The 922746-nt window shown below is 72.0% G+C and carries 734 protein-coding genes, 6 tRNA genes, 3 rRNA genes, 10 pseudogenes and 2 riboswitches (2 of these 755 cut by a window edge); of the genes and pseudogenes, 499 read left to right on the top strand and 254 right to left on the bottom strand.

The features are described 5' to 3' along the window. The 22 genes and pseudogenes from thrC to ACRRSS_RS29010 all read left to right on the top strand — a co-directional run. Positions 1-1032 carry the 3' portion of a threonine synthase gene (thrC, locus tag ACRRSS_RS29115; protein ID WP_435974025.1) on the top strand. Its footprint begins 39 nt before the window's first position, so the window shows 1032 of its 1071 coding nt (coding positions 40-1071); its start codon lies off the left edge, out of view; the stop codon is at positions 1030-1032. A 292-nt stretch (positions 1033-1324) separates the two neighbouring features. Then, on the top strand, positions 1325-2242 hold the full coding sequence (gene thrB, locus ACRRSS_RS29110) for a homoserine kinase (protein ID WP_435974024.1): 918 nt from the start codon (positions 1325-1327) through the stop codon (positions 2240-2242). Positions 2243-2657: 415 nt separating this feature from the next. After that, a complete protein-coding gene (gene rho / locus ACRRSS_RS29105) occupies positions 2658-4715 on the top strand; it encodes a transcription termination factor Rho (RefSeq protein ID WP_435974023.1) in 2058 nt (685 codons plus the stop codon). Positions 4716-4909: 194 nt separating this feature from the next. Then, positions 4910-6007, top strand: coding sequence for an LCP family glycopolymer transferase (locus ACRRSS_RS29100; RefSeq protein WP_435974022.1), 1098 nt, complete (start codon positions 4910-4912; stop codon positions 6005-6007). Between the two features lie 168 nt (positions 6008-6175). Beyond that, on the top strand, positions 6176-6394 hold the full coding sequence (rpmE, locus tag ACRRSS_RS29095; RefSeq protein ID WP_435974021.1) for a 50S ribosomal protein L31: 219 nt from the start codon (positions 6176-6178) through the stop codon (positions 6392-6394). Between the two features lie 97 nt (positions 6395-6491). Beyond that, the gene (gene prfA / locus ACRRSS_RS29090) at positions 6492-7568 is read left to right on the top strand and encodes a peptide chain release factor 1 (RefSeq protein ID WP_435974020.1); all 1077 of its coding nucleotides are present in this window, start codon (positions 6492-6494) and stop codon (positions 7566-7568) included. A 56-nt stretch (positions 7569-7624) separates the two neighbouring features. Then, complete coding sequence (gene prmC / locus ACRRSS_RS29085) at positions 7625-8470, top strand: peptide chain release factor N(5)-glutamine methyltransferase (RefSeq protein ID WP_435974019.1); 846 nt, start codon at positions 7625-7627, stop codon at positions 8468-8470. Between the two features lie 49 nt (positions 8471-8519). Then, positions 8520-9167, top strand: a complete 648-nt coding sequence (locus ACRRSS_RS29080) for an L-threonylcarbamoyladenylate synthase (RefSeq protein WP_351895610.1) — start codon at positions 8520-8522, stop codon at positions 9165-9167. Next, on the top strand, positions 9164-9811 hold the full coding sequence (locus tag ACRRSS_RS29075; RefSeq protein ID WP_351895612.1) for a protein-tyrosine-phosphatase: 648 nt from the start codon (positions 9164-9166) through the stop codon (positions 9809-9811). The genes ACRRSS_RS29080 and ACRRSS_RS29075 overlap by 4 nt, the downstream gene beginning before the upstream one ends. Before the next feature lie 106 nt (positions 9812-9917). Then, positions 9918-10022: pseudogene (locus tag ACRRSS_RS29070) on the top strand (protein-tyrosine-phosphatase); the annotation flags it as partial. 43 nt (positions 10023-10065) lie between these two features. Continuing rightward, positions 10066-11313 carry a serine hydroxymethyltransferase gene (glyA, locus tag ACRRSS_RS29065; RefSeq protein ID WP_435974018.1) on the top strand — a complete coding sequence of 416 codons (1248 nt, stop codon included), beginning with the start codon at positions 10066-10068 and terminating at the stop codon, positions 11311-11313. A 118-nt stretch (positions 11314-11431) separates the two neighbouring features. Continuing rightward, entirely contained in the window at positions 11432-12745 is a 1314-nt protein-coding gene (locus tag ACRRSS_RS29060) for an MraY family glycosyltransferase (RefSeq protein ID WP_435974017.1), read from the top strand. A 261-nt stretch (positions 12746-13006) separates the two neighbouring features. Beyond that, on the top strand, positions 13007-13420 hold the full coding sequence (locus tag ACRRSS_RS29055; protein WP_435974016.1) for a hypothetical protein: 414 nt from the start codon (positions 13007-13009) through the stop codon (positions 13418-13420). Positions 13421-13642: 222 nt separating this feature from the next. Beyond that, positions 13643-14452 (top strand): F0F1 ATP synthase subunit A, encoded by an 810-nt coding sequence (atpB, locus tag ACRRSS_RS29050; RefSeq protein WP_351895621.1) that lies wholly within the window; start codon positions 13643-13645, stop codon positions 14450-14452. A gap of 91 nt (positions 14453-14543) precedes the next feature. Then, positions 14544-14777, top strand: a complete 234-nt coding sequence (gene atpE, locus ACRRSS_RS29045) for an ATP synthase F0 subunit C (protein WP_030553531.1) — start codon at positions 14544-14546, stop codon at positions 14775-14777. Between the two features lie 41 nt (positions 14778-14818). Beyond that, entirely contained in the window at positions 14819-15364 is a 546-nt protein-coding gene (locus ACRRSS_RS29040; RefSeq protein ID WP_351895624.1) for a F0F1 ATP synthase subunit B, read from the top strand. Further along, positions 15361-16176, top strand: a complete 816-nt coding sequence (locus ACRRSS_RS29035) for a F0F1 ATP synthase subunit delta (RefSeq protein WP_435974015.1) — start codon at positions 15361-15363, stop codon at positions 16174-16176. The genes ACRRSS_RS29040 and ACRRSS_RS29035 overlap by 4 nt, the downstream gene beginning before the upstream one ends. 146 nt (positions 16177-16322) lie before the next feature. Further along, positions 16323-17921 (top strand): F0F1 ATP synthase subunit alpha, encoded by a 1599-nt coding sequence (gene atpA, locus ACRRSS_RS29030; protein ID WP_435974014.1) that lies wholly within the window; start codon positions 16323-16325, stop codon positions 17919-17921. Between the two features lie 20 nt (positions 17922-17941). Continuing rightward, a complete protein-coding gene (locus tag ACRRSS_RS29025) occupies positions 17942-18859 on the top strand; it encodes a F0F1 ATP synthase subunit gamma (protein WP_435974013.1) in 918 nt (305 codons plus the stop codon). Beyond that, positions 18859-20301 carry a F0F1 ATP synthase subunit beta gene (gene atpD, locus ACRRSS_RS29020; protein WP_435974012.1) on the top strand — a complete coding sequence of 481 codons (1443 nt, stop codon included), beginning with the start codon at positions 18859-18861 and terminating at the stop codon, positions 20299-20301. Before ACRRSS_RS29025 ends, atpD begins: the two co-directional genes overlap by 1 nt. Positions 20302-20413: 112 nt before the next feature. Next, complete coding sequence (locus ACRRSS_RS29015; protein WP_317873976.1) at positions 20414-20788, top strand: F0F1 ATP synthase subunit epsilon; 375 nt, start codon at positions 20414-20416, stop codon at positions 20786-20788. A 146-nt stretch (positions 20789-20934) separates the two neighbouring features. Beyond that, positions 20935-21381: a DUF2550 domain-containing protein gene (locus ACRRSS_RS29010; RefSeq protein WP_351895631.1), complete on the top strand. Its 447-nt coding sequence runs from the start codon at positions 20935-20937 to the stop codon at positions 21379-21381. Positions 21382-21516: 135 nt separating this feature from the next. On the opposite strand, the gene ACRRSS_RS29005 is transcribed toward ACRRSS_RS29010, so the two are convergent. The 3 genes from ACRRSS_RS29005 to ACRRSS_RS28995 all read right to left on the bottom strand — a co-directional run bounded on the left by ACRRSS_RS29005 (position 21517) and on the right by ACRRSS_RS28995 (position 25334). Continuing rightward, positions 21517-23364 (bottom strand): glycosyl hydrolase family 18 protein, encoded by a 1848-nt coding sequence (locus ACRRSS_RS29005; RefSeq protein WP_435974011.1) that lies wholly within the window; start codon positions 23362-23364, stop codon positions 21517-21519. A gap of 123 nt (positions 23365-23487) precedes the next feature. Then, positions 23488-24141: a response regulator gene (locus ACRRSS_RS29000; RefSeq protein ID WP_435974010.1), complete on the bottom strand. Its 654-nt coding sequence runs from the start codon at positions 24139-24141 to the stop codon at positions 23488-23490. Then, positions 24138-25334: a sensor histidine kinase gene (locus ACRRSS_RS28995; RefSeq protein ID WP_435974009.1), complete on the bottom strand. Its 1197-nt coding sequence runs from the start codon at positions 25332-25334 to the stop codon at positions 24138-24140. The genes ACRRSS_RS29000 and ACRRSS_RS28995 overlap by 4 nt, the downstream gene beginning before the upstream one ends. Before the next feature lie 152 nt (positions 25335-25486). Between ACRRSS_RS28995 and ACRRSS_RS28990 the strand changes: the two genes are divergently transcribed. Further along, positions 25487-26110, top strand: a complete 624-nt coding sequence (locus ACRRSS_RS28990; RefSeq protein ID WP_435974008.1) for a hypothetical protein — start codon at positions 25487-25489, stop codon at positions 26108-26110. Here ACRRSS_RS28990 and ACRRSS_RS28985 read toward each other — a convergent pair. The 3 genes from ACRRSS_RS28985 to ACRRSS_RS28975 are packed head-to-tail and all read right to left on the bottom strand — an operon-like array spanning position 26030 to position 28149. Further along, the gene (locus ACRRSS_RS28985; protein ID WP_435974007.1) at positions 26030-26602 is read right to left on the bottom strand and encodes a cob(I)yrinic acid a,c-diamide adenosyltransferase; all 573 of its coding nucleotides are present in this window, start codon (positions 26600-26602) and stop codon (positions 26030-26032) included. The genes ACRRSS_RS28990 and ACRRSS_RS28985 overlap by 81 nt on opposite strands. Before the next feature lie 14 nt (positions 26603-26616). Continuing rightward, positions 26617-27366: an ABC transporter permease gene (locus tag ACRRSS_RS28980; RefSeq protein WP_435974006.1), complete on the bottom strand. Its 750-nt coding sequence runs from the start codon at positions 27364-27366 to the stop codon at positions 26617-26619. 9 nt (positions 27367-27375) lie between these two features. Next, the gene (locus ACRRSS_RS28975; protein ID WP_435974005.1) at positions 27376-28149 is read right to left on the bottom strand and encodes an ABC transporter ATP-binding protein; all 774 of its coding nucleotides are present in this window, start codon (positions 28147-28149) and stop codon (positions 27376-27378) included. An 88-nt stretch (positions 28150-28237) separates the two neighbouring features. Between ACRRSS_RS28975 and ACRRSS_RS28970 the strand changes: the two genes are divergently transcribed. The 4 genes from ACRRSS_RS28970 (at position 28238) to ACRRSS_RS28955 (ending at position 33521) form a co-directional block, all read left to right on the top strand. Further along, on the top strand, positions 28238-28876 hold the full coding sequence (locus ACRRSS_RS28970; protein WP_435974004.1) for a TetR/AcrR family transcriptional regulator: 639 nt from the start codon (positions 28238-28240) through the stop codon (positions 28874-28876). Between the two features lie 265 nt (positions 28877-29141). Further along, positions 29142-29990, top strand: coding sequence for a 3-hydroxyacyl-CoA dehydrogenase family protein (locus tag ACRRSS_RS28965; RefSeq protein ID WP_435974003.1), 849 nt, complete (start codon positions 29142-29144; stop codon positions 29988-29990). 126 nt (positions 29991-30116) lie between these two features. Beyond that, positions 30117-30440 carry an STAS domain-containing protein gene (locus ACRRSS_RS28960; protein WP_188269246.1) on the top strand — a complete coding sequence of 108 codons (324 nt, stop codon included), beginning with the start codon at positions 30117-30119 and terminating at the stop codon, positions 30438-30440. A 423-nt stretch (positions 30441-30863) separates the two neighbouring features. Then, positions 30864-33521 (top strand): ATP-binding protein, encoded by a 2658-nt coding sequence (locus ACRRSS_RS28955; RefSeq protein WP_435974002.1) that lies wholly within the window; start codon positions 30864-30866, stop codon positions 33519-33521. 81 nt (positions 33522-33602) lie between these two features. Here the strand turns inward: ACRRSS_RS28955 and nucS are convergent, their stop codons facing one another. After that, positions 33603-34274 (bottom strand): endonuclease NucS, encoded by a 672-nt coding sequence (gene nucS, locus ACRRSS_RS28950; protein ID WP_435974001.1) that lies wholly within the window; start codon positions 34272-34274, stop codon positions 33603-33605. 250 nt (positions 34275-34524) lie between these two features. Between nucS and ACRRSS_RS28945 the strand changes: the two genes are divergently transcribed. Then, positions 34525-34917, top strand: a complete 393-nt coding sequence (locus ACRRSS_RS28945; protein ID WP_015036224.1) for an SCO5389 family protein — start codon at positions 34525-34527, stop codon at positions 34915-34917. 191 nt (positions 34918-35108) lie between these two features. Here the strand turns inward: ACRRSS_RS28945 and ACRRSS_RS28940 are convergent, their stop codons facing one another. Beyond that, on the bottom strand, positions 35109-36143 hold the full coding sequence (locus ACRRSS_RS28940; RefSeq protein ID WP_435974000.1) for an LLM class flavin-dependent oxidoreductase: 1035 nt from the start codon (positions 36141-36143) through the stop codon (positions 35109-35111). 197 nt (positions 36144-36340) lie between these two features. On the opposite strand from ACRRSS_RS28940, the gene ACRRSS_RS28935 reads away from it, so the two are divergent. Then, positions 36341-36670, top strand: a complete 330-nt coding sequence (locus ACRRSS_RS28935) for an ATP/GTP-binding protein (protein ID WP_435973999.1) — start codon at positions 36341-36343, stop codon at positions 36668-36670. A gap of 83 nt (positions 36671-36753) precedes the next feature. On the opposite strand, the gene ACRRSS_RS28930 is transcribed toward ACRRSS_RS28935, so the two are convergent. The 7 genes from ACRRSS_RS28930 to mce form a co-directional block, all read right to left on the bottom strand. Next, on the bottom strand, positions 36754-37590 hold the full coding sequence (locus tag ACRRSS_RS28930) for an ABC transporter permease (protein ID WP_435973998.1): 837 nt from the start codon (positions 37588-37590) through the stop codon (positions 36754-36756). After that, positions 37587-38741, bottom strand: a complete 1155-nt coding sequence (locus tag ACRRSS_RS28925; protein ID WP_435973997.1) for an ABC transporter ATP-binding protein — start codon at positions 38739-38741, stop codon at positions 37587-37589. Before ACRRSS_RS28925 ends, ACRRSS_RS28930 begins: the two co-directional genes overlap by 4 nt. Before the next feature lie 261 nt (positions 38742-39002). Continuing rightward, positions 39003-39782: an ABC transporter permease gene (locus ACRRSS_RS28920; RefSeq protein WP_435973996.1), complete on the bottom strand. Its 780-nt coding sequence runs from the start codon at positions 39780-39782 to the stop codon at positions 39003-39005. Positions 39783-39785: 3 nt separating this feature from the next. After that, complete coding sequence (locus ACRRSS_RS28915; RefSeq protein ID WP_435973995.1) at positions 39786-40754, bottom strand: ABC transporter ATP-binding protein; 969 nt, start codon at positions 40752-40754, stop codon at positions 39786-39788. A gap of 89 nt (positions 40755-40843) precedes the next feature. Further along, positions 40844-41779 carry a cellulose-binding protein gene (locus tag ACRRSS_RS28910; RefSeq protein ID WP_435973994.1) on the bottom strand — a complete coding sequence of 312 codons (936 nt, stop codon included), beginning with the start codon at positions 41777-41779 and terminating at the stop codon, positions 40844-40846. Positions 41780-41893: 114 nt separating this feature from the next. Beyond that, the gene (gene scy, locus ACRRSS_RS28905; RefSeq protein WP_435975451.1) at positions 41894-46417 is read right to left on the bottom strand and encodes a polarized growth protein Scy; all 4524 of its coding nucleotides are present in this window, start codon (positions 46415-46417) and stop codon (positions 41894-41896) included. Between the two features lie 213 nt (positions 46418-46630). Continuing rightward, complete coding sequence (mce, locus tag ACRRSS_RS28900) at positions 46631-47083, bottom strand: methylmalonyl-CoA epimerase (RefSeq protein WP_435973993.1); 453 nt, start codon at positions 47081-47083, stop codon at positions 46631-46633. 137 nt (positions 47084-47220) lie between these two features. Between mce and ACRRSS_RS28895 the strand changes: the two genes are divergently transcribed. Both ACRRSS_RS28895 and meaB read left to right on the top strand, forming a co-directional pair. After that, positions 47221-48423 (top strand): acetyl-CoA C-acetyltransferase, encoded by a 1203-nt coding sequence (locus ACRRSS_RS28895; RefSeq protein WP_435973992.1) that lies wholly within the window; start codon positions 47221-47223, stop codon positions 48421-48423. Between the two features lie 35 nt (positions 48424-48458). Next, complete coding sequence (gene meaB / locus ACRRSS_RS28890) at positions 48459-49415, top strand: methylmalonyl Co-A mutase-associated GTPase MeaB (RefSeq protein ID WP_435973991.1); 957 nt, start codon at positions 48459-48461, stop codon at positions 49413-49415. Between the two features lie 94 nt (positions 49416-49509). Here meaB and ACRRSS_RS28885 read toward each other — a convergent pair whose 3' ends face one another. The 4 genes from ACRRSS_RS28885 to ACRRSS_RS28870 form a co-directional block, all read right to left on the bottom strand. Continuing rightward, positions 49510-49986 (bottom strand): MarR family winged helix-turn-helix transcriptional regulator, encoded by a 477-nt coding sequence (locus ACRRSS_RS28885; RefSeq protein ID WP_435973990.1) that lies wholly within the window; start codon positions 49984-49986, stop codon positions 49510-49512. Positions 49987-50069: 83 nt separating this feature from the next. After that, entirely contained in the window at positions 50070-50855 is a 786-nt protein-coding gene (locus ACRRSS_RS28880) for an AIM24 family protein (RefSeq protein WP_435973989.1), read from the bottom strand. Continuing rightward, the gene (locus ACRRSS_RS28875; protein ID WP_435973988.1) at positions 50852-51502 is read right to left on the bottom strand and encodes an AIM24 family protein; all 651 of its coding nucleotides are present in this window, start codon (positions 51500-51502) and stop codon (positions 50852-50854) included. Before ACRRSS_RS28875 ends, ACRRSS_RS28880 begins: the two co-directional genes overlap by 4 nt. Continuing rightward, positions 51502-52140, bottom strand: a complete 639-nt coding sequence (locus ACRRSS_RS28870) for an AIM24 family protein (RefSeq protein WP_435973987.1) — start codon at positions 52138-52140, stop codon at positions 51502-51504. Before ACRRSS_RS28870 ends, ACRRSS_RS28875 begins: the two co-directional genes overlap by 1 nt. A gap of 107 nt (positions 52141-52247) precedes the next feature. On the opposite strand from ACRRSS_RS28870, the gene ACRRSS_RS28865 reads away from it, so the two are divergent. The 5 genes from ACRRSS_RS28865 (at position 52248) to ACRRSS_RS28845 (ending at position 55878) form a co-directional block, all read left to right on the top strand. Beyond that, positions 52248-52592 (top strand): DUF3817 domain-containing protein, encoded by a 345-nt coding sequence (locus tag ACRRSS_RS28865; protein WP_435973986.1) that lies wholly within the window; start codon positions 52248-52250, stop codon positions 52590-52592. Next, entirely contained in the window at positions 52589-52882 is a 294-nt protein-coding gene (locus ACRRSS_RS28860) for an MTH1187 family thiamine-binding protein (protein ID WP_382868101.1), read from the top strand. Before ACRRSS_RS28865 ends, ACRRSS_RS28860 begins: the two co-directional genes overlap by 4 nt. A 249-nt stretch (positions 52883-53131) precedes the next feature. Beyond that, positions 53132-53641, top strand: coding sequence for a MarR family winged helix-turn-helix transcriptional regulator (locus ACRRSS_RS28855; RefSeq protein ID WP_435973985.1), 510 nt, complete (start codon positions 53132-53134; stop codon positions 53639-53641). 131 nt (positions 53642-53772) lie between these two features. Continuing rightward, entirely contained in the window at positions 53773-54105 is a 333-nt protein-coding gene (locus ACRRSS_RS28850; protein WP_435973984.1) for a DUF3817 domain-containing protein, read from the top strand. Positions 54106-54177: 72 nt separating this feature from the next. Further along, positions 54178-55878, top strand: coding sequence for an acyl-CoA mutase large subunit family protein (locus tag ACRRSS_RS28845; RefSeq protein ID WP_351895697.1), 1701 nt, complete (start codon positions 54178-54180; stop codon positions 55876-55878). 88 nt (positions 55879-55966) lie between these two features. Here ACRRSS_RS28845 and ACRRSS_RS28840 read toward each other — a convergent pair whose 3' ends face one another. After that, the gene (locus tag ACRRSS_RS28840) at positions 55967-56599 is read right to left on the bottom strand and encodes a TetR/AcrR family transcriptional regulator (RefSeq protein WP_435973983.1); all 633 of its coding nucleotides are present in this window, start codon (positions 56597-56599) and stop codon (positions 55967-55969) included. A 329-nt stretch (positions 56600-56928) separates the two neighbouring features. Here ACRRSS_RS28840 and ACRRSS_RS28835 point away from each other — a divergent pair, with 329 nt between their 5' ends. The 7 genes from ACRRSS_RS28835 (at position 56929) to ACRRSS_RS28805 (ending at position 66509) form a co-directional block, all read left to right on the top strand. After that, on the top strand, positions 56929-57906 hold the full coding sequence (locus ACRRSS_RS28835) for a tetratricopeptide repeat protein (protein ID WP_435973982.1): 978 nt from the start codon (positions 56929-56931) through the stop codon (positions 57904-57906). Positions 57907-58498: 592 nt separating this feature from the next. Then, positions 58499-59182: a DUF6230 family protein gene (locus ACRRSS_RS28830; RefSeq protein ID WP_435973981.1), complete on the top strand. Its 684-nt coding sequence runs from the start codon at positions 58499-58501 to the stop codon at positions 59180-59182. Positions 59183-59286: 104 nt separating this feature from the next. Beyond that, a complete protein-coding gene (locus ACRRSS_RS28825) occupies positions 59287-59835 on the top strand; it encodes a DUF6114 domain-containing protein (protein ID WP_435973980.1) in 549 nt (182 codons plus the stop codon). Continuing rightward, a complete protein-coding gene (locus ACRRSS_RS28820) occupies positions 59825-61132 on the top strand; it encodes a hypothetical protein (RefSeq protein ID WP_435973979.1) in 1308 nt (435 codons plus the stop codon). The genes ACRRSS_RS28825 and ACRRSS_RS28820 overlap by 11 nt, the downstream gene beginning before the upstream one ends. Before the next feature lie 234 nt (positions 61133-61366). Beyond that, a complete protein-coding gene (locus tag ACRRSS_RS28815) occupies positions 61367-62263 on the top strand; it encodes an FG-GAP repeat domain-containing protein (protein WP_435973978.1) in 897 nt (298 codons plus the stop codon). Between the two features lie 108 nt (positions 62264-62371). After that, entirely contained in the window at positions 62372-66166 is a 3795-nt protein-coding gene (locus ACRRSS_RS28810) for a hypothetical protein (protein ID WP_435973977.1), read from the top strand. Then, positions 66159-66509: a hypothetical protein gene (locus ACRRSS_RS28805; protein WP_435973976.1), complete on the top strand. Its 351-nt coding sequence runs from the start codon at positions 66159-66161 to the stop codon at positions 66507-66509. The genes ACRRSS_RS28810 and ACRRSS_RS28805 overlap by 8 nt, the downstream gene beginning before the upstream one ends. Before the next feature lie 66 nt (positions 66510-66575). On the opposite strand, the gene pyk is transcribed toward ACRRSS_RS28805, so the two are convergent. The 3 genes from pyk to pta all read right to left on the bottom strand — a co-directional run bounded on the left by pyk (position 66576) and on the right by pta (position 71432). Further along, positions 66576-68006: a pyruvate kinase gene (gene pyk / locus ACRRSS_RS28800; RefSeq protein WP_435973975.1), complete on the bottom strand. Its 1431-nt coding sequence runs from the start codon at positions 68004-68006 to the stop codon at positions 66576-66578. An 82-nt stretch (positions 68007-68088) separates the two neighbouring features. Next, positions 68089-69342 carry an acetate kinase gene (locus ACRRSS_RS28795; RefSeq protein WP_435973974.1) on the bottom strand — a complete coding sequence of 418 codons (1254 nt, stop codon included), beginning with the start codon at positions 69340-69342 and terminating at the stop codon, positions 68089-68091. Next, positions 69339-71432 carry a phosphate acetyltransferase gene (pta, locus tag ACRRSS_RS28790; RefSeq protein ID WP_435973973.1) on the bottom strand — a complete coding sequence of 698 codons (2094 nt, stop codon included), beginning with the start codon at positions 71430-71432 and terminating at the stop codon, positions 69339-69341. Before pta ends, ACRRSS_RS28795 begins: the two co-directional genes overlap by 4 nt. Positions 71433-71764: 332 nt before the next feature. Here pta and ACRRSS_RS28785 point away from each other — a divergent pair, with 332 nt between their 5' ends. Further along, on the top strand, positions 71765-72790 hold the full coding sequence (locus ACRRSS_RS28785; RefSeq protein ID WP_435973972.1) for an ATP-dependent 6-phosphofructokinase: 1026 nt from the start codon (positions 71765-71767) through the stop codon (positions 72788-72790). A gap of 304 nt (positions 72791-73094) precedes the next feature. Beyond that, positions 73095-74174, top strand: a complete 1080-nt coding sequence (locus tag ACRRSS_RS28780; RefSeq protein ID WP_435973971.1) for a helix-turn-helix domain-containing protein — start codon at positions 73095-73097, stop codon at positions 74172-74174. Between the two features lie 8 nt (positions 74175-74182). Here ACRRSS_RS28780 and ACRRSS_RS28775 read toward each other — a convergent pair whose 3' ends face one another. From ACRRSS_RS28775 to ACRRSS_RS28760, 4 genes are all read right to left on the bottom strand, one after another. Beyond that, positions 74183-74929: a tyrosine-protein phosphatase gene (locus ACRRSS_RS28775; RefSeq protein ID WP_435973970.1), complete on the bottom strand. Its 747-nt coding sequence runs from the start codon at positions 74927-74929 to the stop codon at positions 74183-74185. 100 nt (positions 74930-75029) lie between these two features. Next, complete coding sequence (locus tag ACRRSS_RS28770; protein ID WP_435975450.1) at positions 75030-75638, bottom strand: helix-turn-helix domain-containing protein; 609 nt, start codon at positions 75636-75638, stop codon at positions 75030-75032. A 259-nt stretch (positions 75639-75897) separates the two neighbouring features. Further along, positions 75898-76593: a response regulator gene (locus tag ACRRSS_RS28765; protein WP_435973969.1), complete on the bottom strand. Its 696-nt coding sequence runs from the start codon at positions 76591-76593 to the stop codon at positions 75898-75900. After that, positions 76590-78296: a sensor histidine kinase gene (locus tag ACRRSS_RS28760; protein WP_435973968.1), complete on the bottom strand. Its 1707-nt coding sequence runs from the start codon at positions 78294-78296 to the stop codon at positions 76590-76592. Before ACRRSS_RS28760 ends, ACRRSS_RS28765 begins: the two co-directional genes overlap by 4 nt. A 238-nt stretch (positions 78297-78534) precedes the next feature. On the opposite strand from ACRRSS_RS28760, the gene ACRRSS_RS28755 reads away from it, so the two are divergent. Further along, positions 78535-79944, top strand: a complete 1410-nt coding sequence (locus ACRRSS_RS28755; protein ID WP_435973967.1) for a cation:dicarboxylate symporter family transporter — start codon at positions 78535-78537, stop codon at positions 79942-79944. A gap of 216 nt (positions 79945-80160) precedes the next feature. On the opposite strand, the gene ACRRSS_RS28750 is transcribed toward ACRRSS_RS28755, so the two are convergent. Together ACRRSS_RS28750 and ACRRSS_RS28745 are read right to left on the bottom strand one after the other, a co-directional pair. After that, positions 80161-81048: an aldo/keto reductase gene (locus ACRRSS_RS28750; protein WP_435973966.1), complete on the bottom strand. Its 888-nt coding sequence runs from the start codon at positions 81046-81048 to the stop codon at positions 80161-80163. Next, a complete protein-coding gene (locus tag ACRRSS_RS28745) occupies positions 81045-82007 on the bottom strand; it encodes an NAD-dependent epimerase/dehydratase family protein (RefSeq protein WP_435973965.1) in 963 nt (320 codons plus the stop codon). Before ACRRSS_RS28745 ends, ACRRSS_RS28750 begins: the two co-directional genes overlap by 4 nt. 67 nt (positions 82008-82074) lie before the next feature. Between ACRRSS_RS28745 and ACRRSS_RS28740 the strand changes: the two genes are divergently transcribed. The 4 genes from ACRRSS_RS28740 to ACRRSS_RS28725 all read left to right on the top strand — a co-directional run bounded on the left by ACRRSS_RS28740 (position 82075) and on the right by ACRRSS_RS28725 (position 85869). After that, positions 82075-82614 (top strand): Lrp/AsnC family transcriptional regulator, encoded by a 540-nt coding sequence (locus ACRRSS_RS28740; protein ID WP_435973964.1) that lies wholly within the window; start codon positions 82075-82077, stop codon positions 82612-82614. Between the two features lie 92 nt (positions 82615-82706). Continuing rightward, entirely contained in the window at positions 82707-83123 is a 417-nt protein-coding gene (locus ACRRSS_RS28735) for a MerR family transcriptional regulator (protein WP_435973963.1), read from the top strand. Positions 83124-83128: 5 nt separating this feature from the next. Beyond that, positions 83129-83467, top strand: a complete 339-nt coding sequence (locus ACRRSS_RS28730; protein ID WP_435973962.1) for a thioredoxin family protein — start codon at positions 83129-83131, stop codon at positions 83465-83467. Between the two features lie 158 nt (positions 83468-83625). Further along, complete coding sequence (locus ACRRSS_RS28725; protein WP_435973961.1) at positions 83626-85869, top strand: HelD family protein; 2244 nt, start codon at positions 83626-83628, stop codon at positions 85867-85869. On the opposite strand, the gene ACRRSS_RS28720 is transcribed toward ACRRSS_RS28725, so the two are convergent. The 6 genes from ACRRSS_RS28720 to ACRRSS_RS28695 all read right to left on the bottom strand — a co-directional run bounded on the left by ACRRSS_RS28720 (position 85844) and on the right by ACRRSS_RS28695 (position 95803). Beyond that, positions 85844-86734 (bottom strand): ScbA/BarX family gamma-butyrolactone biosynthesis protein, encoded by an 891-nt coding sequence (locus tag ACRRSS_RS28720; protein ID WP_435973960.1) that lies wholly within the window; start codon positions 86732-86734, stop codon positions 85844-85846. The genes ACRRSS_RS28725 and ACRRSS_RS28720 overlap by 26 nt on opposite strands. 149 nt (positions 86735-86883) lie before the next feature. Continuing rightward, the gene (gene glgB / locus ACRRSS_RS28715) at positions 86884-89139 is read right to left on the bottom strand and encodes a 1,4-alpha-glucan branching enzyme (protein ID WP_435973959.1); all 2256 of its coding nucleotides are present in this window, start codon (positions 89137-89139) and stop codon (positions 86884-86886) included. 153 nt (positions 89140-89292) lie between these two features. Continuing rightward, positions 89293-90642, bottom strand: coding sequence for a maltokinase N-terminal cap-like domain-containing protein (locus ACRRSS_RS28710; RefSeq protein WP_435973958.1), 1350 nt, complete (start codon positions 90640-90642; stop codon positions 89293-89295). Positions 90643-90875: 233 nt separating this feature from the next. Continuing rightward, on the bottom strand, positions 90876-92570 hold the full coding sequence (treS, locus tag ACRRSS_RS28705; RefSeq protein ID WP_435973957.1) for a maltose alpha-D-glucosyltransferase: 1695 nt from the start codon (positions 92568-92570) through the stop codon (positions 90876-90878). Next, on the bottom strand, positions 92567-94552 hold the full coding sequence (locus ACRRSS_RS28700; protein WP_435973956.1) for an alpha-1,4-glucan--maltose-1-phosphate maltosyltransferase: 1986 nt from the start codon (positions 94550-94552) through the stop codon (positions 92567-92569). The genes treS and ACRRSS_RS28700 overlap by 4 nt, the downstream gene beginning before the upstream one ends. 306 nt (positions 94553-94858) lie before the next feature. Further along, a complete protein-coding gene (locus tag ACRRSS_RS28695) occupies positions 94859-95803 on the bottom strand; it encodes an SDR family oxidoreductase (RefSeq protein ID WP_435973955.1) in 945 nt (314 codons plus the stop codon). Positions 95804-95919: 116 nt separating this feature from the next. Between ACRRSS_RS28695 and ACRRSS_RS28690 the strand changes: the two genes are divergently transcribed. The 6 genes from ACRRSS_RS28690 (at position 95920) to glgP (ending at position 105280) form a co-directional block, all read left to right on the top strand. Further along, positions 95920-96930, top strand: coding sequence for an AraC family transcriptional regulator (locus tag ACRRSS_RS28690; protein WP_435973954.1), 1011 nt, complete (start codon positions 95920-95922; stop codon positions 96928-96930). A gap of 148 nt (positions 96931-97078) precedes the next feature. After that, the gene (locus tag ACRRSS_RS28685) at positions 97079-98509 is read left to right on the top strand and encodes a 4-hydroxyphenylacetate 3-hydroxylase family protein (protein ID WP_435973953.1); all 1431 of its coding nucleotides are present in this window, start codon (positions 97079-97081) and stop codon (positions 98507-98509) included. Further along, positions 98506-99957, top strand: a complete 1452-nt coding sequence (locus ACRRSS_RS28680; protein WP_435973952.1) for an MFS transporter — start codon at positions 98506-98508, stop codon at positions 99955-99957. The genes ACRRSS_RS28685 and ACRRSS_RS28680 overlap by 4 nt, the downstream gene beginning before the upstream one ends. Positions 99958-100067: 110 nt before the next feature. Then, positions 100068-101174 (top strand): monodechloroaminopyrrolnitrin synthase PrnB family protein, encoded by a 1107-nt coding sequence (locus tag ACRRSS_RS28675; protein WP_435973951.1) that lies wholly within the window; start codon positions 100068-100070, stop codon positions 101172-101174. A 22-nt stretch (positions 101175-101196) separates the two neighbouring features. Continuing rightward, entirely contained in the window at positions 101197-102576 is a 1380-nt protein-coding gene (locus ACRRSS_RS28670; protein WP_435973950.1) for an FAD-dependent monooxygenase, read from the top strand. 148 nt (positions 102577-102724) lie between these two features. Further along, positions 102725-105280, top strand: coding sequence for an alpha-glucan family phosphorylase (gene glgP, locus ACRRSS_RS28665; protein WP_435973949.1), 2556 nt, complete (start codon positions 102725-102727; stop codon positions 105278-105280). A gap of 117 nt (positions 105281-105397) precedes the next feature. On the opposite strand, the gene ACRRSS_RS28660 is transcribed toward glgP, so the two are convergent. Beyond that, a complete protein-coding gene (locus ACRRSS_RS28660; protein WP_435973948.1) occupies positions 105398-107425 on the bottom strand; it encodes a M4 family metallopeptidase in 2028 nt (675 codons plus the stop codon). A 243-nt stretch (positions 107426-107668) separates the two neighbouring features. Continuing rightward, a complete protein-coding gene (locus ACRRSS_RS28655; protein ID WP_435973947.1) occupies positions 107669-108613 on the bottom strand; it encodes a TetR/AcrR family transcriptional regulator C-terminal domain-containing protein in 945 nt (314 codons plus the stop codon). 124 nt (positions 108614-108737) lie between these two features. On the opposite strand from ACRRSS_RS28655, the gene ACRRSS_RS28650 reads away from it, so the two are divergent. Next, entirely contained in the window at positions 108738-110237 is a 1500-nt protein-coding gene (locus tag ACRRSS_RS28650) for an MFS transporter (protein WP_435973946.1), read from the top strand. 151 nt (positions 110238-110388) lie between these two features. On the opposite strand, the gene ACRRSS_RS28645 is transcribed toward ACRRSS_RS28650, so the two are convergent. Then, positions 110389-112221, bottom strand: coding sequence for an ABC transporter ATP-binding protein (locus ACRRSS_RS28645; RefSeq protein WP_435973945.1), 1833 nt, complete (start codon positions 112219-112221; stop codon positions 110389-110391). Next, positions 112218-114026 (bottom strand): ABC transporter ATP-binding protein, encoded by a 1809-nt coding sequence (locus tag ACRRSS_RS28640; RefSeq protein WP_435973944.1) that lies wholly within the window; start codon positions 114024-114026, stop codon positions 112218-112220. Before ACRRSS_RS28640 ends, ACRRSS_RS28645 begins: the two co-directional genes overlap by 4 nt. Before the next feature lie 154 nt (positions 114027-114180). Here ACRRSS_RS28640 and ACRRSS_RS28635 point away from each other — a divergent pair, with 154 nt between their 5' ends. From ACRRSS_RS28635 to ACRRSS_RS28615, 5 genes are read left to right on the top strand one after another with little or no spacing between them, the layout of a single operon-like run. Continuing rightward, positions 114181-115086, top strand: a complete 906-nt coding sequence (locus ACRRSS_RS28635; RefSeq protein ID WP_435973943.1) for an ABC transporter ATP-binding protein — start codon at positions 114181-114183, stop codon at positions 115084-115086. Beyond that, on the top strand, positions 115083-115832 hold the full coding sequence (locus ACRRSS_RS28630; RefSeq protein WP_435973942.1) for an ABC transporter permease: 750 nt from the start codon (positions 115083-115085) through the stop codon (positions 115830-115832). The genes ACRRSS_RS28635 and ACRRSS_RS28630 overlap by 4 nt, the downstream gene beginning before the upstream one ends. A 14-nt stretch (positions 115833-115846) precedes the next feature. Continuing rightward, positions 115847-117145, top strand: a complete 1299-nt coding sequence (locus tag ACRRSS_RS28625) for a sensor histidine kinase (RefSeq protein ID WP_435973941.1) — start codon at positions 115847-115849, stop codon at positions 117143-117145. Next, entirely contained in the window at positions 117142-117780 is a 639-nt protein-coding gene (locus ACRRSS_RS28620) for a response regulator (protein ID WP_435973940.1), read from the top strand. The genes ACRRSS_RS28625 and ACRRSS_RS28620 overlap by 4 nt, the downstream gene beginning before the upstream one ends. Before the next feature lie 30 nt (positions 117781-117810). After that, on the top strand, positions 117811-118782 hold the full coding sequence (locus ACRRSS_RS28615) for a helix-turn-helix domain-containing protein (RefSeq protein WP_435973939.1): 972 nt from the start codon (positions 117811-117813) through the stop codon (positions 118780-118782). 193 nt (positions 118783-118975) lie between these two features. On the opposite strand, the gene glgX (ACRRSS_RS28610) is transcribed toward ACRRSS_RS28615, so the two are convergent. Continuing rightward, positions 118976-121177: a glycogen debranching protein GlgX gene (gene glgX, locus ACRRSS_RS28610; protein WP_435973938.1), complete on the bottom strand. Its 2202-nt coding sequence runs from the start codon at positions 121175-121177 to the stop codon at positions 118976-118978. Between the two features lie 215 nt (positions 121178-121392). Here glgX (ACRRSS_RS28610) and ACRRSS_RS28605 point away from each other — a divergent pair, with 215 nt between their 5' ends. The 8 genes from ACRRSS_RS28605 to ACRRSS_RS28570 all read left to right on the top strand — a co-directional run bounded on the left by ACRRSS_RS28605 (position 121393) and on the right by ACRRSS_RS28570 (position 129262). Beyond that, a complete protein-coding gene (locus tag ACRRSS_RS28605; RefSeq protein ID WP_435975449.1) occupies positions 121393-122559 on the top strand; it encodes an Ig-like domain-containing protein in 1167 nt (388 codons plus the stop codon). Positions 122560-122746: 187 nt separating this feature from the next. After that, on the top strand, positions 122747-124009 hold the full coding sequence (locus ACRRSS_RS28600; RefSeq protein WP_435973937.1) for a L,D-transpeptidase: 1263 nt from the start codon (positions 122747-122749) through the stop codon (positions 124007-124009). 88 nt (positions 124010-124097) lie between these two features. After that, positions 124098-124865 carry an enoyl-CoA hydratase/isomerase family protein gene (locus ACRRSS_RS28595; protein ID WP_351895796.1) on the top strand — a complete coding sequence of 256 codons (768 nt, stop codon included), beginning with the start codon at positions 124098-124100 and terminating at the stop codon, positions 124863-124865. A gap of 112 nt (positions 124866-124977) precedes the next feature. After that, positions 124978-125484 (top strand): ATP-binding protein, encoded by a 507-nt coding sequence (locus tag ACRRSS_RS28590; RefSeq protein ID WP_435973936.1) that lies wholly within the window; start codon positions 124978-124980, stop codon positions 125482-125484. 456 nt (positions 125485-125940) lie between these two features. Then, positions 125941-126705, top strand: coding sequence for a polysaccharide deacetylase family protein (locus ACRRSS_RS28585; RefSeq protein ID WP_435973935.1), 765 nt, complete (start codon positions 125941-125943; stop codon positions 126703-126705). Further along, positions 126705-127943 carry a YncE family protein gene (locus ACRRSS_RS28580; RefSeq protein WP_435973934.1) on the top strand — a complete coding sequence of 413 codons (1239 nt, stop codon included), beginning with the start codon at positions 126705-126707 and terminating at the stop codon, positions 127941-127943. The genes ACRRSS_RS28585 and ACRRSS_RS28580 overlap by 1 nt, the downstream gene beginning before the upstream one ends. Before the next feature lie 59 nt (positions 127944-128002). Further along, positions 128003-128218 carry an EF-hand domain-containing protein gene (locus ACRRSS_RS28575; RefSeq protein ID WP_435973933.1) on the top strand — a complete coding sequence of 72 codons (216 nt, stop codon included), beginning with the start codon at positions 128003-128005 and terminating at the stop codon, positions 128216-128218. 783 nt (positions 128219-129001) lie between these two features. Then, positions 129002-129262 (top strand): hypothetical protein, encoded by a 261-nt coding sequence (locus tag ACRRSS_RS28570; RefSeq protein WP_435973932.1) that lies wholly within the window; start codon positions 129002-129004, stop codon positions 129260-129262. Positions 129263-129296: 34 nt separating this feature from the next. Here the strand turns inward: ACRRSS_RS28570 and ACRRSS_RS28565 are convergent, their stop codons facing one another. Further along, positions 129297-130244 (bottom strand): helix-turn-helix transcriptional regulator, encoded by a 948-nt coding sequence (locus ACRRSS_RS28565; RefSeq protein WP_435973931.1) that lies wholly within the window; start codon positions 130242-130244, stop codon positions 129297-129299. A 201-nt stretch (positions 130245-130445) separates the two neighbouring features. On the opposite strand from ACRRSS_RS28565, the gene ACRRSS_RS28560 reads away from it, so the two are divergent. Next, entirely contained in the window at positions 130446-130973 is a 528-nt protein-coding gene (locus ACRRSS_RS28560) for a hypothetical protein (protein WP_435973930.1), read from the top strand. A 49-nt stretch (positions 130974-131022) separates the two neighbouring features. Then, positions 131023-131628: a response regulator transcription factor gene (locus ACRRSS_RS28555; RefSeq protein ID WP_187623151.1), complete on the top strand. Its 606-nt coding sequence runs from the start codon at positions 131023-131025 to the stop codon at positions 131626-131628. A gap of 113 nt (positions 131629-131741) precedes the next feature. On the opposite strand, the gene ACRRSS_RS28550 is transcribed toward ACRRSS_RS28555, so the two are convergent. The 4 genes from ACRRSS_RS28550 to ACRRSS_RS28535 are packed head-to-tail and all read right to left on the bottom strand — an operon-like array spanning position 131742 to position 137150. Further along, positions 131742-132857 carry a 3-dehydroquinate synthase II family protein gene (locus ACRRSS_RS28550; protein WP_435973929.1) on the bottom strand — a complete coding sequence of 372 codons (1116 nt, stop codon included), beginning with the start codon at positions 132855-132857 and terminating at the stop codon, positions 131742-131744. Continuing rightward, positions 132829-133803 (bottom strand): 2-amino-3,7-dideoxy-D-threo-hept-6-ulosonate synthase, encoded by a 975-nt coding sequence (locus ACRRSS_RS28545; protein WP_435973928.1) that lies wholly within the window; start codon positions 133801-133803, stop codon positions 132829-132831. The genes ACRRSS_RS28550 and ACRRSS_RS28545 overlap by 29 nt, the downstream gene beginning before the upstream one ends. After that, positions 133800-135638 carry an AMP-binding protein gene (locus tag ACRRSS_RS28540; protein ID WP_435973927.1) on the bottom strand — a complete coding sequence of 613 codons (1839 nt, stop codon included), beginning with the start codon at positions 135636-135638 and terminating at the stop codon, positions 133800-133802. Before ACRRSS_RS28540 ends, ACRRSS_RS28545 begins: the two co-directional genes overlap by 4 nt. A gap of 51 nt (positions 135639-135689) precedes the next feature. Next, entirely contained in the window at positions 135690-137150 is a 1461-nt protein-coding gene (locus ACRRSS_RS28535) for a multicopper oxidase family protein (protein ID WP_435973926.1), read from the bottom strand. Between the two features lie 374 nt (positions 137151-137524). Between ACRRSS_RS28535 and ACRRSS_RS28530 the strand changes: the two genes are divergently transcribed. The 3 genes from ACRRSS_RS28530 to ACRRSS_RS28520 all read left to right on the top strand — a co-directional run bounded on the left by ACRRSS_RS28530 (position 137525) and on the right by ACRRSS_RS28520 (position 139657). Next, positions 137525-139132, top strand: coding sequence for a SagB/ThcOx family dehydrogenase (locus ACRRSS_RS28530; protein WP_435973925.1), 1608 nt, complete (start codon positions 137525-137527; stop codon positions 139130-139132). Between the two features lie 141 nt (positions 139133-139273). Beyond that, positions 139274-139450 carry a thiazolylpeptide-type bacteriocin gene (locus ACRRSS_RS28525; protein ID WP_073912617.1) on the top strand — a complete coding sequence of 59 codons (177 nt, stop codon included), beginning with the start codon at positions 139274-139276 and terminating at the stop codon, positions 139448-139450. Between the two features lie 36 nt (positions 139451-139486). Further along, positions 139487-139657 (top strand): thiazolylpeptide-type bacteriocin, encoded by a 171-nt coding sequence (locus tag ACRRSS_RS28520; protein ID WP_362226719.1) that lies wholly within the window; start codon positions 139487-139489, stop codon positions 139655-139657. 102 nt (positions 139658-139759) lie between these two features. Here ACRRSS_RS28520 and ACRRSS_RS28515 read toward each other — a convergent pair whose 3' ends face one another. Continuing rightward, entirely contained in the window at positions 139760-140323 is a 564-nt protein-coding gene (locus ACRRSS_RS28515; protein WP_435973924.1) for a DUF7010 family protein, read from the bottom strand. Positions 140324-140558: 235 nt separating this feature from the next. Between ACRRSS_RS28515 and ACRRSS_RS28510 the strand changes: the two genes are divergently transcribed. From ACRRSS_RS28510 to ACRRSS_RS28485, 6 genes are read left to right on the top strand one after another with little or no spacing between them, the layout of a single operon-like run. Next, complete coding sequence (locus tag ACRRSS_RS28510) at positions 140559-141773, top strand: hypothetical protein (protein WP_435973923.1); 1215 nt, start codon at positions 140559-140561, stop codon at positions 141771-141773. Next, positions 141770-144544, top strand: coding sequence for a lantibiotic dehydratase (locus ACRRSS_RS28505; protein ID WP_435973922.1), 2775 nt, complete (start codon positions 141770-141772; stop codon positions 144542-144544). Before ACRRSS_RS28510 ends, ACRRSS_RS28505 begins: the two co-directional genes overlap by 4 nt. Further along, on the top strand, positions 144541-146304 hold the full coding sequence (locus ACRRSS_RS28500) for a hypothetical protein (protein ID WP_435973921.1): 1764 nt from the start codon (positions 144541-144543) through the stop codon (positions 146302-146304). Before ACRRSS_RS28505 ends, ACRRSS_RS28500 begins: the two co-directional genes overlap by 4 nt. After that, on the top strand, positions 146294-148228 hold the full coding sequence (locus tag ACRRSS_RS28495; RefSeq protein WP_435973920.1) for a TOMM precursor leader peptide-binding protein: 1935 nt from the start codon (positions 146294-146296) through the stop codon (positions 148226-148228). Before ACRRSS_RS28500 ends, ACRRSS_RS28495 begins: the two co-directional genes overlap by 11 nt. Continuing rightward, positions 148225-149817, top strand: coding sequence for a hypothetical protein (locus tag ACRRSS_RS28490; protein ID WP_435973919.1), 1593 nt, complete (start codon positions 148225-148227; stop codon positions 149815-149817). The genes ACRRSS_RS28495 and ACRRSS_RS28490 overlap by 4 nt, the downstream gene beginning before the upstream one ends. Before the next feature lie 12 nt (positions 149818-149829). Beyond that, entirely contained in the window at positions 149830-150906 is a 1077-nt protein-coding gene (locus tag ACRRSS_RS28485) for a thiopeptide-type bacteriocin biosynthesis protein (RefSeq protein ID WP_435973918.1), read from the top strand. A 93-nt stretch (positions 150907-150999) separates the two neighbouring features. On the opposite strand, the gene ACRRSS_RS28480 is transcribed toward ACRRSS_RS28485, so the two are convergent. Both ACRRSS_RS28480 and ACRRSS_RS28475 read right to left on the bottom strand, forming a co-directional pair. Continuing rightward, on the bottom strand, positions 151000-151830 hold the full coding sequence (locus ACRRSS_RS28480) for an ABC transporter permease (RefSeq protein WP_435973917.1): 831 nt from the start codon (positions 151828-151830) through the stop codon (positions 151000-151002). Further along, a complete protein-coding gene (locus tag ACRRSS_RS28475) occupies positions 151827-152816 on the bottom strand; it encodes an ABC transporter ATP-binding protein (protein ID WP_435973916.1) in 990 nt (329 codons plus the stop codon). The genes ACRRSS_RS28480 and ACRRSS_RS28475 overlap by 4 nt, the downstream gene beginning before the upstream one ends. Before the next feature lie 316 nt (positions 152817-153132). On the opposite strand from ACRRSS_RS28475, the gene ACRRSS_RS28470 reads away from it, so the two are divergent. After that, positions 153133-154359 carry an FAD-dependent monooxygenase gene (locus ACRRSS_RS28470; RefSeq protein WP_435973915.1) on the top strand — a complete coding sequence of 409 codons (1227 nt, stop codon included), beginning with the start codon at positions 153133-153135 and terminating at the stop codon, positions 154357-154359. A 616-nt stretch (positions 154360-154975) separates the two neighbouring features. On the opposite strand, the gene ACRRSS_RS28465 is transcribed toward ACRRSS_RS28470, so the two are convergent. The 8 genes from ACRRSS_RS28465 to gcvT form a co-directional block, all read right to left on the bottom strand. Beyond that, a complete protein-coding gene (locus ACRRSS_RS28465; protein ID WP_435973914.1) occupies positions 154976-156238 on the bottom strand; it encodes a hypothetical protein in 1263 nt (420 codons plus the stop codon). 1 nt (position 156239) lies between these two features. Then, the gene (locus ACRRSS_RS28460) at positions 156240-156527 is read right to left on the bottom strand and encodes an effector-associated constant component EACC1 (RefSeq protein WP_435973913.1); all 288 of its coding nucleotides are present in this window, start codon (positions 156525-156527) and stop codon (positions 156240-156242) included. 165 nt (positions 156528-156692) lie between these two features. Then, positions 156693-157085: a type II toxin-antitoxin system VapC family toxin gene (locus ACRRSS_RS28455; protein WP_435973912.1), complete on the bottom strand. Its 393-nt coding sequence runs from the start codon at positions 157083-157085 to the stop codon at positions 156693-156695. Continuing rightward, on the bottom strand, positions 157082-157354 hold the full coding sequence (locus ACRRSS_RS28450; protein WP_366036008.1) for a hypothetical protein: 273 nt from the start codon (positions 157352-157354) through the stop codon (positions 157082-157084). The genes ACRRSS_RS28455 and ACRRSS_RS28450 overlap by 4 nt, the downstream gene beginning before the upstream one ends. A gap of 250 nt (positions 157355-157604) precedes the next feature. After that, a complete protein-coding gene (locus ACRRSS_RS28445; RefSeq protein ID WP_435973911.1) occupies positions 157605-158975 on the bottom strand; it encodes an L-serine ammonia-lyase in 1371 nt (456 codons plus the stop codon). Positions 158976-159121: 146 nt separating this feature from the next. Then, complete coding sequence (gene glyA, locus ACRRSS_RS28440; RefSeq protein ID WP_435973910.1) at positions 159122-160381, bottom strand: serine hydroxymethyltransferase; 1260 nt, start codon at positions 160379-160381, stop codon at positions 159122-159124. Positions 160382-160413: 32 nt separating this feature from the next. Continuing rightward, complete coding sequence (gene gcvH / locus ACRRSS_RS28435; protein WP_055601182.1) at positions 160414-160794, bottom strand: glycine cleavage system protein GcvH; 381 nt, start codon at positions 160792-160794, stop codon at positions 160414-160416. Positions 160795-160871: 77 nt separating this feature from the next. Further along, positions 160872-161993, bottom strand: a complete 1122-nt coding sequence (gcvT, locus tag ACRRSS_RS28430; RefSeq protein WP_435973909.1) for a glycine cleavage system aminomethyltransferase GcvT — start codon at positions 161991-161993, stop codon at positions 160872-160874. Positions 161994-162179: 186 nt separating this feature from the next. After that, positions 162180-162278, bottom strand: a riboswitch (glycine riboswitch). Between the two features lie 151 nt (positions 162279-162429). On the opposite strand from gcvT, the gene ACRRSS_RS28425 reads away from it, so the two are divergent. The 11 genes from ACRRSS_RS28425 (at position 162430) to ACRRSS_RS28375 (ending at position 174483) form a co-directional block, all read left to right on the top strand. Further along, positions 162430-163092 carry an AAA family ATPase gene (locus ACRRSS_RS28425; RefSeq protein WP_435973908.1) on the top strand — a complete coding sequence of 221 codons (663 nt, stop codon included), beginning with the start codon at positions 162430-162432 and terminating at the stop codon, positions 163090-163092. 148 nt (positions 163093-163240) lie between these two features. After that, positions 163241-163981 carry an enhanced serine sensitivity protein SseB gene (locus tag ACRRSS_RS28420; RefSeq protein WP_435973907.1) on the top strand — a complete coding sequence of 247 codons (741 nt, stop codon included), beginning with the start codon at positions 163241-163243 and terminating at the stop codon, positions 163979-163981. A gap of 57 nt (positions 163982-164038) precedes the next feature. Then, positions 164039-164830 (top strand): enhanced serine sensitivity protein SseB C-terminal domain-containing protein, encoded by a 792-nt coding sequence (locus ACRRSS_RS28415; RefSeq protein WP_435973906.1) that lies wholly within the window; start codon positions 164039-164041, stop codon positions 164828-164830. Positions 164831-165191: 361 nt separating this feature from the next. Then, positions 165192-166217, top strand: coding sequence for an ABC transporter permease (locus ACRRSS_RS28410; protein ID WP_435973905.1), 1026 nt, complete (start codon positions 165192-165194; stop codon positions 166215-166217). A gap of 109 nt (positions 166218-166326) precedes the next feature. Continuing rightward, on the top strand, positions 166327-168096 hold the full coding sequence (locus ACRRSS_RS28405) for an ABC transporter substrate-binding protein (RefSeq protein WP_435973904.1): 1770 nt from the start codon (positions 166327-166329) through the stop codon (positions 168094-168096). 147 nt (positions 168097-168243) lie between these two features. After that, a complete protein-coding gene (locus tag ACRRSS_RS28400; RefSeq protein WP_351895869.1) occupies positions 168244-169242 on the top strand; it encodes an ABC transporter permease in 999 nt (332 codons plus the stop codon). Then, positions 169239-170342: an ABC transporter ATP-binding protein gene (locus tag ACRRSS_RS28395; RefSeq protein ID WP_435973903.1), complete on the top strand. Its 1104-nt coding sequence runs from the start codon at positions 169239-169241 to the stop codon at positions 170340-170342. The genes ACRRSS_RS28400 and ACRRSS_RS28395 overlap by 4 nt, the downstream gene beginning before the upstream one ends. A gap of 8 nt (positions 170343-170350) precedes the next feature. After that, positions 170351-171505: an ABC transporter ATP-binding protein gene (locus ACRRSS_RS28390; protein ID WP_435975448.1), complete on the top strand. Its 1155-nt coding sequence runs from the start codon at positions 170351-170353 to the stop codon at positions 171503-171505. Positions 171506-171624: 119 nt separating this feature from the next. Further along, entirely contained in the window at positions 171625-172302 is a 678-nt protein-coding gene (locus ACRRSS_RS28385) for a trimeric intracellular cation channel family protein (RefSeq protein ID WP_435973902.1), read from the top strand. 23 nt (positions 172303-172325) lie between these two features. Then, positions 172326-173174, top strand: coding sequence for a thioesterase family protein (locus ACRRSS_RS28380; RefSeq protein WP_435973901.1), 849 nt, complete (start codon positions 172326-172328; stop codon positions 173172-173174). A 145-nt stretch (positions 173175-173319) separates the two neighbouring features. Then, positions 173320-174483: a cysteine desulfurase family protein gene (locus tag ACRRSS_RS28375; protein WP_435973900.1), complete on the top strand. Its 1164-nt coding sequence runs from the start codon at positions 173320-173322 to the stop codon at positions 174481-174483. Between the two features lie 16 nt (positions 174484-174499). Here ACRRSS_RS28375 and ACRRSS_RS28370 read toward each other — a convergent pair whose 3' ends face one another. Continuing rightward, the gene (locus ACRRSS_RS28370) at positions 174500-175192 is read right to left on the bottom strand and encodes an N-acetylmuramoyl-L-alanine amidase (RefSeq protein ID WP_435973899.1); all 693 of its coding nucleotides are present in this window, start codon (positions 175190-175192) and stop codon (positions 174500-174502) included. 61 nt (positions 175193-175253) lie between these two features. Between ACRRSS_RS28370 and mnmA the strand changes: the two genes are divergently transcribed. Then, a complete protein-coding gene (mnmA, locus tag ACRRSS_RS28365; RefSeq protein ID WP_435973898.1) occupies positions 175254-176387 on the top strand; it encodes a tRNA 2-thiouridine(34) synthase MnmA in 1134 nt (377 codons plus the stop codon). 157 nt (positions 176388-176544) lie between these two features. Here the strand turns inward: mnmA and ACRRSS_RS28360 are convergent, their stop codons facing one another. Beyond that, entirely contained in the window at positions 176545-177330 is a 786-nt protein-coding gene (locus tag ACRRSS_RS28360; RefSeq protein WP_435973897.1) for an alpha/beta fold hydrolase, read from the bottom strand. A 97-nt stretch (positions 177331-177427) separates the two neighbouring features. Here ACRRSS_RS28360 and ACRRSS_RS28355 point away from each other — a divergent pair, with 97 nt between their 5' ends. The 17 genes from ACRRSS_RS28355 to ACRRSS_RS28275 all read left to right on the top strand — a co-directional run bounded on the left by ACRRSS_RS28355 (position 177428) and on the right by ACRRSS_RS28275 (position 199445). Continuing rightward, the gene (locus ACRRSS_RS28355) at positions 177428-177967 is read left to right on the top strand and encodes a TIGR00730 family Rossman fold protein (RefSeq protein ID WP_435973896.1); all 540 of its coding nucleotides are present in this window, start codon (positions 177428-177430) and stop codon (positions 177965-177967) included. 7 nt (positions 177968-177974) lie between these two features. Next, positions 177975-178673, top strand: coding sequence for an SDR family oxidoreductase (locus ACRRSS_RS28350; RefSeq protein WP_435973895.1), 699 nt, complete (start codon positions 177975-177977; stop codon positions 178671-178673). Between the two features lies 1 nt (position 178674). Further along, on the top strand, positions 178675-179679 hold the full coding sequence (locus tag ACRRSS_RS28345; RefSeq protein ID WP_435973894.1) for a methionine synthase: 1005 nt from the start codon (positions 178675-178677) through the stop codon (positions 179677-179679). A gap of 32 nt (positions 179680-179711) precedes the next feature. Further along, a complete protein-coding gene (gene ligA, locus ACRRSS_RS28340; RefSeq protein ID WP_435973893.1) occupies positions 179712-181892 on the top strand; it encodes an NAD-dependent DNA ligase LigA in 2181 nt (726 codons plus the stop codon). A 352-nt stretch (positions 181893-182244) separates the two neighbouring features. Next, a complete protein-coding gene (locus ACRRSS_RS28335; protein ID WP_435973892.1) occupies positions 182245-184359 on the top strand; it encodes a putative bifunctional diguanylate cyclase/phosphodiesterase in 2115 nt (704 codons plus the stop codon). A gap of 106 nt (positions 184360-184465) precedes the next feature. Beyond that, positions 184466-184762: an Asp-tRNA(Asn)/Glu-tRNA(Gln) amidotransferase subunit GatC gene (gene gatC / locus ACRRSS_RS28330; protein WP_015036350.1), complete on the top strand. Its 297-nt coding sequence runs from the start codon at positions 184466-184468 to the stop codon at positions 184760-184762. 5 nt (positions 184763-184767) lie between these two features. Next, positions 184768-186267, top strand: a complete 1500-nt coding sequence (gene gatA / locus ACRRSS_RS28325; RefSeq protein ID WP_351895897.1) for an Asp-tRNA(Asn)/Glu-tRNA(Gln) amidotransferase subunit GatA — start codon at positions 184768-184770, stop codon at positions 186265-186267. 5 nt (positions 186268-186272) lie between these two features. Beyond that, the gene (locus ACRRSS_RS28320) at positions 186273-186506 is read left to right on the top strand and encodes a hypothetical protein (RefSeq protein WP_355969791.1); all 234 of its coding nucleotides are present in this window, start codon (positions 186273-186275) and stop codon (positions 186504-186506) included. Positions 186507-186522: 16 nt separating this feature from the next. Then, on the top strand, positions 186523-188034 hold the full coding sequence (gatB, locus tag ACRRSS_RS28315) for an Asp-tRNA(Asn)/Glu-tRNA(Gln) amidotransferase subunit GatB (RefSeq protein WP_435973891.1): 1512 nt from the start codon (positions 186523-186525) through the stop codon (positions 188032-188034). Between the two features lie 135 nt (positions 188035-188169). Next, positions 188170-189450, top strand: coding sequence for an AAA family ATPase (locus ACRRSS_RS28310; protein WP_435973890.1), 1281 nt, complete (start codon positions 188170-188172; stop codon positions 189448-189450). Next, entirely contained in the window at positions 189447-190082 is a 636-nt protein-coding gene (locus ACRRSS_RS28305; protein WP_435973889.1) for a hypothetical protein, read from the top strand. Before ACRRSS_RS28310 ends, ACRRSS_RS28305 begins: the two co-directional genes overlap by 4 nt. Positions 190083-190261: 179 nt before the next feature. Next, positions 190262-192361 carry a phosphocholine-specific phospholipase C gene (locus ACRRSS_RS28300; protein WP_435973888.1) on the top strand — a complete coding sequence of 700 codons (2100 nt, stop codon included), beginning with the start codon at positions 190262-190264 and terminating at the stop codon, positions 192359-192361. 191 nt (positions 192362-192552) lie between these two features. Next, the gene (locus ACRRSS_RS28295) at positions 192553-194793 is read left to right on the top strand and encodes an MMPL family transporter (protein ID WP_435973887.1); all 2241 of its coding nucleotides are present in this window, start codon (positions 192553-192555) and stop codon (positions 194791-194793) included. After that, positions 194771-195337 (top strand): GNAT family N-acetyltransferase, encoded by a 567-nt coding sequence (locus tag ACRRSS_RS28290; RefSeq protein ID WP_435973886.1) that lies wholly within the window; start codon positions 194771-194773, stop codon positions 195335-195337. Before ACRRSS_RS28295 ends, ACRRSS_RS28290 begins: the two co-directional genes overlap by 23 nt. Before the next feature lie 92 nt (positions 195338-195429). Continuing rightward, positions 195430-196038, top strand: a complete 609-nt coding sequence (locus ACRRSS_RS28285; RefSeq protein WP_435973885.1) for a hypothetical protein — start codon at positions 195430-195432, stop codon at positions 196036-196038. Between the two features lie 146 nt (positions 196039-196184). After that, positions 196185-196382, top strand: coding sequence for a hypothetical protein (locus ACRRSS_RS28280; protein ID WP_435973884.1), 198 nt, complete (start codon positions 196185-196187; stop codon positions 196380-196382). 33 nt (positions 196383-196415) lie between these two features. Continuing rightward, positions 196416-199445, top strand: a complete 3030-nt coding sequence (locus tag ACRRSS_RS28275) for a helix-turn-helix transcriptional regulator (protein WP_435975447.1) — start codon at positions 196416-196418, stop codon at positions 199443-199445. Here ACRRSS_RS28275 and ACRRSS_RS28270 read toward each other — a convergent pair. The 3 genes from ACRRSS_RS28270 to ACRRSS_RS28260 form a co-directional block, all read right to left on the bottom strand. Then, positions 199329-199724, bottom strand: a complete 396-nt coding sequence (locus tag ACRRSS_RS28270) for a DUF6191 domain-containing protein (RefSeq protein ID WP_435973883.1) — start codon at positions 199722-199724, stop codon at positions 199329-199331. The two genes, ACRRSS_RS28275 and ACRRSS_RS28270, sit on opposite strands and share 117 nt — an antisense overlap. Positions 199725-199738: 14 nt before the next feature. Continuing rightward, positions 199739-200899 (bottom strand): PQQ-dependent sugar dehydrogenase, encoded by a 1161-nt coding sequence (locus tag ACRRSS_RS28265; RefSeq protein ID WP_435973882.1) that lies wholly within the window; start codon positions 200897-200899, stop codon positions 199739-199741. Positions 200900-201002: 103 nt separating this feature from the next. Then, positions 201003-202013: an aldo/keto reductase gene (locus ACRRSS_RS28260; protein WP_435973881.1), complete on the bottom strand. Its 1011-nt coding sequence runs from the start codon at positions 202011-202013 to the stop codon at positions 201003-201005. Between the two features lie 75 nt (positions 202014-202088). Between ACRRSS_RS28260 and ACRRSS_RS28255 the strand changes: the two genes are divergently transcribed. From ACRRSS_RS28255 to ACRRSS_RS28225, 7 genes are all read left to right on the top strand, one after another. Then, a complete protein-coding gene (locus ACRRSS_RS28255) occupies positions 202089-203054 on the top strand; it encodes a 2-hydroxyacid dehydrogenase (RefSeq protein WP_435973880.1) in 966 nt (321 codons plus the stop codon). 721 nt (positions 203055-203775) lie between these two features. Next, positions 203776-206616, top strand: coding sequence for a putative bifunctional diguanylate cyclase/phosphodiesterase (locus ACRRSS_RS28250; protein ID WP_435973879.1), 2841 nt, complete (start codon positions 203776-203778; stop codon positions 206614-206616). Between the two features lie 234 nt (positions 206617-206850). Beyond that, positions 206851-208695, top strand: coding sequence for an acetolactate synthase large subunit (locus ACRRSS_RS28245; RefSeq protein ID WP_435973878.1), 1845 nt, complete (start codon positions 206851-206853; stop codon positions 208693-208695). Between the two features lie 41 nt (positions 208696-208736). Next, positions 208737-209264: an acetolactate synthase small subunit gene (ilvN, locus tag ACRRSS_RS28240; protein WP_351909000.1), complete on the top strand. Its 528-nt coding sequence runs from the start codon at positions 208737-208739 to the stop codon at positions 209262-209264. 119 nt (positions 209265-209383) lie between these two features. Further along, entirely contained in the window at positions 209384-210385 is a 1002-nt protein-coding gene (ilvC, locus tag ACRRSS_RS28235) for a ketol-acid reductoisomerase (RefSeq protein ID WP_435973877.1), read from the top strand. A 271-nt stretch (positions 210386-210656) separates the two neighbouring features. After that, a complete protein-coding gene (serA, locus tag ACRRSS_RS28230; protein WP_435973876.1) occupies positions 210657-212246 on the top strand; it encodes a phosphoglycerate dehydrogenase in 1590 nt (529 codons plus the stop codon). 100 nt (positions 212247-212346) lie between these two features. After that, entirely contained in the window at positions 212347-212928 is a 582-nt protein-coding gene (locus ACRRSS_RS28225; RefSeq protein WP_435973875.1) for a TetR/AcrR family transcriptional regulator, read from the top strand. A gap of 228 nt (positions 212929-213156) precedes the next feature. Here ACRRSS_RS28225 and ACRRSS_RS28220 read toward each other — a convergent pair whose 3' ends face one another. Further along, complete coding sequence (locus tag ACRRSS_RS28220; protein ID WP_435973874.1) at positions 213157-214269, bottom strand: PucR family transcriptional regulator; 1113 nt, start codon at positions 214267-214269, stop codon at positions 213157-213159. Between the two features lie 185 nt (positions 214270-214454). Here ACRRSS_RS28220 and ACRRSS_RS28215 point away from each other — a divergent pair, with 185 nt between their 5' ends. Then, the gene (locus tag ACRRSS_RS28215; protein ID WP_435973873.1) at positions 214455-215381 is read left to right on the top strand and encodes a proline dehydrogenase family protein; all 927 of its coding nucleotides are present in this window, start codon (positions 214455-214457) and stop codon (positions 215379-215381) included. A gap of 32 nt (positions 215382-215413) precedes the next feature. Next, on the top strand, positions 215414-217045 hold the full coding sequence (pruA, locus tag ACRRSS_RS28210) for an L-glutamate gamma-semialdehyde dehydrogenase (protein ID WP_435973872.1): 1632 nt from the start codon (positions 215414-215416) through the stop codon (positions 217043-217045). A gap of 75 nt (positions 217046-217120) precedes the next feature. Here the strand turns inward: pruA and ACRRSS_RS28205 are convergent, their stop codons facing one another. Then, positions 217121-218008, bottom strand: a complete 888-nt coding sequence (locus ACRRSS_RS28205; RefSeq protein WP_435973871.1) for an alpha/beta fold hydrolase — start codon at positions 218006-218008, stop codon at positions 217121-217123. A 109-nt stretch (positions 218009-218117) separates the two neighbouring features. Here ACRRSS_RS28205 and ACRRSS_RS28200 point away from each other — a divergent pair, with 109 nt between their 5' ends. The 4 genes from ACRRSS_RS28200 (at position 218118) to ACRRSS_RS28185 (ending at position 221719) form a co-directional block, all read left to right on the top strand. Then, positions 218118-218654 (top strand): GNAT family N-acetyltransferase, encoded by a 537-nt coding sequence (locus ACRRSS_RS28200; protein ID WP_435973870.1) that lies wholly within the window; start codon positions 218118-218120, stop codon positions 218652-218654. 445 nt (positions 218655-219099) lie between these two features. Further along, entirely contained in the window at positions 219100-219231 is a 132-nt protein-coding gene (locus ACRRSS_RS28195) for a hypothetical protein (protein ID WP_351909024.1), read from the top strand. Between the two features lie 101 nt (positions 219232-219332). After that, positions 219333-220373: a 3-isopropylmalate dehydrogenase gene (locus ACRRSS_RS28190; protein WP_435973869.1), complete on the top strand. Its 1041-nt coding sequence runs from the start codon at positions 219333-219335 to the stop codon at positions 220371-220373. Positions 220374-220630: 257 nt separating this feature from the next. Next, a complete protein-coding gene (locus ACRRSS_RS28185) occupies positions 220631-221719 on the top strand; it encodes a branched-chain amino acid aminotransferase (protein WP_435973868.1) in 1089 nt (362 codons plus the stop codon). Positions 221720-221722: 3 nt separating this feature from the next. Here ACRRSS_RS28185 and ACRRSS_RS28180 read toward each other — a convergent pair whose 3' ends face one another. Continuing rightward, positions 221723-223144 carry a cytosine permease gene (locus tag ACRRSS_RS28180; protein WP_435973867.1) on the bottom strand — a complete coding sequence of 474 codons (1422 nt, stop codon included), beginning with the start codon at positions 223142-223144 and terminating at the stop codon, positions 221723-221725. 224 nt (positions 223145-223368) lie between these two features. Here ACRRSS_RS28180 and ureA point away from each other — a divergent pair, with 224 nt between their 5' ends. From ureA to ACRRSS_RS28140, 8 genes are all read left to right on the top strand, one after another. Then, positions 223369-224067, top strand: coding sequence for an urease subunit gamma (gene ureA / locus ACRRSS_RS28175; protein WP_435973866.1), 699 nt, complete (start codon positions 223369-223371; stop codon positions 224065-224067). Continuing rightward, a complete protein-coding gene (locus ACRRSS_RS28170; protein WP_435973865.1) occupies positions 224067-225749 on the top strand; it encodes an urease subunit alpha in 1683 nt (560 codons plus the stop codon). The genes ureA and ACRRSS_RS28170 overlap by 1 nt, the downstream gene beginning before the upstream one ends. Positions 225750-225768: 19 nt before the next feature. Beyond that, positions 225769-226785: an agmatine deiminase family protein gene (locus ACRRSS_RS28165; protein ID WP_435973864.1), complete on the top strand. Its 1017-nt coding sequence runs from the start codon at positions 225769-225771 to the stop codon at positions 226783-226785. A gap of 43 nt (positions 226786-226828) precedes the next feature. After that, positions 226829-227266 (top strand): hypothetical protein, encoded by a 438-nt coding sequence (locus ACRRSS_RS28160; RefSeq protein ID WP_435973863.1) that lies wholly within the window; start codon positions 226829-226831, stop codon positions 227264-227266. 69 nt (positions 227267-227335) lie between these two features. Beyond that, positions 227336-227896, top strand: coding sequence for a TetR/AcrR family transcriptional regulator (locus ACRRSS_RS28155; protein WP_266973806.1), 561 nt, complete (start codon positions 227336-227338; stop codon positions 227894-227896). A gap of 109 nt (positions 227897-228005) precedes the next feature. Next, entirely contained in the window at positions 228006-229334 is a 1329-nt protein-coding gene (locus ACRRSS_RS28150; RefSeq protein WP_435973862.1) for an MFS transporter, read from the top strand. A 282-nt stretch (positions 229335-229616) separates the two neighbouring features. Beyond that, positions 229617-231233, top strand: a complete 1617-nt coding sequence (gene cimA / locus ACRRSS_RS28145) for a citramalate synthase (protein ID WP_435973861.1) — start codon at positions 229617-229619, stop codon at positions 231231-231233. 42 nt (positions 231234-231275) lie between these two features. Continuing rightward, the gene (locus tag ACRRSS_RS28140; RefSeq protein WP_435973860.1) at positions 231276-232631 is read left to right on the top strand and encodes a hypothetical protein; all 1356 of its coding nucleotides are present in this window, start codon (positions 231276-231278) and stop codon (positions 232629-232631) included. 22 nt (positions 232632-232653) lie between these two features. Here the strand turns inward: ACRRSS_RS28140 and dnaN are convergent, their stop codons facing one another. After that, complete coding sequence (gene dnaN, locus ACRRSS_RS28135; protein WP_435973859.1) at positions 232654-233757, bottom strand: DNA polymerase III subunit beta; 1104 nt, start codon at positions 233755-233757, stop codon at positions 232654-232656. Between the two features lie 131 nt (positions 233758-233888). Here dnaN and ACRRSS_RS28130 point away from each other — a divergent pair, with 131 nt between their 5' ends. Then, on the top strand, positions 233889-235052 hold the full coding sequence (locus ACRRSS_RS28130; protein WP_435973858.1) for a serine hydrolase domain-containing protein: 1164 nt from the start codon (positions 233889-233891) through the stop codon (positions 235050-235052). A gap of 93 nt (positions 235053-235145) precedes the next feature. Here ACRRSS_RS28130 and ACRRSS_RS28125 read toward each other — a convergent pair whose 3' ends face one another. After that, on the bottom strand, positions 235146-235754 hold the full coding sequence (locus ACRRSS_RS28125) for a YceI family protein (RefSeq protein ID WP_435973857.1): 609 nt from the start codon (positions 235752-235754) through the stop codon (positions 235146-235148). Between the two features lie 377 nt (positions 235755-236131). On the opposite strand from ACRRSS_RS28125, the gene ACRRSS_RS28120 reads away from it, so the two are divergent. From ACRRSS_RS28120 to ACRRSS_RS28100, 5 genes are all read left to right on the top strand, one after another. Beyond that, a complete protein-coding gene (locus ACRRSS_RS28120; protein WP_435973856.1) occupies positions 236132-236641 on the top strand; it encodes a hypothetical protein in 510 nt (169 codons plus the stop codon). A gap of 131 nt (positions 236642-236772) precedes the next feature. Next, positions 236773-240630 carry an endo-alpha-N-acetylgalactosaminidase family protein gene (locus ACRRSS_RS28115; protein ID WP_435973855.1) on the top strand — a complete coding sequence of 1286 codons (3858 nt, stop codon included), beginning with the start codon at positions 236773-236775 and terminating at the stop codon, positions 240628-240630. Between the two features lie 119 nt (positions 240631-240749). Further along, entirely contained in the window at positions 240750-243071 is a 2322-nt protein-coding gene (locus ACRRSS_RS28110; protein WP_435973854.1) for a polysaccharide lyase 8 family protein, read from the top strand. Between the two features lie 163 nt (positions 243072-243234). Next, positions 243235-244818, top strand: coding sequence for an acyl-CoA carboxylase subunit beta (locus tag ACRRSS_RS28105; protein WP_435973853.1), 1584 nt, complete (start codon positions 243235-243237; stop codon positions 244816-244818). 14 nt (positions 244819-244832) lie between these two features. Next, the gene (locus ACRRSS_RS28100) at positions 244833-245036 is read left to right on the top strand and encodes an acyl-CoA carboxylase subunit epsilon (protein ID WP_351907304.1); all 204 of its coding nucleotides are present in this window, start codon (positions 244833-244835) and stop codon (positions 245034-245036) included. Between the two features lie 193 nt (positions 245037-245229). Here the strand turns inward: ACRRSS_RS28100 and ACRRSS_RS28095 are convergent, their stop codons facing one another. From ACRRSS_RS28095 to ACRRSS_RS28060, 8 genes are all read right to left on the bottom strand, one after another. Next, the gene (locus ACRRSS_RS28095) at positions 245230-245811 is read right to left on the bottom strand and encodes a GTP-binding protein (RefSeq protein ID WP_015036414.1); all 582 of its coding nucleotides are present in this window, start codon (positions 245809-245811) and stop codon (positions 245230-245232) included. Next, a complete protein-coding gene (locus tag ACRRSS_RS28090; protein WP_435973852.1) occupies positions 245792-246343 on the bottom strand; it encodes a DUF742 domain-containing protein in 552 nt (183 codons plus the stop codon). Before ACRRSS_RS28090 ends, ACRRSS_RS28095 begins: the two co-directional genes overlap by 20 nt. Positions 246344-246451: 108 nt before the next feature. Further along, positions 246452-246865, bottom strand: coding sequence for a roadblock/LC7 domain-containing protein (locus tag ACRRSS_RS28085; protein WP_317877038.1), 414 nt, complete (start codon positions 246863-246865; stop codon positions 246452-246454). 7 nt (positions 246866-246872) lie between these two features. Further along, positions 246873-250187 carry a nitrate- and nitrite sensing domain-containing protein gene (locus tag ACRRSS_RS28080; RefSeq protein ID WP_435973851.1) on the bottom strand — a complete coding sequence of 1105 codons (3315 nt, stop codon included), beginning with the start codon at positions 250185-250187 and terminating at the stop codon, positions 246873-246875. Positions 250188-250526: 339 nt separating this feature from the next. Then, positions 250527-251108, bottom strand: coding sequence for a GTP-binding protein (locus ACRRSS_RS28075; protein WP_055602619.1), 582 nt, complete (start codon positions 251106-251108; stop codon positions 250527-250529). Beyond that, positions 251089-251493: a DUF742 domain-containing protein gene (locus ACRRSS_RS28070; RefSeq protein WP_015036420.1), complete on the bottom strand. Its 405-nt coding sequence runs from the start codon at positions 251491-251493 to the stop codon at positions 251089-251091. Before ACRRSS_RS28070 ends, ACRRSS_RS28075 begins: the two co-directional genes overlap by 20 nt. 159 nt (positions 251494-251652) lie before the next feature. Then, on the bottom strand, positions 251653-252066 hold the full coding sequence (locus ACRRSS_RS28065) for a roadblock/LC7 domain-containing protein (protein WP_015036421.1): 414 nt from the start codon (positions 252064-252066) through the stop codon (positions 251653-251655). Between the two features lie 9 nt (positions 252067-252075). Beyond that, on the bottom strand, positions 252076-255849 hold the full coding sequence (locus tag ACRRSS_RS28060) for a nitrate- and nitrite sensing domain-containing protein (RefSeq protein WP_435973850.1): 3774 nt from the start codon (positions 255847-255849) through the stop codon (positions 252076-252078). Positions 255850-256418: 569 nt separating this feature from the next. On the opposite strand from ACRRSS_RS28060, the gene ACRRSS_RS28055 reads away from it, so the two are divergent. The 9 genes from ACRRSS_RS28055 (at position 256419) to ACRRSS_RS28015 (ending at position 260425) form a co-directional block, all read left to right on the top strand. Continuing rightward, positions 256419-256619, top strand: coding sequence for a hypothetical protein (locus ACRRSS_RS28055; protein WP_435973849.1), 201 nt, complete (start codon positions 256419-256421; stop codon positions 256617-256619). Positions 256620-256747: 128 nt separating this feature from the next. Continuing rightward, positions 256748-257533: a fumarylacetoacetate hydrolase family protein gene (locus ACRRSS_RS28050; RefSeq protein ID WP_384898646.1), complete on the top strand. Its 786-nt coding sequence runs from the start codon at positions 256748-256750 to the stop codon at positions 257531-257533. After that, positions 257526-259040: a glutamate--tRNA ligase gene (gene gltX, locus ACRRSS_RS28045; protein ID WP_435973848.1), complete on the top strand. Its 1515-nt coding sequence runs from the start codon at positions 257526-257528 to the stop codon at positions 259038-259040. Before ACRRSS_RS28050 ends, gltX begins: the two co-directional genes overlap by 8 nt. Before the next feature lie 26 nt (positions 259041-259066). Beyond that, on the top strand, positions 259067-259789 hold the full coding sequence (locus tag ACRRSS_RS28040) for an HAD family hydrolase (RefSeq protein ID WP_435973847.1): 723 nt from the start codon (positions 259067-259069) through the stop codon (positions 259787-259789). A 94-nt stretch (positions 259790-259883) separates the two neighbouring features. Continuing rightward, positions 259884-259955 (top strand) — tRNA-Gln (locus ACRRSS_RS28035). Between the two features lie 42 nt (positions 259956-259997). Next, positions 259998-260070: transfer RNA gene (locus tag ACRRSS_RS28030), tRNA-Glu, on the top strand. Between the two features lie 84 nt (positions 260071-260154). After that, positions 260155-260227, top strand: a tRNA-Glu gene (locus ACRRSS_RS28025). A 14-nt stretch (positions 260228-260241) separates the two neighbouring features. Then, positions 260242-260313: transfer RNA gene (locus ACRRSS_RS28020), tRNA-Gln, on the top strand. A gap of 39 nt (positions 260314-260352) precedes the next feature. After that, positions 260353-260425: transfer RNA gene (locus tag ACRRSS_RS28015), tRNA-Glu, on the top strand. A 126-nt stretch (positions 260426-260551) separates the two neighbouring features. On the opposite strand, the gene ndgR is transcribed toward ACRRSS_RS28015, so the two are convergent. Then, positions 260552-261268, bottom strand: coding sequence for an IclR family transcriptional regulator NdgR (gene ndgR / locus ACRRSS_RS28010; RefSeq protein ID WP_015036427.1), 717 nt, complete (start codon positions 261266-261268; stop codon positions 260552-260554). Between the two features lie 140 nt (positions 261269-261408). Here ndgR and leuC point away from each other — a divergent pair, with 140 nt between their 5' ends. From leuC to ACRRSS_RS27990, 4 genes are all read left to right on the top strand, one after another. After that, entirely contained in the window at positions 261409-262833 is a 1425-nt protein-coding gene (gene leuC / locus ACRRSS_RS28005) for a 3-isopropylmalate dehydratase large subunit (RefSeq protein ID WP_435973846.1), read from the top strand. Between the two features lie 6 nt (positions 262834-262839). Continuing rightward, positions 262840-263433, top strand: coding sequence for a 3-isopropylmalate dehydratase small subunit (leuD, locus tag ACRRSS_RS28000; RefSeq protein WP_435973845.1), 594 nt, complete (start codon positions 262840-262842; stop codon positions 263431-263433). Between the two features lie 104 nt (positions 263434-263537). Next, positions 263538-263765, top strand: coding sequence for a hypothetical protein (locus tag ACRRSS_RS27995; RefSeq protein WP_024755921.1), 228 nt, complete (start codon positions 263538-263540; stop codon positions 263763-263765). A 143-nt stretch (positions 263766-263908) separates the two neighbouring features. Continuing rightward, positions 263909-264610, top strand: a complete 702-nt coding sequence (locus ACRRSS_RS27990; protein ID WP_435973844.1) for an HU family DNA-binding protein — start codon at positions 263909-263911, stop codon at positions 264608-264610. Between the two features lie 92 nt (positions 264611-264702). Here the strand turns inward: ACRRSS_RS27990 and ACRRSS_RS27985 are convergent, their stop codons facing one another. Both ACRRSS_RS27985 and cofC read right to left on the bottom strand, forming a co-directional pair. Continuing rightward, positions 264703-264912: a hypothetical protein gene (locus ACRRSS_RS27985; RefSeq protein ID WP_435973843.1), complete on the bottom strand. Its 210-nt coding sequence runs from the start codon at positions 264910-264912 to the stop codon at positions 264703-264705. 10 nt (positions 264913-264922) lie between these two features. Then, complete coding sequence (gene cofC / locus ACRRSS_RS27980; RefSeq protein WP_435975446.1) at positions 264923-265570, bottom strand: 2-phospho-L-lactate guanylyltransferase; 648 nt, start codon at positions 265568-265570, stop codon at positions 264923-264925. A gap of 135 nt (positions 265571-265705) precedes the next feature. Here cofC and ACRRSS_RS27975 point away from each other — a divergent pair, with 135 nt between their 5' ends. The 3 genes from ACRRSS_RS27975 (at position 265706) to ACRRSS_RS27965 (ending at position 268726) form a co-directional block, all read left to right on the top strand. Next, positions 265706-266458, top strand: a complete 753-nt coding sequence (locus tag ACRRSS_RS27975; RefSeq protein WP_435973842.1) for a lysophospholipid acyltransferase family protein — start codon at positions 265706-265708, stop codon at positions 266456-266458. After that, positions 266455-267456 carry an NAD(P)H-dependent glycerol-3-phosphate dehydrogenase gene (locus tag ACRRSS_RS27970; protein WP_435973841.1) on the top strand — a complete coding sequence of 334 codons (1002 nt, stop codon included), beginning with the start codon at positions 266455-266457 and terminating at the stop codon, positions 267454-267456. The genes ACRRSS_RS27975 and ACRRSS_RS27970 overlap by 4 nt, the downstream gene beginning before the upstream one ends. A 130-nt stretch (positions 267457-267586) precedes the next feature. Further along, on the top strand, positions 267587-268726 hold the full coding sequence (locus tag ACRRSS_RS27965) for a D-alanine--D-alanine ligase family protein (RefSeq protein WP_435973840.1): 1140 nt from the start codon (positions 267587-267589) through the stop codon (positions 268724-268726). Positions 268727-268758: 32 nt separating this feature from the next. On the opposite strand, the gene ACRRSS_RS27960 is transcribed toward ACRRSS_RS27965, so the two are convergent. Next, positions 268759-269241: a DUF3515 domain-containing protein gene (locus ACRRSS_RS27960; RefSeq protein ID WP_435973839.1), complete on the bottom strand. Its 483-nt coding sequence runs from the start codon at positions 269239-269241 to the stop codon at positions 268759-268761. Between the two features lie 20 nt (positions 269242-269261). Beyond that, positions 269262-269495: an Lrp/AsnC family transcriptional regulator gene (locus ACRRSS_RS27955; protein ID WP_015036438.1), complete on the bottom strand. Its 234-nt coding sequence runs from the start codon at positions 269493-269495 to the stop codon at positions 269262-269264. Positions 269496-269728: 233 nt separating this feature from the next. Between ACRRSS_RS27955 and ACRRSS_RS27950 the strand changes: the two genes are divergently transcribed. Together ACRRSS_RS27950 and thiD are read left to right on the top strand one after the other, a co-directional pair. Next, positions 269729-270691: a thiamine-phosphate kinase gene (locus tag ACRRSS_RS27950; protein ID WP_017235962.1), complete on the top strand. Its 963-nt coding sequence runs from the start codon at positions 269729-269731 to the stop codon at positions 270689-270691. Next, positions 270688-271488 carry a bifunctional hydroxymethylpyrimidine kinase/phosphomethylpyrimidine kinase gene (gene thiD, locus ACRRSS_RS27945; protein WP_435973838.1) on the top strand — a complete coding sequence of 267 codons (801 nt, stop codon included), beginning with the start codon at positions 270688-270690 and terminating at the stop codon, positions 271486-271488. Before ACRRSS_RS27950 ends, thiD begins: the two co-directional genes overlap by 4 nt. A gap of 200 nt (positions 271489-271688) precedes the next feature. Here the strand turns inward: thiD and rpmB are convergent, their stop codons facing one another. Next, on the bottom strand, positions 271689-271874 hold the full coding sequence (rpmB, locus tag ACRRSS_RS27940) for a 50S ribosomal protein L28 (protein WP_015036441.1): 186 nt from the start codon (positions 271872-271874) through the stop codon (positions 271689-271691). Positions 271875-272147: 273 nt separating this feature from the next. On the opposite strand from rpmB, the gene ACRRSS_RS27935 reads away from it, so the two are divergent. The 9 genes from ACRRSS_RS27935 (at position 272148) to mutM (ending at position 281138) form a co-directional block, all read left to right on the top strand. Then, the gene (locus ACRRSS_RS27935) at positions 272148-273761 is read left to right on the top strand and encodes a DAK2 domain-containing protein (protein ID WP_435973837.1); all 1614 of its coding nucleotides are present in this window, start codon (positions 272148-272150) and stop codon (positions 273759-273761) included. Between the two features lie 59 nt (positions 273762-273820). Next, the gene (gene recG, locus ACRRSS_RS27930; protein ID WP_435973836.1) at positions 273821-276013 is read left to right on the top strand and encodes an ATP-dependent DNA helicase RecG; all 2193 of its coding nucleotides are present in this window, start codon (positions 273821-273823) and stop codon (positions 276011-276013) included. Positions 276014-276080: 67 nt separating this feature from the next. After that, positions 276081-276665, top strand: coding sequence for a 16S rRNA (guanine(966)-N(2))-methyltransferase RsmD (gene rsmD / locus ACRRSS_RS27925; protein ID WP_351907341.1), 585 nt, complete (start codon positions 276081-276083; stop codon positions 276663-276665). A gap of 26 nt (positions 276666-276691) precedes the next feature. Next, the gene (gene coaD / locus ACRRSS_RS27920) at positions 276692-277171 is read left to right on the top strand and encodes a pantetheine-phosphate adenylyltransferase (RefSeq protein ID WP_435975445.1); all 480 of its coding nucleotides are present in this window, start codon (positions 276692-276694) and stop codon (positions 277169-277171) included. 110 nt (positions 277172-277281) lie between these two features. After that, a complete protein-coding gene (locus tag ACRRSS_RS27915; RefSeq protein WP_435973835.1) occupies positions 277282-278334 on the top strand; it encodes a cell division initiation protein in 1053 nt (350 codons plus the stop codon). Positions 278335-278472: 138 nt separating this feature from the next. Further along, positions 278473-279126: a YceD family protein gene (locus ACRRSS_RS27910; protein ID WP_351907402.1), complete on the top strand. Its 654-nt coding sequence runs from the start codon at positions 278473-278475 to the stop codon at positions 279124-279126. 2 nt (positions 279127-279128) lie between these two features. Then, positions 279129-279302: a 50S ribosomal protein L32 gene (gene rpmF / locus ACRRSS_RS27905; RefSeq protein ID WP_015036448.1), complete on the top strand. Its 174-nt coding sequence runs from the start codon at positions 279129-279131 to the stop codon at positions 279300-279302. A gap of 20 nt (positions 279303-279322) precedes the next feature. Further along, positions 279323-280135 carry a ribonuclease III gene (rnc, locus tag ACRRSS_RS27900; protein ID WP_435973834.1) on the top strand — a complete coding sequence of 271 codons (813 nt, stop codon included), beginning with the start codon at positions 279323-279325 and terminating at the stop codon, positions 280133-280135. A 118-nt stretch (positions 280136-280253) separates the two neighbouring features. Further along, on the top strand, positions 280254-281138 hold the full coding sequence (gene mutM / locus ACRRSS_RS27895; protein ID WP_435973833.1) for a bifunctional DNA-formamidopyrimidine glycosylase/DNA-(apurinic or apyrimidinic site) lyase: 885 nt from the start codon (positions 280254-280256) through the stop codon (positions 281136-281138). 69 nt (positions 281139-281207) lie between these two features. Here mutM and ACRRSS_RS27890 read toward each other — a convergent pair whose 3' ends face one another. Continuing rightward, positions 281208-281633 carry a winged helix-turn-helix transcriptional regulator gene (locus ACRRSS_RS27890; protein WP_435973832.1) on the bottom strand — a complete coding sequence of 142 codons (426 nt, stop codon included), beginning with the start codon at positions 281631-281633 and terminating at the stop codon, positions 281208-281210. A 106-nt stretch (positions 281634-281739) separates the two neighbouring features. Further along, a complete protein-coding gene (locus tag ACRRSS_RS27885; protein ID WP_435973831.1) occupies positions 281740-282693 on the bottom strand; it encodes a CAP domain-containing protein in 954 nt (317 codons plus the stop codon). Positions 282694-282873: 180 nt separating this feature from the next. On the opposite strand from ACRRSS_RS27885, the gene ACRRSS_RS27880 reads away from it, so the two are divergent. From ACRRSS_RS27880 to ACRRSS_RS27865, 4 genes are all read left to right on the top strand, one after another. Next, a complete protein-coding gene (locus tag ACRRSS_RS27880) occupies positions 282874-283155 on the top strand; it encodes an acylphosphatase (protein WP_327164421.1) in 282 nt (93 codons plus the stop codon). A 392-nt stretch (positions 283156-283547) separates the two neighbouring features. Continuing rightward, positions 283548-283766: a hypothetical protein gene (locus ACRRSS_RS27875; RefSeq protein WP_030206333.1), complete on the top strand. Its 219-nt coding sequence runs from the start codon at positions 283548-283550 to the stop codon at positions 283764-283766. Between the two features lie 183 nt (positions 283767-283949). Continuing rightward, on the top strand, positions 283950-287492 hold the full coding sequence (gene smc, locus ACRRSS_RS27870; RefSeq protein WP_435973830.1) for a chromosome segregation protein SMC: 3543 nt from the start codon (positions 283950-283952) through the stop codon (positions 287490-287492). Positions 287493-287720: 228 nt separating this feature from the next. After that, positions 287721-289151, top strand: a complete 1431-nt coding sequence (locus ACRRSS_RS27865; protein WP_435973829.1) for a sugar porter family MFS transporter — start codon at positions 287721-287723, stop codon at positions 289149-289151. A gap of 77 nt (positions 289152-289228) precedes the next feature. Here ACRRSS_RS27865 and ACRRSS_RS27860 read toward each other — a convergent pair whose 3' ends face one another. Further along, the gene (locus ACRRSS_RS27860) at positions 289229-290206 is read right to left on the bottom strand and encodes an LLM class flavin-dependent oxidoreductase (protein WP_435973828.1); all 978 of its coding nucleotides are present in this window, start codon (positions 290204-290206) and stop codon (positions 289229-289231) included. A 58-nt stretch (positions 290207-290264) separates the two neighbouring features. After that, positions 290265-291722, bottom strand: a complete 1458-nt coding sequence (locus tag ACRRSS_RS27855; protein ID WP_435973827.1) for a cytosine permease — start codon at positions 291720-291722, stop codon at positions 290265-290267. Positions 291723-291808: 86 nt separating this feature from the next. On the opposite strand from ACRRSS_RS27855, the gene ftsY reads away from it, so the two are divergent. After that, the gene (gene ftsY / locus ACRRSS_RS27850) at positions 291809-293032 is read left to right on the top strand and encodes a signal recognition particle-docking protein FtsY (RefSeq protein ID WP_435973826.1); all 1224 of its coding nucleotides are present in this window, start codon (positions 291809-291811) and stop codon (positions 293030-293032) included. A 77-nt stretch (positions 293033-293109) separates the two neighbouring features. Here the strand turns inward: ftsY and ACRRSS_RS27845 are convergent, their stop codons facing one another. Continuing rightward, positions 293110-293763, bottom strand: coding sequence for a bifunctional DNA primase/polymerase (locus ACRRSS_RS27845; RefSeq protein WP_435973825.1), 654 nt, complete (start codon positions 293761-293763; stop codon positions 293110-293112). Positions 293764-294193: 430 nt separating this feature from the next. Between ACRRSS_RS27845 and nsdA the strand changes: the two genes are divergently transcribed. The 6 genes from nsdA (at position 294194) to ftsH (ending at position 303930) form a co-directional block, all read left to right on the top strand. After that, positions 294194-295669 (top strand): transcriptional repressor NsdA, encoded by a 1476-nt coding sequence (nsdA, locus tag ACRRSS_RS27840; protein WP_435973824.1) that lies wholly within the window; start codon positions 294194-294196, stop codon positions 295667-295669. A gap of 337 nt (positions 295670-296006) precedes the next feature. Then, entirely contained in the window at positions 296007-297350 is a 1344-nt protein-coding gene (locus tag ACRRSS_RS27835) for an ammonium transporter (RefSeq protein WP_435973823.1), read from the top strand. Beyond that, positions 297347-297685 carry a P-II family nitrogen regulator gene (locus ACRRSS_RS27830; RefSeq protein ID WP_015036464.1) on the top strand — a complete coding sequence of 113 codons (339 nt, stop codon included), beginning with the start codon at positions 297347-297349 and terminating at the stop codon, positions 297683-297685. Before ACRRSS_RS27835 ends, ACRRSS_RS27830 begins: the two co-directional genes overlap by 4 nt. A gap of 20 nt (positions 297686-297705) precedes the next feature. Next, a complete protein-coding gene (locus ACRRSS_RS27825; RefSeq protein WP_435973822.1) occupies positions 297706-300192 on the top strand; it encodes a [protein-PII] uridylyltransferase in 2487 nt (828 codons plus the stop codon). Between the two features lie 118 nt (positions 300193-300310). Further along, on the top strand, positions 300311-301864 hold the full coding sequence (gene ffh, locus ACRRSS_RS27820; RefSeq protein ID WP_435973821.1) for a signal recognition particle protein: 1554 nt from the start codon (positions 300311-300313) through the stop codon (positions 301862-301864). A gap of 140 nt (positions 301865-302004) precedes the next feature. After that, positions 302005-303930, top strand: coding sequence for an ATP-dependent zinc metalloprotease FtsH (gene ftsH / locus ACRRSS_RS27815; protein WP_435973820.1), 1926 nt, complete (start codon positions 302005-302007; stop codon positions 303928-303930). Between the two features lie 180 nt (positions 303931-304110). Here the strand turns inward: ftsH and ACRRSS_RS27810 are convergent, their stop codons facing one another. Next, entirely contained in the window at positions 304111-304836 is a 726-nt protein-coding gene (locus ACRRSS_RS27810) for a class I SAM-dependent methyltransferase (RefSeq protein WP_435973819.1), read from the bottom strand. Positions 304837-305270: 434 nt separating this feature from the next. On the opposite strand from ACRRSS_RS27810, the gene ACRRSS_RS27805 reads away from it, so the two are divergent. The 17 genes from ACRRSS_RS27805 to ACRRSS_RS27725 all read left to right on the top strand — a co-directional run bounded on the left by ACRRSS_RS27805 (position 305271) and on the right by ACRRSS_RS27725 (position 318481). Continuing rightward, positions 305271-305864 carry a hypothetical protein gene (locus ACRRSS_RS27805; RefSeq protein WP_024755886.1) on the top strand — a complete coding sequence of 198 codons (594 nt, stop codon included), beginning with the start codon at positions 305271-305273 and terminating at the stop codon, positions 305862-305864. 155 nt (positions 305865-306019) lie between these two features. After that, the gene (gene rpsP, locus ACRRSS_RS27800; RefSeq protein ID WP_187623038.1) at positions 306020-306463 is read left to right on the top strand and encodes a 30S ribosomal protein S16; all 444 of its coding nucleotides are present in this window, start codon (positions 306020-306022) and stop codon (positions 306461-306463) included. Between the two features lie 2 nt (positions 306464-306465). Continuing rightward, positions 306466-306705 carry an RNA-binding protein gene (locus tag ACRRSS_RS27795; protein ID WP_005311361.1) on the top strand — a complete coding sequence of 80 codons (240 nt, stop codon included), beginning with the start codon at positions 306466-306468 and terminating at the stop codon, positions 306703-306705. Between the two features lie 117 nt (positions 306706-306822). After that, a complete protein-coding gene (gene rimM, locus ACRRSS_RS27790; RefSeq protein WP_435973818.1) occupies positions 306823-307440 on the top strand; it encodes a ribosome maturation factor RimM in 618 nt (205 codons plus the stop codon). Continuing rightward, positions 307437-308258: a tRNA (guanosine(37)-N1)-methyltransferase TrmD gene (gene trmD, locus ACRRSS_RS27785; protein WP_435973817.1), complete on the top strand. Its 822-nt coding sequence runs from the start codon at positions 307437-307439 to the stop codon at positions 308256-308258. Before rimM ends, trmD begins: the two co-directional genes overlap by 4 nt. 128 nt (positions 308259-308386) lie before the next feature. Continuing rightward, positions 308387-308737 carry a 50S ribosomal protein L19 gene (gene rplS, locus ACRRSS_RS27780; protein WP_435973816.1) on the top strand — a complete coding sequence of 117 codons (351 nt, stop codon included), beginning with the start codon at positions 308387-308389 and terminating at the stop codon, positions 308735-308737. Positions 308738-308806: 69 nt separating this feature from the next. Continuing rightward, the gene (gene lepB / locus ACRRSS_RS27775) at positions 308807-309583 is read left to right on the top strand and encodes a signal peptidase I (protein WP_435973815.1); all 777 of its coding nucleotides are present in this window, start codon (positions 308807-308809) and stop codon (positions 309581-309583) included. Next, the gene (gene lepB, locus ACRRSS_RS27770; protein WP_435973814.1) at positions 309576-310571 is read left to right on the top strand and encodes a signal peptidase I; all 996 of its coding nucleotides are present in this window, start codon (positions 309576-309578) and stop codon (positions 310569-310571) included. Before lepB (ACRRSS_RS27775) ends, lepB (ACRRSS_RS27770) begins: the two co-directional genes overlap by 8 nt. Continuing rightward, on the top strand, positions 310540-311490 hold the full coding sequence (gene lepB / locus ACRRSS_RS27765; RefSeq protein ID WP_435975444.1) for a signal peptidase I: 951 nt from the start codon (positions 310540-310542) through the stop codon (positions 311488-311490). The genes lepB (ACRRSS_RS27770) and lepB (ACRRSS_RS27765) overlap by 32 nt, the downstream gene beginning before the upstream one ends. A 74-nt stretch (positions 311491-311564) precedes the next feature. Next, a complete protein-coding gene (lepB, locus tag ACRRSS_RS27760; protein WP_435973813.1) occupies positions 311565-312332 on the top strand; it encodes a signal peptidase I in 768 nt (255 codons plus the stop codon). A 128-nt stretch (positions 312333-312460) separates the two neighbouring features. After that, on the top strand, positions 312461-312988 hold the full coding sequence (locus ACRRSS_RS27755; protein WP_435975443.1) for an NUDIX hydrolase: 528 nt from the start codon (positions 312461-312463) through the stop codon (positions 312986-312988). Between the two features lie 55 nt (positions 312989-313043). Further along, positions 313044-313352 carry a DUF2469 domain-containing protein gene (locus ACRRSS_RS27750; protein ID WP_005311352.1) on the top strand — a complete coding sequence of 103 codons (309 nt, stop codon included), beginning with the start codon at positions 313044-313046 and terminating at the stop codon, positions 313350-313352. A 193-nt stretch (positions 313353-313545) separates the two neighbouring features. After that, positions 313546-313911, top strand: coding sequence for a YraN family protein (locus ACRRSS_RS27745; protein ID WP_435973812.1), 366 nt, complete (start codon positions 313546-313548; stop codon positions 313909-313911). A 1-nt stretch (position 313912) separates the two neighbouring features. Then, a complete protein-coding gene (locus ACRRSS_RS27740; RefSeq protein WP_435973811.1) occupies positions 313913-315535 on the top strand; it encodes a YifB family Mg chelatase-like AAA ATPase in 1623 nt (540 codons plus the stop codon). Beyond that, positions 315532-316776 (top strand): DNA-processing protein DprA, encoded by a 1245-nt coding sequence (gene dprA, locus ACRRSS_RS27735; protein WP_435973810.1) that lies wholly within the window; start codon positions 315532-315534, stop codon positions 316774-316776. The genes ACRRSS_RS27740 and dprA overlap by 4 nt, the downstream gene beginning before the upstream one ends. Before the next feature lie 239 nt (positions 316777-317015). After that, the gene (whiG, locus tag ACRRSS_RS27730) at positions 317016-317852 is read left to right on the top strand and encodes an RNA polymerase sigma factor WhiG (RefSeq protein ID WP_187623028.1); all 837 of its coding nucleotides are present in this window, start codon (positions 317016-317018) and stop codon (positions 317850-317852) included. A 71-nt stretch (positions 317853-317923) separates the two neighbouring features. Continuing rightward, positions 317924-318481, top strand: coding sequence for a TetR/AcrR family transcriptional regulator (locus ACRRSS_RS27725; protein WP_435975442.1), 558 nt, complete (start codon positions 317924-317926; stop codon positions 318479-318481). A gap of 175 nt (positions 318482-318656) precedes the next feature. Here the strand turns inward: ACRRSS_RS27725 and ACRRSS_RS27720 are convergent, their stop codons facing one another. Then, entirely contained in the window at positions 318657-319106 is a 450-nt protein-coding gene (locus ACRRSS_RS27720; RefSeq protein ID WP_435973809.1) for a peptidoglycan DD-metalloendopeptidase family protein, read from the bottom strand. Positions 319107-319361: 255 nt separating this feature from the next. Here ACRRSS_RS27720 and rpsB point away from each other — a divergent pair, with 255 nt between their 5' ends. The 10 genes from rpsB to ACRRSS_RS27670 all read left to right on the top strand — a co-directional run bounded on the left by rpsB (position 319362) and on the right by ACRRSS_RS27670 (position 329824). Further along, complete coding sequence (gene rpsB, locus ACRRSS_RS27715; protein ID WP_435973808.1) at positions 319362-320285, top strand: 30S ribosomal protein S2; 924 nt, start codon at positions 319362-319364, stop codon at positions 320283-320285. A gap of 102 nt (positions 320286-320387) precedes the next feature. Beyond that, positions 320388-321224: a translation elongation factor Ts gene (tsf, locus tag ACRRSS_RS27710; RefSeq protein WP_351910112.1), complete on the top strand. Its 837-nt coding sequence runs from the start codon at positions 320388-320390 to the stop codon at positions 321222-321224. Between the two features lie 162 nt (positions 321225-321386). After that, complete coding sequence (gene pyrH / locus ACRRSS_RS27705) at positions 321387-322151, top strand: UMP kinase (RefSeq protein WP_435973807.1); 765 nt, start codon at positions 321387-321389, stop codon at positions 322149-322151. Between the two features lie 94 nt (positions 322152-322245). Then, positions 322246-322803: a ribosome recycling factor gene (gene frr / locus ACRRSS_RS27700; RefSeq protein WP_435973806.1), complete on the top strand. Its 558-nt coding sequence runs from the start codon at positions 322246-322248 to the stop codon at positions 322801-322803. Beyond that, a complete protein-coding gene (locus tag ACRRSS_RS27695; RefSeq protein ID WP_435973805.1) occupies positions 322803-323906 on the top strand; it encodes a phosphatidate cytidylyltransferase in 1104 nt (367 codons plus the stop codon). Before frr ends, ACRRSS_RS27695 begins: the two co-directional genes overlap by 1 nt. A gap of 81 nt (positions 323907-323987) precedes the next feature. Next, complete coding sequence (rlmN, locus tag ACRRSS_RS27690; RefSeq protein ID WP_435973804.1) at positions 323988-325094, top strand: 23S rRNA (adenine(2503)-C(2))-methyltransferase RlmN; 1107 nt, start codon at positions 323988-323990, stop codon at positions 325092-325094. Between the two features lie 236 nt (positions 325095-325330). Next, complete coding sequence (locus tag ACRRSS_RS27685; protein ID WP_435975441.1) at positions 325331-326410, top strand: thiamine ABC transporter substrate-binding protein; 1080 nt, start codon at positions 325331-325333, stop codon at positions 326408-326410. A 38-nt stretch (positions 326411-326448) separates the two neighbouring features. Continuing rightward, positions 326449-328062 (top strand): ABC transporter permease, encoded by a 1614-nt coding sequence (locus tag ACRRSS_RS27680; RefSeq protein WP_435975440.1) that lies wholly within the window; start codon positions 326449-326451, stop codon positions 328060-328062. Next, complete coding sequence (locus ACRRSS_RS27675) at positions 328062-329087, top strand: ABC transporter ATP-binding protein (protein ID WP_435973803.1); 1026 nt, start codon at positions 328062-328064, stop codon at positions 329085-329087. The genes ACRRSS_RS27680 and ACRRSS_RS27675 overlap by 1 nt, the downstream gene beginning before the upstream one ends. An 89-nt stretch (positions 329088-329176) precedes the next feature. Then, entirely contained in the window at positions 329177-329824 is a 648-nt protein-coding gene (locus tag ACRRSS_RS27670; RefSeq protein WP_435973802.1) for a dihydrofolate reductase family protein, read from the top strand. Between the two features lie 107 nt (positions 329825-329931). Here ACRRSS_RS27670 and ACRRSS_RS27665 read toward each other — a convergent pair whose 3' ends face one another. The 4 genes from ACRRSS_RS27665 to ACRRSS_RS27650 form a co-directional block, all read right to left on the bottom strand. Continuing rightward, positions 329932-331083 carry a hypothetical protein gene (locus ACRRSS_RS27665; RefSeq protein ID WP_435973801.1) on the bottom strand — a complete coding sequence of 384 codons (1152 nt, stop codon included), beginning with the start codon at positions 331081-331083 and terminating at the stop codon, positions 329932-329934. Then, complete coding sequence (locus ACRRSS_RS27660; RefSeq protein ID WP_435973800.1) at positions 331065-331793, bottom strand: ABC transporter ATP-binding protein; 729 nt, start codon at positions 331791-331793, stop codon at positions 331065-331067. The genes ACRRSS_RS27665 and ACRRSS_RS27660 overlap by 19 nt, the downstream gene beginning before the upstream one ends. Positions 331794-331994: 201 nt before the next feature. Continuing rightward, positions 331995-333374: an aspartate aminotransferase family protein gene (locus ACRRSS_RS27655; protein WP_435973799.1), complete on the bottom strand. Its 1380-nt coding sequence runs from the start codon at positions 333372-333374 to the stop codon at positions 331995-331997. Further along, the gene (locus ACRRSS_RS27650; RefSeq protein ID WP_351910131.1) at positions 333359-333865 is read right to left on the bottom strand and encodes an Lrp/AsnC family transcriptional regulator; all 507 of its coding nucleotides are present in this window, start codon (positions 333863-333865) and stop codon (positions 333359-333361) included. The genes ACRRSS_RS27655 and ACRRSS_RS27650 overlap by 16 nt, the downstream gene beginning before the upstream one ends. 189 nt (positions 333866-334054) lie before the next feature. Here ACRRSS_RS27650 and ACRRSS_RS27645 point away from each other — a divergent pair, with 189 nt between their 5' ends. The 3 genes from ACRRSS_RS27645 to ACRRSS_RS27635 all read left to right on the top strand — a co-directional run bounded on the left by ACRRSS_RS27645 (position 334055) and on the right by ACRRSS_RS27635 (position 337415). Further along, positions 334055-335491, top strand: coding sequence for a gamma-aminobutyraldehyde dehydrogenase (locus ACRRSS_RS27645; RefSeq protein WP_435973798.1), 1437 nt, complete (start codon positions 334055-334057; stop codon positions 335489-335491). Positions 335492-335631: 140 nt separating this feature from the next. Next, the gene (locus ACRRSS_RS27640) at positions 335632-336795 is read left to right on the top strand and encodes an ABC transporter substrate-binding protein (protein ID WP_435975439.1); all 1164 of its coding nucleotides are present in this window, start codon (positions 335632-335634) and stop codon (positions 336793-336795) included. Between the two features lie 80 nt (positions 336796-336875). Further along, the gene (locus tag ACRRSS_RS27635) at positions 336876-337415 is read left to right on the top strand and encodes a hypothetical protein (protein WP_435973797.1); all 540 of its coding nucleotides are present in this window, start codon (positions 336876-336878) and stop codon (positions 337413-337415) included. 71 nt (positions 337416-337486) lie between these two features. Here the strand turns inward: ACRRSS_RS27635 and ACRRSS_RS27630 are convergent, their stop codons facing one another. The 6 genes from ACRRSS_RS27630 to ACRRSS_RS27605 form a co-directional block, all read right to left on the bottom strand. Beyond that, positions 337487-338662 (bottom strand): serine hydrolase domain-containing protein, encoded by a 1176-nt coding sequence (locus ACRRSS_RS27630; RefSeq protein WP_435973796.1) that lies wholly within the window; start codon positions 338660-338662, stop codon positions 337487-337489. Positions 338663-338758: 96 nt separating this feature from the next. Next, positions 338759-339478, bottom strand: a complete 720-nt coding sequence (locus tag ACRRSS_RS27625; protein WP_351910143.1) for a response regulator transcription factor — start codon at positions 339476-339478, stop codon at positions 338759-338761. Beyond that, positions 339475-340632, bottom strand: coding sequence for a sensor histidine kinase (locus tag ACRRSS_RS27620; protein WP_435973795.1), 1158 nt, complete (start codon positions 340630-340632; stop codon positions 339475-339477). The genes ACRRSS_RS27625 and ACRRSS_RS27620 overlap by 4 nt, the downstream gene beginning before the upstream one ends. Beyond that, entirely contained in the window at positions 340632-341417 is a 786-nt protein-coding gene (locus ACRRSS_RS27615) for an SAM-dependent methyltransferase (RefSeq protein WP_435973794.1), read from the bottom strand. The genes ACRRSS_RS27620 and ACRRSS_RS27615 overlap by 1 nt, the downstream gene beginning before the upstream one ends. After that, entirely contained in the window at positions 341414-342223 is an 810-nt protein-coding gene (locus tag ACRRSS_RS27610; RefSeq protein WP_435973793.1) for a glycerophosphodiester phosphodiesterase, read from the bottom strand. Before ACRRSS_RS27610 ends, ACRRSS_RS27615 begins: the two co-directional genes overlap by 4 nt. 19 nt (positions 342224-342242) lie before the next feature. Further along, positions 342243-343274 carry an adenosine deaminase gene (locus tag ACRRSS_RS27605; RefSeq protein ID WP_435973792.1) on the bottom strand — a complete coding sequence of 344 codons (1032 nt, stop codon included), beginning with the start codon at positions 343272-343274 and terminating at the stop codon, positions 342243-342245. Positions 343275-343349: 75 nt separating this feature from the next. On the opposite strand from ACRRSS_RS27605, the gene ACRRSS_RS27600 reads away from it, so the two are divergent. Next, entirely contained in the window at positions 343350-344045 is a 696-nt protein-coding gene (locus tag ACRRSS_RS27600; protein ID WP_435973791.1) for a DUF4190 domain-containing protein, read from the top strand. Positions 344046-344225: 180 nt separating this feature from the next. On the opposite strand, the gene ACRRSS_RS27595 is transcribed toward ACRRSS_RS27600, so the two are convergent. Beyond that, positions 344226-344777 (bottom strand): NADAR family protein, encoded by a 552-nt coding sequence (locus tag ACRRSS_RS27595; RefSeq protein WP_435973790.1) that lies wholly within the window; start codon positions 344775-344777, stop codon positions 344226-344228. A 175-nt stretch (positions 344778-344952) separates the two neighbouring features. Here ACRRSS_RS27595 and ACRRSS_RS27590 point away from each other — a divergent pair, with 175 nt between their 5' ends. The 8 genes from ACRRSS_RS27590 to ACRRSS_RS27555 all read left to right on the top strand — a co-directional run bounded on the left by ACRRSS_RS27590 (position 344953) and on the right by ACRRSS_RS27555 (position 354703). Continuing rightward, positions 344953-346467 carry a gamma-aminobutyraldehyde dehydrogenase gene (locus ACRRSS_RS27590; protein ID WP_435973789.1) on the top strand — a complete coding sequence of 505 codons (1515 nt, stop codon included), beginning with the start codon at positions 344953-344955 and terminating at the stop codon, positions 346465-346467. A gap of 49 nt (positions 346468-346516) precedes the next feature. Further along, positions 346517-347764 carry an ABC transporter substrate-binding protein gene (locus ACRRSS_RS27585; RefSeq protein ID WP_435973788.1) on the top strand — a complete coding sequence of 416 codons (1248 nt, stop codon included), beginning with the start codon at positions 346517-346519 and terminating at the stop codon, positions 347762-347764. A 44-nt stretch (positions 347765-347808) separates the two neighbouring features. Then, positions 347809-348996 (top strand): ABC transporter ATP-binding protein, encoded by a 1188-nt coding sequence (locus tag ACRRSS_RS27580; RefSeq protein WP_435973787.1) that lies wholly within the window; start codon positions 347809-347811, stop codon positions 348994-348996. Then, positions 348993-349928 carry an ABC transporter permease gene (locus ACRRSS_RS27575; RefSeq protein WP_435973786.1) on the top strand — a complete coding sequence of 312 codons (936 nt, stop codon included), beginning with the start codon at positions 348993-348995 and terminating at the stop codon, positions 349926-349928. Before ACRRSS_RS27580 ends, ACRRSS_RS27575 begins: the two co-directional genes overlap by 4 nt. Continuing rightward, a complete protein-coding gene (locus tag ACRRSS_RS27570; protein ID WP_435973785.1) occupies positions 349928-350725 on the top strand; it encodes an ABC transporter permease in 798 nt (265 codons plus the stop codon). Before ACRRSS_RS27575 ends, ACRRSS_RS27570 begins: the two co-directional genes overlap by 1 nt. Before the next feature lie 36 nt (positions 350726-350761). Beyond that, positions 350762-352180, top strand: a complete 1419-nt coding sequence (locus ACRRSS_RS27565) for an NAD(P)/FAD-dependent oxidoreductase (protein WP_435973784.1) — start codon at positions 350762-350764, stop codon at positions 352178-352180. Positions 352181-352296: 116 nt separating this feature from the next. Further along, on the top strand, positions 352297-352767 hold the full coding sequence (locus ACRRSS_RS27560; protein ID WP_435973783.1) for a hypothetical protein: 471 nt from the start codon (positions 352297-352299) through the stop codon (positions 352765-352767). A gap of 136 nt (positions 352768-352903) precedes the next feature. Beyond that, positions 352904-354703, top strand: a complete 1800-nt coding sequence (locus ACRRSS_RS27555) for a chitinase (RefSeq protein ID WP_435973782.1) — start codon at positions 352904-352906, stop codon at positions 354701-354703. On the opposite strand, the gene ACRRSS_RS27550 is transcribed toward ACRRSS_RS27555, so the two are convergent. Next, on the bottom strand, positions 354654-355403 hold the full coding sequence (locus ACRRSS_RS27550; protein ID WP_435973781.1) for a phosphatase PAP2 family protein: 750 nt from the start codon (positions 355401-355403) through the stop codon (positions 354654-354656). The genes ACRRSS_RS27555 and ACRRSS_RS27550 overlap by 50 nt on opposite strands. 103 nt (positions 355404-355506) lie before the next feature. Beyond that, a complete protein-coding gene (gene gabT / locus ACRRSS_RS27545) occupies positions 355507-356841 on the bottom strand; it encodes a 4-aminobutyrate--2-oxoglutarate transaminase (RefSeq protein WP_435973780.1) in 1335 nt (444 codons plus the stop codon). Between the two features lie 354 nt (positions 356842-357195). On the opposite strand from gabT, the gene ACRRSS_RS27540 reads away from it, so the two are divergent. Together ACRRSS_RS27540 and ACRRSS_RS27535 are read left to right on the top strand one after the other, a co-directional pair. Beyond that, positions 357196-359586, top strand: a complete 2391-nt coding sequence (locus ACRRSS_RS27540; RefSeq protein ID WP_435973779.1) for an ATP/GTP-binding protein — start codon at positions 357196-357198, stop codon at positions 359584-359586. An 84-nt stretch (positions 359587-359670) separates the two neighbouring features. Continuing rightward, on the top strand, positions 359671-361224 hold the full coding sequence (locus tag ACRRSS_RS27535; RefSeq protein WP_435973778.1) for a PucR family transcriptional regulator: 1554 nt from the start codon (positions 359671-359673) through the stop codon (positions 361222-361224). Between the two features lie 283 nt (positions 361225-361507). Here ACRRSS_RS27535 and ACRRSS_RS27530 read toward each other — a convergent pair whose 3' ends face one another. After that, on the bottom strand, positions 361508-361747 hold the full coding sequence (locus ACRRSS_RS27530) for a hypothetical protein (protein WP_435973777.1): 240 nt from the start codon (positions 361745-361747) through the stop codon (positions 361508-361510). Positions 361748-361921: 174 nt separating this feature from the next. Here ACRRSS_RS27530 and ACRRSS_RS27525 point away from each other — a divergent pair, with 174 nt between their 5' ends. The 10 genes from ACRRSS_RS27525 (at position 361922) to ACRRSS_RS27480 (ending at position 375522) form a co-directional block, all read left to right on the top strand. Further along, positions 361922-362920, top strand: coding sequence for an EamA family transporter (locus ACRRSS_RS27525; RefSeq protein WP_435973776.1), 999 nt, complete (start codon positions 361922-361924; stop codon positions 362918-362920). A gap of 257 nt (positions 362921-363177) precedes the next feature. Continuing rightward, on the top strand, positions 363178-364623 hold the full coding sequence (locus ACRRSS_RS27520; protein WP_435973775.1) for an aldehyde dehydrogenase family protein: 1446 nt from the start codon (positions 363178-363180) through the stop codon (positions 364621-364623). 205 nt (positions 364624-364828) lie between these two features. Next, on the top strand, positions 364829-366751 hold the full coding sequence (locus ACRRSS_RS27515; RefSeq protein WP_435973774.1) for an acyl-CoA dehydrogenase family protein: 1923 nt from the start codon (positions 364829-364831) through the stop codon (positions 366749-366751). 233 nt (positions 366752-366984) lie between these two features. Beyond that, complete coding sequence (aroA, locus tag ACRRSS_RS27510; protein ID WP_435973773.1) at positions 366985-368220, top strand: 3-phosphoshikimate 1-carboxyvinyltransferase; 1236 nt, start codon at positions 366985-366987, stop codon at positions 368218-368220. A 34-nt stretch (positions 368221-368254) separates the two neighbouring features. Further along, entirely contained in the window at positions 368255-369505 is a 1251-nt protein-coding gene (gene dxr, locus ACRRSS_RS27505) for a 1-deoxy-D-xylulose-5-phosphate reductoisomerase (RefSeq protein WP_435973772.1), read from the top strand. Further along, entirely contained in the window at positions 369502-370809 is a 1308-nt protein-coding gene (locus ACRRSS_RS27500; protein ID WP_435973771.1) for a M50 family metallopeptidase, read from the top strand. The genes dxr and ACRRSS_RS27500 overlap by 4 nt, the downstream gene beginning before the upstream one ends. Positions 370810-370912: 103 nt before the next feature. Then, complete coding sequence (gene ispG / locus ACRRSS_RS27495; protein WP_351909271.1) at positions 370913-372070, top strand: flavodoxin-dependent (E)-4-hydroxy-3-methylbut-2-enyl-diphosphate synthase; 1158 nt, start codon at positions 370913-370915, stop codon at positions 372068-372070. Between the two features lie 262 nt (positions 372071-372332). Beyond that, positions 372333-373178: a GNAT family N-acetyltransferase gene (locus tag ACRRSS_RS27490; RefSeq protein ID WP_435973770.1), complete on the top strand. Its 846-nt coding sequence runs from the start codon at positions 372333-372335 to the stop codon at positions 373176-373178. Positions 373179-373206: 28 nt separating this feature from the next. Next, positions 373207-373752, top strand: coding sequence for a GNAT family N-acetyltransferase (locus ACRRSS_RS27485; protein ID WP_435973769.1), 546 nt, complete (start codon positions 373207-373209; stop codon positions 373750-373752). A gap of 69 nt (positions 373753-373821) precedes the next feature. After that, a complete protein-coding gene (locus ACRRSS_RS27480) occupies positions 373822-375522 on the top strand; it encodes a proline--tRNA ligase (protein ID WP_435973768.1) in 1701 nt (566 codons plus the stop codon). A gap of 79 nt (positions 375523-375601) precedes the next feature. Here ACRRSS_RS27480 and ACRRSS_RS27475 read toward each other — a convergent pair whose 3' ends face one another. The 4 genes from ACRRSS_RS27475 to ACRRSS_RS27460 are packed head-to-tail and all read right to left on the bottom strand — an operon-like array spanning position 375602 to position 378447. Further along, complete coding sequence (locus tag ACRRSS_RS27475) at positions 375602-376507, bottom strand: slipin family protein (RefSeq protein ID WP_435973767.1); 906 nt, start codon at positions 376505-376507, stop codon at positions 375602-375604. Positions 376508-376553: 46 nt separating this feature from the next. After that, positions 376554-377453: an aminoglycoside phosphotransferase family protein gene (locus tag ACRRSS_RS27470; RefSeq protein WP_435973766.1), complete on the bottom strand. Its 900-nt coding sequence runs from the start codon at positions 377451-377453 to the stop codon at positions 376554-376556. A 14-nt stretch (positions 377454-377467) separates the two neighbouring features. Then, positions 377468-377902: a DUF4439 domain-containing protein gene (locus ACRRSS_RS27465; protein WP_435973765.1), complete on the bottom strand. Its 435-nt coding sequence runs from the start codon at positions 377900-377902 to the stop codon at positions 377468-377470. Continuing rightward, positions 377899-378447: a hypothetical protein gene (locus tag ACRRSS_RS27460; protein WP_435973764.1), complete on the bottom strand. Its 549-nt coding sequence runs from the start codon at positions 378445-378447 to the stop codon at positions 377899-377901. The genes ACRRSS_RS27465 and ACRRSS_RS27460 overlap by 4 nt, the downstream gene beginning before the upstream one ends. Before the next feature lie 168 nt (positions 378448-378615). On the opposite strand from ACRRSS_RS27460, the gene rimP reads away from it, so the two are divergent. From rimP to ACRRSS_RS27415, 9 genes are all read left to right on the top strand, one after another. Continuing rightward, on the top strand, positions 378616-379122 hold the full coding sequence (rimP, locus tag ACRRSS_RS27455) for a ribosome maturation factor RimP (RefSeq protein WP_435973763.1): 507 nt from the start codon (positions 378616-378618) through the stop codon (positions 379120-379122). Between the two features lie 2 nt (positions 379123-379124). After that, positions 379125-380120, top strand: a complete 996-nt coding sequence (gene nusA / locus ACRRSS_RS27450) for a transcription termination factor NusA (RefSeq protein WP_435973762.1) — start codon at positions 379125-379127, stop codon at positions 380118-380120. Positions 380121-380194: 74 nt separating this feature from the next. Further along, on the top strand, positions 380195-380476 hold the full coding sequence (locus ACRRSS_RS27445; RefSeq protein WP_351909291.1) for a YlxR family protein: 282 nt from the start codon (positions 380195-380197) through the stop codon (positions 380474-380476). A gap of 151 nt (positions 380477-380627) precedes the next feature. After that, complete coding sequence (gene infB / locus ACRRSS_RS27440; protein ID WP_435973761.1) at positions 380628-383726, top strand: translation initiation factor IF-2; 3099 nt, start codon at positions 380628-380630, stop codon at positions 383724-383726. A 148-nt stretch (positions 383727-383874) separates the two neighbouring features. Continuing rightward, on the top strand, positions 383875-384168 hold the full coding sequence (locus ACRRSS_RS27435) for a DUF503 domain-containing protein (protein WP_351909295.1): 294 nt from the start codon (positions 383875-383877) through the stop codon (positions 384166-384168). Positions 384169-384197: 29 nt separating this feature from the next. Next, complete coding sequence (rbfA, locus tag ACRRSS_RS27430; RefSeq protein WP_435973760.1) at positions 384198-384638, top strand: 30S ribosome-binding factor RbfA; 441 nt, start codon at positions 384198-384200, stop codon at positions 384636-384638. Beyond that, complete coding sequence (gene truB / locus ACRRSS_RS27425) at positions 384635-385534, top strand: tRNA pseudouridine(55) synthase TruB (RefSeq protein WP_435973759.1); 900 nt, start codon at positions 384635-384637, stop codon at positions 385532-385534. The genes rbfA and truB overlap by 4 nt, the downstream gene beginning before the upstream one ends. Before the next feature lie 298 nt (positions 385535-385832). After that, positions 385833-389525 (top strand): trypsin-like peptidase domain-containing protein, encoded by a 3693-nt coding sequence (locus ACRRSS_RS27420; protein WP_435973758.1) that lies wholly within the window; start codon positions 385833-385835, stop codon positions 389523-389525. A 31-nt stretch (positions 389526-389556) separates the two neighbouring features. Beyond that, positions 389557-390522 (top strand): bifunctional riboflavin kinase/FAD synthetase, encoded by a 966-nt coding sequence (locus tag ACRRSS_RS27415; RefSeq protein WP_435973757.1) that lies wholly within the window; start codon positions 389557-389559, stop codon positions 390520-390522. A gap of 159 nt (positions 390523-390681) precedes the next feature. Here ACRRSS_RS27415 and ACRRSS_RS27410 read toward each other — a convergent pair whose 3' ends face one another. The 8 genes from ACRRSS_RS27410 to eccE form a co-directional block, all read right to left on the bottom strand. After that, complete coding sequence (locus ACRRSS_RS27410) at positions 390682-391704, bottom strand: ABC transporter ATP-binding protein (protein WP_435973756.1); 1023 nt, start codon at positions 391702-391704, stop codon at positions 390682-390684. Then, positions 391701-392666: an ABC transporter ATP-binding protein gene (locus tag ACRRSS_RS27405; protein WP_435973755.1), complete on the bottom strand. Its 966-nt coding sequence runs from the start codon at positions 392664-392666 to the stop codon at positions 391701-391703. The genes ACRRSS_RS27410 and ACRRSS_RS27405 overlap by 4 nt, the downstream gene beginning before the upstream one ends. Beyond that, positions 392663-393685 (bottom strand): ABC transporter permease, encoded by a 1023-nt coding sequence (locus ACRRSS_RS27400; protein ID WP_435973754.1) that lies wholly within the window; start codon positions 393683-393685, stop codon positions 392663-392665. Before ACRRSS_RS27400 ends, ACRRSS_RS27405 begins: the two co-directional genes overlap by 4 nt. Next, positions 393682-394743 carry an ABC transporter permease gene (locus ACRRSS_RS27395; RefSeq protein WP_435973753.1) on the bottom strand — a complete coding sequence of 354 codons (1062 nt, stop codon included), beginning with the start codon at positions 394741-394743 and terminating at the stop codon, positions 393682-393684. Before ACRRSS_RS27395 ends, ACRRSS_RS27400 begins: the two co-directional genes overlap by 4 nt. 3 nt (positions 394744-394746) lie before the next feature. Continuing rightward, positions 394747-396588 (bottom strand): ABC transporter substrate-binding protein, encoded by a 1842-nt coding sequence (locus ACRRSS_RS27390; RefSeq protein WP_435975438.1) that lies wholly within the window; start codon positions 396586-396588, stop codon positions 394747-394749. Positions 396589-396780: 192 nt separating this feature from the next. Next, the gene (locus ACRRSS_RS27385) at positions 396781-400185 is read right to left on the bottom strand and encodes an SCO5717 family growth-regulating ATPase (protein ID WP_435973752.1); all 3405 of its coding nucleotides are present in this window, start codon (positions 400183-400185) and stop codon (positions 396781-396783) included. A 227-nt stretch (positions 400186-400412) separates the two neighbouring features. Beyond that, positions 400413-401210, bottom strand: coding sequence for a hypothetical protein (locus ACRRSS_RS27380; protein WP_435973751.1), 798 nt, complete (start codon positions 401208-401210; stop codon positions 400413-400415). Continuing rightward, a complete protein-coding gene (gene eccE, locus ACRRSS_RS27375; RefSeq protein WP_435973750.1) occupies positions 401210-402511 on the bottom strand; it encodes a type VII secretion protein EccE in 1302 nt (433 codons plus the stop codon). The genes ACRRSS_RS27380 and eccE overlap by 1 nt, the downstream gene beginning before the upstream one ends. Positions 402512-402701: 190 nt before the next feature. On the opposite strand from eccE, the gene eccB reads away from it, so the two are divergent. The 4 genes from eccB (at position 402702) to ACRRSS_RS27355 (ending at position 406493) form a co-directional block, all read left to right on the top strand. Beyond that, complete coding sequence (gene eccB, locus ACRRSS_RS27370) at positions 402702-404249, top strand: type VII secretion protein EccB (protein ID WP_435973749.1); 1548 nt, start codon at positions 402702-402704, stop codon at positions 404247-404249. Between the two features lie 252 nt (positions 404250-404501). Continuing rightward, complete coding sequence (mycP, locus tag ACRRSS_RS27365) at positions 404502-405620, top strand: type VII secretion-associated serine protease mycosin (protein ID WP_435975437.1); 1119 nt, start codon at positions 404502-404504, stop codon at positions 405618-405620. 190 nt (positions 405621-405810) lie between these two features. Continuing rightward, positions 405811-406149, top strand: a complete 339-nt coding sequence (locus ACRRSS_RS27360; RefSeq protein ID WP_351909544.1) for a WXG100 family type VII secretion target — start codon at positions 405811-405813, stop codon at positions 406147-406149. Between the two features lie 53 nt (positions 406150-406202). Further along, positions 406203-406493: a WXG100 family type VII secretion target gene (locus ACRRSS_RS27355; RefSeq protein ID WP_351909542.1), complete on the top strand. Its 291-nt coding sequence runs from the start codon at positions 406203-406205 to the stop codon at positions 406491-406493. Between the two features lie 77 nt (positions 406494-406570). Here the strand turns inward: ACRRSS_RS27355 and ACRRSS_RS27350 are convergent, their stop codons facing one another. Both ACRRSS_RS27350 and eccCa read right to left on the bottom strand, forming a co-directional pair. Beyond that, positions 406571-406873: a DUF397 domain-containing protein gene (locus ACRRSS_RS27350; RefSeq protein ID WP_435973748.1), complete on the bottom strand. Its 303-nt coding sequence runs from the start codon at positions 406871-406873 to the stop codon at positions 406571-406573. A gap of 181 nt (positions 406874-407054) precedes the next feature. Beyond that, positions 407055-411023: a type VII secretion protein EccCa gene (gene eccCa, locus ACRRSS_RS27345; protein ID WP_435973747.1), complete on the bottom strand. Its 3969-nt coding sequence runs from the start codon at positions 411021-411023 to the stop codon at positions 407055-407057. Between the two features lie 183 nt (positions 411024-411206). On the opposite strand from eccCa, the gene eccD reads away from it, so the two are divergent. The 6 genes from eccD to ACRRSS_RS27315 all read left to right on the top strand — a co-directional run bounded on the left by eccD (position 411207) and on the right by ACRRSS_RS27315 (position 418288). Next, positions 411207-412685 (top strand): type VII secretion integral membrane protein EccD, encoded by a 1479-nt coding sequence (gene eccD, locus ACRRSS_RS27340; protein WP_435973746.1) that lies wholly within the window; start codon positions 411207-411209, stop codon positions 412683-412685. A 201-nt stretch (positions 412686-412886) separates the two neighbouring features. After that, positions 412887-413177, top strand: coding sequence for a 30S ribosomal protein S15 (rpsO, locus tag ACRRSS_RS27335; protein WP_231071434.1), 291 nt, complete (start codon positions 412887-412889; stop codon positions 413175-413177). Between the two features lie 277 nt (positions 413178-413454). Further along, positions 413455-415674, top strand: a complete 2220-nt coding sequence (locus ACRRSS_RS27330; protein WP_435973745.1) for a polyribonucleotide nucleotidyltransferase — start codon at positions 413455-413457, stop codon at positions 415672-415674. Then, positions 415671-417050: a M16 family metallopeptidase gene (locus tag ACRRSS_RS27325; RefSeq protein WP_435973744.1), complete on the top strand. Its 1380-nt coding sequence runs from the start codon at positions 415671-415673 to the stop codon at positions 417048-417050. Before ACRRSS_RS27330 ends, ACRRSS_RS27325 begins: the two co-directional genes overlap by 4 nt. 27 nt (positions 417051-417077) lie before the next feature. Next, the gene (gene dapB / locus ACRRSS_RS27320; protein WP_435973743.1) at positions 417078-417830 is read left to right on the top strand and encodes a 4-hydroxy-tetrahydrodipicolinate reductase; all 753 of its coding nucleotides are present in this window, start codon (positions 417078-417080) and stop codon (positions 417828-417830) included. A 5-nt stretch (positions 417831-417835) separates the two neighbouring features. Continuing rightward, on the top strand, positions 417836-418288 hold the full coding sequence (locus ACRRSS_RS27315; protein ID WP_365786901.1) for a tetratricopeptide repeat protein: 453 nt from the start codon (positions 417836-417838) through the stop codon (positions 418286-418288). Here ACRRSS_RS27315 and ACRRSS_RS27310 read toward each other — a convergent pair. Together ACRRSS_RS27310 and ACRRSS_RS27305 are read right to left on the bottom strand one after the other, a co-directional pair. Further along, positions 418278-418838, bottom strand: coding sequence for a hypothetical protein (locus ACRRSS_RS27310; protein WP_435973742.1), 561 nt, complete (start codon positions 418836-418838; stop codon positions 418278-418280). The two genes, ACRRSS_RS27315 and ACRRSS_RS27310, sit on opposite strands and share 11 nt — an antisense overlap. A gap of 54 nt (positions 418839-418892) precedes the next feature. Continuing rightward, positions 418893-419132, bottom strand: a complete 240-nt coding sequence (locus ACRRSS_RS27305; RefSeq protein ID WP_435973741.1) for a hypothetical protein — start codon at positions 419130-419132, stop codon at positions 418893-418895. A 154-nt stretch (positions 419133-419286) separates the two neighbouring features. On the opposite strand from ACRRSS_RS27305, the gene thyX reads away from it, so the two are divergent. The 7 genes from thyX (at position 419287) to ACRRSS_RS27270 (ending at position 428619) form a co-directional block, all read left to right on the top strand. Further along, entirely contained in the window at positions 419287-420027 is a 741-nt protein-coding gene (thyX, locus tag ACRRSS_RS27300; RefSeq protein WP_435973740.1) for an FAD-dependent thymidylate synthase, read from the top strand. 179 nt (positions 420028-420206) lie between these two features. Beyond that, the gene (gene dapA, locus ACRRSS_RS27295) at positions 420207-421106 is read left to right on the top strand and encodes a 4-hydroxy-tetrahydrodipicolinate synthase (RefSeq protein WP_435973739.1); all 900 of its coding nucleotides are present in this window, start codon (positions 420207-420209) and stop codon (positions 421104-421106) included. Positions 421107-421205: 99 nt separating this feature from the next. Next, a complete protein-coding gene (locus tag ACRRSS_RS27290) occupies positions 421206-422891 on the top strand; it encodes a ribonuclease J (protein ID WP_435973738.1) in 1686 nt (561 codons plus the stop codon). Positions 422892-423411: 520 nt separating this feature from the next. Continuing rightward, positions 423412-424937 (top strand): 16S ribosomal RNA (locus ACRRSS_RS27285). 288 nt (positions 424938-425225) lie between these two features. Beyond that, positions 425226-428348 (top strand): 23S ribosomal RNA (locus tag ACRRSS_RS27280). Between the two features lie 74 nt (positions 428349-428422). Further along, a 5S ribosomal RNA gene (rrf, locus tag ACRRSS_RS27275) occupies positions 428423-428539 on the top strand. Together the 16S, 23S and 5S rRNA genes with 1 tRNA gene alongside form the textbook arrangement of a ribosomal RNA operon. A 4-nt stretch (positions 428540-428543) precedes the next feature. After that, positions 428544-428619 (top strand) — tRNA-Thr (locus tag ACRRSS_RS27270). A gap of 98 nt (positions 428620-428717) precedes the next feature. Here the strand turns inward: ACRRSS_RS27270 and ACRRSS_RS27265 are convergent. Beyond that, positions 428718-431363 carry a SpoIIE family protein phosphatase gene (locus ACRRSS_RS27265; protein ID WP_435973737.1) on the bottom strand — a complete coding sequence of 882 codons (2646 nt, stop codon included), beginning with the start codon at positions 431361-431363 and terminating at the stop codon, positions 428718-428720. A gap of 269 nt (positions 431364-431632) precedes the next feature. On the opposite strand from ACRRSS_RS27265, the gene ACRRSS_RS27260 reads away from it, so the two are divergent. From ACRRSS_RS27260 to ACRRSS_RS27220, 9 genes are all read left to right on the top strand, one after another. Further along, the gene (locus ACRRSS_RS27260) at positions 431633-437119 is read left to right on the top strand and encodes a HAMP domain-containing protein (protein ID WP_435973736.1); all 5487 of its coding nucleotides are present in this window, start codon (positions 431633-431635) and stop codon (positions 437117-437119) included. A 315-nt stretch (positions 437120-437434) separates the two neighbouring features. Then, on the top strand, positions 437435-438109 hold the full coding sequence (locus tag ACRRSS_RS27255; RefSeq protein WP_057573893.1) for a response regulator: 675 nt from the start codon (positions 437435-437437) through the stop codon (positions 438107-438109). A 127-nt stretch (positions 438110-438236) separates the two neighbouring features. Then, positions 438237-441071: a DNA translocase FtsK gene (locus tag ACRRSS_RS27250; RefSeq protein WP_435973735.1), complete on the top strand. Its 2835-nt coding sequence runs from the start codon at positions 438237-438239 to the stop codon at positions 441069-441071. Positions 441072-441357: 286 nt separating this feature from the next. After that, positions 441358-442185 carry a helix-turn-helix domain-containing protein gene (locus ACRRSS_RS27245; RefSeq protein ID WP_435973734.1) on the top strand — a complete coding sequence of 276 codons (828 nt, stop codon included), beginning with the start codon at positions 441358-441360 and terminating at the stop codon, positions 442183-442185. Positions 442186-442275: 90 nt separating this feature from the next. Beyond that, positions 442276-443766, top strand: coding sequence for a 30S ribosomal protein S12 methylthiotransferase RimO (gene rimO / locus ACRRSS_RS27240; RefSeq protein WP_435973733.1), 1491 nt, complete (start codon positions 442276-442278; stop codon positions 443764-443766). Then, entirely contained in the window at positions 443763-444437 is a 675-nt protein-coding gene (pgsA, locus tag ACRRSS_RS27235) for a CDP-diacylglycerol--glycerol-3-phosphate 3-phosphatidyltransferase (RefSeq protein WP_435973732.1), read from the top strand. The genes rimO and pgsA overlap by 4 nt, the downstream gene beginning before the upstream one ends. After that, the gene (locus tag ACRRSS_RS27230) at positions 444434-444955 is read left to right on the top strand and encodes a CinA family protein (RefSeq protein WP_435973731.1); all 522 of its coding nucleotides are present in this window, start codon (positions 444434-444436) and stop codon (positions 444953-444955) included. The genes pgsA and ACRRSS_RS27230 overlap by 4 nt, the downstream gene beginning before the upstream one ends. Before the next feature lie 109 nt (positions 444956-445064). Next, complete coding sequence (locus ACRRSS_RS27225; protein ID WP_435973730.1) at positions 445065-445448, top strand: helix-turn-helix domain-containing protein; 384 nt, start codon at positions 445065-445067, stop codon at positions 445446-445448. 250 nt (positions 445449-445698) lie between these two features. Further along, positions 445699-445998 (top strand): hypothetical protein, encoded by a 300-nt coding sequence (locus tag ACRRSS_RS27220; RefSeq protein ID WP_435973729.1) that lies wholly within the window; start codon positions 445699-445701, stop codon positions 445996-445998. On the opposite strand, the gene ACRRSS_RS27215 is transcribed toward ACRRSS_RS27220, so the two are convergent. The 3 genes from ACRRSS_RS27215 to ACRRSS_RS27205 all read right to left on the bottom strand — a co-directional run bounded on the left by ACRRSS_RS27215 (position 445946) and on the right by ACRRSS_RS27205 (position 452399). Further along, positions 445946-446713 carry an SDR family NAD(P)-dependent oxidoreductase gene (locus ACRRSS_RS27215; protein WP_435973728.1) on the bottom strand — a complete coding sequence of 256 codons (768 nt, stop codon included), beginning with the start codon at positions 446711-446713 and terminating at the stop codon, positions 445946-445948. The two genes, ACRRSS_RS27220 and ACRRSS_RS27215, sit on opposite strands and share 53 nt — an antisense overlap. Before the next feature lie 32 nt (positions 446714-446745). Continuing rightward, entirely contained in the window at positions 446746-447567 is an 822-nt protein-coding gene (locus ACRRSS_RS27210; protein ID WP_435973727.1) for a DNA-formamidopyrimidine glycosylase family protein, read from the bottom strand. Between the two features lie 182 nt (positions 447568-447749). Beyond that, a complete protein-coding gene (locus ACRRSS_RS27205) occupies positions 447750-452399 on the bottom strand; it encodes an Lhr family ATP-dependent helicase (protein ID WP_435973726.1) in 4650 nt (1549 codons plus the stop codon). 288 nt (positions 452400-452687) lie between these two features. On the opposite strand from ACRRSS_RS27205, the gene ACRRSS_RS27200 reads away from it, so the two are divergent. Genes ACRRSS_RS27200 through ACRRSS_RS27190 form a run of 3 tightly spaced genes read left to right on the top strand, consistent with a single transcriptional unit; the run spans position 452688 to position 454700 of the window. Continuing rightward, positions 452688-453584 carry an AraC family transcriptional regulator gene (locus ACRRSS_RS27200; protein WP_435973725.1) on the top strand — a complete coding sequence of 299 codons (897 nt, stop codon included), beginning with the start codon at positions 452688-452690 and terminating at the stop codon, positions 453582-453584. A 10-nt stretch (positions 453585-453594) separates the two neighbouring features. Next, positions 453595-454395: an AzlC family ABC transporter permease gene (locus ACRRSS_RS27195; RefSeq protein ID WP_435973724.1), complete on the top strand. Its 801-nt coding sequence runs from the start codon at positions 453595-453597 to the stop codon at positions 454393-454395. Beyond that, positions 454392-454700 (top strand): AzlD domain-containing protein, encoded by a 309-nt coding sequence (locus ACRRSS_RS27190; protein WP_435973723.1) that lies wholly within the window; start codon positions 454392-454394, stop codon positions 454698-454700. The genes ACRRSS_RS27195 and ACRRSS_RS27190 overlap by 4 nt, the downstream gene beginning before the upstream one ends. 39 nt (positions 454701-454739) lie before the next feature. On the opposite strand, the gene ACRRSS_RS27185 is transcribed toward ACRRSS_RS27190, so the two are convergent. After that, a complete protein-coding gene (locus ACRRSS_RS27185) occupies positions 454740-455669 on the bottom strand; it encodes a hypothetical protein (RefSeq protein ID WP_435973722.1) in 930 nt (309 codons plus the stop codon). Positions 455670-455748: 79 nt separating this feature from the next. On the opposite strand from ACRRSS_RS27185, the gene ACRRSS_RS27180 reads away from it, so the two are divergent. Beyond that, positions 455749-455943, top strand: coding sequence for a DUF3046 domain-containing protein (locus ACRRSS_RS27180; protein WP_435973721.1), 195 nt, complete (start codon positions 455749-455751; stop codon positions 455941-455943). Between the two features lie 408 nt (positions 455944-456351). Then, entirely contained in the window at positions 456352-457497 is a 1146-nt protein-coding gene (locus tag ACRRSS_RS27175; protein WP_435975436.1) for an AI-2E family transporter, read from the top strand. Positions 457498-457527: 30 nt separating this feature from the next. Here the strand turns inward: ACRRSS_RS27175 and ACRRSS_RS27170 are convergent, their stop codons facing one another. The 4 genes from ACRRSS_RS27170 to ACRRSS_RS27155 form a co-directional block, all read right to left on the bottom strand. Beyond that, on the bottom strand, positions 457528-458307 hold the full coding sequence (locus tag ACRRSS_RS27170; RefSeq protein ID WP_435973720.1) for a cytochrome d ubiquinol oxidase subunit II: 780 nt from the start codon (positions 458305-458307) through the stop codon (positions 457528-457530). Between the two features lie 126 nt (positions 458308-458433). Beyond that, positions 458434-459741: a cytochrome ubiquinol oxidase subunit I gene (locus ACRRSS_RS27165; protein ID WP_435973719.1), complete on the bottom strand. Its 1308-nt coding sequence runs from the start codon at positions 459739-459741 to the stop codon at positions 458434-458436. Positions 459742-459929: 188 nt separating this feature from the next. Next, entirely contained in the window at positions 459930-460598 is a 669-nt protein-coding gene (locus ACRRSS_RS27160) for a response regulator transcription factor (RefSeq protein ID WP_351908213.1), read from the bottom strand. Continuing rightward, entirely contained in the window at positions 460595-461818 is a 1224-nt protein-coding gene (locus ACRRSS_RS27155) for a sensor histidine kinase (RefSeq protein WP_435973718.1), read from the bottom strand. The genes ACRRSS_RS27160 and ACRRSS_RS27155 overlap by 4 nt, the downstream gene beginning before the upstream one ends. A gap of 72 nt (positions 461819-461890) precedes the next feature. On the opposite strand from ACRRSS_RS27155, the gene ACRRSS_RS27150 reads away from it, so the two are divergent. From ACRRSS_RS27150 to recX, 3 genes are all read left to right on the top strand, one after another. Further along, positions 461891-462325 carry a hypothetical protein gene (locus tag ACRRSS_RS27150; protein WP_435973717.1) on the top strand — a complete coding sequence of 145 codons (435 nt, stop codon included), beginning with the start codon at positions 461891-461893 and terminating at the stop codon, positions 462323-462325. Between the two features lie 267 nt (positions 462326-462592). Beyond that, positions 462593-463744, top strand: a complete 1152-nt coding sequence (gene recA, locus ACRRSS_RS27145) for a recombinase RecA (RefSeq protein ID WP_435973716.1) — start codon at positions 462593-462595, stop codon at positions 463742-463744. 4 nt (positions 463745-463748) lie between these two features. After that, entirely contained in the window at positions 463749-464315 is a 567-nt protein-coding gene (recX, locus tag ACRRSS_RS27140; RefSeq protein ID WP_435973715.1) for a recombination regulator RecX, read from the top strand. A gap of 65 nt (positions 464316-464380) precedes the next feature. Here recX and ACRRSS_RS27135 read toward each other — a convergent pair whose 3' ends face one another. The 8 genes from ACRRSS_RS27135 to ACRRSS_RS27100 form a co-directional block, all read right to left on the bottom strand. Further along, complete coding sequence (locus ACRRSS_RS27135) at positions 464381-464824, bottom strand: rhodanese-like domain-containing protein (protein ID WP_435975435.1); 444 nt, start codon at positions 464822-464824, stop codon at positions 464381-464383. A 122-nt stretch (positions 464825-464946) separates the two neighbouring features. Beyond that, a complete protein-coding gene (locus tag ACRRSS_RS27130) occupies positions 464947-465477 on the bottom strand; it encodes a cysteine dioxygenase (RefSeq protein ID WP_435975434.1) in 531 nt (176 codons plus the stop codon). A 120-nt stretch (positions 465478-465597) separates the two neighbouring features. Further along, a complete protein-coding gene (locus tag ACRRSS_RS27125; protein ID WP_309544753.1) occupies positions 465598-465669 on the bottom strand; it encodes a putative leader peptide in 72 nt (23 codons plus the stop codon). Between the two features lie 47 nt (positions 465670-465716). Continuing rightward, positions 465717-467414: an FAD-dependent monooxygenase gene (locus ACRRSS_RS27120; RefSeq protein WP_435973714.1), complete on the bottom strand. Its 1698-nt coding sequence runs from the start codon at positions 467412-467414 to the stop codon at positions 465717-465719. A gap of 192 nt (positions 467415-467606) precedes the next feature. Further along, entirely contained in the window at positions 467607-468497 is an 891-nt protein-coding gene (locus ACRRSS_RS27115) for an amino acid ABC transporter permease (protein ID WP_435973713.1), read from the bottom strand. Further along, positions 468494-469168: an amino acid ABC transporter permease gene (locus ACRRSS_RS27110; protein WP_351908223.1), complete on the bottom strand. Its 675-nt coding sequence runs from the start codon at positions 469166-469168 to the stop codon at positions 468494-468496. Before ACRRSS_RS27110 ends, ACRRSS_RS27115 begins: the two co-directional genes overlap by 4 nt. Before the next feature lie 114 nt (positions 469169-469282). After that, entirely contained in the window at positions 469283-470104 is an 822-nt protein-coding gene (locus ACRRSS_RS27105) for a glutamate ABC transporter substrate-binding protein (RefSeq protein ID WP_435973712.1), read from the bottom strand. Between the two features lie 53 nt (positions 470105-470157). After that, complete coding sequence (locus ACRRSS_RS27100; RefSeq protein ID WP_435973711.1) at positions 470158-470955, bottom strand: amino acid ABC transporter ATP-binding protein; 798 nt, start codon at positions 470953-470955, stop codon at positions 470158-470160. A gap of 274 nt (positions 470956-471229) precedes the next feature. Between ACRRSS_RS27100 and ACRRSS_RS27095 the strand changes: the two genes are divergently transcribed. Further along, on the top strand, positions 471230-471943 hold the full coding sequence (locus ACRRSS_RS27095) for a response regulator transcription factor (RefSeq protein WP_435973710.1): 714 nt from the start codon (positions 471230-471232) through the stop codon (positions 471941-471943). Between the two features lie 18 nt (positions 471944-471961). Then, on the top strand, positions 471962-473368 hold the full coding sequence (locus ACRRSS_RS27090) for an ATP-binding protein (RefSeq protein WP_435973709.1): 1407 nt from the start codon (positions 471962-471964) through the stop codon (positions 473366-473368). A 165-nt stretch (positions 473369-473533) separates the two neighbouring features. On the opposite strand, the gene ACRRSS_RS27085 is transcribed toward ACRRSS_RS27090, so the two are convergent. The 4 genes from ACRRSS_RS27085 to ACRRSS_RS27070 form a co-directional block, all read right to left on the bottom strand. Beyond that, positions 473534-474532, bottom strand: coding sequence for a TAXI family TRAP transporter solute-binding subunit (locus ACRRSS_RS27085; RefSeq protein WP_435973708.1), 999 nt, complete (start codon positions 474530-474532; stop codon positions 473534-473536). 256 nt (positions 474533-474788) lie between these two features. Further along, entirely contained in the window at positions 474789-475988 is a 1200-nt protein-coding gene (locus tag ACRRSS_RS27080) for an RCC1 domain-containing protein (protein WP_435973707.1), read from the bottom strand. A gap of 59 nt (positions 475989-476047) precedes the next feature. Next, on the bottom strand, positions 476048-476233 hold the full coding sequence (locus ACRRSS_RS27075; protein ID WP_435973706.1) for a hypothetical protein: 186 nt from the start codon (positions 476231-476233) through the stop codon (positions 476048-476050). A 68-nt stretch (positions 476234-476301) separates the two neighbouring features. Further along, positions 476302-477528, bottom strand: a complete 1227-nt coding sequence (locus tag ACRRSS_RS27070) for an RCC1 domain-containing protein (protein WP_435973705.1) — start codon at positions 477526-477528, stop codon at positions 476302-476304. Positions 477529-478208: 680 nt separating this feature from the next. On the opposite strand from ACRRSS_RS27070, the gene ACRRSS_RS27065 reads away from it, so the two are divergent. The 3 genes from ACRRSS_RS27065 (at position 478209) to ACRRSS_RS27055 (ending at position 481363) form a co-directional block, all read left to right on the top strand. After that, positions 478209-478697, top strand: coding sequence for a hypothetical protein (locus ACRRSS_RS27065; protein WP_435973704.1), 489 nt, complete (start codon positions 478209-478211; stop codon positions 478695-478697). Positions 478698-478986: 289 nt separating this feature from the next. Next, positions 478987-479961 (top strand): hypothetical protein, encoded by a 975-nt coding sequence (locus tag ACRRSS_RS27060; RefSeq protein ID WP_435973703.1) that lies wholly within the window; start codon positions 478987-478989, stop codon positions 479959-479961. Between the two features lie 19 nt (positions 479962-479980). Beyond that, positions 479981-481363, top strand: coding sequence for a hypothetical protein (locus ACRRSS_RS27055; protein WP_435973702.1), 1383 nt, complete (start codon positions 479981-479983; stop codon positions 481361-481363). 89 nt (positions 481364-481452) lie between these two features. Here the strand turns inward: ACRRSS_RS27055 and ACRRSS_RS27050 are convergent, their stop codons facing one another. Then, complete coding sequence (locus tag ACRRSS_RS27050) at positions 481453-483102, bottom strand: glutamate--tRNA ligase (RefSeq protein WP_435973701.1); 1650 nt, start codon at positions 483100-483102, stop codon at positions 481453-481455. Between the two features lie 194 nt (positions 483103-483296). Between ACRRSS_RS27050 and ACRRSS_RS27045 the strand changes: the two genes are divergently transcribed. From ACRRSS_RS27045 to hemL, 13 genes are all read left to right on the top strand, one after another. After that, on the top strand, positions 483297-484541 hold the full coding sequence (locus tag ACRRSS_RS27045; protein WP_435973700.1) for an MFS transporter: 1245 nt from the start codon (positions 483297-483299) through the stop codon (positions 484539-484541). Then, positions 484538-485455 (top strand): TIGR03619 family F420-dependent LLM class oxidoreductase, encoded by a 918-nt coding sequence (locus tag ACRRSS_RS27040; RefSeq protein WP_435973699.1) that lies wholly within the window; start codon positions 484538-484540, stop codon positions 485453-485455. Before ACRRSS_RS27045 ends, ACRRSS_RS27040 begins: the two co-directional genes overlap by 4 nt. Then, positions 485452-486420 (top strand): LysR family transcriptional regulator, encoded by a 969-nt coding sequence (locus tag ACRRSS_RS27035; protein ID WP_435973698.1) that lies wholly within the window; start codon positions 485452-485454, stop codon positions 486418-486420. Before ACRRSS_RS27040 ends, ACRRSS_RS27035 begins: the two co-directional genes overlap by 4 nt. A 326-nt stretch (positions 486421-486746) precedes the next feature. Then, positions 486747-487676 (top strand): DMT family transporter, encoded by a 930-nt coding sequence (locus tag ACRRSS_RS27030; RefSeq protein WP_435973697.1) that lies wholly within the window; start codon positions 486747-486749, stop codon positions 487674-487676. Between the two features lie 189 nt (positions 487677-487865). Beyond that, positions 487866-488495: a LuxR C-terminal-related transcriptional regulator gene (locus ACRRSS_RS27025; protein ID WP_435973696.1), complete on the top strand. Its 630-nt coding sequence runs from the start codon at positions 487866-487868 to the stop codon at positions 488493-488495. A gap of 71 nt (positions 488496-488566) precedes the next feature. Further along, a complete protein-coding gene (locus ACRRSS_RS27020; protein WP_435973695.1) occupies positions 488567-488995 on the top strand; it encodes a tautomerase family protein in 429 nt (142 codons plus the stop codon). 437 nt (positions 488996-489432) lie between these two features. Beyond that, positions 489433-490044 carry an arylmalonate decarboxylase gene (locus ACRRSS_RS27015; RefSeq protein WP_435973694.1) on the top strand — a complete coding sequence of 204 codons (612 nt, stop codon included), beginning with the start codon at positions 489433-489435 and terminating at the stop codon, positions 490042-490044. Continuing rightward, positions 490041-491291: an FAD-dependent oxidoreductase gene (locus tag ACRRSS_RS27010; RefSeq protein WP_435973693.1), complete on the top strand. Its 1251-nt coding sequence runs from the start codon at positions 490041-490043 to the stop codon at positions 491289-491291. Before ACRRSS_RS27015 ends, ACRRSS_RS27010 begins: the two co-directional genes overlap by 4 nt. After that, positions 491260-492060: an aspartate/glutamate racemase family protein gene (locus ACRRSS_RS27005; RefSeq protein WP_351902024.1), complete on the top strand. Its 801-nt coding sequence runs from the start codon at positions 491260-491262 to the stop codon at positions 492058-492060. The genes ACRRSS_RS27010 and ACRRSS_RS27005 overlap by 32 nt, the downstream gene beginning before the upstream one ends. A gap of 346 nt (positions 492061-492406) precedes the next feature. After that, the gene (gene hemB, locus ACRRSS_RS27000) at positions 492407-493426 is read left to right on the top strand and encodes a porphobilinogen synthase (RefSeq protein ID WP_435973692.1); all 1020 of its coding nucleotides are present in this window, start codon (positions 492407-492409) and stop codon (positions 493424-493426) included. Positions 493427-493430: 4 nt separating this feature from the next. After that, positions 493431-494801, top strand: a complete 1371-nt coding sequence (hemA, locus tag ACRRSS_RS26995) for a glutamyl-tRNA reductase (protein ID WP_435973691.1) — start codon at positions 493431-493433, stop codon at positions 494799-494801. Further along, positions 494798-496861: an acetate--CoA ligase family protein gene (locus ACRRSS_RS26990; protein WP_435973690.1), complete on the top strand. Its 2064-nt coding sequence runs from the start codon at positions 494798-494800 to the stop codon at positions 496859-496861. The genes hemA and ACRRSS_RS26990 overlap by 4 nt, the downstream gene beginning before the upstream one ends. Continuing rightward, on the top strand, positions 496858-498171 hold the full coding sequence (gene hemL, locus ACRRSS_RS26985) for a glutamate-1-semialdehyde 2,1-aminomutase (protein WP_435973689.1): 1314 nt from the start codon (positions 496858-496860) through the stop codon (positions 498169-498171). Before ACRRSS_RS26990 ends, hemL begins: the two co-directional genes overlap by 4 nt. A gap of 96 nt (positions 498172-498267) precedes the next feature. Here hemL and ACRRSS_RS26980 read toward each other — a convergent pair whose 3' ends face one another. Next, the gene (locus tag ACRRSS_RS26980) at positions 498268-498684 is read right to left on the bottom strand and encodes an organic hydroperoxide resistance protein (protein ID WP_351902034.1); all 417 of its coding nucleotides are present in this window, start codon (positions 498682-498684) and stop codon (positions 498268-498270) included. Positions 498685-498834: 150 nt separating this feature from the next. Here ACRRSS_RS26980 and ACRRSS_RS26975 point away from each other — a divergent pair, with 150 nt between their 5' ends. Then, on the top strand, positions 498835-499920 hold the full coding sequence (locus tag ACRRSS_RS26975) for a CaiB/BaiF CoA transferase family protein (RefSeq protein ID WP_435973688.1): 1086 nt from the start codon (positions 498835-498837) through the stop codon (positions 499918-499920). A gap of 142 nt (positions 499921-500062) precedes the next feature. Here ACRRSS_RS26975 and ACRRSS_RS26970 read toward each other — a convergent pair. Both ACRRSS_RS26970 and ACRRSS_RS26965 read right to left on the bottom strand, forming a co-directional pair. Then, positions 500063-500248, bottom strand: a pseudogene (locus ACRRSS_RS26970) (LuxR C-terminal-related transcriptional regulator); the annotation flags it as partial. A gap of 8 nt (positions 500249-500256) precedes the next feature. Continuing rightward, complete coding sequence (locus ACRRSS_RS26965) at positions 500257-500934, bottom strand: DedA family protein (protein ID WP_435973687.1); 678 nt, start codon at positions 500932-500934, stop codon at positions 500257-500259. A 273-nt stretch (positions 500935-501207) separates the two neighbouring features. Here ACRRSS_RS26965 and miaB point away from each other — a divergent pair, with 273 nt between their 5' ends. Both miaB and ACRRSS_RS26955 read left to right on the top strand, forming a co-directional pair. Further along, positions 501208-502728, top strand: a complete 1521-nt coding sequence (gene miaB, locus ACRRSS_RS26960; RefSeq protein ID WP_351902044.1) for a tRNA (N6-isopentenyl adenosine(37)-C2)-methylthiotransferase MiaB — start codon at positions 501208-501210, stop codon at positions 502726-502728. 367 nt (positions 502729-503095) lie between these two features. Continuing rightward, positions 503096-503836: a class III extradiol dioxygenase subunit B-like domain-containing protein gene (locus tag ACRRSS_RS26955; protein ID WP_435973686.1), complete on the top strand. Its 741-nt coding sequence runs from the start codon at positions 503096-503098 to the stop codon at positions 503834-503836. Positions 503837-503962: 126 nt separating this feature from the next. On the opposite strand, the gene ACRRSS_RS26950 is transcribed toward ACRRSS_RS26955, so the two are convergent. Then, the gene (locus ACRRSS_RS26950) at positions 503963-504364 is read right to left on the bottom strand and encodes an antitoxin (RefSeq protein WP_435973685.1); all 402 of its coding nucleotides are present in this window, start codon (positions 504362-504364) and stop codon (positions 503963-503965) included. Between the two features lie 69 nt (positions 504365-504433). Next, on the bottom strand, positions 504434-504763 hold the full coding sequence (locus ACRRSS_RS26945) for a hypothetical protein (protein ID WP_435973684.1): 330 nt from the start codon (positions 504761-504763) through the stop codon (positions 504434-504436). Between the two features lie 178 nt (positions 504764-504941). Between ACRRSS_RS26945 and miaA the strand changes: the two genes are divergently transcribed. From miaA to hflX, 6 genes are all read left to right on the top strand, one after another. Further along, on the top strand, positions 504942-505880 hold the full coding sequence (miaA, locus tag ACRRSS_RS26940; RefSeq protein ID WP_435973683.1) for a tRNA (adenosine(37)-N6)-dimethylallyltransferase MiaA: 939 nt from the start codon (positions 504942-504944) through the stop codon (positions 505878-505880). A 108-nt stretch (positions 505881-505988) separates the two neighbouring features. Continuing rightward, positions 505989-506492 (top strand): hypothetical protein, encoded by a 504-nt coding sequence (locus ACRRSS_RS26935; RefSeq protein ID WP_435975433.1) that lies wholly within the window; start codon positions 505989-505991, stop codon positions 506490-506492. Positions 506493-506604: 112 nt separating this feature from the next. Further along, positions 506605-507474 (top strand): diaminopimelate epimerase, encoded by an 870-nt coding sequence (dapF, locus tag ACRRSS_RS26930; protein ID WP_435973682.1) that lies wholly within the window; start codon positions 506605-506607, stop codon positions 507472-507474. 203 nt (positions 507475-507677) lie between these two features. Next, the gene (locus ACRRSS_RS26925) at positions 507678-509849 is read left to right on the top strand and encodes a RelA/SpoT family protein (protein WP_435973681.1); all 2172 of its coding nucleotides are present in this window, start codon (positions 507678-507680) and stop codon (positions 509847-509849) included. 224 nt (positions 509850-510073) lie between these two features. Continuing rightward, positions 510074-511564, top strand: coding sequence for a M1 family metallopeptidase (locus ACRRSS_RS26920; RefSeq protein WP_435973680.1), 1491 nt, complete (start codon positions 510074-510076; stop codon positions 511562-511564). Between the two features lie 161 nt (positions 511565-511725). After that, entirely contained in the window at positions 511726-513219 is a 1494-nt protein-coding gene (gene hflX, locus ACRRSS_RS26915; RefSeq protein ID WP_351902060.1) for a GTPase HflX, read from the top strand. A 106-nt stretch (positions 513220-513325) separates the two neighbouring features. Here the strand turns inward: hflX and ACRRSS_RS26910 are convergent, their stop codons facing one another. Continuing rightward, positions 513326-514492, bottom strand: a complete 1167-nt coding sequence (locus ACRRSS_RS26910; RefSeq protein ID WP_435973679.1) for a trypsin-like serine peptidase — start codon at positions 514490-514492, stop codon at positions 513326-513328. Positions 514493-514688: 196 nt separating this feature from the next. Continuing rightward, positions 514689-515867: a trypsin-like serine peptidase gene (locus ACRRSS_RS26905; RefSeq protein WP_435973678.1), complete on the bottom strand. Its 1179-nt coding sequence runs from the start codon at positions 515865-515867 to the stop codon at positions 514689-514691. An 874-nt stretch (positions 515868-516741) separates the two neighbouring features. Here ACRRSS_RS26905 and ACRRSS_RS26900 point away from each other — a divergent pair. The 5 genes from ACRRSS_RS26900 (at position 516742) to ACRRSS_RS26880 (ending at position 525152) form a co-directional block, all read left to right on the top strand. After that, positions 516742-518100: a diaminobutyrate--2-oxoglutarate transaminase family protein gene (locus ACRRSS_RS26900; protein ID WP_435975432.1), complete on the top strand. Its 1359-nt coding sequence runs from the start codon at positions 516742-516744 to the stop codon at positions 518098-518100. A 46-nt stretch (positions 518101-518146) separates the two neighbouring features. Further along, the gene (locus ACRRSS_RS26895) at positions 518147-520471 is read left to right on the top strand and encodes an IucA/IucC family protein (protein WP_435975431.1); all 2325 of its coding nucleotides are present in this window, start codon (positions 518147-518149) and stop codon (positions 520469-520471) included. A 55-nt stretch (positions 520472-520526) separates the two neighbouring features. Beyond that, positions 520527-521213, top strand: coding sequence for a GNAT family N-acetyltransferase (locus tag ACRRSS_RS26890; RefSeq protein WP_435973677.1), 687 nt, complete (start codon positions 520527-520529; stop codon positions 521211-521213). A 100-nt stretch (positions 521214-521313) separates the two neighbouring features. Next, positions 521314-523128 (top strand): IucA/IucC family protein, encoded by a 1815-nt coding sequence (locus tag ACRRSS_RS26885; RefSeq protein ID WP_435975430.1) that lies wholly within the window; start codon positions 521314-521316, stop codon positions 523126-523128. Between the two features lie 50 nt (positions 523129-523178). Beyond that, positions 523179-525152 carry an ATP-dependent DNA helicase gene (locus tag ACRRSS_RS26880; RefSeq protein WP_435973676.1) on the top strand — a complete coding sequence of 658 codons (1974 nt, stop codon included), beginning with the start codon at positions 523179-523181 and terminating at the stop codon, positions 525150-525152. 111 nt (positions 525153-525263) lie between these two features. On the opposite strand, the gene lexA is transcribed toward ACRRSS_RS26880, so the two are convergent. After that, positions 525264-526052 (bottom strand): transcriptional repressor LexA, encoded by a 789-nt coding sequence (gene lexA / locus ACRRSS_RS26875; RefSeq protein ID WP_209497163.1) that lies wholly within the window; start codon positions 526050-526052, stop codon positions 525264-525266. A gap of 439 nt (positions 526053-526491) precedes the next feature. Here lexA and nrdR point away from each other — a divergent pair, with 439 nt between their 5' ends. After that, positions 526492-527001, top strand: a complete 510-nt coding sequence (gene nrdR, locus ACRRSS_RS26870; RefSeq protein ID WP_435973675.1) for a transcriptional regulator NrdR — start codon at positions 526492-526494, stop codon at positions 526999-527001. 168 nt (positions 527002-527169) lie between these two features. Continuing rightward, entirely contained in the window at positions 527170-530064 is a 2895-nt protein-coding gene (locus ACRRSS_RS26865; RefSeq protein ID WP_435973674.1) for a vitamin B12-dependent ribonucleotide reductase, read from the top strand. Positions 530065-530202: 138 nt separating this feature from the next. On the opposite strand, the gene ACRRSS_RS26860 is transcribed toward ACRRSS_RS26865, so the two are convergent. Next, complete coding sequence (locus ACRRSS_RS26860; protein WP_435973673.1) at positions 530203-530733, bottom strand: TerD family protein; 531 nt, start codon at positions 530731-530733, stop codon at positions 530203-530205. Positions 530734-530830: 97 nt separating this feature from the next. Between ACRRSS_RS26860 and ACRRSS_RS26855 the strand changes: the two genes are divergently transcribed. Both ACRRSS_RS26855 and ACRRSS_RS26850 read left to right on the top strand, forming a co-directional pair. Further along, a complete protein-coding gene (locus tag ACRRSS_RS26855) occupies positions 530831-531706 on the top strand; it encodes an arylamine N-acetyltransferase family protein (RefSeq protein WP_435973672.1) in 876 nt (291 codons plus the stop codon). 42 nt (positions 531707-531748) lie between these two features. Next, entirely contained in the window at positions 531749-532354 is a 606-nt protein-coding gene (locus tag ACRRSS_RS26850) for a YdbC family protein (protein WP_435973671.1), read from the top strand. A gap of 96 nt (positions 532355-532450) precedes the next feature. Here ACRRSS_RS26850 and ACRRSS_RS26845 read toward each other — a convergent pair whose 3' ends face one another. After that, the gene (locus ACRRSS_RS26845; protein ID WP_435973670.1) at positions 532451-533080 is read right to left on the bottom strand and encodes a TetR/AcrR family transcriptional regulator; all 630 of its coding nucleotides are present in this window, start codon (positions 533078-533080) and stop codon (positions 532451-532453) included. Between the two features lie 69 nt (positions 533081-533149). On the opposite strand from ACRRSS_RS26845, the gene ACRRSS_RS26840 reads away from it, so the two are divergent. From ACRRSS_RS26840 to ACRRSS_RS26830, 3 genes are read left to right on the top strand one after another with little or no spacing between them, the layout of a single operon-like run. Further along, entirely contained in the window at positions 533150-534808 is a 1659-nt protein-coding gene (locus tag ACRRSS_RS26840) for an ABC-F family ATP-binding cassette domain-containing protein (protein ID WP_435973669.1), read from the top strand. 9 nt (positions 534809-534817) lie between these two features. Then, positions 534818-535477, top strand: a complete 660-nt coding sequence (locus ACRRSS_RS26835; RefSeq protein ID WP_435973668.1) for a histidine phosphatase family protein — start codon at positions 534818-534820, stop codon at positions 535475-535477. Positions 535478-535489: 12 nt separating this feature from the next. Continuing rightward, on the top strand, positions 535490-536398 hold the full coding sequence (locus ACRRSS_RS26830) for an ADP-ribosylglycohydrolase family protein (protein WP_435973667.1): 909 nt from the start codon (positions 535490-535492) through the stop codon (positions 536396-536398). Positions 536399-536515: 117 nt separating this feature from the next. Here ACRRSS_RS26830 and ACRRSS_RS26825 read toward each other — a convergent pair whose 3' ends face one another. Continuing rightward, the gene (locus ACRRSS_RS26825) at positions 536516-538069 is read right to left on the bottom strand and encodes an MFS transporter (protein WP_435973666.1); all 1554 of its coding nucleotides are present in this window, start codon (positions 538067-538069) and stop codon (positions 536516-536518) included. A 133-nt stretch (positions 538070-538202) separates the two neighbouring features. Between ACRRSS_RS26825 and ACRRSS_RS26820 the strand changes: the two genes are divergently transcribed. The 3 genes from ACRRSS_RS26820 (at position 538203) to ACRRSS_RS26810 (ending at position 540405) form a co-directional block, all read left to right on the top strand. Then, positions 538203-538820 carry a TetR/AcrR family transcriptional regulator gene (locus tag ACRRSS_RS26820; protein WP_435973665.1) on the top strand — a complete coding sequence of 206 codons (618 nt, stop codon included), beginning with the start codon at positions 538203-538205 and terminating at the stop codon, positions 538818-538820. Between the two features lie 129 nt (positions 538821-538949). Continuing rightward, entirely contained in the window at positions 538950-539660 is a 711-nt protein-coding gene (locus ACRRSS_RS26815) for a ribonuclease HII (RefSeq protein ID WP_351902092.1), read from the top strand. A gap of 106 nt (positions 539661-539766) precedes the next feature. Continuing rightward, on the top strand, positions 539767-540405 hold the full coding sequence (locus ACRRSS_RS26810) for a hypothetical protein (RefSeq protein WP_435973664.1): 639 nt from the start codon (positions 539767-539769) through the stop codon (positions 540403-540405). Between the two features lie 80 nt (positions 540406-540485). Here ACRRSS_RS26810 and ACRRSS_RS26805 read toward each other — a convergent pair whose 3' ends face one another. Both ACRRSS_RS26805 and ACRRSS_RS26800 read right to left on the bottom strand, forming a co-directional pair. Further along, positions 540486-541115 carry a hypothetical protein gene (locus tag ACRRSS_RS26805; protein WP_435973663.1) on the bottom strand — a complete coding sequence of 210 codons (630 nt, stop codon included), beginning with the start codon at positions 541113-541115 and terminating at the stop codon, positions 540486-540488. A 228-nt stretch (positions 541116-541343) separates the two neighbouring features. Continuing rightward, complete coding sequence (locus ACRRSS_RS26800) at positions 541344-543527, bottom strand: RecQ family ATP-dependent DNA helicase (protein ID WP_435973662.1); 2184 nt, start codon at positions 543525-543527, stop codon at positions 541344-541346. A 142-nt stretch (positions 543528-543669) separates the two neighbouring features. On the opposite strand from ACRRSS_RS26800, the gene ACRRSS_RS26795 reads away from it, so the two are divergent. The 7 genes from ACRRSS_RS26795 (at position 543670) to ACRRSS_RS26765 (ending at position 554119) form a co-directional block, all read left to right on the top strand. Continuing rightward, complete coding sequence (locus ACRRSS_RS26795) at positions 543670-545187, top strand: DUF4192 domain-containing protein (protein WP_435973661.1); 1518 nt, start codon at positions 543670-543672, stop codon at positions 545185-545187. Positions 545188-545302: 115 nt separating this feature from the next. Continuing rightward, positions 545303-547378 (top strand): glycogen debranching N-terminal domain-containing protein, encoded by a 2076-nt coding sequence (locus ACRRSS_RS26790; RefSeq protein WP_435973660.1) that lies wholly within the window; start codon positions 545303-545305, stop codon positions 547376-547378. Positions 547379-547487: 109 nt separating this feature from the next. Next, positions 547488-548300 (top strand): NUDIX hydrolase, encoded by an 813-nt coding sequence (locus tag ACRRSS_RS26785; protein ID WP_435973659.1) that lies wholly within the window; start codon positions 547488-547490, stop codon positions 548298-548300. Between the two features lie 122 nt (positions 548301-548422). Further along, on the top strand, positions 548423-550183 hold the full coding sequence (locus tag ACRRSS_RS26780) for an ATP-binding cassette domain-containing protein (protein WP_435973658.1): 1761 nt from the start codon (positions 548423-548425) through the stop codon (positions 550181-550183). A gap of 160 nt (positions 550184-550343) precedes the next feature. Continuing rightward, on the top strand, positions 550344-551231 hold the full coding sequence (locus tag ACRRSS_RS26775) for a FadR/GntR family transcriptional regulator (RefSeq protein WP_435973657.1): 888 nt from the start codon (positions 550344-550346) through the stop codon (positions 551229-551231). A gap of 380 nt (positions 551232-551611) precedes the next feature. Further along, positions 551612-553159 carry an RNA polymerase sigma factor gene (locus ACRRSS_RS26770; protein WP_435973656.1) on the top strand — a complete coding sequence of 516 codons (1548 nt, stop codon included), beginning with the start codon at positions 551612-551614 and terminating at the stop codon, positions 553157-553159. A 141-nt stretch (positions 553160-553300) separates the two neighbouring features. Beyond that, positions 553301-554119, top strand: coding sequence for a serine protease (locus ACRRSS_RS26765; protein WP_435973655.1), 819 nt, complete (start codon positions 553301-553303; stop codon positions 554117-554119). Positions 554120-554374: 255 nt separating this feature from the next. Here the strand turns inward: ACRRSS_RS26765 and ACRRSS_RS26760 are convergent, their stop codons facing one another. Further along, complete coding sequence (locus tag ACRRSS_RS26760) at positions 554375-554605, bottom strand: DUF7455 domain-containing protein (RefSeq protein ID WP_015036683.1); 231 nt, start codon at positions 554603-554605, stop codon at positions 554375-554377. Between the two features lie 433 nt (positions 554606-555038). Between ACRRSS_RS26760 and ACRRSS_RS26755 the strand changes: the two genes are divergently transcribed. The 3 genes from ACRRSS_RS26755 to ACRRSS_RS26745 all read left to right on the top strand — a co-directional run bounded on the left by ACRRSS_RS26755 (position 555039) and on the right by ACRRSS_RS26745 (position 559452). Then, positions 555039-557156, top strand: coding sequence for a DNA gyrase/topoisomerase IV subunit B (locus ACRRSS_RS26755; protein ID WP_435973654.1), 2118 nt, complete (start codon positions 555039-555041; stop codon positions 557154-557156). Between the two features lie 221 nt (positions 557157-557377). Further along, a complete protein-coding gene (locus ACRRSS_RS26750; RefSeq protein ID WP_435973653.1) occupies positions 557378-557863 on the top strand; it encodes a DUF485 domain-containing protein in 486 nt (161 codons plus the stop codon). After that, complete coding sequence (locus ACRRSS_RS26745) at positions 557860-559452, top strand: solute symporter family protein (protein WP_435973652.1); 1593 nt, start codon at positions 557860-557862, stop codon at positions 559450-559452. Before ACRRSS_RS26750 ends, ACRRSS_RS26745 begins: the two co-directional genes overlap by 4 nt. A gap of 55 nt (positions 559453-559507) precedes the next feature. On the opposite strand, the gene ACRRSS_RS26740 is transcribed toward ACRRSS_RS26745, so the two are convergent. Then, complete coding sequence (locus ACRRSS_RS26740; protein ID WP_435973651.1) at positions 559508-560197, bottom strand: DUF7342 family protein; 690 nt, start codon at positions 560195-560197, stop codon at positions 559508-559510. Then, entirely contained in the window at positions 560194-561918 is a 1725-nt protein-coding gene (locus tag ACRRSS_RS26735) for a sensor histidine kinase (RefSeq protein ID WP_435973650.1), read from the bottom strand. Before ACRRSS_RS26735 ends, ACRRSS_RS26740 begins: the two co-directional genes overlap by 4 nt. A gap of 215 nt (positions 561919-562133) precedes the next feature. Here ACRRSS_RS26735 and ACRRSS_RS26730 point away from each other — a divergent pair, with 215 nt between their 5' ends. Then, a complete protein-coding gene (locus tag ACRRSS_RS26730) occupies positions 562134-563234 on the top strand; it encodes a CobW family GTP-binding protein (RefSeq protein WP_435973649.1) in 1101 nt (366 codons plus the stop codon). Positions 563235-563277: 43 nt separating this feature from the next. On the opposite strand, the gene ACRRSS_RS26725 is transcribed toward ACRRSS_RS26730, so the two are convergent. Together ACRRSS_RS26725 and ACRRSS_RS26720 are read right to left on the bottom strand one after the other, a co-directional pair. After that, the gene (locus ACRRSS_RS26725) at positions 563278-565128 is read right to left on the bottom strand and encodes a GmrSD restriction endonuclease domain-containing protein (protein WP_435973648.1); all 1851 of its coding nucleotides are present in this window, start codon (positions 565126-565128) and stop codon (positions 563278-563280) included. A 172-nt stretch (positions 565129-565300) separates the two neighbouring features. Then, positions 565301-567760 (bottom strand): DNA gyrase/topoisomerase IV subunit A, encoded by a 2460-nt coding sequence (locus ACRRSS_RS26720; RefSeq protein WP_435973647.1) that lies wholly within the window; start codon positions 567758-567760, stop codon positions 565301-565303. A 181-nt stretch (positions 567761-567941) separates the two neighbouring features. Between ACRRSS_RS26720 and ACRRSS_RS26715 the strand changes: the two genes are divergently transcribed. The 4 genes from ACRRSS_RS26715 to ACRRSS_RS26700 all read left to right on the top strand — a co-directional run bounded on the left by ACRRSS_RS26715 (position 567942) and on the right by ACRRSS_RS26700 (position 572718). Beyond that, the gene (locus ACRRSS_RS26715) at positions 567942-569294 is read left to right on the top strand and encodes a M16 family metallopeptidase (protein ID WP_435973646.1); all 1353 of its coding nucleotides are present in this window, start codon (positions 567942-567944) and stop codon (positions 569292-569294) included. Positions 569295-569320: 26 nt separating this feature from the next. Next, positions 569321-570688: a M16 family metallopeptidase gene (locus ACRRSS_RS26710; protein WP_435975429.1), complete on the top strand. Its 1368-nt coding sequence runs from the start codon at positions 569321-569323 to the stop codon at positions 570686-570688. Positions 570689-570888: 200 nt separating this feature from the next. Continuing rightward, positions 570889-571049, top strand: a riboswitch (cyclic di-AMP (ydaO/yuaA leader). A 12-nt stretch (positions 571050-571061) separates the two neighbouring features. Beyond that, the gene (locus ACRRSS_RS26705; protein WP_435973645.1) at positions 571062-571832 is read left to right on the top strand and encodes a M23 family metallopeptidase; all 771 of its coding nucleotides are present in this window, start codon (positions 571062-571064) and stop codon (positions 571830-571832) included. Positions 571833-572034: 202 nt separating this feature from the next. Then, positions 572035-572718, top strand: coding sequence for a GntR family transcriptional regulator (locus ACRRSS_RS26700; RefSeq protein ID WP_351902135.1), 684 nt, complete (start codon positions 572035-572037; stop codon positions 572716-572718). A gap of 177 nt (positions 572719-572895) precedes the next feature. On the opposite strand, the gene ACRRSS_RS26695 is transcribed toward ACRRSS_RS26700, so the two are convergent. Next, positions 572896-573177 (bottom strand): HPr family phosphocarrier protein, encoded by a 282-nt coding sequence (locus tag ACRRSS_RS26695; RefSeq protein WP_435973644.1) that lies wholly within the window; start codon positions 573175-573177, stop codon positions 572896-572898. 196 nt (positions 573178-573373) lie between these two features. Between ACRRSS_RS26695 and ACRRSS_RS26690 the strand changes: the two genes are divergently transcribed. From ACRRSS_RS26690 to ACRRSS_RS26665, 6 genes are all read left to right on the top strand, one after another. Further along, positions 573374-576430: a GNAT family N-acetyltransferase gene (locus ACRRSS_RS26690; RefSeq protein ID WP_435973643.1), complete on the top strand. Its 3057-nt coding sequence runs from the start codon at positions 573374-573376 to the stop codon at positions 576428-576430. A gap of 203 nt (positions 576431-576633) precedes the next feature. Beyond that, complete coding sequence (locus tag ACRRSS_RS26685) at positions 576634-577230, top strand: DUF5998 family protein (RefSeq protein WP_435973642.1); 597 nt, start codon at positions 576634-576636, stop codon at positions 577228-577230. Further along, positions 577230-578435 (top strand): alkaline phosphatase family protein, encoded by a 1206-nt coding sequence (locus ACRRSS_RS26680; RefSeq protein ID WP_435973641.1) that lies wholly within the window; start codon positions 577230-577232, stop codon positions 578433-578435. Before ACRRSS_RS26685 ends, ACRRSS_RS26680 begins: the two co-directional genes overlap by 1 nt. Before the next feature lie 52 nt (positions 578436-578487). Continuing rightward, positions 578488-579138: a thymidine kinase gene (locus ACRRSS_RS26675; RefSeq protein WP_435973640.1), complete on the top strand. Its 651-nt coding sequence runs from the start codon at positions 578488-578490 to the stop codon at positions 579136-579138. A gap of 196 nt (positions 579139-579334) precedes the next feature. Next, complete coding sequence (locus ACRRSS_RS26670) at positions 579335-579799, top strand: hypothetical protein (RefSeq protein WP_435973639.1); 465 nt, start codon at positions 579335-579337, stop codon at positions 579797-579799. A 177-nt stretch (positions 579800-579976) separates the two neighbouring features. Continuing rightward, positions 579977-580612 (top strand): hypothetical protein, encoded by a 636-nt coding sequence (locus ACRRSS_RS26665; protein ID WP_435973638.1) that lies wholly within the window; start codon positions 579977-579979, stop codon positions 580610-580612. A gap of 101 nt (positions 580613-580713) precedes the next feature. On the opposite strand, the gene ACRRSS_RS26660 is transcribed toward ACRRSS_RS26665, so the two are convergent. Further along, positions 580714-583761: a BTAD domain-containing putative transcriptional regulator gene (locus tag ACRRSS_RS26660; RefSeq protein WP_435973637.1), complete on the bottom strand. Its 3048-nt coding sequence runs from the start codon at positions 583759-583761 to the stop codon at positions 580714-580716. Positions 583762-583954: 193 nt separating this feature from the next. Here ACRRSS_RS26660 and ACRRSS_RS26655 point away from each other — a divergent pair, with 193 nt between their 5' ends. Both ACRRSS_RS26655 and ACRRSS_RS26650 read left to right on the top strand, forming a co-directional pair. After that, entirely contained in the window at positions 583955-585325 is a 1371-nt protein-coding gene (locus ACRRSS_RS26655; RefSeq protein ID WP_435973636.1) for a helix-turn-helix domain-containing protein, read from the top strand. A gap of 175 nt (positions 585326-585500) precedes the next feature. Beyond that, the gene (locus ACRRSS_RS26650) at positions 585501-586421 is read left to right on the top strand and encodes an ornithine carbamoyltransferase (protein ID WP_435973635.1); all 921 of its coding nucleotides are present in this window, start codon (positions 585501-585503) and stop codon (positions 586419-586421) included. An 83-nt stretch (positions 586422-586504) separates the two neighbouring features. Here ACRRSS_RS26650 and ACRRSS_RS26645 read toward each other — a convergent pair whose 3' ends face one another. Then, a complete protein-coding gene (locus ACRRSS_RS26645) occupies positions 586505-586717 on the bottom strand; it encodes an MbtH family protein (RefSeq protein WP_351902156.1) in 213 nt (70 codons plus the stop codon). Between the two features lie 131 nt (positions 586718-586848). Beyond that, the gene (locus tag ACRRSS_RS26640) at positions 586849-587118 is read right to left on the bottom strand and encodes a hypothetical protein (protein WP_435973634.1); all 270 of its coding nucleotides are present in this window, start codon (positions 587116-587118) and stop codon (positions 586849-586851) included. Between the two features lie 246 nt (positions 587119-587364). On the opposite strand from ACRRSS_RS26640, the gene ACRRSS_RS26635 reads away from it, so the two are divergent. The 12 genes from ACRRSS_RS26635 (at position 587365) to ACRRSS_RS26580 (ending at position 621004) form a co-directional block, all read left to right on the top strand. Then, positions 587365-587880 (top strand): cobalamin B12-binding domain-containing protein, encoded by a 516-nt coding sequence (locus tag ACRRSS_RS26635; protein WP_435973633.1) that lies wholly within the window; start codon positions 587365-587367, stop codon positions 587878-587880. Beyond that, complete coding sequence (locus ACRRSS_RS26630; RefSeq protein WP_435973632.1) at positions 587877-589184, top strand: methylaspartate mutase; 1308 nt, start codon at positions 587877-587879, stop codon at positions 589182-589184. Before ACRRSS_RS26635 ends, ACRRSS_RS26630 begins: the two co-directional genes overlap by 4 nt. Next, positions 589181-590203: an asparagine synthetase A gene (locus ACRRSS_RS26625; RefSeq protein ID WP_435973631.1), complete on the top strand. Its 1023-nt coding sequence runs from the start codon at positions 589181-589183 to the stop codon at positions 590201-590203. The genes ACRRSS_RS26630 and ACRRSS_RS26625 overlap by 4 nt, the downstream gene beginning before the upstream one ends. Beyond that, the gene (locus tag ACRRSS_RS26620; RefSeq protein ID WP_435973630.1) at positions 590200-591495 is read left to right on the top strand and encodes a glutamate synthase-related protein; all 1296 of its coding nucleotides are present in this window, start codon (positions 590200-590202) and stop codon (positions 591493-591495) included. Before ACRRSS_RS26625 ends, ACRRSS_RS26620 begins: the two co-directional genes overlap by 4 nt. 105 nt (positions 591496-591600) lie before the next feature. Then, positions 591601-602976, top strand: a complete 11376-nt coding sequence (locus ACRRSS_RS26615) for an amino acid adenylation domain-containing protein (RefSeq protein ID WP_435973629.1) — start codon at positions 591601-591603, stop codon at positions 602974-602976. Beyond that, on the top strand, positions 602973-613400 hold the full coding sequence (locus tag ACRRSS_RS26610; RefSeq protein ID WP_435973628.1) for an amino acid adenylation domain-containing protein: 10428 nt from the start codon (positions 602973-602975) through the stop codon (positions 613398-613400). The genes ACRRSS_RS26615 and ACRRSS_RS26610 overlap by 4 nt, the downstream gene beginning before the upstream one ends. 309 nt (positions 613401-613709) lie before the next feature. Then, positions 613710-614627: a GHMP family kinase ATP-binding protein gene (locus ACRRSS_RS26605; RefSeq protein ID WP_435973627.1), complete on the top strand. Its 918-nt coding sequence runs from the start codon at positions 613710-613712 to the stop codon at positions 614625-614627. 1 nt (position 614628) lies between these two features. Then, the gene (locus ACRRSS_RS26600) at positions 614629-615720 is read left to right on the top strand and encodes a PLP-dependent cysteine synthase family protein (protein ID WP_435973626.1); all 1092 of its coding nucleotides are present in this window, start codon (positions 614629-614631) and stop codon (positions 615718-615720) included. Continuing rightward, the gene (locus ACRRSS_RS26595; protein WP_435973625.1) at positions 615717-616976 is read left to right on the top strand and encodes an ATP-grasp domain-containing protein; all 1260 of its coding nucleotides are present in this window, start codon (positions 615717-615719) and stop codon (positions 616974-616976) included. The genes ACRRSS_RS26600 and ACRRSS_RS26595 overlap by 4 nt, the downstream gene beginning before the upstream one ends. After that, positions 616973-618592, top strand: coding sequence for an argininosuccinate lyase (argH, locus tag ACRRSS_RS26590; RefSeq protein WP_435973624.1), 1620 nt, complete (start codon positions 616973-616975; stop codon positions 618590-618592). Before ACRRSS_RS26595 ends, argH begins: the two co-directional genes overlap by 4 nt. Next, the gene (locus ACRRSS_RS26585; protein WP_435973623.1) at positions 618589-620085 is read left to right on the top strand and encodes an MFS transporter; all 1497 of its coding nucleotides are present in this window, start codon (positions 618589-618591) and stop codon (positions 620083-620085) included. Before argH ends, ACRRSS_RS26585 begins: the two co-directional genes overlap by 4 nt. A 55-nt stretch (positions 620086-620140) precedes the next feature. Beyond that, positions 620141-621004 carry a 4'-phosphopantetheinyl transferase family protein gene (locus ACRRSS_RS26580; RefSeq protein ID WP_435973622.1) on the top strand — a complete coding sequence of 288 codons (864 nt, stop codon included), beginning with the start codon at positions 620141-620143 and terminating at the stop codon, positions 621002-621004. A 122-nt stretch (positions 621005-621126) separates the two neighbouring features. Here the strand turns inward: ACRRSS_RS26580 and ACRRSS_RS26575 are convergent, their stop codons facing one another. The 3 genes from ACRRSS_RS26575 to ACRRSS_RS26565 all read right to left on the bottom strand — a co-directional run bounded on the left by ACRRSS_RS26575 (position 621127) and on the right by ACRRSS_RS26565 (position 622683). Further along, positions 621127-621591 carry a hypothetical protein gene (locus ACRRSS_RS26575; protein WP_435973621.1) on the bottom strand — a complete coding sequence of 155 codons (465 nt, stop codon included), beginning with the start codon at positions 621589-621591 and terminating at the stop codon, positions 621127-621129. Between the two features lie 16 nt (positions 621592-621607). Further along, positions 621608-621862: a hypothetical protein gene (locus tag ACRRSS_RS26570; RefSeq protein WP_435973620.1), complete on the bottom strand. Its 255-nt coding sequence runs from the start codon at positions 621860-621862 to the stop codon at positions 621608-621610. Positions 621863-621993: 131 nt separating this feature from the next. Further along, complete coding sequence (locus ACRRSS_RS26565; RefSeq protein WP_435973619.1) at positions 621994-622683, bottom strand: TetR/AcrR family transcriptional regulator; 690 nt, start codon at positions 622681-622683, stop codon at positions 621994-621996. 338 nt (positions 622684-623021) lie between these two features. Between ACRRSS_RS26565 and ACRRSS_RS26560 the strand changes: the two genes are divergently transcribed. The 4 genes from ACRRSS_RS26560 (at position 623022) to ACRRSS_RS26545 (ending at position 629085) form a co-directional block, all read left to right on the top strand. Further along, positions 623022-623639, top strand: coding sequence for an isochorismatase family protein (locus ACRRSS_RS26560; protein WP_435973618.1), 618 nt, complete (start codon positions 623022-623024; stop codon positions 623637-623639). Between the two features lie 289 nt (positions 623640-623928). Continuing rightward, positions 623929-626655, top strand: coding sequence for a YfhO family protein (locus ACRRSS_RS26555; protein ID WP_435973617.1), 2727 nt, complete (start codon positions 623929-623931; stop codon positions 626653-626655). A 51-nt stretch (positions 626656-626706) separates the two neighbouring features. Continuing rightward, positions 626707-627672 carry a glycosyltransferase family 2 protein gene (locus ACRRSS_RS26550; RefSeq protein ID WP_435973616.1) on the top strand — a complete coding sequence of 322 codons (966 nt, stop codon included), beginning with the start codon at positions 626707-626709 and terminating at the stop codon, positions 627670-627672. A 3-nt stretch (positions 627673-627675) separates the two neighbouring features. Continuing rightward, complete coding sequence (locus ACRRSS_RS26545) at positions 627676-629085, top strand: polysialyltransferase family glycosyltransferase (protein ID WP_435973615.1); 1410 nt, start codon at positions 627676-627678, stop codon at positions 629083-629085. Here the strand turns inward: ACRRSS_RS26545 and ACRRSS_RS26540 are convergent. Beyond that, positions 629054-629839 carry a VOC family protein gene (locus tag ACRRSS_RS26540; protein ID WP_435973614.1) on the bottom strand — a complete coding sequence of 262 codons (786 nt, stop codon included), beginning with the start codon at positions 629837-629839 and terminating at the stop codon, positions 629054-629056. The two genes, ACRRSS_RS26545 and ACRRSS_RS26540, sit on opposite strands and share 32 nt — an antisense overlap. A 172-nt stretch (positions 629840-630011) precedes the next feature. Here ACRRSS_RS26540 and ACRRSS_RS26535 point away from each other — a divergent pair, with 172 nt between their 5' ends. Beyond that, positions 630012-630839 (top strand): sulfurtransferase, encoded by an 828-nt coding sequence (locus ACRRSS_RS26535; protein ID WP_435973613.1) that lies wholly within the window; start codon positions 630012-630014, stop codon positions 630837-630839. A gap of 94 nt (positions 630840-630933) precedes the next feature. Here the strand turns inward: ACRRSS_RS26535 and sepH are convergent, their stop codons facing one another. Further along, the gene (sepH, locus tag ACRRSS_RS26530) at positions 630934-631968 is read right to left on the bottom strand and encodes a septation protein SepH (protein ID WP_351899309.1); all 1035 of its coding nucleotides are present in this window, start codon (positions 631966-631968) and stop codon (positions 630934-630936) included. Between the two features lie 498 nt (positions 631969-632466). Here sepH and ACRRSS_RS26525 point away from each other — a divergent pair, with 498 nt between their 5' ends. After that, positions 632467-633387 carry a hypothetical protein gene (locus ACRRSS_RS26525; protein WP_435973612.1) on the top strand — a complete coding sequence of 307 codons (921 nt, stop codon included), beginning with the start codon at positions 632467-632469 and terminating at the stop codon, positions 633385-633387. 3 nt (positions 633388-633390) lie between these two features. On the opposite strand, the gene ACRRSS_RS26520 is transcribed toward ACRRSS_RS26525, so the two are convergent. After that, complete coding sequence (locus ACRRSS_RS26520) at positions 633391-634740, bottom strand: D-arabinono-1,4-lactone oxidase (protein ID WP_435973611.1); 1350 nt, start codon at positions 634738-634740, stop codon at positions 633391-633393. After that, complete coding sequence (locus ACRRSS_RS26515; protein WP_435973610.1) at positions 634679-635941, bottom strand: MFS transporter; 1263 nt, start codon at positions 635939-635941, stop codon at positions 634679-634681. Before ACRRSS_RS26515 ends, ACRRSS_RS26520 begins: the two co-directional genes overlap by 62 nt. 174 nt (positions 635942-636115) lie before the next feature. Between ACRRSS_RS26515 and ACRRSS_RS26510 the strand changes: the two genes are divergently transcribed. Together ACRRSS_RS26510 and ACRRSS_RS26505 are read left to right on the top strand one after the other, a co-directional pair. Next, positions 636116-637243 carry a ferrochelatase gene (locus ACRRSS_RS26510; protein WP_435973609.1) on the top strand — a complete coding sequence of 376 codons (1128 nt, stop codon included), beginning with the start codon at positions 636116-636118 and terminating at the stop codon, positions 637241-637243. 27 nt (positions 637244-637270) lie between these two features. Next, positions 637271-638071 (top strand): inositol monophosphatase family protein, encoded by an 801-nt coding sequence (locus ACRRSS_RS26505; protein ID WP_435973608.1) that lies wholly within the window; start codon positions 637271-637273, stop codon positions 638069-638071. Positions 638072-638199: 128 nt separating this feature from the next. On the opposite strand, the gene ACRRSS_RS26500 is transcribed toward ACRRSS_RS26505, so the two are convergent. After that, complete coding sequence (locus ACRRSS_RS26500) at positions 638200-638373, bottom strand: hypothetical protein (protein WP_351899291.1); 174 nt, start codon at positions 638371-638373, stop codon at positions 638200-638202. Positions 638374-638734: 361 nt separating this feature from the next. Between ACRRSS_RS26500 and ACRRSS_RS26495 the strand changes: the two genes are divergently transcribed. The 4 genes from ACRRSS_RS26495 (at position 638735) to ACRRSS_RS26480 (ending at position 642394) form a co-directional block, all read left to right on the top strand. Next, positions 638735-639388, top strand: coding sequence for a response regulator transcription factor (locus ACRRSS_RS26495; RefSeq protein WP_361851413.1), 654 nt, complete (start codon positions 638735-638737; stop codon positions 639386-639388). 4 nt (positions 639389-639392) lie between these two features. Next, complete coding sequence (locus ACRRSS_RS26490) at positions 639393-640631, top strand: sensor histidine kinase (RefSeq protein ID WP_435973607.1); 1239 nt, start codon at positions 639393-639395, stop codon at positions 640629-640631. Between the two features lie 396 nt (positions 640632-641027). Further along, entirely contained in the window at positions 641028-641324 is a 297-nt protein-coding gene (locus tag ACRRSS_RS26485) for a DUF4193 domain-containing protein (protein ID WP_003955561.1), read from the top strand. 11 nt (positions 641325-641335) lie between these two features. After that, positions 641336-642394 carry a hypothetical protein gene (locus ACRRSS_RS26480; protein ID WP_435973606.1) on the top strand — a complete coding sequence of 353 codons (1059 nt, stop codon included), beginning with the start codon at positions 641336-641338 and terminating at the stop codon, positions 642392-642394. Positions 642395-642608: 214 nt separating this feature from the next. Here ACRRSS_RS26480 and ACRRSS_RS26475 read toward each other — a convergent pair whose 3' ends face one another. After that, entirely contained in the window at positions 642609-643118 is a 510-nt protein-coding gene (locus ACRRSS_RS26475) for a DUF3093 domain-containing protein (protein WP_435973605.1), read from the bottom strand. 58 nt (positions 643119-643176) lie between these two features. Between ACRRSS_RS26475 and ACRRSS_RS26470 the strand changes: the two genes are divergently transcribed. The 8 genes from ACRRSS_RS26470 to ACRRSS_RS26435 all read left to right on the top strand — a co-directional run bounded on the left by ACRRSS_RS26470 (position 643177) and on the right by ACRRSS_RS26435 (position 650635). Then, positions 643177-643761 (top strand): PaaI family thioesterase, encoded by a 585-nt coding sequence (locus ACRRSS_RS26470; protein ID WP_435973604.1) that lies wholly within the window; start codon positions 643177-643179, stop codon positions 643759-643761. Then, positions 643761-644273: a dUTP diphosphatase gene (gene dut / locus ACRRSS_RS26465; protein WP_073819644.1), complete on the top strand. Its 513-nt coding sequence runs from the start codon at positions 643761-643763 to the stop codon at positions 644271-644273. Before ACRRSS_RS26470 ends, dut begins: the two co-directional genes overlap by 1 nt. Before the next feature lies 1 nt (position 644274). After that, on the top strand, positions 644275-645039 hold the full coding sequence (locus ACRRSS_RS26460) for a DUF3710 domain-containing protein (RefSeq protein ID WP_435973603.1): 765 nt from the start codon (positions 644275-644277) through the stop codon (positions 645037-645039). 223 nt (positions 645040-645262) lie between these two features. Next, on the top strand, positions 645263-645931 hold the full coding sequence (locus tag ACRRSS_RS26455) for an ABC transporter ATP-binding protein (protein ID WP_435975428.1): 669 nt from the start codon (positions 645263-645265) through the stop codon (positions 645929-645931). A 113-nt stretch (positions 645932-646044) separates the two neighbouring features. Further along, a complete protein-coding gene (locus tag ACRRSS_RS26450) occupies positions 646045-648591 on the top strand; it encodes a DUF4118 domain-containing protein (protein ID WP_435973602.1) in 2547 nt (848 codons plus the stop codon). 161 nt (positions 648592-648752) lie between these two features. Further along, the gene (locus ACRRSS_RS26445) at positions 648753-649439 is read left to right on the top strand and encodes a response regulator (RefSeq protein ID WP_351899269.1); all 687 of its coding nucleotides are present in this window, start codon (positions 648753-648755) and stop codon (positions 649437-649439) included. 56 nt (positions 649440-649495) lie between these two features. Then, on the top strand, positions 649496-649894 hold the full coding sequence (locus ACRRSS_RS26440; RefSeq protein WP_015036728.1) for an OB-fold nucleic acid binding domain-containing protein: 399 nt from the start codon (positions 649496-649498) through the stop codon (positions 649892-649894). Positions 649895-649897: 3 nt separating this feature from the next. Continuing rightward, positions 649898-650635: a DUF3159 domain-containing protein gene (locus ACRRSS_RS26435; protein ID WP_435973601.1), complete on the top strand. Its 738-nt coding sequence runs from the start codon at positions 649898-649900 to the stop codon at positions 650633-650635. Between the two features lie 81 nt (positions 650636-650716). Here the strand turns inward: ACRRSS_RS26435 and ACRRSS_RS26430 are convergent, their stop codons facing one another. Both ACRRSS_RS26430 and ACRRSS_RS26425 read right to left on the bottom strand, forming a co-directional pair. Continuing rightward, on the bottom strand, positions 650717-651397 hold the full coding sequence (locus tag ACRRSS_RS26430) for a potassium channel family protein (protein ID WP_351899265.1): 681 nt from the start codon (positions 651395-651397) through the stop codon (positions 650717-650719). After that, the gene (locus ACRRSS_RS26425; RefSeq protein ID WP_189832557.1) at positions 651397-652065 is read right to left on the bottom strand and encodes a potassium channel family protein; all 669 of its coding nucleotides are present in this window, start codon (positions 652063-652065) and stop codon (positions 651397-651399) included. The genes ACRRSS_RS26430 and ACRRSS_RS26425 overlap by 1 nt, the downstream gene beginning before the upstream one ends. A 234-nt stretch (positions 652066-652299) precedes the next feature. On the opposite strand from ACRRSS_RS26425, the gene ACRRSS_RS26420 reads away from it, so the two are divergent. From ACRRSS_RS26420 to ACRRSS_RS26410, 3 genes are all read left to right on the top strand, one after another. Beyond that, complete coding sequence (locus tag ACRRSS_RS26420) at positions 652300-654351, top strand: APC family permease (protein ID WP_435973600.1); 2052 nt, start codon at positions 652300-652302, stop codon at positions 654349-654351. Between the two features lie 99 nt (positions 654352-654450). Further along, positions 654451-655779 (top strand): class I SAM-dependent RNA methyltransferase, encoded by a 1329-nt coding sequence (locus tag ACRRSS_RS26415; RefSeq protein WP_435973599.1) that lies wholly within the window; start codon positions 654451-654453, stop codon positions 655777-655779. A gap of 394 nt (positions 655780-656173) precedes the next feature. After that, positions 656174-656647, top strand: a complete 474-nt coding sequence (locus tag ACRRSS_RS26410) for a Dps family protein (RefSeq protein ID WP_435973598.1) — start codon at positions 656174-656176, stop codon at positions 656645-656647. Between the two features lie 626 nt (positions 656648-657273). Here ACRRSS_RS26410 and ACRRSS_RS26405 read toward each other — a convergent pair. Next, the gene (locus tag ACRRSS_RS26405; RefSeq protein ID WP_435973597.1) at positions 657274-657855 is read right to left on the bottom strand and encodes a sigma-70 family RNA polymerase sigma factor; all 582 of its coding nucleotides are present in this window, start codon (positions 657853-657855) and stop codon (positions 657274-657276) included. Positions 657856-658267: 412 nt separating this feature from the next. Beyond that, positions 658268-661417: a BTAD domain-containing putative transcriptional regulator gene (locus tag ACRRSS_RS26400; protein ID WP_435973596.1), complete on the bottom strand. Its 3150-nt coding sequence runs from the start codon at positions 661415-661417 to the stop codon at positions 658268-658270. A 716-nt stretch (positions 661418-662133) separates the two neighbouring features. Between ACRRSS_RS26400 and ACRRSS_RS26395 the strand changes: the two genes are divergently transcribed. The 3 genes from ACRRSS_RS26395 (at position 662134) to ACRRSS_RS26385 (ending at position 665716) form a co-directional block, all read left to right on the top strand. Next, positions 662134-663009 (top strand): SGNH/GDSL hydrolase family protein, encoded by an 876-nt coding sequence (locus tag ACRRSS_RS26395; RefSeq protein WP_435973595.1) that lies wholly within the window; start codon positions 662134-662136, stop codon positions 663007-663009. Between the two features lie 729 nt (positions 663010-663738). Further along, on the top strand, positions 663739-664575 hold the full coding sequence (locus ACRRSS_RS26390) for an alpha/beta fold hydrolase (protein ID WP_435973594.1): 837 nt from the start codon (positions 663739-663741) through the stop codon (positions 664573-664575). A 307-nt stretch (positions 664576-664882) separates the two neighbouring features. Next, complete coding sequence (locus ACRRSS_RS26385) at positions 664883-665716, top strand: alpha/beta fold hydrolase (protein ID WP_435975427.1); 834 nt, start codon at positions 664883-664885, stop codon at positions 665714-665716. A gap of 109 nt (positions 665717-665825) precedes the next feature. Here the strand turns inward: ACRRSS_RS26385 and ACRRSS_RS26380 are convergent, their stop codons facing one another. Beyond that, positions 665826-669002, bottom strand: coding sequence for an AfsR/SARP family transcriptional regulator (locus ACRRSS_RS26380; protein ID WP_435973593.1), 3177 nt, complete (start codon positions 669000-669002; stop codon positions 665826-665828). 551 nt (positions 669003-669553) lie between these two features. Between ACRRSS_RS26380 and ACRRSS_RS26375 the strand changes: the two genes are divergently transcribed. After that, positions 669554-670702 carry a serine hydrolase domain-containing protein gene (locus ACRRSS_RS26375; protein ID WP_435973592.1) on the top strand — a complete coding sequence of 383 codons (1149 nt, stop codon included), beginning with the start codon at positions 669554-669556 and terminating at the stop codon, positions 670700-670702. A 767-nt stretch (positions 670703-671469) separates the two neighbouring features. Here the strand turns inward: ACRRSS_RS26375 and ACRRSS_RS26370 are convergent. From ACRRSS_RS26370 to ACRRSS_RS26355, 4 genes are all read right to left on the bottom strand, one after another. Further along, positions 671470-672750, bottom strand: coding sequence for a low temperature requirement protein A (locus tag ACRRSS_RS26370; RefSeq protein WP_435973591.1), 1281 nt, complete (start codon positions 672748-672750; stop codon positions 671470-671472). Between the two features lie 496 nt (positions 672751-673246). After that, complete coding sequence (locus tag ACRRSS_RS26365) at positions 673247-673966, bottom strand: SGNH/GDSL hydrolase family protein (RefSeq protein WP_435973590.1); 720 nt, start codon at positions 673964-673966, stop codon at positions 673247-673249. Next, positions 673963-674433, bottom strand: coding sequence for a cupin domain-containing protein (locus ACRRSS_RS26360; RefSeq protein ID WP_435973589.1), 471 nt, complete (start codon positions 674431-674433; stop codon positions 673963-673965). The genes ACRRSS_RS26365 and ACRRSS_RS26360 overlap by 4 nt, the downstream gene beginning before the upstream one ends. Before the next feature lie 82 nt (positions 674434-674515). After that, positions 674516-675352, bottom strand: coding sequence for a helix-turn-helix domain-containing protein (locus tag ACRRSS_RS26355; RefSeq protein WP_435973588.1), 837 nt, complete (start codon positions 675350-675352; stop codon positions 674516-674518). A 350-nt stretch (positions 675353-675702) separates the two neighbouring features. On the opposite strand from ACRRSS_RS26355, the pseudogene ACRRSS_RS26350 reads away from it, so the two are divergent. Together ACRRSS_RS26350 and ACRRSS_RS26345 are read left to right on the top strand one after the other, a co-directional pair. Further along, positions 675703-675834 (top strand): annotated as a pseudogene (locus tag ACRRSS_RS26350) (MerR family transcriptional regulator); the annotation flags it as partial. Between the two features lie 228 nt (positions 675835-676062). Then, the gene (locus ACRRSS_RS26345; RefSeq protein WP_030325187.1) at positions 676063-676266 is read left to right on the top strand and encodes a cold-shock protein; all 204 of its coding nucleotides are present in this window, start codon (positions 676063-676065) and stop codon (positions 676264-676266) included. Positions 676267-676597: 331 nt separating this feature from the next. On the opposite strand, the gene ACRRSS_RS26340 is transcribed toward ACRRSS_RS26345, so the two are convergent. Beyond that, positions 676598-677383: a hypothetical protein gene (locus ACRRSS_RS26340; RefSeq protein ID WP_435973587.1), complete on the bottom strand. Its 786-nt coding sequence runs from the start codon at positions 677381-677383 to the stop codon at positions 676598-676600. 106 nt (positions 677384-677489) lie between these two features. Between ACRRSS_RS26340 and ACRRSS_RS26335 the strand changes: the two genes are divergently transcribed. The 6 genes from ACRRSS_RS26335 (at position 677490) to ACRRSS_RS26310 (ending at position 680516) form a co-directional block, all read left to right on the top strand. Beyond that, entirely contained in the window at positions 677490-677930 is a 441-nt protein-coding gene (locus ACRRSS_RS26335; protein WP_435973586.1) for an Asp23/Gls24 family envelope stress response protein, read from the top strand. A 35-nt stretch (positions 677931-677965) separates the two neighbouring features. Beyond that, complete coding sequence (locus ACRRSS_RS26330; protein WP_435973585.1) at positions 677966-678193, top strand: hypothetical protein; 228 nt, start codon at positions 677966-677968, stop codon at positions 678191-678193. 421 nt (positions 678194-678614) lie between these two features. Further along, complete coding sequence (locus ACRRSS_RS26325) at positions 678615-679295, top strand: DUF6286 domain-containing protein (RefSeq protein ID WP_435973584.1); 681 nt, start codon at positions 678615-678617, stop codon at positions 679293-679295. 11 nt (positions 679296-679306) lie between these two features. Then, positions 679307-679903 carry an alkaline shock response membrane anchor protein AmaP gene (gene amaP, locus ACRRSS_RS26320; protein WP_435973583.1) on the top strand — a complete coding sequence of 199 codons (597 nt, stop codon included), beginning with the start codon at positions 679307-679309 and terminating at the stop codon, positions 679901-679903. Positions 679904-680105: 202 nt separating this feature from the next. Beyond that, positions 680106-680261, top strand: coding sequence for a DUF6131 family protein (locus ACRRSS_RS26315; protein WP_202527601.1), 156 nt, complete (start codon positions 680106-680108; stop codon positions 680259-680261). 78 nt (positions 680262-680339) lie between these two features. After that, positions 680340-680516 carry a hypothetical protein gene (locus ACRRSS_RS26310; protein ID WP_435973582.1) on the top strand — a complete coding sequence of 59 codons (177 nt, stop codon included), beginning with the start codon at positions 680340-680342 and terminating at the stop codon, positions 680514-680516. Positions 680517-680585: 69 nt separating this feature from the next. Here ACRRSS_RS26310 and trhA read toward each other — a convergent pair whose 3' ends face one another. Next, positions 680586-681380, bottom strand: a complete 795-nt coding sequence (gene trhA / locus ACRRSS_RS26305; RefSeq protein WP_435973581.1) for a PAQR family membrane homeostasis protein TrhA — start codon at positions 681378-681380, stop codon at positions 680586-680588. A gap of 358 nt (positions 681381-681738) precedes the next feature. Between trhA and ACRRSS_RS26300 the strand changes: the two genes are divergently transcribed. After that, on the top strand, positions 681739-682602 hold the full coding sequence (locus ACRRSS_RS26300) for a DUF1206 domain-containing protein (RefSeq protein ID WP_435973580.1): 864 nt from the start codon (positions 681739-681741) through the stop codon (positions 682600-682602). 49 nt (positions 682603-682651) lie between these two features. Further along, positions 682652-682942: a hypothetical protein gene (locus ACRRSS_RS26295; RefSeq protein ID WP_435973579.1), complete on the top strand. Its 291-nt coding sequence runs from the start codon at positions 682652-682654 to the stop codon at positions 682940-682942. A 25-nt stretch (positions 682943-682967) separates the two neighbouring features. On the opposite strand, the gene ACRRSS_RS26290 is transcribed toward ACRRSS_RS26295, so the two are convergent. Both ACRRSS_RS26290 and asnB read right to left on the bottom strand, forming a co-directional pair. After that, the gene (locus ACRRSS_RS26290; RefSeq protein ID WP_435973578.1) at positions 682968-684188 is read right to left on the bottom strand and encodes an acetyl-CoA C-acyltransferase; all 1221 of its coding nucleotides are present in this window, start codon (positions 684186-684188) and stop codon (positions 682968-682970) included. Positions 684189-684244: 56 nt separating this feature from the next. Further along, a complete protein-coding gene (gene asnB / locus ACRRSS_RS26285) occupies positions 684245-686068 on the bottom strand; it encodes an asparagine synthase (glutamine-hydrolyzing) (RefSeq protein WP_435973577.1) in 1824 nt (607 codons plus the stop codon). A gap of 723 nt (positions 686069-686791) precedes the next feature. On the opposite strand from asnB, the pseudogene ACRRSS_RS26280 reads away from it, so the two are divergent. The 11 genes and pseudogenes from ACRRSS_RS26280 to pglW form a co-directional block, all read left to right on the top strand. Then, positions 686792-687145, top strand: a pseudogene (locus tag ACRRSS_RS26280) (protein kinase domain-containing protein); the annotation flags it as partial. Positions 687146-687167: 22 nt separating this feature from the next. Continuing rightward, positions 687168-688781: a serine/threonine-protein kinase gene (locus ACRRSS_RS26275; protein ID WP_435973576.1), complete on the top strand. Its 1614-nt coding sequence runs from the start codon at positions 687168-687170 to the stop codon at positions 688779-688781. Between the two features lie 337 nt (positions 688782-689118). Beyond that, positions 689119-689805 (top strand): DUF6928 family protein, encoded by a 687-nt coding sequence (locus tag ACRRSS_RS26270; protein ID WP_435973575.1) that lies wholly within the window; start codon positions 689119-689121, stop codon positions 689803-689805. 472 nt (positions 689806-690277) lie between these two features. Continuing rightward, positions 690278-690802, top strand: coding sequence for a hypothetical protein (locus ACRRSS_RS26265; RefSeq protein WP_435973574.1), 525 nt, complete (start codon positions 690278-690280; stop codon positions 690800-690802). 181 nt (positions 690803-690983) lie between these two features. After that, positions 690984-691139, top strand: a complete 156-nt coding sequence (locus tag ACRRSS_RS26260; protein WP_435973573.1) for a hypothetical protein — start codon at positions 690984-690986, stop codon at positions 691137-691139. A 455-nt stretch (positions 691140-691594) separates the two neighbouring features. Next, positions 691595-692172, top strand: a pseudogene (locus ACRRSS_RS26255) (IS5 family transposase); the annotation flags it as partial. Positions 692173-692506: 334 nt separating this feature from the next. Next, a complete protein-coding gene (locus ACRRSS_RS26250; protein ID WP_435973572.1) occupies positions 692507-693541 on the top strand; it encodes a TIGR02677 family protein in 1035 nt (344 codons plus the stop codon). Continuing rightward, complete coding sequence (locus ACRRSS_RS26245) at positions 693492-694421, top strand: SbcC/MukB-like Walker B domain-containing protein (protein ID WP_435973571.1); 930 nt, start codon at positions 693492-693494, stop codon at positions 694419-694421. Before ACRRSS_RS26250 ends, ACRRSS_RS26245 begins: the two co-directional genes overlap by 50 nt. Beyond that, a complete protein-coding gene (locus ACRRSS_RS26240; protein WP_435973570.1) occupies positions 694412-695653 on the top strand; it encodes a TIGR02679 family protein in 1242 nt (413 codons plus the stop codon). The genes ACRRSS_RS26245 and ACRRSS_RS26240 overlap by 10 nt, the downstream gene beginning before the upstream one ends. A 93-nt stretch (positions 695654-695746) precedes the next feature. Then, a complete protein-coding gene (locus ACRRSS_RS26235; protein WP_435973569.1) occupies positions 695747-696901 on the top strand; it encodes a hypothetical protein in 1155 nt (384 codons plus the stop codon). A 115-nt stretch (positions 696902-697016) separates the two neighbouring features. After that, positions 697017-701420 (top strand): BREX system serine/threonine kinase PglW, encoded by a 4404-nt coding sequence (gene pglW / locus ACRRSS_RS26230; protein WP_435973568.1) that lies wholly within the window; start codon positions 697017-697019, stop codon positions 701418-701420. Positions 701421-701479: 59 nt separating this feature from the next. Here the strand turns inward: pglW and ACRRSS_RS26225 are convergent, their stop codons facing one another. Genes ACRRSS_RS26225 through ACRRSS_RS26215 form a run of 3 tightly spaced genes read right to left on the bottom strand, consistent with a single transcriptional unit; the run spans position 701480 to position 704804 of the window. Then, positions 701480-702928: a hypothetical protein gene (locus tag ACRRSS_RS26225; protein WP_435973567.1), complete on the bottom strand. Its 1449-nt coding sequence runs from the start codon at positions 702926-702928 to the stop codon at positions 701480-701482. Then, complete coding sequence (locus ACRRSS_RS26220) at positions 702925-704301, bottom strand: KGGVGR-motif variant AAA ATPase (protein WP_435973566.1); 1377 nt, start codon at positions 704299-704301, stop codon at positions 702925-702927. The genes ACRRSS_RS26225 and ACRRSS_RS26220 overlap by 4 nt, the downstream gene beginning before the upstream one ends. A 17-nt stretch (positions 704302-704318) precedes the next feature. After that, complete coding sequence (locus ACRRSS_RS26215; RefSeq protein ID WP_435973565.1) at positions 704319-704804, bottom strand: hypothetical protein; 486 nt, start codon at positions 704802-704804, stop codon at positions 704319-704321. Between the two features lie 150 nt (positions 704805-704954). On the opposite strand from ACRRSS_RS26215, the gene pglX reads away from it, so the two are divergent. Next, entirely contained in the window at positions 704955-708695 is a 3741-nt protein-coding gene (gene pglX / locus ACRRSS_RS26210) for a BREX-2 system adenine-specific DNA-methyltransferase PglX (protein WP_435973564.1), read from the top strand. Between the two features lie 50 nt (positions 708696-708745). Here pglX and ACRRSS_RS26205 read toward each other — a convergent pair whose 3' ends face one another. Both ACRRSS_RS26205 and ACRRSS_RS26200 read right to left on the bottom strand, forming a co-directional pair. Next, entirely contained in the window at positions 708746-708937 is a 192-nt protein-coding gene (locus ACRRSS_RS26205) for a DUF397 domain-containing protein (RefSeq protein WP_030321498.1), read from the bottom strand. Then, a complete protein-coding gene (locus ACRRSS_RS26200) occupies positions 708934-709779 on the bottom strand; it encodes a helix-turn-helix domain-containing protein (RefSeq protein ID WP_435973563.1) in 846 nt (281 codons plus the stop codon). Before ACRRSS_RS26200 ends, ACRRSS_RS26205 begins: the two co-directional genes overlap by 4 nt. A gap of 150 nt (positions 709780-709929) precedes the next feature. Here ACRRSS_RS26200 and ACRRSS_RS26195 point away from each other — a divergent pair, with 150 nt between their 5' ends. Beyond that, the gene (locus ACRRSS_RS26195; protein ID WP_435973562.1) at positions 709930-710379 is read left to right on the top strand and encodes an ATP-binding protein; all 450 of its coding nucleotides are present in this window, start codon (positions 709930-709932) and stop codon (positions 710377-710379) included. A 25-nt stretch (positions 710380-710404) separates the two neighbouring features. Here the strand turns inward: ACRRSS_RS26195 and ACRRSS_RS26190 are convergent, their stop codons facing one another. After that, positions 710405-713692, bottom strand: coding sequence for an AAA domain-containing protein (locus ACRRSS_RS26190; protein ID WP_435973561.1), 3288 nt, complete (start codon positions 713690-713692; stop codon positions 710405-710407). Positions 713693-713918: 226 nt separating this feature from the next. On the opposite strand from ACRRSS_RS26190, the gene ACRRSS_RS26185 reads away from it, so the two are divergent. The 5 genes from ACRRSS_RS26185 (at position 713919) to ACRRSS_RS26165 (ending at position 726498) form a co-directional block, all read left to right on the top strand. Further along, positions 713919-717875, top strand: coding sequence for a PglY protein (locus tag ACRRSS_RS26185; protein ID WP_435973560.1), 3957 nt, complete (start codon positions 713919-713921; stop codon positions 717873-717875). After that, positions 717875-720661 carry a BREX-2 system phosphatase PglZ gene (gene pglZ, locus ACRRSS_RS26180; protein WP_435973559.1) on the top strand — a complete coding sequence of 929 codons (2787 nt, stop codon included), beginning with the start codon at positions 717875-717877 and terminating at the stop codon, positions 720659-720661. The genes ACRRSS_RS26185 and pglZ overlap by 1 nt, the downstream gene beginning before the upstream one ends. Then, complete coding sequence (brxD, locus tag ACRRSS_RS26175) at positions 720658-721992, top strand: BREX system ATP-binding protein BrxD (RefSeq protein WP_030321487.1); 1335 nt, start codon at positions 720658-720660, stop codon at positions 721990-721992. The genes pglZ and brxD overlap by 4 nt, the downstream gene beginning before the upstream one ends. Continuing rightward, positions 721989-724124, top strand: a complete 2136-nt coding sequence (locus ACRRSS_RS26170) for a DEAD/DEAH box helicase (RefSeq protein WP_435973558.1) — start codon at positions 721989-721991, stop codon at positions 724122-724124. Before brxD ends, ACRRSS_RS26170 begins: the two co-directional genes overlap by 4 nt. A 244-nt stretch (positions 724125-724368) precedes the next feature. Continuing rightward, positions 724369-726498, top strand: coding sequence for a DNA/RNA helicase domain-containing protein (locus tag ACRRSS_RS26165; RefSeq protein WP_435975426.1), 2130 nt, complete (start codon positions 724369-724371; stop codon positions 726496-726498). Positions 726499-726554: 56 nt separating this feature from the next. Here the strand turns inward: ACRRSS_RS26165 and ACRRSS_RS26160 are convergent, their stop codons facing one another. From ACRRSS_RS26160 to ACRRSS_RS26150, 3 genes are all read right to left on the bottom strand, one after another. Continuing rightward, complete coding sequence (locus tag ACRRSS_RS26160) at positions 726555-726683, bottom strand: DUF6408 family protein (protein ID WP_435973557.1); 129 nt, start codon at positions 726681-726683, stop codon at positions 726555-726557. Positions 726684-726948: 265 nt separating this feature from the next. Continuing rightward, complete coding sequence (locus ACRRSS_RS26155) at positions 726949-728820, bottom strand: DNA/RNA helicase domain-containing protein (protein WP_435973556.1); 1872 nt, start codon at positions 728818-728820, stop codon at positions 726949-726951. Between the two features lie 881 nt (positions 728821-729701). Then, positions 729702-730373 (bottom strand): hypothetical protein, encoded by a 672-nt coding sequence (locus ACRRSS_RS26150; protein WP_435973555.1) that lies wholly within the window; start codon positions 730371-730373, stop codon positions 729702-729704. A 181-nt stretch (positions 730374-730554) separates the two neighbouring features. Between ACRRSS_RS26150 and ACRRSS_RS26145 the strand changes: the two genes are divergently transcribed. The 6 genes and pseudogenes from ACRRSS_RS26145 to ACRRSS_RS26120 all read left to right on the top strand — a co-directional run. After that, on the top strand, positions 730555-732222 hold the full coding sequence (locus ACRRSS_RS26145; protein WP_435973554.1) for an SWIM zinc finger family protein: 1668 nt from the start codon (positions 730555-730557) through the stop codon (positions 732220-732222). Between the two features lie 231 nt (positions 732223-732453). After that, a complete protein-coding gene (locus ACRRSS_RS26140; protein WP_435973553.1) occupies positions 732454-732894 on the top strand; it encodes a hypothetical protein in 441 nt (146 codons plus the stop codon). 266 nt (positions 732895-733160) lie between these two features. After that, positions 733161-736097, top strand: a complete 2937-nt coding sequence (locus ACRRSS_RS26135; protein WP_435973552.1) for a GTPase — start codon at positions 733161-733163, stop codon at positions 736095-736097. Beyond that, positions 735997-737904, top strand: coding sequence for a GTPase (locus tag ACRRSS_RS26130; protein WP_435973551.1), 1908 nt, complete (start codon positions 735997-735999; stop codon positions 737902-737904). The genes ACRRSS_RS26135 and ACRRSS_RS26130 overlap by 101 nt, the downstream gene beginning before the upstream one ends. Before the next feature lie 188 nt (positions 737905-738092). Continuing rightward, positions 738093-738302, top strand: a pseudogene (locus ACRRSS_RS26125) (AAA family ATPase); the annotation flags it as partial. Positions 738303-738477: 175 nt separating this feature from the next. Beyond that, positions 738478-738879: pseudogene (locus ACRRSS_RS26120) on the top strand (M56 family peptidase); the annotation flags it as partial. A 30-nt stretch (positions 738880-738909) separates the two neighbouring features. Here ACRRSS_RS26120 and ACRRSS_RS26115 read toward each other — a convergent pair. Together ACRRSS_RS26115 and ACRRSS_RS26110 are read right to left on the bottom strand one after the other, a co-directional pair. After that, on the bottom strand, positions 738910-739365 hold the full coding sequence (locus tag ACRRSS_RS26115; RefSeq protein ID WP_435973550.1) for a tellurite resistance TerB family protein: 456 nt from the start codon (positions 739363-739365) through the stop codon (positions 738910-738912). A gap of 140 nt (positions 739366-739505) precedes the next feature. Continuing rightward, positions 739506-740753 carry an SLC13 family permease gene (locus ACRRSS_RS26110; protein WP_435973549.1) on the bottom strand — a complete coding sequence of 416 codons (1248 nt, stop codon included), beginning with the start codon at positions 740751-740753 and terminating at the stop codon, positions 739506-739508. A 276-nt stretch (positions 740754-741029) separates the two neighbouring features. Here ACRRSS_RS26110 and ACRRSS_RS26105 point away from each other — a divergent pair, with 276 nt between their 5' ends. The 8 genes from ACRRSS_RS26105 to ACRRSS_RS26070 all read left to right on the top strand — a co-directional run bounded on the left by ACRRSS_RS26105 (position 741030) and on the right by ACRRSS_RS26070 (position 748658). Then, positions 741030-741944 carry a dihydrodipicolinate synthase family protein gene (locus tag ACRRSS_RS26105; protein WP_435973548.1) on the top strand — a complete coding sequence of 305 codons (915 nt, stop codon included), beginning with the start codon at positions 741030-741032 and terminating at the stop codon, positions 741942-741944. Between the two features lie 178 nt (positions 741945-742122). Next, a complete protein-coding gene (locus ACRRSS_RS26100; RefSeq protein WP_435973547.1) occupies positions 742123-743127 on the top strand; it encodes a proline racemase family protein in 1005 nt (334 codons plus the stop codon). Positions 743128-743257: 130 nt separating this feature from the next. Then, positions 743258-743950 carry a GntR family transcriptional regulator gene (locus tag ACRRSS_RS26095; protein WP_435973546.1) on the top strand — a complete coding sequence of 231 codons (693 nt, stop codon included), beginning with the start codon at positions 743258-743260 and terminating at the stop codon, positions 743948-743950. A gap of 157 nt (positions 743951-744107) precedes the next feature. After that, a complete protein-coding gene (locus ACRRSS_RS26090) occupies positions 744108-745334 on the top strand; it encodes a PLP-dependent aminotransferase family protein (protein ID WP_435973545.1) in 1227 nt (408 codons plus the stop codon). Positions 745335-745673: 339 nt separating this feature from the next. Next, the gene (locus ACRRSS_RS26085; protein WP_435975425.1) at positions 745674-746105 is read left to right on the top strand and encodes a cell division protein SepF; all 432 of its coding nucleotides are present in this window, start codon (positions 745674-745676) and stop codon (positions 746103-746105) included. Between the two features lie 55 nt (positions 746106-746160). After that, positions 746161-747486 (top strand): ATP-binding protein, encoded by a 1326-nt coding sequence (locus ACRRSS_RS26080; RefSeq protein ID WP_435973544.1) that lies wholly within the window; start codon positions 746161-746163, stop codon positions 747484-747486. A gap of 178 nt (positions 747487-747664) precedes the next feature. After that, positions 747665-748045 carry a nucleotide pyrophosphohydrolase gene (locus ACRRSS_RS26075; protein WP_435973543.1) on the top strand — a complete coding sequence of 127 codons (381 nt, stop codon included), beginning with the start codon at positions 747665-747667 and terminating at the stop codon, positions 748043-748045. 127 nt (positions 748046-748172) lie between these two features. Next, positions 748173-748658 (top strand): DUF6099 family protein, encoded by a 486-nt coding sequence (locus ACRRSS_RS26070; protein WP_435973542.1) that lies wholly within the window; start codon positions 748173-748175, stop codon positions 748656-748658. Positions 748659-748702: 44 nt separating this feature from the next. On the opposite strand, the gene ACRRSS_RS26065 is transcribed toward ACRRSS_RS26070, so the two are convergent. Then, complete coding sequence (locus tag ACRRSS_RS26065; RefSeq protein WP_435973541.1) at positions 748703-748948, bottom strand: hypothetical protein; 246 nt, start codon at positions 748946-748948, stop codon at positions 748703-748705. A gap of 250 nt (positions 748949-749198) precedes the next feature. On the opposite strand from ACRRSS_RS26065, the gene ACRRSS_RS26060 reads away from it, so the two are divergent. The 17 genes from ACRRSS_RS26060 to ACRRSS_RS25980 all read left to right on the top strand — a co-directional run bounded on the left by ACRRSS_RS26060 (position 749199) and on the right by ACRRSS_RS25980 (position 780399). Further along, on the top strand, positions 749199-750122 hold the full coding sequence (locus ACRRSS_RS26060; RefSeq protein WP_351899161.1) for an LLM class F420-dependent oxidoreductase: 924 nt from the start codon (positions 749199-749201) through the stop codon (positions 750120-750122). A gap of 13 nt (positions 750123-750135) precedes the next feature. Next, entirely contained in the window at positions 750136-751062 is a 927-nt protein-coding gene (gene mmuM / locus ACRRSS_RS26055; protein ID WP_435973540.1) for a homocysteine S-methyltransferase, read from the top strand. Between the two features lie 244 nt (positions 751063-751306). Continuing rightward, positions 751307-752899, top strand: coding sequence for a 3' terminal RNA ribose 2'-O-methyltransferase Hen1 (locus ACRRSS_RS26050; RefSeq protein ID WP_435973539.1), 1593 nt, complete (start codon positions 751307-751309; stop codon positions 752897-752899). Continuing rightward, positions 752896-755469: a polynucleotide kinase-phosphatase gene (locus ACRRSS_RS26045; protein WP_435973538.1), complete on the top strand. Its 2574-nt coding sequence runs from the start codon at positions 752896-752898 to the stop codon at positions 755467-755469. The genes ACRRSS_RS26050 and ACRRSS_RS26045 overlap by 4 nt, the downstream gene beginning before the upstream one ends. A 549-nt stretch (positions 755470-756018) precedes the next feature. Beyond that, positions 756019-756744: a Crp/Fnr family transcriptional regulator gene (locus ACRRSS_RS26040; RefSeq protein WP_435973537.1), complete on the top strand. Its 726-nt coding sequence runs from the start codon at positions 756019-756021 to the stop codon at positions 756742-756744. Positions 756745-756836: 92 nt separating this feature from the next. Beyond that, positions 756837-757799, top strand: coding sequence for a hypothetical protein (locus ACRRSS_RS26035; protein WP_435973536.1), 963 nt, complete (start codon positions 756837-756839; stop codon positions 757797-757799). Continuing rightward, positions 757796-760255 carry a hypothetical protein gene (locus ACRRSS_RS26030; protein ID WP_435973535.1) on the top strand — a complete coding sequence of 820 codons (2460 nt, stop codon included), beginning with the start codon at positions 757796-757798 and terminating at the stop codon, positions 760253-760255. The genes ACRRSS_RS26035 and ACRRSS_RS26030 overlap by 4 nt, the downstream gene beginning before the upstream one ends. After that, on the top strand, positions 760252-761940 hold the full coding sequence (locus tag ACRRSS_RS26025; RefSeq protein WP_435973534.1) for a hypothetical protein: 1689 nt from the start codon (positions 760252-760254) through the stop codon (positions 761938-761940). Before ACRRSS_RS26030 ends, ACRRSS_RS26025 begins: the two co-directional genes overlap by 4 nt. A 305-nt stretch (positions 761941-762245) precedes the next feature. Next, positions 762246-762692, top strand: coding sequence for a Pycsar system effector family protein (locus ACRRSS_RS26020; RefSeq protein ID WP_435973533.1), 447 nt, complete (start codon positions 762246-762248; stop codon positions 762690-762692). Positions 762693-762700: 8 nt separating this feature from the next. Beyond that, the gene (locus ACRRSS_RS26015) at positions 762701-765133 is read left to right on the top strand and encodes a VWA domain-containing protein (protein WP_435975424.1); all 2433 of its coding nucleotides are present in this window, start codon (positions 762701-762703) and stop codon (positions 765131-765133) included. 22 nt (positions 765134-765155) lie between these two features. Next, the gene (locus tag ACRRSS_RS26010) at positions 765156-768881 is read left to right on the top strand and encodes a tubulin-like doman-containing protein (RefSeq protein WP_435973532.1); all 3726 of its coding nucleotides are present in this window, start codon (positions 765156-765158) and stop codon (positions 768879-768881) included. Further along, on the top strand, positions 768878-771514 hold the full coding sequence (locus tag ACRRSS_RS26005) for a hypothetical protein (protein ID WP_435973531.1): 2637 nt from the start codon (positions 768878-768880) through the stop codon (positions 771512-771514). The genes ACRRSS_RS26010 and ACRRSS_RS26005 overlap by 4 nt, the downstream gene beginning before the upstream one ends. Beyond that, on the top strand, positions 771511-773841 hold the full coding sequence (locus ACRRSS_RS26000; RefSeq protein ID WP_435973530.1) for a hypothetical protein: 2331 nt from the start codon (positions 771511-771513) through the stop codon (positions 773839-773841). Before ACRRSS_RS26005 ends, ACRRSS_RS26000 begins: the two co-directional genes overlap by 4 nt. After that, complete coding sequence (locus ACRRSS_RS25995; RefSeq protein ID WP_435973529.1) at positions 773838-776249, top strand: hypothetical protein; 2412 nt, start codon at positions 773838-773840, stop codon at positions 776247-776249. The genes ACRRSS_RS26000 and ACRRSS_RS25995 overlap by 4 nt, the downstream gene beginning before the upstream one ends. Before the next feature lie 152 nt (positions 776250-776401). After that, positions 776402-777634, top strand: coding sequence for an arginine deiminase (locus tag ACRRSS_RS25990; protein ID WP_435973528.1), 1233 nt, complete (start codon positions 776402-776404; stop codon positions 777632-777634). A 135-nt stretch (positions 777635-777769) separates the two neighbouring features. Next, positions 777770-778789 carry an ornithine carbamoyltransferase gene (argF, locus tag ACRRSS_RS25985; RefSeq protein WP_435973527.1) on the top strand — a complete coding sequence of 340 codons (1020 nt, stop codon included), beginning with the start codon at positions 777770-777772 and terminating at the stop codon, positions 778787-778789. Between the two features lie 119 nt (positions 778790-778908). Beyond that, the gene (locus ACRRSS_RS25980; RefSeq protein ID WP_435973526.1) at positions 778909-780399 is read left to right on the top strand and encodes an amino acid permease; all 1491 of its coding nucleotides are present in this window, start codon (positions 778909-778911) and stop codon (positions 780397-780399) included. Here ACRRSS_RS25980 and ACRRSS_RS25975 read toward each other — a convergent pair. Next, a complete protein-coding gene (locus ACRRSS_RS25975) occupies positions 780356-780889 on the bottom strand; it encodes an ATP-binding protein (RefSeq protein WP_435973525.1) in 534 nt (177 codons plus the stop codon). The genes ACRRSS_RS25980 and ACRRSS_RS25975 overlap by 44 nt on opposite strands. A 249-nt stretch (positions 780890-781138) precedes the next feature. Between ACRRSS_RS25975 and ACRRSS_RS25970 the strand changes: the two genes are divergently transcribed. Beyond that, entirely contained in the window at positions 781139-781966 is an 828-nt protein-coding gene (locus ACRRSS_RS25970) for an enoyl-CoA hydratase family protein (RefSeq protein ID WP_435973524.1), read from the top strand. A gap of 2 nt (positions 781967-781968) precedes the next feature. Beyond that, positions 781969-784392 (top strand): bifunctional salicylyl-CoA 5-hydroxylase/oxidoreductase, encoded by a 2424-nt coding sequence (locus tag ACRRSS_RS25965; protein WP_435973523.1) that lies wholly within the window; start codon positions 781969-781971, stop codon positions 784390-784392. A 4-nt stretch (positions 784393-784396) separates the two neighbouring features. On the opposite strand, the gene ACRRSS_RS25960 is transcribed toward ACRRSS_RS25965, so the two are convergent. Together ACRRSS_RS25960 and ACRRSS_RS25955 are read right to left on the bottom strand one after the other, a co-directional pair. Then, the gene (locus tag ACRRSS_RS25960) at positions 784397-785233 is read right to left on the bottom strand and encodes a PaaX family transcriptional regulator (RefSeq protein ID WP_435973522.1); all 837 of its coding nucleotides are present in this window, start codon (positions 785231-785233) and stop codon (positions 784397-784399) included. A gap of 58 nt (positions 785234-785291) precedes the next feature. Continuing rightward, positions 785292-787058 carry an AMP-binding protein gene (locus ACRRSS_RS25955; protein ID WP_435973521.1) on the bottom strand — a complete coding sequence of 589 codons (1767 nt, stop codon included), beginning with the start codon at positions 787056-787058 and terminating at the stop codon, positions 785292-785294. 186 nt (positions 787059-787244) lie between these two features. Between ACRRSS_RS25955 and ACRRSS_RS25950 the strand changes: the two genes are divergently transcribed. From ACRRSS_RS25950 to ACRRSS_RS25940, 3 genes are all read left to right on the top strand, one after another. Continuing rightward, positions 787245-788582 carry an acyl-CoA dehydrogenase family protein gene (locus ACRRSS_RS25950; RefSeq protein ID WP_435973520.1) on the top strand — a complete coding sequence of 446 codons (1338 nt, stop codon included), beginning with the start codon at positions 787245-787247 and terminating at the stop codon, positions 788580-788582. After that, complete coding sequence (locus ACRRSS_RS25945) at positions 788579-788992, top strand: RidA family protein (protein WP_351899107.1); 414 nt, start codon at positions 788579-788581, stop codon at positions 788990-788992. The genes ACRRSS_RS25950 and ACRRSS_RS25945 overlap by 4 nt, the downstream gene beginning before the upstream one ends. A 97-nt stretch (positions 788993-789089) precedes the next feature. Next, entirely contained in the window at positions 789090-790643 is a 1554-nt protein-coding gene (locus ACRRSS_RS25940; RefSeq protein ID WP_435973519.1) for an MFS transporter, read from the top strand. Between the two features lie 91 nt (positions 790644-790734). Here ACRRSS_RS25940 and ACRRSS_RS25935 read toward each other — a convergent pair whose 3' ends face one another. Then, the gene (locus tag ACRRSS_RS25935; RefSeq protein ID WP_435973518.1) at positions 790735-791280 is read right to left on the bottom strand and encodes a hypothetical protein; all 546 of its coding nucleotides are present in this window, start codon (positions 791278-791280) and stop codon (positions 790735-790737) included. Positions 791281-791805: 525 nt separating this feature from the next. Here ACRRSS_RS25935 and ACRRSS_RS25930 point away from each other — a divergent pair. Beyond that, complete coding sequence (locus tag ACRRSS_RS25930) at positions 791806-792381, top strand: hypothetical protein (protein ID WP_435973517.1); 576 nt, start codon at positions 791806-791808, stop codon at positions 792379-792381. Positions 792382-792470: 89 nt separating this feature from the next. On the opposite strand, the gene ACRRSS_RS25925 is transcribed toward ACRRSS_RS25930, so the two are convergent. Next, on the bottom strand, positions 792471-794000 hold the full coding sequence (locus ACRRSS_RS25925) for a helix-turn-helix domain-containing protein (RefSeq protein WP_435973516.1): 1530 nt from the start codon (positions 793998-794000) through the stop codon (positions 792471-792473). A gap of 51 nt (positions 794001-794051) precedes the next feature. After that, positions 794052-794408, bottom strand: a complete 357-nt coding sequence (locus ACRRSS_RS25920; RefSeq protein WP_435973515.1) for a VOC family protein — start codon at positions 794406-794408, stop codon at positions 794052-794054. Positions 794409-794772: 364 nt separating this feature from the next. Between ACRRSS_RS25920 and acnA the strand changes: the two genes are divergently transcribed. Beyond that, on the top strand, positions 794773-797487 hold the full coding sequence (gene acnA / locus ACRRSS_RS25915) for an aconitate hydratase AcnA (RefSeq protein WP_435973514.1): 2715 nt from the start codon (positions 794773-794775) through the stop codon (positions 797485-797487). Between the two features lie 104 nt (positions 797488-797591). Here the strand turns inward: acnA and ACRRSS_RS25910 are convergent, their stop codons facing one another. Next, complete coding sequence (locus ACRRSS_RS25910) at positions 797592-798521, bottom strand: FG-GAP repeat domain-containing protein (protein WP_435973513.1); 930 nt, start codon at positions 798519-798521, stop codon at positions 797592-797594. Between the two features lie 529 nt (positions 798522-799050). Here ACRRSS_RS25910 and ngcE point away from each other — a divergent pair. The 10 genes from ngcE to ACRRSS_RS25860 all read left to right on the top strand — a co-directional run bounded on the left by ngcE (position 799051) and on the right by ACRRSS_RS25860 (position 812550). Then, on the top strand, positions 799051-800496 hold the full coding sequence (gene ngcE, locus ACRRSS_RS25905) for an N-acetylglucosamine/diacetylchitobiose ABC transporter substrate-binding protein (RefSeq protein ID WP_351899089.1): 1446 nt from the start codon (positions 799051-799053) through the stop codon (positions 800494-800496). 100 nt (positions 800497-800596) lie between these two features. Beyond that, entirely contained in the window at positions 800597-801526 is a 930-nt protein-coding gene (locus ACRRSS_RS25900; RefSeq protein ID WP_435973512.1) for a carbohydrate ABC transporter permease, read from the top strand. Then, complete coding sequence (locus ACRRSS_RS25895) at positions 801526-802458, top strand: carbohydrate ABC transporter permease (protein WP_435973511.1); 933 nt, start codon at positions 801526-801528, stop codon at positions 802456-802458. The genes ACRRSS_RS25900 and ACRRSS_RS25895 overlap by 1 nt, the downstream gene beginning before the upstream one ends. Positions 802459-802706: 248 nt before the next feature. After that, positions 802707-803918, top strand: a complete 1212-nt coding sequence (locus tag ACRRSS_RS25890; RefSeq protein ID WP_435973510.1) for an ROK family transcriptional regulator — start codon at positions 802707-802709, stop codon at positions 803916-803918. Between the two features lie 122 nt (positions 803919-804040). After that, positions 804041-805105 carry a sugar ABC transporter substrate-binding protein gene (locus tag ACRRSS_RS25885; RefSeq protein WP_435973509.1) on the top strand — a complete coding sequence of 355 codons (1065 nt, stop codon included), beginning with the start codon at positions 804041-804043 and terminating at the stop codon, positions 805103-805105. 286 nt (positions 805106-805391) lie between these two features. Next, a complete protein-coding gene (locus tag ACRRSS_RS25880) occupies positions 805392-806180 on the top strand; it encodes an ATP-binding cassette domain-containing protein (RefSeq protein ID WP_167348157.1) in 789 nt (262 codons plus the stop codon). Then, positions 806177-807508, top strand: a complete 1332-nt coding sequence (locus tag ACRRSS_RS25875) for a sugar ABC transporter permease (RefSeq protein ID WP_435973508.1) — start codon at positions 806177-806179, stop codon at positions 807506-807508. Before ACRRSS_RS25880 ends, ACRRSS_RS25875 begins: the two co-directional genes overlap by 4 nt. A 246-nt stretch (positions 807509-807754) precedes the next feature. Then, positions 807755-809674 carry a 1-deoxy-D-xylulose-5-phosphate synthase gene (gene dxs, locus ACRRSS_RS25870; RefSeq protein WP_435973507.1) on the top strand — a complete coding sequence of 640 codons (1920 nt, stop codon included), beginning with the start codon at positions 807755-807757 and terminating at the stop codon, positions 809672-809674. Positions 809675-809889: 215 nt separating this feature from the next. Beyond that, on the top strand, positions 809890-811368 hold the full coding sequence (locus ACRRSS_RS25865; RefSeq protein ID WP_435975423.1) for an amino acid permease: 1479 nt from the start codon (positions 809890-809892) through the stop codon (positions 811366-811368). Between the two features lie 99 nt (positions 811369-811467). Then, entirely contained in the window at positions 811468-812550 is a 1083-nt protein-coding gene (locus ACRRSS_RS25860; protein WP_435973506.1) for a hypothetical protein, read from the top strand. A gap of 76 nt (positions 812551-812626) precedes the next feature. On the opposite strand, the gene ACRRSS_RS25855 is transcribed toward ACRRSS_RS25860, so the two are convergent. The 5 genes from ACRRSS_RS25855 to ACRRSS_RS25835 all read right to left on the bottom strand — a co-directional run bounded on the left by ACRRSS_RS25855 (position 812627) and on the right by ACRRSS_RS25835 (position 819231). Then, entirely contained in the window at positions 812627-814765 is a 2139-nt protein-coding gene (locus ACRRSS_RS25855; protein ID WP_435973505.1) for a 3-hydroxyacyl-CoA dehydrogenase NAD-binding domain-containing protein, read from the bottom strand. Beyond that, a complete protein-coding gene (locus ACRRSS_RS25850) occupies positions 814762-815976 on the bottom strand; it encodes a thiolase family protein (protein WP_435973504.1) in 1215 nt (404 codons plus the stop codon). Before ACRRSS_RS25850 ends, ACRRSS_RS25855 begins: the two co-directional genes overlap by 4 nt. 237 nt (positions 815977-816213) lie before the next feature. Beyond that, complete coding sequence (locus ACRRSS_RS25845; protein WP_435973503.1) at positions 816214-817497, bottom strand: HRDC domain-containing protein; 1284 nt, start codon at positions 817495-817497, stop codon at positions 816214-816216. Between the two features lie 82 nt (positions 817498-817579). Further along, positions 817580-818245, bottom strand: a complete 666-nt coding sequence (locus ACRRSS_RS25840) for a LuxR C-terminal-related transcriptional regulator (RefSeq protein WP_435973502.1) — start codon at positions 818243-818245, stop codon at positions 817580-817582. A 284-nt stretch (positions 818246-818529) separates the two neighbouring features. Then, on the bottom strand, positions 818530-819231 hold the full coding sequence (locus ACRRSS_RS25835; protein WP_435973501.1) for a DUF3000 domain-containing protein: 702 nt from the start codon (positions 819229-819231) through the stop codon (positions 818530-818532). Between the two features lie 91 nt (positions 819232-819322). Between ACRRSS_RS25835 and hemE the strand changes: the two genes are divergently transcribed. After that, a complete protein-coding gene (gene hemE, locus ACRRSS_RS25830) occupies positions 819323-820399 on the top strand; it encodes a uroporphyrinogen decarboxylase (RefSeq protein WP_435973500.1) in 1077 nt (358 codons plus the stop codon). A gap of 55 nt (positions 820400-820454) precedes the next feature. Here hemE and ACRRSS_RS25825 read toward each other — a convergent pair whose 3' ends face one another. Together ACRRSS_RS25825 and ACRRSS_RS25820 are read right to left on the bottom strand one after the other, a co-directional pair. After that, positions 820455-821828: an FAD-dependent oxidoreductase gene (locus ACRRSS_RS25825; RefSeq protein WP_435973499.1), complete on the bottom strand. Its 1374-nt coding sequence runs from the start codon at positions 821826-821828 to the stop codon at positions 820455-820457. A gap of 22 nt (positions 821829-821850) precedes the next feature. Beyond that, the gene (locus ACRRSS_RS25820) at positions 821851-822840 is read right to left on the bottom strand and encodes a DUF4349 domain-containing protein (RefSeq protein ID WP_435973498.1); all 990 of its coding nucleotides are present in this window, start codon (positions 822838-822840) and stop codon (positions 821851-821853) included. Between the two features lie 180 nt (positions 822841-823020). Here ACRRSS_RS25820 and hemG point away from each other — a divergent pair, with 180 nt between their 5' ends. After that, positions 823021-824496 carry a protoporphyrinogen oxidase gene (hemG, locus tag ACRRSS_RS25815; protein ID WP_435973497.1) on the top strand — a complete coding sequence of 492 codons (1476 nt, stop codon included), beginning with the start codon at positions 823021-823023 and terminating at the stop codon, positions 824494-824496. Between the two features lie 17 nt (positions 824497-824513). After that, complete coding sequence (gene hemQ / locus ACRRSS_RS25810) at positions 824514-825227, top strand: hydrogen peroxide-dependent heme synthase (protein ID WP_351899057.1); 714 nt, start codon at positions 824514-824516, stop codon at positions 825225-825227. Between the two features lie 193 nt (positions 825228-825420). On the opposite strand, the gene ACRRSS_RS25805 is transcribed toward hemQ, so the two are convergent. The 4 genes from ACRRSS_RS25805 to ACRRSS_RS25790 all read right to left on the bottom strand — a co-directional run bounded on the left by ACRRSS_RS25805 (position 825421) and on the right by ACRRSS_RS25790 (position 829523). Continuing rightward, entirely contained in the window at positions 825421-826188 is a 768-nt protein-coding gene (locus ACRRSS_RS25805) for a TIGR04222 domain-containing membrane protein (RefSeq protein WP_435973496.1), read from the bottom strand. A 48-nt stretch (positions 826189-826236) separates the two neighbouring features. Then, positions 826237-827256, bottom strand: a complete 1020-nt coding sequence (locus ACRRSS_RS25800; RefSeq protein WP_435973495.1) for a TIGR04222 domain-containing membrane protein — start codon at positions 827254-827256, stop codon at positions 826237-826239. A 7-nt stretch (positions 827257-827263) separates the two neighbouring features. Next, the gene (locus ACRRSS_RS25795) at positions 827264-828727 is read right to left on the bottom strand and encodes a multinuclear nonheme iron-dependent oxidase (protein ID WP_435973494.1); all 1464 of its coding nucleotides are present in this window, start codon (positions 828725-828727) and stop codon (positions 827264-827266) included. 82 nt (positions 828728-828809) lie between these two features. Further along, positions 828810-829523 carry a peptidyl-tRNA hydrolase gene (locus ACRRSS_RS25790; protein ID WP_435973493.1) on the bottom strand — a complete coding sequence of 238 codons (714 nt, stop codon included), beginning with the start codon at positions 829521-829523 and terminating at the stop codon, positions 828810-828812. A 72-nt stretch (positions 829524-829595) separates the two neighbouring features. On the opposite strand from ACRRSS_RS25790, the gene ACRRSS_RS25785 reads away from it, so the two are divergent. Genes ACRRSS_RS25785 through ACRRSS_RS25770 form a run of 4 tightly spaced genes read left to right on the top strand, consistent with a single transcriptional unit; the run spans position 829596 to position 831998 of the window. Beyond that, on the top strand, positions 829596-830273 hold the full coding sequence (locus ACRRSS_RS25785) for an AIM24 family protein (protein ID WP_435973492.1): 678 nt from the start codon (positions 829596-829598) through the stop codon (positions 830271-830273). Then, positions 830270-831151, top strand: coding sequence for an ATP-binding cassette domain-containing protein (locus ACRRSS_RS25780; protein WP_435973491.1), 882 nt, complete (start codon positions 830270-830272; stop codon positions 831149-831151). The genes ACRRSS_RS25785 and ACRRSS_RS25780 overlap by 4 nt, the downstream gene beginning before the upstream one ends. Next, the gene (locus ACRRSS_RS25775; RefSeq protein WP_435973490.1) at positions 831148-831798 is read left to right on the top strand and encodes an ABC transporter; all 651 of its coding nucleotides are present in this window, start codon (positions 831148-831150) and stop codon (positions 831796-831798) included. The genes ACRRSS_RS25780 and ACRRSS_RS25775 overlap by 4 nt, the downstream gene beginning before the upstream one ends. Before the next feature lie 14 nt (positions 831799-831812). After that, positions 831813-831998: a hypothetical protein gene (locus ACRRSS_RS25770; RefSeq protein ID WP_435973489.1), complete on the top strand. Its 186-nt coding sequence runs from the start codon at positions 831813-831815 to the stop codon at positions 831996-831998. Between the two features lie 63 nt (positions 831999-832061). On the opposite strand, the gene ACRRSS_RS25765 is transcribed toward ACRRSS_RS25770, so the two are convergent. The 4 genes from ACRRSS_RS25765 to zapE all read right to left on the bottom strand — a co-directional run bounded on the left by ACRRSS_RS25765 (position 832062) and on the right by zapE (position 836171). Beyond that, complete coding sequence (locus tag ACRRSS_RS25765) at positions 832062-832955, bottom strand: polysaccharide deacetylase family protein (protein WP_435973488.1); 894 nt, start codon at positions 832953-832955, stop codon at positions 832062-832064. 150 nt (positions 832956-833105) lie between these two features. Beyond that, a complete protein-coding gene (locus ACRRSS_RS25760; protein ID WP_435973487.1) occupies positions 833106-834479 on the bottom strand; it encodes an alkaline phosphatase PhoX in 1374 nt (457 codons plus the stop codon). A gap of 146 nt (positions 834480-834625) precedes the next feature. Beyond that, positions 834626-835051 carry an OsmC family protein gene (locus tag ACRRSS_RS25755; RefSeq protein WP_435973486.1) on the bottom strand — a complete coding sequence of 142 codons (426 nt, stop codon included), beginning with the start codon at positions 835049-835051 and terminating at the stop codon, positions 834626-834628. Between the two features lie 34 nt (positions 835052-835085). Continuing rightward, complete coding sequence (gene zapE / locus ACRRSS_RS25750; RefSeq protein WP_351899029.1) at positions 835086-836171, bottom strand: cell division protein ZapE; 1086 nt, start codon at positions 836169-836171, stop codon at positions 835086-835088. A gap of 36 nt (positions 836172-836207) precedes the next feature. Between zapE and ACRRSS_RS25745 the strand changes: the two genes are divergently transcribed. From ACRRSS_RS25745 to ACRRSS_RS25710, 8 genes and pseudogenes are all read left to right on the top strand, one after another. Then, positions 836208-837137: a pyrimidine reductase family protein gene (locus tag ACRRSS_RS25745; RefSeq protein ID WP_435973485.1), complete on the top strand. Its 930-nt coding sequence runs from the start codon at positions 836208-836210 to the stop codon at positions 837135-837137. 106 nt (positions 837138-837243) lie between these two features. Further along, complete coding sequence (locus ACRRSS_RS25740) at positions 837244-837726, top strand: indole-3-glycerol phosphate synthase (protein ID WP_351899024.1); 483 nt, start codon at positions 837244-837246, stop codon at positions 837724-837726. A 209-nt stretch (positions 837727-837935) separates the two neighbouring features. Beyond that, positions 837936-839327 carry a UDP-N-acetylmuramate--L-alanine ligase gene (gene murC / locus ACRRSS_RS25735; protein ID WP_435973484.1) on the top strand — a complete coding sequence of 464 codons (1392 nt, stop codon included), beginning with the start codon at positions 837936-837938 and terminating at the stop codon, positions 839325-839327. Positions 839328-839355: 28 nt separating this feature from the next. Then, complete coding sequence (gene msrB, locus ACRRSS_RS25730; RefSeq protein WP_351899019.1) at positions 839356-839763, top strand: peptide-methionine (R)-S-oxide reductase MsrB; 408 nt, start codon at positions 839356-839358, stop codon at positions 839761-839763. A gap of 169 nt (positions 839764-839932) precedes the next feature. Continuing rightward, positions 839933-841666: pseudogene (locus tag ACRRSS_RS25725) on the top strand (YwqJ-related putative deaminase); the annotation flags it as partial. 70 nt (positions 841667-841736) lie between these two features. After that, complete coding sequence (locus tag ACRRSS_RS25720; RefSeq protein WP_351899018.1) at positions 841737-842210, top strand: SUKH-3 domain-containing protein; 474 nt, start codon at positions 841737-841739, stop codon at positions 842208-842210. Then, positions 842203-842598: a YwqJ-related putative deaminase gene (locus ACRRSS_RS25715; RefSeq protein WP_435973483.1), complete on the top strand. Its 396-nt coding sequence runs from the start codon at positions 842203-842205 to the stop codon at positions 842596-842598. Before ACRRSS_RS25720 ends, ACRRSS_RS25715 begins: the two co-directional genes overlap by 8 nt. Before the next feature lie 9 nt (positions 842599-842607). Beyond that, positions 842608-843573 carry an SUKH-3 domain-containing protein gene (locus tag ACRRSS_RS25710; protein WP_435973482.1) on the top strand — a complete coding sequence of 322 codons (966 nt, stop codon included), beginning with the start codon at positions 842608-842610 and terminating at the stop codon, positions 843571-843573. Between the two features lie 26 nt (positions 843574-843599). Here ACRRSS_RS25710 and ACRRSS_RS25705 read toward each other — a convergent pair whose 3' ends face one another. From ACRRSS_RS25705 to ACRRSS_RS25695, 3 genes are read right to left on the bottom strand one after another with little or no spacing between them, the layout of a single operon-like run. Next, on the bottom strand, positions 843600-844385 hold the full coding sequence (locus tag ACRRSS_RS25705; RefSeq protein WP_435973481.1) for an SDR family NAD(P)-dependent oxidoreductase: 786 nt from the start codon (positions 844383-844385) through the stop codon (positions 843600-843602). Between the two features lie 28 nt (positions 844386-844413). Beyond that, a complete protein-coding gene (locus tag ACRRSS_RS25700; protein ID WP_435973480.1) occupies positions 844414-844653 on the bottom strand; it encodes a DUF397 domain-containing protein in 240 nt (79 codons plus the stop codon). Beyond that, complete coding sequence (locus ACRRSS_RS25695) at positions 844650-845495, bottom strand: helix-turn-helix domain-containing protein (RefSeq protein WP_435973479.1); 846 nt, start codon at positions 845493-845495, stop codon at positions 844650-844652. Before ACRRSS_RS25695 ends, ACRRSS_RS25700 begins: the two co-directional genes overlap by 4 nt. A gap of 152 nt (positions 845496-845647) precedes the next feature. Here ACRRSS_RS25695 and ACRRSS_RS25690 point away from each other — a divergent pair, with 152 nt between their 5' ends. Together ACRRSS_RS25690 and ACRRSS_RS25685 are read left to right on the top strand one after the other, a co-directional pair. Further along, complete coding sequence (locus ACRRSS_RS25690) at positions 845648-846172, top strand: ATP-binding protein (RefSeq protein ID WP_435973478.1); 525 nt, start codon at positions 845648-845650, stop codon at positions 846170-846172. Between the two features lie 36 nt (positions 846173-846208). Then, positions 846209-846664 carry a hypothetical protein gene (locus ACRRSS_RS25685; protein ID WP_435973477.1) on the top strand — a complete coding sequence of 152 codons (456 nt, stop codon included), beginning with the start codon at positions 846209-846211 and terminating at the stop codon, positions 846662-846664. 51 nt (positions 846665-846715) lie between these two features. Here the strand turns inward: ACRRSS_RS25685 and fusA are convergent, their stop codons facing one another. Together fusA and ACRRSS_RS25675 are read right to left on the bottom strand one after the other, a co-directional pair. Further along, complete coding sequence (gene fusA, locus ACRRSS_RS25680) at positions 846716-848737, bottom strand: elongation factor G (RefSeq protein WP_435973476.1); 2022 nt, start codon at positions 848735-848737, stop codon at positions 846716-846718. A gap of 67 nt (positions 848738-848804) precedes the next feature. Continuing rightward, positions 848805-848936 carry a hypothetical protein gene (locus ACRRSS_RS25675; RefSeq protein ID WP_435973475.1) on the bottom strand — a complete coding sequence of 44 codons (132 nt, stop codon included), beginning with the start codon at positions 848934-848936 and terminating at the stop codon, positions 848805-848807. A 255-nt stretch (positions 848937-849191) separates the two neighbouring features. On the opposite strand from ACRRSS_RS25675, the gene ACRRSS_RS25670 reads away from it, so the two are divergent. After that, entirely contained in the window at positions 849192-849842 is a 651-nt protein-coding gene (locus ACRRSS_RS25670; RefSeq protein WP_435973474.1) for a DUF6232 family protein, read from the top strand. Next, positions 849839-850180, top strand: coding sequence for a hypothetical protein (locus ACRRSS_RS25665; RefSeq protein WP_351905842.1), 342 nt, complete (start codon positions 849839-849841; stop codon positions 850178-850180). The genes ACRRSS_RS25670 and ACRRSS_RS25665 overlap by 4 nt, the downstream gene beginning before the upstream one ends. A 103-nt stretch (positions 850181-850283) precedes the next feature. Here the strand turns inward: ACRRSS_RS25665 and ACRRSS_RS25660 are convergent, their stop codons facing one another. Then, positions 850284-850700: a VOC family protein gene (locus tag ACRRSS_RS25660; RefSeq protein ID WP_435973473.1), complete on the bottom strand. Its 417-nt coding sequence runs from the start codon at positions 850698-850700 to the stop codon at positions 850284-850286. A gap of 66 nt (positions 850701-850766) precedes the next feature. Between ACRRSS_RS25660 and ACRRSS_RS25655 the strand changes: the two genes are divergently transcribed. The 3 genes from ACRRSS_RS25655 to ACRRSS_RS25645 all read left to right on the top strand — a co-directional run bounded on the left by ACRRSS_RS25655 (position 850767) and on the right by ACRRSS_RS25645 (position 853966). Continuing rightward, complete coding sequence (locus tag ACRRSS_RS25655; RefSeq protein WP_435973472.1) at positions 850767-851453, top strand: nucleoside/nucleotide kinase family protein; 687 nt, start codon at positions 850767-850769, stop codon at positions 851451-851453. Positions 851454-851777: 324 nt separating this feature from the next. Continuing rightward, positions 851778-852734: a hypothetical protein gene (locus ACRRSS_RS25650; RefSeq protein ID WP_435973471.1), complete on the top strand. Its 957-nt coding sequence runs from the start codon at positions 851778-851780 to the stop codon at positions 852732-852734. A 74-nt stretch (positions 852735-852808) separates the two neighbouring features. Further along, positions 852809-853966 (top strand): aminopeptidase P family protein, encoded by a 1158-nt coding sequence (locus ACRRSS_RS25645; protein WP_435973470.1) that lies wholly within the window; start codon positions 852809-852811, stop codon positions 853964-853966. 92 nt (positions 853967-854058) lie between these two features. Here the strand turns inward: ACRRSS_RS25645 and treZ are convergent, their stop codons facing one another. Together treZ and ACRRSS_RS25635 are read right to left on the bottom strand one after the other, a co-directional pair. Continuing rightward, on the bottom strand, positions 854059-855810 hold the full coding sequence (treZ, locus tag ACRRSS_RS25640) for a malto-oligosyltrehalose trehalohydrolase (protein ID WP_435973469.1): 1752 nt from the start codon (positions 855808-855810) through the stop codon (positions 854059-854061). A 61-nt stretch (positions 855811-855871) separates the two neighbouring features. Then, on the bottom strand, positions 855872-856876 hold the full coding sequence (locus tag ACRRSS_RS25635; RefSeq protein WP_435973468.1) for a GNAT family N-acetyltransferase: 1005 nt from the start codon (positions 856874-856876) through the stop codon (positions 855872-855874). Between the two features lie 134 nt (positions 856877-857010). On the opposite strand from ACRRSS_RS25635, the gene ACRRSS_RS25630 reads away from it, so the two are divergent. Next, on the top strand, positions 857011-857559 hold the full coding sequence (locus ACRRSS_RS25630) for an FHA domain-containing protein (protein ID WP_435973467.1): 549 nt from the start codon (positions 857011-857013) through the stop codon (positions 857557-857559). 168 nt (positions 857560-857727) lie between these two features. Next, entirely contained in the window at positions 857728-859047 is a 1320-nt protein-coding gene (locus tag ACRRSS_RS25625; protein ID WP_435973466.1) for a cytochrome P450, read from the top strand. 51 nt (positions 859048-859098) lie between these two features. Here the strand turns inward: ACRRSS_RS25625 and treY are convergent, their stop codons facing one another. Then, entirely contained in the window at positions 859099-861471 is a 2373-nt protein-coding gene (gene treY, locus ACRRSS_RS25620) for a malto-oligosyltrehalose synthase (protein ID WP_435973465.1), read from the bottom strand. 441 nt (positions 861472-861912) lie between these two features. On the opposite strand from treY, the gene ACRRSS_RS25615 reads away from it, so the two are divergent. Beyond that, positions 861913-862158: a hypothetical protein gene (locus ACRRSS_RS25615; RefSeq protein ID WP_435973464.1), complete on the top strand. Its 246-nt coding sequence runs from the start codon at positions 861913-861915 to the stop codon at positions 862156-862158. Here ACRRSS_RS25615 and glgX (ACRRSS_RS25610) read toward each other — a convergent pair. Then, positions 862127-864247, bottom strand: a complete 2121-nt coding sequence (gene glgX, locus ACRRSS_RS25610) for a glycogen debranching protein GlgX (RefSeq protein ID WP_435973463.1) — start codon at positions 864245-864247, stop codon at positions 862127-862129. The two genes, ACRRSS_RS25615 and glgX (ACRRSS_RS25610), sit on opposite strands and share 32 nt — an antisense overlap. Positions 864248-864662: 415 nt before the next feature. Between glgX (ACRRSS_RS25610) and ACRRSS_RS25605 the strand changes: the two are divergent. The 3 genes and pseudogenes from ACRRSS_RS25605 to ACRRSS_RS25595 all read left to right on the top strand — a co-directional run. Beyond that, positions 864663-864884, top strand: a pseudogene (locus tag ACRRSS_RS25605) (copper amine oxidase); the annotation flags it as partial. 110 nt (positions 864885-864994) lie between these two features. Then, positions 864995-866278 carry an SAV2148 family HEPN domain-containing protein gene (locus ACRRSS_RS25600; RefSeq protein ID WP_435973462.1) on the top strand — a complete coding sequence of 428 codons (1284 nt, stop codon included), beginning with the start codon at positions 864995-864997 and terminating at the stop codon, positions 866276-866278. An 86-nt stretch (positions 866279-866364) separates the two neighbouring features. Next, a complete protein-coding gene (locus ACRRSS_RS25595; protein ID WP_435973461.1) occupies positions 866365-867090 on the top strand; it encodes a 3'-5' exonuclease in 726 nt (241 codons plus the stop codon). 7 nt (positions 867091-867097) lie between these two features. Here the strand turns inward: ACRRSS_RS25595 and ACRRSS_RS25590 are convergent, their stop codons facing one another. Together ACRRSS_RS25590 and ACRRSS_RS25585 are read right to left on the bottom strand one after the other, a co-directional pair. Beyond that, complete coding sequence (locus ACRRSS_RS25590; RefSeq protein ID WP_435973460.1) at positions 867098-867919, bottom strand: alpha/beta fold hydrolase; 822 nt, start codon at positions 867917-867919, stop codon at positions 867098-867100. A 47-nt stretch (positions 867920-867966) separates the two neighbouring features. Beyond that, complete coding sequence (locus tag ACRRSS_RS25585) at positions 867967-868824, bottom strand: phosphotransferase (RefSeq protein ID WP_435973459.1); 858 nt, start codon at positions 868822-868824, stop codon at positions 867967-867969. A 178-nt stretch (positions 868825-869002) separates the two neighbouring features. On the opposite strand from ACRRSS_RS25585, the gene ACRRSS_RS25580 reads away from it, so the two are divergent. From ACRRSS_RS25580 to ACRRSS_RS25560, 5 genes are all read left to right on the top strand, one after another. Next, the gene (locus ACRRSS_RS25580) at positions 869003-869947 is read left to right on the top strand and encodes a carbohydrate ABC transporter permease (protein WP_435973458.1); all 945 of its coding nucleotides are present in this window, start codon (positions 869003-869005) and stop codon (positions 869945-869947) included. Beyond that, positions 869944-870786: a carbohydrate ABC transporter permease gene (locus ACRRSS_RS25575; protein ID WP_435973457.1), complete on the top strand. Its 843-nt coding sequence runs from the start codon at positions 869944-869946 to the stop codon at positions 870784-870786. Before ACRRSS_RS25580 ends, ACRRSS_RS25575 begins: the two co-directional genes overlap by 4 nt. After that, positions 870783-872078 carry an ABC transporter substrate-binding protein gene (locus tag ACRRSS_RS25570; RefSeq protein WP_435973456.1) on the top strand — a complete coding sequence of 432 codons (1296 nt, stop codon included), beginning with the start codon at positions 870783-870785 and terminating at the stop codon, positions 872076-872078. The genes ACRRSS_RS25575 and ACRRSS_RS25570 overlap by 4 nt, the downstream gene beginning before the upstream one ends. A 152-nt stretch (positions 872079-872230) precedes the next feature. After that, positions 872231-872785, top strand: a complete 555-nt coding sequence (locus tag ACRRSS_RS25565; RefSeq protein ID WP_435973455.1) for a DUF1697 domain-containing protein — start codon at positions 872231-872233, stop codon at positions 872783-872785. 74 nt (positions 872786-872859) lie between these two features. After that, complete coding sequence (locus ACRRSS_RS25560) at positions 872860-873480, top strand: DsbA family protein (protein ID WP_435973454.1); 621 nt, start codon at positions 872860-872862, stop codon at positions 873478-873480. 67 nt (positions 873481-873547) lie between these two features. Here the strand turns inward: ACRRSS_RS25560 and ACRRSS_RS25555 are convergent, their stop codons facing one another. The 15 genes from ACRRSS_RS25555 to ACRRSS_RS25485 form a co-directional block, all read right to left on the bottom strand. Continuing rightward, positions 873548-874417 carry a D-alanyl-D-alanine carboxypeptidase family protein gene (locus ACRRSS_RS25555; RefSeq protein ID WP_435975422.1) on the bottom strand — a complete coding sequence of 290 codons (870 nt, stop codon included), beginning with the start codon at positions 874415-874417 and terminating at the stop codon, positions 873548-873550. A 150-nt stretch (positions 874418-874567) separates the two neighbouring features. Then, positions 874568-875311, bottom strand: coding sequence for a sirohydrochlorin chelatase (locus tag ACRRSS_RS25550; protein WP_435973453.1), 744 nt, complete (start codon positions 875309-875311; stop codon positions 874568-874570). A gap of 13 nt (positions 875312-875324) precedes the next feature. Then, a complete protein-coding gene (locus tag ACRRSS_RS25545; RefSeq protein WP_435973452.1) occupies positions 875325-876212 on the bottom strand; it encodes an ABC transporter permease in 888 nt (295 codons plus the stop codon). Next, positions 876199-876993, bottom strand: a complete 795-nt coding sequence (locus ACRRSS_RS25540; protein WP_435973451.1) for an ABC transporter ATP-binding protein — start codon at positions 876991-876993, stop codon at positions 876199-876201. The genes ACRRSS_RS25545 and ACRRSS_RS25540 overlap by 14 nt, the downstream gene beginning before the upstream one ends. A 41-nt stretch (positions 876994-877034) precedes the next feature. Continuing rightward, positions 877035-878174 (bottom strand): aliphatic sulfonate ABC transporter substrate-binding protein, encoded by a 1140-nt coding sequence (locus ACRRSS_RS25535; RefSeq protein ID WP_435973450.1) that lies wholly within the window; start codon positions 878172-878174, stop codon positions 877035-877037. A gap of 212 nt (positions 878175-878386) precedes the next feature. Continuing rightward, a complete protein-coding gene (locus tag ACRRSS_RS25530) occupies positions 878387-879730 on the bottom strand; it encodes a sulfate adenylyltransferase subunit 1 (protein ID WP_435973449.1) in 1344 nt (447 codons plus the stop codon). Next, complete coding sequence (gene cysD / locus ACRRSS_RS25525) at positions 879730-880665, bottom strand: sulfate adenylyltransferase subunit CysD (RefSeq protein WP_435973448.1); 936 nt, start codon at positions 880663-880665, stop codon at positions 879730-879732. Before cysD ends, ACRRSS_RS25530 begins: the two co-directional genes overlap by 1 nt. After that, positions 880662-881243: an adenylyl-sulfate kinase gene (cysC, locus tag ACRRSS_RS25520; protein ID WP_351905747.1), complete on the bottom strand. Its 582-nt coding sequence runs from the start codon at positions 881241-881243 to the stop codon at positions 880662-880664. Before cysC ends, cysD begins: the two co-directional genes overlap by 4 nt. Next, the gene (locus ACRRSS_RS25515; RefSeq protein WP_435973447.1) at positions 881243-881950 is read right to left on the bottom strand and encodes a phosphoadenylyl-sulfate reductase; all 708 of its coding nucleotides are present in this window, start codon (positions 881948-881950) and stop codon (positions 881243-881245) included. The genes cysC and ACRRSS_RS25515 overlap by 1 nt, the downstream gene beginning before the upstream one ends. Beyond that, positions 881947-882126 carry a hypothetical protein gene (locus ACRRSS_RS25510; RefSeq protein WP_435973446.1) on the bottom strand — a complete coding sequence of 60 codons (180 nt, stop codon included), beginning with the start codon at positions 882124-882126 and terminating at the stop codon, positions 881947-881949. Before ACRRSS_RS25510 ends, ACRRSS_RS25515 begins: the two co-directional genes overlap by 4 nt. Before the next feature lie 88 nt (positions 882127-882214). After that, positions 882215-883912 carry a nitrite/sulfite reductase gene (locus tag ACRRSS_RS25505; protein ID WP_435973445.1) on the bottom strand — a complete coding sequence of 566 codons (1698 nt, stop codon included), beginning with the start codon at positions 883910-883912 and terminating at the stop codon, positions 882215-882217. A 136-nt stretch (positions 883913-884048) separates the two neighbouring features. Further along, positions 884049-884132 (bottom strand): putative leader peptide, encoded by an 84-nt coding sequence (locus ACRRSS_RS25500; RefSeq protein WP_349817346.1) that lies wholly within the window; start codon positions 884130-884132, stop codon positions 884049-884051. A gap of 142 nt (positions 884133-884274) precedes the next feature. Beyond that, positions 884275-884844 carry a GNAT family N-acetyltransferase gene (locus tag ACRRSS_RS25495; protein ID WP_435973444.1) on the bottom strand — a complete coding sequence of 190 codons (570 nt, stop codon included), beginning with the start codon at positions 884842-884844 and terminating at the stop codon, positions 884275-884277. Between the two features lie 172 nt (positions 884845-885016). Continuing rightward, entirely contained in the window at positions 885017-886309 is a 1293-nt protein-coding gene (locus ACRRSS_RS25490; RefSeq protein ID WP_435973443.1) for a GAF domain-containing protein, read from the bottom strand. Positions 886310-886649: 340 nt separating this feature from the next. Continuing rightward, positions 886650-888308: an acyl-CoA dehydrogenase family protein gene (locus tag ACRRSS_RS25485; protein ID WP_435973442.1), complete on the bottom strand. Its 1659-nt coding sequence runs from the start codon at positions 888306-888308 to the stop codon at positions 886650-886652. Positions 888309-888325: 17 nt separating this feature from the next. Here ACRRSS_RS25485 and ACRRSS_RS25480 point away from each other — a divergent pair, with 17 nt between their 5' ends. Both ACRRSS_RS25480 and ACRRSS_RS25475 read left to right on the top strand, forming a co-directional pair. Beyond that, positions 888326-889450 (top strand): YihY/virulence factor BrkB family protein, encoded by a 1125-nt coding sequence (locus ACRRSS_RS25480; RefSeq protein WP_435973441.1) that lies wholly within the window; start codon positions 888326-888328, stop codon positions 889448-889450. 23 nt (positions 889451-889473) lie between these two features. Further along, positions 889474-890220, top strand: a complete 747-nt coding sequence (locus tag ACRRSS_RS25475; RefSeq protein ID WP_435973440.1) for a helix-turn-helix domain-containing protein — start codon at positions 889474-889476, stop codon at positions 890218-890220. Here ACRRSS_RS25475 and ACRRSS_RS25470 read toward each other — a convergent pair. Then, positions 890148-890571: pseudogene (locus ACRRSS_RS25470) on the bottom strand (VOC family protein). The gene ACRRSS_RS25475 and the pseudogene ACRRSS_RS25470 sit on opposite strands and share 73 nt — an antisense overlap. 377 nt (positions 890572-890948) lie before the next feature. Between ACRRSS_RS25470 and rsgA the strand changes: the two are divergent. Together rsgA and ACRRSS_RS25460 are read left to right on the top strand one after the other, a co-directional pair. Then, on the top strand, positions 890949-892064 hold the full coding sequence (gene rsgA / locus ACRRSS_RS25465) for a ribosome small subunit-dependent GTPase A (RefSeq protein ID WP_435973439.1): 1116 nt from the start codon (positions 890949-890951) through the stop codon (positions 892062-892064). Between the two features lie 74 nt (positions 892065-892138). Further along, positions 892139-893581 carry a bifunctional transcriptional activator/DNA repair enzyme AdaA gene (locus tag ACRRSS_RS25460; protein ID WP_435973438.1) on the top strand — a complete coding sequence of 481 codons (1443 nt, stop codon included), beginning with the start codon at positions 892139-892141 and terminating at the stop codon, positions 893579-893581. Between the two features lie 42 nt (positions 893582-893623). On the opposite strand, the gene ACRRSS_RS25455 is transcribed toward ACRRSS_RS25460, so the two are convergent. Further along, positions 893624-894106: a DUF456 domain-containing protein gene (locus ACRRSS_RS25455; RefSeq protein ID WP_435973437.1), complete on the bottom strand. Its 483-nt coding sequence runs from the start codon at positions 894104-894106 to the stop codon at positions 893624-893626. 191 nt (positions 894107-894297) lie between these two features. Continuing rightward, entirely contained in the window at positions 894298-895281 is a 984-nt protein-coding gene (locus ACRRSS_RS25450; RefSeq protein WP_351905697.1) for a helix-turn-helix domain-containing protein, read from the bottom strand. Between the two features lie 233 nt (positions 895282-895514). On the opposite strand from ACRRSS_RS25450, the gene ACRRSS_RS25445 reads away from it, so the two are divergent. From ACRRSS_RS25445 to ACRRSS_RS25430, 4 genes are all read left to right on the top strand, one after another. Next, positions 895515-899276, top strand: coding sequence for a S8 family peptidase (locus ACRRSS_RS25445; RefSeq protein WP_435973436.1), 3762 nt, complete (start codon positions 895515-895517; stop codon positions 899274-899276). A gap of 123 nt (positions 899277-899399) precedes the next feature. Beyond that, positions 899400-900989, top strand: coding sequence for a protein phosphatase 2C domain-containing protein (locus tag ACRRSS_RS25440; RefSeq protein WP_435973435.1), 1590 nt, complete (start codon positions 899400-899402; stop codon positions 900987-900989). A gap of 27 nt (positions 900990-901016) precedes the next feature. After that, entirely contained in the window at positions 901017-902759 is a 1743-nt protein-coding gene (locus tag ACRRSS_RS25435) for a pyruvate dehydrogenase (RefSeq protein WP_435973434.1), read from the top strand. Positions 902760-902830: 71 nt separating this feature from the next. Beyond that, on the top strand, positions 902831-903235 hold the full coding sequence (locus ACRRSS_RS25430) for an ATP-binding protein (protein ID WP_435973433.1): 405 nt from the start codon (positions 902831-902833) through the stop codon (positions 903233-903235). Positions 903236-903289: 54 nt separating this feature from the next. Here ACRRSS_RS25430 and ACRRSS_RS25425 read toward each other — a convergent pair whose 3' ends face one another. Next, a complete protein-coding gene (locus tag ACRRSS_RS25425; RefSeq protein ID WP_435973432.1) occupies positions 903290-904414 on the bottom strand; it encodes a DUF2637 domain-containing protein in 1125 nt (374 codons plus the stop codon). 204 nt (positions 904415-904618) lie between these two features. Continuing rightward, positions 904619-905485, bottom strand: coding sequence for a (2Fe-2S)-binding protein (locus ACRRSS_RS25420; protein ID WP_435973431.1), 867 nt, complete (start codon positions 905483-905485; stop codon positions 904619-904621). A gap of 194 nt (positions 905486-905679) precedes the next feature. Here ACRRSS_RS25420 and ACRRSS_RS25415 point away from each other — a divergent pair, with 194 nt between their 5' ends. Together ACRRSS_RS25415 and ACRRSS_RS25410 are read left to right on the top strand one after the other, a co-directional pair. Next, the gene (locus ACRRSS_RS25415) at positions 905680-906540 is read left to right on the top strand and encodes a GntR family transcriptional regulator (RefSeq protein ID WP_435973430.1); all 861 of its coding nucleotides are present in this window, start codon (positions 905680-905682) and stop codon (positions 906538-906540) included. Positions 906541-906604: 64 nt separating this feature from the next. Next, complete coding sequence (locus ACRRSS_RS25410) at positions 906605-908290, top strand: hypothetical protein (RefSeq protein ID WP_435973429.1); 1686 nt, start codon at positions 906605-906607, stop codon at positions 908288-908290. Positions 908291-908336: 46 nt separating this feature from the next. Here the strand turns inward: ACRRSS_RS25410 and ACRRSS_RS25405 are convergent, their stop codons facing one another. Further along, on the bottom strand, positions 908337-909140 hold the full coding sequence (locus ACRRSS_RS25405) for a hypothetical protein (RefSeq protein WP_435973428.1): 804 nt from the start codon (positions 909138-909140) through the stop codon (positions 908337-908339). Between the two features lie 275 nt (positions 909141-909415). Beyond that, a complete protein-coding gene (locus ACRRSS_RS25400; protein ID WP_435973427.1) occupies positions 909416-911113 on the bottom strand; it encodes a PucR family transcriptional regulator in 1698 nt (565 codons plus the stop codon). Between the two features lie 302 nt (positions 911114-911415). Here ACRRSS_RS25400 and ACRRSS_RS25395 point away from each other — a divergent pair, with 302 nt between their 5' ends. The 5 genes from ACRRSS_RS25395 to ACRRSS_RS25375 all read left to right on the top strand — a co-directional run bounded on the left by ACRRSS_RS25395 (position 911416) and on the right by ACRRSS_RS25375 (position 918252). After that, positions 911416-912306 carry an FAD binding domain-containing protein gene (locus ACRRSS_RS25395; protein ID WP_435973426.1) on the top strand — a complete coding sequence of 297 codons (891 nt, stop codon included), beginning with the start codon at positions 911416-911418 and terminating at the stop codon, positions 912304-912306. Positions 912307-912308: 2 nt separating this feature from the next. Next, positions 912309-912896 carry a (2Fe-2S)-binding protein gene (locus ACRRSS_RS25390; protein WP_435973425.1) on the top strand — a complete coding sequence of 196 codons (588 nt, stop codon included), beginning with the start codon at positions 912309-912311 and terminating at the stop codon, positions 912894-912896. Between the two features lie 2 nt (positions 912897-912898). After that, a complete protein-coding gene (gene pucD / locus ACRRSS_RS25385; protein ID WP_435973424.1) occupies positions 912899-915304 on the top strand; it encodes a xanthine dehydrogenase subunit D in 2406 nt (801 codons plus the stop codon). Positions 915305-915605: 301 nt separating this feature from the next. Next, a complete protein-coding gene (locus ACRRSS_RS25380) occupies positions 915606-917072 on the top strand; it encodes an NCS2 family permease (RefSeq protein WP_435973423.1) in 1467 nt (488 codons plus the stop codon). A gap of 43 nt (positions 917073-917115) precedes the next feature. After that, complete coding sequence (locus ACRRSS_RS25375; protein ID WP_435973422.1) at positions 917116-918252, top strand: XdhC family protein; 1137 nt, start codon at positions 917116-917118, stop codon at positions 918250-918252. Between the two features lie 102 nt (positions 918253-918354). Here the strand turns inward: ACRRSS_RS25375 and ACRRSS_RS25370 are convergent, their stop codons facing one another. The 3 genes from ACRRSS_RS25370 to ACRRSS_RS25360 form a co-directional block, all read right to left on the bottom strand. Continuing rightward, positions 918355-919668, bottom strand: a complete 1314-nt coding sequence (locus ACRRSS_RS25370; protein ID WP_435973421.1) for an ROK family protein — start codon at positions 919666-919668, stop codon at positions 918355-918357. Between the two features lie 162 nt (positions 919669-919830). After that, the gene (locus ACRRSS_RS25365) at positions 919831-921180 is read right to left on the bottom strand and encodes a hypothetical protein (protein WP_435973420.1); all 1350 of its coding nucleotides are present in this window, start codon (positions 921178-921180) and stop codon (positions 919831-919833) included. Between the two features lie 191 nt (positions 921181-921371). Further along, the gene (locus ACRRSS_RS25360; protein WP_351910691.1) at positions 921372-921977 is read right to left on the bottom strand and encodes a TetR/AcrR family transcriptional regulator; all 606 of its coding nucleotides are present in this window, start codon (positions 921975-921977) and stop codon (positions 921372-921374) included. A gap of 115 nt (positions 921978-922092) precedes the next feature. Here ACRRSS_RS25360 and ACRRSS_RS25355 point away from each other — a divergent pair, with 115 nt between their 5' ends. Then, on the top strand, positions 922093-922746 hold the 5' portion of the coding sequence (locus ACRRSS_RS25355; RefSeq protein ID WP_435973419.1) for an acyl-CoA dehydrogenase family protein. Its footprint extends 495 nt past the window's final position; the window shows 654 of its 1149 coding nt (coding positions 1-654); it begins with the start codon at positions 922093-922095; the stop codon falls past the right edge of the window.

Raw genomic sequence — 922746 nt, 5'->3', positions numbered from 1 at the left:
GAGGAATACCGGGACCGCCTTCCGGTCACGGACACGACGCCGGTCGTCACGCTCCGTGAGGGCGGCACGCCGCTCGTACCCGCTCAGGTCCTCTCCGAGCGCACGGGCTGCGAGGTGCACCTCAAGGTCGAGGGCGCCAACCCCACCGGCTCGTTCAAGGACCGGGGCATGACCATGGCCATCTCCAAGGCCAAGGAGGAGGGGGCGCAGGCCGTCATCTGCGCCTCCACCGGCAACACCTCCGCCTCGGCCGCGGCCTACGCGGTACGCGCCGGAATGGTGTCGGCCGTCCTCGTGCCGCAGGGCAAGATCGCCCTCGGCAAGATGGGCCAGGCCCTCGTGCACGGCGCGAAGATCCTCCAGGTCGACGGCAACTTCGACGACTGCCTGACCCTGGCCCGCAGTCTCTCCGAGAACTACCCGGTGGCGCTGGTCAATTCGGTCAACCCGGTCCGCATCGAGGGCCAGAAGACCGCTGCGTTCGAGATCGTGGACATGCTGGGCGACGCGCCCGACATCCACGTCCTCCCCGTGGGCAACGCCGGCAACATCACGGCGTACTGGAAGGGGTACCGCGAGTACGCCGCCGACAAGCTGGCGAGCCGCACCCCGCGCATGTGGGGCTTCCAGGCCTCCGGTTCCGCCCCGCTGGTACGCGGCGAGATCGTCAAGGACCCGTCGACGATCGCCACCGCGATCCGCATCGGCAACCCGGCCTCGTGGGACTACGCGATCGCCGCGCGCGACGAGTCGGGCGGCTTCATCGACGAGGTGACGGACCGTGAGATCCTGCGCGCCTACCGCCTGTTGGCCGCCCAGGAGGGTGTCTTCGTCGAGCCCGCCTCGGCCGCCTCGGTCGCCGGTCTGCTGAAGGCCGCCGAGCAGGGCAAGGTCGACCCCGGCCAGACGATCGTCTGCACGGTCACCGGCAACGGGCTCAAGGACCCCGACTGGGCCGTCGCCGGCGCGCCGCAGCCGGTCACCGTCCCGGTCGACGCGGCCGCCGCCGCCGAGCGGCTCGGCCTGGCCTGATCCCACCCCCCGCGCGAGGAGCGGCACCCGTTCCCCGCGCGGGGAAGCGCACTGATCGAAACCCGATCAGGAACGTACATAGGCGCACAGGTTGGCTCGCGACACGCATCGTGCGCCTCCTGTGCGCCCTATGTCGCGGCAGAACCTTCCTTCGATAGGCTGTACCGAACCCGCCCCGACGCATATGCGCGGTGTTGTTGCCGTTGTCGCCTCCGTGGCCGAAACGGACCCCGGGTTTCCGAGTACTTCTCTTGAACTACCCGTTGTCGCAATCAAGGAGAGTCATCGAGCGATGGCCGGTCCCGCGTTCCGCGCCGCCGCCGTACGGGTGCGCGTCCCCGCCACCAGCGCCAATCTCGGTCCGGGCTTCGACGCCTTCGGCCTGTCGCTGGGTCTCTACGACGACGTCGTCGTCCGTGTCGCCGACTCCGGGCTGCACGTCGACATCGCCGGCGAGGGGGCCGAGACGCTCCCGCGCGACGAGAGCCACCTGCTCGTACGCTCCCTGCGCACGGCCTTCGACCTGCTCGGCGGGCAGCCGCGCGGCCTCGAGGTCGTCTGCGCCAACCGCATCCCGCACGGCCGCGGCCTCGGCTCCTCCTCCGCCGCCATCTGCGCCGGCATCGTCGCCGCCCGCGCCGTGACCATAGGCGGCGACGCCAGGCTCGACGAGGCCGCCCTCCTGGAGCTGGCCACCGAGATCGAGGGCCACCCCGACAACGTCGCCGCCTGTCTCCTCGGCGGATTCACGCTCGCCTGGACCGAGTCCGGCGCCGCGCGGGCGATCAGGATGGATCCCTCGGACTCCATCGCTCCCGTGGTGTTCGTCCCCGGGAAGCCCGTACTGACCGAGACCGCCCGCGGACTCCTGCCGCGCACCGTCCCCCACGTGGACGCCGCGGCCAACGCCGGGCGCGCCGCCCTCCTCGTCGAGGCCCTGACCCGCCGCCCCGAGCTGCTGCTCGCGGCCACCGAGGACCGGCTGCACCAGGAGTACCGGGCGCCCGCGATGCCGGACAGCATCGCCCTGGTGAATCGGCTGCGGGCGGACGGCGTCCCCGCGGTCATCTCCGGCGCCGGCCCCACCGTGCTCGCGCTGGCCGAACACGGGACGGCCGACAAGGTCACCCGACTGGCGGGCGAGGGCTGGGCCGCGAACCGGCTCGACCTCGACGCGTCCGGAGCGAGCGTCCTTCCGCTCGCGCCCTAGGCGCGCGGCGGCCGGACGCCGGGCAGCGTCCGGGACAGGAGATTGCCGGTGAGGGAGAGGGGGAATGTTTGTCGGAGCCGGTAGTGTTAACCTCAAGACAGCACCCGGCGCCTTTGTGGCGCGGTGCTGAGTGTCCCCCTCAGGGACCACCGATTCTTCCGAGAGCCTCCCCAACTGCCTGAGCAGCCTGCCTGTGCAGTTTCGAGCACGCTCCGGAACCGGCACGACACCCCTCGCTCTTCTTTCCAGTGAGGGCCGAGCAGGGGGCGCTCGGGCCGGACCCAGCACGTTTCTCTCCGCCGTACCCGGCGGGACCACCGCCCCGGACACGGTCCACCCACACGGGACCGCTGCCGGACAGCACAACCGGTCGCCGAGCCAGATGGCCGACGTCCGCTCCAGGGAAGGACCCTTCGTGAGCGACACCACCGATCTGATGGGCGTGACTGCCGACAGCAGTGTCGACGCCGCCGCGCCCGCCGCAGGTGCTGCCACCGGCGGCACCGCACGGCGCCGCCGCTCCGGCACCGGCCTCGAGGGCATGGTCCTGGCCGAGCTGCAGCAGGTCGCGTCGGGCCTCGGCATCAGGGGCACCGCGCGTATGCGCAAGAGCCAGCTGATCGAGGTCATCAAGGAGGCGCAGGCCGGTGGAGGCTCCGCCGCCCCCGCCAAGGCCTCCGACGCCGTCGAGACCAAGCCGAAGCGCCGCGCCACCTCCAAGACCCGTACGGGTGAGACCGCTGCCGAGGCCGCCGAGCCCAAGGCGGAGAAGGCCGAGAAGGCCGTCGCCCAGCAGCAGATCGACATCCCGGGCCAGCCGGCCTCCGACGACCAGCCCGCGGGCGAGCGTCGTCGTCGCCGTGCCACCGCCCCCGCCGGTTCGCCGGAGGGCGAGACCAAGGCCGAGGCCGCGCAGGTCGTCAGGACCGAGGCCCGTACCGAGGTCAAGACCGACGCGGGCACCGACACCAAGGCCGAGGCCGCCGTCGACGGCGCCGAGGGCCGTGGCCGCCGTGACCGCGGCGAGCGGGGCGAGCGTGGGGAGCGCGGCGAGCGCCGTGAGCGCCGGGACCGTCAGCGCGACCGCGGCAAGGGCGACGAGCAGCAGGGCGGTGGCCAGGGCGGCCAGCGCCAGCGCCAGGGCGGCCAGAGCCAGGGCCAGGGCCAGCAGGTCCAGAGCCAGGGCCAGCAGGGCGGCCAGCAGGCCGGTCCGCAGGACGACTACGACGACGAGGCCGGCGGCCGCCGCGGGCGTCGGGGCCGTTACCGCGACCGTCGTGGGCGCCGTGGCCGTGACGACTTCCAGGCCGGCGAGCCGCAGGTGGCCGACGACGACGTCCTGATCCCCGTCGCGGGCATCCTCGACATCCTCGACAACTACGCGTTCATCCGGACCTCGGGCTACCTGCCCGGTCCGAACGACGTGTACGTCTCCCTCGCCCAGGTCCGCAAGAACGGTCTGCGCAAGGGTGACCACGTCACCGGCGCCGTGCGTCAGCCGAAGGACGGCGAGCGCCGCGAGAAGTTCAACGCGCTGGTCCGCCTCGACTCGGCGAACGGCATGGCCGCCGACTCCGGCCGCGGCCGCCCCGAGTTCAACAAGCTGACCCCGCTCTACCCGCAGGACCGGCTCCGACTGGAGACCGACCCGGGCGTCCTGACGACTCGGATCATCGACCTCGTCGCGCCGATCGGCAAGGGCCAGCGCGGTCTGATCGTGGCCCCGCCGAAGACCGGCAAGACCATGATCATGCAGGCGATCGCCAACGCGATCACGGTCAACAACCCCGAGTGCCACCTGATGGTCGTCCTGGTCGACGAGCGTCCGGAAGAGGTCACCGACATGCAGAGGTCGGTCAAGGGCGAGGTCATCTCCTCGACCTTCGACCGTCCGGCCGAGGACCACACCACCGTCGCCGAGCTGGCCATCGAGCGCGCCAAGCGTCTCGTGGAGCTGGGTCACGACGTGGTCGTCCTGCTCGACTCGATCACCCGCCTGGGCCGCGCGTACAACCTCGCGGCGCCGGCCTCCGGCCGCATCCTGTCCGGTGGTGTCGACTCGACCGCGCTCTACCCGCCGAAGCGCTTCTTCGGTGCCGCGCGCAACATCGAGGACGGCGGCTCGCTGACCATCCTCGCGACCGCGCTCGTCGACACCGGTTCGCGCATGGACGAGGTGATCTTCGAGGAGTTCAAGGGCACCGGCAACATGGAGCTCAAGCTCGACCGGAAGCTCGCCGACAAGCGCATCTTCCCGGCCGTCGACGTCGACGCCTCGGGTACGCGCAAGGAAGAGATCCTGCTCGGCGCCGACGAGCTCGCCGTCACCTGGAAGCTGCGTCGCGTGCTGCACGCGCTCGACCAGCAGCAGGCGATCGAGCTGCTGCTCGACAAGATGAAGCAGACGAAGTCGAACGGCGAGTTCCTCCTCCAGATCCAGAAGACCACCCCTGGAGGGAACAGCAACGACTGACGCGAGAGCCGCGTCACACGACGGAAGGCGGACCCCGCGTCCGTAACCCTGTCGTGACCTGCGTAAACACCGCGCCCACCGTGCCCCGCACGGTGGGCGCGGTGCTGTGCTCACCCAAACCTCACAGGTCCGTATGCAACCCTTTCGGGTGCTTCGCCGTCACACATGGTGAAACCGAGGGCCGAGGGAAGACGATGACCGAGCAGAGCAAGAGCGGCCGAATAGGCGGCGCGGGAAGCGGCCGCCGCCGCAAGCCCGCCGCCAAGCGCAGCCGCCGAACGGCGATCCTGGCGTCCGGGGCCGCAGCCGTCCTGGTGCTCGGCGGCGCCGGACTCGGATACGTGTACGTCAAGCTCGACGGCAACATCGAGGGCGTCGACATCAACGCCCAGCTGGGCGTTGACCGCCCCGACGACGTCGACGACGGGTCCATGGACATCCTCGTCCTCGGCTCCGACTCCCGCTCCGGCGACAACGGCGCCTACGGACAGGACGAGGGCGGCGCCCGCTCCGACACCGCGATGGTCGTCCACGTCCACGAGGGCCGCAAGAAGGCCAGCGTCGTCTCCGTACCCCGCGACACCCTCGTCGACCGGCCGGCCTGCACCGACCAGCGGGGCACCACCGTCGCCGCCGAGCGACGGGCCATGTTCAACACCGCGTACGAGGCCGGCGGCCCCGCCTGCGCCGTCAAGACCGTCGAGTCGATGTCCGGCATCCGCATGGACCACTACATCGAGGTCGACTTCACCGGCTTCAAGAAGCTCATCGACGAACTCGGCGGTGTGGAGATCACCACCACCGCCGCCATCAAGGACAGCAAGAGCCACCTCGACCTCGCACCGGGCACCCACACCCTCGACGGCGAGCAGTCCCTCGGCCTCGTCCGCACCCGCAAGAGCGTCGGCGACGGCAGCGACCTCGGCCGCATCCAGCTCCAGCAGGCCTTCATGAAGGCCTTCATCGACCAGGTCAAGGACGTCGGCGTCCTCACCAACCCGAAGAAGCTCCTCGGCCTCGCCGACGCCGCCACCAAGGCCATCACCCCCGACTCCGAACTCGACTCGGTCCAGGAGCTCATGGGCTTCGCCAAGGGCCTCTCCGGCATCGGCGCCCAGAGCGTCCACATGGTCACCCTGCCCGTCGAGTACGACCCCCGGGACCCCAACCGCGTCATCCCCCTCGAAGCCCAGTCGCGGCAGGTCTGGACGGCCCTGAGGAAGGACCTGCCGATCCCCGCGTCGGCGACGAAGGACGCGGCCACCGGCAAGGCCGACGGTGTCGTGAAGTAGCCGCCCGGCCACGGTCGCGAACCGTCACGGAACGCCAGGGAATACCTGCGGCCCGACCCCGGTTTTGGGAGATACGGCCGGTCCTGGCAGACTGGTACGTCGGCCCCGGTTCACGTCTGCCGCAATCCGCGGCGGCGACCCGGAGCCCTCCCGAAACTAGGAGACACCTTGAAGCGCGAGATCCACCCCGAGTACGTCGAGACCCAGGTCAGCTGCACCTGTGGCGCGTCGTTCACCACCCGGAGCACCCTGACCGACGGCGCCATCCGTGCCGAGGTCTGCTCCGAGTGCCACCCGTTCTACACGGGCAAGCAGAAGATCCTCGACACCGGCGGCCGCGTCGCCCGCTTCGAGGCCCGCTTCGGCAAGGCCGCCGGCTCCAAGTAGCGAGCCCCTGCGCCGGTCCACGGTCGCCCCGCGCGGGTGACCGGGACCGGCGCTTTGCCGTCCCCGTAGCAACTGACGAAAACCCCAGGAGCCCCCGATGTTCGAGGCGGTCGAGGAACTGGTCGGCGAGCACGCCGACCTGGAGACGAAGCTCGCGGACCCCTCGGTCCACGCCGATCAGGCGAACGCGCGCAAGCTCAGCAAGCGCTACGCCGAGCTGACCCCGATCGTCGCCACCTACCGGGCCTGGAAGCGGACCGGTGACGACATCGAGACCGCCCGCGAGTTCGCGCACGACGACCCCGACTTCGCCGCCGAGGTCAAGCAGCTGGAGAGGGAGCGCGAGGAGCTCACCGACAGGCTCCGCCTGCTGCTCGTCCCGCGCGACCCCAGCGACGACAAGGACGTCATCCTGGAGATCAAGGCGGGCGCGGGCGGCGACGAGTCCGCCCTCTTCGCCGGCGACCTGCTCCGGATGTACCTCCGGTACGCCGAGCGCGTCGGCTGGAAGACCGAGATCATCGACGCCACCGAGTCCGAGCTGGGCGGCTACAAGGACGTCCAGGTCGCCGTGAAGACCAAGGGCGGCAACGGCGCCACCGAGCCCGGCCAGGGCGTCTGGGCCCGCCTCAAGTACGAGGGCGGCGTGCACCGCGTGCAGCGCGTGCCCGCGACCGAGTCGGCCGGCCGCATCCACACCTCCGCCGCCGGCGTGCTCGTCACGCCCGAGGCCGAGGAGGTCGAGGTCGAGGTCCACGCCAACGACCTGCGGATCGACGTCTACCGCTCGTCCGGCCCCGGCGGCCAGTCGGTCAACACCACCGACTCCGCCGTCCGCATCACCCACCTGCCGACCGGCATCGTCGCCTCCTGCCAGAACGAGAAGAGCCAGCTCCAGAACAAGGAGCAGGCCATGCGCATCCTGCGGTCCCGGCTCCTCGCCGCCGCGCAGGAGGAGGCCGAGTCCAAGGCCGCCGACGCCCGCCGCAGCCAGGTCCGAACCGTCGACCGGTCCGAGAAGATCCGTACGTACAACTTCCCGGAGAACCGGATCTCGGACCACCGCGTCGGATTCAAGGCGTACAACCTCGACCAGGTGCTCGACGGTGACCTCGACTCCATGATCCAGGCGTGCGTCGACGCCGACTCGGCCGCGAAGCTCGCCGCGGCGTAAGCGGCCCCAGTGGCGTAAGTTCCCCAAGCCCCACCCCCGCACCACGGAGGACCAGCGTGAACCTGCTGCTTGCCGAGGTGGCCCAGGCCACCCAGCGGCTGGCCGACGCCGGCGTTCCCTCACCGCGTTTCGACGCCGAGGAGCTCGCCGCGTTCGTGCACGGCGTCAAGCGGGGGGAGCTGCACAACGTCAAGGACGCGGACTTCGACGCCCGCTACTGGGAGACGGTCGCCCGCCGCGAGGCCCGCGAACCCCTCCAGCACATCACCGGGCGGGCGTTCTTCCGGTACCTGGAGCTCCAGGTCGGACCCGGGGTCTTCGTGCCCCGGCCGGAGACCGAGTCGGTCGTCGGCTGGGCCATAGACGCCGTCCGCGCCATGGACGTCGTCGAACCCCTCATCGTCGACCTCTGCACCGGCTCCGGCGCCATCGCCCTCGCCATGGCCCAGGAGGTGCCGCGCTCGCGCGTGCACGCCGTGGAGCTCTCCGACGACGCCCTCGTGTGGACCCGGAGGAACGCCGAGGGCTCCCGCGTCACCGTCCACCAGGGGAACGCGCTCAGCGCCCTCCCCGAGCTGGACGGCCAGGTCGACCTGGTCATCTCCAACCCGCCGTACATCCCGCTCACCGAGTGGGAGTACGTCGCCCCCGAGGCCCGCGACCACGACCCGCAGATGGCCCTCTTCTCCGGCGAGGACGGCCTCGACACCATCCGTGGCATCGAGCGCACCGCCCACCGGCTGCTGCGCCCCGGCGGCCTCGTCGTCATCGAGCACGCGGACACCCAGGGCGGGCAGGTGCCGTGGATCTTCAACGAAGAGGCCGGCTGGGCCGACGCCGCCGACCACCCGGACCTGAACAACCGGCCGCGCTTCGCGACCGCCCGCAAGGCAATGCCATGACTGTCATGACCGCCATGACGAACGACGTGTACGAGGAGGCCGGGAACTGATGGCACGGCGATACGACTGCAACGAGGCGACCGACCGTGTGACAGGTCTGCGCGAGGCCGCGTCCGCCGTCCGCCGGGGCGAGCTGGTCGTGCTGCCCACCGACACCGTGTACGGGATCGGGGCGGACGCCTTCAGCAGCGAGGCCGTGGCGGATCTGCTCGCCGCCAAGGGCCGGGGCCGCAACATGCCCACGCCCGTGCTCATCGGCTCCCCGAACACCCTCCACGGCCTGGTCACGGACTTCTCCGAGCAGGCCTGGGAGCTCGTCGACGCCTTCTGGCCCGGCGCCCTCACCCTCGTCGCCAAGCACCAGCCGTCCCTCCAGTGGGACCTCGGCGACACCCGGGGCACCGTCGCCATCCGCATGCCGCTGCACCCGGTCGCGATCGAGCTGCTCACCGAGGTCGGCCCGATGGCCGTCTCCTCGGCCAACCTCACCGGCCACCCGTCGCCGGAGGACTGCGACGCCGCCCAGCAGATGCTCGGCGACTCCGTCTCCGTCTACCTCGACGGCGGCCCGACCCCCGGCATCGTCCCCTCGTCCATCGTCGACGTCACGGGCAAGGTCCCGGTGCTGCTGCGCGAGGGCGCGCTCTCGCCGGAGGAGCTCCGGAAGGTCGTACCCGACCTCGAGGTGGCACATTGACCGCCCCTGAGGGGCGTGGCATAGCGGGGTTCGACGACAGCAGCACCTTCCGCATCCTCCACGTCAGCACCGGCAACGTCTGCCGCTCGCCGATCACCGAGCGGCTGACCCGCCATGCCCTGAGCGACCGCCTCGGCGACCCTCTCGGCGGCGGCCTGATCGTGGAGAGCGCGGGCACCTGGGGCCACGAGGGCGCCCCGATGGAGGCCAACGCGGAACTCGTCCTCGCCGACTTCGGCGCGGACTACAGCGGCTTCGTGGGGCGCGAGCTCCTCGACGAGCACGTCATCCGCGCGGACCTCGTCCTCACCGCGACCCGCGACCACCGCGCGCAGGTCATCTCCATGGGCCACTCGGCGGGTCTGCGCACCTTCACCCTGAAGGAGTTCACCCGCCTGGTCCGCGCGATCGACCCGGCCACCCTCCCGGACGCCCACGACGAGGGCATGGTGGAACGCGCCCGCGCCCTGGTCCGCGCGGCGGCGGCTCTACGCGGGTGGCTCCTGGCCCCCTCGGTGGACGCGGACGAGGTCAACGACCCGTACGGCGCCCCCATCACGTTCTTCCGCTCGATCGGCGACGAGATCAACCAGGCGCTCGACCCCGTGGTGACGGCGCTGACGGGTGTGCGGGCGCGCGACTGACGTCTGCCGGGTGACCCGTCCGGCGGACGGAGTCCGGCGCAGCGGCCCGATGCCCGTGAGGCCCCTCGGGGCCGAGTGGTGCGAGGGGTGCGTCGGGGATCGGGTCCCGTACGGCGCCCCCATCACGTTCTTCCGCTCGATCGGCGACGAGATCAACCAGGCGCTCGACCCCGTGGTGACGGCGCTGACGGATGTGCGGGCGCGCGACTGAGCTTCGACGGGCGGGCCGGGGGGTGGCTGCCTACATTGGGGACATGCCGGTCACCGCGCCCCCCGATGAGGATCTCGACGTCCTGCGCCGACAGGACCCCGAGGTCGCCGACGTGCTGCTCGGTGAGGTGCGGCGGCAGGCCGACAGTCTGCAGCTGATCGCCGCCGAGAACTTCACCTCGGCCGCCGTCCTCGCGGCCCTCGGCTCCCCGCTCGCCAACAAGTACGCCGAGGGCTATCCCGGCGCACGGCACCACGGCGGCTGCGAGTACGTCGACGCCGCCGAGCGGATCGCCGTGGAGCGGGCCACCGCGCTCTTCGGAGCCGACCACGCGAACGTGCAGTCCCACTCGGGCTCCTCGGCCGTCCTGGCGGCGTACGCGGCCCTTCTCAGGCCCGGTGACACGGTCCTGGCCATGGGCCTGGAGCACGGCGGCCACCTCACGCACGGTTCGCCCGCCAACTTCTCCGGTCGCTGGTTCGACTTCGTCCCGTACGGCGTCGACGCCGAGACCGGGCTCGTCGACTACGAGCAGGTCGCCGCGCTCGCCCGCCACCACCGCCCCAAGGCGATCGTCTGCGGCTCGATCTCGTACCCCCGCCACCTCGACTACGCGGTCTTCCGCGAGATCGCCGACGAGGTCGGCGCCTATCTGATCGCCGACGCGGCCCACCCCATCGGCCTGGTCGCCGGGGGAGCGGCCCCCAACCCCGTCCCGTACGCCGACGTGGTCTGCGCGACCACCCACAAGGTGCTGCGCGGTCCGCGCGGCGGGCTGATCCTCTGCGGCGAGGAGCTCGCGGGTCGGATCGACCGGGCGGTGTTCCCGTTCACCCAGGGCGGCGCCCAGATGCACACGATCGCGGCGAAGGCGGTGGCCTTCGGCGAGGCGTCCACCCCGGCCTTCACCGCGTACGCCCATCAGGTGGTAGAGCACGCCCGGGTGCTCGCGGCCGCCCTCGCCGCCGAGGGCTTCGCGCTGACCACCGGCGGCACCGACACCCACCTCATCACCGCCGACCCCGCGCCCCTCGGCGTCGACGGACGGACCGCCCGCGCCCGGCTCGCCGCCGCCGGCATGGTCCTCGACACCTGCGCCCTCCCGTACGGGGAGGGGCGCGGCATCCGGCTCGGTACGGCCGCCGTCACCACCCAGGGCATGGGCGCCCCCGAGATGGCCCGGATCGCCGCGCTGTTCACCGTCGCGCTGCGCGACGACGCCTCGGAGACCGCTCGGGCACGGGCGGAGGTACGGGCGCTGACCGGGCGTTTTCCCCCGTATGGACGCTGAGCGAGAACCGGGGAAAGTCCGCGTGCAACCGTTCTCGGGGTACAGGTGTCTCCAAGCACATGGACGGCACGGCTAGGGTGTGGGGCTGAGATGGCCAGCTATTCCTGTGGGGCAGCCCGTGCGTGATTACCTGCTGACGCTCTGTGTCACGGCCGCTGTGACCTATCTGCTCACCGGTCCGGTGCGGAAGTTCGCCATCGCGACCGGGGCGATGCCGGAGATCCGCGCCCGTGACGTACACCGAGAACCGACACCGCGGCTCGGTGGAATCGCCATGTTCTTCGGGCTGTGCGCGGGACTCCTCGTCGCCGACCACCTGCAGAACCTGAACAGCGTCTTCGAGCTCTCCAACGAGCCCCGGGCGCTGCTCTCCGGGGCCGCCCTGATCTGGCTGATCGGCGTGCTGGACGACAAGTTCGAGCTGGACGCCCTGATCAAGCTGGGCGCGCAGATGATCTCGGCGGGCGTGATGGTCGCGCAGGGTCTGACGATCCTGTGGCTGCCGATCCCGGGTGTCGGCGTGGTCTCGCTGACACCGTGGCAGGGCACGCTCCTGACCGTCGCCCTGGTCGTCCTCACCATCAACGCGGTCAACTTCGTCGACGGTCTCGACGGTCTCGCCGCCGGGATGGTCTGCATCGCCGCCGCCGCCTTCTTCCTGTACGCGTACCGCCTCTGGTACGGCTACACCATCGAGGCCGCCGCCCCCGCGACGCTCTTCACGGTCATCCTCATGGGCATGTGCCTGGGCTTCCTGCCGCACAACATGCACCCGGCGCGGATCTTCATGGGCGACTCGGGCTCCATGCTGATCGGTCTGATCCTGGCGGCCTCGGCCATCTCGATCACCGGTCAGGTCGACCCGGACGCGCTGAAGATCTTCGAGGGTTCGACCCGGCAGGCCACCCACGCCGCCCTGCCCGTCTTCATCCCGCTCCTGCTGCCGCTGACGATCATCGCGATCCCGATGGCGGACCTGGTCCTCGCGATCGTGCGCCGCACCTGGAAGGGCCAGTCGCCGTTCGCGGCCGACCGCGGGCACCTCCACCACCGGCTGCTAGAGATCGGGCACTCGCACAGCCGCGCGGTGCTGATCATGTACTTCTGGTCGGCGCTGATCGCCTTCGGGACGCTGGCCTACTCGGTCCACTCGGCGTCGATGTGGATCGTCCTGTGCGTCGTCGCGCTGAGCGCGATCGGTCTGGTGCTGCTCCTGCTGCCGCGGTTCGCGCCGCGCGCCCCCCGCTGGGCCGAGTCGGTCGTACCGCCCCGTTACCGCCGGCGCAAGAGGGTTCCCGTCGTGGAGGCCGTTCCGGAGCCCGCCGTGGTGCCGGAGGAACGGATTCCGGTGCCCGCGGGCATCAACGGAGCCACCGCCATCGGCAACCGCGCGCGCTTCACCGACCGGCGGAAGGCCGGAACGCCGAGTTGACGAAAGCCGCATCGGCGGCCCTTAGCAGACAAGGCGTCGTCCTGTCGCGCACACACGCGCGGTGTAACTCTCATGTGTGACAGTTGGCACACCTTATGGGTAAAGACCTATTCAAATAGTTTGTGATACGGTTCACGAGACCCGGCGACAGTGCCGAAAGACCGTAGTGCGACGGTCCGTTGGCCCCGAGACCCACCTCGGACCGGGCTTACGCTCGTCCATGACGACACCATCGCCCCTCCATCAAGCGGAGACACCGCCATGCCGTCCAACGACGTCCGCACCCTGCTGCACGCCGCCATCCCCACCGCTGCCGCCGGCGCGATCGCCACGGTCATCAGTGGCGTGATCGCCGGTGGCAAGGGAGCGCTCGGCGCCGTCGCCGGCACTCTGGTCGTGATCCTCTTCATGGGTATCGGGCTCGTGGTGCTGCAGCGGACGGCGAAGAAGTACCCGCAGCTCTTCCAGGCGATGGGGCTCTTGCTCTACACGACCCAGCTGCTGGTCCTCTTCGTCTTCCTCGTCCTGCTGAAGAACACGTCCGTGTTCGACTTCAAGGCGTTCGCCCTCACCCTGCTCGCGGCGACCGTGGTGTGGGTCGCCGCACAGGCCCGGGCCTACATGAAGGCCAAGATCATGTACGTCGACCCCGAGAACACGGGGTCGAAGTCGTGAAGGGTAGGGCCGGGATAAAGCCGCGTTCGGCTTCCTGCTATCGTCCGGTGCCAACTGCGGCACTGCGGGCGCGGGCATCCGAGACGCCTGTCCCAGCGCGAGGCTCGATGCCGAACCGCCGCCCCCTTATCCGTAAGACCAGTCCAGTGCCGACCCGCGGCTGCGTGCCGCGCCGACACAACGAGGTTGCCGTACCTATGCGCCACGCTGAAGGAGCCCGCGGTGAGTGCTGACCAGACGCTTGCCTTCGACCCGGATTGCCACATCTTCACCGGATGTGGCTTCCCGGCGCCGGGCCTGCACACGTTCATGTACGAGCCGATCGCGACGTGGGGTGGCTTCGAGCTGACGAAGCCCATGCTGCTCGCGGTCCTGGGTTCGATCGTGGTCGTCGGGTTCTTCTGGGCCGCCTTCAACAAGCCCAAGCTGATCCCCGGCAAGATGCAGATGGTCGGCGAGGCCGGCTACGACTTCGTGCGCCGCGGCATCGTCTACGAGATCATCGGCAAGAAGGACGGCGAGAAGTACGTCCCCTTCATGGTGTCGCTGTTCTTCTTCGTGTGGATCCTGAACCTCTGGTCGATCATTCCGCTTGCCCAGTTCCCGGTCACCTCGCTGATCGCGTTCCCCGCGGCGCTCGCCCTGATCGTCTACGTGCTCTGGGTCTCCCTGACCTTCAAGAAGCACGGCTTCGTCGGCGGCTGGAAGAACATCGTCGGCTGGGACAAGTCCCTCGGCCCGATCCTGCCGCTCATCGTGGTCCTCGAGTTCTTCTCGAACCTGATCATCCGACCCTTCACGCACGCGGTCCGACTGTTCGCGAACATGTTCGCCGGTCACCTGCTCATCGTGATGTTCTCGCTGGCCTCCTGGTACCTGCTGAACGGCATCGGCATCGTCTACGCCGGTACGTCGTTCGTGATGGTCGTGGTGATGACCGGCTTCGAGCTCTTCATCCAGGCCGTCCAGGCGTACGTCTTCGTGCTCCTGGCCTGCAGCTACGTCCAGGGCGCGCTCGCCGAGCACCACTGAGCCGGCCCCTGACAGGCAGCAGCACCCCCAAACCAACAGTCGTCCGGTGGCCAACCCCCACCGGGTCCTTGAAAGAGAAGGAAGAACCGGCATGTCCCAGACCCTCGCCGCTGTGACCGGCAACGTCGCCTCCATCGGCTACGGCCTCGCGGCCATCGGCCCCGGCGTCGGCGTCGGCATCATCTTCGGTAACGGCACCCAGGCCCTCGCCCGTCAGCCCGAGGCGGCCGGCCTGATCCGTACCAACCAGATCATGGGTTTCGCCTTCTGTGAGGCGCTCGCCCTCATCGGCATCGTCATGGGCTTCGTCTACCCGTCCGCCTAAGACGGAACCGACAGCCCGACTTTTTCACGGAAGGCACTGATGTGAACGCTCTGCTTCTTGCGGCAGCGGAGGAGCCCCAGCCTCCTCTGATCCCGCATCTTGACGAGCTCGTCATCGGCCTGATCGCCTTCGTCATCGTCTTCGGTTTCCTCGCCAAGAAGCTTCTCCCGAACATCAACAAGGTTCTGGAGCAGCGTCGCGAGGCCATCGAGGGTGGCATCGAGAAGGCCGAGTCGGCCCAGATCGAGGCTCAGAGCGTGCTGGAGCAGTACAAGGCCCAGCTCGCCGAGGCCCGCCACGAGGCCGCGCGTCTTCGCCAGGAGGCGACGGAGCAGGGCACCGCGATCATCCAGGAGATGAAGGCGGAAGGCCAGCGCCAGCGCGAGGAGATCATCGCCGCCGGCCACGCGCAGATCGCGGCGGACCGCAAGTCCGCTTCCGCGTCGCTGCGTCAGGACGTGGGCAAGCTCGCGACCGACCTGGCCGGCAAGCTGGTCGGCGAGTCCCTTGAGGACACCGCCCGCCAGAGCCGGACGATCGACCGCTTCCTCGACGAGCTCGAGGAGAAGGCCGAGGCCGTCCGATGAACGGAGCGAGCCGCGAGGCACTGGCCGCCGCACGTGAGTCCCTCGACGCGCTGACCGACAACACGACGGTCGACGCGGCGAAGCTCTCGGACAAGCTGGCCGCCGTCACCGTGCTGCTCGACCGCGAGGTGTCGCTGCGCCGGGTCCTGACCGACCCCGCTCAGTCGGGTGAGGCCAAGGCCGAGCTCGCGCAGCGACTCCTGAGCGGTCAGGTCGACGGCGAGACCGTCGACCTGGTGTCCGGCATGGTGCGTTCCCGCTGGTCGCGCTCGCGTGACCTGGTCGACGCGGCCGAGGAACTGGCGAACATCGCCGACCTCACCGCGGCGCAGAAGGCGGGCGCGCTCGACGACGTCGAGGACGAGCTGTTCCGGTTCGGCCGGATCGTGTCCTCCAGCCCCGAGCTCCGCTCGGCGCTGACGGACAAGGCCGCCACGGCCACCGCCAAGGGCGAGCTGCTCCGCAGCCTGCTCGGCGGCAAGGCCAACGCCACCACCGAGCGCCTGGTCGTCCGTCTGGTGACCCAGCCCCGGGGACGTAGCCTGGAAGCGGGACTCGAGTCCCTGTCCAAGCTCGCCGCGGCGCGCCGGAACCGGATGGTCGCCGTCGTCACCTCGGCGGTGCCGCTGTCCGACCAGCAGAAGCAGCGCCTCGGTGCCGTCCTGGCCAAGCTGTACGGCCGCGAGATGCACCTGAACCTGGACGTGGACCCCTCGGTCCTCGGCGGGATCACCGTGCAGGTCGACGACGAGGTCATCAACGGTTCGATCGCGGAGCGCCTCGACGAGGCGACCCGGCGACTGGCCGGCTGACGGCAGCCACCAGCACAAGGCATCACAGCATCACAGCAACACCAGCGGCCCGGTTGGGCCGTGCAGAGATTGCAGAAGATTCCTGGGGGTCGGCCCCCAGACCCCTTAAGAAACTTCGGGCCCAACAAGGAGAGCAGGGAACCCAGATGGCGGAGCTCACGATCCGGCCGGAGGAGATCCGGGACGCACTGGAGAACTTCGTCCAGTCGTACCAGCCGGACGCGGCCTCGCGCGAGGAGGTCGGCACGGTCAGCCTGGCCGGTGACGGTATCGCGAAGGTCGAGGGTCTTCCCTCGGCCATGGCGAACGAGCTGCTGAAGTTCGAGGACGGGACCCTCGGTCTCGCGCTGAACCTCGAAGAGCGCGAGATCGGTGCGATCGTCCTCGGCGAGTTCAGCGGTATCGAGGAGGGACAGTCGGTGCAGCGCACCGGCGAGGTCCTCTCCGTCGGTGTCGGTGAGGGATACCTGGGTCGCGTCGTCGACCCGCTCGGCAACCCGATCGACGGTCTCGGCGAGATCGCGACCGAGGGCCGCCGCGCCCTCGAGCTGCAGGCCCCGGGCGTTATGGCCCGTAAGTCGGTGCACGAGCCGATGGAGACCGGCTACAAGGCCGTCGACGCCATGACGCCGGTCGGCCGCGGCCAGCGTCAGCTGATCATCGGCGACCGTCAGACCGGCAAGACCGCGCTGTGCGTCGACACGATCATCAACCAGCGTGACAACTGGCGCTCGGGCGACGTGAACAAGCAGGTTCGCTGCATCTACGTCGCCGTCGGCCAGAAGGGCTCGACCATCGCGTCCGTTCGCGGCGCCCTGGAAGAGGCCGGCGCGCTCGAGTACACGACGATCGTCGCCGCCCCGGCGTCCGACCCGGCCGGCTTCAAGTACCTGGCGCCGTACACCGGTTCCGCCATCGGTCAGCACTGGATGTACCAGGGCAAGCACGTCCTGATCGTCTTCGATGACCTGTCGAAGCAGGCCGACGCCTACCGCGCCGTGTCCCTGCTGCTGCGCCGCCCGCCGGGTCGTGAGGCCTACCCGGGTGACGTCTTCTACCTGCACTCGCGTCTCCTCGAGCGCTGCGCGAAGCTCTCGGACGAGCTGGGTGCCGGTTCGATGACCGGTCTCCCGATCGTCGAGACCAAGGCGAACGACGTGTCGGCGTTCATCCCGACCAACGTCATCTCCATCACCGACGGCCAGTGCTTCCTGGAGTCCGACCTGTTCAACGCCGGCCAGCGTCCGGCCCTGAACGTCGGTATCTCGGTCTCGCGTGTCGGTGGCTCCGCCCAGCACAAGGCGATGAAGCAGATCTCCGGTCGCCTCCGTGTGGACCTCGCCCAGTTCCGTGAGCTGGAGGCGTTCGCCGCCTTCGGTTCCGACCTGGACGCGGCCTCCAAGGCGCAGCTGGAGCGTGGACAGCGCATGGTCGAGCTGCTCAAGCAGGCTCAGTACCAGCCGATGCCCACCGAGAACCAGGTCGTCTCCGTCTGGGCCGGCACCACCGGCAAGATGGACGACGTCCCGGTCGCCGACATCCGCCGCTTCGAGGCCGAGCTCCTGGCGTACCTCCGCCAGAGCCACTCCGGCCTCATGACCTCCATCCGTGAGGGCGGCAAGATGTCGGACGACACACTGCAGTCCGTCGCCGACGCGATCGCGGAGTTCAAGAAGCAGTTCGAGACCTCTGACGGCAAGCTGCTGGGCGAGGACGCTCCTGCCGCCGTCAACGTCTCGAAGTGACGACGGAAGGGACCTGACTCATGGGAGCTCAGCTCCGGGTCTACAAGCGTCGCATCAAATCCGTCACCGCGACGAAGAAGATCACCAAGGCGATGGAGATGATCGCCGCCTCGCGTGTCGTCAAGGCGCAGCGCAAGGTACAGGCGTCGACTCCGTACGCGACCGAGCTGACCCGCGCGGTCACGGCGGTGGCCACGGGTGCCAATGACAAGCACCCGCTGACCACCGAGGCGGAGAACCCGATCCGTGCCGCGGTCCTGCTCCTCTCGAGCGACCGCGGTCTGGCCGGCGCCTTCAACTCCAACGCCATCAAGGCGGCGGAAAAGCTGACGGCGAAGCTGGAGGGCGAGGGCCGCGAGGTCACCGTCTACGTCGTCGGCCGTCGTGGCATCGCGCACTACAACTTCCGCGAGCGGAAGCTGGCCGGTACGTGGACCGGGTTCACGGACCAGCCGTCGTACGGCGACGCCAAGACGATCGCGGCACCGCTGATCGAGGCGATCGAGAAGGACACGGCCGAGGGTGGTGTGGACGAGCTCCACATCGTCTACACCGAGTTCGTCTCGATGATGACGCAGACGGCGGTCGAGGCCCGGCTGCTGCCCCTCAGCCTCGACGAGGTGGCGAAGGAAGCCGGCGAGTCGGACACGCTCCGCCCGCTGTACGACTTCGAGCCGTCGGCGGAGGACGTCCTCGACGCCCTGCTGCCCCGGTACGTCGAGAGCCGGATCTACAACGCGCTGCTCCAGTCGGCTGCCTCCAAGCACGCCGCCACGCGCCGCGCGATGAAGTCGGCGACCGATAACGCGGGAGACTTGATCAGCAATCTCTCCCGACTTGCCAACGCGGCCCGCCAGGCCGAAATCACCCAGGAAATCAGCGAGATCGTCGGTGGCACCGCAGCCCTGGCCGACGCGACCGCGGGGAGTGACAAGTAATGACGACCACTGTTGAGACGGCCGCCGCCACGGGCCGCGTCGCCCGGGTCATCGGCCCGGTCGTCGACGTGGAGTTCCCCGTCGACGCGATGCCGGCGATCTACAACGCGCTGCACGTCGAGGTCATGGACCCGACCGAGGAGGGCGCGACCAAGACGCTGACCCTCGAGGTCGCCCAGCACCTCGGTGACGGCGTCGTCCGCGCCATCTCCATGCAGCCCACCGACGGCCTGGTCCGCCAGGCCCCGGTGACCGACACCGGCGAGGGCATCACCGTCCCCGTCGGCGACGTCACCAAGGGCCGTGTGTTCAACACGCTGGGCCAGGTGCTGAACGACGACGCGTCCACCGTCGCCGACGCGCCGCGCTGGACGATCCACCGCAAGGCCCCGGCCTTCGACCAGCTCGAGTCCAAGACCGAGATGTTCGAGACCGGCCTGAAGGTCGTCGACCTTCTCACCCCGTACGTCAAGGGTGGAAAGATCGGTCTGTTCGGTGGTGCCGGTGTCGGCAAGACCGTTCTGATCCAGGAAATGATCGTCCGTGTGGCCAAGCTGCACGACGGTGTGTCGGTCTTCGCGGGCGTCGGCGAGCGCACCCGTGAGGGCAACGACCTCATGGTCGAGATGGAGGAGGCCGGCGTTCTCGACAAGACCGCGCTGGTCTTCGGCCAGATGGACGAGCCCCCGGGCACCCGTCTGCGCGTGGCCCTCGCGGGTCTGACCATGGCGGAGTACTTCCGCGATGTGCAGAAGCAGGACGTGCTGTTCTTCATCGACAACATCTTCCGCTTCACCCAGGCCGGTTCCGAGGTCTCGACCCTGCTCGGCCGTATGCCCTCCGCGGTGGGTTACCAGCCGAACCTGGCCGACGAGATGGGTCTCCTCCAGGAGCGCATCACCTCGACCCGTGGACACTCGATCACCTCGATGCAGGCGATCTACGTCCCCGCGGACGACCTGACCGACCCGGCTCCGGCCACCACCTTCGCCCACCTCGACGCGACGACGGTTCTCTCCCGTCCGATCTCCGAGAAGGGCATCTACCCGGCCGTGGACCCGCTGGACTCCACGTCCCGGATCCTGGACCCGCGCTACATCGCGCAGGACCACTACGACGCCGCCATGCGCGTCAAGGGAATCCTGCAGAAGTACAAGGACCTCCAGGACATCATCGCGATCCTCGGTATCGACGAGCTGAGCGAGGAGGACAAGCTCGTTGTCCACCGCGCCCGGCGTGTCGAGCGCTTCCTGTCCCAGAACACCCACGCGGCGAAGCAGTTCACCGGTGTGGACGGTTCGGACGTTCCGCTCGACGAGTCGATCGCCGCGTTCAACGCGATCTGCGACGGTGAGTACGACCACTTCCCCGAGCAGGCCTTCTTCATGTGCGGTGGCATCGAGGACCTCAAGAAGAACGCCAAGGAGCTTGGCGTCTCCTGAGCCCCGTGCTCGCCCGAGAGGGGCGGGATCCGTCCCGCCCCTCTCACCACGCCCACTAGAATTGACCCCAACACCCGGCACGACCGCCGGGTGGTGACCCGAGGAGCCACCCTTGGCTGCTGAGCTGCACGTCGAGCTGGTCGCCGCGGACCGGAGTGTCTGGTCCGGCGAGGCCACCTTGGTCATCGCGCGTACCACCTCCGGCGACATCGGCGTCATGCCCGGCCACCAGCCGCTGCTCGGTGTGCTGGAGTCGGGCCCGGTGACCATCCGTACCAGCGAGGGCGCGACCGTCGTCGCCGCCGTCCACGGCGGATTCATCTCGTTCGCCGACGACAAGCTGTCTCTGCTCGCGGAGGTCTGCGAGCTGGCGGACGAGATCGACGCCCAGCGCGCCGAGCGCGCGCTGGAGCGTGCGAAGTCGGACTCCGACGCCGCCGCCGAGCGGCGCGCCGATGTCCGGCTGCGCGCGGTGTCGGTCCGCTGACGGACCGCGCCGAGTAGGAGTGCCCTCAGCCGCGGCACGGTCCGGAATCTTCCGGAGCGTGCCGCGGCTGAGGCGATGCAGATGCAGGTTGTATTCGGTTCTGCCGGCGGTGCCGGCTACGGGACGCAGCGAGGAGGTCGGTGAAGATGTTCCTCGCTCTGCTCGTGTGCGGCCTGGTCGTCGCACTGGTGGTGATCGGGCTCTTCGTCTTCGGACTGCGCCGCAGACTGATCCAGCGTGCCGGCGGCACCTTCGACTGCTCCCTGCACTGGAACGTCCCGGACGCGCCGGATCCGAGCGGCAAGGGCTGGGTGTACGGCGTCGCCCGCTACAGCGGTGACGAGATCGCCTGGTTCCGGGTCTTCTCGTACGCGCCCCGCCCGCGCCGTGTCCTGGAGCGCTCGTCCATCGTGGCCCTGGAGCGCCGGATGCCGGAGGGCGAGGAGGAGCTCGCGCTGCTCGCCGACATGGTCGTCCAGCCCTGTATGTACGAGGGCGTCCGCCTGGAGCTCGCGATGAGCGAGGACGCCCGGACGGGTTTCATGGCCTGGCTGGAGGCGGCGCCTCCCGGGCAACGGGTGAATGTGGCCTGAATTCCTTGCCCGTTGGATGGGGGTCCCCCCGGACGAAGTCTGGGGGAGGGTGAACGTGGCCTGAGGTTTCGGGATCGGTGTACGTGAGGAAGCGGGGGACGGCGTGCTGCGCCGTCCCCCGCTTCGTCGTGCGTGCTAGTTCAGACCGGTGTTGATGGCGCCGACGAGCTCGCCGTTGCCGGTGTCACCGCTGAACTCCCAGAAGAACGCGCCACCGAGGCCCTGGTTCTTCGCCCAGGTCATCTTGGACGTGACCGTGGCCGGGGTGTCGTAGCTCCACCAGTTGCTGCCGCACTTGGCGTAGGCCGTGCCCGCGACGGTGCCGGTGGACGGGCAGGAGGTCTTGAGGACCTTGTAGTCCTCGATGCCCGGCTCGTAGGTGCCCGGCGCGGGGCCGGTCGCCGTGCCGCCGGGGGCGGCCTGGGTCACGCCGGTCCAGCCGCGTCCGTAGAAGCCGATGCCGAGCAGCAGCTTGTTGGCGGGGACGCCCTTCGCCTTGAACTTGGCGATCGCCTCGGCGGAGTTGAAGCCCGCCTGCGGGATGCCGGCGTACGAGGTGAGCGGGGAGTGCGGGGCCGTCGGACCCTGCGCCGCCCAGGCGCCGAAGAAGTCGTACGTCATCACGTTGAACCAGTTCATGTACTGCGCGGCGCCCGCGTAGTCGGCGGAGTCGATCTTGCCGCCGGTGGAGGCGTCGGCCGTGACGGCCGCGGTGACCAGGTAGGAGGGGCCGAACTTGGCGCGCATGGCCTGCATCATGTTCTTGAAGGCGGCGGGCCCGCTGGTGTCGCAGGACAGACCGCAGGCGTTCGGGTACTCCCAGTCCAGGTCGATGCCGTCGAAGACGTCGGCCCAGCGCGGGTCCTCGATCAGGTCGTAGCAGGACTGTGCGAAGGCGGTCGGGTTCTGGACGGCCTGGCCGAAGCCGCCGGACCAGGTCCAGCCGCCGAAGGACCACAGGATCTTGATGTTCGGGTAGGCCTTCTTCAGCTTGCGCAGCTGGTTGAAGTTGCCGCGCAGCGGCTGGTCCCAGGTGTCGGCGACGCCGTCGACGGACTGGTCGGCGGTGTAGGCCTTGTCGTAGTCGGCGTAGGCGTCACCGATGGTGCACTTGCCGCCCTGGACGTTGCCGAACGCGTAGTTGATGTGGGTGATCTTGGACGCGGAGCCCGAGGTCACGATGTTCTTCACGTGGTAGTTGCGCCCGTAGACGCCCCAGTTGGTGAAGTAGCCCATCTTCACCGCGTTGGGGAGCGGCTGGCCGCCGCCGCCACCGGTGGTGCGGACGGGGACCGGGCCGGCGGCGGGGCCGGTCTGGTCGATGGTGTCGCGGGCGACGACCGTGTAGCTGTAGTCGGTGCCGGCGGTCAGGCCCTGGTCGGTGTGGGTGAGGCCGGTGACCGTGGCGATCTTGGCGCCGTCGCGCAGGACGTCGTAGTTCTTGACGCCCTTGTCGTCGGTGGCCGCGGTCCAGGTCAGCTTCACCGAGGTGTCGGTGATGTTGGAGGCGACGGGGGCGCCGGGTGCCGAGGGCGGGTTGTCACCGGGCTGGGTGGTGCCGTCGCAGGCGGCGCCGTTGATCTTACAGCCGGTGGGCGCGCCGGCCCCGGTGCCGTTGTAGCCGAAGGAGACGGAGGCGCCGGGGGCGAGGGTTCCGTTCCAGCCGACGTTCTTGGCGGTCCAGTGGGTGCCGGAGCTGGTGACGGTGGCGTCCCAGGCGGAGGTGACGGCGGTGCCGGCGGGGTAGTCCCACTCGACGGTCCAGGAGTTGATGGTGGTGGTACCGGTGTTCTTGACGGTCCAGTTACCGCCGAATCCGGTGCCCCAGTCCTGGGTCTTGGTGTAAGTGGCCGTGGCGGAGGTGGCCGCTTCGGCGGGGGTGGCGAGGCCGACCATGGCGGCCAGGGGCAGGATCAGGGCGGTCAGACCCGCGGCGGCCCGGTGTCTGAACCCTGTTCTGCGCGTCGGTGCTTGAGTGCTCAACGGTGCTCCTCAAGTTGCGGACGGACATGGGTGGGGGTGGTCCGTGAAGATGCGCGCGCCCCGCGAGCGTAGGAAGGTCTGGACCAATCGTCAAGAGGTCCAGACCAACGTCGCCGACGTCCGCTACACCCCCAACTCCTGTGCCAGAACGGCCGCTTGGACTCTGCTCCGCAACTCCAGTTTCCCCAGCACCTTGCTGACGTGCGTCTTCACCGTCGCCTCCGCCATGTCGAGCCGTACCGCGATCTCCGCGTTCGACAGACCCTGGCCCAGCGTCGACAGCACCTCCCGCTCACGTGGAGTCAAAGCCTCCAGAACCGCCGGGTCCGTCCCCGACGGTGCCCGCACCGGACGGCCCGTCACGGCGAACTCCGCGATCAGCCGACGGGTCACCGCCGGCGCGATGAGACCCTCCCCGCGCGCCACCGTCCGCACCGCCTCGATCAGCTCCCGCGCCTCCGCGTTCTTCAGCAGGAAACCCGAGGCCCCCGCCCGCAGCGCCCCGAAGACGTACGCGTCCAGATCGAAGGTCGTCAGGACCAGCACGTCCGCGAGCCCCTCCGACACGACGATCCCGGTCGCCGTCACCCCGTCCATCCGGGGCATCTGCACATCCATCAGGACCAGGTCGGGGCGGAGTTCGCGCGCCAGCTCCACCGCCCGCTCACCGTCCGCCGCCTCCCCGACGACCTCGATGTCCGGCGCGCTGCCCAGGATGAGCACCAGCCCCGCCCGTACCGCCGACTGGTCCTCGGCGACCACCACCCGCACTGTCATGCCCGCTCCTCGTCGCTCGCGTCCACGGGCAGCTCCGCCCGCACCCGCCACAGTTTCCGTCCCCCGCCGTCCGCCGCCGGGCCCGCCTCGAAGACCCCGCCGAGCAGGGCCACCCGCTCCCGCATCCCCACCAGGCCGGCACCGGAACCCGGCGCCGTCGGGCCGGGGCGCTCCCCGTACGGGCTGGTCACCTCGACGACGAGGGCTCCGGGCCCCCGGGCGAGCGTCACCAGGACCTCGCCCGGCGCCGCGTGCTTGAGCGCGTTCGTCAGCGACTCCTGCACGATGCGGTACGCGGCCAGCTCCACCGGAGCCGGCAGTCCCGCCGTACTCTCCCGGGTGTCCTCCAGGACGAGGACGAGTCCGCTCGGCCGGGCGTTCACCCGCGCCTGGTCGACCAGGGCGTCCAGACCGGCGAGCGTGGGCGCGGCGGCCGGCTCCGCGTCCCCGCTGCTGTCCCTGAGGATGCCGATGAGGCGGCGCATCTCCGACAGGCCCGCCACGCTGTTCTCCCGGATCACGGTGAGCGCCTGCCTGGTGGTGGCCGGTTCGTCGAGGGAGAGCGCCGCCGTGGAGTGGATGGCGATCGCCGAGAGGTGGTTCGCCACCATGTCGTGCAGCTCGCGCGCCATCCGGGCCCGCTCGGCGACCACGGCCTGCGCGCGGTCCATCTCGGCCAGCAGGGCCGTCTGTTCGGCCCTCAGCCGGGCGGCGTCCGCCGCCTCGCGGTGGTTGCGTACGACGGCGCCCGTCATGGCGGGCATGAAGGAGATCATGCCGGTGATCACGCCGACGAGCAGGGCGATCGCGTTCTGCCACCAGACGAGGAAGCCGACCGTCACCGCCACCGTGATGAGCCCGGTCGTGTAGGGGACCCGGCGGGCGGTGGAGGGGTTGCCGTAGACGACGGCCGCGTAGACCACGTCCGTGAACATCAGGACGGTGACCAGGTTCCCGTTGGTGAACTGGTCACCGACGATCGCGAGCGTGCCGACGGTCACCGCCGTCTGCGGCATCGTCCGGCGCACGGCCTCAGCCGAGGCCATCACCGCGAGCGGGATCAGCGTCGCCCACCGCTGGTCGAAGAGGCGGTCGCCCGTCGTGTAGAGCCCGAAGGACCACAGGAGCAGTCCGCAGGAGAACCCGAGGAAGCCCATGAGCAGGTCGAAGCGGTGCGGGCGGGGGAGAGTCACGTCCTCATCCAACACGCCCGTACCCGCGCCGACCTCCTCGTCCGGGCCGATCCGTCCCTCCGTCGAAGGATGTAGACGCACTTCGTCACCGGCGACGACGAACCCGGCCGGATCCCGCGGGACGCTGAGGGGGAACCGAAAGGGGAACCGTCGTGATCGTCACGTTGATCATCGTCTGCGAGGTCGGTTTCTGGGTCCTGCTGGCCGCCGGCCTCGCCACCCGTTACCTCCTGAAGATGCCCCGGACGGGCATCGCGCTGCTGCTGTGCGAGCCGCTCCTGGAGGTCCTCCTCCTCGTCGTCACCGCGGTCGACCTGAAGAACGGCGCCGACCCCAGCTGGAAGCACGGCCTCGCCGCCGTCTACATCGGCTACACCGTCGGTCACGGCCACCGCACCGTGAAGTGGCTCGACGGCCACGCCGCCCACCGCTTCGGCGGCGCCCCGCCGCCCCCGAAGCCACCGCGGTACGGCAAGGCCCGCGCCCTCCACGAGGCCAGGGTCTGGTTCGGCTCGGTGGTCGCCGCGTCCGTCGCCTCCGTGCTGCTGCTCCTGGCGATCTGGTACGTCGGTGACGACGGCGACACCGAGGGGCTGCGGAGCTGGATCTTCGGCGCCTGGCGGGCGGCGGGCATCCACGGCCTGATCGCGCTCAGCTACGCGGTCTGGCCGAAGAAGGCCCCGGTGGGTGAGGGATCAGCGGTCCCCGCCCGGGACCCAGAGGACGTCCCCGACCGCCTTGTTGGCCGTACGCGCAAGGATGAAGAGCAGGTCTGACAGCCGGTTGAGGTACGTGGCGGTCAGGGCGTTCATCGACTCGCCGTGCACCTCCAGGGCCGCCCAGGTGGAGCGCTCCGCGCGCCGGACCACCGTGCAGGCCTGGTGCAGCAGCGCCGCGCCGGGCGTGCCGCCCGGCAGGATGAAGGAGCGCAGCTTCTCCAGCTCCTCCAGGAAGCGGTCGCAGTCGGCCTCCAGTCTGTCGACGTAGCTCTGCTCGACGCGCAGCGGCGGGTACTCGGGGTTCTCCACCACCGGCGTACAGAGGTCCGCGCCCACGTCGAAGAGGTCGTTCTGGACCCGGACGAGGACCTTCACGACCTCCTCGTCGAGCTGCCCCAGGGCGACGGCCGTACCGATGGCGGCGTTGGCCTCGTTGGCGTCGGCGTAGGCCGAGATCCGCAGATCGGTCTTGGCGGTCCGGCTCATGTCACCGAGCGCCGTGGTGCCCTGGTCGCCGGTACGGGTGTAGATGCGCGTCAGATTGACCATGGGGCCCAGCCTAGTTACGCACCGGCCCCGCGGAACGTCCGTGTGCCGACCGTCACGGCGAGTGCCGTCAGGGCGAGGGCGACGAGCACCCCGTACAGCAGGGTCGGTGTCGTGTAGTGGCCGATGTACGCCTCCCGGACCGCGTCCACCAGATAGCGGAACGGCATGACGCGCGAGAGGCCGTCGAGCCAGCCGGGGGCGAGGGTCATCGGCAGCATCAGCCCCGAGAGCAGCATCGCCGGCAGGGCGAGCGTGTTGATCGCCGGGCCGAACTCCTGCGGGGTGCGCAGTCTCAGCGCGAGGGCGTACGAGAGCGAGGCCAGCGCCACCGACAGCAGGGCCACGAAGCCGAAGCCGATCAGGATGCCGGCGAGCGGCGCCCTGAGCCCCATCGGCAGGGCCACCAGGACGAGCAGCACCGCCTGGAGGACGAAGAGCGCCGCGTCCCGCAGGACCCGGCCCAGCAGCAGGGCGAGCCGGCTCACCGGCGTGACCCGCATCCGGTCGAAGACGCCCCAGTTCTTCTCCATGATGATCGAGAAGCCGGCGAACGAGGCGCCGAAGAGACCGAGCTGGAGCAGCAGGCCGGGGACGAGGATCTGCCAGGAGTCGCCCTCGCGGCCCAGCGGCAGCCCGGTGAGCAGCGGCCCGAAGAGCAGCAGGTAGAGCAGCGGCATCAGGGCGCCGAAGAAGATCTGGAACGGCGAGCGCAGGGTCTGGCGGGCGTAGCGCCCGAAGAGGAGCGCGGTGTCGCGGAGAGGCATCGGGGGTTCCTAGACGGTTACGGGGGTGGTGTCGACGGGGGCGGGGGCGCGCCCGGTGACGGCGAGGAAGGCGTCCTGGAGGGTGGCGGCGCCGTGGGCGGCCTTGAGGCCGGCGGGTGTGCCCTCGGCGACGACCGCGCCCCTGTCGACGACGACCAGGCGGTCGGCGAGGGCGTCGGCCTCGTCCAGGTAGTGGGTGGTGAGGACGACGGTGGTCCCGTGGTCGTCGCGCAGTCCGCGCACCAGGGCCCACAGGTCGGCGCGGCTGCCGGGGTCGAGGCCGGTCGTCGGCTCGTCGAGGAAGAGGAGCTCGGGCCGGTGGGTGAGGCCCATCGCGAGGTCGAGCCTGCGGCGCTGGCCGCCGGAGAGCGCGGGGGTCGGGCGGTCGAGGAGTTCCGCGAGGCCGAGGTCGGCCGCGAGTTCCTCGGCGCGGGCCGCCGCGCGCGCCTTGTCCATGCCGTGCAGCCGGCCCTGGAGGACGAGCTCGGAGCGGACGGTCTCCTGGGGGTCGAGCCCGCCGGACTGGGCGACGTACCCGATGCGGCGCCGGACGCCGGCGGGGTCCCGTACGAGGTCGTGGCCGGCGACGGTGGCGGCTCCGGCGGTGGGCGGGAGGAGCGTGGTGAGCATCCGGAGGACCGTGGTCTTGCCGGCGCCGTTGGGTCCGAGGAGTCCGAGGATCTCGCCGGGCGGGACGGTGAGGTCGATCCCGCGGACGGCCTCCACGGGGCCGCCCTTGGTCGCGAAGGTCCGGGAGAGCCCGGCCGTGCTGATGATGGGCATGGCGACTACAAAAACAGAGTGGCTCCAATTTTGCAATGTCACCAAAATTTCAGAGCCGCCGAAATTTCAGGGAGCCTAGGATGAGCGCATGGCCGAGGGACTCAGGGAACGCAAGAAGCGCGAGACGAAGCAGCGGATCTCGGACATCGCGACCGGGCTCTTCCTGGAGCGCGGCTTCGTCCACGTGACCGTCGCGGACGTCGCCGAGGCGGCGGACGTCTCCGTCAACACCGTCTACAACTACTTCCCGGCCAAGGAGGACCTCTTCCTCGACCGGATGGACGGCGTCACCCAGCGCCTCGCCCGGATGATCCGCGGCCGCGACCGGGGCGAGTCCGCCGCCGAGGCGGTCCTGCGCGAACTCCGCCAGGACATCGGGGCCGTCTCGCCCGCGTACGGCCTCATGGACGGCTTCGACGCCTTCATGAACGTCATCGAGCACGCCCCCACCCTCAAGGCCCGACTCTTCCACCTCCAGCAGCAGGTCCAGGACGCCGTCGTCGCCACCCTCCGCGAGGAGGCCGGCGCGCCCGCCGACGACCCGCTGCCGCTCCTCGTCGGCGGACAGCTCGCCTGGATCGAGAACACCGTCGTCGGCTACATCACCCGTGAGATGACCACCGGAGGCCGGGCGACCGCCGTCTCCCGCGAGGCCCTCGTGCTCCTCGACGAGATCGAGGAGCTGCTGGGCGAGCGGGTGCTGACCTACGCGGTACGCGAGGGCTGACGGCCGGGGCGCGCGCGGGGGCGCTCAAGACGGCCGCGGTCGTCGGGCTCGGCGCCCTCCCGTGTGACGGCAGCCGGGCGACGCGCTCGACCCGCATACCCCCAGGGGTATGCTGCGGCCGTCGGGGCCCCCGAACGGGGTGCTGTGAGTGTGACGTCCGTCAAAGAGGGCGTGACGCGCATTACTTCACGGTCACATGACGCCTCCCGACCGCTAATCTCCGCCGGAGAGCCAGAAGTGAACAGGCGTTAAGGGGTGGAACATCGTGGCCAGGAAGCTCGCCGTCATCGGGGCCGGACTCATGGGGTCCGGCATCGCGCAGGTCTCGGCACAGGCGGGCTGGGACGTCGTCCTGCGTGACGTCACCGACGCCGCCCTGACCCGCGGCACCGACGGCATCAAGGCGTCGTACGACCGGTTCGTCGCCAAGGGCAAGCTGGACGCCGCCGAGGCGGAGGCCGCCCTCGGCCGCATCACCGCCACCACCGAGCTCGAGGCCGTCGCCGACGCCGACATCGTCGTCGAGGCCGTCTTCGAGAACCTCGACGTCAAGCACGAGATCTTCCGCTCGCTCGACAAGGTCGCCAAGGACGGTGCCGTCCTCGCCTCCAACACCTCCGCGATCCCGATCACCAAGATCGCCGCGGTGACCGAGCGCCCCGAGGCCGTGGTCGGCGCCCACTTCTTCTCGCCGGTCCCGATGATGCAGCTCTGCGAGCTCGTCCGCGGTTACAAGACCAGCGACGAGACCCTCGCCGCCACCAGGGAGTTCGCCGAGTCCGTCGGGAAGACCTGCATCGTCGTCAACCGCGACGTCGCCGGCTTCGTCACCACCCGGCTCATCGCCGCCCTCGTCGTCGAGGCCGCCAAGCTCCAGGAGTCGGGCGTCGCCACCGCCGAGGACATCGACATCGCCTGCAAGCTCGGCTTCGGCCACGCCATGGGCCCCCTCGCCACCGCCGACCTCACCGGCATCGACATCCTGGTGAACGCGGCCAACAACATCTACACGGAGTCCCAGGACGAGAAGTTCGCGCCGCCGGAGCTGATGCGCCGGATGGTGGACGCGGGTGACATCGGCCGCAAGAGCGGGCAGGGCTTCTACAAGTACTGAGCCGTACCCGCCACCCCGCATCACCCCGTGGGGTGAATTTCGGTACCGGTTCGCTGACAAGGCGCAACGCTTCTGCCGGTGCGGCAGTCAGTTGTTGCGAAGACGGAGCACTCTCGGGGAGCGCATATGCACATCAGGGGCGACCATGCCGAGCTGGTCGTCGGGGGCCGCCTCGACGTCCGCAGCGCGGCGGACGCCCGTACGGTCCTGCACTCGGCCGTCGACGACGGAGTCGGCGACCTGGTGCTCGACCTGACCGGCCTCGACTCCTGGGACGCGACCGGGCTCGGCGTCATCATGGGCGCCCACCGGAGGGCCGGCCGCTGCGGCCGGCGTCTCGTCCTGCGCGGGGTGCCGCCCCAGATGCAGCGACTCCTCGTCGCCACCCGGCTGCACCGCATCCTCGCCATCGAGGGCGGCCTCGCGCTGGAGTCCCTGCCCCGGGTGTGACGCACGGTCGTCGTCGACGGGCGTCGGAACCAGGCGTCGGAGCCCGGCACCGCAGGTCGTCGGTCGGCGCCGGCCGGGAGGGTACGGGACGTACGGGCGCGCGGAGCCGGTGGGAGGCGCGAGGCCGCGCGGAGCCGGTGGGACGCGCGAAGGCGCGCGGAGCCGGTGGGAGGCGCGAGGCCGCGCGGAGCCGGTGGGACGCGCGAAGGCGCGCGGACCCGGTGGGGCGAGCGGGACCGGCGAGCGTGTGAAGCAGCTGTGTGAACCTGGCGTCACACCCAATCCTCACAAGACCATGACGTCTTGGTCTCCGGGGCACCCCAGCTGTTCCCGCCCGCCTGACCACGGTCTAGGGTTCGGTCGCCTGCACATTGACGGACCCACCCGGCGGGCACCGGACACCGCTTCTTGGGGGCTTGGACCATGGACCCGATCAACCGGGGGCCGGAGGAGTACGGACACGACGCCGAGGGCGACGACGCCCGCCAGGGACGCGGTACCCCCGCGCCCGCACCCGCGCGTGCCCGCGTCGTCCGGCTCGTCTCCGGCGACCTGCTCGTCACCGTCAACCCCGTCGACGGCAGCGAGATCGAACCCTGCCCGCCCGGCCAGGAACCGCCGGCCCCCCGCCCCCGTACCCCCGAGGAGCGCGCCGAGGCGGCCCAGGCCGCCGCCCCGCCCGTCCCGCCGGGACCGGTCCCGCCCGAGCTGCCCCTCCTCGAACGCCAGGAGCAGCGCGAGCGCCTCGTCGCCATCCTCGGCCGCGGCCGCTCCGCCCGCCTCACCGGACCCGCCGGATCCGGCCGCACCGTCCTCCTCGACGCGGTCGCCGCCGACTGCGCCGGCCTCGCCCCCGACGGCGTCGTCCGGCTCTCCGGCCACCACCGCACCCCGGCCGAACTCCTCCACGAGCTCTTCGCCGCCGTCCGGTACGCCCCCGACCACCGGCCCGGCCGGGCCGTGCTCCTCGACCGGCTCCGCGAGATCGGTGCCGTCGTGGTCGTCGACGACCTGGAGTTCGGCGGCGCCGCCCTCGACGAACTCCTCGCCGCCGCCCCCGAGTGCGCCTTCCTCCTCGCCGCCGGACCCGACGCCCCCGCGCCCTCGCCCGACGCGCACCTCGACGAGCTCCACCTCTCCGGCCTCGGCCGCGGCGCCGCCCTGAAGCTCCTGGAGAGCGCCGTCGGCCGCACCCTCACCGACGACGAGGCCAACTGGGCCGGCGACCTCTGGTTCGAGTCCGAAGGCCTTCCGCTCCGCTTCGTCCAGGCCGGGGCCCTGCTCCGCCAGCGCGACCGGCTCCGCGTCACCCCCGCCGAGTTCGACGCCTTCGGCGCCCTCGAAGAGGCCTTCGAGCCGACCGACCCCGACGCGGCCGCGGCCGTCGCCGCGGCCGCCTTCGACGGGATCGACGACCCCGACGTCGAACTGCGCGAGATACCCCTGCCCAGCCTCGGCGAGGGCGCCGCCCCCGCCGCGCTGCTCGCCTCCCGCCTCAGCCGCTCCGCCCAGACCGCCCTGCGCTTCGCCGTCGCCCTCGGCGGCGAGGTGCCGCACCAGGCGCATCTGCCGGCCCTGGTCGGCGACACCCACGCCGACGCCGCCCTCGGCGAACTCATGGCCTGCGGCCTGCTCTCCCCGGTCGGCCCCCGCTACCGGCTCGCCGCCGGAGTCCTCACCCAGCTCCTCGCCCAGGGGTACGGGGCCGAGGCCGCCGACCGCGCCCACACCGTCGCCCAGCACTACGCCTGGTGGGCCGCCCACCCCTCCGTCACCCCCGAGCGGGCCGCCGCCGAGTCCGACGCGCTCCTCGCCGCCCTGGGCGCCCTCGTCTCCGCCACCGGAGGCGACGAGGCCACCGGCGCCGAACGCCGGGCCACCGCCGTCTCCCTCGCCCGCGCCGCCGCGCCCGCCTTCGCCGCCGGACTGCACTGGGGCGCCTGGGAGCGGGCCCTGCGCGCCGGACAGGAGGCCGCCCGGCTCACCGGGGAGGTCGCGGAGGAGGCCTACTTCCACCACGAGCTCGGCGTCCTCGCCCTGTGTGCCGGAAACCTGGAGCGGGCCCGCGCCGAGCTGGAGGCCTCCATCGGCATGCGCGGGGTGATCGCGGACAAGCGCGGCACCGTCGCCGGCCGCCGGGCGCTCGCCCTCGTCGCCGACCTCGCCGGGGAGCACGCCACCCCGGCCCACGGCGAGGAGCCGGTCTCCCCGCCGCGCGGCACCCCGGTCTCGCGCGGTCCGGCGGCCGCCCGCCCCGCCCCCGAGCCCGCCACGGCCCCGCTGCCGGGCGGAGCCGTACGGCCGGCCCCGCTGCCCGGCGCTCCCGCGGGAGGCCTCACGAAGGCCCCGGTCCCCGGCTTCCCCGACTTCGCCGCCGAGGGTCCCACGCTCATCACCCGCCCCGACACGGAAGGCGGCGGCCGGCCGAGCCTCAAGGGGGGCATCCTCAACGGGGCGCGCCGCAACCTCGCCGCCGTCGGCGCGGGCGCGCTCCTGGTCGCCGTCCTCGGCACCGTGGTGACCCTCGGCGCCACCTCCGGCAACGGCGAGGACCCGGCCACCAACCGCGTCACCTCCGACAGCACGGCGACCGAGGGCGCCCCCGACGACGAGGGCTTCGACGACGGCGAGCAGCCGACCGAGGGCGAGGCGGGGGAGCCGGGCGAGTCCGGCGACCCCACCCGCTCCGGCTCCCCGAGCCCCTCCGACTCCGGGAGCGCCTCCCCGCCGGACCCTTCGGGCTCGGGCACTCCCGGCACCCCGGGCACGTCCGGCACCCCGTCGCCCTCGGACGACCCGACCACCACCACGGCCCCCACGACGACGACGGCCCCGCCGACGGGCCCGTCCACCCGGCCGCCGCGTCCGACCACGACGCGTCCGACGACGACGTCGAGCCCGCCGAAGCCGACCCCGTCGGCCTCGTCCACGTCGCCGACGCCGCCCACGACGCCGCCGACCACGACCCCGCCGACCACCGATCCGGCGGAGGAGGAGAACAGTCCCAGCAACTCCGCCTCCTCGACCCTCGGCGGCCCGCCCGCCCCCGGCGACCCGGCCGGTTCGGAGTCGCCCGCCTGACGGACATGCCGGAGTACGGGAACGGGGACGGCCCCGGGCGCGCTCACCGCACCCGGGGCCGTCCCCGTACCGCCGCCGCGTCTAGAACAGCCGCAGCTTGTCGTCCTCGATGCCGCGCATCGCGTTGTAGTCCAGGACCACGCAGCCGATCCCGCGGTCCGTGGCGAGGACCCGCGCCTGCGGCTTGATCTCCTGCGCCGCGAAGACGCCCCGCACCGGCGCCAGGTGCGGATCGCGGTTGAGCAGCTCCAGGTAGCGCGTCAGCTGCTCGACGCCGTCGATCTCGCCGCGCCGCTTGATCTCCACCGCGACCGTCGCGCCGTCCGAGTCCCGGCACAGGATGTCCACCGGGCCGATGGCGGTCGGGTACTCGCGGCGGATCAGCGTGTATCCCTCGCCGAGGGTCTCGATGCGGTCGGCGAGGAGCTCCTGGAGGTGGGCCTCGACGCCGTCCTTGATGAGACCCGGGTCCACACCCAGTTCGTGCGAGGAGTCGTGGAGGATCTCCTCCATCGTGATGATCAGTTTCTCGCCCGCTTTGTTGATCACCGTCCAGGTGCCGGCCTCGGCGTCGGCACCCTCCTTGAGGGTGCACGGCGGGGACATCCAGTTGAGCGGTTTGTACGCCCTGTCGTCCGCGTGGATCGAGACACTGCCGTCTGCCTTGATCAGGATCAGACGGGGTGCGGAGGGCAGGTGGGCCGTGAGCCGGCCCGCGTAGTCCACGGAGCAACGGGCGATGACGAGACGCATGGTCGGCAACGCTACAAGACGGGCGCTCGTCCGCGCGATTCGGGCATCGGCCGCGCACGCCGGGGGTGTGGTCCTGAGCCGAACACCCGTCGGTTATCAGCCGGTTGTGTTCCCAATCTCCTGGTGCGGTCAGGACTGCACGCTTACCGTGGAAGCTGGAGGTCGTCGTCCGTGCACGCTGCGTGGCGGGCGGCCCGGCCCTCGCCCCTGCCCGCAAGACCCCGTCCGCGGGGTCGCGAGAGGAGAACCCATGTCGCTCGACGTCTCACCGGCACTGTTGGAACAGGCCGAGCGAGGCGAGGTCGACGAAGCCGACTTCGTCGACTGCGTCCGGACCTCCCTGCCCTACGCATGGGAGATGATCAGTTCTCTGGTGGCCCAGCTGAAGGTCGACGGCGGAGAGTTCGCCGACAACCAGACGCCGCCGCCGAATGAGCAGGCACGTGGTCAGCTGCTGCGCGCGCTCGCCAGCGACGCCATCCGTGGTGCGCTGCAGCGGCACTTCGGGGTGCGTCTCGCCTTCCAGAACTGCCACCGGGTGGCGGTGTTCCCGCTGGACCCGTCGGTGGACGAGCGGCTCGCCCGCTTCACGTCCGTCCGGGGGCAGCTGCTGAACCAGTCGCCGGAACTGCGCGACTGCTGAGACATGGTGCTGCCGCTCCGCATCGCGGGAGACGCGATCGATGCGTGTCGACGCGCATCGCCGCGCGGAGGTGCCGGAGCGGCAGCACAGTCCCACGCCCCGCCCGTACGGACCGCTCCCGGTGCCGTACGGTTCGCGTCATCCGCCGTACGGACCCCGCCACCCCCCGTCCGTACGGTTCCGGCTCCACGTCAGACGAGCAGCGGCAGGACCTCCGTGCCGAGCCGCCGTACGTTCTCCTCGGTCGCCGCGAGGTCGCCCGTACCCTCGGCGAGCAGCGCGAAGCGCGTGATGCCCGTGCGCTCCGCGGTCGCCGCGAGCCGGTCCGCCGCGCGCCGGGGAGTCCCCACCGGGTGCAGCCCGCAGAGCAGCTCCGTGTACGCCACGGGGTCCCGCATCGCCCGCTGCCGCCCGTCCACCGTCACGTGCGCGTCGAGCCCCTGCTTCAGCCAGCCCGGCATCGCCTTCACCAGCGCCTCGACCGCGTCCGCCCCCCGGTCCGCGAGCTGGGCCACCCCCGCCGAGACGTGGCGGGCACCGATCCGCGCGATCTCCTCCGGGTCCCGCCCGGCCTCCCGCGCGCACCGCGTCCAGGCCGCGACCATCTCGGCCTTGGCCTCGTCGCCGCAGTGCATGCCGAGCAGCATCGGCAGACCGCGCTCCGCGGCGAGCTTCACGCTCCTCGGCGAGGTGCAGGCCACCACGACCTCGGGGGCGGGGTCGCCGCCGATCAGCTCGTCGGGACGGGGCACCACCGGCACCTCACGGAAGGCGAATCGTTCTCCCTCGGCGCCGACGCTCGACTCGGTGAGCCAGCGCAGCAACAGGTCGAGCGATTCCGGGAAGCCGTTCTCGTACGCGCCGAGGCCCGCGCCGAACACCTCCAGGTCGACCCACGGCCCGCCCCGGCCCACCCCCAGGGTGAATCTGCCGCCCGACGTGAGGTGCAGCAGCGCCGCCTGCTCGCCCAGGGCGACCGGGTGGACGGTCGGCAGCACGCTCACCGCCGTGCCCACCCGCAGCCGTCGCGTGCGCCCCAGGAGCAGCGCGGCCAGTGTCACGGCCGACGGGCAGACCCCGTACGGCACGAAATGGTGCTCGGCCAGCCAGACCGAGTCGAGCCCCGCCTCCTCGGCGACCTCCGCGGTCCGCACCGCCCGGTGCAGGGCCTCACCCTGTCCCTGGCCCGGGAACTGGGCGGCCAGAACGAACGTACCCACGCGCATCGCTTCTGCCTCCTTGCGGCCGACGCGTATCTCCCCTCGCACTGGCAACAACGTCTGACACGTGCCAAAGGCAACGGCCGTTCATGAAGTTCTTGCGATTTTCGGCTAAGCCGGGTCGGAGGGGGCCCGGGGCACCGTGTCGCGGCCCGTAGGCTTGAGAGAACGGTCCGTGTTCCCAGACCCCGTGAGGTGTGCCCGTGTCCCCGCGCCACAACCGCTCCCGAGGCGGCGAGAAGACCTTGCAGCAGCCGGGTGGCTACGACGACCGGTACGGCGGCGTGCAGCGCACCGAGAGCTGGCAGGGCGAGGAGTGGTTCGTCCGCCTCGTCGCCGGGGCGAGCGCACCCGGCAAGCGCTACCGCTGCCCCGGCTGCGACCAGGAGATCCCGGGCGGCGCGCCGCACGTGGTGGCCTGGCCGGAGTACGGCGGAGTGGACGACCGGCGCCACTGGCACAAGGCGTGCTGGAACGCGAAGGACCGCCGCACCAGCAGGGTGCAGCGGTCCCGTAACGCGCCGAAGTACTGAGCCGGTGAACCGGACCGGGAGAGCCCGACCGGTGAACCAGGGTGGTCGACCCGGGCCGCTGGGCCCCGGCCGGCGGACCGGCCCTACACGTCCCGGTTGTTGAGCAGGGCGAACGCGCCGGCCAGCGCGACCCCCGCGACCCCCGTCATGATCAGCAGCGGCTCCCAGCCCGCGGGACCGGCGTCACCGAACGGCGGCTGCGCGGCGTACAGCGCGATCATCTGCGAGGGGATCGCGTACGTGAAGAGCCACTCCTGCACCGACTTCAGCGCCTCGGAGAACATGAACATCGCCGCCACCAGCGGGAGCAGCAGCAGACCGATCATCACCGTGATCGCGCCCGCCGAGTGCCGGATGAGCGTGCCGAGCGCCAGCGAGAGCAGCCCGAGCATGGCCAGGTAGGCGCCCGCGCCGACCGTCGCCCGCAGCCACTCGCCCGCCGTCGGGGCGTCCGCCGAGTCCACCAGGGCGACCTGCCCCGCCCCCACGATCGCGGCGACCACCGTCGTCACCGTGAAGACGAGCAGGAAGAAGACGATCGCCTTCGCCGTGAGCACCCGCGCCCGGCTGGGGCAGGCCGTCAGGGTCGTACGGATCATGCCGGTGCCGTACTCGGAGGCGATGGTCAGCACGCCGAGCGTGATCACGCAGATCGACGCCGGCAGCATCCCGAAGAACCCGAAGCCGAGCGCGGACTCGTCGCCCATCGGGGCCTCGGAGCTCGCGGCGATCGCCGCCACCCCCAGGCCGATGAGAAGCATCAGCAGGACCATGACACCGAGCGTCCACAGCGTCGAACGCACCGAGCGGATCTTCGTCCACTCGGAGGCGAGGGCGTCACCGAGGTTCGCCCTGCGGACCGGGATGGGGGAGACGTAGGAGTGCGGCGCCGGAGCGTGGTGCTGGGCGGGGGCGGTCATCGGGCGTCCTTGGTGGTGTCGCTCGGCTGAGGGGTGCCCGGCTGCGAGGCGGCCGGAGGGGCGTACGGGCCCGGCGCGGGAGCCTGGCCGGGAGCACCGGCGTACGGGTTCTGCCCGGGCGGCGGCGGCGCGTACCAGCCCTGCTGCGGCACGTCCTGGACCGGCTGCCGCGGCGGCATGCCGTAGCCGGGGTGACCGGGCTGGACGGGCGGCTGGAGGTGCGCGAGCCGGTCGTCGGTGGAGCGGTAGTCCACGGCGCCCTGCGTGAGCCGCATGTACGCCTCTTCGAGGGAGGCCTGGTGCGGGGACAGCTCCCAGAGCCGTACGTCCGCGTCGTGCGCCAGGTCGCTGATCCTCGGCAGCGGCAGGCCCGTCACCCGCAGCGCGCCGTCCGGCTCGGAGAGGACCTGGCCGCCGGCCTCCACGAGGGCCGCCGTCAGCTTCTCCCGCTGACCCGGATCGGTCTGGGGGGTCCGCACGCGGGCGAAGTCGGCGGAGTTCGCCGAGATGAAGTCGGTGACGCTCATGTCGGCGAGCAGCTGGCCTCGGCCGATCACGATCAGGTGGTCGGCGGTGAGGGCCATCTCGCTCATGAGGTGGCTGGAGACGAAGACCGTCCGCCCCTCGGAGGCCAGCTTCTTCATCAGGTTGCGGACCCAGAGGATGCCCTCGGGGTCCAGACCGTTGACCGGCTCGTCGAAGAGCAGCACCTGCGGGTCGCCGAGAAGCGCCGCCGCGATGCCGAGCCGCTGGCCCATGCCGAGCGAGAAGCCCTTGGAGCGCCGCTTCGCCACGTCCTGGAGGCCGACCACCCCGAGGACCTCGTCGACGCGCTGCGCCGGGATGCCGGCGAGCTGCGCGAGCGACAGCAGGTGGCTGCGCGCGCTCCGCCCGCCGTGCACGGCCTTGGCGTCGAGGAGCGCGCCGACCTGGCGGGGCGCGTTCGGCAGCTGCCGGAAGGGGTGACCGCCGATCGTCACATGACCCGTGGTGGGCTGGTCGAGCCCCAGGATCATGCGCATCGTGGTCGACTTGCCCGACCCGTTGGGCCCCAGGAACCCGGTGACGACACCGGGCCTCACCTGGAAGGAAAGGTTGTACACGGCCGTTTTGGCGCCGTAGCGCTTCGTCAGGCCGACTGCCTCGATCATTCTCCAGCCCCATCGACAGGTCGATCGCATCCATGTCGGGGCGTGGCGGCCGTCGGCCGGAGCCCCCCGTATGAGCTAGGAGCTTATCCAGCCGTTGACGGTTCCGGCGAAGTGGAGACGGCCTCCGGGCGGTCTTCGGGGGGAACGTCGGGGTTCTCCCCCAGGGGACGGGGTCCCGAGGGCACCGCCCCGGGTCACCGGTCCCGAGGCGCCGTCCCCGGGGCCCCCCCGGGCCGTCAGGCGTCCCGCCGCCCCGGACGGTCAGGCGTCCCGCTTCTTCAGCACCAGGTAGCCGCCGAGGAGCGCGGCCAGCACCCAGAGGACCATGATCCCGAGCCCGCCCCACGGGCCGTACGGAGCCTCCTCCGTGTTCAGGGCGTCCGGCACGACCTGCATGATCTTCGCGCCGGCCTGGTCCGGGAAGTAGCGGGCCACCTCCTTGACCTTCGGCACGGCCGCCAGGATCTGCGAGACCAGGAAGAAGAACGGCATCAGGATGCCGAGCGACAGCATCGACGAGCGCAGCATCGCCGTCACGCCCATGGAGAACAGCGCGATCAGGCCCATGTAGAGACCCCCGCCGATCACCGCCCGCAGCACGTTCTCGTCACCGATCGAGGCCCGGTGTTCGCCGAGCAGCGCCTGTCCCAGGAAGAAGGCGAGGAAGCTCGTCGCCAGCCCCACGGCGAACGCGAGCCCGCCCGCCACCGTGATCTTGGAGAAGAGGAAGGTCGCGCGCTGCGGCACGGCCGCCAGCGAGGTGCGGATCATGCCCGAGGAGTACTCGGTCCCCACCACCAGGACACCGAAGACCACCATCGCCAGCTGCCCCAGGGTCATCCCGAAGAAGCTGACCAGGGTCGGGTCGAAGGTGGCCCGCTCCGCCTCGCTGAGGTCGTCGAAGGTGGAGTTGAACACCGCGGACAGCGCCGCGCCGATCGCCACCGTGACGAGCAGGGCGCTCGCCAGTGTCCAGACGGTCGACGACACCGTCCGGATCTTGGTCCACTCGGACTGCAGGACCGCGGATGCCGCTGCCATCGTTCAGGCTCCCTGGGAGGTCGTGCCCCACTGGGGGCCGGGCGCCGGGGCGCCACCGTGTACATCGGTGCCGTGCGCGTGGTACTCCACCGCACCTGCCGTCATCTGCATGAAGGCCTCTTCGAGCGAGGCCCGCTGGGAGCTCAGCTCGTGCAGCACGAGCCCGTGCTCGGCGGCCAGTTCGCCCAGCTTCTCGGTCGTCGCCCCGTCCACTTCCAGGGTGCCGTTGCCCGCCTCGACCGCCACGAACCCATTGGCGTGCAGCACGTCCCGGAGGCGCTCCTGCTGCGGCGAACGCAGCCGCGCATAACTCCGGGAATTCTGCTGGATGAAATCCGCCATCGACGTGTCGGCCAGCAGCTTTCCCTGGCCGATCACGATCAGATGATCGGCCGTCAGCGCCATTTCACTCATCAGATGACTGGAAACGAAGATCGTCCGGCCCTCGGCCGCCAACGCCTTCATCAGATTGCGGATCCAGTGAATTCCCTCGGGGTCCAGTCCGTTGACGGGCTCGTCGAACATCAGGATCTCGGGGTCGCCCAGCAGCGCGGACGCGATGCCGAGCCGCTGCCCCATGCCGAGGGAGAAACCCTTCGACTTCTTCTTGGCGACCGGCGTCAGACCCACCAGGTCCAGCACCTCGCTCACCCGGCGCTCCGGGATGCGGTTCGACTGCGCGAGACACAGCAGGTTGTTGTACGCGGAGCGGCCGCCGTTCATCGCCTTGGCGTCGAGCAGCGCCCCGATGTACTTCAGCGGCTCCGTCAGCTCCCGGTAGTGCTTGCCGTCGATCCGGACCGTCCCGCTCGTCGGGTTGTCCAGGTCCAGCATCATCCGCATCGTCGTCGACTTGCCCGCCCCGTTGGGCCCGAGGAAGCCGGTGACCACCCCAGGACGCACCTGGAAGGAGAGGTGGTCGACCGCTGTCTTCGCCCCGTAGCGCTTGGTCAGGCCCTCAAGCTCGATCATGCGTCCCAACCTACGGGCGCGCAAAACCCCCCGCCACCGGAATGACGAGGGGTTAGGGGCAACGCTACGTACTTGTTACCGGGCGTGTGTCAGCGGGACTGCTGGGCCGGGACGCCGGCCGGGCGCTCGTCGTCCATCGGGGAGCCGGCGGCCGCCACGGCGGCACCGGTCAGCGTCGCCAGCATCTCGCGGACGTTGGTCAGCTGCGCGTTGATCGAGTCCCGGCGGTTCGTCAGGGCCGCCAGCTCGCGCTCCGATTCGCTGCGGATCCGGTCGGCCTTGGCGTTCGCGTCGGCCACGATGTCCTCGGCCTGGCGCTGCGCGGTCTCCACGGTCTGGCGGGCCCGGCGCTCCGCGTCCGTACGCAGCTTCTCGGCCTCCAGGCGGAGCTGCTCGGCGCGGTGCTCGATCTCCGCGAGGCGCTTCTCGGCCTTCGCCTGACGCGAGGCCAGGTCCCGCTCCGACTGCTCGCGGCGCTTGGCCAGGTTGGTCTCGAAGTCCGCGGCGGCCTGGGCGGCCTTGGCGCGGGTCTCCTCGAAGAGGGCGTCCGCCTCCTCGCGCTTCGACTGCGCGTCCTTCTGCGCCTCGGCGCGCAGCGTGTTCGCCTCGCCCTGCGCCTTCTCGACGATCCGGACGCCCTCGTCCTCGGCCTTCGACTTGCGCTCGGCCGCGAAGGACTCCGCGTCGTTGCGCACCTGCTGGGCGGCCGACTCGGCCAGCTCGCGGTGCTGCTCGGCGGCGCGACGGGCCTCCTCACGCAGGTCCTTCGCCTCCTCCTCGGCGAGCCGGAGGATCTTCTCGACCCGGGCGCCGAGCCCCGCGTACGACGGCTCGGCGTCGGTGACCTGCGCCTGGGCGTTCTGCGTCTCGAGGTGGAGTTCCTCGATTCGCTTCTCCAGAGCGGTGATGCGGGACAGAGCACTGTCGCGGTCGGCCACGAGCTTGGTAATGCGGTCGTCCACCTGACCGCGGTCGTAACCGCGCCGCACGAGCTCGAAGCCGAAGGGGGAGGAAGTGTCGCTCATGGGGTTCCTGTCGAATGAGACCGGTGAGGTGTTAGAGGGAATCCTAGGGGCCGAAGCGGCGTGTCATCGAGCGTATGCCCGTTTGATCTGGAGAATGTCCAGCCTTTTGAGTGGCTAGCCGTCCTGGGACTTGCCACTCGATCGAGTGGACCCTGCCGACGCGCCCGCCTTGGCGCCCATCGCCCCGGCCGACTTCGCCCCGGCCGTTGGAGTCTCGAAAGACTCCAACGCCTCCAGCACGTCCTGGACACGGGAGATCTCGGCATTGATGTCCTTGCGGCGTCGCACCAGCACCTCCAGCTCGCGCTGGCCCTCCTCGACCGTCTTCTCGGCCTCCGCCTCCGCCTCGGCCCTGATCCGCTCGGCCTCCGCCTTGATGGCCTCGGCCTCCGCGACGAGCGAGGCCTTCTTCTGCTCGGCCTCCTTGAGGAGCGCCTCGGCCTTGCGGACGGCGGCGATACGGACCTTGCTCGCCTCGGAACTCGCCTCGGAGATCAGCTCCTTGGCCTTCTCCTCGGCCTCGGCGCGCTGCTCCGTCGCGGCCGTCACCAGCTTGTCGACCCGCTCGCCCGCCGTCTTCATCTGCTCGGCGCTCTCACGGCGCGCCCGCTCGTGCAGCTCCTCGATCTCGCCCTCGACGCGGTTCCGCAGCTCCTCGGCCCGTTCCCGTATGGCCGTCGCGTCGCCGCGCGCCCCGACGAGGAGCTCGTCCGCGTCCGTGCGGGCCTTCTCCACCAGTGAGTTGCCCTCGACGGTGGCCTCGGCGACGATCCGCTCGGCCTCCTTGCGGGCCGCGCCGACCATCGTGTCCGCCTGCGCTTCGGCCTCGGTGGTGGCGCGCAGCGCCTCCTCCTGGGCCTTGGCCATGAGCTGGTCCGCCTGCTCGGCCGCGTCCGAACGCTTCCGGGCACCGGCCTCCCGCGCGTCGTCGAGCGTCCGGTCCGCCTCCTCGCGGGCCTCCGCGCGCATCTGCTCGGCCGCCGCCTCGGCGTCCGCCCTGACCCGCTCCGACTCGGTGCGGATCCGCTCGGCGTCCTGCCGCGCGGAGCCGACCGTCGCCTCGGCCTCGGCGCGCGCCTCCGCGGTGACGGCGTCGGCGAGTTCGCCGGCCTCCCGGGTGACCCGCTCGGATTCGGCGTTCGCCTCCCGGGTGACCCGCTCGGCCTCGGCGTTCGCCTCGCGGGTGATCCGCTCGGCCTCGCTCGTGGCCTCGGCGAGGAGTGCGTCGGCCTGTTCGGCGGCGTCGCCGCGGCGCTTGTCGGCGGCCTTGCGGGCCTCGTCGAGGACCCGCTCGCCGTCGGCCAGGGCCGCGTTCCGCAGGGCCTGGGCGTGCGCCTCTCCGTCGATCTTGACCTGTTCGGCCTCGGTGCGGAGCCGCAGGGCGTCCTGCTCGGTGGTCTCCATGAGTTCGACCGCCTCGGCGGTGAGCCGTTCGGCCTCGGCGTTCGTCTCGCGGGTGATCCGCTCGGCCTCGCTCGTGGCCTCGGCGAGGAGTGCGTCGGCCTGTTCGGCGGCGTCGCCGCGGCGCTTGTCGGCGGCCTTGCGGGCCTCGTCGAGGACCCGCTCGCCGTCGGCGACCGCGGCCGCCCGCAGCGCCTCCGCGTGCGCCTCCCCGTCGGCCCTGACCTGTTCGGCCTCGGTGCGGAGCCGCAGGGCGTCCTGCTCGGTGGTCTCCATGAGTTCGACCGCCTCGGCGGTGAGCCGTTCGGCCTCGGCGTTCGTCTCGCGGGTGATCCGCTCGGCCTCGCTCGTGGCCTCGGCGAGGAGCGCGTCGGCCTGTTCGGCGGCGTCGCCGCGGCGCTTGTCCGCCGCCTGACGCGCCTCGTCCAGGACCCGCTCCGCCTCGGCGCCGATCCGCTCGGCCTCCGTACGGGCCTCGGCGACCAGCGACTCGGCACGCTCGGCGGCCTCCGAACGGATCCGGTTCGCGTCCTCCCGGGCGTCGGCCCGGGTACGGGCCGCGTCCTGCTCGGCCGAAGCCAGCGAGTCCGTCACCTCGGTCCGGATCCGCTGCGCGTACTCGGCCGTGTCCGCCCGCAGCTTCTCGGCCTCGGCGAGCGCGTCCGTGACGGTCCGCTCGGCCAGCGCCTTCGCGGCCTCCGTCTCCTCCTGGGAACGCGCCCGTGCACGGGTCGCGTCCTCGGACGCCCGCTCCCGCTCCTCGTACGCGTCGGCGCGGACCCGGTCCGCCTCCTCCTGCGCCTCGGTGCGGGTCCGCTCGGCCGCGTGCTCGGCGGCGCTGCGCAGCCCGGTGATCTCCTCCTCGGCCTGCTCGCGCAGACCCGCCACCGAGTCCCGTACCTCCTGGGCGGCCCGCGAGGCGGCGGTGACCATCTCGGTCGCCCGCGCGTCCGCCTCCTCGACCAGGCGCTGCGCCTCGGTCTGGGCGTCCTCGACCCGCTTGCGGGCGGCGGCGAGGAGCTCCTCGGACTGCTCGCGGGCGTGCTCGCGCTCCCGGCCGGCCTCGGAACGGGCCGACTCCAGGGTCGACTCGGCCTCCCGGCGGCGCCGGACGGCCTCCTCCTGCGCGGCGGCCAGCGCCTCGGCGGCCTCGGCGGCGACCCGCTCGGCGGCCGCGGCGGCCTCGGCCCGCACCCGGTCGGCGGTCTCCTGGGCCTCCGACCGCAGGCGCTCGGCCTCCTCGGCGGCCTCCTTGCGGAGCCGTACCGACGCGGTCTCGGCCTCGGTACGCGTGGTGGAGGCGTCCGACGCGGCCTCGGCGCGCAGCCGCTCGGCCTCCTGCTCGGCCTGCTCCTGGAGCGTACGGATGCGCTCGGCGGCCTCGGTCCGCAGCCGCTCGGTCTCCTCCGCGGCCTCGCGCCGGATCAGCTCGCCCTCGGCGCGCGCGTCGGTGAGCTCCTCCCCGGCGGCCGCCACCTTCGCCTCGGCGTCGGCGTGCAGCCGGGTCAGCTCGGCGGCGGCCTCCGCGCGGCGGGCCTCGGCGGCCCGCTCGGCGTCCGCGCGCACCCCGGCGGCGGCCTGCTCGGCCGCGGCCTTCACCGCGTCGGCCTGCTCCTCGGCCTCGACGCGCAGCCGCTCGGCCTCGGCGCGGGTGCGCTCCAGCGTCTCCTCGGCCTGGGTCCGCAGCGTCTGGGCGCGCTCGACGGCCTCCGACTTGACCCGCTCGCTCTCGGCGCCGGCCTTGGCGCGCAGCTCCTCGGCGTCCGTACGGGCCTTGGTGAGCAGCCCCTCGGCGGTGCTGGCCGCCTCCTCGATCTGTTGGACGGCCTCGCGGCGGGCCTCGCCGCGGATCCGCTCGCCCTCCGCGATGGCCTCGGCGCGCAGCTGTTCGGCCTCGCCGCGCAGCCGTCGTGCCTCCTCCTGGAGCTCGACCGTCCTGGCGCGGTACTCCTTGGTGTCGTCCTTCGCCGAGCCGAGCAGCTCGTCGGCCTGCTCCTCGGCCTGGGAGCGCAGCCGGTCGATCTCGGCCTCGGCCTCGCGGCGGATCCGCTCGGCCTCCTCGGAGGCCTTGCGGGTGGTCTCGCGGGCGTCGTCGGACGCCTTGGTGAGGATCTCCTCGGCGTTGCGCGCGGCCTGGGCGAGGGCGGCGGCGGAGTCCTCCGCGGCGGCCGTACGGGCCTTGTCCGAGGCCTCCGTGACGAGCTTCTCCGCCTCGGCGGTCGCCTCGCGCAGCTTCTCCTCGGCCTCGGCCTTGAGGGCCTCGGCGTCCTTGGTGGCCTCGCCGACGAGCCGGGCGATCTCCGTCTTGGCGGTACGGGTGCGCTGCTCGTTGACCGACTCGGCGGTGGCGAGCTGCCGGGCGGCGGCGTCCTTGGCCTCGGCGAGGGCCTTCTCGGCCTCGGCGCGGGCGAGCCGGAGCTTCTCCTCGGCCTCCTGCATGCGCTGCTCGGCGGCGCGGGAGAGCTCGGTGGCCTGCCGGCGGGCCTGGTCGGTCTCGGCGGTGGTGGTCGAGCGGAGCTGCTCGGCGTGGCTGGTGACCTCCTGCGCCTGGCTGGAGGCGGCGCCGAGGAGCCGCTCGGCGTCCTTGCGGGCGCGCAGCAGAATCGCTTCGGCCTCGGCACGGGCGGCCTCGGCCTCGCTGCTGACGCGGCGGCTGGTCTCCTCGGCGAGCCGGGTGGCCTCGGCGCGGGCGGCGGCGAGCGACTGCTCGGCCTCCGCGCGGGACTCCTCCATCAGGCGGCGGGCCTGGGACTCGGTGCGGGCGCGGAGCTGCTCGGCCCAGGCGACGTTCTCGTTGACGTGCGCCTCGACGGTCTGCCGGCGCTCGTTGAGTTCCTGGTCGAGCTGCTGGCGGCGCTGGACCGCCTCGTTGTGCAGCTCGGCCTGGAGCCGGGACTGGTGCTCGGCGTGCTCCTGGAGGATGCGCTGGGTCTGGGCGCGGGCCTCGCGCAGCTCGCGCTCGGCGTCCTGGCGCAGCTGCTCGGCCTGCGCCTGTGCGTTCCGCAGCAGCTGCTCGGCCTGGTAGCCGATGTCAGCGCTGTCGTACGCGGGCCGGGACGCGATGGTGCGGCGCGCCTCGTGGAGCTTGGCACGCAAGACCTCGACTTGGTAGCCGAGGTCCTCGGCGTGCTGAACGGCCTTCTCGCGCTCGGTCTTCAGCCGGTCCATCTCGGCTTCGAACCGGGCGAGATGGTCGTCTTCAGCTCGGTGGCTCTCCTGGCGTTCGTAGCCCCGCACTGCGCGGTCCATCCTTCCCCGAGCTCTTCGAGCAGGGGAGACCCCAACCCTGATCGCAACTCCGACGAGCACCGCCCTCACGGTCGAGGACGGACCCCCGGGGAATCGTGGCAGATCGGACGACCCCGACATCCCGACTTCGGTGCCGCACGGAGCGGCCCCGACCGGCCCCGGCCCGGAGTCGCCCACTCTACCGGGCCAGGAATCCGGAGGTCAGTGCTCCGCTGAGGAGTGGTCAGCGGAGGGCTTCGCCGAGGTGACCAGTTCCGTGAGGACGCCGTGGCAGTCCTTGGGGTGGAGGAAGGTGATCCGGGAGCCCATGGAGCCGGTCCTCGGCTCGTCGTAGAGGACCCGGACGCCCTGGGAGCGGATGGACTCGGCGTCCCCGTCGACGTCCGCCGTGCCGAAGGCGATGTGGTGCACGCCCTCGCCGTTCTTGGCGAGCCACTTGCCCACCGCCGAGTCCTCCCGGGTGGGCTCGAGGAGCTGGAGGTACGAGGCCCCGCCGTCCGAGGTGTCGTTGATCTTGAGCATGGCCTCACGGACGCCCTGCTCCTCGTTGACCTCGGAGTGGAAGACCTCGAAACCGTAGGTCGCACGGTAGAACTCGACAGTCCTGTCCAGGTCGAAACAGGCGATCCCGATGTGGTCGATTCGCGTCAGCATGTCTCCAGTGCACTGCCGGGAGGGTGGTTACGCAACGTGCGCGCCGTCACACCGGCTGCCCGGTGACCGGGCGCGGCGCCCCTCAGTACATTGGCGGTAAACCCTCGTTCACTCCTCATCCCTAGGGGCCGTGCCTCATGTCTGGAACGACCGGTACCACCTCAGTGATCGTCGCGGGCGCCCGTACGCCCATGGGTCGCCTGCTCGGCTCGCTCAAGTCCTTCTCGGGCGCGGAGCTCGGCGGCTTCGCGATCAAGGCCGCGCTCGACCGGGCCGGCATCGGCGGCGACCAGGTGCAGTACGTGATCATGGGCCAGGTGCTCCAGGCGGGTGCCGGTCAGATCCCCGCCCGCCAGGCCGCCGTCAAGGCCGGCATCCCCATGAACGTCCCCGCCCTCACCATCAACAAGGTGTGTCTGTCGGGTCTCGACGCCATCGCCCTCGCCGACCAGCTGATCCGCGCCGGCGAGTTCGACGTGGTCGTCGCCGGCGGCCAGGAGTCGATGACCAACGCCCCGCACCTGCTGCCGAAGTCCCGCGAGGGCTTCAAGTACGGCGCCATCGAGATGCTCGACGCCATGGCGTACGACGGTCTCACCGACGCCTTCGAGAACATCGCCATGGGCGAGTCCACCGAGAAGCACAACACCCGCCTCGGCATCCGCCGCCCCGAGCAGGACGAGATCGCCGCCCTCTCGCACCAGCGCGCCGCCGCCGCCCAGAAGAACGGCATCTTCGAGGCCGAGATCACCCCGGTCGAGATCCCGCAGCGCAAGGGCGACCCGGTGATCTTCGCCAAGGACGAGGGCATCCGCGCCGAGACCACCGCCGAGTCCCTCGGCAAGCTCCGCCCGGCCTTCGCCAAGGACGGCACCATCACCGCCGGCACCTCCTCGCAGATCTCCGACGGCGCCGCCGCCGTCGTCGTGATGAGCAAGGCCAAGGCCGAGGAGCTGGGCCTGGAGTGGATCGCCGAGATCGGCGCCCACGGCAACGTGGCAGGACCGGACAACTCGCTCCAGTCGCAGCCGTCCAACGCCATCCTGCACGCCCTCAAGAAGGACGGCCTGACCGTCGACGACCTCGACCTGATCGAGATCAACGAGGCCTTCGCCGCGGTCGCCGTGCAGTCAATGAAGGACCTCGGCGTTACCCCCGAGAAGGTGAACGTCAACGGTGGCGCCATCGCGCTCGGTCACCCCATCGGCATGTCCGGCGCCCGTGTGGTGCTGCACCTGGCCCTGGAGCTCAAGCGGCGCGGCGGCGGCATCGGCGCGGCCGCCCTCTGCGGCGGCGGCGGTCAGGGCGACGCGCTGATCGTCCGCGTCGCCGGCAAGTAAGTCACCTCGGCAAGGTCAGGCAAGGAGCTCTGCACATGGTGGACGTCCCCGCTCTGGTCACCCAGGCACGGGAGGGCAGGCCGCGGGCCGTGGCCCGGCTGATCTCGCTCGTGGAGGGGGCGTCCCCGCAGCTGCGCGAGGTGATGGCGGCGCTCGCGCCGCTCACCGGCGGCGCGTACGTGGTGGGCCTGACGGGCTCGCCCGGCGTCGGCAAGTCCACGTCGACGTCCGCGCTGGTCTCCGCCTACCGGCGGGCGGGCAAGCGGGTCGGCGTGCTCGCCGTCGACCCGTCCTCGCCGTTCAGCGGCGGGGCGCTCCTCGGCGACCGGATCCGGATGGCGGACCACGCCTCCGACCCGGGGGTCTACATCCGCTCCATGGCCACCCGCGGGCACCTGGGCGGTCTCGCCTGGTCCGCCCCGCAGGCCATCCGCGTCCTGGACGCGGCCGGCTGCGAGGTGATCCTCGTGGAGACCGTCGGCGTCGGGCAGTCGGAGGTCGAGATCGCCTCCCAGGCCGACACCTCCGTCGTCCTCCTCGCGCCGGGCATGGGCGACGGGATCCAGGCCGCGAAGGCGGGCATCCTGGAGATCGGCGACGTGTACGTGGTGAACAAGGCCGACCGGGACGGCGCGGACGCCACCGCCCGTGAGCTCAACCACATGCTGGGCCTGGGGGAGGCGCGCGGCCCCGGCGACTGGCGGCCGCCGATCGTGAAGACGGTCGCGGCGCGCGGCGAGGGCATCGACGAGGTCGTGGAGGCCCTGGAGAAGCACCGCGCCTGGATGGAGGAGCACGGGGTCCTGGCGGAGCGCCGACGGGCCCGTGCCGCCCGCGAGGTCGAGACCATCGCGGTCACGGCCCTGCGCGAGCGGATCGGCGACCTGCACGGCGACCGGCGCCTGGACGCGCTCGCGGAGCGGATCGTGGCGGGCGCCCTCGACCCGTACGCGGCCGCGGACGAGCTGGTCGCGAGCATCACGGGCAACTGAGCGACGGTACGCGGCCGTGACCACGTGACGGTACGGAGAAGGGCCTCCCCGGTTCGAACCGGGGAGGCCCTTCTCCGTACCGACGTGTCCGCGGCTACGGCTTGCCGCGCCGTCCGCGCAGCTGCTCGGCGACCGGCTTCAGGGACGCGTGGAGGTCGGAGAGCGCCTCCGGGCCGACCTGGTCGATGAAGTGCTTGCGCACCGACTCGACGTGGTGCGGGGCCACCTTCTGCATGGTCTCCATGCCGTGGTCGGTCAGGACGGCGTACAGCCCGCGCCGGTCGGACTCGCAGTTCTCGCGCCGGACGAGTCCGGCGTTCTCCATGCGGGTGATCTGGTGGGAGAGCCGGCTCTTCGACTGGAGGGTGGCCGCGGCGAGGTCGCTCATGCGCAGCCGCCGTTCCCCCGACTCCGAGAGGTTCACCAGGATCTCGTAGTCGTTCATCGTCAGGCCGAAGGGCTGGAGGTCCCTCTCCAGCTGGTACGTCAGCATCCTCTGCACGTCCAGGAACGTGCGCCAGGCGCACTGCTCGCCGTCGGTGAGCCACGGGGTGGCGGTCTCGGTCTCCATATATGGATTCTACCTAAGAAGTTGAATACTTGACGAAGTCTGCGAGCGCGCGTTCGACGGCGTCACACTCCGCAGACTACCGCTCACAGACCGAAGCGCCGCTGAAGGTCCCCGAGCTGGCCGGGAAGGCGCGGTACCGAGCCCGGCACGCCCTGGCCGGAACCAGGCGCCCCGTGGCCGCCCGGCACACCCGCCTGCGCCGGAGGCGCACCGATCGCGCGGTCCGCCATCAGCAGCTCCGTCGACTGGAGCAGTACCGTACCCGCCCCCACGAACTCGAACTGGTGCTCCTCGCCCGAGGTGCCGCCCATGCCCGTCAGCGCCCGGACGCCGCCCATCACGCCCGTCATGTAGCCGTGGTCGTAATGGTGACAGGGGGACGGGCAGTCCGCCCAGCCGACCAGCGCCTGCGGGTCCACCCGCATCGGCGGCTCCATGAAGACCACCGGGCCGTTCGACGCCGCCACGAACTTGCCCGTGCCGATCAGTGTCACGAAGCCCGGCACGATCGACTGCTTCAGCGCCAGCGTCGGCTGGTAGGCGAGGAGGTTCCCGGAACGGATCGTCAGGTTGCCCTGGTCCAGGTCGAACGAGTTCACGTCGAAGGCCCGGTCCGCGAGCAGCATCTTGCCGCTGCCCTCCGCCACCACCCAGTCGCTCGCGTGCAGCGGCGAGTGGAAGGACGTCCGGACCAGCCGGTCGAGCCGCCCGTGCCCGATCCCGTTGAACTCGATCCGCCCGTAGTAGGCGATCATCTTGCCCTTCTGCAGGAACCACTGGGAGCCCTTGAGCTCCACGCAGAAGGTGTACGGGTTCACGTTGTCTTCCGACGGAAGCGTCGACGGATCGTGGATCACCGGGGTGCTCACAGCTTCTCCTCCGAGGCCTGGACGTACACCGCGCCGCTGCCGCTCAGCTCCAGCTGGAAGCCCTCGCCCGAGCCGCGCCCCACCATGTCGCGCCAGCCCAGCGCGGTGGAGAGCTTGTTCCGTACGTCGCCGTGGTGGGCCACGTACGCCTGCGGGTCGACGTGGACCGGCCGGCCGGGGGTGATCGGCAGCTCGATGACCCCGCCGTGCGCCATGACGGCCACCGCGCCGTGACCCTTCAGGGTGGTGGTGAAGAGGCCCTGGCCGGTCACCTGGCCGCGGACCATGCCCATGACCCCGCCCTGCGAGCCCATGAACATCGTGCCCTGCTCCAGGGTGCCGTCGAAGGCGAGCAGCCGGTCGGCCTCCACGCACAGGGTGTCGCCCGACAGGCCGATCACCTGGATGTGGTGGCCGCCGTGCCCGAACATCACCGTGCCGTTGCCCTCGACGGTCATCAGCGGGGTCGCCTCGCCGGCCACCCGGCGGCCGATCATCGACATCACGCCGCCCTGACCGCCGGCCATGTTCGGCGTGAAAGTGACGTCACCGCGGTACGCGAGCATCGCGCCCCGCTGGCTGAACATCCGCTGCCCGGGGACGACGGTCGCCTCGACCATCTTCGAGTTGATCTCGCGGAACGGCATCAGACGTCGCCCCCGATCGTGTTCCGCTCGCTCGGCTGGACGTACACGAGGCCGTCTCCCTCGAAGCGGATCTGGAAGGCCTCGCCGCCGCCCTCGCCCATGAGGGTGCGGAAGGTCACACCCGACTGGAAGTGCTGCTGGAGGTTGCCCTGGTGGGCGATGTACGCGCCGGGGTCGACCTGGAGCGGGTACTGAGGGGTCACCCGCAGCACGACCGCCGGGCCGTCGGACATGATCGCGGCCTGGCCGGTGCCCTCGACGGTCGTGGTGAAGAGGCCGTTGCCGGTGGCCCCGCCGCGCATGCCCGTGAAGGTGGTGCCGGTGCGCAGCCCCGCGTCGGTGCAGAGCAGATTGCTCGCCTCCACCCACAGCTTGTCGCCGTGCAGGGAGACGAGGTTGATCTCGGAGGCCCGGTCGGCGAACCAGCAGGTCCCCTGGCCGCGTACCTCCATCACCTCCATCTGCTCACCCGTGAGCCGGCGGGCGACCATGCCGCGCAGGCCCTCACCACCGCCACTCATCTTCTTGAACGCCATCTGGCCGTCGTAGGCGACCATCGAGCCGTTCTTCGCCTTGACGGCGTCGCCGGCCATGGAGACGGCGAGCACCTTGCTGCCCTGGAGTCGGAACGTTGCCACCCGCTGAAGGTACTGGGGACCCGGATAAAGAGACAGCAAAGTCGGCGTGCACAATGGACGGGCCCTTGTGCATCCGTTCACAAGATCGAACGAAGGTGACCCCCTCCGTGGACCTCAAGACCGCTTCCTCCCTCCACCGGCTCCGGCTCGTCTCCGCGCCGGAAGCCGTCTCGTTCCTGCTCCTGCTGGTCTGCTCGGTGCTCAAGCGGACGACGGAGTTCAACGCGGTGCCGGTCATGGGCGCGATCCACGGCGTGCTGTTCGTCCTCTACGTCCTCTTCTGGCTCGACGCCTGGAACCGCACCAAGTGGAGCTTCGGGACCGCCGCCCTCTACTTCCTGCTCTCGGTGCTGCCGCTGGGCGGCTTCTACGCCGAGCGGAAGCTGAAGGGCGAGGCCGAGGACGCGGTCATCGCCTCCCGCGCCCGCGCCGAGAGCGCGGTGAAGGCGTGATCGTCGCGTTCTCGGTGACCCCGCTGGGGGTGGGGGAGGAGGTCGGCGAGTACGTCGCCGACGCCGTCCGGGTCGTCCGCGAGTCCGGGCTCCCGAACCGCACCGACGCCATGTTCACCTCGATCGAGGGCGAGTGGGACGAGGTCATGGACGTCGTCAAGCGCGCCGTGGCCGCCGTGGAGGCGCGCGCCCCGCGCGTCTCGGTGGTCATGAAGGCCGACATCCGTCCGGGTGTCACGGACGGGCTGACCTCGAAGGTCGACACGGTCGAACGGCACCTCGGCGCCTGACGGCCCCGACCTCGGCCCAGGCCCCGGCTCCGCTTCGGAGCCGGGGCCTTCGTGTCCGCGCGGCATGCCGGTCGGCACCGTCGCGGGCGAGCTGTTCGCCGGCTCCGCGCCGAGCGCGGCCACCCGTCCGCGGATCGTGTACCCGTTGCCGTCGGCCGGCTTCCCGCCCTTCCCCCGGTCGCGGAGGTGCGGGCGACCGAAAGGCGAGACGGGGCTGACCGGCATATGACCAGTCGGTAAGGTCGACGCGTGCCGAAGCCGCTCAGTCTCCCCTTCGACCCCATCGCCCGCGCCGACGAACTGTGGCAGAAGCGCTGGGGCCCGGTCCCCTCGATGGCCGCGATCACCTCGATCATGCGCGCCCACCAGATCCTCCTCGCGGAGGTCGACGCCGTCGTCAAGCCGTACGGACTGACCTTCGCGCGGTACGAGGCCCTGGTGCTGCTCACCTTCTCGAAGGCGGGCGAGCTGCCGATGTCCAAGATCGGCGAGCGGCTGATGGTGCACCCCACCTCGGTGACGAACACGGTGGACCGGCTGGTGAGGTCCGGCCTCGTCGACAAGCGCCCCAACCCGAACGACGGCCGCGGCACCCTCGCGTCCATCACGGAGAAGGGCCGCGAGGTGGTGGAGGCCGCGACCCGCGACCTGATGGAGATGGAGTTCGGGCTCGGCGCGTACGACGCGGAGGAGTGCGCCGAGATCTTCGCGATGCTCCGCCCGCTGCGGGTCGCGGCCGAGGATTTCGACGAGGCGTAGCCCCCGCCCCGGGTCGGCCCGCTGCTCCCCGCCGACGCGGGGGGTGGTCCGACCGCGCGGGTGCGCGGTACGAGCAGCATCACATGCTCCCCGCGTGAGCGGGGGTTTTCCGGCCGGTTACGCTCGTAGCCATGAAATCCAGCGTGCTGACCCGCTACCGCGTCATGGCGTACGTGACCGCCGTCATGCTCCTGATCCTCTGCGCGTGCATGGTCGCCAAGTACGGTTTCGACACCGGCGAGAGCCTGACCTTCGCGGTCTCCCAGACCCACGGCGTCCTCTACATCATCTACCTGGTCTTCGCCTTCGACCTGGGCTCCAAGGCGCGGTGGCCGTTCGGCAAGCTCCTGTGGGTGCTGGTGTCGGGGACCATTCCGTTCGCCGCTTTCTTCGTCGAGCGCAAGATCGTCGCCGAGACGCTTCCGCTGGTCAGCGGCGCGCGGCCGGAGCCGGTCAAGGCCTGACCCCCCACCTCCGCACACATGTGCGGAGGTTCGCCATCGACATTTACTAGGACGTCCTAGTAAATTCGAAGCATGGACGCTGACGCCATCGAGGAAGGCCGCCGTCGCTGGCAGGCCCGTTACGACAAGGCCCGCAAGCGGGACGCGGACTTCACCACGCTCTCCGGCGACGCCGTCGAGCCCGTCTACGGGCCCCGGCCCGGCGACACCTACGAGGGGTTCGAGCGCATCGGCTGGCCGGGCGAGTACCCCTACACCCGGGGACTCCACCCGACCGGCTACCGGGGCCGGACCTGGACCATCCGCCAGTTCGCCGGCTTCGGCAACGCCGAGCAGACCAACGAGCGGTACAAGATGATCCTGGCCGCCGGCGGCGGCGGCCTCTCCGTCGCCTTCGACATGCCCACCCTCATGGGCCGCGACTCCGACGACCCCCGCTCCCTCGGCGAGGTCGGCCACTGCGGTGTCGCCATCGACTCCGCCGCCGACATGGAGGTCCTCTTCAAGGACATCCCGCTCGGCGACGTCACCACCTCGATGACGATCTCCGGCCCGGCCGTGCCCGTCTTCTGCATGTACCTGGTCGCCGCCGAGCGCCAGGGCATCGACCCCGCCGTGCTCAACGGCACGCTCCAGACGGACATCTTCAAGGAGTACATCGCGCAGAAGGAGTGGCTCTTCGAGCCCGAGCCCCATCTGCGTCTCATCGGCGACCTGATGGAGCACTGCGCGCAGGGCATCCCCGCGTACAAGCCGCTCTCCGTCTCCGGCTACCACATCCGCGAGGCCGGGGCGACGGCCGCGCAGGAGCTCGCCTACACCCTCGCCGACGGCTTCGGCTACGTCGAACTCGGCCTCAGCCGCGGCATGGACGTGGACGTCTTCGCCCCCGGCCTCTCCTTCTTCTTCGACGCGCACCTCGACTTCTTCGAGGAGATCGCCAAGTTCCGCGCCGCCCGCCGGATCTGGGCGCGCTGGATGAAGGAGGTGTACGGCGCCAAGACCGACAAGGCCCAGTGGCTCCGCTTCCACACCCAGACCGCCGGTGTCTCCCTCACCGCCCAGCAGCCCTACAACAACGTCGTCCGCACCGCGGTCGAGGCCCTCTCCGCCGTCCTCGGCGGGACCAACTCCCTCCACACCAACGCCCTCGACGAGACCCTCGCGCTCCCCAGCGAGCAGGCCGCCGAGATCGCGCTCCGCACCCAGCAGGTGCTGATGGAGGAGACCGGCGTCGCCAACGTCGCCGACCCCCTCGGCGGCTCCTGGTACGTCGAGCAGCTCACCGACCGCATCGAGGCGGACGCCGAGAAGATCTTCGACCAGATCAAGGAGCGCGGCCGCCGCGCCCACCCCGACGGCAAGCACCCGATCGGGCCGATCACCTCCGGCATCCTGCGCGGGATCGAGGACGGCTGGTTCACCGGCGAGATCGCCGAGTCCGCCTTCCAGTACCAGCGCTCCCTGGAGAAGGGCGACAAGCGGGTCGTCGGCGTCAACGTCCACCACGGTTCCGTCACCGGCGACCTGGAGATCCTCCGGGTCAGCCACGAGGTCGAGTGGGAGCAGGTCCGCGTCCTCGGCGAGCGCAAGGAGCGCCGCGACGACGCCAAGGTCCGCGCCTCCATCGACGCGATGCTCGCCGCCGCCCGGGACGGCTCGAACATGATCGTCCCGATGCTGGAGGCCGTACGCGCCGAGGCCACCCTCGGCGAGATCTGCGACGCGCTGCGCGACGAGTGGGGCGTCTACACGGAGCCCCCGGGCTTCTGAGCCCTCGCACGAGGCAGGGGCGGTACGGGAGTTCCCGTACCGCCCCTGTCGTGTTCCGCCCTCGTGTCCCGCCGAGTGGCTCCGCGCCCTATCCCGCGACCGCCGCCGCCGCGCCCAGGCCGCCCACCAGGAGCGCCGAGAGGCGGGCCACCCACGGCTCGTCCACCGGCTCCGCGCTGACCAGGGCCCGGTGCACGACCGCGCCCGCGATCACGTCGAAGATCAGGTCGTCGGTGGCGTCCACCGCGACCGGGTCGCGGTCCGCCGGGAGTTCGCCGCGCAGCTGCGCCCGCATCCTGCCCTCCAGGACGAGCCGCTTCTGCCGGTCGACGATCGAGGCGCGTATCCGCTCCCGAAGGGGTTCGTCGCGCGTCGACTCGGCCACCACCGCCATCAGGGCCGTCTTGGTCTCGGGCCGTTCGAGGAGGGCCGCGAACTGCAGGACGACATGTTCGATGTCGGCCTGCAGGGAACCCAGGTCGGGCAGTTCGAGTTCGTCGAAGAGAACGGCGACGGCGTCCACCACGAGCTCGCTCCTGTTGGCCCAGCGGCGGTACAGGGTCGTCTTCGCGACCCCGGCCCGGCCGGCGACGTCCCCCATCGTGAGCTTGGACCAGCCCAGCTCGACCAGGGCCTCGCGGGTCGCCTCCAGGATGGCCGTGTCGGCCTCGGTGGAGCGGGGGCGACCGGTACGGCTGCGGGGGTTGGTGCGGCTACACATGAACGTCGACCATACCCGCCGGTAGGTACGGCGCCAGGGGCCCGGCGTGTGAGGCAGTTCACCGTACGGATCGGGCCCGCGCACTCCCCCCGGCTCCGCCCGGACAGTTACGCTACGACCTGTAGCGAAAGGCATTGAGCGGCCTGAGCGACAACCGCAGTGCCGGGTGGGGACCCGGTGTACGACCACACGTCGGGTGGGGATCCGGCGTGAACCGAAGACGAAGAACCGTGTCGCCCCCACGTCTCGCACACCGGCGGGAGGCCTGGGGACGGCACGGTTCAGCCATGACTTACCGGTTACGCGCGCGGAAGGGGGAGGATGTACCCATGCAGCCCCGAAACATGTCCATGAGCGGCGTCGTCGACCTCGCCGCGGTGAAGGCGGCCGGAGAGGCCAAGGCGAAGGCGGAGCAGACGCGCGCCGAAGTCGCCCGGCAGGGTGGCCCCGCCGCCGTGCCCCCGTCCGCCCTGGTGATCGACGTCGACGAGGCGGGCTTCGAGCGCGATGTGCTCCAGCGCTCCGCCGAGGTCCCGGTCGTCCTCGACTTCTGGGCCGAGTGGTGTGAGCCGTGCAAGCAGCTCGGCCCCCTCCTGGAGCGGCTCGCCGTCGAGTACAACGGCCGCTTCCTGCTCGCGAAGATCGACGTCGACGCCAACCAGATGCTGATGCAGCAGTTCGGCATCCAGGGAATTCCGGCCGTTTTCGCGGTGGTCGCCGGTCAGGCGCTGCCGCTCTTCCAGGGTGCCGTGCCCGAGGCCCAGATCCGCGAGACCCTCGACCAGCTGATCCAGGTCGGCGAGGAGCGCTTCGGCCTCACCGGTATCGCCGTCGACGCGGACGCCGACGGCTCCGGGGGCGGTGCCGACCGGACCGCGCGCCCCGCGGGCCCGTACGACGCGCTCCTCGAAGCGGCCATGTCCGCGCTCGACGCGGGTGACCTGGCCGGCGCCGTCCAGGCGTACAAGAACGTGCTCGCCGACGACCCGGCCCACCCGGAGGCCAAGCTCGGTCTGGCCCAGGCCGAACTCCTCGCCCGGGTGCAGGACCTGGACCCGGCCGCCGTCCGCAAGGCCGCCGCCGACGGCCCGGCCGACGTTGCGGCGCAGATGGCCGCCGCCGACCTCGATCTGGCGGGCGGTCATGTACAGGACGCCTTCGGGCGCCTCGTGGAGACCGTGCGCCGCACGGCGGGCGAGGACCGGGACGCCGCGCGGCTGCGGCTCCTGGAGCTCTTCGAGGTGATCGGCGCCGACGACCCGCGGGTCACGGCGGCCCGCCAGGCCCTGGCCCGGGTGCTTTTCTGATCTTCCAGAAGGGCGCCGGATCGCCTGGCGATTTGGCATCGGGATGACAAAAGGCGGCCGCGCTTTACCAAAACTTGGTAATCGCGGCCGCTGTTACTTGCAGTAAATCGAACCTGCGGTTCTGTCCGCATTCTTCCGGCGATCTGCCGATATCGAACCCCATGCGAAGGCACCCAGCGTGCCCGTTCGATCCCGTCCCGCCATGGTGCGGTTATCCACCCGTTACTAGCCAGTAACGAACCCCCTTGTGCGGGCGACCGGAATGGACCACGATCGGCGACGCCCGGTCCGAACCGCACCACCCCGGCAACCACCCGGGAAAGCGGCGAGGGTCCCCACCGGGCGGACCGGTGTTCCGGCACCGGTCGTGGACAGGGGGGTTCCCGCTCTCACCGAACGGGGCCTGTCCAATCAGGCCGCGTTCAATGGCGCGGCCCATGGTTGTCGCTCGGGGGTGATCGCCGGTGAATCGGACGCGCATCGCGCCGCCGTACGCCTCGGCGCTCTCCTTCCCGAGGACGTAGCTCTTCTCCCATCCCAGGACGGGCCCCTGGCCCTTCCGGAGATGTACGTCCGAGAAGGAGGAATTCTCATGAAGTCCCAGGTTCGTGGCGGGACCAGATGGAAGCGGTTCGCCGTCGTCATGGTCCCGAGTGTGGCCGCGACGGCCGCGATCGGTGTCGGCCTGGCCCAGGGCGCGCTCGCCGCGTCCTTCGCCATCTCCGGCCAGGAGTTCAAGGTCACGGCCGACAGCCTCGTGGGCGATGACTTCGTCCAGTACGGCAGCGTGGACGAAGGCCATGACCTCAAGGGCAAGCCCTTCGCCGCCCCGGTGGCGGTGTCCGGCTTCTCCGAGGCCCGGATCACCAACATGTGCCAGTCGGTCGTGACGCCGGTTCCGGGTCTCGGTGACATCACCCTGCGCCTGTCGGCCGGCACCGACGCCGTCAAGTCCGGCAAGGACGCGGACAAGGTCTACGCGAAGGGCATCTACCTCGATGTCTCGTCGCTGAAGGCCGATGCCGAGTTCGAGAACATCGACATCGGTGTCGCGGCCGGCGACCTCAACAAGTTCGACGGCAAGGAGGTCCCGGGCAAGCCGGGCATCCAGCCGAAGACGCAGGCGAACCCCTTCGGCTTCTCGCAGCGCGCCGAGACGGCCAAGCTCACCAACGTCAGGCAGAAGGCGTGGGCGACCACCGCCGGCACCTTCAAGCTCCCCGACCTGGACCTGTCCCTGAGCCGGGGCACGTCCGCGGAGTGCTACAAGGACTGATCCGGTCCGGAGCGGTGCGGGCCGTGCGTACGGCCCGCACCCCTCCGGCTGTCGGCCCCTTCTTCACCTTTTCTCAGCAACACCGCTTCCAGGGAGCTGTTTCCATGAGCGCCGAGATCCCCGCCTCCCGCGAAGTCCCCCAGGAGAACCGGTTCAAGATCTGGCGACAGACCCGGCCGTTCTGGGCGGGACTGCTCACCATCTTCGGCGGCGTACCGATCGCCTACCTCCCGTACGGGGACATGCGGCTCGGCAATGTCACGCTCGCCATGCAGACGACCGCCGGAGCCGGCGCGCTGATCATCGGCGTCCTGCTCATCACGCTCGGACTGACGATGTGGTTCCAGCCCGTCGTCCGGGTGTTCGCGGGCGTCGCGACGATCGTCCTGGCGCTCGTCTCCATCCCGGTGTCGAACTTCGGTGGCCTGGTCATCGGATTCCTGCTCTCCCTCGTCGGAGGCGGCATGTCCGCCGCATGGGCCCCCGCGCCCCCGGTCGAGGAGACCACCGACGCGGAGCACGACGAGCAGCACGAGGCAGGCGCCGAGACCGAGGTCACGACGGCGGCCGGCGTCCCGGAGCAGCGCGTCCCGGAGCACCACGCGACCGAAACCACGATCGACGCCAACGGCGGGAGGAACAGTGCGGGGTGACGAGACTCAGTCGGCGCTCGCGAAGGGTGGCCCGCGGCACGCGGCCCCGCGCAAGTCGCTGCTGAACAGGATCCAGGGCCCCGCGGGCAAGGCGATGGCGCTGGCCGCCATGCCGACCGCGGTGTTCGTGGGCATGGGCCTCACGCCGAAGATCGCCCTCGCCGACGACAAGGACATCCCCTTCGCGCCCGGCCCGTGCGTGACCCGCTCCGACGAGCCGGTGACCGAGGAGCCGACGAAGCCCGCCGAGACCGCGAAGCCGACCCCGTCGGCGACCGCGACCCCCTCGGCGACGGCCACGCCGACCGCCACCGCCACCCCGACCGCCACCGGGACGCCGACGCCGACCGCGACGGAGACCCAGCAGGCGACCACGCAGCAGACGCAGGAGCGGGCGAAGGCCACCGCCGGCGCGCCGACCGCGACGCCGACGCCGACGGCCACACCCACGCCGACGAAGTCGAAGAACCCGCTGGACCCGCTGGGCGTGGGCGACGCGCTGAAGGACCTGTTCGACGGCCCGGACCCGAAGCCGACGCCCACGACGGCGACGCCCACAACGGCGGCCCCGACCACGCAGGCCCCGGCCAAGCCGGCGACCGCCGACGACCCGACCACCGCGCCGAAGCCGACGACCACTGCGCCGAAGCCGGCCGCCGACGTGAAGCCCGACCCGGCCGCCGAGAAGACGAAGGCCGTGATCGAGAAGGCCGCGGAGGAGGCGGGCGTCAAGGTCGAGGAACTGCCGGAGAGTGCCAAGGGGCTCGATCCCAAGAAGGACGAGTCCATACCCGAGGGCGCCAAGCCCCGCTTCCCGTGCCCCGAGCGCGACGACGCGGCGCTCGCGGCGGCCGAACTGGAGCCCGGCATCCCGCTGCTCCCGGACGCGCCGTGGCGGCTGGAGAGCACCAAGCTCACGCTGAGCGGCCTCAAGTACCACGGCATCGTCGAGGTGAAGACCTACGGTGGCAAGATCAAGAAGGTTCTCAAGTTCACCGCGACCACGGTGAAGATCAAGGACCTGCACCAGCTGACGGAACACTCCGAAGGGCTCACCGGCCACGTCCGCTCCGACAAGGGCAAGGAGTCGACCATCACCGAGGGCACGGTGACGATGTACACGGAGGAGCTGAAGGGCAACCTGATCGGCCTCATCCCGATCACCTTCAGCGCCGAGTCCCCGCCCCCGCTGAACCTGCCGGAGATCTTCTTCACCAACGTGAAGCTCAAGCAGGCCGGTCAGTTCGGCGGCACCCTCAGGGTCCCGGGCCTGCGCAACACGATCGAACCCAACTGATCCCGTACCTCGGGGACTCGTACATCTTCTGTGGGCCGCATCCACGTCTTCGGATGCGGCCCACAGAAGTGCGGTCGGGGGAGCCTGAAACAATCTTCACAAAATCAAACTGGTGTTCTAGTTTGGCGGTGTCGAGGCCCACCGCCTCGGTGCTCGGGCGCCGGGGGGTCGCCGTCGCGCGATGAGCCTCCTTGCGTCCGATGCAGGCAAACCCTGTGAGGACCGACCACATTCATGCATCACCAGACCGATCGCCCGCTCGTCAGAGCGGTGATCTCCGTAGCAGCCCTCGGCGGGCTGCTGGCCGCCCTGCTCACAGCTGCGAAACCGTCACTCCCATGGACGGACCGTGCGGACAAGGCCGCCGCAGCGCAGGTCCAGGCTGTTCCCGGACCCGTGATGTTCCCCCTCTTCGGCCGCAAGTCAGGCCGCCTCTACGACTACGAGCCCAAGGGCTCGGGGGGCTTCCAGCCCATGGTCGACATGGGAGGCGGCTGGGCCGAGGCGGACGCCATCGTGCAGGCCAACGTCTCCGAGGGCGGCAAGGGCAACGACCTCTACCACCGTCTCGACGGCACGCTCTTCTACACCGCCGAACGCGGCAACGACACCAAGGTCGTCGGCGGCGGTTGGCAGATATACGACCGGCTGGTCTCCGTCAGCAACATGGGTGGGACGGCCGAACCGGACCTCGTCGCACGGCACACGGACGGCACGCTCTGGCTCTACGCGGGCAAGCCCGACGGCCTGCTCCAGCCCCGTATAAGAATCGGCAGCGGCGGCTGGGGCGCCATGACCGCACTCGCCGGCCGCGGCGACTACACCGGCGACGGCAAGACCGACCTCATCGCCCGGCACTCGGACGGCACGCTCTACCTCTACCCCGGCACCGGCAACTTCGTGGAGGACGGGGTCCTCGGGGCGCGTATCACCGTGAGCACCGGCTGGAACATCCACAAGCTGATCGTCTCCGCGGGCGACAACAACGGCGACGGCAGGACCGACCTGATCGCCGCGGACACGGCCGGCCTGCTCTGGCTCTTCAAAGGCACCGGAAACCCTGGCGCTCCCTTCGCTCCCCGCGTGCAGATCGGCACCGGCGGCTGGGCCGCCTTCGACCACCTCTTCTGAGGCGCGCCCTCTTCCCTTCCGCCACTTCCGTACGAGAACGGTTGATCCACCATGCGTATGTACGCGCCTCCGGGCGGCCGCCGAGCCTCCCGCAGATGGACGCGGCTGTTGAGCGCCACCGCTCTGACCACCGCGCTCGCTGTAGCTCTCACGAGCAATCAACTGCCCCGGATGACGGAGCCCATGGCCCCCGTCGCCGCCCTGACCGACGATCCGGGGAACACGCCATTCGACTTCGACGCCGCCGAAAGGGTGCGCGCCGACCAGTGTCGGCTCAACCTGACGCTCCGCAGGGGCGGCCAGGCGCTGAAGGCCGTGTCGCGGAGCGGTCTGAACGGCACCGACGCCGAGCTGCGCGCCGCAGCCGAAAGCGAAGGGTGGTGGGACGGCAACACCCCTCTCGCCATCGCCTGGGACAAGGACAACGCGTGGAACAACGCCAAGGGCAGTGAACTGGGAGCCCGGGACGAGGTCTGGGAACAGTCCTTGTACATCCCGCCGCAGACCACTCCGCCCGGCTACACGGTGACTGGGTTCGCATGGGTCGATAACGAGGACAACCCCTTCTACACCACCGGAGTTTCAGCCGGGCTAGGTGCCCTGTACTTCGGCACCGAGTCCGACATCTACCTCACGGACCAGACGCCGGTCGCGAGTAAGGAGTCGGTGGACGCGGTCAACGCGATCGCCGCGGCCCGCTACTCCGAGGACCGCTCCGAGGACCGCGCAGCGCTGAACGCGCTGAAGTGGGACATGACCTTCATGCACCCGATGTACGCGGACGACGCGCGCATCTTCCTCCAGCACGGCGGCTTCCCGACGACCGCGCCGGAGCCGGGCACCATGGGGTTCCGCGTCGACGTCGAGGCGCTCAAGGCGCGGTTCGCCTCCTGTACGACGCACAACCCGCTGGACCCGTACGACGTGCTGGACGCCGAGGTCGTCCGGGCCTCCGTCGAGTGGCAGGACGAGCTGGCTGGGCAGAAGCCCCAGCGGGCCGTGATCATGGATGCCGAGGCGAAGGCCTCCCGGCACCTGGGAGTGGCCTCCCAGGCGATGGCCGAGGCGCTGGCCCAGTCCCTCATCGCGAGCCGGCTCACCGACTGGCAGGCCCACTGGATCAGGCAATCCCCGAGCTCGACGATGTTCTACCCGACGACCGCCGAGTTCGCGGAGGTCAAGACGAACATCGCCCGCGCCCGGGAGCGGGCCCAGGGCCGGGTCTTCGTTGCCGGACGCGCTGCGCTCGCCGCGCAGGAGGAGGCGGCACGGGCGGACGAGGCCAAGATCGAGGCGTACGCCCTCGCCGACGCCGCCGGCCTGCCGCGCGGCCGCGGCCTGATGTACGGGCAGCAGGCCGTACAGGTCGCCAAGGCGTCCGCCGCCGCCGCGCAGGCGGCCTTCAAGGCGACCGAGACGGCGGCGAACGCCACTCGCGCGTCCGCGGCGGACAGCAAGACGCTGATGGCGCTCGCCGAGACGCAGGCGCACGCCTCGAAGGCCGAGTTCCGCCGCAAGGCCGCCGAGGAGGCCGAGGCCCAGGCCAAGGCCGCCGCAGATGGAGCGGCATACCAGGCCAAGTTGGCAGCGGACAACGCCACGAAGGCGAAGGCCGCGCAAACGAAGGCGGAAGCCGCAGAGGCGTCGGCCAAGACGGCTGCCGCTGATGCCAAGGCAAAGAGAGAGAAGGCCGAGGCCGAGCGCGGCATCGCCGCCGCCGAGCGGCGGCGTGCGGACTCGGAGCGCGCGAAGGCCGCTGCTGCCGAGGTGCGGGCGGTAGAAGAACGCCAGGCGGCCGCAGACTCCCTCGCGGCCGCTCAGACGGCCGCAACGACGGCTGGCACCAAGAGCGACGAGGCTGTTCAGGCCTCTGTCCGCGCTTTGGAGGCACGTGACGCCGCACTTTTCGCCGAGCAGCAGAAGAAGGCCGCTGAGTCGCGGGCGCAGGCTCTGGAAGCGGCAGCCGCGGCAGCCGCGGGTACTGCCGCAGCCGCGGAGACGCGCCAGGCCGCGACGGAGGCACGCGCTGCTGCCAACGCGGCCACTACGCATGCCTCCTCCGCGCGTTCCGCGGCCAACGAGGCGACGACCGCTTCGGTCAATGCCAGGGCCGCCGCCACGAAGTCCGAAGGAGCCGCAGCCCGGGCGCAGGCCGCCGCAGACGGCGCTGCCGCCGCGGCGGCGTCGACCGGCGCGGCGGTGAAGAGGGCCCATGCTGCGGCCGCCGAGGCGATCGACGCCGCTGAGGCAGCCGCGCGGAACGTCAAAGCCGCGGAGGCACTGGCGAAGGAGGCGGCGAGCAAGGCGGTGAAGGCGCGTCAGGAGGCCGCTTCCGCCCAGGACGAAGCCGTGCTCGCCCAGGCGTCCGCGATTCGTGCTGCAGGATTCGCCTACGCCACCGCTCAGGCGGCCCTTGCGGCACGAGACTCCGCGACGCAGGTCATCAAGCCAGCCAACGACGCGATCGAACTCGGGTCGCCCTATAAGGATACCGACTCTTCTGCTGGTCTGGCGGTACTCGTCGGACAGTCGTCCAAGTCCTTGGCCGAGCAACAGGCGGCTCTGGCCCAGGCCAAGGCCGCCCAAGCCAAGCTCGCGGCTGCCCAGGCGGCCAGGATCGCGGCCGCGGCGAGCGCCGACGCCAAGGCGGCGGCGGAAGCGGCGGCTCGCGCGGCGGACTGGGCATCGAAGGCGGCCGCGTCGTTGGAGCAGGCACGCGCTTCCGCCGCCGAGGCGAAGGTGGCCTCGGAGGCGGCCAAGAAGGCGGAGACGAATACGGTCGAGTATGACCGACAGGCCAACGAGGACGCGCTCTACGCACAGGTCGCGGCCGGGGAAGCCGCAGCCGAGGCGGCCGCCGCTGACGCCTCCGCCACCGAGGCGGAGAAGGACGCCGCCGGCGCCCGGAGCGCCGCCGACGCGGCCGAGGCCGATGCTTCGACAGCACAGGGCGTCGCCGCTGGGGCCGAGGCGGACGCCGTTACTGCCGAGACAGCCGCGAGCAATGCTGAGACCTATGCCACCGACGCCGATCAGGCTGCGGATCGTGCGGAGGAGGAACAGCGCCAGCGTGACGCTGCTGCAAGGGCAGCCAGGCTGAACGCCGGGACGGTGGATACAGGACCTGACCTGGGTGGGGACGAGGAGGCGCTCCTACTGGCCGCATGCGGGCAGGTCTGCGTCGACGAGTTCCGGGCTGCCAAAGCCCTGGCTGGTCAGGACGTTCTGGACTGGGTCGTCGCAAACGGCGGCCAGGTTCTCCTCGATCTCGTCGGCTGGACCGACGCCAAGGCATGCTTTGTCGAAGGCGACATCGAAGGCTGCCTGTGGACGCTGGTCAACGGCGTGAGCTTCGTCGCCCTCGTCGGCAAGATCCCCGCTCTCGCTGGCGCGATCGTCAAGGTCGGCGGTGGGATCGCCAAGTTCCTGGACAAGTCCGTTACCGCCAAGCAGACACTGGAGCGGCTCCGGAAGGTCATCGAGCAGACCAAGACGGCGGGTGCCGGAGGATCGTGTCTGCTCAGTCTCGCCGGTGACCTGATGGGGGTCTTCGCCACGCGTGCGGGGGCCATGACCATGAGCGCCGCGGCGGGCACCAAGCCCTCGGTCTGCATGCGCTCGGCCATCGGGGACGACAAGGGTCTGGTGACGGCCGCAGAGGAAGCCACCCGCAACGAGAGGCTTCAGGTCGACTTTGACAACATGTTCGCGGAACTCGCGAAGGGCAATATGCCGGGCATGGAGTTCAAGAGCCTGACTGGCACGGGAATCATCTACTTCCGTACGAAGAAGGGCGCCCGACTTTTCGTCAAGAAGGCTGAGGATGGTTGGCTGATCGTGGCCAAGGCCGACAAGGGTAACGAGGACAGAGTTATCAAGCGACTGAAGAAGATCTATGGGTGAGCCGCTGCATCTCGTGAGGACGCCGCACTTCGACGCGGTGTTCATGCTGGGCGCCGAGGACGACGAGGCGACCGTCGACAACGTCGACGTGATCGTCACGCTCCGGGACGGGACGCGGTACAGCGCCACGTTCCTCACGCTCGGGGCGATCCAGCGGTGGATGGACAGTGAGCCCGAGGAGTACGAGCGTCTCCAGTTCCAGTGCCCCGACCTGGTGATCACCCGGGACGCGGGAGTGCCTGCCATGGTGCGCATCCTCGAGATGGCCTACGAGCGCGGCGACATGCGGTTCCTGTTGGCCAGGCTGGAGTCGTCGGTCCTCGACGAGGAGGACGACGACTGACCTGAACAGGCTGTGGGCCGCGCCCCCTTCCGGGGCGCGGCCCACAGCCGCGTGTCGGGCGGGACGTCAGCCGCGTTCGGTGCCACCCAGGTGGTGGACGCGGACCATGTTCGTCGTGCCGGGGACGCCGGGGGGCGAGCCGGCGGTGATGATCATGGTGTCGCCCTCGTTGTGGCGCTGGAGCTTCAGGAGCTCGGCGTCCACGAGGTCGACCATCGCGTCCGTGTTGTCCACGTGCGGGACGACGAAGGACTCGACGCCCCAGCTCAGGGTGAGCTGGTTGCGGGTGTTCTCGTCCGTCGTGAAGGCGAGGATCGGCTGCTGGACGCGGTAGCGGGAGAGGCGGCGGGCCGTGTCGCCGGACTGGGTGAAGGCGACGAGCGCCTTGCCGCCCAGGAAGTCGGCGATCTCGCAGGCCGCGCGGGCGACGGAGCCGCCCTGGGTGCGCGGCTTCTTGCCCGGGACCAGGGGCTGGAGGCCCTTGGAGAGCAGTTCCTCCTCGGCCGCGGTGACGATCTTCGACATCGTCTTCACGGTCTCGATCGGGTAGGCGCCGACCGAGGACTCGGCCGACAGCATGACCGCGTCCGCGCCGTCCAGGATGGCGTTGGCGACGTCGCTCGCCTCGGCGCGGGTCGGACGGGAGTTGGTGATCATCGACTCCATCATCTGGGTCGCGACGATGACCGGCTTGGCGTTGCGGCGGCACATCTCCACCAGGCGCTTCTGCACCAGCGGGACCCGCTCCAGCGGGTACTCGACGGCGAGGTCGCCACGGGCCACCATGACCGCGTCGAAGGCCGCGACGACGGCCTCCATGTTCTCGACGGCCTGCGGCTTCTCCACCTTGGCGATGACGGGGACCCGGCGGCCCTCCTCGTCCATCACCTTGTGGACGTCCTTGACGTCGTCGGCGTCGCGGACGAAGGAGAGGGCGACCATGTCGCAGCCCATGCGGAGCGCGAAGCGGAGGTCGTCGACGTCCTTCTCCGAGAGGGCGGGGACGTTGACGGCCGCGCCGGGCAGGTTGATGCCCTTGTGGTCGGAGATGACACCGCCCTCGACGACGATGGTCTTGACCCGGGGGCCCTCGACCTCGACGACCCGCAGTTCGACGTTGCCGTCGTTGATCAGGACCTGGTCGCCCTTGGAGACGTCTCCGGGCAGGCCCTTGTAGGTGGTGCCGCAGATGGACTTGTCGCCGGGGACGTCCTCGGTGGTGATGGTGAACTCGTCACCGCGCACCAGCTCGACGGGGCCCTCGGCGAAGGTCTCGAGGCGGATCTTGGGACCCTGGAGGTCGGCGAGGACGCCGACGGCACGCCCGGTGTCCGCGGAGACCTGCCGGACGCGGTCGTACCGCTCCTGGTGCTCTGCCTGGGATCCGTGGCTGAAGTTGAATCGGGCCACGTTCATGCCGGCCTCGATGAGAGCCTTCAGCTGCTCATACGAGTCGACGGCGGGGCCCAGCGTGCAGACGATTTTGGAACGGCGCATGAGGCGGATCCTATCGGTTTGTTTCACTGCGGAATATTCCGACTGGCGGAAAGTACATATGGGCGAGGGGGCGCTCAAGCGTTCACTCGTTCGAGCCCTCGGTGCTCGAAACGAGCGCGTAGCTCTGGCGCGCGATCTCCAGCTCCTCGTCCGTCGGCACCACGGCGACCGCCACCCGCGCGTACTCCGGCGAGATCAGCCTGGCCTCGTCCGAACGTACGGAGTTGAGGTCCGCGTCCACCGCGAGACCCAGCTCCTCCAGGCCCGCGATCGCAGCCTCCCGCACCGGGGCCGCGTTCTCCCCGACCCCCGCCGTGAACGCCACCGCGTCCACCCGGCCGAGCACCGCGTAGTACGCGCCGATGTACTTCTTCAGGCGGTGGATGTAGATGTCGAAGGCGAGCGCCGCCCGCGCGTCGCCCTCGTCGATCCGGCGGCGGATCTCCCGCATGTCGTTGTCGCCGCAGAGCCCGACCAGGCCGGACCTCTTGTTGAGCAGTTCGTCGATCTCGTCCGCCGACATGCCCGCCACCCGCTTCAGGTGGAAGGTGACCGCCGGGTCGATGTCGCCCGAGCGGGTGCCCATGACGAGACCCTCCAGCGGCGTCAGGCCCATCGAGGTGTCCACGCACCGGCCGCCCCGCACCGCCGAGGCGGAGGCCCCGTTCCCCAGGTGCAGCACGATCACGTTCACCTCCGACGGCTCCCGGCCGAGCAGTCTCGCCGTCTCCCGCGAGACGTACGCGTGCGAGGTGCCGTGGAAGCCGTACCGCCGGATCCGGTGCGCGTCGGCGGTCTCCACGTCGATCGCGTACCGCGCCGCCGACTCCGGCATCGTCGTGTGGAAGGCGGTGTCGAAGACCGCGACCTGCGGCAGGTCGGGGCGGAGCGCCATCGCCGTACGGATGCCCGTGAGGTTCGCCGGGTTGTGCAGCGGCGCCACCGGCACGAGCCGCTCGATCTCCGCGAGCACCTCGTCGTCGATCACCGTCGGCTCGGTGAACCGCAGCCCGCCGTGCACCACCCGGTGCCCGATCGCGGCCAGTTCGGGGGAGTCCAGGCCGAGCCCGTCCGCCGCCAGCTCCTCCGCGACCGCCTTCAGAGCGGCCGCGTGGTCGGCGATGGGGCCGCTCTTCTCGCGCTTCTCCCCGCCGCCGCCCTGGAGCGGGGTGTGCACGAGCCGCGACGTCTCCTCGCCGATGCGCTCCACCAGGCCCTGGGCGAGCCGGCTGTCGTCACGCATGTCGAGCAGCTGGTACTTCACCGACGACGAGCCGGAGTTCAGCACCAGGACCCGGGAGGGGGCGGTGGAGACGGTGGGGGAGGGGGTGGTCATGCGGAGAGCTCCTGACCCTGGGCGGGGACCTGGGACTGGATCGCCGTGATGGCGACCGTGTTGACGATGTCGCTGACGAGCGCGCCGCGCGAGAGGTCGTTCACGGGCTTGCGCAGACCCTGGAGCACCGGGCCGACGGCCACGGCGCCGGCCGAACGCTGCACGGCCTTGTAGGTGTTGTTGCCGGTGTTGAGGTCCGGGAAGATCAGGACGGTCGCCTGCCCCGCCACCTCCGAGTCCGGCAGCTTCGTCGCCGCGACCGAGGGCTCGACGGCCGCGTCGTACTGGATGGGCCCCTCGATCCGCAGCTCCGGGTGCGCCTCGCGGACCAGCTTGGTCGCCTCCCGGACCTTGTCGACGTCGGCGCCGGAGCCCGAGGTGCCGGTGGAGTACGACAGCATCGCGATCCGCGGGTCGACGCCGAACCGGGCCGCGGTGGCCGCCGACTGGGCGGCGATGTCCGCGAGCTGCTCGGCGTTCGGGTCCGGGTTGACCGCGCAGTCGCCGTACACGAGGACCTTGTCGGCGAGGCACATGAAGAAGACCGAGGAGACGATCGAGGCGTCCGGCTTGGTCTTGATGATCTCGAAGGCGGGGCGGATGGTCGCGGCCGTGGAGTGCACGGAGCCGGAGACCATGCCGTCGGCCAGACCCTCCTGGACCATCAGGGTGCCGAAGTAGTTGACGTCCGAGACGACGTCGTACGCGAGCTCGACCGTGACGCCCTTGTGGGCGCGCAGCGCCGCGTACTTCTCGGCGAAGGAGTCCCGCAGCTCCGAGGTCTGCGGGTCGATCAGCTGCGTGTCCCCCAGGTCCACGCTCAGGTCGGCGGCCTTCTTGCGGATGACCTCGACGTCGCCGAGCAGGGTCAGGTCGCAGACGTCGCGGCGGATCAGCACGTCGGCGGCGCGGAGCACCCGCTCCTCGGTGCCCTCGGGGAGCACCACCCGGCGCCGGTCGGCGCGCGCCTGCTCGATGAGCTCGTGCTCGAACATCATCGGGGTGACCCGGCCGCTGCGGGCCACCGAGACCCGCTTGAGCAGGTCGGTGGTGTCCACGTGCCGCTCGAAGAGGCCGAGGGCGGTCTCCGCCTTGCGCGGGGTGGCGGCGTTCAGCTTGCCTTCGAGGGAGAAGAGTTCGGTCGCGGTCGGGAAGCTGTTGCCGGGTACGGAGACGACCGGGGTGCCGGGCGCGAGCTTGGCCGCCAGGGTCAGGATCGCGTCGCTGGGCCGCTCGTCGAGGGTGAGCAGCACGCCGGCGATGGGCGGGGTGCCGGCCGAGTGCGCGGCGAGCGCGCCGACCACCAGGTCGGCCCGGTCCCCGGGGGTCACGACGAGGCAGCCCGGGGTCAGCGCGTTGAGGAAGTTCGGCAGCATCGCCCCGCCGAAGACGAAGTCCAGGGCGTCGCGCGCGAGCCCGGCGTCGTCGCCGAGGATGACGGAGGCGCCGAGCGCGTGGGTGATCTGGGCGACGGTGGGCGCGGCGAGCGCCGGCTCGTCCGGCAGGACGTAGCAGGGCACGGGCAGCCGGGCGGTGAGCCGCTCGGCGATCGCCTCCCGGTCCTCGCCCGCCACCCGGTTGACGACCATCGCGAGCACGTCGCAGCCGAGTCCGTCGTACGCCCGGAAGGCGTTGCGGGCCTCGGCCCGTACGGACTCCGCCGGCTGGCCCTTGCCGCCGACGACGGGGATGACGGAGGCGCCGAACTCGTTGGCGAGCCGGGCGTTGAGCGCCAGCTCGTCGGGGAGCTGGGTGGCGGCGAAGTCGGTGCCCAGGACGAGGACGACCTCGTAGTCGCGGGCGACGGCGTGGAAGCGGTCGACCAGGCGCGAGACCAGCTCGTCGGTGCCCTGCTCGGCCTGGAGCGCCGAGGCCTCGTGGTAGTCCATGCCGTAGACCGTCGAGGCGTCCTGCGAGAGCCGGTAGCGGGCGCGCAGCAGGTCGAAGAGCCGGTCGGGACCGTCGTGCACCAGCGGCCGGAACACTCCCACCCGGTCCACCTGTCGGGTGAGGAGCTCCATGACTCCCAACTCGACGACCTGGCGGCCGTCACCGCGGTCGATCCCGGTCACGTACACGCTGCGCGTCACGCCGTGGTCTCCTGTCCAGTGCTGCGGAAAGGGGCTCGCGGAGCACCGGGGGAGCGTGGCCTCGCGGCACGCTCGCGGTCCCCGCGCGGCCGACACGCTCGTCAACCGACTGTGCTCAGAAAGCCCCGGTAGGGCGGCATTACCCCCTTGACAATACCCCCGCTGATGGTTACGACGCCCGCCGGACGAAGGGACCGGAACCCCGGGACGTAAGGCCTCCGGCAAGGCCCCGGGAGGGACGCGCGGAACGGCCGCGAGCGCGCCGCTCCGGCCGAGCGTGTGAGAATTGCGGTGCTCACCACGGAACGCGACCGAGCAGGAGACACAGCACGATGCGTATCGGAGTTCTCACCGCAGGCGGCGACTGCCCCGGCCTGAACGCAGTGATCCGGTCGGTCGTGCACCGGGCGCTCACCGGGCACGACGACGAGGTCATCGGCTTCGAGGACGGCTTCAAGGGCCTCCTCGACGGCCACTACCGGCCCCTCGACCTCAACGCGGTCAGCGGCATCCTGGCCCGCGGCGGCACCATCCTCGGCTCCGCGCGGCTGGAGCGGAACCGGCTGCGCGAGGCCGCCGAGTCCGCCACCGACCTGGCCCGCGAGTACGGCATCGACGTCCTCATCCCGATCGGCGGCGAAGGCACCCTGACCGCCGCCCGGATGCTCTCCGACGCCGGCATGCCCGTCGTCGGCGTCCCGAAGACGATCGACAACGACATCTCCTCCACGGACCGCACCTTCGGCTTCGACACCGCCGTCGGCGTCGCCACCGAGGCCATGGACCGGCTCAAGACCACCGCCGAGTCCCACCAGCGGGTGATGGTCGTCGAGGTGATGGGCCGCCACGCCGGCTGGATCGCCCTGGAGTCCGGCATGGCGGGCGGCGCGCACGGCATCTGCCTCCCCGAGCGGCCCTTCCAGATCGACGACCTCGTGAAGATGGTCGAGGAGCGTTTCGCCCGCGGCAAGAAGTTCGCCGTCATCTGCGTCGCCGAGGGCGCCCACCCGGCCGAGGGCTCGATGGAGTACGCGAAGGGCGAGATCGACCAGTTCGGTCACGAGCGGTTCCAGGGCATCGGCAACCAGCTCGCCGTCGAACTGGAGCAGCGCCTCGGCAAGGAGGCCCGCCCGGTCATCCTCGGCCACGTCCAGCGCGGCGGCACGCCGACCGCGTACGACCGGGTGCTCGCCACCCGCTTCGGCTGGCACGCGGTCGAGGCGGCGCACCGCGGCGACTTCGGCCGGATGACGGCGCTGCGCGGCACGGACATCGAGATGGTGCCGCTCGCCGAGGCCGTCACCCAGCTCAAGACCGTCCCCGCGGACCGCATCCGCGAGGCCGAGTCGGTCTTCTAGCGGCCGCCGCCGACGGCCCGAGGGCTTTCGGCCCCGCGGTCGGGACCTCCGTGCCGACCTGTCCCGGATCCTGTCCCGACCTGTCCCGGATCCCCGTACCGGACGCGTCCCGGATCCCGTCCGGACCGCGCGCACCCGAGTGGCCCCGATCGTCCCCTGCGGACGGTCGGGGCCACTTCGCCGCGCCCGGCGTCACCCCCGTGAATGCCGGGTTTCCACTCTTGAGCCGGAGCGCGGGATCAACAAGGCTGGGGCTTGTCCCGGACATGTCCCGACCCTGTCCGGGAGAAGGGATGAGGCGCGGATGACACCGGGGCGGCACACCCCTGACCCGCGGGAGGCACACACCCCCGCCGAGTTCCTCGCGCTGCTCCAGGAACTCAAGGAACGCTCGGGCCTCACCTACCGCGAGCTGTCGGCCCGGGCGGAGGCGGCCGGGGACGTCCTGCCCCGGTCCACGGTGGCGAACATGCTGACCCGCGCGACCCTGCCCCGGGAGGAGCTCCTGACCGCCTTCGTCCGCGCCTGCGGGGTCGCCGACCCGGCCGAGCTGGAGGCGTGGCGGACGGCACGGCGGAGGCTCGCGGGCCGGACGTGGCAGACGCCGCAGGGGGAACCGGACGGCGCGGAGGGGTGGGGGGACGCCGGGGGGCGGGGCGATGCCGGGGGTGGGCGCGCGGCTGCGGGGCCGGGTGACGTCTGGCCCCGGGCCGGCGACGTCCCGGACGGCCGGGACGCCGGCCCGGGCGGTCCCTCCGGGGCCCGGCCGGGGGCACCGTCCCGCATACGCCGTGCCCTCGTCGCCTCCGTCGCGGTGGCCGGGCTCGTCCTCGCCGGGGTCAGCGTCGTCGCCTTCCTCCGGGACGGCCGCACCGGACCCGCCGGGCAGCCTCCCCGTACCGCGCCGGCCGTTCCCACCGCCCCGGCCGCCGGCGACGTACGCATACGGGTCGCCGGCACGGACTTCTGCCTCGCGGAGCGGCGCGGCACCCGCAGCGGGCAGGTCCACCAGGTGCCGTGCGCCGACGCCGGCGTCCCGCTCTACTCCCTGGCCGCGCTGGGCCGTGGCCGGTGGAGGATCGTCTCCGACCACCCCGACTTCGGCCCCGGCTGCTCCGGCCTACCCTCCGGCGGCCGCGTACCCGGCTCCGCGTACGAGGACTCCGAGTGCGGCGACCCGAGCCGCGTCGAGGCCTTCGCCCTGGAGCCGTACGGCACACCCGTCCGGGGCCACCGGATCGTCCCGGTCGGCGCCGCGACGCCCGGCGGCTGCGTCACCGTCGTCGGCGACCGCGCCGCCGCCTGGGCACGGCTCGCCCAGGCACCCTGCGCGCCGGACGCGGCCGGCCAGCTCTTCGTCTTCGAGCGGCGCGGCCAGGGGTGACGTGCCGGTCAGGCCGGCGGCGCGACCACCAGCCGGGTCCTGAGCGTCGCCACCACCGACGGGTCGAGCCCGACGTGGCCGGTGACGTACGCGTCCACGGAGCCGTACCGCTCACGCAGGTCCGCCAGGAACAGCCGGATGATGTCGGCCGGTGCCCGGCCGTATCCCGGCCAGCGGAGCTCGCGGCCCGGATGGGCCGCCCGCCAGTCGGCGATCAGCCGCTCCGTGGCCAGTTCGGTGAGGGCGAAGTCCGCGAGGATCTCCTCGTCCGGGACCCCCAGGAGGGCGAGGACGACCGCAGCCAGCAGACCCGTACGGTCCTTCCCGGACGCGCAGTGGAAGACGAGCGGTCCGTCGGCGGAGGCGATGACCTCCAGGGCCGTACGGAGTTCCACCGCGCCGTCCTCGGCGACCTCGGCGAACCGGTCGGCGAGGTAGCGCCACGGGTCGAGGTCCGGGTCGATCTCCGCCTGGTCGTAGGGGCGGTGCTCGATGGAGAGGTTGTGCCAGGAGACGCCCTCGGTCTCCGGCAGGCGGCCCTTGGCGGCGATCTCCCAGGGGTAGCGCAGGTCGATCACGGTGGCCACGCCCAATGCGCGGAAGCGCTCCCGATCGGCCGGATCGGCGTCGGCGAGCTTGGCGAGGGAGTCGGAGCGGTAGAGGGTCCCCCACCGCACGGACCCGCCGTCGGCGGTCCGATATCCGCCCAGGTCACGGAAGTTGTGGAGTCGTTCGAAGGGTATGTGTCGTCTCACGGCGCCAATCTACGGTCGCCGGCTCCGGTGATCCAGGACCTGATGATCAGGTCACGGTCGATGGTCAGCCCCCTGGGCCGGCGGGACTTTCGGACACGACCTAGGAGCCCACGGACGCCCAGAAGTGCCCGGCGATGTCGTCCAGGTACGCGCGGCCCTCGTCGCCCGTGGCCGCCGAGGCGCCCCAGCTGCTCGTCGCCGCCATCCGGGCGTGGTACTCCGTGTGCAGCCGCTGCAGGGCGAACTCCAGGGTCCGCTTGGGCAGCGGCACCATCTTCACCACCGGTTTCACGTACGCCTGCCAGCGGGTGGTGGCGGCGCCGCGCAGCACTTCGGCGAGGCGCTCGTCGCCGCCGGTCGCGGTGATCAGGGCGCGCGGGCCGAGACCGAGGACCTCCGCGAGCGCGGCGGTCTGACGCTCGGTGCCGCGCCAGCTGCTCTCGTCCTCCATCCGCTGGTACGCGGAGGCGGACACGCCCACCCGCCTGGCCAGCTCCTCGGGGGCGAGCCCGCGCGCCACCCGGTGCTCGCGCAGCGTGGTCGCGGCGGCGATCAGGTCGACGGGGGAGCACCAGAGGACACCCGCGAGGGCGGTGAGTTCCTGTTCGCTGGGGACGGCCCGGCCACGTTCCCAGGCGACGACGGTGTCGGGCTCGACGAGGAGGCCGTACTGGGCGCGGAGGCCGTACGCGACGTGGCCGGGGGCCATGCCGAGGGCCTCGCGCAGGCGGCGCGCGGCCAGGGCGTTGAAAGGCGGGGAGGGTTGGTGCACGCGGTCACGGTAGGTGCGGAGGGTGATGGCTGGATACGGTGTGTTCGCCCAAGGCCACGAGTTCGTAGGAACGTGGGAACCGGACGGTAATCGCCGGCGGGCCCTCCGGAAGCGAGCAGTGACCCGGGCCGGTCCTCGTGACCCCGGGCCGTTCCTCGTGACCCTGGGCCTGCCCTCGTTGGCCACGGGCCGGTCCTCAGTGGCCCCGGGCCGGGCCGTCGAGCCAGCGGTACTGGAGTTCGGGCCGCCCGATCTGTCCGTACTGCGGGGCGCGCACCGCCCGGCCCTCGGTCACCAGGTGCTCCAGGTAGCGGCGCGCGGTGATCCGGGAGATCCCGACCGCCGTCCCGGCCTCGGCGGCGGTGAGCCCGGCCGGGGCGGACCGGAGGGTACGGGTGACGGCCTCCAGGGTCGGCGCGCTCAGGCCCTTGGGAAGGGTGGCGGGGTGTGGGGCCCGGAGGGTGGCGAGTGCCCGGTCGACCTCGTCCTGACCGGAGGCCTCGCCGGCGGTGGCCCGGAACTCGGCGTACCGGGCGAGCCGGTCCCGCAGGGTCGCGAAGGCGAAGGGCTTCAGGACGTACTGGACGACGCCGAGGGAGACGCCCTCGCGGACGATCGCCAGGTCGCGAGCGGACGTCACGGCGATGACGTCGGCGGAGTGCCCGGCGGCGCGCAGGGCCCGCAGCAGCTGGAGGCCGTGGCCGTCGGGCAGGTAGAGGTCGAGCAGGATCAGGTCGACCGGCGTCCGGTCGAGGACCCGCACGGCGGCGGCGCGGGAGTGGGCGACGCCGACGACGGTGAAGCCCTCGACCCGGCCCGCGTAGAGCGCGTGGGCGTCGGCGGCGACGGGGTCGTCCTCGACGACGAGGACGCGGAGCGGGGACACGGTCATGACGACACCTCGGCGCCGGGGGTGCCGGGAGCGGGAGAGGAAGTGGGGGAGGGGCAGGGCGCGGGACCGGCGCCGTGGTCGCTTCCGCCTTCGCGCGGCGGCGGCAGTGGTACCGCTACCGGCAGGGGCAGTCGTACGGTGAACTCCGCCCCGCCCTCCTCCGCGTCCGCGACGGCGAGCGTGCCCGCGGCGCGCGAGACCGCCTGGCCGACCAGCGCCAGACCGAGGCCGCGCCCCGGGCCCCGGGTGGTCCAGCCCCGGCCGAGGACCGCGTCTCGGTCGGCCGGGCTCACGCCGGGGCCGCTGTCGCCGACCCGGAGCAGCAGCTCTCCGTCGCCCGACCGGGCGGCGACGGTGACCGTGACCCGCGCGTGAGGGGTCCCGCCCACCGCCTCCACCGCGTTGTCGATGAGGTTGCCCAGGATCGTCACCAGGTCCCGGGACGGCAGGGCCGAGGGCACGAGCCCGTCGTCGATCCGGCTGTCCTCGGTGAGGACGAGCTCCACCCCCCGCTCGTTGGCCTGCGCCGCCTTGCCGAGCAGCAGGGCGGCGAGCACCGGCTCCCCGACGGCGTCGACGACGCGGTCGGTGAGCGCCTGGGCGAGTTCCAGCTCCGCCGTCGCGAACTCCACCGCCTCGGTCACCCGCCCCAGTTCGATGAGCGAGACGACCGTGTGCAGCCGGTTCGCCGCCTCGTGGGCCTGCGAGCGGAGGGCCTCCGTGAAGCCCCGCTCGGAGTCCAACTCACCTGAAAGCGCCTGGAGTTCGGTCCGGTCCCGGAGCGTGGCGACCGTGCCGCGCCGCTCTCCGCCCACCACCGGGCGGGTGTTGACGACGAGAACCCGGTCGGCCGTCAGGTGCGTCTCGTCGACGCGCGGCTCCGAGGACAGCAGCGCGCCGGTCAGCGTCGCCGGCAGGCCGAGCTCGGCCGCCGGCCTGCCGACGACCCCGTCGTCCAGGCCGAGCAGCTCCCGCGCCCCGTCGTTGATGAGGGCGATCCGGCGGCGTCCGTCGAGCATCACGAGCCCCTCGCGGACCGCGTGCAGCGCGGCCTCGTGGTAGTCGTGCATCCGGCTCAGCTCCGTCGCGTTCATGCCGTGCGTATGGCGGCGCAGCCGTGCGTTGACGACGTACGTCCCCGCTCCGCCGAGCGCGAGCGCCGCGCCCGCCATCCCGAGCAGGGCGGTGACCTGCTCCCGTACCTGCTCGCTGATCTTGTCGATCGTGATGCCCGCGCTGACCAGGGCGACGATCCTGTCCCCGTCGAAGACGGGCGTCACCGTCCGCACGGAGGGGCCGAGGATTCCCAGGTGGGTCTCGGAGTACGTCCGGCCCGCCGCGGCCTGCTCGATGTGCCCGAGGTAGGTCCGGCCGATCTGCGCGGGCTCGGGGTGGGTCCAGCGGGTGCCGTCCGGGGCCATGATCACCACGAAGGCGACGCCCGCGTGGCGGCGGAGGGACTCGGTGTACGGCTGGAGGAGCGCCGACGGGTCGGCGGAGCGGGCCGCCGCGACCACGGACGGGGAGTCGGCGACGGCCGCGGCGGTCGCCGTGGCCTGGCGCCGCGCGGTCTCCTCGGCCTGCGCCCGGTCCGTGACGTACGCGAAGACCGCGCACCCCGCCACGACGACGGCCACGAGCACGACCTGCATCGCGAAGAGCTGGCCGGCCAGGCTGCGGGGGCGGGGGAGGCGGAGACGCATGCGGGTAAGTGTGCACGGCGGAGTGTGGCCCGGCGCTTTGCGTTCCCGAATCGTGCCCTACCCGCCGGACCGGGGACCCTTCGGCGGGCGAGAGCCCTGCCCCCGCCCGCGGGGCCCCTGGCCCTCGGTCGTGCGGCCCCGGACCCTCGGGCGTGGGCCCTTCGACCCGTCGGTCGGCCGCCCCTGACCCTTCGGTCGTGAACGAAACGTACGTAAGCGTGACCCCGGTCACAGGCTGATGGATAGTCGCGGAGTCCACCGGGACGTGGACACCCATCAGCACGAGGAGGACCCCGTGGCCGCACGACGGGACCGCACGCACTATCTCTATCTGGCCGTCATCGGAGCCGTACTGCTCGGCATCGTCGTCGGGTTCCTGGCGCCGGGCGTCGCCGTCGAGCTGAAGCCGCTGGGCACCGGTTTCGTCAATCTGATCAAGATGATGATCTCGCCGATCATCTTCTGCACGATCGTGCTCGGCGTCGGCTCGGTCCGGAAGGCCGCGAAGGTCGGCGCCGTCGGCGGTCTCGCCCTCGGCTACTTCATGGTCATGTCGACCGTCGCACTCGCGATCGGCCTCGTCGTCGGCAACCTCCTGGAGCCCGGCTCCGGGCTGCACCTCACCAAGGAGCTGGCCGAGGCCGGCGCCAAGCAGGCCGAGGGGGCGAGCGAGTCCACGCCGGACTTCCTGCTCGGGATCATCCCCACGACCCTCGTCTCCGCCTTCACCGAGGGCGAGGTCCTCCAGACCCTCCTCGTCGCCCTGCTCGCGGGCTTCGCGCTCCAGGCCATGGGCGCGGCCGGAGAACCGGTTCTGCGCGGCATCGGGCACATCCAGCGGCTCGTCTTCCGCGTCCTCGGCATGATCATGTGGGCCGCGCCCGTCGGCGCGTTCGGCGCGATCGCGGCCGTCGTCGGCGCGACCGGCGTCGACGCGCTCAAGTCCCTCGCCGTCATCATGATCGGCTTCTACCTGACCTGCGGACTCTTCGTCTTCGTCGTGCTCGGCGCGCTGCTGCGGCTGGTCGCCGGGATCAACATCTGGGCCCTCCTGAAGTACCTCGGCCGCGAGTTCCTGCTGATCCTGTCCACCTCCTCCTCGGAGTCCGCGCTGCCGCGGCTCATCGCGAAGATGGAGCACCTGGGCGTCAGCAAGCCCGTCGTCGGCATCACCGTCCCGACCGGCTACTCCTTCAACCTCGACGGCACCGCGATCTACCTCACGATGGCCTCGCTCTTCGTCGCCGAGGCGATGGGCGACCCGCTCTCGGTCGGCGAGCAGATCTCGCTCCTCGTCTTCATGATCATCGCGTCGAAGGGGGCGGCGGGCGTCACCGGCGCGGGGCTCGCGACCCTCGCGGGCGGACTCCAGTCGCACCGCCCGGAGCTGGTCGACGGGGTGGGCCTGATCGTCGGCATCGACCGCTTCATGAGCGAGGCGCGCGCCCTCACCAACTTCGCGGGCAACGCCGTCGCGACGGTGCTGGTCGGCACCTGGACGAAGGAGATCGACAAGGCGCGGGTCTCCGAGGTCCTCGCGGGCCGCGTCCCGTTCGACGAGAAGACCCTCGTCGACGACCACGCCCCCACGGAGCTCCCGGACCAGCGCGCCGAGGGCGACGAGGAGAAGGCCCGCGCCGGCGTGTGACGGAGCCGGGGCGGACCCCGCCCCGAGTCCCGGGCCTTGAGCCGGATCCGGGCCTCGGGAGAGGGGCGGGCCCGACCGCACCGCGGCCGGGCCCGCCGCTCTCGCTCTCTCCGTACGGGACCGTCCCCAGCGCTTTCTCCGTCCGAGGCTCGCGCCTCTCGCGCTCCCGTGCCGGGGCCCCTTCCCCGATCCCGGCCGCCGGGAGCCCCGCCGTGGCTACGGGGCTCCGGACAGCTGCTCCAACTCCCCCTCCGAGAGCAGGAGTCCGGTCGCCGCCGCCGAGTCCCGTGCCGACTCCGGCCGGCTCGCGCCCGGGATCGGCAGCACCGCCTCCGACCGGGCGAGCAGCCAGGCGAGCGCCACCCGCTGCGGGCCGACACCGCGCTCCCGAGCCACCCGGTGGAAGGCGCCGAACCGGGGGTCCTCCTCCTGGGCGGACGTACCGTCCAGCGAGCTGCGCGAGATCCCGCCCAGCGGGCTCCACGGCAGGAAGGCGAGGCCGAGCTCCGCGCAGAGCCGCAGTTCCGGCTCGCTCGTGCGCACCGCGGGCGAGTAGCGGTTCTGCACGGAGACCAGCCGGTCACCCAGGATCTCGCGGGCCAGCAGGATCTGCGCCGTGTCCACGTTGGAGACGCCGGCGAGCCTGACCGTCCCCGCGTCCAACAACTCCCGTATCGCGCCCAGGGATTCGGCGTACGGGACGGCCGGATCCGGCTTGTGCAGCTGGTACAGGCCGATCGGGGCGGCCCCGAGGCGCCGCGCCGACGCCTCCGCCGCCCGGCGCAGACGCGCGGGGCGCCCGTCCACGGTCCAGCCGCCGTCCGCCGTACGGCCCCGGCCGCCCTTCGTCGCCACGAGGACGTCGTCCACACCGCCGCCGTACGAGGCGAGGGCCCGGGCCACGAGCAGCTCGCCCTCACCGGGCGCGCCGCCGGGCGGGTGGTAGGAGTCGGCGGTGTCGAGCAGGGTCACCCCGGCGTCGAGGGCGGCGTGCACGGTGGCCACCGCCCGCGCCTCGTCCGGCCGGCCCTCGACGGAGAGCGGCATCGTGCCGAGCCCGACGGCCCCGACCCGTACGTCCCCCAGCATGCGGAACCGCGTCATTCCCCGGACCTCCCGACCGTCTCGTCCACCCCGCCGGACGAACCGGCCGCAGTCTCGGTCACCCCGCCGACCACCCCGACCGTCTCGGCCACCGCCCGTGCGAGCCACTCGCCGGAGTGCGTGAAGGAATAGCCGAGGCCGGTCGCACGGGAGTTGTCCATCGCGTACGAGCGGGCGAAGGAGAACGGCGACACCTCGCCGACCTCCACCTCCTGGAAGACCGTCCGGCCACCCACCTGCCTCTCCATCTCGGCACAGATCTCCGCCGTGGTCAGCGGCCCGTGGGAATGGGCGTTCACCGGCCCGGTGAATTCCGCCTCGACCGTCCACGCGAGGAACGCCGCGATCTCCTCCACGTACACATAGGTGGCGGGACGGTTCACGGCGGGTACGGCGATCGGCTCGCCCGCCCGGACGCGCCGCGCGTAGTGGTCGAGCCGGCCGGTGAAGTCGTCCGCGCCGCCGAGCACATGCGCCACCCGCACCGACGTCCACGCGAACGGCGTGCCGGCCGCGAACACCGCCTCGGCCTGGCGCTTCCCCTCCCCGTAGTGGGCCTCGCGGAACTCCGGGTCGTCCCAGGCCGGGCCCGTGTCGACGACGACCGCGCCCAGGTCGAGGGCGGATTCGGCGACCGGCTCGGCCGAGTCCTCGTACTCGTACACCTCCACCGTCGACGTCATCACGTACCGGCGGGCGCGCGCCCCGAAGACGCGCCGGGCGATCTCCGCCTGGCGGGGGGTGTAGCAGACCTGGTCCACGACGACGTCGAAGGAGCGGCCCGCGAGAACGGATTGCAGCGCGGCCTCGTCGTCGCGGTCGGCGACGAGATGCTCGATTCCCTCCGGGGCGCCGGAGGAACCCCGGTTGAGAATCGTGATCCGATGCCCGGATTCCCGCAGCAGCGCGATCAGCCGCTTTCCGAAATAGCGATTTCCACCGATGACGAGTACGTCCATGAATTCCAACTCCCTTGTTCCCGCGGACAAGTGTTACGTTGATCCGTCGCCGTCTGAAGGGGAGAACATGGGAGTCCCGGCCGCCGCACCGAAGGAACCACGGCATTCGCGCTCCGCCGCCGACGAAACCTCGGCGGTCGCGTACGACCCCATCGACCGGCAGATCCTGGACCTCCTGCAGAGCGACGGCCGCATCAAGCTCAGCGAGCTGGGCCGCCGCGTCCGGCTCAGTCCCGCGGCCGTCACCGAGCGGGTCCGCCGCCTGGAGGCGAGCGGCGCGGTCACCGGCTACGGCGCCCATGTCTCCCCGGCCCGGCTCGGCTACGGCATCCAGGCCTTCATCAGGGTCGACCCGCACGGCGGCTACACGCTCAGGCACCCGCGGACCCTGGAACTGACCGCCCGCCCCGAGGTCCTGGAGGCGCACCACGTGGTGGGCGAGGACTGCTGGATCCTCAAGGTCGCCGTCACCGACACCATCCACCTCGAAGAGGTCCTGGAGCAGACCTCGGCGCTCGGCCGGACCACCACCTCGATCGTCCTGTCGTCCCCGGTGGTCCGCAAACCCCTCCTGCCGCCCGGCGCGGACCGTCCTCGACAGGCGTGAGGGCGCCCGGACGCGATGGGGAGAGACGTTGTGGGGAGAGACGTAGCCCCGCTCTTGCCCTGACGTCGGCGTCAGGGCCTACGGTCGGGGACATGCGCATCGGAGAGCTGGCCGAGCGGGCCGGAACCACCCCCCGGACTCTGCGGTACTACGAGTCCCGGGGTCTCCTGACCGCCCGGCGCACGGAGCAGGGGCACCGCACCTACGACGAGGACGACCTGCGGCTCCTCCAGCAGATCAGGACCCTTCAGGACTTCGGGTTCGAGCTGGAGGAGACGCGGCCGTTCGTCGACTGCCTGCGCGCGGGGCACCCGGCCGGGGACTCCTGCCCCGCGTCGATCGCCGTGTACCGGCGGAAGGTCGCGGAGCTGGACGGTCTGATCGGGCAGCTCCAGGCGGTACGCGCCGAGGTGGGCGCCCAGCTGCTGCGGGCCGAGGCGGAGCTGCCGCTCGGCCCGGAGCCCCGGTGCGAGCTCGGTACGGAGCGGGACACGGAAGGGGAGGGGTGACGGAGATGACGACGTACGCGGAGGGCGTGGCCGAGGTCACGGACGAGGACTTCGGCGCGGAGGTGCTCGGCGCCGGGACGCCGGTCCTGGTGAAGTTCACCGCGGAGTGGTGCGGGCCGTGCCGGCAGCTGAGGCCGGTGCTCGGCGCGATCGCCGCGGAGGAGGAGGCGCGGCTCCGGGTCGTCGAGATCGACGTGGACCGTAACCCGGAGACGACCCTGAGGTACGGGGTGCTCGCGACGCCCACGCTGATGGTGTTCCGGGCGGGCGAGCCGGTGAAGTCGCTCGTCGGGGCCCGCCCCAAGCGCCGCCTCCTGGAGGAGCTGGCGGACGTGCTCGACTGAGCCGGGACAGGGCGGGACTTCCCCAGGGCATACAGAAATACCCCGACTACAATGGACAGTCGGGGTATTTCTTCGCGTATATTGATGGATTCCGTGTCCGGAAACGCCACGGACACAAAGAAGTTCACTAAACGCACTGTATCGCGCCGGGAGTCGAATTGTCAACCGAGGAATTTCGGAACGAGCAGCAATTCATCACCGATCTCTACACACGGCTCGACGATCTGAGGGACGAGGCCGAGGCCGCCGTCGAGCGCGCCCTGCGCACCCCGGGGGTCGGCGGCAACCAGGGGCGGCTCGAACGGGACGTGCTGGTCGCCGAACAGTCCGGGCTGCTGGCCGCGTTCGACGCGGGGGAGAGCGGGCTCTGTTTCGGGCGCCTCGTCTTCAAGGACGGGCGCGACCACCACATCGGCCGGATCGGCATCCGCGAGGACGACCCGAACCGCACCCCGCTCGTCGTCGACTGGCGGGCCGAGGTCGCCCGCCCCTTCTACCTCGCCACCGGGTACGAGCCGATGGGGCTCTCCCGCCGCCGGCACATCAGCACCCTCGGCCGGACCGTCACCGCACTCCACGACGAGGTCCTCGACCTCGCCGACGCCACCCGCACCGGGCACGAGAACCGCGACGCCGACGAGGTGCTGCTCGCCGCGCTCGACGCCGCCCGCACCGGGCGGATGCACGACATCGTGCAGACCATCCAGGCCGAGCAGGACGGCATCATCCGCTCCCCGCACCGCGGGGTCCTCGTCGTCGAGGGCGGCCCCGGCACCGGCAAGACGGCGGTCGCCCTGCACCGGGCCGCGTACCTCCTCTACGCGCACCGCGAGCAGCTGGCCAAGCGGGCCGTCCTCATCGTCGGACCCAACCCGGCGTTCCTCGGCTACATCGCCAACGTGCTGCCCTCCCTCGGCGAGACCGGCGTCCTCCTCGCCACCCCCGCCGAGCTCTTCCCCGGTGTCCGCGCCACCGGCGCCGACACCCCGCGCGCCGCCGCCGTCAAGGGCGCCGCCGCCATGGCCGGGGCGCTCGCCGCGGCCGTACGCGACCGCCAGCGGGTCCCCGAGCGCGGCGAACCGCTGATCGTCCCGCACGACGACGGCGACCTGGTCATCGACTGGGACATGGCGCTCGAGGCCCGCCACAAGGCGCGCGAGACCGCGCTCCCGCACAACCTCGCCCGCCCCTACTTCGTCTTCCGGATCCTGGACGCGCTCGCCGAACAGCTCGCCGACCGGATCGGCGCCGACCCCTACGGCGGCCCCAACTTCCTCGGCCCCGACGACATCGCGCTGCTCGCCAAGGGCATCGCGGGCAACCCCGAGGTGTACGCGGCGATCGACACGCTCTGGCCCGCCCTCACCCCGCAGGAGTTCCTCGCCGACTACCTGACCGAACCCACCCACCTCGACGACGCGGACGCCGGGGAGATCCGGCGTGCCGCCGGCCCCTGGACCCCCGCCGACGTGCCGCTGCTCGACGAGGCCGCCGAACTCCTCGGCGAGGACGACTCCGCCGCCCGCGCCGCCGAGGAGGCCGAACGGCAGAAGCAGATCCAGTACGCGCAGGGGGTCCTCGACGTCTCCTACGCCTCCCGGACCTACGAGTTCGAGGACAAGGAGGAGCAGGACAAGGACGCCTCCGAGGTCCTCTCGGCGCACGACATCATCGACGCCGAGCGCTTCGCCGAGCGCCACGAGGAGGCCGACCACCGCACCGCCGCCGAGCGCGCCGCCGCCGACCGCACCTGGGCCTTCGGCCACATCATCGTCGACGAGGCGCAGGAGCTCTCCGCGATGGCCTGGCGGCTCCTCATGCGCCGCAGCCCCACCCGCTCGATGACCCTGGTCGGCGACCCCGCCCAGAACGGCGACCCGGCCGGCGTCGGCGCCTGGGACCGGATCCTCGCCCCGTACGTGGAGGATCGCTGGGAGCTGGTCAGGCTCGGCGTCAACTACCGCACGCCCGCCGAGATCATGGCGGTCGCGGCGGAGGTGCGACGGGCCGACGACCCGGGGTTCGAGCCGCCGAGCTCGGTGCGCTCCACCGGCGTGGAGCCCTGGGACCGGACGGTCGACGACCCGGTGAAGGAGGCCGCCGACGCGGTGGCGACCGAGCTGCGCGCCGAGGGCCGGATCGCCGTCATCGCCCCGCCGGAACTGCACCCGGGCCTGGTCGCGGCCCTGCCGGACGCCGGGTACGGACCGGCTCCCGACCTCACCCGGCCGGTGGTCCTGCTCGACCCCCGGCAGGCGAAGGGGCTGGAGTTCGACACGGTCCTGGTGGTCGACCCGGAGGGCATCGTGGCGGGCGCCGTGCACGGCACCAACGACCTGTACGTGGCACTGACCCGGGCCACCCAGCGGCTCGGGATCATCCGCTCCGCAGCCCGCAGCTGAAGAGCCGCCGGCCGTCCTGGTACCCGGTGACCTCGAAGGTCCCCGCCGCGCTCCCGGGCTCCGCCCGGATCAGACAGGGGCCGCCGTGGAACTCCGCGTACCGGTCGAAGGCGATCCGCAGGGCGGCCGGCAGGTAGGGGCGGGGCCAGACGGCCGCGGCGGCGGCCTGCCGGGCCGCCTCCAGGAAGATCATCCCCGGTATGTGGTCGGTGGGCCGCTGGAAGAGGGTGGGATGGCCGGTGTCGACGACCAGTTCCCACACGCCCTCCCGCCCGGTGGGGGCCAGCAGGACGTCCTCGGGCCCGGACCTGCCGGTGAGCGGCGCCGGTGCCCTGGGGGTCCCGGCGCCTGGGCGTACGGCACCCGCCTCGACGTGCCCGCCGCGCAGCCTGCGGTAGGCGGCGGGACCGGTCAGCCGGGCGTGGCCGGCGCCCGTCGCGACCACACGGGCCGCACGCCGTACGGTCCACTCCACCCGTGTCTCCATCAACTGCATACCGCGGAAGAGGAGTTCGGCGAACCGGACCTCGATGTCCGCCTCGTCGTCGGTGACCGCGAGCCCGTCCGGGTCGCAGGTGAGGGAGATCTCGCCCAGCAGGATGTGCCGGGTCAGCGGGACCCCGTGGGCGGTGTGCAGCAGGGCCATCGTGGCCTGTCGCAGCGTCTCGGCCACGAGCAACGGGTCGTGACACCGCTCGGCGCCCCGGCGGAGCGGGGCGAAGAACGGGTGGTCGGTGGGCCAGGCGGCCCGTACCGCGAAGCGGTCCTTCCCGCCGAGCGATCGCCACTCGACGGGAAAGGTGTCCTCGCCGCGCACCCGATGGCAGAGCTGCGGCGACAGGCGCCGCTCCATGGTGTCCCGCATGACATCCCCGCTCGTCTGGATCTGTCGGCTCGATCCGGAGAGTGAAGATAGCCGAACAATCCGTACGTTGTCCGAACGGGTGAACGATCAACTGGGTGAGTGTCAGGTATCGGCCACGAAGCGGGTTCCGCCGATCCGTGGCCCCGGACTCACGCGGGCCGCAGCCAGACCGTCGCCAGCGGCGGCAGCGTCATCCGGATGCTGGCCGCGCGTCCGTGGTGCGGCACCGACTCCGTCTTCACCGGGTCGCGCCCCACCACGTCCCCGCCGCCGTAGCGTCCGGCGTCCGTGTTCAGCACCTCCGACCAGGCGACCACCGCCTCCGGGACACCCAGCCGGTAGTCGTGCCGCACGACCGGCGAGAAGTTGCAGACGGCGAGCAGCGGGGAGCCGGACGCGTCGAAACGCAGGAAGGCGAAGACGTTGTCCTCGGCCGCGTCCCCGACCACCCACTGGAAGCCCTCCGGCGCGGTGTCCCGCTCCCAGAGCGAGGGCGTCGCCGCGTACACCGTGTTCAGGTCACGGACGAGGTCCCGCACCCCCCGGTGGTCGGCCTCCGCCCCGTACGCCGGGTCGAGCAGCCACCAGTCGGGGCCGTGGTCCGCCGACCACTCCGCTCCCTGCGCGAACTCCTGCCCCATGTAGAGCAGTTGCTTGCCCGGGTGGGCCCACATGAAGCCCAGGTAGGCGCGGTGGTTGGCGCGCTGCTGCCACCAGTCGCCCGGCATCTTCGACACCAGGGACCGCTTGCCGTGCACCACCTCGTCGTGCGAGATCGGCAGGATGTAGTTCTCGCTGTACGCGTACACCATCGAGAAGGTCATCTCGTGGTGGTGGTACTTGCGGTGCACCGGCTCCTTCTGCACGTACTCCAGCGAGTCGTGCATCCAGCCCATGTTCCACTTCATGCCGAAGCCCAGACCGCCGAAGCCCCCGGGGCCCACCTGGTCCGTCGCCCGCGTCACCCCGTCCCAGGCCGTCGACTCCTCCGCGAAGGTCACGATCCCCGGGCAGCGCCGGTACACCGTGGCGTTCATCTCCTGGAGGAAGGCCACCGCGTCCAGGTTCTCCCGGCCGCCGAACTCGTTCGGCAGCCACTCGCCGTGCTCCCGCGAGTAGTCCAGGTAGAGCATCGACGCCACCGCGTCCACCCGCAGACCGTCGATGTGGAACTCCTGGCACCAGTAGACGGCGTTCGCCACCAGGAAGTTGCGCACCTCCTTGCGGCCGTAGTCGAACTCCAGAGTGCCCCAGTCCGGATGGTGCGAACGGCGCGGGTCCTCGTGCTCGTACAGCGGACGCCCGTCGAACTCGGCCAGCGCCCAGTCGTCCTTCGGGAAGTGCGCCGGGACCCAGTCCATCAGGACCCCGATCCCCGCCCGGTGCAGCGCGTCCACCAGGAACCTGAAGTCGTCGGGGGTGCCCATGCGGGCCGTCGGCGCGTAGAAGCCGGTGACCTGGTAGCCCCACGAGCCGCCGAAGGGGTGCTCCGTGACCGGCATCAGCTCCACGTGCGTGAACCCGAGGTCACGGACGTACGCGGGAAGCTGCTCGGCGAGCTGGCGGTAGGTGAGGCCGGGCCGCCAGGACGGCAGGTGCACCTCGTACACCGAGAGCGGCGCCTCGTGCGGCGGACGCGCCCCCCGCCGCTCCATCCACTCCGCGTCGTCCCACGTGTAGTGCGACGCGGTGACGATCGACGCGGTGTTCGGCGGGCACTCGGTACGGCGCGCCATCGGGTCCGCGCGGACCGTGTGCGTGCCGTCGGGGCGCGTGATGTCGTACTTGTAGAGCGCGCCCTCGCCGATCCCCGGCACGAACAGCTCCCACACGCCGGTCGAACCCAGCGAGCGCATCGGAAGCCCGGTGCCGTCCCAGTGCGTGAAGTCACCGGTCACCCGGACCCCGCGCGCGTTCGGCGCCCAGACCGCGAAGCGGGTGCCGGTCACGCCCCCGTGGGTCATGGGGTGCGAGCCGAGGGCCGTCCACAGCTCCTCGTGCCGGCCCTCCCCGATCAGGTGCAGGTCGAGCTCGCCGAGGGAGGGCAGGAAGCGGTACGGGTCCTCCACGGCCAGCTCGTCGGGCCCGTCGTAGCGGACCCGCAGCTCGTACGCGGGGACCTTGCGGAGCAGGGGCAGCAGCCCCGAGAAGAGGCCGTCGCCGTCGTCGTGCAGCGCCACGCGCTTGCCCTTGGTGACGACGGTGACCTCCTTCGCCCAGGGGCGCAGCACCCGGACCACCACCCCGCCGCGCACCGGGTGCGCGCCGAGCACGCCGTGCGGGTCGTGATGCTCGCCGGCGAGCAGCCGGGCCCGGTCACCCGGATCGAGCGGAGGTGGCGCCTTCCGGGGCGCGGGGGGCTTGGTGGTGCTGCGGGCCGTCTTGCCTGCGGGGCGGGCGGTCACCGGGATGCCTCCTATGGGGTACGGGGGTACTGATGCGCAACGGTGGGGTGAGGGGGCGGGACACTCGGCCGAACGGGTCCCGCCCCCGTCGAGGGCAATCGTTCCTCCGGGGGGAATGCCACCCCCCGGAGGGCGACGGCCCACGCGGGGCGGTCACGGGGAGGCTGCCAGTCGTTCGATCGCCGACATCGGGACCGGGAGCCAGTCCGGGCGGTGGCGGGCCTCGTAGACGACCTCGTAGACCGCCTTGTCGGTCTCGTAGGCGTGGAGCAGGGCCGGATCCGCCCGTGGGTCCGCCCCCGCCGCCTCCGCGTACCCCGCGCAGTACGCCGCCCGGCACCGCGCCGCCCACTCCGCGTTCCAGGGCCGGTGCGTGCGGGCCGCGTAGTCGAAGGAGCGGAGCATTCCGGCGACGTCGCGGACGGTGGGCTGCGGGTTGCGCCGCTCGTCCAGCGGTTTCTCCGGTTCGCCCTCGAAGTCGATGACGGCCCAGCCGCCGTCGGAGCCCCTCAGCGTCTGTCCGAGGTGCAGGTCGCCGTGGATGCGCTGGACCGCCCCGCCGCCGACCGCGCCGCTCGCCGCCGCGAAGACGGCCCGGAGGCCGGGTACGTGCGGCAGCAGCGCGGGGACGGCCTGCGCCGCCGCGTGCAGCCGCCGGTCCATCGCGGCGGCCAGCTGTTCGGTCTCGGCCCGCCCGAGCCGCTTGGTGGGCAGGGCGGAGGCGAGCGCGAGGTGGACCTCGGCCGTGGCGCGGCCGAGGTCCCGCGCCTCGGTGGTGAACTCCCGTCCGTCGGCGAGCGCGTCGAGGGCGAGCCGCCAGCCGTCGCGGGAGTCGCGCAGATAGGGCTGGAGCACGCCGAGCGTGGCGGCTCCGGACTCGAACCAGGCGACCGGGGCCGGGACCCTGGCGCAGCCGGCGCCGGCGAGCGCGAGCGGCAGTTCCAGGTCGGGGTTGGCCCCGGGGCTGACCCGGCGGAAGATCTTGAGGATGTACGAATCTCCGTAGACGAGCGAGGAGTTGGACTGTTCGGCGTCCAGGACGCGTGGTGCGAGCGCGGGCGGCAGCGCGGTGGTGGCGTGGAAGCGCAGGGGGCCGGTCCGGCCCGGGGTGCGCAACCGTTCGTAGAGGAGGCCGGCGAGCCGCGGGTCGCGCAGCCCTTCGTACACGGCGCGTCCGGCGAACGGCCCCTGCCGGATCCGCCCGATCAGGGCGGGGGCGAGGCGGGGTGGGAGCTGGGTCCGTACGCCCAGGAGGATCTGGTAGCAGTCGGAGGATGTTCCGGCCGGGCGTCCTGGCTGTTCCACCCGTACGAGCAGATGGAGGAGACCGGGTCCCGCGCCGTCCAGGGGCAGCAGCTCGGTGGCCGTGTCCAGCGTGAATCCGGTGACCCGGCGGCCCTTGCCCGCGAACCAGCGCTGCCGTGGCAGCCATTCGTGGAGGAGGGGGGCGAGTGACGGGAGGAGGGCGTCCGGGGCCCGGGTGGTGGATGCGGTCTCCGGCATGGCATCGCGTCCTTTCCCCGGGGCGCGCAGATGACTGTCGTATGCGTTCAAATGCGCAGAGTGTCCCGGATGGCGGCTGGGGCTGTCCGGATGTGCGGGACGTGTCGGAGGGGGAAGATCCGTATGGGTCCGGCAAGAAGGCCCATATGGACCTGAATCGTGTGTGGTTCACAGTGCCCGGAGTGGGACGGGAGGAAACCGCCCCACCCGGACGAAACCGAACTGACCGCCGGTCAGCTCTTCTTGAGACGGAACCAGTAGAAGCCGTGTCCCGCAAGGGTCAGGAGGTAGGGGAGCTGGCCGATGGCCGGGAACGACACCCCGCCGATCAGCTCCACGGGGTGGATGCCGTCGAAGCGGCGCAGGTCGAGTTCGGTCGGCTGCGCGAACCGCGAGAAGTTGTTCACGCAGAGCACCAGGTCTTCGCCGTCCTCGCGGAGGAAGGCGAGCACCGCCGGGTTGGAGGCCGGGAGTTCGGTGTACGTCCCCGTGCCGAAGGCGTGGCTCTGCTTGCGGATCTCGATCATCCGCTTCGTCCAGTGCAGCAGGGAGGACGGCGAGGTCATCCCCGCCTCGACGTTGGTCACCTGGTAGCCGTGGACCGGGTCCATGATGGCCGGAAGGTAGAGCCGCCCCGGGTCGCAGGAGGAGAAGCCCGCGTTCCGGTCGGGCGTCCACTGCATCGGGGTCCGTACGCCGTCCCGGTCGCCCAGCCAGATGTTGTCGCCCATGCCGATCTCGTCGCCGTAGTACAGCACCGGCGAACCGGGCAGCGAGAAGAGCAGCGCGGTGAACAGCTCCATCTGCTTGCGGTCGTTGTCGAGGAGCGGGGCGAGCCGGCGACGGATGCCGATGTTGGCCCGCATCCGCGGGTCCTTGGCGTACTCGGCGTACATGTAGTCGCGCTCTTCGTCCGTGACCATCTCGAGGGTGAGCTCGTCGTGGTTGCGCAGGAAGATGCCCCACTGGCAGCCGGAGGGGATCTGGGGGGTCTTCGCCAGGATCTCGGAGACCGGGTAGCGGGACTCGCGCCGGACGGCCATGAAGATCCGCGGCATGACCGGGAAGTGGAAGGCCATGTGGCACTCGTCGCCGCCGGAGCCGAAGTCGCCGAAGTAGTCGACGACGTCCTCCGGCCACTGGTTGGCCTCGGCGAGCAGCACCGTGTCCGGGTAGTGGTCGTCGATCTCCTTGCGGACCCGCTTGAGGAAGGCGTGGGTCGCGGGGAGGTTCTCGCAGTTGGTGCCCTCCTCCTGGTACAGGTACGGCACCGCGTCGAGCCGGAACCCGTCGATCCCCAGGTCCAGCCAGAACTTCAGCGAGGAGAGGATCTCCTCCTGCACCGCCGGGTTCTCGTAGTTGAGGTCGGGCTGGTGCGAGAAGAACCGGTGCCAGTAGTACTGCTTGCGGACCGGGTCGAAGGTCCAGTTCGAGGACTCGGTGTCGACGAAGATGATCCGGGCGTCCGCGTACTGCTTGTCGTCGTCGGCCCAGACGTAGTAGTCGCCGTACGGCCCCTCCGGGTCGCTCCGGGACTCCTGGAACCACGGGTGCTGGTCGCTCGTGTGGTTCATCACGAAGTCGATGACCACGCGCATCCCGCGCTGGTGGGCCGAGTCGACGAACTCGACGAAGTCGGCGAGGTCGCCGAACTCGGGCAGCACCGACGTGTAGTCGGCGACGTCGTAGCCGCCGTCCCGCAGCGGGGACTTGAAGAACGGCGGCAGCCAGAGGCAGTCCACGCCCAGCCACTGGAGGTAGTCCAGTTTGGACGTGATGCCCCTCAGGTCGCCGACGCCGTCCCCGTTGCTGTCCTGGAAGGAACGGACGAGGACCTCGTAGAAGACGGCCCGCTTGAACCAGTCGGGATCGCGGTCCTTGGCGGGGGTGTCCTCGAAGGTGTCGGGGACGGGCTCGTTGACGGTCATGATGTGGGTGACCCTCCGGTCTGCGGGGACGGTCGCAGGACGAGGACGTGCGCGGGCGTGACACCCGGCTCTAGGCGCACGTAGCTGGCCCTGCCCCAGTGATAGGTCTCGCCGGTGAGCTCGTCGCGCACCGGCACGGTCTCGTGCCAGTCCAGGCCGAGTTCCGGCATGTTCAACGAGACCGTCGCCTCCTGGGTGTGGTGCGGGTCGAGGTTGACGACCACCAGAACGGTGTTCGAACCGGAGCGCTTGCTGTACGCGATCACCTGCGGGTTGTCGGTCTCGTGGAACGACAGGTTCCGTAGCCGGCGCAGCGCCGGGTGACGGCGCCTGATCCGGTTCAGGGTGGTGATCAGCGGGGTGATCGTGGCCCCCGACCGCTCGGCCGACTCCCAGTCCCGCGGCCTGAGTTCGTACTTCTCCGAGTCGAGGTACTCCTCGCCGCCCTCCCGCAGCGGGACGTTCTCGCACAGCTCGTACCCGGCGTACATCCCCCAGGACGGCGAGAGCGTGGCCGCGAGCACCGCCCGCGCCTCGAACGCCGGCCGGCCGCCCCCCTGGAGGTAGCCGGGCAGGATGTCCGGGGTGTTCACGAAGAAGTTCGGCCGCATCTGCGCCGCCGTCTCGCCGGAGAGCTCCGTCAGGTACTCCGTGAGCTCCTCCTTGGTGTTGCGCCAGGTGAAGTACGTGTACGACTGCTGGAAGCCGACCGCGCCGAGCGTCCGCATCATCGCCGGCCGCGTGAAGGCCTCCGCCAGGAAGATCACGTCCGGGTCGGCCCGGTTGATCTCGCCGATCACCCGCTCCCAGAACACCACCGGCTTGGTGTGCGGGTTGTCGACGCGGAAGATCCGGATGCCGTGGTCCATCCAGTGCCGCAGCACCCGCACGGTCTCCGCGACGATCCCGTCCATGTCGGTGTCGAACGCGATCGGGTAGATGTCCTGGTACTTCTTCGGCGGGTTCTCCGCGTACGCGATCGAACCGTCCGGGCGGTGGTGGAACCACTCCGGGTGCTTCTCCACCCACGGGTGGTCCGGGGAGCACTGGAGCGCGAAGTCCAGCGCGATCTCCAGACGCAGCTCCCGGGCCCGCGCCACGAAGGCGTCGAAGTCCTCGAAGCTCCCCAGGTCCGGGTGGAGCGCGTCGTGCCCGCCCTCCGGCGAGCCGATCGCCCACGGCACGCCCACGTCGTTCGGCGCGGCCGAGAGCGAGTTGTTGGGTCCCTTGCGGTGGGTCTGGCCGATCGGATGCACCGGCGGCAGGTACACCACGTCGAAGCCCATGGCCGCGATCGCCGGGAGCCGCTCGGCCGCGGTACGGAAGTTCCCCGGGACCGTGCGGCCCTTCACCTTCCGCACACCCTCCGAGCGCGGGAAGAACTCGTACCACGAGCCGAACAGGGCGCGCTCCCGCTCCACCTGGAGCGGCAACGCGGGCGAGGAGGAGAGGAGTTCGCGCAGCGGGTGGCGGTCGAGCGCCTCGACGACCCGGGGGTTCAGGGCGGCCGCGAGCCGGACGGCCGCCGGGCGGGACACGTCGCGCAGCGCGTCCGACGCGGCGAGCACGGCCTCCCGGCCGCCGCCCTTCTTCGGGACGCCCTTCGCGGCCCGCTCGTGCAGTTCGGCGCCCTCGGCGAGCACCAGCTCGGAGTCGATCCCGGCCGGGATCTTGATCTTCGCGGTGTGGCGCCAGGTGGCCACCGGGTCGCTCCACGCCTCGACGGTGTACGTCCACAGGCCTTCGGCGTCGGGGGTGACCTCGGCACCCCAGCGGTCGGTGCCCGGAGCCAGCTCGCGCATCGGCGTCCAGGGGCCGGGGCGGCCCGTGGGGCCGTGCAGCACGACATTGGCGGCGACCGCGTCGTGGCCCTCGCGGAAGACGGTCGCCGTCACCTCGAAGGACTCTCCGGCCACCGCCTTCGCGGGGCGCCGACCGCAGTCGACCAGAGGGCGTACGTCCAGTACGGGAATGCGTCCCATGAGCGGATTCACAGCATCACCTGATGGTTTACGGGGGTGCGGGTGGTGGTTCGCTCTTTCTAGCTCCGTCGACGGCCGGCGGGTTGCGGGCATGGCCGCTCCTGTCCGCGTTCACTCGGATGGCGGGTCCACAGGGATGAACAAGGGTCACGGGGAGACGGGTTCGGGGGGTTACCGGTGAAGCCTTCCCACCGTCCTCGGGTGGGCAATCCCGGCGCTTTGTTAACTACTAGGGCGTAGCCGTCCTAGCAAGCACACAAACAGGCCCCGCCCGAAGCCGGGCGGGGCCTGTTCGTGTGCGTGCCGTCAGCGGCGGCGCGGCGAGGCGTCCGGTTCGTCCGCGTCCGTCGACCAGACCTGCCAGGGCTGACGGGCCACCCACTCCTCCACCGGGGCCGGTTCGAGGGCGAGGACCTCCGTCGACACCCCGTCGTCGTCCGCCATCAGCAGCGGATCGGCGCCGGTCGCCATGTAGTGGTAGATCCCGGCCACCCCCGCCGCCGTCTCCGGGCCGAGGAGCCGCGCGAGCCCGCGCTCGAAAGCGGCCGGATCCAGCTCCTCGTACCGCACCGCCCGGCCGAGACCCCGGCCGAAGGCCGCCGCCAGCTCGCCGCCCGTCAGCGAGCGCTCACCGCCGATGTCGAAGGTCCGCCCCTCCAGGCCGTCCCGGGTCAGCGCGGCGAGCGCCGCCTCCGCCAGGCCCCGGTGCGAGAGCCACGCCGTCCGCGCCGACGCCGGCAGCGGATAGGCGAGCACACCGGCGTCGACCAGCGCCGGACCGTTCCACGGCGAGAACAGGTTGTCCAGGTACACCGGCGGCCGGATCACCACCAGCGGCACCCCGCTGTCCCGCAGCACCCGCTCCGCGAGCCGCCGCGTCTCGAACGCGGCGACGTCCGTCGGGCCCAGCGGAAGACGGGTGTTGGCGTTGAAGACCAGCCGCCGGACCCCCGCCTCCAGGGCCGCCTCCGCGACGTTCCGCGCGTACGCCTCCACCCGTTCGGCCCCGTACACCAGCGGCATCGTGACGAACCCGTGCGTCGTCCCCGCGAAGAGCCGCCGCACGTCCTCCGGGTGCCCCAGGTCGCCGGCGAGGAAGAAGGCACCCGGCAGCGGTGGCCGGTCGGCCGAGGGGCGCCGGGTCAGGGCCCGCACCCCGTGGTGCCGCTCGGCGAGCAGGCGGGCCACCGCGCCCCCCTGGAAGCCGGTCGCGCCCACCACCGCCACCCGCATCGGAATCTCACTGGACATGTCTGTCTGAGGCCCTTCGATAGACTTTCGCTGCTGTCGTCGGCGTCGTCCAAGGCTCGCCGCGACGGCTTCGGCCGTTCAATTAACAAACCGGGGCGGAAGTTGAAGGATCGTCCATGGCAACCGTGGGAACCGACCGTCACGACCACCCCGACCGGCGGGGCACGCGCGAAACGCACGACGAGCACGAGGAACACGACGACCTCCTGAGCGAACTGCTCAAACCCCTCCGGCTCACCGGAGTCTTCGACAGCCGCTGGCACGTCCGCGCCCCCTGGGCCATCGAGGGCGACGCCGAACGCAGCTGCGCCGTCCTCCACTACGTCGTCGAGGGCGACTGCTGGATCACCACCGACGACGAACCCCCGCTCGAACTGCACGCCGGTGACCTCGTCGTCTTCCCCACCGGCACCGCGCACCGCCTCGCCGACCGGCCCGACCGCCAGGGCGTCCCGCTCAAGGCCGTCCTGCCCGAGCGGCAGCCCGGCACCTCCGGCGAGATCGTCATCGAGGGCAGCGGCCCCGAGAGCCGCCTCCTGTGCGCCGGGCTCCACTACGACGCCAGCGCCGCCACCGGCCTCTACACCTCGCTGCCCTGGGCGCTCGTCCTCGACGGCGCCCAGGTCGACCGCGAGCCGCTGCTCCGCGACACCCTGCGGCTGCTCGCCGCCCCCGACCGGCCCGTCGGACCCGGCGACCGGCTCATCACCCTGCGCGCCTTCGAGATGGCCCTCGTCCTCGCGCTCCGCCCGCTCCTGCGCGAACTCGCCGGGAACCCGGCCTCGCTGCCGCTGCTCCGGCACCCCGGGATCAGCCGGGCCGTCGTCATGATGGCCACCCGGTTCGCCGAACCCTGGACCATCGACGCCCTCGCCCGCGAGGTCGGCATGTCCCGCTCCGCGTTCACCGCCGCCTTCCGCGAACTGGTCGGCGACTCCCCGGCCCGGTACCTCGCCGCACGCCGGATGCAGGAGGCCGGCCGGCTGCTCACCGAGACCTCGCTCCCGCAGTCCGCCGTGCCCGACCGCGTCGGCTACCGGAGCGCCGTCGGCTTCCACCTCGCCTTCCGGAAGTGGTTCGGCGTCACCCCGGGGGAGTACCGCGCGGGAGCCGTCCCGGCCGCCTGAGCCGCTCCGGGTCGGCCGACCTGACATCTTCGGAGCCCTCTGGACGGTTCTTAAGGACCCCTGGACGGACGTTCATTGTCCCGGGGGAGTGCGCCGGACAGTCTCGGGACCGGCACAGCCGTGACACCCGAGGAGAGGCGACACACCGGTGACGAGGTCCGGGCAGGAGTATCTGGAGGGACTGCGCGACGGGCGCGAGATCTGGCTCGACGGGGAACGGGTCAAGGACGTCACCGCGCACCCCGCCTTCCGGGCCACCGCGGCCTCCCTCGCCGGGCTCTACGACCTCGCCGACGACCCCGCGCACCGCCCCGTCCTCGTCCGGGACGGGGTGCGCCGGGCCTACGCCGTCCCCCGCTCGTACGAGGACCTCGTCGCCCGCCGCCGCGCCTTCCGGACGACGGCCGAGGCCGGCTACGGCTTCCTCGGCCGCACCCCCGACTACATGGCCGCGGGCGCGGCCGGGTTCGCCGCCGCGCCCGCCGTCTTCACCGGCGGGACCTTCGACGGCGCCGGGCACGCCCTCGCCTTCCACCGCAGGCTCGCCGAGGGCGACCTGCACACCGCGTTCACCCTGACCAACCCGGCCGGCGGCACCGGCGAGGACGACCGCACCCTGCGGGTCGTCGCGGAACGGGACGGCGGGATCGTCGTCCGCGGCGCCAAGACCGTCGGCACCGGCGCGGTCTTCGCCGACGAACTCCTCGTCGGCACCATCGAACCGCTCGCCGCCGACGACACCGAGCACGCCGTCACCTTCTCCGTACGGCTCGACACCCCCGGCCTCAAGCTGATCTCCCGCACCTCCTACGAGGAACGCTCCCGGTCCGTCTTCGACCACCCGCTCTCCTCCCGGTACGACGAGAACGACGCGATGCTGGTCTGCGAGGACGTCTTCGTGCCCTGGGAACGGGTCCTCACCTACCGCGACCCGGTCACCACCGGCGCCGTCTGGTGGCAGACCCCCGCCTACCTGAACCTCGTCCACCAGTCCGCCACCCGCTTCTGGACCAAGCTGGAGTTCCTCACCGGACTCGCCATCCTGATCACCCGCTCCCACGGCACCGAGAAGCTGCCGCCCGTCACCCAGGCCCTCGGCCGGCTCCTCGGCGCGGTCGCCCAGGCCAAGGCCTTCGTCCTCGCCGCCGAGGCCTCGTACGAGCAGGTCGACGGCGGGCGCGGCGGCGTCCGCACCGGGCAGGAGATCTCCTTCGCCCAGCGGATCATGGCCGGCGAGCTCTACCCGCGCGCGATCCAGGACATCAAGCTCCTCGCGGGCGGCGCCCTCGTCCAGCTCCCCGCGAGCGGACAGGACCTCCTCCACCCCGAACTGGGGCCGCTGGTCCGCCGCTACTTCGGCACCCCCGGCCACCCCGCCGAGGACCGGATCAAGCTCCTCAAGCTCGCCTGGGACGCCCTCGGTTCCGAGTTCGCCGGCCGCCACGAACAGTACGAGCGCTTCTACCACGGCGCCCCGCACGTCTACCTGACCATGCAGACCTGGGCGGGCTCCGCGGGCGACTGCGAGAGCCTCGCGCAGGCCTGCCTCGACGGCTACGACCTCGGGACGACCCGGTGACGGCGCCACCACCGGGGCCCCGGCGCGGGGCGCTCGTCCTCCTCGCCTCCACCCAGCTGCTGCTGATCACGGACACCGCGATCGTCAACGTCGCGCTGCCCTCCGTCGGCGAGGACCTCGGCTCCGGCTCCGCCGGACTCTCCTGGGTCGCCAACGCCTACCTCATCACCTTCGGCGGACTCCTCCTCCTCGGCGGGCGCGTCGCCGACCTCCTCGGCCACCGGCGGGTCTTCCTCGGCGGCCTCGGCCTGCTGGCCGTCGCCTCCGCCGCCGGTGGTCTCGCCCCCGGCGCCGACGCCCTCGTCGCCGCCCGCGCCGTCCAGGGGGGCGGCGCCGCCCTCGCCGCGGCCGCCGCCTTCGCCCTGCTGCTCCTGCTCTTCCCCGACGGCCCCGCCCGGCACCGGGCACTCGGCGCGTTCGCCGCGATGGGCGGCCTCGGCGGAGTCCTCGGCACGGTCCTCGGCGGCGTCCTCACCGACCTCCTCGGCTGGCGCTCCACGTTCTGGCTGAACGTCCTGCTCGCGGCGGTGCTCGCCGTCCTCGCCCTCCGCGTCCTCGACCACCGCACCGGCCGCCCCCGCCCGGGCGGCTTCGACCTCGCCGGAGCGCTCACCGCGACCGCCGGACTCGGGCTCCTCGCCTACGCGCTGGTCGGCGCGGCGGAGGCCGGGTGGCTGTCCGTCCGCACCCTCGGCGCCGGAGGAGCGGGGCTCGCGCTGCTCCTCGCCTTCGCCGCCGCCGAGCACCGCGCCGCCGCGCCGCTCGTCCCGCCCGAGTTCCTGACCCGGCCCGCACCGCGCCTCGCCAACGTCCTGGCCGCACTCGCCCAGACGACGTTGTTCCCGATGTTCTTCCTGGTCAGCCTCTACCTGCAGAGCGTCCTCGGGTACCCGCCCCTCGACGGCGGCCTCGGCCTGCTGCCCCTGTCGCTCGTCGTCGTCGCCCTCGCCCCGCAGACCGGCCGGATCATCCACCGGCTCGGCCTGCACCGGACGATGACCCTCGGCTTCGTCCTGCTGTGCGCCGGGTCCCTCTGGCTGGCCCTGGCGCTCACCCCGGACGGCACCTTCGCGAGCACCGTCCTCGCCCCGAGCCTCCTCCTCGGCGCCGCCCTGCCGCTCGTCATGGTCACCACCAACGTGGCGGCCACCGCGGACGCGGCGCCCGAGGAGACCGGACTCGCCTCCGGACTCGTCAACACCTGCCAGCAGTTCGGCTCGGTCCTCGGTCTCGCCGTCCTGGTGGCCGTCGCCACCGGCCGAACCGAGGGCGTCGACGCCGCCCGGACGGTCGCGGAGACCTCCGGCCACCGCGCGGCCCTGCTCACGGGCGCCGGGTTCGCCGCGGTGGCCGCCCTCCTCTCGCTCCGTCTCCACCGGGCGAGACCCACCCACGCCGACGACCCCCACCGCAGGCGAGCGACCCGAAGGGGCGCGCGGCTGTCGTGAGGGAGAGCGTGCGGAGGCCCCGGGCAACGGGGGACCGAGCACGGCCGGCCGTCGGCAACCGCAGCAGCGCCCCGGAGGCGAACGAGCCCACGAAGAGAAGGAGCCCCGTCTTGCTCGGCGACCCGCGTCACCGCACCGAGGACATACGCGCCGCCGACCCGCTCGGCGCCGACGCCCTGCTCGCCGCCGTGCCCGCCATGAACGCGGACGCCGACGTCGCCGCGCTGACCGTCGCACTGCGCACCCTCGTGCCCGATCCCGACCGGGCCGCGCAGTGGAGCGTCGGCCACGCCCTGGCCGCGATGCGCGACCTCGGCATCCTGCTGGGCTCCCTGAAGCGGCACGGCGTACAGCCCCTCGCCGCCGTCCCCGAGGCGCTGCCCGTCCTCGAACTCCTCGGGCTCCGCACCGACATGGTGCCCCGGGACACGGTGCACCACTACACCACCTGGAACCCGCCGGGCCCGCGCCGCCGCTCGTACACCGGCCATCCGACGGAGGCCCGCCTCCAGGAGGCCGTACGGATGGTCTTCCCCGGTCTGGTCCGCGCCCTCGACGACTGCGGCCTGGTCGCCCGCCTCGAACCGTACGACCCCCGCTTCGCGGCCGCCCTCGACCGGGTGGCCCACCACGTCCGGGCGATGGTCGACGCCATCGACCTCACCGTGGCGCAGGTGTCACCCGAGTACTTCGCCCTCACCCTGCGGCCGTACTTCGAGGAGGTCGAGGTGGCCGGCCGCGACTACCTGGGCCCGGCCGCCGCCCAGGTCCCGCTCTGGCTGGTCGATCTGACGCTGTGGCAGTGCGACCGCTCGGACCCCGCCTACGACGCCTTCCTCGCCGAGTCCGTGCCCTACGCGCTGCCCGCCTGGCGCGCGTTCCACGCCCGGCACCGGGGCGGGGTGTCGGCGGTGAGCAAACTGTCGGCCGCGGTGAGCTGGGAGGGCGCCGGCCGGCTGCCGCCCTCGCTCACCGCGTCCGCGCAGGCGCTGGGCCGGGTCCTCCGCCTCCTGAAGACCTTCCGCGCCCGGCACCTCGGCCTCGCCCGCAAGGCGTACAGCGAGGACGTGCGGCTGTACGAGGAGGGCAGCGGCGGGGCCCCGGTCGCGCTGCTGCGCTCGATCCTGGATCTGACCAGGGAGAACGAGACCATGGTGCGCCGCGCGAGCGTGCGGCGCCGTCCCGCAGGGGCCCCAGTCGGGCCGTCGGCCGCGTAGCGGCGTCGAAGGAGCAGTCGAGATGTCCCCCCACACCCCCTCCCGTGCGTACGGACGCGGCTCCGCCGCCCCCTCCTACGGACAGAGCCCGCACATCGTGATCGCCGGCGGCGGCGTCGCCGGGCTCACCGCCGCCCTCGCCCTGCACGCCGCCGGATTCGAACGGGTGACGGTCGTCGAGGCGGCGCCCGCGATCCGCCCGGTGGGTGCCGGGCTCAACCTGATGCCGAACGCGGTCCGCGAACTGGACGCGCTCGGCCTGCTCGACGCCCTGGAGGCGGGCGCCCTGCGCACCCGCGAGCTGCGCTACTACCACCGCTCGGGCGCGCTGATATCCCGGGAACCGCGCGGACTGGGCGCCGGCTACCGCTGGCCCCAGCTCTCGGTCCACCGCGGCCACCTCCAGCAGGTCCTCGCGGGGGCGGTACGGGCCAGGCTCGGGCCCGCCGCCCTGGTCACCGGCGTCCGGGTGACCGGGCTCGAACTGTCGCCGGACGGGCGGCCGCGGCTGCGGCTCGAACACCGGGACGGCGCCGTCCGGGGCCGCGCCTCGCTGGAACCGGACGTCCTCGTCGGCGCGGACGGCATCCGCTCGGCCGTACGGGCCGCGCTGCACCCGGGGGAGGGCGGACCGCCCTGGAACGGGACTCTGGTGTGGCGGGGCGTCTCCCGGATGCCGGCGCGGGCCGTGGGCTCGTTCATGTTCATCGCGGGCGACGACCGGCAGAAGGCCGTCGTGTACCCGATGAGCCGGCCCACCGGACCCGGCCGCGAGGTCCTGGTGAACTGGGCGCTCGCCCGCCCCGCGGAAGGCACCTGCGGGACCCGCGCGTTCACCGGCTCCGGCGAGGAGCGGTTCCACGGCGACTGGAACCGTCCCGTCCCCGTCGAGACCTTCCTCCCCTTCTACGAGGGCTGGGAGTTCGACGGCGTCAGCGTCCCCGACCTCCTGCGCGCCGCCGACTCCGCGCACGAGTACCCCATGGTCGACCGCGAGCCCCTGGACCGCTGGACGCACGGCCGCACCACCCTCATCGGCGACGCCGCCCACGCCATGTACCCGATCGGCTCCAACGGGGCGACCCAGTCCATCGTGGACGCGCGCGCCCTCGCCCACGCCCTCGCCCGGCACCGCGACCCCGCCGAGGGCCTTGCCGCCTACGAACGCGAACGCCGCCCCGTCACCACCGCGCTCCAGCGGGCCAACCGGGAACTCGGCCCCGAGGTCGTCATCAACCTCGCCCACGCGCGCGCCCCGCAGGGCTTCACCGACATCCACGACGTCATCCCCGCCGAGGAACTCGCCGCCATCGCCGGCCGGTACGCCGCCACCGGCGCCTTCGACCCGACGGCCGTGAACCAGGGCTCCCCGTACGAGGTCCCGCTCCCGGCCATCGGCTGACCCGTCCTCCCCGCCGGACGACACGCGCCCCGTCGCTCCCACGCGCCGTGGCCCGGCAGGGCGTCGTGCCCTAACGTCGGAGCGGAACGACGGACGCACAGCGTGGTGCGTCCACTCCGCTCCGTACTCGCCTGCGAAGGTGGAACGCGTGAAGGCAATCCGTCGATTCACCGTGCGTCCCGTCCTCCCCGACACCCTTCGACCCCTCGCCGACCTCGCGCACAACCTGCGCTGGTCCTGGCACGAGCCCACCCGGGCCCTCTTCGACTCCCTGGCGCCCGAGGGCCCCTCCGGAGCCGACCCCGTCCGGATCCTCGGCACCCTCGAAGCCCCCCGGCTCGCCGCGCTCGCCGCCGACCCGGAGTTCCTGGCCCGGCTGCGGTCCGCCGCCGAGGACCTCGACACCTATCTCCACGCCCCCCGCTGGTACCAGCGCCAGCCGGGTGAACCCCCCGCCGCCCTCGCCTACTTCTCGCCCGAGTTCGGTGTCGCCGCCGCGCTGCCCCAGTACTCCGGCGGCCTCGGCATCCTCGCCGGCGACCACCTCAAGTCCGCCAGCGACCTCGGCGTCCCCCTCATCGGCGTCGGCCTGCTCTACCGGCACGGCTACTTCCGCCAGTCCCTCGGCCGCGACGGCTGGCAGCAGGAGCAGTACCCCGTCCTCGACCCCGGCGAGCTGCCCGTCTCCCTGCTCCGCGAGGCCGACGGCACCCCCGCCAGGATCACCCTCGCCCTGCCCGGCGGGCGCAGCCTGCACGCCCACCTCTGGATCGCCCGCGTCGGCCGGGTCCCGCTCCTCATGCTCGACTCCGACGTCGAGGAGAACGCCCCCGGCGAACGGAGCGTCACCGACCGGCTGTACGGCGGCGGCAGCGAGCACCGGCTCCTCCAGGAGATGCTGCTCGGCATCGGCGGCGTCCGCGCCGTCCGTACGTACACCCGGCTCACCGGCACCCCCGCCCCCGAGGTCTTCCACACCAACGAAGGCCACGCCGGCTTCCTGGGCCTCGAACGCATCCGCGAACTCCAGGGGGAGGGGCTCGACTTCGACAGCGCCCTGGAGACCGTCCGCGCCGGGACCGTCTTCACCACCCACACCCCCGTCCCGGCCGGCATCGACCGCTTCGAACGGAGCCTGGTCGCCCGCCACCTCGGCCAGGACGGCGCGCTGCCCGGTGTCGACACCGGACGGGTCCTCGCCCTCGGTGACGAGACCGCGCTCGGCGGCGAACCCGGCGTCTTCAACATGGCCGCCATGGGCCTGCGCCTCGCCCAGCGCGCCAACGGCGTCTCCACCCTCCACGGGGCCGTCAGCCGATCCATGTTCGCCGGGCTCTGGCCGGGCTTCGACGCCGACGAGGTGCCGATCGGCTCCATCACCAACGGCGTCCACGCCCCCACCTGGGTCGCCCCCGAGGTCGGCCGGCTCGGCCCCGATCCCGCCGACGGGGAGCTGTGGGCGCTGCGCCGAACCCTGCGCGAACGGCTCGTGACCGACGTACGGGAGAGGCTGCGGGCCTCCTGGCTCCAGCGCGGGGCCGCAGCCGCCGAACTCGGCTGGACCGACTCCGTCCTCGACCCCGACGTCCTCACCATCGGCTTCGCCCGCCGGGTCCCCTCGTACAAGCGGCTCACCCTCATGCTCCGGGACAAGGACCGGCTGCGGGCCCTGCTGCTCCACCCCGAGCGGCCCGTGCAGCTCGTCGTCGCCGGCAAGGCGCACCCGGCCGACGACGGCGGGAAGCGGCTCGTGCGGGAACTCGTCCGGTTCGCCGACGACCCCCGGGTCCGGCACCGGATCGTCTTCCTGCCCGACTACGGCATGGAGATGGCGCGGGGTCTCTACCCGGGCTGCGACGTCTGGCTCAACAACCCGCTGCGCCCCCTGGAGGCCTGCGGCACCAGCGGGATGAAGGCGGCCCTCAACGGCTGCCTCAACCTCTCCGTCCTCGACGGCTGGTGGGACGAGTGGTTCGAGCCCGACTTCGGCTGGGCCATCCCGACCGCCGACGGGGCGGCCGCCGCCGACGAGGACCGCCGCGACGACCTGGAGGCCTCCGCCCTCTACGAGCTGATCGAACGCCGGGTCGCGCCCCGCTTCTACGACCGCGGCCCCGACGGCGTCCCGGCCGACTGGACGGCGATGGTCCGGCGCACCCTCACCGACCTCGGCCCGAAGGTGCTCGCCGACCGGATGGTCCGCGAGTACGTCGAGCGGCTCTACGTCCCGGCCGCCGCCGCCCGCCGGGCGCTCACCCCGGACCGGGCGCGGGACCTCGCCGCCTGGAAGACGCGGGTACGGGAGGCCTGGCCCCGGGTGACCGTCGACCACGTCGAGGTCGGCGACGGGCTCGTGGACGACCTCGCGGACGCGGAGCTCGGCGCGACCCCGGTCGTCCGGGTCCGGGTCGCGCTCGGCGCGCTCGGCGCCGACGACGTCGAGGTGCAGGCCGTCACCGGCCGGGTCGACGCCGACGACACCCTCGCCGAGCCCCGCGCCGTCCCGCTGAAGCCGGCGGGTGGCCCGGACCTGGACGGCCGGCAGCCGTACGCGGGCACCCTGGAACTCGACCGCACCGGTACCTTCGGCTGCACGGTCCGGGTCCGGCCCACCCATCCGCTCCTCGCCCACCCCTCCGAACTGGGCCTGGTGGCCCTGCCGGAGGAGTCGACGGGGGAGGGGGCGGGGGTCCTGCTGAGGTAGCCCCGCGCCCGGACACGCCCTCCCGGGGCAGTACACGCGGGCAGGCGGAAGCCCCGGGGGCGTGGCCCCCGGGGCTTCCTTCACTTCAGCGCACCGCCGTGCGCCGTCGCTCCCGGGTTACGGGAACGTCAGCTTGAAGTTGTTGATGTAGCCGGTGTCGGCCGCGGCCTTGTCCTGGACGCGGAGCTTCCAGGCGCCGTTCGCGACCTCGGAGGAGGCGTTCACGGTGTAGGCCTGGACGATGTTGTCGGCGCTGCCGCCGGTCCGGTTGTGCAGGTTGTAGACCGAGCCGTCGGGTGCGACGAGGTCCACGACGAGGTCACCCTTGTAGGTGTGGACGATGTCCACGTCCACCTTGAGGGCGGAGGGCGCGTTGCCCGTGACGCCGGTGACGTTGACCGTGGAGGTCACCGCCGCGCCGTTGTCCGGGACGGACACGTCGGCCGCGTTCTCGAAGACCTTGCCGGGCTGCGGCTCCCCGCCGCCGGGGCGGGTTCCGACGTTCACGCCGGCCCAGGCGTGCTGGACCGCGAGCACCTCGGGGCTGTTGGCGCCGTACAGCTCGGTGGCCACCGCGACGGTGCCCGTGCGGGCGCCGGCGTAGTTGGTGGAGGAGTTGAACTTGGTGGTGAGGGCCTTGAACCAGATCAGCGAGGCCTTGTCACGGCCGATGCCGGTGACGGGCAGACCGTCCGAGGTCGGCGAGTCGTAGTTCACGCCGTTGACGGTCTTGACGCCGCTGCCCTCGGAGAGCAGGTAGTACCAGTGGTTCGCCGGACCCGAGGAGTAGTGGACGTCGACGCTGCCGATGCCGGAGTACCAGTAGTCCTTGGACGAGCCGTCCTTGCTGGGCTTGTCCATGTACCGGAGCGGGGTGCCGTTGCCGCGGATGTCGATCTTCTCGCCGACGAGGTAGTCGCCCTGGTCCTGGGCGTTGTTGGCGTAGAACTCGACGGCCGCCGCGAAGATGTCCGAGGTGGCCTCGTTGAGACCGCCGGACTCACCGCTGTAGACCAGGCCGGCGGTGACCGAGGTGAGGCCGTGCGTCATCTCGTGGGCGGCCACGTCGATGGAGGTCAGCGGCTTGGTGTTGCCCGCGCCGTCGCCGTACGTCATGCAGAAGCAGGAGTCCTGCCAGAAGGCGTTGACGTAGGCGTTGCCGTAGTGGACCCGGGAGTACGCGCCGACGCCGTCACCACGGATGCCGGAGCGGCCGTGCACGTTCTTGTAGTAGTCCCAGGTGAGCGCGGCGCCGTAGTGCGCGTCGGCGCCCGCGGTCTCGAGGTTCGCCGGGGTGCCGTTGCCCCAGACGTCGTCGGTCCCGGAGAAGAGCGTTCCGGTGCCGGACGTACCCCGGTTGAGGTTGTACGTCTTGTGGTTGCCACGGGTGGTGTCGGTCAGCGTGTACGAGGGCGCGGTGCCGAGGGTGACCGTGCCGCTGTACTGCGTGTTTCCGGTGCCGTTGTGCACGGCCTGCCACTCGTAGAGCTTCGCGCCGGACTTGGCGTCCGTCACGACGTGCAGCTCGTTCGGGGTGCCGTCGTGCTGGAGGCCGCCGACGACGGTCTCGTACGCGAGGACGGGGGCGCCCGAGGCCAGCCAGACGACCTTGCGCGGCGCGCGGTCGGCCTTGGCCTTCTCGGAGCCGTCCGCCTGGGCGAGGCCGACGGCCTGCTTCTCGGCGGCGGCCGGGGCCAGGGTGGCGGTGGTGGAGATGTTCCCGAGCTCCGCGCGGGAGGACCTGGTGACACCGGTGGTGGTGCCGGCCTTGGTCTCGGCGACGATCAGGTCGCCGCCCAGGACGGGAAGTCCGGCGTAGGTCCGCTCGTAGCGCGTGTGGGTCGTGCCGTCGCGGTCCTGCACGACGTCGCGGACGACCAGCTTCTCCTGGGCGCCGAGGCCGAGGGTCTTGGCCGTGGCCGCCTTGTCGGCGTCCGCCGCCTTGATGAGCGCGGTGCGCTCGGCGGGGGTGAGGTCGGCCGGGAGCTTGCCGGGGTTCGCCGAGGTGCCCTGCTGGGCCTTGGGGGCGATGGTCCAGGGGGCGTCTGCCGCGGTGGCGGCACCCGTCTGGACGCTCACGGCGAGCATGGCGGCGGCTATCAGGGCGCCGGTCGCGGTGGCGCGACGGCTGGGCGTGGATCTCACGCAGACTCCTTCTTGCGAGGGGGGTACCGGCGGACTGGGTGGGGTCCGTCCGGGCGGAGCAAGCAGAGCTGTGGAGCACGTTCAGGTGACGCGGACTCGTTCTGGTGACGCGGACTCGTTCGGGTGAAGAGGTGAACTGTGGTGCGAAGAGCCGGGGAGAGAGTGACAGGAATGACGGGGACCTGTCATGAGTGCGTCGGCAAGTTGGCCGGAAATCGTCCGCTGCCCGTAAGGTCGTGTTCGTTAACCGGACGTTTCGTCGATCATGGACGCGATGCCGTCCAGTGTTCGCCCGAGCCCGAATTCGAAGAGCGTCCGCAGATCGAGACCGTACCCGCCGCCGCTCGCCACCGAGGCCAACTCCGGGTAGGAGCCCGCCGATTGGATCGCGTCGAATCGTGGCTCGTTCTGTTCCATCCACTCGCTGTCGGAGATGCCCGAATCCTGGCGTGCCTGCTCCTCCATGTCGTCCGCCATCGACAGGCCCTGGATGTACGCCAGGATCGCCAGATGGGTGTGGAGCTTCTGGGTGGGAGTCAGGGGCGTGCCGCGCAGCGCCCGTAGCACCCACTCCGTGTACGCCATCGCGTTCGGCGTCGCGACCGGCCTCGTGAACGAGGCCATCGTGTGGGTCAGCCACGGGTGGCGCGCGTACACGTCGCGCAGCCAGCGCGCACCCCGCTCCAGGCCTGTCCGCCAGTGCGCCGGGACGGGGCCGAGGGGGACCTCCCCGCACGCCACGTCCGTCATCAGACGGACCAGCTCCGCCTTGCCCGCGACGTGGCGGTAGAGCGTCATCGTCGAGACGCCCAGGATCGTCGCCACCCGACGCATCGTCAGGGCGTGCAGGCCTTCCGCGTCCGCGAGGCCGAGAGCCGCCGTGACCACCTCCCCCCGGGTGAGGGCGGGCGGCGACCTGGGCGCGTCCGGGGGTGCGGACGGGGCCGGGGCCGGACGGGCCGGCGCCCGCCCGCCCGCCGTCACCACCGTGCCCACCCCCGGCTCCGGGCGCGCCAGGCCCTCCTGGCGCAGCACCGCCAGCGCCTTCGTCGCCGTCGCCATGGCCACGCCCCACTCGCGCGTGATCGCCCGCGTGGACGGCAGTCTGTCCCCGGGCGCCAGCTCGCCCAGCCGGACGCGGCGGCGGAGCTCGGCGGCGATGGCGAGGTAGGGCGGCAGGGTCGTCATGGCCAGAGTGTACTAGTGCGCCCCGGAAGGGGTCCGAGGCTCTGAGCTTCTCTGTTTCGGGGGTTGTCGCGGGTGCACTAGGGCGGGGGTGGCGGTGTACACGTACCGCTGTTTCCCTCCCCTCATGACACTCACCTCAAGCACCGGACCGACGACCGGACCCGGACCCGGACCCGTGCGCGCCGGACGGCGGGAGTGGGGCGCGCTCGGCGTCCTCATGCTGCCGCTGCTCCTCGTCTCCATGGACATCTCCGTCCTCTACTTCGCCGTCCCCGCCATCAGCGCCGACCTGCGGCCCGGAGCCACCGAACAGCTCTGGATCCTCGACACCTACGGCTTCGTCCTCGCCGGGCTCCTCGTCACCATGGGAGCGCTCGGAGACCGGATCGGGCGCCGGCGGGTCCTGCTCGGCGGGGCCGCGCTGTTCGGGGTCGCCTCCGTCGCCGCCGCGTACGCCGGGAGTCCGGGTGCCCTCATCGGCGCCCGTGCGCTGCTCGGGGTCGCCGGGGCCTGTCTCATGCCGGCCACCCTCGCCCTCATCCGGGTCCTGTTCGTGGATCCGGGCCAGCGCGCCAAGGCCGTCACGCTCTGGACGTCGGTGATGGCGAGCGGCATCGCCCTCGGGCCGGTCGTCAGCGGCGCCCTCGTCGAGCACTTCTGGTGGGGGTCGGTGTTCCTCGTCAACCTGCCGGCCATGGCGCTGCTCCTGGTGCTGGGGCCGTTGCTGCTTCCCGAGTCCAGGGGCGAGGGCGGCGGTGGGCGGTTCGACGTGGTCAGCGCCCTGCTCTCGCTCGGGGCCGTGCTGCCGGTGATCCACGGGATCAAGGAGGTCGCCAAGGACGGGTGGGCGCCGCTTCCGGTGGCGGGAGTGGCGGCCGGGGTGCTGCTCGCCGTCGTGTTCGCGCGTCGGCAGGGGCGGGTCGCCCACCCCATGGTGGACCTGGGACTCTTCCGGAACCGGGCCTACGGCGGGGCCGTTCTCGTCAACCTGCTCGCCATGGTGGCGACCGTGGGGTACGCCGTCTTCCTCACCCAGTACCTGCAGTCCGTCCTGGGGCGCAGCCCGTTCGAGGCGGCGCTGTGGAGCCTCGTGCCGACCGCCGGTGTCCTCGTCGCCGCTCCCTTGGCGGCGGGCATCGCCCGGCGGGTGGAGCGGGCGTACGTGATGGGGGCGGGGTTCCTCGTCGCCGCCGGGGGGTTCTCGTGGCTCGTCGGGATCGATCGCGGCACACCGCTCTGGGGCGTCCTCGTGGCCGGAGCCGTGTACGCCGGTGGGCTCGTCTCCGCCATGACCCTCGCCAACGAGCTGGCGCTCGGCGCGGCTCCGCCCGAGCGGGCCGGGTCCGCCGCCGCCGTGCTCGAATCGGGGCAGGAGCTCGGCGGGGCGCTCGGCATGGCCGTTCTCGGATCGGTGGGCGCGGCCGTCTACACCGCCGCGATGCCCGCGTCCGCGCCGGCCGCGGCGCGCGAGACGCTCGGCGGCGCGCTGGCCTTCGGGCCCCCGGTGGTGGACGCCGCGCGCTCCGCCTTCGTCGAGGCCATGGGCGGGGTGGCCCTGGGCGCCGCGGTGGTGATGGTGGGGGCCGCGGTGCTGGCCGTCGTCCTGCTGCGCCCCCGGCGCTGACACCTCGCGGGTGCGCGGCGGGGTATCGACGCGAGCCCCCGGGGTGGTGCGGCGGGCTGTCGACGCCGAGCACCCCCGCGGGGACGGCGGTGGGAGCCGCCCCCGGCTCCCACCGCCGTCGTGCGTCAGCGGCCCCCACCGCCGTCGTGCGTCAGCCCACCAGGCTCTCGCGCCAGGCCCGGTGCAGCCCCGCGTAGTGGCCCTCGTCGGAGACGAGCGCCGAGGGCGTGCCGTCCTCGACGATCCGGCCCGCCTCCATGACGAGGACCCGGTCCGCCACCTCGACCGTGGAGAGGCGGTGGGCGATCACCACGGCCGTACGGCCGGCCAGGACCGTGTCCATCGCCTTCTGCACCGCCCGCTCTCCCGGCACGTCCAGGGAGCTGGTCGCCTCGTCGAGGATCAGGACCGCCGGGTCCGCCAGGAGGGCGCGGGCGAAGGCCACCAGCTGCCGCTGGCCGGCGGAGATGCGGCCGCCGCGCTTGCGGACGTCCGTGTCGTAGCCGTCCGGGAGGCCGGTGATGAACTCGTGCGCGCCGATGGCGCGGGCCGCCCCCTCGATCTCCTCCCGGGTCGCGTCCGGGCGGCCGATCGCGATGTTGTCGGCGATCGTCCCCGAGAAGAGGAACGCCTCCTGCGTGACCATGACGACGCCCCGGCGGAGTTCCGGAGTGGACAGGTCACGGAGGTCCACGCCGTCGAGCCGGACCTCGCCGTCCGTGGGGTCGTAGAAGCGGGCGAGGAGCTTGGCGAGGGTCGACTTGCCCGCGCCCGTCGCGCCCACCACGGCGACCGTCTGGCCCGGGGGGATCGTCAGGTCGAAGGCGGGGAGGATCTCGCCGCCCGTGCGGTAGGCGAAGCGGACCCCGTCGAAGACGACCTCGCGGCCCGGGGCCCCGGTGCGGCCGGGGAGTTCCCTGGGCGCCGTCGTCTCCGGTACGCCCGGTTCCTGGGCCAGCAGGCCCGCGATCTTGGTGAGGGACGCCGCCGCCGACTCGTACGAGTTGAGGAACATGCCGAGGCGGTCGATCGGGTCGTACAGGCGCCGCATGTACAGGACCGCCGCGGCCAGGACGCCCAGTTCCAGGGAGCCCGAGGCCACCCGGTAGGCGCCCCACAGGCACATGCCGGCGACCGCCGTGTTCGCGACGAGCCGTGAGCCGACGACGTAGCGGGCCATCTCCAGGAGCGCGTCGCCGTTGCTGCGCTCGTGGCGGTGGTTGAGCGCGGCGAACTCGGTCTCGTTCACCCGCTCCCGGCGGAACGCCCGGACGGGGCGGATGCCGTTCATCGTCTCCGCGAACTTCACGATCACGCCCGCGATGGCCGTGGAACGTTCGGCGTAGACCGCTCCCGCCCGCTTCCGGTAGAGGCGCACCAGGAGGTACAGCGGGAGGAAGGAGACGACCGCCACCGCGCCGATGCCCAGGTCCAGCCAGAGGAGGATGACGGAGATCGACGCGAAGGAGAGCACCACGCCGATCAGTTCCTGGAGGCCCTCGGAGAGGAGTTCCCGGAGCGACTCGACGTCCGTGGTCGAGCGGGAGATCAGCCGGCCCGAGGTGTAGCGCTCGTGGAAGTCGACGCTGAGTATCTGGGCGTGGCGGAAGATCCGGCCGCGGAGGTCGAGGAGGACGTCCTGGTTGATACGGGCCGCCCCGCGGACGAAGACGTACTGGAGGACGCCCGAGAGCGCCGCGCAGAGGAGGTAGCCGAGCCCCACCGCGACGACCGGTCCGTGGTCGCCGGCGCGGAACGCGGGGACGCCCCGGTCGATCGCGTACGCGACGAGGAGCGGGCCCGCCTGGACCGCCCCCTCCTTGACGAGCAGGACCAGGGCCGCGACGGAGACGCGGGCCCGGTGCGCGGCCAGCAGCGAACGGAGCAGGGCGCCCGTCGCCCCGCGGGGTGCGGGCAGGTCGTCGCGGTCGAAGGGGTCGCCGTCCGTGGCCCGCTGCTGGGGGAGCGTGGTGGTGTCCGTCATCGGTTCCCGTCCTCGGCCTTGCCTTCGCCGGACATCAGCCAGGCGTACTCCTCGCTGCTCCGCAGCAGTTCCTGATGGGTGCCGACGGCCGCGATCCGGCCCTCGGACAGCAGCGCCACCCGGTCGGCCAGCATCACGGTCGACGGGCGGTGCGCCACGACCAGCGCCGTCGTCTCCCGCAGCACCTCCCGCAGGGCCGCTTCGACGCGTGCCTCCGTGTGGACGTCGAGGGCGGAGAGCGGGTCGTCCAGCACCAGGAAGCGGGGGCGGCCGACGACCGCCCGGGCCAGGGCGAGCCGCTGGCGCTGGCCGCCGGAGAGGCTCAGGCCCTGCTCGCCGACCTGGGTCGCGGCGCCCTCGGGCAGCCGGTCGACGAAGCCGTCGGCCTGGGCCACGCCCAGGGCGCGCCGCAGCTCCGGGTCGCCCGCCGTCCCGTCGGCGCCCATGAGGACGTTCTCCCCGACGCTGGCGGAGAAGAGGGTGGGTTCCTCGAAGGCCATCGACACCAGGGACCGCAGCCGTTCGCGCTCCATCCGGGCGATGTCCTCGCCGTCGAGGAGGATGCGGCCGCCGGACGCCTCGTGCAGTCTCGGTACGAGGGCGGTGAGCGTGGTCTTGCCGGAGCCGGTGCCGCCGACCAGGGCCAGCGTCTCGCCGGGGCGGATGTGCAGGTCGATGCCGTCCAGGACGGGCGGGGAGTCCTCCGGGGCGTCCGGGTAGCGGAACGTCACGCCTTCGAAGCGCACACCGGCGGGACCGTCCGCCGTGTCCGTCCCGGCGGGGGTGTCCGGTTCCTCCTCGGCGTCCATCACCTCGAAGTACCGTTCCGTCGCGGTCGCCGCCTCCTGGCTCATCGCGAGCAGGAAGCCGATCGACTCCACCGGCCAGCGCAGCGCCAGGGCCGTGGACAGGAACGCGACGAGTGTGCCCGCCGACAGGTCCCCGTCCGCGACCCGCACGGTGCCGAGCACCAGGGCCGCACCGATGGCCAGCTCGGGGACGACGGTGATGACCGCCCAGATCATGGCGAGCAGGCGGGCCTTGACCAGCTCCGTGCCGCGCAGCCCCTCGGCCAGGTCGCGGAAGGCCTTCGCCTGGCTGCGGTGGCGGCCGAAGCCCTTGACGACGCGGATGCCGAGGACGCTCTCCTCGACGACCGTCGTCAGATCGCCCACCTGGTCCTGCGCGCGGCGCGCCACCGTGCCGTACTTGCCCTCGAAGACCGAGCAGACGATCACCAGGGGGATGACGGGGGTGAGGAGGACGAGCCCGAGGGACCAGTCCTGGGCGAGCAGCAGGACGTAACCCGCGAGGATCGTCACACCGTTGACCAGGAGGAACGTCAGCGGGAAGGCCAGGAACATCCGGACCAGCATCAGGTCGGTCGTGCCGCGCGAGAGCAGCTGCCCGGACGCCCACCGGTCGTGGAAGGCGATCGGCAGCCGCTGCAGCCTGCCGTACAGGTCGGCCCGCATCCGTGCCTCGACGCCGGACAGCGGCCGGGCCACCAGCCAGCGCCGGTACCCGAAGAGCAGCGCCTCGGCGACGCCGAGCAGCAGCAGGTAGAGGGCGCCCAGCCACACCCCGCCCGGGTCCCGGTCCGCGACGGGGCCGTCGACCAGCCACTTCAGGACGAGCGGGATGACCAGCGACAGACAGGAGGCGACGACCGCGACGACCGCGGCGGTGAACAGACGCCCCCGCACGGGCCGCACGTACGGCCAGAGACGGAGCAGCACCCGGACCGCGGAGCGGTCGGGGGCGTCGGGGGCGGGGGGCTCTGGGGCGACAGGTTTCTCGGGCATCAGGCCCGACCATACGGTTCACCACTGACACGTCTCATCCGGTTTTCCGGCCGGCCGCTCCCGGAGTCGTACCCCCGCATCAACCGATCGGCCGATGCCGCTTCGAGCGCGATGGCCGATACCCGGGTTCCCGGCCCGGCGACAGTCTGGGGACATGACAACGATCGAGGTGCGGGGACTGCACAAGTCGTACGGCGGCCGGAAGGTCGTCGACGGGGTTTCCTTCGACGTCGGCGAGGGGGAGATCTTCGGGATCCTCGGCCCCAACGGCGCCGGCAAGACCACCACCGTGGAGTGCGTCGAGGGGTTGCGGACCCCCGACGAGGGGCGGGTGCGGGTCTTCGGCCACGACCCCGCCACGGAGCGCGCCGAGGTCACCCGGATCCTCGGCGTGCAGCTCCAGCGGAGCGAGCTCCAGGCCAAGCTGACCGTCGGTGAGGCGCTCGACCTGTACGCCTCCTTCCACGAGCGGCCCGCCGACCGGGACGCGCTCGCCGAGCGGCTCGGACTGCGGCCGCACCTGCGGACCCGGTTCGCGAAGCTGTCCGGCGGTCAGCAGCAGCGGCTCTTCATCGCCCTCGCGCTCCTCGGCGACCCCCGGGTCGTCGTCCTCGACGAACTCACCACCGGCCTCGATCCGCGCGCCCGCCGCGAGGTGTGGTCGCTCGTCGAGTCCCTCCGGGACAGCGGGGTGACCGTGCTGCTCGTCACCCACTTCATGGAGGAGGCGCGGCGCCTCTGTGACCGGATCGCCGTCCTCGACCACGGCCGGATCGCCGCGCTCGACACTCCCGAAGGGCTGATCGGACGGGCGACGGCCGCCAAGGAGATCTCCTTCGCCGCCGACACCCCGCTCGACCCCGAGGCGCTGCGAGCCCTGCCCGGGACCGTCTCCGTCACGGTGGCGGACGGCCGGACGGTCGTCGCCGGCACGGACGCGACCGTCGCCGCGTTCGTCTCCCTCCTCGCCCGCCAGGGCGTCACGGCCCGGCAGCTCCGGGTCGCCGACGCCACCCTCGACGACGCCTACCTCGACCTGACGGGAGCCGAACTCCGATGAGTACGCCCAGCCCTGCCGTGGCCGTCCTGCGGACCGAGGTCCGCCTCTTCACCCGCGAACCCGGCACCCTGTTCTGGGTGATGGTCTCGCCGACCGTGCTGCTCGTGATCCTCGGTCTGATCCCCTCCTTCCGGGAGGCCTCCGAGGAACTCGGCGGGCGCCGCGTCATCGACCTCTACGTCCCCGTCGCCGTCCTCTTCGCCCTCATCATGGCCGGACTCCAGGCCATGCCCCCGGTCCTCGCCGGCTACCGGGAACGCGGCATCCTGCGCCGCCTGTCCACCACCCCCGTCCGGCCCGCCGCGCTGCTCAACGCGCAGATCGCGCTGCACGCCGGCGCCGCCCTGACCTCCTCGGCGCTGGTGATCGCGGTGGGCCGGCTGGCCTTCGGGGTCGCCCTGCCGGGCAACCCGGTGGGATACGTCCTCGCCCTGCTGCTCGCCGTGGCGGGCGCTCTCGCCGTCGGCGCCGCCGTGTGCTCGGTCTCCCGGACCCAGAAGTCCGCCACCGCCGTCGGCTCGGTCGTCTTCTTCCCCACCATGTTCACGGCCGGTGTATGGCTGCCCGTCCAGGCCATGCCCGATACGCTGCAACTCATCGTCGGGCTCACCCCGTTCGGAGCCGCTTCCGAGGCCCTCGACGCGGCCGCCACGGGAGACTGGCCCGGCTGGGCCGCCCTCGGGGTGATGGCCCTGTGGACGGCCGTGCTGACCGGCGCGTCGGCGCGCTGGTTCCGCTGGGAGTGAGAGGGGGCGGCGGGGTGCCCACCACCGTCGAGGAGCGCTGGCGCCAGTTCTTCCGCTGGGGGCCGTACGGACTGCTCGGCATCGCCCTCGTGATCGCCGGGGCGTCGGCCGACATGCTCATGGACCGTACGGAGATCGTGACGGCCGGCGTCCTCGTGGCGGCGGCGCTCCTCCTCCACCTGGTGTGGGGCCGCCGCTGCGCCCGGCTCAAGGGGGCCGAAGGCTGGGGCCCCGAGCGGCCGGGGACCAGACCCGTGCTCGTCCCGGCGGCGCCCGGGCCCGCCTCCGTCACCTACTACGTCCTGCGCACCGGCCTCGGCTCCGCGCTCACCTGGCTCAACCCCTTCTTCGCGATCTACGCCTGCTTCGGCTACTTCGACGCCACCCACCTGCTGCCCCGCCGCCTCTCCCGGGCCGGACTCCTCGTCACCGCCGTCACCATGGCCGGCTCCCAGTCCGGCGGCCTGCCGCCCGCCTCCCCCATGCACTGGCTCGCCTTCGGCGGCCTCTTCGCGCTGAACTCCTGCCTCGTCGTCGGCTTCTCCCACCTCGACGAGAAGGAGGCGGAGAAGGCCGCCGAGCGCGCCGCCACCATCGCCGCGCTCGGCCGCGCCAACCACCGCCTCGAACAGGCCCTCGCCGAGAACGCGGCCCTCCAGGCCCAACTCCTCCTCCAGGCCCGCGAGGCCGGGGTCGCCGACGAGCGGCGCCGGCTCGCCGCCGAGATCCACGACACCATCGCCCAGGGCCTCACCGGGGTCGTCACCCAGCTCCAGGCCGCCCACGCCACCCCCGACCGGGAGCGCGCCGACGTCCACCTCCGGCGGGCCGCCGACCTCGCCCGGCACAGCCTCGGGGAGGCCCGCCGCTCGGTGCGGAACCTCGGCCCGGCCGCCCTGGAGCACGACGCCCTCCCGGAAGCCCTCCGCAAGACGGTCGCCGACTGGGCCGAACGCTCCGGAGTCGACACCCGGTTCACCGTCACCGGCACCGAGGAACCACTCCACGACGAGGTCGCCGCCACCCTCCTGAGGATCGCGCAGGAGGCCCTGTCCAACGCCGCGCGGCACTCCGGCGCGGCCCGGGCCGGCGTCACCCTCTCCTACATGGAGGACGAGATCACCCTGGACGTACGGGACGACGGCCGCGGCTTCGACCCGCACGCCCACCCCGAACGGCGCCCCGACGGCGGCGGGTTCGGGCTCGACGGCATGCGGGCCCGCGCCGAACGCCTCGCCGGAACCGTCGTCGTGGAGACCGCCCCGGGCGAGGGCACCGCGATCTCCGCTCGCGTACCGTTGGGCGCGCCATGACAGACATCACCCTGCTGATCGTCGACGACCACCCCGTCGTACGGGACGGCCTGCGCGGCATGTTCGCCGCCGACGGCTCCGGCTTCCGCGTCCTCGGCGAGGCCTCGGGCGGCACCGAGGCCGTCGAACTCGCCCTGCGCCTCGACCCGGACGTCGTCCTCATGGACCTGCGCATGCCCGGCGGCGGAGGGGTCGACGCCATCGCCGAACTCACCCGGCGCGGCGCCCGTTCCCGGATCCTCGTCCTCACCACGTACGACACGGACACCGACACCCTCCCGGCGATCGAGGCCGGTGCCACCGGCTACCTGCTCAAGGACGCGCCGCGCGAGGAGCTGTTCGCGGCCGTACGGGCCGCCGCCGAGGGCCGGACCGTCCTCTCCCCGGCCGTCGCCTCCCGCCTGGTCACCGCCGTCCGCGCCCCCGCCGCCGGCGCCGCCCTCTCCGCCCGCGAGGGCGAGATCCTCACCCTCGTCGCCAAGGGCACCGCCAACCGCGCCATCGCCGCCGAGCTCTTCATCAGCGAGGCCACCGTCAAGACCCACCTCACCCACATCTATGGCAAGTTGGGGGTCAAGGACCGGGCGGCCGCCGTCGCCGCCGGTTACGACCGGGGGATCCTGGGCCGCTCCTGAGAGCGGCCCGGGGGGACGGAGGGCATTCCCGTGCGCGTCCACCGCATCACCACCGAGGACCTGCCGGCCCGCGAACGCTTCGGGTACTGGCACGACATGACGGCCGCCGCCCTCATCCCCACCGTCATGGGCAGCGAGCACGCCGGGGACTTCCGGGCCGAGGCGCACACCCTCGACCTCGGCGCCGCCCAGGTCACCGCCCTGCGCTACCCGCCGCTGACCACCCGCCGCACACCCCGGCTGATCAGCCGCGCCGACCCCGGCTACCACCAGCTCTCGCTCACGCTGAGCGGGGAGATGGCGATCTCCCAGGCCGGACGGGACAACGTCTTCCGCGCGGGGGACCTCACCGTCTACGACTCCTCGCTGCCCTTCGACGGCGCCACCCGCCACCCCGGCGGCCGGCTCGACCACATCGTCGTCCAGTTCCCGAAGGCGCTCCTGCCACTGCCCGCCCGCGAGGCCGAGCGGCTCATCGCGCTCCGGATCCCCGGGGACACCGGGTTCGGCGCCCTGCTCGCCCCGTTCCTCGTGCGGCTCGCCGCCGACCCGGGGGCCTTCGGGCCCGGGGACGGGCCGCGCCTGACGACCGTGCTCCTCGACCTCCTCGCGGGCGCCGCCGCCGCACGGCTGGACGCCGACACCGCGCCCGGACCGGAGAGCCGCCGCCGGGCCCTCTTCCTGCGCACCCAGGACTTCGTACGCCGCCGCCTCGCCGACCCCGACCTCACCCCGGGCGCCGTCGCCGCCGCCCACCACATCTCGGTGCGCTACCTCCACCGGCTCTACCAGGACCACGGCCTCACCGTCGCCGGCTGGATCCGCGACGAGCGGCTCGCCCGCGCGGCCCGCGACCTCGCCGACCCCGCGCAGCACGGCACCCCCGTCCGGGCCGTCGCCGCCCGCTGGGGCTTCCGCCACCACGCCGCCTTCAGCCGGGCCTTCCGCACGGCCCACGGGCACAGCCCCAGCGAGCACCGGGAGTGCGCGCAGGGTCAATGAGCCGTGCGCCGGAGGCCAAAGACACCGCCCGGCGCCCGGCCGAGACTGATCGCACACGCGGTCCGGCGCACGGGGGAGGTCACGGCGGACCGCGGCACGGGTGCCCGTGCGGGCCGCGCCCCGGCCCGCGGGGGAAGCACACCCTCGGCCCCGCCCGGCCACCGCCGTCGCGCCGCGGTGGCCGGGCCGGGGCTCACCCCGCGACCCGCAGCAGGACCATCGACCGCGCCCCCACCGTGAGCGTCCCGCCGCCGCGGTGGAGCGTCCCCGGGGGGTGCGACTGGTCCTCTCGGGCCGTGTCGACGACCAGTTCGTACGTCTGCGCCCACGGAGCTCCCGGGAGACGGAAGCCGAGCTGCCGGTGGCCCGCGTGGAGGACGGCGAGGAAGCTGTCGTCGGTGATCTGCTCGCCCCGCTCGTCCCGGCCCGGTATGTCACGGCCCGACAGGTAGAGGCCGAGCGTGGCCGTGGGCGCGTACCAGTCGGGCTCCGTCATCTCGGTGCCCTCCGCCGTGAACCAGGCCAGGTCCCGCAGGCCGTCCGCGCCCTGGGGGCGGCCGGAGAAGAAGGCGCGGCGGCGCAGGACCGGGTGGCGGTGGCGGAGGGCGAGCAGTCGGCGGGTCAGGGCGAGGAGCTGGGCCCGCCCGGGGGCGTCCGGGAGGGTCCAGTCGATCCAGCCGGTCTCGTTGTCCTGGCAGTAGGCGTTGTTGTTGCCGCCCTGGGTGCGGCCCATCTCGTCTCCGGCGACGAGCATCGGGACCCCGGTGGAGAGGAGGAGGGTGGTGAGGAGGTTGCGCTGCTGGCGCTGGCGCAGCGCGTTCACCTCGGGGTCGTCGGTCTCGCCCTCCACCCCGCAGTTCCAGGAGCGGTTGTCGTGGGTGCCGTCACGGTTGCCCTCGCCGTTGGCCTCGTTGTGCTTGCGCTCGTACGTGACGAGGTCCCGCAGGGTGAAGCCGTCGTGCGCGGTGACGAAGTTGACCGAGGCGTACGGCCGGCGCCCGCCCCAGGCGTACAGGTCGCTGGAGCCGGAGAGCCGGTAGCCGAGGTCCCGCACGTCGGGGAGCGCGCCGCGCCAGAAGTCCCGTACGGCGTCCCGGTAACGGTCGTTCCACTCGGTCCACAGCGGGGGGAAGGCGCCGACCTGGTAGCCGCCGTTGCCCACGTCCCACGGCTCGGCGATGAGCTTGACCCGGCGGAGCACCGGGTCCTGGGCGATCACCGCGAGGAACGGGGAGAGCATGTCGACGTCGTGCATGGAGCGGGCCAGCGCCGCCGCCAGGTCGAAGCGGAAGCCGTCCACGCCCATCTCCGTCACCCAGTACCGCAGGCTGTCGGTGATCAGCCGCAGCACCTGCGGCTGGACGACGTGCAGGGTGTTGCCGCAGCCCGTGTAGTCGGTGTAGCGGCGGGCGTCCGACGGGAGCCGGTAGTAGCCCCGGTTGTCGATGCCCTTCAGGGAGAGGGTGGGGCCGCGCTCGCCCGCCTCCGCCGTGTGGTTGTAGACGACGTCGAGGATGACCTCGATCCCGGCGGCGTGCAGCGCCCGCACCATCCTCTTGAACTCGCCGACCTGCTGTCCCGCCGTCCCCGAGGACGAGTAGCCGGCGTGGGGGGCGAAGTAGCCGATCGAGTTGTAGCCCCAGTGGTTGCGCAGCCCCCGTCGCAGGAGGTGGTCCTCGTGCGCGAACTGGTGCACCGGCAGCAACTCCACCGCCGTCACCCCGAGCCGTACGAGATGGTCGATCGCGGCCGGGTGCGCGAGGCCCGCGTAGGTGCCCCGGAGGTGCTCGGGGATGCCCGGGTGGAGCCGGGTGAAGCCCTTCACGTGCAGCTCGTAGATGACCGAGTCCTGCCAGGGCGTCTTGGGCCTGCGGTCGTCGGACCAGTCGTCGTCGTCCTGGACGACGACCCCCTTCGGGACGTGCGGGGCGGAGTCCCGCTCGTCGCGGACGGTGTCGGCCACGTGCTGCTGCGGCCAGTCCCGCACGTGTCCGTACACCTCGGGCGGCAGCGTGAAATCGCCGTCCACGGCCCGCGCGTACGGGTCGAGGAGCAGCTTCGCCGGGTTCCAGCGGGCGCCCGTCCACGGGTCCCAGCGGCCGTGCACCCGGTAGCCGTACCGCTGTCCGGCCCCGATCCCGGGCACGAAGCCGTGCCAGATCTCGTGCGTCAGCTCGGTCAGCGGCAGCCGTACCTCCGTCCCGTCCCGGTCGAAGAGGCACAGCTCCACGGCCTCCGCCCCGCCCGCCCACAGGGCGAAGTTGGTGCCCGCGACCCCGTCCGGCCCCACCCGGCAGCGCGCGCCGAGCGGCGTCGGCGCCCCCGGCCACACCGGTGGCCCGGCCCGCTCCGGGGCATGCTTCGGTACCGCCTCCTGCTCGGCTGCGCTCGTCACCGTCCCGGCCTCCCGCGGCTCGTCGGGCCCGAACGCGGGGGAGCGGCGGCGTCCCTGCCGCCGCGCCCGCGCGTGGTCCTCCCCCTGTTCTGCCCGCGGGGCCGTCCTCCCAACATGACCCGCACGCACGTTTCCCCTGGAGGGTGGCCGTCGTTGGGCCGGGCGTGACACTTGTATGGAAGCGGGCGAGGTACGCCCTCGCGGTGGCGGGACTGATGGCGGGCCTCGTGGGCTGCACGGCGTCGGACGGTGGTGGCGGCATCGGAGTCGCCCTGCCGGGCAAGGCACGGGCTCCCGGTGACGTCATCCTGGTCAGCCCGGAGGACGGCAGCCGCGGGGTGCCGGCCGAGGGCCCGGTCGAGGTGAAGGTGGACAGCGGCCGGCTCGAACGGGTGACCGTGGTCCAGGTGGAGGACGCCCAGCGGACCGAGGTCGCGGGCGAGATCTCCGCCGACGGGCTGCGCTGGCGGCCCCGGGCGGAGTCCCGGCTCGCGCTCGCCGCGAAGTACAGCGTGGACGCGGTCGCGCTCGACGCCCACGGGCGCCGCTCGGCCCGGCACACCACCTTCACCACCGTGGTGCCCGAGAGCCGCTTCATCGGCTACTTCAAACCGGAGAACCGTTCCACGGTCGGCGTCGGCATGATCGTCTCCTTCGGCTTCAACCTGCCGATCGAGAACCGGGCCGAGGTCGAGCGCGCCATCCGGATCACCTCGGTGCCCCCGGTGGAGGTCGTCGGCCACTGGTTCGGCAAGGAGCGGCTCGACTTCCGCCCCGCCGCCTACTGGCGACCGGGCACCCGGGTCACCGTCGAACTCGGTCTGCGCGACGTCGAGGGCGCGCCCGGCGTCTACGGCATCCAGCGCAAGACGGTCGGCTTCACCGTCGGCCGCTCCCAGGTCTCCCTGGTGGACGCCGCCGCCCACACCATGGAGGTCAGGCGGAACGGCGAACTCCTCACCACGATCCCGATCACCGCGGGAGCGCCGAAGACCACCACGTACAACGGCAGGATGGTCGTCACCGAGCTGTACGACGTGACGCGGATGGACGGCCGGACGGTCGGCTTCGGCGGCGAGTACGACATCAAGGACGTGCCGCACGCCATGCGGCTCACCGAGTCGGGGACCTTCCTCCACGGCAACTACTGGGCCTCGCCGGAGACGTTCGGCTCCGCCAACGTCAGCCACGGCTGCGTCGGACTCCGCGACGACAAGGGCGGCAGCACCGAGTCGCCCGCGGGCTGGTTCTTCGAGCGGACCCTCGTCGGCGACGTGGTGGAGGTGGTCAACTCCCAGGACCGCGAGGTCGCTCCCGACAACGGCCTCGGAGGCTGGAACATGGAGTGGAACCTCTGGAAGGCCGGCTCCGCGCTGCGCTGACCCCTTCGTCTCCCCCGCACCACCCGGCCCTTCCGCCCTCTTACCAGGTCGATCGGGACGGAACGGTGACATTCACGAGGATCTTTCGTGTCCTGCGGTGTGATTATCTAGCGCCGTGTGCGCGAGTGAATGCGCACGGGGGTGGGGCCGTGGCGGTTGCCAGGCCGTGCGAGGGGAGACGACCACAGTGAACGGGCAGCCGATATCGGGGGCATCGGTAGGAGCGACGGGGCGGCGCGGCCGGCGACGCGGGGGCGTCCGGCTGACGGCCCTGGCGACGGGGGCGATGCTCCTGGTGCTCACCGCCTGCGGCGGTGGCGAGACGCCGGGCGGTACGGGGGGCAAGGGACCGGCCGCCGAGGGCGGCGGCCAGCAGGGGAACGCGGCCTCCCAGGCGGTCGTGACGATCCTTCCGAAGGACGGCGCCGACTCGGTCGCCACCAGCGGGGCCCTCAAGGTCACCGCGGCGCAGGGCAAGCTGAGCACGGTCACGGTCGCCGACTCCAAGGGCACCGCGGTCGAGGGGAAGATCGCGGCGGACGGCGCCAGCTGGACGCCCACCGCCCACCTCGCCGGGGGCACCCAGTACAAGGTCCACGCCGTCGCGAAGGACGCCGAGGGCCGCGAGTCGGCGAAGGACACCACCTTCACGACCCTGGTCCCGAAGAACACCTTCATCGGCCACTACACGCCGGAGGACGGTTCGACCGTCGGCGTCGGCATGCCGGTGTCCATCAACTTCACCCGGGGCATCACCGACCCCGAGGCCGTAGAGAAGGCCATCAAGGTGACGGCCGTGCCGTCCGTGCCGATCGAGGGCCACTGGTTCGGCAACGACCGCCTCGACTTCCGCCCCGAGAACTACTGGGCCGCCGGCACCAAGGTGACCGTGCACCTCAACCTGGACGGCGTCGAGGGACGCCCGGGCGTCTACGGCAAGCAGAAGAAGACGGTCACCTTCACCATCGGCCGCCGTCAGGTCTCCACCGTCGACGCGAGCGCCAAGACGATGAGGATCGAGCGCGACGGGAAGATCATCAAGACGATCCCGATCACCGCGGGCGCGCCGTCCACGACCACGTACAACGGTCAGATGGTCATCAGCGAGAAGTACAAGGTGACCCGCATGAACGGGGCCACGGTCGGCTTCGGCGGCGAGTACGACATCAAGGACGTGCCGCACGCGATGCGCCTGTCCACCTCCGGCACCTTCGTGCACGGCAACTACTGGGCCTCGGCCGGCACCTTCGGCTCCTCCAACGTCAGCCACGGCTGCGTCGGTCTCCAGGACGCGCGGGGCGCGGGCGACAGCTCCATGCCGGCCGCCTGGTTCTACGACCGCTCGATCATCGGTGACGTGGTCGTCGTGAAGAACTCGAAGGACAAGCAGATCAAGCCGGACAACGGCCTCAACGGCTGGAACATGGACTGGTCGGAGTGGATCGCCTAGGTCCGCCCGACGCCTGCGCGACAGGGGCCCGGTGCTGTGAGCAACAGCACCGGGCCCCTTGTCGTTAACGGCCACTAACCTTCCTGCCATGACTGTGAACCTCGAAGTCGCCGAAGGCGTCGGCACGATCCGCCTCGACCGCCCCCCGATGAACGCCCTGGACGTCGCCACCCAGGACCGGCTGCGCGAGCTGGCCCAGGAGGCCACCGACCGCGACGACGTACGGGCCGTGATCCTGTACGGCGGCGAGAAGGTGTTCGCGGCCGGCGCGGACATCAAGGAGATGCAGGCCATGGACCACGTGGCCATGGTCAAGCGCTCCCGCGCCCTCCAGGACTCCTTCACCGCCGTCGCCCGCATCCCCAAGCCGGTCGTCGCAGCCGTCACCGGGTACGCGCTCGGCGGCGGCTGCGAGCTCGCGCTCTGCGCCGACTACCGCATCGCCGCCGACAACGCGAAGCTGGGCCAGCCGGAGATCCTGCTCGGCCTGATCCCGGGCGCCGGCGGCACCCAGCGCCTCTCCCGGCTCGTCGGCCCCTCCAAGGCCAAGGACCTCATCTTCACCGGCCGGATGGTCAAGGCGGACGAGGCCCTGGCCCTGGGCCTGGTCGACCGGGTCGTCCCGGCCGCCGAGGTGTACGAGCAGGCGCACGCCTGGGCCGCCAGGCTGGCGCAGGGCCCGGCGGTCGCCCTGCGGGCCGCGAAGGAGGCGATCGACCAGGGTCTCGAGGCCGACATCGACACCGGTCTCGCCATCGAGCGCACCTGGTTCGCGGGTCTGTTCGCGACCGAGGACCGCGAGCGCGGGATGCGCAGCTTCGTCGAGGAGGGGCCGGGCAAGGCGAAGTTCGTCTGAGCCCCCGGCGCGCCGGGGGCGCGCGGACCCGCGCCGTGACAGACGTCCCCTGTGGGGGCCGATTCCATCGGAACGGCCCCCGCGGGCACGTCCGTGCGGCCATGATGGGGGCATGGCGGGCCTGGAGGGTAGGGAACAACCGTGGCAGCGCGCAAGCGCCGCCGCCTCGCGGTGGTCACCGGCCGCGGACGACGAACAGGCCGCCGACACAGTGGAGTTGTACGGCAACCCGGCCGAGGGGGATGTCCGGCTGCCGTCCCGGCCCGAATCCGCGTGGGTGGCCCGCAGGCTCACCCAGCACGTCGTGATGCGGCAGTGGGCGCTGGGCCCGCAGATCGCCGAGCAGGCGGTCCTGCTCGTCTCGGAGCTCGTCGGGAACGCGGTCCGGCACACCGGCGCCCGGGTCTTCGCGCTGCGGCTGCAGCGGCGGCGCGGCTGGATCAGGGTCGAGGTGCGCGACCCCTCCCGCGGGCTTCCCTGTCTGATGCCGGTCCACGAGCTCGACATCAGCGGCCGGGGCATCTTCCTCGTCGACAAGCTCTCGGACCGCTGGGGCGTGGACCTGGCGCCGCGCGGCAAGACGACCTGGTTCGAGATGCGGGTCACCGACCGCCCCTGAGGGCGGCGGCCGGTCTCCGTACGCCCGCCTCGCCCGTGGGCCGGTCTCCGTACGCCCGCCTCGCCCGTGGGCAGGCGTTCCGCATACACGGAAGCCCCCGTGTGCCGTGGTGAGGCGCGTGGGGGCTTCCGTGTGATGCGCCGTGGACGGAGGGGGGTGTATCCACGGCCGCTATGTCGACCTTGCCCGGGTCAATGGGGGTCGTGTCATCGACTATGGCAGACAGGGGGCCCTACCGCCAAAAGTCCCTAGCGGGGCAAAGTGGTGCCAATGCGGACACTTTAATAGTGAATCGTTGGTGACATGTGGCACTCACCTTGTAAACAGTGAATGGCTATGCGGTTAGTCGGGTGTTTCTCCGGCTCGTCCGCATGCTGGACGTTCCATGCGGGTGCGCAAACGTCCTGAATTGGCCTAATCGTGATGAAGTGGGCGCATCCGCCCTTAAATGGTCGCGTGAAGCCGATCGACCGCCGCGGAGCCCTCCGGGCCGGAGCGGCCGCCGCCCTCGCGGGAACCCTCGCCACCGCCTGCGGCACCGACCCCCGCCCCGCCGCGCCCGCCCCCCGGCGGCCCGCCCCCGCGCCCCGCGCGGCCCCCGCCCCGCGGCGCCTCCCCGGACAGCCCGCCGAGATCGACCACGGCCCCCGCGACCGGCCCCGCGTCGCCCTCACCTTCCACGGCCAGGGCGACCCCGCCCTCGCCCGGACCCTCCTCGGCCAGGCGGAGAAGGCCGGCGCGCGCGTCACCGTCCTCGCCGTCGGCAGCTGGCTCGACACCCACCCCGACCTCGCCCGCCGCGTCCTCGACGGCGGACACGACCTCGGCAACCACACCCAGCGCCACATCGACGTCAACGCCATGACCGAGGACGAGGCCCGGGCCGAGATCGAGGCCTGCGCCACCCGGCTGCGCCGGCTCACCGGCTCCATCGGCACCTGGTTCCGGCCCTCCCGCACCCAGCACGCCACCCCCGCCGTCCTGCGCGCCGCCCACCGCGCCGGATACCCGCACGTCCTCTCGTACGACGTCGACTCCCTCGACTTCACCTCGCCCGGCGCCGACGCCGTCGTGCGCAACGTCACCGGGGTCGTCCGCCCCGGCTCCGTCGTCAGCCTGCACTTCGGCTACCCGGACACCGCCGCCGCGCTGCCCCTCCTCCTCGCCGACCTCGACCGCCGCGGACTGCGCGCGGTCACCACCACGGAGCTGCTGACCTGATGGCCCACCCCACGCAGAGACACGCCACGAGCCCCCTCCTGAGCGCCCCCCGCCCGGTCAGGAGGCTCACGGCGAGGACCGGGGCCCTCCTCGCCGCCGCCCTCCTCGCCACCCTCGCCGGCTGCGGCGGCGGGGACCCGGAGGACGGCGCCGCCCCGGTGAGGAAGGCCGCCGCCCCCGCCGTCCCCAAGCCGGCGGCCGCCCCCGCCGGGCTCCCCGGCATGCCGCCGCCGCTCGACCCCGAGGACGTCTACGCCGCCGACCGGCCCGGCAAGCTCTCCCCGGTCGTCAGGAACTTCCCGTCCCGGGTCTACGTCCCCAACACCAACTCCAACACCGTCTCCGTCATCGACCCGGCCACCTACCAGGTCGTCGAGACCATCCCCGTCGGCGTCCAGCCCCAGCACGTCGTGCCCTCCTGGGACCTGAAGACCCTCTGGGTCAACAACAACCGGGGCCACACCCTCACTCCCATCGACCCCGCCACCGGCGTCGCGGGCAAGCCCGTCGAGGTCCACGACCCGTACAACCTCTACTTCACCCCCAACGGCAAGTACGCGATCGTGATGGCCTCCCTCGACCGCGAACTCGTCTTCCGCGACCCGCACACCATGGAGCGGCGCAAGACCGTCCCGGTCAGCTGCTACGGCGTCAACCACGCCGACTTCTCCGCCGACGGACGCTACTTCGTCGTCTCCTGCGAGTTCTCCGGCGAGCTGCTCAAGGTCGACACCGAGAAGATGGAGGTGATCGGCCAGCAGAAACTGCCCTTCGAGGGCGCCATGCCGCAGGACGTGAAGATCTCCCCGGACGGCAAGACCTTCTACGTCGCCGACATGATGGCCCACGGCGTGTGGGTGCTGGACGGCGAGAAGTTCACCACCCCGACGCTGCTGCCCACCGGCAAGGGCTGCCACGGCCTGTACATCAGCCGGGACTCGCGCGAGATGTACATCCCCAACCGCGGCGAGGGCTCGGTCTCCGTCTTCGACTTCGAGAAGAACAGGCTCACCAAGAAGTGGCGGCTGCCGGACGGCGGCTCCCCCGACATGGGAGGCGTCTCCGCCGACGGCAAGGTGCTGTGGCTGTCCGGCCGCTACGACTCCGAGGTCTACGCGATCGACACCACGAACGGGAAGCAGCTGGCCCGCATCCCGGTCGGCGGCGGCCCCCACGGCCTCGCCGTCTACCCCCAGCCGGGCCGCTACTCCCTCGGTCACACGGGCGTCTTCCGGTAGCCCCGACCGGGCCAGCTAATCTGACCCCGTCAGAGAAGCACCATGAAGGGGCGGAAGCAGTGGCGGACATCGAGTCGGCACGCACGGCATTCAACCGGTACGACGTGGACGGGGACGGCTTCATCACCGCCACCGAGTACAAGAGCGTCATGGCGCAGCTGGGCGACTTCCACGTCACCGAGACGGTCGCCGAGGCCCTCATCAAGCAGCGCGACGACAACGGTGACGGCAGGCTGTCCTGGGACGAGTTCTGGTCCCACCTCAGCAAGGCCTGACCCACCCGCCCGGGACGGGTGCCGCAACGCCGAGTTGCCGCCCGTCCGGGGCCCCGGTACCCGAGCCGTCCGGTGACGTCTCCCGGACCTCTTGCCCCGGTGCCGGCCGTTCGGTGACGCCTCCCGGACCTCTTGCCCCGGTGCCGGCCGTCCGGTGACGCCTCCCGGACTCCCCGGTGCCCGAGCCGTCCGGCCGGGGCGGCGCACGGCCCGCGCACCGACGGTGCCCCGGCCCTCCGCCCGCCGGTCCCTCATCCCGCGATGGGCCGCAGATGGGCGGGCGACGAGCGTGCGATGTGCCACCGATGAGTCACCGATGATCCGGCGACGGCCGTCCGATGACCCGTCGATGACCGGTCGGTGACCCTCCTCCGGATCCCCGCCGGCCCCCTCAGTCCCCCCTCCGGCCCCCGGGCCGTCGGCGGCTTCCGACCCCCCGGTCGCCGCCCCGTTCGCCGGGTGCGTCCGGCAACTCGTTCCGGCATGTGCCCGTGGCCGGATTGCGGCTGGAGCGCGGCCGGTCGGGTGCGCGCCCCCGACCTGGCCTTCTGGCCGGAAGAGAAGGGTCCGATCGGAGCGGACCTCCGCTTTTCCCGCAGGTCCTGAGGCAGCTCTTTGCCAGGCAGCTTCCTGGCCTGTCCGGAAGCGGACAGCCGGGTCCCGGCAGTGGTTTCCTCTGGGTGTGCGGGCGGGACGGCCGAAAAGCCACCGGCCGCCAAGGACCTCCTGACACGCACGTACGCCGCACCCGTACCGCATCCGCACCTCGGAATGGAGACCCACATGTCCTGTCGCTCCCGCCGCGCGAGCAGTGTCCTCGCCGCCCTCGCCGCCGCCGTCCTCGGCGGTCTGCTGATGGCCTCCCCGGCCGAGGCCGCGCCCGTGGCCCCGCCGGTCGTCACCGACAGCGCCGACGACTTCGTCTGGGACCTGCCGCCCCGCCCCGGCATGCCGGGCGACCTCCCGGGCATCTGCCTCCCCGGCCTGCCCTGCTTCCCCGACATCCCGGGCGACTTCGTCTGGGACACCACTCCGAGGGACTGACCACCATGCGTGTCACCATCGCCGCCGGACGACGTCAGATCCACTCCCTGCGCGTCGCCTGCACCCCCGCCTCGAACCGGCTGGACGCACCGAGCCGCTCCATCAGGTCGGCCACGATCCGCCGCTCCGTCCGCACCCCGATGCCGAGCGCCCGCGCCACCGCCTCGTCGGTGAGACCGCTGGCCAGGAGCTGCAGGAGCTTGCGCTCCTGCGGCGTCAGCCCACCGGGCAGCAGGGCGTCACCGGGCCCGTCGAGGGGGGTGGAGTGCTCCCAGTACGCCTCGAAGAGGGCCCGCATGGCCATGACCACCGGCTGGCTGCTGAAGAGCAGCGCGGACGGCTGGGCCTGCCCCGGCAGTCCGGCCACGACCGCCGCCGTCGTGTCCACGATGAGGAGACGCATCGGGAGGGTCGGCGAGGTCCGGATCTCGCTGCCGCGCTCCGTCATCCACTGGGCGTGCCCCCGGGTGACCCGGTCGCCCGCGACGCTGTCCAGGTAGATCGTCCGGAAGCGCACGCCGCGCTCCATCGCCCGCTCGTTCAGGGGCCGGCCGGCCTCCACGGACTCCGCCCTGAGCGTCTTGGTCGGATGGAAGGCGAGCGACTCGTGCGTACAGGACTCGGCGAGGGCTTCGAGCCGGATGCGGATGTCGTCGACGTTGTCGAGGTGCTCCGCCCCGTCGAGACCGCCCGAGGGCCCCGAGGCCGTGTACTCGGCCGCGAGGGCGGAGAGGGCGGCATGCTTCTGCTCGATCCGCTGCTGCCGCGAGGCCAGCTCGCGTTCCTCCCGCTGGAGCAGCACCTTCAGTCCGAGCGAGGGGTTCACCGCGCGCATCCGGCCCGGGGTGTCCCGGGACGGCGCGAGCAGCGAGAGGCGCGTCAGCAGGTCGAGCGCCTCCTCCACGCGCTCCGTCGTGCAGGTCAGCAGCTTCGCCAGGCGCTCGGGATCGTGTTCCTTGTGGAACAGGATCGCGCGGTACACGCCCAGTGTGTGCTGATCGAGTGACGAGACCTCGTCCACGTGGTGTCCCCCTTCGGACCACGGTCTTACACCGTCCCCGGCCTGGTCACAGGCGGAGACCTCAGAACCGGTGGCCCTGCTTTTTTCGCGAGCCGCCCGATTCACCCCGTTCACACGATCATCACGCTACCCGTTCGACGATCTCCTCGTAAGGGAGTTCACGTGCTCCAGACCGGATCCTCCCCGCCGCGGCTCGACGGTCTCGTCGCCCTCGTCGTCGACGCCACCACGGGCGTCGGCCGGGAGCTCACGACCCGCCTGTGCGCCGCCGGGGCGGTCGTCGCCGTCGTCGGCGCCGGCCACCCTGACCGCGGCGACGACGCCGCGACCAACGCGGCCTTCCTCTGCAAGGCGCTCACCGACGCCGGCCTGGTGGCCCTGCCGTACCGGATCGACGTCGGCGATCCGGCCGAGGCCGGGCGGCTGCCCGGCCAGATCGCCGCCGACGCCGCACCGGTGGACGCCGCCGTCGTCGTCCTGCCGCCGCCGGACGCCACCGGAGAACTGACACGCGCCTTCCGCGCCGTCTCGGCCGCACTCGCGGCCGCGCTGCCGCCCGGCGCCCGGCACATCGAGCGCACGCCGGCCGCCCAGGCCGGACCGGGCACGACGACGGCGGAGGACCGCGACTGGGTCCACTCCGTCGTCGACGGCCTGGCCGCCGACGCGGCGCGGGCGACCAGTCGCTGACCGGCGGCCCGCGAGGGCCGCCGCCACAGAAGTCACCACGGGGAGAGAGATGTCCATTCGCGTCGTCGTGGCCGGTGACCACCAACTGGTCCTGGAGGCCTTCGCCGAGACCCTGAACGGCACCAACGGCCTGGACGTCGTGGGGCTCGCCACGACGTTCGAGGCGGTGCTGCCCGCCGTCCAACGGCACCGGCCGACCGTCCTGCTGCTCGGCGAGAGCACCATGGGAGGCAAGGCGCTGCACGCGGCGACCGAGGTGCGCTCGCACCATCCGAGCTGCGGCGTGGCGCTGATGGTCGGCTCGGCCACGCCGTCCGTGGTGGACCGGGCGGTGGCCGCCGGGGCGCTCGGCGTCGTCCCCAAGACGGCCCGGCTGCCGCAACTGATCACGACCCTGGTGGGGGTGGCGGGGGGCTGCCTCACCGTCGACCCGGGGCTGCTGCGGACCCCGGCGGCCGGGGAGACGGTGCTCAGCGTCCGTGAGACGGACGTGCTGCGGCTGACCGCCGGCGGGGCGACGGTCAAGGAGATCGCGGGCGAGCTCTACCTCGCGGCGGGGACGGTACGGAACCTCACCTCGGCGGCGATCAAGAAGCTCGGCGGCCGCAACCGGTTCGACGCGGCGCGCATCGCCGCGGAGTGCGGGCTGCTGTGAGGGCCGTCCCGGCGGCGTCGGGGACGGCCGGGACCGGACGCGCGCCGGCCCCGGCACGGGGTGTGCCGGGGCGGGGCTTCACGACGTGGTGGAGCGGGGCGCTCCGTACGCTCCTACTTCTCCAGGCAGAACTCGTTGATCGGGTAGCCCACGTGACGGTCGGCCGTCGGCAGGTGCCCCAGGATGCGGTCGCCCGGCTTGAGTTCGGTGCTGTTGAGCACCGAGGCGCCGGGACCGAGGACCCGCACGTGCCAGTCGTCCTGGAGGATCAGGTTGACCGTCTGACCGCTGGGCGCGACCGCGTCGATGGAGATGAGCGGACGGGTCTCGATCTTCACCCGGCCGACGCTGACCGGTCGGGTGCGGCCGTCGACGTCGACCGCCAGGACGGAGCTGCCGGCGTGCAGCTCGCTCAGGTAGTGGGTGCGGCCGTTCTGACCCACGGTGTACGAGTGGAGGGCGCCCGCGTTCACCCGGAACGGGCGGGTCGGCATGTACGGCAGCGGGTGGGTCTCGCTGACGCACAGGACCATGCCCTTGGAGTGGGAGCCCACCAGGATGCCCTCGTCCTTGCGGAAGTGGGTCGTGGTGTCGACGCAGGCGCGCTCGCCCATCCCGATGTGCGTGGTGGCCGTGACCTCCAGCTCGACCAGGGAGATCTCACCGCCGTGCGCGGTCGCCGCGGTCCGCAGGGCGGTCGCGTCGCCGACCTTGCGGCCCCGCATCAGGACCCCGTCCGAGCCGTGCTCCAGGACGCCGTAGAGGATCTCGGCCTCCTCGGTGTCGGCGGCCGTCGTCACGATCGAACCGGGCGCGCCGGAGGCGGCCGCGATGACGATCTCCAGCGGGATCTTCGTCGGGTCGCGGAAGTCGAGGACGCTCCACGCCTCCAGACGCGCCGCCAGGCACGCGTCCTCCAGGGTGTCGGCGTCGACGATCTCCACGTACCGCCCGAACCGGACCTCCGGGTGGGCCGCTTCGAGCTCGGCCCGCCCGTCGCGCGGGCCGGGCACGATCACCACGTCGGCCTCGCCCAGGTCGGCGGGGACGGTCGGGGCGCCGTTCTCGAAGAGCAGGATCTTGCGCACGGTGGGCGGCAGACCGGCGAAGACCGCCGGGTCGGCGGCGACGATGCCGTCGATCTTCTGGTGCACGGCCTCCTCCAGGACGGCGGCGGTGGCGTCGCCGGCCTCGCGGATGTCAAGCCAGCACAGTTTGGCGTCCGTCATGATGCGGACCTCCTGTCAGGTTGTCGAGAGATGAGTCGTCGAGGTGCGGGGTGTGCGGGTGCGGGTCGTCGAGCGGTGTGCCGTCGAGGTGGTCGGGGGTGAGGCGTTCGCTGTGCAGCCGCTCCCGTCCGCCCGCCTCGCTGAACGGGCCGGTGGTGAAGTGCTGTTCGGGGAAGTGGTGCACGATCCGGGCCACCTTGGCCGCCAGCGCGCGCGGGTCCTTGGCCTGGAAGATGTTGCGGCCCATGGCCACCCCGCCCGCCCCTCCGGCGATGGCGTCCCTGACGTACGCCAGGACCTCCTCCTCCTTCTCCAGGGCGGGTCCGCCGGCGACGAGCACCGGCACCGGGCAGGCCGCGGTCAGGTCGAGCATCTCCGCGGTGGATCCGAGGAAGACGGTCTTGACCAGGTCCGCGCCCAGGTCGGCGGCGATCGTCACGGCGTGCGCGACGACGGCCGGGTCCCGGGGGTCGCTGATCCGCGGCCCGCGCGGGTAGACCATCGCGAGCAGCGGCAGGTTCCAGCGGTCGCAGGCGTCGGCGATCCGGCCGAGGTCGCCGATCTGCTGCCGCTCGTCGTCGGAGCCGAGGTTGACGTGGACGCTGACCGCGTCCGCGCCGAGGCGCAGGGCCTCCTCGACGCCGGCGACGACGTACTTGGCGTCGGGGTCGAGCGCCTGGCTGGTGCTCGCGTTGAGGTGGATGATCAGCGACATCGCGGCGAACCGCTCCGGGCTGATGTGCCGGACGCTGCCCTTGTGCACGACGACGGCGTCCGCACCGCCGGCGGCGATCCGGGCGGCGAGCTGGTCGAGCGTGGTGCCCTTCGGCACCACGGGACCGTCGTGGATCGAATGGTCGAGAGGGGTGATCATCAGGCCGGCCGTGCTGTGGCGGTAGAGCCGCCGTAGCCGCAGCGACCGGGCGAAGTGGCCGAAACCGGTCATGGAACGCCCTTTCTGGTTCGCGAGGAGGCGTGATCGGGCTGGTGACCCGCGCCGCTCACGCGGACGGGGTCGGCCCGCGCGGTGGCTCCGCGCGGGGAGCTGAGGGCCGGTCCGCCGACGCGCGGGGCACCGGGGGTGTCCGTGGCGATGGGGCCAGGTGGCGCGGGGGCCTTCGTGGCGAGGGAGCCCGGCGGTGCGGGCGCTTTGGTGGCGCGGGAGCCCGGTGGCGCGGGGGCCTTGGTGGCGATGGGGCCCGGTGGCGCGGGCGCTTTGGTGGCGAGAGAGCCCGGCGGCGCGGCGGCCTTCGTGGTGGCGGGGTCCGGTGGCGAGACGGAGCGCAGATAGGCGCGGTCCGGTTTGCCCGAGGGGGTGAGGGGGAGCCTGGGCCAGACCGAGACGCGTACCGGGGTGTGTTCCGGAGTCAGCGCCGCGGCCACGTACCCCCGCAGGTCGCAGGAGGTGTGCCCGGCCCCCGAGTACAGCTCGACGGCCGCGTGCACCTGCTCCACCCAGTCGCGGTCGCGCACCCCGAACACCGTGGCCTGACGCACCTGCGGATGGCGCATCAGCGCCTCCTCGATGGCCGCCGGGTCCAGCTTGAGCCCGCCGTGTTTGATCACGTCGCCCACCCGGCCGTCGAGCCGGAGGTAGCCGTACCGGTCCCAGTGCCCCAGGTCGCCGGTGCACAGCCAGCCGTCGCGGAAGACCGTCCCGGTGCGTTCCTCGTCGCCCAGGTAGCCGGCCGTGACGGTGGGCGAGCTGATCCAGATCTCGCCCGACACCCCCCGCTCCACCTGCGGTCCGCCGCCGGGGCCGCGGATCTCCACCCGCACCCAGGGGAAGGGGCGGCCCGCCGAGCCGAGCAGCTCGGGTTCGCGGTGGTCCAGCGGGTTGAGGCTGCTGATGCCGCCCGCCTCCGTCGTCCCGTACACCTGGATGAGCACGTCGCCGAAGAGCTCGACGGCCCGCGCCACCCGCGCCGGGGCCGCCGGGGTGCCGCTGTAGGTGATGCGGCGCAGTGACGACAGCTCGGTGAGCGGGGCGGCCGGGTGGTCCAGGAGCCGGTAGAGGTGCGGGACGGCGAGGTAGACGTCGGTCACCCCGTGCCGCTCGAAGGCGTCGAGGACGCCGCCCGGTTCGAACTCGTCGTGCAGGACGACCCGTCCGCCGCTCGCGAGGACCGCGTCGGCCATCGGAGCGGTCGTGTGGCTGATCGGCGTGACGGACAGCAGCGTCGCGGGTCCCCGGGGATCGAGGCCATGGGCGAGACGGCTGACGAGCTCCTCACGTGTGTCGTACCGCTGGGCGACCATCTTCGGCCGGCCCGTGCTCCCGCTGGTGAACTCGACGGTCGCGAGGTCGTCCGGGCGGGGTTCGGGGAGCCGGGCCGGCAGCGGTGGTGCCGCGGGGCCGGCCGCCGTCCCCCACGGGAGGGTCAGCGCGGTCACGGCCGGTACGCGGCGGGTGAGCCACGCGCCGCGCTCGGCGCTCTCGTCGTCGACGAGCAGTACCGACACCCCGAGGTCCTCAAGGAGCTGGGCCTGGGTGGCGACCGAGAAGGTCTCCGTGTCGGTCCGCGGATTCATCGACCGTACGTACACGGAGGTGGCGCCCAGGAGATGGACGGCGTACCGGGCGCCGAGCATCGACGGCCGGTTGGGGCCGGTGAGCACGGCGACGGTGTCGCCGGGGCGGACGCCGCGGGAGTGCAGCAGGGCGGCGGTGGCCCGCACCGAGCCGGCGAGCCGGCCGGCGGTGACGGCCTCGTCGGCGCGGTGGATCACCACGCGCCCCGGGTCCTTTCCGAGAGCGTCGAGAATGCGGCGTACGTACATGGTTCCTCCTTTCCGAAAGAGAGAGGGGAGAGGTGAGGACAAGGGAATTCCTCAGGAGACGCGCATCTGCGCCATCATTCCCATGGCGCTGTGGTCGATCATGTGGCAGTGGTAGGGAAAGACCCCGCGGTGCGTGTCGAAGGTCAGCTGGAGTTTCGCGGTCTGTCCCGGGAAGAGCAGGACGGTGTCCTTGAGTCCGGCCTCCGCCGGATAGACCGGCATTCCGTCCCGTTCGAGAATCCGGAACTGCACCAGATGGGTGTGGAAGTTGTGCGGGACGGTGGTGCTGGTGTTCTTGACCGTCCACACCTCGGTGGTGCCCCAGGCGATCTCGGTGTCGATCCGGTCGTGGTCGAAGGTCTTCTCGTTGATGTACGCGAGGTGGCCCGTGCCCGGCTCGTCCATCCGCAGCTCGAAGCTCCGCTCGACGGTCGGCGTGGGCAGCGGCGGCAGGGTGGTCAGGACGTCCGGCACCAGGCTGGTGTCGGCGACCTTCTCCTCGACGTCGAAGCGCATGATCTGCCCGACGAGCTCGGTGGGCCCGGGTCCCAGCATGTTCGCCAGGGTGACCTGGGTGCCCGGCGCGTACCGCGAGAAGTCGACGACGAAGTCGGCGCGCTCGCCGGGGGAGAGGACGATCACCGGCGAGGGCGCGGGCGCCGGCAGCAGGCCGCCGTCCGAGCCGACGTGGATGACCGGGCTGCCGTCGGAGAGCGCGAGGACGAAGATGCGCAGGTTGCAGGAGTTGACCATGCGGAAGCGGTACTTGCGGGCCTTGACCTTCAGGTACGGCCAGGGGGCCCCGTTGACCAGCATCGTCGTGCGGTTGAGGGCGTCGTCCATCGTGTAGAGCATCTGACCCGCCGCGTCGAAGTGCGCGTCCCGCAGGATCAGCGGCACCTCGTACGGCCCCGAGGGGAGTCCGAGCCGGTCCTCGGCCTCGTCGCCGAGGAGGTAGAGCCCGGAGAGGCCCCGGTAGACGTGCTCGGACTCCATGTGGTGGGCGTGGTCGTGAGTCCACAGCGTGGCGCCCACCTGGCGGTTGGCGTACACGTACGTCTTCGACCGGCCCGGCTGGATCAGGTCCATCATCCCGCCGTCCTGGTCCTGCGGGTTGTTCCCGCCGTGGAGATGGACCGAGGTCGGCGCGGAGAGCCTGTTGACCTGCTTCACGACCGTCGTGCGGCCGCTGCGGGCCCGGATGGTGGGGCCGGGGAAGGTGCCGTTGTACGTCAGGACCTCGGTCCGCAGGCCGGGCAGGATCTGGACCCTCGCCCGGCGCATGACGACCTCGTAGTAGTCGGCCGACCGGGTCCTCCGGTACGGCGCGAGGACCCGCGGCCGCGGCAGCGGCACGGTGAACGGGGTGACCGCGGGCGGGCCTGCGGGCGGCTCGGCGGCCACCGCCGGGGTCCCGGAGGTGAGGCTCTGGAACACCCCGCCGGCCGCGCCGACAGCGCCGACGGCACCGGCGGTGAGTCCGAGTCGTATCGCATGGCGGCGAGAGAACACAGCGGATTCCTAACGTGACGGTTTTCCGGGAACGGTGGTGAATTCGCTCTCCGAGCATGAGCGCGACCGGGCGGAACTCCGAGCGGGTTCGCGCCGGTACTTGCATGTGTCACGCGATCGATGACCTCGGTCATTTTCCCCGGCGGGGAAGGGAATCGGGCGCTCCGGGATGACGGGAGTCACGGCGCGGAATGCCGCCCGTCACGTGCTTCCCGGGAAATGTCACCGCTTTTGGCAGCCGTGGATCGGGACCGGGTGCCGGGCGCGAGAGTGGGGCCCGGCGTCTGCCCTGCGTACGGCGCCTTCCCGTCCGCCGGCCCCCGGGCCGCACGGCCCCGGCGCCGGACCGTCATCCTCGCGCACCCGGAGGCACCGTGCAGACCACGCAGACAGCTCCAGCCCCCACGGAACCACCCGCCACGGCGCCGTCGGCCACCGAACCGGGGCCGCCCGCCATCGAACCCGCCCCCGCCGTACCGGCGTTCACCGGCGGCGTCCGCGTCCTCTTCACCGAGGGCGAGGGCGAGGGCGAGGGCTCGGACGGGGACACGGCCGACGTCGCCACCTTCGTCGGGCCCGTCACCTCCCTCGCCGTCCGGCCCGTCCGGGGCGGTGTCCGGACCGCCCTGGAGCGGCTCGCCGAAGGGCCCCTGCCCGCAGAGGAGTTGTACGCGGGCCTCCGCCCCGCCGAGCGCGTCCGGTTCGAGCGGGTCCTCGACCGCGCGCGGCACCTGGTGGCCCACGCCGTCCTCGCCAGGGACGGGGGCCGGGAGCTCCTCCGGCTCGAACCGGTGGCCCGCGACGCCACCTACCGCCCCGTCGCCGTCCCCGCCGACGCGACCGTCCGCCTCTCCCGCTTCGCCTTCTGCCGTACCCGCGACGGCGCCCTCGTCCTGGAGTCGCCGCTCGTGAAGTTCCGGGCCGTGCTCACCGCCCCCGCCGCCCGGAGCCTGGCCGCGGCGCTCGGCGAGCCCGGCGCCCCCGGCCGCCTCGGCGCGGACGCCGGGCTCGACGCGGTCGGCACCGCCGACGTCCTCGGGCATCTCGTCGGTGCGGGATTCGCCGAACTCGCCGACGAGAACGGCGTCTTCGCCTCCGACGAGGAACCCGTCCTGCGCCAGTGGGACTTCCACGACCTCCTCTTCCACTCGCGCGTCCGCTCCGGCCGGTACGACGACGTGTTCGGCGCCGTCTACCCCCACCGGGGCGCGGTGGAGCCCCGGCCGGCGGTGCGACCCGTCCCCGAGGGGCCCTCCGTCCCCCTGTACCGGCCGACCCGGGAGGAGGTCGCGGCGCACGACCCGTCCCTCACCACGGCGATCGAGACCCGGCGCTCCATCCGGGGCTACGGAGACCAGGAGATGACCGCGCGCCAGCTCGGCGAGCTCCTCTACCGCGTCGCCCGGGTCCGCGCGCACTACACGCCGGAGCCCGGCAGCGAGCGCGACGAGGTCGTCTCCCGGCCGTACCCGAGCGGCGGCCAGGGGTACGAGCTGGAGCTGTACGTCACCGTGCGGCGCTGCGAGGGCCTGGCCCCCGGCATCTACTACTACGACCCCGTCGGCCACCGGCTCGTCCTGCGCAACGAGGAGGAGGCCGACCGGGAGTCCCTCTTCCACGTCGCCTCCCGCGCCACCGGCATGGAGGCGCGCCCCGACGTCCTGATCACCGTCACCGCCCGCTTCCAGCGCATGGCGTGGAAGTACCGGGCCATCGCCTACGCGACCACGCTCCGGCACACGGGCGTGCTCTACCAGACGATGTACCTGGTCGCGACGGCCCTGGGCCTGGCCCCGTGCGCCCTCGGCAACGGCGACGCCGACATGTCGGCGCGGGTCCTGGGCCTGGACTACCTCCAGGAGTCCTCCGTGGGCGACTTCCTGCTCGGCAGCCGGCGTCCGGACGACTCCGTCGCAGGTGAGCCGGGGGAGGGCTGGCGCATGCTCAACAGCCCCGAGTGGTCCCTGCCGGGAAATCCGTGAGCGCTCCGGCGTGACGCCGGTTATTCCGGGCGTGATAAACGTCAGGCGGCGCTCGGAAAGGCTGGTGCGGGAGAGGGTCGGTCAGCATTATTGGTGTTGCAGCCGAACGGTTGCCGAGAAGAATTCGGAAAGGAATTCAGAATGAGCATCGACGACATCAAGCAGGGCCAGGACGCGGACAAGGCGTTCGAGAACTTCGACGTCGACGAGCTGGAGACCCTCGAGGTCGCCCAGGGCGTCGCCCTCCCGGAGATGGGTGCCTCCAGCGGCTCGATCGGCACCTCCTCCTCCTCGTCCTCCACCTGCTCCGCCTGCTGAACATCCCCTCACCGAAACGCTGAAAGGAAACACACCATGAGCATCGACGACATCAAGAACGGCGACGACGCGGCCTTCGACGACTTCGACGTCGCGGAGCTGGAGACCCTCGAGGTCGCCCAGGGCGTGGCCCTCCCGGAGATGGGTGCCTCCAGCGGCTCGATCGGCACCTCGTCGTCGTCCTCCTCCACCTGCTCGGCCTGCTGACCGGGTAACCGGAGCCGAACGCACGACGCACGAGGATGCGACCGCCCGGCCCAGGCCGGGTGGCGCATCCTCGCGTGCGGTGGAGAGGGGCCCGTCCGGGCGTCAGCCCCGCAGGGCGACGTGGAAGGACGAGGCCCACAGCACGATCGCCGCGCCCAGGCCCACCACCGTACGGATCGTCTCCGCCGTGGTGCCGGCCGCCAGGACGGCGAGCCCCACCAGCGCGACCGCGGTCAGGAGGATCGCGGTCCACTTGTACTGCCCCTGGTCGAAGAGGCGGGCGAGCGGGAAGAAGTGCAGCCCGACGACCAGACAGATCCCGACCGGGATGAACTCCGGGTGGCCCGAGGCGTTCGACGCGGCGATCACCGCGAAGATCGCCACCAGCTCGGCCACGTTGACCAGGCCGACCCCCCGGTTCCACTTCTCCGGCAGCCGTACGAGACGGGTCACCGGACCCGCCGTGCCCCGGAACGCCAGCACCACCGCGCCGGCCGTCACGACGGCCGCGACGACCCCGACCGCGACGGACACGGGCACCGCCGCTATCCCCGAACCACCCGCGAAGGCCCAGACGAGGGCGAAGACGGCGAGGACGATCGCGCCGCGACGGCGCAGATTACGCGTGAGCGCCAGGCACTCGGCGTCGGTGGTTTCCGTAGTCATGGCGCGGACCCTACAGCGGCGGTCCGCGATGATCCGACCGCGTTGTCTATTTTCAGCCAGTCCGACTCGGCCGTGCTCGAACGAAGCCCTGGCCCGAGCGTCACGTAAAGCGTGACACATGTCAGCGCGGACCTCTTTTCCCTGTCGCGCCGCAATTCCGCCGGCACATGATGACGGCCGGAAGTGAAAGTAAATCCCAGGACGTTGTTCTCGAATTCTCGGAAGGTGCGAAAGCATGGGGGTTGATGCGCTGGAGCGCACTGCCGTGAAGCCGGATTCCGACGGCCTGACGGGAGTGCGGCTGCACACACGGATGCCGGTCACACCGGCCTGGCTCGCCCGGTACGTCGTACCGGTCGCCCGCGCGCTGAACGAGGCGGGCGCTCCCGCCGTCCAGCTGCGCCGCGGGTGGCTCCACGGGCCGCACGTCGACATCCTCGCCCGCGACGCCACCGGCGTCCCGGGCGGCGGCCCCGACTGGGAGGCGGTCCTGCGGGGCCTGGACGCCGGCCCGCTCGACCCGCCCCGGGCCCTCACCGAGGAGACCTACCTCGACCAGGCCCGCGAGTTCGGCCGCCTGGAGGCCGTGCAGCCGCCGTACCTGCCGCTGCGCGACCACGGCGCCGTCGAGCGGATCGCGCCCGGCGGCCCGGCCGGCGACGCTGCCCGCGACCCGCGCCTGGACCGCTTCCGCACCGTCGTGCACGGGGCTCTGACGCCCGCGCTGCTCCGGACGATCGACGGTCTCGCCGGCGAACCCGGCTCCGGCACTGTGCGGCTCGCCGAGGCCTTCGTCGCGCTCGCCGACACCCACACCCTCGGTCTCGGCTACGGCGTCTTCTCGCCCCGCTCCCACGTGGAGGCCTTCCTCGCCTGGGCCGCGCCCACCAAGGACGTGCGCCCCGTCTTCCGGCAGCGCCTCGACCGGGACGCGCCCGTGCTCCGCCGGGTCGTCGAGCAGCGGCTGAGCGGCGAGGTCTCCGCGACCGCCGCCGCCTGGCGCACCGGACTCGCCTACGGCGCCGGGGCCCTGGAGAGCGCGGTCGCCGCCGGCACCCTCACCCTCGACCTGCTCGACGGCGTCACCGCCGGGCTCGACCGCTCCGCGATGGGCCCGCCCGGGGCCACCGCGGTCGTGCCCCAGGGCGACCAGCCCGACAGCGACTTCCACCGGACCGTCGGCGAGGCCGGGGTGACCTCGGCCCCGTCCCCCTGGTTCGCCTCCTTCCGTCTCCTCACCAACCTCTTCTACGAGCAGCTGCCGCTGCTGACCGTCTCCCCGATGCAGCGCTACTACACCTGCTTCGCCGTCGCCGAGACGGTCGACGAGGTCCTCGGCGTCTCCTGGCGCGAGCGCGTCGCCGCGAACGCCCCGGCCGGGAAGAAGAGTTCATCCACCCCCGCCCCGAGCCCCGCTCCGGGCACCGCCCCCGAGGGAGCCCTCCGATGACCGCCCCCGTGATCGGCATCCCGACGGAGCCGCGGCGCCCGCCCGGCCCGGCCCGCGGGGCGACGCCGCCCGTAGCGACACCCGACCCGACGCCCGAGCCCGTGACCGTACCGACGCCCGAGCCCGTGACCGTATCGACAGAGGAGGCGGCCACCGGGACCCGCGCCACCGGGACCCGCGCCACCGGGACCCCCGCACCCCCCGAGCCCCTCTGGTTCCTGCGGGTCAACCCGCTGCGCAGGGCCCGGCTCGCCGACGCCGAACTGCGCCGGCACCTCGTCCTCGTCACCGCCGCCGAGCAGACCCTCGCCGAGGCCTCCGCCGCCGCCTCCGACGAGCTGTACGAGCGGATCGGCGCCGCGACCGAGGACGCCGAACGGCGCGAACTGATCGCCCTGCGCCGCGCCGTGAACAGCGGCAAGGCCCCGAAGAAGGCGCCGGAGCCCGCGACCCCCGTGATCGACGCCTGGCTCGAAGCCCGCCGGGAGCGCGACCGGATCCGCGAGGCGCTCGTCGCCGGCTACCCCGACGCGGCCGAACGCGAGCGCGGTGTCCTCGCCGAACTCCTCGGCGACCCGGACCTGCTGCGCTCCCTCGCGCTCGTCGCACCCGAGGTCCACCAGGAGGCCGAGCGCTACCGCGCGGCCGTCCGGGCCCCCGGCAGGGTCCCGTCCAAGTCCCGCAAGTCCGAGCGCGGACTCATCCAGTACGTGACCCGCGCCATGGTCCGTACGAGCCCGCTCGCCCGCTTCACGGCCGTCGGCATCGCCCAGCCCGACCCGGCCGCGCCCGGCCCCGACGAGGCCGGCTTCCCCGGCGCGACCGCCTTCCCCGGCCTCGACCGCGTGATGCTCAACTACGTCCTCGGCGGACTCCCCGACCCCTCGGACCGGCCGGTCGAGGAGATGTGGATCGGCCTTCCGCCCACCTCCGCGCCCGATCCGGCCACCGGGAAGCTGTTCTTCCTGAAACCCGCCCCCGAGGGGATGCGCCGCGCCGCCGTCTCCCTCGACGGCCCGGCCGGCGACCTCCTCGACGCGGTCTCCATGGGCCCCCGCCCCTTCCCGTCCGTCGTCGCCCACGTCGCCGAGCGCTCCGGCCACACCGCCGAGGAGGCCGACCAGAAGGTCCGCGGCGCCGTCGCCCAAGGCCTGCTCTGCACCTTCCACGAGGCCGAGGACGGCTCCACCGACTACGACGTCCTGCTCACCCCCGACGACCCCCGCCCGGAGACCAAGCGGCTCACCGACCGCGTCAGGGCCGGCCTCCCCGCCTTCACCGCCGCGCCCGCCGCCGAACGCGGCGCCGCCCTCGCCGAGCTGCGCGGCGCCCTCGGTGAACTCAGCCACGCCGCGGGCCGACCCGCCCACGTCACGGTCGAGGAGGACTACGTGATGCCGCCGCTCGCGGTGGCCACGGAGCCCTGGAAGGAGTCCCTGAGGGACCTCGGCCCGGCCGTCGAACTCCTCACCGTCTTCGACTGGCTGCACGACGTGCGGGTCCTCATGACCGCCGCGTTCGTCGAGCGGTTCGGCCCCGGCGCGAACGTCCCCCTCGCCGCCCACGCCCCCTTCGTCGTCGGGGAGGTCTCCCGCCGCGCCGCCGCCATGGCCGCCGTGTACGGCCCCGACGGTCCCGGCGACCCGACCGCGCTCAAGGGCATCGGCCCCGCCGACGGCTCCCTGGAGCGCATCTACGAACTGCGCCGCGAGGTCACCGAGACCCTCCACGCCCGCATCGGCGAGGCCGTGGCACAGGGCGACGACACCCTCCGCATCAGCCCGGAACAGGTCGAGGGCCTCACCGGCGACCTGCCGGAACGGTTCCGCCGCGACCCCCTGATCTACGGCATCCTGCTCCAGCGCGGCGACGGACACCTCGTCCTCAACGACGGCCTGCCGGGCCACGGCATGCTCTACGCCCGCTTCCTGGAAGCCGACCGGCGCCTCGGCGGCCGCGCGCTGCCCCGCCTCGCCGAGCACGTACGCCGGGTGTACGGCTACGACGGCGCCCGCGTCACCGAGGACCTGGGCCTGCACCGCCTCAACGTCAACGCGCACACGCCGATCCTGCCCGGCGGCCTCACCCCCGACGACTGGTTCGGACTGCGCCTCGCCCACGACCCCGAGACCGACTCCCTGCGCGTCGAGGACGCCGAGGGCGCCCCGCTGCGTGTCCTGCCGCTCGGCACCGGCCACCCCGGCCTCTTCCCGCCGCCGCTCTCCGTCGCCTCCGGCCTCGCCATCAGCGGCCGCCTCTTCAACGCCCTCCCCAACAGCTGGCACGCCGCCACCCCCTGGGACAGGGCCACCACCCGCACCGCGCCCCGCATGGCCGTCGGCGAGGTCCTCATCGGACGGCGCCGCTGGTACGGGGGAGAGGAGCTGGGCACCGCCCTGGCCGCCGGGCCCGAGGAGCACGAGCGGCTCCTCGCCCTCAACGCCTGGCGCGCCAGGTACGGCGTCCCCGAGGAGGTCGTCGTCAAGACCGTCCCCGAGGACGAGGGTCCCCTCTCCGTCGGCGCCCCCGACATCCAGTCCAAGCGGCTCCAGCAGAAGCCCCAGTACGTGGACCTGAGCAGCGCGCTCGGCGCCCGCGTCCTGCCCCGGATGCTGGAACGGCGCGGTACCGACACCGGCGGCAGCTACCTGGAGGAGGCCCTGCCCGGCGTCGTCGACGGCACCCACGCCACCGAGTGGGTCGTCGAGGTCGGCCGGACCGCCGGCGGCCGCTTCACCTACCACCCCACGACCGAGGGGGAGGAGCGATGACCCTGCTCAAGGCACGTCCCGACCTGCACTTCGCGCCCGTCCCCGGCGGCGTCTACTTCAGCGGCGCCCGCGCCCGGTTCGTGCTGCGCGGCTCCGAGGTCCTGCACGCCGTCGCCCAGGGCTGCGTGCCGCTCCTGGAGGACGGCACCGACGAGGACGCGCTCGTCGCCGAGATCGGCACCGAACGCGCCCGCCCCGCCGTCCGTCTCCTCGTCGACAGGCTCCGCGAGAACGGACTGCTCCTCGACCCGGCCGCGCACACCGCGCCCGAGCCGCCCGCCGACGTACGGCAGCGGCACGCCGAGTCGCTCGCCCGCCTCGAAGGACTCCTCGACGACCCCTACGGGACCTTCGCCCGGCTCCGTGCCGCGACGGTCCTCGTCACCGGCCCGGCGACCGCGACCGGCCCGGCCGTGCGCGGTCTGCGCCGGGCCGGGATCGGCACGGTCCTCACCCCCGACGACGGCCCCGCCGGCCGCCCGGACGCGGTGCTCGACATCCGCGAGGACGACGGGCCGTCCGCCGCCACGGCCGACGCGCCCCTCGTCGTCCCCGTCCTCCTCGGCTCCACCGGCGTCACGCTCGTCGGGCCCGCCCTCACCGGCCCCGGACACCAGGCCGTCCGGGCCGCGTTCCACGACCGGGCCCGCGCCTGGGCCGCCGCCGAGTCCACCGCGCCCGCGCCCCGCCCCGTGGCGGACGCGCTCGCCGGCGCCCTCGGGGCGCAGCTCCTCATCGACACCCTCACCGGTACGGCCGACCCGGGCGAGGCCCATGTCGTGCACGGGACGGACCTGGTCTCCGACCGGGTGACCGTCGAGGGAGCCCACCAGGCGGCCGCGACCGGCCGACCGGGCTCCCTCCCCGAGGACCCCTTCACCCTCGGCGCCGCGCCCACCGACCCCCGGCCCGAACCGGACGAGGCACGCGAGACGGCGACCCCGCTCGCCGCGCGCTGGACCGGACCGCTCGCCCTCACCGAGGGCGCCGACCTCCCCCAGATGCCGCTCGCCCTGCGCGCCGCCGAGCTCCGTGCCGCCGGCCGCCCCACGACCACGGTCCTCGCCTGGGCCGCCCACCAGGAGACCGCCACCGCGGCGGTCACCCTGGCGGCCCTGCGGTCCCTCATCCCCGGGGCTCCCACCCCGGCGGCCGGTCCGCACGCCCAGATCCCCGGGGCTCCCACCCCGGCGGCCGGGCTCACGCGGGAACACTGGCTCCTCGACGGCGCGTTGCGCCTGCTCGCCGAGGAGACGGCGCCCCCGCCGGCGAAGACCGCCACCCCGCACGTGCCGCCCGCGGCCCTCCCGGCGGGCGCTCCCGCCGTGGCCGCGGGCGGCGTGGCGTGCGAGGACCTCGACGCGGAGGGCCAGCGGATCCTCGCCGGACTCCGTGCCCTTCTGCCGCACGAACCGGCGATACGGCTCCACTCCCTGCCCGGGCTCGACTGGCGGCTCGCCGAGGTGACCGCCGACGGCGCCGCCCTCGGGCGCGCCTGGGGCGCCGACGCGGCGGAGGCCGCCCGGAACGCCCTGTGCACCGCGCTGGCCCGGACCCAGACGGCCGACGGGGCCGGCACCGTCGACCCGCTCTCCACCGACGCCCTGCTCCTCGCCGACCGCCCCGCCCTGGACGCCCTCCGCGCCCGGCTGGCCGCCCGCTCCGGCACCACCTACCGGGGCGAGGCCGTCCGCCACGACCCGGTGCTCGGCGAGCTTCCCCTCTGGTACGGCCCCGTGGAGGCCCACGATGCCCACTGACACCCTCACACCGCCCGCCGCCCTGACGTCCGGCCCCGGGCTCGACGCCCACCCCGCCGACGACGCCTGGCGCGCGGCACTCGACGCCCTCGCCGACCTCCTTCCCGAGGGGACGACCGCGGTCGACCGCGGCTGGCACCTCGACTGGGAGCGGGACCGCCTCGACGAGGCCGCCGCCGCAGGCCGGCCCCACCTCTCCGTCCGGCTCCGGGCCGACGAGGTCCTCGTCGGCCCGCTCTGGCGGCCCGGCACCGACGCGGGCTGCGCCGGCTGCGCCGAGGTCCGCGACCGCACCGTCCCCGACCACCCGCTGGCCGGCGACCTCCGGTACGCCACCACCGCCCCCGGGCCGGGCGCGCCGCTCCTTCCCGAACTGCTCCGGGCGACCCTGGAGCACCTGGTGGAGCGGCCGCTCGGCCCCGGCGAGCTCTTCTCGGTCTCGCCGCGCGGTCTGCGCCGTCACCGCATCGCCCGCAGCTTCCACTGCCCGCTCTGCGGACCGGCGTACGAGCGGCTCGACGGTACGGAGACCCCGGCGCCGCTCGCCCTGACCGGCCGGCCCGCGTTCCCGGACGACGTCACCCGCACGGCGGCGAGCCGGCTCGTCGTACGCGGCGTGCTCCAGGACCGTCTGGTCGACGACCGCTTCGGTCCCGTCCGCGCCCTCCTCCGCGAGTCCCGCGCCCCGTTCGCGATGAGCATGGCCGTGGTGCCCGACGCCCCGGCGATGGGCCACGGCCGGGCCCGTACCTTCGCCGAGACCGGACCGGTGGCGATCCTGGAGGCGTACGAGCGGCTCGCGGGCTTCCCGTACGACATCCCGGTCCTCACCGACCGCCCGTACACGGAGGTCGCCGACCACGCCGTCGACCCGGCCGGTCTCGGCCGGTACACGGCCGAGCAGCTCGCCCACCCGACGAGCAGGGCCACGCCGTTCGACGCGGACACCCCGATGGACTGGGTGTGGGGACACGACCTCGACGACGGGCGCGCGCTGCTCGTCCCCGCCGACCACGCCTTCTACCAGTACGAGTACCACCACCGCAGGGACCGCAGGGCCGCCCGCGCCGCCGGAACGCCCGGCCGCAAGCACTACTTCTACGAGTCGTCCAGCGGCTGCGCCGTCGGCGCCAACCTCGAAGAGGCCGCCCTGCACTCGCTGTTCGAGCTGGCGGAGCGGGACGCGTTCCTGCTCTCCTGGCACCGGGCCGCGCCCCTGCCGGCCATCACGAACTCCTCCCTCACCGACCCCACCAGCCGCGCCATGATCGAGCTGATGGAGTCGCGCGGCTTCGACGTCCACCTCCTCGTCGCCACCCAGGACATCGGCCTGCCCGTGGTGTGGGTGCTCGCGGTGAACCGGCTGAACCCCTTCCCCGCCACCTTCTCCTCGGCCGGCTCCGGCGCCGACCCGCGGTCCGCGATCCGCGGCGCCCTGCGCGAGGTCGCCCAGCTCGTCACCAACCCGGTCGACTGGACCCGCGAGGACGTCGAGCCGATGGTCGAGGACCCGTGGCTGGTCCAGGAGCTGGAGGACCACGTCCGCTTCTCCTCGCTGCCCGAGACCGCCGCCCGCGCCACCGCAGCCCTCGGCGGCCCCCGGGTCACCCTCGACGAGGCCTTCCCCGACTGGCCCGGCCGGATGGACCGCGGCTCCGGCGGCGACGTGCGCGGCGCCCTGGACCTCGTCCGCGGACTCTTCGCCGAGGCCGGGCTCGACCGGATCGTCCTCGTCGACCAGACCAGCCGCGAACACGCCGACGCGGGCATCCACGTGGCCCGCGCGGTCGTCCCCGGCATCGTCCCGATGTGCTTCGGCCACGCCCAGCAGCGGCTCGCCGGACTGCCCCGGCTCACCGCCGCGCTGCGCGGCACCGGCCAGGAGCACCGGGCGATCCCCCTCGACCCCCACCCGTTCCCGTGACGGCCCCGCCGGCCCCGCGCGCCGCCGGGGCACCGCCCCGGCGCGGCCCCGTGGACCTGCCGGGCCCCGAGGGCGACAACAGCATCGCCCGCGAGCCCCTCTGGTACGCCTACGGGGCGGGGGACGACGCACCCGAGGCGCCCCCGTGGACCTGGGTGCCGCAACCGCCGCCCGACACGCACGTCCCGCCCCCGCCGCCGCGCGGGGGCGGCCCGCGCCACACCCTGCCCCTCGGCACGCACGAGCGGCTCGCGGCCCTGCCGTACCCGGCGCTGCCGAAGCCGAAGCCGAAGCCGGGGACGGCCCGGGGCGGCGCGGCGGGAGCGGGCGGCCGGGCCGGCGCGGCCGAACCGGTCGGGGTCCGGCTCGGCCGCGCCCTCGTGACCGCCTTCGGACCGCAGCGCCGGGAGCCCGAGAACCCCTACAACGACCACCGGCCGTACGCCTCGCCCCGTTGCCTCTTCCCCGTCCACGCCTTCGTGGACGGGGGTACGGGCGCGCCGTGGCGTCTCCTGGAACCGGACCGGCACGCCCTCACCGGCGCACCGGGGGAGCCCGCCCGGAACGTCGTCCTCACCGGCCGCTACACCACCGTGCCGCCCGCCTACCAGTGGTTCCGCGGCTCGCTCGTCGCCATCGAACTCGGCTTCGTGCTCCGTGCGTTGAGTCTCGGACTCGAACTCTTCGAGGTGCCCGCGCGGCTGCGGCTGCCCGGCGCGGACGCCCACGCCCTGCTGCCCGCCCTCGGCCTCGACGACGCCTGGGCCTGGTCCCTGCCGTTCGTCGTGGAGGTGGACGGCGAGGGGGCGCGGGCCCAGGAGGCGGCATCCGTTCCCGGGCCGCCGGCCCACCTCGGCCGCACCGACCCCGCCCTCGCCGCACTGATCCGCGTCAACCGGGAGCAGACGTACGGCGGCGCGCCCGCCCCCCTCACCACGGCCGTCCCGGCGGGGCTCGGCCCCTCGGCGACCGTGCCGGACTGGGCCGAGCTCCTGTGGCGGCGCCACTCCGGACGCATGCCGCGCGCCCTGCACGGCATGAGCGGCCGACGCCGGAACGTGCCCGCCGAGGCCCTCGACAGCGCGGCACGCTGGCTCTCCGTCCCCCCGCCGGGACCCGAACTGGCCTCCGCCTTCGCGGCGTTGAAGGTCACCGCCGTGGTGCGGGGCGTCGAGGGACGGGAGGACGGGGTCCACCTGCTGCGGGACGGCGCCGCGCACCCGCTGCGCGCCGACGCGACCGCGCCCGAGCGCCTGGAGGAGCGGTACGGCTACGGCGTCTCGCCCGTCAACGGCTGCGGCATCCGCGACGCGCCGCTCACCGTGTTCCTGTCGGTGCGGACCAGGGAGCTCTTCGAGCGCCTCGGGACCGCCGGCTGGGGCGCCGTGCAGCACGCCGCCGGGTGGGCCGCGCACGGGCTCTGCCTGTCCGCCGCCGCCTCCGGCCTCTTCGCCCGCCCCGTGCGGGCCTTCAAGGAGATCCCCACCCAGCGCGTCCTCGGCCTGGACCCCGACGAGATGATCGTCCTGTCCGTGGTCGTGGGAGTGCCGCAGGACACCGGTGGCGCGCTGCTCGACCTCAGACTCTGAAGGAGCGTTCCCGTGACCCCGACCCCGACCCCGACCCCGACCCCGACCCCGACCCCGACCCCGACCCCGACCCCGACCCCGACCCCGACCCTGACGTCGACCCCGGCCCCGGCCCTGACGTCGGCTCCGGCTCCGGCTCCGCCCACCACGACGCGGGCGACCGAATGGACCGCCTGGCACCTCCACCTCGGCACCACGGCCCGGTCGGCACACGACCGGGCCGTAACCGATGTCATCGGCCCCACCGTCCGCGAACTCGCCCCCGGCACACCGTGGTTCTTCATCCGCTACTGGCAGTCCGGCCCGCACCTCCGGCTCCGCGTGGGCGACCTCGACACCGCCGCACGCGCGCGCGTCGAGGCCGCCCTCACCGAGCGCCTCGCCGTCGCCGGCGCGCCGGCCCCGGGCGAGGAGCCGCTCGACCCCGCCGCCTACCGCAGCGGGGCCGAGCGGCTCGCCGCCGCGGGCGAGACCGGCGAGAACACCTCCGTGAAGGCCCTCCTGCCCCCCGGCGTCCACCCGGCCGTCTACGAGCCGGAGTCCGACCGCTACGGCGGGCCGTCGCTCCTGCCCGCCGCCGAGTCCCTCTTCGAACTGTCCAGCACCCTCGTCCTCGCCGCGCTGCCCAAGGTCCGCGGCGAGCGGCAGCGGGCGATGCTGGCCCTGCGCGGCACCGTCGCGGTCGCCGCCGCCCTCGGGGGCCCGGCGGAGCGCGCGTCCTACTACGCCCACGGTCTCGGCGCGTGGCGCGCCTGGGCCGCCGAGGCGGGCCACCCGGCCGGGCTCCTCGACACGATCACCCGGGTCGAGGGGGCGGTGACCCTCGACCCGGGCGCCCACGGCCCCTTCGCCGGCTGGCACGCCCGGATCGCCGCCCACGCGGACGAGATCAGGGAGCGGTCCCCGCTCCACCCGGGCATGGTCCTCTTCTCGCACGCGCACATGCTCCACAACCGGCTCGGCCTGAGCCTCCTGGAGGAGCTGCGCACGTACGCGGTCCTGGCCCACGCCTTCCCCCTGCCGGCGGACGCCGCCGCGCACGCCCCCGTACCGCACGGCACCGGTCCCTCCGCGGTGCCCCTCCCCTGACCCCACCCCCCCCCACGGGGTCACGAAAGGCCCGGCCGGTTCCCCGGCCGGGCCTTTTCGTGGTGCTCGTCGTGCGTGTCGTACCGGCGCGTCCTACTCGGGGCGCGGGTCCCAGCGGAAGCTGCGGACGGCGATCAGGGCGCCGACGACACCCCAGGCGGCGAGGACCGCGAGGTTCCGCCACTGGAAGCCGGCGTCCTGCGTGAAGAGCGCCAGCATCGCGTCGTTGAAGGGCTTCACGGGCAGCAGGCCCGCGATGGTGTTGAGCAGCTCGGCGTGGATCGGGAAGTAGCTGCCCGAGATGAAGACCAGCGGGAACTGGATGAACTGCACGACGGCCGGGGCCGCCTCGGAGTTCTTGATCAGCGAGGCCACACCGACGCCGAGCGCGCAGAAGCTGGCCGCGCCGAGCACCAGGGTCAGCAGCACCGCGCCCCAGTGGGTGGGCAGGTCGACGCCGTAGAGCGCGCCGATGCCGAAGACCAGGGCGACGTCCACGATGCTGACGACGACGCAGTGCACGAGCAGGCCCGCGAAGTAGACCCAGGCGGGCAGCGGGGTGGCGTGCAGTCGCTTCAGCACCCCGGTCTGCCGGCGCATCGCGAGCACGATCGCCAACTGGCCGTAGCAGGCGCCGAGTACGGACACGGCGGCGATCACCGGCGTGTAGTACTGCATGCCGGTCAGGCCGAAGAAGAAGTCCTGGCCCTCGCCGCCGCTGAAGACGGCGCCGAAGATGCCGATGATGACGATCGGCAGCACGAAGGTGAAGACCATCGACTGCGGGTTGCGCCAGAACGACAGCTGCTCGTACCGGATCTGATGGCCGAGCAGGGCCAGCGCGTTGCGCGCGGGCGGTGTGTCCGCGCGCCGCGCCGAGGCCGCCGGGGCGGTCTCGGCGGTCGGGGGGATGAGGGTGGTCATGAGCGGCTCCGTCCGGGTCGGCGTCCTCGCCCGGCGGGCGCCTCGCGCTCCCGCGCGGACGACGGCGAGGAGGCTTCCTGCTGTACGTACTCGCTGGTCAGGCTCAGGTAGACGTCCTCCAGGGTCGGCTGCTCGACGGTCAGCCGGTCCAGCGGCGTGCCCCGGTCGAGCGCCCAGCCGGTGAGCCGGTGCAGCGCGGCGGTCGGCTCGGTCGTCTCGGCCGTCACCAGCCCGTCCTCCACGTCGCTCACCGGCAGGGGTACGTCGGCGAGCGCGGCGCCGGTCGGCAGCGCGAAGCGGATCCGGGTCTGGGCGCTGTCGCGTCCGCCGAGCGTGTCCGGGGTGCCCGAGGCGACGATCCGGCCCTCGGCGATGACCACGACGGAGTCGGCCAGCGCCTGCGCCTCGTCCATGTAGTGGGTGGTGAGGACGATGGTGGTGCCGTCGTCGCGCAGATTGCGCACGACGTCCCAGGCGCCGCGGCGGGCGTTCGGGTCGAAGCCCGTGGTGGGCTCGTCCAGGAAGAGCAGCTTGGGCCGGCCGACGACGCCGAGCGCCAGGTCGAGCCGGCGCTTCTGGCCGCCGGACAGGTCCTTGACCTTGGCGCCCTTCTTCTCGTCCAGGCCGACGAGGTCGAGGAGTTCGTCGACGTTGCGCGGGTCCGGGTAGTAGCCGGCGTTGCGGGCCACGGTCTCCCGTACCGACAGATAGGGCTCCACGGCGATGTCCTGGAGCACCAGGCCGACCTGGCCGCGCAGCCAGTGGCCGTCGGCCTTGATTCCCGGGTCGCGCCCGAGGACCTCGACCCGCCCGCCGTCGCGCTCCCGGAAGCCCTCCAGGATCTCCAACGTGGTGGTCTTGCCCGCGCCGTTCGGCCCGAGCAGGGCGAAGATCTCGCCCTCGGCCACGGTGAAGTCGACGCCGCGCACGGCCTCGTGGTCGCCGTACCGCTTCTGCAGGCCTTCGACGGCCACCGCGGCGGTCACCGCGGTCCCTCGGCTCGTGTCACTGTGTGCCTCCCGGTGTGGTGGTGGGACGTCGTGGGGTCGTCGCCCGCGGACGGACTCCGGGGCGCCGCCTCGACGTTAGGCGCGGGGGAGCGACCCGGAGCGGGCGCGCGGGGGCGGCGGTGACGGACGTCATGGAAGCCGCGACAGTTGTCAGCGCGGGGCGTGACCCGCGTTGCCGGGGGCGGGTGGGCCGCCCATGCTCGGGGTGCGGCGGACGGCCGGGCTGCGGGAGACCGCGGCACGGTGACGCCGACGGTGCCGACACAGCAGCGACGCGGAAGGCGGTCTCAAGGTGCGGTTCGGGGATCTGGACGAGTGGGGAGCGGAGGAGCGGCCGCACGTCTCGGTGGTCGGTGCCGGCATCGGCGGACTGACGCTGGCCGGCGCGCTCTCCTCCATGGGCATTGCGTACACGGTGTACGAACAGACGCGGCGGCTCGCGGAGGTGGGAGCGGGGGTCCAGCTCTCGCCCAACGCGGTGCGGCCGCTGCTGCGGCTCGGCCTAGGCCCGGCCCTGCGCGAGCGGGCGGTGGCGATCGAGGCCATGGAGGTACGGGGGTGGAGCGGGCGGCCGATCGCCCGGACGCCGCTCGGGGCGGAGTGCGAGCGGATGTTCGGCGCCCCGTACTACACGGTGCACCGGGCGCATCTCCACGACGCGCTCCTCACCCTGATCGACGAGGGCAGCCTCAAGCTGGGTGAACGCCTCAGCGAGGCCCGGGAGACGGACGCGTCGGGTGACGGCGTCCGGCTGACCTTCGAGGACGGGACCGTCCGCGGGGCGGAACTGGTCGTGGGCGCCGACGGCATCCACTCCACGGTCCGCGAGGCCTTCCGGCGTGACGAGCCCGAGTTCTCGGGGCTCGGCATCTACCGGGGCCTGGTGCCCATGGACCGGCTCCCGGACGCGGCCCGCGCGCCTCTGGTGCGCCTCTGGCTCGGTCCGGGCGGGCACTTCGTCTGCTACCCGGTCGCGGCGGGGGAGTACCTGAGCTTCGCGGCGACGGTGCCGATGGACCGGTCGCCGGGCGAGTCCTGGTCGGTTCCGGGCGATCCGGAGGCGCTGCGCCGGGTGTTCGGCGGCTGGACCGGTCTGGTCGCGGACGTCGTAGGGGCCGTGGAGACGACCCTCCAGTGGGCGCTGCACGACCGTCCGCCGCTGGACGTGTGGTCCTCGCGGCGGCTGACGCTGCTCGGCGACGCGGCCCACCCGATGCTGCCGTTCATGGCGCAGGGCGCGAACCAGGCGGTGGAGGACGCGATGGACCTGGCGGCCTGTCTGGCCGATCCGGCGGCGGCGACGACCGCGGCCCGGCTCGACCGGTACCAGTCGCTGCGGATTCCCCGTACGGCGGAGATCCAGCGCGGTTCGCGGGGCAACGCGGGCATCCTGCACCTGCCCGACGGTCCGGCGCAGCGGCGCCGGGACGCCCGGATGGCGGTCCACGCGGCGCTGCGGGACCGGGCCATGCTGTACGCGCACGAGACGGGCAGGAGCGTGGTGCCGGCCCCGGCGTGACGGCACGACGGGCCGGGTCGAGGCGCGGCCTCGCGGTCAGACCGTGATGACGCGGACGCCGACGCCGCTGGGGACAGGCCTTCGCAGTCCAGGGCGAGCGTGCCGCTCACGCGGCGTCCGCCGAGCCGGCCGTCTCGCCGCGGAGGATCGCGCGTTTGGCGTCGACGGCCGACCGGTCGACCGGGCCATGCGCGGCTTCCGCGTCCTCGACGAGTTCGCGCAGTCGGTCCCGCTCCAGTTGGCAGGGAAGGCCCTGACAGCGCCGAAAGCCAGAAACGCGCTGTTCAGGGCCTACGGCCTCAGCACTCGATGATGTTCACCGCGAGACCGCCCCGGGCGGTCTCCTTGTACTTCACGCGTATGTCGGCCGCATGTGGTGGTGGGTCTGACCTGCGAATTTGGCGCGGCAAGCGCGCTTTGTGTCATGCCGGGGATTCTTCAGGGAGTTTTCGTGTCGCCGGTTACCTGCAAGGCATCCGACGATGTGTGACATTCCTGAGCGGCGGCAGACGTTTGGCACTCATATGGACTTTCGATCACTTCACCGGGTCGCCGTGTGCGTAACGCCGACGGAGTGTCTACGTTTACTGGAGGGTTTCGCCAGGCTTGGTGCTAGCTACCTGGGGCGGCGGTAGATCCGCGGAAGTCGTGACGAATTCAGCAGTCGCTCAAGCGACGGGACTCCGTCGTGGTAGATGGCTGGGCCTGATGCGCGGGGCATGAGCCGGCGTAGCGCACGCGTTGCGATGTCGGCGAGGCTTGCGCCGACCTCGCCGTCTATCGCGAGATTCATCGTCCCGACGAGATGAATCTCGCGATCGTCCCACTCGTCAATGTGCTCCGTGAGGAAGTCCACCGCCACAGACTGCCGACGGGTAAGAAGTAGCAGCTCGCATGCGTGCACCGCGTCGCGGAGGTTGAAGCGGAGGCAGGCTGTGAGGCCTGACGGTCCAGGCCCCGGTCCCCAGCAGGTGATGAGGAGCTCGTCAGCGTCGTGGTTCTTGGCGGTGAAGCTCAGCTGCATGCCGCCGCGCTTGAGGAGTGCTTCCGCTGCCCTCTGTTCGTGTTCGTCGTGAAGGGCGATTGCCCACCAGGGAAGTGGCCCCCATGTGCCGTGTGTTGTTTCGTGCTCATAGAAGGGGGAGGAGATCTGGTACCGCTGCAGCAGATGCTCTTGGAAGGTGGTGAGGCAACCGTCTTGGAAGTGCTCGTCCCGGCTGCGCTCGCGTAGCAGGTCGTACTCGATGGCGCTCATGCCCTCGACGGCCAGGCTGATGTGGTCCAACTGTTCCTGGATGACTTTTGTGGCCCGCTTGAGAACCCCACGGAAGTCATCGCCCGGCGGAGTCTGATCGAGGAGGCGGCTGAGAGCGCGCTGTGCGGCCTGACAACGGACCAGATCTCCGCCGAGGCCCACCAGGTGGCCAGCCTTGAGGATGCTCCAGGGGCGAGTGGATATCCATCGCTCCCAGGCCTGGTCGCCGCCACCACGCTGGGTGAGCACCATGGCTCCGGCGTTGCCGACGCGGAAGTCCGGCTCGGCCTTCAGCCTCTCCCACAGATCGGGGTACGCCTCCAACGGGAAGGACGGCAGCGAGGAGTGCGCTGCAAGGACACGTGAGTCCATGGTGTCCCAAAGCTCGCTGAGCTCTTGTTCCACACGTGTACGAGGCACCGTACGACCTCGCTGCGCAGCCCAGTATTCGATGAGCAGCATGTACGTGCTCTCCGGACTCCAGGGGAGCAGGCCCAGGCCGCCAAGCACAATGGTGTTGATCAGCCCGTCGTGCTCGAATCCGAACTGAACCTTGTCGATGAGCTCGTTGAGCTCGTCAACTTTGGGGCCGGGCACGGCGAAAACCGGGCTGGAGGTCAGCATGTCAGGTCACGGTCGTACCGTCGCGGTCGAAGGTCACGGTCCCCTGCGGCGAAGGGCGGGCTGCTCGCCAGGCGACCACGATGTTCACCAGCAAGCTTGCGGCGGCAAGGCCATTGCTGACGAACATGTTGATGGTCTCGCCCGCGTTCATGCGATCAGAAGCTTCAGAGGCTTGTGTCAGGTCTGCCTTCGCGTGACGCCGGAGCTCGCGATCCTGCCTGAGCCAGTAATAGAGATCGTGCGCCGCTGCGTCGTCACCCTCTGTGTCGACCTGTAGTAGCCGGTCCAACGCTCCTGCCGCAGCTATCAACCCAGGCAGAAGAGTACTTCCCTAACAGGCCTGCTTCTGCGTCGTGTTGGCCGGAGTGGTGAGGAGCTGCGTACCGGCTGCGCACTGGCCTGCCGTGCAGCGCTCTGATCCGCGCAAGGGGTGGGTCGAGGCGCGGCCTCACGGTCAGACCTTGATGATGCGTACGCTGGGGCCGCAGAGCATCAGGAGGTCTTCGGGGTCCGATGTCAGGACGGTCACTGGGGACGGCGAGGTGAGCGCGGTGGCGGCCACGATGGCGTCGAGGGCGTACTTGTGACCGTGCAGTCCGGCCGTGGCCAGGAGCTTGCTCGCATGGCGGGCGATGGCTTCGTTGGGCGGGATGATGTTCACTCGGGAGACGGCATAGTCGAAGCGGGCCTGGTTGACCTTGGGGTCGCGTGCTTCGACGAGGGTGACGGAGCTGGTGACGACGCGGATGTCTTCGGCTTCGGCTGCCGTCAGCCACTCGGTGATCTCGGGTGTGCGTCGTACCAGTTTGGACAGGCCTTCGCAGTCCAGGACGAGCGTGCCGCTCACGCGGCGTCCGCCGAGCTGGCAGTCTCGCCGCGGAGGATCGCACGTTTGGCGTCGACGGCCGATTGGTCGACCGGGCCATGGTCGGCTTCCGCATCCTCGATGAGTTCGCGCAGTCGGTCCCGCTCCAGTTGGCGCTGGATGAGGGACTCGACGTAGGCGGACATGCCTCGCTTGCCTGTACGTGCTTTGAGGGCAGCGATGGTGCCTTCGTGGAGCGAGACCGATACGGGTCGGACGGGTCCTTCGCCGGGCGCCGGGGAGGTAGCCATGGGGCCTAGTTTAACAATACTTTTGTTATTGAGTGGGGCGATTGTTCGATCCGCTGTGCCCGAGGGACATCATCGCTGCGCGGATGCCGCGAACTCCCAGGTCACACGCCCATCAGCGGGGGGTCCGCCTGGGACTTCTCAGGGACTTTCCCGTCTGTCCCAGGGGGATTCCAGGGCCTTTCCGCCGTGCAAGCAAGGAAGGCCCTGACAGCGCCGAAAGCCAGAAACGCGCTGTTCAGGGCCTACAACCTCAGCACTCGATGATGTTCACCGCGAGACCGCCCCGGGCGGTCTCCTTGTACTTCACGCTCATGTCCGCGCCCGTCTCCTTCATGGTCTTGATGACCTTGTCGAGGGAGACCAGGTGGCTGCCGTCGCCGCGCATCGACATCTTCGCCGCGGTGACGGCCTTCACCGCCGCCATGCCGTTGCGCTCGATGCACGGGATCTGGACGAGGCCGCCGACCGGGTCGCAGGTCAGGCCCAGGTTGTGCTCCATGCCGATCTCGGCCGCGTTCTCCACCTGCTCCGGGGTGCCGCCCAGGACCTCGGCGAGCGCGCCCGCCGCCATCGAGCAGGCCGAGCCGACCTCGCCCTGGCAGCCGACCTCCGCGCCGGAGATGGAGGCGTTCTCCTTGAAGAGCATGCCGATCGCGCCCGCCGCCAGCATGAAGCGCACGATGCCGTCGTCGTCCGCGCCGGGCACGAAGTTCATGTAGTAGTGCAGGACGGCCGGGATGATGCCGGCCGCGCCGTTCGTCGGGGCGGTGACCACCCGGCCGCCCGCCGCGTTCTCCTCGTTCACGGCCATCGCGTAGAGGGTGATCCACTCCATGGAGTGGGCCGCCGGGTTGCCCTCGGAGCGCAGCTTGCGCGCGGAGTTCGCGGCGCGCCGGCGCACCTTCAGACCGCCGGGCAGGATGCCCTCGCGGGACATGCCGCGCGAGACGCAGGACTGCATGACCCGCCAGATCTCCAGCAGGCCCTCGCGGATCTCGTCCTCGGTCCGCCAGGCCTTCTCGTTCTCCAGCATCAGCGAGGAGATCGACAGGCCCGTCTCCTTCGCGAGGCGCAGCAGCTCGTCGCCGGTGCGGAAGGGGTACTTCAGGACGGTGTCGTCGGGCACGATCGGGTTCTCGCCCGCCACGGCGTCCTCGTCGACGACGAAGCCGCCGCCGACCGAGTAGTACGTCTTCTCCAGTATCAGCGCGCCCTCCGCGTCGTACGCGAAGATCGTCATGCCGTTGGCGTGGTACGGCAGCGCCTTGCGCCGGTGCAGGATCAGGTCGGCGTCGAAGTCGAAGGGGATCTCGTGCGCGCCGAGCAGGTTGATCCGGCCGGTCGACCTGATCCGCTCGACCTCGTCGTCCGCCGTCTCCACGTTCACCGTGCGCGGCGAGCTGCCCTCCAGGCCGAGGAGGACCGCCTTCGGGGTGCCGTGGCCGTGGCCGGTCGCGCCGAGCGAGCCGTACAGCTCCGCCCGGACCTTCGCGGTGTGGGCGAGCAGGCCCTCGTTCTTCAGGCGGCGGGCGAACATCCGGGCCGCGCGCATCGGCCCCACCGTGTGGGAGCTCGACGGGCCGATGCCGATCGAGAAGAGGTCGAAGACCGAGATGGCCACGGGTGGACTCCTTGTGGGGGCTAGACGCCGTTGTCTGCCGGGGTGGAGCAGAGAAGCGCATACGTGAGGACATGGCGTGGGGCACCGCGCTCACTGTCCAGTGTGCGCGGTGCCCCGGAGGTTCGTACGAACAAAAGCGTACGAAATTACTTCAGGCCGGGGTACAGCGGGTGCTTGTCGGCGAGCGCCGTCACCCGGGCCTTCAGCGATTCGGCGTCGAAGCCGGGCTTCAGGGTCTCCGCGATGATGTCGGCGACCTCGGTGAAGTCCTCGGCCTGGAAACCGCGGGTGGCCAGCGCCGGCGTACCGATGCGCAGGCCCGAGGTGACCATCGGCGGGCGCGGGTCGTTCGGAACGGCGTTCCGGTTGACCGTGATGCCGACCTCGTGGAGACGGTCCTCGGCCTGCTGGCCGTCCAGCTCGCTGTCGCGCAGGTCGACGAGGAGCAGGTGCACGTCCGTACCGCCGGACAGGACCGAGACGCCGTGCGCGGTGACGTCGTCCTGGACCAGACGCTCGGCGATGATGCGGGCGCCGTCCAGCGTGCGCTGCTGGCGCTCCTTGAACTCCTCCGTGGCCGCGACCTTGAAGGAGACGGCCTTGGCCGCGATCACGTGCTCCAGCGGGCCACCCTGGAAACCGGGGAAGACGGAGGAGTTCAGCTTCTTGGCGAACTCCTTCTTCGCCAGGATGATGCCGCCGCGCGGACCGCCGAGGGTCTTGTGCGTCGTGGAGGTGACCACGTCCGCGTACTCGACCGGGTTCGGGTGCAGACCGGCCGCGACGAGGCCAGCGAAGTGGGCCATGTCGACCCACAGGAAGGCCTCGACCTCGTCGGCGATCCGGCGGAACTCGGCGAAGTCCAGCTGACGCGGGTAGGCGGACCAGCCCGCGATGATCACCTTGGGGCGGTGCTCCTTGGCGAGGCGCTCGACCTCGGCCATGTCGACCAGACCGGCCTCGTCCACGTGGTACGCGACCACGTTGAACTGCTTGCCGGAGAAGTTCAGGCGCATGCCGTGGGTGAGGTGACCGCCGTGCGCCAGGTCCAGACCCAGGATCGTGTCGCCGGGCTGGGCGATCGCGAAGAGGGCGGCCTGGTTCGCGGAGGCGCCGGAGTGCGGCTGGACGTTGGCGTACTCGGCGCCGAACAGGTCCTTGATCCGGTCGATGGCGATCTGCTCGGCGACGTCGACGTGCTCGCAGCCACCGTAGTAGCGGCGGCCCGGGTAGCCCTCGGCGTACTTGTTGGTGAGGACGGAGCCCTGCGCCTCCATGACGGCGACCGGAGCGAAGTTCTCCGAGGCGATCATCTCGAGGGTGGACTGCTGACGGCGGAGCTCGGCGTCGACGGCGGCGGCGACGTCGGGGTCCAGCTCGTGGAGGGGAGTGTTCAGAAGCGACATGAATCGATCCCTAAGGGGTCTCGGGCCCGGTCTCAGTTCCCGGCGGAGAACGCGGTGTACTCGTCGGCGGAGAGCAGCTCGTCCGGCTCACCCGCGACGCGCACCTTGAACAGCCAGCCACCCTCGAACGGAGCCGTGTTCACCAGGGACGGGTCGTCCACCACGTCCTGGTTGGCGGCGACGACCTCACCCGTGACGGGGGAGTACAGGTCGCTCACGGACTTCGTCGACTCCAGCTCGCCGCAGGTCTCGCCCGCGGTGACCGTGGAGCCGACCTCGGGGAGCTGGGCGTAGACGACGTCACCGAGCGCGTTCGCGGCGAACTCCGTGATGCCGACGGTCGAGACGCCTTCCTCGGCGTCCGACAGCCACTCGTGCTCCTTGGTGTAGCGCAGCTGCTGGGGGTTGCTCATGGCCTGATTCTCCTGGATCGGGGGAGTGCTGATGCACGTGGGTCTTGCGGGGTGAGACGCGAAGTGAGACGGATACGTCACTTCTGGCGCTTGTAGAACGGCAGCGCCACGACCTCGTACGCCTCGTGGGTGCCACGGATGTCCACACCTACACCCTGGGTGCCGGGCGCGGCGTGCGCCGCGTCCACGTACGCGATGGCGATCGGCTTTCCGAGGGTCGGCGACGGGGCGCCGGAGGTGACCTCGCCGATCACCACGCCGTCCTTGACGACGGAGAAGCCGGCGCGCGGGACCCGGCGGCCCTCGGCGACCAGGCCGACGAGCTTGCGCGGCGGGGCGGTCTCGGCGCGCTCGGCGGCCTTCTCCAGCGCCTCACGGCCGACGAAGCGACCCTCGTTGGTCGTCTTCTCGAACTTCACGACCCGGCCGAGGCCCGCGTCGAAGGGGGTCAGCGCGGTGGTCAGCTCGTGGCCGTACAGCGGCATGCCCGCCTCCAGGCGGAGCGTGTCGCGGCAGGACAGGCCGCAGGGGATCAGACCGACCGGGGCGCCCGCCTCGGTCAGCGCCCTCCACACGCCCTCCGCGTGCTCGGGCTTCAGGAACAGCTCGAAGCCGTCCTCGCCGGTGTAACCGGTGCGGGCGATCAGGGCGGGCACGCCCGCGACCGTGCCGGGCAGACCGGCGTAGTACTTCAGACCGTCCAGGTCGGCGTCGGTCAGCGACTTCAGGATGCCGGGGGACTCCGGGCCCTGGACCGCGATCAGGGCGTACGCGTCGCGGTCGTCCCGGACCTCGGCGTCGAAGCCCGCCGCGCGCTCGGTCAGCGCGTCCAGGACGGTCTGCGCGTTGGAGGCGTTGGCGACGACCATGTACTCCGTGTCCTGGAGCCGGTACACGATCAGGTCGTCGAGGATGCCGCCGTCCTCCTGGCAGATCATCGTGTAACGGGCGCGGCCGACGCCGACCGTGGAGATGTTGCCGACCAGGGCGTGGTCGAGGAGCTCCACGGCCTGCGGCCCCGTGACGGTGATCTCGCCCATGTGGGAGAGGTCGAAGAGACCCGCCTTGGTGCGGACGGCGATGTGCTCGTCCCGCTCGCTGGCGTAGCGGAGCGGCATGTCCCAGCCCGCGAAGTCGGTCATGGTCGCGCCCAGCGAACGATGCAGGGCATCGAGGGCGGTCAGACGGGCAGTGCTCATGGGGTGGCTCCCGGGTCCCAAGGGCGGTTCGGTGACGAAACACATGACGGGCGAGGACGTCCTCCCCATCTGTCATGGAACCTGAGAGGTTCACCGAGAGCATCTCGTCGCCGTGAGAGCGGCACCGAGAGATCGGCTTGCACCTTGGGTGGGGACACGGCTGGGTGTCCCGCTTTTCAGATCTGCCTCATCCACGCGGTACGGGGCCTGAGAGATTCAAGGGAGGGTCTTGCTCCTTCGGCGTCCGGACACGTACGGCGTCCGGAACTCTCCCGCGCGGATTCGAGCGGCCGGTATGCGATTGTGTGGCGACTGTGCGCGCCTGGCGCGCACATCATTGCACGCGAGCCCGGCGGGGCATATCGCTTGTGTCTCATTACCGTTTCTTTACACTTTGTGGGCAAGGGTCTTCTCAGGCCCGGCAGGGGGAGAAGCGATGAGGTTCCAGCACACCGGCGCGTACGCGCCGAGTACCGGCATACCGTCCCAACGGGCCCGCGCCAGGACCCGCCGCCGCGGCCGGCTCCTGCGCGACCTGCGCGAGCGCGGCGGCCGGGGACCCCGCGCCCTCACCTTCGCCGCCGGGGACCTCGTGGTCGTCTCCGGACTGCCCGGCAGCGGCAAGTCCACCCTCATGAAGCGCGCCGCCGAGGGCACCGGCATCGACTCCCAGGACACCCGCGAGCGCTGGGAGGCCCGGATGCCCCGCCTCCTGCCGTACGCCGTCTACCGCCCCCTGGTCCGGCTCGCGCACTACGCCGGACTGCGCCGCGCCCTGCGCTCCGGCGCGAGCGTGGTCGTGCACGACTGCGGCACCCAGTCCTGGGTGCGCGGCTGGCTCGGCCGCGCGGCCCGCCGCCGGGGCAGATCCCTCCACCTGGTCCTGCTCGACGTCGCCCCCGACACCGCCCGCGAGGGCCAGCGCTCCCGCGGCCGGGGGGTCTCCTCCTATGCCTTCGCCCGGCACCGGCGGGCCGTCGGCCGGCTCGTCGCGGCCGCCGAGTCCGGCCGCCTGCCGCACGGCTGCGCCTCGGCGACCCTCCTCGACCGGGACGCGGCGGACTCCCTGCGGAGGATCGGCTTCCGCGACGCGGTCTGAGGAGGTTCCCGGCCCGCGAGGTGCCGGTCCTCCCGCCCCCGGAAGCGCTCGTACCCTTGTCTTCTGGCCACAGCGGCTCCGGGGCGGCGTTAGGGTGCTGCCCGGGGCGGCCGGTGCGGCAGGCCGTGCGAGAGGGGACGAGGGGACCGTGGACGTGACGTGGCCGGGCAACGAGCTCGAAGAGGTCCTTGCCGCCTCGCTCGGCAACCCCGAGGCGGGCGGACGCCTGGTCGAGGTGCTCGGCCGCAGCCCCGTCTGGGTGCCCCTGCCCAACGGCGGCGGACCCGACAGCCGTGACCTCGACCTCGCGACCATGGAGATAGACGGCGCGGCCTACGTCCCCGTCTTCAGCTCCGAACAGCAGTTCCTCGCCTGCGTCGGCGGCCACATGTCCTTCACCGTCGCCCCCGCCCGCGACTTCGCCCGAGGCCTGCCCCCGCAGCTCGGCATCGCCGTGAACCCGGGCGGCACCGTCGGCGTCCCGCTGCCGCCGCCCGCCGTGGCGGAACTCTGCCGCTCCGGACGCACCCCGCTCGACGGACCCGCCACCGGCGGCCGCGTCCGCCTCTTCGAGCCCGACTGGCAGGACGACCCCGTCGACTTCCTCGCCGCCGCCTCCGCCGAGTTCGAGGCCGCCGGCGTCGTCACCACCGCCCGGCGCGCCCTCGCCAGCGTCGAGGGCACCGAACCCGCCCTCTTCATCGGCGTCCAGCTCGCCGCCTGGGACGGCGTCGACCGCAACGCGCCCCTGGACGCCCTCGGCCGCGCCCTGGGCCGGGTCGAGGTCGCCTGGCCGGTCAGCCTCATCCTGCTCGACATGGCACAGGACCCGGTCGGCGACTGGATGCTGGAGCGCGTGCGCCCCTTCTACCAGCGCGCCGCCGTGTGACCGGCCCCATGTTTAAGCTGAACTGACTCGGTGGACGGAAGAGGGGCGGAACCCAGGGTGAGCGCGTCAGGCACCGCTGCGGCCGGAACGGTCGAGCACATGCTGCGCCAGGTGGCACCCGGACGCTACGACGCGTACGAGCAGCTGCTGCACGCCCTCGCCGACGGCGAGCTCTGGATGCTGCTCTGGCAGGGCTCGCCCGGCTCGTCCGACGCCCAGTACGGGAACATGGAGGTCGACGGCTTCGGCTACGCGCCCTGCGTCACCTCCGCCCAGGAACTGGCCGCCTCCGGCTGGCACCGCGCCCACGAGCTCGTCACCGGCCGCGAGATCGCCCGCGCCCTCTACCCCGACCGCTGGGGCGTCTGGCTCAATCCGCACGCCCCCGGCGGCGGCGTCGGCATCCCCTGGGCCGACCTGCGCCGGATCGCCACCGGCCTCGACCGGATGCCCGCGGGACCGCTGCGGGTCACCGAGCCCACCCTGGAGCTCCCGCAGTTCTACGCCCTGCTCACGCAGAACGCGCACCGCACCCCCGCCGTCCGCGCCCTGCGCCGCGGCTGGGTGCAGCCCGCGCTGGGCTCCCCGTACCTGGTCATCGGCCTCGACCTGTACGACACCTCCGCCGCGGCCGTCGACAACGTCCGCGCGATGATGCGCCAGTCGATCGGCGCCGTACCCGACGGGCTGCCCGTCTCGACGGTCGCCCTCTCCGACGCCTACGACCCGGTGGCGCACTGGCTGCGCGCGAACGGGCGCCCCTTCTACGACCGCGAGGCGCACGCGGGGCGCGGCTCCGCGCCCGCCCCGGGGTACGGATACCCGCCACCGGCTCCGTCCGGATACTGAGACGTACGCCTTCTCACGCCCTTCCCACCGGCCTCCGGAGTTCGCTCCGGAGGCCGTCTTTCGCCCCAATTCGGCACGCCGAACGCCCGGTTGAGCGACATGTCCGATTGAGGGGAAGAGGCCCCGAGATGGTCCGCTCAGGTGATCACGACGTCCGGATAACGGAAGTCACAGCACCGCATCACGTTTGAGCAAACATTCCCCGTCAGGGCTGGCGGGTGATCACAAGCGCATTGAAGACTCCCCGGAACACCGGGCGTTCGGCTCCTTTAGAGCAAGTGCCCAGCAGGTTGTTCCACCAAGCCGCTACCCGCGGCGGGCAAGGGCCGGCTACCGGCGGCCGAGAGGGGTCCTCACCACGATGACGGCACCACTGCACGAGACGAGTGCGGGCGAGTCGACCGCCACCGCTGACGCCGCTCCCGACGCTCCCGGCACTCCGGACCACTCCGGCTCCGGCAAGGCGATCGAGGGCCGCTCGCCCTGGCAGATCGCCTGGACCCGCCTCAAGCGCGACAAACTGGCCCTCGCGGGTGCCTTCGTCGTCCTCTTCCTGGTCCTGGTCGCGATCTTCGCTCCGGTCATCGTCGGCCTCCTCGGCCACCCGCCGGACGAGTTCCACGAGGACCAGATCGACCCGCTGTTCGGCACCCCGATCGGCTCCTGGGGCGGCGTCAGCTCCGACTTCCTCTTCGGCGTCGAGCCCGTCAACGGCCGCGACGTCTTCAGCCGCATCGTCTACGGCGCCCGGATCTCGCTGCTCGTGGCCTTCCTCGCCGCGGTCTTCGCCGTCGTCCTCGGCACGATCCTCGGCATCATCGCGGGCTACTTCGGCGGCTGGATCGACGCCGCCCTCAGCCGCGTCATGGACGTGATGCTGGCCTTCCCGCAGCTGCTCTTCACCATCGCCCTGGTCTCCGTCCTGCCGAACTCACTCCTCGGCCTCGACGGCTCCGGCGTCCGCATCGCCGCCCTGGTGCTGGTGATCGGCTTCTTCGGCTGGCCCTACGTGGGCCGCATCGTCCGCGGCCAGACCCTCTCGCTGCGCAACCGCGAGTACGTCGAGGCCGCCCAGAGCCTCGGCGCCGGCCGCCTCTACATCCTCCGCCGTGAGCTGCTGCCCAACCTGATCGCCCCGATCACGGTCTACGCGACCCTCATGATCCCCACCAACATCCTCACCGAGGCCGCGCTCAGCTTCCTCGGCGCGGGCGTGAAGCCCCCCACCGCTTCGTGGGGGCAGATGCTGTCGACGGCCATCACCACCTATGAGGCGGATCCCCTGTTCATGGTGATCCCCGGCCTCGCGATCTTCATCACCGTTCTGGCGTTCAACCTCTTCGGCGACGGCGTGCGTGACGCGCTCGACCCGAAGGGCTCCCGCTGACCGTTCGCCGACGACCCGCAAGACCGCCCCTGCCGCAGGCGTCAGGAGGCTGATCCACCCTCGGCGGACCGCCGTATCGGCCGCCACTATCCCGGAGGTTGCGAGACCCATGACTCTGATGAGCTCTCAGAGGCGCAGAATCGCCGCGGGCGCGCTGCTCGCGGCGGCCACGATGGTCGTCACCACCGCGTGCGGCGGCGACACCGGCGGCAGCGGCGACAAGGCCAAGGGCGGTGCGCCCGGCTTCAACGCCGGCGTGAACAAGATCGCCAACCCCTCCGACAAGAAGGGCGGCGAGCTGAAGTTCATCGGCTCGCAGGAGGCCGACTCGTGGGACCCGCAGCGCGGCTACTACGGCTTCGTGTGGGACTTCGCCCGCTACTACACGCGCCAGCTGGTCACCTTCAAGGCGGAGCCCGGCGCGGCCTCCACGGAGCTCGTCTCCGACCTCGCCACCGACACCGGCAAGGTCTCGGCCGACGGTCTCACCTACACCTTCACGCTGAAGGACGGGGTGACCTGGGAGGACGGCAAGCCGATCACCTCCAAGGACATCAAGTACGGCATCGAGCGCATCTGGGCCCAGGACGTCATCTCCGGCGGCCCGATCTACCTCCAGCAGGTCCTCGACCCCAAGGGCGAGTACAAGGGCCCGTACAAGGACACCTCCGCGGACAAGCTCGGCCTCAAGGCGATCGAGACCCCGGACGACAAGACCATCGTCTTCAAGCTGCCGGTCGCCAACGGTGACTTCCTGCAGATGCTGGCCATGCCGGCCGCCTCCCCGGTCCGCCAGGACAAGGACACCAAGGCCAAGTACGGCCTGAAGCCCTTCTCCTCGGGTCCGTACAAGTGGGAGTCGTACACCCCCAACAAGTCCATCAAGCTCGTCCGCAACGACAAGTGGGACGCGAAGACGGACACCGTCCGCAAGGCGCTTCCGGACAAGGTCAGCGTCACGTTCACCACGAACGCCGACGACATGGACAACCGTCTGGTCGAGGGCGAGTACGACCTCGACATCAACGCGACCGGTGTCGGCGCCGCCGCCCGCCAGAAGGTGCTCCAGCAGCACAAGGGCAACATCGACAACCCGCAGACGGGCTTCATCCGCTACGCGGTCTTCCCGCAGACGGTCATCCCCAACGTCGAGTGCCGCAAGGCCATCATCTACGCGGCCGACTCCAAGTCCCTCCAGACCGCGCGTGGCGGCCCGCAGGCCGGTGGCGACATCGCCTCCAACATGCTGCCGCCGGCGATCAAGGGTGCCGACCCGAAGGCCGACCCGTACGGCAAGCTCGCCGGCGCGCCGGACCTCACCAAGGCGAAGGAGGCCCTGAAGAAGTGCGGTAAGCCGGACGGCTTCAAGACCACCATCGCGGTCCGCAACAACAAGAAGATCGAGATCGCGACCGCCGAGTCCCTCCAGCAGTCGCTGAAGGCCGTCGGCATCGACGCCCAGATCGACCAGTTCGACGGCGCCCAGACCTCCGGCATCATCGGTTCGCCGAAGGTCGTCAAGGACAAGAACTACGGCATCATCATCATGGGCTGGGGCGCCGACTTCCCGTCCGGGCAGGGCTTCCTCCAGCCGCTCGTCGACGGTCGCTTCATCCTCCAGAGCGGCAACAACAACTTCTCGGAGCTGAACGACAAGGCCATCAACGGCCTGTTCGACCAGGCGCTGAAGGAGACCGACCCGGCCAAGGCCGGCGAGCTCTACAAGCAGATCAACACCAAGGTCTCCGAGGCCGCGGTCTACCTGCCCTTCACCCACGAGAAGAACATCATCTGGCGCAGCTCCCGGCTGACCAACGTCTACACGGCCGACGCCTACAACGGCCGTTACGACTACGCGTCGCTCGGCGTCGTCAAGTAATCCGACCCGCTCCACCGGCGCACCACCCGCCGCCAGGTCCGAAGGGCAGGTGATGGCCGAGGGCGGCGGCCGGGGAACCCTCCCCCGTGGCCTCCAGGGCACGGGGGGACCCCCTTGGGTTCCCCGGCCGCCGACCGGCCGACCCGCATGCTTGCATACATAGTCCGGCGCCTCTTCGCAGTCGCCGTGATGCTGCTCGTCGTCACCCTGGTGACGCTCAGCATCTTCTTCCTCATCCCCAAGATGACCGGCAGCGACCCTGCCGCGATGTTCGTCGGCAAGCAGGCGGATCCGGCTTCCATCGAGGCCGTCCGGCAGAAGCTGGGTCTGGACGAGCCGCTCCTGGTGCAGTTCTGGCACTTCGTCTCCGGCATCTTCGTCGGTCGTGACTACACCGGCGGTGGCGACACCATCCACTGCGCGATGCCCTGCTTCGGGTACTCGTTCCGCAGTGAGCAGGACGTCTTCTCGATGCTGGTCGACGCCTTCCCCGTCACCCTCTCCATGGTGCTCGGCGCCGCCGTGCTGTGGCTGATCCTGGGCATCTCCACGGGTGTCGTCTCCGCGCTCAAGCGGGGCACGATCATCGACCGCGTGGCGATGATCACCGCGCTCTCCGGTGTCTCGCTGCCCATCTTCTTCACCGCCATGCTGGCCATGCTGGTGTTCCGCACCCACCTGGGCTGGGTCAACGCCTCGTACGTGCCGATCTCCGAGTCCTTCGGAGGCTGGTTCGGCGGCCTGCTGCTGCCCTGGGTGACCCTCGCCTTCCTGTACGCGGCGATGTACGCGCGGCTCACCCGCGCCACCATGCTGGAGGTCCTCGGCGAGGACTACATCCGTACCGCCCGGGCCAAGGGCCTGCCGGAGTCGGTCGTGCTCGGCAAGCACGCCATGCGCTCCACCATGACCCCCATCCTGACCATCTTCGGCATGGACCTCGGCGCCCTCGTCGGCGGCGCGATCCTGACCGAGACCGCCTTCAGCCTCCACGGCCTCGGCGCCCTGGCCATCCGGGGCGTGAGCGAGCGCGACCTGCCGCTGATCATGGCCGTCACGCTCATCACCGCCGCGTGCGTCGTCATCGCGAACCTCGTCGTGGACCTGCTGTACGCGGTGATCGACCCCCGAGTGAGGCTCGCATGACGGACAAGCTGACGAAGACCGGCGCGGCGGTCGCGGAACCCGCCCGCACCGGGTCCGCGCCCTCCGACGCCTTCCTCGACGTACGCGACCTGAAGATCCACTTCCCGACCGACGACGGTCTGGTCAAGTCGGTCGACGGTCTCAGCTTCCAGCTGGAGAAGGGCAAGACCCTCGGGATCGTGGGCGAGTCCGGCTCCGGCAAGTCGGTCACCTCGCTCGGCATCATGGGCCTCCACACCGTCGGCCAGTACGGACGGCAGAAGGCCCGCATCTCCGGCGAGATCTGGCTGAACGGGCGCGAGCTGCTCTCGGCCGACCCGGACGAGGTCCGCAGGCTGCGCGGCCGCGAGATGGCGATGATCTTCCAGGACCCGCTGTCCGCGATGCACCCGTACTACACGGTCGGCAACCAGATCGTGGAGGCGTACCGCGTCCACCACGACGTCGACAAGAAGACGGCACGCAAGCGGGCCGTCGAACTCCTCGACCGCGTCGGCATCCCCGAGCCGGCCAAGCGGTTCGAGAGCTACCCGCACGAGTTCTCCGGCGGCATGCGCCAGCGCGCGATGATCGCCATGGCGCTCGTCAACAACCCCGCGCTGCTCATCGCCGACGAGCCGACCACCGCGCTCGACGTGACCGTGCAGGCCCAGATCCTCGACCTGATGCGGGACCTCCAGAAGGAGTTCGGCTCCGCGGTCGTCATCATCACCCACGACCTCGGTGTCGTCGCCGAGCTCGCCGACGACATCCTCGTCATGTACGGCGGGCGCTGCGTCGAGCGCGGACCGGCCGAGTCCGTCTTCTACGAGCCGCAGCACCCCTACACCTGGGGCCTGCTCGGCTCGATGCCGAGGATCGACCGGGACCAGACCGACCGGCTCATCCCGGTCAAGGGCAACCCGCCCAGCCTCATCAACATCCCGAGCGGCTGTGCCTTCAACCCCCGCTGCCCGTACGCGGACGTCCCCAAGGGCGGCATCACGCGCACCCAGCGGCCGGAGCTGGCCCTCGCCGGCGAACGGCACCACTCGGCCTGCCACATGCCGCAGGAGGAGCGGACCCGTATCTGGACCGAAGAGATTGCGCCGAAACTGTGAGCGAGACCATGGAACCCCTCCTCAAGGTCACCGGCCTGAAGAAGCACTTCCCCATCAGGAAGGGGCTCCTCCAGCGCCAGACCGGCGCCGTCAAGGCGGTCGACGGGATCGACTTCGAGGTCCTGCCCGGTGAGACCCTCGGCGTCGTCGGCGAGTCCGGCTGCGGCAAGTCCACGATGGGCCGGCTCATCACCCGGCTCCTCGAACCGACCGACGGCACGGTCGAGTTCCAGGGCACCGACATCTCCCACCTCGGGGTGGCGGGGATGCGGCCGCTGCGCCGGGACATCCAGATGATCTTCCAGGACCCGTACGGCTCGCTGAACCCGCGCCACACGGTCGGCACGATCGTCTCGGCCCCCTTCAAGCTGCAGGGCGTCGAGCCCGAGGGCGGCGTGAAGAAGGAGGTCCAGCGTCTCCTGGGCCTGGTGGGTCTCAACCCCGAGCACTACAACCGCTACCCGCACGAGTTCTCCGGAGGGCAGCGCCAGCGCATCGGCATCGCCCGCGCCCTGGCCCTGAAGCCGAAGCTGGTGGTGGCGGACGAGCCCGTGTCGGCCCTGGACGTCTCCATCCAGGCCCAGGTGGTCAACCTGCTGGACGACCTCCAGCAGGAGCTCGGCCTCACGTACGTGATCATCGCGCACGACCTGTCGGTCATCCGGCACGTCTCGGACCGCATCGCCGTGATGTACCTCGGCAAGATCGTCGAGCTCGCGGACCGCAAGTCGCTGTACGAGAACCCGATGCACCCGTACACCCGGGCCCTGATGTCCGCGGTCCCGATCCCGGACCCGCGCCGCCGGGGCGCCAAGAGCGACCGCATCCTGCTCACCGGCGACGTCCCGTCCCCGATCGCCCCGCCGCCGGGCTGCCGCTTCCACACCCGCTGCTGGAAGGCGACGGACCTCTGCAAGACGCAGGAGCCCCCGCTCGTGGAGCTCCGCCCGGGCCAGCGCGTGGCCTGCCACCACCCGGAGAACGCGGAATCGCTGACGATCCCCGGGGCGAGGGAGTCGGTGGAGATCACGAAGACCCCGCAGCCCACGGAGCCGACGAAGCCGGAGCCGACGAAGCCGGAGGCGACCGAGGCGCAGGCCTCCGGGCCGGAGCCGGCCGAGCCCGGGGCGGGCGCCGTCGAAGGCGGCGCGGCCAAGGAGTGACCCGAGGAGGCCCCCGCCCACGGCGACGGGGGCCTCCTCGCGTACCCCCCGCCCCGGGGTCGGCCGGGGGCTCGGGAGTCCCCGGCGGCCCCCGAGGGAACTACCGGGACAATGGGGCGGTGCTCCACGATCTGTTCAGCCCCGATGTCCAGCACGCCCTGGACCTCGTCGGCATCTTCGTCTTCGCCATCTCCGGCGCCCTCCTCGCCGTCCGGAAGAACTTCGACGTCTTCGGCATCGCCGTCCTCGCCGAGGTGACCGCCCTGGGCGGCGGTCTCTTCCGTGACCTGGTCATCGGCGCCGTGCCCCCCGCCGCCTTCACCGACCTCGGTTACTTCCTCATGCCGCTGATCGCCGCGGGTCTCGTCTTCTTCCTCCATCCGGAGGTCGAGCGCACCCAGACCGCCGTCAACGTCTTCGACGCCGCCGGCCTGGGCCTCTTCTGTGTGACCGGTACGACGAAGGCGTACGACTACGGCCTCGGCCTCACCTCCTCCGCCGTGCTCGGTCTCGCGACCGCCGTCGGCGGCGGTGTCCTGCGGGACGTGCTCGCCAACGAGGTCCCGTCGCTGCTGCGCTGGGACCGGGACCTGTATGCCGTCCCGGCCATCGTCGGCGCGGGGATGGTCGCGCTCTGCATCCGCTTCGACATGCTCAACCCCTTCACGAGCGGCGCCGCCGTCCTCACCGCCTTCGCGCTCCGGCTGCTCGCGATGCGCTACCACTGGCGCGCGCCCCGCGCCTGGAACCGGCGCTCCTCCGCCCGCGAGGCTCCCGAAAAAGCTACCGCTCAGTAGCCTTCTGGGGTACCGTCGGATCCATGAGCACGAGCACCGAGACCACCGCGGCGACGAGCGAGTTCGACCGCGACACCGCAGTCATCCTCCGGGAGCCCGGGGTCTACGACGCGGACCTCTCCGCCGGCTGGACGATCATCCACGCGGTCAACGGCGGCTACCTCCTCGCTCTGCTCGGCCGCGCCCTCGGTGAGCACCTTCCGCACCCCGACCCGTTCACGATCTCGGCGCACTACCTGACGCCGTCCGTGCCGGGCCCCGCGGTGATCAGGACGGAGACGGTCCGGACCGGCCGGACGCTCTCCACCGGCCAGGCCTCCCTCTTCCAGTACGCCGAGGACGGCACCGAGGTCGAGCGCATCCGGGTCCTCGCCTCGTACGGCGACCTCGACGCGCTCCCCGACGACGTCCGCACCACCGCGACGCCCCCGGCGATGGCCGCCATCGAGAACTGCTTCGGCGCCTCCGACGGCCCGACGACGGTGATCCCCGGCTCCTCCGCGATCACTGACCGGCTCGACATCCGGCTCGACCCGGCCTGCGTCGGCTGGGCGGTCGGCGCGCCGTCGGGTAAGGGCGAGATGCGGGCCTGGTTCGGTCTTGCCGACGGCCGTGAGCCCGACGCGCTGTCCCTGCTCCTGACGGTCGACGCGCTGCCGCCGACCTCCTTCGAGCTGGGTCTCAAGGGCTGGACCCCGACCGTCGAGCTCACCACCCACGTCCGCTGCCGCCCGGCCCCCGGCCCGCTGCGCGTCTCCATCACCACCCGCAACCTGGCGGGCGGCTTCCTGGAGGAGGACGCCGAGGTCTGGGACAGCGCCGACCGCCTGGTCGCCCAGTCCCGCCAGCTGGCCCGCGCCCCGCGCGGCTGACCCGAGGCCGCACCCGGCGTCCCGCGCATCCGGCGCCCCGCGCCGTGCGCACCCGGCGCGGGACCCGGCCCCGGGCGCCGTGGTCGACGTCGTGAACCGGCCACCCGCCGGGGCTGCCGTCATGGGCTCGTAGAATCGACGCACCATGGCATACCTCGACCACGCCGCGACCACTCCCATGCTGCCCGAGGCGATCGAGGCGATGACCGCCCACCTCGCCGTCACGGGCAACGCCTCCTCCCTGCACGCCGCCGGACGGCGGGCCCGGCGGACCGTCGAGGAGGGGCGCGAGACGCTTGCCGCCGCGCTCGGCGCCCGGCCGAGCGAGGTCGTCTTCACCTCGGGCGGCACCGAGGCCGACAACCTCGCGGTGAAGGGCCTCTACTGGGCCCGTCGCGACGCCGACCCCCGCCGCACCCGCGTCCTGGCCAGCCCCGTCGAGCACCACGCCGTCCTCGACGCCGTCGACTGGCTCGCCACCCACGAGGGCGCCGACGTCGAGTACCTCCGGGTCGACCGGTACGGCCGGGTGCACCCCGAGTCCCTGCGCGAGGCGATCGCCCGGGACCCCGACTCCGTCGCCCTCGCCACCGTCATGTGGGCCAACAACGAGATCGGCACCGTCATGCCGGTGCGTGAACTCGCCGACGTGGCGGCCGAGTCCGGCGTGCCGCTGCACGCCGACGCGGTCCAGGCCGTCGGTCAGGTCCCGGTCGACTTCGCCGCCTCCGGACTCGCCGCCATGACCGTTTCCGGCCACAAGATCGGCGGGCCCTACGGCATCGGCGCCCTGCTCCTGGGCCGCGAGCACACCCCCGTACCCGTGCTGCACGGCGGCGGGCAGGAGCGGCACGTCCGCTCCGGAACCCTCGACGTGCCGGCCGTCGCCGCGTTCGCCGTCGCCGCCCGGCTCGCCACCGAGCGGACCGAGGAGTATGCCCGGGAGGTCGGCGCGCTCCGCGACAGCCTCGTGACCGCCGTCCGGACGGCCGTCCCCGACGCGATCCTCGGCGGCGACCCCGTCGAGCGGCTCCCCGCCAACGCCCACTTCACCTTCCCCGGCTGCGAGGGCGACTCCCTCCTCCTGCTGCTCGACGCCGCCGGGATCGCCTGCTCCACCGGCTCCGCCTGCACCGCCGGCATCGCCCAGCCGAGCCACGTCCTGCTCGCCACCGGAACCGATCCGGACCTGGCCCGGGGCACCCTGCGCTTCTCGCTCGGCCACACCTCCACCGAGGAGGACGTGGCGGCGGTGGCGAAGGCGATCGGCCCGGCCGTGGAGCGGGCCCGGACCGCGGGCCTCACCTGAGGACCGCCGACGGGGCTCAGGCGGGCGTCGCGGGCTTCCGCGACGCCTCCCGCACCAGCTTCAGATAGCGGTCCCAGTCCCAGTGCGGACCGGGATCGGTGTGGTCGGTGCCCTCGACCTCCACGTGCCCGATGATGTGCTCCCGGTCCACGGGTATCCCGTGCCGGGCGCAGATGTCGGCCGTCAGCCGCGCCGACCCCGCGTACATCGCCGCCGTGAAGTCCTGCGGCCGGTCGACGAAGCCCTCGTGCTCGATGCCGACGCTCCGCTCGTTCATGTCGCGGTTCCCCGCGTGGAACGCGACGTCGAGCTCCCGGATCATCTGCGCCACATGACCGTCCTTCCGGACCACGTAGTGCGTGGCGGCCCCGTGCCCCGGGTTCCTGAAGACCTTCAGGGCGGTCGCGTAACTGCCCTGGACGACGTGGATCACGACCCGGTCGATCCGGTAGTCGTCGGGCCGGTCGGCCCGGCGCCAGTTCGCCCGCGCCGCCGAGGCCCACTCGGCGGCCTTGTGGTCCAGCTCGCCCTCGACCCGCTTCCGCTCCATCCCCGGCAGCCGCCACCAGACGCGCGCCAGCTCCTCCCTGGCCAGCGCGGCCGTGCCCAGCACGGCGACCCCGCCGCCGAGCAGCACCGCGCGCCGCCCCACCCGCCTGTCCGAACCGCTCGCGCCGGACCCGCCCGTACCGTTGTCCTTGCTCCCCATGCCACCGAGAACGCTTACTACCGCGACGGTGGTTCCCGGCGCCCCGTACCCTGGTGGGGCTATGACTCAGACTCCGCCCCCGCGCCCCCTTCGTGTCCTCGCCGCCATGTCGGGCGGAGTGGACTCCGCCGTCGCCGCCGCCCGTGCCGCAGAGGCGGGCCACGACGTCACCGGCGTGCACCTCGCCCTCTCCGCGAACCCGCAGTCGTTCCGTACCGGAGCGCGAGGCTGTTGCACCATCGAGGACTCCCGTGACGCGCGCCGGGCGGCCGACGTCATCGGCATCCCCTTCTACGTGTGGGACCTCGCCGAGCGCTTCCGCGAGGACGTCGTGGACGACTTCGTCGCGGAGTACGAGGCCGGCCGCACCCCCAACCCGTGCCTGCGCTGCAACGAGAAGATCAAGTTCGCGGCGCTGCTCGACAAGGCGCTCGCCCTCGGCTTCGACGCGGTCTGCACCGGCCACTACGCGACGGTCGTCCTGAACGAGGACGGCACCCGCGAGCTGCACCGGGCCTCCGACATGGCGAAGGACCAGTCGTACGTGCTCGGGGTGCTCGACGAGAAGCAGCTCGCGCACGCGATGTTCCCGCTGGGCGACACCCTCACCACCAAGGACGAGATCCGGGCGGAGGCCGAGCGGCGCGGGCTCGCGGTGGCGAAGAAGCCCGACAGCCACGACATCTGCTTCATCGCCGACGGCGACACCCAGGGCTTCCTCGCCTCCCGTCTGGGCAAGGCGGAGGGCGACATCGTCGACGAGGCCGGCGCGAAGGTCGGCAGCCACGACGGCGCGTACGGCTTCACCATCGGCCAGCGCAAGGGCCTGCGGATCGGGCACCCGGCCGCCGACGGCAAGCCCCGCTACGTCCTGGACATCTCGCCGGTGAACAACACGGTCACGGTCGGCCCCGTCGAGGCGCTCGACGTCACCGCCCTGACCGCGATCAAGCCGCGCTGGTGCGGCGCCGCCCCGGAGGGCGAGGGCCGCTACACCGCCCAGCTCCGCGCCCACGGCGGCGAGACCGAGGTGACGGCGTCCCTGGTCGACGGCGAGCTCACGGTCGGCTTCGACGAGCCGGTCCGCGGCGTGGCCCCCGGCCAGGCGATCGTGCTGTACGACGGCACGCGTGTGGTGGGCTCGGCCACGATCGCGACGACGACCCGCCGCACGACGGCCCCGGCCCCGGCGTAGTCCCCACGACCCGGGCCCCCGCCCGGGCCGCACGCGGCGCCCCGCCCGGGCCGTGCCGCCCAGCCCGGCCGCTCCACCGCAGGGCCGGGCCGCCGCCCGGGCCACCCCACCCGGCCCCCGCTCCACCCGGCCCCACCCCGAGCCCTCCCGGGCAGGGCTACGCCGCCCCCACCGTCTCCACGTCCTCGGCGAGGAATCCCGTGAGGACCGGGGCGAGGGCGTGCGGCGCCACGTCGGGCGTCTGACCCGTCAGGGTGCGGTGCCTGGCCCGGGGGAGGGCCGCCGTCAGGGCGCGGGCGGCCCGCCGGGTCCCGGCCGGGCTCGCGCCCCCGTCGACCACCAGCACGCGCGCGTGGACCCCGGCGAGCAGCCGCTCCGGCACCGTCCCGTCGCCGAGGACGGCGAGGTCGTACGCGAGGGTGCCCGCCAGCTCCCTCGCACCGGCCCACGGGGCCGTCGGCACCGCCGGGTCCGCCAGGAAGAGTTCGAGCGCGGCGGCCGGCCGCCCCCGGCCGAGCAGCTCCGCCACCCGCAGCCGCCGCTCCACGGCCTCCGCGTCCTCGACCGAGTAGGGCGGCTCGTACACCGACACCGTCCCCACCCCGACTCCGGCGGCCACCGCGGCGAGGGCGAGGGCGCCTCCCGTGCCCGTTCCGTGCAGCGCCGCCCCGGCCCCTGCCTCGCCGACCACCGCCGCCAGGTCCTCGATCTCCCGCTCCACCGCGTACGGCCCCGTGTCACCGCTCCCGCCGCGCCCCCTCCGGTCGTACGCGACGACCGAGAAGCGCCGGGCGAGGAGCGCGCCGAGCGGCCGCTCGGCCGCGGCCGTCCCCAGGGCCCCGCTCACCAGGACGAGCGGCGGCCCGCCCCCGTACCGCTCGTACGCGATCGGCGTCCCGTCCCGCGACGTGACCCGTCCCCTGACCCCGCTGACCTCGTCCATGCCACCTCAGACCGGGGCCGCCACCGGAACTCATCGCCGCCGGGCGGAAAGTTCCGGAGAATCTCGGAAGGCGCTGGTCAGGGCTACGGTGGTGGCCATGAACATCTGTGTCTTCCTCTCCGCCGCCGACCTCGACGAGCGGTACACGGCCCCCGCCCGCGAGTTCGCCGGGCTGCTCGGCAAGGCCGGTCACACCCTCGTCTGGGGCGGCTCCGACACCGGCCTGATGAAGGTCGTCGCCGACGGCGTCCAGGAGGCGGGCGGCCGGCTCGTCGGCGTCTCCGTCGACTTCCTCGCCCACAAGGCCCGCGCGGACGCCGACCAGATGGTCGTCGCGAAGGACCTCGCCGAACGCAAGGCGCTGCTCCTCGCCAAGTCCGACGCCGTCGTCGTCATGGTCGGCGGCACGGGCACCCTCGACGAGGCCACCGAGATCCTGGAGCTGAAGAAGCACGGCAAGCACCGCAAGCCGGTGGTCCTCCTCAACACGGCGGGCTTCTACGACGGACTGAAGTCCCAGTTCCAGCGCATGGAGGAGGAGGGCTTCCTCCCGCTCCCCCTCGCCGACCTCGTCCTCTTCGCGGACGACGGCCCGACGGCCCTCGCCCACCTGGAGGAGGGCATCGCCGCCCGCTGATGCGAGCATGGTGCCCATGGCTACACATGTGATCACCGGGGCCGGTTCCGGCATCGGCGCGGCCGTCGCGCGCCGCCTCCACGCGCGCGGGGACGAACTCGTGCTGCACGCGCGCGACGCGGGGCGGGCGAAGGAGCTCGCCGGGCAGTTCCCCGGCGCCCGGACGCTCGTCGGGGACCTCGCCGACCCGGACCGGCTCTCCTGGGCGTTCTCGCACCAGACCATGCCCGGGCAGGTGGACAGCCTGCTGCACATCGCGGGCGTCGTCGACCTCGGGCCGATCGGGGACCTCACCCCGAAGACCTGGCACCACCAGCTCAACGTCAACCTGGTCGCCCCCGCCGAGCTGACCCGGCACCTCCTGCCCCAACTGCGGGTCTCCCAGGGGCACGTCGTCTTCGTGAACTCGGGCGCCGGACTCAACGCGCACGCCGAGTGGGGCGCGTACGCCGCCTCCAAGCACGGTCTCAAGGCACTCGCCGACGCCCTGCGCCACGAGGAGCACGCCAACGGTGTGCGGGTCACCTCGGTCTACCCGGGCCGCACGGCGAGCCCCATGCAGGCGAAGGTCCACGCACAGGAGGGCAAGGAGTACGACGCGTCGCGGTGGATCGACCCCGAGTCGGTCGCGACGGCGATCCTCACCGCGATCGACCTGCCGCGCGACGCGGAGATCAACGACCTCACCGTCCGTCCGGGGCGCTGACATGAGCGAGAGCAACGAATTCCCCTGGGCCGCCGCCACCGGCGTCGGGTCCCTGCCCGGCGGTGACGCACGGGAGGCGGCGAAGACCGTCACCGGGTCCTTCGAGGACTTCCCGTTCCTCGCGGAGCTGCCCGCCCGGGGCCCCGGCGCCGACATGATCGGCCGGACCCTCGGGATGCTCGTCGACCTGTACGCGCACGTGGAGCCGAGCGGCTGGCGGATCAGCGACCGGCCGGGCCGGGACACCAGGCGGGCCCGCGCCTGGATGGGCGAGGACCTGGACGCCCTGGAGGAGTTCACCCAGGGGTACGAGGGCGCGCTCAAGGTGCAGGCCGTGGGCCCGTTGACGCTCGCCGCCGCCCTGGAACTGCGCGGCGGGGAGGCTGCCCTCGGGGACGCCGGCGCCCGCCGGGACCTGGTCGGCTCGCTTTCCGAGGGGCTCCGTGACCACCTCGCCGAGCTGCGCAGGCGGATCCCGGGAGCCCGGGTCGTCCTCCAGCTCGACGAGCCCTCGCTCACCGCCGTCCTGCGCGGCCACGTCCGTACCGCGAGCGGCTACCGCACCTACCGGGCCGTCGACCGGCAGGTCGTGGAGAGCGCCCTCCGGGAGGTGGCCGCGGTCCACGACGGGCCGGTCGTCGTCCACTCCTGCGCCCCCGACGTCCCGTTCGCGCTGCTGCGCAGGGCGGGCGTCGAGGGGATCTCGTTCGACTTCGGTCTGCTCACCGAGCGTGACGAGGAGTCGATCGGCGAGGCCGTGGAGGCCGGGACCAAGCTCTTCGCCGGTGTGGTGGCGTCCACCGACGCCCCGTTGTCGGACCCGGGCGGTAGCGTCATGGGTGTCAGGACGCTGTGGCGCAGGCTGGGGCTGAATCCGGGGACTCTCGCCGAGTCCGTGGTGGTCACTCCCACGTGCGGGCTCGCGGGTGCTTCGCCCGCCTACGCCCGGGCGGCGCTCGCCCACTGCGCCCGGGCGGCGAGATCGCTCGCGGACAACCCAGAGTGACCGGGTTCAGAGGCACGGGAGGACGGACGAAGGTGGCAGTCGAACAGGGGGCCCTGCCCGCCGAGGCACGGGAGAAGCACGCCGACCTGGCCGAGCGGGTCGAGGAGCACCGCTTCCGGTACTACGTGAAGGACCAGCCGGTCGTCAGCGACGGCGAGTTCGACCGGCTCCTGCGCGCCCTGGAGGCGCTGGAGGAGGAGTACCCGGAGCTGCGCACGCCGGACTCGCCGACCCAGAAGGTCGCGGGGCAGTACGAGACCGACTTCACCGCGGTGGAGCACCGCGAGCGCATGCTCTCCCTGGACAACGCCTTCGACGACGAGGAGCTGGCCACCTGGGCCGAGCGGGTCGGGCGGGACGTCGGCACCCCCGACTTCCACTACCTGTGCGAGCTCAAGGTCGACGGCCTCGCGGTCAACCTGACGTACGAGCACGGGCGGCTGACCCGGGCCGCGACCCGCGGCGACGGCCGCACCGGCGAGGACATCACGCCCAACGTGCGGACGATCGCCGACATCCCGGAGCGGCTGCACGGCGAGCGGATCCCGGACCTGGTGGAGATCCGCGGCGAGGTCTACTTCCCCATGGAGGCCTTCCAGGGGCTCAACGCCCGTCTGGTGGAGGCCGGTGACAAGCCCTTCGCCAACCCGCGCAACGCGGCGGCGGGTTCGCTCCGCCAGAAGGACCCGAAGGTCACCGCCTCCCGCCCGCTCCACATGGTGGTGCACGGCATCGGCGCCCGCGAGGGCTTCGACATCGACTGCCTCTCCCACGCGTACGAGCTGCTGCGCGAGTGGGGCCTGCCCACCGCCCGGCACAACAAGGTGGTCGACTCGCTCGACGGCGTACGGGAGTTCATCGCGTACTTCGGTGAGAACCGGCACTCCGTGGAGCACGAGATCGACGGGGTCGTCGTCAAGCTCGACGAGATCCCGCTCCAGGGCCGGCTCGGCTCCACCGCGCGCGCCCCGCGCTGGGCGATCGCCTGGAAGTACGCGCCGGAGGAGGTCAACACCAAGCTGATCGACATCAAGGTCGGCGTCGGCAGGACCGGCCGCGTGACCCCGTACGCGCAGGTGGAGCCGGTGACCGTGGCCGGGTCCGAGGTCGAGTTCGCCACCCTCCACAACCAGGAGGTGGTGAAGGCCAAGGGCGTGCTGATCGGCGACACCGTCGTGCTGCGCAAGGCCGGCGACGTCATCCCGGAGATCCTCGGGCCGGTCGCCGACCTGCGGGACGGCAGCGAGCGGGAGTTCGTGATGCCCGCCGAGTGCCCGGAGTGCGGGACGCCGCTGAAGGCGATGAAGGAGGGCGACATCGACCTCCGCTGCCCGAACGCCCGGACCTGCCCGGCCCAGCTGCGCGAGCGGCTCTTCTTCCTGGCTGGGCGTCAGTGCCTGGACATCGAGAACTTCGGCGCGGTGGCCGCGGCGGCGCTGACCCGCCCTCTGGAGCCGGCCGAGCCGCCGCTGGCGGACGAGGGCGACCTCTTCGACCTGACCATCGAGCAGCTGCTGCCGATCAAGGCGTACGTCCTCGACCCGGACAGCGGGCTGCCCCGGCGGGACCCGAAGACCGGCGAGGAGAAGATCGTCACCGTCTTCGCCAACCAGAAGGGCGAACCGAAGAAGAACGCCCTGGCGATGCTGGAGAACATCGCGGCCGCGAAGGCGCGCCCGCTGGCCCGCTTCATCAACGGGCTCTCCATCCGGCACGTGGGGCCGGTCGCGGCCGAGGCGCTGGCCCGCGAGTTCCGCTCCCTGGAGCGGATCGAGCAGGCGAGCGAGGAGGAGCTGGCGGCCGTCGACGGCGTCGGCGGGATCATCGCGACCGCGGTGAAGCAGTGGTTCGCCGAGGAGTGGCACCGCGAGATCGTGCGCAAGTGGCGCGCGGCCGGGGTCAGTCTGGAGGACGAGGGCGCCGGGGAGGACCAGGGGCCGCGGCCGCTCGAAGGCCTCACGGTCGTGGTGACCGGCACCCTGGAGAAGTTCACCAGGGATGGCGCAAAAGAGTCCCTCCAGAGCCTCGGAGCGAAGGTGGCCGGTTCCGTTTCGAAGAAGACCGCCTTCGTCGTCGTCGGTGAAAACCCTGGTTCGAAGTACGACAAAGCGATGCAGCTCAAAGTTCCGGTTCTGAACGAGGACGGCTTCGCGATCCTGCTCGAACAGGGTCCCGAAGCCGCTCGGGAGGCCGCCGTCCCCGTCGCGGAGTAGCCTCCGCCGGGCCCTCGCGACGGCGCCGCGAGGGCCCGGCGGCGACTCCCCGAGGGCCCGTCACCGCCCCCGCGCGGGTCACCCGTTCGGCGCATACCAGATCGTTACGGGTGGCCGGGTCGCATTCGGGCAAGAGAAGGAGAGCGCTGCCCGTCGGGGCCCTCGGCGGCCTACTGTGGTGACCGTGCGTCTCGTCCTGCACCGCCGCGCGAGGGCCTCACCGGTCGTGGCGTCAGGACATCGGCCCCCGTGGCACGTGTAACGGCCGTCCGACAGCGGCCGCACGACGGACGGCCGCGGGCACGCGGCCCATGGCACACCGACGGCACCGCCGCCTGTGAGAGGGACGGGAATGGAACCGACCGAGAGCGCCGCCCCGGTCCCACGGCCGGACGGCCGTGTGGTCCTCCTGGGCTCCACCTCACGGCTGCCCGCAGCCGTGGTGGGCATCGCCGCCGTCGTGCTCGTCGTCGGGCTCCAGCAAGCCCTGGGCGGCGGCCGGCGACTCTTCCCCGACGGGGCCACCGGCTGGTCCCTCGCCGTCCTCACCGGCCTCATCGTCGGCCACCTGGTCGCCCTCGGCCGCGACCGCTGGTGGGGCGGCACCGGCTCCGGCGCCGCCCTCACCCTCGCCGTCCTCCTCCTGTACGGCTGGGTGCCCGCCGGACTCGTCTCGATGACCGTCGTCGCCCTGGTCGGCGCCGCCCGCCGGCACCGCTGGCGGCAGGGCCTGCTGCACGGCGCCGCCGACGTCCTCGGGGTCGCCGCCGCAGCCCTCGTCCTCGCGCTCTTCGGAGACGTACCCACGGTCGAACAGCCCTGGCAGCCCCTCGACTGGACGATCGGGGACCTTCCGGAAGTCGTCCTCGCCGCCGCCACCTACCTCGTGGTGACCCGGCTGCTCCTGTGGTACACGCTCGCCCCCCAGGGCCGCGGACTGCCCACCGTCGCCCGCACCGCCCTCCTGAGGCAGGGCCTCGTCGCCGTCGCCCTGCTCGGCATCGCCCCGCTGATCTGCGTCGTCGCCGCCACCCGGCCCGTCCTGCTGCCGCTCTTCGCCGTCCCCCTCATCGCCCTCGACTCCACCCTGTGGATCGCCCGCGCCCGCGCCGAGGAGCAGCTGCGCGACCCGCTCACCGGCCTCCCCAACCGCCAGTGGCTCCTGGAGCGGGCCTGGACCGCCCTGGAGGAGGCCGAGGGCGAAGGGGCCCGCGCCGCCCTCGTCCTGATCGACCTCGACCGCTTCCGGTCGGTCAACGACACCCTCGGCCACCTCGCGGGCGACCGGCTGCTGCTCCAGATCGCCGAGCGGCTCCGCCTCGCCCTGCCCCGCGGCGCCGAGGCCGCCCGCCTCGGCGGCGACGAGTTCGCCGTCCTGCTGCCCACCGCCGACTCCACCACCAGCGCCCAGCGGGTCGCCCGCCACCTCGTCGCGGAACTCTCCTCCCCGCTCGACCTCGACGGACTCACCCTCGTCCTGGAGGCCAGCGCCGGCGTCGCCGTCTTCCCCGACCACGCCCTCGACGCCGAGGGCCTCCTGCGCCGCGCCGACGTCGCCATGTACCAGGCCAAGCGGGACCGCACCGGCGTCGAGGTCTACGAGTCCAAGCGCGACTCCAACACGCCCGACCGGCTCGGCCTCCTCGGCGACCTGCGCCGCGCCCTCGACGCCGGCGAGGTCGAACTCCACTATCAGCCCAAGGTCCAGTTCGACGGCCAGGTCGCCGGTCTGGAGGCCCTCGTCCGCTGGGTCCACCCCGAGCGCGGCAAGGTTCCCCCGGACGAGTTCATCGCCATCGCCGAATCCTCCGGCCTGATGCCGCACCTCACCGAGTACGTCCTGGAGACCGCCCTCGCCCAGGTCGCCCGCTGGCGTGCCCAGGGCCTGAACGTCCCGGTCGCGGTCAACGTCTCGCCGCGCGACGTCCACACCCCCGGCTTCGCGGGCGCCGTCGCCGCCCGGCTCGCCCGCCACGGCGTCCCGGCCGGCGCGCTCCAGCTGGAGATAACGGAGCACGTGCTCCTGGAGGACCCCCAGCGGGCCGCCGACACGCTCAACGGCCTCACCGGCCACGGCGTCAAGATGTCGCTCGACGACTTCGGCACCGGCTACTCCTCCCTCGTCCATCTGCGCCGGCTCCCCGTCAGCGAACTGAAGATCGACCGCTCCTTCGTCGCCCGGCTGGCCGTCGACACCGAGGACGCCGAGATCGTCCGCTGCACCGTCGACCTCGCCCACTCGCTCGGCCTCCTCGTCGTCGCCGAGGGCGTGGAGGACGACGAGACCTGGGAGCGCCTGCGCGACCTGGGCTGCGACGCCGTCCAGGGCTGGCTGGTGGCCGCCGCGATGCCGCCCGGCGAGGCCACCGCCTGGCTGCTGGCGCGGGGCGAGCACGGCTGGCGCCGCCCCGCCGACATCGCCGCCCAGGTCGAGCTGGACCAGCCCTCGGGCCAGGTCGTTCCGTAGGGGGTGTCCGCCTCGCGCCGGGGCGGCGGGCAAACCGTTTCACGGGCAGCGTCACCGGCCCCATAGGATGGGCCCACACCATCAAGCTCACCCCGTGAGGATCCGCATGCCTGGCATCACGCGCGAGGAGGTCGCCCACCTCGCACGGCTGGCGCGTCTGGAGCTGAAGGGCGAAGAACTCGACCACTTCGCCGGCCAGCTCGACGACATCATCGGCGCGGTCGCCCGCGTCTCCGAGGTCGCCGACCAAGACGTACCGCCGACCTCCCACCCGCTGCCGCTGACGAACGTCATGCGCGCGGACGAGGTCCGTCCGTCGCTCACCCCCGAGCAGGCGCTCTCCGGCGCCCCGGCCCAGGAGCAGCAGCGTTTCAAGGTGCCGCAGATCCTGGGGGAGGACTAACAGTCATGACGGACAACATCATCATCAAGCTCACCGCGGCCGAGATCGCCGGGAAGATCGCCGCCGGCGAGCTGACCGCCGTCGAGGTCACCGAGGCCCACCTCGCCCGCATCGAGGCCGTCGACGAGAAGGTCCACGCCTTCCTGCACGTCGACCGTGAGGGCGCGCTCGCCCAGGCCCGTGCCGTGGACGAGAAGCGCGCCCGGGGCGAGAAGCTCGGCCCGCTCGCCGGTGTGCCGCTCGCGCTCAAGGACATCTTCACCACGGCCGGCATGCCGACCACCGTGGGTTCGAAGATCCTGGAGGGCTGGATCCCGCCGTACGACGCGACCCTGGTCAAGAACCTGAAGGCCGCCGACGTCGTCATCCTCGGCAAGACCAACATGGACGAGTTCGCCATGGGCTCCTCGACGGAGAACAGCGCGTACGGTCCGACCGGCAACCCCTGGGACCTGACCCGGATCCCCGGCGGCTCCGGCGGTGGCTCGTCCGCCGCCCTCGCCGCGTACGAGGCGCCCCTCGCCATCGGCACGGACACCGGCGGTTCCATCCGCCAGCCCGCCGCCGTCACCGGCACCGTCGGCGTCAAGCCGACCTACGGCGGCGTCTCCCGCTATGGCATGGTGGCCTTCTCCTCCTCCCTCGACCAGGGCGGCCCCTGCGCCCGTACGGTCCTGGACGCGGCCCTCCTCCACGAGGCGATCGCCGGGCACGACCCGCTCGACTCGACCTCCATCGACGCGCCGGTCCCGCAGGTCGTCGAGGCCGCCCGCAACGGCTCGGTCGCCGGCATGCGCGTCGGCGTCGTCAAGCAGTTCCGCGGCGAGGGCTACCAGGCCGGTGTCGTGCAGCGCTTCGACGAGTCCGTCGAGCTCCTCAAGGAGCTGGGTGCCGAGATCGTCGAGCTGGACTGCCCGACCTTCGACCTCGCCCTTTCGGCGTACTACCTGATCGCGCCGTCCGAGTGCTCCTCGAACCTGGCCCGCTTCGACGCCATGCGCTACGGCCTGCGGGTCGGCGACGACGGCACCCGTTCGGCCGAGGACGTCACCGCCCTCACCCGTGAGGCCGGCTTCGGCGACGAGGTCAAGCGCCGCATCATCCTGGGTACGTACGCGCTGAGCTCCGGCTACTACGACGCGTACTACGGATCGGCCCAGAAGGTCCGTACCCTCATCACCCGCGAGTTCGAGAAGGCCTTCGAGGAGGTGGACGTGATCGTCTCCCCGACGACCCCCACCACCGCCTTCCCGATCGGCGAGCGCGCCGACGACCCGATGGCCATGTACCTCGCGGACCTGTGCACCATCCCGACCAACCTGGCCGGCAACGCCGCCATGTCGCTCCCGTGCGGCCTGGCGCCCGAGGACGGTCTGCCGGTCGGCCTGCAGATCATCGCTCCCGCCATGAAGGACGACCGGCTGTACAAGGTCGGCGCCGCCGTCGAGGCCGCCTTCGTGGAAAAGTGGGGGCACCCGCTGCTTGAGGAGGCTCCGTCGCTGTGAGTGCCATGGCAAAGAAGGCCAAGAACTTCAAGAAGTCCAAGACCGGCGTCTACGTCTCGCTGGCGACCACCGCGTTCGGTGCCGTCAGCGTCGCGAAGCAGGCCAAGCTGGCCCGCAGCGACAACGACATGCTGCGGCTGATCGACTCCGCCGTGTCCGCCGCCGCCATCGTTACCGGCCTGGCGATCCTCTACCGGGAGCTCAAGCGCCTGGGCGACGACGACGTCCTGCTGGGCTGAGAGGGAAAGTCTCACCGTGACTGTCACTGAACTGCTGTCGTACGAAGCGGCGCTCGCCGAGTACGACCCCGTCATGGGCCTGGAGGTCCATGTCGAGCTCGGCACCAAGACGAAGATGTTCTGCGGCTGCTCGACCGAGCTGGGCGCGGAGCCGAACTCGCAGACCTGCCCGACCTGCCTCGGCCTGCCCGGCTCGCTGCCGGTGGTCAACGCGATCGGCGTCGAGTCCGCCATCAAGATCGGCCTCGCGCTGCACTGCGAGATCGCCGAGTGGTGCCGCTTCGCCCGGAAGAACTACTTCTATCCGGACATGCCGAAGAACTTCCAGACCTCCCAGTACGACGAGCCGATCGCCTTCAACGGCTACCTGGACGTCCAGCTGGAGGACGGCGAGATCTTCCGCGTGGAGATCGAGCGCGCCCACATGGAGGAGGACACCGGCAAGTCGCTGCACGTCGGCGGCGCCACCGGCCGCATCCACGGCGCCTCGCACTCGCTGCTCGACTACAACCGGGCCGGCATCCCGCTCATCGAGATCGTCACCAAGCCCATCGAGGGCGCGGGCGAGCGGGCCCCCGAGGTCGCCAAGGCGTACGTCGCCGAGCTGCGCGAGCTGATCCGCGCCCTCGACGTCTCCGAGGCACGCATGGACAAGGGCCAGATGCGCTGCGACGTGAACCTGTCGCTGCGCCCGCACGGCACCGAGAAGTTCGGCACCCGCTCGGAGACGAAGAACGTCAACTCGCTCCGTTCGGTGGAGCGCGCGGCCCGGTTCGAGATCCAGCGCCACGCCGCGGTGCTGTCCTCCGGCGGCACGATCGTGCAGGAGACCCGTCACTTCCACGAGGACGACGGCTCCACCACCTCCGGCCGCATCAAGGACAACGCCGAGGACTACCGGTACTTCCCGGAGCCCGACCTCGTCCCCGTCGCCCCGGCCCGCGCCTGGGTGGAGGAGCTTCGGGGCACGCTGCCCGAGCTGCCCCGGGTGCGCCGCAACCGGCTGCGCGAGGAGTGGGGCGTGTCCGAGCTGGACATGCAGTCCATCCTCAACGCGGGCGCGGTCGACGCGATCGTCGCCACCATCGAGGCGGGCGCTGACGCGGCCTCGGCCCGCAAGTGGTGGATGGGCGAGCTCGCCCGCAGCTCCAACGAGCAGGGCGTCTCCCTGGAGGAGCTGGCGATCACGCCGGCGGACGTGGCCCGGGTCTCCGCCCTGGTCGCCTCCGGCGACCTCAACGACAAGCTGGCCCGTCAGGTCATCGAGGGCGTCCTCGCCGGCGAGGGCACCCCGGACGAGGTCGTCGAGAAGCGCGGTCTGAAGGTCGTCTCCGACGACGGCGCGCTCGGCACGGCGGTCGACGAGGCCATCGCGGGCAACGCGGCCATCGCGGACAAGATCCGCGGCGGCAAGGTCGCGGCGGTCGGCGCCCTGGTCGGCGCGGTCATGAAGGCCACCCGTGGCCAGGCGGACGCGGCGAAGGTCAAGGACCTGATCCTGGAGCGGCTGGGCGTCGGCGAGGGCTGATCCCCTTCTCGTACGCGTACGGCGGCGGCCCCGCACCGGAGTTCCGGTGCGGGGCCGCTCGCGCCTCCGGGGAGGTCACCGGCGCTAGGGTGAGAGTTCGTACGCCGTACGGAGACCCGAGGAGCAGAGCCCAGGATGATCACCCAGATCCGGATCGACGGGTTCAAGTCGTTCCGCCACTTCAGCCTCGACGTGCCGCCGACGCTGATCATGCTGGGTGCGAACGGGGCGGGGAAGTCGAACCTGTTCGATGCCCTCCGGCTCGTCGCCGGGACCGCGGACCGCGGCTTCGAGGAGACGGTCCGCTCGGACCCCCGGCTGGCCCCGGCCCGGTTCTTCCACAAGGGAGCGGGGGAACCCGCCCGGGAGCTGACGATCACGGTGGGCGCCCTGGCCGCCTCGCGGTACGGGCCGCTGCCGATCCGCGTCCGGCTGCGCGTGGCCCGCGCCGCCTCGCACCGGGTCGCCGCCGCGCGGGGGAGTGGGGTGTGGGTCAGCAGCCTGAAGGACGACGGCTGGCTGGGCCGGGTCGGGCTCACGGACGAGGACCGGAAGGCCGTCCGGCGGGCGCGGAAGGAGTTCGTGGCTGCCCATGGGGAGTACGTGCCGTTCCACGGGCCCCTCGGAGCGCCCCTCACTCCCGACGAGGAGGCCGCCGCCCGGGAGGAGGGCGCGGAGGAGCTCTTCGGCGAGCCCGAGGTGGAACTCCGCACGCTCGCTGCCCGGGAGTGCGCCTCCTGGCCCCCCTTCGTCCTGGAACCGGCCGCCCTGCGGCAGCCCACCCCCGCCTTCGTCGGCGGACGCCTCACTCCGGACGGCCGCAACCTCGCGGAGGTTCTCCAGCGCGTCGAGGGGCGGCCCGTCTCGTGGCGGCGGTTCGTCGCCGACCTCGCCGCGCTCGTCGACGGGGTCGAGGACGTGCGGACCGTTTTCGACGAGCGGCGGGAGGAGATCGACTTCGAGGTCGCCTTCACCCACACGGGGTGGATCTCGGCCCCCGCGCTGTCGGACGGCACCCTCCGCATGATCGGCCTCCTCGCCGCCGCGCAGGACCCGCTGTGGGCGGGAACCCTGTGCGTCGAGGAGATCGAGAACGGGATGAACCCCGACCACGTCGCGGACCTCGTCCGGAGGTTGCGGCGCGGGACCGGGGTCGCCCCGGACGCGTCCGTGTACCGGCAGCTCGTCGCCACCACCCACTCCCCGGCCCTGCTCGCCGCCCTGCGCGAGGACCTCTCCGGCAGCCTGGTCTTCCTGGAACAGGCGGACCGTGTCGACTCCGAGGACGGAACGGTCTCCCGTACGACGGTCGCCCGCCCGCTGCGGGCCTTCGACCCGGACCGGGAGCCCGGCGAGACGGTCTCGCCGGAGCAGGTGGAGCGGCTGCTGCGCAGGCTGAACAGGGGTGGGGAATGAGGACGTTGCTGCCGGGGCTGCTGGTCGAAGGCAGCGACGGTCCGTATCTGCGGAACCTGGTCAAGCGGCAGCTCGACGCGATGGTCCTGGAGCATGGTTCCCGGACGATCGACGTGCTCCGCTGCGAGGTGTCGGACGTTCGGTCCAACGACAAGCCCGAGCGCGTCCTCGACGCGGCCGCCGAGCTGGCCCGCGACTGCGACATCGTCTTCGTCCACGGCGACCAGGACGCGCTCGACGCCCGGCTCAAGCTCGTCGCCGAGCTGGACACGCGCCGCGCGCTCGCCCCGCGCGCGGGTGTCTCCGTCCCCCTGGTCCCGGTGCTGGAGACCGAGTCCTGGATGCTGGCGGACCGCACCGCGCTCGAATCCGTGGTCGGGCCGCTCGCCGACTACCCGTACGGGAAGCCGTCCGCCGTCGAGGGGCGGGTGACGTTCAAGGGCGGGAAGACCAAGCTGGATCCCAAGCAGGTCTGGAAGAGGCTGACCGGGCCCGAGGGGGCCGAGGTGCTGCGCGACTCCGCCGAACTGCTCGTACGGCGGACGGATCTCGCGGTACTCGCGCGGCTCCCCTCGTACCGGACGTGGTGCGAGGACACCGAGCGGGCGCTGAGGGGGCTCTCCTACCTGTAGCAGGCTCGCGCCCGGCCGGACGACGGCCGGAAACCGCTTGGACTCCCGTCACGTCCTCTTGGACGTTCACCGCGGCGCCCCCGTCGGGTCTTCTCGCCGTCACCCCGTCTCACTACCGTCCCCGGCGTACCAACCAATGGCTCGAAGGCGAACCATTGGCCGTCGACTGGAGGTCGGTCTTGTCATCCGAGATGTCCCGCAGAAGGCTCCTCGCGCTGGGCGGAGGCGCCCTCGGCGTCGCCGCCGCCGGCTCGTTGCTGCCGCCGTCGTTGCAGGCCGCGATGGCCGCGGAGCCCCCGGCCGGGGGGTTGTCGGCGGTCCGGCACGTGGTGATCCTGATGCAGGAGAACCGTTCCTTCGACCACTACTTCGGCACCCTCCGTGGCGTCCGCGGATTCGGCGACCGCAATGCCATTGAACTTCCCTCCGGCAAGCCGGTGTTCGAACAGCCCGCCGCCCTCGGCCGCACCGTACTGCCCTTCCCGATCCGCGGCGCCGCCGAGACCCAGAAGAAGAACCTCCAGTACATCGGGGACCTCGACCACTCCTGGGGCGGCGGCGGCAAGGCCTGGCACGAGGGCTGGATGGACGGCTGGGTCTCGGCCAAGACCGCCGCCACCATGGCGTACTACGACCGGCAGGACATCCCCCTGCACTACGAGCTCGCCGACACCTTCACCGTCTGCGACGCCTACCACTCGTCCGTGCACACCTCGACGAGCCCCAACCGCAACCACCTCTGGTCCGGCTGGACCGGCTTCGAGGCCGACGGCAGCCGGGCGGTCACCAACGCCGCCTACGCCGAGGGCACCCACCCCGGCTACGGCTGGTCCACCTACGCCGAGCGGCTCGAAGCCGCCGGGCGCAGCTGGAAGACGTACACCGAGTGGGAGAACTTCACCGACAACAACATCGAGTTCTTCACCAGCTTCAAGAAGATCGCCCGCAAGGCGCTCGCCCACACCGGCGGGCACACCTTCATGGAGTCCTTCTACGCCGCCGTCCGCGACGCCGACGCCGACGGGGACACGGCCGGGCGCACCCGGCTCCTCGATCTCCTGGAGCAGGGCGTCGCCGAACTCACGAAGGCCGAGCGCTCCCTCTTCGAGCGCGGACTGCGCCGTGTCGAGACCGGCACCCTCGCCGACGCCTTCCGCGCCGACGTCGCCGCCGGCACCCTGCCCGAGGTCTCCTACCTCGTGCCCTCCGCGATCGACTCCGAGCACCCCGGCTCCTCGTCGCCGATCGCCTCCGCGACCCTCGTCTACAAGGTGCTCGACGCCCTCGGCGCGCACCCGGACGTCTGGCGCCACACCGTCGTCCTCATCAACTACGACGAGAACGACGGCTTCTTCGACCACGTGCCGCCGCCGGTCCCGCCCGCGGACGACACGGACGAGCGCTGGAAGGGCCAGCCCACCGGGCTCGGCATCCGGGTCCCGCTGCTCGTCGTCTCCCCCTGGTCGGTCGGCGGGTACGTCTGCTCCGAGACCTTCGACCACACCTCGGTGATCCGCTTCCTGGAGCGGCTCACGGGCATCCGGGAGCCCAACATCACCCCCTGGCGCCGGGCCGTCACCGGCGACCTCACCTCCGCCTTCGACTTCGAGCGGGGCCGCAGACGGCCCGACGTCGAGCAGCCGGGCCCGATCCCGCCCTTCTCCGGCCGCTGGCGGCCGCAGCCCCCGGCCGTGCAGCGGATGCCGGTCCAGGAGCCGGGGGTCCGCCGCGCCCGCCCGCTGCCGTACCAGCCGGACGCCGACGCGACCGTCCGCGCCGGCTCCGTGCGGGTCGGGCTGAGCAACCGGGGGAAGGCGAGCGCGCACTTCGCCCTCTACCCGTACGCGGGCGAGTTCGCCGTCCCGCAGCACCGGGACGTCAGGGGGGCGGGGGAGTGGACCGTCCCCGTTCCGGGTGATCGTTACTGCTTCACGATCACCGGCCCCAACGGATTCCGCCGCGAGTTCGAGGGGCCCGCGACGGGCGGTGCCGAGCTGGCCTCGCGGATCGACCACCACGACCGTGACCTGCACCTCACCGTACGGAATACCGGCCGGAGCCCGGTCTCCTTCACGGTGCGCCCGCTCGGGTACGTGGAGGAGGACGACCTCGCCGACTGGACCCGCACCGTCACCGTGAAGCCCGGGAGGACCCGTACCGTCGTCCACTCGGCCGCCGACGCGCACGGCTGGTACGACGTCGAGGTGACCGCACCCGGTGGCTTCCGCCGCCGGCTCATGGGCCACATCGAGAACGGCCGGGCCAGCGTCTCCGGCTGAGCACCCACGGTGAGCCGTTCCGCCCGGGCGTTCAGGACCTCGGTCCCGAACCCCCGGGCACGCCTGTGAGCATCGCCACGAAACGGACAAACGATCACGTTTGGCTGCCACAGTGGGCGCACGTAGCTCATGCGTTCTTCTCGCGTCGTCCTCCCGCGAAAGATCCACGAACCACCCAGGGAGCACGTCCTTTGGCAGCCATCGCCCGGTGGTGCATCAGGCACCGCCTCGTCGCCGTCCTCCTGTGGCTCCTCGCCCTCGGCGGGGCCGGCACCGCGGCGGTCGTCGCCGGCAGCGCGTACTCCAACGACTACGAGGTGCCCGGCACCGAGTCCGGCCGTGCCACCGCCCTCCTCGAACGCGGCTTCCACGACCTCGGCGGCGACAGCGACACCATCGTCTGGCACACCGACCGGGGCAGCGTCCGCGCCGACGCCGTCGAGCGGCGCATGACGGCGATGCTCGACGAGGTCGCCGACCTGCCCGGCGTCGCGGCCGTCACCTCCCCCTACGGCGACACCCGGGGACAGGTCGGCGAGGACGGACACACCGCCTACGCCACCGTCACCTTCCACGAGCAGGCCGACGACATCCCCGAGGCGCAGGCCCGCGCCCTCGTCGACACGGCGAAGGCCGCCGCCGACGACTCCCTCGCCGTCGAACTCGGCGGCAGCGCCGTCGCCCTCACCGAGGCCCCCGGCGGGCACATCGCCGAAGTCGTCGGCGTCGCCGTCGCCGCCGTCGTCCTCTTCCTCGCCTTCGGCTCCCTCGCCGCCTCCGCGCTCCCCATCGCGACCGCGCTCGTCAGCGTCGGCATCGCCTACTCCGGGATCGTGCTCCTCGGTCATCTGATGACCGTCGCCGACTTCGCCCCCATGCTGGGCATGCTCGTCGGCCTGGGCGTCGGCATCGACTACGCCCTCTTCATCGTCACCAGACACCGCCGAGGCCTCAAACGCGGTCTGTCCGTCGCCGAGGCCGCCGAGACGGCCGTCGCCACCACCGGCCGGGCCGTCGTCTTCGCCGGGGCCACCGTCTGCATCGCACTGCTCGGCATGCTGATCCTGCGGCTCGGCTTCCTCAACGGCGTCGCCATCGCCGCCTCCCTCACCGTGGTCCTCACGGTGGCCGCCTCCGTCACCCTCCTCCCGGCGCTCCTCTCCCTCATCGGCACCCGGGCGCTGTCCCGGCGCGAACGCCGGACCCTCGCCGAGCACGGTCCGCGGCCCGAACCGCCCACCGGATTCGCCGCCCGCTGGTCCGCCTTCGTCGAACGGCACCCCAAGCTCCTCGGGGCGGTCGCCGCCGTCGTCATGGGCGTCCTCGCCCTGCCCACGTTCTCGCTCCACCTCGGCACCTCCGACCAGGGCAACGGCCCGGCCGTCGCGACCACGCGCAAGGCGTACGACCTGATCGCCGACGGCTTCGGGCCCGGCGTCAACGGCCCCCTCACCCTCGTCGCCGACCTCGACGGCGCCGACGACCGGCTCGCCCTCGACCGGCTGCCGGACGTCCTCTCCGCCACCCGCGGGGTCGCGTCCGTCTCCCCGGTCACCTACAACAGCTCCGGCGACACCGCCGTCCTCACCGTCGTCCCCGACTCCTCGCCCCAGTCCAAGGCCACCAGCGAGCTCGTCGACCGGCTCCGCGCGGACGTCCTCCCCGGGGCCGAGGCCGGCACCTCCCTCGACGTCCACGTCGGCGGCGTCACCGCCACGTACGACGACTTCGCCGAGATCATCGTCGGCAAGCTGCCGCTCTTCGTCGGCGTCGTCATCGCGCTCGGCTGTCTGCTGCTCCTGCTCGCCTTCCGCTCGATCGGCATCCCGCTCAAGGCCGCCGCCATGAACGTCGCCGCCGTCGCCGGAGCCTTCGGCGTCGTCGTGGCGGTCTTCCAGTGGGGCTGGGGGAGTGAACTCCTCGGCCTCGGCAGCGCCGGGCCGATCGAACCCTTCCTCCCCGTGATCATGGTCTCCGTCCTCTTCGGACTCTCCATGGACTACCAGGTCTTCCTGGTCAGCCGGATGTACGAGGAGTGGCTGGAGACCGGTGACAACCGGCGGGCGGTCCGGGTCGGTCTCGCCGAGACCAGCCGCGTGATCAACTCCGCGGCCGTGATCATGATCGCGGTCTTCCTCGCCTTCGTGCTCTCCGGGGACCGGGTCATCGCGATGTTCGGCATCGCGCTCGCGGCGGCCGTCGCCCTGGACGCCTTCGTCCTGCGGACGCTCCTCGTCCCCGCCCTCATGCACATGCTCGGCGGGGCGAACTGGTGGCTGCCGAAGTGGCTCGACCGCCTGCTGCCCCGGATCAGCATCGAACCCCCCGAGTGCCGGGAGGCCGCCGACACGCGTGCGAAGATCCCCGCACAACGCGTGACGGCCCCGGCCGTGGAGGAGAGGAACGACGATGTTCGCGATATCGCTGGGTGACGACGGTGCCGAGCTGCGGCCTCTGGAGCCCTGGCAGGCCGGGGAGTTCCTGGCCCACATGGACCGGGGCCGCGAGTTCATCGGGCAGCACATCGCCCTCCCGGACTTCGTCGCCGACCTCGACTCCTCCCGCTCCTTCCTCCGCTCGTACGCCGAGAAGGCCGCGAACGACGCCGGACGCATCTACGGCATCTGGACCGGGGGCACGCTCGTCGGCGGTGTCCTCTTCCGGACCATGGACGTGACGTACGGGACCGCCGAGGCGGGCTGCTGGCTGGAGCCCGCCGCCGTCGGGAAGGGCCTGATCACCCGGGCCTGCCGGGTCATCATCGACTGGGCGATCGAGGAGCGCGGCATCCACCGCGTCGAATGGCACGCCTCGTCGAAGAACGGGGCGAGCACCGCCGTGGCCGGCCGCCTCGGCATGACGCGCGAGGGCGTGCTGCGGGAGAACTACCCGCACCGCGGCACCCGCACCGACACCGAGGTCTGGGCCGTGCTGGCCCCCGAGTGGCGCGCGGCGAAGGCGGCCCGGACCAGCTGAGGGCGCGGGGCGAAGGCGGCCCGGACCAGATCCCGATCCGGTTCCACGGCTCGTTAAGACAGCTCTCATGAGGGCCCCCTACCGTGCGCCGCATGGACATCAAGACGACCGAGAAGACCGACGGGGCCCAGACGGCGGAGAACGCCGAGAAGGTGGAGCGGACCGAGAGCGCCGAGAAGGCCGAGAAGAGCGGGAGGGCCGACGCGCGCGCGGAGGGCGCGGACCCGCTGGACGCGCCGGAGGGCGAGCCCTCCGAGGGCCTCGTCGAGGACGAAGAGGACGACGAGGACGACGAGGAGCTGTCCTCGGAGTCGGCCCCCGCCTCCGCCGGCCTCGGCGGCGCCGCCGCGGCCGTCGTCTCCGCCGCCCTCGGGGCCGTGGCGCTCACCGGCACCTGGACCGGCAAGATCGTCTCCGAGCGCGAGACCCTCATCGGGCAGATCAAGACCTCCGGAGCCGGCACCCCGACCCAGCAGATCTCCGAGATCTACGGCGACGCCTGGCACAGCACCGCCCTGGTGAACGGCGTCTTCGCGTTCGTCGCCCTGTTCGTCGCCGTCCTCGTGCTCGTCCTTCCCGGGCGTCCCACCTGGGTCCGCGCGGTCGCCGTCGCCGGTGCCGTCCTGGGCGCCCTCGGCCTGCTCCTGTCGGTCGTCACCTACTTCGACCTGTTCCTGAGCCTCCCGACCGCCGGATCCTGACGCCTAAGGCCCCCCTGGGGCCCGCCTAAGGACCCCCGTACCCCGAACATGCGGCACTCGCCCGATGTGGCCGCACCCCCTGGGAAACGACAGTGGAGGCATCGCGGAAAGCGATACCGAAGCCGAAAGAACCAGGGAGCACCCCGATGTTCGCGTACGAACTCCACCGTATGAACCACGCCCAGCTCGTCCGTGAGGCCGCCGCCCAGCGACTGTCCCGCGAGGCCGCCAGGGCGGCCGGCTCCGCCCGGGGGCTGCGCCGCCTCGGCCGCCGGAGCGGGGGCCAGGACGCCGAGGGGCGGGTGAGTGGCGACGGCCGTGGCCGCTTCGTCCGGGCCGCGTGAGCCCTTATGGGCGATGACGTGGACGCCTGTGCGATGCTCGGCGCCGTGGAGACCAGGTCAGTCAGCCCCGTGTTCGTCGGCCGCGCCGGCGAACTCACCGCCCTCGCCGAGGCGCTCTCCCGCGCGACCGCGGGAGAGCCCCAGGCCCTGCTCATCGGCGGTGAGGCGGGGGTCGGCAAGACCCGGCTCATCGAGGAGTTCCTCGACACGGCCCGCGGACAGGGCGCCGTCGTCGCGCTCGGCGGCTGCGTCGAACTCGGCGCCGACGGACTCCCCTTCGCCCCCTTCGCCACCGCGTTGCGCTCCCTGCGCCGCCGCCTCCCCGGCGAGCTCACCGCCGCCGTCGACGGCCAGGAGAGCGAACTCGCCCGACTGCTGCCCGAACTGGGCGACCCCGGCGGCCACGACTCCTCCGACGAGGACTCCACCGCCCGTCTCTTCGAACTGACCGTACGGCTCCTGGAACGGCTCGCCACCGACCACACGATCGTGCTCGTCCTGGAGGACCTGCACTGGGCCGACGCCTCCACCCGGCACCTCCTCACCTACCTCCTCCGCACCCTGCGCCGCGGCCGGATCGTGGTCGTCGCCAGCTACCGCGCCGACGACATCCACCGCCGCCACCCGCTGCGCCCCCTCCTCGCCGAACTCGACCGGCTCCGGACCATCCGCCGCATCGAACTCGCCCGCTTCACCCGCACCGAGGTGCACCGCCAGCTCACCGGCATCCTCGCCGCCGAACCCGCCCCCGGCCTCGTCGAGGAAGTCTTCGAACGCTCCGACGGCAACGCCTTCTTCGTCGAGGAACTCGTCGTCTCCCACGAGGCCGGCTGCGCCCTCGGCCAGCTCAGCGACTCCCTGCGAGACCTCCTGCTCGTCCGGGTCGAGACGCTCCCCGAAGACGCCCAGCGGGTCGCCAGGATCGTCGCCGAGGGCGGCTCCACCGTCGAGTACGGACTGCTCGCCGCCGTCGCCCGTCTCACCGAGGACGAACTCATCGAGGCGCTCCGGGCGGCCGTCGGCGCCAACCTCCTGCTCGCCGTCCCCGACGGCGACGGCTACCGCTTCCGCCACTCCCTGGTCCGCGAGGCCGTCAGCGACGACCTGCTGCCCGGCGAACGCTCCCGCCTCAACCGGCGCTACGCCGAAGCCCTGGAGGCCGACCCGACGCTCGTCCGGGCCGACGAGCGCGCCAACCGGCTCGCCACCTACTGGTACCAGGCGCGCGACCCGGCCAAGGCCCTGCCCGCCGTCCTCCGCGCCTCCGTCGCGACCCGCAAGCGCCACGCCTACGCCGAGCAGCTCCGCCTCCTCGAACGGGCCATGGAACTCTGGGACGAGGCCCCCGCCGAGATCCGCGGCTCGCTCCGGCCCATCGACTACGCCGAGGCCTACCCGCCCTGCGGCTGCGACCCCGAGACCACCGCGCTCGGCTACCTCGACCTGCTCGCCGAGGCCGCCGTCGCCGCCCGTCTCAGCGGCGACCGCGAACGCGCCCTCAAGATAGGCAAGACGGCGCTCCGCCTCCTCGACGGCACGGGTGCCGAGGACCCCCTCCGCGCCGCCTGGTTCTGGACCGAGAGGGCCCGCCTCCAGTCCAACCTCGGCCGGGGCGACGGCTGGGAGGAGATCGCCCGCGCCCAGGAACTCGTCAAGGGCCTCCCGCCCTCCGCCGTCCACGCCGTGGTCCTCGTCGGCGCCGCCGGCTGGGGCATGCTCCGCAACCCCGGACCCGACGCCCTCACCGCCGCCGAACGCGCCGTCGAGTACGCCCGGCACGTCAAGGCCGAGTCGATCGAACTCAACGCCCGCCTCACCCTCGGCACCCTCATGGCCGCGGCCGGGGACGTCGAGGCAGGCCTCGCCGAGATGCACGAGGTACGGGAACGGACCCACGCGCTGGGCCAGTTCACCGAGACCGCCCGCGCCCACATCAACATCTCCTCCTCCCTGGAGTCGCTCGGCCGCTCCCGTGAGGCCGTCGAACTCGCCGACACCGGCACCCGGCTCGCCCGCGCCTACGGACTCGTCGACAGCATCGGCTGGATCGAGGCCAACCGGGCCGAGTCCCTCTTCTCCCTCGGCCGGTGGGACGAGGCCCAGGAGACCGCCGAACGGCTCCTCCTCCGCTCCGGGACCAGCACCAAGCCCCGCGGCTCGGCCTCCCTGCGCCTCGCCCAGCTCGCCACCGCCCGGGGTGAACTCGACGCGGCCTCCCGCCACCTCGCCGACGCCCGCGCCGTCTACGGCACCCGCGACCCGATCCCGCAGTACACCCTGCCCATGGCCCAGATCGAGATCGCCATGGCCGCCGCCGAGGGACGCGTCGCGGACGTCCGGGCCCAGCTCGCCGCCGCCGAACAGGCCGGCTTCCCGCCCGGCACCCACCGCTACGGCTGGCCGCTCGTCCTCACCGCCGCCACCGCCGAAGCCGACAGCCGGGGGCTGCCCGCCGCCGACGAGGGCCGCGCGGAGGCACTCGACGTGATCAGCCGCTGCGTCCGCGCCCTCGCCGCCCCGGCCCCCGTCTGGGCCGCCCACGCCCAGCAGGTCTCCGAGGAGCGCGCCCGCGCCGAGGGCCGCGAGTCCGCCGCCCGCTGGGCCGAGGTAGCCGCCGCCTACGAACCGCTGGAACGTCCCCTCCTGCTGGCCCGCGCCCGCCACCGCCTCGCCGACGCCCTGCTCGTCGAGGGCGGCCGCCGCGAGGAGGCCACCGCGCTGCTCCGCGAGGCCCGTGCCGCCGCCGTCCGCCTCGGCGTCCGCCCGCTCCGCGAGGACGTGGAACTCCTGGCCGCCCGCGCCCGTCTCTCCCTGACGCCGCAGAAGCGGGCCCCGGTGGCGGAGACCGGGGACGACTCCTTCGGCCTGACCCCCCGCGAGCAGGACGTCCTGCGGCTGGTCGCGGCCGGCCGCACCAACCGTCAGATCGCCGAGGAGCTGTTCATCTCACCCAAGACGGCCAGCGTCCACGTCTCCCACATCCTCGCCAAGCTCGGTGTCGCCGGCCGCGGCGAGGCCGCCGCCCTGGCCCACCGCCTCCACCTCCTCGACACCGCCCACTGACCCCCGGGAGACACCCGCCCCCGGTCCACCGGTCACGGGAACCCCCGGTCCACCGGTGACGCGCACCTCCGGCCCTCCGGGCTCCCCGGCGTCGCCCGAGGCCTCGCTCCCCGACGCCCGGCGGGTGGCCCGTATGGTCACCCGGCCCGAAGTGAGGTCTATCGGCCCGCGCGACGGATCGGCGTCGCCCGGATCCTCCCTGGTCAGAGCCTGCCTGCGCAGCTCCTCCTCGGTGTGCCTGCGGCCGGGCGCGAACAGCTCCGCGATCGGGTCGAACACGGTCACCAGCTCCTTCAGCTCACCTCCAGCCGGAGGATCCTGTCGTCCCCGGCCCCGGGGGTGCCCCGGGTGTCGGTTTCGCTCGTCACCAGCCAGAGTCGCCCGCCGTCCCCCGCGAGGACCGTGCGCAGACGTCCGTACTCCTCCGTCAGGAACGCCCCGGGGTCCCCCGAGCGTTCCGCGCCGGAGAGCGGGACCCGCCACAGCCGCTCGCCTCTGAGCCCCGCCATCCAGATCGCGCCCCGTGCGTAGGCGATCCCGCTGGGGGAGGCCTCCGAGGTCGGCCACTGGGCCACCGGGTCCACGAACCCGGCCTGCCCGGTCCGTCCCTCGGCCTCCGGCCAGCCGTAGTTCTTCCCGGCCTCGACCAGATTCAGCTCGTCCCAGGTGTTCTGCCCGAACTCGGCCGCCCACAGGCGACCCTCCGCGTCCCAGGCGATTCCCTGCACGTTCCGGTGGCCGTACGAGTAGACGACCGAACCGGCGAAGGGATTGCCCGGTGCCGGCCTGCCCTCCGGGGTCATCCGCAGGATCTTCCCGCCGAGCGACTCCCGGTCCTGGGCGAGCCCCGTCCGGCCCGTCTCGCCCGTCCCCGCGTAGAGCATGCCGTCCGGTCCGAACGCGATCCGTCCGCCGTTGTGCGTGAACCCTTTCGGGATGCCCGTCAGCACCGGCTGCGGCACGCCGAGCCGGTCCCCGTCCCCGCCCCCGTACCGCATGCGCACGATGCGGTTGTCCGACTCCGCCGTCAGATACGCGTAGACCCAGCCGTCCCGGACCGCGAGGCCCATGAGCCCGCCCTCACCGCCCGGAACCACCCCCGGCACCTCGCCGAGCGAGGTCTTCGCCCCGGTCCGCCCGTCGACCCGGGTGATCGTCCGCTCGTCCCGCGAGGAGACCAGCAGATCCCCGCCGGACAGCTCCGCGAGCCCCCAGGGCGACTTCAGCCCCTCGGCGAGCGCGCCCGTCACCGTCACCCGGCCGGCGGCGGCCGGCGCCCCGGACGCGGAACCGGACGGGCTCGCGGACGCGGACCCCGAGGCGGACGCGGACCCCGAGGCCGACGTCGGCGGAGCCGCACCCGGCCGGTCCTCGGTACCTCCCGAGGAGCACCCCGCCACCAGGACCAGCACGGCGGCGCCCCACAGGGCCTTCACAACAACAGGACGGCTCATGGCGCGGTCCCCTTCGACCAGTCGAACGGCATCCCTACACCCTTGATACACCGCTCGTCGCGATCAGGTTCCCGCCCCACCGCCGAAGATCCCCGCGAACCGCTCAGTCCCAGGACCCCCGGGGCGCCGGAAGCGCCGCGATCTCCGCCAGATCGGCCGCCGTCAGCCGCACTCCGGCCGCCCGCGCGTTCTCCACGGCCCACCGCTCCCGCTTCGCCCCCGGCACCGGCACGACGTGCGGCCCCCGGCCGAGCACCCACGCGAGCGCCACCTGTGCCGGGGTGACCTCGGCCCCGTGCCGTGCGGCCACCCGCCGCAGCCCCGCCACGATGGGCTGGTTCGCCGCCATCATCTCCGCCGTGAAGCGGGGGTGGCGGGCCCGCGGGTCGTCCCGCTCGAATCCGCCGCCCGGGGTCAGCGTCCCGGTCAGGTAGCCGTTCCCCAGCGGCATCGCCGCCAGGAAGCCCACGCCCCGCGCCGCACACCACGGAAGCAGCCGCACCAGCGCCTCCTGCGACCAGACCGACAGTTCGGCCTCCACGGCCGCCACCGGGAACACCTGCTGGACCCGCTCCAGTTGGCGGATCGTTCCCTCGTACCCGTCGCGGTTGACGCCCGTCGCGCCCCTGCGGGCCGACCGCGTACCGACCGCGCACAGCCCGAGCGCCCGCACCTTGCCCGCCGAGACCAGGTCCGCCATCGCGCCCCAGGTCTCCTCGACCGGCACCTCCGGGTCGGCGCGGTGCAATTGGTACAGGTCGATCACATCGGTCTGGAGCCGTCGCAGGGAGGCGTCGCAGGCCCGGCGCACGTACCCCGGCCTGCCGTTGGCGACCACGTGCTGGTCGCCGACGAGCAGCCCGCACTTCGTCGAGACGAAGGCCTCCGCCCGCCGCTCCTTCAACACCCGCCCCACCAGCAGCTCGTTGGTGAACGGTCCGTACATGTCGGCGGTGTCGAGCAGACTCACCCCGGCGTCCAGCGCCGCGTGCACGGTCCGCAGTGAGCGGTCCCCCCGTTGTTCCGAACGGCTGTACGCCCAGTTCATCGGCATGCACCCCAGGCCGATCGCACCCACGTCGAGCGCCGTCGCCCCGATAGTCCTGCGCTCCACCTGCCGGTACCCCTCCCTCTGCCGTCCCCCAAAGTAACCAATGCCGCACGGGGTTCTTCGCATAGCCTCCCGGTCATGAGATACGAGGACGCGACCGCTGACGTGTGGCTTCCGATTCCCGCGGAGGAGATCGAAGGACTCCCCGACCCGGAGGGGTCGGGCCTGAACTACCGTTTCTGGGACGGCGGACCGGAGTTCCCGGCCGACCCGGCGCGCTGCGCCTTCTACGTCGTCCCGTACATGAAGGGCTCCGAGATCGCCGTCCGGCCGCTGGCCGCGATGACCTCGCTGCGGGCCGTGCAGACGCTCTCCGCGGGGATCGACCACGTCACCCCCGGCATCGACTCGCTGGCCCCCGGCGTGGCCCTCTGCAACGCGAAGGGCGTCCACGAGGCCAGCACCGCCGAGCTGACGCTCGCGCTGATCCTGGCCTCGCTGCGCGGCATCCCCGGCTTCGTGCGCGGCCAGGACGCCGAGGAGTGGCGGGCCGGCTTCTACCCGGCCCTCGCCGACAAGTCCGTCCTGATCGTCGGGTACGGGTCGATCGGCGCCGCCATCGAGGACCGGCTCGCGCCCTTCGAGTGCGCGCGGGTGGCGCGCGTCGCACGCTCCGCGCGCACCACAGCGCGCGGCCCGGTGCATCCCCTGACGGAGCTGCCCGCGCTGCTTCCGGATGCGGACGTGGTCGTGCTCTCCACGCCCCTCACCCCCGCCACCAGGCATCTCGCCGACGCCGGATTCCTGGGCCGGATGAAGGACGGGGCCCTCCTCGTCAACGTCGCCCGCGGGCCGGTCGTGGACACGACCGCGCTGCTCAAGGAGGTCGAGAGCGGCAGGATCACGGCGGCGCTCGACGTCACCGACCCGGAACCGCTGCCGGCCGGGCATCCGTTGTGGCACGCTCCCGGTGTCCTGATCAGTCCCCATGTGGGAGGTTCCACTTCGGCCTTCATGCCGCGGGCGAAGCGGCTGATCGCCGGACAGCTGCGGCGGTTCGCGGCGGGTGAGGAGCTCGCCAACGTCCTCCTCGCCACCGGCTGAGCAGGTCGTGCTGGGCCGGTCGGGTGGTACGCGCCCCCGACACGCCCCGCGTACAAGCCCTGGGCCGTCACGGAGAGTACTGCGACCCTGTCCCTGAGTGACCATCCTGGTGTATCGTCCCGGATCGGGGAACTGCGTCGAGTACGGGCTGACGCTGGGGAGCGAAGTGACGGGTCATCAGGTTCCGAGGGGGGCGACGGGTGAAGCACGGCCGGAGGAGCGACGATCCGACGCGGCGACGCCGCCGACAGGCCTTCCGTGCCTCGCCACCGGCCTCGCACGTTCCGTGCCGGACCAGGCGGCGGCCCATCGGACCCCCCGCACCACCGATCCACCGGACGGCTCCGACGTGGAACCGGGCACCGGGCCACGCACAGGACCGGACGCCGGGCCCCCCGCGGGATCACCTGGCGGTCCGGACGGCGGACCGGACACCGGACCGGACACCGGACCAGGCGTCGGGTCCGACGCGGGGCCGGACGCGGGGCCGGACGGCGAGTGCCGTACCGGGCCGGGTCACGCGCCCGACGGCGCCGCCCCGTTCGCGTCGCACCCCGCCAGTGAGGCCTGTGGCGGCGCCGTACCCGAGCCGGTCCCCCCGGAGGTGCGGGACCCCGCCGGTCCCCACGACTGCGACGGGCACGCCCCCGGGCGCGTCGACGAGCCGCCGGCGCGCCCGCACGACGCGGCCGGGTGCGGTGGCGCGGCGCCGGAGGGTCCGGTGACCGCGCCCGGGGCCGTCCTCGCGCGCCGCTCCGTCGGTGGCGGTGGCGGCGACCCCGGACATCCGGACCCCGGACGCCCCGGCATCGGCGGGATCCTCGCGCAGATCACCCTCGGGCTGATCTGCGCGGGCTACACCACCGGCGCCTCGCTCGGCTGGGGCTCGCCGGAACTCGCGCTCTTCATGGGCGACTTCGGACTCAGTGCCGCAGCCCTCACGGCCGCGGTCTCCTGCTTCCTCTACGCCCGGACCCACCGCGGCAGCGCCCGCCCCGCCTGGCTGCTCTTCGCCTTCTCCTCGTTCATGGCCTCCGCGGGCAACGCCGTGTGGGGGTGGTACGAGGTCGTGCTCCGCACGGAGGTGCCGGACTCCTCCGTCGCCGACCTGTTCTTCTTACTCTTCGCGCCGCCCGCCATCGTCGGCCTCCTCGTCCTGGCCAAGAAGCCCGTCACCCGGGCCGGCTGGGTCTGCCTGGGCCTCGACGCCTGGCTCATCGGCGGGTCCCTGCTCACGCTCTCCTGGAGCCTCGCCCTCGCGCGCACGGCCCACTTCCAGGAGGAGTCCGTCTCCCAGGCCGCGCTGTCGCTCGCGTACCCGCTGCTCGACATCGTGCTCGTGAGCATGGTCCTGGTCCTGCACTTCCGGCGCTCCCAGGCGAACCGCTCGGCGACCAACACCGCCATCGCGGCCCTCGCCCTGACCGTCCTGTGCGACGCCCTGTTCACCTCGCCGCTGCTCCGCGAGAACTACGCCTCGGGCCAGCTGCTCGACGCCGGCTGGTTCGCCGGCTCCCTGCTGCTCGCCTACGCGCCCTGGGGGGTGCGCCGTCTCCCGGAGAGCGTGACCACGGCACGCGGGCCGTGGCTGCACAGCCGCCCGGTCGCCGGCTCGCTCGCCGCCCTGACCCCGTACCTCGCCGCCGCCGTCTGCACCCTCGGCATCCTCTACAACGTCGTCGAGGGACGCAGGGTCGACCGCGTCGTCGTCCTCACCGGCTGCGCGGTGGTCCTGGCCCTGGTCGTACGGCAGGGCATCATGCTCCTCGACAACATCGCCCTCACCCACGAACTGGCCCAGAAGGAGAACCACTTCAGGTCGCTCGTCCAGGGCTCCAGCGACGTCATCATGATCGCCGCGCCGAGCGGGGTGCTGCGCTACGTCAGCCCGGCCGCCTCCGGGGTGTACGGACGCGACGCCGAGGACCTGATCGGCTCCGAGCTGGCCTCGCTCATCCATCCCGAGGACCTCGGCGGCGTCGTCCACGAGGTACGCCGCTTCCTGGCCGTCTCGCCCGCCGAGGAGCCCACCACCCGGATCGAGTGCCGCTTCCGCTCGGGCCGCGGCGACTGGCTCAACGTCGAGTCGACGGTCAACCGGCACCAGGGCGGCCTGATCTTCAACAGCCGGGACGTCACCGAACGCGTCCGGCTCCAGGCCCAGCTGCAGCACAACGCCGAGCACGACCCGCTCACCGACCTGCCCAACCGGGCGCTCTTCACCCGGCGGGTCCGGCAGGCGCTCAGCGGCCGCCGCGCCTCCGACCCCGGCACCGCCGTGCTCTTCATCGACCTCGACGGCTTCAAGGGCGTCAACGACCGCCTCGGCCACCAGGCGGGCGACGACCTCCTCGTCCAGGCCGCCCGCCGTCTCCACGACTCCGTACGGGCCGGGGACACGGCCGCCCGGCTCGGCGGCGACGAGTTCGCCGCGCTGATCCTCGGCGACGGCGGACGCGACCAGGCGGCCCGCCGCAGCCAGGTCCAGGAGATCGCCGACCGCCTCCGGCTCACGCTCTCCCAGCCGTACCGCGTCGACGGCGGCAACGAGGTGCGGGTCGCCGCCTCCATCGGCGTCGCCTTCGCCGAGCCCGGCATGGAGGCCGGCGACCTCCTGCGCAACGCCGACCTCGCCATGTACCGGGCCAAGGCCGCCGGCAAGGACCGCGTCGAGCTCTACGCGCCCCAGATGCAGGCCGAGGTGGTACGGAGGACGGAGCTGGCCGCGCGGCTGCGCACCGCGCTCCACGACGGCGAGTTCGCCCTGCTCCACCAGCCGGTCGTCGACCTCGCCACCGGCCGGATCTCCGCCGTCAGCGCCCAGGCGCGCTGGCGGTCGACCCAGGGCATCCTCTTCACCCCCGCCGAGTACCTCCGGGTCACCGACGACAGCGAGCGCACCGCGGAGCTCGGCCGCTGGCTGCTGGAGGAAGCGGTGGAGCAGGCCGCCGAGAGGGCGGGAATCGGCCATCGCGCGCCGGTCTCCATCCGGCTCTCGGCCCGCCGCCTCCTGGACCGCTCGCTGCCGCTCGGCTCGGTCGAGTCCCTGCTGACCCGGCACGGGCTGCCGTCCGGCTCCCTGATCGTCGAACTCGCCGACAGCGACCCCCGGATCCCGCTCGACGAGCTGGAGCAGCGCCTGGTCACCCTGCGGCGCCTCGGGGTGCGGATCGCGCTCGACGGATTCGGCAGCGGACATGTGGCGATCAACGCCCTCCGGCGGCTTCCCGTCGACATACTGAAGCTGGACCGGGGGCTCGTCGAGGGCGTGGTCGAGTCGGCCCGGCTCCGCAAGATCACCCGGGGGGTGCTCCGTATCGCCGGCGAGCTCGGGATGCAGACCGTGGCCGAGGGGGTCGACGTGCCGGAGCAGGTCGTCGCCCTGCGGGCGATGGGGTGCGGCCACGCCCAGGGCATGGCCTTCTCGGGCCCGCTGGACGAGTACCGGCTGCGCAGGGCGCTGGTGCGGGACGAGTACCCGCTGCCGGGCGCGGTCCCCGTACGTGTCGGAAACCGTCCCCCGTTCCGCTCAAATAATGAGACGCCCGTCCCACCCACTTGACAGTCGTGAGGGCTGAGAGGGAGGGTCAGTGCCATGCGCACCCGAATTCTCGTACTTGGAAAGCGCGTCGGCTGAAGCAGGACCCCGCTGGGTCCCGCTGAGAATGCACCCGACGCGCTCCCCTCGCTTGCCTCACGGCACGAGGGGTTTTTTGTTGCACCGGCTCACCCCCAAAGCGACGCGAACCCCCGTAAAACACCTCTCAAAAACCCTCTGCTTCGAGAAGAGATGCTGATGACCGACCAGGCCACCGGGCACCATCCGCAGCCGCGGCCCCGTAGCGGCGCGCAGCCCGCCACCGCCGTCGAGCACGTCACGGGTGCGCAGTCCCTGATCCGCTCTCTCGAGGAAGTGGGCGCCGACACCGTCTTCGGCATCCCCGGCGGCTGCATCCTGCCGGCCTACGACCCCCTGATGGACTCCACCCGGGTCCGGCACATCCTGGTCCGCCACGAGCAGGGCGCGGGCCACGCGGCCACCGGCTACGCCCAGGCGACCGGCAAGGTCGGCGTCTGTATGGCGACCTCGGGGCCCGGTGCGACCAACCTCGTCACCCCGATCGCCGACGCCCACATGGACTCGGTCCCGCTCGTCGCGATCACCGGCCAGGTCGCCTCGAAGGCCATCGGCACGGACGCCTTCCAGGAGGCGGACATCTGCGGCATCACGATGCCGATCACCAAGCACAACTTCCTCGTCACCAAGGCCGAGGACATCCCGCGGACGATCGCCGAGGCCTTCCACATCGCCTCCACCGGCCGTCCCGGCCCGGTCCTGGTCGACATCGCCAAGGACGCCCTGCAGGCGAAGACCACCTTCAGCTGGCCGCCGCAGACGGACCTGCCCGGCTACCGCCCGGTGACCAAGCCGCACGCCAAGCAGATCCGCGAGGCCGCCAAGCTGATCAGCGCCGCCAAGCGCCCCGTCCTGTACGTCGGCGGCGGCGTCATCAAGGCCGGCGCGACCGCCGAGCTGAAGATCCTCGCCGAGCTCACCGGCGCCCCGGTCACCACGACCCTGATGGCGCTCGGCGCGTTCCCCGACAACCACCCGCTGCACGTCGGCATGCCCGGCATGCACGGTGCCGTCACCGCCGTCACCGCGCTGCAGAAGGCCGACCTGATCGTCGCGCTCGGCGCCCGCTTCGACGACCGCGTCACCGGCAAGCTGGACAGCTTCGCCCCGTACGCCAAGATCGTCCACGCGGACATCGACCCGGCCGAGATCGGCAAGAACCGCGCCGCCGACGTCCCGATCGTCGGGGACGCCCGCGAGGTCATCGCCGACCTGGTCCAGGCCGTCCAGGCCGAGCACAGCGAGGGCAACAAGGGCGACTACGCCGCCTGGTGGAGCGACCTGAGCCGCTGGCGCGAGACCTACCCGCTCGGCTACGACCTGCCGGAGGACGGCAGCCTCTCGCCGCAGCAGGTCATCCAGCGCATCGGACAGCTCGCCCCCGAGGGCACGATCTTCACCGCGGGCGTCGGCCAGCACCAGATGTGGGCCGCCCACTTCATCGACTACCAGCAGCCGGCCACCTGGCTGAACTCCGGCGGCCTCGGGACGATGGGGTACGCGGTCCCCGCCGCGATGGGCGCCAAGGCCGGCATGCCCGACCGCCCGGTCTGGGCGATCGACGGCGACGGCTGCTTCCAGATGACCAATCAGGAGCTCACCACCTGCGCCCTGAACAACATCCCGATCAAGGTCGCCATCATCAACAACGGCGCCCTCGGGATGGTCCGTCAGTGGCAGAGCCTCTTCTACAACCAGCGCTACTCCAACACGGTCCTTCACTCCGGCCCGGACGACGTCCAGGCGAACAAGGGCACGCGCGTCCCCGACTTCGTCAAGCTCTCCGAGGCCATGGGCTGTGTCGCCCTGCGCTGTGAGGACCCGGCGGACCTGGACAAGGTCATCGCCGAGGCCAACGCGATCAACGACCGTCCGGTCGTGGTGGACTTCATCGTCCACGAGGACGCCCAGGTCTGGCCGATGGTCGCCGCCGGCACCTCGAACGACGAGGTCATGGCCGCGCGGGGCGTCCGCCCCGACTTCGGCGACGGCGAAGACGACTGAAGCGCGGAACGAAGCAGAGCGAAAAGGAAGAGACCCAGACCATGTCCACCAAGCACACGCTCTCCGTTCTCGTCGAGAACACGCCCGGCATCCTCGCCCGGATCGCCGCGCTGTTCTCCCGCCGCGGCTTCAACATCGACTCCCTCGCCGTCGGCATCACCGAGCACCCCGACATCTCCCGCATCACCATCGTGGTCAATGTCGAGGGCCTGCCCCTGGAGCAGGTGACCAAGCAGCTCAACAAGCTGGTCAACGTCCTGAAGATCGTCGAACTCGAGCCCAGCGCCGCGATCCAGCGTGAGCTCGTCCTGGTGAAGGTCCGCGCCGACAACGAGACCCGCTCCCAGATCGTCGAGATCGTGCAGCTGTTCCGCGCCAAGACCGTGGACGTCTCGCCCGAGGCGGTCACCATCGAGGCCACCGGTTCGAGTGACAAGCTCGACGCCATGCTCAAGATGCTGGAGCAGTTCGGCGTCAAGGAGCTCGTGCAGTCCGGCACGATCGCCATAGGGCGTGGTTCCCGGTCCATCACGGACCGGTCCCTGCGGGCTCTCGACCGCAGCGCCTGAGAGTCATCGGCGGTCGACCGGCGGTCCACCCGCCGGTCCGACTGACGAGACCCGAAAACCTTCCTCCCGCTCCCCGCCGTACGGTGGGACGCAACACCAGCACCTCAAGGAGATTCCCAGTGGCCGAGCTGTTCTACGACGACGACGCCGACCTGTCCATCATCCAGGGCCGCAAGGTCGCGGTGATCGGTTACGGCAGCCAGGGTCACGCCCACGCGCTGTCGCTCCGTGACTCCGGTGTCGACGTCCGCGTCGGTCTGCAGGAGGGCTCGAAGTCCAAGGCCAAGGCCGAGGAGCAGGGCCTGCGCGTCGTCTCCGTCGCCGAGGCCGCGGCCGAGGCCGACCTCATCATGATCCTGACCCCGGACCCGATCCAGGCCCAGGTCTACGAGGAGTCCATCAAGGACAACCTGAAGGAGGGCGACGCGCTCTTCTTCGGTCACGGCCTCAACGTCCGCTACGGCTTCATCAAGGTGCCCGAGGGCATCGACGTCGCCCTGGTCGCCCCGAAGGGCCCGGGCCACCTGGTCCGTCGTCAGTACGAGGAGGGCCGCGGCGTCCCGTGCATCGCGGCCGTCGAGCAGGACGCCACCGGCAAGGCCTTCGCGCTGGCGCTCTCGTACGCCAAGGGCATCGGCGGCACCCGCGCCGGCGTCATCAAGACGACCTTCACCGAGGAGACCGAGACCGACCTGTTCGGTGAGCAGGCCGTCCTCTGCGGTGGTACCGCGGCGCTGGTCAAGGCGGGCTTCGAGGTCCTGACCGAGGCCGGCTACCAGCCGGAGATCGCGTACTTCGAGTGCCTCCACGAGCTGAAGCTCATCGTCGACCTCATGTACGAGGGCGGCCTGGAGAAGATGCGCTGGTCGGTCTCCGAGACCGCCGAGTGGGGCGACTACGTCACCGGCCCGCGGATCATCACCGACGCCACCAAGGCGGAGATGAAGAAGGTCCTCGCGGAGATCCAGGACGGCACCTTCGCCAAGGAGTGGATGGCCGAGTACCACGGCGGTCTGAAGAAGTACAACGAGTACAAGACCCAGGACGAGAACCACCTCCTGGAGACCACCGGCAAGGAGCTGCGCAAGCTCATGAGCTGGGTGAACGACGAGGAGGCGTAAGCCTTCCCGGGCTGGGGGTCCCCCCACGCCCCCTGGGGCGTGGGGGAGGGCCGGACACCGTGTCCGGCCCCTGCCCGCATCGTTGGACACCCCGTCCAACCACGGACGGGTGATCCTTCCAACGAGGCGCATGAACGGCGCCGACACAGCACTACACTGCTCAACAACATTCGCGTTCAGGCCCACAGCGTCGTGCGCTTTCACGCGGCTAGCCCCTCCACCGCCTGCGGCCGTCGGGACGGCCGTCCGCACTGGATCTGTGAGGACTCACGTGAGCTCGAAACCTGTCGTACTCATCGCTGAAGAGCTGTCGCCCGCCACCGTCGACGCGCTGGGCCCGGACTTCGAGATCCGGCACTGCAACGGCGCCGACCGCGCCGAGCTGATCCCCGCGATCGCCGATGTGGACGCGATCCTGGTCCGTTCCGCGACCAAGGTCGACGCCGAGGCCCTCGCCGCCGCGAACAAGCTCCGGGTCGTCGCCCGGGCCGGTGTCGGTCTGGACAACGTCGACGTCTCCGCCGCCACCAAGGCCGGCGTGATGGTCGTCAACGCTCCGACCTCGAACATCGTCACCGCCGCCGAGCTCGCGTGCGGTCTGCTCGTCGCCACCGCGCGCAACATCCCGCAGGCCAACACCGCGCTGAAGAACGGCGAGTGGAAGCGCAACAAGTACACGGGCGTCGAGCTGAGCGAGAAGACCCTCGGTGTCGTCGGCCTCGGCCGCATCGGCGTCCTGGTCGCCCAGCGCATGTCGGCGTTCGGCATGAAGATCGTCGCGTACGACCCCTACGTGCAGCCCGCCCGCGCCGCCCAGATGGGGGTGAAGCTGCTGGCCCTGGACGAGCTCCTGGAGGTCGCCGACTTCATCACCGTCCACCTGCCGAAGACCCCGGAGACCCTCGGTCTCATCGGTGACGAGGCGCTGCACAAGGTCAAGCCCTCGGTCCGCATCGTCAACGCCGCGCGGGGCGGGATCGTCGACGAGGCCGCGCTCTACACCGCCCTCAAGGAGGGCCGGGTCGCCGGCGCCGGCCTCGACGTGTACGCGAAGGAGCCCTGCACGGACTCCCCGCTCTTCGAGCTCGACCAGGTCGTCTGCACCCCGCACCTCGGCGCGTCCACGGACGAGGCACAGGAGAAGGCCGGCATCGCCGTCGCCCGCTCGGTGCGTCTGGCGCTCGCCGGTGAGCTGGTCCCGGACGCGGTCAACGTCCAGGGCGGTGTCATCGCGGAGGACGTCAAGCCGGGTCTGCCGCTGGCCGAGAAGCTCGGCCGGATCTTCACCGCGCTCGCGGGCGAGGTCGCTGCCCGGCTCGACGTCGAGGTGTACGGCGAGATCACCCAGCACGACGTGAAGGTGCTCGAACTCTCCGCGCTCAAGGGCGTGTTCGAGGACGTGGTCGACGAGACCGTGTCGTACGTCAACGCCCCGCTGTTCGCGCAGGAGCGCGGTGTCGAGGTCCGTCTGACCACGAGCTCCGAGTCGCCCGACCACCGCAACGTGGTCACCGTGCGCGGCACCCTGTCGAGCGGCGAGGAGGTCGCGGTCTCCGGCACGCTGGCCGGCCCCAAGCACCTCCAGAAGATCGTCGCGGTCGGCGACTACGACGTGGACCTGGCTCTCGCCGACCATATGGTCGTGCTCCGCTACGAGGACCGCCCGGGTGTCGTCGGCACCGTCGGCCGGATCCTCGGCGAGGCCGGTCTGAACATCGCCGGCATGCAGGTCTCCCGCGCGGAGGAGGGCGGCGAGGCGCTCGTCGTGCTCACCGTGGACGACACGCTCCCGGCGCCGGTGCTCGCGGAGATCGCGGAGGACATCGGCGCCACCTCGGCCCGTTCGGTCAACCTGATCTGACGCGCGGCCCGGCGGCACCCCGCAGTACCCCTCAGCACCCGTGCCCGGCTGCTAGACGATCGTCTTATACGAGCGTCTAGCAGCCGGGTACAGTGCTGTCATGGGACACAGGGAAGACCTGCTCGAAGGCGCCAAGCGCTGCCTGCTGGAGAAGGGGTACGGGCGGACCACGGCCCGTGACATCGTCGCCGCGTCGGGCACCAACCTCGCCTCGATCGGCTACCACTACGGCTCCAAGGACGCTCTGCTCCAGCAGGCCTTCCTGGCCCTCACCGAGGAGTGGGGCGACCGGGTCGGCCCCGCCGGCGCCGACGAGGTGAAGCGGGAGCTGCCGGCCGACCCGTACCGGCGCTTCCACGCCGTCTGGGAACAGGTCATCGCGGCGGCGGAGGAGAGCCGCCCCCTCTGGAGGCTCCAGACCGAGGTCGTCACCCGGCTCGACGACGACGAGAAGCTGCGCGAGGCGATCAGGGAGCCGCAGCGGGAGGGCCGGCTCGGCATGGCCGAGGGCTTCCTCGGCATCGACCCCGAGACGGAGCCGGAGAAGGCCCGGGTGGCCGGACTGCTCTGCCAGGCCCTTGCCACCGGCGTGATGATCCAGTGGATGGTCGACCCCGGCACGGCGCCGAGCGCGGAGGACCTCACGGAGGGACTCAAGGTCCTGATGGAGAGGACCGACTGACGGTCCGCCGGCCCCGTTCACCGCGCTCAGCGTCAGGGGAGGTTCCGCCAGGTGCCGCCGGCCCCTCCCGCTCGGTGATGCCCCAGGGGTCGCGGAGGCTTTCGAGCCCGTCCGGGTACTCCGTGCAGGCCGAGCCGACGTCGTTCCACGGCACACCGTCGCCGAACGGAGTCGTACGCGCGCCGGACGGCTTCGAGGACGCTCACCGGGCTCCTCGGGGGCGGCCGCTCAGAGCCGGGCCGACTTCAGGGACATGTGGAGCAGCAGCCGGTCCTCGCCATCGTCCAGGTCGAGCCCCGTGAGCTGTTCGACCCGGGACAGCCGGTAGTAGAGGGTCTGCCGGTGGATGCCCAGGGCCGCCGCCGTGCGGCCCGCCTGGCCCGCGTTGTCGAGGAACACCTCGGCGGTGCGGGCCAGTTCGGCGTGGGCGGGGGCGAGCAGCGGCGCGACGGCCGGGTCGATCTCCGGGTGGTAGAGCGCCGCGAGGAGGCGGTAGGGGCCGATCCGGGCCCACTCCGCGACCGGGCCGAGCGTCGGCTGCGCGGTGGCCGCGCGGGCCGCCGTGCTGGCCTCGCGCCAGGCCGCCGGAAGCTCCGTGAGGCCCCGGCGTGGGGTCGCGATCCCGGCCGGGACGGCGCCGCGCAGCCGCTCGGCGGCCTGGTGGGCGGGGGAGAGGTCCTCCGCGGTGCGCAGCCGCACGAGGGCGGCGAGGGAGTCGCCCTCCGGGAGCGTGGCGATCGCCGCCGCGCCGGGAACGGCCCGGACCGAGGGGGCGTCGCCCTGCCAGGGGGTCACGCAGACGACGGCGTGCAGCCCGTCCGCGCTGGGCCCGAGGGCCGCCCGGAGCGCCGCGACGGCCATGTCGCTCTGCCAGCCCCGGCCGGCGGTCAGGACGGCGGCGAACTCGCGGGAGAGGTCCGATCCCGCGCGCTCCTCGTCGGCGAGGAGCCCGCCGATCCGGGTGGCCACCTCCATCGCCGCCGTCAGCTGGTCGGGCGTGGGGCCTGGCTCGGCGTCCAGGAGCCAGACGTAGCCGAGGACGACGCCCCGATGGCGCACGGGAAGGCAGACGCGGTCCCGGAACACCCCGGCGTCCGGGGCGGCCGGGATGCGGACCGGGCCGGTCGCCCGGGTGATGCCGAAGCCCTCGAACCAGGCGCGGACCGCGGGCGTCGACTTCCGGGTGAGGATCGACCGGGTCCGCACGGGGTCCATGGCGGTGTCGTCGTCGCTGTCGTGCGCCCCGAAGGCGATCAGGCCGAAGTCGCGGTTCTCCAGCGTCGCGGGGGCGCCGAGCAGCGCCGAGATCTCGTCCACCAGTTCCTGGTAATCGCCCTTCACGGGGCCATTCTCGCACCCTCTCAGACATATGTATGAGATGCCGCGCACGGATGCGTGACAGCTGTAGATGGCGGACGATCGGAGTGATCCATAGGTTTCACGGTGGTTCTCCGTGCTGTTCCCGCATTCTTACGAAAGAACGGGTATGGCACTCTTCGTCACCCTGTGCTCTCTGGAGGTGCCCCGTGCTGGGTCCCGTGATCCTCGCCGCGTCGCGCAGCGACAAGATGCGCCGTTTCGTGTCGGCCGCCCCCGGGACCAAGCAGGTCGTCGCCCGCTTCATCGCCGGTGAGTCGGTCGACGACGTCGTCCCGATCGTCCAGGAGCTGAGCGAGCGCGGCCTGGAGGTCACCCTCGACGTCGTCGGTGAGGACATCACCACCGTCGAGCAGTCCCACGCCGCCCGGGACGCCTACCTGGAGCTCATCGGCCGCCTCAAGGAGCTGGGCCTCGGCGAGCGCGCCGAGATGTCCGTCAAGCTCTCCATGTTCGGCCAGGCCCTGGAAGGGGGCCACGAGCTGGCCCTCGCCAACGTCCGTCCGGTCGTCGAGGCCGCCGCCGAGATCGGCACCACGGTCACCCTGGACGCCGAGGACCACACCACCCTCGACTCGATGTTCGCCATCCACGAGGAGCTGCGGAAGGACTTCCCGCAGACCGGCTGCGTCATCCAGGCCTACCTCTTCCGCACCGAGGACGACGCCCGCCGCCTCGCCGCGAACGGCTCCCGCGTCCGGATCGTGAAGGGCGCCTACAAGGAGCCCGCCTCCGTCGCCATCCAGGACAAGCGCGAGATCGACAAGGCGTACGTCCGGATCATGAGGATCCTGATGGACGGCGAGGGCTACCCGATGATCGGCTCCCACGACCCGCGCCTCATCTCCGTCGCCCAGGAGCTGGCGCGCCGCGCCGGGCGCAAGCTGGACGAGTACGAGTTCCAGATGCTGTACGGCATCCGGGGCGAGGAGCAGCACCGCCTCGCCGCCGAGGGACACCGCATGCGCGTGTACACCGCCTACGGCACCGACTGGTACGGCTACTTCATGCGGCGCCTCGCCGAGAAGCCGGCCAACCTCCTCTTCTTCGTCCGCTCCATCCTCACCAAGGGCTGAGCCCCCACCCCTCAGAAGGAGTAACGCGACTCATGGACGCTGTCACCCAGGTCCCCGCTCCGGTCAACGAGCCGGTGCGCAGCTACGCCCCCGGCTCCCCCGAGCGCGCCCGTCTCGAGATCAAGCTCAAGGAGCTGGCCGAGAACCCGCGCGAGCTGCCGATGACCATCGGCGGTGTGAAGCGCCTCGGCGGCGGCGAGGAGTTCAAGGTCGTCCAGCCGCACAACCACCGGGCCGTCATCGGCACCTTCCGCGGCGCCACCACGCAGGACGCCCAGGACGCGATCGACGCGGCCCTGGCCGCGGCCCCGGCCTGGCGCGCGATGTCCTTCGACGACCGTGCCGCGATCATCCTGCGCGCCGCCGAGCTGCTGGCCGGCCCGTGGCGCGAGACGCTGGCCGCGTCGACGATGCTCGGCCAGTCGAAGACCGCCCAGCAGGCCGAGATCGACACCCCGTGCGAGCTCGTCGACTTCTGGCGCTTCAACGTGGCGTACGCCCGCCAGATCCTGGCCGAGCAGCCGCCGGCGAACTCCCCGGGCGTCTGGAACCGTCTGGACCACCGCCCGCTCGAAGGCTTCGTCTACGCGATCACGCCGTTCAACTTCACGGCCATCGCGGGCAACCTGCCCACCGCCCCCGCCCTCATGGGCAACGTGGTGGTCTGGAAGCCGTCCCCGACGCAGACCCACTCCGCCGTGCTCCTCATGGAGCTCCTGGAGGAGGCCGGCCTGCCCAAGGGCGTCATCAACCTGGTGACCGGCGACGGCATCGCGGTCTCCGAGGTGGCCCTGAACCACCGCGACCTGGCCGGCATCCACTTCACCGGCTCGACCAAGACCTTCCAGCACCTGTGGAAGACGGTCGGCAACAACATCGAGAACTACCGCTCGTACCCGCGGATCGTCGGCGAGACCGGTGGCAAGGACTTCGTCGTCGCCCACCCCAGCGCCGACCGTGCCGTCCTGAAGACCGCGCTGACCCGCGGCTCCTTCGAGTTCCAGGGCCAGAAGTGCTCCGCGTCCTCCCGCGCCTACGTTCCGGCCTCCATCTGGAACGACGGCTTCAAGGAGGAGTTCGCGGCCGAGGTCGACGGCATCACCATGGGTGACGTCACCGACCTGTCGAACTTCATCGGCGCCGTCATCGACGAGCGTTCGTTCGCCAAGAACAAGGCCGCGATCGACCGTGCGGCGGCCGACCCGACCTGCACGATCGTCGCCGGTGGCACGTACGACGACTCGGTGGGCTACTTCGTCCGCCCGACCGTCATCGCCTGCACCGACCCGGAGAACGAGGTCTTCAAGGCCGAGTACTTCGGCCCGATCCTGGCGATCCACGTCTACGAGGACGACCAGTACGACGCGATGCTGACCCAGATGGAGTCGGTCTCGGACTACGCGCTCACCGGCTCGGTCATCTCCAACGACCGCGCCGCCGCCGCGTACACGATGGAGAAGCTCCGCTACGCCGCGGGCAACTTCTACATCAACGACAAGTCGACCGGCGCCGTCGTCGGCCAGCAGCCCTTCGGCGGCGGCCGCGCCTCCGGCACCGACGACAAGGCCGGCGCCCCGCAGAACCTGATGCGCTGGACGCTGACCCGCGCCATCAAGGAGACGCTGGTCCCGCCGACCGAGTACGGCTACCCGCACATGGGCTGACCCCCACCCGCCGCGCGAGCGGCCCCTGATCACCGCCCCCCTCCCCGGTCCCCCAACCGAGGACGGGGGCGGTTCTCATTCCCCCGTCACGACACGCCGCCGGAGGAAGTCGGCGATCAGTCCGGCGATCGCCGGGGCGTGGGTCTCCAGGGCGAAGTGGCCGGTGGGCAGGAGGTGGATCTCGGCGTCCGGGAGGTCGCGGCGGAAGGCCTCGGCGCCCGCCGGGACGAAGACCTGGTCGCCCTCGCCCCAGACGGCGAGGAGCGGGACGCGGGAGGCGCGGAAGTACTCCTGGAAGGCGGGGTAGAGGGCGAAGTTGGAGCCGTAGTCGGCGATCAGGCCGAGCTGGATGCCGTCCTGGCCCTCGCGGGCCATGAGGCCGGCGTCGTGGTGCCAGGCGTCGGGGCTGAGGAGGTCGCGGTACTCCGCCGGGACGCCGGTCTCGTACTGCCACCTGATGCCTTCGAGGGAGCGGATCGCGCGGACCGGCTCCTCGGTCTCGGGGGTGCGTTCGGCGATCAGGGCGAGGACCGGGGCCCAGGCCTCGGCGCCGAGGCCCTCCTCGTAGGCGTTGCCGTTCTGGCTGATGATCGCGGTGACGCGCTCGGGGTGGGCGAGGGCGAGGCGCAGGCCGATGGGGGAGCCGTAGTCCTGGATGTAGAGCGCGAACCGGTCCAGGCCGATGGCCTCGGTGAACTCGGCGGTGAGCGCGGCAAGTTCGGCGAAGGTGTAGTCGAAGTCGGCGGCTGAGGGGGCGGCGCTGCGGCCGAAGCCCAGGTGGTCGGGGGCGATCAGCCGGTACTCGTCGGCGAGCAGCGGGATCAGGTCGCGGAACATGTGCGAGCTGGTGGGGAAGCCGTGCAGCAGCAGGAGGACGGGGGCGCCGACCGCTCCCGCCTCGCGGTAGGCGATCTCGTGACCGCGGACGGTGACGGTGCGGTGGCGGGTCGGCAGCACGGACATCGTTCTAACCCCTTAGGTGGGCATCACTGGTTATGGCTCGACTCAATCAGGACAGGGCTAACCTGTCAATGTCGCTTAAGGGGTTAGGTGCGCGTGGCAGGGTGGGCGCATGACCGTGCGGACCGCGCCCACCCATGAACTCGGCACCGACCGGCTCCGCTCCGTGCGCGAGCTGCTCGGCGCCGCCTTCGACGGCGACTTCTCCGACGACGACTGGGACCACACCCTCGGCGGCGTCCACGCCTGGATCGAGGACGGGCGGGGCATCACCGCCCACGGCGCCGTCGTGATGCGCCGCGCCCTGCACCGCGGCCGCTCGTACCGCGTCGGATACGTCGAAGGGGTCGCCGTCCGCGCCGACCTCAGGCGCCGGGGACTCGGCGGGGCCGTCATGGCCGAACTGGAGCGGGTCATCGACGGCGCGTTCGCCTTCGGGGCGCTCGGCGCCTCCGACGACGGGGCCGCGCTCTACCGGGCGCGCGGCTGGCAGGTGTGGCGGGGACGCTTGGAGGCCATGGGGCCCGAGGGGATCGTCCGGCTCCCGGAGGAGGAGGGGTACGTCCACCTCCGCCCCGCGGCCGGCCGCGCGCTGCCCGACCCGGCCGCCGCGCTCGTCTTCGACTGGCGCGACGGCGACGTGATGTGAGAGCCCTCGCGTGAGGGCGTGTCGGGCCCCGTCGCTCCGGGCCGCCGCCGCGCGGTCCGCGTGGACGTCCCCTCCTCCGTCTGCGGCTTCGACGTGTACGCCCTGCCGATCGCGTGACCGACGCCGAGCGGGATCGCGGATCCGGCCGGCCCAAGGGGGTCCTCGATCTGCTCGTCGGCGATGCGGGATCGACGGTCGAAGGTGACGCGCCGTTCCGCGCCGTCTCAGATAGTAGGAAGTCCGAGTAATTGTGGAGACAGATGCGGTGCGCTGCCCTAGCTTTGTAGGAGCCGAACGTCTCGCTACATCAGCGAATGGCGGTCGAGAGCGCGACGCCCCTGTGCAGGCAACCCCTGCGGCGGCGCTCCCCGCCCCTGCCGGCACCTTCGATCACCACTGATCTCCGCACGTCGGATCACCACTGATCTCAAGGAGTCGATCCCTCATGGCCACTCAGACCGCCCCCCGCGTCCGCCACTCCGCCGGCCGTTCCGGTGACGAGGCCCGTCAGAACGCCGCCGCCGCCCTCCAGCGCGCCCTCGACCGCCGTGACAACGGCGGATCCACCGGCCACTGACGTCCGCCCGGACCGTCCGCCGAGCCCTGTCCCGACTCGTCCGTTCGTCCACATGATGGACGTGACGTGTCAGTCGATGGGACGAAGAGTAGGGTGCCGACATGTCTCACAGCATCAATCTCGCAGTCATTCCCGGCGACGGCATCGGCCAGGAGGTCGTGGCCCAGGGCCTCAAGATCCTCGCGGCCGTCCTTCCCCAGGACGTGAAGCTGGAGACCGAGGAGTACGACTTCGGCGCCAAGCGCTACCACGCCACCGGTGAGACCCTCACCGACGCCGACCTCGACGCCCTCAAGAAGCACGACGCCATCCTGCTCGGCGCCATCGGCGACCCGTCGGTGCCCTCCGGTGTCCTGGAGCGAGGCTTCCTCCTGAAGCTCCGCTTCGCCTTCGACCACCACGTGAACCTGCGTCCCTCGAAGCTGCTCCCCGGCGTCGCCACCCCGCTCGCCGGGCAGCCCGAGATCGACTTCGTCGTGGTCCGCGAGGGCACCGAGGGCCCGTACACGGGCAACGGCGGCACCATCCGCAAGGGCACCCCGCACGAGGTCGCCACCGAGGTCTCGGTCAACACCGCCTTCGGTGTCGAGCGGGTCGTCCGGGACGCCTTCGCCCGCGCCCAGGCACGCCCGCGCAAGAAGCTCACGCTCGTCCACAAGAACAACGTGCTGACCTTCGCCGGTCACCTCTGGACGGACACCTTCCACAAGGTCGCCGCCGAGTTCCCCGAGGTCACCACCGACTACCTGCACGTCGACGCCGCGACGATCTTCCTCGTCACCGACCCGGCCCGTTTCGACGTGATCGTCACCGACAACCTCTTCGGCGACATCATCACCGACCTCGCCGCGGCCGTCTCCGGCGGCATCGGCGTCGCCGCCTCGGGCAACATCAACCCGAGCGGCGAGTTCCCGTCCATGTTCGAGCCGGTCCACGGCTCCGCGCCGGACATCGCGGGCCAGGGCAAGGCCGACCCGTCGGCCACCGTCCTCTCCGTCGCGCTCCTGCTGCGCCACCTCGGCTACGAGACCGAGGCCGTGCGGGTCGAGGAGGCCGTCGCCGCCGACCTCACCGAGCGCGGCGACACCGTCCGCACGACGGACGAGATCGGCGACGCGCTCGCCGCGCGAGTAGCGAGCTGACCCGCGCCGACTGACACACGACAGCAGCCGCCGGGTCGCACAGCGCCCGGCGGCTGTCCCTTGCGCGGCCCCGGGTGACCCCCCTTGAACCCAGGACCGCGCCCACCCGTTTTCCGCACCGGCCCCCGCGAGCGATAATCGAACGTGGGGCCGCGGCATACGGGCATGCTCGGACGCCACCTCGTCAGGGACGCCAGTCCCCGGCCATGGCGTGCGCGCGCGGTCCTCCCCACACAACCGGTGAAGGACACGCACTCATGACGACGCCCACGATCGAGCTCAAGCCCTCCTCCAGCCCGCTGTCCGCCGCTGAGCGCGAGGCGATCCTGGCCAACCCCGGATTCGGCCGCCACTTCACCGACCACATGGTCACCATCCGGTGGACCGAGGGCCGCGGCTGGCACGACGCCCAGCTCGTGCCGTACGGCCCGCTCGCGCTCGACCCGGCCACGAACGTCCTGCACTACGCGCAGGAGATCTTCGAGGGCCTGAAGGCCTACCGCCGCCCCGACGGCTCGGTCGCCAGCTTCCGCCCCGACGCCAACGCGCGCCGCTTCCAGGCCTCCGCCCGGCGCCTGGCCATGCCGGAGCTGCCCGTCGAGACCTTCGTCGAGGCCTGTGACGTCCTCGTCCAGCACGACAAGGCGTGGGTCCCGGAGCACGGCGGCGAGGCCTCGCTCTACCTGCGCCCGTTCATGATCGCGACCGAGGTCGGCCTGGGGGTCCGCCCGGCCAACGAGTACCTCTTCGTCGTCATCGCCTCCCCGGCCGGCCCGTACTTCCCCGGAGGCGTGAAGCCCGTCTCCATCTGGCTCTCGGAGAACCGCGTCCGCGCCGTCCCCGGCGGCGTCGGCGACGCCAAGACCGGCGGCAACTACGCGGCCTCCCTGCTCGCCCAGGCCGAGGCCGCCCAGAAGGGCTGCGACCAGGTCGCCTACCTGGACGCCGTCGAGCACAAGTGGGTCGAGGAGCTCGGCGGCATGAACCTGTACTTCGTGTACGGGAACAGGCTGGTCACCCCCACCCTCACCGGTTCCCTGCTCGCCGGCATCACCCGTGACTCGCTGCTCAAGCTGGCGGCGGACCTCGGCCTGGAGCCGGAGGAGGGCCGCGTCTCCATCGACCAGTGGCAGACCGACTCCGCCAACGGCACCCTGACCGAGGTCTTCGCCTGCGGCACCGCCGCCGTGATCACCCCGGTCGGCACGGTCAAGTCCGAGCGGGGCGAGTGGCAGCAGTCCGGCGGTGAGCCGGGCGAGGTCACGATGAGGCTGCGCGACGCGCTCCTGGCCGTCCAGACCGGCAGGGCCGAGGACAGGCACGGCTGGATGCACGAGCTCGGCTAGTCGTCACTCCGATCCCACCAGGGCTTCCGGGGCCGTGACGGCCCCGGAGGCCCTGTTCGGCGTCAGGACGGCGTACAGCGTCCCGCCCACGATCCCCGACAGGACGAAGCTGCCGTCGATCCCGCCCGTCAGGGCGAGCAGCGGCCCCTCGTAGAGCGGCGTCGACACCGAGGCCAGGCCGACGGCCCCGCCGATCGCCCAGGAGGCGGTGGCGCGCGGGTGCCAGCCCGCCGAGAACCAGTAGATCCCGCCGCGTGAGCGCCGGTTGTAGACCTGGAGCGCCTCAGGGTCGTACGCGCCCCGGCAGCGCGCGTGACCGATCAGGGTGATCACCGCCCACGGGGTGCCGATCGCCGTGAGCAGCAGGACGAACGAGGTCATCGCCGTCTGCGCGTCCGAGGCGAAGTGGCCGAGGAAGACGAAGGCCGTCGCCACCGCCGCGACCACGAGCGTGGCGTGCGCCCGGGTGGCCCGGGGCAGGATCGCGTCCAGGTCGAGCCCCATGGAGTACAGCATCAGCCCGGCGTTGCCGACGGATCCGGCGGTGGCCGCGATCAGCAGCGGGACCAGGTACCAGGCGGGGGAGGCGGCGACGAGCGGCCCCGCGTAGTCGAGCGATCCACGGGCGGCGAGCGCGGTGACCGTGCCGAAGAGCTGGGGGATCAGCAGACCGACGAGCAGGCCGAGACAGGTGGCCCGCCACACGGTCCGGGAGCTGTGCCGCGCGGGAGAGACGTACCGGGTGTAGTCGCCGAGCAGGGTGATGAAGGCGACCGGTCCGCTGAGGCCCGCCGCCACCGCGGAGAACAGCCAGGTCGGCCAGAACGAGCCGAGCAGGTACGGGGTGTCCGGGACGGCGGCCGTCGTGAAGTCCCCGGCGTAGGCGAGGAGTCCGAGGCCGAGGAGCAGGGTCATGCCGACGGCGAGGGCCCTGCTGAGCCTGAGCAGCGGCCGGTAGCCGTACACCGCGCCGACCACGGTGCAGGCGGCGAGCAGCGCGTAGACGACGGTGTGCGTGGCGCCGCCGGTGGGCAGGCCGGTCAGCCGGGCGAGCGTCCCCACCATGACGTCGCCGCCGATCCAGAGGGTCAGCGCGGTGTAGCCGAGGGAGAGCAGCAGCCCGACCACCGAGCCGACGAGCCGGCCGCGTACGCCGAAGAAGGCGCCGGAGGAGGTGGAGAGGTTGGTCGCGGTACGGAGCGACACGAGCGCCAGCGGGGCGGTGACGGCGACGCCGACGAGGGTGCCGGTGACGACGGAGGTCACGGAGGCCCACAGGCCGAGGCCGAAGGAGACGGGGAGCCAGCCGAAGACGATCACCCCCAGACAGAGGTTGGACCCGAGGAGGATCGCGACGAGGTCGCGGGGGCCGCTGGTGCGCTCGGCCTCGGGGACGGTGTCGACTCCGCGCTGTTCTATCGGCATGGGGACTCCTGGGGACGGGAGCGGGGGGCTTCGGGTACGTATCGGGGTCACGGCGGGGTCCGACGGGCCGCGAGTGGCCGGGACGGACCACGGGTGGCCGTGCCGGACCACGGCGGCACTTTTAGAGTGGCGCTCAATGTGACCTGTGGGCGTACCTCGCGTCAATGCTTGGAACCGCGCGTCCCAACATTTAGAGTGTCGCTCAAACAGGAGGTGTTTCGGACGTGCGACTGACCCCCACGGAACGCGACCGGCTGCTGCTCTTCGGCGCCGCCGAGCTCGCCCGCGCCCGCCGGGCCCGGGGCCTGCGGCTCAATGTCCCCGAGGCGACCGCGCTCATCGCGGACACGGTCTGCGAGGCGGCCCGGGACGGCCGGCGACTCGCCGAGGCGATCGAGGCCGCCCGCGCGGTCCTCGGCCCCGACGACGTCCTGCCCGGCGTCGCCGACGTGGTGACCGAGGTCCACGTCGAGGCCGTCTTCGACGACGGCTCCCGGCTCGCCGTCGTCACCGCCCCGATCGGCGGCGGCGGACTCGGCGAGGCCGCCCCCGGCGCGCTGCTGCCCGGCCCCGGACACCCGGAGTCCACGCCCGCGCTCACCCTTCCCGTACGGAACACGGCGAGCGTCCCCGTGAGCGTCACCTCCCACTTCCACTTCTTCGAGGCCAACCCGCGCCTCGACTTCGACCGTGCCGCCGCCTACGGCATGCGGCTCGCCATCCCGGCCGGCGCCTCCTTCCGCTTCGATCCGGGCGGCGCGGCCGAGGTCGGACTCGTCCCGATCGGCGGCGCGCGCGTCGCCATCGGCTTCGCGGGCCTGGTCGACGGCCCGCTGGACGCGCCCGGCGCGAGGGAAGAGGCGCTGCGCCGCGCGGCGGCCTGCGGCTACCTGGGAGTCCGCTCGGACGAGGAGGGCAACTGATGGACCCGTACGAGTACGCGTCCGTGCACGGCCCGCGCGCCGGCGACCGGGTCGTCCTGGGCGACTCCGGGCTCGTCGTCCGGGTCGAGTCGGACTCCCAGAGGCCGGGCGACGAGTTCCTGGCCGGATTCGGCAAGACGGCGCGCGACGGTCTGCACCTGAAGGCCGCCGCCGTCCGCGAGACCTGCGACGTCGTCATCAGCAACGTCCTGGTGCTCGACGCGGTCCTCGGCATCCGCAAGGTGTCCATCGGCATCCGCGAGGGCCGGATCCACGCGATCGGCCGGGCCGGCAACCCCGACACCCTCGACGGCGTCGACGTCGTCGTCGGCACCGGCACCTCGATCGTCTCCGGCGAGGGCCTCATCGCCACGGCGGGGGCGATCGACACCCATGTCCACCTGCTCTCGCCCCGGATCATGGAGGCCTCGCTCGCGAGCGGCGTCACCACGGTCATCGGTCAGGAGTTCGGCCCCGTGTGGGGGGTCGGGGTGAACTCGCCGTGGGCGCTGCGTCACGCGTTCAACGCCTTCGACGCGTGGCCGGTCAACATCGGCTTCCTGGCCCGGGGTTCGTCCTCGGACCCGGCGCCCCTGGTGGAGGCGCTCGCCGAGGGCGGGGCGTCCGGCTTCAAGGTCCACGAGGACATGGGCGCCCACACCAGGGCCCTCGACACCGCGCTCAGGGTGGCGGAGGAGCACGACGTGCAGGTCGCGCTGCACAGCGACGGCCTGAACGAGTGCCTGTCGGTCGAGGACACCCTGCGGGTCCTGGACGGGCGCACCATCCACGCCTTCCACATCGAGGGCTGCGGCGGCGGGCACGTACCCAACGTCCTGAAGATGGCGGGCGTGCCGAACGTCATCGGCTCCTCCACCAACCCCACGCTCCCCTTCGGCCGCGACGCCGTCGCCGAGCACTACGGGATGATCGTCTCCGTCCACGACCTGAAGACCGACCTCCCGGGCGACGCCGCCATGGCGCGCGACCGGATCCGGGCCGGGACCATGGGCGCCGAGGACGTCCTCCACGACCTCGGCGCGATCGGGATCACCTCCTCCGACGCGCAGGGGATGGGAAGGGCCGGCGAGACCGTACGCCGGACCTTCGCCATGGCCGGGAAGATGAAGGCCGAGCTCGGACCCATGGAGGGCGACGGCGCGCACGACGACAACGCGCGTGTCCTGCGCTACCTGGCCAAGCTCACCATCAACCCGGCGATCGCCCACGGCCTCGCACACGAGATCGGCTCGATCGAGGTCGGCAAGCTGGCCGACATCGTGCTGTGGCGGCCGCAGTTCTTCGGCGCCAAGCCCCAGATGGTGCTGAAGTCCGGCTTCCCCGCGTGGGGGGTCGTGGGCGATCCGAACGCCGCCACCGACACCTGCGAACCCCTCGTCCTCGGACCGTTGTTCGGCGGTCACGGCGCCACGCCCGCGGACCTCTCGGTCGCCTTCGTGGCCCAGGCCGCCGTCGGCCTCGGCGCCGACAGGATGCCGACCCGCCGCCGCCGCGTCGCCGTGCGCGGCACCCGCGGCATCGGCCCCGCCGACCTGCGGCTCAACTCCCGCACCGGAGACGTCCAGGTCGACGGCCACACCGGCCTCGTCTCGCTCGACGGCGCGCCGATCCGCTCGGAGGCGGCCGAGTCCGTCTCGCTCAACCGCCTCTACTTCCTCTGAACCCTCCTAGGACTCCCCGATGACCTACCGCATGCCCGCCGAGTGGATGCCGCACGAGCGCACCTGGATGGCCTGGCCCAGCCCCAACCCCACCTTCACCGACGAGGACGAGCTCGCCGCGGCCCGCGCGGCCTGGGCGTCCGTGGCCCGCGCCGTCCGCCGGTTCGAGCCGGTGACGCTGGTGGTCGCCCCCGGCGACGCCGAGTCGGCGCGCGCCCTCGTCGGCGAGGACGTCGACCTCGTCGAGCGCGACCTCGACGACGCCTGGATGCGGGACATCGGCCCGACCTTCGTCACCGACGGCACCGAACTGGCCGCCGTCGACTGGGTGTTCAACGGCTGGGGCGCCCAGGACTGGGCCCGCTGGGAGCACGACTCCAAGATCGCCCGCCATGTCGCGGACCTCGCCGGGGTCCGCGTGCGGTCCTCGCCCCTCGTCAACGAGGGCGGCGCGATCCACGTCGACGGCGAGGGCACGGTCCTGCTGACCGACACCGTCCAGCTCGGCTCCGGCCGCAACCCCGAGTGGACCCGCGAGCAGGTCGAGCACGAGATCCACGCCCGGCTCGGCACCACGAAGGCGATCTGGCTCCCCCACGGCCTCGCCGGCGACTACGGCCTCTACGGCACCCAGGGTCACGTCGACATCGTCGCCGCCTTCGCCCGCCCCGGCACGGTCCTCGTCCACAGCCAGCAGGACCCGGCCCACCCCGACTACGAGCGCTCCAAGACGTACGTGAACATCCTGCGCGGGCAGACCGACGCCCAGGGCCGCCCGCTGGAGGTCGTCGAGATCCCCGCCCCGACCGTCCTCAAGGACGAGGAGGGGGAGTGGGTCGACTACTCGTACATCAACCACTACCTCTGCAACGACGGCGTGGTCCTCTGCGCCTTCGACGACCCCCACGACGAACTCGCCGCCGAGATCTTCCGCCGCCTCTTCCCCGGGCGCGAGGTCGTCCTGGTCGACGCGCGGCAGATCTTCGCGGCCGGCGGCGGCATCCACTGCGTCACCCAGCAGCAGCCGAGGGTCTGAAACCGGTTGGCGACGGCCGCGGGCTCCGTGGCAGCCTGCGGCCATGCCGACACCGCACCCCGAGGGCGACTACGCGATCACCACGACGTACTCCGTGCCCGACGACGCCTGGTACCTGGAGCTGGACGAGATGTCCGGGAACCGGACCCTGGTGACGGCGATCGTGCCCGACGAGGACCCCGCGCGGCAGCCGATCGTCTGCTATGACCCGGTCAGCGGGCACGCGCGGGTCCCGTACGCCGTCATGCGCTGGTTCATGGACCACGTGGACGCCGAGGTCCGCGCCGGCCGGGCCTGGATGGAGCTGCGCCCCGACCTCGTCGCGGTGATCCACCGGCTGCGCCAGGAGCACCTCGGCGTCATCGGCGACGACGACGTGCCCCCGGTCCTGGCCGAGGTGCGCGCCGAGGTGCCCGAGGAGGATCTGGCCGCCGTCATGGAGGCCGCCTTCGGACGCGGGCCCGACGGGGCCATCCTGTAGAACATACGGGTGAGTCAGAGCAGCAACCCGCCCCGCCGCCGCAACCAGGCCGCCCCTCCCCGTGAGGAGCTGCTCGCCGCCGCCATGGACACCATCGCCGAGCGCGGGCTCGACGGTCTCACCATGGCCGGGCTCGGCCGGCAGGTCGGGATGAGCAGCGGGCACCTGCTCTACTACTTCCGCACCAAGGACGAGCTGCTGCTCCAGACCCTGGAGTGGAGCGAGGGACGGCTCGGCGCCGAGCGGAGCGCCCTGCTGTCCCGGCCGGGGACCGCGCGCGAGCGGCTCGACGGCTACGTCGACGTGTACGTGCCCGACGGGCCCCGCGACCCGCACTGGACCCTGTGGCTGGAGGTCTGGAACCGCTCGCAGAACGCCGACGACGACGCCCGCGCCCGGCAGGCCGCCATCGAGGGGGCCTGGCACCGGGACCTCGTCGCGATCCTGGCCGAGGGGGTCTCGCGGGGCGAGTTCCGGGCGGTCGACCCCGACCGGTCCGCCACCCGGATGCGGGCCCTCCTGGACGGTTTCAGCGTGCACGTCGCCGTCGGGATCCCCGGCACCGGACGCGAGCAAGTCCTGACCCACGTGCGGGAGTTCATCGAGCAGGACCTGCTGGCGCGTCCCTGACGGCAGCGGCCCGCACCCGGTGCCGCGACCACAACGCACGTAAGTACACCCGATCGTTGCGGCCTGCACCCTTGTTGCCCGTGCGTGATCTCCGGCACGGTTCCTGCCCATGGGACGAGAGCACTGGAAGAAGATCTGGGTCGGTTCCGCGGGCAACATGGTCGAGTGGTTCGACTGGTTCGTCTACGCGAGCTTCGCCACCTACTTCGCGGGGGCGTTCTTCCCCGAGGGCAACGACACCGCCAAACTCATGAACACCGCCGGCATCTTCGCCGTCGGCTTCTTCATGCGGCCCGTCGGCGGCTGGCTCCTCGGCCGGGTCGGCGACCGCAAGGGGCGCAAGGCCGCCCTCACCCTCACCGTCACCCTGATGTCGGCCTCCGCGCTCCTCATCGCCGTCGCGCCCACCTACGCCGTCGCCGGATACGGCGGCGCCGCCGTCCTCCTGGTCGCCCGGCTCCTCCAGGGCCTCTCCGTCGGCGGCGAGTACGCGGCCAGCGCCACCTACCTCACCGAGGCCTCCGCGCCGCAGCACCGCGGCTTCGCCTCCAGCTTCCAGTACGTCTCCATGACCGCGGGCCAGGTCCTCGGCCTCGGCCTGCTGCTCGTCCTCCAGCACACCCTCAGCGACGAGGCCCTGCACAGCTGGGGCTGGCGCGTCCCGTTCGTCATCGGCGCCCTCGGCGCGGCCGTCGTCTTCTACCTGCGCCGCACCATGCTGGAGACGGAGGTGTACGAGGAGTCCGCCGACGCCGGAGTCGCGAGCGGCCAGAAGGGCACCCTCAAGGCCCTGTGGGCGCACCGCCGCGAGGCCTTCCTCGTCGTCGCGCTCACCATGGGCGGGACCGTGGCTTACTACACGTACACCACCTACCTGACCAAGTACCTCGCCAACTCCGCCGGGCTGCCCAAGCAGACCGCGACCCTCGTCTCCTTCTGCGCCCTCATCGTCTTCGCCTGCCTCCAGCCGCTGGCCGGCCGGCTCTCCGACCGCATCGGCCGCCGCCCGCTCCTCATCACCTTCGCGGTCGGCTCCACCCTCCTCACCGTGCCGATCATGACGATGCTGAAGCACGCGGGCTCCTTCTGGCCCGCGCTCGGGCTCTCGCTCCTGGCGCTCGTGGTCATCACCGGCTACACCTCCATCAACGCCTGCGTGAAGGCCGAGCTCTTCCCCACCGGCATCCGCGCCCTCGGGGTCGCCCTGCCGTACGCCGTCGCCAACGCCCTCTTCGGCGGAACCGCCGAGTACGTCGCCCTGTGGTTCAAGGACGCCGGGATCGAGTCGGGCTTCTTCTGGTACGTGGCGGGCTGCGCGGCCGTCTCCCTGGTCGTCTACCTCACGATGCGGGAGACCCGCGACATCGACCTGGGCCGGGTCGGGACGGGCGGCGCCGGAACGCCCGAGCGGAAGCGGGACGAGCTGCCCGTATCGTGAGACCGGCGTCCCGCCGGTCCCTCTCCTGTGTCAGACTTCCGGCGTGCCTGCTACCACGATGATTATCGGCAGCGGCGCGCCGGTCCGCAGTGGCCACTGAATCGCGGCACGACCCCCGCGGCAGTGGACACCGTGCCCCAGACCCGCGCGCAGACCTCTCGCACCCGCGAGGGGTTTTTTCGTTTTCCGGCCCCACCCCCGCCGGAAACGGACGACGCGTGAGAATGGGGGCAAGTGGATCCAGACCTTCCGGAGCCACATCCGACAGGAGCCATCACAGTCATGACCACGGAGAACGCCGAAGGCTCGCCCCTCGACGACAGCTTCCATGTCTTCGACACGACGCTGCGCGACGGGGCGCAGCGTGAAGGCATCAACCTCACCGTCGCGGACAAGCTGACCATCGCCCGACACCTCGACGACTTCGGCGTGGGCTTCATCGAGGGCGGCTGGCCCGGCGCCAACCCGCGTGACACGGAGTTCTTCGCCCGCGCCCGGCAGGAGATCGCGTTCAAGAACGCGCAGCTCGTCGCCTTCGGCGCGACCCGCAGGGCCGGCGGCAACGCGGCCGAGGACCCGCAGGTCAAGGCACTCCTGGACTCCGGCGCCCCGGTCATCACCCTGGTCGCCAAGTCGCACGACCGGCACGTCGAGCTCGCCCTGCGCACCACCCTCGACGAGAACCTGGAGATGGTCCGCGACACCGTCTCCCACCTGACCTCCCAGGGCCGCCGCGTCTTCGTCGACTGCGAGCACTTCTTCGACGGCTACAAGGCCAACCCCGACTACGCCAAGGCCGTCGTCCGGGCCGCGCACGAGGCCGGCGCCGACGTCGTCGTCCTCTGCGACACCAACGGCGGCATGCTCCCCGCCCAGGTCCAGGCCGTCGTCGCCACGGTCCTCGCCGACACCGGCGCCCGCCTCGGCATCCACGCCCAGGACGACACCGGCTGCGCCGTCGCCAACACCCTGGCCGCCGTCGACGCGGGCGCCACCCACGTCCAGTGCACCGCCAACGGCTACGGCGAGCGGGTCGGCAACTCCAACCTCTTCCCCGTCGTCGCCGCCCTGGAGCTCAAGTACGGCAAGCGGGTGCTGCCCGAGGGCGCCCTCGCCGAGATGACCCGGATCTCGCACGCCATCGCCGAGGTCGTCAACCTCACCCCCTCCACCCACCAGCCGTACGTCGGTGTCTCCGCCTTCGCCCACAAGGCCGGACTCCACGCCTCCGCGATCAAGGTCGACCCCGACCTCTACCAGCACATCGACCCCGAGCTGGTCGGCAACACCATGCGGATGCTCGTCTCCGACATGGCCGGCCGCGCCTCCATCGAGCTCAAGGGCAAGGAGCTCGGCGTCGACCTCGGCGACGACCGCGCCCTCGTCGCCCGCGTCGTCGAGCGGGTCAAGGAGCGCGAGCTCCAGGGCTACACGTACGAGGCCGCCGACGCCTCCTTCGAGCTGCTGCTCCGCGAGGAGGCCGAGGGCCGGGCCCGCCGCTACTTCCGTACGGAGTCCTGGCGGGCGATCGTCGAGGACCGCCCCGACGGCACCCACGCCAACGAGGCCACCGTGAAGCTCTGGGCCAAGGGCGAGCGGATCGTCGCCACCGCCGAGGGCAACGGCCCGGTCAACGCCCTCGACCGTGCGATGCGCCTGGCCCTGGAGCGGATCTACCCCCAGCTCGCCAAGTTCGAACTGGTCGACTACAAGGTCCGCATCCTGGAGGGCCGCCACGGCACCGAGTCCACGACCCGCGTCCTGATCACCACCAGCGACGGCAACGGCGAGTGGTCGACGGTCGGCGTCGGCGAGAACGTCATCGCCGCCTCCTGGCAGGCCCTGGAGGACGCCTTCACGTACGGGGTGCTGCGGGCCGGGATCGACCCCGCAGAATAGTCCTCTATGTCTAGTTCGGCCTGGTTCGGGTAGCGTCGAACCATGAGGACCAGGCCGCTTTGCCTCCTGTCGGCCCTCGGCGGGCTGATACTGCTGCTGCTCCTGGCCCTGGTCCCCTCCGCGGGCGCCAGGGCCACGGGGATACCCGACGCGGCCGCCGCCCTGAAACAGGGCCCGGTCTACGTCGACCCGGGCGCCGCCGCCCAGCTCTCCCAGGCTGACGCGGACGCCCTCGCCCAGAAGATCAAGGACGCCGACAAGCCGCTCTTCGTGGCCGTCCTGCCCGCGAACGCGGCGTTCCCGCCGGAGACGGTCTTCCAGAACCTGCGCACCCAGACCGGCGTCACCGGCCTCTACGCGATCCGGCTCGGCGACGGCTTCGACGCCAAGGCCGACGCCTCCGTCATCTCCCCGAGGGCCGTGGACAACCTCGTCACCTCCGTACGCCAGCCCGGCGTGGACGCGGCCACCGAGCTCGACAACTTCGTCGACCAGGCCCTGCCCACCCTGCGCGGCTCCGCCCCCGCGAGCTGGGGCTCCGTCGGTGACGACCCCGGTGTCCCCGTCGCCGGACTCGTGACCCTCGGCGCCGTCGTCGCCGCCGGAGGCGCGGGCGCCTACGCGGTCGTCCGCCGCAACCGGCTCCGCAAGGAGGCCGAGGAGCGCGCCGCCCTCGACAAGCTGCGGGTCGTCGTCGACGAGGACATCACCGCCTTCGGCGAGGAACTCGAACGCCTCGACTTCCACCCGGGGGAGCCAGGCGCCGACGACGCCATGCGCGGCGACTACGAGAGCGCCCTCGACTCCTACGACAAGGCCAAGTCCCTCATGGCCTCCGCCGCCCACCCCCACGACGTCCGCGCGGTCACCGAGGCCCTGGACGACGGCCGCTACGCGCTGGCGGCCCTCGCCGCCCGCCGCGAGTCCCGCCCGCCTCCCGAGCGCCGCGCCCCCTGCTTCTTCGACCCGCGCCACGGCCTCTCCACCGAGGACCGCACCTGGACCCCGGCCGGCGGCGCCGCCCGCCGGGTCCCGGTCTGCGCCGCCGACGCGGCCCGCCTCGACAGCGGTCTCGACCCGATGGCCCGCATGGTCGACGCGGACGGCGTCCGCCGCCCCTACTGGGAGGCGGGTCCGGCCTACGGCCCCTGGGCGGGCGGCTACTTCGGCGGCGGCCTGCTCCCCGGCCTGCTGGCCGGCACCCTGCTCGGTTCGATGCTCGCCACCCCGGCCTACGCCTCCGAGTACGGCGGCGGTGACTTCGGCGGCGGCGACGTCTCCGGCGGCGACTTCGACTCCGGCGACTTCGGAGGCGGTGACTTCGGGGGCGGCGGCGGCTTCGGAGGTGGCGACGGAGGAGGCTTCGGGGGCGGCGACTTCGGCGGGGGCGGGTTCTAGCCGGCCGGGCCCCCGGCGTCCCTCAGACCAGCGGCTTCACCGACATCAGCAGGTGCCGGTGGGTCGCCCGGGGGCCGTCCGTGAGAAGGGCCCGCTGCCCCGGGCCCAGCAGGTGGAAGTGGACCTCGGGGGTGTCCAGGGCGGTGAGGGCGTCCAGCAGGTACCCCGGGTTGAAGGCGACCGTCAGAGTGTCCGGGCCCGCGAGGGTGGCCGGGAGGTGCTGGGAGGCCACGTCGTCCTCGTACCCCGCCCGGAGGTGGATCGCGGTGCGGGTGAAGGTCAGCTGGACCGGACTGTCACCCTCGGCGACGACCGCGACCCGCTTCACGGCCTCGGTCAGCGGAGCCCGGTCGGTGGCCGCGAGGGCGTGGTCGCCGAGGGCGAAGAGCTTGTCGTGGCGGGGGAGGCGCCCGTCGAGCAGACGGGTGGTGGTGCGCAGGCCACCGTTCTCGAAACCGATCGAACCGGCGTCGAGGGCGAGCCGGGCCGGGCCGGTGCCCGCGAGGGAGCGGGCGATCTCGGTGAGGCGCCGGGCCGGCACGACCACGTCGGCGACCTCGTCCGGGGCGTCCGCCCCCGGCTTCCACTCCAGGGTGCGGACGGCGTAGCGGTAGCGGTCGGTGGCCGCCAGCGTCATCGTCGTGCCGTCCAGGGCGAGTCGTATCCCGGTCAGGACCGGCAGCGAGTCGTCCCGTCCGGCCGCCACCGCCACCTGGCCGACCGCCGCGGCGAAGGCGTCCCCGTCCACCTCGCCGCGGAGCTCGGGCAGCGCGGGCGGGGCCGGATAGTCGTCCAGCGGCAGCAGGGAGAGACCGAAACGGGCGTCGCCCGAGGTCACCGAGAGCCGGGCGCCCTCCACGGCCAGCTCCGTGACGCCCCGGGGGAGCACCTTGCAGATGTCGAGCAGGCGCCGGCCCAGGACCAGGGCCCGACCCCCGGCATCCGTGTCCGCCTCGACCTCGACCCGGGCCGAGGCCTCGTGGTCGAGGCCGGAGACCCGCAGCCGGCCGTCCGCGGCCTCCAGGAGCAGGCCGCCGAGGACGGGCATGGGGGAGCGGGCCGGCAGGACGCGGGCGGCCCAGGCCACGGCATCGGTCAACACGCCGCTGTCGATACGGAATTCCATGCCTCCGACGCTAGACGCCGCCACTGACAACGCCCCCGACCGGATCGAACCCGGGTGCGTGGGAAGGGAATCGCGGCCTCGACCGTTCGAGTCTGTGAACGAGCCGACGACCTTGCAGGGGGAGCAGCGCGATGAGTGACGTCCAGGGCCATGTCCATGGCACGGTGGAGCCCGGATTCGAGTCCGTACGAGAGGAGTTCGCCACCGTCGCGGCGCACGAGGCGCGCGACGGCGGGGCCCAGCTCGCCGTCCACCACCACGGCCGCCTTGTCGTCGACCTCTGGGGCGGCGACGGGGTCGACGGGGACTCGCTCCTCGGCCTCTACTCCTCCTCCAAGGGCGCCATGGCCCTGGTCGTCGCCCTCCTCGTCCAGGACGGCGTCCTCGACCTGGACCGCGAAGTAGCTTCCTGGTGGCCCGAGTTCGCCGCCGAGGGCAAGGAGAAGCTGACCCTGCGCCAGCTGCTCTCCCACCGCTCCGGCGTCATCGGCGCCGACGGCGGCCTCAGCCCCGACGAGCTCGCCGACGACCGCGCGATCGCCGCCCGCCTCGCCGGGCAGCGCCCCTTCTGGGAGCCGGGCACCGGCCACGGCTACCACGGCCTCGTGATCGGCGCCCTCGTCGGCGAGGTGGTCCTGCGGGCCACCGGCCGGACGATCCAGGACCTGTACGAGGAGCGGGTCCGCGCCCCTTACGCGCTCGACTACTACCTGGGCCTCCCCGAAGAGCTGGAGCCCCGCTTCCGTCCCGCCCTGCCGATGCTGCCCACCCCCGCCGAGCAGGCGTTCCTCGCGGAGAACCCGATCGCCCCGGACAGCCTCGCGGCCATCGCCTTCAACTTCCACGCCGACCCGCCCTTCGACATCGTCGGGTACGCCAACTCCCGTGCCGTCCGGGCGCAGGCGCCGGTCTCCGGGGGCGGCATCGGCTCCGCGCGCGGCCTCTCGCGGATGTACGCGGCGATCGCCGGCGAGCTCGACGGGCGCGCCCCGCTCCTGCGTCCGGACACCCTGGCCGAGGTGTCCCGGATCCACTCCGCCGGCACGGACCTGGTGACGGGCAGCGACAACGCCTTCGGCCTCGGCTTCGTCCCCCTGGCCACCCGCCACCCGGAGCTCGGCCCCACCGCCGTCGGTCACAGCGGCGCCCCCGGCTCCCAGGCCTTCGCCGACCCGTCGACCGGCCTCGCCTACAGCTACGCCCGCCGCCGCTTCGCCTTCCTCGGCGGCCCCGGTGCCCCCGAGAACGAGCGTCTGATCGCGGCGGTCGTCGCGGCCGCCGGGAAGCTGGGCTGACCCGGCCCGGGGAACGCCGAGCGCCCGCCTTCCGCTGCTGCGGAGGGCGGGCGCGCTCGTGTGTCAGGGGTGGAACCGGGGGACGGCCCCGGCTCAGGCGGCGCTCTTGATCGCGGAGATGTCGAAGTTCAGCTTGACCTTGTCGCTGACCATCACGCCGCCCGTCTCCAGGGCCGCGTTCCAGGTCAGGCCCCACGCGGAGCGCAGGATCTCGGCGGAGCCCTCGAAGCCGACGCGCTCGTTGCCGTAGACGTCCGTCGCGGCGCCGTTGAACTCCAGGTCGATGGAGAGCGGCTTGGTGACGTCCTTGATGGTCAGGTCGCCGGTGATCCGGTACTTGTCGCCGCCCAGCTGCTCGGCCTGCGTGGAGCGGAAGGTCATCAGCGGGAACTGCTCGGCGTCGAAGAAGTCGCCGCTGCGCAGGTGGCCGTCGCGGTCGGCGATGCCCGTGTCGACGGAGGCGATCCGGACCTCGATGGAGGCGGTGGAGGCGCCCGGGTTCGAGCCGTCAAGGGTCAGCGCGCCCTCGTGCTCGGCGAAGGTGCCGCGCACGTTGGTGACCATGGCGTGACGGACGGTGAAGCCGATGCTGCTGTGGGCCGGGTCGATGGTGTAGTCGCCGGTCAGGGCGGCCAGGGCCGGGTCCACGGGGAGGGTGGCGGTGGCGACGGCGGACTCGTTCCTGCGGTTGAAGAGACCCATGACTTGCTCCTTGATCGGGACGTTGGCTGTCGGCGCTTGTTGAACCTTCAACGAGAATGACTGTAACCCCATTCCGTTCAACATTCAACATCTTCGGGAGATGTTCACCCGGACCGACGAGGAATCCGGCGAGGCCCCCTTTCGGACGCGCGTAGAACTGCGGCACCATCTCCCTGCGCCACCGGATTCACCGGCTCCACTCGCGCCACCGGCACCCCATGGGCCGGAGCCGCAGCACGCGCCACCGCCACCACCGGCCCACGCGCCACCAGCCCCACCGGCTCCACCAGCCCTGCCGGCCCACGCGCCATCAGCCCCACCGGCACCACCTGCACCGCCGTCCCCACCCCTCACGGTCCCCAGCAGGAGGCACTCCGATGAAGCTCCGCTCCGTCCTGACCGCGCTGGCCCTCGTCCTCGGCGCGTTCCTCGCGCCCGGCGTGGGCGTCCTCACCGCCGCGGGCGAGGCCCACGCGGTCACCAAGATCAGCCACTCCACCGCGACCTCGATGTTCCGGTCGTCCGGGATCACCTGGTCCTCGTCCGGCGGCTGCTCCAACCGCAACAACCCCACGTGTACCTCGTTCGAGCAGCTCAACCTCGCCACCGCCCAGGGCGCCCAGACCCTCAGGAGCGCCAGCGGCTGCGCCCTCAACATCACCGGCGGCACCGAGACCGGCCACGCGGGCGGCACGTACTCCCACTGGAACGGCTACAAGCTCGATTTCAGCAAGTACACCTGCCTCGGCAACTACATCAAGAACACCTTCACCTACATCGGCGTACGCGGTGACGGAGCCCCGCAGTGGAAGTCCGGCGCGGGCAACGTCTACGCCGACGAGGGCAACCACTGGGACGTGATCTTCTACAACTGCGGCGGCTGCTGACCACCCACCCCGGCCCCGAGAACCCCCTTCGGCGGTCGACTTGGACTAACCGAAGGGGGTTCTTGGACTGGAGGGGCCCGCGCGGCGCGATCTCGTTGACGGTGCCGCCGGGGCGGGGCCAACTAGGGCGCATGTCCCTCCCCCCTTCGCGAAGAATCCGCGCGGCCTGCGCACTCGCCGTCGCTTCATCCGCCGTGTTCGCCCTGGCCGGTCCCGCCCTGGCCGAGGGCACCGGGAGCCGGGCGCCCGCCGCCGGGGCCACGACCGCGGCCACCCCCGTGATCTCCTCCTCCCGGCTCACCGTCGCCGTCGCCGAGGACTTCCCCCGCGTCCTCTCGTACACCGACCGCGCGACCGGTGCCCGGCTCCTCGGCAGTACGGCCCCGGTCACGCACGTCGTGCTCAACGGCACCGCCCACACCGTCCGGGCCAAGGGCGCCCCCGTCCTGACCGGCTCCTCCGCCGCGTACACCCTCACCTTCCCCGACCTGCCAGGCGTCGAGATCGACGCGCGGCTCGGCGTCGACGGGCGGACCACCACCTTCCAAGTGACCGCGGTCCGCGACACCGAGGGCTTCCGGGTCGGCACCCTCGACATACCCGGCCACGACCTGGTCTCGGTGGGCTCCGGGGACGCCGGCGCGGCGACCGCGTTCACCCGGCTCGACCCGGACTCCACCCGCACCGCCGACGTCTTCGCCCAGGTCACCGACGCCACCGCCGCCGACGCGGCCCCGGTCGGCGCCAGCTACGCCCTCGTCAACACCGGCCGGCTGGCCGCCGCCGTCGAGTCCAACTCCAGCTACGACAAGCCCTCCGGCGCGTCCGCCCGCGACGGCGCCCGCTTCTGGCACCAGGCCCGCCAGAGCGGCACCGAGACCCGTGTCGGCGTCTGGTCCGGCCAGTGGACCTACCGCGGCGAAGGCGCCCCGAAGCCCGCGAGCGGCGACGCGCTGCCCTGGGCCAAGGTCGTCGTCACCCCCGACGCCAACGCCGACGGGACCACCGACTGGCAGGACGGCGCCGTCGCCTTCCGCACGATCGGGATCAAGGCCCCGGGCAGCGAGGAGACCCCCGACCGGGTCGTCGCCCACATCCCGTTCAACTTCGCCTCCCAGGCCACCCACCCCTTCCTGCGCACCCTCGACGACGTCAAGCGGATCTCGCTCTCCACCGACGGCCTCGGCCAGTTCGCGCTGCTCAAGGGGTACGGCTCCGAGGGCCACGACTCCGCCCACCCCGACTACGGCGGCAACTACAACAAGCGGGCCGGCGGCCTCGCCGACCTCAACGTCCTCCTCAAGGAGGGCCGCAGGTGGGGAGCGGACTTCGGCGTCCACGTCAACGCCACCGAGTCGTACCCCGAGGCGAGGAACTTCAGCGAGACCCTGGTCGACAAGACCAAGCCCGGCTGGAACTGGCTCAACCAGAGCTACTACATCGACCAGCGGCGCGACATCAACAGCGGCGACCTCGCCCGCCGCTTCCAGCAGCTGCGCGACGAGACCGACCGGAACCTCTCCACGCTCTACATCGACGTCTACTACACCCACGGCTGGATCGCCGACGAGACGATGAGGGCCGTCCAGAAGCAGGGCTGGAACGTCGCCACCGAGTGGTCCGAGAAGTTCGAGCGCGCCTCCCTCTGGTCCCACTGGGCCAACGACCTCGACTACGGCGGCGCCACCAACAAGGGCCTCAACTCGCAGATCGTCCGCTTCATCCGCAACGGCGAGAAGGACGTCTGGAACAACCACCCGGTCCTCGGCCAGACCGCCCTCGTCGACTTCGAGGGCTGGACCGGCGAGACCGACTGGAACGACTTCACCGCCAACATCTGGCAGCGGAACCTGCCCGCCAAGTACCTCCAGCAGCAGAGGATCACCCGCTGGAACGGCAACGACCTCACCTTCACCGACGGGGTCCGCGGCACCGTCGAGAACGGCACGCGCACCTTCTACGACAACGGCCGCAAGGTCCTCGACGGCGAGGACTACCTGCTCCCCTGGGACGGTGGCAGGAAGCTCTACCACTACAACAAGGACGGTGGCACGACCAGTTGGGCCGTCCCGGCCGACGCCCGCTCGTACACGGTGTACAAGCTCACCGACAACGGGCGCGTGAGGACCGCCACCGTGCGGCCCACCGGCGGGAGGATCACCCTCGACGCGGTCGCCGGACAGCCCTACGTCCTGTACCCCGACCGCGCTCCCGGACAGCCCGCCCCGAAGTGGGGCCAGGGCACCCCGGTCGAGGACCCCGGCTTCAACGACACCGGGCTCACCGGCTGGACGAAGACCGGCACCGTCGCCCGTGACACCGACGAGCAGGGCCGCAACAGCGCGAAGCTCTCCGCCACCGCCACCGCCTCGGTCGGGCAGCGGATCACCGGGCTCACCCCCGGCCGGAGCTACACCGCCTCCGCCCTGATCGAGGTCGAGGCCGGGAAGACCCGGCCCACCACCCTCTCGATCGGCGGGAGGTCCGTCACCGTCGAACGCTCCGCGCTCCAGGACCGGGTCGCCGCCTCCGACTGGAACGGCACCCGCTTCCAGCGCGCCAAGGTCACCTTCACCGCGCCGCGCGGCGGCAGCACCCCGCTGAGGATCGAGGCCGCGGGCGGCAGCGCCGCCACCGTCCGGATCGACGACGTACGGATCGTCGCCAACGCCCCCGCCACCAGGCCCGGGACCGTGGCGTACGAGGACTTCGAGGCCGTCGACCAGGGCTGGGGCCCCTTCCTCAAGGGCGACTCCGGAGGCACGACCGACCCGCGCACCCACATCGCCCAGCTGCACGCCCCGTACACCCAGGCCGGCTGGAACGGGAAGCCGGTCGACGACGTCATCGGCGGCGCCGAGTCCCTCAAGTCCCACGACGAGAACAGCGGACTGGTCTACCGGACCGCGCCCTGGACCGTCCCGATGAAGGACGGCCACAGCTACCGCGTCGCGTTCGCCCACCAGTCCAGCCACGCGGGCGCGTACGAGTGGATCACCGGCTACGACCGCGCGAACGGCACCTCCGTGGAGACCCGCCGGACCCCGCTCGGGCAGCAGCGGACGACCGGGCACTTCACCGAGACCGTCACCGCCGGCTGCGGCGACACCTGGACGGGCCTGCGCAAGCGCGGTGACGCCCCGGACGGCGCCGACTTCGTCCTCGACGACTTCACCGTCACGGACCTCGGCCCGGCCGCCGAGCCCGCCGCCTGCGGCACGCTGAACGTCACCGGGCCCGAGGCCCTGGAGCCCGGCCGCCCGAACCGGGTCACGGCCACCTTCGGCAACGACGAGGCGGGCGACGTCTCCGGTGCCGCGGCCCGGCTCATCCTCCCGGCGGGCTGGACCGCCGAACCGGCCGCGCCCGTCACCCTCGGCACCGTCGCGGCGGGCGGAAGGGCCACCGCCACCTGGCAGGTCACCCCGCCCGTGGACACGGCCCACCAGCCGTACACGCTGGGCGCCTCCCTCACGTACACGACCGGGGCAGGGGAGCGGAAGCTCACCGCCGCCACCACCGTCCGCACCCTGCCGCCGCCGCCCACCGCCGACAGCTGGGCCAGTGACCTCGACTGGACCTCGGCCACCAACGGCTGGGGCCCCGTCGAGCGCGACCTCTCCAACGGCGAGACCGACGCCGGCGACGGCTCCCCCCTGCGGATCGGGGGAGTGACGTACGCCAAGGGCCTGGGCAGCCACGCCCCCGCCACCGTCCGCTACTTCCTGGGCGGCCGGTGCACCTCCCTCACCGCCGAGGTCGGCGTGGACGACGTCCAGACCAGTCGGGGCAGCGTCCGGTTCACCGTCCTCGCGGACGGCACGCAGAAGGTGAAGTCCCCGGTCCTCAAGGCCACGGACACCGCCTGGTCGCTCACCGCCGACGTCACCGGCGCCTCCTACGTCGACCTGGTGGCCGACGACGGAGGCGACGGCAACGGCAACGACCACGCCGACTGGGGCGACGCCCGCTTCCACTGCGGGGGCTGAACGGACACGGCCTGCCGAAAGCGCTTTCGGCAGGCTGTGCCGTGCTCATTGATTGCGTCGGAAATCCGGTGCTACACCAGGCGCCGAACGGTCTCCACCACTTCCCCCGGGAGGCTCCCGTGCCCGTCCCCGCCTGGTCCCGCCGTACCTTCCTCGTCACCGCCTCCGCCGCGGCCGCCGCCCTCGGACTCCCCTCCACCGCCCACGCGGCACAGGACGAGTTCGAAGTGCTGCGGCTCCGCTGGCTCGACCTCCAGCTCGGCTCCGGCTTCGACGCCACCGCCGAGCCCTACGCCTCCCGCCTCGCCGAGACGGGCACGCTCGCGCGCGCCTTCCGCGCCGGCCTGGCCCCCACCGCCACCTCCCTCTGGCCCGACGCCCCCTTCGACCCGCCGGCCGGCGTCACCCAGAGCTACAGCCGCCTCTGGACCATGACCCAGGCCTACGCGCAGCCCGGCACCGGCCTCACCGGCGACGGCGGCCTGCTCGCCGACGTCCTGCGCGGCCTCGACCACCTCGCCGCCACCGTCTACCGGGCGGGCGCCGCGCGCTACGGCAACTGGTGGGAGTGGCAGATCGGCAGCCCGCGCCTCCTCATGGACATCGTGGCCGTGCTCCACCCGCACCTCGGCGCCGAGCGGATCGCCGCCGCGTGCGCCGCCGTCGACCACTTCGTCCCCGACTCCGTGCTCACGCACTACACCGGCACCTCCACCGGAGCCAACCGCGTCGACCTGTGCCGCTCGGTCGCGCTGCGCGGAGTCCTCGGCGCGAACCCCGCCAAGATCGCCCTCGCCCGGGACGCCCTCTCGCCGGTCTTCCCGTACGTCACCCGGGGCGACGGCCTCTACGCCGACGGCTCCTTCGTCCAGCACACCTGGGTCGCCTACTCCGGCACCTACGGCCAGGTCATGCTCGACGGCCTCGGCCGGCTCTTCACCCTCCTCGCCGGGTCCCCCTGGGCCGTCACCGACCCGAACCGCCAGATCGTCCTCGACAGCGTCGAGAAGGCCTACGCGCCCCTCATCTACGACGGCCTGATGATGGACAGCGTCAACGGACGCGCGATCAGCCGAGGTCTCCTCAGGAACGACGACCGGCGGATCATGCGCTCCGACCACTTCCACGGCCAGGGCGTCATCGCGGCCATCGCCCTCCTCGCGGGCGGCGCCTCCGCCGCCGAGCGCGACCGCTGGCACGCGCGCGTGAAGGGCTGGATCCGGCGCGACACCGTCTCCCCGATCCTCACCGCCCGCCAGTTCGGCGTCGCCGACCTCGCCCGGCTGCACGCGGTGGCCGCCGCCCCCGTCCCGGCCGCCCCCGAACCCACCGGCCACCGGCTCTTCCCCGCCATGGACCGGGCCGTCCACCGCCGCCCCGGCTGGGCCGCCAACATCGCCATGGCCTCGGACCGGATCACGTACTACGAGTGCGGCAACGGCGAGAACCCGCGCGGCTGGCACACCGGCGCCGGAATGCTCTCCTGGTGGACCCCGGACCTCGGCGACCAGTACACCGACTGGTTCTGGCCCACCGTCGACCCCTACCGCCTCCCCGGCACCACCGTCTCCACCAAGCCGCTCGCCGACCGGGCGGGCGGCGAGTGGGGCGCGCCCAAGCCGGCCGTGCGCTGGGTCGGCGGGGCCACCGACGGCGAGTACGCGGCCGTCGGCCAGCACCTCAAGGGCCTCGGCTCCACCCTGGAGGCCCGCAAGTCCTGGTTCTGCGCCGCCGACGCGGTCATCTGCCTCGGCGCCGGGATCACCGCGACCGACGGCGTACCCGTCGAAACGGTCGTGGACAACCGCCTCCTCGGCGAGGCCGGCACCCAGGCCCTCACCACCGGCGCGCGCTGGGCCCACCTGGACGGCCACGGCGGCTGGGTCCTCCCCGGGGGGACCGGAGACCTCCGCACCCTGCGCGAGGACCGCACCGGGGCCTGGAGCGACATCAACACCACCAGCTCCACCGAGCGCCGGACCCGTCGCTACCAGACGCTCTGGCTGGACCACGGCACGGACCCGGTCGCCGCCTCGTACGCCTACCTCCTGATGCCGGGCGCCTCCCGGCGCGCGCTCGCGGCCCGCGCCGCCGACCCCGGCTGGCTGCGCGTACTCGACAACACCGCCGAGCGGCAGGGCATAGCCGTCCCCTCCCTCGGGCTGACCGCCGCCAACCTCTGGCAGGCCGGTACGGTGGGACCCCTCACCACCACGGCGCCCGCGAGCGTCCTCGTGCGCCGCCGCCGTTCGGTGCTCGACCTGAGGGTCTCCGAACCGCTCCGTACCGGGCAGCCCCTGGAACTGGTCTGGGACGGCCCGGTCCGCCGGGTGCTCTCCCACGACCCGTCCGTGGAGGTCCTCGCCACCGGGCGCGCGCTACGGCTCCGGATCACGCCGGGCACGCGGGGCGCGACCCACCGGTGTGAGGTCCTGGGCTAGCTCCACCGAGGTCTATGTCGAACCCCTACAAACACAAGGGGTGTCTGGCTGTCGACTCGGGCCGGACAGGTGACGGATCTGTCCGGCCCCACCAGGAATCGACACGCGAGACTGTACGGAGTGGACGGCGGGGTTTTCTTGTCCGACTTCGTAGGGTCGGAACATGACCGTTGTGGACCAGATCCCGAGCGAGCCCACCGACGCCCGTGGCCGAGTGGCCGAGCTGCACGTCCTGCGCGAGCAGGCGCTGAGCGGCCCGAGCGACCGGGCGACCGAGGCTCAGCACGCGAAAGGCAAGCTGACGGCGCGCGAGCGCATCGAGCTGCTGCTCGACCCGGGTTCCTTCAGTGAGGTCGAGCAGTTGCGCCGGCACCGGGCCGTGGGTTTCGGCCTGGAGGCGAAGAAGCCGTACACCGACGGTGTGATCACCGGTTGGGGGACGGTCGAGGGCCGTACGGTCTTCGTGTACGCGCACGATTTCCGGATCTTCGGTGGCGCGCTGGGCGAGGCGCACGCGACGAAGATCCACAAGATCATGGACATGGCGATCGCGGCGGGTGCTCCGCTGGTGTCGCTGAACGACGGCGCGGGTGCCCGTATCCAGGAGGGCGTCTCGGCGCTCGCCGGGTACGGCGGGATCTTCCAGCGCAACACGCGTGCGTCGGGTGTGATCCCGCAGATCTCGGTGATGCTGGGCCCGTGCGCGGGTGGCGCGGCCTACAGTCCGGCGCTGACGGACTTCGTGTTCATGGTCCGCGAGACCTCGCAGATGTTCATCACCGGTCCGGACGTCGTCAAGGCGGTCACCGGTGAGGAGATCACCCAGAACGGGCTCGGCGGCGCCGACGTCCACGCGGGTGTCTCCGGTGTCTCCCACTTCGCCTACGACGACGAGGAGACCTGCATCGCCGAGGTCCGCTACCTCCTGTCGATGCTCCCCCAGAACAACCGCGAGAACCCGCCCACCGTGGCCTCCGAGGACCCGGCCGACCGCCGCTCGGAGGTCCTGCTCGACCTGGTGCCCGCCGACGGCAACCGTCCGTACGACATGCACAAGGTCATCGAGGAGCTCGTCGACGACGGCGACTACCTGGAGATCCACGAGCGCTGGGCCCGCAACATCATCTGCGCCCTCGCCCGCCTGGACGGCCAGGTCGTCGGCATCGTCGCCAACCAGCCCCAGACGCTGGCCGGTGTCCTGGACATCGAGGCCTCCGAGAAGGCCGCGCGTTTCGTGCAGATGTGCGACGCCTTCAACATTCCGATCATCACCCTTCTGGACGTACCCGGCTTCCTGCCGGGCGTCGACCAGGAGCACGGTGGAATCATCCGCCACGGCGCGAAGCTGCTGTACGCGTACTGCAACGCGACCGTGCCCCGGATCTCACTGATCCTGCGCAAGGCCTACGGCGGCGCGTACATCGTGATGGACTCCCAGTCCATCGGCGCCGACCTCACGTACGCCTGGCCCACCAACGAAATCGCGGTCATGGGCGCCGAAGGCGCCGCCAACGTGATCTTCCGCAAGCAGATCGCGGAGGCCGAGGACCCCGAAGCCATGCGGGCCCGCATGGTCAAGGAGTACAAGGCGGAACTGATGCACCCGTACTACGCGGCGGAGCGCGGCCTGGTCGACGACGTCATCGACCCCGCCGACACCCGCCAGGTGCTCATCCGGTCCCTCGCGATGCTCCGTACCAAGCACGCCGACCTGCCGTCCCGCAAGCACGGCAACCCGCCTCAGTAAGAGGAGTCAGCCACGTGACCACCCCTGCCAACCTTCTCCGAGTGGAGAAGGGCAACGCCGACCCCGAGGAACTCGCCGCCATCACCGCGGTCCTCCTCGCCCGCGCCGCCTCCCGGTCCGACGAGGACCCGGCGGCGGGCCACCACGGCCGCACCCCGGCCGGCTGGCGCCGTCTGGAGCGCGAGCACGGCTTCCGCGCGCCGCACAGCTGGCGCTGAACCGCACGAAGGCCCCGTCGGCGCCCCTGAGGCCCGACGGAGCCACGGAAGGGCCGGACCCCGGTGTGACCCGGGGTCCGGCCCTTTCCGCTGCCCGGACCCCCGAGCGGCCGGGACGGCGTGCGCGGGAACGCCGAAGGCCGCGCTCCCGGCGGGGGAGCGCGGCCTTCGGTACGGGGACGCCGGGGGACGGCTACCGCAGTCGTGCCATGAGGGCGTGCTCGACGAGCGTGATGAGGGCGCTCTTGGCATCCGCGCGGTGGCGGGCGTCGGTGGTGATGATGGGGGTGTCGGGGCCGATCTGCAGAGCCTCGCGCACTTCCTCGGGCTGGTAGGGCTGGTTCCCGTCGAAGCCGTTGAGGGCGATGACGAAGGGCAGGCCCGAGTTCTCGAAGTAGTCGACCGCCGGGAAGCAGTCGGCGAGGCGGCGGGTGTCGACGAGGACGACGGCGCCGATGGCGCCGCGGACCAGGTCGTCCCACATGAACCAGAAACGGTCCTGCCCGGGGGTGCCGAACAGGTACAGGATCAGGTCCTGGTCCAGGGTGATGCGGCCGAAGTCCATGGCGACGGTCGTCGTCGTCTTGTCGCCGGTGTGCGTGAGGTCGTCGATGCCCGCGGAGGCGGAGGTCATGACGGCTTCGGTACGCAGCGGGTTGATCTCAGAGACGGCGCCGACGAACGTGGTCTTGCCCACGCCGAAGCCACCCGCCACCACGATCTTCGCGCTGGTGGTTGAACGGGCCGCGCCGCCGCTAGAGCTTGCGAAGTCCACTGAGCACCCTTTCGAGCAGTGTCACGTCTGGCTGACCGCCGGCGGACTCGTCGCCGCCCGGCTGGTGGATGGCGACGAGTCCGGCCTCGGCCAGGTCGGCGACGAGGATTCGGGCGACGCCGAGGGGGATGGAGAGAAGGGCCGAGATCTCCGCGACCGACTTGATCTCGAAGCACAGCCGGCAGATCCGCTGGTGCTCGGGCAACTGCCCCTGCAGCCTGGACGGATCGGCGGTCGTGCTGACCAGCGCCTCGATGGCGAGCTGGTAGCGCGGCCGGGTCCGGCCGCCGGTCATCGCGTAGGGACGCACCAGCGGGTTGTGCCCGCCCGAACTGCTGGAACCCGCGGCGGACTGGGCGCGCGAGGCGCCTTGTCCACCCGCGGCCGGAGCGTGAGGCTGCCGGTAGGGCTGCGACACACCCTGTCTGCTCGGGGTGGAGGGAAAGTTGAACCGGTTCTGCGCGGGGTCGCCAAGCGGCGCCTGGTGCGCGTCATAACCGTTGTAGGGGCTTGCGCCCGGTGGTGTTCCCATGTCTCCTCCTCCGACTGCGTCGCGGTCCATGTCCCTTGGAACCGCGCCACCGCACCTTACGGGGCGGTGGCGCGAAACGCACTGTCTGTCTGTTGGTTGAGAGAACTTCTAGTTGAGAAGGCTTCCCTGAAGCTCCGCCCGGAGGTCGGGGGTCAGGACGGTGCCCGCGCGGTCCACGAGCAGCGCCATCTCGTACCCCACGAGGCCGATGTCGGCCTCCGGGTGAGCGAGCGCGGCCAGCGAGGAGCCGTCCGAGATCGACATGAGGAAGAGGAAGCCGCGCTCCATCTCCACCACGGTCTGGTTGACCGCACCACCCTCGAAGATCCGGGACGCGCCCGCGGTCAGCGAGGTCAGTCCGGAGGCGACGGCCGCCAGCTGGTCGGCGCGGTCCCGGGGGAATCCCTCGGACATCGCCAGCAGGAGTCCGTCGGCGGAGACCACCACCGTGTGCGACACCCCAGGGGTGTTGTCCACGAAGTTGGTGATCAACCAGTTCAGATTCTGCGCCGCCTGGCTCATGCTCACACTAACGCTCCTGGTTGTAGGTACTGCCCGGGCCGAGGCCCGATCCGTTCGTGTCCGTTCCCGCGCTGCGTCCCTGCTGGACGCCCCGGCGCAGGTTGCTCAACCTGCCCCGGACGTCCTCGGGTGCGCGGGAGACCTGGGGGCCGCCCTGCGGGGTCTGCTCCGCCGTGCCCTCGACCAGGTTGGCCTTCGGGACCCTGCGGGGAAGACCGGACGAGGTGACCCCGCCCGCCTTCGGGTCCTTGAGCTTCCCGGCCCGCTGCCAGCGCTCGTCGTTGGTCGAGCGCCAATCGTCGGGACCGGCGGCTTCGTTCTGCTGCTCCTGCGCCGGCTGCGCGGGCTCGACCGGCTGCGGTGCCTGCTGCTGCGGCGCCTGCCGGTTCGGCGGGGCGACGCTGCCGCGGCGCGGCAGACCGGCGTCGGTCAGCGCGTGACCGGCGTCCGGGGCGGCACTCGGGGTCGGACCCGGACGGTCGAAGCCTACGCGGTCGGGGGCCTGTTCGGGAGCGCCCGGAGCAGATTCCGATTCCGCTCCGTACTGCTGCTGGTAGCCGCCCTGGTACGCGCTCTGGTCCTGCCACTCGCCCTGGTGGGACTGGGCATCGAACGCATTGCCGTACTGCTGGTGTTCGGTTTCCGAAGCTTCGTACGAAGGTTCCGCATAGCCCTGCTGCGGGTACGCCTCGTACCCCTGCTGCGGGTACGCGTAGCCCTCCTGCTGCTGCGGGAAGCCGGTCCCGTACTCCTGGCCGTACCCCTGCGCCTGCTGCGGCTGCTGCTGCCCGTACTCCTGCGCCGGGGCGTACTGCTCCTGCGGGTACTCCTGGGCCTGCTGCGGCTGCTGCTGCCCGAACTCCTGACCCTGCGCGTACTCCTGGGCCTGGCCCTGCTGCGCGTACTCCTGGTCCTGCCCGTACTCCTCCGCCCGCGGCTCCGCCTCGTCGCGGAAGAGCGGACGGTCACCGCCCTGCGCCTGGGCCTCCAGGGCGGCGCGCCGCCCCTCGCGCTTGAGCGAACGGTCGACCGGGTCGACCGGACGCTCCTCCTCGGCCGGCTGCTCGTAACGCGAGTCGTCGAAACCGAGGTCGGCGGCGGTCAGCATCTGCTGCTGCTGCGGCGGTGCGCTCTCGAAGGCGCTCCGCTGCTGCTCGGGAATGATCTGGGAGACGGTGAAGTCGGCCTGGACCGGCTGCTCGCCGCCACCGCCGTGCGTGATCGCGTCCGGCAGCATGACCAGCGAGGTCGTGCCGGCCTGCTCGCCCGAGGGGCGCAGCTGGACCCGGATGCCGTGGCGGTCGGCGAGCCGGCCGACCACGAAGAGGCCCATGCGCTGCGAGACGGCGGCGTCGACGGTCGGCGGGTTCGCCAGCTTGTGGTTGATGTCCGCGAAGTCCTCGGCGGTGAGGCCGATGCCCTTGTCGTGGATCTCGACCATCACACGGCCGTCGGGGAGACGGGTCGCGGTGACGCGGACCTTGGTCTGCGGGGAGGAGAACGTGGTGGCGTTCTCCAGGAGCTCGGCGAGCAGGTGCACGAGGTCGGTCACGGCCTGGCCGTGGATCTCGGCCTCCGGGACGCCGGCGAGCTCGACGCGCTCGTACTGCTCCACCTCGGAGGAGGCGGCGCGCATGACGTCGACCAGCGGGACCGGCTGGTCCCAGCGGCGGCCCGGCTCCTCGCCGGCGAGGACGAGGAGGTTCTCGCCGTTGCGGCGCATACGGGTCGCCAGGTGGTCCAGGCGGAAGAGGTTCTCCAGCTGGTCCGGGTCGGCCTCGTTGTTCTCCAGGTCGGTGATGAGGGTCAGCTGGCCCTCGATCAGCGACTGGTTGCGGCGCGAGAGGTTGGTGAAGATCGCGTTGACGTTGCCCCGGAGCATGGCCTGCTCGGCGGCGAGCCGGACGGCCTCGCGGTGGACCTGGTCGAAGGCGCGGGCGACCTCGCCGATCTCGTCCTGCGAGTCGATCGGGATCGGCTGCACACGGGTGTCGACGCGGCCCGGCTCCGTGCGGGAGAGCTGGTCGACCAGCATCGGCAGACGCTGCTCGGCGATGCCGAAGGCGGCGTTGCGTAGCTCGCGCATCGAGCGGCTCATCTGGCGGGCCATCATCCCGGCCAGGATGAAGGCGGCGAGCAGGGCGACGACGACGATGCCGCCGATGACCCAGGCGTCCGTCTTGGCCTCGTCGGAGATCTTGACGGCCTCGGCGACGGCCTTGTCGACCAGGGCCTTCTCCACCTCGGAGTAGCCGTCGAACTTGGCGGTCGCGACGGCCATCCAGGTCTCGGCCGTGATGCCCTTGGACTTGAGCGCCGCGAGGCTCTCGGGGTCCTTGGTGGAGCCGATCGCGGAGGCCACGCCCGAGTAGACGGAGCCGTCCTTGCCCTTGGGCAGCTCGACGCCGGCGGACTGCATCTGCTTGGCGCCCTCGGCGGCCTTGGCCGCCATGACCTTCTTCATCAGCTCGACGTCCTCGGGCATACCACCGGAGGCGAACTCGCCGAGGGCGATCTGCTCCAGGTAGTTGTACGAGTTGAACGCCACGGACTGCTGGGCGAAGACGGCTTCCTGGCGGCTGGGCCGGACCAGGAGCTGGGTGCCGATGGAGCGCTGGAGCGACTCGGCGCCCTTGGCGAGCTGGACGGCGTAGACGCTGCGGCCGTAGGCCGTGATGTTGCCGGTGCCGAGGCCGAGCTCGTTGGAGAACTCGGTGAGGTAGTGCTGGACGCCGGTGTACCCGAGCTGGGTGTTCACCGGGTCGAGGGCACGGGTGTACGCGGCCTTGCGGAGCGCGTCGAGCTTCGGCTCCTCGTCCCTGAAGAGGCGCAGCCGGCGCTCAAGGCCCTGGCCCGAGGGCAGGTTCTTGGCGGCCTCGTCGAACTTCAGCCGGGCGGCGTCGGTCGCGGCGTACGCCCGCTGGACCTCGTCGGCCTTGCGGTCCTGGGCGGTCTTCGCGGCCAGCAGGGGCCCCGCGGTGAGGTCGCGCTCGTTGAGGAGGGCGGTGCTGTACTCCGAGGCGGCGCTCACGATGAGCGCCGTCTTCTCGGCGTCCTGCGCCTCCTGCCAGGTGTCGATCGCTCCCTTGACCTGGAAGCCGCCCATGACGAGGCCGACGAGCACGGGTATGAGGAGGATCGCGTTCAGCCGGGTGGGCACCCGCCAGTTGCGGGGCGACAGCTTGCTGGAGCTTCCCTTGCCGGCCGCCGCGGCGGGCGGCGGTGTGACGGGCACGTCCGCGGGCCACACGGCTGTGCGCGACGGCGGCGTGAAGTTGCCCCGCGTCTCCTGCTCCGCGGAGCTTTCCTTGCTTCGCCTCACTCGACCAACAACCTCTCGGCGTCGGCACCTACGTTGTGCCGGTGTTTCGTTCAGGGCCGTACTACTCGGGAGTTCATGAATTGCAGCACGTGAAGGGTGCCGGTTCCAAACAGTGGGAACCGACCGCTTTCAGTGGTCCAGGCCTCGCATAAAACGGGCATAAAGAGCGAGCCCCGCCAAATGGCGGGGCTCATGTGAGCGCAGTGACACCGATCGGATGCATCGGGTGTCCGAGGCGCCCCAATTCTCTGTCGAAACGTTATGAACGCACGGGCGGCCGTGTCGAAGGACACAGACCGCCCCTGGCGGAGGCATATGACAACCGCCCCGACCGATCCGCTACTTGAGCCGGGCCATCAGAGCGTGCTCGACGAGCGTGATGAGAGCACTCTTGGCGTCCGCGCGGTGGCGGGCGTCGGTGGTGATGATGGGGGTACCGGGACCGATCTGAAGGGCCTCACGGACCTCCTCCGGCTGGTACGGCTGGGATCCGTCGAAGCCGTTGAGGGCGATGACGAACGGCAGACCGCTGTTCTCGAAGTAGTCGACCGCCGGGAAGCAGTCGGCGAGGCGGCGGGTGTCGACGAGGACGACGGCCCCGATGGCGCCGCGGACCAGGTCGTCCCACATGAACCAGAAACGGTCCTGACCCGGCGTGCCGAACAGGTACAGGATCAGGTCCTGGTCCAGGGTGATGCGGCCGAAGTCCATGGCGACGGTCGTCGTCGTCTTGCCACCGGTGTGCGTGAGGTCGTCGATGCCCGCCGACGCCGAGGTCATGACGGCCTCGGTACGCAGCGGGTTGATCTCGGAGACGGCGCCGACGAACGTGGTCTTGCCCACGCCGAAGCCACCCGCCACCACGATCTTCGCGCTGGTGGTTGAACGGGCCGCGCCGCCGCTAGAGCTTGCGAAGTCCACTGAGCACCCTTTCGAGCAGAGTCACGTCCGGCGTGCCGCCGGTCTCTCCGTTGCCCGGCTGGTGGATCGCCACCATGCCGGCCTCCGCCAGGTCGGCGACGAGGATCCGGGCGACGCCGAGCGGCATGTTGAGCAGCGCCGACACCTCGGCCACCGACTTGACCTCACGGCACAGGTGGCAGATCCGCTGGTGCTCCGGGAGGAGCGTGGCGAGGTGCGCCGGGTCGGCCGTGGTGCTGACCAGCGCCTCGATGGCGAGCTGGTAGCGCGGCCGGGTCCGGCCGCCGGTCATCGCGTACGGACGCACCAGCGGCTGGTCGCCCTCGTGTCCGTACTCGTCGACTGAGGCGCCGTACGGATCGTGAGAGGCGGGGGGCGGGGTCATGAATCCTCCGGGCGTGACAGCAAACTCTCTGCCGTCTGATGGGGCCGGTGGGGGGCCGGATGGGGCGGCCGGACGGTGAACGGTGCCCAGGGCGGTACGGAGGGGCGTACCGCCCTGTCGATCTGTCGTACGTGGGGTATGTCCGGAAAGCGGAACCGACTAGTGGAGCAGGCTGCCCTGGAGCTCCGCGCGGAGGTCCGGGGTGAGGACGCTGCCGGCCCGGTCGACCAGCAGCGCCATCTCGTAGCCCACCAGGCCGATGTCGCACTCGGGGTGTGCGAGCACGGCCAGCGAGGAACCGTCGGAGACCTGCATGAGGAAGAGGAAGCCGCGCTCCATCTCCACCACGGTCTGTGCGACGGGGCCCCCCTCGAAGATCCGGGACGCGCCCGCGGTCAGCGAGGTCAGTCCGGACGCGACCGCCGCCAGCTGGTCGGCGCGGTCGCGGGGGAATCCTTCGGACATGGCCAGCAGGAGTCCGTCGGCGGAGACCACCACCGTGTGCGACACCCCAGGGGTGTTGTCCACGAAGTTGGTGATCAACCAGTTCAGATTCTGCGCCGCCTGGCTCATCGCGTTCAACTAACGCTCCTGCTGATGGTTCGGACCGAGGTCGATGCTACCCGTGGTCGAGTTGCCCGCCTGTCGGCCCTGCTGGATGCCGCGGCGCAGATTGGTCAGCCGGCCGCGGACGTCGTCGGGTGCACGCGAGACCTGGGGGCCGGCCGTGTGGGCCTGCTCCTGTGCGGTCCCGGGTACGAGGTTGGCCTTCGGCACGCGCCGGGGGAGGCCTGAGGTGGTGACACCGCCGGCCGCGGGCTTGCGCACCCGCTCGGCCTGGCGCACCAGCTCGTCGTTGGGCGAGGTCCGCCAGGCGGCCCCGCCGTTCTGGCGTCCGCCGTCGGTGGCCGGGTCAGCGGCCGGACGGGGAGCCGGAGCGGACGGCTGCGGCGCGGCCGGGGCCTGCGCCTGCTGCTGTGCCTGCTCCTGGTGGAACCAGTTCGTCTCAAGGGTGTCGTACAGCGGGGTACGGCCGTCGCCCGCACCGGCCGGCGGCAGCGCCTCCGGACGGCGCGGCTGCTGGAGCTGCGGCTGCTGCGGCTGCTGCGGCTGGACCGGCTCGGGGCGCGGGGCACCGAAGTCGCCGCTGCCGCCACCGGTGCGCTGACGCGGGGCCGGCGGCTGCTGAGCCTGCGGCACGTACGGCTGCCGGCCGAACTGCTGCTGCTGACCGCCCTGGTAGCCCTGCTGCTGCGGGGACGCCTGCTGTGGCGCCTGCTGCTGGGGGCTGTTGAAGTCGGGGCGCGCGAACTGTCCGGTGGAGCCGGGGCCCTGCGGGGCGCCGAAGTCGGGGCGCGGGAACGCCGCCGTCGACGCCGGGTCCGCGGAACCGCCCTGGTAGGCCTGCGGGGCCTGGGGCTGCTGCGGGCGGCCCTGCTGGGGGCTGTTGAAGTCGGGGCGCGCGAACTGTCCGGTGGAGCCGGGTCCCTGCGGAGCCGGGAACCGGCCCGTGGTGTCCGGGTCCTCGTGACCGCGGGGGGCGTCCAGCGGGGACATCTCCTGCTGCGGCCGGCGGACCGGCTGCTGCCCCTGCTCGTTGCCCCAGCTCGCGGCCTGCGGGCGCTGCTGCTGGGGGTTGCCCCCCGGCAGCTCGGCGCGCGGGAACTCGTACCCACCGGTCTGGTTGCCACCGGGGGCCTGGCCCTGCTGGCCCTGCTGCTGCGTGCCGGGACCGGCCTGCGGGCCGCCCTGGCTGCCCCACACGTCCGTACGGGACGGGATGGCGCTCGCGGCGCCACCGATGAGGCCGCCGCCGGGGCCCGGCCGCAGCGGGTCGTTGCCCTGCGGGGCCTGGGGCGCCTGCGGGATCTGCGGCAGCTGACCGGTCCGGTCCAGCTGGGCGTTCTGCGGCTGCGGGGTGCGGGACTGCGGGGCGCCCTGCGGGCCGCCGTCGCGGGCGGGCAGCGCGGCCCGGGGACCGCTCGTACCGACCTGACCGCGCGGAGCACCCGCGCCGAGCAGGCCGCCCGACGGCGCACCGCCCTGGCCCGGACGTCCACCGCCGGGGCCACCGGCCGCGCCGGGACCGGCGGGGAGCCGGCCGCCCGGGGCGGAGGCACCCGGCGGCATCGCGCCCTGGCCGCCGGCGCCCGGCTTGGGCATCGGCTTCTTGCCGCCCTGGGCGACGTCGACCGGCAGCATGACGAGCGCGGTGGTGCCGCCCGAGTCGGAGGGACGCAGCTGGATGCGGATGCCGTGTCGCAGGGACAGGCGGCCGACCACGAAGAGACCCATGCGGCGGGAGACCGAGACGTCCACGGTGGGCGGCGAGGCGAGCCGCTCGTTGATCGCGGCGAGGTCCTCGGGGGAGAGGCCGATGCCGGTGTCGTGGATCTCGACGAGCACCCGGCCGTCGGGCAGGGCGTGACCCGTGACCCGGACCTTGGTCTGCGGCGAGGAGAACGAGGTGGCGTTCTCCAGCAGCTCGGCGAGGAGGTGGACGAGGTCGTTGACGACCCGGCCGGCGACCTCGGTCGCGGGGACCGAGGCGAGTTCGATGCGCTCGTACTGCTCCACCTCGGAGGCGGCGGCACGCAGGACGTCGACCAGCGGGACCGGGCGGGTCCAGCGGCGGCCCGGCTCCTCACCGGCGAGGACGAGGAGGTTCTCACCGTTACGGCGCATACGCGTCGCGAGGTGGTCGAGCTTGAAGAGCGAGGAGAGCTGGTCCGGGTCGGCCTCGCGGGACTCCAGTTCGGAGATGAGCGAGAGCTGACGCTGGATGAGGCCCTGGGAGCGGCGCGAGAGGTTGGTGAACATCGCGTTGACGTTGCCCCGGAGGAGGGCCTGCTCGGCGGCGAGACGGACGGCCTCGCGGTGCACGTCGTCGAAGGCCGCGGCCACCTGGCCGATCTCGTCCCGGGAGTGCACACCGACGGACTCGACGGAGGTGTCGACGTCCTGCGGGTCGGACTCGGAGAGCTGCTTGACCAGCTCGGGCAGGCGTTCCTGGGCGACCTTGGTCGCGGTGTCCTGGAGCCGGCGCAGCGAGCGGATCATGGACCGGGCCACGACGAAGGCGCCGATGAGCGAGACGCCGAGGACGAGGAGGATCAGCGCACCGTTGATGATGGCCTCGCGCTGCGACTCCTGCCGCAGCTCACGGGCCATGGTCTCCATGTCGCCGAGCAGACCGCGCTCGATGCGGTTCATGGCGGTGATCTTGGTGCCGTACTCGTCCGTGAAGTTGAGGTGACCCCGCCTGGGGCCGCTCTTCATGGCGTCGTCCATGTTGAGGACGCGCTCGGCGTACTTCTCGGCGGCGGTGATCGACGGGTTGCCGGTGTTGAGGGACGCGGTCCGCTCGTTGGCGTCACCACCGGTCGACTCGTAGATCGCCTGGAAGGACTTGAGCTCGACGCCCTCGGAGTTGAGCGCGGCCTCGCCGTAGAGGCGGTCACCCTGCTGGATGTCTCCGGAGGTCCGGTCGCTCGCGGGCAGCGCCGACGCGATGATCGCCTGCTGGATGGAGGCGTACTCCTTGGCGGACGAGAAGGCGGCGAGCGCCCGGGTCCGCTTGATCATCTCGGGGTTGCTGGTGGCCTGGGCCATGTCCTGGGACAGGCTGAGCAGCGAGCGGATGAGACGGCTGTACGCCTCGACCGTCACCGAGTGGGAGACGCCCTTCTCGTAGGCGTTGCCCCGGATGGTGTTGAGCTGGATGACCTGCGAGGCGATCTGGCTGACGTTCTGCCGGATGCTGCGCAGGGCCTCGTCGCCCTCGGTGGCCGGGATGTCCTCGGTGGCCTCCAGGAAGGCCTTGTACTCCAGGTCCGTCTTACGGCGCGGGTTGGCGACCTGGTAGTCGCTGACCGGGCGGCCGTTGGCCAGCGGACCCGCGGACAGGTCCCGCTCGGCCTGGAGGGCCTGCGCGAGGTCGGTCGCCTCTCGGGTCAGCTTGGTGAGCAGCTGCATGTGGTCGAGCTGCTCCATGTCCTGGAGCGACTCGCTGATGCGGATGCCGCCCAGGGTGGTCGCGGCGACCACGGGGAGGGTGAGCAGCGCGACCAGGCGCGTCGAGATGCGCCAGTTGCGCAGGGCTATTCGCGAGCCGGCCTCGTTCTCGGCCCGGGGCTTGGTGGGGGTGGCGGACGGCTCGGCGGACGCGGCCGCGGCGCTGGTGCGCCTGCCGCCGTCACCGCCCTCGCCTGACGGTCCCTGACCCTGGTTCGGGGTGTGCGAGGCCGAGGGACCGCGGTCGGTCCCGGCACGCGGTTCCTGCTCCGCCGGAGCATCCGCTCGGCCCTGGCGGGCCTGGGGAGACCCCGAGCCATCCCTCTTGAAACGTCCCTGCACTAGCGTCGCAACCTCTGGACCAGGCGTCCTTCCGGATGAACGGAGAGGACGGTGTCGGCGTCAATCGGGGTGTGTGGAGCACCCCAGGTGGTCGTCGGTGACCGGCGCAGTTCCCCCTTCCCCGCCACTCGGCCGGCGCTGCGTTGCGCCCCCTGCGCGCCGGCTTGAAACCCGCGGCGGTGCGTGGAATTCCAGCACAGTGCCGGATCTCCAACAAGGGCCGCGTGTCGCGCCGGGAGGGTCATGACAACCCGTGCGCGCAGTGTCACCGCATGTAGAAGATGATCAGGGAGGATTCGGGCTTTTCCCCTCCAATGACTCCGCGTACCCGTGTGTCCCAGTCGACATGATCAGGAGCGGAATAGAGCATTCAGTGGCGGAATGTCCCTTTCCGTGACGACGAGAGACGGTCCGTAATGCCCGGATTATGCCGCCTAGGGTGAGCAAACTCACACGATGATCGTTGCCTTAGCCATGCATTCGAAGGGAATCGCATGTTTAGCCTGACGCTTTACACCCCTTCGCGCCCGCACGCGGCGCCCGTTCCGGAACAAGGTCAGGTCACCGCGATGAAGACGACGCCCGGCTCCACGGCCAACCCCCGCCGTTCCACCCTCGTCCACCTCACGGACGCCGCGGACCTCGGCCGGCCCGCCCTGCCCGAGTACGCGGCCGAGCTCCCCGCGAAGACGGCCAACCCCCGCCGCACGATCCTCATGCAGCCCCCGGCCCCCTTCGAGCCCCAGCCGTACGCCGTCGCGTCCCGCTGACCCGCCCCGGGAGCCCACCCGCGTCATCCTTGTCATCGCCCGGCGACACCGCCGGTCGGGCGCCCCCGCGCCGCGTTAGCCTGGAGCGTCAGACTCCAGCCAGTACCAAGTGAGGGGCGACAGCACTCGTGCGCATCGCCAGATTCTCCATCGACGGCAATGTGGCCTTCGGCGCCGTCGAGGGCGAGGGAACCGTCGAATCGGGCGGCCTCGTCCTCGACATCATCAAGGGCATCCCGTACACCGACTTCGAGCTCAGCGGCACCAAGGTCCCGCTGAGCAAGGTACGGCTCCTGCCGCCCGTGCTCCCCAACAAGGTCGTGGCCATCGGCCGCAACTACGCCGAGCACGCCGCCGAACTCGGCAACGAGGTCCCCGACGTCCCCGTCGCCTTCTTCAAGCCCACCACCTCGGTGATCGGCTCCGGCGACGCCATCGAGTACCCCTCCTTCTCCAACGAGCTGCACCACGAGGCCGAACTGGCCGTGGTGATCGGCCGTATGTGCCGCGAGGTCCCGCGCGAGCGCGTCAAGGACGTCGTCTTCGGCTACACCTGCGCCAACGACGTCACCGCCCGCGACGCCCAGCAGCGCGAGAAGCAGTGGGCCCGCGCCAAGGGCTTCGACACCTCCTGCCCCCTGGGGCCCTGGGTGGAGACCGACCTCGACCCGAGCGACCTGACCATCCAGGCCACGGTCAACGGCGAACAGCGCCAGCTGGGTCGTACGAGCGACATGATCCGCTCCATCGAGGACCTGGTCGTCCACATCACCGAGGCCATGACGCTGCTCCCCGGCGACGTCATCCTCACCGGCACCCCCGCCGGGGTCGGCCCCCTCAACGTCGGCGACGAGGTCGCCGTCACCATCGAAGGCATCGGCACTCTCACCAATAGGGTGATCAAGCGTGGCTAACCCGAACTCCCCCAAGCTCTCGGCTCCGCTCGAGCACGGGGGACCCCCTCGCGTCCGTTTCTGTCCCTCGCCGACCGGCAACCCCCACGTGGGCCTGGTCCGCACCGCTCTCTTCAACTGGGCCTTCGCCCGGCACAACGAGGGCACCATGGTCTTCCGCATCGAGGACACCGACGCCGCGCGCGACTCCGAGGAGTCGTACGAGCAGCTGCTCGACTCCCTGAAGTGGCTCGGCCTCGACTGGGACGAGGGCCCGGAGGTCGGCGGCCCGCACGCGCCGTACCGCCAGTCGCAGCGGATGGACATCTACAAGGACGTCGCCGAGAAGCTGCTCGCCGGCGGGTACGCGTACCCCTGCTTCTGCACCACCGAGGAGCTCGACGAGCGCCGCGCCGCCGCCCGCGCCGCCGGCCGCCCCTCCGGCTACGACGGCCACTGCCGCGACCTCACCGCCGAGCAGAAGGCCGCGTACGAGGCCGAGGGCCGCACGTCGATCGTCCGCTTCCGGATGCCCGACGAGCCGATCACCTTCACCGACCTGGTCCGCGGCGAGCTCACCTTCACCCCGGAGAACGTGCCGGACTACGGCATCCTCCGGGCCAACGGCGCCCCGCTGTACACCCTGGTCAACCCGGTCGACGACGCGCTGATGGAGATCACCCACGTCCTGCGCGGCGAGGACCTGCTCTCCTCCACCCCGCGCCAGATCGCGCTCTACAAGGCGCTGATCGAGCTGGGCGTCGCCAAGGAGATCCCCTCCTTCGGCCACCTGCCGTACGTGATGGGCGAGGGCAACAAGAAGCTCTCCAAGCGCGACCCCGAGGCCTCCCTCAACCTCTACCGGGAGCGCGGCTTCCTCCCCGAGGGCCTGCTGAACTACCTCTCGCTCCTCGGCTGGTCGTTCTCGGCCGACCAGGACATCTTCACCATCCCCGAGATGGTGGCGAAGTTCGACATCGCCGAGGTCAACGCCAACCCGGCGCGCTTCGACCTCAAGAAGGCCGAGTCGATCAACGCCGACCACATCCGGATGCTGGACGTGAAGGCCTTCGCCACGGCCTGCGAGCCCTGGCTGCGAGCCCCGCACGCGAACTGGGCGCCCGAGGACTTCGACCAGGCCGCCTGGGAGGCCATCGCGCCGCACGCCCAGACGCGCGTCACCGTCCTCTCGGACATCACGGCCAACGTCGACTTCCTCTTCCTGCCCGAGCCGGTCTTCGACCAGCCCTCGTGGGACAAGGCGATGAAGGGCGAGCCCGCGGCCCTCCTCGCCACCGCCCGCGAGAAGCTCGACGCCGCCGACTGGAGCGACCCCGAGTCCCTCAAGAACGCGGTCCTGGCCGCCGGCGAGGCCCACGGCCTCAAGCTCGGCAAGGCCCAGGCCCCGGTCCGTGTCGCCGTCACCGGCCGCACGGTCGGCCTGCCGCTCTTCGAGTCCCTGGAGATCCTGGGCAAGGAGAAGTCCCTGGCCCGCGTCGACGCGGCTCTGGCCAAGCTCACCGCCTGACCCCCGCCGCGCGGTACGGTCGGTCCATGACCATCCGCGCGGTGCTGTGGGACGTCGACGACACGATCTTCGACTACGCCCGCGCCGACCACGTCGGCATGAGCGCGCACCTGACGGCCGAGGGCCTGGTGGACGGATTCGACTCCGTCGACCAGGCCCTCCGTCGTTGGCGGGAGCTGACCGCGCTCCACTGGCGCCGCTTCGAGGCCGGCGGGGTCGACTTCCAGGAGCAGCGGCGGGAGCGCGTCCGGGACTTCCTCGCGCTGCCGGAGCTCACCGCCGCGGAGGCCGACCACTGGTTCGACCGGTACGTCTCCCACTACGAGGCGGCCTGGGAACTCTTCCCCGACACCGTCCCCGTCCTGGACCTCCTGGCCGATGACTATCGTCACGGGATCCTGTCCAACTCCAGCCTCCACAACCAGGAGCGCAAGCTCCGGGTCCTGGGCGTGCGGGACCGCTTCGAGGTCCTCCTCTGCGCCGCGGAGCTCGGGGTGGCCAAACCGGCCCCGGAGGCCTTCCACGCCGCCTGTACCGCCCTTGACCTGCGTCCGGACGAGGTCGTGTACGTGGGGGACCAGCCGGACATCGACGCCCGGGGCGCGGTGGAGGCGGGGCTGCGGGGCGTCTGGCTGGACCGCGCGGGCACCGGCGGCAGGCCCGAGCTGAACCGGATCACGGACCTCCGCCAGCTCCCCGCCCTGCTCGGCGGGCATACCCGTTTTGGAGCACCGTCCACCTTCGGGTAATGTTCTTCCTGCGCCGAGGGGAACAAGCCGAAAGGCAAGAACCCGGAAAGCGCAAGCCGAGCAAGATCCTCCCTGGTGGGGGACGCTGCCCCGGTGGCCTATGGTGTAATTGGCAGCACGACGGTTTCTGGTTCCGTTAGTCTTGGTTCGAGTCCAGGTAGGCCAGCTCGCAGAGCTTTATCTGCAAATCGTGGATGGCATCCACAAAGCCCCCGTTGTGTAGCGGCCTAGCACGCCGCCCTCTCAAGGCGGTAGCGCCGGTTCGAATCCGGTCGGGGGTACAGATCCATCCTGTAGATCACTTGGGTAGCTCCCGGTGGATCTACGGTGACATCACCCGGTTCCGACCGGGTGGGATCGCTAGGGCCCCCGTTGTGTAGCGGCCTAGCACGCCGCCCTCTCAAGGCGGTAGCGCCGGTTCGAATCCGGTCGGGGGTACGGTGTAACCACCATGGCCTATGGTGTAATTGGCAACACTACGGTTTCTGGTACCGTCATTCTTGGTTCGAGTCCAGGTAGGCCAGCTCGCAGAGCTCATCTGCACCGCGGATCTGATCCGCAGGGCCCCCGTTGTGTAGCGGCCTAGCACGCCGCCCTCTCAAGGCGGTAGCGCCGGTTCGAATCCGGTCGGGGGTACGAGACGAAGAAGCCCTTCCCTTCGGGGGAGGGCTTCTTCTCTGTTCCGCGCGCCACGCACAACTCCGGCCCACCGCTGCGGCGTTGAAGCGGTGGGCCGGGACGAACAGAGGGAGCGGGAGAACGTCAGCCGGTGCGGCGGAGCGCCTCGGAGAGACGGGCGGCGGCGTCGATGACGGCCTGGGCGTGCATACGGCCCGGGTGGCGCGTCAGACGCTCGATCGGCCCGGAGACCGAGACGGCGGCCACCACGCGGTTCGACGGTCCGCGCACGGGCGCGGAGACGGACGCGACGCCCGGCTCCCGCTCGCCGATCGACTGGGCCCAGCCCCGGCGTCGTACACCCGACAGGGCCGTCGCCGTGAAGCGGGCGCCCTGGAGGCCGCGGTGGAGCCGCTCCGGCTCCTCCCAGGCCATCAGGATCTGCGCGGACGAGCCGGCCTTCATCGTCAGCGTCGAGCCGACCGGGACGGTGTCCCGCAGGCCCGAGAGGCGCTCGGCGGCCGCCACGCAGATGCGCATGTCGCCCTGGCGCCGGTAGAGCTGGGCGCTCTCGCCGGTGACGTCGCGCAGATGCGTGAGAACCGGGCCGGCGGTCGCGAGCAGGCGGTCCTCGCCGGCCGCGGCGGCGAGCTCCGCGAGGCGCGGTCCGAGGATGAACCGGCCCTGCATGTCACGCGCCACCATCCGGTGGTGTTCCAGTGCCACGGCGAGACGATGTGCCGTGGGTCGTGCGAGTCCCGTCGCCGCGACCAGTCCTGCGAGGGTGGCCGGACCGGACTCCAGGGCGCTCAGGACAAGGGCTGCCTTGTCGAGAACGCCTACGCCGCTAGAGTTGTCCATGAAACGATATTCGCGTCTCACTCTGTGAAACGCAAGTTCAATTTCCCGAGGAACTTGTCACTCTGGTGAGGCGGCCGCACAACGGCCCGCGAAACGGGTCTCTAGTTGTGCCGGCGTAGACGTCGGCCGGAGGGAAAGCGATGGGTAGGACACTCGCGGAGAAGGTCTGGGACGACCACGTCGTCCGGCGCGCCGAGGGCGAGCCCGACCTCCTCTTCATCGATCTGCACCTGCTGCACGAGGTGACCAGCCCCCAGGCCTTCGACGGTCTGCGCCAGAACGGCCGGCCGGTGCGGCGTCTCGACCTCACCATCGCCACCGAGGACCACAACACCCCGACCCTCGACATCGACAAGCCGATCGCCGACCCGGTCTCCCGCGCACAGCTGGAGACCCTCCGCAAGAACTGTGCCGACTTCGGCGTCCGCCTGCACCCGCTGGGCGACGTCGAGCAGGGCGTCGTCCACGTGGTGGGACCGCAGCTGGGCCTGACCCAGCCCGGCACCACCGTCGTCTGCGGCGACTCGCACACCTCCACGCACGGCGCCTTCGGCGCGCTGGCGTTCGGCATCGGCACCAGCCAGGTCGAGCACGTCCTCGCCACCCAGACGCTGCCCCTCGCCCGCCCGAAGACCATGGCCATCACGATCGACGGCGAGCTGCCCGAGGACGTCACGGCCAAGGACCTGATCCTGGCGATCATCACCAAGATCGGCACCGGCGGCGGCCAGGGCTACATCCTGGAGTACCGCGGCTCCGCCATCGAGAAGCTCTCGATGGAGGCCCGGATGACCATCTGCAACATGTCGATCGAGGCCGGCGCACGCGCGGGCATGATCGCCCCCGACGAGACCACCTTCGCCTACCTCAAGGGCCGTGCCCACGCGCCCGAGGGCGAGGACTGGGACGCCGCCGTCGCGTACTGGAAGACCCTGAAGTCGGACGAGGACGCCGTCTTCGACGCCGAGGTCGTCGTCGACGCGGCCTCGCTGGCCCCGTTCGTCACCTGGGGGACCAACCCCGGCCAGGGCGCGCCGCTTTCGGCGAACGTCCCCGACCCGGCTTCGTACGAAGACGCTTCGGAGCGCCTGGCCGCCGAAAAGGCCCTGGAGTACATGGGGTTGACCGCCGGACAGCCGCTGCGCGACATCAAGGTCGACACCGTCTTCGTAGGCTCCTGCACCAACGGCCGCATCGAGGACCTGCGCAACGCCGCCGGTCTGCTCGAAGGCCGCAAGGTCGCCGACGGCGTCCGCATGCTGGTCGTCCCCGGCTCGGTCCGGGTCGCCCTGCAGGCCGTCGAGGAGGGCCTGGACAAGGTCTTCAAGGAGGCCGGCGCCGAATGGCGGCACGCGGGCTGCTCGATGTGCCTGGGCATGAACCCCGACCAACTGGCGCCGGGAGAGCGTTCCGCGTCCACCTCCAACCGCAACTTCGAGGGCCGGCAGGGCAAGGGAGGCCGGACCCACCTGGTCTCGCCCCAGGTCGCCGCCGCCACCGCCGTCCTGGGCCATCTGGCCTCCCCGGCCGATCTGTCCGACGCCGTCACCACCGCGGGGGTCTGAGGAACCATGGAAGCTTTCACCACGCACACCGGCCGGGCCGTCCCGCTGCGCCGCGGCAACGTCGACACCGACCAGATCATCCCCGCGCACTGGCTGAAGAAGGTCACCCGCGACGGCTTCGAGGACGGTCTCTTCGAGGCCTGGCGCAAGGACTCCGAGTTCGTCCTCAACCGCCCCGAGCGGCAGGGCGCCTCCGTCCTGGTCGCCGGCCCCGACTTCGGCACCGGCTCCTCCCGCGAGCACGCCGTCTGGGCGCTCCAGAACTACGGCTTCCAGACGGTGATCTCCGCCCGGTTCGCCGACATCTTCCGCGGCAACTCGCTGAAGAACGGCCTGCTGACCGTGGTCCTGCCGCAGGAGACGGTGGACGCCCTCTGGGAGCTGACCGAGGCCGACCCCACCGCCGAGATCACCGTCGACCTGGAGCGGCGCAAGGTCCTGGCCGCCGGGATCGACGCCGACTTCGAGCTCGACGAGAACGCCCGCTGGCGGCTCCTGAACGGACTCGACGACATCAGCCTCACCCTTCAGAACGAAGCCGACATCGCGGCCTACGAGGCGGCACGACCGGCCTTCAAGCCCCGTACAATTACGGTCTGAGCAGCGCTTTTCCAAGACTGCGCCCCCCACCGCCCGGTGGGGGGCGCAGTCGCTTGTTGAGACCCTGTCGGGCGACAACTCGCCCTAGATGGCACAATCGGTGCATGGAACGCGACAGCCAACTCGAGCTCTACGAGTCAGTCGCCGCCCGATTGAAGGAAGCGCACACAAGAGTGCGCTCACTGCAAGTCCCGGAGGGCGTAAGGATGGCGCTGTCCCGGAAGCTGCTGGTCGTGACGGCCGCGGCGAAGCACGATCTCAAGGACGCGGCAGCGCGTCTGGACCGGTTGATGAAGGACCTCGACGAGGGCCGATTCCCAGAGGACGACTGACACCAAGAACTCCGCAACGGCTCTTCCGCGTTGCGGCACTAGGGTGATTAGCCCGTTTCGTGTTTGATTTGCGGTATATACATGCCTAACGTGCGAAAAAGCTTGAACACTTTCGTTCTGGCAATGTCTCCGAAGGGGAAGACGTGAACAAGGCGCAGCTCGTAGAAGCGATTGCCGACAAGATGGGCGGTCGCCAGCAGGCCGCCGAAGCCGTCGACCACGTGCTCGACGCCATCGTGCGCGCCGTGGTCGGGGGCGACCGGGTCTCGGTGACGGGTTTCGGCTCGTTCGAGAAGGTCGACCGTCCGGCCCGCTACGCCCGCAACCCGCAGACGGGTGAGCGGGTGCGGGTCAAGAAGACCTCGGTCCCGCGCTTCCGTGCCGGTCAGGGCTTCAAGGACCTGGTCAGCGGCTCGAAGAAGCTTCCCAAGGGCGGCGAGGTCTCCGTCAAGAAGGCCCCCAAGGGCTCCCTCACGGGTGGCGCCTCCGCGACCGTGAAGAAGGCCGCCGCGAAGAGGGCCTCCACCGCCAAGAAGGCCGCCGCGAAGAAGGCGACCCCGGCGAAGAAGACCACCACGGCCGCCGCGAAGAAGGCGACCCCCGCGAAGAAGGTCACGACGGCGGCCGCCAAGAAGGCGACCCCCGCGAAGAAGACCGCCACGGCCGCGGCGAAGACGACGTCCGCCGCCGCCAAGAAGACCACCACGGCCGCCGCGAAGAAGGCCACCAAGGCCACGGCCAAGAAGACCGCGCCGGCCGCGAAGAAGGCCACGGCGACGAAGGCGCCCGCCAAGAAGACGACGGCGCGCAAGACGACCGCCAAGAAGGCCGCCGCCAAGAAGTAGGGCGAGCGGTAGACACCCGCCGGGCCGGGCTCCCACCGGGGAGCCCGGCCCGCGGCGCGTCCGGGGACCCCCTGGGCCCGAGGGCCGTGGGGTCAGAAGGTCTGGAGCGTCACGAGCGTGATCCGCGGGCCGGCCCCGGACGTGCCCGGCTCGGTCTCGATCCGGACCCGCTGCCCCGGCCGCAGCAGCCGCAGCCCGCCCGCCGCGAAGGCCTCCGTCCCGAACTCCACGGGGGTGCCGTCGTCGAGCAGCACACTGCCGCTGCGGGTCTCGGGGTCGTACGTGAACGCGGTCGCCTGCATGGACCGCAGCCTATCCGGCCGCGGACAGCCACCGGGCGGCCGTCCGCGGGCCGAGCCCGAGGGTCCCGGCCACCGCGAGATCCTCACCCGTGTCCACGTCCTGCCGCACGGAATCCACCCCGGTCAGCGTGATTTCCACCGCGCCCGAAGACAAATGCCGAAGCCTCGACGCGCCTCCGAATGCCGGTTCCAATTCCACCCCCGGACCCGCCGAGAGGAATGTCGTACCTATTTCGGCGGCATCCGCGAGAAATGCTCTGGAAAAATTTCGGGCCGCGTCGAGGACCCGGGTCAGCTCCTCGGACCGCAGCGCCGGAAGATCCGCGTTGAGCGCCGCCACGCGTGCCCGGGGCCGCCGGGACCGCACGGCACGGACCCCGTGCGCGAGCGCCGCGTTGAGCCCCGCCGCCGGGGTGTCCGGGACGATGCGGGCGCCCAGGGCCGCCAGGGCCGCGGCGGCCGCGGGATCGTCCGTGACGACCGCCACATCCCGTACCCGCGGGCAGTTCAGCACCGCGCCCACCGTGTCCTCCGCGAACGCCAGCGCGAGCCGGGGGCGCAGCCGGGCCCCGGCCGCCGCGGCCAGTCTGCTCTTCGCCAGGGCCAGGGGCTTCAGGGGGACGACCAGGGACCAGCCGTCGTCCGCGTCCGTACGCATCGGGTTCATCGGCTTCATTCTGTCCCGCCCAGGCGGTCCTCCCCAGGGCCCGGGGCGTACGGTGTCACTCGACAGACCAGGAGCACGGGGCGACACTTGACCCCCTGCCAGCCAATCCCGGAGAAAGGTGTCCGAGTGCCCCGCCGCAGAATCGGCTTCTGGTACCGCCTCGCGGCGGTCATCGCCAAACCCCCCCTGGTGGTTCTGTTCAAGCGGGACTGGCGCGGTATGGAGCACATTCCGGCCGATGGCGGATTCATCACCGCGGTCAACCACAACTCCTACCTGGACCCGCTGTCGTACGCGCATTACCAGTACAACACCGGCCGCGTCCCGCGCCTCCTCGCCAAGGCGGCCCTGTTCAGGACCCCCTTCGTCGGCATGATGCTGCGCGGCACCGGACAGATCCCCGTCTACCGCGAGACGACCAACGCGCTCGACGCGTTCCGCGCCGCCGTCGACGCGATCGAGCGCGGGGAGTGCGTCGCCTTCTACCCCGAGGGCACCCTGACCCGCGACCCCGACATGTGGCCCATGGCCGGCAAGACCGGCGCCGCGCGCGTCGCACTGCTCACCCGGGCCCCCGTCATCCCGGTGGCCCAGTGGGGCGCCAACCTGGCGATGCCGCCGTACGCCAAGGAGAACAGGCTCAGCCTGTTCCCCCGCAAGACGCTGACCGTGCAGGCGGGTCCGCCCGTCGACCTCTCCCGCTTCTACGGACTCGAGCCGACGCCCGAGGTGCTCCGCGAGGCCACCGAGGTCATCATGGCCGCCATCACCGTGATCCTGGAGCAGGTCCGCGGCGAGCAGGCGCCCCCGGAACCGTACGACCACCGCAAGGCCCGCCTGGAACAGCGACGCAAGGCCGCCGAAGGAGGCACCAAGTGACCAAGGCAGCCGTCTTCGGCAACGGATCCTGGGGCACCGCCTTCGCCATGGTGCTCGCCGACGCGGGCTGCGAGGTGAGCCTCTGGGGCCGCCGCGCCGAACTCGCCAAGGAGATCAACACCACCCGGGTCAACCCCGACTACCTGCCCGGTGTCGAACTCCCCACGGCGATCACGGCCACCGCCGACCCCGCAGAGGCCGCCCACGACGCCGACTTCACCGTCCTCGTCGTGCCCTCCCAGACCCTCCGCGGCAACCTCGCCGCCTGGGCGCCGACGCTCGCCCCCGACACCGTCCTCGTCTCCCTCATGAAGGGCGTCGAACTCGGCACCGCCAAGCGGATGAGCGAGGTCATCACCGAGGTCGCCGACGTGCCCACCGAGCGCGTGGCCGTCCTCACCGGCCCCAACCTGGCCAAGGAGATCGCCGCCCGGCAGCCCGCCGCCGCCGTCGTCGCCTGCGTCGACGAGACGGTCGCCCAGCGTCTCCAGACCGCCTGCCTGACCCCGTACTTCCGCCCGTACACCAACACCGACGTGGTGGGCTGCGAACTCGGCGGCGCCGTCAAGAACGTCATCGGGCTCGCCGTCGGCATCGCCAACGGCATGGGCCTCGGCGACAACTCCAAGGCCACGCTCATCACCCGCGGCCTCGCCGAGACCACCCGGCTGGGCCTCGCCATGGGCGCCGACCCGCTCACCTTCTCCGGCCTCGCGGGCCTCGGCGACCTCGTCGCCACCTGCTCCTCGCCGCTCTCCCGGAACAACACCTTCGGCACCAACCTCGGCCGCGGGATGACCCTCCAGGAGACGATCGCGGCCACCAAGCAGACCGCCGAGGGCGTCAAGTCCTGCGAGTCCGTGCTCGATCTGGGCCGCCGCCACGGCGTCGACATGCCCATCACCGAAACCGTCGTCTCGATCGTCCACGACGGGAAGCCGCCGGTCGTCGCCCTCAAGGAACTGATGTCGCGCAGCGCCAAGGCCGAGCGCCGCTGAGCCGCCCGGCCCGGGCGCCGCTCGGGCCACCGAGGGCTGCCCCGCGCCCCCTTCACGCCGCTGAGCCGGACGCGCGCGGGGGAACGGGGCGCACGGCCGTTCGGGACGCGCAGGGTACGCTCATCGCGATATGAGCGAGAACACCCAGAGCCCCCGCAAGCCGCGCGTGGCCGTCGTCTTCGGCGGACGCAGCTCCGAGCACGCCATCTCCGTCGTCACGGCGGGCGCCGTCCTGAGCGCCATCGACCGGGACAAGTACGACGTGCTGCCCATCGGCATCACGACGGACGGGCGCTGGGCGCTCACCGCCGACGCCCCCGAGCGCATGGCCATCGCCGACCGCGCCCTGCCGAACGTCGCCGACCTGGCCGAGTCCGAGGAGGGCGGCGTCGTCCTCTCCGTCGACCCCGCCAACCGCGAGGTCGTCCTCACCGAGCCCGGCGCCGTGCCGAAGGCCCTCGGCGAGGTCGACGTGGTCTTCCCCATGCTCCACGGCCCGTACGGCGAGGACGGCACCCTCCAGGGCCTCCTGGAGCTCTCCGGCGTCCCCTACGTCGGCGCGGGCGTCCTCGCCTCCGCCGTCGGCCAGGACAAGGAGTACATGAAGCGGGTCTTCGTCTCCTTCGGCCTCCCCGTCGGCCCGTACGAGGTCATCCGCCCCCGCGAGTGGGAGCAGAACCCGGCCGCCGCCCGCAAGAAGATCGTCGAGTTCGCCGCCGACCACGGCTGGCCGCTCTTCGTGAAGCCGGCCCGCGGCGGCTCCTCCATGGGCATCACCAAGGTCGACGACCTCTCCGGCCTCGACGAGGCCATCGAGGAGGCTCGCCGCCACGACCCCAAGATCCTCGTCGAGTCGCTGCTGCGCGGCCGCGAGATCGAGTGCGGCGTCCTGGAGTTCGAGGACGGCCCGCGCGCCAGCGTGCCGGCCGAGATCCCGCCGGTCACGGACCACGACTTCTACGACTTCGAGGCCAAGTACATCGACTCGGCCTCCGGCATCGTGCCCGCCCCGATCGGCGACGAGGCCACCGCCGAGATCCAGCGCCTGGCCGTCGCCGCCTACGAGGCGGTCTCCTGCGAGGGCCTGGTCCGCGCCGACTTCTTCCTCACGGACGACGGCGAGTTCGTCATCAACGAGATCAACACGATGCCGGGCTTCACGCCGATCTCCATGTACCCGCGCATGTGGCAGGAGAGCGGCGTGAGCTACCCCGAGCTCGTCGACCGGCTGATCCAGGCCGCGCTGACCCGCTCCACGGGCCTGCGCTGACCGGACCCACCCGAAGACCGTGCCGCCGCCTCTCAGAGGCTCGGGGGCACGGTCTTCCGTACGGGGGCGGCGAGATCCACCAGCGGCGCCACGTCGTGCGCGAACCGCTCGTCGAGCGACACCTCGACGTACGCCTTCCGGTACGTCGAGGTGAAACGGGGCCCGTGGCCCTCGCGACGCTCCAGCATCCAGTTCACACCGTTCGCCTCGACGCCCTGCGCCTTGGGATCGCTCATCTTTTCGGGCCGGGGCACCCCGCAGCGCAGTACGATCGCACCGTCACCCCAGCCGGCGGTCAACTCGGAGCCGGGCTCCGGGTCACTCCGTTCCAGCCCCGCCACGGTGTCGGGAAGCTCCTTCGCCAGGGCCTGGCAGAAGGCGGCCTCCACCGCCGGGGGGCTGGGAACCTCGACGGACGCCGCGGCGTCCGACGAGGAACAGCCGGCGGCGGCCAGCAGCAGAACGGCTGCCGAGACGGCGGCGGGCAGGCCGAAGGGCCGGTGGGAAGAGGTCACCGGCCAAGCGTAGACGGGGGCTACAGATGAACGACCGGGCAGGTGAGGGTGCGCGTGATGCCGTCCACTTGCTGGACCTTGGCGACCACCATGCGGCCGAGCTCGTCGACCGTGTCCGCCTGCGCGCGAACGATCACGTCGTACGGTCCGGTCACGTCTTCGGCCTGGAGCACCCCCGGGATCTTGGAGATGGTGTCGGCGACGGTCGACGCCTTGCCCACCTCGGTCTGGATAAGGATGTACGCCTGAACCACGGAACCTCCAGGGCGACCACGAGGATCTTGTGGGAGAAAGGGACGCCACGGTACCGCGTCGCCGCGGGCCGCGGGGAGACCTGCGCGTCCCGAGGCGTTCGCGGGGTGGCGTACGCAGGACAGAAGTTGACGGTCTACTTGACGGTACCCAGCACGGTGACGGCCCGCGACCCGCGGCGCGCACGGACGCGCCCCCGCCCGCCGGCCGACACGAAGACACGAGGTGAGGCGCGGTGAAGGGCACAGTCGGAGAGCTGGGCGAGTTCGGGCTCATCAGGGAGCTCACGTCCCGGCTCACCTCCACCCCGGCGGTACGGATCGGGCCGGGCGACGACGCCGCGGTCGTCTCCGCCCCCGACCGGCGCGTGGTGGCCAGCACGGACATCCTCCTCGAAGGACGTCATTTCCGGCGCGACTGGTCGACGGCGTACGACGTCGGCCGCAAGGCCGCCGCGCAGAACCTCGCCGACATCGCCGCCATGGGCGCGGTCCCCACCGCACTCCTCCTCGGCCTCGTCGTCCCCGCCGAACTCCCCGTCACCTGGGCCACCGAACTCATGGACGGCCTCCGCGACGAATGTCAGGTCGCGGGCGCGGCGGTGGTCGGCGGCGACGTCGTCCGGGGCGACACGATCATGGTCTCCATCACCGCCCTCGGCGACCTCCGCAACCACGACCCGGTCACCCGGGGCGGCGCCCAGCCCGGCGACGTCGTCGCCTACACCGGCTGGCTCGGCTGGTCCGCCGCCGGATACGCGGTCCTCTCCCGGGGCTTCCGCTCCCCCCGCGCCTTCGTCGAGGCCCACCGCAGGCCCGAACCGCCGTACCACGCCGGCCCCGCCGCCGCCGGACTCGGCGCCACCGCCATGTGCGACGTCAGCGACGGCCTCATCGCCGACCTCGGCCACATCGCCGAGGCCAGCAAGGTCCGCATCGACCTGCGCTCCGGCCTCATCGACATCCCCACCCAGATGAACGACATCGGGCAGGCCGTCGGCGTCGACCCCATGCAGTGGGTGCTCACCGGAGGAGAGGACCACGCCATCGTGGCCACCTTCCCGCCCGACGTGAAGCTCCCCGCCCGCTGGAAGGTCATCGGCGAGGTCCTCAACCCCTCCGCCCTGCCGCAGGTCACCGTGGACGGCGCGCCCTGGCACAGCGTGGGCGGCTGGGACCACTTCGGGGAGACCGAGTGACCTCCCGGCCCCCGCTCGTGCTCACCGTCGCCGGATCCGACTCCGGCGGCGGCGCCGGCATCCAGGCAGACCTGAAGACGATGCTCGCCCTCGGAGTCCACGGCATGAGCGTGCTCACCGCCGTCACCGCCCAGAACTCGCGCGGCGTCCAGGGCGTCTGGGAACTGCCCGTGGAGGCCGTCCGCGCCCAGTACCGGGCCGTCGTCGACGACATCGGGGTCCAGGCGGTCAAGACCGGCATGCTCGCCTCGGCCGCACTCGTGGAGACCGTCGCCGACCTCCTCGGCGACACCGGGGCCCCGGTCGTCGTCGACCCGGTCGGCGTCTCCAAACACGGGGACCCGCTCCTCGCCGAGAGCGCCCTCGACTCCGTCCGTACGAGGCTGCTGCCCCGCGCGACCGTCGCCACCCCGAACCTGGACGAGGTGACACAGCTCACCGGCGTGCACGTCGTGTACGAGAGCGACCTGCGGGTCGCCGCCGAGGCGGTCCTGTCGTACGGACCCGAGTGGGTCCTGATCAAGGGCGGGCACCTGCCCACCGGTCGGGAGGCCGTCGACCTGCTCACGGACGGCTCCGAGGAACACTGGCTGCGCGCCCCGCGCCTCGACAACCGGCACACCCACGGGACGGGCTGCACGCTCGCCTCCGCGGTCGCGTCCGGGCTCGCCCAGGGCCTCGCGGTGCCGGAGGCGGTCCGGCAGGCCAAGGAGTACGTGACCGGGGCCATCGGCGCCGGCTTCGCCCTGGGCGAGGGCATCGGCCCGGTCGACCACGGCTGGCGGTTCAGGGACTGAGAAGGCCGGGGCCGCGGACCCACGGGTCCCCGGCCCCGGCCTTCCAGGGCCCGCACCGGTCCGCGCAGGCGATTCCGGGCCGGCGATTCCGGGCCGGCGATTCCGGGCCGGCGTTTCCGGGCAAGGCAAAAGGCCGGTTCACCTAGGTGAACCGGCCTTTCAAGGCAACCGCAGGGCTGCGCTACGACAGAACGTCGCGATTAGCGCGAGACCTTGCCGGCCTTGATGCACGAGGTGCAGACGTTGAGCCGCTTCGGCGTCCGACCGACCACGGCACGCACACGCTGGATGTTCGGGTTCCAGCGACGAGGCGTACGGCGGTGCGAGTGCGAAATGTTGTTGCCGAAGCCCGGCCCCTTGCCGCAGACGTCGCAGTTGGCAGCCACGGGTCACTCCAAAGACTTCAGATTTACAGTGAAATCCGGCGCACCGGAATCAGGAGTCTGAAGTGGCTTGCCGGGGGATGGCCCGGTGTGGACCGGGCAACCGAAGCAGCATACAACGCCTGCCTCGGTGGAACGAAACTACCACGGTCTGGGCGGACCCCGCCCCGGGCCCAGGTCACTGGGGGTCCCCCTGCTCGAGCGAAGCCGAGAACTTGGGGGAGGGACACCCCGGGTCTACCCTGCGGTGAGCTCACCGCCGAAGGAGGACCCCCGTTGTCGCGAGCCCTTCAGCCCTCCGAGGAGCTCGTCGAGCTCGACGCCGAAGCGGTCAGGTCCTGGTGCGCGCGGTCGCTGGACGCGCTCGGCCGGGAGCGCGAGGAGATCGACGCGATCAACGTCTATCCCGTGGCGGACGGGGACACCGGCACCAATCTGTACCTGACCGCGGAAGCCGCCCACCAGGCCGTCGAGGCCGTCTTCGCCGCCTCCGCGCCCGACACCGCCGAGACCGTACGGGCCATGGCCCACGGCGCCCTGCTCGGCGCCCGGGGCAACTCCGGAACCATCCTCTCCCAGCTCCTCCGCGGCATGGCGGGCGTCCTCGCCGAGGGGTGTGACGGTGATCACCTCGCCCGCGCCCTCGCCGAGGCCTCCGCCGCCGCACGCCGGGCCGTCGCCCACCCCGTCGAGGGCACCATCCTCACCGTGGCCGCCGCCGCCGCCGCGGCCTGCACGGCCGGCGGCCCCCTCGTCGACGTGGCCAGGAACGCCCACGACGGCGCCAGGACGGCCCTGGCCGCCACCTCGGGCCAGCTCGACGTCCTCGAACGCGCCGGAGTCGTCGACGCCGGCGGCCGCGGCCTGGTGACCGTCCTCGGCGCCCTCCTCGAAACCGTGACCGGACAGACCCCGCCCCCCGCCGCCGCGACCCCGCTCACGCCCGCCCCCCACGAGGAGTGCCCCACCGATGACGGGCCCGCCTACGAGGTGATCTACCTCCTGGAGGCCGACGAGCCGGCCGTGGAACTGCTGCGGGCCCGGCTCGACGCCCTGGGCGAGTCCCTCGTCGTCGTCGGCGGCGACGGCCTGTGGAACGTCCACGTGCACGTGGACGACGCGGGCGCCGCCGTCGAGGCCGGCGTCGAGGCCGGACGGCCGCACCGGATCCGGATCACCCACTTCGCGGCCGATGCCGCCGGGACGACCGCCGTACGCGGCGAGCGCGCCCAGCGCGCCGTCGTCGCCGTCGTCCCCGGCGAAGGCCTCGCCGGGCTCTGCGCCGAGGCCGGCGCGACCACCGTACGGACCCGGCCCGGCGAACAGCCCGCGGGCGACGACCTCCTCGACGCGATCCGGCGCGCCCACGCCCGCGAGGTCGTCCTCCTGCCCAACGACACCGACCTGCGACAGGCCGCGGCGACCGCCGCCGAACGCGCCAGGGCCGAGGGCATCCGCGTCGCCCTCATCCCCACCCGGGCCGCCGTCCAGGGCATCGCCGCCCTCGCCGTCCACGAACCCGACCGCCGCTTCGACGAGGACGTCGTCGCCATGACCGCCGCGGCCGGAGCCACCCGCTACGCCGAACTCGCCGTCGCCGAACACCGGTCGTTCACCTCGGCCGGCGTCTGCCAGGCCGGCGACGTCCTCGGCCTCATCGAGGGCGACGTCGCCGTCATCGGCGAGGACCTCACCGAGACGGCCCGCACCGTCCTCGACCGGATGCTCTCCGCGGGCGGCGAACTCGTCACCCTCGTCGTCGCCGACGACACCATGCCCGGACTCGCCCCCGACCTCGAAGCCCACGTCCGGCGCGGCTACCTGGCCGTCGACACCATCACGTACCACGCCGGAGCCGGGGCGCCGCCGCTGCTCATCGGGGTCGAATAGGCCCCGCCCACGGCGGTTGTCCCCAGGCATCCGCACGACTGTCGGTCCCGTGGTGTGCAATGGACGGCGTGCCCGCGCTCGACGAACCACTCAAGAAGTCCCTCGGCCCCGCCACCGCCAAGGTCATGGCCGAGGCACTCGACCTGCACACGGTCGGTGACCTCCTCCACCACTACCCCCGCCGGTACGCCGAGCGCGGGGAGCTGACCACCCTCGCCGACCTGCCGCTCGACGAGCACGTCACGGTGGTCGCCCAGGTCGCCGACGCCCGTGTGCTCACCTTCAACGGCTCCAAGGGACGCGGCCAGCGCCTCGAAGTGACCATCACCGACGGCAGCGGCCGCCTCCAGCTGGTCTTCTTCGGCAAGGGCGTGCACAAGCCGCACAAGGACCTCCTGCCCGGCACCCGGGCGATGTTCGCCGGCAAGGTCTCGCTCTTCAACCGGCGCCTCCAGCTCGCCCACCCCTCGTACGAACTCCTCCGCGGCGACGGCGAGGAGAGCGTGGACACCTGGGCCGGGGCGCTCATCCCGATCTACCCGGCCACCACCAAGCTGGAGTCCTGGAAGATCGCCAAGGCGGTCGACGCCGTCCTGCCCAGCGCCGTCGACGCCGTCGACCCGCTCCCGGACGCCCTGCGCGAGGGCCGCGGTCTCGCCGAACTCCCCGACGCCCTGCGGCTCATCCACCGCCCCCGCACCAAGGCCGACATCGCCACCGCGCGCGAACGCCTCAAGTGGGACGAGGCCTTCGTCCTCCAGGTCGCCCTCGCCCGCCGCCGGCACGCCGACACCCAACTCCCCGCCGTCGCACGGCGGCCCGCCCCCGACGGCATCCTCGACGCCTTCGACGCCAAGCTCCCCTTCACCCTCACCGACGGCCAGAAGAAGGTCTCCAAGGAGATCTTCGACGACCTCGCCACCGACCACCCCATGCACCGGCTGCTCCAGGGCGAGGTCGGCAGCGGAAAGACGATGGTCGCCCTGCGCGCCATGCTCGCCGTCGTCGACACCGGGGGACAGGCCGCCATGCTCGCCCCCACCGAGGTCCTCGCCCAGCAGCACCACCGCTCCGTCACCGAGATGATGGGCGAGCTGGCCGAGGGAGGCATGCTCGGCGGGGCAGAGCGGGCCACCAAGGTCGTCCTGCTCACCGGGTCCATGGGCGCCGCCGCCCGCCGCCAGGCCCTGCTCGACCTGGTCACCGGGGAGGCGGGCCTCGTCATCGGCACCCACGCGCTCATCGAGGACAAGGTCCAGTTCCACGACCTGGGCCTGGTCGTCGTCGACGAGCAGCACCGCTTCGGCGTCGAGCAGCGCGACGCCCTCCGCGGCAAGGGCAAGCAGCCGCCGCACCTCCTGGTGATGACCGCCACCCCCATCCCGCGCACGGTCGCCATGACCGTCTTCGGCGACCTGGAGACCTCGGTCCTCGACCAGCTCCCCGCCGGGCGCTCCCCGATCGCCAGCCACGTCGTCCCCGCCGCCGACAAGCCGCACTTCCTGGCGCGCGCCTGGGAGCGGGTCCGCGAGGAGGTCGAGAAGGGCCACCAGGCGTACGTCGTCTGCCCGCGCATCGGCGACGAGGAGGACCAGAAGAAGAAGTCCAGGGGCTCCGCCGAGGACGAGGCCGAGAAGCGCCCCCCGCTCGCCGTCCTCGACGTCGCCGAGAAGCTCCGCGCCGGCCCCCTCGCCGGACTGCGGATCGCCGTCCTGCACGGCCGGATGCACCCCGACGACAAGGACGACGTGATGCGCCGCTTCGCCGCGGGCGAGCTCGACGTCCTCGTCGCCACCACCGTCATCGAGGTCGGCGTCAACGTCCCCAACGCCACCGCCATGGTGATCATGGACGCGGACCGCTTCGGCGTCTCCCAGCTCCACCAGCTCCGCGGCCGTGTCGGCCGCGGCTCCGCCCCAGGCCTCTGCCTCCTCGTCAGCGAGATGCCCGAGGCCACCCCGGCCCGCCAGCGCCTCGGCGCCGTCGCCGCCACCCTCGACGGCTTCGAGCTCTCCCGCATCGACCTCGAACAGCGCCGCGAGGGCGACGTCCTCGGCCAGGCCCAGTCCGGTGTCCGCTCCTCCCTCCGGGTGCTCACCGTCATCGACGACGAGGAGGTCATCACCGCCGCCCGCGAGGAGGCCACCGCCCTCGTCCTCGCCGACCCGGACCTCACCGCCCACCCCGGGCTGCGCACCGCGCTCGACGCCCTGCTCGACAAGGACCGGGAGGAGTACCTGGAGAAGGGCTGACCGCACGGCGCGGACCGCGGTCATATCCTGAGACGTACGCACTGGACGACGCAGGACGAGGACACCGATGACCCGCGTGATCGCCGGTACGGCCGGCGGGCGCCGCCTGGCCGTGCCGCCCGGCAACGGCACCCGCCCCACCTCCGACCGGGCGCGCGAGGGGCTCTTCTCCACCTGGGAGGCGTTCCTCGGCACCCTCGACGGGGCCCGGGTCGCCGACCTGTACGCGGGCTCCGGCGCCGTGGGCCTCGAAGCGCTCTCCCGGGGCGCCGCCCACGCCCTCCTCGTGGAGGCCGAACCGCGCGCCGCGAAGACGATCCGGGACAACATCCGGACTCTGGGCCTGCCCGGGGCCGAACTCCGGACCGGCAAAGCGGAGCAGATCGTGACGGGACCGGCGCCCTCCGACCCGTACGACCTGCTCTTTCTCGACCCGCCGTACGCCGTCTCCGACGAGGATCTTCGAGAGATCCTCCTCACACTCCGCTCGGGGGGCTGGCTCGCGGACGATGCCCTCGTCACCGTGGAGCGCAGCACCCGAGGCGGGGAGTTCGGCTGGCCGGACGGTTTCGAGCCCATGAGGGCCCGTCGTTACGGTGAGGGAACGTTTTGGTACGGTCGCGCCGCCTCTACGTGCGAAGACGCACGATGACCGGACCGGAGAGCGAGGGACCCACGTTGCGCCGCGCCGTCTGTCCGGGGTCATTCGACCCCATCACCAACGGACACCTCGACATCATCGCCCGCGCCTCCAAGCTGTACGACGTCGTACACGTCGCGGTGATGATCAACCAGTCGAAGAAGGGCCTCTTCACCGTCGACGAACGGATCGAGCTGATCCGCGAGGTGACCGCCGACTTCGGCAACGTCGAGGTGGAGTCCTTCCACGGGCTGCTCGTCGACTTCTGCAAGCAGCGCGACATCCCCGCCATCGTCAAGGGGCTGCGCGCGGTCAGCGACTTCGACTACGAGCTGCAGATGGCCCAGATGAACATCGGCCTGTCGGGCGTGGAGACCCTCTTCGTCCCCACCAACCCGACGTACAGCTTCCTCTCCTCCTCGCTGGTCAAGGAGGTGGCCGCCTGGGGCGGAGACGTCTCCCACCTGGTCCCGCCGCTGGTCCTCGGCCGGCTGGCCGAGCGCCTGGCGCGGAAGTGACGCGCGGCCACCTCGGCTGACGCTCCGTCATCCGGTGTCGGACGGGCGCCGACTGCCCTTACAGTCGTCCCGTCCGTCTCCATCCAGCTGTAGAGAGTGGCGAACACCCGGTGGACGTGCAGAAGAAGCTCGACGAGATCGTCGCGACCGTGCAGGGCGCCCGCTCCATGCCCATGTCGGCATCCTGCGTGGTCAACCGCGCCGAGCTGCTCTCCCTGCTCGAAGAGGTACGGGAGGCCCTGCCCGGCTCCCTCGCCCAGGCCCAGGAGCTGATCGGCGGCCGCGAGCACATGGTCGAGCAGGCCCGCCAGGAGGCCGAGCGGATCATCGAGGCCGCCCACGCCGAGCGCGGCTCGATCGTCTCCGACACCCAGGTCGCCCGGCAGTCGCAGGAGGAAGCCGACCGCATCCTCTCCGAGGCCCGCCGCGAGGCCGAGGAGGTCCGCGCCGAGGCCGACGACTACGTCGACTCCAAGCTCGCCAACTTCGAGGTCGTCCTCAACAAGACGATCGGCTCGGTCGACCGGGGCCGCGAGAAGCTCCTCGGCCGCGGTCCGGGCCTCGACCAGGACGGCTACCCGGACGAGGACGCCCCCGAGTACAGCGCCGACCCGCAGACCCTGATCCACCGGGCCGACGAGTACGTCGACGCCAAGCTCGGCGCCTTCGAGGCGGTGCTCAGCAAGACCCTGGAGGCCGTCGGGCGGGGCCGGCAGAAGCTGCACGGCCGGATCGCCAGCGACGCCCTGGGTGAGCACATGGCCGCCCAGGACGGTCTCGGCGGCACCGTGCACACCAGCGACTCCGACTACCTGGCCGGGCTCGCGGAGCTCTCCGACCCCGAGCCGGCCCAGATCCCGGCCCAGCAGGCGCCGCAGCCCCAGCCCGACGCGTACGCGGCCTACCAGCAGCCGCAGCAGGCCGATCCGTACGCGGCCTACCAGCAGGTCCAGCAGCAGCCCGACCCGTACGCCGCCTACCAGCAGCCGCAGCAGGCCGACCCGTACGGCTACCAGCAGCAGGACCCGTACGCGTACCAGCAGCCCGTCCACCAGCCGCAGCAGGCCGCCGCGCTCGACGAGACCAGCTTCTTCGACACGAGCATGATCGACCTGGAGCAGCTCCGCCGGTACGAACAGGGGCAGTACGAACAGGGACAGTAGGGACGCCGGGGCCCGGATTGGGCCCTGGGCGAAGCGTCCAGTATCCTGGCTCTTCGGTCGCGCGTATCTCCGCGATCCTTGCTGCCCACGTCTGGCGGCCACCCCACGACGCAGAACGATTCGAAAGCAGGAAGAGCCCTGAGCACGCGCCTCGACCACCGCAACCCCCTCGTGTTCGACACGCACGAGCTGGGGCGGCGTCCTGGTGCCCTCCAGCGGATCTCCCGCTCGATCGAGGCCCCCCGGGACCTGGGCGTCGAAGGAGTGATCGGAGTGCCCGAGGGCTCTCCGGTGGAAATCGATCTCCGTCTTGAGTCGGTCATGGAAGGGGTGCTTGTCACAGGCACCGCCCGTGCATCGGCCGAGGGGGAGTGCGTAAGGTGTCTGGAGCCCGTCGAGCTGGCGCTCGACGTGGACTTCCAGGAGATGTTCTCGTACCCCGACTCCGACGACCGGGGCCGCTCCAAGGCGGCCGCGGACGACGAAGCCGAGGCAGACGAGGACATGATCCCCCTCGAGGACGGCATGTTCGACCTCGAACCCGTGCTGCGTGATGCGGTGGTGCTCGCACTGCCGATGCAGCCGGTGTGCCGGGAGGACTGTGCGGGCCTGTGTTCCGAGTGTGGAACCAGCCTGAACGAGAACCCGGACCACCACCACGACGCCGTCGACATTCGTTGGGCGGCACTGCAGGGACTCGCCGGTTCGCTGGGAACCGATGAGAAGGACAACATGAGCGGCAAAGCCTCTGACGGGGACGTCCGAAGCGCCGCCGAGAAGCAGGAGAAGTAGCCGTGGCTGTTCCGAAGCGGAAGATGTCGCGCAGCAACACGCGCCACCGCCGGTCGCAGTGGAAGGCTGCGGTCCCCACCCTGGTTTCGTGTGAGCGTTGCCAGGAGCCGAAGCTGCAGCACATCGCGTGCCCGAGCTGCGGCACCTACAACAAGCGCCAGGTCCTCTCGGTCTGATTGGGCTGGTGAGAGGCGCAATGTCTGAGTCCCGCAAGACGGACGACAAGACGGACCATGCCTCGTCCCACACGCTTCTGGAAGGGCGGCTCGGCTATCGGCTCGAGTCCGCCCTTCTGGTGCGTGCGCTGACCCACCGTTCGTACGCGTACGAGAACGGCGGTCTGCCCACCAACGAGCGGCTGGAGTTCCTCGGGGACTCCGTGCTGGGCCTGGTGGTCACGGACACGCTGTACACGACCCACCCCGATCTGCCGGAAGGCCAGCTGGCCAAACTGCGGGCCGCGGTGGTCAACTCTCGTGCGTTGGCGGAGGTCGGGCGCGGACTCGAACTCGGCTCCTTCATCCGGCTCGGCCGGGGCGAAGAGGGCACGGGCGGCCGGGACAAGGCGTCCATCCTCGCCGACACCCTTGAAGCGGTGATCGGCGCGGTCTATCTCGACCAGGGCCTCGACGCGGCGTCCGAGCTGGTGCACCGGCTCTTCGACCCGCTGATCGAGAAGTCCTCGAACCTCGGTGCGGGCCTGGACTGGAAGACCAGTCTCCAGGAGCTCACCGCGGCCGAGGGTCTGGGTGTTCCGGAGTACCTCGTCTCCGAAGAGGGCCCGGACCACGAGAAGACCTTCACTGCTGCCGCCCGCGTCGGTGGTGTCTCGTACGGCACCGGCACCGGCCGCAGCAAGAAGGAAGCGGAACAGCAGGCGGCGGAGTCCGCGTGGCGCGAGATCCGCGCCGCCGCGGACGAACGCGCGGCGGCGGCGAAGGCCGCGGCCGAGGCGGGAACGGGAGAGGTCGCCGACCCCTCTCCTACCGTCCACGGGGCGTCGGCCTGACGGCCCCGCACCCACCGCTTCCCGAGAACCCCGCCCCAGGGCGGGGTTCTCGTCTTTCCGCGTACCGGCCCCCGGTAGGGTTGAAGCGCTGTCGAAGACGTCCGTCCGGAGGAGTCCCGTGCCCGAGCTGCCCGAGGTCGAGGTCGTACGGCGGGGTCTTGAGCGCTGGGTCGCCGGGCGGACCGTGACCGAGGTCGAGGTGCTGCACCCGAGGGCCGTGCGACGTCACCCGGCGGGTGGCGCCGACTTCGCGGCCCGGCTGAAAGGGCAGCGGTTCGAGGTGGCGCGGCGACGCGGCAAGTACCTCTGGCTTCCGCTGGCCGAGACCGGCGTCTCCGTCCTCGGACACCTCGGCATGAGCGGTCAGCTGCTCGTCCAGCCGGAGGACGCCGCCGACGAGAAGCACCTGCGGATCCGCATCCGTTTCGCGCCGTCCGCCGACGACTCCGCCACGGGCGCCGCCGGCACCGAGCTGCGCTTCGTGGACCAGCGCACCTTCGGCGGGCTCTCGCTCCACGACCAGACCCCCGACGGCCTCCCGGACGTCATCGGGCACATCGCCCGCGATCCGCTGGACCCCGAGTTCGACGACGCGGCCTTCCAGAGCGCGCTGCGGCTGCGCCGTACGACCGTCAAGCGGGCACTCCTCGACCAGTCGCTGATCAGCGGCGTCGGCAACATCTACGCCGACGAGGCACTCTGGCGGTCCCGGCTGCACTACGACCGGCCGACCGCGACCCTGACCCGGCCGCGCTCCGCCGAACTCCTCGGGCACGTCCGGGACGTCATGAACGCGGCCCTCGACGTCGGCGGAACCAGCTTCGACAGCCTGTACGTGAACGTCAACGGCGAATCGGGCTACTTCGACCGCTCGCTCGACGCGTACGGACGCGAGGACGAGCCCTGCCGCCGCTGCGGTACGCCGATGCGGCGCCGGGCGTGGATGAACCGCTCCAGCTACTTCTGCCCGCGCTGCCAGCGCCCACCGCGCGCCACGGCCTGACGCGCATACCGGGGGAGCGGTCCGGCGGGTGACCGGAGGCAGCGGTCGGGTGGTGACCGCGGACAGCGCTCAGCCGGTGGCCGGTGAGGCGGTGGCCGGAGCCGGCGGTGAGGCGGTGGCCGGAGCGGTGCGCTCCGCGTCGTAGCTCCGCCGGGCCGCCTCGACCTGCGGCATACGGCCCTCCACCAGCTCGATCAGGCCCATCAGCCGCTCCGCGACCTCGCGGCCGAGCGGGGTGAGCCGGTAGTCGACCCGCGGCGGGTTGGTGGGCTGCGCCTCGCGATGGACGAGGCCGTCGCGCTCCAGCGCGTGCAGGGTCTGCGACAGCATCTTCTCGCTCACGCCGTCGACCCGGCGCCGCAGCTCGTTGAAGCGGAACGTCCCGGCGTGCAGGGCGCCCAGGGTCAGGCTGCCCCAGCGGCCCGTCACGTGCTCCAGGGTCCCGCGCGAAGGGCAGGCCCGGGCGAACACGTCGTAGGCGAGGTCCTCGGTCATGGCCTCCACCGTACTCCCGCACAGCGCTTACCGCAGCGGGGGCGCTGCTGGGGAGTTAGTGGATGCAGGGGCACGGGTCGTCCCCGCACCCCTCGCCGGGATCGGCTCAGCGGCCGAAGTCCTGGGTCCACCAGGGGCCGCCGTCACCGAAGTACACGCCGACGCCCAGAGTGGTGAACTCGCAGTTCAGGATGTTGGCGCGGTGACCGTCGCTGGTCATCCAGGACTCCATCACGGCCGCCGCGTCCGCCTGGCCGCGCGCGATGTTCTCGCCGCCCAGGCCCGAGACGCCGGCCTTCTCCGCGCGCGCCCACGGGGTGGCCCCGTCCGGGTCGGTGTGGTCGAAGAAGCCGCGGTTCGCCATGTCCGCGCTGAACGCTCCGGCCAGCGCCGCGAGCTTGGCGTCCTCGCTCACCGGCGAGCAGCCCACCTTGGCGCGCTCCAGGTTGACCAGACGGAGGACCTCCGTCTCGGCGGCCTCGCCGCGGTCGGCGGTGGAGGGGGCCGAGGCCGTCTCGGCCGGCGCCTCGGTGGTGGGAACCGGCTTCGGCTTCGGCTTCGGCGCGGGGGCCTTCGTGGAGGGCGCGACCGTGATCCTCGGCTTCGTCGGCGCGGTGCTCGCCGCCTTCGCCCTCGACGGGGTGGGCTTCGGCTTCGGCGTGGCCTTCGGGCTCGGCTTCGTGGACGGGGTGGCCGACGGCGAGGCCGCCTTTCCGCCGTCCGTGCCCGCGCTCGCCCCGGTCCGCGTACCGCCCGTGAAGCCCGGGTCGCCGGTCGGCGTCTGGGTGGCCCCGCCCTGTGTCGTCAGCTCCGGGGCCTGCCGGGACTGGCTCGGTCGCTCGCTCGTGCCGGCGCTGCCGACCGTGAAGGTGTCCCCGCCGGGCAGCAGGCCCGAGGCGACGGCGACGGCGCCCATCGCGACGGCCGCGGAGGCGCCGAGCAGTCCGGTGCGCACGGGGGTGGAGCGCCGCTTGCGGCGGGCCCCCGCATGCCGGCGGTCCGAACCGGCCGCGTACTCTTCCGTGGCGGGTGCGGCTCCGGCGCGACGGTGGCGTCCCATCTGCTCTGCCTTCCTCTGCTGGTTCTGCTGGCCTTTGCTGATCTTTGCTGTCGGTACCGTTTCGGACCGCCAGTCGAACAGCGCGGGCCCGAACGGGTGAGGCGTGTTCGGTCGGGACTGTAGTCCATGAGAAGTCGGGGCGATGTGCTCATCAGGCAATCCGCCCGCTAGCGTGCAGGCATGAGCGACGACGTGCGGATGACCGCCTGGGTGCGCGGCCGTGTACAGGGAGTGGGCTTCCGCTGGTTCACCAGGGCAAACGCTTTGGAGATCGGCGGCCTCGTGGGCTTCGCCCTCAACCTCGACGACGGCCGGGTACAGGTGGTGGCCGAAGGGGCGCGTGAGAATTGCCACCGTCTGCTCGCCTGGCTCCACTCCGACGACACACCCGGGCGTGTGGACGGCGTCACTGAGATCTGGGCCACCCCACGCGGCGGATACGACGGCTTCGCCATCCGCTGACGATCACGCTCCGACACCGTCCCCGGTGACCCTCGGAGGGTGCCCGGCGGACGCGCGGTAACAGGGGCGTGACGAGGAAACCTCCTGGTGGTTGCCAAGGAGCGCCCGTCATGGAAGGCTGCCCGGTAAGGATGATCGCGACGCCCCGAGGCACCGAGTCAGCGAGGCCCTGCCGCCCTTCGAGCGGCTGTGGACTCCTCGGTCGCCCTCTCAAACGGGGCGTGATCGTGTTGACCGTCAAACTTTTTGGTGAGACTCTGGAATCCCCGCGCACCTTAGCTGTTCGGCAGTGGAACCGGCACGACAAGCAAGTACTGCCGAGCACCGCGGGTGCGAAATCCCTCACGACCCAACCGCTTCGGTCGGTCACTCATTGTGGAGGACCATCCATCATGGCAAAGGCGCTTCTCGGTTACGTCGGCGGCTCCGACCCGCGACTCCTCGCCGAGATGCGACGGCTTCAGCAGCGCGTCCAGGACCTCGAATCCGAGCTGGTACGGATTCAGTCCGAGAACGACTCGCTCGCCGCTGCCGCCGCTCACCACCAGGGAGAGTCGCTGCTGAACAGCATCGACCTCGACGTGCCCCAGGCGGAGCCTGCGCTCACCTGACAGCCCAGCCCCGAGGGGCCAGGTGGGAACACCCGTGCCGGCTCAGCCGGACATTGCAAGGGGCGCTTCGGCGTCCCTTCTCTCTTTCACCCGTTGTTTCCCCCTCGGCCCACCCCTCCTCACCGGAGGATCTGCCCTACGCGTTCACGGGTGAAACGCACGGGCCCCGGTAGAGTCCCCGGGGTGCACCTCAAGGCCCTGACCCTCCGCGGGTTCAAGTCGTTCGCCTCGGCGACCACTCTGCGGTTCGAGCCGGGAATCACCTGCGTGGTGGGCCCCAACGGATCGGGCAAGTCCAACGTCGTGGACGCCTTGTCCTGGGTCATGGGCGAGCAGGGCGCCAAGTCGCTGCGCGGCGGCAAGATGGAGGACGTCATCTTCGCCGGCACGACCGGGCGCCCGCCCCTCGGCCGCGCCGAGGTCTCCCTCACCATCGACAACTCCGACGGCGCGCTGCCCATCGACTACGCCGAGGTCACCCTCACCCGCATCATGTTCCGCGGCGGAAGCAGCGAGTACCAGATCAACGGCGACACCTGCCGGCTGCTCGACTTCCAGGACCTGCTCTCCGACTCCGGCATCGGACGCGAGATGCACGTCATCGTCGGACAGGGACAGCTCGACTCCGTGCTGCACGCCGACCCGATGGGCCGCCGCGCCTTCATCGAGGAGGCCGCCGGCGTCCTCAAGCACCGCAAGCGCAAGGAGAAGGCGCTGCGGAAGCTGGACGCTATGCAGGCCAACCTCGCGCGCGTGCAGGACCTCACCGACGAACTCCGCCGCCGGCTCAAACCCCTCGGGCGGCAGGCGGCCGTCGCCCGCCGCGCCGTCGTCATCCAGGCCGACCTCCGCGACGCCCGGCTCCGCCTCCTCGCCGACGACCTCGTCCGGCTCCAGCGCGCGCTCACCGCCGAGGTCGCCGACGAAGCGGCCCTGCTCGCCCGCAAGGAGGCCACCGAGACCGAGCTCCGCGCCGCCCTCGCCCGCGAGGCAACGCTCGAAGCCGAGGCCCGCGCCCTCGTGCCCCGCCTGGAGCGCGCCCAGCAGAACTGGTACGGCCTCTCCCAGCTCGCCGAGCGCGTCCGCGGCACGGTCTCCCTCGCCGACGCGCGCGTGAAGAGCGCCACCGCCGCACCCGCCGAGGAACGCCGGGGCCGCGACCCGGAGGACCTGGAGCGCGAGGCCGCCCGCGTCCGCGAACAGGAGGCCGAACTCGAAGCCGCCCTGGAGGCGGCCGAGCGCGCCCTGGAGGACACCGTCACCCACCGCGCCGAACTCGAACAGGCGCTCGCGGCCGAGGAACGCCGGCTCAAGGACCTCGCCCGCGCCCTCGCCGACCGGCGCGAGGGCCTCGCCCGCCTCCACGGCCAGGTCAACGCGGCCCGCTCGCGCGCCTCCTCCGCCCAGGCCGAGATCGACCGGCTCGCCACCGCCCGCGACGAGGCGGGGGAGCGGGCGCTCATCGCGCGGGAGGAGTACGAGCAGCTCACGGCGGAGGTGGACGGCCTCGACGCGGCGGACACCGCACAGGGCGAGCGGTACGAGGCCGCCCGCCGCGCACGCGCCGAGGCGGAGGCCGCGCTCGGCGCCGCCCGGGAGGCCGCCGCCACCGCCGAACGCCGCCGCGCCGCCACCCAGGCCCGGCACGACACCCTCGCCCTCGGGCTGCGCCGCAAGGACGGCACGGGCGCCCTGCTCACCGCCGGACTCGGCGGACTCCTCGGCCCGGCCGCCGAACTCCTCACCGTCACCCCGGGGTACGAGATCCCCGTCGCCGCCGCCCTCGGCGCCGCCGCCGACGCGGTCGCCGCCACCGGACCCTCCGCCGCGGCCGAGGCCCTCCGCCTGCTGCGCAAGCAGGACGCGGGCCGTGCCTCCCTGATCCTGACCGGAGCCCCGGAACCGGCCCCCGCTCCGGCGGCCGAGGGACACCCGTACGCCGCCGACCTGGTGCGCGGACCCGACGAACTCCTCTCCGCCGTCCGCCGGCTGCTCGCCGGGATCGTCGTCGTCGGAGACCTGGACGAGGCCGCCGACCTGGTCAGGGCCCGGCCCGCGCTCACCGCCGTCACCGCCGAGGGAGACCTCCTCGGGGCGCACTTCGCGCAGGGCGGCTCCGCCGGGGCGCCGAGTCTCCTCGAAGTCCAGGCGTCGGTCGCCGAGGCCGCCGCGGAGCTCGACGAACTGGCCGTACGCTGCGAGGAGTTGGCCAGGGCCCAGCAGGAGGCCGGTGAGCGGCGCCGTACCGCCACCGCGCTCGTCGAGGAACTCGACACCCACCGCCGTACCGCCGAGCGCGAGCGGTCCGCCGTCGCCAAGGAGCTCGGCCGGCTCGCCGGGCAGGCCAGGGGAGCCGCGGGCGAGGCCGAGCGGGCCGCCGCGGCCGCCGCCCGCGCCCAGGAGGCCCTGGAGCGGGCCACCGCCGAGGCGGAGGAGCTCGCCGAACGACTGCTCGTGGCCCAGGAGGCCGCCGCCTTCGGGGACGGCGGCGACGAGGAGCCCGGCACCGCGACCCGCGACCGGCTCGCGATCGACGGTTCCAACGCCCGCCAGACCGAGATGGAGGCGCGGCTCCAGGTCCGTACCCACGAGGAGCGCGTCAAGGGGCTCGCCGGCCGTGCCGACTCGCTCGACCGGGCCGCCCGCGCCGAACGGGAGGCACGCGCGCGTGCCGAGCAGCGCCGGGCCCGGCTGCGCCACGAGGAGCGGGTCGCGGGCGCGGTCGCCGCCGGCGCCCGGACCCTCCTCGCCCATGTCGAGGTCTCCCTGGTCCGCGCCGAGCGGGAGCGGGCGGCGGCCCAGGCGGCGCGGGCCGACCGGGAGGCGGGCCTGACGGCGGCCCGGACCCGGGGCCGTGACCTCAAGGCCGAGCTCGACAAGCTGACCGACTCCGTCCACCGGGGCGAGGTGCTGGGCGCCGAGAAGCGGCTGCGGATCGAGCAGCTGGAGGCGAAGGCGCTGGAGGAGTTCGGCGTGGAGGCGACCTCCCTGGTCGCCGAGTACGGCCCGGAGCAGCTGGTGCCGCCCCCGCCCGCCGCCGAAGGGGAGGACGCGGGGGACGACGAACCGCGCCCCTTCATCCGTTCGGAGCAGGAGAAGCGGCTCAGGGCCGCCGAGCGGGCGTACCACCAGCTCGGCAAGGTCAATCCGCTGGCTCTTGAGGAGTTCGCCGCCCTGGAGGACCGGCACCGCTTCCTCTCCGAGCAGCTGGAGGACCTGAGGAAGACCCGCACCGACCTGCTTCAGGTCGTGAAGGAGGTCGACCTGCGGGTCGAGCAGGTCTTCACCGAGGCGTACCGGGACACGGCCCGTGAGTTCGAGGGCGTCTTCTCGCGGCTCTTCCCGGGCGGCGAGGGCCGGCTGATCCTCACCGACCCCGACAACATGCTCACCACCGGCGTCGAGGTCGAGGCCCGCCCGCCGGGCAAGAAGGTCAAGCGTCTCTCGCTGCTCTCCGGCGGCGAGCGCTCGCTCACGGCCGTGGCGCTGCTCGTCTCGATCTTCAAGGCGCGGCCCAGCCCGTTCTACGTGATGGACGAAGTCGAGGCGGCGCTCGACGACACCAACCTCCAGCGGCTGATCCGGATCATGCGCGAGCTCCAGGAGTCCTCGCAGCTCATCGTGATCACCCACCAGAAGCGGACGATGGAGGTCGCGGACGCGCTGTACGGCGTTTCCATGCAGGGCGACGGGGTATCCAAAGTCATCAGCCAACGGCTCCGCTGACCGGGCCGCTCGGCGATCTCGCCCTGACGTCGTTCAAGTATTGAACTCAAGGGGTGGGGAAGTGCTTATTAAGTCACACGACATCGCCTCTTGACTTAGAAACTTGAAGGCATAGTCTCTGCAACGTTGCTTTTACCTTCACGTGGTGGGCGGCGTGAAGTTGTGCGCCACTGGAAGGGCTTGCCCCCCACCGTTCCGGCGACGCAGCCGGAGCCTCCAGGAGTCCATGTGACCAGCACGCAGGCGCCCACGCCGCCGCCGTCCGAAGGCAGGGCGGCTCACCCCGACCACCTCGGCCACGTCATCTTCATCACGGCCTCCGCCGCGATGGGCGGCTTCCTCTTCGGCTACGACAGTTCCGTCATCAACGGCGCCGTCGAGGCGATCCGCGACCGCTACGACATCGGCTCCGGCACCCTCGCCCAGGTCATCGCCATCGCGCTGATCGGCTGCGCCATCGGCGCCGCCACCGCCGGCCGGATCGCCGACCGCATCGGCCGCATCCGCTGCATGCAGATCTCCGCGGTGCTCTTCGCCGTCAGCGCCGTCGGCTCGGCGCTGCCCTTCGCCCTCTGGGACCTGGCCTTCTGGCGGGTCATCGGTGGCTTCGCCATCGGCATGGCCTCCGTCATCGGCCCCGCCTACATCGCCGAGGTCGCCCCCGCCGCCTACCGCGGCCGCCTCGGCTCCTTCCAGCAGGCCGCGATCGTCATCGGCATCGCCATCTCCCAGCTGGTCAACTACGGCATCCTCCAGCTCGCCGACGGCGACCAGCGCGGCGAGATCGGCGGCCTGGAGGCCTGGCAGTGGATGCTGGGCGTGATGGTCGTGCCCGCGCTCCTCTACGGCATGCTCTCCTTCGCCATCCCCGAGTCCCCCCGCTTCCTCATCTCCGTAGGGAAGACCGAACGGGCCAAGGAGGTCCTCGCCGAGGTCGAGGGCGAGGGCGTCGACCTCGACCACCGCGTCGCCGAGATCGACCGGGCCATGCGCCGCGAGCACAAGTCCACCTTCAAGGACCTGCTCGTCATCGGCTCCCGCTTCAAGCTGCTGCCCATCGTCTGGGTCGGCATCGGGCTCTCGGTCTTCCAGCAGCTCGTCGGCATCAACGTCGCGTTCTACTACTCCGCGACCCTCTGGCAGTCCGTCGGCATCGACCCGTCGAGCTCGTTCCTCTACTCGTTCACCACGTCGATCATCAACATCATCGGCACCGTGATCGCGATGGTCCTGGTCGACCGCGTCGGCCGCAAGCCGCTCGCCCTCGTCGGCTCCGTCGGCATGGCGATCGCCCTCGCCGTCGAGGCCTGGGCCTTCTCCGCCGACCTCGTCGACGGCAAACTGCCCGAGACCCAGGGCGTCGTGGCGCTCGTCGCCGCCCATGTCTTCGTGCTCTTCTTCGCCCTCTCGTGGGGCGTGGTGGTCTGGGTCTTCCTCGGCGAGATGTTCCCCAACCGGATCCGCGCCGCCGCCCTCGGCGTCGCCGCCTCCGCGCAGTGGATCGCCAACTGGGCCATCACCGCGAGCTTCCCGTCCCTCGCGGACTGGAACCTCTCCGGCACCTACATCATCTACACGGTCTTCGCCGTGCTCTCGATCCCCTTCGTGCTCAGGTACGTCAAGGAGACCAAGGGCAAGGCGTTGGAGGAGATGGGCTAACCCCCGCTGCCCCTCTCCTCACCCACGGAGACCGCCCCGGTCCGAGGCCCCTAGCCCCGGACCGGGGCGGTTCGCCGTCACCCCCGCTCCGGCAGCCGGGGCAGCACCCCGTCGCAGAACAGCCGCACGCTCCGCCACCCCTCCTCCACCGGCATCCCGCCGCACAGCGGATGCAGCACGAGGCTCTCCAGACAGAGCGTCAGGCACTCCTCCGGCGTGACGACCCGGTAGACCCCCTCCGCGCGCAGCTCCGCCACCGTCGTCGCCGCCGACCGCACCGCCGAGCGGATGTCCTTCGACTGCCAGGAGGCGTACGTCCGCGCCTCGTGCAGGAAGTGCTCCCCGTACTCCGCCCAGGTCCGGTCCGGATCCTCCGACAGGTGCAGCAGCGGGGTCACCTCGGACGGCATCATCGTCCAGCCCTCCGTGCCGTACTCCGCGCACCTCTCCCGGTAGTACGCCTCCAGCTCCGGCAGGTGCGCGCTCGGGAAGAACGGCAGCCCGAGCCGGGCCGCCCGCCGGGCCGCCGCCCGCGAGGACCCCCCGACCAGCAGCAGCGGACGCGGCCGGGTGAAGGGCCGCGGGGTGACCCGTACCGTACGGCCCCGGTACGTGAACGGCTCCCCGGTCCACGCCGTCAGCAGGGTCTCCAGGAGCAGGTCCTGGAGCTTGCCGCGCCGTCCCCAGTCGACCCCGCGCTCCTCGTACTCCTCCGGCCGGTAGCCGATCCCGGCGACCGTCACCAGACGGCCCCCGCTCAGCAGGTCCAGGACCGCTATGTCCTCCGCGAGGCGCAGCGGGTCGTGCAGCGGTCCGATGATCGCCGAGACGGTGACCGTGATCCGCTCCGTGGCGCCGAAGACCGCGCCCGCGAAGGCGAAGGGGGAGGGCAGCCAGTTGTTCGCGACCCCGTGGTGCTCCTCGGTCTGCACGGTGTCGACCCCGTGCCCGTCGGCGTACGCGGCCATGGCGAGGGCGGCCCGGTAGCGCTCCGAGAGGGACTCCGGGGTCGCGCGGGGATCGACGAGGTTGAACCGTACGACTGTGAAGGGCATGGGAAGTCCCCCTCCGCGCGTGGGATGCCGGCGAAGGGGGACCTTAGCTGACGCGGCGTCAGATGGAAACGGTCTCGCGCGCCTCGGCGGACTCCGCCGGAGCCGGCCCGGACGAGCGCGGCAGCACGGCGTACAGCACGCCCGCCACCACGATCGTCGCCGCCCAGCCCAGGCCGTTCTCGCCGATCCAGGAGGAGGCGAGCGGACCGGAGAACCAGTCGACCTTCGTGAACAGCAGGCCCACGAGCAGCGCCACCGCCCACGCCGTCATCGCCTGCCAGGCGAAACCGCCCCGGTACCAGTACGCGCTCGTCCGGCCCGTGTCCATCAGCGCCACCGCGTCGTACGACCGGCGCCGCAGCATGTCCACGCCGAACACGCCGATCCAGGCCGAGAACGCCACCGCGAGCAGCGTCAGGAACGAGATGAACGAACCGATGAAGCTGGTCGCCACCACCATCAGCAGGAAGCCGAAGACCAGACTGATCACCGCGTTCACGCTGACCGCCGCCGCACGCGACACCCTGATGCCGAGGGTCTGCGCCGTGAACCCCGCCGAGTACATCGACATCGAGTTGATCAGCAGCATCCCCAGCAGGGCGATCACCAGGTACGGCACGGAGATCCACATCGGCAGCAGCTCACCGATGAAGGAGACCGGGTCCTGCGCCGACGCCAGGTCCGGGGTCGACACCGCCATCACCGCGCCCATCAGGACCATCGGCAGGACGACGATCCCGGCGCCGCCGACCGTCGAGCCGACCATCGCCTTCGAGGAGGCCGTACGGGGCAGGTAGCGGGTGAAGTCGGGGCCCGAGGGGACCCAGCTGATGCCGCCGGCCGCGATCGTGCCGATGCCCGCGATCATCATCGCCGTCGAACCGGCCGGCTTGTCGAAGACCGCCGACCACTCGGTGTTCGCCACCAGGTAGACCAGGACGAGGACCGAGAAGGCGCCGAAGAGGTACGTGGACCACGTGCTGCACACCCGCAGGGCGTTGATCCCGAGCCCCGACACCAGGAAGGTGCAGGTCACGAAGAGCAGCAGCGTCACCACGATGAGGAGCGTGCTCGACTCCACGCCGAAGAGCAGGTCGAGCACGGTCAGCACCGCGTAGGCGCCGGTGACCGCGTTGATGGTCTCCCAGCCCCACCGGGCCACCCAGATCAACGACCCGGGAAAAAGGTTTCCGCGCTGACCGAACACGGCCCGCGACAGCGCCATCCCCGGCGCACCGCCCCGCTTGCCCGCGATCGAGATCACACCGACGATCCCGTACGACAGCACGGGCGCGGCGATCGCCACGATCAGGACCTGCCAGAAGTTCAGACCGTTGAAGACGATCAGACCGGCACCCATCGTGAGCAGCAGCACACTGATGTTGGCGGCGACCCAGGTCGGGAAGAGCTCGCGGACACGGCCGGTCCGCTCCGCGTCGGGGACGGGTTCGAGACCGCGGGTCTCCATCGCGCCGTCGTGCGTCGCGCCTGCGGCTTCGGAGGCGTCGTGGGGCATGGGGGTACTCCGTACAGATGTGGGGGGAACCCACCCAGCGTACGTGCTCCTTCTCCGGTCGCTTCTTGGCCGATACTGGTCAGGTTATGGAACTCATCCTTGCTGTAGTCATCGCACTGGTCGTCGCCGTCGCCGTGACGAGCGGGCTCGTGATCAGCGGCCGCAAGAAGAAGCAGCTGCCGCCGGCCGAGCCGCCGTCCACCACGCCGACCATCACCGCTCCGCCCGCCGAACCGCACGTCGGCGAGGAGGCGGAGACGCCGCGGGAGGAACCACGCCGCACGGTCGAGGAGGTCGAACTCCCCGCCGAGGAGGCCACCGGGACGCCGGTCGCCGTCGAGGACCCCGTCGTCGCCGAGCCCGCGGCCCCCGAGATCGAGGTCCCGGAGCCGACCGCCGGCCGTCTCGTACGGCTCCGGGCCCGCCTCGCCCGCTCCCAGAACTCGCTCGGCAAGGGGCTGCTCACGCTCCTGTCCCGCGAGCACCTCGACGAGGACACCTGGGAGGAGATCGAGGAGACCCTTCTCACGGCCGACGTCGGCGTCGCCCCCACCCAGGAGCTCGTCGAGCGGCTGCGCGAGCGGGTCCGCGTGCTCGGCACCCGCACCCCGGAGGAACTGCGCGGTCTGCTCCGCGAGGAGCTGATCGCCCTCCTCGGCCCCGACCTCGACCGCACGGTGAAGACCGACAGCCCCACCGACGTGCCGGGCGTGGTCATGGTCGTCGGCGTCAACGGCACCGGAAAGACCACCACCACCGGCAAGCTGGCCCGCGTCCTCGTGGCCGACGGCAAGTCCGTCGTCCTCGGCGCCGCCGACACCTTCCGCGCCGCCGCCGCCGACCAGCTCCAGACCTGGGGCGAGCGCGTCGGCGCCCGCACCGTCCGCGGCCCGGAGGGCGGCGACCCGGCGTCGATCGCCTTCGACGCGGTCAAGGAGGGCATCGCCGAGGGCGCCGACGTCGTCCTCATCGACACCGCCGGCCGCCTCCACACCAAGACCGGCCTCATGGACGAGCTCGGCAAGGTCAAGCGCGTCGTCGAGAAGCACGGCCCCCTCGACGAGATCCTCCTCGTCCTCGACGCCACCACCGGCCAGAACGGCCTGACCCAGGCCCGCGTCTTCGCCGAGGTCGTCGACATCACCGGCATCGTCCTGACCAAGCTCGACGGCACCGCCAAGGGCGGCATCGTCGTCGCCGTCCAGCGCGAGCTGGGCGTCCCGGTCAAGCTGATCGGCCTGGGCGAGGGCCCGGACGACCTGGCCCCCTTCGAGCCGGGCGCCTTCGTCGACGCCCTGATCGGCGACTGACACCGCGCACGGCACACGGGAAGGGCCCTCGCCTCACATGGCGAGGGCCCTTCCGCGTACCGGAACCCCGAGGCGGATCAGAGACGCGTCCGGTGGCAGATGTACGCCAGGGTGCCGAGCAGCAGCCGCGCCTGCGGCGGCGCGCCCGCCGTGTCGAGCCTCGGGGGCCGCAGCCAGCGCACCGGCCCGAGCCCGCCCAGGTCCGACGGGGGAGCGGTGATGTGACTGCCGGGCCCCAGACAGTGCAGATCCAGGTCGGCGTCGTCCCAGCCCATCCGGTACAGCAGCTGCGGCAGCTCGGCCGCCGCACCCGGCGCCACGAAGAACCACGCCCGCCCGGTCGGCGTCGCGCACACCGGGCCCAGCGGCAGCCCCATGCGCTCCAGACGGACGAGCGCCCGGCGGCCCGCGGCCTCCGCGACCTCGATCACGTCGAAGGCCCTGCCCACCGGCAGCAGCAGCGCCGCCCCCGGATACCGGGACCACGCCTTCGTGGCGTCGTCCAGCCCGGCGCCCGCCGGGACCGGTTCCGCGAAGGAGAGCGGATGCGCGCCCGGGGCGGCACACGCCGGATCCCCGCAGGAGCACTGGCCCGAGACGGCCCGCGCCCCGGGGGTCACGTCCCAGCCCCACAGCCCCGTGTACTCGGCCACCGCTGTGCACTCCGTCGTGCGTACGCGGCGGCGTACGCCGGACCGCATCTCACGAATGCCGCCGATCGTGAAACCCATGTCCCCTCCAACGGGTCGAGCGCGCCGGTGGTTACGACCCGGAGCACCGTCGTCACCCTTCGTCACGCTCCGCCGCGTGCTTCTGGTGCGCGGTCGTGCGAGGGGTGGCGCGGGCCGGTGCGCGCGCCTCTCCGCGCATCCGTCCGCCGACTCCGGTTCGTCGCATGTCAAGTGAATCGCGTTCCATGGCAGGCGAGTTCATTCGAAGGGGTGGCGAATGGTGGCGTTTCTTGAATCGCCCTCGTGGAGACGTGATCGTGGGATTACTTTCGGTACTCGAACCCCGGGGTGGCGCACACGCGTGGGTATGCCGGAGGCAACCCGGTTTCCAGTTCGAAGGAGCGCGAACGCCGGACGGGTGCCGCAAGACACGGCATTCTGATAGGGGTTCGCACAGCAGACAGGCAATCAGGTGGATGGGGGCGTTCCAGTGGGCGGCAACGGCGCAGACGGTACGACTGCCGGCAAGCGCCCGAACGAGCAGCTGGGCTCGTGGTTCGTGCGCAGCGGCTGGTCCAAGGGCGAACTCGCGCGGCAGGTGAACCGCCGGGCCCGCCAGATGGGCGCGCACCACATCTCCACCGACACCTCGCGCGTACGCCGCTGGCTCGACGGAGAACAGCCCCGCGAGCCCATCCCGCGCATCCTCTCCGAGCTGTTCTCCGAGCGCTTCGGCTCCGTCGTCGCCGTCGAGGACCTCGGCCTGCGCACCGCCCACCAGTCGCCGTCCGTCTCCGGCGTCGACCTGCCCTGGGCCGGACCCCAGACCGTCGCCCTGCTCAGCGAGTTCTCCCGCAGCGACCTCATGCTCGCCCGCCGCGGCTTCCTCGGCTCGTCCCTGTCGCTCGCCGCCGGACCCGCCCTCATCGAACCGATGCAGCGCTGGCTCGTCCCCACCCCCGTCGGCGACATCGAACGCCCCGACCCCCTCGCCGACGCCCGCCGCCCCAACCGGCTCTCCGAGCTCGAACTCGACCTCCTCGAATCCACCACCGCCATGTTCCGCAAGTGGGACGCCCAGTGCGGCGGCGGACTCCGCCGCAAGGCCGTCGTCGGCCAGCTCCACGAGGTCACCGACCTCCTCCAGGAGCCCCAGCCCGCCGCCACCGCCAAGCGCCTCTTCACCTGCGCCGCCGAACTCGCCGAACTCGCCGGCTGGATGAGCTACGACGTGGGCCTCCAGCCCACCGCACAGAAGTACTTCGTCCTCGCCCTGCACGCCGCCAAGGAAGCCGGCGACAAGCCCCTCGGCTCGTACATCCTGTCCTCCATGAGCCGCCAGATGATCCACCTCGGCCGGCCCGACGACGCCCTCGAACTCATCCACCTCGCCCAGTACGGAAGCCGGGACTGCGCCACCTCGCGCACCCAGGCCATGCTGTATGCGATGGAAGCCCGCGCCTACGCCAACATGGGCCAGCCCTCCAAGTGCAAGCGGGCCGTCCGGATGGCCGAGGACACCTTCTCCGACGCCGGCCTCGACGGCGAGCCCGAGCCCGACTGGATCGGCTTCTTCTCCGAGGCCGAACTCAACGGCGAGAACTCCCACTCCTACCGCGACCTCGCCTACGTCGCCGGGCGCTCCCCGACCTACGCCTCGCTCGCCGAGCCCGTCATGGAGCGGGCCGTCGCCCTCTTCGAGAAGGACCCCGACCACCAGCGGTCGTACGCGCTCAACCTCATCGGCATGGCCACCGTGCACCTCCTCAAGCGCGAGCCCGAGCAGTCCGTCGTCCTCGCCGAGAAGGCCCTCGGGGTCGCCAGGAGCATCCGCTCCGAGCGGGTCAACACCCGGCTCCGCAAGACCGTCGACCACGCCGCCCGCGGCTTCGGCGACGTCGCCGAGGTCGTCCAGCTCACCGACCGCCTCACCCAGCTGCTGCCCGAGGCCGCCGAAGCGGTCTGACCCCCCCCGGCCCCCCGCGAGGCCCCCCGACCCCGGCCGCGCCGGACGTCCCGTACTGCCCGACTCGGCTCCCCCGCCGCAAGGTCACACGGACGCCCGGCGGGGCCGGTTTTCCTGCTGTGCGAGGGCTGCGCAGGGTACGGACGTCACCTCGCCGCGACACGGCCGTTCACGGTCGCGTAACACGCCCCACCCCTTCGTCACCGGTCGGAAACATCGTGCGGCATCGACGGAAACCGCGCTGCGCCAACCTCTGGCCCATAACCGGCCACCCCTCACGGCCGGCCGCTCTCCGGCCCCGCCCCGCACAGGCCGTACCGACGACGAGGAGACGCCGATGGCACCAGCCATCACGACCCTGGCAGCAGACGCCCCCGAGCTGTCTGCCGCCAACACCGGGTTCATGCTCATCTGCTCCGCCCTGGTCATGCTGATGACCCCGGCACTCGCCTTCTTCTACGGAGGCATGGTCCGCGTCAAGTCCACCCTCAACATGCTGATGATGAGCTTCATCAGCCTCGGGATCGTCACGATCCTGTGGGTGCTGTACGGCTTCAGCCTCGCGTTCGGCGCCGACACGGGCTCGATCATCGGCTGGTCCTCCGACTACGTCGGCCTCAGCGGCATCGGCGTCACCGAACTGTGGGACGGCTACACCATCCCGGTGTACGTCTTCGCCGTCTTCCAGCTGATGTTCGCGATCCTCACCCCGGCCCTGATCAGCGGCGCCCTCGCCGACCGCGTCAAGTTCACCGCCTGGGCCCTCTTCATCACGCTCTGGGTCACCGTCGTCTACTTCCCCGTCGCCCACTGGGTCTGGGGATCCGGCGGCTGGCTCTTCGAGATGGGCGTCATCGACTTCGCCGGCGGAACCGCCGTCCACATCAACGCCGGCGCCGCGGCCCTCGGCGTCATCCTCGTCATCGGCAAGCGCGTCGGCTTCAAGAAGGACCCGATGCGCCCCCACAGCCTCCCGCTCGTGATGCTCGGCGCCGGTCTCCTCTGGTTCGGCTGGTTCGGCTTCAACGCCGGCTCCTGGCTCGGCAACGACGACGGCGTCGGCGCCGTGATGTTCGTCAACACCCAGGTCGCCACCGCCGCCGCCATGCTCGCCTGGCTCGCCTACGAGAAGATCCGCCACGGCTCCTTCACCACCCTCGGCGCCGCCTCCGGCGCGGTCGCCGGACTCGTCGCCATCACCCCGGCCGGCGGCGCCGTCAGCCCGCTCGGCGCGATCGCCGTCGGCGCCATCGCCGGCCTCCTCTGCGCCATGGCCGTCGGCCTCAAGTACAAGTTCGGCTACGACGACTCCCTCGACGTCATCGGCGTCCACCTCGTCGGCGGTGTCATCGGCTCCCTCCTCGTCGGCTTCTTCGCCACCGGCGGCGTCCAGTCCGACGCCAAGGGCCTCTTCTACGGCGGCGGCCTCGAACAGCTCGGCAAGCAGGCCGTCGGCGTCGCCGCCGTCCTCGCCTACTCTCTGATCGCCTCCGCGATCCTCGCCCTGATCATCGACAAGACGATGGGGATGCGGGTCAGCGAGGACGACGAGGTCTCCGGCATCGACCAGGTCGAGCACGCCGAGACCGCGTACGACTTCAGCGGAGCCGGCGGCGGCGCGTCCTCGCGCTCCACCGCCACCGCCCAGGCCGTCACGGAGAACACGAAGGTGGACGCATGAAGCTCATCACCGCGGTCGTCAAGCCGCACCGGCTCGACGAGATCAAGGAGGCCCTCCAGGCCTTCGGCGTCCACGGCCTCACCGTCACCGAGGCCAGCGGCTACGGCCGCCAGCGCGGCCACACCGAGGTCTACCGGGGCGCCGAGTACACCGTCGACCTGGTCCCCAAGATCCGCATCGAGGTCCTCGTCGAGGACGAGGACGCCGAACAGCTCATCGACGTCGTCGTGAAGGCCGCCCGAACCGGCAAGATCGGAGACGGCAAGGTGTGGAGCGTGCCGGTCGAGACCGCCGTAAGGGTCCGCACCGGCGAACGCGGTCCGGACGCACTGTAAGCACACGAAGGAGCCGCCGGGTGACGAGCCTCGAAGTCAGCGAAGAGACCGAAGATTCGGGACCCGGCGGTTACGCGGCGGCCCGGCTGCACCTCCTCCACGAGAAGGAGCGGTCCGGGCCGCCGCGCCGTACCGCGCTCTCCCGGCTCACCGACGACTGGCTGGCCGGACTCTTCACGGCCGCCGCCCCACCCCGCGGCACCGCCCTCGTCGCCGTCGGCGGCTACGGCCGCGCCGAACTCTCCCCCCGCAGCGACCTCGACCTCCTCCTGCTCCACGACGGCACCGCCGACAAAGCCGCCGTCGCCGCCCTCGCCGACCGGATCTGGTACCCCGTCTGGGACCTCGGGCTCGCCCTCGACCACTCCGTCCGCACCCCCGCCGAAGCCCGCGCCACCGCCGTCGACGACCTCAAGGTCCACCTCGGCCTCCTCGACGCCCGGCCCCTCGCCGGAGACCACGGACTCGTCGCCGCCCTCCGCACCACCGTCCTCGCCGACTGGCGCAACCAGGCCCCGAAGCGACTCCCCGAACTCCACGAACTCTGCCGGGAACGCGCCGAACGCACCGGCGAGCTGCAGTTCCTCCTCGAACCCGACCTCAAGGAGGCCAGAGGCGGCCTCCGCGACGCCCAGGTCCTCCGCGCCGTCGCCGCCACCTGGGTCGCCGACGCCCCCCGCGAAGGCCTCGACGGAGCCCGCCGCCGCCTCCTCGACGCCCGCGACGCCCTCCACCTGACCACCGGCCGCGCCACCGACCGGCTCGCCCTCCAGGAACAGGACGCCGTCGCCCGCGAACTCGGCCTCCTCGACGCCGACACCCTGCTCCGCGAGGTGTACGAGGCCGCCCGGACCATCTCGTACGCCACCGACGTCACCTGGCGCGAGGTCAACCGCGTCCTCAAGGCCCGCTCCACCCGCCCCCGCCTGCGCACCCTCCTCGGCGGCCGCGGAGCCTCCGGCCGCGCCGGCGCCGGAAAACCACCCGTCGAACGCACCCCGCTCGCCGAAGGCGTCGTCGAGATGGACGGCGAGGTCGTCCTCGCCCGCACCGCCCGCCCCGAACGCGACCCCGTCCTGCCCCTGCGGGCCGCCGCCGCGGCCGCCCAGTCCGCCCTGCCGATCTCCCTGCACGCCGTACGCCGCCTCGCGGCCGCCGCCAAACCCCTGCCCGTGCCCTGGCCCGCCGAGGCCCGCGAGGAACTCGTCACCCTCCTCGGCGCCGGCGAGGCCACCGTCCCCGTCTGGGAAGCCCTCGAAGCCGAAGGGCTCATCACCCTCTTCCTCCCCGACTGGGAACGCGTCCGCTGCCGCCCCCAGCGCAACCCCGTCCACACCTGGACCGTCGACCGCCACCTCGTCGAGACCGCCGTACGCGCCTCCTCCCTCACCCGCCGCGTCGGCCGCCCCGACCTCCTCCTCGTCGCCGCCCTCCTCCACGACATCGGCAAGGGCTGGCCCGGCGACCACTCCGTCGCCGGCGAGACCATCGCCCGCGACCTCGCCACCCGCATCGGCTTCGACCGCACCGACGTCACCACCATCGCCACCGCCGTCCGCCACCACCTCCTCCTCGTCGAGACCGCCACCCGCCGCGACCTCGACGACCCCGCCACCGTCCGCTCCGTCGCCACCGCCGTCGGCACCGTCGGCACCCTGGAACTCCTCCACGCCCTCACCGAGGCCGACGCCCTCGCCACCGGCCCCGCCGCCTGGTCCTCCTGGCGCGCCTCCCTCGTCGCCGACCTGGTCAAACGCGTCGCGGGCGTCCTCGCGGGCGAGACCCCGCCCGACCCCGAGGCCGCCGCCCCCAGCGCCGAACAGGAACGCCTCGCCATCGAGGCCCTGCGCACCGGCGACCCCGTCCTCACCCTCCGCGCCCGCACCGAACCGCCCGCCGACCCCGACCCCGCCGACCCCGACCGCGCCGAACCCATCGGCGTCGAACTCGTCATCGCCCTGCCCGACCGGCCCGGCGTCCTCCCCGCCGTCGCCGGCGTCCTCGCCCTCCACCGGCTCACCGTCCGCGCCGCCGACCTGCGCGCCGTGGAACTCCCCACCGGCCTCGGCACCGGATCGGGACCCGTCCTCGTCCTCGACTGGCGGGTCGCCGCCGAATACGGCTCCCTCCCCGAGGCCGCCCGGCTCCGCGCCGACCTCGTCCGCGCCCTCGACGGCTCCCTCGACATCCCCGCCCGCCTCGCCGAACGCGAGGCCGCCTACCCGCGCCGCCGCGGCCTCACCGCACCCCCGCCCCGCGTCACCGTCGCCGCCGCCGACTCCCGCCTCGCCACCGTCATCGAGGTCCGCGCCCAGGACGCCCCCGGCCTCCTCCACCGCATCGGCCGCGCCCTGGAGGGCGCCGAGGTCCGCGTCCGCAGCGCCCACGTGTCGACCCTCGGAGCGAACGCCGTCGACACCCTGTACGTGACCCGCCCCGACGGCACCCTCCTCCCCGACGAGGAGGCCATCGACCTGGCCCGCACCCTGGAGGCGGCGCTCCGCTGAACCCCCGGCCCACCCGTCCCCGCGCGCCGGATCCGGCGGGCGGGGGCACACACTTCGAGCGGCCCGATACCCTGGAGGGCAGTCCGACCGCCCCCGACACCGAGGATCCGCGACCGCCGTGTTCGATACCCTCTCCGACCGCCTTGCAGCGACCTTCAAGAACCTCCGCGGCAAGGGCCGTCTGTCCGAGGCGGACATCGACGCCACCGCGCGCGAAATCCGTATCGCGCTGCTCGAAGCGGATGTCGCCCTGCCGGTCGTCCGGTCCTTCATCAAGCAGGTCAAGGAGCGCGCCCTCGGCATCGAGGTCTCGCAGGCTCTCAACCCCGCCCAGCAGGTCATCAAGATCGTCAACGAGGAGCTCGTCGCCATCCTCGGCGGCGAGACCCGGCGCCTGCGGTTCGCCAAGACCGCGCCCACCGTGATCATGCTCGCCGGTCTCCAGGGCGCCGGTAAGACCACCCTCGCCGGAAAGCTCGGCCTCTGGCTCAAGAGCCAGGGCCACTCCCCGCTGCTCGTCGCCTGCGACCTCCAGCGCCCCAACGCCGTCACCCAGCTCGGCGTCGTCGCCGAGCGCGCGGGCGTGGCCTTCTACGGCCCGCAGCCGGGCAACGGCGTCGGCGACCCGGTCCAGGTCGCGAAGGACTCGATCGAGTTCGCGCGGACCAAGATGTACGACGTCGTGATCGTCGACACCGCCGGCCGCCTCGGCATCGACCAGGAGCTGATGCGGCAGGCCGCGGACATCCGCGACGCCGTCAGCCCCGACGAGGTCCTCTTCGTCGTCGACGCCATGATCGGCCAGGACGCGGTCAACACCGCCGAGGCCTTCCGCGACGGCGTCGGCTTCGACGGCGTCGTGCTCTCCAAGCTCGACGGCGACGCCCGCGGCGGCGCCGCGCTCTCCATCGCGCACGTCACCGGCAAGCAGATCATGTTCGCCTCCAACGGCGAGAAGCTGGACGAGTTCGACGCGTTCCACCCGGACCGCATGGCGTCCCGCATCCTCGGCATGGGCGACATGCTCTCCCTCATCGAGAAGGCCCAGCAGACCTTCGACGAGGAAGAGGCCGCCAAGATGGCCTCCAAGCTCGCGTCGAAGAAGGGCCAGGAGTTCACCCTCGACGACTTCCTGGCGCAGATGGAGCAGGTCCGCAAGATGGGCTCCATCTCCAAGCTCCTCGGCATGCTCCCCGGCATGGGCCAGATGAAGGAGCAGATCGCCAACATCGACGAGCGCGACGTCGACCGCACGGCCGCCATCATCAAGTCGATGACCCCCGGCGAGCGCCACGACCCGACCATCATCAACGGCTCCCGCCGCGCCCGTATCGCCAAGGGCTCGGGCGTCGAGGTCAGCGCCGTCAAGGGCCTGGTCGAGCGGTTCTTCGAGGCCCGCAAGATGATGTCCCGCATGGCCCAGGGCGGCGGCCTCCCCGGCATGCCGGGCATGCCCGGCATGGGCGGCGGCCCCGGCCGGCAGAAGAAGCAGATCAAGCAGGCCAAGGGCAAGCGCAAGAGCGGCAACCCGATGAAGCGCAAGGCCGAGGAGCAGGCCGCCGCCGAGCGCCGCGACCAGGCCCAGCAGGGCGGTGCCTTCGGCCTCCCGGCGCCGGGCCAGACCCCGAAGGACTTCGAGCTCCCGGACGAGTTCAAGAAGTTCATGGGCTGACGCGGATCACACCCCGAGAGAAGGGGCCCGGAGCGGTACGAAACCGCCCCGGGCCCCTTTTCATCCCTCCGGACCGCCCGCCATGCCGGGCCCGTCCCGCTCTTCGATACTGGGGCCACAGCCGCCCCGAGGAGAGCCACGTGGCCAACCCCGTACCCCCGCGCGACCGGACCGACCAGCCCTGGCGCTCGGAAGGGGCCCCGCCACCCCCCTCGCCGAGGAAGCGGATGCCGGGCGGCTGGGGCAGCCTCATCCTCACCGCGCTCGCCGTGTACCTGATCGCCAACATCGTCCTGTCGTTCTTCAACGACGGCGACGGGCCGACCATCTCCTACACCGAGTTCGACAAACAGGTCGCCGCCGGCAACGTCACCAAGATCTACTCCAAGGGCGACGCGATCCAGGGCCAGCTGAAGAACGAACGACCCGTCCCCGACGGCGACGGCGACTACACCAAGTTCACCACCCAGCGCCCCGCGTTCGCCGACGACGACCTGTGGGCGCAGCTCACCAAGCAGAACGTCACCGTCACCGCCGAACCCGTCGTCCAGGAACGCAGCTTCCTCGTCAACCTCCTCATCTCGCTCGCGCCGATGCTGCTCCTCGTCGTCCTGTGGGTCTTCATCGCCCGCCGGATGAGCGCGGGCATGGGCGGCGCCGGCGGCATGCTCGGCCGCAAGACCCCGCCCAAGCCCGTCGAACTGGAGGGCGGACAGCGCACCACCTTCGCCGACGTCGCCGGCATCGACGAGGTCGAGGGCGAACTCAACGACGTCGTCGACTTCCTCAGGAACCCGCAGGCCTACCGCGAGATGGGCGCCAGGATGCCGCGCGGCGTGCTCCTCGCCGGCCCGCCCGGCACCGGCAAGACCCTGCTCGCCCGCGCCGTCGCGGGCGAGGCCGGGGTGCCGTTCTTCTCCGCCTCCGCGTCCGGGTTCATCGAGATGATCGTCGGCGTCGGCGCCTCCCGGGTGCGCGAGCTGTTCACCGAGGCCCGCAAGGTCGCCCCGGCGATCGTCTTCATCGACGAGATCGACACCATCGGCCGGGCCAGGGGCGGCGGCTCCGGGATGGGCGGCCACGACGAGCGCGAGCAGACCCTCAACCAGATCCTCACCGAGATGGACGGTTTCACCGGCTCCGAAGGTGTCATCGTCCTCGCCGCCACCAACCGCCCCGACGTCCTCGACCCCGCCCTCACCCGGCCCGGCCGCTTCGACCGCATCGTGCACGTCAACCCGCCCGACCGGGACGGCCGCGAGGCCATCCTCCGGATCCACACCCGGGGGATCCCGCTCGCCAAGGACGTCGACCTGGAGCACGTGGCCCGTACGACCCCCGGCATGACCGGCGCCGAACTCGCCAACCTCGCCAACGAGGCCGCCCTCCTCGCTGTCAAACGCGACCAGAAGGCCGTCACGCGCTCCGACCTCTCCGACGCCCTGGAGAAGGTCCAGCTCGGCGCCGAACGGCCCCTGGTGATGCCCGCCGAGGAGCGGCGGCGGACCGCGTACCACGAGAGCGGCCACGCCCTGCTCGGCATGCTCCAGCCGGGCGCCGACCCGGTCCGCAAGATCACCATCGTGCCGCGCGGCCGGGCCCTCGGCGTCACCCTCTCCACCCCCGACGCCGACAGGTACGCCTACACCGAGGAGTACCTCCGGGGCCGGATCATCGGGGCCCTCGGCGGCATGGCCGCCGAACAGGTCGTCTTCGGCGTCGTCACCACCGGCGCCGAGAGCGACCTGGAGCAGGTCACCAACATCGCCCGCGGCATGGCGGGACGCTGGGGCATGAGCGCGCTCGTCGGCCGCCTCACGGCCGTCCCGAGCGACGCCCAGCAGGCGTACGGCCTGTCGGCGGCCCCCGCGACCCTCGACACCGTCGACGCGGAGATGCGCCGCATCGTCGACGAGTGCTACGAGAGCGCCGTACGCCTGCTCGGCGAACACCGCGGCCAACTGGACGCGCTCGCCGCCGCGCTCCTGGAGAACGAGACCCTGGAAGAGGCCGAGGCGTACCGCGCGGCGGGCATCACGCGCGAGGTCCGGGAGGAAGAGGACTGAGACGGGGCACGGGGGCTTCCGGGCGCGCGACGCCCTCGTACGGGCTTCCACGGCGCCGGGACCACGGGCAGGGATGAACCCGTACGGGTTCCTACCCCGCCCGGACCACGGGCAGGGATGACCCCCGTACTGGTTCCTACCCATCCCGGACCACGGGCAGGGATGGCCCCGTACGGGTTCCTACGGCACCCGGGCGACGACGTAGCGGAAGACGTTCGGCATCCACACCGTCCCGTCCGCCCGCACATGCGGCGCGAGCGCCTCCTCGATCTCCTTCTCCACCTGGGAGAGGTCGGTCGCCCGTACGGCCTCGTCGAACGCGCCCGTCGACAGCAGCCCGCGTACCGCGCTGCCCTCGTTCGCGTACCCGAAGGGGCAGGCCACCCGCCCCGAACCGTCCGGCCGCAGCCCCGCCCCCGCCACCAGCCCGTCCAGGTCCGTCCGGACCCCCGGCCCGCGGTCCGCCAGCCGGGCCGCGATCCCCAGCACCGACTCCGTCGAGCACCGCTCCGGCGGCCCCCACCCGGCGAGCACGACCACCGTGTCCCGTTGCGCCGAACGGGTGAGCGCCGACAGCTCCGGGAGGATGCCGTCCGTCGTGTGGAAGGCGGTGATCACGTCGTACGGAAGGTCCTCCGGAGGCTCCTCCGTGACGGTGACGTCCTCCGGCAGCCGCTCCCTGGCCAGCTCCACGCGCGCGAGGTCCCGGTCCACGCCGGCGATCCGGGCGCCCCGCGCGGCCGCCATCAGAAGTGCCAGTCCGGAGCCGCAGCGGAGGCCGAGGACCCGGCTCCCGGCGCCCACGCCGAGGCGGTCGTACACCGCCTCGTAGAGCGGGACGAGCATCCGTTCCTGGATCTCGGCCCAGTCACGCGCGGGGTGGTGCGGGACGAGCGTAGGTGTCATGGAAAAGTGCCCCAATCCGTGCTCGGACGACAGCCCCCCGTAGTCAGGGAACTGCGCATCCCGGGCCGCGTCCAGTGCTCGCGCCGCACCGATTCGCCGGGGGAGGGGCGGTGCGCCGCCCCGCGCGCGAGCCCGGTAATGTCCCCGCAACACTTCCGCTCCGCCCAGGGCGCCGTGCGGTGCTCTCTCCGGGCCCGCTCCGGGGCCGCTTCCCGGTCCACTCGGGTGGGTTCTCCCCGGGGCGCGCGCACCTCGGCTACGCGCCGGGGCGTATGCGCTACTACACCCCAGCTTGACGCCCCCTGCGCGGCTTCTCCGCAGATCGGCGCACTGGCCCTCGTCACGACACATCAACGGCAACTGACGGGTACGTGCAAAATATTTGGGATGCCCCGGAATGGAACCCGGGGGGACTCCGGCTCGTTGTACACGACGTGAGCACGACACCACCTGTTCTCGCCGCAGAGCTGGCACAGGCGTGGGCCGACATTCAGCGGCACCACCCCGAGCTGCCCGATCTTGCCGCGCCCGAGTCCCTGATCGGAGAGTCCTCGTCCGCCTGTGGCGCCGAACTCTCCTTCGAACGACTGCTCCACGAGGCAGTCCACGGCATCGCCGCCGCCCGAGGGGTCCGTGACACCTCCCGCGCCGGCCGCTATCACAACCGCAGATTCCTCGCGATCGCCGAGGAGATGGGCCTCGACCACCCCGAGGAGCCGCACGCCAGCAGCGGCTTCTCCCTGGTCACGCTCAACCCCGAGGCGAGGCGGCGCTACCGGCCCACCATCGAGCGGCTCCAGCGCGCCCTCAAGGCCCACACGGTCGCCACCGCGGCCGACACCAAGCGCTCCTTCCGCGGACCGGCCGCCCGGCACGGCTCCTCGGGCGGCGGCGTCCGCGTCAAGGCCGTCTGCGACTGCGGACGGAACGTGCGCGTGGTGCCCTCGGTGCTCGCCCAGGCCCCGATCGTCTGCGGCGGTTGCGGCAAGCCCTTCCGTATCCCGGAGACCGTGGGCGCCGCGAGCTGACCTCGCGGTGTGTGGCACAATGGCTAGCTGTACTCGACAGTCGCACAGGACCCCTCTCTCCTCCGGCTGACGCGTCCATCGGGCATCCGAGTACCGCAACCCCACGTGGCATCTCAAAGTGCCCAACCACGTCAAGACCAGGAGACACCACTCCAGTGGCAGTCAAGATCAAGCTCAAGCGCCTCGGCAAGATCCGCCAGCCCCACTACCGCATCGTCGTCGCCGACTCCCGCACCCGTCGGGACGGTCGCGCGATCGAGGAGATCGGCCTCTACCACCCGACGTACAACCCGTCGCGTATCGAGGTCGACTCCGAGCGTGCGCAGTACTGGCTGTCGGTCGGCGCGCAGCCGACCGAGCCGGTTCTCGCCATCCTGAAGCTCACCGGCGACTGGCAGAAGGCCAAGGGCCTCCCGGCCCCCGAGAAGGCCCTGCTCGTCCCGGCGACGAAGGAAGCCAAGCGCGCCTCGTTCGACGAGTTCGCGAAGGCCCTCGAGGGCGACGAGGCCAAGGGTGAGGCCATCACCCCCAAGGCCAAGAAGGCTGACAAGAAGGCGGACGAGGCCGAGGCCGCGTCCACCGAGTCGACCGAGGCCTGATCATGCTCGAGGAGGCTCTCGAGCACCTCGTGAAGGGCATCGTCGACAACCCCGACGACGTGCAGGTCGCCTCGCGCAACCTGCGCCGTGGCCGCGTGCTGGAGGTCCGGGTCCACCCGGACGACCTCGGCAAGGTGATCGGCCGCAACGGCCGCACCGCGCGCGCGCTCCGCACCGTCGTGGGCGCCATCGGCGGCCGTGGCATCCGGGTCGACCTCGTCGACGTGGACCAGGTCCGCTGAGCAGGCCGGCAGCATCACCTTAGTAGTGCCGGCACGGGCCGGGGAGGGCTTACGAGCCCACCCCGGCCCGTTGTCGTTTCGCGTCGTACGAACTGTGTGACAGGAGAGTGTGGAGCAGTGCAGTTGGTAGTCGCGCGGATCGGCCGCGCCCACGGAATCAAGGGCGAGGTCACCGTCGAGGTGCGCACGGACGAGCCGGAGCTCAGGCTCGGCCCCGGTGCCGTCCTGCACACCGACCCGGCCTCCACCGGGCCGCTGACCATCGAGACCGGCCGGGTGCACAGCGGCCGGCTGTTGCTGCGCTTCGAGGGCGTCCGTGACCGCACCGGCGCCGAGGCCCTGCGCAACACCCTCCTCATCGCCGAGATCGACCCCACGGAGATGCCCGAGGAGGAGGACGAGTACTACGACCACCAGCTGATGGACCTCGACGTGGTTCTCGCCGACGGCACCGAGATCGGCCGGATCACCGAGATCTCCCACCTGCCGTCCCAGGACCTCTTCATCGTCGAGCGCCCCGACGGCACCGAGGTGATGATCCCGTTCGTCGGAGAGATCGTCGTCGAGATCGACCTGGAGGAGCAGCGGGCCGTCATCGACCCGCCGCCCGGCCTGATCGACGACCGCGCCGAGATCGTCTCCTCCCACGAGGAGTCCGGTGCGGAGTCCGACGAGGGGTCCGTAGACGAGTCCGGCGCGGGATCCGGCGACGCGTCCCGCGAGGAGACGGCATGAGGCTCGACGTCGTCACGATCTTCCCCGAGTACCTCGAACCGCTGAACGTCTCCCTGGTCGGCAAGGCCCGCGCGCGCGGACAGCTCGACGTCCACGTCCACGACCTCCGCGACTGGACCTACGACCGGCACAACACCGTCGACGACACCCCGTACGGCGGCGGCCCCGGCATGGTCATGAAGACCGACCCCTGGGGAGACGCGCTCGACCAGACGCTCGCCGACGGCTACGAGGGCGGCGCCCACGGCCCGGTCCTCGTCGTCCCCACCCCCAGTGGCCGCCCCTTCACCCAGGAGCTGGCCGTCGAGCTCTCCGAACGGCCCTGGCTGATCTTCACGCCCGCCCGCTACGAGGGCATCGACCGCCGCGTCATGGACGAGTACGCGACCCGGATGCCCGTCTACGAGGTCTCCATCGGCGACTACGTCCTGGCCGGCGGCGAGGCCGCCGTCCTCGTCGTCACCGAGGCCGTCGCCCGCCTCCTGCCCGGCGTCCTCGGCAACGCCGAGTCCCACCGGGACGACTCCTTCGCCCCCGGCGCCATGGCCAACCTCCTGGAAGGCCCCGTCTACACCAAGCCCCCCGAGTGGCGCGGCCGGGGCATCCCCGACGTCCTCCTCAGCGGCCACCACGGCAGGATCGCCCGCTGGCGACGCGACGAGGCCTTCCGGCGCACCGCCGCCCACCGGCCCGATCTCATCGAGCGCTGCGACCCCGCCGCCTTCGACAAGAAGGACCGCGAGATCCTCTCCATGATGGGATGGGCGCCCGAACCCGGCGGCCGATTTTGGCGCAGGCTCGACGACGTGGAACAATAGGCCGCTGTCGTCCGTCCGGCGCGCGCCCCTGCCACAGGGGGAAGACGCCGCCAGGAACGGACGGCGATCCGAATCATCCTCGAACGTACCGCTGATGACCTGTGGCATCAGCGAGGAAAGAGACCTCCATGGCCTCCCTGCTCGACCAGGTCAACGCGGGTTCGCTCCGCTCCGACCTCCCCGCCTTCCGTCCCGGCGACACCGTGAACGTCCACGTGCGCGTCATCGAAGGCACCCGCTCCCGCATCCAGCAGTTCAAGGGTGTCGTCATCCGCCGCCAGGGTTCGGGCGTCAGCGAGTCCTTCACGGTCCGCAAGGTCTCGTTCTCCGTCGGCGTCGAGCGCACCTTCCCGGTGAACAGCCCGATCTTCGAGAAGATCGAGCTCGTGACCCGCGGTGACGTCCGTCGCGCCAAGCTCTACTACCTCCGTGAGCTGCGCGGCAAGGCCGCCAAGATCAAGGAGAAGCGCGACCGCTGAGCCTCGGCTCCCGGCACGCCCGACGCTTCCGAGTCCTCGCACAGGCAGGCCGGATAGGCTCTGTCCCCGATGGACACCGAAGCACAGCACACGGAGCGCGACCCTTCTTCCGACACGGAGGAGGGGTCGCGCTCCGCGCGCGTTCCAGGGGACTCCGGGGCCCTCTCCTCCTGGCGGCGCCCGGCCCTCGCCGGTGCCGCCTGCGTCGCCTTCATGCTGCTCCTGAGCCACTTCGTGCTGCAGCCCTTCCTGATCCCGAGCGGCTCCATGGAACCGACGCTCCAGATCGGCGACCGGATCCTGGTCAACAAGCTGGCGTACCGTTTCGGCGGTGACCCCGGCCGGGGCGACGTCGTCGTCTTCGACGGCACCGGCTCCTTCGTACGCGAACAGCCCCAGGACAACCCCGTCACCGGTCTCCTCCACGACGGCGCCGCCGCCCTCGGGCTCGCCGAACCCGACGAGACCGACTTCGTGAAGCGGGTTGTCGGCATCGGCGGCGACCGGGTCGTCTGCTGCGACAAGGACGGCCGGCTCACCGTCAACGGCGCGACCGTCGAGGAGCGGTACCTGATGCCGGGCGACCAGCCCTCCAGCGTGCCCTTCGACATCGTCGTCCCCCCGGACCGGCTCTGGGTCATGGGCGACCACCGCAGCCAGTCCAGCGACTCCCGGGACCACCTCGGCGACCCGGGCGGCGGCATGGTCCCCGTCGACAAGGTCGTCGGCCGCGCCGACTGGATCGCCTGGCCCTTCGGCCGCTGGTCCACCGTGGCCGGAACCGACGCCTTCGACGCCGTACCGGCCGCACCCGCCGGCGGACACGGGGCGGGGGCCCATGGGTAGCCGGGGACGGCCGCCGGGCGGCCGGAGCCACGACACCGACCAGCCACCCGGCCAGGGCACCGCGCTGCCGGGCCGGGCCGAACGACGCAGGCTCGCCCGCAAGGTCAAGCGACGCCGTCAGCGCTCCGCGCTCCGCGAGATCCCCATCCTGGTCACGGTCGCCGTACTCATCGCGCTCGTCCTCAAGACCTTCCTGGTCCAGGCGTTCGTCATCCCCTCCGGCTCCATGGAACAGACGATCCGCATCTCCGACCGGGTCCTCGTCGACAAACTCACCCCCTGGTTCGGCTCCCGCCCGCAACGCGGCGACGTCGTCGTCTTCAAGGACCCCGGCAACTGGCTCCAGCAGGAGGCCGCGCCGCCCGCCGACGACCCGATCGGCGTCAAGCAGGCCAAACAGGCCCTCACCTTCATCGGACTGCTGCCCTCCGCCGACGACCGCGACCTCATCAAGCGGGTCGTCGCCGTCGGGGGAGACACCGTCCGCTGCTGCGGCGAGGACGGGCGGATCACCGTCAACGGCGTACCCCTCGACGAGCCGTACCTGCACCCGGGCAACCAGCCGTCCACCATCCCCTTCGAGGTGAAGGTCGCCCAGGGCCGGATCTTCGTCCTCGGCGACCACCGCTCCGACTCGGCCGACTCCCGCTACCACCTCGACGAGAAGGACCACGGAACCGTCTCCGAGGAACAGGTCGTGGGGCGCGCCGTGGTGATCGCCTGGCCCGTCGGACACTGGCGCGGCCTGGAGGAACGAGCCACCTTCGCCGCCGTACCGGACGCCCGAACGGGGACCGAGTCCGCATCCGGTCTGTCGCATAGTGTGTCCCAGCGGAATCTGAACGGATTCCCCGGGCTCCCGACCCCTGCGGAACTTCTGCTCGTTATGGGAGTGGTGGGCCTGTCCCTGTTCCGGGGCAGGCGATCGCACGGACTGAGGAGTGGATGTGGGGGATTTGGCCGTCGGCGCACGATCCGGACACGATGAGCCCGACAGGAGGGCCGGCGGGGCCTTCGGCGATGACACGACGGGTGACGACGTGACGGGTGACGAGCAGGCGCGGCCGCCGGGTGAGGGCACGCCCGGCGATGGCCCGCCCGGCGATGGCGACGACGCGGCGGCGGGCGGCCCCGGCAGGGGCCCCAGGAAGCAGCGTTCCTTCTGGAAGGAACTGCCCCTCCTCGTCGGCATCGCCCTGGTGCTCGCCCTGCTGATCAAGACCTTCCTGGTGCAGGCGTTCTCGATCCCCTCGGACTCGATGATGAACACCCTCCAGAGGGGTGACCGGGTCCTCGTCGACAAGCTGACCCCCTGGTTCGGCTCCGAGCCCGAGCGCGGCGAAGTCGTCGTCTTCCACGACCCGGGCGGCTGGCTCGAGAACCAGGCCGCGCCCACGCCCAACGTCGTCCAGAAGTTCCTCAGCTTCATCGGCCTCATGCCGTCCGCCGAGGAGAAGGACCTCATCAAGCGCGTCATCGCCGTCGGCGGAGACACCGTCACCTGCAAGGAGGGCGGCAAGGTCATCCTCAACGGGGTGGCCCTGGACGAGACCGCCTACCTCTACCCCGGCTCCCTCCCCTGCCAGGACTCCTTCGGCCCCATCAAGGTCCCCGAGGGCCGCATCTGGGTCATGGGCGACAACCGCCAGAACTCCCTGGACTCCCGCTTCCACCAGCAGCTCCCCGGCGGCGGCACCGTCTCCAACGACGAGGTCGTCGGCCGTGCCGTCGTCATCGCCTGGCCCGTCACCCGCTGGGCCACCCTCCCCGTGCCCGACATCTTCGACAACCCCGCGCTCGACAAGGCCATGAGCGCCGCCCCCCTCGGCGCGGCCGGTCTCGCCGGAGCGCTCCCGCTGGTGCTGTGGCGCCGCAAGAAGCTCGCCGCTCGGCATACCGCCGAGTAGTGACCCGCGGGTAGGGTGCCGTCCCGGACCGTCGACAGACCAGCGGTCCGCCGACAGACCTACGGGGTGCGCGCATGAGCGGAAACATACGGACCCAGGGCGGCCACGGCCGCCTCGGCAGCGTGCTGTCGGGGCTGGCCGTGGCCGTCGGCTGTGTGCTCTTCCTCGGCGGCTTCGTCTGGGGAGCCCTGCTCTACCAGCCGTACACCGTCCCCACCGACTCCATGACCCCCACCCTCGACGTCGGGTCCAAGATCCTCGCCCAGCGCATCGACGGCGACGAGGTACGCCGCGGCGACGTCGTCGTCTTCGAGGACCCCCTCTGGGGCAACACGACCATGGTCAAGCGGGTCGCCGCCGTCGGCGGCGACACCGTCGCCTGCTGCGACCGGGACGGCCGCCTCACCGTCAACGGCACCCCCGTCGACGAGCCCTACCTGAGCCCCGGACCGGACGGACAGACCCGAGCGTCCGGCACGGAGTTCTCCGTCACCGTCCCGGCGGGCAACCTCTTCCTCCTCGGCGACGACCGGCACACCTCGCTCGACTCCCGCTCCCACCTCGAAGAGGCCGGCCAGGGCTCCGTACCCCGCTCCACCGTCGTCGCCAGGGTCGACGCCGTCGTCTGGCCCGTCAAGGGCGTCCTGGACCGCCCGAAGGGCTTCGCGGGCCTCCCCGGCGGCATCTCCGAACCCGGGCCCGTGCGCCCCCTCCTCACCGCGATCGCGGCCGGAGCCGCCCTGATCCTGGCCGGTGGCGCGTACGGACCGGTGGCAGGCCTGTTCACGAGACGTCGCACGGCGGGGCAGCGGGCCGGCGAGCGGGAGAAGGTGGGTACATGACGGATTCCCCCGGTGGGGTCGAGTCGTACGGGACCGAGCCGCTTCCGGGCGAGCCGCGTGAGGTCGAGGTGCGTGGGGCCGAGCCGCGTGAGGTCGAGGTGCGTGGTGCCGAGCCGCGTGAGGTCGAGGTGCGTGGTGCCGAGCCGGATGAGGTCGAGCCGCGTGGGGCCCGGTTCCGCAGGGTCGCCCGGGTCGTGCTCCTCGACCCCGACGACCGCATCCTGCTCCTGCACGGCTACGAACCCGAAGACCCCGCGCGGACCTGGTGGTTCACCCCCGGCGGCGGCCTCGAAGGCGCCGAGACCCGCGAGGAGGCCGCACTGCGCGAGCTCGTCGAGGAGACCGGCATCACCGACATCGACCTCGGACCCGTCCTCTGGACGCGGTACTGCTCCTTCCCCTTCGACGGGCGCCGCTGGGACCAGGACGAGTGGTACTACCTCGCCCGCACCCGCCGAACCGAGCCCACACCCCGGCCCCGGGCCCTCACCGACCTGGAGAACCGCAGCCTCGCGGGCCTGAGATGGTGGACCTCCGCCGAACTGTCGGCGGCGCGTGAGACGGTGTACCCGACCAGACTCGCCGAGCTGCTGCGCACGCTGCTCGACGAGGGACCTCCGAGTGCACCGGTGGTTCTCGCCCCGGAAATCGTTTAGGGGCGCGTTCGGCTGGCGCACAATAGGGGGACGCACGGCTGAAGGGGAACATGCCATGAGCGCCGAGGACCTCGAGAAGTACGAGACCGAGATGGAGCTGAAGCTCTACCGGGAGTACCGCGACGTCGTCGGGCTGTTCAAATACGTGATCGAGACCGAGCGGCGCTTCTACCTCACCAACGACTACGAGATGCAGGTGCACTCGGTCCAGGGAGAGGTCTTCTTCGAGGTCAGCATGGCCGACGCGTGGGTCTGGGACATGTACAGACCGGCACGGTTCGTCAAGCAGGTCCGCGTTCTCACCTTCAAGGACGTGAACATCGAGGAGCTCAACAAGAGCGACCTCGAACTCCCCGGCAGCTGACACCACCGTCCTCCCCGCCGCCTCCCGAGCAGCCGACCGATCGGTCCTCCGTCGAGTCCTCCTCGCGGGCAGCTGACACCACCGACGGCCTCACCCTCAGGGGTGAGGCCGTTTTCCACAGGCCCCCGGCCGTCCACAGCGCCGCACGCGGCCCACCCCGCCCCGTCACAGTCGGTGACGGAGGTGGTACCCCATGAACAAGACCCAGGCACTCGGACGGTACGGAGAAGAGCTGGCCACTCGCCGGCTCACCGCGACCGGCATGCACATCCTCGCCCGCAACTGGCGCTGCGGCCGGACCGGCGAGATCGACATCGTCGCCCGCGACGGCGACACCCTCGTCATCTGCGAGGTCAAAACCCGCCGCCACGGGACCTACGAACACCCCATGGCCGCCCTCACACCCCGCAAGACCGAACGACTCCGCCGCCTCGCCGCCTGCTGGCTCGACCGCAACGACACCCCGACACCCCCCGGCGGCGTCCGCATCGACCTCGTCGGCATCGTCCTGCCCCACCGCGGCGCCCCCGACCTCACCCACGCCCGAGGGGTGGCCTGAGATGGGATTCGCCCGCACCTGCTCCGTCGCCCTCATCGGCGTCGAAGGCGTCGTCGTCGAGGTCCAGGCCGACCTCGAACCAGGCGTCGCCGCCTTCACCCTCGTCGGCCTCCCCGACAAAAGCCTCACCGAAAGCCGCGACCGCGTCCGCGCCGCCGTCGTCAACTCCGGCGCCGAATGGCCCCAGAAGAAACTCACCGTCGGACTCAGCCCCGCGTCCGTCCCCAAGAGCGGCTCCGGATTCGACCTCGCCGTCGCCGCGGCCGTCCTCGGCGCCGCCGAACGGATCGACCCCCGCGCCATCGCCGACCTCGTCCTCATCGGCGAACTCGGCCTCGACGGACGCGTCCGCCCCGTCCGAGGCATCCTCCCCGCCGTCCTCGCCGCCGCCGACGCCGGATACCGCCAGGTCGTCGTCCCCGAACAGACCGCCGGCGAAGCCGCCCTCGTCCCCGGAGTCTCCGTCCTCGGCGTCCGCAGCCTCCGCCAACTCATCGCCGTCCTCACCGACGAACCCGTCCCCGAGGAAGAACCCACCGAAGCGGGCCGCCCCGACGCCATGCTCGCCGGACTCCTCATCCCCGGCGCGGGCCTCGGCACCGGACTCGCCACCGAACCCACCGACCCCGCCGAAGGACCCGAGCTCGCCGACGTCGCCGGCCAGCACCGCGCCCGCCGCGCCCTCGAAATCGCCGCCGCAGGCAGCCACCACCTGCTGCTCTCCGGCCCACCCGGCGCCGGAAAGACCATGCTGGCCGAACGGCTCCCCGGCATCCTCCCGCCCCTCACCCGACACGAATCCCTCGAAGTCACCGCCGTCCACTCCGTCGCCGGCATCCTCCCGCCCGGCGAACCCCTCGTCCGCCGCGCCCCCTACTGCGCACCCCACCACTCCGCCACCATGCAGTCCCTCGTCGGCGGCGGAAACGGCCTCCCCAGGCCCGGCGCCGTCTCCCTGGCACACCGCGGCATCCTCTTCCTCGACGAAGCCCCCGAATTCTCCGGAAAAGCCCTCGACGCCCTCCGCCAACCCCTCGAATCCGGACACGTCGTCATCGCCCGCGCCGCCGGAGTCGTACGCCTCCCCGCCCGCTTCCTCCTCGCCCTCGCCGCCAACCCCTGCCCCTGCGGACGCCACACCCTGCTGGGCTCCGGCTGCGAATGCCCCGCCTCACTCGTCCGCCGCTACCAGGCACGCCTCTCCGGCCCCCTCCTCGACCGCGTCGACCTCCGCGTGGAGGTCGAACCCGTCACCCGCGCCGACCTCCTCGGCCAAGGCAGCCGGGGCGAGACCACCGCCGCCGTCGCCGCACGCGTCCAGGAAGCCCGCACCCGCGCCGCCGCACGCCTCGCCGACACCCCCTGGCACGTCAACAGCGAAATCCCCGGCCACGAACTTCGCACCCGCTACCTCGCCGCACCCGGAGCCCTCGCCCTCGCCGAACGCGACATCGAACGCGGACTCCTCACCGCCCGCGGCCTCGACCGCGTACTCCGCGTCGCCTGGACCGTCGCCGACCTCGCCGGACACGACCGCCCCGACAGCCAGGACATCGCCCTCGCCCTCGAAATGCGCACCGGCATCACCCGCGGAGTGCCCGTCGGAGCCGGAGGACTCGCATGACCACCGCCACCCCCATGGACGACCGGCACGCCCGCGCCGCACTCAGCCGCGTCGTCGAACCCGGCGACGAACACGCCGGCCGCTGGCTCCACCGCTACGGAGCCACCGGCTTCCTCGCCCGACTCCTCCACACCGCACACGACAGAGAGGGAGGGGAAGGCGGAGGCCCAGAGGGAGGCGGTGACCAGGGACGAGGCGGCGATGCCACCGCAGCCACAGACGACGACCCCTTCCCCGGCACCGGACCGAAACGCCTCGCGTCCTGGCGACTCCGCGCCACCACCGCCGATCCCACCCGCGACCTCGCCACCATCCACGCCCTCGGCGGCCGCTTCGTCGTCCCCGGCGACTCCGAATGGCCCCGTCAACTCGACGACCTCGGAGTCGCCCGCCCCATCGGCCTCTGGGTCCGGGGCCCGGCCGACCTGCGCACCTGGGCCCTCCGCTCCGTCGCCCTCGTCGGCGCCCGCGCCTGCACCCCCTACGGCGCCCACACCGCCACCGACCTCGCCACCGGACTCGCCCGACACGGCTGGGTCGTCGTCTCCGGAGCCGCCTACGGCATCGACGGAGCCGCCCACCGCGGCGCACTCGCCGCAGGCGGGGCCACCATCGCCGTCCTCGCCTGCGGCGTCGACACCCCGTACCCCCGCGGCCACGACCAACTCATCCGACGCGTAGCCGAACAAGGTCTCGTCGTGGGGGAGTTGCCACCCGAAAGCCACCCCACACCCAGCCGCTTCATCCTCCGCAACCGGGTCATCGCCGCCCTCACCCGAGGAACCGTCGTCATCGAGGCCCAGCACCGCAGCGGCTCCCTCTCCACCGCCCGCGCCGCGGCCCGCCTCGGCCGCCACACCATGGGCGTTCCGGGACCCGTCACCAGCGCCCTCTCCGCCGGCGTCCACGAACTCCTCCGCGGCGACGCCACCCTCGTCACCGACGCCGAGGAGATCGTCGAACTCATCGGCGACATGGGCCAGCTCGCCCCGACGCGCCGGGGACCCGTCGTCCCCCGCGACCTCCTCGCCCCCGCGGCCGCACACGTCCTGGAAGCCGTCCCCGCCCGCGGCCCCACCCCCACGACGGCCATCGCCCGCCGCGCCGGAACCACCCCCGACGACACCCTCGCCAAGCTGTACGAACTCCACTCCCTCGGCTTCGTCGAACGGCGCGGAGAGGGCTGGCAGTTGACGAACACGGCCACGCCGACGTCGAACGCGCGGCGAGGCGGTACTTGACCTGGGGCATTCGGGTGAAAGGGTGATGGCGATGAACAACCGAGTTCTCTCGGCCGCACCCGAGGGGCCGACGCGCGCCACGGCCCGGGTTCGAAGATGTGGCCGACGGCGTCCACCCGGACCGGCGCGATCCGCCGATGTTCGCGCACCGCGACCACGCACTCACGCTACGCTCACCAGGATTCCGTCCAGGACACCCACACAGACACACCCGACAGCAGAACGGCTCAAGGCAACGCATGCCCCAGCACACCTCCGGGTCTGACCGCGCTGCGGTGCCCCCAGCAGCCCGGGGCGCCGTGCGACCACCCGCACCGACCTCCCTCGACGAACTGTGGCGGTCGTACAAGGACACGGGTGACGAGCGGCTGCGGGAGCAGCTGATCCTGCACTACTCGCCCCTCGTCAAGTACGTCGCCGGACGAGTCAGCGTCGGGCTGCCGTCCAACGTGGAACAGGCCGATTTCGTCTCCTCCGGAGTCTTCGGCCTCATCGACGCCATCGAGAAGTTCGACGTCGAGCGGGCGATCAAGTTCGAGACGTACGCCATCACCCGCATCCGCGGCGCCATGATCGACGAACTCCGCGCCCTCGACTGGATCCCCCGCTCCGTCCGCCAGAAGGCCCGCAACGTCGAGCGCGCGTACGCCACCCTCGAAGCCCAGCTCAGGCGCACCCCCTCCGAGACCGAGGTCGCCGCCGAGATGGACGTCACGCTGGAGGAACTGCACGCGGTATTCAGCCAGTTGTCCCTGGCGAACGTCGTCGCGCTCGAAGAGCTGCTACACGTCGGCGGTGAGGGCGGCGACCGGCTCTCCCTGATGGACACCCTGGAGGACACGGCCGCCGACAACCCCGTCGAGGTCGCCGAGGACCGCGAGCTGCGCCGACTGCTCGCACGCGCCATCAACACGCTCCCCGAGCGGGAGAAGACAGTCGTCACCCTCTACTACTACGAGGGCCTCACCCTCGCCGAAATCGGCCACGTCCTCGGCGTCACCGAGAGCCGTGTCAGCCAGATCCACACCAAGTCCGTCCTCCAGCTCCGCGCCAAGCTGGCCGACGTCGGACGCTGACCGGCACGAGCCGGTCGTACAGTGGAGCCGTGCCCAGGATTCGAGCGGCCTCCGTGGCCGAGCACCGGACGATGCAGCGCGGCGCCCTCCTGGACGCCGCGCGTTCCCTGCTGTCCGAGGGCGGTACGGAGGCGCTGACCTTCCCCGCACTCGCCGAGCGGACGGGCCTCGCCCGGTCCTCGGTGTACGAGTACTTCCGATCGCGCGCGGCCGTCGTCGAGGAACTGTGCGCCGTCGACTTCCCCGTCTGGGCAGCCGAGGTCGAGACGGCCATGGACGGTGCCGACACCCCCCAGGGCAAGGTCGAGGCGTACGTCCGCAAGCAACTGGAGCTCGTCGGCGACCGGCGCCACCGCGCGGTCGTCGCCATCTCGGCGAGCGAACTCGACGACGGCGCCCGCGAGAAGATCCGCGCGGCCCACGGCGGCCTCGTCGCCATGATCGTCGAAGCCCTCGCCGCCCTCGGCCAGCCCCAGCCCCGCCTGGGCGCCATGCTCCTCCAGGGCGTCGTCGACGCCGCCGTCCGCCGCATCGAACTCGGCGCGGCCGAGGACCCGACGGAGATCGCCGAGGCGGCGGTCACGATGGCCCTCCACGGAGTCAACGGGACCCACGGCACCCCGACCTGATCCACCTGGGGGCCCCTCCCCTCCCCCCGCCCCCTCCCCCTCCCCGCCCGCGTCAGTTCCGTCCCTCCCGCTCTGTCGTGGTTTCCCCCTCCCGTTGTGCCGTGGCGGCGTGACCCCCGTCCCGCCGTGCGGGCGTGACCCCGTCTGTCGTGCCGGCGTGATGGGGTCGTGCCTGTCAGTCGCCGAGGGGGAGGAGGCGTGACGGTGCCCGGTTCGTGAGGAGGAGGGGGTTCAGGTAGTGGTCGCCTCTGAGGAGGCCCCAGTGGAGGCAGGTCTCCCGGCAGTGAATGCCGGGGGTGACCTGGGCCAGGGGGGTGCCCGGTGCGACCTGGGTGCCCGTCTTCACCAGGGGGGTCACCGGGGTGAAGGTGGTGCGGAGCGGGGGAGTGCCCGTGCCGGGGAGGGTGAGGGTGAGGACGCCGTGGCCGCCGACCGGGCCCGCGAAGGTGACGGTGCCGGCGGTGGGGGCGAGGACCGGGGTGCCCGGTGGGGCGGCCAGGTCGACGCCGCGGTGGCCGGGGGCGTAAGGGCCCGGTGGTGGTTGCCAGCCGCGGAGGATCTCGGGGGGCGGCGGGCCCACCGGCCACAGCAGGCCGAGGGCGAGGATCAGTGTCGTGAAGTGCATGGGGCAAGGCTGCCCGGGGGGTCCGGTTCGTGGGGGGTGGGGACGGTGTCTGTGGAGTACTCGCGGGTTGTGGACAGTGCCGTCACCCGCCGCTCCCGGGGTCCCGTACACTTTCTATGGCGACCCGGGTCACCGGGTCGACTTCGCACGCCCCGCCACTGCCCTCACCGGTCGTGGCAGCGCCTTTCGGTCCCTCGCGGGCATGGCGCGCCGGGGCGTCAGGAACACAACCGAGAAACCCAAGGAGATACGGCCATGGCCGTCGTCACGATGCGGGAGCTGCTGGAAAGCGGCGTCCACTTCGGTCACCAGACCCGTCGCTGGAACCCGAAGATGAAGCGCTTCATCTTCACCGAGCGCAACGGCATCTACATCATCGACCTGCTCCAGTCGCTGTCGTACATCGACCGCGCCTACGAGTTCGTCAAGGAGACCGTCGCGCACGGCGGCTCCATCATGTTCGTCGGTACGAAGAAGCAGGCCCAGGAGGCCATCGCCGAGCAGGCGGCGCGTGTCGGCATGCCGTACGTCAACCAGCGTTGGCTTGGTGGCATGCTCACCAACTTCTCCACCGTCTACAAGCGTCTGCAGCGCCTCAAGGAGCTCGAGCAGATCGACTTCGAGGATGTGGCCGCGTCCGGCCTCACCAAGAAGGAGCTCCTGGTCCTCTCGCGTGAGAAGGCCAAGCTGGAGAAGACCCTTGGCGGTATCCGCGAGATGTCCAAGGTGCCCAGCGCCGTCTGGATCGTGGACACCAAGAAGGAGCACATCGCCGTCGGCGAGGCTCGCAAGCTCAAGATCCCGGTCGTCGCGATCCTCGACACCAACTGCGACCCCGACGAGGTCGACTACAAGATCCCGGGCAACGACGACGCGATCCGCTCCGTCACCCTGCTCACCCGCGTGATCGCCGACGCTGTCGCCGAGGGCCTCATCGCCCGTTCCGGCGCCGCGACCGGCGACTCGAAGCCGGGCGAGAAGGCCGCCGGCGAGCCCCTCGCCGAGTGGGAGCGCGACCTGCTCGAGGGTGAGAAGAAGGCCGACGACGCCGAGGTCCAGACCTCCGCCGAGACCGAGAAGGTCGCGGACGCCGAGGCTGCCGACACCGCCGAGGTCGTCGCCGAGGCCGAGGCCGAGGTCGTCGCCGAGGCTCCGGCCGCGGACGCCGAGCAGGCCTGACCCTTCAGGACCTTCGGGTGACGACGGCGGGGGCCCACAAGGCCCCCGCCGTCCACCCGTGGACCCGCCCGATCTTTCAGACTTCGAGAGAGAAACAGACTCATGGCGAACTACACCGCCGCTGACGTCAAGAAGCTCCGCGAGCTCACCGGCGCCGGCATGATGGACTGCAAGAAGGCCCTCGACGAGGCCGACGGCAACGTCGACAAGGCCGTCGAGGCCCTGCGCATCAAGGGCCAGAAGGGTGTCGCCAAGCGCGAGGGCCGCTCCGCCGAGAACGGCGCCGTGGTCTCCCTCATCGCCGACGACAACACCTCCGGCACCCTCGTCGAGCTGAAGTGCGAGACGGACTTCGTCGCCAAGGGCGACAAGTTCCAGGCCGTCGCCGACAAGCTCGCCGCGCACGTCGCCGCCACCTCCCCGGCCGACCTGGAGGCGCTGCTCGCCTCCGAGATCGAGGCCGGCAAGACCGTGCAGGCGTTCGTCGACGAGGCCAACGCCAACCTCGGCGAGAAGATCGTCCTGGACCGTTTCGCGCAGTACGCCGACGGCTTCGTCTACGCGTACATGCACCGCACGATGCCGGACCTCCCGCCGCAGATCGGTGTCCTCGTCGAGTTCGACAAGGCCGACGCCGCCGTCGCCAAGGGTGTCGCCCAGCACATCGCCGCGTTCGCGCCGAAGTACCTCACCCGTGAGGACGTCCCGGCCGAGGTCGTCGAGACCGAGCGTCGCGTCGCCGAGGAGACCACCCGCGCCGAGGGCAAGCCCGAGGCCGCGCTCCCGAAGATCGTCGAGGGTCGCGTGAACGGCTTCTTCAAGGACGCGACGCTGCTCGGTCAGCCGTACGCCCTTGACAACAAGAAGTCCGTCCAGCAGATCCTGGACGAGGCCGGTGTCACCCTGAAGCGCTTCACCCGCATCAAGGTCGGCATCTGAGTCCGTCCGCGAACGCGACGGACTCCGGACCCCGGTAGGGTCTGAGGCAGTCGTCCGCGCACGCGCAGGACGACCGCAGATCTGACGAGGAGGCCATTGCCGTACGGGAACCGCGAGGACCCAAGGCAATGGCCTCCTTCGTATGTGCACGAGGAGATCTCCATGAACCAGGGCGCCGTACAGGGCGACGACAACAACGGCGACAAGGCCGGCCGCTACATGCTGAAGCTGTCCGGAGAAGCCTTCTCCGGCGGTACCGGCCTGGGGGTCGACCCGAACGTCGTGCACGCCATCGCGCGTGAGATCGCAGCCGTCGTCCGCGACGGTGCGGAGATCGCGGTGGTGATCGGCGGCGGTAACTTCTTCCGTGGCGCCGAGCTCCAGCAGCGCGGCATGGACCGGGCCCGCTCCGACTACATGGGCATGCTCGGCACCGTGATGAACTGCCTCGCCCTCCAGGACTTCCTGGAGAAGGAGGGCATCGACTCGCGCGTCCAGACCGCCATCACGATGGGCCAGGTCGCCGAGCCGTACATCCCGCTGCGCGCCGTGCGCCACCTGGAGAAGGGCCGCGTGGTCATCTTCGGTGCGGGCATGGGCATGCCGTACTTCTCCACGGACACCACCGCCGCCCAGCGTGCCCTGGAGATCGACGCCGAGGCCCTGCTGATGGGCAAGAACGGTGTGGACGGCGTCTACGACTCCGACCCGAAGGCCAACCCCGACGCGGTCAAGTTCGACGCGCTGGAGTACGGCGAGGTGCTCTCGCGCGACCTCAAGGTCGCCGACGCCACCGCCATCACCCTGTGCCGGGACAACAACCTCCCGATCCTCGTCTTCGAACTGCTCACCGCGGGCAATATCGCTCGCGCGGTGAAGGGTGAGAAGATCGGCACGCTCGTGAGCGACCAGGGCACCCGGGCCTGACCCGAACCGGGGAACCGCCCCGCGAGGGGCTGGACAGAGCCCTGCCGGTCGTACACCGTGCAGGACACAACGCGACGACACGCAGGAGCATGTGGTGATCGAAGAGACCCTCCTCGAGGCCGAGGAGAAGATGGAGAAGGCCGTCGTGGTCGCCAAGGAGGACTTCGCCGCGATCCGCACCGGCCGTGCGCACCCGGCGATGTTCAACAAGATCGTGGCGGAGTACTACGGTGCCGTCACCCCCATCAACCAGCTGGCGTCCTTCTCCGTTCCGGAGCCTCGGATGGCCGTGGTGACCCCGTTCGACAAGAGCGCGCTGCGCAACATCGAGCAGGCGATCCGTGACTCGGACCTCGGCGTCAACCCGAGCAACGACGGCAACATCATCCGGGTGGTGTTCCCCGAGCTGACGGAGGAGCGCCGCCGGGAGTACATCAAGGTCGCCAAGGGCAAGGCCGAGGACTCGAAGATCTCGATCCGCTCGGTGCGCCGCAAGGCCAAGGAGACCATCGACAAGCTCGTCAAGGACGGCGAGGTCGGCGAGGACGAGGGCCGTCGGGGCGAGAAGGAGCTCGACGACACCACCGCGAAGTACGTCGCGCAGGTGGACGAGCTGCTCAAGCACAAGGAAGCCGAGCTGCTCGAGGTCTGATGAACGACTCTTCCTGGGGGGCCCCGGCCGGCAGAGGCCGTGGGGGACCCGACCAGGGGCCCGCCCCGGCGGGTCCCGCATACGATCGGCATCAGGCGGCGCAGACTCGGCCCATGCCCATCGTGCCCGACGTTCCCACCGGCGGATTCCAGGACGGTCACGGCCGGGGGGCCGCTCACCCGAGCGGCCCCCTGTTCCGTGACGAGACGCCGCACGAGCACCCGCAGGAGCCCATGCCCAGCCCCACCCCGCCTCCGCCGCCCGCGCCTCCGGCGCCACGGCAGAAGAAGAGCGCGGGGCGCGACCTGGGCGCGGCCATAGGGGTCGGTGTCGGGCTCGGCGCCGTCATCTTCGCCTCGCTGTTCATCTGGAAGCCGGCGTTCGTCGGGGTGATCGTGGTCGCCGTGGTGGTCGGGCTCTGGGAGCTCACCTCCCGCCTCCAGGAACGCAAGGCGATCAAGGCTCCGCTGGTCCCGCTCGCGGTCGGCGGCGCGGCGATGGTCGTCGCCGGTTACGTCCGGGGACCCGAGGGCGCCTGGGTGGCGATGGCGCTCACGGCGCTCGCGGTGCTGGTGTGGCGGATGACGGAGCCTCCCGAGGGCTACCTGAAGGACGTCACGGCGGGTGTGTTCGCCGCGTTCTACGTGCCGTTCCTGGCGACCTTCGTGGCGCTCCTGCTGACCGCCGACGACGGTCCGCAGCGCGTGCTGACCTTCCTGCTCCTGACGGTGGTCAGCGACACCGGGGCGTACGCGATCGGCTGGCGCTTCGGCAAGCACAAGCTGGCCCCGCGGATCAGTCCCGGCAAGACCCGCGAGGGTCTGGTCGGCGCGGTGACGTTCGCGATGGCGGCGGGCGCGCTGTGCATGGAGTTCCTGATCGACGACGGCGTCTGGTGGCAGGGCCTGATCATCGGTTTCGCGGTGGCGGCGAGCGCGACGCTCGGTGACCTCGGCGAGTCGATGATCAAGCGTGACCTGGGCATCAAGGACATGGGCACGCTGCTGCCCGGTCACGGCGGCATCATGGACCGGCTGGACTCCCTGCTGCCGACGGCGCCGGTGGTGTGGTTGCTGCTCGCGCTGTTCGTGGGGACCACCTGACCTGCGGTTTCCTTGACGAAGGGCTCGTCGTCCCCAGGGGCGGCGGGCCCTTCGTCGTATCTCTGCGACACTGGTACCACCATGCCCAAGCCCGGAGAACTCACTTTCGTCGCCCCCCGCGGAGCCAAGAAGCCGCCGCGGCACCTGGCCGACCTCACGCCCGCCGAGCGGAAGGAAGCCGTCGCCGCGATCGGCGAGAAGCCCTTCCGTGCCAAGCAGCTGTCCACGCACTACTTCGCGCGGTACGCGCACGATCCCGCGGAGTGGACGGACATCCCGGCCGCCGCGCGGGAGAAGTTGGCGGGGGAGCTGCTGCCCGATCTGATGTCCGTGGTGCGGCACATCTCGTGCGACGACGACACCACCCGTAAGACCCTGTGGCGCCTGCACGACGGCACGCTCGTCGAGTCGGTGCTCATGCGTTACCCGGACCGGGTGACCATGTGCATCTCCTCGCAGGCCGGGTGCGGGATGAACTGCCCGTTCTGTGCGACGGGGCAGGCCGGGCTCGACCGGAACCTGTCGACCGCCGAGATCGTGCACCAGATCGTGGACGGGATGCGGTCGCTGCGGGACGGGGAGGTGCCCGGCGGACCGGCGCGCCTGTCCAACATCGTGTTCATGGGCATGGGGGAGCCGCTCGCGAACTACAAGCGGGTCGTCGGTGCGATCCGTCGGCTCACGGACCCGGAGCCGGACGGTCTGGGGCTGTCCCAGCGCGGGATCACCGTCTCCACCGTCGGGCTGGTGCCGGCGATGCTGCGTTTCGCCGACGAGGGCTTCAAGTGCCGGCTCGCGGTCTCGCTGCACGCCCCGGACGACGAGCTGCGGGACACGCTGGTGCCGGTGAACACGCGCTGGAAGGTGCGTGAGGTGCTGGACGCCGCGTGGGAGTACGCGGAGAAGTCCGGGCGCCGGATCTCCATCGAGTACGCGCTGATCCGGGACATCAACGACCAGGCGTGGCGGGGCGACCTGCTGGGCCGGATGCTCAAGAGTCGTCGGGTGCACGTCAACCTGATCCCGCTGAACCCGACGCCGGGTTCGAAGTGGACGGCGTCGCGTCCGGAGGACGAGAAGGCCTTCGTGGAGGCCATCGCGCGGCACGGCGTGCCGGTGACCGTGCGGGACACCCGAGGTCAGGAGATCGACGGTGCCTGTGGACAGCTGGCCGCCGCCGAACGCTGAGCTTGTACCCTGAGCTCGAACACATCTCCATATTCCGACAGGGGAGCGCCACAGCGCTGAGAGTGCGGTGTCCGTCAGACCGCAGACCCTCTGAACCTCGCCCAGGTCATTCTGGGTAGGAAGTTCGGTCGTAACTCAAGCTGTTGCGCCCTGCCCGCGACCGGTCCGCCGGTCGTGGGCAGGGCCGCGTCTCTTCCTGGTCATACCCAGGAGGAATCTCAGTGAGCACCAAGAAGATGGCCGTCGCCGCGCTCGTCGCCGCGCTGGGCGTCACCACCCTCGCCGCCTGCGGCGGGGAAGACGTCCGCGACGCCGCGGGCAAGTCCGGCGCGCCCGCGCCGAAGAGCGTGACGCTCGTGAGCCACGACTCCTTCAACGCCTCCAAGGAGGTGCTGGCGGAGTTCACGAAGCAGACCGGTTTCACCGTCAGGGTCCTGAAGGCCGGCGACGCCGGTGAGGCGGTCAACAAGGAGATCCTGACCAAGGGCTCCCCGCAGGGCGACGTCTTCTTCGGCGTCGACAACACCCTGCTCTCCCGCGCCCTCGACAACGGGATCTTCGTCCCGTACGCGGCGAAGGGGCTGGACCGGGTCCCGGCGGAGTACCACCTGGACAAGGAGCACCGGGTCACTCCGATCGACTCCGGCGACATCTGCGTCAACTACGACAAGAAGTACTTCGCGGACAAGAAGCTCGCGCCGCCGGTGACCTTCGACGACCTTGCCAAGCCGGCGTACAAGGATCTGCTGGTGGTGGAGAACCCGGAGCGGTCCTCCCCGGGGCTCGGTTTCCTGCTCGGCACGGCCGCGAAGTACGGCGACGACGGCTGGCAGGCGTACTGGTCGAAGCTCAAGGCGAACGGTGTGAAGACCGTCGACAGCTGGGAGCTCGCCTACAACCAGGAGTTCTCGGGTTCGGCCGGTGGCCGACAGGCCAAGGGCGACCGGCCGCTGGTCGTGTCGTACGCCTCCAGCCCGCCGGTCGAGGTGCTGTACGGCGAGCCGCAGCCGAAGGTGGCGCCCACCGGGGTGTCCACCGGGACGTGCTTCCGGCAGACGGAGTTCGCGGGTCTGCTGAACGGGGCGAAGAACCCCGAGGGCGGCAAGGCGCTGATCGACTTCCTGATCTCGAAGAAGTTCCAGGAGGACATGCCGCTCCAGATGTTCGTCAACCCGGTGGCGAAGGACGCGGTGCTGCCGGAGCTGTTCGCGAAGCACGGTGTGGTCGTGGACAAGCCGGAGACCATGGCGCCCGAGAAGATCGCCGAGAAGCGTGACGCGTGGATCCAGCAGTGGTCGTCGCTCGTCCTGAAGTAGGGCGCGACCTGCGGGGGGACGCGGCGCGGCTGGGGCTGATGGCCCTGCCCGTCGCGTTCTTCGGCGTGTTCTTCGCCTGGCCCGTGGTGTCGATCGTCGACCGGGGGCTGCGGCCCGACGGGAGCTGGCGGTTCGGCCGGATCGGCGAGACGCTGAGCCGGCCGGAGATCCTGGACGTGCTCGGTTTCACCGCGTGGCAGGCGCTCGCGTCGACCGCGCTGACCCTGCTGGTCGCGCTGCCGGGAGCGTACGTCTTCGCGCGTTTCGACTTTCCGGGCAAGGGCGTCCTGCGGGCCGTGGTGACGGTGCCGTTCGTGCTGCCGACGGTGCTGGTCGGTACGGCGTTCCTGGCGGTCGTGGGCCGGGGCGGGCTGACGGACGAGCTGTGGGGGCTGCGGCTCGACACCACGGTGTGGGCGATCCTGCTGGCCCATGTCTTCTTCAACTACGCGGTCGTCGTCCGGACCGTCGGCGGTCTGTGGGCGCAGCTCGACCCGCGCCAGGAGGAGGCGGCGCGGGTCCTCGGCGCGTCGCGCTGGCGGGCGTGGCGGGCGGTGACGCTGCCCGCGCTGGTGCCGGCGGTGTCGGCGGCGGCCCTGATGGTCTTCCTCTTCACCTTCACCTCCTTCGGCGTCGTGCAGATCCTCGGGGGGAACGCGTACTCCACGCTGGAGGCGGAGATCTACCGGCAGACCGCGCGGCTGCTCGACCTGTCGACGGCGGCCGTCCTGACCCTGGTGCAGTTCGCGGCGGTCGGCGCGATCCTCGCGGTGCACGCGTGGACGGTCCGGAGGCGGGAGACGGCGCTGCGGCTCGTCCCGCCGGAGCTGACCGCGCGGCGTCCGCGCGGCGCCGGGCAGTGGGCGCTGCTCGGTGGCGTCCTCGTCTCGGTGGCGCTGCTGATCCTGCTGCCGCTCGGGGTGCTCGTGGAGCGGTCGTTCGCCGGGCCGGACGGCTACGGCCTGGGCTACTACCGTGCGCTCGGTTCGCTCGACGGGTCCGGCACGTTCCTGGTGCCGCCGCTGGAGGCGATCGGGAACTCGCTGCGGTACGCGGTGGCCGCCACCGGGATCGCGGTGCTGATCGGCGGGCTCGCGGCGGCGGCGCTCACCCGGCGGGCGGGGCGGCTCGTGCGGGGCTTCGACGCGCTGATCATGCTGCCGCTCGGGGTGTCCGCGGTGACCGTGGGCTTCGGTTTCCTGATCACGCTCGACGAGCCGCCGTTCGACCTGCGGGCCAGCTGGATCCTCGTACCGCTCGCGCAGGCGCTGGTCGGCGTCCCCTTCGTCGTACGGACGATGCTTCCGGTGCTGCGCGCGGTGGACGAGCGGCTGCGGGAGGCGGCGGGGGTGCTGGGCGCGTCGCCGTGGCGGGCGTGGCGGGAGGTGGACCTGCGGATGGTGCGGCGGGCGCTGCTCATCGCCGCCGGGTTCGCGTTCGCGGTCTCGCTGGGCGAGTTCGGCGCGACCGTCTTCATCGCCCGGCCCGACAGCCCGACGCTGCCGGTGGCGGTGTCCCGGCTGCTCGGCCGGCCGGGCGAACTCAACTACGGGCAGGCGATGGCCCTGTCGACGATCCTCATGGTGGTGTGCGCGGTGTCCCTGCTCCTGCTCGAACGGCTCCGGACCGACCGGACCTCGGGGGAGTTCTGATGCTGAGACTCGATGGTGCGACCGTACGGTTCGGGGGCCGGGCGGTGCTCGACGCCGTGGACCTGGAGGTCGCCGACCACGAGATCGTGTGCGTGCTCGGGCCGAGCGGCAGCGGCAAGTCGACGCTGCTGCGGGCCGTCGCCGGGCTCCAGGCCCTCGACGGGGGCCGGGTGCTGCTCGGCGGGGCCGACCAGCGCGGGGTGCCGGTGCACCGGCGCGGGGTCGGCCTGATGTTCCAGGACCACCAGCTGTTCCCGCAGCGGGACGTCGGCGGGAACGTCGCCTTCGGGCTGCGGATGCGGGGGGCGGGGAAGGCGGAGCAGGCCGAGCGGGTGGGGGAGCTGCTCGACCTCGTCGGTCTGCCGGGGGCCGGGCGGCGGTCCGTCGCCGCGCTCTCCGGCGGCGAGCAGCAGCGGGTGGCGCTGGCCCGTGCCCTGGCGCCGCGGCCCCGGCTGCTCATGCTGGACGAACCGCTCGGGCAGCTCGACCGAGGGCTGCGGGAGCGGCTCGTCGTGGAGCTGCGGCAGCTGTTCGGGCGGTTGGGGACGACGGTTCTGGCGGTGACCCACGACCAGGGGGAGGCGTTCGCGCTCGCCGACCGGGTGGTGGTCATGCGGGACGGGCGCATCGCCCAGTCGGGTGCGCCGGTCGAGGTGTGGTCGCGGCCGGCCTCGGAGTTCGTGGCGCGTTTCCTCGGTTTCGACAACGTGGTGGCGGCGCGGGTGACCGGGGTCGTCGCGGACACGGTGTGGGGGAAGGTCCCGGTGGCGGAGGGTTCGCCGCAGGGCGAGCGGCGGCTGCTCGTCCGGCCGGGCGGGGTGCGGCTGGTGGGCCTGGAGGAGGCGCCGGCCTGGACGGTGGAGTCCCGGACGTTCCGGGGCAGCCATGTGGCCGTACGGCTCCGCCCGGTGGACGGGCCGTCGCTGGAGGCCGAACTCCCGTTGCGGGAGGTGCCGGAGGTGGGCGCCGAGGTGGGGGTGGAGTTCCGGGCGGAGGACGTGGTGGTGCTGGACGACACCCCGTAGAGGTGCGATGAGTTTTCCGGCGCGGTGGAGTCTCCTTGGTGTGCGGCGGTGCTCCGTCGTCACTTCGTCGATCGCGCGGGAGGACCACCGTGGGCCAGCTGCTCAGAGTCCAGAACTTCATGGTGTCGTCGGACGGGTTCGGGACCGGTGAGGGCCAGAGCCTGGAGCGTCCGTTCGGTCACGCGGATCCGGGGGAGCTGTTCGCGTGGGCGGGTGCGACGGCGCACTGGCCCACGCGCACCGACCCCGGGGGCAGTCGGGGTCTCGACGACTACTTCACGCGGGACTTCGCGCGGAACATCGGGGCCGAGATCATGGGCCGCAACAAGTTCGGGCCCCAGCGGGGGCCCTGGCAGGACGAGGAGTGGCAGGGCTGGTGGGGGGACGAGCCGCCGTTCCACACCCCGGTGTTCGTCCTGACCCACCACCCGCGTCCCTCGTTCACCCTCTCCGACACCACGTTCCACTTCGTGGACGCCGACCCGGCGACGGTCCTGGAGCAGGCGCGGGAGGCTGCCCGGGGCAAGGACGTCCGCCTCGGCGGCGGGGCCACCACGATCAGGGAGTTCCTCGACGCCGACCTCGTCGACACCCTGCACGTCGCGGTCTCTCCCGTGAAGCTGGGAGCGGGGGTACGGCTCTGGGACTCGCCCGACGAGCTGCTCGACCGCTACCACCGTGACGTCGTGCCCAGCCCGGGCGGCACGGTCACGCACCACCTGTACTGGCGGAAGTGACCCGCGGACCCGGCACGGCCCGGCCCCTCGCACGGGGGGACGGGCCGCGCGCCGGGCACGGGCTGGGAGAACGAGCGCCCCGCCCGCCGCGCCCGCCCTCACCTCGTTCAGCCTGTCAGCGGCAGTGCCGCCAGCTGCGCGATCGTCCAGGTCAGCGGGGTGAAGACGGCGAGCAGGACGCCCGCGCGCATCAGGGCCGCCGTGCGCAGGACCGTCGGCGGGGCGCCGATGCGGAGGAGGGCCTCGGTGGTGTGGGCGCGGCCCTGCCTCGATTCCAGCGCGGCGGTCAGGAGGGTGGCCGTGGTGCAGGCCAGGATCAGGGCCGCGCCCAGGCCGGTGAGCGGGCCGAAGGCGTCGGGGCCGGAGCCGGCGTCGTACAGGGCGGCGGCAGCGAGGGTTCCGGAGAACACCGCGCTGACCACGCCGAGCGGTCGGCCGATACGGCGGGACTCGTCCATCAGGACCCGGCCGGCCAGCAGCCGGGTGGCGCCCGGCCGGACGGCCTGGAGGAGTCGGCCGCAGCCGTGGGTGATGCCGGGGCCGGCCATCGCGAGGCCGACCGCGGTGAGGACCCAGCCGGCGAGGACGCCCGCCGGGTTGCCGTCGAAGCGGCCCGGCAGCGGGAGGCCGTCCACGGCGCCGGCGCGGCCCGCGTACGTCTCGATCGCCAGGCCCACCGCGACCAGGGCGACGCCCCAGGGCAGCCCGGACGGCACCGGCCGCTCCGCGCCCTCCGGTGCGGCGGGCGCGGAGCGCGGGCGCAGGGCGAGGCCCGCGGCCGTGGCGGCGACGACCGGGAGGACGGCGAGGAGGGTGAGGGCGGCCGCGAGGGGGAGGGGCTGACCGGCGGCGAGGAGGTCGGCGGCGGCCCCGTCGAAGGGCAGGCCCGTGATGTCGCCGCGCAGGTGCAGGTAGAACAGGAGCGCGACCACGGAGCCGAGCGTGCAGGCGACGGCCGTCGAGGCGGCGGCGATCGCGGTGAGCCGGGCGGGGCCGAGGCCGATGGCGGAGAGTCCGGGGCGCGGGCGGGTGCTGGGGTCGGTGCGGGCCACCGCGACGGCGAACTGGACGGTGGCGGCCAGCGGCAGGACGCACCACAGCAGGCGCAGGACGGACGCCGAGGAGCGTTCGGGGTGCCCGACGGCGTATCCGAGGGTGCAGAGCAGGAGGAAGCCCACCCCCGCGGCCGCGGCGGCGACGAGGAGCCGGCGCGTCAGGACGAGGGGGTGGGCCCCGCGGGCTAGACGGAGAGCGAGCACGCGGCGACGCCCTCCGCCCCTGACGCCGGGGGTACGGCGCCGACCCTGCGCCCGTCGAGGAGCGCGACCGTGCGGTCGGCGAGCGCCGCGACCTCGCCGTCGTGGGTGGCGAGGAGCACGGTGATGCCGTGCGAGCGGGCGGCGGCGGTGAGGGTGCGCAGGACCTGTGCCCCGTCGGCCCGGTGCAGGGTGGCGGTGGGTTCGTCGGCGAACAGCACCGCGGGGGTGGTGACCAGGGCGCGGGCGATGGCGATGCGCTGGCGCTGGGACGGGGTGAGGGCGTGGGGCCGCTTGCGGGCGCAGGCGCCGGTGTCGAGGCGCTCCAGCCACTCCAGGGCGGCGGTCTTCGCGGCCCGGTGGGAGACGCCGCGGAGCAGCAGCGGCAGGGCGGTGTTCTCCCAGCCGGTGAGTTCGGGGACGAGGCCGGGTTCGGGGTCGATCCAGCCGAAGCGGTCGCGGCGGAGCCGTTCGCGGTCGGCGGTGCCCAGGGTGTGCACGGGGCTGCTGTTGAACCAGACCTCGCCCTGCTGGGCGAGGAGCTGGCCGGACAGGCACCGCATGAGGGTGGTCTTGCCGCTGCCGCGCGGGCCGACGAGGGCGAGGATCTCGCCCTCGCGTACGCCGAGGGAGACGCCGCTGAGGGCGTCCGCACCGCCCAGGGCGCAGTGCAGGGAACGCGCCCAGAGCACGTCGTTGTCCGGTGGGGCCATCGCGTACACCTCGATGTCGGATCCGTTCTGTGTCCCCCGTCCGGGGGAACGAAGGGACGGGCCTGTCGGTCACTGGGCACCGTAAGGATTCAGATCCGTTTGTACGGACAGCACACGGCCCGGGCCGCCTCCATCCACTCGGATGGAGGCAGACCCGGGCCGGGGTCACGCCGTGAGGGCGGCGTGATGCCGCGGGGCGTCCTACAGCTTGGTCCACGCCTCGGTCAGCACCGAGCGCAGGATGCCTTCGATCTCGTCGAAGGTGCCCTGGTCGGCGATGAGCGGCGGGGCCAGCTGGATGACCGGGTCGCCACGGTCGTCGGCGCGGCAGTACAGGCCGTTCTCGAAGAGGGCCTTGGAGAGGAAGCCGTACAGGACGCGCTCGGTCTCCTCGTCCGTGAAGGACTCCTTGGTGACCTTGTCCTTGACGAGCTCGATGCCGTAGAAGAAGCCGTTGCCGCGGACGTCGCCGACGATCGGGAGGTCGTGCAGCTTCTTCAGGGTGTCGAAGAAGTTGCCCTCCTGGTCGAGGACGTGCTGGTTCAGGCCTTCCTTGTCGAAGATGTCGAGGTTGGCGATCGCGACCGCCGACGACACCGGGTGGCCACCGAAGGTGTAGCCGTGGAGGAAGGTGTTGTCGCCCTTGTAGAAGGGCTCCGCGATGCGGTCGGAGACGATGCAGGCGCCGATCGGGGAGTAGCCCGAGGTCATGCCCTTGGCGCAGGTGATCATGTCGGGCACGTAGCCGAACTTGTCACAGGCGAACATCGTGCCGAGGCGGCCGAAGGCGCAGATCGTCTCGTCGGAGACGAGCAGCACGTCGTACTGGTCGCAGATCTCGCGGACCCGCTGGAAGTACCCGGGCGGGGGCGGGAAGCAGCCGCCGGCGTTCTGCACCGGCTCCAGGAAGACGGCGGCGACGGTGTCGGCGCCCTCGAAGAGGATCTCCTGCTCGATCTGGTCGGCGGCCCAGCGGCCGAAGGCCTCGGGGTCGTCGCCGTAGATCGGGGCGCGGTAGATGTTGGTGTTCGGCACCTTGTGCGCGCCGGGGACCAGCGGCTCGAAGGGGGCCTTGAGGGCCGGCAGGCCGGTGATGGACAGGGCGCCCTGCGGGGTGCCGTGGTAGGCGACCGCACGCGAGATGACCTTGTACTTGGTGGGCTTGCCCTGCAGCTTGAAGTACTGCTTGGCGAGCTTCCAGGCGGTCTCGACGGCCTCTCCGCCACCGGTGGTGAAGAAGACCTTGTTCAGGTCGCCCGGCGCGTAGTCCGCGAGGCGCTCGGCCAGCTCGACGGCCTTGGGGTGCGCGTACGACCACACCGGGAAGAAGGCGAGCTCCTTGGCCTGCTTGTACGCGACCTCGGCCAGTTCCTCGCGGCCGTGTCCGGCGTTGACCACGAAGAGACCCGCGAGACCGTCGAGGTAGCGCTTGCCCTTGTCGTCGAAGATGTAGGTGCCCTCACCACGCACGATGGTGGGAACGGGCGAGTTCTCGTAGGACGACATGCGGGTGAAGTGCATCCACAGGTGGTCGTACGCGGTCTTGGAGAGGTCCTGGGTCACGGTTATCGGGTTCCCCACATATAGGTCTGCTTCTTGAGCTTGAGGTAGACGAAGCTCTCGGTGGAGCGGACGCCGGGCAGTGTCCGGATGCGCTTGTTGATCACATCCAGCAGGTGGTCGTCGTCCTCGCAGACGACCTCCACCATCAGGTCGAACGAGCCCGCGGTCATCACCACGTACTCGCATTCGGCCATGCCTGTCAGGGCTTCCGCAACCGGATCAAGGTCACCCTCGACGTTGATGCCGACCATCGCCTGCCGCCGGAAACCCACGGTGAGCGGGTCTGTGACGGCGACGATCTGCATGACGCCCTGGTCGAGCAGCTTCTGGACGCGCTGTCGCACGGCGGCCTCGGAGAGGCCGACGGCCTTGCCGATCGCCGCGTAGGGACGGCGACCGTCCTCCTGGAGCTGTTCGATGATCGCCAGGGAGACGGCGTCGATCGTCGGGGACGAACCGGTTCCGGTTCTGGAGTCTGTGCTTCGACTGGCCACGGCTTCACTGTGCACCGAGAATGTCGGTCTTGCAACCCCGGAGCGATGTAATTCGTTGCCCAGGGGCTCAAAACTCACGGAATCCGAAGTTGTAGAGGGTCGGGCCTGTTGAAAGCGTCAGCCGAGCGATTAGGCTGGGTGTCTCACCCATCGGGACGGCGCACGAGGACGTGCGCGGTCAGAACCTGACAGGAGGGGTGGCACGTGACCACCGAGCTGCGCCGGCTGCGTAACTACATCAACGGGGAGTTCCGCGACGCGGCCGACGGCCGCACGATCGACGTGGTCAACCCGGCGACCGGCGAGGTGTACGCCACCTCCCCGCTCTCCGGACAGGCCGACGTCGACGCCGCCATGGAGGCCGCCGCCGCGGCCTTCCCCGCCTGGCGTGACAGCACGCCGTCCGAGCGCCAGAAGGTACTCCTCAAGATCGCGGACGCCTTCGAGGAGCGCGCCGAGGACCTGATCGCCGCCGAGGTCCAGAACACCGGCAAGCCCGTCGCCCTCACCGCAAGTGAGGAGATCCCGCCGATGGTGGACCAGATCCGCTTCTTCGCGGGTGCCGCCCGGCTGCTCGAAGGCCGCTCGGCCGGCGAGTACATGGAGGGCATGACCTCCATCGTCCGCCGCGAGCCGGTGGGCGTCTGCGCCCAGGTCGCGCCCTGGAACTACCCGATGATGATGGCCGTGTGGAAGTTCGCCCCGGCGCTCGCCGCGGGCAACACCGTGGTCCTCAAGCCCTCGGACACGACCCCCGCGTCGACCGTCCTGATGGCCGAGATCATCGGACAGATCGTCCCCAAGGGCGTCTTCAACGTCGTCTGCGGCGACCGCGAGACGGGCAAGGCGATGGTCGAGCACCCGACCCCCGCCATGGCCTCCATCACCGGCTCCGTCCGGGCCGGCATGCAGGTCGCCGAGTCGGCGGCCAAGGACGTCAAGCGCGTCCACCTGGAGCTCGGCGGCAAGGCGCCCGTCGTGGTGTTCGAGGACACCGACATCGAGAAGGCCGTCGGGGACATCTCCGTCGCGGGCTTCTTCAACGCGGGCCAGGACTGCACGGCCGCGACCCGTGTCCTCGTGCACGAGTCCATCCACGACGAGTTCGTCTCCGCCCTCGCCAAGGCCGCCGCCGCGACCAAGACCGGCCAGCCGGACGACGAGGACGTGCTGTACGGCCCGCTCAACAACGCCAACCAGCTGAAGCAGGTCACCGGCTTCATCGACCGCCTCCCGGCCCACGCCAAGGTCGAGGCCGGCGGTCACCGCGTCGGCGACAAGGGCTACTTCTACGCCCCGACCGTCGTCTCCGGCCTCAGCCAGGACGACGAGATCATCCAGAACGAGGTCTTCGGACCGGTCATCACCGTCCAGTCCTTCACGGACGAGGCGCAGGCCCTGGAGTACGCGAACGGCGTCGAGTACGCCCTCGCCTCCTCCGTCTGGACCAAGGACCACGCGCGCGCGATGCGCATGTCCAAGTCCCTCGACTTCGGCTGCGTGTGGATCAACACCCACATCCCGCTGGTCGCCGAGATGCCCCACGGCGGCTACAAGAAGTCCGGCTACGGCAAGGACCTCTCCGCGTACGGCTTCGAGGACTACACGCGCATCAAGCACGTCATGACGTCCCTCGGCTAGTCACCGGGAAACCGGCCGCGGCCCCGACACCCCGATCGACAGGGTGTCGGGGCCGCGGTCGTTCCGTCGACGGACCGTCCATTGTTCCGCCGTGACGGTGCCGCGATGCTGCTCGGATGAGAGCGACAGCCAGGAACACCATGTCCCGCCGGTCCCTGCTGCGCGGGATGGGGGGCGTCGGGGCCGGCGCACTGCTCGCCGGCTGCGGGGTCCCCGCCGCGTACGTCGACGAGGGCGACCGGACCGGCCGTGACCTCTCCGCCCGGGACCGGACGCTCGACTTCGCCAACTGGCCGCTCTACATCGACACCGACGACGAGGACGCCGGCAGGCGTCCCACCCTCGACGCCTTCCGCGAGCGCACCGGGATCTCCGTCCGCTACACCGAGGAGATCAACGACAACGACGAGTTCTTCGGCAAGATCGGCCCGTCCCTGATGAACCACCAGGAGACCGGCCGGGACCTGGTCGTCGTCAGCGACTGGATGGCCGCCCGCTTCGTCCGCCTCGGCTGGGTCCAGGAGATGGACCGCGCCGCCCAGCCGAACGTCGCCGCGCACCTCGACCCGCAGCTGGGCTCGCCCGCCTTCGACCCCGGCCGGCTGCACAGCGTCCCCTGGCAGTCCGGGATCACCGGCATCGCGTACAACCGCGGGAAGCTCGGCCGCGAGCTGCGTTCCACCAAGGAGCTGTGGGCCGACGACCTGCGCGGCAAGGTCACCCTGCTCTCCGGCCTCGACGAGTCCTTCGCGCTGCTGATGCTCGGCAACGGCGTCGACGTCACCCGGTGGACCGGCGACGACTTCCACGCCCTGTGCGAGCAGGTCGAGGGCCTCGTGCGCAGCCGGCACATCCGCCGCTTCACCGGCAACGACTACATCAAGGACCTGTCGTCGGGCGATGTGCTCGCCTGTCAGGCGTACTCGGGCGACGTCATCCAACTCCAGGCCGACAACCCGGACATCGAGTTCGTCGTCCCCGAGGAGGGCGCCGAACTGTGGGCGGAGTCCCTCATGGTCCCCAACCTCGCGCGGCACAAGAGCAACGCCGAGAAGCTCGTCGACTACTACTACGAGCCCGAGGTCGCCGCCGAACTCGCCGCCTGGGTCAACTACGTCTGCCCGGTGCCGGCCGCGCAGCGGGTCCTCGCGGACTCCGGGGACGAGGAACTCGTGGCGCTCGCCGAGGACCCGCTGATCTTCCCCGACGCCGACATGCGGGGGCGGCTCACCATCGCCCGGGACATCACGGCGCAGGAGCGGCAGTCCTTCGCGAGGAGGTGGAACGCGATCGTGGGCCTGTGAGGGCCGAGCCTTTTTGAACGCGTTCCAAAAAGTGGACCCCCAGTTTTTGAACGCGTTCATGACGGGCGTACGCTGCCCTCATGAACGACACGAACGGGCCGAGAGCCCTTCTCACGCGTATCCGCGTCTGGCTGGTCGTCTTCGTCGTCTGCCTGGTGCTGAGCGGGGTCACCGCCTTCCCGCTCGTCACCGAACTCCGCTTCCTCGACTCCGCGCTGACCGGCTGGGCCGCGCCCGTCGCCGACCTGCTGCCCGGGGCCGCCGAGTGGGTCCACCGGGTCGCGGAAGGGGTCGAGGTCGCCGACAGCGAGGCCCCCTACCTCCTCTACGGCACCGACTGGCTCGCCTTCGCCCACCTCGTCATCGCGGTCGCCTTCCACGGCGTCCACCGCGACCCCGTCCGCAACATCTGGGTCGTCGAGTTCGGCATGATCGCCTGCGTCGGGATCATCCCGCTCGCCCTGATCTGCGGCCCGATCCGGGGCATCCCCTTCTGGTGGTCGGTCATCGACATGTCCTTCGGCGTCATCGGGATCCTGCCGCTGCTCCACGTACGCCGGATGATCAAGCGCCTGGAGGCCCTCACGGCGACGGCGGCTCCGGAGGCCGTACCCGCCTAGCGGCCTCCCGGACCGGCCCCCGCGAGCAGGTGCTCCACTGGGGCCGCCGGTGACCGGGCGGGCGTCCGCTGTCAGTCCGGGAGGCCGTACGCCGCCACCATGACGTTCAGCGCGGTCGGGTTCATGTCCTGGCCCTTCGCGTCGGTCGAGTTGACGCTGTAGACGAGGGTGCGCGCGCCGTCGCGGGTCGACGCGACGGCCGTGTTGTACCCCCAGCGGCCGCCCGTCTTGCCCCACACCTCGCGCCCGCCGAGCCGCTTCATCGACAGGCCGGCGGAGTACGCGGCCGGGTCGCCGCTCCCGAGGTCCGCGACCCTCGGCAGGGTGAACATCTCCTCAAGGAGCGGGCCGCGCACCACCCGGCCGGCGAACAGCGCCCGGACGAAGCGTTCCAGGTCGGCGGTGGTCGAGACGAGGTCCCCGGCCGCCCAGCCGTCCGTCGCCCGCCACACGGAGACGTCCCGGAGTCCCCTCGTCCCGTCGTCGAGCCGCATCGTCTGGTAGCCGTGGTTGTACGGGCCGGTGATCCCGGCGGCCGTGCCGGGCAGGTAGGTGTTCCGGAGGCCGAGGGGGCGCAGGATCCGCCGCTCCACCTGACGCTCGAACGTGTCGCCGGTGACCCGCTCCACGAGCAGACCGGCGATCGTGTACCCGATGTTCAGGTAGTGCTGCCGGGTGCCCGGCCGGAACTCGCGCGGCTTCGCCGTCGCCGAGCGGACCATCGCCTCCGGGGTGTGGACCCGGAAGCGGTTCGCGTACCACTCCTCCACCGTCGTCCCGACGGCCAGGTCGGGGGCCGGGATGCCGTGGGTGTGGTTCAGGAGCTGGCGTACGGTCACCGTGGCGTATCGGCCGGGGATCAGCTCCGGCAGGTACGAGCGGGCCGGGCGGTCCAGGTCGATCCGGCCCTCGGCGGCGAGCTGGAGGACGGTCGCCGCCGTGAACACCTTCGTCACCGATCCGGCCCGGAAGCGGGCGGCCGGGTCCGCCGGGGCGCCGCTCTCCAGGTCGTGGACGCCCGAACTCCCCTGCCAGGAACCCTCGGTGCCGCCGACCCGGACCAGCGCGGCCGTGGCGTCGGCGCGGGGCAGGCCCGCGATCGCCGCCGACATCACCGTGTCCAGGGACGGAGCCGCCGTCCGGGACACGGCGGCGGGGCCCGTGGCGAACGCCGGGACGGTCGCCGGTCCCGCGGCGACCCCCAGGACCAGGGCGGCGGCGAGCAGCGTGCGGGTGGACGTCCTCATGGTCAACTCCGGTGGTGTGAGCCGTTGTTCTCGACGGCTCCATCCTGCTGACCAGGGGCGCCGCGCGGATCGCCCGCACCGGCGGTCTCGTGGGGGTCAGTTCCTCGCCGACGCGGGGGAGGAGCCGGGCCCCGCGCCTCCCCCGGGCGGGGGAGAGCCGGCCGCGACCAGGCCCGTCTCGTACGCGCAGATCACCGCCTGGATCCGGTCGCGCAGGCCCAGCTTGGCGAGCACGTTCCCCACATGGGTCTTCACCGTGTGGTCGCTCACCACCAGCTCCGCCGCGATCTCCGCGTTCGACAGGCCGCGCGCGAGCAGCAGCAGCGTCTCCCGCTCCCGGCCGGTCAGCACGTCGAGCCGGGGGTCCGGGCCGGGAGCCGTCCGGCGCGGTCCGCCCGCCGTGTACTGCTCCACGAGCCGCCGGGCCACGGACGGCGCGAGCAGCGAGTCGCCCGCCGCCACCACCCGCACCGCGTGCACCAGGTCGTCCCGTCGGACGTCCTTGAGGAGGAAGCCGCTCGCGCCCGCGTGCAGCGCCTCGTACACGTACGCGTCGGTGTCGAAGGTCGTCAGGATGACCGTCCGGCAACCGGACTCCGCGCTGATCGCCCGGCAGGCCTCGATGCCGTCGGTCCTGGGCATCCGGATGTCGAGCAGGGCCACGTCGGGCGCGTGCCGGCGCACCGCCTCGATCGCCTCCGCCCCGTCCCCGGCCTCCGCCACCACCTCGATGTCGGGCTGCGCGTCCAGGATCATCGCGAAGCCGCTGCGGACCAGCTCCTGGTCGTCGGCGACCACCACGCGGATCGTCGTCATCTCCCCACCTCCGCCGTGGAGGGTACGGGGAGCAGGACCCGCACCTCGAACCCCCGGCCGCCCGGCCCGGGGCCGGTCGTCGCCGTGCCGCCGTGCGCGGCGGCCCGCTCCCGGATGCCGGTCAGGCCGTGCCCGCCGGGTCCCGCCCCGGGGCCGCGTCCGTCGTCGGTGACCGTGACCCGCAGGACCCCGTCCGCGTGGGAGAGCCGGACGTCGGCCGTGCGGGCGTCCGCGTGCCGGACGACGTTCGTCAGGGCCTCCTGCACGATCCGGTAGACGCTCGCGCCGGTCGTCGCGGGCAGCGCCCGTACCCCGCCCTCCGTCGCGTACGAGACGGCCAGACCCCCGGCCCGCACCCGGGCGACGAGGTCAGGGATGCCCGCGAGGTCCGGCTGCGGTTCCCTGGGCGCCGTCCCCTCGGCGCCCTCGCGCAGGACCCCCAGCATCTGCCGCAGCTGGACCATCGCGTCGCGGCCCGTCGCCGAGATCGCCTCGAAGGCGGCCTCGGCGCGCTCCGGGGCCGTCCGTACCGCCACCGGCCCCGCCTCCGCCTGCACGACCATCAGGCTCACCGCGTGGGACAGGATGTCGTGCATCTCCCGGGCGATCCGGGCCCGTTCGCGGGCGGCGGCCCGCTCGGCCTCGATCCGGTGCTCCCGCTGCCGGGCGTCCTGGAGCCGGCCGAAGACGTACGCGGCCCCGAACACGAAGAGGGAGAAGGTCAGTTCGCGGGCCGACCGGGTGTTGAGCCAGACCGAGAACGGGACCGCGACCACCAGCAGCGCCGCCGTCGCCAGCCGCTTCCCGGGCGGGGAGAGCACGGCGATCGTGTAGACGCTGACGAGCCCCGTGTACGGCAGCGGCTGCCCCGGACCCTCCATGACGAGCACGTACAGCGTGCTCGCCGCCAGGATCGCGAGCAGGACGGCGAAGGGCGCCCGCCGCCGCCAGACCAAGGGCACCACGGTGAGCGTCGTCAGCCCGTACGCGGGCCAGGTCGCCGGCTCCAGCTCGGGCCCGCGCGGCACCACGAACGGCATCGTCATCGCCGCCTGCACGAGGAGCGCGATCCCGATGTCCACCGCCCACGGGTTCGCCGCGCCCCAGCCCCGCGCCCGCGTCCACCCGTTCCGTACGGCCCCCCGTACGCCCATTACGGTTTGCGGCCCACCGCGCCGAACTGCGCCACCGTGTACGCGTCCGCCGAGGTGGAGCGCCAGCGCGCGCAGGAGACGACGCCCGGCTCCAGGAGGTCGAGCCCGTCCAGGAAGGAGGTGAACTCGGCGCGGCCGCGGGCCGTGATCGGCGGGGTCGCGTTCTCGTTCCAGAACGCCATCGCGGCCTCGTTGCCCTCGCCGCCCAGCTCCGGCTCCAGCGTCGGGTGGGTGAGGACCAGGTGGCTGCCGGAAGGTACGGCGTCCATCAGGGTCCGTACGATCCGCCGGGCCTCGTCGGTGTCCAGGACGAAGTTGAGGATGCCGAGCATCATGACCGCGACCGGACGGGACAGGTCGAGCGTCGCGCCGGCCTCCGCCAGGATCTTCTCCGGGTCGTGCGCGTCGGCGTCCACGTACTCGGTGACCCCCTCCGGCGCGCTGGTGAGCAGCGCGCGGGCGTGGGTGAGGACGATCGGGTCGTTGTCGACGTAGACGACCCGGGCGTCCGGCGCGGCCCGCTGGGCCACCTCGTGGGTGTTGTCGGCGGTCGGCAGGCCCGTACCGATGTCCAGGAACTGGCGGACGCCCGCCTCGGCGGCCAGATGGGTCACGGCGCGGCCGAGGAACGCCCGGTCCGCGCGCGCCACTTCGCCGATGCTCGGGTAGAAGGCGGTGACCTGGTCGCCGACCTCCCGGTCCACCGGGTAGTTGTCCTTGCCGCCCAGCCAGTAGTTCCACACCCGGGCGTTGTGGGCGATGTCGGTCCGGATCCGGTCGTTCATGCGCGAGCCTTTCGCAGGACGGCGGCGAGGGTGGCGACCCGGTTCGTGGTGATCGAGTCGACCCCGTTCAAGATCAGCTTACGCATGGTGCGCGAGGTGTCCGCGGTCCAGGCCGAGACCAGCAGACCGTCCCGGTGGATCCGCTCCGTCAGCTCCCGACCCACCAGCCCGAAGCGGTAGTTGAGCCAGCGCGGGCGCACCGCGTCGAGCAGCACCGGTCGGGGCGGGGCGAGCGAGGTCCACGTCAGGGCGATCTCGGCGGCCGGGTCGGCGGCGCGCACCTGGAGCATGGCGACGGCCCCCGCGCAGTAGTAGACGCGCTCCCCGGCGCCGCACTCGCGGACGGTGCGGACGATCGTGCGGACCGAGTCCTCGTTCCCGCCCGGCAGGTCCAGCATCAGCCGCCTCTCCCCGGCGGTGAGCAGCGCCTCGCGCAGGGTGGGGATCCCGCCGTACGTCAGCTCGCGGACCTGCTCGTACGAGAGCGCGGAGAGGGGCCGGTCGTGGCCCCACAGGCGTTTGAGGGTGTCGTCGTGGAGGAGGACGGGCACCCCGTCCCTCGTCAGCCGGACGTCGACCTCGACGGCGTCCGCCCCCCGCTCGATCGCCGAGGCGATCGAGCGGAGCGTGTTCTCGCGGACGCGGTACGGGTCGCCGCGATGGCCCACGACGGTGACGGGCGCCGGGGTGCCTCCATGGTGCCGGACCTTCCCGTCCGGGCCGGCGGCTCCCGCGGCGGCGACGGGGTCCTCGGCGGCGACGGGGTCCTCGGCGGCGACGGGGTCCATGGCGGTGTCGGAGTCCATGGCCCCATTCTCGCCGTCGTCAGCGCGCGAGCCAGTCGTCGGTGTACGTGTCGATCTCGGCGGCGATCCGGGTCTTCCCGGCCGCGTCGAGGAAGGAGGCCTCCACCGCGTTCTTGGCGAGGGCGGCGACACCGCGCTCGTCGAGACCGAGGAGACGGGCGGCGACCGCGTACTCGTTGTTGAGGTCGGTGCCGAACATCGGCGGGTCGTCGCTGTTGACCGTGACGAGGACGCCGGCCTCCACCATCCGCCGGATCGGGTGCTCGTCGAGGGTGGCGACGGCCCGGGTGGCGATGTTGGAGGTCGGGCAGACCTCCAGGGCGATGCGGTGCTCCGCCAGGTGCGCGAGGAGCGCCGGGTCCTGGACCGAGCTGGTGCCGTGGCCGATGCGCTCGGCGCCCAGGTCGTTGATCGCGTCCCAGACCGTCTCCGGGCCGGTGGTCTCGCCCGCGTGCGGGACGGAGTGCAGACCGGCCGCCCGCGCCAGGTCGAAGTACGGCTTGAACTGCGGACGCGGCACACCGATCTCCGGGCCGCCGAGGCCGAAGGAGACCAGGCCCTCGGGGCGCAGCCCGTCGGTGGTGGCGAGACGGGCGGTCTCCTCCGCGGAGGCCAGACCGGCCTCGCCGGGGATGTCGAAGCACCAGCGCAGGACCGTGCCGAACTCGGCCTCGGCCGCCTTGCGGGCGTCCTCGATCGCCGCCATGAAGGCGCGCTCGTCGATGCCGCGGCGGGTCGAGGAGTAGGGGGTGATGGTCAGCTCGGCGTACCGGATGTTCTGCCGGGCCATGTCCCGGGCGACCTCGAAGGTCAGCAGCCGGACGTCCTCGGGGGTGCGGACCAGGTCGACGACCGACAGGTAGACGTCGATGAAGTGCGCGAAGTCGGTGAACGTGAAGTAGTCGGCCAGCGCCTCCGGGTCCGTGGGGACCTTGGAGTCGGGGTGGCGGGCGGCCAGCTCGGCGACGATCCGGGGGGAGGCGGAGCCCACGTGGTGGACGTGCAGCTCGGCCTTGGGGAGTCCGGCGATGAAGGGATGGAGATCGGTCATCGGATCATCGTAGGCCGGGCGGTTCCCCCGGAGGGGGGAGGTCGTAGCATGGCGGGACCATGATGGGGGAGGCCCATGTCTGACAACCGAGACCAGTCGCGGGGCGGTTACGACCCGACGGACCCGTGGGCTCCGCCGAACCGCGACGGGGTGGAACTGAGCAAGCCGGTGACGCCGTCGCCCGCGCCGGTGCACGACCAGCAGACCGTCACGTCCATGCCGCTCACACCCGAGCCGGGCGCGGTGCCGCCGCCCCCGGTGGCGCCCGGCGGTCCGGCGGCCACGCCCGGCGCGTACGGCTACCCGGCGGCGGACACCTCCGGGGGCTACGGCTACCCGACGGCCGCCGTCCCGCCTGCCACGCCGTCGACCTCCGGGTACGGCTACCCCGGATATCCGTCGTACGGCAGTAGCGGCTACACCGGCCAGCCCGGCTGGCAGCAGCCGCCGTCCAACGGCATGGGCACCACCTCGATGGTGCTCGGCATCATCGCGGTGGCGGGGTTCTGCCTGTACGGACTGGGGACGATCCTCGGCATCCTGGCGCTGATCTTCGGCATCATCGGCCTGAAGAAGGTGGGCCGGGGCGAGGCGACGAACCGGGGCATGGCGATCGCGGGCATCGTGCTCGGTGCGATCGGCACCCTGGTCAGCGCCGTCTTCCTGGGATTCATCCTCTGGGCGGTCACCCAGGACTCCTCGTCCTTCGAAGACCCGGGGTACGACGAGGACCCGTTCGCGTCGAGCCTGGTGGTCGAGAGCGGCCGCTGAGGTCCCGTACGAACGAGAGGGCCCCGCACCGGATCGGTGCGGGGCCCTCTCGTCCGTCCGGGGCGCTCGCGTCGGGTGGGAGCGGGCCTTCTTGTTGGGCCGGGCCCGCACCGATCCGGTGCGGGCCCGCTTGTCCGTCCCGGGCGCCCGCTTCCGTCACGCGTCGAGCCCCGCGTGCTCTCAGGTGCCGAGGAGCAGGCGCTCCCGTGCCTCCATCAGGGCGAAGCCCAGGAGGTTCTCGCCGCGCCAGCGGGCGGGGTCGTGGGCGCGGGCGTCGTCGGCGGCGAGTCCGATGCCCCAGACGCGGTCCATCGGGCTGGCCTCCACCAGCACGCGGCCGCGCGTGCCCAGGAGGTATGCGCGCAGGGACTCGTCCGAGGAGAACTTGTGGACGCTGCCCTCGACGACGATCCCGAAGCGCTCCCGCCGCCACACCGTCTCGTCGAAGTCCCGCACCAGCCGGCCGGCCTTCTTGGCCTCCGCCGGGGTGGCGGCGGTCAGCGCCGCCCGCTCGGCCTCCGCGTCCCCGAAGAGACGGGCCTTGGCCGCCATCATCCAGTGCTCCGCCGTCCCGTACGACACGCCGTCGACGACGAACGGGGACGGCCACCACTGGCTGAGGCAGCTCGCCGAGAGGCGCCCGTCCGGGTGCGGGCGGTGGCCCCAGAAGTGCAGCCACTTCACCCTGTCACCCCTGTTGACCTGCTGTGTCAGGGCTTCGATCTCGCTCATGCATGCGAGTGTGGCATCCGCCACGGACACTCCGTACGGAGATTTTCCGGGCGCCTCGACACATGGTCGACCGATTCCGTCGCGTAACCAAAAGGCAACAACGGAATCACTTGTTGGCCCACTGTCGTCATGTCAGGATCGGCACTCAAATCGAGCTGGGACAACGGAGAGCGTCATGGGCAACCGCTTCCAGGTGACGGACCGCTTCGCGGACGGCGCACAGTACATCGGCGGCCGGCTCCGCGCCGGAACCTCCGGTCAGGAACACAGCGTGATCGACCCGGCGACCGGGAAGAGCGTCTACTCCTACGCGCTCGCCTCCACCGCCGACGTCGACGAGGCCGTCGCCGCCGCCAAGGCCGCGTTCCCGGGCTGGGCGGGCGCCACTCCCGGTGAACGCTCCGACGCGCTGCACCGCTTCGCCGGCGTCCTCGCCGAGTGGGCCGAGGACTTCGCCCGCGTCGAGTCCCTCCAGTGCGGCAAGCCCCTCCGGCTCACCACCGAGTTCGACGTGCCCGGCACCGTCGACAACACCGCCTTCTTCGCGGGGGCCGCCCGTCACCTCCAGGGCCAGTCGGCCGGCGAGTACAGCGGCGACCACACCTCGTACATCCGGCGCGAGCCGATCGGGGTCGTCGGCTCCATCGCCCCCTGGAACTACCCGCTCCAGATGGCCGCCTGGAAGATCCTCCCGGCCGTCGCGGCCGGCAACACGATCGTCCTGAAGCCCGCCGAGCTCACCCCGCTGACCTCCCTGATGTTCGCCCAGGCGGCGACGGAGGCCGGCATCCCCGACGGCGTCATCAACATCGTCAACGGCGCGGGACGCACGGTGGGCGAGCACCTCGTCGGCCACCCCGACGTCGTCATGACCTCCTTCACCGGCTCCACCCCCGTCGGCAAGCGGGTCGCCGAGATCGCCACCGCCACCGTCAAGCGCCTCCACCTCGAACTCGGCGGCAAGGCACCCTTCGTCGTCTTCGACGACGCCGACCTGGAGGCCGCCGCCCACGGCGCCGTCGCCGCCTCCCTCATCAACAGCGGCCAGGACTGCACCGCGGCCACCCGCGCGTACGTGCAGCGCCCGCTCTTCGACGCCTTCGTCGCCCGCGTCGCCGAACTGATGGAGACCGTCCGCCTGGGCGACCCCTTCGACCCCACCACCGACCTCGGCCCGCTGATCAGCCACGCGCAGCGCGACCGGGTCGCCGACTTCGTCGAGCGGGCCCGCGGCTACGCCACCGTCGTCACCGGCGGCGAAGCCCCTGGCGGAGAGCTCGCCGACGGTGCGTACTATCGTCCGACCCTGATCACCGGCGCCGCCCAGGACAGCGAGGTCGTGCAGTCGGAGATCTTCGGCCCGGTCCTGGTGGCCCTGCCCTTCGACGGCGACGACGAGGGCATCCGGCTCGCCAACGACACCCCGTACGGCCTGGCCGCCTCTGCCTGGAGCCGGGACGTCTACCGGGCCAACCGCGCCACCCGGGAGATCAAGGCCGGCTGTGTCTGGGTCAACGACCACATCCCGATCATCAGCGAGATGCCCCACGGCGGCACCAAGGCATCGGGGTACGGGAAGGACATGTCGGCCTACTCCTTCGAGGAGTACACGCAGGTCAAGCACGTGATGTTCGACAACACCGCGGTCGCCGCGAAGGACTGGCACCGCACGATCTTCGGGGACCGATAGCAATCTGCCGCCCGACCGGCGGCGCAACCATCCCGAAAGGGCACAGCGCATGGAGCAGTACGAGCCCGACAGCCTGTCCGCCGCGCAGACCGCGGCGATACGTCGCAGCCTGACGAGCGGCCGGGGCGCCCTGAGCCGCCGTTCGATGCTGCGGGCGGGCGGTGTCGGCGCGCTCACCGTCGGCGGCCTCGCCGCGCTGAGCGCCTGTGGCATCCCGCCGGCCAAGCGGGAGGGCCAGGGGCCCGCCTCCACGGACGTCTCGGCCAAGGAGAAGACCCTCGCCTTCTCCAACTGGACCGAGTACATGGACGTCAGTGAGGACGAGAAGTCCCGCCCCAGCCTGGAGGCGTTCACGAAGCGCACCGGGATCAAGGTCAAGTACACCGAGGACATCAACGACAACGTCGAGTTCTTCGGCAAGATCAAACCGCAGCTCGCGGCCGGCCAGGACACCGGCCGCGACCTGATATGCGTCACCGACTGGCTCGCCGCCCGGATGATCCGGCTCGGCTGGGCGCAGAAGCTGGACGCCTCGAACCTGCCCCACGCCTACGCGAACCTCTCCGCCCAGTTCCGCAGCCCCGACTGGGACCCGGGCCGCGCCTACTCGTACCCGTGGACCGGCATCTCCACGGTCATCGCGTACAACGTGAAGGCGACCGGCGGGAAGAAGGTCGACTCGGTCACCCAGCTCCTGGACGACCCCTCGCTCAAGGGCCGGGTCGGCTTCCTCACCGAGATGCGCGACTCGGTCGGCATGACCCTGCTCGACCTCGGCAAGGACCCCGGGAACTTCACGGACGCCGACTACGACGCGGCGGTCGGACGGCTCCAGAAGGGCGTCGACAAGAAGCAGATCCGCCGCTTCACCGGCAACGACTACACCTCCGACCTGGACAAGGGCGACCTCGCGGCCTGCCTCGCCTGGGCCGGCGACGTCATCCAGCTCCAGGCGGACAACCCGGACATCAGGTTCTCCATCCCGTCCGCCGGCTACATCACGTCCAGCGACAACCTGCTCGTCCCCGCCCAGGCCCGGCACAAGACGAACGCCGAGCGGCTCATCGACCACTACTACGAGCTCCCCGTCGCCGCCCGGCTCGCCGCGTACATCAACTACGTCTGCCCCGTCGACGGGGTGAAGGACGAGCTCGCCAAGATCGACCCCGAACTCGCGAACAACACGCTGATCCTCCCGGACAAGGCCATGGCCAAGAAGTCGCACGCCTTCCGCTCGCTCACCAGCGCGGAGGAGACGGCGTACGAGGAGAAGTTCGCCAAGCTCATCGGCGCCTGAGTCCGGCCTCGTCCACCTCTCTCACTCCCCTGGGACCGCAACCCATGACTGACAAGACTGCGCACACCGGAAAGAACACTGGCGGCGGCGACGTCCGTCTCACCGGGATCAGCAAGTCGTACGGCTCCTTCACCGCCGTCCACCCGCTCGACCTGACCGTCCCGCAGGGCTCCTTCTTCGCCCTCCTCGGCGCCTCCGGCTGCGGCAAGACCACCACGCTGCGGATGATCGCGGGCCTGGAGGACCCCAGCACCGGCACCGTCTTCCTCGGCGACAAGGACGTCACCGCCCTCCCGCCGTACAAGCGGCCCGTCAACACCGTCTTCCAGTCCTACGCGCTCTTCCCGCACATGGACATCACCGAGAACATCGCCTTCGGCCTGCGCCGCCGGGGCATCAAGTCGGTGAAGAAGCAGGTCGACGACATGCTGGAGCTCGTCCAGCTCGGCGACAAGGCCCGGCACAAGCCGCACCAGCTCTCCGGCGGCCAGCAGCAGCGCGTCGCCGTGGCCCGCGCGCTCATCAACCACCCCCAGGTGCTCCTCCTCGACGAGCCGCTCGGCGCCCTCGACCTCAAGCTGCGCCGCCAGATGCAGCTGGAGCTGAAGCGGATCCAGACCGAGGTCGGCATCACCTTCGTGCACGTCACCCACGACCAGGAGGAGGCCATGACGATGGCCGACCAGGTCGCGGTGATGAACGGCGGCCGGGTCGAGCAGCTCGGCGCCCCCGCCGACCTGTACGAGAACCCGCGGACCACCTTCGTCGCCAACTTCCTCGGCACCTCCAACCTCATCGAGGCCGAGGTCCTGGAGACGGGCTCCGACGTGCTGGTCACCGCGGGCGGCGGCAGGCTCCGCGTCCCCGGCGACCGCTGTACCTCCGCCGTCCGCCAGGGCGGCAAGGTGCTCGTGGGCGTCCGCCCCGAGAAGATCTCGCTGACGCACAAGGACGACGCGGGCGCGATAGCCGACGGCCGCAACCGGATCACCGGCCGGATCGTCGACTCCTCCTTCATCGGCGTCTCCACCCAGTACGTGGTGAACAGCCCGGCCGGGGCCGAACTCCAGGTGTACGAGCAGAACGTCGAGAGGCGCGCGGGACTCCTCCCCGGCGCCGAGGTGGTCCTGCACTGGAACCCGGCGCACACCTTCGGGCTCGACGCCGCCCAGTCCCTGCTTGCCGGGACAGTGGGCTCCGCGGGCGTGGAGACGGTGGAGGACGCCGGATGAGCACCACCACCCTCACCAAGGAGGAGACGGCGCCGCCGACCGGGGAACCCGTTCCGCGCAAGCCCTCCACCCGCAAGCGGCTCGTCCCGTACTGGCTGCTGCTGCCCGGCATCGTCTGGCTGGTCGTCTTCTTCGCCCTGCCGCTGGTCTACCAGGCCTCGACCTCGGTCCAGACCGGCTCCCTCGAAGCGGGCTTCCAGGTCACCTGGCACTTCCAGACCTACTGGGACGCCTTCCAGGAGTACTGGCCGCAGTTCGTCCGCTCCCTGCTGTACGCCGGGACCGCGACCGTCCTCTGCCTGCTGCTCGGCTACCCGCTCGCGTACCTGATCGCCTTCAAGGCCGGCCGCTGGCGCAACCTGCTCCTCGTCCTCGTCATCGCGCCCTTCTTCACCAGCTTCCTCATCCGGACCCTGGCCTGGAAGACGATCCTGGCGGACGACAGCGTCGTCGTGGACGTCCTGAACGCGCTGCACGTCCTCGACGTGACCAGCCTGCTCGGCTGGACCGAGGGCGACCGGGTGCTCGCCACCCCGATGGCGGTCGTCTGCGGTCTCACGTACAACTTCCTGCCCTTCATGATCCTGCCCCTGTACACCTCCCTGGAGCGGATCGACGGCCGGCTGCACGAGGCCGCGCGGGACCTGTACGCCTCACCGGCCACCACCTTCCGCAAGGTGACCTTCCCGCTGTCGATGCCCGGCGTCGTCTCCGGCACCCTGCTCACCTTCATCCCGGCCAGCGGCGACTACGTCAACGCCGAACTGCTCGGCTCGACCGACACCAAGATGGTCGGCAACGTGATCCAGTCGCAGTTCCTGCGGGTGCTCGACTACCCGACGGCGGCCGCGCTCTCCTTCATCCTCATGGCGATCGTCCTCGTCATGGTCACCGTGTACATCCGCCGAGCGGGAACGGAGGATCTGGTCTGATGCGTTGGATCCGTAGGAACCTCGTCGTCATCGCGGGCCTGCTGACGCTCGCGTACATGCTCCTGCCGAACATCGTCGTGATGGTGTTCTCGTTCAACAAGCCGAACGGGCGCTTCAACTACTCCTGGCAGCGGTTCTCCCTCGACGCCTGGAAGGACCCCTGCGGCGTCGCCGACATGTGCCAGTCGCTGTCGCTCTCGCTCCAGCTGGCCGCCTGGGCCACCCTCGGCGCCGTCGCCCTCGGCACGATGATCGCCTTCGCGCTCGTCCGCTACCGCTTCCGGGCCCGCGGCGCGATCAACTCGCTGATCTTCCTGCCGATGGCGATGCCCGAGGTCGTCATGGCCGCCTCGCTGCTCACCCTCTTCCTCAACATGGGGATCGAGCTGGGCTTCTGGACGGTCCTGATCGCCCACATCACCTTCTGCCTGTCGTTCGTCGTGACGGCGGTCAAGGCCCGGGTCATGTCCATGGACCCGCGCCTTGAGGAGGCCGCGCGCGACCTCTACGCCGGGCCCACGCAGACCTTCCTGCGGGTGACCCTGCCGATCGCCGCGCCGGGAATCGCCGCCGGCGCCCTGCTCGCCTTCGCGCTCTCGTTCGACGACTTCATCATCACCAACTTCAACGCGGGCCCCTCCACCGTCACCTTCCCCATGTTCGTCTGGGGCTCGGCGCAGCGTGGAACACCCGTTCAGATCAACGTCATCGGCACCGCGATGTTCGTCCTCGCGGTACTGGTGGTCATGGCCGGGCAAATCATCACGAACCGGCGCAAGAAAACAGCAACAGCCTGAGCGAAGGCCGCCCAGGCACCGAAGGAGTTGGAAACCATGGCCCCAGTCGCCATGCGTCTCGCTGCACAATCTCTCTCCGACGCCCAGCCCGTCCCCTTCTGGCTGGAAGATCCCGGCAAGCCGGGAGCCCTGCCCGCCCTCACCGGCACCGAGACGTGCGATCTCCTCGTCGTCGGCGGCGGCTACAGCGGACTGTGGACCGCGCTCCTCGCCAAGGAGCGCGACCCCGCCAGGGATGTCGTCCTGATCGAAGGCCGCGAGGTGGGCTGGGCCGCCTCGGGCCGCAACGGGGGCTTCTGCGCCGCCTCCCTCACCCACGGCTTCGGCAACGGGCTCGCCCGCTGGCCGGGCGAGCTGCCGAAGCTGGAGGAGCTCGGCGAGCGCAACCTCGACGCCATCGAGGACGCGGTCGCCCGCTACTCCCTGGACTGCGACTTCGAGCGCACCGGTGAGATCGACGTGGCCACCGAGCCGTACCAGGTCGAGGAACTCCACGAGATGTACGAGGAGATCGACCGGCTCGGCCTCGCGGACGGCCTCGAACTCCTCGACCGTGACGCCGTGCGCGCCGAGGTCGACTCACCGACCTTCCTCGGCGGCCTGTGGGACCGGCGCGGCGTCGCCATGCTGGACCCCGCCAAGCTGGCCTGGGGCCTGAAGCGGGCCTGCCTCGGCCTGGGCGTCCGGATCTTCGAGAACACCCCGGGCCTGGAGCTGGTCTCCGCCGGCGCCGGCATGGGGGTGCGCACCCCGTACGGCAAGGTGGTCGCCCGCCGGGTCGCGCTCGGCACCAACGTCTTCCCGTCGCTGGTCAAGCGGGTCCGCCCGTACACCGTCCCGGTCTACGACTACGCCCTGATGACCGAGCCGCTCACCCCCGAGCAGCTCGCCTCCGTCGGCTGGCGGAACCGGCAGGGGCTCGGCGACTGCGCCAACCAGTTCCACTACTTCCGGATCACCGCCGACCACCGCATCCTGTGGGGCGGCTACGACGCGATCTACCCCTTCGGCGGCAAGGTCAGCGCCGAGAGGGACCACCGCCCGGAGACCTACCTCAAGCTCGCCGAGCAGTTCTTCCACTGCTTCCCGCAGCTGGAGGGGCTCCGCTTCAGCAACGCCTGGGGCGGCGCGATCGACACCTGCTCCCGCTTCTCGGCCTTCTTCGGTACGGCGTACCAGGGCAAGGTGGCGTACGCGGCCGGGTTCACCGGCCTCGGTGTCGGCGCCACCCGCTTCGGCGGGGACGTGATGCTCGACCTGCTCGCGGGGGAGCGCACCGAGCGCACCGAGCTCGAGATGGTCCGCTCCAAGCCGCTGCCCTTCCCGCCCGAGCCGATCGCCTGGGCCGGCATCGGTATCACCAAGTGGTCGATGGCGCGGGCCGACGAGCACGGCGGCCGCCGCAACCTGTGGCTGAAGGCGATGGACCGGATGGGCCTGGGCTTCGACAGCTGAGACTCCGTCATGTGACCCACATCACAACTGATGGGTAGCTGAAACCGCGTAAGAGCAGCCGCCCGAACCGCTCTCTCCGTACGGACACCGTGTCCACACGGAAGGAGACCGTTGCGATGACTGGTACGGGGGCCTCGGGCGCCAAGAGCGCGGTGGAGTGGTTGGTTTCGGTAGCACCCGATCCCGACGCCTGCCGGTGGGAGTGGGAGCGCAACCCGCACGGGGTCGCGCTGCTGCCCGCCGGCAGGCGCTGGGACGTCCTGATCCTGCCGGCCGAGCTCGGCTACCCCACGCTCGACGTGCTGACCCGCCTCGTGGACCGGCCGGGCCCGGTCCTCGCCGACTTCGGCGACGCCCGGATGGGCTTCTTCGTCCCGCCGGGCACCGCGACCCGCTGGCTCGGCACCGGGGTGCGGGGCGCGGGCGCCGGAACCTGGATCGTGGTCCCGTACCCGGGGCGCGCCACCGGCGGAGTGCGCTGGCTGGTGGCGCCGGACGGTTCGGGCACCCTCACCGACGCCGCGCTCCTGGAACTGGCCATGCACGAGGCGGCGGGGCGGATCGGGCGGGCGGGAGGGGTGTCGTAGGCGGCGTGGTGCGTACGGTGGGCGGGGACCGCCGTCCGCCGTGCGGACGTCGGGAGCGGAGGTCTTGACCACTTGATTGGTCTGGACCATGCTGTGGCGCGCTCCCACCTCGATTCCCCCATCCCCGGAGGCAGTTGTGGACCGCGCCAGACCTCTCACCCTGCTCCTCGCGGGTGTCCTCGCCGCCGGCGGACTCGCCGCGCTCACCCCGACGGCCCAGGCCGCCGACAGCGAACTCGCCCGCAACGGCGGCTTCGAGGCCGGCCTCGACGGCTGGACCTGCACGGCGGGCAGCGGCGCCGCCGTCACCTCGCCCGTCCGCAGCGGCACGAAGGCGCTCCAGGCGACCCCCGCCGGCAGCGACAACGCCCGCTGCTCGCAGACCGTCACCGTCAAGCCCAACTCCGCGTACACGCTCAGCGGCTGGGTCCGCGGCAGCTACGTCTACCTCGGCGCGTCCGGCACCGGCACCACCGACGTCTCCACCTGGACCGGCTCCGCCCCCGACTGGCGGAAACTGTCGACGTCGTTCACCACGGGCGCCTCCACCACCTCGGTGACGATCTACACCCACGGCTGGTACGGCACCCCCGCCTACCAGGCCGACGACCTCTCCCTGTACGGCCCCGGCGGCGACCCGGTGCAGCTCCCGGCCGCCCCCGCCGGTCTCGCGGCGGGCTCCCCGACCTCCACCTCCGTGCCGCTGACCTGGTCCGCAGTCTCCGGCGCCACCTCGTACCACGTCTACCGGGGGACCACGAGGATCCAGACGGTCACCGGCACCTCCGCCACCGCGACCGGGCTCACGCCCTCCACCGCGTACACCTTCCAGGTCAGCGCGGTGAACAGCGCCGGCGAGTCCGCGAAGTCGACCGCCGTGAGCGCGACGACCACCAGCGGCGGGGGCGGCACCCCCGGCCTGCCCGCGCACGCCCTCGTCGGCTACCTCCACGCCAGCTTCGCCAACGGCTCCGGCTACACCCGGATGGCCGACGTCCCCGCCTCCTGGGACGTCATCAACCTCGCCTTCGGCGAACCGACCTCGGTGACCTCGGGCGACATCCGCTTCAGCCTCTGCCCGGCCACGGAGTGCCCGAACGTCGAGTCGCTCGCGGAGTTCAAGGCGGCGATCAAGGCCAAGCAGGCCGCCGGCAAGAAGGTCCTCATCTCGATCGGCGGCCAGAACGGCCAGGTCCAGCTCTCCACCACGGCCGCCCGTGACACCTTCGTCTCCTCCGTCTCGAAGATCATCGACGAGTACGGCCTCGACGGCCTCGACATCGACTTCGAAGGCCACTCGCTGTCGCTCCAGACCGGCGACACCGACTTCCGGAACCCGACCAGCCCGGTCGTCGTCAACCTGATCCAGGCGGTCAAGACCCTCAAGGCCAAGTACGGCTCCGGCTTCGTCCTCACCATGGCCCCGGAGACCTTCTTCGTCCAGCTCGGCTACCAGTTCTACGGCTCCGGCCCCTGGGGCGGCCAGGACCCGCGCGCCGGCGCCTACCTGCCGGTCATCCACGCCCTGCGCGACGACCTGACCCTGCTCCACGTCCAGGACTACAACTCGGGCCCGATCATGGGCCTGGACAACCAGTACCACTCGATGGGCGGCGCCGACTTCCACATCGCGATGACCGACATGCTGCTCACCGGCTTCCCCGTCGCCGGCAACGCGGACCGCTTCTTCCCGGCCCTCCGCGCCGACCAGGTCGCGATCGGCCTCCCGGCGTCCACCCAGGCGGGCAACGGCCACACGGCCCCGGCCGAGGTCGACAAGGCCCTGGACTGCCTGACGAAGAAGGTCGACTGCGGTTCCTACCAGACCCACGGCACCTGGCCCGCGCTGCGCGGCCTGATGACCTGGTCGATCAACTGGGACCGCTTCAACCAGTGGCAGTTCTCGCAGAACTTCGACGCGTACAACTGGAGCTGACCGCCAGGACCAGCAGCGAGAGGCAGAGGCTGGCCAGCACGTCGAGCGGCCAGTGGAAGCCCCGCAGGACAAGCCCGGTCCCCGTCACCGCCGTCAGCACGGCGGCGACGGGGATCAGGCGGTTCGAGACGAGGAAGGCAGCGCCGAAGTAGGCGACGGCGGCCGTGGCCGTATGGCCCGAGGGGTAGTAGCCCTGGGCCCAGGGCTCCAGGGGGCCGGGGCGGGCCGTCCACTCCTTCAGGGGAATCACCAGGAGCGGTACGGCGGCCATGGCGAGCCCCGCGTACAGGGCGGCGTGACGACGGCCGCGCCACACCGCGTACGCCATCGCGCAGGCGAGGACGGGCAGGGCGACGGTCATGTCGCCGAGGTCGGAGGCGAGTTCGCTCAGGGGCCGGGGGACCGAGTCCACCACGGCCCGGGACACCCGCTCGTCGAGCCTGGTCAGGGAGCCGTGGACGAGCACCTGCCAGGTCACGACGGCGAGGGCGACGAGCGCCGAGAAGAGAGTCGGCCGCCCTGGAACAGGGGGGGTGGTTCCAGGGCGGCCGAGAGGATCGGGCCGCCGCTCGCCCCGGGGGGTGTGGGGCGGGCGGCCATCCGATCGGTGAGGAGTCCCGGAGCACGAGGCCCCGGTGGTGTGCGCGACGGCACGGTGTGGGCGGGGCTGGGGAGGCTCCGCCCGGGGTGTTTCTCTCATCTGCGGAAACCGTACGTCAGAGAAGAGGGGACCGACAGCGGGAAACGCGTCCCGCCATCGGCCCCCCACAGAGTCTTCACACCGTGGTCCCCACGGAGGCGCGTCAGATCTGGGCGAAGGCGTTCTCGATGATGTCGAGACCCTCGTTCAGCAGGTCCTCGCCGATGACCAGCGGCGGCAGGAAACGCAGCACGTTGCCGTAGGTGCCACAGGTCAGGACCAGCAGACCCTCGGCGTGGCAGGCCTTCGCGAGGGCCGCGGCGGCCTCCGCGTACGGCTCCTTGGTCCCGCGGTCCCGGACCAGCTCGATGGCGATCATGGCACCGCGGCCGCGGATGTCGCCGATGGCGTCGAACTTCTCGGCCATCGCGGCCAGGCGGGCCTTCATGACCGACTCGATGTTCTTCGCCCGGGCGTTGAGGTCGAGCTCCTTCATCGTCTCGATGGAGCCCAGCGCGGCGGCGCAGGCCACCGGGTTGCCGCCGTAGGTGCCGCCCAGACCGCCGCCGTGGACGGAGTCCATGATCTCGGCGCGGCCGGTGACGGCGGCCAGCGGCAGACCGCCCGCGATGCCCTTGGCGGTGGTGATGAGGTCCGGGACGACGCCCTCGTCCTCACACGCGAACCACTGGCCGGTGCGGCAGAAGCCGGACTGGATCTCGTCGGCGACGAAGACGATGCCGTTGTCGTTGGCGAACTTCACGATCGCCGGCAGGAAGCCCTTGGCCGGCTCGATGAAGCCGCCCTCGCCCAGGACCGGCTCGATGATGATCGCGGCGACGTTGTCGGCGCCGATCTGCTTGCTGATCTGGTCGATCGCCTGGGCGGCGGCCTCGGGGCCGCAGTTCTCGGCACCGGTGGGCCAGCGGTAGCCGTAGGCCACCGGCACGCGGTACACCTCGGGGGCGAACGGACCGAAGCCCTGCTTGTACGGCATGTTCTTCGAGGTGAGCGCCATGGTCAGGTTCGTACGGCCGTGGTAGCCGTGGTCGAAGACGACGACGGCCTGGCGCTTGGTGTACGAACGGGCGATCTTGACCGCGTTCTCCACGGCCTCGGCGCCCGAGTTGAACAGCGCGGACTTCTTGGCGTGGTCGCCCGGGGTCAGCTCGGCGAGCGCCTCACAGACCTCCACGTACCCCTCGTACGGCGTCACCATGAAACAGGTGTGGGTGAAGTCCTGCAGCTGCGCGGAGGCGCGGCGCACGACGGCCTCGGCGGAGGCGCCGACCGAGGTCACGGCGATGCCGGAACCGAAGTCGATCAGACGGTTGCCGTCGACGTCCTCGATGATGCCGCCGCCGGCCCGCTTCGTGAAGACGGGCAGCGTGGAGCCCACGCCACCGGCGACCGCGTCGAGCCGACGGGCCTGAAGCTCCTGCGACTTCGGACCGGGAATGGCGGTGACGACGCGCCGCTCCTGCGGGACAGCGTTCATGCGGGGCTCCTGGGGGTGTTCTGGACGCACTTGCGGGTTTCCTCGCAGGCTAGGCGTGGGGGAGGCACGGTGGCATGCGCCGATAGGGAGTGTTGGGGGGTGTGTCGTTGTCCGGGATGGACAGGGTGGCGGTGGAGGGGTGGGCGGGGGGTGACGAGGTGGTGGCCGGACGGTCACCGATCCCGCCGCCGCGTGCCTCCCCGTGATCGGCCGTACGGGTGGTCGAATCCCCTCCGGAGAGGTGCGGGCCCACTAGATTGACGATGCGCAGACGCATCGACCTGACTGGTCAGGGGGCAGGGGTTCATGGAGACGGACGGCACGTACGAGTCACGTGAGACCAGGGGAGGGGTGGTGCCACGACCGGCGGGCCCGCCGGCCGTCCGCCCCCCGTCCGTACCGCCCGCCGCGGGGCACCCGCCCGTCCCCGCGCACACCCCGCCCCCTCCGCCCGCCGCTCCGCCCCGGCCGGCCGGGGCACCCGGGGCGCGGCCCCCCGTCGTCGACTGGCTGGACGCCCCCCGGCCCACGGCCGGACTCGGCGTCTGGCGGTTCCGGCACGTCCCCCCGCCGCCCCCCGCGCCCGCGCGCCTGGCGCCCGCCACCGTCGCCGGGATGCTCATCCCCGTCGCCGTCGGCCTGCTCATCTGGTCGGCCTACCGGCGCGGGACCCTTCCGTACATGTACGCCGTCCTCCAGACCCTCACCCCCGGCGACTGGTGGTACCACGGCACCACCGCGCCACGGGACTGGCACGGAACAGCCGCGCACGAGGTGTTCGGCGGCGTCGTCTTCGTCGGGCTCGTCTGCGCGATCGCCGCGCTCGGCTCCTGGGGCAAGATCGTCCGCCTCTATCTCGGCCGGTTCCGCGCACCCGTCCGCGCCGCGCTCGCGGGCGCCGGAGCCCTGATCGCTCTGGCCTTCGTCTGGCCGGAGGCCTTCGGCCTCGGCTGGGAGCCGCTCCCCGTCGTCATGCCCGTGTTCTCCCTCGTGTCCCTCGTCGGGGGCGGCTACGACGTCCTGGAATCCCCCTTCCTCGTCTATCCGCTGTACGCGCTCATCACCGCGCTCGTCGTGCTGCCCTTCGCCCGCGTCGGCGAATGGCCCGCCCTCTACCGCGCCCGGCGCGCCCGCGCCGCCGGGGCGGGCACCCCGGCCCCCGAGGCCGCTCCGGGCGTCCCCCTCTCCCAGTGGCCGGAGCTGCGCGAAGCCGGTCAGCACCGCGCGGCCGACGTGCTCGTCGGCGAACTGGCGACCGGGCGGATGAACGACGTCGACTGCGCTCGGGTCCGCCGCGCCTGGCAGGAGACGGACCGGGACGCGGGCCGCCGGGCCGCCCTCGTCACGACGCTCGTCGAACAGGGGGCCGCCCTGGGCGCCCACCCCTCCGGCGACCGCGACCTGCCCCACCGCGCCGCCACCCACGACCTGCTCGTCGACCAGGTGCGGATCGGCCGGTACGTGCCCGGCGAGCGCACCCCGCACGCCTACCACGGCGCCGGTGTGGCGCTCGACCGCGGCCTCCTCGCCACCTCCCTCCTCGCGGTCGGCCCCTCCGGCGCGGGCAAGACCCGCGCCCTCGTCGCCCCCGTCGTCGAGGCGCTCACCCTCCAGGCGCTGACCGGCGCCTGCGCCGTCGTCGCCGTCGGCGGGGCCTCGGCCCCCCTCGGTACGGACGAGGCCTACGACGTCGTCGTCCGGCTCGGTGACCCCGCCTCCCGCTACGACCTCGACCTGTACGCGGGGGTCACCGACCCGGACGAGGCCGCCGGCCTCCTCGCCGAAGGGCTCGTCGGCGACCTGGAGGGCGTGGAGACCCGGCGCGCCGCCACCGTCCTCGCGCAGCTCATCGGCCCATACCGGTCGGCGCACGGGCACTTCCCGACCGTCCCGGTCCTGCGCGAGCTGCTCGAAGCCCGCGCCGAGACCCTGACCGACCTGCTCGGCCTGCTGCCCGCCGACGGCGCCCAGGCCATGCGCCGCGAGCTGGAGTCCCGGATCCGGCAGATCGGCACCGCGACCGACCTGGGACCCGTCCTCGCCGACCGGCTCGCCGCCCTCGACCGGCCCGTCTTCGCCGACTTCTTCGGCGGCCGCAGCGAGGTGCGGCCCTTCTCCCTCGCGGCCGTCGCCCAACACCCGATGCGGGTGCGGATCAGCCTGCCGGAGGGCGGCCAGGAGGAGGCGGCGCGGCTCCTGAACCGACTGGTCCTCGCCCAGTTCCAGTCCGTCACCCGGGACCCCTCCAAGCGCGGCCACGTCGCCTTCCTGGTCCTGGACGACGCGGCCAGCGCGCTCACGCCCGGGACCGTGCGGGCGCTGCAGCGACTGCGCCCGCAGAGGGCGGCCGTCGTCCTCGCCCTCCGTACCCTCGCGGAGGTGCCCGAGCCGCTGCACGGGCCGCTCCTCGCGGCGGTCGGCTGCCGGATGGCCCTGGCGGGCCTGCCCACCTGGGACGGCCGGGCCTTCGCCGAGGCGTGGGGCACCGAACGGGTGGAGACCACGGAGGTGGCCCACCACACCGTCTTCGCCGACCAGCCGATGACCCGGGCCTTCCACGCCCTGCGCAAGCTGGTGACGGGCAAGGCCGTGACCACCGAGGCCGTCACCGTGCGCGAGGTGGAGCGGCAGCGGTGGTCGGCCTCCGACCTCGCCCATTCCGTCCCGCCCGGCCACGCCGTCCTCTCCCTCACCCATGTACGCGGCGAGCACACGCCACCCCTCCTGGTCGACCTGCGCGGCTGAGCGGGTCCTTTCCGGCCCTGGCACAATCGGGGGCGCCGCTCGGCTGGGTGGCGCCCCCTCGCTCAAAGGTCCGACGGTCCCCAGATGCCGCCCACCCTCGCCTCGCTCGTCCAGCACTCCTCCCTGAAGCTCGTCGTCCGCGCGGGGGAGGACCGTCTCGACACCCCCGTCCGGTGGGCGCACGTCAGCGAGCTCGCCGACCCCGTCCCGTACATGGAGGGCGGCGAACTCCTCCTCACCACCGCGCTCACCCTCGATGCCGAGGACCTGGAGGCGATGCGCCGTTACGTACGACGGCTGCTCGGCGCGGGTGTCGTCGGGCTCGGCTTCGCCGTCGGCGTCAACCACGAGGAGATCCCGAGGGCGCTCCTCGACGCGGCCCGCGAGGAGCATCTGCCCCTGCTCGAAGTACCGCGCCGGACCCCCTTCCTCGCCATCAGCAAGGCCGTGTCCGCGGCCATCTCCGCCGACCAGTACCGGGCCGTCACCGCCGGTTTCGAGGTGCAGCGCGAGCTGACCAGGGCCGCGCTCGCCGAGGGCCCCGAGGCCGTCGTCGCCCGGCTCGCCGCCCACGTCGACGGCTGGGCCGCGCTGTACGACACCTCCGGCACCGTCGTCGCCGTCTCGCCCGACTGGGCGGCACGCCGGGCCGCCCGGCTCACCTCCGACGTGGAGCGGCTGCGTGACCGGCCCGCGCCGGTCAGCGCCGTGGTCGGCGGCACGGACGACCGCGTGGAGCTCCAGTCGCTGGGGACGGGACGCCGGGTGCGCGGCGCCCTCGCGGTGGGCACGGGCGCTCCCCTCGGTACGGCCGAGCGGTACGCCGTGCACTCGGCGATCGCCCTGCTCACCCTCACCACGGAGCGCTCCCGTTCCCTCCAGGCGGCCGAGCAGCGGCTCGGTGCCGCGGTCCTGAAGCTGATGCTCGCGGGGCAGCCGGACCACGCGCGCGCGGTGGCCGGCGACGTCTACGGCGGGCTGCTCGACGCCCCCTTCCGGCTCCTCGTCGCCGAACCCGCCGGAGGCGACACGACCGGCGAACCGCCGCTCCCGGTGCTCGCCGAGGCCCTGGAGGCGGCGGCCGCACGCGCGGGCGAGGCGGTGCTCGCCGTCCCCGAGAGCGAGCAGCGGCTCGTCGTCCTCGCCGCCGACGGGGGCGCGGTCGTCACCGCCTGCGAGGGGTACGCGGAACGGGACGCGGAGGACGCAGGCGTCACCATCGGGCTGTCGGCCCCGGCCGGTCCGATCACGGCCGCAGCGGCGTACAAGCAGGCGGAGCAGGCGCTCTCGGTGGCCAGGCGGCGCGGGAAGGCGCTCGTCGAGCACGAGGACCTGGCGGCGGGTTCGGTCCTGCCGCTCCTCGCCGACGACGCCGTCCGCGCCTTCGCCGACGGGATGCTCCGCGCGCTCCGGGACCACGACGCCACGGGCCGCGGCGATCTGGTCGCGTCGCTGCGGGCCTGGCTCTCCCGGCACGGTCAGTGGGACGCGGCGGCGGCCGACCTGGGCGTCCACCGCCACACCCTGCGCTACCGGATGCGGCGGGTGGAGGAGATCCTCGGCCGCTCCCTGGACGATCCGGACGTCCGCATGGAGCTGTGGCTCGCGCTGAAGGCGACGGGGGAGGGCGCGGAGTAGGCCGCCCGGGCCCGCCGGCCGTCCGAGGAGGCCAGCGAGCTCGCCGGCCGTCCGGTGGGGGTCTCATCGGGCGCGCTGGCCGTCCGGTGGGTGTCTGCTCGGGCGCGCTGGCCGTCCGGTGGGGGTCTGCTCGGGCGCGCTGGCCGTCCGGTGGGTGTCTGCTCGGGCGCGCTGGCCGTCCGGTGGGGGTCTGCTCGGGGCCCGCTGGCCGTCCGAGTGGGCCCGTCCGGGCGCGCGCCTGGCCGTCCGAGTCGGCCCGTCCGAGCCGGCCCGTCCGGGACCGTCAGCCGTTCGAGCCCCCGCCCCCGCCGTCCGAGCCCCCGCCCCAGGTCCCGCTGTTCCCGTCGCCGTTCGATCCGAGGCGGCCCCGCCGCCGGTTGCTGTCGCGCAGGACGCGGCCGATCGCCAGCGTCACGGCGGCCACGCCGCGGACCCAGCGCGGACCGCCCCGCGCCGCCCACACCACGCAGACGCACCCTCCGACGGTGAGCAGCAGGACGCCGGTCAAAGCGATCACGACCATGTCTTCCCCCATGTGTCCCAGACGTGTCCCCACCCCGGCGTCTTCTTCCACCGTGGTCCGGACATCCTGCCATCGCCCGGACCGGGCCCCAGCAGGCCGCCCAACCGCCCCGGCCTGCCCGAACTCGGGCAATTCTCTTGGTCAACCGCCCCCTGACTCCCTACTCTCCTGCTCATGACAAGCCCCGCCGTCGATCCGGCCCCCGAGGCGTCCCCGGCCGTCCCCGAGGCGTACCGGGCCGCTTCCGACCCCCGTACCCCCGTCACCCCGGCCGTGCCCGCCGCCCGCCGGATCACCGGTGCCGTGTGGGCCGCGCTCGGCATCGTGTACGTCGTGTGGGGCTCCACCTACCTCGGCATCCGGATCGTCGTCGAGACGATGCCGCCGTTCCTCTCCGCCGGGGTCCGCTTCGTCACCGCCGGCCTGCTCCTCGTCGGGATCATCGCCTGGCGCCAGGGCCCCGCCGCGCTCAAGGTCTCCCGCCGCCAGCTCGGCTCGGCCGTCCTCATCGGTCTGCTCCTGATCCTCGGCGGCAACGGTCTCGTCGTCCTCGCCGAGACCTCCATCCCGTCCGGCCTGGCCGCCCTCCTCATCTCCGTCGTCCCGGCCTGGGTCGTGGTCCTGAAGGCCGCGTCCGGGCAGCGGCCGACGGCGGGCGGGCTCGCCGGTGTGGCCCTCGGCCTCGTGGGACTCGCCGTGCTCACGCTCCCGGGACTCAGCGGTGAGGTGAGGGTCGGCGGCGTCGTCCTCGTCGTCGTGGCGACGCTCCTGTGGTCCGTCGGCTCGTTCTCGTCCGCCCGCCTCCCCATGCCCGCGAACCCCTTCACGGCCAGCGCGTACGAGATGATCGCGGGCGGTCTCGGCGGTCTCGCCGTCGGACTCCTCCGGGGCGAGCGGCACGGTCTCGACCCGAGCGCGATCTCGGGCCGCTCCTGGGTCGCGCTCGCGTACCTGATCGTCTTCGGCTCCCTGATCGCCTTCACCGCGTACGCGTGGCTCCTGCAGGCCGCGCCGCTCTCGCTGGTCGCCACGTACGCGTACGTCAACCCCGTCGTCGCCGTCGCCCTCGGCGCCCTCGTCCTGAACGAGGCCCTGTCGTGGCCGATCGTCCTCGGCGGCGCGATCGTCGTGGGCGGCGTCTGCCTCATCGTCTCGACGGAACGGCGCGGCTGACCGGCCGCCCGGCATCCGGCCGGTCGGCATCGAACCGCCCGGCATCCGGCAGCCCCTGCCCGGCCGCCCCGTCCGGCGTCCCCCGCCCCGCGTCCACCGCCCGCCCGCCCACCCAGTCCGCCCGCCCCCGTTCGGCCAAAGCGGACAGCGGTTCACCCTCACCACTCCACACCGGACAAACGCTCCTTCGCCCTCCCGGCCCTACCGTGGCACGAGAGCAATCGCTCGCTCCCCGAAACGGAAAGGGCCGGGACGCAATGACGACCACCCACGCCTTCTGGCTCGCCGGCCGCGAGGCCACCGGCGAGGCCACCTTCGACGTCACGAACTCCTTCGACGGACGTCTGGTCGGCAAGGTCAGCGTGCCCACCGAGGCCCAGGTCGAGGAGGCCGTCGCCGCCGCGCACGCCGTCGTCGACGAGTTCGCCGCGACCCCGGCGCACGTCCGCGCCGCCGCCCTCGACCACGTGTCGAAGCGGCTCGCCGAGCGCACCGAGGAGATCGCCCTGCTGATCTCCGCCGAGAACGGCAAGCCCATCAAGTGGGCCCGCGGCGAGGTCGGCCGTGCCGTCTCCGTCTTCCGTTTCGCCGCCGAGGAGGCCCGCCGCTGGAACGCCGGTGAGGCCCAGCGCCTGGACACCGAGGCCGGCGGCGCGGGCCGCCTCGCCCTCACCCGCCGTATCCCCAAGGGCGTCGTCCTCGGCATCGCGCCGTTCAACTTCCCGCTGAACCTCAGCGCCCACAAGGTCGCCCCGGCCATCGCCGTCGGCGCCCCGATCATCCTCAAGCCGGCCCCGTCGACCCCGATCTCCTCCCTGATCCTGGGCGAGATCCTGGCCGAGACCGACCTGCCGGCCGGCTCCTGGTCGATCCTGACCGTGCCGAACGACCGCATGCCCGCCCTGGTCAAGGACGAGCGCCTCCCGGTCATCTCCTTCACCGGCTCGGACAAGGTCGGATACGCCATCCAGGAGTCGGTGCCGCACAAGCACTGCACCCTGGAGCTCGGCGGCAACGCCGCGGCCGTCGTCCTCCCCGACTGGTCCTCCGAGGAGGACCTGGACTGGGCGGCGAGCCGGATCGCCACCTTCTCCAACTACCAGGGCGGCCAGTCCTGCATCTCCGTCCAGCGCGTGATCGTCGACTCCTCGGTCCACGACCGCCTACTGCCGAAGATCGTCGCCGCCGTCGAGGCCCAGGTCACCGGTGACCCGTCCGACGCCGCCACCGACGTCGGCCCGCTGGTCGACGAGGCCGCCGCGCAGCGCGTCGAGGCCTGGGTCGACGAGGCCGTCGCGGCCGGCGCCAAGCTCCTCGTGGGCGGCAAGCGCGAGGGCGCGACCTACGCGCCGACCGTGCTCACCGAGCTCCCGGCGGACGTCACCCTGGCCCGCGCCGAGGTCTTCGGCCCGGTGCTGACCATCGCCCGGGTCGACGGCGAGGCCGAGGCCTTCGCCGCGGTCAACGACTCGGACTTCGGCCTCCAGGCCGGTGTCTTCACCCACGACCTGCAGGCCGCCTTCCGCGCCCACCGGGCCCTGGAGGTCGGCGGCGTGATCGTCGGCGACGTCCCCTCCTACCGCGCCGACCAGATGCCGTACGGCGGCGCGAAGCGCTCCGGCGTCGGCCGCGAGGGCGTCAGGTTCGCGATGGACGACTACACCTACGAGCGCGTCCTCGTCCTGACGGGCCTCGCCCTCTGAGGCGTACCTCCTGACGGCCTCGCCCCGTAGGGCGTGCGCCGCGTACGACCGCGAGACCAGGCGGTCCGGACCCACTGTGCGGGGGCCCGGGCCGCCTTTCGCCGTCCCGGACCCCGCACCGCGCGTCCGGCCCTGCCGGCCGTCCTCCGCCTGTCGGTACCCGCCGAAATCGGGTACGACGGACAGAGAGACCGAGGAGGCGTCCATGTCCGCACCCACCCAGCGGCCCAAGGTCACCGCGCACGAGGCCCGGCAGACCGCCGAGGCCGCCCGTGAGCGGGACTGGCGCAAGCCCAGCTTCGCCAAGGAGCTCTTCCTCGGCCGCTTCCGGCTCGACCTCGTCCATCCCCACCCGCTCCCCGCGGACGAGGACGCCCGGCGCGGCGAGGCCTTCCTCGCGGCCCTCCGCACGTTCTGCGAGACCCGGATCGACGGCGCCCGCATCGAGCGCGAGGCCCGCATCCCCGACGAGACGATCACCGGGCTCAAGGAGCTGGGCGCGCTCGGGATGAAGATCGACCGGAAGTACGGCGGCCTCGGCCTCACCCAGCTGTACTACAACCGGGCCCTGGCCCTCGTCGGCTCCGCCAGCCCCGCCGTCGGCGCCCTGCTCTCGGCGCATCAGTCGATCGGCGTACCGCAGCCGCTGAAACTCTTCGGCACCCAGGAGCAGAAGGACGCCTTCCTGCCCCGGCTCGCCCGTACGGACATCTCCGCCTTCCTCCTCACCGAGCCGGACGTCGGCTCCGACCCGGCGCGCCTCGCCACCACCGCCGTGCCCGAGGGGGACGCGTACGTCCTCGACGGGGTGAAGCTCTGGACGACCAACGGCGTCGTGGCCGACCTGCTCGTCGTCATGGCCCGCGTCCCCGCCTCCGCGGGGCACCCCGGCGGCATCACCGCCTTCGTCGTGGAGGCCGACTCGCCCGGCATCACCGTCGAGCACCGCAACGCCTTCATGGGCCTGCGCGGCCTGGAGAACGGCGTCACGCGCTTCCACCGCGTGCGCGTGCCCGCCGCCCACCGCATCGGCCCCGAGGGCGCCGGCCTCAAGATCGCCCTCACCACCCTCAACACCGGCCGCCTCTCGCTCCCCGCGGTCTGCGCGGGCGCCGGGAAGTGGTGCCTGAGGATCGCCCGTGAATGGGCGGGCGTCCGTGAGCAGTGGGGTGGCCCGGTCGGCCGGCACGAGGCCGTCGGCACCAAGATCTCCTTCATCGCGGCCACCACCTTCGCCCTGGAGGCGGTCGTCGACCTCGCCTCGCAGATGGCCGACGAGGACCGCAACGACATCCGGATCGAGGCCGCCCTCGCCAAGCTGTACGGCTCCGAGATGGCCTGGCTCATCGCCGACGAACTCGTACAGATCCGGGGCGGGCGCGGCTACGAGACCGCCGACTCGCTCGCCGCCCGCGGCGAACGCGCCGTACCGGCCGAACAGATCCTGCGCGACCTGCGGATCAACCGGATCTTCGAGGGCTCGACCGAGATCATGCACCTGCTGATCGCCCGCGAGGCCGTCGACGCGCACCTCTCCGTCGCCGGTGACCTCATCGACCCCGGGAAGTCCCTCGGCGACAAGGCGAGGGCCGGTGCGCGGGCCGGTGGCTTCTACGCCCGCTGGCTGCCCGGACTCGTCGCCGGACCGGGACAGCGACCGGGGGCGTACGGGGAGTTCGGCGGCCTCGCGGTCCACCTCCGGTACGTCGAGCGGACCTCCCGCAAGCTCGCCCGGTCCACCTTCTACGCGATGTCCCGCTGGCAGGGCCGGATGGAGCTGAAGCAGGCCTTCCTGGGCCGGATCGTCGACATCGGCGCCGAGCTCTTCGCGATGAGCGCGGCGTGCGTGCGGGCCGAACTCCTCCGCACCACCGGCGACCACGGCCGCGAGGCGCAGCAGCTCGCGGACGCCTTCTGCCGACAGGCGCGACTGCGGATCGAGGAGCTCTTCGGGCGCCTCTGGTCCAACACGGACGACCTCGACCGACGGGTCGTGGACGGCGTCCTCGCCGGCCGCTACACGTGGCTGGAGGCGGGGATCGTCGACCCGAGCGGGGAGGGCCCCTGGATCGCGGACGCGACCCCGGGCCCCGCGACATCCGACAACGTCCACAGAAGAATTCCCTGACGGCGGTCGCCCCCACGCGGGCGGGCGGGTCCGAGCCGTCGCACGGCGCCAGCCCCGGGGCGGCCCCCTCCGCCCCGTTGCGGGGCGCCGGGGCCTCCCGCCCCCTCCGTTGCACGGCGCCAGGCCGGGGCGGGTGTGGCCAGGGCCCCGGGCGTGGCGGTGCGTCGCACAGCGCGTCGTCCACGTTCCGGACCGCCCCGCCCCCGCGCCGCAGGCCACGGCACCATGGCCCCGTGACCGTCATCGACATCCCAGGCTCCAAGTCCGTCACCGCCCGCGCGCTCTTCCTCGCCGCCGCGGCCGAGGGCACGACGACCCTCCTCAGGCCCCTCGCCTCCGACGACACCGAGGGCTTCGCCGAGGGCCTCACCGCCCTCGGCTACGCGGTCCGCCGCGAGCCCGGCGCCTGGCACGTCGAGGGCCGCCCCGCGGGCCCCGGCGCGGACACCGCCGAGGTCTACTGCCGCGACGGCGCCACCACCGCGCGCTTCCTGCCGACCCTCGCCGCCGCGGGCCACGGCACGTACCGCTTCGACGCCTCGGCCCAGATGCGGAGGCGACCGCTCGCCCCGCTGATGGAGGCCCTGCGCACCCTCGGCGTCGATCTGCGGCACGGCGGGGAGGAGGGCCACCATCCGCTCGCCGTCCACGCCCACGGCGTGAAGGGCGGCGCGCTCACCCTGGACGCCGGGCAGTCCTCGCAGTACCTGACGGCGCTGCTCATGCTGGGCCCGCTCACCGCCGAGGGCCTCGACATCACCGTCACCGACCTGGTCTCGGAGCCGTACGTCGAGATCACCCTGGCGATGATGCGGAGCTTCGGCGCCCAGATCCGCCGGGAGGGGCGCACCTACCGGGTCGCCCCCACCGGCTACCGGGCGCGGACGTACGGCATCGAGCCCGACGCCTCCACCGCCAGCTACTTCTTCGCCGCCGCCGCCCTCGAACCCGGCCGCTCCGTCACCGTCCCCGGCCTCGGCACCGGCGCCCTCCAGGGAGACCTCGGCTTCGTCGAGGTGCTGCGCCGCATGGGCGCCGACGTCGAGATCACCGACACCGGGACCACCGTCCGCTCCACCGGCGTCCTGCGCGGCCTCACGGTCAACATGCGGGACATCTCCGACACCATGCCGACCCTCGCCGCGCTCGCGCCCTTCGCCGACGGGCCGGTCCGCATCGAGGACGTCGCCAACACCCGGGTCAAGGAGTGCGACCGCCTCGACGCGTGCGCCGAGAACCTGCGCCGCCTCGGCATCACCGTCCGCACCGGGCCGGACTGGATCGAGATCCACCCCGGGACGCCCACCGGGCCCGTCGAGATCGCCACCCACGGCGACCACCGGATCGTCATGTCCTTCGCGGTCACGGCCCTGCGCACGCCCGGTGTCACCTTCGACGACCCCGGCTGTGTGAAGAAGACGTTCCCCGACTTCCACCGGGTCTTCGACACGTTTGTCCACACCCCGTGAGGACCGCGCGGCGTTTGCGGCAAGAATGGGGGGCATGAGCGACCGCCCCTCTCCTCTCGCCGATCCCCATATCGCCTTCGACGTCTCCGAAGGACGCCGGGACATCGTCGTCCTCGGCTCGACCGGGTCCATCGGCACCCAGGCCATCGACCTGGTGCTGCGCAACCCCGACCGCTTCCGGGTGACCGCCCTGGCCGCCTCCGGCGGCCGGATCGGACTGCTCGCCGAGCAGGCGCACCGGCTCAAGGTCGCCGCGGTCGCCGTGGCCCGCGAGGAGGCGCTGCCGGAGCTGCGTGACGCGCTGACGGCGCTGTACGGCTCCGAGCCGCTGCCCGAGCTCCTGGCGGGCGCCGACGCCGCCACCCAGCTCGCCGCCTCGCCGTGCCACACCGTACTCAACGGCATCACCGGCTCCATCGGCCTCGCGCCGACCCTGGCTGCCCTCGAAGCCGGCCGCACCCTCGCCCTCGCCAACAAGGAGTCGCTGATCGTCGGCGGCCCCCTGGTGAAGGCGCTCGCGAAGCCCGGCCAGATCATCCCGGTCGACTCCGAGCACGCGGCCCTCTTCCAGGCACTCGCCGCGGGAACCCGCGCCGACGTCCGCAAGCTGGTCGTCACCGCCTCCGGCGGCCCCTTCCGCGGCCGTACGCGGGAGCAGCTGGCCGACGTCACCCGCGAGGACGCGCTCGCCCACCCCACCTGGGCGATGGGCCCGGTGATCACGGTGAACAGCGCGACCCTGGTCAACAAGGGCCTGGAGGTCATCGAGGCCCACCTGCTCTACGACATCCCGTTCGAGCGCATCGAGGTCGTCGTCCACCCCCAGTCGTACGTCCACTCGATGGTGGAGTTCACGGACGGCTCCACGCTCGCCCAGGCCACCCCGCCCGACATGGGCGGCCCGATCGCCATCGGCCTCGGCTGGCCCGCGCGCGTCCCGGACGCGGCCCCCGCCTTCGACTGGAGCAAGGCCTCCACCTGGGAGTTCTTCCCCCTGGACACCGAGGCGTTCCCCTCCGTCGGACTCGCCCGGCACGTCGGCGAGCTGGGCGGCACCGCCCCCGCCGTCTTCAACGCGGCGAACGAGGAGTGCGTCGAGGCGTTCCTCGCCGGGCGCCTGCCCTTCAACGGCATCATGGACACGGTCACCGCCGTCGTCACCGAGCACGGAACGCCCGGCGGGGGAACCCCGCTCACGGTCCCGGACGTCCTCGAAGCGGAGACCTGGGCGCGCGCCCGGGCCCGAGAGCTCGCAGCGAAGGCAACAGCGGAGGCCCGCGCATGAACGAAATGCTCCTGTACGCCCTGGGCATCGTGCTCTTCGCCCTCGGCCTCCTCGTCTCCATCGCCTGGCACGAGCTCGGCCACCTCTCCACGGCCAAGCTCTTCGGCATCCGCGTGCCGCAGTACATGGTCGGCTTCGGCCCCACCATCTGGTCGAAGAAGCGGGGCGAGACCGAGTACGGCATCAAGGCCATCCCGGCCGGCGGCTACATCCGCATGATCGGCATGTTCCCGCCGGGCGACGACGGCCGCATCGAGGCCCGCTCCACCTCGCCCTGGCGCTCGATGATCGAGGACGCCCGCGAGGCCTCGTACGAGGAACTGAAGCCCGGCGACGAGACCCGGCTCTTCTACACGCGCAAGCCGTGGAAGCGCGTGATCGTGATGTTCGCCGGACCGTTCATGAACCTCGTCCTGGCGGCCGCGCTGTTCTTCGGCTCGATGATGACCCTGGGCATCGAGGGCCAGACGACCCAGGTCGCCGGCGTCCAGAAGTGCGTCATCGAGCAGAGCGAGAAGCGCGAGAAGTGCGCCACGAGCGACCCGGTCTCCCCGGCGTTCAAGGCGGGCCTGCGGGAAGGCGACAGGATCGTCGCCTTCAACGGCGCGCCGGTGGGCGACTGGGACACCCTCTCCGACCGCATCCGCGACACCATCGGCCCCGCGACGATCACCGTCGAGCGGGCCGGGCAGCGCGTCGACCTGCACCCCACCCTCGTCTCCAACAAGGTGCCCAGGAAGGACGAGGACGGCGAGGTCGTCCAGCCGGTGTCCTACATCGACGCCGGCTACCTCGGCTTCGCCTCCAAGACCGAGGTCGCGCCCCTCACCTTCGTCGAGACCACCGACCGCATGGGCGATCTCCTGGAGACCGGCGTCCACTCGGTCGTCGCCCTCCCCGGCAAGATCCCCGGCCTCTGGGACGCCACCTTCGGCGACGGCGAGCGCGCCGACGACTCCCCGGTCGGTGTCCTCGGCGCCGCCCGGATCACCGGTGAGCTCATGACCGTCGAGGCCCCGCCCGAGCGGATCCTCGTCTATTTCATGAACATCCTGGTGATGTTCAACGTCTCGCTGTTCCTGTTCAACATGCTCCCGCTGCTGCCGCTCGACGGCGGCCACATCGCGGGCGCCCTCTGGGAGTCCGTCCGCCGCCACACGGCCCGGATCTTCCGGCGCCCCGACCCCGGCCCGTTCGACGTGGCCAAGCTGATGCCCGCCGCGTACGTGGTGGCCGGCGTCTTCGTCTGTTTCACGCTGCTCGTCCTCGCCGCCGACATCGTCAACCCGGTGAAGCTGACGTAGCCCCCAGGGGGGCCGGAACCCGTGGTGTCCGGCCCCCCGCCCCCAGGGCGGTAACCTCGGAGACCTGAGCCCGCCGACGCACAACCTTGAGGTTGCACAGAAGATGACCGCGATTTCTCTCGGTATCCCGACCGTTCCCACCCGGCTCGCCGAGCGGCGCAAGAGCCGCCAGATCCAGGTCGGCACCGTGGCCGTCGGCGGTGACGCACCCGTCTCCGTGCAGTCGATGACCACCACCCGCACGTCCGACATCGGCGCCACCCTCCAGCAGATCGCCGAGCTGACCGCCTCCGGCTGCCAGATCGTGCGCGTGGCCTGCCCGACCCAGGACGACGCCGACGCACTCGCGGTCATCGCGCGGAAGTCGCAGATCCCGGTGATCGCCGACATCCACTTCCAGCCGAAGTACGTGTTCGCGGCGATCGACGCGGGCTGCGCGGCCGTCCGCGTCAACCCGGGCAACATCAAGCAGTTCGACGACAAGGTCAAGGAGATCGCCAAGGCGGCCAACGAGACCCGCACCCCGATCCGTATCGGCGTCAACGCGGGCTCGCTCGACGCGCGACTCCTCAAGAAGTACGGCAAGGCCACCCCCGAGGCGCTCGTCGAGTCCGCCCTCTGGGAGGCGTCCCTCTTCGAGGAGCACGGCTTCCGCGACATCAAGATCTCGGTCAAGCACAACGACCCGGTCATCATGGTCGAGGCCTACCGTCAGCTCGCCGCCCAGTCCGACTACCCGCTGCACCTCGGCGTCACCGAGGCGGGCCCGGCCTTCCAGGGCACCATCAAGTCGGCCGTCGCCTTCGGCGCGCTGCTCTCCCAGGGCATCGGCGACACCATCCGCGTCTCGCTCTCCGCGCCGCCGGCCGAGGAGATCAAGGTCGGCATCCAGATCCTGGAGTCGCTGAACCTGCGCCAGCGCCGCCTGGAGATCGTCTCCTGCCCGTCCTGCGGCCGCGCCCAGGTCGACGTCTACAAGCTCGCCGAGGAGGTCACCGCCGGTCTCGACGGCATGACCGTCCCGCTGCGCGTGGCCGTCATGGGCTGCGTCGTCAACGGCCCCGGTGAAGCCCGCGAAGCCGACCTCGGCGTCGCCTCCGGCAACGGCAAGGGCCAGATCTTCGTCAAGGGCGAGGTCATCAAGACCGTCCCCGAGTCGAAGATCGTCGAGACCCTCATCGAAGAGGCCCTGAAGATCGCCGAGCAGATGGAGAAGGACGGCGTCGCCAGCGGCGAGCCGTCGGTCGCCGTCGCCGGCTGAGCCACGGCCCCCCTTTTTTGGGGCTCGGTTCGCCTCCGGGGCGCTGGAGCCGGGGGAACGACCCCGGCCGTGCTCGACCCGTTCGTTCCTCACGGGCCTCCGCGCGCTCGGGGTCGTTCCCCCGGCGCGCCCCTTCGGCTCACTCGCCCCGACCGCCCCGCCGCCCCCTCGGGCAGCGGGGCTTTCCGCTGTCAAAGGCGGGTCCCACAGCCCTCCGGGTAGAGTGCCAAACACCAGCAGAACCGTACGGTGAGGCCCCCTCGTGTTGACACAACCCGCCACCCGGGTCCTCGAACCCGCCGACCTCGGCGCCGCACTCGCCGTCCTGGAGAGCGCCCCCGTCGAGAACGCCTTCGTGACCGCTCGCGTCCAGGTCGCCGGACTCGACCCCTGGCGCCTCGGCGGCGAGATGTGGGGCTGGTACAGCGAGGGCCGGCTGCGCTCCCTCTGCTACTCCGGCGCCAACCTGGTGCCGCTCTGCGCGACTCCCGAGGCCGTCCGCGCCTTCGCCGACCGGGCCCGCCGGGTCGGCCGCCGCTGCTCCTCGATCGTCGGCCCCGCCGAACCCACCACCGAGCTGTGGCGGCTCCTGGAGCCCAGCTGGGGCCCCGCGCGGGACGTCCGCGCCCGCCAGCCGCTGATGGTCGCCGAAGCGCCCTCGACCACGGTCGCGCCCGACCCGCTCGTCCGCCGCGTCCGCAAGGACGAGATGGACGTGATCATGCCCGCCTGCGTGGCCATGTTCACCGAGGAGGTCGGCGTCTCCCCGCTCGCCAACGACGGCGGCCTGCTCTACCAGGCCCGGGTCGCCGAACTCGTCGGCGCCGGACGCTCCTTCGCCCGCATCGAGGACGGCAAGGTCGTCTTCAAGGCCGAGATCGGCGCCGCCACCCGCCTGGCCTGCCAGGTCCAGGGCGTCTGGGTCGCCCCCGAGCACCGCGGCAAGGGCCTGTCCGAGACGGGCATGGCCGCCGTCCTCCAGTACGCCCTGGCCGACATCGCACCCGTGGTCAGCCTGTACGTGAACGACTACAACACCCCCGCGAGGGCCTCGTACCGCCGCGTCGGCTTCGAGGAGACCGGCGCCTTCATGAGCGTGCTGTTCTGAGGCCCCGGCCACTTGTAGGGTGCGCCGCATGGATGACGCAGAGGTCGAGATCGGACCGGTCAATCTCGCCGCCCGGGTGGACGAGGCGCTCGCCGTGCAGGCGGTCGCCTTCGGTCTGGACGAGGACGAGATCGCCGTACGCCGCCACATCGTGCTGCGCCACCTGCTGAGCCCCGGCGCCCGCGCCTACGGGGCCACCACCCCCGACGGGGCGCTCGTCGGCTTCGTGTACGGCATGCCCAACGACCGCACCCACTGGTGGTCCACCGTCGTCGAGGCGTACCTGCGCTCCACCGGCACCGCCGACTGGCTCCACGACTCCTTCGTCATCACCGAACTCCACGTCCACCCCGCCCACCAGGGGCGCGGCGTGGGCCGCGAGCTGATCACCACCATCACCGACGGGGCCGCCGAACCGCGCTCGATCCTCTCCGCGATCGACACCGACAGCCCGGCCCGAGGCCTCTACCGTTCCCTCGGCTACCAGGACCTCGCCCGCCAGGTGCACTTCCCGAGCGCCGCCCGCCCGTACGCCGTGATGGGCGCGCCCCTGCCGCTGCTTCGCCGGAACTGATTTCTCCGACGCGGGCCCGCCCGGCTAACCTCGGCCCATCACCGTCAGTCCCGTAGGAGTACGAGAACCATGGCCAACGCACCGGTCCAGCGCATGTCCCAGTTGATGGCGAAGACGCTGCGCGACGACCCGGCGGACGCCGAGGTCCTCAGCCACAAGCTCCTCGTCCGCGCCGGCTACGTCCGCCGCACCGCCGCCGGCATCTGGAGCTGGCTGCCCCTCGGCAAGAAGGTCCTCGCCAACGTCGAGCGCGTCGTCCGCGAGGAGATGGACGCCATCGGCGCGCAGGAGGTCTCCCTCCCCGCCCTGCTGCCCCGTGAGCCGTACGAGGCGACCGGCCGCTGGAACGAGTACGGCGCCGAGCTCTTCCGCCTCCAGGACCGCAAGGGCGGCGACTACCTCCTCGGCCCCACCCACGAGGAGATCTTCACCCTCCTGGTCAAGGACCAGTGCTCGTCCTACAAGGACCTGCCGGTCATCCTGTACCAGATCCAGAACAAGTTCCGCGACGAGGCCCGCCCCCGGGCCGGCATCCTGCGCGGCCGCGAGTTCCTGATGAAGGACTCGTACTCCTTCGACACGGAGGACGAGGGCCTCGCCCAGTCCTACGCCCTGCACCGCCAGGCCTACCAGCGGGTCTACGAGCGCCTCGGCCTCGACTACCGCATCGTGGCCGCCACCGCCGGCGCGATGGGCGGCTCGAAGTCCGAGGAGTTCCTCGCCCCGGCCGAGGCCGGCGAGGACACCTTCGCCGACTGCCCGAACTGCGACTTCGCCGCCAACACCGAGGCCGTCTCCTACGAGCTCGCGCCGGTCGACGGCTCCGCCGTCCCGGCCGCCGAGGAGATCCCCACCCCCGACACCCCGACCATCGAGACCCTCGCCGCCTCGCTCGGCGTCCCGGCCTCCGCCACGCTCAAGAACCTCCTCGTGAAGGTCGACGGCGAGATCGTCGCCGTGGGCGTGCCCGGCGACCGCGAGGTCGACCTGGGCAAGGTCGAGGAGCACTTCGCCCCCGCGACCGTCGAGATGGTCACCGAGACCGACTTCGCCGAGCGCGACGACCTCGTCCGCGGCTACGTCGGTCCGCAGGGCCTGGAGAAGGTGACGTACCTCGCCGACCCGCGCGTCGCGCCGGGCACCGCGTGGATCACCGGCGCCAACAAGGACGCGACGCACGTGAGGAACGTCGTCGCGGGCCGTGACTTCGAGGTCTCCGAGTACGTCGACGTGGTCGTCGTGCAGGAAGGCGACCCGTGCCCCAGGTGCGGCACCGGCCTGAAGCTGGACCGCGCCATCGAGATCGGCCACATCTTCCAGCTGGGCCGCAAGTACGCCGACGCCCTCAAGCTCGACGTCCTCGGCCAGAACGGCAAGCCCGTCCGCGTGACCATGGGCTCGTACGGCATCGGCGTCTCGCGCGCCGTCGCCGCGCTCGCCGAGCAGACCGCCGACGACAAGGGCCTGTGCTGGCCGGCCGAGGTCGCCCCGGCCGACGTCCACGTCGTCGCCGCCGGCAAGGCCCTCCAGACCGAGCTGGCCCTGGAGGTCTCCGACAAGCTGGCCGCCGCCGGCCTCCGCGTCCTGGTCGACGACCGCGCGGGCGTCTCCCCGGGCGTCAAGTTCACCGACGCGGAGCTCATGGGCGTCCCCAAGATCCTGGTGGCCGGCCGCCGCTCGGCGGAGGGCATCGTCGAGCTGAAGGACCGCCGCACGGGCGAGCGCGAGGAAGTGACGGTCGAGGAGGCCCTCGCCGCGCTGACCTCCTGACAGCACACCGCGTGACGTGAGGGGCGGGGCCCTGAGGCCCCGCCCCTCCGCGCGCACCCCGCCGAGCCCCCGTCAGGGCTCAGGCGCCGTCCTCGTGAAGCGCCGGTTCCACCGACGAGCCCGTCAGGTCCTCGATCGGGTCCGCCAGCGTCGCCCGGCTCCTGAGATACGCCTCGCTCAGCGGGTGTGGCGGCGATCCCGCCTCCGCCTCCGCCTGTCCGGGGGCGGGCGCCGCCCGTTCCAGGAACCGCAGCAGTTCCACCGGAATCGGCAGGACCAGCGTCGAGTTCTTCTCGGCGGACACCGCCATCACGGTCTGCAGCAGACGCAGCTGCAGCGCCGCCGGCTGGGCCGACATCACCCCCGCCGCCTCCGCCAGCTTCTTCGACGCCTGGAGTTCCGCGTCCGCGTTGATGACCCGCGCGCGCCGCTCCCGGTCCGCCTCCGCCTGCCGCGCCATGGAACGCTTCATCGTCTCCGGCAGGGACACGTCCTTGATCTCGACCCGGTCGATCGCGACGCCCCAGCCCATCGCCGGGCTGTCGAGCATCAGCTCCAGACCCTGGTTGAGCTTCTCCCGGTTGGACAGCAGGTCGTCGAGGTCGCTCTTGCCGATGATCGACCGCAGCGAGGTCTGGGCCATCTGCGAGACCGCGAACTTGTAGTCCTCGACCCGCACCAGCGCGTCCGCCGCGTCGACGACCTTGAAGTACACGACCGCGTCGACCCGGACGGTCACGTTGTCCCGGGTGATGCCCTCCTGCGCGGGCACGGGCATCGTGACGATCTGCATGTTCACCTTGTGGAGGCGGTCCACCACCGGAACGATCATCGTGAAGCCGGGCGGGCGGACGTCGTCGCGCAGCCGGCCGAAACGGAAGACGACCCCGCGCTCGTACTGCTTCACGACACGCGCCGCCGCGCCCGCGTAGACGGCGGTGGCCGCCGCCGCGCCGGCCAGCGCGGCCAGCAGTTCTTCGATCATCACGGCCCCCTGGAATCGAGCCGAACGGTACAGAAAGGGTATTCCCCTACAGCCAGCTCGCGAACTCCAGAAGCAGCTCCGCGTCCTGCCGCCGCCCCGCCGTGAGCGCCCGGGTCCCCGACTCGACCGCGCGGAACAGGGTCCAGCCGCGCAGCCGCTCCCGGTCCAGGTCCAGGGAGTCGGCCAGTCTGCTGACCCGCCGCCGGGCCGCCGAGGCCCCGGAGGAGGCGGCGACGAGGTCCTCGACCCGGTCCCGTACGAGCCGGGCGAGGTCGTAGGCCCGCTCACCGACCAGCGGCTCGGGACCGACGGCCAGCCAGGGCGCCCGGTCGCCGGCGAGGACCTTGCCCTGCCGGAAGTTCCCGTGCAGCAGCAGCGTCTCCGCGTCGCCCGCCACCAGCTCCTCGCGGGCCGCGAGCGCCGCCGTCGTCAGCTCCGCGGTCGCGGCCCGCGACCGGTGGGGGACCATCGCCGCGGCCTGCCGGGCCGTCCGCTCGGCCACCGTCTCGAAGTCGTGCGCGGCCGGGGGTTCGACCCACAGCTTGCGCACGGTCCCGGCCGCCTCCAGGAGCGCCTTCGCCTCCGGCAGGGAGCGCAGGGAGACCTCGGGGTGCAGTCGTTCGAGGACGAGCGCGCCGTCCCCGGCCCCGTCGAGGAGCTGTACCGCGCCCCAGCCGTTCCAGTGCGCGAGCGCGTCCCGCTCCAGCTCCGGCCGGGCGAACGGCGGCGCGATCTTGAGGGCGGCGGGGGTGCCGTCGGAGCGCCTGACGAGGACGACCAGGCTGCTCCGTCCGCCGGGGGCCATCACCCGCTCGGTCTCCAGGGACGCGTGGCCGAGGGCCCGGTCGGCGAGGCCGGGCAGCTCTCCGAGCCACTCGGCCGCCGCGGCGTCCCCGTACGTCTCACCGAGCGTCCTGACCAGTCGCTGCGGCGGTTCGAAACCCATGCGTACGTTGTTCCTTAAGGTCGGGGCGGGGCGGGGACCCGTTCGGCGAGCCCAGGAAAGGTTACGTCGCCGCCGCGCCAGCGGACGGCTCGTACCGCCGCCTCCCTGAGCGCGGCGGCCGCCTCGCGCCGCCGGGGGCCCTCCGAGGCCCGGACGAGGTCGGAGTAGACCCCGGCCACGCGGTCCTCCAGGACGGCCGCGAGCCGGACGGCCCCGGCCGGGTCGGCCACCCGGAACGGCAGCTCGTACGCGGCCTCCGCCGCCACCGGCGTGCCGCCGAGATCGCGGACGGCCCTGCGCAGCGCGTCCCGGCGGGCCCGGTGGGCCTGGTAGGCGGCGGTGGCCTCCGCGCGCCGCTCCGCGCCGATCCGGCCGCCGACCACCCCGTACCCGTACACCGCCGCGTGTTCGGCGGCCAGTGCGGCCTGGGTGGCGTCGAGGGCGCTCATGCCCGTGCTCCTTCGGTCAGCAGGTAGGCGTGCGCGGCGCCGGCGGCTGCCACCGAGGCGAGCAGCCGGGCGTACTCGGGCGGGGCGGCGAGCAGGGCGGTGGTGTGCGCCTCGGAGGCCGTGCGCGCGGCCTCGGCGAGCTCCTTCAGGGCCGCCCCGGGATCGGCCGCGACGGGTACGGGGGAGGGGGCGGCCTTCCGCGGAGCGGTCGGCGCCGGGGAGGCCGTCGCGGGCCGCACGCTCGTACCGCCCTCCCCGAGGGCCTCGGTGTGCGCGGCCACCGAGCGTCGCAGCGGGGCCAGTCGGCCGGCCAGCGCGGGGTGGGCGGCGAGCGTCGCGTCGTAACGTTCCAGCAGGGACCGGGAGGCGGTCACGGAGCGCAGTCGCAGCGCGGCCTCGGCGCGCGCCGCCCGCACGGCCTCGCGCTCGGCCGCGCTCGGCTTCCGGGGACCGGCCTTCTCGGAGGTGGTGCAGCCCGCCAGCACCGCCGCGGCGGCGGCCGAGACCCCGGTCGTCAGGAGTGCGCGCCTGCCCGTCGTCGTCACGCTCTCTCCCTCAGCCGTGGTAAGTCGTCGAAGATCGTCGGGATCACCGCAGGCGAGCGTACCCGCGGGCCCCGGGGCGGTGGACGGCAACACCCTCCGGGACCGGATACCCTTTGGTCTGACACGCGACGAACCCACAACAGCACACGCGGCCGAGGAGTCACCCGGATGAGCACCACCCAGAGCGACAGGCTGCGCGGACTCGTGGAGCCGCTGGTCCACGCGAAGGACCTGGATCTGGAAGAGATCGAGGTGTCCCGGGCCGGCCGCCGCGGATTGCTGAGGATCGTCGTCGACTCGGACGAGGGCGTGGAGCTGGACGCGTGCGCCGAGCTGAGCCGCGCGATCTCCGAGAAGCTCGACGAGACCGAGGCGATGGGCGAGGGCGAGTACGTCCTCGAAGTCAGCTCCCCCGGCGCGGACCGCCCCCTGACGCAGCACCGCCACTACGTGCGGGCCACCGGCCGGCTGGTCAAGCTCCAGCTGTCCGTCGACGGTGCCGACGAAGAGCTGGTCGCGCGGATCCTCGCCGTGGACGAGAAGGGCCTCGATCTCGAAGTGCCGGGCGTGAAGGGGCGCAAGTCCACCGCCCGCCGGGTCGAGTTCGCCGATGTCGTCAAGGCGCGTGTCGAGATCGAGTTCAACCGCAAGGACAAGAAGGAAGAGGAGGCGTAGCCGTGGACATCGACGTGAAGCTGCTCAAGGGCTTGGCGCATGAGAAGGAGATCTCCTTCGACCTGCTGGTCGAGGCGATCGAGTCGGCCCTCCTCATCGCCTACCACCGCACCCCGGACGCCCGCCGCCACGCGCGCGTGGAGCTGGACCGGCTCACCGGTCACGTGACCGTGTGGGCGAAGGAGGACCCCTCCGAGCTGGAGGAGGGCCAGGAGCCCAAGGACTTCGACGACACCCCGTCGGACTTCGGCCGGATCGCGGCGAGCACCGCCCGCCAGGTGATCCAGCAGCGCCTGCGGGACGCCGAGAACGACGTGACCTTCGGCGAGTACGCGCGCCGTGAGGGCGATGTCGTCGCCGGTGTCGTGCAGCAGGGCAAGGACCCGAAGAACGTCCTGGTCCGGCTCGATGACAAGCTGGAGGCCATCCTCCCGGTGCAGGAGCAGGTGCCGGGCGAGGACTACACGCACGGTCTGCGCCTGCGGACGTACGTCGTCCGGGTGGCGAAGGGCGTTCGCGGTCCGTCCGTCACCCTTTCGCGTACGCACCCCAATCTGGTGAAGAAGCTCTTCGCCCTGGAGGTGCCGGAGATCGCCGACGGTTCGGTCGAGATCGCGGCCATCGCCCGTGAGGCCGGTCACCGCACCAAGATCGCGGTCCGTTCCACCCGTTCGGGCCTGAACCCCAAGGGCGCCTGCATCGGCCCGATGGGCAGCCGGGTCCGCAACGTGATGGCGGAGCTGCTCGGCGAGAAGATCGACATCGTCGACTGGTCGGACGACCCGGCCGAGATGGTGGCGAACGCCCTCTCCCCGGCTCGGGTCTCCCGGGTCGAGGTCGTGGACATGGCGGCCCGTTCGGCGCGGGTGACCGTGCCGGACTACCAGCTGTCGCTGGCGATCGGCAAGGAGGGCCAGAACGCCCGCCTGGCCGCGCGCCTCACCGGCTGGCGGATCGACATCCGGCCGGACACGGAGCCGGACGGTCCGCAGGACTGAGACCGTTTTTGGCCAACAACTGTTCGATTCTTGCCCCAAACAGGTGAGGTCGGTACGGGGAGGTAGACTTAATCGTGTCTGGCCGGACGCATGCCCGCGCGTGCCCTGAGCGAACCTGTGTGGGGTGCCGGGAGCGAGCGGCCAAGAGCGATCTGCTGCGGATCGTGGTGACCAAGGACGAGTGCGTCCCTGATCATCGCGGTACGCTGCCCGGCCGGGGTGCGTACCTGCACCCCGCCGTGGCTTGTCTCGACCTGGCGGTCCGCCGCCGAGCGTTCCCGAGGGCCTTCAAGGTCCAGGGTCCGCTCGACACCGCGGAACTCCGTCACCACGTCGAGCGGCCGACACCGCAGTGAAGAAGAAGAACGGCACGGATACACCGTGCGGTCAGGTACCTCGCGAGTTGGAAGTAGGTCGAGATTGCGATGAGCACTCGATGAGTACGCGATGAGTACGCCCATGAAGTAGCGACGGTCCGGCGGTAACCGGACCTCACAAAGGAGCAAAGTGGCTAAGGTCCGGGTATACGAACTCGCCAAGGAGTTCGGCGTAGAGAGCAAGGTCGTCATGGCCAAGCTCCAAGAACTCGGTGAATTCGTCCGTTCGGCGTCCTCGACGATCGAGGCGCCGGTCGTGCGCAAGTTGACTGACGCTTTGCAGGGTCCCGGCGGCAACGCCGGCAAGACCGCTGCCAAGCCCGGCGCGCCCCGTAAGGCAGCGCCCTCCCCCGCCGCGCCGAAGCCGGCCGCGGCATCCCCCGCGCCGTCCGCGGCGCAGGCTGTACGTCCCTCCGCCCCGAAGCCTGGCGCGCCCACCCCGGCGCCCAAGCCCGCGGCCGCGGAGAAGCCCTCGACCCCGGCCCCGGCCGGCGGTCGTCCCACCCCGGGTCCGAAGCCCCCGGCCGCGCCGAAGCCGGCGCCCGCCTCCCCGGCTCCGACGACTCCGGAGTTCACCGCGCCTCCGGCGGCCCCCGCCGCCCAGCCGCGTGCCGAGCGTCCCGCCGGCGCGACCCCGGGCCCCCGCCCGGCCGCCCGTCCGGGTCAGCAGGCTCCCCGCCCGCAGGGACAGGGCGCGGCGCGCCCCGGCGGCCAGCAGGCCCCCCGTCCGGGCGGTGCCCGTCCGGCCGGTCCCCGTCCGGGCAACAACCCCTTCACCTCGGGTGGCTCCACCGGGATGGCGCGTCCGCAGTCGCCCCGTCCGGGTGGCGGCGCTCCCCGTCCCGGCGGCCCCGGTGCCGCTCAGGGCGGCGCCCCGCGTCCGCAGGGCGGCCCCGGCGGCGCCCCGCGCCCGCAGGGTCAGGGCGGCGCTCGTCCCACCCCCGGTGGGATGCCCCGCCCGCAGTCTCCCCGTCCGGGCGGCGCGCCCGGCGGTAACCGTCCGAACCCGGGCATGATGCCGCAGCGTCCCGCTGCCGGCCCGCGCCCCGGTCCCGGCGGTGGCGGCCGTGGCCCCGGTGGCCCCGGTGGCCGTCCGGCCGGTCCCGGCGGTGGCGGCGGCGGTCGTCCCGGCTTCGCCGGTCGTCCGGCCGGTCCCGGCGGTGGCGGCGGCGGCTTCGCCGGCCGTCCCGGTGGTCCCGGTGGTGGCGGCGGTCGTCCGGGCGGTCCCGGCGGTGGCGGCGGCTTCGGCGGTCGTCCCGGTGGCTTCGGTGGCCGTCCCGGTGGTCCGGGTGCGCGTGGTGGCACGCAGGGCGCCTTCGGTCGCCCCGGCGGTCCCGCGCGTCGCGGTCGCAAGTCGAAGCGTCAGAGGCGCCAGGAGTACGAGGCCATGCAGGCCCCGTCCGTGGGCGGCGTGATGCTTCCCCGCGGTGGCGGCGAGGTCATCCGCCTGTCGCGCGGTGCCTCCCTCACCGACTTCGCCGAGAAGATCGGCGCCAACCCGGCGTCGCTCGTCGCGGTGATGATGAACCTCGGTGAGATGGTCACGGCGACGCAGTCGGTCTCCGACGACACGCTGACGATGCTCGGCGAGGAGATGAACTACGTCGTTCAGATCGTCTCGCCGGAGGAAGAGGACCGCGAGCTCCTCGAGTCCTTCGACATCGAGTTCGGCGAGGACGAGGGCGGCGAAGAGGCTCTGGTCTCCCGTCCGCCGGTCGTCACCGTCATGGGTCACGTCGACCACGGTAAGACCCGACTGCTCGACGCGATCCGCAAGACGAACGTCGTCGCGGGCGAGGCCGGTGGCATCACCCAGGGCATCGGCGCCTACCAGGTGGGCACCGAGGTCAACGGCGAAGAGCGTCGCATCACCTTCATCGACACCCCGGGTCACGAGGCGTTCACCGCCATGCGTGCCCGTGGTGCGAAGTCGACCGACATCGCGATCCTCGTGGTCGCGGCCAACGACGGCGTCATGCCGCAGACGATCGAGGCGCTCAACCACGCCAAGGCCGCCGGCGTCCCGATCGTCGTCGCGGTCAACAAGATCGACGTCGAGGGCGCGGACCCGACCAAGGTCCGCGGTCAGCTGACCGAGTTCGGTCTGGTGGCCGAGGAGTACGGCGGCGACACGATGTTCGTCGACATCTCCGCCAAGCAGGGTCTGCACATCGACTCCCTGCTGGAGGCCGTGGTCCTCACCGCGGACGCCTCGCTCGACCTGCGGGCCAACCCGAACCAGGACGCGCAGGGTATTGCGATCGAGTCCCACCTCGACCGCGGTCGCGGTGCCGTCTCGACCGTCCTGGTCCAGCGCGGAACGCTGCGCATCGGCGACACCGTGGTGGTCGGCGACGCGTACGGCCGTGTCCGGGCGATGCTCGACGACAAGGGCAACAACGTCGAGGAGGCGACCCCGTCGACTCCCGTCCTGGTGCTCGGTCTCACCAACGTGCCGGGTGCCGGCGACAACCTCCTGGTGGTCGACGAGGACCGTACGGCGCGTCAGATCGCCGAGAAGCGCGCCGCGCGTGAGCGCAACGCCGCCTTCGCCAAGCGCGTCCGCCGGGTGTCCCTCGAGGACCTCGACAAGGTGCTCAAGGCCGGTCTCGTCCAGGAACTCAACCTCATCATCAAGGGCGACGCGTCCGGTGCGGTCGAGGCCCTCGAAGCCTCGCTGCTCCAGCTCGACGTCGGCGAAGAGGTCGACATCCGTGTCCTGCACCGCGGTGTGGGTGCGGTCACCGAGTCGGACATCGACCTGGCCATGGGCTCCGACGCCATCGTCATCGGCTACAACGTCCGTGCGGCCGGCCGTGCCGCGCAGATGGCGGAGCGCGAGGGCGTCGACGTCCGGTACTACTCGGTGATCTACCAGGCCATCGAGGAGATCGAGGCGGCCCTGAAGGGTCTCCTCAAGCCCGAGTACGAAGAGGTCGAGCTCGGTACGGCGGAGATCCGCGAGGTCTTCCGCTCGTCCAAGCTGGGCAACATCGCCGGTGTCCTCATCCGCTCCGGCGAGGTCAAGCGCAACACCAAGGCGCGCCTCGTCCGCGACGGCAAGGTCATCGCCGAGGACCTCACGATCCACGGTCTGCGCCGCTTCAAGGACGACGTCACCGAGATCCGCGAAGGCTTCGAGGGCGGTATCAACCTCGGAAACTTCAACGACATCAAGATCGACGACGTCATCGCGACGTACGAGATGCGCGAGAAGCCGCGCGCCTGATCGCGTCCGATCGCAGCAGTGAGCCGGGGCCGGTCGGCGGAAAGTATTCCGTCGATCGGCCCCGGCCGTTGCGTGTAGCGTTTCCGGTGTCCCCGCCGAGTGGTCGGCGGGAGCACCGAACCCGAACCGGCGGGACATCCGGACATCCATGTATGTGGGGACACTGTCCTTCGATCTGCTCCTCGGCGACGTACGTTCGTTGAAGGAGAAACGCTCCGTCGTCAAGCCGATCCTCGCCGAGCTCCAGCGGAAGTTCGCGGTGAGCGTGGCGGAGGTCAGCGGCCAGAACCTCCATCGGCGGGTCGAGATCGGCGTCGCGATGGTGTCGGGGGACCCGGGACACCTCAGCGACGTACTGGACCGGTGCGAGCGGCTCGTCGCCGCCCGCCCCGAGGTGGAGCTGCTGTCGGTGCGCCGCAGGCTCCACACTGATGAAGACTGATTGAGCAAGGCAAAGAAGGAGAAGGACCAGTGGCCGACAACGCGCGGGCGAAGAAGCTGGCAGACCTCATCCGGGAGGTGGTCGCCGAGAAGCTGCTGCGCGGCATCAAGGACCCCCGACTGGGTACGCACGTGACCATCACGGACACCCGTGTCACCGGCGACCTGCGGGAGGCCACGGTCTTCTACACGGTCTACGGCGACGACGAGGAGCGCGCGAGCGCCGCCGCCGGCCTGGAGAGCGCCAAGGGCATCCTCCGTTCGGCCGTCGGCCGGGCGGCCGGGACCAAGTTCACCCCGACGCTGACCTTCGTGGCGGACGCCCTCCCGGAGAACGCCAAGACGATCGAGGACCTCCTCGACAAGGCGCGGGCCTCCGACGCCCAGGTGAGGGAGGCGTCCTCGGGCGCCGGCTTCGCCGGCGAAGCCGACCCCTACAAGAAGCCGGGCGAGGACGAAGCCGCCGAATGAGCAACGCAGCAACCACCCCCGACGGCCTTGTCATCGTCGACAAGCCGTCGGGCTTCACCTCGCACGACGTCGTGGCCAAGATGCGCGGGATCGCGAAGACCCGCCGGGTCGGCCACGCCGGCACGCTCGACCCCATGGCCACCGGCGTCCTCGTCCTCGGCGTGGAGCGGGCGACCAAGCTCCTCGGTCACCTCGCGCTGACCGAGAAGGAGTACCTGGGCACCATCCGCCTGGGCCAGACGACGGTCACCGACGACGCCGAGGGTGAGATCACGGCCTCGGTGGACGCCTCCAAGGTGACCCGCGAGGGCATCGACGCGGGCGTCGCCGAGCTGACCGGCGCCATCATGCAGGTGCCGTCGAAGGTCTCCGCGATCAAGATCGACGGCAAGCGGTCGTACGCGCGCGTGCGCGGCGGCGAGGAGTTCGAGATCCCGGCCCGCCCGGTCACCGTCTCCTCGTTCCAGGTGTACGACGTCCGTGAGGCGACCGCCGAGGACGGCACCCCCGTCGTCGACCTCGTCGTCTCGGTGGTCTGCTCCTCCGGCACGTACATCCGGGCGCTCGCCCGGGACCTCGGCGCCGGGCTCGGCGTGGGCGGTCACCTGACCGCGCTGCGCCGTACCCGGGTCGGCCCGTACAAGCTGGACTCGGCGAAGACGCTCGACCAGCTCCAGGAGGAGCTCACGGTCATGCCGGTCGCCGACGCGGCCGCGGCGGCGTTCCCCCGGTGGGACGTCGACGAGAAGCGGGCCAAGCTGCTGCTCAACGGCGTCCGCCTGGAGATGCCGGACTACCCGGCGGGCCCGGTCGCGGTCTACGGACCGGAGGGCACGCTGCTCGCGCTGGTCGAGGACCAGCGGGGGAAGGCCAAGAGCCTGGCCGTCTTCGGCTGAGACCTCCGGACCGGTCGGCCCCGGCCGGGGCCGACCGGTCCGACGGACTCGGCCGAGCCGGGTCCGGACCGGCGGACTCTCCGGCCGGCGGCCGGGCTTCGACGTTCATGGTGGGGCGGGCACGCGCGCGTGCCCGCCCCACCTGTTCTCCCCCTTGTTTCCCCCGGGGGAGCCTGTCCCGTGGAACGCCGAGGAATCACCCCATCGGGGAGGCGCTCGGAGTGAAGGGGGGAGTGCCAGGGGGCGCGTTTCCCTCCGTGCGCCTCCGAGTGATCACCGGCGGCCTACCGTCGGCACCATGGGACGCGGGGACCTGGCGACGCTGGTGCGGATCTGCGATCTGGCGGGCCGGCCGCGCGGCACCGGATTCCTCGCCGACCACCACGGAACGGTCGTCACCAGTCACGAAGCCGTCGACGGGCTCAGCCGTGTCGTCCTGCACGCCCCCGGCGACCGGACCTGGCTCGCCGACACCGAGGCCGTCACCCGCCTGCCGGAGAGCGGCCTCGCACTCGTACGGACCGAAGGGCTCGGCGTCCGCCCGCTGCCGCTGGCCACCCGCGCCGAGATCGAACCCGGCACCTACGTCCGGATCGCCGCCCACGGCTGGCGCGAGGCGCGCGTGCTCGGCCCCGCCGCCGTCACGTACAGCGCCCGCGACCGCTTCCACGCCCTCGCCGACGCCCTCGCACTCGCCATCGGCACCGAGGGCGCCGAGGCCCTCCGCCTCGGCGGGCAGGCCGCCGGGGGCCCCGTCCTCGACACCGCCACCGGCACCGTCCTCGCCGTCCTCGGCACCGCCCTGCACGGCGACCGCCCCGCCGCCGGATACGCGGTGACCCTGCGGCCCGAAGGCGCCCTCACCTCCCTCCTCCGGCGCAACGCGGCCACCGTCCCCGCCTACGGACCGGACCTCAACCTCGCCGCCATCCTGGAGCTCACCGCCACCTCCACCGGACCCGCACGGGAACCCGACCCCTGGCCCGAACCCGTCGAACGCCCCGAGTGCGTCCGTGAGTTCGCCCGCTTCACCGCCGGAGAGGCACCGGTCCTCGCCCTCGTCGGCGCCCCCGGCACCGGCCGCACCACCGCCCTCGCCGCGCTCTGCGCCCGCCGCGCCCGGGGGGTGGCACCCGCCCCCACCGTCCGGCTGCGCGGCGCCGACCTGCGCGCCGGGGACCGCTCGCTCGCCGACGCCGTCGAGCGCGCCCTCCACCAGGCCGGCCGTATCGTCGCCGCCTCCGGGGCGCTCGGCGACACCGCCGCCGCCACCCCGGAACGGGCCGCCGCCCTCGCCCACGAGGCCGGCCGCCCGCTCCTCGTCGTCCTCGACGGGCCCGAGGAGATGCCCCCGCTCCTCGCCCACCGGCTGGCCGACTGGACGGCGGCCACCGAAGGGTGGCTCCGCGCCCACCACGTCCACCTCCTCACCGCCTGCCGCCCCGAGCACTGGGAGCGGTCCGGCGCCCTCTACACCCCGGGCGCGCTGCACCGGCCGGTCGCCGGACCCGGGGACGGACTGCCCGCCGCCCTCGTCCTCGGGCCCTACTCCGCGACCGAGGCACGGGCCGTGCGCGAGGGGTACGGGCTGGCGGAGACGGCCCTCGCCGAGGCCGACGCCCGGCACCCGCTGGCCCTGCGGCTGCTAGCCGAGGTACGGGCCGCGCTGCCGGGGGAGGTGCCCGGCCGACCCGGACGCGAGGAGATCTTCACCGCCCACCTGGACCTGATGTGCCTGCGGGTCGCCGTCCGGATCGCCGCAGGCTCCCGGCCCCTCCTCCGGGGGACCGCCGTGCGCCGGCTCGCCGCCCGTGTGACCGGCCAGGTCCACGAGGCGGCCCGCCGGTGCCTCGGCCCCGGGCACGGGGTCCTCGACCGCGCCTCCTTCGAGGAGCTCTTCCCCTGGCGGGAGGGCTGGGCCTCGGCCGTCCTCACCGAAGGCCTCCTCGTCCCGGCGGGCTCCGGCTACCGCTTCGCCCACGAGGAGCTCGCCGACTGGGTACAGGCGGCGCACCTGGACCTGGACGGGGCCCTGGAGGCCCTGCTCGGCCCGGGCACGCCCCCGGACGGGAGGCCCCGGCCGGGCACGCCTGACCCCGCCGGCCCCTTCGAAACCGGATCCGCCGGGTTCGCCGGTCCCACTCGGTCCGCCGACCCGGCCGGTCCTGCCGGACCCGCGGGCCGGGCCGGGCACGTCGACCCGGCCGGACGCCCCCGTCCCGCCGAGACCCGGCCCGGCGGGACCCTCGTGCCCGGCGGCCCCGGCGGGACCCTCGCGCCCGCCGTGCCCCGGCAGCGGACCGCCGACCCGGGGGGCGGCGTGGGTGGGGTGTCCGCCGCCCCGCCCGTCCCGCGCCACCGCATCGGCCCGGTGCTCCAGGCGCTTCTGCTGCTCCACCGTGAACACGGCCCGGGCGCCCTCGCCCCCCGTCTCGCCGCGCTCGCCGAGGCCCTCGCCCGCTTCGCGGAAGAGGAGGACGGCGCCTCCGGCGACGGGCCCTGGTGGGCCGCCCGGCTGTTCCGGGAGAGCGTGCGCAGGCTGCCCGACCCCCGGCCGTACCTCCCCGCGCTGCGGCTCCTCGCCGACCGGATCGGGGGCCGTGCCCAGCGGCACGCCGTGTTCGCGGCGTTCGGCCCGGAGTTCTGGCTGGCGCTTCCGCTCGGTGAGGACGAGCGGATCGATCTGCTGCGGCGGCTCGTCCCCGCCGACCCGCCGCCCGGCGGTGCTCCCGACGGCGAGCGGGCGCTCGACGCCGTCGCCGGGATGCTCGCCGCCGACCCCCGGGGCGTACAGCCGCTCCTGTGCCGCTGGTTCGGCGACGACCGGCCCCTCCCCGCCGCCCCGCACGCGACCGTCGCCACCGCCGCCCAGGCCCTGCTGCACACCCACCGGGCCCTCGCCGTCGACGACCTGTGCGAGGCGCTCGTCGCCACCGCCCACCCGCTCGCCGACGGTCTCCTCGCCGCCCTCGCCGAGGACGAGCCCTCCGCCGTCTGCCGGGCCGTCGACCGGTGGGCGCACGACGACGGGCGCCCGGAACGGCGCGTCGCGGCCGCCACGTACGGACATCTCGTCTGCGGCCGCGCCACCACCTCCGCCGACCGCGAACTCCTGCGCTACGCCGCCCTCGCCCTGCTCGCCCGCCCCGTCGACCAGGCCCTCCACGGCGCCGCCCTCGGCCTTCTCGTCCGTGACCCGCACACCCGCGCCCGCCATCTGCCCCGCGCCCTCGCCGAGCCCCGGGTGCCCGCGGGCGCCCTCGCCGAGGCCCTGGCTGCGGACCCCGGGCCGGTGCTCGCGGCCTTCCACACCCGGCTGGACGGCACGGACGAGGCGGCCGCCGCCGCCCTGCGGGCGCTCGCCGAGGTCGACGCGCCCGCCCTCGCCCGCCGGGTGGCCTGCCTCGTCCGCGAGTACGCCGCCCGTCACCCCGAGGGCGCCGGGCACGTGGCCGCCTTCGTCGACCGGCGGTTCGAGGACGGCCCGGCGGCCAGGGCCGTGCTCTTCCCGCTGGTCACCGGCCTGATCCGGGGCCGCCCCGGGCCGGTACGCCGCGCCCTCGCCCCCGTGCTCGCCGCGCCCGGCACCGGTGCCTCCCGCCACCTGCGGGCCGAACTGCTCGACGTACTCCTGGAGCACGAGCGGTACGAGGCGGAGACGGGGGAGTTCACCGTCCTGGACGCCCTGCTCACGGCCGCGGCCGAGGGCGCGGAGCTGCGCAGCGAGCCGCGCACCCGGGAGCTCGCGCACCGGGTCGGCGCCCTGTGGGCCCGTACCCCCGAGGGCGCCGCGCGCTTCGATCCGTCCCTCGCGGGACTCCTCGGCTCGCGGCCCGCGTTCGCCGCGCTGCTCGTCCGCTGGACGGCCGCGGCCCCCGGCGACTGGGCGCCCCTGCTCGGTCCGGAGACCCTCCGGGCGCTCGGGAACCACGGCACTCCCATGCCGATGCGAACCGATGGCCGTGGGCATGGCAGTCTTAGACCTGCGTAATCGGCGAACAGGCGGACGAGGAGCGGTCACAGTGCAGCGCTGGCGTGGCTTGGAGGACATCCCCCAGGACTGGGGGCGCAGCGTCGTCACCATCGGCTCCTACGACGGTGTGCACCGCGGGCACCAGCTGATCATCGGGCGGGCCGTCGAGCGCGCCCGGGAGCTCGGCGTCCCCTCCGTCGTGGTCACCTTCGACCCGCACCCCTCCGAGGTCGTACGGCCCGGCAGCCATCCGCCGCTGCTCGCGCCGCACCACCGGCGGGCCGAGCTGATGGCCGGTCTCGGCGTGGACGCGGTGCTCGTGCTGCCGTTCACCGCCGAGTTCTCGCAGCTGTCCCCGGCCGACTTCATCGTCAAGGTGCTGGTCGACAAGCTGCACGCGAAGGCCGTCATCGAGGGCCCCAACTTCCGCTTCGGCCACCGGGCCGCCGGGAACGTCGCCTTCCTGTCCGAGCTGGGCGCCACCTACGACTACGAGGTCGAGGTGATCGACCTGTACGTCAGCGGGGCGGCGGGCGGCGGCGATCCCTTCTCCTCCACCCTCACCCGCCGGCTCGTCGCCGCGGGCGACATGGCCGGCGCGGGCGAGATCCTCGGCCGCCCGCACCGTGTCGAGGGCATCGTGGTCCGCGGCGCGCAGCGCGGCCGCGAGCTCGGCTTCCCGACGGCCAACGTCGAGACCCTCCCGCACACCGCGATCCCGGCGGACGGCGTCTACGCGGGGTGGCTGACGGCCGCGGGGGAGCGGATGCCGGCGGCCATCTCGGTCGGCACGAACCCGCAGTTCGACGGTACGGAGCGGACGGTCGAGGCGTACGCGATCGACCGCGAGGGGCTCGACCTGTACGGGCTGCACGTGGCCGTGGACTTCCTGGAGTACGTCCGCGGGATGCTCAAGTTCGACACCCTGGACGACCTGCTCCAGGCGATGGCCGGCGACGTGAAGCGCTGCAAGGAGCTGACGGAGGCGTACGACCGGGAGAACCCCCAGGTCTGAGGCCCCCTGCCCCGGCGCCCGAGGCAGGTCGCCCGAGGTCGGTCGTCCGAGGCCCGCCGCCTGAGGCCGGTCGCCCGAGGCCGGTCGTTCGAGGCCCGTCGTCCGAGCCGTTGTGCGAGGCCGGTCGTCCGGGGCCCCCGTCCGGGACCCCGGCCCGGCTCAGACCACCGGCTCCCGCGCCGCCACCCAGTGGCAGGCCACCGCCCGATCCCCGCCACCGCCCAGGACCGGCAGGCCCTCGCCGCGGCAGCGGTCCGCGACCGCGGCCGCCGCGCCCGAGGCGAGGACCTGGCACCGGGCGTGGAAACGGCACCCGGACGGGATCCGGGACGGGTCCGGCGGCTCACCGGTCAGCACCACCGGCGTCCCCCCGGACTCCGGGAGCACCGACAACAGCGCCTGCGTGTACGGGTGCTGAGGACTGGTCAGGACGGACTCCACCGTCCCGGTCTCCACGACCCGGCCCAGGTACATCACCGCCACCCGGTCCGCGATGTTCCACGCGAGTCCCAGATCGTGCGTCACCACGAGCGCGGACAGGCCGAGTTCGTCCCGCAGGCGCAGCAGCAGGGCCAGGATCTCGCCCCGCACCGACGCGTCGAGGGAGGCCACCGGCTCGTCGGCGACGATGAGTTCGGGTTCCAGGACCAGCGCGCCCGCGATGACCACCCGCTGCCGCTGACCGCCGGACAGTTCGTGCGGGTAGCGCAGGAAGAACCGCTCAGGGGGCCGCAGCCCCGCCCGCGCGAGCGCCCCGGCCACCGCCTCCCGCTCGTCGCCCGCGTCCCCGTGGATCCGCAGGCCCTCCGCCACCGCGTCGTACACGGTGTGCCGGGGGTTCAGCGAACCGCTCGGGTCCTGGAGGACCAGCTGCGCCCGCTTCCGGTAGGCCTTCAGGGCCCCGGAGGAGTACGCGAGCGGCTTCCCGTCGAAGGCGACCGTCCCCGAGGTGGGCCGGACCAGGCCGAGGAGCGTGCGGGCCAGGGTGGTCTTGCCGCAGCCCGACTCCCCGACGAGGGCCACGATCTCGCCCGCGCCGATGTCCAGGTCCACCCCGTCCACCGCGCGCGCGGGCGGCGCTCCCCGCCGCCCCGGGAAGGTGACGTGCAGCCCGCGCGCCGAGAGCAGCGGTCCGGTGGACGTCCCCTCGGGCGCGGACGTCACGGATGTCTCCGTACTCATGGCGTGCTCCCCACATGGACACAGGCGGCCCGGTGACCCGCGCCCGCTTCCCGTAGTTCCTGGTCGAGCTCCGCGCAGGCGTCCACCGCCACCGGGCAGCGCGGATGGAAGGTGCAGCCGCCGGGCAGTTCCGCCGGGTCCGGCGGGTCGCCCGGCAGCCCGCGCGGGGCCCGCCGGGAGGCGAGGTCCCCGACGCGCGGGAACGCCGAGGAGAGCGCGAGCCCGTAGGGGTGCCGGGCGGCCTCGTACACCGCCCGCGCCGGCCCCTCCTCGACGACCCTGCCCGCGTACATCACGGCGAGCCGGTCGCAGGTGTCGGCGAGGACCGCCAGGTCGTGGCTGATCATCAGGAGGCTGATGGACTGCTCGGCGACGAGCCGTTCGATCAGCCGCAGGATCTGCGCCTGGATCATCACGTCGAGCGCGGTCGTCGGCTCGTCCGCGACGATCAGCCGGGGGTCGCAGGCGAGGGCCATCGCGATCATCACGCGCTGGCGCTGACCGCCGGACAGCTCGTGCGGATAGGCGGCGGCGCGGGCGGCCGGAAGACCGACGTGTTCGAGCAGCTCGCCGGCCCGCCTGCGGGCCGCCGCCGGGGTCGCCCCGCCGTGCACGAGCACCGGCTCGGCGATCTGGTCCCCGACGCGGTGCACCGCGTTGAGCGAGTGCATCGCGCCCTGGAACACGATCGACGCGCCCGCCCAGCGCACGGCCCGCAGGCGCCCCCACTTCATGGTGAGGACGTCGTCGCCGTCCAGCAGGATCCGTCCCTCGATCCGCGCCGAGGCCGGCAGGAGCCGGAGCAGCGCGAGCGCGAGGGTGGACTTCCCGCAGCCGGACTCGCCCGCCACGCCCAGCTTGCTGCCGGCCTCCAGGGTCAGGTCGACCCCGCGCACGGCGGGCACGGCGGCCGGGCCCGAGCCGTAGGTGACCCTCAGGTCCCGTACCTCAAGGAGGCTCATCGCCCCACCCCCAGCTTCGGGTTGAGCACGGACTCGACCGCCCGGCCGCACAGGGTGAACGCGAGCGCGACCAGGGCGATGGCGATGCCGGGCGGCGCCAGGTACCACCAGTGCCCGGAGGAGACCGCGCCCGCCTCACGGGCGTCCTGGAGCATGCCGCCCCAGGAGACCACCGTCGGATCGCCGAGCCCGAGGAAGGCGAGGGTCGCCTCGGTGAGGATGGCGGTCGAGATGCCGAGCGTGGTCTGCGCGAGCACCAGCGGCATCACGTTCGGCAGCACGTGCCTGCTCATGACGTGCCCGTGGCCGCCGCCCAGCGCGGTCGCCCGCTCGATGTACGGGCGGGACTCGACCGCGATCGTCTGCGCCCGCACCAGGCGGGCCGTGGTCGGCCAGGAGGTCACCCCGATGGCCAGCACCACCGTCCACATCGACCGGGACATGACGGTGGCCAGCACGATCGCGAGGACCAGGGCGGGCATCACCAGGAACCAGTCGGTGATCCGCATGACGACGGTCGAGAGCCAGCCGCCGTAGTGCCCGGCGACGATCCCCACCAGGGTGCCGATGGCGACCGAGAGGGCCGCCGCGAGGAGACCGACGAGCAGGGAGATCCGCGCGCCCCAGATCAGCAGGCCGAGCAGCGAGCGCCCGAACTGGTCGGTGCCCAGGGGGAACGCGAGGCTCGGCGGCTCCAGGGCCGTGCCCGGAGCCTGCGTCACCGACTGCACGTCGGAGCCGACGAGCAGCGGGGCGGTGAGCGCGAGCAGCGCGATGAGGGCGAGTCCGGCGAGGCCGTAGAGCCCGGCGCGACGGGTGCGGTACGCCTTCCAGAAGCGGGCCACCGTGCTCCGGCGGCGCTGCCGGGTCAGCGACCTCTTCGAGGAGACCGTCCGCCCGGGGGGATCGGCCGGCCCGGGGGGTGTCGTCGGTGAGGAGGGAGCCGTCGGTGGAGGGGGAGCCGCGGCCGGGGAGGGAGTCGTCGGCTCGGAGGGCGTCGTCGGCGAGGAGGAGGTCATCGGCCCACCCGGGGGTCGAGCAGCGGATAGAGCAGGTCGGCGATCAGGTTCATCAGGATCATCGCCCCGGCGAAGACCACGAAGAGCCCCTGGACGAGCGGCAGATCGGGCACGCTCAGCGCCTGGTAGAACAGCCCGCCGAGTCCCGGCCAGGAGAACACCGTCTCCACCAGGATCGACCCGGCCGCCACATGGCCCAGGTTGATGAAGATCATGGTGACGGTCGGCAGGAGCGCGTTCGGCACGGCGTGCCGGCGCCGCACCTCGTCGTCGCGCAGACCCTTCGCCCGCGCCGTCGTCAGATAGTCGCCGCCCATCTCGTCGAGGAGTGAGGAGCGCATCACGAGGAGGGTCTGCGCGTAGCCGACGGCCACGAGCGTGACCACGGGCAGCACCAGGTGGTGGGCGACGTCGAGGACGTACGCGAAGCCGGTCTCGCCCGTCCCCGACTCCATGCCGCCGGTCGGGAACAGTCCCGGGACCGGGCCCATGCCGACCGAGAACACGATGATGAGCAGCAGTCCGAGCCAGAAGGAGGGCACCGACCACAGGGTCAGCGCGACGCCGGTGTTCAGCTTGTCGCCGAGACCGCCGTGGCGCCAGGCCGAACGGGTGCCGAGCCAGAGCCCGAGCGCGGAGTAGACGACCACCGCGACGCCGGTCAGGAGCAGGGTCGCGGGCAGTTTCTCCGCGATCAGCTCCCCGACCGGGGCGCGGAACTGGAACGAGGTGCCGAGGTCGCCGCTCAGCGCCTTGGCGCAGTAGTCGGTGAACTGCTGCCACAGCGGCAGATCGAGCCCGAACTGGCGGCGGAGCGTGGCGAGCTGCTCGGCCGAGGTGGGAATGCCGTGGGTCATCGCCTTCACCGGGTCACCGGGGATGATCCGGAAGAGGAAGAAGCTGGTGACGAGGACGGCGAAGAGGGAGACGAGCGCGCCGCCCAGCTTCCCCGCCGCGTGGCGGAGGTAGCCGAGGGAAGCGCCGGTGCGGGGTGCGCCGTCCGTGACGCGGGCCTTCTCGGCCCGCGTCACGTCGGCGGCGGTGCTCGCTGTGGTCACGGACTACTCGCGGTCGTCGGCGGTGGAGCGGCGGCGCAGTCCGAGGAGGATGCCGAGGCCGGCCACGACCACCACGGCCGCGCCGATCCCGACGATCACTCCGGTCGACGAGCCGCCTCCGCCGGAGTCCCCGGACGCCGGTGCGGCGGGAACGGCCGACCACCAGCTCCAGTAGCCGTCCTGGCCCCACAGGTTCCCGGCTGCCTCGGGCATGGTCGTGATGGACGCGATCTGGTCCGTGCGGTACGCCTCCAGGGCGTTCGGGTAGGCCATGATGTTCATGTACCCCGTGTCGTACAGCCGGGACTGCATCCGCTTCACCAGATCCGCCCGCTTGGCGGCGTCGTACTCCACCGACTGCTGCGCGTAGAGGTCGTCGAACTCCTTGTCGCAGATGAAGTTGTCGGTGGCCCCGGAGTCCTTCGGCGTCTCGGGGAGCGTGCCGCAGGTGTGGATCGACAGGACGTAGTCCGGGTCGGGGTTGACCGACCAGCCGTCGAAGGCGAGGTCGTAGTCGCCCTTGACCCAGGGGTCGGAGACGCTGTCCAGACACTCGACCTTCAGGCCGATGCCCAGCTCGCCCCACCACTCCTGGAGGTACTTGCCGACCGCCTTGTCGTTCGGGTCGGTGGCGTGACAGAGGATCCGGAGGTCCAGCGGCCTGCCGTCCTTGCCGAGCCGCTTGCCCTCGGCGTTCTTCCGGTACCCGGCCGAGGTGAGGAGCTTGTCGGCCTGGACGGGGTCGTACGTCCGCTTCTGCGCGTCCTGCGGCTTCCAGAAGTACGAGCCGAAGCGGGGCGGGATGTACCCCTCGCCCTCGACCGCGTGGCCCTGGAAGACCTTGTCGACGAGGGTGGCGCGGTCGACCGAGAGGAAGAGCGCCTTGCGGACGGCGGGGTCGAGGAGCGCCTTGTGGCCGTTGCCGAAGCCCTTGCCGTCCTGCGCCTTGGCGCCCGGGTTGGTGGCCAGGGCGTAGAAGCGGCGGCCGGGCGCGTCGTTGACCTTGATGTTCTTCTGCGTCCCCAGCGCGGCGGCCTGGGCGGGCGTCAGGTTCGGTACGAAGGACACCTCGCCCTTCTGGAGGGCGGCGACGGCCGCGTCACCGTCCTTGTAGTACTTGAAGACCAGCTCGTCGAACTTGGGCGCGCCCCGCCAGAACGTCTTGTTCGGCTTGAGCCTGATGTACTGGTCGACCTTGTAGTCCGTGATGACGAACGGGCCGTTGCCCACGATCGGGAACTGCTTGTCGTTGTTGAACTTGGAGAAGTCGCCGACCTTCTCCCAGACGTGCTTCGGCACGATCGGCACGTCGAGCGCCGTCATGGTCGCCTGCGGCTTCTTCAGCCGGATGACGAGCGTCCGCGGGTCGGGGGCGGTGACCTCGGCGAAGTTGGCCGTGAAGCTGCCGTTGGCGGTGGCGGCGTCGGGGTCGGTCATCATCTTGTTGAAGGTCCAGGCCGCGTCCTCGGCGGTGGCCTGCTTCCCGTCGGACCAGTTCGAGTCCTCGCGGATGGTGTACGTCCACGTCAGCTTGTCCGGCGAGGAGGTCCACGCGGTCGCCAGCCCCGGGACGGGGCGGGCGTCCTTCGCGTCGTAGTTGGTGAGGTACTCGTAGGCCAGCCGGTGGATGCTGGTCGAGGTGAGCTTCTGGGCGAGGAACGGGCTCAGGGAGTCGATGCTCTGCGAGACGGCGACGGTGAGCGTGTTCCCGGCGGCCTTGTCGTCCTCCGCGGCGGCGGTACCGGGGACGGCCACGAGGGAGACGGCGGTGACAGCGGAGGCGAGCAGCAGCCGGAGCGCTCGGTGGGCGGCGGGGGCGGAACGGGGTGGAGCCTTCGTGACCATGACCATGGGACGTGACCTCGCGTCGGGGGATCTGTCGTGGATCTTGGGGTGACGATGGGTGAAGCGAAGGTGTATCAGCGGTGGTCTGCCGTCGTCAACGATCCCTCAAACCCCGTGTGGGCTGCGGGAATGCCCTGAGGCCCCGTACCGGTGAACCGGTACGGGGCCTCATTGGTCTACTCCTGTGACGCCCTACTGCTGAGGGGCTGGCGGCGCCTGCGGAGGCTGCTGCGGGGGCCAGTCGGACGGCGGGACCTGGCCCTGCTCCCGGTCGTACCCCTGACCCTGATCCTGCGGATCCGCCTGCGGGGGAAGCGGCTGTCCCTGCTGCGGCTGCTGCCAGCCCTGGGGCATCCCGGGCTGACCGGGAGGCGCGCCGTACGGCTGTCCGGGCGCCGGCGGTGCTCCGTACGGCTGACCCGGCGCGGGCTGGGCTCCGTACGGCTGTCCGGGCATCGGCCGGCCCGGCGCGGGCTGACCGGGGGCGGGCTGCCCCGGCACCGGCTGCGCGCCGTACGACTGTCCGGGCGCGGGCTGCTGTCCGTAGGGCTGCCCCGGCGCCGGCTGCTGTCCGTAGGGCTGCTGCGGCGGGTACGGCTGTCCGGGGGCCGGCTGTCCGGGCCCGGGCTGACCCGGCGCGGGCTGGGCTCCGTACGGCTGTCCGGGCGCGGGCTGGGCCCCGTAGGGCTGACCCGGTACGGGCTGTCCGGGCGCGAACTGCCCCGGCACGGGCTGACCCGGCATCGGCTGACCGGGCATCTGATGGCCCGGCATCGGCGGGGCCATGTGCGGCGGCATCGCGCCCTGGCCGTCGCCCGTCCAGAGCCCCTGGGCCTGCTGCGCCCGGGAGAAGTCCTCGGCCACCATCGCCGAGAGGTGGAAGTACGCCTCCCGGGTCTTCGGCCGCATCATGTCGAGGTCCACCTCGGCACCGGCCGACAGGTGCTCGTCGAAGGGCACCACTACGACACCGCGGCAGCGGGTCTGGAAGTGCTGCACGATGTCCTCGACCTTGATCATCTTGCCGGTCTCGCGGACCCCGGAGATGACGGTGATGGAGCGCTGCACCAGGTCCGCGTAGCCGTGCGCGGAGAGCCAGTCCAGCGTCGTCGACGCGCTGGACGCGCCGTCCACGGAGGGCGTGGAGATGATGATCAGCTGATCGGCGAGGTCGAGCACCCCGCGCATCGCGCTGTACAGCAGACCCGTGCCCGAGTCCGTGAGGATGATCGGGTACTGCTTCCCCAGGACGTCGATCGCCCGTCGGTAGTCCTCGTCGTTGAAGGTCGTCGAGACGGCCGGGTCCACGTCGTTGGCGAGGATCTCCAGACCCGACGGCGCCTGCGAGGTGAACCGGCGGATGTCCATGTACGAGTGGAGGTACGGGATCGCCTGCACGAGGTCGCGGATGGTCGCCCCGGTCTCGCGCCGTACCCGGCGGCCCAGCGTGCCGGCGTCCGGGTTGGCGTCGATCGCCAGGATCTTGTCCTGCCGCTCGGTCGCCAGGGTCGCGCCCAGCGCCGTCGTCGTCGTGGTCTTGCCGACACCGCCCTTGAGCGAGATGACCGCGATCCGGTAGCAGGAGAGGACCGGCGTACGGATCAGCTCCAGCTTGCGCTGCCGCTCCGCCTCCTCCTTCTTCCCGCCGAGCTTGAACCGCGCGGCGGCGCCGCCCGGGGTCCGGCTCGACTTCGGCTTCTGCTTGTTGTTGCGCAGGAGGCGGTCGGAGGAGAGCTCGACGGCCGCGTTGTAGCCGAGCGGGGCGCCCGGCACGGACCGCTCCCGCTGATCGTGCGTCACGGGCGAGGGCCAGGCGGCCCCGGTCCGCGGGTCGACGGGCGGCTGCGCGCCCTGCGGCGGCTGGGGGGCCGGCGCCTGCGGGGGTACGGCGGCGGGGTGCGGGTAGCCGTACCCGCCCGGCCCCTGGGCCTGCGGCGGCACTCCACCGGGGACGCCGGGCTGACCCCCTGGGCCCTGCGGCCCGGGAGGTGCCCCCGGCGGGTAGCCGTAACCGGCCTGCTGCGGAGGCGTGCCGGGGTGCGGGAAGCCGTAGCCGCCCTGCGACGCGGGAGGCTGGGCGCCCTGGGGCGCCTGCTGAGCCTGGGGCTCCTGCGGGTAGCCGTAGGAGCCGGGCGGCTGCGGCGGGGCCTGCTGCTGCGGCTGGGCCTGCGGGTACCCGTAGGCACCGGGCTGCTGCGGCGGCTGTGCCTGCGGCGGGACTGAACCGGGCGCGGCGGGAGCGCCGGGCCAGGCGGCGGCGGGTGGCAACGGCGCGGCCTGGGGCACCGGCTGGGCGCCCGGAGCCGACTGCGCGGGCCACTGCTGGGCGGGCCCGGGCGCGGCCGGCTGGAAGGACGGGGGCAGCGGCGGCAGACCGGTCCCCGGCTGCGGCCCGCCCGCGGGGAACGGACCGGGAGCGGCACCCGGGAACGGACCGGGAGCCGCGCCGGGGCCGAGGCCCTGGGGCGCGTCGGCCGGCGGGAGCGGCGCGGGAGCGACGGGCTCCGGGGCGGCCGGGGGGACATCAGGTCCCACGGCGTCGCCGGAGACCCCGGTGGCAGCGGCGTCGGTGACCGTCCCGGAGTCCGCCCCGGTGTCCCGGGAGTCCGCACCCACCGGGGCGTCGGCCGGCTCGGCCGCTGCCTCGTCGCGTGTCTCCGCGGCGTCCTCGGGGGCGGTGTTCTCGCCGTTCCCCGCGCCCGGCTCCGTGGCGGCTGCCTCGGCCCGCGCCGACCCGTGGCCGTCGTCCGCGCCCTCGGCGGGGTGGACGGCCACGTCGTCGGCGGCCCCGGCGGCCCCGGCGGTCTGCTCGGCGGAGGACCCGGCCGGAGCGGTGGCGGCGGACGCGTCCTGGACGGGGTCCGCGGTGGGCGCGCCTTCGGCGGGGTCGGGCGTCGTCGCGGTGGCGGAGGCCTCCGCCGTGCGCTCGGCGATCTCGCGCTGGAGAGCGGCGGGGGAGAAGCGCATGGTCGCGCCGCTCTCGATGTCCCCGCCCCCGAACGGCGCCGGGGGCGCGGTCGGCTCGGGCGCGTGCGTCGGCGCCGGGGTGCCCGGCAGCGGGGCGGGCGGAGGGAAGGAACCCGGCACCGAGGGATCGGCCGCGGCGACCGGGGGCGTCCCGACGGGAGGCACACCGGCCGGCGCGCCGGACACCTGAGGCGCACCGACCGGAGGCGCACCGACGGGACCCCCGGCGACCGAAGGCATGGCGACGGGAGGCGTGGCAGTCGGAGGGGTGGCGACCGGAGGCGCGACGGCCGGCGGTACAGCCACGGGAGCCGCACCCGCCGGAGGCACCGAGGGCCCGGCGGCCGGAGCCGCGGCCACCGGGGCCGCATCCGCCTGCGGAGCCCCCGCGTTCCAGCTCGGCTCGAAGCCGCTGCCCGCCGGGAGGCCCGGGACGGGAAGGGGCGCGCCGCTCGGCGGCGGGGGAGTGGCACCGCCCGCCCCCGCACCGCCCGACGCGTTCTGCGTGTACCAGGCGGGCGGGGTGTAGTCGATGGTGAACTCACCCGTCATCTCGGCGGGATCCGCGTCGGACTGATCGTCGGCGGGTGGATTCCAACCCCCGTGGATCTCGTCGCGATCGCCGTTCACTTTGCCTCCTGGTGTGGTCGAGCACCCTTGTGCCGTTGTGGGCGGGGCTCTTCCACCCTAATCGGCGCGGGCAACCCCCGGGCAGGCCCGACGGCCCCCCGCGCCCCTCCCCGCGAACCGGTCCGGTCCCCAAGTGACCCGGCCGCGCCGCAGAGTGAGAACCCCGACCGTTCAAAACGATGTGAAAACGGACGTACTTGTACAACTTCGCGCCGCTCGGTCGGCGTTCAGTCCATCCGCCGCGCGCCGCCCAACAATCCGGTCTCGGCGTCGGTCGCCTGGGTCATCACGAACTGGCGGTCGCTCGGCGTGCACCAGAGGGTCACCCCGTCCGCGAGCGTGGACAGCGCCTCGTACTCGTGACGCGGCAGGCTCATGATCCGGCCGATCTGGGCGGCCTCGTCGGGGGATACCCGCTGGACGCCGACCAGCGAGGACTTCTCCAGGAGCCGGGGCGCGACCGGGCTCAGATACGGCAGCAGCGTCACCACCGACTGCCAGGGCGCCGACACGACCCGGCCGCGCGGCGGCCGCATGCCGCAGTCGCGGACGACGACCACGGGACTGCCCGCCGACGCGCCCTGCGGCGGCACCCGGCCCACGTCGTGCAGCGAGATGCACGGCTGTCCGCCGCCCGCGGCCTGCGCGAGGGCCGTCCACGCCTGCGCGCGGCCGGTCTCGACCGCCACCCGGGCGCCCGTCGCGGCCGCCCGGAGGGCCAGCACCTGCGCGGTCCACAGACCGCCGATGAGCGTGATGTCGTACGGCACGGGCCGGTTGATGCCGAGCACGGCGGGCCGGCTCTCGGCGTCGACGCCGATCACCATGCCGTCGTCACCGACCGGCAGCGCCAGCGCGTCGAGTTGGTCGAGGGGGACGGAGTGCCGCTCGCGGCGCGGACCGACGAGCCCGAAACCGAACCGGGGCCGCGTGCCCCGCCCCGTACCCCGGGAGTCCGCACCCCGGGAGGCGGAGCGGTGGGAACCGCCGGAGCGGGACGGCGTACCGAAGGAGGAGGTGGACATCAGCGCGCACCCCCCAGCGGAAGCGTCGCCAGGATGCCGGGCACCTGTTCACGGTCGAGTCGCACCAGGCCCGTCCGCACCCCACGTGCCGCGCGCTCCAGTTCGTGGCGCGCGGCCACCAGCTCCTCGTCGCTGCGCCCGGTGATCCGTACGTGTCCGGTCACCGTCACCTCCTGCCGGTCCCCGCCGCTCAGCGTCAGGCTGAACGTCGTCGCGAGCGCGGGCAGCGAGGTCAGCAGGGCCACCAGCTGAGGCATCGAGGCCCCGGGGCCGCCCTGACCGCCCAGCTGGGGCCAGCGCCCCACCCAGTACGTCGTGTGCCGGCGGTCGTCCACCCGCCAGGTCCGCGCGGTCTCCTGGGTCCGGCGCCCCTGCGCCTGCCCCCGGCCCGCCTGCGCTATCGCCATCGGGCTCGCGCAGGTCGAGGTGGCGAGCGCCGAGACGAGCTCCTGCTCCGTCAGGACGTCGGCCCGGAACCCGGCCCCCGCGAGCCGGCTCGCCAGCTGGTCCGCCGCCCGCACCACGCACTTCTGCGCGCCCGCCAGACCGCCGCCGCGGGCGGCGACCGCCTCGGGGCAGAGTTCGGGGTCGAGCTTGAGCGCGATCCAGGTGATGCGCACGGCGGGCGAACCCGTCTGCGCCTGGAGCGGGCCGTAGTTGCGGGCGGCCATCGACTGCGGCGGCAGGTGCGGGGCGGGCGCGGGCTGGGTGTGCTGGACGATCTGCGCCGACTCCAGCCGGATGCCGTCCACGCTGAGCACGTCCCGGACCAGCCCGACGGGCAGCGGTCGTGCCGCGCGGTCCGGGCGCAGCGCCGTACCGTCCGACTCGACCCGCAGGACGGCGGTCAGGAACGTGCCGTCGCCGACCATGCCGACCGGCCGCCGGTCACGGTCGCTGTACGCGTAGGTCCGCAGCGCCGGGTCGCACTCCACGACCGGGGCGAGCCCCGGCTCGGTGTTCTCCGGCACCGTGAACGAGGACGCCCGGCGGGTGCGGGCCCGCAGCGCGAGGAAGGTGCCCAGCCACTCGGGCAGGGAGCGGTGGTGCCGGCGGACGACCGCCAGCAGGACGAGCACGACGGCGACCACACCGGCGGGCACCAGGAGCATCCGCTCGACGACCCAGGCCACGACCAGCAGAGCCGCCGCCACCTCGATCAGTACGAACTGTTGCAACTGGAACGAACCGAAGTGTCCGGGGCGTGCCCGCAGTCTCGGCGAGACCGAGGAAACAGGTCCCGTGGACGGGGGTTCGGAGGCGGTGGCCGCGGCGGGCCGCGTCCGCGTCGCGGAAGCCATGATGGAGAATCCCCCTCAATTCATCCCGATCACCCTGGCCCGCCAGGGCTTTGGCGGCCGGATCACCCTACCCGCCCCACGCACCCCACGGGACAGCAGGCATAGTAGGGGGCCGGTCCGACGGCCGGGGCCCGGGTGTCACCTCCCCGGCTCCCGCGCGAAGATCGCGCCTGACGAGAATTGGGGACTCATGGCATCGCGGCGGGACGAGCTCAACGCGTACACCTTTGCGAAGAAGCGCACGGTGGCGGCATTCCTCCAACCCTCGCCCTCCGGCACGGAGGAGGGGGCGCCGAAGCCGCTGCGCGCGGTCGTCCCCGGGCTGATCGTCGCCGCGCTCGTCGTCGCCGGCTTCGGCGCCTGGGGCATGTTCAGCCCCCAGGCACCCAAGGGCTGGGACACCCCGGGAACCCGGGTCATCGTCGGGAAGCAGTCGACCACCCGGTACGTGGTCCTGCAGACCGGCAAGGGCAAGGACGCGAAGACCCTGCTCCACCCGGTCCTCAACCTCGCCTCCGCGCGGCTCCTGCTCAACCCCGACCAGTTCCAGGTCGTCCAGGTCGCCGACAAGAAGCTCGACGAGGGCAAGCCGCCGCGCGGCCCGATCCTCGGCATCCCGTACGCCCCCGACCGGCTGCCCGCCGCGGACGACGCGGGCAGGTCCAAGCGCTGGGCGGTCTGCGAGCAGCCCGGCGGCGGATCGGGCACCAGCGTCCAGAAGGCGACCTTCCTCTTCGCCGAGCGGGACCTCAAGCGCACCGAGGGCGCGGGCCGGCTCAAGGACGGGCAGATCCTGTACGTCAAGGGGCAGAAGGGCGCCGCCCAGTTCCTCGTCGACCACACCGGCACCAAGTACCCGGTGAAGGCCGAGATCCCCGGGCTGCTCACCGCCCTCGTCGGCCTCGGCAAGGAGCCCCAGGCCGTCACCGACGACTGGCTCGCCACCCTCAAGACCGGCGACCCGGTGGACTTCCCCTCCCTCGATGGGAAGGTCGGCGAGAACGCCGGCATCCCCGGCAACACCCTGAACGGCACCGAGAACCGCATCGGCATGGTCCTGCTCGCCCAGACCGGTTCCGGGCCCCAGCACTACGTCGTCCTCGCCGGGAAGGTCCAGCCGGTCACCCCGTTCACCGCCTGGCTGCTCATCAACTCCCCGCAGACCGGCGTCCTCGACATGGACGGCAGGGCCACCACCGTCGACGCCTCCTCCTTCGTCCCCGACCCCACCGTCTTCCACGCCGGCGTGAAGTGGCCGGTGCAGAAGTCCACCCAGGTCAACGCCGCCACCGGCGCGGGCGCCCGCGACACCGTGTGCAGCGTCCTCACCGGCGTCGACGAGAAGGGCGGGACGACCCTCACCACCTGGGCCGGCACCAAGTACCCCGCCGACATCACCGCCGGCGGCACCAGCACGTACGTCACCCCCGGCACCGGCCTGCTGTACACCCAGATCCAGGGCAACCAGAAGACCCCCGACGGCTCGCTCTTCCTCGTCACCGACACCGGCCTCCGCTACGCGGTGCAGGCCAACGGCGACAGCGACTCCGCCCGCTCCGACATCGGCACCGGGGACAAGGAGAAGGCGACCGACGGACGCCCGGAACCCAGTGACGCCCAGAAGCGTCTCGGGTACGAGAAGGTCACGCCGGTCCTCGTCCCGATCGAATGGTCGGAGTTCCTGTCGAAGGGCCCGCGACTCGACACCAACAGCGCGCGTCAGCCGCAGGGTTCCTAGGGGGTGGCACCGGTGACGACGTACCGCACGACGGACCACCAGACGACCGGCCACCACTCGACCGGCCACCACTCGACCGGCCACCACTCGACCGGCCTCCGCACGACCGGTCTCCGCGCGGCGGGCCACCGCACGGCGGCGGCCCTGCTCGCCGCCGGCGCCCTCACCACCCTGCTCGCGGCCCCCGCCGCGGCCGCCGTGCCGCGCCCCCCGGGCCCGGTCCTCGACGGCAGCGGTGAGTGCACCTTCCCGATGAAGAAGCAGATTGAGGGCACCCCCTGGCCGCTCCAGCGGGTCCTCCTCGACGAGCTGTGGCAGGACACCAGGGGCAAGGGCGTCCGGGTCGCCGTCATCGACACGGGCGTCGACGACATCAACCCGCAACTGCGGACCGCCGTCGACGCCAAGGCGGGCAAGGACTACCTCAAGCCCGACAAGAAGAACCCCGGCTTCGGTGACGAGAAGCGCGGCAAGACCGACGGCACCGTCGACGACGTCGGCCACGGCACCAAGGTCGCCGGCATCATCGCGGCCCGCCCCCGCCCGGGGACCGGCTTCGTCGGCCTCGCCCCCGAGGCGACGATCATCCCGATCCGGCAGAACGACGAGAAGAACAGCGGCAAGTCCGACACCATGGCCCTGGCGATCGACCACGCCATCGCCAAGGGCGCCCACGTCATCAACATCTCGCAGGACACCACCCAGCCGCTCGGCCCCGAGTCGGACATGGCGAAGGCGGTGGCCCGCGCGATCGCGAAGAAGATCGTCGTCGTCGCCTCCGCCGGCAACGACGGCATGGACGGCGCCCTCAAGACGACCTACCCGGCCGCCTTCCCCGGCGTCCTCGCCGTCGCCTCCTCCGACCGGAACAACGAGCGTGCCGCGTTCTCCCAGTCCGGCACCTTCGTGGGCGTCGCCGCCCCCGGCGTCGACATCGTCTCCACCGTCCCCGGCGGCGGCCAGTGCGTCGACAACGGCACCAGCTTCTCCGCCCCGTACGTGGCCGGCGTCGCCGCCCTGCTGCGCGCCAAGCACAAGGACTGGAGCTCCGCCCAGATCGTCGCCCGGATCGAGCAGACCGCCGTCCGCTCCGTCAACGGCCGCGACAACCACGTCGGGTGGGGGGTGGTCGACCCGGTCCGGGCGCTCGCCGACACCCCGGGGACCCCGCCCGCCTCGCCCACGGCCGACCCGGGACCGCCCAGGGCGCAGGCCCCCGAGCCGGCCCGACTGGCGCTGTCGGAGACGCCCCAGGAGCGCTCCGAACGGCTCGCCACCTACACGTTGGGGATCGGCGTCGTCCTGGTGGCCGTGGTCGCCGGAAGCGCCGTCGTGATCCGCGACAGCCGCCGTCGAAGGGGGGCCCGTTGAGCCGCGCGGCGGTCAAGTATCCGGACCCTCCTTTGCAGTTGGAACTGCCGCCGCCAATGGCTAAAGTGACCGCTGGGCGCACGGCAGTGCGATCCCAGCACGGGGGCGGCATCAGAAGATTCCCGTCCGCATCACGACCGGACGGCCCGACGGCCCAGCCGTCGACGCCGCCGAAGGAAGAAGGGGCAAGATGTCGAAAGACCTGAACGTAACCAGTGCCGAACAAGTCAAGCTCGCCGGCCGGATCCAGGACTTCCACGACGAGATCCAGGCCCGCATCACCTCCCTCAACGGCGTGGTGGACCGCATCCAGGCGGGCTGGCAGGGCGCTGCGAGCAAGGAGTACGACCGGGTCCAGAACGACCTGAACCAGCGCCTGCGCAACATGCGTGTCGAGCTCGTGAAGCTCGAGGAGATCATGCGCATGAGCGCCGACGGGTTCACGCAGGAGGAGGAGGACCGCATCCGGTCCTTCCGTCAGATGGACGACACCAGCGGTGGCCAGAGCGCCATCCTCGGCATGGCCTGAGCCGTCCGTACCGACCAGCCCTCCGCGCCACTCTCACTCCAGGAGTCATCACCATGACCACTGCGGTCAATTACGACACCGTGACGCAGGCGGCGGCCGACGTCCGCCTCACCGCCAGCACGCTCAGCCAGAAGCTCGAGGACCTCATGGCCGAGGTCAACCGCGTCGCCTCCAACTGGGAAGGTGAAGCGAAGGTCGCCTACCGCGAGAGCCAGGACCGCCTGACCCGCGACATGGCCGGCATGAACCAGGACCTGGCGCGCCTCGCGCTGCTCCTGGACCAGTCGGTCGTCGGCTACCAGGACACCGACAAGGGCAACGCGGCCCGGTTCCGCATGATGTGAGACCTCGCGTACGCGTGTGAGGGGGTGGCCCGTCCGACGGGCCACCCCCTCACACGCGTCCCGGCCCGGCCGGAACCTCAGCGCAGGTCGAACTCGCCGTCCCGGGCCCCGAGGACGAACGCGTCCCACTCGGCCTTCGTGTAACGCAGCACCGTCGCCTTGTCGAGGGACGAACGCATCGCCACCGCCCCCTCGGGGAGCCGGGCGATCTCCACCCGCTCCTCGTCCGGGCTCGTCCCCGGAGCGCCCTCCCACTCGACGCCGGAGAGGTCGAGCGCGTACAGCTCCTCCTTCTGGCGCTCCTTCTCGGCGGCCAGGGCGCTGTCGGCGGTGCTGTCGGCGGTGCTTCCGGCGGTGCTGTCGACGTGGGCGTCGGTCATCGGCGCGGTCCCTTCGCGGTGGTACGGCGGTCCCTCCCACAGTAGTGGGACCGCCGTACCCGATCGGCGGGAATCCCCGGGCCCGACCACGCCGTCCCGACCACGCCGTTCCGACCGCGCCGTTCCGGTCAGCGGCACTCCGTCCGGTCAGCGGCACTCCGTCCGCTCAGTGCTGTTCCGGTCAGTGCTGTTCCGGCAGCCAGCCCAGCTGCACCAGCGGCGCTCCCCGCTTCCGCGACACGAACGTGCCCCGGCCCGGCGGCATCGGCCGCGCCCGGACGTTGCCGAGGATGTCGCCCTCCTGCGGATCGCCGGAGAGCAGCACGCCCTGCGCGCCCAGCTCCTTCATGCGCTGCATGAACGGCTCGTACATCGCCCGGGAGGCCCCCGCCGCGCTGCGCGCCACGATGAACCGGATGCCGACGTCCCGGGCGAACGGCAGGTTCTCCACCAGGACCGACAGCGGGTTGCCCGAGTTGGTGGCCACCAGCTCGAAGTCGTCGACCAGGACGAAGAGTTGCGGACCCGACCACCAGCTGCGGTCCCGCAGCTGCTGCGGAGTGATGTCGGGCTTCGGCGCCCGCTTCGTCATCACCGTGTTGATCGCGTCCATGTGCATCTGCATGGCGGAGGCCATCGGCGCGTACTCCAGGAGGTGCGAGGGGGCCACCGCCTCCAGCATCGTCCGCCGGTAGTCACCGACCACGATCCGCGCCTGCTCCGGCGTGTACCGCTCGCACAGCTGCTTGGCGATGAGCCGCAGCAGCGCCGTCTTGCCGGACTCGCTCTCGCCGAAGACCAGGAAGAAGGGGTCCGACTCGAAGTCGACGAACACCGGCTCCAGGTTCGTCTCGTCGATACCGATCGCGATGCCGTGCTGCGGGTACTCGAAGCCCTTCGGCAGCCGCTCCGCCGGCAGCTTGCGCGGCAGCAGCCGCACCGCGGGCGCCGGCGTACCGGTCCAGCTCGCCTTCACCGCCTGCACGAACGCCGACGTTCCCTCCGACAGGTCGACGGCCGAGCTCGATCCGTCGATCCGCGGCAGCGCCCCCATGAAGTGCAGTTTCTCCGGCACCTGGCCGCGCCCCGGGACCCCCGTCGGCACGTTCGCCGCGACCTTGCGGTCGAACTCGGAGTCCATGACGTCACCGAGCCGCAGCTCCAGCCGGCCCAGCATCTGGTCCTTGAGCGCCGCCCGCACCTCCATGTACCGGGCCGCGGTGATCACCACGTGGATGCCGTAGCCCAGACCGCGCGCCGCGATGTCGGCGACGATCGGCTCCAGCATGTCGTAGTCGTTGCGGAAGCCGCCCCAGCCGTCCACGACCAGGAAGACGTCGCCCCAGGCTTCGCCGGGCAGGTCGCCCGCGGCCCGCTTGCGCCGGTAGGTCGCCATCGAGTCGATCGAGTGCGAACGGAAGAACTCCTCCCGCCGGTTCAGTACGCCCATCACCTCGGCGACCGTCCGGCGCACCCGCTCCGGGTCGAGCCGGGACGCCACCCCGCCGACGTGCGGCAGGTCGGCCAGCGAGATCATGCCGCCGCCGCCGAAGTCCAGGCAGTAGAACTGCACCTCGGCCGGGGTGTGGGTGAGCGCGAACGACGAGATCAGCGTCCGCATGATGGTCGACTTGCCGGACTGCGGACCGCCGACCACCATCATGTGACCGGCAGCGCCCGAGAAGTCCCGGTACAGCACCTCGCGCCGCTGCTCGAACGGCTTGTCGATGAGGCCGAGCGGCACCGTGAGTCCGCCCTGGCGCGTGTACTCCGTCGCCGTGAGCCCCCGGTCCGCCGTCTGCGCGAGCCCCGGAAGCAACTGGTCGAGCGAGGGCGCCTGGTCGAGCGGAGGCAGCCACACCTGGTGCGCCGGCACGCCCTGGCCCTCCAGCCGGCGCACGATCACGTCGAGGACGGTGTCCGCGAGCGCGTCGTCCTCCTCGGCCCGCCGCGCCGTGAGGTACGCCGGGTCCGGCGCCGCGTACACCACCGGCACCGGCGCCGCCGTGAACAGCGCGGGACGCCGCTCCACGGGCAGCTGCCCGATCTCCAGGCGCGGCCCGCCCGTGCGGTACGTGCCCGAGACGTACGCCGCCTTGAACCGGGTCATCTCGTCCGTACCGAACTTCAGGTAGCCCGAACCCGGCACCGAGGGCAGGTGGTAGGCGTCCGGCACGCCGATCGCCGTCCGCGACTCCGCCGCCGAGAAGGTCCGCAGACCGATCCGGTACGAGAGGTACGTGTCGAGACCGCGCAGCTTGCCCTCCTCCAGGCGCTGCGAGGCGAGCAGCAGGTGCACACCCAGCGAACGGCCGATACGGCCGATCTGGATGAACATGTCGATGAAGTCCGGCTTGGCGGTGAGGAGTTCGGAGAACTCGTCGATCACGAGGACCAGCGAGGCCAGCGGCTCCAGCGGGGCACCCGCCGCCCGCGCCTTCTCGTAGTCGTGGATGTTGGCGTAGTTGCCCGCCGAACGCAGCAGCTCCTGACGGCGCTGCAGTTCACCGCGGATCGCGTCGCCCATGCGGTCGACGAGCGTCAGGTCGTCCGACAGGTTGGTGATGACCGCCGCCACGTGCGGCATCTGCGACATGCCCGCGAAGGTCGCGCCGCCCTTGAAGTCCGCGAGGACGAAGTTCAGCGTCTCCGAGGAGTGCGTCACCGCGAGGCCCAGCACCAGCGTCCGCAGCAGCTCCGACTTTCCGGAACCCGTGGCGCCCACGCACAGACCGTGCGGACCCATGCCCTCCTGCGCGGCCTCCTTCAGGTCCAGCATGACCGGCTGGCCGTCCTCGCCGACACCGATCGGCACCCGGAGCCGCTCGGCCACAGACCGAGGCCGCCAGGTGCGGGCCACGTCCACCGAGCCCGCGTCGCCCAGGTTCAGCAGATCCGTGAAGTCCAGGTTGGCGAGCAGCGGCTCGTCGTCGTCCCCGCCGCCCATCCGCAGCGGCGCCAGCTGCCGGGCCAGCGCCTCCGCCGCGGGCAGCGAGATGCCGTCGGGCAGCCCCTCGTACGCGAAGCCGCCCCCCGACTCCAGACGCAGCCGGCCGGGGCGCACCACCACGGAGAGACCGCCGCGCGGCTCGTCGAGGTCGCCGGAGACCACCTCCACGATCGTCACGCCCTGCAGGCCCTCGGCCGCCGCGAGCAGCGAGTCCGGCGGCACCAGACCACCACGGGTGGAGTCGGAGTCGAGGACCACGACCACGTGCGGCTGGTCGAGCACCGGCTGGTTCTCCCGGGAGAACCGCGGCCGCCCGTCCAGCCGCGACCGGATCAGCCCCTCCAGCTCACCGAGGTCGTCGCCGAACAGCCGCTTCGTACCGGCCCCGTCGACCTGCCCCGGCACCTGGGTGTGCGGCAGCCACTTCGTCCAGTCCCAGCGCTCCTGCGCGGGACGGGCAGCCACCACGGCCAGCATCAGGTCGTCGGGGGAGTGCAGCGTCACCAGCTGCGCCACCAGAGCGCGGGCGGCGGCCTGCGCCGACTCCGGGTCGCCCGACACCGTCACGTGGTAGAACGCCCGCATCGAGACCGCCATCGGCAGCCCGTCCAGGGTGCCGTGCACCGCGAGGAACTGCTGCATCGCACCCGCGCACAGCGGCTCCAGCTCGTCCACCGGAGCCGTGTCCGGAGCCACCAGGGGCGTCGCCAGCTGCTGTGCCCCGAGCCCTATCCGCGCCTGCCCGAAGTCATGGTCGCCGACCCGTCGCTCCCACACCCGGGAGCCCTCCGCCACCACCGACCACAACTGCTCGGGGGAGGGGTGCAGATACAGCTGCGCGTCCCGCTGCTTGCGCGCGGTGCGCCGGACCGTACGCCGGGTCTGCGCGAGGTATTTGAGGTAGTCGCGGCGGACATCGGCCATTTGCCCCTGCGTACCGCGACGAAATCTGACGAACTGTGCGATGGCCATCGCGACCGTCGACGCCAGCATCAGCACACCCATGATCCGCATGATCGGCGAGGGCGTCATGAAGAAGAACACGACCGAGGAGCCCATGCCGAGCATCGGCAGGAGCTGCATCAACGCCGACTCCTGCTGCCCCCGCGGAAGTTCCGGCGGAGACTCCAGGACCAGTTCCTCACCGGGCACTTCCGGCGGAAGAGACCTCGGCGGGCGTTTGACGACGATCTGGCTCACCGGCGCATCAATCCCTCGTTGGAGGCGGGCTCGTGGCGGGAGCATCCGCACGGCACCCCTGTCGGCAGCCGAGCGCACGGACTTCCCCCATGGGACGGCGATCCTACTTGCAGCCCCCACCGGCCGTCCCCGGTAGGGTGGCGCGCGCATCGTGCGCAACCGCGAATCAGGGGGTCCAGACACGTGAGTACGACCGCAGCGACCGGTTTCTGCCGCGTCACCGTCGTGGCGCCGGACAGCCGCATCGACGTCGCGCTCCCCGAGGACATCGCCGTCGCCGACGTCTACCCGGAGATCCTGCGGCTCACCGGGCAGACCCAGGCGGCCGGCACCCCCACGGGATACCACCTCGTCCGCCGCGACGGATCGGTCCTCGACGGCGCCCGCACCCTCGCCGCCCAGCAGGTCCTCGACGGCGAGGTGCTGTCCCTGCGCCCCTTCGCCCAGTCCCTGCCGCCGGCCGTCTACGACGACGTGTCCGACGCCGTCGCCTCCGCCGTCACCCGCGACCGGCACCTGTGGAGCGACGAACTGCTGCGCGGCGCCGGACTCATCGGCGGTGTCCTGCTCCTCGTCCTCATGGGCTTCGTCCTCTGGTTCGCCGACCCGGTCCGCCACGACATGCACAGCCTGCCCGGGATCATCGCGGGCGCCGCGGGACTCCTCCTGACCGCCTTCGCCGGAGTGCGCGCCCGCGTGTACGGCGACCGGGCCACCGCCGTCGCCCTCGGCCTCGGCGCCCTGCCGCTGCTGCTCATCGCCGGCTCCGGCATCGTCGCCGCCGACGCCGGCCAGGGCCCCGGCCGCCTGCAGTTCCTGCTCGGCTGCGTCACCGTCCTCGTCGCCTCGGTGGCCCTCGTGGCGCTCACCCCCAGCGGCGACGCGCCCTTCGTCGCCGCCACCTTCCTCTCCGCCGTCGGCACCCTCGCCACCTTCGTGGCGATCCTCACCGAGAGCTCCGCCACCGAGACGGCCGCCGTCTGCGCCCCCGTCGCCATCGGCCTCGTCGCCTTCCTGCCCGGCCTCTCCGCCCGCTTCGCCCGGCTCCCCATCGGCTACGCCGCCCCGCGCAGCGCCGCCGAGGACGAGTTCCTCGGCGACCCGCAGCAGCAGGCCGGCGAGGAGGCCCAGCCCGTCGACGGCGAGCGCATCGCGCTCCAGAGCCGCCGCGGCCACGAGATGCTCCTCGGCCTGGTCGGCGGCTGCGCGGCCGTCGTCGTCGGCTCCGCCGCCGTGCTCGGCTTCGCCGGCAACGTCTGGGGCCAGCTCCTCGCCCTCGCCGCCGGCCTGGCGATGCTGCTGCGCGCCCGCCTCTTCCGCTACACCTCGCAGGTCGCCTGTGTCCTCGTCGCCGGCATCGCCGCCGTCGCGCTGCTCGTCCTCGGCCTCTCCCTCAACCCGCCGGCCGACCTCGTCAAGGAACTCCTCGTGTACGGGGACCGGGGCGGCCTGGACATCCGTACGATCTGGCTCACCGCGGCCGTCGCCGCCGGAGCCGCGCTGATCACCGCCATCGGCCTGATCATCCCGAGGAAGGGCCTGTCCCCGTTCTGGGGCCGTCTCCTCGACCTGGCCGAGGGCTTCGTCCTGCTCTCCCTCGTCCCGCTCTGCCTCGCCGTCCTCGACGTCTTCACGGCGGTCCGCTCCCTCACCAGCAAGTAGCCGGCGAGTGGAAAAGAGAACCGGGGGCGCTCCGGCGAGCTGGTACGCTGTGTTACGGCCGTTTGTGTACGCGCTCCCGGAAGCCCTCGAAGCCTCTGGAAGCTGCGCCCATCGGACCTTCGCCCGTCGAGTCACGGAAGCTTCCCCTGAGACCTAGACCAGGGGCACTCGCGGGCGCACGAACACCAAGAGGAGATCCGCGTGGCTCTCGACGCCGCTGTCAAGAAGCAGATCATGACCGAGTTCGGCACCAAGGAGGGCGACACCGGCTCCCCCGAGGTCCAGGTGGCGATGCTGTCCCGCCGCATCTCGGACCTGACCGAGCACCTCAAGCAGCACAAGCACGACCACCACTCCCGCCGTGGTCTGCTGATCCTGGTCGGCCAGCGCCGCCGCCTGCTGCAGTACCTGGCCAAGAAGGACATCGCGCGCTTCCGTACCCTGGTCGACCGCCTCGGCATCCGCCGCGGTGCGGCCGGCGGTGCCAAGTAAGACGCCGTTGAGGGAGCGGTTCCCACTTTCAGGGGGCCGCTCCCTTTGCCGTACGTGCACAAAGTGTGCGCACCGGCTTAGTCTGGTCGCACAACCCCATACGACGAGCGAGGAGCCGCCGGCCAGCCGCCGGTCCTCGGTAGTGGCCCCCGGACGAATCACCGGGTGCTTCGATCGAAGACCGGCCCGCACCCGAGGCGCTCCTCCGCCGCCGTCGCCACCGTCCCCGGCCACACGGGCCCCGGACGCAAAGACGAACACGTAGGAGAAACCACTAGTGGAGAACGAGACCCACTACGCCGAGGCCGTCATCGACAACGGCACCTTCGGCACCCGCACCATCCGCTTCGAGACCGGCCGCCTCGCCAAGCAGGCCGCCGGCTCCGCCGTCGCCTACCTGGACGACGACACGATGGTCCTCTCGGCGACCACCGCCTCGAAGCGCCCCAAGGACCAGCTCGACTTCTTCCCCCTCACGGTGGACGTCGAGGAGCGGATGTACGCGGCCGGCAAGATCCCCGGCTCCTTCTTCCGCCGGGAGGGCCGCCCCTCCGAGGACGCGATCCTCACCTGCCGTCTGATCGACCGGCCGCTGCGCCCCTCCTTCAAGAAGGGCCTGCGCAACGAGATCCAGATCGTCGAGACGATCATGGCGCTCAACCCCGACCACCTGTACGACGTGGTCGCGATCAACGCCGCCTCCTGCTCCACGCAGCTGGCCGGCCTGCCCTTCTCCGGCCCGATCGGCGGCACCCGTGTCGCCCTGATCAAGGGCCAGTGGGTCGCGTTCCCGACGCACACCGAGCTCGAGGACGCCGTCTTCGACATGGTCGTCGCCGGTCGCGTCCTCGAGGACGGCGACGTCGCGATCATGATGGTCGAGGCCGAGGCCACCGAGAAGACCATCGAGCTCGTCAAGGGCGGCGCCGAGGCGCCGACCGAGGAGGTCGTCGCCGCCGGTCTCGAGGCCGCGAAGCCCTTCATCAAGGCGCTCTGCAAGGCCCAGTCGGACCTCGCCGCCAAGGCCGCCAAGCCCACCGGCGAGTTCCCGGTCTTCCTGGACTACCAGGACGACGTCCTGGAGGCGCTCACCGCCGCCGTCAAGGGTGAGCTCACCAAGGCGCTCACCATCGCCGGCAAGCAGGAGCGCGAGACCGAGCTCGACCGCATCAAGGAGCTCGCCGCCGAGAAGCTCCTCCCGGCCTTCGAGGGCCGCGAGAAGGAGATCTCGGGCGCCTACCGCGCGCTGACCAAGAAGCTGGTCCGCGAGCGCGTCATCAAGGACAAGGTCCGCATCGACGGCCGTGGCCTCACGGACATCCGTACGCTCGCGGCCGAGGTCGAGGCCATCCCGCGCGTACACGGCTCGGCGCTGTTCGAGCGTGGCGAGACCCAGATCCTGGGCGTCACCACCCTCAACATGCTCCGCATGGAGCAGCAGCTGGACACCCTCTCCCCGGTGACCCGCAAGCGCTACATGCACAACTACAACTTCCCGCCGTACTCCGTCGGCGAGACCGGCCGCGTGGGCTCGCCCAAGCGCCGTGAGATCGGCCACGGCGCGCTCGCCGAGCGCGCCATCGTGCCGGTGCTGCCGACGCGCGAGGAGTTCCCCTACGCGATCCGTCAGGTGTCCGAGGCCCTCGGCTCCAACGGTTCGACGTCGATGGGCTCGGTCTGCGCCTCCACCATGTCGCTGCTGAACGCCGGTGTGCCGCTGAAGGCCGCCGTCGCCGGTATCGCCATGGGTCTGATCTCCGAGGAGATCGACGGCCAGACGCACTACGTCGCCCTCACCGACATCCTCGGTGCCGAGGACGCGTTCGGCGACATGGACTTCAAGGTCGCCGGCACGAAGCAGTTCGTGACCGCCCTCCAGCTCGACACCAAGCTCGACGGCATCCCCGCCTCGGTCCTGGCCGCCGCGCTGAAGCAGGCCCGTGACGCGCGTCTGCACATCCTCGACGTGATGAACGAGGCGATCGACGTTCCGGACGAGATGTCCCCGAACGCGCCGCGCATCATCACCGTCAAGATCCCGGTGGACAAGATCGGTGAGGTCATCGGCCCCAAGGGCAAGATGATCAACCAGATCCAGGAGGACACCGGCGCCGACATCACGATCGAGGACGACGGCACCATCTACATCGGTGCCCAGCAGGGCTCGCAGGCCGAGGCCGCCCGCGCCACGATCAACGCGATCGCCAACCCGACCATGCCGGAGGTCGGCGAGCGTTACCTGGGTACGGTCGTCAAGACCACCACCTTCGGTGCCTTCGTCTCCCTCATGCCCGGCAAGGACGGCCTGCTGCACATCTCGCAGATCCGCAAGCTCGCCGGTGGCAAGCGCGTGGAGAACGTCGAGGACGTGCTCGCGATCGGCTCCAAGGTCCAGGTCGAGATCGCCGAGATCGACCAGCGCGGCAAGCTCTCCCTGATCCCCGTGATCGCGGACGAGGACGGCGCCGCCGACGACAAGGGCGACACCGACCAGTGACGTCCCGTAGTTCCGTGACGACGGCCCGCCCCTCTTCGGAGGGGCGGGCCGTCGCCCGTACCCAAACGCTTCTCCCGGGCAAGGACGGCATCGGCACGGTCCGCCGCACGACCCTCCCCGGCGGCCTCCGGATCGTCACCGAGACGCTCCCCTCCGTACGCTCCGCCACCTTCGGCATCTGGGCGCACGTCGGATCCCGCGACGAGACCCCGTCGCTCAACGGCGCGACCCACTACCTGGAGCACCTCCTCTTCAAGGGCACCCACCAGCGGTCCGCCCTCGACATCTCCGCCGCGATCGACGCGGTCGGCGGCGAGATGAACGCCTTCACGGCGAAGGAGTACACCTGCTACTACGCCCGGGTCCTCGACACCGACCTGCCGCTGGCGATCGACGTCGTCTGCGACATGCTCACCGGCTCGCTCATCCTCGACGAGGACGTGGACGCCGAGCGCGGTGTCATCCTCGAAGAGATCGCGATGACCGAGGACGACCCCGGTGACGTCGTCCACGAGTTGTTCGCGCAGACCATGTTCGGCGACACCCCGCTGGGCCGTCCGGTCCTCGGCACCGTCGACACGGTCAACGCCCTCAGCCGCGGCCAGATCGCGCGCTTCTACAAGAAGCACTACGACCCGACCCACCTGGTCGTCGCCGCCGCGGGCAACGTCGACCACGCCACGGTGGTACGCCAGGTCCGCCGCGCCTTCGAGAAGGCCGGCGCCCTCACCCGTACCGACGCCGTCCCCGTCGCCCCCCGCGACGGCCTGCGCACCCTGCGCGCGGCGGGCCGCGTCGAGCTCCTGAACCGCAAGACCGAGCAGGCCCACGTGGTCCTCGGCATGCCGGGCCTCGCCCGCACCGACGAGCGCCGCTGGGCCCTCGGCGTGCTCAACACCGCCCTCGGCGGCGGCATGTCCTCCCGCCTCTTCCAGGAGGTCCGCGAGAAGCGCGGCCTGGCCTACAGCGTGTACTCGTACACCTCGGGCTTCGCCGACTGCGGCCTCTTCGGGGTGTACGCGGGCTGCCGGCCCGGCCAGGTCCACGACGTACTGAGGATCTGCCGCGACGAGCTCGCCAAGGTCGCCGCCGACGGCCTCACGGACGACGAGATCGCCCGCGCCGTCGGCCAGCTCTCCGGATCGACCGTCCTCGGCCTGGAGGACACCGGCGCGCTGATGAACCGCATCGGCAAGAGCGAGCTGTGCTGGGGCACCCAGATGTCGGTGGACGACATGCTGGACCGGATCGCCGCCGTCACCCCGGACGAGGTCCGGGAGGTCGCCCGCGATGTACTGGCCCAGCGGCCCTCGCTGGCGGTGATCGGCCCACTGAAGGACAAGCAGGCCGACCGTCTGCACCAGGCCGTCTCCTGACCACCTAGCCCTAAGGAATGCAGAGCAATGAGCAAGCTGCGCGTGGCGGTCCTCGGTGCCCGGGGCCGTATCGGCTCCGAGGCCGTGAGGGCCGTCGAGGCCGCCGAGGACATGGAACTGGTCGCGGCCCTCGGCCGCGGGGACAAGCTGGAGACGCTCACCGAGGCGGGTGCCCAGGTCGTCGTCGAGCTGACCACCCCCGCCTCGGTCATGGAGAACCTCGACTTCTGCGTGCGCCACGGCATCCACGCGGTCGTCGGCACCACCGGCTGGACCGATGAGCGCCTCGCGCAGCTGCGGACCTGGCTCGCCGCCTCCCCCGAGACGGGCGTCCTCATCGCTCCGAACTTCTCCATCGGCGCGGTCCTCACCATGAGGTTCGCCCAGCTCGCGGCCCCGTACTTCGAGTCCGTCGAGGTCGTCGAACTGCACCACCCGAACAAGGTGGACGCCCCCTCCGGCACCGCCACCCGGACGGCCCAGCTGATCGCCGCGGCCCGCGCCGACGCCGGCCTCGGCCCTCAGCCGGACGCCACCACCACGGCCCTGGCCGGCGCCCGCGGCGCGGACGTCGACGGCGTCCCCGTCCACGCGGTACGGCTCCGGGGCCTGCTCGCGCACCAGGAGGTACTGCTGGGCGGCGAGGGCGAGACCCTCACCGTCCGGCACGACTCCCTGCACCACTCCAGTTTCATGCCGGGCATCCTCCTGGGCGCCCGCCGTGTGACCAGCGCTCCGGGCCTCACCTTCGGCCTGGAGCACTTCCTGGACCTGGGCTGACGGCCATGGGCGGAAAGATCACATACGTCTTCCTGGCCACCGTGCTGGTGCTCGTCTTCGGCGTGGTGGCCATGGAGGGCGTCCTGCTGCTCCTCACGGGCGAGCCGGCCGCCATGGGCATGGGCGCGGTGGCGTTCCTGCTGCCCGGAGTCGGCGGCTGGTTCCTCTGGAAGAACACCCGGTTCGCGCGGCAGGCGGGCCGCCTCGCCACCGAACTGGAGGCGGAGGGCGGCCTGCCCGTCGACGAACTGAAGCGCACGGAGGGCGGCCGCATCGACCGCGACTCCGCCGACGAGGTCTTCGCCCGGCGCAAGGCCGAGACGGAGGACTCACCGGACGACTGGCGCTGCTGGTTCCGGCTCGCGGTCGCCTACCACGACGCCCGCGACACCCCCCGGGCCCGTAAGGCGATGCAGCGGGCCATCGCCCTCCACGAGGGGCGCCCGGTCAGCGTGTGACGGCCGGGGCCACTCCGTACTCGGCGTTCCAGGCCTCGACCGTGTCGGCCGCCCGGTCGAAGGCCTCGACACGGGAGAGGAAGTCGGCGTTGTGGTCGGTGAGCAGCACCAGCTGCTCACCACCCTGCCGGCCGAGCACCAGGGCCTGACCCTGGACGGTGCGGGGGAGTCCCAGCCAGCGCACCGGCTGCTGCACGGTCCGCAGGGCCGTCACCTTCGCCCACGGCACGGTGACGGTGGAGAGGAAGGCCACGCGGCGCACTCCGGCGCGGCTGACCCAGGTGCCCATACGCAGCATGCGCAGGGCGGCCAGGATGACGAGCAGGGCGAGGCCCAGGGTGGCACCCGCGCCGCCGAAGGCTCCCGCGGCGGCGATGACCACCGCGGCGAGGAGTACGAAAGAGGCGAGCAGCAGCGCCAGCGCCGCCGCCCCGACCCGCCAGGACCCCGGTCGGTACGGCCGACGCCACTGGTCGTGGTCGTCGAACGGCAGGGCGACGTGGTCGGTCGTGTCAAAAGCACGGTCGGCCGTCAGAAAGGGCAGGGGCACGACAGGTCCTCACTTACAGGCACGCTCGAAGGGGCAGTGCCCGGTGAGGCTACCTCAGCGGTTGTCGGAGGCTTCGGACTGCTGCTGACGAGTGGCGGAGTCACCCGACTGCAGGGACGGCATACCGAAGACCAGCGAACCGACGAGACCGGCCGCGACGGTCAGGCCGAGCAGCGCACGGCCCACGATCTGCGAGGCGCCGGGGCGCTCCCGGGGTGGCGGAGTGACGTTACTGCGGAAGTGGTCGGCCTCCGCGACGAACGCGAACGGTACGGCCTCTCGCCGGCGGAACATCAGAGCCACTCTCCTCGGTCGTCGTCGTGCTTCACAGGTACAGACGACGGAACCGGGGTTTTGGTGCCCTATTTCACCAAAGCAGCCGAATCTCATCCTCCGGTAGGACGTCGTTAGAGTGGGCGACTGCAACAGCCGATTGGAAGGACCGCTGGTGACCGACAGCCCCACCGAGAACGTGAAGATCGACTTCCGGAGCGACGTCACCGTTGATCTGGTCAAGAGCGCGGCGGCCGACTCCGACGTCCTCTGGGCGGCCCGGGTCTCCACGGCGGGCGAGCAGTCCCTCGAAGAGCTCCAGAAGGACCCGGAGCGCTCGAAGGGGCTCATCAACTACCTGATGCGGGACCGCCACGGTAGCCCCTTCGAGCACAACTCGATGACGTTCTTCATCAGCGCCCCGATCTTCGTGTTCCGCGAGTTCATGCGGCACCGCGTCGGATGGTCGTACAACGAGGAATCGGGCCGCTACAGGGAGCTCCAGCCGGTCTTCTACGTCCCCGACACCTCCCGCAAGCTCGTCCAGGAGGGCCGCCCCGGCAAGTACGTCTTCGTCGACGGCACCCAGGAGCAGCACGACCTGGTGAGCCGCACGATGGAGGAGTCGTACCGGACGGCCTACGCCACCTACCAGGAGATGCTGGCCGGCGGCGTCGCCCGCGAGGTCGCCCGCTCGGTCCTCCCCGTCGGCCTCTTCTCCTCGATGTACGCCACGTGCAACGCGCGCTCGCTCATGCACTTCCTGGGCCTGCGCACCCAGCACGAGCTTGCCGCGGTCCCGTCCTTCCCGCAGCGGGAGATCGAGATGGTCGGCGAGAGGATGGAAGAGCACTGGGCCCGGCTGATGCCGCTGACCCACGCGGCGTTCAACAAGAACGGCCGTGTGGCCCCGTAGGGCACAGATGTCCGAACACCTCGTGTGAAGTGTCCGTATTGCGACGTTTCACGAAGTTCATCTAGGCTGATCAAACGGACCCCGGCGCTGCCTGAACCCCCGAGCAGACAGCGCCGGGCTCCCTTTCTCCTGTCCCCCTAGGGGACACCCGGCGCTGAGCAGCGAGTAGCGTGTTACCCATGGCTCCGATCTCCACTCCGCAGACCCCCTTCGGGCGGGTCCTCACCGCCATGGTCACGCCCTTCACGGCGGACGGCGCACTCGACCTCGACGGTGCCCAGCGACTGGCCACCCATCTGGTGGACGCAGGCAACGACGGCCTCGTCGTCAACGGCACCACCGGCGAGTCCCCCACCACCAGCGACGCGGAGAAATCGGAGCTGGTACGAGCGGTACTGGAGGCGGTCGGCGACCGCGCCCACATCGTGGCCGGCATCGGCACCAACGACACCCACCACTCGATCGAGCTCGCACGCACCGCCGAGCGCGACGGCGCGCACGGCCTGCTCGCCGTCACGCCGTACTACAACAAGCCCCCGCAGGAGGGCCTGTACCGGCACTTCTCGGCCATCGCCGACGCCACCGAGCTTCCGGTGATGCTCTACGACATCCCCGGCCGCAGTGGCGTCCCGATCGACACCGAGACGATCGTCCGGCTCGCCGAGAACCCGCGCATCGTCGCCAACAAGGACGCCAAGGGCGACCTGGGCCGCGCCAGCTGGGCCATCGCCCGCTCCGGCCTCGCCTGGTACTCCGGCGACGACATGCTCAACCTGCCCCTGCTCTCCGTCGGAGCCTGCGGCTTCGTCTCCGTCGTCGGCCACGTCGTCACCCCGGAACTCCGCGCCCTCATCGACGCCCACCTGGGCGGCGAGGTCCAGAAGGCCACCGAGATCCACCAGAAGCTGCTCCCGGTCTACACCGGCATGTTCCGCACCCAGGGCGTCATGACCACCAAGGCCGCCCTCACCCTCCAGGGCCTCCCGGCCGGCCCGCTGCGGCCGCCGCTCGTCGAGCTCTCCGACCAGGAGACCGCACAGCTCAAGGTCGACCTGGCCGCCGGCGGGGTAGAGCTCTGACAACGGACTTCACAACTGAACACTGACAACAGCAAGTGCATGAATGTCATGCGCGCCACGTGCCAAGAGGTACGTGGCGTGCGTGGTGAGGAGAGTCTTTTGAGTCATCCGCATCCTGAACTCGGCGCCCCGCCGAAGCTCCCGAAGGGCGCCCTGCGCGTCATCCCGCTCGGCGGGCTCGGCGAGATCGGCCGGAACATGACGGTCTTCGAGTTCGACGGCCGTCTGCTCATCGTCGACTGCGGCGTCCTCTTCCCCGAGGAGGAGCAGCCCGGTGTCGACCTGATCCTGCCCGACTTCACCATCATCCGGGACCGCCTGGACGACATCGAGGGCATCGTGCTCACGCACGGCCACGAGGACCACATCGGTGCCGTCCCCTACCTGCTCCGGCTCAAGCCGGACATCCCGCTCATCGGGTCCAAGCTGACCCTCGCGCTGATCGAGGCGAAGCTCCAGGAGCACCGCATCCGCCCCTACACCCTTGAGGTGAAGGAGGGCGACCGAGAGGTCCTGGGCTCGTTCGACTGCGAGTTCATCGCGGTCAACCACTCCATCCCGGACGCGCTCGCGGTCGCCATCCGCACCCCCGCGGGCATGGCCGTCGCCACCGGCGACTTCAAGATGGACCAGCTCCCGCTGGACGGCCGCCTCACCGACCTGCACGCGTTCGCGCGTCTGAGCGAGGAGGGCATCGACCTCCTCCTCTCGGACTCCACGAACGCCGAGGTCCCGGGCTTCGTCCCGCCGGAGAAGGACATCTCCAACGTCCTGCGCACGGTCTTCGCGAACGCCCAGAAGCGGATCATCGTGGCGAGCTTCGCCAGCCACGTGCACCGCATCCAGCAGATCCTGGACGCCGCCCACGAGTACGGCCGCCGGGTCGCCTTCGTCGGCCGCTCGATGGTCCGCAACATGGGCATCGCCCGTGACCTGGGCTACCTCCGGGTGCCGGCCGGTCTCGTCGTGGACGTGAAGACCCTCGACGACCTGCCGGACGACGAGGTCGTGCTGGTCTGCACGGGTTCGCAGGGCGAGCCGATGGCGGCCCTGTCCCGCATGGCCAACCGCGACCACCAGATCCGGATCGTCCCCGGCGACACCGTGATCCTGGCGTCGTCCCTCATCCCGGGCAACGAGAACGCGGTCTACCGCGTGATCAACGGTCTGACCCGCTGGGGCGCGCACGTCGTCCACAAGGGCAACGCCAAGGTCCACGTCTCGGGTCACGCCTCGGCTGGCGAGCTGCTGTACTTCTACAACATCTGCCGCCCGAAGAACCTCATGCCGGTCCACGGCGAATGGCGCCACCTGCGCGCCAACGCCGAACTCGGCGCGATGACGGGCATCCCCAAGGACCACATCGTCATCGCCGAGGACGGCGTCGTCGTCGACCTGGTCGACGGCCGCGCCCGGATCACCGGCAAGGTCCAGGCGGGTTACGTGTACGTCGACGGCCTCTCGGTCGGCGACGTCACGGAGGTCCACCTCAAGGACCGCCGCATCCTCGGCGAAGAGGGCATCATCTCGGTCTTCGTGGTGGTGGACTCCTCCACCGGCAAGATCGTGAGCGGCCCGAACATCCACGCCCGGGGCTCCGGCATCGAGGACTCGGCGTTCGACGCCGTGGTCCCGAAGGTCGACCAGGTCCTCAACAAGTCGGCTCAGGACGGCGTGCTCGAGCCCCACCAGCTCCAGCAGCTGATCCGCCGCACGGTGGGCAAGTGGGTCTCCGACACCTACCGCCGCCGGCCGATGATCCTCCCGGTCGTCGTCGAGGTCTGACGGCCTGACCAGCAGCGCACCGGAGCGGGGCCCCTCGATTTGCATCGGGGCGCCCCGCTCCAGTACGTTTACGGCTCCGCCAGAACGGGAAGCACCGGCGCCGACGTGCGTCCGATCGCTTCTCCGGGAGGCGGGAAATCCGACTCAGATCATCTGATAAAGTCGGAACCGCCGAAAGGCCCCCGGAGTGAAAACAAAAGGGACCGGAAAGCACCGAGGAAATCGGATCGAAAAGATCTGATAGAGTCGGAAACGCAAGACCGAAGGGAAGCCCGGAGGAAAGCCCGAGAGGGTGAGTACAAAGGAAGCGTCCGTTCCTTGAGAACTCAACAGCGTGCCAAAAATCAACGCCAGATTAGTTGATACCCCGTCCATCTTCGGATGGCGAGGTTCCTTTGAAAGTCCTGCCGGCCCTTGTGGCGGGTAGGCAACATACACAGCGAGGACGCTGTGGACAGTCGGCCTTATTCCGGCCTGACTGTCCCGCTCAACGCGAGTGTCACCCGATTACGGGTAAACATTCACGGAGAGTTTGATCCTGGCTCAGGACGAACGCTGGCGGCGTGCTTAACACATGCAAGTCGAACGATGAAGCTCTTCGGGGTGGATTAGTGGCGAACGGGTGAGTAACACGTGGGCAATCTGCCCTTCACTCTGGGACAAGCCCTGGAAACGGGGTCTAATACCGGATAACACCGGCTTCCGCATGGGAGCTGGTTAAAAGCTCCGGCGGTGAAGGATGAGCCCGCGGCCTATCAGCTTGTTGGTGGGGTAATGGCCTACCAAGGCGACGACGGGTAGCCGGCCTGAGAGGGCGACCGGCCACACTGGGACTGAGACACGGCCCAGACTCCTACGGGAGGCAGCAGTGGGGAATATTGCACAATGGGCGAAAGCCTGATGCAGCGACGCCGCGTGAGGGATGACGGCCTTCGGGTTGTAAACCTCTTTCAGCAGGGAAGAAGCGAAAGTGACGGTACCTGCAGAAGAAGCGCCGGCTAACTACGTGCCAGCAGCCGCGGTAATACGTAGGGCGCAAGCGTTGTCCGGAATTATTGGGCGTAAAGAGCTCGTAGGCGGCTTGTCACGTCGGGTGTGAAAGCCCGGGGCTTAACCCCGGGTCTGCATCCGATACGGGCAGGCTAGAGTGTGGTAGGGGAGATCGGAATTCCTGGTGTAGCGGTGAAATGCGCAGATATCAGGAGGAACACCGGTGGCGAAGGCGGATCTCTGGGCCATTACTGACGCTGAGGAGCGAAAGCGTGGGGAGCGAACAGGATTAGATACCCTGGTAGTCCACGCCGTAAACGTTGGGAACTAGGTGTTGGCGACATTCCACGTCGTCGGTGCCGCAGCTAACGCATTAAGTTCCCCGCCTGGGGAGTACGGCCGCAAGGCTAAAACTCAAAGGAATTGACGGGGGCCCGCACAAGCAGCGGAGCATGTGGCTTAATTCGACGCAACGCGAAGAACCTTACCAAGGCTTGACATATACCGGAAAGCATTAGAGATAGTGCCCCCCTTGTGGTCGGTATACAGGTGGTGCATGGCTGTCGTCAGCTCGTGTCGTGAGATGTTGGGTTAAGTCCCGCAACGAGCGCAACCCTTGTCCTGTGTTGCCAGCATGCCCTTCGGGGTGATGGGGACTCACAGGAGACCGCCGGGGTCAACTCGGAGGAAGGTGGGGACGACGTCAAGTCATCATGCCCCTTATGTCTTGGGCTGCACACGTGCTACAATGGCCGGTACAAAGAGCTGCGATGCCGTGAGGCGGAGCGAATCTCAAAAAGCCGGTCTCAGTTCGGATTGGGGTCTGCAACTCGACCCCATGAAGTCGGAGTTGCTAGTAATCGCAGATCAGCATTGCTGCGGTGAATACGTTCCCGGGCCTTGTACACACCGCCCGTCACGTCACGAAAGTCGGTAACACCCGAAGCCGGTGGCCCAACCCCTTGTGGGAGGGAGCTGTCGAAGGTGGGACTGGCGATTGGGACGAAGTCGTAACAAGGTAGCCGTACCGGAAGGTGCGGCTGGATCACCTCCTTTCTAAGGAGCACAGTACCGATTGCAGGCAAATGTTCTGCACGGTCAGCTCATGGGTGGAACGTTGATTAGTTGGCACGATCGCAAGGTTCGCTTCACAAGTACTGCTTCGGCGTGGAACGTGATGACGGTCCTGGTGGTCGTGCTTGGCACGTTGTTGGGTATCTGAGGGTACGGCCGTAAGGTTTGTATCTTCGCGATGCCGGCCCCAGTGAACTCACCTGTTATGCGGGTGGGGTGATGGGTGGCTGGTCGTTGCTTGAGAACTACACAGTGGACGCGAGCATCTGTGGCCAAGTTTTTAAGGGCGCACGGTGGATGCCTTGGCACCAGGAACCGATGAAGGACGTGGGAGGCCACGATAGTCCCCGGGGAGCCGTCAACCAGGCTTTGATCCGGGGGTTTCCGAATGGGGAAACCCGGCAGTCGTCATGGGCTGTCACCCATGCCTGAACACATAGGGCATGTGGAGGGAACGAGGGGAAGTGAAACATCTCAGTACCCTCAGGAAGAGAAAACAACCGTGATTCCGGGAGTAGTGGCGAGCGAAACCGGATGAGGCCAAACCGTATGCGTGTGATACCCGGCAGGGGTTGCGCATGCGGGGTTGTGGGATCTCTCTTTCACAGTCTGCCGGCTGTGAGACGAGTCAGAAACCGTTGATGTAGGCGAAGGACATGCGAAAGGTCCGGCGTAGAGGGTAAGACCCCCGTAGCTGAAACATTAACGGCTCGTTTGAGAGACACCCAAGTAGCACGGGGCCCGAGAAATCCCGTGTGAATCTGGCGGGACCACCCGCTAAGCCTAAATATTCCCTGGTGACCGATAGCGGATAGTACCGTGAGGGAATGGTGAAAAGTACCGCGGGAGCGGAGTGAAATAGTACCTGAAACCGTGTGCCTACAAGCCGTGGGAGCGTCGCTCATTGAGTTTACTCAATGGGTCGTGACTGCGTGCCTTTTGAAGAATGAGCCTGCGAGTTTGCGGTGCGTTGCGAGGTTAACCCGTGTGGGGAAGCCGTAGCGAAAGCGAGTCCGAATAGGGCGATTCAGTAGCGCGCTCAAGACCCGAAGCGGAGTGATCTAGCCATGGGCAGGTTGAAGCGGAGGTAAGACTTCGTGGAGGACCGAACCCACCAGGGTTGAAAACCTGGGGGATGACCTGTGGTTAGGGGTGAAAGGCCAATCAAACTCCGTGATAGCTGGTTCTCCCCGAAATGCATTTAGGTGCAGCGTCGTGTGTTTCTTGCCGGAGGTAGAGCACTGGATAGGCGATGGGCCCTACCGGGTTACTGACCTTAGCCAAACTCCGAATGCCGGTAAGTGAGAGCACGGCAGTGAGACTGTGGGGGATAAGCTCCATGGTCGAGAGGGAAACAGCCCAGAGCATCGACTAAGGCCCCTAAGCGTACGCTAAGTGGGAAAGGATGTGGAGTCGCAGAGACAACCAGGAGGTTGGCTTAGAAGCAGCCACCCTTGAAAGAGTGCGTAATAGCTCACTGGTCAAGTGATTCCGCGCCGACAATGTAGCGGGGCTCAAGCGTACCGCCGAAGTCGTGTCATTGCAGCATGAGGGCCAACGCCCGCTGTGATGGGTAGGGGAGCGTCGTGTGCCGGGTGAAGCAGCCGCGGAAGCGAGTTGTGGACGGTTCACGAGTGAGAATGCAGGCATGAGTAGCGATACACACGTGAGAAACGTGTGCGCCGATTGACTAAGGGTTCCTGGGTCAAGCTGATCTGCCCAGGGTAAGTCGGGACCTAAGGCGAGGCCGACAGGCGTAGTCGATGGACAACCGGTTGATATTCCGGTACCCGCTTTGAAACGCCCAGTATCGAGCCCATTAATGCTAAGGCCGTGAAGCCGTTCCGGACCCTTCGGGGAAAGGAAAGTGGTGGAGCCGCTGACCCAAGGTGGTAGTAGGTAAGCGATGGGGTGACGCAGGAAGGTAGTCCAGCCCGGGCGGTGGTAGTCCCGGGGTAAGGGTGTAGGGCGTTGTCCAGGTAAATCCGGACAGCACATAGCCTGAGACCTGATGCCGAGCCGATTGTGGTGAAGTGGATGATCCTATGCTGTCGAGAAAAGCCTCTAGCGAGTTTCATGGCGGCCCGTACCCTAAACCGACTCAGGTGGTCAGGTAGAGAATACCGAGGCGTTCGGGTGAACTATGGTTAAGGAACTCGGCAAAATGCCCCCGTAACTTCGGGAGAAGGGGGGCCACGTCTGGTGATGAGTCTTGCACTCTGAGCTGGGGGTGGCCGCAGAGACCAGCGAGAAGCGACTGTTTACTAAAAACACAGGTCCGTGCGAAGCCGTAAGGCGATGTATACGGACTGACGCCTGCCCGGTGCTGGAACGTTAAGGGGACCGGTTAGTGACCTTTCGGGGTTGCGAAGCTGAGAACTTAAGCGCCAGTAAACGGCGGTGGTAACTATAACCATCCTAAGGTAGCGAAATTCCTTGTCGGGTAAGTTCCGACCTGCACGAATGGCGTAACGACTTCTCGACTGTCTCAACCATAGGCCCGGTGAAATTGCACTACGAGTAAAGATGCTCGTTTCGCGCAGCAGGACGGAAAGACCCCGGGACCTTTACTACAGTTTGATATTGGTGTTCGGTTCGGCTTGTGTAGGATAGGTGGGAGACTTTGAAGCCGTGACGCCAGTCATGGTGGAGTCGCCGTTGAAATACCACTCTGGTCGTGCTGGATGTCTAACCTCGGTCCGTGATCCGGATCAGGGACAGTGTCTGATGGGTAGTTTAACTGGGGCGGTTGCCTCCCAAAGGGTAACGGAGGCGCCCAAAGGTTCCCTCAGCCTGGTTGGCAATCAGGTGTTGAGTGTAAGTGCACAAGGGAGCTTGACTGTGAGACCGACGGGTCGAGCAGGGACGAAAGTCGGGACTAGTGATCCGGCGGTGGCTTGTGGAAGCGCCGTCGCTCAACGGATAAAAGGTACCCCGGGGATAACAGGCTGATCTTCCCCAAGAGTCCATATCGACGGGATGGTTTGGCACCTCGATGTCGGCTCGTCGCATCCTGGGGCTGGAGTCGGTCCCAAGGGTTGGGCTGTTCGCCCATTAAAGCGGTACGCGAGCTGGGTTTAGAACGTCGTGAGACAGTTCGGTCCCTATCCGCTGCGCGCGTAGGAATATTGAGAAGGGCTGTCCCTAGTACGAGAGGACCGGGACGGACGAACCTCTGGTGTGCCAGTTGTCCTGCCAAGGGCATGGCTGGTTGGCTACGTTCGGGAGGGATAACCGCTGAAAGCATCTAAGCGGGAAGCCTGCTTCGAGATGAGTATTCCCACCTCCTTGAGAGGGTAAGGCTCCCAGTAGACGACTGGGTTGATAGGCCGGATGTGGAAGCCCAGTAATGGGTGGAGCTGACCGGTACTAATAGGCCGAGGGCTTGTCCTCAGTTGCTCGCGTCCACTGTGTTAGTTCTGAAGTAACGAACTGTGCCGATTTCCGGTTGGTTAACTTCATAGAGTTTCGGTGGTCATAGCGTTAGGGAAACGCCCGGTTACATTCCGAACCCGGAAGCTAAGCCTTTCAGCGCCGATGGTACTGCAGGGGGGACCCTGTGGGAGAGTAGGACGCCGCCGAACACCCGCCCTTTTAGCTCAGTCGGTAGAGCGTCTCCATGGTAAGGAGAAGGTCAACGGTTCGATTCCGTTAAAGGGCTCCAATTAAGAAGGCCCCCGCCTCGTGGCGGGGGCCTTTTTGCGTTTCCTGGACAGGCGGGAGGCGGGCGGCGATCCCCTTTCGGGGACCGCCGCGGTGTCGTCAGCGGTCGTCGGGCTCTCGGAGGCGGAGCGCCAGGATGGCCATGTCGTCGGAGGCGGGGGCCTGGGCGAAGCGCTCCACCGCGCGGAGCACCCGGGAGGCGACCGCGCCGGCCGTGAGGCCCGTACAGGTCTTGAGGACCTCGGCCAGGCCGTCGTCGCCCAGCATGCGGGTGCCCTCGCGGCGTTCCGTCACGCCGTCGGTGACGCACAGGAGGACGTCGCCCGGATCGAGCGTGACGGTCTCCTCGTACAGTACGAGGTCCTCCATCACGCCGAGGAGGGGCTGGGGCTCGGCGGCCGGGGTCACCGTGCCGTCGGGGCGGAGGCGCAGCGGGAGCGGGTGGCCGGCGCAGACGACCTTGAGGATCGCCGATCCGTCCTCCTGCGGGTGCATCTCGCCGTACAGGAGGGTCAGGAAGCGGCTGCGGGCGCCCTCGTCGAGGATCGCCGCGTTGAGCCGCTCCAGGACGGCCGGGCCGCCGAAGCCCTCGCGGGCCAGGAGACGCAGGGCGTGCCGGGCCAGGCCGGTGACGGCAGCCGCCTCCGGGCCCGTACCGCAGACGTCGCCGATGGCGAAGCCGTAGGCGCCGTCGCGGATCGGGAACAGGTCGTAGAAGTCGCCTCCGACCTCGTTGCCCTCGCCCGCGGCCCGGTAGATGACGTCGACCTCGACGCCCGGGATGTCGGGGAGGCCGGGCGGCAGGAGGCTGCGCTGGAGGGACTGGCTGATGGCCACGCGCTCCGAGTACAGGCGGGCGTTGTCCAGGGCGAGGGCGGCCCGGCGCGAGAGGTCCTCGGCGAGCTCCAGGATCTCTTGGCGGAAGTGGTCCTCCGAGGGCCTGCCGAGGGTCAGCATGCCGATGACCCGGTTGCGGGCGACCAGCGGCAGGACGACCGTCTCGCCGGCGACCGTGCTCGCGGTGGCCAGGGTCGTGTCGATGCCGGAGGACAGCGGGCTCGTCGGGTGGTCGAGGGCGCGGGCCGAGGCGGTGAGCGCGGCCCGTTGGGCGGCGTCGCCCGGCGCGGTCCAGACGCGGGCGCCGGGGGCCGGCACCGGGTCGGGCGGGGCGATCGAGGAGAGCAGGTCCTTCAGGCCGTCGATGCGGTCCTCGTCCTCGTGGAGCACGTACGAGAGGTACGGGTCGGAGGACTGGTCGGCGATCGTGTAGACCGCGCACCAGGTCGCGAGGGTCGGCACCGTCATCTGGGCCATCAGGGCCAGGGTCTGGTCGCGGTCGAGGGTGCCGGCGAGGAGGTCGGAGGCCTCGACCAGGAAGCTGAGGGAGCCGCGGCGCAGTCGCTCCAGTTCGCCGAGGCGGGCGGACTCCACGGCCAGGGCGATGCGGTCGGCGGCGAACTGGAGGCGGAGGGCCTCCTCGTTGGAGTAGCGGTTCGCGGCCTCGGCGGCAACGCCGAGGGAGCCGGTGAGCCGGCCCTCGACCTTGAGGGGCACGGTGACCACCGAGCGCATGCCGGTGCCTTCGAGGAGCGGGACGGCGCCGGGGACGGCGGCCAGGTCCTCGTGGACGGCGGGCATCCGGGCGGAGCCGTAGCGGCTGGCGCCGGTCTCGACGGGGACGCGGGCGAAGCGCTGACGGGCGGCCGGCAGGCCGGTCGTCGCCCGTACCTCGAGTTCCGTCTCGTCGTCGGTGGCGAGCAGCAGGAAGGCGGCGTCGCCGTCGAGCATGTCGCGGGCGCGTTCGACCGTGCGCTGGAGGAGGCCGTCGAGGTCGTCGGGGGCCGGGGAGCCGATGAAGACCTCGAAGGGGTCCGTGGTGCGGCTCTCGGCGCCCGGCTCGACGGCGGGGCGCTGCGGGGTCTGGAGGACGGCCCGCTCGTGCTCGCGTACCAGGAGGCAGACGGTGGAGGGTTCGCCCTGGGCGTCGCGGACCCGGAGGTGCGAGGCGTACACGGGGATGACGCGGCCGTCGGCGCAGCGGATGCCGTAGCTGCCCTCCCAGCGGGAGAGGCGCAGGGCCTCGGCGAGGCCGGTGCCGATGCCGGGGGTGTGGGGCCAGGCCGCGAGGTCGCCGAGGGGCTTGCCGGTGACCTGCTCGGAGTCGTAGCCGAAGAGCTCCTCGGCGTCCTCGTTCCAGGCGGTGACGGCTCCGCCGCGGTCGATCTGGGCGACGGCGACGCGGACGCGGCTGTCGGCGACCGGGAGGAGGGCGTCGGGGAGGACGGGGCCCGCGGAGCGGGTGCCGACCGGGCGCCGGGGGAGGTCGAGGTGGAACCAGACGTGCTTGCGGGTGGGGGTGTAGTCGACGCCCCAGCGGTGGGCGAGGGCGGCGCAGAGGAGCAGTCCCCGGCCGTTCTCGCGGTCGGGGCTGCCGAGCGTGCGGCCGCTCTGGACGGGGATCTCGCGCTCGGGGTAGCGGTCGGAGACCTCGACGCGGATGCTGTCGTCGGCACGGAGGCAGAGGACTTCGGCGGAGGTGCCGGCGTGGATGACGGCGTTGGTGACGAGCTCGCTGGTGAGGACGACGGCGTCGTCGACGAGTTCGGGGTGTCCCCAGCCCTGGAGGGTGTCCCGGACGAAGGCGCGGGCGGCCGCGACGGACCGCCCGACGGGCTCGAAGCTGGCAGTCGCCCGCGCGGTGATCACAGCACTCCTCGTACGCGTCTCGACGCCCGGCTCTGCCATGCTCGGTCTGTCCCTCCCGCTGCCCGGTGGTCGTATCCGCACCACACCGCCCCCGCCGGGCGGACCGGGGCGGTTGGACAGCCGGAAGCCAGGTTACTTACCTTCACTGTCCGAGCGGATGCCGGTCACCGCTGATTCCGTCCCCAGGGGGTAGGGACGCTGTACGAAGCTGCCGAACTGTTATCGCCCGGTTCGGTGGCGGTGAAACACTGGGCAGGCTACCGGCGGGAGCCGGAGCGGTACGGTCGACCCCTTTCGGGAGGGACACGGTGGAACCTGGCACGGCGGCGCGACGCGGCGGAGGCAGCGGTACGCGCGCGAGGGGCGGGCGTTCCCGTGGGGGGACGGTCCAGGTCGACGCGGCGGCGCTCGACCGGCTGCTGGCCGCACTGGTGTCGATGCGGGACGGGAACCTCCGCAGGCGGCTCACGGTGTCCGGCGACGGGGTCATGGCGGAGATCTCCGCCGTGTTCAACGAGGTCGCCGACCGGCAGATGCACGTGACGGGCGAGCTGACGCGGGTCCGCCGGGTGGTGGGGCGCGAGGGCAAGCTGTCCGAGCGCCTGGAGGCGGGAGCCGGCGAGGGGGCGTGGGCGGCGGCGATCGAGGCGGCGAACGCGCTCGTCGACGATCTGGCCCGGCCGGTGTCCGAGGTGGGACGGGTGCTCTCGGCGGTGGCCGAGGGTGATCTGGAACAGCGGATGGACCTGCGTTCGGAGGGTGCGGACGGGACGGTCCGTCCGCTGCGCGGGGAGTTCCTGAAGGTCGCCCGTACCGTCAACAACCTGGTCGACCAGCTGTCGGTGTTCGCCTCCGAGGTGACCAGGGTCGCCGTCGAGGTGGGTACCGACGGCAAGCTGGGCGGGCAGGCGCAGGTGCGCGGGGTGTCCGGTTCGTGGAAGGACCTCACGGACTCGGTCAACACCATGGCGAACCGGCTGACGGCCCAGGTGCGGGACATCGCCCTGGTGACGACGGCGGTCGCCAACGGCGATCTGTCGCAGAAGGTCACGGCGAACGTCGCCGGCGAGATGCTGGAGCTGAAGAACACCGTCAACCGGATGGTGGACCAGCTCTCCTCCTTCTCCTCCGAGGTGACCCGGGTCGCCCGCGAGGTGGGTACGGAGGGCGAGCTCGGCGGGCAGGCCGAGGTGGCCGGGGTCGCGGGTGTCTGGAAGGACCTCACCGACTCCGTCAACACGATGGCGGGCAACCTGACCAACCAGGTGCGTGGCATCGCCGAGGTCACGATGGCGGTCGCCAACGGCGATCTGTCGCAGAAGGTGCGGGTGTCGGCGCGCGGCGAGATCGCGCAGCTGGCGGACACCATCAACCAGATGACGAAGACGCTGCGGATCTTCGCCGACGAGGTGACCCGGGTGTCGGGCGAGGTCGGCGCGGAGGGTCTGCTCGGCGGTCAGGCGCAGGTGCCGGGTGCCGCGGGGACGTGGAAGGACCTCACGGACTCCGTCAACACCGTCTTCCGGAACATCACCACGCAGGTGCGGGACATCGCGCAGGTGACGACGGCGGTGGCCAACGGCGACCTGTCGCAGAAGGTCACGGTCGACGTGGCCGGCGAGATGCTGGAGCTGAAGAACACCGTCAACACGATGGTGGACCAGCTGTCGGCCTTCGGTTCCGAGGTGACCCGGGTGGCCCGGGAGGTCGGTGTCGAGGGGCTGCTCGGCGGCCAGGCCGAGGTGCAGGGGGCGGCGGGTACCTGGAAGGACCTCACCGACTCGGTGAACACGGCCTTCCGCAACCTGACCGGTCAGGTGCGGGACATCGCGCAGGTGACGACGGCGGTGGCCAACGGCGACCTGTCGCAGAAGGTCACGGTCGACGTGGCCGGCGAGATGCTGGAGCTGAAGAACACCGTCAACACGATGGTGTCGCAGCTGTCGTCGTTCGCGGACCAGGTGACCCGGATGGCCCGGGACGTGGGCACCGAGGGACGGCTCGGCGGTCAGGCGCGGGTGGACGGCGTCTCCGGGAGGTGGCGGGAGCTCACCGACTCGGTGAACTTCATGGCCGGCAACCTGACCTCGCAGGTGCGGCAGATCGCGCAGGTGACGACGGCCGTGGCCCGCGGCGACCTGTCGCAGAAGATCGACGTGGACGCGCGCGGCGAGATCCTGGAGCTGAAGAACACCATCAACACGATGGTCGACCAGCTCTCCGCGTTCGCCGAGCAGGTGACCCGGGTGGCCCGCGAGGTGGGCACCGACGGCCGACTGGGCGGCCAGGCGCAGGTGCCGGGTGTGGCCGGTGTGTGGCGTGACCTGACGGACTCGGTGAACGGCATGGCCGGGAACCTCACCACCCAGGTGCGCAACATCGCGCAGGTCGCCACGGCGGTCGCGCGCGGTGACCTGTCGCAGAAGATCGACGTGGACGCGCGCGGCGAGATCCTGGAGCTGAAGAACACCCTCAACACGATGGTGGACCAGCTCTCGAACTTCGCCGAGCAGGTGACCCGGGTGGCCCGTGAGGTGGGCACCGAGGGCATCCTGGGCGGTCAGGCCGAGGTGCAGGGTGTCTCCGGCACCTGGAAGGACCTCACCCAGTCCGTGAACTTCATGGCGAACAACCTCACCATCCAGGTGCGGAACATCGCCGAGGTCACGACGGCCGTCGCCAAGGGCGACCTCTCGAAGAAGATCACCGTCGACGCCCGGGGCGAGATCCTGGAACTGGTGACGACCGTCAACACGATGGTCGACCAGCTGTCGAACTTCGCGGACGAGGTCACGCGCGTGGCCCGCGAGGTGGGTACGGAGGGCATCCTCGGCGGTCAGGCGAGGGTGCGGGGCGTCACCGGTACCTGGAAGGACCTGAGCGACAACGTCAACCTGATGGCCAACAACCTGACCAGTCAGGTGCGGAACATCTCCCGGGTGTCGGCGGCCGTCGCCAACGGCGACCTGACCAAGAAGGTGACGGTCGAGGCGCGGGGCGAGGTCGCCGAGCTCGCCGAGACCGTCAACACCATGGTGACGACCCTGTCGTCCTTCGCGGACGAGGTCACGCGCGTGGCGCGTGAGGTGGGTACGGAGGGCGAACTGGGCGGCCAGGCGCGGGTTCCGGGTGTCTCCGGCACCTGGAAGGACCTGACCGAGTCGGTGAACTCGATGGCCGACAACCTCACCGGTCAGGTGCGGCAGATCGCCGCCGTCACCACCGCCATCGCCAAGGGCGACCTCACCAAGAAGATCGACATCGACGCGCGCGGTGAGATCCAGGAGCTGAAGAACACCATCAACACGATGGTCGACCAGCTGTCGAACTTCGCCGAGGAGGTCACCCGCGTGGCCCGCGAGGTGGGCACCGACGGGCAGCTCGGCGGCCAGGCCCGGGTCCGGGACGTCGAGGGCACCTGGAGCGATCTGACCGAGTCCGTGAACGAGATGGCAGGGAACCTCACCCGGCAGGTGCGGGCCATCGCCGCCGTCGCCACCGCGGTGACCCGCGGCGACCTCAACGTCAAGATCGACGGTGTGGACGCGGCGGGCGAGATCCAGGCGCTCCAGGACAACATCAACACGATGATCGCCAACCTGCGCGACACCACCCTCGCCAACGACGAGCAGGACTGGCTCAAGAGCAACCTGGCCCGCATCTCCGGCCTCATGCAGGGCCGCCGGGACCTCGACGACGTGGCCTCGCTCATCATGAGCGAGCTGACGCCGGTGGTCTCCGCCCAGCACGGCGCCTTCTTCGTGGCCATGCCGACGGGCTCCGCCCACAGCGACGCCGAACTCGTCGGCGAGGGCGACGGCTCGTACGAGCTGCGGATGCGGGGGAGTTACGGCTACTCCACCGGGTCCATGCCGACCTCCTTCCGGCCCGGGGAGACCCTCATCGGGACGGCGGCCGACGAGAAGCGGACCATCCAGCTCCATGTGCCGCCCGGCTATCTGAAGATCTCCTCCGGGCTCGGCGAGGCGTCGCCCGCGCATGTGATCGTCCTTCCGGTCCTCTTCGAGGGGAAGGTCCTCGGCGTGATCGAGCTGGCCTCCTTCCAGCCGTTCACGCAGATCCAGCGCGACTTCCTCAACCAGATCGCCGAGTTGATCGCGACCACCGTCAACACCATCAGCGTCAACACCAAGACCGAGGTGCTGCTCCAGCAGTCGCAGGAGCTCACCGAGCAGCTCAAGGAGCGCTCGGCCGAGCTGGAGCACCGGCAGAAGGAGCTTCAGGGCTCCAACCTGGAGCTGGAGGAGAAGGCCGAGCTGCTCGCCCGGCAGAACCGCGACATCGAGGTGAAGAACACCGAGATCGAGGAGGCCCGGCAGGTCCTGGAGGAGCGGGCCGAACAGCTCGCCGTCTCCATGCGCTACAAGTCCGAGTTCCTCGCCAACATGTCGCACGAGCTGCGCACCCCGCTCAACTCCCTCCTGATCCTCGCCAAGTTGCTCGCGGACAACGCCGAGACCAATCTGACGCCGAAGCAGGTCGAGTTCGCGGAGACCATCCACGGCGCCGGTTCGGACCTGCTCCAGCTGATCAACGACATCCTCGACCTGTCCAAGGTCGAGGCGGGCAAGATGGACGTCTCGCCGACCCGGATCGCCCTCGTCCAGCTCGTCGACTACGTGGAGGCGACCTTCCGGCCGCTCACGGCGGAGAAGGGGCTCGACTTCTCGGTGCGGGTCTCGCCCGAGCTGCCGGCCACCCTCCACACCGACGAGCAGCGCCTGCTCCAGGTGCTCCGCAACCTCCTGTCCAACGCGGTGAAGTTCACCGACACGGGCGCGGTGGAGCTGGTGATCCGGCCGGCCGGGGCGGACGTGCCGCAGTCGATCCGGGAGCAGCTCCTGGAGGCGGGTTCGCTGCGCGACCCGGAGGCCGACCTGATCGCGTTCTCGGTCACCGACACCGGCATCGGGATCGCGGCGAGCAAGATGCGGGTCATCTTCGAGGCGTTCAAGCAGGCCGACGGCACGACCAGCCGGAAGTACGGCGGTACGGGTCTCGGCCTGTCGATCAGCCGGGAGATCGCGCGGCTGCTCGGCGGCGAGATCTTCGCGGCGAGCGAGCCGGGCCGCGGTTCGACGTTCACGCTCTACCTGCCGCTGAGCCCGACGGAGCTGCCGCCGGGTGCCTTCGGGCAGGGGGCGCAGGACGACGACGACCCTCAGCAGGGCGTGGAGGAGGGGGCGGCCGGGTCCGGCCACTCGTTCCCGCACTTCCCGCCGCCGCCGGTGCGGACGGAGGCGCGGTCCGGGGCCGGGGCGCTCTTCCGGCACCGGCGGAAGGCGGCGGCGGAGGCGACCGGGGCACGTACGGCGGTGCCGGGGCAGCCCGGTCAGCAGTTCGCGGCCGACCGGGTGGAGCAGGAGGCGGAGGCCGCGCCGCGCCGCACCTTCGGCTTCTCGGGCGAGAAGGTGCTCATCGTCGACGACGACATCCGTAACGTCTTCGCGCTGACCAGCGTCCTGGAGCAGCACGGGCTCGCGGTGCTCTACGCGGAGAACGGGCGGGAGGGCATCGAGGTCCTGGAGCAGCACGACGACGTGACGATCGTCCTGATGGACATCATGATGCCCGAGATGGACGGGTACGCGACGACGACCGCGATCCGGCGCATGCCGCAGTTCGCGGGGCTGCCGATCATCGCGCTGACGGCGAAGGCGATGAAGGGCGACCGGGAGAAGGCGATCGAGTCGGGCGCCTCGGACTATGTGACCAAGCCGGTCGACCCCGACCACCTGCTGTCCGTCATGGAGCAGTGGATGCGGGGGGAGTGAGTCCGCGGAGGGGCCCGTGGTGCGGGGGAAACGCCTGGCACCACGGGCCCGCGCGTGCTCCGGGACTTCGCTGTCGGAGTGTCGCCACGGGGGTGTGAGAGGCCGGGATACGGGGAACCTTCTGGTCTCCCACCGCGTTTCCGGTACGTGCGCTGTGACATCGCGGTGACAGGGTGTGGCGACGGGCGGGGTGCGGCTACGATGACCGGCACAAGGACGGACGGCGTTAGGGAGTCGTCTTCAGGGGCGGCGCCCGGTGCTTCCCCCGGTTCGGGGAGCCGGGGAGAGCCGTTGCCGGGGCGAGGAGGACGGGGCATGGTGCAGAAGGCCAAGATCCTCCTGGTCGATGACCGGCCGGAGAATCTGCTGGCGCTGGAGGCCATTCTCTCCGCGCTCGATCAGACGCTGGTGCGGGCATCGTCCGGGGAGGAAGCGCTCAAGGCGCTGTTGACGGACGACTTCGCGGTCATCCTGCTCGACGTCCAGATGCCGGGGATGGACGGCTTCGAGACCGCCGCGCACATCAAGCGGCGGGAGCGGACCCGGGACATCCCGATCATCTTCCTGACCGCCATCAACCACGGCCCCCACCACACCTTCCGTGGGTACGCGGCCGGGGCGGTCGACTACATCTCGAAGCCCTTCGACCCGTGGGTGCTGCGCGCCAAGGTCTCCGTCTTCGTCGAGCTGTACATGAAGAACTGCAAGCTGCGCGAGCAGGCCGCCCTGCTGCGGCTGCAGTTGGAGGGCGGCGGCGAGGGCGGTCACGGCAAGGAGTCCGCCGGACTGCTCGCCGAGCTCTCCGCCCGGCTCGCGGCCGTCGAGGAGCAGGCCGAGGCGCTGTCGAAGCAGCTCGACGACGACTCCGCCGACGCTGCCGCCGTCGCCACCGCCGCGCATCTGGAGCGCAAGCTCACCGGGTTGCGCCGGGCCCTGGACGCGCTGGAGCCGGGCACGGGCGCCGCGCCGACGCTCCCCGCCCAGGGCTGACCCGCCGTCACCGACGGTCCCGGCGTGTCCCGCTCCGGAGTGAGGCGGCGTCAGCTTCGTGCCCCGGCAGGGGCGACACGAACGGGTGAGGCGGACAGCCGGTCTTCACACCGGTAACCTCGGCATCATGGCTTCACGTACGTCCGGCAAGGGTTCTCAGTCCACGGCGGGCACCGCAAAGCCGCGCGCCGGCCGTACCACGGGCGCCGCGAAGAAAGCGGCACCCGCGAAGTCCCCCGCCAAGCCGCCCGCGAAGAAGGCACCGGCCAAGAAGGCCGCGCCCGCCAAGCGCGCTCCCGCGCGGAAGCCGGCTGCGAGGAAGGCCGCCCCGCGGCCCGCGCCGTCCCCGACCGGCGGCGTCTACCGGCTCGCGCGCGGGGCCTGGCTCGGCCTCGCCCACGCGGTGGGGGCGATGTTCCGCGGGATAGGGCGTGGCGCCAAGGGCCTCGATCCGGCCCACCGCAAGGACGGGCTCGCGCTGCTGCTCCTCGGTGTCGCGCTGATCGTCGCCGCCGGCACGTGGTCCAACCTGCGCGGCCCGGTCGGCGACCTCGTCGAGATGCTGGTGACCGGATCCTTCGGTCGGCTCGACCTGCTCGTCCCGCTGCTCGTCGGCGCGATCGGCGTGCGGCTGATCCTCTATCCGGAGAGGCCCGAGGCCAACGGCCGGATCAGCATCGGCCTGTCCGCGCTCGTCATCGGCGTCCTCGGCCAGGTCCACATCGCCTGCGGTTCGCCGGGGCGCGGCGACGGCAGCGAGGCCATGCAGGACGCGGGCGGCCTGATCGGCTGGGCCGCGTCCCAGCCCCTGGTCTTCATGATGGGCGAGGTCCTCGCCGTACCCATGCTGGTGCTGCTCACGGTCTTCGGGCTGCTCGTCGTCACCGCCACCCCGGTCAACGCGATCCCGCAGCGGTTGCGCGCCCTCGGCGCCAGGCTCGGCATCGTCGAGCCCGCGGACGACCCGGTGGAGGCGGAGGCCTACGGGGGGCCGGAGGGGCACGAGGGGTACGACGAGGAGTGGCGGGACGCCCCGCCGCGGTCCCGGACCACCCGGCCCGTACGGAGGCGTGCCCACGGTCCGGCGGACCCCTACGACGTGGACCGGGCCGAGGCCGAGATGCTGGAGCGGCGCGGCCGTTCGGCGCGCCGCCCGTCCGAGCGGGCCGCCTCCGACCCGGGCCTGGACCCGGTGGACGTCGCGGCGGCCGCGGCCGCCGCGCTCGACGGGGCGGTGCTCAACGGGATGCCGCCGTCCCCGATCGTCGCCGACCTGACCAGGGACGTCACCGCCGACCGCAAGGCCGCGGTGGACGCCGCCGCGAAGGCCGCGGCGAAGGGGTCGGAAACGGTGGCGCCGGCCGCTCCCGTGCCGCCGGCCCGTGGTGGGGACCAGCGGCCCGGCGGAGGCGTACCGGATCTGACGAAGCCTGTACCCGAGCCGACCGATCTGCCGAACCGGGCCGAGCAGCTCCAGCTCTCCGGCGACATCACCTACTCCCTGCCGTCGCTCGACCTGTTGGAGCGGGGCGGGCCCGGCAAGACGCGCAGCGCCGCCAACGACGCCGTGGTGGACTCGCTCTCCAACGTCTTCACCGAGTTCAAGGTCGACGCGGCCGTCACCGGGTTCACCCGGGGCCCGACGGTCACGCGGTACGAGGTCGAGCTCGGTCCCGCCGTGAAGGTCGAGAAGATCACGGCCCTGACCAAGAACATCGCGTACGCCGTGGCCTCCCCGGACGTCCGGATCATCTCGCCGATCCCCGGCAAGTCCGCGGTCGGCATCGAGATCCCCAACAGCGACCGGGAGATGGTCAACCTCGGTGACGTGCTGCGGCTGGCGGCCGCGGCCGAGGACGACCACCCGATGCTGGTGGCGCTCGGCAAGAACGTCGAGGGCGGCTACGAGATGGCCAACCTGGCGAAGATGCCGCACGTCCTGGTGGCCGGGGCCACCGGCTCCGGCAAGTCCTCGTGCATCAACTGCCTGATCACTTCGATCATGATAAGGGCGACCCCCGAGGACGTCCGGATGGTCCTCGTCGACCCCAAGCGGGTCGAGCTCACCGCGTACGAGGGCATCCCGCACCTGATCACACCGATCATCACCAACCCCAAGCGGGCCGCCGAGGCCCTCCAGTGGGTGGTGAAGGAGATGGACCTCCGCTACGACGACCTGGCGGCCTTCGGGTACCGGCACATCGACGACTTCAACCAGGCGATCCGGGACGGGAAGATCAAGCTGCCCGAGGGCAGCGAGCGGGAGCTCAACCCGTATCCGTACCTGCTGGTCATCGTCGACGAGCTCGCCGACCTGATGATGGTGGCGCCGCGCGACGTCGAGGACTCGATCGTGCGCATCACCCAGCTCGCGCGCGCCGCCGGCATCCACCTCGTGCTCGCCACCCAGCGGCCGTCCGTGGACGTCGTCACCGGTCTCATCAAGGCGAACGTGCCGTCCCGGCTCGCGTTCGCGACCTCCTCGCTCGCCGACAGCCGCGTCATCCTCGACCAGCCGGGTGCCGAGAAGCTCATCGGAAAGGGTGACGGGCTGTTCCTGCCGATGGGTGCCAACAAGCCCGTCCGCATGCAGGGCGCGTTCGTCACCGAGCACGAGGTCGCGGCCGTCGTGCAGCACTGCAAGGACCAGATGACCCCGGTCTTCCGGGAGGACGTCACCGTCGCGACCCGGCAGAAGAAGGAGATCGACGAGGACATCGGCGACGACCTCGACCTGCTGTGCCAGGCCGCCGAACTGGTCGTCTCCACGCAGTTCGGCTCCACGTCGATGCTCCAGCGGAAGCTGCGCGTCGGCTTCGCCAAGGCCGGCCGGCTGATGGACCTGATGGAGTCGCGGAACATCGTGGGGCCGAGCGAGGGTTCGAAGGCGCGGGACGTGCTGGTCAAGCCGGACGAGCTGGACGGGGTCCTCGCCGTGATCCGGGGGGAGTCGGAGGCGTAGTCGCGGGCGCGGCGCCGCCCGGCGGACGGAGCCGGGCGGGGCCGGGCGTGACCCGGTGGGAGTAGTGGCGGGGGAGCGGGCCACTCGATCGAGACCGGGTCGAGACTCACTCGTAAGGGAACAGTGGGCAACCGTTTCCCCTGGCCGTACGTCAAGTTGGACGGAGGGACAGAAGGATGTCCCAGCCTCATGGCGTACAAACAGCACCCGCCCGGTTGCCCCACCCTTTCGTACCACCCATAGACTGAACGTCCAGCAGGTGGTTACACGCTCGAAAGGCGCTCTCGTGTCCATCGGCAACTCCCCCGAAGACGACCGGATCTTCCCGGCAGACGACCGGGACTCGATCGGTCGCGCTCTCCAGCAGACCCGCATCGCCGCCGGTCTCACCGTCGAAGAGGTCAGTGCCTCCACCCGTGTCCGGATCCCGATCGTGCACGCGATCGAGGAGGACGACTTCTCGCGCTGTGGCGGCGACGTCTACGCCCGCGGCCACATCCGTACGCTCGCGCGCGCCGTCGGCCTCGATCCGGCTCCGCTGGTCGAGCAGTACGACGCCGACCACGGCGGCCGCCCCGCGCCCACCCCCGCCGCCCCGCTGTTCGAGGCGGAACGCATCCGCCCCGAGCCGCGCCGGCCCAACTGGACCGCCGCGATGGTCGCGGCCATCGTCGCCGTCGTCGGTTTCGTCGGCTTCACGATGTTCAACGGGAACGAAGCCCCGAAGGGCACCACCACGGCCGACGGCGGTCCGGCGCCCGCGCCGGAGAAGGCCACCTCCGCCGCCAAGCCGAAGCCGGCCAAGCCCGCCGCCCCGAAGCCCAGCGAGAGTGTGATCGCCGCGGTCCCGCAGGACAAGGTCACGGTCAAGCTCTCCGCGATCGGCGACAAGAGCTGGATCTCCGCCAAGGGCCACGACGGCAAGCTGCTCTTCGACGGCCTGCTCCTCGAAGGTGAGTCCAAGACCTTCCAGGACGACGAGCGCGTCGACCTCGTCCTCGGCAACGCCGGCGCGATCGAGCTCTACGTGAACGGCAAGAAGCTCGCGGACAAGTTCGAATCCGGTCAGGTCGAGCGGCTGACCTACACCAAGGGTGACCCCGAGGCGGGCTGAGCCCCGTGAGACGGCGCCCGATGTGACCTCTGTCGCGCAGGTGAACCCTGCGCGACGGGGGAACGGCCGGGACGAAGTAGTCTTGAGTCCATGCCCGAACGCCGTACCGTCGCCCTTGTCACTCTTGGCTGCGCCCGTAACGAGGTGGACTCGGAGGAGCTCGCAGGCCGCTTGGCAGCGGACGGCTGGGAGCTCGTCGAGAACGCCGAGGACGCGGATGTCGCCGTCGTCAACACCTGTGGATTCGTCGAGGCCGCCAAGAAGGACTCCGTCGACGCCCTGCTCGAAGCCAATGATCTGAAGGACCACGGCCGCACCCAGGCCGTGGTCGCCGTCGGCTGTATGGCCGAGCGGTACGGCAAGGAACTCGCCGAAGCCCTCCCGGAAGCCGACGGCGTCCTCGGCTTCGACGACTACTCCGACATCTCCAACCGCCTCCAGACCATCCTCAGCGGTGGCAGTGTCGAGGCCCACACCCCGCGTGACCGGCGCAAACTGCTGCCGCTCTCGCCCGTGGAGCGCCAGGAGGCGGCCGCCGCCGTGGCCCTCCCGGGACACGGTGTCGTGGACGCCCCCGAGAACGTGCCGAGCGACCTGCCGGAGGGCCTCGCGCCCGCCTCCGGGCCGCGCGCGCCGCTCCGCCGCCGCCTGGACACCAGCCCCGTCGCCTCCGTGAAGCTGGCCTCCGGCTGCGACCGCCGCTGCTCCTTCTGCGCCATCCCCTCCTTCCGCGGCTCCTTCGTCTCGCGCCGTCCCTCGGACGTGCTGAACGAGACGCGCTGGCTCGCCGAGCAGGGGGTGAAGGAGATCATGCTGGTCTCCGAGAACAACACCTCCTACGGCAAGGACCTCGGTGACATCCGGCTCCTGGAGAGCCTGCTGCCCGACCTCGCCTCGGTCGACGGCATCGAGCGCGTCCGGGTCAGCTACCTCCAGCCCGCCGAGATGCGCCCCGGCCTGATCGACGTCCTCACGTCGACGGACAAGGTCGTGCCGTACTTCGACCTCTCCTTCCAGCACAGCGCCCCCGACGTGCTGCGGGCCATGCGCCGCTTCGGCGACACCGACCGCTTCCTGGAGCTCCTGGAGACCATCCGCTCCAAGGCCCCGACGGCCGGTGCCCGCTCCAACTTCATCGTCGGCTTCCCGGGCGAGACCGAGGCGGACTTCGCCGAGCTGGAACGCTTCATCACCCACGCGCGGCTCGACGCCATCGGCGTCTTCGGCTACTCCGACGAGGACGGCACCGAGGCCGCCACGTACGAGCACAAGCTCGACCAGGAGGTCGTCGACAAGCGGCTCGCCCACCTCTCCCGGCTTGCCGAGGAGCTCACCGCGCAGCGCGCGGAGGAGCGGATCGGAGAGACCCTTGAGGTACTGGTCGAGTCCCTGGACGACGAGGACGGCGTGATCGGCCGCGCCGCCCACCAGGCGCCCGAGACCGACGGCCAGGTCATCCTCACCACGGCCGACGGTGGGATCCCCGACCTTGCCCCGGGCCGTATGGTCAGGGCGAAGGTCGTCGGCACGGAAGGCGTCGACCTGGTGGCCGAGTGTCTTTTCGAGGAGGCAGCCAGATGACCGGAGTCCCGGCATCCGCGACGGGCGGGACCGGTAGGCCGGCGCCCCGCGGCAAGCTGGGCTCGGCGGCCGTCAACCAGGCCAGCCTGTGGAACATCGCGAACATCCTGACCATGATCCGGCTCGTGCTCGTGCCCGGCTTCGTCCTGCTGCTCCTCCAGGACGGCGGCCACGATCCCGTCTGGCGCGCCTGGGCGTGGGCCGCGTTCGCCGTCGCGATGATCACGGATGTCTTCGACGGGCACCTCGCCCGTGCCTACAACCTGGTCACGGACTTCGGGAAGATCGCCGACCCGATCGCCGACAAGGCGATCATGGCGGCCGGACTCGTCTCGCTGTCCACGCTCGGGGACCTGCCCTGGTGGGTCACCGGGGTCATCCTCGCCCGTGAGCTGGGGATCACCCTGATGCGGTTCTGGGTGATCAGGCACGGTGTCATCCCCGCCAGCCGCGGCGGGAAGATGAAGACGCTGGCCCAGGGCACGGCGGTGGGCATGTACGTGCTGATGCTCACCGGGCCGCTCGCCACCCTGCGCTTCTGGGTGATGACGGTGGCCGTCGTGCTGACGGTCGTGACCGGCCTGGACTACGTCCGCCAGGCCGTCGCCCTGCGCCGCCACGGGCTCGCCGCGGAGCGGGCGGCGGCACGGTCGGAGGCGGCGACGCGATGACCGAGGCCGCCCGGGCGCTGGCGCTGCTCGCGGAACGTGGTCACACGGTGGCCGCCGCGGAGTCGCTCACGGGTGGTCTGGTGGCCGCGGAGCTCACCGGCGTACCCGGTGCCTCGGCCGCCTTCCGGGGGTCCGTCACGGCCTACGCCACGGCCCTCAAGCGCGAGCTGCTCGGCGTCGACAGGGCCCTGCTCGCGGAGCGCGGTGCGGTGGATCCCGAGGTCGCGCTGCAGATGGCGGCCGGTGCGCGGGACCGGCTCGGTGCCGACTGGGGGATCTCGACGACCGGGGTCGCGGGTCCCGAACCGCAGGACGGACAGCCCGTCGGAACCGTCTACGTGGCTGTCGCCGGGCCGGCCACGACGGGCGCCCGCGCCGGGAAAGTGGTCTCGTTGAGGTTGAACGGCGACCGCGCGGAAATCCGTAGAGAGAGTGTACGGAGCGTACTGGAACTGCTCCTCGAGGAACTCTCGGGAAATGCGCGGGCACAGGATACGGAACACAACGGGGGGAATTGATGTTTGCAGCCCTGAGTGAACACGACATCGCTCCCCGCACGGCCGCAGCGCGAGGCGGTACGGTGGGGCGTGAAGGATGCGGCTACGCGGTCCGAGGAGGGAGCCACCGATGATTCTGCTCCGTCGCCTGTTGGGTGACGTGCTGCGTCGGCAGCGCCAGCGCCAAGGCCGTACTCTGCGCGAAGTCTCCTCGTCCGCCCGAGTCTCGCTCGGCTATCTCTCCGAGGTGGAGCGGGGGCAGAAGGAGGCTTCCTCCGAACTGCTCTCCGCGATCTGCGACGCGCTGGACGTACGGATGTCCGAGCTCATGCGTGAAGTGAGCGACGAGCTGTCACTGGCCGAACTGGCCGCGTCGGCAGCGGCGAGCGAACCGGTCCCGACGCCGGTACGCCCGATGCTCAACTCGGTGTCGGTGACGTCGGTGGCAGGTGTGCCCACCGGGCGGGTGACCATCAAGGCACCCGCGGAAGCGGTGGACGTCGTCGCTGCCTGAACCGAAGCGGGGACGAGCCCCGGTCGGTGCCCCTGCGCGGGGCGCCGACCGGGGTTTCTCTCTTCTCCGCCCTGGTCGCGGCGCAGGGAGCCCACCCGACGGTCGGAGCGATTCGTCTGAGATGCCGGGTTCTGGTGGGCCGTGCCATGGTGGGGGGACGTACGACTGGGCCGTGTGCGCCGGGTTTGCCTCCGGTGCGCCCTCCCGCAGGGTGATCCTGCCGGTCTAGCGTCGACGGCAGGAGGCGGCCATGGTGCGGCGACGGGTGCCGCCGGCGACGCTCGCGCTGGTCGCGATCGGGCTGGCGGCCGGTGGGTTCTGGTGGTGGGCCGTGCTGCGCCTGCTGCTGGCGCCGGGGGAGACCGGGCTCGTCGAGGGAGCGGTGGCCGCGGGCGGCTGGGGGCTGAGCCTGCTGCCGGTGCACGTGGCGGCCTCGTCGGGGAGGCGGGGGTCGCTCGCCGGGGGATCCGGGTGGACGGAGGGTCTGGCGCGGCGGGTCACCAAGGCATCGCGACGCCGCCGTTGGGGCGGAAGATCTGGCCCGTCGTGAAGGCGGAGGCGTCGGACGCGAGGTGCAGGACCGCGTGCGCGATGTCCCGGGCCTCCCCGACCCGGCCCAGCGGTGAGTGGCGGATCATCGCGGCCTCCACCTGCTGCCGCGCGGCCGGCTCGTGGCGGTCCGTCATGGGGGTGCGGATCCATCCGGGGGCGACCGCGTTGACCCGGATGCCGTGCCGGCCGGCCTCCGTCGCCAGGGTCTTCGTCAGCTGGACCACGGCGGCCTTGGTGACGCTGTAGCAGAGCAGCCCAGGGCTCGCGGTGTCCATCGCGCCCGAGGCCATCGTGACGATCGAACCGGGGACGCCGGCTTCGATCATCGAGCGGGCCGCCTCCTGGCAGGCGTAGAGCACCCCCTTGAAGTTGACCGCGAGGACGCGGTCGAGGTCCTCTTCGCGGGTCTCCAGGACCGAGCTCGTGTGCATGATCCCGGCGACCGCCGCCATCACGTGGAGGGGGCCCGCCGCGCGGACGGCCTCGGCGAGGGCGGCGCGGTCGGTGACGTCCAGGGGGTGCGGATGGGCGGTGCCGCCCCCGGCCTCGACCAGGGAGACGGTCTCGTGGAGTCCGGGCTCGTCCCGGTCCGCGCAGTGCACGGTGGCGCCGGCCTGGGCGAGGAGGACCGCCGTCGCGCGCCCGATGCCGCTCGCGGCGCCCGTGACGAACGCGGTGCGGCCGGTGAGGTCGTACGCGGGGATTGTCGTCATGTCCGGACGGTACGGGCAGATCTGACGGGTCGTCAATTGTGTCGGCGGGGAAGGGTGCCGCTGTTCCGGTCGTCCGGGCCCCGCTGGCAGCCCGGGCACCAGTACGTGACCCGGTCGCCGAGCTCCGCCTTGCGGATCGGGGCGCCGCAGCGGAGGCACGGGTGGCCGGCCCGGCCGTAGACATGGAGCGGGGTGCCGGGGCGACGCGTGGTGGTGGTGCGCCGGTCGGGCCGCTCCTTGTTCGCGTCCAGGAGGCGGCGGGCGGTCGCCACCAGGCGGGCGGGGACGTCGGGGCCGAGGTCGCCCACCGGGAGCCAGGGGGTGACACCGGCGAGGAAGGCAAGCTCCGACTTGTACACGTTGCCGATGCCGGCCAGGTTCCGCTGGTCCAGCAGGGCCTCGCCGAGCGGTTTGGCCGGGTCGGCCGTGAGCCGGCGCACGGCCTCGTCGGGGTCCCAGCCGGGGCCGAGCAGGTCCGGGCCGAGGTGGCCCACCGCGTCGGACTCGTCGGCCGTACGGATCAGCTCCAGGACCGGGAGCCGGTAGCCGTACGCGGTGGACTCCTCGTTTCCGAGGATCGCCCGGATCTGGTGGTCCGGGCCACCGCGTGGGCGCTCACCGGTGGCGTACACCCGCCAGGCGCCGTCCATCCGCAGGTGGGAGTGGAGGGTGAGCCCGCCCTCGATCCTTGCCAGCAGGTGCTTGCCGCGGGGGGTGACGTCGAGGAGGGTGCGGCCGGTGAGGTCGGCGGTGGCGAAACGGGGCACGCGGAGGTCCGAGCGGGTCAGGACCCGCCCGGCGAGCGCGGTGTGCAGGCGGTGGGCCGCCTGCCAGATGGTGTCTCCCTCGGGCACGGGGTCATTGTGACGGGTGGGGGCGCGGGGTGCCCGCCCGCGACGGGGCGGGGCGCGGGCTCACGAGGGGGCGGGGGCGCTCGCCCATGGCGGAGTGGGTGGGTGGGGTGCCTGCCCACCCCGTCGTGGAGTGGGGTGGGGTTCCGTGTCGGGAGGGGTGGGCGGCTGCCGGCCGGTGTGGGTCAGGGGCGGAGGCGGAGGCCTCTCGGGGTGGCGACGAAGCCCGCTGATTCCAGGGAGGTGGAGAGGGGAGAGGTGAGGGACGTGGCGCCGTTGACGCGCTCCACCGTCACCGTGCCCAGCGTGCCCGCCCGGGCCGATGCCGCCAGGGCCTCCGCCGCCGCCTTCAGGGCCGGGTCGTCCGGGTCCGACGGCCAGGAGAGGAGCGTCTTGCCACCCCGCTCCATGTAGAGCGTGAGCTCGCCGTCGACCAGGACCACGAGCGAGCCCGCCTTGCGCCCCGGCTTGTGCCCCGCGCCGGTCGGGGGTTCGGGCCAGGACAGGGCCGCCCCGTAAGCGTTCGCCGGGTCCGCCGCCGCCAGGACCAGCGCGCGCGGGCCGGCCGCCGCCTCCGCGCCCCGGTCCCGGGCGGTCGCCGCGGCCCGCAGCCGGTCCACGGCCCCGTCCATCGCGAACTGGGCCGCGCCGAGGCCTTCCACCACATAGCCGCGGCGGGCCTGCCCGCTGTCCTCGAAGGCGGCCAGGATCCGGTACGTAGCGGAGAAACCGCCCTCCACGCCCTCGGCGGCCACCGCGCCCCGGGTCACCACGCCGTGGCGGTCCAGGAGCGTGCGGGCGAGGGCGTGCGCCCGGTGGGTCGGCTCCGGTTCGAGCGCGGGCAACAGCGACCAGCGGCCGGAGACCGTGGGCGGGCCCGTGCGGGAGGCGGGGCGGGCGGCGGCGGTCAGCGTCCCGTACCGGCCGCGCGGGACCGTGCGGCGCGCGCGGTGGGCGGTGGACCCGGCCGTGCGCCCCGAACCGAGGAGCGAGCGCAGCGGCGCCAGGGTGTCGTTGGTGAGCCGCCCCGACCAGGCCAGGTCCCAGAGTGCGTCGGCGAGCTGCGGGTCGGTGGCGTCCGGATGGGTGGTGGCCCGGACCTGGTCGGCGATCTGGCGGAAGAACAGGCCATACCCCCCGGAGAGGGTCGTGAGCACCGACTCGTGCAGGGCGGACAGCTCCAGCGGGTGCGGCGGCGGGAGGAGCAGCGGCGCCGCGTCCGCCAGGTACAGCGAGACCCAGCCGTCCTTGCCGGGCAGCGACCCGGCCCCCGCCCAGACCACCTCGCCGGTGGTCGTCAGCTCGTCGAGGAGGGCCGGGGAGTAGTCCCGGACCCGGGACGGCAGGATCAGCTTCTCCAGGGCGGACGCGGGGACGGGGGCGCCCTGGAGCTGCTCGATCGCCCGGGCGAGGCCGTCGATTCCGCGCAGGCTGTTGCTCCCCAGGTGCTGCCACTGGGGCAGGAAGGTGGCGAGGGCCGCCGGGGGCACCGGCTCCAGCTCGTGACGGAGGGCGGCGAGCGAGCGGCGGCGCAGCCGGCGCAGGACGGTGGCGTCGCACCACTCCTGGCCGATGCCGGAGGGGTGGAACTCGCCCTGGACGACCCGGCCCGAGGCGGCGAGCCGCTGGAGGGCGCCGTCGGTGACGGCCGCGCCCAGGCCGAAGCGGCCGGCGGCCTGGGAGGAGGTGAACGGGCCGTGGGTGCGCGCGTACCGCGCGAGCAGGTCGCCCAGCGGGTCCTTGACCGGTTCGGTGAAGGCCTCGGGCACCCCGACGGGCAGGGCCGTGCCCAGGGCGTCCCGGAGCCGGCCCGCGTCCTCGATCGCCGCCCAGTGCTCCCGGCCGCCGACGCGCACGTGGATCGCCCGGCGGGCGGCCCCGAGCTCGGACGCCCACACCGCTTCCGCACCGCGCTCCGCCAGCTCGGCGTCGGTGAGCGGGCCCAGGACCCGCAGCAGGTCGGCGACGCCTTCCATGTCCTTGATCCGCCGGTCGTCCGTCAGCCACTGGAGCTCCCGCTCCAGCTCCGTCAGGACGTCCGCGTCGAGCAGCTCGCGCAGCTCCGCCTGGCCCAGCAGCTCGGCGAGCAGCCGGGAGTCCAGGGAGAGCGCGGCCGCCCGCCGCTCGGCGAGCGGGGAGTCGCCCTCGTACAGGAACTGCGCCACGTAGCCGAAGAGCAGGGAGCGGGCGAACGGGGAGGGCTCGGCGGTGGTGACCTCGACCAGGCGGACCCGGCGGGCCTCGATGTCCCCCATCAGCTCGGTCAGACCGGGGAGGTCGAAGACGTCCTGCAGGCATTCGCGGACGGCTTCCAGGACGATCGGGAACGAGCCGAACTCGCTCGCCACCTGGAGGAGCTGGGCCGCGCGCTGCCGCTGCTGCCACAGCGGGGTGCGCTTGCCGGGGTTGCGCTTGGGCAGCAGCAGGGCGCGCGCGGCGCACTCGCGGAAGCGGGACGCGAACAGCGCGGAGCCGCCCACCTGGTCGGTGACGATCTGCCCGATCTCACCCTTGTCGAAGAGGGCGTCGGCCGCGCCGACGGGCGCCTTGTCGGCGTCGAACGTCGTGTCGAGGTGCCGGCCGGGGTCGACCGGTTCGTGGTCGAGGAGGTCCAGGCCCATGTCCAGGCCCATCAGGTCGGCGTCCGGCAGCCGCAGCACGATGCCGTCGTCCGCGTGCATCACCTGTGCGTCCATGCCGTACCGCTCGGCGAGCCGCGCACCGAGCGCGAGCGCCCACGGGGCGTGCACCTGCGCGCCGAACGGGGAGTGGATGACGACCCGCCAGTCCCCGAGCTCGTCCCGGAAACGCTCGACCAGGATCGTCCGGTCGTCCGGTACGTGGCCGCAGGCCTCGCGCTGCTCCTTGAGGTACGCCAGGACGTTCTCGGCGGCCCAGGCGTCCAGGCCCGCGGCGAGCAGCCGCAGCCGGGCGTCCTCGTCGGAGAGGGCGCCGACCTCGCGGAGGAAGGCGCCGACCGCCCGGCCCAGTTCGAGCGGGCGGCCCAGCTGGTCGCCCTTCCAGAACGGCAGCCTGCCCGGCACGCCGGGCGCGGGGGTGACGAGGACCCGGTCCCGGGTGATGTCCTGGATCCGCCAGGAGGTGGTGCCGAGGGTGAACACGTCGCCGACCCGCGACTCGTACACCATCTCCTCGTCGAGCTCTCCGACCCTGCCCCCGCCCTTCTTGGGGTCCGAGCCCGCGAGGAACACCCCGAACAGGCCCCGGTCGGGGATCGTGCCGCCCGAGGTGACCGCGAGGCGCTGGGCACCCGGCCGCCCCGTGACCGTCCCGGCGACCCGGTCCCAGACCACGCGGGGGCGCAGCTCGGCGAAGGCGTCCGACGGGTACCGGCCGGCGAGCATGTCGAGCACGCCCGTGAACGCCGACTCGGGCAGCGAGGCGAAGGGCGCCGCCCGGCGCACCAGGGCGAGGAGGTCGTCCACCTGCCAGGTGTCGAGCGCGACCACGGCGACCAGCTGCTGGGCCAGCACGTCCAGCGGGTTCGCTGGGATCCGCATCGACTCGATCGCGCCCGAACGCATCCGCTCGGTGACCACGGCGGCCTGCACCAGGTCGCCCCGGTACTTGGGGAAGACCACACCCGTGGACACCGCGCCGACCTGGTGTCCGGCGCGGCCCACGCGCTGCAGCCCGGAGGCCACCGAGGGGGGCGACTCGACCTGCACGACCAGGTCGACCGCGCCCATGTCGATGCCCAGCTCCAGGCTGGAGGTGGCCACCACGGCGGGCAGCCGGCCCGCCTTCAGGTCCTCCTCCACCTGGGCGCGCTGCTCCTTCGACACCGAGCCGTGGTGGGCGCGGGCGAGCAGCGCCGGGGCGCCCTGCGCAGCCCCCGACTGGGCCATGACCTCGGCCGGGGGCGACCCCTCGGGGAGGGGTTCGCCGGTCGCCCGCTCGTACGCGATCTCGTTGAGCCGGTTGCAGAGGCGCTCGGCGAGACGGCGGGAGTTGGCGAAGACGATCGTGGAGCGGTGGGACTGGACGAGGTCGGCGATCCGCTCCTCGACGTGCGGCCAGATCGACGGCTTGTCGCCGCCGTCCTTGCCCTCGGAGGCGGGGGAGCCGCCCAGCTCGCCCATGTCCTCGACGGGGACGACGACGGAGAGGTCGAACTCCTTCCCCGACGGCGGCTGGACGATCTCCACGGCACGCCCCGGCGACAGGTAGCGGGCCACCTCGTCCACCGGGCGGACCGTGGCCGACAGGCCGATCCGGCGCGCGGGGCGGGGCAGCAGCTCGTCGAGCCGCTCCAGGGAGAGAGCCAGGTGCGCGCCCCGCTTGGTGCCCGCGACCGCGTGCACCTCGTCCAGGATGACCGTCTCCACGCCCGCGAGGGCCTCGCGGGCGGCGGAGGTCAGCATCAGGAACAGTGACTCGGGGGTGGTGATCAGGATGTCCGGCGGCTTGGTCGCCAGCGAGCGGCGCTCGGCGGGCGGGGTGTCGCCGGACCGGATGCCGACCCGGATGTCGGGCTCGGGCAGCCCGAGCCGCACCGACTCCTGCCGGATGCCGGTCAGCGGCGACCGCAGGTTCCGCTCGACGTCCACGGCGAGGGCCTTGAGCGGCGACACGTACAGCACACGGCAGCGCTTCCTCGGCTCGGCCGGCGGGGGCGAGGAGGCCAGCCGGTCCAGGGAGGCGAGGAAGGCGGCCAGCGTCTTGCCCGAGCCCGTCGGAGCGACGACGAGCACGTCGGAGCCCGCGCCGATGGCCTTCCAGGCGCCCTCCTGCGCCGCCGTGGGCGCGGTGAAGGCACCCGTGAACCAGCCGCGGGTGGCGGGGGAGAACGAGTCGAGCGCGGACCTGACCATGCCCCCCATCGTGCACCCGGCCACTGACAACCGCCCGGACCTGTGGAGAACCACTCGCGGCCGCGGCGCGGGCGGGGGCGCGGAACCGGTGGGGGCGCGGGCGCGGAACCGGCCGGAGCTGGGACCCGGGGCCCGGCCGGAACCGGTCGGAGCTGGGACTCGGAACCCGGCCGGAACCGGCCGGAACGGGGAGCCGGAACCCAGCCGGGGCGGGCGCGCGGGCGCGGAGCCCAGGCGGCGGGGTGCGAGCGGTTCTCGCTGGTCCGCGGCCTGTCGCAGAATGGAGAGATGGCGGACGGAGGCGCGGCGAGCGGGGAGCGGGCACGGTACTGGCGGTACGCCGAGCTGCCCGGGGTCGATCTGCTGCACGCCCACTACATCCGCAAGGCCTTCGCCCGGCACACCCACGAGACCTTCGTCTTCGCCGCGATCACCGAGGGCGTCGAGGCCTTCCACTACCGCGACGACCTCGTCCACGCGGGCCCCGGCCAGATCGCCCTGGTGAACCCCGACACCCCGCACACGGGGCACGCGGGCGTGCCCGAGGGGTGGACGTACCGCACGATCTACCCCGACGCGGAGATCGTCCGCGCCATCGCCGCCGACACCCTCGCCCTGCGCGGCTCGGTCGGCTTCACCTCACCCGTGGTCGACGACCCGTACGCGGCCCGGCTGATCGTCGGTGTCCACCGGGCCGCCGAGGAGGGCGACGCGCTCGCGGCGGACAGCCTGCTCCGGCTGGTCACCGCCCGGATGCTGCGCAGTCACGGCGGCCTGGTCACCCCCCTCCCGCCACGCTCGGCGGGCGCGCGGAACGCGGCACGCGCGCGTGCCGTCCTGGAGGACCGCATGGTCGAACCGCCGACCCTGGAGCGGCTCGCAGCCGACCTCGGAACCAGTCCCTTCGCGCTCCTCCGGGCCTTCAGGGACGCGTACGGGATGCCGCCGCACACCTGGCTGACCGACGCGCGCGTGCGGCGGGCCAGACAGCTGCTCGACGCGGGGACGTCGCCCGCGGGGGCGGCCGCCGCCGTCGGCTTCACCGACCAGTCGCACCTGAACCGGCACTTCACCCGCAGTGTGGGGGTGCCGCCGGGGGCGTACCAGCGCGCGCGTGGCGGCCGCGCGAGCTCCCCGGGATCCGCCGCAAGAACGTACAAGACCGGGCCCCAGGAGCTGCCGTAACGTCCCTGACGTGGCAGAACAGACAGCACCCCCCGTCATACGCGACGACACACCGGCCAGACCCGACGCGGCTGTCGTCCGCGACGCCCTCGGCGTCGGCGTCGCCGTCGGGCTCTCCGGCTTCGCCTTCGGCGTGACCTCGGCCGGAGCCGGCCTGACCCTCCTCCAGACCTGCGTCCTGAGCCTGTTCGTCTTCACGGGAGCCTCGCAGTTCGCCCTCGTCGGAGCGCTCGCCGCGGGCGGCAACCCCTTCACGGCCGCCGCCGGCGCCTTCTTCCTGGGCACCCGCAACGCCTTCTACGGGCTGCGGCTCTCCCAGCTCCTCGCCGTACCGAAGGCCGTCCGGCCGTTCGCCGCCCACTGGGTGATCGACGAGACCACAGCGGTCGCCCTCGCCCAGCCCTCCCGCCGGGCCGCCCGCATCGGCTTCACCGTCACCGGACTCACGCTGTACGTCCTGTGGAACGCGACCACGCTCCTCGGGGCGCTCGGCGCCGAGGCGATCGGCGACACCGCGGCCTGGGGGCTCGACGCGGCCGGCCCCGCCGTCTTCCTCGCGCTGCTCGCGCCCATGCTGAAGTCCGCGACCGAGCGGGCCACCGCGGGCATCGCCGTACTCCTCGGCCTCGGGCTGCTGCCCGTCCTGCCCGCCGGGGTACCGGTCCTCGCGGCGTCCCTGGCCGCGCCCCTGGTGCTCTGGTTCCAGGGCCGCCGCATGGCCCCGGGCGGAGGAGAGAAGCACGCCGGAGGAGAGCGGGACGCCCGGCGCGAGAAGAACTCCCGAGGAGAGCGAGAGAAGGGCTCCCGATGAACGTCTGGATCGCCATCGGCCTGACCGCCGCCGGGTGCTACCTGGTCAAACTGGTCGGCCTGCTCGTCCCCGCCGGAGCGCTGGAGCGACCGCTCGTCCAGCGGCTCGCCGCCCTGCTCCCCGTCGCGCTGCTCGCCGCGCTCACCGCGCAGCAGACCTTCAGCGCGGGCGGCGCCGTCGTCCTGGACGCCCGCGCCGCCGGGCTCGCCGCGGCGGCCGTCGCGCTCGTCCTGCGGGCACCGTTCCTGGTCGTCGTGGGTGCGGCCGTCGCCGTCACGGCGGGGGTACGGGCCCTGGGCTGGTGACCGCCGTCCCCGGGCCCCGGGGACGGCCGGCCCCCGGGGTCAGTCGACCGAGCGGCCGTGGGCGCGCAGCGTGCGCAGAGCCTCGACCGTGACGATCGGCCGCCACTCCAGGGTCGAGCCGGGGGCCCAGGCCCGCCAGCGGATCGGCCAGCCGCCGTCCTCCGCCTGGTCGGCCGCGAGCCGGTCGAGCGAACGGTTCATCTCCTCGTCCGTGAACCAGCGCGCGGCCAGCGAGTCCGGCACGCGCGCGTAGTCGTGCGGGAAGTGGAGCTCCCCCGGCGCGTACCCGTCCGCCACGGCGTACTCCTCCTCCCGGTCCGGGTCCAGGACGGCGAGCCGCTGCTCGCGGACCAGCCGCCCGAGCCGGTCGGCGGCCACCTCCGCGCGCGAGCGGTCAGGGACCCCGTCCAGGAAGGCGATCGCGGCCTGGACCTCGTACGGATGGGACTTCTCCAGGGACTCCACGGCCGACCAGCAGAACTCGGTGGCCCTGAAGAGCCACGCGTGCCACACCTGGTTGCGGTGCAGCAGCCCGACGACCGGGCCGGTGGTGAGCAGGGCGCTCGGTGGGGAGTCGACGACCGGGACGAACGGCGCGACGGGGAAGCCGCGCTGGGACGGGTGGATCGCCGGGAGGGCGCCGTCGTGGGTGGACACGTCCGTGAGGTAGCGGCAGATCCGCTCCACGCGCAGCCCGCCGCAGCGCCCGATGGAGTTCAGGACCCGCAGCGCGTGCGCGGTGTGCAGAGGCTGGCTGACCGGCCCGCGGAGATCGGGTTCGAGCGCGTGCCCGTAGCCGCCGTCCTCGTTGAGGTACGCGGTGAGGGCCGTCTCCACCTGGTCCGCGCCACCGCGCAGGAAGTGGTAGGCGAACCTGCGCTGTTCGAGGACACGGGCCGTCAGCCAGACGAAACGCTCGGCGCGGGCCAGGGGGGTCTCGGGCGGGGAGGAGAGTGGTTTTTCGGCCATGCTCCGACCGTAGGGCGGAAAGTCACGGGGACAAGGGCTTCGGAGCGGGCTGCACTCTTGGGAGCGGGATACTGGGGTCATGCGGTTGACGATTTTCTGGGAGCGGATGGCGGACCACTTCGGTGCGTCCTACGCCGAGTCCTTCGCTCGTGATTATGTGATGGCCGAACTCGGAGGGCGGACGGTGCGCGAGGCGCTGGACGCCGGCTGGGAGGCGAAGGACGTGTGGAGGGCCGTGTGCGCGGCTGTCGACGTACCGGCCGACAAGCGGTGACCGGTCCGCGACGGATCTGATGAGCGCCCCTCATGCCCCGGAGCCGTCGGTCGCGGGCGGCGAGGTCCGGGGCGGATTCCCGAAGGGGAAGCGAGGGGTCCGGACTGGAATGTCCGTACGGTGCGCGAGACTGGCGGGGTGGCCCCGACTGACGACACCGGCAAGACCGACGACACCAGCAAGCCCGACGAGATCGACGAGATCGAGAGTGACAGGACCGACCTGACCGCGTCGCCCGCCGTGAACGCGGCGGCGGAACCCGGCAGGCCGACCGGGTCCGCGGCGTCGGCCGCGACGGGCGCGCCCACCGCTCCGGCCGCTTCCGTCCCGTCGGCCGGCAGAGGCGGCGGCGGCCCGGTGTCAGGGGCCTCCGGCACGGCGCCCGCCAGTGGTGCCCCGGCCGCCCGGATGCCGCGCTGGCTGCCCCGCGCGTTCGTCCTGGCCCTCGCGCTCTACTCCTGTTTCCTGCTGGGCAACTGGGCGTTCCACCAGCTCATCGGCCTCCTCGTCAACATCCTCCTCGCGTTCTTCCTCGCCCTCGCCATCGAACCGGCGGTCGGGCGCATGGCGGCGCGCGGGATGCGGCGCGGTCTCGCCACCTTCCTCGTCTTCTTCGCCGTCCTGATCTTCAGCGTCGGCTTCGTGGTGCTCCTCGGCTCGATGCTCGCCGGGCAGATCGTGGACATGGTCGAGAACTTCCCCCAGTACCTCGACTCAGTGATCAACTGGATCAACCAGACCTTCCACACGGAACTGTCCCGGGTCGAGGTCCAGGACAGCGTCCTGAGCTCCGACTGGCTGCAGAAGTACGTGCAGAACAGCGCGTCCGGTGTCCTCGACGTCTCCGCCACCGTCCTCGGCGGCCTGTTCCGGCTCCTGACGATCTTCCTGTTCTCCTTCTACTTCGCGGCCGACGGACCCCGGCTCCGGCGCGCGCTCTGCTCCGTCCTGCCGCCCGCCCGGCAGACCGAGGTGCTGCGGGCCTGGGAGATCGCGGTCGACAAGACCGGCGGCTACCTCTACTCGCGCGGCCTCATGGCCCTCATCTCGGGCGTCGCGCACTTCGTGCTCTTCGAGATCCTGGACGTGCCGTACGCTCCCGCGCTCGCGGTGTGGGTCGGCCTGGTCTCGCAGTTCATCCCGACCATCGGCACCTATCTGGCCGGCGCGCTGCCGATGCTGATCGCCTTCACCGTGAACCCCTGGTACGCGCTGTGGGTGCTCTGCTTCGTCGTGGTCTACCAGCAGTTCGAGAACTACGTGCTCCAGCCGAAGCTCACCTCGAAGACGGTGGACATCCACCCGGCGGTCGCCTTCGGCTCGGTCATCGCGGGAACGGCGCTGCTCGGTGCCGTCGGCGCGCTGATCGCCATCCCCGCCATCGCCACCCTCCAGGCCTTCCTCGGCGCTTACGTGAAGCGGTACGACGTGACGGACGACCCGCGCGTCCACGGCCACCGGCGGTACGGCGAGGCGGTGGTGGCGCGGTTGCAGAAGGCCCTGCACCACAAGAAGGACAACGCCGTGGAGGAGTCGCGGGGCGGGGATTCCTGAAACCGGCCCCGGGGGGCCTCGAACCCGGGTTCACAGGTACGAAGGCCTGGTGACCCGGTGCCGGAAGGTGTGCCAGATCCACGCCTGCACGGCGACCAGCAGCGGGGTCACGAACAGCAGGGCGGGCACGAGCAGACCCAGCGTCGTGGGGGCGGCCGCCCGTTCGGCCAGCGGGAGCGAGGTTCCCGCCCAGAGCGGCAGCCCGGCCATCAGGACCCCGGTCAGCGCGAAGGACTGCCACGGGCGCCCGGCGCGCCCGACGAGCCGGCGGGCCCGCTCGTACGGCGGTCCCGTGAGCCGGAGCGTGGCGAAACCGAGCCCGTGCGCGGCGAACAGCGCGGCCACGGCCGCCGCGGTGAGGACGGCCGTGGGGCCGGTCGCCGGCGCGTACGGGCGCCCGGTGAGGAGGGCCGTGAGCAGCCACCCCCAGGAGAGCGCGAGGGTCCAGCTGCCGCACGTCACGGCCGCGTCGCAGCCCGCGCGCCAGCGCCGGCCCGGGCCCCGGCCGCGCGACCAGAGCCCCGCGTCACGGACGATCCAGCCCACCAGCAGAGCCACGAGCACCGGGAACTGGCCGCTCAGGAGCTCCCCTTCGAGGGCGGGGAAACAGCCGACGAGGACGCCGGCGGTCGCCACCAGCCAGACCTCGTTGCCCAGGAAGAAGGGGGCGAAGGAGGTGAGGACGAGCCGCCGCTCGCGATCGTCGCGGCCGAGCCAGGGGGTGAGCATGCCGGTGCCGACGTCCGCCCCGGCGAGCACGAACCACCCCGCGGCGAAGAAGGCGAGCAGGGCGATGGCCAGGGTCTCCACGAGGGCTCCTCGGACGGTTCTCAGGTGATTCTCGGGGCGGTTCTCGGGGCGGTTCTCGGGGCGGGTCGCGGGGCGGTTCTCGGGCGGGTCGCGGGGCGGTTCTCGGGTTGTTCTCGGAAGGAAGGCTCAGTAGCGGGGGGCCGGGAGGGCGTCGGCGGGGTCGGGGGATCCGTCCTCCCCGTCTTCCTCCTCCGAGGGGCGTTCGTCGTGGCCGAGGCCCGCCGCCACCGGGCCCCGGCGGGCGTGCCGGGTCAGGAGCCAGGCGTTGAGGGCCGCGAGCAGGACGAAGACCGTGGTGAAGACGGTGAGGGAGAGGCGCATGGTGCCCGGGGAGAGGTCCGAGACCGCGTCCTCGGTCTTCAGCAGCCCGTAGACCACCCAGGGCTGCCGGCCGGACTCCCGGAAGACCCAGCCGCTGATCATCGCGATGTACGGCAGTGGCACCGCTGCCATCAGGACCAGGTGCCAGAGGCGGAACCGGAAGACGACCTTCTTGAAGGCGGCCAGGATCACCCCGGCGAAACACAGGTACATCATCAGGGCGAAGCTGATGAGCATCAGCAGCGCGCCGCCCCGGGTCCAGGCCTCCGAGGGCACGTAGTCGCCGGGCCCGAACCGTTCCGTCAGCTCCGCCTGGAGGCGCGCGATCTCGGCCGTCTTCGCGCCGAAGACGGCCGACTTCATCGGCTGGAACGCGGCGAGGGCGCCGAACTGGAGCCCGCCGAACACCGCCGCCGCCATCAGCGCGGGCGCCGACAGGAACACCCCGATCCGCAGGCTGCGGCCGAAGAACTCCCACTCGGGGGTACGCCGGAAGAGGTGGTACGCGCTCACCCCGGCCATGAAGAAGCCGGCCGTGAGCAGCGCCCCCGCCAGGACGTGTCCGAAGGCGAGCAGCGCGGAGGGGTTGGTGAGGACCGCGACCGGGTCGTCGAGGACGAGCTCGCCGTGCTCGGAGCCGTACCCCACGGGGTGGTTGAGGAAGCCGTTCGAGACGAGGATCCAGTACGCCGACAGGTAGGCGGTCAGGACGACGATCCAGATCGCGGCCAGGTGGGCCCAGCGGTTGAGCCGGTTCCAGCCGAAGATCCACAGGCCGAGGAAGGTCGACTCGACGAAGAAGGCCACGATCGTCTCGACGGCGAGCGAGGCGCCCAGGATGTTGCCCGCCTCGTGGGTCAGACCGCTCCAGGCCATGCCGAACTGGAACTCCATCACCAGACCGGTGACGATTCCGACCGCGTAGTTGATCACGTACAGCTGGCCCCAGAAACGGACCATGCGCGCGTCCAGCCGCTTCCGGCCGAGCGTGGCCTTCGTCTGGAGCACGGCCACGACGGTCGCGAGCCCCAGGGTGAGGGCGACGAAGAGGAAGTGGCCGCCGGCGGTGAGGGCGAACTGCAGCCGCGCGAGATCGAGTACGTCCTGGTTCACCCGTTCAGCGTCGGCGTACGGTCAGGGGGCCGGCGTCACCCCGGGGTGGACACCGGCCGTACCCCAGCGGTTGTGCCGTGGCACGCGCGCGTACCCCCTGGGTTGCGCCCCCGCGCCCCCACCCTTGAGGGCCCCGGGCAGGCCGACCGGCCCGGCCCTGGGTTCAGGCCGACCGGCCCGGCCATGGGTCAGGCCAGCCAGCCCGGCGTGATCATCCCGGACTCGTACGCCAGGATCACCAGCTGCGCCCGGTCCCGGACGGCCAGCTTGGTCATGATCCGGCTGACGTGGGTCTTCGCGGTCGCGGGGGAGAGGACGAGGCGGCCGGCGATCTCGTCGTTGGAGAGACCGGCGCCCACCAGGCCGAGGACCTCGCGCTCCCGCTCGGTGAGAGCGTTGAGCCGGGGACTCGGATCGGGCTGCCGATCGGCCCGGCCCGCGAACTCGGCGATCAGACGGCGCGTCACGGCCGGTGCGATCAGGGCGTCGCCGCGCGCCACGACCCGAACCGCGTGCAGCAGTTCCATCGGCTCGGTGTCCTTCACGAGGAAGCCCGACGCGCCCGCGCGCAGCGCCCCGTACACGTGGTCGTCCGCGTCGAAGGTGGTCAGGATGACCACCCGCACCCCTTCGAGACGCTCGTCCGCGGTGATCCGGCGGGTGGCTTCGAGCCCGTCGAGCACCGGCATGCGGATGTCCATCAGGACCACGTCCGGGCGCAGTTCACGCGCCAGCCCGATGGCCTGCTCGCCGTCCCCGGCCTCGCCGACGACCTCGATGTCCTCCTCGTCGGAGAGGATCGACCGGAACCCGGCCCTGACCAGGGTCTGGTCGTCGGCCAGCACGACACGGATCATCGGGAGTCCCCCTCGGACACGGTGGGTACGGAGAACGGCAGCCGGGCGTCCACCAGGAAACCGCCGCCGGCCCCATTCTCGGCGGTCAGCTCGCCGCCCAACGCACGGGCCCGCTCGGCCATGCCCCGGACGCCGCTGCCCAGGGGCCGCCCCTCCGGCGCACCCTCGCCGTCGTCCTCGATCCGCAGCCGCACCGCGTCCGCACCCCAGTCCAGGGCGATACGGACGCTCCTCGCGCCCGCGTGGCGGGTCACGTTCGTCAACGACTCCTGAACGATCCGGTACGCGGCGAGGTCGACGGGCGGCGGAAGGGGCACCGGGGTGCCCGTGACGTCCGTACGGACGTCGAGACCGGCGCTCCGGGCACGCCCGGCGAGGTCACCGAGGAGCGCGAGACCGGAGGAGGACGGGGCGGTGGGAGTGGGCTCGTCGGCGCGGCGCAGCACCCCGAGGGTCGCGCGCAGCTCCCGCAGCGCGTCCTTGCTGGTCGCCTTCACCGCCTGGAGCGCCTCGGTCGCGGTGACGAGCCCGGCCTCCGGGGCGGGCCCCTTGCCGAGGCGGTGCAGCGCCGCGCCGGACTGGACGTTGATCAGCGAGATGCTGTGGCCGAGCACGTCATGCACCTCACGGGAGATCCGCAGCCGCTCCTCCGTGGCGCTCTGCCGGGCCCGTGCCTCCTGCTCCCGTTCGGCGGCGAGCGCCCGCTGCTCCACCTCGTGGAGGTAGGCGATCCGGGTGCGCTGGGCGCGGCCCACGGCGACGAGGCTGATCAGCCAGCCGGCCAGCATCGCCAGCGACGTGTCGTCGATCTGCCGGTGCCCCGGCTGCTGCCGCACCTCCCCGACCCCCACCGCGAGCAGGGTGACGGCGGCGAGCGCGACGGCGGCGGCGAACCGGCCCTCGGCGGCTGTCGTGTACAGCGCGAGGGCGAAGGCGATCATGAGCGGGCCGTCCTGCGCGGACAGCGGGTAGTAGACGACGCAGGCGACGAGCGTGACGAGGGCGACCGCGACCGGCTGTCGCCGGCGGAAGTACAGCGCCCCGCACCCGACCAGGATGAGCGCCCAGCCGAGCAGCGTACGGACGGCGGGCTCGTCCGCGTACCGCGCGGAGAACAGCGTCCAGGCGGCGACCACGAGCAGGACGACGCCCGCCACGAGGGCGTCGGCCGTCCGCGACGGCAGACGTCCGCCGCCGGGGGAACGGAGGGGGAGGGCCATGCGTCGAAGAATAGGTGGCGGGCCGGCTCGCGGCCGGTGCGCGGGGGATCGGACGGGGTCGGGGGGCTTCGCATGATGTTCGGGTACGCGGACGAGTGGTGGGCGTTGCTGTTCGTGCCGGTGGTGCTGTGGGTGCCGTTCGGGCCCTTCGTCATGGGGGCCATGGGGGTGTGGTGCGCCCGGCGGCCCGGCCGGTGGTGGCCGCGGCTGTGGTCGATGCTGCTGCCGCTGGTGCCCGTCGCGGTCTCGGCGACCGCCATGATCCTGCCCATGGGCAGCTGGGACGAGCCCGGCCGCGGCGAGGACCTCCTGGGCTACTTCCTCGTGTACGTCATGGGCATCACGGTGCTGCCCTGGCTGCTCGGATACGGCATCACGCGGGCGGTGGGGGCGGTGCGTGCCGTACGGGCGGCTCGGGCGGCGGGTGGCCGCAAGGAGCGGGAGAGGGGCCGGGGTCCGGGCGAAGGCCCTGACGAAAGCCCGGGCGAAGGCCAGGGCCAGGGCTGACGAAAGCCCAGGCGAAGGCCGGGGCCAGGGCTGACGCTGCGTGGGCGGACGGGGACGCTCGGTCGCGTCCGGGTCGGGGTCGCCCGTCCGTGTGGCACGCTTGACAGTGAAATCGAACATCCATTCTCATGGAAGTCCGGCCCCTGGAATCGCGGGCTTGTCGGCGAGTTGTCCACAGGTCGGAGCGGACGTCGGGGCCCATTGTCAGTGGCAGGGGTTAGCGTCTTTCACATGAAGCGATCGACTCAAGCAAATCGGGTGGAACCCATGGCAGGAACCGACCGCGAGAAGGCGCTCGACGCCGCGCTCGCACAGATTGAACGCCAATTCGGCAAGGGCGCCGTGATGCGCATGGGTGACCGCGTCCAGGAGCCGATCGAGGTGATCTCCACCGGATCGACCGCGCTCGACATCGCGCTCGGTGTCGGCGGACTGCCGCGCGGCCGCGTCGTGGAGGTCTACGGTCCGGAGTCCTCCGGTAAGACGACCCTGACCCTGCACGCGGTGGCCAACGCGCAGAAGGCCGGCGGCCAGGTGGCGTTCGTGGACGCCGAGCACGCCCTCGACCCCGAATACGCCAAGAAGCTCGGCGTCGACATCGACAACCTCATCCTGTCCCAGCCGGACAACGGTGAGCAGGCCCTCGAGATCGTCGACATGCTGGTCCGTTCCGGCGCGCTCGACCTGATCGTCATCGACTCCGTCGCCGCGCTCGTCCCGCGTGCGGAGATCGAGGGCGAGATGGGCGACTCGCACGTCGGTCTCCAGGCCCGACTGATGAGCCAGGCGCTCCGGAAGATCACCAGCGCGCTCAACCAGTCCAAGACCACCGCGATCTTCATCAACCAGCTCCGCGAGAAGATCGGTGTGATGTTCGGCTCGCCGGAGACCACGACCGGTGGCCGCGCCCTGAAGTTCTACGCCTCGGTGCGCCTCGACATCCGCCGTATCGAGACCCTCAAGGACGGCACGGACGCGGTCGGCAACCGCACCCGCGTCAAGGTCGTCAAGAACAAGGTCGCGCCCCCCTTCAAGCAGGCCGAGTTCGACATCCTCTACGGCCAGGGCATCAGCCGCGAGGGCGGCCTGATCGACATGGGCGTGGAGCACGGCTTCGTGCGCAAGGCCGGTGCCTGGTACACGTACGAGGGCGACCAGCTCGGCCAGGGCAAGGAGAACGCCCGTAACTTCCTGAAGGACAACCCCGACCTCGCCGACGAGATCGAGAAGAAGATCAAGGAGAAGCTGGGCGTCGGCGTCCGTCCCGAGGCCGCGAAGCCCGAGGCCGCGAAGCCCGAGGCGGCGACGGACCCGGCGGGCACCGCGGCCGCGGCCGCGACGGACGATGCCGCCAAGAGCGTCCCCGCACCCGCGAGCAAGACCGCGAAGGCGACCAAGGCCACCGCGGTCAAGAGCTGAACCGGTGACCGGTCGCACCGAATGGCCGGGTGACAGCCCCGACTCGTCGAGGGCCGAGAAGGAGCTGTCACCCCAGGATCCCGCTGAGCGGGCGCGGGCGATCTGCCTGCGCCTGCTCACCGGGACCCCCCGCACGCGCAAGCAGCTCGCCGACGCGCTGCGCAAGCGGGAGATCCCCGACGAGGTGGCGGAAGAGGTCCTCTCCCGCTTCGAGGACGTCGGACTGATCGACGACGCCGCCTTCGCGGGGGCCTGGGTGGAGTCCCGCCACCACGGCCGGGGCCTCGCCCGCCGCGCCCTCGCCCGCGAACTGCGGACCAAGGGCGTCGAGCCGACCCTCATCCAGGAGGCGGTGGAGCAGCTCGACTCCGACCAGGAGGAGGCCACGGCGCGCGAGCTCGTCGCCCGCAAGCTGCGCGCCACCCGCGGTCTGGAGCGCGACCGGCGGCTGCGCCGGCTCGCGGGGATGCTCGCCCGCAAGGGATACCCCGAGGGCATGGCCCTCCGCGTCGTCCGCCAGGCCCTTGAGGCCGAGGGCGAGGACACCGACGGGCTCGACGAGCCCTTCTGATCCCCGGGGGAGATCAGAAGGGTCCGTCGGTCCGGGCGGTCAGCCGCGTCCGTCGGTCCGGGCGGTCAGCCGCGCGGGGTCGCCGGGAGGAGGACCGGGAGGCCCGCCGCCTTCCAGGCCTGGAAGCCGCCGATCAGGTCGGTCGCCCGGTGCAGGCCCAGGCGGCGCAGGGACTCGGCCGCGAGGGAGGAGGCGTAGCCCTCGTTGCAGAGGACCACCACCAGCCGGTCGTGGCTGTCCGCCTCCGGCGCGCGGTGGCTGCCCAGCGGGTCGAGCCGCCACTCCAGTTCGTTGCGCTCCACCACCAGCGCGCCCGGGATCAGCCCGTCCCGCTCGCGCAGGGCCGCGTAGCGCGTGTCCACCAGGAGCGCGTCACCCGCCTCGTACGCCTCGTAGGCGGCACGGGGTTCGATCCGGTCGAGGCCGGACCTGACCCGCTCCAGGAGCTCGTCGATCCCGACCCGCTCTCCGTTCGCCGTTGGCGCGTGCTCGCCCCGAGCCGTCTCCACGTGCCCGGCGCCCGGTGCTCCCACCTGCTCGCCGCCCCCCTGTGCCTCGCTCACGGTGCCCGGCTGTGCCTCGTTCACCGTGGCTGCCTCGGCCTTGCTCGCCGACCCCGTCCGCGCGTTGCTCACTGCCAGTCGTCCGGGCGCTCGACCTGCTCCAGGCGGAGTACCGCGCCCGTCCGGCTGAACCGCCGGATCAGGGGGAGCGGCGGGTAGTAGGCGTGCACCGAGACCGCGTGGGTGTCCGGGGACTCGTTGAGCACCTCGTGCACGTGATGGCGGCCGAAGGCGCGGCCCCCGCCCTCCGAGAGGCGGCGGGAGCGGTCGAGACCGTCGGCCAGCTCCAGGGTCTTCCAGCCGCTCGCGGGCAGCCGGACCGCCAGCGCGTTCTCGGTCAGCGTGCCGCGCGCGGTGGCGAAGGCGCCCAGCGACTCGGCGTGGTCGTGCCAGCCCGTGCCCGTGCCGGGCGGCCAGCCGATGAGCCAGGCCTCGCTGCCGCCGGGGCCTTCGAGGCGTACCCAGGTGCGGCCCTCGGGGTCGAGCGGCAGGGAGTCGACCAGTTCACGGTCGGCCGCCGTGCGCCGGACGAAGTCGAGCAGGTCCGCCGCCGTCGGGGCGCCGGCAGGGGTGGTGGGGTATCCGGTGGCGGTGTTCACGGTGGGTGCGGGGGTGCGTGGAGACACGGGTGACCGTCCTGGGTTCGCTGAGAGCGCGCGGCGGCAGCACGGCACACGGACGTACGCCGGTGGCGGGGCGCGCGCGGGGAGAGGGCGAGATCAGCAGGACGGGCGACACACGCAGCCCGCGTAGCGGACGAGGTCCATATGGACCCTCCGCCACAGGCGCACATCGGTGTCGGTCACGCTCCGGAGTACACCATGTGCGCCTGTGGGAATCAATGCATGTCCGCTGTGCGGTCACTCCCCGCGGACACTCCGGCGTCCGCCCTGGCGGTCCCGGTGGGATCACCGGCCTCGTCCGTCCCGGTGGTCGCGGGGCCGCCCCGGGCCGCGTCCGCCGCCGCGTACAGCTCCTCGGGGCGGACGCCGGAGAAGGCGGCGACGAGGTGCCCGTCGGGCCGTACGAGCAGGACGGCGTGGGCCGGGGCGCCCGGGTAGGCCTCGGTCACCAGGACCTCGGCCTTCGCCGGGAGGGCGTCGACCGCCTCTTCGAGCCGGGGCATCACGCCCGCGCCGCGCCAGTGGCGCCGGTCCCACACCCCGGTGCCGGGCGCGACCAGGAGGACCAGGAGGCGGCCCTGACCGAGCCGGTCCCTGAGCCGTACGGTCGTGCCGTCGGGGGCCGTCACGCGGACGTCCTCGACGGGGGCGCCCACCGGGGTGCCCACGGGGATCCGGCCCTCGGTGTACGGGGCCGCGAGGGGGGAGTGCGGGTACGCGGGGGGCGCGCCGAGCGGGCCGCGCCCCACGTGGCCGTCGGTCAGCAGGGCGTCGTGGCCGCGCGTGGCCCCCGGGAGGTACGTCCGCAGGCCGCCGCCGCGCAGGACCGGCAGCGACTGGTCCGCCGCGCGCAGCCGGGAGGCGACGGCCGCCCGGCGCTCGCTCTGGTAGCTGTCGAGCAGCCGCTCGGGGGCGTTGTGGTGCCAGGTGTGGGCGAGTTTCCACGCGAGGTTGTCGATGTCCCTGAGCCCCTCGTCGAGGCCCTGGGTCCCGACCGCGCCGAGCAGGTGGGCGGCGTCCCCGGCGAGGAGGACCCGGTCGACCCGCCAGCGGCGGGCGAGCCGGTGGTGCAGGGTGTGGACGCCGGTGTCGATGAGTTCGTACGGGGGTGTCACGCCGTCGCACCAGCCGGCGAGGGTCTCGCGGATCCGGACGATCAGCGCGTCCGGGGTGACGAGGTCGCCCCGGGGCGGCAGCAGCCAGTCGATCCGCCACACCCCGTCGGGCAGGGGACGGGCGGTGATCTCGTCGGCGGCGCCGCGCCACGGCGGCTGACGGTGCAACAGGGACTCGCCGGACCAGGGGAGTTCGGTGCGCAGGGCGGCGACCGCGTGCCGTTCCACCGCCGTGCGGCCGGGGAAGCGGATGCCGAGCAGCTTGCGGACGGCCGAACGGGCGCCGTCGCAGCCGACGAGGTGGCTGCCGCGCCACCAGGTGCCCTCCGGGCCCCGGGTGTGGGCGACGACCCCGTCGCGGTCCTGCTCGACGGTGTCGAGCCGCGCCTCGGTGACGAGCCGGACGAGCTTCTGGTGGGCGATGGCGCCGCGCAGTCCGCGGGCGAGGGCGTGCTGGGGGATGTGGAGCGGCGCGGCGGGGGCGGAGGGCGCGTCGGGGTCCTCGGACCACTCCTCCGTACCGCTGAGTCCCAGGTCGAGGGCGAGATGGCGGACCGTCTGGCGGCGGCGCATGCCGCGCCAGCCGACCCAGCGGACGCCCTCGTCATGGAGGGTGGTGCAGCCGAGGCGCTCGACCATCGCGGCCATGTCGGCGCGCAGGACGACGCTCCGGGCGGGCCGGGCCTCCTCCTTGCCGTCGCCCTCGTCGAGGACGACGCTGGGCACGCCCTGCGCGGCGAGCGCGAGGGAGAGCGCGAGGCCGACCGGCCCCGCGCCCACGATGATCACCGGGTCCACGGCGCGGCTCCTGAAGGCCGGACGGTCATGAGGGCAGCACAGCTGAGTGTGGCACGAGCCCGGTGGTTGATCACAGAACGTATGCAACCCACTGAAGATGGCCGCGTCAAGCGACAGGGTGGGCGCGGTGCGGCCGACCTCAAGTCAGTGCCGCTCCGGCCCACCCCTGTTGTCCCGCGGACCCCGTGGGGGTCAGGCGTCGCTGACGGCCTTCGTCTTCGGATCGGTGGCTCCGGCCTGGGCCGGGAGGGTCACCGTGACGGCCTTCTTGCCCTGACGCAGGCGCCGCTCCAGGCGTCCGGCGAAGTAGGTGAGGATCGCGTTGATGACGATGTAGATCAGCGCGATGACCGTGAAGGCGGCGATCGTGTTGGCGCCGTAGTTGGCCGTGATCTGCCGGTTCTGGCTGAGCAGTTCCGCGAAGCCGAGCAGGGCGCCGCCCAGCGCCGTGTCCTTGACGATCACGACGAGCTGGCTGACCAGGGCCGGGAGCATGACGGTCACGGCCTGCGGCAGCAGGACGTACATCATCGTCTGGCCCTTGCGCATGCCGAGCGCCTCGGCGGCGTCGCCCTGGCCCCGGGGCAGCGAGAGGACGCCGGCGCGGACGACCTCGGCGATGACCGAGGCGTTGTAGAGCACCAGGCCGGTGACGACCGCGTACAGCGGGCGGAAGTCGGAGCTGACGGTCGTGAACTGCCGGTAGGCCTCGTTCGCGAACATCATCAGGAGCAGCACCGGGATGGCGCGGAAGAACTCCACGACGGTGCCGGCGGGCACCCGTACCCAGCGGTGGTCGGAGAGCCGGCCGATGCCGAGGAGGGCGCCGAGCGGCAGCGCGATCAGGATGGAGAGCGCGGCGGCCTTGAGGGTCTCCATGAGACCGGGCAGCAGGTACGTCGTCCAGACCCGGGAGTCGGTGACGAACGGCGTCCACTTGTCGGCCGCCAGCTGGTTCTTCTCGGCCATCACGGCCAGGATCCACCAGGCCAGCAGGCCGAGGACGGCCAGGAAGGCGACCGTGTAGAGCACGTTCCGCCGCTTGGCGCGGGGGCCGGGAGTGTCGTACAGGACGGAACTCATCGCTTCACCGCCAGACGCTTGGCCGCCCAGCCCAGGAACAGGCCGGTGGGGAGGGTGAGGAGGATGAAGCCGAAGGCGAAGACGGCGAAGACGGCGAAGAGCGCGTCGGCCTCGTTCTCGATCATCTCCTTCATCAGGAGAGCCGCCTCGGCGGCGCTGATGGCCGAGGCCACCGTGGTGTTCTTGGTGAGGGCGATCAGGACGTTGGCGAGTGGCGTCACCACCGCGCGGAAGGCCTGCGGGAACACCACGAGCGTGAGGACCTGGGTGAAGCTCAGGCCCAGGGCGCGCGCGGCCTCCGCCTGGCCCGGCGGGACGGTGTTGATACCCGAGCGCAGCGCCTCGCAGACGAAGGTGCCGGTGTAGGCGACGAGTCCGAGCACCGCGAGCCGGAAGCCGATGTCGTCGGAGCGGTCGCCGCCGAGGGCGAAGCCGAGGGTCTGGTTCAGGCCGAACGAGCACGCCACGAGGACAACGGTCAGCGGGGTGTTGCGGACGAGGTTGACGTAGGTGGTGCCGAAGGCGCGCATCACCGGGACCGGGCTGACCCGCATGCCGACCAGGGCGGTGCCCCAGATCAGCGAGCCGATCGCCGAGTAGAGGGCGAGTTTCGCCGTCACCCAGAAGGCGCCGAGCAGGTCGTACTGCCCGGAATCAAGAAAGTCGAACACGATGCCCCGCGCTCTCCCCTGGTGGTCGGTCGGTGTGGAGGCCGCCGCGTGGGCGGCGGCCGGTGTGACGGCCGCACCCTCGCGGGGCGGCCGTCACGGCAGAGGCGGGGTGGGTCAGCTCTCGACCTTCGGCGCGGGCTCGTACTTGTAGCCGGAGGGGCCGAAGTGCTGCTTGACGAGCTTCTCCCAGGTGCCGTCGGAGACCATCTTCTCCAGCGCCTTGTTGATCTTGCCGCGCAGCTCGTCGTCGCCCTTCTTGACGCCGATGCCGTACTTCTCGTCGCTCATCCGGAGGCCGGCGAGCTTGAACTTGCCCTGGTGCTCCTTCTGCGAGGCGTAGCCCGCGAGGATGGAGTCGTCCGTGGTCAGGGCGTCGACGGCCTTGTTCTCCAGGCCGGTCAGGCACTCGGAGTAGCCACCGAGCTGCTGGAGGTCGGCCTTGGGGGCCAGCTTCTCCTTGACGTTCTGCGCGGAGGTCGAGCCGGTGACCGAGCAGAGCTTCTTGGCGTTGAGGTCCTCGACCTTGGTGATCGAGCTGTCGTCGGCGCGCACGAGCAGGTCCTGGTGGGCCAGGAAGTACGGACCGGCGAAGTCGACCTCCTTCTTGCGCTTGTCGTTGATCGAGTAGCTGGCGACGACGAACTTCACGTCACCGCCCTTGATCAGGTTCTCGCGCTCGGCGCTGGGCGCCTGCTTGAAGTTGATCTTGTCCTCGGCGTAGCCGAGCTCCTTGGCGACGTAGCGGGCCACGTCCACGTCGAAGCCGGCGTACGTGCCGTCCGGGGTCTTCAGGCCGAGACCGGGCTGGTCGAACTTGATGCCGATGGTGATCTTGTCACCGTTGCTGCCCGAGTCGGAGCCGCCGCCACAGGCGGTGGCGGTCAGCGCGAGGACGACGGCGGCCGCCGCGGCGGCGGGGGTGCGACGAAGCTTCATCGAGGAATGTCCCTTGGATAGAAGTGAGTTGGGAAGAATAGGCCCGAACTCGCTCAGTGGTGAAGGATCTTGGAAAGGAAGTCCTTGGCCCGGTCGCTCCGCGGGTTGCTGAAGAACTCCTCGGGCGTCGCCTGCTCGACGATCTTCCCGTCGGCCATGAAGACGACCCGGTTGGCGGCGGAGCGGGCGAAGCCCATCTCGTGGGTCACGACCACCATCGTCATGCCGTCCCGGGCCAGCTGCTGCATGACCTCCAGGACCTCGTTGATCATCTCGGGGTCGAGCGCGGAGGTCGGCTCGTCGAAGAGCATGACCTTCGGGTCCATCGCCAGCGCGCGGGCGATCGCCACACGCTGCTGCTGGCCACCGGAGAGCTGCGCCGGGTACTTGTCCGCCTGCGTGCCGACGCCCACCCGGTCGAGCAGGGCGCGGGCCTTCGTCTCGGCGGCCTTCTTCTCCGTCCTGCGGACCTTGATCTGGCCCAGCATCACGTTCTCCAGCACCGTCTTGTGCGCGAAGAGGTTGAACGACTGGAAGACCATGCCGACATCGGAACGCAGTCGGGCGAGTTCCCTGCCCTCCGCGGGCAGCGGCTTGCCGTCGATGGTGATGGTGCCGGAGTCGACGCTCTCCAGCCGGTTGATCGTGCGGCACAGCGTCGACTTGCCGGACCCGGAGGGTCCGATGACGACCACGACCTCGCCGCGGGTGATCGTCAGATCGATGTCCTGGAGGACATGCAGTGCGCCGAAGTGCTTGTTCACGCCGGACAGTACGACCAGGTCGTCCGTGGCGCGCGGGGTGTCCTCGGGCCCCCTGGGCACGGACTTGGACACTGACTCTCCGCTCATCGGCCTCTTGCTCCGTCCTCCTCGGTTGGGGAGGACACTAGAGACCCGATGTGATGACCGTCATCACATCTGAGCGGAAATTGAGGATAACGATCCGGCCGCAACCGGACACAGTGGGTGAAGGGGGCGCCCCGGGCCGTACCGGGTACATAACAGAAACGCCGCTGTCACAGGGGGACACTTGACTGTGGCACCGATGTTCGGTGTTCATGCCCTGGTACCACCTGGTACACAGAGAGCCGCCCATCAGCACATCACCACGGAGGAGGTACGTATGCGACTGCTGCTCGTCGAGGACGACGATCATGTCGCCGCCGCCCTCTCCGCGATCCTCGCCAAGCACGGCTTCACGGTCACCCACGCCCGCAGCGGCGAGGAGGCGCTGCAGGCCGTCCTGCCCACCGCGCAGGGCGAGCGCCCCTCCTACGGGGTGATCCTGCTCGACCTCGGCCTCCCCGACCAGGACGGCTACCAGGTCTGCGGCCGCATTCGGAAGCTCACCACCACCCCGGTGATCATGGTCACCGCGCGGGGCGACGTACGCTCCCGCATCCACGGGCTCAACCTCGGCGCCGACGACTACGTCGTCAAGCCCTACGACCCCGGCGAGCTCCTCGCCCGGATCCACGCCGTCAGCCGCCGCAACGCCGGCACCGAGGAGACGGCCGGAACGGGCACGCCCGCCGACGGCACCCAGCTGCGGCTCGGCTCCGTCACCATCGAGCTGCCCACCCGGCGCGTCAGCGTCGACGGCGAGAGCGTCCCCCTCACCCGCAAGGAGTTCGACCTCCTCGCCCTCCTCGCCCAGCGCCCCGGAGTCGTCTTCCGGCGCGAACAGATCATCAGCGAGGTCTGGCGCACCAGTTGGGAGGGGACCGGCCGCACCCTGGAGGTGCACGTCGCCTCCCTGCGCTCCAAGCTGCGGATGCCCGCCCTGATCGAGACCGTGCGGGGCGTCGGCTACCGCCTGGTCGCCCCCGCCGCGTAACCGCCGGACGGCCCCTCCGTGCGCACCCGCCTCCTTCCGCTGCTCATCGTCCTGATGGCCGGCGTCCTGCTCGCCCTCGGCTTCCCGCTCGCCGCCAGCCTCGCCGCCTCCGAACAGCAGCGGGTCGTCGTCGACCGGCTCGACGACTCCGCGCGCTTCGCCGCCCTCGCCCAGTTCGTCAACGAGAGCAGCCCGGGCACCGACGAGCGGCAGGCCACCCTCAGCGGCGAACTCGCCAGCTACCACGACGTGTACGGCATCCGCGCCGGAATCTTCTACCGCGACGACCGCGCCATGGCCGCCGCACCCGAGGACTGGACCGTCCCGTACGAGGGAGAGGGCCGCCGCGCCTTCCGTGAGGCACTTCTCGGCCGCCGCAGCCACGACCCGCCCCAGGTCTGGCCCTGGCAGCCCCACGCGCGGCTCACCATCGCCTCCCCGGTCGTCCGCGACGGGGACGTCGTCGCCGTCGTCGTCACCGACTCGCCCACCGGGCAGCTCCGCTCCCGCATCCTGCGGGGCTGGCTGCTGATCTTCGCCGGCGAGTCCGCCGCCATGCTGGTCGCCGTCGGCGCCGCCTTCCGGCTCACCGGCTGGGTCCTGCGCCCCGTCCGCGTCCTCGACTCCGTCACCCACGACATCGCCACCGGACGCATGAACTCCCGTGTCGCCGCGACCGGCGGTCCGCCCGAACTGCGCCGCCTCGCGCTCTCGTTCAACGAGATGGCCGACAACGTCGAGGAGGCGCTCGAACAGCAGCGGGCGTTCGTCGCCGACGCCTCCCACCAGCTGCGCAACCCGCTGGCCGCGCTGCTCCTGCGGATCGAGCTCCTCGCCCTTGAGCTGCCCGAGGGCAACGAGGAGATCGCGTCCGTACGGACCGAGGGCAAGCGGCTCGCCCAGGTCCTCGACGACCTGCTCGACCTGGCCCTCGCCGAGCACGCGGCGGCCGAGCTGCGGCTCACCGACGTCGGCGCGCTCACCGCCGAGCGGGTCGCGTCCTGGCGGCCGGTCGCCGACGACAAGGGCGTCCTGCTCGGCGGGGAGTGGGCGGCGGTCACGGCGTGGGCGGACCCGGTGGCCCTCTCCAGCGCGCTGGACGCGGTGATCGACAACGCGCTGAAGTTCACCCCGGCCGGGGAGGAGGTCACGGTCACGGTCGCCCCGGAGGGGGCGAACGTCTCCGTCGTCGTGGCCGACCACGGGCCCGGCCTCACCGAGGACGAGCTCAGCCGCGTCGGCGACCGTTTCTGGCGCGCGGGGCGGCACCAGAACGTCAAGGGCTCGGGCCTCGGCCTCTCCATCGCCCGCGTGCTGCTGACGGCGGGCGGCGGCGGTGTGGCCTTCGCGCCGAACGACCCGCACGGGCTGAGGGTGACGGTCACCGTCCCCCGGCACGCGCCGGTGGATCTGGGGACTGTCTAGGTGTACGGCCTGTGAGGCTGGGGGCGGGCCCGGGGCGGCCGGGGCCCAGGGCTCTCGGACCGGTCAGACCCGGTTGGTCACGGCGCGGCGGGGTCGCTCACGGCGAGGGCACTCACCGTCGAGCCGCTCACGGCCGGCCCGGTCGGACCCGGTCGGACCCGTTAGTCACGGCTTCACCGAGCGGTAGTAGCGGCGGGCGCCGTCGTGGAGGGTCAGGGGCTCCGTGTAGACGGCGGTCCGCAGGTCCACCAGCTGGGCCGGGTGGACCTGGCGGCCGATCCGGTCCCGGCTCCCGATCACCGTACGCGTGAACCCCTCCACCAGGTCCGTGTCGGCCTCCACGGTGGTGACCAGGAGGTTCGCCACGGCAAGGGTCTCTATCGGCCGGCCGTCCTGCGCCCGGGCGTACGCGTCGGCGGGGATCACCGCCGACCGGTAGTGGCGGGTCGACTCGCCGACGTCGTGCAGCCGGTCGACCAGCTCCGCGTCCAGCGGGATCAACCGGATCTGGAACCGCTCGGACAGCGCCTGCACCGCCTGGGTGGGCAGCCCGCCCGACCAGAAGAAGGCGTCGAGCCGGCCGTCCTCCAGGAGCCCGGGCATGGTGTCGATGCCCGCCGAGACCGCCTCGACGTCCCGGGTGGGGGTGAGGCCCGCCGCCGCGAGGACCCGGTCGGCGATCAGGCGTACGCCGGAGCCGTCCTGGCCCACACCGACCCGGAGGCCGCGCAGTTCCTGCACCGTCCGCAGGGAGGACCGCTTGCGGACCACCAGCTGCACGTAGTCGTCGTACAGCCGGGCGCAGCCGCGCAGCCGCTCGAAACCGGGCCTGCGCTCCCGCTGGTACTGGGCCACCGCGTCGGCCGTGGCGACGGTGAAGTCGGCCTCGCCGGAGGCCACCCGCGCCAGGTTCTGCTGGGAGCCCTCGCTGTCCTTGAGCGTTATCGAGACCTCGGGCAGGTCCCGGGCGAGGGCCTGCTTGAGCAGCTCGCCGTACCGCTGGTAGACGCCGGTGGGGACACCCGTACTGAAGGTGACCGAACCGCTGGGGACGGGCGGGCCGAAGGGCGCGAGCCACCACACCAGCACCCCGCACACCGTGAGCAGCGCGGCCGCGGCCGTGAGGGCGCGGCGGCGGGCGGCACGGGAGAGCGAGGCGAACATGCACGCGATCCTGCCAGGTCGCCGGCGTGTCTGGCCAGGCTCGGTCGAGTGACGGGGCCGGGTCGGGTGGCCCGGCGCCGGGGTGAGGTCCGGGGCGGGCCGGTGCCGGGAGCGGCGCCCCGCGCGGACCCGGCGAGAGGTCCGTGCAGGGCGCCGCCCGTGCGGGGCCGGTGCGGGGCTGTCCGTACCGGGGCCGGTGCGGGGCCGTCCGTACCGGGGCCGGTGCGGGCCCCTCCGCCCGTGGGGTCGTACGGGGTCAGTAGGCGAAGCCGGACTTGCCCGTCTTCGTCGTCGTGACGTGGGTGACGGCGCTGCCCGGCGGGAGCGCCGCCGTGGTCTTCGCCGGTACGGTGGTGGAGCCGTCGCCGAGCTGGGCGCTCGCGTTGGCCCCCCAGCCGATCACGGAGCCGTCGTCGAGGGCGGCGAGGGTGAAGTCCGCGCCGCCCGCGATGTCCTGCACGCCCCTGAGGTCGTCGAGCGGCACCGGGGTGGTCCGGTTCGCCGTCGTGCCGTCGCCCAGCTGCCTGGCGTCGTTCTTGCCCCAGCCGACCAGGCTGCCGTCGTCGAGGACGGCGAAGCTGGAGGTGGAGGTGGCGAAGACCTTCGCGACGGCGTCGAGGTGGGCGACGTCCACGGGCACGTTGCTGTCGGTGACGCCGTCGTTGCCGAGCTGGCCCTCGGTGTTCCTGCCCCAGGCCTTGACCGTCCCGTCGGCGGTGAGCGCGAGGACGTGGTCGCAGCCGACGGAGACGGATTCGACGTCGACGAGGTCGGGCACCTTCTGCGGGGTGTCGCGGGTGGTGTTGTTGCCGGTGCCGAGCCGCCCGTTGACGCCGTTGCCCCAGGTCCAGACCGTGCCGTCCTGGCGCAGGGCGACGCTGAAGCCACAGCCGGCGCCGACGTCCTCGACCTTGTCGAGGCTCTGGACCGGGACGGGGGTCTTCTGGGGGTTGGCGGGGTCGGAGCCGGTGCCGAGCTGCTTGGTGGCGTTGCTGCCCCAGCTGAGGACCCGGCCGCCCTTGACGGCGAGGACGTGGTCGGCGCCGGCGGAGATCTCTGCGATGCCGGAGAGTCCGGCCACCGTGCCGGGGAAGGTCTGGCCGACGAGGGTGCCGTTGCCGAGCTGGCCGAGCGCGTTGGCGCCCCAGCTCTTGACGGTGCCGTCCTTGAGGAGGGCCACGGCGAAGGCGGTGGCCGCCGCCGCGGTGCCGTCGCCGCCCCCGCCGGACATCTCGCGGACGTCGTCGCGGGTGATGCCCTGGACGGCGGCGGGGGTCTGCTGGTTGACGGTGGAGCTGTTGCCGAGCTGGCCGAGGGTGTTGAGGCCCCAGCCGCGGACCCAGGGGTCGGTGCCGGCGGCGGCGTGGGCGGAGAGGCAGGGGGCGGCGAGCGCCGTGGCCGCGGTGAGTGCGGTGAGGAGGGTGAGGCGGCGGCCCCGGGTGGTACGAGGGGGCACGGGGGCGCGGTGGGACACGGAGGTCCTGCGGGACGGGGACATGGGGGGACCTTTCGGGGTCAGTAGGCGTAGCTGGACTTCCAGACGGTGGAGGCCGCGACGCGGGTCGTGCCGCTGCCCGGGGGCAGGGCGGTGCCCGGGGTGGGGGAGTTCGTGGTGGTGCCGTCGCCGAGCAGGCCGGAGCTGTTCGCTCCCCAGGCCCGTACCCAGGGGTCACGAGGCTCGGCGGCGTGCGCCGGGCCCACGAGGGCGAGGAACGCGAGCGCGGCGGCGATCTTCCGTACGGACGCGTACGTCAGCGGAGTGCCTCCGCTCAGTACGCGTACGTCGTGTTGCCGCCCAGGGAGGTGGCCACGTCCTTGATCGCCGAGCCCTCGCTGAGGATCCTCACGGACTCGTAGCGCGAGACCGTGGTGCCGTTGCCGAGCTGGCCCTCGCCGTTGTGGCCCCAGGTGAAGACGTCGTCCGCCGTGACGGCGACCCCGTGCCGGGCGCCGGCCGCGAGGTGCTGGACGCCTTCGAGGCGCGGGATCTCGACGGGGGCGGTGCGGTTGGTGCGGGAGACGTTGGAGTCGAAGGCCTCGTCGGACTCCAGGAGCTGGCCGTACTGGTTGTTGCCCCAGCCCCAGACGTGGCTGTCGCTGGTCTTGACGTAGTTGTGGTGGGCGCCCGCCTCGATGTCGGAGACGCCCTCCACCCAGTCGACGTCGACCGGCACGGTGGAGGACTTGGTGCTGGAGTTGCCCAGCTGGCCGTAGAGGTTGTAGCCCCAGGACTTCACCGTGTCGTCGGCGGTCAGCGCGAGGGCGTGGTGGCAGCCGGCGTCGATCTCCACGACGTTCTCCAGGCCCTGGACCTGCCGGGGTACGGAGCTGGTGGCCCGGTTGCCGGTGCCGAGCTGGCCGTGGATGCCGCGGCCCCAGGCGTACACCCTGCCGTTCTCCAGGAGCGCGAGGCTGAAGTCGCAGCCGGCCGAGATCTGCTTGACCTTGGGCATGCCCTGGACGCGGTCGGGGACCGTACGGCTGTCGCCGGTGCGGTTGTTGCCGAGCTGGCCGTAGGCGTTGTCGCCCCAGGAGTAGACCTGGCCGCCGGTGTCGAGGGCGAGTGCGTGCTGTCCGCCGGCCGCGATGTCCTTGATGTTCTTCAGGCGGGGGACGGTGGTGGGCACGGACTGGTTGGTGTTGCCGCCGTTGCCGAGCTGCCCGGAGGCGTTGTGCCCCCAGGACTTGACCGTCTTGTCGGTACGGGCGAGGGCGAAGGAGTCTGCGGACGAGGTGCCGCCGGCCGACATCTGGTCGACGTCGCCGCGGAAGAGGCTGGTGACCGAGGAGGGGCTGAGGCTGTCGCCGAGGGTGCCGTTGCCGAGCTGGCCGGTGCGGCCCGCGCCCCAGCTGAGCACGGTCGGGTTGCCCTCGTTGGCCTGTGCGGCGGGGGCGAGGGCCGGCAGGGCGGTGAGCGCGGCGGCCGTGAGGACGGCGGCGGTGAACGGCAGGGCACGCGGTCTCGGGCGCGGGGGGACGGGTCGTGAACGGGACATGGCTCTGTTCTCCTTCGACGGGGGACGACCTTCGACGGGGACATGGGGGAGCGCGGCGGCCGGCCGGCGCCGTCCGCAGGCGTGCGGAGGGGCGCTCGGGCCGGTCGCGGGTCATGCGAACACGGTGTGCCGGGCCCGTGGGCAGGGGGCTCCCACGGCCGGGTGCGGCGGCCGGGACGGGCCGCCGGGCACATCAGCAGACTGACCGAGAACGATCACCGGGGCGAGCCGGAATCGCCGAAACACCCTTTTGTCGGACGTCCGTTCGGGGTGGTGCTCCGGGGGCGCACTCACCCGTGCCGTGGGCTCCCGGGGGAGCCGGCGGGCGACCCCCGTACGGGCCGCCGAACGGCGGCGGCCGGGGGAGTGAGGGACCCCGCCCGGCCCGGCCGCCCGACCCCTCCCGCCCGGCCCGGAATCCATGCCCACGGGTGTACGGGAGGACCGTGCGGCCGGCCCCGGGCGGCCCCGGTCCCGGCCGGGCCCGGCGGTGCCGAGTGCGCTCCGCCGAAGTGGTGAGCGGCCTTCGGGGTGGGCGCCGCACCGTGTGTCCTGCCGGGGCGCCGGGGTCGCGACGGTTAGCGTCGGACCGCGCTCGGTGATCTTGAGGACAGTCCCCTGTCCGCCCCTGGTGTCCCCATCCGAGCCCGTCAACTAGCCCCTGTCCCAAGGGAGTTCCCATGCCCATGCCCGTACTGAAGGTGTCCTCCCGGCGGGTGCTGAGCGCCGCCGTCCTCGCCGCCCTCCTGGCCCTGCCGGCGGCTCCCGCCGCGTACGGCGCCGAGTGCCAGCCGGACGACCAGGCCTGTCAGGACAAGGAGGGCAACGCCGAGGCGGCCAAGAAGATCGAGGCGGACCAGAAGAAGACCCAGGAGGCGGCCGGCCAGGCCGGCAAGGACATCGAGGCGGCGGGCGAGAAGCTGGCGGAGTGCCCGCCCGGCTCCGCCTCCTGCATGGAGAAGCTGGCCGGCAAGGGAGGCCGCGAGGAGGACGGCTTCAAGGAGATGGGCACCACCATCTCCACGTACGAGCCGGAGCCCGCCGACAACGCCGCCCAGGCCGTCGAGTCCACCTGCGCGGCCTTCCCCGCCTCCCTTCCACAGGGGTCTACCGACCCGGGACAGTCCCCCTTCCCGGCCTCCCAGCTCTGCTCGCTGCTCGGCTCCTGACCCGGTCTCCCCGGGCCCTCGGTCTTCCCGGCCCTCGGTCTTCCCGACCCCGGTCTCCCCGGCCTCCGGGCTTTCCTGACCCGCCACCGGTCTCCCTGACCCGCCACCGGTCTCCCTGACCCGCCACCGGTCTCCCTGACCTGGCCCCGGTCTCCCTGACCCGCCACCGGTCTCCCTGACCTGGCCCCGGTCTCCCTGACCCGCCACCGGTCTCCCTGACCTGCCCCCGGTCCCTCCTGAACCACCCCGTCCCCGCTCCTCCCTCCCCGTCCCGAAGGGTTCCTTCGCCATGCCTCCGCGCCGTCCCCGCGCCGTCCCGCCCCTGGCCCGCCCGCTCACCACCCTCACCCTCGCCCTGGGGCTCACCGCGCCCCTCGCCCTGCTCGCCCCGCCCGCCGCCGCCGTCGAGGAGGGCCCCGGTGAGGTCCCGGTCGCCCGTGCCGTCACCGCGGACGGCCGCGCCGCGAAGATCGCCGACGTCCTGGAGTACTGCGGGACCAAGCGCACCGCCTGCTCGTTCACGATCGACCCCAGGAACGGCCGCGAGTACACCACCGCCGTCAAGTCCCTCGGCAACGCGGTCGTCAACTGCACCACCAGCGACATGGGGGTCGACCGGAGCGTCACCCTGAAGACCGGCAGCACCGACAACATCGGTGGCGAGATCTCCGGGAAGATCACCGCCGAGGGCACGGTCACCGCCTCCGGTGAGGTCACCACCAACCTCAGCAACGAGATCAACAGCAACCACAAGATGCCCAACCTGAAGGACGGGCCCACCTCCGAGATCGGCACCAAGACCAATGTCGCGGGCGGCGCGAAGGCGGCCGGTTCGCTGAGCGCCAAACTCGCCTTCGAGGCCGCCTTCAAGGCCACGTACTCCAAGTCCTGGACGATCGAGAACACCGAGGCGACCGTCTACAAGACCACCGTGAAGCCCTACGACATGCTCGTCTTCGGCGCGAGCGCCGCGATGCGCCGCGTGGTCGGCGACCTCGTCACGGACACCGGGCAGAAGATCCTCGACGTGAGCGTGGACAGCCCCTCCATGGTCAACACCAGCACCTTCGTCGCCCAGACGTACGCCGTCCCCGACCGGCTCTGCGGCCGTAAGCGCCCCGCCACCGACACCGCCGCCGACGCCGACAACAGTCCCCCCGGCGGCCTGCGGAGCGTCGCCGTGCGGGAGGTGCCGGCCGCGCGGGCGGTGCCGCCGGGCGCCGAACCCAAGCGCGAAGTCGTCCTGCCCGCCGACGGTTCCTGAACCCGGAGGAGACCCTGTCATGAACCGCTCCCTGGCCGCGCTCGCCGTCCTCGGCTCCGCCGGACTGCTGCTGCCCGTCCTCCCCGCCGCCGCCCTCACCTCCGCGGCCGCGGTCGCCCAGTCCGTCCCCGTCCTCAACGGCGACTTCGCCGACCCCGTCATGAGGGGCGACGGCCCCACCACCGTCGGCATCGACTTCTGGACCGGCCTCAACCAGCGCTACTCGCCCACCGCTTCGGGCCGCTCCGACAGCTCCCACGGCGTCGCCCTCCAGAAGGACGGCAACACCCTCCAGCAGCGGCTGCGCGGGGTCCGGGCCGGAGCCAGGGTCACCGTGAGCTACGAGGACAGCCCCGCCGTCTCCAAGGAGTGCACCGGAGAGCAGGTCGTCGACGGACAGCCGTACACCGTCGCCGGCTCCGGCGGCGCCGTCCGCGAGGTCACCACCGCCGGGGACCCCGGCCGAACGAAGGGCACGCCCGGGCCCGGCCGCTGGACCGCCCGCAGTCACGTCTTCACCGCGGGCGAGAACGAGCCGCTGCTGGTCTTCACCTCCCGGGTCACCGACTCCCGTACCCATGTGACGTGTTCGCCGATGATCGCCCGCGTCCGCGCGGTCGAGGTGCCGACCGAGGTCGACAAGACCGTGAACAAGACCGCGCTCGGCACCGCGGAGGCGTACAAGGGCAACGAACGCGAGAGCACCCTCCACAACGCGGCCGCCGCCTGCAACGGCGAGAACGCCTGCACCTTCCGGCCCGACGCCCGCACCTCCTTCCGGTACTACGACCGGGCGCGGGTCGTCGGCGAGGCCTTCGTCAACTGCACCCGCAACGCCCTGGAGCACTCCCGGCTCCTCTCGTACGCCGAGCGCGGGCACGACAGCGTCTCCCAGACCTACGCCGACGCGAACCTGCCGCTCAACGAGGTCGCCAGGCTGCCCACGTCCGGCGTACGCGAGGAGGACGAGAAGCGGGTCAAGGAGCGCCCGATGGCCACCCAGTTCGCCCTCGCCTACGAGAAGGGCTGGCAGCGGCCCTGGCAGTGGTTCAGCAGCGACCAGCGGACCGTCGTGGAGAGGATCCAGCCCGGCGAGGTGAGCTGGGTCGAGATGCAGCCGAGCCGCGAGCGCGTCGAGGGCTGGTTCGTCAGCAAGAAGGACGACTACCGGCTGCACGCCGTCGTCGACGGGCCCTCGCGGGCCGTGCCCGACCGGCTGCTCCAGCGCACCGGGCCCATGTCCGAGGCCGAGAAGCAGCGGTGCGCCGCCGCCCGGCCCATGACCACCACGCCCGTCGGCGCGGACGCGCCCGCGAGCTCCAGCGACAAGGGCCTCCTCAAGATCCCGGCGCCGACGGCCCCGGGCGTCCGGTCCGCGGACCGGAGCCTGCCGCTGGACTGACCGGGCGCCTTCGCGGGTGCCGGGGCGGGAGCCGGGCGGCGGCGGGAGCTGGGTGCCGGACGCCCCTTCCCCTCCGGTGCCGCGCCGTCTCACCCCGCCACGGCGGTGAGGCGGCGCAGCACCTCCTCCCGGCCCAGGGCGCGCGCCACCGCGAACAGGTCGGGGCTGCGGGTGGCGCCGGTGAGCGCGACCCGCACCACGTTCGCGACCCTGCTCGGCGGTCCCGCCCAGCGCTCCGGGTCCCGGCGCCAGGCGGCCGTGTCCGGGGCGTGGCCGTGCCGCTCGGCGAGCCCGCGGAGCGCCGCGTACCACTCCTCCGGCGTGGCGGCCCGGACCGCCTCGCCGGCGAACTCGGCGGCGATCCGGCGAACGGACTCCGGGTCGAGACCGCCGTACCGGTCGTCGTCGGCGGCCGGCGGCGGGCCGAAGAGCTCCGCGAAGAAGAAGCCGTAGCGGTCGCGGAAGCAGGACCAGCGGTCCAGGTCCTTCCGGGCGGGCGCGCCCTCCGGCCGGCCCGTGGCCACGGCGGCCAGGGCGAGGCCCCGGTGGCGGGCGAGGACGGAAGCGAGCTCCGGGTCGTGGTCCTCCGCCCAGGCGAGCAGCTGCCCGTACAGCTCGTCGGGGGTGAGCGAGGCGATGAACTCCCGGCTCAGGGAGTGCAGTTTGGGAAGATCGAGCAGGGGCCCCGAGGGGCGCATGCCGTCGAGCCGGACGGGGGCGGCGAGCGCCTCGGCGGTGGGGACGTCCATGAGCCGGATGTTGGCGAGACCGCGCAGATAGTGCTGGACGGCGGCCGGCGGATACCCGGCGGCCAGGTAGTAGTCCACCGACGCCTCGGGGTCCTTGCGCTTGCTGAGCTTGCGGCGCGAGGGCCCCTCGGCCTTCATCAGCGGCGCGAGGTGCGCGTACGACGGCGGCTCGAAGCCGAGCGCCGCGTGCAGCTGCAGGTGGACCGGGGTCGAGGACAGCCACTCCTCGCCGCGCACCACGAGCGACACCCGCATCAGGTGGTCGTCCACGACGTGCGCGAAGTGGTAGGTCGGCAGCGGGAGTTCCTCCTGCGAGGACTTGAGCAGCACGATGTCGTTGCCGTTGTCCTGCATGGTGACCGAGGCGCGGATCCGGTCGGTGAACCGGACCCGGCCGGGGAACTCGTACGGGCAGCGGAAGCGCACCACGTACGGCTCGCCCGCCGCGAGCCGCCGCGCCGCCTCCTCCGGGTCCAGCGTCCGGCAGGGCGCCCACCGGCCGTAGTAGCCGAGCGGGGAGCGGCCCGCGCGCTGTTCCCCGGCGCTCCGGGCCAGCCGCTCCTTGCCACAGAAGCAGGGGTACGCCCGGTCCCGCCGCAGCAGTTCCCGGACATGGCTGAGATAGACGTCCCGGCGTTCCGACTGGAGGTACGGGCCCCAGTCGCCGTCCCCGGCGACCCCGCCCTCGTCCGGGGCGAGCCCGAAGGCGCCGAGCAGCCGGGAGAACTCCTCCGCGGCTCCCGCCACTTGGCGGGAACGGTCGGTGTCCTCGACGCGCAGCACGTGCACGCCGCCCGACTGGTGGGCCAGGGCACGCGCCACGGCGGCCGTGTACAGGCCGCCGATGTGCAGATGTCCGGTGGGGCTCGGGGCGAAGCGCGTCACCTCGGCACCCTCCGGCAGGGCGCGCGGCCCGAACCGCCGCTCCCATTCGGACGGTTCCGGGAGATCTGGCGGGAACATCGCGTTGATGACGGACAGGTCGAGCACGGTGGACTCCCTCCTGGGGTTCCTCGATCGGTCCACCGTAGGCCCGTGACCGGCCGATTCCAGAGGAGCGGGCGCGCGAGGCTGCGGAACTCCGAACCCTCTTCGGCGTTGTGTGCTGCGAGCGCCACCCACGGTCAGTAGCGTCCGCAGGGCTGTTCGGCACGACGTACGCACACGAGAAACAAGGGGGTGTGATGGGCGGCACGCGCGCGGTGGCCCTGCTCGCACTCGGCTCCTTCGCCATCGGGACCGACGCCTACGCGATGGCGGGACTGCTCCCCGACATCGGGGCCGACCTGGACGTATCCGTCTCGCTCGCGGGCCAGTCCGTCACGGCCTTCACCCTCTGTTACGCCGTGGCCGCGCCGCTGTTCTCGGCCGTCCTCGCCCGCTGGGGCACCCGCACCGTCCTGGTGACCGCCCTCGTCGTCTTCGTCCTCGCCAACACCGGGACGGCACTGACCGGTTCGTACGCCGGGCTGCTCGGCACCCGGGCCCTCGCCGGTGCGGGAGCGGGCCTCTTCGTCCCGGCCGCGGCCACCGCCGCCGTCGCCCTCGTCCCACCCGAGCGGCGCGGACGCGCCCTCGGCCTGGTCCTCGGCGGAATGAGCGCGGGCACCGTCCTCGGCGTGCCGCTCGGGCTGCTCGTCGCCGCCCACTCCGGCTGGCGCACGGCCCTCTGGCTGATCACCGGACTCGGCGTGCTCGCCCTCCTCGGCGTCGCCACCGGGCTCCCCGACGTCCGAGGGGCCGCCGCGCCCTCCCTGCGCGCCCGGCTCGGTGCCCTCGCCAAGCCCAGGGTCGCCGTCGTCGTCACCGTCACCTTCACCCAGACCGTCGCCAGCCTCGGCCTCTACACCTACCTCGAACCGGTCCTCCACCGGGTCGCCGACGTCGGCAGCGCCGTGCCGTACCTCTGGGTCTGGGGCATCGGCGGCGTCTGCGGCAGCCTCCTCGCGGGCACCCTCGTCGACCGCACCGGAAAGCCCGCACTCCTCGCCGTCGCCCTCCTCGGCACCCTCGGCGGCGCCCTGGCCCTGCTGCCCTGGACCGGCTCCGTGCCCGGCCTCGTCCTGCTGCCCCTCGTCGTCTGGGGCGCGGTCGGCTGGGCCTTCGTCGTCCCGCAGCAGCACCGGTTGCTCGCGCGGGACGGCGAAGGGGGAGCGGCCGCCGTCGGGCTCAACAGCTCCGCCACCTACCTCGGCGGCGCCGTCGGCTCCGCGCTCGGCGGCCTCGCCCTCGCCCACGGGCTCGACGCCCGGTGGCTCCCGCTCCCCGCCGCAGGGGTCGCGCTCGCGGGAGTCCTCTTCCACCTCGCCGCGGTGCGCGCGCTCGCCCGGAGCGACGCCCGGGCCGGCCGCGCCTCCACGGACCACGCCCACGGGACCGGAGCCGCGGACGCGACCGCGGCCGAGGCCCTGGAAAGGAACGCCCCATGAAGTTCGGCGTCAATCTGCCCAACTACGGGCCCGAGGCCACCCCCGACGCCCTCGCCGACTGGGCGCTGCGGGTCGAGTCGATGGGCTACGACTACGCCATGGTCTCCGACCACGTGGCGCTCACCCCGGACGTGCAGCACCTCTTCCCCGCCCCGTTCTACGACCCCTTCGCGACCCTCGCCTGGCTCGCCGGGGTCACCAGGACCGTGGGGCTCGGCACGACGGTGACGATCCTCCCGTACCGGCATCCCGTGCACACCGCGCGCGTCGCCGCCAACATCGACCGGTTCAGCAACGGCCGGTTCGTCTTCGGCGCGGCCGCCGGCTGGGCCGCCCGGGAGTTCGCCGTCCTCGACGTGCCGTACCGCAAGCGCGGCGCCATCAGCGACGAGTACCTCGCCGCCATCAAGGCCTGCTGGGCGAACGAGGTCGCCTCCTTCGACGGCGCCCACGTCTCCTTCCGCGAGGTGCACACGGGGCCGCTCCCCGTGCAGCGGCCCGGGCCGCCCGTGTGGGTCGGCGGACACAGCTACGGCGCGCTCCGGCGGGCCGTCCGCCTCGGCGACGCCTGGCACCCCACCTCCGTCTCCGGCGACTGGCTCCTCGGCGTCGGACTGCCCACGCTCCGCCAGGTCGCCGAGGAACACGAGCGGCCCGTGCCCGACGTCTGCCCCCGGATCAAACTCCGCGTCACCTCACGCCCGCTCGGTCCCGGCCGGCTCCTCGGCGAGGGCACCCGGGCCCAGATCGCCGACGACCTCGGCCTCCTCCAGGACCTGGGCGCCCACGCCGTCGTCCTCGACCCCACCTACCCGGGCGACCGGCGCGAACCCGGCCGCACCGCGCGGGACCTCGACGTCCTGGAGACACTGGTCAAGGAGGTCATCGACGTGGACGCCGGCTGCGTACGATGACCGAGCGGCGGCAGCGGGAGGGGGTGCGGGACGTGTCCGATCTGGACCTGCGGAAACTGCGGGTGCTGAGGGAACTCAGCGAACGCGGCACCGTCAGCGCGGCCGCCCAGGCGCTCCACCTCACCCCGCAGGCCGTCTCGCAGCAGATCAGCGCCCTGGGACGGGAGTTGGGCGTCCCGCTCACCGAACCCTCCGGGCGCCGGCTGCGGCTCACGGGGGCGGCGCGGATCGTGCTCCGGCACGCCGACGCCGTCTTCACCCAGGTCGAGCAGATGCGCGCGGAACTCGCCGCCCACCAGAGCGGCGAGCGCGGCGAGGTGGCCGTCGCCGGCTTCTCCACCACCCTCTCCGCGCTGATCCTGCCCGCCGTGGCACGGCTTCGGGAGACGCGGCCGCTGCTGCGGACCTCCCTCGCCGAGGTCGACCCGCCGGAGAGCTTCTCCCTGCTCCAGCGCGGGGAGACGGACGTCGTCATCTCCGCGGACACCACGCGCGCCCCGGGCACGGCGGGGGAGGACGGCCGCTCCGACGGCCGGTTCCACCGGGTCGTCCTCTGCGACGACCCCTTCGACATCGCCCTGCCGGCCGGGCACCGGCTCCTCGGCAGCGAGCGCCTGCTCCTCGGCGACCTCGCCGACGAGACCTGGATCTTCGCCACCACGGGCCTCTGTCATGACATCGGCGTCGCCGCGTGTACGGCGGCCGGGTTCACCCCGCAGGCCTCCCACGCCATCGGCGACTGGGACGCCACGCTCGCGGCGGTGCGGCTCGGCCTCGGGGTCGCGCTGGTGCCGCGACTGGCCAAGCCAGTCCCGCGGCCCGAGGTGACGATCCGCGCGTTCAGCGAGCGGGCTCCCTCACGCACGGTCTTCGCGGCCGTACGCGAGGGCAGCCAGACCTCCCCGGAGATCGCCGCCGTGCTGGACGCGCTCCGCACGGCGGCCAGGGCGGCCGTCGCCCGCTGACCGGCTGGGTCGGTCTCGGCCACGGTCCCGGCGGGCCGCCGACCGGCGGGGGGCGGCTTGGTTCGCGGTCCCGTCGGACGGCTGACCGGCGGAGGCGGCCCCGTTCGCGATCCGTCGGGCCCGCCGACCTCGGTCCCGGGGCGTCCCACCCGCTCGTACGCGATTCGCCACGGCTCGTGGACGGTACCGTCCACCAGCCGTTGCTGGACCGGCCCGACCGCCGGTGCGAGGCTCGTTCCCGTACCGCGGAGAGCTCCGCGTCCCCTTACTCCTCCTCTTCCTCCACCTCCTTGCGGAGCCCTGTCTTCGGAGAGCGGTAAACACCCATGTCCAAAGCCACGTACACGCGGCTGGCCGCGCTGAGCCTCATCTGGGGCTCCGTCTTCCTCTGGATCAAGATCGCCGGGTACGGCTTCTCACCCGTGCAGATGGTGCTGATCCGGCTGGCGCTCGGCGCCGTCGTCATTCTCGCCATCGGATACGCGAAAGGGCTCAGGCTTCCCAAGGAGGCCGCCACCTGGGGTCATCTGACCGTGGCCGCGCTGCTCGGCAACGCCGTCCCGTGGACCCTGTACGCCGAGGGCGAGATCGCCGGATCGAGCAGCGTCGCCGCCGTGGTCAACGGCAGCGCCCCGATCTGGACCCTCGCCGCGGCCCTGCTCCTCGGCCAGGAGAAGCGGGTCTCCGGCTTCAAGGCCGGCGGCGTCCTGCTCGGTCTCGGCGGCACCGCGCTCATCGCCTCGCCGTGGAATTCGGCCTCGGCCGGCACGGGGTGGAGCATCCTCTGCTTCGTCCTCGGCTCGATCAGCTTCGGCGCCAGCTTCGCCTACATGGGCAAGTTCCTCGTGGGCAGGGGCATCCCGCCCCTGATGCTCGCCGGCGGGCAGCTCAGCGCGGCCACCGTGCTGCTCCTGGTCGCCTTCCCCTTCCTGGGGCTCCAGACCATCACCTGGCGCACCGACTCGGTGATCGCGGTCCTGGTCCTCGGCGTGGTCTGCACCGGCTTGGCCGCCCTGCTCAACTTCGAGCTGATCATCAAGGACGGGCCCACCGTGGCCTCCACCGTCACCTACCTGATGACCGCCGTGGCCGTAGTCCTCGGCGCCGTGGTGCTCGACGAGCCCCTCGGCTGGACCGTGTGGATCGGGGCGGCGGCCGTCCTCGCGGCCACCGGTCTGCTCCGGCGCAAGCCTCGCCCGGCGCCCGAGCAGAGGCCCGAGGCCGCCCCCGTACCGACCGGGGCAGCCGCCGATTAGCCGACCACCGTCGAGAATCGGCAGCACAAGGCGATACCCGGCCGTTTTCGGCGGCCGGGTGCGCGTCATTCCCTCAGGGCACCCAGGAAATTCCGGGCCGCCGCCCGCAACATTGTGTTCATTCATGGGGCGGGTGGTGGGTGGTAGCGTCACAAGTGGAAACATCCGGCCTTTCTGGGGGAGTCGTACGTGGCTTTTGTGGTCGAACTCGTTTTCCGTGGTAATGAGACGGACCGGTTGAGTTTCGGAGAGGCTCACCGGGCCTACTGGAAAAGGATGACCGCCCGCGGCATCCTGCTCGGTGGCGGCCCATGGCGGGACGGCACCGGGGAACTCCTGGTCTGCGAGGCCCGTGACCGCCGCACGCTGTTACGGGTTCTCTACGCCGACCCGTACGCGCAGGCCCAGGTCATCTCCGAACTGCGCGTCCGCGAATGGAACGCGGTCATGGGGCACGTCGTGCTCGCCGGTCTCGAACGGTCCACCGGCGGTGCCGGGACCCATGAGCGAATACGCGGGGGCGTCCTGACGCCCGTCCCGCCGGCCATCCGCCCGGTGGCCGCCCCGGTCGTCCCGCCCACCGTCCCTCCGGCCCCCCGCGAGGAGGCCGCCGTCCGTGAGGAACTGACCGCCCACGAGCGGCGCATCGCCACGATGATGCTCGACGGACTGACCAACAAGCAGATCGCCGAGTCCTTCACGGTGTCGACCCGGGCCGTGGAACTGCACATCACCCGGATCTACCGCAAGCTCGACATCCGCCGGCGCGCCCAACTGGCCGCTGCCATCGACCGGTTCGAAGCCGCGCTGGCCTGCTGATCCTTCCGCACGCCCGTAGTCGTCACCACACCCGCACCCGAATCCGTACACACACATGCTGGGGAGTCGCCATGCCGCTGGTCGAGATAACCGTTCCCGAGGGCGCCCTGTCCGAGGCCGCCGCGGAGGTCCTGCAGCAGCAGGTCGCCGACGCCGTGCTGACCGCCATGGGGCTGCCCCGTACCGACTTCTTCACCTCCGCCACCTGGGTCTACGTCCGTGAGGCGGCCAAGGGGCTCGCGACCACCGGGGCCGGCACGCCGCCGGGCGTCCTGATCGTGGTCACGCCGCTGAAGGGCTTCCTCACGCCCGAGCGCAACGAGGCGCTCTCCGTCGAGCTGACCCGGTACGTCCAGGAGGCGACCGGGCCCGGCACCGTCGTCTGGCTCGTCGTGAACGAGATCCCGGAGGGCAACTGGGCCGTGAACGGCGGGCTGACCCGCCGGGCGAGGATCGACGAATTCGTCGCCGAGGCGGCACGGGCCGGCCAGGCCGACTGAATTCCGGGACTCGCATTCCCGGCGTTCGGTATTCCAGGAACTTTGCATTCCGGTCGTTCCACATTCCGGTCGTCCTGTTTCTCGCGTTCCTCGTTCCCGTTCCCGTTCCCGGACACCGCGGCGCCGCACCGTATTCACGGTGCGGCGCCGTCCGTATGTCGGCTTCCGGCCACGGGTGCGGAATCCCGTATCGATGTGAGTGGCGTTCGGCTCGTACGGTGATGTCAATGGCACCGACGGATGGGAGAGACTCGTTCATGGCTCTGCATTCGGCGCCGCGACTCGGAGTGGTGGTTCCCTCGGGAAACGCCGCAGCCGAACCCGAGATCGGCAGCCTCGTCAGCCCCGCATTCAATGTCCACACCTCACGGTTCCCGGTACTTCCCGGAAAAGACCTCCGCGGTCGACTGGAGAAGTACAACGACGTACTCCCCGACGTGCTGGGGAACTTCGGCGGGCTGCGCCTCGACGCGGCCGTCGTCTCCTGCACCGGGTCGCACTACCTGCTGACCCCGGACGGCGACCGCGCGCTCTGCGCGGAGCTCTCCGAGCGCGTGGGAGCGCCCGTACGGTCCGCGGCCCTCGCGATCCTCGACACCGCACGGGCCGTCGGCTCCGAACGGCTTGTCCTGATCTCGCCGTACGAGCCCTGGCTCACCGAACTGTCCCACGCCTACTGGGAGTCGGCCGGCCTCGCGGTCGACCGCGTGGTCAAGGTCCGGGCAGGCGCCCGCTTCTCCCCGTACGACGTGACCACCGACGAACTCGTCGCGCAGGTACGGGAGGCCGAACTCCCAGAGGACGCGACCCTGTTGTTCACCGGCACCGGCATGTTCACCTTCGACGCGCTGGCCGAGCTCGGACGGGACGGCGGGCAGACCCTGCTCACCTCCAACCTGGCGAGCGCCTGGTGGGCCCGGGACACCCTCGGCCTCCCGGCCGACGGACCGGACGCCCACCCGCTGCTGCGCCGGCTCGCGGAGCGGACCGGCGGCGGTCGTCCCGGCCACGCCGCCGTCGCCGGCCGTGATGCCGTGGCCGTGCCGTGAGCGGCGATACCGGCTCCCGCGGACCGGTCGCCGTCGTCGGCGCCGGGCCCGTGGGGCTGACCGCCGCGCTCGTCCTCGCCCGGACCGGTGTGCCGGTGACGCTCCTGGAGTCCCGGGACGCGCTCGCCACCGAGTCCCGCGCGTCCACCTTCCACCCGTCCACCCTCGACCTCCTCGACGAACTCGGCGTCGCCGCCGCCCTGCGCCGCCAGGGCCGTACCGTCGACCGCGTCCACTGGCGCGACCTGGACGGAGTCGTCCACGCCGAGCTCGACTACTCCCTGCTCGCCGGGCACACCGGTCACCCGTACCGGCTCCATGTCGAACAGGCCCGGCTCACCCCGCTGCTGCTCGCCGAGCTGGCCGCGACCGGCCTCGCCGACATCCGCTTCGGGGCCACCGTCACCGGGGCGGAGGACACCGGCGACGGGGTGCGGCTGCGGACCGAGGACGCGGCGGGGCGGGTCACCGCCACCCGCCACCCGTACGTCCTCGCGGCCGACGGCAGCCGCAGCCGGCTGCGCGAGCTCGCCGGACTCCCCGGCACCGCGCAGGAGTACCCGGACTACGCGCTCCGCGTGGTCACGGAGACCCCACTCGACGAGCTGGTGCCCGGGCTCGCCGCGCTCTCCTACGTCCGTGACCCGCGGGCCTCGTTCAGCGTGCTCGGCATGCCCGACCACTGGCGGCTGATCTTCCGGATCCCCCGGGGGACGGACCGGGACGCGGTGCTCGCACCCGACGCCGTACGGGCCAGGGTCGAGCAGGCCCTGCCGGGCGCCGCCGGGCGGGCCGTGCGGATCGCCGACGCGCACACCTACCGCCTCGCGCGGTTCCTGCTGCCCCGCTACCGGGCGGGCAGGGTGCTCTTCGCCGGGGACGCGGCCCATCTGACCTCCACGGCCGGCGGTCTGAACATGAACTGCGGGATCCACGACGCCGTGGAGACCGGCCGGGCCCTCGCCGCCGTCCTGCGGGGCGACGGGCAGGGCGAGGCCCCGCTCGACGCGGCCCTCGAACGGCGCCGTTCCGTCGTCGAGACGGCCGTCATCCCGCGCAGCGAGGCCCGTACGGCCGGGCTGGACAGCGCGGCCGAACTCCCCGCCCGGCTGGCCTCCCTGAGGCGCACCGCCGAGGACCCCCGCTCGGCCACCGACTACCTGTTCACGGCATCACTTCTCGACGTCGCACCACGACCACTGAAAGGTGAGGCACATGCGGATCTGGTTTCACAAGCACACCGTTGAGGGACGCCTGCCCCTGCTCGACCAGTGGTATCGCGAGCACCTCGACGCGATCGCCGCACCGGGCACCACCATCGACATCAAGACCCTGCCGGCCGACACGTATCCCGACCGCACACCCTTCGGTCTGGTGGGCCACCACTCCGCCCAGGTGCTCTTCAGCCGCCACTTCTCCGAGTCCGCGCTCGTCGCGGAGCGGGAGGGGTACGACGCCTGGGTGATCGCCGCCGGGCAGGACCCCGGCCTGCGCGACGCCCGCCACCTCGCCTCGATCCCCACCCTCGGCTACGGCGAGACGGCCTTCTTCCTCTCGGCGCTCACCGGGCAGCGCTTCGGCGTCCTCGGCTTCATGCCGCCCCTCGAAGAGCCCATCCGGGCCAACATCCGGCAGTACCGCCTGGAGTCCTCGCTGAGCTCGTACGAGGTCGTCCCCGGTGGCTGGGACTCCGTGCACCGCTCCCTGGAGGGGGACTTCGACGAGTTCGTCGAGGTGTACTCGGCCGCCGCCCTGCGCGCGGCCAAGGCCGGCGCCGAGGTCATCATCCCCGCCGAGGGCATCCCCAACGAGATCCTCTGGCACCTCGGCATCCACGAGCTGCACGGCCTGCCGGTGATCGACCCCGCCGGACTCGCCGTCAAGCTCGCCGAGACCCTCGTGAAGCTCGGGGAGCTGAAGCTCTTCCAGCGCAGCGGGCACGGCTACTGGTTCAGCCGCCCCGAAGAGCCCGTCGCCAAGCACCTGGAGCAGGTGTTCCTCGGCGAGGCGCTCTAGAAGATGCCGTGTCCACCCTCCTGTCCGCCCTGCCCGCCGACCCGGTCCCGTACCGGCCGCCGCATGCCGCAGACCCCGGCACCGCACACACCGCGGGTCTCCGGGCCCCATATGCCGCAGACCCTGGCACCACGCACACCGCGGGTCTCCGGGACCCGCATGCCGCAGACCCCCGCACCACGCACACCGCGAGTCTCCAGGACCCGCCCTCCGCACACCCCCGCACCGCGGGTCTCCGCTCCGCGCACCCCGCGGACCGGGACCCGCACCGTGCGGCCCCCCACGCCGCGCACCCCGGACATCTCCGCGTCCCGCACGCCGCCACGCTCTCGAAGGAGTCACGCTCATGACGTACGACGCCTACGGCCGCAACACCGCGGCCACCGACCCCGCCGCCCCTTACTACCGCCCCCGCCGACTGCGCCGCACCCCCGCGCTGCGCCGGTTCGCCGCCGAGACCCGCGTCGGCCCCGCCAACCTCGTCCAGCCCCTCTTCCTCCGCGAGGGCCTCACCGAAGCGCGTGAGATCCCCTCCATGCCGGGTGTCCTCCAGCACACCCGCGACACCCTCCGCAAGGCCGCCGCCGAGGCGGTCGCCAACGGGGTCGGCGGACTCATCCTCTTCGGCATCCCCGAGCACAAGGACCCCACCGGCACCGGCGCCGTCGACCCCGACGGCATCCTCCAGGTCGCCCTGCGCGACGTCGTCGCCGAGGTCGGCGACTCCACCGTGATCATCGGCGACATCAACCTCGACGAGTACACCGACCACGGTCACACCGGCGTCCTCGACGCCGACGGCGACGTCGACAACGACGCCAGCATCGAGCTGTACGCGCAGGCAGCCGTCGTCCAGGCCGACGCGGGCGCCCAGATCGTCGCCCCCAGCGGCATGATGGACGGCCAGGTCCGCCGCATCCGCGAGGCGCTCGACCGGGCCGGCCACCAGTCCGTGGCCATCCTCGGCTACTCCGCCAAGTACGCCTCCCATTTCTACGGCCCCTTCCGCGACGCCGTCGAGTCCACCCTGCGCGGCGACCGCAAGGGCTACCAGCAGTTCCCCGGCAACATCCGCGAATCCCTCCTGGAGGTCTCGCTGGACGTCGCCGAGGGAGCCGACCTCGTGATGGTCAAGCCCGCCCTCGCCTACCTCGACATCGTCCGGCTCATCGCCGACCACGTGCAGGTGCCCGTCGCCGCCTACCAGGTCTCCGGCGAGTACTCGATGGTCGAGGCGGCCGCGGCCAAGGGCTGGATCGACCGCGACCAGGTCGTCCGCGAGAGCCTCGCCTCCATCCACCGCGCGGGCGCCACGCAGATCATCACCTACTGGGCCTCCGAGTTCGCCCAGACGCTGGACCGGTGACCCGGTGACCCCGTCCTCCTCCATGCTGGTCCTCGGCATCAGCCATGCCAGCGCCCCGCTCGACCTCCTGGAGAGACTCGCCGGGACCGAGCGGCCCGCCGAGGACCTCGTCTCCGACGTGACCTCCGTCGACGGCATCGACGCCGCCGTCGTCGTCTCCACCTGCAACCGCCTGGAGATCTACGCCGAGACCCGGGGCGGCCCGTCCGGCCCCGGCGGCCCCGCCGAACTCGACGGCCTCGGCGTGCTGTTCGCCCAGCACACCGGCGTCGACCACGAGGAGATCGCCCCGCACCTCTACAGCCACCACGCCGACCGGGCCGTACGCCACCTCTTCGCCGTGGCCTCCGGACTCGAATCGGTCGTCGTCGGAGAGGACCAGATCCTCGGCCAGGTCAAGCTGGGCCTCGAACGGTCCCAGCGGCTCGACCGGACCGGCGGGGTCCTCGGCAAGGCCGTGCAGACCGCCCTGCGGGTCGGCAAGCGGGCCCGTAACGAGACCGGGCTCAACGAGGCGGGCCGCTCGCTCGCCACCGCCGGACTCGGCTTCTTCGAGCGCGAGGTCGGCTCCCTGCACGGCAAGACCGCCCTGGTCATCGGTGCCGGCGCCTTCGCCGGAGTCGTCGTCGCGGCGCTGCGCCGCTCCGGTCTCGACCGGGTGCACGTCGCCAACCGGACCCCGGAGAAGGCCCAGCGCCTCGCCGAGACCACCGGGGGAGTGGGGTACGACCTGACGGACCTGCCCCGGCTGCTCACCGAGGTGGACGTGGTGGTCGGCGCGACCGCCGCCACCGGCCACCTGGTCTCCGCCCGCGACGTCGAGGAGGCGCTCGCCGCCCGGGACGGCCGCGAGCTGTTCCTGCTCGACCTGTCGCTCCCGCACAACATCGCGCCCGGCACGGCGGAGCTGCCCGGCGTCACCTTCGTCGACCTGCGCCGCATCGCCGAGGAGGGGCAGGAGGACGAGATCTCGACGGCCAGCGTCCAGGCCGCGCACGAACTGATCGACGCGGAGGTCGAGCAGTTCCGCACCGGGCTCCGGCTGGCCGGCGCCAAGCCCGTGCTCACCGCCCTCCGCGCCGCCGCGACCGAGGCGGCGGAGGCCGAACTCGGCCGGCTCGCACGCCGGTTGGAGGGCCTCGACGGCTCGGTACGGCGGGAGATCGACCGCAGCGTACGGCGCATCGTCGACAAGGCGCTGCACCAGCCGACCGTGCTCGTACGGGAGTTGGCGGCCGACCCGGACGGGGCCCGGCACATCGCCGCCTTCACCCGCCTCTTCGCCGCCGCCGAGGGCGAGGCGGGCGAGCCCGGCACCACCAGCCCCACCAGCACGAACGACCCGAACGAGACAAAGATCGAGGCCATCGCATGAGTGACATCTCGGCCCTCTGGGAAGCCGAATCCATCGCCGTCATCGGCGCCAGCGAGCGCCCCGGAGCCCTGGGCCGCAAGCCGCTCGACTACCTGCTCCGATACGGCTTCAAGGGCCGCATCCTGCCGGTCAACCCGCGCTCCCCGGAGATCCTCGGCGTCCCCGCGTACCCCAGCGTGCAGGACGCCCCGGGCCCCGTCGACCTGGCGCTGATCATGGTCTCCGCCGAGCGGGTCCTCGGCGCCGTCGACGACTGCGTGGCCGCCGGCGTCAAGCTCGCCGTCATCGCCTCCTCCGGCTTCGCCGAGACCGGCGAGGAGGGCGCCCGCCTCCAGGCGGAGGTCGTCGCCCGGGCCCGCGCCGGGGGCCTGCGGATCATCGGCCCGAACTGCATCGGCGCCGTCGCGTACGAGAACCGCGTCCTCGCCACCTTCAGCCCCCTCTTCGGCGCGGAGTCCGTGCCCTTCGAGCCCGGCACCCTCGCCTTCGTCAGCCAGAGCGGCGCCCTCGGCTTCGGCGCCGCCAGCCTGGCGCTTGAGCGGGGCCTGCGCCCGGGCTGGGTGGTCAGCACCGGCAACGACGCCGACGTCACCGCCCTCGAAGTCCTCCGCGAACTCGCCACCGTCCCCGAGGTCACCGGCCTCCTCGGCTACCTGGAGGACACCCCGGACATCGGGACCCTCCGCGAACTCGCCGGCTCCGGCAAGCCCGTCGCCCTCCTCAAGTCGGGCCGTACGGAGGCCGGTGGCCGCGCCGCCGCCTCGCACACCGGGGCCCTGGCCACCGACGACCGCGTCCTGGACGCCGCCCTGCGCGGCCTCGGCATCGTCCGCGTCGACGACATCGACGAACTCCTCGACGTGGCACGGGTCTTCGAGTCAGAGCGGCGCCCCACCGGCAACCGCGTCGCCGTCGTCACCACCTCCGGCGGCTCCGGCATCCTCGCCGCCGACGCCGTCGAGGCCCACGGCCTGGAACTCAGCGCCCTGGAACCCCGCAGCAAGGAGGCGCTCGCCGAGATCGTCCCCGCCTTCGGCGCCATCGACAACCCGGTCGACATCACGGCGACCGTCCTCAGCGACCCCTCGCTCTTCGACCGCTCCCTCGACGTCCTGATCGCCGACGACACCGTCGACATCATCGTCGCCGCCTTCTGCGTCATGGCCGGACCGGACGTCGAGAAGGCCGTCAACGCCCTCTCCCGGGCCGCCGAGAAGGGCGGCAAGCCCATCCTCGTCGCCCGCACCGGCGCCGACTTCCTCGCCCCCGACGCCCCGCGCGACCTGCGTGAGGCCGGTCTCCCCGAGTACCCGACGCCGGCCCGCGCCCTGCGCGCCGCCGCCGCCCTCTGGGAGGTCAGCCGCCCCCGTACGCTGCCGGACGCCCCGCGCCCCGGCACCGTGCCCGGCCCGGGCGCCGGGGCCACCGAGCCCGAGCTGAAGCGGCTCCTCGCCGAGGCCGGGATCGACGTGCCCAAGGGGCGGATCGCCGTCGACGCCGAGGACGCGGCCCGCGCCGTGACCGAGGCCGGCGGTACGGCGGTCCTCAAGGCCGTGGTCCCGGGCCTGCTCCACAAGACGGAGGCCGGCGGCGTCGAGATCGGCGTCACCGCCGACACCGCGCCCGAGGCCCACGCCCGCCTCGCCGCGCTCGGCGGTCAGGTGCTCGTCGAGGAGCTGATCGACGAGGGAGCCGAAGGCGTCGAGCTGATCGTCGGCGTCCACACCACCGACCTGGGCCCCGTGCTCACCGCCGGCCTCGGCGGGATCTTCACCGAGGTCCTGGACGACGTCGGCCACCGGCTCCTGCCGCTGGCCCCGGGCGAGGGCGCCGAGCTCCTCGCGGGGCTGCGCGGCGCCAGGATACTCGCCGGCACCCGGGGCCGGGCCGCCGTCGACGTGGCGGCCGCCGCCGAACTCCTCCACAAGGTCGGCGAGCTCGTCCAGGACTGGCCGGCCGGCTTCGCCCTCGACCTGAACCCGGTCCGCGTCCTGCCCCAGGGCGCCGTCGTCCTCGACGCGGCGCTGAGCTTCGACACCTCGAAGGAGGCGGGCCGATGAGCGGCACGGCGACCCACGGCGAGACCCGAAGCAAGGCGCTCTTCGAGCGGGCCCGCAAGGTCACCCCCGGCGGCGTCAACTCCCCGGTCCGCGCCTTCGGCGCCGTCGGCGGCACCCCCCGCTTCATCGCCTCGGCGCAGGGCCCGTACCTCACCGACAGCGACGGCAACGAGTACGTCGACCTGATCTGCTCCTGGGGCCCGATGATCCTGGGCCACCGGCACCCGGCCGTCGTGGAGGCCGTCACCCGGGCCCTGGAGCACGGCACCTCCTTCGGGGCGCCGTCCACCGGAGAGGTCGAACTCGCCGAGGAGATCGTCGACCGGGTCGCCCCGGTCGAGCAGGTCCGCCTCGTCAGCTCCGGCACCGAGGCGACGATGTCGGCGATCCGGCTCGCGCGCGGCTTCACCGGACGCGGCAAGATCGTGAAGTTCGCGGGCTGCTACCACGGCCACGTGGACGCGCTCCTCGCCTCCGCCGGCTCGGGCCTCGCCACCTTCGCCCTCCCCGACACCCCCGGAGTCACCGGCGCCCAGGCGAGCGACACGATCGTCCTGCCCTACAACGACCTGGCCGCCGTCGAGAAGGTCTTCGCCGAGATCGGCGACGAGATCGCCGCCGTCATCACGGAGGCCGCCCCCGGCAACATGGGCGCGGTCCCGCCGCTGCCCGGCTTCAACGCCGGCCTCAAGGAGATCACCGCCCGGCACGGAGCCCTGTTCATCTCCGACGAGGTGATGACCGGCTTCCGGGCCAGCCGATCCGGCTGGTACGGCCGGGACGGCGTCGCCCCCGACCTGTTGACCTTCGGCAAGGTCATGGGCGGCGGCTTCCCGGCGGCGGCCTTCGGCGGCCGCGCCGACGTCATGGGCCACCTCGCCCCGGCCGGACCCGTCTACCAGGCGGGCACGCTCTCCGGGAACCCGGTCGCCACCGCCGCCGGCCTCGCCACCCTGCGGCACAGCACCCCCGAGGTGTACGAGCGGCTCGACCACGTCTCGGAGACGATCGGCCGCGAGGTCTCCGCCGCGCTGACGAAGGAGGGCGTGGCCCACCGGCTGCAGTACTCCGGGACCATGTTCTCGGTCTTCTTCACCGAGGACGACGTGGTCGACTTCGACGGCGTCCGCGCCACCGAGTCGTACCGCTACACCCCCTTCTTCCACGAGCTGCTGCGCCAGGGCGTCTACCTGCCGCCGTCGCCCTTCGAGGCCTGGTTCATCTCCGCCTCGCACGACGACCGGGCGGTGAGCCGGGTGGTCGAGGGGCTGCCGGCGGCGGCCGCGGCCGCCGCGGCGGCGACGCCCTGACACCAGGGCCGTACACAAAGGAAAGCCGGGAAAGCCCCCGTGGCCGCTGCCACGGGGGCTTTCCCGGCTTTCGTCCCCCGAAAGGAACGGGGCGGCTCACGCCGCGATATTCACCCGCACCTCGACATTCCCCCGGATCGCCTTCGAGTACGGGCAGCGCCCGTGCGCCGCGTCGGCGAGCCGACGGGCCTCGGCGGCGTCGAGTCCGGGCAGTTCGACGGTGAGGACCACCGACAGATGGAATCCGCTCTCCTCCTTGTGCAGCGCCACCTCGGCGACGACCGTGTCGTCCGCGAGCGCGACCCTGGACTCGCGCGCGGAGACCCGGAGCGCGCTGTGGAAGCAGGCGGCGTAGCCGGCGGCGAAGAGCTGCTCGGGGTTGGTGGCGGTGCCGGAACCACCCACGGCCTTGGGGCTCGACAGCGGAAGGTCGAGAAGCCCGTCGGAGGAGCGCACGGCGCCGTTGCGCCCGTCTCCGGTGGAGGTGACCTCGGCGGTGTAGACGACGGCCATGAGTCAGGCCTTTCGGAAGGGGGAACAGGGAATTCGACCATTCTCGGGCGCCGCCGAATTCCGGGCGCTACGGATCTCCGCAGTTTCTTCCACCCGCCCCCGGATTAGCGTGGAACGCGTCAGGAAACCGGAGACACGAGGGAGTTGGCCATGGCAGGACCGCTGACCGGAGTGCGCGTACTGGAATTCGCGGGATCGGCGCCGACCGCGTTCGTCGGCACCGTCCTGTCCGGTCTCGGTGCCGATGTCGTACGGGTCGACCGGGCGCCCGGAGCGACCCCCGGCCCCGACGCCCCGCGCCCGGCGGAGAACCCGCTCTCCCGCGGGCGCCGTTCGGTCGCCCTCGACCTCAAGAGCCCCGAAGGGGTCGAGCAGGCCCTGGCGCTCGTCGAGCACGCGGACATCCTGGTCGAGGGCTTCCGTCCCGGCGTCGCCGACCGCCTCGGCATCGGCCCCGAAGCGGCCCTCGCCCGCAACCCGCGCCTGGTGTACGGGCGGGTCAGCGGCTGGGGCCAGCAGGGCGAGTGGGCCGGTCGCGCCGCCCACGACCTGGCGGTCCTGGCCCTCACCGGCGCCCTCGACACCGACCCGGCCACCGGCGACCCGCAGCCGCCCCCCACCGCGTACCTCTCCAGCTTCGCCGGCGGCGCCAACGTCCACGTCCACGGGCTGCTCGCCGCGCTCCACGAGCGGGAGCGCTCGGGCCGGGGCCAGGTCGTCGACACCGCCCTCGCGGACGGCGCCGCACTCATCTCCACCCTGGTCCACCAGTGGCGTGAGGTCCCCGGCAACCACACCGTCACCGACGCCCCGCACTACTCGCTCTACCGGACCGCCGACGGCCGTCACCTCGCGGTCGCCGCCATCGAACCCAAGCTCTACCAGAACCTCCTGGACCAGCTGGGCCTCGCGGACGCCGAAGGCCTCCCCGACCGCGCCGACCCGGCCGCCTGGCCCGCGCTGCGCGAGCTGATCGCCGCCCGCTTCGCGACCGCGGACCGGGAGTACTGGGTGAAGGTCTTCGACGCCGTGGACGCCGGCGTCGCCCCGGTCCTCACCGCCGCCGAAGCGGCCGTACACCACCAACTCGCCGCCCGGGGCGCCTTCGTGGAGATCGACGACACCCTCCAGCCCGCCCCGCCCTCCCGCTTCGACCGCACCCCGGCCGAGACCCCGGGCCGCTCCCCGCTCCCCGGCGAGCACACCGACGAGGTCCTCGCCGAGTGGCGCGGATAGCGGACGACGGACCCGTCCTGTGGCGGGCGACCGCCACGGGAAGGAGCCCGGATCCGTCACGAGCCGGGACCGGCGACGGCCCCTGATCCGCCGGGTCTTCGGGTCCGCGACGACTTCCGATCCGCCCGGCCTCCCGGCTCCGCTACGCCTCCCGACAGCGGAGCACCGCCAGGATCCGCCGGCCGTAGCCGACAGCGCCCGTCGTGCGGGACAGCTCCAGCTTGTCGAAGACGGAGTTGAGGTCCTTCTCCACCCAGCTCGGCGAGATGTTCGGCTTCCGCCCGATCGCCGCGTTCGTGCGGCCCTCCGCGAGCGCCTCCAGGACCGTCCCGGGGGTCACGAGGCGCGGCGGCGCCCGGTCCGGCCGCCGCCGGTCCTGCCGCGGCCGCGCACCCGGACCGCCACGTAGGCCGCGACGGCGACGACGACGAGGGCCAGGACGATCTTCGACAGGAGTCCGACGTAGGTCTCGACGACGTCCCACCGGTCGCCCAGCCAGTAGCCGGCCATCACGAGGACGCCGTTCCAGATGAGGCTGCCGAGCGTGGTGAGCATGACGAACAGGGGCATCGGCATCCGCTCGACACCGGCGGGCACCGAGACCAGGCTCCGGAAGATCGGCACCATCCGGCCGAGGAAGACGGCCTTGGGGCCGTGCTTCGCGAACCACTCCTCGGTACGGACCAGGTCCGAGGCCTTCACCAGGGGCAGCCTCCCCCAGAGCGCGTGCATCCGCTCCCGGCCGAAGAGGACCCCGATCCAGTAGAGCGCCACCGCGCCGACCACCGAGCCGAGCGTCGTCCAGAACAGCGCCGACGCCAGGCTGAGCACCCCCTGCCCGGCGGCGAAGCCGGTGAGCGGCAGGATCACCTCGCTGGGCAGCGGCGGAAAGAGGTTCTCCAGGGCGATGGCCAGACCGGCTCCCGGGCCGCCCAGCGTGTCCACGAGGTCGGCGGCCCAGCCGGCGACGCCGTCCGCGGGCTGCTGGGCGAGCGCCGTGGCGGTGAGGTTCATGAGGACTCCAGGAGGACGGGGACGGGGACGGTGGAGGCGGGCGGTGGAGGCGGACGGTGGAGGCGGGCGGGGGCGGGCCCCGTTCCGCTCCCACCACGGTGGGAAGCGCCGCTCGGCGCCGGTATGAGGGTTGCCGTCCGTCCCGGTGGTGCCCCCGCACCTCCCACCCTGCGGAGAACCGCGGGGTGGGATCCCCGGCCCTCTCACGGTACGGGGCCGCCGGGGCTCCCCGGGCCGGGCGGAGGCTCTCCACGGACCGCCTACCCTGGACGCATGACGAGCAGCAGCGACCGGAGCACCGCAGTGAGCGTTGACGGCACCAAGACCTATGAGATCCGCACCTACGGGTGCCAGATGAACGTCCACGACTCCGAGCGGCTCTCCGGTCTGCTGGAGGAGGCGGGTTACGTCAAGGCCCCCAAGGGCTCCGACGGGGACGCCGACGTCGTCGTCTTCAACACCTGCGCGGTCCGTGAGAACGCCGACAACAAGCTGTACGGCAACCTCGGCCGGCTCGCCCCCATGAAGACCACCCGCCCCGGCATGCAGATCGCCGTCGGCGGCTGTCTCGCGCAGAAGGACCGCGAGACCATCGTCAGCAGGGCCCCCTGGGTCGACGTGGTCTTCGGCACGCACAACATCGGCAAGCTGCCCGTCCTCCTGGAGCGCGCCCGCGTGCAGGAGGAGGCCCAGATCGAGATCGCCGAGTCGCTGGAGGCCTTCCCCTCCACGCTGCCGACCCGCCGCGAGTCCGCGTACGCCGCCTGGGTCTCGATCTCCGTCGGCTGCAACAACACCTGCACCTTCTGCATCGTCCCGGCCCTGCGCGGCAAGGAGGAGGACCGCCGGCCCGGCGACATCCTCGCCGAGATCGAGGCCCTGGTCGCCGAGGGCGTCTCCGAGATCACCCTGCTCGGCCAGAACGTCAACGCGTACGGCTCCGACCTCGGCGACCGCGAGGCCTTCTCCAAGCTGCTGCGCGCCTGCGGACAGATCGAGGGCCTTGAGCGGGTCCGCTTCACCTCCCCGCACCCCCGCGACTTCACCGACGACGTGATCGCGGCGATGGCCGAGACGCCGAACGTCATGCCGCAGCTGCACATGCCGCTCCAGTCCGGATCGGACTCGATCCTCCGGGCGATGCGCCGCTCGTACCGGCAGGAGCGCTTCCTCGGCATCATCGAGAAGGTCCGCGCCGCCATCCCGCACGCGGCCATCTCCACCGACATCATCGTGGGCTTCCCCGGCGAGACCGAGGAGGACTTCGAGCAGACCATGCACACGGTCCGCGAGGCCCGCTTCGCGAACGCCTTCACCTTCCAGTACTCCAAGCGTCCCGGGACCCCGGCGGCCGACATGGACCACCAGATCCCCAAGGAGGTCGTGCAGGAGCGCTACATGCGGCTCGTCGCCCTCCAGGAGGAGATCTCCTGGGAGGAGAACAAGAAGCAGGTCGGCCGCACCCTGGAGGTCATGGTCGCCGAGGGCGAGGGCCGCAAGGACGGCGCCACCGACCGCCTCTCCGGCCGCGCTCCCGACAACCGGCTCGTCCACTTCACCAAGCCGGACGAGGACGTCCGCCCCGGCGACGTCGTGACCGTCGAGATCACCTACGCGGCTCCGCACCACCTGCTCGCCGAGGGCGCCGTCACGTCGGTACGCCGTACCCGCGCGGGCGACGCCTGGGAGAAGCGCACGGCGACGAAGCCCACCGGCGTCCTCCTCGGCCTCCCGAAGATCGGCGTCCCGGCCCCGCTCCCGGCGGCCGAGGTCCCGGCCTGCGGAAGCCACTGACCCACCTGGCCCACCGCCGCCCCAGTACGTCGCCACCGCCCCGGCAGGAATCCGCCGGGGCGGCGGTGTGCCCGGGCGGACGCCCGCGAGGCCGCGAGATCCCGTGCGCCCGGAGCGGCCGACCGACTGGCCGTCGGGCAGACCGACCACCTGACAGCCGGGCAGCCGGGCAGACAGCCAGACAGCCAGACCGGCAGGCAGCAGGCAGCAGGCAGAGAGAACGGCGGACCGACCGGCCGGCCGGCCGACCGGCTGACCGACCAGGCGCCGACCCGACCGGCTGACCGGCCGGGCGCCGACCCGACCGGCTGACCGGCCGGGCGCCGGGGAAGCCGCGCCGCCGGAGTCTCGCAGTAGGCTGCGGATCATGCTTGTCGCCGCAGCCGTCTGCCCCTGCCCGCCGCTCCTCGTGCCCGCGATCGCGACCGGCGCCGCCCCCGAGCTGGACGCCGCTCGGGCGGCCTGCGCGGACGCCGTAGGGCTGCTCGCCGCCGCACGCCCGGACCGGCTGTACGTCATCGGGCCGGCGCCCGAGGGCGCCCGCGGTGCGCATCCGGCGGGCGCGGTGGGCTCCTTCGCCGGGTTCGGTGTCGACCTGTCCGTACGGCTCGGCGAAGGCCCGGCGGTCGACCACGACGCCCGCCCGGCCGACGCGGACGACGAGCGCTCCCTGCCCACCTCCCTCGCCGTCGGGGCCTGGCTTCTCGGCCGGGCGGGCTGGGCCGACGCGCCGATCGAGGGGCTGGGCGTCGACGAGACCGCCACACCCGACGTCTGCGCCGGGCTGGGCCGCGAGCTGGCCGCCTCCGCCGAGCGGGTCGCACTCCTGGTGATGGGTGACGGCAGCGCCTGCCGGACCGTCAAGGCCCCCGGTTACCTGGACGAGCGGGCCGAGGGCTTCGACGCGGCGGCCGCCCGTGCGCTGGGCACGGCCGACGGGGCCGCGCTGCTCGCGCTGGACACGGAGCTCGCGTACGAGCTGAAGGCGGCGGGACGCGCGCCCTGGCAGGTCCTCGCGGGCGCCGCCGACGGCGCGGGTCTCGACGGCCGGCTGCTGTTCGAGGACGCGCCGTACGGCGTGGGGTACTTCGTCGCCGCCTGGTCCTGACAGAACGCCGAACGAAACGGCGGACGGCCGCGGAGCGAGGTGCTCCGCGGCCGTCCGCCGTGCGCGGGGACTGTCGGGGTGACGCCGGAGGCCGGACGCCAGACGCCGGACGCCGGACGCCGTACGTCAGACGGCGGGCGGCGGCGTCGCGCCACCACTCCCGGGCGCACCGGGCGCACCGGGAGTGCCAGGAGCACCGGGCGTGCCAGGAGCCCCTGGAGTGCCGTTGGCTCCGGTCGTCCCGGTCGTCCCGGTCGTCCCGGCCGTCCCGGTCGTCCCAGCCGCACCGGGCGTCCCACCGGTCCCGGGGGTGCCGTCGTCCTTGTGACCGATCCTGTCCAGGGCTTCCTTGGCCTTGCCCGTACCGGACTGGATCTTGTCGCTGTACTTGCCCTTGGTCTTCTCGTCGACCAGCTTCGCGGCCTTGTCCAGGCCGTCGTCGATCTTCCCCCCGTGCTGCTGCGCGAGGTCCGCGACCTTGTCCTTGGCCGGGCCGAGCTTGGCCTTCAGCGAATCCAGGAGACCCATCGGGCACCTTCCCTCCGCGGACCCCCGTGGGGTCCGAGTTCCGTGTCCTGCCCCCAGGACCCCGGGGGCCTAGCGACGGGCGCCTTCGCCCGCCCCGTTGTCCGCGGCGGCCTCGGCCGACTGCTGCTTCGGGATCTCCACGGGCTCCGCGGCGGCCGCTCCGGCCACCACCTCGTCCGCGTCGACACCCTCCGTGTCCTCGTCCCGCACAACGTCCGTGCTCGCGGCCTCGTTCCCGCCGTCCGCCGCCGCCACCGTCGTGACCTCGGCCGTGCCCCCGGCCGTAGCCGCTTCTGCGGGGGCCGGGACCGTCACCGCCGGGGCGTCCGACCCGAGCCCGGTGGCGTCGTCCTCCGAGGGGACGACGGTCGCGGTCTCCGCGGTGGAAGCCGGGGTCACATCCTTCTTCTTACGGCGAAACATTGCAAAAACACCCATATTCACTCCATAGCCTACGCGGATGGGAGGGATTCCGTGGCGACCGACGGCCGGAACCTCGCAACAGGCAACGAAGGTGGAGGAGGCCCGTCACGTAGCTCATTCGGGGACGGGCCGGGAGGTTTGCGAGACTGGGGCGGTGAGAAGTGCAGCTCCCGCCCCGCGGGTCATCGCCGTCGTCGGCCCCACTGCGGCCGGAAAGTCCGATCTGGGTGTATTCCTGGCCCAGCAGCTCGGGGGCGAGGTCGTCAACGCAGACTCGATGCAGCTCTACCGGGGGATGGACATCGGCACCGCCAAGCTGACGCGGGAGGAGCGGGGCGGCGTCCCGCACCACCTCCTCGACATCTGGGACGTGACCGAGGCCGCCAGCGTCGCCGAGTACCAGCGACTCGCCCGCGCCGAGATCGACCGGCTGCTCGCCGCCGGCCGCACCCCGGTCCTCGTCGGCGGCTCCGGACTCTACGTACGGGGGGCCGTCGACGCCCTGGAGTTCCCCGGCACCGACCCCGCCGTCCGGGCCCGCCTGGAGGCCGAACTGGAGGAACACGGCTCCGGCGTCCTGCACGCCCGGCTCGCCGACGCCGACCCCGAGGCGGCCCGCGCGATCCTGCCCAGCAACGGGCGCCGGATCGTCCGCGCCCTGGAGGTGATCGAGATCACCGGCAAGCCCTTCACCGCCAACCTGCCGGGGCCCGACTCCGTCTACGACACCGTGCAGATCGGCGTCGACGTGGCCCGCCCCGAACTGGACGAGCGCATCACCACGCGCGTGGACCGGATGTGGGAGGCCGGGCTCGTGGACGAGGTCCGCGCCCTGGAGGCCCAAGGCCTGCGCGGGGGGCGCACCGCGGCCCGCGCCCTCGGCTACCAGCAGGTCCTCGCCGCCCTGGCGGGGGAGTGCACCGAGGACGAGGCGCGCGCCGAGACCGTCCGCGCCACCAAGCGCTTCGCGCGCCGCCAGGACTCGTGGTTCCGCCGCGACCCGCGCGTCCACTGGCTCAGCGGAGCCGCCGATCACCGGGGGGAACTCCCGGGAGAGGCGCTCTCGTTGGTCGAACGAGCGGTTACAGCCTGATCACGTGATGGCATCGGGACGCCCTGCCCGTCAATTCGGCGGTCAGGAGCGTGCCATCATCGAGCATCGATCGACCAAGTGGAGTCCGAGTGGGGAGGGCGCGTGGCGATGGAGGCCGGCCCTCGCGACATGGAACAGCACCAGGCGACGCTCGGTGACCCGACGGGTGACACACCGGGCGGTCCGCCCGGCGACGACCTGCCGGTCGGTGCCCCGGGGCTGACCCCGGACGGCCCCGACGACGCGGTGGGCACCGCCGTCGAGGTGGACGCCGACGAGGTCGAGGTCGAGCTGCGTCCCCAGCGCAGGCTGAGGATCTGGCAGCTCGCCCCGATCGTGGGTCTGGCGGCCGTCGGTTCGCTGATGTTCGCTTTCCCGCTCGCCTTCGGCTCGGGCGACGGCGGCGCGGTGCTCGCCATGCTCGGCCTGCTGATCAGCTCCTGCGCGGCCGGCTGGGGCGTGATGGCCGCCCGCAAGGTCGGCTACACCTGGCCGGGGCTCCCGCGGCGCGGCTCGGGCGAGCGCCCGAACTGGCGGTACCTCGCCCTGTACGTGACGACGATCGCGGCCCTGGTCGCCCTGGCGGTCTGGCGCGTCGCCCGTCTCCGCTGAGCGGCCCGCCGCCGAGCGACCCGGGCCGACGGCCGTCCACGGCCCCGGCCCGTACCGACCGCCCTGTGGACGACCAGGCCCTCGGTCGGCACCACCCCGTACAGTTGATCTCGTGACCAGCACGCAGACCGCCCCGCTCCCCTTCCTCAAGGGCCACGGCACCGAGAACGACTTCGTGATCGTCCCCGACGCGGAGAACGCCGTCGACCTGCCGCCCGCGGTCGTCGCGCGGCTCTGCGACCGGCGGGCCGGCATCGGCGGCGACGGGCTGCTGCACGTCGTGCGCAGCGCCGCCCACCCCGAGGCGCGGCACATGGCCGACGAAGCCGAGTGGTTCATGGACTACCGCAACGCCGACGGCTCGGTCGCCGAGATGTGCGGGAACGGAGTGCGGGTCTTCGCCCGCTACCTGGAGCACGCCGGGCACGTCACCGCGGGCGAGGTCGCCGTCGCCACCCGCGGCGGGATCAAGCACGTCCACCTCGACAAGGACGGTTCCGTCACCGTCGCCATGGGCCGCGCGGTCCTTTCCGAGGCCGGGGTGACCGTCACGGTCGACGGCCGCGGCTGGCCCGCGCGGAACGTGAACATGGGCAATCCGCACGCGGTCGCCTTCGTCGAGGACCTCGACCACGCGGGCAACCTGTACACGGAGCCGTCGTACGCGCCGGCCGAGGTCTACCCGGAGGGCGTGAACATCGAGTTCGTCGCCGACCGGGGCCCCCGCCACGTCGCCATGCGCGTCCACGAGCGCGGCGCCTCCGAGACCCGCTCCTGCGGCACCGGCGCGTGCGCCGTGGCCGTCGCCACCGCCCGCAGGGACGGCGCCGACCCCGCCCAGAGCGGCACCCCCGTCACGTACACCGTCGACGTCCTCGGCGGGACGCTGGTCATCACCGAGCACCCCGACGGCCGGATCGACATGACGGGGCCCGCCGTGATCGTCGCCGAGGGCACCGTCGACCCGGCCTGGCTCGGCTGAAGCGCGCCGGCCCGCCCTGGCCGAATCGAAGGAAGCGACGAAATCGAAACAGTCAACGACTGATCTGTCGCTCGAATGGGTGATCCGATTCACGCTGAGCGAGAGCGTGACTGCGCCACGTGGTGGGCTCGGTAGCATCAAGCACCGGCCCCCCGGGCACGCCTGGCCCGCCCACCGCCGGTCGACGTTGCCGGAGGTGCCCCATGAGCGCAGAGGCCACCAACCCCGTGAGCGCGGCGGAAGCCGTCGTCACCGATGTGACCGCCCGCAGACGCGGACGCGCCCGGATCGACCTTCGCCGGCTCGGCCGTGCGGCCCTCCTCGGCGCCACCGCCGGACCGGCGCCCCGGGACCGGCTGCCCGACGCCATCAGCCATGTCGCCGAGGCGCACCGCGCCCACCACCCGGAGGCGGACCTCTCGGTGCTGCGCCGGGCCTATGTGCTCGCCGAGTCCTCGCACCGGGGTCAGTTCCGCAAGAGCGGCGAGCCGTACATCACCCACCCCCTCGCGGTGACGCTCATCCTCGCCGAACTCGGAGCGGAGACCACCACCCTGACCGCCTCCCTCCTCCACGACACCGTCGAGGACACCGAGGTGACGCTCGATCAGGTGCGCCGGGAGTTCGGCGACGAGGTCGCCTACCTCGTCGACGGCGTCACCAAGGTGGAGAAGATCGACTACGGCGCCGCCGCCGAGCCCGAGACCTTCCGCAAGATGCTCGTCGCCACCGGCAACGACGTGCGGGTGATGTCGATCAAACTCGCCGACCGGCTCCACAACATGCGCACCCTCGGAGTGATGCGGCCCGAGAAACAGGCAAGGATCGCCAAGGTCACCCGTGACGTCCTCATCCCGCTCGCCGAACGCCTCGGGGTCCAGGCGCTCAAGACCGAGCTGGAGGACCTCGTCTTCGCCATCCTCCACCCCGAGGAGTACGAGACCACCCGTGCGCTCATCGCCGACAACCCGCACGCGGACGACGCCCTCGACGCCGTCGCCGAGCAGGTGGCGACGGTCCTGCGCGAGGCGGACATCGGCGCCGAAGTCCTCGTCAGACCCCGGCACTTCGTCTCCGTGCACCGGGTCCGCCTGAAGCGCGGCGAACTGCGCGGCTGCGACTTCGGGCGGCTCCTCGTCCTGGTCGCCGAGGACGCCGACTGCTACGGGGTCCTCGGCGAACTCCACACCTGCTTCACCCCGGTGATCTCCGAGTTCAAGGACTTCATCGCGGCACCCAAGTTCAACCTGTACCAGTCCCTGCACACGGCGATCGCGGCCCCCGACGGAGCCGTGGCCGAGGTCCTCATCCGGACCCACCGGATGCACAAGGTCGCGGAGGCGGGAGTCGTCGCCCTCGGCACGGACAGCACGACCACCACCGAGCCCACCCCGGCCGACACCCCCGCCTCCGACGAGGGCGAGCGCGTCGACCCCACCCGGCCCGGCTGGCTCTCCCGGCTCCTCGACTGGCAGCAGGCCGCCCCCGACCCGGACACCTTCTGGACCTCGCTCCGCGCCGACCTGGCCGAGGACGACGAGATCACCGTCTTCCGCGCCGACGGCAGCGCCCCCGGCACGATCAGCCTCCCCGCCGGAGCCAGCTGCGTCGACGCCGCCTACGCCCAGCACGGCGAAGCCGCCCACGCCTGCCTCGGCGCGCGCGTCAACGGGCGCCTCGCCCCGCTGAGCACCGTCCTCCGCGACGGGGACACCGTCCAGCTGCTGCTCGCCCAGGACACCGTCTCCGGACCGTCCCCGGAGTGGCTCGACCACGCCCGTACCCCCGCGGCCCGGATCGCGATCACCGGCTGGCTCCGGGCGCACCCGGAGGGCGCCGCGCCCCCCGCCGCCATCACCGGTCCCCGCCCGCAGGCCAACGTCACCGCCGACCGCCGCCCCGGGGCCGACCTCCACGCGGAACTGGAGGGCGAACCGTGTCCGGCCGTCCGCCCGGCGGGCTGCTGCACCCCCGTACCGCCGGACGAGATCACCGGCTTCCGGGTGCGCGGCGGGTCGGTCACCGTCCACCGCACGGGCTGCGCGGCCGTCGACACCATGGGCGGGCTGGGCCGCGAGCCGGTCGCCGTCCGCTGGGGCGACACGGCACAGGGCCGGGTCACCCTCGTCGCCGAGTCCTTCGGGCGGCCCGGTCTCCTCGCCGACCTCACCGAGGCCATCGCCGTCGCGGGAGCGGCTGTCGTCTCCGCGACCGTCGAGCCGCCGAGCGAACAGCGGGTCCGTCACACGTACACCCTCCACCTGCCCGACGTGGCCGGGCTCTCCGCCCTCATGCGGGCCATGCGGGACGTGCCCGGCGTGTACGACGTGAGCCGCGCCCGCCCCCACTCACCACGGGCACCCCGCCGGGCCTGACACGCCCCTGCCCGCCCCACCCCACGCCCCGCCGGGCCTGACGCGCCCCGGCCCACCCCGCCCCACCCCCACGCCCCGCCGGGCCTGACGCACCCCGGTCCGCCCGTGTCCCGCCGGGCGCGACCCGAGCCGTGCCCCCTTCGGGTGGCGGGCGAGCGCGCCGCCCGTGGGAGCGGACCAAGCCCTGATAGCCGTAGGGCCAGTCCTCCGGAAAGGCCTGGCCCATGCCGCTCGTCCGAACCCCCCTGCCCCGCGCGCGGTGGCTCCGCTCCGCCGTCCTGGTCGCCGCCTCGGCCGGCCTCGTCGCCGCCGCGCTGCCCGCCCCGCCCCCGCTCGGGATCGGGGACCCGCTCTTCCCGCACCTCGGCAACCCCGGCTACGACGTCCTCGCGTACACCGTCGACCTCACCTACCCCGGGGTCAACACCGAGCCGCTGGCCGCCGTGACCCGGATCGACGCCCGCGCCACCGACGAGCTGGAGCGGCTCAACCTCGACTTCACCCACGGCACGGTCTCCGCCGTCACCGTCGACGGCCTGCCCGCCACGTACACCGGCAGCGGCGAGGACCTGGTCGTCACCCCCGCCGTGCCGATCGACGCGGGGGAGCGGATCAGGGTCACCGTCACCCACACCAGCGACCCGAGCGGCCCGGCCGACACCGGCGGCTGGGTCCGTACCGGCGACGGTCTCGCCATGGCCAACCAGGCCGACGCCGCCCACCGCGTCTTCCCCTCCAACGACCACCCGTCGGACAAGGCGTACTTCACCTTCCGGATCACCGTCCCCAAGGGGCTCACGGCCGTCGCCAACGGCCTGCCCGCCGGTCGCGTCACCCGAGGCGCCACCACCACCTGGACGTACCGCACCCGCCACCCCATGGCCACCGAGCTCGCCCAGGTCTCCATCGGCCGCTCCACGGTCGTCCACCGGGCGGGACCGCACGGCCTGCCCGTACGGGACGTGGTGCGCACCGCCGACCGGGAGCTCCTGGAGCCCTGGCTCCGCAGGACGCCCGGCCACCTGGAGTGGATGGAGCGGCAGGTCGGCCCGTACCCCTTCGAGACGTACGGGGTACTCGTCGCCGACGCCGAGACGGGCTTCGAACTGGAGACCCAGACCCTCTCGCTCTTCGAACGGCGCCTCTTCACGGAGCCGGGCTACCCGGAGTGGTACGTCGACTCGGTGATGGTGCACGAGCTGGCCCACCAGTGGTTCGGCGACAGCGTCTCGCCCCGGACCTGGTCCGATCTCTGGCTCAACGAGGGACACGCCAGCTGGTACGAGGCGCTGTACGCCGAGGAGACCGCCGGCAGGTCCCTGGAGAAGCGGATGAAGGCCGCCTACGCCGCCTCCGACGGGTGGAGGGCCGACGGCGGGCCGCCCGCCGCCCCCGAGCCGCCCTCGCCCGACCACAAGATCAGCCTCTTCCGGCCCGTCGTCTACGACGGCAGCGCCCTCGTCCTCTACGCGCTCCGCCAGGAGATCGGCACCGAGGCCTTCCGGCGCCTGGAGCGCCGCTGGGTCGCCGACCACCGGGACTCCACCGCCACCACCGCCGACTTCACGGCCCTGGCCGGCGAGATCGCCGGACGGGACCTCACCGCCTTCTTCCACGCGTGGCTGTACGAGGCGAAGACCCCGGCGATGCCTGGACACCCGGACTGGCGCAGCCGTCCGGCCGAGGCGGCCGGGACCGCCCCGAAACCCGGGTGACGAGGCCCGCCGGGCCGTGTCACCATCGTCAGGTCGGCGACGCGGCCGGTGGCCCGGGAATCTTCCCGAGCCCCCGCACGTTGCCACGGCATAAGACTCATCGCTCCGTACGCGTCGCCTCATCGAGGCGACCGACGTGGAGCACTCGACGTAAGGATCAAATGACCTCCTCTTCTTCCCCTTCCCAGGACGAGCAGAGCTTCGCGGAGACGAGCCGTACCGAGAGCCTTCGGGCCGATGCCCTGATGGAAGAGGACGTCGCCTGGAGCCACGAGATCGACGGAGAGCGGGACGGCGACCAGTTCGACCGTTCCGAGCGTGCGGCCCTGCGCCGTGTCGTGGGCCTCTCCACCGAGCTCGAGGACGTCACCGAGGTCGAGTACCGCCAGCTGCGCCTGGAGCGCGTCGTGCTGGTCGGTGTGTGGACCTCGGGGACCGTCCAGGACGCGGAGAACTCCCTCGCGGAACTCGCCGCCCTCGCCGAGACGGCGGGCGCCCTCGTGCTCGACGGCGTGATCCAGCGCCGTGACAAGCCGGACCCGGCGACCTTCATCGGCTCCGGCAAGGCGCGCGAACTGCGCGACATCGTGGTCGAGACCGGTGCCGACACCGTCGTCTGCGACGGCGAGCTCAGCCCCGGCCAGCTCATCGCCCTCGAAGACGTCGTCAAGGTCAAGGTGGTCGACCGGACCGCCCTGATCCTCGACATCTTCGCCCAGCACGCCAAGTCCCGAGAGGGCAAGGCGCAGGTCGCGCTCGCGCAGATGCAGTACATGCTGCCGCGGCTGCGCGGCTGGGGTCAGTCGCTCTCCCGTCAGATGGGTGGCGGCGGCGGTGGCGGCATGGCCACCCGTGGTCCCGGTGAGACCAAGATCGAGACCGACCGGCGCCGTATCCGCGAGAAGATGGCGAAGATGCGCCGGGAGATCGCGGAGATGAAGACCGGCCGTGACATCAAGCGGCAGGAGCGCCGTCGCAACAAGGTGCCGTCGGTCGCCATCGCCGGCTACACCAACGCCGGCAAGTCGTCCCTGCTCAACCGGCTCACCGGCGCGGGCGTCCTCGTGGAGAACGCGCTGTTCGCCACGCTCGACCCGACCGTCCGCCGGGCCGAGACGCCCACCGGCCGGGTCTACACCCTGGCCGACACCGTCGGCTTCGTCCGGCACCTGCCGCACCACCTGGTCGAGGCGTTCCGCTCCACCATGGAGGAGGTCGCCGACTCCGACCTCATCCTGCACGTGGTGGACGGCTCGCACCCGGCGCCGGAGGAGCAGCTGGCCGCCGTGCGCGAGGTCTTCCGGGACGTCGGCGCGGTGAACGTGCCGGAGATCGTCATCATCAACAAGGCGGACGCGGCCGACCCGCTGGTGCTCCAGCGCCTGCTGCGGATGGAGAAGCACTCCCTCGTCGTCTCGGCCCGCTCGGGCCAGGGCATCGAGGAGCTGCTCGCGCTCATCGACCGTGAGCTGCCGCGCCCGGAGGTCGAGCTGGAGGCCCTCGTGCCGTACACGCACGGCGGTCTGGTCTCGCGGGTGCACGCCGAGGGCGAGGTCGAGTCCGAGGAGCACACCCCGGAGGGCACCCTGCTCAAGGCCCGGGTGCACGAGGAGCTGGCGGCTATGCTCGCGCCGTACGTTCCCGCCGCGCACTGACCCGGCCCCGGAGCACGACGTAGACGTCGGGCTCCGGAGCACGACGAAAGGCGTCGGCCCCTCCCTCAGGGAGGGGCCGACGCCTTTCGTCATGGGGTGCTACGGATCAGCGCGCGTACTTCTTGCTGACCATCTCGTGAGCCGCCTTGGCGCCCCGGCCCAACTGCGGTCCGGCGAGCCAGCCGTTGCCCCCGGCCGGGCCGATCGAGGTGTTCGACACCAGCGCCGTCTTCCCGTTCGGCAGCATCCGGAACCAGCCGCCACCGGACGAACCCGCGGTCATCGTGCAGCCGATCCGGTACATCACCGGGGTGGCGGGCGCCGTGGTCATCCGCTTGGCCCGGTCCAGGCACTTGTGCATGATCACACCGTTGTACGGGGGTGCCTGCGGGTATCCCCAGGCGCCCACCGTCCCGGAGGCCGCCGGAGTCGGCGCGGAGAAGTCGACCGGCAGCGCGGCGCCGACCGTCTCCTCCAGGGACTTGCCGCCCCGCTGCGGCTGCACGTGCAGCACGGCGTAGTCGTACGGCCAGGCCTGGTTGGAGCCGCCGGACTTGATCCACTCACCCGAGGTCACGGCCCAGTCGGCCCAGTACTGGCCGTACGGGTAGACCTCGTGCGGCTTCGCGTTGTTCAGCGCGGCGGGGGACCTGCCCAGGTCGTTGAAGGCCGGGACGAAGGTGATGTTGCGATACCAGCCGCCCTTCTTGCCCGCGTGGACACAGTGGCCGGCCGTCCAGACCAGGTTGGACTTCCCGGGCCGCCGCGGGTCCTTGACGATGGTGCCGGAGCAGACCATGTGGCCCTGGGGCGAGTCGAAGAAGATCTTCCCGACCGGGGCCGCGTTGCGGTGGTACGGCGTCTTCTCGCGCTGCGTCCTGACGGGGCGGGGCGTCGGGTCGGAGCCGCTGCCTCCGGCCTGCGCGGTGATCGTCTGGTCCGGGCTCTTGGCGGACTGCATCCGCGCGGGGTCCCAGAGTCCTTCGATGACCGGGTTGACGAAGTCCTCGGCCTCACGCAGCCAGGTGTCCGTGTCCCAGTTCTTCCACTCGCCGTCCTTCCACTTCTCCAGGTCCACGCCGTGCTTCTTGAGCTTGTCGGCGAGGTCCTTGGTGAGGCCGGAGCCTCCGCCGTCGGCGGCGGGCGCGGAGCTGCCGGCTCCGGCGGACGGCTTGTCGGAGGCCGGGGTCTCGGTGGGGCCGCAGGCCGTGGCGGTCAGTGCGAGCGCTGTCGCCACGCCGAGGGCGACGGGTATGAGTCGTGCGGAAGGCATGTGGTGAATTCCCCCTGAGATGATTCCCGCGTCCGGACCGGCCACGTCTCCGGCGCGATCTCACCTTGACGTTGCCATGGACGCGTCACTAGCGGTGCACAATATGCCGGTCGCGCCGGACGCCGGTGAGACTGAAGGCGTATCCGGCCCGGACACGGAGGAGGCGGGACCCGTGGGGTCCCGCCCCCCGCCGCGCCTACTGCCCGGCGTACTTCTTGCTGACCTCGTCGAACATGGCCTTGGCCTCGGGACCGAGGCGAGGACCGGCGAGCCAACCCGCCGTCGACGGGCCGATCGAGGTGTTCGACACCAGCGCCGGCTTGCCGTCACCGCCCCGGGCGACCCAGCCGCCACCGGACGAACCACCGGTCATCGAGCAGCCGATGCGGTACATCGTCGGCTGCTCCGCCTTCAGGGACAGCCGACCCGGCTTGTCCTCGCACTGGAACATCCTCTGACCGTCGAACGGCGGCGCCGCCGGGTAGCCGGTCGCCTCCACGCTCGCGACCTTCGGCACCGCCGGGGCGTTGAAGTTCACCGGAAGCGCCGAACCGACTGTCTCCTCAAGGGACTTGCCCGAAGAGCCCTTCTCGGGGGTCACCTTGATGACCGCGAAGTCGTAGGGAGCGCCCGCGCCACCCGTGGACGCGCCCTCGGCGATCCACTGGTCGGAGGTCTTGACCCAGTCCGCCCACCACACGCCGTACGGGGCGACCTGCTCCCGCGTCGCCTTCTCCAGGTCGGCGGTGGACAGCGAGGCGTCGTTGTACGAGGGCACGAACGCGATGTTGCGGTACCAGCCGCCCTGCTTGCCCTTGTGCACACAGTGGCCGGCCGTCCACACCATGTTCGACTTGCCCGGGTGCGCCGGGTCCTTCACGACCGTGGCCGAGCAGACCATCGAGCCCTGGGGGCCGTCGAAGAAGACCTTCCCGGACTCCGGGGCGTTCGCGTGGTACTTCGGCGCCACGGCCTTCGCCCGCACCGGGACCGGCGTCGGGTCCGTCACACCCTCGTCACCCGAGATGTCCTCCTCCTCGACCGGCTTGTCGGGACGCTCGGCGTCCCGCATCCGGTCCGGGTTCCAGAGGTCCTCGATGATCGGGTTGACGAAGTCCTTGGCCTCACGCAGCCACTTGTCGCGGTCCCAGTTCCTCCACTCGCCGTCGCGCCACTTGTCGACGTCGATCCCGTGTTCCCTCAGGCGGTCCTTCAGGTCCTCCGGAATCTTGATCTTGTCGGCCGGGTTCTGGGCGGTCGCGGGCGCGCTGGGCTTGTCTCCCGCGTTCTCCTCGCTCGGGCCACAGGCCGTGACGGTGAGCGTCAGCGCCGCGACGGCGGAAGCCGCCGTCAGCAGCGGACGAATCGATCGCATCTCGTGATCCCCCTGGGACTACGTCAACTTGTGCATGGACAGCGGCCGTGCCCGCGCGGACAGCGGCCGACGGCCCCCACTATGCCGGTGCCGGAGGGGACGGTACGCGGCCGGTCGGCGGTTCCGGCCCTCGTTCGGTCGTTGCCGTGACGTGATCCGGGACACGCCAAGTTCTTGCCTCCGGCCCGTGATCCTCGGCAGTTCGCGTCGTTGGTACGTACGGGGGACACGACGGTGGCGTTCAGGGCGGCCCTTGCGGCGGCTCCACGACGCCCCGATGTGCAACGCAACTGTTACAGCGGGAGGACACCGAGCCGTGGCCGTGACCGAACCAGCTCCGGCCGTCCCACCGGCCGCGCGCACGCAGACCCGGACGCCCGGCGGGCCCGCCGACGGACCGCCCGACCCCCCTGGCACCGGGCCGCACACCCCACCCCTCCAAGGAACCCCGGACCGGGACGCGCCGGCCCGGAGCATGCCGGACCAGGGCAGGCCGGACCAGGGCATGCCCGGCAAGGACGCGCAGGGCCGGGGCATGCCGGACCGGGGAGCGTCGGGCGAGGACGCTCCGGCCTCCGGAGCGCCGGGCGAGGGTAGGCCGGAACCGGGAGTGCCGGGCGAGGCTAGACCAGGCCGGGGCGCTCCGGACAGGGGCGCTCCGGACCGGGAGGCTCCGGACCGGGAGGCTCCGGACCGGGAGGCTCCGGGTCGAGAGGCTGTGGGCCGGGGGGCTCAAGGTCCAGAGGCTTCGGTCAGAGGCACTCAGGAGCGAGGGGCTTCGGACAGCGGCACTCAGGAGCGAGCGGCTTCGGTCAGAGGTACTCAGGGGCGAGGGGCTTCGGAAGAGGTCGGCGGCACTGGTGGATACGAGGGCATCCTGCGCCGTCAGTCACTCCGTGAATCCGCCGCGCGCACCTACGCCCGGTCCCTGCCGATCGTCCCCGTGCGCGCGCGAGGCCTGACCATCGAGGGCGCCGACGGCCGCCGCTATCTGGACTGCCTCTCCGGCGCCGGGACCCTCGCCCTCGGCCACAACCACCCCGTCGTCCTGGAAGCCATCAAGAAGGTCCTCGACTCGGGTGCCCCGCTCCACGTCCTCGACCTCGCCACCCCTCTCAAGGACGCCTTCACCTCCGAACTGTTCGCCACCCTGCCGGGCGAACTCGCCGACAACGCCCGCATCCAGTTCTGCGGTCCGGCCGGAACGGACGCCGTGGAGGCGGCCCTCAAACTCGTCCGCACCGCCACCGGCCGCAGCGGCCTCCTCGCCTTCACCGGCGCCTACCACGGCATGACGTCCGGCGCCCTCGACGCCTCCGGCGGGGCGACCGACGTCCGCGTCACCCGGCTGCCCTATCCCCAGCAGTACCGCTGCCCCTTCGGTGTCGGCGGCGACCGCGGCGCCCAACTCGCCGCCCGCTGGACCCAGAACCTCCTCGACGACCCCAAGAGCGGCGTCACCACCCCCGCCGGAATGATCGTCGAAGCGGTCCAGGGCGAGGGCGGGGTCATCCCCGCGCCCGACGACTGGATGCGCCGGATGCGCCGGATCACCGCCGACCGTTCCATCCCCCTGGTCGTGGACGAGGTCCAGACCGGGGTGGGCCGCACCGGCGCCTTCTGGGCCGTCGAGCACAGCGGCGTCGTGCCCGACGTGATGGTCCTCTCCAAGGCCATCGGCGGCTCCCTTCCCCTCGCCGTCATCGTCTACAGAGCCGAACTCGACGCCTGGGAGCCCGGCGCCCACGCCGGCACCTTCCGCGGCAACCAGCTCGCCATGGCCGCGGGCACGGCCACCCTCGCATACGTCCGCGAGAACAAGCTCGCCGAACGGGCCGGCGTCCTCGGCGACCGCATCCTCGGTCAGCTCCGGGGTCTCGCCGCCGCCCACCCCTGCGTCGGCGACGTCCGCGGCAGGGGCCTCATGATCGGTGTCGAACTCGTCGACCCCGACGCGGCAGGACCGGACGACCCCGTGCCCCCGGCCGCTCCCGCGCTGGCCCTCGCCGTCCAGCAGGAGTGCCTCGCTCGCGGGCTCATCGTCGAACTCGGCGGCCGCCACTCCGCGGTGGTCCGGCTCCTGCCCCCGCTCACCCTCACCGACGAGCAGGCCACCGCCGTCCTGGACCGCTTCGCCGACGCCCTCGCCGCGGCCGAACGGGCCCACACCCCCCAGCTGCCCGCCGCCCGCCGGGCCACGGCCCCCCGGACCACCCCCGGGCCGTGCCACTGACCCGGACCGCCCCCGGCCCCACCCCAAGGAAGCCCCCGTGAACGCCATGCCGCCCTCTCCCGCACCCGAGACCGAGGCCCCCCTCAGCGTCGACCGACTCACCTCCCAGGCACCCACCCCCCACCTCCTGCTCCCCGAGGCCACCCCTCACCGACGGCTCCCCGAGACCACGCTCCAGCAACCGCCCTCCGAGGCGCGCGGCACCGAGACACCCACCGCCGCCGGACCTGCCTCCGAGGCCACCGCCTCCGCCCTCCCCGCTTCCGGGTTCGCCGCCTCCGAGACCCCGGTCACCCCCACCCGCGCCCCCGTCACCCCGGCCTCGCGCACCGCCAGGCTCGGGGCCGCCGGCCCCGGGACAACCAGCCTCGGGACAACCGGCCTCGGCGCCGCCGGCCTTGACGCCTCCGATCTCGGGACGACCACCTCCGGGACCACCGGCCCCGGCACCCCCGCCGCCGACGTCACGAAGCACGGCGTCACCAATCCCGGCGTCACGGGCCCCGCCACCCCGGAACCCGGCGTCACGGGCCCCGCCACCCCGGAACCCGGCGTCGCCGGCCCCGCCACCCCGGAACCCGGTGTCGCCGAGCGCACCGTCCCCCGTCAGCACGTCGGCCCGTGCGACCCCCGGCCGCACCGCCCGGCGGTCGGCGACCCGCTGGACGATCCGGACCCGCAGCGCGCCGCGGACGCGGCCGCCGTCGAGAACCTGCTCCGCTGCTGGGTCCGGGAGAAGAACCTGCCCGCCCCCGGCTCCACCACCCTGCGCATCCCCCTCGAAGCCAGCGGCACCGCCCTCCTCGTCCCCGTCCGCTACTGGTCGGCCACCGGCTGGCACCGCTTCGGCGCCCCCGTCCTCGAAGGCCTCCCGGTCACGGCTCCCGCCGTCGACGCCGTGACCGTGGCCGCGCTGCTCAGCCGGGAGACCGGCCGCCCCGAGGGCACCGACCTCGTCGGCCGGGTCGCCGACTCCGCCCGCCGCACCGCGGACTTCCTCGCCGAGCGCCGCCACCGACCCCAGCCGCACCCGGACGCGGATCTCTTCCTCGCCGCCGAACAGTCCCTGCTGCTCGGCCACCCGCTCCACCCCACCCCCAAGAGCCGCGAAGGTCTCTCCGAGGCCGAGGCCCGGCTCTACTCACCCGAACTACAGGGCTCCTTCCCCCTTCACTGGATCGCCGTCGATTCCTCTCTCCTCGCGTCCGACTCCGCATGGACGGAACAGGGCCGGCCCGTCACCGCGGAGCAACTCGTCTCCGGTCTCGCCGAGGGACTGCCGACCCCCGTCGGCACCGTGCCCCTCCCCGTGCACCCCTGGCAGGCCCGTGAGCTCCTGCACCGCCCCGACATCCGCGCCTTCCTCGCCGCGGGTCTCCTTCACGACCTAGGGCTCCACGGCAGCCCCTGGCACCCCACCTCCTCCGTCCGTACCGTGCACCGCCCCGGCGCGCGGGCGATGCTCAAGCTCTCCCTCGGGCTGCGCATCACCAACTCGCGCCGTGAGAACCTCCGCAAGGAGCTCCACCGCGGTGTCGAGGTCCACCGGCTGCTCCGCACCGGCCTCGTCGACGAGTGGCAGGCCGCCCACCCGGGCTTCGACATCGTCCGCGATCCCGCCTGGCTCGCCGTCGACTCCCCGGACGACACCCCTGTCCCCGGACTCGACGTCATGATCCGCCACAACCCCTTCGGGCCCGGCGACGACGCCGTCTGCATCGCCTCCCTCACCGCTCCCCGCCCCTGGCCCGGGACCACCGCCATGCGCTCCCGGCTCGCCGACGTCGTCGGCCGCCTCGCCGCCCGCACCGGCCGCCCCACCACGGCCGTCTCCGCCGAGTGGTTCCTCCGCTACCTCGACCAGGTCGTCCGCCCCGTCCTCTGGCTCGACGGCCACGCCGGCATCGCCCTGGAGGCCCACCAGCAGAACACTCTGGTGCTCCTCGACCCGGACGGCTGGCCGGTCGGCGGCCGCTACCGCGACAACCAGGGCTACTACTTCCGCGAGTCCCACAGGAGCGAGCTGGAGAGCCGTCTCCCCGGCATCGGCGCCCACAGCGACACCTTCGTCTCCGACCAGGTAACCGACGAGCGTTTCGCCTACTACCTCGGCATCAACAACATCCTCGGCCTGATCGGCGCCTTCGGCGCCCAGCACCTCGCCGACGAGCGCGTCCTGCTCGCCGCCCTCCGCAGCTTCCTCACCTCCGCCACCAGCCTCGGCTCACCCCTGCCGCACCGACTCCTGGAGGCCGCGACCCTGCGCAGCAAGGCCAACCTCCTCACCCGCCTGCACGGCCTGGACGAGCTCGTCGGCCCCGTCGACACCCAGTCCGTCTACGTCACCGTCACCAACCCCCTCCGTACCTGAGTCCGCCTGCCGGGTACCCACGTCCAGACCGCACCGCCGAGAGGAGAGCGACACCGTGTCACCCCACCGCCCCCCGGCAGACCCGCCCGGCGACGACACCCTCGACCTGAGGCTCGACGAACTGGTCGCCCTCCTCGAAGGCGGTCACCCCGACGACGACCTCGTCGACGGCTCCCTGCTGGACTCCGTGGCCTCCTGGGCGCCGGCCGACACCGCGGTCGGTACCTTCCGGCTCGTCCCCGTACGGATCGAACGGGATCTCCCACTCCTCACCCGATGGATGAACGACCCCACCGTCGCCGCCTTCTGGGAGCTCTCCGGACCCGAGACGGTGACCGCCGAGCACCTTCGCGCCCAACTCGAAGGCGACGGCCGCAGCGTCCCCTGTCTGGGCGTGCTCGACGCCACACCGATGAGCTACTTCGAGATCTACCGCGCCGACCTCGATCCGCTCGCCCGGCACTATCCGTCGCGCCCCCACGACACCGGTATCCATCTGCTGATCGGAGGCGTCGCGGACCGGGGCCGCGGCGTCGGCACCACACTGCTGCGCGCCGTCGCCGATCTCGTCCTCGACCACCGTCCCCGCTGTACCCGCGTCGTCGCCGAACCCGACATCCGTAACACCCCCTCCGTCTCGGCCTTCCTCGGCGGCGGCTTCCGCTATGCGGCGGAAGTCGACCTCCCCGACAAACGAGCGGCGCTCATGCTGCGTGACCGCGCCCTCCGTCACGTTCTGTGAACGACCCTCTGTCTTCTATACACCGCTCGCCCCACACCGGTTCCCACTTCGAGGAGTCCTCGTGTCGATGTCCCCTGCACCCCACGACTCCGCACAGCCCATGCCCCTCGCGCCTCCCGCCCCGTCTCCCACGGCCGACCCGAACGCGTCGCCCGAGCTGCTCGCGCCCCCCGAGCTGAACGCCGCGGCCTGGACCCGGGCCTCCTCCCGCCTGCTCGCCAAGGCTCTCGCCGAGTTCGCCTACGAGGAGATCGTCGAGCCCGTCCCGGCCGGCGAGGAGGAGCCCGATCTCCACGTCCTGCGGCTCGACGACGGCACCGCCCTCACCTTCCGTGCCCGCCGAGGCGCCTACGGCGGGTGGCACGTCGCCGCCGACTCGGTCACCGTCGACGGCCGACCCATGACCGACGCCCTCGACTTCCTCGTCCGTGCCCGGGGTCTCCTCCGGCTCGACGGCGCCACCCTCGGTCACCTCATCCGCGAGCTCTCCGCGACCCTCGCCGCCGACGCCCGCCTCGACCACACGGCACTCACCGCCGCCCGGCTGGCCGACCTCTCCTACGCGGAACTCGAAGGCCACCAGGCGGGCCACCCCTGGCTCGTCCTCAACAAGGGCCGCGTCGGCTTCTCCGCCACCGACGCGGCCCGTTGGGCACCCGAGGCCCGACGTGCCACCCGCCTGCCGTGGATCGCCGTCAGCAACCGACTCGCCGCCTACCGCGGCGTGGCCGGCCTCGGCACCCCAGACCGTCTCTACGCCCAGGAGCTCGACCCCGAGGTCCACACGGCGTTCCGCGCCGAGCTGACCGCCCGCGGCCTCCAACCCGACGGCTACCTCCTGCTGCCCGTCCACCCCTGGCAGTGGGACGAGGTCCTGCTCCCGCTCTACGCTCCGGCCGTCGCCGCCGGGACCGTCGTCCCGCTCACCGCCGACGGCGACCTCAGACTGCCGCAGCAGTCGGTCCGTACCTTCCTCAACACCAGCCGCCCCGACCGGCACACCGTCAAGCTCCCGCTCTCGGTGCTCAACACCCTGGTCTGGCGTGGCCTGCCCACCGAGCGGACCCTGGCCGCGCCCGCGGTCACGGCATGGGTCCACGGCCTGCGCGACGCCGACCCGTTCCTGCGGGACGAGTGCGGGGTGATCCTCCTCGGCGAGGTCGCCTCCGTCGCCGTCGAGCACCCCCTGTACGACCGGCTGCCCGAAGTCCCGTACCAGTACAAGGAACTCCTCGGAGCGATCTGGCGGGAGCCGCTGCGGCTGCCGCCGGGCGAGCGGGCCCGCACCCTCGCCTCCCTGCTCCACGTCGACCCCGACGGGCGGGCGTTCGTCGCCGAACTCGTCGAGCGCTCCGGACTCGCCCCCGCCGTCTGGCTCCAGCACCTCTTCGCCGCCCTGCTGCCCCCGCTGCTGCACTTCCTCTACCGGTACGGCACGGTCTTCTCCCCGCACGGCGAGAACGCGATCGTCGTCTACGACGGCCAGGACGTACCCGTACGCCTGGCGATCAAGGACTTCGTCGACGACGTCAACATCAGCGCCCAGCCGCTTCCCGAGCACGACACCCTGCCGGACGACGTCCGCGCGGTCCTCCTGACCGAGGAGCCCGACTTCCTCGTCCAGTTCATCCATTCGGGGCTCTTCGTCGGCGTCTTCCGCTACCTGGCACCGCTCTGCGAGGAGCAACTCGAAGTTCCCGAGACGGACTTCTGGTCCCTCGTGCGCGCGGAGATCCTCCGCCACCAGGCACGCTTCCCCGAGCTGAAGGAACGGTTCGAACTCTTCGACCTCCTCACCCCCCGGATCGAGCGGCTCTGTCTCAACCGCAACCGTCTGCACCTGGACGGCTACCGGGACCGCCCCGAGCGCCCTCACGCGGCCGTCCACGGAACCGTTCCCAATCCGCTCGCGTGACGCGCGCGCGTGCCTGGGCTGTCAGTGGTGCCCCGTAGGCTTGTGGGGCTATGACGAAGCCATCCCTCCCCGACCTCCTCCACGCCGCCGTCGCCGCTGTCGGCGGCACGGAGCGGCCCGGCCAGGTCACCATGGCCGAGGCCGTGGCCGAGGCCATCGACGACAACTCCCACCTCCTCGTCCAGGCCGGCACCGGCACGGGCAAGTCGCTCGGCTACCTGGTGCCGGCGCTGGCCCAGGGGGAGCGGGTGGTGGTGGCCACGGCCACCCTGGCGCTGCAGCGCCAGCTCGTCGAGCGCGACCTTCCGCGGACCGTGGACGCGCTGCATCCGCAGCTGCGCCGCCGTCCGCAGTTCGCCATGCTCAAGGGCCGTTCGAACTACCTCTGCCTGCACCGGCTCCACGAAGGAGTGCCGCAGGACGAGGAGGACGGCCTCTTCGACCCCTTCGAGGCGGCCGCGCCCACGAGCAAGCTGGGCCAGGACCTGATGCGGCTCCGGGACTGGTCGGACGAGACGGAGACCGGGGACCGGGACGACCTGACGCCCGGTGTCTCGGACAAGGCCTGGGCACAGGTCTCGGTCTCCTCCCGGGAATGCCTGGGCGCGAGCAAGTGCGCGTACGGCCCGGAGTGCTTCGCCGAGGCGGCGCGTGAGCGCGCCAAGCTCGCCGACGTCGTCGTAACCAACCACGCCCTCCTCGCCATCGACGCCATCGAGGGCGCCCCGGTCCTTCCGCAGCACGAGGTGCTGATCGTCGACGAGGCCCACGAGCTGGTCTCCCGGGTCACCGGGGTCGCCACGGGCGAGCTCACCCCCGGCCAGGTGAACCGTGCCGTGCGCCGGTCCGCGAAGCTGGTCGACGAGAAGGTCGCCGACCAGCTGCAGACCGCCGCCGAGGGCTTCGAGCGCGTGATGGAGCTGGCCCTGCCGGGGCGCCTGGAGGAGATCCCGGAGGATCTCGCGTACGCGCTGATGGCGCTGCGGGACGCGGCCCGTGCGGTGATCACGGCCCTGGGCTCCACGCGGGACCGGTCCGTGCAGGACGAGGACGCCGTACGCAAGCAGGCCATGGCCTCCGTGGAGTCCGTCCACGGTGTCGCGGAGCGGATCACGCAGGGTTCCGAGTACGACGTCGTCTGGTACGAGCGTCACGACCGTTTCGGGGCGTCGGTGCGGGTCGCTCCGCTCACCGTCTCGGGACTGCTGCGGGAGAAGCTGTTCACGGAGCGGTCCGTGGTGCTGGCCTCGGCGACGCTCAAACTGGGCGGCGACTTCAACGGGGTCGGTGCTTCGCTCGGTCTCGCTCCCGAGGGCACCACGGGCGACGACCTGCCCGTCTGGAAGGGCATCGACGTCGGCTCCCCGTTCGACTACCCCAGGCAGGGCATCCTCTACGTCGCCAAGCACCTCTCCCGCCCCGCCCGCGACGGGGACCGGGGCGACATGCTCGACGAGCTGACGGAGCTGATGCAGTCGGCCGGCGGACGGACCCTCGGGCTGTTCTCGTCGATGCGTGCGGCGCAGCAGGCCGCGGAGGAGTTGCGGACCCGGGTCCCGGAGCTGCCGATCCTGCTGCAGGGCGAGGACACACTCGGCGAGCTGATCAAGAACTTCGCGGCCGATCCGCAGACCTGTCTCTTCGGCACGCTGTCGCTCTGGCAGGGCGTGGACGTTCCGGGAGCCAGCTGTCAGCTGGTCGTCATGGACAAGATCCCGTTCCCTCGCCCGGACGACCCGCTGATGAGCGCCCGGCAGAAGGCGGTCGAGGAGGCCGGGGGCAACGGCTTCATGGCGGTCGCGGCGACGCACGCGGCCCTGCTGATGGCGCAGGGAGCGGGCCGCCTGGTGCGGGCCACGGGTGACCGGGGTGTCGTGGCGGTCCTCGACCCCCGGCTGGCCACGGCCCGGTACGGCAGCTATCTGAAGGCCTCGCTGCCCGATTTCTGGTACACGACCGACCGCAACCAGGTTCGGAGGTCGCTCGCGGCCATCGACGCCGCGTCCAAGGCCGCCGGCGGCTGAGCCTCACCGGGGAGTGCGAAGGGCTCGGGTGCTCCCGGAGCCCCTCCGGACACGGTAGGGCCCCGGAACCGGCGCAGTGGGTTCCGGGGCCCGGTCAGAGCCGGCGAGGTGTCACACCCGCCGGAGTACCGCCACGACCTTGCCGAGGATGGTGGCCTCGTCGCCGGGGATCGGCTGGTACGCCGCGTTGTGCGGGAGCAGCCAGACGTGACCGTCCTCGCGCTTGAAGCGCTTCACCGTGGCCTCGCCGTCCAGCATGGCCGCCACGATGTCGCCGTTCTCCGCGACGGGCTGCCTGCGGACGGTGACCCAGTCGCCGTCACAGATGGCGGCCTCGATCATCGAGTCGCCGACGACCTTGAGGACGAACAGCTCGCCGTCGCCGACCAGCTGCCGGGGGAGCGGGAAGACGTCCTCGACCGACTCCTCCGCCAGGATCGGCCCGCCGGCCGCGATCCGGCCGACCAGCGGCACGTAGGACGCGGCGGGCTTGCCCGTGGTATCCGTCGGCTGCGTGCTGGGCTGGTCGGAACCGCGGACCTCATAGGCCCGGGGGCGGTGCGGGTCGCGACGGAGGAAGCCCTTGCGCTCGAGCGCCATGAGCTGGTGCGCGACCGAGGAAGTGCTGGAGAGGCCGACCGCCTGCCCGATCTCGCGCATCGACGGCGGGTAGCCGCGTCGCTGGACCGAGTCGCGGATGACTTCGATGACCCTGCGCTGCCGGTCGGTGAGACCGGAACTGTCGGCTCGGATGCCTGGAGGTCGCCCGGGGAGGGCGCGGGCGGGTCGCCCGGGCTCCTCGCCGTTCATGCTTGTGTCATTCATGGCGTGTACCGGCTCGAGTCGGCCCTGGGAGCGGTCCTGGGCGGTGATGGTGGCACTGTCTGCGGTGGTGGTCACGTCGTCGGCCCCTCTCGAATGGTCTCCCTGGCTGGCACAACGGTAGTGGCTTTCGAAAGGTTGCGCCAAACACACGTTCGAGTGAAAATTCGCAGATTGCCTTACGCCTGTACGCATACGGGTGTATGAGCACTCTCACGCCGCCGCCCCAAAACGGTCATTACAGTAGCCTTCGCCGCCGGGCCGCGGGCATCCGGTGCACCTTCCCAGTGTCGCACCCGCGGGTGCGGAATCGCGGGAGCGGGCGCGCCGCGACACGCGGAGGGTCCGGAAGCGCCCCCAACCCAAGATCTAGTGGTTGGATGGCACCGGCCACCCAGGGGTAGTGGTCCCCGGTCTGCCGGGGGTGCCCACATCGCCTATGCTGGTGGTCGCCTCGCAGGGCCTTCACGGGCCCGGTGAGGTTCACCAGTCGTGCCGTGAGGGAGGGTCGGAACCAATGCACTGCCCCTTCTGCAGGCACCCCGACAGCCGTGTCGTCGACAGTCGCACCACCGACGACGGGACGTCGATCCGACGCCGTCGCCAGTGCCCCGACTGCTCCCGTCGTTTCACGACGGTCGAGACGTGCTCGCTCATGGTGGTGAAGCGGTCCGGTGTCACCGAGCCCTTCAGTCGTACCAAGGTCATCTCCGGGGTGCGCAAGGCGTGCCAGGGGCGACCGGTCACCGAGGACGCCCTCGCCAAGCTCGGCCAGCGGGTCGAGGAGGCGGTGCGCGCCACCGGCAGCGCCGAGCTGACCACCCACGACGTGGGTCTGGCCATCCTCGGCCCGTTGCAGGAGCTCGACCTCGTCGCGTACCTGCGCTTCGCGTCCGTGTACAAGGCTTTCGACAGCCTGGAAGACTTCGAGACCGCCATCGCGGAACTCCGCGTGCGGCCTCTCTCTGAGAACGGCGGGACCGGTGCGACCCCCGAGGTCCCCGTTCCCGCGACCGCCGCCGACTGACCGGCGGCCCGGGTCCACGGGCCCGGCCGGCCGCGGAGCGGCCGACAGACGTGCCCCGAGCGCGACCCCCGTGGCGTTCGTGGCAGCAGTACAGAACGACGTACAGAAGACGGTGCCCTGGGACTTTCTGGGTGCCGAAGTGTGTTTTGCCCGTATATGGGAGGCGGCATGACAGAGACGGCGAGCGGTCCGGCAGCACGTGGTTCTCGTTCCAAGGGAACCAAGGCGAGCAAGGGCCTGCGTATCGAGCGCATCCACACCACCCCCGGCGTGCATCCGTACGACGAGGTGGCCTGGGAGCGCCGTGACGTCGTCATGACCAACTGGCGCGACGGCTCGATCAACTTCGAGCAGCGTGGCGTCGAGTTCCCCGACTTCTGGTCGGTGAACGCGGTCAACATCGTCACCAGCAAGTACTTCCGCGGGGCCGTCGGCACCCCGCAGCGCGAGACCGGTCTCAAGCAGCTCATCGACCGGATCGTGAAGACGTACACGAAGGCCGGCGAGGAGTACGGCTACTTCGCCTCGCCCGCCGACGCCGAGATCTTCGAGCACGAGCTGGCCTACGCCCTCCTGCACCAGATCTTCAGCTTCAACTCGCCGGTCTGGTTCAACGTCGGCACGCCCCAGCCCCAGCAGGTCTCCGCCTGCTTCATCCTGTCCGTCGACGACTCCATGGAGTCCATCCTCGACTGGTACAAGGAGGAGGGCATGATCTTCAAGGGCGGCTCCGGAGCCGGCCTGAACCTCTCCCGCATCCGCTCCTCCAAGGAACTGCTCTCCTCCGGCGGCAACGCCTCCGGCCCGGTCTCCTTCATGCGCGGCGCCGACGCCTCCGCGGGAACGATCAAGTCGGGCGGCGCGACCCGCCGCGCGGCCAAGATGGTCATCCTCGACGTCGACCACCCCGACATCGAGGACTTCATCGAGACCAAGGTCAAGGAGGAGGAGAAGATCCGCGCCCTCCGTGACGCGGGTTTCGACATGGACCTGGGCGGCGACGACATCACGTCCGTCCAGTACCAGAACGCCAACAACTCCGTCCGCGTGAACGACACCTTCATGAAGGCGGTCGAGTCCGGCGGGAAGTTCGGTCTCACCTCCCGTATGACGGGCGAGGTCATCGAGGAGGTCGACGCCAAGTCGCTCTTCCGCAAGATGGCCGAGGCCGCGTGGGCCTGCGCCGACCCGGGCATCCAGTACGACGACACGATCAACCACTGGCACACCTGCCCCGAGTCCGGCCGTATCAACGGCTCGAACCCGTGCAGCGAGTACATGCACCTGGACAACACGTCCTGCAACCTCGCCTCGCTGAACCTGATGAAGTTCCTCAAGGACGACGGCAAGGGCAACCAGTCCTTCGAGATCGAGCGCTTCGCCAAGGTCGTCGAGCTCGTCATCACCGCGATGGACATCTCCATCTGCTTCGCCGACTTCCCCACCCAGAAGATCGGCGAGAACACCCGCGCCTACCGCCAGCTCGGCATCGGCTACGCCAACCTCGGCGCCCTGCTGATGGCGACCGGCCACGCGTACGACTCCGACGGCGGCCGCGCCCTCGCCGGTGCCATCACCTCCCTGATGACCGGCACCTCCTACAAGCGCTCCGCCGAGCTTGCCGCGGTCGTCGGCGCGTACGACGGCTACGCCCTGAACGCCGAGCCGCACCAGCGCGTCATGCAGCAGCACGCCGACGAGAACACCAAGGCCGTCCGCACGGACGACCTGGACTCGCCGATCTGGGCCGCCGCCACGGAGGCCTGGCAGGACGTGATCCGCCTCGGCGCCAAGAACGGCTTCCGCAACGCCCAGGCCTCGGTCATCGCCCCGACCGGCACCATCGGTCTCGCGATGTCCTGCGACACCACCGGCCTCGAGCCCGACCTCGCCCTGGTCAAGTTCAAGAAGCTGGTCGGCGGCGGCTCGATGCAGATCGTCAACGGCACCGTCCCGCAGGCCCTGCGCCGCCTGGGCTACCAGGAGGAGCAGATCGAGGCGATCGTCGCCCACATCGCCGAGAACGGCAACGTGATCGACGCTCCCGGTCTGAAGACCGAGCACTACGAGGTCTTCGACTGCGCCATGGGCGAGCGTTCCATCTCCGCGATGGGCCACGTCCGCATGATGGCCGCCATCCAGCCGTGGATCTCCGGCGCCCTCTCCAAGACCGTGAACCTGCCGGAGACGGCCACGGTCGAGGACGTCGAGGAGGTCTACTTCGAGGCCTGGAAGATGGGCGTCAAGGCGCTCGCCATCTACCGCGACAACTGCAAGGTCGGCCAGCCCCTCTCCGCCAAGAAGAAGGAGGAGGAGAAGGTCGAGGTCACCGCGAAGTCCGAGGCGACGATCCGCGAGGCCGTCGAGAAGGTCGTCGAGTACCGCCCGGTCCGCAAGCGCCTGCCCAAGGGCCGTCCGGGGATCACCACCTCGTTCACCGTCGGTGGCGCCGAGGGCTACATGACCGCCAACTCCTACCCGGACGACGGTCTCGGCGAGGTCTTCCTCAAGATGTCCAAGCAGGGTTCGACGCTCGCCGGCATGATGGACGCCTTCTCCATCGCCGTCTCCGTCGGTCTGCAGTACGGCGTCCCGCTGGAGACGTACGTCTCGAAGTTCACCAACATGCGCTTCGAGCCGGCCGGCATGACGGACGACCCGGACGTGCGGATGGCGCAGTCGATCGTCGACTACATCTTCCGCCGCCTGGCGCTGGACTTCCTGCCCTTCGAGACCCGCTCCGCCCTCGGCATCCACTCGGCCGAGGAGCGTCAGCGCCACCTGGACACCGGCTCGTACGAGCAGTCCGAGGAGGACGACGTCGACGTCGAGGGTCTGGCCCAGTCGGCGCCCCGTGCTCAGGAGCTGAAGGCCGTCGCCGCCCCGGCTCCGAAGATCGAGGTCCCGGCCCCGAAGCAGGCCCACACCTCGGCGGAGCTCGTCGAGATGCAGCTCGGCATCAGCGCCGACGCCCCGCTCTGCTTCTCCTGCGGTACGAAGATGCAGCGCGCCGGCTCCTGCTACATCTGCGAGGGCTGCGGCTCGACCAGCGGTTGCAGCTGACACCCGGCGTGGCCGCGTCGGACGTGATGTCCGGCGCGGTCCGCGCGGGTGACTGACCAGCGCCTCACGAAGGGGACCGGCCTCGCGCCGGTCCCCTTCGCCGTGTCCGGGCAGCCCGCCTTCTCGTGCCGGCGGGTGTCAGGGGTGGGCGGTGCCGAGCACCCTGGTGAAGTCCTGGGGGTCGGCGTCGAAGCCGTGGCTGAGCGGGCGGTACGTCCACCCCTCCGCGCCGACGCGGGTGAACTCCACGACCGTCGCCGATAGGGCGTCCGGTACGTCCGCGAAGTCGTGGACCAGCAGGTCCGTGTAGCCCTCGCGGACCCGGATGCCGGTGTTCGTCACGTCGCCGAAGGCCAGCCGCCCGCCGGCCTGCTGTATGGCGACGCCCACCACCACGCGCGCGTACCGCGGTGCCAGCCGGTCCAGCTCCAGGGTCATGGCCTCGTCGTAGCCGAATCCCTGGCCCGTGCGGCTGTCACGGTGGAGCGTGATCGTGCCGTCGGGGGAGCGGCTGCCGAAGTGCACCAGATGGACCGGCGCCCCGTCCGGGTCGTCCGCCGCGAAGACGCCGGCGACGAGGTCCAGGTCGTGGGCCGGCGCGCCGCTCGGGGCAGGGTCCCACTTGAGCGTCACCTCGACGCGTCCCACTCCCTTGTTGAGTCCGCTCATGGTGCTTCCCCTCTCCGCGTACGCCCCCGCGCACGCTTCGCGTCGTACCGTCGACCGCTCAAAAGCCCGTGGTCCTGGGCCGATTGCTCATGGTGTCATGGGGCTACGACAGGGGGCCCGAGGGTTGAGGGGGGAGAGCGGTTTGTGGAGCGGTGACGAGCTGGATCTCGACGCATATCTGGCTCGAATTGGATATGTGGCCGAGCGGGGCCGTGAACTCGTGCCTGACGCACGGACCTTGGCGGGCCTTCACCGGGCCCACATCCGGGCCGTGCCCTTCGAGAACCTCGACGTGGCGCTGGGGCGGCGGGTCCCCCTGGATCTGAAGAGCCTGCAGGACAAGATCGTGGGGCGGCGCCGGGGCGGCTACTGCTACGAGCAGAACTCCCTCTTCGCGGCCGTCCTCGAACGGATCGGGTTCACCGTGTCCGGCCGTGGCGCCCGTAATCGTTCGCGGGGCGGTGCGCTGACGCCCGTGACGCACGCCCTCCTGGTCGTCACGCTCGGTGGTGAACAGTGGCTCGCCGACGTCGGGTTCGGTTGGCAGGGTCCGCTGGAGCCGGTACCCCTGCGGGACGGGGCGTGCGTCGAGCAGGGCGGCTGGACCTTCGGAATCGGTGTCGAGGCCGAGGGCATCCACGTCCTCCGCTCCCTGCGTCCGCAGGGCTGGACCGATCTGTACGCCTTCGCTCCGCAGACCCTCTACCCCGGTGACTTCGCCGTCATGAACCACTACAGCTCCAGCCACCCCGACTCTCGGTTCCTCGGCCAGGTCGTGGCCCAGAGGCCCGGCGCGGACGTGCGCAGGGCCCTGGTGCGCGAGACGTTGTCGATGGTTCGGACGGACGGCACCACCGAGGAACGGACGCTGCTCGTCGATGAGTTGATCGCCATGCTGGAATCCGAATTCGGAATCGAGCTGGACGAAGGGGAGCGCGCGGCACTGGAGCGAATGCACCCGGCGGGAGCCTGAAGAGGTCTGCCGGGGCGGTCGTCGGCCCCGTACGATGGCGCGGTGCTGGTCAAGTGGATTCGCTGCACCGTGACGGACCGTCGAGGGTTCGAGCGGGGACAGCGGAAATGGGCGGGGCTGCTCGGTGAGCCGGGGTTCCGGGGGCAGGGCGGTGGGTGGAGCCGGATTCGGCCGGACGTCGCCCATGTCTTCGCGTTCTGGGAGAGCCGGGCTTTCTACGACTCCTTCATGGCCCGCTCCCACGACCGGCTGGCGGCCTCGCAGATGGGCACGTTCAAGGACGCCCAGGTCAAGCTGTTCGACCACCGCTTCGACGTGAAGACGGGATTCGAGCCGCGGTTCTCCGACGCCGACGTGGCGCGGGTCGCGCACTGCCGTGTCCATGAGGACCGCGCCGAGCACTTCGCCCTCATGCAGGAGAAGGTGTGGAACCCGGCGATGGCGGGGTCCCCCGGCATGCTTCGGGGCCTTTTCGGAGAGGCGCCCGGCAGCGAGTTCCTGGTGCTTTCGATGTGGCAGTCCACCGCGGAGCACGGAAAGTACCGGGCGGAGCGCATCGAGCGGCTCGGGCTGCGGGCCAGGACCGCGGCCGATGTGGCGGCTCTGGCCGGGGACGTGGTGCAGCTCGACTCGGCCTGGACGGTCTGAGCGGGAAGAGCCCGGCCGGCCTGGACGAACCCGGGGGTGGGCCAGGCCATGCCGACGGTCGGGCAGGCCCAGGCGGGAATGACGGTCTGAGCAGGCCTAAGCGGGGACGAACGCGCCCGCGTCGACCCCTGCGAGGACCACGCGTGCCGCCTGGTCGGCGAGCGTGCCGTCGATCGGTTCGCGGGTGACGAAGAGCCGGAGGAACAGGGGCGCCGAGACCGCGCGCACGACCGCGGCCGCGTCCGTGCCCGCCGGCGCTTCGCCGCGGGCGACGGCCCGGGTGACCACGTCCTCGCAGCGGCGGAATCGCTCCTCGTAGAAGCCGTGCAGCGCTTCGGCGGCCCGCGGCGACTGGAAGGCCGCGCCGACGAACGCGGTCGGCGCGACCGCGGCGGCGGGATCGCCGAAGGCCTCGACCACCTCGTGCGCGAGCGCGCGCAGATCTTCGGAGAGGCTGCCGTTGTCCGGCGGTGCCCAGGCGTCCTCACCCGCCAGGTCGAGCGCGTCGGCGAGAAGGCCTTCCACGCTGCCCCAGCGACGGTAGAGCGTCGTCTTGTGGACGCCCGAGTGCTCCGCCACGTATTCCACGGTCAGGGCCGGGTAGCCGTGCTCGGACAGGCCGGTCAGGACCGCGTCGCGGACGGCCGCCCGGGTGCGGGCGGTGCGCCCGCCGGGGCGCGCGCTGCCGGGTGCCGGGGCGGGAAGCTCCTCGATCGAGTCATTCAATTGCTACTCCCGTTGCGTTAGAGGGTCGAGTCTGCCACACTCTCCTTAACGCAATCCCAGTTGCGTTTGATGACTCTTCCCGAGGAGGCGCCCTTGCCCACTCAGATCTCCGTGCACGACGTCGTCGTGGCCCGTGGTGAACGACTGCTGCTCGACCAGGTCTCGCTCTCCGTCCGCCCCGGGGAGCGGATCGGGATCGTGGGGGAGAACGGAGCGGGCAAGTCGACCCTGTTGCGCCTCCTCGCGGGGGTCGAGCAGCCCGACGAGGGGAGGGTCGTCACCGTCACCGACGGCGGCGTGCGGATGCTCGCGCAGACCCCCGAACTGCCGCCGGACGCCACCGTGGGGGACGCCGTCGGCGCCGCGCTCGCCGAGCTCCGCGCCATGGAACGGCGTCTGCGCGAACTGGAAGCCGGACTCGGGACGGCGCGCGAAGACGCGCTTGACGCGTACGGCGACCTCCTCACCACCTATGAGCTGCGCGGCGGGTACGAGGCGGACGCCCGGGTCGACAAGGCGCTGCACGTGCTCGGACTCGCGAACACCGGTCGCGAGCGCCGGCTGGGCAGCCTCTCCGGTGGCGAGCTCGCCCGCCTCGGCATCGCCTGCGCCGTCGCGGCCGGGCCCGAGGTGCTCCTGCTCGACGAACCCACCAACCACCTCGACGCGCAGGCGCTCGACTGGCTGGAGGAATCCCTCCTCGCGCATCGCGGCACCGTGGTGGCCGTCTCGCACGACCGGACCTTCCTCGAGCGGGTCACGACCGCGATCGTCGAGGTCGACGCCGACCGGCGTGCGCTCGTGCGGTACGGAGACGGATACGCCGGCTACCGGGCGGCGCGGGAGGCCGCCAGGCGACGCTGGGAGGAGGCATACGAGGAGTGGCGCGAGGAGACGGCGCGGCTGGAGGCGTACGCGTCGACCACGGCCCGCGGTGTCGCACCCGGCAGGGAGATGAAGGACAACAACAAGATGGCGTTCGACCGGGCGGCGGGACGTGTCCAGGCCTCCGTCTCCGGTCGCGTCCGCAACGCCCGCGAGCGGCTGAGACGCCTCCGCGGAGAGCCCGTGCCCCAGCCGCCGCCGCCCCTCTCCTTCACCGCCCGCCCCCAGGCCTGTGCCGCCGGGGGAGCGCTCGTCACCCTGACCGGGGTGCGGGTCGCGGACCGCCTCGCCGTCGGCTCGCTCACAGTCGGTGCGGGGGAGCGACTGCTCGTGCACGGTGGAAACGGCGCGGGGAAGACGACGCTCCTGCGTGTCCTCGCCGGAATCGTCCGACCTGACGCGGGGGAGGTCCGGCGCACCGGACGGATCGCGTACCTGGCCCAGGACGTCACCGTCCGGCGCCCGGAGGAACGGCTGCTCGCCTGCTTCGGGCGAGGGCTCGGCCTTCCCGAGGACGAGCGGGCCGAACTCCTCCTTTCGTACGGACTGTTCCGCCCGGCCGACCTGAACGTTCCGGTCGGAGGTCTCTCCGCCGGCCAGCTCCGTCGGCTGGCGCTCGCCCGGCTGCTGGCCCGGCCCGCCGACCTCCTCCTGCTCGACGAGCCGGGCAACCACCTGGCCCCGGGGCTCGTCGAGGAACTGGAAGCAGCCCTGGAACAGTGGAAGGGGGCCCTCGTGGTGGTCTCGCACGACCGTGCGCTGCGCCGCCGCTTCACCGGACACATACGCCGGATGGACTCCGGGCGCCTCCTCGGTCGAGCCTCCCCGGGACCGGCGATCTAGGGTCGGGGTATGGCACGACCGCGGCGCATCGTTCTCGTACGGCACGGAGAGTCCGAGGGCAATGCCGATGACACGGTGTACGAACGGGAGCCCGACCATGCCCTGCGGCTCACGGAGACCGGCTTGCGGCAGGCGGAGGAGACGGGGGAGCGGCTGCGGGAGCTCTTCGGGGACGAGGCGGTCAGCGTCTACGTCTCGCCGTACCGCCGCACGCACGAGACCCTCCGAGCCTTCCGGCTGCGCCCGGAGCGGGTCCGGGTGCGGGAGGAGCCCCGCCTGCGGGAGCAGGACTGGGGCAACTGGCAGGAGAGGGAGGACGTACGTCTGCAGAAGGCCTACCGGGACGCGTACGGGCACTTCTTCTACCGCTTCGCCCAGGGGGAGTCGGGGGCGGACGTCTACGACCGGGTCGGGGCGTTCCTGGAGAGCCTGTACCGCAGTTTCGAGGCGCCGGACCATCCGCCCAACGTGCTGCTGGTCACCCACGGCCTGACCATGCGCCTGTTCTGCATGCGCTGGTTCCACTGGTCGGTCGCGGATTTCGAGTCGCTCTCCAACCCCGGCAACGCGGAAACGCGCGTGCTGCAGCTCGACGATGACGGGCGATACCGTCTGGACAGGCCGTTCGAACGCTGGCGTACCCCGGAACCGTACGGCCCCACCGGATAGAGTGGCAGACCGATGACCGCTGACTCCTCATTCGACCGGCGCTTCGACCGCGCCCTGGCCAGCCTGCGCGGGCTGTCCGTGGGAGACGCCCTGGGCTCCCAGTTCTTCGTACCCGCCAACTACCCACTGCTGAAGCGGCGCGAGCTGCCCGACGGCCCCTGGCAGTGGACCGACGACACCGAGATGGCCTGCTCCGTCCTGGCCGTCCTCGCCCGGCACGAACGGATCGACCAGGACGCCCTGGCCATGTCCTTCGCCCAGCACCACGACTTCGACCGGGGCTACGGCCCCGCGGTCAACCGGATGCTCCGCCTCATCCGGGAAGGGGGCGACTGGCGGGAGCTGGCCGCCGCGCTCTTCCAGGGCCAGGGATCCTGGGGCAACGGCGCCGCGATGCGGATCGCCCCCCTCGGGGCCTGGTACGCCGATGACCCGGAGCAGGCGACGCACCAGGCCGAGATCTCCGCGTACACGACCCACCAGCACCGTGAAGCCGTGGTGGGCGCCATGGCCGTCGCCGCCGCGGCCGCGCTGGCCGCCGACCCCGCGGGACCGCCCACGCCCGAGGCGCTGCTCGACGGGGTCGTCGCCCTGGTGCCGCGCAGCGCGGTCGGGGCAGGACTGCGCCGGGCCCGCGACATGCTCGACTACGGCGACGCGGGCACGGTCGCCGCAGTGCTAGGCAGCGGCCGGCGGACCAGTGCGCACGACACGGTGCCGTTCGCCCTCTGGTCGGCGGCCCGAGGCCTCGGTGACTTCGAGCGGGTGTTCTGGACGACCGCGCAGGTCGGTGGCGACGTCGACACGACCTGCGCCATCGCCGGGGGCGTGGTCGCCGCCGCGACGACCGGTGCACCGCCGGCCGACTGGCTCGGGCGGACCGAAGACCTGCCGGAGTGGGTCCCGGCGACGACGGCCTGAGACGACACGATGGCCCCTGAACCCCCGGAAGGGGATCAGGGGCCATCGGTGCGCTCAGTCGGCCGTCCCGGCCATCGGAGCGCACGGTCCTCGCGTGGTCCGGACCGCCGGCGGTGCTCAGGCCATCGGTCCGGCGGCCTCGGCACGGCCGCTGAGCGCTTCCAGGTCGCTCTTGCGGACCCGGATCACCAGGACGGCCGTGACCAGTGCGATCAGCACCATCCCGACGGCGGCCGTGAAGGCCGAGGAGATGCCCGACGTCAGCACCTCGTGGCCCCAGGGCGCCGGCAGCTCCTTCGTCTTCAGGGCCTCGGCCTGCTGCTCGGGCGTCGAGTGCGCGAGGAAGTCCGGCAACTGCTTCTCGCCCTCCTCCCGGCTGGCGGTGCCGAAGACCGTGACCAGGATCGACAGGCCGAGCGAACCGCCGATCTGCTGGGTGGCGTTCAGCAGACCCGACGCGGCGCCCGCCTCGTGCTGGGCCACCCCGGAGACGGCTGTGAGCGTGAGCGTCACGAAGTTGAGGCCCATGCCGAAGCCGAACAGGACCATCGGACCGAGGACACCGCTCGCATAGGTGCTGCCCGAGTCGATGAAGGTCAGCCAGAGGAGACCGGTACCCGTGATCGCCGCGCCGCTCACCATGAACGGCTTGGGGCCGAGGACCGGCAGCAGCCGCTGCGCGAGCCCCGCGCCGACGCCGATCGCGACCGTCACGGGCAGGAAGGCGAGCCCGGACTGGATCGGGCTGTAGCCCAGGACGTCCTGGACCCACAGCACGATGAAGAAGAACATGCCGAACATGGCGGCCGACAGGCTCAGCATGATGACGTACGTGCCCGAGCGGTTGCGGTCCGCGAACATCCGGAGCGGGGTGATCGGCTCCTTGGCGCGCGACTCCACGATGCCGAAGGCCGCCAGCAGGATCACCGCCGACACGAAGGAACCGATGGTCAGCGCGTCTTCCCAGCCCTTCTCGGAGGCCCGGATGAAGCCGTAGACCAGGGCCGCCATACCGAGCGTCGAGGTCGTGGCGCCCGCGATGTCGAACCGACCGGGGTGACGCTCGGACTCCGCGATGTAGCGCGGGGCCAGGAAGGCGATCAGCAGGCCGATCGGCACGTTGACGAAGAGGACCCAGCGCCAGTCCAGCCACTCCGTGAGCGCGCCGCCGGCGAGCAGGCCGATCGCGCCACCGCCGGCGGAGACGGCGGCGAACACGCCGAAGGCCCGGTTGCGCTCCGGTCCTTCGGGGAACGTCGTGGTGATCAGCGCGAGCGAGGTGGGCGAGGCGATCGCGCCGCCGACACCCTGCAGGGCCCGCGCCGCGAGCAGGTGCCAGGGCTCCTGTGCGAAGCCTCCGAGCAGCGAGGCGAAGGTGAAGAGCAGGATGCCCGCCATGAACACACGGCGGCGCCCGAGGATGTCCCCGGCCCGTCCGCCGAGGAGCAGCAGACCGCCGAAGGTGAGCGTGTAGGCGCTGAGCACCCACGACAGGTCGGTGGTCGAGAAGGAGAGCGCGTCCTGGATGTGCGGCAGCCCGATGTTCACGATGGTGGCGTCGAGGACGACCATCAGCTGGCAGGCGGCGATCACGGTCAAGGCGATACCCGGCCGACCTCCGGCGCGAGCAGGCCCGTCCTTGGTCTGTGTGTCCACCGGAGAAGTTGTCACTATGGATCCCCCACGGAAGAATTAGTGAACGCACCCGTTCACTGTCCACCACGGTAGTGAGTCCCCCTCAGTGAACGCAACCGTTCACTGAGCGCTGCCGACGACATGAGATCGCCTCAACGGAGAGATCCTGATGGTTACTTCACGCTCCGCGGCCGCCGCCCGGCCGGAAGGCGTGTCGCTGCGACGCCGCGGCCCCGTGCTCGAACGGGCCATCCTGGAGGCCGCGCTGGAGCAGCTGGGAAGGGTCGGCTGGAACGGCCTGACGATGGAGGGTGTCGCGATCGGCGCGCAGACGGGTAAAGCCGCGGTGTACCGGCGCTGGCCGTCGAAGGAAGACCTCGTCGCCGACGCCCTCCAGGCCGGACTGCCGACGCTCGACGAGGCGCCGGACCTCGGCGGCGTGCGGGAGGACCTGTACGAGCTCTGCCGACGGGTCCGGGACGTCATGTACTCCAAGCCCGGCTTCGCCCTGCGTGCGGTGCTTCACGAATGCGATGCCGACTCCGCCGAGCGGTTCCACGGCCTGATCGTCACGGGAGTGGTCGAGCCCTCGGCCCGGCTCTTCCGGGACGTTATGCGCCGTGGAATCGCAAGGGGCGAAGTGCGGGCCGACGCCATCGACGACCTGGTGGTCGACGTCATTCCCGCCATGATGATGTACCGCTCCAAAGTGTGCGCGAGTGAATGGCAGGATGCCGAGCTCGCCGAACTCATCGACCGGATCATGGTGCCCCTGCTGCGCGTCTGAGACGGAGGGGCGGCCCCCAGGGAGGGCGCCCGCGGTGCCCGGGGCACCCTGCCCGCGATGTCCCCTCGGGCGCCCGGGGGGAATCCGGGTACCGCACTCCGCACCAGGCGGCGTAACCTGTCAGGCGCCATGCCGTACGAACCACCCACCCACACCGTCGAGCGATCGCTCCGAGCCACCACCGGAGCCAAGATCGTCGCTGGAGTCGACGAGGTCGGACGCGGGGCGTGGGCCGGCCCGGTCACCGTGTGCGCGGCCGTCACCGGTCTGCGCCGGGCCCCCGAAGGCCTCACCGACTCCAAGTTGCTCACCCCCAAGCGTCGTACCGCGCTCGCCGCGGAGCTGGAGGGGTGGGTCACGGCGTACGCGCTCGGCGACGCCTCCCCACAGGAGATAGACGAGCTCGGAATGACCGCGGCGCTGCGGCTCGCGGCGGTCCGGGCCCTCGAAGGTCTTCCCGTACGGCCCGACGCGGTGATCCTCGACGGCAAGCACGACTACCTCGGCAGCCCCTGGCAGGTGCGTACGGTGATCAAGGGCGACCAGTCCTGCATCGCCGTGGCCGCCGCCTCCGTCATCGCCAAGGTCCGGCGGGACACGGTCATGGCGGAGCTGGGGATCGGGGCCGGGGAGTACACGGCCTACGCCTTCGGCGCCAACGCGGGCTACCCTTCGCCGGTCCACAAAGCGGCGCTCGAAGAGCTGGGGCCCACCCCGCACCACCGTCTCTCCTGGTCGTACCTGGACGCGATGCCCAGGTGGCGCCACCTCAAAAAGGTCCGCCTCTCCGCCGAGGCGGCCGCGCTGGAAAGCGGGGGCCAACTCGGCTTCGACTTCTGAACTTCCGGTCGAGGGGCCCTGCCGACGGGGCTCCCACACGGCCGGGGTGCACATGCGTGCCCACCCGCCGGTGCCTAGCGCAGCGGCATTTGATAGACATCCACTCATGCCTCTCATCCCCGAGGAGCCTCAGATTCACGAGAGCGCCCAGGGTCCCCGCGCCACCGCGGCCGCCGGCCGCCCCGCGTCGACCCCCCGTCCCGTACCCGGCCCGCGTACCGCGGCCACCCCGCGTCCCGGACGCCCTGTACCCGGCCCGGCCAGGCCTGCCGCACCGGCGCAGCGCCCGCACCCCGGTGCCGGGCAGTCTCCGGCGAACAGCCCGGAGAATCGTTCCGATCAGCGATCCGCGCCGCAGCTCCAGCTGATCCCGGCCGCCGTCGACGGCGCGCTCGACGCCGCCGAAGAGGCCCTGGACCTGCTTCTGGAGAACGGCCGGGCGCCGGGCGAGGTCCTGGTGCTCACCACCGGCGACCCCCACCCGTGGGCCACGCACGAACTGTCCTTCGGCGAGGCCGCCTACTGGGCCCAGCAGGACACCGGTGACGATGTCTTCTTCGCGCACGCCGCCGCCGTGGAGCGGGCCGCCACCCGCCCCGTGGTGATCGTCGCCCTCAACAGCGGAGACGACGAGACGGCCGCCAAGGCCCTGCCGACGGCGATGGCCCGCGCGAGCGCGCTGCTCGTCGTCTGCGGTGACCCGCAGCGCGTCACGACGCTCTTTGGAGCAGGCGCCGGCGTCTGACCGACGGCCCCTCCGCCGGACCGAACCGGGTCCGGCGGGGGCCGACGTCGTTCACGCGATCAGCGATCAGCGATCAGCGATCAGCGGGCGGCGGCCCGGCGCAGGGGCTCGGCGGCGCCGCTCGCGGTTCGCGGTGTGAGCAGGCCGAGTTCGGCGGGCCCGTCGCCGAGTGGCAGCGGGATCGAGTCGGAACTCGGCCGACGGCCGCCCCGGCCCTCGCCGAGCACCTGCCAGCCGCCGCGGGTCAGCGTGATGTACGCGCCGCAGCGGAGCCCGTGCAGGGTGCAGGCGTCCCGGAGCCCCCACATCCAGGCCCCGTCCTCCTCCGTCCAGCGCTCGTCGCCCTCCCGGCAGTACAGGAGGACCGCGGTCCGTACGGGCGTGCGCCTTCGGAGGTCGTGCGGGATGACCCGCCGCAGGTGCGCGAGCAGAGCGTTGCGGAACTCCCAGCCGTCCGCGGGCGTGGGGCGCCGGACGAACGATGCGCTGGCGGCGAGTCGTTCCTCGTGGTCCAGGATCGCCAGGACCGCCGTCGAGGGCGTGGGTGTGTGACGTGAGTGGAGGCCGCTGACGACCTCACGCGGATTGCGCAGCAGGGGGATCCCCGCCGCTGACCACTCGGCAGGTTCGAGTATCCGAGCGAGGCGGTTGGCGGACTCGGACGAAGATCTGGGCGAGGTGGCTGTGGGCAGAGCGAATCCGAGGGTCACGGTCCTCCCTTCGGATACGCGCCCGCGAGGCGGGCAAGGTCGGGTGAGGGCGCACCACGGCACAGTCCTTCCGGACCGCTGACGGGCCGTGCGAGGCGGTTTCCCAATTCTTGCTGGCCCGTGCGCGAGCGGCAACGAGCAATTGAGGCCGCTGACGGGAATGCGTTGGTATGCCACTCATATCCCTGCCCAGTTGCCCATTGTTCACTCCCCGTTTCCCCTCCTGTTTCACCCTTGGACGGCAAGCACCAGCGGAAACACCCCTTCCGCTCCGGCCCGCCGCAGCAGCCGCGCCGCCACCGCCAACGTCCAGCCGCTGTCGGACAGATCGTCCACCAGGAGAACCGGACCGCCCGCCGCGGCCAGCCGCTCGGCCAGCTCGGCGGAGACCGTCAGGGTGCGCTGCAGCCCGACCACCCGCTGGGCACTGTTGGTCCGGGACAGCCGCAGTTCGTCCGCATCGGGGCCGTACTCCACCGCGCCCAGCAGGGGCATCCTGCCGATCTCGGCGATCCGTTGGCCCAGCGAACCCACCAGGCGCGGCCTGCGGTGCGAGGCGACCGTGACCACGCCGACGGGACGGGCGGGCGCGTCCGGCGACCCGGAGGCCCAACCCCCGGGCCCCTTGGCCCAGTCACCGAGGACATGCACCACCGCCTGCACGACATCGTCCGGAACGGGACCGTCCGCAGCGGTGTCGGCCAGCAGCGGACGCAGCCGATTGCCCCAGCCGATGTCCGAGAGCCGCCCCAGGGCCCGGCCGCCGAACGCCTGCTCGGCGGCGGGGATACGCCCCTTCAGGTCGACCCCGACAGCGGCGAGCCCCGTCGGCCACATCTTCCGGGGCTCGACCTCCACGCCCGGCCGGCCCAACTCGCCCTTGGCCGCGTCCAGAGCCGCGTCGGACACCTTGGGATCGAACCGGCCCCCCGCGCAGTTGTCACAGCGACCGCACGGGGCGGCCTCCTCGTCGTCCAGCTGGCGCCGCAGGAACTCCATCCGGCACCCCGTCGTCGACGCGTAGTCACGCATCGCCTGCTGCTCGGTGGCCCGCTGCCGGGCCACCCACGCGTACCGCTCGGTGTCATACGCCCAGGGCCGGCCGGTGCTCTCCCAGCCGCCCTTCACCCGCTTCACCGCGCCATCCACGTCGAGGACCTTGAGCATCGTCTCCAGCCTGGTCCTGCGCAGCTCCACCAAGGGTTCCAGGGCGGGCAGGGACAGCGGGCGGCCGGCCTGCGCGAGCACGTCGATCGTGCGGCGCACCTGCTCCTCGGGCGGGAACGCGACCGAGGCGAAGTAGCGCCAGATCGCCTCGTCCTCCTGCCCGGGCAGCAGCAGCACCTCCGCGTGTTCCACGCCTCGCCCGGCGCGGCCGACCTGCTGGTAGTAGGCGATCGGGGAGGAGGGTGACCCGAGGTGCACCACGAACCCCAGGTCCGGCTTGTCGAAGCCCATGCCGAGGGCCGAGGTCGCCACCAGTGCCTTGACCCGGTTGGCCTGGAGATCGTCCTCCGCCTGCTGCCGGTCGGCGTTCTCCGTGCGGCCCGTGTAGGAGGAGACCGTGTGTCCGCACTGGCGCAGGTAGGCCGTGACCTCGTCGGCCGCCGCGACGGTCAGTGTGTAGATGATCCCGGAGCCGGGCAGTTCGCCGAGGTGATCGGCCAGCCAGGCCAGCCGATGGGCCGCGTCCGGAAGCCTGACCACGCCCAGGCTCAGGCTCTCCCGGTCCAGCGGCCCGCGCAGCACCAGGGCGTCCGTGCCGGCGCCCGTACCGAGCTGCTCGGCCACGTCCGCCGTCACCCGGGCGTTCGCCGTCGCGGTGGTCGCGAGCACCGGTACCCCGGACGGCAGGTCGGCCAGCATCGTGCGCAACCTGCGGTAGTCGGGCCGGAAGTCGTGTCCCCAGTCCGAGATGCAGTGCGCCTCGTCGACCACGAGCAGCCCGGTGGCAGCCGCGAGGCGGGGGAGTACCTGGTCGCGGAAGTCGGGATTGTTGAGCCGCTCGGGGCTCACCAGGAGCACGTCCACCTCGCCGGCGGACACCTCCTCCTGGACGGTCTCCCACTCCTCCGTGTTCGAGGAATTGATCGTCCGGGCGCGGATGCCCGCCCGGGCAGCCGCCTCCACCTGGTTGCGCATCAGGGCGAGAAGGGGGGAGACGATCACGGTCGGACCACTGCCGCGCTCGCGGAGCAGCGAGGTCGCCACGAAGTACACGGCCGACTTGCCCCAGCCGGTCCGCTGCACGACCAGGGCCCTGCGTCCGTCCGCGACCAGGGCCTCGATGGCCCGCCACTGGTCCTCGCGCAGTCTCGCCCTGCCGGTCGGGTCCGAGACGAGACGGGCCAGCACGGCATCGGCGGCGGTCCGCAGGGCGGCGCGGTCTTCCAAGGGGTCTGCGTGGGTCATGCCTCCATGCAACCCGATGCCTCGGACATCGCGCGAATGAGACGCCGGACCTGTGGACAACTCGACGGGTGGACGGATGCCGCGTTCCGGGAGTTATCCACAGGGGTTTCGGATTTCGGGAGATCACGAGAACGTCCTGACCATGAACGCGAACCACCACGAATCCAGCGGACCCACCCGTACCCAGCAGATCACCCTGCGAGGCCCGGCGGAACTGGCCGACGCCCTGCCGTTCATGCTGGGCTTCCACCCCACCGACTCCGTCGTCCTGGCCGCCCTGCACGGTGAGCACGGCCGCTTCGGCGGCCGGGTCAGGCTCGGCATTCCGCGCTCGCCCCGTGAATGGGCGTCCACCGCCGATCACCTCGCCGAATGCCTGATCGAGGGAGGTGCGAGGAGCGGCACCCGGCCGGACGGCATCGTCGTCTTCCTGTGCCAGGACCCGGCAGCCGGGGAGACGGGCCGCAGCGTCATGGAGCGCCTGCGCCCCTTCGCCCAGCGCCTCCGCACCGCCTGCGGCGCACTCGACATCCCTGTCTACGAGGCCCTCTGCATCTCCGACGGTCTCTACTTCTCCTACTGCTGCCCCGACGCACGCTGTTGTCCGCCCGACGGCACCCCGCTCGCCCTCAGCGGTACGTCGGTGATGGCGGCGGCAGCGGCCTACGCCGGAGTCCAGGTACGGGGATCCCTGCGGGACATGGAGGGCCGGTTCAAGCCGTCCGGAGGACCCCGGGAGGAGGAACAGCGTGCGGCACTGGACGCGACCTCCGCGTCGATCGTCCCCCGGATCCTCGAGGACGCCGAGGGCCAGGAGCGGCAGGACGTGCGCGAGACGACCGTGCGACTCGCCCGGGAGATCCTCCGCCGGTTCGCCAACCCGCAGCACCCGCAGCACCCGCAGCACCCGCAGAACCCGGAGAACCCGGAGAGCCCGGAGAGCCGGCAGCACCCGCAGAACCCGAGGGTCCAGGAGAGCTCGACTGCCCCGACCGTCCCGGCTGCCCCGGCCGGTCGGGCGGTCCCGGTGGGCGCGGGGAGGGCCGTCGTGTGGACGGCCGAGGGCGACGCGGCCGATGACGCGCTCGTCGGGACCGACGAAGCGGCCGCGCTGATCATCGGTCTCCAGGACCGCGTCACGCGTGACCGCGCCGCCGAATGGATGGAGGGCTGGGAGGGCACGGCGGCCCTGCGGCTCTGGCGCGTGCTGGCCCGGCGCTGCGTCACCCCCTACCAGGAGCACGCCGCCGCGCCCCTCACCCTCGCGGGCTGGACGGCCTGGTCCACGGGCGACGAGCCCACCGCCCGGGTCGCCCTCGGACTCGCACTCGACGCCGACCCCGAGTACGTCTTCGCCCAGCTGCTGCACCAGGCGTGCAACGAAGGGCTCGACCCCGAGTCGCTCCGCTCCTGCCTGAGGAGCGAGCGGGACAGCCGAGTGGCCTCGGAGCAGGACGCCGCTGCCTCTTCCCGGCGGGTCCGGATGCGCACCGCCCGCCCGCAGGGCACGCGGCAGACCCTGCGTGACCCCGGCCGCCGGCCCGGCGGAGGCGAGCGCCGGCCGACGGCCGGGGTGCGGCCCGGTGGGCCCGCCACGGGCAAGCCGGGGAAGGGCGCTCCGAGGCACGGCGGGCAGCGCGGCAGCAGGAGTGGCCGATGACGAGCGTGACCCGGCCGCCCGCAGGCGCGTTCAGCTCTCTGGCGGAGTCGTCCGAACCGTCCCGCCGTCACTTCGCCGGCCGCCCGGTTCGCACAGAGAGCACCCCGTACCCGCCATGGCCCTCAGCCCCGTCCCGGCCCCCGGCCGTCCCACCGGACCCCCCACCGGGCCTACGCCCGGGCGGCCGCCCGGTCCCGGCGTCGCGCCTCCCCGTGCCGCGCGCCCCGCAGAGCTTCCCTCGGTGCACGGCGCGCTCCTCTGCGTGGCCCTGCCCGCCCTCGCCGTCTGCGCGGAGCACGGTCAGCTCACCGGCGAGGGACCCGAGGGCGTGTACGCGGCGGGGCGACGGCTCCTGTCCCGCTGCGTCCTGCGAGTGGCGGGGCGTGAGCCCGTCGCCCTCCAGGGCCGAATGGCGGCAGCCGATCGAGCGGTCTTCCTCGGTGTCCTCCGCCTCCCCGGGGACACGGGGCCCGACCCCGGTCTCTCCGTCGAGCGCACGCGGAGCGCCGACGGCACCGAGCGGATCACCCTGCGCAGCGCTGTCGCCCGTCCGCTCCGGCTCCCCGTGGAAATCTCTCTGGGCACGGATCTCGCGGACCTGGGCACGGTGGCGTCCGGCAGGTCGGGACCCGAGCTCACCGCGAGCGTCCACGGCACCGGCCTGCGCTGGACCGACGGCGGCGGTCGCGCCGTCGCCGTCACGGCGGACCCGCCGCCCATGGACGCCCTGGCGGCCGCCGGAGTACTGCGCTGGGAGGCCGAGCTGGAGCCCGGAGGCTCCTTCACGGTCCGGCTACGGATCCACGAGGGCTCGGCCGCCCGGCCCACCGCCCCCTCGGGCGGCGGCGCCGGGCGGCCGGGCGGCCACCTCCTCGCCGACGCCCATGCCGAGAGCGACGACCCGCGACCGGGGGAACTGCTGCGGACGTCGGTCGAGGACCTGCGGGCCCTGCTCCAGCGCGACCCGGCGCACCCCGCCGACGTGCACCTCGCGGCAGGCGTTCCCTGGCGCTGCGGACCGGTCACCGCCGAGGCGCTCTGGGCCGCCCGCATGGCCCTGCCCCTCGGTACCCGGCTCGCCGTCACCACCCTGCGCGCCCTCGGCCGCGCCCAGCTCTCGGGTGACGGTCCCGAGGCCGGCCGCATGCGGGGGCCCCTCAGGGACGCGGGCCCGCACCTGCCGCCCCGCTGCACGGGCGTCGAGGCCACCCTCGCCTTTCCGGTCGTGCTCGCCGAGGCCCGCCGGTGGGGGCTTCCGGCGGCGGACCTGGAGGAGCTGCTGCCCGTGGCGGAGCGCTGCCTCGGCTGGCTGCGCCGGGCGGCCGGTGGGACGGGCCTCGTGCCGGACCCGGGGCCCGCCGCACCCTGGCGGGCCGAGACACAGGCGCACGCGCACCGCGCCGCCCTGCTCGGGGCGGACCTGCTCGACGGGTGCGGGAGGCCGGGTGGGGACGCACTGCGCGATATGGCCCGGACCCTGCGCGAGCGCTTCCGCCGGGAGTTCTGGCTCGACGACCCGGCGGGCGGCCGCCCTGCCGCCGCCCGCGGACCGGACAGCAGGAGTCTGCCCCACCTGGGCGGTTGGGCAGCGCACCTCCTCGACACCGGACTGCTGGGCGGTGGCCGGTACGCGCGGGGCCTGCTGGACAGGGCGGAGAGCGAACAGCTGGCGAGGCTGCTCGGTGCCCCGGCCCTCGACTCCGGCTGGGGGCTGCGCGGGCTGGGCGTCAAGGAGCCGGGACACAACCCCTTCGGCCACCGGGCGGGTGCCGTGCGGGTGCACGAGACGGCGGTCGCCGTCGCCGGACTCGCCGCCGTCGGCCACGAGAAGGAGGCCGCCTCCCTGCTGCGTGGGCTGCTCGACGCGGCGGAGGCCTTCGCGTACCGGCTGCCCGAGATGTACGCGGGGGAGCAGCGGACGGCGGGCGGTCGCCCGGTGCCGCACCCGGCCGCGTGCCGGCCGGCGGCCGTCGCGGCCGCCGGAGCCGTCCACGCACTGCTCGCGCTCGCCGGAATCCGGCCCGACGCACCGGGGCGGTCCGTGTCGGCCCACCCGATGCGCTCCGCCCCCGTCGGAGCGATCCGGTTCTCGGGGCTCGTGGTGGCGGGTGAACCGTTCGCCGTACGGGTGGGCAGGCTCGGTCTCGGTATGGTCGAGGAGGCCGCGGAGGGCCTTCAGCTGGGGGTGTGACGGGATGTCGGACACGGACACGGGGGAAGCTCCGCGGCACGGCGCCGAAGCCGTCGCCGATCCTGCCGAGGGGCGTGTTTATCGTCAGGAAGACGACTATGATCGCGGCATGCCTCCCTACGACCCGTCGGCCTTTCCGCCCTTCGCCGTCACCGTCGACCTGGTCGTGCTCACCGTGCGCCGCCACGCGCTCTGCACCCTGGTCGTACGGCGAGGGGAAGCGCCGTATCAGGGGCGCTGGGCGCTGCCCGGCGGCTTCGTGCGCGCGGAGGAGGACCTCGGTGCCGCGGCCGCACGCGAACTGGTCGAGGAGACGGGTCTCTGCGCCTACGATCCCGCCGCCCCGCCGCCCGTGCCGGGCAACGGCGCACACCTGGAGCAGCTGGCGACGTACGGGGCGCCCGACCGCGATCCGCGCATGCGGGTGGTCAGCGTCGCGCACCTGGCCCTGGCCCCGGACCTGCCCGCGCCCAGGGCGGGCGGCGACGCGAACAGTGCCCGCTGGGCGCCGGTCGAGGAGCTGCTCGGCGAGGACGTGCTCGCCGGGGCCGTCGAAGCCGCGGGTGAGTCCGCGGACGCCGGGGGCGAGGAGAAGGAAGGCGGTCCGGAAGCGCTCGCCTTCGACCATGCCCGGATTCTCGCCGACGGGGTGGAGCGGGCCCGCTCCAAGATCGAGTACTCCTCCCTGGCCACGGCCTTCTGCCCGCCGGAGTTCACGGTCGGGGAGCTGCGGCGCGTCTACGAGGCCGTCTGGGGTGTCGCCCTGGACCCGCGCAACTTCCACCGGAAGGTGACCGGCACGCCCGGCTTCCTGGTGCCGGCCGGTGGTACCACGACCCGTCAGGGCGGGCGCCCGGCCCAGCTCTTCAGGGCAGGTGGGGCCACCCTCCTCAACCCGCCGATGCTGCGTCCCGAGGTCTGACGGACGCGCGCATCCGGCACCCCAGGGCGCCAACCCTGCACGGAAAGTCCAAAATGTAGCGTTATCTTGCTGCGGTAGCGCCGCCCTGCCGCGGAGCGGTGTCCCCTACCGCGAGAGAAGCGATGCTCCAGGCAATCGGACTGACCAGCACTCCCCGCCACGACCGCCCGCCCGCCGTGGACGATCTGACCTTCGAGGCCCGGCCGGGTGCCGTGACCGCGCTGCTCGGCTCCCCGGGCGCCGGCAAGACCACCACCCTCCGGCTCATGCTCGAACTCGAACCGGGCCGTGGGATCACCTACTTCCGGGGTCGCCCCCTCCACCGCCTCGCCCACCCCCCTCGCGAGGTGGGCGTGCTCCTCGGCGACATCCCTGGGCACCCCTCCCGCACGCTCCGGGGACAGCTGCGGATGCTCTGCGCCGCCACCGGGGCTCCCGCCTCGCGCGCCGAGGAGCTGACGCGGGCCGTGGGCCTCGACGGCCTGCAGCGCCGACGGATCGGCACGCTCCCGATCGGTGCGGACCGCAGACTCGGCCTTGCCTCCGCCCTGTTGGGCGACCCCCACACCCTGTTGCTCGACGAGCCGGGCGCGGGCCTCTCCGTACCCGAGGGCGCGTGGCTGTACGAGCTGCTGCGGGCTCACGCGGACGGCGGCGGAACGGTTCTCTACACCACGGACGACCCCAAGGACGCGGCCCGCAACGCCGACCGGGTCGTCACGCTCGACCGCGGCCGTCTCGTCGCCGACCAGGACGTCGCCGAGTTCGCCCGTACCCGGCTGCGTCCGCGGGTCGCCGTCCGCACCCCGCAGGCCGCGCGGCTGGCCGCGGTCGTGGCGCGGGAGGCCAGGGCCGCCCGACGGCCGGTCGAGGTGGTCGCCGAGGACGGCAACCGCCTCTCCGTCTACGGGAGCGACTGTGCCGCCGTCGGCGACACGGCGTTCCGTCACGGCGTCCCGATCCACCGGCTCGCCACCGAGACCGGGGGTGGCCCGGTCCCGCGCGCTCCGGAGGGCGCCGCACCCGGGGAGCCCGACGCCGCCGGGCGCCGGGCGGAAGGGCTGCCCGACACCACGGACGGTCGGGGAGGCGGAGCGCTGCGCAGGCCGGCCCGTTCGCCGCTGCGTCCGCTCCGGTACGAGATCCATCGGCTCCTGGGCGTGCCGTCCACCCCGCTCGTCGTGGCGGCCGTCCTGCTCGGCTCCGCGGTGCTCGCCCTGCTCCTCGGTCGGGGAGGTCGTGCCGCGCTGCCCGCCGTCCTGGCCGGCTGGCCCGCGATCTCGCCGTTGCCGCCCGCGGCCCTCGGGGCGGGGCTCCTCGGCGCCTTCTCCTTCGGCGAGGAGTACCGCTACCCCGCGCTGACCACGGGCCGGGGCGCGGTGCCCCGCAGGCCGGGGCTGCTGCTGGCGAAGCTCGCCGTGGCGGCGGCGGTCGCCCTCGTGCTCGGAGCGGCCGTCGTGGTGGTGGACCTGGAGGTCCTGCGGTTCGTCTACGGCGCGGAGTTGATCACCGTACCGGGCAACTGGCCGACTCTGTGCGCGAGTTGGCTGGGGCTCATCGTCGGATGCGCCTGGGCCGGGGTGCTCGGCGCCGGGGTGTTCCGTGCTGCGGCGGCCGGGGTGGCGGCGGTCCTCGCGGTGCCGGTCGCGTTCGTTCCGCTGCTCCAGAAGCTGCTGACCGGACCGTCGGTGCGGTCGGTCGCCGGACTTCCGGCGCGCTTGCGCGAGTTCGCCGGACCGCAGTGGTCCCCGGCGGTGGACCGGTGGCTGGCGGGGGGACTGCGGGTGCTCGGGCAGCCCGCGGGGGTGGCTCTCTCGCTGATGTTGACCGGGCTGCTCTGCGCCTATGTGTTCACCGGGCTTCGCCGTAAGGCGCGTTGGTGATCACTTACGGATCGAAAGATTCCGGTTTTCCACCAACTCCCTTGGGGTCCGCCAGAAATGTCTGATTAATCGTCAATTGTGTGGGGGGTGACGATCACCCTTTCGTGTGCTTTTCACCAAAGACCTCAAGGGCCACGGAGGCAACGCCGACAAAGGATGCGTGAGTACCCTTGCGCACACCATGATGACCGCCGCCCGCTCCGTCGACTCCGGCCTCGGCGCCCCGGGCGATCTCGACCGCTACCCCTACGCGGAGGCGCCCGCCGCCGGCCGCGCGGGCCCCCCCTCCTGGGAGGGGGTGGACACCGACCTGGGCCGCGTCGGCCGCCGCGGCACCGGCAACCGGGGGCGCGGACTGCACGGGCAGCTCGTCCAGCAGCTCGGCCAGATGATCGTCGCCGGGGATCTCGGGGCGGACCGCCCGCTCGTCCCCGAAGAGATCGGTCAGCGGTTCGAGGTCTCGCGCACCGTCGTGCGCGAGTCGCTGCGCGTGCTGGAGGCGAAGGGGCTCGTCAGCGCCCGCCCGAACGTCGGCACCCGGGTCAGGCCGGTCAGCGACTGGAACCTCCTCGACCCCGACATCATCGAGTGGCGCGCCTTCGGCCCGCAGCGGGACGACCAGCGCCGCGAGCTGAACGAGCTGCGCTGGACGATCGAGCCCCTGGCCGCCCGCCTCGCCGCCGGGCACGGCCGCGAGGACATCCAGCAGCGTCTGTCCGACATGGTCGAGATCATGGGCCACGCGTTCGCCCAGGGGGACGGCATCACCTTCTCCCGCGCCGACACCGAGTTCCACTCGCTCCTCATCCAGCTCGCCGGGAACCGCATGCTGGAGCACCTCTCCGGCATCGTCTCCGCCGCGCTCCAGGTGTCCGGCGGCCCCGTCACGGGCTGCGACCGTCCGAGCGAGGCCTGCCTCTCCCACCATGCCCGGATCGCGGACGCGCTCGCCGCGGGGGACGCCGTCGGCGCGGAGACGGCCATGCGGCAGCTGCTCACGGTCCACCCCGAGGTGGAGCGGGTCGTCCCCGCCCCCCGCGAACACTGACCCCCGGGCCGTGGCCGGGAGAGCGCGGTGGCGTGGACATCACGTGCCGCCGGATCCGAACGGCACCCGGGGAGTCCGGCAGGGACTCCCCGGGTGGCGTCCGGGTTTCGGCGGCGCGAATGTACCCTTATCTACTCCTCTGCGTTTTTTGTCGCACATGAGGTGTGACTCGGGCCACGAAGATTGGGCGTAACACTCCTCCGAGCCGTGCGATGACCTAAGAGGTGACAGCCGAGGAAGGAATACAGCAGCCGATGGAGGCGCTGTGCAGTTCCCCGGTCCAGCCCGCGCCGTCGGCACATTCCCCGTCGACGGTCGTCGGCTCCAGCCTGATCCAGGGCGGGGCCGGAAGCCGTTTCCATCGTTCCGAGAGGTTGTTCGTGTCGGCCAGCACATCCCGTACGCTCCCGCCGGAGATCGCCGAGTCCGAGTCTGTGATGGCGCTCATCGAGCGGGGAAAGGCTGATGGGCAGATCGCCGGCGATGACGTGCGTCGGGCCTTCGAGGCTGACCAGATTCCGCCAACCCAGTGGAAGAATGTTCTGCGCAGCCTCAATCAGATCCTCGAGGAAGAGGGTGTGACGCTGATGGTCAGTGCAGCGGAGTCGCCGAAGCGCGCCCGCAAGAGCGTCGCAGCGAAGAGCCCGGCCAAGCGCACCGCCACCAAGACGGTCACTGCCAGGACGACCGTGACGAAGACGACCGTCACGGCCTCCGCGGCATCCGCGGCCGAGGGCGCCGACCCGTCCGACGAGGACGGATCCGCCGCCAAGAAGGCGGCCGCGAAGAAGACCGTCGCCAAGAAGACGGTGGCCAAGAAGACCGTCGCCAAGAAGACGGCGGCCAAGAAGACCACCTCCAAGAAGGACGCCGACGAGCTCGCCGAGGGCGAGGAGCCGCTCGAGGACGTCGCGCCCGGCAAGGGCGAGGAGGAGGAGACCGAAGGCGAGAGCAAGGGCTTCGTCCTGTCCGACGACGACGAGGACGACGCTCCGGCGCAGCAGGTCGCCGTCGCCGGTGCCACCGCCGACCCGGTCAAGGACTACCTGAAGCAGATCGGCAAGGTCCCGCTGCTCAACGCCGAGCAGGAGGTCGAGCTCGCCAAGCGCATCGAGGCCGGTCTGTTCGCCGAGGACAAGCTCGCGAACTCGGACAAGCTCGCGCCGAAGCTCAAGCGCGAGCTCGAGATCATCGCCGAGGACGGGCGCCGCGCCAAGAACCACCTCCTGGAGGCCAACCTCCGTCTGGTGGTCTCCCTGGCCAAGCGCTACACCGGCCGCGGCATGCTCTTCCTGGACCTGATCCAGGAGGGCAACCTGGGTCTCATCCGCGCGGTCGAGAAGTTCGACTACACCAAGGGCTACAAGTTCTCCACGTACGCCACCTGGTGGATCCGTCAGGCGATCACCCGCGCCATGGCCGACCAGGCCCGCACCATCCGTATCCCGGTGCACATGGTCGAGGTCATCAACAAGCTCGCGCGTGTGCAGCGCCAGATGCTCCAGGACCTGGGCCGTGAGCCCACCCCGGAGGAGCTGGCCAAGGAGCTCGACATGACCCCTGAGAAGGTCATCGAGGTCCAGAAGTACGGTCGCGAGCCGATCTCCCTCCACACCCCGCTGGGTGAGGACGGCGACAGCGAGTTCGGCGACCTGATCGAGGACTCCGAGGCGGTCGTCCCGGCCGACGCGGTGAGCTTCACGCTTCTCCAGGAGCAGCTGCACTCGGTTCTCGACACGCTCTCCGAGCGTGAGGCCGGCGTCGTCTCGATGCGCTTCGGTCTCACCGACGGTCAGCCGAAGACGCTGGACGAGATCGGCAAGGTCTACGGCGTGACCCGCGAGCGGATCCGCCAGATCGAGTCGAAGACGATGTCGAAGCTGCGTCACCCGTCGCGTTCGCAGGTGCTGCGCGACTACCTCGACTGATCCGTACGACGTACGGAGAGGTACGCGGAAGGGCCCGGTTCCCCGAGGGGGAGCCGGGCCCTCCGGCTGTGCGCGGGTGCACGGCGCGCGCGTGTGCTGGACTCTGGGTGAACCGACATCACCGGAGAGTCAGGAGACTCCATGCGTGGTTCCCTCGCCCGAGCCTTGACGGGTGCTCTGGGCCTGATCGCCGCTACGGCGGGTCAGCTCGCCACAGCAGCCCCCGTGGCCGCCGACAGCGTCGTGGTGGGCGGCAGGCAGGCCCAGATCGCCGACGCGCCCTGGGTCGTGGCGCTGTCCAGCCGTGACCGGTTCGGAGGTACGCGCGCGGGGCAGTTCTGCGGCGGCGTGGTCGTCGCGCCGACCAAGGTGCTCACGGCGGCCCACTGCCTGGGCCGGGAGGTGCTCGGCGGTGAGCCGTGGGAGGTGCGCGACTTCGCGGTCATCGCGGGCCGCGCGGCGCTGGGCGGGCAGGGCGGCCAGGAGGTGCGGATCTCGGACACCTGGGTCAACCCCGACTACGACCCCACGAGCAACTCGGGCGATCTCGCCGTGCTGACGCTGGTGAGCGCCCTTCCGCAGTCGTACGTGATCGGCGTCGCCCGAGCGGGAGACGCGGCGTACACGCCGGGCACGGAGGCGGACGTCTACGGCTGGGGTGACACGACCGGTCACGGGACGTACGCCTCCACGCTGCGGACGGCGCGGGTGCGGGTGCTGCCGGACGCGTCGTGCGAGCGGGCGTACCCCGGCGGCTTCGGTGTCCCCTACCGGGGCGACACCATGCTGTGCGCCGGTGACCCCCAGGGGGGCAAGGACGCGTGCCAGGGGGACAGCGGAGGCCCGCTCGTGGCGCAGGGGCGCCTCGTCGGCCTGGTGTCGTGGGGGAGCGGGTGTGGGCAGGCGGAGAACCCCGGGGTCTACACCCGGGTCTCGGCGGTACTGCCCGCGCGCTTCTGACGCCGGACCCTACGGATCCCGGACCCCACGGATCCCGGACCCCACGGATCCCGGGACCCACGGATCCACAGAAGGCTCATGAGGCCCCGGGGAGCTTGCGGGGCCGCGCGGTGGCGAGGGGCGGAGTTCAGGGACCCCGGCCCTCCGTCGTGGATACGAGAACGGGCGGTCACCCCCCTTGTGATGCGGGGGTGACCGCCCGTTGTCCGGTCAGTGGTCAGTGGCCGGATCTGTGCTCGTCGTGGATGCGAGGCGTCAGTGGTCGTCGCCCTGCGTGCGGGCCGGCACGTCCGTCAGGCGGTCCGTCTCATCCTGTATCTCAACGGCGATCTTCTTGAGTTCCGGCTCGAACTTACGTCCGTGGTGGGCGCAGAAGAGCAAGTCACCTCCGCTGGTCAGGACGACGCGCAGGTACGCCTGGGCGCCGCAGCGGTCGCAGCGGTCAGCGGCCGTCAGGGGGCTCGCAGGGGTCAGAACAGTAGTCACGTCGCCTCTTCTCTAGCTCGACGAGCTGTCGTACCAGGGTCAACATCCAACCAGGCCGAAAACGTTCCCGCTCGTGGCTTTTCCTTGAAACTTCTTCCCAAGGTGGCTGTCTGCTGCCGGTTGGCGGCGAATGAGCCGTATTGCGTCGCTCTACGGATTTCGCGTTGCTTGTGTCGGTCAGTCCTCCCGGCGTGGTTGCCGGTTGTTGATGAGGACGTGCCCGGAGCCTAAATGGTTCATGCCTGGAAGGGAACGTGATGTTCGCGTCACCCCATCGAGGGATCGAACATCCATGCGACGCTGGACTAGCATGAGGAATCGGGGAGGGTGGCGTTACAACGGCTCTACCAGGCATCGGTACCCTCTGACCGGTGACCGACGCCGGGCCTTACCCCATCGGGCCAGATTTCAAATTCAGCGAGGAGCGAACCGCGTGACCGCCGAAACGTCCGTGCCGTCCAGTGCGCTGCTGACCGCAGACCGTGACGCTTCCAACTACACCGCGCGGCACCTGCTCGTACTCGAGGGGCTCGAAGCGGTCCGCAAGCGCCCCGGAATGTACATCGGGTCCACCGACAGCCGCGGCCTGATGCACTGCATCTGGGAGATCATCGACAACTCGGTCGACGAGGCCCTCGGTGGCTACTGCGACCACATCGAGGTCATCCTCCACGAGGACGGCTCGGTGGAGGTCCGGGACAACGGCCGCGGCATCCCGGTCGACGTCGAGCCGAAGACCGGACTCTCCGGAGTCGAGGTCGTCATGACCAAGCTGCACGCCGGCGGAAAGTTCGGCGGCGGCTCCTACGCCGCCTCCGGCGGCCTGCACGGCGTCGGCGCCTCGGTGGTCAACGCCCTCTCGGCCCGCCTCGACGTCGAGGTCGACCGGAACAGCGCCACGCACACGATCAGCTTCCGCCGCGGTGTCCCGGGCATCTTCACCGAGCAGGGCCCCGACAGCCCCTTCGATCCGGGCAACGGCCTCCTCAAGGGCAAGCGCGTCCCCAAGAACCGCACCGGAACCCGCGTCCGCTACTGGGCGGACCGGCAGATCTTCCTCAAGGACGCCAAGCTCTCCCTGGAGACGCTGCACCAGCGCGCCCGGCAGACCGCCTTCCTCGTGCCCGGCCTCACGATCGTCGTCCGCGACGAGCGTGACCTGGCGGGGATCGGCAAGAGCGAGGAGACGTTCCGCTTCGACGGCGGCATCAGCGAGTTCTGCGAGTACCTGGCGCAGGACAAGGCCGTCTGTGACATCCAGCGCCTCACCGGACAGGGAACCTTCAAGGAGACCGTCCCCGTCCTCGACGAGCGCGGCCACATGACCCCGACCGAGGTCACCCGTGAGCTCGCCGTCGACGTCGCGCTGCGCTGGGGCACCGGCTACGACAGCGCGGTCAAGTCCTTCGTCAACATCATCGCCACCCCCAAGGGCGGCACCCACGTCTCGGGCTTCGAGCAGGCCGTCACCAAGACGGTGAACGAGGTGCTGCGCTCGGCCAAGATGCTGCGCGTCGCCGAGGACGACATCGTCAAGGACGACGCCCTGGAAGGGCTCACGGCCGTCGTGACGGTCCGCCTCGCGGAGCCGCAGTTCGAGGGGCAGACCAAGGAGGTCCTCGGTACGTCCGCCGCCCGGCGGATCGTGGCCAACGTGGTCGCCAAGGAGCTCAAGGCCTTCCTCACCTCCACCAAGCGGGACGACAAGGCCCAGGCCCGCGCCGTCCTGGAGAAGGCCGTCGCGGCCGCCCGCACCCGGATCGCGGCCCGCCAGCACAAGGACGCGCAGCGCCGGAAGACCGCGCTCGAGTCCTCCTCCCTGCCCGCCAAGCTGGCCGACTGCCGCAGCGACGACGTGGAGCGCAGCGAGCTCTTCATCGTCGAGGGAGACTCGGCCCTCGGCACGGCCAAGCTCGCCCGCAACAGCGAGTTCCAGGCCCTGCTGCCGATCCGCGGCAAGATCCTCAACGTCCAGAAGTCGTCCGTCTCGGACATGCTGAAGAACGCCGAGTGCGGGGCGATCATCCAGGTCATAGGAGCCGGCTCGGGCCGCACCTTCGACATCGACGCGGCCCGCTACGGGAAGATCGTCCTCCTGGTCGACGCCGACGTCGACGGCGCCCACATCCGGTGCCTGCTGCTGACGCTCTTCCAGCGCTACATGCGGCCCATGGTCGAGGCCGGACGGGTCTTCGCCGCCGTGCCCCCGCTGCACCGCATCGAGCTGGTCCAGCCCAAGAAGGGCCAGGACAAGTACGTCTACACGTACTCGGACAACGAGCTGCGGCAGACCCTGCTGGAGTTCCAGCGCAAGGGGGTCCGCTACAAGGACTCCATCCAGCGCTACAAGGGCCTCGGTGAGATGGACGCCGACCAGCTCGCGGAGACCACGATGGACCCGCGCCACCGCACCCTGCGCCGGATCAACATCGGCGACCTGGACGCGGCGGAGCAGGTGTTCGACCTGCTCATGGGCAACGACGTGGCGCCTCGCAAGGAGTTCATCACCGGCTCGGCGGCGACCCTCGACCGCTCGCGCATCGACGCCTGAGGCGCACCACCCACGGATCGGTCACGCGGCCGCCCGCTCTCCACGGAGAGCGGGCGGCCGCGGTCGTGTCGGTACGCATATCAGCTCGGTCCCGTCAGGTCACCGGGCGGAAGAGTCACCTGATGGGGTGAACAGGAGGAGGAGAAGAGTCCGGGATCTTCCCGCTCTGTCCATCCTTGGGCAAGCGGCCGAAACGGTTCGCTGACAAGGAGAGTTGGCCGGTGGAGCAGGTGGACAAGCAGGAGGGGCTCGGCGCTTCGGCGAGGCCGGTCGACGACCCCTGGTACGACGCGACGGCCTCCGGCGGGGGCGAGCGGGAGGGAGCCGGGGCGCCCGGTGACAGCTGCCCCGACGCGGTGCCGCGGCAGCGGGTCCACAGCGCGGCGGAGATCTACCTGGAGGTACAGCGCAGCCCCGCCTTCCAGGAAGTGCGCAGCCGCTACCGCCGGTTCGTGTTCCCCGCCGCCCTCGCGTTCCTCCTCTGGTACCTCGCCTATGTCGTGGCGGCGACCGCCGCACCCGGACTCATGGCCCGGCCGGTGGCCGGGGTGGTGAACGTGGCGATGATCGCGGGGCTCGCACAGTTCCTCACGACCTTCCTGCTGACCTGGGCCTACGCGCGCCACGCGCGGCTGCGCAGGGACCGGGCCGCACTGGACCTGCGCTGGGACACCCAGGAGATGACCCGAGGGGTGGCGCAGCCGTGACCGGAGACCACCAGACCCTGGCGCTCGTGCTGTTCAGCGTGTTCATCGCCGTCACCCTGGGGATCACCACGTGGGTGAGCCGCAACCGGCGTGGTTCGGCGGAGGAGTTCTACGCGGGCGGCAGGCTGTTCTCCCCTCTGGAGAACGGATTCGCCATCGCGGGCGACTACATGTCCGCGGCCTCCTTCCTCGGCATCTCCGGGCTGATCGCGCTCTACGGCTACGACGGCATGCTGTACTCCGTCGGCTTCCTCGTCGCCTGGCTGGTCGTCCTGCTGCTCGTGGCCGAACTGGTCCGCAACTGCGGCCGGTTCACGCTGGCCGACGTCGTCGCCGCGCGGATGGCCGAGCGGCCGGTACGGATCGCCGCCGGAACCTCCTCGGTGACCGTCTCCGTGCTCTACCTCGTGGCCCAGATGGTGGGCGCCGGAAGCCTGGTCGCACTGCTGCTCGGGGGTACCAGCGAGGCGGCCCGCTCGTGGACGGTGATCGGCGTCGGCGCGCTGATGGTGATCTACGTGTCGCTCGGCGGCATGCGGGCCACCACCTGGATCCAGATCGTCAAGGCGGTCCTGCTCATGGCGGGCACGATCACGCTCACCGTGCTCGTCCTGCTCCGGTTCCACGGCGACGTGAACAGCCTGCTCGCGACCGCGGCCGAACGCAGCGGCCACGGAGTGGACTTCCTCGCCCCCGGCCTCCGCTACGGCGGTGACTGGACGGCCCGCCTCGACTTCATCAGCCTCGGCATCGCCCTGGTCCTGGGCACGGCGGGCCTGCCCCACATCCTGTCGCGCTTCTACACGGTGCCGACCGCCCGGGCCGCCCGTCGTTCCGTCGTCTGGTCCATCGGGCTCATCGGCGGCTTCTACCTGATGACCATCGTGCTCGGCTTCGGAGCGGCCGCCCTCATCGGCCCCGACGAGGTCCGCGCCTCCAACGCGTCCGGGAACACGGCCGTGCCGCTGCTCGCCCTCGACCTCGGCGGGGGAGCGGGTTCCACCGGAGGCACCGTGCTCTTCGCGATCGTTGCGGCGGTGGCGTTCGCCACCATCCTCGCCGTCGTCGCGGGGATCACGCTCGCCTCCTCGGCCTCGGTCGCCCACGACCTCTACGCCTCGCTGCGCCGCCGGCACGCGAAGCAGTACAGCGAGGTGACCGTGGCCCGGGTCGCCGCGGCGGTGATCGGCGCCGCCGCCATCGGCCTCGGGCTGCTCGCCCGCGACCTCAACGTGGCCTTCCTCGTCGGCCTGGCCTTCGCGGTCGCGGCCTCCGCCAACCTGCCGGTGCTGCTCTACTCGCTGTTCTGGCGGAAGTTCACCACCCGGGGCGCGGTCTGGTCGGTGTACGGCGGGCTGATCCCCGCCGTGCTGCTCGTCGTGGTCTCGCCGGTCGTCTCCGGCACGCCCGAGGCACTGTTCCCCGGCGTCGACTTCCGCCTCTTCCCGCTGCAGAACCCGGGAGTGGTCTCGATTCCGCTCGGCTTCCTCGCCGGCTGGCTCGGGACGGTCACCTCGTCGGAGCCGCCCGACGAGGCACGGCATGCCGAGACCGAGGTCAGGGCGCTCACCGGAGCGGGAGCGGTCTGACCGGAGCCGGGCGGGTCGGGAGCCCGGAGGCCCTCACGTCCGCCGCGGAGCGGCCTCAGCCCGTGGAGGGGGAGCTGGTCCAGGCGTAGCGGTGTTCGGGGCGGCCCGTCTCGCCGTACCGGAGGGAGAGGCGGACCCGGCCGGTGCGTTCGAGGAGCTTGAGATAGCGCTGCGCCGTCTGGCGGCTGACGCCGGCCCGCTCGGCGATCTCCTGGGCGGACAGCGGCCCGTCGGCGGCGAGCAGGACCTGCCGGACCAGTTCGGCCGTGGTGGGGGAGTGCCCCTTCGGTAGGTCGGGGGCGACCGCGCCGGCCGCCAGGACCCCGTAGATCCGGTCCACCTCCGCCTGCTCCGCCTCGCCCCCGTTCTCCAGGGTGCGGCGCAGCGTCGCGTACGCCTCCAGCTTGGCGCGCAGTCCGGCGAAGTTGAACGGCTTGACCAGGTACTGCAGGGCTCCGTGCCGCATGGCCGCCTGCACGGTGGCGACGTCCCGGGCCGCCGTCACCATGATCACGTCGCACTGGTGGCCGCGTGCGCGGAGTTCCCGTACGGCCGCGAGTCCGTTCTCGTCGGGCAGGTAGTGGTCGAGGAGGATCAGGTCCACCGGCGCTCCGTCCAGGGCGGCGAGCGCCTCGGCGGTCGAGTGGGCGGTGGCGGCGACGCGGAAGCCGGGCACCTTGGTGACGTAGGCGGCGTTGATCCGGGCCACCAGCACGTCGTCGTCCACGACGAGGACGTCGATCATCGTGCCTCCTCGGCGGACTTCGCAGCCTGGGTCGGGGTCGGGGTGCGAGGGGGTGTGGGGGTGGGGGCCCGGGCAGGGACCGACGGGGTCGGCTCCGGGTCGGTCAGCGCGTCCGGGAGGACGACGGTGAACTCGGCGCCGCCGTCGGGACCCTCCGCCACGCGGGCGGTGCCGCCCCGCCGCTCGGCGAGCCGGCGCACCAGAGCGAGACCGAGGCCGCGCTTTCCGTGGGACGGAAGCGCCTTCGTCGACCAGCCCTCGGTGAAGATCAGCTCGCGGTGCTCCTCCGGAACCCCCGGGCCGCTGTCGGTGACCCGCAGCACGACCGTACGCCCCTCGGTGCGGAACGAGAGGTCGATCAGGGCCCCCGGGATGCCGGCGACGGCGTCCAGGGCGTTGTCGACCAGGTTGCCGACGACGGTGACCAGTTCGCGCGGGTCGACGAGCCGGTCCGGGAGCAGCGAGTCGGGAGCGAGCCGCAGCGAGACGCCGCGTTCGGCGGCGACGGTGCCCTTACCGACCAGAAGCGCCGCGAGCAACGGGTCGTGGACCCTCTCCGTGACCTGCTCGGCGGTGGCCCGGTGCACCCCGACCACCTCGGTCACGAACTCCACCGCCTCCTCGTGCATCTCCAGCTCCAGGAGCCCGAGGAGGGTGTGCATCCGGTTGGCGTGCTCGTGGTCCTGGGCGCGAAGGGCGTCGATGAGCCCCCGGGTGGAGTCCAGCTCGCGCCCGAGCCGCTCCAGCTCGGTGCGGTCGCGGAGGGTCGCCACGGCGCCGCCGTCGTCGGTCGGCATCCGGTTGGCGATCAGCACCCGGTGGCCCCGGACGGTGACGAGGTCGTCGCCGGTCACCCGGCCCGCGAGGACGTCGGCGGTACGCCCCCGGCCGAGGACCTCGTCGAGCGGCCGGCCCGCGGCCTCGGGGCCGAGGCCGAGGAGCCGCTGCGCCTCGTCGTTCACGAGCCGTACGGAGCCGTGGCGGTCGATGGCCACGACCCCTTCGCGGATGCCGTGCAGCATGGCCTCGCGTTCGGCGAGAAGCGCGGAGATGTCGGAGAAGGCCAGGTCATGGGTCTGCCGCTGGAGGCGCCGGGAGATCAGGTACGCGGCCAGGGCCCCGGCCGCGAGCGCCCCGCCCGCGTAGGCGAGGAGGCCCGGGATCGCGCCGAGAAGCCGGTCCCGGACGCTGTCGTACTCGATGCCCACCGAGATCGCGCCGACGATCCGCCCGTCCGCGTCCCGCAGCGGCGTCTTGCCGCGCGCCGAGCGGCCCAGGGTGCCGCTGTCGATCTCCATCACCTCGCGCCCGGCGAGGACCGTGCTGGGGTCGGTGGAGACGCGCCTGCCGATCTCGGTGGGATCGGTGTGCGACCAGCGCACCCCGCGCGCGTCCATGACCACGACGTACTCGGCGCCCGTGGAGGTCCTGATCCGCTCGGCCTCCGTCTGCACCGGGCCCCGCGCGGAGGGCTGAGTGCCGGTGAGGTCCGCGGCCAGCCGGGGCGAGGCCGCGGTCCCGGCGATGGCGAGGGCCCGCCGCATGGCCTGGTCGTCGAGCTGGGCGCTGAGCGGGGCCAGGAAGAGCCCGGTGGCGAGCACGGTCACGCCGGTCGCGATGGCCAGCTGCATCAGCAGGACCTGCGAGAACACCCGCTGGGGCCACCCGAACCGCCGGCGGCGCGCGAGGGGGCGCGGGGGGCTGGTCTGTGCGGGGCTCATGCGGGAAAAGGTACGGGGCCGCGCGCGGCGACCGGAAATGGCGAGGCGCGGGTGAGGGTTCCGCCCTCACCCGAGAGGCGGATCCCCGATCGCGGACGCCTCACACCTCTCGGCGGCTCCGCCGCGAGGTGCGGGCGCGGGGTGGGGGACGTCGGATTGCCTATCCTGGGGGTTTCCCACGACCGTGGGACCCGAAGGAACCGGAGGCACGTCCCTTGACCACGCAGCAGATCCCCGTCGTCGTCCTGGCCGGGTTCCTCGGGGCAGGGAAGACCACGCTCCTCAACCACCTGCTGCGCAGCGCCCGGGGTACCCGTATCGGCGTCATGGTCAACGACTTCGGTGACATCGGCATCGACGCGATGAGCGTCGCCGGTCAGGTCGGTTCCACCGTATCCCTGGGCAACGGCTGCCTCTGCTGCGCCGTCGACGCGAGCGAACTCGACGAGTACCTGGAGGTCCTCACCCGCCCCGAGTCACGGCTCGACGTGATCGTGATCGAGGCGAGCGGCCTCGCCGAGCCGCAGGAGCTGGTTCGCATGGTGCTCGCCAGCGAGAACGAGCGGATCGTGTACGGAGGGCTCGTCCAGGTCGTCGACGCGGCCGAGTTCCCCGCCACGCGGCGGCGGCACCCCGAGACCGACCGTCACCTGCCGATCGCCGACCTCGTGGTCGTGAACAAGTCCGACCGGGTCACCGGGGACGAGCTGCGCGCCGTCCACGAGACGGTGGGCGGCCTGGCCGGGAAGGCCGTCGTGATCGACACCACGCACGGACGGATCGACCCCGAGCTGCTCTTCGACCGGGTGGTCCCCGAGGGGGAGATCGCGGGGCAGATGTCCATCGAGGACATCCTGTACGGCGACGGCGACGGCGGCGGCGGAGACGGCGGAGAAGAGGGAGGCGGCGGGGGCGGCTCGTACGGCGCGCACGCCCACCCCCACGCGACCTACGAGACCGTCTCGCTGACCGCCGCGACCCCGCTCCACCCCCGTCGCCTGATGGCCTTCCTCGACGCCAGGCCCGAAGGCCTCTACCGGATCAAGGGCTTCGTCGACTTCGGCGCCGCGGATCCGGACAACCGTTACACCGTGCACGCCGTCGGCCGCTTCCTGCGCTTCTACCCCGAGCGGTGGCCCGAGGGCGAGGAGCGGCTCACCCAGCTCGTCCTGATCGGTTCCGGCGTCGACGCGGCCGGGCTGCGCAAGGAGCTGGCGGAGTGCGAGCAGCACGGCCCGCAGGACGTCCCCGACGAGACCGGCATGTGGGGCGTCCTGCGCTACGTACAGCGGACGGTGGAGGAGGAACCCGCCTGACCGATCCGCCGCGTGCCGACCCGCCGGATGCGGCGCGCGAGGATCAGACGGCCTCCGCGAGTTCCTCGGCGTCGATGTCGACGCCGACCTCTTCGAGGGCGACGGTGTCCGCACCGTCGTCCACGATGACCTTGCCCATCTCGGAGGAGACCCGCGCGAGCAGGGCGGCCTTCCGGGCGGCGAAGAACGCCGGGAAGTCGTCGAGCGCCATGAGCTCAGGGGCGACGAGGTGGGACCGGATGTGCCCGTGGACCACCTCCGGCGTCGACTCCGCGCTCCTGGCGAGCTTCACCAGGTAGTCGGAGGGCGCGTTGCCGCCGATGATCCGGTTCGTGCGAGCGGTCAACGGGGTCTTGTTGACGATGGAGTTGTAACGCGCCGGGTCCTTCCCCGCCGTCTCGCACCACACCTTCGGGAAGATGTGGTGGATGTCGATCGACTCGTCGAAGTAGCCGGTGATCTCCGCCTTCTCGCCGGTGCGCCAGTCCATGGCGCCGGCCTTGAGCAGCAGGGCGTAGATGCCCTTGTACGCGGCGCTGTTCCGGGTCCGTAGGGTCAGGAGCCGGCTGGGCGCGAACTCCGCGGCCTCGATGGTGCGGGGTTCGCCCGAGGTGCCCCGGATCCAGCCGACGACGTCCGGCAGGTCGTGGCTGAAGCGGGTCTCGGTCGAGCCGCCGTACAGCTCGCCGAAGACTCCGCACCAGTACCAGCGGGCGAGCTTGTGCTGGGCCCCGGCACTCTGCGCGTCCTCGCCCGCGAGCGCCAGGATCGCGGCGAGCGGGATGAGCTGGGTGCCGTACGGCAGGAACCGGGTGTCGAAGACGAACTGCTGGTGCAGGAACTTCGCCGCGCGCTTGAACCCCTGGACAACCAGGGGCGCGAAGCGCTCGTACTCGTCGAGGCGCAGCTCCAGCATGTCCTTGCGCTTGCAGCCGATACGGGGGAGCCGGTCCTCCGCCACCCCGCGGGCCACGGCGTCGTCGCGCCGGGCGGAGGTGGCGAGCAGGGTCACCGACTGGAGGAAGTCGGTGTTCGACACGTCCTTGATGATGCGGTACTCGGGTGCATGCCAGGACGCCTTGACCTCCTTCTCCCAGTGCCGCCTGAGGTCGAACTCGTCGGCCGCGAAGGTGGCGGTGAGGAGCTCGAAGACGGTCAGGGAGACCCCGCCGGTGTTGACGTTCTCGAAGACCTGGCAGACGGCCTGACGGGCGGTGTTCTTGCCGAGGGAGATGACGGGCACCTGGTAGCGGTCGAAGTTCATGACGAACCTCTCTTCGAACCGCCTCCAGACGCGCAGACTCTCCTTGTCCCGGTCCCACCAGTGCTCCTCGAAGCCCCTCCGCCAGTCGTAAGGGTCGAGGACGGAGCTCAGCGGGAAGAGGTGAGCCTCGTACTCCTTCTCCCGGGTCGAGTAGTCGTGGAGCACCTCGCCGCGGAAGTTCTTGACGATCCGGTCCTCCGGAAGAAAGCGGATCGCGTCCTCGCGGTCGGTCTGCTCGTCCAGGACCGCGCGCATGTCGACGTAGAACCAGCCGGTCACCCGGTGCTTGCGCACGTCCTGGGTCACCACGGGCGTGCCGAGCTTGATCGACTGGAAGAGCGAGGTGAGGCGCTGCTGGCCGTCGAGGACGAGAGTCTCCGGCTCGGTGCCCAGGGGAGGGGTGGCCCCCTCGATCGGGCGGTGCTTGAAGCGGACGTCCCCGCCGGCCTGCAATGTCATGACCGTGCCGACCGGGAATCCCTGCGACACAGACGCCAGCAACGCAGTGATGTTCGGATGGGGCCACACCCAGCCCCGCTGGAACTCGGGGAGCTGCGCTCTGCCCTCTTCGACCTGCCGGAGCAGATCGCGGAGCGGGCGCTTGTCGATGCTGAATGCTTCGTCCGTCAACGCGGCCACCTTCACTCGGGCGTCAGACGTGCCGGAGCAGCCTCCGGCCGGTCGCCGGGCCCGACGCTACCGGTCGGCCGGGGGGCCCGTCCGGTGGTCCCTAGAGACGGGGCCCCGGCCGGCAGCGCGGCTGCCGGACGAGGTCCCGTCCTGTTCCCGTCGGTCCGGCCGGTCAGGCCGTCGGGCTCGCCACCACGTCCACCGGGTGGGCGAGCGGGGTGCCCGAGCCGTCGCGGCGGGGGTCGATCTCCGGGAGGGACACCGGGGTGCCGGTCTTCTGCGCGGCGCGGGCCGGGGTCGTACCCGCCCAGGCCAGGATCAGGACGTCCTCGCCCTTCAGGAAGCGCTGGCAGCGGACGCCGCCGGTCGCGCGGCCCTTGCGCGGGTACTGGTCGAAGGGGGTCAGCTTCGCCGACGTACCCGCCGAGGAGTCCAGGGTGCCCGTGGAGCCCGCGACGGTGAAGACGACGGCGTCCGCCGCCGGGTCGACCGCCGTGAACGACAGCACCTCGGCGCCCGCCGTGAGCTTGACGCCCGCCATGCCGCCCGCCGGCCGGCCCTGGGGCCGTACCTGCGAGGCCGGGTAGCGCAGGAGCTGGGCGTCGGAGGTGATGAAGACCAGGTCCTCCTCGCCCGTCCGCAGCTCCGTCCCGCCGACGATCCGGTCGCCCTCCTTGAGGGTGATGACCTCCAGCTCGTCCTTGTTCGCCGGGTAGTCCGGGACCACGCGCTTCACCACGCCCTGGAGCGTGCCGAGGGCGAGTCCCGGCGAGGCCTCGTCGAGCGTGGTCAGGCAGACCACCGTCTCGTCGGCCTCCAGGGAGAGGAACTCGGACAGCTGCGCGCCGCCCGCCAGGTTGGGCGCGCTGTGGGTGTCGGGCAGCTGCGGCAGGTCGATCACCGCGAGGCGCAGCAGGCGTCCGGCCGAGGTCACCGCTCCGACGTCGCCGCGCTGGGTGGCCGCCACCGCCGACACGATCACGTCGTGCTTGGTCCGTGCCGCGTCCGGGTCGACGGCGGGCAGTTCCGCCGTCGCCGTGCGGGCCAGCAGGCCGGTGGAGGAGAGCAGCACCCGGCACGGGTCGTCCGCGACCTCCAGGGAGACGGCGGTGACGGGCGCGCCCGCCGATTCGAGCAGGACCGTACGCCGGTCCGTGGCGAACTTCTTGGCGACCGCGGCCAGTTCCGCCGAGACCAGCTTGCGGAGCTCCGCGTCGGAGTCGAGGATCCCGGTCAGCTCGTCGATCTCGCCGTTGAGCCGGTCGCGCTCGCTCTCCAGTTCAAGGCGGTCGAACTTGGTGAGGCGGCGCAGCGGGGTGTCCAGGATGTACTGCGTCTGGATCTCGCTCAGCGAGAAGCGCTCGATCAGGCGCTCCTTGGCCTGCGCCGAGTTATCGCTCTCCCGGATGATCCGGATGACCTCGTCGATGTCGAGCAGCGCGACGAGCAGGCCGTCCACCAGGTGGAGCCGGTCCCGCTTCTTGGTACGGCGGAACTCGGAGCGCCGCCGGACGACCTCGAAGCGGTGGTCGAGGTAGACCTCCAGGAGTTCCTTGAGGCCGAGCGTGAGCGGCTGGCCGTCGACGAGCGCCACGTTGTTGATGCCGAAGGACTCCTCCATCGGCGTCAGCTTGTAGAGCTGCTCCAGGACCGCCTCGGGCACGAAGCCGTTCTTGATCTCGATGACCAGGCGGAGCCCGTGGCTGCGGTCGGTGAGGTCCTTGACGTCGGCGATGCCCTGGAGCTTCTTGGAGCCGACGAGGTCCTTGATCTTGGAGATGACCTTCTCGGGGCCGACCGTGAACGGCAGCTCGGTCACGACGATGCCCTTGCGGCGGGCCGTCACCGTCTCCACGCTCGTCGTGGCGCGGATCTTGAAGGTGCCGCGGCCCGACTCGTACGCGTCCTTGATGCCGGTCAGGCCGACGATCCGGCCGCCGGTCGGCAGGTCGGGGCCGGGCACGAAGCGCATCAGCGTCTCGAGGTCGGCGCCGGGGTGGCGGATCAGGTGACGGGCGGCCGCGATGACCTCGCCGAGGTTGTGCGGGGGCATGTTGGTCGCCATACCGACCGCGATGCCCGACGCGCCGTTGACCAGCAGGTTCGGGTAGGCGGCGGGCAGGGCCACCGGCTCCCGCTCCTGGCCGTCGTAGTTCGGCGTGAAGTCGACCGTGTCCTCGTCGATGGAGTCGGTCATGAGCAGGGCGGCCGGGGCCATCCGCGACTCGGTGTACCGCATCGCGGCCGGCGGGTCGTCGTTGCCGAGGGAACCGAAGTTGCCGTGGCCGTCGACGAGGGGGAGGCGCATGGAGAACGGCTGCGCCATGCGGACCATCGCGTCGTAGATCGACGCGTCGCCGTGCGGGTGGAGCTTGCCCATCACCTCGCCGACGACGCGGGCGCACTTGACGAAGCCGCGGTCGGGGCGGAGCCCCATCTCGCCCATCTGGTAGACGATGCGGCGCTGGACCGGCTTCATGCCGTCGCGGGCGTCCGGCAGGGCGCGCGAGTAGATCACCGAGTACGCGTACTCGAGGAAGGAGCCCTGCATCTCGTCGACGACGTCGATGTCGAGGATTCGCTCCTCGAACGCGTCGTCCGGCGGCGGTGTCTTCGTGCTGCGGCGGGCCATCGCGGCTGCGGCTCCTTCACCAACATGGTTGATCTGACGCGGACCATTGTGGACCGTGCCACCGACAACGCCGACCGCGACCCGGACGAGGGACATCTCGAGGGGGCGGGAACTTCGCCAGGTGTCGGCGCGCTTGCATACAGTGGCAGGACCTTTTCACATCGCGATCGAAGGGACGTACATGCCCATGGGTCACACGGCCACGGCCGAGGCCGGCTCCGGCGGCCTGACAGCGACCGAGCACCGGTTGGCGAACGGCCTGCGTGTGGTGCTCTCGGAGGACCACCTGACCCCGGTCGCCGCGGTCTGCCTCTGGTACGACGTCGGCTCGCGTCACGAGGTCCCGGGCCGCACGGGCCTCGCCCACCTCTTCGAGCACCTGATGTTCCAGGGCTCGAAGCAGGTCCACGGGAACGGGCACTTCGAGCTGGTGCAGGGCGCGGGAGGCTCGCTCAACGGCACGACGAGCTTCGAGCGCACCAACTACTTCGAGACCATGCCCACGCACCAGCTGGAGCTCGCGCTCTGGCTGGAGGCCGACCGCATGGGCTCGCTGCTCGCCGCCCTGGACGACGAGTCCATGGAGAACCAGCGGGACGTCGTCAAGAACGAGCGCCGCCAGCGCTACGACAACGTGCCGTACGGCACGGCCTTCGAGAAGCTGACCGCCCTCGCCTACCCGGAGGGCCACCCGTACCACCACACGCCGATCGGCTCCATGGCCGACCTGGACGCGGCCACCCTGGAGGACGCGCGGAACTTCTTCCGCACGTACTACGCCCCGAACAACGCGGTGCTGTCCGTCGTCGGCGACATCGACCCGGAGGAGACCCTCGCCTGGGTCGAGAAGTACTTCGGCTCCATCCCCGGCCACGACGGCAAGCCCGCGCCGCGCTCCGGCGAGCTGCCCGAGGTGATCGGCGAGCAGCTGCGCGAGGTCGTCGAGGAGGAGGTCCCGGCCCGCGCGCTGATGGCCGCCTACCGGCTGCCGCACGACGGCACGCGTGCGTGCGACGCCGCCGACCTGGCCCTGACGGTCCTCGGCGGCGGCGAGTCCTCCCGGCTCCACAACCGGCTGGTCCGCCGCGACCGCACGGCCGTCGCCGCCGGCTTCGGCCTGCTGCGGCTCGCCGGCGCGCCCTCGCTCGGCTGGCTGGACGTCAAGACGTCCGGAGGCGTCGAGGTCCCTCAGATCGAGGCGGCCGTGGACGAGGAGCTCGCCCGGTTCGCCGCCGAGGGCCCCACGGACGAGGAGATGGAGCGCGCGCAGGCCCAGTTGGAGCGCGAGTGGCTCGACCGGCTCGGCACCGTCGCCGGCCGGGCGGACGAACTGTGCCGGTACGCCGTGCTGTTCGGCGACCCGCAGCTCGCCCTCACCGCCGTCGACCGGGTCCTGGCCGTCACCGCCGAGGAGGTGCGGGCCGCCGCCGCGGCCGCGCTGCGCCCCGACAACCGCGCGGTCCTGGTCTACGAGCCCCTGGCGACCGAGCGGGGCGACAACGGCGACGACGACGAAGAGGGAGCGGACCAGTGACCGACGCTGCCGCGTCTTTGACGAGCATGGACTTCCACCCGCAGCCGGAGCCGGGCGCCGCCCGGCCGTGGGCCTTCCCGGCCCCCGACCGCGGAGCCCTGGACAACGGCCTGACGCTGCTGACCAGCCACCGGCCCGGCCAGCAGGTCGTGGCCGTGGAGATCTTCCTGCCGGCCCCGCTGGACGCCGAGCCCGCCGGTCTCGACGGGGTCGCCACCATCATGGCCCGCGCGCTCTCCGAGGGCACGGACCAGCGCAGCGCCGAGGAGTTCGCGGCCGAGTTGGAGCGCTGCGGCGCCACGCTCGACGCGCACGCCGACCACCCGGGCGTACGGGTCTCCCTGGAGGTTCCGGTCTCCCGGCTGCCCAAGGCGCTCGGGCTGCTCTCCGAGGCCCTGATCGCGCCGGCGTTCCTCGACACCGAGATCGAGCGCCTGGTCCGCAACCGTCTGGACGAGATCCCGCACGAGACGGCCAACCCGGGCCGCCGCGCCGCCAAGCAGCTCTCCAAGGAGCTTTTCCCGGCGGAGTCCCGGATGTCCCGGCCGCGCCAGGGCACCGAGGAGACCGTCGCGGCGATCGACGCGGCCTCGGTCCGTGCCTTCTTCGAGGCGTACGTCCGGCCCGCCACGGCCACCGCCGTGGTCGTGGGCGACCTGACCGGCGTCGACCTGGACAAGGTCCTCGCGGAGACACTGGGCGCCTGGACGGGCGAGCCGGGCGAGCCGCTCCCCATGCCGCCGATCACCGCCGACGACACCGGACGGGTCGTCATCGTGGACCGTCCCGGCGCCGTCCAGACCCAGTTGCTGATCGGCCGGATCGGCTCGGACCGGCACGCCTCGGTCTGGCCGGCCCAGGTCCTGGGGACGTACTGCCTCGGCGGCACCCTCACCTCGCGGCTCGACCGGGTCCTGCGCGAGGAGAAGGGCTACACGTACGGCGTGCGGGCGTTCGGGCAGGTGCTCCGCTCCGACGCCGGGGGGAACGGCGCCTCGATGCTCGCCATCAGCGGTTCCGTGGACACCCCCAACACCGGTCCGGCCCTCGACGACCTGTGGAAGGTGCTGCGGACGCTCGCCGCGGAGGGCCTCACGGACGCCGAGCGCGAGACGGCCGTGCAGAACCTGGTGGGCGTCGCGCCGCTCAAGTACGAGACGGCGGCCTCCGTCGCCGGGACGCTCGCCGACCAGGTCGAGCAGCACCTCCCGGACGACTACCAGGCCCAGTTGTACGCGCGCCTGGCCGAGACCGGCACGGTCGAGGCGACCGCGGCCGTGGTCAGCGCGTTCCCGGTGGACCGGCTCGTCACCGTGCTCGTGGGTGACGCGGCGCAGATCGCGGAGCCGGTGCGGGCGCTCGGCATCGGTGAAGTGACCGTCGTGACGGGCTGATTCCGGCCTCTGACACGACAACGGAGGACCCCGGCGGCCTAGTTCGTCGGGGTCCTCCCTTTTGTCCGTATTGGGGGTGACGGTGATCGTTTGCCCTGTGGCATGTCTTACAAAAAGCCGGTCTGGTTGGTGATTGAAAGACGATCCGCATAGCGTCGGGCCGTCTGTTCGTCAGTTGCACGTGCCGCACCCGCGGCATCGGACAGACATCGCCGAGTCCCCGTCAGGCGCGAGCCTGGGGAGCCGGGGACCCACGTCCCTGGGGTGAATCGGGCGCCTTCGTCTCGTACGGAGGAGCTCGTAGGAGACCTTCCTGCTCCGAACCCGTCAGCTAACCCGGTAGGCGAGAGGGAAGGAAAGGATCAGCCCCTACATGGCGTTCACCCGTGCCACCGGGAAGCATCGTGGTCCGAGCCGGATGGCGCGCCGCAGCGTGGGCTTCGCCGGCGCCGCGACGCTGGCCACCACCGGCGTCATCGGAACCCTCGCCTCCCCGGCGCTCGCCGCCGACACGGAGCCCCGCTCCGCCGAGGACACCGGGCTCACCAAGGTGATCACCGAGGACTCCCTCGTCGACCGGCTCAACGCCCAGGCCGCCGCCCAGGAGCGGGAGGCCTTCGAGGCCGCCGCCAAGGCGAAGGCCCAGGCCGAGGCGGAGCGCAAGGCCGAGGCCCGCGCCAAGGAGATCCGGGCGGAGAAGGAGCGTGCCGCCCGTGAGGCCGAGCGCCGCCGCCTCGCCTCCTTCCAGCTCCCCGTCGCCGGCACGTACGTCTCCACCGGCTACCAGACCGGCGGCTCCCTCTGGTCCTCCGGCAGCCACTCCGGCATCGACTTCCACGCCGCCTACGGCAGCAGCGTCGTCTCCGTCGGTTCCGGCACCGTCGTCGAGGCCGGCTGGGGCGGCGCGTACGGCAACAACATCGTCATCCGGATGAACGACGGCACGTTCACCCAGTACGGTCACCTCGCCTCCGTCGGGGTCCACGTCGGCCAGACCGTCGAGCCCGGCCAGCGGATCGGCGTCTCCGGCTCCACCGGCAACTCGACCGGCCCGCACCTCCACTTCGAGGCGCGGTCGACCGCCGAGTACGGCTCCGACATCAACCCGGTCGCCTACCTCCGGGCGCGCGGCGTCGACGTCTGACCCGAGACCACCCGGCGCGGCGGGACCACCGCGCGTCGCAAAAGCCCCGGCTCGTACTGAGCCGGGGCTTTTCGTCGGTCAAAAGGCGGCCATATTCCGCTGGGGCATCGGAAATTCCGGCGAGCTGCAATAGAGTCGCAGATCGGGCGCAGAACAGGCGCCGCTCGAATTGACTCGCGCAGACCCAAGGCGGAGGTCGGACATGCGCATTCCCGCGCACTCGGTATGCACGGCGATCCGGGACGACATCGTCTCCGGCGTCTTCGAGCGGGGCAGCCGGCTGACCGAGGAACAGCTGGCCCGCCGGTACGGGGTGTCCCGCGTCCCGGTCCGGGAGGCCCTGCGCACCCTGGAGTCCGAGGGCTTCGTCGTCACCCGCCGCCACGCGGGCGCGCACGTCGCCGAGCCCACCGACCAGGAGGCGGCCGATCTGCTCGACATGCGGGCGCTGCTCGAACCGCTGGGGGCCGCCCGCGCCGCCCAGCGCCGCACGGAGGCCCACCTCAAGGTGTTGCGCGGCCTGGTCAGGCTCGGTCAGGAGCGGGCCAGGCGCGGCCAGGGCGAGGATCTGCGCTCCCTCGGCGGCTGGTTCCACGAGACGCTCGCACAGGCCTCCGGCAGCCCGGCCCTGACGGCGCTGCTGACCCAGCTGCGGCACAAGATCGCCTGGACGTACGCGGTCGAGCAGCCCGCCCATCCGGTGGAGGCCTGGGCCGAGCACGGCGCGATCGTGGACGCCGTGGCGCGCGGCGACGCCGAGCGGGCGCGGTCCCTGACGGCGCTGCACGCGGAGCGCTCGTACCCGCTGCACCGCCTCAAAAGGCCGGAGCGCGGCCGTGTGAGGGTTTCGCAACACGCAGTCAACACGGCGAGTGCCCGGAATTAACGCGCACACCGTATACAAAGAATAGGAATTCTTCGGGATTTCGCGTGCCGTGATCCGGTGTCGTCTCCGGCTGCCCGAAAGTCGCCTCGTGCTGCCCGGAGAGGAATAGCGAAAGGCCGTGACCACCGGAATTCCGGCGGGCACGGCCTTTCGTCCTACGGGGTGGGGCGACCCGGGTCAGACGGTCTCGGGGAGCTCGTTCAGGCCCTCGGCGACCAGCTTCGCCAGACGGTCCAGAGCGGCCTCGGCGCCGTCGGCCTCCGAGGCGAGGACGATCTCCTCGCCGCCCTGCGCGCCCAGGCCGAGCACCGCGAGCATGGAGGCGGCGTTCACCGGGGTGCCGTCGGACTTGGCGATCGTCACCGGAACGCCGGAAGCCGTGGCGGCACGGACGAAGATGGACGCGGGGCGGGCGTGGAGGCCCTCGGCCCAGCCGACGTTGACGCGGCGCTCAGCCATGGTGTTGCCCTTCAAGTCTTCAGGGGTTGTCTAGACCAGTCTCTCACGGGATGCTCCGTGCTCGCGCCGACCTTCGGCCCGGATCGGACCGCCTTTCGGCCCGCTCCCACCGCGCACGGCGTTGCCCCTACCTTGCACGGCGCGCACCCGCCGCGCGACCGGTGCCACTGTCGTGTCGCGGTCGTAGGCTGACCCCATGCAGAGCGCGTCGGAGCAGTCGCAAGCGGCGGAACCACCGGCACGACCGGCGCGTCCGGGGCCACCGGACCACGACTACCCCGACCACTGGGAAGCGGACGTGGTCCTGCGGGACGGCGGCACCGCGCGCATCAGGCCCATCACCGCCGACGACGCCGACCGGCTCGTCAGCTTCTACGAGCAGGTCTCGGACGAGTCGAAGTACTACCGCTTCTTCGCGCCCTATCCGCGTCTCTCGGCCAAGGACGTCCACCGCTTCACCCACCACGACTTCGTGGACCGGGTCGGACTCGCGGCGACCGTCGGCGGCGAGTTCATCGCCACCGTGCGCTACGACCGCATCAACGACCGCGGCCTGCCCGCCTCCGCCCCGGCGGACGAGGCCGAGGTCGCCTTCCTCGTCCAGGACGCCCATCAGGGCCGCGGAGTCGCCTCCGCGCTGCTCGAACACATCGCGGCGGTCGCGCGCGAGCGGGACATCCGGCGCTTTGCCGCGGAGGTCCTCCCCGCCAACACCAAGATGATCAAGGTCTTCACCGACGCGGGCTACACCCAGAAGCGCAGCTTCGAGGACGGCTCCGTACGGCTCCACCTCGACCTCGAACCCACCGACCGCTCCCTCGCCGTCCAGCGCGCCCGGGAACAGCGGGCCGAGGCCCGCTCCGTGCAGCGCCTCCTCACCCCCCGGTCCGTCGCCGTCGTCGGTGCCGGCCGCGCCCCCGGCGGCGTCGGCCGGACCGTGCTGCGCAACCTCATCGGGGCCGGCTTCGCCGGACGCGTGTACGCGGTCAACGCCGCGCTCTCCGACGGCGACGGCGCCACCGAGTTCGACGGAGTCCCCGCCCACCCCTCCGTCGGTGCCATCGGCGAGCCCGTCGACCTCGCGGTCGTCGCCGTCCCCGCCGAACGGGTGCCGGAGGCCGTCGCCGACTGCGGCGAGCACGGTGTGCGGGGCCTCGTCGTCCTCTCCGCCGGATACGCCGAGAGCGGGGCCGCCGGCCGCGAGCGCCAGCGCCAGCTCGTCCGGCAGGCCCGCTCGTACGGCATGCGGATCATCGGGCCCAACGCCTTCGGCATCATCAACACCTCCGCCGACGTGCGGCTCAACGCCTCCCTCGCCCCGCAGATGCCCGCCGCCGGGCGGATCGGGCTCTTCACCCAGTCCGGCGCCATCGGCATCGCCCTCCTCGCCGGACTCCACCGGCGGGGCGCCGGCCTCTCCTCCTTCATCTCGGCCGGCAACCGCGCCGACGTCTCCGGCAACGACTTCCTCCAGCACTGGTACGACGACCCCGGGACCGACGTCGTCCTGCTCTACCTGGAGTCGATCGGCAACCCCCGCAAGTTCACCCGGCTCGCCCGCCGCACCGCCGCCGTCAAGCCGGTCGTCGTCGTCAAGGGCGCGCGCCACAGCGGCAGCGCCCCGCCCGGCCACCGGGTGCCGGTCACCCGCATCCCGCACGCCACGGTCTCCGCACTGCTGCGCCAGGCCGGCGTCATCCGCGTCGACACCGTCACCGAACTCGTCGACGCCGGACTGCTCCTCGCCGCCCAGCCGCTGCCCGCCGGGCCCCGCGTCGCGATCCTCGGCAACTCCGAGTCCCTCGGCCTCCTCACCTACGACGCCTGCCTGACCGAGGGGCTGCGGCCGCTGCGGCCGCTCGACCTGACGACGGCGGCGGAACCGGCCGACTTCCGGGAGGCCCTCGCGGCGGCGCTCGCCGACGAGACCTCCGACGCGGTCGTGGTGACCGCCATCCCCTGGGTCGGCGAGAACGGCGCGACCGAGTTCGGCGACGGGGAGGTCCTCGCGGCCGCCCTCCGCGAGGCCGTCGCCTCCGCCGCCGTCCCGACGAAGCCGGTCGTCGTCGTCCACGTCGAGATGGGCGGCCTCGCCGAGGCCCTCGCGGTCGCCACGAGCACCCGCCCCGCGGCGCCGGGGCGGAGCGCCACCACCTCGGGCCCCCGGCAGGCCGGTCCCCCGGCGGAGGCCGGGCCCACCGCGCCGGAGCCCGGTCGGGACGGGTCCGGTTCCGGCCCCGCCGCGGCCGGTCCCGGTCCGGTGGCGTCCGCTCCGGTGGCGTCCGGTCCGGCCCCCGCGGTGTCCGGCCCTGGCCCGGTGGTGTCCGGTCCGGACCCGGTGACGTCCGGCGCCACCCCTCCTGACCGGTCCGCCCCGCCCGCCGCCATTCCCTCCTACCCCGCCGCCGAGCGGGCCGTGCGGGCGCTGGCCGAGGCCGTACGGTACGGGCAGTGGCGGCGGCAGGCCGCCGATCCCGGGCGGGTGCCCGAATTCGAGGACATCGACGAGGCCGGGGCCGCCGCCCTCATCGAGCGGGTCCTCGGCGCCGCCGAGGCCGACCCCCGGGGCGTGACCCTCGGCACCGAGCAGGCGGGGGAACTGCTCGGGCGGTACGGCATCGCCGTCCTGCCGACCCTGCCCGCCCCCACCCCCGACGCGGCTGTCGCCGCCGCCGGCCGGCTCGGCTACCCCGTCGCCCTCAAGACGACCGCTCCCCACCTCCGCCACCGCCCCGACCTCGGGGGCGTCCGCCTGGACCTGGCGACCGAGGAACAGCTCCGCACGGCCTACGCCGAGCTGACCGAGGTCCTCGGCAAGCCCGAGGAGATCCAGCCTGTCGTCCAGGCGATGGTGCCCCGGGGCGTCGACACCGTCGTCCGCTCCGCGATCGACCCGGCCGTCGGCGCCGTCCTCTCCTTCGGGCTCTCGGGCGCCGCCTCCGAGCTGCTCGGCGACACGGCCCACCGGCTGGTCCCCGCGACCGACCGGGACGTCTCCGAACTCGTCCGCTCGCTCCGCACCGCCCCGCTGCTCTTCGGCTGGCGCGGCTCCGCCCCCGTCGACACCCCGGCCCTCGAAGAGGTACTGCTCCGGGTCTCCCGCCTCGTCGACGACCACCCCGAGGTGGTCGCCGTCTCCCTGGAGCCGGTGGTGGTCGCGCCGCGCGGGCTCTCCGTCCTCGGCGCCACCGTCCGGCTGGCCCCGCCGGCGCCCCGCACCGACCTGGGCCCGCGCAGCCTGCCGAGCTACTGAGGTGAGGGGCCCGGGCAGCCTGCCGAGTCACGTGAGGGGCCCGGGCCGGCAACCTGCCGAGCTACGTGAGGGGACCGGGCCGGGGCCGGCGGGCTCCTCTCCGTCCGGATCGAGTCAGATGTCACAGCCCCGGCCGTCGCGAACCGCCCGACCGGGTTCACAATCGGCCAAGCCGTCCTTGCATACGGATTAGGATGGAGTCCATGGCGAAGACCGGTACGACGACCCAGGGGCTGCGCACGGCGATCGAGCGCAGCGGCTACTACCCGGCCCTCGTGGCCGAGGCGGTGGAGGCCGCCGTCGGCGGTGAGGCCGTCGCGTCGTACGTGGTCCACCAGGAGACCACCTTCGACGCGAACGAGGTCCGGCGGCACGTGACCGTCCTCGTCCTGACGCCGCACCGCTTCATCGTCAGCCACACCGACGAGCAGGCCGCCGACACCAGCTCGCCGACCCCGTACGCCACGACGTCCACCGAGTCCGTGAAGCTCGACCGGATCTCGTCGGTCGTCGTCAGCCGCGTGGTCGCCAACCCGGAGTCGTACACGCCGGGCACCCTGCCCCGCGAGGTGGTCCTCACCATCGGCTGGGGCGCCGTCTCCCGCATCGACCTGGAGCCCGCCGCCTGCGGCGACGCCAACTGCGACGCCGACCACGGCTACACGGGCAACGCCACCGCCGACGACCTCAGCCTGCGGGTGAGCGAGGCCGGGGACGGCCCGGACACCGTCCGGCAGACCCTCGTCTTCGCCCAGGCCCTCTCCGAAGCCATCGCGGCCACCGCCGCGCCCACCCGCTGATGGTCCAGCCCACCGCCGTGACCCACGGCTGGCCCGACGATCCGGTCCCGCTCGCCCCCGGGACCGCGCCGGTCCCCGAGTACACCTTCGGCTCCCTCGGCGACGTGCTGCCCACGCTGGTCGCCGGACAGGGCGTGCCCGGGTTCGCGCCGCGGATCGCCGAACTCTCCCCGGCCGACCGGAACTGCGTCTTCCTGATCGACGGTCTCGGCTGGGAGCAGATCAAGGCCCACCCGGACGAGGCCCCCTATCTGACCTCGCTCCTCGGCACCTCGCGGGGCGGCACCGGCCGCCCCGTCACCGCCGGCTTCCCCGCCACCACGGCCACCTCGCTGGCCTCCGTCGGCACCGGCCGCTACCCCGGCACGCACGGGCTGCCCGGCTACACCGTGCGCGACCCCGACACCGGCGAGCTGATGAACCAGCTCCGCTGGAAGCCGTGGACCGCGCCGCACGTCTGGCAGCCGTACCCCACCGTCTTCCAGCTCGCGCACGAGGCCGGGGTCCACACCGCCCAGGTCTCCTCCCCGATCTTCGAGCAGACCCCGCTCACCAAGGTCGCGCTCAGCGGCGGCACGTTCCACGGCCGGCTCTCCGGCGAGGAGCGCATGGACTTCGCCGCCGAGCAGCTCGCCGCGGGCGACCGCTCGCTGGTCTACACGTACTACAGCGAACTCGACGGCGCCGGACACCGCTTCGGCATCGACTCCGACGCCTGGCGCGGCCAGCTGATGTTCGTCGACCGGCTCGTGCAGCGGCTCGCGGAGCAGCTGCCGCCCCGCTCGGCCCTGTACGTCACGGCCGACCACGGCATGGTCGACATCCCCTTCGACGAGCAGCACCGCATCGACTTCGACGAGGACTGGGAGCTGCGCGCGGGCGTCGCCCTCCTCGGTGGCGAGGGGCGCGCCCGGCACGTCTACGCCGTGCCCGGCGCCGCGACGGACGTCCTCACCTGCTGGCGCGAGGTGATCGGCGAGCAGTTCTGGGTCGCGAGCCGCGACGAGGCCATCTCGCTCGGCTGGTTCGGCGAGGAGATCGACGACCGCGTCCACGGCCGGATCGGCGACGTCGTCGCCGCGGCCCACGACGACGTGGCGATCACCGCCTCCGTCAACGAGCCCCACGAGTCCGCGATGGTCGGCATGCACGGGTCCATGACCCCCGCGGAGCAGCTCGTCCCGCTGCTCGAAGTCCGCTCCTGACCCTCCCCGGACACCCCACCCCTCCCACGACCCGAAAGGTCCCCGACCCGTCATGCCCGAGCTGGTCTTCTTCTCCGGAACCATGGACTGCGGGAAGAGCACCCTGGCGCTCCAGATCGCTCACAACCGCGACGCGCGGGGGTTGCAGGGCGTGATCTTCACCCGTGACGACCGGGCGGGCGAGGGCAAGCTGTCCTCCCGGCTCGGCCTGGTCACGGAGGCGGTCGAGGCCCCTCGGGACATGGACGTGTACGGGTACCTCGTCGCCCAGCTCTCCCAGGGCGGCAAGGCCGACTACGTGATCGTGGACGAGGCGCAGTTCCTCGACCCGGAGCAGATCGACCAGCTCGCGCGGATCGTCGACGACCTCGGTCTCGACGTCTTCGCCTTCGGTATCACCACCGACTTCCGCACCAAGCTCTTCCCCGGCTCGCAGCGGCTGATCGAACTGGCCGACCGCATCGAGCAGCTGCAGGTCGAGGCGCTCTGCTGGTGCGGGGCGCGGGCCACGCACAACGCCCGTACGGTCGGCGGCGAGATGGTCGTCGAGGGCGAGCAGGTCGTCGTCGGCGACGTGAACCGCCCGGCCGAGGAGATCGGCTACGAGGTGCTCTGCCGCCGTCACCACCGCCGCCGGATGACCTCGGGCTCGGCCCACGCGGGCGCCCTCTCCCCGGACGTCCTGCCGGTCAACGGCGACTGACGTCCCCCGGCCCTTCCGCCGACGTCCCCCGGCCTTCCGCCGACTTCCCTCGACCCTTCCGCCGACTTCCCTCGACCCTTCCGCCGACTCCCCCGACCCCTCTTCCGGACTGCCCGCGGGCGGGACCGGAGCGGGAGGGGAACGGTATCGGGTGGCTCGACCCTGACGGAGTAGTTCTCTGCAGGAGGAGTCACTGATGAAGCATCCCCCGGACCGGATCGACGTGGCCGAGGGGCTACGCCACATCCTTCAGGAGCTGTCCGCCATCGAGCGGTCGGTCGAGGGAGAGCCGGCGGACCGGCCGGATCCTCGCACGGAGGCCGAGGAGTCCTGGGAAGGGCCCGAGTTCCGTGTCGAGACCGTGAGCGACAACAGCATGCACACCGTCGTGGACATCAGCGTGTGGCGCGGGCCCGGCGAGCCGGCGCCCGACCGCGCCGCGGCCGACGGGGGCGCGCCCGACGAGGACGAGGTCGCGGCGCTGCGCGCCACGGTGCGCGCGCTGCTCGATCTGGCGGACGTCGGGTCCGGGCGGGTGTCCACCACCGTGGTCCTCACCGCGCGGGGTCCCCGGGTGGTGAGTTGCCGACTCGGCGGCGGCGCGACCGTGTTCGCCCGCGAGCCCCGGCCTCGTTCCCGTCCTTGTCCCGGGGCGGGGTGAGCGCCCTCCACCCTGCCGTGCAGTGGGTCCCACCCGGGCTGACCAGGCGTTCCCGGGTGCGTTCCCGTGCCCTGCCGCCAGGCGGTATCGGCTCGGGAACGGTCCGGGAACGGGTCGCCGGAGAGTACGTGGTGTCGGGAAGCAGGACCGGAGAAAACCACGCAAAGGGGATAGGCCATGGGACGCAAGTCGACCGGACTCGTCGGGATCGTCGCCGCCGCCCTCGCCTTCGGTATCGGGGCCACGGTCGAGGCGGGGAACTCGCAGAGCCAGCCGGTCGGGGTGCACGTCCAGGCCGAGGACCAGGGTCCGACGGTGATCGGTAAGGGTGGGGTCGTCCGGGCCGGTGTGGTCGAGGACCAGGGTCCGACGGTGATCGGTAAGGGTGGGGTCGTCCGGGCCGGTGTGGTCGAGGACCAGGGTCCGACGGTGATCGGTAAGGGTGGGGTCGTCCGGGCCGGTGTGGTCGAGGACCAGGGTCCGACGGTGATCGGTAAGGGTGGGGTCGTCCGGGCCGGTGTGGTCGAGGACCAGGGTCCGACGGTGATCGGCAAGGGTGGGGTCGTCCGGATCGCCGCCACCGACGACCAGGGTCCGACCGTGATCGGGACGAACGGGGTCGCCACCGACGACCAGGGTCCGACCGTCATCGGCGGGAACGGCGTCGTCCCGGCCGCCGCCACCGACGACCAGGGTCCGACCGTCATCGGCGGGAACGGCGTCGTCCCGGCCGCCGCCACCGACGACCAGGGTCCCACCGTCCCCGGGGCCGGCTCGGGCTCCGCCGGTGGCCCGGCCCTCCTCGCCGTCTGATTCCCACCACGTGACACGTCACCGTGCCCCGCACCGGTCCTCCGAGACAGGTGCGGGGCACCGGTCCGTCCGGCACCCGCCGCACCACCGGGCGCGCGGGGTCAGGTGCGTCGGCGTTCCGCCGGGACGCCCATCTCGCCGAACAGTTCCTCGGCGGAGCGCTCGTTGCGGGTCGCCTCCTCCGCGAGGCCGAGGGCGGCCTGGGCGCGGGCCATGCCGGACAGGGCGTAGGCCATCTCGATGCGGAAGTCGAGCGAGTGCGCCACCTCGTGAGCGCGCTCGTGCAGACCGAGGGCCGCCGCGTACTCCTTGCGTTTGTACAAGTAGCGGCCGACGGTGTTCTCGACCTTGGCCCGGCGGAGTGGAGAAACGTTTGGCCCGATCGTTTCGATGGCGCTGTCCGCGTATCGCACGGCCTGCTCGTCGCTGCCGAGGCGCTGGGTGACCTCCGCGAGGAGGGCCAGGGCCAGCGCCACCTGCCCCGGGTCGCTGTTCTCGGTGCACAGCTCGCGGGCCCGCGCGAGACACGAGCCGGCGGCCTCGTTGTCGCCGAGGCAGGCGTGGGCGAAGGCCAGGTCCGTGAAGGCGACCAACTTGTTCTCGTGCTGGCCCAGTTCGTCGCAGAGCGCGATCGCCCGACGGGCCGCCGAAGCGGCCTCCTCGTGCCGCCCCCACTGCTCGTACAGGGTGCTGAGCAGGGTGAGGCTCTCCGCCTCGGCCCGGCTCGCGCCGAGCTGCCGCTGGTGCGCGATCGACTTCTCCAGATGGGACAGCGCCTGCGGGAACCGGCCGAGCAGACTGTTCAGCTGGCCGAGGGCGCTCTCGCTGTGGGCCAGCGTCTGGATGTCGCCGAGGCGTTCGGCGACGTCACGGCCCTCCGTGGCGACCTCGATGCCCTCGGCGAAGCGGCCCAGCTTCCAGCAGGCGACGCCCAGGTTGGAGAGGCTGATGCCGAGCAGCGGCAGTTCGCCCAGCCGACGCGCGGCGGCCACCGCCAGGAGGCCCATCGAGCGGAACTCCTCCAACTGACCGCGCGCGCTGAGCTGGAAGGCCAGATTGCGCGAGAGGAACACCGTATGGCGGTCGTGTCCGTGCCGGTCGGCCAGGCAGACCGCCCCAAGCAGGGAGCCCTGTTCCCGCGCGAACCACCGCTCGGCCTGCCCGCTGTCCGTGAGCCGCGGGATCCGGGTGCCCCACGCGTCCGCCTCCTCGACCTCCGCCACCCCGGTGGGGATGCGGCGCCGGCCCGGGAACATCACCAGGCACGCCGACTCCGTCGACGCCAGGTAGTAGTCGAGCAGCCTGCGCGTCGAAGCGGAGTCGTCGTCCTCCGTCGCGGCCGACCTCAGACTCTGGGCGAAGCTCCGCACCAGATCGTGGAAGGTGTACAGGCCGATGTCGGGCTGCTGCAACAGGTGGACGTCCAGCAGGAGTTCGAGGATGTCCTCGGCCTCGGTCGGGTCGGTCTCCAGGAGGGCGGCGGCCGCGTAGACGTCGAGGTCGCCGCGGGGGTGCAGCGCCAGGCTGCGAAACGCGGTCCGGCACTCCTGGGGCAGGGCCTGATACGACAGGCGCAGGGTCGCGGCGACACTCCGCTGCCCCGAGCTGAGCTCGTCCAGCCTGCGCGTCTCGTCGCGCAGCCGGTCGGCCAGGTAACGCAGCGTCCAGCGGGGCCGGTTGCGCAGCCGGGCGGTGGCGATCCGCAGCGCCAGGGGCAGATGGCCGCAGAGCCGGGCCAGCTCGGCCGCCGCCTCCGGCTCCGCCGCGTACCGCTGTTCGCCCAGCGTCTCCGCGATCAGCGCCGCGCACTCCGGCGGCGACATCACGTCGATCGAGATCCACTGCGCCGAGTCCAGGTCGAGCAGCCGGGCCCTGCTGGTGATCAGCACCAGGCAGCCGGGCGAGGTCGGAAGGAGCGGCCTGATGTCGTCGGCCTCGACCGCGTTGTCGAGGAGGAGCAGCAGGCGCTTCCCCAGGACGGTCGCCCGCCACAGCGCCGTACGCCCCGGGACGTCCTCCGGGATGCGCGCGCCCGGCACGCCCATGGCGCGTAAGAGACCGTCGAGTGCTTCGCCGGCGGCCACCGGCTGCTCGCCCGGCGTGTAGCCGCGCAGGTCGATGTAGAGCTGCCCGTCGGGAAACTCGCCCGCCAGGGTGTGCGCCGCGTGCACCGCGAGGGAGGTCTTCCCGCTGCCGCCCATGCCGTCCAGGGCCACGATCCGGGAATGGCGCGCGTAGTCCCGCCCCGCCGAGTCGAGCAGCTCCTGCAGTTCGTCCTCGCGGCCGGTGAAATCCGTCAGGTCGTACGGCAGGGTGCACGGGACCTCGGCGGCCACGGCGACCGGGGCGGGCGGCGGGGCCGCGACCGGCGGGGGAAGGGGAGTGGCCAGTTCCGGGCTGTCGCGCAGGATCCCCTCGTACACCTTGGTGAGGCGCGGGCCCGGGTCGACGCCGAGCTCCTCCACGAGGAGTTCGCGGACCCGGCCGTACTCCTCCAGCGCCTCCGCCTGCCGCCCCGAGCGGTACAGGGCGAGCATCAACTGGGCCCGCAGCGACTCGTGCAAGGGGTGCGCCTGCACCAGGTCCCGCAGGTCCACGACGAGTTCGGCGGTCTCGCCCAGGCTGAGGCGCAGCTCGAAGAGCTGCTCGGCGGCGGCGAGCCGGCGCTCCTCGAACGCGGCGGCCACCGCCTCGATCACCGGGCCGCCCGCTCCCGACAGGATCGGGCCGCGCCACAGGCCGAGCGCCCGGCGGAGCGCCTCCACCGCGTCGGCCGTACGCCCCTCGCCCGGCGCGTCCCTCGCCTCGCGCACGAGGGTGCCGAACTCGGTGAGGTCCAACTGTCCGGGACTCAGGACCACCCGGTAACCGGGGCCGTCGGTGACGATGACCGCGCTGCCGTCGGGGATGCGCCGCCGCAGGTCCGCGACCGCCTTGCGGACCTGGTGGGAGGCGGTGGCGGGCGGGTCCTCCGCCCAGGCCGACTCCACGAGACGGGCGATCGTCAGAACCCGTCCGGGCTCCAGGAGAAGAGTGCCGAGGACGCGTTCCTGGATCAGTCCCCCCAGTCGCAGCCGGGAGCCGTCGGCCCAGCCCTCAAGGGGGCCCAGCACGTTGAAACGCAGCGATCGCCCTTCGGCAGCGGTCATCGCCGTGAGCACCCCCCCAGGTCACCTGTCCACGCCCCACCCGCCGGTGCATGCGGATCCTAGCCCGTTCCCGTGACCCTCGGGAACGAGGCGGTACGGGATCGGTAAGCGCCGACGCCACCTTGGGAACCACGAGGCCGACTTCCTCGCGGCCCTCGACAGTGAGGACCCCCATGCAGCAAGGAGACTGGTCATGACCGAGGCATCTCCGGACGGGCTCGCCGAACAGCTGAGGTCCGCGCGGCAGTGGGCCGGCATCACCCAGGAACAGCTGGCCGGCCTCTCGACCGTCAGCGTGCGGGCCATCCGGGACCTGGAGCAGGGGAGGGTGCGGCACCCGCGCCGGGAGACGCTCCGGCTGCTCGCCGGCGCCATGCGGCTGAGCGACGCCCGCCGCGCCGCCCTGGAGCTGGCCGTCGAGGGAGCGGAGGCCGGCACGGTGATGCGCGAGACGTACGGCGCGGAGCTGGCACCGCCGCCGCAGCCGCTGCGCAGGCTGGTCGGCCGCACCGAGGAACTGCGGTCCCTGACCGCGCTGCTCGCCACCGAGCACGAGCGGCTGCTCAGCGTCGTGGGCCTGGTCGGCGTCGGCAAGACCCGACTGGCCCAGGAGGCCGCGCTGCTCCTGCACGGCCGCGACCGGACCCCGGTCCTCTGGGTCGACATGAACGAGGCCGCGCCGTCGCCGACGTCCGGGCCCGCCGTGTCCCGCAGCCCGCGGTCCGCCCTGACGGGCTGGGCCCGCTCCCTCGCCCTCGGCGGCCGGGGCCTGGACGAACTCGCCTCCGTCATACGCGGCCGGGCCACCCTCCTCGTCCTCGACGGCCATGACGCCGCCCCCCACATCGCACCCCCGCTCCTGGAACTGCTGCACGCCTGCGAACGCCTCAAGGTGCTGATCACCACGCGGGAGCCGCACCGCACCCCGGGCAACCGGATGCTGCCGCTCGGCCCGCTGCCCGTACCCGAGCCGGAGCCGTCGCACGGCACGGGAACGCCCCTGCCGGGGGAGTCCCTGACCGCCGGGCAGCCCGCCGTCGAACTGATGCTGTCGTACGTCGGTCACATGCGCCCCGACCTGATGCCCGGCGACTCCCTGGTGCGCACGGTGGCGTGCCTGAGCCGGGCCCTCGACGGCGTGCCCCGGGCGATGGAGGCGGCCGCCTCCTGGCTGCTGCTGCGCTCACCCGCCGAGCTGCTGAGGATCGCCCGGGCCACCCCGCTGGACGTCGTGGACGACGTGACCGCGGGCGACACGGGCGGCGAGGGGTTCGCCGCGCTCCTCGCGGCGGCCGTGCGCCGCCTCGACGACGCTCCGGCGGCGCTCCTCGGCGACCTGAGCATGCTCCCCGACGGCTGGAGCGCCGACCAGGCCGCCGCCGGACTGTCCCGACCCCCGGCCGCCGTGGTCCGCGACGTGCACGCGCTGATGCTGCGCGGGCTCGTGCGACGGCTGCCCGGCGAGGAGGACGGCGCCCCGCGCTTCGGGGTGCTCAACCTGGTGCGGCAGCACGCCGCCGAACGCTCCGCCGCGCTCGTCCCCGCCTCGGCCCTCGTCTCCTGAGCCCACCGCCGAACGCACGGACCCGAGGAGCGCCGGAACCTTCCTGGACCTTCCTGACCTGCCCGGCACCTCGCCGAGCCCTTCCCGACCCGCCGAGACCTCCTGAGTCCCCCTCGCCCCACCCCGCCCCACCCCACCCCGCTCTCCCGATCCTTCGCAGAAAGGCCCGTCCGCCATGCGCAACCTGATCTCGCTCGCCGACCTCACGCCCGAGCAGCTCGCCCGCATCGTCGCCCGCGCCGTCGAGTTCGGCGCCGGCGCCGAAGCCAGGCCGCTGGCGGGGCGCCAGGTCGGCATCTACTTCCGCAAGTCGTCCACCCGGACCCGTACCTCCTTCTGGAGCGGGGCCACCCGGCTGGGCGCCGACGTCATCACGTTCGGCCCCGACGAACTCCAGCTGACCACCGGGGAGACGGTGGAGGACACCAGCCGGGTCCTCGGCCAGTACCTCGACGCGCTCGTCGTACGGACCAACGGCGACGTGGAGGAGATGCGCCGCCTCGGCGGCAGCCCCGACCTCGCCGTGGTCAACGCCCTCAGCCTGGACGAGCACCCGACCCAGGCGATCGCCGACCTCGCCACGCTCGCCGAGCGGTTCGGGGAGCTCGCCGGACGGCATGTGCTCGTCGTCGGCGAGGGCAACAGCTCCGGCGCGGCCCTCGCGCTGGCCGGCGCGCTCACCCCCGGACTGCGGATCACCCTGCTGAGCCCCGAGGGGTACGAGGTGCCCAAGAGCACCCTCGACCTCGTCGACGAACTCGGCGGCGGGGGACACCTGGTGCGCCGGATCACCGACCCGGCCGCGGTCGAGGGCCCCGTCGACGCGGTCTACACGAGCCGCTGGCAGACCATGGGCGTACCGAAGGCCGACCCGGACTGGCTGACGGCCTTCGAGGGCTTCGCCGTCGACCGGGAGTTCTTCGAGCGGTACAGCGGACCGGACACCGTCTTCCTGCACGACCTGCCCGCCGTCCGCGGCCAGGAGGTCAGCGACGACGTCCTCGACGGGGAGCGCAGCCTCGCCTGGCGGCAGGCCCACCACAAGATGACCGCGGCGATGGCGGTCCTGGAATGGTGCGTGACCGGCCAGGAGTGACGACACGGCAGAGGGGCGGCGTCGGCACCGGCTCGTGAGAGCCCGTACCGACGCCGCCCCTCTGCCGTGCGCCCGGCCGGCGGTCAGCCGCCCATCGCGGCGACGACCGAACGGGGACGCAGGTCCGTCCAGTGGGTCTCGACGTACTCGGCGCACTCCTGCTTGCTGCCCTCCTCGCGGACCAGCCGCCAGCCCTCCGGGCGGCGGACCCGGGCGGGCCACAGCGAGTGCTGGCCCTCGTCGTTGGCCAGGACGACGAAACGGCCGTCGGCGTCGTCGAACGGATTGGTTGCCATGGCTTCACCTCTGTGGGGTCCGTGGAACGGGGATCCGGTGCCGCACCGGTACCCCGACGCTACGAGAGCGGGTGCGCCGGTTCGGGCAGCCCGGGCGGCAGTTCGGCGGCAGCACCTCGCGCCGCGTCTCCTCACACCAGGACGCGCGACACGTCGTTCGCGCGCGTGACGGCGATGCCGGTGGCGACCGCCGCGGCCCGCACCGAACCGAGCGCCTCGCGCAGCAGTTCCGTACGCAGCCCGGGCTGGTCCGCCAGCTCGGGCCGGTCCGCGTCGATCAGCTGCACCGCCGCTTCCAGCACCGCGAACTTCGCCTCGCCCAGGGGCTCGTGGCGATCGGCATCCGACATGACGTCACGCAGGGCCGCGGCCAACTCGGCGGCGGGGGCGATCTGGGACATGGGTCCACTCCTCAGGGTCTCCGGGACGCGTGCCCGCGCTGTCCGAACGGGCCGGCGCGGCGGCGGAGTCCGACTGTAGGACGGGCCGGGAACGCGGCGGCGGCACGCACCGGCAACTGCCGCCCGGTTGCCGCTCCGGGCGCCGGTCGGCGGGATCCGGCCTTCCTACGATCGATGCCGAAGGGACGTTCCGAGCCATCCAGGACCTCCTTCTCCCACTTGTCATCCCACGATGTGGACGAAGTGATGATGCAGACTGCGGAAGTGGCGTCCCGGCAGCGATCCGGGCCGCTGGACGTCGTTGTCACCGGACTGCCGTCCGATGCGCACACCTGGAATCTCGTATTCATTCAACTGCTGATCGAAGACCTGGGACATCACGTCATCAACCTGGGCCCGTGCGTCCCCCAGGACGAGATCGTGGAGTCCTGCGGCAAGTACCAGCCCGACCTGCTCGTGGTCAGCACCGTCAACGGCCACGGATTCCAGGACGCCGAGCAGCTGATCCAGACGATCCGCTCGCGGTGGGAGCTGGCGGGCCTGCCCGCCGTCATCGGCGGCAAGCTGGGCGTCCTCGGCGCCGAACAGCGGGCCGGACACGGCCGCCGGCTCCGTGAGGCGGGCTTCGACGCGGTGTTCCAGGACGACCCGGAGCAGGACCAGGACGCGGACCTCGGCGCCTTCGAGGCGTTCGTCGCCCGGCTGGCCGCCGACCGCGCCCCGGCCCCGGCCGCCACCCCGCTCGAAGGGGTGGCAGGGTGACGTCCTTCGGACGGTTCGTCGCCGACGCCCACGCCCGGGGCGCCCTCGTGGTCCAGCCCCGCATGGGCTTCTCCCAGCCCGCCCGGATGCGGGCCGGTCTCGCGGCCACCAAGGCCGCGACGGACGCCGTCGCCGGCACCCTCACCATCGACAGCTACACCCGGGTCTGCGACGAGCCCTCGGCCGTCCGCGCCCTCGGCAACGGCATCCCCCTCAACGGCTACCCCATCACCTCCTACAGCCCGGGCACCTCGCACTGGGTCCTGGACGGCCTCGCGGACGACAGCTTCCCCGTCCAGGTCCGGCACGGCTCGGCACGACCCCAGAGGATCGTCGCCGCGCTCGCCCGGCTCGGCCTCACCGCGACCGAGGGCGGCCCCGTCTCGTACTGCCTGCCCTACGGCCGCACCCCGCTGGAGGACTCCGTCCGCAACTGGCAGGAGACCTGCGAGCAGCTGGCCGCCCTGCGCGCCGACGGGGCGGAACCGCACCTGGAGAGCTTCGGCGGCTGCATGCTCGGCCAACTCTGCCCGCCGGGACTGCTCGTGGCGATCAGCGCCCTGGAAGGCGTGTTCTTCCACCGCGCAGGCCTGCGCTCCGTCTCGCTCAGCTACGCCCAGCAGACCAACCCCGAGCAGGACCGGCAGGCGCTGCGCGCCCTGCGCCGGCTCGCGGCGGAACTCCTGCCGGACACCGACTGGCACGTCGTCGTCTACACCTACATGGGGGTGTACCCGAGGACCACACGCGGCGCCCACGCCCTCCTGGCGGACTCGGCCGAACTCGCGGTCCGGGCCGGCGGGCAGCGGCTCATCGTGAAGACCGCCGCCGAGGCCCACCGCATCCCGACCGTCGCCGAGAACGTCCGGGCCCTGCGCATCGCGACGGAGGCGGCCCGCCGGGCGGCCGCGACCGCGGGCGCCGAGGAGACGGACGACGCGACAGGAAACCCCGTCTACGCCGAGGCCCGCGCCCTCGTGGACGCCGTGCTCGACCTCCACACCGACCTCGGCAGCGCGCTCCTGAAGGCCTTCGAGCGCGGCTACCTGGACGTCCCCTACTGCCTGCACCCCGACAACGCCGGCCGCTCCCGCAGCCACATCGACGCGGCGGGCCGGCTGACCTGGTCGAACATCGGGGCCATGCCCATCGGGCGGGTCGCCGGACGCAGCGGCGCCCGGCTCACCGCGACCGGACTGCACGACGCGCTGACCTTCGTACAACGCCGATACGACCACCTCGACACCCGCACCGAGGACGTCGACAGCACCCCCGTCGACGCCCCTCTCCTCCAGGAGGTATGACCATGACCGTCACCATCGCCGAGGCCGTGGACGAGACGCTCCTGCCGTTCCCGTCCTCGCCCGACGCGCATCTGACCGATCCGCTCACCCGGGCCACCCTGCGGGTCCAGAGCCACATGCTCGCCGCGACCCGCGCCTTCCTGACCGGCCGCGGCTTCCAGGAGCTGCTTCCGCCCATCATCGGCCCGGTCACCGACCCGGGCATCCGGGGCTCCAAGCAGGTGGACGTCGACTTCTACGGCCACAAGTACAAGATGATGACGAGCGCGATCCTCTACAAGCAGGCCTCGCTGCTCGCCTTCGACAAGATCTTCTACATCGCCCCCAACGTCCGGCTCGAACCCCTCGAAACGGCCGTCACCCACCGCCACCTCGCCGAGTTCCACCAGATCGACGTGGAGATCCGCGACGCCCGCCGCGAGGACGCGATGGACCTCGCCGAACAGCTCGTCAGCCATGTGGTCGCCGAGGTCGTGACCGGCCTGCCGGCCGATCTGGAGCTCCTCGGCCGGGACGCCGACGCGCTGCGCGCCGTACTCGACGGCGCCTTCGGCCGCGTCGGCCACCGGGAGACCACCGCCGAGCTGATCGGCCTCGGCCACCCCCAGGACCCGGCCGCCGAGATCGACTGGCAGGCCGAGGAGATCGTCTCCGCCCGGGCCGAGCGCCCCTTCTTCATCACCGACTACCCCAAGGGCTCGCGCGGCTTCTACGACAAGGAGAACGCCGAACAGCCCGGCGTGCTGCGGAACTTCGACCTCATCGCCCCCGAGGGGTACGGCGAGCTGGCCAGCGGCAGCGAGCGGGAGCACGACTACGCCACCCTCGTCACCCGCATGCGGGAGACCGGTGAGAACCCCGCCAAGTACGGCTGGTACCTGGACCTGGCCCGCCGCGGCATCCCCGCGAGCTCCGGCTTCGGCATCGGCCTGGAGCGCTTCACCCGCTACGTCACCGGACGACAGGCCGCCTGGCAGGCCAGCGCCTACCCGAAGCTCCCCGGGGTGGTGTCGGCGTGAGCACCGCACTCGTCGCCGACGGCTTCCCCGAGGAGCAGGTCCGGCTGCGCGCCCGGCACGGCGCCGGAGCGGTCTTCCCCGCCGAGGCGGGCTACGGAAGCGGCCTCCTCGGCGCCCTCCCCGGCCCGTCCCGGGAGCGGGCCGGACACGACCCGGACGACGTCCTGGAGCGCATCAGGATCGTGCCGCCCGTCTTCATGCCCGAGCGCCTGAAGAAGCTCATCGACCTCGCCCGCGAACCCCTCTACAGCGACGTCGAACTCTCCACCGTCATCGGCGGGTTCACCAGCCGTCTGCCGCTGTACGTGTCGGCCTTCGGGTCCACCCAGGTCGCCAGCCACGACCTCGGCGAGGCCGCGGGACGACAGGCCGGAGCGCTCGGCATCCCCCTCGTCATCGGCGAGAACGTCGTCCCCGTCAACGGCTACCGCAGCGCCGGAGACTCCGGCGCCTCCCCGCTGCTCGGCCGGATCGCCGCGTACGCCGGGGCCGCCGACGGCGAACACGGCGGCGTCGTCGTCCAGCAGTCCACCGAGGACGCCGACGCCGAGGTGTGGAACCTCGTCTACAGCGACCCGGTCACCGAACCCCTGCTCGCCACCGGCCGCCTCGCCTTCGAGCTCAAGGTCGGCCAGGGAGCCAAGCCCGGCCTCGGCGGGCTCACCCTGCTCAGCCGCGAGGCCTCGGCGCGGATCGCCGAACAGTACGCCCTCGACGAGGTGTTCGGCGCCGACGGCGACCGGGTGCTCCGGGTCGCCAGCCCCGGCACCTTCACGGAGGAGATCCTGCGCCAGCAGATCCGCCTCATGCGCAACAACTTCCCCCGCGCCAGGGTGTGGGTGAAGCTCCACCCCGGCCGGGACGTGGCCCACGCCGCGGCCACCGCCTGGGCGGCCGGCGCGGACTCCGTGACCGTCGACGGCGCGGAGGGCGGCACCGCCTGGGCCCCCACCGGCTTCCTCACCCACGTCGGACTGCCCCTCGCCGACTGCCTGCGCCGCGTCGGACCCACCGACCACTGCCTCCTCGCCAGCGGACGCATGTGGGAGGGGACCCGCGCCGTCAAGGCCCTCGCGCTCGGCGCCCGCGCCGTCGGCCTCGGCCGCGCCGCCCTGCTCGCCGTCGACGAGGACCGCGAGGCCGGCCTGACCCGGCTCGTCGAGGCCCTCGCCCTCGAACTGCGGATGCTGACCAGCGCGGTCGGCAAGTACCACGTGAACGGCCTCGCCCCGGAGGACCTCCTCCTGCCGGACCGGTGGGAGCGGCCCCCGGCCGCCTCCGGCGCCGCCTAGCCCGCCTCAGCACCACCTACGCGATTCCCAGTCGTGGCCGTACGGGACGTCCGGCACGCCGCGAGACCCGTATACGCCCGAACCTTCGAGAATGGTGTCGAGAAGATGTCTCACCAGCACTCCGTCCAGGCTCCCGCCGTCGACATCGACGCGTACAACAGCACCGCCGTGCGGCTTCCCGAGGGCGCGCTGCACGAGCTGTTCGCCGCCCAGGCCGTACGGACGCCGGACGCCGTGGCGCTGGTGTGCGGGGAACGCGAACTCACCTACCGCTCGCTCGACTCGGCCGCCACGGCCCTGGCCCACCGCCTGCGGGACCGGGGCGTACGGCCCGGCGACGGCGTCGGTCTCCTCCAGGACCGCTCCCTGTCCTATGTCGTCGCGCTCCTCGCGGTCCTCAAGACCGGTGGTGTGTACGTCCCCCTCGACCCGCGTCAGCCGGAGGAGCGCCGCGCGTTCGTCCTCGCCGACACCGGAGCCGTCCTCCTGCTCACCGACCGCGACGAGCGGGAGACGGCCTTCGCGGGCGACCTGCCCGTGCTGCGGCTCACGGAGGACGTGGCGGTGGCGGCCGGGGACGTCGCACCGCTCGATGTGGCCGTGCACCCGGACCAGTTGGCGTACGTGATGTTCACGTCGGGGTCGAGCGGTACGCCGAAGGGCGTGGCCAACACGCATCGGAACGTCGTCGAGCTGGCTCTGGATCCGTGGTGGGGGGCGGGGGAGCGGCACCGTCGGGTGCTCGCGTACTCGCCGCTCGCCTTCGACTCCTCCACGTACGAGCTGTGGGTGCCGCTCCTGAGCGGGGGAACGGCGGTCGTGCTGCCCGCCCCCAAGATCGACATCGCGGAGCTGGCCCGCGCCGTCGTCGAACAGCGGATCACCGCGATGTACTTCACGACGGCCCTCTTCGACGCGATGGCCTCGGAGGCGGTCGAGTCCCTCGCGGGGCTGGCGGAGATCTGGACCGGTGGTGACGTGCTGTCGCCGGTGGCGCTGCAGCGGGTCCTCGACTCCTGCCCGGGGACGTCGGTGGTGCACGCCTACGGGCCGACCGAGTCCACGGTGTTCTGCAGCTACCAGGCGTTCGGGCCGGAGGAGCGGGAGGTCGGGCGGCTGCATCTGGGCGTGCCGATGGCCAACACCCGGATGTACGTCCTCGACGCGGCCCTGCGCCCGGTCGTGCCCGGCGTGGTGGGCGAGCTGTACGTCGCCGGAAGCCATCTCGCGTGGGGATACGTCGGCCGGGCCGCGCTGTCCGCCGAGCGGTTCGTGGCCGATCCGTTCGGGCCGGCGGGGGAGCGGATGTACCGGACGGGCGACCTGGCCCGCTGGAACGAGTTCGGCGAGATCCTCTTCGAGGGGCGCGCCGACCAGCAGGTGAAGCTGCGCGGCTTCCGCATCGAACTCGGCGAGATCGAGACCGTGCTCCTGGAGGACGAGGCCGTCGCCCAGGCCGCGGTGATCGTCCGGGAGGACCGGCCCGGCGACAAGCGACTCGTCGCCTACGTCGTCCCCGCCCCCGCCACCCGAGTCGACACCGGGGCCCTCCACACCCTCGCCGGCACCCGCCTCGCCGACTACGCCGCCCCCTCCGCCTTCGTCGAGCTCGCCGAACTCCCCCTGACCGCCAACGGCAAGCTCGACCGGCGGGCCCTGCCCGCCCCGGCGTTCGACGGCGCTACGGGACGCGCCCCCCGCACCCCCGCCGAGGAGGTGCTCTGCGGACTCTTCGCCGACGCGCTCGGACTGCCCGCGGTCTCCCTCGACGACGACTTCTTCCGCCTCGGCGGACACTCCCTCCTCGCCACCCGTCTGGTCGGCCGCGTCCGCACCGCCCTCGCGACCGAACTCTCCCTGCGGGACTTCTTCCAGAACCCGACCGTCGCAGGGCTCGCCCGGCGGATCACCGCCGGAGCCGGACAGGCCCCGCGCCCCGCGCTCACCGTCGCCGGCCGGACCGACGACGACCTCCCGCTCTCCGCCGCCCAGCGCCGCCTCTGGTTCCTCGACCAGATGGAAGGCCCCTCGGCCACGTACGACATCCCCCTCGCCGTACGCCTCACCGGTACCGTCGACCACGAGGCGCTGCGGCAGGCGGTCGGCGACGTGATCACCCGCCACGAGGTGCTCCGCACCAGCTACCCGGTGCACGAGGGCGAGCCGCGCCAGCACATCGCCGACCCCGACGAGGTGACCGTGCCGTTCACGGTCGTCCCCGTCACCGAGGACGAGCTGCCCGCCCGGCTCGCCGAGGAGACCGCGCACCTCTTCGACCTCGCCACCGACCTGCCCCTGCACGCCGTGCTCCTCGAACTCGCCCCCACCCGGAGCGTCCTCGTCCTGGTCGTCCACCACATCGCCTCCGACGGCTGGTCGAACACCCCCCTCATGCGGGACCTCGGCGCCGCCTACACCGCCCGCGCAGAAGGCACCGCACCCGACTGGGAGCCGCTGCCCGTCCAGTACGCCGACTACGCCCTGTGGCAGCAGACCCTGCTCGCCGACCACGAGGAGGCCCAGCTCGACCACTGGCGCCGGGCGCTCGACCGGCTGCCCGCCGAGGTGACGCTGCCCACCAGCCGTCCCCGCCCGGTCGTCGCCTCCTACCGGGGCGCCACCCACACCGTGCACTGCCCGGCGGAGACCCACCAGGCGCTCTCCACGCTGGCCAGGGAACACGGCGTGACCCTCTTCATGGTGGCGCAGGCGGCCACCGTCGCCCTGCTGTCCCGCTCCGGGGCCGGTACCGACATCCCCCTCGGCTCCCTCGTCGCAGGCCGGACCGACGAGGCCCTGGAGGACCTGGTCGGCTTCTTCGTCAACACGCTCGTGCTGCGCACCGACGCCTCGGGCGACCCCACCTTCCGGGAGCTCCTCGACCGCGTCCGGGAGACCGACCTGGCCGCCTGGGCCCATCAGGAGCTGCCCTTCGACCGGCTCGTCGAGACCCTCAACCCCGAGCGCTCCGCCGCCCGGCACCCGCTCTTCCAGGTCATGCTGACCCTGGCCGAGGCCGCCGAGGCCACACCCCGCCTGCCGGGCGTACGCGCCGAGACCGAGCGGCTGAACGCGCACATCGCCAAGTTCGACCTCACCGTCAACTTCTACGAGCACCGCGACCGGATCGGCCACCCCAACGGCCTGGACATCGTCCTGGAGTACGCCACCGACCTGTACGACCCGGACACCGTCGAGGCCGCCGCCGAACGGCTCGCCCGCGTCCTGGACGCCGTGATCGCCGACCCGGACGTCAAGGTCGCCGACATCGAACTGCTCTCCTCGGAGCAGCGCCACGCTCTGCTCGCCGGCTACAACGACACCGCCGTGCGGCTTCCCGAGGGCGCGCTGCACGAGCTGTTCGCCGCCCAGGCCGTACGGACGCCGGACGCCGTGGCGCTGGTGTGCGGGGAACGCGAGATGGCCTACCGCGACCTCGACCGCGCCTCGGACGCCCTCGCCGCCCGCCTCGCCGCGCAGGGAGTCCTCCCGGGCGCCGCCGTCGGCCTCTTCCTCGACCGGTCGCCGGAGTTCGTCGTCGCGGCCCTCGCGGTCCTCAAGGCGGGCGGCGCGTACGTCCCCCTCGACCCGCGTCAGCCGGAGGAGCGCCTCGCGTTCATCCTCGCCGACACCGGCGCCTCCCTCCTCGTCACCGACCGCCCGGTCCACGAGGTGGGGTTCGCCCGGGACGTGGACGTCCTGCCCGCCCCCGATGTGCCGGCGCTCCTCGCCGAGACCGTCACCGAAGTCCCGGAACCGACCGTGCACCCGGACCAGTTGGCGTACGTGATGTTCACGTCGGGGTCGAGCGGTACGCCGAAGGGCGTGGCCAACACGCATCGGAACGTCGTCGAGCTGGCTCTGGATCCGTGGTGGGGGGCGGGGGAGCGGCACCGTCGGGTGCTCGCGTACTCGCCGCTCGCCTTCGACTCCTCCACGTACGAGCTGTGGGTGCCGCTCCTGAGCGGGGGCACGGCGGTGATCCTCCAGACCGCGAAGGTGGACATCGCGGAGCTGGCTCGGGTGATCACCGAACAGCGCGTGACGGCCGCGTACTTCACGACGGCCCTCTTCGACGCGATGGCCTCGGAGGCGGTCGAGTCCCTCGCGGGGCTGGCGGAGATCTGGACCGGTGGTGACGTGCTGTCGCCGGTGGCGCTGCAGCGGGTCCTCGACTCCTGCCCGGGGACGTCGGTGGTGCACGCCTACGGGCCGACCGAGTCCACGGTGTTCTGCAGCTACCAGGCGTTCGGGCCGGAGGAGCGGGAGGTCGGGCGGCTGCATCTGGGCGTGCCGATGGCCAACACCCGGATGTACGTCCTCGACGCGGCCCTGCGCCCGGTCGTGCCCGGCGTGGTGGGCGAGCTGTACGTCGCCGGAAGCCATCTCGCGTGGGGATACGTCGGCCGGGCCGCGCTGTCCGCCGAGCGGTTCGTGGCCGATCCGTTCGGGCCGGCGGGGGAGCGGATGTACCGGACGGGCGACCTGGCCCGCTGGAACGAGTTCGGCGAGATCCTCTTCGAGGGGCGCGCCGACCAGCAGGTGAAGCTGCGCGGCTTCCGCATCGAACTCGGCGAGATCGAGACCGTGCTCCTGGAGGACGAGGCCGTCGCCCAGGCCGCGGTGATCGTCCGGGAGGACCGGCCCGGCGACAAGCGACTCGTCGCCTACGTCGTCCCCGCCCCCGCCACCCGAGTCGACACCGGGGCCCTCCACACCCTCGCCGGCACCCGCCTCGCCGACTACGCCGCCCCCTCCGCCTTCGTCGAGCTCGCCGAACTCCCCCTGACCGCCAACGGCAAGCTCGACCGGCGGGCCCTGCCCGCCCCGGCGTTCGACGGCGCTACGGGACGCGCCCCCCGCACCCCCGCCGAGGAGGTGCTCTGCGGACTCTTCGCCGACGCGCTCGGACTGCCCGCGGTCTCCCTCGACGACGACTTCTTCCGCCTCGGCGGACACTCCCTCCTCGCCACCCGTCTGGTCGGCCGCGTCCGCACCGCCCTCGCGACCGAACTCTCCCTGCGGGACTTCTTCCAGAACCCGACCGTCGCAGGGCTCGCCCGGCGGATCACCGCCGGAGCCGGACAGGCCCCGCGCCCCGCGCTCACCGTCGCCGGCCGGACCGACGACGACCTCCCGCTCTCCGCCGCCCAGCGCCGCCTCTGGTTCCTCGACCAGATGGAAGGCCCCTCGGCCACGTACGACATCCCCCTCGCCGTACGCCTCACCGGTACCGTCGACCACGAGGCGCTGCGGCAGGCGGTCGGCGACGTGATCACCCGCCACGAGGTGCTCCGCACCAGCTACCCGGTGCACGAGGGCGAGCCGCGCCAGCACATCGCCGACCCCGACGAGGTGACCGTGCCGTTCACGGTCGTCCCCGTCACCGAGGACGAGCTGCCCGCCCGGCTCGCCGAGGAGACCGCGCACCTCTTCGACCTCGCCACCGACCTGCCCCTGCACGCCGTGCTCCTCGAACTCGCCCCCACCCGGAGCGTCCTCGTCCTGGTCGTCCACCACATCGCCTCCGACGGCTGGTCGAACACCCCCCTCATGCGGGACCTCGGCGCCGCCTACACCGCCCGCGCAGAAGGCACCGCACCCGACTGGGAGCCGCTGCCCGTCCAGTACGCCGACTACGCCCTGTGGCAGCAGACCCTGCTCGCCGACCACGAGGAGGCCCAGCTCGACCACTGGCGCCGGGCGCTCGACCGGCTGCCCGCCGAGGTGACGCTGCCCACCAGCCGTCCCCGCCCGGTCGTCGCCTCCTACCGGGGCGCCACCCACACCGTGCACTGCCCGGCGGAGACCCACCAGGCGCTCTCCACGCTGGCCAGGGAACACGGCGTGACCCTCTTCATGGTGGCGCAGGCGGCCACCGTCGCCCTGCTGTCCCGCTCCGGGGCCGGTACCGACATCCCCCTCGGCTCCCTCGTCGCAGGCCGGACCGACGAGGCCCTGGAGGACCTGGTCGGCTTCTTCGTCAACACGCTCGTGCTGCGCACCGACGCCTCGGGCGACCCCACCTTCCGGGAGCTCCTCGACCGCGTCCGGGAGACCGACCTGGCCGCCTGGGCCCATCAGGAGCTGCCCTTCGACCGGCTCGTCGAGACCCTCAACCCCGAGCGCTCCGCCGCCCGGCACCCGCTCTTCCAGGTCATGCTGACCCTGGCCGAGGCCGCCGAGGCCACACCCCGCCTGCCGGGCGTACGCGCCGAGACCGAGCGGCTGAACGCGCACATCGCCAAGTTCGACCTCACCGTCAACTTCTACGAGCACCGCGACCGGATCGGCCACCCCAACGGCCTGGACATCGTCCTGGAGTACGCCACCGACCTGTACGACCCGGACACCGTCGAGGCCGCCGCCGAACGGCTCGCCCGCGTCCTGGACGCCGTGATCGCCGACCCGGACGTCAAGGTCGCCGACATCGAACTGCTCTCCTCGGAGCAGCGCCACGCTCTGCTCGCCGGCTACAACGACACCGCCGTGCGGCTTCCCGAGGGCGCGCTGCACGAGCTGTTCGCCGCCCAGGCCGTACGGACGCCGGACGCCGTGGCGCTGGTGTGCGGGGAACGCGAGATGGCCTACCGCGACCTCGACCGCGCCTCGGACGCCCTCGCCGCCCGCCTCGCCGCGCAGGGAGTCCTCCCGGGCGCCGCCGTCGGCCTCTTCCTCGACCGGTCGCCGGAGTTCGTCGTCGCGGCCCTCGCGGTCCTCAAGGCGGGCGGCGCGTACGTCCCCCTCGACCCGCGTCAGCCGGAGGAGCGCCTCGCGTTCATCCTCGCCGACACCGGCGCCTCCCTCCTCGTCACCGACCGCCCGGTCCACGAGGTGGGGTTCGCCCGGGACGTGGACGTCCTGCCCGCCCCCGATGTGCCGGCGCTCCTCGCCGAGACCGTCACCGAAGTCCCGGAACCGACCGTGCACCCGGACCAGTTGGCGTACGTGATGTTCACGTCGGGGTCGAGCGGTACGCCGAAGGGCGTGGCCAACACGCATCGGAACGTCGTCGAGCTGGCTCTGGATCCGTGGTGGGGGGCGGGGGAGCGGCACCGTCGGGTGCTCGCGTACTCGCCGCTCGCCTTCGACTCCTCCACGTACGAGCTGTGGGTGCCGCTCCTGAGCGGGGGCACGGCGGTGATCCTCCAGACCGCGAAGGTGGACATCGCGGAGCTGGCTCGGGTGATCACCGAACAGCGCGTGACGGCCGCGTACTTCACGACGGCCCTCTTCGACGCGATGGCCTCGGAGGCGGTCGAGTCCCTCGCGGGGCTGGCGGAGATCTGGACCGGTGGTGACGTGCTGTCGCCGGTGGCGCTGCAGCGGGTCCTCGACTCCTGCCCGGGGACGTCGGTGGTGCACGCCTACGGGCCGACCGAGTCCACGGTGTTCTGCAGCTACCAGGCGTTCGGGCCGGAGGAGCGGGAGGTCGGGCGGCTGCATCTGGGCGTGCCGATGGCCAACACCCGGATGTACGTCCTCGACGCGGCCCTGCGCCCGGTCGTGCCCGGCGTGGTGGGCGAGCTGTACGTCGCCGGAAGCCATCTCGCGTGGGGATACGTCGGCCGGGCCGCGCTGTCCGCCGAGCGGTTCGTGGCCGATCCGTTCGGGCCGGCGGGGGAGCGGATGTACCGGACGGGCGACCTGGCCCGCTGGAACGAGTTCGGCGAGATCCTCTTCGAGGGGCGCGCCGACCAGCAGGTGAAGCTGCGCGGCTTCCGCATCGAACTCGGCGAGATCGAGACCGTGCTCCTGGAGGACGAGGCCGTCGCCCAGGCCGCGGTGATCGTCCGGGAGGACCGGCCCGGCGACAAGCGACTCGTCGCCTACGTCGTCCCCGCGCCGCCGTCCACCGCCACGGGCACCGACCCCGCCCCCCAGACCCGGATCGACACCGAGAGCCTGCGCCGCCACTGCGCGCGGCGGCTCGCCGAGTACATGGTCCCCTCCGCCCTCGTCGCCCTCGACGCCCTGCCGCTGACCGCCAACGGCAAGCTGGACCGCCGCGCCCTGCCCGCACCCCGGCTCGGCACCGGACCCGGCGGCCGACAGGGCCGCACCCCCGCCGAGGAAGTCCTCTGCGGACTCTTCGCCGACGCGCTCGGACTGCCCGCGGTCTCCATCGACGACGACTTCTTCCGCCTCGGCGGACACTCCCTCCTCGGCACCCGCCTCGTCAGCCGCATCCGGCACACCCTCGGGGCGCAGGTGTCCGTGCGGGACCTCTTCCGCTGCCCCACCGTCGCCGGATTCGCCGAGTACCTCGCCGCCGCCGACGGCCAGGACCGCCGCCCGGCCCTGGTGGCCGGCGAGCGACCCGAACGGGTGCCGCTCTCCGCCGCCCAGCGCAGGCTCTGGTTCCTCGACCAGATGGAGGGCGCCTCCGCCACGTACAACATCCCCCTCGCCGTACGCCTCACCGGCCCCCTCGACGCCGACGCGCTGCGCCTCGCCCTGACCGACGTCGTCGGGCGGCACGAGGCCCTGCGCACCGTCTTCCCCGCGGACCAGGGCACCCCCCACCAGGTGGTCGTCCCGGCCGCGGAGATCCGCCTCGACCTGCCGGTCATCCCGGCGACGGACGACGCCCTTCCGGCCGTGCTCCGCGACCTCTCCGCCACGACCTTCGACCTCTCCCGCGAACTGCCCGTCCGCGCCGACCTCGTGCGGCTCGCCGACGACGAGCACGTCCTGCTCCTCGTGACCCACCACATCGCCTCCGACGGCTGGTCGAACACCCCCCTCACGCGGGACCTCGGCGCCGCCTACGCCGCCCGCACCGAAGGCACCGCACCCGACTGGCGGCCGCTGCCCGTCCAGTACGCCGACTACGCCCTGTGGCAGGAGGCCCTGCTCGCCGCCGACGAGGAGCGCCAGCTCGCCCACTGGCGCGAGGCGCTGGACCGGCTCCCGGAGGAGGCGACGCTCCCCGCCGACCGGACGCGGCCGGCCACCGCCTCGTACCGCGGCGCCTCCCTCACCGTCCAGTGCCCCGCGGACCTGCACACCGCGCTCACGCGGCTGGCCCGCGAGAACGGCACGACCCTCTTCATGGTCGCCCAGGCGGCCACCGCCGTCCTCCTCTCGCGCTCCGGAGCCGGCGCCGACATCCCGCTCGGCTCCCCGGTCGCCGGCCGCACCGACGAAGCCCTCGACGACCTGGTCGGCTTCTTCGTCAACACCCTGGTGCTGCGCACCGACGTCAGCGGCAACCCGACCTTCCGACAGCTCCTGGAGCGGGTCCGGGCCACCGACCTGGCCGCCTGGGCGCACCAGGACGTGCCCTTCGACCGGCTCGTGGAGGCCCTCAACCCCGAACGGTCCGCCGCCCGGCACCCCCTCTTCCAGGTCATGCTCTCCGTCACCGACGCGGCCGGTCCGGTACCGGAACTCGCGGGGCTGCGGGCCCGGTCGGAGTTCACCACCCTCGACATCGCCAAGTTCGACCTCACCTTCACCTTCCACGAGCACCGGACGGCCGACGGCGGCCCGGCCGGCCTCGGCATCACCGTCGAGTACGCCACCGACCTCTACGAGGCGGGCAGCGTCTCGGCCGTCACCGCACGGCTCGTCCGCCTCCTCGAGGCGGCGGCCGGCGCCCCCGACGTCCCGATCGGCGAGCTCGACGTCCTGGCCGCCGACGAACGGGCACAGCTCCTCGACACCTGGCACGGTGCCGCGCGGTCCCGCCCCGCGGCCTCCCTGCCGCACCTGTTCGCCGCACAGGCCGCCCGCACCCCCGACGCCGTCGCCGTCACGCTCGGCGGACAGCGGCTGACGTACGCGGAGCTGGACCGGCGCGCCAACCGCCTCGCCCACCGGCTGATCGCCGAGGGTGTCCGCCCCGGCTCCCGCGTGATCCTCTTCCTCGACCGCTCCCCGGAGGCCGTCGAGGCGATCCTCGCCGTGGTGAAGGCGGGCGCGGTGTACGTGCCGCTCGACACCCGCTACCCGGCGGACCGCATCGAGCTCGTCCTGCGGATGTCGGGCGGGACCCACCTCCTCGCCGACCGGGACCTCGCGGGCGTCGCACTCCCCGCCGGCACACGGATCCTCCGCCTGTCGGACCCCTCCGACGGCCTGCCCGACACGGCACCCGAGGTCGACGTCCACCCCGAGCAGCTCGCCTACGTGATGTTCACCTCGGGCTCGACCGGGGTGCCGAAGGGCGTCGCCGTCACCCACCGCAACATCACCGAACTCGCCGCCGACACCCGGTTCACGGGCGACGCCCACCGCCGGGTCCTGCTGCACTCGCCGCTCGCCTTCGACGCGACGACGTACGAGCTGTGGGCGCCGCTCCTCTCGGGCGGCACCCTGGTCGTCGCCCCGCCGGGTCTGCTCGACACGGCCGCGCTCAAGACCGTCCTCGCCGAGGAGTCGATCACGGGTCTGTGGCTGACGGTGGGGCTGTTCCGGCTGGTCGCGGAGGAGGACCCCGGAGTTTTCGCCGGGCTCGGGGAGGTGTGGACCGGTGGTGACGTGGTGCCGCCGGAGGCGGTGCGCCGGGTCATGGACGCCTGCCCGAACCTGACGGTGGTCAACGGCTACGGGCCGACCGAGACGACGACCTTCGCCACCTCGCACACCCTCCACCGGCCCTTCGACTACGACGGCCCCCTGCCCATCGGGCGCCCCCTGGACAACACCCGCCTCTACGTCCTCGACGAGCACCTGGGTCTGCTGCCCGCCGGCGTCCAGGGCGAGCTGTACATCGCGGGAACAGGCCTCGCCCAGGGCTACCTCGACCGGCCCGCGCTCACCGCCGAACGGTTCGTCGCCGACCCCTACGGGCCGCCGGGCTCACGGATGTACCGCACCGGCGACCTGGCGCGCTGGTCGCGGGAGGGTGAGATCGAGTACCTCGGGCGGGCCGACCAGCAGGTGAAGCTGCGCGGCTTCCGCATCGAGCCGGGGGAGATCGAGTCGGCGCTGATCGCCCACGGCTCCCTCGCCCAGGCCGCGGTCGTCGTCCGCGAGGACCGGCCCGGCGACAAGCGGCTCGTCGCCTACCTGGTCGGCGCCGACGGCGCCGACCCGGACCCCGAACGGCTGCGCACCCACGCCGCCGACCTCCTGCCGGACTACATGGTCCCGTCCGCCTTCGTGGTCCTGGACGCCCTGCCCCTGACCGGCAACGGCAAGCTCGACCGTCGCGCCCTGCCCGCACCGCCGGCCACGACCGCCGGCAGCGGCCGGCAGCCGCGCAACCCGCGCGAGGAGGTCCTCTGCGGCCTGTTCGCGGACGTCCTCGGCGTCCCCGCCGTCACCATCGACGACGACTTCTTCCGCCTCGGCGGGCACTCCCTGCTCGCCACCCGGCTCGTCAGCCGGATCCGTACCGCCCTCGGCGCCGAACTCCCGGTGCCCGCCCTCTTCGAGAACCCGAACGTGGCCGGCCTGGCCGAACGACTCGACCGCGCCGAGAGCGCGCGTCCCAAGCTGCGGCCGATGCGCCGGATGGGAGCCTCCCAGTGATCCCCCTGTCATACGCCCAGCAGCGCCTGTGGTTCCTCGCCCAGCTGGAGGGCCCGTCGGCGACCTACAACATCCCGCTGGCCCTCCGCCTCACCGGCGCCCTCGACACCGAGGCGCTGACCCTGGCCCTCGGCGACCTCGTCGCCCGCCACGAGAGCCTGCGCACCGTCTACCCCGAGCGCGACGGCACCCCGTACCAGGAGATACGCGAGGCCGCCGACGTACGGCTCGACCTGCCCGTCCTCACGGCCACCGCGGAGACCCTCCCGGAGGTCCTCGCCACCGAGTCGGCCCACGTATTCGACCTGGCCGTCGACCTGCCCGTCGAGGCACGGCTCATCCGCCTGGACAGGCCGGAGGCCCCGGTCGAGGCCGGGCACGGGGACGCGGCCGGACGGCGACGGGCGGACGCGGTGGACCGCGCGGTGGAGGGTGCGGTGGAGGGTCCGGCCGACACCGGCCCCGTCGCCCACCCCGTGGACCCCATGGCCACCGTGGACACTGTGGCCCCCGTGGACACCGACGACGAGCACGTCCTGCTCGTCGTCATGCACCACATCGCCTCCGACGGCTGGTCCATCGCCCCCCTGCTCCGCGACCTCGCCCACGCCTACCGGGCCCGCACCGCCGGCCGCGCCCCCGAGCGGGAACCGCTGGAGATCCAGTACGCCGACTACACCCTCTGGCAGCACGAACTGCTGGGCGACGCCGACGCCGAGGACAGCGTCATGGCCCGGCAGATCGACTACTGGCGCGAGCACCTCGCGGGACTCCCCGCCGAGGCCACCCTGCCGGCGGACCGGCCCCGCCCCGCCGTCGCCTCCTACCGCGGCGACACCCGCACCCTCCACTGCCCGCCCGCGACCCACGCCGCCCTCGTCGACCTGGCCCGGCAGAGCGGAGCCACCCTCTTCATGGCCGCCCAGGCGGCCCTGGCGACCGTGCTCGCCGCCTCCGGAGCCGGCACCGACGTGCCCCTCGGCTCCCCGGTCGCCGGCCGCACCGACGAAGCCCTCGACGACCTCGTTGGCTTCTTCGTGAACACGCTGGTCCTGCGCACCGACGTCGGCGGCGACCCGACCTTCCGGGAGCTCCTGGAGCGGGTCCGGACCACCGACCTGGCCGCCTGGGCCCACCAGGACCTGCCCTTCGACCGGCTCGTCGAGGCCCTCAACCCCGAGCGCACCGGCGACCGCCACCCCCTCTTCCAGGTCATGCTGACCCTGGTGCAGGCCGGGACCACCGACTCCGGAGCCGACTTCCCCGGCCTCCGGACGCGCACCGAGTACCCGCCCACCAGCACCGCCAAGTTCGACCTCACCGTCGGCTTCGACGAGCACCTCACCCCCGACGGCCGGCCCGCCGGCCTCGACATCACCGCCGAGTACGCCACCGACCTGTACGACCCCGAGACCGTCGAGGCGCTGCTCGCCCGGCTCGGCCGCCTCCTCACCGAGTCCGTCGCCCACCCCGACACGCCCCTCTCCGGGCTCGACCTGCTCGACGAGACCGAGCGCGCCCTGCTCCTGGACACCTGGACCGGCCGGCCCACCGCCGTCCCCGAGGCCTCGGTCGGAGTCCTCTTCGCCGAGCAGGCCGCGCGCACGCCGGACGCGGTCGCCCTCACCCAGGCGGGCCGCGCCTACACGTACGCCGAGGTCGACGCCCTCTCCAACCGGTTCGCCCACCACCTCGTCCGGCTCGGAGTCGGACCCGAGACCGTGGTCGCCGTCCTGATGGAACGCTCGGCCGACCTGGTCCTCTCCCTCCTCGCCATCACCAAGGCCGGCGGCGTGTACGCCCCGCTCAACGCCGTCGATCCGGCCTCCAGGCTCACCCGCATCCTCGCCGACACGGCCGCGCCCGTCCTGCTCGTCGACCCGGCGCTCGCCGACCACGAGATCCTCACCGAGGCCTCCGGCGTACGGACCGTCCTGGTCGACGGGCTCGACCGGGACCCGGAGCTCGACGCCCACCCGGCGACCGCGCCCGAGGTCGCCACGCACCCCGACCAGTGGCTCTACGTGATGTTCACCTCGGGCTCGACCGGGGTGCCGAAGGGCGTCGCCGTCACCCACCGCAACGTCGCCGAACTCGCCCTGGACCACCGCTGGACCGGGGACGACCACGCACGGCTGCTCTTCCACTCCCCGCACACCTTCGACGCCTCGACGTACGAGCTGTGGGTGCCCTGGCTGACCGGCGGCACCGTGGCGGTCGCGCCGCCCGGCGTCCTCGACACGGCCGCGCTGGCCGCGGTCCTCGAAGCCGAGTCGATCACGGGTCTGTGGCTGACGGTGGGGCTGTTCCGGCTGGTCGCGGAGGAGGACCCGGGCGCCTTCGCCGGCCTCGGGGCCGTGTGGACGGGCGGTGACGTGGTGCCGCCGGAGGCGGTGCGCCGGGTCATGGACGCCTGCCCGAACCTGAAGGTGGTCAACGCCTACGGGCCGACCGAGACGACGACCTTCGCCACCTCCCACACCCTCCACCGGCCCTTCGACTACGACGGCTCCCTCCCCATCGGACGCCCCCTCGACAACACCCGCCTCCACGTCCTCGACGACCACCTCGGCCTGGTCGCGCCCGGAGTCCCCGGCGAGCTGTACATCGCGGGAGCCGGACTGGCCCGCGGATACCTGGGCCGCCCGGCCCAGACCGCCGAACGCTTCGTCGCCGACCCGTACGGCCCCCAGGGCGCACGGATGTACCGCACGGGCGACCTGGTCCGCTGGTCCCGCGACGGCGAGATCGAGTACCTGGGCCGGGCCGACCAGCAGGTGAAGCTGCGCGGCTTCCGCATCGAGCCGGGGGAGATCGAGTCGGCCCTGGTGGCCCACGGCTCCGTCGCCCAGGCGGCGGTGATCGTGCGGGAGGACAGGCCCGGCGACAAACGGCTCGTCGCGTACGTCGTCGGCTCGGGCGACGTCGACCTCACCGCCCTGCGCCGCCACGCCGGCGACGCCCTCCCCGAGTACATGGTGCCGTCCGCGTTCGTCACCCTGGACGCCCTGCCCCTGACCGGCAACGGCAAGCTCGACCGCCGCGCCCTGCCGGCCCCCGTGCTGAGCGGCGAGACCGACGGGCGTGCCCCCCGCACCCCCGTCGAAGAGGTGCTGTGCGGCCTGTTCGCCGACGTCCTCGGCCGCCCCTCCGTCACCGTCGACGACCACTTCCTGCGGCTCGGCGGGCACTCCCTGCTCGCCACCCGGCTGGTCAGCCGGATCCGCGCCGCCCTCGGCGCGCGGATCACCGTCCGCGACATCTTCCAGCACCCGACCGTGGCCCAGCTCGCCGAGCTGATCGCGGCAGGCAACGGCGGTCCCGCCCGCCCCGCGCTCACGATCCAGGACCGGCCCGAGCGGATCCCGCTGTCGTCCGCCCAGCAACGCCTCTGGTTCCTCGACCAGATGGAGGGCCCGTCGGCGACCTACAACATCCCGCTCGCCCTCCGCCTCACCGGTGCCCTCGACACGGAGGCCCTGCGCCGCGCGCTCACGGACGTCGTCCTGCGCCACGAGTCCCTGCGCACCGTCTTCCGGACCGCCGACGGCGAGGCCTACCAGTACGTCCTGGCCGCCGACGAGATCGACCTCCCCCTGCCCGAGATCGCGGCGACCGAGGAGGACCTGCCCGCCCTGCTCGCCGAGGAGAGCGCCAAGGTCTTCGACCTCACCACCGGACTTCCCCTGCGAGCGGCCCTGTTGTCCCTGGCTGACGAGGAGCACGTACTGGTGGTCGTCACCCACCACATCGCCTCCGACGGCTGGTCGAACGCACCCCTCTTCGCCGACCTCGCCCGCGCGTACCGGGCTCGCGGTGAGGGGGCCGCCCCCGACTGGGCCCCGCTGCCGGTCCAGTACGCCGACTACACCCTCTGGCAGCGGGATCTGCTCGCCACCGAGCAGCTTCCCCAACTTAACTACTGGCGGCAGGTGTTGGCGGACCTCCCGGAGGAGGCGACCCTGCCTGCGGACCGGCCCCGGCCCTCCGTCGCCTCCTACCAGGGCGCCACGCTCACCGTGTCCTGCCCGGCCCCGGTCCACCGGGCGCTGACAGGACTGGCGCGCGAAACCGGCACCACCACGTTCATGGTGGCCCAGGCCGCCGTGGCGACCGTGCTCGCGCGGTGCGGTGCCGGCCTGGATGTCCCGATCGGTTCGCCGGTCGCGGGGCGGACGGATCAGGCTCTCGACGATCTCGTGGGCTTCTTCGTCAATACGTTGGTTCTGCGGACGGATGTGGGTGGTGATCCCACCTTCCGTGAGGTGTTGGGCCGGGTGCGGGAAACGGATCTTTCCGCGTGGGCTCATCAGGACCTTCCGTTCGACCGGCTCGTCGAGGTGCTCAATCCCGAGCGTTCGGCGTCCCGGCATCCGTTGTTCCAGGTGATGCTCACCGTGGGTGACACGGCGGTGGGCGCACCTGGGCTCGGTGGTCTGCGGGGTGAGTTCGTGGCTCCGGAGCTGCGGATCGCGAAGTTCGATCTGACGTTCGCGTTCGGTGAGCGAAGGACGGCCGACGGCAGCCCCGACGGGTTGGACATCACGGTCGAGTACGCCACCGACCTCTACGAGCGCACCACGGCCCAGGCCGTGGCCCAACGGCTCGTTCACCTCCTGACCGCCGCCGTCTCCGACCCCGACCTGCCGGTCTCCCGCCTCGCCCTGCTCACCGACGAGGAGAAGGACCACCTGGCCCGATGGGCCGGCCCGGTCACCAAGGCGCCCGGTCTCGGCCTGGACGGTCTGTTCGTGGGACAGGCGGCGCGGTCGCCGGAGGCGACGGCGTTGGTGTTCGAGGATCAGGTGGTCTCGTACGGGGAGTTGGATGTCTGGTCGAACCGGTTGGCCCGGTATTTGACGGGTCGGGGTGTGCGGTCGGGGGATCTGGTGGGTGTGCATGTGGAGCGTTCGCCGCAGATGGTGGCGGCTCTGCTGGCGGTGCTGAAGGCGGGTGCCGGGTACACGATGCTGGATCCGCTGTTCCCGGTGGAGCGGTTGAACGGGGTGCTGGGTCAGGTGGCGCCGGCGGCGCTGATCACCCAGACGCACCTTCCGCGCTTGAGCACGGACGCGGTCGTGGTCGATCTGACGGCCGAGATCGCCGAGATCAGCGGGGTGTCGGGCACGGCCGTGGAGACGTCGGGGTCGCCGGAGTCGGTGGCGTGTGTGATGTTCACGTCGGGTTCGACGGGTCTGCCGAAGGGTGTGATGGCTTCGCACCGGGCGTTGGCGGCGACGTTCGTGGGTCCGGACTATCTGGCCTTCGGTCCGCAGCAGACGTTCCTGCAGTGCTCGCCGGTGTCGTGGGACGCGTTCGCGCTTGAGGTGTTCGGTCCCCTCCTGCACGGCGGTGTGTGCGTCCTCCAGCCCGGTCAGCACACCGACCCGCTCCTGATCGCGGAGCTGGTCGAACAGCACCGGATCACGACACTCCAGATGTCAGCGAGCCTCTTCAACCACATGCTCGACGAACACCCCGCCGTCTTCCGGGAGGTGCAGGAGGCCATGACGGCCGGCGAGGCCGCCTCGCCCGCCCATGTCACCCGCGCCCTCACCGACCATCCGCACCTGCATCTCCTCAACGGTTACGGTCCGGCGGAGAGCATGGGGTTCACGACGGCGTTCGTGATCGAGCCGGGTGCGGCGGCCGGTGCGGTGAGCATTCCGGTCGGCGGCCCGCTGGCCGGCAAGCACGCCTATGTCCTGGACGCGAGCCTGGAGTTGGTGCCGCCGGGTGTGCCGGGGGAGCTGTACGTGGCCGGGCACGGTCTGGCGCACGGCTACATCGGTCAGCAGGCGTTGACGGCGGACCGGTTCGTGGCGAACCCGCACGGTCCCGCCGGTTCGCGGATGTACCGCACGGGTGACCTGGCCCGGTGGAACAAGCAGGGCGCTCTTGAGTACCTGGGTCGTGGTGACGAGCAGATCAAGCTGCGTGGGTTCCGTATCGAGCCCGGTGAGATCGAGGCCGCCCTCATGACGCACGACGCGGTGGTCCAGGCCGCGGCGGTGGTACGGGAGGACCGGCCCGGCGACAAGCGGCTGGTCGCCTACGCCGTCGGCGAGGTGACGCCCGAGGACCTGCGCCGGCACGTCACCGTCCGGCTGCCCGAACACCTCGTACCGTCCGCGTTCGTCGTCCTCGACGCCCTTCCCCGTACGGTCAACGGCAAGCTGGACCGCCGTGCCCTGCCCGCCCCCGACGACAGCGCCCGCTCCGAAGGCGGACGAGCCCCGCGTAACCCCGCCGAGGAGATCCTCTGCGGACTCTTCGCCGACACCCTCGGCCTCGACACCGTCACCATCGACGACAACTTCTTCCACCGCGGCGGACACTCCCTCCGCGCCACCAAACTCACCTCGAAGATCCGGGACGCCTTCGGTGTACGGCTCGGGGTGCGGGAGATCTTCCAGCACCCGACCGTGGCCCGGCTCGCCGAGCTGATCGCGGTGAGCGGCGGCGAGGAGGAGCGCCCCGCGCTGGTCGCCGGGCCGAGGCCGGAGCGGCTGCCGCTCTCCTCCGCCCAGCAACGCCTCTGGTTCCTCGACCAGATGGAGGGCCCCTCACCCACGTACAACATCCCCCTGGCCGTACGGCTCACCGGCGCCCTCGACGCGGAGGCCCTGCGCCTCGCGCTCGCCGACGTCGTCGTACGCCATGAATCCCTGCGAACCTCCTTCCCCTCCGAGGGGGGCTCGCCTCACCAGGCGATCCGCCCTCTCGCGGCGACCGACCTCGCGCTCCCGGTGACCCCGGTGACGGAGGAGTCCCTGCCCCAGGTGCTGGCCCGGCTGTCCGGCACCGCCTTCGACCTCTCCACGGACCTGCCCATCCGCGCGGATCTGCTGGAGCTGTCCCCCGAGGAGCACGTGCTCCTGGTGGTGATGCACCACATCGCCTCCGACGGCTGGTCGAACGGCCCGCTCCTGCGGGACCTCGCCACGGCGTACACGGCCCGTGGCGAGGGGAACGCCCCCGACTGGGCGCCGCTCCCCGTCCAGTACGCCGACTACACCCTGTGGCAGCGGAGCCTCCTCGCCATCGATGAGGAGCGCCAACTCGACTTCTGGCGGAGTCGACTGGCCGAACTGCCCGAGGAGGCGACCCTGCCGGCGGACCGTCCGCGGCCCGCCGTCGCCTCCTACCGAGGGGCCACCCACGAGGTGACCGCCCCCGCGCACACGCACGCTGCCCTGACCGGGCTGGCGCGCGAGACCGGAACCACCCTGTTCATGGTCGCCCAGGCCGCCGTCGCCACCGTGCTCGCACGGTGCGGCGGCGGGGTAGACGTCCCGATCGGTTCGCCGGTCGCGGGGCGGACGGATCAGGCTCTCGACGATCTCGTGGGCTTCTTCGTCAATACGTTGGTTCTGCGGACGGATGTGGGTGGTGATCCCACCTTCCGTGAGGTGTTGGGCCGGGTGCGGGAAACGGATCTTTCCGCGTGGGCTCATCAGGACCTTCCGTTCGACCGGCTCGTCGAGGTGCTCAATCCCGAGCGTTCGGCGTCCCGGCATCCGTTGTTCCAGGTGATGCTCACCGTGGGTGACACGGCGGTGGGCGCACCTGGGCTCGGTGGTCTGCGGGGTGAGTTCGTGGCTCCGGAGCTGCGGATCGCGAAGTTCGATCTGACGTTCGCGTTCGGTGAGCGAAGGGCGGCCGACGGCAGCCCGGACGGCCTCGACATCACCGTCGAGTACGCCACCGACCTCTACGAGCGCACCACGATCGAGCGCCTTCTCGATCGCATGCTGCTGCTGCTCGACTCCGCCGCGACCTCGCCCGACACCCCCGTCGGCTCGATGGCGCTCCTCACGGAGGACGAGCGGGACCAGCTGGCCGCGTGGTCCGGCGCACGGACCGACAGCCCGGAACCGGGTCTCGACGGTCTGTTCGCGGCGCAGGCGGCGCGGTCGCCGGAGGCCACGGCGTTGGTGTTCGAGGACCAGGTGGTCTCGTACGGGGAGTTGGATGTCTGGTCGAACCGGTTGGCCCGGTATTTGACGGGTCGGGGTGTGCGGTCGGGGGATCTGGTGGGTGTGCATGTGGAGCGTTCGCCGCAGATGGTGGCGGCTCTGCTGGCGGTGCTGAAGGCGGGTGCCGGGTACACGATGCTGGATCCGCTGTTCCCGGTGGAGCGGTTGAACGGGGTGCTGGGTCAGGTGGCGCCGGCGGCGCTGATCACCCAGACGCACCTTCCGCGCTTGAGCACGGACGCGGTCGTGGTCGATCTGACGGCCGAGATCGCCGAGATCAGCGGGGTGTCGGGCACGGCCGTGGAGACGTCGGGGTCGCCGGAGTCGGTGGCGTGTGTGATGTTCACGTCGGGTTCGACGGGTCTGCCGAAGGGTGTGATGGCTTCGCACCGGGCGTTGGCGGCGACGTTCGTGGGTCCGGACTATCTGGCCTTCGGTCCGCAGCAGACGTTCCTGCAGTGCTCGCCGGTCTCGTGGGACGCGTTCGCCCTTGAGGTGTTCGGCCCGCTGCTCCACGGCGGCGTCTGTGTCCTCCAGCCCGGTCAGCACACCGACCCGCATCTCATCTCCGAGCTGGTCGAGCAGCACGAGGTGACCACGCTCCAGATGTCCGCGAGTCTGTTCAACCACATGCTCGACGAGCACCCGCGGACCTTCTCCCACCTCAAGGAGGCGATGACCGCCGGCGAAGCGGCGTCCCCGGCCCACACGGCCCGGGCCCTGGCCCAGCACCCCCGGCTGCATCTCCTCAACGGTTATGGTCCGGCGGAGAGTATGGGGTTCACGACGGCGTTCGTGATCGAGCCGGGTGCGGCGGCCGGTGCGGTGAGCATTCCGGTCGGCGGCCCGCTGGCCGGCAAGCACGCCTATGTCCTGGACGCGAGCCTGGAGTTGGTGCCGCCGGGTGTGCCGGGGGAGCTGTACGTGGCCGGGCACGGTCTGGCGCACGGCTACATCGGTCAGCAGGCGTTGACGGCGGACCGGTTCGTGGCGAACCCGCACGGTCCCGCCGGTTCGCGGATGTACCGCACGGGTGACCTGGCCCGGTGGAACAAGCAGGGCGCTCTTGAGTACCTGGGTCGTGGTGACGAGCAGATCAAGCTGCGTGGGTTCCGTATCGAGCCCGGTGAGATCGAGGCCGCCCTCATGACGCACGACGCGGTGGTCCAGGCCGCGGCGGTGGTACGGGAGGACCGGCCCGGCGACAAGCGGCTGGTCGCCTACGCCGTCGGCGAGGTGACGCCCGAGGACCTGCGCCGGCACGTCACCGTCCGGCTGCCCGAACACCTCGTACCGTCCGCGTTCGTCGTCCTCGACGCCCTTCCCCGTACGGTCAACGGCAAGCTGGACCGCCGTGCCCTGCCCGCCCCCGACGACAGCACCCGCTCCGAAGGCGGACGAGCCCCTCGCAATCCCGCCGAGGAGATCCTCTGCGGACTCTTCGCCGACACCCTCGGCCTCGACACCGTCACCATCGACGACAACTTCTTCCACCGCGGCGGGCACTCCCTCCGCGCCACCCTCCTGATCAGCCGCATCCGCGCCGTCTGGAACACGCGCACCACCATCAGCGACCTGTTCCAGAGCCCCACTCCGGCCCTCCTCGCCGAACACATCGCGGCGGGCGGCGGGGGAGACCCCCTCGGAACCGTGCTGCCCATCCGGGCCGTCACGGAGACGAACTCCGGCGAACCGCCCCTGTTCTGCGTCCACGCCGTGTCCGGGATGAGCTGGGGGTACGCGGGGCTGCTGCCCCACCTCGACCAGGACCGGCCGGTCATCGCACTCCAGTCCCGCAGGCTCGGCGGCTCCCACGACGCCCCCTCCTCCATCGAGGAGATGGCCGACGACTACCTCGCCGAGATCCGCAGAATCCAACCGCAGGGCCCGTACCACCTGCTCGGCTGGTCCTTCGGCGGCATGGTCGCGCACGCCGTCGCGGCCCGTCTCGAAGCGGCCGGGGAAGAGGTCGCCCTGCTGGCCCTCCTCGACTCCTATCCGCTGCCCGACGGATTCGGCGCCCCGGAGATCGACGGCCGGCACGTGCTGACCGCCCTGCTCGGCTCCCTCGGCGAGACCGTGACCGTGCGCTGCGCGGACACGGCCCCGGACATCGCCGAACTCGCCGAGGCGCTGCGCCGGTCGGACCCGGTGCTCGGCGCCCTCGAACACGCCCAGGCGGCGGCCGTCGTGGAGGCCACCCTCGACAACCTGCGGATGCGCTACCGCTACGTGCCGGACGTCCGGTTCGGCGGAGACGCGGTGTTCTTCGACGCCACCGGTACGCCGTCTCCCCTGTCCGGCGCCGAGGCCTGGGCGCCGTACGTGGCGGGCCGCGTCGAGGAGTTCGCCGTCGACTGCGAGCACGCCCGGATGACGGAGGCGGAGCCCCTGCGGGCGATCGGCCGGGTCCTGGCCCGCAGGCTGCGACCCGCGCGTATCTGACCGGAGTCCGATCCGCATCGGATCCGATCCGATCCGCTCCGAAGGAGCGACCCCGGGGCCCGTACGGCAGCGTGACCGCCGTACGGGCCCCGGCCTGTCCCTGCCCGTCCCGGCCTGCTTCCCCCCGAAGCCCCCGACGCTCCCGACGCCGCGACGTCCGCGCCGACCGGCGCGCCCCGCGCGGAACTGCCCGCATACTGCCGCCCGACCAGCCGGATCCGTACCCCCGCGCTGCCTAGCGTGAGGGTGTCCGCACGATCGGCCACGCCTTGTGAGTGGTGCGGCCGGCCCTCAGAGGAAGTCAAGGACATGGTGGATCATTCCGGTTGGCGGGTCGGCGTCGCCTCGGCCCCCATACATCACGGCGAAATTCTCCAGGGCGTCTTTCCGCACCAGGGCCAGCTCACCCGGGGACTGGTCACCCTGCCCTGCACCGTCCACACCACCCGGGCCTCGTTCATCCCCGCGCGGGGCGAGGAGCTGACCGTCTCCCCGGTCTGGAAGTCCAAGGCACGGCGGGCCGCCCAGCTCACCGCCGAGGCCTGTGTCCCGCCCGGGGAGGGACCGGTCGGCGGGCACCTCGAACTCACCGGCGACGTCCCGCTCTGCCGTGGCTTCGGCTCGTCCACGAGCGACGTCCTGGCCGCGGTCTGGGCCGTCCAGGACGCCCTGGTGTGCCCCCTGCCGCCGGAGGAGGTCGCCCGCATCGCGGTGAAGGCCGAGACGGCGTCCGACTCGCTGATGTTCAACGAGAGTTCGGTCCTCTTCGCCCAGCGCGAGGGCAAGGTCATCGAGGACTTCGGGTACCGCATGCCGGCGGTACGGGTCCTCGGCTTCGGCTCGCGGCCCGAGAACGAGGGCAAGGGCATCGACACACTGGCCTTCCCGCCCGCCGAGTACGGCGGCGCGGAACTCGAACTCTTCGCCGGACTCCAGGTCATGCTGCGCGAGGCCATCCACACCAAGGACGTCGCCCTCATCGGGGCAGTCGCCACCGCCAGTACCGACATCAACCAGCGGCACCTGCCCATCCCGCGCCTCGACTCCCTGCGCGCCATCGTGCGGGAGACCGGCGGCCTCGGCATCCAGGCCGCGCACAGCGGCGACATCGCCGGGCTCCTCTTCGACCGCGACGACCCCGAGGTCGAGGCCCGCACCGAGCACGCCCAGCGACTGCTGCACAACATCGGCATCCACGAGCAGTGGATCTTCACGACGGGTGACTGACATGACTACGACCACGATCGCGGGCGCCGTCAAGCTGCACGACTCGGTGGTGGACGCCACCGAACTGCCCCGCATCATCCAGGTGACCGACAACCTCTACGCGGCGGCGTTCAGCCTGATGAAGCTGCTGCCGGCGCGGTTCATCATCGACCGGGCCGAGGCCGCCGGCGTGCTGCGGCCCGGCAGCCGGGTCATCGAGACCTCCTCCGGCACCTTCGCGCTCGGCCTGGCGATGGTCTGCCGCCTGCGCGGCTACGACCTGACCATCGTCGGCGACTCCGCCATCGACCGCGACCTGCGCAACCGCCTGGAGATGCTGGGCGCCACCGTCGAGATCGTCGAGTACGCCGGCCAGAGCGGCGGCATCCAGGGTGCCCGCCTCGCCCGCGTCGAGGAACTGCGCCGGCTCCACCCGGACAGCTTCGTGCCCGGCCAGTACGACAACCCGGACAACCCCGGTGCCTACGCGGTGGTCGCCGACCTCATCGGGGAGACCGTCGGCTCCGTGGACTGCCTGGTCGGACCGGTCGGCTCCGGCGGCTCCACCGGCGGCCTCGCCGCCGCCCTGCGCCCCGCCGACCCGGCGCTGCACCTCGTCGGTGTGGACACCCACGGTTCGATCATCTTCGGCACGCCCGACGGTTCGCGCACCCTGCGCGGCCTCGGCAGCAGCATCCACCCGGGGAACGTGCGCCACAGCGCCTACGACGAGGTGCACTGGGTCACCGCCCCCGAGGCCTTCCACGCCACCCACGAACTCTTCCGCAACCACGGCCTGTTCATGGGCCCCACCAGCGGTGCCTCCTTCCAGGTCGCCTCCTGGTGGGCCGCGCGCAACCCCGACAGCAAGGTCGTCATGGTGCTGCCCGACGAGGGCTACCGCTACCAGTCCACCGTGTACCACGCCGAGTGGCTGCGCGAGCAGGGCATCGAGCCGGCGCCCACCGTCGGCGGCCCGGTCACCGTCGACCACCCGCTGGACGCCCCGTCCTCGTGGACCCGCCTGGTGTGGGCCCGCCGAGGCTTCGACGACGTGATGACGCCCGAGGCCCACGCCCTCGACGGCGTGACGACGCCGGAGGCCCAGGCATGAGCACCCCCCTGCTGCTGCTCGTCGAGTCCAACACCACCGGCACGGGACGCCAGTTCGCCCAGCGGGCCCGGGGGCTCGGGACCGAACCCGTCCTGCTGAGCGCGGACCCCGCCCGCTACCCGTACGCCGCCGAGGACGGGCTGCGGACCGTCGTCGTGGACACCGCGGACGACGACGCGCTCTGGGCCGCCGTCACCGCCCTGGCGGCCGGTGCGCCGGTCGCCGGAGTGCTCTCCAGCTCCGAGTACTACGTGGCCACGGCCGCCGGCCTCGCCCGGCGCCTCGGACTGCCGGGGCCCTCCGCCGACGCCGTCCGCGCCTGCCGCGACAAGGCCCTGCAACGCCGCACCCTGACCGAGGCGGGGGTGCCCGTACCCCGTTTCTCGGTGGCGGGCACCGTCGCCGAGGCGATCGCCGCGGCCCAGTGGCTCGGCGGTCCGGTCGTCGTCAAGCCCGTCCAGGGGTCGGGGAGTCTGGGCGTACGCCTCTGCCGCGACCGGGACGAGGTCGCCGAGCACGCCGGGAGCCTGCTGGCCGCCACCGTGAACGAACGCGGTCTGGCCACTCCCGGCGTGGTGCTCGTCGAGCAGTACCTGACCGGGCGGGAGTTCTCCGTGGAGGTCTTCGGCGAGGACGTCGTCGCCACGGTCGCCAAGCACGTCGGCGCGCCGCCGGTCTTCGTCGAGACCGGACACGACGTGCCGGCCGTCCTGCCCGCCGCGCGGTCCGCCTCCCTCGTCGACAGCGCCGTGCACGCGGTCAAGGCCCTCGGCCTCGGCTGGGGCGCCGCCCATGTCGAGCTGCGGCTCGACGGTGACGTCGCCCGCGTCATCGAGGTCAACCCGCGGCTCGCGGGCGGCATGATCCCGGAGCTCGTCCGCCGGGCCCGAGGCGTCGACCTGGTCGGCGCCCAGGTGCGGGCCGCGCTCGGCGCGCCCGTCGACCTCACCGGCACGCCGGACGCCGCGGGCGCGGCCTCGATCCGCTTCCTCACGGCCGGGTCCGACAGCGTCCTCACACACGTCGTCACCGCCGAGTCCGCGGCCCGCGCGGTGCCCGGCGTCGTCGACGCGGCCTTCTACCGCCCGGCCGGAACGCCGGTCGTCCCGGCCGAGGACTTCCGGGGACGGGTGGGGCACGTGATCGCGGTCGGCACCGACCCGGGGGAGACGGCCGAAGTGGCCGGAACCGCCCTCACGCTCGGACTGGCCACCGCCCTGGTGCCCGCGGCGGCGCGGGCGGCGGTGCCGGCATGAGCGGCCCGCAGAAGACGGAGGCCCGGCCGGAAGCTCCCGAGGGGACGTCGAGCGTGATCCCGGCAGGGGCCTCCGCCGTAACCCCCGAGGGGACGTCCGGCGTGATCCCGGCCGAGCCCTCCGCCGAAGCCCCCGCCGGCGTCCACACCGGGCGTCTGCGCACCGGGCTCGACCCGCGGGCCCACCGCATCGTCTACGACCAGTACCGGACGGACGACGGCGACCCGATCGGCGACGAGCTGCGGCTGATCAGCGAGGTGGACCGGGCCCACCTGGTGATGCTCGCCGAGCGCGGCATCGTCGACGCGTCCCGCGCCGGGGCCCTCCTGGAGACGGTCGAGGCCCTGCGCGCCGAGGACTTCGCCCCCGTCCGCTCCCGCCCCATGCCACGCGGCCTGTACCTGGCCTACGAGGGCTGGCTCGTCGACCGGCTCGGCCAGGAGACCGGGGGCGTGCTGCACACCGGGCGCTCCCGCAACGACCTCAACGCCACCACCGTACGACTGAAGGTGCGCGGCCCCTACGGCGAGCTCCTCGACGAGGTGGCCGAGCTGGCACGGGTGCTGCTGGACCGGGCGGAGGCGTACCAGGACGTCGTCATGCCCGCCTACACCCACGGCCAGCCCGCCGTGCCCATCGGCTACGGCCACTACCTGACCGGCATCGCCGGCGCCGTGCTGCGGTCGCTGGAGGGACTGCTCGACGCCGGGCGGGAGATCGACGTCAACCCGCTCGGCGCGGGAGCCGTCGGCGGCACCTCCGTGCCCGTCGACCCGGCCCGTACCGCCGACCTCCTCGGCTTCACCGCGGCCGTGCCCAACTCGGTCGACGCCGTCGCCTCCCGCGACTTCGTGCTGCGCATGCTGTCCGCCGCCGCCGTCCTCGGCGTCCTCATGGCCCGGGTGGCCCGCGACCTGACCTGGTGGACCACGGAGGAGTTCGGGCTCCTGCGGATGGCCGACGACCTGGTCGGCTCCAGCTCGATGATGCCGCAGAAGCGCAACCCCTTCCTCCTGGAGCACATCCAGGGCCGTTCGACGGCAGCCCTCGCCGGCTTCACCGGGGCCGCCGCCGCCATGTCCACCGCCGGCTACACCAACGCCATCGCCGTCGGCACCGAGGCCGCCCGCCACCTCTGGCCCGGCCTGGCCGACACCACCCGGGCGGTGACCCTGCTCCGGCTCGTCGTCGACGGGGCGGAACCCGAACGCGACCGGATGCGCGACCGCGCCCGGGAGGGCTTCACCTCGGCGACCTACCTCGCCGAACGCCTCGTCGTCGACGGCATGCCCTTCCGTACCGCCCACCACCTCGTCGGCGAGACCGTCCTCGCCGCCCTGGACAACGGCACACCCCTGTCCGAGGCGGCCCGCTCCCAGCCCGACGTGGCCGCGGCCGCCGCCCGATACCCGGCCGACTGGCTGGACCCGGAGACCGTGGCCGCCGCGTGCGCCCACGGCGGCGGCCCCGGCTCCACCGCGACGGCCGGGGCCCTCGCCCGGGCCCGCGCGGAACTCGCCCTCCTCACCGCGGAGTCGGCCGCCCGGCGGGCCCGCTGGTCCGAGGCCGCCGAGCGGCTGACCGCCGAGGCCGCCAAGGTGGTGGCGGCCGGATGAACACGCGGCGCGGGGACGGGCTGCTGAGGCAGCGCGACTTCCGGCTGCTGTGGGCGGGGGAGACCACCAGCCGCTTCGGCAGCAACATCACGGGCGTCGCCATGCCCCTGGTGGCGGTGGTCACCCTGGACGCGAGCACCTTCTGGGTGAGCGCCCTGGCCGCCGCCGCCTGGCTCCCCTGGCTCCTCCTCGGACTGCCGGCCGGCGCCTGGGTGGACCGCCTCGCGCGCAAGCCGCTCATGGTGGCCTGCAACCTCGGCTCGCTGGTGCTCCTGCTCAGCGTGCCGGCCGCCGCCTGGCTCGACGTGCTGACGATGACCCACCTGGTCGTGGTGTCCCTGCTGACCGGGCTCGCCAACGTCTTCTTCTCCATCGCCTACCGGGTCTACGTGCCGTTCGTCGTCCCCCGGGAACACCTCACCGAGGCGAACGCCAAGCTCCAGGGCAGCGAGTCGGCGGCGCAGCTCGCCGGGCTCGGCGGCGGCGGCGTCCTGGCCGGCGCGTTCGGAGCGGTCAACGGCCTCCTCGCCGACGCCGCGACCTTCCTGGTCTCCACGCTGTGCCTGCTCGGCATCCGCGCGAAGGAGCCGCCGCCGAAGCGGCCCGAGCGGCCCACGACGCTCCGCAAGGACGTCGCGGTGGGCCTGCGGCACACCGTGCGCGACCCCTACCTGCGCGTCCTGACCACCTACGGCACCGTCACCAACCTGCTGCTCACCGGCTACCAGGCCATCCTGACCGTGTTCCTCGTGCGCGAACTCCACGTCGGCGAGGTCGCGGTGGGGTGGCTGCTCGCGGGCAGCAGCGTGGGCGGACTGCTCGGCGCCCTCGTCGCCACCCCCGTGGCCCGGCGCTTCGGCACCGCGCGCGGGATGCTGCTCTGCAAGTTCGCCACCGCCCCCTTCGGGCTGCTCATCCCGCTCGCCGAACCGGGCTGGCGGGTCGTGCTGCTGCCCGTCGGCGGCGCCGTCCTCGCCCTGGGCGTGGTCTCCGCCAACGTCATCCAGGGCACGTTCCGCCAGCAGTACTGCCCGCCGCACCTGCTCGGCCGGATCACCGCGACCGTGTCGGTCGCCAACTTCGGTGCCATCCCGGTCGGTTCGCTCCTCGGCGGTGTGCTCGGCGGCGTGCTCGGACTGCGGCCCGCGCTCTGGCTGCTCACCGGCGGCCTCGCGGTCAGCTCCGCACTTCTGCTCGCGGGCCCCCTGCGGTCCCGCCGCGACCTGCCGACCGAACCGCCCACCGACCTGCCGACCGAACCGCCCACCGAGCCGGCCCGACCGCCAGCCGAGACGGCCGAAGCCCTCACCGAGCCGGCCCAACAGCCCGCCGAGACGGCCGAAGCCCTCACCGAGCCTGCCCCACCGCCCACGGACAGGGCCGAGGCCCTCACCGAGCCCGCCCCACCACCCCCCGAGCGGCCCGAGCCCTCCGAGGAGCCCGCCGCGTCCGAGTGGCGGGCCGCTCGGCACACCGTTCCCGAACGAGGCTGATCCGTCCCGACGGCCACCCGCGCCCGCGCATCCGTCATCGAACAGGAGGGGTCCCGTGAGTGATCCCAGAAGCGGTTCCCGGAGTTCCGCGAGCGGCCTGCTGCTGCCCGCGCCCGCGCCCCCACCGGGCGGCCCGCCGCCCGCGCCACCCCCCGGCGCCCTGCTGCTGCCCGCCCCCGGGCCGCCGCCGCGCGCCCTTCCGCAGCCGGGCTCCCTCGACCTGTGGCTGCTCAGGGTCTCCGACGCCCGGGGCACCGGCCTCGACGCGGGGGTCCTGGACGCCTCCGAACGGGAGCGCGCCGCGGGAATGGCGTACGCGGAGGACCGGGTCCGCTTCACCGCCGCCCATCTGGCACTGCGCCGACTGCTCGGCGCGTACCTCGACATGCTGCCGCAGGACATCCGCTACGGCCGGGAGACCTGCCCGTGCTGCGGCGGCCCGCACGGGCGGCCGACCGTCCTGGGCGCCCGGCGGGGACTGCACTTCTCGCTCTCCCACCGCGGCGACCTCGTCCTCGTGGGGACGGCGGTGGCGCCCATCGGCGTCGACGTCGACCTGGTGGCCGATCCGGGCGGCGCCGCGGAACTCGCCACCATGCTGCACCCCGCCGAGCAGCGCGAGATCGCGGCGCTGCCGCCCCCGCGCCGCCCCAGGGCGCTGGCCCGGCTGTGGACCCGCAAGGAGGCCTACCTCAAGGGGCTCGGGACCGGTCTCGGCCGTGACCCGGCGGCCGACTACGTGGGCTCGGGGAGTCCTGACGGAGCGGTGCCTCCCGAGGGCTGGACCCTGCTCGACATCCCCGTCGACCGCGGGTACGCGGCGGCGGTGGCCGTCCACGGCGAGCTCACGACGCCCTCGCCCCGGGTCAACCGGATGTCGGAGCGGGACATCCGGGGAGATCCGCCCCGCGCGGGGTGAGGGAGACCCGCGCCGGCGCGCGTGAGGCAGACGGGCCCGGTACGCGGCGAGACGGGCCCGGTGCACGCGGAAGGTCCCCGGACAGTTCGTCCGGGGACCTTCCGCGTATCAGGACCGGGGCCTCAGCCCGCCACCGCGATCCACTCGTCGAGCTGTTCCTGCGTGGTGGCCGGGTCGGCCACGAGTTCGGCCAGCTCGTCGTCGGCGCGGTGGAGGGTCGAGACCGCGGGGCAGCGCACGCACGCGTCGACCCCGGTCTGCTTCCACCACTGGCACCGCGCCCTGAGGTGACACCGTGGGACGTTGCCGTCCTCCTGCGCGGCGGGCCGGGACAGCACCCGCTCGACGAGCGTGCAGTCGCCGCCCCTGCGGTTGAGGCAGTCGCTCACACAGTGCGAGGCGAAGCGCAGGAGGCGCCGCGGCTCGATGCCGTCCGGCACCTCTCCGAGCACCTCGGCCGCCGGCACGGGATCGGCCAGGTAGACCACGCGCCCGTCCTGCCCGGACCGTACGCCCAGGACGACGGACTCGGGCGCGTGCGCGTCTCCGCTGGGGCACCAGGTCTGCGAGGAGGTGGCCTCGCCCACGGTGGTCACCCCGGCCTCAGCAGTCGACCGAGCGGGAGCCGGCGAGGCCCGTGATCCGACCGCCGACGCTCTGGCTCAGCGCGTCCGCCCCGGTCCGCTCCTCCTGGGCGGCGGCGAGCCTGATGCCGTCCTTGAGCTGGGCGACCGAGGTGATGCGCTCGCTCGTCTCGGCCGCCGACGCGCTCGCCGTGCCGGCGCCGGTGACGACGAGCCCGGCGGCCAGCAGCGCCGCGGCACCGGCGGCGGCCACCTTACGGGTCGGGTTCTCCATGGCGTACTCCTCTGTCTCCTGGTGTTGGGAGCTGCGAGCGTAGGCGCGTGGAGAGCCGTGAACGGCAGGTGGCGGCGGCAGCCGACCGGCGGTTTGTTGGCGGGATTCCGCCTCCCGGACGGCCGGTTCGGTTACGGCTCCGAGGGCGAGGCCGGCGGGAGCAGCGCCTCGGCCAGCCGGCCGGGGTCGGCCGCGTCGACGGGCGCCGTCCCCGTGAGGGTGCCGACGAGGGCCTGCGCGAGGACGGTCGCCGTACCGATCCGGGCGTCCTCCCGTTCGTCCCCGGTGACCTTCCCGATCACCGCGTCCCGTACGGCCGGTGAGATGTCGGAGCCCCCGAACAGGTCGGGGAACGACAGCGCCGTCATGCAGACGCCCACGTTGGCGGAGAGGATCGACTGCCCCGCGAGCTCCGGGGTCGTCCGGAGGCGTCCGGCGTCACGGCAGCGCTCGACGGCCTTCAGGAGGATCGCCTGCGCCTCCTTGATGGCCCCCGGCCTGGCGTCGCCGGTCGGCGTGAACATCAGGCGGTAGAGGTACGGGTTGCGGAGCGCGAACGCGACGTGGCTGTCCCACGCGGTCCGCAGGTCCGCAACCGGGTCGTCGGTGAGCGGGTTGCGCCGCTTCTCGGCGAGGAAGCGGGCGAAACCGAGGTCGGCGACCGCTGTGAGCAGCCCCTGTTTGTCGCCGAACTGGCGGTAGATCTCGGGCATGCCGACCTTCGCGCGGTCGCAGATGGCGCGGGTCGAGATCGCCAGCGCGTCCTTGGTGGCGAGGAGTTCCTCGGTGGCTTCAAGGATGCGCTCTCGTGCCGTCGACATGGCTCCCACGATAACAGCGCTAACACCCCGGACCTGGGGAATCCCACAGCCTTGTAAGCGATGCTTACGATCCATGTTAGCGTTGCAAACACCGTGGGGGGCGACCGATCCCGAGCCGCTGTCCGACCGTTCGCGACGAGAGAGCTGGTGTTCCCCATGAACCGTCCGCCGTTCCGTCGCGCCGCCCCGGGCGTGGTCGCGGCCGCCGTGGGCGTGACCCTCCTCGGCGCCCGCGGCGACGAGACCACGGGCCCGCCCGCACCCTCGCGAAAAGAGCCCCTCGCGCAAGCGCCCCTCTCGTAAGAACCCCCCCTTCCCCGTCCTCGAAAGGAACCGCCATGACCGCCTCCACCACCCTCCGCGATGTGATCGGCCTTCCCCAGGAGCTGCCGCGACTGGGCGAGTCGGCCCTGATCATGATCGACTTCCAGAACACCTACCGCACCGGCGTCATGCGGCTCGACGGCGCGGAGCGGGCCGTGGCCGCCGGCGCGCGGCTGCTCGCCGCCGCCCGCGCGGCGGGTACGCCCGTCGTGCACGTCGTCAACGACGGCGGCGAGGGCACCCCGTACGACATCCGGGCCGAGATCGGCGCGATCAGTGACGAGGTCGCCCCGATCGAGGGCGAGAAGGTCGTCGTCAAGCAGGTCCCCAACGCCTTCCACGGCACAGACCTGGAGGAGACCCTGAAAGGCCTCGGGGTCTCCGGTGACCTGGTCATCGCCGGGTTCATGACGCACATGTGCGTCCTCTTCACCGCGCAGGGCGCCTTCAACCTCGGGTACCGCCCCACCGTGGTCGCCGAGGCCACCGCGACCCGCCCCCTGGCGGGGCCGGACGGCACCGTCCTGCCGTCGGACGCCCTGCGGGCGGCGAGCCTGACGACGGTCACCGACCTGTTCGGCACGGTGGCCCGTACGGTCGACGAGCTCGTCGCCCCGACACCGGCGGGCTGACCCGCGCGCGGCGGCCGGCCGCCGCACGCACCGGCGGCCGACTCCCGCGCACCTGCCGCCGCCCCCGTCCGCACCTGCGGCCGACCCCTGCACCTGAGGCCCCCCGCGCACCGTCCGGCCCGCCCGCCCGCGTGGCTGGCCACCCGCCCCACCGACCCCGGGAGTTCACCCGAGGTGTACCGAAACACCGCCTGATGATGGGTTACGGGTCGTCCGACTCGGCGGTAATGGCGGTCGGCCCGTGACGCCTCACCCGGGCGTCCCCGTTCCGTACGCCCCTGGAGGACGTGTGCCACCCGCCGCCGAGACCCTGCCGGCCGAGGTCGACGGCGAGGGCGGGGCGGGCGGCGCCCCGCTCCGTCCCGGCACACCCCGGCGCGGCCCGCGCTCCCCGGTCGTCGCCGGTCCGCTCGCCGCCGCCCTGCTCACCGCCGCTCTGCTCGCCCTCGCCACCCGGCTCTCCCGCAGCTACCCCTTCGGGCCGGTGACCAGGAACATCGTCGACCTGGGCCAGCAGTACCTGCCGTTCCACGCCTACTGGCGCTCGTTCCTCCTCGGCGAGACGCACGGGGACGCCTTCCTCAACTGGAACTCCGGCTTCGGCTCCAACTTCCTCGGCGACATCGGCACCTATCTGAGCAGCCCCTTCGACCTGCTCGTCGTGGCCTTCCCGGCCGACCGCGTCGAACTCGCGCTGTACGTCGTCACCGCCGTCAAGATCAGCGCGGCCGGGGCCGCGATGGCGCTCCTGCTCCTGCGGCTGCGCCCCGGCCCCTGGCCGGTCGCCGCCGTGCTGGGCACCGCGTACGCCCTCTCCGGCTGGACCTTCAACTTCGGCGCCACCGTCCCCATGTGGCTCGACGGGCTCGTCGCCTTCCCCCTGCTCTGCCTCGTCGGGGAGTGGGCCCGCACCGGGCGCCGCCCCGTCCTCGGCCCGCTGGTCGTCGCCCTGGCCTGGATCGCCAACTTCTACACGGCGTACATGGCCACCCTCGGCGCCGCCGTCGTCCTCCTCGTACGGCTCCTCACCGCGGAGGAGACGGCCACCGCCCGGCAGCGCCTCGCCGGGGCGCTGCGCGCCGCGCGGGGCTTCCTCATCGGCATCGGTCTCGCCGCACCGCTCGTCGTGGTGGTCTTCCTGGCCACCAAGGTCGCCGACCCCACCCCCGAGACCACCTTCGCGCCCGCTGCCTGGGCCGACGTCCTCGCCCGGTTCCTGCCCGCCACCGCGAGCGTGGCCAGCCCCGCCCTCTTCGTCGGCACGCCCGCGCTCGCCCTGGCCCTCACCCTGCCGTTCAACCGGGCCGTCGCCCCGCGCGTCCGGGCCGGCCTGTCGGCCGCGATCGTCCTGGTGACGCTCTCCCTCCAGTGGGAGCCGACCCATCTGCTCTGGCACGCGGGAGCCTCGCCGAACGGCGCTCCGTACCGTCAGACCTTCGTCCTGTGCGGGCTGCTGCTCGTCGCCGCCTGGTTCTCGGCGGCCCGGGGCGTGCCGCGACCGGCCGCGCTGCTCGCGGGCGGCGCGCTGCTCGCGCTCCTGGCGTGGGCGGCCCGGGGGAGCGTCGACATCGACGGATGGACCTATCCCGCCTTCGGCGTGGCCGCGGCCCTGGGACTCGCCGCCGTCCTCCTCGCCCTGCTGGACGCCCGCCGGAACACTCCGGGAGGAACGTCCCCTTCGGATGGGCGGCCCCGCGCGCGCGGAACGTCCCCTTCGGGTGCGCGGCCCCTCGGAACCTCCCCTACGGGTGCGCCTTCCCTCCCGGGCGTACGGCCCACCTCGCGCGCGCTCTCCGTCGGCTCCGCGCGCGTCCTGCCCGTCCTGGCCGCGGTCCTCCTCGTCGCCGCGCAGGCGGGCGAGGCGGTCGTCACCGGGAAGCGGATCGAGGAGCAGCAGCGCGCCAAGGTCTCCTGGTCCCCCCGGATCGGCCCCTGGCACACCTCCGTGGCCGACGAGGCGGCCCGCGCGGACGTCTGGCCCCGCCACCGTACGGACCCCGGAGAGGTCCCCGGCGGCAACGACGTCCTGATCGTGGGCGGACAGGGACCCGACTACTACAGCAGCCTCACCGCCGAGGTCACCTCCGGCACCCTGTCCTCCCTGGGCTTCGGCCACTACGCCAAGGGCCGGCACCCGGTCACCCTCGACAACCCCGTGACCGACGCCCTCTTCTCCATCGGCACCCGGATCCGCTCGCGGCCCACGGAGCCGGTACGCCAGGACGCCCTGCCCCGGGCCACGGTCTCCGTCACCACGACCCCCGTACCGCCCCTGGTCACCGTCCGTCCGGAGCGGCGGCCGGCCACGCACCCCGGGGACTCCGCCTTCGCCCTCCAGGAGCGGTTGCTCGGCGCCGACGTGTACGAGCTGCCGACCGTCTCCCGTACCGGACGGACCCTCACCGCCCGCTGCCCGGCGGGCTCCCAGGTCTGGTTCTGGGCCCCCGAGTACCGGGGCGCCGCCGCCCTCGCGGGGGAGCGGCCGGTGGACTTCGAGGGCAAGCCGCCCGCCGTCCGCGCCCCCATGCGGAGCCTCGGCACCGCGCCCGCCGCCGGGGACCTACGGATCGAGCTGACCCCCGGGGGAAGGATCAGGCTGCCCGCCCAGCCGCTCGGCTGCCTGCTGCCCGCCCGGCTCGACTCCGCCGTCCGGCAGCTGACCGCCACCGGCGCCACCGAGGTGCGCACCACCGGACACACCGTCACGGCCGAACTTCCCCCGGGCAGCACGGGGACCGCCGTGCTCGCCGCGCCCCGCATCTCCGGCTGGCGCTGCGCCGCGGGTGACGCGGAACTCCGCCCCGCCCGCGGCTACCAGGGTCTCGTCGCCGTCCCGCTCGACGGACGGGCGCACACGGTCACGTGCTCCTTCCGCCCCCCGGGGCTGAAGCTCGGCGGCGCGGTCGGCCTGGCCGCGCTCCTCGCCCTGATCGCGACGGCGACTTTCCACGGGAGACGACAAGAGTTCACCCGGAGTGCACCCTCGGATCGTTCACCCGGAAAAGTGGAGGGTTAACGTACCCGCCGTAGCGGCGTTTAATTGTTCGATTCAGTGTGGGGATTCCGCGTGCCGAAACTGTCCGTCGTCGTACCGTTCCACAATGTCGGGGCATACGCGCCCGACACCCTGCGCAGTCTCGCGAACAACGCGGATCCGGAATTCGAGTTCCTGCTGATCGACGACTGCTCGACGGACGACACCCCGGAAATCCTCGACCGCTGGCGGGACCGTCTGCCGAACGCCACCGTCATCCGGCACGAGACGAACCGCGGCGTCGCCCAGGCGCGCAACACGGGAATCGACGCGGCACGCGGCGACTACCTGACCTTCCTCGACGGAGACGACTGGTACGCCCCGGGCCACCTGAGCGCCACCGTGGCCGGAATCGAACGGCTGGGCTGCGATTTCGCCCGCACCGACCACGTCCTCTCGGAGGGCCGGAAGCGGCAGATCCGATACGCCCCCGCCAAACGCCGCGACACGGTGATGGACCCCCGCGACGGAATCTCGCCCGCCAGCATGGTGACGATGGTGGACTATCCGTTCGTCCCCTTCGGAATTTACGGATCCGGCCTCTTCGAGAACGGCGCCTCGCGTTTCGAGACCTCGCTGAGAACGGCCGAGGACCGGCTCTGGATCTGGCGGCTCCACCTCAGGGCCCGCACCTTCGCCGCGCTTTCCCTGCACGGGGTCTTCTACCGGCGGGGCGTCACCACCTCGCTCACCCAGATCACCGACAACCGGCAGCTGGACTTCATCCCGTCGTACGACCTCCTGCTGGACGACATCTCCCGGGACGCGGAGGCCGACCGCTTCCTCCCGAAGGCGGTCCGCACCTACTGCGCGATGATCGCCTTCCACATGGGCAAGGTCGACACGTACGAGCCCGCCGTCGCCGGACGACTCCGCGCCGACGTCGCCGACGCCCTGCACCGGATGCCGCAGCAGGTCCTCGACGAGACCCTCGCCACCATGGACACCCCCCGCAGCACCCTCCTCCGGAGCCTGCGCGACACCGTAAGGACCGCCTGACCCATGGCCCCCGCCCCCGACAAGGCCCCGGCCCCCGCCCCCGCCGAGCGGGCACCGGCGTACGCCCCGGCCACCGACGGCCGCCCGGTCCAGATCTTCCAGGTGTCCACGCTGTACGGCGCGGCCACCCTCGCGGCCTCCCTGGACGCCGGACAGTTCGGCCGCCGCGAGGACGCCCGCAGGCTCCTGCTGATCTCGCACAACGCCGAGATCCCGGAGACCGCGCTGCGCCTGGAGACCATGACCGGCTACGAGCGGATCGCCGCCCGCTTCGACGCCACCCTCGACTGGAACGAGACGATCCACCCGTACCACCCCGCCGCCTGGGCCCCCCGCCCCGAAGAGGCACCCCTCTGGCAGCGCGTGCTGCGCACCGCCTGGGACCTCGGCACCGCCCCGGTCGAGCTGATCGTCGAATCCATCCAGGTCAACCCCGCCAAGGCACTCGCCGGCGCCTTCCCCGAGAGCGCCGTCCACGTCTACGCGGACGGCCTCATGAGCTACGGCCCGACCCGCAACGACCTCGCGCAGTCCCTCGCCTGCCGCGTCCGGCGCGTCCTCCACCTCGACCTGGTGCCGGGCCTGCGGCCGCTCCTCCTGAGCGAGTACGGGGTCGAGCCCGAGCTCGTCCCCGACGGCGCCTTCCGCGCGGTCCTCGCCGAGATCGCCGAGGACGCGGCCGCCGACCCGGCCGTCGCGCGCGCGGCCGCCGCCGGGCCCACGGCCCTCCTGCTCGGCCAGTACCTCGCCGCCCTCTCCCTCCTCACGGCGGAGGAGGAGGAGGAACTGCACGTACGGATGCTGCGCGGCGCCGCGGCGGCCGGCCACCGCTCGATCGTCTTCAAGCCGCACCCGACCGCGCCCCCCAGCTACTCCCAGGCCCTCCAGGAGGAGGCGGAACGGTCCGGCGTACGGCTCACCGTCCTCGACGGCCCCCTGCTCGCAGAGACCTTCTACGAACGGTGCGCGCCCCGGCTCGTCGTCGGCTGCTTCTCCACGGCGATGCTCACCGCCGCCGTCTACTACCGCATCCCGGTCGCGCGGGTGGGCACGGCCGAGGTCCTCGAACGGCTCACCCCCTTCGAGAACAGCAACCGCGTCCCGCTCACCGTCGTCGACCACCTGGTCGCGGACCTGGAACGCGGCGAGGAACCCGCCGTCCCCGGACCGGCACCGGAGTCGCTCACCCCGCTCGTCCGCGCCGTCGGCTACTGCATGCGGCACAAGAGCCACCCGGGGATGCGCGAGGAGACCACCCGCTTCCTCGCCGCGCACCACGCCGACCCGGACGTCGCGCACCACTTCTCCGGCGAGCGGCTGACCCAGCTCGGCCTGCCGGGCGGCACCGCGACCGCGCAGCGGAGCGGCGGCGCGGGGTGGATCAGGACGCGGATCCGGACGGGGCGGACCTGACCAGGGTGAAGACCGCGCCCTCCGGGTCCGCCACCAGGGCGAGCCGCCCCGCCGTGGCGTCGCGCGGCGGTCGCAGCACCTGACCGCCGAGCCGCAGGACGAGCCGGACGGCCGCGTCGGTGTCGGCGACCTCGAAGTACGTCATCCAGTGCGGGCCCCGGTCCCGGGGCAGCGCGTTGCCGACGCCGTGCAGGGACGCCACCGGCCGCCCGTCCACCAGGAGCGTGGCGTAGTCGTGGTCGGCGGACACGACCGGCTCGACCTCGAACCCGAAGACCGACCGGTAGAACTTGCCGACCGAGGACGTCTCGTACGTGAGGAGCTCGTTCCACACGGGGGTCCCGGGCGGTCCGGCCGTCGCCGTCCCGTGGTGCGCCGCGGCCTCCCAGACGCCGAAGACCGCGCCCACCGGGTCGGAACAGATCGCGAGCCGGCCGGCCTCGCCCGCGTCCAGCGGCCCCACCGCCACGGTGCCGCCGCAGCCGCGGATGCTCTCGGCCGTCTCGTCGGCGTCGGCGGTGGCCAGGTACGGCGTCCAGGCGATGGGCAGGTGCCGGTCGGGCGGCAACTGGCCGATGCCCGCCACCTCCCTGCCGTCGCGCAGCGCGCGCACGTACGGGCCGAGCTGCTGCGGGCCGGGTTCGAACTCCCACTCGAAGAGCGCGTTGTAGAACTCCTGCGTGGCGTCAAGCCCGTGCACCATCAGGCTCACCCAACAGGGTGCGCCGGGTGTGTGCCGAGTCGCCTCGGTCATCGTGACTCTCTCCTCGGACCATCGTCGTGGCCGTGCCCCCGTCCGATGGTGTCACCGAAGGGGCCGCGGCGCGCCCCGGTCGCACCAAAGAGTGGCGCGAACCCGCCGGGGTGACGCGGGAGGGCGCCGGTGTCCGCCCCCGCGCCCCCGCGGCTGCGCGAGGATGGCACCCATGAAGCCCATCATCTCCGCAAGCGAACTGCTGAGCGAGTCGGCCGGGGCCCGGCCGCCGGTCCTCCTGGACGTCCGCTGGACGCTGGCCGGGCCGCCCGGACGGCCCGCCTACGAGGCCGGACACCTGCCCGGCGCGGTCTACGTCGACCTGGACGCGGAACTGGCGGGACCGCCCGGCGGCGGCGGTCGCCACCCGCTGCCCGACCCGGAGGCCTTCGGCGCCACGATGCGCCGTGCGGGTGTCTCGGCGGACACCCCGATCGTGGTCTACGACGGCGGTCTCGGCTGGGGCGCGGCCCGTGCCTGGTGGCTGCTCCGCTGGGCGGGCCACCCGGACGTACGCGTCCTGGACGGGGGCCTCGCGGCCTGGACGGGTGAGCTCACGGAGAAGGTGCCCACGCCGGAGCCGGGCGACTTCCGGCCGGAGCCGGGCGCGCTCGGTCTGCTCGACGCGGACGGGGCGGCGGCGCTCGCCCGTTCCGGGCTGCTCCTGGACGCGCGGGCGGCCGAGCGCTACCGCGGGGACGTGGAGCCGATCGACCGGATCGGCGGGCACATCCCGGGCGCCGTCTCGGCCCCGACGACCGAGAACGTCGACGCGGAGGGCCGCTTCCTGGACGCCGACGCGCTGCGGGACCGTTTCACCACCCTCGGCGCGGCCGAGGGGACCCCGGTCGCGGTCTACTGCGGCTCGGGCGTCTCCGGCGCCCACGAGGTCCTGGCCCTGGAGATCGCGGGTCTGCCCGCCGCCCTCTACGCGGGATCCTGGTCGGAGTGGTCGTCGGACCCGTCCCGCCCGGTGGCCACGGGCCCGGACCCGCGGTAGTCCGCACGGGAAGGGCCCGCGCCGTGATGGACGCGGGCCCTTCCCGTACCTGCGGCGCGTTCCGTACGGGCACGAGTCCCGCACGGGTACGGCGTCAGTCCTGCTTCTTCCTGCGGGTGCCGAAGACGATCTCGTCCCAGCTCGGCACCGCCGCGCGGCGGCCAGGGCGGACGCCGTCCGCCTCTGCCTGGCGGTCCGTGGTGCCGGTGAGACGGTCCCGGTGGCCCGACACCGCGCGCGGCATCAGGACGTCGGCGTACGCGGAACCGGCGCCCGCCGACGCGGCCGGAGCCGGCGGCTCCTCCGCCTCGGCCTCTTCCGAGGGCTCCGAGTCCGGCTGCTCGGGCACGATCATGTCGCCGCGGAAGCTCGGCACGGCCTCCAGGAGGCTCGTCAGCGAGTCCCGCTCCTCCTCCGGCTCGGCGGGCGCGGACGCCCGCTCCAGCTGGCGGTGGTCGAGCTGACGGTCCAGGGCGCGGTCGAGCGGCCTGTCCCGGGGCAGCCGGGCGATGCGCGGCACGAACGGGAAGCTCGGCTCCGGCGCGGCGGCGATCGTGTCGTCCGTCTCGCCGATCAGGGCGCGGGCCTCGTCGTCCACGGCCTGGACGAGCCGCCGGGGCGGGTCGTAGGTCCAGCTGGCCGTGTGGACCTCGCCGGCGACCCGGTAGACGAGCAGCACCTCCCAGGTGCCGTCGTCGCGCCGCCAGGAGTCCCACTGGACGGTGTCCTTCTCGGCGCCACGCAGCAGCAGCCGCTCCTGCACGGCCTCGCCGAGCTGGGGTCCGCTGTTCTCGCCGGGCCTGCGGACCGGGGTCTTGCGGGCCCGCTCCGCCATGAAGGCGCGCTCGGCGAGCACGGGGCCCTCGAAGCGGCGTACGCGGTCGACGGGGATGCCGGCGAGCTGTGCGACCTCCTCCGCGGAGGCACCGGCTCGTATCCGTGCCTGGATGTCGCGGGGGCGGAGGTGGCTCTCCACCTCGATCTCGATCTGGCCGAGGCGCGCGCGGTCGTTCCGCACGGCGGCGCGGAGCCGCTCGTCGATCGGAAGTGTGTACTCCGTGCTGTCAGCAGCCTTCAGCACCAGTCGTGTGCCGTCGTTGGAGACGGCCACGACACGCAGTTCGGGCATGGGGACCTCCCGGGTGGTGCCTGCCGACGTCACGTGCGTCGCTGCTTCCGCTAGTCGAGTGTGGCCTGCCCGGGTGCAGCCTGCCACTACCTTGCCGAGTTGCCCGGCGTGTCGGGCGTGGACCCTGGAACGCCGTTATGACACGGTTACCTGTTGACTACCCGGAGTGACAGGCGGTCACTCTGCGCAGTCGATTCCCGTGCGATGCCTTGGCGCCGCTGGTTCGAGTGCCGTGTCCGGCCCCCTCTCCATGATCCAGGGCACCCGTGAAGGCGCCCGGACCCAGGGTTCGTCAATGTACTCCATTCGGGCCACCTGGGTGGACCGGCGCGCCGCCCAACTTTGCGGGCGGTACGGGAGTTGAGTGTCCGCGATCTTCCCCCGTACGTGTCGCTCTTCACAGAAAGAGCGGAAGCGGAACTATTCCCTTCGCCCATTTGTCCCTTCTGGGTGAAAGGCGAACGGATGAGCCACCAGGGGCTGGATCAGGGGTTGGAGATGCGTCACAGGCCGGATACCGACACGGGCGAGCCGGAGGAGAAGGAGGGCGGGAGGCGAAGGATCGACCTGAGCGTGGCCCAGGTCTCGGGCAGCGCCCTGGCCGCGGTCATCGCCGCCAAACTCGCCTCCACCCTCGGCGTGTACGGCACGATCGTGGGCGCCGGTGTGATCAGTGTCATCGCCACCTGCGGCGGTCCGCTCTTCCAGCACCTCTTCCGGCGCACCGGTGAACAGGTGCGCGACGCGACCGCCGCGGCCAAGCCGAAGGCGCGTCAGATACCGCTCACGGGCGGCCCGCGGGACGACCGCACCCTGATGCTCGGCACGGTCCGGGCGGGCCTCCCGCACGCCGGGGAGGCGGCGGACGAGGAGTTCGGCGCGGCGACCACCCACGGCACCCGCGTCCGGGGCTGGAAGCGCCCGGCGATCGCCGCCGCCCTCGTCTTCGGCGTCACCATGGGCGGCATCACCACCTACGAACTGGTCTCCGGCCAGGACTTCAGCGGCAAACAGGGGACCACCACCTTCGGCTCCGTCGTCCGCGGCGGCGGAAGCGCGGGCCAGGAGAAGCCGGCCGGTAACGAGGACCCCACGCCCACGCCGTCCTGGTCCACGGACGGCACCGGGCGGCCGGGGGACGGCGCCGGCACCCCCTCGACGGGCGGCACCCCGTCCCCGGGCGACCGGGGCGACGGGCAGAGCGGCACCGCGACCCCCTCGCCGGAGCCGACGCCCTCCGGCTCCACCGGCGGCGAGCCGACCCCCAGCCCGACGCCGACCGGCCCCACCACGGAGCCGACGGCCCCGACCCAGGAGCCGACCCCGGGGACCGGCGGGCCCGAGACCCCCTCGGCCCCGCCCCCGGCCGGAGCGGCGGCCGGAGCCGGAGCCGACGCGGGCGCCGAGGGAGCCGAGTGACCGTCAGTCGCCCAGGACCCGGCGCAGATAGTCGTTAGCGAACAGCCGGTCCGGGTCGAGCCGGTCGCGCAGCGCCGTGAACTCGGCGAAGCGCGGATAGACCTCGGAGAGGTATCCGGCGTCGCGGGTGTGGACCTTGCCCCAGTGGGGGCGGCCCCCGTGCGCCGTCATGATGCGCTCCACCGCGGTGAAGTACCCGCGGTGGGGCGTTCCCTTGTAGAGGTGGACGGCGATGTACGCGGTCTCCCGCCCCGAGGCCGTGGACAGCGCGATGTCGTCGGCCGGCGCCGTCCGCACCTCCACCGGGAAGCTCACCTTGAGCGGCGAGCGCTCGACCATCGCCTTGAGCTCGCGCAGCGCGGCGACCGCCGCCTCACGCGGAAGCGCGTACTCCATCTCCAGGAAGCGCACCCGGCGCGGCGAGGTGAAGACCTTGTACGGGATGTCGGTGTACGTACGGGCCGACAGGGCCCGGCTGGAGAGCTTGGCGATCGAGGGGATGACCGGCGGCACCGCGCGGCCCAGCGAGCAGGCCACCTGGAAGAGCCCGTTGGAGAGGAGCTCGTCGTCGATCCAGCCGCTGACCCGGCCGGGGGGAGCGGCGGGACCCGCGCTGCGGTTGTTGCGCTTGGTGTTGCAGTTGTCCGTGTGGGGGAACCAGTAGAACTCGAAGTGCTCGTTCTCCGCGTGCAGCGCGTCGAACTCCGAGGTGACCCGGTCGAAGGTCATCGGCTCCTCGCGCGCGGTGAGCAGGAAGACCGGCTCCACGGCGAAGGTGATCGCCGTGACCACGCCGAGCGCGCCGAGCCCGATGCGGGCGGCGGCGAAGACCGCGCGTTCCTCGTCGTCCCCCTTCTCCGAACAGGTGAGCAGCTCACCCGAGGCCGTCACCAGCTCCAGCTCCCGGATCTGCGCCGCTATCGAGGCCGAGTCGCGGCCCGTGCCGTGCGTCCCCGTGGAGGTGGCCCCTGCGACGGTCTGCTCCATGATGTCGCCCATGTTCGTGAGCGACAGGCCCTCCCGGGCCAGCGCCACGTTGAGCCGCTTGAGCGGGGTGCCCGACTCGACCGTGACGGTCATCGCCTCGCGGTCGATCCGCCGGATCCCGGTCAGCAGCCCCGGCCGGATCAGGACCCCGTCGGTGGCCGCGATCGAGGTGAAGGAGTGGCCGGTGCCGACCGTCTTCACCCGCAGCCCGTCCGCGGCCGCCCGGCGCACCGCCTCGGCGAGCTCCTCGGCCGAGGCCGGGCTCACCTCCCGTACGGGGCGGGAGGTGACGTTCCCCGCCCAGTTACGCCACGGGCTGTTCGCCGTCCTGGTGCTCCCCGACCCCGCTGTTGTCGTCCCGCTCACGCTGCCCCTCCCGGTTCGGCACCGGCCTGCGCAGCCGGCGGTGTCCGAGGAGACCCACCGCGACCGCGAGCGCGCCCGAGACGACGGGCACCACGTACCCCGCCTCGGCCCCCGACGCGTCGACCACCCAGCCGGCGGCGGAGGAGCCGAGCGCCACGCCGACCGCGAGCCCGGTACCCGTCCAGGTCATGCCCTCGGTCAGCTTGGTGCGCGGTACGTGCGCTTCGACGAGGGCCATCGTGGTCACCATCGTCGGTGCGATGGACAGGCCCGCGACAAAGAGCGCCACGGCCAGCAACGGCAGGTTCCCGGCCAGTAGGAGGGGGATCATACTCACGGCCATCGCGCAGATGCCCAGGAGCCAGCGGCGGGACGGGTCGCCCTTGAGGTGGAGCAGCCCGAAGACGGCGCCGGCCAGGCAGGAACCGAGCGCGTAGACGGCCAGAACGAGGCTGGCGGCGGCCTTGTGGCCCTGCTCCTCGGCGAAGGCCACGGTCACCACGTCCACCGAGCCGAAGATGGCGCCGGTGGCGACGAAGGCGAGGGCCAGGACCTGCAGACCGGGGGAGCGGAGCGCGGAGACGCCGCGGACGCCCTGCTGGGGGTGGGGCACGGGCTCGGTGGCGCGCTGCGAGGTCAGCCAGAAGACGCCGACGGCCAGGAAGACCGCGGCGAACAGCGGACCGGCCTCGGGGAACCAGGCCGTCGACAGACCGATCGAGATGATCGGGCCGAAGATGAAGCACACCTCGTCGACGATCGACTCCCAGGAGTACGCCGTGTGCAGGCGCCGCTCCTCGCCCCGGTAGATCTCCGCCCAGCGGGCCCGGGTCATGGCGCCGACGCTCGGCACGCAGCCGATCACGGCCGTGAAGACGAAGAGCGTCCAGTCCGGGGCCTTCTGCTGCACGCAGAGGAGGAGTCCGGCGGCCGCGACGAGCGAGACCAGTGTCACCGGACGGAGCACCCGGCGCTGACCGTGCCGGTCGACCAGGCGGGAGACCAGGGGGCCGAGGACCGCGGCGGACATCGCGAGCGTCGCCGAGAGCGCGCCGGCGAGCCCGTAGCGGCCGGTGACCTGCGAAATCATGGTCACGATGCCGATGCCCATCATGGACAGCGGCATCCGGCCGAAGAAGCCCGCGACGGAGAACGAGGCGGTGCCGGGCGCCTTGAAGATCGCGCGGTAGGGACTGGGCAAGAGGCTCTCCGGATCTGAGTGCTTCGGAGCTGGCTCCGCACGACGACTCAACACGTGTAATTAACAGCTAAAGCCTACGGTGTTGAAGTCGATGGGTCATCCCCCTTTTTCGGACGCGTGCCGTCGGACGGGCCGCGCCGCTCGCTGTCAGGGGCGGGTGGGAAGATCGGTGCCATGTCCGATCAGCACGATCCCGCCCCGTACGACGCCCTGCTGCTGCTCTCGTTCGGCGGCCCCGAGGGCCCGGAGGACGTGGTCCCGTTCCTGGAGAACGTGACGCGCGGCCGCGGCATCCCGAAGGAACGGCTCAGGGAAGTGGGGCAGCACTACTTCCTCTTCGGTGGCGTCTCCCCGATCAACGACCAGAACCGCGCGCTCCTGGAAGCGCTGCGGACGGACTTCGCCGGGGCGGGCCTGAGACTGCCCGTGTACTGGGGAAACCGGAACTGGGCCCCGTACCTCACCGACACCCTCCGCGAGATGATCACCGACGGCCGCCGCCACATCGCCGTCCTGACCACCAGCGCGTACGCCTCGTACTCCGGCTGCCGCCAGTACCGCGAGAACCTCGCCGACGCGCTCGCCACCCTGGAGGCGGAAGGCCTCCCGCTGCCCCGGGTCGACAAGCTCCGGCACTACTTCAACCATCCCGGCTTCGTCGAACCGATGGTCGAGGGCGTGCTGGCCTCCCTCGCCGCCCTCGACCCGGCCGTGCGCGACGGCGCCCACCTCGCCTTCACCACCCACTCCATCCCCGACTCCGCGGCCGACTCCTCCGGACCGGTCACCGAGCACGGCGACGGCGGCGCCTACGTCCGCCAGCACCTCGACGTGGCCCGGATGATCGCCGACGCGGTCCGCGAGGCCACCGGCACCGACCACCCCTGGCAGCTCGTCTACCAGTCCCGCAGCGGCGCCCCCCACATCCCGTGGCTCGAGCCCGACATCTGCGACCACCTGGAGACCCTCCACGGCGCCGGAGCGCCCGCCGTCGTCATGGTCCCGATCGGCTTCGTCTCCGACCACATGGAGGTCCTCTACGACCTCGACACCGAGGCCACCGCCAAGGCCGCCGAACTCGACCTGCCCGTCCGCCGCTCCGCGACCGTCGGATCCGACCCCCGCTTCGCCGCCGCCGTCCGCGAACTCGTCCTGGAACGGGCCACCACCGAGCGGGGCGCCCGCGCCGAGCGGTGCGCCCTGGGCGCGCTCGGGCCCTCGCACGACCTGTGCCCCATCGGCTGCTGCCCGGCCAGGGCGGAGCGCCCCGCCGCGGCCGGCGCCGACAGCCCGTACGCCTGAGGGCCCGCCCGACCACAAGGAGACCCCGTGACCGACCCGCTCCTCACCGAACTGCTCGACCTCGCCCTGGAGGCCGCCCGGCGGGCCGGCGCGCTGCTGCGCGACGGCAGGCCGGACGACCTGGCCGTGGCGAAGACCAAGACGAGCCCCATCGACGTGGTCACCGAGATGGACATCGCCGCCGAGAAGCTGATCACCGGCTTCCTCGCCGAGCACCGCCCGCAGGACGGATTCCTCGGCGAGGAGGGCGCGTCCAGCCCCGGCACCAGCGGTGTCCGCTGGGTGATCGACCCGCTCGACGGCACCGTGAACTACCTCTACGCCCTGCCCGCCTGGGCGGTCTCGATCGCCGCCGAACGGGACGGCGAGACCGTGGTCGGCGTGGTCGAGGCCCCGATGCGCGGCGAGACGTACCGGGCGGTCCTCGGCGGCGGCGCGTACGCGGGGGAGCGGCGGCTCGCCGTCCGCCCCTCGCCGCCCCTCGACCAGGCCCTCCTCGGGACGGGCTTCGGGTACGTGCGGTCCCGGCGTGCCCACCAGGCGGAGGTCGCCGCCCAGGTGATCCCGCGGGTCCGCGACATCCGGCGGGGCGGCTCGGCCGCCATCGACCTCTGCGACGTCGCCGCCGGCCGCCTCGACGCCTACTACGAGCGCGGCCTCAACCCCTGGGACCTCGCGGCCGGCGCCCTGATCGCCCGCGAGGCGGGCGCGCTGACCGGTGGCCGCCCGGGGGAGCCGGAGTCCGGCGAACTGACCCTGGCGGCCTCTCCGGGCCTCTTCGGGCCCGTCCAGGAGCTCCTGGAGGAGCTCGGGGCCTGGCACGACTGAGCACGCCGGCGACGGACGTACGAGGGCCCCGGTGCCGGGAACGGCGCCGGGGCCCTCTACGTGCGGGTCATACGGTTCATCGTGCGGGTCATACGGGTCGGACGGGTCTGGCGGGTCCGACGGCAGGGTCAGACGCCTTGCGCGGCAACCTCCACGCCGTGCTCGGCGGCCAGCCGGTGCAGGTCCTCGAGCTCCGCCTGCTCGACCTCCACCAGGTAGTCGTCGCCCGTCTCACGAGCTCGCGTGAGGTCCGTCTGCGTGGTCCTGATGCGGTGCAGCAGGCCTGCGGTGAAAGCGTCCATCGTGCGCCCCCTCGTCATGGGTCCGGTGGCACGGGGGTGTGCCGAGGGTGGTGGATCACGCTCCGCAGCCTCTGGGCGACAGAGAGCGGTAGGTGGCGCGCCACATACAGGGCGTGATCACGGGGTGTGCAGTCGTCCTCCCCAGCCCCTTCCTCAGAGAAACCTCAACTGGCCCGCGAATCCGGTGAATTCTTCGGTTCCGGCCAGGCGCCCCGCCGCACGCCCCGCGCCCGCCGAGAGCCCCGCACCGCCGCCTTACAGCCGGTTTACGCGCGTACGGGGCAGGATGGACACGCACAGTCAGTGCTCAGGTTTTCAGCCGGTCCCCTCGGGCGGCGGCTCAACGGGAAGGAAGTACGACGTGCGCGTACTCGTCGTCGAGGACGAGCAGCTGCTCGCCGATGCGGTGGCCACCGGACTGCGCCGGGAGGCCATGGCCGTCGACGTCGTGTACGACGGCGCCGCGGCCCTGGAGCGCGTCGGGGTCAACGACTACGACGTCGTCGTCCTCGACCGTGACCTGCCCCTCGTCCACGGTGACGACGTCTGCCGCAAGATCGTGGAGCTGGGCATGCCCACCCGCGTCCTGATGCTCACCGCGTCTGGCGACGTCAGCGACCGGGTGGAGGGACTGGAGCTCGGCGCGGACGACTACCTTCCCAAGCCCTTCGCCTTCACCGAGCTCACCGCCCGCGTGCGCGCCCTCGGGCGCCGCACCAGCGTGCCCCTGCCGCCCGTCCTGGAGCGGGCCGGCATCAAGCTCGACCCGAACCGCCGCGAGGTCTTCCGCGAGGGCAGGGAGGTCCAGCTCGCGCCGAAGGAGTTCGCCGTCCTGGAGGTCCTCATGCGCAGCGAGGGCGCCGTCGTCTCGGCCGAGCAGCTCCTGGAGAAGGCCTGGGACGAGAACACCGACCCCTTCACCAACGTCGTACGCGTCACCGTCATGACCCTGCGCCGCAAGCTCGGCGAGCCGCCGGTCATCGTCACGGTCCCCGGCTCCGGGTACCGGATCTGACCTGATGGCCACGACGCCCGCGCCCCACCCCCAGGCGCCCCCGAAACCGACCTGGGACCCCAGGGACCCGGTCCGGCCCCTGCTGCGCCCGACCATCCGGATACGACTGACCCTGCTGTACGGCGGGATGTTCCTGATCGCGGGCATCCTGCTGCTCTCGATCATCTACCTCTTCACCGCCCAGGCGCTCAGCGACAGCGCGGCCCAGCTGCCCTTCAAGATCGTCAAGGGTGAGGTCCAGCCCACCACCTCGTGGTGCGTCCTGCCCAACACGGGCACCGGCGAGCAGTTCAACGACGCCGTGTCCGTCTGCCTGCGGCACCAGAGCGACCTGGCCCTCGACGACCTCCTGCGCCGCTCGCTCTTCGCCCTGCTCGGCCTGAGCATCATCGCCTTCGCCTTCGGCTACGCCATGGCGGGACGGGTGCTCTCCCCGCTCGGCCGGATCACCCGTACCGCCCGCCAGGTGGCCGGCTCCGACCTCTCCCGGCGGATCGAGCTGGACGGACCCGACGACGAGCTCAAGGAGCTCGCCGACACCTTCGACGAGATGCTGGACCGCCTGGAGCGGGCCTTCACCGCGCAGCAGCGGTTCGTCGCGAACGCCTCGCACGAGCTGCGGACCCCGCTCGCGATCAACCGCACCCTCCTGGAGGTCCACCTCTCGGACCCCGGGGCGCCGGTGGAGCTCCAGCAGCTCGGCAAGACCCTGCTCGCCACCAACGAGCGCAGCGAACAGCTCGTCGAGGGCCTGCTGCTGCTCGCCCGGAGCGACAACCAGATCATCGAGCGCAAGCCCGTCGACCTCGCCGAGGTCGCCGAGCGGGGCGTCGACCAGGTGCGCGCCGAGGGCGCGGCCAAGGGCGTCGAGATCCGCGGCGAGCGCGAGCCGGCGGTCGTCCAGGGCAACGGCGTCCTGCTCGAACGGATCGCGCTGAACCTGCTCCAGAACGCCGTCCGGTACAACGTGCCGGAGGGCGGCTGGGTGGAGGTCACCACCGAGACCAAGGACGGGCAGGCGGTCCTGCTCGTCTCGAACACGGGGCCGGTGGTTCCCGCGTACGAGATCGACAACCTCTTCGAACCGTTCCGGCGGCTCCGCCAGGAGCGGACCGGCAGCGACAAGGGAGTCGGGCTCGGCCTGTCGATCGCCCGGTCCGTGGCGCGGGCCCACGGCGGCCGTATCATCGCGGAGCCCCGCGAGGGAGGCGGTCTCGTGATGCGCGTCACTCTGCCGATCTGACAGACTGCACGAGCCGACCCGGTTCCGTTCGCTTTGCGCGGAATTCCGGGGCCCTGATCCCTGAGACGCTCATGTGTGATCGATCACAGGGCAGGTGTCCGGACCTCCACTCTCCGTGACCGGGGAATCCCCCGGAAAACCAGGAAAAGTCCGGGTTTCCGGGGCCCGGAATGACGGGAAGTACACGGGGTGGCGCCTGTGAAGGTGGCCCGGAGGACCGTGTACGGTCCGCTTCGCCACCCGAAGCCGATCACTCGCGAGAGGACGGGACGGGTGTCGATTGAGTAACAGACCTTGATGTGAGGCAAAATCTCCGCCTCAGGTCGGGCACAAGTCCGACCTCTCACGCGTTACGTGCGCTGGAGACACCGCAACCACCCAGAGGGGGAGAGCGACATGGCAACGGATTACGACACCCCACGCAAGACCGACGACGACGTCGATTCGGACAGCCTTGAGGAACTGAAGGCCCGCCGGAACGACAAGTCGACCTCGACCGTCGACGTCGACGAGTTCGAGGCCGCCGAAGGCCTGGAGCTTCCCGGCGCCGACCTCTCGAACGAGGAGCTGGCCGTCCGGGTCCTGCCCAAGCAGGCCGATGAGTTCACCTGCATGAGCTGCTTCCTCGTGCACCACCGCAGCCAGCTGGCCAGGGAGAAGAACGGTCAGCCCATCTGCCGCGACTGCGACTGAGGTCGCTGACCGTGGCAGGCGACACACCGTCCCGGAAGCGGCGCCTGAGGCTCCCCGGGAGCCCCAAGGCGTACAAGGGCGGCACAGGCCCGGCAGAGGGCGCCCACGAGGCCTCTGAAACCGAGCCCACCGCCTCCCCGCCCTCCCTCGGCGAACGTGACGACGAGCGGGGCCACCCGGCCTCGCTCGATGCGGTCACTGAGCCGGACCCGGCACACCTGCCGGTGGAGCGGGGAGCGGGACGGAGCGACGTGCCCGAGGTCCGGCACGACGAGGCACCGCAGGACGGCCGCTTCGGCGCCGTCAGGCGCCTCGCCAATCCGGCGCGGGCGCGACTCGACAGGATCAGGATCGACTCCGACCGGATCGACGCCGTCCGGCGCGGCGTCGCGCAGGGCGTCCGTCAGGGCGTGAAGCGCGGCGGCGACAGCGCCAAGGCCGGCCTCGGCCACCTGGCCGACCGGTTGATCGACCTCGCCCCGCGGATCCCCGTCCGCGATCTGGCGACCCTTCGCAAACAGTTCCCGGGGCTCGGACCCGAGGAGCTCGCCGACAAGCTCGTCGCCGGCGCGGCGAACGCGAGCTCGACCGTGGGCGCGAGCGTCGGCGCCGCCGCCATGCTCCCGGTACCCCCCGCCATGCCCGCGGAGCTCGCCGCGGAGATCACCGGCGTCGCCGCCGTGGAACTCAAACTCATCGCCGAACTGCACGAGGTCTACGGGCTGCGGCCGCCCGGCCGGCTCACCCAGCGCTCGATGGCCTATCTGACCTCCTGGGCCGAGGAGCGGGGCATCGACCCCACCAAGCCCACCACGGTCAACGCGGCGCTCGGCGGACAGCTCAAGCGCGAGCTGCGCCAGCAGATCATGAAGCGCATGGTGCGCAACCTGCCGAACCTCATGCCCTTCATGGTGGGCGCCGCGGTCGGCGCGGTCATGAACCGCCGCGACACCAAGAAGCTCGCCGGACACATCCGCAAGGACCTGCGCGCCCGCCAGGTCCCCTGGGACGCCCTCCGGGAGCTGCCGCCACTGGAGCAGCCCGAGAACCCCAGGGAACTGGGCTTCTGAGGACCGACGGAACCGGGCATCCGCACCCCGGGGACGGCATCCACGACCGGGCCGGGGAACGGGGCGAAGGCCCCGGATCACCCGGCCCGAGGAACACCCGGGACCCGCGTCGGTCCCGGACCCGCCAGTCCCGGACCCGCCAGTCCCGGACCCGCCAGTCCCGGGCCCACCGGTCCCGGGGCGCCGGCACAGGAGCCGTCGGCCCCCGGTCCGGTCAGCGTCCGTCCCCGGAGTCCGCGCGGACGGCGTCCAGCGCCTCCACGAGGGCCTCCGGCTCACGGCTGGAGAGGTAGACGTACGGCGTCGGGTCCGCCGGGTCCGTCACCTCGACCCGCACCGCACGCGGCACGTAGCTGCGCATCAGCATGAAGGCGCGCGGATCGGCCTTGTGCGTGCGCCAGGCGCGCGCCTCCTCCGCGTCGAGCACCTCGGCCGACCCGAGGGCCGATCCCGGAATCCGCGCGTCGCCCGCCACGAGCGACCCCGCCACCACCCGGATCCGCGCGGAGCCGTACGAGGAGACCGCCGCCCCCGCGAGCACCGCCGCCACGATCAGACCGCCCAGCATCGGCACCGTGCCCAGCGGAAACAGGATCAGGCCGCCCGACAGACCGAGCAGGCCCGCGATGACCCACCACGAGCGGGGCGCCGTCAGCCGCTCGTCGAAGCGCGGCGCGGCGGAGGGCGCGGGGGAGGGGGCGGAAGACGATGCGGAAGGCTGCATGCGTCCAAGCTTGGCACGGCGCGACCAGGGCACTGCCGCGCGGGTAAGGTCTGCGCCTGTGACTGCAACATCTGCCGCCCTGACCCCGCCGGCCGACGCCATACCGCCGGTACGCCACCCCGACGCACCGGCCCCCGGCGAGCTGCTCGGTTCACACTACGAGCAGTGCTTCGGGTGCGGCGGCGGGCAGCCCCACGGCCTCCACCTGGAGGCGCGCGCGGGCGACGGCGTGACCGTCACCGCCGAGTTCACGGTGACCACCGACCACCAGGGCGCCCCCGGCCTCGCGCACGGCGGCGTCCTCGCCACCGCGCTCGACGAGACCCTCGGCTCCCTGAACTGGCTGCTGCGGGTCATCGCCGTGACCGGACGCCTGGAGACCGACTTCGTCCGGCCCGTCCCGGTGGGCACCGTGCTCCACCTGGAGGCCGAGGTCACCGCCGTCCACGGCCGCAAGATCTTCTCGACCGCCGTCGGCCGGATCGGCGGGCCCGAGGGCCCCGTCGCCGTCCGCGCCGACGCCCTCTTCGTCGAGGTCAAGGTCGACCACTTCATCGACAACGGCCGGCCGGAGGAGATCCAGGCCGCCATGTCCGACCCCGACCAGGTCCGGCGCACCCGCGCCTTCGAGGTGAACCCCTGATGCGCAACCCTGTCGACGTCCTGATCCGCCGCGTGGACCCGGACGTGCCGATCCCGGCCTACGGGCACCCCGGCGACGCCGGCGCGGACCTCGTGACCACCGAGGCCGCCGAGCTGGCCCCCGGGGAGCGCGCCGTGCTGCCCACCGGGGTCTCCATCGCCCTCCCGGACGGGTACGCGGCCTTCGTGCACCCGCGCTCCGGACTCGCCGCCCGCTGCGGAGTGGCGCTCGTGAATGCCCCGGGGACGGTGGATGCCGGGTACCGTGGAGAGATCAAGGTGATCGTGGTCAATCTCGACCCGCGCGAGACCGTGCGGTTCGAACGATTCGATCGGATTGCCCAACTTGTCGTCCAACAGGTCGAGAAGGTGCGCTTCCACGAGGTCGCGGAACTTCCCGGCTCGGCGCGGGCCGAGGGGGGCTTCGGGTCCACCGGCGGTCACGCCGCCGTGGACGGCACAACGGGTGGGAATCGATACGCTTCGGTCGTATCCGACCGGGAAGGACAGTGACGTGTTCGGACGTCGCAAGAAGAGCGGTGCCGCAGAGGACGCGGCGGGCGAGGCCGAGCAGGTCGTCGACGCGGTGGACGGCGAGGACGCGGACGGCGCGGCCCCGCGCCGTGTGAACCTTCCGCCGGCGCCCCGGCCCGACGGACCCTGGGACATCTCCGAGGTCACCAAGCCCGACGAGGGCCGTGTGGACCTGGGCGGCGTCTTCGTGCCCGGAGTCGAGGGCATGGAGCTGCGGGTGGAGGTGGCGGGCGACGCGATCGTCGCGGCCACCGTCGTCCTGCGCGACAGCGCCGTACAGCTGCAGGCCTTCGCCGCCCCCAAGAACGAGGGCATCTGGGGCGAGGTCCGCGACGAGATCGCCACGGGCATCGTCCAGCAGGGCGGTGTCATCGACGAGGTCGAGGGCCCGCTGGGCTGGGAGCTGCGCGCCCAGGTCCCCGTGCAGCTGCCGGACGGCAACCGCGGTGTGCAGCTGGTCCGCTTCGTGGGTGTCGACGGTCCCCGCTGGTTCCTGCGCGGAGTGATCTCCGGACAGGGCGCGGTCCAGCCCGAGGCCGCCGGTCTCCTGGAGCAGATCGTCCGGGACACCGTGGTCGTCCGCGGCGATGGCCCGATGGCCCCGCGCGACCCGATCGTCCTCAAGCTGCCGAACGACGCGCAGATGGTGCCGGACGGCGTGCAGCAGGAGGAGCAGGAGAACTCCCGCTTCTCCGGCGGCATGGGCCAGCTCCAGCGCGGCCCGGAGATCTCCGAGATCCGCTGATCGCCCGAGCCGGTCGTCCCTGCCGAGTGGGCCGCTTTTCCGTACCTCTCGTACGGGAAGCGGCCCATCGGCGGTTTTCCACAGCTTCCGCCACCGGCTCTGGTTCTCGGGCCCGGCCGCCGACCATACTGGCGGGCACATGGTCGAGGAGGGGGAGCGCAGCGTGAGTGAGAGCAGCACGAGGTCCGCGACGGCCGTGGCCGAGGACCCGGCCGGCCCGCCGATGGTCCGCGTGGCGAACCTGCGCCGTTCGTACGGCACGGGCGAAGCCGCCGTCCACGCCCTGCGCGGGGTCTCCTTCGACGTCCCGCGCGGCGAGCTCGTCGCGCTCAAGGGCCGCTCGGGCTCCGGCAAGACCACGCTCCTCAACCTCGTGGGCGGTCTCGACACCGCCGACGGCGGCTCGATCGTCATCGACGGCGTCGACCTCTCCACCCTCGGTGAGAACGGCCTCCTGAAGCTGCGCCGCGACCGGATCGGTTTCGTCTTCCAGTCCTTCGGACTGCTCCCGATCCTCTCCGCCGCCGAGAACGTGGGCGTACCGATGCGGCTGCGCAAAGCCGACCCCGAGGAGCGCGAGAAGCGGGTGGCCCTGCTCCTGGGCCTGGTCGGCCTCGCGGACCAGGCGGCCCAGCGGCCCGGCGAGCTCTCCGGCGGCCAGCAGCAGCGCGTCGCCATCGCCCGCGCCCTCGCCAACAAGCCGGCGCTGCTGATCGCCGACGAGCCCACGGGCCAGCTGGACGCGGAGACCGGGCTCGCCGTGATGCGGCTGCTGCGCGCGGTGGTGCGCAGCGAGGGCTGCACGGCCCTGGTCGCCACCCACGACCCCCAGCTCCTGGGCCTGGCCGACCGGGTCCTGGAGCTGAGCGACGGCGAGATCATCGAGCACTGAGCGCGACACCCCGTCCGGGTACGGGGGCGGCGGGACATCAGAATCACGTCAAGACCGCCCCACCCCCCTCCCGACGTGCGGAATGTCCGATTGGCTGGACGTATGGTCGTCCCATGGGACGCGGCAAGCTTCGGATCTACCTCGGCGCTGCGCCGGGCGTCGGCAAGACCTACGCGATGCTCTCCGAGGGGCACCGCAGGGTCGAGCGCGGCACGGACTGCGTCGTGGCGTTCGTGGAGCACCACGGGCGGCCGCGCACGGAGGTCATGCTGCACGGCCTGGAGCAGGTGCCGCGCCGCACCCTGGAGTACCGGGGGACCGCGTTCACGGAGATGGACATCGACGCGGTCCTGGCCCGCCGTCCCGCCGTCGCCCTCGTCGACGAACTCGCCCACACGAACGTCCCCGGCTCCCGCAACCCCAAGCGGTGGCAGGACGTCGCCGAGCTGCTCGCGGCCGGCATCGACGTCGTGTCGACGGTCAACATCCAGCACCTGGAATCGCTCGGCGACGTCGTCGAGGCGATCACGGGCGTACGGCAGCGGGAGACCGTCCCCGACGAGGTCGTGCGCCGGGCGGACCAGATCGAACTGGTCGACATGTCGCCGGAGGCGCTGCGGCGCCGGATGGCCCACGGCAACGTCTACACCTCGGACAAGGTCGACGCGGCCCTCTCCAACTACTTCCGCCCCGGCAACCTCACCGCCCTGCGCGAGCTGGCCCTGCTCTGGACCGCCGACCGGGTCGACGAGTACCTCCAGCAGTACCGGGGCGAGCACAACATCCGCTCCACCTGGCAGGCCCGCGAGCGCATCGTCGTCGGCCTGACCGGCGGCCCGGAGGGCCGCACGCTCATACGGCGCGCCACCCGTCTCGCGGAGAAGGGCGCCGGGGGCGAGGTCCTCGCCGTCTACATCGCCCGCAGCGACGGTCTCACCGCGGCCTCGCCGAAGGAGCTGGCGGTCCAGCGCACCCTCGTCGAGGACCTGGGCGGAACGTTCCACCACGTCATCGGCGACGACATACCCTCCGCGCTCCTGGAGTTCGCCCGCGGGGTCAACGCCACCCAGATCGTCCTCGGCTCCAGCCGCCGCCGCTCCTGGCAGTACGTGCTCGGCCCCGGCGTCGGCCAGACCGTGGCCCGGGACTCCGGGACCGACCTCGACGTCCACATCGTCACCCACGGCGAGGTCGCCAAGGGACGCGGACTGCCGGTCGCCCGCGGCGCCCGCCTCGGCCGCTCCCGGATCGTCAGCGGCTGGATGGTCGGCGTCGCGGGCCCCATCCTCCTCGCCCTGCTCCTCACCCATGTCGACGCCGATCTCGGTCTCGCCAACGACATGCTCCTCTTCCTCGCCCTGACCGTCGCCGCGGCCCTGCTCGGCGGGTTCCTGCCGGCGCTCGCCTCCGCGGCGGCCGGCTCCCTCCTCCTCAACTGGTTCTTCACCCCGCCCGTCCACCGGCTCACCATCGCCGACCCCAAGAACATCGTCGCCATAGCGGTCTTCCTCGGCGTCGCCATGTCGGTCGCCTCGGTGGTCGACCTGGCCGCCCGGCGCACCCACCAGGCCGCCCGGCTGCGCGCCGAGTCCGAGGTGCTCTCCTACCTCGCCGGCAGCGTGCTGCGCGGCGAGACCAGTCTCGACGCCCTGCTCGAACGGGTCCGCGAGACCTTCTCCATGGAGTCCGTCGCCCTCCTCGAACGGGAGAACGAGGTCGAGCCGTGGACGCGGGCGGCGAGCGTGGGACCCCACCCGGCGGCCCGGCCCGAGGAGGCGGACGTGGACATGCCGGTCGGCGACCGCCTGGCCCTCGCCCTCTCCGGCCGGGTGCTGCCCGCGGAGGACCGGCGCGTCCTCGGCGCCTTCGCCGCCCAGGCCGCCGTCGTCCTCGACCGGCAGCGGCTCGTCGGCGAGGCGGAGGAGGCCCGCAAGCTCGCCGAGGGCAACAAGATCCGCACCTCCCTGCTCGCCGCCGTCAGCCACGACCTGCGGACCCCGCTCGCGAGCATCAAGGCCTCCGTCTCCTCCCTCCGCTCCGACGACGTCGAATGGTCCGAGCAGGACCGCGCCGAACTCCTCGAAGGCATCGAGGCCGGCGCCGACCGCCTCGACCACCTCGTCGGCAACCTCCTCGACATGTCCCGCCTCCAGACCGGCACCGTGACCCCCCTGATCCGTACCGTCGACCTCGACGAGGTCGTCCCCATGGCCCTCGGGGGAGTGCCGGACGGCAGCGCGGAGCTCGACATCCCCGAGACGCTGCCCATGGTCGAGGTCGACAAGGGCCTCCTGGAGCGGGCCGTCGCCAACATCGTCGAGAACGCCGTCAAGTACAGCCCCGAGGACGTTCCCGTCGCCGTCGCCGCCAGCACCCTGGGGGACCGGGTCGAACTGAGGGTCGTGGACCGCGGTCCCGGCGTGCCCGACGAGGCCAAGGACGGCATCTTCGAGCCCTTCCAGCGCTTCGGCGACGCCCCCCGCGGCTCCGGCGTCGGCCTCGGCCTCGCGGTGGCCCGCGGCTTCGTCGAGGCCATGGGCGGGACGCTCGGCGCCGAGGACACCCCGGGCGGCGGCCTGACGATGGTGCTCACCCTGCGGGCCGCACCGCGCGGGACCCCGCCGCCCGCCGCCGACCTCCCGGCCCACGCCGTGACCTGAGCCGGGGCCGTGGTCGTACGGCCCCTTCCCCTTCCCCTTCCTCGCAGGTCCCGGACGGGCCCCGCGCCGCTCCGGTGGACGTCGTCCCGTACCGCTCGCTCCCCCTCCCGTACCCTCTTGCTCCCGCCCGCACGGGCGACCGAAGAAGGAAGGCCCCCTCCATGACCCGGGTCCTCGTGGTCGACGACGAGCCGCAGATCGTCCGCGCGCTGGTGATCAACCTCAAGGCGCGGAAGTACGAGGTCGATGCCGCGCCCGACGGCGCCACCGCCCTCCGGCTCGCCGCCGAACGCCACCCCGACGTCGTCGTCCTCGACCTCGGCCTGCCCGACATGGACGGCGTCGAGGTCATCAAGGGCCTGCGCGGCTGGACGCGGGTGCCGATCCTGGTCCTCTCGGCCCGGCAGACCTCCGACGAGAAGGTCGAGGCGCTCGACGCGGGCGCCGACGACTACGTCACCAAGCCCTTCGGCATGGACGAGCTGCTCGCCCGGCTCCGCGCGGCCGTCCGCCGCGCCGAGCCGGTCGGCGGCGCCGAGGACGGGGTCGTGGTCGTCGAGACCGCGGGCTTCACCGTCGACCTGGCGGCGAAGAAGGTCCACCGCGAGGGCCGGGACGTCCGGCTCACCCCCACCGAGTGGCACCTCCTCGAAGTCCTCGTCCGCAACAGCGGCCGCCTGGTCAGCCAGAAGCAGCTGCTCCAGGAGGTCTGGGGACCCTCGTACGGCACGGAGACCAACTACCTCCGGGTGTACATGGCGCAGCTGCGGCGCAAGCTGGAGACCGACCCCTCCCACCCGCGCCATTTCGTCACCGAACCGGGCATGGGGTACCGCTTCGAACGCTGAACGGACGGCCCTGCCGGACCGGTCCCGGTGACAGCGGTGGCCGGTACGCTTTCTGTATGAGTGCTGCACCACGTACAGAGAAGCCGGCCGGCCGGTTCCGCCGGATGCTCGACCGGCTCTCCTCCTCCCCGGAGGACCTGGAGTCGGAGGAGCTCCAGGAGGACGCCGAAGCGTCGGGGTGCACGCGCATCAGCGACTGCTCCGACCGCCAGATAGTCAAGGTGACTGGTACCTTGCGCACGGTCACGTTGCGTCCCCGGGCCGGCGTGCCCGCGCTGGAGGCCGAACTCTTCGACGGCACGGCACCGCTCGACGTCGTATGGCTCGGCCGGCGCTCCATCGTGGGCATCGAACCGGGCCGCAAGCTGATCGCCTCCGGCCGGATCTCCATGAGCCACGGCCGGCGGGTCCTCTTCAACCCCAAATACGAGCTCCGACCGCTCGGACAGGAGTAGCCGGTGACGTCCCTCGACAAGCCGACCCCCACGGACCAGGACGCCCAGGCCTCGAAGGAGGTCACCGAGGCCGCTCTGTTCGAGGCCTTCGGCGGGGTGCGGGGCATGGTCGAGACGGTCGTGCCCGGCCTGCTGTTCGTCACGATCTTCACGATCAACAAGAACCTGCACGTCTCGGCGATCGCAGCGCTCGCCGTCTCACTGGTCCTGGTCGCCGTCCGGCTGATCCGCCGGGACACTGTCAAGCACGCCTTCAGCGGTGTCTTCGGTGTCGCCTTCGGCGTCGTCTTCGCGATGATGACCGGCAACGCCAAGGACTTCTACCTGCCGGGCATGCTGTACACCCTGGGCCTCGCCCTCGCGTACATCGTCACCGCGCTCGCCGGAGTCCCCCTGATCGGCCTGATCCTCGGTCCGGTCTTCAAGGAGAACCTCTCCTGGCGCACCCGCAACCCGGGCCGGAAGAAGGCGTACACGAAGGCGAGCTGGGCCTGGGGCCTGATCCTGCTCGGCAAGTGCGCGATCCTCTTCCCGATGTACTGGTGGGCCGACACGACCAAGTTCGGCTGGGTCCTCATCGCGCTCAAGATCCCGCCGTTCCTGCTCGCGGTCTACCTCACGTGGGTCTTCCTCGCGAAGGCTCCGCCGCCGATCGACGTCTTCGCCGAGATGGAGGCCGAGGAGCGCGCCGAGAAGGAGCGCAAGGCGGCCGCCGCGGCGCGCAGCCACCCGGAGGCCTGAACCCCGTACCGGGGCCGGCACGCGGGAGGGCCCGGACCTGAGAACAGGTCCGGGCCCTCCCGCGTGTCTCCCGCGCGGCGCTCAGGCCTCGGAGTCGGCCTCGCGGCGGACCTGCAGCAGGTCCTCCAACTGCTCCTCGCGGGCCTGCGCGGCCACGAACAACAGCTCGTCGCCGGCCTCCAGCGTCTCCTCGGGGCTCGGCGTCAGCACCCGCGAACCGCGGATGATCGTCACCAGCGAGGTGTCCTGCGGCCAGGGAACGTCCCCGACGGAGGTGCCGGCGACCGCCGACTCCGGCGGGAGCGTCAGCTCGACCAGGTTCGCGTCGCCGTGGCTGAAGCGCAGCAGCCGGACCAGGTCGCCGACGCTCACCGCCTCCTCCACCAGGGCCGACATGAGGCGCGGCGTCGAGACGGCCACGTCCACACCCCAGGCCTCGTTGAACAGCCACTCGTTCTTCGGGTTGTTCACCCGGGCGACGACCCGCGGCACGCCGTACTCGGTCTTGGCGAGCAGCGAGACGACGAGGTTCACCTTGTCGTCACCGGTCGCCGCGATCACCACGTTGCAGCGCTGGAGCGCCGCCTCGTCGAGCGAGGTGATCTCACAGGCGTCGGCGAGCAGCCACTCCGCCTGCGGCACCCGTTCCACCGAGATGGCGGTCGGCGCCTTGTCGATGAGCAGGACCTCGTGCCCGTTCTCCAGGAGCTCGCCCGCGATGGAACGGCCCACCGCACCCGCGCCCGCAATAGCGACACGCATCAGTGACCGCCCTCCTCGGGACCCTCGGCGAAGGCCTCCTCGACCTTCGCGATCTCGTCCGTACGCATCATCACGTGCACCAGATCACCCTCCTGGAGCACCGTCTGCGAGGTGGGCAGAATCGCCTCGCCCAGCCGGGTGAGGAAGGCGACACGCACACCGGTCTCCTCCTGGAGCCGGCTCACCTTGTGGCCGATCCAGGCCGGCGTGGTGTGCACCTCCGCGAGCTGCACACCACCGCTCGGGTCCCGCCACAGCGGCTCCGCGCCCGAGGGCAGCAGCCGCCGCAGCATCTGGTCGGCGGTCCAGCGGACCGTCGCGACGGTCGGGATGCCGAGACGCTGGTAGACCTCGGCGCGACGCGGGTCGTAGATCCGCGCCGCCACGTTCTCGATGCCGAACATCTCGCGCGCGACCCGCGCCGCGATGATGTTCGAGTTGTCGCCGCTGCTCACCGCGGCGAAGGCGCCCGCGTCCTCGATGCCGGCCTCGCGCAGCGTGTCCTGGTCGAAGCCCACGCCCGTGACGCGCCGACCGCCGAAACCCGACCCCAGACGACGGAAAGCCGTCGGGTCCTGGTCAACCACGGCGACGGTGTGCCCCTGCTGCTCCAAGGTCTGCGCGAGAGCGGCTCCCACTCGCCCGCAGCCCATGATGACGATGTGCACGTCCCCTTACCCCGCACTCCTGATCGCCTTGCTGACCTGCGAAAACACCCTGCTCACAACTTTCCTCACCCAATGCGCCCGGGTCGCGGCGGGCAACACCCTGCCGGGTCACCCGGTCCGAGCTTAAGCGGCAACGCTGGCCGAGACCGCATCCGAGGTGGTACGGAGGGAGATTCGGTGCCGATCGGGGGTGCCGGTGCGCGTGGCTCTTTTCGAACGCTTACGATCCTCTCCGTGTCCAAACTGACCGACGTGCCCAAACGGATCCTGATCGGGCGGGCCCTGCGCAGCGACAAGCTCGGAGAGACCCTTCTCTCGAAGCGGATCGCCCTCCCCGTCTTCGCCTCCGATCCGCTGTCCTCGGTGGCGTACGCACCCGGGGAGGTGCTGCTCGTCCTGTCGATCGCGGGTCTGTCGGCGTACCACTTCAGCCCGTGGATCGCGCTGGCGGTCGTCGTCCTGATGTTCACGGTCGTCGCCTCCTACCGGCAGAACGTCCACGCCTACCCGAGCGGCGGCGGCGACTACGAGGTCGCCAACACCAACCTCGGCCCGAAGGCCGGACTCACCGTCGCCAGCGCCCTGCTCGTCGACTACGTCCTGACCGTCGCCGTGTCGATCTCCTCCGGGATCGAGAACCTCGGCTCGGCCATCCCGTTCGTCGTCGAGCACAAGGTCCTCTGCGCGGTGGGCGTCATCGTGCTGCTCACGGTGATGAACCTGCGCGGGGTGAAGGAGTCGGGCAGCCTCTTCGCCATCCCGACGTACGTCTTCGTCGCCGGCGTCTTCCTGATGATCGCCTGGGGCGCGTACCGGGGGATCGTCCTCGACGAGACCATGCAGGCCCCCACCGCCGGCTTCGAGATCAAGCCCGAGCACCAGGGCCTGGCCGGCTTCGCGCTCTTCTTCCTGCTGCTGCGCGCCTTCTCCTCCGGCTGTGCCGCCCTCACCGGCGTCGAGGCGATCTCCAACGGAGTCCCGGCCTTTCGCAAGCCCAAGTCCAAGAACGCGGCCACCACGCTCGCGCTCATGGGCGCGCTGGCCGTCACCATGTTCTGCGGCATCATCTTCCTGGCCCTCGCCACCGACGTACGGATGGCCGAGAAGCCCGCCCAGGACCTGCTCCTGAACGGTGTGCCGGTCGGCGAGGGATACGTCCAGGACCCGGTCATCTCCCAGGTCGCGGCCGCCGTCTTCGGCGACGGAACGTTCTTGTTCGTCGTCCTCGCCGCCGCCACCGCGCTCGTCCTCTTCCTGGCCGCGAACACCGCGTACAACGGCTTCCCGCTCCTCGGCTCGATCCTCGCCCAGGACCGCTACCTGCCGCGCCAGCTGCACACCCGCGGCGACCGCCTCACCTTCTCCAACGGCATCGTGCTCCTCGCCGGCGCCGCCGCCCTCCTCGTCTGGGCCTACGGAGCCGACTCGACGAAGCTGATCCAGCTGTACATCGTCGGCGTCTTCGTCTCCTTCACCCTCAGCCAGACCGGCATGGTCCGGCACTGGAACCGGCACCTGAAGACCGAGAAGGACCCGGCCAAGCGCCGCCACATGATCCGCTCCCGGGCGATCAACACCTTCGGCGCCTTCTTCACCGGCCTCGTCCTCGTCGTCGTCCTCGCCACCAAGTTCACCCACGGCGCCTGGGTCGCCCTGCTCGGCATGGTGATCTTCTACGGGACGATGTCCGCGATCCGCAGGCACTACGACTCCGTCTCCGCCGAGATCGCCGCCGCGGAGGAACGGCCCGACGAGTACGTACGCCCCTCCCGGGTCCGCTCCATCGTCCTCGTCTCCAAGCTCCACAAGCCCACGCTCCGTGCCCTGGCCTACGCCAAGCTCATGCACGCGAACGAGCTGGAGGCGCTGACCGTCAACGTCGACCCCGTCGAGACGAAGGCGCTCCGGGAGGAGTGGGAGCGGCGCGGCATCAACGTCCCGCTCAAGATCCTCGACTCGCCGTACCGCGAGATCACCCGCCCGGTGATCGAGTACGTCAAGAACATCCGCCGCGAGAGCCCGCGCGACGCCGTCTCCGTCTACATCCCCGAGTACGTCGTCGGCCACTGGTACGAGCACCTGCTGCACAACCAGAGCGCCCTGCGCCTCAAGGGCCGGCTGCTCTTCACCCCCGGCGTCATGGTGACCTCGGTCCCGTACCAGCTCCAGTCCTCCGAGGCCGCGAAGAAGCGGGCCAGGAAGCGCCAGGAGTGGACCGCGCCGGGCTCCGTCCGCCGGGGCCCGGTCGAGAAGGGCCACAAGGAACCGACGGCGAAGAACGGCTGAGAAACCGCTCGCGGAGAACAACCGGACAAGAACAACTAGACTGGTGGGCTGCCGTCCGTACGGCAGCCCACCGCCACTTCCCCTTGGAGTCCCCCCACCATGCAGAACACCCCTGTTTCGTCGTTGGTCGGGGAAGAGTACGAGGTCGAGGTCGGTCCGGTTGCCCACGGCGGCCACTGCATCGCCCGCACCGAGGAGGGCCGCGTCCTCTTCGTCCGCCACGCGCTGCCCGGCGAGAGGATCGTCGCCCGCGTCACCGAGGGCGAGGAGACCTCCCGCTTCCTGCGCGCCGACGCGATCACGATCATCGACCCGTCCAAGGACCGCGTCGAGGCCCCGTGCCCGTTCGCGGGCCCGGGCAAGTGCGGCGGCTGCGACTGGCAGCACGCCAAGCCCGGCGCCCAGCGACGCCTCAAGGGCGAGGTCATCGCGGAACAGCTCCAGCGCCTGGCCGGGCTCACCCCGGAGGAGGCCGGCTGGGACGGCACCGTCATGCCGGCCGAGGGCGACAAGCTGCCGCCGGGCGAGGTCCCGCAGTGGCGCACCCGCGTCCAGTACACGGTCGACGCCGACGGCAACGCGGGCCTGCGCAAGCACCGCTCGCACGAGGTCGAGGTCATCGACCACTGCATGATCGCGGCACAGGGCGTCTCGGAGCTCGGCGTCGAGAAGCGCGACTGGGCGGGCATGGCCTCCGTCGAGGCCATCGCCGCCTCCGGCTCGAACGACCGCCAGGTCATCCTGACCCCGAAGCCCGGCGGCCGCCTCCCCCTGGTGGAACTGGACAAGCCGGTCTCCGTCCTCCGCGTCGACGAGAAGGACGGCGGCGTCCACCGCGTCCACGGCCGCGCCTTCGTACGCGAGCGCGCCGACGAGCGCACCTACCGCGTCGGCAGCGGCGGCTTCTGGCAGATCCACCCGAAGGCCGCCCAGACCCTCATGCTCGCCGTCATGCAGGGCCTCACCCCCCGCAAGGGCGAGACGGCCCTCGACCTCTACTGCGGCGTCGGCCTCTTCGCGGGCGCCCTCGCCGACCGCGTCGGCGACCAGGGCGCGGTCCTCGGCATCGAGTCCGGCAAGCGCGCGGTGGAGGACGCCCGCCACAACCTGGCCGCCTTCCCGCGCGTCCGCATCGAACAGGGCAAGGTCGAGTCGGTCCTCCCACGCACGGGCATCACCGAGGTCGACCTCATCGTCCTGGACCCCCCGCGCGCAGGCGCCGGCAAGCAGACCGTCCACCACCTCGCCGGCCTCGGCGCCCGCCGCATCGCCTACGTCGCCTGCGACCCGGCAGCCCTCGCCCGCGACATCGCCTACTTCGCGGAACGCGGCTACAAGGTCCGGACCCTGCGCGCGTTCGACCTGTTCCCGATGACGCACCACGTGGAGTGCGTGGCGATCCTGGAGCCGGTGAAGAAGGACGCCTGACCTGCTGTTTCTTCGAGTGTGCGTGACGGGTGTCCGGTGTGTGTTGTGTCAGGGGCCGCAGGGGCTCCGGCGCTCGAGACGGGGCTTCAGGTCGTCGCCGCTTCCGGTGGGCCGGAGGGCGGTTCTCGAGCACGGCCGGACTCGTGACCGGTGCCGCGTGGCCGAAGCGGTGGAGCGCGCGCCGGTCGGTCCGGCGGCATCGGGGATGACCGGGCGTCGTGCGACATGCACGACCGTATGCCGGAGGAGCTGAACCCCTCGGGGCCTGCGGCCGTACATAGCGTCGAGGCCACGGAGCTCCAGGCGGGTGCGTGCGATGGCCGGTTCATCCAGACGGCAACCCGTCGGCCTCCTTGCCAGGATGCCAACACCATTCCCGAAGGACCCCAGACCTATGACGATGATCAACAGCCCGCTGCCGGAGGGCGACCGCGAGATCGCCGGCGCGGCCCTCCAGGCGACCCTGGTCGACCTGCTCGACCTGTCCCTGGTGGCCAAGCAGGCGCACTGGAACCTGTACGGCCCGCGTTTTCGATCAGTCCACGTCCAGCTCGACGAGGTTGCCTCGATCGCACGTGACCACGCGGACACGGTGGCCGAACGCGCGGCTGCGCTGGGAGTGAGTCCGGACGGACGGGCGGTCACCATCGCGGGCACCAGCGGCGTGCCTGCCTTCCCGTCAGGCTGGACGAAGGACGTCGACGCCGTCGGTGCCCTGGTGCGTACGTTCTCCGCGGTCATCGGGAGGGTGCGGGAGCGGATCGAGGAGACTGGTCCGGTGGACGCCGTGAGCCAGGATCTCCTCATCGGGCTGACGGCCGAACTGGAGAAGCAGAGCTGGATGTTCCAGGCGGAGAACAGGGCCTGACGAGGTTGGACGGCGAGGGCGGGCGAAGAAGACGACGGGCGTATCGGGTCTGCGTGTCGACCTCGTGCGCCGTTGGTCGCGCGCCGGTCCGTAGTGGGCTGATCACTGATACGCCCATGTCGTCGAACGGCTCCGCACAGAAGCAGGGCAAGACGACAAGGGCGTATCAGTGCCTGGTGTCACTGCTTTCCGTGCGGAACCCTCCAGGGCGGTTCACGATCCCCACCAGGTGGGTGGAGCCCGGCAGCAGTGCCTGACGAGTTCATGCGCCATCGCCGTGAGACCGGACTCTCCGGGTTCCTCCCCTCGCCTTCGGTGGCGACGGACCATCCCCGACATGCCGACCTGTCGGGGATGGCGGGGTGCGGCGGGGGACGTGCGCGGTGGACAGGGCAGGGTTCCCGAAAGACGGCACCGCGTCTCCTGAGGCCTCGGCTCGAGCCGGCACCAGTGGAACGTCCCGACTTCTGAGGTGTTCCGCCCCGCCCTGCCCGTTCGGAATGTCACCCCGGGGCGGATCGGAACCGCCCGGGGAGCGGCACCGGACGGGACGGTGACGTCAGGGCCCGTCCGGCGGCGACGCGGACCGTGGATGACCGGGCCGGCATCGCCCGCCCGTGCCGTGACTACACGCCGAGTACGCCCTGCTTCTCCAAGGACTTGCGCAGCGCCCGTACGGCGTAGAAGGCACGGCTCTTGACGGTGCCGGGCGGGATGCCGAGGTGCTCGGCCGCCTGGGCCACGCTGCATTCCAGGGAGTACATAAGGCGGATGACGGTCCGGTGCTGTTCCTTCAGCTCCCGCAGTGCCTCCCGCACCGCGTGGGAGGTGATCGTGGACTCCGTGCCGTCCCAGGAGGCGTCCAGATCCTCGACCGCCATCAGATCCAGCGGCCGGACCGCCCGCGCCCGGTGGTGGTCGATGACCAGGTTCCTGGCCACGGTGAACAGCCACGGCCGGATGTGTTCGCCGCGGGTGCTCAGGAACCGCGCGTGTTTCCAGGCGCGCGCCGCGGTCTCCTGGAGGATGTCCTCAGCCCTGTGCCAGTCGCCGTCCAGCAACCGCGCGGCGTACCGGACGAGCAGAGGGCCGTACTGCTCGTAGATGTCTCGTACGAAGGCGTCGCAGTCGGCGTCCGAAGCGACGTGCCGGGCATGTGCCCGGGTCGGAGCGAGGGCGGCCGTCCCCGCCTCCAGGGTCCCGTTCATGGGTGGTGCTCAATTCTTTTCAAGTGTTCCGTGGCGTGCTCTCCCACTTGCGCGGGTGAGTGGCTCAACACTCGGCGGGACCCCTTCGCCAAACCTTGTCGTCTCCTTGTCGCGCCCGCTTGCCGACCCGTGCCGCCCGCTCCCGGCGCGTCGTCGTATCCGCCAGGGGGCGCTCCGCGTCGCCGACGGAGCTCAGGGTTCCGGACCCGACGGGAACGACCGGATCAGGGCGTGCGCGTAGCGAGCCGACGAGTTCGGCGTCGATGACGACCTGAGCGTCCGTCGAGAACAGGTGGTCGTGTGAGGACACACCGGTCTTCCGGATTCCCCTCGGCATTTCGCGTCGGCGGTGTCGCCCCTGCCGGACCTGATGAAGCGATGGCTCGCCGAGTTCGGACAGGGACAGCTCCTACTACCGGTGAGTCTCCGCCTGGGGTGACCGGTGCGCAGGATCAGTGCCTGTCGGAGCCGGCGCCGTGTGGTCGCCGACGCCCTTCTGGGGCGGGACGGGTACGGAGCCCGCGTCCATGTCCAGGGCGGTGAGCCGATCTCGGATCTCCCGGGCGCTGTAGGACAGATCATGTCGTTCGGCGACGGCGAGCGCGTCGACCCAGTCCGTGCGTGCGGCCTCCCGGTCGCCCATGGCCAGACGGGTGTCGCCCCGTCGCATCAGCGAGCCGACCACGTTCTTGTGGTCCTCCAGTTCCTCGAAGGCGTCCAGCGCCCGCAGGTAGGTGGCCGCCGCCTCCTCGTACCGGCCGAGGCGATGGAGGGAGTAGGCCACGCTGTCCCAGCACTGGGCCTCCTGCCACGGGGCGTCCAGGCGCTGGTAGAGGGCGATGGCCTCCTCGCCGTACACGAGGCCCCTCCCGGGCCGCCCCATGCTGGAGTGCAGCCAGGAGAGCCCGTTGAGGCACTCGGCCGTCCAGAGCGGGTTCCCCGTCGATCGGGCCAGCGCGAGTCCCTGCTCGGCGAGTGCCAAGGCCTCCTGGTGCCGGCCGAACCGGAAGAAGCCCATCGCCGTCACGAACACGGCGCGAACCTGTTCGCCGGCCACGCCGAGTTCCTCGAAGAGGGCGCAGGCACGTTCCAGGTGATCCAGAGCCCGCCTCCGGTGGTCCAGGCAGATGTGGAGGCTGCCGAGGTGGCGCAGGCAGCGCGCCTCCTCCAAACGGTCGCCCTGGCGCTGTGCCACTTCCAGGGCGGGGGTCAGTGTGGAGATCGCTTCGGGCCAGTACTCCTGGCGGTGCAGGTGCTGATTCAGCGTCCACGCGAGGCCGGTGATCCGGTGGTCCAGCTTCTGGCTGACGGCGGTCTGCAGCAGGCCGGCCAGTACCCGGTGTTCGGCGGTGAACCATCGGCGTGCCTGTTCGATGGTGGTGAACGTCTCCGGGACGACGCCCGCGCTGGGGGAGCCGAGGTCGAGTCCGGGCAGTGAGTCCTGCCTGAACAGCAGGTTGGCTTCGTAGGCCGTGAACATGTGGTGGTCCAGGACCCGGAGGGTGGCGGCGTGGCGTTCGTCGGTGTCGTCGTGGGTGTGGGTGAGTTCGGTGGCGTAGCCGCGCAGCAGGTCGTGGAGGGTGTAGCGGCCGGGCAGCGGCTGTTCGACGAGGCAGGACCGGGTCAGGTCGGCGAGGAGACGGCGTGTCCGGTGGAGGGGGAGTGCGGTGAGGCCGGCGGCGGCCGGGGCGGTGATGTGGGGGCCGGGGTGGAGGGCGAGGAGGCGGAAGAGGCGTGCGGCGGATCCGTCCAGGGACCGGTAGGACCAGGAGAACACGGCGCGGACGTCGGTGGTGGCGTCGGAGGCGGTGAACGCGTCCAGGCCGCTGTGCGCCCGCAGGTCGTCGGCGATGGCGCGGAGGGGGAAGGCGGGTTCGTACTCGGCGTGGGCGGCGGCCACGGCCAGCGCCAGGGGCAGTCGTCCGCACAGGCGGATGATGTCGGCCGCGGCGGCGGGCTCGGCGGCGAGCCGTTCCGTCCCCAGCCGCCGTGCCAGCGTCTCGTGGGCCTCGGACTGAGAGGGCAGTGCGAGGGTGAGGGGTTTGGCGCCTTCCGACGCGATCAGGCCGGTGAGTTGGTTGCGGCTGGTGATCAGGGTGAAGCAGCCGTCGCCGGCGGGCAGCAGGGGACGGACCTGCTGTTCTTCGCGGGCGTTGTCCAGGACGAGGAGGATCCGTCGGTCGGCGAGGAGGCTGCGGAAGAGTGTGCTGCGGCCGGGGGTGTCCTCGGGGATGTCCTGGGCGGGGACGCCGAGGGCGGTGAGGAAACCGTGCAGGGCGTCACCGGGTTCGACGGCGGGTGCGTGGGGGTGGAATCCGTACAGGTTGACGAAGAGCTGACCGTCGGGGAAGGAGGAGGCGATCTGGTGGGCGTGGTGGACGGCGAAGGTGGTCTTGCCGACACCGGGAGCACCGCCGATGACGACGACGGGAGCACCGGCCGGACCTGGGTCTCCGCTCACGGCGGACAGCCATGCGCCCTCCGTCTCCCGCCCCGCGAACACCGCCAGATCACTGGGCAACTGCGCCGGACGTACCGCCCGTGGAGAGCCGCTCCCGCCGTCGCCCGCGGCCGGTTCTCTCCTCGCACCGGACGGTGTCACGCCGGTGGTCGGCCCGGACCGCGTGACATCGTGGGCCGCGCCTGCCGGCAGTGCGCCGCCGGATGCCGTCTCCTCCTGGTCGTCCACGGCCTCGCTCCCGGCCGGACGACCTGGACCACGGCCGCCCGCGAGGGCGGTCGCCGTGCCCGTCGTGTTCGCCGTGTCGGTCGAGCGCAGAGGTGGCAGGTCGTGGTGGAGGATGCCGTGGTGCAGGGCGCGCAGCGAGGGTCCGGGTTCGAGGCCGAGTTCGTCCGAGAGGTGTCCGCACAGGTCCGTATAACGCTGCAGCGCCTCGGGGTGCCTGCCGGCCAGGTACAGGGCGCGCAACAGCAGAGCCCAGCCGGTTTCCCGCAACGGGTGCTGCGTCGTCAGTTCCCGCGCGGCGTCCACGGCCCTCTGCGTCTGTCCGTCCAGGAGCAGGGCGGTGGTGCGGAGCTCCCGGGCGGACTGTCGCAGTTCCTCCAGGCGGGCGGTCTCAGGAGTGGCGAACAGATAGGGGGCGGCGTCGGCGAGCGCGGCACCGCGCCACATCTCCAGAGCCCTGTCGGTCTCCTCCACGACGCGCGAGGACCGGCCTCGGTCCATCGACCGGCGCGCCTGGGCCAGGGCTCGTTCGAAGCGCACGGTGTCCCGGCTGTCCGGCGGGATGCGCAGGGCGTAGCCCAAGGGCTCGGTGACCAGCACTTCGAACGAGCGCCGCCCGCGCAGATGCCGGGGTTCCAGAATCGCGCGGATCTTGCTGACGTGGGCGTGCAGGGACGCCAACGCCCCACCCGGCGCCCGCCCTGGCTGCCGCGGCCACAATTCCTCGCACAGCGTCTCGGGAGCGACCGCATGGCCTTCGGCGAGCAGGAGTCGGATCAGCAGCAGTCGCTGCCTGCGCCGCCCCATGCCCAGCACCGCGCCCGCCCGCCGCACCAGCAGCGGACCCAGGACCGCGAAGTCGAGCGACTCCCCCACAGCTGTCACCGTATCCCCGGAAGGGCCGCCCGACGGCGGCGCTCCTCACACGCACATGTGCGTAGGCGTATGAGCGGTCCGCTCCCGCGCGGACCACCGGTTCGCTCGCGTGCGGGCAGATGCGCCGTGGGCGCGATGACCCACACCGGACGCCACCCCGTTCGCGCCCACACGACCGCTGCCGCCTCTGCCGCGTCCGCACAGTTCGCCGGAACGGAGAACGAGGAGCGGTGCGGGTGATCGGAGCGGAGGGACCCCGTCGTCCGCCTCCCGCCTACCGATCGGGACATTAGCAGGGCGTCAACCGGTTTGAAGGGCTGCGCGGGCGGGACGACGCAACACTGCGGGGGACGCCTTCTCCGGCCGTAGCGCCCGCAGCACCGGTCCCACCCGTACACGGAGGAGCACGTCCGCCGGAGGTCGGATGCCGTGCGTCCGGTCGTCGGCCGCAGGATCGCCGGGTGCCGTGCCGAACTGAAGGGGATCACGAAGGCGCCGGCATCTTCGGGCCATGGTCCGGCAGCAGGTGATTTCTTGGAGAACGGCCCTACCCGGGATGGCTGTTGGCGGAGAAGGGCGTAGTGGCGCAGGGAGTTCGCCACACCTGAACCCGGCGCGTGCCGCGGCCGTAGAGGCGAAGGACACGTCCGTACGCGTCGCGTGCCCAAGGACGGGCCGCCGACTCGTGCGGCCTCTTTCCGCTTCAAGGAGACTTCATGGCTCATTCTCACCCGTACTCGAAGATCCGCGGAGGGGTGGTCACGGCCGCTGCCCTCACCGCCTCGCTGCTGACGTCAGGGGCCGCTCCGGCCGCCGCGACCGACGTCTCCGGGCAGGGATCCTTCAAGCACTACGTCGCCCTCGGTGACTCCTACGCCGCAGGAACAGGCCTGCCCGGGCAGACGGACGCGACGTGCATGCGCTCCACGGGCAGCTACCCGGCGTGGGTCGCCGAGACGTACAAGCCCGCCGTCTTCAAGGACGTCACGTGCGGCGGAGCCACCACGCGCTCGTTGTGGAACCACGAGGGGTCGGCCGCACCCCAGGTCAACGCCCTCACCCAGGACACCGACCTGGTGACCGTCACGCTCGGCGGCAACGACCTCGGCTTCTCCGACGTGCTCACCAGATGCGTCCTGGCCGGGCTCACCACCAGGGAGGGAACTCCTTGCCGGGACGTGGCGGCCAAGGAGGTCGACGCGGGCTTCGCGAGGCTGAGCACGCGTCTGCCCGACATGCTCACCGACATCAAGCGGCGCAGCCCCCGGGCGCGTGTCGTCGTGGTCGGGTACCCCAACCCGTTCCCCGCCGACGGGAGCGCCTGCGGTTCCTCGGTGCCGCTGGCCAAGGGTGACGTCACCTGGCTCCACCAGACCACGAACCGGCTGAACCTCATGCTGGAGATGTCGGCTCTCCTGAGGCAGGCCGAGTTCGTCGACACCTCTACGGTGTTTCGGGGCCACGACATGTGCCGGGCCCCGTCCGGGCAATGGATCAACCCGCTGCTGCCGCGGACGTCCGGATCCGCCCACCCCAACGCCGTCGGCCACCTGATGACAGCCGTCGAGGTGCACGAGAGGCTCAAGAAGTAGTCACCGCCCTCTCCGGGGCCCGGAGCGACACTCCCGGCCCCGGGGATCGGGACATGGGCGCCGAGCCCGTACCTACGGAATGGCCGTGACGGCCGTCGCGGCAGCCCGGCGACAGGCGATGCCGAGCATGGGCGGCCGGATCCGACGGGCCGCCCCGAGCGCCGTCCGCCGTCATGACGACGCGCCCGGCTCACCCCCACCGCGCAGCGGCGGACGGCGCCTGGCATGTGTCGGTACTGGTGACCGCGAAGGACGGCGGCACGAAGTTCGTTCCCCGCGCGGCCACGCTCGACGTCACCCGTCGACCCCCGGGCGCCTGATGCCTCCGTCCGGTGCCCGTGCCGCCCGGAGAGCGGTGGCCCGGGCGGAAGCGGGTCGGGCGGATCCGAAGGCCGGCCCGGCCGACCTGCCGGTCGCCGAGATCACCACCGTCGGTGAACCGCGGTGCGGGATTGCTCGTAGGAAGCAGTGACGTCCGGGCACATGAGAGCCCTGACCGGACGTCAGCCCTGTCGGCTGTTGTGGCGGCAGCCGGCAGGGCGGCAGAGCCGTTCGGGTCCCGGGCCGCCACCGTTCGATCAGTCAGGACGGGACCTTCACGCCCATTTCAGCTGCACGCAATTCAACTGCCCGCAGCTCAAAGCTGTGCCGTGTTTCTCGTCGGAGCCGGGTTCGTCCGGCCGGCCCCGCCCCACCAGGGCGACAACCTCATGAAGAAGGACATCGAAGATGCGTACCACCCGACCGACCAGGCCCGCCCGTCTGGTCACCCTGCTCGGCGTCGCGGCCGTGGGCCTTTCCGTCACGGCCGTCACCCTGCCCGGCACGGCCGACGCGACGCCCCGCCAGCCGGTCCGGCCGACGATCGTGCTGGAGCACGGGGCGTTCGCCGACGCCTCCAGCTGGGACGGAGTCGTCGAGCGGCTGCAGCGGGCCGGCTACCCGGTGGTGGCCGCCGCCAACCCGCTACGCGGACCGGCCGTCGACGCCGCCTACCTGCGCAGCGTCGTCGAGCACATCGACGGCCCGGTGGTCCTGGTCGGCCATTCCTACGGAGGCACCGTCATCAGCCAGGCCGCCACGGGCCTGGAGGAAAAGGTCAAGGCGCTCGTCTACATCGCCGCGTTCCTGCCCGACACGGGCGAGAGCTCGCTGGGGCTGACGAACAAGTTCCCCGGCAGCACCCTCGGTCAGGTCATCGCCCCGGTGAACTACACGCTTCCCGGCGGAGCCTCGGGAGCCGACGTCTTCATCAAGCCGGACAAGTTCCACCAGCAGTTCGCCGCGGACGTCCCTGCGGACAAGGCGAGGCTCATGGCCACCGGCCAGCGTCCGATCGCCGCCGCCGCGCTGGAGGAGAACTCCACCCGTGCCGCCTGGAAGACGATTCCCTCCTGGTCGCTGGTCACCACTGAGGACAGGAACATCCCCGTGGCGGCCCAGCGCTTCATGTCGGCCAGGGCACACGCCCGCACGACCGAGATCGACGCCTCGCACGCGGTGACCGTCTCGCGTCCCGACGCCGTCGCCCGCATCGTGGAGAAGGCGGCCCGTTCGGTCCGCTGACCGGGACCTGTCGATCCAGACAGGGGAGCCGCTCCGACGGGCGTTTCCGCGGGCCGAGTGCCCGGTCGAGTACGCCCCCGCAGGGCCCGCTGCGGATCCGCGCCCAGGAGGCCACCGAAGCCCCCTGCCTTCTGGCCGCGTCAGTAGTCCCTTTTCGGCCAGACCGTGAACCGCGCTCACCCCGTCACCGTTTCCCGGGCGACGAGGTGCCGACGCCGGACACCCCGGGCCAATGGCGGTACGGACCGCCGACCGCACCCGGGCCAACACCTCGCACCACAAACCCCATCGAGAGGCAGCAACCACCATGCCGTTCATCACCGTCGGCCAGGAGAACACCACCACCATCGACCTCTACTACGAGGACCACGGCACCGGGCAGCCGGTCGTGCTGATCCACGGCTACCCGCTCGACGGCCACTCCTGGGAGAAGCAGGCCGCGGCCCTGCTGGAGGCCGGTCACCGGGTCATCACCTACGACCGGCGCGGATTCGGCCGCTCCAGCCAGCCCACCACCGGCTACGACTACGACACCTTCGCCGCCGACCTGAACACCGTCATGGAGACCCTCGACCTCCACGACGCCGTCCTCGTCGGCTTCTCCATGGGCACCGGCGAAGTCGGCCGCTACCTCGGCGCCTACGGCTCCGCCCGGGTCGCCAAGGCCGCCTTCCTCGCCTCGCTGGAGCCGTTCCTGCTCAAGACCGACGACAACCCCGAAGGCGTCGACGGGAGCGTCTTCGAGGGCATCAAGCAGGCCGTCACCGACGACCGGTACGCCTACTTCAGCGCGTTCTACCAGGACTTCTACAACCTGGACGAGAACCTCGGCACCCGGATCAGCGAGGAGGCCGTCCGCAACAGCTGGAACGTGGCCGCCGGCGCCTCCTGGTACGCCTCGCTGGCCTGCGTCTCCACGTGGACCACCGACTTCCGCGCCGACATCCGGAAGATCGACGTGCCGGCACTGATCCTGCACGGCACCGCCGACCGCATCCTGCCCATCGAGGCCACTGGCGAGCTCTTCCGCAAGGCGCTCCCGCAGGCCGACTACGTCGTCGTCGAGGGCGCCCCGCACGGCCTGCTGTGGACCCACGCCCAGGAGGTCACCGACGCCCTCCTCGCCTTCCTCGCCAAGTAGGGGCAGAGTCCGGCCTCTCACCGGCCGGATGGCGACCCGCAGGCGCCCCGTCACCGTTCGACGGTGACGGGGCGCTGTTCTGGAAGAAACCTCGTGGGCCGGCTGGAACTCAGCGGATGGCGGACGAGCGACCATCCGCCGAACCGTCCCGCTCGGAGTCCTGACGCACAGGGTCGCCATTCCTCGGGACCGGGAGCCGATGGCTCCCCTCCGCCCTCTCCGGGAAGGGTGGCGCGGGGTCCGTGTCCATGTCCAGGGCGGTGAGCCGGTCACGGACCTGCTGGGCACTGTGGGACATGGCTCGCTCGTCGGCGCTTTCGAGGGCTTGGACCCAGTCCGTCCGTGCGCCTTCCCGGTCGCCCTGGGCCAGCCGGGTGTCGCCGAGCCGCATCAGTGTGCCGATGGCGTTCCTGTGGTCGCCCAGTTCCTCGAACGCCCGCGTCGCCCGCTGGTAGGTGGCCACCGATTCCTCGTAACGGCCGAGCATGCGGAGGTTGTGGCCCAGGATGTCCCATGCCTGGGCCAGCTGCCACGGCGCGCCGAGGCGCTGGAACAAGGCGATGCCCTCCTCGCTGTACTGAAGGCTTTTCTCGAGGTGCCCCAGGTTGGAGTGGAACCAGGCGAGCTCGACGAGGCACTCGGCCAACCACAACTCCTCGCCTGTCTCCCGGGACAGCTCCAGTCCCCGTTCGGAGAACGTCACGGCCTCCTGGGTCCGGCCGAACAGGAACAGCGCACACGCCGTGACGTAGTGGGCTCGTGCCTGCTCACCGGTCGCGTCGAGCTCCTCGAAGATCGTGGTGGCGCGTCGCAGGTGGTGAAGGGCTTGCTCCTGGTGGCCGAGGTAGCCGTGGATGTGGCCGAGGTGGCGTAGGCAACGTCCTTCTTCGAGGCGGTTGTTCTGGCGCCGGGCCACTTCGAGAGCGGGGGTCAGCGCGGTGATGGCCTCGGGCCAGAATTCCTGGCGATTGAGATATTCCTTGAGTGACCAGGCGAGCCCGGTGGTGTGGTGGTCCAGCTTCTGGCCGACGGCGGTGTGGAGCAGGCCCGTCAGCACCCGGTGTTCGGCGGCGAGCCATCGGGTCGCCTGCTGGACGGTGGTGAGGTTCTCCGGGGTGACGCCCGGGTCGGGCGCACCGAGGTCGAGATCGGGCGGTGTGTCCTGTTTGAGGAGCTGGTTGGCCTCGTGGGCGGTGAACATGTAGTGGTCCAGGGACCGGAGGGTGGCGTGGTGGCGTTCCTGGGCGGTGTCGTGGGTGTGGGTGAGCTCGGTGGCGTAGTCGCGCAGGAGGTCGTGCAGGCTGTAGCGGCCGGGCAGCGGTTGTTCCACCAGGCAGGAGCCGACCAGACCGGCGAGTGCGCGGCGTGTCCGGTGGAGAGGGAGGCCGGCGAGGCTGGCGGCGGCGGGGGCGGTGATGTGGGGACCGGGGTGCAGGGCCAGGAGGCGGAGGAGCCGGGCCGCGGGCTCGTCAAGAGACTGGTAGGACCAGGAGAAGACGGCGCGTACGTCGGTGGTGGAGTCGAAGCCGGTGAACGCGTCCAGGCCGTGGGTGTGTCGCAGGTCGTCGACGATGGCGTGGAGGGGGAAGGAGTGATCGAGTTCTGCGCGGGCGGCGACCACCGCCATGGCCAGGGGCAGTCGTCCGCACAGGCGGATGATGTCGGCCGCGGCCGTGGGCTCGGCGGCCAGTCGTTCGGTGCCCAGGCGTCGCTCGAGGGCTTGGTGGGCCTCCGCCTGTGAGGGCAGGGGAAGGGTGAGGGGTCTGGCGCCGTCGGTGGTGATCAGTCCGGGAAGCTGGTTGCGGCTGGTGATCAGTGTGAGGCAGCCCGCTCCGCCTGGGAGCAGGGGGCGCACTTGTTGCTCGTCGCGGGCGTTGTCCAGGACGAGGAGGATCTGCCGGTCGGCGAGGAGGCTGCGGAAGAGCGTGCTGCGGCCCGGGGTGTCCTCGGGGATGTGCTGGGCGGGAACGCCGAGGGCGGTCAGGAAGCCGTGCAGGGCGTTGCCGGGTTCGACGGCGGGCGCGTGGGGATGGAATCCGCACAGGTTGACGAAAAGCTGTCCGTCGGGGAAGGAGGAGGCGATGCGGTGGGCGTGGTGGACGGCGAAGGTGGTCTTGCCGACACCGGGAGCACCGCTGATGACGACGGGAGAGGCGGCAGCCGTTCCGGGGCGGCCCGGTGCACCGCTCACGGCCGACAGCCACGCGCCCTCGGCCTCCCGCCCCGCGAACACCGTCAGGCTGCGCGGCAGTTGTGCCGGACGCGTCCTGGGCGGCGACGCGACTCCCTCGAGATCCGCGGCCTGTTCGCGACTCGCATCGGACCGATCGGCGGCGTCGGCCGGTTCGTCGTCTGCCGGGCCGAGGGGGGCGGTCGCCTCGTCCTCCTCAGGCGTCCCGGACGCGGTCGGCCCGAGCGGAGCGCGCCCGTGTCCGGTACCCCCGCCGGAGACAGATGCCGCGCCGAACCTGTTCAGCTCATCGGCTGAGTGAAGGGGTGGCAGGTCGTGGTGGAGGATGCCGTGGTGCAGTGCGCGTAGGGATGGGCCGGGTTCCAGGCCGAGTTCGTCGGCGAGGTGCCGGCGCAGGTCGGTATAGCGCTGAAGCGCTTCGGGGTGCCGACCGGCCAGGTACAGGGCGCGCAGCAGCAGGGCCCAGCCGGTTTCCCGCAGGGGATGCTCTGCGGTCATTTCCTGGGCCGCGTCCAGGGCCTCGCTGTTCCGTCCTTGCAGGAGCAGGGCAGTGGTACGGATCTCGCGGGTGGTCTGCCGCAGTTCTTCCAGGCGTGCTGCCTCGTTGACGGCGAACAGGTAGTGCGCGGCGTCGGCGAACGCGGTGCCGCGCCACATCTCCAGGGCTTTTAGGGTCTCCTCCACGACGCGTTCGGGCCGGCCCTGATCCATGAACCGGTGTGCCTGGGCAAGGGCCCGCTCGAAGCGCACGGTGTCACGGCTCTCGGGCGGCACCCGCAGGGCGTAGCCCAGGGGTTCGGTGACCAGTACCTCGCAGATGCCCTTTCGGCGCAGCCGCCGGGGTTCCAGGACTGCGCGTACCTTGCTGACGTGGGCGTGCAGGGAGGCCATCGCTCCGCCCGGCGTCCGTCCCGGCTGCTGCGGCCACAGTTCCTCGCACAGCGTCTGCGGGGCGACCGCCCGGCCGTCGGCGAGCAGCAGGCGCACCAGCAGCAGGCGCTGCCTGCGCCGGCCCGGATCGAGGACCGAGCCCGCCCGCCGTACCACCAGCGGCCCCAGCAGCCCGAAGTCGAGATCCTGCCCTGAAGCCGTCACCGTACCCACCAAGAACTCCGCTCGAGGCGCCACCATCGGAAGCACACATGACCATGACCCCCGGAAGGGTGGACGACCCGCTGCCGCTGTGACGAAAACCGAGCCCGCGCGACTCTCGTCGCGGTGACCTGTCCGCCGAGATGGGGGGCGGTGAGGTGATCGGAGCGGCGAGGACCCCGTCGTCCGCTACCCGCATAGCGGACAGGACATTAGCAGGACGCCACTCGGCGTGATGAACTCGCCTGCGGCCATGCGCCGGACGGCTTCCTCCTCCGCCCGCCCTGCGACGAACCGGTAGCCGGCCGATACCGGCGCTGCTGACCGCGAGCCTGCGCGCCGAGCGGCCTGTGGAGAACCCATGGGTACGCGGCCCGCTCGCGTCGGCGGCGTCGCAGGGCACGCCGGAGCCCTGCAGATGATCCCCAGAGGTGGTCTCCTGCCGGAAGGGCATCCACCAGACAGATGCCCCTCACCTGCGGCGACGCGTGAACCAGCGTGACATTCGTTCCGTTGACCGATCGGACGGTCGTCGTCAGAAGGGGAGAGAAGACATGGTCGATGTCGAAGGAACGAGCACCGCTCGGTTCGAACCGGTCCGAGCTGCGCTGGCCGCGCACCTGGAGTCCGGAGAGGAGGTGGGGGCGTCGATCGCCGTCGATGTCGACGGCGTCATGGAAGTCGATCTGTGGGGTGGGCACGCCGATGAAGCGCGGACCGTTCCGTGGCGCCAGGACACATTGGTCAACCTGTGGTCGACCACCAAGACCCTGAGCAGTCTGGCGGCCCTCGTCCTCGTCGACCGGGGGGCCCTGGATCTCCACCGCCCGGTCGCCCACTACTGGCCCGAATTCGCTGCTCAGGGCAAGCAGGACATCGAAGTGCGGCATGTCCTGGCACACACCTCGGGGCTCTCCGGCTGGCAGCAGCCCTTCACCATGGACGATCTGTACGACTGGGCGACCGCGAGCGCCCGGCTGGCCGCGCAGGCGCCCTGGTGGGAGCCGGGCAGCGCCTCGGGCTATCACGTGCAGACTCAGGGACAGCTCGTGGGGGAGCTCGTCCGGCGGGTCAGCGGCCGTACCCTGACCGAGTTCGTCGACACGGAGATCGCCAAGCCGGCGCAAGCCGACGTCCAGATCGGTGCGCGGCAGGCCGACTGGTCGCGCATCGCCGAGCTGGTGGCCCCGTCGCAGCTCTCCGGGATACCCGCCGGCCTCGATCCCGAGGGGATCTTCACCAAGACCTTGCTCGGAAGTCCCGCCAGGGACGAGCATGTCGACACCCCGCAGTGGCGCCGTGCCGAACTCGGCGCCGTCAACGGACACGGCAACGCACGAGGCATGGCCCGCGCCCTCTCGGTGATCTCACGACGCGGCCAGGTGAACGGCCACCGTCTCCTCTCCGAGGAGACGGTGGAGAAGGTCCTCGACGTACAAGCGGACGGGGTCGACCTGTTCCTGGGTGTTCCCGTGCGCTGGGGCATCGGCTTCGCGCTCGCCGATGCGAGGACGATGCCGCACATGCCCACCGGAAGGGTCTGCTTCTGGGTCGGCAGGGGCGGTTCGATCGTCATGATGGACCTCGACCGGCGCGTCACGTTCTCGTACACGATGAACCGGCTGGGCGACGGAATCCTCGGCTCGGAGCGCACCCACAGCTACATCAGGCATGTCTATGAAGTCCTGGACTCCACCGACTGAGGCCCGGCGGCTCCGAAGCTCCGTGCGCGGAGACGTGCCCCACCGGTTCAGCTCGCGCGTCAGGGTGCGGTGCTCGGGCTGCTCCCCAGCGCAGTGCTGAGGTTCCAGCGGTTGTTGCGACGCCGCCAGTCGCCAGGAGTGCCGTGCCCTGAAGCGGACGCTCCCGGTCTGGCCTGGGGGCATGGCCTCGACCAGGGTGCGTACGGCGCTCACGTACTCCGTCAGTCGGATGGCGTGGCGCCGTGCGGCTTCCTGCGCCTCGAAGTGCCTGACGCGGTACGCCTCGGCGTACTGGACGCGCGCTTCTTCCATGGCGGCTTCCCGGCGGACGCGTTTCTGACGCGCTGCTTCGATCTCGCCGAGACGTCTGCGTCGGCGGCTACACCGCGAAGGTGATCTCCGGAGTGTCCTGCGTTCTCGGTGGCGGTGATCAGCGCCTGGATAAGCCTGAGGGCGCGTCCTTGGACCGGCTTGGTCAGGCCCGGCGCCTGGGTTTCGTTCTGCGTTGCCCGTACCGCGCTGTGTGGCCGCGTGAGCCGCGTGGGAACAGGGACGGGTTCGAGGGCCGCCAGGCGCCAGGCGGGGATGTCGACGAGCTTGATCTCGTACCCGCCACGGCACCAGCCCCCGTACTGCTCCTTCGTCTCCGGGATCTTTCCGGACCTGCGCGCCGCGGCGGGTACCCGGCGAGCAGGGCCCGGACGGTCGCGCCGCGCTGGCGGCCCGTGAAACCGGTCAGCTGCACCGACCGTGGTCCCCGCCGATGCCTACTGCGTACCGAGTTCTTCGAGCATCTGCTGTTGGTGGCGATGGCCGATCGTCTCGTAGCCGATCACGGTGACGAAGGGCGCGAGCATGACCACGAGCAGGCACACCGCGATGGCCACGCCGGCGGCGGCCAGGAGGACTGCCGTGAGCAGTACGGCGATGGTGAGGGCGATCAGAAGGATGTGGAAGCGGTCTGCCGTGGACAGCAGCAGGCTGTGCAGGAGGTAGACCATCAGCATGTAGAGGCCGACGGGGAGAGCGAGGGCGAGGACGACGGCGGTGCCGGAGATCTTGGCGTGGTGTTCCATGTACAGGCCCGCCACGTGCAGCCCGGCGCCGGCCCCGGCGACGCCGATGAACAGGGGGATGTGGCCGTAGCCGAAGAGGTATCCGCGGCTGCGGCGGTGCACCAGGATGTCGCCGAACGGCGTCAGGAAGTACATCCACCACATGCCGAAGGTCAGACCGACACCGGCGATGACGACGGCGGTCGCGTTCCAGGTCCAGTGTGTGCCGTCCCCGCCTCCCAGGAGGTCTCCGGACGAGGCGACCGTACCGACGACGCCCTCGCCGAGGACGATGATCGCGAAGAGTCCGTATCGTTCGGCGACGTGGTGCGGGTGCCAGGGGGTGCCGCCCGCGGAGCCCTGCGTAAGCACTGGCAGGACGAGTTCGAGGGCGCCCAGGACGCCGAACGCGGCGAAGGCGACGCCGATCGGCATGTGGACGAAGGCCACGACGATCCAACCGGCCTGGACGATCACCGTCCAGCGGATGTTGGCCATGCCCACGTCGTGGAACGACGGGGACTGGCGGGCGGCACGCCACCACTGGAGCACCATCGCGATCCGCATCACGACGTAGCCGATGACCATGGCACGCAGTTCGAGGTGACCGCCCTCCTCGACGGAGTGGAACATCGCGGGCAGGCCGAGCGAGAACACGACGACGCCGATCATCTGCAGCATCGTCACGGCCCGGTAGAGCCAGTCATCGGTGGCGAACGCGGAGGCGAACCAGCTGAAGCTGATCCAGGCGATGCTGATCGCGAACATCGCCAGGACGAACGCGATGACCGCCTGGCCGGCATGCCCCTCGGCGACCATCTCGGCGAACTGGAACGCCGCCGTACCGACGGCTACCACGAAGGTCAGGTCGAACAGCAGCTCCAACGGCGAGGCGGTCCGCCCGTGCTCTTCCGGGTCACGGCCGGTCATGGGAACCAGCCGTCGCGACAGACCGAACTTGCCGGACGTGCCGGTGGGTGGGGAATCGTTCATGTGCAGCAGTATTTCTGACGCTGCCCGGCCCGCCCGGCCGCACTGCCGACGCAGAGTTCTCCGGCGACAACGGCGAAACACCGTGCCCGCCCGATCCCCAGCAGCATCGCGGGGTACAGCTATTCGGGCAGCGGTCTCTCCTGGACGTACCTCTGTGCTCGGTCCCTGACACGCTCGTCGGGGTCTACGGTGTCGCACAAGGAACGAGCAGGCCCGAGCAGGTGCGGGTGGAGTCGCGAGCGCGCTGCCGCGTCGAGAGTCCTGGGCCTCCCACACTGGGGCGGTGCGACCGGATTATCCACGGACCGCATGGTCCCAGGCCGGCTCGCCGAACGGGGTCGCGGTCGACGACAGCAGCCGCCACGGGACCGTGCCCAGGTGCCCTCGCGGTGGTCACGCAGCCAGACGAGCTGGATGTCGTAAGTGTTGACCGCCTGGATCGGATGCCACCTCCGCGCGGTATTCGGCATCCGACTGGCCGGGCGCCGGCAGCCGGCTACGCGCTCTGGGTCAGCAGACCGGCGTCGATGACCTCAGCGATCAGGGTGGCGCCCCGGCTGTTCTGGTGGATGTGGTCGGTCGTGAGCACGAGGCCTCGGCGCCGCGAGATCGTGTCGAGGCCGCGGCGCAGCACTGCGTGCTGGACGAGGACGCCGACCACCGCCGCGGGCGTCACCTCCCGGTATGGAATCGGTGGCGGGTCCGCTTGGCGCAGTTCCTCGATCTGGCGTTCGTGGAGCGGAAGGTAGGCCACCTCGTCGGTGGCGGCGACCTCGGCGATCATCCGGCTGTACGTCTGCGATGCCTCTGCCGCCGCTCCGTCGAGTTGTTGGCCGAGCACCGGGAGCGACAGCAGACCGATCGTCGCGTCGGTCTCCGCTCGCAGCCGTGCGACGACGGCCCCCAGGCACTGCTGGAACCAGCCGGCTGACGGGCGCTCGGGGAGCTGTTTACGCTTCATGGCCTGCTCGACGGGGTAGCCGGCGAGGCTTGCTCGGGCGTCGTTGGTCCCGATCAACACGGTGATCACATCGGGCGGGTCCGCGACGACGGCATCAAGGCGCTGCAAGAGGTTGTAGGCGAAGTCGCCGTTGGCGCCGAAGCGGGCAAGCCGCACGTCAGCGGGCGGGTGGCGTCGTCCGAGAAGATCCAGGTAGTCGACGCTGAACTGCGCGCGGGTGAGGCTGTCGCCGAGGCACGCGACGCGTGTCGTCACGGCGCTTGCTCCGGGCCGGGCGTGCCGACGCGTTCGGTCGAGCGGGTGTCGGTCCGAGGGCGGTGGTCGGTGCCGAGGCTCGCGGTGATGGCCAGGATGGAGGTCGGGCCCTCCATGTCGACCACGTGCCACACCCCGGCCGGGTTGATGGTGGCCTCGCCCGGCCCGAGCAGAACGCGGTCGAGCGCCCCGTCCACGTCGCGGGTGACCGTCACGGACCCGCTGAGGCAAACGACCAGTTCGTCGCCTGCGGGGTGGCTCTCCCAGTGCTCGCCGGGCCCGTCCCCGTCGAAGATCATCACCATGCGGCCCTCGGCGCCGTCCGCCGCGACCGCGGCGCTGTAGGCCTGGAGCACCTTCGGGTCCCAGGTGAAGCCCTCGACGGGTTTCGCTCTCGATCCCAGCCCGAGGTGCACGGGGGTGGTCCGCAGGTCCATGGCGTTGCGTTCGTGGTTGACGAGTCTCATGCCGACGATCGTCCACGACAGCGAACGTGCGGTCTTGAAGAAAAGGGAAGAGAAGCCGGCGCGACGGGCAGACGGTTGGCAGCTATCCGGCTCCGAGGAGGACTTCGCTGCGACGCCAGGCCGTCGGCGATCGGCCCGTGAACTCGCGCCAGTCCCGAACGAGATGGGCCTGGTCGGCGTAGCCAGAGACGGTTGCCACATCGCCCCACGGGAGCGGGGCCTGCGCCGCCGCCAGTTCGTGCGCGTGCTCGAAGCGCAAGACTCGGGCGAAGGTCTTCGGCGACAGGCCCACCTCACCGCGAAACCGCTCGGTGAGGTACCGACGGCTCCAGCCGAGTTCCGCGGCGACCGCACCAACCTGGACGCAACCCCGCGCGGCGACGAGGCGGCGCCATGCCTCGGCTACCTCGGGGCGCGTCCAGCGCACATGGTCGCCGCCGGCGCCACGGCCGACAGCCCGGAGGAGCGATTCATCCAGCGCGGTGAACCGCGCCGCCCATGTTGTCGCCGATCGGAGCCGGTCGACCAGCTCGACGGCAAGCGCTCCGAGGAGCTCGTCAAGTGGGACCAGTCGGTGGGCGAGCTCGGCGGCGGGCATGCCGTAGATGGCCCGGGCCCCGAGCGGTGTCAGCGATACCTGCACACCTTGCTGGCGTCCGTCGTGGTGCACCGCGACGGACCGGCACATCAGACCGCCGGCCACGCTGCTGAAGCGGGCGACCGGTGACCCGTCGTCAACGCCCGCCGCCACCTCCAGAGGACCTGACAGGCTGATCACCGCAGTGAGCGCGCGACTCGGCGGGCCGCAGTGCACCCCCGCCGGGAACCCGCGGAGGTCGAAACCGACATACGAGTCGACGTACTGCCGCAAGGCGGGCGCCGGACGTGCACCGATCCCGGCGGCCGTGTGGTCCTCCATTTTCGTCAGTGTACGAGCCGCCCAGTCCAGCAAGATCACCATCCAAGGACTGATCACTGCCGCTTGCGGCTGGTGACGCGGTTCTTACCGGTACCCGATAGTCCTGAGCGTCGACGCCACGAAGCGCTCCCGGGCCTGCTGGACCTTGCCGAAACGGCGCTTGCGGCCCTCCATCCTCGGTACCACCAGCACGTCGGTCGCCCGCCCCCGTGACGACCGACGAGATGACCGCGGACCCGAACTGTGGTCGTGGACGGCCACCCGATGCCGCCTGGGTGCGCGGTCAGGTCCAGGGTGCGGGTGGCGCCACTGTGGCGCAGGGCGTTGGTGACCAGCTCCGAGACCACCAGGTCGACCAGGGCACCCCCATCGAGGCCGCCTGCCGCATCATCGTCCTGGAAGACCAGCTCGAAGAGGCGCAGCGCGTCAACGCCGAACACCGCCGTGCCGCCCAAGAGGCCGACCCGCCGGCCGTGGCCTGAGACGGTGCGCGCCCCGCCGTACCTCGGCGGGACCGTTCCCACTTGGAGGAGCCCTTCTGGTGACGGGGTGTGCGGACGTGTACCGTCCCCGTTAGCTGTCGTGGTTCGGAAGTTCCCTGCCCACGCCTTCGGTGTGGGCGTCTTGCTGTGCTGTGCCGCAGGAACCAGGGCGATCACCTCCGCCTCCCACATGGTGTGGGCGGCGTTCATCGACTGGAAGGCATGAACATGGCTACGGGAACTGTGAAGTGGTTCAACGCGGAGAAGGGCTTCGGCTTCATCGCCCAGGACGGCGGCGGCCCGGACGTCTTCGCCCACTACTCGGCGATCAACTCCTCGGGCTTCCGTGAGCTCCAGGAGGGTCAGACCGTGACGTTCGACGTCACCCAGGGCCAGAAGGGCCCCCAGGCGGAGAACATCAACCTCGCCTGACCCGCGCCACACCCCGCGGGCGGAACCGGGGGCACTGGGCTCAGGGCGCACGGCTGTTTCGCGCGTTCCGAGTCGAGTGTCCCCGGAAACGCGCTCATGGCCTTGTCACCACCATGGAACCGGCGGAATGAGCGAGGCCCACTTCCCACGGTCGCTGCGACGACACCGCGGTCCGTGTCCTCTTTCCCCTCGCCTCACCGCGTCCGCCTGCTCGGCGCCCTTGCTGTCCTGGCCGCAGTCTTCGTGGGCGGCTGCTCCACCGACTCTCGGCCGCGGCACTCCGAGCGGCTGCAGAAGGCCGCCCGCCTGAAGACCCTCGACGTCGATGCGGCTACGCCGCGGTCTCAGTGATGAGAACGGCAGCGGTTGTCGGGACCCGGACGTCACTCGTGGCCGCGACGGTCACGGCGTCCCGGACGGCCCGGGCGACCTCCAGAGGATGGCTGCCGGGTGCGACCGCGAGCTGGACCTGAATGTGTCGGGTGGGCGGATCGTCCTGGTGCGTCACCCTGACGGGGTGGCCGCCCAGTGGGGCGGTGAGGCGGGCGACGCCCGGCACGGCCGACGCGACGTCGGCCAGCTCTCCGCTCGGCCCCCGCAGGGGTACGGTTTCGGTCGCGGGGGTCGAGCTTCGCGTGGTCGCTTCTTGGGCCGGGGGCGTGATGATGTTCTCCGCGGTCTGCGGCCCTCCGTCTGCCTCCGTGCCCTCGTCTGCCTCCGTGCCCTCGTGGAGATCCGTGACGCGTAGATCGACTGTCACAGTCCTCAGGCCGACTTCTTCGTCGGCCGCCTTGAGCAGGGTCGTCCTCAACTGTTCGGAGGCTTGAGGTACGGGCAGTGTCACGGCCCCGGTGAAGGCCGCCTCGATCCTGAGCGGGCCGGGCGGGAGCGCGCCGACAGGTGGGCGAACAGCCGGTTCGAGCACGGGCTCGAGCGGCACCGGTCCGATGCGCATGCTCTCCAGTCGAACACCGGAAACCCCGGCGGCCGTGCGCCCGAGAGCCCTGACAGCCGCCTGTTCGGTGATCCACGTGCCATCCTCCGGCCCCCCGAGCGGCAGCAATCGCCCCAGGCCAAGCCGACCACGCACTGACTGCATCAACGCCTCGGTCTTCACCCTCTTCACCCTCTCCCTCGACTCGCGACGACCGGATGAAACGGTCTATAGCGAATATAATTCGAATAAGGGATGCACGGCTCACTTCTCGAGGGAGGAGTGCCTGATGACTGAGCACACCGGCGCGAAGCACGGCGGCGAGCCCGGTTCTCGTGGCCGGACATCCATCGCCGATGTGGTGGTGGAGAAGATCGCCGGGATGGCGGCACGGGACGTGCGCGGCGTCCATGCCCTGGGCAGCGGGTTCGCGCGCTCGATGGGATCCATGCGGGAGCGGATGCCCGGCGCCGGTAGTGGCAAGTCCGTCACCCGCGGGGTCAGTGTCGAGGTCGGAGAGGTGCAGACGGCCATCGACCTGGAGCTCGTCGTTCACTACGGCGTCTCGGTCACGGACGTGGCCGGGGCGGTGCGGGAGAACGTGATCTCCGCGGTGGAGCGGATGGCGGGTCGGGAAGTGGTGGAAGTCAACATCATGGTCAGTGATGTGAAGCTGCCCGACGAGGAGGACGAAGAGGACGAGGGGCAGGAGCGGCAGCGGCTCCAGTAGCCCGACGGAATCGGCTACCAGGTGAGGAACGTGTGATGAGCAAATCCGTCGTGGGTGTGGCCGCCGGAATGGCGCTGGGTTTCGCCGCGTACTTCGGTGGCTTCTGGGCCTTCCTGCTGGTGCTGGTGCTGGGTGCCGTCGGACTCGTGGCCGGGCTTCTGCTGGAAGGCAATCTCGAACCCGGTGACTTCGTACGCCGCCGGGACGATCAACAACGTATTCGTGACGACCAGCGCCGGGCACGGAGAGACTGGCGGCAGTGACCGGGGAAGCCGACAGGCGCCCGACCGTGCCCCGCCGGGAGCGGGGTGCGACCACGGTCGCTGACCGGGTCGTCGCGAAGATCGCCGCCCAGGTGGCGCGCGAGGCGCTGAGTCGTTTCACCGAGCCGACCGGGCACGTGCCTCCTGGCCACTGCACACCGCACGTGACAGCGGTGGTGCGAGGGGCACCGGAGAGGGCAGGTGATCCTGCCGGGAGCCCACCGGCGCTCGGGCAGGCGCGGGTGCGCATCGCCCTGGAACTGGGCTATCCGTCGGACATCGGGGCGCAGTGCGCGACGGTGCGCCGAGAGGTCACCGAACGAGTCACGGCATGGGCCGGTGTGGAGGTGTCCGACCTCGTGGTGGCCGTCGAGAGGCTGCACTCGGCCCACTCGCGGCGGACGGAACGGGAGAGGGTGAGATGAGCGCGCACACGGGGCGGCAGCGGCCCGGCGACAGCGACCTCCCCCCCGAACACGGGCGGCCGGCTTCCTCCGCGTCGGCCCCGGACACCGACACGACACCGGCGGAGAGGGAACCGGTCGGATCGCCGCGTCGTTTCTGGTCCGCGCGGCGGGTCCCCGCGGTCATCGTGGCTCTGCTGTCCCTCGCAGCCGTCGGGCTGCTCCTGTACGACGTGGTCTCGGTGCGGGCGGGTCAGCCCGGGATGGGCTGGCGACGCCGGCTCGCGGATGAGCTGGCCACGCGGCCTCTGGACGACGTATGGGTGATCGTCGGGGCCGCGGTGGCGATGGCCCTCGGCCTGTTCCTCGTCCTGCTGGCGGTGACACCGGGACTGCGCAGACTGCTTCCCATGCGGCAGCCCACCGGCAGTCTGGGAACGGGCGAGGTCCGCGCCGGTCTCGACCGGCGGGCGGTCGCGCTGATCCTGCGCGACAGGGCCATGCGGGTATCCGGTGTCGAGTCGGCTCGGGTCGATGTCGGGCGCCGGAAGATCAAAGCCCGGGCGCAGGTGCATTTCCGCGATCTCGACGAGGTCCGTGCCGACCTCGATGCCGCGCTGGGCGAAGCGGTGGCGAGTCTGGGTCTCGCCCGGCGACCCATGCTGACCGTCCACGTCCGGCGCCCGAAGAAAGGCTGACGCTGATCCCGATGATCAAGACAGTGAACCGGGTGCTGCTGGGGCTGCTCGGCCTCGGGCTGTTGGCCCTGGGCGGCGGCGTGCTCCTGGGCGGTCTGGATCTGCAGCGCCATTGGGGTTTCGACGTGCCGGGCTGGTGGCCCTTCCGCGGCCCGGCCGATGTCGTCCTGGGAGACGAGGGACGCCTTCGGTGGCGGGCGGAGGGCTGGTGGTGGCCGACCGTCATCGCGGTGCTCGCCGTGATGCTGGTGCTGCTGCTGTGGTGGCTGTGGACACTGCTGCGCAAAGACCGGCTGCACCAGGTCCTCGTCGACAGCCAGGACGGTACGGCGGCCCGGCTCGACGGCCGCGCCCTGGAGGACGTGATGGAGAAAGAGGCGCAAGCCTTGGAGGGAGTCGCACGGGCACGGGTGAGCCTGGGGTGCCGGCGTACCGCCCCGGTCGTGCGACTGCGGCTGTGGCTGGAGCCTCACGCGGAACCGGAACGGGTCCTGGACCGACTCGACCGGGACACGCTCGCGCACGCACGGGGCTCGGCAGGCCTCGATCGACTCCCGTCGGAGGTCAGCCTCCGGGAAGTCCGTCACCGCGCCCATCGGGTCGACTGAGAATTCTGCGCCGTATCCAGGGACGGATTCTCACCCGCCGGCTCCCGGTCGCCGCGGCCGTCGCATCGCACCTGATCGGCTGGCCGATCAGACGGCTTCTGCTCATGCCCGCTGGAAGGGCAGGAGAGTGACAGCCTGACAGGCCGCCTCGGCGGGTTGCGCCTACGCTGGAATGGAGGTACCTGCGAGGTCGGAGGTCACCATGATCATTCTCGGGATCATCCTGCTTGTCATCGGGTTTGTGGCCAGCATTTCCATCTTGTGGACGATCGGGATCATCCTGGTCGTGATCGGCGTCATCCTGTGGATCCTCGGGGCGGTCGGTCACGCGGTCGGCGGACGCCGTCATTACTGGTAGGCGGCGCAACTCCGAGCCGACGCACCCCTCGTGGTCGAGTTCTCACCAGGCCGCCCTGCCGCAGGGAGGCGTAGCGCGATGTTCTTCTTCCTGATTCTGCTCAGCGGCGCCATCGCCCTGATCGTCATCGGCGCCGTCGTGGACGGAATGCTGTACCTGGTCTCCACCGGGGTGCTGCTTCTCGTCGTCGCCGTGCTGTACCTGATGGTGCGCTCGGTAGTGCGCTCGCGCCGACGCAGGCCCACCGTGTTCTGACGGGAGGGGCTGGCCTCGCGCCGCCCTCCGGATGGCCGGCGAGTGGGTGACGCCCCGCACCTCGACCGCTCAGTCAGCGGCGAGAAGGATGGCGATGTAGTGGGCGGTGAAGGCTGCGACGGTCAGGGCGTGGAAGACCTCGTGGAAGCCGAACCAGCGGGGTGAGGGGTTGGGGCGCTGGAGGGCGTAGACGACGGCGCCGGCGCTGTAGAGGAGGCCGCCGATGACGATCAGGGAGACCACGGCGACCCCGCCGTTGTGGAGGAAGTCGGGCAGGTATCGCACGGGCGCCCAGCCCAGGGCCAGGTAGCAGGGGGTGTACAGCCAGCGGGGAGCTCCGACCCACAGGACGCGGAAGGCGATGCCGACCAGGGCGCCCGTCCACACGATCCACAGCAGGAAGGTCCACTGGTCGTGGGAGAGCATGAGCACGGCGAGTGGGGTGCAGGTGCCGGCGATGATCAGGAAGATGTTGGCGTGGTCGAGGCGGCGCAGAATCGCCTCGCCGAGTGGTCCCCAGGTGCCGAGGTGGTAGACGGCGCTGGTCCCGAACAGCAGCCAGGCCGTGATCGAGTACACGGTGCAGGCCAGCACGGCCTGCGGTGTCCCGGCCAGGCAGATCAGGACGATGCCCGCGGCGAGCGACGCGGGGACCATGCCGGCGTGGAGCCAGCCACGTAGCTTCGGCTTGATCGGTTCCACCAGATCGGCCGCCCGCTCGACCAGGTCGGCCACCGGGCGGGAGCCATCGGCGGCTTCGTCACGTGGTGGTTCCGAGGAAAGGCCGGCACTGCGGGCTTCGGCGTCTTCTCGGGACACTGCTTCCCCTCCCGGATCGGACTGCTGGGTGTCACGGGCAACCATGTGCACATGCTGGGAACCTGACCGTGACGGGAGCCCCAGAGGTCCCCTTCATCGCGTAGCCGGGTCCGTCGCCCTACGATCCCGACGGCCGGAGAAGAGCGAAGCCGGCCACGTAGCCGTCGCCCCGCAGGATGATTGCGAGGACACTTGTAGACGGGCATAGACGGGCTCCGGTCCCCCGGAGTGATCCAGATCCCTGGGTGCGGGACGGTCCGCACGTGGGTGGTGTCTTCCGTGCCGGACCCGCGGCGCCCGCCCCGACAGAGGGTGCGCTGTTCAGGGGGGCCGGCACTTGGAGGTGCCAGAAATGGAGCGCAGTCAGGACAGTCCGGCTCAGCCCAAGTCGCGGGGACGGCGTGTGGCCGACAGCCGTGCGGTGGAGGTCGCGTCCAGGGTCGGGCTCTGCGCCCGGGGCGTGATCTACGTGCTGGTGGGAATTCTGGCCGTGCGGATCGGCCTCGGCAGCGACAGCGGCCAGGAGGCCGACCGGTCCGGCGCGGTGGGGACCCTCGGCGAGCAGCCGTTCGGCCAGGCTTTGCTGTGGGCGCTGGTGGTGGGGCTGGCGGCGATGACGCTGTGGCGGCTGTGCGAGGCGGCGTTCGGGCAGACGGTGGAGGGCGGGGAGAAGTGGTCTCGTCGTCTGGGTTCTCTGGGGATGGCGGTGTTCTACGCCGTGATCTGTGTCGGCGTGGTGCAGACGGCGCTGGTCGGCGGATCCGCCGGGAGCCGCCCCGGTGACGAGACGTCGAAGGAGTACACCGCCAGGGTGCTGGACTGGCCGGGCGGCCGGGTGATCGTCGGCGTGTTCGGGGTCGTCCTGGTCATCGTGGGCGTGGTGATCCTGGTGCGCAGCCTGATGAGGAAGTTCGAGAAGAATCTCCGCATGGACGAGATGCGCCCGGCGACGCGGCGGGTCGTCGCGTTCCTGGGCATCGTCGGCGGGGTGGCGTGCGGCGTGGTCGCGGCCGGGGCCGGCCTGTCCGTCCTGCTGGCCGCCGTGCGGTACGACCCCGGCCAGGCGAAGGGCCTGGACGAGACGTTGCGTTCGTTCGCCGCCACGCCCGCGGGGCCTGCCCTGTTGATCGCCGCCGCCGTGGGCCTCCTGCTGTTCGGCCTGTACTCGTTCTGCGAAGCCCGCTGGCGCAAGGCCGCCGAGCACGGCACTCCGGCGGAACAGCCGGCCGGGGCTGCGGGCCCGGGGACACGCCCTGGTACACCCTGACAGGGGGAACTCGTCCGGCGGCGTGGGTCGTTCGTGTCGGTGCGGGCGGTTGCGCCGCGCGATCCGCCGTGTGCGGGCCGGGCACTGGTGGGGGCGGGTCGTCGATCTCGAGCTGTGGCAGCGCTCGCTGGGGTTCTCGGCGCTGGGTTTCCTGACCCTGGTGCCCCTGCTGATCGTCGTGTCCGCGGCGGATCCGGCGAGCGGACGGGGGTTCGCGCGGTGGCTGGGGGACGGGCTCGGCGTGTCGACGGCCGCCAGGCTGGTCGCGTCGAGCGCCGTCACCTACGGCCCGATCGGAACCGTCCTGGTCATCCAGTCCTGGCTGGTCGACGCCTGCTGATCACTTCAGAACGACCGGTTGTAAGTCATTCCGTTCGTTCGATCACCATGGCCATGCCCTGGCCGCCGGCCGCGACGACGGTGACGAGTGCGGTGGTGTGGTCGTCGTGGCGCAGGGTGGTGAGGGCGGTCGTGGTGAGGCGGGCGCCGGCGGCGCCGTAGGGCTCGCCGAGGGCGATCGATCCGCCGTGGGTGTTCATGCGCGTGGGGTCCAGGTCGAGTTCGGTGCAGTAGGCGAGGACTTGGGCGGCGAAGGGTTCGTTGCCGGCGATGGTGTCGATGTCGGTGAGGGACAGTCCGGCCCGGGTCAGGGCGGTGCGGGTTGCGGCGACGGGGGCGGGGCCCTCGGTCTCGGGTGTGGCGGCCGAGACCGCCGTGGAGAGGATCCGGGCGAGCGGGGTGTGGCCGTGGGCGCGGGCGTAGGGCTCGGACATGACCACGACCGCGGCGGCTCCGTCGGAGAGGGGGGCGCTGTTGCCGGCGGTGACGCGTCCGTCGGGGCGGAAGCGGGGTGCCAGTTCGGCCAGGGTGTCCGTGGTGACTCCGGCGCGGGGGCAGTCGTCGGTGGTGGCGGTGGCGCCGTCGGGGCTCTTGACGGGGGTGATGTCGCCGAGGTGGAAGCCGTCGGCGAGGGCTTGCTGGGTGAGGTGGTGGGAGCGCGCGGCGTAGGCGTCCATGTCGCGGCGGGAGATGCCGTACACATCGGCGACGTTCTCGGCGGCGAGGCCGACCGGGATGTAGGGGTCGGGCAGCGCCCCCTCCCTGCGAGGGTCGGTCCAGGGCGCGGCACCGGCGGCCGACCGGGCGAGGGTGCGTTCCTTGGCTTCGGTGAAGGCGGGGTTCTCGGTGTCGGGCCAGGTGTCGGAGCTTCCCCGGGACAGCCGGGACTGGGACTCGACCCCTGCGGCGACGACGACGTTGGCGTCACCGCACCGGACCGCCTGGGCGGCCATGCGAATGGCCTGGAGCGATGAGGTGCAGAAGCGGTTCACCGTCACGCCGGGAACGTGGTCCCAGCCGAGCAGGACCGCGGCGATGCGGGCGATGTCGAAGCCCTGCTCGCCGCCGGGCAGGGCGCATCCCACGATCAGGTCGTCGATGGCGTCCGCGGTCAGGCCGGGGATGCGGGCGACGGCTTCGGCGGTGGTGTGGGCGAGCAGGTCGTCGGGGCGGGCGGCGGCGAGCGAGCCTTTGTGGGCGCGGCCGATGGGGGTGCGGACGGTGGAGACGATGACGGCGTCGGGCATGGGGGTGGTCCTCGGAGAAGTCGGTGAAGGGGGCGGTCGGTGGGGTGCGGGAGTGATTACAGGCGCAGGGAGGGGTTGTGGGTGCGCATCCACTGGTCGAGGTCGAGGACGAACTCGATTCCCTCGCGCGGGAACCGGTCCTCGCCCTGCGGTTCGAGGAGCAGCGTGCGTACGGCTTGGGGGTCGAGCAGGCCGATGGCCGGGGAGTCGGTGGACAGGAGCTGCCGGACCTGGTGGGTCAGCGCGGCGCGGTAGGCGGGGTCGCGGACCATCGGATAGGGGCTTTTGCGGCGCTGGAGGACGGGATCGGGGAGCAGTCCGTTCACGGCGGCGCGCAGCAGGCTCTTCTCCCGGCCGTCGTGGTTCTTCAGGGCCCAGGGGACGTTGAAGACGTACTCGACGAGGCGGTGGTCGAGGAACGGGACGCGGACCTCCAGGCCGACCCCCATGCTGAGACGGTCCGTACGGTCCAGCAGACAGGGCAGGAAGCGGGTCAGGTTGAGGTGGCTGGCCAGGCGCAGGGCCGCTTCGTCGGGTGAGGTGCCGGGGAGGTGCTCGATCTCGGCGACGGCTCGCGCGTACAGCTCGGCGCGGTGACCGGGCAGGTCCAGTGCGGCGGCGAGGACGGGATCGAGCAGCCGGGTCGCATCCGCGCGACCCAGGACCTTGTCCCAGGGAAACGATCCGGCAGATGCCGCCTCGCGGGTGAACCAGCGGTAGCCGCCGAACAGTTCGTCCGCTCCCTCGCCCGACACCGTGACGGCGAAGTGCTCGCGTACCGCCCGGAAGAGAAGCAGCAGCGAGGTGTCGAAGTCGCCCATCGTCAGCCCGTCGCGCAGGTGGCCCGTCCAGGCGCGCAGCGCGGGGTCGGCCAGGTCGTCCGCGCTCGGCCGGACCGTGCGGTGGGTGGTGTCGAGGTGCCGGACCATCAGGTCGATGTAGGGGCCGTCCGGGTCTCTTCCCATGGCGTCATCGTCCGCCGCACGGGCCCCGACGTCGACGGACAGGGTGTGCAGGTTCCCGGCGGCGGGACGGCCGAGGGCGGCGAGCGCGCTGGAGTCCAGGCCGCCGGACAGCAGCATGCAGACGGGGACGTCCGCCGCCAGCTGCCCCCGCACGGCCTGCCCGAGCAGCCCTCGTACTCGCTCCACGGTGGTGGGCAGGTCGTCGCGGTGCTCGGTCGGCGTCAGCGACCAGTAGTGCTGAATGGATTCGCCTTCGGAGGAGAGGACCACGGTGGTGCCGGGGGCCACCTCGCGCAGGCCGGCGAAGGCGCTGCGTCCCGGCGTCTTGATCATCGGGTGTCCGGTGAGCAGCAGCTGACGGAGTCCGTCGGTGTCCAGGGCCACCGGGACGTCCGGGTGGGCGAGTACGGCCTTGGGCTCGGACCCGAACACCGTCCCGGCCTCGGTCCTGGCGTAGCAGAGCGGCTTGATGCCCAGCCGGTCCCTGGCCAGGGTCAGCCGCCGCCGCGCCGGCTCCCACGCCGCGTAGGCGAACATTCCCTCCAGCCGGCCGGGGGCGTCGCGGCCCCAGGCGTCGATCGCGTGCAGCACCACCTCGCCGTCACCGCGCGAGCGGAACCGGTGGCCGAGCCCGGTCAGCTCCCGCCGCAGTTCACCGTGGTTGTAGATCTCCCCGGTGAACACCACAGCCAGCACGGTCCGGCCGCCGCGCTCGAGGAGCAGCGGCTGACGGCCGCCCTCCAGATCCACGACGGCCAGCCGGGTGTGGCCCAACGCCGCGTTCCCCTCGCGCCAGGTCGCGGAAGCGTCCGGCCCACGGCAGGCGAGCGTCTGCGTCATCTCCTTGAGGGTGGTGCCTTCCGTGGCGGCCGCAGGAGCTTCTCCGAAACCTGCGTACCCGACCAGACCGCACATGCGTGAGAACTTCCCAGGCCCAGCAGGAGGGACCGCCCTGAACGTCGTGGGCCCGCACCGCCGCACCCTGACGGGTACCTGCTCCACGACAGGGGTCCACCGCCGGATCTCCGGCGGCGACAACTCAAACGATCAAGGGCTGATCACGTCACGCACCGCGAGGAGGGGCTGTGAGCCTGCGTCGAAGGTGGCACGTAGCGCCCATAGTGCCCGCATTGCAGATTGATCTTGAGCCCGATTTGCGTCACGCGCACCGCTGACCTGCGGTTTCCTTTCGCGTGTTCTTTGTTCCACGTGCTTTGCGATGACCCACCACGTGGAGTGCGTGGCGATCCTGGAGCCGGTGAAGAAGGACGCCTGAGCTGGGGTTTTGTGCGTGCGCGGTATGTGCGGTGTGGGCGTTACGGGCGATACCTTGACGCTGAGATGACGCTCGTGACGCTGATTTGACGCTCGTTCTGATGGGGTGTCAGTCGATTGTCGGGGAGGGCCGGGCCGCGGCGCGCACCGATGAACAGACGCTCTGCGGCGAAGGCGACGGAACAGGCGAGCGGAGCTCGTCGGCTCCGTTTCGCTCCTGTGCGCTCGATGAGGAAGCGTTGCCGACCATTGCCTGAGAAGGCAGTGCCTATCGTCTCGACGCGCGGCTAATATCCAGCTCTCAGGTACCGGCATGCGTCCGGCCTTTGGCCTGCTGCACGTCTGAAGGAGATCGGAAGCCCGGTGAGCAGTGCTCGTTCTGGTGGGCGGGTGCTGGCTGCCCACCCCGGTGACCCCAAGCGCGTCGGCCCCTACCGGATCATCGGACGCCTCGGCTCAGGGGGCACGGGCACGGTGTTCGCCGGCCTCGACGCCGCCGGTCTACGGGTCGCGGTCAAGGTCGTCCACCCTGCCCAGGCGGACGACGCGGAGTTCCAGGCGCGCTTCCGCCGAGAAGTCCAGCTCTCCGCCCGTGTCCAGGGCCCCTGCCTCATACCCCTGATCGCGGCTGACGTCGAAGCACCGTCACCGTGGCTGGCCACTGCCTATGCCCCAGGGCTCACCCTCGATCGGTACATCGCCGCGCACGGGCCGCTGGCCGGTGGAACCCTCTACGCCTTTGCTGCGGGCACAGCCCAGGCTCTCGCGGCTATATCATGCCGCGGGTGTCGTCCACAGGGACGTCAAGCCGCAGAACGTCATCCTGACCCCGGTCGGTCCCCGCGTCCTGGACTTCGGCATCGCGCATGCCGCCGACGGCACATCCGTGACGCGTACCGGCATTCTGACCGGCACTCCAGGTTGGATCAGCCCTGAGCACTACCGCACCGGTACGACGGGTCCCGAGGGTGACATGTTCGTCTGGGGCGCCCTCATAGCCTTCGCGGCCACCGGTCGCGCGCCCTTCGGCGGGGGAGCCCCCGACGCGGTCGCCTACCGGGTCATGTCCGAGGATCCTGATCTGCGTGGCCTTCCTGGCGAACTCCACGCCATCGTGAGCAGGGCTCTCGCCAAGGAGCCGCGGGACCGAGCCACCGCGTGGGACGCTGCCGAGACATGTGCCGTCCTCCTCGCAGCACAGGCCACACAGGTCGCGCCGACGGGTGCGGAACCGACACTGGCGGGCGATCTCGTCGCTGCCCAGTGGGCCGTCCCCACTCTGGACGACCCGAACTGGAGACGTCCTGCCCGTTCCAGCAGACGACTTATCGGCATTGCCGCGGTGGTGGGTACTGTCATCGGTGGCCTGGCGGGTGGAGCGCTGGCCCTGCAGCCCGGCAAGGTGGAGACAACTTCGACGAGTTCTCGTCCTCACGTCAGCGCATCCCCCACCAAGACCGCTGCCATGTCGGCTTCCGCTTCACCCCCAGCAAGCTCCCAGGCTGCAGTGGGCGCCGCATCATCCCCTTCTTCTGCGGACGCGGACGAGGCGACGATCGCCACGTGGCGTGCGGCTCGTCGCGCCAAGGGAGAGGCGGAGATCGAGACCGAGGCCGCGCTCGGGCACGACCTCAGCTACGGCATGGGCGAGGAGTACAACTACAGCGGTCAGTACGACGTGGGCTACGCCCCGTCCCGGAGGCAGCTCTACATAGCCATCAGCGGCCCGACCGTGGAGCCACGAGTCGTGCAAGGAGTGGCCAAGAATGCCTGCCTCACCTTGCGCATGATGGCGGATATCTACAAGGCCCTTCCGTACGACGAGTACGTCCTGGTCGACAACACCACGTCCACTGCGCCGACGATCGTGTGGGAAGACGACTTCCGCGCCAACACCGGCTGCATCACACGGACCATCGACCGCACTGCGACCGACCCCGGGCAGGCCCCGACCTGGCACCCTACTGAAGAAGGACTGGCCGCGGCCCAGATCCCCAGCGTCGACCAGCGCGAAATAGGAGTGGCAACCGCGGCGGTCGACCAGCTCTTTGTCGACTGGAACGCCAACTCCCGGCTGTTCGAAGACCCCCGCTACATCAGCGACGAGAACACCAGCATCGGCTTCGCTCCGCACGAAGGCGTGATGTACGTGTGGGCCACCAAGCCCGAGTGGGACCAGAGCACGCGAGAGGAGTGGGCAGAGGCCGCCGCCAGCGTTGCCTGCCGGACAGTTCTCGCGGAATCTCGCGCGGGGCAGGGATGGGGCTACGCCCAGCACGTGGTGGCGGTACTTGACGGCGCTGGAGGCACGGAGTTCCTTCGCTGGGGCACGGCCGGCAGCTGCACGAGCTGACCTCGTCTCAGGCCAGCATCGTTGCGCTGGGTGGTGGTCAGCCGAGCGTGAGACGCCTGCGGCACTGCTGTCAGATGCTGAGCACGGGCCTTGGGCCTGCCCGGACCTGCCAGTTCCCTCCAGGCTCGCGTCGGAGTTCGGCGCGGTTCCAACTGTGGACCTCATGCTGATTGGAGTGCGGCGCGCTCCGCCGCCAAGTGCTTAGAAGGCACTTGGTGGGTGGGGGCGTGGGGCGGCTCTGACCTGAGCGGATGCGGCCGGTAGCCGGGCGCCGCCGAAAACTTCGGGCGTTTTCGGGACGGCTGGACTGTCGGTGGCTCCGGATAGCGTGCGTCACATGGGAGCGAAGACGGCGCTACTGGCGTACGCGGACGGAGATGTGGCCTCGGTGCTGCAGGCGGCCAGTGAGCCGACAGCCGAGGACACGGCGGCGCTGATCGCCCGGGTCTTCCCGGGCTGTCGTGCGGAGCCGACGGAGGGTGAGGTGCTGGGAGAGGCGACGTACCCGCCGGACGGCCTCACGTACGCGGCGAGCTTCCCCGGCGTGGACCTGGTCTGCGACCGGCACTTGATGTTCGACCGTCCATCGGAGCTGCCGACGCACCTCCTGGAAGCGGCAGCGGGACGCCGCGTGATCCTGCACGCGATGCACAGCGTCTCGGACTGGCTCGCCTTCGCGGTCTGGGAATCCGGCCGTCTGGTCCGCTCGCTGAGCCTCACCCCGGACGGCGGCATCGCGGAGAACATCGGCGACCCGTTCCCCTTCGAGACGCCGTACTGGGCGGGTGACCGTCCCGTGGAGTTCGACCCGGAGTGGGACGAGGAGCCGTACGCGCTGCCCTTCCACCCTCTGGAACTGGGCGACGAAGCCCTGCGCGCCTTCTTCGGCTTCCTCCTGGAAGGCCGGCCCTTGCCCGAGGACGTCGACCCGGACGAGGTCCCAATGCTCGGTTTCCGCCTGTTTGCCGACAGCAATGAGCCGAGCAGCCGGCACCGCCCAGTCGATGGCATCCGCCCGAGATAGGTTGACGATTCACGTCTGCAAGGGGGAGCGGCGGTGACCGGTCTTGTTCTGGGCGTCACGTTCATCGCGGAGGGAATGATCCGCGGCTCCATGGGGCTTCTCGACACGATGCGGGGAGCGCGTGACACGGCCATTGCCGTCGGCCACGAACTGACGCGGCAACATGGGATGGCAGGGGACGACGAAACCGGGCGAGCCTTCGCCAAGGTGTACGTCTCGGCAGCCTCCGCAACGCTCGACAAGATGGGCTTCAGCCTCTACGTCCTGGGCGAGACGAGCAAGGGGCTGATGCGTAACGCCCGCGAGTTCTGTACCGAGAACTACCTCGGGCTGGGCCAGGAACTCCCCGAGACGGTGGGGGAGACCGTCTGGTATGAGCAGTACGCCCCCAGCGGCGGCAGCGACCGCTTCCGCGGCTCGCCGGAGAAGACCCGGGACGTCGCCAGCTCCTGGCGTCACGGCGGAGGTGCTCATGCAGCGTTTCCTCGAGGACGGGCAGACATATGCCCTCACCGCGAGCAAGGCACACTCCGGCGAGGCCTCCGACGCCTTTCAGAAGTACGTCAAGCACAACGTCGGCCTCACCTGCCCACCGGCGAAGGCGGAGGAAGGCGAGCCGCTCGTGACGAACCTCGTCGCCGCCTGTACGCAGATAGCCAAGGCATGTGACCGGTACGCCAAGCACGTGGAGGCCACCAAGGAGAAGATCGCTCAGCGCAAGCTGGACTTCTTCGCGGTCGACATGCCGTGGGACCAGCCGATGTTCGGGGGCAACGGATCCGACGGCGGACTGCTCGGCGCCGTATTCGGGGACTCCCGGATCCGGGACCTCGGCTGTGTGGGCCATGCGCTGGACTCGTCCGCCGCACGCATCAAGCTTCCAGCCGCCGATCCGCCGGCGGCACCTGCCATACCGGGATTCCCGTTCCTGCTGCCCCTCATCCCCGGGCCGGTACCCATGCAAGTGCCGTACCGGGAGAAGGGCTTCCGCGCCTGAGAGTTCGCAGACCTGCTGACCTCTGCCCACCAGCAGCTCGGCGGTGCCCCGTCGATCGTGGTGTGGGACAACGCCAGCACCCACCACGAGAAGGACCAGCGGGAGTTCTGCGACCGCAACAGTGACTGACCATCGTCAAACTCCCGCCCTACGCACCTGACCCCAACCCCGTCGAGGGTGTATGGCCCACCAGAAGAAGTTCCTGGCCAACCTCGCACTCCGTGCGTTCAACGACCTCACCCCGCTCGTGATGAACCGCCTACACGGCATCCAACGCCGACCCGAGATCCTCGACGGCTTCATAGCCGAGACCGGGCTGGCACTGGAGCCCCCGTAGCCTGTCACCCCACCCCTTCAACCTCGGCGTCAGCGCAACTAGCGTTGCAGTCGGCTCACTCTCGAGAAATGCGGCAGGGACGGAAGGAGTCGACTTCTGCGCTTGCGTCGTGGATCTGCGCTGCGGCTGAGCGGGCGGGTACGTCCCGTGCATCAGATGATGCCAGCCCACGTCGGTAATCGCGGCGCTCCACTGCCCCCGCTGCCTGACCGCCTTTAGCAGCCCGCGATTCTGCAGGGCCTGACAGCTGGTCTTGTATGTGCTGTCTTCCCACACGCCATCAGGGCACCCCTACCCGACCCACTGCAGCACCGCCAGCTGACGCTGTTGAGCTGCTGCTTCACATGGGCCTCCACCTGGGGTGATCGGGCAATGTCGCATGTTTGACTGATCGTTTCAGAATGAGTTCGGCCGCGGATCCTGCACTCGACGATCTTGGTCGACAGGGTGTCCGGGTGCGTGCTGATCTTGTTCCTGACGACTGGTGGGAGCGGGTGGCCCCGCTGCTGCCACCGCCTCCCGACCGGCGCCGTCGCCACCCCGGGCGGTTGCGTGTTCCCGACCGAGTGGCGCTCGCGGGCATCCTCTAGGTGCTGCGCACTGGTGTCGCGTGGCGCGATGTCCCTGCGCAGACCGTGGGCTGCTCCGGAGTGACGGCCTGGCGCCGACTGCGGGACTGGACCGAGGCCGGCGTCTGGCCACGCCTGCACGCCGCCCTGCTGGCCGAACTCCGCCGCGCGGACGCGTTGAACCTGGACGACTGCTCCGTGGACGGCTCTCATGTTCGGGCCCTCAAAGGGGGGATCATGTCGGCCCCTCGCCTGCCGACCGCGCCCGCCCGGGCTCCAAGCACCACCTGATCGTCGACCGCCACGGAACCCCGCTCGCCGTCACGCTCACCGGCGGCAACCGGCACGACGTCACCCAGCTCCTGCCGTTACTCGACGCCATTCCCTCGATCCGGGGACTGCGCGGACGTTCCCGCCGCAAGCCCCGGCGCCTGTACGCCGCCCATGCCTCGAACAACGACCTCACGCTTTCCCAGCCCGGCCCCGGAGCGAAGCGCGCCAGGAAGAATGGCTGATCACAGCCGTACTCACTGAGTTCACCGACCAAGACGTCTTCATGCAAGAGCTGCCATCGCGTCATCTGGTGTCCCCATCCCCCACCCCCCAGTCGAGTCCGCATCATCGCAGCGCGCAACTCTCTGGCCGAGGGTTCCATTCTGAAACGATCAGTAAGGCCATGACCCGCGATCTCCCGGAGTTCGGTGAAACAGAGGCATGCAAGATCGCATTGAGGTGTAAATCAGCCAAGTGCTTTCGTCCCTGTCTGCGACTCTGTCCGCTGCGGGACAATGGTCGGCGATGACCGTCACCACCACTGCCCCGGAACCACGACCGGACGGCTACAGCCCCTTCGCCCACCTCACCGTCCAGAACACGGCTCTCTACCGTCAGGTGATGCGGGGATTCGTCATCGCCAAAGAGCGGTTCGCGGTGCATCTGCGTCCCGAGGACGTGCATGCCGCCCTGCCGGCGGAGGCGCGACCCGCTGAGCTGGACGTCGTGGTCAAGGCGCTGGACAGCCTCGTCGGTTGGGGCAATCTCCGCGCTGACCCCGACACAACCCGCGTCACCGCCGTCGAGGACTTCTACCGGAAGAGGTTCGTCTACCAGCTCACCCAAGCCGGAGAAGCTGCCGAGGAGGCGCTGGGCGTCTATGACGAGGCGCTCGGGCGGCGCGGCTCGCTGCAGGCCGTCGCCCTGCACGACATCGTCACCCAGTTGCGGGCCCTCCTCGTGCTGGCAGCCGAGGAACAGCCGGATCAGGCCAAAACTCACCTGGCACTTGACGCGCTGGCGAGTCGGTTCGCCGCTCTTGCCGACAACGCACGCGCCTTCATGGGGTCCTTGCAGCGGACCATTGACCTCCATGACGTCGAAGAGGAAGTCTTCCTCGCCTACAAGGACCGGCTCATCCAGTACCTGGAGCGGTTCATCCAGGACCTGATCACCCTTGGCGGGCGCATCGCCCGCTTGATCCTGGAGCTGGAAGACGCAGGGAGCATCGAACCTCTACTGCGGGCTGCCGCGGCCCGTGAGGCGGCCGACGCCTCGCCGGAGGAGACCGAGCACGCCGAGCGGGAGGCGTACCAGCGCTGGTCAAGGCGCTGGACCGGGCTCGCCGCGTGGTTCATCAGCCGAGAGGGGCGCGAGTCGCAGGCCAGGCTGCTGCGCGGCCGGGCCCTCGGCGCGATCCCCCAGCTCCTGGCCGTCGTACGGTCGCTGAACGAGCGCAGGGCCGGGCGCTCCGACCGGTCCGCCGACTTCCGCACCCTCGCCCGCTGGTTTGCCGAGGCCCCCGACGACGGTCGTCGACATCGTCTATCAGGGCCGTGAACGGGCCGTACCCGACCTCGCCGAGGCACTCACCGCCGAGGTCGGCGAACTCACCCGCATCCTGTCGGCCCGTGAACGGGAGATCCTCGAAACCCACCTGATCACCGAGGTCGCGGGCACCCTCCAGGAACTCATCGGGGCCGCCGAACGGCAGGTGCGCGACATGAACACCGAACTGGAGGACCGCCCCACCTCCACCGGAATGAAGCTGCGACTGGTCTGGCGGGCCTCCCGCAAGGCGCCCTCCGGCCTCGCCCCGGCCCGCGAACGGCTGGGCCAGTCCGCCGACGCCTGGACCCCGGAGGACCGGACGGCGGTGGGTGAGTTCCTCCAGACGCAGATCGCCCGGCAGCAGACGGACGACACGTCCGGCAGCTGGCTCGAACACCTCACCGCCGCGCTCGACTACCGCGCCTGGCACGAGTTCGGGGTCGAGCGGCACCAACACGGCCGCTGGATCCCGGCCACGGGCCCGGCCTCGGGTGGCGAGCGGGTCCTCGCCGTATCCGTACCGCTGTTCGCCGCGGCCTCGTCGCACTACGCGAGCGCGGGCAGCCCGTACGCGCCCCGCCTGGTCACCCTCGACGAGGCGTTCGCCGGCGTGGACGACGACTCCCGCGCCAAGTGCCTGGGCCTGCTGCACGCGTTCGACCTGGACGTGGTGATGACGAGCGAACGGGAATGGGCCTGCTATCCGCAGGTCCCCGGCGTCGCCATCGCCCAGCTTTCGCGGATCGACGAGGTGGCGGCGGTACTCGTCACCCGCTGGGAATGGGACGGCAACCGGCGGCACCGCCGAGAGGACCCGGTGCGGTCGGAGAGTCCGAACCCGGACCCGCTCGCGGAGGCGACGGCCGGATCGGAGCACCTGTGGACCTGACATCCGCCAACGCCCCGGTCGACGAGGCCCGGCTGCGCCGTCTGCTGGGCGACCCCGCCCTCGACTGGCTGGTCGACCGGGCGCGCCGGCGCCTGGAGCGTGAACAGCCTCTCACCGGTCCGGTTTCTCTCAGCGCGCCCATGCCGGCGCAGCGGGCGTCGGCCGAGCGGCTGCTGGGTCGCTCGCCTGGGAGCGGGCGCTCCCTGACCGTCCGGCTCGACGAGGTGGACACCGTCCTGCGCCGTTCCGGGATCAGCCCGGACGGTCTGGCGGCCGCCGTGGTCGCGCTCACCGGGCCGGTCGTCCTGCTTGGCCCGGCCCGGCAGGCCGAGGAACGGGCCTGGCAGGAGGCGTACGCCGTGATCGACGCCCTAGCGGACCAGATCCCGGACCTTGCCGCATGGGCCGACCGGCTCCGCGGCGACGGCCTGGTACGCCGCCTCGCCGGAACACCCGCCGCAGCCCAAGACCTCCTCGGCCAAGTCGCCACTGCCCTGAGCGCCCTCCCCGCAGACCCGCCCGTCTCGCTTCCCACCTTCGCGGCCCGGCTGTTCGGCGGTGCCCACGCCCTGGACGACGGCACCCCCTTGGCCACCCTCACCCTCTCGGGAATCCGAGCACTGACGGGCTACCCCGACGGGTCGGGCGCGGAATGGCGCCGGGATGCATGGGCATCGGTGGGCCTGCTCCGCGACGAGCTGTCCTCGACGGTCCTCACCCTGAACCTGAGGGGCACGCCCGCCCTCGACTTCATGGCAGATGCGGGCGAGCCGTCCGTCCTCACCCTTCGCCAGCTCGTCCGCCACCCCGTTGCGGCTTCTGCCCCGGTAGTCCGGATCTGCGAGAACCCGGCGGTGCTCGCGGCGGCAGCCGACGTCCACGGGGCTGATTCCGCCCCGCTGGTGTGCCTCCAGGGCCAGCCGTCCGCGGCAGCGATGACTCTCCTGCGCCACTTGCACGAGCGTGGGGCAGCACTGCTCTATCACGGAGACTTCGACTGGGGCGGGCTCCGCATCGCATCCGCACTGCTGCGTCGCGTCCCCTGGCGGCCCTGGCGCTACACGGCCGCCCACTACCGCGCCGCGGCGCTCGCAAGGCCTGACGGCCCGCCACTCGCAGGGCAGCCGGCCGAGGCTCTCTGGGACCCGGATCTGCAGCAGGCTCTCTTGGAACTCGCTGTCCGTATCGAGGAAGAGACGGTCCTCGATGTACTGCTGTCCGACCTTGCGTGACGACGGTACCGACCTGGGGCCACGACCGATCCCTGCTCGGTTGTCAGTGCAGTTTGATAAGCCTGTGGGCAGCGGTGATAGACGTTCGTGGGGATGGGGATGGAAGTGGCCGAACAACCAGTGTTTCTGCTGGGCGAGGGACTGAACGCTTTGGTGCCTGCCCCATTCGACACCGAGGCCGAGTTCCAGGCGCTGCTCGCACGCCATCCCCGGATCCTGGACTTCGGTTCGCTCGCCGACGGCCGACCCCTTCGACTCGTTCTCGTGGCGCGCGAGATGAGAGTCCCCACCAGTGACGAGAGCGGCTCCGCGTACTGGCTGGACCACCTGTTCGTGGACGCGGACGGTGTGCCGACCCTGGTGGAGGTCAAGCGGGCGGCCGACACCCGCATACGACGGGAAGTCGTGGGCCAGATGCTCGACTACGCCGCCAACGGGGCGCGTTACTGGCCTGCCCCGCTGCTCCAGCGGACCTTCGAGGAAACCTGTGTGGTGGACGGGCGGCCTCTCGAGGACGCGTACCAGGAGCTGCTGGGCGGCCAGTCGACCGAGGAGTTCTGGGCGACGGTCGAGGAGCGGCTTGCCGCCGGGCGGATGCGGCTGCTCTTCGTAGCTGACCGGGTACCTCTGGAACTGAGGGCCATCGTCGAGTTCCTGAACCGGCAGATGCGGCAGACGGATGTCTATGCCGTCGAGCTGACCCAGTACCGGGGCAGCGGTGATCACCGTGTGCTCGTCCCGAGGGTCCACGGCGAGGTGGCCACAGCCAACAAGACACAGTCGAGGTCAGGCCAGGCGGGCCGGAAGTGGACGCGGGCCGACATGGACGTGGCACTGGAGAGTCGTAGCCCGGAGAAACGGCAGGTCGCCCTCGCGCTACTTGAGCACGCGGAGTCGGCAGGGCGCCTCGTCGGTAATAGAGCGGGGTACCCCAGTTTCTCCGTCTACTTTCCGGCCTCGGGCAGGGAGGTCCCCGTCTGGACGCTGTCACTGCGCGAGGATCCGGACAAGGACGATCTCGCCTTCAGCTTCGGGTCCATCACCCACCACTTGGGAAGCGACGTGACTTCGGCCTTCGCGGACGCCCTGCCGGCCGTGGACGGACTTGAGCAGAGGCTCGCGGCGCAACGGGCGAAGGGTTTCAAGGGCTGGCCGTCGGTTTCGCTTGCGGCACTGTCCAGCCGGCCGGAGGCGCTGGGCCAGGTGCTGGCGGCCATCGAGCAGCTGATGAGCGATGACAGCACCTGATCGCAGGGATCGGTGCATGACCATGCACACCGCATGGTTCTGAGAAGGCGCGCGATAGGCTCTACCAGGTGGTTTGCCCGTCTGGTTGGGCGCGGGGTGCTATGGAGGCCGGAAAGTGACAGCAGCGGGAGGAAAGCCGGTACCCAAGCCCGGCCCGCCGAAGCCCGTCCAGCAGTGGTTCCAGGATCGTCCCTCCCCCTATGCCTGGGAGCAGGAGGCGCTGGACCACGTACGGAGACTGCTGCCCGCTGCCGAGCCCTACCGGGCCTGGGCCACCTTCTCCTTCACCGCGCACTCGGGGCGGATCAATGAGTGCGATCTTCTCGTCGCGGTCCCCGCGGGCCTGTTCCTGATCGAGATCAAGAGCCACCCCGGAGAGCTGCACAACACCGGCTCCACCTGGAACTTCCGCGGCACCGACCGCACGCGGACCATCAACAACCCGCTGCACTTCAACGACCTCAAGTCGAAGGAACTCCGGAGCCAACTGCGTTGGGCCGCCCGCAAGCTCGGGATGGATGAGCGGATCGTTCCGCGGATCGAGCCTGCCGTGTTCCTGTCGGCGCCCGACCTCGTCAGCCACCTGGACGAGGTCCAGCGCATCCGCGTGTACGGGCGGGATGACGGCGGCAGCGGCCTGGACCGCATCTGGCAGGACTTCCTGGGTCTGCCCCCCGACCGGCCGGAGCGGCGGATCACGCCGGAGTTCGCCCGGCAGACCCTGCCGCAGCTGCTGCGGACCATCGGGATCCGGCACTCCACCGGGCACCTGCGGTTCGGTGATGCCTGGAAGCTCCGCCCGCATCCGCTCGATGCCGGCGCCACCTGGGAGGACCGTCTCGCCGTTCGCGACGACGGCCTCGTACAGGAAGAGGGCCGGGTCCGGATCTATCTGGTCAGTCAGGGGGCGACCGAAGCGGCCCGCAAGTCCACGGAGCGTGCCGCCCGCCGCGAGTACCAGGTACTGCAGGGCATCAACCACCGCGGCATCGTCGACGCCGTCGAGTTCCGGGAGCACGAGGGCGGCCCGGCCATCCTCTTCCGCCACCGGCAGGGCGATCTGCGCCTGGACCAGTACCTGGACACCTACGGTGGCAAGCTCACCCCAGAGATGCGTCTCGACCTGGTCCGCCAGCTCGCCGAAGCCGTCCGCTACGCCCACAACCGGTCCCTCTACCACCGAGCGCTGGCCGCGCGGTCGGTCTACGTCTCCTTCCGCAGCGAAGGCGCCGCCCCCGAGCTCCGGATCACGGACTGGCAGACCGCCGCACGCGACTTCGACAGCAACGCCACCTTCTTCCGCTCGATCGGCGGTTCGGCGCTCGATGCCGCCCTGATCGAGGACGAGGCCCGTGTCTACCTGGCACCGGAGACGGACCAGCCGTACGCCGATCCGGCGGATCTCGACATCTTCGGTCTGGGCGCGGTCGCCCATCTCATCCTGACCGGTCAGCCGCCCGCACCGCAGCGCAGCGTGCTGACCGAGCGCCTGCGCGCCGACTCCGGCCTGCACCTGTTCGCCGTCGCCGACGGAGTCTCGGAGGCACTGGACGCACTGGTCTACCAGGCGACCCGTTCCGATGTGAACGACCGGCTGAGCTCAGCCGAAGCATTCCTGGACCTGCTCGACGAGGCGGAACGTGCCGGTGTACTGCCCGACTCCCCGGAAGCAGCTGCAGCCGACCCGCTGGAGGCCATGCCGGGGCAGGCGATCGATGCCGAATGGTCGGTACGCCGGGTCCTCGGCACCGGCGCCACGGCGCGCGCCCTCCTCGTGGAGCGGGCGGTCGAGGACGAGGACGGCAACGTCCGCATCGACGAGCACGTCTTCAAGGTGGCGCTGGACGAGGAGAAGGCGGAGCGGCTGCGCGCCGAGGCCCGCGCTCTGAAACTCGTCGGCGGCGGAGCCGTGGTGCAGTTGCGCGGCGAGGAGCTGCGCGAGATCGGCGGACGGACCATCCTCGAGCTGGAGTACGCCGGCGAACAGTCGCTCGGCGCCCGGCTCCGCGGCAAGGGACAGCTCACCTACCACGAGCTGGAGCGATTCGGCGAGGACCTCTTCCAGGCACTCGACCAGCTTGCCGGCCACGGGGTGCGCCACCGCGACATCAAGCCCGACAACTTCGGCATCCAGCGCCGCAAGGACCGTACCTGGCAGCTGAAGCTCTTCGACTTCTCCCTGACCGACGCGTCGGACCGGGATGTGAAGGCGGGCACCCGCGGCTACCTCGATCCCTTCCTGGGTTCGGTGCGCCGCAGCCACTACGACGATCACGCCGAGTACTACGCGGCAGCCGTCACCCTGCACGAGATGGCCAGCGGCGAACGCCCGTTGTGGGGCGACGGTCTCTATGATCCGCTCACCAACGAATCAGCCGAACTCCACATCGCGAGCGAGCTGTTCGAACCCGCACTGGCGGAAGGCTTCCGGGCCTTCTTCGAACGGGCGCTGCACCGTGAGATCGAGCAGCGCTTCGACACCCTGCGCCAGATGAGAGATGCCTGGCAGGAGGTCTTCCGCGCCGCGGACGCGACGCGTCCCACCACTACTCCCTCCACCGTCGGGACCGTGACCGAGGACGCCGAAGAGGCACGCGACAGCGCGGCCGCGGCGGCCGAGGCCACCACCGTGCTGGAGGCCGCGGGCCTGTCCCCCCGCGCGGTCTCCGTCGCCAACGGCCTCGGTGCGACGACCGTCGGCCAGCTGCTGGAGATCCAGCCGTACGCCATCTCCAAGGCCCGCGGGGCGGGCGCCCTCGTCCGCAAGGAACTCAACCGGCGCCGCAAGCAGTGGACGGCCGCCCTCCGGGCCAAGCCGGGCAACGCAGCACCATCCCCGACCCGGACCGCCGGGCAGACCGAGGGGCACGCCGACGCTCCGGGCGCGGAGCTGGCCCGCATCCTCTCGATAGACGACATGGCGGCGCTGCTGACCCCCGCGGCCGGCCGCAAGGGTTCCCACCGGGAACAGGTCGTACGGCTCACCCTGGGGCTCCCGCCCGAGGACGGTGGTCTCTCCCCGCTGGGTCCTTGGCCCGTGCAGGCCCGCATCGCCGATCACCTGAAGATCAAGCAGCCGCCGGTCTCCCGCCACCACCGCATCGAGATCAAGCAGTGGGCGGAAGCGGAATGGCTGGCACCGGTCCGCTCCGAGCTCGCGGACATCCTGGAGAGCTCGGGCCGTGTGATGACCGCCCCCGAGGCGGCGGTCGAACTGCGTGCCCGCCACGGGGCCGACGACGACACCCCCCAGCGGACGCTGGCGCGCTCGCTGGCCGTCGTACGCGCCGCAGCGGAGGCGGAGACCGGCGACGAGACGGACGGACACGAGCCCAGGCTCGCCGTCCACCGGCGTGGCGACACGGTCCTTCTCGCCTCGGAGTCCCTGCCGGGCACCGACGACCCCAGCCCACGGGAACTGGCCGACTACGCGGCGGCGCTCGGCGCCACCGCCGAACGGCTGGCCCGGCAGGAGCCGCTCCCGGGCAGAGCGGAGGTGGTTCGCGAGCTGAGGGCCGTACCGACGCCGGAGGGGTTCGCACCCCTCGCCGACACCCGGCTCGTCGCGCTCGCCGCGGCCATCGCCCCGGTCGTCGAGGTCACGCCGCGTCTGGAGCTGTACCCGCGAGACCTCGGACTGGAGCGCGCGCTGCGCATCTCCCAGGCAGGCGCGGGCGTACGGGCCGACCGAGGCATCAACCCGGCCGAGCTGGTGGCACGGGTCAAGGCACGCTTCCCCGAACTCCAGGTGCTCGCGGGAGGCCGTGAGCCCACCCACGTCGAGCTGGAGGACGCCCTGCAGGCGGCCCGGTTCGACCTCCGCTATGACCTCGACTCCGACACCTTCCAGCTGCCCGCCGCCAGGACGGCCCACCCCGTGACGGCTTCCGGCGGCCTGACCAGTCTCCTGCCGCCGCGCCGTGTCACTCGCCTGGAGCGGGAGGACCCGCACGGAGCGGTCCGTGAACGCCTCATGGCAAGTGCCCGGCGCGGCGGCTTCCTTGCCCTGACGGTGAAGGGCGTCCGGCTGCCCGGCGTCGCGGACGCCGTGGCGGCAGCCTTCCCGGTCCTGCCCGTCGACTTGGGCGCCGTCTTCCTGGCGGAGTTCCGGAAGCTGGTGGAGGAGAAGGGCCAGGACTGGCAGACGGTGCTGCGCGCGGACAGCGCCTCCGCACCCGGCCGGATCAAGCCGGGCCTGGCCACCTTCGTACGCGCCGTCTGGCAGCGCGTCGCGGAGGCCCTCCAGACCCGCTGTGCCCTGCCTCGCACGGTGCTGTTCCTGCACGACGCCGGCCTGATCGCCCGCTACTGGGGCGAGGGCGGCCACGCCTTCCTCGTCGGTCTCCAGGGCGCGGCCCGCCGACCGGTCGAGAACCCGCACGGGCTGTGGCTCCTGTGCCCGGTGGAGACCCGGTCGCAGCTGCCGCACCTGGACGGCCGGACCGTCGAGGTGATCGGCGGGGACGGGGAGCAGGCGCACCTGGACGGGGCGTTCCTGGAGACGCTGGAGAAAGGGTGAGGGCGGGGTGCTGTTGCTGGCTCAGGCCAGGAACAGCACCCCGCTGCACCGTCCGTCGGTCAGGCCACGGGCTTACGTGCGACCCCGCCCTTGCGGCCGATGTTGAAGGCGAGCCGATAGACGTCCGGCAGGTCGATGGCACCATTGGTGCGCCTGGTCATGACGCCCAGTTCCAGAAGCTCTTCGAGGATCGCGGTCAGGTTGTCGATCTTGCGAGGGCCGCTGCCCTGCTTCACGTCCTCCAACAGCTCCACGATCCTGCCCGACAGACGGTTGCTCTCCCATGCGAAACGCACGGCCGACGGCTCCATGGGCACCTGGCTGCCTTCGAGCAGCTTGACGGCGAGTGCCGCCCAACCGATGTCGTCCGTCAGCTCGTCGACGCGGTTCTTGGACGCGCTGCTCAGACTCTCGCGGATCGCGTCGTAGTGCAGGGGGAGCGTGTGGCCGGCGTACCGCTCGGCGGTCAGCTGTGCCGACCGGAAGAGCGTGTGGAGCCACGTCCGGGGGCTGACCCGGCCGAGACCGTCCTGAAGATGGTTCGGCACCCAGGTGTAGGTGTGCCCCTTACGACGGTCCGTGCCCATGAAGGGACCGGCCAGACTGACGAGGACCTCCTCCTGCCGCCTCTGGTCGGCGATCACGTCGACCGGAGCTATGTAGCGGCCCTCGCCCTCCGGCCGCCATTCACCGGTCGCCTTGCGGAACGCCTTCGCCTGATCGCTGGTGTGGTTGCCCAGCTGATGGAAGAGCAGCCCGTAGAGGTTCTCCCGGCTCCAGCTGAGGTCGGTGGCGTTCGCGCCGAGCTTTGAAGCGTCCGCGAAGGCCTTGGGTGCACTCTCGTACATGTCCGGCCGTACGAAGATCTTGGCGCGCAGCGTTCCCGTGGTGAGCCGGAGCTCCAGAGCCACCTCGAAGAGTCCCGACAGCAGTTGGTCGAGGTGCTCGCGATCGTTGTGCAGGTGGTCGAGCGCGTCGAAGAGCAGGACCAGCGTCTTGCCCTGCTCCCGAGTCCGCCGGTCGGCCCGACGCAGCGCGTTCTCGTACGCCTCGCCGTTCTCCCGCGTCCAGCGGATGCGCTCGGACCAGGGCTTGATCGCGAGGGCTTCCGGCACCTTGAGCGCGGTGAGGACGACTGCGGACCACAGGTCCCTCGGGTCGACACCCTGGGTAACCAGGTCGGCGAGCGTCCGCTTCCCCGGAAACGCCGGCTCGTCTCCGCCTTCGAGCGCGAAGGCGGTGATCACCTCGATACGGCCCAGCCTCGGCATCATGTAGGAGGCGGAGGCGACCTCACGCAGTTCAGGGTCGGTCAGGGCCTTGGCCCAGTAGGTCTTGCCGGTGCCGCGGGCTCCGCGTACCACCGTCACGTCGGGGTCCAGCGCGAGCCGGTGGGACGAGGGAGTGAACATCGTGCGGAGGTCGGGGTTGCTGGTGTTCGCGTCGGGCGCGGAGCCGAGCGCGTCGATCAGCAGGGTGCGGGTCGCCTGGATGGCGGGGTCGTTCATGACTTGTCCTCGTACGGGTCCAGCACCAGATTCTCCACCGTGTCGACGAACTCGCGGTAGGCGGCCCTGACGAACGGCAGCTCGGGCCAGTTGCGGCTGCGCAGCGGGTCCAGCCCCACCAGGTCGTTGCCGAAGAGGATGGGGATGGGAGCGTAGGGCTTGTCGTCCACCTCGCCCTTGACGGGGAGGAAAGGCTCCTCGTACTCGTCGTCAGGCAGGTTGTAGAGCGTGTCCATGAAGACGTCGTAGGCATGCCGACGCAGGGTGTTGAGACGGTCTATGTCTCCTGCGGAGTGGAACATGGCGGCCACGATCCGGATGCGGTCGCGCAGGGCGCGGGCACGGTCGGGCCGCAGCTTCCACTGGGACAGGAGCATCCGGTAGCCGTCCCAGGTGGACGGGTTGTCCACCGCGAAGAGCAGCGCCTGGTCGCAGAGTTTGGTCAGGGTGACGGCCGCGATGTCGTGGATGCCGGCGCGGCTGTCGAGCAACACCACGTCGGGGCGGCGGCCCTTCTCCTCCACCTGTGCCTCGCATGCGGCGATGGCGTCCTCCAGCCGCTGGGCGAAGGAGCGGGGCGTGCCTCCCGGCTCGTCGGGGGGAAGGTCGCTGTAGATGCGGTTCAGCTTGGCGAGGTAGTCGTACGGCCGTCCGGCGAGCGGGGTCCCGGCCGCCGGAGCCAGCCACACCTCGCCGTTGCCCTGCTCGGGCGGGAGGATGGAGGAGCGGCTGACCAGCTCAAGACCATCGGCGTTCCCGACGGCAGACTCCACCAGGTGGTCCACGATGCCGTGCGGGGGAGTGGCCCCCGGCTCGGCGAGCAGGTTGGACACCCCGGGGGATTCCAGGTCCAGGTCCACGACGAGTACGCAGTGGCCGCGCTCGGCGAGGTTGCGGGCGAGGACGGTGGTGGCGGTGGAGCGGCCGACACCGCCCTTGAATCCGTAGAAGGCGAGGCGGCGGGTTTGGCGGGCCGGCTGCTGCTCGACCTCGGCGCCCACGGCTGCCCAGTCCCCGCCGACGACGGTGCGTTCGAGTACGGCGACCTGGCCGGGGCCGTCCTGCTCCCGTTCCTCCAGCACGATGAGCTCGGCCGCGCCGAAGAACATCTCCGGGACGAAGAGCGAGCTGGCGGTCTGGACAGGATCGTCCGCCGCGAAGGGGTGGACCTTGCGGGCGAACCCCTCGCGGAGCGACACGACCGTTTCGGATTCGGGGTCCAGCGGCTCGGCATCGGCGCGGTCGTCGATCAGGAGAGTGGACTGACCGGACAGATCACGGACGAGCATTACGTCCCGTCCGCCCTGGGCGGCGAGGCGGGCGAGATCGCACGCGGCTTCCCAGGCTTCGTCGAAACGAGGAAGTGAGGTCATCAGGTCAGGTCGCTTCTCTACTTCGCATGGTTGTACGCGGTGATCAGGCTGAGCGTGGCTGCGAGATGCCTGGCGATGCGTTCGGGGGACAGGGTGTCGCCATCAACATAGCGGTGCCCCTCGTGCCATTTGTCGTGTGGCGTCTTGAACGGGTTCTGCCGCGGGATGTGTTTACGGATCTCGGCCCCTCTCCGACCGTCCAGCACCATCATCAGGTGCTCCCACGCGCCGGGCATGTGACCGTGTGCTGCCTTGAACTTGTCCATCCCCGGCATGTTCTCGATCGTCGGGCTGTACGGCTTGGCGGTGGGCCTTTCCTGCACCGAACCGAAGAAGTCGATGAGCATCGCCTTGGCCACACATTCCGCGGCCAGTCCGGCCAGGTGATCGGTGGGGCCGGGGAGCGCGCCGCCGTTCGAGAGCTGGAGCGCAGCCTTGTAGAGGTCGTGGCCCGCCTTGAGGAAGGTGTGCCGGGGGCGCGTCGGGGTGGTCGGAGCCGTCACGACGATCACTTTATCCGGATGATCAAGGACCTGGTGGGGGTTTTGCGGGGGCCGTGGGGCTCCGACAGCGGTCCGTAGGCTGGCAGGATTGAGTACCTCAGCCGCAGGCCATGCGGCGGATGACGCAGTGCGGCGAGAAGGAAGCGAACAGTGACGGACACCACGGCCGGTGCGGACCGGGCGGAACGCCTGAAGGATCTGGTCAAGGATCTGAAGCGGCAGGTCCTGCTTCTGGAGGACGACCTGAGGGCGCGCACCGAGTCCGAGGACGAGATCCGCACCCGCCTGGAGACGGAGTACCGGCAGGCGCAGGAGTCCCGTCGCACGGCGGCCCGTTACGAGTCCTGGCGCGACGAGCGCGTCACGCAGTCTGCTGCGGCTTGGGTGCTGGCCTGTGTGTTCGTCCGCTTCTGCGAGGACAACGGCCTGATCGACGAGCCTTTCATCGCAGGCCCCGGCGACCGGCTGGCCGTGGCCGAGGCCCGCCACGAGGCGTTCTTCCGTGAGAACCCGAGGCTCAACAACCGTGACTGGCTGCTCGCGGCCTTCGACCACCTCGCCAAGTCGAACACCACCGCCGCCGGCCTCTTCGACCGCGACCACAACCCGCTGTGGGACATCATGCCCGGGTACGAGGCGGCGACCGAGTTGCTGTCCTTCTGGCGCCGGTGGGGCGCGGGCGGCGAGATCCGCTTCGACTTCACCGACCCGGAGTGGGACACCCGTTTTCTCGGTGACCTCTACCAGGACCTGAGTGAGCACGCCCGTAAGACGTACGCGCTGCTCCAGACGCCGGAGTTCGTGGAGGAGTTCATCCTCGACCTCACGCTTGAGCCGGCGGTCTCGGAGCACGAGTTCGGCCTCGACCCGGTATGGACCGGCCCGGACGGCAGGGAGCGCCGAGGCCTGCGCACCATCGACCCGGCGTGCGGGTCGGGCCACTTCCTGCTCGGCATCTTCCACCGCCTCATGGACAAGTGGCGCGCGGCCGAACCGGGCACGGACGTCTGGACCTTGGTCCGCCGCTCGCTGGAGTCCGTGCACGGGTGCGACAAGAACCCGTTCGCGGTGAGCATCGCGCGGTTCCGGCTGCTGGTGGCGGCGATGCGGGCTGCGGGCTCGCGGAGGCTGGCGGATGCGCCCCCGTTCCCGATCAATGTGGCGGTGGGGGATTCGCTGCTGCATGGGCGGGATGCGGCGGGTATCCAGACGGACCTGGACACGCTGTTCGCGGAGATGTCGGTGGGGCGCGAGGAGGGCGCTTTCGCGTACTCGACGGAGGACGTGTGGGACTACGCGAAGCGGGTGGACCTGCTGGGGCGGGGGTCGTATCACGTGGTGGTAGGGAATCCGCCTTACATCACGGTGAAGGACAAGCAGGAGAACGAGAACTACCGGGCGGCGTATGACGCGAGTGCCGGAATTTATGCACTGTCGGTTCCTTTCGCGCAGAGGCTTTTCGAATTGGGGGTAAAGGGCCCCGGTGGCCATCGGGGTGGTGGCGGATTTGTTGGCCAGATCACTTCGAACTCTTTTATGAAGCGAGAGTTCGGCAAGAAGTTGATTCAGACGGTCTTCCGGAATCGGGTTGAACTATCGCATGTGATTGACGCCTCGGGTGCGTTTATTCCAGGTCACGGGACGCCTACCGTGATTCTGGTCGGGCGAAATAGGGTGCCAAATGCAAGCCGTAGCATCAGGGCGGTCTTGGGGGTTCGCGGCGAGCCTGGACAGCCGCGAGATCCTGCGCTCGGAGCTGTCTGGCAGGCGATCGTTCGGCAATTGAATATTCCGGGGAGTGAGTCGCCTTGGGTCTCTGTTGAAGACGCTGACGCTCGGAGGTTTTTCAGTCACCCTTGGTCGTTGTCCGGTGGTGGTGCGGCAGGTCTCATGGCTATTCTTGATGCTTTTCCTGTGAAGTTGAAGGAGAGAATTGCGCGACTCGGCTTCTATGGAGATACTCACGCCGACGATGCCTTCACCCTTCCTGTGGACGGCCCGCTTGCGAAGATGGCCAAGACTCTTCACGCGAAAGTGAGCCACAGGGGAGATCAGACCCGGGATTGGTTGTTTGTGGATCGGGACCTCACGGTCGTTCCATACTCGGAGAAGCGTGAGCTACTGAAGCTGGAGGAGCTGGGAGGGGAGTTTGTTCGCCATTTCTGGCCGCTTCGTACCGATCTATGGATGCGGGGAACGTTCGGGGGTGGAAATTACCGCACAGATGGGCGGCAGTGGTGGGCTTGGCATCAGTTTCCACTCGACAAGAAGACTGCGACATGGGCAATTGCCTTCGCCTTCGTGGCTACTCATAATCACTTCGTCCTGGATCGGAAGAGTAGGGTATTTAATCGCTCTGCGCCCATTATCAAGCTTCCGCAAGGTGTGGGGGTGGGTGAATTTATCGAGTTGCTGGGTTTGCTCAACTCTTCGACCGTCTGCTTTTACCTCAAGCAGGTGAGTCAGGGCAAGGGTGGGAGCGGTCTCGGGCGTGGTGTCCAGGATGAGGAGTGGGAGGAGCGTTATGAATTCACTGGGACTAAAATTCAGGAGCTCCCTCTCCCGGAATCACTACCTGATGAGATCGGCCTATCGCTAGACTCGATCGCGGGCGAGCTAGCGGGAACAGAGCCATCCGCGCTAGTCGAATCCACGGTGCCTGCGCGCTCTATCCTCGATGATTTCCGTGCTCGGTACTTCGGTCTTCGACAGCAGATGATCGCGATGCAAGAGGAGTTGGATTGGGAGGTGTACCGCCTCTACGGGCTACTCACGGGCGGCGTGGCCATGCGGACGACCGTGCCTGAGGACAAACGCGCTGACACTCCTGAGGTGCAACTCGGCGAGCGGGCCTTCGAGATCGTGCTTGCGCGCAAGGTAGAAGCCGGGGAGGTTGAGACCGCGTGGTTCAAGCGGCACGGCTCGACCCCCGTCATCGAGATCCCCGCCCACTGGCCCGACTGGTACCGCGACATCGTCCAGGCCCGTATCGACCTCATCAACCGGCAGCCCAAGGGCATCGGACTGATTGAGCGTCCCGAGCACAAGCGGCGCTGGTCCGCTGAGCCGTGGGAGAAGAAGGAACGGGCCGCGCTGCGGACCTGGCTGCTGGACCGCATGGAGAACGCCGACCTTTGGTACGAGGTCCGCGACGGGCTTCGACGTCCTCGCCCCATGACGGTCAACAACCTCGCCGACCAGCTCAGCACGGACGCGGACTTCACCTCCGTCGCCGCGCTCTATGCGGCCGACCACCTCGGCAAGCCTGACCTGCCCCTCCCGCAGGTGCTGTCCGAGGTCGTCGCCGACGAGCACGTGCCGTACCTCGCTGCCATGCGCTACAAGGACTCCGGTCTGCGCACGCGCAAGGAATGGGAAGACGTCTGGGAGTTGCAGCGCAAGGAGGACCGGACGGGGGAGCGGCTCGACATCGACCCGCCGGCCAAGTACAAGTCCTCGGACTTCCTGCGCGCCTCCTACTGGTCGAACCGCGGCAAGCTCGACGTGCCCAAGGAGCGGTTCATCTCGTACCCCGAGGCCGGCCCGGACGCCGATTCGACGCTGATGCTGGGTTGGGCCGGGTGGGACCACAAAGATCAGGCGCAAGCGCTGTTCGACCTGCTCAAGGCGCGTACCACCCGGGACGGCTGGGACACCGAGCGGATCGTTCCGCTGCTGGCCGGCCTGCGTGAAGTCATGCCGTGGGTCGTGCAGTGGCACGGTGAGTACGACGACGAGTGGGGTGACGTCCCGGCGGAGGAGCTGGTGGCCGAGTACGAGGAACAGCTGCGCAAGCATCAGGTCGGTGCGGCGGAGCTGATCGCCTGGCGACCGGTGAAGAAGTCGCGGGGGCGTAAGCCTGCCCGGCAGGCGGCGCTGGACGACGAGTAGGGCCCGGCAACCGGGTGGCGGTGTCCACGCCGCCACCCGGTTGGTCTGTCTCAGAAGTGGGCGTCAGCTGCGTGTGCCGCGAAGGCCGACCATGCGTCGGGTGATACGGCCAGCGGTCGCAGGTGGGTGTCCTTGGAATCCCGGACGAGGATGGCTTCGGGACACAGCGCGACCTCGACGCAGTTGTCGCCGCCGCCGCCGCTGTAGCTGCTCTTGAACCAGGTCAGTTCAGTGGTGCTCATAGCGCTCCTCGCATCTGCTCCAACAGGCTCGCGGTGTCCTGACGGCTCAGAGCCTGTGAGCGCATCTTGCCATAGCGCTGAAGCATGGGGCTGACCTGTTTGGGGTCGCTGATGACTGTGCTGCTGTCGTGCCCTTCGACGTAGCCGAGCCACTGGTTGCGTGGAGTTTCGGCGAGGTACATCGACCCCTCGAAGCCCGAGTGATCCTCCTGGCGTAGAGGCATGATCAGGATCTCCACGTTGCGGAGACGGCCTTGTTCCAGCAGGAAGTCCACCAGAGCCCTCGTGACTTCAACACCACCCAATCGGCGTTCGAGCAAGGCATGCTCGATCATGAAGCAGAAGGCGGTGTTCGGACGTTCGGTCAGTAGTCGTTGCCTGGCCAGTCGAGCGGCGACCTGGCGCTCGAAATGGTCCTCCGTAAGTGGTGGGAGGTGTCGCTGGAAGACCGCCCGGATGTACGGCTCCGGCTGCAACAACCCCGGAATCACCCTGCACTCGTACGCGTACAGCGACACCGCCTCTTCCTCGATGCCCGCCCACTGGTGGAACCGCGACGCCAGCCCCGCTTTCCGCGTCAGGCTCCGCGCAGCCGCTGCCAGCACCTTCGTCGCGACCACTCCTAGCGGTTCCTCCACCCGCTCCGACAGATCGCCCGGCGGGAAGCGCTTGCCCTGTTCGATCTTGGCGATGTAGTGCGCCGAGTACCGCACCCGCGGCGCGAACTCCTCCTGGGTCAGACCTGCTTCCTCCCTCAGGACCTTGAGCACCGCCCCGAAGGTCTTGAGGCTGTCCGAGAGTTCTGGTTCATTGTTGGTACCGCCGCCGTGGTCCTCGTTCATCACACAGCCGCCCCTCCGCACGCGCACCCGCCCGACTGACCCATGGTCACGGGCAGTTACCCGCCCAGTCCAGCGGGTGAACCAGTACAGAGCGATCTGTACCAGTGTCGTCCCTGCCGAGCAGCGCCGACGGCCGGAACGCTGAGGCCCATGACCGCTCCTCACGCCCAAGCTCCCGTCACCGTACGTACGTTCACCCAGCGCTTCTCCGCCACCCGTCGCGGCGCGCGACTCGCCCGGATGCTGGCCGAGGTCGAGGCCGTCGCCTGGGGTATTCCCCGTGGTTCGGCGGCCTTCGACGCGCTCACGCTCGTCGTCGCCGAGCTCGCCTCCAACTCCGCGCTGCACGGCCGGGTTCCGGGACGGGACTTCGAGCTGCGGCTCCTGCTCGCCCCCGACGGCAGCGCCGTACGCGTCGAGGTGTCCGACACGCACCCCCGTCGGCCGGAGGCGCCGCCCGCCGAGCACTCACCCGTTCCCGGCGAGGACGGCGGCCGAGGTCTCGTGATCGTCGACGCCCTCGCACTCCGGTGGGGCGTACGGGACCGGGTCGGGCCGGGCAAGACCGTGTGGGCCGACTGCCCGCTGCGCCCGGAGTAGCCGTACCCCCCCACTGAACACGCGCTCAGCGCGAGCCCGGCAGCCGGATGTCCTGGGTCCAGGCGTTCGAGCTGCCCTTCGCGGTGGTCTTGCAGGCGGTGGCGTAGCAGCGCCAGACCCAGTTGCGTTGCTTGTAGCGGCGGATCTCGATCTCCGTGCCTTTGCACCGGCCGCACTTCGGCGGGCGGGCGAACACCTCCGCGTGCTCGTGCTCCAGCAGCTTCCGGGCGAAGTGGGAGCCCCGCATCGTCAGCATCACCTCCCGCGTGTCGTGCTGCGAGAGCACGTTGAGGCTGCCGAGCATGACCGTGCGCTCGTCGATCACTGCGATCTTCTGGTGCATCACGTACATCGGGACGACCGTGTGGACCACGGCACGCAGGTCCGCGATGAGCGACTGGTTGTTGTCCTGACGCTGGAGCTTGTCCGTGTCGTCGCGGATGAAGACGGTGACGCGGACCCCTCGGGCGACCGCGTCCCGCAGTTCGGGCAGCAGGGAGCGGAGCCGGTTCGCCACCCACGGGGCCCAGAGCCACAGGGACTCGCGCGCCTGCCGGATCTGGTCCGTGAAGGTGCGGTAGAAATCGCGCTCGTCCTCGATGCCCGTCACTTCCACGTGCCGGCTCAACACTTCGGCGAGCGCGGTCCCGAACTCGCCCCGGTACGCGGTGGGGGCGTGCGGCGGGGTGACCAGGTGCTTGGCCTGGAGGCGGCGGACGCCCGGAGTGCCGATCATCCCGGCCAGCTGCGCGAGGGCGGTTCCCGCCTTGGCCCCGCGGATACGTTCCCAGCTGCCGATGATGTAGAGCCGGGTCTTGACCCGGGTGACGGCTACGTTGAAGAGCCGTACGCCGTTACGCCTCCACTCGTCGGCTCCGGGCTGCCGGTGGGCGAGGGCCATCCACAGCTCCCTGCTGTCCGCTCCCTCCACGGTGTCGAAGATGACGACGTCGAACTCACGCCCCTGGAACCGGTGCGCCGTACCCACCTCGGCCAGGGGCCGCCCGGAGCCCTCGACATCGCGCAGGGCCTCCAGCGTGGCCTCGGCCTGTACTCCGTACGGGGTGACGATGCCCGCGTCCTCGCCGTTCTCCCGGTGCAGCTCCACCAGCGCCCGGGAGATGAGGGAACCTGCCGGCCACCACCCCTTCCGGCTTCCTGTCAGATGGGCCCTGGCCAGTTCGTGCAGGCCGTCCGTGTCGATGAGGACGATCTCGGGGTCGTCCGTCGGCCGCGCCGCCCGCGCCTGGCTGCCGCCGCGCAGCACGCCGCCGTACGCCAGATCATTGGCCAGTTTCATCACGGCGGGGCCGAAGCGGTGCTGCTCGGTGAGGGTGACGCACGCCGGGTGCGCCTGAGCGTCCGCCGGCTCGACGATCCCGCAGTGCTGGAAGACGTCGGGGAGCAGCCATCGCTTGATGTCGTCCCGGTCCGGCTCCTTGAGCGAAGGCGGGATGACCGCACCCAGCTGCATGAAGTCCCCGAGCAGGACGGCGGCACGACCGGCCTTTCCCGTGGCGAGCAGTACCTCCGGCAGAGTGGCGGCGCCCGCCTCGTCCACCAGGACGACGTCGTACGGGCCCTCGAAGACCGCCCGGTTGGTGCGAAACCTGGCGAGGGTCGTGGCGACCAGCTTCGCGCCCTTGATGATCTCGCCCTGGGCGTTGCGGGCGAGGCGTTCGTACTCCTCCTGGACTTCCTCGTACTGCTTCTCCAGCGCGGGGCGTCTGGCGGCGTCGGCCGCCACGGCCGGGCGTAGCCGTTGAGCCCGGTCGTACCGCTGTGGCCACCCCCACCGGACGGCTTCTGCGGTCAGATCGTGTGCAGCCTGGGCTTGCGAGGCCGCCTGGGTGGCTTCGGCCGACTCCCGGTCCCAGGCCTGGCACAGTTCCTGGGCACGTTCCGCAGCGATCAGCTTGGCTTCCGCGTCGGCTTCGAGGCTGTCGATCTGCTGCGGGGTGTACGGGATGGCGGATATGAGTGCCGCGATCCGGGTGTCGAGCGTCGCTATGTGGGTGGTCGCCGTCGTGCGCGCGTCCTTTGCTGCGCGGCGGTCCCTGAGCGCTTGCTGCTCGGCGTCGTGCAGCTGCTGCTGGAGCTCCGTGATCTTCTCTCGCTTACGCCATCGGGCCACCGAGCCCAAGGCTTCGAACTCCTGTAACTCCTCCCGCAGCTCACCGCAGGAGTCCTCCGTCAGCAGCGCGGCGGCTTCGCGGCGTTCCGCCGCCAGCCGGACCCGGACCTGCTCCTTGCGCAGCCCTTCGACCTGCTTCCACTGCTCACGCGACGCATCCGCGGCCGCGCTGCGGTCGGACGCCTCCTGCGCCACCCGCGCGGCATCCGCGTAGCTCTGCACCGCTTCCGCCGACCGGGCCTCGGCCGAGGCCACCCGCCCCAGAGCAGCCGCCAGGTCCTGCCCCGGGGTGCGCAGCAGTTTCAGCGCAGCGAAGTAGGCGGCGGGATCGAAACCGGCCAGAACCGTGTTCAGGGCGGCCAGCTGGCCGGCCCGGTTCCGGACGGCGACGAGTTCGGCCTCGACCGTCCGGCGGCGCTCGGCGACCTCCGCCAGGCGCTCCCGGACCATCAGCGGCAGGGAAACCGAAGCGTCCTCGGCGACCTCCCGCAGGTGGGGCGGGCCCACGCGGACGATGTCGCCCGGGCTGTGGCGCTTCTCCCGGACCACTCCGAGCAGGGCGTTGTCCACGGCGATGTTGGTCGCGGAGACCAGCAGCACCCGGTCGCCCCGGTCGATCAGGTCGCCGATGGCGCGCTTGAGGACGGTGGTCTTGCCCGTGCCGGGCGGTCCCCACACCAGCAGGACACCCGAGCCGAGGCAGGCCCGGTACGCATCCCCCTGCGCGGGATGGAAACCGGGCGGATCCGGGGCCTGCGCCAGTGTCCCGCCGATGGCCCGGCCGGCCAGCGCGGCGGCCAGAGGGGCTTCGCCGAGCCCGGCGATACCGTCGCGCAATGCCTCGATGAGGAAGGTGGGCGGCTGCTTCAACATCCACAAATGAGGGTCCGCGACATCGGCGAACTCTGCCACGCGCAGGGTGAGCAGCGAGCCGTTCTGCACCGCCTCGGAGACGGCGAAGCCGTTCGCCTCGATGTCGTCGGCTTCGGGGCCGGAGAGCCTCAGGCCGTCGAGTTGGTCCGGGCCGATGTCGGAACCCCGGAGGTCCACCGCGAATCCTCCGGGCTCCCCGGTGCGGACCGCGCGCGCGATGCGCTGCCACCGGGGCTGCCTGCCCGCACCGCCTTCGATCATGATCCACTCGCCGAGCGCCGTAGTGATCTCCTCGCGCCACCCCACGTACCGCCCCCGCCCCCGTCGGAACCCCTTATCCCGGCGGCCAATCTACCCAGCGGCACGGAGCGTGACCCGTGAAGAGGGAGAAGTGACCGAGGGTGCCCCGGAGTGGCGTGGATCTTGCGGGGGCTGGGTCCCGCAAGCCGTGGGCCTGGCAAGATTGAGGCGTGCCGACCAGCGCACACCGTGTGACGTACGCCAAGCCACCGACCGAGGGACTGATCGCCTGATGCCTACGAGCGAGCTCTTCCTGAAGGATGTCATCGACATCAAGGAAGACGTCCATGCGGGCGACTTCAAGATCGAGCTCTCTCAGGGATTCAGCGAGACCGACGCACGGGTTGCCGAGTACGTCGTCACCGAGCAGCTCCAGGGTGCCTTCCGGCATGCGCTGAGCATCGTGTCGAACGCGGTCCGTACGGGGAACTCGCACGCGGCCTATCTGCACGGCTCCTTCGGTTCCGGTAAGAGCCACTTCCTGTCCGTGCTGCACGCGGTGCTCAACAACCACTCGGCGGTCCACGCCAAGCCCCGCCTCATGGAGGTGGTCGCCCCGCACCAGGACTGGCTGCGGCAGAGCCGGTTCCTGATGGTTCCCTACCACCTCGTCGGCTCCACCGACCTCGACTCGGCGCTGCTGGGCGGCTACGTGCACACCGTGCGCGAACTCCACCCCGACGAGCCGCTGCCCCCCGTCTACCGGGCCGACGCCCTGCTCGCCGACGCCCGGGCCCAGCGGGCGTTCCTGGCCGACGACGCGAAGTTCCTGCAGTGGCTGGGCAAGGGGGCTGCGGCGCTCGCCCCCAGCAGCGCCGCGCCCGTGGAAGCCGACCCCGACGACATGGCGCCGCTGGACACGGGTGCCGACGTGTCGGCCGCGGGCGGCTGGAGCGGCGCCGACTTCGACCGGGCGTTCACCGCTTCCGCCGTGGACGACCCGTACCGGGAGAAGCTGGTCTCCGCGCTGCTGGCCGGGCCGATGGCTTCGTACGCTCAGGGCGTACGCGGTGAGGCCGGGGCCTATGTGCCGCTGGAGAACGGTCTCAAGATCATCTCCCGGCATGCCCAGTCTCTCGGCTACACCGGGGTCGTGCTCTTCCTGGACGAGCTGGTGCTGTGGCTCCAGGCGAACATGGGCAAGCAGGACTTTGTCCGGGACCAGGTGCAGCGGCTGGTCAAGCTGATCGAGTCCGCGGACAGCGGCCGGCCGGTGCCGATCGTGTCGTTCATCTCCCGCCAGCGGGACCTGTCCCAGCTCATCGGCAGCGATGTGGCCGGTGCCGACGTGGAGAACCTCGAGCAGCAGATCGAGTACCTCGCCGAACGCTTCGACGTCGTCGACCTCGAGGACAGCAACCTCGTCGAGATCATCAAGCACCGCGTGCTCTCCCCCAAGCCGGGCATGGAGGCCGTCCGCGACGACGCGTTCAAGATCGTGGAGTCGTCGAACGACGAGGTGCGCCAAGTGCTCCTCGACGCGCAGGGCCGCACCGAGGCCAGCTGGGACGACTTCCGCGAGCTCTACCCGCTCTCCCCGGCCCTGCTGAACGTGCTCGTCGACCTCTCCGGCGCCCTGCAGCGCGAGCGGACCGGCCTGAAGCTGGTGCAGGAACTGCTGCGCCGGCGTCGCGACGATCTCAAGCTCGGGGAGCTGATCCCGCTCGGAGACCTGTACGACGTCATCGCGGACCGCACTGGTGCAGCCTTCACGCCCAAGCTGCGCCGCGAGTCGGAGATCGCGCACCGCTTCCACGGTCGGGTCAAGGACACCCTTCTGGAGAAGTACAAGTCGAAGGACGACAAGCGCTTCCAGACCGACGACCGGCTGGTCAAGACGCTGCTGCTGGCAGCCCTCGCCCCCAATGTGCCCGCGCTGACCCGCCTCACCGGCAGTCGGCTCGCCGCGCTGAACCACGGCGCGATTCGCACCCGGGTCGGCGACGCGGGCTCCGTGGCCGTCAAGCGGCTGCGGGATCTCCAGGTGGAATACGACGGAGAGCTGCGCAGCGAGGGTGACACCAGCGATCCCGTCTTCCACCTGCACCTTTCGGATCTGGACGTGGAGCCCCTCCTCGAAGAGGTTCAGGGAGCCGCCGACCAGCTCGGCTACCGCCGTCAGTGGATCAAGGACCAGCTGTGGCGGGCGCTGGGAGTCAAGGACACCGAGTCCTTCGTCTGTGAGCGGGAGGTCGTCTGGCGCGGCACCAAGCGCCGGGTCGAGTTGGTCTTTGGCAACGTGCGTGACACCCACCTGCCGGACGAAGAGTTCACGCCACAGCTGCCGGGCAACATCCGCATCGTCTTCGACTACCCCTTCGACGACGCGGACCACTCACCCATGGACGACGTCCAGCGTGTCGACAAGCTCCGGAGGGCCGGTCGGAACGAGCCCGTCCTCGTCTGGCTGCCCGACTTCTTCTCCGAGCAGACGGGGCGGCAGCTCGGCCGCCTCCTGAAGATCAACTACCTGCTGGAGCGGGACCGGCTGGAGGATCACACCGCCACCCGCCCCGCAGAGGAACGTACTCAGATCCGCAACCAGCTCAAGGCCTCGCGGGACAGCCTCACCGAACGGCTCACCACATCGCTCCTGGAGCTGTACGGGATCAACCGAGCCGAGCCCGGCACGGTCGGTGCGCAGGTGCCGGAGGGGCAGCATCTGATCTCCCTCCAGCGCGGTTTCGAACGGACCCGGCCGGAACCTGCCGTCGGGTTCGAACAGAACCTGCTGCTGCTCGCCGACGAGATGTACGCGGCGCGCTACCCCAAGCACCCCGATTTCGACCCCCGGCTGACCCGCAAGCCCATCACCCTGGGCGACCTCAAGACCACGCTTGAATGGATCACCCGGGCGATGGAGGACGGGTCGCGGCGTGTGGTCGTCGACGGCCACCACCTGGAGAAGGTCCGGAAGATCGTGCACGCGCTCGGTCTCGGAGAGGTGCACGACGGTCCGCTCGTCGTCACCAACGACTGGCGGCTGCGCATCAACAAGCGGGCCGCGGAGAGTGCCGACGCCGACGGCGATCTCGCCGTGGAGACCATCCGTACCTGGATCTCCGAGATGGGCTACGAAGGGCTCGACCGCCACGTCGGCAACCTGCTCATCGCCTCTTACGCGCTGGTCGACGACCGCACCTGGATCTACCAGACCTCCACGATTCCGCAGGCGCCCGAGCTCGACAAGATCGGTCCCGGTTATGGGCTGCGGGCAGTGGCGCTGCCGGACGAGGACACGTTCAGTAATGCTCTGCGCAGGGCGGGTGTCATCTTCGGGGTGCACGTTTCGCCGGTGCTCTTCGCCCGTAACGTCGCCCAGCTCGCCAACAAGGTGCGGGGTGTCGCGGACGAACACCGCAAAGCCGTTGCAGGGGTGCGCGACCTGCTGCAGAAGCACGCCGGCCGGCTGGGCCTGGAGGGGCTCGGCGGTGTGCAGGCGCCGCGACTTCAGTCCCTGAAGGCCGCCGCCGACCTCATGGCACGCGTACAGCGCACCGGCGATCCGACCCTTGTCGTCCAGGAGATCGCGAGCATCGCCTACGAGGTCGGCGATGAGGAGATCGGTGCTGCCCTCAAGCAGGCGCCCGATGTGCTCTCCGAGCTCCACTCCGAGGAATGGCCTCCGCTGCTCGACACAGTCCACGAGCTGTCGACGCGTGACGACTCCGTCGGCGACCGGGCCCGCGGACTCCTGGCAACCGTCCAACGCGTCGCGAACAGCCATGAGTCCCGGGACGAGTCCCTCGCCCCGATCCTCGCCGGCATCCAGGGCTCGGCCATGGCACTGATGCGGGAGGCCACCCGGCTCGCCCAGGCGGCGCAGCCGGTGACCCCGCCGGCGGCCCCGGCGCAGCCGACCGCCGAGGACGTCCGGCTCACCGAGCACGGCAACCCGTCGGTGCCTACCGTCTCACCCCAGGCGGCGGACCCCCGACAGGGAGCAGTGTGGCCAGGACCCGCCGCTCCCACCGGGCCGATCGCACCCGCCCCCGGCCCGTCAGGCTCCCACGGTACGTACCTCGTCGAACCGACGCGGCTCGAAGCCAGTCTGGCTGCCACCGTCGCCGAACTCAGCAGCGAACTCCGCACCTTCCTCACCGCACATCCCGGCGCCCGCGTCCAGGTCTCGTGGCAAGTCGTCGAGGCCGATGCCGGGACAGCCGACACCGAAGAGGCAGGCAACTGATGGTCCAACCTCTTCCGCAGGTCGGCCGCCGCACGATCGAAGCCCTACTGGAAAAGAACGCTTCCGCGCTGCGCGACCGCTCTCTGATGCTGATCCACGGCCGCTACGCACCTGGGGCCACCGGCGCTTTCACCGCTACGGTGGGCGGTGAGCCGCGGCGGGTGAGCGTGCGAGACGAGTCGTCCGTCCTCGGACTGCTCGCCGCGTGGCAGGAGCATCGCGCGGACGCAGCCCCGGGCAGCCTGCTCGTCGTCACCACCGGAGTGGACGACGCACAGCTCGGTTGGGACCTCCGCGGACATGCGGTGCGCCGTCGCACGCTCACCGTGGACCGAGCCGAGATCGTCCTGCAGCGCTTCGGTGCCGCCGGCTTGGACATGCGGATGTACCGCGAGGACTGGCTGCTGGAAGCGCTGCTCGACGCCGAACCTGCGGAAGGCGGCTGGCCGAGAGCCGCGGGGGTGCTCACCCGGGACTCGGCCCTGCGCGCCCTGGTCTTCGTACGCCTCGGGCTGGCCCGGCCCCCAGGCTCCGCGGACACGTCGAGAGAAACCGCCATCGACGCGGACTCCCTGCTGGCCTGGTCCCGCACGACGGCAGGCCCCCGCCGATTCGCCGAACTCAAGGACGTCGAACGGGACGAGCTGAAGAAATGGCTCGGTGAGGTGGCCGGCCCCGCCGTACCGGTGCTGCTCGCGCTCGCGGAAACGGGGCGGGGGGCGGACGCCATGGCACTCGGGTTGCTCGGCGCGGCGCTGCGCGATCCGGCTGCGAGCCCCGACACGGTCCTCGCCGTCGGCGGCCTCTTCGGTCAGGCACGCCCTCGGCGCGCCGAACTCACCGCTTTCACCGACTCGGTGGAAGGGACACTGATCCGCTGGATCTCCGAGGCACGCAGCAGCGACAGTGCCAGACAACGCGTGTTCGCGGTACTCGACCGGGCCGATGAGCTGGCACGCGACGCCGGCCTCACGTCAGGTCTGGCCGCCAGCCGATTTCTCCCCTCCAGCTTCGCAGCCCAGCTGGGGGAGGTGATCGCGGCGGCCCGCCAGTCTCCGGACGCAGGCGAGAACGAACTCGCCGACCTGAAGGGGCACGCCCTGGCCGGGCTCTTCCCCGACCGCGTACGGGTCGCGGAAATGGCCGTACGTCTCGCACGCTGGCTGCGCCTGCCCGTACCCGCCGTCACAGGGGTGGCGGCGGGAGTCGCAGCGCACGGAGCCGACTGGGGCTGGGCCGACCGGGCGCTCACGGTGCTGTGGAGCGGCGATCCCGGGGGCGACCGGGAAGCCGCGCGGCATCTGCGCGCGCTGTATGCCGAAGGACGGGACCGTAGGGAAGCACTGGACGAGGCCTTCGCCCGGCAATTGGCAGGTTGGACACTCCATGCCACCGCTCAGCAGCCGGGCGGCGCTCTGGTGGTCGAGAACGTCCTGGAGACCGTCGTACGACCGCTGGCCGCCGGCATGCCCCCCCTTGTCATCGTGTTGGACGGTATGAACAGTGCCGTTGCGGCCCAGCTCGGGGAGGAGACGGAACGCGAGGGCTGGCGGGAGATCATTCCGCGTCCGGCACAGGGCGAACCCGCGCAGCGCCTCGCGGCGGTTACGACGCTCCCCTCCGTGACCCAGGTGAGTAGGGCCTCACTGCTGACTGGGACTGCGGTAGCGGGCGGTCAGTCAGTGGAATCATCCGGCTTCACTGCCTTCTGGAGGAAGCGTCGCAAGGACGCAGCGCTCTTCCACAAGGCCTCGATCGGCGGGGACGCCGGGCATTTCCTTGCCCCGGACCTGCTGCTCGCCCTCGCCTCGGACGCCGTCGTCGGAGTCGTCCTCAACACGATCGACGACGCTCTCGACTCCGGGCAGCAGGGCCAGCGCACCGCGTGGTCGCTGCACGACGTCACCTACCTGCGCGAACTGCTGGCCGCTGCCCGCAGTTACGGGCGGCCCGTTGTTCTGACGTCCGACCACGGGCACGTTCTGGAGCGTGAACCGGGCAGCGCCCCCGTCGAGGTGGACGGGCCGGTCGGGTCCGCCCGCTGGCGGCCGGGCACGGATGCCCGGGAGGGGGAAGTAGCCCTGCGAGGCCCCCGCGTGCTGGACGGAGACGGGACGATCGTCGCGCCTTGGCGCGAGAACATTCGCTACTCGGGTCGCCGGGCCGGATACCACGGCGGCGCTGCCCTGGCCGAAGTAACCGTGCCCGTGCTGGTCCTCGCACCCTCGGCCGAGCTGGCGCCTCAGGGATGGGATCCGCTTCCCCGGGAGCAAGCAGCACCGTCGTGGTGGCGGGCTTCTGCCGCCACTGCGACGGAGGCGGAGCCTGTTACGGCAGGTGAAGTCACTTTCTCAAAGCCCAAGCCGAGTAAGACTCCGAAGCAGTCCGAGGGTCTGTTCACGGACGCGGACGTAGTGACGGCCGACGGGCGCGGTGGCGAGGAACTCCTGGCCGCACCGCTCAGCCTCGGCGACCAGGTGGTGGCGAGCGAGGTCTACGAGGCGCAGAAGGCGTACATTCGCAAGGCGCCGGAAGCAAAGATCGTGGCGGCCGTGATCGATGAGCTGGTGGCAGCGGGCGGCACCATGTCCCCGGCAGCCCTGGCGGCAGCGATCTCGGCCACCGGACGTGTGCGACGAAACATCGAGGGCTTCGTCGCCACTGTCCAGCGGCTTCTGAACGTCGAGGGTTACCCCGTGCTCGGATTCATCGACGGCGGTTACACGGTCAAACTCGACGAGACACTGCTGCGCGGGCAGTTCCTGCCGACTCAGGGGTCACGATGACGGGCCCCGTGGCCCAGGCCAGCGCGGTCCGACGGCGGGAGGTCATCGACGCGCTGCGGCGCGGAACCGTGCCCCAAGCGGGTCTCGACCTCCTCGCGGTCGGCCTCGGTCGCTTCGAAGCGGCACTCGACGACGACCTGGCGACAGCCTCGCGGGGCGGGGCCGCCTTCCACGCGATTCGTGGGGACTACGGTTCCGGCAAGACCTTCTTCGCCCGCTGGCTCGCCGAACGCGCGAAGAGAGCGGGATTGGCTACGGCCGAAGTGCAGATCTCCGAGACGGAGACTCCACTGCACCGGCTGGAGACGGTCTATCGCAGGCTGACCGAGCGGCTGACCACCGCAACGCATCAGCCCAGTGCCCTGCGCGCGGTGGTCGATTCGTGGTTCTACACCTTGGAGGAGGAAGTCCTCGACGCCGGAGAGGCCGACGAAGAGGACGAGGCGGGGCTTGCCGAGGCGGTCGACGCGCTGATGGAACGACGGCTGGCGGAAGTCGCCCGCACCACGCCCGCTTTCGCCGCGGCGCTGCGCGGCTATCGGAGGGCCGTCGCGGCTGGGGACGGAGCCACCGCCGAAGCGCTCATCGCCTGGCTGGGCGGACAGAAGTCCGTCGCAGCCTCTGCGCGCCGTACGGCCGGCGTCCGTGGGGACCTCGATCACTTCGCGGCGCTCGGCTTTCTTCAGGGGCTCCTCACCGTGCTGCGTGACTGTGGCCACCCCGGACTGCTCCTCGTCCTCGACGAGATCGAAACGCTGCAACGCGTCCGGGGCGACGTCCGGGAAAAGGGGCTCAACGCCCTGCGGCAACTTCTCGACGAGATCGACGCCGGACGCTTCCCCGGACTCTTCCTCGTCATCACCGGAACCCCGGCGTTCTACGACGGCCAACAGGGAGCTCAGCGACTCGCCCCCCTCGCGCAACGGCTCGCCACCGACTTCACCACGGACCCCCGCTTCGACTCCCCCCGTGCGGTCCAACTACGTCTGGCGGGCTTCGATCTTCCCCATCTCGGCGAACTCGGCCGAGCAGTGCGGAACCTGTACCGGGAAGAGGCGCGTCATCCGGACCGGATCAGCGAGCGGGTCGATGACGCGTACATCGGCGACCTTGCCGTGGCTGTCACCGGCGGACTCGGTGGGAAGGTCGGAGTCGCACCCCGGGTATTCCTGCGGAAGCTGGTCGCCGACGTCCTGGACCGGGTGGACGAGTTCGAGGACTTCGACCCACGGCTGCACTACGCCTTCACCGTCACCTCGTCCGAACTCACGGAAACAGAGCGCAACGCGGCTGCAGGACGTGCGGACGACATCGAGCTGGAGCTGCCGTGAGCGTCTCCGGCGAGCTGGACCCGGCGCTCGTCCACCACATCGTCAACACGCTGGGGTGGCGCAGCCTGCGTCCGCTTCAGGAGGAGTCGGTAGCTCCGGTTCTCGCAGGCGACGACGCCGTGCTCCTGGCTCCGACAGCCGGAGGAAAGACGGAAGCCGCGTGCTTCCCTCTCCTCTCGCGCATGGCGAAGAACCGGTGGACCGGCACCTCGGTGCTGTATGTCTGCCCGCTCAAGGCCCTGCTCAACAATCTGCTTCCGCGCCTGGAGAACTACACGTCATGGCTGGGACGTACGGCCGCGGCCTGGCACGGTGACACCACCGCCGGAGCCAGGAAGCGCATCCTGGCCGAGCGGCCGGACATCCTGCTGACCACCCCTGAGTCGCTGGAGGCGATGCTGGTCAGCGCCAATGTCGACCATGCGTCCTTCTTCTCGGGGCTCAGGGCAGTGGTGGTCGACGAGGTGCATGCCTTCGCCGGAGACGACCGAGGGTGGCATCTCCTCGCAGTCCTTGAACGGATGCAACGGGTGGTGGGCCGGCCCCTCCAGCGCATCGGGCTCTCGGCGACGGTCGGCAACCCGGAGGAGCTGCTCACGTGGCTCCAGGGATCGGGCGCAGGGAAACGGCCGGCCCAGGTCGTAGCCCCGCACCTGGCCGGACCAGGGTCGTCGGCGACAGGGGAGAACGCCGTCATGCCGCCGGGTGACATCGAGCTCGACTACGTCGGTTCCCTCGACAACGCGGCCACGGTCATCGCCTCCCTCCACAGAGGAGAGAAGCGTCTTGTCTTCTGCGAGTCACGAAGGCTTGTGGAGGAACTGGGAGAGAAACTCCGCGCGAAGGGGATCACGGCTTTCCTGTCCCATGCCTCGCTCTCCCTCGAGGAACGCAGACGGGCGGAGACAGCCTTCGCGGAAGAACGCGACTGCGTCATCATCTCGACCAGCACGCTGGAACTCGGCATCGATGTGGGTGATCTGGACCGGGTGATCCAGATCGACGCGCCATCCTCGGTCGCCTCCTTTCTCCAGCGGCTCGGCCGTACCGGGCGCAGGGCAGACACCCTGAGAAACTGCCTCTTCCTGGCACTGGACGAATCCGGGCTCCTGGACGCGGCAGGGCTGCTACTGCAGTGGTCGCGGGGATGGGTAGAGCCCGTGATCGCTCCTCCAGAGCCGCGTCACATCGTCGCGCAGCAATTGCTTGCTCTCTGTCTGCAGGAGCACCGAGTTGGCGAGAACCTGTGGCAGGAGTGGTGGAATGGTCTCGGACCCTTCGGCGGCGCCGCAGAACCGATCGCGCGACATCTGGTCGACGAGGGATATCTGGACCGTGACGGAGGACTCCTGTTCATCGGCCCCGAAGCCGAACGACGTTTTGGCCATCGCCATTTCATGCACCTCACAGCAGTCTTCACCGCGCCTCCGCAATTCACCGTGCTGCACGGCCGGTCGGAGATCGGTCGAACCGATCCCAGCCTGCTCACCGAGCGGGTGAACGGGCCGCGTCGCCTGTTGCTCGGTGGGCGGAGCTGGCTGGTCACGTACATCGACTGGCGGCGAAAGCGCTGCTTCGTGGAGCCCGTGGACGGGGGAGGAAAGGCGAAGTGGAGCAGCGCCGGGTTCGGCCCCGGAGCATCGTTCGAAGTGTCGCGGGCGGTACGCGAAGTGCTGCTGGGCGCAGATCCACCCGTCAAACTCACGCAGCGGGCGGTCAGGACCCTGAGTGAAGCGCGTGAGCACTTCCTGGAGCGGGTACATCCAGGAGGCACGCTCATCATCCGGGACGCCGATGGTCGCATGCGCTGGTGGACGTGGGCTGGGCACCGGGCCAATGCCACACTGGCGGCGACCCTCGATGACGTGGCCGTGCCGGGCCAGCGCGTCAACGATCACTGGATCCGGCTGCGTGAGGACGTGACGACGGCGTCCTGGAAGAGTCACACCGCCGGTGCGGCCGACCGGCTCTGTCTGCCCGCAGTCGATGAGCGGGCCGTACGAGGTCTGAAGTTCGCAGAGGCGCTGCCGCCGAGGCTGGCGGAAGCGACGCTTTCCGCCCGTCTGGCCGGCTCGGAGTATGCGGTTGCCGTGTTGTCCGAACCTGTGCGCTTCGTCTCGATCGCTGGGTAATGAGAGTGCCTGGGACGGGACGCTAATTTCCGTGTGGCCGGTCCTCAAGGGCTGCCCAGTAACCCGCACCGCGTGATCCAGCCAGGATCGCCACAGTTCCGGCCGACAGCCATGGTGATGCCTTCGGCAGGCCAGGCCTTACCTAAGATCACCACAACCGAACTGCGGCCCGACGGGCTTCCTGGACAGGACATGCCCCCACCCGCACGAGTCACTCGTGCCCTGGGGGAACCACCTCGTGTCCATGCTCCTTCTGAGACTGTCGGCTCAGGATCTGCTCACTCTCGACTCGCGCGACCGGATGGTGCCGCATCTTGCCGCCCGGTGGCGGTACTTCCGGGGAGCGGACGCCTCGGAGTCGGAGCGTTCCGCCTGGGCGGAGAGCCTCGTGAGCCTCGCGAGCGACCTGGTCGCGGCGGGACGGGGGAACGTGGAGATGGTCGTCGAGTGTGCGGCCACCCTCGACGAGGCGGTCGGCCCCGGCGATCCCCGCCTTATCGACGTAGTTCTGGTGGGGCGCCATCCAGAGCGCCACGTGCCCTCCGTACAGCTGGTCGAGTTGAAACGCTGGTCGACGGTGAGCCGGGTAGAACGGGCGACCGCGGACCTGTTGCATGTGCCGGGAATCAAAGAGAAGAAGAAGCATCCGGCGCTTCAACTGGGGGCGAACTATGAGGCGTTCACGAGTCCGCGAGGTCCATTTCAGGGCGCCGACTTCGAATGCGGCGGTTTCGCCTACCTGCACAACGCCACCGACGAATCTGTAAGAACCCTGATCGACGTGGACGCGCCGACGGGGGCCTATGCCCGCGTCTACACGAGTGACCGACGCGAGCAGTTGTTGTCCGACCTCAGGATGAACTTCGCCGAGGACGGCGCGGCCTCCACAGCGGAGAGGATGCTGCAGAGCATGGGCCTGCGTAATACTCCGCTGCTCGATGCCATGATCTGGTCCCGCGGAGCCGACACCGTCTTCACCCTGCGGGGACGGCAGAAGGAGGTCGCGGATCGAGTCCTGGAGACTGCTTCGAGGGTCCTACCGGACCCTCGACGTGCGGCCTTGGTACCGGACGAGCGGCGTGTGGTCTTCCTCGTGACGGGCGGGGCGGGAACCGGGAAGAGCGCGATCGGCTTGCAGATCAAGGCGGAGCTGGAGGCTCAAGGCCGAACAGTCAAGTACGCCAGCGGCAGCCGGGCTTTCAACGGGGCCCTTCAAGAACACGTCGGCTACGGGGACCGGCAGTTCAGGGAGAGGTTCACCTACTTCAGCAGCTTCGTCACTCCACCCGACCCGCTCCTGGACGTGCTGATCTGCGACGAGGCACACCGGCTCCGGGATCGGTCGACCAGCCGATTCTGGAAACCCGAAGAGCAGGGCACGGGACCGCAGGTCGACGAGCTCCTGGCTGCTTCCCGCTTGACGGTGTTCTTCCTGGACGAGGGACAGTCCGTGAGACCGAACGAGGTCGGAACGGTCGATCTGATCAAGGACGCAGCTGAGCGGTACAACGCTCTCGTCATTCCCTACAAGTTGAGGGAACAGTTCCGATGCGGGGGCAGCGACGCCTACGTCCGTTGGGGGAAGGCGTTGCTCGGCGTGACGGGCGAGGAGCCTGGCAAGTGGCGTCCTGACGGACTGATGCACATCGAGGTGGTGGATACCCCGGAAGAACTGGAGCGGATCATTCGGGCCGAAGTACTGGCCGGTGCGTCCGGGCGCATGGTCGCCGGCTACTGCTGGCCGTGGACGAAGCCGCTCGGCAAGGAACGACGACTGGAGGCCGACGTCCGTATCGGTGAGTGGCACCGGCCGTGGAACGCGGACAGTGAAAGCTTCTGCGAGAACGAGGCTCCGCCGTCGAGGATCTGGTCCGTGCACGAGAACGGCCTGGGCCAGATCGGCTGTGTCTACACCGCGCAGGGACTCGAATGGGACTGGTGCGGGGTGATCATGGGTGATGACATGGTGCGCCGCGGTGACCGGTGGGTCTTCCGGCGGGGTAAGGAACTCAAGACAGCGGAGCCGGGCATCAAGCGGGTCGCAGAACCCGGTTCGTTCGATCCCAAGGTGAAGGCCGGCAGTGTCGATGACGACGGGTTCGCGCGTCTCGTCCGGCACGCATACCACGTGTTGATGACCCGGGCCAGTCGTGCCACGGTGCTCTATTCGACGGACCAGGAGACCCGGGAGTATCTCAAAAATCTCGTCGGTAAAGTCGAGATTCACGGCCTGCGTCCCACTTGGGAGAACCTGCCGGTGGAGGCTCGTACACCGCATTTGCCCCGGCCTGGCCGAGGGCGGGGGCGGGGCAAGAGCAAGGGGAGACGTCAGAAGAGTGGGGGGTTGCAGGCCTCTGAGATGAGGCTGTTCTGACAAGAGCTGCCGCATGAGTGAGGTGGCGGACTCACCGGGCCCGCCACCGGCCTGCACTAGAAGAGCAGACCTGCCATCGCCACCAGGGCCGTCACCACAAGATTGGAGACGACTGCGGCGGCAATCTCGATCAGGATCTCGCGGATCCGTTCACGACGCGCAGGCTTGCACTCGACTGAGGTCATGGCCACTCCAAAGCAGTGAGATCGGAATGGCAGGGGGACGCCCTACCGGGCATCCACGCTCGCGTCGCATGTCACCACGCGACGGGCACAACCATTCCTCACCCGCAGCTCATTGGGGCGAGCTCAGGAACCGCAGCCTCGTACCCTCCGGGAAGGTGCGCAGCGCGATCATGCTATCTCGTGAGTCGACGCGGGGGGTGTGGATTCCGCAGTCGCAGTCGCAGTCGCATGCGCGGACTAGGCATGACCCGGGTGCTTGCGACGGTCAGAGCGTCGGAGGGATCAGTGAGCGGAGCTTGTCGCGGGTCTCCGGGTCCGTCGAGTAGATGATCGTGCCGATCATGCCCCGGGTCAGCAACACTTTGTACGTGTTGCGGACGAGACGGTCGACGTCCTCGTCTGGGGTGGCCTTGGTGAAGGACGGGTCCTTGGAGGCGCTTCGGTCCACCACCCATCGGTCCGTACGCCAGACGAGGTCCGGACCCATGATCACGCCGGACCAGTCGTACTCGAAACCCTGCGCGGTGTAGACGCACCCGACCTGTCCGAAACCTGCCGGGTCGGTGGCCCAGAGGGGTGCCGGCGGGGCGCCGAGCAGGGCGCGGTCGCCAAAGAGGTTCCACGGCCTGGCCCAGTTGCCGATGACCACGTCGGTGGGCAGGGTTGGCATGCTGGAAGTGATCTTTGTCGTCCACTTCCAGCAGTAGCCCGCGGACATGCGCGCACCGTAGTCCTCGGCCCTTCGGGCAGTCAGGAAGTCCTCCAGCTCCTGGGGGGTGTCCGCGGTCAGGAGCTGTACCTTGTCGTCCGACTCCCACAAGGTGGGCGCGTTTCCTTCGAGCCCCAGCAGGTCGACCACCCAGCGCAGGTAGGCGTCGCTGCCACCGCACCGGAACTGGCTGTCGAGTTTCACCACCGTGCAGTCCAGCCCCTGTTCGGCCGCGGCTTCCTGGATCTGTTCCACGGTTCCCATCTCGCCCGGGCGCACCACCTGGTGCTGGTCCAGCAGGAACACCGGAACCCGCGCGGCGTCCATCAGCTCCGCCACCTGCGGCCGGCCGGTCCGCAGAGTCGCCTTCGTGTAGCGGTTGGCGGACGTCTTGCGCAGCCGGTGCGCCTCGTCGCAGACCAGCACGTCGAGGTCGTTCGGCTCAGCCTCCATGAAGCTGTTGAAGTAGCGGAAGAGTCGTTGGACCTCAGGCTTGCGGGCACCGGCGACCTTGCGCATCGTCTTGGTGAAGGACTGCGAACCGGTGGCGTGCAGGGCCGGTACCCCGCGCCGGTAGAGGTCGCCCAACAGGGAGAGGGCGATCACGCTCTTGCCGGAGCCTGGCCCGCCGGCGACGACGACGACCTGCTTGCGGTTGGACCGCCGGGCCTGTCGGACTGCTGACATGACCGTTTCGTAGGCGAGCCGCTGTTCGTCCAGCAACACGAACTGCTCCCGGTTGCGCACCTCTTCGGCGGCGACGGCCATCAGCTGCCTCGACGGCCGCACCTTGCCCTGCAGCAGGGCGTCGGCGGCCTCGGCACCCGGCTTCGCCGCCAGCCTGGAGCGGAGGTAGCCGAGGAAGGCACCACGCTGGTCGCCGGTGAACATCCGGCCCCGATCGTCCTCGGTGACGGCGCGGAGCCCCGCCACCCCGAAGTCGGTCGCGTTGTGCAGGTAGGCGACCCCCGCGACCGAGTCGGGGATCCGCTCCAACGCTCCGTTGAACGAGATGAGGTAGTCGCAGTAGCCGCGCACCTGCTCGATCGGGTTGAGGACCGGATCCGGGTAGGCGTCGATGCGGCATAGCAGCGGATCGTCCTCCGCCGGGTAGGCCTCGCTCCACTGCTTCAGCTCGACCACCACATACGAGGGCCCTCCGGTACTCGGATGAACACCGGCAAGTATCACGTCCGCACGCTTGCTGGTCAGGGGCAGCGAGTACTCCAACATCATCTCGACTTCACCGAGCCCGGCTTCGACGAGTGCGTTGGTGAGCGCAGGGATGCTTCGCTCCCAGGAGCGCACCTCCGACGGCTGGGGCCGATGGCGGTGTTTGTGCAGGAAGTTCTCGGTCAGGAGCTCGGCCAGCCGTCCTTCAAGGTGGGTGCGGTTGGCCAGCGACGCCGCGGACTCACGGAACAGCAAGGAAGTGCCCCCAGGCAGCACGAAGTAGCTCGTGCGGGTGGGGGCATGTCCTTCGGTTCCACGGAAGTGGAGCGGAAGCCCGTCGGGCCGCTGAGATGGTCTTCGCCATCCTAGAACAGGCTATGAATCAGCCACCTGAACTGGTCGACTACCTGGTATGTGGGGGGAGCTGGTGACGTTCCGCTGACGCACACAGCTCCCTTGCGTCGACGAAACGGAGACTCTGTCCTGTGGCTCTGCCCCGTCGCTTGCTTCTCAATGTGTTCTCAGGGACGCACCACATGGAGTGCGTGGCGATCCTGGAGCCGGTGAAGAAGGACGCCTGACCTGGGGTTTCTTCGAGTGTGCGTGATGGCTTTACGTGCGTTAGGGGCGATAGCTCGACACCCGTTCGACGCGCGTGACGCACGTCTGACGCACGGACGGCGCGGTTTCTGATGGGTCGTCACGCGTGATTCACCACCGTCGGGTGGAGCCCTCAGCTGTGTGGTCGGAGGCGCCCTGAAGTGGCTGGGGCATTGGCTGCGGAGCTGTTGGCTGCCAATGCCCCATCTGCTTCTCGGTAGTGGCGTTCCGTGACACTAGAGGGGGGCGTTCGGTGCGCGTTGAACCAGGGGCCCGCAGAGGCTCCTGTGTCCGAAAAGAGATATTTCATGCTTCTCCGCCTTACATGGAGAGCCTGGCGCGACGTGGCGGATGCTGTGGGGCGTCGGCGGGTGCAGGGGTGCCTGCATCGGGCTTCGAACCGAACGAGTGGGCGGTCGGGGCGCGTGCGACTGAGTGTCTCCGACCCGCGGGGACGTGGCGGTCCCCGGTAGCCGTAGGGTCGTGCGTCGGTCGAGTGCCGAGTGCGCCCGAGGGTGTACGTGACCGTGCGGCCACTATTTCCGGCCGGGGGTCCACTTCATGCCGAGTCGGTACGCGCGGGAGATCACGTCTTGGACTCCGGGACCGTCCGCCGGAGTGAACCACCGCACCTCGCGTCCGATGACGAGTTCGCCCTTCTGGCGCTTGATGAGGGCGATGGCGCACGCGTGCGCCTGCGGAGGGCATTCGTCCAGAACCACCCGGAAGCGGTCGCCGCGGTCGGAGGTCAGAGTCACCACCGCGTCTAGGCCGCGGAAGTCGCCGGACCCTTCATAGACGTAGACGAAGAGCAGGAGTTTCTGGAACTCGGCCTGGTGGTCCAGGTTGATGACCAGGTTCTCTCCCGTCCCCTGGTCCCCGGTCCGGTCGTCCGTGTCGAGCGCGACGTATGGGAAGCGGTTCACCGCGCCGAAGGCGTTGCCCAGCGCCTGCACCACGGTCTTGGAGCCGTCAGTGCAGCGGATCATGCAGCCGAGGTCGAGATCCACCTTCCTGGCCGCAGCCGAGCGCAACGACGCCCGGACCCGGCCGAACAGGCCACGGGCCTCGCTGGCCGCGTTCTGAGCGGCGGCCTGCGGCGAGGTCCAGTTGAGGTTGACCTTGATCAGTCCCGAGGTCACGCCGTGTTTGTCCAGGGAGACCGTGGGCGAGACCTTCGTCAGGTTCACGGTGGTGGGCTTGGCCATGCGGCACCTTTCGGGGAAGGTCCGGGGAGCTGGGGTGGTCGACGACCATACAGGCGGGGCGTAAGGCGCCGCAGAGAATCGGTTGTTGACGGCCTGACCCGAGGAGGGGCCCGTCGGTCGGGCGGCCGTTAGGGTGAGGGCCGTTGGGGGGTGTCCGAGCCGGAGCGGAGCGCGGAGAGGCGTGGGCGGTCTTAAGGAAGCGAAGTTGAGGGCGCTGGCCGGGGAGCGTTCGTTCGAGCGTGGACTCGCCTACGTCGACGCGGTGTCCGGGGTCGATGTCGGTGACGGCTGGATCAGGGCGTCGGTGCGCGGTACGGAGCGGTACGAGGTGGAGCTGCGCCTGGGCGGGCGCGGCAAGCCGACGGGCACGTGCGACTGTCCGTACGGCCAGGAGGGCAACTTCTGCAAGCATCTGGTCGCTCTCGGCCTGACCGTGATCGGCCAGGAGGCGGACCTCTCCCAGCGGCGTACGTCGGCCCGGGACAGGGCGCGTGGCCTCGACGCCTGGCTGACAAGCCTCTCCCGGGAGGACCTGGTCGCGCTCGTACGGGAGGAGATGGCTGAGGACCGGCAGTTGCGGCGCCGCCTGGAACTGAGAGCGGCGAGCGCTCGCGGAGATCTGGCCGAGGTCCGCTCCCGCATCCGTGAGCTGCTCGACATCGGGCCGTTCGCCCAGTACGGATACGTCGAGTACGCCGACGCCCGTGCCTACGCCGAGCAGGCCGGGCAGGCGGTCACCGTGATCCGGTCACTGACGACCTCCGGCCGGGCGGCCGACGCGATGGCCCTGACCCGGGAGGCGATCGGGTTCCTGGCCGCCGTGGTCGAGAACGTCGACGACTCCGACGGATGCCTCGGGCAGATCGGTGGCGACCTCGCCGACGCCCACCATGACGCCTGCCGTGCGGCCGGCCCCGACCTGGTGGAACTCGCCCACTGGCTGGTGACGCACGCTCTGGACGACGCGGCCGACCTGACGGACATCGACCCGCTCGACTACGAGGGCCTGCTCGGCGAGCAGGGGATGGCCGCCCTGCGCCGGTACGCGGTCGAGGCGTGGCGGGCGAACCGTACCGGCTGGGCCGAGAAGCACCTGATGCGGCGTCTCGCGAAGTCGGGACGGGACATCGACACGGTGATCGCCGTGCATGCCGCAGACCTCGCGCCGAACGGTCACACCCATCTGCTCATCGCCCGCGAACTCGACACCGCCGGCCGTACCGCCGAAGCCCTGGAATGGGCCGAGCGGGGCATCCGGGAGACCGAGGGCCTCGCCGCCGTCGACACCGCCCTGATCGACCACCTCGCCGACCGCTACACCCTGACCGGCCGGCCCGCCGACGCCGTCACCCTGCGCCGGGACCACTTCGCGGCCTGCCGCACCCTGTTCGCCTACCAGCGGCTGCGTGCCGCGGCCGTCGCCGCCGCGTGCTGGCCGACCGAGCGCGAGAGCGCACTGGCGCATCTCCGGGCCGATGCCGAACGGGCGGACGCGTCCGGTGGCCGGGTCCTCGTCGACATCCTGCTGGACGACGGAGACGTCGACGCCGCCTGGCGGACAGCCGGCGAGTACGGCGCCCACGACGGCCAGTGGCTCTTCCTCGCGGACCAGTCCCGGCCGACCCGCCCCGCGGATGCCCTCGCCGTCTACCTCCGCCTGGTCGCCCGCCTCACCCACGAGACCGGCAACCATGCCTACGAACAGCTCGTCAGCCTGCTCCTGGGCATCCGCGACTGTCACCGCCGCCTCGGCACACCCGACGGCTTCACCGCCTACGTCACCGACCTGCGCGCCACCCAGAAGCGCAAGCGGAACCTGATGCGTCTGATGGACGACCACGGGCTATGAACCGCAGGGTCGATCATGTTGACTTCGTCGACGGATATGACTTTTGTTTACGATTGAAGCCCGTGTACGCCGTCCGCGGGGCTGGGGGGCCGCCCGCGTCGTGAGACGGGGCCTTCTCCCCTGGGGAGTCGTGGGCTCGCGGGGCCACGCGAAAACGCGAGGGAACGGTCTGTGGCGACGGAGTGGATCGCGGGGCGGTTCCGGCATCCGGGGGTTGCGGACTCGGGCGCCATGGGCGAAGTCCACAGAGCCGAGGATCTGGGAGCCGGTCCGGGCGACGCCGACCGCGTCGCGGCGGTCAAGCTGATCCTCCGGCGCCGGTCCGGCCCGCGGGTCGACACGCACGGCGACACCAAGACCCTGGAACGCTTCACCCGTGAGGTGCGGATCACGCAGGCCTCCGGCCGGCGCCCCCATCTCCCGCGCGCCACCGCCGGGGGGCTGGACGACACGACCGGCGACCCGCCCTGCCTCGCGACGGAATTACTCGACGGCTCCCTCTGGCCGACCTGGGGGACCCGGCCGACCGGGCGACCCGGCCGACCTGGGCGCCGACGAGCCGCGACTGCCGATTTCCTGGTGCCGCCGCTCGTCGGCACCGGCGAGAACGACACCTGCACTCTCACCCCGCCCCCCGGGCCGCGGCCCCGTCATGAAGGGACCTTAGCGTGACGAGTTCGCCGCCGGCCGACGGAGTGGGGCAGCCGCTGTCCGGGGGGCGGGCCGAGGCGGTCGCGCGGGAGAGGGAGCGGCTGAGGGCGCTCAGGGAGCCGCGTACCGCCCCGCCATCGGATCGTACGAGCGGAGCCGCCCTGGCAGTCGCGGGCCCTGATTCCTCCGGGTCCGCATCGACTGCCCGACTTCAGGCACCACCGGCCTCACGAGGAGTAGTGATGCAGGACAGGGCGGGGAACGACAGGACGAGCCTCAGAGCCGAGATGCTGTCGCTGCTGCTCGAACCGCTGGGGGTGGACGCCATGGCCGGGCCGGCCGCACTTCAGCGATTCGCCAAGGACGTGGCCGCGGTCGCCCAGGCACGCGGGTGCGCCGGCCTGCCGCCGTCCGGGAGCACCCTCGCGTGGGTGTCCGACGCGGTGGCGGCCTGCGTCGCGGAACACGAACTGGCCCTTACGGCAACGACTGGGGTCCACACTCCTGCGCCGGACAGGGACGCATCCCTCCGGGAACTGAAGCGGCTCGAAGGGCTGCGGACTCACCTCCGGGCACTGGAAGACGTGCCGGTGGAAGCGCTTCGGGCGGGCGCCGCGGCGGTGGCGGCCGCGGAACGACTGCTGCCCGACCTCCTTGAGCCGTGCCGTCGTGCGGACCGGGAATGGCCCGAGGCGATCTGGCGCTCGATCCGTGAGATCGATATCGAACCCGTGCTGGCCGGTCTGGGAGGTCGACCAGGAGGCCGGAAGGCGGCGGAGGCGCGCGAGCTCGTGCTCAGGCACAGTGCTACGGCGGCCCGGGAGCTGCGTAACCGGGAGCTGGTGCCGCTGCTGGAGAAGGTGCTCGACTTCGTGGCCGCGGAGGAGTCGTTCGAGGCGGTCCTGTCCCAGCGGCCGCACTGGTGGCGCTGGCTCGCACCGGACGTGCGGTGCGGATTCAGATCGGATCGGCGTGCGGCTCTGCTCTGGGCGATCGGGGCCCGGGACACCGGTGCTGTCTCCGGAAGCACGGTGGACATGCTCGCGGACGCCGACATACGGGCGGTGATCGAGCACGGGCTCACGACGGCGCCCGTGAGCACGGGCGTGGCTCCGGCCGCGCCCGCCGCGAGCTCGGCCGCGCGGCTCACGGAGGGGCTACTGGCGGTCGCCTCCCGGACCGACATCAACGAGCTGCGGGCGTTCGAGTCCTGGTACAGGAAGAACGTGGATTTGTTCGACCGCGTGGCGGCGGCCGTGGACCTGCGCCGAACCGAACCGGATCTCCGCGAGGCCCTTGGAGCCCTGGTCAGCCGGCTGGCGTCCGGGGCGGTGGACACGAGCCGATCGGCCTACCGCGACATCCAGAGCACTCTCCGGGAGGAGGCTGAGGCGCGTCTTTCGCGAACGTCGTACTCCGCGCACGTGATCGAGAGCGAGGACCTCGTCGGGGTCATCAGGCGCATCGGGTCGCTCGAACGCGAACTCCGCGACTCCGTAAGGGTCATGCCCTCGGCGGGAGGCAGGCTGCGCGTGGCCATCGCCGGAAGAACCAAGTCCGGGAAGACCACACTCCGCAAGGCGCTGACCCGCGACGCGGACCGGACCGGGATCGGGCGAGGGGCACACCGCACCACGCGGGAGACCTCCGCGTTCCACGTCGGCCCCGTCACGTACCTCGATACGCCCGGCTTCGCCGCGAAGGACGACGACCTCGATGCCCCGCGCGCTCGGGCCGCGTGCGACAGCGCCGACGCGGTGATATGGAACTACGCCGAGACCTTGCGCGAGGAGGAGTCCGCCGAGCTCCAGCGACTCCTCCTCGCGGGGAAACCCCTGCTCGCTGTCGTCAATGTGAAGGGCCGGGTCGACGAACCGCACCGCCTTCAGCGCTTCGTCGAGAACCCGGAAAGAGAGTTCGCGTCGGCGGCGGGTCACGCCGTCCGGATCGCGCAGGTCTCCCGAGCGGTCGACGTCGCGCCGCCCGTTGTCCTCCTGGTCCACTCCGGCGCCGCGCACGAAGCGGTGTCCATGGAGAGTCGCGACCCGGGAGAAAGGGCCCTTCGGGCGAGCAGGCTGCCCGAACTGGAGCTGTCCCTCAGCCGGCTCCTGGCCGAGCGCGCGATTCCGCTGCGCGCGGTTCGGCTGGCCGAGGGTGTCCGGGCGCCGGTCGCCGCGTTCCATGGCCGGCTGGTCGAGGAACTCCCCGGGATCGATCTCGCGCTTGGCGAACTCGAACGCACTGCGTCGAGCGACCGGGCCGCGCTGCTCAAGGCTTTCAGATCTGCGGGCCGGGATATGCGCGCCCGACTCGAAGCCGAGCGCCACCGTGCCAAGGAGCTGTTGCCGGATGTGGTCCGGGACCTGGGTGGCGTGGATGACGCGCGGCGGTGGAGCGACTTCGTCACCGGTCTGGAGTTGGAGGGACTTCTCTCCGATCTCGAGAACGAGTTCGAGCTGGAGGCGGAGAAGCGGGGGATGGTGCTGGGCCCAACGGCGAGCACCCCGGAGCGTCCGGGCGACACGCGACCGCGTGTACGACCGCGTGCCGACCTGAAGGAGAAGGCCGTGAGCCTGGGTACGGCGGCCGCCAAGGGGGCGGCGACAGCCCTGCTGGGCTCCATCGCCGCCAAGGGGATCCCCAAGAAGCTCGCGGTTCCCCCACCCCTGGTGACGGCGAGCTACGTGGCGGAGACCCTGACCGGAGCGGTGAAAGCCGTGAGCGGCGAGGTCGACCGCGCGCGGCGGGCGAAGGACAGATGGACCAGCGCGACCACGACCGAGGCCGAGGCGAGCCTCGATGAACTGTTCGACAGGCTCGCGGCGTGGTCGGCTCGCCTCACCGATGACGCGACGGCTCACGTCGAGGCCCTGTCCGAAGCGCGGTCTGCGGACATCAGCGGCACGCGGGAGCGGCTCGAGCGGCTCAGTCGGCTGCGGCCGGTCGTACGGTCCACGCTCGACGCGATCGACCTCGTCCTGGCGCGCCGGCTCCTGGCCCTCGCGGGCGGGGACCCGGCGGCGATTCGCCTGGCACGTCGGACACCGGGAGTCGTACTTCACGTCTGGACCGACGTGTCCCGCGTCGCGGACGTACGGGAGTGTCTGCGGGACCAGTACGTGGATGTCCTCACCGAACGGATCGAGATCCGCACGGATTCCGGATGCCTCGACACCCGCGAGGGAAGCGAAGGGAACGCAAGCGAAGGGAACACAGATGACTGACGGCAATCCGGCTGACGCGTCCAGGAACGAGGGTCCCAGGAACGAGACTCCCAGGAACGAGGCTCCTAAGAACGAGGCTCCTAAGAACGAGGCTCCCAGGAACGAGGGTCCGGGCGCCACCGTGCTCGCGCTGACCGCACGTGCCGAGGAAGTCCTGAACGCCCACCCTCGAAGTCGTGGCCTGACCGCGAGCCTGCCTCGTGCGGACACGAGCCCGCTGCGGATCGCGCTCACGGGTCCGTACAGCGCGGGGAAGTCCACGCTCGTCGCGGCACTGCTCCGGCTCCCGCCGACCGCCGTCGGTGAACTCGTCGACGCGGCGCCCAAGACCCACGAGGCGACGTCCTACGAGTGGAACGGCGTGACGCTCGTCGACCTGCCGGGGACGTTGTCGGGTATCGACGGGCATTCCGATGCGGCACGGCGCGGCGTGTGTGGTGCGGACGCGCTGATGATCGTGACGACGAGCGAACTGCCGGGCGAAGCGGAGACCAGCGCGATCGTGCGGACACTCGACGCCGATGGGTTCGCCGACCGAAGTGTCCTCGTCGTCAACAAGATGAACGCCGAGAACAGTGATCGTGACGTCATCCTCGACGAGGTCCGCGGGCGACTCGGGCCCTTCGCCGATCGTGTCCCGATCGTTCCGACCGACGCACGCGACTACGTCGACGCGGTCAATGACCCCGCTCTCTCCGCCACTCAGCGCGAGTCGCTTGTCGCGGAGAGCGGCATCGACGCTCTGACGGCCGAGTTGCGGAGACTCGTCGCGCCCGGTGTCAGCGGTATCCGGCCCAAGGCGCAGGCGTTCCAGCTCCTTCGCGTACTCGCGGACGCCGAGCGGCAGTGGGCGCTGAAGGGCGAGGAACTCGGTGTCGTGGAGACGACGAAGAAGGTCGAGGAGTCGATCTCCCGGGCGAAGGAGCGGGTACTGAGCGCCCTGGAGAGGGAGAGCGAAGTCGTCGCTGCCAGAATCAGGACGGCCGGGGACAGGGCCGCTGCCGGCGTCTCGGAGAAGGACGGCGTCGTGCCCGGTCACGTCGCCCGTGGCGTTCAAGAGGAACTGGAATGTGCGAGGACCGAGTTCGACGCCCGTTTCTCCTCGTCGGTGAGGACGGCCTTCGACACGCTGGTCGCCGAGTACGGTACCGGTGTGCCCGAGCCCGAATCCTGGGTGAACGACCTCGAAGCACCCGGGCCGATGACCGACGCGCCCCCGGATGACGCGTCGCCGTTGACGCAGGGGGTCAAGGAAGCGGCGAGGAAGGCCGCGAAGACGGGCGCCGCGAAGGCCCATGAGTGGATCGGGAAGGTCGCCGACGGCGGCAACGGGCCGGGTAGCGCGGCCTCCGCTGTCGCGCAGAAGCTCAGCAGGACCCGGGCGGGCCAGAAGGTCCTCGATGCCGGCGGGAAGGTCACCAGCGGTGCGGGGAAGTTCAAACCGTGGGGCAGGACCAAGGCGGCCGGCCGGGTGGCCGACGTGGCCGGCAAGGTGCAGTGGGCCCTGGCGGTCATGGGGCCGGTGATGGACCTGACGAGCGTCGCGCAGGATCAGAGCAAGTGGATGGCGGTCAACAAGCGGCGGAAGCGGATGAGCCATCACTTCGATGAGGAAGCGCGCGAACAGCGGACCGCTCTCACCGAGTCCGGCGAGCGGTACCTGAGCACGTGGATCACCGAGGTGGAACGGTCGCTCAGTGGTCTCACGAAGCGGGGTGCGGAGATCAGCGCCGAGCGTGAAGCGGCGTTGGCGGCGATCGGGGGCCTCCGTGACGAGGCCGAGAAGCTGGTCGGGCCGCCCCGCTGACCTGGCGGTCCCTGATCCCGGTGGTGAACCTGCCCCGTGACCACGACGGCGTGGGCCGTCGCGACCCCGCCAGGGCTGTTGCCGAGGCGACACCCTGGCGGCGGCAGCCAAGGGCGCGGCGTGGCGGTGGGGCCGGTTCACCGGGCGATCGGCTCTCACCCTGGTCGCCCACCCGATGGGTTCCCCTCATGCCCAGCCGCCTCCTCGAACTGCACGTCGAGAACTTCCGAAGCCTGCGCGACGTGACCGTCCCGCTCGGTCCGCTGACCGTGCTGGTGGGGCCGAACGGTGTGGGCAAGTCGGACGTGTTGAAGGTCTTCGACTTCCTCGCGGACATCATCCGTACGGACCTCCAGCCCGCGCTCGACACGAGAGGCGGGTTCGACGAAGTCGCTTTCGGCGCGCCCTGTGGTCCCGCGCCGGCGTCGCCGACGACGAGGTTTCGGCCAGCGTCATCGCCGGCGGACTGCGTCCTGTCGGCGACGGCCTTCTCGCCCGTGTGGCCCGCCTGTACACCGAGGCCGGTCAGGCCGCCGGCCTGACCCCCGCCCACGTCAGGAACCCGGGCGAGCTCGTCATCTGCTGACGGTCCATCTCGCGGCGCGGGCCGATCCGTTCCCGCTGCCCCTGCGGACCGCCGTCTCGTACACCGCCGAGCGCTGGGCGGACGAGGAGGCGGCCGCCGAGGTCGGCAGCCGCCGCTCCGTCGCTCGTGCGATCGGCAAGGCGGCGCTCCTCGCCCCCCGCGCCCCCGTGGCCACGCTCCCCGCCCTGGCGAGCGCGGGCCCGGTGCCCCGACGGGTCGCCGCCTTGATGCGCCCGGCGCCGGTGGGCCGCGCGTGGCCGCCGGCCGGTACGGCCGTCGGGCTCGCCGGCTGGGGCGCCGCCTGCGGCGCGGCCGTGTCCGCGCTCTCCTCGGCCAACGCGGCGGTCACGCTGTTCCTGGTGCTGCGCGGGGTCGCCTCTCCGGTGTAGAAGCCCGCCCCCTCCGGGGAGGCCGGGTGGCTAGAGGTCGAACTCGTGGGGCGGCAGGTCGAGGGTGAAGCAGGCCTCGCGGACCACGGCCTGCTCCGTCTTGTCGAAGTCGCCGTCGGCGCCGCCGATGACGATGCCGATCTGGACGACGGCACGGGCCTCGGCCGGCTTCTTCTTCGCCTTGGCGATCTCCTGGAGGACGCTGACCTTGCCGAAGTCGAAGTCGGCGGTCAGCTTGTCCAGGTTGGCGTCGAAGCGGCGCTGGAGGTCGAGCGCGTCGAAGTTCTGCAGCACCTCGTTGGCCGAGATGAGCTGGGCGACCCGACGGCGCTCGGTGGGGTCGATCGTGCCGTCGGCGGCGGCGACCAGTGCGCACATGGCCATGCTCGCGTCCCGGAACGCGCCGCTCTTCAGGTCGTTCCTCTTCGCCACCAGCTGGGTCTGCATCGTCGATGCGGATTCCTTGAAGCGGTCCCACAGGGCCATGAGTACTCCAGACGTCGATTACTTCTACGGTCTTGTAGAACGTGGCAGTGCGTCACGGAGTTCCCGGGATCCTGGAAGGCAGGGGGGTGGGGATGGGGGAGGGGATGGGGGAGGGGTCGCCGGGCGGTGGCGCCCACTGATCAGACGCCCAGGAGCTGGAGCGAGCCCCACAGGGCCACGGTCGCGGCGATGAGGGTGGCCGGGACGGTGAGCAGACCGAGCCGGGTGAACTCCCCGAGGGCGACCGGGTGCTCGTGCTCGTGGGCGATGCGGCGCCAGAGGAGGGTGGCGAGGGAACCGGCGTACGTGAGGTTGGGGCCGATGTTGACCCCCAGCAGTACGGCGAGCACCGCGCCCGGACCCGAGGCCGCCGCGAGCGGGACCAGGGCCAGGGTCGCGGGGAGGTTGTTGATCAGGTTGGCGAGGACGGCGGCGACCGCCGCGACGCCGAGCAGGGCCGGGAGGGAGGTGCCGTCGGGGAGGGCGTGGGCGAGGACGGTGCCGAGACCGTTGTCGACGACGGCCCGGACGACGATCCCGAGGGCCAGGACGAACGCCAGGAACGGCAGCGAGGCCGAGCGGACGAGCGCGCGCGGGGTGGTGCGCCGACGGGCCAGGGCGCGTACGGCGAGGGTGGCGGCGCCGGCCGCGGCCGCCCACGCCGGGTCCACCCCCGTCGCCGAGGCCAGCGCGAATCCGCCGAGGGTCGCCGCCACGGTGAGCAGCGCGAAGAGCGGGACCTCGACGGGCTCCGGCGGGTCGGTCGGGGCCGCGGCGGCGGCGAGGTCGCGGGCGAAGAAGCGCCGGAAGACGGCGTACTCGACCGCGATCGCGGCCAGCCAGGGGAGCAGCATCAGCAGCGCGAAGCGGGTGAAACCGAGCCCGGTGGCGGTGAAGGCGAGCAGGTTGGTGAGGTTCGAGACGGGCAGGAGCAGCGATGCCGTGTTCGACAGGTGGGCGCTCGCGTAGACGTGGGGTCCGGGGCGGGCTCCCATCCGGGTGGCGGTCGCGAAGACCACCGGGGTGAGCAGGACGACCGTCGCGTCCAGGCTCAGTACGGCGGTGATCAGCGAGGCCAGGGCGAAGACGGCGCCGAGCAGCCGCTGGGGGCGGCGGCGCGCCCAGCGGGCCATCCAGGTGCCGCAGGCGTGGAAGAGCCCTTCGTCGTCGCAGAGTTTGGCGAGGACGAGGACGGCCGCGAGGAACCCGATCACCGGCCCCAGCCGCTCGGCCTCCTCGCGTACGGCCTCGGTGGTGGTCGCGCCGACGGCCAGGACGGCGCCGGCGGCCGGTACGGCGAAGACCGCCTCGGGCAGGCGGAACGGGCGGACGACGGCGCAGATCAGCACCACGGCCAGGGCGAGTACGGACACGGACGTCACGAGCATGCGTTCGATGATGCGGGGTCGGCGTGGCGGGACGTTCCGGGGGTCCCCTGTCGTCGGCCGACCTCTCCTGCCCGGCTCGGCGGGGCTCGGCGCGGCCCGGGCTCACCGGCCCGGTTCGGCCGTCCCTCCGCGCCGCCGGGGGTGGGGCCCATCCGCCGCCTCGGCCCGGACCCACCCGGGCAGGCTGATCGTCCGTCAGAACTGAGGGGTGACGGAACCCTTGTGGCCCGTATCCCTATCAGTAAAATGTCACACACCATACAAGGGAGTTCCTTCATGGCCCAAGAGCAAGCCGCCGTTCACCGCGCCCGCCCCTGGCACGGCATCATGGTCGCCACCGCGCTCCCCCTGCGCGACGACGGCTCCGTCGACCACGACGCCTACGCGCGCCACGTCGCCTGGCTGATCGAGCAGGGCTGCGACGGGGTCGTCCCGAACGGCTCCCTCGGCGAGTACCAGACCCTCACCGCCGAGGAGCGCGCCCGCGTCGTACGGACCGCCGTCGAAGCGGCCGGGGACGGCGCGCGGGTGATGCCCGGCGTCTCCGCGTACGGCGGCGTCGAGGCCCGGCGCTGGGCCGAGCAGGCCGCGGAGGCCGGCGCGGGCTCGGTCCTGCTCCTGCCGCCCAACGCCTACCGGGCCGACGAGCGCTCCGTACGCGCCCACTACGCCGAGGTCGCCGCGGCCGGCCTGCCCGTCGTCGCCTACAACAACCCGATCGACACCAAGGTCGACCTCACGCCCGCCCTTCTCGCCCGGCTGTACGCCGACGGCAGCATCGTCGCCGTCAAGGAGTTCAGCGGGGACGTCCGCCGCGGCTACGAGATCGCCGAAATCGCCCCGGGGCTCGACCTGATCGTCGGCGCCGACGACGTCCTCCTCGAACTCGCCCTGGCCGGCGCGGTCGGCTGGATCGCCGGCTACCCCAACGCCCTTCCGCGCAGCTGCGCCACGCTCTACCGGGCCGCCGTCGCCGGGGACCTCGACGTCGCGCTTCCCCTCTACAGGTCGCTGCATCCGCTGTTGCGCTGGGACTCGAAGACCGAGTTCGTCCAGGCGATCAAACTGTCCATGGACCTCGCTGGCCGGCCCGGAGGCGCCACCAGGGCGCCGCGCGTCCCGCTGACGCCGGAGCAGGAGGCCGTGGTCCGCGCGGCGACGGAGAAGGTCCTCGCGGACGGCCACGCGTAACCCGGCAGGCACGCGGGCGCGTGCACGCGTACGCCGCGCGGGCATCCGGGTACGCACACCGCGCAAGCATCCGGATACGTACGCCGCACAGGCATCCGGATACGCGCACGCGCAGCCACGTGCGCGCGTACACCCGCCCACACCCGGACACCTACACACGCAGAACCGAAGGGACCCCATGCGCACCCGCCACGTCTACCACGCGGTGGACTCCCACACCGAAGGCATGCCCACCCGGGTGATCACCGGGGGCATCGGTGTCGTCCCCGGCGCCACCATGGCCGAGAAGCGGCTCCACTTCGCCGCCCATCTGGACCACGTCCGCACCCTCCTCATGTTCGAGCCGCGCGGGCACGCGGCGATGAGCGGCGCGGTACTCCAGCCGCCGACCCGGCCCGACGCCGACTACGGCGTCCTCTTCATCGAGGTCTCGGGTCTCCTCCCGATGTGCGGCCACGGCACCATCGGGGTCGCCACCGTCCTCGTGGAGACGGGGATGGTGCCGGTCGTCGAACCCGTCACCACCGTCCGCCTCGACACCCCGGCGGGGCTCGTGAGCGTCGACGTCCGCGTCGAGGACGGCCGCGCGTGCTCCGTCACCCTCACCAACGTGCCCGCCTTCGCCGCCGGGCTCGACCTCAAGGTGGACGTGCCCGGGTACGGCGCCGTCACCTACGACCTCGCCTACGGTGGCAACTTCTACGCCTTCGTGGACCTCGACTCCCTGGGGCTGCCGTTCGACCGCGACCGCAAGGACGAGCTGCTGGCCGCCGGGCTCGCCGTCATGGAGGCGGTCAACGCGGGTCCCGACCGGCCCGTGCACCCGGAGGACCCGGCCATCGCCGGGGTGAAGCACGTGTACCTGACCGCCCCCGGCTCCGACGCGGTCCGCTCCCGCCACGCCATGGCCATCCACCCCGGCTGGTTCGACCGATCCCCGTGCGGCACCGGAACGAGCGCCCGGCTGGCCCAGCTGCACGCCCGGGGGCTGCTCGCCCCGGACACCGACTTCGTCAACGAGTCCTTCATCGGGACCGAGTTCACCGGGCGGATCGTCGGCGAGACGGAGGTGGCCGGCCGGCCGGCCGTCGTCCCGACCGTCACCGGCCGGGCCTGGATCACGGGCACGGCCCAGTACTTCCTCGACCCCGAGGACCCCTTCCCCGCCGGGTTCCTGCTCTGAGACCCGCCGGCCTCCCTCCGGGGGCTCCCGGAATCCCGCCGGGGCTCCCGGAACCCCCGACTTTCGCACCCGCCGAGAGAGAAACGTGACATTGTACGATGCTCCTTCGTGACTTCTCGGAGGGCGCACGATGGGTGACCTGAAGCAGTACGGCCTCGTCAGAGCGCAGGAACGACTCCGCGACCAGGTCGGCCATGCCCTCCGCGCCGCCCTGATCGCCGGTGAACTGCGGCCCGGCCAGGTCTACTCGGCCCCCGGACTCGCCGGCGACCTCGGCGTCTCCGCGACCCCGGTCCGCGAGGCCATGCTCGACCTGGCCCGCGAGGGCCTGGTCGAGCCGGTCCGCAACAAGGGCTTCCGCGTCACCGAGGTCAGCGAACGGGACCTCGACCAGTTCACCGAGCTGCGCACCCTCATCGAGGTCCCCACCATCGGCCGCGTCACGCGGCAGGCCGACCGCGAGCAGCTGGAGGATCTGCGCCCGGTCGCCGAGGAGATCGTCGCCCGCGCCCGGGAGCACGACCTCATCGGCTACCTGGAGGCGGACCGCCGCTTCCACCTCGCGCTGCTCGCCCTCTCCGGCAACGAACGCCTGGTCGAGACGGTGGGAGACCTGCGCAAGCGCTCCCGCCTGTACGGTCTGACCGGCCTCGACCGGGCCGGCAAGCTGGTCACCTCCGCGGAGGAACACCTCGAACTCCTCGCCCTGATGATCGCCGGGGACGCGCGGGGCGCCGAGGCCTGCGTGCGCCGCCACCTCGGCCACGTACGGTCGCTGTGGGCGACGCCCGGGACGAACCGGTCGGCTGCGGATAGCGGATAGCGGATAGCGGACAGGGGCCCGTCGAGACCGCGCCCCGTAGCCGACGGAGGCGCTCCCGAAGGCGCTCCCCAGCGCGCTCCCCAGGACGCCAACTGGGCTGCCTCCAGGCCCAGTCGGTCGACCTGGACAGCACCATGAACCTCTATATGCTGACACCATGCTCTCTGCCGCCTCCGAGCCCGCGAACGCCACCGCCTCCGCCCCTTCCGCGCCCGCGCCGGCCACCGCCTCCCGGCTGGCCGGCGTCGGATCGTCGCCGGTACGGGAGATCCTGGCGCTGACCGCGCGGCCCGAGGTGATCTCCTTCGCGGGCGGCCTGCCCGCCCCCGAGCTGTTCGACGTCGCGGGCATCCGCGCGGCGTACGACGGCGTCCTGACGGACAACCCGCAGTACGCGCTCCAGTACTCGACCACCGAGGGCGACCCGGAGCTGCGTACCGCCATCGCCGCCCGGCTCACCGCGCGCGAACTGCCCACCGGTGCCGACGACCTGCTCGTCACCACGGGCTCGCAGCAGGCCCTCACGTTGCTCACCACCGCGCTGGTCGAGCCCGGTGCCGTCGTGCTCGTCGAGGACCCCTGCTACCTCGCGGCCCTCCAGACCTTCGGTTTCGCCGGCGCGCGGGTCGTCCCCGTGCCCACCGACGACCACGGTGTCCTCCCGGAGGCCCTGGAGGAGATCGCGGCCCGCGAGAAGCCGACCCTCCTCTACCTCGTGCCCACCTTCCAGAACCCCACGGGCCGCACCCTTCCCGCCGAGCGCCGCACCGCCGTCGCCGAGGCCGCGGCACGGCTCGGATTCTGGATCGTCGAGGACGACCCGTACGGCGAACTGCGCTACGACGGAGAGCGCGTCCCCTGGATCGCCGCCGATCCCGTGGCCGCCGACCGCACCGTACTGCTCGGCTCCTTCTCCAAGGTGATGGCCCCGGGCCTCCGGCTCGGCTTCCTGCGCGCCCCGGCCGGGCTGCGCCGCGCCTGTGTGATCGCCAAGCAGGCCGCCGACCTGCACACCTCGACCATCGACCAGGCGGCGGCCGCGCGGTACCTGCGCGACAGCGACCTCGACGCGCACGTCGCGGTGATGCGGGCCGCGTACCACGAGCGCAGGGACGCGATGCTCGAAGGCCTGCCGGCCGCGCTGCCCGAGGGCAGCCGGTGGAACAGGCCGGAGGGCGGCATGTTCATCTGGGTGACCCTGCCCGCCGGTCATGACGCGACGGCCCTCCTGAAGACCGCGGTCGGGCACGAGGTGGCGTACGTGCCGGGGGCGCCGTTCTTCTGCGGGGAGCCGGACCCGGGCGCGATGCGGCTCTCGTTCACCACGCACTCGGCCGACGAGATCAGGGAGGGACTGCGCAGGCTCGCCAAGAGCTTCGCGTAGCTTCGTGATCATGGCCAGGACCGACACCACCCAGCGGCGGGTGGGGCCGCCCGGGTGCGCCTGCGCGAACCGGTGACGGAGCGGCGCGCGGTGGTCCACCAGGGCATCGGCGACGAGGAGTACATTGCCGCACTCAAGGGGCTGCGCAGCAGGATCGCCCACGTCGAGGCCGCGGCCGGGAACGTCTGGGCGGTCGGCGGCGCGCAGGCCACGGCGGACAGCGTCGAGGCGGCCGACGGGTCCCGGGAAGTGCCCGCAGGACGCCTCCCGGCTCCACCGCACGGCCTTCGCCTCGTGTCGTTGTTGGGCCGAACGGGTGAGGAGCGGGAGGATGTGCCCATGAGTAGGTACGAGAGGTACGACGTCACCGACGAGCAGTGGGAGGGCCTCGCCCAGGTCGTGCCCCTGCGCGGCCGTGACGCATGGCCGTCCAGGGTCGACCACCGCACGATCCCCGAGCAGTACGAATCCGCCGAGCAGCGCCGTATGGTCGTGCTCCGCGTGCAGGTGTTCGCCGACGCCCGTGAGGTCGCCGGCTACCTCATCGCCCAGATCCCGGTGCTCCTCGATCTGACGAGCGCCGACACCGACGTCGCCAAGCGCATCCTCGACTTCAGCAGTGGCGTGGTCTTCGGCCTCGGCAGCGTGATGCACCGCGTCGACCGGAACGTTTTTCTCCTCGCACCGGCCGGCACGGAGGTCGAGGGCGCGGAGGGTGAGGACGAGGAGGAGGTCGTGGGCGGCCGGACCGCCGGAGTCCCCCGATCGTAGGAAGGTCATCTCGCCGTAACGGTTCGTCAGGGAACGGACTGCGTACGGTCCGGGCATGGACCTCACCGGCGGCTTCACGTTCGCCCCATCCTCCACGGCTGTTCCCTCCCCTCCGGCTCCCTCCGACACCGCCCCACCCCGGGCCGGTGCTTCCGCTCCGCGCGTCGCCTCCGTCCCCGAGGCACGGGTTCCGTCGGTGTCGGAGGGCGGCCGGACGCAGCGGGCGTCCCGGGTCGGCCCCGTCGGCGGGGGCGGGAGGCTCCGGGCACGGCCCGTCGTCACCGAACTGAGGCTGTCCGCCTTCGCCGGTCACCGCGCGGGCGCGCACGCGCTGGGCCCGGTCACCCTCTTCACCGGGCCCAGCGGCAGCGGCAAGTCCACCCTCCTGCGCGCGTACGAGGCGCTCGCCAGGCTCGGCGCGGGAGACCCGCTCGACGAGGTCTTCCCCGACGCCGCCGACTGCGTCCCCGAACGGGCGCGGCCCGACGCCCAGGGCAGGCGTGGGTTCCGGATCGGGTGCACGGTGGACGGACCGGAGGGCCCCGTCCACCTCGATCTCGCCGTCCAGGCCGAACCCCGGCTCCGCATCGTCGGCGAACGGCTCACCGGCCGCGGTCGCACCCTGCTCGCCACCGCCCTGCGCGACCCGGGCCGCAGCACCGTCCAGGCCGAGTGGCACACCGCGGGAGCCACCCCGGTGACCCGGGCGCCGCTCCCCGACGACCTCCTCGGTACGGCCCTGCTCCCGCTCCGGGTCGCGGGCAAGACCCCCGGTCAGCTCGAAGTCCTCGCCGCCGCCGAGCAGGTGGTCGTCGGGCTGCGGTCCGCCTTCGCCTGCGACCCCCGGCCCGAGCGGATGCGGGCCCCCGTGCCCCCGGGCGAGGGGCGGCTGCGCCGCGGCTGCGGCAACCTCGCCGAAGTCCTCCACCGCACCCACACCGACTGCCCACGCCGCCACCTCCGCCTCGCCGCCGTGGCCGGGGCGGGCTGCGCGGGGCCTGTCACCGGGCTCGCGGTGCAGGAGATCCCGGACGGCACGGTGCGGGCTGTCCTCGAACGCGGCGGCCGGCCCTCGACGCCGCTCGGCCGCCTCGGGGACGGGGAGCTGCGGTATCTGGCCCTCGCGCTGACCCTGCTCACCGGCCCCGGCGTCCTCGCGATGGACCGGATCGCCGAGGTGCCCGAGGCCATGCAGTCCCTGACGCTCCTCGCCGACGGCCTCGACCGCGGCCTCGACGGGCGGCAGGTGGGCGAACTGCTTGTGCTCGCCACGGGCATCGCCGCCGACGGGCACATCCGGGTCGCCGGGACGGTCGGGGAGCACGCGGCGGCGCAGGCCCGCCGGACGCCCGGGGTGACGGTGGTGGACCTGACGCCGTGAACGGTGGTGGAGCTGCCCCCCCCGTGAACGGTGGTGGACCTGCCCCCCGTGAGCGGTGGTGGACCTGACGCCGGGAGCGGTGGTGCGGCCGGCCCCGTGAACGGTGGTGCGGCCGGCCTCGTGAGGGGCGACGGTGAGGGATCCGGGCGGGTGACGGCGCGGTGGTAGACCTGGGGACGTGACGGACAACGATGTAGCGGGACTGCAGCGCAGGCTGGCCGAGTTCGCGGCCGCCCGTGACTGGCAGCCCTACCACACGCCCAAGAACCTCGCGGCGGCGCTCAGCGTCGAGGCGGCCGAACTCCTGGAGATCTTTCAGTGGTTGACACCCGAGCAGGCGGAGCGGGTGATGGAGGAACCCGACTCGGCGCACCGGGTCGCCGACGAGGTGGCGGACGTCCTGGCCTACCTCCTGCAGTTCTGCGAGGTGCTCGGGGTCGATCCACTGGCCGTGCTCGCGGCCAAGATCGACCGGAACGAGGTGCGATTTCCCGCGCGGAGGCGGGGCGGAGGGGGTGAGGAGGGGGATTCGACCAAGGATCGTCACTCTTCGGAGTGATCGCCTTTTCCCCGTCGAGCTTCCTGTCCACAGATTTCCGAATTCCCCTGGTGGTGGGGCTCAGGCGGCCTCACTCTGGGTAGTGGACTCAGTGGGCAGATAAGTCGTACGAACGGGGGCGGCGTTGATGGATGCGGAGCGGCTCGTCACGCTCGGCCGACAGGCGTTGGCGGAGAGCGGAACGGCACAGGACATCGTGGGGGAGGCCTGGCAGGCCCAGGCGCTCGCCCAGGCGATAGGGAATCAGCTCGCGCTCTGCGGACCGCAGGAGTTGCGCGGCGAGGCGCGGGGGCTGAGCGAGATCGGGGAGTACCCGGCGTGGGGCGCCGGTGGGCCGCGTGCGGCCCGGTTGTCCGAGGTGGCGGACCCGCGCGGGTCGCTGACCGCGCTCGGGGAGCTGCTCGGGGAGGTGGGCATCGCCCTGGTCGGGGTGGCCTGCGCCACCGACGACGAGGGGCTCTACTGGCAGTGCATCGAGGCCATCGACGCGGCCGACGAGTCGAGCGACCGGGTGCGTGGGATGCTGCGACGCCTCGCGGTGCGGGACGGGGAGCGGGCCCGGCCTCCCGACCCCGCCCGGGGCCGAGCGGGCCCGGGGCGGGGCGGGTGGTGAGGGGGGTCGGACCGTTGCCGCTCGGGGTGGTGCCGCTCCTCGGGTCAGTACCGCTCGGACCGGGGGCGGTGCGGCTCGGGCTGCTCGGGCTCGTGGCGGTCCGGCTCGTGACGGTCCGACGTGGACTGGAGGTCGGCGTCCAGCTGGGTGAGGTCGGCGGAGAGCGCCGCCATCAGTTCCTCCATCTGCTGGAGCAGGCCCTTGGGGGCGTCCGCGCCCTTCTGCTGGGGCACGGACCGCGGCACCGGCTGCTCGGGCACGGCCTGCTCCGGCGCGGCTTCCTGGGACATGGGGGCCTCCTCGGCCCGGACCCCACCGCCGAGGACGGGGCCACGAGAGAGAGCGACGCACCGGCAGCGGCCGCCGGCGCGCGGGCCGGGCGGTCCGGCTCCGCCCGAGCCAACGACGGGTGCCGGGCACCGGTCACTGGCCAGGTCGGACGCGGCCCGCCAGGGGTTCGGATATTCACCCGACCGAGCCGGGGCGCTCAAGGGAGCTGACGGAGAGGTTGACACGCACCCGACGGTGCAGGATGGAGGAATGGATCTCCGTATTTTCACCGAACCCCAGCAGGGGGCCGACTACGACACCCTCCTCACCGTGGCGCGGGCCACCGAGGAGCTCGGATTCGACGCCTTCTTCCGTTCCGACCACTACCTCAGCATGGGCTCCGCCGACGGGCTGCCCGGGCCGACGGACGCCTGGATCACCCTGGCCGGGCTCGCCCGGGAGACCAAGCGGATCCGTCTCGGCACGCTGATGACGGCCGGCACCTTCCGGCTCCCCGGGGTCCTCGCCATCCAGGTCGCCCAGGTGGACCGGATGTCCGGTGGGCGGGTCGAACTGGGTCTGGGGGCGGGCTGGTTCGAGGAGGAGCACAAGGCCTACGGCATTCCCTTCCCGAAGGAGAAGTTCGGCCGCCTGGAGGAGCAGCTGGCGATCGTCACCGGTCTGTGGGAGACCGAGGTCGGCAAGACCTTCAGCTACGACGGGGAGTTCTACCGGCTCACCGACTCGCCCGCACTGCCCAAGCCCGCCCAGGACAGGATCCCGGTGCTGATCGGCGGGCACGGCGCGAGCCGTACGCCTCGCCTGGCCGCGCGGTACGCGGACGAGTTCAACATTCCGTTCGCGTCCCTCGAGGACAGCGAGCGCCAGTTCGGTCGGGTCCGTGCGGCCGCCGAGGCGGCGGGGCGGGCACCCGGCGACCTGGTGTACTCCAACGCGCTGGTCGTCTGTGTCGGCAAGGACGACGCCGAGGTCGCCCGCCGGGCCGCCGCCATCGGGCGGGACGTGGACGAGCTCAAGGCGAACGGTCTCGCGGGCTCGCCCGCCGAGGTGGTGGAGAAGCTCGGGCGGTACGCGGCCATCGGATCCTCCCGGGTCTACCTCCAGGTCCTGGACCTGGACGACCTGGATCACCTGGAGCTGATCTCCGCGCGGGTCCAGTCGCAGCTGGGATGAGGGGGGCGATCCGATGAAACCGGTCCGTACGCTCGCCGAGGTGCTCGGGGAGGGAACGCTCGTCCTCGACGGCGGGCTCTCCAACCAGTTGGAGGCGCAGGGGTGCGACCTCTCGGACGCGCTCTGGTCCGCGCGGCTCCTCGCCGACGGACCCGAGCAGATCGAGGCGGCGCACGCGGCCCACGTACGGGCCGGTGCGCGGGTCCTCATCACCTCCAGCTATCAGGCCACCCTCGAGGGGTTCGCGCGCCGGGGTGTGGGCCGGGACGAGGCGGCGCGGCTCCTCGCGCGGAGCGTGGAGCTCGCCCGGGCGGCGGCGAAGGAGGTCCGGGAGGAGGTCTGGGTGGCCGCGTCCGTGGGGCCGTACGGGGCGATGCTGGCGGACGGCAGCGAGTACCGGGGACGGTACGGGCTGTCCGTACGGGAACTGGAGGCGTTCCACCGGCCGCGGATCGAGGCGCTCGCCGCGGCGGAGCCGGACGTCCTCGCCCTGGAGACGGTTCCGGACCTGGAGGAGGCGGAGGCGTTGCTGAGGGCGGCCGAGGGGTGCGGGATGCCCGTGTGGCTCTCGTACACGGTCGAGGGAGGACGCACCCGGGCCGGGCAGGAGCTGGCGGACGCCTTCGCGGTCGCCGCCGGGAACGAGCAGGTCGTCGCGGTCGGCGTGAACTGCTGCGACCCCGCCGACGCGGGGCCCGCCGTGGAGCTCGCCACCGCCGTGACCGGGAGGCCGGCCGTGGTCTATCCCAACAGCGGGGAGCGGTGGGACGCCGGAGCGAGGGGCTGGCGCGGCGACATCGCCTTCGACCCGGCGCACGCCACCGGCTGGGTCGCGTCCGGGGCCCGGCTCGTCGGCGGCTGCTGCCGCGTGGGCCCGGCGACGATCACGGCTCTCGCCACGACCCTGGCCACGACTCTGGCCACGGGGACCGGGGACTGACCTTCCCCTGACCCGGCGCCTGCCGGGCCGCCCGCCGGGCCGGACCACGGCCGGGCCGGCGTCCGGTGGGCCGGGCCCTGCCGAGGGGCGGGGCGGGCACGGGCCGGGACCACGGCCGGGCCGGGCGTGGTGGGCCGGGCGTGGTGGGCCTGGCTCCGCCGACGGGCGGGAGCCGGCCGGGGTCCGGGTGGGCGCCGGGAAAATGCCTGGTCAGGTGGGGGAGGGGCGAACGATACTCGGAGGTGTGTTCCTGACGATCAGTACGACCGGCAACCCGGAGCGTCCCGCCACCGATCTCGGCTTTCTGCTGCACAAGCATCCCGAGCGCGCGCAGACGTTCTCGACCTCGCACGGCACGGCGCACGTCCTCTACCCCGAGGCGAGCGCCGAGCGGTGCACGGCGGCACTTCTCCTGGAGGTGGACCCCGTGGCGCTGGTGCGCCGCGGCAAGGGCAAGGGCCGGGGCGGTGCCCCGGACTCCGCGCTCGCGCAGTACGTGAACGACCGGCCCTACGCGGCGTCCTCGCTGCTCGCCGTCGCGCTCGCCAAGGTCTTCAAGTCGGCGCTGCACGGCGACTGCCGGGCGATGCCCGAGCGGGCCGCCGCGCCGCTGCCGCTGCGCGTGGAGGTCCCCGCGCTGCCCGCCAGGGGCGGCGTCGATCTGGTGCGCGCGCTGTTCGGGCCGCTGGGCTGGGAGACGGTGGAGGCCGAACCGATCGCCCTGGACGGGAAGTTCCCCGAGTGGGGCGACTCCCGTTACGTGCGTCTCGTCCTGGAGGGCGAGCTGCGGCTCGCGGACGCCCTCAACCATCTGTACGTGCTGCTGCCGGTCCTCGACGACGCCAAGCACTACTGGGTCGCGCCCGACGAGGTCGACAAGCTGCTGCGGGCCGGTGACGGCTGGCTCGCGGGGCACCCCGAGCGGAAGCTGATCACGGCACGCTACCTCTCCCGCCGCTGGGGCCTGGCCCGCGAGGCGACGGAGCGGCTCGAACTGGTGCGGCTCGCCGAGGCGGAGGGTCTGGACGTCGACGACGTCGACAACGCGGTCGACGAGTCGACCGACACCGAGGAGCGGCCCGTGCCGCTCGCCGAGCAGCGCCGGGACGCGATCCTCGCCGCCCTGGCGACCGCGGAGGCGAGCCGGGTCCTCGACCTGGGCTGTGGACAGGGGCAGTTGGTGCAGGCCCTGCTCAAGGACACCCGGTTCACGGAGATCGTCGGTGTCGACGTGTCCGTCCGCGCCCTGACCGTCGCCGCGCGCCGGCTGCGGCTCGACCGGATGGGGGAGCGGCAGGCGGCCCGTGTGAAGCTGACGCAGGGCTCGCTGGCGTACACCGACAAGCGCCTGACCGGCTACGACGCGGCCGTGCTCAGCGAGGTCATCGAGCACCTGGACCTGCCGAGGCTGCCGGCCCTGGAGTACGCGGTGTTCGGCTCGGCCCGGCCGCGTACGGTCCTGGTGACCACGCCGAACGTCGAGTACAACGTGCGCTGGGAGTCGCTTCCGGCGGGGCACGTCCGGCACGGCGACCACCGCTTCGAGTGGACCCGCGAGGAGTTCGGGAGCTGGGCCGCCTCGGTCGCCGAGCGGTACGGGTACGCCGTCGGGTTCACCCCCGTGGGCCCCGACGACCCGGAGGTCGGGCCGCCCACCCAGATGGCCGTCTTCACCCGCGCCACCGAGACCTACACCGGCACCACCGGCACCACCGAGTCCGGAACCACCGCCACCGGCATCGCCACCACGGGCGTCGGCACCACGGGCATCGCCACCGCGGGCCCGCTCGCCGACACGACCACCGACACGACCACCGAGAAGGAGGAACAGGCATGACCACCGAGACCACGACCCCGGGCCCGGCCGCCACCCCGGCCCGCACCCTGCCCGTCACCGACCTGTCCCTCGTGGTGCTCGTCGGCGCCACCGGCTCCGGCAAGTCCACCTTCGCCCGGCGCCACTTCAAGCCGACCGAGATCGTGTCCTCCGACTTCTGCCGGGGGCTCGTCGCCGACGACGAGAACGACCAGTCCGCGAGCAGGGACGCCTTCGACGTCCTCCACTACATCGTCGGCAAGCGCCTCGCGGCGGGACGGCTGGCCGTCGTCGACGCCACCAACGTGCAGCAGGAGGCGCGGCGTCAGCTCGTCCAGCTGGCCCGGTCGTACGACGTGCTGCCCATCGCGATCGTCCTCGACCTGCCCGAGGAGGTGTGCCGCAGCCGGAACGCCGCACGCCCCGACCGCGCGGACATGCCCGCGCACGTCATCCAGCGGCACCGCCGCGAGCTCCGCCGTTCGCTGCGCGGGCTGGAGCGCGAGGGCTTCCGCAAGGTGCACGTCCTGCGGTCCGTCGAGGAGGTCGACGCTGCCCAGGTCGTCCTGGAGCGCCGCTTCAACGACCTGCGTCACCTCACCGGCCCCTTCGACATCATCGGTGACGTCCACGGCTGCCGCTCCGAGCTGGAGACCCTGCTGGGGAAGCTCGGCTACGTCGACGGGCACCACCCCGAGGGGCGTACGGCCGTCTTCGTCGGCGACCTCGTCGACCGGGGGCCGGACTCGCCGGGGGTCCTGCGCCGGGTGATGGCGATGGTCGCCGCGGGCGACGCCCTGTGCGTCCCCGGCAACCACGAGAACAAGCTGGGCCGCTGGCTCAAGGGCCGGAAGGTCCAGGAGACGCACGGTCTCGCCGAGACGATCGAGCAGCTGGGGCGCGAGAGCGAGGAGTTCCGGGCCGAGGTCGGGCGGTTCATCGACGGTCTCGTCAGCCACTACGTCCTCGACGGCGGCGACCTCGTCGTCTGCCATGCCGGTCTGCCGGAGAAGTACCACGGCCGCACCTCGGGGCGGGTGCGTTCGCACGCGCTGTACGGGGACACCACCGGCGAGACCGACGAGTTCGGGCTGCCGGTGCGCTACCCGTGGGCGGAGGAGTACCGGGGGCGGGCCACCGTCGTGTACGGACACACCCCCGTGCCGAACACGTCCTGGATCAACAACACCCTCTGCCTCGACACCGGGGCGGTCTTCGGCGGGAAGATGACCGCGCTGCGCTGGCCGGAGCGCGAACTGGTCGACGTACCCGCCGAGCGCGTCTGGTACGAGCCGGCCAGGCCGCTCACGACCGACGCGCCCGGCGGGCACCAGGGACGCCCCCTGGACCTGGCCGACGTGCACGGGCGGCGGATCGTGGAGACCCGGCAGCTCGGCAACGTCGCCGTCCGGGAGGAGAACGCGGCGGCGGCCCTGGAGGTCATGAGCCGGTTCGCGGTCGACCCGCGGCTGCTGACCTACCTGCCGCCGACGATGGCGCCGACCGCCACCTCGAAGGCCGAGGGCTACCTGGAGCATCCGGCCGAGGCCTTCGCCCAGTACCGGGCGGACGGCGTCGAGCGGGTCGTGTGCGAGGAGAAGCACATGGGCTCCCGGGCCGTCGCCCTCGTCTGCCGGGACGCCGAGGCGGCCCGCGAGCGCTTCGGCGTGGACGCCGAGGGGGTGACCGGCGCGCTGCACACCCGTACCGGACGACCCTTCTTCGACGACCAGGCCGTCACCGAGCAGGTCCTCGAACGGCTGCGCACCGCGATCGGCGCCGCCGGCCTCTGGGACGAACTCGGCACGGACTGGCTGCTGCTCGACGGCGAGCTGATGCCGTGGTCGCTGAAGTCGGCCGGGCTGCTGCGCGCGCAGTACGCGGCGGTCGGCGCGGCCTCGGGGGCCGTCCTTCCCGGCGCGATCTCCGCGCTCGAACAGGCGGTGGCGCGTGGGGTCGAGGGGGTCGACGAGCTCCTCGCCAAGCAGCGGGAGCGGGCGGTGGACGCGGAGGCGTTCACCGAGGCGTACCGCAGGTACTGCTGGCCCACCGAGGGCCTGGACGGGGTGCGGTTCGCGCCCTTCCAGCTCCTGGCGGTGCGCGGACGCGCGCTGACGTCCGTACCGCACGACGAGCAGCTGGCCTGGCTCGACCGGCTCGTGGAGCACGACCCGACCGGCCTGCTCCAGGTCACCCGCCGACTCGTCGTCGACACCGGCGACGAGGCCTCGGTCCGCGCGGGCACCGACTGGTGGCTGGAGCTGACCGGCGCGGGCGGCGAGGGCATGGTCGTCAAGCCGCTGGCCGCCCTCGTCCGCGACGCCAAGGGCAGGCTCGGGCAGCCGGGGGTGAAGGTGCGCGGCCGGGAGTACCTGCGGATCATCTACGGCCCGGAGTACACCCGGCCGGAGAACCTGGAGCGGCTGCGTCAGCGCTTCCTCGGCCACAAGCGGTCGCTGGCGCTGCGCGAGTACGCGCTCGGCCTCGAAGCCCTCGACCGCCTCGCGGAGGGCGAGCCGCTGTGGCGGGTCCACGAGGCCGTGTTCGCGGTCCTCGCCCTGGAGTCGGAGCCGGTGGACCCGAGGCTGTGATGCCGGCGGGCGTGGGGGAGCGGGGGCGTGGGGGAGCGGGGGAGTGACGTCGTGACCCGGTGTGCCGTGACGTCGACGTGACGTCGGGCGTGGATCTCGTCAGATTTTCGCCGGTCTTCGCCCGTCCTCGTCAGATCTTCGCCGGTCCTCGCCGGTCCTCGCCGGTCTTCGCCGGTCTTCGTGAGTGCGTCGTGGGGACTCCGTCCGTTCCGGGCGGGGTCCCGCGTCGTTCGTGCGCGCCCCCGGGCGCCCGTTCGCCCCTGCTCCGTGAAGGCTTCGCAGGGTCCTCGTGAGGCCTTCGCGGGGTCTTCGCTCGGCCGCGACGGGGGCGCAGGGGTGCCGGGAACGGCGCTCCCCTGCGCCCCCCGTGCCCGTTGACGCGTTTCTTCCGCACCCTCTAGCGTTCTTCACCCCATGACGTGACGCAGCGTCAACTATGTGACGGGGCACGTCACATGAGGTGGGCACACACACGCGATTCACGCCGGTCGATCACCGGTGGGCGGTCTTCCCCGGAGGGCCCGAGGACGGTACGGGGGTGAGCGGGCGGTGAGTCTCTTCGGCCAGGACCGCTCCTTCCTCCACGCCCTCCCGGCGGCCGACCGGCGGTCCCTGCTCGCCGAGGGTGCCCGGCGCGTCTACGAACCCGGGGAGGTGATGATCCGCGAACGCGACACCAGCGCCTTCGTCCTGGCGCTCCTCTCCGGCTGGTCCGTCGTCTCCGTCGGCACCGAGCGCGGATCGCGGCTCATCCTCGCCCTCCGGGGCGCGGGCGAGGTCGTCGGCGACCTCGCGGCCGTCGACATGCGCCCGCGCAGCGCCAGCGTCACCGCCCTCGGCACGGTCGAGGCGGTGGCCATCTCCGGCGACCGGTTCCGGCACTTCCTCGCCGCCCGGCCGCACGCCACCTCGCTGATCATGCGGCAGCTCGCCACCAGGCTGCGCAGCGCCGACGTCGAGCGCCGGGCCCTCGCCTCCGAGACCGTCCTCCAGCGTCTCGCGGCCCGGCTCGTCGAGCTGGCCGAGCGCGCCGGACGGCGGGCCGACGCCGGGACCGTACTCGAACTTCCGCTGCCCCAGCACGATCTGGCGGCGGCGATCGGGGCCACCCGGGAGGCGGTGGCCAAGGCGCTGCGTCTGCTCCGGGAACAGGACGTGGTCCGCACCGCGAACCGCACGGTCGTCGTCATCGACATGCGGGTCCTGGTGCTGCTCGCGGAGGGGCGCGCACGCCCCGGCGGGGACCCGGCGGACGAATCTCCGCCGGGTGTGTAAACGGCTACATCGCCGGTCGCGCGGCGCGGCCAGTCTGGACACGTACCACCACGGCACCAACGGCACCGGGGCATCACACAGGGAGTCCGAGAGTGAGCAGTGCGGGAGTGAACGGGGAAGGCGGCGGAGCAGTGGGCGGAGGAGCGGGCGGCATCCACCGGTTCGTCGTCTTCGGCGACATCTGCGGCTCCGGAACCCTCGACATGGCCGAGAAGAAGCACCAGCGGGCGGCGATGTACGCCGCCTTCGACGCCGCCTACAGCTCCGTCGGCGTCGAGCCCGGCACCTTCCACCAGGAGGACAGGGGCGACGGCATCCTCGCGGCGCTGCGCCCCGACGTGCCGCCGACCCTCATGGTCGGACGGTGGATCGACACCCTGTACGAGAGCCTGCGCGACCACAACCAGGGCCGGACCAGGCCGCTGCGGCTGCGGATCGGCATGAACGCGGGGCTCGTGGTCCAGGACCGGCACGGACTCGTCGGCCGCGCGGTGGACCTCGCCGCCCGGCTCTGCGACAGCCCCCCGGCCAAGCGGATCATGAACGAGACCCCCGGGATCGACCTCCTGGTCGTCGTCTCCGACTGGCTGTACGTGAACGTGGTCGACGAGGGCGGGCGCTATGTGGAGCCGGACCACTACCGGCGGGCCCGCATCCGCTCCAAGGAGACCGACGAGGCCGCCTGGTTCCTCGTACCGCGCAGGCCCGCGCCGCCGCTGATCGGGCCCGACGGGGAGCTGCCGCCCGAGGGACCGGGGGCGCCGGCGGCTGTGGGCCGGGGGGAGCCGGCGGCCGTGGGGGAGCGGCCGCCGGCGGCGGGGTCACGGACCGGCGTTGGGCCGTCGCGGGGGGACGGCCCAACGCCCCGGACCGGGGGAGGGAACCGTACGTACCACGTCGGGGGTGACCTGGTCGATGTCCAGGGGAACACCATCCACGGCCCGTTCACGGGCATCCGCAAGGATGCCGCTCCGACCTCCGGGACCGGCTCCGCTCCGACCTCCGGGACCGGCTCCGGTTCGGGCTCCGGTTGCGGGGCGGGTGAGGCGGAGTGAGCGACCAGGACGACGCCGGGCAGCGCGACGACTCCTCCGACGGCGGCCAGGGCCACGGCGACCGGGGGGCGGACGCCCAGGACCGGGGCGGCGACCGGGGATCCGGCCGCGGTTCCGACAGGGGGTCGGACCGAGGTGCGGACCGAGGACCCGACCGGGGTGGCGCCGACCGGGGATCCGACCGGGGGGACCGGGACGGCGACCGGCCGGGCGGGTCCGAGCGGACCGACGGCGCTCCCGAACAGCCGCGCGAGCCCAGCGTCTTCGCGGCCGCCGACCGGGGGCCCCTCGGCGGCGAGAGCGACACCGGCGGCGCCGCCACCGCCCGACGGGCCCTCCGCACCTGGGCGGGCGGCGGCGCCGACCGCCTCACCACCATCCACGGCGACGGCACGGTCTTCGAGGGCAACCAGATCTTCGCCCTCTACGGCTCCGACCGCACCTCGCACTTCGTCCAGGGGCCGGTACCGCCCGAGACGCTCGACCACCTCGGCCGGGTGTACTGCGCGACCTCCGGCTACCGGCGGATGCGGGACCGCCTCCGCGACCACCGCGTCCTCGTCCTGTGCGGCGAACCCGGCAGCGGCCGCAAGGCCACCGCGCTCGCCCTCCTCGACGAACTGACCGGCGGCAGGGTCTTCCGCCTCGACCCGCGCCACGGCGTCGACGAGATCACCGAGGAGGCCCTCCAGGAAGGCGGCGGCCACCTCCTGGAACTGCTCACGGAGGACGTGCGCGCGGAGAGCGAGCCGCGCCCCTCCCGCAACGGCCGGGGCGAGCACACCGGCGTGGCCCGCCGCCCCGGCCCCCGCCTCTCCGAGCTGCACCTCGACCGTTTCGGCGACCTGCTGCGCGGCCGGGACGCGTACGGGGTCGTCCTCGTCGAGAACGGCGAGCTCGCCGACCGGCTGCTGCGCGGACGGTACGGGATGTACTGCCCGCCGCCGCCCGCGGACGAGGTCCTCCAGCGCCACCTGTGGCACCGGTTGCGGGCCGAGCCCGACGAGGCCCTCGGCGACGCGCGGGCCCGCGCCGGGCGTCCGGACGTCGTCGAGGCCCTCGGTCTGGAGGAGCTGCGGCCGCGCGAGGCCGCCCGCCTCGCCGACCACCTCGCCCGGCACTGGCGCGGAGAGGTGGCCGACGAGGAACTCCTCGCCGAATGCTCCTCGTTCGTACGCTCGCAGGCCCGCGAGTGGTTCGCGGGATCCGACCGCCCCGGCGCCCTCCCCGAGGCGCTTCCGGCCCTGAACGCCGGGGCGTTCCGCATCGCCGTCGCCGTCTTCGACGGCTCCGCCTACAGCCTCGCCGCCGAGGCCGCCGAACTCCTCGCCTGGGAGCTCGCGGTCACCCTCGACCCCGAACACGCTCCGGGCCGACGGCTGTTCGGAACCCACGCCGAGCACCGGCCGGTCCAGGCCCGCGCCGTCCTGGAGGACGGCGAACTGGACCTCGGCCCCGCCAAGGTGCCGGTGCGGGCCGTCCGCTTCCAGGGGGAGGCCCTCGCCGGGGCCGTTCTCGGCGAGATCTGGCACGGCTACCACAACGTCCGTGGTCCGGTGGCCCGTTGGCTCCGCTCGCTCTGCGACGACCCGCGCCCCGAGGTCTGGGTGCGCGCCTCCATCGCGGCCGGCGTGCTCTGTTCCTGGGACTGGATCCACGGCTTCGGGGAGCTGGTGGTGCCGCTCGCGGTGACGGACGAGCCGAGGGCCCGCATGGCCGCGGCCACCGCGCTCGCCGAGTCCGCGCGCGACCCGCGGGTCCGGCCCGCCGTCGCCGCCGTGCTCAAGGACTGGGCCGGCTCCGACGAGGACGCGCTCGTCGGGACCGCCCTGCTCGCCCACGGCTACGTCCTGGCCGCCGGAAGCGTCTCCGGCTCGCTCGACGCCCTCGCCCGGGTCGTCAGGGCGCGCGAGGCGAGCGACATCGAGGTCCTCGTCGCCGCGTCCTTCAGCGTGGCGCGGCTGCTCGCCTCGGGGGAGCCCGCGCCCGTGCTCCGGCGGCTCCGGCAGTGGCTCGACGACGGACGGCTCAACCTGGCCAACCTGGTCCACCTCGCCGTCATCCGCGCCCTGAGCACCCGCACGACGCACCTGTGGGGGCTGCGGGAGGTCCCCGAACTCGACGGGCACGCGGCCCGCCCTCTCTTCGTCGCCCTGCTCGCGACCCGGCCCGAGCTCGCGCCCGAACTGGCCGCGCTGCTGCGGCACACGCTCACCACGGCACGCTCCGGGGAGGCCGCCCTCGACGCGCTCGGCGGTCTGCTCCGGCGCGCCGCGAAGGATCCGGAGGCGCTCGGGCACGTCTGTGCCCTGCTGCCGCGCCTCGCGGTGGACCGCCGGGACCGCGACCGGCTCAGGGGCTTGCTGAACGAACTGGTCCGGGACCGTGACCGGCCCCTGGACAGGAACGCGGCGCGCCGGATGTGGAACGCCGTGACGGAAGGAGCGAACCGATGACCGGGCCCGAGCAGAACAGGAACGCACGGCCGGACGAGCGGGCGCGCCAGGACGGGCGGGACCGCGACGAGCGCGCGGGGGACGGCCGGGGACGGGACGAGCGGGGCCGCGACAGCCGGGAACGGGACGGCCGGGAACGGCGGCGGTACGACGGGCAGAACGGCGGTGGCCGGCACGACGGCGGCCGCGACGACGGCGAGGACCTGGACATGGACCCGGACGAGGACCTGGAACGCGGGCAGGACCAGGCGCGAGCGCGTGTACGGGGGCAGGGCGGGCGGCGGGACGGGGGTCCTGGCGGCGGGTCCGGGGCCGGTTCCGGCCGGCGGGCGCGCGGGCCCCTGATCGGCGAGTACGCGCCCCCGTACCGCCGCCGCAGCGGCCGCGTCGCCGCCGTGCTCCTCTACCGCAACGGCGGCCACCGGGTGGTCTGGCCGGACCGCACCGAGGACGTCAACAAGCCCATCTTCGGCTCCCCGTACACGGTCTTCGAGGTGCAACTCGGCCGCAACGTGACCGAGTTCAGGCTCCAGCTCCCGGCCGCGGGGGACGGTGTCTTCTTCGAGGCCGTCGCCAAGGTCCAGTGGGTCGTGACCGACCCCCACCTCGTCGTGCAGGAACAGGTCGAGGACGTCGCCGAGTTGCTGCGCGACGAACTCCTCGACGGACTGCGCAGGCTCTCCCGGCGCTTCCGGATCACCGAGGCGCAGCGCGCCGACGAGGCGGTACGTGAGGAGCTGAGCGCCGGACGCCTCAGCTTCGGCCGGGACATCGGGCTGCGGACCCGGGTTCTCGTCTTCATCGACCTCGACGACTCCGTCAAGGCCGAGGTCTCCCGGCGGGACAGGGTCGGCGTCACCATGGAGGCCGACGAGCGCGTCGCCGAGGCGGAGCGGCGCAGGGAGGCCGCCGAGCGGGTCCTCGTCGCCGACCGGGCCCGTGAGATGGAGGCCCTCTTCCGGCGCGGCGACCTCGCTCAGATCGCCCACCACATGGCGATGCACCCCGACAAGCAGTGGGAGATCCGCACCCAGCTCCAGCGGGAGCGGCGCGAGGGCCAGGAGGACTACCTGGCCGTCTTCAACCGGCTCCTGGACACCGGGGTCCTCGAACGCCACGACATCGGCGAGCAGATGTACCAGGTCCTCATGTACCTGCGGACCCAGACCGGCACCGTCCTCGACGGCATCACCGACCGGGTGCTCAACCCCTCGGGCGGGGCCCCGCCGCGCCGCCTGGCCCTGGAGGACGCGCTGCCGGAGCCGAGCCGCCCGGACTGGGACGAGGAACACGGCGAGCGCGGTGCGCGGGGGGAGCGGGGCGAGCGCGGTGCGCGGGGCGAGAGCGACGACGCCCCGCACGACCCCCGGGTCTACGAGCCGACCCGGGTCGAGTCGGGCTCCGAGCGGGAGCGTGAGCGGGGGAGGGGACGGGACCGGGAGAGGGGCCCCGACGGGGACGACCGCGACCGTGGCCGGGCGAGGGACCGCCACGACGACGGCTACGACGACGGCCACGACCGGCACGACGACGAGGCGCGGTACGGGCGGAGTGACGACGCCTACGAGCGGAACGACCGGTACGACCGTGACGACCCGTACGACCGGGACCGCCGCGACCGCCCCCGGCGAACCGCCCGCCCGGCCCGGCCCAGCTCCGAGTTCGACGACTGGGACGACGCGTGACGACGACCCCGGGCTCCGCGCCGGACCCGACCCCGGGCCCCGCGCCGGAACCGACCCCGGGCCCCGCGCCGGAACCGACCCCGGGCCCCGCGCCGGAACCGACCCCGGGCCCCGCGCCGGACCCGACCCCGGGCCCCGCGCCGGACCCGGCCCCGGCTGCGGGAATGCCCGCCGCCCGGGGGCCTGCCCCGACGACCGCACCGGACCCCGCCGGGGCCTCCGCACCGGCCTCCCCACCGGCCCCCGCACCGGACCCCTCCGAGGCCCCCGCCCCCACCCCCGTACCCTCCGAAGAGCTCAGGTTCATGGCCGAGCGGCTGCTCGCCACCGTCCGTGAGGACATCGGCCGGGCCGACACCAAGGCCGCGATCCTGCTCTCCGGCGCCCTCGCCTTCCTCGCGGTCGTGTTCTCCGGGGACCGCGGCCCCCTGCCCACCGCGGGCCCCGGGCTCGCGTTCCTGCTCCTCGCGGGCGCGCTGTGGACGGCCGGTGTCCTGATGCTCGTCTCGGTGGTGCTGCCCCGCACCCGGATCGGGGCCGACCGCACGTTCCTGCGCGAGCTGACGGCCGGGCCGTCAGAGGCCGCGCTGCGCGAGCGGCTCTCCGCGTCCGGCGCGGACGCCACCGGCTGGCTCCTCGAACAGGCCAGCGTGCACGGCCTCGTGCTCGCGGCGAAGTACCGGTGGCTGCGCCTGGGCGTGTGCGCGCTCGCGCTCGGCGCCCTTCTGGCCCTCTTCAGCGAACTGTGGTGAGAGTGAACATGCAGTGGACCAACAAGGGGGGCGTCCTGCTCCTCGCCGGGGCGCTCCTCGCGCTCTCCGGCCCGCTCGCGGCGGCCACCGCCTCGGGAGCGCCCGGAGCCCGGGGCGCGCTCGGCGGGCCCGGGGCGCAGGCCGTCCCCCGTACCGCCGCCGACCCCGCCGACGGGCCCGACCCGATCGACTTCGCCGTCGTCGTGGACCAGTCGGCGAGCCTCGCCGACAAGGACCTGGCGCGCGAGACCGATGCGGCGGCACTGATCGTCCAGGGCGAGATATCGGAGCGCTCCCGGGCCGCCGTGATCGGCTTCGGCAGCTCGGAGAAGCCCGGCCAGTCGCCCGTACGGGAGGTCTGCCCGCTCTCCGTGGTCGACGCGGCCGGGCGTGAGCGACTCAGCGACTGCGTACAGGAGCTGAAGCGGCGGGACCCCGCCCGCACGGGTCCCGGCACCGACTTCCCGGCGGCCGTCCGCCAGGCCGTCACCCGTCTCACCGGCGCCGGCGCCCCGTCCGGGAACCCGGCCGGGAAGACCGTCCCCAAGGTCGTCTTCCTGCTCACCGACGGCCGGCTCGATGTCGCCGACAGCCCCGAGTACGGCTCCGACCCCGAGAGCCGCCAGTCCAACGGAGCGCGCCGCCTCACCGAGGAACTCGCCCGCGCCCGGGCGGCCGGCGTGCAGATCTGGCCCCTCGGCTTCGGCGCCGAGATCGACCGCGCCGCGCTCACCGCCATGGCCGGGGGCGGCTTCCGGGGCGCCTGCTCCGAGATGCCCGGCTCCGCCCCGCGCATGCGGGTCGTCGGCACCTCCGCCGAGATCGACAAGGCCCTCCAGGAGACGTTCGCCGCCGCCCGCTGCGCCCGGATCGCGCACGGCACCGTCGGCAAGCCGCCCGCCGACCTGACCGTCACCATCCCGCCGATCGCCACCGACGGCTCCCTGACGGTCGCCAAGCACGACCCGAAGGTGCAGGTCACCTACTACGACCCGGCGGGCCGCAAGGTGCCCGTCCGGGGCGAGTTCGACGGCTCCGCCTTCGAGGTCAGCGGAGAGAACGGCCCGGTGGAGGCGCTGCGGGTGAAGAACCCGCTGCCCGGCCGCTGGCGCGTGCACATCGAGGCGCCGGAGGGCCACCGCGACCGCGAGGTCGCCGTGCGGGCGATCTGGCAGGGCCGTCTCCGCTCCACCGTCGTCCTCGACCCGGCGTCCCCGCGCGCCGGGGAGCGGGTGAAGGTCGAGGTGCGGATGCAGACCCGCCGCGGAGTCGTCGTCACCGACCCGCGTCAACTGGCCGGTCTGGCGGTCGCGGCCGATCTGAGCGGCGCGGGCTTCGATCCGGTGAGCTTCCGGCTCGCCGACGACGGCAAGGCCCCCGACGCCAAGGCCGGCGACGTGCGGTTCACCGGCACGCTCACCGTCCCCGCGGGGGCGACCGGCGACCTGGAGCTCGTCACGCGGATGGAGGCGCCCGGGATCACCTCCGACCGGCGTCCGCTGCACGCCGTCGTCGCCGCGACCGCGCCCCTCGTGACCGCCGGGCTCGCCGTCGACGGGGCCACCGTGCATCCCGGCGGCACCGTCCACGGCACCCTCGACGTCACCAACAACGACTCGGCGCCGCACACCCTGCGGCTCGCCCTGGGCGACCAGACCCCGGGCGCCGAGCTCGCCGTCACCCCGGCGACGGTCACGGCCCCGCCGAACCGCAGCACCCGGATCCCCTTCACCGTCACCCTCGGCAAGGACACGCCCTTCGGTGAACTGGGGGGCCAGGTCAGCGTCGTGGACACCGGCGACGGCGACCGCGTCCTGCGCGGCGCCTTCCTGGACGTCCGGGTGGCGGCGCCGCCGACCTGGTGGGAGCGGTGGTGGAAGGCCGCGGCCGGAGGCGCCGCCGTCGTCCTCCTGGTGGGCACCGTGGTGGGCATCCGGCTCGCCGCCCGCAGGCGCCGACGCGACCTCACCGGCGTCACGCTCGAACTGTGCCAGGACGGACGCCCGATCGACTCGCTGACCGTCCGGCGGGGGCAGAGCCCCGGCGGCGTCTTCGCCTTCGCCGTCGACGAGCCGTACGGGGCGCCGCCGACGCTCCGCCGGATCCCCGGCGGCGGCTCCTCCGCCGCCCACGTGCTGCGCCGCACCGGCGGGGGCGAGCTGCTGCTCCGGCCCCGGGGCGGGGCGCAGGTCCCCGTCAGGGCCGGTGAGCCGGCCGGGATCGGCGACCACGAGCTGGTCGTACGGGGCGGTCGGCAGGCCCCGGCCGGCGGCGCCCGCACCACCCCGTGGTCGCGCCGCCCCCGCCGTACCGGCACCAGGGACGGCGGCGCTGGCTCCGGGTCCCGCTCCGGTTCCGGCTCCGGTTCCGGCTTCGATCCCGCCACCGGAGCGGGCCCGGGCACCTCCCCCGGCGCCACCGACTACGACGGCAACTTCTGAACGGGTCACCGAGGAGAACGACATGAAGATCTACCAGCCCATGCTCTTCGTGGGACTCGGCGGCACCGGCGGACGCATCGGCAGCGAACTCGAACGCAGCCTGCGCCGGGAGCTGTGCGGCCCCGACGGCACCGACCTGGTCGACGGCGGCCGCCGGCTGCCCTTCCAGCTGCCCGACTGCCTCCAGTTCGTCTACGCCGACTTCAGCGAGGCCGAACTGCTCAACCAGCCGCAGTTCAAGGCGAAGGGTGCCGAGGGCGCCGCCTTCGCCCGTACCTCCCGGATGGTCCGCGACCTGCTGCCCACCGACTTCGACTCCTCGCCCGAGGTGACGCGCATGCTGCGCGTCTCCGTCCCCGAGGAGACCCGGCACTGGCTGCCGCCGCAGGCCCGCCAGCCCCGCGTCGCCCCCCTCAACAACGGCGCGGGACAGCTGCCGACCGTCGGGCGCGCCGCGCTCTTCGCGACCCTGCGCTCCGGACTCGAACCCGTCCTGCGTCAGCTCCGCGAGGCGATCGGGGCCATCGGGCAGTCCGCGGGCGACCTCCGGAGGGTCGGCGGCGGCCGGATCCGGGGGTGCGACGTGTTCGTCGCCTTCTCCGTCGCCGGCGGCACCGGCGCCGGCATCTTCTACGACTTCATCCACCTCATCGGGCACGAGTTCCGCAACGCCCGGGTGCCCGGCGTGAAGATCTACCCGCTGGTCGTCATGCCCTCCGCCTTCCCGCCCGAGGCCGGCGGTGGACGCGAGGCCGAACTCAACTCCGCCCGCGCCCTCGTGGACCTCTCGCGGCTCGTCGACGACCAGAACGTGCCCGACGCCCTCGACCAGGTCGGCGACGTCGAGGACCGCGGCCGGCTCAGCGTCACGTACCCCGGCGACGGCGTCGTCGCGCTGCGCCCCGCCACCATGCAGACCGCCTTCCTCTTCTCCAAGCCCTCCGTCATCGGCAGCGAGGACCTGCGCCGCTCCATCGCCGCCATGGTGCTCTCGCTGATCGGCACCGACCTCGGCGAGGACAACGGCTCGGCGACCCGCGTCGAGGAGGACTACCAGTCCTTCGCCGCCAGCTTCATCAACAAGAGCGTGGAGCGCTCCACCCCGGCCCGTACCGGCATCGGCTACCGCGGCATGTCCACCAGCCTCGCCGCCTCCCTCACCGTGCCCGTCGACGATCTCGCCGAGATCGTCGCCGCCCGCCTCCTCGCCCAGGCCGTCCGCGGCATGTCCGAGCGCGCCCGGCGGGTCGACCGGGAGGGGCAGGCGCACGTCCGGGACCTGTTCACCCGCTCCGGCGTCGGCCGCCTCTGGACCCGGGACGCCCCCGACGTCCCCGCACCCGAACAGCTCCCCCGCGGGAAGGGGCGGATCATCCAGGAGCTGCGGAACCGGCTCGGCGACATGGAGGAGGCCCTGCGCCGCCTCGACGGCAGCCTCGCCCGCGAGATACCGCGCCTCACCGAGGACTTCAGGCCGAGCGCCGGGGTCCGTGAACTCCTCAGCTCCATGGACCCGTTCCAGGTCGAGGTCGTCCTCGCGGGCCTGCCCAGCCACTCCGACCGGGTGGCCAGGGAAGGCTTCACCGGCATGCTCGACAACCGGCGCAACGAACCCGAGCGGCCCCCGAACGTCCAGACCTCCGCACCCCCCATCCCCCCGATCAGGGGCAGCGTCGGCGGAGTCGTCCCGGCCCGGTGGAGCGACCCCGACGTCCAGGAGGCGCTCGCCGCCCAGCAGGCCTGGTACCAGTGGCGGGCCAGGACCCTCTGGCACCGGGGCTGGCAGGCGGGCGAGGCCCAGTGGCGGCCCTCCCTCAACGTCGTCTCCGTCGAGGTCGCCGAGTTCACCAAGGCGCTCCGCGCCCACGAGCACGACGAGGCGAAGTCCTTCGCCGACCGCCGCCGCGACCTCTACCGCGACGACCGCGCGGGCATCGCCTACCTGCTGCCGCCGCAGAACACCCTGCGCGCCTTCTACGACGACGTCGTCGACCGGCTCGCCCAGAGCCTGGGCCTGCCCGAGTCCGCCGACGCCGCGACCCTCCTCGGCCGGCTCGTCGGCCCCGACGACTGGCGGCGCGCCCTCGACACGGTCCGCCGCTCCTCCTCCGGCGCCGCCGTCAAGGAGATCAAGCAGGTCGTCGAACGACGGGTCAAGCGGCTCTTCGGCGAGGCCAACGAGGACGTCTTCGCCCGCCCCCTGCTGCCCTCCATGGAGCTGCTCCTGCGGGCCGCCTCGGGCGACGAGACCGCCGAGGCGAAGGTCGACCCGCGCTGGCTCGACCAGTTCCGCTCCCGCCTCGCCGGACTCATCCCGGTGGGCTTCGTCCCCGACGGGAGCGGCCCGCTCAAGATCCTCATCGTGCACCCGGCGAGCGAGGCCGACGGCCGGGCCCGCGACTACCTGGAACAGGCCCTCAACCTGCCCGCCCGGGTCACCCCCGAGAGCCGGGCCGGCGACACCGACTCCCTCACCGTCGTCTTCTTCCGCAGCGGCATGAACCTCACCGACATCTCCGAGGTCCGCAGCGTCCTCAGCCTCTGGTCCGAGGCCCGCGACTCGGCCGGCGAGGACGACTTCCTGCACTGGCGGCAGCGGCTCGGCTACCAGGACGACTGGCTGGTCTCCACCGAACACGACCGGCAGCGCATCCTGCACCGTCTGCTCTGCGCCATGTGGAACGGACACATCGACGCCGAGGGGGCGGCCGGTTCGCCCCACCGCGTCCGCATCCGGCTCCAGGACGGCGAGTCGGCGACCATGTCGCTGCGCCTGGAGGACTTCGACGGCTCGCTCTCCAGCTGGGCGGGGCTGCTGCGCGCGTACGAGCGCTGGGCGCTGCTCGACGAGGGGCAGATCATCGAGCAGTTCTGCGAGCGCCTCATGCAGGCGCTGCCCAAGGGCCTCGCGCAGGTGCCGGCGTCGCCGTCACCGCTCTTCACCCACTTCCTGGAGGAGGTCGCCCCGCGCCAGCTCGTCCTGATCGACGAACTCGTCTCCGAGTACGGGGAGTACGGCGAGACGGACAGCGAGTGGCTCGCCCCGCTGCGCCACTTCTGGGAGGTCACCTTCCCGGGCGCCCTCGACATGCGCTTCCCGAGGTCGGCCCGCGCGACCCGGCCCAACCTGCGGGCCCTGTACGAACGCCACGCACCCCGCCAGGGCGCCGGTCAGGGACAGGGACACGGCTCCGGTCCGCAGGCGGGGATCGGACCGCAGAGGGCACACGAGCCCCAGGGGTACGGGCCCCAGGGACACGAGCCCCGGGGGTACGAGCCCCAGGGACACGAGCCCCGGGGGTACGGGAACGGCGCCCGGCCCGAGTACGGGAACGGCGCCCGGCCCGAGTACGGGAACGGCGCCCGGCCCGAGTACGGGAACGGCGCCCGGCCCGAGTACGGGAACGGCGCCCGGCCCGAGTACGGGAACGGCGGGCGGCCCGGGTACGGGCGCGACACCCGCACCGAGTACGGGAACGACACGCGCCCCGAGTACGCGAACGGCTCCGGGCCCGACCCCCGTACCGCCTATGGGGAAAGGAACGCCGCTGGAAGCCCCGGAAGCCCCGGAAGCCCTGGAGGCCCTGGAGGCCCTGGGGGCCCCGGCACCGCCGCACCGCCGCCCCGGCGGTCCTCCGCCTACGACGGGGACTGGGAGCTGGAGCCCGAGCCGGACTTCGCCCTCGACCTCGACCTCGACCTCGACGACGAGCCGTACCCCAGCGACCGGGCCGGGGAGGCGGAGTGAGCCCGCGCGTGCTTCCCGAACGGCCGCTGCCCGGCCACGCCGTCTGCCTCGACCTGCGGGGAACGTCGGGGCCGCACGACCCCGACGCCGCCGTCCGGGCAGCCCTGGACGCCCCGCAGCCCGGCGGAGAGCGCCGCTTCCTCGTCGTCGACGAGGCCGACCGGCTCGTCGCCCACCAGCTGCTCTACGAGCGCCTCTCCTCCTACGGGCCCGCGCACATCGTCTGCCTCGCCGTCGGGTCCCGGGAGCAGCGGAGCCTGCGCCGCACCCTCACCCTGCGCCCGCCTGCCGCCGGGGTCCTGTGGGTGTTCGACACGGCGGAGGACGGCGTCCCGAGCGAGGCCGTGCTGCGCCCGCTCGTCGACGTCCTGTCCACGCCCGAGGTCTTCGACGCCGCCCTGAGCGCGCTCGGCGCGGTGGTGCACGGCGTCGCCGTGCCCGCCGTGCGGGTCCTGGAGCACGACCTCACCGACGAGGCGCGGGCGCGGGCCTGGCGGCAGGCGGTCGAGGGGCTCACCGGCCCGGACGTCCCGGCGGGCACCGCCTCCACCGAGCAGGTGCCGGCCGCGCTCGCGCTGCTGCTCGACGAGGGCGTGCCGCGTGCGCTCTCCGACCACCGCTGGTTGCCGCTCCACGGCCGGGCCGGGGTCCGGCTCGCCGCCTGCGACGAGGCCGTCGGGGACGCCGTCGACAGCTACCACCGGGTGCGGGGCGCGGCGGGACTGCTCACCGGGGCCGGCCGCACCGTCGACCTGCCGGGGGACATCGAGCGGGTGACGCGGGAGCTGGAGCGGTTCCGTGCCGCCGTCGCGGAGGCGTTCGCCGCCGCGGGCGGCAGCAGGATCACCGCCGAGCACCGGGGAGTCCTCCGCGACCGGGGGATCGAACTCCCCGAACTGCCCCGGGAGATCTCGCGGGCCGGGATCGTCCCGGCGCTGCGCGACCACACCCACGAGCTGATCGGCAGGGGGCTCCCGCTGCGCTCCGTGGCGGCCCGGCTGGCCGCGCTCTCCGCACGTACCGCGCCCGTCGGCAGCGCTGCCCGGCTCGCCGAACTCGACGCGGTCTGCGGGCCGGAGAGGCTGCGGCGGCTCGGCGCCCGGTACCCGTTCACGGCCGGCGGGTCGCGCCCCGTCGCCTTCGCCGTGACCGGGCTCCTCGCCCTGCTCGCCGGGGTGTGGCCGGTCCTCGGCTGGGGCCTCGGCCCGGCGGTCGGTGTGCTCGCCGCCGGGCTCGCCCATCTGATGCTGCGGCGCAGGCCCAACCGTTCGCCGGACGGACGGATCGACGGCGGCGGTGCCACGGGCGCGGCGCCCCGGCTCCTCGGGGGCGTGCTCGGCGGCCTCGCGGGGGCGGGCCTCGGCCAGTTCCTCGGCCTTCCGCCGTGGGCGGGGGCCGCGGCGCTCGCCGTCTCCCTGGCGGCGGTCGTGCTTCTCGCGCTGCGGGACTGGAGCCGGGCCGTGGACGACTGGTGGGCGCGGGCGGACCCGGAGGAGGCCTGGCGGATCCTGCGGGAGATCCAGACCCTGGTCGTCACCACCGCCGTGCACGACTGGCTCTTCGCCGAGGTGCGCCACCACTGCTCGGCCGGGGCCGGCGCGGTGGCCCGGCTGCTGCGCGACCTCGCGGAGACGGCCGACGCGCACGGACAGCCGTACGGGCAGGGGCAGCCTTACGGAGAGGGACAGCCGTACGGGGACGGGGAACCCTACGGGGACGGGGAGCCCTACGGGGACGGGATCGCGCGCGGGTCTTCGCACGCGTCGCCCGATACGGGCGGCCGGGCGCGGGCCGACGCGCCACCCGGCCCGGACGGCGGTACCGCGTCCTGGAGCTGGGAGGACTGGGACCAGTCGGAGGACGACGTCTGGTCCGACATGGACGAGGAACCCGCGCCGGCACGGACCTTCCCTCCGCCCCGCCCCGCCTCCCCGGCCCCTTCCGCGCCCCCGTACGCGTCCGGCCCGTCCGACCGGGGCCCCGCCGACCCCGTCGGCGGGCCCTTGTCCGTACCCGCGCCCTCGTGGCTGGAGCGGCGGTACGGGGACGGCGGCCCGCTGCTCGTCGACACGCTCGTCGCCGACCTGGTCGCCGGCACCCTCCTGATCCTCGACCAGTGCTGGGCGGGCGTCGAACGCGATCCGGGGGTCCTGCCGTCCGCGGTCCACCAACGGCGGACGGCGGAACTCCTGGACGAGACCCGCCTCCGCCTGGAGCGCGATGTGGCCGCCTCGCCGCCGCCCCGGTACGACGGCCTCCGCGACCCGGAGGCGCTCTCCGGCCTCGGGCCCTTCACCGACCGTTCCGACCGGCCCGACGCCGCCCGGCTCACCGGGGTCGCCCCGGACGCGGTGGCCCGGCTGCTGCTCTCCGAGGACGACCCCGGCCGCACGGTGGCGCTCTGCGGCCCGGAGCACCTGCGGCTGCTCTCCCACGACCCGATCGCGGCCCGGCAGGTCCGGTTCGTGCCCGAAGCGATGCGGCGCGGGGCGGCCGGGGACGACGTGTGGCGGGGCACCGCCGAGGACGTCGTGTGGACCGGCGCGGGACGCCACGCCGGAATCCTCCGTCTCGTACCCCTGCGCGCGGACGTCGTGCACACCGTCCGCGCCGAGGAGGCGGGAGAGCCGTGACCGACCCGAACCATCCGAACGACCAGAGCCGTCCGAGGGACCCCAACCGTCCGAGCGACCCGCACGGGCAGGGCGATCCGAACCGTCCGGGCGATCCGAACCGACAGGGTGGCCCGAACCGTCCGAGCGACCCCCACCACCCCATCGACCCCGACCATCCCGACCATCTGAGCGAACCGACTCCGCCGCCCCACCCGTACTACCAGGAGCTGGAGTTCCTCACCGCCGGGGAGGCGCGGGGCCGCTTCGTCGTGCGGTACGGCGAGGACCACCAGCCTGCCGCGCGCCCGGGGTTCCTCGCGCGCCGGGCGCTCCTCGGCACGGCGGCGGCCCCGGTTCTCCAGTACCGGCTGGTCGCGTCCGCGCAGGCCGACCCCCAGGCGTACGGACTCCTGGAGCGGGAGGTGGCGGCCGCCGTGGCCATCGAACGGCGTTACGGAGTCGAGAGGTTCAGCGCCGTCCTGCCCCGCCTCGTGGGCTTCGACCTCACCGCGGACGAACCCTTCGTGCTCTACCGTCCGCAGGGCGGCCGCCCGCTCTCCGACTGGGCGGGGCGCCTCGGCGCCGACGACCAGGAGCGGATCACCGGTCAACTCGCCATGGCCGTGCGGCTCCTGGGCGAACTCGACCTCGTCCACCGGGCGATCGCGCCCGACACCGTACGGTGGGACGGCACCCGGGTGAGGCTCTGCGAACCGTACGCGGCGCTGCGCGCCGGGGAGCCGCGCGAGGCCTTCGGCGCCGCCCCCTGGGCCTCGCCCGAACAGCGCGCGGGGACGGGCGCCACCGACCCCCGCGACGACCTGTGGTCCGTCGCCGAACTCGCCTACTACCTGCTCTCCGGCCGCCCCGACCGGGGCGAAGGCCCGCCGGGCGACCTCGCCGACTACCGGCGCCTCGCCGCCCTGGGACACAGCGGTCTCTTCTCCCCGCACGCGGCGGGACGACCGCGCCCGGCCGAACTCCTGCGGCTCCTGCACGTACCCGACCCGCTCGCCACCGGCGCCGGCGCGGCCGATCCGCTGGACCGCCGCCGCGCCGAGTACGACGCCCGGATCGCGCGGAAGCGCGCACTGTCCGGGCGGGACCGGCCGGCTGCGGAACCCACCGCGGAGGCGACGGCTGCCCCCGCACGGAGCCCGCGTCCGACCCTGTGGGGGCGGGTCTTCGGCGGCGCGGACGACCCCCGCCGTCCCCTCGCGCCCCCGCCGCCGTCCGAACCCCTGCCGGCGCCGCCGTCACGGAGCCGGATGTGCCCGCACTGCCTGCTCCCCGTCGAGTACGACGAACGGCTCCTCGTCACCATCGACGCCAAGGGCAACCGCATCCCGCTCGACCTCACCGCCGAACGCCGGCCCGGCCATGTGGCGGACGCCCTGCGGAAGGCCTACCACCTGTGCCCGCACACGGTCGACGGCGACGAGGGACACGAACTCCCCGTGCCCTACCTCGTCAACGGGGAACCGCTCTCCATCGCCCTCGTCGGCAGCTCCTCCGTCGGCAAGACCCACCTCCTCGCCGCCATGCTCGGCGAGGTCGAACTCGGCGGCCTGGAACCGTACGGACTCAAATGCCTGCCGCTCAACCCCGAGGCGCACCGCACCTATCTGCGCGAACGCGTGCAGAGCCTCCAGCAGGGGCGGCAGCTCGGCCGCACCGGACAGCAGACCTTCGCGCGGTTCGCCGACGGACTGCTCGTCTCGGCGGGCGGCGCCACGCCCCGGCCCGTCGTCTTCTTCGACCTCGCGGGCGAGGACCTCGCCCAGGACAGCGAGGTCGGCCGCTTCCTCATGGGCGTCGACGCCTTCGTCTTCGTTCTCGACCCCCTGCGCTCGATCCGTCTCTCCTCCCTCGACCCGATCCGGGAACAGAGCGGCGTGCGGCGGCGCGACCTCGGCGACGAGGCCTTCGCCACCGTGCTCAACCGCATCCCCCGGCAGCGCGGCGGACTCGTCGCCGCGCCCGCCGCGCTCGCCGTCAACAAGAGCGACCTCGTGCGCTTCGAACCGGTCGTGGACCGCTGGCTCGGCCGGGCCCTGCCCGGCCGGCACGACCCCGCCGCGCTCCGGGCCGAGAGCCGGGACGCCTACGCCTTCCTCGCCCACCGGGCCGGGCCCGCCTGGCTCAAGCCCTTCGACGACTGCGCCGACTGCACCCTGCACTTCGTCGCCGCGACCGGCGGACAGGCGCGCGGCGACCGTTTTCCGCACGGGGCCCGGCCGCGCCGGGTCCTCGCACCACTGCTGTCGCTCTTCGCCATGTGCGGGCTGCTGCCCGGGGCGGAACCCGCGGGCCCCGCGGGACCTACGGAGGGGATCGTCCGATGACACGGTCGGAGAACGAGGTCGACCAGATCGTCTTCCGCTGGGACAGCGAGAACCTCTCCGGCAGCACCGGCTTCGGACCGGTGGCCTGGTCCGGGCCCCGCGACGAGGCGGAGAGCCTCTACCGGACCTCGGGAACCGTCCTGCGCGCGAGCGGCGAGGAGACCCGGCCCGCCCTGATCCGGCTCCAGCGGCGCGCGGAGGTGATGCTGATCCGGCGCACCCCCTTCAGGGACGCCGACGGCGGGACCTCCGTGCTCTGTCACGCCCTCGTCGGCTCGCCCGAGCTCCTCGAACCCGCCACCTGCCTCGGGCTCCACGCCTGGGACTGGGAGGGCGCGGACGTCGACACCGCCCACGTACGCGGGCGGCTCCCGGCGATCCCGGAGGAACTCCTCGTCCCGGCGGCCGGCCGGGGGCAGGGGGAGCTGGACCGCACCCTGGAGGGCGCGGCCGAGGAACTCACCGGCATGGTCGCCGAGTTGCTGCGCCGCCCGGACGAACGCTTCACCGTCCTGGACGCGCGGGGGGACACCGCCTGTCCCGTGCTCTGGGGGCTGCACAGCATGTTCGGCACGCTCACCGAGCGCCGGTGGACCTTCGCCACCCACGACACCGTCGAACTCCCCGCACTCCGCTTCGTGTTCGTCGGCCGCTGGGCGGGCGCGGCGAGCCGCAACACCGAGCGTCGCCGCGTCGACCCGGGCGAGCGGCTCGGGGACCGGGCGGACGAGACCGCGGCCCGGCTCGTCGCGCACCACCTGCGGGGGGTCGAGGAGAGCGAGGGTGGCGAGTACGCGGTCGGCAGCGCCCTCCACGCGGCGTCCTCCGCCCGCCGTGGCTCCCTCCTGGACACGGTCACGCGCGCGCTGGACGGCCTCGACCGTCGCTCCGGCGGCCCGAGCGCGAGCCCGAGCACCGGTCAGGGTGCCGCCCCCGGTGCCCGCCCCTCGGTCCAGGTCCCACGGCCTCCGGCCGTCGATCCCGCCCGGGGACCCGAGCCCTCGGACCCGCGGGGCTCGGAACCGTCCGGGGTTCCACGCGAGACCCGGCGGAACTCCGGACGGAAGTGGGGATGGACCTTGGGGGGCCGGCCGTCCGAGGACACCGCGCCCTCGGACGGCCCTTCGGGTACCGGGGCGGGCGCGCCCCGAGGGACCGGCCGCCCCGGCCCGTCGGAGCGCCCGGACCTCTGGTTCCGCCCGTCCCCGGCCGAACCGGAGCCGTCCCGGCCCGAGCCGGACCCGGACCGGCGCGGCGGGTCGGAACCGGGGTCGGACCGGACCCCGGACCCGGACGCGTCCAGGCGTGTGCGGCCGGAGCCCGGGGCGGACTCGGACTCGCGGGCCGACCCGCACCGACGAGGCGGGCCGGACCCGGCGCCGGAACCGCCCCCGCGCCCCGACCCGTACCGACGCCTCCGAACAGATCCCGCCCCCGCCCCCGCCCCCGGCCCGGACCCGGAACCGCCCCCGCGCCCCGTCGGTCCTCCCCGCCGTCCCGATCTGTCGAAGCCCTCCGCCGAGCCCGGCGACCGGCCGGACTCCCCGGGGCGGGCCGGCGGTCCGCCGGGCGGCGCCGGGGCGCGTGCCCCCGAGGGTGCGGGCGCGCAGGCCGCGCCCTCTTACCGGCCGGGGGCCGACCCGTACCCCCGGCCCGTGCTGCCCCTCGTCGCGCCCACGTGGACCGGGCCCGGCACGTTCGCCGGGCGGCCCTGGGCCGCGGTGCGGGGCCGCGGGCGGGAGCGGGAGGCCGAGACGGGGCTCGTGCACAAGCTGCCGGCCGCCCGCACCGAGGAAGAGGCCCGCGAGCTCGTCGAGCGCGGCGGCAGCCGTGAGCTGCTCGACGCGCTGCGCCGCCCGCAGGCGTACCTGGTCCTCACCGTCCTCCTCCGGGAGACGGCGCGCCGCGTGCCGTCCTGGGAGCATCCGCTGCGCCGGGAGCTGTGCGAGGTGGCCCTCGACCGGGAGCTGTGGGCCGTCGCGCCGCCGGGCGGCGGGGCCGACCACTCCGACCCGCCCGAGGAGCAGCGTGCGGCGAACGCCGCCGCGCTGCACAGCTGGGCGGTCCGCCCGCTCCTCGGCGGGGGTGATGCCCCGGTCGGCACGGTCGCCGCGTTGCTGACCCGGCTCCGTAAGGGGCCGGAGCCGTCGGCCCGGGAGACGTTCTGGCTGATCGTCGACGGCGAGCGCCCGGGGCTGCCGGAGGCGGTCTGGCTCACCCTGCTCAAGGAGGCGTACGGGCTGCCCCGCGCGGCGCCCCGGCCGGGCGCCCCGGCACCGGGGGCGGTGGCCCACCCGGACGACGCCGGCAGCGGCTACACCCGCCGCTTCCTGCGGCGCGCCGGGCTGCTGCTCGGCGGCCTGGTGGGCGCGATCCTGCTGGTCACCCTCTGGGAGTGGTTCACCTGACGCCGGTTCCCCCGACCGGGCCGGGCGGCTCCGGGCCGACGCGTCCCGGAGCCGTTCACCCGACCGGGCCGGGCGGCTCCTGGCCGACGCCTCCCGGCCCGGCCTGCGCCGAAACACGGGCCCCGGCCGCCCGGCTCCGTCAGGATGGGCCCATGGGATTCCACGTCGATTCCGAGACCGGGCGGCTGCGCCGCGTCATCCTGCATCGGCCCGATCTGGAGCTGAAGCGGCTCACGCCCACCAACAAGGACGCCCTCCTCTTCGACGACGTGCTGTGGGTCCGCCGGGCCCGGCAGGAGCACGACGGCTTCGCGGACGTGCTGCGCGACCGGGGGGTGGAGGTGCATCTCTTCGGGGACCTGTTGCGCGAGTCCCTGGAGGTGCCGGCCGCCCGCGCGCTCGTCCTCGACCGCGTCTTCGACGAGAAGGAGTACGGGCCGCTCGCCACCGACCACCTACGGGCCGCGTTCGACTCGCTGGACGCCGGCGCCCTGGGCGAGGTGCTCGTCGGCGGCATGACGAAGCGGGAGTTCCTGGCGGCCCACCGGGAGCCGACCTCGGTCCGTTTCCACGCCATGGACCTGGACGACTTCCTTCTCGGCCCGCTGCCGAACCACCTCTTCACCCGGGACACCTCGGCCTGGATCTACGACGGCGTCTCGATCAACGCGATGCGCTGGCCGGCCCGGCAGCGCGAGACCGTCCACTTCGAGGCGATCTACAAGCACCATCCCCTCTTCACCGGAGCCGAGGCGGGCGGCTTCCACCACTGGTCGGAGGGGCAGGCCGACTACCCGTCGACGATCGAGGGAGGGGACGTCCTGGTCATCGGCAACGGAGCCGTCCTCATCGGGATGAGCGAGCGGACGACCCCGCAGGCCGTGGAGATGCTGGCCCGGGGGATGTTCGCGGCGGGTTCGGCGCACACGATCGTCGCGCTCGACATGCCGAAGCGGCGGGCGTTCATGCACCTGGACACGGTGATGACGATGGTCGACCAGGACACCTTCACCCAGTACGCGGGCCTCGGCATGCTCCGCTCGTACACGATCGAGCCGGGGGACGCGGGGCAGCCCCTGCGGGTGACCGACCATCCGCCCGAGCAGATGCACACCGCCGTCGCCGCGGCGCTCGGGCTCCCGGAGATCCGTGTCCTGACGGCGACGCAGGACGTGCACGCGGCGGAGCGCGAGCAGTGGGACGACGGGTGCAACGTGCTCGCCGTGGAGCCGGGGGTGGTGGTGGCGTACGAGCGGAACGTCACGACGAACACGCATCTGCGCAAGCAGGGCATCGAGGTGATCGAGATCCCGGGCAGCGAGCTGGGCCGGGGGAGGGGCGGTCCGCGCTGTATGAGCTGTCCGGTGGAGCGGGACGCGGCCTGAGGGACCGGGCCGGGGCGGGCACCCTCAGGGGGGCTGTATATAAATGTTGAAGTGCGTATAGACTTCCAGGGTCCCCGACCGCCGGCCGTCGATCGCCGACGCCGTCCCCCGACCGTACCCACAGGAGCGCGTCCCATGGCCACAGACCTCATCGGCCGCCACTTCCTCAAGGAGCTGGACTTCACCGCCGAGGAGTTCCGCGGCCTGATCGCGCTGGCCGCCGAGCTCAAGGCCGCCAAGAAGGCGGGCGCCGAGGTCCAGCGGCTGCGCGGCAGGAACATCGCCCTGATCTTCGAGAAGACCTCGACCCGCACCCGCTGCGCCTTCGAGGTCGCCGCCGCCGATCAGGGCGCCTCCACCACCTACCTGGACCCCTCCGGCTCCCAGATGGGCCACAAGGAGTCGGTCAAGGACACCGCCCGCGTCCTCGGCCGGATGTTCGACGGCATCGAGTACCGGGGCGACAGTCAGGCCGCGGTCGAGGAACTCGCCGCCTTCGCGGGGGTCCCGGTCTTCAACGGGCTCACCGACGACTGGCACCCCACCCAGATGCTCGCCGACGTGCTCACCATGACCGAGCACGTGGACAAGCCGCTCGACGGGATCACCTTCGCCTACCTCGGCGACGCCCGCTTCAACATGGGCAACTCCTACCTGGTCACCGGCGCCCTGCTCGGCATGGACGTCCGGATCGTCGCACCGGAGGCGTACTGGCCGGCCGCGTCCGTCGTCGCCGCCGCGCGCCGGCTGGCCGAGACCAGCGGTGCCACGGTCACCCTCACCGAGGACGTGACCGAGGGGGTCCGGGGCGCCGACTTCGTCGTCACCGACGTCTGGGTCTCCATGGGGGAGCCCAAGGAGGTCTGGGACGAGCGGATCGCCGCCCTCGCCCCGTACTCCGTGACGATGGACGTGCTGCGCGCCACCGGGAACCCGGACGTCAAGTTCCTGCACTGCCTGCCGGCCTTCCACGACCTGGGTACGGCCGTCGGCCGGGACATCCACGCCCGGCACGGCCTGTCCGAGCTGGAGGTCTCCGACGAGGTCTTCGAGTCGGCCCACTCGGTCGTCTTCGACGAGGCGGAGAACCGGATGCACACCATCAAGGCGGTCCTGGTCGCGACGATGGCCGGTGGATCCCTCTCCCCGGCATAGCTTTACGCCCGATTGGGTGAATATGCGTGGTGCGGTTTACTATCGCATCCTTCAGGGGGGTCCGGGCACGCATGCCCGGACCCCCCTCACGCGTGCCCATGAGAGAGAAGAACCACCGCATGACCCCGTCCGCCCCGCGGATCCCCTTCCTCCGGCGGAGCCGCCTCCTGCGGCGGCTCGCCTCCCCCCAGCGGATCAAGTCCCCGCAGCGGCTCCTCGCCGAATCCGGCGCCGACCTCGAAGGCCACGGCCTCAAGCGCACCATGGGCCTCTTCCAGCTCGTGTGCTTCGGCGTCGGAGCGATCGTCGGCACCGGCATCTTCGTCGGTCTCTCCGACAGCGTCGCCGAGGCGGGCCCCGCCGTCGTGATCTCCTACGTCCTCGCCGCGATCACCTGCATCTTCACCGCCTTCTCCTTCGCGGAGCTGGGCGGCGCGATCCCGGTCTCGGGCTCCTCCTACTCCTTCGCCTACGCGAGCCTCGGCGAGCGCGCCGCGTTCCTGGTCGGCTGGTGCCTCCTCCTGGAGTACGGCGTCTCCGTCTCCGCGGTCGCCGTCGGCTGGAGCCAGTACCTCAACGAGCTGCTCGACAGCCTGACCGGCTGGCAGCTGCCCCAGGCGCTCTCCGCCGGGCCCGGCGACGGCGGCGTCGTCAACGTGCCCGCCGTCGTCGTCGTCCTGCTCGCCGCGACCCTGCTCGTGCGCGGTGTCCGGGAGAGCGCGCGGGCGACCGCCGCCATGGCGGTCCTCAAGATCGGGATCCTGGTCGTCTTCTGCGCCGTCGGCTTCTCGGCCTTCCAGGCCGGTCACCTCTCGCCGTTCGCCGAGCACGGCGTGGGCGGGATCACCGCGGGCGCCTCGGTGGCCTTCTTCTCGTACATCGGCTTCGACGCGATCACCACCGCCGGCGAGGAGGTGAAGAACCCGCGCAGGAACATCCCGATCGCCATCCTCGTCTGCATCGGGCTCGTCACCCTGCTCTACTGCGCCGTCGCGCTCTCCGCGATCGGGGCCCTCGGCGCCGACGCCGTGGCCGACCAGCCGGCCGCGCTCTCGCTCGTCGTCGACCAGGTCACCGGATCGTCGGTCGGCGGCGGGATCATCGCGTTCGGCGCGGTCGTCGCCATCGCGTCCGTCGTCCTCGCGGTGATGTACGGGCAGACCCGCGTCCTGATGTCGATGTCCCGCGACGGGCTCGTGCCCCGGGTCTTCGAGCGGGTCTCGCCCAAGACCGCCACCCCCGTGGCCAACACCTGGATCGTGGCCGCCGTCTTCGCCGTACCGGCCGCCTTCGCCTCGCTCGACGTGGTCGTCAACCTGACCACCATCGGCACCCTCGCCGTCATGGCGGTCGTCAATCTCGCGGTGATGGTGCTGCGGCGGCGCGATCCCGGGCTGAAGCGCTCGTTCCGGGTGCCGCTCTTCCCGCTGAGCCCGCTGCTCGGCATCGGCTTCTGCCTCTACCTGATCTGGGGCACGGGGTGGACGACCTGGCTGCAGTTCGCCGGGTTCCTGGTCGTCGGGACGCTGGTGTACTCGGGGTACGGACGCCGCCACTCGCGTCTGGTCACGGCCCCGGACGGCGCTGCGGCGGTATCCCCGGGAGCGTGAACCAGACGGCCTTCCCGTGCGCGGTCGGCCGGTGGCCGCAGTCGCTGCTGAGCGCCCGCACGATGAGGAGGCCGCGGCCGTGCTCCTGCCAGGGGTCCACCTCGGTCCCCGGTTCGGGGCGGTCGAGGTCGCCGGGACGGGCCGGCTCGGCGTCGTGGACCTCGATCTGACAGCCGCCGGGCGCCGCGAGCAGCTCGACGACGAGCTCGATGGGGCCGAGGCCCGCGGTGTGCTCGACGGCGTTGGCGACGAGCTCGGCGGTGAGCAGCTCCGCCGTGTCGCGGTCGGGGCGGCCGGCGGCCCCGGGGCCGAGGTCGGTGAGCGCGGTACGGACCAGGGTGCGGGCGATCGGCACGGCGGCGGTCGTGTGGGGCAGCCGGACGCGCCAGGAGGCGGCGGGTCCGGCGGGCGGCGGGTCGGCGGGCGGTGGATCGGCGGGGGTGGTGGGTTCCGCGTGCGGGCCGGCCGGTGGTCCGACGGCTTCGGGCATGGGGGCGGGCTCCCTTCACCGAGTGGGGGCGGGTGGGGGCGGGGTGGGTGCGTCCCGAGACGTCCTGGTTTCAACGATACGAGGTGCGATTTCTTCCTCCAGGGGCGCCCCTCCCTGATCGCCAGGGACCTCGGTCACCCGTCGAGGGGACCTTGGGCGCGGCGCCCGCCCCTCCTCCTCTATCGCGCGCTCGTGACGACGGTCACAGTACGGTGATACCCTCCGAACGGAGGAAGGAGGCCGTTCCGCATGAGCCCCTTTACCGGCTCCACCGCCCGCACGGAGCGCTGGCGGCACCTGCGCCTCGACATCGACCGGGGCGTCGCCACCGTCACCCTCACGCGCCCCGCGAAACTCAACGCCCTCACCTTCGGCGCCTACGCCGACCTGCGCGACCTCCTCGCCGAGCTCTCCCGCGAGCGGGCCGTCCGCGCCCTCGTCCTCGACGGCGAGGGACGCGGCTTCTGCTCCGGCGGCGACGTCGACGAGATCATCGGCGCCACCCTCTCCCTCGACACCGCCCAGCTCCTCGACTTCAACCGGATGACCGGACAGGTCGTCCGGGCGCTGCGCGAGTGCCCCTTCCCCGTCGTCGCCGCCCTCCACGGCGTCGCCGCCGGAGCCGGGGCCGTCCTCGCCCTCGCCGCCGACTTCCGGATCGCCGACCCCACCACCCGCTTCGCCTTCCTCTTCACCCGGGTCGGGCTCTCCGGCGGCGACATGGGCGCGGCGTACCTGCTGCCCCGGGTCGTCGGCCTCGGCCACGCGACCCGGCTCCTCATGCTGGGCGAGCCCGTCCACGCGGCCGAGGCCGAGCGGATCGGCCTGCTCTCCGAACTCACGGAGGAGGACCGCGCGGGGGAGCGGGCCGCCGCACTCGCCCGCCGTCTCGCCGACGGACCCGCGCTCGCCCTCGCCCAGACCAAGGCGCTGCTCACCGCCGAACTCGACATGCCGCTGGCCGCCTCGATCGAACTGGACGCGGCCACCCAGGCCCTGCTGATGAACGGCGCGGACTACGCGGAGTTCCACGCCGCCTTCACCGAGAAACGCCCCCCGAACTGGCGGGGGCACTGAGCATGCACGGCACCGCCCCGGGCACGGGCGAAGACACCGGCACCGACACCGCCCCGCCTCCAGCCGGCGGCACCGGCACCGCCCCGGGCACGGGCGAAGACACCGGCACCGCCCCGCGTCCAGCTGGCGGCACCGGCCCCCGCGCAGGCGGCACCGGCGCCGGGCCCCGGGCCGCCCCCTCCCGGATCGCCGTCGTCGGGGGTGGGCCCGGGGGGCTCTACGCCGCCGCCCTGCTCAAGCGGCTCGACCCCGGCCGCGAGGTCACCGTCTGGGAGCGGAACGCGCCCTCCGACACCTTCGGCTTCGGCGTCGTCCTCTCCGACGAGACCCTCGGCGGCATACGGGACGCCGACCCCGTCGTGTACGAGGCGCTCCGCCGCGACCTCGTCCGCTGGGACGACATCGACGTCGTCCACCGGGGCCACCGCACCACCTCCACCGGCCACGGCTTCGCCGCCCTCGGCCGCCGCCGGCTCCTGGAGATCCTGCACGCCCGCTGCGCGGACCTGGGCGTACGGCTCCGCTTCCGCACCGAGGCCCCGCCCGCCGAGGCCCTCGCCGCCGACCACGACCTGGTCGTCGCCGCGGACGGCGTCCACAGCCGCACCCGCGAGGACCACGCCGCACACTTCCGCCCCCGGATCACCACCCACCGCTGCCGCTACATCTGGCTCGCCGCCGACTTCGCCTTCGACGCCTTCCGCTTCGAGACGGCCGAGACCGAGTACGGCGTGATGCAGCTGCACGCCTACCCCTACGAGGCCGGTGCCTCCACCGTCATCGTCGAGATGCGCGAGGAGGTGTGGCGGGCCGCCGGGTTCCACGAACTCGACGAGGCCGAGTCCACCGTCCGCTGCGCGAAGATCTTCGCCGAGGCGCTCGGCGGCCGCGAGCTGCGCTCCCACCGCTCGGCCTGGACCGCGTTCCGTACCGTCGTCAACGCGCACTGGTCGTACGGCAACACCGTCCTCATCGGCGACGCCGCCCACACCGCGCACTTCTCCATCGGCTCCGGCACCAAGCTGGCCGTCGAGGACGCCGTCGCCCTGGCCCACAGCCTCCGCGACCACCCCGCCACCGCCGAGGCCCTGGCCGCGTACGAGGCCGAGCGCCGTCCGCTCGTCGAGTCCACCCAGCGCGCGGCCGCCGCCAGCCTCCACTGGTTCGAGGAGCTCGCGGGCCACGTCGACCGGCCGCCCCGCCGGTTCGCCTTCGACCTCCTCACCCGCAGCCGCCGCGTCACCCACGCCAATCTGCGGCTCCGCGACCCGGCGTTCACCAGCACCGTCGAAAGCGACTTCGGCTGCCCGCCCGACACCCCGCCGATGTTCACCCCGTACCGGCTCCGCGGACTGACCCTGCGCAACCGGATCGTCGTCTCGCCCATGGACCAGTACGTCGCCGAGGACGGTCTCCCCGGCGACTTCCACCTCGTCCACCTGGGGGCCAGGGCCCTCGGCGGCGCCGGACTCGTGATGACCGAGATGGTCTGTGTGAGCCCCGAGGGCCGGATCACCCCCGGCTGCACGGGCCTGTGGACCGACGAGCAGGCCGACGCCTGGGCCAGGATCACCGCCTTCGTCCGCGCGCACGCGCCCGGCACCGCGCTCGGTGTCCAGCTCGGCCACTCCGGCCGCAAGGGTTCCACCCGGCGCATGTGGGAGGGGATCGACCAGCCGCTGCCCGACGGCAACTGGACGCTGGTCGCCGCCTCGCCCCTCCCGTACCGGCCCGGGGTCAGCCAGACGCCCCGCGCCCTCGACCGCGCCGGACTGACCGCCGTGCGCGAGGAGTTCGCATCCGCCGCCCGGCGCGCCGCCCGCTCCGGCTTCGACCTCCTCGAACTGCACTGCGCCCACGGCTATCTGCTCTCCGGCTTCCTCTCCCCGCTCACCAACCACCGCACCGACGCGTACGGCGGCGACCTCGCCGGACGGCTGCGTTTCCCGCTGGAGGTCTTCGACGCGGTGCGGGAGGTGTGGCCCGAGGAGCGCCCCATGACCGTCCGCGTCTCGGCCACCGACTGGGCCGAGGGCGGGACGAGCGGCGAGGACGCCGTCGAGATCGCCCGGGCCTTCGCCGCGCACGGCGCCGACGCGATCGACGTCTCCACCGGACAGGTCGTCCCCGACGAGACCCCCGCCTACGGCCGCTCGTACCAGACCCCGTACGCCGACCGCATCCGCAACGAGACCGGGATCCCCGTGATCGCGGTCGGCGCGATCTCCTCCTGGGACGACGTCAACTCCCTGCTCCTGGCGGGCCGAGCCGACCTGTGCGCCCTCGCCCGCCCGCACCTCTACGACCCGCACTGGACCCTGCACGCGGCGGCCGAACAGGGCTACCGTGGCCCGGCCGCCCCCTGGCCGGCCCCGTACCGCGCGGGCAGCCGCCCGCCCCCGACCGGCCGCCGTGACACCGTGTGAGCGCTCATGCCTCCTGAGGAGGGTCCCCGGACACGAACGGCTGCACGAATGCGGCGCCCCGGTCCCGCAGCAGCTCGTGCAGGGCCGCGAAGACCTCCGCCGAGCGCCGGCCCGGCCAGTCGTCGGGGAGCAGCTCCGCCGGGAGCACCGGGTCCGCGTACGGCAGCCGCCGCCAGGAGTCCAGGACGAGGAGATAGTCCCGGTAGGCGTCCTCCGCGCCCGCCGGGGCCGTCCGCCAGGCCCGTAGCACCGGCGCGTGGGCCGCGAGGAACTCCTCGTGGAGCCGGGCGATCGCCGGCAGGTCCCACCAGCGGGCCACCGCCCCGGCCGTCGCCGCGTACCCGAGGTGGTCGCCCCGGAAGAGGTCCACGTACGGGGAGAGCTCCAGGCGCTCCAGGGCGTTCCGGGTCTCCTCGTACAGCCGGGCGGGCGCGATCCAGACGCCGGGCGCGGCCGTGCCGAAGCCGAGACGGGCCAGCCGGGAGCGGAGGAGGTGCCGCTTGTGCCGCTCGGCCTCGGGGACGGAGAAGACGGCGAGGACCCAGCCCTCGGAGAGCTTGGGCTCGGTCCGGGCGTAGATGCGGCGGTCGCCGTCGTCCAGGAGCCGGCGGGCGTCCTCCGAGAGGGCGTATCCGGCGGCCCCGTCGGCCGTCCGGCCCGGCAGGAGAAGTCCCCGCCGCTTCAGCCGCGACACCGAGGAGCGCACGGAGGGCGCGTCCACCCCGAGGACCGCGAGGAGCCGGATGAGCGCGGCCACCGGCATCGGCGACCCGTCGGGCGTACGGCCGTACGCGCCGTAGAGGGAGACGATCAGGGATCGGGGAGTGTGCTGCTCGGCCACGTGATCACTTTAGGGGGTGGCTCGCGGACGGCGCCTTCTTCCGGTGGGCCGGTGCCTGTCAGGGGGCGCCCGGCTCGCCGACCGCGCCCCGGGCGTCCGGTGCCGCGTTCGGTGTGGCGACGGTGTCCGCCGCCGCGTCCGGTGCCGTGTCCGTGTTCGGTGCCGCGTCCGGTGTCGCCACGGACGCCGCCGCCGTGGCCGGTGCCGCCTCCTCGCGCAGCCGGAAACGCTGGAGCTTGCCCGTCGGGGTGCGGGGCAGGGCGTCCAGGAAGACGATCTCCCGGGGCGACTTGTACGGGGCGAGCCGGGCGCGCACGAAGGCCCGCAGCGCGGCCGCCGTGCTGGAGTCGCGCGGCACCCCGTCCCGTACCACCGTGTACGCCACGACGACCTGGCCGCGCAGGGTGTCCGGGCGGCCCACCACCGCCGTCTCCACCACGTCGGGGTGATCCAGGAGCACCTCCTCGACCTGGGGGCCCGCGATGTTGTACCCCGCCGAGATGATCATGTCGTCGGCTCGGGAGACGTAGCGGAAGTAGCCGTCGGGCTGGCGGACGTACGTGTCCCCCGTGACGTTCCACCCCTCCTTCACGTACTCCGCCTGGCGGGGATCGGCCAGATAGCGGCAGCCCACCGGGCCGCGCACCGCGAGCAGCCCCTCCTCGCCGTCCGGGACTCCGCGCCCGTCGCGGTCCACGATCCTGGCCTGCCAGCCGGGCACCGGCCGGCCGGTGGTGCCGGGGCGGATGTCTCCGTCGGCGGCGGAGATGAAGATGTGCAGGAGTTCGGTCGCGCCGATGCCGTTGATCAGGCGCAGGCCGGTCCACCGGTACCAGGCGGTCCAGGTGGCCTCCGGCAGGTTCTCGCCGGCCGAGACGCAGCGGCGCAGGGAGCTGACGTCCGGTGCGGCGCCCTGGGCCAGCTCGTCGAGCATGACCCGGTAGGCCGTCGGGGCGGTGAAGAGCACCGACACCCGGTGCCGCTCGATCGCCGCGAGCAGCTGCTTCGGGCCGGCCTGTTCGAGGAGGACCGCGCTCGCCCCGGCCCGCAGGGGGAAGACGACGAGCCCGCCGAGGCCGAAGGTGAAGGCGAGCGGTGGCGAACCGGCGAAGACGTCGTCGGGCAGCGGGCGCAGGACGTGCGCGGAGAAGGTGTCGGCGACGGCCAGGACGTCCCGGTGGAAGTGGACGCAGCCCTTGGGCCGGCCGGTCGTCCCGGAGGTGAAGGCGATCAGGGCCACGTCGTCGGCGGCCGTCGCCACCGCCTCGTAGGGTCCGGGGCGGCGGGCGGCGAGGGTGAGCAGGTCGTCGGGGCCGTCTCCGCCGAAGGGGGTGATCCGGAGCCCCGGTATCCGGGCCCCGAGGAGCTCGTCGACGACGTGGACGTCGCAGAGCGCGTGGGTGCAGTGGGCCGCGTCGGCCATCGCGGCCAGCTCGGGGGCGCGCTGCTGGGCGAGGACGGTGACGGCGACGGCGCCCGCCTTCATCACGGCGAGCCAGCAGGCGGCCAGCCAGGGGGTGGTGGGGCCGCGCAGGAGGACCCGGTTTCCGGGCCGGACCCGCAGGTCGGAGGTGAGGACGTGGGCGATGCGGTCGACCCGGTCCTGGAGTTCCCCGTAGCTCCAGACGCCGCCCTCGCCGTCGTGGAAGGCGGGGCGGTCGGCGCCGAACCGTTCCACCGTGCGGTCGAGGAGTTCCGCGCCGCAGTTGAGCCGGTCCGGGTAGGCGAGCTCGGGGAGGTCGAAGAGGAGGCGCGGCCACCGGTCCGGTGGCGGCAGCCGGTCGCGGGCGAAGCTGTCGAGGTGGGCCGAGGGTGTCAGCTCCATGAGTCCGTCCCCCTGTCGTGGTGGGGTCGCCCGTCGCTCCACGAGCGTATCGTGTTGGTGACGGCAGTCAACGGTTCGCGACAAGGGTGGCCGGGAGCACCCGGAGGAAGGCGCCGGGCGGCGCAGGGACGACGGCGCCCGACGGCGCGGGGACGAAGACGCCCGAGGGCGTCGGAGAGGGCCCACATGCCCGCATTCTCGCTCGATCCGGAACAGATCACCTGGTGTGCGGAGCTCCGCGCGCTCGCGGCCGAACGGCTGAGGCCCCTCGCGGAGAAGGGCGAACCCGGCCGGGTCAACCGCCCCCTCGTGGCCGCCCTGGGCGAGTCGGGCCTCCTGGCCCGGCTCTTCGACGCCGGCGCCCTCGAACTCTGCCTCCTGCGCGAATCACTCGCCCGGACCTGCACGGAGGCCGAGACCGCCCTCGCCCTCCAAGGGCTCGGCACCCACCCCGTCGCCGCCTTCGGCACCCCCGCGCAGCGCGCCCGCTGGCTCCCCGAGGCCGCCGCCGGACGGGCCGTCGCCGCCTTCGCGCTCTCCGAACCCGGCGCGGGCTCCGACGCCGCCGCCCTCGCCCTCGAAGCCGTCCCCGACGGAGCCGGCGGCTGGCACCTGCACGGCGAGAAGCAGTGGATCTCCAACGCCCCCGAGGCCGACTTCGCCACCGTCTTCGCCCGCACCACACCGGGCGCCGGCGCCCGGGGCGTCACCGCCTTCCTCGTCCCCGCCGACCGCCCCGGCCTCGGCGGGGAACACCTCGACATGCTCGCCCCGCACGCGCTGGGCACCCTCACCTTCGACGGCGTCCCCGTCGGCCCCGAGGACCTCCTCGGCGAACCCGACCGGGGCTTCCGGGTCGCCATGCACACCCTCAACCTCTTCCGGCCCAGCGTCGGCGCCTTCGCCGTCGGCATGGCCCAGGCCGCCCTCGACGCCACCCTCGCCCACACCGCCGCCCGCCCCGCCTTCGGCGGGCGGCTCGCCGACCTCCAGGCCGTCGCGCACCGGGTCGCCGAGATGGCCACCCGCACCGAGGCCGCCCGCCTCCTGGTGTACGCGGCGGCCGAGGCGTACGACCAGGGGGACCCGGACGTCCCCCGCCGTTCGGCGATGGCCAAGCTGCTCGCGACCGAGACCGCCCAGTACGTCGTCGACTCCGCCGTCCAACTCCACGGCGCCCGCGCCCTGCAACGCGGCCACCTCCTCGAACACCTCTACCGCGAGGTCCGCGCACCCCGGATCTACGAGGGCGCCACGGAGGTCCAGCGCACGATCATCGCCAAGGAGCTGTACGCGTCACACGCGGCGCCCGAGCCCCAGGCACCGGGCCCTCACGCGGCGGCTCCTTCCCCGGCGCGCGGCCCGTCGCACGGGGGGCGCGCCCCCGACCCGTCCCGGACGCCCGCCCAGCCGCACCGCGGGCCCGACCCCGCCGACCCGTCCCGGACGCCCGCCCAGCCGCACCGCGGGCCCGACCCCGCCGACCCGTCCCGGACGCCCCGTCAGGAGGAGCGCACCTCATGAGCCTTCACCGGCACAACCCCGCCGAACTCGCCCCGCCCGCCGGCTTCACCCACGCCGTCACCGCGACCGGCAGCCGCTTCGTCTTCCTCGCCGGACAGACCGCGCTCGACACCGACGGCACGATCGTGGGGGAGACCCTGCCCGAGCAGTTCGCCACCGCCCTGGGCAATCTGCTCACCGCCCTGCGCCACGCCGGCGGCGCCCCCACCGACCTCGCCCGCGTCACCGTCTACACCACCGACGTCGACGACTACCGCGCCCACACCCTCGAACTCGGCCGCATCTGGCGCCGGTCGGCGGGCCGCGACTACCCGGCGATGGCCGTCATCGGAGTCGTACGCCTCTGGGACGAACAGGCCCTCGTGGAGCTGGACGGCTTCGCGGTCCTGGACGAACCCGCGCACGCTTGATCAACTGGTCGGCCGTACGGGCCGGGCTTAGTGTCGAAAGGTGGACCGACCGGCCCACGGCTGCCACAGGTGAGGGCGTTTCGCGCCATGAACAGCCATGACTAGTACTCCGAAGCCGACCCCCACGGCGACCGCACCCCGCAAGGGCGGGGGAGACGGCAAGGGCATCGCGCTCTTCGTGATCGCGTCCTGTCAGCTGATGGTGGTTCTCGACATCACCATCGTGAACATCGCGCTGCCGCACATCCAGACCGCACTGGACTTCTCCACCACCAGCCTGGCCTGGGTCGTCAACGCCTACACGCTGACGTTCGGCGGTCTGCTGCTCCTCGGCGGGCGCGCGGGCGACATCCTCGGACGCCGCCGCGTCTTCATCTTCGGCGTGCTGCTCTTCGGAGCCGCCTCGCTGCTCTGCGGTCTGGCCCAGAGCGAGTGGCAACTCCTCGCCGCCCGTGCGCTGCAGGGCGTCGGCGGTGCCATCGCCTCGCCGACCTCCCTCTCGCTGATCACCACGACCTTCGACGAAGGCCCGGAACGCAACCGGGCGTTCGGCGTCTTCGCGGGCGTCTCCGCCGGTGGCGGAGCGATCGGCCTGGTGGCCGGCGGCATGCTCGTCCAATGGCTCGACTGGCGCTGGATCTTCTTCGTGAACGTCCCCATCGCCCTGGTCATCGCCTTCCTCACCCCCCGTCACGTCAAGGAGTCCGCGCGGCGTCCCGGCCACTTCGACCTCACCGGCGCGCTCACCTCGACCCTCGGCATGGTGGCCCTCGTGTACGGGTTCATCCGCGCGGCCCAGGAGGGCTGGCGCGATCCGTACACGATCGGTTCGTTCGTCGCGGCGGTCGTCCTCCTGGCCGTGTTCATCCTGGTCGAGCGCCGCTCCCAGCAGCCCATCACACCGCTGCGGATGTTCGCCGACCGCAACCGCTCGGGCACGTACGCCATCATGCTGTGCCTGGCGGCGGCGATCTTCGGGATGTTCTTCTTCCTCACCCTGTTCGTGCAACAGGTGCTGGGCTTCAGCCCCCTGGCGACGGGCATGGCGTTCCTGCCGGTCAGCGCGATCATCGGGGTGGGCGCCGGGCTCACCTCGAACCTGCTGCCCCGCTACGGGCCGAAACCCTTCATGGTGACGGGTTCGGTGCTCGCGGCGGCGGGCCTGGCCTGGCTGACCCTCACGGACGTGAACTCCACGTACCTGGGCAGCATCCTCGGCCCGATCCTCGTCTTCGGCCTCGGCATGGGCTTCATGTTCGTCTCGCTGACCATCATGGCCCTGTCGAACGTCGAGCAGCGGGACACGGGCGCCGCGTCCGGTCTGCTCAACGCGATGCAGCAGGTGGGCGGTTCGCTGGGCCTCTCGATCCTGGTCACCGTCTTCGGCACGGCCAGCCGCAACGAGGCGGAGGTCCAGGTACCCGCCTTCCTCTCCCAGGCGGGCCCCCTGGAGAAGGCCCAGTTCGCCAAGTCGGGCGTGCTCCCACCGCCGTACGGTGACCAGGTCCTGACCTCCGGCGTCTCCGCGGGCTTCGTCACGGCGGCCGTGTTCGCCGTGGTCGGCGCCCTGATCTCCCTCTTCGTCATCAAGGTCCGCCAGTCGGACATCGACCGCCTCAAGGGCGGGGCCATGGTGCCGCCGGGCGGGTGAGTTCCGGTGCCGCCGGAGGGCGGCGGAACGCGGTGCGGCCCCCGGCGGGAATCACTCCTCGCCGGGGGCCGCTCCGCTGGGACTGCTCGGGTCAGCTCAGATCCTGGAACGAGCCCCAGCCGCCGGTACCGACGATCGTGCCCGCGCCCAGGGCGTTCGGGTAGAAGTACAGCTTGCCGTCGCCACCGGTGGACCAGATGTCCGAGGTCCCGTCACCGTTGGCGTCGGGTACGGCGGTGAACAGCGGACGGTTGGCCGGGGTCCAGCCCGTACCGATGACCGTCGCCGTGCTTCCGCTCCCGAGGCCGGTGCCGTCGGGGGTTCCGGGGTAGAGGCGGAGCTCGCCGTTGGCGCCGTTCCGTGCGATGAGGTCGACGTCGCCGTCCTTGTCGCGGTCACCGGGAGCGGCGATCGTGAAGTTGGTCCAGCCACTGGTACCGATGAGTACCGGGCCCTTGACGCTGTCGAGCCGGTGGTCGGCCGACCCGAAGTAGAGCCACAGCCTGCCGCCCTCCCTGACCAGGAGGTCGGGGTGACCGGGGACGTCGATGACGCCGTCGGCGTTCGTGTCCAGCGGGCCGTCCACGTCACCGATCGCGAGGATCTGGGAGGCCTCGGCCCAGTAGAAGAACGGCATCCTCGGAAGCCTGGCCAAGGGAAACTTTTCCGACGCCTGGAAGAACGTGAAGGACTCGGGTGCGGGACGATGGGTCGCCGAGAACGGCGACTCGATCAAGCTCTGGGCAGGAACCGCAGCATTCGGGGTCTGTGTCTTCGCCACAGCCGGCGCATGCCTGGTCGCGGGCGCTGTCGTCCTGGGTGCCGGAGTCGCGGTGGACGCGTTCTCGAACGTGGACATGGACGGGGAGTACTGGAAGAAATTCGGCGTCTCGGCAGCGATCACCGTGGGTGGAGGCGGGGCAGGTCGACTCCTCGCGAACCGTGGCCGCCGGGGCGCGGTAGGAGGATGGGCAACTTCTCCCCATGTCACGCGTGTCGTGGGGGCTGCTCGGCATTCGGCTAGCGCCGCGAAGCATGCCGCGCCTCGAGTCGCGACGGCTTGGGGCCCGACACTCACCAACTACGGAGGGAACTTCTTCCTCACGGGTGGGACGTGCGGAGCAGCTGCTTGGAGCAATGCCAATGCGGGATACTGTCCGTGATGTCTTCCTCCAGCCACCGATACCGCGGGCTCTTCATCTCGCGCAAGTCCGATGGTTCGCTGCATCTCCGCAGAAAGGGGACGGTCGTTTCCGCATGGGCTGCGATGGCAGCGCTGGACCCGGTACTGCTGCTAGCCGGGCTTGCCGCAGTTGAGGAGCAGGGTTTCACCGGGTCGGGGCTCCTCATCTTCCTGGGGATCTTCAACGTCGTCTGTGTTCGCTCCGGACTCCGTCCGAGAGTTGTTCTGGAACCGAACGGAAAGGTTCAGGACGTGACGCCCCTTTCCTCCGCTCGCGTGCGGATCGCGAAGAGCGGAGACATCGAGGTGTCACGGAACGGCCTTGCCGTCCTGCAGGAAGGGCGTCCGCATTACGTCTGGTCCTTCTCCGCGAGCGCTATCGGAGCAAGGTCGGCGCAGAGTGCCCGGAAGGCGATTCTGGACTGGCTCCCACCGGAACGAGAGCGGGCGGGCCTGATGAGCCGGCGGGAGACGCGCAGACGCATTTACGTAACGTGGAGTGACGTCGCCGTGATGGCGACACCCGTCGCGCTCGGCTTGCTCGTGTCCCGCTGAGGCACTCCAGGTTCCGGAGCGTCTGGTGGAAGTGCCGGGATCGCGAAGAGCCCCCGCCGGTACCCGGCGGGGGCTTTCCACCGTACTGCCTAGATGTCCCGGAAGATCTCGATCTGCGCCCCGATCGAGTTCAGCCGCTCCGCCAGGTCCTCGTAGCCGCGGTTGATCACGTACACGTTCCGCAGGACCGACGTGCCCTCCGCCGCCATCATCGCCAGGAGGACGACCACCGCCGGGCGCAGCGCCGGGGGGCACATCATCTCGGCGGCGCGCCAGCGGGTCGGGCCCTCCACCAGGACGCGGTGGGGGTCGAGGAGCTGGAGGCGGCCGCCGAGGCGGTTGAGGTCCGTGAGGTAGATCGCGCGGTTGTCGTAGACCCAGTCGTGGATCAGCGTCTTGCCCTGGGCCGTCGCCGCGATGGCCGCGAAGAAGGGGACGTTGTCGATGTTCAGGCCGGGGAACGGCATCGGGTGGATCTTGTCGATCGGCGCCTCCAGCTTGGAGGGGCGGACCGTGAGGTCGACCAGGCGCGTGCGGCCGTTGTCCGCCGCGTACTCGGCCGAGCGGTCGTGGTCGAGGCCCATCTCCTCCAGGACCGCGAGCTCGATCTCCATGAACTCGATCGGCACCCGGCGGATCGTCAGCTCCGACTCGGTGACGACGGCGGCGGCGAGCAGGCTCATCGCCTCGACCGGGTCCTCCGAGGGGGAGTAGTCGACGTCGACGTCGATCTGCGGCACGCCGTGCACGGTGAGCGTGGTGGTGCCGATGCCGTCGACGCGGACGCCCAGCGCCTCCAGGAAGAAGCACAGGTCCTGGACCATGTAGTTGGAGGAGGCGTTCCGGATGACCGTCACCCCGTCGTGGCGGGCGGCGGCGAGGAGCGCGTTCTCGGTGACGGTGTCCCCGCGCTCGGTCAGCACGATCGGGCGGTCGGGGGCGACCGAGCGCTCGACCTGGGCGTGGTAGATGCCCTCGGTGGCCGTGACGTCGAGGCCGAAGCGGCGCAGCGCGATCATGTGGGGCTCGATCGTGCGCGTACCGAGGTCGCAGCCGCCGGCGTACGGCAGCTTGAAGCGGTCCATGCGGTGCAGCAGCGGGCCGAGGAACATGATGATGGAGCGGGTGCGGATCGCGGCCTCGGAGTCGATCGAGTCCATGTCCAGCTCGGCCGGCGGCACGATCTCCAGGTCTACGCCGTCGTTGATCCAGCGGGTGCGCACCCCGATGGAGTTGAGCACCTCCAGGAGCCGGAACACCTCCTCGATGCGGGCGACCCGGCGCAGCACCGTGCGGCCCTTGTTGAGGAGGGAGGCGCAGAGCAGCGCGACGCAGGCGTTCTTGCTCGTCTTGACGTCGATCGAGCCGGAGAGCCGGCGGCGGCCGACGACCCGGAGGTGCATCGGTCCCGCGTATCCCAGGGATACGATCTCGCTGTCGAGGGCTTCGCCGATCCGGGCGATCATCTCAAGGCTGATGTTCTGGTTGCCGCGCTCGATCCGGTTGACGGCGCTCTGGCTCGTGGCCAGTGCTTCGGCGAGCTGCGTCTGTGTCCAGCCGCGGTGCTGCCGGGCGTCACGGATGAGCTTGCCGATGCGTACGAGGTAGTCGTCTGCCATGGCGTCACGTTATCTCAGATATGAGATGACCCTTGTCGTTGGGGTGGGCCATCAGGGTGAGAGGTCGTGCGCGGTCGGGTGCTGCGGTTCGTACAGGGGCAGTTCGGTGCCGCTCGGCAGTCGGACGGCGGCGAGCAGGCCCCACCCCTGGTCGGTGATGGCGCGTGAGATCTCGGCGCCCCGGTCCTCCAGCTCCGTCAGGGTCCGGGTGAGGTCCTCGCACATGAGGTAGACCTCGTGCTTCGGCTCGTCCCGCGTGGGGTGCACCGCGACCTCGGCGGGCGGCAGTTTGAAGACGAGCCAGCCGCGCCCGGCGTCCACATGGGGGAAGCCGAAGACGTCCTTGAGGAAGGCCCGGTCGGCCTCCGCGTCCCGGGTGTAGAGGATCACGTGCGCGCCAGTGAACATGATCCGATCCTCGGCGCCCCTCCAGGTCCCGGCAATCCGCCGACGGCCGTACGGGTGCCCGCCCGTCCGGGTCACCCAGGGGCCCGCGCCGGTGACCGGCCGGGCGGGCCCGGGGTCCCGTCCTCTCCGGGGGTCGCGCCTTTTGTCGCGCCACGCGGCTTTTCCCCGACGGCTCGGGACGGCCGGGCATGACCCGGCGGCGGGGATGCACTAGAGTTATCTCGACATCGAGATAACTGCTTACGGCGCACCGTGGCCGCCCACCCGGTAAGGGTTACCTAACTAAGCCTTACCTTAGCGGATCGGCGAGGAGTCGTGGCGGCAGCATGGCGGTAATACGCGCACATTGATGAAGGAGACTGTCGTGTCGGCGAACAGCTTCGACGCCCGCAGCACGCTGCACGTGGGCGACGAGTCGTACGAGATCTTCAAGCTGGACAAGGTCGAGGGCTCCGCGCGCCTCCCTTACAGCCTGAAGGTCCTCCTGGAGAACCTGCTCCGCACCGAGGACGGCGCGAACATCACCGCCGACCACATCCGGGCCCTCGGCGGCTGGGACTCACAGGCCCAGCCGAGCCAGGAGATCCAGTTCACGCCGGCGCGCGTGATCATGCAGGACTTCACCGGTGTCCCCTGTGTCGTCGACCTCGCCACCATGCGCGAGGCCGTCGCGGCGCTCGGCGGCGACCCGGCGAAGATCAACCCGCTCTCCCCGGCCGAGATGGTCATCGACCACTCCGTCATCGCCGACAAGTTCGGCACGAACACCGCCTTCGCGGAGAACGTCGAGCTGGAGTACGGCCGCAACAAGGAGCGCTACCAGTTCCTGCGGTGGGGCCAGACCGCCTTCGACGACTTCAAGGTCGTCCCGCCGGGCACCGGCATCGTCCACCAGGTGAACATCGAGCACCTGGCCCGTACGGTCATGGTCCGCAACGGCCAGGCGTACCCCGACACCCTCGTCGGCACCGACTCCCACACCACCATGGTCAACGGCCTCGGTGTGCTCGGCTGGGGCGTCGGCGGCATCGAGGCCGAGGCCGCGATGCTCGGCCAGCCGGTCTCCATGCTCATCCCGCGCGTCGTCGGCTTCAAGCTGACCGGCGAGCTGCCGGCCGGCACCACCGCCACCGACCTGGTCCTCACGATCACCGAGATGCTGCGCAAGCACGGCGTCGTCGGCAAGTTCGTCGAGTTCTACGGCGAGGGCGTCGCCGCGACCTCCCTCGCGAACCGCGCCACCATCGGCAACATGTCGCCGGAGTTCGGCTCCACCGCCGCGGTCTTCCCGATCGACGGCGAGACCCTGAACTACCTCAAGCTGACCGGCCGCTCCGCGCAGCAGGTCGCGCTCGTCGAGGCGTACGCCAAGGAGCAGGGCCTCTGGCTCGACCCGGCCGCCGAGCCCGACTTCTCCGAGAAGCTGGAGCTCGACCTCTCCACGGTCGTCCCCTCCATCGCCGGCCCGAAGCGCCCGCAGGACCGCATCGTCCTCGCGAACGCCGCCGCGCAGTTCGCCCAGGACGTGCGCAACTACGTCACCACCGCCGACGAGGCGGGCAAGGAGTCCTTCCCGGCCTCCGACTCCCCGGCCGTCTCCAACGGCGTCCCGTCGAACCCGGTCGAGGTGACCGCCCCCGACGGCTCCACGTACACGCTGGACCACGGCGCCGTCACCGTCGCCGCGATCACCTCCTGCACCAACACGTCGAACCCGTACGTGATGGTCGCCGCCGCGCTCGTCGCGAAGAAGGCCGTCGAGAAGGGCCTGACCCGCAAGCCGTGGGTCAAGACCACCCTCGCCCCGGGCTCGAAGGTCGTCACCGACTACTTCGACAAGGCGGGTCTCACCCCGTACCTCGACAAGGTCGGCTTCAACCTCGTCGGCTACGGCTGCACCACCTGCATCGGCAACTCCGGCCCGCTGCCGGAGGAGGTCTCCAAGGCCGTCAACGAGCACGACCTCGCCGTCACCTCGGTGCTCTCGGGCAACCGCAACTTCGAGGGTCGCATCAACCCCGACGTCAAGATGAACTACCTGGCCTCCCCGCCGCTGGTCGTCGCGTACGCCCTCGCGGGTTCCATGAAGGTGGACATCACCAAGGACGCGCTCGGCGTCGACCAGGACGGCAAGCCCGTCTACCTGGCGGACGTGTGGCCGACCGAGGCCGAGGTCAACGACGTCGTGGCGAACGCCATCGGCGAGGACATGTTCAACAAGTCCTACCAGGACGTCTTCGCGGGCGACGCCCAGTGGCAGGCGCTGTCGATCCCGACCGGCAACACCTTCGAGTGGGACACCGAGTCCACCTACGTCCGCAAGCCCCCGTACTTCGAGGGCATGACGATGGAGACCACCCCGGTCACCGACATCGTCGGCGCCCGCGTCCTGGCCAAGCTGGGCGACTCGGTCACCACCGACCACATCTCCCCGGCCGGTGCCATCAAGGCCGACACCCCGGCCGGCAAGTACCTCACCGAGCACGGTGTGGAGCGTCGTGACTTCAACTCCTACGGCTCGCGCCGAGGCAACCACGAGGTCATGATCCGCGGTACGTTCGCCAACATCCGCCTGCGCAACCAGATCGCGCCGGGCACCGAGGGCGGCTTCACCCGCGACTTCACCCAGGCTGACGCCCCGGTGTCGTTCATCTACGACGCCTCGCAGAACTACCAGGCCGCCGGCACCCCGCTGGTCATCCTGGGCGGCAAGGAGTACGGCTCCGGCTCGTCCCGCGACTGGGCGGCCAAGGGCACCGCGCTCCTCGGCGTCAAGGCCGTCATCACCGAGTCGTACGAGCGCATCCACCGCTCGAACCTCATCGGCATGGGCGTCCTCCCGCTCCAGTTCCCGGCCGGCCAGAACGCCGACTCGCTCGGGCTGACCGGCGAGGAGACCTTCTCCATCACGGGTGTCACCGAGCTCAACGAGGGCACCACCCCGGCCACGGTGAAGGTCACCACCGACACCGGCGTCGAGTTCGACGCGGTCGTCCGCATCGACACCCCCGGCGAGGCGGACTACTACCGCAACGGCGGCATCATGCAGTACGTGCTCCGCAACCTGATCCGTGGCTGACCCGATCTGATCGGGTAGTACGGAAGCGGCACGGAAAGGGCCCCGCTCCTCGGAAGAGGAGCGGGGCCCTTTCGTTCGTCACGTGTTCGTTCGGATCCGGAGGATCAGAACATCAGGCGGTAGGTGTTCCAGCCGCTGGTGCCGATCACGACGCGCGGCTTGAACGGCGCGGCCGCGTTGCCGGTGCCCGAGTAGCGGTAGAGCTTGCCGGCGGTGTCGCGCGCGATCAGGTCGCTGCGCCCGTCCCAGTCGAGGTCGCCCACGCCCACGAGGGAGTTGTAGGAGCCCCAGCCGCCACCGATCTTGGTGCGACCGGTGAAGGGAGCCTTGTAGTCGCCCGTGCCCTTGTAGAGCCACAGGACGCCGGTCTTGTCGCTGGCGACGATGTCGGCCTTGCCGTCACCGCTCAGGTCGCCGACACCGGCGATCTGGTTGTAGGTGTTCCAGCCGCCACCGATCTTGGTGCGCGGGGCGACCTTGCCGTTGCCGTAGCCGAGGTACAGCCACAGCACACCGGCCGCGTCGCGGGCCACGATGTCCGCCGCCGCGCCGCCGCCGAGCTGACCCGGGGAGACGATCTTGTTGTACATGTTCCAGCCGCTGCCGATCGTCGTGAACGACGTGTCGGCCGACTCGCCCGAGGCGTAGGCCATCGTGCCGGAGGTGTACCAGATCCAGGTGTCGTCGGCGACGCCGTCGCCGTCGTTGTCCGCCTGCTGGGCGTTCTTGACGCTGCCCCAGGTGCCGGTGGCCCACTGGCGCGCCTCGTAGCCGCCGGAGCCGTTGGGCTCGTAGTAGTACAGGGTCGAGCCGGAGACGCCGCCGAGGAAGCGCAGCTCCGCGCCGTCCGCGGCCGCGGTGGTCGCTGCGGCGGAGGCGGCCGGAGCCGCGGTGGCCGGGTTGACGGCGGCGGCACCCTGGGGCGCGTCCGCCGCGACCGCGGCCGTCGTGGTGCCCACCAGGGCCGCCGTTATCGCGGCCACGGTGATACGGGACAGGACGCCCGTGCGGTTCAGGCCAGAAGAGTTGGCCACAAAGTACTCCAGATGCGAGATGAAACAAGGCAGGTTCCACCGTTCGTCGCTGCGTGAGGACGAATGAAGGCGGACCTCTATGATCCCGGATCGCCCTTACAGGACCTTCACCGGGCGGGGGGTCTGTGACACAACTGTTTCGATCCCGGTCGTATGACCCGTTTGTCATCCCGCGTCCGGGTCGTACTAGCGAGTCCCCTTCGGTACCCCTCAGTACGGGTAGGTCTGAGGTGGTGTCAAGGGTATGGACGGACGAGTGGTTGGACGAAACGCCGCAGATCCGGCGTGCTTATCCCGGAGGTCTCAACTCGGGAAAGATGGCCGTCAAAACCTGCTTTCGATCTTGCTCAGGCGAAGGGAAGTGGACTATACCTGTCGGCGTCCAGCCAGTCGTTTTCATCACACGACGGCCCGACGCCTGCACGACCCGGCTGCAAATGACCGCGGTGGCGGGGCCCTTCGCCTGTGGCGAGCGAGTACGGGCGACCGGTACACCGCCTGAGTCCTGAATGAAGGCGAGGACTTGAGCATGGGATCCACCTCCGCACAGACCAATGAGGGCCTTGGCCGTCGCGACCTGATCAAGCGTTCGGCCGCTATCGGTCTGATCTCCGTACCGACGATGGGCTTCCTCTCCGCCTGTGCGAGCAGTGACAGCGGTGGCAACGGAAAGGTCGAGAAGGGCACGAAGTCCGACAAGAACCCGCTCGCGGTGAACGAGTCGGCACCGCTCGACTTCGTCCTCTTCGACGGCGGATTCGGACAGCAGTACGCCAAGGACGCGGTCAAGATCTACGAGACCAATTACCCCAAGGCGAAGGTCAAGTTCACCCCCACCCAGAAGATCACCACCACGCTGCAGCCGCGCTTCAACGGCGGCAACCCGCCGGACCTCATCGACAACTCGGGCGCCGAGCAGATGGACATGGGTGTCCTCGTCGGCCAGAAGCAGCTCGCCGACCTCACCCCGCTCCTGGACGCGCCGTCCATCGACGACCCGGCCAAGAAGGTCCGCGACACGTTGCGGCCCGGCATCGTCGAGATGGGCCAGTTCGACGGCCAGCCGTGCTGGATCCTGAACTACGCCTACACGGTCTACGGCGTCTGGTACTCGCAGAAGCTCCTCGACTCGCTCGACGCGAAGTACCCGGAGACCTGGGACGAGATGCTGGCCGTCTGCGAGAAGGCCAAGAAGAAGGGCATCGCCGGCTGGACGTACGCGGGCAAGCACCCGTACTACGTGCCGTTCTCGCTCTACCCGATGATCGGCAAGGTCGGCGGCCGCGAGGTCCTGGACGCCATCGACAACCTGGAGCCGAAGGCCTGGGAGCACCCCGCGGTCAAGGCGTGTTTCGAGGCGTACTACGAGCTCGTCCGGAAGGGGTACATCCTCAAGGGCACCCCCGGTCTCGACCACATCCAGTCGCAGACCGCCTGGACCGAGGGCAAGGCGCTGTTCATCCCGAACGGCTCCTGGGTCGAGAACGAGGCCGCGAAGACCATGCCGGCCGACTTCGGTCTCGCGGTCTCCGGACCCACCGGCCTCGACGCCTCGGACAAGATGCCGTTCGGCACCATCTGGGCCGCGGGCGGCGAGCCCTTCATCGTCCCGGCCAAGGCGGCGAACCCCGCGGGCGGCATGGAGCAGCTGCGCATCATGCTCAGCGAGGCCTCCTCCAAGAACTTCACCCAGTCGGTGAAGTCCCTGACGGCCCTCAACGGCGGCACCGACGGCATCGAGCTCTCCCCGGGCCTGAAGTCCGGCGTCGCGGCGCTGGAGAAGGCCGGACAGAACGTCGTCAACCCGCGCCTTCAGGACTGGTACGTCGCCCTCCAGAAGGAGAAGATCGGTGTCGCCGGTATCGGTGAGCTGATGGCGGGCCGCGCGACCCCGGCCGAGACGATCAAGAAGATCCAGAAGTACGCCGACGAGGCGGCCAAGGACTCCTCGATCAAGCACTACAAGCACCAGTGAGCAGTGCCGGGGCCCCTTCCCGCCGACCGGGAGCGGGCCCCGGGCCCTTCGCGCGTCACAGCAGCGACGCGCCTCCGCGGGAAGATCGGGGTCGGTAGGAATGCAACACGGCAAGTACCGTTTCATCGTGGGGTTCCTGGCGGCCCCCCTCGCGCTCTACGCGCTCTTCGTCATCTGGCCCTTCATCCAGTCCATCTACTACTCGTTCACGGACTGGACCGGACTGAGTCCCGAATTCGGGATGGTCGGATTCGACAACTACAGCAGAATGCTGGACGACGAGGTCTTCTGGAAGTCGGTCCAGCACAGCCTGACCTTCGCGGTGGTACTGCCACTGGTGACCGTGGGACTCGCGCTGTTCTTCGCCTTCATGCTCAATGTCGGCGGTCGGCGCCGTAAGGGCGCGGCCATCGCGGGTGTGCGCGGATCGTCTTTCTACAAGATCGTCTATTTCTTCCCGCAGGTGCTGTCGATCGCGATCGTGGCGCTGCTCTTCCAGTTCGCCTACAACCCGAACAGCGGAGCGATCAATTCCGTTTTGAAGGGGGTCGGTCTCGGCAGCGTCCAGCCCGACTGGCTCGGCGACCCGGACCTCGCCCTCATCTGTGTGATGGCGGTACTCGTCTGGTCCACCGTCGGATTCTTCGTCGTCCTCTTCTCGGCCGGCATGGCGTCCATTCCGAGGGACTTCTACGAGGCGGCGCTGCTCGACGGCGCGAACCGGTTCACCACGTTCTTCAAGATCACCCTGCCGCTGCTCTGGGACACCGTGCAGTCGGGCTGGATCTACATGGGCATCCTCGCGCTCGGCGCGGAGTCCTTCGCCGTCGTCCAGATCATGACCGTCGGCCCCAACGGCGGCGGGCCCGACTACTCGACCATCGTCCTTCCGCTGTACGTGTACCAGAAGGCGTTCCGGGACGGTCAGGCCGCCTACGCCACGACCATCGGCGTCGCGCTCCTCCTCGTCACGCTGGCCTTCGCGGCCGTCGTGATGAAGGTGGGCCGGCGCGAGCGGCTGGAGTTCTGATGAAGACGACCGACACTGCCACCGTCGAGACCCCCGGCTCCCCGGGCGGCCCCGGGCCCACGGTCACCAAGGCGACCGTCGCCCCGTCCCGCAAGGAGCCGAAGAAGGAGGGCGCGACCCTCAACGTCTTCTCGCACGGCGTCCTGATCATCTGGGCGATCATGGTCGTCACGCCGCTGCTCTGGGCGGTCATGACCTCGTTCAAGACCGACCGGGCGATCTTCACCTCCCCGTGGTCGCTGCCCGACAAGCTGCACTTCGAGAACTGGTCGCGCGCCTGGACCGAGGCGCACATGAGCGACTACTTCCTGAACACGATCCTGGTGGTCGGCGGCTCCCTCTTCGGTACCCTGCTGTTCGGCTCGATGGCGGCCTACGTCCTGGCCCGCTTCGACTTCCCGGGCAACCGGTTCATCTACTTCCTCTTCATCGGAGGGATGAGCTTCCCGATCATCCTGGCGCTCGTGCCGCTGTTCTACGTCATGCAGAACATGGCCCTGCTCAACACGCTGCACGGCCTGATCCTCGTGTACATCGCGTACTCGCTGCCGTTCACCGTCTTCTTCCTCACCGCCTTCTTCCGCACCCTGCCGAGCTCGGTGGCGGAAGCGGCCTTCGTCGACGGCGCCTCGCACACCCGGACCTTCTTCCAGGTGATGCTGCCGATGGCGAAGCCGGGCCTCATCAGCGTCGGCATCTTCAACTTCCTCGGCCAGTGGAACCAGTACCTGCTGCCGACCGTGCTCAACACCGAGCCGGAGAAGAAGGTGCTCTCGCAGGGTCTCGTCCAGCTCGCCGTCAGCCAGGGCTACAAGGGCGACTGGTCGGGGCTCTTCGCCGGCCTCGTGATGGCGATGCTCCCGGTGCTCGCCGCGTACATCATCTTCCAGCGGCAGGTGGTGGCCGGTCTGACCGCCGGCGCCGTGAAGTGACCCCCGGGCCCCGCAGGGCCCCTCCCGCATCCTCCGAAGGGCCCCCGGCGCACCGCGCGCCGGGGGCCTTTCCGCGGTCCCCGACCTCCGGCGACGACGGCCGGTCCGTGCCTCCCGGCGCCGGGTGCCGGGGCCCGGCGGCACCGTGTGACACCCACCTCCGCCTCTCAAGGTCTTGACGGGGAGCAAGCCGAAAGCGTCCCCTTAGAGTTCACATGTTGGAGAAAACGGTGGGAGTGAGTGAGTCGATGGAGACTCCGGGGTCGCAGACGTCTCTGCACAGGGCCAATCTCGAACGGGTCGTCCGGGCGGTGCGCATGGCCGGCTCGCTCACCCAGGCGGAGATCGCCCGGGCGACGGGCCTCTCCGCCGCGACGGTCTCCAACATCGTCCGGGAGCTGAAGGACGGCGGCACCGTCGACGTCACGCCGACCTCGGCGGGCGGTCGCAGGGCCCGCAGCGTCTCGCTCTCCGGTGACGCCGGGATCGTGATCGGCGTGGACTTCGGCCACACCCACCTCCGGGTCGCCGTCGGCAACCTCGCCCACCAGGTGCTCGCCGAGGAGGCCGAGCCGCTCGACGTGGACGCCTCCGCCGCCGAGGGGTTCGACCGGGCGGAACAGCTGGTCAAGCGGCTGATCCTCGCCACCGGGATCGGCCCGGACAAGGTGATCGGCGTCGGGCTCGGCGTCCCCGGCCCCATCGACGTCTCCTCCGGGACCCTCGGGTCGACCTCGATCCTGCCGGGCTGGAGCGGGATCAACCCGGCCGAGGAGCTCTCCGGCCGCCTCGGCGTCCCCGTGCACGTCGACAACGACGCCAACCTCGGCGCGCTCGGCGAGCTGGTCTGGGGCAGCGGGCGGGGCGTCAAGGACCTGGCGTACATCAAGGTGGCCAGCGGCGTCGGCGCCGGCCTCGTCATCGACGGGCGGGTCTACCGGGGCCCCGGCGGGACCGCGGGCGAGATCGGGCACATCACGCTCGACGAGTCGGGTCCCGTCTGCCGCTGCGGCAACCGGGGCTGCCTGGAGACCTTCACCGCGGCCCGCTACGTCCTGCCGCTGCTCCAGCCGAGCCACGAGCCCGATCTGACCATGGAACGGGTCGTCCAGCTGGCCCGGGAGGGCGACCCCGGCTGCCGCCGGGTGATCGCCGACGTCGGCCGCCACATCGGCAGCGGCATCGCCAACCTCTGCAACCTCCTGAACCCCAGCCGGGTGGTGCTCGGCGGCGACCTCGCGGAGGCCGGTGAGCTGGTCCTGGCGCCCATCAGGGACTCCGTCTCGCGGTACGCGATCCCCAGTGCCGCCCGGCAGCTCTCGCTGGCCCAGGGGGCCCTGGGCGGCCGCGCGGAGGTGCTCGGCGCCCTGGCCCTCGTACTGAGCGAAATGGGCGATTCGACCCTGTTGGAGAGTGCGCTGCCGACGGCCGCGCCCACCTCTCGGCTTGCCTTCACTTAGATAACGAACACCACCGTTGTCATCTCGTTAAGAATTTACTTCTTGACGGCAACGTTGCGGCCGAGTTGACTTCGTGCCACCTCGGCCGCAACGTCGCGGCCTCGTCAGGGAGGCAACCCCAAATGAACGCAGTGACGCGTCGTGCCGTCATAGCCACGGCCGCGGTGTCGATGGCCCTCTCGCTCGCCGCCTGTGGCCAGGCCGGCGGCGACGACAGCGCAGACAAGGGCAGCTCGACCAAGATCGGCCTGCTCCTTCCGGAGAACAAGACCTCGCGCTACGAGGCCCTGGACAAGCCCCAGTTCGAGAAGGCCGTCAAGGCCGCCTGCGGCGAGTGCGAGGTCGTGTACAACAACGCGGTCTCCGACGTCGTCAAGCAGAAGCAGCAGTTCGACCAGCTGATCGCCGACGGCATCAAGGTCATCGCCCTCGACCCGGTCGACGCCACCAAGGCCGAGGCCTGGGTCAAGGACGCCAAGGCCAAGGGCGTCAAGGTCGTCGCGTACGACCGTGCCGTCGCCGGCGCCGACGCCTACGTCAGCCACGACAACAACAAGGTCGGCGAGCTCCAGGGCCAGGCCCTCCTCGCCGCCCTCGGCGGCAAGGCCGCCACCGCCAACGTCGTGATGATCAACGGCGACGAGAAGGACCCGAACGCCGGGCTGTTCAAGAAGGGCGCCCACACCGCCCTCGACGGCAAGGTCGGCAAGATCGCCTACGAGGCCTCCGGCGAGTGGGACCCGAAGGTCGCGGGCGAGAAGATGTCCGCCGCGATCTCCTCGCTCGGCAAGGACAAGATCAACGCGGTCTACTCCGCCAACGACGGCATGGCCGGCGGCATCATCACCTCCCTCGAGAACGCCGGTATCAAGAACATCCCGGTCGGCGGCCAGGACGCCGAGGTCGCGGGCGTCCAGCGGATCATCGCCGGTACGCAGACCTTCACCATCTACAAGTCGCCGCTGCAGCTGGCCCCCGAGGCCGCCAAGTTCGCGGTGAACCTGCTCCAGGGCAAGGAGCTCGGCGCCCAGGGCGCGACCGACGGCGTGCCGTCGACGCTCTTCCCGCCGGTCGTGGTCGACAAGACCAACATCCAGACCACGGTGGTCAAGGACGGCATCTACAAGGCCGCCGACCTCTGCACCGCGGACCTCGCCGCCAAGTGCACCGAGCTGGGCGTCAAGTAACCCCGACCGCACCACCCCGGGCCCCCTGAGGGGGCCCGGACCACGGATCCCGCCACCGGCCCGCGCGTACAGAGGGTGAACCCCGTACGGCCGCCCGGGGTGGCAGCCCAGGAGGGCGACCACCCCCGTACGACCGCCCGGCGCCCGGATCCGTCCCCCTTGCCCGTCCGGCCCCCGGCCGACCCAGACCCCGCTGTCGGTCCGGGGGCCGGACGAGCTCAGCCCCCCTCGAACTTTGGCGCTGCCCGGCGGCGCGACATGCCGCCGCCCGCGGGCGGCGAAGGAGTTGGTTCACGTGTCCCAGACGCCCGTGCTGGCGTTGCGCGGGATCTTCAAGCGATTCGGAGCGGTCCAGGTCCTCTCCGGTGTCGATCTCGAAGTCCACGCAGGAGAGGTCGTCGCGCTCGTCGGCGACAACGGAGCGGGAAAGTCCACGCTCGTCAAGACGATCGCCGGTGTGCACCCCATCGACGAGGGCGTCATCGAGTGGGAGGGCGAGCAGGTCGAGATCCAGCGCCCGCACGACTCCCAGAACCTCGGTGTCGCGACCGTCTACCAGGACCTCGCGCTCTGCGACAACCTCGACGTCGTCGCCAACCTGTTCCTCGGCCGCGAGATCAAGAAGGGCGGCGTCCTCGACGAGGTCGCCATGGAGAAGCGGGCCAAGGACCTGCTCTCCACCCTCTCCATCCGCATCCCCAGCGTCCGCATCCCCGTCGCCGCCCTCTCCGGCGGCCAGCGGCAGGTCGTCGCCATCGCGCGCGCCCTGGTCGGCGACCCCAAGATCGTGATCCTGGACGAGCCGACCGCCGCCCTCGGCGTCGAGCAGACCGCCCAGGTCCTCGACCTGGTCGAGCGGCTGCGCGAGCAGGGCCTCGGCGTCATCCTCATCAGCCACAACATGGCCGACGTGAAGGCCGTCGCCGACACCGTGGCCGTGCTCCGCCTCGGCCGCAACAACGGCACCTTCCCGGTCGCCACCACCACGCACGAAGAGATCATCGCCGCGATCACCGGTGCCACGGACAACGCCGTGACCCGCCGCCAGGCCCGCAACGCGGAGGTAGCGAAGTGAGCAACACCCCTCCCACCGCGAGCGACGAGGCAGCGGTGCCCGAGCCGCGCACCCCGGACGGGACCGCGGACGAGCAGGCCCCGGTGACCGAGACCCCGGCCGCCGCCGCGATCCCCGCCGTCGACCCCCGCCTCCTCGTGCGCGAGCAGGGCTTCAAGGGGTACGTCGAGGAGTTCAAGCGCAAGATCCGCTCCGGTGAGATCGGCTCGCTGCCCGTCGTGGTCGGCCTGATCGTCATCGGCATCGTCTTCCAGGCCCTCACCGGCAACTTCATCACCTCGTACAACCTCGACCAGATCACGCTGTACGCGGTCGGCCCCGGCATCATGGCCGTCGGCATCGTCTTCGTGCTGCTCCTCGGCGAGATCGACCTCGCCGTCGGCTCCGTCGCCGGTCTGGCCGGCGCGGTCTGGGGCGTCCTCGGCACCGACATGCCCGACGGCCTCGCCATCCTCCTCGGCATCCTGTCCGGCACCCTGCTCGGTGCCTTCCACGGTCTGGTCTTCGCCAAGATCGGCGTGCCCGCCTTCGTCGTCACCCTCGCCGGCTTCCTCGGCTGGGCCGGTCTCCAGACGTGGGTGATGGGGGACAAGTCCACCATCCCGACGCCGATCGGCAGCTTCGTCGGCGACCTCACGAAGTACTACTTCTCCGACGTCGCGGCCGCCTACGGCCTCGCCGTGGCCGTCGTCGCCGCCTTCTACCTGGCCCAGCTGCGCGACGCGCGCCGCCGCAGGTCCGCCGAGCTGCCGCACCGCCCGCAGAGCGAGATCATCCTGCGCACCGCCGTCCTCGCGGTCCTGGTCCTCGTCGCCGCCTACGGCTTCAACCAGGAGCAGGGCCTGCCGCTCTCCCTGGTGATCTTCCTGGTGATCCTGCTGGTCACCGACTTCGTGCTGCGCCGCACCACCTACGGCCGCCAGGTCTTCGCCGTCGGCGGTGGCATCGAGGCGGCCCGCCGCGCCGGCATCAACGTCTCGTGGATCCGGATCTCGGTCTTCATGATCTCCGGCACCATGGGCGCGATCGGCGGTCTGTTCCTCGCCTCCGCGACCGGCGGCGCCGACCGCTCCCTCGGCGGCGGCAACCAGCTGATGATGTGCATCGCCGCCGCGGTCATCGGCGGTACGTCCCTGTTCGGCGGACGCGGCAAGGTCTGGTCGGCGCTCCTGGGCATCCTGGTCATCCAGTCGATCGTCCAGGGCCTCAACCAGATGAACCTGTCCTCGAACGCGATCCAGTACATGATCACCGGAGCCGTCCTGCTCATCGCCGTGATCATCGACTCGGTCTCCCGCAAGACGCAGAAGACGGCAGGACGTGCCTAGGGCCTGTCTGACTAGGGACCCCGTCCCGCGCGCGTAACGCTCGCCACACCGCCCGGCGCCGTGAAACCGGCGCCGGGCACTGTCGCGTCCGGAGCAGTGTGCGAGCGCGCACGGAGTCGTACAGATCATCGACTTGTAGGCCGTGAGGGTGACGCCTCACCCCCCGGCCCGATGCCCACGATCCAAGACGGAACATTAGACTCGACAAATCGGCAAGCTCGACCAGCTCAAAGCAAGGAGGCACGGGTGGCTCTGCTGACCCGTATCAGGGGACCGCGAGATCTGGACCGGCTCTCCCCGGAACAGCTGGATCAGCTGGCCGACGAGATCAGGACGTTCCTCGTGGACGCCGTCTCCAAGACCGGCGGGCACCTCGGGCCCAACCTCGGCGTGGTCGAACTGACCATCGCCCTGCACCGCGTGTTCGACTCCCCGAAGGACCGGGTCCTCTGGGACACCGGCCACCAGAGCTACGTCCACAAGCTGCTCACGGGCCGCCAGGACTTCTCGAAGCTAAAGATGAGGGGCGGCCTCTCCGGCTACCCCTCGCAGGCCGAGTCCGAGCACGACGTCATCGAGAACTCGCACGCCTCCACGGTCCTCGGCTGGGCCGACGGCCTCGCCAAGGCCAACGAGGTCCTGAAGAAGGACGACCACGTCGTCGCCGTCATCGGCGACGGGGCGCTCACCGGCGGCATGGCCTGGGAGGCGCTCAACAACATCGCCGCCGCCAAGGACCGCCCGCTCGTCATCGTCGTCAACGACAACGAGCGCTCCTACGCGCCGACCATCGGCGGCCTCGCCAACCACCTGGCGACCCTGCGCACCACCGACGGCTACGAGCGCTTCCTCGCCCGCGGCAAGGACCTCCTGGAGCGCACCCCCGTCGTCGGGAAGCCGCTCTACGAGACCCTGCACGGCGCCAAGAAGGGCCTCAAGGACTTCATCGCCCCGCAGGGCATGTTCGAGGACCTCGGCCTCAAGTACGTCGGCCCCATCGACGGCCACGACATCGAGGCCCTGGAGTCCGCCCTGACGCGCGCCAAGCGGTTCGGCGGCCCCGTGATCGTCCACTGCCTCACGGAGAAGGGCCGCGGCTACCAGCCGGCCCTCCAGGACGAGGCCGACCGCTTCCACGCCGTCGGCAAGATCCACCCCGACACCGGCCTGCCCATCGCCTCCTCCGGCGCCGACTGGACCTCGGTCTTCGGCGAGGAGATGGTGAAGCTCGGCAAGGAGCGCGCGGACATCGTCGCCATCACGGCGGCCATGCTCCAGCCCGTCGGCCTCGACAAGTTCGCCAAGGCCTTCCCCGAGCGGGTCTTCGACGTCGGCATCGCCGAGCAGCACGCCGCGGTCTCCGCCGCCGGCCTGGCCACCGGTGGTCTGCACCCCGTCTTCGCGGTTTACGCGACCTTCCTCAACCGCGCCTTCGACCAGGTCCTGATGGACGTGGCGCTGCACAAGTGCGGCGTCACCTTCGTCCTGGACCGCGCCGGTGTCACCGGCACCGACGGTGCCTCCCACAACGGCATGTGGGACATGTCGATCCTCCAGGTCGTGCCCGGCCTGCGGCTCGCCGCCCCGCGCGACGCCGACCAGGTCCGCGCCCAGCTGCGCGAGGCCGTCGAGGTCACCGACGCCCCCACCGTGGTCCGTTTCTCCAAGGGCGCCGTCGGCCCCGCCGTACCGGCCCTGCGACGCGTGGGCGGCATGGACGTGCTCCGCGAGCCCGGCTCGGACCGGCCCGACGTCCTCCTGGTCTCCGTGGGCGCCCTGGCGCCCATGTGCCTGGAGATCGCCGACCTGCTCGACCGGCACGGCATCTCCACCACCGTCGTCGACCCCCGCTGGGTCAAGCCCGTCGACGAGGCCCTGGCCCCGCTCGCCGAGCGCCACCGGGTCGTCGTCACCGTCGAGGACAACAGCCGCGTCGGCGGTGTCGGCTCCGCCGTCGCCCAGGCGCTCCGCGACGCGGGCGTGGACGTGCCGCTGCGCGACTTCGGCATCCCGCCGCGCTTCCTCGACCACGCCTCGCGCGGCGAGGTCCTGGCTGAGATCGGCCTGACCGCCCCGGACATCGCCCGCCAGGTCACCGGTCTGGTCTCGCGTCTGGACGGCCGTTTCGAGAGCAGCGCGCAGGCCGTGGAGCCCGCCCGCGACTGACCCCGCCCCCCGCGGCGCCGGTGACCGTGCGTCACCTTTGGGCCGGTCGGCTCACCCTCCCGGGTGCCGACCGGCCCTTTCGCGTGCATTCTGACCCTGTGTGGGCAGGCGTATCACAGCCGCCCGACCGCGGTGGCTGAGAGCGACCGAGGGTTCAGGCACGGCGCGGAGGTACCAAAGTGAGTACGGACCAGCAGCCACGGGCGAACTCCGGAGTGTTCCGGACCAAGTCGGTCGAGCAGTCGATCCGGGACACGGAGGAACCGGAGCACGCGCTCCGGAAGTCCCTGTCCGCCTGGGATCTGACGGTGTTCGGCGTCGGCGTCATCATCGGCACCGGCATCTTCGTCCTCACGGGCAAGGTGGCCAAGGAGAACGCGGGCCCGGCGACGGCCCTGGCCTTCGTCGCGGCCGGCATCGTCTGCGCCCTCGCCGCCCTCTGCTACGCCGAGTTCGCCTCGACGGTGCCGGTGGCGGGATCGGCGTACACCTTCGCGTACGCCTCCATCGGCGAGCTGCCCGCCTGGATCATCGGCTGGGACCTCGTCCTGGAGTTCGCGCTCGGCACGGCGGTGGTCGCGGTCGGCTGGTCCGGCTACGTCCGCTCACTCATGGACAACGCCGACTGGCATCTGCCGGCGGCGCTCGAAGGCCCGGACGCGGCCGGAGGCACCTTCGACATCCTGGCCTTCCTGCTCGTCCTGGTCCTCACCGTGGTCCTCGTCCTGGGCATGAAGCTCTCCGCCCGGATCACCGCCGTCGTCGTGGCGATCAAGGTGACCGTGGTGATGATCGTGATCGTCGCCGGTCTCTTCTTCATCGTCGGCGACAACTACAAGCCCTTCATCCCGCCGGCCGTCACCCCCGAGGGCGGCGGCTCCAACTGGGACTCCCCGCTCGTCCAGCTGCTCTTCGGGTACGAGCCGACCAACTTCGGCGTCATGGGGATCTTCACCGCCGCCTCGGTCGTCTTCTTCGCCTTCATCGGCTTCGACGTGGTGGCCACCGCCGCCGAGGAGACCAAGCTCCCGCAGCGGGACATGCCCCGGGGCATCCTCGGCTCGCTCCTCATCTGCACCGTGCTCTACGTGGCCGTGGCACTCGTCGTCACCGGCATGCAGCACTACTCGGAGCTCTCCGTGAGCGCCCCGCTCGCCGACGCCTTCAAAGCCGCCGGCCACCCCTTCTACGCCGGCGTGATCAGCTTCGGCGCCGCCGTCGGCCTCACCACGGTCTGTCTGATCCTGCTCCTCGGCCAGACCCGCGTCTTCTTCGCGATGAGCCGCGACGGCCTGCTGCCGCGCTTCTTCTCCGTCACGCACCCCAAGTACAAGACCCCGTACCGCCCGACGATCCTGCTCGGCGTGGTCATCGCGATCGTCGCCGGCTTCACCAGCATCAACGAACTCGCGACCCTGGTGAACATCGGCACGCTCTTCGCCTTCGTCGTGGTGGCCGTCGGCGTCATGGTGCTCCGCCGCACCCGCCCCGACCTGCCGCGCGCCTTCCGCACCCCCTGGGTGCCGGTGCTGCCGATCATCTCGATCGCGGCCTCGTTCTGGCTGATGCTCAACCTGCCCGGGGAGACCTGGTTCCGGTTCGCGGTGTGGATGGCGATCGGCATCGTCGTGTACTTCCTGTACGGGCGCGGTCACAGCCGGCTCGGACGGCGGAGCCAGGGCGCACCGTACTGAGCGGGTGATCCCGCAGGCGCGGAAGGGAGCGTTCGGGAGGGCGGCTACAGTCGGCTCGTACCCGAACTCCTTCCGACGACCGGAGTGCTGGATCCCCCCATGGCGAATCGATCCCAGGCCCCCGCCGACCGTTCTCACGGCTCCTCCACCGCCCCCCTGCTCCAGGGCGCCTGGCTGACCAGAGGGGAGGAGGGACGGTTCAGTGCCTACCTTCCCCGGGACGGAGAGGTGGTGCGCTGGACCGAGGAGCCCGACGGCCGCTGGAGCGGGCCCGTCTCGCTCGGTGGCGACGGTCTGACGCCGTTCCTCGCGGTCGGCCAGGGCGCCGACCGCTACGTCCACCTCGTCGGTCTGCGGCCCACGACCGGCGGCGAGGGGCACGTCGAGCTGGTGCACAGCGTCCAGTTCCAGACGGGCCGCCCCGCGGTCGCCTGGCGCTCCATCGGGCACTCCAACGGCAAGGGGCCGTGGACCGGCAACCCGGCCGTCGCGGTGGACGCCCAGGGGCGCGTGTACGCCTTCGTGCGGAACGGGGGCGGCGGCCTCAGCGTGCGGGCCCAGAAGGACGCCGGCGGCTGGCACCCCTGGTGGGACCTGCACGGCTGGGGCACCGACCCCTCCCCGGTCGCCGTCTGCAACGGCGAGGGGCGCGTGGAGCTCCTCACGGCCACCGACAAGGGCCTGCTGCGCTACGTGCAGGAGGAGTCGGGCGGCCGCCCCGTCCGCAAGGACGTCCTGCCCGCCGAGGTCGCCTTCGGCACCCTCGCGGCGGTCACCGGCCCGTCCGGGCACGTGACGCTGTTCTACGTCGACAAGGCGGGACAGGTACGGGCCTGGTCGCCCGGGCGCGACCTGGAGCCGACCCCGCTCGGCAAGGCGGTCGGCACCGGACGGCTCGCCGCCACCCGCTGTCTCATCGACGGCCACGACTGCACGGTCCTGGCCCAGCAGTCGGCCGACGGCCGGCTCGCCCTCGCCGCCTACCCGAGCGAGCGGGAGGCGGAGGGCATCGAGTGGTCGGAGACCGGGGAGCCGCGGGGCGACCTCGACACCGTCCTCACCCGCGGGCTCGACGGGCGCCTGGTCGCCGCGTCCCTGGTCGGCGGGGCCCGGCTGATCACCACCCGCCAGAAGGCGTCCGCCGAAGGCCTGCTCCTGGAGGGCTGGCGCTCCATAGGGTGACCCGCGCGCCCCTGGAACGACGGAACGGCCCCGACACCTGGAGAAGGTGCCGGGGCCGTACGCGTACGCCCTGGGGTTACGCCGGGACGCTCGCCACGCCCTGCGCCAGGAAACGCTTGCCGTTGACGCGCTCGGAGACGCCCTCACGGTCCAGGTACGGCGTGATGCCGCCCAGGTGGAAGGGCCAGCCCGCGCCCGTGATCAGGCAGAGGTCGATGTCCTGCGCCTCGGCGACGACACCCTCCTCCAGCATCAGGCCGATCTCCTGCGCCACCGCGTCCAGGACGCGGTCGCGGACCTGCTCCTCGGTCAGGACGGAGTCGCCCTGGACGAGGAGGGCGGCGACCTCCGGGTCGAGCTCCGGCTTGAAGCCGTTCTCGGCGTTGTAGACGTAGAAGCCGCGCTTGCCGGCCTCGACGACCGCCTTCAGGTTGGGGGAGACGGTGAAGCGGTCCGGGAAGGAACGGTTCAGGGTCTCGGAGACGTGCAGGCCGATCGCCGGGCCGACGAGCTCCAGCAGCACCAGCGGCGACATCGGCAGACCGAGCGGCTCGATGGCCTTCTCGGCCGTCTCGACCGAGGTGCCCTCGTCGATGACGTTCTGGATCTCGCCCATGAAGCGGGTCAGGATGCGGTTCACGACGAACGCCGGGGCGTCCTTGGTGAGGACCGCGGTCTTCTTCAGCTTCTTGGCGACACCGAACGCGGTGGCCAGCGAGGCGTCGTCCGTCTTCTCGCCGCGGACGATCTCCAGGAGCGGGAGGATCGCGACCGGGTTGAAGAAGTGGAAGCCGACCACGCGCTCCGGGTGCTGGAGCTTGGAGGCCATCTCCGAGACGGAGAGCGACGAGGTGTTGGTGGCGAGGATCGCGTGCGCCGGGGCGACCGCCTCGACCTCCGCGAACACCTTCTGCTTGACCGACATCTCCTCGAACACGGCCTCGATGATGAAGTCCGCGTCCGCGAAGCCCACGGCCTTGTCCAGGACGCCGGAGACCAGGCCCTTGAGGCGGTTGGCCTTGTCCTGGTTGATGCGGCCCTTGCCGAGCAGCTTCTCGATCTCGCCGTGGACGTAGCCCACGCCCTTGTCGACGCGCTCCTGGTCGATGTCGGTCAGGACGACCGGCACCTCCAGGCGGCGCAGGAAGAGCAGGGCCAGCTGGGAGGCCATCAGACCGGCGCCGACGACGCCGACCTTGGTGACCGGGCGGGCCAGCGACTTGTCCGGGGCTCCGGCGGGGCGCTTGCCGCGCTTCTGCACCAGGTTGAAGGCGTAGATGCCGGAGCGCAGCTCGCCGCCCATGATCAGGTCCGCGAGGGCCTGGTCCTCGGCGTCGAAGCCCTTCTGCAGGTCCCCGTCCTTGGCGGCCTCGATGATGTCGAGGGCGCGGTAGGCGGCCGGGGCGGCGCCGTGCACCTTGGAGTCGGCGACGAGGCGGCCCTTGGCGACGGCCTGGTCCCAGCCCTCGCCGCGGTCGATCTCGGGACGCTCGACGGTCACGGAGCCGTTGAGGACGGAGGCCGTCCAGATCAGCGACTGCTCCAGGAAGTCGGCGCCCTCGAACAGCGCGTCGGCGATGCCGAGCTCGAAGACCTGCGCGCCCTTGAGCTGGCGGTTCTGGTTCAGCGAGTTCTCGATGATGACCGAGACGGCCTTCTCCGCGCCGATCAGGTTCGGCAGGATGGCGCAGCCGCCCCAGCCGGGCACCAGACCGAGGAAGACCTCGGGCAGCGAGAAGGCCGGCAGGGCCTTCGACACGGTGCGGTAGGTGCAGTGCAGACCGACCTCGACACCGCCGCCCATGGCCGCGCCGTTGTAGTACGCGAAGGTCGGGACGGCGAGCGCGGACAGCCGCTTGAAGACGTCGTGGCCGCCCTTGCCGATGGCGAGCGCCTCGTCGTGCTTCCTCAGGAGCTCGACGCCCTTGAGGTCGGCGCCGACGGCGAAGATGAACGGCTTGCCGGTGAGGCCGACGCCGACGATCTCACCGTTCGCGGCCTCGGCCTCGACCTGGTCGATCGCCGTGTTCAGGTTGGCGAGCGACTGCGGGCCGAAGGTGGTCGGCTTGGTGTGGTCGAAGCCGTTGTCCAGCGTGATCAGGGCGAACCGGCCCGCACCCGCGGGCAGTTCGAAGTGCCGTACGTGGGCGCTGGTGACGACCTCGTCCGGGAAGAGCTCGGCGGCGCCCTTCAGAAGCTCGGCGGTGGTGCTCACTTGCCCTCCCAGTGGGGGTTTTCCCAGATGACCGTCGCGCCCATGCCGAAGCCGACGCACATGGTGTTGAGGCCGTAGCGGACCTGCGGGTTCTCCTCGAACTGGCGGGCCAGCTGCGTCATCAGACGGACGCCGGAGGAGGCGAGCGGGTGGCCGTAGGCGATGGCGCCGCCGTACTGGTTGACGCGGGCGTCGTCGTCGGCGATGCCGTAGTGCTCGAGGAACGCGAGGACCTGGACCGCGAAGGCCTCGTTGATCTCGAAGAGGCCGATGTCCTCGATGGACAGACCGGCCTGGGCGAGGGCCTTCTCGGTGGCCGGGATCGGGCCGTAGCCCATGACCTCGGGCTCGACTCCGGCGAAGGAGTACGAGACGAGGCGCATCTTGACCGGGAGGTCGTTCTCGCGCGCGAAGTCCTCGGAGGCGATGATCGAGGCGGTGGCGCCGTCGTTGAGACCGGCCGCGTTGCCCGCGGTCACGTTGCCGTGGACGCGGAACGGCGTCTTCAGGTTGGCCAGCGACTCCAGGGTGGTGCCCGGGCGCATCGGCTCGTCGGCGGTGACCAGGCCCCAGCCGGTCTCGCCGGCCTCGGCGTTGGTGCGGCGCACCGAGATCGGGACCAGGTCCGCCTGGATCTTGCCGTCGGCGTACGCCTTGGCGGCCTTCTCCTGCGAGCGCACGGCGTACTCGTCGGCGCGTCGCTTGGTGATGCTCGGGTAGCGGTCGTGCAGGTTCTCGGCGGTCATGCCCATGAAGAGGGCGGACTCGTCGACGAGCTTCTCCGACACGAAACGCGGGTTCGGGTCGACGCCCTCACCCATGGGGTGGCGGCCCATGTGCTCGACGCCACCGGCGATGACGGCGTCGTAGGCGCCGAAGGCGATCGAACCGGCGACCGAGGTGACGGCGGTCAGCGCGCCGGCGCACATGCGGTCGATGGAGTAGCCCGGCACCGACTGCGGCAGCCCGGCGAGGATGCCCGCCGTACGGCCGAGGGTCAGACCCTGGTCACCGATCTGCGTGGTCGCGGCGATGGCGACCTCGTCGATCTTCGCGGGGTCCAGGCCGGGGTTGCGGCGCAGCAGCTCCCGGATGGCCTTGACGACGAGGTCGTCGGCGCGGGTCTCGTGGTAGATGCCCTTCGGGCCCGCCTTGCCGAACGGGGTGCGGACGCCGTCGACGAAGACGACGTCCCTGACGGTACGAGGCACGATGGCTCTCCTCCAGGGTGCGGGATGGCACTGCTGCCGCACACGCCTAAGCGTGCGCTTGCTCCGTCCATGCTACTTGTGGGTAACCAGGCTGCCCAGCCCCTGGGGCGCAAGCGGCGAAGGTCACACCCGGAACTCTGCCGGATACGACCCCGATCGACCCGGATGCGCTCCGGACATGACCGGGCCCCCGGCACATGGCGTCGTGTCGGGGGCCCCGGAACGGTCGCGCGGGGGTCACGCGGTGGCGGCGAGCGCCTCCACCAGCAGCGGGGTCACGAGACCGACCTGCCAGGGGCGGGCGCCGTGGCCCGTCAGGGCGGCGGCGACGCCGTCCGCGTCCGCAGGGGACGGCGGCTCCCAGCAGACCCGGCGCACGGTGTCCGGGGTGATCAGGTTCTCCTGCGGCAGGTTCAGCTCCTCGGCGAGCGCCGAGACCGCCGCACGCGCCGCCGAGAGGCGGGCCGCCGCGACCGGGTCCTTGTCCGCCCACGCGCGCGGCGGGGGCGGGCCGGCGACCTGCTGGCCCGGCTGGGGCAGCTCGCTCTCCGGCAGGGCCCTGGCCCGGTCCACCGCCGCCTGCCACTGCTCCAGCTGGCGGCGGCCCATCCGGTGCCCGAAGCCGGGCAGCGCGGTGAGCGCGGTCAGGTTCACCGGCACCGCGAGCGAGGCCTCCACGATCGCCGCGTCGCTCAGCACCTTGCCGGGGGAGACGTCCCGCCGCTGGGCGACCGCGTCACGGGCCGTCCACAGCTCCCGTACGACCGCCATCTGGCGACGGCGCCGCACCTTGTGCATGCCGGAGGTGCGCCGCCACGGGTCCTTGCGCGGCGGGGCGGGCGGGGCGGAGGCGATCGCGTCGAACTCCTGGTGCGCCCACTCCAGCTTGCCCTGCCGGTCCAGCTCCTTCTCCAGGGCGTCCCGCAGGTCGACGAGGAGCTCCACGTCGAGGGCCGCGTACCGCAGCCAGGGCTCGGGCAGCGGCCGGGTGGACCAGTCGACGGCGGAGTGGCCCTTCTCCAGGGCGTAGCCGAGGACGGACTCGACCATCGCGCCGAGGCCGACGCGCGGGAAGCCCGCGAGGCGGCCGGCCAGCTCGGTGTCGAACAGCGAGGTCGGCAGCATGCCTATGTCACGCAGGCACGGGAGGTCCTGGGTCGCGGCGTGCAGGATCCACTCGGTCCCGGCGAGCGCGTCGCCGAGTCCCGAGAGGTCGGGGCAGCCCACCGGGTCGATCAGCGCGGTGCCCGCGCCCTCACGACGGAGCTGTACGAGGTAGGCGCGCTGTCCGTAGCGGTAGCCGGAGGCGCGCTCGGCGTCCACGGCGACGGGGCCGCTGCCCGCGGCGAAGGCGGCGATCACCTCGGCGAGGGCGTCCTCGGTCTCGACGACGGGCGGAATCCCCTCGCGGGGCTCCAGCAACGGGATCGGAAGCCCATTCGCAGGGACATCGTCGTCCGGGGGGCCGCCCCCGGTGGTGCGCAGTGCTGTGTCTGCTGCGGTCTCTTGGGCGTCGGTCACCCGTCAAGGGTATCGGTGAACGGCCGACGCCTGTCGACGGAACGTTCCGTCGACAGGCGCGGGCTTCTCGTCCAGCGATCCGTCAGTGGATGATCCCCGTCCGCAGGGCCACCGCGACCATGCCGGCGCGGTCGCCGGTGCCCAGCTTGCGGGCGATGCGGGCGAGGTGGCTCTTCACGGTCAGGGCCGAGAGGCCCATGGAGACGCCGATCGCCTTGTTCGACTGGCCCTCCGCGACGAGCCGGAGCACCTCGACCTCACGGCCGGAGAGCTCGCGGTAGCCGCCCGGGTGGCTCGGGGTACCCGGGGGGCGGCGGTGGCCGAGACGGGAGGCCGCGGCGCCGATGGGGGCGGCGCCGGGCCGGGTCGGGTGACCGATGTTGGTACGGGTTCCGGTCACTACATAGCCCTTCACGCCGCCCGCCAGGGCGTTGCGTACGGCGCCGATGTCATCGGCGGCCGAGAGGGCGAGGCCGTTGGGCCAGCCCGCGGCGCGGGTTTCGGACAGCAGGGTCAGGCCGCTGCCGTCGGGCAGGTGGACGTCGGCAACGCAGATGTCGCGCGGGTTGCCGACGCGGGGACGTGCCTCCGCGATGGACGAAGCCTCGATCACGTCACGTACTCCGAGGGCCCACAGGTGGCGGGTCACGGTGGAACGGACGCGCGGGTCGGCCACGACGACCATGGCCGTCGGCTTGTTCGGGCGGTAGGCGACCAGGCTTGCGGGCTGCTCGAGGAGAACGGACACCAGGCCTCCTGGGGGGGAAGGATGCGGGACGGGGCCGGCTCGGGGAAGAAGCCGGGGGCGAACCCGTGCGGTGAAGGGGTCACTGAATCCTTCGGCAACTGGGCCGCCCGCCTTTAGGGAAAGATCACGATTTGGTGAGTAACAATTAGGGCAATTCGGACGCGTGATCGATCATCCTACGAGCGGGCCCCGCTCCGTCACCCCCACGAGGGAGTGGCCGAACCCCCCGGCGGACACGCCCCGGGAATGGCTTGATCTCGCCCCCAGGCCGTGCCGTCGGCCCCTCAGGCCTGCTGCGGACCCCGTCGCTGGGGCAACGAGACGACCCCCGCGCCCGACACCGTCCCCGCCGCCCCGCCCGCCGGATCGGCCGGCGCGGGCGGCAGTCCCGCGATCTGGCAGAGGAGATCGCACCAGGCCGCCAGGTGCGCCCCCGTGTCCGGCACCCCGCCCAGCGCCTCGCGCGGCGTCCAGGACGCCCGGATCTCGATCTGCGTCGCCGGCCTGCGGTCCGCGAGGCCGCCGAAGTAGTGCGAGCCCGCCATCGTGACGGTCCCGCTCGCCTCCCCGTACGCCAGGCCCCGGGCCTCCATGGCCCCGGTCAGCCAGGACCAGCACACCTCCGGCAGCAGCGGATCCGCCGCCATCTCCGGCTCCAGCTCCGCCCGGACCAGGGTCACCAGGCGGAACGTGCCCTTCCAGGCCTCGTGGCCGTCCGGATCGTGCAGCAGCACCAGACGTCCGTCCGCCAGGTCCTCCTCGCCGTCCACGACGGCCGCCTCCACCGCGTACGCGTACGGGGCGAGGCGCTGCGGGGGCCTCGTCGGGTCGATCTCGATCTCGGGTCGCAGCCGCGCCGAGCGCAACGCCTCCACCGCCCGCCGGAACACGGGGGGTACCGGGTTCGCCTCCGTACTGTCCGCCGTTTCGTCCGTCCCTCGATCGCCGTCGGAATGATCGGAAAAATGTCCCTGAGCCGCAGCCATGCGGGGAAGAGTAGGCGGAACGGGGCCTCCGTGCGGGGAGGGACACCCTGCCCGGACGAGCGGCTTCCCGCCACATGCGAAGATTCTGGGCGTGAGTGCCAACGACAGCCCGCAGGGCCAGCAGACGAAGCAGCAGTCGCGGACGCACGACTCCGCGTTCCTCAAGGCATGCCGGCGTGAGCCCGTGCCGCACACCCCCGTCTGGTTCATGCGGCAGGCCGGGCGCTCGCTCCCCGAGTACCTCAAGGTGCGCGAGGGCATCCCCATGCTCGAGTCGTGCATGCGGCCCGAGCTGGTCACCGAGATCACGCTCCAGCCGGTCCGCCGCCACAAGGTCGACGCCGCCATCTACTTCAGCGACATCGTCGTCCCCCTCAAGGCCATCGGCATCGACCTCGACATCAAGCCCGGCGTCGGCCCGGTCGTCGCGGACCCGATCCGCACCCGCGCCGACCTGGCCCGGCTGCGCGACCTGACCCCCGAGGACGTCCACTACGTCACCGAGGCCATCGGCATGCTCACCGGCGAGCTGGGCGACACCCCGCTCATCGGCTTCGCCGGCGCGCCTTTCACCCTCGCGAGCTACCTCGTCGAGGGCGGCCCGTCGCGCAACCACGAGCACACCAAGGCGCTCATGTACGGCGACCCGCAGCTCTGGGCCGACCTGCTCGACCGTCTCGCCGAGATCACCTCGGCCTTCCTCAAGGTCCAGATCGAGGCCGGCGCCTCCGCCGTCCAGCTCTTCGACTCCTGGGTCGGCGCCCTCGCCCCGGCCGACTACCGCCGCTCGGTGATGCCCGCCTCCGTGAAGGTGTTCGACGCGGTCGCCGGATACGGCGTCCCGCGCATCCACTTCGGTGTCGGTACGGGCGAGCTGCTCGGCCTCATGGGCGAGGCCGGCGCGGACGTCGTCGGCGTCGACTGGCGCGTTCCGCTCGACGAGGCCGCCCGCCGTGTCGGCCCCGGCAAGGCGCTCCAGGGCAACCTGGACCCGGCCGTGCTCTTCGCCTCGCCGGAGGTCGTCGAGGCCAAGGCGGACGAGGTCCTGGCCGCCGCGAAGGGCCTGGAGGGACACGTCTTCAACCTGGGCCACGGCGTCATGCCGTCGATGGACCCGGACGCCCTGACCCGTCTCGTCGAGTACGTCCACACCAGGACGGCCGTCTGACGGTCACCCCCGCCCGGCCGACGCCTCCGCCCCACCGGGCGGAGGCGCCGTCGTCTCAGCCCGCCGCGCGGACCGCCGCCGTCGCCTTGCGGGCCGCGACCAGGACCGGGTCCCACACCGGCGAGAACGGCGGCGCGTACCCCAGGTCCAGGGCCGTCATCGCCTCCACCGTCATCCCCGCCGTCAGCGCCACGGCTGCGATGTCCACCCGCTTCCCCGCGCCCTCCCGGCCCACGATCTGCACCCCGAGCAGCCGCCCCGTACGCCGCTCGGCCAGCATCTTCACCGTCATCGGCGCGGCCCCCGGGTAGTACCCAGCGCGGCTCGTCGACTCCACGGTCACCGTCACGTACCGCAGGCCCACCTCCCGGGCGTCCTTCTCCCGCAGACCCGTCCGCGCGAGTTCCAGGTCGCACACCTTCGACACCGCCGTGCCCACCACCCCCGGGAACGTCGCGTAGCCGCCGCCGACGTTCGACCCGATGACCTGACCGTGCTTGTTCGCGTGGGTGCCCAGCGGCACGTACCGCTCGCGGCCCGAGACCAGGTCCAGGACCTCCACGCAGTCGCCGCCCGCCCAGATGTTCGCGTGGCCCCGGACCCGCATCGCCAGATCGGTGAGCAGCCCGCCGTACGTGCCGAGGGGCAGCCCCGCCGCCCGCGCGAGCGAGGTCTCCGGCACCACCCCCATGCCGAGGACCACCACGTCCGCCGGATACTCCGCCTCGTCCGTCGCCACGGCCCGGACCCGGCCGTCCTCGCCCGTCAGGATCTTCGTGACCTCCGCGGAGGCGACCGTCGTGATGCCCAGGCCGTCCATCGCCCGGTGCACGAGCCGGCCCATGTCCGGGTCCAGGGTCGCCATCGGCTGCTCGCCCCGGTGCAGGACCGTCACCTCGTAGCCCCGGTTCAGCAGCGCCTCGGCCATCTCCACACCGATGTAGCCCGCGCCGACGACGACGGCCCGCCGCCCGGCCGACCCCTCCAGCGAGTCGAGCAGCGCCTGCCCGTCGTCCAGGGTCTGCACCCCGTGCACCCCCGGCGCGTCGATCCCCGGCAACGCCGGGCGCTTCGGCCGGGCCCCCGTCGCGATCACCAGCTTGTCGAAGCCCGTCCAGGCCTCCGTACCCGCCTCCAGGTCCCGCGAGAGGACCCGCTGACCCGGCACGTCGATCGCGGTCACCTCCGTCCGCATCCGCAGATCGATGGCGCGCTCGCGGTGTTCCTCGGGGGAGCGCGCGATCAGCTCGTCGCGGGTGGCGACGTCACCGCCGACCCAGTACGGGATGCCGCAGGCCGAGTACGAGGAGAAGTGACCGCGCTCGAACGCGACGATCTCCAACTCCCCGGGCCCCTTGAGCCTGCGCGCCTGCGACGCGGCGGACATCCCCGCCGCGTCACCACCGATGACCACCAGTCGTTCGCTCATGGGGACAGCCTATTTTCGGCGTTCACTCGCCGGGGGACTCCGGGGGTACGGGTGCCCCGGCGGCGTTCCTGCGGGCCGCGGGGACGGCCGGCCCCGGCTCCGGTGCGGGTGCTCGCCGCGTCCGGCGCGGGCGGACGGCGTAGTGCCACACGGCGAACGCGATCAGTGCGACCGCGAGCCACGGGGCGAGCGCGGCCAGGACGATCCCGATCCACGCGAGCGCGCCCACCAGCGCGTTCCACCCGCCGCTCAGGGCGTCACCGAAGCCGGGACGGCCCTCCTCCGCCTCCTCGGCCCGCGGCTTCGCCCTCTCCGTCAGTTCGAGGGTGATCGTCGCGAGCGACGTCCTGTCCTTCAGCGAGGACTGCTGGGCGAGCAGCGACTCCAGGTCCGCCTGGCGACGGCTCAGCTCGCCCTCCAGGGTCACCACGTCGGCCAGCCGCTCCGCCCGCTGCATCAGCGCCCGTACCCGCGCCACGCTCGCGCGCTGCGTGGCGATCCGGCTCTCGACGTCCACCACCTGCTCGGTGACGTCCTTCGCGTCGGCCTTGCGGGCCAGCAGCTTCCCCGTGCCCGCGAGCTCGGCGAGGACGGAGTCGTACCGCTCCTGCGGCACCCGCAGCACGATGTGGGAGGTGACGTACGAGTCGTCGACCCGTTCCGTCGTCTCGTTCTCCACGCGCCCGCCCGCCCCCGCCGTCACCCGGCGCGCCGTGGCCAGCGCCTTCGCCACGTCGCCGACCTCCACGGAGAGGGACGCGGTCCGGATGACGTGCTGCGGTGCGGGGGCCTTCGTCGAGGCCTCCGACGGCGCCTTCTCGGCGCCCGCGCCCGCCGAACCGTCGGCGGCGGCCCCCCGCGCCGCGTCCGCGGGCGCCTCGGCGCTCAGGTCCCGCGTGGAGCTCTCGCCCATGTCGTCGCCGGAACCGCAGCCGGTCAGGACCAGCGCCGCCGTCAGCAGCGCCGCGGCCGCCGCTCCCCGCCCTCTCGCCGTCGTTCGTGCGCTCCGCATCAGGTCCCCCCAGGGTGTGGTGGTGAGTGGTGCCCACTCGATGCCCCTACGACGTAGGGCCCCGGGAACCGGATCCCCTCCGGCGGTAGCGATGCGGTCACGGTCCGGCCTCGGAACGGCGGCGGGTGGCGGCGACGGCCTCGGGACCGGAGCCCGTGGGCGATTTGAGAGAGTGGTCCCATGAACGCGGACACCACGGGACCCCATGTCGTCGTCGCCGGAGGCGGTATCGCCGGACTCGCGGCCGCCCACCGGCTGGCCGTCGCCGGCCACCGGGTGACCCTCCTCGAAGCGGGGCCACGACTCGGCGGCAAGCTGCTCGCCGGGGAGATCGCGGGCGCGCCGGTGGACCTCGGTGCCGAGTCGCTGCTCGCCCGCCGTCCCGAGGCGGTCGCCCTCGCCCGGGCCGTCGGGCTCGGCGACCGGCTGCAGGCCCCCGCCACCACCACCGCGTCCGTCTGGTCGCGGGGCGAGCTGATCCCCATGCCCAAGGGGCACGTCATGGGCGTCCCCGGCGACGCCCGCGCCGTCGAGGGCCTCCTCTCCGAGGAGGGCGTGCGCCGCATCGGCCTCGACGCCGAGCTGGCCCCGACGGAGATCGGCGACGACGTCGCCATCGGCGCGTACGTCGCCGCCCGCATGGGGCACGAGGTCGTCGACCGGCTCGTGGAACCCCTCCTCGGCGGGGTGTACGCCGGTGACGCCTACCGCATCTCGATGAAGGCCGCCGTGCCCGCCCTCTTCGAGGCCGCCCGCACCCGGCCCACGCTCACCGCCGCCGTCCGCGCCGTCCAGCAGGCCGGGGCCACCGCCCCCGCCGACGCCGCGGGCGCCGCCACCGGCCTCGGCGGCTCCGTCTTCCTCGGGATCCGGGGCGGCGTCGGCACCCTGCCCGCCGCCGTCGCCGACGCGATCCGCGCCGCGGGCGGCGAGATCCTCACGAACGCCCCCGTGACCGGACTGCGCCGCACCGGGGCCACGGGCTGGCAGGTCGTGAGCGGCGACCGGGTCCTCGCCGCGGACGCCGTCGTCCTCGCCACCCCCGCCGGGCCCGCCGCGGCGCTCCTCGCCGAGCACGCGCCCGCCGCCGCCACCGAGCTCGACACGATCGACTACGCCTCCATGGCCCTGGTCACCCTCGCCTTCCGCCGCTCCGACCTGCCCGCCCTCGCGGGCTCGGGCTTCCTCGTGCCGCCCGTCGACGGCCACACGATCAAGGCGTCCACGTTCTCCTCCCAGAAGTGGGGGTGGGTCACCGACGGAGCCCCCGACCTGTTCGTGCTGCGCACCTCCGTGGGCCGCCACGGCGAGGAGGACCAGGTCCAGCGGGAGGACGCCGACCTGGTCGACGCCTCCCTCAAGGACCTGGCCGCCGCCACCGGGCTCGCCGCCCGCCCCGTCGCGACCACGGTCACCCGCTGGACCGGCGGCCTGCCCCAGTACCCCGTCGGCCATCTCGACCGCGTCGCCCGGGTCCGCCGGGCCGTCGCCGCGCTCCCCGGAGTGCGGGTCGCGGGCGCCGCGTACGACGGTGTCGGCATCCCCGCCTGCGTCGCCTCGGCCCACCGCGCCGCCGACGAGATCGCGGACGGGTTCGCCGACGAGATCATCGCCACGTCGAAAAGGACCGACCCCGGTGCGGGGCACTCCCTGTGACGGGCGAGAATAGGCGTATGAGTGCGCCCGAAAAGATCCCGAACGCCGGTAAGAAGGCGAAGGACCTCAACGAGGTCATCCGCTACACCCTGTGGTCCGTCTTCAAGCTGCGCGACGTTCTCCCCGAGGACCGAGGCGGTTACGCCGACGAGGTCCAGGAGCTGTTCGACCAGCTCGCGGCCAAGGACATCACGGTCCGCGGCACGTACGACCTGTCCGGTCTGCGCGCCGACGCCGACGTGATGATCTGGTGGCACGCCGAGACGAGCGACGAGCTCCAGGAGGCGTACAACCTCTTCCGCCGCACCCGCCTGGGCCGCGCCCTGGAGCCGGTCTGGTCGAACATGGCGCTGCACCGCCCCGCCGAGTTCAACAAGTCGCACATCCCGGCCTTCCTGGCCGACGAGAACCCCCGCGACTACGTCTCGGTCTACCCCTTCGTGCGCTCCTACGACTGGTACCTGCTGCCGGACGAGGACCGCCGCCGGATGCTCGCCGACCACGGCAAGATGGCCCGCGGCTACCCGGACGTCCGCGCGAACACGGTCGCCTCCTTCTCGCTCGGCGACTACGAGTGGCTCCTCGCCTTCGAGGCCGACGAGCTGCACCGCATCGTGGACCTCATGCGTCACCTGCGCGCCTCCGAGGCGCGGATGCACGTCCGCGAGGAGGTCCCGTTCTACACCGGCCGCCGCAAGAGCGTCGGCGACCTGGTGGCGGGACTGGCCTGACGGCCGTACGAAACCTGGTGGCGGCCCTGCTCCCGGCCGGGTGCGCCACCCCTCGACCCGGAAGATCAGACGGCGGGCGGAACACTGCCCGCAGGTCCAGCGACACCGGGTCCGGCACCGGGTGCGGCGCGCGTCTCGCGCGCCGCACCGGCGTCATTTCCGGGCCTTTCCGACCCGCGCCGCCGCTCGCTCCTCAGCCCCGGTGGCCCCGCGGCCGGGTGCCGTGTCCCGCCAGGGCCGCGCGCAGCTCCGGCTCCAGGACCGCCGGTCCGCGCGTCGCGAGCGCGGTCAGGGGATCGGCGGGCGAGAGCCCCGCGAGCACCCGCTGACCGGCCGGGGAGGCCCAGCGGGTGTACGGGTACACCTCGATCCGCCCGATCAGCAGGCAGAGGCCCGAACCGAGCAGCGGAAGCGTGAACCAGGCGAGGACCGGAGTCCGTTCCCCGGCGGGCACCAGAAGCGCCGACGCCGCTCCCAGGCCGAGGGTCAGCAGGAAGCCCGCCCGGACGGACCGCAGACCGGCGGCGACCTCCCGGCGGCCCGACTCGGACACGGCGAGCCCCCGGTCGACGAGCCGCTCCGCGAGCCGGCGTACGGAGTCGGTGGCGGCGACCACCGGGCGGACGGCGGGAATCGGCGACTGCCCTCCCGGGCCGATCGCGCCGAGCACGGCCCGCTCGACCTCGTCCCCCGCACGACCGGTGGCGTCGACGACCGTCGCCCAGCCGGAGTGCGCGAGCAGCAGCCGCCGCTCGCGGTGCATCGACACGAGGGTCAAGTCGGTGACCCGCAGCGGCCCGCCCGCGAGATAGGCCGCCTCGCCGACGGTGAGCTCCGGAGCGGGTCCGGCGAGCGTGTCCGCGCGCCCGGGCCGGGCGGTGGCGAGCGTCGCCCGGCAGAGCCGCGCGCAGCCGACCCCGGCCACGACGCAGGCCACGAGCAGCAGCGGAACCCACACCATGTCCGAGTTCTACGGCAGACCCGCCGCGCCCGCCACCGCTAAGGGTGATCAGCTGCTGGAGCTGGAGCACGAACTCCCGCTGGAACTGGAGCTGGAGCACGAGCTGGAGCTCGAACTCGAACACGAGCTCCCGCTCCCGCCGCCACAGCTGGAGCCCCCTCCGGAGCAGGAACCACCACCGGAGCACGAGCCTCCGCCCCCGCCTCCTCCACAGGAGCTGTTTCCCGCGCACCACACGACGGCGGCGCCGAAGTAGGCGTCACCTGTCCCCGAGTGGGTGGGGTGGTGCGCCGCCGGCCGCCGGCCGCCGCCTCCGCGACGACGGACGGGCCCGTGGACCCGGGCGGCGGCGAGGAGTTGCTCCCGCAGCACGGGGTCCGGCAGGGCCCGCAGCCCGTGCAGGGCCACGAGGACGCCCGCGTCGGCGAGATGGCCGTGATCCCGGCCGAACGTGAAGAGGGCGCGCCGTCCGCCGGAGGTGACCTGCCCGGCGGAGAGCGATCCGCAGACGATGGCGGTGACCCCGGCGGCGAACAGGACGGGCAGCACCGTGACGACGAACGGGAACGAGACCGCGTCGTTCGAGGCGAAGTCGACCACCGTGAGAAACGCGGAGACCGGGAGAAGCAGGAGAGCGGTGAGACCGAGCACGGCGCACCACCGCAGCGTCCCGCGCCGGGTCGCCGGGGCGACGACGAGCCCGCGCGCCGCGAGCCCGTCACCGATCTCCTGCACCGCCGGGTGCCGCATCACGGCGAGCCGCAGATGGTGCAGGGCCCCGTGCGGGGCGGCGGCGTGCGCCTGGAGCACGGCGCGCTCCACCGGGTCGTACGCGGTCGGGCGGACGACCACCACGATGCCGGGGCCGCCGACCGCCAGCCGGCCGTCCGCCTGGAGGGCGGCGAGGGCGGTGTCGACGACGCGGGCGGGGCCGCCGTTGAGGAAGGCGGCCTCGTACCGGTCGTGGACGGATCCGCCGGGCCCGCGACGGGTCCGGACGACGCGGATCACGAGCAGCGTGATGCCGGTGACGCCGGCGAGGTAGTAGAGCGTGGTCAGGATGTTCACGGACACCTCATCTCCGTACCAGTGCGTGACGGGCGGCCCGTACGAGCCGGGTGGCGCGGCCCGGCGGCCGACTGCCGGAACGGTCCTGCCACCACTCGGTCAGTCGGCGCCGAGCGTCCGGGTCCTCCGGCCGCCCGGCGACCAGCAGACGCTCGGCGAAGTCGAGCGCGTCCCGGCGGTAGCCGCCGGCCATCGGCCGGGACCGGGCATAGGCGAGGAACGCCGGCCGGAACCCCGCGCCGAGGATCTCCGGCAGCTCCGGCGCGACCTTCGCGACCACCCCGGCCCGCTTGGCCGCCAGCGCCCGGGCCTGCACCCCGAGCCGCCGGCTGTCGAACCCCTCGGGCACGGGAGTCCCGGCGACCAGGGCGGAGAGCAGAGCGGCCTGCGCCACGGCGACCCGCTGCCGGGCACCGGGACGCGGGGCGGACTCCCGCACGGGCTCGGCGCCGTCGGGCGCCGCCCCGGGGCCGGAGTCCCGCGCCGCCCCGGGGCCGGGCACGGCGGCCGCCGTCACCGGGGCGCTCGGCATCGGCCCGCCCGAGACACGGGCCCCGGCTCCGATGAGCAGCGGCTGCGCCGGCGTGGCCGCGGCCCCACCGCGCCCCGCCCCGACTCCGTGACCGGCGCCCCGACCGCGTCCGGCCGACGCCCCCGTCAGCGTCGCCCGTATCGCGCCCAGCTCGTCCCCCAGCTCGCGCGCGGAGGGGAAGTCGTCGTCCCGCTCCAGCAGCACACCGGGCGGCGACACCCGCGACGCGAGGTCCGCCAGCACGTCGAGCACCGCCTCCGGCACGGGGTGCGCGTGCGTGTCGTGCCAGACGCCGTCCCGCTCCACACCTCCCGCCACGTGCACGTACGCGATCGCCTCCACGGGCAGCTCCGAGAGCGCCCGTGCGGGGTCCTCGCCACGGTTGACGCGGTTGGTGTGCAGGTTGGCGACGTCGATGAGGAGCCGTACCCCCGTACGCTCCACCAGCTCCGCCAGGAACCGTCCCTCCGACATCTCCTCGCCGGGCCAGGCGACGAGGGCGGCGATGTTCTCCAGGGCGAGCGGCACGGGCAGCGCGTCCTGCGCGATCCGTACGTTCTCGCAGAGCACGTCGAGCGCGTCCCGGGTCCGCGGTACCGGAAGCAGATGGCCCGCTTCGAGCTGCGGCGTCGCCGTGAGCGACCCCCCGGCCCGTACGAACGCGATGTGCTCCGTGACCAGCGGCGCCCCGAGCGCCAGCGCCTTCTCGCCGAGCGCGGCGAGCCGCGCCGGGTCGGGCCGGTCCGCGCCCCCGAGCCCCAGCGAGACGCCGTGCGGGACGACCGTGACGCCGCGCTCGCGCAGCCGGGTCAGTGAGTCGGGCAGATGACCGACGCAGATGTTCTCCGCGACGACCTCCACCCAGTCGACGCCGGACAGGCCCTCCACCGCGTCAGCGATCTCGGGACGCCAGCCGATGCCGATGCCGAGTTCCGTCATGTCCCCCTCCTTCGGTCCTCAGTCACCCACGTGATGGCCCCCGTGGGAACGTTCGAACCCCGGCAGGGGGACGTTCAGAGCTTCATTTGAGGTTCGTCGCCCCTCGGGCCGCACCGGGGAACGCGGACACCACCGTGCACGAGCCCGGGGCGATCTCCGTGAAGCCCGCGTCCCGCACCACCGGCAGTCCGCTCGTCGTCAGGGCCCGCCACTCCTCGGCCGGGGCGGTCCGCACGGCGAGCGGGAAGCCGGCCTCGCGCCAGGCCTTCCGGTCCGCGTCCGTCATCGCCCACCACAGCAGCTGCGCGCCGTGCCCGGCCTGCGCCATCGCCTTGCCCGCCGACATGTCGAGCTCCGGGCTGAACCACAGCACCGCCGCCCCGTCCGGTACGGGACCGGGGTCGGCCGGGTCGTCGAGGTCGGTGCCCGAGACCTGGAGGCGGGCCAGCTCCTTGGGCCAGCCGTCGAGCGGGACGGGCGGGAAGACCCGTACCTCCGCCTCCCGGCCGGCGACCGTGATCCCCGGGAGCGCGTCGGCCCGCCGCCACTCCGCGCCGCGCGCCCGCCGCACCACCTTGCGGATCCTGGCGTCCTGCCAGTCCTCCATGGCCCGCGCCCACTCGCCCTCGCCGACGGAGCGGTCGTCGGTGAGGATCTCCAGGACGGCGCGTGCCGCGGTCTCCAGGGCGTCGGTACGGGCCGGCGGCGCGTCCCGTTCGATCCGCACGACCAACGGCAGGACGAACTGGGGCTTCTCGTCGCGAAGATCGGTCTCGGGGGTCTCGTTGCTGCTCACCCGGCAAGTCTGCCACTCCCGTTCCGGGCGGCTGTTTGTGGGAACGAATGCTTCCGGGTCAGGATGCCCCGCATGAAGAGTGATCTTTTCAGCAGCGAACACCTCGCCGAGACGGCGGCCTTCCCGGGCATGACCCTCCAGAACGCCAAGTCGGTGAAGTACACCGTCAACGGCGAGATGCACGCCCGTCAGGGATCGATGATCGCCTTCCGCGGCGACCTCCAGTTCGAGCGCAAGGGCCAGGGCATCGGCGGCCTGCTCAAGCGGGCCGTCACCGGTGAGGGCCTGGCCCTGATGGCCGTGCGCGGCAAGGGCGAGGCCTGGTTCGCCCACGAGGCGCAGAACTGCTTCATCGTCGAGATCGAGCAGGGCGACGCGTTCTCGGTCAACGGCCGCAACGTGCTCTGCTTCGACGCCACCCTCCACTACGAGATCAAGACGGTGAAGGGCGCCGGCATGACCGGCGGCGGCCTCTTCAACTCTGTCTTCACCGGCCACGGGAAGGTCGCCCTCATCTGTGAGGGCAGCCCGATCGTCATCCCGGTCACCCCGCAGGCCCCGGTCCACGTCGACACCGACGCCGTCGTCGGCTGGACCGAGCAGCTCCGCACCTCGCTGCACCGCTCGCAGTCGGTCGGCTCGATGATCCGCGGCGGATCGGGCGAGGCGGTGCAGCTGAAGCTGGAGGGCCAGGGCTTCGTCGTCGTCCGTCCCAGCGAGCTGACCCCGCAGAAGAACTCGTCCAGTTGAGGCTGGAGCGGGTCGGACGCCGGCACGGCCTCCGGGGGCCGTGGGTCCTCCGGGAGGTCGGCCTCGACCTGCCCGCCGGGGCCCTCGTCCGGGTCGTCGGCACGAACGGCTCCGGGAAGTCGACCCTGCTCCGGCTCGTCGCCGGCGTCGACGCGCCCACCGAGGGCCGCGTCACCGGCCGTCCGCCCCGCACCGCGTACGTTCCCGAACGCTTCCCGGTCGCCCTGCCCTTCACGGCCGTCGACTACCTCGTCCACCTCGGCCGGATCCAGGGCCTCGGCAGGACGGCGGCGCGGACCGCGGCGGGGGAGTGGCTGGAGCGCTTCGGAGCGGGCGCGCACGCCCGTACGGACCTGGCGGAGCTCTCCAAGGGCACCAGCCAGAAGGTCGCGGTGGCCCAGGCCCTCCTCGCGGCCCCGCCCCTCCTCGTCCTCGACGAGGCCTGGACGGGCCTCGACACGGGGGCGCGCGCGGAACTGGACGCGGCCGTCCGCGAACGCCGGTCGGCGGGCTCCACCGTCGTCTTCGTCGACCACGACCCACGACGGCTGACGGGCGAGCCGTCCGCGGTGTACGAGGTGGCGGCGGGCCGGGTGGGACGGATGGGGACACTCTCGGGTCCGACCCCCGCTCCGGCCTCCGACGCGGTTTCCGGTTCGGGGCGCGAGCCCGTCTCACGGGTCCGGATCACCGTCTCCGGTGAGGGCGCCCCGCCGCTCCCGGTGAGGCTCCCCGGCGACCCCGTCCGCGCGCCCGGTCCCGACAGCGGCACCACCGTCCTCACCGTGGACGCGGCGCACTCCGACGCCCTCCTGCGAGCGCTCCTCGCCGCCTCCTGGCACATCCACCACCTCGGCTCGGAAGGCGCACGGGTATGAAGGCGCTCCTGCGCTACCGGACGGGCCTGCTCCTGCGTTCGCAGCGCTGGCTCGCGCCGCTGCTCCTGTACGCGGCCTTCCTCGGCGTCGGCGTGAACGTGGGCGAGCCGGTGCTCGGCGCACTCGGCTTCACCGCCGCCGCCCTTCTCCCCGTGACCGCCTGGACCGTACGGATCTGCCTGACGCAGGAGCCGCCCGCCGCCCGGAACGTGATCGCGGCCGCCGCGGGCCGGGAGCGCGCCCACCTCGCCGCGCTCGTCACGGGGGCCGCCCTGCCGGCGCTCGTCGGCGCGGTCGCCGTCCTCGCGGTGACGGCGACCGGCGACCGGCGCGGCGTCACCGCGGTCGCCGCCACGACCACCGGTCTGCTCGCCGCCCTCGCCTGCTGCCTGACCGGCGCCGCCGTCGGGGCACTGACCGGCCGCCCGTTCGTCCGGGCCCCCGGCTGGTCGCTCGCGGCCCTCGTCCTCGGCTCGCTCCTCGCCCTGGTGACCACCGGCTCCCCGGCGAAGCACGCGATGACGGCCCTGATCAGCGGCGCGCGCACGGCGACCGCCGACCCGCCGTGGCTCGCCTGCGCGGGTGCCCTGCTGCTCGCGGCCGCGGCGGCGGCCCTCTCCTGCCGGGCCACGGCGCGCCTGGAGTGAGTACGCTCGAAGACATGAACGAGTCCACGTCGTACTGCGCCCCCGAGCCCGGTCCGAAGCCCGAGACGGCGACCGAGGGGCCGTTCGCCGCGTGCGTGCTGTGCCAGGAGCCGACCGAGTACCCGGAGTCGGCGAAGGGCATCACCCTGTGCCCGGTCTGCGAGTGGCAGGAGGCCCAGCGCACGGCCTGCTCCGGCTGAGGACGCCCGGGCCGAGGAGGGACCGGCGGCGCTCGCCCGGGTCCCGGCTCCGCGCGGGACCCGTCAGCGGCTCATCAGTTCCGAGACCTTCACGAAGCGGTAGCCGCGGGCCCGGAGTTCCGGGACGATCCGGCGGATCGCCCGCTCGGTGACCGGGGCCGCGCTGCGCGTGCAGTGCATGACGACCAGGGAGCCGGGCTTCACGCCGTCGAGGACCTGTTCGGCCACCGCGTCCGCGTCCTTCGCGAAGGCGTCGCCGCTGACCACGTCCCACTGGACGGCCGTCACCCCCGCCGGGGCGAGGGCGCGCAGGGCCGCGTCGTCGTAGCAGCCGCCGGGGAAGCGGAAGTACGGGACGACGTTGAGGGCGCCGGCGTCCCGGAAGGCGTCGAAGGCGCGCTGGACGTCGGCCGCCATGTCGGGCCCGGGAACGGTCGGGAGGCCGTAGCAGGGGGCCGCGAAGGCGTAGTGGCTGTAGGAGTGGTTGGCGATCTCGAAGCGCGGGTCGCCGCCGATGGACCTGGCCTGGTCCGGGTACTCCTCCGCCCAGCGGCCGGTCATGAACACGGTCGCGTCCACCTTGAGCCGGCGCAGGGTCGTGATGAGTTCCGGGTTGTCGAAACGCTCTCCCCGTGCGGCCCGGGGCCCCTGATCGGCCGTCATGTCGGCGTCGAAGGTGAGGGCGACGACCTTCTCGGCGGCCTTCGGCGTGCCCGCCGCCCGGCGGGTGTACACGGGGGTGAGGCCGCCGGGGCCCGGTGCCATCGTGGGCGGGGTGGTCGGGACGCGCGCGGGCCTGGGGCCGGCGGCGGGCGCGCTCGCCCGGGGCGAGGGGGCGTGGGAGGCGGTCGCCCCGGCCGCCCGGGGAGCGGGGGTCTCGGCGGCGCCTCCGCCACAGCCGACCAGGGCGGCGCCCACGAGGCCGAGCGTCGCCAACTTTCGTACAGAAGTGTTCACGATCGGAAGTTAATCGATCAAAGTGCTGATCACCCGCAACGCGACACGCGGCGAACGGCTCACGCCCGCAACGCGACACGCGGCGAACGGCTCACGCCCGGAACCCGGCCGCGCGCGAACGCGCGCGACCGGGCCGGAGCACGGCTCAGCTCAGCACCACGGGCCCGTCACCGCGAAGGTCGTCCCGGGGGTGTAGCAGTTCACGTACATCGTCTGCCGGTCGGGCGAGAAGGTGACGCCCGCGAACTCACCCCACTCCGGAGTGTCGGGCGACCCGATGTTCTGGGCCCCGCGCGCCACCGCGTACACCTCGCCCCGCTCGCTCACCCCGAAGACGTGCTGCGCGCCGTCGCCGTCCTCGCTGACCATCAGACCCCCGCCGGGTGCCAGGCAGATGTTGTCCGGCGACTCGCCGGGGAGCCGGATGTCCGTGCTCGGACCGAAGACGACGACGAGGGTGAGCCGGCGCCGGTCCGGCTCGTACTTCCAGACCTGGCCGAAGTGCGTCGCGCCGGAGCCGTCCGCCACGCGCGCGAACGAGGACACGAAGTACACCGCCCGTCCGCCCCAGTAGCAGCCCTCCAGCTTCTGGGCGTGCGTGATGCCCCGGGGACCGAAGTCCTGGTGCCTGATCGGGGTCCCGGTCGCCTGCGGATCCGGTACGGGGACCCATTCGACGCGCTCGAAGCGGGCGCCGGTCTCCTGGACCACGGAGAGGTCGGGCACCCCCGGCACCCGCATGGCCTCCAGGGCGCCGCCCGCGCGCAGCGAACCGGTGCCGCCGAGCGGCTTGTGGGGGAGAAAGCGGTAGAAGAGCCCGAAGGGCCGCTCGAACGCGTCCTCCGTCTCGTACACGATGCCGCTCGCCGGGTCGACGGCGATCGCCTCGTGCTGGAAGCGGCCCATCGCGGTGAGCGGGACGGCTCCGGTGCGGTGCGGGTCGGCGCCGTCGACCTCGAAGACGAAGCCGTGGTCCTTGGTGTAGCCGTTCGTGCCGGCCTTGTCCTCGGTCTCCTCGCAGGTGAGCCAGGTACGCCAGGGGGTGGGGCCGCCCGCGCAGTTGACGGCGGTTCCGGCGATGGCGACCCGTTCGCCGAGGACGTTGTTCCGGCCGTCGAGTTCGAGCGCCGTACAGCCGCCCTTGGCGGCCGGGTCGTACGTCAGGCCGGGGACGGTCGGAACGCCGATCTTCCCGGTGACCCGGTTCTCGTGGTTGCGGACGAGGTGCACCCGGCCACGTCGGCCGGCGAAGGCGCCCATGCCGTCGGGGTTGCCGGGGACGGGGCCCTCGCCGGAGCGGAGCGGTTCGCCCTGCCGGGAGAGGACCTTGTAACGGAAGCCGGCCGGCAGGTCGAGCAGGCCGTCCGGGTCGGGGACGAGGGGGCCGTATCCGGCCCGGCCCGTGTGGCCGCCGGGTGCGGCGCTCGCGCTGCCGGCGAAGAGTTCGGAGAGCGCGCCGGTGAAGGCGATCCCGGCGGCGGAGGCGCCGGTGCGGGAGAGGATCTGACGTCGAGTCGCGGACATGAGGCAACAACTCCTGTTGGCGGACAGGCAGGTGTGACGCGTGACCCGCATGTGTGTACCACGCAGTGTGGTGACACGTGAACCATGCGGGCCACAGCAACCTGGTGTCGCAAGGAGTCTGACGTGTGGTCAGATCCGTCCGGAGGTCAGACCAGCTCGGCAGTGAGAGTGATCGTGGTGCCCGTGAGCGCCTGGCTGACCGGGCAGTTCTTCTTCGCGTCCTCCGCGAGGGCCTGGAACTCGTCCGCGTCCAGGCCGGGGACCTCGCCGCGCACGGTCAGGTGGATGCCGGTGATGCCCTCGCCCGGCTGGAAGGTGACGTCCGCCTTGGTCTCCAGGCGGGTCGGCGCGTTGCCGGCCTTGGCCAGGCCGTTGGAGAAGGCCATCGAGAAGCAGGAGGAGTGCGCGGCGGCGATGAGCTCCTCGGGGCTGGTCTTCCCGTTCGGCTCCTCCGAGCGGGCCGGCCAGGAGACGTCGTACGAGCCGAGGCCGGAGGAGTCGAGGGTGACGACGCCGGAACCCTTGAGGAGGTCGCCCTGCCAGACGGTGTGGGCGTGACGCACGGTGGCCATGGTGAATCCCTTTCGATCGGGTATGGCCTCCAACCTACTGCGCCACAAGCCCCTTGGCGTCGCGGGCGAGCGCGGTGAGCCGGGAGATCGCCCGGAAGTACTTCTTGCGGTAGCCGCCGTTCAGCATCTCGTCGCTGAACAGTCGGTCGAAGGGGAGACCGGAGGCGAGGACGGGTATCTCGCGGTCGTAGAGCCGGTCGGCCAGGACGACGAGCCGGAGCGCCGTCGACTGGTCGGGGACGGGCCGCACGTCGGTCAGGCAGACGGCGGAGAGGTCGTCGGTGAGCGCGCCGTACCGGCTCGGGTGAACCCTGGCCAGGTGTTCGAGCAGGTGCGGGAAGTCGTCGAGGGAGGCGCCCGGCGTGGCGTACGCGGTCTCCGTGACGGTCTGGTCGGAGTGGGGGGCGGGGGCCTCGGGCAGGCCGCGGTGGCGGTAGTCCTCGCCGTCGATGCGCAGCGGGCGGAAGTGGGCGGAGAGGCCCTGGATCTCGCGCAGGAAGTCGGCGGCGGCGAAACGGCCCTCGCCGAGCTTGCCGGGGAGCGTGTTGGAGGTGGCGGCGAGCGCCACGCCCGATTCGACGAGCTTGCCGAGCAGGCTGGAGACGAGGACGGTGTCGCCCGGGTCGTCGAGCTCGAACTCGTCGATGCAGAGGAGACGGTGGTCGCCGAGGGTCTTCACCGTCTGCTGGAAGCCGAGCGCGCCGACCAGGTTGGTCAGCTCCACGAAGGTGCCGAAGGCCTTCAGCGCGGGCTCGGCGGGGGTCGCGTGCCACAGGGAGGCCAGCAGGTGGGTCTTGCCGACGCCGTACCCGCCGTCCAGGTAGACCCCGCGCGGCCCGGTGGGGGCGGCCGGCTTCCTCGCGAACCAGCGGCGCCTGCCCGAGCCGGAGGCGTGCGCTCCGCCCAGGCCGGCCGCGAAGGAGCTCAGTGCCTTGACGGCCTCGGTCTGGCTGGGCTGGTTCGGGTCCGGGAGGTAGGTGTCGAAGCGCACGGAGTCGAACCGCGGCGGCGGGACCATCTCCGCGACGAGCCGGTCGGCGGGGACGTGGGGCTCTCGGGAGCAGAGCGAGAGCGGGGCCGCGGAGGCGGAGGCGGCTTCGGTGAGGGCACGGGTCGACACAGTTCCCCACTGTAAGCGCCATGTCAGACTGCCAGGATGCGACGCCTGCTTCCTGTGACGGACATGACAGCCCCCGAGACCGCCGCCGGGGACGCCGGTGCGGGCGGGACCGGCGGGGTTGGCGGGGCCGGTGGGGCCTGTGGGGCCGGTGGGGCCGGTGGGGCCGAAGAAGCCGGCACCGGCGTCTCCCGTGCGGGAGGCGCCGCGTCCCCGGTCTCCGCCGACGTCTCCGCCTCCGGTCGCGAGTGGTCCCTCGACGAGCTGGCCGACGCCTACGCGTACCCCGAGCTGCCCGCCGGGGAGGGCGCGTGGCTGCGGGCCAACATGGTCTCCTCGCTCGACGGGGCGGGCCAGCACGGCGGGCGCTCGCAGCCGCTCTCCTCCGACGCGGACATGCGGATCTTCGGCACGCTGCGGGGTCTGGCCGACGTGGTCGTGGTCGGTGCGGAAACGGTACGCCTGGAGGGTTACCGCCCCGCACGCGCGCGCGAGGCCTTCGCCGCCCGCCGGGCCGCCGCCGGACAGGGCCCGGCCCCCGTGATCGCCGTGGTCAGCGCCTCCCTGGACCTGGACTTCTCCCTCCCGCTCTTCACCGGGCCCCTGGTACCCACGCTGGTCCTCACCGGCGCCGCCGCGCCCGCCGACCGGGTGCGGGCCGCGCGCGCGGCGGGCGCCGAGGTGCTGGTGGCGGGGGACGGGGCCGGGGTGGAGCCGGCCCGCGCGGTGGCGGCGCTCGCGGAGCGCGGGCTCCGGCGCCAGCTGACCGAGGGCGGGCCCCGGCTGCTCGGCCAGTTCGTGGCGGCGGGGGTCCTGGACGAGCTGTGTCTGACGATCTCCCCGACCATGACGGCGGGCGACGCCCAGCGGATCGCCGGGGGCCCGTCGGTGGCCGTCCCGACACGCTTCGCCGTGGCGTCGGTGCTGGAGCAGGACGGCTTCCTCTTCACCCGCTACCGTCGGATCTGACAATCGGCGGAATTTGTCGTTCCGCTTAGCGTTCGCTGGGCACACTTACTGTCGCAGACCCCGTGCGGGCACGGGGAAGGATGGTTTCCGCAGAAGGGCTCCTGAGGTGTTCACAAGCGTTCTGATGATCGAGAAGCCCCTGACGTCCGTCGACGTGGAATTCGTCACCACCCTGCACGGCGACGAGGGCGTGTCCTTCATCGTTCTGATGCAGCCCCGTGGTGACCAGGCCGATGTACTGCTGCGTGCCATCGACGACGTCGCCATGGGCGAACTGAAGGAAGCCGCCCGCGAGGGCGACGAACCGGAGGGCAAGGAGGCCCGGATCCCCGCCGAGCAGGCCCTGGAGTACTCGCTCCAGGCCCTGAGGAACGCCGGCTGCGAGGCGGTCGGACAGGTGGTCGAGGACCACCCGCTCAACAAGATGAAGGCGGTGGTCGACGAGTCGGAGGCGGACGAGGTGATCGTGCTCACCGCCCCGCACTACGTGGAGGAGTTCTTCCACCGGGACTGGGCCTCCCGGGCCCGCCACAAGGTGGGCGTCCCGGTGCTCAAGCTCTTCGCCCACAGCGAGCAGGACGGCGCCTAGCGGTCGTGTCCGGGCCGCGCCCCGTGCAGGGGGCGCGGCCCGGACCACGACGGCCGCCGACGGGGCACCGCCCCGCGGCGGCACGGTCCCGGCCCCCCGCGGGGCCGCCGGGCCCACCCGGCCGGAGCCACTAGGCTGGGGACTTCCATCGTTCACGCACGCATGAACGATGCGTCCACGCACGAAACGCACCCCGGGGAGAGATCCGCATGGCACCCGCCATTCCCGCCGCCATGGAACGGCCGCACTTCATCGGCATCGGCGGTGCCGGAATGTCGGGCATCGCGAAGATCCTCGCCCAGCGCGGCGCCAAGGTCGCCGGCAGCGACGCCAGGGAGTCGGCGACCGCCGAGTCCCTGCGCGCCCTGGGCGCCACCGTGCACATCGGCCACGCCGCCGAGCACCTCGCCGACGACGCCTCCGCCGTCGTCGTCTCCAGCGCCATCCGCGCCGACAACCCCGAGCTGGCCCGCGCCGCCGAGCTCGGCATCCCGGTCGTCCACCGCTCCGACGCGCTCGCCTCCCTCATGGACGGACTGCGCGCGATCGCGGTCGCCGGGACGCACGGCAAGACGACGACCACCTCCATGCTGGCCGTCGCCCTCACCGAGCTCGGTCTCGACCCCTCGTACGCCATCGGGGGCGACCTCGCGGGCCCCGGCACCAACGCCCTGCACGGCGACGGCGCGATCTTCGTCGCCGAGGCCGACGAGAGCGACCGCAGCTTCCAGAAGTACGACCCCGAGGTCGCGATCGTCCTCAACGTCGAGCTGGACCACCACGCGAACTACGCCTCCATGGACGAGATCTACGAGTCCTTCGAGGCCTTCACCGGCAAGATCCGCCCCGGCGGCACCCTGGTCGTCGGCGAGCACGCGGGCGCCCGTGAGCTGGCCCGCCGGGTCGCGGACCGCGACGGCCTGCACGTCGTCACCGTCGGCGAGACCGAGGGCTCCGACGCCCACATCCTGAAGATCGTCCCGAACGGGATGAAGAGCGAGGTGACGGTCGCCCTCGACGGCGTCGAGCACACCTTCACCGTCTCCGTCCCCGGCCGTCACTACGCCCACAACGCCGCCGCGGCCCTCGCCGCCGGCGCCCGCGTCGGCATCGACCCGGCCGAGCTCGCCCAGGCCCTCACCGCCTACACCGGCGTCGGCCGCCGCCTCCAGCTCAAGGGCGAGGCCAGGGGCGTCCAGGTCATCGACTCGTACGCGCACCACCCCACCGAGATGACCGCCGACCTGGAGGCCATGCGCGGCGCCGCCGGCGCCTCCCGGCTGCTCGTCGTCTTCCAGCCCCACCTCTTCTCCCGCACCCAGGAGCTGGGCAAGGAGATGGGCGACGCGCTGGCCCTCGCCGACGCCTCCGTCGTCCTCGACATCTACCCCGCCCGCGAGGACCCGATCCCGGGCATCACCAGCGAGCTGATCATCGCCGCCGCCCGCCGCGCCGGCGCCGACGTGACGCCCGTGCACGACAAGAACACGGTCCCGGAGGTCGTGGCGGGAATGGCGGGCCCCGGCGATCTCGTTCTGACGATGGGCGCGGGAGACGTCACGGACCTCGGTCCGCGGATCCTCGACCACCTGTCGAAGTAGCGGTCGCAACAGCAGAGGGAGCGAGCTCATGGCGTACGACGTCGAGAAGCCGGACGAGCAGTGGCGTGCGGAGCTGACCCCGGCGGAGTACCAGGTGCTGCGCCAGGCGGGCACCGAGCCCGCCTTCCGCGGTGAGTATACGGACACCACCACCACCGGCGTGTACTCCTGCCGGGCCTGTGGCGCGGAGCTGTTCACGTCGAACGAGAAGTTCGAGTCGCACTGCGGCTGGCCGTCCTTCTTCGACCCGAAGGACAGCGAGGCCGTCGAGCTGATCGCCGACCGCTCGCACGGCATGGTCCGCACCGAGGTCCGCTGCTCCCGCTGCGGCTCGCACCTGGGCCACGTCTTCGAGGGCGAGGGCTACCCCACCCCGACGGACCAGCGGTACTGCATCAACTCGATCTCGCTGCGGCTGGAGCCGCGGGAGGGCTGACGCCCGAACCGTCCTCGTCCCGCGCGGGGAGACCGCGCGGGGCGCCGGCGCCCCCCCGGAGCCGTCGTGGACGCCGTACGGCGACGGCGAGGCCCCGACGGACCGTCACCTTCCCCCTGTGGTAGGACTGTTGCGGATTGCAAACAGGTGCCAACGGGGGGACGGGGACGTGGCGGTAACGGTGCCGGGGTGGGCGGACACGCTGCTCGATCTGATCGGGGTCGCGTGGCCGAACGTCGACGAGGACGCGTACCGCGACATGGCGGACGCGCTCCGCGAGTTCGCGGAGGACCTGGAGGACGACGGCCAGCTCGCGAACAACCACTTCGAGCGGCTGCTGTCCTCGGGGCAGGGCGAGTCGCTGGACGCGCTCAACGAGCACTGGGCGAAGGTCAAGAGCAAACACATCAAGGACATCGCCGGTGCGGCCCGGACGATCGCGGGAGGCCTGGACACCGCCGCGGGCGCGATCGAGGGCATGAAGCTCGCGGCTCTCGTCCAGCTCGGCTACCTCGCCGCCGAGGCGGGCATCGCGATCTCCCTCATCCCGGTGACCGGAGGCCTGTCGGCGCTGATCGGCGCGGCGGCGATGCGGGCCACGCAGGAGGTGATCAAGCGGCTGATCAAGGAGTGCGTGGAGGAGGCCGTCGGTTACGTCGTGGCGGCGATGACCGAGCCCGCCGTGGCGGCCCTGGAGGGCATGGCGGCCGATCTCGTCGTGCAGCTCGGCGCGGTGGCGATCGGGCTCCAGGACGGCGTGGACCTCGACCAGACGAAGGACGCGGGCAAGGACGGCTTCAAGGACGGCGTGCAGTCGGGCAAGGAGGCCATGAACCTGGCCTCCGCCGGCGGCGGTGGCGGGGGCAGGGCGCCGGGCGGCGGGTTGAAGAACCTGCACATCGAGCACTCCGAGCACACCCACGCCTCCACCCAGCTCAACGGCGTCAGTGTCGCCATCCACGGCAAGACGGCCGGCAAACTCACGAAGGCGAAGACCGCACACGGCCGCGCCCGGGGCCGTGACTCGATCGCGGATGCGATCGACCCGGTCGCCGACAAGGCCCTGGAGGCCCTCACCAAGGCCGCCAAGTCCATGGGCGACCACGTGGGCCAGACGCTGCCCAAGGTCGTCAAGCAGATCTCCGTCGACCACAAGAACACCGACCACGACCTCCGTGACCGCTTCGCCCGTCAGCGCAAGGGCGACCACGACGACAACGGCGGCAACGGCGGCAAGGGCGGCGGAGGCGGAGGCGGCGGCGGTGGTGGCGGCAACGGAGGGAACGACGGCTCCGGCGACGACCCCGGCGGCCGGCGCATCAGTCCGTCCCCGCCCTGGCACGGCAGTTCCGCCGGCAACATGCGGCACCACCGGACGGACCCGCTCGACGTCCGCCACCTCACCCCCGAGCAGCAGCGGGCGGCGCTCGTCCAGGAGGCCCACGACCTCGCGAATCAGGCGCGCAAGGCCGACCCGGAGAACAAGGACGACCCCAAGCACCAGATCGACCTGGCCAAGACCCACTTCCCGCCCGGCACGAACCTCCTGGACGGCTCGTGCGCCGGGGGCCTCCTGCACGACGGGGTCGTCACCGGCCACACCAGCGCCACCAAGGGAGCCGGCCAGAAGCTGCCCGACCTGCACCCCGCCATGCAGTCGATCTACGATCAGGTCGACCAGCAGATCAGAGCGGGTGGCGACTACCCTGGCGCGGGTCACGGCAAGTGCGCGGAGGCGCATCTCGTCTCGGACCGGCTCCGACAGCTGGACCCCACCGGCACGGGGATCAGCACGGTCGACGGCGTCCGCGACGCCATGCGGGGCGCGCAGGTCTACAGCGTGCAGATCGGCCACCAGGTCAAGCCGCACCCGCTGGGGCACGGTGAGTACAAGCCGCCGTGCCGGTCCTGCAGCATCGCCATGGACATGGCCGGGATCGCAGCCATCACCGGATGAGGAGCACAGAGCACACATGCCGCACATGAACACCCCGGAGGACGTCGACGCCTGGTTCCGGGAGTACGGATGGTTCCCGGGACGTGACGTGTCGGAGACCGTACCGGCGATGGTCGACGAGATCACCGGGCAGTACCGGGACGGAGGGTTCCCGGTGGAGCCCTTCGAGGCCGCGACGGCCTTCCTCGCCGAGCACGGCGGGCTGCGCCTCACCATCGACGCCAAGCGGGAGGACTACCTCTACTTCACGCCGTACCTCGGCTACCGGTCCGTGCCGTCGGATGTCGCCGAGCTGAGCCGCGACCTCGGTGTCCGGCTCTTCCCGGTCGGGCTCGACGGCTCGGAGGGATCGCCCGTCCTCATGGACGAACGGGGCCGGTTCTTCTTCATGCACCACACCGGCAACTACTACATGGGCGCCGACAAGTACGAGGCCATGATCGCTCTCGCCCACGCCCCCATGCAGGACGCGGAGGACTACTTTGTCTGACCTGATTCCGGGCACGGCGGCCTCCCTGCTCATCCGCGGCACCATCGTCAGCCACACCAACCTCGCCGGTGACGGCGAGCCGCATCTCCACCCGGCCGTCGGGGAGTTCTTCGACGGGCTCCCGCCCGCCCTGCGCGAGCCGTTCGTCGGCTACTGCGCCGAGTCCGCCCTCGTCTCCGACGAGCTCTTCGGCCTCGACCGGCAGCGGGGCGACGGCGGCACGGTCACCTTGGACGAGGCGGCACCGCACTTCGCGGGCGCCGCGCTCGTCGCCCGCAAGATCCGCCCGCACGGCGATCCCGAGCACGGTACCGAGGCCGAGGTCTGCCGTTCGTGCTCCGCGCTGCTCGACCGGCTGGGGATCGACGTACTCCACGACGAGGCGTGAGGACCGACGGTGGGTGACGTACGGAGCGCCGGCACGGCGAGCGGAGCCGTGCCGAGCGCCGACATGCCGGCCGAGGCCGGTTGGCACGCGGGGCGGGACGCCGGGGACGCCGCCCTGTCGGCGATCCTCACGACGGTGACGGTCGGCGGGGGAAGCGTCTTTCCCGCCGCCGAGGGGGCCCTCCGCGAGTTCCACGGCCTCCGGATCCGCGCCGCCCCGCACGGCGGGCGGGAGGTCGCCGCCACCGGCTGCGTCGTCGACCCGCGGGAGGCCCGCTTCGCGAGCCCGCAGCTGGACCGCCTCGGCGGTGACCTGGGACTCCGGCTCTTCCCCTTCGGCCGCACGGACGCGGACGCGGCGCTCGCCGTCGACGAGGAGGGCCGGCTTCTGGCGCTCGGCACCGGAGGAGCCTGGTTCCTCGGCGCGACCGTACGCGAGGGCCTGGCCGCCCTGACCGAGGGCGTCGCGCCGGTACGGCTCCGCCCGCCCCGGTGGCGCTTCCCGCTGCCGGGCCTCCCCGCCGACCTCGCCGGGGCCGTGCGGGCCGCGCTCGTGGCCGTCTACGTGCTGCACAGCTCGGGCGTCTTCGGCGCCCGCGCGGTGCGCCTGCGAGCCACCACCTTCCGGGGGATCGGAGTCGTGGCGGTGGACGAGGAGTTCCGGCTGCGGCGGGGCGCACTGGAGGAGAACGCGGAACCGCTCACCGAGGCGATGAGCGCCCGGCTCGACGCGGCCGGGGTCCGCGCGGGCGGCTGCGAGCTGACCCTGACGGTGACCGCTCCGCCCGGGACCGACGGGCCGTCGGCCACGGTGGAGTGCGGGGTGACGGTGGGCGGCGACCGGACCGACGGCCCCGCGCTGACCCTCTCGGCGGGCCTGTCGACGTCCTTCGGCCCGGCGGCGAAGGCCCTGGGCGCCTGCGCCGACGCCCTCGCCGACTGGTCGGCGGCGACCGCGGGGACACCGGTCTCCTGAGGCGCCCGGGGACGGCGGGCCGACGGTCAGTGGACCGAGAAGCCGCCGTCCACGAAGAGGGACTGGCCCGTGACGTACGCGGAGGACGTGCTCGCGAGGAAGACCGCCGCGCCCGCGAAGTCCTCGGCGAGACCGTTGCGGCCGACCATCGTGCGGGCCGCGAGCGCGGCGACCTTCTCCGGGTCGGAGGAGAGCCGCCGGTTGAGCGCGGTCATGACGAAGCCGGGGACGAGGGTGTTGGCCGTGACGCCGTACGGGGACCAGGCCTCGGCCTGCGAACGGGCCAGCGACTCCAGGGCGCCCTTGGACACTCCGTACGCCCCGCTCTGCACGAACGCCCGGTGCGCCTGCTGCGAGGTGATGTGGATGATCCGCCCGAAGCCGCGCTCGGCCATGCCGGGGCCGAAGCGCTGACCGAGCAGGAACGGGGCTTCCAGGTTCACGGTCATCGTCGTGTCCCACACCTCCTCGCCCAGCTCGCCGAACGGCGGGCGGAGGTTGATCCCCGCCGAGTTCACCAGGATGTCCGGCTCCCCGAAGACGGCGGCCGCCGCCTCCGCTCCCGCCTTGATGCCCGCCCGGGTGCTCAGGTCGGCGCTCACCCACGCCGCCCGACAGTCGTCGGCCGTCAGCTCGTCCACGGTCGCGACGAGTTCGGCCTCCTTGCGGGCCACGACCACGACCCTCGCCCCGGCACGGGCCAGGGCACCGGCGATGGCCCGGCCGATCCCGGAACTGCCTCCCGTGACGAGGGCGGTGCGCCCGTCGAGGGAGAACAGCCCGGAGAGATAGCCGGCGGGGGTCGTGCTCATGGGTCGTGCTCCTCGTGTCGTGCGGTGCTCAGGCCAGCCGGGTCAGGAACTCGGTCCAGACGGCGGGGGAGAGGGCGAGCTGCGGACCCGTGACGTTCTTCGAGTCGCGGACGTGGACGGTGGTGGGGCAGGAGGCGACCTCGACGCAGTCACCGTCGCCGCCGCTGCTGTAGCTGGACTTGTGCCAGGACAGGGCGACTTCGACGCAGTCGTCGCCGCTGCCGCCGCTGTAGCTGCTCTTGAACCAGGCCAGGTCTGTGGTGCTCATGGCGCTCCTCGCATCTCCTGCAACAGGCTCGCGGAGTCCTCTGCGGAGAGAGCCTGTGCTCGCATCCTGGCATACCGCTTCTGGAGGATGCTGACCTCTTTGGCGTCGGAGATGAGGTGGGCGGCGCGCTGGCCCTCGCAGTAGGCGTACCACTTGTTTTCCGTGGTTTCCAAGAGCTGCACGGGGCCGTCGAGGCCCGCGTGGTGCCCGCGAGTCTGCGGCATGATCTGGATGTCGATGTTGCGCCGGACGCAGATGTCGAGGATGTGGTCGATCTGCTCGCGCATGACCTCCGGGCCGCCCGTCTGACGCCGCAGCACGTGCTCCTCGACGATGAAGCTGTAGATCGTGTGGGGGCGTTCGGTGAGCAGTTTCTTCCGGTCCATTCGGGCGGCGAGATTCGCCTCGATCTCGTCGTCACCCAGTGCTGGGAGCTGCTTCTCGAAGAGCGTCCTCGCGTACGCCGGAGTCTGGAGCAGTCCCGGCACCAGACGGTTCTCGTACGTGTAGAGCGTCACCGCCCTGAGCTCCAGGTTCGCCCACTGGCGGAACCACTTCGCGAGCCCCGGCTTGCGCGCCAGGTGCTTCGCCGCGCCCCGGATCACCCCGAACGCGTCGAGCAGCTCCTCCGACCGCTCCACGAAGTCGGCGGACGGTAGACGTCGCCCCTGCTCGATCGAGGCCACCGTCGGTACCGAGTACCCGACGCGCGGCGCGAAGGCCTCCTGCGTCAGCCGGGCCCGCTTCCGGAAGGCCTTGACCACCTCCCCGAAGGCCTTCAGGCTGTCCGACGTCTCCGGTTCGCCGCCGCTCTGTCCCTCGTCCGGTACTTCGTCCGTCACTCCGGCCACCTCCCGCACCCGTGCACGCGCACTGAACGCGACCATGCTCACGGGCAGTTACCGATACTGTCCAGACTGTGAACCCGTACGCTGTCGGAGCGTACGGGTTTCTGACCTGGTGACAGCTTCCGGAACGCCGTCACATTGGCCCCATGACCTCCCCCGTGACCCGCGAAGAGACCGTCACCGTACGTGTGTTCACCCAGTGCTTCAGCTCGACACCGCGCGGCGCCCGTCTCGCCCGCCGCCTCGCTCTCCATCAGCTGGACCGCTGGCAGCTGCCGTACGGCTCCGAGGCCTCCGACACCGCCGGGCTCCTCGTGGCGGAACTCGCCGCCAACGCCGTCACCCACGGGCGGGTGCCCGGACGGGACTTCGAGCTCACGCTGGTGTACACACCGGGGCTCCGGCTCCGGGTCGACGTCTCCGACACCCGGGGCGAGCGGCTGCCACGTCCCGCCGCCCCCGGGCCCCTGGACGACGGCGGGCGCGGGCTGTTCCTCGTCGAGGCGCTGGCCTCGCGGTGGGCGGTGCTCGACCGCGTACCGGTCGGGAAGACAGTACGGGCCGAGCTGGACCTCGGGTCCGCGTCCTCGTTGCCGACGGCGGGCAGCCGGGCCCCGGCCGGTGCGCCGACTCCGCCCCGCGACGCCGCCGGGCCGCCCGCCCTATCGTGATCACCGACAGGGCACGACCGAAGGGGGAACCGGAACATGGCAGTGACGTCACAGAAGGCCACAGGGATCATGGGTCCACGCGCGAGCTTCTGGTTCGCGCTGGTTCTCACGCTGCTCCTGGCCGCCCTCTCGGGTCTCGTGATGTTCCCGGCGGCCCAACACCTTCAGTCCCTGAAGAACGGACGGCCCGCTCAGGCCACGCTGGAGTCGATCCCGCCGTGCATGACGGGCGGCTGCCGGATCGGCTTCCAGGCCGAGGGCCGGACCGTGGAGACGAACCTGCCGGTGGGGAGCAGCGGCAGGATCAAGGTCGGCGACCGCCTGGACATCCGGTACCGGGCGGACGACCCCCGGGTCGTCGCCCGTGCCGGGGACGTCGACGGCGGTGGGGCGGCGGTGCTCGCCGTGGTGTCGGGGGCCGCGGCCGTGCTCTTCGCGGGGGCCACGGTCTGGTCCGCCCTCCTCCTGCGGCGGCGGGGCCGCGCGGCGTGAGGGTCCGGGTGTCCGGGCCGCGGAGGACCGCAGCCCGGACACCGCCGTCGGCTAACCGGCGGCCCCGCGCGCCGGCGCCGGGGCGTACCCCGCCGGCCGGGTGGTGAACGTGCCCCGGCCCTGGGTGCGGCCGCGCAGCCGGGAGGCGTAGCCGAAGAGTTCGGCCAGCGGCACCGTCGCCGTCACCACCGCCGTACCGGAGCGGGTCGTCCGGTCCGTCACCCGGGCCCGGCGGGCCGCGAGGTCGCCGAGGACGGAGCCGACGGACTCGGCGGGGACGGTGACCGTCACGTCGGCCACCGGCTCCAGGAGTGTCATCGCGCTCGCACGCAGCGCCTCGCGCAGCGCGAAACGGCCCGCCGTGCGGAACGCCATCTCCGAGGAGTCCTTGGAGTGCGTGGCGCCGTCCGTGAGCGTGACCCGGACACCCGTCACCGGATGTCCGCCGAGGGGACCCTCGACGAGGGCGTCCCGGCAGCCCGCCTCGACCGCGCGGACGTACTCCTGCGGGACGCGGCCGCCCGTGACCGTTGACGCGAAGACGAACTCCTCGCCCTCGGGCGCCGGTTCGACGTCGATGACGACGTGGGCGAACTGGCCCGCGCCGCCGTCCTGTTTCACATGACGGTGGAGCAGACCGGTGACGCCCTTCGCCACCGTCTCCCGGTAGGCGACCTGCGGACGGCCGACCGTGACCTCAAGGCCCCGGTCGCGCCGCAGCTTCTCCACCGCCACCTCCAGGTGCAGTTCGCCGAGCCCGGACAGCACGGTCTGGCCCGTCTCCGGATCGGACCGCACCACCAGGGACGGGTCCTCCTCCGACAGCCGGGCGAGCGCCGTCGCCAGCCGGCCGGTGTCCGTGGACCGGCGGGCCTCCACCGCGACCGACACCACCGGGTCGGCGGTGGTCGGCGGTTCGAGGACGACCGGCGCGTCCGGGGCGCACAGCGTCGCCCCGGCGCGGGCGGCCTTCGGGCCCACGACGGCGACGATGTCACCGGCGCGCGCCTCGTCGACCTCGCTCGCCCGGTCCGCCTGGACCCGCAGGATGCGGGCGATCCGCTCGGTGCGGCCGGTGACGGCGTCCAGCACGGTGTCCCCCTTCCCGATCGTGCCCGCGTAGACGCGGACATAGGTCATACGGCCGGTGGCCGTGGCGCTCACCTTGAACGCGAGCGCCGTGAACGGCGCCGTCGGGTCCGCCGGCACCTCCCCGCGCACCGGCGGCATGTCCGACGGGGCCGGGAGGTACGCGACGACGGCGTCGAGAAGCGGTTCGACGCCCCGGTTGCGGTACGCCGAGCCGCAGAGCACGACCACGGCCCCGCCGGAGAGCGTGAGGTCGCGGAGCGCGCCCGTGAGGGTCTCCGGGGAGAGCGTGCCCTCCTCGCAGAACTCCTCCAGGGCGCCCGCGTGCAGCTCCGCCACCGTCTCCTCCAGGAGACGCCTGCGGCGCGCGGCCTCGTCCCGCAGCTCGTCCGGGACGGGGCCGTCGGTGTACGTGTCGGCGCCGTCGGCCCACACGTACGCCCGCATCCCGACCAGGTCCACGACGCCGGTGAAGCCGTCCTCCCGCCCGACGGGGAGCTGGACGGGCAGCGGGACGGTCCCGAGGCGGGTACGGATCGACTCCACGGCGGTGTCGAGCTCCGCGCCCGCCCGGTCCAGCTTGTTGACGAAGGCGATCCGCGGAACGCCGTGCCGGTCGGCCTGTCGCCACACCGTCTCGCTCTGCGGCTCGACGCCCGCCACGGCGTCGAAGACGGCGACGGCGCCGTCGAGGACGCGCAGCGAGCGTTCGACCTCGTCGGAGAAGTCGACGTGGCCCGGGGTGTCGATCAGGTTGATCCGGTGCCCGGCCCAGTCGCAGCTGACCGCGGCGGCGAAGATCGTGATGCCTCGGTCCCGCTCCTGCGGATCGAAGTCGGTGACGGTGGTGCCGTCGTGGACCTCGCCGCGCTTGTGGGTCGCACCGGTGAGGTACAGGAACCGCTCGGTGACGGTGGTCTTGCCCGCGTCGACGTGGGCGAGGATGCCGAGGTTGCGGACGCGGTCGGTGAGGTGGGTACGCACGGTGTCGTGCCTTTCGCTGCTGCGTGGAGATGCGGGGCAGCGCGATGCCCGGACGACGGGCCGCCGGTCAGGAGGACGGCGGGAACGTCACGGGTCGGCGGTGGCGGGCGCGCAGCCGCCACCGGCCGGAGGGAGAGGCGAGGATCACGTCGTACCGGGCACGGGAGGAGGACGCGGCGACGGCGGCACGGCTGCGCACGGTCCTCTCCCTTCGGTCGAACGGCCTCCGGCGCACCGACCGGGGCGCCGAGACGTGAGTGTAGGGAGTCGGACGGATCGGGCGACAGCGGTTTTCGAGGGCGGTCCGCCGGTCCGCCCTGGCGAGGCGCGGGCGGGGCAAGTACCGGCCAGAATGGGGAGTTGGCCGTATCTCGTCTGCCTCGCCGTCCTCCTCGGGCGCTTAATGGTCCTCCCGCGGTGCGCGGGTGCGAGTGACGAGGACACGGGGGAACGCATGGACTCCACGGGAAACAACGGGCCGACGCCACCCGGGCCCGCGCCGTCCGGGCCGCCACCTCCGAGGAACCCGCCCCCGACGGTCCCGCCTCAGCCGGCGCCCCAGCGGCCGTGGGAGCGATCCCCGGCGGTCCAGCGCGACGGCACCCTGATCCTCCAGGTCAGCCGCCGGATCCTGTGGGTGGGCTCGGCTGCCATCCCGCTGCACAACATCACCCGGGTCGAGGCCTTCAGGCTCAAGCCCGACCGGGGCGCGGCCCTCCTCCGCTTCCTGAAGTGGCTCGTCGTCGCCGTCGTGGTCTACGCCGTGATCAACACCGTGAACGGCGGTGAGGAGGGCATCGGGGACAGCGGCGGCCCCCTGCTCTTCGTCGTCCTGGTCGCCCTGGCCGCGTTCCTCTGCAAGGAGCTGTTCGAGCCGGCGCGGTCGGTGCTGGCCGTGGAGACGGCCGGCGGCTCCGTCGCGCACGTCACCCTGCCGAGCGTGGACGAACTCCGGGAGATCGCCGGGCGGATCGCGTACGCGATCGACAACCCGGAGGCCGAGTTCACGGCGATCGTGCAGCAGTTCAACAGCAACAACACGAACAATTTCGGCCCCGTGGTCAACATGAACGGGGGCCGCAACAACAGGGGGATCAACCTGTGAGCGACACGACCAACAACTACGGCCCCGTGGTCAACATGGACGGCGGCCGCCAGAACGTCGGCATCAACTACGGCACCGTCGGCGCCGCCTCCCAGGGCGACGAGCTCCGCGCCGCCGTCGAGGAGCTGACCCGCCTCCTCGGGCAGCTGCGCCCCCATCTCACCCCGGAACAGGACCGGACGATCGAACAGGCCCTGCCCGAACTCACCCCCGACCGCGCCGCCCTGCGCGAGCGCGGCATCGTCCTGGCGTCCGTCGCGCAGATCGCGGCCGCCGTCGGCGCGGTGGGCCAGCCGGTGGTGGAAGCGCTGGGACGGCTCATCCCGTTGCTGGGCTAGGCCTGGCCGACAGGGCGCCCCTGGGCCGTCGCCGCCCGGGCGCACGACGGCCCGCCGAGATCATCGGCGGGCCGTCGTGCGCGGTGCGCGTGAGCGGACTACGCTACGCGGCCGGGCCGGCCGGCTGGAGCAGGTCCCAGCGGTTGCCGTACAGGTCCTCGAAGACGGCGACCGAGCCGTACGGCTCGTGCCGCGGGTCCTCCAGGAACTTCACACCGGCCTCCGTCATACGGGCGTGGTCGCGGGCGAAGTCCTCGGTGTGGAGGAAGAAGCCCACCCGGCCCCCCGTCTGGTTGCCGACGGAGGCCTCCTCGGCGTCGTTCTTGGCGCGGGCGAGCAGCAGGCCCGCGTTGCCGAGGCCGCCGACCCCGGCGGCGCCGCGCGGGCGGACGACCACCCAGCGGTTGCCGCCGCCCCGGTCGGTGTCCTCGACCAGGTCGAACCCGAGGGCGTCGGTGTAGAAGGCGATGGCCTCGTCGTAGTCACGGACGACGAGGGTCACGAGTGCGATGGACGGCATGGGGCAAACGTAGTACGTATGAATCTACCCGCGTCAACCGGCACGCCCGGTGTGACAATGCCCGTCATGGACGCGCAACAATTCGAGCGCCTGGCCGCCCGCGCGCGTGCCCTCATCCAGCCGCCCGAGGGGCCGGCCGGAGGGGGTACGGGAGGACCGGTCCAAGGTCGCGCCGACCGCCCCGCCGCCCGCCGTGTCCTCGGGCTCGCCGGTCCGCCCGGGGCCGGGAAGTCCACGCTCGCCGCGCGGCTCGTCGACCGCCTCGGCGGGCTCGCCGTCCTCGTCCCCATGGACGGCTTCCATCTCGCCCAGGCCGAGCTGGAGCGGCTCGGACGGGCCGACCGGAAGGGCGCGCCCGACACCTTCGACGCCGCCGGGTACACCGCGCTCCTCGCCCGGCTGCGCGCCCCCGTCCCCGGCACCACCGTCTACGCGCCCGCCTTCGACCGCTCCGTCGAGGAGCCGATCGCCGGGGCCGTACCCGTCGGGCCCGAGGTCCCGCTCGTCGTCACCGAGGGGAACTACCTGCTGCACGACGAGGGCGCCTGGGCCGGGGTCCTGCCCCTCCTCGACGAGGCCTGGTACCTCGACCTGGACGACCTCCGGCGCGTCCCCCGGCTCGTCGAGCGGCACGTCCGCTTCGGCAAGGACCGGGCCCGCGCCGAACGCTGGGTCCACGACTCCGACGAGGCGAACGCCCGCCTGGTGACCCGCGGCCGCGCCCGAGCCCACCTGATCGTGACGATGGACTAGGGCCCCGTGGCTCGGACCGGACCGGGCCCGATCCGGAAAGCAGGCCCCAGGGGCCCCTGCCCCCCCGCATCAGGCCGAGCCCGCCGCGCGCCGCCCGGCCGCCACGGGGAGTGCGGGGGAGGGGGGGCCGTGGGGACCGGGCGGGCCCGCACCCCCGCTTCCCGCGCACGTACGTCACCGTCGTCCGTCCACCGGGCCGAACTCCTCCTCCTGGCCGGCGCGGACGCCGAACCCGGCTCCCCCGCGGCCGAGTTCACCCGACGGCTCCAGAGCCGACACCGGCAGTCGCTACCCTGTGCGCAACGGCGACGGAAGGCGGGCAGGGTGGGGTGGCTGCGACGAGGACCCAGGCGGGACGGCGACGACGCACCGAGGGACCCCGAGTTCGCGTACTTCTCACAGCGCGAGGCCGCGATGTTCCGCGGCCGGGTCCGGGAGACCTTCGCCGAACTCGGCCTGGAGGTCAGCGTCTACGCCGACCACGTCGTCGACGACAAGGGACGCCGCTTCGGCCTCGGCAACCTCGCCGCCGTCTGCCACCAGGACCGGCGCGGCCCCCGCGTCTGGCCGGGCATGATCCACCGGCACATCGGTCTGGTCGTCCGCGCCATGGACGGGCCGTCCGCGCTCGACACCCTGCCGCCCGAGCAGATCCGCTCCCAGCTCTACCCCCGGGTCGTCAGCGGCGACGGCATCGACGCCGCAGCCTTCGGCTATGCCAGGACCGTCGCCCCCGGGCTCTACGAGGTCCTCGCGCTCGACCTGCCGGAGAGCGTCATGATGCTCACCGACGAGGCCCTGGACCGGCTCGGCGACCACGCCCAGCTGCGCGACCGCGCCCTGCGCAACCTGCGCGGGCTGCCCGTCGAGGAGCACGAGACCGTCCGCGACGCCGACGGCATGTCCTTCGAGATCATCCTCGGCGACTCCTTCTACACCGCGAGCCGCGTCCTCGACCTCGACGGCGTGGTCCGCAGGGTCACCGGCCTGCCCATAGGGGAGCACGGCGCCCTGGTCGCCCTGCCCTTCCGGCACCAGCTCGCCTTCCACCCCATCCGGGACACCTCGATCATCCCGGCCCTCGGCGCGATGGCCTCATTCGCCGCCTCCGGGTACGAGGACACGCCGGGCGCGATCAGCCCGTACGTCTTCTGGTGGCGCGGCGGCACGCTCACCCAGCTCAGCGAGCACGACGAGGAGCGGGGGGACCTGCGGATCGTCGTCGGCGACGACTTCCAGGAACTCCTGGAACGGCTCATCGCCCAGGGCCCGGGCCGCTGACCGGTCGCGGCCGGACGCCGCGCCCGGCAGGATGCTGTACGTCCAGGACGCAGCGGCCCGAAGAGGAGAGACCCATGTCGAGCAGCCCCGCCCCGGAGCCGGAGGCACCGGAAGAGGTCGCGCCCTTCACCGCGGACGACTACCGGGCCCGGATGGCCCGCGCCGCCGAGTCCGCCGCCGACGCCGGGCTCGCGGGCGTCATCGTCGCCCCGGGCCCCGACCTCGTCTACCTCACCGGCTACCAGCCCACCGCGATCACCGAGCGGCTCACCGCCCTCGTGATCGCCCCCGGACAGGAACCGGTGCTCGTCGTCCCGACCCTGGAGGCCCCCGACGCCGAGAAGGCCGCCGGGGCCGCCGCGCTCACCCTGCGGGACTGGACCGACGGCAAGGACCCGTACGCCGTCACCGCGCCCCTCCTCGACGTCGACGGCCGCTTCGGCGTCAGCGACAACGCCTGGGCCATGCACCTCCTGGGCCTCCAGCAGGCCCTGCCGGGGACCTCGTACGTCTCCCTCACCGAGGCCCTGCCGATGCTCCGCGGGGTCAAGGACGCGCACGAGCTGGCCCGGATCGCGGCCGCCGGAGCCGCCGCCGACCGGGCGTACGGCGAGATCCTCACGGTCCGCTTCGCGGGCCGCAGGGAGACCGACGTCGCCGCCGACCTCGCCGCGCTGCTCCTGCGCTTCGGGCACTCGCAGGTCGACTTCACTGTCGTCGGCTCGGGCCCCAACGGCGCCAACCCGCACCACGAGGCCGGCGACCGGGTCATCGAGCACGGCGACATGGTCGTCCTCGACTTCGGCGGCCTCAAGCACGGCTACGGCTCCGACACCACCCGTACCGTCCACGTCGGCGAACCGACCGACGAGGAGCGGCGCGTCCACGACCTCGTGCGCGAGGCGCAGCAGGCCGGCTTCGAGGCGGTACGCCCCGGGGTGGCCTGCCAGGACGTCGACCGGGCCGCCCGCAAGGTCATCACGGACGCGGGCTACGGCGAGTACTTCATCCACCGCACGGGCCACGGCATCGGTGTGACGACACACGAACCCCCGTACATGATCGAGGGCGAGGAACTCCCCGTCGTGCCGGGCATGTGCTTCTCCATCGAGCCCGGCGTCTACCTCCCGGGGCGCTTCGGCGTCCGCATCGAGGACATCGTCACGGCGACGGAGGACGGCGCGGGGCGCCGCTTCAACAACACCCCGCACGAGATGGCGATCGTCGAGTAGCCGACCGCCTCGGGCGGTGGCCCGGTGGCCCGGCCGCCGGGCGCCGCCCGGCGGGCAGCCCCGCCCCGGCCGGCGCCCGTTCAGCCGCCCGTTCAGCCGTCCGTGAGGACGACCGCCGACTCGGCGGGGACGCGCAGGACCCCGTCCGCCGCCGGCGCCCGGACCGGTTCCCAGGCCGCCAGGACCCGGTCCCGGCCGTTCGAGCCGAGGGGGATCACCGCCGCTTCCCCGCCCAGGTTCACGGCCACCCGCAGGACCCCGCGGCGGAAGACCAGCCAGCGGGCCTCCTCGTCGAAGGCCACCTTCACGCCCGCCAGGTCCGGGTCCGTCAGGTCCGGCAGGGTGCGGCGCAGGGCGATGAGTTCGCGGTGCCAGGCGAGGAGCCGCTTGTGCGGGTCACGCTCGCGCTCGCTCCGGTCGAGGACGGAGCGGTCCCGGGTGGCCGGGTCCTGCGGGTCGGGGACCTGGTCCTCGTCCCAGCCGTGCTCCGCGAACTCCCGCCGCCTGCCCCGCCGTACGGCCTCGGCCAGCTCCGGGTCGGTGTGGTCGGTGAAGTACTGCCAGGGCGTGGTCGCGCCCCACTCCTCGCCCATGAACAGCATCGGGACGGACGGGCCGGTCAGGACGAGGGTCGCCGCGCAGGCGAGCAGACCGGGGGAGACGGAGGCCGAAAGGCGGTCGCCCAGCGCCCGGTTGCCGATCTGGTCGTGCGTCTGGGCGTAGCCGAGGAAGCGGTGGGCGGGGGTGCGCTCCCGGTCCACGGGACGCCCGTGCCGGCGTCCCCGGAACGCCGAGTAGGTGCCGTCGTGGAAGAAGACGTGGGTGAGGGTCTTGGCGAGCGCCGCCATCGGGGCGCGCGCGAAGTCCGCGTAGTAGCCCTGGGACTCACCGGTCAGGGCGGTGTGCAGGGAGTGGTGGAAGTCGTCGTTCCACTGGGCCTGGATCCCGATCCCGCCGAGCGTGCGCGGGGTGGTCGTGCGCGGGTCGGCGAGATCGGACTCCGCGATCAGGAAGTGCGGCCGTCCCTGTTCCCCCGCGAGCTCGTCGACGGCCGCCGACAGCTCCTCCAGGAAGGTGAGCGCCCGGGTGTCGGCGAGCGCGTGCACGGCGTCGAGCCGCAGCCCGTCGATCCGGTAGTCCCGCAGCCAGGCCAGCGCGCTGCCCCGGAAGTACGCCCTGACCTCGTCGGAGCCCGGCGCGTCCAGGTTCACCGCCGCGCCCCACGGGGTGTGGTGGGTCTCGGTGAAGTACGGGCCGAAGGGCGGAAGGTAATTGCCGGAAGGGCCCAGGTGGTTGTGGACCACGTCCAGGACCACGCCCATGCCGAGCCCGTGCGCCGCGTCCACGAACCGCTTCAGGGCCTCCGGACCCCCGTACGGCTCGTGCACCGCCCACGGCGCCACCCCGTCGTACCCCCAGCCCCGCACCCCGGGGAAGGGGCACAGCGGCATCAGCTCCACATGGGTGATGCCCAGGCCCGCCAGCTCCCCGAGGCGCGTGGCCGCCGCGTCCAGGGTGCCCTCCGGGGTGAAGGTGCCGACGTGCAGCTCGTACAGGACCGCGCCGCGCGGCCGCAGCCGCGGGGAGTCGTGGCGCCAGACGTACGCGGAGTGGTCGACGACCGCGCTCAGCCCGTCGGGCCCGTCGGGCAGCCGACGGGAGCGCGGGTCGGGGAGCACGGGCCCGCCGTCCAGGGAGTAGCCGTACCGGTCGCCGTCGTCGGCGGGCACCACGCCCGTCCACCAGCCGGCCCGCTCGGCGTCCCGCTCCAGGGGGTGGCCGGTGCCGTTCAGCTCCAGCGTCACCCGGTCACGGGCGTTCGGCGCCCACACCTCGAAGAGCACGGGAATCCCCTCGTCGACGGACCAGTCACTCCACGACTGACTACCGCGACCATCCTGGCAGTCAGGAGTCCGCCACGCCCGGCGCGTCCCACACGTAGTTGATCGCGCGCTCGAACGTCGCATAGCCCGTTCGGGCGAAGGACGCCGCCATCGGCATGTTCCCCAGGTCCGTCGCCGCCCGGATCCGGGGCACGTCGACGGCGGCCAGGATCCGCGTCCCCTCCGCCAGGATGTCGTCGCTGTAGCCGTGCCCGCGATGCGCCGGAAGCACACCGATGTACGCGATCGTGTGGTGGTAGTTGTTGCGCGCGGGGACGACGAAGCCGACCGGCTCACCGCTCTCCGGCAGCTGCGCCACCCGCCACCACTCGCGGGGCGAGGTGTAGTGCGCGAACTCCTCGTCGTAGTGCTGCTCGGCCGCCTCCCGCGGCGACAGGCCGGAGGCCAGATCGGCCTGCCCGTGCGCGTCGAGGGTGCCCTCCATCACCGGGGTCATCAGGGCGACCAGGTCCTCGCGGTCCCGCACCGGGCGGAACTCCAGCCGGCCCTTCGGCTCCGGTACGGGGGTGCCGGGCCGCCACTCCAGACGGAGCCGCTCGACGAGAGGGCGGGCGCCCGTCCGCTCCAGGGCGCCGAAGACGGACTCCAGGACGGACCGGGTCTCCGGCACCTCGCGCCAGTCCGCCGGCATGTACCGCTCGAACTCCGGGCGCTGCCGGTCCGCCGGGATCACGGCGGCCGTGGCGGTCTCCAGGAGCCGCACGCCGACCTCGACGCGCTCCTCCGGCGACAACTCCGGGGCGAGGTCGAGGAAGTCGAGGATCTGGGGCTCGCCGCCGGCCGCCTTCACCCACCAGGAGAGCCGGCCGAGAAGGCGGTCGCCGTCGAGCGCGACCCACATCCACTCGGGGCGGCGGCGGCCGGTGGCGAGATCGTCGGCCACCTCGTGGTCGAGCGTGTAGGTGAGACGGAGGAACAGGTCGAGTTCCTCGGGTCCGGCGAGCGGACGTATGACGAGGTCGCGGTCGGCGGCGCCGCCGGGGTTGCGCTGGTCGGGCGTGGTCACGTGGTGTTTCCCCCGGGGGATCGGTGTTTCGGAAGACGGCAGACGGTAACAGCGATCTTGAACGACGGGTACGGAGTTTCCGTGCCGGGGGCCCTTCTGGACACTTCGGGCCCGGCGGACCGACAATCACGGGTGTGACGACCCCTTTCGAGCTTCCGGCGAACACCCCTCGGCTCACCGACGCCGAGCGGGACCGCGCGCTGGTGCTGCTCCGTGAGGGCGCCGCGCAGGGCCGCCTCTCGCACGACACGTTCGTCTTCCGGATGGAGCGCGCGCTCCAGGCCAGGAGACCGGACGAACTCGCCCTGCTCACCGCCGACCTGAGGACCGAGGGCACCTGGTCCCGGCGCGTGGTGGGCGTGGTCGAGCGGATGTCCGCGTTCACGGCGAAGCTGGGGCACGCCTGGCACGCGGAGCGGCTGCCGAAGCTGCTGCTGCCTCTGCCCGGCCCGCATCCGCTGCGGATAGGCCGTGACCCGGTCAACGGACTCCGGCTCAGCCACGAGACGGCCTCCCGGCTGCACGCCGAGCTCTCGCTGCAGAGCGGGCTGTGGGTGCTGCGCGACCTCGGCTCGACGAACGGCACGACCGTGAACGGGCGGCGGGTCACGGGCGCGGTGGTGGTGCGGGCGGGGGACGTCGTCGGCTTCGGCCAGATGTCGTTCCGGCTGTCGCTCGACTAGCCACGAGTCGCCCCGCTGCCTCGGCCTCTCGTCCGCCCCTTCACGCGTTCACCTGTTCACCCGTTCGGCGGTATGCGGCGGGCGGTGCGGGGCGCCCGGTGATGGGCTGGGGGGACGCGCGCCACGATCTCCGGCCGCGGCACCCACCGCCGACCGACAGGGGGCGCGATGTCCGACGAGCCGAACCGCGAGCAGGGCCGAGGCATAGGCGACGACCGGCCGGAGACGGGCACGGGGCACGACCGGCCGGAGGCGGGCACGGGGCACGACCGGCCGCAGACGCCGCCGGGGGACCCCTGGACGCGGCTGCCGGCCATGGCCCCGGCAACGCCCGGGACCGCCGGCCGCACGGGCGCGAGGACGGTCGTCCGGTCCTCCTCGCCCGAGACCGCCCCGGAGGCCCCCGCCACCCCCGCCGCCCCCTCCTCACCCAGGGCCGCCCCCGTCCCGGCCGCATCCCCCGTGGGCACCCCCGTGCGGGGCGGTCGCGCCCCCGTGGCGGGCCGGGTGCGGACCGTGCCCGATCCGACCGCCGCGGGACCCGCCGGACGCGGCGGCGCCCACGGCCCCGGCGCCAGGACCGTCGCGCCGAGCCCCCTCGACCCCGGCGCCTCGCGCGACCCGCACGCGATCCACCGGATCCTGCGCGAGGAGTTCCCGCTCACCTACGACCCGCTGCTGCGGGCCTGGGTGCTCAGCCGGTACGCGGACGTGGCCGCCGCCCTCACCGACAGCCGCTTCACGCACGGACACCGGCCCGGTGACCCGCCGTGCGCGCGGGCCCATGTCGACGTCGACGTCGAGGCCCTCCGCTCGGTCACCGAACGCACCGCCTACGTCCTGGCACGCCGGATCGCCGAGCGGCCGAAGGCCGACCTGGTCGCCGACTTCTGCCACTGGCTGCCCGCCGGAACCGTCGCCGCCGCCGTCGGCGTCCCGTACCGGGACATGATGCGGCTGGTGCGGGGCAGGGCGGCCGGTGCCCTGGCGGGGGAGTGCGGCGGTCAGATCGCCGTACGGGAGAAGGCCCTGGCCTCGTTCCTCGGCAACGTCCTCGCGGACCCCGACCAGGTCGCCGCCCTTCGCGACGCGCCCGCCGACCTGGTGGGCCGCGCCTGGGCCGAGTCGCTGCGCCGGGACCCGCCGGTCCAGATCGCCGTGCGCCGGACGAGCGCGGAGGTCCCGGTGAGCGGGGGCGCCGTCCCGGCCGGCGCGTCCGTCGCCCTGCTGGTCGGCTCGGCGGGCCGGGACCCGGAGCGCTTCCGCGAGCCCGACCGCTTCGACCCGTTCCGCGACGACCCGGGCCAGCTCACGTACGGGAGCGGCTTCTGCCCGGCCGTCGTCCTGGCCGGCCTGGAGGCCGAGTACGCGCTGCGGGCCCTGTTCACGGCCATGCCCCGGCTCCGTCTCGCCGAGGGCTTCCGCCCCGTCTCCGCCGGTCTCATCACCCGCGCGCCCCGGACCCTGATCGTCCGTCCGCACGGCTGACCCCCGGGGCGCGGCGGGCGGCCGTCCGCCGCGCCCCGGAGCCGCCGGCGTTCAGTCGGCCGTCCGCGCGAGCAGCGCCACCGGCCGGTCGGCGAACAGCTCCGCCAGCTTCAGCTCCGTCGCCGGGCCGCCCGTGAACTCCCGTACGCCGTCGAAGACATCGGCCCAGCGGCCCGGCGGCAGGACCAGCTCGGTGTCCTGCCAGCCCCCCGCCTCCCAGAGGCGCAGGGGGAGCCGGGTGACGGCGGTGATCACCTGGTGGGAGCGGCTGAAGGCCAGGCAGTGGGCGGCGGCCGGGCCCTCGGCGGCCAGGGGGACGTACGTGCCCGTGGCGGCGAAGGCCTCCGGACGCGCGCGGCGCAGGCCCAGGGCCGCGCGGACCAGGGCCGTACGGTCGTCGTCCGCGCCGGTCGCGAACGGGGCCCGGTTGTCCGGGTCGACCAGGGCCCGGTACTCCCGCTCGGTGTTCTGGTAGAGCTCCGGCACGCCCGGCATCGTCAGCTGGGTGAGGAGCGCGCCCAGCGCGTGCGCCCGGATGTGCGGCTCCAGGGCGAAAGCCGCCTCCGAGGCCGCGCGGAGCGGGATCCGGCCGGGACCGGCCGCCGCGAACTCCGTCACCGCCCGCTCGTACTCCTCGTCGGGCTCGGTCCAGCTGGTCCGCAGCCCCGCCTCCCGTACGGACTTGAGGATCGCGGGGCCGAGCCGGTCCGGGTCCGGCGTGCCGAAGCCGAACGCGGTCTGCCAGGCCGTCCAGGCCACGTGCGCGTCGGGTGCCGGTACCCCCGCCACCTCCCCGAGGAGCTCCGCCCACACCTGCGGGCACTGGGAGAGGACCGCGATCGCGGCCCGGACGTCGGCGCTGCGCTTGGTGTCGTGGGTGGAGAGCACGGTGCCGGTGCCGGGCCAGTCCCGGGCGATCCGCAGGCAGTACGCGTGGAACTCCTCCACGGACACGGCGGGGCGTCCCGCGTCGCCGCCGACCTCGTTCGCCGAGAGCAGCGGGGTGTACCGGTAGAAGGCGGTGTCCTCCACGGACTTGGCCCGCAGCGCCGAGGAGGTCTGCGCGAACCGGGCCCGGAACGCCCGGTGCGCGGGGCCGTCGCCGAGCGTCCCGAGCGCCAGGTCCCGTACGACGTCGACCGCCGCCGCCTCCTCCGGAACCGCGAAGGCGGCCTTCGCGCCGCGCGCCGCCTCCGGGGTCAGCACCCGCTCGCCGCCGGTCCGGTAGGGACGGTAGACCGGCACCCGGACGAGGAGCTCACGGACCGCGGTGCGCAGCGCCCAGGGCGCGTGGTCCCGCAGGGCGGGGTCGGCGGCGCAGATCCGCTCCGCCATCCGGGTCAGCGCGGCCGTCTCGGCGGCCAGGTCGTGACCGACCACCTCGTAGGCGGCGCGCCGCTCGGTCGCGTCCCAGCGGCCGCCCCTGTCCCCGGCCTTGCCGACGGACTCCCGGTACAGATCGGCCAGTTCGTCGGCGCCGACCGGGTCGGTGAAGACCCCGTCGACGTGCCGCAGGGCGTCGTACCCGGTGGTTCCGGCGACCGGCCAGGCGGCGGGCAGCGTCTCCGGTCCCGTGAGGATCTTCTCCACCACCGTCCAGCAGCGCCCGCCGGTCGCCGCCGCCAGGTCCTCCAGGTACCCCTGCGGGTCGGCGAGTCCGTCCGGGTGGTCGATGCGCAGCCCCTCGACCACGCCGTCCGCGACCAGCTCGACGATCTTCGCGTGGGTCGCGGTGAACACCTCGGGGTCCTCCACCCGCACCCCGATCAGCTCCGAGATGGTGAAGAAACGCCGGTAGTTGAGCTCGGTACGGGCGAGCCGCCACCACGCGAGGCGGTACCACTGGGCGTCGAGGAGCTCGTCGAGCGGCAGTCCCTCGGTGCCGGGGCGGAGCGGGAACTCCTGCCCGTCCAGGTGCAGCGTCCCGCCCGAGACCCGCAGGCGGTCCCGGACCTCCGGGAGCCGGGCGGGCAGCACCGGAAGGAGCAGGCGGCCGTCCTCCGCCTCCCGGTCCACGTCGAACCAGCGGGCGTACGGCGACGACGGGCCGTCACGGAGCACCGCCCGGAGGGCGTGGTTGTGCGTGGCGGAGGCGGCCATGTGGTTGGGCACCAGGTCGACGACGAGGCCGAGACCGTGCGCCCGCGCGGTCGCGGCGAGGGCCCGCAGCCCCTCCTCGCCGCCGAGTTCGGCCCGCACGGACCGGTGGTCGGTGACGTCGTACCCGTGGGTCGAGCCGGGCACCGCCTCCAGGACGGGCGAGAGGTGGAGGTGCGAGACGCCGAGCTCCGCGAGGTACGGCACGGCCCGCTCGGCCGCCGCGAACGGGAACGAGGGCTGGAGCTGGAGCCGGTAGGTGGCGGACGGGAGGGCGGGACGCGACGGGGCGGAGGGGGAGGCGGAGCCGGACGGGAGGGAGGTCATGCGAACGTACGTACCCCGCGGGAGGGCTTCTGTGTCATCGCCCCATGCACCCGTTCGTGTGCATCGCGTTACGTTCGCCCGATGCTCAGGACGTATCGCGACACCCTCTCGCCGCTCGGCCGGGCCCTGCCCGTCGTGTCCTTCCTCGGCCGGCTGCCCACCGCCATGTGCCAGCTCGGCAGCCTTCTCCTGGTCGCCGAGACGAGCGGTCGGGACGGTGCTCTCCCTCGACGGCACCCTCGACGGGGTGTCGTTCGTCCCCGGCCCCGCGCTCGTCGGTCTCGCCGCCGCCCCCGCCCACCTCGCCGCCGCGCTCCTCCTCGCGGCCCTGCTGCTCACCGTCTGCGGGACGGCCTTCGCCCTCCATCCGACGTCCCGGGCGACGGGGCGGGAGCCCGCCGCCTCCACCCGATCGGGTGCCGCCGAACGGGCGCGGCTAGCGTGCCCGCCGCTCGGCTCGCCGAGTCCATGGCCTTCCTCACCAGCGGGATCGTCGGGGGCCAGGCCCTCGCCCTGGCCGCCTCGGGACGGCTCGCCGAAGGCCACGGCGCCCCCGCCGCCTTCGCGGTGGCGGTGGGGGCGGCCGTGGCCTGCGCGGTGCTTTCCTGGACGGTACGGGCCGGGCCCGTACCGTCCGTCGGGAAGGAGCCCTCCCTCAGACCGGCCGGCGCAGAACGGTCAGGCTGAGCGGCGCGAGCGTCACCCGCTCGCCGCCCGCCAGCTCCGGGCCCTCCAGCGGCGGCATGCCCTCCGGGTCGGAGGTGTCCACCACCGTGCGCCAGCAGGCCCCGTGGCTGTCCGGGACGGCGAACTCCAGCTCCCTCGACGAGGCGTTGAACATCAGCAGGAAGGAGTCGTCGGCGATCCGCTCCCCCTGGGTGCCCGGCTCCGAGATGGCGTTGCCGTTGAGGAAGACGGTCAGCGCCTGGGCGTGCGCCGCCTGCCAGTCGCGGGCCGTCATCTCCTCGCCCTCGGGCGTGAACCACGCGATGTCGGTCAGCTCGTCGTGGGTGCCCTCGACGGGCCGGCCGTGGAAGAAGCGCCGGCGCCGGAAGACCGGATGGTCCCGGCGCAGCCGCACCATGGCCCGGGTGAAGCGGAGCAGGGTGGTCTCCGCCGCGTTGTTCTCCTTCGGCCAGCGCACCCAGGACACCTCGTTGTCCTGGCAGTACGCGTTGTTGTTGCCGCCCTGGGTGCGTCCGAACTCGTCGCCGTGGCTGAGCATGGGCACCCCCTGCGAGAGCATCAGGGTGGCGAGGAAGTTGCGGGACTGGCGGGCGCGCAGCTCGGCGATCCCGACGTCCTCGGTGTCACCCTCCACACCGCAGTTCCACGAGCGGTTGTGGCTCTCGCCGTCCCGGTTGCCCTCGCCGTTCGCCTCGTTGTGCTTGTCGTTGTACGAGACGAGGTCCCGGAGGGTGAAACCGTCGTGACAGGTCACGAAGTTGACCGAGGCGAGCGGCCGCCGCCCGTCGTCCTGGTAGAGGTCGGAGGAGCCGGTGAGCCGGGAGGCGAACTCGGCGAGCGTGCGCGGCTCGCCCCGCCACAGGTCCCGGACGCAGTCCCGGTACTTGCCGTTCCACTCGGTCCACAGCGGCGGGAAGTTGCCCACCTGGTAGCCGCCCTCGCCGACGTCCCAGGGCTCGGCGATCAGCTTCACCTGGCTCACCACCGGGTCCTGCTGGACCAGGTCGAAGAACGAGGACAGCCGGTCCACCTCGTGGAACTGGCGGGCCAGGGTGGCCGCCAGGTCGAAGCGGAAGCCGTCCACGTGCATCTCGGTCACCCAGTACCGCAGGCTGTCCATGATGAGCTGGAGCACGTGCGGGGAGCGCATGAGCAGCGAGTTCCCCGTGCCGGTGGTGTCCATGTAGTACCGGGGGTCGTCCGCGAGCCGGTAGTACGAGGGGTTGTCCAGGCCCCGCATGGAGAGCGTCGGGCCCAGGTGGTTGCCCTCGGCGGTGTGGTTGTAGACCACGTCGAGGATGACCTCGATGCCCGCCTGGTGCAGCGCCCGTACCGCCGACTTGAACTCCAGGACCTGCTGGCCCCGGTCGCCCCAGGAGGCGTAGGCGTTGTGCGGGGCGAAGAAGCCGATGGTGTTGTAGCCCCAGTAGTTGGAGAGCCCCGCGTCCACGAGCCGGTGGTCGTTCACGAACTGGTGAACGGGCATCAGTTCGAGCGCCGTCACGCCCAGTTCCTTCAGGTGCCCGATCACCGACGGGTGCGCGAGTCCCGCGTACGTCCCGCGCAGCTCCTCCGGAAGGTCCGGGTGGAGCATCGTCAGGCCCTTCACATGGGCCTCGTAGATCACCGTGTGGTGGTACTCGGTGCGAGGGCGCCGGTCGTCGCCCCAGTCGAAGTACGGGTTGACCACGACCGAGGTCATCGTGTGCGGCCCCGAGTCGAGGTCGTTGCGCGCGTCGGGCCGCCCGAAGGGGTAGCCGTACACCGCCTCGCCCCACTTGACCTGACCCGACACCGCGCGCGCGTACGGGTCGACGAGCAGCTTCGCCGCGTTGCAGCGCAGCCCGCTCTCCGGGGCGTACGGGCCGTGCACCCGGAACCCGTACCGCTGACCGGGCATCACGCCCGGCAGATAGGCGTGCCGGACGAACGCGTCGCTCTCGCGCAGCTCCACAGCCGTCTCCGAGCCGTCGTCATGGAGCAGACACAGCTCGATTCTGTGGGCGGCCTCGGAGAAGACCGCGAAGTTGGTTCCCGCTCCGTCGTAGGTGGCGCCCAAGGGGTACGCCTGTCCCGGCCAGACCTGCATGGATATGACTCTTCCTCTTCTGTCCGGGTTCTAGAGCTGTTCTTCGGCCAGATATTGCCTGAAAGAGGGGCGACGTCCTAGGACTTCGCCCCGTCCTACCGGGTGACCGCGGAACAAGAGGGGGATAGAGGGGGAAGTATGTACGAAATAGGGCGCCGCCACCCCGGGAAGGTGGTGGCCGGAGCGGCCATGGCGGTGACGGGGAACGCCGTCGCGGTCGCGGTCGGTCTGCCGGGGGTCCCGGTGGGGGAGACCGGGCCCAGGCCTGCGGCGGGCACCGCGCGCGGCGGGGGGAACGGCGGGGGCGGAGGAACGGCGGCGACGGACGGCACCGGCGCGGCGGAGTCCGGCACCGGGACACGGGGACAGGCGCGGGGCGCCGCGCCGCCGCCGGCCCCGCGACCGCCGCCACCGCGCCGGTGGCAGCGTGGACACATGGGTCGACGGGGAGACTCTGGTCAAACCGTCCGTCTGGGTCAACATCGGGTCCCACCACGTCGCCCGGGACGAGGGCCGGCAGGCGATGCCGGTCCACCGGCGGGGCTTCCAGCTCGCGCCCGGGGACGTAACCGCTATGAATCCGCTCACTCCGCCCGATCTCGCCTCCCGGAACGGACGGCCCGATCGGGGGAGTTGAGGAAGGAGCCTGACGATCCTGCTGCACCGCCTCCCGCTCGCGGAGTACCCTTCCTTGATCGTTGTCGGACCGGTCGACACGGGCGTCCAGGAGCAGAAGGCGGTGCGCGGGTGAGCTCGGGAGGTCTGGAGCTGCCCCCAGGTGATGCGGGTCGCGAGGGGGGTCCCGCCGACCCCGCCGAGGCGCCGCCCGGCACCGTCACGCCGCCGGGTGCCGCGCCGCCCGGGACCGTCGCCGTCGCCCGCCCGGTCGAGATAGGGGCGGAGCTCGACTGGGACGCCGAGGCCTGGAGCGAGGTCCGCACCCGCGCCCAGCGCGCCGGACGGGCCTACATCTGGCTGAACCTCGTCGAACAGAGGCTCCGCGCCGTGGTCGCCGCCGTCCTGCGGCCCGTGTACGAACCCGTGCACGGCGAGGAGTGGGTGGTGGCCGCGGCCGGCCCCGCCGGGCAGGAGTGGGTGCAGCGGGCCGTCGCCGTCCGCGAGGTCTCGCGCCGCAAGGGCTACCTCCTCGACCCGGCCGACGACAACGTCCTCAGCTTCCTCACGCTCCCGCAGCTGCGCGAGCTGATGGTGCAGCACTGGCCCTGCTTCGAGCCCTACTTCGACGACCGGCGCGAGGTCGAGCTCGCCCTCGACGAGCTGGAGGTCACGCGCAACGTGGTCTCCCGCAACCGGGCCCTGTCGCTGACCGTGCTCGCCCAGTCCGAGCGGGCCTCCGCCCGCATCCTGGAGATCCTCGGCAGCGGCGCGGGGGCGCCCTCCGCCGACCGGCTGCCCGTGGACGCGGTCGAGGACCTCGTCGGGGACCGGTACGCGGACGTGGTCTCCGTCCACCCCGACCGGGTCCGCCTCCAGAGGCAGCTGCCCGCCGAGGACCTCTTCGGCGGGGCCCGCCGTCTCGACGCCACCGGCATAGGTCTCAATCTGCTCGTGCAGAACTTCTCCGGCCGCCGCATGGTCCGGCTCGCCGAGTCCGGCTGCCGGACCCGGCTCCTCTTCCTCAACCCCGCGAGCAGCGCGGTCAAGCGCCGTGAGCGCGAACTCGGCCTGAAGAAGGGCGAGCTGAGCCGCTCGGTCGAGATGAACATCCTCCACATGCGCCGGGTCCGCTCCAAGCTCCGAGACCCGGGCGCCTTCCAGATCCACGTCTTCGACGAGACCCCGCGCTTCACCGCCTACCTGGTGGACGGCGACGGACCGGACGGGGTCGGCGTCGTGCAGTCCTATCTGCGCCGGGCCCGGGGCATGGAGGCGCCGGTGCTCGTCCTGCGCGGCGGCGAGCGGAACGTGGTGCGCCACGGACAGGGCCTCCGGGACGGCGATCACGGACTTTTCGAGACATACCGGGAGGAGTTCGAGTCCGTCTGGCTCGACTCCCGGCCCGTCTCCTGACCCCCGACGGGGGCGTCCGGGGGCGTTGTCAGTGGTGCGTGCGAGGGTGGTCAGCACCACGGGGGAGATCACGTAAGGAGGACCCGATGGCTTGGCACGGCGAAACGCTGGTCGGCTTCGACCTGGAGACGACCGGCACCGAACCGATGGAGGCCCGTATCGTGACGGCCTCGATCGTCGAGGTCGGCGGCGGGGGACAGATCACGCGCCGGCGCGACTGGCTCGCCGACCCGGGGATCCGCATCCCCGAACAGGCGTCCGCGATCCACGGCATCAGCACCGAGCGCGCGGCCGCCGAGGGCCGCCCGGTGCGCGAGGTCGCCGACGAGATCGCGAGGGCGCTCGCCGCGTACTGGGAGGACGGCGTCCCGGTCGTGGCGTACAACGCCTCCTTCGACCTGACGCTGCTCTCCGCCGAACTGCGCCGCCACGGACTGCCCTCGCTCTCCGAGCGGCTCGGCGGCGTCCCCATCGGGCCCGTCGTCGACCCGTACACCATCGACCGGGCCGTCGACCGCTACCGGCGCGGCAAGCGGAACCTGGAAGCGGTCTGCGGGGAGTACGGAGTGGTCCTCGAAGCCGCCCACCAGGCCGCCGCCGACGCGCTCGCCGCCGTCCGGGTGGCCGTCGCGATAGCCGAGCGGCACCCCGAGGTCGCCGAGCTGGACCCGGCCGAGCTCCACGAGCGCCAGATCGGCTGGTACCGCCTCTGGGCCGAGAACTTCCAGGCCTTCCTGCGGCGCAAGGGCGACACGGAGGCGGTCGTCGACGCCACGTGGCCCCTGCGCGAGGCGGTCGCGGCCGCCGTGTGAAGGGCCCTCAGGAGTTCTCCTTGAGGAAGGAGAGCAGCAGGTCGTTCACCCTCCCCGGCCGGTCCAGCGGGAGCCAGTGGCCCGCGTCCTCCACGCGCTCGTAGCGCCAGGGACCGGAGACGTGCGCGCCGGTGTCCGTCATCTGCCGCTCGGTGAGGAACCGGTCGCCGGTAGACCAGACGCCCATGACCGGGACGGACAGCGGGGGGAGCGCCACCGGCGCGGCCAGCTGGGCCTCGACCGGCAGCCCCGCACGGTAGATGTTCAGGGCGGCGGTCAGCGCGCCGGGAGCGCGCAGCGGCTCCAGGACCTCCTCGACGTCGGGGTGCTCGCCGAGCATGTCGCGCAGATGCGCGAAGTCCTCGCGGGAGAGCCACTCCTCGGCCCCCTCGTGCTGGAACATCGTCAGGTGCCACAGACGCTGCCGCTGCTCCCAGCCGGCGCCGAGGATCGCCGTGACGGCGCCCACCGACATCAGCGTGGCGCTCGCCACCCGGTCCGGCACGACCTGCGCGATGCCCTGGGCCACTCCCGAACCCCAGTCGTGGCCGACCAGATGGACCCGGTCGATCTCCAGGCGGGCGAGCAGTTCCAGCAGGTCGCCGACGTGCTTGGCCGGGTGGTACGCCTCCGGACCGCCCTCGGGACGGTCCGAGGCGCCGAAGCCCCGCAGCGTCGGGGCGACGCAGCGGAAGCCCGCCGCCGTGAGCGCCGGGACCTGATGGCGCCAGAGACGGTGGCTGTCGGGGAAGCCGTGCACCAGCAGCACGGCCGGTCCCTCACCGGCCACCTCGACGTCGAGCGTCACCTCGGAGAGTTCCACGCGCATCCCAACACCCCGTCCTGTCCCACCGGTTCGGTCAGCTGCCCATGATGTCAGAACGGGTACCAGCGCACCTCGGGGTCGCCGTCCCGCAGCGAGCCCACCCGCCGCTCGAACTCGGCGAGCGCCTTCGGGTTCGTCGGCGCGTGCTGCGCCACCCACGCGCAGCTCGCGGTCTCCCGCGCCCCGCGCAGCACCGCGCACCCCTCCCACTCCCGCACGTCCCAGCCGTACGCCTCCGTGAAGGCCCCGTACGCCGCCGGGTCCAGGCCGTACCGGTCCCGGGAGAGCGCGAGCACCACGAGATCGTGCTCGCGCAGGTCGGAGGAGAAGGTCTCCAGGTCCATCAGGACCGGGCCGTCGGGCCCGACCAGCACGTTCCGGGGAAGGGCGTCGCCGTGGACCGGGCCCGGCGTCAGGTGCGGAGTGAGCGCGGCCGCCGCTGGGGCGAAGGCATCGCGGCGCTCCCGGAGGAAGGCCGCGTCTGCCGGGTCGATCGCGTCCCCCGCGAGCCGCAGCCACCGCTCGACCCCGCCGAGCAGCTCACGGCGCGGCAGCGTGAAGCCCACCGGCTCCGGCAGGGCGTGCACCCGCCGCAGCAGCGGCGCGAGATCACGGGGCTCCGCGGGCCGCACGGCCTCGGGGAGCCGGTGCCAGAGGGTGACCGGGTGCCCGTCGACCAGACGTGCCTTCTCCTCGGCGGCCCGCACGGCCGGGACCTCCGCCTCGGCGAGCCAGGCGGCGAGGGCCAGCTCCCGCTCGGCCCGCTCGAACACCTCGGCGTCCCGGCCCACCTTCACGGCGAGATCCCCCACGGCGAAGACCGCGTTCTCGCCGAGGGCCAGCAGTCGCGCCTCCGCGACCGGCAACCCCGCCGCGGCCAGGATCTCCCGCGCCCGCGCCTCGTCCATCGTCCTCTCCCTGCCTCTGCCGCCACCCGCGTGATCGAGCCAAAGTCTCGCATCCGCGCAGTTCACCGCGCAGGTCGCCTTGACGGCCTTCCGGTCCGTCAGGACCATGACGGGGTTCCACGGCCGCGCCGGGGGTCCCCCGACGCGGCCCGGGAGACGGCGGACGGGGGTCGGACCGATGGGCGCGGTGACCGCGACGAAGCGGCCGGGCGGGACGCGCACCCCGCGCGCCGCCCACGGGACACGCCCGCGCGGACCCGACTTCGGCGCCTGGTTCCTGGTGCTCCCCGCGCTCCTGCCGATCCTGGTCCTCAGCGTCGGCCCGCTGCTCTACGGCATCGCGCTCGCCTTCACGGACGCCCAGTCCGGCCGCACCTCGGACACCCGGTGGGTGGGCACCCTCAACTTCCAGGACCTGCTGCACGACACCCTCTTCTGGGACTCGTTCCGCATCGGCGTGGTCTGGGCCGTCGGCGTCACCGTCCCCCAGTTCCTGCTCGCCCTCGGCCTCGCTCTCCTCCTCGACCAGGAACTCCGCTTCCGCTGGCTGGCCCGGGCCCTCGCCATCGTCCCCTGGGCGATGCCCGAGGTCGTCGTCGGCATCATGTGGCGGCTCGTCTACAACCCCGACGCCGGCATCCTCAACGAGACCCTCCGGAGCCTCGGCCTCGGCGAGGGCCGCGACTGGCTCTCCGGGCTCGCCACCGCCCTCCCCGCCGTCATCGTCGTCGGCGTCTGGGCCGGCATGCCGCAGACCACCGTCGCCCTGCTCGCCGGACTCCAGAACACCCCGCGCGAGCTCCACGAGGCCGCCGCCCTCGACGGCGCCGGAGCCTGGCGCCGCTTCCGTGCGGTCACCTGGCCCGCGCTGAGACCGGTGGCCCTCGCGATCACCGCCCTCAACCTCATCTGGAACTTCAACTCCTTCGCCCTGGTCTACGTCCTGACCAACGGCGGGCCGGGCGGCCGGACCCGGCTCCCCATGCTCTTCGCCTACGAGGAGGCCTTCCGGTACGGACAGTTCGGCTACGCCGCCGCGATGGGCTGCGTGATGGTCGCCGCCGTCTCGGTGCTCATCGCCCTCTCCCTCGTACGCCGTCTGAAAGGGGACCAGGACCGGTGAGCGCCCTCCGGACGAGCAGGCCCGCGCGGATCGGCCAGTACCTCGCCCTCCTCGCGTACCTGGGCTTCCTCGCCCTCCCCTTCCTCTGGCTGGTCTCCACCGCCTTCAAGCCCGCCCCCGAGCTGGCCTCGCCGCACCCGACCTGGATCCCGAAGGACCCCACGCTCGCCAACTTCCGGCAGGCCTTCGACGAGCAGCCGCTGCTCGGGGCCGCCGCCAACAGCCTGGTCGCCGCGGTCTCCGCCGCCGTGATCGCGGTCGCCGTCGCGACGCCGCTCGCCTATGTGACGGCCCGCCACCGGGGCAGGCTCGCGGGCGCGGCCACCGGGTGGGTGGTGGTCAGCCAGGCGTTCCCGTTCGTCCTGGTGATCATCCCGCTCTTCCTGATCCTCAAGAACCTGCACCTGATCAACAGCGTCCTCGGCCTCGTCCTGGTCTACGTGGTCTGGTCGCTGCCCTTCGCCCTCTGGATGCTGATGGGTTACGTCCGGGCCGTCCCCGCCGAACTGGAGGAGGCCGCCGCCGTCGACGGCGCGGGCCGGCTCCGTACCCTCGTCTCCGTCACCGCGCCGCTGCTCGTCCCCGGCATCGTCGCCACCGCGCTCTTCGCCTTCGTCACCGCGTGGAACGAGTTCTTCTTCGCGCTCGTGCTGCTCAAGAGCGCGGAGAAACAGACCCTGCCGGTCGTCCTCACCCACTTCCTCGGCGCCGAGGGCGTCGCCGACCTCGGCCCGCTGGCCGCCGCGGCCTTCCTCGCCACCCTGCCCTCGCTCGTGGTCTTCGCCCTCCTGCAGAGACGGATCACCGGCGGAACGCTGGCCGGGGCGGTGAAGTCGTGAGACGACGGATCCTCACCCTCGCCACCGCGCTCGCCCTGCTCGTCACCGGCTGCACCGCCGGGGACGAGGGCCCCGACGACGGGGTCGTACGGCTCCGCTTCCAGTCCCTCGCCTGGCAGAAGGAGTCCGTCGACGCCAACCGGCAGCTGGTGGAGGAGTGGAACGCCACCCACCCCGGCGTCCAGATCGACTACGTCCAGGGCAGCTGGGACTCCGTCCACGACCAGCTCCTCACCTCCTTCGAGGGCGGCGAGGCGCCCGACATCATCCACGACGCCTCCGACGACCTGGCCGACTTCGCCTACGGCGGCGACCTCGCCGACCTCCGCCCGCTCCTCTCCGAGCGGCTCAGGGCCGACATCCCCGCCCGCGGCTGGGAGACCACCACCTTCGGCGACGGGATCTACGGCGTGCCGTTCCTCCAGGAACCGCGCGTGATCATCGCCAACCGCGAGATCCTGGAATCCTCCGGCGTCCGCGTCCCCACCCCCGCGAGCCCCTGGAGCTGGACCGAGTTCCGGCAGGTCGCCCAGGAACTCACCCGGAGCATGGGACCCGGCCGGTACGCCGTCGCCTGGCCGCTCAAGGAACCCGTCTCGGTCAGCCTCAACCTCGGCCTCTCGGCCGGAGGCCGGCTCTTCCACCGCGAGGCCGACGGCCGGGTGACCGTCCGCTTCACCGAGGAGGACGCCGTCGTCCCCGGCACCCTGCGCGACCAGGTCGTCGTCGACCGCACCGCGCCGCGCACCACGCTCGGCAGCGGCGGCTCCGACACTCTGCCCGGCTTCTTCGCCGGCAAGTACGCCATGGTCCCGCTCGGCTTCGCCTACCGGCAGCAGATCGCGCAGCAGGCCCCGCGGGGCTTCGAGTGGACGGTGCTGCCCGCCCCCGCCGGGAGCGCGGGACCCACCCAGGGCGTCTCCCCGCAGACCCTGTCCATCGCAGAGGACAGCCCGTACAAGAAGGAGGCGGCGGAGTTCCTCGACTTCTTCCTGCGCCCCGGGAACATGGTGCGGCTCGCGCGCGGCGACTGGATGCTGCCCACCGGTACGGCGGCGCTCGCCGACCCGTCCCTGCACACCGCCCGGGACGGCTGGGCGACCGGGGCGGCGATGGCCGCCCACCTGCGGCCGGCCCCGGCGCAGGGGGTGCGCGGATATCCGGAGTGGAAGGACAAGGTGGCGACCCCGGCCTTCCAGGAGTACTACAGCGGCGCCATCGACGCCGCCGAGCTCCGGGAACGCCTGGAGGCGGACGGCAACCGGGTGCTCGCCCGCTATCAGCGCAAATGATCGGGTCGCGAGAGGTCCGTCATTACGAAACCTTGTTGAATAAGTCACAGATGGGTGAAGGGGCTTCTCTCGGCCACCCTTGATCGGACAGTGTTCGAACCGGCCACCGCGCCGCCCCCCACGAGGCGCGGTGGCCCGCCTAGGCTGGGCCCATGACGCAGACATACGCGCTCCTGCTCCGCGGCATCAACGTGGGCGGGCACCGCAAGGTCCCGATGCCGGAACTCCGTTCCGTCCTCGAAGGGCTCGGGCACCGACACGTCCGCACCTATCTGCAGAGCGGCAACGCCGTCTTCACCACCGACTCGGCCGCCGGCGAGGACGGGCTCACCGCCGAGGTCGAGGACGCGATCGAGAGCCACTTCGGCTTCCGCGTCGACTGCCTCGTCCGCGACGGCGACTACCTCGCGGCCGTCGCCGGCGCCTGCCCCTTCCCCGCCGCCGACCTCGACGGCAAGCAGCTCCACGCCTTCTACCTCTCCGGCCCCGCGGACCCCGCGCGCCTCGCCGGGATCGACCAGGAGGCCTTCCACCCCGAGGCCTTCGCCCTCGGCGACCGGGTCCTCTACCTCCACGTCCCCGAGGGCCTCGGCCGCTCCAGACTGGGCGACGTCGTCAGCCGTCCGTCCGTCTTCGAGGGCCTGGTCGTCACCGCCCGCAACTGGAACACGGTGCGCAAGCTGGTGGAGATGACCCGGGAGGGCTGACGGCCCGAGTGGCCCACCCCCCGGGCTCCGGATTGGACCACAGGGGCAGGCCACTCGCTGGCTAGATTCGAGCCATGACGACCACCGAGCCCCGCCCCGCCGTCGACTTCTACTTCGACCCCGTCTGCCCCTTCGCCTGGATCACCTCCCGATGGATCCTGGAGGTCGAGCGCGAACGGGACATCGACCTCCGCTTCAAGGTCATGAGCCTGTACGTCCACAACGAGGGCAACACCCTGCCCGACTGGTACCGCGAGCTCGTCGACGCCTCCCTCGGCCCCGTCCGGGTCGCGGTCGCCGCCGCGGCGGAGCACGGCGACGCCGTCCTGCGCCCGCTCTACACCGCGTACGGAACCCGCATCCACGAGCGGAAGCGGAAGGACTTCCCCGCGGTGATCGCCGAGTCGCTCGCCGAACTCGGACTCCCCGCCGCACTCGCCGCGGCCGCCGACGACCCGGCCCACGACGAGGCCGTGCGCCGCAGCCACGACGCGGGCAGGGACCCCGACGCCGAGGGGTACGTCGGCACCCCGACGATCCACGTCGACGGCACCGTCTGGTTCGGTCCGGTCCTGCGGGCGATCCCGCGCGGCGCACGGGCCGCGGAACTCTTCGACAGCTTCCGGGTCCTCGCCGGCCACCCGGACCTCTTCGAACTCAAGCGGACCCGCACCGGCGGCCTGGACTTCGGCTAGAACGCGGGCCCCGCGCCCCTCGCCGTCGCCGGGCTGCCTCCCGCGAACGGGAGGCAGCGGGGAGACGTCAGCGCTTGAAGCCGTAGTCCAGCAGCTTCTTGACGTCGGCGGCCCTGTTCGTCTCGCTCGACGAACCGAGCACCGTGCCGATGACCGTCTTGTTGTTGCGCGTGGCCGCGAAGACCAGGCAGTACTTGGCCTGCGGACCCGAACCGGTCTTCACACCGATCGCGCCGCTGTACGTGCTCAGGAGCTTGTTCGTGTTGCTCCACGCCATGTACCGGTAGCCACCGGTCTTGGTGGTCACCTTCTGCTTCGTGGACTTCGTCCCCACGACGGTGCGGAACGTGGAGTTCTTCATCGCACTGCTCGCGAGCTTCGTCAGATCGCGCGGAGTGGAGTAGTTGCTCCCATTGCTTATTCCGTCGAACGAGTCGAAGTGGGTGTTTCGCATACCCAGCTTCCGCGCCTCGTCGTTCATCTTGCCGATGAACGACTTGACCCGGGCCGCCCGCGTGGTGCCGGTGCCGAACTTGTCGGCCAGCGCGTAGGCGGCGTCACAACCCGACGGCAGCATCAGGCCGTAGAGGAGCTGCCGGACCGTCACCTTGTCCCCGACGATGAGCCGGGCCGAGGAGGCGTTCTTCGAGACGATGTAGTCGCTGTAGGCCTTCTGGACCGTGACCTTGGCGTCCAGGTTGAGGCCCCGCTGGGACAGCACCACCTTCGCGGTCATGATCTTGGTGGTGGAGCCGGTCGAGCGGCGGGTGTCCGCGGCCTTCCCGAACAGCGTCGTGCCCGTCCCGTTGTTCATGACGAACCCGCCCGGCGCGGTGATCGACGGGGTGGGCGGCGCGGCAGCGTGCGCCTGGCCTGCGAACAGGCCGCCGGCCAGAACGGCCGAGGCCGTGAGCGAGACGGTCACGGCACTGCGCAGGCCGAGTGTCGGAGTCAGCAAAGTCTTCTGCCCTCGGTAGGAATCGATGTCCTCCGGGTCCGGACGGACCCGGCGCACAGAAGACGCACGAGAGGGCCCCATGGATGCACGGAAGAGGGCGTGATCTTACTCGCTTTCCCGAGACCCCGCTCAGGCCGTGCGCGCGACCGGACGCCGGGCCGCGCGCGCCCCGTCGTACCGCTCCAGGAGCAGCGAGGCCAGCTCGGGTGACGGGCCCAGCACGGCGGCCAGGACGTCCGCCCCGGCCGCGCCCGCCGCGATGCGGTCCGGCAGACGGCCCGGGGCGATCACGTACGGGGCGACGGCCACCCGCCGGACGCCCGGCTCGGCACGGAGCGCCCGCACGGCGTCCTCCGTACGGGGGAGGGATGCGGAGGCGAACGCGGGCCGCACGGAGCACCAACCGGTGCGCCGCAGCTCCCGCGCCGTTTCTGCGATCACCGCGATCGCCTCCGGGTCGGTGGAGCCCGCCGAGGCCAGGACGACCCCGGTCGCGCTCTTGTCGCCGGGCGTGAGCCCGGCCTCGTACAACCGCCGTTCCACCGCGGCGATCAGCAGCGGCGAGGGGCCTAGGACCTCCGCCTGGTGGATCCGCAGCGACGGAGGGGCCTGCCGCAGGACGGCGGGGACGTCGGCCTTCGCGTGGAAGGCCCGGGTCAGCAGCAGCGGCAGCGCCACCACGTCCCGCACCCCGTCGGCGGCGAGCCGGTCGAGCACGCCCGCCACCGACGGCAGGGTGAAGTCCAGGAACGCCGTCTCCACGCGCAGCCCCGGCCGCAGCGCGCCGGCCCGGCGCACCAGCGCCTGGACGGTCGCGGCGTGCCGCGGATCACGGCTGCCGTGGGCGATGACGAGGAGGACAGGGTGGTTCACGGTCGTTCAGAGCTCACTTCACCAGGAGGCCGCGGCTGCGGAGCACCCACCGCTCCAGCGGGCTGAAGATCAGCAGGTCGATGGCGATGCCGACGACCAGGATCAGCAGGATCGCCAGGAACACGCCGGGCAGGTCGATGTTGTTGCGGCCGTTCTCCAGCAACTGGCCGAGGCCGAGGCCCAGGTCGGGGGAGGAGGCGATGATCTCCGCGGCCATCAGCGAGCGCCAGGAGAACGCCCAGCCCTGCTTCAGACCCGCCAGGTAGCCGGGCAGCGCGGCCGGAAGGACCACGAACCAGGTGCCCTTGAGGCCGGTGGCGCCCATGGTGCGGCCGGCCCGCAGGAACAGCGGCGGGACCTGGTCCACACCGGAGACCAGACCGTTGGCGATGGAGGGGACGGCGCCCAGCAGGATCACCGTGTACATCATCGCGTCGTTCAGACCGAACCAGAGGACCGCCGGCGGCACCCACGCCACCGAGGGCAGCGACTGCAGCCCGGAGAGGATCGGGCCGATCGCGGCGCGCACGAACTTCACCCGGGCCACGAGGAGCCCCAGCGGGGTGCCGATGGCGAGGGCGAGCAGGAAGCCGGCCAGGCCCCGGGAGACGCTGGTCCAGATGACTTCGAGCAGGGTGCCCTGGAGCCACATGTCGGTCAGGCCGGCCCACACCGCGGACGGCGCGGGCAGCTTGGTCTCCTCGGTGATCCCCGCGGAGACGAGGACCTGCCAGACCGCGAGGACCAGGGCGACGGCCAGGGTGGGCGGGAGGACCTTCTTGACGAGGACCTCGCGGACCGGGGTCCGGCGGATCTCGACCGCGTCCAGGGCGTCAAGGCCGGCCTCCAGGCCGGCGAGATCGTCCTTCCTGGCCGTCGCGGCGGTGTCAGTGCTGGCCATGGCGGCGGATCTCCCCACGCAGGTGTTCAGTGATCTCAAGGGACAGCTCGGCCACGTCCGCGTCCTCGATGCGGCGCGGCTGCGGGATCCCCACGGTCCACTCCTTGGCCACCCGGCCGGGCCGGGAGGAGAGCAGGACCACCCGCTGCGCGAGGCGCACGGCCTCGCGCACGTTGTGGGTGACGAACAGGACGGAGAGGTTCGTCTCCTCCCAGATACGGGTGAGCTCGCCGTGCAGCACGTCGCGGGTGATGGCGTCCAGGGCCGCGAACGGCTCGTCCATCAGCAGCAGTTGGCTGTCCTGGGCCAGCGCCCGGGCCAGGGCCACGCGCTGCCGCATGCCGCCGGACAGCTCGTGCACCCGCTTGCCGTACGCGCCGCCGAGCCGGACCAGTTCGAGCAGCCGCTCGGCCTCCGGCTTCCGCTCGGCCCGGGGCACCCCGCGCAGTCGCAGGGCGAGTTCGATGTTCTTGCCCGCGGTCAGCCACGGGAAGAGGGCGTGCTCCTGGAACATCAGGGCCGGCCGGCCGCCCGGGGTCGCGATGGACCCCTGGGTCGGCCGGTCGAGTCCGGCGACGAGGTTCAGCAGGGTGGACTTGCCACACCCCGATGCCCCCAGGATGGTGACGAACTCGCCGGGCGCGATGTCGAGACTGACGTCGTCCAGGACGAGCTGGGCACCGGCCGGGCCGGAGAAGGACTTCGAGACGTGCTCGATCCGGGCGGCGTGCGTCTGCTCCGCTACGGTGCCGTCGGCAGCCTTGGCGAGCGTCGTGGCCATGGTCGTCACCTCCTGGGGTTACGGATTCTCGGACGTGGCGGTTACTTGGCGCCGAGACCGGCGTCGGAGACCTCGGGCTGACCGGCGGCCTTGAGCACCTTGTTGAGGAGCGTCAGGTCGTAGATCCCGGCCAGGTCGGGCTGCTTGATCAGCCCGGCCTTGACGGCCCACTCGGACTGGGTCTTCAGCGTCGCGGCCAGCGGGTCGTTCGTGATCGCGATGCTCGGCCACGCCGGGTCGATGACCTTGTCGGCCAGGGCCTTGCCGGACTCCTTCTTCAGCGCCTCGTTGGCGGAGGCCTTCGCCTTGTCCGGGTTGGCGTTGATCCACTCGTTGGTCTTCACCGTGCCCTTCAGCACGGCCTCGACCACGTCCGGGTGCTCCGCGAGGAACTTCTGCGACACGATGATGTTCGTGATCACGAACTTCTTCTCGGGCCACAGGGTCGTCTCGTCGAGCAGGACCTTGGCGCCCTGGGAGACCAGCTTGGAAGCGGTCGGCTCGGGCACCCAGGCGCCGTCGATGGAGCCGGACTTGTAGGCGTCCGGGGCGACCTTGTTGTCGGTGCGGACGACGGAGACGTCACCCTTGCCGGACTCCGGGTCGACCTTCCAGCCCTTCTCGGCGATCCAGTTGAGGAGGGCGACGTCCTGCGTGTTGCCCTTCTGCGGGGTGGCGATCCTCTTGCCCTTGAGGTCGTCCAGGGTCTTGATCTTCGCCGGGTTCACGACCAGCTTCACGCCGCCGGAGGCGGAGCCGGAGATGATCCGCAGGTTCTTGCCCTTGGACTTGACGTACGCGTTGATGGAGGGCGAGGGGCCGATGAAGCCGATGTCGAGAGAGCCGCCGTTCAGCGCCTCGATCTCGGACGGGCCGGCGTTGAAGGTCTGCGGCTTCAGCGTCGTGGCGCCCAGTTCCTTCTGGATCAGGCCGTCCTGGACGCCGATCAGGGCGGTGGCGTGCGTCAGGTTCGGGAAGTAGCCGATCCGGACCTCGGAGGCGGAGAGCTTCTTCGCGTCGGCCGCGACCGGGGCCTTCTTGTCCGCGGACTCGTCCTTCTTCGCCTCGGCACCGTAGCCGCAGGAGGCGAGGGCACCGACCAGGAGCGGCAGTGCGGCGGCGGCGACGATGCTGCGGCGGAGCGTCTTACGGGTGGTGCGGGAGTTTCCGTTGGCAGACACGGGAGGCTTTCCTCTCGACACGTGGTCTCATGACGCACGTCTTCGGCGGTGTGGCAGGGGCGGGTAAGGCTCGTGGGGGGTGTGGGCGCGCATGCGGTGCGCGTACGTCATCGCGCACATCGCGCCACCCCTCCCTGGCCGCTGCCGAGGGTGCCGCTGCCTACGCGGCCACCCTCCTTCGCGAAGGTCGAGTAGATGTCGGTGACCATGGTCTAGAAGTCCCACCCTTCCTCGTCCGCGACGACCGCGACGGCCTTGGCGGTGGCGAAGGACTCGCCCGCCATGCCCGCCGCGAGCGTGGTGCCGTCCGCCGGGTCGATCAGCAGGAACGAACCGGTACGGCGCGAATCCGCGTACGCGTCGAGCGCGAGCGGCTCGGCCGTGCGCACCACGACACGGCCGATGTCGTTGGCGACCAGCTGGCCCGGGTTCGGGTGCTGGGAGAGATCGTCCAGGGTCAGCCGCGAGGGGATCTCCTTGACGATCGCCTTGACCGTGCGGGTGGTGTGCTTGAGCAGCACCCGCTGGCCGACGGCGAGGGGATGGTCCGCCACGTGGCAGACCGTCGCCTCGATGTCCTGGGTGGTGGCCGGCGCGTCACCGCTCGGGGCGAGCAGGTCGCCGCGCGAGATGTCGATGTCGTCGGCGAGCCGGATCGTGACCGACTGCGGGGCCCAGGCGATGTCCACCGACTCGCCGAGCGCGTCGATGCCGGTGATCGTGGAGGTCCGCCCCGACGGCAGGACGGTGACCTGCTCGCCGACCCGGAAGGCCCCGGCCGCGATCTGACCGGCGTAGCCCCGGTAGTCGGGGTGCTCGGCGGTCTGCGGACGGATCACGTACTGCACGGGGAACCGTGCGTGGCAGGCCCTCAGGTCGTGGCTGACCGGGACGGTCTCCAGGTGTTCGAGGACCGTCGGGCCGCCGTACCAGTCCATGTTCGCGGAGGGCTCCACGACGTTGTCGCCGGCGAGCGCCGAGATCGGGATCGCGGTGATCTCCGGGACGCCGAGCTCGGAGGCGTACGTCGTGAACTCCTCGGCGATCGCGGCGAAGACGGGCTCCCGGTAGTCGACCAGGTCCATCTTGTTCACGGCCAGGACCACGTGCGGGACGCGGAGCAGCGCGGCGACGGCGGCGTGCCGGCGGGTCTGCTCGACCACGCCGTTGCGGGCGTCGACGAGGACCACGGCCAGTTCGGCGGTGGAGGCGCCGGTGACCATGTTCCGGGTGTACTGCACGTGCCCGGGGGTGTCGGCGAGGATGAAGCGGCGGCGGGGCGTCGCGAAGTAGCGGTAGGCCACGTCGATGGTGATGCCCTGCTCGCGCTCGGCCCGCAGACCGTCGGTCAGGAGCGCCAGGTCGGGCGCCGCCTGGCCCCGGGAGCGCGAGGCGTGCTCCACGGCCTCCAGCTGGTCGGCGAGGACCGACTTGGAGTCGTGCAGCAGCCGGCCCACCAGGGTGGACTTGCCGTCGTCGACGGAGCCGGCGGTGGCGAAGCGCAACAGGGTGGTGGCCGCCAGCTGCTCGGACAGCTGCTCGGTGGACGTGCTCATTAGAAGTACCCTTCGCGCTTGCGGTCTTCCATCGCGGCCTCGGACATCTTGTCGTCGGCGCGGGTCGCGCCCCGCTCGGTGAGGCGGGAGGCGGCGATCTCGGCGATGACGGCGTCCAGCGTCGTGGCGTCGGAGTCGACGGCGCCGGTGCAGGACATGTCGCCGACGGTGCGGTAGCGGATCAGCCGCGTCTCGACCGTCTCGGACTCCTTGGGGCCGCCCCAGTCGCCGGCGGTGAGCCACATGCCCGCGCGGGCGAACACCTCGCGCTCGTGGGCGAAGTAGATCTCCGGGAGGTCGATCCTCTCGCGCTGGATGTACTGCCAGACGTCGAGCTCGGTCCAGTTGGAGAGCGGGAAGACCCGGACGTGCTCACCGGGCGCGTGCCGGCCGTTGTAGAGCTGCCACAGCTCGGGGCGCTGGCGGCGCGGGTCCCACTGCGAGAACTCGTCGCGGAGGCTGAACACCCGCTCCTTGGCGCGGGCCTTCTCCTCGTCGCGGCGGCCGCCGCCGAAGACGGCGTCGAAGCGGTGCCGCTGGATCGCCTCGGTCAGCGGCACGGTCTGCAGCGGGTTGCGGGTGCCGTCGGGACGCTCGCGCAGCTTGCCGGCGTCGATGTACTCCTGGACGGAGGCGACGTGCAGCCGCAGGCCGTGCTGGGCGACGACGCGGTCGCGGTACTCCAGGACCTCGGGGAAGTTGTGCCCGGTGTCGACGTGCAGCAGCGTGAAGGGGACCGGCGCCGGGGCGAAGGCCTTCAGCGCCAGGTGCAGCATGACGATGGAGTCCTTGCCGCCGGAGAAGAGGATCACCGGCCGCTCGAACTCACCCGCCACCTCACGGAAGATGTGGACGGCCTCGGACTCCAGGGAGTCCAGGTGCGACAGCGCGAACGGGCTGCCCGTGGTGTCGTGGACATGAGCGACAGTGGTCACAGCAGACCCTTCTCGGTGAGCAGCGCGTGGAGCTGCGCCGCGGACTCCTGCACGGTCTGGTTCTGGGACTCGATCCGCAGATCGGGCGTCTCGGGTGCCTCGTACGGGTCGTCGACGCCGGTGAGCCCGCTGATCTCGCCCGCTGCCTGCTTGGCGTAGAGCCCCTTCACGTCACGGACGGAGCAGACCTCCACCGGCGTGGCCACGTGCACCTCGACGAAGGCGGTGCCCTCGGCGTGGTGCCGCTTGCGGACGGCCTCGCGGCTGTCGGCGTACGGCGCGATGACCGGGACCAGGACCTGCGTGCCGTGCGAGGCGAGCAGTTCGGCGACGAAGCCGATCCGCTGCACGTTGGTGTGCCGGTCCTCGCGGGTGAAGCCGAGGCCCGCCGAGAGGAACTCGCGGATCTCGTCGCCGTCGAGGATCTCGACACGGTGGCCCTCGTCGCGCAGCCGGCCCGCCAGCTCGTACGCGATGGTGGTCTTGCCGGCGCTCGGCAGGCCGGTGAGCCAGATGGTGGCACCGGTCACGTGGTTCTCCCGGGAGGTCTCTGAAGAGGGGTGGGGGGTCGTCGTCATCAGCCGTGCAGTCCGCACTCGGTCTTGCCCCGGCCCGCCCAGCGTCCGGCGCGGGCGTCCTCGCCCTCCAGGACGCGGCGGGTGCAGGGGGCGCAGCCGACGGAGGCGTACCCGTCCATGAGGAGCGGGTTGGTGAGGACGCCGTGCTCCGTGACGTACGCGTCGACGTCGTCCTGCGTCCAGCGGGCGATGGGGGAGACCTTGACCTTGCGCCGCTTCTCGTCCCAGCCGACGACCGGGGTGTTCGCCCGGGTGGGGGACTCGTCGCGGCGCAGGCCCGTCGCCCAGGCGCGGTAGCGGGTCAGGCCCTCTTCGAGGGGCTTGACCTTGCGCAGCGCGCAGCACAGGTCGGGGTCGCGGTCGTGCAGCCTCGGCCCGTGCTCGGCGTCCTGCTCGGCCACGGTCCGGCGCGGCGTCAGGGTGATGACGTGGACGTCCATGACGGCGTCCACGGCGTCGCGGGTGCCGATGGTCTCCTCGAAGTGGTAGCCGGTGTCGAGGAAGACGACGTCCACGCCGGGCCGGACCCGGGAGGCGAGGTGGGCGACGACCGCGTCCTCCATGGACGAGGTGACGCAGAAGCCCTCGCCGAAGGTGTCGGCGGCCCACCGGAGGATCTCCAGCGGGGAGGCGTCCTCCAGATCGCGGCCGGCCTGTTCGGCGAGTGCCTTGAGGTCGGCCGTGGTGACGTCCTGGGCGATCGTCATATCTCTTCCCCTCCAGCGGTGTTGCCCGAAGTCCCCGGGGCGAGCAGCCCCAGGAACTTCAGCTGGAAGGCTCTGCTGCACGCGGCGCATTCCCAGGCGCCGTGACCCTGCTCGTTCGGACGCAGGTCCTCGTCGCCGCAGTAGGGGCAGTGGAACGGTGCGGCACGCTCGCTCACAGTGCCTCCTTGATCGCTTCTCCGCCCGCGCGGCGCGGACGCGCGGCTTGCGTCGTCGGCTGCGGCCCGGTGGCCGCGCGTGCGTCGCTCACGACAGCGCCTCCTCGGAGGCGCGGGCCGCCCAGGTGGCGAAGCGCTCGCCGGTCTCGCGCTCCGCCTGGAAGCGCTTGAGGACCCGCTCCACGTAGTCGGGGAGCTCGGTCGCGGTGACCTTGAGGCCGCGGACCTTGCGGCCGAAGCCGGCCTCCAGGCCGAGCGCGCCGCCCAGGTGCACCTGGTAGCCCTCGACGCGGTTGCCCTCGTCGTCCAGGACCAGCTGGCCCTTGAGGCCGATGTCCGCGACCTGGATGCGGGCGCAGGCGTTCGGGCAGCCGTTGATGTTGATCGTCAGCGGTTCGTCGAACTCCGGGACGCGGCGCTCCAGTTCGTCGATGAGCGAGGCGCCGCGCGCCTTGGTCTCGACGATCGCGAGCTTGCAGAACTCGATGCCGGTGCAGGCCATGGTGCCGCGCCGGAACGGCGAGGGGGTGACGCGCAGGTCCAGCGCCTCCAGGGCGGCGACGATCGATTCGACCTGCGCCTCCTCGACGTCGAGGACGAGCATCTTCTGCTCGGCGGTGGTGCGGACCCGGCCGGAGCCGTGGGCCTCGGCGACGGCGGCGATCTTCGTCAGGGTGGTGCCGTCGACGCGACCGACGCGGGGCGCGAAGCCGACGTAGAACCTGCCGTCCTTCTGCCGGTGCACACCGACGTGGTCGCGCCAGCGGCCGGCGGGCTGCTCGGGGGCGGGGCCGTCGGTCAGCTTGCGGTGGAGGTACTCGTCCTCCAGGACCTGGCGGAACTTCTCCGGGCCCCAGTCGGCGACGAGGAACTTCAGGCGGGCGCGGTTGCGCAGCCGGCGGTAGCCGTAGTCGCGGAAGATCGAGATGACGCCCTCGTAGATGTCCGGGACCTCGTCGAGGGAGACCCAGGTGCCGAGGCGGACGCCGAGCTTGGGGTTGGTGGAGAGACCGCCGCCGACCCAGACGTCGAAGCCGGGGCCGTGCTCCGGGTGGTGCACGCCCACGAAGGCGATGTCGTTGATCTCGTGCGCCACGTCGAGGAGCGGCGAGCCGGAGATCGCGGACTTGAACTTGCGGGGCAGGTTGGAGAAGTCCTTGTTGCCGACGATCCGGCGGTAGATCTCGTCGATGGCGGGCGTGCCGTCGATGATCTCGTTCGCCGCGATCCCGGCCACGGGGGAGCCGAGGATGACGCGCGGGGTGTCGCCGCAGGCCTCGGTGGTGGACAGGCCGACCGCCTCCAGGCGGTTCCAGATCTCGGGCACGTCCTCGATGCGGATCCAGTGGTACTGGACGTTCTGCCGGTCGGTGATGTCGGCCGTGCCCCGGGCGAACTCCTCGGAGATCTCGCCGATGACCCGCAGCTGCTCGGTGGTCAGCCGGCCGCCGTCGATGCGGACGCGGAGCATGAAGTACTCGTCGTCCAGCTCCTCCGGCTCCAGGACGCCCGTCTTGGTGCCGTCCAGACCCTGCTTGCGCTGGGTGTAGAGGCCCCACCAGCGCATGCGTCCGCGCAGGTCGTTGGGGTCGATGGAGTCGAATCCGCGCTTCGAGTAGACCGTCTCAATACGTGTCCGGACGTTGAGACCGTCGTCGTCCTTCTTGAACTGCTCATTGCCGTTCAGGGGGGTGAAGTGCCCCACGGCCCACTGACCCTCGCCACGGTGGCGCCCGGCCTTGCGGCGGGCGGCGGCGGGAGTGGGGTTTTCCGGGGTGGCGGCCATGGCGTTGTGTCCTTCGGGACTGCGAGAGGGCGGCTCTGACCTGCACACTGGCGCTCAGGTCGGAGGGTGGCGCGTCAGTGCGCAGCAGGGCGGGGCAGAGTCGTGCTGAAAGGAGATCGCGGCGGTGCTGGTTCTCTCAGCGCACCGGACAGATGGCGCTGGACATACGGCCCAGGTCGACGTGCCGCCGACTCACCAAGGCAATTCCAGTTCCAGACATGACGGAAGCGTGTCATGGGACTTTGGACCCAGTCCAGCATCGTCCAGGATGCGGACATAGTCGTCTCGCTTGTCGAGATGATGTGGTGTGGGTCACGCGAAAGGGGCCCTGACCAGGGCCCCTTCGGCGGATCTCGGTGGACTCAGGCGTGGGCGCCCGGCCACGGACCGGGCGTCTCGGTCTCCTCGGTCTCCTCGACCTTGGTGTCGAACAGCCGGAAGCCGCGCCGCTCGTAATTGGCCATGGCGTGCGGTCCGTCGAGCGAGCAGGTGTGCAGCCAGACGCGCTTCGTCGCCTCGCGCTCCGGCCACCGCTCGGCCAGGTCCCAGGCCCGGGCCACCCCGTACGAGAGGAGGTGGCCGCCGATGCGGCGCCCCCGGAAGGCCGGGATCAGGCCGAAGTAGACGATCTCCACCGTGCCGTCGTCCTGCGGGTCCAGCTCCACGTACCCGGCCGGCGTCCCCCTGTCGTACGCCACCCAGATCTCGGCGCCCGGCTTCTCCACGATCTCCTGCCACTGCTTGTAGGTCAGCGACAGCCGGTCGGCCCAGCGGATGTCGCCGCCGACCGCGGTGTAGAGGAAGCGGCTGAACTCCGCCGAGGGCACCTCGGCGCGCCGGACCGTGATGTCGTCGCCCTCCGGCGGGGTGGCGGGGACCAGGTCGGAGGGCGAGGTCTGTTCGAGGGACCAGGTGGTGAGAGTGATGCTCATGGGGTCATCGCATCATGCGGAGCGCCGGATTCCCAGAGCGGGCCCTGCCCCGCGGGGCAGGCGGCAGGACGGCCGTCCGCATGGTGGACACGCCCGGACCGGCCGCTACCCGGGGGCCCCGCGCGTACCGGGCCGCCACGCCGCTACCCGGGGCCCCGCGCGTACCGGGCCGCTACCCGGGCGCCCCCGCCCGTACCGCCGGTGCCACCGAGTGGGGCAGCAGGTCCGCCGGGCGTTCCGGGCGCAGGACCTCCACCGCGACCTCCTCGCGGAAGCGGTACGGGCGGTGCGCCAGGACCCCGGCCAGGTTCCGGCGCACCCGGGACATCTCGGCCCGTACGGTCACCGTCCGCGTACGGTCCCCGAAGACGTCGTCCGCCAGCTCCGCGGCCGTCCGCCCGTCCCGGTGCACCGCCAGTACATAGAGGAGCTCCGCGTGCCGGGGGCTCAGCTCCTGCTGCCAGCTGCCCGCCGCCCCCGAGACGGACACCGTCCAGCGGCGCGGCCGGCTCAGATCGAGCACCACCCGGCTCGCCGCCGCCGCGCCCGGCACCTCGGCCGGCGTCTCCTCCTCGACCCGCAGCAGCCAGCCGCCGGGCAGCGGCTCCACCGCGCACACCCCGAGCGAGGGCAGCCACAGCCGGCCGGACCGGAACGACTTCGGCAGCGGGATCCGGTCCACCGGCGCGAGCCCCGTCACCGCCGCCGTCCAGCCGTGGGTGTCCACGACGATCGCCCGGCCCCCCACCCGGCAGAGGATCGGCGCGGCCACCGCGCGCAGCCGCTCCACCGATCCGCGGTGCCGCTCCCGCATCTCCGCCTCGGCGAGCTGGGCCACCGAACCGACCAGGGCCAGCATCGCCGGATGGAAGGTGGACGCGGGGCCGCTCACGTCCAGGATGCCGAGCAGCCGCCGGTCGCGCGGATCGTGCACGGGCGCGGCGGCGCAGGTCCAGTTGTGGAGCGTCTGCAGGTAGTGCTCGGCGGAGTGCACCTGCACCGCCCGGCCCATGGCGAGGGCCGTCCCCACCGCGTTGGTGCCGGTGGCGTGCTCGGTCCAGGCCGCGCCCTCCTCAAGACAGATGCCGTTCGCCTGCCGCAGGACCGAGAGGTTCCCCTGCCGCCACAGCACCCGGCCGTGCTCGTCGGTGACCACCATGATCTGCAGGGAGGTGTCGGCGATGCCGGCCAGTCCGCGGCTCAGCGTCTGCATGACCTCGGAGAGGAGCGTGGTCCTGCGCCGCTCCTCCAGCTCGTCCCGCCGCAACAGCACACTTTCCGTGCCCTGGTCGGGGTCGAGCCCGAGCCGGGCCATCCGCTGCCAGGACGCGTCGATCACGGGGCGGGGGGCGATCGGAGGCGTACGGCCCGCCAGGGTCTCCTCGCGTACCCGGTGCAGCAGCCGAGTGGCCTGGGCGGCGTCCATGGTGGCGAGGCGCTTCATGTCGAGCTGCGTGTTCTTCATCGGTCTCTCCCAGCCACCCGGGGTGCTGTATCGGTTCTGCACAGGGCAGATGTCCGGAGTGTCGGTGCCCATCGTGCCGTTCGGAACCGTCCGGCGAGGCCCGGTTCGGGTAATCCTGCAACCCTTTGCAACTCTGTTCGCCGAGGGGCCCCCTGGGTGAAGCTGGTGAGAGCGGCGGGTGGTGCCGTGTCGGCGCAGCACCACCCCCGCTTTTCCGCGCGCGCCGACCCCCTGCGGTCCACCCCTGGTGCGCGCGGGACAGCCTCCCGCGACACCGGCGCCCGCCCCTCGGACGCGCGCCCGGTCGCCTTCCCTCGGACGCGCGCCCGGTCGCGCTCCCTCAGGCCTCCACCCGCGCCCGCTCCACCAGCGCCCGCAGGTCCAGGGTGTGCGGCAGCGTCCCGAACGCCGCGCCCCCGTCCCCGCCCAGCCGCGCCGCGCAGAACGCGTCCGCGACCTCCGGCGGCGCCCACCGCACCAGCAGCGCCCCCTGGAGGACGAGCGCCAGCCGCTCCGTGAGCCGCCGCGCCCGCGCCTCGATCCCCTCCAGGTCCGCCAGTTCGACCAGGAGCCCCCGGATCGCCCGGTCGAGCCGGTGGTCCGCGCCCCGCGCCGCCCCGACCTCCCGCAGGAGCGCGTCGAGCGAGGCGGGCTCGGTCCGCAGCGCCCGCACCACGTCGAGCGCCTGCACGTTCCCCGAGCCCTCCCAGACCGAGTTGAGCGGCGACTCCCGCAGCAGCCGGGGCATCCCCGACTCCTCCACGTACCCGTTGCCGCCCAGGCACTCCAGGGCCTCCGCCACCATCGGCGTACACCGCTTGGTGACCCAGTACTTCGCCGCCGGCACGGCGATGCGGAGCAGGGCCCGCTCCCGTTCGGCTTCGCTGCCGCCGTCGGCATCGGCGGCGTCCTGGGCCGCCGCCAGACGCATGGCCAGGACCGTCGCCGCCTCCGACTCCAGGGCCAGGTCGGCGAGGACGTTGCGCATCAGCGGCTTCTCGATCAGCGGCCCGCCGAACGCCTCGCGGTACGCGCAGTGGTGCAGGGCCTGCGCCACCGCCTGCCGCATCAGCGCCGCCGAACCGAGGACGCAGTCCAGCCGCGTCGCCGCGACCATGCCCATGATCGAGCGCAGCCCGCGCCCCTCCCCGCCGACCCGGCGCGCCCACGTCGTCCCGTCGAACTCCACCTCGGCGGAGGCGTTCGAACGGTTCCCCAGCTTGTCCTTGAGCCGCTGGATCGCGAAGGGGTTGCGCGAACCGTCCGCGAGGACCCGGGGCACCAGGAAGCAGGTGAGGCCCGCCGGAGCCTGCGCCAGGACCAGGAAGGCGTCCGACATCGGGGCCGAACAGAACCACTTGTGACCCGTCAGGACGTACTCCCCGTCGGCCGCGAGCGGGCGCGCCTCCGTCGTGTTCGCCCGGACGTCACTGCCGCCCTGCTTCTCCGTCATGGCCATCCCGAGCAGGACGCCCGGCTTCTCCGCGACCGTGCCCAGCGCCCGCTCGTACACGTGCGAGGTGGCCGCCGGCTCCCAGACCTCCGCGAGCTCCGGCTCGGTGCGCAGCGCGGGCACGGCGGCGTGGGTCATCGACACGGGACAGCCGTGCCCCGCCTCCACCTGGGACATCACCAGGAACCCGGCGGCCCGCCGCACATGACCACCCGGACGGCCCCACGCGTCGGTGAGTCCGGCCTCCACCGACTTGCCGAGCAGCCGGTGCCAGGCGGGGTCGAAGTCGACCTCGTCGATCCGGTGGCCGTACCGGTCGTGGGTCCGCAGCCGCGGCGGGTTCTCGTTCGCGCGCGCCCCCCACTCCTGGACCTGCGCCGAACCGGCCGCCCGGCCGAGGACGACCAGCTCCTCGCGGGCCTCCGTCAGGACCTCCGGCGCGAGGTGCCGTTCGACCGCCTCCGCCAGTGTCCGATCGCTCGTGAAGACGTCATGTCCCACCAGGGGAGGAGGCTGGTTGGTCACGGTGTGGGTGGTCGCTGCCATGCCGATACGGTAAGCAGGTGCAGGCAGCAAGCGAAACACCCGAACGGCCCGAGCGGCGGCCCTGGAGCAGGCTCCACCGCGCGCGCGTCCTCTACCGCAACGTCTCGAAGCGGAAGATGGTCTGGCTGCTCCTCAAGGACACCGTCAACTCGTGCATCGAGTACCGGATCCTCGGCCTCGCCGCCGAGGCCGCGTTCTTCACGCTGCTGTCCCTGCCGCCGCTGCTCCTCGGTCTGATCGGTCTCCTCGGCTACGCCGACGACTGGACGAACACGGACACCGTGGCGAGCATCCAGGAGAACATCCTCCGCGCCGCCGGAACGGTCCTCTCCGACCGGGGCGTCGAGGACATCGCCAAACCGATCCTGGACGACGTGACCCAGGGCAACCGGGCCGACCTGATCTCCCTCGGCTTCGCCATCGCCCTCTGGTCCGGCTCGCGCGCGGTGAACGTCTTCATCGACACCATCACCGTCATGTACGGACTCGACGGCCACCGCGGCATCGTGAAGACCAGACTGCTCGCCTTCCTGCTCTACCTCGTGGCCCTGCTCATCGGCGCCGTCGTGCTACCCCTCGCGGTCGTCGGCCCCGACCGGGTCGTCGAACTCGTCCCCTGGGGCACGGAGGTCGTGTCCGTCCTGTACTGGCCGGCCGTCATCCTGCTCTCCATCGCCTTCCTCACCACGCTCTACCACGTGTCCGTGCCCGTGAGATCGCCCTGGATCGAGGACATCCCCGGGGCCCTCGTCGCGCTCGGGATGTGGGTGCTCGGCAGCTTCCTGCTGCGTATCTACCTCACCAGCCAGGTCGAGGGCCCGACGATCTACGGCTCCCTCGCCGCCCCCATCGCCGTCCTCCTGTGGATCGGCATCTCGGCCTTCGCCGTCCTCGTCGGCGCCGCCGTGAACGCGGCCATCGACCGCGTCTGGCCCTCCGTCGCCACGGCCGCGGCCCGCGAGGCCAACGAGCGGGCCCGCGCCGTGCAGGCGGCGGAGCTCGTCGCCCGGGTCCGGGCCGAGGCGGACGACGTCGACGAGGACGACCCGGACATGCCCTCCGAGTTCCCCGAGCGCTGGTCGAGGTTCCTGCCCCCGGACGACGTGAAGGCCCGCCTCCACTCCGGCTGGGAGAAGGACTGAGGCCGTACCGCTAGGTTGGAGGGGTGTACGAGGAGCGCCCCGCCCTGCTCGACGGAGCCGTCCTGTGGACCCGGACCGCCGCCCCCGCCACGGAGGGCACCCGGCCGGTCCTGCCCGACGGCTGCATGGACCTGATCTGGGCCGACGGCCACCTCCTCGTCGCCGGACCCGACACCCACGCGTACCTGCCCGCGGAGACCGCCGCGCGGTACGCCGGAATCCGCTTCGCCCCCGGTGACGCGCCCGGCTTCCTCGGCGTACCGGCCCACGAACTCCGCGACCGGCGGATCGCCCTCGGCGCCCTCTGGGGCGAGGCCGAGGCGCGACGGCTCGGCGAGCGGATCACGGCGGCCCCCGACCCGGCGGCCGCCCTGGACGCGCTCGTACGCCGCCGGGCCGCCGGGGCCCCCGCGCCCGACCCGCTGCTCCGGGCCGTCGTGGCACGGCTCGCGGCGGGCCGTGCGGTCGGCGAGACGGCCGGCGCGGTCGGGCTCGGCGCCCGGCAACTGCACCGGCGCTCCCTGGACGCCTTCGGCTACGGCCCCAAGACCCTCGCCCGCGTCCTCCGGCTCCAGCGCGCCCTCGCCCTGATCCTGGCCGGCGTGCCCCAGGCGGAGGCCGCCCTGCGCGCGGGTTGCGCGGACCAGGCCCACCTCGTCCGCGAGACCCGCGCGCTCGCCGGTACGACCCCGGGGGCCTACGCGGCGTCCGTGGCGGCGTCGGCGAACAGCGAGACCCCGCACCCGTCCGGGTCGAGGACCACGGCGTAGCGCTGGCCCCAGACGGCGTCCCAGGGCTTCAGATGCCCCCGGTACCCGGCGGCGACCAGCTCCCCGTACACCGCGTCCACGGCCCCCGGCGAGGCGCACCGGAAGGCGAGCTCGATCCGGTTCCCGCCCTCGGGCCGCCGCCAACCGGGGTCGAAGGAACGCACGACGGTCCTCGGTGTCCCAGGCGATCCGCAGCCCGCCGGGCAGCGCCACCTCCACGTGCGGGGCGGAATCGGCCCCGTCCGGGAGGTCCAGACCGAGGCGGCGGTAGAAGGCGAGTGAGGCGGCCATGTCGGAGACGACGACGCCGACGAGGTCGAGACGGGGGGTGAGGTCAGGTGCTGTGTCCATGCCGCCACGGTAGGCACGGCGCTCCCGGCGGGTCTTGAACGAAACGGACGCCGGCTTCCGGGACCCGGGCTCGTACCGCTACCGCGCCCGCTGCCACCCGGCCGACCCCGGCGGGGCGGCCGATTGCCCCGTCGGCACCCCGGGTAAAACCGGTGGCGCCCGCCGAAGCGGTGCCGCTACGGTGTTCCCCGTACAGGATCGCGAAGATCCACGCGAGAAGACCCACGCGAGAAGACCCACAGGAGGTGTGACCGATGGCTGTCGTCACGACGGGCCTTGCCCTCACGCAGAAGTTCATCCACACCACCTCCGTGGCCACCGGCTGACCTCACTCTTCTCACCCACAGTGCCGGGGCCACCCCTGTGAAGGGTCCCCCTTGTCTTTCCCGCTTTCCCCCGTCACCTCTTCCTCCTCGCTGCTCGACGCCCACGGCTGGGACTCCGGCTGGGCCGCCGCCTTCGCGCCGTACGCCGCCCAGGGGCTCGTCCCCGGACGGGTCGTCCGGGTCGATCGCGGTCAGTGCGACGTCGCCACCGCCGACGGGATCGTGCGCGCCGACACGGCGTTCGTGACCCCGCACGATCCGCTCCGGGTCGTCTGCACCGGTGACTGGGCCGCCGTCGACCCCGAGGGTGTCGGCGACCCCCGATACGTACGGGCGTGCCTGCCGCGCCGGACCGCGTTCGCGCGGTCCACCTCCTCCAAGCGGTCCGAGGGCCAGATCCTCGCCGCCAACGTCGACCACGCCGTCATCACCGTCTCGCTCGCCGTCGAGCTGGACCTCGGCCGGATCGAACGCTTCCTCGCCCTGGCGTGGGAGTCCGGCGCCCAGCCGACCGTCGTCCTCAGCAAGGCGGACCTCGTGCCCGACCCCGTCGGGCTGTCCTACCTCGTCGACGACGTCGAGACCGTCGCCCCCGGCGTGCGGGTGGTGCCCCTCAGCTCGGCCACGGGCGAGGGACTCGACGTGCTCGCCGCGGTGGTCGCCGGCGGCACGACCGTGCTGCTCGGCGTCTCCGGCGCCGGGAAGTCCACCCTCGCCAACGCGCTCGTCGGCCACGACGTCATGACCGTCCAGGCCGCCCGTGACGTCGACGGCAAGGGCCGCCACACCACCACCACCCGCAACCTCTTCGTGCTGCCGGGCGGGGGAGTCCTCATCGACACCCCCGGGCTGCGCGGCGTCGGCCTCTGGGACGCCGAGACCGGCGTCGGCCAGGTCTTCTCGGAGATCGAGGAGCTGGCCGGGCGGTGCCGCTTCCCCGACTGCGCCCACGAGGCGGAGCCGGGCTGCGCGGTGCTCGCGGCCATCGACGACGGCACCCTGCCCGTGCGCCGGCTGGAGAGCTTCCGCAAGCTCCTGCGCGAGAACCAGCGGCTCGTGGCCAAGACCGACGCCCGCCTGCGCAACGAGATCCGCAAGGACTGGAAGCGCAAGGGGGACGCGGGCCGCGCCGCCGGAGAGTTCAAGCGCAGCGGCCGGTTGCGCTAGCCCGTACGCGCGCGTCCCCGGGGTCGTACCACCCCGGGGACGCGCGGTCCGGCACCACGTACCCCGGGTGCACGGTGTCCGAAAACCGCGAGCCCCGGTCGATCGGCGGCCGCACACTGGAACCCGTGAGGGACGACGACACCCGCTACGAGGCGGTCAGCAGCAGGGACGCGCGGTTCGACGGGGAGTTCTTCTTCGCCGTCCGGACCACCGGGATCTACTGCCGCCCCAGCTGCCCCGCCGTCACCCCCAAACGGCAGAACGTCGCCTTCTTCCCGACGGCCGCCGCCGCCCAGGGCCACGGCTTCCGGGCCTGCCGCCGCTGCCGGCCGGACGCCGTCCCCGGCTCCGCCGCCTGGGACGTACGCGCCGACGTCGTCGGGCGCGCCATGCGGATGATCGGCGACGGCGTCGTCGACCGCGAAGGCGTGCCCGGCCTCGCCGGACGCCTCGGCTACAGCACCCGCCAGGTGCAGCGCCAGCTCACCGCCGAGCTCGGCGCCGGGCCCGTCGCGCTCGCCCGCGCCCAGCGGGCGCACACCGCGCGCCTGCTGCTCCAGACCACCGGCCTCCCGGTGACCGAGATCGCCTTCGCGGCCGGCTTCGCCAGCGTCCGCCAGTTCAACGAGACGATCCGCGCCGTCTACGCCCGCACCCCCACCGCCCTGCGCGCCGAGGCGGGCAGCGGCGCGGGAGCCCGGACCGCGCTCGCCGCCGGGGTCCCGCTGCGGCTCGCCCACCGGGGCCCCTACGCGGCCGGCGAGGTCTTCGACCTGCTCGCGGCCGAGGCCGTGCCCCGCGTGGAGGAGGTCGTCGGCACCCCCGGCGCCCGCACCTACCGGCGCACGCTCCGCCTCCCGTACGGCACCGGCGTCGTCTCCGTCGACGAGAGCTCCGCCGGACGCTGGCTCGACGCCCGGATCCACCTCACCGAGCTGCGCGACCTGACGACCGCCGTGCACCGGCTGCGCCGCCTCTTCGACCTGGACGCCGACCCGTACGCGGTCGCCGAGCGCCTCGGGGCGGCGCCCGGGCTCGCCGCCGAGGTGGCCGCCCGGCCCGGCGTACGGTCGCCGGGGACGGCCGAACCGGAGGAGTTCGCCCTGCGGACCGTTCTCGGCGCGGCCGAGGCGGCCCTGCTCGTCGAGCCGCACGGCACCCCGCTGGCCACCGCCTGTGGCACCCTCACCCATGTCTTCCCGGAGCCCCGGGCGCTGACCGGCCATCCCGTCGCGGGCCCGCTGGCCCGCGCGCTCGCCGGCGGAGCCGTACGCCTCGACCCGGGGGCCGACCGCGCCGAGGCCGAGGCCGCCCTCCTCGCCGTCCCCGGCGTGAGCGCCGAGGCCGCCGCCCTGATCCGGATGCGGGCCCTCGGCGACCCGGACGTGGCCCCGCCGGGCGGACCGGACGAGGAGGAGTGGCGCCCCTGGCGCTCCTACGCCGCCCGCTACCTCAGGACTCCGCCCCGGAGGCCGCGTCCGGACCCGGGCGGTGGATCCGGCGCGGACGGATCGTGATGACCTTCGTTCGGCCCAGCGTGATCCCACCCACCAGGTGGCTCAGCCCCCGAACACCGCGCCCGCCCACGCCCCCACGATCAGCAGACAGGCGAACAGCTCGACCAGCACGCTCGTGCCGGCCGCCCGCATCACCGTCCTGGTCGCCGCCCTGGCCTGACCGTGGCCGCCGAGCCGGAGCCGTTCCGAGAGGTAGATCCCGCCGACGAAGCCCGGGATCGCGCCGACGACCGGGATCAGGAGGAAACCCAGGAACGCGCCCGCACCGGCGTACGTCACCATCCGCCGGGTGATGCCCACGCCCCGGAAACGGCGGGGCGGCAGCTGCCAGACGACCACCTGGGTGAGGAGCAGCAGCCCGGTCGTGGAGGCCAGCAGGATCCAGGCGAGGTCGGTCCGCTCGTGGAGCGACCACCAGAGCATCGCCGCCCACACCAGCCACGTCCCCGGCACGCCGGGGGTCAGCACCCCGAACACGCCGAGCAGCATCACCGTCGCGATCATCAGGAGCTGCCACACACCCACGCAGCCAGGGTCCCCCACAACCGGCGTCCCCGCAGGTCGCGCACGGCATACGGGGTGCGCTCCGGGCTCGGTCGCGTACGGGCGCGCGGTGGCCGCCCGGGCTCGGTCGCGTACGGCGCGCGGTGGCCACCCGGGTCGCCGCTTACGCGTGGGCTCCGCCGCGTACGGCGCACAGGCCCGCGCGGCCGGTCTCAGCCCCGCGCCACCCAGCCCTTCTCATAGGCGTGCCAGCCCAGCTGCAGGCGGGTCGTCACCCCGGTCAGCTCCATCAGCCCCTTCACCCGCCGCTGCACCGTCCGCAGCCCCAGGTCCAGCTGCTTCGCCACGCTCGCGTCCGTCATCCCGGCGAGCAGCAACGACAGGATCTCCAGGTCCATCACGTCCGGGCCCGGCGCCTCGTCCTCGGTGATCTGCGCGCCCGCCCCGAGCCTCAGCGGCAGCGCCTCGCGCCACACCGACTCGAACAGGCCCATCAGCGATTCGAGGAGCCCGCTCGCGTGCACGACGATCGCCGCCGGCTCCGCGCCCCGGCCGGTCAGCGGCACCATCGCCAGGTTCCCGTCGGCGACCACCAGCTTCGTCGGAACCCGGTCCGCGACCCGGATCCTCTCCTCGCGGCCGAGCGCCGCCGAGAGTTCGAGCAGCCCGGAGGGGAGCGTGAGCACCTCGCGCTCGATCACCACCCGGTAGCGCACCCCCCGCCCGGCGGCCTGCTCCTCCGCGTCGTTCTCCATGCCGGAGACCGCGATCGGCTTGCCCGTCACCAGGGCGCAGACCTCCTCCTGCGCGCCCAGCTGGAGCTGCAGGAAGCGGTGGGTGACGGCGCTCGCGCCCGTCACCACCTCCACCAGGTCGTGCACGGCCGCCTCCGCGGCCTCCGCCCGGTACTCCTCGGCGAGCAGCTTCGCCGTCAGCTCCGCCTGCTCCAGTTCGTGCCGCTGCTGGGTGAGCAGCGCCCCCAGGGCGACCCCCGGCGGCGCCGCCACCCACCGGCCGGTCCTGGCCGAGGACTGGGCGGCGAGCCCCTGCGACTCGAGGCGGCGCAGCGCCCGCTCGGTGTCCTGCTCGGGCAGCGCGAGCCGGTGCGCGAGGTCGGTCACCTCGGCCGCGCCCAGCGCGACCAGCGCCCGGTACGCGGACTCCTGGCGCTCGTCGAGTCCTATCGCTCCCAGCATGGATGCCCCGCCCCTCGCCGTACCCCCGGCGGTGCGCCCCGGATCTTCCCTGGACATTCACCGGAGGCATTCGTTCCGTTGGTGACCTGGCGGGAAACGGCCACGGCGTATTCCCGCCTTGCCCATCATCCCTGTACCGCCCTCACCTCTGCCAATGTGGCGCCACCGCAGCACCAACAGCCTCCGGAGACGGGTGTCTTGTGCCCTTTTTCCGGAATCAGATGGGGAGAGCGATGCGCCCGATTTCGCGTACGGCCCTGGGGGCGGCGACCGCCGCCGTCCTGGCCGTCACCGCGGTCGCGCCGTCCGTGGCGAACGAGCCGCAGGACGACACGGCCGGCAAGCGACCGCTGGTAGGCGGCGAGGCCTCGGCCCGCGCCGGGGACCGGGCCGCCACGGTGACCCTCGTCACCGGGGACCGCGTCGTGGTCACCCGCGACGCCGACGGAAACCCGGCCGCCACGGCCCTGCCCCGCCAGGACGGCACCGTCCCCCTGGTCCAGACCCGCCGCTCCGGCCAGGACCTGTACGTCTACCCCGAGGACGCCGCCGCCGCGCTCGCCGCCGGACGCGTCGACGAGGAGCTCTTCAACGTCACCGGGCTCGTCCGCCAGGGCTACGACGACGCCGCCACCACGACGCTGCCCCTCATCGCGGTCTACGGCTCCGACCTCGCCCGCTCCGTCCCCGCCGCCCCGCGCGGCGCCAAGCGCGGCCAGGTCCTCAGGACCGTCGACGGCGTCGCGCTCACCGCGGAGAAGAAGCAGGCCGCCACGTTCTGGGCCGAGCTCAACGCCCCGGCGGCCCGCTCCGCCGCCGGGATCAGGAAGCTCTGGCTCGACCGCAAGGTCCAGGCCACCCTGGAGCGCTCGACCCAGCAGGTCCACGCCCCCGAGGCCTGGGCCGCCGGCTACGACGGAACCGGTACCAAGGTCGCCGTCCTCGACACCGGCGCCGACACCGAGCACCCCGACCTCAAGGGCCGGGTCACCGCCTCGGAGAACTTCACCGACTCCGAGACCGCCGGCGACCGCCAGGGCCACGGCACCCACACCCTCTCCACCGTCGGCGGCTCCGGCGCGGCGAGCGGCGGAAAGAAGAAAGGTGTCGCCCCCGGCGCGGCCCTCCTCAACGGCAAGGTCCTCAACGACTCCGGCTCCGGCGCCGCCTCCTGGATCATCGCGGGCATGGAGTGGGCCGTCGCCCAGGGCGCCGACGTCGTCTCCATGAGCCTCGGCAGCCCCGTCCCCACCGACTGCACCGACCCGATGAGCGTCGCGGCCGAGGAACTCGCCCAGAACGAGGGCACGCTGTTCGTCATCGCCGCCGGCAACTCCGGGCCGACCCTCAACACGGTCTCCTCGCCCGGCTGCGCGCCCAGCGTGCTCACCGTCGGCGCCACCGACCGCGACGACTCCACCGCGTACTTCTCCAGCCGCGGCCCGACGATCGTCAACCACACCCTCAAGCCCGAGATAGCCGCGCCCGGAGTCGCCATCTCCGCGGCCGCCGCCGGTGGCCGGGGCGTCTACGCGTACCAGTCCATGTCCGGTACGTCGATGGCGACCCCGCACGTCGCGGGCGCCGCCGCGATCGTCAGGCAGCGCCACCCCGACTGGACCGCCCAGCAGGTCAAGGCCGCCCTCGTCTCCTCCGCCGAGAGCGACCTCCCCGGCGACGTCCGCGAGGTCGGCGGCGGCCGCCTCGACGTCAAGGCCGCGATCGACCAGAAGGTACTCGGCGCCTCCGCCGTCCAGGGCGGCACCTTCAACTGGCCGCAGGACAGGAGCGACCGCACCACGGTCTCCGTCCCGTACACCAACACCTCCGGCGCTCCGGTCACCCTGAACCTGGCCGTCGCGAAGGTCACCGGCAACGACGGCTCCCGCGTGCGGAGTTCGGTCGCCCGCCTCGGCCAGCGCACCGTCACCGTCCCGGCCGGCGCCACCGTCCGGGTCCCGCTGGAGCTCGACCCCGCCGCCGGCCTCGACCGCGCCCAGTACGGCGAGGTCACCGGCCGCGTGCTCGCCACCGGCAAGGGCGGCGTCCACGTCTCGACCCCCTTCTCCCTCTACGTGGAGCCCGAGACCGTCACCCTCCGCGTCAAGCTGATCGACCGTCAGGGCAACCCCGCCTCCGGCGCCTCCTCCCTCGACGTCATCGGCACCGACGACGCCAGCGGCGAGCGCCGCTTCAACGACGGATCCGCCGACCAGGTCTACCGCCTGCGCCCCGGCGCCTACTTCCTCTCCTCCTTCGTCGCCACGCCCGACGCGGGCGAGGGCGCCACGCTGAACGACTCGCTCAGCTACCTCGGCCGGCCGCAGCTGGAGCTGAGGAAGGACACCACGGTCGTCCTCGACGCCCGCAAGGCCCACAAGCTGTCGGTGACCACCGACAAGGCCTCCGAACTCCGTGGCGCCACCCTCGCTTTCGCCCGCTCCTGGGACGACGCCTGGCTGCACGCCGGCACCGCCGCGGGCCCCCGCACCCTCCGCGGCTACTACGCCTCCGTCGAGGGCGACGCGGACGACGGCGACTTCGAGTTCGGCAGCTACTGGCGGACAGCCGCCCCGCAGATCACCTCGCTGCGGACCACCGACGGTCTGTCCCTGCACCCGCTGACCGCCACCCTCGGTTCGGACAACCTCGACGGCACGGGTTCCGCCCGCCTCGTCGACGCCGGAACCGGTACTCCCGAGGAGCTCGCGGCCGCCGGGGTCCGGGGCCGTGTCGCCCTGGTCCGTCTTCCCGACGACTCCACCAGCGCGGGCGCCCTCGCCCGGGACGCCAAGGCCGCGGGCGCCGTCGCCGTCGTGGCCCACCACACGGCCGCCGGCCGCTGGTACCCCTCGGGCGGCTTCGCCGGGCTCGGACTGCCGGTCCTCTCCGTCCCGTCCACCGAGGCGACCGCGCTCCTGGGCAGGCTGAAGGCCGGCGAGGTCACCCTTGCCTGGAAGGCCACCGCGAAGAGCCCGTACGTCTACAGCCTCGCCTTCCCCGAGACCGGTCAGGTCCGCGGCGACAAGGACTACCGGGTACGCGACGCCCGGCTCGGCCGCACGGACTCCACGTACGGCTCGGCCGGCCTCGCCGCCGACTTCACGGACTTCCCGGCCGCGTACCGCCCGAACGGCGTCGGCGTCTCCTTCGGCTCGATGGAGACCGTCCCGGCGCCCGGCACCCGCACCGAGTACTACTCCACCGGTGACACCGCCTGGCAGCAGATGGTCAACAGCAGCTTCCCGTTCGGGGAGATCATGATCGGCGCCCGTCACACGTACCGGCCCGGCGAGAAGCGCACCGAGCGGTGGTACGACGGCGTCATCGCCCCCACCGCGCCGCGCGACACCAGCGGCGAGCCGGTCCTCGTCTCCGAGCGGCAGGGCAACCTCATCGGCTTCGCGAACGCCATGTGGGGCGACGGCACCCACCACGCCGAGCCCGGCTCCTTCGGCGACATCGGCAACCTCAGCCTGAGCCGCGACGGCGAGCTCGTCGGCGAGACCGGCTGGCCGTCCGGAGCCTTCGAGGTACCGGCCGAAGCCGGGACGTACACCCTCGAACAGAACACCATGAAGATCGGCAGCAGGGTGTGGGCCCGCTCCACCTCCGTCAACTCGGTGTGGAAATTCACCTCCAAGCTTGACGAGAGCGTCTATTCTCAGGGCATCCCGATTCTCTTCCCCCGGTACGACCTTCCGGAGGACGGACTCAAGACCCTCGCCGCGACCGACGGCCAGCACATCGGCCTCACCGCGACGGGTCACGCGGGCTACACCCCCGCGGCGCTCACCTCGGCCAAGCTCTCGTACTCCTACGACGGTGGTACGACCTGGACCGAAGCGCGGGTCTCCCAGCAGGGCGGCAAGTGGAGCGCGACCGTGAACCACGCGGGCGCGACCGGTAAGCCCGTCACCCTGAAGACCGAACTGACGGACGCCAACGGCAACTCCGTCACCCAGACCGTGGTCCGCGCCTACGACGTGCGCTGATCACGCCGGTCCGCCGGGCGTCCTTCCCGTGGGGGGTGGGGCCGCCCGGCGGACCACCCATTCGCAGCAACGGTTTTCGTGATGTCCCGTTTTCGGGCGCCGTGAGCGGTGGACAATAAGGGCATGACTCAGCAGGGGGACAACTGGTGGGACAAGCTCTACGACGCGTCGGCGCCGGACACGGCCCCGACGGCCTCGGGTGACACCCTCGACGACCACTTCGCGACGGCACCCCGAGCCACGACGACCCCGCGGGCCCCGGCGGCCGAACCCGCCCCGGCGCCCCCGCCGGGCCGCGTACCGCCGCCCTCACCGCCACCGGCCCCGACCGCCGCGACTCCCGGATCACCGGTTCCGGCCACCGGCCCGCCCGGCCCGCCCGGACCGCCTCCCAGGCCTCTCGGACCGCCGCCCGCGCCCGCCGGACCGCCGCCCGCCGGACCGCCGCCCGCCGGGCCGCCCCTGCCGGGCGGCCCGGCCCCCGTGTCGGGGCCCCCGCCCGGCTCCGCGCCGCTCGTCTCCGGTCCGGCGCCCTGGGAGGCGCCCCCCGAAGGGCCGCAGACCTTTCCCGCGCCGCCCCCGCCGCCGCCGGCCGCCCCGCCCGTCGAGGCGCCCACCCTCCAGGTGCCGGCGCCCCCGGAGCCCGAGCCGGGAGAGCCCCGGGCCGTGGGGCGGTCCGAGGCGGGGCGCGACCTCACCGTCGAGGTCCCCGTGCCCCGGCCCCGTACCGGCTTCGTCGGGAGCCGGCCGCCCACCTACGAGGCCGAGCCGACCGCGCTTCCCGTCGCCCGGCCAGGGGAGCTCGGCGAACTGGTCGCCGACACCGTGCTCGACGGCGCCCGCTACGGCACCTGCACCCTGCGGGCCGCCTCCGTACGCGGGGACTCCGCGCGCTACCGGGGCGAGCCCCGCCGCGACGCCCTGCTCACCGCCCGCTTCGGCCACGACGAGGCCGCCCTCGTCCTCGTCGCCGTCGCCACGGGCTCCCGCGCCGCCGAGGACGCCCACCTCGCCGCCGCCGACGCCTGCGAGTGGATCGCCGAGGCCGTCTGCCGCAGCCACGCCCGGCTCTCCGACGACATCAGGTCCGGCCGCCGCGGCGACCTCAAGTCGGGACTGCACCGGCTCACCGACCGCACGTACGGCAAGCTCCGCGCCCGCGCCGCCGAACGGGGCCTCGCCCCCGACGAGTACACCGCGACCCTCCGCTGCCTGCTGCTCCCCGCCGACCCCGCGTGCCGCACCCGGGTCTTCTTCGGCATCGGCGGCGGCGGTCTCTTCCGGCTCCGCGACGGCGCCTGGCAGGACATCGAGCCGCTCCTGCCCGAGCCCGCCGCCGTCACCGGCGCCCCCGTCGTGGGCTTCGGCTCGCCACCCCCGCGGGACGTCGCCGCCGAGACCGAGGAGGGCGACCGGCTCACCATGGACCTCGGCATCACGACCGCTCCCGGGCCGCTCGTCGAAGAGCCCGTGCCCCCGCCCGCCGAGCCGTTCCGCTTCCGCGCCTCCGTCGCCCGCCCCGGTGACACCCTGCTCCTCGCCTCGCCCGGCCTCGCCGAGCCGATGCGCGGCGAACCCGGCCTCGCCCGCGAGCTCGCCGCCCGCTGGGGCGAGACCGAGGCGCCCGGCCTGGCCGCCTTCCTCGCCGACACCCAGCTGAGGGTGACCGGCTACGCCGACGACCGTACGGGGGTGGGCGTCTGGGAGGCGTAACCCGCCGGGCCATGTGTTGATGGAGCCATGGCCAAACAGAACGTGGCGGAACAGTTCGTCGACATCCTCGTCCGCGCGGGCGTGCGGCGCCTGTACGGCGTCGTCGGTGACAGCCTGAACCCGGTCGTCGACGCCATCCGCCGTACCCGTGACATCGACTGGATCCAGGTGCGGCACGAGGAGGTCGCGGCCTTCGCCGCCGGCGCCGAGGCCCAGATCACCGGCGGCCTCGCCGCCTGCGCGGGCTCCTGCGGGCCGGGCAACCTGCACCTCATCAACGGGCTGTACGACGCCCACCGCTCGATGGCCCCGGTCCTGGCCCTCGCCTCGCAGATCCCGTCGAGCGAGATCGGCCTGGGCTACTTCCAGGAGACCCACCCCGACCAGCTGTTCCGCGAGTGCAGCCACTACAGCGAACTCATCTCCAACCCGCGGCAGATGCCCCGGCTGCTCCACACGGCGATCCAGCACGCCGTCGGCCGGGGCGGCGTCAGCGTGGTCTCGCTGCCCGGCGACATCGCCTCCCAGCCGGCGCCGGAGAAGGCCGTGGAGACCGCGCTCGTCACCACCCGGCCGACCGTCCGCCCGGGGGACGCCGAGATCGACGCCCTCGTTCGGATGATCGACGAGGCCGACAGGGTGACGCTCTTCTGCGGCAGCGGCACGGCCGGGGCGCACGCCGAGGTGATGCAGTTCGCCGAGCGGATCAAGTCACCGGTCGGCCACGCCCTGCGCGGCAAGGAGTGGATCCAGTACGACAACCCGTACGACGTCGGCATGAGCGGGCTCCTCGGGTACGGCGCCGCCTACGAGGCCACCCACGAGTGCGATCTGCTGATCCTGCTCGGCACCGACTTCCCGTACAACGCCTTCCTGCCCGACGACGTGAAGATCGTGCAGGTGGACGTGCGGCCCGAACGCCTCGGCCGCCGCTCCCGGCTCGACCTCGCCGTCTGGGGAGACGTCCGGGAGACCCTGCGCTGCGCGCTCCCGCGCGTCCGCGCCAAGACCGACCGCCGCTTTCTCGACAAGATGCTCAAGAAGCACGCCGACGCGCTCGAAGGCGTCGTCAAGGCGTACACCCGCAAGGTCGAGAAGCACGTCCCGATCCACCCCGAGTACGTGGCCTCCGTGATCGACGACCTCGCCGACGACGACGCCGTGTTCACGGTGGACACCGGCATGTGCAACGTCTGGGCGGCCCGCTACCTCACCCCCAACGGGCGGCGCAGGATCATCGGTTCGTTCAGCCACGGCTCGATGGCGAACGCGCTGCCGCAGGCCATCGGCGCGCAGTTCACCGACCGCAGACGTCAGGTCGTGTCGCTCTCCGGCGACGGCGGGTTCTCCATGCTGATGGGCGACTTCCTCACCCTCGTGCAGTACGACCTGCCCGTGAAGGTGATCGTCTTCAACAACTCCTCGCTCGGCATGGTCGAGCTGGAGATGCTGGTCGCCGGGCTCCCCTCGTACGGAACGACGAACAAGAACCCCGACTTCGCGGCCATCGCGCGCGCCGCCGGTGCCTACGGCGTCCGGGTCGAGAAGCCCAAACAGCTCAGCGGCGCCCTCAAGGACGCATTCAAGCACGACGGCCCGGCCCTGGTGGACGTCGTCACCGACCCCAACGCGCTCTCCATCCCGCCGAAGATCAGCGCCGACATGGTGACCGGCTTCGCCCTCTCCGCCAGCAAGATCGTCCTCGACGGGGGAGTGGGCCGCATGCTCCAGATGGCGCGCTCCAACCTGCGCAACGTGCCCCGACTCTGAGGGAATGCGGACGATTTGGCGGGGCATGCATCCCCGTGAGCCTGTTCGACGCGATCTGTGGGTGGGGGTTTATGGCCGGGGAGGCACGACAGCCGACTCAACTTCTCAGAAAGGTGGGATGCGCGGATCTCACCGCGGTGCCGGAGGTGCGACATGCCCTGCGTGAACTGCTGCGGAAGTGGGGCGGACCGGGCGCCTCCGACGTGGCGGAGCTGCTCACCAGCGAACTGGTGACCAACGCCCTGATCCACACCGAGCACGGGGCCGTCGTGACCGCGACGGTCGTGCCCGAACAGCTGAGGGTCGAGGTCCGCGACTTCGTCCCGGGACTCGCGCCACCGCACGTACCGCCCGCCGACGACGGTACGCACGGCAGGGGGCTCGTCCTCATCGAGGCCCTGGCCGACTCCTGGGGGGTCGAGGACCAGGAGGTGGGCAAGGTGGTGTGGTTCGAACTGAACGGCGGGGCCGCCTGAGAGGCGGCCCCGCCGAACTGCGCGATGGACGGTGTGCCGTGGTGGACGGCGCGGTCAGCCGAACTGCTGCTCCAGATCCTTGAGCTTGCGCTCCAGGGAGTCGAGGCGGGGCAGGGTCTGGGTGTCGTCCTCCGCGGTGAGGTCCACCGTCCGGGATTCGCCCGGCTGGGCGTCACGTCCCCTGACGGCTTGCAGGGAGGGCCTTGGTCGAAGCGGCAGTTGTCCCGGGTCCGCTATGGCGGGTTCCGCGACGGCGGCCTGGACGGACGCCGGTGCGGAACCGGAGCCGGAACCCGCGCCGGACCCGGGACCCGGGCCCGTACCGGAACCGGCCGGGGCGTTGAGCGCGGCCATCTCGACCTGACGGCCACCGCCCCTGCCGAGCCCGAAGGCCCGGTGCTGGCGGTTGATCGCCTTGAGCCGCGCCCGGTCGAGCTTCACCTGGTCCCGCCTGCGGATGCGGTTCTGCTCCTTCTCCCGCCGGTCCTCCCGCACCTCGTCGACGGCCTCGTCCAGGGTCCGTACGCCCTCCAGGAGCATCAGCGACCACGCGGCGAAGGTCTCCCGCGGAGCCCGCAGCCACCGGACGATCCGGATCTGCGGCAGCGGACGGGGCACCAGGCCCTGCTCGCGCAGCGCGGCCCGGCGTGTCTGCTTGAGGGCCCGGTCGAAGAGGACCGCGGCGGACAGGGACATGCCCGCGAAGAACTGCGGAGCGCCGTCGTGACCGAGACCGCGCGGTGCGTGCACCCAGTTGAACCAGGCCGCCGCGCCCGCGAACAGCCAGACGAGCAGGCGCGAGCCGAGGGCCGCGTCGCCGTGGCTGGCCTCGCGGACCGCGAGCACCGAGCAGAACATGGCGGCGCCGTCGAGGCCGAACGGGACGAGGTACTCCCAGCCCCCGGCGAGGTTGAGGTTCTGCCGGCCGAAACCGACGAGTCCGTGGAAGGAGAGCGCCGCGGCGACCGCGGCGCAGCAGAAGAGGAGGACGTAGGAAGCGGTGCCGTAGACGGCCTCCTTGCGTCTGCGGCGCTCCTCGTTGCGTTCCCAGGAGTCCTCGGCCGCGGCCTGGTCACCGGCGCGCTTCCCGCGCGCGAGCACCGCCACCGCCGTCAGGACTCCGGCCACCATCACGCCGCCCGGAAGCAGCCAGTCCAGCGATATGTCGGTCAGTCTCATGCGGTGTCCCTTGCATCGCAGTAGGGCGTTTGGCGGCCCATACTTGCCGACCCCGCGCGGCGCTCAAGGGGTTTCCGGGCAAGAGCACGCCAACGGGGTCCCGCGGCATACGAATAGGTGCGATCTGGTCGAACACCCATGCAGGGAAAGGGAATCGAGTTCGATTTAAGCCACCCGAGAGGGTGGCGTAATCACCCGGGAGCCTCAGACGGTCTCGGTGAGCCGACGGACGCGCTCGGCGTCGCAGGTGCGCGGACAGGTGATGCAGGTGTCCTCGGGCCGCAGCGTGTAGAAGAAGCAGCAGGCCGCCCGGTCGCGCGTGGCGCGCGGGGCGCCGTCCGGGCCCTCGGTGCCCGGCAGCTCGCGGAAGCCGGCGGCGCCCGCGTACGGCTTGTACGGCTTCGCGGTGCCCGGCATGAGGAGGTCGAGCTCGGCCATCGCCCGCCGCTCCTCGCCGAACAGGGTGCCGACGTACCAGAGGCCCTCGACGATCTCGTCCGTGGCCATGCCCCACAGGGCGCGGCGGCCGCGCCGCATCCGGGAGCCGAAGCCGTCGAGGATCGCCTCGAAGTGCTCGGCGAGCGAGGCGCGCATTTCGGCCCGCAGGGCGTCTTCGTCGGCGACGACCCGGGCGCCGGGGAGGGTGGCCGCGGGGTCGTCCGGCAGGCAGGCGAACTCCTCCACCCGGACGGTCAGCTGCCCGAGCGCGCGCTGGAAGGAGACGTTCCGGGCGGGCAGACGGGGCACCCTGCGGTGCAGGAACCACGGGACGGTGACGAGGAGGCAGGCGGGCCAGGCGTACCGGTGCAGTCCGAAGCTCGCGACGACGTCGGGGCGGGCCTGCGTGCCGTAGTCGCGCAGGACCTGCGCGTTGTCCCAGGCGAGGAAGGCGTCGAGGTCGGCTCCGCCGGCCGCGAGGTCCTCCGCGCCGACCCAGCCCGCGCCGCGCGGCAGCCGCTCGCCCGGGGCGAGTTCCTCTATCCGCAGATGGGGGAAGACCTCGGCGAGGCGCGCGTAGGACGCCGCGACAGGAGAGGTCGAGGGGGCGGGCAACAGGGCGGGGACGGTCATGGGGACCACCGAATCGCGATCGTTAGCAGGTTAGCCTTACCTTACCCGAATCAGATCGCCTCTCACCACCGGCCGGCGGGGCCGCGCCGCCGGGGGCAGCCCTCGCACCCCTGACGCCGGTCCGTTCGCCTATGGTGCACAGAGGACCCGGGCGACGCGAGCCGGGCCCGGCACGAGGCCGCAGGAGGACCCGGGTGGAGCAGGGCGCAGCGCGCGAGCGGGCGACGGAGAGGCCGTCCCCGCCCTTCGGCGACGCCACGCGGGTACCGGAGCAGGCCCGTGCCGAGGGCCGACCTCCGTGCGCCGCCGAAACCGTCCGCGACTCCGGGCGAGCCCCTCGCACCCCGCGCCCCCCCGCCCGGCGGGCCGAGGGCGTCCGGGGCGAGCACACCCACGGCCAACCGGCCGGCCCCGCGGCCGCCGCCGGACCCCGGGTCGTGCGGCACTCCGTCCGCGGCCAGATCCTCGACGCCCTCCGCACCGCCCTCGTCGGCGGTGAACTCGTCCCCGGCGAGGTGTACTCCGCCCCCGCCCTCGGCGAGCGCTTCGGCGTCTCGGCCACCCCCGTCCGCGAGGCCATGCAGCGCCTCGCCGTCGAGGGCGCCGTCGAGGTCGTGCCGAACCGCGGATTCCGCGTCACCGAGCGCACCCCCCGCGAGCTCGCCGAGCTCGCCGAGGTCCGCGCGCTCATCGAGGTCCCCGTCATGCTGCGGCTCGCCCGCACGGTCCCGGCCGCCCGCTGGGCCGAGCTCCGCCCCCTCGCCGAGGCCACCTCCACCGCCGCCGCCCGGGGCGACCGCGCCCACTACGCCGAGGCCGACCGGGCCTTCCACCGGGCCGTCCTCTCCCTCGCGGGGAACCAGCAGCTGCTCGCCGTCGCCGACGACCTCCACCGCCGCTCCCAGTGGCCCCTGATCAGCGCTCCCGCCGTCCGGCACGGTGTCCTCGTCGCCGACGCGGCCGAACACACGGCCCTCCTGGACGCCCTGATCGCCCAGGACCTGACCGTCGTACAGACCCTGGTACGGGAGCACTTCACCGGATCGGAGTGCTGAGCGCCCCGGACGACTAAGGTCGTGGACGTCAGCCGCCCGCACCGCGTCGCCCGTGAGGTGTCCCATGCCGTCCGCGACCCCGTCCCCGGCATGGGACGGACGCCGACCCGCCACCGGTACGGAAGCCGAGGCCACGGCCCTGCTCGGCTGGCTGACCGATCCCGAGGCGCCCCGGCTCTGCCTCGTCACCGGCGCCCCCGGCAGCGGCAAGACGGCCCTGCTCGGCTGGCTCGCCCGGCACGGACCACGCGCCGGCCGGCCGCGCCGCCGCACTCCCCGGGTGCTCGTCCCGCTGGCCGGACAGAGCGTGCTCGGCGCGACCTGGACGATCGCCGACCGTCTCGGCGTCGTGGCCAGGTCGCCGGGCGACCTCGTCCACGCCCTCGCCACGAGTGACGCCCGGCCCGCCGGCCGTGCCGTCCTCCTCCTCACCGATCTGCACGCCGCCGCCGAACCCGCCGCGCTCACCGACCTCATCGCCGAACTCGCGGGGGTGGGACGGGTCCGCCTCGTGGTCGAGGCCCGCAGCGGCACCCCGGCCCCCGCCGCCCTGCGCACCGACCGCCGGGTCGCCGTCGTGGACCTCGACGGCGACGCCGACCCCGGCCCCGTCGACCTCGCCGCCCCGGAAGGGGAACGGCCGACGCCCGACCTCTCCGACCCGGTGGCCGTCTGCACGGCCGACCCGCTGCTCGTCACGACGGCGTACGTCACCGGTTCCGCCGCCGCCGGCCTCCCGGGCACCCTCGACGGACCCGAGCCGCCCGCCCGCCCCGGTGAGAACGCCGCCGAGGACCACGGCGGGCTGCGAGCCGCCTGGATGCGGGCCGGACAGTCGCTCTGCCGCGAACAGGCCCCGTCACACCGGGCGTTGGTGCTGCTCTCCGCGCTCGGCGACGGAGCCGACCCCCGACTGCGCCCCGCCCTCGCCGCGCTCGCGGAGGGCTCCCCCTGGCGGCTCCGCTGGGCCCGCCACCGCGGCGACCTCACCCCGCCCTGGCCGGGCCCGGTCACCGTCCTCGGCACGGCGGGCGGCCCCCTGGAGGGGACCCTCCTCGTCGGCGACCGGACCGGCGCCGTACGGCTGCTGCACGAGGCCGACGCGAGTCCGGCGGGCCGCCTGGCCCACGCCGTCCCCGGCCGGGTCACCGCGCTCGCGCCCGCGCCCGACGGCACGGTGCTCCTCCTGGACGACCGGGGGAGACTGCACGCGGTACGGGGGGCGGCGCCCCGCGCCCCGTACCTGGAGCGCCTCACGGAGGCCGTGTCGGCGACGCTGGCCCGCCATCCGGGCACGGCCCTCGCCGCGATCGCGGGCTCGGTGGTGGTGGGGGACCGGCTCGGCTCCGTGCACGCCTTCGGTCTGCGGGGGCTGCACCAGGCGGCCTCGCACAGCGGCCGGGTGACGGCGGTCTCGGCGGTCGACTCCGAGACCCCGTTCGTCTGCTCCGGCGGTGCCGACGGGACGGTCCGGCTCTGGACCCCGGGCCGGGACCCGCGTCCCGAGCCCCTCGCCGAACGTCCCTCGCCGGTGGTCTCCCTGCACGCGACCGAGACCCCGCACGGTCCCCTGGTCGCCGCCGCCTGGGCCGACGGTCTCGTCGAACTCCACCGACCGGAGGGCGGCCGGACGCTCGCCTTCCGTCCGGGCCCCCCGGTCCGCGCGGTGGCCGTCACCGGCGCCGGATCCCTGCTCATCGGCACGGACGAGAGCCTGGTCTGTCTCGTACCGCGGTACCTGGCTCCCTGAAGGCATCCCCTGAGGGATCGTCACCGACCTCTCACCGTAAGGAAGTTCAGGTAGCCGTCTGGGGTGTCAGCTGGCTCGCGAGCCAGGTCGGCACCCCGCCCAGAAGACGGAAGAGGCGGCGGGCCTCGGCGCGCAGCCGGCCCGCCTCCGGCTCCGTCTCGGTGGTGGCGAGCGCGGTGAGGGCCGGAGCCGTACCGACCAGGTAGCCCAGCTCCTCACGGATGCGGAGCGACTCCGCGAAACCGTGCCGGGCCTCCGCCAACTCCCCTTCCCGCAGGGCGAGTCCGGCGAGGTGCCGCCAGGTGGAGGAGAGCAGCAGCGAGTCCCCCTGCGCGGTGGCCCCGGCGTGCGCCCTGCGGTACGCGGCGCGGGCCGACTGGGGCGAGTCACCGAGGTTCTGCGCGATGAGCCCCCGCCGCAGGTCGAGCAGTGGCCGGCCCTCGGCGGAGGGGGCGATCAGCGCGGCCGCCCGTCCCAGGGCCATCCGCGCCTCGTCGGCCCGGTCACGCACCCCGAGAAGCGTCGACGCGTAGGCCAGGTACCCGCGTTCACACGCCGCCGCCCCGCGTTCCTCGTCGGTGCCGGCCACCGCTTCGGCCGCCCGGAGCGCCTCCTCGGCCTCGGCCCAGCCCTGTTCGGTGTAGAGGCAGCGCTCGATCAGCAGCGCGGCCCGTTCGAGTGCGGCGGCCGGTCGGTTCGCGTGCGGTGCGAGCAGCGCCGCCGCGTCCGTCCAGCAGCCTCGGGAGCGGAGCCGCCATATGGCGGTCTCCACGGGAGTCTCCTTGCCGTAGGCGAGGGACGGATCTTCTCCGCCCCCTGATTCGGAACCAGACATGGCGGTATCCGCCACATTGCCCTCCCCGAGCGCGCCATTGAGCTGTTGAGTGAGACCCGCATCTCAGCACGAAGGGGAGTACATGGCCAAGGGGTCAGGTGAAAGTTTTCACAAGAGTCCGCCGGCCCGGGGCACCGGCGCCGGGGCCGCGACGGACATGTCGTCAGATCGCCTTCGGGCCGGTGATCAGGGACCGGCGAGGCCTCCGGCCCTCCGGCGTCCGGGCCGTCACCGGCCCGGACGTCACTCCATCGGACTCGCCCGAAGGGGTGAATCCCGAACGGGACGCCTCAGCTCATCCGCAGGGCGAGGAAGAAGTCGAGCTTGTCCTCCAGACGGGACAGATCGCGGCCCGTGAGCTGCTCGATCCGGCCCACCCGGTAGCGCAGCGTGTTCACGTGCAGGTGGAGGCGGGTCGCGCAGCGGGTCCAGGAGCCGTCGCAGTCCAGGAAGGCCTCCAGGGTCGGGATGAGCTCCGCACGGTGCCGCCGGTCGTAGTCGCGCAGCGGGTCGAGCAGCCGCGCCGTGAACGCGCGCCGCACGTCGTCCGGGACGAACGGCAGCAGCAGCACGTGCGAGGCCAGCTCGTGGTGGCCCGCGGCGCAGACCCGGCCCGGACGGGCGGCGGCGACCCGGCGGGCGTGCCGGGCCTCCTCCAGGGCCCCGCGCAGGCCCTCCGCGGAGTGCACGGCCGCGCTCACGCCGAGGGTGAGCCGTCCGTCGTCGGCGAGACCGGCGGAGAGCGGGGTCCGTACGGCCGCGAGCAGCACGTCCGCGTGCAGGCCGAGCGCGGGGGCCGGGCCCTCGTCCTCGCTGTCCGGCAGCGGACCGGCGGCCAGCGGGACCAGGGCGATCGCCTCGTCACCGCTGTGCGCCACGGCGATCCGGTCGGCGGACTCCGCGCCCACGGTCGCCGGGTCGACGAGGATCTCCTCCAGGAGCGCCTGCGCGACCGGCCCGCCGTCCGCGGCGGGGCTCTGACCGGCCTCCTGCTCCCAGTCCACCCGCGCCACGACCACCTGCCAGTGCGGGGCCGTGCCCAGCCCTGGCAGCAGCACCGGGGCGGCCACCCGCAGCCTGGCCGCGATCTCGGCCGGCGCCGCGCCCGTCTGCACCAGCTCCAGGACCTCCTGGGCGAGCCGGCGGCGCACCGTACGGGCCGCGTCGCGCCGGTCGCGCTCGACGGCGATCAGCTGGGTGACGCCCTGGAGCAGGTCGAGCCGGGCGGCCGGCCACTCCCCGGCGTCCGCCTCGACGGCGAGCAGCCAGTCCGAGAGGACCGTCTCGCGCACGTCCCGGGAGGCGGGTGCGGCACCCCGGCCGGTGTTGCGGATCGGGAAGAGCGAGTACGCCGTCCCGCCCGTGCTCAGCCGGTGCGGGCCGCGCCGCCCGGTCCGGGTCGCGGCCAGGTGCTCACCGGCGAGGGTGGCGGCCAGGGACGTCGGGAGGGGCTCGCCCGCGCCCGCGATCTGGCGGCCGGTGGGGGAGAGGACCCAGGCGCGCAGGTCCAGGTCGGAGCCGAGCAGGTCGAGGACCACCTCGGGCCCGCCGCCGGCCGGACCGGAGGTCATGAGCCGCCGGTGCCGGTCGACCACGGCGGCCAGGTCGCCGGCCCGCTCGCCCGAGACCTGTCGAACAACGTGCTCGGTGATCGTCGCGAACGCAACGGACTCGTTGACCGCGAAGAGCGGCAGCCGATGGCGTGAACACGCCGCTACGAGATCATCCGGAATGTCGCCCAGCTCCGCCTCGCCCGCCGCGAGGGCGGCGACCCCGGCCGAGGCCAGGATCCGGACGAAGGGCTCGGCGTCGGCGGCCTCCCGCAGCCAGGCGAGACCGGTGAGCACCAGTTCGCCCCCGGACAGGTACCGGCTGGGATCCGTGAGGTCCGTCGTCATCACGCCGCGGACGGTGCGGTCCAGCTCGTCCTCGCCGCCGAGCAGGCGCAGCCCGAGCGCGTCGTTCTCCAGCAGTGCGCGCAGCCGCATCGTGTCGCCGCCGTTCCTTCGTCAGTGGATGGGAGTGTCCCGTTGTCGACGGTGGAGTGGTGCCACCGTTTCCAGGGGAAAACGGCGAGGTTTCTGTTCCCCGCCTTTCGTTCGAATCTACAAGACGACGACGGGACCCAGCCAACTCCTTCATGTTTTCGGTGACTGCACCGGGCGATGCTGGGCTTGTGTACTAGGCCACACACCGCGTGAACAGCACATGAACATGAACGAGGGCCGGCCGTCCCCCCGGAACCCTGCGCACGACCCCCGATCACCAGAATCACTAGAAGAGAGCCACCATGGACTTCCTTCGCCCCGCCAGCTGGGAGGAGGCGCTCGCCGCCAAGGCAGAGCACCCCACGGCCGTGCCCCTTTCGGGTGGCACGGACGTCATGGTCGAGATCAATTTCGACCACCGGCGGCCCGAGTACCTCCTGGACCTGAACCGCATCGAGCTGCTGCGCGAGTGGGAGGTCGGCGAGGAGAAGGTCCGCCTCGGCGCCGCCGTTCCGTACACCCAGATCATGGAGAACCTGCGGGCCGAGCTGCCGGGCCTGGCGCTCGCCTCGCACACGGTCGCCTCCCCGCAGATCCGTAACCGCGGCGGCGTCGGGGGCAACCTCGGTACCGCCTCGCCCGCCGGCGACGCCCACCCCGCCCTGCTCGCCGCGGGCGCCGAGGTCGAGGTCGAGTCGGTGCGCGGCAGCCGGTTCATCCCCATCGACGAGTTCTACACGGGCGTGAAGCGCAACGCGCTCCAGCCCGACGAGCTCATCAAGACCGTCCACATCAAGAAGGCGGACGGGCCCCAGCAGTACTCCAAGGTCGGCACCCGCAACGCGATGGTCATCGCCGTCTGCGCCTTCGGCCTGGCACTGCACCCGGAGACCCGGACGGTGCGCACCGGCATCGGCTCCGCCGCGCCGACGCCCATCCGGGCCAAGGAGGCCGAGACCTTCCTGAACGCCGCTCTGGAGGAGGGCGGCTTCTGGGACAACGGCAAGATCATCACCCCGTCGATCGCGAAGCGGTTCGCCGACCTCTGCTCGGGCGCCGCCAACCCGATCGACGACGTCCGAGGCACCGCCAAGTACCGCCGCCACGCCGTCGGCATCATGGCCCGCCGCCAGCTCGGCTGGACCTGGGAGCAGTACCGCGGCACCGGCCGCCCGCTTGAGGGAGCTGCATAACCATGCGCGTCAATTTCACGGTCAACGGCCGTCCGCAGGAAGCCGACGACGTCTGGGAGGGCGAGTCCCTCCTCTACGTCCTGCGTGAGCGGATGGGTCTGCCCGGCTCCAAGAACGCCTGCGAGCAGGGCGAGTGCGGTTCCTGCACGGTCCGCCTCGACGGAGTGCCGGTCTGTGCCTGTCTGGTCGCCGCCGGTCAGGTCGAGGGCCGCGAGGTCGTCACCGTCGAAGGTCTCGCCGACTTCGCCAAGGAGCGCGAGGCGCACGGTGGTTGCGCCACCGGCGCCTGCGGCACCTCGCTCGACTCCGCCAAGAGGTGGGAGGCCAGGCCCGGTCAGGACTCGCAGACCGGCGAGGGTGTCGAACTCTCCCCGATCCAGCAGGCGTTCATCGACGCCGGCGCCGTCCAGTGCGGCTTCTGCACCCCGGGTCTGCTGATCGCCGCCGACGAGCTCCTGGAGCGGCAGAGCGACCCGTCCGACCAGGACATCCGTGAGGCCCTCTCCGGCAACCTCTGCCGCTGCACGGGCTACGAGAAGATCCTCGACGCGGTCCGCCTCGCGGCCGCCCGTCAGGGAGAGGCGGTCTGACCATGGCTCAGAACACCCGCACCGTTCCGGCCGGTACGCCGACGAACGTCACCCAGAACCACACCAAGGGCGGCATCGGCGAGTCCACGCTCCGCCCGGACGGCACCCTCAAGGTCACCGGCGAGTTCGCGTACTCCTCGGACATGTGGCACGAGGACATGCTCTGGGGCCAGACGCTCCGGTCCACCGTCGCGCACGCCGAGATCGTCTCCATCGACATCTCCGAGGCGCTCGCGCTGTCCGGCGTCTACGCCGTCCTGACGTACGACGACCTGCCGGCCGAGATGAAGCACTACGGCCTGGAGATCCAGGACACCCCGGTGCTGGCCCACGGCAAGGTCCGGCACCACGGCGAGCCGGTGGCCCTGGTCGCCGCCGACCACCCGGAGACCGCCCGCCGCGCGGCCGCCAAGATCAAGATCGAGTACCGGGAGCTGCCGCTCGTCACGGACGAGGCCTCCGCGCTCGCCCCCGACGCGCCGCTGATCCACGAGGGCCGCGACGACCACCACATCGGTCACGTCCCGCACCCGAACATCGTGCACCGTCAGCCGATCATCCGCGGCGACGTGGCGGAGGCCCGCAAGAGGGCCGACGTCATCGTCGAGGGCGAGTACGTCTTCGGCATGCAGGACCAGGCCTTCCTCGGCCCGGAGTCCGGCCTCGCCGTGCCCTCCGAGGACGGCGGCGTCGACCTGTACGTCGCCACCCAGTGGCTGCACTCGGACCTCAAGCAGATCGCCCCCGTCCTCGGCCTGCCCGAGGAGAAGGTCCGTATGACGCTCTCCGGCGTCGGCGGTGCCTTCGGCGGCCGCGAGGACATCTCGATGCAGATCCACGCCTGCCTCCTCGCGCTCCGCACGGGCAAGCCGGTCAAGATCGTCTACAACCGCTTCGAGTCCTTCTTCGGCCACGTGCACCGCCACCCGGCGAAGCTCTGGTACGAGCACGGCGCCACCAAGGACGGCAAGCTCACGCACATGAAGGCGCGGATCGTGCTCGACGGCGGCGCCTACGCCTCGGCCTCCCCGGCCGTCGTCGGCAACGCGTCCTCGCTCGGCGCCGGCCCGTACGTGATCGACGACGTCGAGATCGAGGCGGTCGCCCTCTACACCAACAACCCGCCCTGCGGAGCGATGCGCGGCTTCGGCGCGGTCCAGGCCTGCTTCGCCTACGAGGCCCAGATGGACAAGGTCGCGAAGAAGCTGGGCATGGACCCGGTGGAGTTCCGCCAGATCAACGCCATGGAGCAGGGCACGATCATGCCGACCGGCCAGGTCGTGGACTCCCCGGCCCCGGTCGCCGAGCTCCTGCGCCGGGTCAAGGCCCGTCCGATGCCGCCGGAGCAGCAGTGGCTCGCCGCCGGTGAGCAGGCGGACGTCCGCGCGCTGCCCGGTGGTCTCTCCAACACCACCCACGGCGAGGGAGTCGTCCGCGGCGTCGGCTACGCCGTCGGCATCAAGAACGTCGGCTTCTCCGAGGGCTTCGACGACTACTCCACCGCCCGCGTGGTGCTCCAGGTCATCAACGGAGAGCCCGTCGCGATGGTCCACACGGCCATGGCGGAGGTCGGTCAGGGCGGTGTCACCGTGCACGCCCAGATCGCCCGCACGGAGCTGGGCGTCACACAGGTGACCATCCACCCGGCCGACACCCAGGTCGGCTCCGCCGGTTCGACGTCCGCCTCCCGGCAGACGTACATGACCGGTGGCGCGGTGAAGAACACCTGCGAGGCCGTCCGCGAGAAGGTCCTGGAGATCGGCCGCCGCAAGAACGGCTCCTACCACCCCGCCTGGGCGACCGCCGAGCTCCTCCTGGAGGCCGGCAAGGTCGTCACGGACGGCGGCGAGGTCCTCGCGACCCTCGCCGACATCCTGGAGGGGGAGGCGCCGATCGACCTCGAACTCGAGTTCCGGCACCACCCGACCGTCCCCTTCGACCTGGTCACCGGCCAGGGCGACGGCCACGTCCAGTACACCTTCGCCGCGCACCGCGCGGTGGTGGAGGTGGACACCGAGCTCGGCCTGGTGAAGGTCATCGAGCTCGCGACCGCCCAGGACGTCGGCAAGGCGCTCAACATGCTCTCCGTCGTCGGCCAGATCCAGGGTGGCACCACCCAGGGCCTGGGCGTCGCGGTGATGGAAGAGATCATCGTGGACCCGAAGACCGCCAAGGTGCGCAACCCCTCCTTCACGGACTACCTGATCCCGACGATCCTCGACACGCCGACCATCCCGGTCGACGTACTCGAACTGGCCGACCCCAAGGCGCCGTACGGCCTGCGGGGACTCGGCGAGGCCCCGACCCTGTCGTCCACCCCGGCCGTCCTCGCGGCGATCCGGAACGCGACGGGCCTGGAGCTCAACAAGACGCCGGTCCGCCCGGAGGCGCTCACCGGCACCCTGTAGGACTCTCCGGGCGGTCCGTGCCTCCCAAGGAACGTCACACTTCCCCGCCCGCACCGCCCGGAGTCCCCCCAGCAGTACCAGCAGCACCATGCAGTACCAGCAGCACCGGCAACACCCCGCAGTACCAAGCAGTACCCAGCAGTCCCTGGCAGTGCCTCGCCGTACCGATTCACTCCGTTCGCCTCGGGCCGTCCCCCGGGTCGTGCAGCCCACGCAGCATCCCAAATCCCGCAGCTTCACCAGATCAGAGCCCTTTCGAAGTCTGACGCGGGTGCCCCTTTGAACCTTGGGAGTAGGCCCCATGACCCAGTCGTCTGTGGAGCCCAAGACCGCCTCGGAAGACGCGGGCTCCGGCTCGAACGTCCCCGCCGGCCGCTCTTGGCTCGACCGGTACTTTCACATCTCGGAGAGAGGATCCACCGTCGCGACGGAGGTACGCGGCGGCGTCACCACCTTCATGGCGATGGCGTACATTCTCCTGCTCAACCCCCTGATCCTCGGCGGCAAGGATGTGGACGGCAACGTCCTCAGCCAGCCCGCCCTGATCACCGCGACCGCGCTCGCCGCCGCCGCCACGACCCTCCTGATGGGCTTCTGGGGCAAGGTCCCCCTCGCCCTCGCGGCCGGTCTCAGCGTCTCCGGTGTGCTCTCCTCGCAGGTCATCGCCGTCATGACCTGGCCGCAGGCGATGGCCATGTGTGTGGCCTACGGTGCGGTGATCTGTCTCCTGGTGGTCACCGGTCTCCGCGAGATGATCATGAACGCGATACCGCTGGCGATCAAGCACGCGATCACCATCGGCATCGGCCTGTTCATCGCTCTCATCGGCTTCGTCAAGGCGGGCTTCGTCCACGAGAACCCGTCTCCCGGCGGCGGCCCGGTCGTGCTCGGCCCGGCCGGCGAGCTGGCCGGCTGGCCGGTCCTGATCTTCGCCTTCACCCTGCTGCTGATCTTCGCGCTCCAGGCCCGCAACGTGCCCGGCGCCATCCTCATCGGCATCGTCGCGGGCACGGTCATCGCCGCCCTCGTGAACGCCGTCGGCGACCTGCCGGCCAAGGCCTGGTTCTCCGGCCCGCCGGAGCTCAACGGCAGCGCCGTCTCCGCGCCGGACTTCTCGCTCATCGGCGAGGTCTCCTTCAGCGACTGGGGCGACGTCGGCTACATCACGATCACGATGATCATCTTCACCCTGGTGCTCGCCGGCTTCTTCGACGCCATGGCCACCATCATCGGCGTCGGCTCCGAGGCCAAGCTCGCGGACTCCCAGGGCCGGATGCCCGGCCTCTCCAAGGCGCTCTTCATCGACGGCGCCGGCGGTGTCATCGGCGGCGGCGTCGGCGGCTCCGGCCAGACCGTCTTCGTCGAGTCGGCGACCGGCGTCGGCGAGGGAGCCCGCACGGGTCTCTCCTCCGTCGTCACCGGCGCGTTCTTCGCGGCCTGCCTCTTCTTCACCCCGATCACCGCGATCGTGCCCGCCGAGGTCGCCTCCGCGGCCCTGGTCGTCATCGGCGCGATGATGATGCAGAACGCCAAGCACGTCGACTGGAGCGACCGCTCCGTCGCGATCCCGGTGTTCCTCACCGTGGTCCTGATGCCGTTCACGTACACCATCACCACGGGTGTCGCGGCCGGTGTCATCTCCTACACCGTCATCAAGACGGCGCAGGGCAAGGCACGCGAAGTGGGCGCCTTCATGTGGGGCCTGACCGCGATCTTCATCGTGTTCTTCGCGATCCATCCGATCGAGAGCTGGCTGGGCGTCAGCTGACGCCCGTACCGCCGCCCTCCCCACACACATCGAGGAGTTCGAGATGCTGGACATCGCCGAAGAGCTGCACCGGTGGGTCGAGCAGGGACGCGAGTTCGCCGTCGCCACGGTCGTGGCGGTCGGCGGCAGCGCGCCCCGGCAGCCCGGCGCCGCCCTCGCCGTCGACAGCGACGGCACGGCGATCGGCTCGGTCTCCGGCGGCTGTGTGGAGGGCGCGGTCTACGACCTGTGCGTCCAGGCCCTCGACGACGGGAAGACCGTCGTCGAGCGCTTCGGCTACAGCGACGAGGACGCCTTCGCGGTCGGTCTGACCTGCGGCGGCATCATCGACATCCTCGTCACCCCGGTCGGCGGCGGGGTCTTCCCCGCCGCGTTGGCCGCCGCCGTCTCGGGCGAGGCGGCGGCCCTGGCCCGGATCGTCTCCGGCCCCGAGGACCTCATGGGCCGGGCCGTCCTGGTCCGCCCCGACGGCTCGTACGAAGGGAAGCTCGGCGGCCACCCCGAGCTGGACCGCACCGCGGCGGGCGAGGCCCGCGCGATGCTCGACGCGGGCCGCACCGGCACCGTGGAGATCGGCGAGGACGGCAGCCGCTGCGGACAGCCGCTGACCCTCCTGGTCGAGTCCTCCGTCCCCGCCCCCCGCATGATCGTCTTCGGCGCCATCGACTTCGCCGCCGCCCTCGTCAAGGTCGGCAAGTTCCTCGGCTACCACGTCACCGTCTGCGACGCGCGGCCCGTCTTCGCGACGCCGGCCCGCTTCCCCGACGCCGACGAGGTCGTCGTCGAGTGGCCCCACCGCTACCTGCGGTCCACGGAGGTCGACGGCCGCACCGTCCTGTGCGTCCTCACCCACGACGCCAAGTTCGACGTGCCCCTCCTCCAGGCCGCCCTGAGGCTTCCCGTCGCCTACGTCGGCGCGATGGGCTCCCGCCGCACCCACGAGGACCGCGAGAAGCGCCTCCGTGAGGTCGGCGTCACCGACCTCGAACTCACCCGCCTGCGCTCCCCGATCGGCCTCGACCTCGGCGCCCGCACCCCCGAGGAGACCGCCCTGTCGATCGGCGCCGAGATCGTCGCCCACCGCCGGGGCGGCACCGGCCGCTCCCTGACCGGCGCCCACACCCCGATCCACCACGACGGCCCGCGCGAGCCGATCGGACGCATAGGTTCCGTCGCCTGACGGAGACGGGTGGGGCCGGGAAGCCTCTTCGTGCTTCCCCGCCCTTCCCCGCGTCCTTCCGTACGGCGCGCCCCGGTCCCGTACGGACGGCCTCTCCGCGTCTCAGCGCGGCGCGCCCCGGTCCCGTACGGTCGACGCCCAGGCCGGCTGCTCCTCCTCCGCCTCCGCCTCGGCGCGTCGGCCGCCCCGGGCGAAGAAGTCGGCGAGCGGCAGGATCGCCGCCCCGACCGTCACCGCGTCGGGGCCCAGGGTGCCCAGGGAGATGGCCACCCGGGCCGCCGGGTACCTCAGGGCGTACTCCTTCGCGTGGCCGGTCACGGTCTCCAGGAAGCGGGTGCCGAGCTGGAGTCCGGCCCAGCCACCGACGAGGATGCGCTCGGGCTGGAAGAGGTTGATGAGGTCGGCGAAGCCGGCGCCCAGGTACTCGGCGGTCTCGGCCAGGACGGCGAGCGCGGTCGCGTCGGGTTCCGCCCCCGGGTCCGGCGGATAGGCCGCCGCCAGCATCGCGGTCAGGGCGGTCTCCTCGTCCGCGCCGGTGGGCGGCTTTCCTCCCGCCTCCCGCCACCGTTCCAGGAGGGCCTCCGCGCCGGCGTACGCCTCCAGGCAGCCCTGGGCGCCGCAGCGGCAGCGACGGCCCCGGACCCGCACCTTCAGGTGGCCCCACTCGATCGCCCGGCCCGGCCCCATCGGGTCCGTGACCACGCAGGCGCCGACGCCGGAGCCGAAGAGGACGACCACCGCGCTGCGGGCGCCCCGGCCCGCGCCGAACCACATCTCGGCCTGGCCGAGGGTCTTGGCCCCGTTGTCGATCCAGTACGGCACCGAGGCCGGCAGGTCCACGCTGTCCCGGAGCAGCCGCTCCAGGGGGACGGCGTCCCAGCCAGTGGTCTGGCCGTGGACGACGGCGCCGTCCTCGGCGGTACGGGCCACGATGCCGGGCACGCCGACGCCGACCCCGAGCAGCCGCTCGGCGGCGACGCCCGAGGCCCGCAGCACCTCCGCGATGCCCTCCCGGACGTGTTCGACGACGACCCCGACCTCGTACCGGTCGTGGGGGCTGTGGCTGTCGACCGCCAACGGGCGTTCGGTACGCGCGAGTTCGGCGAGGGTGAGGTCGAACAGCTCGATCCTGACCCGGGTCTCGCCGACGTCGACGCCGATCATGCAGCCGCTGTCCGGGGTGACCCGGAGCAGGGTGCGGGGGCGGCCGCCGGCCGAGTCGACGCTGCCCGCCTCCTCGACCAGCCCCTCCGCCACGAGCTCCGCGACGACGTTGCTGACCGAGCCGGAGCTGAGGCCGGTCGCGGGTCCGAGCGAGAAGCGGCTCATCGGCCCGTCGAAGTAGAGGCGCTGGAGGACGGCGGTGCGGTTCTCACGTCGTAGGTCACGCACGGTGCGGCCGTTCCGCATGGTCACTGGGCCCCCTGGCGAAGTAGTCCTGCATGCAACATACCTCTGCGGGGACCTGCGGAACCTCTTCTCTTGAGCTTTAAGTCACATCCTGAATTAAGCCCGGTCCGCGTTCAGGACCTGAACGCGGGCCGAGCCGCCCGGGGGCCGTCCGTGCGGCCCGTGGCGTCAGAAGATCAGGTCGTAGGCGTTCCAGCCGCCGCCGACGAGAGTGCGGGTGGGGCCGGGGACGAGGCTGTACTCCCAGCCCGAGCCGGACACCGGCCGGCGCACGCCCTGGTAGAGCCAGAGTCTGCCGGCGGTGTCGCGGGCGACGACGTCCGGCGTGTCGTCACGACCGAGCTCGCCGGTGCCGGCGAGGGCCGTGTAGACGTTCCAGCCGCCGCCGACGCGCTGCCTCGGCACGAAGGGCGCGGACGGCGCGTGGCCCGGGTGGTCGTACTTCCACAGGACACCGCTCCTGTCGCGGGCCAGCACCCCGTCGTTGTAGCCGGACGGGGTCAGGGCGTTGTAGGTGTTCCAGCCGCCGCCCACCCGCTGACGCGGCTCGAACGGGCCGCCGGAGCCGTGGTTGCTGTCGTACGCCCACAGGACGCCGTCCCTGTCGCGGGCGACCAGACCGGAGCGGCCGTAGCCGGTGGCGCTGGTGTAGACGTTCCAGCCGCCGCCGACGCGCTCGCGCGGCGCGAACGGCGCGTCGGGGTTGCCCGTGCCCTCGTAGAGCCAGAGCACTCCGCTCCGGTCACGGGCCACCAGGCTGCCGTGTCCGGCCGCGTCGGGGCTCCGGAGCGGGGTGACTGCGGTGTAGACGTTCCAGCCGCCGCCGACCCGCTTGCGCGTCGCGAACGGCCTGCGGACGTCGCCGGTGCCCTCGTACCTCCACAGCACGCCGCTCCTGTCCCGGGCGTGCACGGCGCCGCGCCCGTCCGGCGGGGGCGTACCGCGCACGAAGTCGAGGCGGACCGTGCCCTCGGCCACCGACGCCCCCGTGCCGTCCTTCAGTTCGACCCGGGCGTCCGGGGTGCCCAGGACGATCGCGGTCCGGTCGGCGTCCAGGGTGACGGTGTAGGCGAGGGCCTTCGGTCCCGCCGTCTCCACCACCGTCACCGTCGGCAGGGCGAGCGAGGGCGGGTCCACCGGCCGGTCGTCGTACGCGTAGGGCATGTCCCAGAGGCACGCCCCGTACGCGACGCCGCCGACCGCGCAGGTGGACCGGATCACGTCCTCGCTCACCGGCGGGCCACCCGCGATCTCGACCAGCATCGTGGGCAGGCGGAGGACCGCGGACACCGGCCCCCGTACCCCCGGGGCGAGCGTGGCCGTGAACCGCAGCGTCACCGCCCCCTCCTCGCCCGCGGGAACGGTCAGCCGACCGCCCTCCTGGACGACCGGCCCGGTCTCCGCCGCCGTCGCCACGGGGGAGGCGGCGGCGAAGGCGGCCGGCCCCCCGAGCGCCGGCGGTGCCACCACGGCCGCGATCAGCGCCGCTGCCACCACGGCCGTACGCGCACGAGCCACGAGAACCTCCTCGCCCCCGGACCGGGGGTACCCATCACGGTCGGAAGCGTGTCGCTTCCTTCCTCGTCACCCCTTGGACACCGGGACGACACGGAAGGTTGTACCGGGCCGGCGTGTGCGCGTTCCGCCGCCGACGGGCGCGCGGGCCGTCGCACCGGTCGGAGGCCGGCCACCCCCGGGAGAAGCGGGCCTCAGGCCCTGCGGAGGCCGCTGAGGAGGAGTTCGGCCAGCTGCTCGTAGGCCTCGGCGTCGGCCAGGCCGGTCGCCGCGGCCACCTGGCGGCGCTGGATGCGGACCATCACCGAGGAGATCACGTCGGCCGCGAAGGTCACGTGCACCTCGCGGAAGACGCCCGCCCGCACGCCCTCCTCGATGAGCTGCTGGACCCGGCCGGCCGCCGCGCGCGTGTTCCGCTCGTACACCTCGGCCGCCGGCTCGAACGCGGCCACGTCGTCGAAGAACTGCGGCGAGACCGGCGCCAGCTCGGCCGAGACCGCCCGCAGATAGGCGGCGAGCCGCTCGGCGGGCCCGGTCGCCGCGGCGAGGACCGCTTCGACCCGGGCCGTGGCGCGCCGGAAGAAGTGCACGACCGCCGCCCTGACGAGCTGCTCCTTGCTGCCCGCCAGGCCGTACAGGGTCCGCTTCGAGCAGTGCAGCCGCGCGGCGAGGTCGTCGAGCGTCAGCCGGGCGAACCCCTCGCCGACGAGGAGGGCGACGAGCTCCTCGAAGAGGGCGGAGCGGCGCGCCGCTCCGCGGCCCGTCAGCTTCGGGGCATCGGCGGCTGAGGTCTCGATCACCCGGCCAGTATTCCAGGCCGGTGTTCCAGGGGGTTACGGCGCCACCCTTCTGCGCTACTCTCGGCGGTACTGCAGTACCTCTGCCAGTACCACTTTGCGCGCCGCTGGAGACGCCATGGATGTCGACCGCCTGCTTCCCACCCCCGAAGCGGCGGACCTCATCGCCCTCACCCGGGAGATCGCCGACAAGGAGCTCTCTCCCAAGGTGGACGAGTACGAGGCCGCCGAGACCTATCCCGAAGGACTCTTCACGACCCTCGGCGAGGCCGGACTCCTCGGCCTCCCGTACCCGGAGGAGTACGGCGGCGGAGGCCAGCCGTACGAGGTCTACCTCCAGGTTCTGGAAGAGCTCGCCGCGCGCTGGGCGGCCGTCGCCGTCGCCACCAGCGTCCACACGCTCGCCTGCCACCCGCTCCACACCTTCGGCACCCCCGAGCAGAAGGAGCGTTGGCTCCCCGCGATGCTGGAGGGCCGGACCATCGGCGGCTACAGCCTCTCCGAGCCGCAGGCCGGCTCCGACGCCGCCGCCCTCACCTGCAAGGCCGAACGGCAGGAGGACGGCAGCGGGTACCGCATCACCGGCACCAAGGCGTGGATCACGCACGGAGGCAGGGCCGACTTCTACGCGCTCTTCGCCCGCACCTCCCCCGGCGGCCACGGCATCTCCTGCTTCCTCGCCCCCGGCGCCACCGAGGGCCTGAGCTTCGGCGCCCCCGAGCGGAAGATGGGCCTCCAGGCGGTCCCCACCACCTCCGCCTACTGGGACGGC

It is taken from the genome of Streptomyces sp. Qhu_M48, from assembly GCF_051305195.1.
Classification (GTDB): Bacteria; Actinomycetota; Actinomycetes; order Streptomycetales; family Streptomycetaceae; genus Streptomyces.
The sequence above is the reverse complement of the archived record's forward strand: the minus strand, read 5'-3'. Positions and strand labels throughout refer to the sequence as shown.

Excerpts from the sequence above, each read along its gene's own strand:
- ACRRSS_RS28635 (WP_435973943.1), top strand. The coding sequence starts at position 114,181 with ATGACAACGATCGAGGTGCGGGGACTGCACAAGTCGTACGGCGGCCGG.
- ACRRSS_RS26700 (WP_351902135.1), top strand. The coding sequence starts at position 572,035 with ATGCGCATTCCCGCGCACTCGGTATGCACGGCGATCCGGGACGACATC.
- ACRRSS_RS28345 (WP_435973894.1), top strand. The coding sequence starts at position 178,675 with ATGAGCGAGAGCAACGAATTCCCCTGGGCCGCCGCCACCGGCGTCGGG.
- ACRRSS_RS28620 (WP_435973940.1), top strand. The coding sequence starts at position 117,142 with ATGACAGACATCACCCTGCTGATCGTCGACGACCACCCCGTCGTACGG.
- ACRRSS_RS27680 (WP_435975440.1), top strand. The coding sequence starts at position 326,449 with ATGGCCCTGCCCGTCGCGTTCTTCGGCGTGTTCTTCGCCTGGCCCGTG.
- ACRRSS_RS26720 (WP_435973647.1), bottom strand. The coding sequence starts at position 567,760 with ATGGCCCGCCGCAGCACGAAGACACCGCCGCCGGACGACGCGTTCGAG.
- ACRRSS_RS28975 (WP_435974005.1), bottom strand. The coding sequence starts at position 28,149 with ATGCCCATCATCAGCACGGCCGGGCTCTCCCGGACCTTCGCGACCAAG.
- ACRRSS_RS27745 (WP_435973812.1), top strand. The coding sequence starts at position 313,546 with ATGAACAAGACCCAGGCACTCGGACGGTACGGAGAAGAGCTGGCCACT.
- cimA (WP_435973861.1), top strand. The coding sequence starts at position 229,617 with ATGACCACGGAGAACGCCGAAGGCTCGCCCCTCGACGACAGCTTCCAT.
- ACRRSS_RS28590 (WP_435973936.1), top strand. The coding sequence starts at position 124,978 with ATGGCGGGCCTGGAGGGTAGGGAACAACCGTGGCAGCGCGCAAGCGCC.
- ACRRSS_RS26250 (WP_435973572.1), top strand. The coding sequence starts at position 692,507 with ATGACCGTCACCACCACTGCCCCGGAACCACGACCGGACGGCTACAGC.
- ACRRSS_RS26540 (WP_435973614.1), bottom strand. The coding sequence starts at position 629,839 with ATGACCGAGGCGACTCGGCACACACCCGGCGCACCCTGTTGGGTGAGC.
- ACRRSS_RS25445 (WP_435973436.1), top strand. The coding sequence starts at position 895,515 with ATGCGCCCGATTTCGCGTACGGCCCTGGGGGCGGCGACCGCCGCCGTC.
- ACRRSS_RS26600 (WP_435973626.1), top strand. The coding sequence starts at position 614,629 with ATGACTACGACCACGATCGCGGGCGCCGTCAAGCTGCACGACTCGGTG.
- ACRRSS_RS27100 (WP_435973711.1), bottom strand. The coding sequence starts at position 470,955 with ATGAGCGGAGAGTCAGTGTCCAAGTCCGTGCCCAGGGGGCCCGAGGAC.
- ACRRSS_RS26325 (WP_435973584.1), top strand. The coding sequence starts at position 678,615 with ATGAGCGCGCACACGGGGCGGCAGCGGCCCGGCGACAGCGACCTCCCC.
- ACRRSS_RS27890 (WP_435973832.1), bottom strand. The coding sequence starts at position 281,633 with ATGACCGAGGACCTCGCCTACGACGTGTTCGCCCGGGCCTGCCCTTCG.
- ACRRSS_RS25565 (WP_435973455.1), top strand. The coding sequence starts at position 872,231 with ATGACGCAGACATACGCGCTCCTGCTCCGCGGCATCAACGTGGGCGGG.
- dapB (WP_435973743.1), top strand. The coding sequence starts at position 417,078 with ATGAGCAAGCTGCGCGTGGCGGTCCTCGGTGCCCGGGGCCGTATCGGC.
- ACRRSS_RS27055 (WP_435973702.1), top strand. The coding sequence starts at position 479,981 with ATGAACCGCTCCCTGGCCGCGCTCGCCGTCCTCGGCTCCGCCGGACTG.
- ACRRSS_RS28730 (WP_435973962.1), top strand. The coding sequence starts at position 83,129 with ATGACGACGTACGCGGAGGGCGTGGCCGAGGTCACGGACGAGGACTTC.
- ACRRSS_RS26485 (WP_003955561.1), top strand. The coding sequence starts at position 641,028 with ATGGCAACGGATTACGACACCCCACGCAAGACCGACGACGACGTCGAT.
- ACRRSS_RS26790 (WP_435973660.1), top strand. The coding sequence starts at position 545,303 with ATGGCCCTCAGCCCCGTCCCGGCCCCCGGCCGTCCCACCGGACCCCCC.
- ACRRSS_RS25835 (WP_435973501.1), bottom strand. The coding sequence starts at position 819,231 with ATGGCTGCGGCTCAGGGACATTTTTCCGATCATTCCGACGGCGATCGA.
- ACRRSS_RS25970 (WP_435973524.1), top strand. The coding sequence starts at position 781,139 with ATGAGCCCCTTTACCGGCTCCACCGCCCGCACGGAGCGCTGGCGGCAC.
- ACRRSS_RS26665 (WP_435973638.1), top strand. The coding sequence starts at position 579,977 with ATGGGACGCAAGTCGACCGGACTCGTCGGGATCGTCGCCGCCGCCCTC.
- ACRRSS_RS28595 (WP_351895796.1), top strand. The coding sequence starts at position 124,098 with ATGACTGTGAACCTCGAAGTCGCCGAAGGCGTCGGCACGATCCGCCTC.
- ACRRSS_RS26100 (WP_435973547.1), top strand. The coding sequence starts at position 742,123 with ATGCGCACCCGCCACGTCTACCACGCGGTGGACTCCCACACCGAAGGC.
- ACRRSS_RS28760 (WP_435973968.1), bottom strand. The coding sequence starts at position 78,296 with ATGCGTCTCCGCCTCCCCCGCCCCCGCAGCCTGGCCGGCCAGCTCTTC.
- mmuM (WP_435973540.1), top strand. The coding sequence starts at position 750,136 with ATGAAACCGGTCCGTACGCTCGCCGAGGTGCTCGGGGAGGGAACGCTC.
- gcvT (WP_435973909.1), bottom strand. The coding sequence starts at position 161,993 with ATGAGCACTGCCCGTCTGACCGCCCTCGATGCCCTGCATCGTTCGCTG.
- ACRRSS_RS26545 (WP_435973615.1), top strand. The coding sequence starts at position 627,676 with ATGGCCCCCGCCCCCGACAAGGCCCCGGCCCCCGCCCCCGCCGAGCGG.
- treY (WP_435973465.1), bottom strand. The coding sequence starts at position 861,471 with ATGACCTCCCTCCCGTCCGGCTCCGCCTCCCCCTCCGCCCCGTCGCGT.
- ACRRSS_RS25940 (WP_435973519.1), top strand. The coding sequence starts at position 789,090 with ATGACTAGTACTCCGAAGCCGACCCCCACGGCGACCGCACCCCGCAAG.
- ACRRSS_RS27485 (WP_435973769.1), top strand. The coding sequence starts at position 373,207 with ATGGATGACGCAGAGGTCGAGATCGGACCGGTCAATCTCGCCGCCCGG.
- ACRRSS_RS27995 (WP_024755921.1), top strand. The coding sequence starts at position 263,538 with ATGGAACGCGACAGCCAACTCGAGCTCTACGAGTCAGTCGCCGCCCGA.
- mce (WP_435973993.1), bottom strand. The coding sequence starts at position 47,083 with ATGCTGACGCGAATCGACCACATCGGGATCGCCTGTTTCGACCTGGAC.
- ACRRSS_RS27200 (WP_435973725.1), top strand. The coding sequence starts at position 452,688 with ATGGCGGACGGAGGCGCGGCGAGCGGGGAGCGGGCACGGTACTGGCGG.
- ACRRSS_RS28500 (WP_435973921.1), top strand. The coding sequence starts at position 144,541 with ATGACCCTGCTCAAGGCACGTCCCGACCTGCACTTCGCGCCCGTCCCC.
- ACRRSS_RS25920 (WP_435973515.1), bottom strand. The coding sequence starts at position 794,408 with ATGTTCACTGGCGCGCACGTGATCCTCTACACCCGGGACGCGGAGGCC.
- ACRRSS_RS26920 (WP_435973680.1), top strand. The coding sequence starts at position 510,074 with ATGCCGCTCGTCCGAACCCCCCTGCCCCGCGCGCGGTGGCTCCGCTCC.
- ACRRSS_RS26220 (WP_435973566.1), bottom strand. The coding sequence starts at position 704,301 with ATGACCTCACTTCCTCGTTTCGACGAAGCCTGGGAAGCCGCGTGCGAT.
- ACRRSS_RS25545 (WP_435973452.1), bottom strand. The coding sequence starts at position 876,212 with ATGGCCAGCACTGACACCGCCGCGACGGCCAGGAAGGACGATCTCGCC.
- ACRRSS_RS28140 (WP_435973860.1), top strand. The coding sequence starts at position 231,276 with ATGAGGACCAGGCCGCTTTGCCTCCTGTCGGCCCTCGGCGGGCTGATA.
- ACRRSS_RS26475 (WP_435973605.1), bottom strand. The coding sequence starts at position 643,118 with ATGCAGCCTTCCGCATCGTCTTCCGCCCCCTCCCCCGCGCCCTCCGCC.
- ACRRSS_RS25805 (WP_435973496.1), bottom strand. The coding sequence starts at position 826,188 with ATGGTGTGGGTTCCGCTGCTGCTCGTGGCCTGCGTCGTGGCCGGGGTC.
- ACRRSS_RS25965 (WP_435973523.1), top strand. The coding sequence starts at position 781,969 with ATGCACGGCACCGCCCCGGGCACGGGCGAAGACACCGGCACCGACACC.
- nucS (WP_435974001.1), bottom strand. The coding sequence starts at position 34,274 with ATGCGTCTCGTCATCGCCCGTTGCTCCGTGGACTACGCGGGCCGGCTC.
- ACRRSS_RS27750 (WP_005311352.1), top strand. The coding sequence starts at position 313,044 with ATGAGCGCCGAGGACCTCGAGAAGTACGAGACCGAGATGGAGCTGAAG.
- ACRRSS_RS26680 (WP_435973641.1), top strand. The coding sequence starts at position 577,230 with ATGGTCCAGCCCACCGCCGTGACCCACGGCTGGCCCGACGATCCGGTC.
- ACRRSS_RS26635 (WP_435973633.1), top strand. The coding sequence starts at position 587,365 with ATGATGCAGACTGCGGAAGTGGCGTCCCGGCAGCGATCCGGGCCGCTG.
- ACRRSS_RS26110 (WP_435973549.1), bottom strand. The coding sequence starts at position 740,753 with ATGCTCGTGACGTCCGTGTCCGTACTCGCCCTGGCCGTGGTGCTGATC.
- ACRRSS_RS26335 (WP_435973586.1), top strand. The coding sequence starts at position 677,490 with ATGACTGAGCACACCGGCGCGAAGCACGGCGGCGAGCCCGGTTCTCGT.
- ACRRSS_RS28165 (WP_435973864.1), top strand. The coding sequence starts at position 225,769 with ATGACCTACCGCATGCCCGCCGAGTGGATGCCGCACGAGCGCACCTGG.
- ACRRSS_RS28720 (WP_435973960.1), bottom strand. The coding sequence starts at position 86,734 with ATGCGGGACACCATGGAGCGGCGCCTGTCGCCGCAGCTCTGCCATCGG.
- ACRRSS_RS26490 (WP_435973607.1), top strand. The coding sequence starts at position 639,393 with ATGGCCACGACGCCCGCGCCCCACCCCCAGGCGCCCCCGAAACCGACC.
- recA (WP_435973716.1), top strand. The coding sequence starts at position 462,593 with ATGGCAGGAACCGACCGCGAGAAGGCGCTCGACGCCGCGCTCGCACAG.
- ACRRSS_RS27400 (WP_435973754.1), bottom strand. The coding sequence starts at position 393,685 with ATGACCTCCTCCTCGCCGACGACGCCCTCCGAGCCGACGACTCCCTCC.
- ACRRSS_RS26405 (WP_435973597.1), bottom strand. The coding sequence starts at position 657,855 with ATGAACGGGACCCTGGAGGCGGGGACGGCCGCCCTCGCTCCGACCCGG.
- ACRRSS_RS27835 (WP_435973823.1), top strand. The coding sequence starts at position 296,007 with ATGGCACCAGCCATCACGACCCTGGCAGCAGACGCCCCCGAGCTGTCT.
- lepB (WP_435973814.1), top strand. The coding sequence starts at position 309,576 with ATGGGTAGCCGGGGACGGCCGCCGGGCGGCCGGAGCCACGACACCGAC.
- ACRRSS_RS28355 (WP_435973896.1), top strand. The coding sequence starts at position 177,428 with ATGAACATCTGTGTCTTCCTCTCCGCCGCCGACCTCGACGAGCGGTAC.
- ACRRSS_RS28115 (WP_435973855.1), top strand. The coding sequence starts at position 236,773 with ATGTCCCTCCCCCCTTCGCGAAGAATCCGCGCGGCCTGCGCACTCGCC.
- ACRRSS_RS27855 (WP_435973827.1), bottom strand. The coding sequence starts at position 291,722 with ATGCCCCACGACGCCTCCGAAGCCGCAGGCGCGACGCACGACGGCGCG.
- ACRRSS_RS26570 (WP_435973620.1), bottom strand. The coding sequence starts at position 621,862 with ATGGAGAACCCGACCCGTAAGGTGGCCGCCGCCGGTGCCGCGGCGCTG.
- hemG (WP_435973497.1), top strand. The coding sequence starts at position 823,021 with ATGAACGCGGACACCACGGGACCCCATGTCGTCGTCGCCGGAGGCGGT.
- ACRRSS_RS28350 (WP_435973895.1), top strand. The coding sequence starts at position 177,975 with ATGGTGCCCATGGCTACACATGTGATCACCGGGGCCGGTTCCGGCATC.
- ACRRSS_RS28945 (WP_015036224.1), top strand. The coding sequence starts at position 34,525 with ATGTCGCTCGACGTCTCACCGGCACTGTTGGAACAGGCCGAGCGAGGC.
- ACRRSS_RS28125 (WP_435973857.1), bottom strand. The coding sequence starts at position 235,754 with ATGGGTCTCTTCAACCGCAGGAACGAGTCCGCCGTCGCCACCGCCACC.
- ACRRSS_RS26655 (WP_435973636.1), top strand. The coding sequence starts at position 583,955 with ATGACCGAGGCATCTCCGGACGGGCTCGCCGAACAGCTGAGGTCCGCG.
- amaP (WP_435973583.1), top strand. The coding sequence starts at position 679,307 with ATGATCAAGACAGTGAACCGGGTGCTGCTGGGGCTGCTCGGCCTCGGG.
- ACRRSS_RS26260 (WP_435973573.1), top strand. The coding sequence starts at position 690,984 with ATGGCCCACCAGAAGAAGTTCCTGGCCAACCTCGCACTCCGTGCGTTC.
- ACRRSS_RS28605 (WP_435975449.1), top strand. The coding sequence starts at position 121,393 with ATGGCGGGCCTCGTGGGCTGCACGGCGTCGGACGGTGGTGGCGGCATC.
- ACRRSS_RS26695 (WP_435973644.1), bottom strand. The coding sequence starts at position 573,177 with ATGGCTGAGCGCCGCGTCAACGTCGGCTGGGCCGAGGGCCTCCACGCC.
- ACRRSS_RS28815 (WP_435973978.1), top strand. The coding sequence starts at position 61,367 with ATGCATCACCAGACCGATCGCCCGCTCGTCAGAGCGGTGATCTCCGTA.
- ACRRSS_RS26740 (WP_435973651.1), bottom strand. The coding sequence starts at position 560,197 with ATGATCGACGTCCTCGTCGTGGACGACGACGTGCTGGTGGCCCGGATC.
- ACRRSS_RS28840 (WP_435973983.1), bottom strand. The coding sequence starts at position 56,599 with ATGTGTAGCCGCACCAACCCCCGCAGCCGTACCGGTCGCCCCCGCTCC.
- ACRRSS_RS29010 (WP_351895631.1), top strand. The coding sequence starts at position 20,935 with ATGTTCCTCGCTCTGCTCGTGTGCGGCCTGGTCGTCGCACTGGTGGTG.
- ACRRSS_RS25770 (WP_435973489.1), top strand. The coding sequence starts at position 831,813 with ATGAACGAGTCCACGTCGTACTGCGCCCCCGAGCCCGGTCCGAAGCCC.
- hemQ (WP_351899057.1), top strand. The coding sequence starts at position 824,514 with ATGAGTGCGCCCGAAAAGATCCCGAACGCCGGTAAGAAGGCGAAGGAC.
- ACRRSS_RS25560 (WP_435973454.1), top strand. The coding sequence starts at position 872,860 with ATGACGACCACCGAGCCCCGCCCCGCCGTCGACTTCTACTTCGACCCC.
- ACRRSS_RS28305 (WP_435973889.1), top strand. The coding sequence starts at position 189,447 with ATGAGGACGTTGCTGCCGGGGCTGCTGGTCGAAGGCAGCGACGGTCCG.
- ACRRSS_RS26935 (WP_435975433.1), top strand. The coding sequence starts at position 505,989 with ATGGAGGCCGGCCCTCGCGACATGGAACAGCACCAGGCGACGCTCGGT.
- ACRRSS_RS26855 (WP_435973672.1), top strand. The coding sequence starts at position 530,831 with ATGGGGCTACGACAGGGGGCCCGAGGGTTGAGGGGGGAGAGCGGTTTG.
- ACRRSS_RS25450 (WP_351905697.1), bottom strand. The coding sequence starts at position 895,281 with ATGCTGGGAGCGATAGGACTCGACGAGCGCCAGGAGTCCGCGTACCGG.
- ACRRSS_RS26370 (WP_435973591.1), bottom strand. The coding sequence starts at position 672,750 with ATGAACGATTCCCCACCCACCGGCACGTCCGGCAAGTTCGGTCTGTCG.
- ACRRSS_RS27065 (WP_435973704.1), top strand. The coding sequence starts at position 478,209 with ATGCCCATGCCCGTACTGAAGGTGTCCTCCCGGCGGGTGCTGAGCGCC.
- ACRRSS_RS25425 (WP_435973432.1), bottom strand. The coding sequence starts at position 904,414 with ATGAGACTGACCGACATATCGCTGGACTGGCTGCTTCCGGGCGGCGTG.
- trmD (WP_435973817.1), top strand. The coding sequence starts at position 307,437 with ATGAGGCTCGACGTCGTCACGATCTTCCCCGAGTACCTCGAACCGCTG.
- ACRRSS_RS25420 (WP_435973431.1), bottom strand. The coding sequence starts at position 905,485 with ATGACCGTCCCCGCCCTGTTGCCCGCCCCCTCGACCTCTCCTGTCGCG.
- ACRRSS_RS26605 (WP_435973627.1), top strand. The coding sequence starts at position 613,710 with ATGGTGGATCATTCCGGTTGGCGGGTCGGCGTCGCCTCGGCCCCCATA.
- ACRRSS_RS26440 (WP_015036728.1), top strand. The coding sequence starts at position 649,496 with ATGAGTGCTGCACCACGTACAGAGAAGCCGGCCGGCCGGTTCCGCCGG.
- ACRRSS_RS26650 (WP_435973635.1), top strand. The coding sequence starts at position 585,501 with ATGCGCAACCTGATCTCGCTCGCCGACCTCACGCCCGAGCAGCTCGCC.
- ACRRSS_RS28850 (WP_435973984.1), top strand. The coding sequence starts at position 53,773 with ATGAAATCCAGCGTGCTGACCCGCTACCGCGTCATGGCGTACGTGACC.
- ACRRSS_RS26810 (WP_435973664.1), top strand. The coding sequence starts at position 539,767 with ATGCCTCTCATCCCCGAGGAGCCTCAGATTCACGAGAGCGCCCAGGGT.
- ACRRSS_RS26690 (WP_435973643.1), top strand. The coding sequence starts at position 573,374 with ATGCAGAGCGCGTCGGAGCAGTCGCAAGCGGCGGAACCACCGGCACGA.
- ACRRSS_RS25930 (WP_435973517.1), top strand. The coding sequence starts at position 791,806 with ATGTCTTCCTCCAGCCACCGATACCGCGGGCTCTTCATCTCGCGCAAG.
- ACRRSS_RS28090 (WP_435973852.1), bottom strand. The coding sequence starts at position 246,343 with ATGGGAACACCACCGGGCGCAAGCCCCTACAACGGTTATGACGCGCAC.
- ACRRSS_RS27635 (WP_435973797.1), top strand. The coding sequence starts at position 336,876 with ATGAACGACACGAACGGGCCGAGAGCCCTTCTCACGCGTATCCGCGTC.
- ACRRSS_RS26010 (WP_435973532.1), top strand. The coding sequence starts at position 765,156 with ATGAAGATCTACCAGCCCATGCTCTTCGTGGGACTCGGCGGCACCGGC.
- ACRRSS_RS27630 (WP_435973796.1), bottom strand. The coding sequence starts at position 338,662 with ATGAGGACGTCCACCCGCACGCTGCTCGCCGCCGCCCTGGTCCTGGGG.
- ACRRSS_RS28545 (WP_435973928.1), bottom strand. The coding sequence starts at position 133,803 with ATGACCGGTTTCGGCCACTTCGCCCGGTCGCTGCGGCTACGGCGGCTC.
- ACRRSS_RS26410 (WP_435973598.1), top strand. The coding sequence starts at position 656,174 with ATGACGATGATCAACAGCCCGCTGCCGGAGGGCGACCGCGAGATCGCC.
- miaB (WP_351902044.1), top strand. The coding sequence starts at position 501,208 with ATGACGAGCAGCAGCGACCGGAGCACCGCAGTGAGCGTTGACGGCACC.
- ACRRSS_RS27115 (WP_435973713.1), bottom strand. The coding sequence starts at position 468,497 with ATGAGTTCCGTCCTGTACGACACTCCCGGCCCCCGCGCCAAGCGGCGG.
- ACRRSS_RS26430 (WP_351899265.1), bottom strand. The coding sequence starts at position 651,397 with ATGCGTGTCGCTATTGCGGGCGCGGGTGCGGTGGGCCGTTCCATCGCG.
- ACRRSS_RS27040 (WP_435973699.1), top strand. The coding sequence starts at position 484,538 with ATGAAGTTCGGCGTCAATCTGCCCAACTACGGGCCCGAGGCCACCCCC.
- ACRRSS_RS28130 (WP_435973858.1), top strand. The coding sequence starts at position 233,889 with ATGAGTGACGTCCAGGGCCATGTCCATGGCACGGTGGAGCCCGGATTC.
- ispG (WP_351909271.1), top strand. The coding sequence starts at position 370,913 with ATGACCGCGATTTCTCTCGGTATCCCGACCGTTCCCACCCGGCTCGCC.
- ACRRSS_RS25390 (WP_435973425.1), top strand. The coding sequence starts at position 912,309 with ATGCGCGTCAATTTCACGGTCAACGGCCGTCCGCAGGAAGCCGACGAC.
- ACRRSS_RS26955 (WP_435973686.1), top strand. The coding sequence starts at position 503,096 with ATGCTTGTCGCCGCAGCCGTCTGCCCCTGCCCGCCGCTCCTCGTGCCC.
- ACRRSS_RS28185 (WP_435973868.1), top strand. The coding sequence starts at position 220,631 with ATGACGACGCCCACGATCGAGCTCAAGCCCTCCTCCAGCCCGCTGTCC.
- ACRRSS_RS28940 (WP_435974000.1), bottom strand. The coding sequence starts at position 36,143 with ATGCGCGTGGGTACGTTCGTTCTGGCCGCCCAGTTCCCGGGCCAGGGA.
- ACRRSS_RS25895 (WP_435973511.1), top strand. The coding sequence starts at position 801,526 with ATGAAGACGACCGACACTGCCACCGTCGAGACCCCCGGCTCCCCGGGC.
- ACRRSS_RS27860 (WP_435973828.1), bottom strand. The coding sequence starts at position 290,206 with ATGCCCTTCACAGTCGTACGGTTCAACCTCGTCGATCCCCGCGCGACC.
- pyk (WP_435973975.1), bottom strand. The coding sequence starts at position 68,006 with ATGCGCCGTTCCAAAATCGTCTGCACGCTGGGCCCCGCCGTCGACTCG.
- ACRRSS_RS25585 (WP_435973459.1), bottom strand. The coding sequence starts at position 868,824 with ATGGACGAGGCGCGGGCGCGGGAGATCCTGGCCGCGGCGGGGTTGCCG.
- ACRRSS_RS27675 (WP_435973803.1), top strand. The coding sequence starts at position 328,062 with ATGCTGAGACTCGATGGTGCGACCGTACGGTTCGGGGGCCGGGCGGTG.
- ACRRSS_RS25980 (WP_435973526.1), top strand. The coding sequence starts at position 778,909 with ATGACCCCGTCCGCCCCGCGGATCCCCTTCCTCCGGCGGAGCCGCCTC.
- dut (WP_073819644.1), top strand. The coding sequence starts at position 643,761 with ATGCGCAACCCTGTCGACGTCCTGATCCGCCGCGTGGACCCGGACGTG.
- ACRRSS_RS26225 (WP_435973567.1), bottom strand. The coding sequence starts at position 702,928 with ATGAACGACCCCGCCATCCAGGCGACCCGCACCCTGCTGATCGACGCG.
- ACRRSS_RS27085 (WP_435973708.1), bottom strand. The coding sequence starts at position 474,532 with ATGTTCGCCTCGCTCTCCCGTGCCGCCCGCCGCCGCGCCCTCACGGCC.
- ACRRSS_RS28745 (WP_435973965.1), bottom strand. The coding sequence starts at position 82,007 with ATGGACGTACTCGTCATCGGTGGAAATCGCTATTTCGGAAAGCGGCTG.
- ACRRSS_RS28915 (WP_435973995.1), bottom strand. The coding sequence starts at position 40,754 with ATGATCGAGCTTGAGGGCCTGACCAAGCGCTACGGGGCGAAGACAGCG.
- ACRRSS_RS25890 (WP_435973510.1), top strand. The coding sequence starts at position 802,707 with ATGGAGACTCCGGGGTCGCAGACGTCTCTGCACAGGGCCAATCTCGAA.
- ACRRSS_RS28770 (WP_435975450.1), bottom strand. The coding sequence starts at position 75,638 with ATGGCCCCCGGCCACGTCGCGTACGGCCTCCGCGCCCAGTACGGCCTC.
- ACRRSS_RS26685 (WP_435973642.1), top strand. The coding sequence starts at position 576,634 with ATGGCGAAGACCGGTACGACGACCCAGGGGCTGCGCACGGCGATCGAG.
- ACRRSS_RS25950 (WP_435973520.1), top strand. The coding sequence starts at position 787,245 with ATGCCCGCATTCTCGCTCGATCCGGAACAGATCACCTGGTGTGCGGAG.
- ACRRSS_RS25705 (WP_435973481.1), bottom strand. The coding sequence starts at position 844,385 with ATGAGCACGACCCCCGCCGGCTATCTCTCCGGGCTGTTCTCCCTCGAC.
- ACRRSS_RS27060 (WP_435973703.1), top strand. The coding sequence starts at position 478,987 with ATGCCTCCGCGCCGTCCCCGCGCCGTCCCGCCCCTGGCCCGCCCGCTC.
- ACRRSS_RS25690 (WP_435973478.1), top strand. The coding sequence starts at position 845,648 with ATGACCTCCCCCGTGACCCGCGAAGAGACCGTCACCGTACGTGTGTTC.
- ACRRSS_RS25685 (WP_435973477.1), top strand. The coding sequence starts at position 846,209 with ATGGCAGTGACGTCACAGAAGGCCACAGGGATCATGGGTCCACGCGCG.
- ACRRSS_RS25380 (WP_435973423.1), top strand. The coding sequence starts at position 915,606 with ATGACCCAGTCGTCTGTGGAGCCCAAGACCGCCTCGGAAGACGCGGGC.
- ACRRSS_RS27880 (WP_327164421.1), top strand. The coding sequence starts at position 282,874 with ATGAGCGACGACGTGCGGATGACCGCCTGGGTGCGCGGCCGTGTACAG.
- gabT (WP_435973780.1), bottom strand. The coding sequence starts at position 356,841 with ATGAACGCTGTCCCGCAGGAGCGGCGCGTCGTCACCGCCATTCCCGGT.
- ACRRSS_RS26710 (WP_435975429.1), top strand. The coding sequence starts at position 569,321 with ATGGACTTCCACCCGCAGCCGGAGCCGGGCGCCGCCCGGCCGTGGGCC.
- ACRRSS_RS28425 (WP_435973908.1), top strand. The coding sequence starts at position 162,430 with ATGAGGTTCCAGCACACCGGCGCGTACGCGCCGAGTACCGGCATACCG.
- ACRRSS_RS28930 (WP_435973998.1), bottom strand. The coding sequence starts at position 37,590 with ATGACCGCCCCCGCCCAGCACCACGCTCCGGCGCCGCACTCCTACGTC.
- ACRRSS_RS25860 (WP_435973506.1), top strand. The coding sequence starts at position 811,468 with ATGGCGAATCGATCCCAGGCCCCCGCCGACCGTTCTCACGGCTCCTCC.
- ACRRSS_RS26445 (WP_351899269.1), top strand. The coding sequence starts at position 648,753 with ATGACCCGGGTCCTCGTGGTCGACGACGAGCCGCAGATCGTCCGCGCG.
- ACRRSS_RS26310 (WP_435973582.1), top strand. The coding sequence starts at position 680,340 with ATGTTCTTCTTCCTGATTCTGCTCAGCGGCGCCATCGCCCTGATCGTC.
- ACRRSS_RS26800 (WP_435973662.1), bottom strand. The coding sequence starts at position 543,527 with ATGACCCACGCAGACCCCTTGGAAGACCGCGCCGCCCTGCGGACCGCC.
- ACRRSS_RS26185 (WP_435973560.1), top strand. The coding sequence starts at position 713,919 with ATGCCTACGAGCGAGCTCTTCCTGAAGGATGTCATCGACATCAAGGAA.
- ACRRSS_RS26450 (WP_435973602.1), top strand. The coding sequence starts at position 646,045 with ATGGGACGCGGCAAGCTTCGGATCTACCTCGGCGCTGCGCCGGGCGTC.
- ACRRSS_RS26840 (WP_435973669.1), top strand. The coding sequence starts at position 533,150 with ATGACTCTTCCCGAGGAGGCGCCCTTGCCCACTCAGATCTCCGTGCAC.
- dnaN (WP_435973859.1), bottom strand. The coding sequence starts at position 233,757 with ATGGAATTCCGTATCGACAGCGGCGTGTTGACCGATGCCGTGGCCTGG.
- ACRRSS_RS26990 (WP_435973690.1), top strand. The coding sequence starts at position 494,798 with ATGAGTGACATCTCGGCCCTCTGGGAAGCCGAATCCATCGCCGTCATC.
- ACRRSS_RS26085 (WP_435975425.1), top strand. The coding sequence starts at position 745,674 with ATGAGTAGGTACGAGAGGTACGACGTCACCGACGAGCAGTGGGAGGGC.
- eccB (WP_435973749.1), top strand. The coding sequence starts at position 402,702 with ATGGCATCGCGGCGGGACGAGCTCAACGCGTACACCTTTGCGAAGAAG.
- leuD (WP_435973845.1), top strand. The coding sequence starts at position 262,840 with ATGGAAGCTTTCACCACGCACACCGGCCGGGCCGTCCCGCTGCGCCGC.
- ngcE (WP_351899089.1), top strand. The coding sequence starts at position 799,051 with ATGGGATCCACCTCCGCACAGACCAATGAGGGCCTTGGCCGTCGCGAC.
- ACRRSS_RS27360 (WP_351909544.1), top strand. The coding sequence starts at position 405,811 with ATGTCGAAAGACCTGAACGTAACCAGTGCCGAACAAGTCAAGCTCGCC.
- ACRRSS_RS28180 (WP_435973867.1), bottom strand. The coding sequence starts at position 223,144 with ATGCCGATAGAACAGCGCGGAGTCGACACCGTCCCCGAGGCCGAGCGC.
- ACRRSS_RS29055 (WP_435974016.1), top strand. The coding sequence starts at position 13,007 with ATGCCGTCCAACGACGTCCGCACCCTGCTGCACGCCGCCATCCCCACC.
- ACRRSS_RS26200 (WP_435973563.1), bottom strand. The coding sequence starts at position 709,779 with ATGAACGAGGACCACGGCGGCGGTACCAACAATGAACCAGAACTCTCG.
- ACRRSS_RS25825 (WP_435973499.1), bottom strand. The coding sequence starts at position 821,828 with ATGAGCGAACGACTGGTGGTCATCGGTGGTGACGCGGCGGGGATGTCC.
- ACRRSS_RS27190 (WP_435973723.1), top strand. The coding sequence starts at position 454,392 with ATGAACGTCTGGATCGCCATCGGCCTGACCGCCGCCGGGTGCTACCTG.
- ACRRSS_RS25400 (WP_435973427.1), bottom strand. The coding sequence starts at position 911,113 with ATGCGGCTGCGCGCACTGCTGGAGAACGACGCGCTCGGGCTGCGCCTG.
- ACRRSS_RS25580 (WP_435973458.1), top strand. The coding sequence starts at position 869,003 with ATGGGCGCGGTGACCGCGACGAAGCGGCCGGGCGGGACGCGCACCCCG.
- ACRRSS_RS25530 (WP_435973449.1), bottom strand. The coding sequence starts at position 879,730 with ATGAGCACGTCCACCGAGCAGCTGTCCGAGCAGCTGGCGGCCACCACC.
- ACRRSS_RS27885 (WP_435973831.1), bottom strand. The coding sequence starts at position 282,693 with ATGGGACGCCACCGTCGCGCCGGAGCCGCACCCGCCACGGAAGAGTAC.
- rimP (WP_435973763.1), top strand. The coding sequence starts at position 378,616 with ATGAGCACCACCCAGAGCGACAGGCTGCGCGGACTCGTGGAGCCGCTG.
- ACRRSS_RS27215 (WP_435973728.1), bottom strand. The coding sequence starts at position 446,713 with ATGACGACAATCCCCGCGTACGACCTCACCGGCCGCACCGCGTTCGTC.
- ACRRSS_RS27405 (WP_435973755.1), bottom strand. The coding sequence starts at position 392,666 with ATGAGCCTCCTTGAGGTACGGGACCTGAGGGTCACCTACGGCTCGGGC.
- dprA (WP_435973810.1), top strand. The coding sequence starts at position 315,532 with ATGACCACCGCCACCCCCATGGACGACCGGCACGCCCGCGCCGCACTC.
- prfA (WP_435974020.1), top strand. The coding sequence starts at position 6,492 with ATGTTCGAGGCGGTCGAGGAACTGGTCGGCGAGCACGCCGACCTGGAG.
- ACRRSS_RS27520 (WP_435973775.1), top strand. The coding sequence starts at position 363,178 with ATGACGACCACCCACGCCTTCTGGCTCGCCGGCCGCGAGGCCACCGGC.
- ACRRSS_RS28985 (WP_435974007.1), bottom strand. The coding sequence starts at position 26,602 with ATGGTCAATCTGACGCGCATCTACACCCGTACCGGCGACCAGGGCACC.
- ACRRSS_RS27420 (WP_435973758.1), top strand. The coding sequence starts at position 385,833 with ATGGGACGCGGGGACCTGGCGACGCTGGTGCGGATCTGCGATCTGGCG.
- ACRRSS_RS28405 (WP_435973904.1), top strand. The coding sequence starts at position 166,327 with ATGACTCTGATGAGCTCTCAGAGGCGCAGAATCGCCGCGGGCGCGCTG.
- ACRRSS_RS26090 (WP_435973545.1), top strand. The coding sequence starts at position 744,108 with ATGCTCTCTGCCGCCTCCGAGCCCGCGAACGCCACCGCCTCCGCCCCT.
- ACRRSS_RS25490 (WP_435973443.1), bottom strand. The coding sequence starts at position 886,309 with ATGAAGAACACGCAGCTCGACATGAAGCGCCTCGCCACCATGGACGCC.
- ACRRSS_RS27045 (WP_435973700.1), top strand. The coding sequence starts at position 483,297 with ATGGGCGGCACGCGCGCGGTGGCCCTGCTCGCACTCGGCTCCTTCGCC.
- ACRRSS_RS27625 (WP_351910143.1), bottom strand. The coding sequence starts at position 339,478 with ATGACGACGATCCGCGTGGTGGTCGCCGACGACCAGGAGCTGGTCCGC.
- ACRRSS_RS26265 (WP_435973574.1), top strand. The coding sequence starts at position 690,278 with ATGCAGCGTTTCCTCGAGGACGGGCAGACATATGCCCTCACCGCGAGC.
- ACRRSS_RS27615 (WP_435973794.1), bottom strand. The coding sequence starts at position 341,417 with ATGAACGACCGGATCCGGACCGACATCGCCCACAACGCCCGGGTGTGG.
- ACRRSS_RS27550 (WP_435973781.1), bottom strand. The coding sequence starts at position 355,403 with ATGAGAGAAACACCCCGGGCGGAGCCTCCCCAGCCCCGCCCACACCGT.
- eccE (WP_435973750.1), bottom strand. The coding sequence starts at position 402,511 with ATGGCTTCCGCGACGCGGACGCGGCCCGCCGCGGCCACCGCCTCCGAA.
- ACRRSS_RS27265 (WP_435973737.1), bottom strand. The coding sequence starts at position 431,363 with ATGGCAGAGCCGGGCGTCGAGACGCGTACGAGGAGTGCTGTGATCACC.
- ACRRSS_RS28070 (WP_015036420.1), bottom strand. The coding sequence starts at position 251,493 with ATGACCCCGCCCCCCGCCTCTCACGATCCGTACGGCGCCTCAGTCGAC.
- ACRRSS_RS28805 (WP_435973976.1), top strand. The coding sequence starts at position 66,159 with ATGGGTGAGCCGCTGCATCTCGTGAGGACGCCGCACTTCGACGCGGTG.
- ACRRSS_RS27515 (WP_435973774.1), top strand. The coding sequence starts at position 364,829 with ATGTCCGCACCCACCCAGCGGCCCAAGGTCACCGCGCACGAGGCCCGG.
- ACRRSS_RS28920 (WP_435973996.1), bottom strand. The coding sequence starts at position 39,782 with ATGGCAGCGGCATCCGCGGTCCTGCAGTCCGAGTGGACCAAGATCCGG.
- ACRRSS_RS28910 (WP_435973994.1), bottom strand. The coding sequence starts at position 41,779 with ATGAGCGACACTTCCTCCCCCTTCGGCTTCGAGCTCGTGCGGCGCGGT.
- ACRRSS_RS28845 (WP_351895697.1), top strand. The coding sequence starts at position 54,178 with ATGGACGCTGACGCCATCGAGGAAGGCCGCCGTCGCTGGCAGGCCCGT.
- ACRRSS_RS26735 (WP_435973650.1), bottom strand. The coding sequence starts at position 561,918 with ATGAGCCCCGCACAGACCAGCCCCCCGCGCCCCCTCGCGCGCCGCCGG.
- ACRRSS_RS25670 (WP_435973474.1), top strand. The coding sequence starts at position 849,192 with ATGGACTCCACGGGAAACAACGGGCCGACGCCACCCGGGCCCGCGCCG.
- ACRRSS_RS28550 (WP_435973929.1), bottom strand. The coding sequence starts at position 132,857 with ATGACGGACGCCAAACTGTGCTGGCTTGACATCCGCGAGGCCGGCGAC.
- ACRRSS_RS26345 (WP_030325187.1), top strand. The coding sequence starts at position 676,063 with ATGGCTACGGGAACTGTGAAGTGGTTCAACGCGGAGAAGGGCTTCGGC.
- ACRRSS_RS27725 (WP_435975442.1), top strand. The coding sequence starts at position 317,924 with ATGCAGCGCGGCGCCCTCCTGGACGCCGCGCGTTCCCTGCTGTCCGAG.
- ACRRSS_RS28740 (WP_435973964.1), top strand. The coding sequence starts at position 82,075 with ATGGGAGTCCCGGCCGCCGCACCGAAGGAACCACGGCATTCGCGCTCC.
- ACRRSS_RS26095 (WP_435973546.1), top strand. The coding sequence starts at position 743,258 with ATGGGTGACCTGAAGCAGTACGGCCTCGTCAGAGCGCAGGAACGACTC.
- ACRRSS_RS27585 (WP_435973788.1), top strand. The coding sequence starts at position 346,517 with ATGGAGCAGTACGAGCCCGACAGCCTGTCCGCCGCGCAGACCGCGGCG.
- ACRRSS_RS27600 (WP_435973791.1), top strand. The coding sequence starts at position 343,350 with ATGTCTGACAACCGAGACCAGTCGCGGGGCGGTTACGACCCGACGGAC.
- rsmD (WP_351907341.1), top strand. The coding sequence starts at position 276,081 with ATGACCCGCGTGATCGCCGGTACGGCCGGCGGGCGCCGCCTGGCCGTG.
- pyrH (WP_435973807.1), top strand. The coding sequence starts at position 321,387 with ATGAACCAGGGCGCCGTACAGGGCGACGACAACAACGGCGACAAGGCC.
- ACRRSS_RS28275 (WP_435975447.1), top strand. The coding sequence starts at position 196,416 with ATGCTCGGCGCCGTGGAGACCAGGTCAGTCAGCCCCGTGTTCGTCGGC.
- ACRRSS_RS27610 (WP_435973793.1), bottom strand. The coding sequence starts at position 342,223 with ATGGACTCCGACACCGCCATGGACCCCGTCGCCGCCGAGGACCCCGTC.
- ACRRSS_RS26905 (WP_435973678.1), bottom strand. The coding sequence starts at position 515,867 with ATGCGATCGATTCGTCCGCTGCTGACGGCGGCTTCCGCCGTCGCGGCG.
- ACRRSS_RS26975 (WP_435973688.1), top strand. The coding sequence starts at position 498,835 with ATGGCAGGACCGCTGACCGGAGTGCGCGTACTGGAATTCGCGGGATCG.
- ACRRSS_RS26080 (WP_435973544.1), top strand. The coding sequence starts at position 746,161 with ATGGACCTCACCGGCGGCTTCACGTTCGCCCCATCCTCCACGGCTGTT.
- ACRRSS_RS28390 (WP_435975448.1), top strand. The coding sequence starts at position 170,351 with ATGGAACCCCTCCTCAAGGTCACCGGCCTGAAGAAGCACTTCCCCATC.
- ACRRSS_RS26205 (WP_030321498.1), bottom strand. The coding sequence starts at position 708,937 with ATGAGCACCACTGAACTGACCTGGTTCAAGAGCAGCTACAGCGGCGGC.
- ACRRSS_RS27225 (WP_435973730.1), top strand. The coding sequence starts at position 445,065 with ATGATTCTGCTCCGTCGCCTGTTGGGTGACGTGCTGCGTCGGCAGCGC.
- pucD (WP_435973424.1), top strand. The coding sequence starts at position 912,899 with ATGGCTCAGAACACCCGCACCGTTCCGGCCGGTACGCCGACGAACGTC.
- ACRRSS_RS28290 (WP_435973886.1), top strand. The coding sequence starts at position 194,771 with ATGTTCGCGATATCGCTGGGTGACGACGGTGCCGAGCTGCGGCCTCTG.
- ACRRSS_RS28195 (WP_351909024.1), top strand. The coding sequence starts at position 219,100 with ATGGCCACTCAGACCGCCCCCCGCGTCCGCCACTCCGCCGGCCGTTCC.
- ACRRSS_RS26455 (WP_435975428.1), top strand. The coding sequence starts at position 645,263 with ATGGTCCGCGTGGCGAACCTGCGCCGTTCGTACGGCACGGGCGAAGCC.
- ACRRSS_RS26195 (WP_435973562.1), top strand. The coding sequence starts at position 709,930 with ATGACCGCTCCTCACGCCCAAGCTCCCGTCACCGTACGTACGTTCACC.
- ACRRSS_RS27180 (WP_435973721.1), top strand. The coding sequence starts at position 455,749 with ATGCGGTTGACGATTTTCTGGGAGCGGATGGCGGACCACTTCGGTGCG.
- ACRRSS_RS27695 (WP_435973805.1), top strand. The coding sequence starts at position 322,803 with ATGAACGACTCTTCCTGGGGGGCCCCGGCCGGCAGAGGCCGTGGGGGA.
- ACRRSS_RS27470 (WP_435973766.1), bottom strand. The coding sequence starts at position 377,453 with ATGGGTTTCGAACCGCCGCAGCGACTGGTCAGGACGCTCGGTGAGACG.
- ACRRSS_RS26785 (WP_435973659.1), top strand. The coding sequence starts at position 547,488 with ATGCCTCCCTACGACCCGTCGGCCTTTCCGCCCTTCGCCGTCACCGTC.
- hflX (WP_351902060.1), top strand. The coding sequence starts at position 511,726 with ATGACCTCCTCTTCTTCCCCTTCCCAGGACGAGCAGAGCTTCGCGGAG.
- ACRRSS_RS28650 (WP_435973946.1), top strand. The coding sequence starts at position 108,738 with ATGACACTCACCTCAAGCACCGGACCGACGACCGGACCCGGACCCGGA.
- ACRRSS_RS27350 (WP_435973748.1), bottom strand. The coding sequence starts at position 406,873 with ATGACCGACGCCCACGTCGACAGCACCGCCGGAAGCACCGCCGACAGC.
- ACRRSS_RS28085 (WP_317877038.1), bottom strand. The coding sequence starts at position 246,865 with ATGAGCCAGGCGGCGCAGAATCTGAACTGGTTGATCACCAACTTCGTG.
- ACRRSS_RS26705 (WP_435973645.1), top strand. The coding sequence starts at position 571,062 with ATGGCGTTCACCCGTGCCACCGGGAAGCATCGTGGTCCGAGCCGGATG.
- ACRRSS_RS26020 (WP_435973533.1), top strand. The coding sequence starts at position 762,246 with ATGGCCGAGCGGCTGCTCGCCACCGTCCGTGAGGACATCGGCCGGGCC.
- ACRRSS_RS28205 (WP_435973871.1), bottom strand. The coding sequence starts at position 218,008 with ATGTCCGTGCTGCCGACCCGCCACCGCACCGTCACCGTCCGCGGTCAC.
- ACRRSS_RS27500 (WP_435973771.1), top strand. The coding sequence starts at position 369,502 with ATGAACGAAATGCTCCTGTACGCCCTGGGCATCGTGCTCTTCGCCCTC.
- ACRRSS_RS28280 (WP_435973884.1), top strand. The coding sequence starts at position 196,185 with ATGTTCGCGTACGAACTCCACCGTATGAACCACGCCCAGCTCGTCCGT.
- ACRRSS_RS26565 (WP_435973619.1), bottom strand. The coding sequence starts at position 622,683 with ATGTCGACGGCACGAGAGCGCATCCTTGAAGCCACCGAGGAACTCCTC.
- ACRRSS_RS27740 (WP_435973811.1), top strand. The coding sequence starts at position 313,913 with ATGGGATTCGCCCGCACCTGCTCCGTCGCCCTCATCGGCGTCGAAGGC.
- ACRRSS_RS25900 (WP_435973512.1), top strand. The coding sequence starts at position 800,597 with ATGCAACACGGCAAGTACCGTTTCATCGTGGGGTTCCTGGCGGCCCCC.
- ACRRSS_RS25655 (WP_435973472.1), top strand. The coding sequence starts at position 850,767 with ATGGACGCGCAACAATTCGAGCGCCTGGCCGCCCGCGCGCGTGCCCTC.
- ACRRSS_RS28630 (WP_435973942.1), top strand. The coding sequence starts at position 115,083 with ATGAGTACGCCCAGCCCTGCCGTGGCCGTCCTGCGGACCGAGGTCCGC.
- ACRRSS_RS25955 (WP_435973521.1), bottom strand. The coding sequence starts at position 787,058 with ATGGAGCTGACACCCTCGGCCCACCTCGACAGCTTCGCCCGCGACCGG.
- ACRRSS_RS27480 (WP_435973768.1), top strand. The coding sequence starts at position 373,822 with ATGGCCAACGCACCGGTCCAGCGCATGTCCCAGTTGATGGCGAAGACG.
- cofC (WP_435975446.1), bottom strand. The coding sequence starts at position 265,570 with ATGCGTACGGACGCGGACGACGGCTGGTCCCTGGTCGTCCCCCTGAAG.
- rpsB (WP_435973808.1), top strand. The coding sequence starts at position 319,362 with ATGGCCGTCGTCACGATGCGGGAGCTGCTGGAAAGCGGCGTCCACTTC.
- ACRRSS_RS25755 (WP_435973486.1), bottom strand. The coding sequence starts at position 835,051 with ATGGCCACCGTGCGTCACGCCCACACCGTCTGGCAGGGCGACCTCCTC.
- ACRRSS_RS26645 (WP_351902156.1), bottom strand. The coding sequence starts at position 586,717 with ATGGCAACCAATCCGTTCGACGACGCCGACGGCCGTTTCGTCGTCCTG.
- ACRRSS_RS28225 (WP_435973875.1), top strand. The coding sequence starts at position 212,347 with ATGGGACACAGGGAAGACCTGCTCGAAGGCGCCAAGCGCTGCCTGCTG.
- rnc (WP_435973834.1), top strand. The coding sequence starts at position 279,323 with ATGTCTGAGTCCCGCAAGACGGACGACAAGACGGACCATGCCTCGTCC.
- ACRRSS_RS25935 (WP_435973518.1), bottom strand. The coding sequence starts at position 791,280 with ATGCCGTTCTTCTACTGGGCCGAGGCCTCCCAGATCCTCGCGATCGGT.
- ACRRSS_RS27965 (WP_435973840.1), top strand. The coding sequence starts at position 267,587 with ATGAGCGAGAACACCCAGAGCCCCCGCAAGCCGCGCGTGGCCGTCGTC.
- pruA (WP_435973872.1), top strand. The coding sequence starts at position 215,414 with ATGGACGCTGTCACCCAGGTCCCCGCTCCGGTCAACGAGCCGGTGCGC.
- ACRRSS_RS27255 (WP_057573893.1), top strand. The coding sequence starts at position 437,435 with ATGGTGCAGAAGGCCAAGATCCTCCTGGTCGATGACCGGCCGGAGAAT.
- ACRRSS_RS28645 (WP_435973945.1), bottom strand. The coding sequence starts at position 112,221 with ATGACGGACACCACCACGCTCCCCCAGCAGCGGGCCACGGACGGCGAC.
- ACRRSS_RS26165 (WP_435975426.1), top strand. The coding sequence starts at position 724,369 with ATGCTCCTTCTGAGACTGTCGGCTCAGGATCTGCTCACTCTCGACTCG.
- ACRRSS_RS26585 (WP_435973623.1), top strand. The coding sequence starts at position 618,589 with ATGAACACGCGGCGCGGGGACGGGCTGCTGAGGCAGCGCGACTTCCGG.
- ACRRSS_RS28190 (WP_435973869.1), top strand. The coding sequence starts at position 219,333 with ATGTCTCACAGCATCAATCTCGCAGTCATTCCCGGCGACGGCATCGGC.
- ACRRSS_RS26765 (WP_435973655.1), top strand. The coding sequence starts at position 553,301 with ATGCGTGGTTCCCTCGCCCGAGCCTTGACGGGTGCTCTGGGCCTGATC.
- ACRRSS_RS26330 (WP_435973585.1), top strand. The coding sequence starts at position 677,966 with ATGAGCAAATCCGTCGTGGGTGTGGCCGCCGGAATGGCGCTGGGTTTC.
- ACRRSS_RS26830 (WP_435973667.1), top strand. The coding sequence starts at position 535,490 with ATGACCGCTGACTCCTCATTCGACCGGCGCTTCGACCGCGCCCTGGCC.
- ACRRSS_RS28980 (WP_435974006.1), bottom strand. The coding sequence starts at position 27,366 with ATGCCTCTCCGCGACACCGCGCTCCTCTTCGGGCGCTACGCCCGCCAG.
- ACRRSS_RS26535 (WP_435973613.1), top strand. The coding sequence starts at position 630,012 with ATGAAGCCCATCATCTCCGCAAGCGAACTGCTGAGCGAGTCGGCCGGG.
- ACRRSS_RS28875 (WP_435973988.1), bottom strand. The coding sequence starts at position 51,502 with ATGCCGTTCCGCGAGATCAACTCGAAGATGGTCGAGGCGACCGTCGTC.
- ACRRSS_RS25995 (WP_435973529.1), top strand. The coding sequence starts at position 773,838 with ATGACACGGTCGGAGAACGAGGTCGACCAGATCGTCTTCCGCTGGGAC.
- atpA (WP_435974014.1), top strand. The coding sequence starts at position 16,323 with ATGGCGGAGCTCACGATCCGGCCGGAGGAGATCCGGGACGCACTGGAG.
- pgsA (WP_435973732.1), top strand. The coding sequence starts at position 443,763 with ATGACCGGAGTCCCGGCATCCGCGACGGGCGGGACCGGTAGGCCGGCG.
- ACRRSS_RS27020 (WP_435973695.1), top strand. The coding sequence starts at position 488,567 with ATGCCGCTGGTCGAGATAACCGTTCCCGAGGGCGCCCTGTCCGAGGCC.
- tsf (WP_351910112.1), top strand. The coding sequence starts at position 320,388 with ATGGCGAACTACACCGCCGCTGACGTCAAGAAGCTCCGCGAGCTCACC.
- ACRRSS_RS26160 (WP_435973557.1), bottom strand. The coding sequence starts at position 726,683 with ATGACCTCAGTCGAGTGCAAGCCTGCGCGTCGTGAACGGATCCGCGAG.
- trhA (WP_435973581.1), bottom strand. The coding sequence starts at position 681,380 with ATGGTTGCCCGTGACACCCAGCAGTCCGATCCGGGAGGGGAAGCAGTG.
- ACRRSS_RS26135 (WP_435973552.1), top strand. The coding sequence starts at position 733,161 with ATGCTGTCGCTGCTGCTCGAACCGCTGGGGGTGGACGCCATGGCCGGG.
- ACRRSS_RS28780 (WP_435973971.1), top strand. The coding sequence starts at position 73,095 with ATGACACCGGGGCGGCACACCCCTGACCCGCGGGAGGCACACACCCCC.
- atpD (WP_435974012.1), top strand. The coding sequence starts at position 18,859 with ATGACGACCACTGTTGAGACGGCCGCCGCCACGGGCCGCGTCGCCCGG.
- argH (WP_435973624.1), top strand. The coding sequence starts at position 616,973 with ATGAGCGGCCCGCAGAAGACGGAGGCCCGGCCGGAAGCTCCCGAGGGG.
- ACRRSS_RS27570 (WP_435973785.1), top strand. The coding sequence starts at position 349,928 with ATGCGTTGGATCCGTAGGAACCTCGTCGTCATCGCGGGCCTGCTGACG.
- ACRRSS_RS28570 (WP_435973932.1), top strand. The coding sequence starts at position 129,002 with ATGTCCTGTCGCTCCCGCCGCGCGAGCAGTGTCCTCGCCGCCCTCGCC.
- ACRRSS_RS27595 (WP_435973790.1), bottom strand. The coding sequence starts at position 344,777 with ATGAGCGAGATCGAAGCCCTGACACAGCAGGTCAACAGGGGTGACAGG.
- ACRRSS_RS28750 (WP_435973966.1), bottom strand. The coding sequence starts at position 81,048 with ATGACGCGGTTCCGCATGCTGGGGGACGTACGGGTCGGGGCCGTCGGG.
- ACRRSS_RS26835 (WP_435973668.1), top strand. The coding sequence starts at position 534,818 with ATGGCACGACCGCGGCGCATCGTTCTCGTACGGCACGGAGAGTCCGAG.
- ACRRSS_RS27580 (WP_435973787.1), top strand. The coding sequence starts at position 347,809 with ATGACTGACAAGACTGCGCACACCGGAAAGAACACTGGCGGCGGCGAC.
- ACRRSS_RS27535 (WP_435973778.1), top strand. The coding sequence starts at position 359,671 with ATGCCGCCCACCCTCGCCTCGCTCGTCCAGCACTCCTCCCTGAAGCTC.
- ACRRSS_RS28735 (WP_435973963.1), top strand. The coding sequence starts at position 82,707 with ATGCGCATCGGAGAGCTGGCCGAGCGGGCCGGAACCACCCCCCGGACT.
- nrdR (WP_435973675.1), top strand. The coding sequence starts at position 526,492 with ATGCACTGCCCCTTCTGCAGGCACCCCGACAGCCGTGTCGTCGACAGT.
- treS (WP_435973957.1), bottom strand. The coding sequence starts at position 92,570 with ATGACCGTCAACGAGCCCGTCCCCGACACCTTCGAGGACACCCCCGCC.
- ACRRSS_RS27315 (WP_365786901.1), top strand. The coding sequence starts at position 417,836 with ATGGGCGGAAAGATCACATACGTCTTCCTGGCCACCGTGCTGGTGCTC.
- ACRRSS_RS27640 (WP_435975439.1), top strand. The coding sequence starts at position 335,632 with ATGTCCCGCCGGTCCCTGCTGCGCGGGATGGGGGGCGTCGGGGCCGGC.
- ACRRSS_RS27875 (WP_030206333.1), top strand. The coding sequence starts at position 283,548 with ATGGCAAAGGCGCTTCTCGGTTACGTCGGCGGCTCCGACCCGCGACTC.
- ACRRSS_RS25515 (WP_435973447.1), bottom strand. The coding sequence starts at position 881,950 with ATGACGATCGCCCAGGACGTCACCACGGCCGACCTCAAGGCACTCGCC.
- ACRRSS_RS27435 (WP_351909295.1), top strand. The coding sequence starts at position 383,875 with ATGTATGTGGGGACACTGTCCTTCGATCTGCTCCTCGGCGACGTACGT.
- ACRRSS_RS27845 (WP_435973825.1), bottom strand. The coding sequence starts at position 293,763 with ATGGGTTTCACGATCGGCGGCATTCGTGAGATGCGGTCCGGCGTACGC.
- ACRRSS_RS27475 (WP_435973767.1), bottom strand. The coding sequence starts at position 376,507 with ATGATCGAAGAACTGCTGGCCGCGCTGGCCGGCGCGGCGGCGGCCACC.
- glyA (WP_435974018.1), top strand. The coding sequence starts at position 10,066 with ATGCCGGTCACCGCGCCCCCCGATGAGGATCTCGACGTCCTGCGCCGA.
- ACRRSS_RS25885 (WP_435973509.1), top strand. The coding sequence starts at position 804,041 with ATGAACGCAGTGACGCGTCGTGCCGTCATAGCCACGGCCGCGGTGTCG.
- ACRRSS_RS27720 (WP_435973809.1), bottom strand. The coding sequence starts at position 319,106 with ATGCACTTCACGACACTGATCCTCGCCCTCGGCCTGCTGTGGCCGGTG.
- ACRRSS_RS25505 (WP_435973445.1), bottom strand. The coding sequence starts at position 883,912 with ATGGCCGCCACCCCGGAAAACCCCACTCCCGCCGCCGCCCGCCGCAAG.
- ACRRSS_RS27390 (WP_435975438.1), bottom strand. The coding sequence starts at position 396,588 with ATGGTCACGAAGGCTCCACCCCGTTCCGCCCCCGCCGCCCACCGAGCG.
- ACRRSS_RS26595 (WP_435973625.1), top strand. The coding sequence starts at position 615,717 with ATGAGCACCCCCCTGCTGCTGCTCGTCGAGTCCAACACCACCGGCACG.
- argF (WP_435973527.1), top strand. The coding sequence starts at position 777,770 with ATGGCCACAGACCTCATCGGCCGCCACTTCCTCAAGGAGCTGGACTTC.
- ACRRSS_RS27175 (WP_435975436.1), top strand. The coding sequence starts at position 456,352 with ATGCCGCGCTGGCTGCCCCGCGCGTTCGTCCTGGCCCTCGCGCTCTAC.
- ACRRSS_RS28160 (WP_435973863.1), top strand. The coding sequence starts at position 226,829 with ATGCCGACACCGCACCCCGAGGGCGACTACGCGATCACCACGACGTAC.
- cysC (WP_351905747.1), bottom strand. The coding sequence starts at position 881,243 with ATGACGACGACCCCCCACCCCTCTTCAGAGACCTCCCGGGAGAACCAC.
- ACRRSS_RS26795 (WP_435973661.1), top strand. The coding sequence starts at position 543,670 with ATGAACGCGAACCACCACGAATCCAGCGGACCCACCCGTACCCAGCAG.
- ACRRSS_RS28695 (WP_435973955.1), bottom strand. The coding sequence starts at position 95,803 with ATGTCCAGTGAGATTCCGATGCGGGTGGCGGTGGTGGGCGCGACCGGC.
- ACRRSS_RS26270 (WP_435973575.1), top strand. The coding sequence starts at position 689,119 with ATGGGAGCGAAGACGGCGCTACTGGCGTACGCGGACGGAGATGTGGCC.
- ACRRSS_RS26360 (WP_435973589.1), bottom strand. The coding sequence starts at position 674,433 with ATGAGACTCGTCAACCACGAACGCAACGCCATGGACCTGCGGACCACC.
- ACRRSS_RS27070 (WP_435973705.1), bottom strand. The coding sequence starts at position 477,528 with ATGTCCCGTTCACGACCCGTCCCCCCGCGCCCGAGACCGCGTGCCCTG.
- recG (WP_435973836.1), top strand. The coding sequence starts at position 273,821 with ATGGACGGCGTGCCCGCGCTCGACGAACCACTCAAGAAGTCCCTCGGC.
- ACRRSS_RS28380 (WP_435973901.1), top strand. The coding sequence starts at position 172,326 with ATGAGCACGAGCACCGAGACCACCGCGGCGACGAGCGAGTTCGACCGC.
- ACRRSS_RS25975 (WP_435973525.1), bottom strand. The coding sequence starts at position 780,889 with ATGCCCGAAGCCGTCGGACCACCGGCCGGCCCGCACGCGGAACCCACC.
- asnB (WP_435973577.1), bottom strand. The coding sequence starts at position 686,068 with ATGTGCGGTCTGGTCGGGTACGCAGGTTTCGGAGAAGCTCCTGCGGCC.
- msrB (WP_351899019.1), top strand. The coding sequence starts at position 839,356 with ATGGCGTACGACGTCGAGAAGCCGGACGAGCAGTGGCGTGCGGAGCTG.
- ACRRSS_RS27985 (WP_435973843.1), bottom strand. The coding sequence starts at position 264,912 with ATGCAGGCGACCGCGTTCACGTACGACCCCGAGACCCGCAGCGGCAGT.
- ACRRSS_RS28055 (WP_435973849.1), top strand. The coding sequence starts at position 256,419 with ATGAAGACGACGCCCGGCTCCACGGCCAACCCCCGCCGTTCCACCCTC.
- ACRRSS_RS26150 (WP_435973555.1), bottom strand. The coding sequence starts at position 730,373 with ATGGCCAAGCCCACCACCGTGAACCTGACGAAGGTCTCGCCCACGGTC.
- ACRRSS_RS25485 (WP_435973442.1), bottom strand. The coding sequence starts at position 888,308 with ATGGCAGCGACCACCCACACCGTGACCAACCAGCCTCCTCCCCTGGTG.
- ACRRSS_RS26675 (WP_435973640.1), top strand. The coding sequence starts at position 578,488 with ATGCCCGAGCTGGTCTTCTTCTCCGGAACCATGGACTGCGGGAAGAGC.
- ACRRSS_RS26130 (WP_435973551.1), top strand. The coding sequence starts at position 735,997 with ATGTCCTCACCGAACGGATCGAGATCCGCACGGATTCCGGATGCCTCG.
- ACRRSS_RS26415 (WP_435973599.1), top strand. The coding sequence starts at position 654,451 with ATGCAGAACACCCCTGTTTCGTCGTTGGTCGGGGAAGAGTACGAGGTC.
- ACRRSS_RS26140 (WP_435973553.1), top strand. The coding sequence starts at position 732,454 with ATGGGCGAAGTCCACAGAGCCGAGGATCTGGGAGCCGGTCCGGGCGAC.
- ACRRSS_RS27795 (WP_005311361.1), top strand. The coding sequence starts at position 306,466 with ATGCTCGAGGAGGCTCTCGAGCACCTCGTGAAGGGCATCGTCGACAAC.
- ilvN (WP_351909000.1), top strand. The coding sequence starts at position 208,737 with ATGTCCACCAAGCACACGCTCTCCGTTCTCGTCGAGAACACGCCCGGC.
- ACRRSS_RS28480 (WP_435973917.1), bottom strand. The coding sequence starts at position 151,830 with ATGACCACCCTCATCCCCCCGACCGCCGAGACCGCCCCGGCGGCCTCG.
- ACRRSS_RS26885 (WP_435975430.1), top strand. The coding sequence starts at position 521,314 with ATGCCCCTCGCGCCTCCCGCCCCGTCTCCCACGGCCGACCCGAACGCG.
- ACRRSS_RS26390 (WP_435973594.1), top strand. The coding sequence starts at position 663,739 with ATGCGTACCACCCGACCGACCAGGCCCGCCCGTCTGGTCACCCTGCTC.
- meaB (WP_435973991.1), top strand. The coding sequence starts at position 48,459 with ATGGTGGACGTCCCCGCTCTGGTCACCCAGGCACGGGAGGGCAGGCCG.
- ACRRSS_RS25375 (WP_435973422.1), top strand. The coding sequence starts at position 917,116 with ATGCTGGACATCGCCGAAGAGCTGCACCGGTGGGTCGAGCAGGGACGC.
- ACRRSS_RS27605 (WP_435973792.1), bottom strand. The coding sequence starts at position 343,274 with ATGACCGATCTCCATCCCTTCATCGCCGGACTCCCCAAGGCCGAGCTG.
- ACRRSS_RS28105 (WP_435973853.1), top strand. The coding sequence starts at position 243,235 with ATGACCGTTGTGGACCAGATCCCGAGCGAGCCCACCGACGCCCGTGGC.
- ACRRSS_RS28785 (WP_435973972.1), top strand. The coding sequence starts at position 71,765 with ATGCGTATCGGAGTTCTCACCGCAGGCGGCGACTGCCCCGGCCTGAAC.
- ACRRSS_RS27575 (WP_435973786.1), top strand. The coding sequence starts at position 348,993 with ATGAGCACCACCACCCTCACCAAGGAGGAGACGGCGCCGCCGACCGGG.
- ACRRSS_RS25945 (WP_351899107.1), top strand. The coding sequence starts at position 788,579 with ATGAGCCTTCACCGGCACAACCCCGCCGAACTCGCCCCGCCCGCCGGC.
- glgX (WP_435973463.1), bottom strand. The coding sequence starts at position 864,247 with ATGCAGGTCTGGCCGGGACAGGCGTACCCCTTGGGCGCCACCTACGAC.
- ACRRSS_RS26625 (WP_435973631.1), top strand. The coding sequence starts at position 589,181 with ATGACCATGACCGTCACCATCGCCGAGGCCGTGGACGAGACGCTCCTG.
- ACRRSS_RS27305 (WP_435973741.1), bottom strand. The coding sequence starts at position 419,132 with ATGTTCCGCCGGCGAGAGGCCGTACCGTTCGCGTTCGTCGCGGAGGCC.
- ACRRSS_RS28755 (WP_435973967.1), top strand. The coding sequence starts at position 78,535 with ATGGATAGTCGCGGAGTCCACCGGGACGTGGACACCCATCAGCACGAG.
- brxD (WP_030321487.1), top strand. The coding sequence starts at position 720,658 with ATGACGGGCCCCGTGGCCCAGGCCAGCGCGGTCCGACGGCGGGAGGTC.
- ACRRSS_RS26560 (WP_435973618.1), top strand. The coding sequence starts at position 623,022 with ATGACCGCCTCCACCACCCTCCGCGATGTGATCGGCCTTCCCCAGGAG.
- ACRRSS_RS26815 (WP_351902092.1), top strand. The coding sequence starts at position 538,950 with ATGCCGTACGAACCACCCACCCACACCGTCGAGCGATCGCTCCGAGCC.
- ACRRSS_RS26950 (WP_435973685.1), bottom strand. The coding sequence starts at position 504,364 with ATGGGTCTCCTGGATTCGCTGAAGGCCAAGCTCGGCCCGGCCAAGGAC.
- ACRRSS_RS28400 (WP_351895869.1), top strand. The coding sequence starts at position 168,244 with ATGCTTGCATACATAGTCCGGCGCCTCTTCGCAGTCGCCGTGATGCTG.
- ACRRSS_RS25795 (WP_435973494.1), bottom strand. The coding sequence starts at position 828,727 with ATGACGGAACTCGGCATCGGCATCGGCTGGCGTCCCGAGATCGCTGAC.
- ACRRSS_RS28795 (WP_435973974.1), bottom strand. The coding sequence starts at position 69,342 with ATGACCACCCCCTCCCCCACCGTCTCCACCGCCCCCTCCCGGGTCCTG.
- ACRRSS_RS25775 (WP_435973490.1), top strand. The coding sequence starts at position 831,148 with ATGAAGGCGCTCCTGCGCTACCGGACGGGCCTGCTCCTGCGTTCGCAG.
- ACRRSS_RS26820 (WP_435973665.1), top strand. The coding sequence starts at position 538,203 with ATGGTTACTTCACGCTCCGCGGCCGCCGCCCGGCCGGAAGGCGTGTCG.
- ACRRSS_RS26640 (WP_435973634.1), bottom strand. The coding sequence starts at position 587,118 with ATGTCCCAGATCGCCCCCGCCGCCGAGTTGGCCGCGGCCCTGCGTGAC.
- ACRRSS_RS27160 (WP_351908213.1), bottom strand. The coding sequence starts at position 460,598 with ATGATCCGTGTCGTGCTGGCCGACGACCAGACCCTGGTCAGGGCCGGG.
- ACRRSS_RS25410 (WP_435973429.1), top strand. The coding sequence starts at position 906,605 with ATGCCGTCCGCGACCCCGTCCCCGGCATGGGACGGACGCCGACCCGCC.
- mnmA (WP_435973898.1), top strand. The coding sequence starts at position 175,254 with ATGACTCAGACTCCGCCCCCGCGCCCCCTTCGTGTCCTCGCCGCCATG.
- ACRRSS_RS25540 (WP_435973451.1), bottom strand. The coding sequence starts at position 876,993 with ATGGCCACGACGCTCGCCAAGGCTGCCGACGGCACCGTAGCGGAGCAG.
- pglZ (WP_435973559.1), top strand. The coding sequence starts at position 717,875 with ATGGTCCAACCTCTTCCGCAGGTCGGCCGCCGCACGATCGAAGCCCTA.
- ACRRSS_RS26315 (WP_202527601.1), top strand. The coding sequence starts at position 680,106 with ATGATCATTCTCGGGATCATCCTGCTTGTCATCGGGTTTGTGGCCAGC.
- ACRRSS_RS27830 (WP_015036464.1), top strand. The coding sequence starts at position 297,347 with ATGAAGCTCATCACCGCGGTCGTCAAGCCGCACCGGCTCGACGAGATC.
- ACRRSS_RS27030 (WP_435973697.1), top strand. The coding sequence starts at position 486,747 with ATGTCCAAAGCCACGTACACGCGGCTGGCCGCGCTGAGCCTCATCTGG.
- ACRRSS_RS28555 (WP_187623151.1), top strand. The coding sequence starts at position 131,023 with ATGTCCATTCGCGTCGTCGTGGCCGGTGACCACCAACTGGTCCTGGAG.
- ACRRSS_RS28040 (WP_435973847.1), top strand. The coding sequence starts at position 259,067 with ATGACCATCCGCGCGGTGCTGTGGGACGTCGACGACACGATCTTCGAC.
- ACRRSS_RS26385 (WP_435975427.1), top strand. The coding sequence starts at position 664,883 with ATGCCGTTCATCACCGTCGGCCAGGAGAACACCACCACCATCGACCTC.
- ACRRSS_RS27185 (WP_435973722.1), bottom strand. The coding sequence starts at position 455,669 with ATGGCCGAAAAACCACTCTCCTCCCCGCCCGAGACCCCCCTGGCCCGC.
- ACRRSS_RS25595 (WP_435973461.1), top strand. The coding sequence starts at position 866,365 with ATGGCTTGGCACGGCGAAACGCTGGTCGGCTTCGACCTGGAGACGACC.
- ACRRSS_RS27410 (WP_435973756.1), bottom strand. The coding sequence starts at position 391,704 with ATGAGTACGGAGACATCCGTGACGTCCGCGCCCGAGGGGACGTCCACC.
- ACRRSS_RS28925 (WP_435973997.1), bottom strand. The coding sequence starts at position 38,741 with ATGATCGAGGCAGTCGGCCTGACGAAGCGCTACGGCGCCAAAACGGCC.
- rlmN (WP_435973804.1), top strand. The coding sequence starts at position 323,988 with ATGCCCAAGCCCGGAGAACTCACTTTCGTCGCCCCCCGCGGAGCCAAG.
- ACRRSS_RS27005 (WP_351902024.1), top strand. The coding sequence starts at position 491,260 with ATGCGGATCTGGTTTCACAAGCACACCGTTGAGGGACGCCTGCCCCTG.
- ACRRSS_RS28320 (WP_355969791.1), top strand. The coding sequence starts at position 186,273 with ATGGCAAAGAAGGCCAAGAACTTCAAGAAGTCCAAGACCGGCGTCTAC.
- ACRRSS_RS28765 (WP_435973969.1), bottom strand. The coding sequence starts at position 76,593 with ATGACCGTGTCCCCGCTCCGCGTCCTCGTCGTCGAGGACGACCCCGTC.
- ACRRSS_RS28375 (WP_435973900.1), top strand. The coding sequence starts at position 173,320 with ATGGCATACCTCGACCACGCCGCGACCACTCCCATGCTGCCCGAGGCG.
- ACRRSS_RS26070 (WP_435973542.1), top strand. The coding sequence starts at position 748,173 with ATGGATGCGGAGCGGCTCGTCACGCTCGGCCGACAGGCGTTGGCGGAG.
- ACRRSS_RS25785 (WP_435973492.1), top strand. The coding sequence starts at position 829,596 with ATGAAGAGTGATCTTTTCAGCAGCGAACACCTCGCCGAGACGGCGGCC.
- ACRRSS_RS27530 (WP_435973777.1), bottom strand. The coding sequence starts at position 361,747 with ATGGTCGTGATCGCTTTGACCGGCGTCCTGCTGCTCACCGTCGGAGGG.
- ACRRSS_RS25745 (WP_435973485.1), top strand. The coding sequence starts at position 836,208 with ATGCGACGCCTGCTTCCTGTGACGGACATGACAGCCCCCGAGACCGCC.
- ACRRSS_RS25435 (WP_435973434.1), top strand. The coding sequence starts at position 901,017 with ATGGCCAAACAGAACGTGGCGGAACAGTTCGTCGACATCCTCGTCCGC.
- lepB (WP_435973815.1), top strand. The coding sequence starts at position 308,807 with ATGGACACCGAAGCACAGCACACGGAGCGCGACCCTTCTTCCGACACG.
- ACRRSS_RS27205 (WP_435973726.1), bottom strand. The coding sequence starts at position 452,399 with ATGGTCAGGTCCGCGCTCGACTCGTTCTCCCCCGCCACCCGCGGCTGG.
- ACRRSS_RS28285 (WP_435973885.1), top strand. The coding sequence starts at position 195,430 with ATGGACATCAAGACGACCGAGAAGACCGACGGGGCCCAGACGGCGGAG.
- ACRRSS_RS28955 (WP_435974002.1), top strand. The coding sequence starts at position 30,864 with ATGGACCCGATCAACCGGGGGCCGGAGGAGTACGGACACGACGCCGAG.
- gcvH (WP_055601182.1), bottom strand. The coding sequence starts at position 160,794 with ATGAGCAACCCCCAGCAGCTGCGCTACACCAAGGAGCACGAGTGGCTG.
- ACRRSS_RS25500 (WP_349817346.1), bottom strand. The coding sequence starts at position 884,132 with ATGTCTGGAACTGGAATTGCCTTGGTGAGTCGGCGGCACGTCGACCTG.
- ACRRSS_RS28640 (WP_435973944.1), bottom strand. The coding sequence starts at position 114,026 with ATGCCCGAGAAACCTGTCGCCCCAGAGCCCCCCGCCCCCGACGCCCCC.
- ACRRSS_RS27525 (WP_435973776.1), top strand. The coding sequence starts at position 361,922 with ATGACAAGCCCCGCCGTCGATCCGGCCCCCGAGGCGTCCCCGGCCGTC.
- ACRRSS_RS28360 (WP_435973897.1), bottom strand. The coding sequence starts at position 177,330 with ATGGACGAGGTCAGCGGGGTCAGGGGACGGGTCACGTCGCGGGACGGG.
- leuC (WP_435973846.1), top strand. The coding sequence starts at position 261,409 with ATGGGTAGGACACTCGCGGAGAAGGTCTGGGACGACCACGTCGTCCGG.
- ACRRSS_RS26895 (WP_435975431.1), top strand. The coding sequence starts at position 518,147 with ATGCCGCCCTCTCCCGCACCCGAGACCGAGGCCCCCCTCAGCGTCGAC.
- ACRRSS_RS26880 (WP_435973676.1), top strand. The coding sequence starts at position 523,179 with ATGACGAAGCCATCCCTCCCCGACCTCCTCCACGCCGCCGTCGCCGCT.
- ACRRSS_RS27105 (WP_435973712.1), bottom strand. The coding sequence starts at position 470,104 with ATGAAGCTTCGTCGCACCCCCGCCGCCGCGGCGGCCGCCGTCGTCCTC.
- atpE (WP_030553531.1), top strand. The coding sequence starts at position 14,544 with ATGTCCCAGACCCTCGCCGCTGTGACCGGCAACGTCGCCTCCATCGGC.
- ACRRSS_RS28515 (WP_435973924.1), bottom strand. The coding sequence starts at position 140,323 with ATGACTACGGAAACCACCGACGCCGAGTGCCTGGCGCTCACGCGTAAT.
- ACRRSS_RS26025 (WP_435973534.1), top strand. The coding sequence starts at position 760,252 with ATGACCGGGCCCGAGCAGAACAGGAACGCACGGCCGGACGAGCGGGCG.
- ACRRSS_RS25625 (WP_435973466.1), top strand. The coding sequence starts at position 857,728 with ATGTCCGACGAGCCGAACCGCGAGCAGGGCCGAGGCATAGGCGACGAC.
- hemB (WP_435973692.1), top strand. The coding sequence starts at position 492,407 with ATGACGTACGACGCCTACGGCCGCAACACCGCGGCCACCGACCCCGCC.
- ACRRSS_RS28495 (WP_435973920.1), top strand. The coding sequence starts at position 146,294 with ATGCCCACTGACACCCTCACACCGCCCGCCGCCCTGACGTCCGGCCCC.
- ACRRSS_RS26105 (WP_435973548.1), top strand. The coding sequence starts at position 741,030 with ATGGCCCAAGAGCAAGCCGCCGTTCACCGCGCCCGCCCCTGGCACGGC.
- ACRRSS_RS26860 (WP_435973673.1), bottom strand. The coding sequence starts at position 530,733 with ATGAGCGGACTCAACAAGGGAGTGGGACGCGTCGAGGTGACGCTCAAG.
- ACRRSS_RS28510 (WP_435973923.1), top strand. The coding sequence starts at position 140,559 with ATGGGGGTTGATGCGCTGGAGCGCACTGCCGTGAAGCCGGATTCCGAC.
- ACRRSS_RS27620 (WP_435973795.1), bottom strand. The coding sequence starts at position 340,632 with ATGGGCGTACGGGGGGCCGTACGGAACGGGTGGACGCGGGCGCGGGGC.
- ACRRSS_RS26980 (WP_351902034.1), bottom strand. The coding sequence starts at position 498,684 with ATGGCCGTCGTCTACACCGCCGAGGTCACCTCCACCGGAGACGGGCGC.
- lepB (WP_435973813.1), top strand. The coding sequence starts at position 311,565 with ATGAGCGGAAACATACGGACCCAGGGCGGCCACGGCCGCCTCGGCAGC.
- ACRRSS_RS29025 (WP_435974013.1), top strand. The coding sequence starts at position 17,942 with ATGGGAGCTCAGCTCCGGGTCTACAAGCGTCGCATCAAATCCGTCACC.
- ACRRSS_RS28885 (WP_435973990.1), bottom strand. The coding sequence starts at position 49,986 with ATGGAGACCGAGACCGCCACCCCGTGGCTCACCGACGGCGAGCAGTGC.
- ACRRSS_RS26615 (WP_435973629.1), top strand. The coding sequence starts at position 591,601 with ATGTCTCACCAGCACTCCGTCCAGGCTCCCGCCGTCGACATCGACGCG.
- ACRRSS_RS27380 (WP_435973751.1), bottom strand. The coding sequence starts at position 401,210 with ATGTCCACCTCCTCCTTCGGTACGCCGTCCCGCTCCGGCGGTTCCCAC.
- ACRRSS_RS28525 (WP_073912617.1), top strand. The coding sequence starts at position 139,274 with ATGAGCATCGACGACATCAAGCAGGGCCAGGACGCGGACAAGGCGTTC.
- ACRRSS_RS26510 (WP_435973609.1), top strand. The coding sequence starts at position 636,116 with ATGTCCGATCAGCACGATCCCGCCCCGTACGACGCCCTGCTGCTGCTC.
- ACRRSS_RS27230 (WP_435973731.1), top strand. The coding sequence starts at position 444,434 with ATGACCGAGGCCGCCCGGGCGCTGGCGCTGCTCGCGGAACGTGGTCAC.
- murC (WP_435973484.1), top strand. The coding sequence starts at position 837,936 with ATGGCACCCGCCATTCCCGCCGCCATGGAACGGCCGCACTTCATCGGC.
- ftsY (WP_435973826.1), top strand. The coding sequence starts at position 291,809 with ATGGAACTCATCCTTGCTGTAGTCATCGCACTGGTCGTCGCCGTCGCC.
- dxr (WP_435973772.1), top strand. The coding sequence starts at position 368,255 with ATGAGCGACCGCCCCTCTCCTCTCGCCGATCCCCATATCGCCTTCGAC.
- ACRRSS_RS26065 (WP_435973541.1), bottom strand. The coding sequence starts at position 748,948 with ATGTCCCAGGAAGCCGCGCCGGAGCAGGCCGTGCCCGAGCAGCCGGTG.
- glyA (WP_435973910.1), bottom strand. The coding sequence starts at position 160,381 with ATGTCGCTTCTGAACACTCCCCTCCACGAGCTGGACCCCGACGTCGCC.
- ACRRSS_RS27810 (WP_435973819.1), bottom strand. The coding sequence starts at position 304,836 with ATGACACCTACGCTCGTCCCGCACCACCCCGCGCGTGACTGGGCCGAG.
- ACRRSS_RS28655 (WP_435973947.1), bottom strand. The coding sequence starts at position 108,613 with ATGACGACCCTGCCGCCCTACCTCGCCATCGCCGCCGAGCTCCGCCGC.
- ACRRSS_RS25645 (WP_435973470.1), top strand. The coding sequence starts at position 852,809 with ATGTCGAGCAGCCCCGCCCCGGAGCCGGAGGCACCGGAAGAGGTCGCG.
- ACRRSS_RS29035 (WP_435974015.1), top strand. The coding sequence starts at position 15,361 with ATGAACGGAGCGAGCCGCGAGGCACTGGCCGCCGCACGTGAGTCCCTC.
- ACRRSS_RS27155 (WP_435973718.1), bottom strand. The coding sequence starts at position 461,818 with ATGGCCCTCCCCCTCCGTTCCCCCGGCGGCGGACGTCTGCCGTCGCGG.
- gatA (WP_351895897.1), top strand. The coding sequence starts at position 184,768 with ATGACGGACAACATCATCATCAAGCTCACCGCGGCCGAGATCGCCGGG.
- ACRRSS_RS28465 (WP_435973914.1), bottom strand. The coding sequence starts at position 156,238 with ATGCTGACCTCCAGCCCGGTTTTCGCCGTGCCCGGCCCCAAAGTTGAC.
- ACRRSS_RS27355 (WP_351909542.1), top strand. The coding sequence starts at position 406,203 with ATGACCACTGCGGTCAATTACGACACCGTGACGCAGGCGGCGGCCGAC.
- ACRRSS_RS26670 (WP_435973639.1), top strand. The coding sequence starts at position 579,335 with ATGAAGCATCCCCCGGACCGGATCGACGTGGCCGAGGGGCTACGCCAC.
- ACRRSS_RS25820 (WP_435973498.1), bottom strand. The coding sequence starts at position 822,840 with ATGCGGAGCGCACGAACGACGGCGAGAGGGCGGGGAGCGGCGGCCGCG.
- ACRRSS_RS26525 (WP_435973612.1), top strand. The coding sequence starts at position 632,467 with ATGCGTCACAGGCCGGATACCGACACGGGCGAGCCGGAGGAGAAGGAG.
- ACRRSS_RS28245 (WP_435973878.1), top strand. The coding sequence starts at position 206,851 with ATGACCGACCAGGCCACCGGGCACCATCCGCAGCCGCGGCCCCGTAGC.
- ndgR (WP_015036427.1), bottom strand. The coding sequence starts at position 261,268 with ATGGACAACTCTAGCGGCGTAGGCGTTCTCGACAAGGCAGCCCTTGTC.
- ACRRSS_RS28255 (WP_435973880.1), top strand. The coding sequence starts at position 202,089 with ATGAGATACGAGGACGCGACCGCTGACGTGTGGCTTCCGATTCCCGCG.
- whiG (WP_187623028.1), top strand. The coding sequence starts at position 317,016 with ATGCCCCAGCACACCTCCGGGTCTGACCGCGCTGCGGTGCCCCCAGCA.
- ACRRSS_RS26865 (WP_435973674.1), top strand. The coding sequence starts at position 527,170 with ATGACAGAGACGGCGAGCGGTCCGGCAGCACGTGGTTCTCGTTCCAAG.
- ACRRSS_RS26015 (WP_435975424.1), top strand. The coding sequence starts at position 762,701 with ATGCAGTGGACCAACAAGGGGGGCGTCCTGCTCCTCGCCGGGGCGCTC.
- ACRRSS_RS26235 (WP_435973569.1), top strand. The coding sequence starts at position 695,747 with ATGGGGATGGAAGTGGCCGAACAACCAGTGTTTCTGCTGGGCGAGGGA.
- ACRRSS_RS28960 (WP_188269246.1), top strand. The coding sequence starts at position 30,117 with ATGCACATCAGGGGCGACCATGCCGAGCTGGTCGTCGGGGGCCGCCTC.
- ACRRSS_RS25430 (WP_435973433.1), top strand. The coding sequence starts at position 902,831 with ATGGCCGGGGAGGCACGACAGCCGACTCAACTTCTCAGAAAGGTGGGA.
- ACRRSS_RS28310 (WP_435973890.1), top strand. The coding sequence starts at position 188,170 with ATGATCACCCAGATCCGGATCGACGGGTTCAAGTCGTTCCGCCACTTC.
- ACRRSS_RS27035 (WP_435973698.1), top strand. The coding sequence starts at position 485,452 with ATGACCGAGCGGCGGCAGCGGGAGGGGGTGCGGGACGTGTCCGATCTG.
- ACRRSS_RS26290 (WP_435973578.1), bottom strand. The coding sequence starts at position 684,188 with ATGCCCGACGCCGTCATCGTCTCCACCGTCCGCACCCCCATCGGCCGC.
- ACRRSS_RS28370 (WP_435973899.1), bottom strand. The coding sequence starts at position 175,192 with ATGGGGAGCAAGGACAACGGTACGGGCGGGTCCGGCGCGAGCGGTTCG.
- ACRRSS_RS26375 (WP_435973592.1), top strand. The coding sequence starts at position 669,554 with ATGGTCGATGTCGAAGGAACGAGCACCGCTCGGTTCGAACCGGTCCGA.
- ACRRSS_RS26355 (WP_435973588.1), bottom strand. The coding sequence starts at position 675,352 with ATGGAGGACCACACGGCCGCCGGGATCGGTGCACGTCCGGCGCCCGCC.
- ACRRSS_RS25660 (WP_435973473.1), bottom strand. The coding sequence starts at position 850,700 with ATGCCGTCCATCGCACTCGTGACCCTCGTCGTCCGTGACTACGACGAG.
- sepH (WP_351899309.1), bottom strand. The coding sequence starts at position 631,968 with ATGCCCGAACTGCGTGTCGTGGCCGTCTCCAACGACGGCACACGACTG.
- ACRRSS_RS27465 (WP_435973765.1), bottom strand. The coding sequence starts at position 377,902 with ATGAGCGCCCTCGACGCCACCCAGGCCGCACTGGCCGCCGAACACGCG.
- ACRRSS_RS28120 (WP_435973856.1), top strand. The coding sequence starts at position 236,132 with ATGAAGCTCCGCTCCGTCCTGACCGCGCTGGCCCTCGTCCTCGGCGCG.
- ACRRSS_RS26780 (WP_435973658.1), top strand. The coding sequence starts at position 548,423 with ATGCTCCAGGCAATCGGACTGACCAGCACTCCCCGCCACGACCGCCCG.
- ACRRSS_RS26715 (WP_435973646.1), top strand. The coding sequence starts at position 567,942 with ATGCCCATGGGTCACACGGCCACGGCCGAGGCCGGCTCCGGCGGCCTG.
- ACRRSS_RS28450 (WP_366036008.1), bottom strand. The coding sequence starts at position 157,354 with ATGGCTACCTCCCCGGCGCCCGGCGAAGGACCCGTCCGACCCGTATCG.
- rimO (WP_435973733.1), top strand. The coding sequence starts at position 442,276 with ATGCCCGAACGCCGTACCGTCGCCCTTGTCACTCTTGGCTGCGCCCGT.
- ACRRSS_RS26395 (WP_435973595.1), top strand. The coding sequence starts at position 662,134 with ATGGCTCATTCTCACCCGTACTCGAAGATCCGCGGAGGGGTGGTCACG.
- ACRRSS_RS25720 (WP_351899018.1), top strand. The coding sequence starts at position 841,737 with ATGCCGCACATGAACACCCCGGAGGACGTCGACGCCTGGTTCCGGGAG.
- ACRRSS_RS28710 (WP_435973958.1), bottom strand. The coding sequence starts at position 90,642 with ATGCCGGAGACCGCATCCACCACCCGGGCCCCGGACGCCCTCCTCCCG.
- ACRRSS_RS26925 (WP_435973681.1), top strand. The coding sequence starts at position 507,678 with ATGAGCGCAGAGGCCACCAACCCCGTGAGCGCGGCGGAAGCCGTCGTC.
- ACRRSS_RS28825 (WP_435973980.1), top strand. The coding sequence starts at position 59,287 with ATGAGCGCCGAGATCCCCGCCTCCCGCGAAGTCCCCCAGGAGAACCGG.
- ACRRSS_RS25440 (WP_435973435.1), top strand. The coding sequence starts at position 899,400 with ATGACTCAGCAGGGGGACAACTGGTGGGACAAGCTCTACGACGCGTCG.
- ACRRSS_RS28335 (WP_435973892.1), top strand. The coding sequence starts at position 182,245 with ATGGAACCGACCGAGAGCGCCGCCCCGGTCCCACGGCCGGACGGCCGT.
- thrB (WP_435974024.1), top strand. The coding sequence starts at position 1,325 with ATGGCCGGTCCCGCGTTCCGCGCCGCCGCCGTACGGGTGCGCGTCCCC.
- gatC (WP_015036350.1), top strand. The coding sequence starts at position 184,466 with ATGCCTGGCATCACGCGCGAGGAGGTCGCCCACCTCGCACGGCTGGCG.
- truB (WP_435973759.1), top strand. The coding sequence starts at position 384,635 with ATGAGCAACGCAGCAACCACCCCCGACGGCCTTGTCATCGTCGACAAG.
- ACRRSS_RS25990 (WP_435973528.1), top strand. The coding sequence starts at position 776,402 with ATGGGATTCCACGTCGATTCCGAGACCGGGCGGCTGCGCCGCGTCATC.
- ACRRSS_RS29080 (WP_351895610.1), top strand. The coding sequence starts at position 8,520 with ATGGCACGGCGATACGACTGCAACGAGGCGACCGACCGTGTGACAGGT.
- ACRRSS_RS26660 (WP_435973637.1), bottom strand. The coding sequence starts at position 583,761 with ATGACCGCTGCCGAAGGGCGATCGCTGCGTTTCAACGTGCTGGGCCCC.
- ACRRSS_RS27150 (WP_435973717.1), top strand. The coding sequence starts at position 461,891 with ATGATGTTCGGGTACGCGGACGAGTGGTGGGCGTTGCTGTTCGTGCCG.
- ACRRSS_RS28690 (WP_435973954.1), top strand. The coding sequence starts at position 95,920 with ATGGCAACCGTGGGAACCGACCGTCACGACCACCCCGACCGGCGGGGC.
- ACRRSS_RS28520 (WP_362226719.1), top strand. The coding sequence starts at position 139,487 with ATGAGCATCGACGACATCAAGAACGGCGACGACGCGGCCTTCGACGAC.
- ACRRSS_RS28895 (WP_435973992.1), top strand. The coding sequence starts at position 47,221 with ATGTCTGGAACGACCGGTACCACCTCAGTGATCGTCGCGGGCGCCCGT.
- ACRRSS_RS28505 (WP_435973922.1), top strand. The coding sequence starts at position 141,770 with ATGACCGCCCCCGTGATCGGCATCCCGACGGAGCCGCGGCGCCCGCCC.
- ACRRSS_RS26060 (WP_351899161.1), top strand. The coding sequence starts at position 749,199 with ATGGATCTCCGTATTTTCACCGAACCCCAGCAGGGGGCCGACTACGAC.
- ACRRSS_RS27565 (WP_435973784.1), top strand. The coding sequence starts at position 350,762 with ATGGCCCCAGTCGCCATGCGTCTCGCTGCACAATCTCTCTCCGACGCC.
- ACRRSS_RS28200 (WP_435973870.1), top strand. The coding sequence starts at position 218,118 with ATGACCGTGCGGACCGCGCCCACCCATGAACTCGGCACCGACCGGCTC.
- hemL (WP_435973689.1), top strand. The coding sequence starts at position 496,858 with ATGAGCGGCACGGCGACCCACGGCGAGACCCGAAGCAAGGCGCTCTTC.
- ACRRSS_RS28540 (WP_435973927.1), bottom strand. The coding sequence starts at position 135,638 with ATGTACGTACGCCGCATTCTCGACGCTCTCGGAAAGGACCCGGGGCGC.
- ACRRSS_RS28395 (WP_435973903.1), top strand. The coding sequence starts at position 169,239 with ATGACGGACAAGCTGACGAAGACCGGCGCGGCGGTCGCGGAACCCGCC.
- ACRRSS_RS26115 (WP_435973550.1), bottom strand. The coding sequence starts at position 739,365 with ATGGCCCTGTGGGACCGCTTCAAGGAATCCGCATCGACGATGCAGACC.
- ACRRSS_RS27250 (WP_435973735.1), top strand. The coding sequence starts at position 438,237 with ATGGCTTCACGTACGTCCGGCAAGGGTTCTCAGTCCACGGCGGGCACC.
- ACRRSS_RS26910 (WP_435973679.1), bottom strand. The coding sequence starts at position 514,492 with ATGCCTTCCGCACGACTCATACCCGTCGCCCTCGGCGTGGCGACAGCG.
- ACRRSS_RS28835 (WP_435973982.1), top strand. The coding sequence starts at position 56,929 with ATGCAGCCCCGAAACATGTCCATGAGCGGCGTCGTCGACCTCGCCGCG.
- ACRRSS_RS29100 (WP_435974022.1), top strand. The coding sequence starts at position 4,910 with ATGACCGAGCAGAGCAAGAGCGGCCGAATAGGCGGCGCGGGAAGCGGC.
- ACRRSS_RS26500 (WP_351899291.1), bottom strand. The coding sequence starts at position 638,373 with ATGGACGCTTTCACCGCAGGCCTGCTGCACCGCATCAGGACCACGCAG.
- mycP (WP_435975437.1), top strand. The coding sequence starts at position 404,502 with ATGAAGAAGCAGATTGAGGGCACCCCCTGGCCGCTCCAGCGGGTCCTC.
- ACRRSS_RS28830 (WP_435973981.1), top strand. The coding sequence starts at position 58,499 with ATGAAGTCCCAGGTTCGTGGCGGGACCAGATGGAAGCGGTTCGCCGTC.
- ACRRSS_RS27095 (WP_435973710.1), top strand. The coding sequence starts at position 471,230 with ATGCGACTGCTGCTCGTCGAGGACGACGATCATGTCGCCGCCGCCCTC.
- ACRRSS_RS25590 (WP_435973460.1), bottom strand. The coding sequence starts at position 867,919 with ATGCGCGTGGAACTCTCCGAGGTGACGCTCGACGTCGAGGTGGCCGGT.
- ACRRSS_RS27590 (WP_435973789.1), top strand. The coding sequence starts at position 344,953 with ATGGGCAACCGCTTCCAGGTGACGGACCGCTTCGCGGACGGCGCACAG.
- ACRRSS_RS28410 (WP_435973905.1), top strand. The coding sequence starts at position 165,192 with ATGACGGCACCACTGCACGAGACGAGTGCGGGCGAGTCGACCGCCACC.
- ACRRSS_RS28580 (WP_435973934.1), top strand. The coding sequence starts at position 126,705 with ATGGCCCACCCCACGCAGAGACACGCCACGAGCCCCCTCCTGAGCGCC.
- ACRRSS_RS27685 (WP_435975441.1), top strand. The coding sequence starts at position 325,331 with ATGGCCGTCGCCGCGCTCGTCGCCGCGCTGGGCGTCACCACCCTCGCC.
- ACRRSS_RS28970 (WP_435974004.1), top strand. The coding sequence starts at position 28,238 with ATGGCCGAGGGACTCAGGGAACGCAAGAAGCGCGAGACGAAGCAGCGG.
- ACRRSS_RS28670 (WP_435973950.1), top strand. The coding sequence starts at position 101,197 with ATGTCCCCCCACACCCCCTCCCGTGCGTACGGACGCGGCTCCGCCGCC.
- ACRRSS_RS25760 (WP_435973487.1), bottom strand. The coding sequence starts at position 834,479 with ATGTCCGCGACTCGACGTCAGATCCTCTCCCGCACCGGCGCCTCCGCC.
- ACRRSS_RS28700 (WP_435973956.1), bottom strand. The coding sequence starts at position 94,552 with ATGGGACGCATTCCCGTACTGGACGTACGCCCTCTGGTCGACTGCGGT.
- ACRRSS_RS25925 (WP_435973516.1), bottom strand. The coding sequence starts at position 794,000 with ATGGCAGACGACTACCTCGTACGCATCGGCAAGCTCATCCGTGACGCC.
- ACRRSS_RS25495 (WP_435973444.1), bottom strand. The coding sequence starts at position 884,844 with ATGAGCATCACTCTCACCACCTGGTCCCTCGAACAGACCTCGCCCTCC.
- ACRRSS_RS28265 (WP_435973882.1), bottom strand. The coding sequence starts at position 200,899 with ATGAGCCGTCCTGTTGTTGTGAAGGCCCTGTGGGGCGCCGCCGTGCTG.
- ACRRSS_RS27220 (WP_435973729.1), top strand. The coding sequence starts at position 445,699 with ATGGTGCGGCGACGGGTGCCGCCGGCGACGCTCGCGCTGGTCGCGATC.
- ACRRSS_RS26965 (WP_435973687.1), bottom strand. The coding sequence starts at position 500,934 with ATGAACCTCACCGCCACGGCGCTCGCCCAGCAGCCCGCGGACGGCGTC.
- ACRRSS_RS28065 (WP_015036421.1), bottom strand. The coding sequence starts at position 252,066 with ATGAGCCAGGCGGCGCAGAATCTGAACTGGTTGATCACCAACTTCGTG.
- rplS (WP_435973816.1), top strand. The coding sequence starts at position 308,387 with ATGGCCTCCCTGCTCGACCAGGTCAACGCGGGTTCGCTCCGCTCCGAC.
- ACRRSS_RS26045 (WP_435973538.1), top strand. The coding sequence starts at position 752,896 with ATGACCACCGAGACCACGACCCCGGGCCCGGCCGCCACCCCGGCCCGC.
- ACRRSS_RS29000 (WP_435974010.1), bottom strand. The coding sequence starts at position 24,141 with ATGACAGTGCGGGTGGTGGTCGCCGAGGACCAGTCGGCGGTACGGGCG.
- dapA (WP_435973739.1), top strand. The coding sequence starts at position 420,207 with ATGGCTCCGATCTCCACTCCGCAGACCCCCTTCGGGCGGGTCCTCACC.
- ACRRSS_RS25395 (WP_435973426.1), top strand. The coding sequence starts at position 911,416 with ATGGACTTCCTTCGCCCCGCCAGCTGGGAGGAGGCGCTCGCCGCCAAG.
- ACRRSS_RS28150 (WP_435973862.1), top strand. The coding sequence starts at position 228,006 with ATGGGACGAGAGCACTGGAAGAAGATCTGGGTCGGTTCCGCGGGCAAC.
- ACRRSS_RS28170 (WP_435973865.1), top strand. The coding sequence starts at position 224,067 with ATGGACCCGTACGAGTACGCGTCCGTGCACGGCCCGCGCGCCGGCGAC.
- ACRRSS_RS27660 (WP_435973800.1), bottom strand. The coding sequence starts at position 331,793 with ATGGCCCCACCGGACAACGACGTGCTCTGGGCGCGTTCCCTGCACTGC.
- ACRRSS_RS25700 (WP_435973480.1), bottom strand. The coding sequence starts at position 844,653 with ATGAGCACCACAGACCTGGCCTGGTTCAAGAGCAGCTACAGCGGCGGC.
- ACRRSS_RS27560 (WP_435973783.1), top strand. The coding sequence starts at position 352,297 with ATGACTGGTACGGGGGCCTCGGGCGCCAAGAGCGCGGTGGAGTGGTTG.